The 797,779-nt window shown below is 64.1% G+C and carries 730 protein-coding genes, 5 tRNA genes, 9 pseudogenes and 2 riboswitches (1 of these 746 cut by a window edge); of the genes and pseudogenes, 369 read left to right on the top strand and 375 right to left on the bottom strand.

Annotation, left to right across the window (positions count from 1 at the left end):
- Positions 1 to 171: 171 nt before the first annotated feature.
- Positions 172 to 843, bottom strand: coding sequence for a response regulator (locus tag JQ591_RS08795; RefSeq protein ID WP_211395578.1), 672 nt, complete (start codon positions 841 to 843; stop codon positions 172 to 174).
- Positions 844 to 1,185: 342 nt separating this feature from the next.
- Between JQ591_RS08795 and JQ591_RS08790 the strand changes: the two genes are divergently transcribed.
- Complete coding sequence (locus JQ591_RS08790; protein ID WP_211395577.1) at positions 1,186 to 2,811, top strand: MFS transporter; 1,626 nt, start codon at positions 1,186 to 1,188, stop codon at positions 2,809 to 2,811.
- 61 nt (positions 2,812 to 2,872) lie between these two features.
- On the opposite strand, the gene JQ591_RS08785 is transcribed toward JQ591_RS08790, so the two are convergent.
- Entirely contained in the window at positions 2,873 to 3,352 is a 480-nt protein-coding gene (locus JQ591_RS08785; RefSeq protein WP_211395576.1) for a secondary thiamine-phosphate synthase enzyme YjbQ, read from the bottom strand.
- A gap of 169 nt (positions 3,353 to 3,521) precedes the next feature.
- A complete protein-coding gene (locus JQ591_RS08780; RefSeq protein WP_211395575.1) occupies positions 3,522 to 4,043 on the bottom strand; it encodes a hypothetical protein in 522 nt (173 codons plus the stop codon).
- A gap of 373 nt (positions 4,044 to 4,416) precedes the next feature.
- Between JQ591_RS08780 and JQ591_RS08775 the strand changes: the two genes are divergently transcribed.
- From JQ591_RS08775 to JQ591_RS08755, 5 genes are all read left to right on the top strand, one after another.
- Complete coding sequence (locus JQ591_RS08775; RefSeq protein WP_211395574.1) at positions 4,417 to 4,791, top strand: AtpZ/AtpI family protein; 375 nt, start codon at positions 4,417 to 4,419, stop codon at positions 4,789 to 4,791.
- Positions 4,792 to 4,903: 112 nt separating this feature from the next.
- Positions 4,904 to 5,653 carry a F0F1 ATP synthase subunit A gene (locus JQ591_RS08770; RefSeq protein ID WP_018459993.1) on the top strand — a complete coding sequence of 250 codons (750 nt, stop codon included), beginning with the start codon at positions 4,904 to 4,906 and terminating at the stop codon, positions 5,651 to 5,653.
- A gap of 53 nt (positions 5,654 to 5,706) precedes the next feature.
- A complete protein-coding gene (locus JQ591_RS08765; protein WP_007599451.1) occupies positions 5,707 to 5,937 on the top strand; it encodes a F0F1 ATP synthase subunit C in 231 nt (76 codons plus the stop codon).
- A gap of 60 nt (positions 5,938 to 5,997) precedes the next feature.
- Positions 5,998 to 6,564 carry a F0F1 ATP synthase subunit B' gene (locus JQ591_RS08760; RefSeq protein ID WP_211395573.1) on the top strand — a complete coding sequence of 189 codons (567 nt, stop codon included), beginning with the start codon at positions 5,998 to 6,000 and terminating at the stop codon, positions 6,562 to 6,564.
- Positions 6,565 to 6,569: 5 nt separating this feature from the next.
- Complete coding sequence (locus JQ591_RS08755) at positions 6,570 to 7,055, top strand: ATP F0F1 synthase subunit B (protein WP_211395572.1); 486 nt, start codon at positions 6,570 to 6,572, stop codon at positions 7,053 to 7,055.
- A gap of 215 nt (positions 7,056 to 7,270) precedes the next feature.
- Here JQ591_RS08755 and JQ591_RS08750 read toward each other — a convergent pair whose 3' ends face one another.
- The 5 genes from JQ591_RS08750 to JQ591_RS08730 all read right to left on the bottom strand — a co-directional run bounded on the left by JQ591_RS08750 (position 7,271) and on the right by JQ591_RS08730 (position 12,595).
- Positions 7,271 to 7,924 carry a hypothetical protein gene (locus JQ591_RS08750; protein ID WP_211395571.1) on the bottom strand — a complete coding sequence of 218 codons (654 nt, stop codon included), beginning with the start codon at positions 7,922 to 7,924 and terminating at the stop codon, positions 7,271 to 7,273.
- 136 nt (positions 7,925 to 8,060) lie between these two features.
- Positions 8,061 to 8,648 carry a GNAT family N-acetyltransferase gene (locus JQ591_RS08745; protein WP_211395570.1) on the bottom strand — a complete coding sequence of 196 codons (588 nt, stop codon included), beginning with the start codon at positions 8,646 to 8,648 and terminating at the stop codon, positions 8,061 to 8,063.
- Between the two features lie 39 nt (positions 8,649 to 8,687).
- Positions 8,688 to 9,977 (bottom strand): M16 family metallopeptidase, encoded by a 1,290-nt coding sequence (locus tag JQ591_RS08740; RefSeq protein ID WP_211395569.1) that lies wholly within the window; start codon positions 9,975 to 9,977, stop codon positions 8,688 to 8,690.
- Positions 9,974 to 11,392, bottom strand: a complete 1,419-nt coding sequence (thrC, locus tag JQ591_RS08735; protein ID WP_211395568.1) for a threonine synthase — start codon at positions 11,390 to 11,392, stop codon at positions 9,974 to 9,976. Before thrC ends, JQ591_RS08740 begins: the two co-directional genes overlap by 4 nt.
- Before the next feature lie 558 nt (positions 11,393 to 11,950).
- Positions 11,951 to 12,595: a response regulator transcription factor gene (locus JQ591_RS08730; RefSeq protein ID WP_008541266.1), complete on the bottom strand. Its 645-nt coding sequence runs from the start codon at positions 12,593 to 12,595 to the stop codon at positions 11,951 to 11,953.
- Positions 12,596 to 12,680: 85 nt separating this feature from the next.
- Here JQ591_RS08730 and JQ591_RS08725 point away from each other — a divergent pair, with 85 nt between their 5' ends.
- Entirely contained in the window at positions 12,681 to 14,021 is a 1,341-nt protein-coding gene (locus tag JQ591_RS08725) for a histidine kinase (RefSeq protein WP_211395567.1), read from the top strand.
- 90 nt (positions 14,022 to 14,111) lie between these two features.
- On the opposite strand, the gene JQ591_RS08720 is transcribed toward JQ591_RS08725, so the two are convergent.
- The 9 genes from JQ591_RS08720 to coxB all read right to left on the bottom strand — a co-directional run bounded on the left by JQ591_RS08720 (position 14,112) and on the right by coxB (position 21,203).
- Entirely contained in the window at positions 14,112 to 14,477 is a 366-nt protein-coding gene (locus tag JQ591_RS08720) for a nuclear transport factor 2 family protein (protein ID WP_211395566.1), read from the bottom strand.
- Positions 14,478 to 14,582: 105 nt separating this feature from the next.
- Complete coding sequence (locus JQ591_RS08715) at positions 14,583 to 15,344, bottom strand: SURF1 family protein (protein ID WP_211395565.1); 762 nt, start codon at positions 15,342 to 15,344, stop codon at positions 14,583 to 14,585.
- Positions 15,341 to 15,742 (bottom strand): DUF983 domain-containing protein, encoded by a 402-nt coding sequence (locus JQ591_RS08710; RefSeq protein ID WP_211395564.1) that lies wholly within the window; start codon positions 15,740 to 15,742, stop codon positions 15,341 to 15,343. The genes JQ591_RS08715 and JQ591_RS08710 overlap by 4 nt, the downstream gene beginning before the upstream one ends.
- A gap of 97 nt (positions 15,743 to 15,839) precedes the next feature.
- A complete protein-coding gene (locus JQ591_RS08705) occupies positions 15,840 to 16,736 on the bottom strand; it encodes a cytochrome c oxidase subunit 3 (protein WP_211395563.1) in 897 nt (298 codons plus the stop codon).
- Positions 16,737 to 16,815: 79 nt separating this feature from the next.
- The gene (locus JQ591_RS08700) at positions 16,816 to 17,466 is read right to left on the bottom strand and encodes a cytochrome c oxidase assembly protein (protein WP_211395562.1); all 651 of its coding nucleotides are present in this window, start codon (positions 17,464 to 17,466) and stop codon (positions 16,816 to 16,818) included.
- A 5-nt stretch (positions 17,467 to 17,471) separates the two neighbouring features.
- A complete protein-coding gene (locus JQ591_RS08695) occupies positions 17,472 to 17,648 on the bottom strand; it encodes a hypothetical protein (protein WP_007599435.1) in 177 nt (58 codons plus the stop codon).
- A complete protein-coding gene (locus JQ591_RS08690) occupies positions 17,645 to 18,589 on the bottom strand; it encodes a heme o synthase (RefSeq protein WP_211395561.1) in 945 nt (314 codons plus the stop codon). The genes JQ591_RS08695 and JQ591_RS08690 overlap by 4 nt, the downstream gene beginning before the upstream one ends.
- 60 nt (positions 18,590 to 18,649) lie before the next feature.
- On the bottom strand, positions 18,650 to 20,275 hold the full coding sequence (gene ctaD / locus JQ591_RS08685) for a cytochrome c oxidase subunit I (RefSeq protein ID WP_211395560.1): 1,626 nt from the start codon (positions 20,273 to 20,275) through the stop codon (positions 18,650 to 18,652).
- Between the two features lie 88 nt (positions 20,276 to 20,363).
- Positions 20,364 to 21,203 (bottom strand): cytochrome c oxidase subunit II, encoded by an 840-nt coding sequence (gene coxB, locus JQ591_RS08680; protein ID WP_211395559.1) that lies wholly within the window; start codon positions 21,201 to 21,203, stop codon positions 20,364 to 20,366.
- Between the two features lie 448 nt (positions 21,204 to 21,651).
- Here coxB and JQ591_RS08675 point away from each other — a divergent pair, with 448 nt between their 5' ends.
- A complete protein-coding gene (locus JQ591_RS08675; protein ID WP_211395558.1) occupies positions 21,652 to 22,188 on the top strand; it encodes an invasion associated locus B family protein in 537 nt (178 codons plus the stop codon).
- 11 nt (positions 22,189 to 22,199) lie between these two features.
- On the opposite strand, the gene JQ591_RS08670 is transcribed toward JQ591_RS08675, so the two are convergent.
- Positions 22,200 to 22,688 carry a GNAT family N-acetyltransferase gene (locus JQ591_RS08670; RefSeq protein ID WP_211395557.1) on the bottom strand — a complete coding sequence of 163 codons (489 nt, stop codon included), beginning with the start codon at positions 22,686 to 22,688 and terminating at the stop codon, positions 22,200 to 22,202.
- Between the two features lie 89 nt (positions 22,689 to 22,777).
- Between JQ591_RS08670 and tldD the strand changes: the two genes are divergently transcribed.
- The 3 genes from tldD to JQ591_RS08655 are packed head-to-tail and all read left to right on the top strand — an operon-like array spanning position 22,778 to position 25,599.
- Positions 22,778 to 24,205, top strand: a complete 1,428-nt coding sequence (gene tldD / locus JQ591_RS08665) for a metalloprotease TldD (protein WP_211395556.1) — start codon at positions 22,778 to 22,780, stop codon at positions 24,203 to 24,205.
- Positions 24,202 to 24,978, top strand: a complete 777-nt coding sequence (lepB, locus tag JQ591_RS08660) for a signal peptidase I (protein WP_211395555.1) — start codon at positions 24,202 to 24,204, stop codon at positions 24,976 to 24,978. Before tldD ends, lepB begins: the two co-directional genes overlap by 4 nt.
- Positions 24,979 to 25,032: 54 nt before the next feature.
- Positions 25,033 to 25,599 carry a nucleotidyltransferase family protein gene (locus tag JQ591_RS08655; RefSeq protein WP_211395554.1) on the top strand — a complete coding sequence of 189 codons (567 nt, stop codon included), beginning with the start codon at positions 25,033 to 25,035 and terminating at the stop codon, positions 25,597 to 25,599.
- A 55-nt stretch (positions 25,600 to 25,654) separates the two neighbouring features.
- On the opposite strand, the gene JQ591_RS08650 is transcribed toward JQ591_RS08655, so the two are convergent.
- From JQ591_RS08650 to JQ591_RS08640, 3 genes are all read right to left on the bottom strand, one after another.
- On the bottom strand, positions 25,655 to 26,227 hold the full coding sequence (locus tag JQ591_RS08650) for a PAN domain-containing protein (protein ID WP_211395553.1): 573 nt from the start codon (positions 26,225 to 26,227) through the stop codon (positions 25,655 to 25,657).
- A 124-nt stretch (positions 26,228 to 26,351) separates the two neighbouring features.
- Positions 26,352 to 27,722 carry a glutamate--cysteine ligase gene (locus JQ591_RS08645; RefSeq protein WP_211395552.1) on the bottom strand — a complete coding sequence of 457 codons (1,371 nt, stop codon included), beginning with the start codon at positions 27,720 to 27,722 and terminating at the stop codon, positions 26,352 to 26,354.
- 99 nt (positions 27,723 to 27,821) lie between these two features.
- Positions 27,822 to 28,316 carry a MarR family winged helix-turn-helix transcriptional regulator gene (locus tag JQ591_RS08640; protein ID WP_211395551.1) on the bottom strand — a complete coding sequence of 165 codons (495 nt, stop codon included), beginning with the start codon at positions 28,314 to 28,316 and terminating at the stop codon, positions 27,822 to 27,824.
- Positions 28,317 to 28,442: 126 nt separating this feature from the next.
- On the opposite strand from JQ591_RS08640, the gene gstA reads away from it, so the two are divergent.
- Both gstA and JQ591_RS08630 read left to right on the top strand, forming a co-directional pair.
- Positions 28,443 to 29,057, top strand: coding sequence for a glutathione transferase GstA (gene gstA, locus JQ591_RS08635; RefSeq protein ID WP_211395550.1), 615 nt, complete (start codon positions 28,443 to 28,445; stop codon positions 29,055 to 29,057).
- A gap of 226 nt (positions 29,058 to 29,283) precedes the next feature.
- Positions 29,284 to 29,592, top strand: coding sequence for a hypothetical protein (locus tag JQ591_RS08630; protein ID WP_211395549.1), 309 nt, complete (start codon positions 29,284 to 29,286; stop codon positions 29,590 to 29,592).
- Between the two features lie 493 nt (positions 29,593 to 30,085).
- On the opposite strand, the gene JQ591_RS08625 is transcribed toward JQ591_RS08630, so the two are convergent.
- From JQ591_RS08625 to JQ591_RS08610, 4 genes are read right to left on the bottom strand one after another with little or no spacing between them, the layout of a single operon-like run.
- Positions 30,086 to 32,299, bottom strand: a complete 2,214-nt coding sequence (locus JQ591_RS08625) for an FAD-dependent oxidoreductase (RefSeq protein ID WP_211395548.1) — start codon at positions 32,297 to 32,299, stop codon at positions 30,086 to 30,088.
- 18 nt (positions 32,300 to 32,317) lie between these two features.
- Positions 32,318 to 33,526, bottom strand: coding sequence for an acetyl-CoA C-acetyltransferase (locus JQ591_RS08620; protein ID WP_211395547.1), 1,209 nt, complete (start codon positions 33,524 to 33,526; stop codon positions 32,318 to 32,320).
- A 60-nt stretch (positions 33,527 to 33,586) separates the two neighbouring features.
- Positions 33,587 to 35,377 carry an acyl-CoA dehydrogenase C-terminal domain-containing protein gene (locus tag JQ591_RS08615; protein ID WP_211395546.1) on the bottom strand — a complete coding sequence of 597 codons (1,791 nt, stop codon included), beginning with the start codon at positions 35,375 to 35,377 and terminating at the stop codon, positions 33,587 to 33,589.
- 38 nt (positions 35,378 to 35,415) lie between these two features.
- Positions 35,416 to 35,799 carry a nuclear transport factor 2 family protein gene (locus JQ591_RS08610; RefSeq protein WP_211395545.1) on the bottom strand — a complete coding sequence of 128 codons (384 nt, stop codon included), beginning with the start codon at positions 35,797 to 35,799 and terminating at the stop codon, positions 35,416 to 35,418.
- 230 nt (positions 35,800 to 36,029) lie between these two features.
- On the opposite strand from JQ591_RS08610, the gene JQ591_RS08605 reads away from it, so the two are divergent.
- The 4 genes from JQ591_RS08605 (at position 36,030) to JQ591_RS08590 (ending at position 42,363) form a co-directional block, all read left to right on the top strand.
- Positions 36,030 to 36,620: a PadR family transcriptional regulator gene (locus tag JQ591_RS08605; RefSeq protein ID WP_211395544.1), complete on the top strand. Its 591-nt coding sequence runs from the start codon at positions 36,030 to 36,032 to the stop codon at positions 36,618 to 36,620.
- Positions 36,621 to 36,966: 346 nt separating this feature from the next.
- Positions 36,967 to 40,398: a tetratricopeptide repeat protein gene (locus tag JQ591_RS08600; protein ID WP_211395543.1), complete on the top strand. Its 3,432-nt coding sequence runs from the start codon at positions 36,967 to 36,969 to the stop codon at positions 40,396 to 40,398.
- A gap of 280 nt (positions 40,399 to 40,678) precedes the next feature.
- Positions 40,679 to 41,596, top strand: coding sequence for a sulfite exporter TauE/SafE family protein (locus JQ591_RS08595; protein ID WP_211395542.1), 918 nt, complete (start codon positions 40,679 to 40,681; stop codon positions 41,594 to 41,596).
- The gene (locus JQ591_RS08590; protein WP_211395541.1) at positions 41,593 to 42,363 is read left to right on the top strand and encodes a TIGR02186 family protein; all 771 of its coding nucleotides are present in this window, start codon (positions 41,593 to 41,595) and stop codon (positions 42,361 to 42,363) included. The genes JQ591_RS08595 and JQ591_RS08590 overlap by 4 nt, the downstream gene beginning before the upstream one ends.
- A gap of 211 nt (positions 42,364 to 42,574) precedes the next feature.
- Here JQ591_RS08590 and JQ591_RS08585 read toward each other — a convergent pair whose 3' ends face one another.
- Together JQ591_RS08585 and JQ591_RS08580 are read right to left on the bottom strand one after the other, a co-directional pair.
- On the bottom strand, positions 42,575 to 43,348 hold the full coding sequence (locus JQ591_RS08585) for an MBL fold metallo-hydrolase (protein ID WP_211395540.1): 774 nt from the start codon (positions 43,346 to 43,348) through the stop codon (positions 42,575 to 42,577).
- Between the two features lie 12 nt (positions 43,349 to 43,360).
- Positions 43,361 to 44,272: a DMT family transporter gene (locus JQ591_RS08580; RefSeq protein WP_211395539.1), complete on the bottom strand. Its 912-nt coding sequence runs from the start codon at positions 44,270 to 44,272 to the stop codon at positions 43,361 to 43,363.
- Positions 44,273 to 44,370: 98 nt separating this feature from the next.
- Here JQ591_RS08580 and JQ591_RS08575 point away from each other — a divergent pair, with 98 nt between their 5' ends.
- Entirely contained in the window at positions 44,371 to 45,234 is an 864-nt protein-coding gene (locus JQ591_RS08575; RefSeq protein WP_211395538.1) for a LysR family transcriptional regulator, read from the top strand.
- 75 nt (positions 45,235 to 45,309) lie between these two features.
- Here JQ591_RS08575 and pdeM read toward each other — a convergent pair whose 3' ends face one another.
- The 4 genes from pdeM to JQ591_RS08555 all read right to left on the bottom strand — a co-directional run bounded on the left by pdeM (position 45,310) and on the right by JQ591_RS08555 (position 51,123).
- Positions 45,310 to 45,981 carry a ligase-associated DNA damage response endonuclease PdeM gene (gene pdeM, locus JQ591_RS08570; protein WP_211395537.1) on the bottom strand — a complete coding sequence of 224 codons (672 nt, stop codon included), beginning with the start codon at positions 45,979 to 45,981 and terminating at the stop codon, positions 45,310 to 45,312.
- A gap of 51 nt (positions 45,982 to 46,032) precedes the next feature.
- Positions 46,033 to 48,609: a ligase-associated DNA damage response DEXH box helicase gene (locus JQ591_RS08565; RefSeq protein ID WP_211395536.1), complete on the bottom strand. Its 2,577-nt coding sequence runs from the start codon at positions 48,607 to 48,609 to the stop codon at positions 46,033 to 46,035.
- A 231-nt stretch (positions 48,610 to 48,840) separates the two neighbouring features.
- Complete coding sequence (locus JQ591_RS08560) at positions 48,841 to 50,070, bottom strand: ABC transporter substrate-binding protein (RefSeq protein ID WP_211395535.1); 1,230 nt, start codon at positions 50,068 to 50,070, stop codon at positions 48,841 to 48,843.
- A 114-nt stretch (positions 50,071 to 50,184) separates the two neighbouring features.
- A complete protein-coding gene (locus JQ591_RS08555) occupies positions 50,185 to 51,123 on the bottom strand; it encodes a methyltransferase domain-containing protein (RefSeq protein WP_211395534.1) in 939 nt (312 codons plus the stop codon).
- 67 nt (positions 51,124 to 51,190) lie between these two features.
- Between JQ591_RS08555 and JQ591_RS08550 the strand changes: the two genes are divergently transcribed.
- The 5 genes from JQ591_RS08550 to JQ591_RS08530 all read left to right on the top strand — a co-directional run bounded on the left by JQ591_RS08550 (position 51,191) and on the right by JQ591_RS08530 (position 56,625).
- Entirely contained in the window at positions 51,191 to 52,228 is a 1,038-nt protein-coding gene (locus JQ591_RS08550) for a ligase-associated DNA damage response exonuclease (protein WP_211395533.1), read from the top strand.
- Entirely contained in the window at positions 52,225 to 54,087 is a 1,863-nt protein-coding gene (locus JQ591_RS08545) for a cisplatin damage response ATP-dependent DNA ligase (protein ID WP_211395532.1), read from the top strand. Before JQ591_RS08550 ends, JQ591_RS08545 begins: the two co-directional genes overlap by 4 nt.
- 152 nt (positions 54,088 to 54,239) lie before the next feature.
- On the top strand, positions 54,240 to 54,542 hold the full coding sequence (locus JQ591_RS08540) for a DUF6460 domain-containing protein (protein WP_211395531.1): 303 nt from the start codon (positions 54,240 to 54,242) through the stop codon (positions 54,540 to 54,542).
- Positions 54,543 to 54,563: 21 nt separating this feature from the next.
- Positions 54,564 to 55,298: an MBL fold metallo-hydrolase gene (locus JQ591_RS08535; protein WP_211395530.1), complete on the top strand. Its 735-nt coding sequence runs from the start codon at positions 54,564 to 54,566 to the stop codon at positions 55,296 to 55,298.
- Position 55,299: 1 nt separating this feature from the next.
- Positions 55,300 to 56,625, top strand: coding sequence for an MATE family efflux transporter (locus JQ591_RS08530; protein WP_211395529.1), 1,326 nt, complete (start codon positions 55,300 to 55,302; stop codon positions 56,623 to 56,625).
- Between the two features lie 125 nt (positions 56,626 to 56,750).
- On the opposite strand, the gene JQ591_RS08525 is transcribed toward JQ591_RS08530, so the two are convergent.
- Both JQ591_RS08525 and JQ591_RS08520 read right to left on the bottom strand, forming a co-directional pair.
- Positions 56,751 to 57,848, bottom strand: coding sequence for a quinone-dependent dihydroorotate dehydrogenase (locus JQ591_RS08525; RefSeq protein ID WP_211395528.1), 1,098 nt, complete (start codon positions 57,846 to 57,848; stop codon positions 56,751 to 56,753).
- Entirely contained in the window at positions 57,845 to 58,189 is a 345-nt protein-coding gene (locus JQ591_RS08520; RefSeq protein WP_211395527.1) for a DUF952 domain-containing protein, read from the bottom strand. The genes JQ591_RS08525 and JQ591_RS08520 overlap by 4 nt, the downstream gene beginning before the upstream one ends.
- Before the next feature lie 290 nt (positions 58,190 to 58,479).
- On the opposite strand from JQ591_RS08520, the gene JQ591_RS08515 reads away from it, so the two are divergent.
- Together JQ591_RS08515 and JQ591_RS08510 are read left to right on the top strand one after the other, a co-directional pair.
- Positions 58,480 to 59,133, top strand: a complete 654-nt coding sequence (locus tag JQ591_RS08515) for a S24 family peptidase (protein ID WP_211395526.1) — start codon at positions 58,480 to 58,482, stop codon at positions 59,131 to 59,133.
- 138 nt (positions 59,134 to 59,271) lie between these two features.
- Positions 59,272 to 60,024, top strand: a complete 753-nt coding sequence (locus JQ591_RS08510; RefSeq protein WP_211395627.1) for a carbonic anhydrase — start codon at positions 59,272 to 59,274, stop codon at positions 60,022 to 60,024.
- A 197-nt stretch (positions 60,025 to 60,221) separates the two neighbouring features.
- Here the strand turns inward: JQ591_RS08510 and JQ591_RS08505 are convergent, their stop codons facing one another.
- From JQ591_RS08505 to JQ591_RS08485, 5 genes are all read right to left on the bottom strand, one after another.
- Positions 60,222 to 61,865: a lysine--tRNA ligase gene (locus JQ591_RS08505; protein ID WP_211395525.1), complete on the bottom strand. Its 1,644-nt coding sequence runs from the start codon at positions 61,863 to 61,865 to the stop codon at positions 60,222 to 60,224.
- A 179-nt stretch (positions 61,866 to 62,044) separates the two neighbouring features.
- Positions 62,045 to 62,980 (bottom strand): transporter substrate-binding domain-containing protein, encoded by a 936-nt coding sequence (locus JQ591_RS08500; protein WP_211395524.1) that lies wholly within the window; start codon positions 62,978 to 62,980, stop codon positions 62,045 to 62,047.
- Positions 62,981 to 63,071: 91 nt separating this feature from the next.
- Positions 63,072 to 63,662: an SCO family protein gene (locus JQ591_RS08495; protein ID WP_211395523.1), complete on the bottom strand. Its 591-nt coding sequence runs from the start codon at positions 63,660 to 63,662 to the stop codon at positions 63,072 to 63,074.
- Between the two features lie 24 nt (positions 63,663 to 63,686).
- On the bottom strand, positions 63,687 to 63,881 hold the full coding sequence (locus tag JQ591_RS08490; protein WP_211395522.1) for a hypothetical protein: 195 nt from the start codon (positions 63,879 to 63,881) through the stop codon (positions 63,687 to 63,689).
- A gap of 108 nt (positions 63,882 to 63,989) precedes the next feature.
- On the bottom strand, positions 63,990 to 64,511 hold the full coding sequence (locus JQ591_RS08485) for a hypothetical protein (protein WP_211395521.1): 522 nt from the start codon (positions 64,509 to 64,511) through the stop codon (positions 63,990 to 63,992).
- Between the two features lie 278 nt (positions 64,512 to 64,789).
- On the opposite strand from JQ591_RS08485, the gene JQ591_RS08480 reads away from it, so the two are divergent.
- The 4 genes from JQ591_RS08480 to JQ591_RS08465 all read left to right on the top strand — a co-directional run bounded on the left by JQ591_RS08480 (position 64,790) and on the right by JQ591_RS08465 (position 68,334).
- Entirely contained in the window at positions 64,790 to 66,448 is a 1,659-nt protein-coding gene (locus JQ591_RS08480; protein WP_211395626.1) for an FAD-binding dehydrogenase, read from the top strand.
- A 3-nt stretch (positions 66,449 to 66,451) separates the two neighbouring features.
- Complete coding sequence (locus JQ591_RS08475) at positions 66,452 to 67,369, top strand: alpha/beta hydrolase family esterase (RefSeq protein WP_211395520.1); 918 nt, start codon at positions 66,452 to 66,454, stop codon at positions 67,367 to 67,369.
- Between the two features lie 95 nt (positions 67,370 to 67,464).
- A complete protein-coding gene (locus JQ591_RS08470; RefSeq protein WP_007599359.1) occupies positions 67,465 to 67,815 on the top strand; it encodes a RidA family protein in 351 nt (116 codons plus the stop codon).
- A 153-nt stretch (positions 67,816 to 67,968) separates the two neighbouring features.
- Entirely contained in the window at positions 67,969 to 68,334 is a 366-nt protein-coding gene (locus JQ591_RS08465; protein ID WP_211395519.1) for a nuclear transport factor 2 family protein, read from the top strand.
- 137 nt (positions 68,335 to 68,471) lie between these two features.
- On the opposite strand, the gene JQ591_RS08460 is transcribed toward JQ591_RS08465, so the two are convergent.
- From JQ591_RS08460 to JQ591_RS08410, 11 genes are all read right to left on the bottom strand, one after another.
- Complete coding sequence (locus tag JQ591_RS08460) at positions 68,472 to 69,320, bottom strand: amidohydrolase family protein (protein ID WP_211395518.1); 849 nt, start codon at positions 69,318 to 69,320, stop codon at positions 68,472 to 68,474.
- A gap of 3 nt (positions 69,321 to 69,323) precedes the next feature.
- Positions 69,324 to 70,301: an aldo/keto reductase gene (locus tag JQ591_RS08455; RefSeq protein WP_211395517.1), complete on the bottom strand. Its 978-nt coding sequence runs from the start codon at positions 70,299 to 70,301 to the stop codon at positions 69,324 to 69,326.
- Positions 70,302 to 70,482: 181 nt separating this feature from the next.
- A complete protein-coding gene (locus JQ591_RS08450; RefSeq protein ID WP_211395516.1) occupies positions 70,483 to 71,415 on the bottom strand; it encodes a sugar-binding protein in 933 nt (310 codons plus the stop codon).
- 94 nt (positions 71,416 to 71,509) lie between these two features.
- Positions 71,510 to 72,592 (bottom strand): ABC transporter permease, encoded by a 1,083-nt coding sequence (locus JQ591_RS08445; protein ID WP_211395515.1) that lies wholly within the window; start codon positions 72,590 to 72,592, stop codon positions 71,510 to 71,512.
- On the bottom strand, positions 72,592 to 73,350 hold the full coding sequence (locus tag JQ591_RS08440; RefSeq protein ID WP_211395514.1) for an ATP-binding cassette domain-containing protein: 759 nt from the start codon (positions 73,348 to 73,350) through the stop codon (positions 72,592 to 72,594). Before JQ591_RS08440 ends, JQ591_RS08445 begins: the two co-directional genes overlap by 1 nt.
- A gap of 12 nt (positions 73,351 to 73,362) precedes the next feature.
- Positions 73,363 to 74,685, bottom strand: coding sequence for a xylose isomerase (gene xylA / locus JQ591_RS08435; protein ID WP_211395513.1), 1,323 nt, complete (start codon positions 74,683 to 74,685; stop codon positions 73,363 to 73,365).
- Complete coding sequence (gene xylB / locus JQ591_RS08430; protein WP_211395512.1) at positions 74,686 to 76,140, bottom strand: xylulokinase; 1,455 nt, start codon at positions 76,138 to 76,140, stop codon at positions 74,686 to 74,688.
- An 82-nt stretch (positions 76,141 to 76,222) separates the two neighbouring features.
- Positions 76,223 to 77,296 carry a LacI family DNA-binding transcriptional regulator gene (locus tag JQ591_RS08425; RefSeq protein ID WP_211395511.1) on the bottom strand — a complete coding sequence of 358 codons (1,074 nt, stop codon included), beginning with the start codon at positions 77,294 to 77,296 and terminating at the stop codon, positions 76,223 to 76,225.
- 89 nt (positions 77,297 to 77,385) lie between these two features.
- Positions 77,386 to 77,850 carry a GNAT family N-acetyltransferase gene (locus tag JQ591_RS08420; protein WP_211395625.1) on the bottom strand — a complete coding sequence of 155 codons (465 nt, stop codon included), beginning with the start codon at positions 77,848 to 77,850 and terminating at the stop codon, positions 77,386 to 77,388.
- 40 nt (positions 77,851 to 77,890) lie between these two features.
- Positions 77,891 to 78,472 carry a helix-turn-helix domain-containing protein gene (locus JQ591_RS08415; RefSeq protein ID WP_211395510.1) on the bottom strand — a complete coding sequence of 194 codons (582 nt, stop codon included), beginning with the start codon at positions 78,470 to 78,472 and terminating at the stop codon, positions 77,891 to 77,893.
- Between the two features lie 134 nt (positions 78,473 to 78,606).
- Entirely contained in the window at positions 78,607 to 78,948 is a 342-nt protein-coding gene (locus JQ591_RS08410; RefSeq protein WP_211395509.1) for a hypothetical protein, read from the bottom strand.
- Positions 78,949 to 79,256: 308 nt separating this feature from the next.
- Here JQ591_RS08410 and JQ591_RS08405 point away from each other — a divergent pair, with 308 nt between their 5' ends.
- Positions 79,257 to 80,804: a hypothetical protein gene (locus JQ591_RS08405; RefSeq protein ID WP_349630370.1), complete on the top strand. Its 1,548-nt coding sequence runs from the start codon at positions 79,257 to 79,259 to the stop codon at positions 80,802 to 80,804.
- A gap of 218 nt (positions 80,805 to 81,022) precedes the next feature.
- Here JQ591_RS08405 and JQ591_RS08400 read toward each other — a convergent pair whose 3' ends face one another.
- Positions 81,023 to 82,006 carry a VOC family protein gene (locus JQ591_RS08400; protein ID WP_211380970.1) on the bottom strand — a complete coding sequence of 328 codons (984 nt, stop codon included), beginning with the start codon at positions 82,004 to 82,006 and terminating at the stop codon, positions 81,023 to 81,025.
- A 158-nt stretch (positions 82,007 to 82,164) separates the two neighbouring features.
- Here JQ591_RS08400 and JQ591_RS08395 point away from each other — a divergent pair, with 158 nt between their 5' ends.
- Positions 82,165 to 82,956 (top strand): DNA-binding transcriptional regulator, encoded by a 792-nt coding sequence (locus tag JQ591_RS08395; RefSeq protein ID WP_211380969.1) that lies wholly within the window; start codon positions 82,165 to 82,167, stop codon positions 82,954 to 82,956.
- On the opposite strand, the gene JQ591_RS08390 is transcribed toward JQ591_RS08395, so the two are convergent.
- Together JQ591_RS08390 and JQ591_RS08385 are read right to left on the bottom strand one after the other, a co-directional pair.
- Positions 82,953 to 84,134 (bottom strand): cytochrome P450, encoded by a 1,182-nt coding sequence (locus JQ591_RS08390; RefSeq protein WP_211395508.1) that lies wholly within the window; start codon positions 84,132 to 84,134, stop codon positions 82,953 to 82,955. The two genes, JQ591_RS08395 and JQ591_RS08390, sit on opposite strands and share 4 nt — an antisense overlap.
- 27 nt (positions 84,135 to 84,161) lie before the next feature.
- Entirely contained in the window at positions 84,162 to 85,310 is a 1,149-nt protein-coding gene (locus JQ591_RS08385; protein ID WP_211380968.1) for an ABC transporter substrate-binding protein, read from the bottom strand.
- A 206-nt stretch (positions 85,311 to 85,516) separates the two neighbouring features.
- On the opposite strand from JQ591_RS08385, the gene JQ591_RS08380 reads away from it, so the two are divergent.
- Both JQ591_RS08380 and JQ591_RS08375 read left to right on the top strand, forming a co-directional pair.
- Positions 85,517 to 87,055 carry a bifunctional 3-(3-hydroxy-phenyl)propionate/3-hydroxycinnamic acid hydroxylase gene (locus JQ591_RS08380; protein ID WP_211395624.1) on the top strand — a complete coding sequence of 513 codons (1,539 nt, stop codon included), beginning with the start codon at positions 85,517 to 85,519 and terminating at the stop codon, positions 87,053 to 87,055.
- Positions 87,052 to 87,897, top strand: a complete 846-nt coding sequence (locus JQ591_RS08375; RefSeq protein WP_211380967.1) for a fumarylacetoacetate hydrolase family protein — start codon at positions 87,052 to 87,054, stop codon at positions 87,895 to 87,897. Before JQ591_RS08380 ends, JQ591_RS08375 begins: the two co-directional genes overlap by 4 nt.
- 125 nt (positions 87,898 to 88,022) lie before the next feature.
- Here JQ591_RS08375 and JQ591_RS08370 read toward each other — a convergent pair.
- Together JQ591_RS08370 and JQ591_RS08365 are read right to left on the bottom strand one after the other, a co-directional pair.
- Positions 88,023 to 88,744 (bottom strand): annotated as a pseudogene (locus JQ591_RS08370) (Ku protein); the annotation flags it as partial.
- Positions 88,745 to 89,170: 426 nt separating this feature from the next.
- Positions 89,171 to 90,112, bottom strand: a complete 942-nt coding sequence (locus JQ591_RS08365; RefSeq protein ID WP_211395507.1) for a LysR family transcriptional regulator — start codon at positions 90,110 to 90,112, stop codon at positions 89,171 to 89,173.
- 127 nt (positions 90,113 to 90,239) lie between these two features.
- Between JQ591_RS08365 and JQ591_RS08360 the strand changes: the two genes are divergently transcribed.
- From JQ591_RS08360 to JQ591_RS08340, 6 genes and pseudogenes are all read left to right on the top strand, one after another.
- Positions 90,240 to 91,220 carry a Bug family tripartite tricarboxylate transporter substrate binding protein gene (locus tag JQ591_RS08360; protein ID WP_211395506.1) on the top strand — a complete coding sequence of 327 codons (981 nt, stop codon included), beginning with the start codon at positions 90,240 to 90,242 and terminating at the stop codon, positions 91,218 to 91,220.
- 31 nt (positions 91,221 to 91,251) lie between these two features.
- Positions 91,252 to 91,584 (top strand): annotated as a pseudogene (locus tag JQ591_RS08355) (cupin domain-containing protein); the annotation flags it as partial.
- A 501-nt stretch (positions 91,585 to 92,085) separates the two neighbouring features.
- Complete coding sequence (locus JQ591_RS08350) at positions 92,086 to 92,451, top strand: MBL fold metallo-hydrolase (protein WP_211395505.1); 366 nt, start codon at positions 92,086 to 92,088, stop codon at positions 92,449 to 92,451.
- 913 nt (positions 92,452 to 93,364) lie between these two features.
- Positions 93,365 to 94,063: an outer membrane protein gene (locus JQ591_RS08345; protein WP_211395504.1), complete on the top strand. Its 699-nt coding sequence runs from the start codon at positions 93,365 to 93,367 to the stop codon at positions 94,061 to 94,063.
- Positions 94,064 to 94,903: 840 nt separating this feature from the next.
- Positions 94,904 to 95,140, top strand: a complete 237-nt coding sequence (locus JQ591_RS35260; RefSeq protein ID WP_247361381.1) for a PilZ domain-containing protein — start codon at positions 94,904 to 94,906, stop codon at positions 95,138 to 95,140.
- A gap of 144 nt (positions 95,141 to 95,284) precedes the next feature.
- Positions 95,285 to 95,560 carry a hypothetical protein gene (locus tag JQ591_RS08340; protein ID WP_211395503.1) on the top strand — a complete coding sequence of 92 codons (276 nt, stop codon included), beginning with the start codon at positions 95,285 to 95,287 and terminating at the stop codon, positions 95,558 to 95,560.
- Between the two features lie 394 nt (positions 95,561 to 95,954).
- On the opposite strand, the gene JQ591_RS08335 is transcribed toward JQ591_RS08340, so the two are convergent.
- A complete protein-coding gene (locus JQ591_RS08335) occupies positions 95,955 to 96,212 on the bottom strand; it encodes a hypothetical protein (protein ID WP_211395502.1) in 258 nt (85 codons plus the stop codon).
- Between the two features lie 72 nt (positions 96,213 to 96,284).
- Here JQ591_RS08335 and JQ591_RS08330 point away from each other — a divergent pair, with 72 nt between their 5' ends.
- Genes JQ591_RS08330 through JQ591_RS08320 form a run of 3 tightly spaced genes read left to right on the top strand, consistent with a single transcriptional unit; the run spans position 96,285 to position 98,761 of the window.
- Positions 96,285 to 96,704, top strand: a complete 420-nt coding sequence (locus JQ591_RS08330) for a MarR family winged helix-turn-helix transcriptional regulator (protein WP_211395501.1) — start codon at positions 96,285 to 96,287, stop codon at positions 96,702 to 96,704.
- Between the two features lie 22 nt (positions 96,705 to 96,726).
- The gene (locus JQ591_RS08325; RefSeq protein WP_211395500.1) at positions 96,727 to 97,701 is read left to right on the top strand and encodes a Bug family tripartite tricarboxylate transporter substrate binding protein; all 975 of its coding nucleotides are present in this window, start codon (positions 96,727 to 96,729) and stop codon (positions 97,699 to 97,701) included.
- Positions 97,702 to 97,756: 55 nt separating this feature from the next.
- Positions 97,757 to 98,761, top strand: coding sequence for a methyltransferase (locus tag JQ591_RS08320; RefSeq protein WP_211395499.1), 1,005 nt, complete (start codon positions 97,757 to 97,759; stop codon positions 98,759 to 98,761).
- A gap of 217 nt (positions 98,762 to 98,978) precedes the next feature.
- On the opposite strand, the gene JQ591_RS08315 is transcribed toward JQ591_RS08320, so the two are convergent.
- Positions 98,979 to 99,965 carry an ABC transporter substrate-binding protein gene (locus JQ591_RS08315; RefSeq protein ID WP_211395498.1) on the bottom strand — a complete coding sequence of 329 codons (987 nt, stop codon included), beginning with the start codon at positions 99,963 to 99,965 and terminating at the stop codon, positions 98,979 to 98,981.
- 318 nt (positions 99,966 to 100,283) lie between these two features.
- On the opposite strand from JQ591_RS08315, the gene JQ591_RS08310 reads away from it, so the two are divergent.
- Both JQ591_RS08310 and JQ591_RS08305 read left to right on the top strand, forming a co-directional pair.
- A complete protein-coding gene (locus JQ591_RS08310; protein ID WP_349630369.1) occupies positions 100,284 to 100,877 on the top strand; it encodes a YncE family protein in 594 nt (197 codons plus the stop codon).
- 24 nt (positions 100,878 to 100,901) lie between these two features.
- Positions 100,902 to 101,714, top strand: a complete 813-nt coding sequence (locus tag JQ591_RS08305; protein WP_249136586.1) for a hypothetical protein — start codon at positions 100,902 to 100,904, stop codon at positions 101,712 to 101,714.
- Here JQ591_RS08305 and JQ591_RS08300 read toward each other — a convergent pair whose 3' ends face one another.
- Both JQ591_RS08300 and JQ591_RS08295 read right to left on the bottom strand, forming a co-directional pair.
- Entirely contained in the window at positions 101,715 to 102,005 is a 291-nt protein-coding gene (locus JQ591_RS08300) for a hypothetical protein (RefSeq protein WP_211395497.1), read from the bottom strand.
- 45 nt (positions 102,006 to 102,050) lie between these two features.
- Positions 102,051 to 102,305 (bottom strand): hypothetical protein, encoded by a 255-nt coding sequence (locus JQ591_RS08295; protein ID WP_211395496.1) that lies wholly within the window; start codon positions 102,303 to 102,305, stop codon positions 102,051 to 102,053.
- Positions 102,306 to 102,550: 245 nt separating this feature from the next.
- Here JQ591_RS08295 and JQ591_RS08290 point away from each other — a divergent pair, with 245 nt between their 5' ends.
- On the top strand, positions 102,551 to 105,103 hold the full coding sequence (locus tag JQ591_RS08290; RefSeq protein WP_249136582.1) for a family 16 glycoside hydrolase: 2,553 nt from the start codon (positions 102,551 to 102,553) through the stop codon (positions 105,101 to 105,103).
- A gap of 101 nt (positions 105,104 to 105,204) precedes the next feature.
- Here JQ591_RS08290 and JQ591_RS08285 read toward each other — a convergent pair whose 3' ends face one another.
- Genes JQ591_RS08285 through JQ591_RS08270 form a run of 4 tightly spaced genes read right to left on the bottom strand, consistent with a single transcriptional unit; the run spans position 105,205 to position 111,234 of the window.
- Positions 105,205 to 106,524 (bottom strand): MFS transporter, encoded by a 1,320-nt coding sequence (locus JQ591_RS08285; RefSeq protein WP_211395494.1) that lies wholly within the window; start codon positions 106,522 to 106,524, stop codon positions 105,205 to 105,207.
- A gap of 6 nt (positions 106,525 to 106,530) precedes the next feature.
- Complete coding sequence (locus JQ591_RS08280; RefSeq protein WP_211395493.1) at positions 106,531 to 109,779, bottom strand: efflux RND transporter permease subunit; 3,249 nt, start codon at positions 109,777 to 109,779, stop codon at positions 106,531 to 106,533.
- 3 nt (positions 109,780 to 109,782) lie between these two features.
- Entirely contained in the window at positions 109,783 to 110,943 is a 1,161-nt protein-coding gene (locus tag JQ591_RS08275) for an efflux RND transporter periplasmic adaptor subunit (protein WP_211395492.1), read from the bottom strand.
- 9 nt (positions 110,944 to 110,952) lie between these two features.
- Positions 110,953 to 111,234: a metal-sensing transcriptional repressor gene (locus tag JQ591_RS08270; RefSeq protein WP_211395491.1), complete on the bottom strand. Its 282-nt coding sequence runs from the start codon at positions 111,232 to 111,234 to the stop codon at positions 110,953 to 110,955.
- Positions 111,235 to 112,169: 935 nt separating this feature from the next.
- On the opposite strand from JQ591_RS08270, the gene JQ591_RS08260 reads away from it, so the two are divergent.
- On the top strand, positions 112,170 to 112,379 hold the full coding sequence (locus JQ591_RS08260) for a DUF2188 domain-containing protein (RefSeq protein ID WP_211395490.1): 210 nt from the start codon (positions 112,170 to 112,172) through the stop codon (positions 112,377 to 112,379).
- A gap of 220 nt (positions 112,380 to 112,599) precedes the next feature.
- On the opposite strand, the gene JQ591_RS08255 is transcribed toward JQ591_RS08260, so the two are convergent.
- From JQ591_RS08255 to JQ591_RS08205, 11 genes are all read right to left on the bottom strand, one after another.
- Positions 112,600 to 113,028 carry a PaaI family thioesterase gene (locus JQ591_RS08255; protein WP_211395489.1) on the bottom strand — a complete coding sequence of 143 codons (429 nt, stop codon included), beginning with the start codon at positions 113,026 to 113,028 and terminating at the stop codon, positions 112,600 to 112,602.
- Between the two features lie 13 nt (positions 113,029 to 113,041).
- Positions 113,042 to 114,001: an ABC transporter substrate-binding protein gene (locus tag JQ591_RS08250; RefSeq protein WP_211395488.1), complete on the bottom strand. Its 960-nt coding sequence runs from the start codon at positions 113,999 to 114,001 to the stop codon at positions 113,042 to 113,044.
- Positions 114,002 to 114,018: 17 nt separating this feature from the next.
- The gene (locus JQ591_RS08245; RefSeq protein ID WP_211395487.1) at positions 114,019 to 114,558 is read right to left on the bottom strand and encodes a cupin domain-containing protein; all 540 of its coding nucleotides are present in this window, start codon (positions 114,556 to 114,558) and stop codon (positions 114,019 to 114,021) included.
- Between the two features lie 14 nt (positions 114,559 to 114,572).
- A complete protein-coding gene (locus tag JQ591_RS08240) occupies positions 114,573 to 115,826 on the bottom strand; it encodes an alcohol dehydrogenase catalytic domain-containing protein (protein ID WP_249136580.1) in 1,254 nt (417 codons plus the stop codon).
- 146 nt (positions 115,827 to 115,972) lie between these two features.
- Positions 115,973 to 116,725, bottom strand: coding sequence for an SDR family NAD(P)-dependent oxidoreductase (locus tag JQ591_RS08235; protein ID WP_211395486.1), 753 nt, complete (start codon positions 116,723 to 116,725; stop codon positions 115,973 to 115,975).
- Complete coding sequence (locus JQ591_RS08230) at positions 116,722 to 117,591, bottom strand: fumarylacetoacetate hydrolase family protein (protein WP_211395485.1); 870 nt, start codon at positions 117,589 to 117,591, stop codon at positions 116,722 to 116,724. Before JQ591_RS08230 ends, JQ591_RS08235 begins: the two co-directional genes overlap by 4 nt.
- Positions 117,592 to 117,615: 24 nt before the next feature.
- Positions 117,616 to 118,398 (bottom strand): 2-keto-4-pentenoate hydratase, encoded by a 783-nt coding sequence (mhpD, locus tag JQ591_RS08225; protein WP_211395484.1) that lies wholly within the window; start codon positions 118,396 to 118,398, stop codon positions 117,616 to 117,618.
- 11 nt (positions 118,399 to 118,409) lie between these two features.
- A complete protein-coding gene (locus JQ591_RS08220) occupies positions 118,410 to 119,291 on the bottom strand; it encodes an alpha/beta fold hydrolase (protein ID WP_211395483.1) in 882 nt (293 codons plus the stop codon).
- Positions 119,292 to 119,315: 24 nt separating this feature from the next.
- Positions 119,316 to 121,127 (bottom strand): FAD-dependent monooxygenase, encoded by a 1,812-nt coding sequence (locus tag JQ591_RS08215; RefSeq protein WP_211395482.1) that lies wholly within the window; start codon positions 121,125 to 121,127, stop codon positions 119,316 to 119,318.
- 44 nt (positions 121,128 to 121,171) lie between these two features.
- Entirely contained in the window at positions 121,172 to 122,122 is a 951-nt protein-coding gene (locus JQ591_RS08210) for a 3-carboxyethylcatechol 2,3-dioxygenase (RefSeq protein ID WP_211395481.1), read from the bottom strand.
- Between the two features lie 49 nt (positions 122,123 to 122,171).
- Positions 122,172 to 123,338: an ABC transporter substrate-binding protein gene (locus tag JQ591_RS08205; RefSeq protein ID WP_249136578.1), complete on the bottom strand. Its 1,167-nt coding sequence runs from the start codon at positions 123,336 to 123,338 to the stop codon at positions 122,172 to 122,174.
- 167 nt (positions 123,339 to 123,505) lie between these two features.
- Between JQ591_RS08205 and JQ591_RS08200 the strand changes: the two genes are divergently transcribed.
- The 4 genes from JQ591_RS08200 (at position 123,506) to JQ591_RS08185 (ending at position 127,382) form a co-directional block, all read left to right on the top strand.
- Positions 123,506 to 124,291 carry an IclR family transcriptional regulator domain-containing protein gene (locus JQ591_RS08200; RefSeq protein ID WP_211395479.1) on the top strand — a complete coding sequence of 262 codons (786 nt, stop codon included), beginning with the start codon at positions 123,506 to 123,508 and terminating at the stop codon, positions 124,289 to 124,291.
- 618 nt (positions 124,292 to 124,909) lie between these two features.
- Positions 124,910 to 125,197: a hypothetical protein gene (locus JQ591_RS08195; RefSeq protein WP_211395478.1), complete on the top strand. Its 288-nt coding sequence runs from the start codon at positions 124,910 to 124,912 to the stop codon at positions 125,195 to 125,197.
- Between the two features lie 37 nt (positions 125,198 to 125,234).
- A complete protein-coding gene (locus JQ591_RS08190) occupies positions 125,235 to 126,236 on the top strand; it encodes a glutathione S-transferase family protein (RefSeq protein ID WP_211395477.1) in 1,002 nt (333 codons plus the stop codon).
- Between the two features lie 189 nt (positions 126,237 to 126,425).
- Positions 126,426 to 127,382 (top strand): MBL fold metallo-hydrolase, encoded by a 957-nt coding sequence (locus tag JQ591_RS08185; RefSeq protein ID WP_211395476.1) that lies wholly within the window; start codon positions 126,426 to 126,428, stop codon positions 127,380 to 127,382.
- Positions 127,383 to 127,548: 166 nt separating this feature from the next.
- Here JQ591_RS08185 and JQ591_RS08180 read toward each other — a convergent pair whose 3' ends face one another.
- Positions 127,549 to 128,079, bottom strand: coding sequence for a DUF2380 domain-containing protein (locus tag JQ591_RS08180; protein ID WP_211395475.1), 531 nt, complete (start codon positions 128,077 to 128,079; stop codon positions 127,549 to 127,551).
- Positions 128,080 to 128,432: 353 nt separating this feature from the next.
- Between JQ591_RS08180 and JQ591_RS08175 the strand changes: the two genes are divergently transcribed.
- Entirely contained in the window at positions 128,433 to 128,918 is a 486-nt protein-coding gene (locus JQ591_RS08175; protein ID WP_211395474.1) for an MFS transporter, read from the top strand.
- A 153-nt stretch (positions 128,919 to 129,071) separates the two neighbouring features.
- Here JQ591_RS08175 and JQ591_RS35575 read toward each other — a convergent pair whose 3' ends face one another.
- From JQ591_RS35575 to JQ591_RS08165, 3 genes are all read right to left on the bottom strand, one after another.
- Positions 129,072 to 129,206 carry a hypothetical protein gene (locus JQ591_RS35575; protein WP_283817704.1) on the bottom strand — a complete coding sequence of 45 codons (135 nt, stop codon included), beginning with the start codon at positions 129,204 to 129,206 and terminating at the stop codon, positions 129,072 to 129,074.
- Positions 129,207 to 129,461: 255 nt separating this feature from the next.
- Positions 129,462 to 129,674, bottom strand: a complete 213-nt coding sequence (locus JQ591_RS35720) for a GcrA family cell cycle regulator (protein ID WP_211395473.1) — start codon at positions 129,672 to 129,674, stop codon at positions 129,462 to 129,464.
- A 75-nt stretch (positions 129,675 to 129,749) separates the two neighbouring features.
- Positions 129,750 to 129,992, bottom strand: coding sequence for a PilZ domain-containing protein (locus JQ591_RS08165; RefSeq protein WP_211395472.1), 243 nt, complete (start codon positions 129,990 to 129,992; stop codon positions 129,750 to 129,752).
- A 529-nt stretch (positions 129,993 to 130,521) separates the two neighbouring features.
- Here JQ591_RS08165 and JQ591_RS08160 point away from each other — a divergent pair.
- Both JQ591_RS08160 and JQ591_RS08155 read left to right on the top strand, forming a co-directional pair.
- Positions 130,522 to 130,689, top strand: a complete 168-nt coding sequence (locus JQ591_RS08160) for a hypothetical protein (protein ID WP_211395471.1) — start codon at positions 130,522 to 130,524, stop codon at positions 130,687 to 130,689.
- 337 nt (positions 130,690 to 131,026) lie between these two features.
- On the top strand, positions 131,027 to 131,308 hold the full coding sequence (locus tag JQ591_RS08155) for a hypothetical protein (protein ID WP_211395470.1): 282 nt from the start codon (positions 131,027 to 131,029) through the stop codon (positions 131,306 to 131,308).
- 37 nt (positions 131,309 to 131,345) lie between these two features.
- On the opposite strand, the gene JQ591_RS08150 is transcribed toward JQ591_RS08155, so the two are convergent.
- Positions 131,346 to 131,612: a hypothetical protein gene (locus JQ591_RS08150; protein ID WP_211395469.1), complete on the bottom strand. Its 267-nt coding sequence runs from the start codon at positions 131,610 to 131,612 to the stop codon at positions 131,346 to 131,348.
- Between the two features lie 360 nt (positions 131,613 to 131,972).
- Here JQ591_RS08150 and JQ591_RS08145 point away from each other — a divergent pair, with 360 nt between their 5' ends.
- The 3 genes from JQ591_RS08145 to JQ591_RS08135 all read left to right on the top strand — a co-directional run bounded on the left by JQ591_RS08145 (position 131,973) and on the right by JQ591_RS08135 (position 134,328).
- A complete protein-coding gene (locus JQ591_RS08145) occupies positions 131,973 to 132,179 on the top strand; it encodes a hypothetical protein (protein WP_211395468.1) in 207 nt (68 codons plus the stop codon).
- A 74-nt stretch (positions 132,180 to 132,253) separates the two neighbouring features.
- Entirely contained in the window at positions 132,254 to 132,841 is a 588-nt protein-coding gene (locus JQ591_RS08140) for an RNA ligase family protein (protein WP_211395467.1), read from the top strand.
- 404 nt (positions 132,842 to 133,245) lie between these two features.
- Positions 133,246 to 134,328, top strand: coding sequence for a hypothetical protein (locus tag JQ591_RS08135; protein WP_211395466.1), 1,083 nt, complete (start codon positions 133,246 to 133,248; stop codon positions 134,326 to 134,328).
- A 112-nt stretch (positions 134,329 to 134,440) separates the two neighbouring features.
- On the opposite strand, the gene JQ591_RS08130 is transcribed toward JQ591_RS08135, so the two are convergent.
- Complete coding sequence (locus tag JQ591_RS08130) at positions 134,441 to 136,000, bottom strand: winged helix-turn-helix domain-containing tetratricopeptide repeat protein (protein WP_211395465.1); 1,560 nt, start codon at positions 135,998 to 136,000, stop codon at positions 134,441 to 134,443.
- Positions 136,001 to 136,157: 157 nt separating this feature from the next.
- On the opposite strand from JQ591_RS08130, the gene JQ591_RS08125 reads away from it, so the two are divergent.
- Positions 136,158 to 136,880: a hypothetical protein gene (locus JQ591_RS08125; protein ID WP_249136576.1), complete on the top strand. Its 723-nt coding sequence runs from the start codon at positions 136,158 to 136,160 to the stop codon at positions 136,878 to 136,880.
- A gap of 103 nt (positions 136,881 to 136,983) precedes the next feature.
- Complete coding sequence (locus JQ591_RS08120; RefSeq protein WP_211395464.1) at positions 136,984 to 137,334, top strand: hypothetical protein; 351 nt, start codon at positions 136,984 to 136,986, stop codon at positions 137,332 to 137,334.
- Between the two features lie 136 nt (positions 137,335 to 137,470).
- On the opposite strand, the gene JQ591_RS08115 is transcribed toward JQ591_RS08120, so the two are convergent.
- Positions 137,471 to 139,045: a winged helix-turn-helix domain-containing tetratricopeptide repeat protein gene (locus tag JQ591_RS08115; RefSeq protein WP_211395463.1), complete on the bottom strand. Its 1,575-nt coding sequence runs from the start codon at positions 139,043 to 139,045 to the stop codon at positions 137,471 to 137,473.
- Positions 139,046 to 139,196: 151 nt separating this feature from the next.
- On the opposite strand from JQ591_RS08115, the gene JQ591_RS35650 reads away from it, so the two are divergent.
- Entirely contained in the window at positions 139,197 to 139,448 is a 252-nt protein-coding gene (locus JQ591_RS35650) for a DUF1127 domain-containing protein (RefSeq protein ID WP_349630368.1), read from the top strand.
- Positions 139,449 to 139,625: 177 nt separating this feature from the next.
- On the opposite strand, the gene ligD (JQ591_RS08105) is transcribed toward JQ591_RS35650, so the two are convergent.
- Positions 139,626 to 140,549 (bottom strand): non-homologous end-joining DNA ligase, encoded by a 924-nt coding sequence (gene ligD / locus JQ591_RS08105; RefSeq protein WP_211395461.1) that lies wholly within the window; start codon positions 140,547 to 140,549, stop codon positions 139,626 to 139,628.
- Positions 140,550 to 140,657: 108 nt separating this feature from the next.
- Here ligD (JQ591_RS08105) and JQ591_RS08100 point away from each other — a divergent pair, with 108 nt between their 5' ends.
- Complete coding sequence (locus JQ591_RS08100) at positions 140,658 to 140,852, top strand: DUF3606 domain-containing protein (RefSeq protein WP_211395460.1); 195 nt, start codon at positions 140,658 to 140,660, stop codon at positions 140,850 to 140,852.
- Positions 140,853 to 140,885: 33 nt separating this feature from the next.
- Here the strand turns inward: JQ591_RS08100 and JQ591_RS08095 are convergent, their stop codons facing one another.
- Complete coding sequence (locus JQ591_RS08095; protein WP_211395459.1) at positions 140,886 to 141,782, bottom strand: 3'-5' exonuclease; 897 nt, start codon at positions 141,780 to 141,782, stop codon at positions 140,886 to 140,888.
- A gap of 476 nt (positions 141,783 to 142,258) precedes the next feature.
- On the opposite strand from JQ591_RS08095, the gene JQ591_RS08090 reads away from it, so the two are divergent.
- The 7 genes and pseudogenes from JQ591_RS08090 (at position 142,259) to JQ591_RS08060 (ending at position 147,716) form a co-directional block, all read left to right on the top strand.
- On the top strand, positions 142,259 to 143,248 hold the full coding sequence (locus tag JQ591_RS08090) for an NADP-dependent oxidoreductase (protein ID WP_211395458.1): 990 nt from the start codon (positions 142,259 to 142,261) through the stop codon (positions 143,246 to 143,248).
- Between the two features lie 78 nt (positions 143,249 to 143,326).
- Positions 143,327 to 143,971, top strand: coding sequence for an HD domain-containing protein (locus tag JQ591_RS08085; protein WP_211395619.1), 645 nt, complete (start codon positions 143,327 to 143,329; stop codon positions 143,969 to 143,971).
- Between the two features lie 11 nt (positions 143,972 to 143,982).
- A pseudogene (locus tag JQ591_RS08080) lies at positions 143,983 to 144,485 on the top strand (cupin domain-containing protein).
- A 94-nt stretch (positions 144,486 to 144,579) separates the two neighbouring features.
- Positions 144,580 to 145,554, top strand: a complete 975-nt coding sequence (locus tag JQ591_RS08075; protein WP_129272857.1) for a GlxA family transcriptional regulator — start codon at positions 144,580 to 144,582, stop codon at positions 145,552 to 145,554.
- Positions 145,555 to 145,731: 177 nt separating this feature from the next.
- Complete coding sequence (locus JQ591_RS08070; RefSeq protein WP_211395457.1) at positions 145,732 to 146,373, top strand: HD domain-containing protein; 642 nt, start codon at positions 145,732 to 145,734, stop codon at positions 146,371 to 146,373.
- A 126-nt stretch (positions 146,374 to 146,499) separates the two neighbouring features.
- Positions 146,500 to 147,150 carry a nitroreductase gene (locus JQ591_RS08065; RefSeq protein WP_249136572.1) on the top strand — a complete coding sequence of 217 codons (651 nt, stop codon included), beginning with the start codon at positions 146,500 to 146,502 and terminating at the stop codon, positions 147,148 to 147,150.
- A 23-nt stretch (positions 147,151 to 147,173) separates the two neighbouring features.
- The gene (locus JQ591_RS08060; protein ID WP_211395456.1) at positions 147,174 to 147,716 is read left to right on the top strand and encodes a DUF4863 family protein; all 543 of its coding nucleotides are present in this window, start codon (positions 147,174 to 147,176) and stop codon (positions 147,714 to 147,716) included.
- 34 nt (positions 147,717 to 147,750) lie between these two features.
- Here JQ591_RS08060 and JQ591_RS35245 read toward each other — a convergent pair.
- Positions 147,751 to 147,956: pseudogene (locus tag JQ591_RS35245) on the bottom strand (hypothetical protein).
- A gap of 644 nt (positions 147,957 to 148,600) precedes the next feature.
- On the opposite strand from JQ591_RS35245, the gene JQ591_RS08055 reads away from it, so the two are divergent.
- Positions 148,601 to 148,822, top strand: coding sequence for a hypothetical protein (locus JQ591_RS08055; protein ID WP_211395629.1), 222 nt, complete (start codon positions 148,601 to 148,603; stop codon positions 148,820 to 148,822).
- An 11-nt stretch (positions 148,823 to 148,833) separates the two neighbouring features.
- On the opposite strand, the gene JQ591_RS08050 is transcribed toward JQ591_RS08055, so the two are convergent.
- Positions 148,834 to 148,971, bottom strand: coding sequence for a hypothetical protein (locus JQ591_RS08050; RefSeq protein WP_164988237.1), 138 nt, complete (start codon positions 148,969 to 148,971; stop codon positions 148,834 to 148,836).
- 278 nt (positions 148,972 to 149,249) lie between these two features.
- Between JQ591_RS08050 and JQ591_RS08045 the strand changes: the two genes are divergently transcribed.
- Positions 149,250 to 149,612 (top strand): PRC-barrel domain-containing protein, encoded by a 363-nt coding sequence (locus tag JQ591_RS08045; RefSeq protein WP_211395617.1) that lies wholly within the window; start codon positions 149,250 to 149,252, stop codon positions 149,610 to 149,612.
- 77 nt (positions 149,613 to 149,689) lie between these two features.
- Positions 149,690 to 150,067 carry a response regulator gene (locus tag JQ591_RS08040; protein ID WP_211395455.1) on the top strand — a complete coding sequence of 126 codons (378 nt, stop codon included), beginning with the start codon at positions 149,690 to 149,692 and terminating at the stop codon, positions 150,065 to 150,067.
- Positions 150,068 to 150,108: 41 nt separating this feature from the next.
- Here JQ591_RS08040 and JQ591_RS08035 read toward each other — a convergent pair whose 3' ends face one another.
- Positions 150,109 to 150,381 carry a hypothetical protein gene (locus JQ591_RS08035; RefSeq protein ID WP_249136571.1) on the bottom strand — a complete coding sequence of 91 codons (273 nt, stop codon included), beginning with the start codon at positions 150,379 to 150,381 and terminating at the stop codon, positions 150,109 to 150,111.
- Between the two features lie 1,205 nt (positions 150,382 to 151,586).
- Here JQ591_RS08035 and JQ591_RS08030 point away from each other — a divergent pair.
- The gene (locus JQ591_RS08030; protein ID WP_211395628.1) at positions 151,587 to 151,853 is read left to right on the top strand and encodes a hypothetical protein; all 267 of its coding nucleotides are present in this window, start codon (positions 151,587 to 151,589) and stop codon (positions 151,851 to 151,853) included.
- A gap of 36 nt (positions 151,854 to 151,889) precedes the next feature.
- On the opposite strand, the gene JQ591_RS08025 is transcribed toward JQ591_RS08030, so the two are convergent.
- Complete coding sequence (locus JQ591_RS08025; RefSeq protein WP_211384185.1) at positions 151,890 to 153,437, bottom strand: winged helix-turn-helix domain-containing protein; 1,548 nt, start codon at positions 153,435 to 153,437, stop codon at positions 151,890 to 151,892.
- 113 nt (positions 153,438 to 153,550) lie between these two features.
- On the opposite strand from JQ591_RS08025, the gene JQ591_RS08020 reads away from it, so the two are divergent.
- The 4 genes from JQ591_RS08020 to JQ591_RS35570 all read left to right on the top strand — a co-directional run bounded on the left by JQ591_RS08020 (position 153,551) and on the right by JQ591_RS35570 (position 156,761).
- The gene (locus JQ591_RS08020; RefSeq protein ID WP_211384184.1) at positions 153,551 to 154,510 is read left to right on the top strand and encodes a Bug family tripartite tricarboxylate transporter substrate binding protein; all 960 of its coding nucleotides are present in this window, start codon (positions 153,551 to 153,553) and stop codon (positions 154,508 to 154,510) included.
- Positions 154,511 to 154,545: 35 nt separating this feature from the next.
- The gene (locus JQ591_RS08015) at positions 154,546 to 155,559 is read left to right on the top strand and encodes a methyltransferase (protein ID WP_211395454.1); all 1,014 of its coding nucleotides are present in this window, start codon (positions 154,546 to 154,548) and stop codon (positions 155,557 to 155,559) included.
- Between the two features lie 164 nt (positions 155,560 to 155,723).
- The gene (locus JQ591_RS08010; protein ID WP_211395453.1) at positions 155,724 to 156,470 is read left to right on the top strand and encodes an IS5 family transposase; all 747 of its coding nucleotides are present in this window, start codon (positions 155,724 to 155,726) and stop codon (positions 156,468 to 156,470) included.
- 162 nt (positions 156,471 to 156,632) lie between these two features.
- The gene (locus tag JQ591_RS35570) at positions 156,633 to 156,761 is read left to right on the top strand and encodes a hypothetical protein (protein ID WP_283814081.1); all 129 of its coding nucleotides are present in this window, start codon (positions 156,633 to 156,635) and stop codon (positions 156,759 to 156,761) included.
- Between the two features lie 572 nt (positions 156,762 to 157,333).
- Here the strand turns inward: JQ591_RS35570 and JQ591_RS08005 are convergent.
- The gene (locus tag JQ591_RS08005) at positions 157,334 to 157,747 is read right to left on the bottom strand and encodes a hypothetical protein (RefSeq protein ID WP_249129085.1); all 414 of its coding nucleotides are present in this window, start codon (positions 157,745 to 157,747) and stop codon (positions 157,334 to 157,336) included.
- Between the two features lie 293 nt (positions 157,748 to 158,040).
- Between JQ591_RS08005 and JQ591_RS08000 the strand changes: the two genes are divergently transcribed.
- From JQ591_RS08000 to JQ591_RS07975, 6 genes and pseudogenes are all read left to right on the top strand, one after another.
- Positions 158,041 to 158,241 (top strand): hypothetical protein, encoded by a 201-nt coding sequence (locus JQ591_RS08000; protein ID WP_211384180.1) that lies wholly within the window; start codon positions 158,041 to 158,043, stop codon positions 158,239 to 158,241.
- 12 nt (positions 158,242 to 158,253) lie between these two features.
- A complete protein-coding gene (locus JQ591_RS07995; protein WP_211395452.1) occupies positions 158,254 to 158,658 on the top strand; it encodes a hypothetical protein in 405 nt (134 codons plus the stop codon).
- Positions 158,659 to 158,754: 96 nt separating this feature from the next.
- Positions 158,755 to 158,964 (top strand): hypothetical protein, encoded by a 210-nt coding sequence (locus tag JQ591_RS07990; RefSeq protein ID WP_211384178.1) that lies wholly within the window; start codon positions 158,755 to 158,757, stop codon positions 158,962 to 158,964.
- A 137-nt stretch (positions 158,965 to 159,101) separates the two neighbouring features.
- Positions 159,102 to 160,122 (top strand): annotated as a pseudogene (locus tag JQ591_RS07985) (glycosyltransferase family 4 protein).
- A gap of 259 nt (positions 160,123 to 160,381) precedes the next feature.
- The gene (locus JQ591_RS07980; RefSeq protein ID WP_211395451.1) at positions 160,382 to 160,825 is read left to right on the top strand and encodes a low affinity iron permease family protein; all 444 of its coding nucleotides are present in this window, start codon (positions 160,382 to 160,384) and stop codon (positions 160,823 to 160,825) included.
- Positions 160,826 to 160,827: 2 nt separating this feature from the next.
- Positions 160,828 to 161,343 carry a DUF1003 domain-containing protein gene (locus JQ591_RS07975; RefSeq protein WP_211395450.1) on the top strand — a complete coding sequence of 172 codons (516 nt, stop codon included), beginning with the start codon at positions 160,828 to 160,830 and terminating at the stop codon, positions 161,341 to 161,343.
- Between the two features lie 105 nt (positions 161,344 to 161,448).
- On the opposite strand, the gene JQ591_RS07970 is transcribed toward JQ591_RS07975, so the two are convergent.
- Complete coding sequence (locus tag JQ591_RS07970) at positions 161,449 to 162,801, bottom strand: carbohydrate porin (RefSeq protein ID WP_249136569.1); 1,353 nt, start codon at positions 162,799 to 162,801, stop codon at positions 161,449 to 161,451.
- 230 nt (positions 162,802 to 163,031) lie between these two features.
- Between JQ591_RS07970 and JQ591_RS35240 the strand changes: the two genes are divergently transcribed.
- Both JQ591_RS35240 and JQ591_RS07965 read left to right on the top strand, forming a co-directional pair.
- Complete coding sequence (locus JQ591_RS35240; RefSeq protein ID WP_106946862.1) at positions 163,032 to 163,232, top strand: hypothetical protein; 201 nt, start codon at positions 163,032 to 163,034, stop codon at positions 163,230 to 163,232.
- Positions 163,233 to 163,247: 15 nt separating this feature from the next.
- Entirely contained in the window at positions 163,248 to 163,670 is a 423-nt protein-coding gene (locus tag JQ591_RS07965) for a hypothetical protein (RefSeq protein ID WP_211395448.1), read from the top strand.
- Positions 163,671 to 164,041: 371 nt separating this feature from the next.
- On the opposite strand, the gene JQ591_RS07960 is transcribed toward JQ591_RS07965, so the two are convergent.
- On the bottom strand, positions 164,042 to 165,145 hold the full coding sequence (locus JQ591_RS07960) for a DNA topoisomerase IB (RefSeq protein ID WP_211395447.1): 1,104 nt from the start codon (positions 165,143 to 165,145) through the stop codon (positions 164,042 to 164,044).
- Positions 165,146 to 165,401: 256 nt separating this feature from the next.
- On the opposite strand from JQ591_RS07960, the gene JQ591_RS07955 reads away from it, so the two are divergent.
- Positions 165,402 to 166,226, top strand: coding sequence for a ribonuclease HII (locus JQ591_RS07955; RefSeq protein ID WP_211395446.1), 825 nt, complete (start codon positions 165,402 to 165,404; stop codon positions 166,224 to 166,226).
- A gap of 31 nt (positions 166,227 to 166,257) precedes the next feature.
- Here the strand turns inward: JQ591_RS07955 and ligD (JQ591_RS07950) are convergent, their stop codons facing one another.
- From ligD (JQ591_RS07950) to JQ591_RS07940, 3 genes are all read right to left on the bottom strand, one after another.
- Positions 166,258 to 167,205: a non-homologous end-joining DNA ligase gene (gene ligD, locus JQ591_RS07950; protein ID WP_211395445.1), complete on the bottom strand. Its 948-nt coding sequence runs from the start codon at positions 167,203 to 167,205 to the stop codon at positions 166,258 to 166,260.
- A 281-nt stretch (positions 167,206 to 167,486) separates the two neighbouring features.
- Entirely contained in the window at positions 167,487 to 168,050 is a 564-nt protein-coding gene (locus JQ591_RS07945) for an MOSC domain-containing protein (protein ID WP_211395444.1), read from the bottom strand.
- Positions 168,050 to 169,717, bottom strand: a complete 1,668-nt coding sequence (locus tag JQ591_RS07940) for a DNA polymerase/3'-5' exonuclease PolX (protein WP_211395443.1) — start codon at positions 169,715 to 169,717, stop codon at positions 168,050 to 168,052. Before JQ591_RS07940 ends, JQ591_RS07945 begins: the two co-directional genes overlap by 1 nt.
- A 463-nt stretch (positions 169,718 to 170,180) precedes the next feature.
- Here JQ591_RS07940 and JQ591_RS07935 point away from each other — a divergent pair, with 463 nt between their 5' ends.
- From JQ591_RS07935 to JQ591_RS07920, 4 genes are all read left to right on the top strand, one after another.
- Entirely contained in the window at positions 170,181 to 170,501 is a 321-nt protein-coding gene (locus JQ591_RS07935) for a hypothetical protein (RefSeq protein ID WP_211395442.1), read from the top strand.
- Between the two features lie 37 nt (positions 170,502 to 170,538).
- Entirely contained in the window at positions 170,539 to 171,159 is a 621-nt protein-coding gene (locus JQ591_RS07930; RefSeq protein ID WP_211395441.1) for a hypothetical protein, read from the top strand.
- A 67-nt stretch (positions 171,160 to 171,226) separates the two neighbouring features.
- Positions 171,227 to 171,688 carry a YidB family protein gene (locus tag JQ591_RS07925; protein ID WP_211395440.1) on the top strand — a complete coding sequence of 154 codons (462 nt, stop codon included), beginning with the start codon at positions 171,227 to 171,229 and terminating at the stop codon, positions 171,686 to 171,688.
- Between the two features lie 26 nt (positions 171,689 to 171,714).
- Entirely contained in the window at positions 171,715 to 171,978 is a 264-nt protein-coding gene (locus tag JQ591_RS07920; protein ID WP_211395439.1) for a GlsB/YeaQ/YmgE family stress response membrane protein, read from the top strand.
- A 375-nt stretch (positions 171,979 to 172,353) separates the two neighbouring features.
- Here JQ591_RS07920 and ligD (JQ591_RS07915) read toward each other — a convergent pair whose 3' ends face one another.
- Positions 172,354 to 173,274 (bottom strand): non-homologous end-joining DNA ligase, encoded by a 921-nt coding sequence (ligD, locus tag JQ591_RS07915; protein ID WP_211395616.1) that lies wholly within the window; start codon positions 173,272 to 173,274, stop codon positions 172,354 to 172,356.
- A gap of 110 nt (positions 173,275 to 173,384) precedes the next feature.
- On the opposite strand from ligD (JQ591_RS07915), the gene JQ591_RS35235 reads away from it, so the two are divergent.
- Positions 173,385 to 173,573 (top strand): DUF3606 domain-containing protein, encoded by a 189-nt coding sequence (locus tag JQ591_RS35235; RefSeq protein ID WP_249136567.1) that lies wholly within the window; start codon positions 173,385 to 173,387, stop codon positions 173,571 to 173,573.
- 101 nt (positions 173,574 to 173,674) lie between these two features.
- Here the strand turns inward: JQ591_RS35235 and JQ591_RS07910 are convergent.
- Positions 173,675 to 174,370, bottom strand: a pseudogene (locus JQ591_RS07910) (3'-5' exonuclease); the annotation flags it as partial.
- Positions 174,371 to 174,676: 306 nt separating this feature from the next.
- Between JQ591_RS07910 and JQ591_RS07905 the strand changes: the two are divergent.
- The 3 genes from JQ591_RS07905 to JQ591_RS07895 are packed head-to-tail and all read left to right on the top strand — an operon-like array spanning position 174,677 to position 176,603.
- Positions 174,677 to 175,606, top strand: a complete 930-nt coding sequence (locus JQ591_RS07905; RefSeq protein WP_211395438.1) for a Ku protein — start codon at positions 174,677 to 174,679, stop codon at positions 175,604 to 175,606.
- The gene (locus JQ591_RS07900) at positions 175,603 to 175,938 is read left to right on the top strand and encodes a hypothetical protein (protein ID WP_211395437.1); all 336 of its coding nucleotides are present in this window, start codon (positions 175,603 to 175,605) and stop codon (positions 175,936 to 175,938) included. The genes JQ591_RS07905 and JQ591_RS07900 overlap by 4 nt, the downstream gene beginning before the upstream one ends.
- Positions 175,938 to 176,603, top strand: a complete 666-nt coding sequence (locus tag JQ591_RS07895; protein ID WP_211395436.1) for an HAD family hydrolase — start codon at positions 175,938 to 175,940, stop codon at positions 176,601 to 176,603. Before JQ591_RS07900 ends, JQ591_RS07895 begins: the two co-directional genes overlap by 1 nt.
- Positions 176,604 to 176,701: 98 nt before the next feature.
- Here the strand turns inward: JQ591_RS07895 and JQ591_RS07890 are convergent, their stop codons facing one another.
- Entirely contained in the window at positions 176,702 to 177,070 is a 369-nt protein-coding gene (locus tag JQ591_RS07890) for a response regulator (protein WP_211395435.1), read from the bottom strand.
- A gap of 98 nt (positions 177,071 to 177,168) precedes the next feature.
- Positions 177,169 to 178,323 (bottom strand): sensor histidine kinase, encoded by a 1,155-nt coding sequence (locus JQ591_RS07885; protein ID WP_211395434.1) that lies wholly within the window; start codon positions 178,321 to 178,323, stop codon positions 177,169 to 177,171.
- A 177-nt stretch (positions 178,324 to 178,500) separates the two neighbouring features.
- Here JQ591_RS07885 and JQ591_RS07880 point away from each other — a divergent pair.
- The 3 genes and pseudogenes from JQ591_RS07880 to JQ591_RS07870 form a co-directional block, all read left to right on the top strand.
- Positions 178,501 to 178,941, top strand: a pseudogene (locus tag JQ591_RS07880) (HAD family hydrolase); the annotation flags it as partial.
- A gap of 156 nt (positions 178,942 to 179,097) precedes the next feature.
- Positions 179,098 to 179,517: a CopG family transcriptional regulator gene (locus tag JQ591_RS07875; protein ID WP_211395433.1), complete on the top strand. Its 420-nt coding sequence runs from the start codon at positions 179,098 to 179,100 to the stop codon at positions 179,515 to 179,517.
- A gap of 4 nt (positions 179,518 to 179,521) precedes the next feature.
- The gene (locus JQ591_RS07870) at positions 179,522 to 180,709 is read left to right on the top strand and encodes an extracellular catalytic domain type 1 short-chain-length polyhydroxyalkanoate depolymerase (protein ID WP_211395432.1); all 1,188 of its coding nucleotides are present in this window, start codon (positions 179,522 to 179,524) and stop codon (positions 180,707 to 180,709) included.
- Positions 180,710 to 180,949: 240 nt separating this feature from the next.
- On the opposite strand, the gene JQ591_RS07865 is transcribed toward JQ591_RS07870, so the two are convergent.
- Both JQ591_RS07865 and JQ591_RS07860 read right to left on the bottom strand, forming a co-directional pair.
- Complete coding sequence (locus JQ591_RS07865) at positions 180,950 to 182,125, bottom strand: zinc-dependent alcohol dehydrogenase (RefSeq protein ID WP_211395613.1); 1,176 nt, start codon at positions 182,123 to 182,125, stop codon at positions 180,950 to 180,952.
- 133 nt (positions 182,126 to 182,258) lie between these two features.
- Positions 182,259 to 183,302, bottom strand: coding sequence for a YihY/virulence factor BrkB family protein (locus JQ591_RS07860; protein WP_211395431.1), 1,044 nt, complete (start codon positions 183,300 to 183,302; stop codon positions 182,259 to 182,261).
- 217 nt (positions 183,303 to 183,519) lie between these two features.
- On the opposite strand from JQ591_RS07860, the gene JQ591_RS07855 reads away from it, so the two are divergent.
- The 3 genes from JQ591_RS07855 (at position 183,520) to JQ591_RS07845 (ending at position 186,333) form a co-directional block, all read left to right on the top strand.
- The gene (locus tag JQ591_RS07855) at positions 183,520 to 184,287 is read left to right on the top strand and encodes a histidine phosphatase family protein (RefSeq protein WP_249136565.1); all 768 of its coding nucleotides are present in this window, start codon (positions 183,520 to 183,522) and stop codon (positions 184,285 to 184,287) included.
- Positions 184,284 to 185,180, top strand: a complete 897-nt coding sequence (locus JQ591_RS07850; RefSeq protein WP_211395430.1) for an NAD(P)H-hydrate dehydratase — start codon at positions 184,284 to 184,286, stop codon at positions 185,178 to 185,180. The genes JQ591_RS07855 and JQ591_RS07850 overlap by 4 nt, the downstream gene beginning before the upstream one ends.
- Positions 185,181 to 185,547: 367 nt before the next feature.
- The gene (locus JQ591_RS07845; protein ID WP_211395611.1) at positions 185,548 to 186,333 is read left to right on the top strand and encodes a DUF72 domain-containing protein; all 786 of its coding nucleotides are present in this window, start codon (positions 185,548 to 185,550) and stop codon (positions 186,331 to 186,333) included.
- Positions 186,334 to 186,592: 259 nt separating this feature from the next.
- On the opposite strand, the gene JQ591_RS07840 is transcribed toward JQ591_RS07845, so the two are convergent.
- The gene (locus JQ591_RS07840) at positions 186,593 to 186,862 is read right to left on the bottom strand and encodes a hypothetical protein (RefSeq protein WP_211395429.1); all 270 of its coding nucleotides are present in this window, start codon (positions 186,860 to 186,862) and stop codon (positions 186,593 to 186,595) included.
- 241 nt (positions 186,863 to 187,103) lie between these two features.
- Here JQ591_RS07840 and JQ591_RS07835 point away from each other — a divergent pair, with 241 nt between their 5' ends.
- Positions 187,104 to 188,795, top strand: coding sequence for a recombinase family protein (locus tag JQ591_RS07835; RefSeq protein ID WP_283817701.1), 1,692 nt, complete (start codon positions 187,104 to 187,106; stop codon positions 188,793 to 188,795).
- 212 nt (positions 188,796 to 189,007) lie between these two features.
- On the opposite strand, the gene JQ591_RS07830 is transcribed toward JQ591_RS07835, so the two are convergent.
- The 11 genes and pseudogenes from JQ591_RS07830 to JQ591_RS07780 all read right to left on the bottom strand — a co-directional run bounded on the left by JQ591_RS07830 (position 189,008) and on the right by JQ591_RS07780 (position 201,296).
- Entirely contained in the window at positions 189,008 to 191,164 is a 2,157-nt protein-coding gene (locus tag JQ591_RS07830; RefSeq protein WP_211395427.1) for a 3'-5' exonuclease, read from the bottom strand.
- Positions 191,165 to 191,239: 75 nt separating this feature from the next.
- A pseudogene (locus JQ591_RS07825) lies at positions 191,240 to 191,407 on the bottom strand (SOS response-associated peptidase); the annotation flags it as partial.
- A 125-nt stretch (positions 191,408 to 191,532) separates the two neighbouring features.
- Positions 191,533 to 191,760, bottom strand: a complete 228-nt coding sequence (locus JQ591_RS07820; RefSeq protein ID WP_211395426.1) for a hypothetical protein — start codon at positions 191,758 to 191,760, stop codon at positions 191,533 to 191,535.
- A gap of 134 nt (positions 191,761 to 191,894) precedes the next feature.
- Positions 191,895 to 192,581, bottom strand: coding sequence for a hypothetical protein (locus tag JQ591_RS07815; protein ID WP_211395425.1), 687 nt, complete (start codon positions 192,579 to 192,581; stop codon positions 191,895 to 191,897).
- A gap of 1,458 nt (positions 192,582 to 194,039) precedes the next feature.
- On the bottom strand, positions 194,040 to 194,579 hold the full coding sequence (locus tag JQ591_RS07810; RefSeq protein WP_211395424.1) for a hypothetical protein: 540 nt from the start codon (positions 194,577 to 194,579) through the stop codon (positions 194,040 to 194,042).
- A complete protein-coding gene (locus JQ591_RS07805; RefSeq protein WP_211395423.1) occupies positions 194,576 to 196,831 on the bottom strand; it encodes a hypothetical protein in 2,256 nt (751 codons plus the stop codon). The genes JQ591_RS07810 and JQ591_RS07805 overlap by 4 nt, the downstream gene beginning before the upstream one ends.
- Positions 196,828 to 198,345, bottom strand: coding sequence for a hypothetical protein (locus JQ591_RS07800; RefSeq protein WP_211395422.1), 1,518 nt, complete (start codon positions 198,343 to 198,345; stop codon positions 196,828 to 196,830). The genes JQ591_RS07805 and JQ591_RS07800 overlap by 4 nt, the downstream gene beginning before the upstream one ends.
- On the bottom strand, positions 198,330 to 199,571 hold the full coding sequence (locus JQ591_RS07795) for a site-specific integrase (protein WP_211395421.1): 1,242 nt from the start codon (positions 199,569 to 199,571) through the stop codon (positions 198,330 to 198,332). Before JQ591_RS07795 ends, JQ591_RS07800 begins: the two co-directional genes overlap by 16 nt.
- Positions 199,572 to 199,819: 248 nt before the next feature.
- Positions 199,820 to 200,086: a hypothetical protein gene (locus JQ591_RS07790; protein WP_211395420.1), complete on the bottom strand. Its 267-nt coding sequence runs from the start codon at positions 200,084 to 200,086 to the stop codon at positions 199,820 to 199,822.
- A 155-nt stretch (positions 200,087 to 200,241) separates the two neighbouring features.
- Positions 200,242 to 200,832 carry a hypothetical protein gene (locus JQ591_RS07785; protein ID WP_211395419.1) on the bottom strand — a complete coding sequence of 197 codons (591 nt, stop codon included), beginning with the start codon at positions 200,830 to 200,832 and terminating at the stop codon, positions 200,242 to 200,244.
- A 203-nt stretch (positions 200,833 to 201,035) separates the two neighbouring features.
- Positions 201,036 to 201,296 (bottom strand): helix-turn-helix domain-containing protein, encoded by a 261-nt coding sequence (locus JQ591_RS07780; RefSeq protein ID WP_211395418.1) that lies wholly within the window; start codon positions 201,294 to 201,296, stop codon positions 201,036 to 201,038.
- A 323-nt stretch (positions 201,297 to 201,619) separates the two neighbouring features.
- Between JQ591_RS07780 and JQ591_RS07775 the strand changes: the two genes are divergently transcribed.
- Both JQ591_RS07775 and JQ591_RS07770 read left to right on the top strand, forming a co-directional pair.
- Positions 201,620 to 204,271: a PD-(D/E)XK nuclease family protein gene (locus JQ591_RS07775; protein WP_249136669.1), complete on the top strand. Its 2,652-nt coding sequence runs from the start codon at positions 201,620 to 201,622 to the stop codon at positions 204,269 to 204,271.
- Positions 204,268 to 207,567: a UvrD-helicase domain-containing protein gene (locus JQ591_RS07770; RefSeq protein WP_211395417.1), complete on the top strand. Its 3,300-nt coding sequence runs from the start codon at positions 204,268 to 204,270 to the stop codon at positions 207,565 to 207,567. The genes JQ591_RS07775 and JQ591_RS07770 overlap by 4 nt, the downstream gene beginning before the upstream one ends.
- A 350-nt stretch (positions 207,568 to 207,917) precedes the next feature.
- Here JQ591_RS07770 and JQ591_RS07765 read toward each other — a convergent pair whose 3' ends face one another.
- Positions 207,918 to 208,307, bottom strand: coding sequence for a hypothetical protein (locus tag JQ591_RS07765; RefSeq protein ID WP_211395416.1), 390 nt, complete (start codon positions 208,305 to 208,307; stop codon positions 207,918 to 207,920).
- A 621-nt stretch (positions 208,308 to 208,928) separates the two neighbouring features.
- Positions 208,929 to 209,002 (bottom strand) — tRNA-Gly (locus JQ591_RS07760).
- Positions 209,003 to 209,174: 172 nt separating this feature from the next.
- Here JQ591_RS07760 and JQ591_RS07755 point away from each other — a divergent pair.
- The 5 genes from JQ591_RS07755 (at position 209,175) to JQ591_RS07735 (ending at position 212,194) form a co-directional block, all read left to right on the top strand.
- Entirely contained in the window at positions 209,175 to 209,753 is a 579-nt protein-coding gene (locus tag JQ591_RS07755; RefSeq protein WP_211395415.1) for a methylated-DNA--[protein]-cysteine S-methyltransferase, read from the top strand.
- Positions 209,754 to 209,762: 9 nt separating this feature from the next.
- Positions 209,763 to 210,602 (top strand): helix-turn-helix transcriptional regulator, encoded by an 840-nt coding sequence (locus JQ591_RS07750; protein WP_211395414.1) that lies wholly within the window; start codon positions 209,763 to 209,765, stop codon positions 210,600 to 210,602.
- Positions 210,603 to 210,658: 56 nt separating this feature from the next.
- Entirely contained in the window at positions 210,659 to 211,018 is a 360-nt protein-coding gene (locus JQ591_RS07745; RefSeq protein ID WP_211395413.1) for a VOC family protein, read from the top strand.
- A gap of 191 nt (positions 211,019 to 211,209) precedes the next feature.
- Positions 211,210 to 211,611: an SRPBCC family protein gene (locus JQ591_RS07740; RefSeq protein ID WP_211395412.1), complete on the top strand. Its 402-nt coding sequence runs from the start codon at positions 211,210 to 211,212 to the stop codon at positions 211,609 to 211,611.
- A 100-nt stretch (positions 211,612 to 211,711) separates the two neighbouring features.
- Positions 211,712 to 212,194: a hypothetical protein gene (locus JQ591_RS07735; RefSeq protein WP_211395411.1), complete on the top strand. Its 483-nt coding sequence runs from the start codon at positions 211,712 to 211,714 to the stop codon at positions 212,192 to 212,194.
- Here JQ591_RS07735 and JQ591_RS07730 read toward each other — a convergent pair.
- The 4 genes from JQ591_RS07730 to JQ591_RS07715 form a co-directional block, all read right to left on the bottom strand.
- Complete coding sequence (locus JQ591_RS07730; protein ID WP_211395410.1) at positions 212,191 to 213,636, bottom strand: MATE family efflux transporter; 1,446 nt, start codon at positions 213,634 to 213,636, stop codon at positions 212,191 to 212,193. The genes JQ591_RS07735 and JQ591_RS07730 overlap by 4 nt on opposite strands.
- A gap of 164 nt (positions 213,637 to 213,800) precedes the next feature.
- Positions 213,801 to 214,853: a hypothetical protein gene (locus JQ591_RS07725; protein ID WP_211395409.1), complete on the bottom strand. Its 1,053-nt coding sequence runs from the start codon at positions 214,851 to 214,853 to the stop codon at positions 213,801 to 213,803.
- 123 nt (positions 214,854 to 214,976) lie between these two features.
- On the bottom strand, positions 214,977 to 215,387 hold the full coding sequence (locus JQ591_RS07720; protein WP_211395408.1) for a PAS domain S-box protein: 411 nt from the start codon (positions 215,385 to 215,387) through the stop codon (positions 214,977 to 214,979).
- Between the two features lie 175 nt (positions 215,388 to 215,562).
- Positions 215,563 to 216,699, bottom strand: a complete 1,137-nt coding sequence (locus JQ591_RS07715) for a 2'-deoxycytidine 5'-triphosphate deaminase (RefSeq protein WP_433995198.1) — start codon at positions 216,697 to 216,699, stop codon at positions 215,563 to 215,565.
- 80 nt (positions 216,700 to 216,779) lie between these two features.
- Positions 216,780 to 216,859: riboswitch (SAM riboswitch) on the top strand.
- 70 nt (positions 216,860 to 216,929) lie between these two features.
- Between JQ591_RS07715 and JQ591_RS07710 the strand changes: the two genes are divergently transcribed.
- Positions 216,930 to 218,126, top strand: coding sequence for an O-succinylhomoserine sulfhydrylase (locus JQ591_RS07710; RefSeq protein ID WP_211395406.1), 1,197 nt, complete (start codon positions 216,930 to 216,932; stop codon positions 218,124 to 218,126).
- Between the two features lie 164 nt (positions 218,127 to 218,290).
- Here the strand turns inward: JQ591_RS07710 and JQ591_RS07705 are convergent, their stop codons facing one another.
- The 3 genes from JQ591_RS07705 to JQ591_RS07695 are packed head-to-tail and all read right to left on the bottom strand — an operon-like array spanning position 218,291 to position 221,370.
- Entirely contained in the window at positions 218,291 to 219,283 is a 993-nt protein-coding gene (locus JQ591_RS07705; RefSeq protein ID WP_211395405.1) for an SGNH/GDSL hydrolase family protein, read from the bottom strand.
- Between the two features lie 12 nt (positions 219,284 to 219,295).
- Positions 219,296 to 220,075: an SGNH/GDSL hydrolase family protein gene (locus JQ591_RS07700; RefSeq protein WP_211395404.1), complete on the bottom strand. Its 780-nt coding sequence runs from the start codon at positions 220,073 to 220,075 to the stop codon at positions 219,296 to 219,298.
- On the bottom strand, positions 220,075 to 221,370 hold the full coding sequence (locus tag JQ591_RS07695; protein ID WP_211395403.1) for an OpgC domain-containing protein: 1,296 nt from the start codon (positions 221,368 to 221,370) through the stop codon (positions 220,075 to 220,077). Before JQ591_RS07695 ends, JQ591_RS07700 begins: the two co-directional genes overlap by 1 nt.
- Positions 221,371 to 221,539: 169 nt before the next feature.
- Here JQ591_RS07695 and apaG point away from each other — a divergent pair, with 169 nt between their 5' ends.
- Entirely contained in the window at positions 221,540 to 221,944 is a 405-nt protein-coding gene (gene apaG / locus JQ591_RS07690; RefSeq protein WP_211395402.1) for a Co2+/Mg2+ efflux protein ApaG, read from the top strand.
- Between the two features lie 216 nt (positions 221,945 to 222,160).
- Here apaG and JQ591_RS07685 read toward each other — a convergent pair whose 3' ends face one another.
- The 3 genes from JQ591_RS07685 to JQ591_RS07675 form a co-directional block, all read right to left on the bottom strand.
- Entirely contained in the window at positions 222,161 to 223,168 is a 1,008-nt protein-coding gene (locus JQ591_RS07685) for an Hsp33 family molecular chaperone (RefSeq protein WP_211395401.1), read from the bottom strand.
- 137 nt (positions 223,169 to 223,305) lie between these two features.
- Positions 223,306 to 224,241 carry an ornithine carbamoyltransferase gene (argF, locus tag JQ591_RS07680; RefSeq protein WP_211395400.1) on the bottom strand — a complete coding sequence of 312 codons (936 nt, stop codon included), beginning with the start codon at positions 224,239 to 224,241 and terminating at the stop codon, positions 223,306 to 223,308.
- On the bottom strand, positions 224,241 to 225,443 hold the full coding sequence (locus JQ591_RS07675; protein WP_211395399.1) for an aspartate aminotransferase family protein: 1,203 nt from the start codon (positions 225,441 to 225,443) through the stop codon (positions 224,241 to 224,243). The genes argF and JQ591_RS07675 overlap by 1 nt, the downstream gene beginning before the upstream one ends.
- 455 nt (positions 225,444 to 225,898) lie before the next feature.
- On the opposite strand from JQ591_RS07675, the gene JQ591_RS07670 reads away from it, so the two are divergent.
- Entirely contained in the window at positions 225,899 to 226,411 is a 513-nt protein-coding gene (locus JQ591_RS07670; protein WP_211395398.1) for a GcrA family cell cycle regulator, read from the top strand.
- A gap of 228 nt (positions 226,412 to 226,639) precedes the next feature.
- Here the strand turns inward: JQ591_RS07670 and phoB are convergent, their stop codons facing one another.
- From phoB to JQ591_RS07620, 10 genes are all read right to left on the bottom strand, one after another.
- Positions 226,640 to 227,347, bottom strand: coding sequence for a phosphate regulon transcriptional regulator PhoB (gene phoB / locus JQ591_RS07665; protein WP_007597871.1), 708 nt, complete (start codon positions 227,345 to 227,347; stop codon positions 226,640 to 226,642).
- 14 nt (positions 227,348 to 227,361) lie between these two features.
- Positions 227,362 to 228,078, bottom strand: a complete 717-nt coding sequence (gene phoU / locus JQ591_RS07660; RefSeq protein WP_211395397.1) for a phosphate signaling complex protein PhoU — start codon at positions 228,076 to 228,078, stop codon at positions 227,362 to 227,364.
- An 11-nt stretch (positions 228,079 to 228,089) separates the two neighbouring features.
- Positions 228,090 to 228,911, bottom strand: coding sequence for a phosphate ABC transporter ATP-binding protein PstB (gene pstB / locus JQ591_RS07655; RefSeq protein WP_211395396.1), 822 nt, complete (start codon positions 228,909 to 228,911; stop codon positions 228,090 to 228,092).
- Complete coding sequence (gene pstA, locus JQ591_RS07650; protein ID WP_211395395.1) at positions 228,908 to 229,753, bottom strand: phosphate ABC transporter permease PstA; 846 nt, start codon at positions 229,751 to 229,753, stop codon at positions 228,908 to 228,910. Before pstA ends, pstB begins: the two co-directional genes overlap by 4 nt.
- 4 nt (positions 229,754 to 229,757) lie before the next feature.
- Positions 229,758 to 230,747: a phosphate ABC transporter permease subunit PstC gene (gene pstC / locus JQ591_RS07645; protein ID WP_028148027.1), complete on the bottom strand. Its 990-nt coding sequence runs from the start codon at positions 230,745 to 230,747 to the stop codon at positions 229,758 to 229,760.
- Positions 230,748 to 230,846: 99 nt separating this feature from the next.
- Positions 230,847 to 231,860, bottom strand: a complete 1,014-nt coding sequence (pstS, locus tag JQ591_RS07640; protein ID WP_211395394.1) for a phosphate ABC transporter substrate-binding protein PstS — start codon at positions 231,858 to 231,860, stop codon at positions 230,847 to 230,849.
- 143 nt (positions 231,861 to 232,003) lie between these two features.
- A complete protein-coding gene (locus JQ591_RS07635; protein ID WP_211395393.1) occupies positions 232,004 to 233,302 on the bottom strand; it encodes an ATP-binding protein in 1,299 nt (432 codons plus the stop codon).
- Positions 233,303 to 233,375: 73 nt separating this feature from the next.
- Positions 233,376 to 234,431, bottom strand: a complete 1,056-nt coding sequence (locus tag JQ591_RS07630) for a lysylphosphatidylglycerol synthase domain-containing protein (protein WP_211395392.1) — start codon at positions 234,429 to 234,431, stop codon at positions 233,376 to 233,378.
- 450 nt (positions 234,432 to 234,881) lie between these two features.
- The gene (locus JQ591_RS07625; RefSeq protein ID WP_211395391.1) at positions 234,882 to 235,184 is read right to left on the bottom strand and encodes a hypothetical protein; all 303 of its coding nucleotides are present in this window, start codon (positions 235,182 to 235,184) and stop codon (positions 234,882 to 234,884) included.
- Between the two features lie 2 nt (positions 235,185 to 235,186).
- Positions 235,187 to 236,581 (bottom strand): OmpA family protein, encoded by a 1,395-nt coding sequence (locus JQ591_RS07620; protein WP_211395390.1) that lies wholly within the window; start codon positions 236,579 to 236,581, stop codon positions 235,187 to 235,189.
- A gap of 164 nt (positions 236,582 to 236,745) precedes the next feature.
- Between JQ591_RS07620 and JQ591_RS07615 the strand changes: the two genes are divergently transcribed.
- Positions 236,746 to 237,804, top strand: coding sequence for a polysaccharide deacetylase family protein (locus tag JQ591_RS07615; protein ID WP_211395389.1), 1,059 nt, complete (start codon positions 236,746 to 236,748; stop codon positions 237,802 to 237,804).
- A gap of 124 nt (positions 237,805 to 237,928) precedes the next feature.
- The gene (locus tag JQ591_RS07610) at positions 237,929 to 238,738 is read left to right on the top strand and encodes an SDR family oxidoreductase (RefSeq protein ID WP_211395388.1); all 810 of its coding nucleotides are present in this window, start codon (positions 237,929 to 237,931) and stop codon (positions 238,736 to 238,738) included.
- A gap of 185 nt (positions 238,739 to 238,923) precedes the next feature.
- Here the strand turns inward: JQ591_RS07610 and boxB are convergent, their stop codons facing one another.
- The 5 genes from boxB to JQ591_RS07585 all read right to left on the bottom strand — a co-directional run bounded on the left by boxB (position 238,924) and on the right by JQ591_RS07585 (position 245,371).
- Positions 238,924 to 240,375, bottom strand: coding sequence for a benzoyl-CoA 2,3-epoxidase subunit BoxB (gene boxB / locus JQ591_RS07605; protein WP_211395387.1), 1,452 nt, complete (start codon positions 240,373 to 240,375; stop codon positions 238,924 to 238,926).
- Positions 240,376 to 240,522: 147 nt separating this feature from the next.
- Positions 240,523 to 242,211 carry a 2,3-epoxybenzoyl-CoA dihydrolase gene (gene boxC / locus JQ591_RS07600; RefSeq protein WP_211395386.1) on the bottom strand — a complete coding sequence of 563 codons (1,689 nt, stop codon included), beginning with the start codon at positions 242,209 to 242,211 and terminating at the stop codon, positions 240,523 to 240,525.
- Between the two features lie 119 nt (positions 242,212 to 242,330).
- A complete protein-coding gene (locus JQ591_RS07595) occupies positions 242,331 to 242,855 on the bottom strand; it encodes a DUF309 domain-containing protein (protein ID WP_211395385.1) in 525 nt (174 codons plus the stop codon).
- 18 nt (positions 242,856 to 242,873) lie between these two features.
- Positions 242,874 to 243,692 carry an alpha/beta fold hydrolase gene (locus tag JQ591_RS07590; protein ID WP_211395384.1) on the bottom strand — a complete coding sequence of 273 codons (819 nt, stop codon included), beginning with the start codon at positions 243,690 to 243,692 and terminating at the stop codon, positions 242,874 to 242,876.
- Positions 243,693 to 243,829: 137 nt separating this feature from the next.
- Positions 243,830 to 245,371 carry a benzoate-CoA ligase family protein gene (locus JQ591_RS07585; protein ID WP_211395383.1) on the bottom strand — a complete coding sequence of 514 codons (1,542 nt, stop codon included), beginning with the start codon at positions 245,369 to 245,371 and terminating at the stop codon, positions 243,830 to 243,832.
- A 90-nt stretch (positions 245,372 to 245,461) separates the two neighbouring features.
- Here JQ591_RS07585 and JQ591_RS07580 point away from each other — a divergent pair, with 90 nt between their 5' ends.
- Together JQ591_RS07580 and JQ591_RS07575 are read left to right on the top strand one after the other, a co-directional pair.
- Entirely contained in the window at positions 245,462 to 246,403 is a 942-nt protein-coding gene (locus tag JQ591_RS07580) for a helix-turn-helix transcriptional regulator (RefSeq protein WP_211395382.1), read from the top strand.
- Positions 246,404 to 246,614: 211 nt separating this feature from the next.
- Entirely contained in the window at positions 246,615 to 247,010 is a 396-nt protein-coding gene (locus tag JQ591_RS07575) for a group II truncated hemoglobin (RefSeq protein ID WP_211395381.1), read from the top strand.
- Between the two features lie 40 nt (positions 247,011 to 247,050).
- On the opposite strand, the gene JQ591_RS07570 is transcribed toward JQ591_RS07575, so the two are convergent.
- On the bottom strand, positions 247,051 to 247,383 hold the full coding sequence (locus JQ591_RS07570) for a PRC-barrel domain-containing protein (RefSeq protein ID WP_211395380.1): 333 nt from the start codon (positions 247,381 to 247,383) through the stop codon (positions 247,051 to 247,053).
- A gap of 494 nt (positions 247,384 to 247,877) precedes the next feature.
- Positions 247,878 to 248,663, bottom strand: coding sequence for an IclR family transcriptional regulator domain-containing protein (locus JQ591_RS07565; RefSeq protein ID WP_211395379.1), 786 nt, complete (start codon positions 248,661 to 248,663; stop codon positions 247,878 to 247,880).
- Between the two features lie 112 nt (positions 248,664 to 248,775).
- On the opposite strand from JQ591_RS07565, the gene JQ591_RS07560 reads away from it, so the two are divergent.
- The 3 genes from JQ591_RS07560 to JQ591_RS07550 all read left to right on the top strand — a co-directional run bounded on the left by JQ591_RS07560 (position 248,776) and on the right by JQ591_RS07550 (position 252,378).
- Positions 248,776 to 250,134: an aromatic ring-hydroxylating dioxygenase subunit alpha gene (locus tag JQ591_RS07560; RefSeq protein WP_211395378.1), complete on the top strand. Its 1,359-nt coding sequence runs from the start codon at positions 248,776 to 248,778 to the stop codon at positions 250,132 to 250,134.
- Between the two features lie 91 nt (positions 250,135 to 250,225).
- Positions 250,226 to 251,686 carry a glutamine synthetase family protein gene (locus tag JQ591_RS07555; RefSeq protein WP_211395377.1) on the top strand — a complete coding sequence of 487 codons (1,461 nt, stop codon included), beginning with the start codon at positions 250,226 to 250,228 and terminating at the stop codon, positions 251,684 to 251,686.
- A gap of 293 nt (positions 251,687 to 251,979) precedes the next feature.
- Positions 251,980 to 252,378: a hypothetical protein gene (locus JQ591_RS07550; protein WP_211395376.1), complete on the top strand. Its 399-nt coding sequence runs from the start codon at positions 251,980 to 251,982 to the stop codon at positions 252,376 to 252,378.
- A 67-nt stretch (positions 252,379 to 252,445) separates the two neighbouring features.
- Here the strand turns inward: JQ591_RS07550 and JQ591_RS07545 are convergent, their stop codons facing one another.
- The 9 genes from JQ591_RS07545 to JQ591_RS07505 all read right to left on the bottom strand — a co-directional run bounded on the left by JQ591_RS07545 (position 252,446) and on the right by JQ591_RS07505 (position 261,306).
- Positions 252,446 to 254,677: a TonB-dependent siderophore receptor gene (locus JQ591_RS07545; RefSeq protein ID WP_349630372.1), complete on the bottom strand. Its 2,232-nt coding sequence runs from the start codon at positions 254,675 to 254,677 to the stop codon at positions 252,446 to 252,448.
- 207 nt (positions 254,678 to 254,884) lie between these two features.
- Positions 254,885 to 255,529 carry a helix-turn-helix transcriptional regulator gene (locus JQ591_RS07540; protein ID WP_249136554.1) on the bottom strand — a complete coding sequence of 215 codons (645 nt, stop codon included), beginning with the start codon at positions 255,527 to 255,529 and terminating at the stop codon, positions 254,885 to 254,887.
- A gap of 393 nt (positions 255,530 to 255,922) precedes the next feature.
- Positions 255,923 to 256,651 (bottom strand): ABC transporter ATP-binding protein, encoded by a 729-nt coding sequence (locus JQ591_RS07535; protein WP_249136553.1) that lies wholly within the window; start codon positions 256,649 to 256,651, stop codon positions 255,923 to 255,925.
- Positions 256,644 to 257,411: an ABC transporter ATP-binding protein gene (locus JQ591_RS07530; RefSeq protein ID WP_211395374.1), complete on the bottom strand. Its 768-nt coding sequence runs from the start codon at positions 257,409 to 257,411 to the stop codon at positions 256,644 to 256,646. Before JQ591_RS07530 ends, JQ591_RS07535 begins: the two co-directional genes overlap by 8 nt.
- Positions 257,404 to 258,348, bottom strand: a complete 945-nt coding sequence (locus tag JQ591_RS07525; protein WP_211395373.1) for a branched-chain amino acid ABC transporter permease — start codon at positions 258,346 to 258,348, stop codon at positions 257,404 to 257,406. Before JQ591_RS07525 ends, JQ591_RS07530 begins: the two co-directional genes overlap by 8 nt.
- The gene (locus JQ591_RS07520; protein WP_211395372.1) at positions 258,345 to 259,262 is read right to left on the bottom strand and encodes a branched-chain amino acid ABC transporter permease; all 918 of its coding nucleotides are present in this window, start codon (positions 259,260 to 259,262) and stop codon (positions 258,345 to 258,347) included. Before JQ591_RS07520 ends, JQ591_RS07525 begins: the two co-directional genes overlap by 4 nt.
- Positions 259,263 to 259,613: 351 nt before the next feature.
- Entirely contained in the window at positions 259,614 to 259,832 is a 219-nt protein-coding gene (locus tag JQ591_RS07515) for a hypothetical protein (protein WP_008540920.1), read from the bottom strand.
- 1 nt (position 259,833) lies between these two features.
- Positions 259,834 to 260,490: an acyl-homoserine-lactone synthase gene (locus JQ591_RS07510; protein WP_211395371.1), complete on the bottom strand. Its 657-nt coding sequence runs from the start codon at positions 260,488 to 260,490 to the stop codon at positions 259,834 to 259,836.
- A gap of 87 nt (positions 260,491 to 260,577) precedes the next feature.
- A complete protein-coding gene (locus JQ591_RS07505) occupies positions 260,578 to 261,306 on the bottom strand; it encodes a helix-turn-helix transcriptional regulator (protein WP_211395607.1) in 729 nt (242 codons plus the stop codon).
- A 167-nt stretch (positions 261,307 to 261,473) separates the two neighbouring features.
- Between JQ591_RS07505 and JQ591_RS07500 the strand changes: the two genes are divergently transcribed.
- The 10 genes from JQ591_RS07500 to JQ591_RS07455 all read left to right on the top strand — a co-directional run bounded on the left by JQ591_RS07500 (position 261,474) and on the right by JQ591_RS07455 (position 271,324).
- Complete coding sequence (locus JQ591_RS07500; protein WP_211395370.1) at positions 261,474 to 261,650, top strand: hypothetical protein; 177 nt, start codon at positions 261,474 to 261,476, stop codon at positions 261,648 to 261,650.
- 134 nt (positions 261,651 to 261,784) lie between these two features.
- Complete coding sequence (locus tag JQ591_RS07495) at positions 261,785 to 262,723, top strand: LysR family transcriptional regulator (RefSeq protein WP_211395369.1); 939 nt, start codon at positions 261,785 to 261,787, stop codon at positions 262,721 to 262,723.
- 144 nt (positions 262,724 to 262,867) lie between these two features.
- Positions 262,868 to 263,746, top strand: coding sequence for a shikimate dehydrogenase (locus JQ591_RS07490; RefSeq protein WP_211395368.1), 879 nt, complete (start codon positions 262,868 to 262,870; stop codon positions 263,744 to 263,746).
- A 58-nt stretch (positions 263,747 to 263,804) separates the two neighbouring features.
- Positions 263,805 to 264,935, top strand: a complete 1,131-nt coding sequence (locus JQ591_RS07485; protein ID WP_211395367.1) for an ABC transporter substrate-binding protein — start codon at positions 263,805 to 263,807, stop codon at positions 264,933 to 264,935.
- Between the two features lie 106 nt (positions 264,936 to 265,041).
- A complete protein-coding gene (locus JQ591_RS07480; protein WP_211395366.1) occupies positions 265,042 to 265,917 on the top strand; it encodes a branched-chain amino acid ABC transporter permease in 876 nt (291 codons plus the stop codon).
- A complete protein-coding gene (locus JQ591_RS07475) occupies positions 265,914 to 266,912 on the top strand; it encodes a branched-chain amino acid ABC transporter permease (protein ID WP_211395365.1) in 999 nt (332 codons plus the stop codon). Before JQ591_RS07480 ends, JQ591_RS07475 begins: the two co-directional genes overlap by 4 nt.
- Complete coding sequence (locus tag JQ591_RS07470) at positions 266,909 to 267,652, top strand: ABC transporter ATP-binding protein (protein ID WP_211395364.1); 744 nt, start codon at positions 266,909 to 266,911, stop codon at positions 267,650 to 267,652. The genes JQ591_RS07475 and JQ591_RS07470 overlap by 4 nt, the downstream gene beginning before the upstream one ends.
- A gap of 11 nt (positions 267,653 to 267,663) precedes the next feature.
- Positions 267,664 to 268,401 carry an ABC transporter ATP-binding protein gene (locus tag JQ591_RS07465; protein WP_211395363.1) on the top strand — a complete coding sequence of 246 codons (738 nt, stop codon included), beginning with the start codon at positions 267,664 to 267,666 and terminating at the stop codon, positions 268,399 to 268,401.
- Positions 268,398 to 269,456, top strand: coding sequence for a Gfo/Idh/MocA family protein (locus JQ591_RS07460; protein WP_211395362.1), 1,059 nt, complete (start codon positions 268,398 to 268,400; stop codon positions 269,454 to 269,456). The genes JQ591_RS07465 and JQ591_RS07460 overlap by 4 nt, the downstream gene beginning before the upstream one ends.
- Positions 269,453 to 271,324, top strand: a complete 1,872-nt coding sequence (locus JQ591_RS07455; RefSeq protein ID WP_211395361.1) for a bifunctional sugar phosphate isomerase/epimerase/4-hydroxyphenylpyruvate dioxygenase family protein — start codon at positions 269,453 to 269,455, stop codon at positions 271,322 to 271,324. Before JQ591_RS07460 ends, JQ591_RS07455 begins: the two co-directional genes overlap by 4 nt.
- A 176-nt stretch (positions 271,325 to 271,500) precedes the next feature.
- Here JQ591_RS07455 and JQ591_RS07450 read toward each other — a convergent pair whose 3' ends face one another.
- Positions 271,501 to 272,673 (bottom strand): ABC transporter substrate-binding protein, encoded by a 1,173-nt coding sequence (locus JQ591_RS07450; RefSeq protein WP_211395360.1) that lies wholly within the window; start codon positions 272,671 to 272,673, stop codon positions 271,501 to 271,503.
- A 300-nt stretch (positions 272,674 to 272,973) separates the two neighbouring features.
- Here JQ591_RS07450 and JQ591_RS07445 point away from each other — a divergent pair, with 300 nt between their 5' ends.
- The gene (locus tag JQ591_RS07445; RefSeq protein WP_211395359.1) at positions 272,974 to 274,236 is read left to right on the top strand and encodes an NAD(P)/FAD-dependent oxidoreductase; all 1,263 of its coding nucleotides are present in this window, start codon (positions 272,974 to 272,976) and stop codon (positions 274,234 to 274,236) included.
- Between the two features lie 159 nt (positions 274,237 to 274,395).
- On the opposite strand, the gene JQ591_RS07440 is transcribed toward JQ591_RS07445, so the two are convergent.
- From JQ591_RS07440 to JQ591_RS07430, 3 genes are all read right to left on the bottom strand, one after another.
- The gene (locus JQ591_RS07440) at positions 274,396 to 275,607 is read right to left on the bottom strand and encodes an ABC transporter substrate-binding protein (protein WP_211395358.1); all 1,212 of its coding nucleotides are present in this window, start codon (positions 275,605 to 275,607) and stop codon (positions 274,396 to 274,398) included.
- A 103-nt stretch (positions 275,608 to 275,710) separates the two neighbouring features.
- Positions 275,711 to 276,034, bottom strand: a complete 324-nt coding sequence (locus JQ591_RS07435) for a 2Fe-2S iron-sulfur cluster-binding protein (RefSeq protein ID WP_211395357.1) — start codon at positions 276,032 to 276,034, stop codon at positions 275,711 to 275,713.
- 12 nt (positions 276,035 to 276,046) lie between these two features.
- Entirely contained in the window at positions 276,047 to 277,267 is a 1,221-nt protein-coding gene (locus tag JQ591_RS07430) for a cytochrome P450 (RefSeq protein ID WP_211395356.1), read from the bottom strand.
- An 83-nt stretch (positions 277,268 to 277,350) separates the two neighbouring features.
- On the opposite strand from JQ591_RS07430, the gene JQ591_RS07425 reads away from it, so the two are divergent.
- Positions 277,351 to 277,854, top strand: a complete 504-nt coding sequence (locus JQ591_RS07425) for a MarR family winged helix-turn-helix transcriptional regulator (RefSeq protein WP_211395355.1) — start codon at positions 277,351 to 277,353, stop codon at positions 277,852 to 277,854.
- Positions 277,855 to 278,237: 383 nt separating this feature from the next.
- Here JQ591_RS07425 and JQ591_RS07420 read toward each other — a convergent pair whose 3' ends face one another.
- On the bottom strand, positions 278,238 to 280,094 hold the full coding sequence (locus JQ591_RS07420; RefSeq protein WP_211395354.1) for a feruloyl-CoA synthase: 1,857 nt from the start codon (positions 280,092 to 280,094) through the stop codon (positions 278,238 to 278,240).
- Positions 280,095 to 280,246: 152 nt separating this feature from the next.
- On the opposite strand from JQ591_RS07420, the gene JQ591_RS07415 reads away from it, so the two are divergent.
- Together JQ591_RS07415 and atzF are read left to right on the top strand one after the other, a co-directional pair.
- Positions 280,247 to 280,741 carry a MarR family winged helix-turn-helix transcriptional regulator gene (locus JQ591_RS07415; protein WP_211395353.1) on the top strand — a complete coding sequence of 165 codons (495 nt, stop codon included), beginning with the start codon at positions 280,247 to 280,249 and terminating at the stop codon, positions 280,739 to 280,741.
- 195 nt (positions 280,742 to 280,936) lie between these two features.
- A complete protein-coding gene (atzF, locus tag JQ591_RS07410) occupies positions 280,937 to 282,742 on the top strand; it encodes an allophanate hydrolase (protein ID WP_211395352.1) in 1,806 nt (601 codons plus the stop codon).
- 171 nt (positions 282,743 to 282,913) lie between these two features.
- Here atzF and JQ591_RS07405 read toward each other — a convergent pair whose 3' ends face one another.
- The 12 genes from JQ591_RS07405 to ugpB (JQ591_RS07350) form a co-directional block, all read right to left on the bottom strand.
- Positions 282,914 to 283,636, bottom strand: coding sequence for a GntR family transcriptional regulator (locus JQ591_RS07405; protein ID WP_211395351.1), 723 nt, complete (start codon positions 283,634 to 283,636; stop codon positions 282,914 to 282,916).
- 4 nt (positions 283,637 to 283,640) lie between these two features.
- A complete protein-coding gene (gene hpxZ / locus JQ591_RS07400) occupies positions 283,641 to 284,033 on the bottom strand; it encodes an oxalurate catabolism protein HpxZ (protein WP_211395350.1) in 393 nt (130 codons plus the stop codon).
- Position 284,034: 1 nt separating this feature from the next.
- On the bottom strand, positions 284,035 to 285,432 hold the full coding sequence (locus JQ591_RS07395) for an AtzE family amidohydrolase (protein ID WP_211395349.1): 1,398 nt from the start codon (positions 285,430 to 285,432) through the stop codon (positions 284,035 to 284,037).
- A gap of 7 nt (positions 285,433 to 285,439) precedes the next feature.
- A complete protein-coding gene (locus JQ591_RS07390; protein WP_007615797.1) occupies positions 285,440 to 285,619 on the bottom strand; it encodes a DUF4089 domain-containing protein in 180 nt (59 codons plus the stop codon).
- Positions 285,620 to 285,645: 26 nt separating this feature from the next.
- Positions 285,646 to 287,382, bottom strand: a complete 1,737-nt coding sequence (locus JQ591_RS07385) for a dipeptide ABC transporter ATP-binding protein (protein ID WP_211395348.1) — start codon at positions 287,380 to 287,382, stop codon at positions 285,646 to 285,648.
- 94 nt (positions 287,383 to 287,476) lie between these two features.
- A complete protein-coding gene (locus JQ591_RS07380) occupies positions 287,477 to 288,376 on the bottom strand; it encodes an ABC transporter permease (protein ID WP_211395347.1) in 900 nt (299 codons plus the stop codon).
- Positions 288,377 to 288,378: 2 nt separating this feature from the next.
- Positions 288,379 to 289,392 (bottom strand): ABC transporter permease, encoded by a 1,014-nt coding sequence (locus tag JQ591_RS07375; RefSeq protein ID WP_211395346.1) that lies wholly within the window; start codon positions 289,390 to 289,392, stop codon positions 288,379 to 288,381.
- A gap of 278 nt (positions 289,393 to 289,670) precedes the next feature.
- Positions 289,671 to 291,293: an ABC transporter substrate-binding protein gene (locus JQ591_RS07370; RefSeq protein WP_211395345.1), complete on the bottom strand. Its 1,623-nt coding sequence runs from the start codon at positions 291,291 to 291,293 to the stop codon at positions 289,671 to 289,673.
- Between the two features lie 396 nt (positions 291,294 to 291,689).
- Positions 291,690 to 292,667 (bottom strand): aminoglycoside phosphotransferase family protein, encoded by a 978-nt coding sequence (locus tag JQ591_RS07365; protein ID WP_211395344.1) that lies wholly within the window; start codon positions 292,665 to 292,667, stop codon positions 291,690 to 291,692.
- Positions 292,668 to 292,691: 24 nt separating this feature from the next.
- The gene (locus JQ591_RS07360) at positions 292,692 to 292,958 is read right to left on the bottom strand and encodes a protealysin inhibitor emfourin (RefSeq protein WP_211395343.1); all 267 of its coding nucleotides are present in this window, start codon (positions 292,956 to 292,958) and stop codon (positions 292,692 to 292,694) included.
- 56 nt (positions 292,959 to 293,014) lie between these two features.
- Positions 293,015 to 294,046, bottom strand: a complete 1,032-nt coding sequence (locus JQ591_RS07355; RefSeq protein WP_211395342.1) for a M4 family metallopeptidase — start codon at positions 294,044 to 294,046, stop codon at positions 293,015 to 293,017.
- A gap of 230 nt (positions 294,047 to 294,276) precedes the next feature.
- Positions 294,277 to 295,617, bottom strand: a complete 1,341-nt coding sequence (ugpB, locus tag JQ591_RS07350) for a sn-glycerol-3-phosphate ABC transporter substrate-binding protein UgpB (RefSeq protein ID WP_211395341.1) — start codon at positions 295,615 to 295,617, stop codon at positions 294,277 to 294,279.
- 198 nt (positions 295,618 to 295,815) lie between these two features.
- Between ugpB (JQ591_RS07350) and JQ591_RS07345 the strand changes: the two genes are divergently transcribed.
- The 10 genes from JQ591_RS07345 (at position 295,816) to JQ591_RS07300 (ending at position 307,458) form a co-directional block, all read left to right on the top strand.
- The gene (locus JQ591_RS07345) at positions 295,816 to 296,811 is read left to right on the top strand and encodes a TRAP transporter substrate-binding protein (protein WP_211395340.1); all 996 of its coding nucleotides are present in this window, start codon (positions 295,816 to 295,818) and stop codon (positions 296,809 to 296,811) included.
- 54 nt (positions 296,812 to 296,865) lie between these two features.
- On the top strand, positions 296,866 to 298,896 hold the full coding sequence (locus tag JQ591_RS07340) for a sensor histidine kinase (RefSeq protein WP_211395606.1): 2,031 nt from the start codon (positions 296,866 to 296,868) through the stop codon (positions 298,894 to 298,896).
- Positions 298,866 to 300,611, top strand: a complete 1,746-nt coding sequence (locus JQ591_RS07335; RefSeq protein WP_211395339.1) for an ATP-binding response regulator — start codon at positions 298,866 to 298,868, stop codon at positions 300,609 to 300,611. Before JQ591_RS07340 ends, JQ591_RS07335 begins: the two co-directional genes overlap by 31 nt.
- 10 nt (positions 300,612 to 300,621) lie before the next feature.
- Positions 300,622 to 301,359, top strand: coding sequence for a response regulator (locus JQ591_RS07330; RefSeq protein ID WP_211395338.1), 738 nt, complete (start codon positions 300,622 to 300,624; stop codon positions 301,357 to 301,359).
- Between the two features lie 431 nt (positions 301,360 to 301,790).
- Entirely contained in the window at positions 301,791 to 302,402 is a 612-nt protein-coding gene (locus JQ591_RS07325; protein ID WP_007615818.1) for a sigma-70 family RNA polymerase sigma factor, read from the top strand.
- 542 nt (positions 302,403 to 302,944) lie between these two features.
- Positions 302,945 to 303,643: a cytochrome c biogenesis CcdA family protein gene (locus JQ591_RS07320; RefSeq protein ID WP_211395337.1), complete on the top strand. Its 699-nt coding sequence runs from the start codon at positions 302,945 to 302,947 to the stop codon at positions 303,641 to 303,643.
- Positions 303,644 to 303,674: 31 nt separating this feature from the next.
- The gene (locus JQ591_RS07315) at positions 303,675 to 304,238 is read left to right on the top strand and encodes a thioredoxin family protein (RefSeq protein WP_211395336.1); all 564 of its coding nucleotides are present in this window, start codon (positions 303,675 to 303,677) and stop codon (positions 304,236 to 304,238) included.
- An 87-nt stretch (positions 304,239 to 304,325) separates the two neighbouring features.
- On the top strand, positions 304,326 to 305,300 hold the full coding sequence (locus JQ591_RS07310; RefSeq protein WP_211395335.1) for a hypothetical protein: 975 nt from the start codon (positions 304,326 to 304,328) through the stop codon (positions 305,298 to 305,300).
- A gap of 415 nt (positions 305,301 to 305,715) precedes the next feature.
- Positions 305,716 to 306,309 (top strand): L,D-transpeptidase, encoded by a 594-nt coding sequence (locus tag JQ591_RS07305; protein ID WP_211395334.1) that lies wholly within the window; start codon positions 305,716 to 305,718, stop codon positions 306,307 to 306,309.
- A 111-nt stretch (positions 306,310 to 306,420) separates the two neighbouring features.
- Positions 306,421 to 307,458, top strand: a complete 1,038-nt coding sequence (locus JQ591_RS07300) for an amino acid ABC transporter substrate-binding protein (RefSeq protein ID WP_211395605.1) — start codon at positions 306,421 to 306,423, stop codon at positions 307,456 to 307,458.
- Positions 307,459 to 307,661: 203 nt separating this feature from the next.
- On the opposite strand, the gene JQ591_RS07295 is transcribed toward JQ591_RS07300, so the two are convergent.
- Positions 307,662 to 308,801: an acyl-CoA dehydrogenase family protein gene (locus JQ591_RS07295; RefSeq protein ID WP_211395333.1), complete on the bottom strand. Its 1,140-nt coding sequence runs from the start codon at positions 308,799 to 308,801 to the stop codon at positions 307,662 to 307,664.
- 127 nt (positions 308,802 to 308,928) lie between these two features.
- Positions 308,929 to 310,140, bottom strand: a complete 1,212-nt coding sequence (locus JQ591_RS07290) for an acyl-CoA dehydrogenase family protein (protein WP_211395332.1) — start codon at positions 310,138 to 310,140, stop codon at positions 308,929 to 308,931.
- Between the two features lie 136 nt (positions 310,141 to 310,276).
- Here JQ591_RS07290 and JQ591_RS07285 point away from each other — a divergent pair, with 136 nt between their 5' ends.
- Positions 310,277 to 310,822, top strand: coding sequence for a carboxymuconolactone decarboxylase family protein (locus JQ591_RS07285; protein ID WP_211395331.1), 546 nt, complete (start codon positions 310,277 to 310,279; stop codon positions 310,820 to 310,822).
- A gap of 90 nt (positions 310,823 to 310,912) precedes the next feature.
- A complete protein-coding gene (locus JQ591_RS07280) occupies positions 310,913 to 311,407 on the top strand; it encodes a VOC family protein (protein WP_211395330.1) in 495 nt (164 codons plus the stop codon).
- A gap of 130 nt (positions 311,408 to 311,537) precedes the next feature.
- Here JQ591_RS07280 and JQ591_RS07275 read toward each other — a convergent pair whose 3' ends face one another.
- Together JQ591_RS07275 and JQ591_RS07270 are read right to left on the bottom strand one after the other, a co-directional pair.
- A complete protein-coding gene (locus tag JQ591_RS07275; RefSeq protein ID WP_211395329.1) occupies positions 311,538 to 312,776 on the bottom strand; it encodes an MFS transporter in 1,239 nt (412 codons plus the stop codon).
- A gap of 141 nt (positions 312,777 to 312,917) precedes the next feature.
- A complete protein-coding gene (locus JQ591_RS07270) occupies positions 312,918 to 314,165 on the bottom strand; it encodes an MFS transporter (protein WP_211395328.1) in 1,248 nt (415 codons plus the stop codon).
- 209 nt (positions 314,166 to 314,374) lie between these two features.
- On the opposite strand from JQ591_RS07270, the gene JQ591_RS07265 reads away from it, so the two are divergent.
- Positions 314,375 to 316,444 carry a prolyl oligopeptidase family serine peptidase gene (locus JQ591_RS07265; protein ID WP_211395327.1) on the top strand — a complete coding sequence of 690 codons (2,070 nt, stop codon included), beginning with the start codon at positions 314,375 to 314,377 and terminating at the stop codon, positions 316,442 to 316,444.
- Positions 316,445 to 316,576: 132 nt separating this feature from the next.
- On the opposite strand, the gene JQ591_RS07260 is transcribed toward JQ591_RS07265, so the two are convergent.
- Positions 316,577 to 317,248 (bottom strand): DUF938 domain-containing protein, encoded by a 672-nt coding sequence (locus tag JQ591_RS07260; protein ID WP_211395326.1) that lies wholly within the window; start codon positions 317,246 to 317,248, stop codon positions 316,577 to 316,579.
- 289 nt (positions 317,249 to 317,537) lie between these two features.
- Here JQ591_RS07260 and soxX point away from each other — a divergent pair, with 289 nt between their 5' ends.
- The 11 genes from soxX (at position 317,538) to JQ591_RS07205 (ending at position 327,082) form a co-directional block, all read left to right on the top strand.
- The gene (gene soxX, locus JQ591_RS07255) at positions 317,538 to 317,891 is read left to right on the top strand and encodes a sulfur oxidation c-type cytochrome SoxX (protein ID WP_211395325.1); all 354 of its coding nucleotides are present in this window, start codon (positions 317,538 to 317,540) and stop codon (positions 317,889 to 317,891) included.
- 37 nt (positions 317,892 to 317,928) lie between these two features.
- Positions 317,929 to 318,420: a thiosulfate oxidation carrier protein SoxY gene (gene soxY, locus JQ591_RS07250; protein ID WP_211395324.1), complete on the top strand. Its 492-nt coding sequence runs from the start codon at positions 317,929 to 317,931 to the stop codon at positions 318,418 to 318,420.
- 15 nt (positions 318,421 to 318,435) lie between these two features.
- Positions 318,436 to 318,747: a thiosulfate oxidation carrier complex protein SoxZ gene (gene soxZ, locus JQ591_RS07245; protein WP_211395323.1), complete on the top strand. Its 312-nt coding sequence runs from the start codon at positions 318,436 to 318,438 to the stop codon at positions 318,745 to 318,747.
- Positions 318,747 to 319,610 (top strand): sulfur oxidation c-type cytochrome SoxA, encoded by an 864-nt coding sequence (gene soxA, locus JQ591_RS07240; RefSeq protein ID WP_211395322.1) that lies wholly within the window; start codon positions 318,747 to 318,749, stop codon positions 319,608 to 319,610. Before soxZ ends, soxA begins: the two co-directional genes overlap by 1 nt.
- Positions 319,607 to 319,924: a hypothetical protein gene (locus tag JQ591_RS07235; RefSeq protein WP_211395321.1), complete on the top strand. Its 318-nt coding sequence runs from the start codon at positions 319,607 to 319,609 to the stop codon at positions 319,922 to 319,924. The genes soxA and JQ591_RS07235 overlap by 4 nt, the downstream gene beginning before the upstream one ends.
- 55 nt (positions 319,925 to 319,979) lie before the next feature.
- Positions 319,980 to 321,731 carry a thiosulfohydrolase SoxB gene (soxB, locus tag JQ591_RS07230; RefSeq protein WP_211395320.1) on the top strand — a complete coding sequence of 584 codons (1,752 nt, stop codon included), beginning with the start codon at positions 319,980 to 319,982 and terminating at the stop codon, positions 321,729 to 321,731.
- Positions 321,728 to 322,189 (top strand): hypothetical protein, encoded by a 462-nt coding sequence (locus JQ591_RS07225; RefSeq protein WP_211395319.1) that lies wholly within the window; start codon positions 321,728 to 321,730, stop codon positions 322,187 to 322,189. Before soxB ends, JQ591_RS07225 begins: the two co-directional genes overlap by 4 nt.
- Positions 322,190 to 322,490: 301 nt before the next feature.
- Positions 322,491 to 323,528: an MBL fold metallo-hydrolase gene (locus JQ591_RS07220; protein ID WP_211395318.1), complete on the top strand. Its 1,038-nt coding sequence runs from the start codon at positions 322,491 to 322,493 to the stop codon at positions 323,526 to 323,528.
- 87 nt (positions 323,529 to 323,615) lie between these two features.
- Complete coding sequence (locus JQ591_RS07215) at positions 323,616 to 323,789, top strand: hypothetical protein (RefSeq protein WP_211395317.1); 174 nt, start codon at positions 323,616 to 323,618, stop codon at positions 323,787 to 323,789.
- Between the two features lie 277 nt (positions 323,790 to 324,066).
- Positions 324,067 to 325,287, top strand: a complete 1,221-nt coding sequence (locus JQ591_RS07210; RefSeq protein WP_211395316.1) for an MFS transporter — start codon at positions 324,067 to 324,069, stop codon at positions 325,285 to 325,287.
- Positions 325,288 to 325,366: 79 nt separating this feature from the next.
- Positions 325,367 to 327,082, top strand: coding sequence for an N-acyl-D-amino-acid deacylase family protein (locus JQ591_RS07205; protein WP_211395315.1), 1,716 nt, complete (start codon positions 325,367 to 325,369; stop codon positions 327,080 to 327,082).
- Positions 327,083 to 327,299: 217 nt separating this feature from the next.
- On the opposite strand, the gene JQ591_RS07200 is transcribed toward JQ591_RS07205, so the two are convergent.
- The gene (locus JQ591_RS07200; protein ID WP_211395604.1) at positions 327,300 to 328,646 is read right to left on the bottom strand and encodes an MFS transporter; all 1,347 of its coding nucleotides are present in this window, start codon (positions 328,644 to 328,646) and stop codon (positions 327,300 to 327,302) included.
- Positions 328,647 to 328,791: 145 nt separating this feature from the next.
- Here JQ591_RS07200 and JQ591_RS07195 point away from each other — a divergent pair, with 145 nt between their 5' ends.
- The 4 genes from JQ591_RS07195 to JQ591_RS07180 are packed head-to-tail and all read left to right on the top strand — an operon-like array spanning position 328,792 to position 333,390.
- Complete coding sequence (locus JQ591_RS07195) at positions 328,792 to 329,445, top strand: ABC transporter ATP-binding protein (protein ID WP_211395314.1); 654 nt, start codon at positions 328,792 to 328,794, stop codon at positions 329,443 to 329,445.
- Positions 329,442 to 331,904, top strand: coding sequence for an ABC transporter permease (locus tag JQ591_RS07190; protein WP_211395313.1), 2,463 nt, complete (start codon positions 329,442 to 329,444; stop codon positions 331,902 to 331,904). The genes JQ591_RS07195 and JQ591_RS07190 overlap by 4 nt, the downstream gene beginning before the upstream one ends.
- Positions 331,894 to 332,976, top strand: coding sequence for a lipocalin-like domain-containing protein (locus JQ591_RS07185; RefSeq protein WP_211395312.1), 1,083 nt, complete (start codon positions 331,894 to 331,896; stop codon positions 332,974 to 332,976). Before JQ591_RS07190 ends, JQ591_RS07185 begins: the two co-directional genes overlap by 11 nt.
- A 27-nt stretch (positions 332,977 to 333,003) precedes the next feature.
- A complete protein-coding gene (locus tag JQ591_RS07180; RefSeq protein ID WP_211395311.1) occupies positions 333,004 to 333,390 on the top strand; it encodes an MAPEG family protein in 387 nt (128 codons plus the stop codon).
- A 175-nt stretch (positions 333,391 to 333,565) separates the two neighbouring features.
- On the opposite strand, the gene JQ591_RS07175 is transcribed toward JQ591_RS07180, so the two are convergent.
- The 3 genes from JQ591_RS07175 to JQ591_RS07165 all read right to left on the bottom strand — a co-directional run bounded on the left by JQ591_RS07175 (position 333,566) and on the right by JQ591_RS07165 (position 339,332).
- Positions 333,566 to 334,759 carry an ABC transporter substrate-binding protein gene (locus tag JQ591_RS07175; protein WP_211395310.1) on the bottom strand — a complete coding sequence of 398 codons (1,194 nt, stop codon included), beginning with the start codon at positions 334,757 to 334,759 and terminating at the stop codon, positions 333,566 to 333,568.
- A 194-nt stretch (positions 334,760 to 334,953) separates the two neighbouring features.
- Positions 334,954 to 338,118, bottom strand: coding sequence for an efflux RND transporter permease subunit (locus JQ591_RS07170; RefSeq protein ID WP_211395309.1), 3,165 nt, complete (start codon positions 338,116 to 338,118; stop codon positions 334,954 to 334,956).
- A complete protein-coding gene (locus JQ591_RS07165; RefSeq protein WP_211395308.1) occupies positions 338,115 to 339,332 on the bottom strand; it encodes an efflux RND transporter periplasmic adaptor subunit in 1,218 nt (405 codons plus the stop codon). The genes JQ591_RS07170 and JQ591_RS07165 overlap by 4 nt, the downstream gene beginning before the upstream one ends.
- Before the next feature lie 331 nt (positions 339,333 to 339,663).
- Here JQ591_RS07165 and JQ591_RS07160 point away from each other — a divergent pair, with 331 nt between their 5' ends.
- From JQ591_RS07160 to JQ591_RS07130, 7 genes are all read left to right on the top strand, one after another.
- The gene (locus JQ591_RS07160; RefSeq protein ID WP_211395307.1) at positions 339,664 to 340,818 is read left to right on the top strand and encodes an iron-containing alcohol dehydrogenase; all 1,155 of its coding nucleotides are present in this window, start codon (positions 339,664 to 339,666) and stop codon (positions 340,816 to 340,818) included.
- An 18-nt stretch (positions 340,819 to 340,836) separates the two neighbouring features.
- On the top strand, positions 340,837 to 342,387 hold the full coding sequence (locus tag JQ591_RS07155; protein WP_211395306.1) for an AMP-binding protein: 1,551 nt from the start codon (positions 340,837 to 340,839) through the stop codon (positions 342,385 to 342,387).
- 288 nt (positions 342,388 to 342,675) lie between these two features.
- Positions 342,676 to 344,274 carry an ABC transporter substrate-binding protein gene (locus tag JQ591_RS07150; RefSeq protein ID WP_211395305.1) on the top strand — a complete coding sequence of 533 codons (1,599 nt, stop codon included), beginning with the start codon at positions 342,676 to 342,678 and terminating at the stop codon, positions 344,272 to 344,274.
- 35 nt (positions 344,275 to 344,309) lie between these two features.
- Positions 344,310 to 345,257 carry an ABC transporter permease gene (locus JQ591_RS07145; protein ID WP_211395304.1) on the top strand — a complete coding sequence of 316 codons (948 nt, stop codon included), beginning with the start codon at positions 344,310 to 344,312 and terminating at the stop codon, positions 345,255 to 345,257.
- A 9-nt stretch (positions 345,258 to 345,266) separates the two neighbouring features.
- Positions 345,267 to 346,160, top strand: coding sequence for an ABC transporter permease (locus tag JQ591_RS07140; RefSeq protein ID WP_211395303.1), 894 nt, complete (start codon positions 345,267 to 345,269; stop codon positions 346,158 to 346,160).
- The gene (locus JQ591_RS07135; protein WP_211395302.1) at positions 346,160 to 347,170 is read left to right on the top strand and encodes an ABC transporter ATP-binding protein; all 1,011 of its coding nucleotides are present in this window, start codon (positions 346,160 to 346,162) and stop codon (positions 347,168 to 347,170) included. Before JQ591_RS07140 ends, JQ591_RS07135 begins: the two co-directional genes overlap by 1 nt.
- Positions 347,167 to 348,189, top strand: coding sequence for an ABC transporter ATP-binding protein (locus JQ591_RS07130; protein ID WP_211395301.1), 1,023 nt, complete (start codon positions 347,167 to 347,169; stop codon positions 348,187 to 348,189). The genes JQ591_RS07135 and JQ591_RS07130 overlap by 4 nt, the downstream gene beginning before the upstream one ends.
- 106 nt (positions 348,190 to 348,295) lie before the next feature.
- On the opposite strand, the gene JQ591_RS07125 is transcribed toward JQ591_RS07130, so the two are convergent.
- From JQ591_RS07125 to JQ591_RS07095, 7 genes are all read right to left on the bottom strand, one after another.
- Entirely contained in the window at positions 348,296 to 350,272 is a 1,977-nt protein-coding gene (locus tag JQ591_RS07125) for an acetyl-CoA carboxylase biotin carboxylase subunit (RefSeq protein WP_211395300.1), read from the bottom strand.
- On the bottom strand, positions 350,269 to 351,885 hold the full coding sequence (locus JQ591_RS07120) for an acyl-CoA carboxylase subunit beta (protein ID WP_211395299.1): 1,617 nt from the start codon (positions 351,883 to 351,885) through the stop codon (positions 350,269 to 350,271). The genes JQ591_RS07125 and JQ591_RS07120 overlap by 4 nt, the downstream gene beginning before the upstream one ends.
- A 113-nt stretch (positions 351,886 to 351,998) precedes the next feature.
- The gene (locus JQ591_RS07115) at positions 351,999 to 352,865 is read right to left on the bottom strand and encodes a 3-keto-5-aminohexanoate cleavage protein (protein WP_211395298.1); all 867 of its coding nucleotides are present in this window, start codon (positions 352,863 to 352,865) and stop codon (positions 351,999 to 352,001) included.
- A 228-nt stretch (positions 352,866 to 353,093) separates the two neighbouring features.
- Positions 353,094 to 353,894: a helix-turn-helix domain-containing protein gene (locus JQ591_RS07110; RefSeq protein ID WP_211395297.1), complete on the bottom strand. Its 801-nt coding sequence runs from the start codon at positions 353,892 to 353,894 to the stop codon at positions 353,094 to 353,096.
- A gap of 277 nt (positions 353,895 to 354,171) precedes the next feature.
- Entirely contained in the window at positions 354,172 to 354,828 is a 657-nt protein-coding gene (locus JQ591_RS07105) for a glutathione S-transferase family protein (RefSeq protein ID WP_211395296.1), read from the bottom strand.
- Between the two features lie 62 nt (positions 354,829 to 354,890).
- Positions 354,891 to 356,051 (bottom strand): acyl-CoA dehydrogenase family protein, encoded by a 1,161-nt coding sequence (locus JQ591_RS07100; protein ID WP_211395603.1) that lies wholly within the window; start codon positions 356,049 to 356,051, stop codon positions 354,891 to 354,893.
- Between the two features lie 132 nt (positions 356,052 to 356,183).
- Entirely contained in the window at positions 356,184 to 357,320 is a 1,137-nt protein-coding gene (locus JQ591_RS07095; RefSeq protein WP_211395295.1) for an acyl-CoA dehydrogenase family protein, read from the bottom strand.
- Between the two features lie 263 nt (positions 357,321 to 357,583).
- On the opposite strand from JQ591_RS07095, the gene JQ591_RS07090 reads away from it, so the two are divergent.
- Together JQ591_RS07090 and JQ591_RS07085 are read left to right on the top strand one after the other, a co-directional pair.
- Positions 357,584 to 359,134 (top strand): acyl-CoA synthetase, encoded by a 1,551-nt coding sequence (locus tag JQ591_RS07090; protein ID WP_211395294.1) that lies wholly within the window; start codon positions 357,584 to 357,586, stop codon positions 359,132 to 359,134.
- 103 nt (positions 359,135 to 359,237) lie between these two features.
- Entirely contained in the window at positions 359,238 to 360,458 is a 1,221-nt protein-coding gene (locus JQ591_RS07085; RefSeq protein WP_211395293.1) for an ABC transporter substrate-binding protein, read from the top strand.
- A 50-nt stretch (positions 360,459 to 360,508) separates the two neighbouring features.
- On the opposite strand, the gene JQ591_RS07080 is transcribed toward JQ591_RS07085, so the two are convergent.
- Positions 360,509 to 362,002 carry a glycosyltransferase family 2 protein gene (locus JQ591_RS07080; RefSeq protein ID WP_249136543.1) on the bottom strand — a complete coding sequence of 498 codons (1,494 nt, stop codon included), beginning with the start codon at positions 362,000 to 362,002 and terminating at the stop codon, positions 360,509 to 360,511.
- A 54-nt stretch (positions 362,003 to 362,056) separates the two neighbouring features.
- Positions 362,057 to 362,827, bottom strand: a complete 771-nt coding sequence (locus JQ591_RS07075; protein WP_211395292.1) for a helix-turn-helix transcriptional regulator — start codon at positions 362,825 to 362,827, stop codon at positions 362,057 to 362,059.
- A 184-nt stretch (positions 362,828 to 363,011) separates the two neighbouring features.
- Between JQ591_RS07075 and JQ591_RS07070 the strand changes: the two genes are divergently transcribed.
- The 5 genes from JQ591_RS07070 to JQ591_RS07050 all read left to right on the top strand — a co-directional run bounded on the left by JQ591_RS07070 (position 363,012) and on the right by JQ591_RS07050 (position 370,526).
- Positions 363,012 to 365,273, top strand: coding sequence for a marine proteobacterial sortase target protein (locus tag JQ591_RS07070; RefSeq protein WP_211395291.1), 2,262 nt, complete (start codon positions 363,012 to 363,014; stop codon positions 365,271 to 365,273).
- 169 nt (positions 365,274 to 365,442) lie between these two features.
- The gene (locus tag JQ591_RS07065) at positions 365,443 to 366,012 is read left to right on the top strand and encodes a class GN sortase (RefSeq protein WP_211395290.1); all 570 of its coding nucleotides are present in this window, start codon (positions 365,443 to 365,445) and stop codon (positions 366,010 to 366,012) included.
- Positions 366,013 to 366,177: 165 nt separating this feature from the next.
- Complete coding sequence (locus JQ591_RS07060) at positions 366,178 to 367,158, top strand: glycosyltransferase family 2 protein (protein WP_211395289.1); 981 nt, start codon at positions 366,178 to 366,180, stop codon at positions 367,156 to 367,158.
- A gap of 160 nt (positions 367,159 to 367,318) precedes the next feature.
- Complete coding sequence (locus JQ591_RS07055) at positions 367,319 to 369,538, top strand: acetate--CoA ligase family protein (RefSeq protein WP_211395288.1); 2,220 nt, start codon at positions 367,319 to 367,321, stop codon at positions 369,536 to 369,538.
- 157 nt (positions 369,539 to 369,695) lie between these two features.
- Positions 369,696 to 370,526: an MlaD family protein gene (locus JQ591_RS07050; RefSeq protein WP_211395287.1), complete on the top strand. Its 831-nt coding sequence runs from the start codon at positions 369,696 to 369,698 to the stop codon at positions 370,524 to 370,526.
- Between the two features lie 68 nt (positions 370,527 to 370,594).
- Here the strand turns inward: JQ591_RS07050 and JQ591_RS07045 are convergent, their stop codons facing one another.
- From JQ591_RS07045 to urtA, 8 genes are all read right to left on the bottom strand, one after another.
- Entirely contained in the window at positions 370,595 to 371,635 is a 1,041-nt protein-coding gene (locus JQ591_RS07045) for an aliphatic amidase (RefSeq protein WP_211395286.1), read from the bottom strand.
- A 40-nt stretch (positions 371,636 to 371,675) separates the two neighbouring features.
- Complete coding sequence (locus JQ591_RS07040) at positions 371,676 to 372,038, bottom strand: FmdB family zinc ribbon protein (protein ID WP_211395285.1); 363 nt, start codon at positions 372,036 to 372,038, stop codon at positions 371,676 to 371,678.
- 98 nt (positions 372,039 to 372,136) lie between these two features.
- Positions 372,137 to 373,366: a formamidase gene (gene fmdA / locus JQ591_RS07035; RefSeq protein ID WP_007615916.1), complete on the bottom strand. Its 1,230-nt coding sequence runs from the start codon at positions 373,364 to 373,366 to the stop codon at positions 372,137 to 372,139.
- Between the two features lie 27 nt (positions 373,367 to 373,393).
- Entirely contained in the window at positions 373,394 to 374,083 is a 690-nt protein-coding gene (gene urtE, locus JQ591_RS07030) for an urea ABC transporter ATP-binding subunit UrtE (protein WP_027514532.1), read from the bottom strand.
- Positions 374,084 to 374,094: 11 nt separating this feature from the next.
- The gene (gene urtD / locus JQ591_RS07025; protein WP_211395284.1) at positions 374,095 to 374,850 is read right to left on the bottom strand and encodes an urea ABC transporter ATP-binding protein UrtD; all 756 of its coding nucleotides are present in this window, start codon (positions 374,848 to 374,850) and stop codon (positions 374,095 to 374,097) included.
- A gap of 10 nt (positions 374,851 to 374,860) precedes the next feature.
- Positions 374,861 to 376,003, bottom strand: coding sequence for an urea ABC transporter permease subunit UrtC (gene urtC / locus JQ591_RS07020; RefSeq protein WP_211395283.1), 1,143 nt, complete (start codon positions 376,001 to 376,003; stop codon positions 374,861 to 374,863).
- 17 nt (positions 376,004 to 376,020) lie between these two features.
- Positions 376,021 to 376,947 carry an urea ABC transporter permease subunit UrtB gene (urtB, locus tag JQ591_RS07015; RefSeq protein ID WP_211395282.1) on the bottom strand — a complete coding sequence of 309 codons (927 nt, stop codon included), beginning with the start codon at positions 376,945 to 376,947 and terminating at the stop codon, positions 376,021 to 376,023.
- A 143-nt stretch (positions 376,948 to 377,090) separates the two neighbouring features.
- A complete protein-coding gene (gene urtA / locus JQ591_RS07010) occupies positions 377,091 to 378,350 on the bottom strand; it encodes an urea ABC transporter substrate-binding protein (protein WP_211395281.1) in 1,260 nt (419 codons plus the stop codon).
- A 173-nt stretch (positions 378,351 to 378,523) separates the two neighbouring features.
- Between urtA and JQ591_RS07005 the strand changes: the two genes are divergently transcribed.
- Both JQ591_RS07005 and JQ591_RS07000 read left to right on the top strand, forming a co-directional pair.
- Positions 378,524 to 381,895: a hybrid sensor histidine kinase/response regulator gene (locus tag JQ591_RS07005; protein ID WP_211395280.1), complete on the top strand. Its 3,372-nt coding sequence runs from the start codon at positions 378,524 to 378,526 to the stop codon at positions 381,893 to 381,895.
- Complete coding sequence (locus JQ591_RS07000; protein ID WP_211395279.1) at positions 381,879 to 382,808, top strand: response regulator; 930 nt, start codon at positions 381,879 to 381,881, stop codon at positions 382,806 to 382,808. The genes JQ591_RS07005 and JQ591_RS07000 overlap by 17 nt, the downstream gene beginning before the upstream one ends.
- A gap of 221 nt (positions 382,809 to 383,029) precedes the next feature.
- Here JQ591_RS07000 and JQ591_RS06995 read toward each other — a convergent pair whose 3' ends face one another.
- A complete protein-coding gene (locus JQ591_RS06995; RefSeq protein ID WP_211395278.1) occupies positions 383,030 to 384,532 on the bottom strand; it encodes a flavin-containing monooxygenase in 1,503 nt (500 codons plus the stop codon).
- 125 nt (positions 384,533 to 384,657) lie between these two features.
- Positions 384,658 to 385,416: a S1 family peptidase gene (locus tag JQ591_RS06990; RefSeq protein ID WP_211395277.1), complete on the bottom strand. Its 759-nt coding sequence runs from the start codon at positions 385,414 to 385,416 to the stop codon at positions 384,658 to 384,660.
- Between the two features lie 111 nt (positions 385,417 to 385,527).
- Between JQ591_RS06990 and JQ591_RS06985 the strand changes: the two genes are divergently transcribed.
- The gene (locus JQ591_RS06985; RefSeq protein WP_211395276.1) at positions 385,528 to 386,163 is read left to right on the top strand and encodes an HAD-IA family hydrolase; all 636 of its coding nucleotides are present in this window, start codon (positions 385,528 to 385,530) and stop codon (positions 386,161 to 386,163) included.
- 21 nt (positions 386,164 to 386,184) lie between these two features.
- Here the strand turns inward: JQ591_RS06985 and mtnA are convergent, their stop codons facing one another.
- From mtnA to JQ591_RS06970, 3 genes are all read right to left on the bottom strand, one after another.
- On the bottom strand, positions 386,185 to 387,294 hold the full coding sequence (gene mtnA / locus JQ591_RS06980) for an S-methyl-5-thioribose-1-phosphate isomerase (RefSeq protein WP_211395275.1): 1,110 nt from the start codon (positions 387,292 to 387,294) through the stop codon (positions 386,185 to 386,187).
- A gap of 18 nt (positions 387,295 to 387,312) precedes the next feature.
- Positions 387,313 to 388,188: an S-methyl-5'-thioadenosine phosphorylase gene (locus JQ591_RS06975; protein WP_211395274.1), complete on the bottom strand. Its 876-nt coding sequence runs from the start codon at positions 388,186 to 388,188 to the stop codon at positions 387,313 to 387,315.
- 152 nt (positions 388,189 to 388,340) lie between these two features.
- A complete protein-coding gene (locus tag JQ591_RS06970; RefSeq protein ID WP_211395273.1) occupies positions 388,341 to 388,613 on the bottom strand; it encodes a phosphopantetheine-binding protein in 273 nt (90 codons plus the stop codon).
- Positions 388,614 to 388,968: 355 nt separating this feature from the next.
- Here JQ591_RS06970 and JQ591_RS06965 point away from each other — a divergent pair, with 355 nt between their 5' ends.
- The 7 genes from JQ591_RS06965 to JQ591_RS06935 all read left to right on the top strand — a co-directional run bounded on the left by JQ591_RS06965 (position 388,969) and on the right by JQ591_RS06935 (position 398,694).
- Positions 388,969 to 390,186, top strand: coding sequence for an acyl-CoA dehydrogenase family protein (locus JQ591_RS06965; protein ID WP_211395272.1), 1,218 nt, complete (start codon positions 388,969 to 388,971; stop codon positions 390,184 to 390,186).
- A gap of 94 nt (positions 390,187 to 390,280) precedes the next feature.
- Positions 390,281 to 391,261, top strand: coding sequence for an amino acid--[acyl-carrier-protein] ligase (locus JQ591_RS06960; RefSeq protein ID WP_211395271.1), 981 nt, complete (start codon positions 390,281 to 390,283; stop codon positions 391,259 to 391,261).
- Between the two features lie 37 nt (positions 391,262 to 391,298).
- Positions 391,299 to 392,174, top strand: a complete 876-nt coding sequence (locus tag JQ591_RS06955) for an acyl-CoA acyltransferase (protein ID WP_211395270.1) — start codon at positions 391,299 to 391,301, stop codon at positions 392,172 to 392,174.
- Positions 392,175 to 392,500: 326 nt separating this feature from the next.
- Complete coding sequence (locus JQ591_RS06950; protein ID WP_211395269.1) at positions 392,501 to 395,368, top strand: PAS-domain containing protein; 2,868 nt, start codon at positions 392,501 to 392,503, stop codon at positions 395,366 to 395,368.
- A 204-nt stretch (positions 395,369 to 395,572) separates the two neighbouring features.
- Entirely contained in the window at positions 395,573 to 396,547 is a 975-nt protein-coding gene (locus JQ591_RS06945; protein WP_211395268.1) for a tripartite tricarboxylate transporter substrate binding protein, read from the top strand.
- Between the two features lie 148 nt (positions 396,548 to 396,695).
- On the top strand, positions 396,696 to 397,181 hold the full coding sequence (locus JQ591_RS06940; protein WP_211395267.1) for a tripartite tricarboxylate transporter TctB family protein: 486 nt from the start codon (positions 396,696 to 396,698) through the stop codon (positions 397,179 to 397,181).
- Positions 397,182 to 397,185: 4 nt separating this feature from the next.
- Positions 397,186 to 398,694: a tripartite tricarboxylate transporter permease gene (locus tag JQ591_RS06935; RefSeq protein ID WP_211395266.1), complete on the top strand. Its 1,509-nt coding sequence runs from the start codon at positions 397,186 to 397,188 to the stop codon at positions 398,692 to 398,694.
- Positions 398,695 to 398,711: 17 nt separating this feature from the next.
- On the opposite strand, the gene JQ591_RS06930 is transcribed toward JQ591_RS06935, so the two are convergent.
- On the bottom strand, positions 398,712 to 400,406 hold the full coding sequence (locus JQ591_RS06930) for a bifunctional diguanylate cyclase/phosphodiesterase (RefSeq protein WP_211395265.1): 1,695 nt from the start codon (positions 400,404 to 400,406) through the stop codon (positions 398,712 to 398,714).
- A 220-nt stretch (positions 400,407 to 400,626) separates the two neighbouring features.
- Here JQ591_RS06930 and JQ591_RS06925 point away from each other — a divergent pair, with 220 nt between their 5' ends.
- Positions 400,627 to 400,887, top strand: coding sequence for a hypothetical protein (locus tag JQ591_RS06925; protein ID WP_211395601.1), 261 nt, complete (start codon positions 400,627 to 400,629; stop codon positions 400,885 to 400,887).
- Positions 400,888 to 400,893: 6 nt separating this feature from the next.
- Here JQ591_RS06925 and JQ591_RS06920 read toward each other — a convergent pair whose 3' ends face one another.
- From JQ591_RS06920 to mtgA, 3 genes are all read right to left on the bottom strand, one after another.
- Complete coding sequence (locus JQ591_RS06920; protein ID WP_211395264.1) at positions 400,894 to 401,526, bottom strand: hypothetical protein; 633 nt, start codon at positions 401,524 to 401,526, stop codon at positions 400,894 to 400,896.
- A 143-nt stretch (positions 401,527 to 401,669) separates the two neighbouring features.
- A complete protein-coding gene (gene rpmF / locus JQ591_RS06915; protein WP_007598106.1) occupies positions 401,670 to 401,852 on the bottom strand; it encodes a 50S ribosomal protein L32 in 183 nt (60 codons plus the stop codon).
- Positions 401,853 to 402,021: 169 nt separating this feature from the next.
- Positions 402,022 to 402,696, bottom strand: coding sequence for a monofunctional biosynthetic peptidoglycan transglycosylase (gene mtgA / locus JQ591_RS06910; RefSeq protein ID WP_211395263.1), 675 nt, complete (start codon positions 402,694 to 402,696; stop codon positions 402,022 to 402,024).
- 160 nt (positions 402,697 to 402,856) lie between these two features.
- Between mtgA and JQ591_RS06905 the strand changes: the two genes are divergently transcribed.
- Both JQ591_RS06905 and JQ591_RS06900 read left to right on the top strand, forming a co-directional pair.
- Entirely contained in the window at positions 402,857 to 403,780 is a 924-nt protein-coding gene (locus JQ591_RS06905) for a polyprenyl synthetase family protein (protein ID WP_211395262.1), read from the top strand.
- 7 nt (positions 403,781 to 403,787) lie between these two features.
- Positions 403,788 to 404,480: a DUF1345 domain-containing protein gene (locus JQ591_RS06900; protein ID WP_211395261.1), complete on the top strand. Its 693-nt coding sequence runs from the start codon at positions 403,788 to 403,790 to the stop codon at positions 404,478 to 404,480.
- Between the two features lie 63 nt (positions 404,481 to 404,543).
- Here the strand turns inward: JQ591_RS06900 and JQ591_RS06895 are convergent, their stop codons facing one another.
- Together JQ591_RS06895 and JQ591_RS06890 are read right to left on the bottom strand one after the other, a co-directional pair.
- Positions 404,544 to 406,385, bottom strand: coding sequence for a caspase family protein (locus JQ591_RS06895; RefSeq protein WP_211395260.1), 1,842 nt, complete (start codon positions 406,383 to 406,385; stop codon positions 404,544 to 404,546).
- A gap of 181 nt (positions 406,386 to 406,566) precedes the next feature.
- Positions 406,567 to 406,995 (bottom strand): GFA family protein, encoded by a 429-nt coding sequence (locus tag JQ591_RS06890; protein WP_211395259.1) that lies wholly within the window; start codon positions 406,993 to 406,995, stop codon positions 406,567 to 406,569.
- A 94-nt stretch (positions 406,996 to 407,089) separates the two neighbouring features.
- Here JQ591_RS06890 and JQ591_RS06885 point away from each other — a divergent pair, with 94 nt between their 5' ends.
- The 3 genes from JQ591_RS06885 to JQ591_RS06875 are packed head-to-tail and all read left to right on the top strand — an operon-like array spanning position 407,090 to position 410,086.
- The gene (locus JQ591_RS06885; RefSeq protein WP_007598116.1) at positions 407,090 to 407,464 is read left to right on the top strand and encodes a nuclear transport factor 2 family protein; all 375 of its coding nucleotides are present in this window, start codon (positions 407,090 to 407,092) and stop codon (positions 407,462 to 407,464) included.
- Positions 407,465 to 407,524: 60 nt separating this feature from the next.
- Entirely contained in the window at positions 407,525 to 408,430 is a 906-nt protein-coding gene (gene bla / locus JQ591_RS06880) for a class A beta-lactamase (protein WP_211395258.1), read from the top strand.
- A 48-nt stretch (positions 408,431 to 408,478) separates the two neighbouring features.
- Entirely contained in the window at positions 408,479 to 410,086 is a 1,608-nt protein-coding gene (locus tag JQ591_RS06875) for a Na+/H+ antiporter (RefSeq protein WP_211395257.1), read from the top strand.
- A gap of 27 nt (positions 410,087 to 410,113) precedes the next feature.
- Here the strand turns inward: JQ591_RS06875 and JQ591_RS06870 are convergent.
- From JQ591_RS06870 to JQ591_RS06845, 6 genes and pseudogenes are all read right to left on the bottom strand, one after another.
- Positions 410,114 to 410,896: pseudogene (locus JQ591_RS06870) on the bottom strand (N-acetylmuramoyl-L-alanine amidase).
- 42 nt (positions 410,897 to 410,938) lie between these two features.
- Positions 410,939 to 412,276, bottom strand: a complete 1,338-nt coding sequence (locus tag JQ591_RS06865; protein ID WP_211395256.1) for a Rieske 2Fe-2S domain-containing protein — start codon at positions 412,274 to 412,276, stop codon at positions 410,939 to 410,941.
- Between the two features lie 87 nt (positions 412,277 to 412,363).
- Positions 412,364 to 413,260 carry a TauD/TfdA dioxygenase family protein gene (locus tag JQ591_RS06860; protein ID WP_211395255.1) on the bottom strand — a complete coding sequence of 299 codons (897 nt, stop codon included), beginning with the start codon at positions 413,258 to 413,260 and terminating at the stop codon, positions 412,364 to 412,366.
- Positions 413,261 to 413,522: 262 nt separating this feature from the next.
- Complete coding sequence (gene ispG / locus JQ591_RS06855) at positions 413,523 to 414,806, bottom strand: flavodoxin-dependent (E)-4-hydroxy-3-methylbut-2-enyl-diphosphate synthase (protein WP_211395254.1); 1,284 nt, start codon at positions 414,804 to 414,806, stop codon at positions 413,523 to 413,525.
- 12 nt (positions 414,807 to 414,818) lie between these two features.
- Positions 414,819 to 415,772, bottom strand: coding sequence for a DMT family transporter (locus JQ591_RS06850; RefSeq protein WP_211395600.1), 954 nt, complete (start codon positions 415,770 to 415,772; stop codon positions 414,819 to 414,821).
- A 35-nt stretch (positions 415,773 to 415,807) separates the two neighbouring features.
- Positions 415,808 to 416,302 carry a Fur family transcriptional regulator gene (locus JQ591_RS06845; protein WP_211395253.1) on the bottom strand — a complete coding sequence of 165 codons (495 nt, stop codon included), beginning with the start codon at positions 416,300 to 416,302 and terminating at the stop codon, positions 415,808 to 415,810.
- Between the two features lie 157 nt (positions 416,303 to 416,459).
- Between JQ591_RS06845 and JQ591_RS06840 the strand changes: the two genes are divergently transcribed.
- The 3 genes from JQ591_RS06840 to JQ591_RS06830 are packed head-to-tail and all read left to right on the top strand — an operon-like array spanning position 416,460 to position 419,671.
- Positions 416,460 to 416,942 (top strand): MarR family winged helix-turn-helix transcriptional regulator, encoded by a 483-nt coding sequence (locus tag JQ591_RS06840; RefSeq protein ID WP_211395252.1) that lies wholly within the window; start codon positions 416,460 to 416,462, stop codon positions 416,940 to 416,942.
- The gene (locus JQ591_RS06835) at positions 416,935 to 418,110 is read left to right on the top strand and encodes an HlyD family secretion protein (protein WP_211395251.1); all 1,176 of its coding nucleotides are present in this window, start codon (positions 416,935 to 416,937) and stop codon (positions 418,108 to 418,110) included. Before JQ591_RS06840 ends, JQ591_RS06835 begins: the two co-directional genes overlap by 8 nt.
- Positions 418,111 to 418,114: 4 nt before the next feature.
- Positions 418,115 to 419,671 carry an MDR family MFS transporter gene (locus JQ591_RS06830; protein WP_211395250.1) on the top strand — a complete coding sequence of 519 codons (1,557 nt, stop codon included), beginning with the start codon at positions 418,115 to 418,117 and terminating at the stop codon, positions 419,669 to 419,671.
- 131 nt (positions 419,672 to 419,802) lie between these two features.
- Here the strand turns inward: JQ591_RS06830 and JQ591_RS06825 are convergent, their stop codons facing one another.
- From JQ591_RS06825 to pcaF, 6 genes are all read right to left on the bottom strand, one after another.
- The gene (locus JQ591_RS06825; protein WP_211395249.1) at positions 419,803 to 420,864 is read right to left on the bottom strand and encodes a phosphotransferase; all 1,062 of its coding nucleotides are present in this window, start codon (positions 420,862 to 420,864) and stop codon (positions 419,803 to 419,805) included.
- A gap of 76 nt (positions 420,865 to 420,940) precedes the next feature.
- The gene (locus JQ591_RS06820; RefSeq protein ID WP_211395248.1) at positions 420,941 to 422,632 is read right to left on the bottom strand and encodes a methyl-accepting chemotaxis protein; all 1,692 of its coding nucleotides are present in this window, start codon (positions 422,630 to 422,632) and stop codon (positions 420,941 to 420,943) included.
- Positions 422,633 to 422,840: 208 nt separating this feature from the next.
- Positions 422,841 to 423,431, bottom strand: coding sequence for a protocatechuate 3,4-dioxygenase subunit alpha (gene pcaG, locus JQ591_RS06815; protein WP_211395247.1), 591 nt, complete (start codon positions 423,429 to 423,431; stop codon positions 422,841 to 422,843).
- Entirely contained in the window at positions 423,432 to 424,133 is a 702-nt protein-coding gene (gene pcaH / locus JQ591_RS06810; RefSeq protein ID WP_027514573.1) for a protocatechuate 3,4-dioxygenase subunit beta, read from the bottom strand. It abuts the gene before it with no gap.
- 96 nt (positions 424,134 to 424,229) lie between these two features.
- Entirely contained in the window at positions 424,230 to 425,123 is an 894-nt protein-coding gene (locus JQ591_RS06805; RefSeq protein ID WP_211395246.1) for a dioxygenase, read from the bottom strand.
- Between the two features lie 137 nt (positions 425,124 to 425,260).
- On the bottom strand, positions 425,261 to 426,469 hold the full coding sequence (gene pcaF / locus JQ591_RS06800) for a 3-oxoadipyl-CoA thiolase (RefSeq protein WP_211395245.1): 1,209 nt from the start codon (positions 426,467 to 426,469) through the stop codon (positions 425,261 to 425,263).
- A 216-nt stretch (positions 426,470 to 426,685) separates the two neighbouring features.
- On the opposite strand from pcaF, the gene mutS reads away from it, so the two are divergent.
- Positions 426,686 to 429,424 (top strand): DNA mismatch repair protein MutS, encoded by a 2,739-nt coding sequence (mutS, locus tag JQ591_RS06795; protein WP_211395244.1) that lies wholly within the window; start codon positions 426,686 to 426,688, stop codon positions 429,422 to 429,424.
- A gap of 111 nt (positions 429,425 to 429,535) precedes the next feature.
- On the opposite strand, the gene JQ591_RS06790 is transcribed toward mutS, so the two are convergent.
- The 6 genes from JQ591_RS06790 to JQ591_RS06765 all read right to left on the bottom strand — a co-directional run bounded on the left by JQ591_RS06790 (position 429,536) and on the right by JQ591_RS06765 (position 436,014).
- Positions 429,536 to 431,212 (bottom strand): methyl-accepting chemotaxis protein, encoded by a 1,677-nt coding sequence (locus JQ591_RS06790; RefSeq protein ID WP_211395243.1) that lies wholly within the window; start codon positions 431,210 to 431,212, stop codon positions 429,536 to 429,538.
- 391 nt (positions 431,213 to 431,603) lie between these two features.
- Positions 431,604 to 432,413, bottom strand: a complete 810-nt coding sequence (locus JQ591_RS06785; RefSeq protein WP_211395242.1) for a hypothetical protein — start codon at positions 432,411 to 432,413, stop codon at positions 431,604 to 431,606.
- A gap of 169 nt (positions 432,414 to 432,582) precedes the next feature.
- Positions 432,583 to 433,092 carry an OsmC family protein gene (locus JQ591_RS06780; RefSeq protein ID WP_211395241.1) on the bottom strand — a complete coding sequence of 170 codons (510 nt, stop codon included), beginning with the start codon at positions 433,090 to 433,092 and terminating at the stop codon, positions 432,583 to 432,585.
- Between the two features lie 69 nt (positions 433,093 to 433,161).
- Positions 433,162 to 433,947, bottom strand: a complete 786-nt coding sequence (locus JQ591_RS06775) for an ABC transporter ATP-binding protein (RefSeq protein WP_211395240.1) — start codon at positions 433,945 to 433,947, stop codon at positions 433,162 to 433,164.
- Between the two features lie 4 nt (positions 433,948 to 433,951).
- Positions 433,952 to 434,797 carry an ABC transporter permease gene (locus JQ591_RS06770; protein WP_211395239.1) on the bottom strand — a complete coding sequence of 282 codons (846 nt, stop codon included), beginning with the start codon at positions 434,795 to 434,797 and terminating at the stop codon, positions 433,952 to 433,954.
- Positions 434,798 to 435,042: 245 nt separating this feature from the next.
- A complete protein-coding gene (locus tag JQ591_RS06765) occupies positions 435,043 to 436,014 on the bottom strand; it encodes an aliphatic sulfonate ABC transporter substrate-binding protein (RefSeq protein WP_211395238.1) in 972 nt (323 codons plus the stop codon).
- A 188-nt stretch (positions 436,015 to 436,202) separates the two neighbouring features.
- Between JQ591_RS06765 and JQ591_RS06760 the strand changes: the two genes are divergently transcribed.
- Positions 436,203 to 438,992, top strand: coding sequence for a [protein-PII] uridylyltransferase (locus JQ591_RS06760; RefSeq protein ID WP_211395237.1), 2,790 nt, complete (start codon positions 436,203 to 436,205; stop codon positions 438,990 to 438,992).
- A gap of 25 nt (positions 438,993 to 439,017) precedes the next feature.
- Here JQ591_RS06760 and JQ591_RS06755 read toward each other — a convergent pair whose 3' ends face one another.
- Positions 439,018 to 439,905 carry a LysR substrate-binding domain-containing protein gene (locus tag JQ591_RS06755; RefSeq protein ID WP_349630371.1) on the bottom strand — a complete coding sequence of 296 codons (888 nt, stop codon included), beginning with the start codon at positions 439,903 to 439,905 and terminating at the stop codon, positions 439,018 to 439,020.
- Positions 439,906 to 440,101: 196 nt separating this feature from the next.
- On the opposite strand from JQ591_RS06755, the gene JQ591_RS06750 reads away from it, so the two are divergent.
- Positions 440,102 to 440,470 (top strand): nuclear transport factor 2 family protein, encoded by a 369-nt coding sequence (locus JQ591_RS06750; RefSeq protein WP_249136538.1) that lies wholly within the window; start codon positions 440,102 to 440,104, stop codon positions 440,468 to 440,470.
- A gap of 120 nt (positions 440,471 to 440,590) precedes the next feature.
- Here the strand turns inward: JQ591_RS06750 and JQ591_RS06745 are convergent, their stop codons facing one another.
- Entirely contained in the window at positions 440,591 to 441,121 is a 531-nt protein-coding gene (locus JQ591_RS06745; RefSeq protein ID WP_211395235.1) for a methylated-DNA--[protein]-cysteine S-methyltransferase, read from the bottom strand.
- Positions 441,122 to 441,216: 95 nt separating this feature from the next.
- Between JQ591_RS06745 and JQ591_RS06740 the strand changes: the two genes are divergently transcribed.
- Together JQ591_RS06740 and JQ591_RS06735 are read left to right on the top strand one after the other, a co-directional pair.
- Positions 441,217 to 441,573 (top strand): DUF1304 domain-containing protein, encoded by a 357-nt coding sequence (locus JQ591_RS06740; protein ID WP_211395598.1) that lies wholly within the window; start codon positions 441,217 to 441,219, stop codon positions 441,571 to 441,573.
- 146 nt (positions 441,574 to 441,719) lie between these two features.
- Entirely contained in the window at positions 441,720 to 442,961 is a 1,242-nt protein-coding gene (locus JQ591_RS06735; protein WP_211395234.1) for an ABC transporter substrate-binding protein, read from the top strand.
- Positions 442,962 to 443,180: 219 nt separating this feature from the next.
- Here the strand turns inward: JQ591_RS06735 and JQ591_RS06730 are convergent, their stop codons facing one another.
- Positions 443,181 to 443,606 carry a DUF1330 domain-containing protein gene (locus tag JQ591_RS06730; protein WP_211395233.1) on the bottom strand — a complete coding sequence of 142 codons (426 nt, stop codon included), beginning with the start codon at positions 443,604 to 443,606 and terminating at the stop codon, positions 443,181 to 443,183.
- A gap of 167 nt (positions 443,607 to 443,773) precedes the next feature.
- Here JQ591_RS06730 and JQ591_RS06725 point away from each other — a divergent pair, with 167 nt between their 5' ends.
- Positions 443,774 to 445,987 carry a transglycosylase domain-containing protein gene (locus JQ591_RS06725; protein ID WP_211395232.1) on the top strand — a complete coding sequence of 738 codons (2,214 nt, stop codon included), beginning with the start codon at positions 443,774 to 443,776 and terminating at the stop codon, positions 445,985 to 445,987.
- A 255-nt stretch (positions 445,988 to 446,242) separates the two neighbouring features.
- On the opposite strand, the gene JQ591_RS06720 is transcribed toward JQ591_RS06725, so the two are convergent.
- The 4 genes from JQ591_RS06720 to JQ591_RS06705 form a co-directional block, all read right to left on the bottom strand.
- Positions 446,243 to 447,082 carry a M48 family metallopeptidase gene (locus tag JQ591_RS06720; RefSeq protein WP_211395231.1) on the bottom strand — a complete coding sequence of 280 codons (840 nt, stop codon included), beginning with the start codon at positions 447,080 to 447,082 and terminating at the stop codon, positions 446,243 to 446,245.
- Between the two features lie 217 nt (positions 447,083 to 447,299).
- A complete protein-coding gene (locus JQ591_RS06715) occupies positions 447,300 to 448,628 on the bottom strand; it encodes a polyhydroxyalkanoate depolymerase (RefSeq protein WP_211395230.1) in 1,329 nt (442 codons plus the stop codon).
- 121 nt (positions 448,629 to 448,749) lie between these two features.
- Complete coding sequence (locus JQ591_RS06710) at positions 448,750 to 449,568, bottom strand: ABC transporter permease (RefSeq protein WP_211395229.1); 819 nt, start codon at positions 449,566 to 449,568, stop codon at positions 448,750 to 448,752.
- Entirely contained in the window at positions 449,565 to 450,368 is an 804-nt protein-coding gene (locus tag JQ591_RS06705; protein WP_211395228.1) for an ABC transporter ATP-binding protein, read from the bottom strand. Before JQ591_RS06705 ends, JQ591_RS06710 begins: the two co-directional genes overlap by 4 nt.
- 105 nt (positions 450,369 to 450,473) lie before the next feature.
- On the opposite strand from JQ591_RS06705, the gene JQ591_RS06700 reads away from it, so the two are divergent.
- Both JQ591_RS06700 and JQ591_RS06695 read left to right on the top strand, forming a co-directional pair.
- On the top strand, positions 450,474 to 451,784 hold the full coding sequence (locus JQ591_RS06700; protein WP_211395227.1) for an ActS/PrrB/RegB family redox-sensitive histidine kinase: 1,311 nt from the start codon (positions 450,474 to 450,476) through the stop codon (positions 451,782 to 451,784).
- A 103-nt stretch (positions 451,785 to 451,887) separates the two neighbouring features.
- Positions 451,888 to 452,442 carry an ActR/PrrA/RegA family redox response regulator transcription factor gene (locus JQ591_RS06695; RefSeq protein ID WP_211395226.1) on the top strand — a complete coding sequence of 185 codons (555 nt, stop codon included), beginning with the start codon at positions 451,888 to 451,890 and terminating at the stop codon, positions 452,440 to 452,442.
- A gap of 96 nt (positions 452,443 to 452,538) precedes the next feature.
- On the opposite strand, the gene JQ591_RS06690 is transcribed toward JQ591_RS06695, so the two are convergent.
- The gene (locus JQ591_RS06690; protein WP_211395225.1) at positions 452,539 to 452,718 is read right to left on the bottom strand and encodes a hypothetical protein; all 180 of its coding nucleotides are present in this window, start codon (positions 452,716 to 452,718) and stop codon (positions 452,539 to 452,541) included.
- A gap of 241 nt (positions 452,719 to 452,959) precedes the next feature.
- Complete coding sequence (locus tag JQ591_RS06685) at positions 452,960 to 453,451, bottom strand: MmcB family DNA repair protein (protein WP_211395224.1); 492 nt, start codon at positions 453,449 to 453,451, stop codon at positions 452,960 to 452,962.
- A gap of 241 nt (positions 453,452 to 453,692) precedes the next feature.
- Between JQ591_RS06685 and JQ591_RS06680 the strand changes: the two genes are divergently transcribed.
- Positions 453,693 to 455,390, top strand: a complete 1,698-nt coding sequence (locus tag JQ591_RS06680; protein WP_211395223.1) for an alpha-amylase family protein — start codon at positions 453,693 to 453,695, stop codon at positions 455,388 to 455,390.
- Positions 455,391 to 455,554: 164 nt separating this feature from the next.
- Here the strand turns inward: JQ591_RS06680 and JQ591_RS06675 are convergent, their stop codons facing one another.
- A complete protein-coding gene (locus JQ591_RS06675) occupies positions 455,555 to 457,153 on the bottom strand; it encodes an alpha-amylase family glycosyl hydrolase (protein WP_211395597.1) in 1,599 nt (532 codons plus the stop codon).
- Between the two features lie 175 nt (positions 457,154 to 457,328).
- On the opposite strand from JQ591_RS06675, the gene JQ591_RS06670 reads away from it, so the two are divergent.
- Entirely contained in the window at positions 457,329 to 458,009 is a 681-nt protein-coding gene (locus tag JQ591_RS06670; RefSeq protein ID WP_211395222.1) for an MBL fold metallo-hydrolase, read from the top strand.
- Between the two features lie 3 nt (positions 458,010 to 458,012).
- Here the strand turns inward: JQ591_RS06670 and JQ591_RS06665 are convergent, their stop codons facing one another.
- On the bottom strand, positions 458,013 to 458,393 hold the full coding sequence (locus JQ591_RS06665; protein ID WP_211395221.1) for a winged helix-turn-helix transcriptional regulator: 381 nt from the start codon (positions 458,391 to 458,393) through the stop codon (positions 458,013 to 458,015).
- Positions 458,394 to 458,591: 198 nt separating this feature from the next.
- Between JQ591_RS06665 and JQ591_RS06660 the strand changes: the two genes are divergently transcribed.
- Entirely contained in the window at positions 458,592 to 458,894 is a 303-nt protein-coding gene (locus JQ591_RS06660; protein WP_211395220.1) for a hypothetical protein, read from the top strand.
- Position 458,895: 1 nt separating this feature from the next.
- Here the strand turns inward: JQ591_RS06660 and JQ591_RS06655 are convergent, their stop codons facing one another.
- Entirely contained in the window at positions 458,896 to 460,062 is a 1,167-nt protein-coding gene (locus JQ591_RS06655) for an extracellular catalytic domain type 1 short-chain-length polyhydroxyalkanoate depolymerase (protein WP_211395219.1), read from the bottom strand.
- Between the two features lie 127 nt (positions 460,063 to 460,189).
- On the bottom strand, positions 460,190 to 461,617 hold the full coding sequence (locus tag JQ591_RS06650; RefSeq protein ID WP_211395218.1) for an MFS transporter: 1,428 nt from the start codon (positions 461,615 to 461,617) through the stop codon (positions 460,190 to 460,192).
- 148 nt (positions 461,618 to 461,765) lie between these two features.
- On the opposite strand from JQ591_RS06650, the gene sthA reads away from it, so the two are divergent.
- The 3 genes from sthA to JQ591_RS06635 all read left to right on the top strand — a co-directional run bounded on the left by sthA (position 461,766) and on the right by JQ591_RS06635 (position 466,267).
- Positions 461,766 to 463,157, top strand: coding sequence for a Si-specific NAD(P)(+) transhydrogenase (sthA, locus tag JQ591_RS06645; protein ID WP_211395596.1), 1,392 nt, complete (start codon positions 461,766 to 461,768; stop codon positions 463,155 to 463,157).
- A gap of 281 nt (positions 463,158 to 463,438) precedes the next feature.
- A complete protein-coding gene (locus JQ591_RS06640) occupies positions 463,439 to 464,674 on the top strand; it encodes an LLM class flavin-dependent oxidoreductase (RefSeq protein WP_211395217.1) in 1,236 nt (411 codons plus the stop codon).
- A gap of 216 nt (positions 464,675 to 464,890) precedes the next feature.
- Positions 464,891 to 466,267 carry a cytochrome P450 gene (locus tag JQ591_RS06635; RefSeq protein ID WP_211395216.1) on the top strand — a complete coding sequence of 459 codons (1,377 nt, stop codon included), beginning with the start codon at positions 464,891 to 464,893 and terminating at the stop codon, positions 466,265 to 466,267.
- Positions 466,268 to 466,501: 234 nt separating this feature from the next.
- On the opposite strand, the gene JQ591_RS06630 is transcribed toward JQ591_RS06635, so the two are convergent.
- Positions 466,502 to 467,341, bottom strand: coding sequence for an SDR family NAD(P)-dependent oxidoreductase (locus JQ591_RS06630; RefSeq protein WP_211395215.1), 840 nt, complete (start codon positions 467,339 to 467,341; stop codon positions 466,502 to 466,504).
- Between the two features lie 194 nt (positions 467,342 to 467,535).
- Here JQ591_RS06630 and JQ591_RS06625 point away from each other — a divergent pair, with 194 nt between their 5' ends.
- The 13 genes from JQ591_RS06625 to JQ591_RS06565 all read left to right on the top strand — a co-directional run bounded on the left by JQ591_RS06625 (position 467,536) and on the right by JQ591_RS06565 (position 485,231).
- Positions 467,536 to 468,501: a sensor histidine kinase gene (locus JQ591_RS06625; RefSeq protein WP_211395214.1), complete on the top strand. Its 966-nt coding sequence runs from the start codon at positions 467,536 to 467,538 to the stop codon at positions 468,499 to 468,501.
- 208 nt (positions 468,502 to 468,709) lie between these two features.
- Entirely contained in the window at positions 468,710 to 470,446 is a 1,737-nt protein-coding gene (locus JQ591_RS06620; protein WP_211395213.1) for a putative bifunctional diguanylate cyclase/phosphodiesterase, read from the top strand.
- A gap of 262 nt (positions 470,447 to 470,708) precedes the next feature.
- Positions 470,709 to 472,151: a sigma-54 interaction domain-containing protein gene (locus tag JQ591_RS06615; protein ID WP_211395212.1), complete on the top strand. Its 1,443-nt coding sequence runs from the start codon at positions 470,709 to 470,711 to the stop codon at positions 472,149 to 472,151.
- Between the two features lie 196 nt (positions 472,152 to 472,347).
- The gene (locus JQ591_RS06610) at positions 472,348 to 473,658 is read left to right on the top strand and encodes an MFS transporter (protein WP_249136536.1); all 1,311 of its coding nucleotides are present in this window, start codon (positions 472,348 to 472,350) and stop codon (positions 473,656 to 473,658) included.
- Between the two features lie 113 nt (positions 473,659 to 473,771).
- Positions 473,772 to 475,808 (top strand): acyl CoA:acetate/3-ketoacid CoA transferase, encoded by a 2,037-nt coding sequence (locus JQ591_RS06605; RefSeq protein ID WP_349630367.1) that lies wholly within the window; start codon positions 473,772 to 473,774, stop codon positions 475,806 to 475,808.
- A gap of 121 nt (positions 475,809 to 475,929) precedes the next feature.
- Positions 475,930 to 477,114 carry a substrate-binding domain-containing protein gene (locus tag JQ591_RS06600; RefSeq protein ID WP_211395209.1) on the top strand — a complete coding sequence of 395 codons (1,185 nt, stop codon included), beginning with the start codon at positions 475,930 to 475,932 and terminating at the stop codon, positions 477,112 to 477,114.
- Between the two features lie 92 nt (positions 477,115 to 477,206).
- Positions 477,207 to 477,983: an ABC transporter ATP-binding protein gene (locus JQ591_RS06595; protein ID WP_211395208.1), complete on the top strand. Its 777-nt coding sequence runs from the start codon at positions 477,207 to 477,209 to the stop codon at positions 477,981 to 477,983.
- Complete coding sequence (locus JQ591_RS06590) at positions 477,980 to 478,702, top strand: ABC transporter ATP-binding protein (RefSeq protein ID WP_211395207.1); 723 nt, start codon at positions 477,980 to 477,982, stop codon at positions 478,700 to 478,702. Before JQ591_RS06595 ends, JQ591_RS06590 begins: the two co-directional genes overlap by 4 nt.
- On the top strand, positions 478,699 to 479,709 hold the full coding sequence (locus JQ591_RS06585) for a branched-chain amino acid ABC transporter permease (protein ID WP_211395206.1): 1,011 nt from the start codon (positions 478,699 to 478,701) through the stop codon (positions 479,707 to 479,709). Before JQ591_RS06590 ends, JQ591_RS06585 begins: the two co-directional genes overlap by 4 nt.
- The gene (locus tag JQ591_RS06580; protein WP_211395205.1) at positions 479,706 to 480,791 is read left to right on the top strand and encodes a branched-chain amino acid ABC transporter permease; all 1,086 of its coding nucleotides are present in this window, start codon (positions 479,706 to 479,708) and stop codon (positions 480,789 to 480,791) included. Before JQ591_RS06585 ends, JQ591_RS06580 begins: the two co-directional genes overlap by 4 nt.
- A gap of 136 nt (positions 480,792 to 480,927) precedes the next feature.
- Entirely contained in the window at positions 480,928 to 484,038 is a 3,111-nt protein-coding gene (locus JQ591_RS06575) for a bifunctional diguanylate cyclase/phosphodiesterase (RefSeq protein ID WP_211395204.1), read from the top strand.
- A gap of 1 nt (position 484,039) precedes the next feature.
- Positions 484,040 to 485,095, top strand: a complete 1,056-nt coding sequence (locus tag JQ591_RS06570; protein WP_211395203.1) for a sensor domain-containing diguanylate cyclase — start codon at positions 484,040 to 484,042, stop codon at positions 485,093 to 485,095.
- 59 nt (positions 485,096 to 485,154) lie between these two features.
- A tRNA-Arg gene (locus tag JQ591_RS06565) sits at positions 485,155 to 485,231 on the top strand.
- A gap of 91 nt (positions 485,232 to 485,322) precedes the next feature.
- Here JQ591_RS06565 and JQ591_RS06560 read toward each other — a convergent pair.
- The gene (locus JQ591_RS06560; RefSeq protein WP_211395202.1) at positions 485,323 to 485,532 is read right to left on the bottom strand and encodes a hypothetical protein; all 210 of its coding nucleotides are present in this window, start codon (positions 485,530 to 485,532) and stop codon (positions 485,323 to 485,325) included.
- 94 nt (positions 485,533 to 485,626) lie between these two features.
- Positions 485,627 to 486,097: a TspO/MBR family protein gene (locus tag JQ591_RS06555; protein WP_211395201.1), complete on the bottom strand. Its 471-nt coding sequence runs from the start codon at positions 486,095 to 486,097 to the stop codon at positions 485,627 to 485,629.
- Positions 486,098 to 486,140: 43 nt separating this feature from the next.
- Here JQ591_RS06555 and dinB point away from each other — a divergent pair, with 43 nt between their 5' ends.
- Complete coding sequence (gene dinB, locus JQ591_RS06550; RefSeq protein WP_211395200.1) at positions 486,141 to 487,241, top strand: DNA polymerase IV; 1,101 nt, start codon at positions 486,141 to 486,143, stop codon at positions 487,239 to 487,241.
- Positions 487,242 to 487,383: 142 nt separating this feature from the next.
- Here dinB and JQ591_RS06545 read toward each other — a convergent pair whose 3' ends face one another.
- The 3 genes from JQ591_RS06545 to JQ591_RS06535 all read right to left on the bottom strand — a co-directional run bounded on the left by JQ591_RS06545 (position 487,384) and on the right by JQ591_RS06535 (position 488,888).
- Positions 487,384 to 487,677 (bottom strand): hypothetical protein, encoded by a 294-nt coding sequence (locus JQ591_RS06545; RefSeq protein ID WP_211395199.1) that lies wholly within the window; start codon positions 487,675 to 487,677, stop codon positions 487,384 to 487,386.
- A 202-nt stretch (positions 487,678 to 487,879) separates the two neighbouring features.
- Positions 487,880 to 488,173 (bottom strand): DUF1330 domain-containing protein, encoded by a 294-nt coding sequence (locus tag JQ591_RS06540; RefSeq protein ID WP_211395198.1) that lies wholly within the window; start codon positions 488,171 to 488,173, stop codon positions 487,880 to 487,882.
- A 25-nt stretch (positions 488,174 to 488,198) separates the two neighbouring features.
- On the bottom strand, positions 488,199 to 488,888 hold the full coding sequence (locus tag JQ591_RS06535; RefSeq protein WP_211395197.1) for a DNA-3-methyladenine glycosylase I: 690 nt from the start codon (positions 488,886 to 488,888) through the stop codon (positions 488,199 to 488,201).
- A 219-nt stretch (positions 488,889 to 489,107) separates the two neighbouring features.
- Between JQ591_RS06535 and JQ591_RS06530 the strand changes: the two genes are divergently transcribed.
- On the top strand, positions 489,108 to 489,935 hold the full coding sequence (locus tag JQ591_RS06530) for a metallophosphoesterase family protein (protein WP_211395196.1): 828 nt from the start codon (positions 489,108 to 489,110) through the stop codon (positions 489,933 to 489,935).
- Here JQ591_RS06530 and JQ591_RS06525 read toward each other — a convergent pair.
- The 5 genes from JQ591_RS06525 to JQ591_RS06505 all read right to left on the bottom strand — a co-directional run bounded on the left by JQ591_RS06525 (position 489,874) and on the right by JQ591_RS06505 (position 492,918).
- Positions 489,874 to 490,359: a Crp/Fnr family transcriptional regulator gene (locus JQ591_RS06525; RefSeq protein ID WP_211395195.1), complete on the bottom strand. Its 486-nt coding sequence runs from the start codon at positions 490,357 to 490,359 to the stop codon at positions 489,874 to 489,876. The genes JQ591_RS06530 and JQ591_RS06525 overlap by 62 nt on opposite strands.
- A 78-nt stretch (positions 490,360 to 490,437) precedes the next feature.
- A complete protein-coding gene (locus tag JQ591_RS06520; RefSeq protein ID WP_211395194.1) occupies positions 490,438 to 490,965 on the bottom strand; it encodes a GNAT family N-acetyltransferase in 528 nt (175 codons plus the stop codon).
- Positions 490,966 to 491,167: 202 nt separating this feature from the next.
- Positions 491,168 to 491,908 carry a di-trans,poly-cis-decaprenylcistransferase gene (locus JQ591_RS06515; RefSeq protein ID WP_211395193.1) on the bottom strand — a complete coding sequence of 247 codons (741 nt, stop codon included), beginning with the start codon at positions 491,906 to 491,908 and terminating at the stop codon, positions 491,168 to 491,170.
- Between the two features lie 31 nt (positions 491,909 to 491,939).
- Positions 491,940 to 492,314: a winged helix-turn-helix domain-containing protein gene (locus tag JQ591_RS06510; RefSeq protein ID WP_007598229.1), complete on the bottom strand. Its 375-nt coding sequence runs from the start codon at positions 492,312 to 492,314 to the stop codon at positions 491,940 to 491,942.
- Entirely contained in the window at positions 492,301 to 492,918 is a 618-nt protein-coding gene (locus JQ591_RS06505; protein ID WP_211395192.1) for a hypothetical protein, read from the bottom strand. Before JQ591_RS06505 ends, JQ591_RS06510 begins: the two co-directional genes overlap by 14 nt.
- 201 nt (positions 492,919 to 493,119) lie before the next feature.
- Between JQ591_RS06505 and JQ591_RS06500 the strand changes: the two genes are divergently transcribed.
- Positions 493,120 to 494,364 (top strand): S1C family serine protease, encoded by a 1,245-nt coding sequence (locus JQ591_RS06500; protein ID WP_211395595.1) that lies wholly within the window; start codon positions 493,120 to 493,122, stop codon positions 494,362 to 494,364.
- A 78-nt stretch (positions 494,365 to 494,442) separates the two neighbouring features.
- On the opposite strand, the gene JQ591_RS06495 is transcribed toward JQ591_RS06500, so the two are convergent.
- Positions 494,443 to 494,721, bottom strand: a complete 279-nt coding sequence (locus JQ591_RS06495; RefSeq protein ID WP_211395191.1) for a DUF3551 domain-containing protein — start codon at positions 494,719 to 494,721, stop codon at positions 494,443 to 494,445.
- A 200-nt stretch (positions 494,722 to 494,921) separates the two neighbouring features.
- Complete coding sequence (locus tag JQ591_RS06490; RefSeq protein WP_211395190.1) at positions 494,922 to 495,896, bottom strand: Bug family tripartite tricarboxylate transporter substrate binding protein; 975 nt, start codon at positions 495,894 to 495,896, stop codon at positions 494,922 to 494,924.
- Between the two features lie 125 nt (positions 495,897 to 496,021).
- On the opposite strand from JQ591_RS06490, the gene JQ591_RS06485 reads away from it, so the two are divergent.
- Both JQ591_RS06485 and JQ591_RS06480 read left to right on the top strand, forming a co-directional pair.
- Entirely contained in the window at positions 496,022 to 496,432 is a 411-nt protein-coding gene (locus JQ591_RS06485; RefSeq protein WP_211395189.1) for a VOC family protein, read from the top strand.
- A gap of 98 nt (positions 496,433 to 496,530) precedes the next feature.
- On the top strand, positions 496,531 to 498,108 hold the full coding sequence (locus JQ591_RS06480) for an ATP-dependent acyl-CoA ligase (protein WP_211395188.1): 1,578 nt from the start codon (positions 496,531 to 496,533) through the stop codon (positions 498,106 to 498,108).
- Between the two features lie 145 nt (positions 498,109 to 498,253).
- Here JQ591_RS06480 and JQ591_RS06475 read toward each other — a convergent pair whose 3' ends face one another.
- The 3 genes from JQ591_RS06475 to JQ591_RS06465 form a co-directional block, all read right to left on the bottom strand.
- Positions 498,254 to 499,348, bottom strand: a complete 1,095-nt coding sequence (locus tag JQ591_RS06475) for an HD-GYP domain-containing protein (protein WP_211395187.1) — start codon at positions 499,346 to 499,348, stop codon at positions 498,254 to 498,256.
- A 277-nt stretch (positions 499,349 to 499,625) separates the two neighbouring features.
- The gene (locus JQ591_RS06470) at positions 499,626 to 501,917 is read right to left on the bottom strand and encodes a xanthine dehydrogenase family protein molybdopterin-binding subunit (protein WP_211395186.1); all 2,292 of its coding nucleotides are present in this window, start codon (positions 501,915 to 501,917) and stop codon (positions 499,626 to 499,628) included.
- Positions 501,914 to 502,405: a (2Fe-2S)-binding protein gene (locus tag JQ591_RS06465; protein WP_211395185.1), complete on the bottom strand. Its 492-nt coding sequence runs from the start codon at positions 502,403 to 502,405 to the stop codon at positions 501,914 to 501,916. The genes JQ591_RS06470 and JQ591_RS06465 overlap by 4 nt, the downstream gene beginning before the upstream one ends.
- A 307-nt stretch (positions 502,406 to 502,712) precedes the next feature.
- On the opposite strand from JQ591_RS06465, the gene JQ591_RS06460 reads away from it, so the two are divergent.
- From JQ591_RS06460 to JQ591_RS06445, 4 genes are all read left to right on the top strand, one after another.
- Positions 502,713 to 503,477 (top strand): alpha/beta fold hydrolase, encoded by a 765-nt coding sequence (locus tag JQ591_RS06460; RefSeq protein ID WP_211395184.1) that lies wholly within the window; start codon positions 502,713 to 502,715, stop codon positions 503,475 to 503,477.
- A gap of 20 nt (positions 503,478 to 503,497) precedes the next feature.
- Complete coding sequence (locus JQ591_RS06455; protein ID WP_211395183.1) at positions 503,498 to 503,839, top strand: hypothetical protein; 342 nt, start codon at positions 503,498 to 503,500, stop codon at positions 503,837 to 503,839.
- 160 nt (positions 503,840 to 503,999) lie between these two features.
- The gene (locus JQ591_RS06450) at positions 504,000 to 504,671 is read left to right on the top strand and encodes a dienelactone hydrolase family protein (RefSeq protein ID WP_211395182.1); all 672 of its coding nucleotides are present in this window, start codon (positions 504,000 to 504,002) and stop codon (positions 504,669 to 504,671) included.
- Between the two features lie 140 nt (positions 504,672 to 504,811).
- Positions 504,812 to 505,294 carry a hypothetical protein gene (locus tag JQ591_RS06445; protein WP_211395181.1) on the top strand — a complete coding sequence of 161 codons (483 nt, stop codon included), beginning with the start codon at positions 504,812 to 504,814 and terminating at the stop codon, positions 505,292 to 505,294.
- 104 nt (positions 505,295 to 505,398) lie between these two features.
- Here JQ591_RS06445 and JQ591_RS06440 read toward each other — a convergent pair whose 3' ends face one another.
- The 3 genes from JQ591_RS06440 to JQ591_RS06430 form a co-directional block, all read right to left on the bottom strand.
- Complete coding sequence (locus tag JQ591_RS06440) at positions 505,399 to 506,139, bottom strand: polysaccharide biosynthesis/export family protein (RefSeq protein ID WP_211395180.1); 741 nt, start codon at positions 506,137 to 506,139, stop codon at positions 505,399 to 505,401.
- 377 nt (positions 506,140 to 506,516) lie between these two features.
- On the bottom strand, positions 506,517 to 507,173 hold the full coding sequence (msrA, locus tag JQ591_RS06435) for a peptide-methionine (S)-S-oxide reductase MsrA (protein WP_211395179.1): 657 nt from the start codon (positions 507,171 to 507,173) through the stop codon (positions 506,517 to 506,519).
- Between the two features lie 174 nt (positions 507,174 to 507,347).
- A complete protein-coding gene (locus JQ591_RS06430) occupies positions 507,348 to 507,665 on the bottom strand; it encodes a hypothetical protein (protein WP_007616084.1) in 318 nt (105 codons plus the stop codon).
- Between the two features lie 403 nt (positions 507,666 to 508,068).
- Here JQ591_RS06430 and rpsT point away from each other — a divergent pair, with 403 nt between their 5' ends.
- From rpsT to JQ591_RS06370, 12 genes are all read left to right on the top strand, one after another.
- Positions 508,069 to 508,335: a 30S ribosomal protein S20 gene (gene rpsT / locus JQ591_RS06425; RefSeq protein ID WP_007598259.1), complete on the top strand. Its 267-nt coding sequence runs from the start codon at positions 508,069 to 508,071 to the stop codon at positions 508,333 to 508,335.
- Between the two features lie 1,278 nt (positions 508,336 to 509,613).
- The gene (dnaA, locus tag JQ591_RS06420) at positions 509,614 to 511,026 is read left to right on the top strand and encodes a chromosomal replication initiator protein DnaA (RefSeq protein ID WP_211395178.1); all 1,413 of its coding nucleotides are present in this window, start codon (positions 509,614 to 509,616) and stop codon (positions 511,024 to 511,026) included.
- Between the two features lie 313 nt (positions 511,027 to 511,339).
- A complete protein-coding gene (gene dnaN, locus JQ591_RS06415) occupies positions 511,340 to 512,458 on the top strand; it encodes a DNA polymerase III subunit beta (RefSeq protein WP_211395177.1) in 1,119 nt (372 codons plus the stop codon).
- A gap of 111 nt (positions 512,459 to 512,569) precedes the next feature.
- A complete protein-coding gene (gene recF / locus JQ591_RS06410; protein WP_211395176.1) occupies positions 512,570 to 513,706 on the top strand; it encodes a DNA replication/repair protein RecF in 1,137 nt (378 codons plus the stop codon).
- Positions 513,707 to 513,826: 120 nt separating this feature from the next.
- Complete coding sequence (locus JQ591_RS06405; protein WP_211395175.1) at positions 513,827 to 514,570, top strand: hypothetical protein; 744 nt, start codon at positions 513,827 to 513,829, stop codon at positions 514,568 to 514,570.
- Positions 514,571 to 514,696: 126 nt separating this feature from the next.
- Entirely contained in the window at positions 514,697 to 516,865 is a 2,169-nt protein-coding gene (locus JQ591_RS06400; RefSeq protein ID WP_211395174.1) for a hypothetical protein, read from the top strand.
- Between the two features lie 281 nt (positions 516,866 to 517,146).
- Complete coding sequence (gene gyrB, locus JQ591_RS06395) at positions 517,147 to 519,582, top strand: DNA topoisomerase (ATP-hydrolyzing) subunit B (protein WP_211395173.1); 2,436 nt, start codon at positions 517,147 to 517,149, stop codon at positions 519,580 to 519,582.
- A gap of 189 nt (positions 519,583 to 519,771) precedes the next feature.
- Positions 519,772 to 520,239 carry a hypothetical protein gene (locus JQ591_RS06390; protein ID WP_211395172.1) on the top strand — a complete coding sequence of 156 codons (468 nt, stop codon included), beginning with the start codon at positions 519,772 to 519,774 and terminating at the stop codon, positions 520,237 to 520,239.
- A 114-nt stretch (positions 520,240 to 520,353) separates the two neighbouring features.
- Complete coding sequence (murA, locus tag JQ591_RS06385; protein WP_211395171.1) at positions 520,354 to 521,649, top strand: UDP-N-acetylglucosamine 1-carboxyvinyltransferase; 1,296 nt, start codon at positions 520,354 to 520,356, stop codon at positions 521,647 to 521,649.
- Between the two features lie 190 nt (positions 521,650 to 521,839).
- Complete coding sequence (locus JQ591_RS06380; RefSeq protein WP_211395170.1) at positions 521,840 to 523,234, top strand: MATE family efflux transporter; 1,395 nt, start codon at positions 521,840 to 521,842, stop codon at positions 523,232 to 523,234.
- Complete coding sequence (locus JQ591_RS06375; RefSeq protein WP_211395169.1) at positions 523,231 to 523,719, top strand: DUF2867 domain-containing protein; 489 nt, start codon at positions 523,231 to 523,233, stop codon at positions 523,717 to 523,719. The genes JQ591_RS06380 and JQ591_RS06375 overlap by 4 nt, the downstream gene beginning before the upstream one ends.
- Entirely contained in the window at positions 523,716 to 524,366 is a 651-nt protein-coding gene (locus JQ591_RS06370) for a 2-hydroxychromene-2-carboxylate isomerase (protein WP_211395168.1), read from the top strand. The genes JQ591_RS06375 and JQ591_RS06370 overlap by 4 nt, the downstream gene beginning before the upstream one ends.
- 1 nt (position 524,367) lies before the next feature.
- On the opposite strand, the gene JQ591_RS06365 is transcribed toward JQ591_RS06370, so the two are convergent.
- Positions 524,368 to 525,483, bottom strand: a complete 1,116-nt coding sequence (locus JQ591_RS06365) for an FUSC family protein (RefSeq protein WP_211395167.1) — start codon at positions 525,481 to 525,483, stop codon at positions 524,368 to 524,370.
- A 122-nt stretch (positions 525,484 to 525,605) separates the two neighbouring features.
- Between JQ591_RS06365 and JQ591_RS06360 the strand changes: the two genes are divergently transcribed.
- The gene (locus JQ591_RS06360) at positions 525,606 to 526,973 is read left to right on the top strand and encodes an MmgE/PrpD family protein (protein WP_211395166.1); all 1,368 of its coding nucleotides are present in this window, start codon (positions 525,606 to 525,608) and stop codon (positions 526,971 to 526,973) included.
- A 210-nt stretch (positions 526,974 to 527,183) separates the two neighbouring features.
- Here the strand turns inward: JQ591_RS06360 and JQ591_RS06355 are convergent, their stop codons facing one another.
- The gene (locus JQ591_RS06355; RefSeq protein ID WP_211395165.1) at positions 527,184 to 528,611 is read right to left on the bottom strand and encodes a serine hydrolase domain-containing protein; all 1,428 of its coding nucleotides are present in this window, start codon (positions 528,609 to 528,611) and stop codon (positions 527,184 to 527,186) included.
- 144 nt (positions 528,612 to 528,755) lie between these two features.
- Entirely contained in the window at positions 528,756 to 529,817 is a 1,062-nt protein-coding gene (locus JQ591_RS06350; RefSeq protein ID WP_211395164.1) for a helix-turn-helix domain-containing protein, read from the bottom strand.
- Between the two features lie 271 nt (positions 529,818 to 530,088).
- Here JQ591_RS06350 and JQ591_RS06345 point away from each other — a divergent pair, with 271 nt between their 5' ends.
- From JQ591_RS06345 to JQ591_RS06335, 3 genes are all read left to right on the top strand, one after another.
- Positions 530,089 to 531,006: a pirin family protein gene (locus JQ591_RS06345; protein WP_211395163.1), complete on the top strand. Its 918-nt coding sequence runs from the start codon at positions 530,089 to 530,091 to the stop codon at positions 531,004 to 531,006.
- 77 nt (positions 531,007 to 531,083) lie between these two features.
- Complete coding sequence (locus tag JQ591_RS06340) at positions 531,084 to 531,998, top strand: phosphoribosylaminoimidazolesuccinocarboxamide synthase (protein WP_211395162.1); 915 nt, start codon at positions 531,084 to 531,086, stop codon at positions 531,996 to 531,998.
- A 302-nt stretch (positions 531,999 to 532,300) separates the two neighbouring features.
- Positions 532,301 to 534,517 (top strand): SLC26A/SulP transporter family protein, encoded by a 2,217-nt coding sequence (locus JQ591_RS06335; protein ID WP_211395161.1) that lies wholly within the window; start codon positions 532,301 to 532,303, stop codon positions 534,515 to 534,517.
- A gap of 210 nt (positions 534,518 to 534,727) precedes the next feature.
- Here the strand turns inward: JQ591_RS06335 and JQ591_RS06330 are convergent, their stop codons facing one another.
- Both JQ591_RS06330 and JQ591_RS06325 read right to left on the bottom strand, forming a co-directional pair.
- Positions 534,728 to 536,221, bottom strand: coding sequence for an NAD-dependent succinate-semialdehyde dehydrogenase (locus tag JQ591_RS06330; RefSeq protein WP_211395160.1), 1,494 nt, complete (start codon positions 536,219 to 536,221; stop codon positions 534,728 to 534,730).
- A gap of 111 nt (positions 536,222 to 536,332) precedes the next feature.
- Complete coding sequence (locus JQ591_RS06325; protein ID WP_211395159.1) at positions 536,333 to 536,653, bottom strand: hypothetical protein; 321 nt, start codon at positions 536,651 to 536,653, stop codon at positions 536,333 to 536,335.
- 366 nt (positions 536,654 to 537,019) lie between these two features.
- On the opposite strand from JQ591_RS06325, the gene JQ591_RS06320 reads away from it, so the two are divergent.
- Both JQ591_RS06320 and JQ591_RS06315 read left to right on the top strand, forming a co-directional pair.
- Positions 537,020 to 538,213, top strand: coding sequence for a serine hydrolase domain-containing protein (locus JQ591_RS06320; RefSeq protein WP_211395158.1), 1,194 nt, complete (start codon positions 537,020 to 537,022; stop codon positions 538,211 to 538,213).
- 79 nt (positions 538,214 to 538,292) lie between these two features.
- Positions 538,293 to 539,987: an AMP-binding protein gene (locus tag JQ591_RS06315; protein ID WP_211395157.1), complete on the top strand. Its 1,695-nt coding sequence runs from the start codon at positions 538,293 to 538,295 to the stop codon at positions 539,985 to 539,987.
- A gap of 151 nt (positions 539,988 to 540,138) precedes the next feature.
- Here the strand turns inward: JQ591_RS06315 and JQ591_RS06310 are convergent, their stop codons facing one another.
- Positions 540,139 to 541,140 (bottom strand): adenosine kinase, encoded by a 1,002-nt coding sequence (locus tag JQ591_RS06310; RefSeq protein WP_211395156.1) that lies wholly within the window; start codon positions 541,138 to 541,140, stop codon positions 540,139 to 540,141.
- Between the two features lie 125 nt (positions 541,141 to 541,265).
- Between JQ591_RS06310 and murJ the strand changes: the two genes are divergently transcribed.
- From murJ to JQ591_RS06230, 16 genes are all read left to right on the top strand, one after another.
- The gene (gene murJ / locus JQ591_RS06305; RefSeq protein WP_211395155.1) at positions 541,266 to 542,852 is read left to right on the top strand and encodes a murein biosynthesis integral membrane protein MurJ; all 1,587 of its coding nucleotides are present in this window, start codon (positions 541,266 to 541,268) and stop codon (positions 542,850 to 542,852) included.
- A 122-nt stretch (positions 542,853 to 542,974) separates the two neighbouring features.
- Positions 542,975 to 544,027: a tryptophan--tRNA ligase gene (gene trpS, locus JQ591_RS06300; RefSeq protein WP_211395154.1), complete on the top strand. Its 1,053-nt coding sequence runs from the start codon at positions 542,975 to 542,977 to the stop codon at positions 544,025 to 544,027.
- Between the two features lie 107 nt (positions 544,028 to 544,134).
- Positions 544,135 to 544,629, top strand: a complete 495-nt coding sequence (locus JQ591_RS06295) for a universal stress protein (RefSeq protein WP_007598307.1) — start codon at positions 544,135 to 544,137, stop codon at positions 544,627 to 544,629.
- Between the two features lie 173 nt (positions 544,630 to 544,802).
- Entirely contained in the window at positions 544,803 to 545,372 is a 570-nt protein-coding gene (locus tag JQ591_RS06290; protein WP_211395153.1) for a NifU family protein, read from the top strand.
- Between the two features lie 85 nt (positions 545,373 to 545,457).
- Positions 545,458 to 546,153: a tRNA (adenosine(37)-N6)-threonylcarbamoyltransferase complex dimerization subunit type 1 TsaB gene (gene tsaB / locus JQ591_RS06285; RefSeq protein WP_211395152.1), complete on the top strand. Its 696-nt coding sequence runs from the start codon at positions 545,458 to 545,460 to the stop codon at positions 546,151 to 546,153.
- Complete coding sequence (gene rimI / locus JQ591_RS06280; RefSeq protein WP_211395151.1) at positions 546,150 to 546,635, top strand: ribosomal protein S18-alanine N-acetyltransferase; 486 nt, start codon at positions 546,150 to 546,152, stop codon at positions 546,633 to 546,635. The genes tsaB and rimI overlap by 4 nt, the downstream gene beginning before the upstream one ends.
- 38 nt (positions 546,636 to 546,673) lie before the next feature.
- Positions 546,674 to 547,129, top strand: coding sequence for a Fur family transcriptional regulator (locus tag JQ591_RS06275; protein ID WP_007598312.1), 456 nt, complete (start codon positions 546,674 to 546,676; stop codon positions 547,127 to 547,129).
- Positions 547,130 to 547,810 (top strand): HAD family hydrolase, encoded by a 681-nt coding sequence (locus tag JQ591_RS06270; RefSeq protein ID WP_211395150.1) that lies wholly within the window; start codon positions 547,130 to 547,132, stop codon positions 547,808 to 547,810.
- A gap of 191 nt (positions 547,811 to 548,001) precedes the next feature.
- Positions 548,002 to 549,390 carry a tRNA (N6-isopentenyl adenosine(37)-C2)-methylthiotransferase MiaB gene (miaB, locus tag JQ591_RS06265; protein ID WP_211395149.1) on the top strand — a complete coding sequence of 463 codons (1,389 nt, stop codon included), beginning with the start codon at positions 548,002 to 548,004 and terminating at the stop codon, positions 549,388 to 549,390.
- Positions 549,391 to 549,454: 64 nt separating this feature from the next.
- Positions 549,455 to 550,450: a PhoH family protein gene (locus JQ591_RS06260; protein ID WP_106943797.1), complete on the top strand. Its 996-nt coding sequence runs from the start codon at positions 549,455 to 549,457 to the stop codon at positions 550,448 to 550,450.
- Positions 550,451 to 550,511: 61 nt separating this feature from the next.
- The gene (gene ybeY / locus JQ591_RS06255) at positions 550,512 to 551,021 is read left to right on the top strand and encodes an rRNA maturation RNase YbeY (RefSeq protein WP_007603891.1); all 510 of its coding nucleotides are present in this window, start codon (positions 550,512 to 550,514) and stop codon (positions 551,019 to 551,021) included.
- 1 nt (position 551,022) lies between these two features.
- Complete coding sequence (locus JQ591_RS06250) at positions 551,023 to 552,141, top strand: hemolysin family protein (RefSeq protein WP_211395148.1); 1,119 nt, start codon at positions 551,023 to 551,025, stop codon at positions 552,139 to 552,141.
- Complete coding sequence (gene lnt / locus JQ591_RS06245; protein WP_211395147.1) at positions 552,138 to 553,751, top strand: apolipoprotein N-acyltransferase; 1,614 nt, start codon at positions 552,138 to 552,140, stop codon at positions 553,749 to 553,751. Before JQ591_RS06250 ends, lnt begins: the two co-directional genes overlap by 4 nt.
- 210 nt (positions 553,752 to 553,961) lie before the next feature.
- Positions 553,962 to 554,375, top strand: coding sequence for a helix-turn-helix domain-containing protein (locus JQ591_RS06240; protein ID WP_007603895.1), 414 nt, complete (start codon positions 553,962 to 553,964; stop codon positions 554,373 to 554,375).
- 85 nt (positions 554,376 to 554,460) lie between these two features.
- Positions 554,461 to 555,618, top strand: a complete 1,158-nt coding sequence (locus JQ591_RS06235) for a M20 family metallopeptidase (protein ID WP_211395146.1) — start codon at positions 554,461 to 554,463, stop codon at positions 555,616 to 555,618.
- Positions 555,615 to 556,325 (top strand): tRNA (guanine(46)-N(7))-methyltransferase TrmB, encoded by a 711-nt coding sequence (locus tag JQ591_RS06230; RefSeq protein WP_211395145.1) that lies wholly within the window; start codon positions 555,615 to 555,617, stop codon positions 556,323 to 556,325. The genes JQ591_RS06235 and JQ591_RS06230 overlap by 4 nt, the downstream gene beginning before the upstream one ends.
- On the opposite strand, the gene JQ591_RS06225 is transcribed toward JQ591_RS06230, so the two are convergent.
- Positions 556,322 to 557,404, bottom strand: a complete 1,083-nt coding sequence (locus tag JQ591_RS06225) for a DUF2336 domain-containing protein (protein ID WP_211395144.1) — start codon at positions 557,402 to 557,404, stop codon at positions 556,322 to 556,324. The two genes, JQ591_RS06230 and JQ591_RS06225, sit on opposite strands and share 4 nt — an antisense overlap.
- A gap of 365 nt (positions 557,405 to 557,769) precedes the next feature.
- Here JQ591_RS06225 and rimP point away from each other — a divergent pair, with 365 nt between their 5' ends.
- From rimP to pnp, 8 genes are all read left to right on the top strand, one after another.
- Entirely contained in the window at positions 557,770 to 558,549 is a 780-nt protein-coding gene (gene rimP / locus JQ591_RS06220) for a ribosome maturation factor RimP (RefSeq protein ID WP_211395143.1), read from the top strand.
- Between the two features lie 2 nt (positions 558,550 to 558,551).
- The gene (nusA, locus tag JQ591_RS06215) at positions 558,552 to 560,162 is read left to right on the top strand and encodes a transcription termination factor NusA (RefSeq protein ID WP_211395142.1); all 1,611 of its coding nucleotides are present in this window, start codon (positions 558,552 to 558,554) and stop codon (positions 560,160 to 560,162) included.
- A gap of 22 nt (positions 560,163 to 560,184) precedes the next feature.
- The gene (locus JQ591_RS06210) at positions 560,185 to 560,868 is read left to right on the top strand and encodes an RNA-binding protein (RefSeq protein WP_211395141.1); all 684 of its coding nucleotides are present in this window, start codon (positions 560,185 to 560,187) and stop codon (positions 560,866 to 560,868) included.
- A gap of 70 nt (positions 560,869 to 560,938) precedes the next feature.
- Entirely contained in the window at positions 560,939 to 563,641 is a 2,703-nt protein-coding gene (infB, locus tag JQ591_RS06205) for a translation initiation factor IF-2 (protein WP_211395140.1), read from the top strand.
- 156 nt (positions 563,642 to 563,797) lie between these two features.
- A complete protein-coding gene (gene rbfA / locus JQ591_RS06200; RefSeq protein WP_211395139.1) occupies positions 563,798 to 564,229 on the top strand; it encodes a 30S ribosome-binding factor RbfA in 432 nt (143 codons plus the stop codon).
- Entirely contained in the window at positions 564,226 to 565,344 is a 1,119-nt protein-coding gene (truB, locus tag JQ591_RS06195; RefSeq protein WP_211395138.1) for a tRNA pseudouridine(55) synthase TruB, read from the top strand. The genes rbfA and truB overlap by 4 nt, the downstream gene beginning before the upstream one ends.
- A gap of 2 nt (positions 565,345 to 565,346) precedes the next feature.
- A complete protein-coding gene (gene rpsO, locus JQ591_RS06190) occupies positions 565,347 to 565,616 on the top strand; it encodes a 30S ribosomal protein S15 (protein WP_211395137.1) in 270 nt (89 codons plus the stop codon).
- 377 nt (positions 565,617 to 565,993) lie between these two features.
- Complete coding sequence (gene pnp / locus JQ591_RS06185; RefSeq protein WP_211395136.1) at positions 565,994 to 568,147, top strand: polyribonucleotide nucleotidyltransferase; 2,154 nt, start codon at positions 565,994 to 565,996, stop codon at positions 568,145 to 568,147.
- 76 nt (positions 568,148 to 568,223) lie between these two features.
- On the opposite strand, the gene katG is transcribed toward pnp, so the two are convergent.
- Positions 568,224 to 570,392, bottom strand: a complete 2,169-nt coding sequence (gene katG, locus JQ591_RS06180) for a catalase/peroxidase HPI (protein ID WP_211395135.1) — start codon at positions 570,390 to 570,392, stop codon at positions 568,224 to 568,226.
- A 114-nt stretch (positions 570,393 to 570,506) separates the two neighbouring features.
- On the opposite strand from katG, the gene JQ591_RS06175 reads away from it, so the two are divergent.
- Genes JQ591_RS06175 through JQ591_RS06165 form a run of 3 tightly spaced genes read left to right on the top strand, consistent with a single transcriptional unit; the run spans position 570,507 to position 572,515 of the window.
- On the top strand, positions 570,507 to 571,433 hold the full coding sequence (locus JQ591_RS06175; protein WP_211395134.1) for a hydrogen peroxide-inducible genes activator: 927 nt from the start codon (positions 570,507 to 570,509) through the stop codon (positions 571,431 to 571,433).
- A 7-nt stretch (positions 571,434 to 571,440) separates the two neighbouring features.
- On the top strand, positions 571,441 to 571,905 hold the full coding sequence (locus JQ591_RS06170; protein ID WP_211395133.1) for a GNAT family N-acetyltransferase: 465 nt from the start codon (positions 571,441 to 571,443) through the stop codon (positions 571,903 to 571,905).
- Positions 571,906 to 571,918: 13 nt separating this feature from the next.
- Positions 571,919 to 572,515, top strand: coding sequence for a glutathione S-transferase family protein (locus JQ591_RS06165; RefSeq protein WP_211395132.1), 597 nt, complete (start codon positions 571,919 to 571,921; stop codon positions 572,513 to 572,515).
- Positions 572,516 to 572,519: 4 nt separating this feature from the next.
- Here the strand turns inward: JQ591_RS06165 and fabI are convergent, their stop codons facing one another.
- The 3 genes from fabI to fabA all read right to left on the bottom strand — a co-directional run bounded on the left by fabI (position 572,520) and on the right by fabA (position 575,241).
- Positions 572,520 to 573,320, bottom strand: coding sequence for an enoyl-ACP reductase FabI (gene fabI, locus JQ591_RS06160; protein WP_211395131.1), 801 nt, complete (start codon positions 573,318 to 573,320; stop codon positions 572,520 to 572,522).
- A gap of 136 nt (positions 573,321 to 573,456) precedes the next feature.
- Positions 573,457 to 574,680, bottom strand: coding sequence for a beta-ketoacyl-ACP synthase I (fabB, locus tag JQ591_RS06155; RefSeq protein ID WP_211395130.1), 1,224 nt, complete (start codon positions 574,678 to 574,680; stop codon positions 573,457 to 573,459).
- Between the two features lie 39 nt (positions 574,681 to 574,719).
- Positions 574,720 to 575,241, bottom strand: coding sequence for a bifunctional 3-hydroxydecanoyl-ACP dehydratase/trans-2-decenoyl-ACP isomerase (gene fabA, locus JQ591_RS06150; protein ID WP_007603915.1), 522 nt, complete (start codon positions 575,239 to 575,241; stop codon positions 574,720 to 574,722).
- A gap of 354 nt (positions 575,242 to 575,595) precedes the next feature.
- On the opposite strand from fabA, the gene irrA reads away from it, so the two are divergent.
- Positions 575,596 to 576,087 (top strand): iron response transcriptional regulator IrrA, encoded by a 492-nt coding sequence (gene irrA / locus JQ591_RS06145; protein WP_211395129.1) that lies wholly within the window; start codon positions 575,596 to 575,598, stop codon positions 576,085 to 576,087.
- A 137-nt stretch (positions 576,088 to 576,224) separates the two neighbouring features.
- On the opposite strand, the gene JQ591_RS06140 is transcribed toward irrA, so the two are convergent.
- Complete coding sequence (locus JQ591_RS06140) at positions 576,225 to 576,755, bottom strand: SH3 domain-containing protein (protein WP_211395128.1); 531 nt, start codon at positions 576,753 to 576,755, stop codon at positions 576,225 to 576,227.
- Positions 576,756 to 577,081: 326 nt separating this feature from the next.
- Here JQ591_RS06140 and JQ591_RS06135 point away from each other — a divergent pair, with 326 nt between their 5' ends.
- Positions 577,082 to 578,083, top strand: a complete 1,002-nt coding sequence (locus JQ591_RS06135; RefSeq protein WP_211395127.1) for a 2-hydroxyacid dehydrogenase — start codon at positions 577,082 to 577,084, stop codon at positions 578,081 to 578,083.
- Between the two features lie 137 nt (positions 578,084 to 578,220).
- Here JQ591_RS06135 and JQ591_RS06130 read toward each other — a convergent pair whose 3' ends face one another.
- Positions 578,221 to 579,132 carry a LysR family transcriptional regulator gene (locus tag JQ591_RS06130; protein WP_211395126.1) on the bottom strand — a complete coding sequence of 304 codons (912 nt, stop codon included), beginning with the start codon at positions 579,130 to 579,132 and terminating at the stop codon, positions 578,221 to 578,223.
- Positions 579,133 to 579,248: 116 nt separating this feature from the next.
- On the opposite strand from JQ591_RS06130, the gene JQ591_RS06125 reads away from it, so the two are divergent.
- Positions 579,249 to 580,256: an aldo/keto reductase gene (locus tag JQ591_RS06125; RefSeq protein WP_211395125.1), complete on the top strand. Its 1,008-nt coding sequence runs from the start codon at positions 579,249 to 579,251 to the stop codon at positions 580,254 to 580,256.
- 9 nt (positions 580,257 to 580,265) lie between these two features.
- On the opposite strand, the gene JQ591_RS06120 is transcribed toward JQ591_RS06125, so the two are convergent.
- A complete protein-coding gene (locus JQ591_RS06120; RefSeq protein ID WP_211395124.1) occupies positions 580,266 to 581,069 on the bottom strand; it encodes a HesA/MoeB/ThiF family protein in 804 nt (267 codons plus the stop codon).
- Between the two features lie 232 nt (positions 581,070 to 581,301).
- On the opposite strand from JQ591_RS06120, the gene JQ591_RS06115 reads away from it, so the two are divergent.
- The gene (locus JQ591_RS06115) at positions 581,302 to 582,660 is read left to right on the top strand and encodes a serine protease (protein WP_211395123.1); all 1,359 of its coding nucleotides are present in this window, start codon (positions 581,302 to 581,304) and stop codon (positions 582,658 to 582,660) included.
- Between the two features lie 159 nt (positions 582,661 to 582,819).
- On the opposite strand, the gene ggt (JQ591_RS06110) is transcribed toward JQ591_RS06115, so the two are convergent.
- A complete protein-coding gene (gene ggt, locus JQ591_RS06110) occupies positions 582,820 to 584,499 on the bottom strand; it encodes a gamma-glutamyltransferase (protein WP_211395122.1) in 1,680 nt (559 codons plus the stop codon).
- A 238-nt stretch (positions 584,500 to 584,737) separates the two neighbouring features.
- Here ggt (JQ591_RS06110) and JQ591_RS06105 point away from each other — a divergent pair, with 238 nt between their 5' ends.
- A complete protein-coding gene (locus JQ591_RS06105; RefSeq protein ID WP_211395121.1) occupies positions 584,738 to 585,481 on the top strand; it encodes a ParA family protein in 744 nt (247 codons plus the stop codon).
- A 262-nt stretch (positions 585,482 to 585,743) separates the two neighbouring features.
- Here the strand turns inward: JQ591_RS06105 and mutM are convergent, their stop codons facing one another.
- Positions 585,744 to 586,625: a bifunctional DNA-formamidopyrimidine glycosylase/DNA-(apurinic or apyrimidinic site) lyase gene (mutM, locus tag JQ591_RS06100; RefSeq protein WP_211395120.1), complete on the bottom strand. Its 882-nt coding sequence runs from the start codon at positions 586,623 to 586,625 to the stop codon at positions 585,744 to 585,746.
- A gap of 81 nt (positions 586,626 to 586,706) precedes the next feature.
- Here mutM and ubiE point away from each other — a divergent pair, with 81 nt between their 5' ends.
- The 12 genes from ubiE (at position 586,707) to JQ591_RS06040 (ending at position 604,927) form a co-directional block, all read left to right on the top strand.
- A complete protein-coding gene (gene ubiE, locus JQ591_RS06095; RefSeq protein WP_211395119.1) occupies positions 586,707 to 587,468 on the top strand; it encodes a bifunctional demethylmenaquinone methyltransferase/2-methoxy-6-polyprenyl-1,4-benzoquinol methylase UbiE in 762 nt (253 codons plus the stop codon).
- Positions 587,465 to 589,039, top strand: a complete 1,575-nt coding sequence (gene ubiB, locus JQ591_RS06090) for a 2-polyprenylphenol 6-hydroxylase (protein ID WP_211395118.1) — start codon at positions 587,465 to 587,467, stop codon at positions 589,037 to 589,039. The genes ubiE and ubiB overlap by 4 nt, the downstream gene beginning before the upstream one ends.
- Before the next feature lie 56 nt (positions 589,040 to 589,095).
- On the top strand, positions 589,096 to 590,538 hold the full coding sequence (coaBC, locus tag JQ591_RS06085; RefSeq protein ID WP_211395117.1) for a bifunctional phosphopantothenoylcysteine decarboxylase/phosphopantothenate--cysteine ligase CoaBC: 1,443 nt from the start codon (positions 589,096 to 589,098) through the stop codon (positions 590,536 to 590,538).
- Entirely contained in the window at positions 590,535 to 590,993 is a 459-nt protein-coding gene (dut, locus tag JQ591_RS06080) for a dUTP diphosphatase (protein WP_211395116.1), read from the top strand. Before coaBC ends, dut begins: the two co-directional genes overlap by 4 nt.
- A 191-nt stretch (positions 590,994 to 591,184) precedes the next feature.
- Complete coding sequence (locus JQ591_RS06075; RefSeq protein WP_211395115.1) at positions 591,185 to 593,689, top strand: sensor histidine kinase; 2,505 nt, start codon at positions 591,185 to 591,187, stop codon at positions 593,687 to 593,689.
- Entirely contained in the window at positions 593,686 to 595,212 is a 1,527-nt protein-coding gene (gene tsaE, locus JQ591_RS06070) for a tRNA (adenosine(37)-N6)-threonylcarbamoyltransferase complex ATPase subunit type 1 TsaE (protein ID WP_211395114.1), read from the top strand. Before JQ591_RS06075 ends, tsaE begins: the two co-directional genes overlap by 4 nt.
- Positions 595,213 to 595,324: 112 nt before the next feature.
- Positions 595,325 to 595,642 carry a PilZ domain-containing protein gene (locus JQ591_RS06065; RefSeq protein WP_211395113.1) on the top strand — a complete coding sequence of 106 codons (318 nt, stop codon included), beginning with the start codon at positions 595,325 to 595,327 and terminating at the stop codon, positions 595,640 to 595,642.
- Between the two features lie 124 nt (positions 595,643 to 595,766).
- Positions 595,767 to 596,489: a nucleotidyltransferase family protein gene (locus JQ591_RS06060; protein WP_211395112.1), complete on the top strand. Its 723-nt coding sequence runs from the start codon at positions 595,767 to 595,769 to the stop codon at positions 596,487 to 596,489.
- 249 nt (positions 596,490 to 596,738) lie between these two features.
- On the top strand, positions 596,739 to 599,885 hold the full coding sequence (gene addB / locus JQ591_RS06055; RefSeq protein WP_211395111.1) for a double-strand break repair protein AddB: 3,147 nt from the start codon (positions 596,739 to 596,741) through the stop codon (positions 599,883 to 599,885).
- Positions 599,879 to 603,388, top strand: coding sequence for a double-strand break repair helicase AddA (addA, locus tag JQ591_RS06050; protein ID WP_211395110.1), 3,510 nt, complete (start codon positions 599,879 to 599,881; stop codon positions 603,386 to 603,388). The genes addB and addA overlap by 7 nt, the downstream gene beginning before the upstream one ends.
- A 62-nt stretch (positions 603,389 to 603,450) precedes the next feature.
- Positions 603,451 to 603,771, top strand: a complete 321-nt coding sequence (gene trxA, locus JQ591_RS06045; protein WP_106944039.1) for a thioredoxin — start codon at positions 603,451 to 603,453, stop codon at positions 603,769 to 603,771.
- 142 nt (positions 603,772 to 603,913) lie between these two features.
- Positions 603,914 to 604,927 carry an ATP-dependent DNA ligase gene (locus tag JQ591_RS06040; protein WP_211395594.1) on the top strand — a complete coding sequence of 338 codons (1,014 nt, stop codon included), beginning with the start codon at positions 603,914 to 603,916 and terminating at the stop codon, positions 604,925 to 604,927.
- Between the two features lie 17 nt (positions 604,928 to 604,944).
- Here the strand turns inward: JQ591_RS06040 and JQ591_RS06035 are convergent, their stop codons facing one another.
- The 12 genes from JQ591_RS06035 to aroA all read right to left on the bottom strand — a co-directional run bounded on the left by JQ591_RS06035 (position 604,945) and on the right by aroA (position 617,114).
- A complete protein-coding gene (locus JQ591_RS06035) occupies positions 604,945 to 605,685 on the bottom strand; it encodes a metallophosphoesterase family protein (RefSeq protein WP_211395109.1) in 741 nt (246 codons plus the stop codon).
- Positions 605,686 to 605,827: 142 nt separating this feature from the next.
- Positions 605,828 to 607,171, bottom strand: coding sequence for a bifunctional folylpolyglutamate synthase/dihydrofolate synthase (locus JQ591_RS06030; RefSeq protein ID WP_211395108.1), 1,344 nt, complete (start codon positions 607,169 to 607,171; stop codon positions 605,828 to 605,830).
- Positions 607,168 to 608,109 carry an acetyl-CoA carboxylase, carboxyltransferase subunit beta gene (gene accD / locus JQ591_RS06025; RefSeq protein ID WP_211395107.1) on the bottom strand — a complete coding sequence of 314 codons (942 nt, stop codon included), beginning with the start codon at positions 608,107 to 608,109 and terminating at the stop codon, positions 607,168 to 607,170. The genes JQ591_RS06030 and accD overlap by 4 nt, the downstream gene beginning before the upstream one ends.
- 123 nt (positions 608,110 to 608,232) lie before the next feature.
- Positions 608,233 to 609,069, bottom strand: coding sequence for a tryptophan synthase subunit alpha (trpA, locus tag JQ591_RS06020; RefSeq protein ID WP_211395106.1), 837 nt, complete (start codon positions 609,067 to 609,069; stop codon positions 608,233 to 608,235).
- Entirely contained in the window at positions 609,066 to 610,283 is a 1,218-nt protein-coding gene (gene trpB / locus JQ591_RS06015; RefSeq protein WP_211395105.1) for a tryptophan synthase subunit beta, read from the bottom strand. The genes trpA and trpB overlap by 4 nt, the downstream gene beginning before the upstream one ends.
- On the bottom strand, positions 610,280 to 610,951 hold the full coding sequence (locus JQ591_RS06010; protein WP_211395104.1) for a phosphoribosylanthranilate isomerase: 672 nt from the start codon (positions 610,949 to 610,951) through the stop codon (positions 610,280 to 610,282). The genes trpB and JQ591_RS06010 overlap by 4 nt, the downstream gene beginning before the upstream one ends.
- A 96-nt stretch (positions 610,952 to 611,047) precedes the next feature.
- The gene (locus JQ591_RS06005) at positions 611,048 to 611,440 is read right to left on the bottom strand and encodes a lipopolysaccharide assembly protein LapA domain-containing protein (RefSeq protein WP_211395103.1); all 393 of its coding nucleotides are present in this window, start codon (positions 611,438 to 611,440) and stop codon (positions 611,048 to 611,050) included.
- 71 nt (positions 611,441 to 611,511) lie between these two features.
- Positions 611,512 to 611,817: an integration host factor subunit beta gene (locus JQ591_RS06000; protein WP_007598410.1), complete on the bottom strand. Its 306-nt coding sequence runs from the start codon at positions 611,815 to 611,817 to the stop codon at positions 611,512 to 611,514.
- Between the two features lie 172 nt (positions 611,818 to 611,989).
- The gene (gene sppA / locus JQ591_RS05995; protein ID WP_211395102.1) at positions 611,990 to 612,970 is read right to left on the bottom strand and encodes a signal peptide peptidase SppA; all 981 of its coding nucleotides are present in this window, start codon (positions 612,968 to 612,970) and stop codon (positions 611,990 to 611,992) included.
- 198 nt (positions 612,971 to 613,168) lie between these two features.
- Positions 613,169 to 614,875 (bottom strand): 30S ribosomal protein S1, encoded by a 1,707-nt coding sequence (gene rpsA / locus JQ591_RS05990; RefSeq protein ID WP_211395101.1) that lies wholly within the window; start codon positions 614,873 to 614,875, stop codon positions 613,169 to 613,171.
- A 266-nt stretch (positions 614,876 to 615,141) separates the two neighbouring features.
- Positions 615,142 to 615,780 (bottom strand): (d)CMP kinase, encoded by a 639-nt coding sequence (gene cmk, locus JQ591_RS05985; protein ID WP_211395100.1) that lies wholly within the window; start codon positions 615,778 to 615,780, stop codon positions 615,142 to 615,144.
- Entirely contained in the window at positions 615,777 to 617,114 is a 1,338-nt protein-coding gene (gene aroA, locus JQ591_RS05980; RefSeq protein ID WP_211395099.1) for a 3-phosphoshikimate 1-carboxyvinyltransferase, read from the bottom strand. The genes cmk and aroA overlap by 4 nt, the downstream gene beginning before the upstream one ends.
- 172 nt (positions 617,115 to 617,286) lie before the next feature.
- Between aroA and JQ591_RS05975 the strand changes: the two genes are divergently transcribed.
- Entirely contained in the window at positions 617,287 to 617,697 is a 411-nt protein-coding gene (locus JQ591_RS05975) for a TIGR02300 family protein (protein ID WP_106944029.1), read from the top strand.
- A 95-nt stretch (positions 617,698 to 617,792) separates the two neighbouring features.
- Positions 617,793 to 617,868 (top strand) — tRNA-Ala (locus tag JQ591_RS05970).
- Between the two features lie 118 nt (positions 617,869 to 617,986).
- On the opposite strand, the gene JQ591_RS05965 is transcribed toward JQ591_RS05970, so the two are convergent.
- Positions 617,987 to 618,448 (bottom strand): MarR family winged helix-turn-helix transcriptional regulator, encoded by a 462-nt coding sequence (locus JQ591_RS05965; protein ID WP_211395098.1) that lies wholly within the window; start codon positions 618,446 to 618,448, stop codon positions 617,987 to 617,989.
- A 152-nt stretch (positions 618,449 to 618,600) separates the two neighbouring features.
- On the opposite strand from JQ591_RS05965, the gene JQ591_RS05960 reads away from it, so the two are divergent.
- From JQ591_RS05960 to JQ591_RS05925, 8 genes are all read left to right on the top strand, one after another.
- A complete protein-coding gene (locus tag JQ591_RS05960; protein WP_211395097.1) occupies positions 618,601 to 619,026 on the top strand; it encodes an organic hydroperoxide resistance protein in 426 nt (141 codons plus the stop codon).
- A 176-nt stretch (positions 619,027 to 619,202) separates the two neighbouring features.
- The gene (locus tag JQ591_RS05955) at positions 619,203 to 620,420 is read left to right on the top strand and encodes a CaiB/BaiF CoA transferase family protein (protein ID WP_211395096.1); all 1,218 of its coding nucleotides are present in this window, start codon (positions 619,203 to 619,205) and stop codon (positions 620,418 to 620,420) included.
- Positions 620,421 to 620,640: 220 nt separating this feature from the next.
- Positions 620,641 to 621,957 carry a sn-glycerol-3-phosphate ABC transporter substrate-binding protein UgpB gene (ugpB, locus tag JQ591_RS05950; RefSeq protein ID WP_211395095.1) on the top strand — a complete coding sequence of 439 codons (1,317 nt, stop codon included), beginning with the start codon at positions 620,641 to 620,643 and terminating at the stop codon, positions 621,955 to 621,957.
- A 47-nt stretch (positions 621,958 to 622,004) separates the two neighbouring features.
- Complete coding sequence (gene ugpA, locus JQ591_RS05945) at positions 622,005 to 622,886, top strand: sn-glycerol-3-phosphate ABC transporter permease UgpA (RefSeq protein WP_211395094.1); 882 nt, start codon at positions 622,005 to 622,007, stop codon at positions 622,884 to 622,886.
- The gene (gene ugpE / locus JQ591_RS05940) at positions 622,886 to 623,734 is read left to right on the top strand and encodes a sn-glycerol-3-phosphate ABC transporter permease UgpE (protein ID WP_211395093.1); all 849 of its coding nucleotides are present in this window, start codon (positions 622,886 to 622,888) and stop codon (positions 623,732 to 623,734) included. Before ugpA ends, ugpE begins: the two co-directional genes overlap by 1 nt.
- 5 nt (positions 623,735 to 623,739) lie before the next feature.
- Entirely contained in the window at positions 623,740 to 624,828 is a 1,089-nt protein-coding gene (locus JQ591_RS05935; protein ID WP_211395092.1) for a sn-glycerol-3-phosphate import ATP-binding protein UgpC, read from the top strand.
- 292 nt (positions 624,829 to 625,120) lie between these two features.
- Positions 625,121 to 625,546, top strand: coding sequence for an Hsp20 family protein (locus JQ591_RS05930; protein WP_211395091.1), 426 nt, complete (start codon positions 625,121 to 625,123; stop codon positions 625,544 to 625,546).
- Between the two features lie 51 nt (positions 625,547 to 625,597).
- Positions 625,598 to 625,870 carry a DUF1150 family protein gene (locus tag JQ591_RS05925; protein ID WP_007598581.1) on the top strand — a complete coding sequence of 91 codons (273 nt, stop codon included), beginning with the start codon at positions 625,598 to 625,600 and terminating at the stop codon, positions 625,868 to 625,870.
- Between the two features lie 635 nt (positions 625,871 to 626,505).
- Here JQ591_RS05925 and JQ591_RS05920 read toward each other — a convergent pair.
- From JQ591_RS05920 to JQ591_RS05875, 10 genes are all read right to left on the bottom strand, one after another.
- On the bottom strand, positions 626,506 to 627,618 hold the full coding sequence (locus JQ591_RS05920) for a tetratricopeptide repeat protein (RefSeq protein WP_211395090.1): 1,113 nt from the start codon (positions 627,616 to 627,618) through the stop codon (positions 626,506 to 626,508).
- Between the two features lie 146 nt (positions 627,619 to 627,764).
- Positions 627,765 to 628,226 (bottom strand): PTS IIA-like nitrogen regulatory protein PtsN, encoded by a 462-nt coding sequence (gene ptsN / locus JQ591_RS05915; RefSeq protein WP_007598573.1) that lies wholly within the window; start codon positions 628,224 to 628,226, stop codon positions 627,765 to 627,767.
- A 238-nt stretch (positions 628,227 to 628,464) separates the two neighbouring features.
- Complete coding sequence (gene hpf, locus JQ591_RS05910; RefSeq protein WP_211395089.1) at positions 628,465 to 629,094, bottom strand: ribosome hibernation-promoting factor, HPF/YfiA family; 630 nt, start codon at positions 629,092 to 629,094, stop codon at positions 628,465 to 628,467.
- A gap of 80 nt (positions 629,095 to 629,174) precedes the next feature.
- Complete coding sequence (gene rpoN / locus JQ591_RS05905) at positions 629,175 to 630,788, bottom strand: RNA polymerase factor sigma-54 (RefSeq protein ID WP_211395088.1); 1,614 nt, start codon at positions 630,786 to 630,788, stop codon at positions 629,175 to 629,177.
- Positions 630,789 to 630,878: 90 nt separating this feature from the next.
- Positions 630,879 to 631,877, bottom strand: coding sequence for an LPS export ABC transporter ATP-binding protein (gene lptB / locus JQ591_RS05900; protein WP_211395087.1), 999 nt, complete (start codon positions 631,875 to 631,877; stop codon positions 630,879 to 630,881).
- Between the two features lie 256 nt (positions 631,878 to 632,133).
- Positions 632,134 to 632,844, bottom strand: coding sequence for an LptA/OstA family protein (locus JQ591_RS05895; RefSeq protein WP_211395086.1), 711 nt, complete (start codon positions 632,842 to 632,844; stop codon positions 632,134 to 632,136).
- Between the two features lie 5 nt (positions 632,845 to 632,849).
- Positions 632,850 to 633,578: an LPS export ABC transporter periplasmic protein LptC gene (lptC, locus tag JQ591_RS05890; protein ID WP_211395085.1), complete on the bottom strand. Its 729-nt coding sequence runs from the start codon at positions 633,576 to 633,578 to the stop codon at positions 632,850 to 632,852.
- Between the two features lie 144 nt (positions 633,579 to 633,722).
- Complete coding sequence (locus JQ591_RS05885) at positions 633,723 to 634,337, bottom strand: ribonuclease D (protein ID WP_211395084.1); 615 nt, start codon at positions 634,335 to 634,337, stop codon at positions 633,723 to 633,725.
- 119 nt (positions 634,338 to 634,456) lie between these two features.
- Positions 634,457 to 635,977: a 4-amino-4-deoxy-L-arabinose transferase gene (locus JQ591_RS05880; RefSeq protein WP_211395083.1), complete on the bottom strand. Its 1,521-nt coding sequence runs from the start codon at positions 635,975 to 635,977 to the stop codon at positions 634,457 to 634,459.
- Complete coding sequence (locus tag JQ591_RS05875; RefSeq protein ID WP_211395082.1) at positions 635,974 to 637,497, bottom strand: hypothetical protein; 1,524 nt, start codon at positions 637,495 to 637,497, stop codon at positions 635,974 to 635,976. The genes JQ591_RS05880 and JQ591_RS05875 overlap by 4 nt, the downstream gene beginning before the upstream one ends.
- A gap of 244 nt (positions 637,498 to 637,741) precedes the next feature.
- Between JQ591_RS05875 and JQ591_RS05870 the strand changes: the two genes are divergently transcribed.
- Positions 637,742 to 637,999 (top strand): type II toxin-antitoxin system ParD family antitoxin, encoded by a 258-nt coding sequence (locus JQ591_RS05870; protein WP_211395081.1) that lies wholly within the window; start codon positions 637,742 to 637,744, stop codon positions 637,997 to 637,999.
- Positions 638,000 to 638,353: 354 nt separating this feature from the next.
- Positions 638,354 to 638,839: a lysozyme inhibitor LprI family protein gene (locus JQ591_RS05865; protein WP_211395080.1), complete on the top strand. Its 486-nt coding sequence runs from the start codon at positions 638,354 to 638,356 to the stop codon at positions 638,837 to 638,839.
- A 506-nt stretch (positions 638,840 to 639,345) separates the two neighbouring features.
- On the opposite strand, the gene JQ591_RS05860 is transcribed toward JQ591_RS05865, so the two are convergent.
- Entirely contained in the window at positions 639,346 to 640,062 is a 717-nt protein-coding gene (locus JQ591_RS05860; protein WP_211395079.1) for an IS5 family transposase, read from the bottom strand.
- Positions 640,063 to 640,236: 174 nt separating this feature from the next.
- Entirely contained in the window at positions 640,237 to 641,067 is an 831-nt protein-coding gene (locus JQ591_RS05855) for an IclR family transcriptional regulator (protein ID WP_283817695.1), read from the bottom strand.
- A gap of 229 nt (positions 641,068 to 641,296) precedes the next feature.
- Between JQ591_RS05855 and JQ591_RS05850 the strand changes: the two genes are divergently transcribed.
- The gene (locus JQ591_RS05850; protein WP_211395077.1) at positions 641,297 to 642,073 is read left to right on the top strand and encodes a molybdate ABC transporter substrate-binding protein; all 777 of its coding nucleotides are present in this window, start codon (positions 641,297 to 641,299) and stop codon (positions 642,071 to 642,073) included.
- Between the two features lie 403 nt (positions 642,074 to 642,476).
- Here the strand turns inward: JQ591_RS05850 and JQ591_RS05845 are convergent.
- Positions 642,477 to 642,563, bottom strand: a tRNA-Leu gene (locus tag JQ591_RS05845).
- A gap of 162 nt (positions 642,564 to 642,725) precedes the next feature.
- Here JQ591_RS05845 and JQ591_RS05840 point away from each other — a divergent pair.
- Positions 642,726 to 643,691, top strand: coding sequence for a complex I NDUFA9 subunit family protein (locus JQ591_RS05840; protein ID WP_211395076.1), 966 nt, complete (start codon positions 642,726 to 642,728; stop codon positions 643,689 to 643,691).
- A gap of 120 nt (positions 643,692 to 643,811) precedes the next feature.
- Here JQ591_RS05840 and JQ591_RS05835 read toward each other — a convergent pair whose 3' ends face one another.
- Positions 643,812 to 644,618 carry an undecaprenyl-diphosphate phosphatase gene (locus JQ591_RS05835; RefSeq protein WP_211395075.1) on the bottom strand — a complete coding sequence of 269 codons (807 nt, stop codon included), beginning with the start codon at positions 644,616 to 644,618 and terminating at the stop codon, positions 643,812 to 643,814.
- Between the two features lie 169 nt (positions 644,619 to 644,787).
- On the opposite strand from JQ591_RS05835, the gene JQ591_RS05830 reads away from it, so the two are divergent.
- The 3 genes from JQ591_RS05830 to JQ591_RS05820 all read left to right on the top strand — a co-directional run bounded on the left by JQ591_RS05830 (position 644,788) and on the right by JQ591_RS05820 (position 647,575).
- On the top strand, positions 644,788 to 645,480 hold the full coding sequence (locus tag JQ591_RS05830) for a glutathione S-transferase family protein (RefSeq protein WP_211395074.1): 693 nt from the start codon (positions 644,788 to 644,790) through the stop codon (positions 645,478 to 645,480).
- On the top strand, positions 645,429 to 646,604 hold the full coding sequence (gene queG, locus JQ591_RS05825) for a tRNA epoxyqueuosine(34) reductase QueG (protein ID WP_211395073.1): 1,176 nt from the start codon (positions 645,429 to 645,431) through the stop codon (positions 646,602 to 646,604). The genes JQ591_RS05830 and queG overlap by 52 nt, the downstream gene beginning before the upstream one ends.
- 173 nt (positions 646,605 to 646,777) lie before the next feature.
- On the top strand, positions 646,778 to 647,575 hold the full coding sequence (locus JQ591_RS05820) for an acyl-CoA thioesterase domain-containing protein (protein ID WP_211395072.1): 798 nt from the start codon (positions 646,778 to 646,780) through the stop codon (positions 647,573 to 647,575).
- A gap of 173 nt (positions 647,576 to 647,748) precedes the next feature.
- Here JQ591_RS05820 and JQ591_RS05815 read toward each other — a convergent pair whose 3' ends face one another.
- Both JQ591_RS05815 and JQ591_RS05810 read right to left on the bottom strand, forming a co-directional pair.
- Positions 647,749 to 648,213: a nuclear transport factor 2 family protein gene (locus tag JQ591_RS05815; RefSeq protein ID WP_211395071.1), complete on the bottom strand. Its 465-nt coding sequence runs from the start codon at positions 648,211 to 648,213 to the stop codon at positions 647,749 to 647,751.
- A gap of 145 nt (positions 648,214 to 648,358) precedes the next feature.
- Complete coding sequence (locus tag JQ591_RS05810; RefSeq protein WP_211395070.1) at positions 648,359 to 649,195, bottom strand: alpha/beta hydrolase; 837 nt, start codon at positions 649,193 to 649,195, stop codon at positions 648,359 to 648,361.
- Positions 649,196 to 649,446: 251 nt separating this feature from the next.
- Here JQ591_RS05810 and infC point away from each other — a divergent pair, with 251 nt between their 5' ends.
- Complete coding sequence (gene infC, locus JQ591_RS05805; protein ID WP_085349942.1) at positions 649,447 to 649,986, top strand: translation initiation factor IF-3; 540 nt, start codon at positions 649,447 to 649,449, stop codon at positions 649,984 to 649,986.
- 114 nt (positions 649,987 to 650,100) lie between these two features.
- Here the strand turns inward: infC and JQ591_RS05800 are convergent, their stop codons facing one another.
- On the bottom strand, positions 650,101 to 650,505 hold the full coding sequence (locus tag JQ591_RS05800; RefSeq protein ID WP_211395069.1) for a hypothetical protein: 405 nt from the start codon (positions 650,503 to 650,505) through the stop codon (positions 650,101 to 650,103).
- Between the two features lie 271 nt (positions 650,506 to 650,776).
- Between JQ591_RS05800 and rpmI the strand changes: the two genes are divergently transcribed.
- Positions 650,777 to 650,977, top strand: a complete 201-nt coding sequence (gene rpmI, locus JQ591_RS05795; RefSeq protein WP_007598540.1) for a 50S ribosomal protein L35 — start codon at positions 650,777 to 650,779, stop codon at positions 650,975 to 650,977.
- A gap of 80 nt (positions 650,978 to 651,057) precedes the next feature.
- Complete coding sequence (rplT, locus tag JQ591_RS05790) at positions 651,058 to 651,417, top strand: 50S ribosomal protein L20 (RefSeq protein ID WP_007598538.1); 360 nt, start codon at positions 651,058 to 651,060, stop codon at positions 651,415 to 651,417.
- 11 nt (positions 651,418 to 651,428) lie between these two features.
- Here the strand turns inward: rplT and JQ591_RS05785 are convergent, their stop codons facing one another.
- A complete protein-coding gene (locus JQ591_RS05785; RefSeq protein ID WP_211395068.1) occupies positions 651,429 to 651,839 on the bottom strand; it encodes a hypothetical protein in 411 nt (136 codons plus the stop codon).
- Between the two features lie 151 nt (positions 651,840 to 651,990).
- Here JQ591_RS05785 and pheS point away from each other — a divergent pair, with 151 nt between their 5' ends.
- Genes pheS through JQ591_RS05770 form a run of 3 tightly spaced genes read left to right on the top strand, consistent with a single transcriptional unit; the run spans position 651,991 to position 656,305 of the window.
- Positions 651,991 to 653,073 carry a phenylalanine--tRNA ligase subunit alpha gene (gene pheS / locus JQ591_RS05780; RefSeq protein ID WP_211395067.1) on the top strand — a complete coding sequence of 361 codons (1,083 nt, stop codon included), beginning with the start codon at positions 651,991 to 651,993 and terminating at the stop codon, positions 653,071 to 653,073.
- The gene (gene pheT / locus JQ591_RS05775) at positions 653,070 to 655,478 is read left to right on the top strand and encodes a phenylalanine--tRNA ligase subunit beta (RefSeq protein ID WP_211395066.1); all 2,409 of its coding nucleotides are present in this window, start codon (positions 653,070 to 653,072) and stop codon (positions 655,476 to 655,478) included. The genes pheS and pheT overlap by 4 nt, the downstream gene beginning before the upstream one ends.
- Before the next feature lie 56 nt (positions 655,479 to 655,534).
- A complete protein-coding gene (locus tag JQ591_RS05770; RefSeq protein ID WP_211395065.1) occupies positions 655,535 to 656,305 on the top strand; it encodes a sulfite exporter TauE/SafE family protein in 771 nt (256 codons plus the stop codon).
- 139 nt (positions 656,306 to 656,444) lie between these two features.
- Here JQ591_RS05770 and JQ591_RS05765 read toward each other — a convergent pair whose 3' ends face one another.
- Positions 656,445 to 657,833, bottom strand: coding sequence for a flavin monoamine oxidase family protein (locus tag JQ591_RS05765; RefSeq protein WP_211395064.1), 1,389 nt, complete (start codon positions 657,831 to 657,833; stop codon positions 656,445 to 656,447).
- Positions 657,834 to 658,025: 192 nt separating this feature from the next.
- On the opposite strand from JQ591_RS05765, the gene JQ591_RS05760 reads away from it, so the two are divergent.
- A complete protein-coding gene (locus JQ591_RS05760; RefSeq protein WP_211395063.1) occupies positions 658,026 to 659,006 on the top strand; it encodes a YiiX/YebB-like N1pC/P60 family cysteine hydrolase in 981 nt (326 codons plus the stop codon).
- Positions 659,007 to 659,118: 112 nt separating this feature from the next.
- Here the strand turns inward: JQ591_RS05760 and JQ591_RS05755 are convergent, their stop codons facing one another.
- Positions 659,119 to 659,394 carry a metal-sensitive transcriptional regulator gene (locus JQ591_RS05755; RefSeq protein WP_007598521.1) on the bottom strand — a complete coding sequence of 92 codons (276 nt, stop codon included), beginning with the start codon at positions 659,392 to 659,394 and terminating at the stop codon, positions 659,119 to 659,121.
- Positions 659,395 to 659,445: 51 nt separating this feature from the next.
- On the opposite strand from JQ591_RS05755, the gene JQ591_RS05750 reads away from it, so the two are divergent.
- Both JQ591_RS05750 and nikR read left to right on the top strand, forming a co-directional pair.
- The gene (locus JQ591_RS05750) at positions 659,446 to 661,887 is read left to right on the top strand and encodes a heavy metal translocating P-type ATPase (protein ID WP_211395062.1); all 2,442 of its coding nucleotides are present in this window, start codon (positions 659,446 to 659,448) and stop codon (positions 661,885 to 661,887) included.
- A 51-nt stretch (positions 661,888 to 661,938) separates the two neighbouring features.
- Positions 661,939 to 662,385 (top strand): nickel-responsive transcriptional regulator NikR, encoded by a 447-nt coding sequence (gene nikR / locus JQ591_RS05745; protein ID WP_211395061.1) that lies wholly within the window; start codon positions 661,939 to 661,941, stop codon positions 662,383 to 662,385.
- Positions 662,386 to 662,537: 152 nt separating this feature from the next.
- On the opposite strand, the gene JQ591_RS05740 is transcribed toward nikR, so the two are convergent.
- Together JQ591_RS05740 and JQ591_RS05735 are read right to left on the bottom strand one after the other, a co-directional pair.
- A complete protein-coding gene (locus JQ591_RS05740) occupies positions 662,538 to 663,485 on the bottom strand; it encodes a hydroxymethylglutaryl-CoA lyase (RefSeq protein WP_211395060.1) in 948 nt (315 codons plus the stop codon).
- Positions 663,482 to 664,675 (bottom strand): CaiB/BaiF CoA transferase family protein, encoded by a 1,194-nt coding sequence (locus JQ591_RS05735; RefSeq protein WP_211395059.1) that lies wholly within the window; start codon positions 664,673 to 664,675, stop codon positions 663,482 to 663,484. Before JQ591_RS05735 ends, JQ591_RS05740 begins: the two co-directional genes overlap by 4 nt.
- A gap of 287 nt (positions 664,676 to 664,962) precedes the next feature.
- Here JQ591_RS05735 and JQ591_RS05730 point away from each other — a divergent pair, with 287 nt between their 5' ends.
- On the top strand, positions 664,963 to 665,703 hold the full coding sequence (locus JQ591_RS05730; RefSeq protein ID WP_211395058.1) for a sulfate transporter family protein: 741 nt from the start codon (positions 664,963 to 664,965) through the stop codon (positions 665,701 to 665,703).
- A gap of 6 nt (positions 665,704 to 665,709) precedes the next feature.
- Here the strand turns inward: JQ591_RS05730 and JQ591_RS05725 are convergent, their stop codons facing one another.
- From JQ591_RS05725 to nth, 3 genes are all read right to left on the bottom strand, one after another.
- A complete protein-coding gene (locus tag JQ591_RS05725; RefSeq protein WP_211395057.1) occupies positions 665,710 to 667,338 on the bottom strand; it encodes an MFS transporter in 1,629 nt (542 codons plus the stop codon).
- Positions 667,325 to 668,464: an HlyD family secretion protein gene (locus JQ591_RS05720; RefSeq protein ID WP_211395056.1), complete on the bottom strand. Its 1,140-nt coding sequence runs from the start codon at positions 668,462 to 668,464 to the stop codon at positions 667,325 to 667,327. The genes JQ591_RS05725 and JQ591_RS05720 overlap by 14 nt, the downstream gene beginning before the upstream one ends.
- An 84-nt stretch (positions 668,465 to 668,548) precedes the next feature.
- The gene (gene nth / locus JQ591_RS05715) at positions 668,549 to 669,316 is read right to left on the bottom strand and encodes an endonuclease III (protein WP_211395055.1); all 768 of its coding nucleotides are present in this window, start codon (positions 669,314 to 669,316) and stop codon (positions 668,549 to 668,551) included.
- Between the two features lie 22 nt (positions 669,317 to 669,338).
- On the opposite strand from nth, the gene JQ591_RS05710 reads away from it, so the two are divergent.
- Positions 669,339 to 669,872, top strand: coding sequence for a DUF2244 domain-containing protein (locus tag JQ591_RS05710; RefSeq protein WP_211395054.1), 534 nt, complete (start codon positions 669,339 to 669,341; stop codon positions 669,870 to 669,872).
- Between the two features lie 56 nt (positions 669,873 to 669,928).
- Positions 669,929 to 670,825: a methylated-DNA--[protein]-cysteine S-methyltransferase gene (locus JQ591_RS05705; RefSeq protein WP_211395053.1), complete on the top strand. Its 897-nt coding sequence runs from the start codon at positions 669,929 to 669,931 to the stop codon at positions 670,823 to 670,825.
- Positions 670,826 to 670,914: 89 nt separating this feature from the next.
- Here JQ591_RS05705 and JQ591_RS05700 read toward each other — a convergent pair whose 3' ends face one another.
- The 8 genes from JQ591_RS05700 to dnaK form a co-directional block, all read right to left on the bottom strand.
- Positions 670,915 to 671,538: a 2,3-bisphosphoglycerate-dependent phosphoglycerate mutase gene (locus JQ591_RS05700; RefSeq protein ID WP_211395052.1), complete on the bottom strand. Its 624-nt coding sequence runs from the start codon at positions 671,536 to 671,538 to the stop codon at positions 670,915 to 670,917.
- An 80-nt stretch (positions 671,539 to 671,618) separates the two neighbouring features.
- Positions 671,619 to 672,434, bottom strand: a complete 816-nt coding sequence (gene dapB, locus JQ591_RS05695; protein ID WP_211395051.1) for a 4-hydroxy-tetrahydrodipicolinate reductase — start codon at positions 672,432 to 672,434, stop codon at positions 671,619 to 671,621.
- A 232-nt stretch (positions 672,435 to 672,666) separates the two neighbouring features.
- The gene (locus JQ591_RS05690; protein WP_211395050.1) at positions 672,667 to 672,978 is read right to left on the bottom strand and encodes a DUF1330 domain-containing protein; all 312 of its coding nucleotides are present in this window, start codon (positions 672,976 to 672,978) and stop codon (positions 672,667 to 672,669) included.
- 22 nt (positions 672,979 to 673,000) lie between these two features.
- Complete coding sequence (gene pyrF / locus JQ591_RS05685) at positions 673,001 to 673,711, bottom strand: orotidine-5'-phosphate decarboxylase (protein WP_211395049.1); 711 nt, start codon at positions 673,709 to 673,711, stop codon at positions 673,001 to 673,003.
- A 6-nt stretch (positions 673,712 to 673,717) separates the two neighbouring features.
- Entirely contained in the window at positions 673,718 to 674,296 is a 579-nt protein-coding gene (locus JQ591_RS05680; RefSeq protein ID WP_211395048.1) for an NADPH-dependent FMN reductase, read from the bottom strand.
- A gap of 57 nt (positions 674,297 to 674,353) precedes the next feature.
- Positions 674,354 to 674,953, bottom strand: coding sequence for a class I SAM-dependent methyltransferase (locus JQ591_RS05675; RefSeq protein ID WP_211395047.1), 600 nt, complete (start codon positions 674,951 to 674,953; stop codon positions 674,354 to 674,356).
- 88 nt (positions 674,954 to 675,041) lie between these two features.
- Positions 675,042 to 676,172, bottom strand: a complete 1,131-nt coding sequence (gene dnaJ, locus JQ591_RS05670) for a molecular chaperone DnaJ (protein WP_211395046.1) — start codon at positions 676,170 to 676,172, stop codon at positions 675,042 to 675,044.
- A 272-nt stretch (positions 676,173 to 676,444) separates the two neighbouring features.
- Positions 676,445 to 678,346, bottom strand: coding sequence for a molecular chaperone DnaK (gene dnaK, locus JQ591_RS05665; RefSeq protein WP_106943974.1), 1,902 nt, complete (start codon positions 678,344 to 678,346; stop codon positions 676,445 to 676,447).
- Positions 678,347 to 678,742: 396 nt separating this feature from the next.
- Here dnaK and JQ591_RS05660 point away from each other — a divergent pair, with 396 nt between their 5' ends.
- Together JQ591_RS05660 and pncA are read left to right on the top strand one after the other, a co-directional pair.
- Positions 678,743 to 679,684, top strand: coding sequence for a hypothetical protein (locus JQ591_RS05660; protein WP_211395045.1), 942 nt, complete (start codon positions 678,743 to 678,745; stop codon positions 679,682 to 679,684).
- Between the two features lie 96 nt (positions 679,685 to 679,780).
- The gene (pncA, locus tag JQ591_RS05655) at positions 679,781 to 680,503 is read left to right on the top strand and encodes a bifunctional nicotinamidase/pyrazinamidase (protein WP_211395044.1); all 723 of its coding nucleotides are present in this window, start codon (positions 679,781 to 679,783) and stop codon (positions 680,501 to 680,503) included.
- A 140-nt stretch (positions 680,504 to 680,643) separates the two neighbouring features.
- On the opposite strand, the gene grpE is transcribed toward pncA, so the two are convergent.
- On the bottom strand, positions 680,644 to 681,261 hold the full coding sequence (grpE, locus tag JQ591_RS05650) for a nucleotide exchange factor GrpE (protein WP_211395043.1): 618 nt from the start codon (positions 681,259 to 681,261) through the stop codon (positions 680,644 to 680,646).
- A gap of 96 nt (positions 681,262 to 681,357) precedes the next feature.
- Positions 681,358 to 682,446: a heat-inducible transcriptional repressor HrcA gene (gene hrcA, locus JQ591_RS05645; RefSeq protein WP_211395042.1), complete on the bottom strand. Its 1,089-nt coding sequence runs from the start codon at positions 682,444 to 682,446 to the stop codon at positions 681,358 to 681,360.
- Between the two features lie 180 nt (positions 682,447 to 682,626).
- On the opposite strand from hrcA, the gene rph reads away from it, so the two are divergent.
- Genes rph through hemW form a run of 3 tightly spaced genes read left to right on the top strand, consistent with a single transcriptional unit; the run spans position 682,627 to position 685,127 of the window.
- Positions 682,627 to 683,340: a ribonuclease PH gene (rph, locus tag JQ591_RS05640; protein ID WP_211395041.1), complete on the top strand. Its 714-nt coding sequence runs from the start codon at positions 682,627 to 682,629 to the stop codon at positions 683,338 to 683,340.
- Between the two features lie 10 nt (positions 683,341 to 683,350).
- Positions 683,351 to 683,986, top strand: a complete 636-nt coding sequence (gene rdgB / locus JQ591_RS05635) for an RdgB/HAM1 family non-canonical purine NTP pyrophosphatase (protein WP_211395040.1) — start codon at positions 683,351 to 683,353, stop codon at positions 683,984 to 683,986.
- Positions 683,973 to 685,127 (top strand): radical SAM family heme chaperone HemW, encoded by a 1,155-nt coding sequence (gene hemW, locus JQ591_RS05630; RefSeq protein ID WP_211395039.1) that lies wholly within the window; start codon positions 683,973 to 683,975, stop codon positions 685,125 to 685,127. Before rdgB ends, hemW begins: the two co-directional genes overlap by 14 nt.
- Before the next feature lie 51 nt (positions 685,128 to 685,178).
- Here the strand turns inward: hemW and JQ591_RS05625 are convergent, their stop codons facing one another.
- The gene (locus JQ591_RS05625; RefSeq protein ID WP_211395038.1) at positions 685,179 to 686,414 is read right to left on the bottom strand and encodes a penicillin-binding protein activator; all 1,236 of its coding nucleotides are present in this window, start codon (positions 686,412 to 686,414) and stop codon (positions 685,179 to 685,181) included.
- A gap of 341 nt (positions 686,415 to 686,755) precedes the next feature.
- On the opposite strand from JQ591_RS05625, the gene rsmI reads away from it, so the two are divergent.
- From rsmI to JQ591_RS05590, 7 genes are all read left to right on the top strand, one after another.
- A complete protein-coding gene (rsmI, locus tag JQ591_RS05620; RefSeq protein ID WP_211395037.1) occupies positions 686,756 to 687,730 on the top strand; it encodes a 16S rRNA (cytidine(1402)-2'-O)-methyltransferase in 975 nt (324 codons plus the stop codon).
- The gene (locus JQ591_RS05615; protein ID WP_211395036.1) at positions 687,717 to 688,118 is read left to right on the top strand and encodes a YraN family protein; all 402 of its coding nucleotides are present in this window, start codon (positions 687,717 to 687,719) and stop codon (positions 688,116 to 688,118) included. Before rsmI ends, JQ591_RS05615 begins: the two co-directional genes overlap by 14 nt.
- 10 nt (positions 688,119 to 688,128) lie before the next feature.
- The gene (gene gshB, locus JQ591_RS05610; RefSeq protein WP_211395035.1) at positions 688,129 to 689,073 is read left to right on the top strand and encodes a glutathione synthase; all 945 of its coding nucleotides are present in this window, start codon (positions 688,129 to 688,131) and stop codon (positions 689,071 to 689,073) included.
- A 353-nt stretch (positions 689,074 to 689,426) separates the two neighbouring features.
- Positions 689,427 to 690,242 carry a Flp pilus assembly protein CpaB gene (cpaB, locus tag JQ591_RS05605; RefSeq protein WP_211395034.1) on the top strand — a complete coding sequence of 272 codons (816 nt, stop codon included), beginning with the start codon at positions 689,427 to 689,429 and terminating at the stop codon, positions 690,240 to 690,242.
- A gap of 10 nt (positions 690,243 to 690,252) precedes the next feature.
- On the top strand, positions 690,253 to 691,770 hold the full coding sequence (locus tag JQ591_RS05600; RefSeq protein WP_211395593.1) for a type II and III secretion system protein family protein: 1,518 nt from the start codon (positions 690,253 to 690,255) through the stop codon (positions 691,768 to 691,770).
- 67 nt (positions 691,771 to 691,837) lie between these two features.
- Positions 691,838 to 692,572 carry a CpaD family pilus assembly protein gene (locus JQ591_RS05595; protein WP_211395033.1) on the top strand — a complete coding sequence of 245 codons (735 nt, stop codon included), beginning with the start codon at positions 691,838 to 691,840 and terminating at the stop codon, positions 692,570 to 692,572.
- Positions 692,569 to 693,858 (top strand): AAA family ATPase, encoded by a 1,290-nt coding sequence (locus tag JQ591_RS05590; RefSeq protein ID WP_211395032.1) that lies wholly within the window; start codon positions 692,569 to 692,571, stop codon positions 693,856 to 693,858. Before JQ591_RS05595 ends, JQ591_RS05590 begins: the two co-directional genes overlap by 4 nt.
- 31 nt (positions 693,859 to 693,889) lie before the next feature.
- On the opposite strand, the gene JQ591_RS05585 is transcribed toward JQ591_RS05590, so the two are convergent.
- On the bottom strand, positions 693,890 to 694,675 hold the full coding sequence (locus JQ591_RS05585; RefSeq protein ID WP_211395031.1) for a tetratricopeptide repeat protein: 786 nt from the start codon (positions 694,673 to 694,675) through the stop codon (positions 693,890 to 693,892).
- Positions 694,676 to 694,754: 79 nt separating this feature from the next.
- Entirely contained in the window at positions 694,755 to 695,000 is a 246-nt protein-coding gene (locus JQ591_RS05580) for a PilZ domain-containing protein (protein ID WP_007598461.1), read from the bottom strand.
- 227 nt (positions 695,001 to 695,227) lie between these two features.
- Here JQ591_RS05580 and JQ591_RS05575 point away from each other — a divergent pair, with 227 nt between their 5' ends.
- The 5 genes from JQ591_RS05575 (at position 695,228) to JQ591_RS05555 (ending at position 701,790) form a co-directional block, all read left to right on the top strand.
- The gene (locus tag JQ591_RS05575) at positions 695,228 to 696,766 is read left to right on the top strand and encodes a YifB family Mg chelatase-like AAA ATPase (RefSeq protein WP_211395030.1); all 1,539 of its coding nucleotides are present in this window, start codon (positions 695,228 to 695,230) and stop codon (positions 696,764 to 696,766) included.
- 108 nt (positions 696,767 to 696,874) lie between these two features.
- Entirely contained in the window at positions 696,875 to 697,342 is a 468-nt protein-coding gene (locus JQ591_RS05570; RefSeq protein ID WP_211395029.1) for a hypothetical protein, read from the top strand.
- A gap of 140 nt (positions 697,343 to 697,482) precedes the next feature.
- Positions 697,483 to 699,708 (top strand): PAS domain-containing hybrid sensor histidine kinase/response regulator, encoded by a 2,226-nt coding sequence (locus JQ591_RS05565; protein WP_211395592.1) that lies wholly within the window; start codon positions 697,483 to 697,485, stop codon positions 699,706 to 699,708.
- A gap of 123 nt (positions 699,709 to 699,831) precedes the next feature.
- Positions 699,832 to 700,461: a histidine phosphatase family protein gene (locus tag JQ591_RS05560; protein WP_211395027.1), complete on the top strand. Its 630-nt coding sequence runs from the start codon at positions 699,832 to 699,834 to the stop codon at positions 700,459 to 700,461.
- A 270-nt stretch (positions 700,462 to 700,731) separates the two neighbouring features.
- Positions 700,732 to 701,790, top strand: coding sequence for an AI-2E family transporter (locus JQ591_RS05555; protein ID WP_211395026.1), 1,059 nt, complete (start codon positions 700,732 to 700,734; stop codon positions 701,788 to 701,790).
- Between the two features lie 133 nt (positions 701,791 to 701,923).
- Here JQ591_RS05555 and coaA read toward each other — a convergent pair whose 3' ends face one another.
- From coaA to hisB, 7 genes are all read right to left on the bottom strand, one after another.
- Positions 701,924 to 702,880, bottom strand: coding sequence for a type I pantothenate kinase (gene coaA / locus JQ591_RS05550; RefSeq protein ID WP_211395025.1), 957 nt, complete (start codon positions 702,878 to 702,880; stop codon positions 701,924 to 701,926).
- 21 nt (positions 702,881 to 702,901) lie between these two features.
- A complete protein-coding gene (locus JQ591_RS05545) occupies positions 702,902 to 703,228 on the bottom strand; it encodes a phosphoribosyl-ATP diphosphatase (protein WP_211395591.1) in 327 nt (108 codons plus the stop codon).
- A 103-nt stretch (positions 703,229 to 703,331) separates the two neighbouring features.
- Positions 703,332 to 704,108, bottom strand: coding sequence for an imidazole glycerol phosphate synthase subunit HisF (hisF, locus tag JQ591_RS05540; RefSeq protein ID WP_211395024.1), 777 nt, complete (start codon positions 704,106 to 704,108; stop codon positions 703,332 to 703,334).
- 10 nt (positions 704,109 to 704,118) lie between these two features.
- Positions 704,119 to 704,856, bottom strand: coding sequence for a 1-(5-phosphoribosyl)-5-[(5-phosphoribosylamino)methylideneamino]imidazole-4-carboxamide isomerase (hisA, locus tag JQ591_RS05535; protein ID WP_211395590.1), 738 nt, complete (start codon positions 704,854 to 704,856; stop codon positions 704,119 to 704,121).
- Positions 704,853 to 705,503: an imidazole glycerol phosphate synthase subunit HisH gene (gene hisH / locus JQ591_RS05530; RefSeq protein WP_211395023.1), complete on the bottom strand. Its 651-nt coding sequence runs from the start codon at positions 705,501 to 705,503 to the stop codon at positions 704,853 to 704,855. Before hisH ends, hisA begins: the two co-directional genes overlap by 4 nt.
- The gene (locus tag JQ591_RS05525) at positions 705,500 to 706,030 is read right to left on the bottom strand and encodes a DUF2628 domain-containing protein (protein ID WP_211395022.1); all 531 of its coding nucleotides are present in this window, start codon (positions 706,028 to 706,030) and stop codon (positions 705,500 to 705,502) included. Before JQ591_RS05525 ends, hisH begins: the two co-directional genes overlap by 4 nt.
- 64 nt (positions 706,031 to 706,094) lie before the next feature.
- Positions 706,095 to 706,688, bottom strand: a complete 594-nt coding sequence (gene hisB / locus JQ591_RS05520) for an imidazoleglycerol-phosphate dehydratase HisB (protein ID WP_007604059.1) — start codon at positions 706,686 to 706,688, stop codon at positions 706,095 to 706,097.
- A 191-nt stretch (positions 706,689 to 706,879) separates the two neighbouring features.
- Here hisB and hslV point away from each other — a divergent pair, with 191 nt between their 5' ends.
- From hslV to JQ591_RS05495, 5 genes are all read left to right on the top strand, one after another.
- Positions 706,880 to 707,440, top strand: a complete 561-nt coding sequence (gene hslV / locus JQ591_RS05515; RefSeq protein ID WP_211395021.1) for an ATP-dependent protease subunit HslV — start codon at positions 706,880 to 706,882, stop codon at positions 707,438 to 707,440.
- 3 nt (positions 707,441 to 707,443) lie between these two features.
- On the top strand, positions 707,444 to 707,929 hold the full coding sequence (locus JQ591_RS05510; RefSeq protein ID WP_211395020.1) for a GNAT family N-acetyltransferase: 486 nt from the start codon (positions 707,444 to 707,446) through the stop codon (positions 707,927 to 707,929).
- Positions 707,926 to 708,540, top strand: coding sequence for a DUF2585 domain-containing protein (locus JQ591_RS05505; protein ID WP_211395019.1), 615 nt, complete (start codon positions 707,926 to 707,928; stop codon positions 708,538 to 708,540). The genes JQ591_RS05510 and JQ591_RS05505 overlap by 4 nt, the downstream gene beginning before the upstream one ends.
- Positions 708,541 to 708,591: 51 nt before the next feature.
- Positions 708,592 to 709,896, top strand: coding sequence for an ATP-dependent protease ATPase subunit HslU (hslU, locus tag JQ591_RS05500; RefSeq protein ID WP_211395018.1), 1,305 nt, complete (start codon positions 708,592 to 708,594; stop codon positions 709,894 to 709,896).
- 201 nt (positions 709,897 to 710,097) lie between these two features.
- Entirely contained in the window at positions 710,098 to 711,222 is a 1,125-nt protein-coding gene (locus JQ591_RS05495) for a hypothetical protein (protein ID WP_211395017.1), read from the top strand.
- A gap of 52 nt (positions 711,223 to 711,274) precedes the next feature.
- On the opposite strand, the gene JQ591_RS05490 is transcribed toward JQ591_RS05495, so the two are convergent.
- The 3 genes from JQ591_RS05490 to JQ591_RS05480 are packed head-to-tail and all read right to left on the bottom strand — an operon-like array spanning position 711,275 to position 714,070.
- Complete coding sequence (locus JQ591_RS05490) at positions 711,275 to 711,865, bottom strand: Smr/MutS family protein (protein ID WP_211395016.1); 591 nt, start codon at positions 711,863 to 711,865, stop codon at positions 711,275 to 711,277.
- Entirely contained in the window at positions 711,862 to 713,397 is a 1,536-nt protein-coding gene (gene mltA / locus JQ591_RS05485; RefSeq protein WP_211395015.1) for a murein transglycosylase A, read from the bottom strand. Before mltA ends, JQ591_RS05490 begins: the two co-directional genes overlap by 4 nt.
- Positions 713,375 to 714,070 carry a Tim44/TimA family putative adaptor protein gene (locus tag JQ591_RS05480; protein ID WP_211395014.1) on the bottom strand — a complete coding sequence of 232 codons (696 nt, stop codon included), beginning with the start codon at positions 714,068 to 714,070 and terminating at the stop codon, positions 713,375 to 713,377. Before JQ591_RS05480 ends, mltA begins: the two co-directional genes overlap by 23 nt.
- Before the next feature lie 417 nt (positions 714,071 to 714,487).
- On the opposite strand from JQ591_RS05480, the gene secB reads away from it, so the two are divergent.
- Positions 714,488 to 714,970 (top strand): protein-export chaperone SecB, encoded by a 483-nt coding sequence (gene secB, locus JQ591_RS05475; RefSeq protein WP_007598595.1) that lies wholly within the window; start codon positions 714,488 to 714,490, stop codon positions 714,968 to 714,970.
- Here the strand turns inward: secB and dnaQ are convergent.
- The 4 genes from dnaQ to JQ591_RS05455 are packed head-to-tail and all read right to left on the bottom strand — an operon-like array spanning position 714,967 to position 717,814.
- On the bottom strand, positions 714,967 to 715,683 hold the full coding sequence (gene dnaQ, locus JQ591_RS05470; RefSeq protein ID WP_211395013.1) for a DNA polymerase III subunit epsilon: 717 nt from the start codon (positions 715,681 to 715,683) through the stop codon (positions 714,967 to 714,969). The two genes, secB and dnaQ, sit on opposite strands and share 4 nt — an antisense overlap.
- A 28-nt stretch (positions 715,684 to 715,711) precedes the next feature.
- A complete protein-coding gene (gene coaE, locus JQ591_RS05465; protein ID WP_211395012.1) occupies positions 715,712 to 716,311 on the bottom strand; it encodes a dephospho-CoA kinase in 600 nt (199 codons plus the stop codon).
- 23 nt (positions 716,312 to 716,334) lie between these two features.
- On the bottom strand, positions 716,335 to 716,943 hold the full coding sequence (locus JQ591_RS05460; protein ID WP_211395011.1) for a Maf family nucleotide pyrophosphatase: 609 nt from the start codon (positions 716,941 to 716,943) through the stop codon (positions 716,335 to 716,337).
- A 31-nt stretch (positions 716,944 to 716,974) separates the two neighbouring features.
- Positions 716,975 to 717,814, bottom strand: a complete 840-nt coding sequence (locus tag JQ591_RS05455; RefSeq protein WP_211395010.1) for a pyruvate, water dikinase regulatory protein — start codon at positions 717,812 to 717,814, stop codon at positions 716,975 to 716,977.
- 459 nt (positions 717,815 to 718,273) lie between these two features.
- Between JQ591_RS05455 and hemJ the strand changes: the two genes are divergently transcribed.
- The 7 genes from hemJ (at position 718,274) to JQ591_RS05420 (ending at position 726,910) form a co-directional block, all read left to right on the top strand.
- Positions 718,274 to 718,708, top strand: coding sequence for a protoporphyrinogen oxidase HemJ (gene hemJ / locus JQ591_RS05450; RefSeq protein ID WP_211395009.1), 435 nt, complete (start codon positions 718,274 to 718,276; stop codon positions 718,706 to 718,708).
- Between the two features lie 247 nt (positions 718,709 to 718,955).
- The gene (gene rho, locus JQ591_RS05445) at positions 718,956 to 720,221 is read left to right on the top strand and encodes a transcription termination factor Rho (RefSeq protein WP_007598612.1); all 1,266 of its coding nucleotides are present in this window, start codon (positions 718,956 to 718,958) and stop codon (positions 720,219 to 720,221) included.
- 312 nt (positions 720,222 to 720,533) lie between these two features.
- Positions 720,534 to 721,892: a tRNA uridine-5-carboxymethylaminomethyl(34) synthesis GTPase MnmE gene (gene mnmE, locus JQ591_RS05440; RefSeq protein ID WP_211395008.1), complete on the top strand. Its 1,359-nt coding sequence runs from the start codon at positions 720,534 to 720,536 to the stop codon at positions 721,890 to 721,892.
- 435 nt (positions 721,893 to 722,327) lie between these two features.
- Positions 722,328 to 724,208: a tRNA uridine-5-carboxymethylaminomethyl(34) synthesis enzyme MnmG gene (mnmG, locus tag JQ591_RS05435; RefSeq protein WP_211395007.1), complete on the top strand. Its 1,881-nt coding sequence runs from the start codon at positions 722,328 to 722,330 to the stop codon at positions 724,206 to 724,208.
- A 9-nt stretch (positions 724,209 to 724,217) separates the two neighbouring features.
- Positions 724,218 to 724,991, top strand: coding sequence for a 16S rRNA (guanine(527)-N(7))-methyltransferase RsmG (gene rsmG, locus JQ591_RS05430; protein ID WP_349630366.1), 774 nt, complete (start codon positions 724,218 to 724,220; stop codon positions 724,989 to 724,991).
- Positions 724,992 to 725,021: 30 nt separating this feature from the next.
- On the top strand, positions 725,022 to 725,876 hold the full coding sequence (locus JQ591_RS05425) for a ParA family protein (RefSeq protein WP_063992248.1): 855 nt from the start codon (positions 725,022 to 725,024) through the stop codon (positions 725,874 to 725,876).
- Positions 725,877 to 726,025: 149 nt separating this feature from the next.
- Positions 726,026 to 726,910 carry a ParB/RepB/Spo0J family partition protein gene (locus JQ591_RS05420; protein ID WP_211395006.1) on the top strand — a complete coding sequence of 295 codons (885 nt, stop codon included), beginning with the start codon at positions 726,026 to 726,028 and terminating at the stop codon, positions 726,908 to 726,910.
- A 151-nt stretch (positions 726,911 to 727,061) separates the two neighbouring features.
- Here JQ591_RS05420 and holA read toward each other — a convergent pair whose 3' ends face one another.
- The 3 genes from holA to leuS are packed head-to-tail and all read right to left on the bottom strand — an operon-like array spanning position 727,062 to position 731,300.
- Positions 727,062 to 728,090, bottom strand: a complete 1,029-nt coding sequence (gene holA, locus JQ591_RS05415) for a DNA polymerase III subunit delta (RefSeq protein ID WP_211395005.1) — start codon at positions 728,088 to 728,090, stop codon at positions 727,062 to 727,064.
- 47 nt (positions 728,091 to 728,137) lie between these two features.
- Positions 728,138 to 728,689: an LPS assembly lipoprotein LptE gene (gene lptE, locus JQ591_RS05410; protein WP_211395004.1), complete on the bottom strand. Its 552-nt coding sequence runs from the start codon at positions 728,687 to 728,689 to the stop codon at positions 728,138 to 728,140.
- Positions 728,676 to 731,300, bottom strand: a complete 2,625-nt coding sequence (gene leuS, locus JQ591_RS05405; protein ID WP_211395003.1) for a leucine--tRNA ligase — start codon at positions 731,298 to 731,300, stop codon at positions 728,676 to 728,678. The genes lptE and leuS overlap by 14 nt, the downstream gene beginning before the upstream one ends.
- A 288-nt stretch (positions 731,301 to 731,588) precedes the next feature.
- Between leuS and JQ591_RS05400 the strand changes: the two genes are divergently transcribed.
- Positions 731,589 to 732,959 (top strand): tetratricopeptide repeat protein, encoded by a 1,371-nt coding sequence (locus JQ591_RS05400; RefSeq protein ID WP_211395002.1) that lies wholly within the window; start codon positions 731,589 to 731,591, stop codon positions 732,957 to 732,959.
- 41 nt (positions 732,960 to 733,000) lie between these two features.
- Positions 733,001 to 733,657 (top strand): hypothetical protein, encoded by a 657-nt coding sequence (locus JQ591_RS05395; protein ID WP_211395001.1) that lies wholly within the window; start codon positions 733,001 to 733,003, stop codon positions 733,655 to 733,657.
- 17 nt (positions 733,658 to 733,674) lie between these two features.
- Here JQ591_RS05395 and JQ591_RS05390 read toward each other — a convergent pair whose 3' ends face one another.
- Positions 733,675 to 735,372 (bottom strand): diguanylate cyclase domain-containing protein, encoded by a 1,698-nt coding sequence (locus tag JQ591_RS05390; RefSeq protein WP_211395000.1) that lies wholly within the window; start codon positions 735,370 to 735,372, stop codon positions 733,675 to 733,677.
- Between the two features lie 108 nt (positions 735,373 to 735,480).
- On the opposite strand from JQ591_RS05390, the gene JQ591_RS05385 reads away from it, so the two are divergent.
- Positions 735,481 to 736,170 (top strand): YggS family pyridoxal phosphate-dependent enzyme, encoded by a 690-nt coding sequence (locus JQ591_RS05385; RefSeq protein ID WP_211394999.1) that lies wholly within the window; start codon positions 735,481 to 735,483, stop codon positions 736,168 to 736,170.
- Between the two features lie 180 nt (positions 736,171 to 736,350).
- On the opposite strand, the gene JQ591_RS05380 is transcribed toward JQ591_RS05385, so the two are convergent.
- Positions 736,351 to 737,124: a 2-keto-4-pentenoate hydratase gene (locus JQ591_RS05380; RefSeq protein ID WP_211394998.1), complete on the bottom strand. Its 774-nt coding sequence runs from the start codon at positions 737,122 to 737,124 to the stop codon at positions 736,351 to 736,353.
- Between the two features lie 6 nt (positions 737,125 to 737,130).
- Positions 737,131 to 737,700 carry a L,D-transpeptidase family protein gene (locus JQ591_RS05375; RefSeq protein ID WP_211394997.1) on the bottom strand — a complete coding sequence of 190 codons (570 nt, stop codon included), beginning with the start codon at positions 737,698 to 737,700 and terminating at the stop codon, positions 737,131 to 737,133.
- A gap of 202 nt (positions 737,701 to 737,902) precedes the next feature.
- On the opposite strand from JQ591_RS05375, the gene JQ591_RS05370 reads away from it, so the two are divergent.
- Positions 737,903 to 738,589 carry a response regulator transcription factor gene (locus tag JQ591_RS05370; RefSeq protein WP_007598630.1) on the top strand — a complete coding sequence of 229 codons (687 nt, stop codon included), beginning with the start codon at positions 737,903 to 737,905 and terminating at the stop codon, positions 738,587 to 738,589.
- Positions 738,590 to 738,647: 58 nt separating this feature from the next.
- Positions 738,648 to 739,091: a cyclic nucleotide-binding domain-containing protein gene (locus JQ591_RS05365; RefSeq protein WP_211394996.1), complete on the top strand. Its 444-nt coding sequence runs from the start codon at positions 738,648 to 738,650 to the stop codon at positions 739,089 to 739,091.
- A gap of 28 nt (positions 739,092 to 739,119) precedes the next feature.
- Here JQ591_RS05365 and xth read toward each other — a convergent pair whose 3' ends face one another.
- The 13 genes from xth to JQ591_RS05300 all read right to left on the bottom strand — a co-directional run bounded on the left by xth (position 739,120) and on the right by JQ591_RS05300 (position 752,862).
- Complete coding sequence (gene xth / locus JQ591_RS05360) at positions 739,120 to 739,935, bottom strand: exodeoxyribonuclease III (RefSeq protein WP_211394995.1); 816 nt, start codon at positions 739,933 to 739,935, stop codon at positions 739,120 to 739,122.
- A gap of 129 nt (positions 739,936 to 740,064) precedes the next feature.
- Complete coding sequence (locus JQ591_RS05355; protein ID WP_211394994.1) at positions 740,065 to 740,820, bottom strand: outer membrane lipoprotein carrier protein LolA; 756 nt, start codon at positions 740,818 to 740,820, stop codon at positions 740,065 to 740,067.
- Between the two features lie 152 nt (positions 740,821 to 740,972).
- Positions 740,973 to 743,444 (bottom strand): DNA translocase FtsK, encoded by a 2,472-nt coding sequence (locus tag JQ591_RS05350; protein ID WP_211394993.1) that lies wholly within the window; start codon positions 743,442 to 743,444, stop codon positions 740,973 to 740,975.
- Positions 743,445 to 743,453: 9 nt separating this feature from the next.
- Positions 743,454 to 744,668 carry an aminotransferase class I/II-fold pyridoxal phosphate-dependent enzyme gene (locus JQ591_RS05345; protein ID WP_211394992.1) on the bottom strand — a complete coding sequence of 405 codons (1,215 nt, stop codon included), beginning with the start codon at positions 744,666 to 744,668 and terminating at the stop codon, positions 743,454 to 743,456.
- 324 nt (positions 744,669 to 744,992) lie between these two features.
- Positions 744,993 to 745,397 (bottom strand): GFA family protein, encoded by a 405-nt coding sequence (locus JQ591_RS05340; protein ID WP_007604095.1) that lies wholly within the window; start codon positions 745,395 to 745,397, stop codon positions 744,993 to 744,995.
- A 118-nt stretch (positions 745,398 to 745,515) separates the two neighbouring features.
- On the bottom strand, positions 745,516 to 747,114 hold the full coding sequence (locus tag JQ591_RS05335; protein ID WP_211394991.1) for a caspase family protein: 1,599 nt from the start codon (positions 747,112 to 747,114) through the stop codon (positions 745,516 to 745,518).
- 207 nt (positions 747,115 to 747,321) lie between these two features.
- The gene (locus JQ591_RS05330) at positions 747,322 to 748,770 is read right to left on the bottom strand and encodes an ammonium transporter (protein WP_211394990.1); all 1,449 of its coding nucleotides are present in this window, start codon (positions 748,768 to 748,770) and stop codon (positions 747,322 to 747,324) included.
- A gap of 38 nt (positions 748,771 to 748,808) precedes the next feature.
- Entirely contained in the window at positions 748,809 to 749,147 is a 339-nt protein-coding gene (locus tag JQ591_RS05325) for a P-II family nitrogen regulator (RefSeq protein ID WP_008142813.1), read from the bottom strand.
- Positions 749,148 to 749,624: 477 nt separating this feature from the next.
- The gene (locus JQ591_RS05320; RefSeq protein WP_211394989.1) at positions 749,625 to 750,227 is read right to left on the bottom strand and encodes an ATP-dependent Clp protease proteolytic subunit; all 603 of its coding nucleotides are present in this window, start codon (positions 750,225 to 750,227) and stop codon (positions 749,625 to 749,627) included.
- Positions 750,228 to 750,268: 41 nt separating this feature from the next.
- Positions 750,269 to 750,661: an SRPBCC family protein gene (locus JQ591_RS05315; RefSeq protein ID WP_211394988.1), complete on the bottom strand. Its 393-nt coding sequence runs from the start codon at positions 750,659 to 750,661 to the stop codon at positions 750,269 to 750,271.
- Positions 750,658 to 750,972 carry an ArsR/SmtB family transcription factor gene (locus JQ591_RS05310; protein WP_211394987.1) on the bottom strand — a complete coding sequence of 105 codons (315 nt, stop codon included), beginning with the start codon at positions 750,970 to 750,972 and terminating at the stop codon, positions 750,658 to 750,660. Before JQ591_RS05310 ends, JQ591_RS05315 begins: the two co-directional genes overlap by 4 nt.
- 42 nt (positions 750,973 to 751,014) lie before the next feature.
- Positions 751,015 to 752,316, bottom strand: coding sequence for an ammonium transporter (locus tag JQ591_RS05305; protein WP_211394986.1), 1,302 nt, complete (start codon positions 752,314 to 752,316; stop codon positions 751,015 to 751,017).
- 207 nt (positions 752,317 to 752,523) lie between these two features.
- Positions 752,524 to 752,862: a P-II family nitrogen regulator gene (locus tag JQ591_RS05300; RefSeq protein ID WP_211394985.1), complete on the bottom strand. Its 339-nt coding sequence runs from the start codon at positions 752,860 to 752,862 to the stop codon at positions 752,524 to 752,526.
- 238 nt (positions 752,863 to 753,100) lie between these two features.
- Between JQ591_RS05300 and JQ591_RS05295 the strand changes: the two genes are divergently transcribed.
- Positions 753,101 to 753,991, top strand: a complete 891-nt coding sequence (locus JQ591_RS05295) for a DUF4339 domain-containing protein (protein WP_211394984.1) — start codon at positions 753,101 to 753,103, stop codon at positions 753,989 to 753,991.
- A 40-nt stretch (positions 753,992 to 754,031) separates the two neighbouring features.
- Here the strand turns inward: JQ591_RS05295 and tesB are convergent, their stop codons facing one another.
- The gene (gene tesB / locus JQ591_RS05290; protein ID WP_211394983.1) at positions 754,032 to 754,895 is read right to left on the bottom strand and encodes an acyl-CoA thioesterase II; all 864 of its coding nucleotides are present in this window, start codon (positions 754,893 to 754,895) and stop codon (positions 754,032 to 754,034) included.
- 138 nt (positions 754,896 to 755,033) lie between these two features.
- Here tesB and JQ591_RS05285 point away from each other — a divergent pair, with 138 nt between their 5' ends.
- Positions 755,034 to 756,254 carry a ubiquinone biosynthesis hydroxylase gene (locus JQ591_RS05285; RefSeq protein ID WP_211394982.1) on the top strand — a complete coding sequence of 407 codons (1,221 nt, stop codon included), beginning with the start codon at positions 755,034 to 755,036 and terminating at the stop codon, positions 756,252 to 756,254.
- Positions 756,255 to 756,452: 198 nt separating this feature from the next.
- Here JQ591_RS05285 and JQ591_RS05280 read toward each other — a convergent pair whose 3' ends face one another.
- Together JQ591_RS05280 and JQ591_RS05275 are read right to left on the bottom strand one after the other, a co-directional pair.
- Entirely contained in the window at positions 756,453 to 756,650 is a 198-nt protein-coding gene (locus tag JQ591_RS05280) for a Trm112 family protein (protein WP_007598651.1), read from the bottom strand.
- A 162-nt stretch (positions 756,651 to 756,812) separates the two neighbouring features.
- Positions 756,813 to 757,343: a TetR/AcrR family transcriptional regulator gene (locus JQ591_RS05275; protein WP_211394981.1), complete on the bottom strand. Its 531-nt coding sequence runs from the start codon at positions 757,341 to 757,343 to the stop codon at positions 756,813 to 756,815.
- Between the two features lie 106 nt (positions 757,344 to 757,449).
- On the opposite strand from JQ591_RS05275, the gene JQ591_RS05270 reads away from it, so the two are divergent.
- The 4 genes from JQ591_RS05270 (at position 757,450) to JQ591_RS05255 (ending at position 761,678) form a co-directional block, all read left to right on the top strand.
- The gene (locus tag JQ591_RS05270; RefSeq protein WP_211394980.1) at positions 757,450 to 757,800 is read left to right on the top strand and encodes a hypothetical protein; all 351 of its coding nucleotides are present in this window, start codon (positions 757,450 to 757,452) and stop codon (positions 757,798 to 757,800) included.
- Between the two features lie 219 nt (positions 757,801 to 758,019).
- A complete protein-coding gene (locus JQ591_RS05265; protein ID WP_211394979.1) occupies positions 758,020 to 758,298 on the top strand; it encodes a PepSY domain-containing protein in 279 nt (92 codons plus the stop codon).
- 64 nt (positions 758,299 to 758,362) lie between these two features.
- Entirely contained in the window at positions 758,363 to 758,956 is a 594-nt protein-coding gene (locus tag JQ591_RS05260; protein ID WP_211394978.1) for a cytochrome b/b6 domain-containing protein, read from the top strand.
- Between the two features lie 220 nt (positions 758,957 to 759,176).
- On the top strand, positions 759,177 to 761,678 hold the full coding sequence (locus tag JQ591_RS05255; protein ID WP_211394977.1) for an EAL domain-containing protein: 2,502 nt from the start codon (positions 759,177 to 759,179) through the stop codon (positions 761,676 to 761,678).
- 12 nt (positions 761,679 to 761,690) lie between these two features.
- Here JQ591_RS05255 and JQ591_RS05250 read toward each other — a convergent pair whose 3' ends face one another.
- Together JQ591_RS05250 and trxA (JQ591_RS05245) are read right to left on the bottom strand one after the other, a co-directional pair.
- On the bottom strand, positions 761,691 to 762,368 hold the full coding sequence (locus JQ591_RS05250) for an LON peptidase substrate-binding domain-containing protein (RefSeq protein WP_211394976.1): 678 nt from the start codon (positions 762,366 to 762,368) through the stop codon (positions 761,691 to 761,693).
- Positions 762,369 to 762,399: 31 nt separating this feature from the next.
- Entirely contained in the window at positions 762,400 to 763,323 is a 924-nt protein-coding gene (trxA, locus tag JQ591_RS05245) for a thioredoxin (RefSeq protein WP_211394975.1), read from the bottom strand.
- Between the two features lie 274 nt (positions 763,324 to 763,597).
- Here trxA (JQ591_RS05245) and JQ591_RS05240 point away from each other — a divergent pair.
- The 4 genes from JQ591_RS05240 to JQ591_RS05225 all read left to right on the top strand — a co-directional run bounded on the left by JQ591_RS05240 (position 763,598) and on the right by JQ591_RS05225 (position 767,181).
- A tRNA-Gly gene (locus JQ591_RS05240) sits at positions 763,598 to 763,672 on the top strand.
- A gap of 76 nt (positions 763,673 to 763,748) precedes the next feature.
- The gene (locus JQ591_RS05235; protein WP_211394974.1) at positions 763,749 to 764,735 is read left to right on the top strand and encodes an NAD-dependent epimerase/dehydratase family protein; all 987 of its coding nucleotides are present in this window, start codon (positions 763,749 to 763,751) and stop codon (positions 764,733 to 764,735) included.
- Between the two features lie 377 nt (positions 764,736 to 765,112).
- Positions 765,113 to 766,393: a PQQ-dependent sugar dehydrogenase gene (locus tag JQ591_RS05230; protein WP_211394973.1), complete on the top strand. Its 1,281-nt coding sequence runs from the start codon at positions 765,113 to 765,115 to the stop codon at positions 766,391 to 766,393.
- Between the two features lie 194 nt (positions 766,394 to 766,587).
- Positions 766,588 to 767,181 (top strand): c-type cytochrome, encoded by a 594-nt coding sequence (locus JQ591_RS05225; RefSeq protein WP_211394972.1) that lies wholly within the window; start codon positions 766,588 to 766,590, stop codon positions 767,179 to 767,181.
- A gap of 12 nt (positions 767,182 to 767,193) precedes the next feature.
- On the opposite strand, the gene panE is transcribed toward JQ591_RS05225, so the two are convergent.
- From panE to JQ591_RS05205, 4 genes are all read right to left on the bottom strand, one after another.
- Positions 767,194 to 768,117, bottom strand: coding sequence for a 2-dehydropantoate 2-reductase (gene panE, locus JQ591_RS05220; RefSeq protein WP_211394971.1), 924 nt, complete (start codon positions 768,115 to 768,117; stop codon positions 767,194 to 767,196).
- A 111-nt stretch (positions 768,118 to 768,228) separates the two neighbouring features.
- Positions 768,229 to 768,837, bottom strand: a complete 609-nt coding sequence (locus tag JQ591_RS05215) for a 2-hydroxychromene-2-carboxylate isomerase (protein ID WP_211394970.1) — start codon at positions 768,835 to 768,837, stop codon at positions 768,229 to 768,231.
- Between the two features lie 94 nt (positions 768,838 to 768,931).
- Positions 768,932 to 770,311, bottom strand: coding sequence for an MATE family efflux transporter (locus tag JQ591_RS05210; RefSeq protein WP_211394969.1), 1,380 nt, complete (start codon positions 770,309 to 770,311; stop codon positions 768,932 to 768,934).
- Positions 770,312 to 770,385: 74 nt separating this feature from the next.
- Positions 770,386 to 770,982 (bottom strand): DUF2239 family protein, encoded by a 597-nt coding sequence (locus tag JQ591_RS05205; RefSeq protein WP_211395588.1) that lies wholly within the window; start codon positions 770,980 to 770,982, stop codon positions 770,386 to 770,388.
- 150 nt (positions 770,983 to 771,132) lie between these two features.
- Between JQ591_RS05205 and JQ591_RS05200 the strand changes: the two genes are divergently transcribed.
- A complete protein-coding gene (locus JQ591_RS05200; protein ID WP_063992271.1) occupies positions 771,133 to 771,798 on the top strand; it encodes a glutathione S-transferase family protein in 666 nt (221 codons plus the stop codon).
- 10 nt (positions 771,799 to 771,808) lie between these two features.
- Here the strand turns inward: JQ591_RS05200 and JQ591_RS05195 are convergent, their stop codons facing one another.
- Both JQ591_RS05195 and ggt (JQ591_RS05190) read right to left on the bottom strand, forming a co-directional pair.
- Positions 771,809 to 773,104, bottom strand: coding sequence for an MFS transporter (locus JQ591_RS05195; RefSeq protein ID WP_211394968.1), 1,296 nt, complete (start codon positions 773,102 to 773,104; stop codon positions 771,809 to 771,811).
- Between the two features lie 96 nt (positions 773,105 to 773,200).
- Positions 773,201 to 774,952, bottom strand: a complete 1,752-nt coding sequence (ggt, locus tag JQ591_RS05190; protein WP_211394967.1) for a gamma-glutamyltransferase — start codon at positions 774,950 to 774,952, stop codon at positions 773,201 to 773,203.
- Positions 774,953 to 775,052: 100 nt separating this feature from the next.
- Here ggt (JQ591_RS05190) and JQ591_RS05185 point away from each other — a divergent pair, with 100 nt between their 5' ends.
- Positions 775,053 to 776,435, top strand: a complete 1,383-nt coding sequence (locus tag JQ591_RS05185) for an MFS transporter (protein WP_211394966.1) — start codon at positions 775,053 to 775,055, stop codon at positions 776,433 to 776,435.
- A 62-nt stretch (positions 776,436 to 776,497) separates the two neighbouring features.
- Here the strand turns inward: JQ591_RS05185 and purH are convergent, their stop codons facing one another.
- From purH to JQ591_RS05170, 3 genes are all read right to left on the bottom strand, one after another.
- Positions 776,498 to 778,090: a bifunctional phosphoribosylaminoimidazolecarboxamide formyltransferase/IMP cyclohydrolase gene (gene purH, locus JQ591_RS05180; RefSeq protein ID WP_211394965.1), complete on the bottom strand. Its 1,593-nt coding sequence runs from the start codon at positions 778,088 to 778,090 to the stop codon at positions 776,498 to 776,500.
- A 22-nt stretch (positions 778,091 to 778,112) separates the two neighbouring features.
- Positions 778,113 to 778,194, bottom strand: a riboswitch (ZMP/ZTP riboswitch).
- Between the two features lie 59 nt (positions 778,195 to 778,253).
- Positions 778,254 to 779,972 (bottom strand): heparinase II/III family protein, encoded by a 1,719-nt coding sequence (locus JQ591_RS05175; RefSeq protein ID WP_211395587.1) that lies wholly within the window; start codon positions 779,970 to 779,972, stop codon positions 778,254 to 778,256.
- 156 nt (positions 779,973 to 780,128) lie between these two features.
- The gene (locus JQ591_RS05170) at positions 780,129 to 781,475 is read right to left on the bottom strand and encodes an RsmB/NOP family class I SAM-dependent RNA methyltransferase (protein ID WP_211394964.1); all 1,347 of its coding nucleotides are present in this window, start codon (positions 781,473 to 781,475) and stop codon (positions 780,129 to 780,131) included.
- 188 nt (positions 781,476 to 781,663) lie between these two features.
- Here JQ591_RS05170 and JQ591_RS05165 point away from each other — a divergent pair, with 188 nt between their 5' ends.
- A complete protein-coding gene (locus JQ591_RS05165; protein WP_211394963.1) occupies positions 781,664 to 781,897 on the top strand; it encodes a DUF1674 domain-containing protein in 234 nt (77 codons plus the stop codon).
- A 49-nt stretch (positions 781,898 to 781,946) separates the two neighbouring features.
- On the opposite strand, the gene cysN is transcribed toward JQ591_RS05165, so the two are convergent.
- From cysN to JQ591_RS05145, 4 genes are all read right to left on the bottom strand, one after another.
- Complete coding sequence (cysN, locus tag JQ591_RS05160; RefSeq protein ID WP_211394962.1) at positions 781,947 to 783,842, bottom strand: sulfate adenylyltransferase subunit CysN; 1,896 nt, start codon at positions 783,840 to 783,842, stop codon at positions 781,947 to 781,949.
- A complete protein-coding gene (cysD, locus tag JQ591_RS05155) occupies positions 783,842 to 784,789 on the bottom strand; it encodes a sulfate adenylyltransferase subunit CysD (protein WP_211395586.1) in 948 nt (315 codons plus the stop codon). Before cysD ends, cysN begins: the two co-directional genes overlap by 1 nt.
- A 20-nt stretch (positions 784,790 to 784,809) precedes the next feature.
- The gene (locus JQ591_RS35645; protein ID WP_211394961.1) at positions 784,810 to 787,281 is read right to left on the bottom strand and encodes an FAD/NAD(P)-binding protein; all 2,472 of its coding nucleotides are present in this window, start codon (positions 787,279 to 787,281) and stop codon (positions 784,810 to 784,812) included.
- Positions 787,282 to 787,423: 142 nt separating this feature from the next.
- Positions 787,424 to 789,454: a methyl-accepting chemotaxis protein gene (locus JQ591_RS05145; RefSeq protein ID WP_211395585.1), complete on the bottom strand. Its 2,031-nt coding sequence runs from the start codon at positions 789,452 to 789,454 to the stop codon at positions 787,424 to 787,426.
- Between the two features lie 347 nt (positions 789,455 to 789,801).
- Here JQ591_RS05145 and JQ591_RS05140 point away from each other — a divergent pair, with 347 nt between their 5' ends.
- Positions 789,802 to 790,392, top strand: coding sequence for a thermonuclease family protein (locus JQ591_RS05140; protein WP_211394960.1), 591 nt, complete (start codon positions 789,802 to 789,804; stop codon positions 790,390 to 790,392).
- Between the two features lie 55 nt (positions 790,393 to 790,447).
- Here the strand turns inward: JQ591_RS05140 and JQ591_RS05135 are convergent, their stop codons facing one another.
- Positions 790,448 to 790,963, bottom strand: a complete 516-nt coding sequence (locus tag JQ591_RS05135) for a L,D-transpeptidase (protein WP_211394959.1) — start codon at positions 790,961 to 790,963, stop codon at positions 790,448 to 790,450.
- Positions 790,964 to 791,416: 453 nt separating this feature from the next.
- Positions 791,417 to 793,363 carry an acetate--CoA ligase gene (acs, locus tag JQ591_RS05130; RefSeq protein WP_211394958.1) on the bottom strand — a complete coding sequence of 649 codons (1,947 nt, stop codon included), beginning with the start codon at positions 793,361 to 793,363 and terminating at the stop codon, positions 791,417 to 791,419.
- Positions 793,364 to 793,773: 410 nt separating this feature from the next.
- Here acs and JQ591_RS05125 point away from each other — a divergent pair, with 410 nt between their 5' ends.
- A complete protein-coding gene (locus JQ591_RS05125; RefSeq protein WP_211394957.1) occupies positions 793,774 to 794,943 on the top strand; it encodes a DNA topoisomerase IB in 1,170 nt (389 codons plus the stop codon).
- A 13-nt stretch (positions 794,944 to 794,956) separates the two neighbouring features.
- On the opposite strand, the gene JQ591_RS05120 is transcribed toward JQ591_RS05125, so the two are convergent.
- Positions 794,957 to 795,412: an SRPBCC family protein gene (locus tag JQ591_RS05120; RefSeq protein WP_211394956.1), complete on the bottom strand. Its 456-nt coding sequence runs from the start codon at positions 795,410 to 795,412 to the stop codon at positions 794,957 to 794,959.
- A gap of 101 nt (positions 795,413 to 795,513) precedes the next feature.
- On the opposite strand from JQ591_RS05120, the gene JQ591_RS05115 reads away from it, so the two are divergent.
- Positions 795,514 to 796,608 (top strand): adenylate/guanylate cyclase domain-containing protein, encoded by a 1,095-nt coding sequence (locus tag JQ591_RS05115; RefSeq protein ID WP_211394955.1) that lies wholly within the window; start codon positions 795,514 to 795,516, stop codon positions 796,606 to 796,608.
- Between the two features lie 50 nt (positions 796,609 to 796,658).
- Here the strand turns inward: JQ591_RS05115 and JQ591_RS05110 are convergent, their stop codons facing one another.
- Both JQ591_RS05110 and JQ591_RS05105 read right to left on the bottom strand, forming a co-directional pair.
- On the bottom strand, positions 796,659 to 797,072 hold the full coding sequence (locus JQ591_RS05110; RefSeq protein ID WP_211395584.1) for an EVE domain-containing protein: 414 nt from the start codon (positions 797,070 to 797,072) through the stop codon (positions 796,659 to 796,661).
- Positions 797,073 to 797,176: 104 nt separating this feature from the next.
- A protein-coding gene (locus JQ591_RS05105) for an alpha/beta hydrolase (RefSeq protein WP_211394954.1) crosses the window boundary here: on the bottom strand, positions 797,177 to 797,779 show its 3' portion. Its footprint extends 510 nt past the window's final position; only the last 603 of its 1,113 coding nucleotides appear in the window; its start codon lies beyond the right edge, outside the window; the stop codon is at positions 797,177 to 797,179.

Raw genomic sequence — 797,779 nt, 5'->3', positions numbered from 1 at the left:
ACCGCAAGCCCGGCTCGCGAACATGACGACCACAAGATCGCCCCTCAAGGATGAGCCGGGATGGGCGACACATACGCCAATTCCGAATTTCGGTAAAGTGGAATATTTTTGCGAAGATGGGTTGACGGGGGAGCGACACAGCAAGAGTCCCGTAGCCCGCTCGCGACAGGCTCACCCCGTCGGGGTGCCCTGCCTCCACTGGCCGCCGGCGATCTTCGCGGCGGCGATCACGGCTTGCGTCCGGCTTTCGACGCCGAGCTTTTGCAGGATCGCCGAGACATGCGCCTTGATGGTGGCCTCGGAGACGCCGAGCTCATAGGCGATCTGCTTGTTGAGCAACCCCTCCGACAGCATCATCAGAACCCGGACCTGCTGCGGCGTCAGCGTCACCAGCCGGTCGCGCAGGCGCGTCATGTCCGGGTCGGCGGCCGCCGACAGATCGGTGTCGGCGGGAACCCAGACGTCGCCCTCCATCACCTTGAGGATGGCATCGCGCAGGGTCTCGACGCCGAAGCGCTTCGGAATGAAACCGGAAGCGCCGAAATCAAGCGAGCGGCGGATCGTGGCGCTGTCGTCGGAAGCGGAGACGATCACCACCGGGATCGCCGGATATTGTGCGCGCAGATAGATCAGGCCTGAAAAGCCGGAGATCCCGGGCATCGAGAGGTCAAGCAGGATCAGGTCGACGTCGGAGGTCTGTTCCAGAAGCTTGGTCAGATCCTCGAACGATCCGGCCTCGTCGATCCTGGCCGAGCTCAGGACGCCCGCCACCGCCTGCCGCAGCGCGTCGCGGAACAATGGATGGTCATCGGCAATGACGAGATGGGTCGAGGGAGCGTTCATCGTTCTCTTGCTGGCAATCGCACCGGGCCAGTAAGCCGGCGCGGGGCCCTGGTCAATTCTTTCCCGACCAGCCGTGGCATGCAAGTGGACATTATCCCTTTGCGGCAACGGGGTTAATCCACAGGCAGGCACTATGTTGCCGGATGGAAGCCCGCAGTGTCAGGTGAGCGTCAGTGCGAAAGGCCGAAAGTCGTATTGGGGCGGGTTTCACGCCAATGTTACCTTGGGGGCAAGGCCCCGGTTGATCCGGCATGACCGGACATCCAGGGCGCGAGGAAACGATTTTTCGGGGAGCGACTCAACATGTCGACAATGGCTGTGTCTCAAGCAGGCGCGGGAGGGATGACGAAGGACGAACGGTTCGTCATTCTCGCCTCCTCGCTCGGTACCGTCTTCGAGTGGTACGACTTCTATCTCTACGGTTCGCTGGCCGGCATCATCGGCGCGCAGTTCTTCTCGGCCTATCCCCCGGCAACCCGCGACATCTTCGCGCTGCTGGCCTTCGCGGCAGGCTTCCTGGTGCGCCCGTTCGGCGCGATTGTGTTCGGCCGTGTCGGCGACATCGTCGGCCGCAAATACACCTTCCTCGTCACCATCCTGATCATGGGTCTGTCGACCTTCATCGTCGGCCTGCTGCCCAATGCGGCGACCATCGGCATCGCGGCCCCGATCATCCTGATCGCGCTGCGTCTCGCCCAGGGCCTGGCGCTCGGCGGTGAATATGGCGGTGCGGCGACCTACGTGGCGGAGCATGCTCCGAATGGCAAGCGCGGCTACTACACCTCCTTCATCCAGACCACGGCGACGCTCGGCCTGTTCCTGTCGCTGCTGGTGATCCTGTTCACGCGCTCCGCGCTCGGCGAACCCGACTTCGCCGCCTGGGGCTGGCGCATTCCGTTCCTGGTCTCGGTGCTGCTGCTTGGCGTCTCGGTCTGGATCCGGCTTCGCCTCAACGAATCCCCGATCTTCCAGAAGATGAAGGACGAGGGGAAGAGCTCGAAGGCCCCGCTGACGGAAGCCTTCGGCAACTGGCAGAACGGCAAGCTCGTGCTGCTGGCGCTGCTTGGCGGCGTGATGGGCCAGGGCGTGGTCTGGTACACCGGCCAGTTCTACGCGCTGTTCTTCCTGCAATCGATCCTCAAGGTCGACGGCTACACCGCCAACCTGCTGATCGCCTGGTCGCTCCTGCTCGGCACCGGCTTCTTCATCGTGTTCGGCATGCTCTCCGACAGGATCGGCCGCAAGCCGATCATCCTCGGCGGCTGTCTGATCGCGGCGCTGACCTTCTTCCCGATCTTCAAGATGATCACCACCAACGCCAACCCGGCGCTGGAGAAGGCGATCGAGACGGTCAAGGTCGACGTGGTGGCGGATCCCGCGGGTTGCGGCGACCTGTTCAACCCGGTCGGCACCCGCGTCTTCACCTCGCCTTGCGACACCGCACGTGCCTACCTGGCGCAGTCGTCGGTCAAGTACTCGACCTCGCCAGGTGCGGCCGGCTCCGGCGTGAAGGTGATGGTCAACGGCAAGGAAGTTGCCTACGCCAATGCCAAGGACGGCAATCCTGCGGTCCTCGCCGCCGTGCAGGGAGCCGGGTATCCGAAGGCCGGCGACGCGAGCATCGTGAAGATGGCGCATCCGTTCGACATCTTCCGTCCGCAGGTAGCCGCGGTCGTCGGACTGCTGTTCGTCCTGGTGATCTTCGTCACCATGGTGTACGGCCCGATCGCCGCGATGCTGGTCGAACTGTTCCCGACCCGCATCCGCTACACCTCGATGTCGCTGCCCTACCACATCGGTAACGGCTGGTTCGGCGGCCTGCTGCCGGCGACCGCCTTCGCCATCGTGGCCTCGACCGGCGATATCTATGCGGGCCTCTGGTATCCGGTTATCTTCGCATCGATTACCGTCGTGATCGGCTTGTTCTTCCTGCCGGAGACCAAGGACGTCGATATCAAGGCGACCTGATCGGCACACCGATCGACAACACGAACCGGCCGCGGTCTCCGCGGCCGGTTTTGTTTTGGCCCTACTGATCGCAGCCGATGAATTGCAGCACGATTTCGCGCCTATGCGGGCGGGTGCGATGCTCGATCAGATAGATCGCCTGCCAGGCGCCCAGCGCAAGCGCGCCACCCAGGACCGGTACGTGCAACGAGGTCCCTGTCAGCATGGTTTTGATGTGCGCCGGCATATCGTCCGGCCCTTCGGTGTCGTGAGTCCAGCCTGCATCTTCATCGTCCGGCGCGAGCCGCGCCAGCACCGTCGTGAGATCGACGAGCACGGAAGGATCGGCATTCTCCTGGATGGTCAGCGACGCAGAGGTGTGGCGGATAAACAGCGTCAGCGCGCCGTCCCGCGCGTGAACGTCCTCGATGAACTTCGCGGCTTCGGTCGTGAGGTCGATGAAGCCGCAGCCCGGCGTCTGCACGGTGAGCAGCGACGATGCGACGGTGGTGGCCTGCACCGTCGATGGTGCTGAGCGGGTTACGGATTTGCCTAATGTCATGAGGACTCCCGTTACGTCGTCCTGGCCTAGTGCGCAATTGCGCACGGGAGCCAGGACCCATTACCCCAAATGCCCGTGATGGCGAGAAGTCGGCCACGCGCACTGGGAAAAACAGAGGGGCTGCGGCGTATGGGTCCTGGCTTCCGCCAGGACGACATCGAGGGGCTCGCTAAATCTTCCCCGACACGTCCTTCTGCACGCGGTTGGCCATGTCGATCAGCCGACGCCAGGCCTTTTCCAGGAACGACATCACGCGATCGACGTCCTGGTCGCTCGGCAGCGGGATCTCGATCCTGCGGTCACCCTCGGCGGCCTTCGGCTCCGCCTTCTTGAGCGGATCGGATTTCGGCAGCGCCTCGTCGATCTTGCCTGATACGGTCGGCCCCGCCGCGAGCCGTCCCTTCAGCGTCTCGACTTCGGCCTGGAGCCTGCCGATCTCGGCGTCGAGCGCGGTACGTTCATCGGGCACCGCGTAGCAGGCCCAGCCGACGCCGCTCCTGGTGCAGGTCGACACCGTGCCGGTGCGGGTGTCGAGCCGCAGCACGCCCTCGGGGATGGGGGTCATGCTGTAGCGGCCGTTTTCGCTGTCGGGCGCCGATTGCGCGGCCAGGAGGCCGCCGCTGATGGTCATCGCCGCGGCGATCGCCGCCGCCGCAAGCCATGATGCTGTGGATGAATTCGCTGGTCTCATCGCGCTCTCCGCCACGACGCGAGGTGGCGCTCTCATAGGTGGCCTCTCGCAAATTCTACACCCCGGCGAGGCGATCCGCCGCCCAAAACACGCCTCTGACATGAACGACTGCGGCGCCCCCTTTGATCCCGGCAGCTGGGCGAAATGGCGACTGCATCCGCCGATCAAGCGGAGAGCTGCTGCGGTGCGGCGTCACGCTGTGTGCAGCGCTGCCGCTCGCGCCAATATTGTCAAATAAATCAGATACATAATAGGAATGGACACAATCGTGACTTGGCTTGACTTGATTATGGGCCATCAGTATGGTCCGCGCGGCTTTTGAGGGTGGCGGGCGTAATTTCCATTCAGCCGCGGCGTTTCGGGTCTTCGTTGCATGACACAGGGCACGGGACACGGCGAGAATGGAGATCGCGATAGATCGCCCGAGGAAGCTGCGCTTTCCGAACGGCTCGGGAATCTTGATCAGCGGTTGTCCGAATTTCGCGGCCGCCACATCAAGACCGAGCAACCCGCAGGTGACGGTGAAGACAGAGCGGCCAGAGCCTCGGCGATGGCGCTTGGTTTCCGGTTATCCTCCGAGTTGGTCGCCGGGGTCGTTGTCGGAGCGGGGATTGGCTGGGGTTTCGACCGCTTGCTGTCGACGTCGCCTTTCGGATTTATCGTGTTCCTGCTGCTGGGCTTCGTAGCCGGCGTGGTGAATGTGGTGAGAACGGCAGGCGCGGGTCAAAACAGGCGCGGTGGTTCTTAAGCGATCCACACCAGGAGAGGAATGATCGTGCCGGCTTTGCCGGTACGGGCCGGCCCGACCGGCAGACCGAGACCCGCCGGTATCGCCCGGCAGACCAAGAGATGCCGCGCTGATGAAAATCGACCCGATCCACCAGTTCAACATCGAGCCTCTCTTCACCCTGGGCCATATCGGCAACCACACGATCGCCTTCACCAATTCGTCGCTCTACATGCTGGTGGCGGTCGCGATCATTTCGATCCTGATGCTCGCCAGCGGCACGCAGCTGGTTCCCGGGCGCCTCCAGTCGGTCGCCGAGATCTCCTACGAATTCGTGGCCTCGACCATCCGCTCGACGGCCGGCGCGGAAGGCATGAAGTTCTTCCCGCTGATCTTCTCGCTGTTCATGTTCATCTGCGTTTCGAACCTGGTCGGCATCATCCCCTACACCTTCACGATCTCGAGCCATCTGATCGTCACCGCGGCGCTCGCGCTGCTGGTCTTCTTCACCGTCCTGATCTACGGCATTGCCAAGAACGGCCTGAAATTCTTCTCGATCTTCGTGCCCCACGGCGTCCCCGGCTACATCCTGCCGCTGGTGATGTTCATCGAGATCCTGTCGTTCTTCCTGCGGCCGGTCTCCCACAGCGTCCGTCTGTTCGCCAACATGCTGGCCGGCCACATCGCGCTGAAGGTGTTCGCGGGCTTCGTCGCCATGCTCGGCTTCTCGCTCGGCGCCCTTGGCTGGGTCGGCGGCGTGCTGCCGCTGGCGCTCACGGTCGCGCTGTACGCTCTCGAGATTCTGGTCGCGTTCCTGCAAGCCTATGTGTTTGCGATCCTGACCTGCATCTACCTCAACGACGCCATTCATCCGGGACACTGAGCGGTCCGGGGAATTTCCACCCAAAACCCAATCTTTCTTCCAAGGAGTCTAAAATGGATCCGGCAGCAGCAAAACTTATCGGCGCGGGCATCGCATGCATCGGCATGGGCGGCGCGGGCGTCGGCGTCGGCGTGATCTTCGGCAACTACCTCGCCGCAGCCGTTCGCAACCCCTCGGCCGCTCAGGGCCAGTTCGGCAATCTGATCTTCGGCTTCGCCGTGACCGAAGCGCTCGGCATTTTCTCGCTGCTGATCGCGCTACTGCTGCTGTTCGTTCCGCTCTGAGGACGATTTTTCGCGCCGCTTCGACCGAAGCGGCGCGCATGACAGCAACAGGAGTACTCCATGGCTGAAAGTCATGGCGGCGCAAAAGGTCCGGCGGCGGGCGCTCACACCGAGGCTGACGGTGGTCACCACGGTGGCGGTTTTCCGCCGTTCGAGAGCGGTACCTATGCTTCACAGCTGGTGTCTCTCGCGATCTTCTTCGTCGCGCTTTACGTGATCGTGTCCAAGCTCGCTTTGCCGCGCGTCGGCGGGGCGATCGAGGCGCGTCAGAACAAGATCGAGGGCGACCTCGCCGAAGCGCAGAAGCTGAAGGACCAGTCCGAAGCGGCGCTGAAGGCCTATGAAAGCGAGCTTGCTTCGGCACGCTCGCGCGCGCAGGCCATCGGCAACGAATCCCGCGACAAGGCGAATGCGCAGGCGGACGCCGAGCGCAAGGCGCTGGAAGAACAGCTGGCGGCCAAGCTCGCCGAGGCGGAGAAGACCATCGCCTCGACCCGTGCGACCGCCATGAGCAACGTCCGCGGCATCGCGGCCGATGCGGCAGGCACCATCGTGCAGCAGCTCACCGGCGTGGTTCCGGACGCGGCGTTGGTCAATGCCGCCGTTGATGCGTCCTTGAAGGGTTAATCGATATGTTCTTCGATCCTGAAACCTGGGTCGCCATCGCCTTCGTGATCTTGATGGTCGTGTTCGGCTATCTCGGGGTCTTCAAGAAAGCAATGACTGCGCTCGACCATCGCGCCGATCGCATCAAGGCCGAACTCGACGACGCGACGCGCCTCAAGCAGGAAGCCGCCAAGGTGCTGGCCGACTACAAGGCGCGCACCGCCTCGGCCGAACGCGAGGCCGCCGACATCATCGCCAACGCGCGGAGCGAAGCCGAGCGCATCGCAATTGAGGCCAAGGCCAAGGTGGAAGATTTCGTCGCCCGCCGCACCAAGACCGCGGAGGGCAAGATCGCGCTCGCCGAGGCCCAAGCGGTGGCCGATGTTCGCGCCGCAGCCGCGGAAGCCGCCGTCCAGGCCGCCTCCACGATCCTGTCGCAGTCGGTCAAGGGCCAGGTCGCCGACGACCTTCTCGCCAAGGGCATCACCGAGGTTCGGCAGAAGCTGAACTGAGGGGTCTTGCCTTCACCAATCAAAAAGCCGGCGCGATGAGCGCCGGCTTTTTTGTTGGTATGGCTTTCTCTCGTGTCCCGGACGCGGCGCAGCGTGTAACGCTGCTCCGCAGAGCCGGGACCCATGCCTCACACGATAACGCTGATCGCAACATAGGCCCCGGCTCTGCGTCGCACCGCTGCGCGCTGCGCCGCGTCCGGGGCACGAGACCGACCCTACTTCTTCTTCGCCCGCGCCTTCGGCTCGGGCGAGAGCGCCTGCGGATCGAAGCCGACATAGAAAACGTAGGAATCGGCATCCTTGGCCGACGGCACCGGATAGCTCAGATCCTCGGCGACGAAGGTGAAGGGCACGCTGCCGCCCTCGGCCATCTCGACCGTGGTCCGGTAAGCTTTCGAGGCGATCACCTTCTCACCGACGCCGCCATGCACCACGGCGACGCGCAACGGCACCTCGACGGTCGCAGGCGCACCGGCGGGACCGGCGATGACGCGGCCCTGGATGCCGATCCGGGCCGTGATGCCAACGCTGCTGCGGGCACATTCACGCGCCATCTTGGTGATCGTCGCCTGGAAGCGGATCTCATTGCCGACGGCCGGCTTGCCGGTGGCGCCAACCGCGTAGGTCGACGCCCCCGCGCGCACCGTCACCTGCGGGCAATCGAGGTCGTCATCCGCCGGCTGGCCAGGCGCGGGTGCCGGCTTGGGCTGCGCCGGCTCGTCGGACTTGCCGCCGAACAGGCCCTTGAAGCGATCGGTCAGCGACTGCGCCGCAACCGGCGAGACGGAGACGAGCGCAACCGACAACGCCAGCGCGACCGCTGCCCCCCGTCGCAACGCATTCCGCGATGACCGAAGCTCCTGCACCATCAACGCCCATACTCCATGACAACATCCCGGCCGATCACCGGCCGGCTTGCGCCGTTATATCGTCAAAACCGGCGAACCCAAGGCAAGCACAACAAGGCGGCAAACAAGGAGACTTTGGCCACATGAATGAACGGGCTCAGCCGCGGAAATCCTCGTGCAGCAGGCCGAACAGCAAATGGTCCTGCCAGATCCCGTTGATGCAGAGATAGCGGCGCGCCAGCCCCTCGCGGGAGAAGCCGCACTTCTCCAGCACCCGGATCGACGGCGCATTGGTCGGGATGCAGGCGGCCTCGACCCGGTGCAGATTGAGCTCGCCGAACAGCGTCGGCAACAGCACCCGGAGCGCGGCCGTCATGTAGCCGCGCTGGGCGTTGGGCTTCCCGACCCAATAGCCGATGGTGCCGGCCTGGACGATGCCGCGCCGGACATTGGCGAGCGTGATGCCGCCGACCATGGCGCCGTCGAGTTCGCGGAAGATCAGAAACGGATAGGAACGGTCCGCGGCGATGTCCTCGGAATAGCGCCGCAGGCGACGGCGGAAGCCGGAGCGGGTGAGATCATCCGACGGCCAGATCGGCTCCCAGGGCGTCAGGTAGTCGCGGCTGGACTCGCGCAAATGTGCCCACTGCAGGAAGTCCGACATCTGCGGCGCGCGTAGCAACAGGCCGTTGCCGCGCGGCGCGAGAGCGGCGGGTCCACTGGATGGCAGGCGAAAGAGGGCCATGGTGATGCTTCCCGGGGCGGATCAACCCGTGCGCGGCTCCTAATGCAGCCGCGCCTTGGCGCGTGCCCGGGTCAATCCTTCCGCAAAAGACACCGCCGTGTCCAGACCCCTGCCACTGCCTAATGCGACAACCGCAGGGCGGCTGCGCGAAAGCAGCGCACGCGCCGCATCGCGGGTCGATTCGACGCTGACGGCGTCGATCCGGGCCACGAGCTCCTCGGCCGTCTGGGGCCGGCCATAGGCCAGCACATGCCGGGCGAGCTGCTCGGCGCGGGACGAGCAGCTCTCCAGCGCCATCAGCAGGCCCGCCTTCATCTGCGCCTTGGCCCGCGCGATCTCGACCTCGGTCAGGGTCTCGACCGAATCATTCATGATGTCGACCACGACCTCCATCATCTCGGGCGCATCGGCCGGATCGGTGCCGGTGTAGAGGCCGAAGAAGCCGGTGTCGGTATAGGGCGCGTGGAACGAGTAGATCGAGTAACAGAGGCCGCGCTTCTCGCGCACCTCCTGGAACAGCCGCGACGACATCCCGCCGCCGAGGATGTTGGTGAAGACCTGGAGCGAGAACAGCGACAAATCGTTCTGTGGCACGCCCTCCAGCGCCAGCGTCAGATGCGCCTGCTCGAGCTCGCGATGCACCACCTTGGTGCCGCCCTTGCCGAACTGTGCGGATTGCGGCTTGGGACCCGCCGTCCCCTCAAAACTGGCGAAGCGCTGCTCGACCTCGGCGACCACCTGCTTGTGATCGACCGCGCCAGCCGCCGCCACCACCATGTCGGGCCCGCGGTAATGCGTCGACAGATAGTCGCGCAGCGAGTCGCGGCTGAAGGCACGCAAGGTCTTCGCAGTGCCGAGCAGCGAACGGCCCATCGGCTGGTCGGGATAGCAGAGCTCGTTGAGATGCTCGAACACGACGTCGTCAGGCGTGTCCTGCGCCGCGCCGATCTCCTGCACGATGACGTTCTTCTCGCGCTCGAGCTCGTCGGGCTCGAAGGCGGGATTGGCCAGGATGTCGGCGAGCACGTCGAGCGCGAGCGGCACGTCGGCCTTCAGCACCCGCGCATAATAGGACGTGGTCTCGGTCGAGGTGCCGGCATTGAGGTCGCCGCCGACCGCCTCGATCTCCTCGACGATCTCGCGCGAGGTGCGCGTCGTCGTGCCCTTGAACGCCATATGTTCCAGGAGATGCGAGATGCCGTGCTCGTTGGGCTTCTCGTCGCGTCCGCCGACGCCGGCCCAGACGCCGAGCGCCGCGGTCTCGAGATGGGGCATCTTGTCGGTGACGACGGTCAGGCCGGACGCAAGCTTGGAAATCTCGACGCTCATCCGGCAACTCCCTGTTTCGCGGCGCGGCTGACCGACAGCACGAACCGCTCGACCTCGGCCTGGTCGTTCTTCATCACCTTCATGTGTTCGGATTTGGTCATCAGACCATCGAGCCAGGCCGGCAGTTGCGGCCGCTGGCCGCAGGCAGCTTCGACCGCATCGGGGAATTTGGCCGGATGGGCGGTGGACAGCACGATGCTGGGAACCGTCGTGTCGGTGGTGTCGCGGTCGGCGACCGCAAGCGCGACCGCGGTGTGGGGATCGACCAGTTCGCCCGCCTCGCGCCAGGCGGCGCGGATCGCGGCCGCGGTCTCGGTCTCGTCGGCCCGGCCCGCGTCGAATTCCTCGCGGATCGCGGCCAGCGTCGCATCGGGCAGCACGAAGCGCCCCGACTGCTTCAGCGAATCCATGAGACGGCGCACGCCGGCGGCATCGCGCCGGCCCGCCTCGAACAGCAGCCGCTCGAAATTCGAGGAGATCTGGATGTCCATCGACGGCGACGCCGTCGCGTGGACCTCGCGCACCTCGTAGATCCCGGTCTTCAGCGTGCGCGCCAGGATGTCGTTGACGTTGGCGGCGATGCCCAGGGTCCGCACCGGAAGACCCATGCGCTTGGCGACATAGCCGGCAAAGATGTCACCGAAATTGCCGGTCGGCACGACGAAGTCCACCGCGCGTGCCGGTGCGCCGACGGCAACGGCGGAGGTGAAATAATAGACCACCTGGGCGACGATGCGCGCCCAATTGATGGAATTGACGCCGGACAGCGAAGTCGCATCGCGGAAGCGATGGTTGTTGAACATCGCCTTCACGAGGGCCTGGCAATCGTCGAAATTGCCCTCGACGGCGAGTGCATGGACGTTGGCTGCGCCCGTCGTCGTCATCATCCGCCGCTGCACCTCGGAGATGCGGCCATGCGGGAACAGCACGATGAGATCGACATTCTCGAGCCCAGCGAACGCGTCAACCGCGGCACCGCCGGTGTCGCCTGAGGTCGCGACCACGATGGTGGTGCGCTGGCCGCGCTTGGCGAGCACGTGGTCCATCAGCCGCGAGATCAGCTGCATCGCCACGTCCTTGAAGGCGAGCGTCGGACCGTGGAACAGCTCCAGCACGAACTGGTGCGGCGCCATCTGGCGCAGCGGCACCACCGCCGGATGGCGGAAGGTGGCGTAGGCCTCGTTCGCCATGCGGCCGAGTTCGGCGTCGGAGATCTCGCCGCCGGCGAAGGGGCGGATCACCTCGACCGCGACCTCCCAATAGGGACGACCGAAGAAGCCGGCGATGGCGTCGGTCGAGAGTTGCGGCCAGGTGGCCGGCACATACAGGCCGCCGTCGCGGGCGAGCCCGGTCAGCATCACGTCGCAGAAGCCGAGTTCGGGGGCCTCGCCCCGGGTCGAGATATAACGAGTCAAACTGCCCTCCAAAGGCCGGCCGAGCCTGAGCTCGATCCGCAAGCCTTTGATTTTACGAAGTTACTTGTTAACAGCCAGAGGCTTTGGGCCACCATAAAGTGTTTTGCGGCATCGGGAAACCGCTTCGCGCCTGGGCCCATCCAACGAAAAAGGGCTGCCAACGAAAAGGGCTGCGGCAATGCCGCAGCCCTCTCTTGGAAGGTCTGTCGTTGTGTGCAGACCGGTTTTGCCTCTGGGGTCACCGACCCGCTAAAACTGTTCGCGCAAGCTTTCGTCGCCTGTCGCGAAATCGTCAAGGGTCAAAACGGTAGATGCGAGAAAATGTTCCTATTTTTCCCGACACGTTTCGGCTCTGGCAAGCGCTCGCGAGCAACCTCTCGTCACGCATTACCATTATTTCCCGAAGGACCGGACAGTCCAGGAACGAACGACGGCTCGGCCCATTGTGTCGGCGGAGGGTGTCGGCGCTATCCATGCATTGCCCGGCTCAGCGCCGAGACCGGTCCGCCCCGCCGAACCGGCAGCATCCTGGAGCAGCCGGTTCGGCGCCCGGGGGCGTCAGTTCATCCCGATTTCCACCGCGATCCGGATCAGGTCGGAATGGTTCTTGGCGCCGAGCTTCTGCTTGAGCAGGGACGTGGTGTTGGCGACGGTCTTGTAGGAGATACCGAGCGCCTCGGCGACCTCGACGATCTTGTCGCCTCGCCCCAGCAGGCGCAGAATCTCGAGCTCCCGCGGCGTCATCTGCGAGGCCGGATTGGCCTTGATCGCCGCGCCGGAAAACGTCACCGCTTCCGCGAGCTGCGGCGAGATGAAATTGTCGCCCGCAACCACCTTGCGCACCGCCTTGAGCAGGATCCGGGGATCGTCGCCCTTGGAGACGTAGCCCTGCGCCCCAAGCTCGACCGCCCGCACCACGAAGGCCGGATCGTCGTTCATGCTGAACATGATGATCTTGGCGTCGGGATCGTCCTTGCGAATGCGTCGCATCAGTTCGAAGCCGGAGACGTCGGGCAGGCTGATGTCGATCACAGTGACGTCGGGCCGCTTGCTGACATAGGCGCGATGCCCGGATTTGGCGTCGGTCGCCTCGTCGATCCGGATCGAATGGTCGGAGGCGAACAGGGTGCGGCAACCGGACAGCACCACGGGATGGTCGTCGACAATCAGAACCCTGGTTGCCGGCTTGGCAGTATCTTGCATCGCAGCTCTCTTGTTTTTTGACTCATAAACCGCCGGGAACAAATGGAAAGAGTAAATCCGACCGATGCGCGTTAGAATTGACCTAATGTGGCAACGTCTCTCGTTCAGGACCCAATTGTTTCTGCCGCTCGGCATGAGCTTCCTCGCCGCGCTGATCATGAGCGGCGTGCTGCTCCAAACCTTCGCGACCGACCAACTGGCGGACGAGAACGAGCCGGCGTGGCGTTCGATCCAGACGGTTGCCGCCGCGCTCAACAATACCCTGCGCACCTCGAACAATCCGCGGCAGACGCTCGACGCCTTTGTCCATTCTCTGGACACCTCCTCCGATATCCAGTTCCGTGCCGTGGAGACGGGTCCCGCATCCCCAGCGAGGGACGGCCTGCGCAAGCCGCATGGCGTACCGCAATGGTTTGTCGACCTGCTCACCATTCCGAGCATGGACGCGGCAGCTCCGGTGACGATCGACGGCCAGCGTGTCGGCGATCTCGTCTTCCTGCCGGACCTGTCCGCCGACCTGTTCGAGAAGTGGATCGGCTTTCTCGCGCTGACCAGCCTCGTTGTCGGGCTGATGGTGCTCACCGGCACCATTGCCTATGTTTTCGCGGGATCGGCCCTGCGTCCGCTGCAAGATCTCGGCGAAGGGCTCACGCGGATGCGGCGCGGCGACTACGCAACGCCGATCCCGGTCGGAGGACCGCCGGAAATCCGGCAAAGCTGCGCGGAGGCCAATGCGCTGGCCGAAACGCTGGCGCAATTGAGCCAGGACAATCGCGACCTGCTGCACCGCGTGGTGTCGCTCCAGGACGACGAGCGGCGCGATCTCGCGCGCGAACTGCACGACGAGCTCGGCCCGCTGCTGTTCAGCATCCGCGCCGGCACGATCGCATTGGTCGATGCATCGCCTCCGGCGGGAAATCTCAGCAGTTCGGCACAGGAGGTGTTGCAATCGGTCGAAGCGCTCCAGCAGAGCAACCGCCGCATCCTCGACCGGTTGCGACCGCTCTACATCGAGGAATTGGGTCTGGAGACCAGCGTGCAGACGCTGCTCCGGAACTTTCGCAAGCAGGCACCGTATATCTGCCTGACCGATACGATTGATCCGGATCTCAACGGGATCGACGGGCCGCTGGCTCAGACCGTCTATCGCGTGATCCAGGAGGCGCTGACCAACGTGCTGCGCCATGCCGGCGCCAGCAATGCCCATGTGCATGCAACCTTCGCCGGCGAGACGGTCGTCGTCGAGATTTCCGACGACGGCGGCGGCTTTCCCGAAGACAACATGTTCGGCCGTGGCCTGACCGGCATGCATGAGCGCGTGCGCGCGCTCAGCGGATCGCTGTCACTGCTGCGCGTGGACGACAGGACCTATGTGCGCTGCCGCCTTCCCGCCGAACCGGCACGCGAGGCGCCGGTGACCGGCTAGAGCGTTTTCGAGCGAAGTGGATACCGGTTCGCGTGAAGAAAACGCGTCAGGACGAGAATCTAGAGTTTCTGATCTAATCAGAACCGAACTCTAGCACGCACAGCCAACATGGGCGCTCTGTCGTGCCGGCTCGCACAGCGTGGTGCGGATCTTGCCGTCCGGGCTGAAGCAAAACGAGGCGCGGATGCGCAGCGCGCCGGCGACGGAATATTCGAGATCGACGCCATGGGGCGCAGGATGGATTTCCTCCAGCCCGAAACCTGCCGACGAGAAAGCGCTGAGCCGGGGCTGCCAATAGGCCTCGAGCTCGCTCCGGCCGCGATAGCGCTGCGTGCCGTTACACGAGCATTCGACCTGGGCGTCGTCCGCATAGAGGTCGAGTAGCGTCGCGAGGTCGCCCTTCCTGCAGGCATCCACCCAGTCGACGACAATTCCCATCTGGTCGAAATCGCTCACGCTGCAATCCTGTATGCCGCGGAAAATTACTGGCGGCTTAGGACCACACTCGTGAATGTGCGCTGAATGGTAAACCCCGGGCGATACCGGGTTCCCCTGCGGGATCTACGGAGTTGGGCCCTGCCGCCGCCCTCTTGCCCACACGGCGAAGGCGATGAGCACGGCGCCTGCAAGCGTGAACCAGGTGATGGCGTATTGCAGGTGATCGTCCTTGAGATGCACGTCGAGCGGCCCCGGCCGCGGAATGCCGTTCTCGGGCGCCGGCTGCTCGAGATCGACATAGAACGGCGCAACCGCGCCCCAGCCCAGCGCGCTCGCGATCGCCACATGATCGCGCACGAACCACAGCCGCTTGTCGCGGTTCTCCGCCGGGGTCAGCCAGCCAGGTGCCTCGGGAAAGCGCAGATAGCCGGTGAACGAGACCACCTGCCCCGTGACGAGCTTCTTGACCGCGCGATCCTCGACGCTGCGATCCTGCATGGTGTTTTCGACGAAGCCCGCATCGATCACCACCGTCTCGCCGCTCGGCAGCCGTGCCGGCAGGAACGCCCAGGTGCCGGGGCCTGAAGCGTCCTTGCGCACGGCGGACCCGGGGGAATAGACCATCGCATCGGGCAATTGCGCATAGGTCGCGGTAAAGCTGACACGGCGGAATTCATCGCGCGCGGGACTTAGCGCGGCCCATTGTGCCGGCGCCGGCAGAGCGACCGGCACCTCCGCAAGACGCTCGGTGAGGGCGGCGATCAGGTCGTGCTTGGCGAGACGGCGCTGCAATTGCCAGACACCGAGCACGACGCAGACCGCGGTCAGGAAAAGCGTGAACAGCGCGAAGCCGGCCACGCGGGGCTTACGCGCGGTCTCGTTCATTTCGTACGGTCGACCAGCCGGCCCGGCGCCGCCTTGTGGTGGAATTGCAGCGCGATCAGCAGCGACTTCATTGCGCGCAACGGCAGCAGGGTGGTCGCGAGGATCAGCGGCAGCCACAGCACCGCGTGCAGCCAGTACGGCGGCTGGTATTTGACCTCGACGACGAGCGCGCAGCCGACCACGATCGCGCCGGCCAGCATGATGATGAAGATCGCCGGACCGTCGCCCGAATCGATGAAGGCGTAGTCGAGGCCGCAACGGTCGCAGGAAGGCGCAAGCGTCAGGAAACCCGCATAGAGCTTGCCCTGGCCGCAGCGCGGGCATTTGCAGGCGAGCCCGCGCAGCGCACTTTGCAGGACGGTGGCTTTCGACTCGGACGTGTCGGGGGCTTCGTTCATGATGAACGGTCTATCACAGTTTCTGCCGAAACCCCTGCGCGCAGAAAGCAAAAGGGCGGCCCTGTGGCCGCCCTCTCTCGATCCGATGTCAGCCAGCTCAGTGCGCGCCGTGGGCCATGGTCTCGGCGCCGTGTCCCCACACGTAGATGCAGAGGAACAGGAACAGCCAGACCACGTCGACGAAGTGCCAGTACCAGGCGGCGAACTCGAAGCCGAGATGCTGGGTCGGCGTGAAGTGGCCGGCATAGGCGCGGAACAGGCACACGAGCAGGAAGATGGTGCCGACCAGCACATGGAAACCGTGGAAGCCGGTCGCCATGAAGAAGGTCGCGCCGTAGACGTTGCCGCCGAAGGAGAATGCCGCGTGGCTGTACTCATAGGCCTGCACGCAGGTGAAGAGCGCCCCGAGCACGACGGTGATGATCAGGCCATACTTCAGGCCCTGGCGATCGTTCTCGAGCAGCGCATGATGGGCCCAGGTCACCGTGGTGCCGGAGGTGAGCAGGATCAGCGTGTTCAGGAGCGGCAGATGCCAGGGATCGAAGGTCTCGATGCCGTGCGGCGGCCAGGTGCCCGGCACGGCGCAGGCGCCGGCCGCGGTACCGAGACCACAGCCGAACACCGCATCGCGGGTGGCGTGGACGGCGTCGGCCGGGAATAGCGCCGCGTTGAAATAGGCCCAGAACCAGGCGACGAAGAACATCACCTCCGAGGCGATGAACAGGATCATGCCGTAGCGGTGATGCAGCTGCACGACGCGGGTGTGGTCGCCCTTGTACTGGGCTTCCTTGATCACGTCGCCCCACCAGCTCGCCATGGTGTAGAGCACGCCGACGGTGCCGACACCGAAGATGATCGGCGCAGCCGAGAACATGTGGTGCATCCAGGTGATCGCGCCGACCGCCATGATGAAGGCCGAGATGGAGCCGACGACGGGCCATGGCGAGGGATCGACCAGGTGGTAGTCGTGATGCTTGGTGTGCGCCGTTGCCATTTGCGGTCTCGCTCCTCAATCCCGTGCCTGTCCGGCACTTATCCCCTTGTTTCCAACCCCCCGAGCGCGAGCCCGGCGATCAGAGATTTCCCTTGCGTTTGTCGTTCTCACCAGATGCGAGCGGCTTCACCACCGGATCGCGCACCGGATAGAAAGTATAGGACAGCGTGATGGTGTTCAGCCCGTCGTTCTCGTGGTCGTCGGCGATCGACGGATCGACGTAGAACACGACCGGCATCTCGCGCTTCTCGCCGGGCGCCATGGTCTGCTCGGTGAAGCAGAAGCAGTTGATCTTCTGGAAATAGGAACCGACCGTCAGCGGCGCGACATTGTAGGCGGCCTGGCCTGCGGTGGTCCGCGCGGCCTGGTTGGTCACCGTGTAAAAGACCGTCACGACCTGGCCGATATTGACCTCGATCTCGCTCTGCTCCGGCTCGAACTTCCAGGGCAGGCCGGGCGCGACGTTGGAATCGAAGCGCACCGCGATCTTCCGTGCGATCGGGCCGCTCGCCGGCGCCGAGGTCGCGACCTGGGTCGTGCCGTTGAAGCCGGTGGCGCGGCAGAACCAATTGTAGAACGGCACCGCCGCGTAGGACGCGCCGACCATCAGCGCGACCACGCCGCCGCAGATCGAGGCGACCACCACGTCGCGGCCAAGCCCCTTGGAAGGCCTGCGCCCCTTGGTGCTCGTCCGGCTCTGGTCCCGCGATATGGTCGGCTTCTGATCCATGTTTCCTACATCGGCCGGACGAGCACGGCCGGTCCCTTGACCATGGTCACGGCGAAGAACAGCACCACGAGCACGCCGAGCGCGAGCGCGATCGCGATCGAGCGCTGACGACGGCTCTTCTTCTGCGCCTCGGTGAGGACGATTCCGTCTATCTCGGGTTTGTCGGCCATTCCTGCGATCATGCGCCCCCTACCATCGGAGCAAGCGCCCGGAACACGACCTCGGCCAGCAAGGTCGCAAACAGCGCGAACAGATAAAGGATGGAGAACGCAAACAGCTTGCGGGTCGCCCGCAGCGACTGGCTGCGCTCGCGGCGGACATAGACGTTGATGGCGAACCCCAGCATGCCGGCGCCGAGGATCAGAGAAACGATGCCGTAGATGGCGTCGAAATAGCCGAGCGCCCAGGGCGCAGCCGCGACCGCGATCAGCACGATGGTGTAGAGCAGGATCTGAAGCCGCGTCGCGTCGGGGCCGGCGACGTTGGGCAGCATCGGAATGCCGGCGCGCGCGTAATCGTCGGAGCGGAACAGCGCCAGCGCCCAGAAGTGCGGCGGCGTCCAGAAGAAGATGATGGCGAACAGCAGCAGCGGCTCGACGTCGACCGTGCCCGTGACCGCGGCCCAGGCCACCACCGGCGGCAGCGCACCGGCGGCACCGCCGATCACGATGTTCTGCGCGGTCCAGCGCTTCAGGCCGATCGTGTAGATCACGACGTAGAAGAAGATGGTGAAGGCGAGCAGCGCGCCCGCGATCCAGTTGACCAGGATGCCGAGCGTCATCACCGAGAAGAAGGCGAGCGTCATGCCGAAGGTCATCGCCTCGGGGCGGGTGATGCGGCCGCGCGGAATCGGCCGGTTCGCCGTGCGCGACATCTTGGCGTCGATGTCGCCTTCGAGCGCCATGTTGAGCGCCCCGGAGGCGCCGGCACCGACGGCGATGCAGAGCAGCGAGGTGAAGGCCAGCACCGGGTGGAAATGCCCGGGCGCCATCGCCATTCCGACCAGCGCGGTGAAGATCACCAGCGACATCACCCGCGGCTTCAGGAGCGCGATGTAATCGCCAACCTCCGCTTCGGAGATGCGGGGATTGATGTCGATGGCGTTGTGGTCGAGGACGGACACTAGACTGACTCGCTTCGTTGTAGAGCCGCGGCGCCCGTCACGGGCGCCGCGAGCGTCGGCTTACTGCACGCGGGGCAGAACTTCGAACTGGTGGAAGGGCGGGGGCGAGGGCAGCGTCCACTCCAGCGTGGTCGCACCTGCACCCCACGGATTGTCGCCAGCCGGCACCTTTTTCGCGAAGGCGTCGATCACGCAGTAGAGGAAGATCAGCACGCCGAAGCCGGAGATGTAGGAGCCGACCGACGAGACCAGGTTCCAGCCCGCGAACGCGTCGGGATAGTCGACATAGCGGCGCGGCATGCCCGACAGGCCGAGGAAGTGCTGCGGGAAGAACACCAGGTTCACACCGATGAAGGTGACCCAGAAGTGCGCCTTCGCCAGCGTCTCATTGTACATGTAGCCCGACATCTTCGGGAACCAGTAGTACCAGCCGGCGAAGATCCCGAACACCGCGCCGAGCGACAGCACGTAGTGGAAGTGCGCGACGACGTAGTACGTCTCCTGGAGCACGCGGTCGACGCCGGCATTCGCCAGCACGACACCGGTGACGCCGCCGACGGTGAACAGGAAGATGAATCCCACCGCCCAGATCATCGGCGCGCGGAACTCGATCGAACCGCCCCACATCGTGGCGATCCACGAGAAGATCTTCACGCCGGTCGGGACCGCGATGACCATCGTGGCGGCGACGAAATAGGCCTGCGTCGCCGAGGACATGCCGACCGTGTACATATGGTGCGCCCACACCACGAAGCCGATGCCGCCGATCGCGACCATGGCGTAGGCCATGCCGAGATAGCCGAACACGGGCTTGCGCGAGAAGGTCGAGACGATCTGGCTGACCATGCCGAAGGCGGGCAGGATCAGGATGTACACTTCGGGGTGACCGAAGAACCAGAACAGATGCTGGAACAGCACGGGATCGCCGCCGCCTTCTGGGTTGAAGAACGTCGTGCCGAAATTGCGGTCGGTGAGCAGCATCGTGATCGCACCGGCGAGCACCGGCAGCGACAACAGCAGCAGGAACACCGTCACCAGGATCGACCACACGAACAGCGGCATCTTGTGCAGGGTCATGCCCGGCGCGCGCATGTTGAAGATGGTGGTGATGAAGTTGATGGCACCGAGGATCGACGAGGCGCCCGCCAGATGCAGCGACAGGATCGCGAAGTCGACGGCCGGGCCCGGATGGCCCGAGCTCGACAGCGGCGCGTACATGGTCCAGCCGGCGCCGACACCGTTGGCGCCCGGCTCGCCCTCGACGAAGGTCGACATCAGCAGCAGCGCAAAGGAGGCCGGCAGCAGCCAGAACGAGATGTTGTTCATGCGCGGGAACGCCATGTCGGGCGCGCCGATCATCAGCGGCACGAACCAGTTGCCGAAGCCGCCGATCATCGCGGGCATGACCATGAAGAAGATCATGATCAGGCCGTGGGAGGTCACGAACACATTGTAGGTGTGCGTCTCGTGGAAGATCTGCACGCCCGGATACATCAGCTCGGCACGGATCGCGATCGACATCGCGGCGCCGATGACGCCGGCAATGACCGCGAAGATCAGGTACATCGTGCCGATGTCCTTGTGGTTGGTCGAATAGACGTAGCGCCGCCATCCGGTCGGATGGGCGTGCTCGTCATGTCCGTGGTCTTGCGCGTGATCGCCGTGTGCCGCTGCGCTCGTTGCCATTTTCTAATCCTGCCTTGCGTCCCGATCGGACCTCTGGAGGTCCCGCCCTTATGTCGCTTTCAGTTCCCTCGACCCCGTCGCCCGGCGCTTACTGCGTCGAGCCGGCCGTGGAGGCGTAGGTGCTGGTGCCGCCGCTCGCATATTTCTTCTTCGCCGTCTCGACCCAGGAGGCGAACTCCTGGTCGCTCACCACGCGGATAGCGATCGGCATGAAGGCGTGGTCCTTGCCGCACAGCTCCGAGCACTGGCCGTAGAACATGCCGGTCTTGGTTGCCTTGAACCAGGTCTCGTTCAGCCGTCCCGGAATGGCGTCGATCTTGACGCCGAAAGCCGGCATCGCGAAGGCGTGGATGACGTCGGCCCCGGTCACCTGAACCCGGACCACCTTGTTGACGGGGACCACCATCTCGTTGTCGACGCCGAGCAGGCGGGGCTGCTTGTCCTGGGCCATCAGCGAGTCGAACTCGAACTTGCCGTTATCCGGATAGGCGTAGGACCAATACCACTGCTTGCCGGTCGCCTTGATGGTCAGGTCCGCCTTCGGCACGTCGAGCTCGAGGAACAGGAGGCGGAACGACGGCACCGAGATACCGACCAGAATCAGCACCGGAACGAGCGTCCACGCCACTTCGATCAGCGTGTTGTGCGTGGTCCGCGACGGCACCGGATTGGCCTTCGCGTTGAACTTGACGACCACGATCACGAGCAGCGCCAGAACGAACAGCGTGATCACAGTGATCAGCACGAACAGGAAATTGTGGAACCAGATGATATTGTCCATCACCGGGGAGCCAGACTGCTGAAGCGTCCACTCCCACGGCGCCGGTTGCCCGAGCTCGGCGAATGCCGCACCGCTCGTCGCCAGCGTCAGACCCGCCACGGCCAATCCCAGCAAGTGCCGGCCCACCGGGCCCATCGACATCTTCATGCCGTTCGCGCTCCCCTAACGAAATCACCCCAAGTGCATCCCCCTATTTTCGGGAAACGCTTTATTCGATCCGCCCCTCTGACAAACCGCCGCGCAAGAATACCTCTAAGAGGAATTGGGGCCAGATCGCTAGAACGCCGAAATCAAGCCTCTCAAACCATAATTCTTGATCTATCGCAATGCAGTCTTGAGCCTCGTCTGCCTGCCATCACCCGCAAGATATTTCCTAGTAACATCAGACAAAAATACCGTTTCCCGGGATGCTGCGGCTTGACAGCGGAATTGCCCGCGGTAGGCACTGGCAGACAGCCGCACAGGAACCTGATTCGTGCGGGCGATGGCGGCCGTGGCGGCGTGGAATTTGCTTGCGAATCGCCTTCAAGACGCCGTCATTCCCGTATCAGTCCGCCAGGTGCGAGCGACCCAGGCGAGCAGAGGGACCGACCCGATGGGGTTTTCGAGAGGCACGGCAAAGCGGGCTAAGAGGCAGGCTAGCGGCCTCACGATGCTGGCTGCCCTGCTGGCGGCGGTCGCGCTCCCGGGCCTCGCCCATGCGCAGGGCGCGGTGCGCTCCGTCCATGGCGACTGGCAGATCCGCTGCGACACCCCGCCGGGCGCCCAGTCCGAGCAATGCGCCCTGATCCAGAGCGTGGTCGCCGAAGACCGCTCCAATGCCGGCCTGACCGTGATCGTGCTCAAGACCGCCGACCAGAAGAGCCGCCTGATGCGGGTGGTCGCCCCCCTCGGCGTTCTCCTGCCGTCCGGCCTCGGCCTCAAGCTCGACAACCAGGACGTCGGCCGTGCCGGCTTCGTCCGCTGCCTGCCCAATGGCTGCGTCGCCGAGGTGGTCATGGACGACAAGCTGCTCGGCCAGCTCCGCACCGCCAAGACTGCGACCTTCATCATCTTCGAGACGCCGGAAGAAGGCATCGGCTTCCCGCTCAGCCTGAACGGGCTCGGCGAAGGCTATGACAAGCTGCCGTAGGGCGTAGCCCGTCAAAACAGCAGCGCCATCAGGGTCACATTCCCGTACACACCGTCGATCTTGTTGGCGTTGCGCTGCAAGCCCTCGATGACGAACCCGACCTTTTTGTAGAGCGCGATCGCATTCGCGTTGTTCTCGTGGACCGACAGCTCGACCCTCGACATGCCCGCGGCGCGCGCGGCGTCGAGGGTGTGCCGTATCAGCCGGGTCCCGAGACCCTGGCCTCGAAATGGCTGCAAAAGACCCATACCGAGGATGCCGCCATGGGCGTGAATCGGGCGCGACAGCCGCTGAACATCGCACCAGCCGACAACATCAGTGCCGGAAAGGGCGACGAATTGCGGATTCCGTTGCGCGATCATGTCGAGGACGAAGCTGCGCGTCGCCTCGAGCGGAGGCGCCTCCAGGAAAGCGAGATAGCGCCGCTCCCGCGCGACCGTATCCAGCGCCCGGTGGAAGCTTTCGACATGCGCTTCGGATATTGCAATGATTTCAATCATGTCGTTTCGGTAATGTGTCCGAACGGCCCCTCGCCGAACGCGCACGAAGCCATTATCTTGCCAGACATCTCTTCGACAATGGGTGATCGATGACCAACCCCGCCACAACCTCCCTGCTCGACCGCGCCAATCTCGACCGCGACCAGGTTCGCAGCGAGCTCGCGCGCGGGCTTGCCGGTGCCGACGACGGCGAATTGTTCCTGGAATACAGCCAGACCGAAGCGCTGATGTTCGACAATGGCCGGCTGAAGCAGGCGACCTACGACACCTCGCAGGGTTTTGGCCTGCGCGCCGTCAAGGACGACGCGGTCGGCTACGCGCATTCCTCCGACGTGTCGCTGCCGGCGCTGATTCGCGCCGCGGACGCGGTCGCGGCCGTGCGCGGCGGTTATTCCGGCAGCTTCGCTGCGCCTCCAGCGCATACCAACGTGCGGCTTTATAGCGACGACAATCCGCTCGATGCCCCCGGCTTCGAGACCAAGGTCAAACTGCTCGCCGAGATCGACGCCTATCTGCGCGACAAGGATCCGCGGGTGCGGCAGGTCAGCGTCAGCCTGGGCGCGACCTGGCAGGTGGTCGAGATCCTGCGGCCGGACGGCGAGAGCTATCGCGACATCCGCCCGCTGGTGCGCGTCAACGTCTCCGTCGTCGCCGGTCAGGGCGACCGCCAGGAGAGCGGCAGCAAGGGCTATGGCGGCCGCGCCGGCTACGCCGAATTCATCGAAAGCAAGAACTGGCGCGACGCCGCCGACGGCGCGTTGCGCGAGGCTCTGGTCAATCTGGAATCGATTCCCGCCCCCGCCGGCGAGATGGACGTCGTGCTTGGGGCCGGCTGGCCCGGCGTGATGCTGCATGAGGCGGTCGGCCATGGCCTCGAGGGCGACTTCAACCGCAAGAAGACGTCTGCGTTTGCCGGCCTGATGGGCCAGCAGGTCGCAGCCAAGGGCGTTACCGTGGTCGACGACGGCACCATTGCCTCGCGCCGCGGCTCGCTGTCGATCGACGACGAGGGCACGCCGACCAACCGCACCGTGCTGATCGAGGACGGCGTCCTGGTCGGTTATATGCAGGACCGCCAGAACGCGCGCCTGATGAACATGAAGCCGACCGGCAACGGCCGCCGCCAGGGCTATGCCCATGTGCCGATGCCGCGCATGACCAACACCTACATGCTCGCGGGCGATCGCGATCCGGCCGAGATCCTCGCCTCGGTGAAGAACGGCGTCTTCGCCGCGAATTTCGGCGGCGGTCAGGTCGACATCACCTCGGGCAAATACGTGTTTCAGTGCACCGAGGCCTACAAGATCGAGAACGGCAAGATCGGTGCGCCCTTGAAGGGCGCCATGCTGATCGGCAACGGACCGACCGACCTGCATCGCATCCGCATGGTCGGCAACGACCTCGCGCTCGATACCGGCATCGGCACCTGTGGCAAGAACGGCCAGGGCGTGCCGGTCGGCGTCGGCCAGCCGTCGCTACTGATGGAACGCATTACAGTGGGTGGAACGGGCGGATGAGCGTCGAGAAGATAACTGTCACCACCAAGCGGAAGAGCAGCGGCTGGGGCGGCCAGCTCGTGCAGCTCGCCGGCATCGTCGCAGCGGTGTTCATTGCCAAGGGTGCACTGGCCGAGCCGTTCTACGTGCCGTCGGGCTCGATGGAGCCGACGCTGTTGATCGGCGACGCATTGATCGCCTCGAAATTCCCCTACGGCTACGGCACCTCGTCGCTGCCGATCCAGATCAACCTGCCCGAGAGCGGCCGCGTCTTCGCGGAGACGCCGAAGCAGGGCGACGTCGTCGTCTTCCGCTGGCCCGGCGACCGCTCGCAGGCCTGGGTCAAGCGCGTCGTGGGTCTGCCCGGCGACCGCATCCAGCTGCGGCAGGGCCAGCTCTTCGTCAACGACCGCCCCGCCGAGCTGAAGCCGGACGGCGTTGGCGCCGCCGAGGACGACAATGGCGGCAGCGAACCCGCCTATCGCTATGTCGAGACTCTGCCGAACGGCGTCTCGCATCTGATCTTCAAGATGCGTGACAACGGTCCGCTCGACAACACGCAGGAAGTGACGGTGCCGGCGGGCCATCTCTTCGTGCTCGGCGACAACCGCGACAACTCCGCCGACAGCCGCGTGCCCTTGCGCTCCGGCGGCGTCGGCCTGTTGCCGATCGACAATCTGGTCGGCCGCGCGGATGCCGTGCTCGGGTCCTGGGATCTCGGCATCCGTGGCCAGCCGGTGTGGACCTGGCTGTCCGGATTTCGCATGGCGCGGTTTTTCACCGCCGTGCATTGAAGGCCGGAATGTCCTCACCTCTCTCCTGCACGCGGGAGAGGGAGCGCAACTGTGATGATCCGCGACGAATTTCTGACGCTCGCGCTGCTAAATCCGTTCAACGCAGCGATCCTCGATGAAATCCATCGCCTCGCGCTGCCGGATGCGTGGCTCGTCGCGGGCTGCCTGGTGCAGACGGTGTGGAACGTGCTCACGGGCCGCCCGATCGATCACGGCATAGCCGATTACGACGTGTTCTATTTCGATTCCGACACCTCATGGGAGGCGGAAGACGCGGTGATCCGCAAGCTGCACGCGCAGCTCGCGCATCTCGGCGCCAAGGTTGAAATCCGCAACCAGGCGCGCGTGCACCTTTGGTATCCCGGCAAGCACGGTCTGCCCTATCCACCGTTGATGCGCGCGACCGACGGTATCGACCGCTTCCTCACGGAGAATACGCAGGTGGGCATCCGCCCTGCCGGTGGGGATTTCGACGTCTACGCGCCGCACGGGTTCGACGACGTCGCGAAGCTCATCGTGCGACCTAATCGGGCGCCGAATTTTTCCGCCGCCAATTACGCGGCGAAGGCGGCACGCTGGAAGACGCTGTGGCCCGAGATCACGGTGATCGCGGTGCATTGAGGTGGGCCAGACAAGCATGCCCTCCCACCGCTGCCACCCCTCTGCGGAATCTCTTCTACCGCACCACGCCCGACGTAAACCCCGCTTTGCGGCGCGGCGGCTTGATTTCCTTTTTCAGGAAGCAGCGCGCTTCACGCCCGGTGTAGCCGGGGCGCGCATAGGTGAAGGCGCGGCATTTGTTGTCCCCGGTGCAGGCGGCCTTGCAGGCCTCTTCGCCTTCGCCGTCCTTCATCTCGAAATTGCGCAAATCGCCGCCGGGGCGGTCGATCGAGGTCTCGACGCCTTCGACACGCGGCTCGATCACGCCGGCGCCGCGCACACCGGAGATGCAGCAACTCCCCGGCACGCGCGCGGGCACCGTGTTCTTCAGCCAGCACACCGCCGAGCCGCCTTCGACGTCCGGATAGCTGAAGCTCCACGAGCGGCAACGGCGGTCGCGCTCGCACAGCAGCGCGCAATCCTCGGGATCGCCCGACGTGACCGGGGTGCTGAAATAGTCTCCGCCGGGCCGATCGAACGCCGTCTGGGCGCGCGCAGGCCAGCTCGCAAACACGAGCGAAAGCAGCGCGGCGCAGGCCACGACGCTTGCCATGACGCTTGCCATGACGGCCAGGCGGCCCTTGCCCATCGGAACAGCTTTCGAGTTATTGACGACGCTCAGGTTTTTCAGCCGGTCATTTGATCGCCGCAAACCTGTATGGGCGATGAACGGCTCGGGTCCCTGATCGTGGCCACCTGTTGGCCCTTTGGGTCTAGAACGCGTATTCCGCGTAGGCTGGTTCCACCGAGCCGTTCCAGGGACCGTTGAACTTGTCGAGCAACTCCTCAGCCGGCGTGCGGCCGGAATCGATGATCCGATCGAGCGGCTCCAGATGCCTGGTCTCGTCGCGGCCGAGCTGATCGATCCGGCCGCGCCGGCGCAAGCCGGCATGTGCCAGAACGAGGCACTCCTTGGCGATCTCGAACAGATAGCGGTCCTTGATCCGCGACTTGAAGCCGAAGCGCGGCACGTCATCGCGCAAGGCCTGACGCTCATGCGCAGACCAGTGCTTCACAAGGTCCCATGCGGCATCTAGCGACACATCGTCGTAGAGCAGCCCGGCCCAGAACGCAGATAGCGCCGGCAGACGGCCCCACGGCCCACCGTCGGAGCCGCGCATCTCGAGATAGCGCTTGAGCCGCACCTCCGGGAAGATCGTCGAAAGATGGTTGGCCCAGTCCGACAGCGTCGGACGTTCCCCGGGCAGATTGTTGTTGCGGCCATCGAAGAAGGCGCGGAACGAGGAGCCCGAGACGTCGATATAATCCTCGTCGCGCTTGACGAAATACATAGGCACGTCGAGCGCATAGTCGACATAGCGCTCGAAGCCCATGCCGTCCTCGAATGCCCACGGCATCATGCCGGCGCGCGCATTGTCGGTGTCGCGCCAGATCTCGGACCGGAAGGAGAGGAAGCCGTTCGGCTTGCCCTCGGTGAACGGCGAGTTGGCGAACAAGGCGGTTGCGACCGGCTGGAGCGCGAGCGAGACGCGCAGCTTCTTGACCATGTCGGCTTCGGAAGAGAAGTCGAGATTGGTCTGTACCGTGCAGGTCCGGTACATCATGTCGAGGCCGTACTGGCCGACCTTCGGCATGTAATTGGTCATGATCTTGTAGCGGCCCTTGGGCATCACCGGGATGTCGGCGCGCGACCAGGACGGCGTCATGCCGAGCCCGAGGAAGCCGATGCCGAGCGGCGTTGCGATCTCGCGCACCTGCGCCAGATGCGCCATCAGCTCACTCTGGGTCTGGTGCACGTTCTCGACGGGGGCGCCCGAGAGCTCGAACTGCCCGCCGGGCTCGAGCGAGATCGCGCCGCCGCCGGTGACGTCGTAGAGGCCGATGATGTTACCCTTCTCCATGATCGGCTCCCAGCCGAGCAGGAGTTTCATGCCTTCGAGCAGCGCGCCGATACCGCGCGCGCCGTCGTAGGGCACCGGACGGTGGCCTTCGAGCGTGAACGGTGTCTTCTCGTGCTCGGTGCCCATGCGGAATTCGGACGGGTCCTTGCAGCCAGCCTCGAACCAAGCGACGAGTTCGTCGCGCGATTGCAGCGGCGTCATATCGATCTGGTCTCGCGCCATATCAAACTCTAATCAAAAGCGCTTCGATCGAACGCGCGTGGGTGACAGGGATGGTCCGCGAACCCACCGGTTGCACGGACGAGCTGGTTTGCCGCGCGATCATCGCAACGGTGTGGTTTCGTTGACGTGGGCAGGCGGCAGTTTCATCTCGCCGCACGAGCAGCCCAGACGGTCGAGCAGACCGCTGAGCTTCACGGCATCCGCATCGGACAGCTTCGAACCGACATATTTCTCGATTGCGGCCGAATAGGCGCCCCACATCCGCTTCTGCAATTCGCGGCCGGCTTCCGTGATCTCCACGAACTGGCCGCGCTTGTCGATCTTGCATTCACGCCGCAAGGCGAGGCCTTCGTCGACCAGGCGGTCGATCAGCCGCGATGTCGAATATTGCGGGATCAGCATCTGCCGTTCGAGTTCGACCGGCCGGAGCTCGCCCGAGGGCGCCCGTGACAGTTCGAGCAGCGCGTCATACCATGCCAGCGGTGGGAAGCCGGCCTTCTTCAGGTCCTGCTCGACACAATCGAGCACGCGGCTCTGTACCCGCATCAAGCGGATCCAGGCGGAAGTCGCCTCGGTCGATGGTTTGCGTTTCATGGTCCCGCTCAAGCTCGTCGCCCGTCTCTTACCCTATTCGATGCACCTGCATCAATCTTGACTATTTCAAGCAGATGCATGTAGTCGGTCTTTCGCCTGAACCAAGCATCAAGAGGAGGAAATTCCATGAAACTGTACTATTCGCCCGGTGCCTGCTCGCTGTCCCCCCATATCGCGCTGCTGGAAGCCGGCCTGCCCTATGAACTGGTCAAGGTCGATATCCGGGCCAAGAAGCTCGAAAATGGTGAGGATTATCTGAAGCTGAACCCCAAGGGCCAGGTCCCTGCGCTGGGCCTCGATAGCGGAGAGATCGTGACCGAAGGTCCGGTGATTGTCCAGATGATCGCCGATCAGGCCTCAGCCAAGGCGCTGGCGCCGGCCCACGGCAGCGCCGAGCGCTACAAGCTCATGGAGTGGCTGAATTTTCTCACCTCGGAGGTGCACAAGAGCTTTGGCCCGCTGTTCGCGCCGGCCCTGAACGACGAGGCCAAGGCCTTCTTCAAGGACCGCGTCATGGGCAAGCTGAAATACATCGACAGCCAGCTCGCCGGCCGTGACTACCTCATGGGCAAGCAGTTCACGGTGGCTGACGGCTATCTCTTCACGATGCTGACCTGGGGCGACCGAATGAAGTTCGACCTCTCGGCGATGCCGAACCTTGCCGCGTACAAGACCCGCGTCGCGGCGCGGCCGCAGGTGCAGGAAGCGCTGAAGAAGGAAGGGCTGGTCCAGGCCGCCTGAGACGCGACGCCGATCAATCTCCCAGGGGCCGGGTCCACGATCCGGCCCTTTTTGCTGCCGCAGGACCGCGCCGCGCGAAACCACTCAGCCGGATCATCGTACCTCGCGTTAGACTTATGAACTACTGTTCGCCAAACGTAAGTAGTGCTGTCTTGTCACTACCCGCGAAGCGGGCGATTTTGACGGAATTGATTGAAGAATTATTGGACTCGCATCGGAGTTGAACTTGACGATCGCCCTCGTCCTGATCGTAGCAAGCGCGTTGGTGGGAATAGCGACAGGTTGCGTTTTCAGGGTCTGGGCGCTGGTCGTGATCTCGCCGTTGATCGCGATTTTCTCGGCGATAATTCTGCGCGCTTACGAATTCGGGATGATGGCGGGCGTGCTCGTCATTGCTGGTTGCCTCGCCGTCTGCCAGCTCGCTTATTTCGCGGCAGCCTATGTGCTGCACACGCGCCACGCCTCATCCCATGACGAAATCGACGGCGAGCCAGGCCAGGCAAGCAAGCAGAAAATCCGCAGCCAGCACAAGTAAAGCCGCAGCGGCCCAAAGCACCGGCCCCTTGCGGCGCAGGCGCGCCGGCTTCTGTTGGGGCAAGAGACGGCCAGTTGCGGACGCAACAGCATATTTCGCGGCGAGATCGCGACCAAGCGCGGTCTTCCGCAGCACCAGAGAGTTCATCAAGGACACTTTCTTATTTCGTCTTCAACTTGCCGATGGCTCGGCAAGTGTCCCAACCGGTTTCATGACCCTGACCCGGAGCAAGACTAGTGCCAGGGCCGAGCAAAAGAACGGCGCTGCTTTGACGCGCTTATGACAATTGCGCGACACCGCGGCAGCGGGGACTCTGGCACGGTTCCTACGCGAATTCTGTGACCGGTTCCACAAGCCGGGAACGATTTGACGCAACCGTGATGAGCGTGGCCTGAAACGAAAAGGCCGGATCGATGACCCGGCCTTTCGTATTCTTCGATCTCGAATGTGCAGCCCGAAGGCAGCGAAGCGCAAACCGGGCTACGCGTGCGGCTCAGGCCGCCGCCTTGTTCGGAGCGAAGCGGCCGTAGAAGGTTTCTCCCTTCGCGGCCATCTCCTCGAGGAGTTTCGGCGGGGTGAAGCGCGAGCCGTATTTCGCCTCCAGCTTGTGGCAAAGCTCGACGAACTTCTTCGGGCCCATGAAGTCGATGTAGGACAGCGTGCCACCGGTGAACGGCGCGAAGCCGAAGCCGAGGATCGAGCCGACATCCGCCTCGCGCGGATCGGTGATGACATGGTCCTCCACCGTGCGCGCGGCCTCCACCGCCTGCACCACCAGGAAGCGCTGCTTCAACTCCTCGATGTCGAGGGTATCGGGATCGAGCTGCTTGGGCTGCAGCGCGGACAAGCCCGGCCACAGGCTCTTCTGGCCCTTGCCCTTCTCGGGGTAATCGTAAAAGCCCTTGCTGTTCTTGCGGCCCAGACGGCCCTGCTTCTCGACCATCTCCACCATCAGCTTCTTCTGATCGGGATTGATGGCGTTGGGGCCGAGGTCGGCTTCCGTCGCCTTCATGATCTTGAGCCCGAGGTCGAGCGCGACCTCGTCCGACAGCGAGAGCGGGCCGACCGGCATGCCGGCCATCTTGGCGCAGTTCTCGATCATCGCGGGCGGCACGCCTTCGAGGAACATCTCGTTGCCTTCGGCGACGTAGCGGCCGACGCAGCGATTGGCGAAGAAGCCGCGGCTGTCGTTGACGACGATCGGCGTCTTACCGATCTGCCGGACGTAGTCGAGCGCGGTCGCGAGCGCGAGATCGCCGGTGTTCTTGCCCTTGATGATCTCGACCAGCATCATCTTCTCGACCGGCGAGAAGAAGTGGATGCCGACGAACCTGCCCTGGTCCTTGAAGGATTCGGCGAGCGAAGTGATCGGAAGCGTCGAGGTGTTGGACGCGAAGATCACGTCCGGCTTCATATGCTCCTGCGCCTTGGCAAAGGTATCAGCCTTGACCTTGCGGTCCTCGAACACGGCTTCGATGACGAGATCGACGTCCTTCAGTGCGGAATAGTCCGCGGTCGGCGTGATGCGCGCGAGCAGGGCTTCTGCGTCGCCGGGCTTGGCGCGGCCCTTCTTGATCTGCTCCTCGATCACCTTCTGCGCATGCGCCTTGCCCTTGTCGGCGCTCTCCTGGTCGCGATCGATCAGGACGACGTCGAGGCCGGCACGGGCCGAGACATAGCCGACGCTCGCGCCCATGAACCCGGCGCCGATCACGGCGATCTTCTTCACCTTGGTCGGCGGCACGTCCTTCGGACGGCGCGCACCCTTGTTCAATTCCTGCATCGACAGGAACAGGCTGCGGATCATCGCGGCCGCTTCCTTCGAGCGCAGGACCGAGGTGAAGTAGCGCGATTCCACGCGCAGCGCGGCGTCGATCGGCAACTGGAGGCCCTCGTAGACGCAGCTCATGATCGCGCGCGCGGCCGGATAATTGTCGTAGGTCTCGCGGCGATAGATCGCGTTGCCGGCCGGGAACATCATCATGCCGGCCTTGGAGAACACCGGGCCGCCCGGCAGCTTGAAGCCCTTCTCGTCCCAGGGCGCAACAGCCTTGCCGCCGCCCTTGATCCAGTCCTTTGCCGCCTTGACGAGATCGGCCGCGGGAACGATGGCGTGGATCAGATTTAGCGCCTTGGCCTTCTCGACGGTGACCGGATCGCCCTTGAGCAGGATCGTCATTGCGTCCTGCGGCGGCACCAGGCGCGGCACGCGCTGCGTGCCGCCGGCACCCGGGAACAGGCCGACCTTGACCTCGGGCAGCCCGAGGCGGGTCTTGGGATTCTCCGCCGCCACGCGATAGTGGCAGCACAGCGTGATCTCGAAACCGCCGCCGAGCGCGAGGCCGTTGATCGCCGCCGCCCACGGCTTGCCGGAGGTCTCGATGGAGCGCAGCACCAGCGAGAAACGCCGGCTCTGCTCGAACAGCATCTGGTTCGCGGCGGTCTCGCCCTGCTCCTTGAATACTTTTGCGTAGGCCTGGTTCATGCCCTCGAGCATGGACAGGTCCGCGCCGGCGCAGAACGCCTCCTTGGCAGAGGTGATGACGACGCCCTTCACCGCAGCGTCGGCCGTGGTCGCCTTGACGATCGCGTCGAGCTCGCTGGTCGAGGTCTCGTCGAGCACGTTCATCGAACGGCCCGGAATGTCCCAGGTCACGAGCGCGATGCCGTCGGAATCGGTCTCAACCTTGAAGTTCTTGTAAGCCATGCTGGTTGCTCCCTACCCTTAGACGCGTTCGATGATGGTCGCGGTGCCCATGCCGCCGCCGATGCACAGCGTCACCAGTGCGGTCGTCTTGTTGGTGCGCTCGAGCTCGTCGAGCACGGTACCGAGGATCATGGCACCGGTCGCGCCCAGCGGATGGCCGAGCGCGATCGCGCCGCCATTGACGTTGATCTTGGCGTTGTCGATGTCGAAGGCCTGGATGTAGCGCAGCACGACGGAGGCGAAGGCCTCGTTGAGCTCGAACAGGTCGATGTCCGACTTCTTCATGCCGGAGCGTGCAAACAGCTTTTCGGTGACGTCGACCGGGCCGGTCAGCATCATCGCGGGTTCGGAGCCGACATTGGCGAAGGCGCGGATTCTTGCACGCGGCTTCAGGCCGTACTTGCCGCCGGCTTCCTTGCTGCCGAGCAGAACCGCGCCGGCACCATCGACGATGCCCGACGAATTGCCGGCATGGTGCACGTAATTGACGCGCTCGATCTCCGGATGCGACTGCACCGCGACGCCGTCGAAGCCGCCCATCTGCGCCATCATCGTGAACGCCGGCTGCAGCTGCGCCAGCGACTGCATCGTCGTCGAAGGACGCATATGCTCGTCCTTGGCGAGGATGGTGAGGCCGTTGATGTCCTTCACCGGGACGATCGACTTGTCGAAGCGGCCTTCATCCCAGGACTTCGCCGCACGCTGCTGGCTCTGCACCGCATAGGCGTCGACGTCGTCGCGCGAGAAGCCGTATTTGGTCGCGATCAGATCGGCCGAGACGCCCTGCGGCATGAAATAGGCCGGCACCGCCATCGACGGGTCCATCGGCCAGGCGCCGCCGGAGGCGCCGATGCCGATGCGGCTCATCGATTCGGCGCCGCCGCCGATCACGAGCTCGTGCTGGCCGCTCATCACCTGGGCTGCGGCAAAATTCACGGCATCGAGGCCGGAGGCGCAGAAGCGGCTGATCTGCACGCCCGGCACGGCTTCGCCCAGACCCGCCTTCAGCGCGGCAAAGCGCGCGATGTCGGAGCCGGCTTCGCCGACGGGATCGACCACCCCGAGAATGACATCATCGACGGAATCTTCCGGGAGGTTATTGCGGTCCTTGAGCGCCTTGAGCGGCACGGTCGCGAGCGCGAGCGCGGTGACTTCGTGCAGCGCGCCGTCCGCCTTGCCGCGGCCGCGCGGGGTGCGGACGTGGTCGTAGATGAATGCCTCAGGCATGACGCCCTCCTGATGTGATGGTCGTGATCTGGTTTTGGACGGGTCGCAGCGAAAGCAGCTTCAGAATGCTTCCGCCGGCAGTTCCATGATGGTGGCGCAGCCGGACTGGATGCGCGCGAGATTGGCGGCGGTCTCCGGCAGCATCCGCTCCATGAAGAAGCGGCCGGTGACGAGCTTGGTCGAGAGATAGGGGGTCGTCCCGCTCTCGGCAATCTTGCCCTGCGTCACCTTCGCCATCTTCGCCCACATGTAGCCGAGCGCGACGAAGCCGAAGAGATTGAGGTAATCGGTCGCGGCGGCGCCGGCATTGTCGGGCTTGGCCATCGCGTTCTGCATCAGCCAGGTGGTGGCCTGCTGGAGATGGCCGAGCGAAGCCGAGAGCGGGGCGATGTAGGGCTTCATCGCCTCGTCGCCGCCGTTCTCCTTGGCGAAGGCCATGACCTCGCCGAAGAACGCCATGATGGCGCGGCCGCCGTCGCGCGGCAGCTTGCGGCCGACGAGGTCGAGCGCCTGGATGCCGTTGGCGCCTTCGTAGATCATGGCGATGCGGGCATCGCGCACGAACTGCTCCATGCCCTGCTCGGCGATGTAGCCGTGGCCGCCATACATCTGCTGCGCCTGCACCGCGTTGGCGAAGCCGTAATCGGTGAGAAAGCCTTTCAGCACCGGTGTCATCAGGCCCATGTGATCGTCGGCGGCCTGGCGGTCCTTGGGATCCTCGGAGCGATGGGCGACGTCGCTCTTCAGCGCGGTCCACATCACGAAGGCACGCGCGGCCTCGTTGAAGGCGCGGATCGACAGCAGCGTGCGACGCACGTCGGGATGGACGATGATCGGATCGGCCGGCTTGTCCGGCGCCTTGACGCCGGTGAGCGAACGGCCCTGGATGCGATCCCGCGCATAAGCGACGGCGTTCTGATAGGCGACCTCGGACTGCGCCAGACCCTGCACGGCGACGCCGAGGCGGGCCTCGTTCATCATCACGAACATGCCCTGCATGCCCTTGTTCTCTTCGCCGATCAGCCAGCCGACGGCGTTGTCGTAGTTCATCACGCAGGTGGAATTGCCGTGGATGCCCATCTTGTGCTCGATCGAGCCGCAGACCACGCCGTTGCGTGCGCCGACCGAACCGTCGGCGTTGACCATGAATTTCGGCACCACGAACAGCGACACGCCCTTGATGCCGGCGGGAGCGCCCTCGATGCGGGCAAGCACGAGGTGGATGATGTTGGGGGCGAGGTCATGCTCGCCGGCCGAGATGAAGATCTTGGTGCCCGTGATCTTGAAGCTGCCGTCGGCCTGCCGCACCGCCTTGGTGCGGAGCATGCCGAGGTCGGTGCCGCAATGCGGCTCGGTCAGGTTCATGGTGCCGGTCCACTCGCCCGCCACCATCTTCGGCACGTAGGTCTGCTTCTGCTCGGCAGTGCCGTGGACGATCAGCGCCGCGGTCGCGCCCATGGTGAGGCCGCCGTACATCGAGAACGCCATGTTGGCGGAGATCTGGAATTCGTTGACCGCCTGGCTCAGCGTCACCGGCAGACCCTGGCCGCCGAACTCGGTCGGCGCCGACAGGCCGAGCCAGCCGCCCTCGGCGACCTGCTTGAACGCGTCCTTGAAGCCCTTCGGCGTGGTGACGCTGCCGTCATCGGCGCGCTTGCAGCCCTCGATATCCCCGATGCGGTTGAGCGGCTGGAGCACCTCTTCGGCAAGCTTGGCAGCTTCGCCGAGAATGGCTTCACGCACGTCGCTCGACGCATCGGAGAAGCCGGCCAGATTGTCGTAGCGGTCGATCTGGAAGACGTCGTTGAGCAGGAAGTTCACGTCTTCGACGGGGGCTTTGTAGATCGGCATGGTGGTCTCCCGGCAGGCCTTGAAGTGGTGATGTTGGCTTATGACTGAGCGGCAAGCTGCTCCGCCATCAGGCGATGCAGCATGTTGATCGCCTTGAGCGGCCGCACCATCACCTTGAAATGCGTGATGCGTCCCTCGCCGTCGAAGGTGATGATGTCGACGCCGTTGATCTCGATGCCGTCGATCATGGTCTTGAATTCGAGCACGGCGCCGCTCTCACTCTTCCATTCGCCGACATAGGTGAAGCCGGCACCGCCGAGCACCTTCTCGGCGCTGGCGAGATATTTGAAGGTGATGTCGCGGCCGCGCTGCGGCGAGTGCACGACGGGGCTTTCGAAGACGGCGTCGGGATGGAGGAGGTCCCAGAGCGCTGCCCGGTCATGCGACTTCATGTAGCCGTACCAGGAATCGAGGCCGGTCATTCTCGGGTGCCTCCCTAAAGGCAAGCAACTAAAGGCCTGGGCAAAAAAACGCGAAAACAACCCCATGCACAGTAGCGCGAAGGTTGATTCCGCTGGGGTTTTTCGCGGGTGTTTGCCCTCGTTCTTGGGTCACCTTCTTGGATCACCTCATATGCACATTGACGCATATGCGCCGATGCGCATAAAGTCAAGCAGATTGGTTAAGGTCGAGAACAGCAGGAGGACCGGTCATGGCACTGGGCGACGCAATCCTCGCATGCCTGACGGAACGTCCGATGACGGGCTACGAGCTCGCCAAGACGTTCGACTCCTCGATCGGCTTTTTCTGGAAGGCCGACCACCAGCAAATCTACCGCGAACTCTCCAAGTTGCGCGACCGCGGCTACATCCAGGGCCGCGAGGTCGTGCAATCCGGCAAACCCAATAAACTGATCTATACGCTTACTCCGGAAGGCCGAACAGCGCTGCGGCACTGGGCCGCGCGGCCAAGCACGCCCCCCTCCATCAAGGACGACCTGCTGGTGCGATTGCATGCGCTCGACAGCATCGGAATCGAGCCCATGCGCACCGACCTGATGGCCCGGCTCGAGCACCACCGCGATCGCCACGAGAACTACGAGCGCATCCTGAAGAAGCGCTTTCCGGAAGGGACCGCGACCGGCGTGCTCGACCTCGGTAACCTCCTCCTGCTTCAGCTCGGCGCCCGGCATGAGCAGATGGTGGCCGATTTCTGCGAAGAGGCGCTCGAGGCGCTGTCGGCGATGAGTGCCAAGGGCACCGTGGTGCTGCTGGAAGATGGCAAGCGCGAGGGCAAGGGCTGAGGCCTTTAGAGCCGCGACGTTACGGCAAGCCGTTCCAGCATACTCTGCTGTCATCGCCCGCGCAGGCGGGCGATCCAGTATTCCAGAGGCGGCGCGGCTAGAACCGAGGAGCTACGGCGTACTGGATGCCCCGCCTTCGCGGAGCATGACACCGGTGCCCCCAAGTCCCCGCCGCCCAACTTTAAGACACCGTCAACGGGTTCCTTAACCCGTTATTTACCGTAACAGACAAAAGTCGGTTTTCGAGGCAGACGACCCGCGCCAAATTCGATTGTCTTTGCAACTGGCACGCGTGGGGAGGCTGGAGGCGCCGGGTGGGGCGCCGGAGTCGGAACCGGACAGAGTCATGAATTCGCGCGTATCGTGGAGTGTTGACGGCATCGATCCATCCGTCCGGGAGCGGGCCGAAGCTGCTGCGCGTCGCGCCGGCATGTCACTCAATGATTGGCTGAACTCCACGCTCGGCGAAACTGCCCCGCCAAACTTTCGCGGACTTTACGACCAGCGTCCGCAAGCCCCGAACGTTCCGAACCAGATACCGAGCCAGGAAAGCCGCGAAGTCGCCGACATCCACCAGCGGCTCGACGCCATCACCCAGCAGATCGAACGGATTTCGAAGCCCGCCCCGCGCCAGGACGCTTCGCGACAAGACCCTTCGCGACAGGATCCTTCGCGACAGGACGGCGTTGCGCGCCAGCTCAACGACGCGATCTCGCGCCTCGATGCGCGGCTGTCGCAAATCTCAAAGCCGCAGCAGGCTCCGGCACCGCGGCAGGCACCCGTTGAAACGCGCCAGCGCCAGGCCGATGCGGTCGAGCGCGCGGCAGCGCAGGTCTATCGCAACTCACCGCCCCTGAGCCCCGCTTCGTTCGACGTCGCGGTCGCCGAGATCACGGCGCGGCAGAGCGAGCTCGACGGCTTTACGCCCAGGCAGATGCCGCCGCGCGCCGCGCCGCCGATCGCGCCTGCGGCAGCTCATTTCGCGCCACCGATGGCGCCGCCCGCGCCTGCCTACGCTCCGCCGCCACCGCAGCCGGGGCCGGATTTCTCTGCGCTCGAGCGCCATCTGCTCAAGATCACGAGCCAGATCGAATCGCTCCAGCGCCCTGACAATACCGAGCAGGCGATCAACACCTTCCGCAGCGAGCTTGCGGAGATCCGCAACGCCATCACCGAGGCGATGCCGCGCCGCGCGATCGAATCGATCGAGAACGAGATCCGCTCGCTGCATCGGCGCATCGACGAGACCCGCTCCAACGGCACCGACGGTCAGGTCCTGGCCGGCATCGAGCACGCGCTGTCCGACATCAAGCAGGTGCTGCGGACGCTGACGCCGGCCGAGCAGCTCACCGGCTATGACGAGGCGATCCGCAATCTCGGCGCCAAGCTCGATCTGATCCTGCGCGCCAATGACGATCCCTCGACGGTCCGCCAGCTCGAAGGCGCGATCTCGGCGCTGCGCGGCATCGTCTCCAATGTCGCCTCCAACGAGGCGCTGGCACGGCTCTCGGACGACGTGCAGCTGCTGTCGTCGAAGGTCGACCAGGTCACCCGCCCGTCCGGCCAAGGCGACAGTTTTGCGGTGCTGGAGCAGCGCATCGCGGCGCTCACCGCCGCGCTGGAAACGCGCGAGCGGCCTCAGCCATCCGAGAGCAGCGAGCATCTCGAAAGCGCGATCCGCGCCCTGTCCGACCGTTTCGACCGCATGCAGGTCGGCAGCGACTCGGCTTCGACCTTTGCTCATCTTGAACAGCGGGTCTCGTATCTGCTGGAGCGGATCGAGGCCGCCTCCGATCCGCGCAACGGCAATTTCAGCCGCGTCGAGGACGGGCTGCACGACATCCTGCGCCACCTGGAGCGGCAGCAGGCGACCTATTCCGCGCTGGCCGAGAGCCGCAACTCCGCGCCGCCTGCCGATTCCGGAATGGTCGATCTCGTCAAGCGCGAACTCTCCGACATCCGCTTCAACCAGGCCGAGACCAACCGGAGCACCCAGGATTCGCTAGAGGCCGTCCACAACGCACTTGGCCACGTCGTCGATCGCCTCTCCATGATCGAGGGCGATCTTCGCAACGTGCGCACGGCGCCGCCCGCCCCTGCGCCGCAGCCGATGCCGATGCCGATGCCGATGGCCGCTCCCGTGGAGCCCGCGCCGATGGCGCGCGAGCCGCGGCAGCAAGCACAGCAGCACCCGAAATACGATCCGAAGCCCGAGCTGCCCAATCCGGCCGCTGCGCAAGCGGCGCAAGCCGCCTTCGCCGCCGCGCCGCGCGAATTCCATACCGCCGCGCCGGCAGCGCCGCTGCCGCCGACGATGCCGATGGCGCCCCCCGTTCCGCCGCGCGCGATCAGCGAAATCCTGGAGCCGCATACGGCGCCCACGCGCGCCGCGCTTGCGCCCGAACTGCCGCCTGATCATCCGCTCGAGCCGGGCACCCGGCCGGGTGCACGCGTCGCCACGCCGTCGGAGCGCATTGCTGCGTCCGAAAGCGCAATCAGCGAAATCCCGGCCGCGCCGAAGGAGCCGGTGTCGTCGTCGAGCTTCATCGCTGCCGCGCGCCGCGCTGCCCAGGCCGCCGCCGCACAGCCGGAAAAGCCGGCCCGCGGCGCCAAGGCAGGAGCCGATCGGTCCAAGGACAAGGGCAAGGACGGCGGTTCGACCATCACCTCGAAGATCCGCTCGCTGCTGGTCGGCGCGAGCGTGGTCGTGATCGTGCTCGGCACCTTCAAGATGGCGATGAACCTGCTCGATGGCGGCAGCCCGTCGCCGTCGCCGCAGGCGATGGAGAATTCGTCGCCCGCACCCGCGCCGCAGACCCCGCCGCCGGTCGAGAGCAAACCCGCGACGCCCGAGCAGGTCACGCCGTCGATGACCTCGCCGACCCCGATCGGGCGGCAATCCCAGAACAATGCCGCGCCGGCTCCCGCCAGTTCGGGCAACTCGGCCTCGGTTGAAATTCCGCCGTTGCCCGCCGCAGCCCCGCAGCCGGCCTCCAGCGACGTCACTGGCGCGCTGTCGGGCACGGGCCGCACGAAACTCGCGATGATCCAGGTGCCGCCGAGCGAAAAACTGCCTGACGGCATCGGTGGCCCCGGCTTGCGCGCCGCCGCGATGAAGGGCGATGCGACCGCGGCCTACGAGATCGGCGTGCGCTTTGCCGAGGGCAAGGGCGTGGCCGCGAATTACGACGAAGCCGCCAAATGGTACGACCGCGCGGCGCAGGCCGGCGTGGTGCCCGCGACCTTCCGCCTCGGCACCCTCTACGAAAAGGGTCTTGGCGTGAAGAAGGACGCCGACATCGCCCGCCGCTACTACACGCAGGCGGCCGAGCGCGGCAACGCCAAGGCGATGCACAATCTCGCCGTGCTCGACGCCGATGGCGGCGGACGCGGCGCCAACTACAAGAGCGCGGCACAATGGTTCCGGAAGGCCGCCGATCGCGGCGTCGCCGACAGCCAGTTCAACCTCGGCATCCTCTATGCCCGCGGCATCGGGGTGGAGCAGAACCTCGCCGAATCCTACAAATGGTTCACCCTCGCCGCCGCCCAGGGTGACGCCGATGCGGCCGGCAAGCGCGACGACGTCGCCAAGCGGCTCGACCCGCAATCGCTCGCCGCCGCCAAGCTCGCGATCCAGACGTTCAGCGCCGAGCCGCAGCCCGACGATGCGGTCAACGTTCCGGCCCCGAACGGCGGCTGGGACAGCGCGCCGCAAGCGAACGCAAAGCCCGCGCCGAAGGCGGTCGCGAGCAAGCGCTCGGCCTCGGCGGTGCACTGAGGCTCTCTCCCCTCATGGTGAGGAGCGCGCTCTTGCGTGCGTCTCGAACCATGCAGGCCCGCCTCTCCGATCCGGGCCTCGCCCTTCGAGACGCCTGCTGCGCAGGCTCCTCAGGGCGAGGAGCAAAAGCCTCGATCGCCCTCCTCACGCCCATTCACCACGCCCGAAATTCCTGGTCCCTCCCGGCGGCGAATTCGGCTATTGAGGGGCGCGGCAATCGTTCCGTCTTCCTGCGAGCATTCCGCGCAATCGATCCGTCTCGCCGGAGCGTGGTCCCTCGATGCAGCTCTACCTTCCGATCGCCGATCTTCCGGTCAACGTCTTCCTCGTGCTGGCGATGGGCGCGGCGGTCGGCTTCGTCTCCGGCATGTTCGGGATCGGCGGCGGCTTCCTGATGACGCCGCTGCTGATCTTCATCGGCATCACGCCGGCGGTCGCGGTCGCCTCCGTCGCGAGCCACATCGCAGCTTCCTCGTTTTCCGGCGCGCTCGCCTATTGGCGACGACGCGCGATCGATCCGGCGCTGGCGAGCGTGCTGCTCAGCGGCGGCGTGACCGGGACGGCGCTCGGCGTGTGGACCTTCACGCAGTTGCGCGCGCTCGGCCAGCTCGATCTGATGATCGCACTGTCCTACGTCGTGCTGCTCACCACCGTCGGCAGCCTGATGTTCTCCGAAGGCTTGCGCGCCCTGATGCGGACCCGGCGCGGCGCGGTGCCGCCACGACGCACGCACAACTGGATCCATGGCCTGCCGCTGAAGATGCGGTTCAAGCGCTCCAAGATCTACCTCTCGGTCATTCCGGTCGTGATCGTCGGCATCGTGATCGGCTTCATCGGCGCCATCATGGGCATCGGCGGCGGCTTCATCCTGGTGCCGATCATGATCTATGTGCTGCGGGTGCCGACCTCGACGGTGATCGGCACCTCGATGGTCCTGACGCTGGTCACGATGCTGTTTGCGACCTTGCTGCATGCGGTGACCAACCACCTGGTCGACGCCGTGCTGGCGCTGATCCTGATGGTCGGCGGCGTCACCGGCGCGCAATTCGGCGCACGCGCCGGCCAGAAGATCCGCGGCGAGCAGTTGCGGCTGCTGCTCGGCCTGCTGATCCTCTCGGTCGGCGTCCGCTTCGCGATCGAGCTGGTGATCGAACCTGCGGACCTCTTCACCATTCGCGAACTGGGGGTGAGCGGATGATGCGCGCAGCTCTCGCAGTCCTGCTCGTTCTGCTGCTCGGCTCCGTCGCACGCGCCGAGCGGCTGATCGTGTCGGTCTCCAACCATCGCGTCACGGTGACGCCGAACTATTCCGGCGAGGAGCTGGTGCTGTTCGGCTCGGTCGAGAAGGACGCCTCCACGCCCGTCGACCGCAGGACCTACGATCTCGTCGTCACGGTGATGGGCCCGCGCGCCGACATGGTGACGCGGCGCAAGGAGCGCACCTTCGGGATCTGGATCAATACCGACTACCGCCAGTTCTTGGAGGTGCCGAGCTATCTCGCGCTGTTCGCCAACCGCTCCTTCGAGGCGATCACCTCGCCCGAGATCGCGCGGCGCCAGCAGATCGGGCTCAACAACGTGCTGCTGACCCAACGCGTCAGCGGCGACTATGCCGACGTGGTGCCGAACGACGTGTTCCGCTCGGCCTTCATCCGCCTGCGCACCCAGCGCGGTCTCTATCGCGAGGATCCGAGCGCGGTGACGTTCCTGACACCGACGTTGTTCCGCACCGGCATTCCACTGCCGGCGGAGGTGCCGATCGGCACCTATGAGGTGGAGATCAAGCTGTTTGCCGACGGCGCGTTCATCGGCAAGACCGAGACCGCGTTCGAGATCGTCAAGGTCGGCTTCGAGCAGTTCGTCGCCACCACCGCGCGGCAGAACGGGCTGATCTACGGACTGGTCACGGCGGCGATGGCGCTGATGACCGGGTGGATGGCGTCGATCGTTTTCAGGAAGGATTGAGACGCCTAGCTGCACACGAAGGTGAACGAGGTATCTCCGAGTCGTCCTGACGAAAGCCAGGACCCATTACCACAAGCGATCGTTGGTATAGGACGCTCTGGCCACAGCTTGCCGCAACAACAACCAGTCGGGGTAATGGGTCCTGGCTTTCGCCAGGACGACGTTGGAGGAGCAGTTCGCGTTTACCGGTTCACAGCGACGACTGCGGCGATCACGGCGCCTGCACCACCGTCGGCACGCCCGGCTCCAGCAATCGCAACCGCGTCCCGAAGCCGAGCACGTCGAAGGTCTTGCGCAAATCCTCGCTGTTCTGGCGGAAATGTGCCCAACCCTCCGTATGAACAGGCACGATCATCGCGTCGGGGAAGGCGCGTGCGGTCTCGATGGTGTCGTTGGTGTCCATGGTGAGATGGAACGGCCCGCGCGTTTGCGCGGCGCCGGCGAAGGGCATCACCACGCCGCATTTGAAGCGGCGCGCGACCTCGGCGACGCCGTCGAACCAGGTGGTGTCGCCGCTGATATAGACCGAAGTTGTGTCGCTCCGGCTTGACGACACCACGAAGCCGATGACGTCACCTGACAGCGGCTCGATGCCGGCCGGGCCGTGACGCGCCGGGGTCGCGGTGATCGTCAGCGAATTGCCGTCGCGATCTTTCAGATGCGCCGTGCCCCAGGGCGCCAGGCCCTCAGCATGCCCGCCGAGGCGTTTTGCGCCGGCTTCTGTCGTCAGGACGCGCTTTGCGTGCTTGAGATACTCGCGGCCGGAGTTGTCGAGATTGTCCGAATGCTGGTCGTGGCTGAGCAGGACCGCATCGATCGGACCGACCGCGTCGGCCTTGAGCGCAGGGCCGATCGTCTTCTCCAGCTTGACATGCGGCAATTGGTAGGCACCGGGCGCATCGAAGGTGGGATCGGTGAGCAGGCGAAAGCCGTCGATCTCGATCAGCGCGGTGGGGCCGCCGATCAGGGTGATGGAGATGGGCATGATGAATCTTCCTTAGGATGCAGACTTGGCGGGCCGCGTCACCAGATAGATGCCGAGTGCGACCGGGATGATGCCGAGCAGATCGCGCGCCTCGACGTGCTCGCCAAGAACGATGAAGGCGAACAGCATGCCGAGCGGCGGCATCAGGAAATGATAGGCACTCGCAGCCGTTGCGCCACACACTTTCAGGAGATGAAACCAGAGCCAGTAGGCGAGGATCGAGCCGCCGAGCACCAGGAAGGCGAAGGCGCCGATCAGGCCCGGCGTGAAGTCGATGGCATGAACGTCGGCGAAGGTCAGCGCCACCGGCGTCAGCACGATGCCGGCGGCAAGATTCTGCACGCCATTGCCGATCCACAGGCTTCCCTTCGGCGCGAGCAGCTTGAACAGGATCGTGCCGGCGACGAGGGAGGCGAGCGAGGCCAGCATGAAGACGATGCCGTGCAGTGAGTCGGTGCCGACCGACAGCCGGTGCCAGACGATCGCCGTCACGCCGATGATGCCGAGCAGGAGGCCGCTCGCTTTGCGCCACGTCATGCCTTCGCCGAGCAGAAGCGCGGCAAGGCCCGCCGTGAACACCGGATTGGCCGACACGATCAGCCCGCCGAGGCCGGCGGAGACCGACTGCAGGCCGGTGTAGCCGAGCCCGAGATAGAGCGCGTTGTTGGCGATGCCGAGCACGGCGAAAATGGCGGCATCGCGCCAGGACAGCGACCAGCCGTCGCCGCGGATCAGCGTTGCGCCAAGGATCAAGATGCCGGCGAGCGAGAAGCGCGCGGCGAGCAGGATCAGCGGCGGGCAGTGGGTCACGCCGATCTTGCCGGCGACGAAGGCGTAGCTCCAGAGCAGGCAGAACAGGCCGATCGCGAGCGGCAGCGTGTTGAAGCGGCCGCGGGGAACGGCGATCGAGGGCGCGAGGGACATGTGGGCCTTCTCCTGAACCCTCGATCTAAGGACCCGGCTTGTCATTTGGAAATTAAATGATTAACTGCCCATCAGTGGATTTTTCAATGGAGGCGCCCATGCTCGATCTCGAGCTCCTGCGCAGCTTCGTGTCGGTGGTCGATGCTGGCGGCTTCACCCGGGCCGGCGAGCGCGTCCATCGCACGCAATCGACCGTCAGCCAGCAGATCAAGCGGCTGGAGGAGGACGTCGGCCAGGTCCTGCTGCATCGCGACGGCAAGGACGTGCGCCCGACCGAAGCCGGCGAGCGGCTGCTGTCCTATGCGCGGCGGCTCTTGTCGCTCGCCGAGGAGGCGCGCGACGTGCTGAGCCAGCCCGACGGCGAAGGCGCGATCCGGCTCGGCATCCCCGAGGATTTCGCGGCGTATCGGCTGGCGAAACTGCTCGGCGCATTCTCGCGCTCGCATCCGGGCCTGCGGCTCGATGTACGCGCCGACCAGAGCAAGAACCTGTCGCGCGACCTCGATCGCGGCGAACTGGACCTGGCGCTATTCAAGCGCGAGGCTGGCGAGAAGGGCGCGATTGCGGTGTGGCCGGAGCAGGTGCACTGGGTCACCAGCAAGAGCCATCCAATCCACGCCGATGTCGCTTCCGTGCCGCTGATCGGCTTTCCGCTCGGCTGCCTCTACCGCGCCGGCGCCATCCACGCGCTGGAAAGCGCGGGGCGCATTTGGCACATGTCCTACACCTCATCGAGCCTCGCCGGCATCCAGGCCGCGGTCGCGGCCGGCATGGGGTTGAGCATCCTGTCGGAGATGTCGATCCAGGCCGACCACCGCGTGCTGACCGCGACGGACGGCTTTGCGCCGATCAACCGGACCGAGGTGGCGCTGATGGCCGCGCCGGGCGCCAGCCCGGCGACGCTGCGGCTGGCGGATCGGCTGGCGGAGTTCTGCGACGACGTGCAGGCGAAGGCGGCGTAGTCACCACGAGGTCGGTCTGTTCCCTCCCCCCTTGCGGGGGAGGGAGCGCAGTGGTGCACGGCGAGAGTGTTCAGCTCAATAACACCGCGACGCAGCGATGGCATGGACGCGGCGGTCGCCGAGCAGATGCGCGACAAAGCCGTTCTTTGGAAAGATTTTTGCAAACGCCGCGTCACGGATGCTGAGGCCGCCGGCATAGGCGCCGAAGGCGGGCATCACGGCGCGCATCCCGTCGGACGCGAAGCAGCGGCGCTCCATCGAGCGGCCGCGCGCGGAGACGCGGGCCTTGGGATGCAGATGGCCGGCGATCTCGCCGTGCGCGCCGGTCGGCTCGTGGCGGAAGGTGATCGCGCCGATCGCGACTTCGTCGGCGACCGTGCCGCCGAGATCGCTCGGCAGCATCGGATCGTGATTGCCTGAAATCCAGATCCAGTCGCGCCCGATCCGGAGTGCGGCCATGGCGTCGCGGTCTTCCGCGGAAAGCCGCTCATGCGCGGTGCGGTCGTGAAAGCTGTCGCCGAGAGCAATGACGATTCGCGGATCATGGCGGGAGATGACAGCAGCGAGACGGCCGAGTGTTGCGAGCGTATCGTAAGGGGGCAGCAGCACGCCGCGCGCGGCGAAGCTGGAACCTTTTTCCAGGTGCAAATCGGAGACGACGAGCAGGCGCTGCTCTTCCCAGAACAGTGCGCCGGAGAGATCGGCCGCGAACGTCACGCCGCTGATGCTGACATTCGAAACGCGCATGTCCTCGATGTCTCCTGAAATCAGCGCGCCCGTCGTCACGTCAACCTGCTTTTATCCCATCGCCTCTTTGACCAGCTCGTCGGCGGCTTCCGCCAGCAGCTCGTCTCCCGCTTCGCCATAGACTGACTCGCGGCCGATTTCCAGCATCACGGGGACGGCGAGCGGCGAGACGCGGTCGAGTTCCCGGTGCGTGATACGGCCCTGGATGCGGGTGAGCATGTCGCTGAGGCGGCGCAGGTCGAGCAGGCCGGTGGCGGCATCGGCCCGCGCGGCGCGCAACAGCACGTGATCGGCCTGGTGCTTGCGCAGGACGTCATAGACGAGATCGGTCGAAAACAGCAGCTGGCGCCGGCTTTTCTCCTCGCCGGTGTGCCGGCGCGCGATCAGGCCGGAGATGATCGCACAATTGCGGAACGTGCGTTTCATCAGGGCGGATTCGGCGAGCCAGGCCTCGAGATCGTCGCCGAGCATGTCGGGATCGAACAGCGCGTCGAGGTCGATCCTGCCGTCCCGGATCATGAAGGACAGGTCGCCGAGCGCCCAGACAGCGATCGCATATTCGTTGGCGACGAAGCCGAGCGGCCGGGCGCGGGCGCGCTCCAGCCGGCGCGTCAAGAGCATGCCGAGCGTCTGGTGCGCGAGACGGCCTTCGAAGGGGTAGCAGACGATGTAATGCTTGTTGGCGCGGGGAAAGCTCTCGACCAACAACTCGCGCACCGCCGGCACGCGCGAGACGTCCTTTTGCAGCGACAGCCAGTCGCGCACCTGCTCCGGCAAGGCACCCCAGGCGCGCCCGTCATCGAGCAGGCGGCGGACGCGTTCGGCAAGATAGGTCGAGAGCGGAAACTTGCCGCCCATATAGGACGGCACTTTCGGATCCTTGTCGTTGGCACGCGAGACGTAGACCTGATCCTCGACAAGGGCTTCGTAGCGCACCACCTCGCCACTGAACACGAAGGTGTCGCCCGGGCTGAGGCCCTCGATGAAGGTTTCCTCGATCTCGCCGAGCAACCTGCCGCCGCGCGCGATCACGCCCGTTGACCCGCCTGCTTTTCCTTGACCGCCGCCGCGCGAGCGCACCAGCCGCACCTTCAGCATGTCGTCCTCGACGATGGTGCCGACATTCATCCGGTAGCTCTGCCGCACCTTCGGATTGGCGACGCGCCAGCGCCCCTCCTTGTCCTGCTTGATGCGGGCGAAGCGCTCATAGGTCTTCAGCGCGTAGCCGCCGGAGGCGACGAAATCGACGACGTCGTCGAAATCCGGCCGCGTGAGATCAGCGTAGGGCGCCGCGGTGCGCACTTCGTCGTAAAGTTCGTCGGAGAGAAACGGCTCGCCGCAGGCGCAGCCGAGCACGTGCTGGGCCAGCACGTCGAGTGCACCGATGCGCAGCGGCGGCGTGTCCTGCGCATTCTCCGCGATGGCGTCGATCGCGACGCGGCACTCCAGCACCTCGAAGCGGTTCGCGGGCACCAGCACGGCGCGCGAGGCTTCGTCGAGCCGGTGGTTGGCGCGGCCGATGCGCTGCATCAGGCGCGAGGCCCCCTTGGGCGCGCCGATATTGACGACGAGATCGACGTCGCCCCAGTCGACGCCGAGATCGAGCGAGGAGGTGCAGACCACGCCGCGCAAGCGTCCCGCCGACATGGCGTCCTCGACCTTGCGGCGCTGGGCGACATCGAGCGAGCCGTGATGCAGCGCGATGGCAAGGTTGTCGTCGTTCATGCTCCAAAGATTCTGAAACAGCATCTCGGCCTGGCTGCGGGTGTTGACGAAGACCAGCGTGGTCTTGTTCGCCTTGATCAGCTCGTAGATCTCGGGAAGCGCATGGCGGGCACTGTGGCCGGCCCAGGGCAGGCGCTCGCGCGTGTCCATCATTTCGACCAGCGGCGGCGCCGCGCCGCCGGCCATGACGATGTCGGCCGCGGCTTCCTTGCCGCCGGGCTGCGGCACCAGGAAGCGCGCCAGCGATTCAGGCTCGGCCACGGTCGCCGACAGGCCGATCGCCCGCATCTGCGGCGCGAGCCGCCACAGCCGCGCCAGGCCGAGCGACAGCAGATCGCCGCGCTTGGACGTCACCAGCGCATGCAGCTCGTCGAGCACGATGCGCTTCAAGGAGGAGAACAGGAACGGCGCGTCGTCGGAGGACAGCAGCAGCGCGAGCTGTTCGGGCGTCGTCAGCAGGATATCCGGCGGATAGCGCCGCTGCCGCTGCCGCCGCGACGTCGGCGTGTCGCCGGTGCGGGTCTCGATCTTGATCGGCAGCCCCATCTCGGCGACGGGACGCTCGAGGTTGCGCGCGATATCGACGGCGAGCGCCTTGAGCGGCGAGATGTAGAGGGTGTGAAGGCCGCCGGTGCGTTGCAGGGTGCGGCCGGTGGAGACCAGAGATTTTGTCGAGACTGCGGGCGCGGAGCTCAGCTCCACCAGCGTCGGCAAAAATCCCGCCAGCGTCTTGCCGGCGCCGGTGGGCGCGATCAGCAGTGCGGAACGGTCCTCGCGCGCTTTCTCCAGCAGCGCCAATTGATGCGCGCGCGGCGACCAGCCGCGGGCTGCGAACCACGCCTTGAAGCGGTCGGGCAGCAGCGCGGCAGGCTCGGCCGGAGATTTGAGGATACGGGGCGGCACGGCATCACAGGTAAGCCGTGGGGGTGGGTTCGTCGAGGGGGCGGCGCGACCGACGAGCGAGATACCGCCGTTCCCTCTCCCCTTGTGGGAGAGGGTGGATCGCCGCGAAGCGGCGAGACGGGTGAGGGGTATCTCTCCGCGAGAGAGCATCGTTCGAGTACGCGGAGAAACACCCCTCATCCGGCGCTTCGCGCCACCTTCTCCCACAAGGGGAGAAGGAAGAAAGCGCCCCTACTCCGACATCGGCTTGTCGGAGATGTCCCAGTCCTTGCCGGTGAAGGTGGAGATGAAGAGCGTCTTCATCGGCGTGTAGTCGTCGGGCGTGTAGCTGTAATTCACGCCGTCGAGGAAATAGGGCGAGTGGAAGCCGTTGAGATTCGAGGCCTGCTTCAGCACATTGGCGCGGGTGAGCTCGTCGCCGCAGCGGCGCAGGATCTCGCCCATGGTGACGGCCTGACCGTAGCCGGCGAATGCGATGGTGTTGTCCTGATCGATCGCCGGCGTGTACTTCTTGCGCAGCTCCTCGAACGCCATCACGTCGGGGTCCTTCTCCCATTTGGGCAGGCCGACTTCCTTGTTGTAGCGGATGGCGACGATGCCGGCGGCGTTCTCGAGGCCAGCCGCATTGAGGATCGAGCGGCCGGTCGAGCCGGCCGACAACAGCTGCAACGGCTTCCAGCCGAGCTCGGCGACCTTGCGGATCGACTGCGACGACGCCTTGCCGGTGGAGATGTTGTAGAAGACGTCCGCACCCGACTTCGAGAGGTTGATGAGCTGGGAATCGACGGTCGGATCGGTCAGATCATAGGTCTGCTCCATGATCACCTTGGCGGTGCCGCCGGCGTCTTCCAGAACCTTCTTGAAGGGACCGAGGAAGTCGCGGCCGAAATCGTCGTTCTGGTAGAGGATGCCGACCTTGGCGTTCGGCTTCACGCTGACGACATGCCGCGCCAGGATGCGCGCCTCGGTCGGATAGAGCGGCAGGCCCGCCATCGTCCATTTGAACTCTTTCGGGTTATTCCACTTCGACGCGCCGGTGTTGAGCAGAAGCTGCGGCACGCCCTTGGAGTTCAGGTATTTGTGCACGGAGGTCTGCGGCGCGGTGCCGAGCGAGCCGTAGAGCGCGAGCACTTCTTCCTGCTCGACCAGACGCCGCGTCGCCTCGACGCATTTCGGCGCGCTGTAGGCATCGTCCATGGTCAGGAATTTGACCTTGCGTCCGTTGATGCCGCCCTTCTCGTTCAGCATCTGGAAATAGGCTTCGCCGATGCGCCCGAGCACGCCGTAGAGCGAGCCGGGGCCGGAATGCGGCACGGTCTGCCCGATCTTGATCTCGGTATCGCTGGCGCCGGCATCGTATTTCTTTTCCGCGGCCCAGACGTAGGGCGCGGGCAAGGTGGATGCCGCGATGGTCGCGAGCGCGGCGGCGCTGAAATCGCGCCGCGATGGATTCCTGGTCATTATTTGTTTCTCCCTGACGAGGACATTGTGCTGGCATCGTGGCAGGTGTCGCAAGTGGGAAGTCGCCGCTTTGCGACGCAATGACGCTCAAGGCGTCGCGTATAGCGCCTAGACTCAAGTTTTCTCGGCGACCACGACGAGGCCGCGCACCGGCTCGTTGTTCTCGATGCGTGGCGAGGCCTGCTCCAATGTGAGGAGCTTCAGGCCGGCCTTCGCCATCGCATCGCGCACATATTCCGCCGAATGGGCATAGCGCAGGCCTTCGCCGAGAACGATGCCGCGGCCGCTGCCGCGGCCGTCATGGGTCTCCAGCGTGAACGCAAGCACGCCACCGGACGCAAGGACGCGCCTGGCTTCGCTGAGCACCGGCCCGAGATCGGAGAGATAGACGAACGCATCGGCAGCGACGACGAGGTTTGCACTCGCGTCACTCTTGGTGCGCAGGCCCTCGATCATGTCGGCGACTTCGAGCTCGGCATAGAGGGCGGTTGCTCGCGCCTCCTTGACCATGCCGGGCGACAGATCGATGCCGATGAAATGATCAACCTGTTTTGCGAAGGCGGCGGCCGCCAGCCCCGTACCGCATCCGAGATCGATGGCGCGCCTGAAGAGGGCGGGCTTCTTCGCGGCGACGCGGGCAGCCACCACCGCCTTGAAGATCAGCGACGGCGCGCGATAGCCGAGATCGTTGATCAGCACGTGCTCGAAGCGCGGCGCGTATTGATCGAACAAGGCCTGCACATAGGCCTTGGGCATCTCGGACAATTGCGCGTCGCCAAGGCGCATCAGATGCAAATGAGCGCCATGCTGGTCGCTGGCATCGGACTCGCGCGATTTTCGAAAGGCCGCAATCGCCTTGTCGCGCTCGCCGAGTTGCGCGCGGATTTCGCCGAGCGTGAACCAGGCCGAGGTGAAGTTCGGCGCAAGCTCGATCGTCTGCTCCAGCAGATCGGCGGCGGCCGCCAGATCGCCCTTGAGCTGGAGGTCGCGCGCGAACTCGAAGCGGCGGTCGGCCATGAGATCGCCGGAGGTCAGGAACAGGCGCAGGGGCATTGGGGGAACCAGAAAGCGAAGCGGGCGGGTGACTCGAACAGGCGGTGGCGCAACCTATATAACAGGCATGCGTCCGCAAGACATCCTGCTGCCCGTCGCGAGCGGTCTGTGCTGCAAGCCCGGCGGCTTCCATATCGACCCCGTCCGCCCGGTGGAGCGGGCCGTGATCACCCACGGCCATTCCGACCATGCCCGCGCCGGCCACGGCGCGGTGCTGGCGACGCAGGAAACGCTGGACATGATGCGGCTGCGCTACGGCGAGAATTTTGCCGGATCGACGCAAGCGATCCGCTATGGCGAGGAGATCCGACTCGGCGAGACCAGTGTGAAGTTTCATCCGGCCGGCCATGTGCTGGGTTCGGCGCAGGTCGCGGTCACCTGCAAGGACACCTGCATCGTCGCCTCCGGCGACTACAAGGATGCGCCCGACCCGACCTGCACGCCGTTCGAGCTCGTGCCCTGCGACGTCTTCATCACCGAGGCGACGTTCGGGCTGCCGGTGTTTCGCCATGGCGATGCCGCCGACGAGGTCAAGAAGCTGTTGGCGTCGGTGGCGCTGTTTCCGGAGCGCGCGCATCTCGTCGGCGCCTATTCGCTCGGCAAGGCGCAGCGCGTGATCGCGCTGCTGCGCCAAGCGGGTTACGACGCACCGATCTATCTGCATGGCGCGATGGAGAAGATCACGCATTACTACCAGAGCCGCGGCATCGCGCTCGGCGAGCTGCGGCCGGTGATGGGCGTGAAGAAGGCGGCGCTTGCCGGCACCATCACGCTGGCGCCGCCCTCGGCGACCTCGGATCTCTGGACGCGGCGGTTCCCCGATCCGGTCACGGCATTCGCCTCCGGCTGGATGCGCGTGCGCGCCCGCGCGCGGCAACGCGGCATCGAGCTGCCGCTGGTGATCTCGGATCACGCCGATTGGGACGGCCTCACCGCCACGATCGCCGCGACCGGCGCCGGCGAGATCTGGGTCACCCACGGCCAGGAAGACGCGCTGGTGCATTGGTGCCAAAGCAAGGGTCTGCGGGCACAGCCGCTCGATCTCGTCGGCTATGGCGACGAGGAGGAGACCGAGACGCCGCTCGCTGGCGAGGCCGACGCATGAACCGCTTCGCCGGACTTCTCGACCGCCTCGCCTACGAGCCCGGCCGCAACAACAAGCTGCGGCTGATCACCGGCTATTTTCGCGAGGTCGCCGATCCCGACCGCGGCTACGCGCTGGCCGCGCTGACCGGCGCACTGAGCTTCAAGCACGCCAAGCCCGCGCTGATCCGCGACCTGATCGCGTCGCGCACCGATCCGGTGCTGTTCGGGCTCTCCTATGACTATGTCGGCGACCTCTCGGAGACGGTGGCGCTGATGTGGCCGAAGGTGCATGGCAATGCGCAGTCTTTTCCGAGCCACCCCTCTCCCCCGCCCTCCCCCGCAAGGGGGGAGGGAGCGCAGCGGAGTGCGCGGCTGCCAGTGAGCACAACAAACGTTGGCGATTCTGAGAGTGATGGACGCACGCCTCTCACCGTTCCCTCCCCCCTTGCGGGGGAGGGTCAGGGAGAGGGGTACCGCGGGCGAGATGGCAATGAGTCCCTTCACCCCAGCAGCCACAACAACCCACCGCCGCCGACCCTGGCCGAAGTCGTCACCACGCTGCGCACGCTCGGCAAGACCGAGCTGCCAAGACAGCTCGAACGCTGGCTCGACGAGCTGGATGAGACCGGCCGCTGGGCGCTCTTGAAGCTCGTCACCGGCGCGTTGCGCATCGGCATCTCCGCGCGCCTCGCCAAGACCGCGGCCGCGGCACTCGGCGACAAGGACCCGCATGAGGTCGAGCTGATCTGGCCCGGCCTCGCGCCACCCTATCTCGACCTGTTCGCCTGGCTGGAAGGCCGCGGCGACAAGCCGGTCAATCGCGATCCCGCGCCGTTTCGCCCGGTGATGCTGGCGCATGCGATCGGGGAGACGGACTTCGCCGCGCTCGATCCCGCCGACTACATCGCCGAATGGAAATGGGACGGCATCCGCGTGCAGGCGGTGGCAGGCCGCGATGAGCACGGCCATATTACCGCGCGGCTCTATTCGCGCACCGGCGAGGACATCACGGGCAGCTTTCCGGACCTCGTGCCGTCGTTGCGGCTGGCAGGCGCAATCGACGGCGAGCTCCTGATCCTGCGCGAAGGGCGCGTGCAGAGTTTCAATGTTCTGCAACAGCGCCTCAACCGCAAGGTCGTGTCTGCGAAGCTGATCAAGGAGTTTCCGATTCATCTGCGCGCCTACGATCTGCTCGGCGACGACGAGAACGATCTGCGCGAGCTGCCTTTTGCGGAGCGGCGCGAACGGCTGGATACCTTCATCGGGAAGCTAGACGATCCCCGCATCGATCTCTCGCCCACCGTCCCCTTCGCAAGCTGGGAGGCGCTGACCGCCGCACGCGCCGATCCCGCCAGCGCTGGTGCGGGCGAAGACGCGGACGCCGTCGAAGGTGTGATGCTGAAGCGGCGCGATGCACCCTATCTGCCCGGACGGCCGAAGGGACAGTGGTGGAAGTGGAAGCGCGATCCGCACATCATCGACGCGGTGCTGATGTACGCGCAGCGCGGCCACGGCAAGCGCTCGTCGTTCTATTCCGACTACACCTTTGGCGTTTGGACCGGCGACGAGTTGGTGCCGGTCGGAAAAGCCTATTTCGGCTTCACTGACGAGGAGTTGCTCCAGATCGACCGCTTCGTGCGTCGCAATACCACCGAAAAGTTCGGTCCCGTCCGCCACGTCGTGCACGAGCCGGACAAGGGCTTGGTGCTGGAGGTCGCCTTCGAGGGGCTGCAGCGCTCGCCGCGGCACAAATCCGGCGTCGCGATGCGCTTTCCCCGCATCAGCCGCTTGCGCTGGGACAAGCCGCCGCGGGAGGCCGACCGGCTGGAAACGCTGGAAAAGATGCTGAAAGCGGAGGCGGCCGAGGTTGAAGCGTGAGGCCTACCCTGATGATGGCCCGCGCGCAGTCAGCCCGCGGCATGTGCTTGCGCGAATTAAAATCCCGTAAGCCGATTGACGCCCCGTTACGGGTTCCCCATGTCCCCCGCCGTGCCCTATGATAGGGTCGAATCCGCCCAAGGAGTTTCCAGATGGTCCAAGACGTCAGAGATTTGCCGGCCGGCCGCAGTGATGGCCTGAACCGCTTTCTCGGCGGCTCGCCGCTGGCGGTCGCGTTTCGCCTGGTCCTGCTCTCGATCCTCGTCGGCGTCGTGCTGGCGGCGATCGGCTTCGATCCCTGGAATATCATCAACAGCATTCGTCTCTTGTTCCAGCGGCTGTGGGATCTCGGCTTCGATACCGTGAACTGGCTGTGGCGCTACTTCCTGCTCGGCGCCGTCATCGTGATCCCGATCTGGCTGCTGATGCGCGTTTTCGGCGCGCCGCGCAGGTAAGGATTTGGGAGCCAGCGGCCGATGCAATTGCGCTTTGTCGGCTGCGGCGACGCCTTCGGATCCGGCGGCAGGCTCAACACCTGCTTCCACGTCTCGGGGCGCGAGGCCAACTTCCTGATCGATTGCGGCGCGTCGGCTCTGCCGGCGCTGAAGCGACTCGAGATCGACCGCAATGACATCGATCTCATCCTGATCACGCATTTCCACGGCGACCATTTTGCCGGGCTGCCGTTTGTCCTGCTCGACGCACAATTCTCGCGGCGGACGCGGCCGCTCACGATCGCCGGCCCCAAGGGCATCGAGACGCGGCTGCGTGAGGTGATGGAGGCTCTGTTCGAGCACTCCTCGAAGACGAAACAGCGCTTCGAGCTGTCCGTCGTCGAGCTCACGCCCGAGCAGAGCCAAAGCTTCGGCGCGCTGACTGTGACGCCCTACCCCGTCGTGCACGGCGAATCCGGCGGACCGTTCCTCGCCTATCGCGTAGAAGCCGAGGGCCGCACGCTGGCCTACAGCGCCGATACCGAATGGACGGAGACGCTCATTCCGCTGGCGCATGGCGCGGACCTTTTCATCGCCGAAGCCTATATGTACGAGAAGGTGGTCAAGAATCACCTCAGCCTGAAGACCTTGGAACAGCATCTTCCCGAAATCGGCGCAAAACGCCTCGTCCTCACCCATATGAGCGAAGACGTGCTGTCGCGCCTCGACGACATCGCGCATCTCGCCGCCGAAGACGGCATGGTGCTCGTGTTCTGACATGCACGCACCCGTTCACTTAAAGATCGGCTCCCGTCAGGTCTTCGCCATCGCAGGCCCCGCGATGGTCGCGAACCTCACCACGCCGCTGATCGGCGTGGTCTCGACCACCGCGATCGGACGGCTGGACGACGCCGCGCTGCTCGGCGGCGTCGCCATAGCGTCCGTCATCTTCGATTGCCTGTTCTGGCTGTTCGGCTTCCTGCGCATGAGCACGCTCGCCTTCACGGCGCAGGCGCTCGGCGCCGGCGAGACGCGCGAGCTGACCGCGATCCTGGTGCGCGGCTTCATCGTCGCCGGTCTGATCGGCATAGCGCTGATCGTGCTGCAACTGCCGCTGGCCGCCGTGCTGTTCGACCTGATGGGCGGCAGCGAAGGCGTCACGCGCGCGGCAAAAACCTACTTCGTGATCCGGATCTGGTCGGCGCCGCTGGCGCTCGCCAATTATGTCATCCTCGGCTGGCTGGTCGGCCAGGCCCGCGCCAATCCCGCGCTCGCGCTCCAGGTCGTCATCAATCTCGTCAACGCGGCGGCGACGATTTTGCTGGTGCTGGTCTACGATACCGGCATCGCGGGTGCTGCGATCGCAGCGGTGCTGTCTGAAGCGGCCGGGTTCGGACTCGGCGTGATCGTCTGCCGCCGCTATGCGGCCGGTGGGTTCGCGGTGCCATACGCAGCCCTGTTCGACCGGGCCAAGCTGATGCGGCTGCTGGCGGTGAATTCCGATATCCTGATCCGCACCGCGGCGCTGATCGCCGTGTTCCTGTTCTTCACCGCCAAGGGCGCGCGGTCCGGCGACGTCACGCTGGCCGCCAATTCGGTGCTCAACAACTTTCTGCTGGTCAGCGCCTTCTTCCTCGATGGTCTTGCGAACGCAGCCCAGCAGCTTTGCGGCCGCACGCTTGGCGCACGCGACGCCAAGGGATTTGCGGATTCGACCCGGCTGGTGCTGCTATGGGGGCTCGGCTTCGCGCTGGTCGTGTCCGCGTTGTTCGCCCTGTTTGGGCCGACCCTGATTGATTTCATGACGGCGAGCGAAGCCGTCCGTCGCGGCGCGCGGGAATTCCTGCCGTTCGTCGTGCTTGCGCCCATTCCGGGCGTGTTCGCCTTCGGCTTCGACGGCATCTATATCGGCGCGACCTGGGCGCGCGAGATGCGCAATCTGATGCTGGCCTCGCTCGCGATCTTCCTCGCCACATGGTGGGCGCTGCAATCGTTCGGCAATGCCGGACTGTGGAGCGCGCTGATTGCCTCCTACGTCTCGCGCGGCGGCCTGCAGGCCGCGCGCTATCCGGCGCAGTACAGGAAGACGTTTCCGAAATCGTAGCTCTCGTGTCCCGGACGCGCTGCAGCGTGAAACGCTGCTGCGCAGAGCCGGGACCCAGCAGGCATGGGCCCCGGATCAGCAGCGCACCGCTACGCGCTGCGCTGCATCCGGGGCACGAGACCGCCTCACATCCCCGGCCAGTCTTCCGCCGTCAGCGTGGCGGCGTCGGTGCCGACGATCTCGGAGAGAGAATCCCTCCCGGTGCGCAATAGCGTCGAGGCGAGGTCGCGCTTGATCTCGTCGACGAGGCCGAGGCCCTTGTAGACCAGCGAGGAATAGAGCTGGATCAGGCTCGCACCGGCGCGGATTTTCGTCAGCGCGGCGCCGCCCGAGTCCACGCCGCCGACGCCGATCAGGGGGAATGCGCCTTCGACGCGCACATAGGTCTCGGCGACCATCCGCGTCGACAGCCGGAACAGCGGCCGGCCGGACAGGCCGCCCTGCTCCTTCGCGCGCATCTCCTCGCGCAGCGTGCTCGGCCGCGCGATCGTGGTGTTCGACACGATCATGCCGTCAACCCGGCGCGAGCGCGCGACCTGCACGACGTCGTCGAGCTGGGCGAGGCTTAGATCCGGCGCGATCTTGAGCAGCACCGGCGTGTCGCCGGCCTTCTGGCGCACCCGCTCGCGCGCGTCGATCACCCTGGCGAGGAGATCGTCGAGCAGCGCGCCTTCCTGCAAATTGCGCAGGCCCGGCGTGTTCGGCGAGGAGACATTGACGGTGAAATAGCTCGCCACCGGCGCAAAGGTCTCGATCAGCCTGACGTAATCATTGACGCGATCAGGCGAATCCTTGTTGGCGCCGACATTGACGCCGACGATGCCGCCGTGCTGCGCGCGCGCCGCGAGCCGGCGCAACGCGATCTCCGCGCCGTCATTGTTGAAGCCCATGCGGTTGATCACGGCCTCGTCGCGCTCCAGACGAAACAGCCGCGGCCGCGGATTGCCGCTTTGCGGCTTCGGTGTCACCGAGCCGATCTCGACGAAGCCGAAGCCGAGCCGCAGCAGCGCATCCGGCACTTCGGCGCTCTTGTCGAAGCCCGCGGCCATGCCGATCGGATTGGGGAAGTTGAGCCCGAAGGCACGTACCGCGAGCTTGGGATCATCAGCATGCGGCTTGCCGGGCGGCAGAAAGCGCAGGCCCTGGATCGCGAGGCGATGCGCATCCTCCGGATCGAGCCAGCGCAACACCGGCAGCGAGAGAGCGTCGAAAGCGCGGATCACGGGGCAAGCTCCGGAACATCGTGGCCGCCGTCGGAGCGCGTGTTGAGGTTCATCACCGAGAGCACCGCACCGAGATCGAGCTCGCCATAGAGATGCGGAAACAGCTCCTCATTGCGCGAACGCTCCCAGCGCAATTCGCTGCCGAGCGCATTGTCGTCGACCTCGACCAGGAACAGCGCGCGCTGCCCGAAATAATGCTTGCGCAGGGTCTCGGGAACCTGGGCGGCGGTCGAGAAATGGATGAATCCGTCGCGCGAATCGTCCGCGCTGCCGCGGTAGACACCCTGCCGTTCCGCCTCGCGCCAGGCCGAGGCCGGACAGATTTTGTAGATCTTGACCACCGCTTGCGCAGCCCTGTTTGCTCGTTGAGTCTTTTGGGGTTTTCGTCTCGTGCGGGTCCCTGAAACCCGGGCGCGACCGTAATGGCCGCCCCCTCCGAACTCAAGGCTTAGAGCCATTTCCGCTCCGATGAAATCGGAACGGGCTCCAAATTCCTGTTTTGACGCGTTTTCCTGATGCGAACCGGTATCCACTACGCTTGAAAACGCGCCCGCCTCCCCCTTGCGCGAAAAATGGAAAACCGGTTGATTTGAGGATAGTTTTCCTGAGTTGCGACGGGCTGGACCTTCCCATGGTCAGGCAGGCCAAAGCGCAGAGGATGCTGACACACGACCAGATCTGGGTCGCACTGGATCGGCTGGCGGCGCGCGCCGGCTTGTCGCCGTCGGGCCTCGCCAAGCGCGCCGGGCTCGATCCCACCACCTTCAACAAGTCCAAGCGCGTCACCTCCGACGGCCGCGAGCGCTGGCCCTCGACCGAATCGATCGCGAAAGCGCTGGCGGCGGCAGATTCGTCGATCGATATCTTTGCCAGGCTGGTCGGCGACGAGGCAGGCGACGGCCGCTCGGTGCCGCTGCTCGGCTTCGCGCTGGCGGGCGTGAGCGGCGCCTTCGACGAGTCCGGCTTTCCCATCGGCAAGGGCTGGACCGAGTTTGCCCTTCCCGCCGCCGAGGGCAACCACAGCTTCGCGCTGCAGATTTCCGGCGACGCGCTTGCGCCCGCCTATCGCGACGGCGACATCATCCTGGTCTCGCCCGGCGCGCCGATCCGCAAAGGGGATCGCGTGGTGATGAAGACCAAGGCGGGCGCGGTGACGGTGGCGACGCTGAAGCGCCGCACGGCAAAGGCTCTCGCTTTGCAGCCGCTCGATGCCTCACAGGCCGAGCGCACGATGGCGGCGAGCGACGTCGGCTGGATCGCGCGGATCGTGTGGGCAAGCCAGTGATCGCGTCTCGCCTGGCGTCGTGACCGGGCGATGACGTCAGCCGCGCCGCATTCGCCGCGGGCAGCCTTGCGACTCAGCATCTCTCTCGCATAGGTTGCGGCCACCAATTGCCGATCAAATTCATCTTGAGGGAATATGATGAATCGACGTCACGCATTGAAGGCCCTGGCGGGTCTTGCGCTTTGTCCGCTCTGCAAGCCGGCCTACGCCGCCGAAGGTGCGCATTGGAGTTATGAGGGCATCGGCGCGCCGGCCAAATGGGGCGATCTCGACGCGGCCAACAAGGCCTGCGCGGTCGGCCTGCAACAATCGCCGATCGACATCGAGGCGACGGTCAAATCGCAATTGCCCGCGCTGAAGCTGAACTGGGGCAAGAGCGCCGACACCATCGTCAACAACGGGCACACGATCCAGCTCAACTTCACCGAGGGCAGCACGCTCACGCTCGGCGACGTCAAATACAAGCTGCTCCAGGTGCATTTCCACCGGCCGAGCGAGCACATGATCGGCGGCAAGAATTTTCCGATGGAGGCGCATTTCGTCCACCGCAACGATGCCGGCGGGCTCGCCGTGGTCGGCGTGCTGATGGCCGAGGGCAGGCCGAACCCGGCCTTCGGCAAGATCGTCAAGACCATGCCGGCCGCGGAAGGTCCCGCCGTGAAGGCGGATACGACCATCGATCCCCACGCCATGTTGCCCACGAGGCTCAGCTATTTCCGCTATCCCGGCTCGCTGACGACGCCGCCCTGTTCCGAGGTCGTCGAATGGCTGCTGCTGACCGACCCGATCCAGGTGTCGGCCACCGATGTTGCCGCCTTCGCAAAGCTCTATCCGATGAACGCGCGCCCGGTGCAGAAGGACAACCGGCGCTACGTGCTGCGGTCGATCTGAGCGGGGGCTGAAGGTCAGCACCCAACCAAAATTGTCGTCCCGGCGAAGGCCGGGACCCATAGCCACAGGGAGAAGTTGGGCGGAGGATCGAAATTGCGCTTCGGTACGACGACCGTCGCTACCCGATAGATCACGCGGTATGGGTCCCGGCCTTCGCCGGGACGACGTTGTAGAAACATCCCGTTCCTACAACACCGCTACGCACTCCGCGCCAGCGCGCCGTCGATCATGTTCACCGCGTTCTGCACGCCATACACCGCGACGAAGGAGCCGAAGCGCGGACCCTTTTCCTGGCCGAGCAGCACCTGGTAGAGCATGTTGAACCAGTCGAGTGTCACGCCGGGACGGCCGTCCTTGCCCTTCTTGACCTGGTCGAGGAACGGCTCGCGGCGGCCGATCTCGTAGACGACGTTCTGGATGTCCTCGGCCGATGCGTCCTGCGGAAGCTGCGATAGCGCGTCACGCAGATCCTGTAGCGCCGCGCGCTCGGTCTCGGTCGGTTCGCGGAACGTCTTCGTCGGCGCGACGAAGTCGCGGTAGTAGTTGATGGCATAGCCGACCATCGCATCGAGCTTGGGATGCGTCTGCGGGCTCACGCCGGGCCGATAGCGGCCGATGAAACCCCATAGCGTCTCGGCATTCTCCGCATTCGACGACGACACCAGCGTCAGCAAGAGCTGGAACGTGACGGGCATGTCGAACTTCGGCGGATGGCCGCTGTGGACATGCCAGACCGGATTGCCGAGCTGCTGCTTGGCGTCCTGCTTGGCAAAGCCGTCGATGAACTGCTGGTAGTCGTCGACGTTGCGCGGGATGACGTCGAAATACAGCCGCTTGGCCGCCTTCGGCTCGCGATACATGAACAGCGACAGCGATTCCGGCGAGGCATAGCGCAGCCATTCGTCGATGGTGAGGCCGTTGCCCTTCGACTTCGAGATCTTCTGGCCCTTGTCGTCGAGGAAGAGCTCGTAGTTGAAGCCTTCCGGCGGCGTGGCGCCGAGCGCCCTCGCGATCGCGCCGGAGAGTTTTACCGAATCGATCAGGTCCTTGCCGGCCATCTCGTAATCGACGCCGAGCGCGACCCAGCGCATCGCCCAGTCGGCCTTCCACTGGCATTTTACATTTCCGCCGGTGACGGGCGTCTCGACCTCCTGGTTCGTGTCCGGATCGACATAAGTCACCGTGCCCGCCGCGACATCGCGGCGGATCATCGGCACCTGCAGCACGACACCCGTCGTCTTGCTGATCGGGAGGAACGGCGAGTAGGTCGCGCGGCGGTCGGGTCCGAGCGTCGGCAGGATGATCGCCATCACCTTGTCGTAGGCCGCGAGCATCTTGAGCAGCGTCGCGTCGAAACGGCCCGACGTATAGTAGTCGGTCGAGCTCGCGAATTCGTAGTCGAAGCCGAAATGATCGAGGAAGGCGCGCAGCCGCGCATTGTTGTGGTGCCCGAACGACGGGTACTCGTTGGAGAACGGATCCGGCACCCGCGTCAGCGGCTTGCCGAGATGCGCGGCCAGCATCTCCTTGTTGGGGACGTTGTCGGGCACTTTCCGAAACCCGTCCATGTCGTCGGAGAACGCGAGCAGGCGCGTCCTGATCTTGTTTTCGGTCAGCACATGGAAGGCGTGCCGCACCATCGAAGTGCGCGCGACCTCGCCGAAGGTGCCAATATGCGGCAGGCCTGATGGCCCGTAGCCGGTCTCGAACAGCACCTCGTCCTTCGGGCTTTTCTTCAGCCGCGCGACAATGGCCTTCGCCTGCTCGAAAGGCCAGGCGTTGGATTGTTCGGCGAGCGCACGCAGATCGCTCGGGTTCGCGGCAAGATCGATAACGGACATTGAGGGGCCTCCGGGCCGCGGAAAATAGCGATTTCCAGGCAGAATGCAATTTTGCGGGGTGGGCAACCGCACCGACCGTCATTGCGAGCGAAGCGAAGCAATCCAGAATCTTTCCGCAGAAGCACTCTGGATTGCTTCGTCGCTACGCTCCTCGCAATGACGACGAGGAGGCAGCGAAGCTAAAACGGGCTCACCGAGAAATACCGCAGCCACAAATCCGTGTAGCGGCCCTTTTCCCAGACACGGAACATCGCCCAGTTCAGGGCCTGGCGCAGCACGTCGTTGCCCTTGCGCACGGCGATGCCGATGCCTTCGCCGAAGAAACGGCTCTCGACGAAGGGGCCGCCGGAGAAGGCGCAGCAATCGCCGGAATCGGTGCCGTTGATCCAGAACGCGAGCGCGATGGCGTCGCCGAAGATGAAGTCGACCTCGCCCTTGCGCAGGGCGCCGCGCATGGCATCGTCATTGGGATAGGGGTGCAGCTCGGCGTCGGTGAACATCGCCTTGAGATAGGCTTCATGCGCGGAGCCGGCGATGACGCCGACCTTCTTGCCCTCGAGATATTCGGGCCGGATCTCCGGCATCACCGCGTCCTTGCGCGAGGCGAAGCGCGCCGGCACGCGATAATAGGGGTCGGTGAAGTCGACGCGGGCGCGGAGCTGCGGGCTCACCGCCATCGAGGCAATGATGGCATCGCCCCGGTTGGAGGCGAGCGCATCGACCAGCGTCTCAAAGCGGCGCATCTGCACGGTGCAGGTGACCTTGATCTCCTCGCACAGCGCGCGGGCGAGGTCGACGTTGAAGCCGGCCGGATTGCCGTCGGCGCCGGTGTAGTTGAACGGTGGATAGTCAGTCTCGGTCAGGAAACGGATCACGGTCAGGCGCGACAGGTCCGGCCGTTCCGGCCGCCGCCGCGGGTCCCAGAAGCCGGGTACGGCCTGCGGGGCTGCCTGGGGCGCGACCTGCGGGGTGGCCTGGGGGGCCGCCGGAGGCTGCTTGGCCGGCACCTGTGCCTGCGCGCCGGGCAGGCCCGCGAGCAGGCAAACGCCAGCCGCCACGCCGAGCAGGACACGGCGCACGGTTTTGAACGATTTTGCCTGTCGCGACGGGGCCATCGGCGGGAAATGAACGAATTTCGTGGGATCGGAGGGCCTTATAGACCATCCGCCCGGGAACGCGAGGGCCGATTGCGGTTAATCGCGGAGCCTACAGATACCGCTTCAACTCCACCGCGGCCTCTTCCGGCGTGCGCTTCAGGTTGAACGGCGAGACGAAGCGGCCGTCGCGGTCCATCAGATAGATCAGCGCGGTGTGGTCCATGGTGTAGTCGCCGTCCTTGGTCGGGACCTTTTTGGCGTAGACCCGGTAGGAGGTGATCACCTTGGCGGTCTCGGCAGGATCGCCGCTGAGGCCTTCGAGGTGCGGGTCGAAGCTCGACAGATATTCCTTCATCGTCGCAGGTGTATCGCGCTCGGGATCGACCGAGATGAAGACGGCATTGACCTTGTCGGCGTCCTTGCCCATCGCGCGGAGCACTTCCGAGATCTCGAACAGCGAGGTCGGGCAGACATCGGGGCAATGGGTGTAGCCGAAGAAGATCAGGGTCGGCTTGCCCTTCAGGTTCTTGTCGGTGACGGCCTTGCCGTTCTGGTCGGTGAGCTGGAACGGGCCGCCGATCGCGGCCGGCTGCGCCACCTTGCTGACCCCGCCCATGGCCCAGAATACGATCAAGAGCCCAACGACGAGGCTTGCGGCGAAGGCGGTCGCGATCACCAGCGGACGGGCGGCGGAGCTCATGGGCGGAAAACTTCCTGTCGCGGGTCAGAAGCAGGCGGCAAAGCCGGTCCTGACCATTTCGAAGAACACCTGGCTGCCGTAGTGGAACCAGAGCACGAGCGCGCCGAGGACGACCAGGCCGCCGACGCCAGCAGCTGCCAACAGCAGCACGAACGGCGTCCGGCCAGCAGTGGGCGAATTGTCCGATACAGGATGGGCGGGGTGCAGTGGTTGAGCCATGACAACGATCGGGGTGAAGGCCGGAGTTCCCGAGCGTTCAGATAAGCTTTGCCCCGCCTGCGGGCAAGGCGCCGCTGGCTGGCAAACAATCCCGTCAGGCCGAGGATGTCAGTGCAGGAGCTGGCCCCGGGCGGATTCGAGCCGGTCCGCTTGCGGGAGTGGCCCGCGCGAGGGCTTGTTGGTCGAGGCCTGCGCGTCCAGGTAGCAGGGCTTGTACATGGCCTGGAGCTGCTTGCCCTTCAGGAAGAGCATGTGCGGGGTGAGGCCACCGCGCTGCATGATCCAGCGCTTCACCTGCGACGGATACATCGCATAGAGCATCTGGGTCGCTTCGGAATTGGTGACGGCGCGGCCGTTGGTGCCGAAATCCCAGGCGGCGTGGAAGCCGAGCGTCGCGTGCGAGGTCACACAGATCCGGTCGGACGGGATGGCGCCGAGGACGATGGTGCAGGCCGAGGCGCAAAGGCCATCGATGATGACGGTGTCACCGGACTGGCGCAGGTCCTGGTATTTGTCGACGTAGGTTCCGATCCGGCCGCCGCGATCATCCGCGATCCGAACCACTGCGTGAGAAGCCCCCACGCCCGCGATCAGGAGAACCGCCGCAAGCAACCCCGTCAGAAACTTCATTGGCCCCCGCCCCCAGTCAAATGCGAATCTGCGTGTCAGGTGGTGATGCCCTGCTAGGGTCTGTCGTAACCGCGGTTTTGTCTAGGCATGCCGGCTCGCTCAAAACAAATTCAAATCCAGTGTTGCGCCCACGCTGCACTCGGCCGGTCTTTATCCCGAAGTGGAACAAGTTAACGATGTCTTACGCGCCACACCCTTGATCTCAGTTGCAACCGCTGGCTTCAATCCGGGCAACTACAGGGGGGAACCGATGGAGGGGGAAACACATGGCCAACGACATGGCTGAAGAGACCGACGTCATCGTTGTCGGCGCAGGACTGTCGGGCCTCGTGGCCGCAACCGAGATCGCGGACGCCGGCAAGCGCGTGATCGTGGTCGACCAGGAGGGCGAGCAGTCGCTCGGCGGCCAGGCGTTCTGGTCGTTCGGCGGATTGTTCCTGGTCGATTCGCCGGAGCAGCGTCGGCTCGGCATCAAGGACTCCTTCGACCTTGCGATGCAGGACTGGCTTGGCACCGCCGGCTTCGACCGTGACGATGACTTCTGGCCGCGCCAATGGGCCGAGGCCTATGTGGCGTTCGCGGCCGGCGAGAAGCGTGCCTGGCTGCGCGCGATGGGCCACCGCATCTTCCCCGTGGTCGGATGGGCCGAGCGCGGCGGCTATGACGCGATGGGCCACGGCAATTCGGTGCCGCGCTTTCATGTCACCTGGGGCACGGGGCCCGGCATCGTCGAGCCGTTCGAGCGCCGCGCGCGCGAGGCCGTCGGAAGCGGCCGGCTGAGCTTCAGGTTCCGCCACCGCGTCGATGCGCTCTCGATCACCAACGGCACGGTGGATGGCGTCAGCGGCGCCATTCTCGCCCCCGACAATGTCGAGCGCGGCAAGAGCTCATCGCGCAACGTCGTCGGCGAGTTTGCGTTGAAGGCGCAAGCCGTGATCGTCGCCTCCGGCGGCATCGGCGGCAATCACGAGCTGGTGCGGCAGAACTGGCCGAAGCGGCTCGGCGCGCCGCCGAAATTCATGATCTCCGGCGTGCCCGAGCATGTCGACGGCCGCATGATCGGCATCACCGAGAAATCAGGCGCGCGGCTGATCAATCGCGACCGCATGTGGCACTATGTCGAAGGCATCCAGAACTGGAATCCGATCTGGCCGCGCCACGGCATCCGCATCCTGCCCGGCCCCTCCTCGATGTGGTTCGACGCCACTGGCGCGCGATTGCCGGCGCCGCTCTTCCCCGGCTCCGACACGCTCGGCCAGCTCCAATACATCATGTCCACCGGCTATGATTATTCCTGGTTCATCCTGACCCAAAGCATCATCAAGAAGGAGTTCGCGCTGTCGGGCTCGGAGCAGAACCCCGACCTCACGGGCAAGAGCTGGCGCATGACAATCAAGCGCGCCACCAACAAGGGCGCGCCGGCGCCGGTGGAAGCGTTCAAAAGCCATGGTGTCGACTTCATCGTGCGCGACAAGATCGAGGACCTCGTCGCGGCCATGAACAAGCTGGCCGGCAGCGACCTCCTCAAGCTCGAGCACATCAAGATGCAGATCGAGGCGCGCGACCGGGAGATCGCCAACCCTTATGTCAAGGACGCGCAGGTGATGAACATCCACAATGCGCGGCGCTACATCGGCGACAGACTGATCCGCACCGCCTCCCCGCACCGCATCCTCGATCCCGCGCAGGGGCCGCTGATCGCGGTCAAGCTCAACATCCTCACCCGCAAGACGCTGGGCGGCTTCGAGACCGACCTCTCTTCGCGCGTGTTCGGCGAGGAGGGCAGCGTCATCCCCGGCCTCTATGCGGCGGGCGAAGCCGCCGGCTTCGGCGGCGGCGGCGTGCACGGCTATCGCTCGCTGGAAGGCACGTTCCTCGGCGGCTGCCTGTTCTCGGGCCGCAATGCGGGCCGCGCCGCGGCGAAGGCGGTGGGCTAGATCATGCGGCGGCGGATGCGCATCGGGGCGTTTGTTGCGGCATTGGCTGCCGCCTCGGCTGCATCCGCCGACACGATCGACATCGACGGTGTGAAGCGGTCCTACACTGTGCAACTGCCGACGAAGCGGCTCGTGCCGCTCGTAGTCGTGCTGCACGGCAAGACCCAGCGCGGCGCCGACATGATGACGCGGACGGCGTGGCCGCAGGTCGCCAAGCGCGAAGGGTTTGCCGTGGTCTTTCCCGACGGGCTCAACAATGCCTGGGCCGATGCGAGGACGAAGGCAGGACCCGCGCTTCGTGGACCACCTCCGGGCACCGATGACATCGCGTTCATCGCAAAGCTCGTCGACAAGCTCGTGGCCGACGGCACCGCCGATGCGAAGCGCGTCTACGTCACCGGCGTTTCCAATGGCGGCGCCATGGCGATGACGCTCGTCTGCGCCCGCGCCGATCTGTTTGCGGCCGGCGCCAGCGTGATCATGAATCTCACCGAGGAAGCCGCGGTCACATGCCATCCGTCGCGGCCGCTGCCTATGCTGATCATCAACGGCACGGCCGACCCGCTGGTCCCCTACGAAGGCGGCCGCGGATCGAGCTATTTTGCCGCAGACGGGTTCTGGTCCACCGACGAGACGCTGGCGTTCTGGCGCAAGCTCAATGGCTGCGAGGCGGATGACGCTGGCGTGACAGACCTGCCCGACAAAAATCTCGCCGACCAGTCCACCGTCACACGGATCACCTCGCGCTGCCCGACGGGGCACGACGTCGTGCTCTATCGCGTCAACCATGGCGGCCACCGCATGCCCGGCTTCGCTCCGGATGCCCGCTTCCCGAAGATCGCGGCACGCCTGCTTGGGCCGCAGAACGCCGACATCGACGGCGCCGAGACGATCTGGACGTTCTTCAGCCGGTTTCCATAAAGCGATGCATGCATCCCCGGCGACGCATGCGCCGCTGGGGTGGCACGCAGCGGGCCGCTGCGCTAGACAGGGCCGCCATTCAAAGGAGTTCCCCAATGAGCATTCAGCGTCTTGAAACCGGCCCGCGCATGAGCCAGGTCGTCGTGCACGGCAACACCGTTTATCTTGCCGGTGTCGTCGCCAACAACGCCGCCGGCGAAAGCGTGACCAAGCAGACCCAGGACATCCTGGCGACCATCGACAGCCATCTCGCCAAGGCCGGCACCGACAAGTCGAAACTGCTCTCGGCCACGATCTACATCACCGACATGAAGACGTTTGGCGAGATGAACGCAGTGTGGGACGCCTGGGTCTCGCCCGGCAACACCCCGGCACGCGCCACCGTCGAAGCCAAGCTCGCCGCGGCGCAATACACCGTCGAGATCATGGTCACCGCGGCGAAGTAACTTCGCGACAACATTATTGGGAACGTCTGAAGCGCGATGAGAACATCATCGCGCTTCAGTTGTTTCTGGCGCATGACCTCCGAGGTAATCGATCAGCGCGCGCGAACCTTCGATAGTCAGGTCAGCCGAACGGCGCCATCGAAGGAGACGACAATGACCGACCCCATCACCATCGCCCGCCGCTACATCGATCTCTGGAACGAGCGCGCCACCAGCCGCCGTCGCGAACTGCTCAGCGAGAACTGGACGGCGGATGCGAGCTATGTCGATCCCCTGATGAAGGGCGACGGCCATGACGGCGTCGATGCGCTGATCGCAGGCGTGCAGCAGCGCTTCCCCGACTTCAAGTTCACGCTGATCGGCGAGCCCAACGGCTATGGCGACCACGTCCGCTTCAACTGGGGCCTCGGCCCCGACGGCGTCGACAGCCCGATCAAGGGGACGGACTTCGCCGTGCTGAAGGACGGCCGCATCAGGAGCATAACGGGATTTCTGGACCAGGTGCCCGCGGGCGCGTGAGCAGCGCCTGGAATTCCCAATCTCGTCATGCCCGGGCTTGTCCCGGGCATCCACGTTCTTCGTGCAGTTGGCGACCAAGTGCGTGGATGGCCGGGACAAGCCCGGCCATGACGATGCGGAAACGCCGGTGTGCCACCTCAATCAACCGCCAACCGATACGCAGCCTTCGCGTTCACACCAAACGCCTTCTCCCGCACCTGCGGCCCGAGCTTCATCAGGCATGCCTCCAGCGCCCCCTTGATCTCGCCGTAGCTTCCGGCAAGCAGGCACACCGGCCAGTCCGAGCCGAAGATCAGGCGATCCTCGCCAAAGCATTTCGCGGCGTGCGCGACGAACGGGAACAGCCGCTCCGCATCCCAATCGTTCCACACCGCTTCCGTCGCCAGCCCCGAGACCTTGCACCAGACATTGCCGCACGCCGCGAGTGCCGCGATGCGATCGGACCATTCGTTGCTTCCGCCGTCGGCGATCGGCGGCTTGGCCGCGTGGTCGAGCACGAAGCGCGCCTGCGGGAAGGCTTGTGCGGTTGCGATCGCGGCCGGCAGCTCGCGGGTGCGGACCAGGAAATCGTAGGCGAGATCGTGCGCAAACACGGCCGTGAGACCACGCTGGACGTCTTCGCGCAGCAGCCAGTCAGGATCGGCCTCGTCATGAACCTGGTGGCGGATACCGACCAGCTTGTCGCCGCCGGGCGACGCGCGCAGCCGGTCCAGCGTTTCGCCAAGTGCAGCGTCGGTCAGATCAGCCCAGCCGACGACGCCGATCACCGAGGGCGTCGCATGCGCGATCCGCAGGAATTCCTCGGTCTCCTCGAGCGCGGAGCGGCACTGCACCACGATGCTCGCGTCGATGCCGTTCGCGTTCAAGAGCGGTGCCAGATCAGCTGGGCCGAAGGCGCGCCGGATCGGCGTGAGCTCGGGCGCATCCATCCAGGGATAGTCGGCGCGCGCGGGATCCCAGAAATGCTGATGCCCGTCGACGATCATGACTTACGCTCCGCCCGGCAACGGCGCGCGGGCGTCGACGAGTTTTCGCCCACGCAGCTCCTGCCAGAACGCCGCCGGCACCGCCATCTCCGACATCGCGATGTTGTCGGCGACTTCCGCGGCGTTGCGCGCGCCCATCACGGCGACCGTGACGGCCGGATGGGCCATGCAGAACTGCAGCGCGGCGGCTTTCAGCTCGATGCCGTGCTTGCGGCAGAGCTCGTCGAGCGCGAGCGCACGGGCGATGAGTGCCGCATCGGCATCCTGATAGTCGAACTTCGCGCCCGCGTGCGGATTGGCCAAAATGCCGCTGTTGTAGATGCCGCCGAGCAGGATGCCGATGCGCTTCGCGGCGCAGATCGGGAACAGCGCATCCAGCGCGCCCTGGTCGAGCAGCGTGTAGCGGCCGGCCAGCAGGAAGCAGTCGACCGGAACGGCCTCCGCAAACCGAACCAGCATGTCCGACTGGTTCATGCCGGCACCGATCGCCTTGACGGTACCGTCGGCGCGCAGGCGCTGGAGCGCGCGGAAGGCGCCGGCCACGGCGTCATCGTAATGGTCGTCGGGGTCATGCACGAGCAGGACATCGACGCGGTCGAGCCCCAGGCGCGCCAGGCTTTCCTCCACCGATCGCATCACGCCGTCATAACTGAAATCGAATACCGGCCGTTCGCGCGACGTGCCCTTGTAATGCTCGTCCTCGGCGGCAGCGCCATCGGGCGCACGCAACAGGCGGCCGACCTTGGTCGAGATGGTGTAGGAGTCGCGGGGCTGTTGCCGCAGGAATGCGCCAAGCCGTCGCTCCGCGAGGCCAAAGCCGTAGAGCGGCGCGGTGTCGAAGAAGCGGATTCCGAGCGACCAGCCGCGGGCGATCGTCGCTTCGGCATCGGCATCGCTGACGGGGGTGAACAATCCGCCGAGCGGGGCGGAACCGAGGCCGAGTGAGGTGACGTCGAGAGAGCCGAGCCGCGACCTTTTCATTCCCATTGCCTTCCAACAGTCTTCTTTCCGCAAGTCTTTTTTCGAAACTCCTGCTTCCGCAAATCGTGCTTCCGCAAGTCTTGTGTCCGGAAGTCTCGCTTCCAACAGCCAAAATCATCTCTCCCGCTTGCGAAAACCGCAAGCGGGAGAGGCACGCAGGAGCGCGGGGCTGGCGGCGCTCCTACTTCAACATCTGCGCAACGTTGTCCTTGGTGACGAGATCGAGGCCGGTATAGACGATCTCCGGCACCTTCTCGCCCTTCTTGATGGCGAGCAGCGTGTCCATCGCCTTCTCGCCCATCTCGAACGGACGCTGGCCGACCAGCGCATTGGCATAGCCGTCACGCAGCAGCTCGAGCTGCATCTTGAGCGTGTCGGCGACGACCAGCGTGAACTTGCCGGAATCGATGTCCTTCTTGGACCTCGAAGCGAAGGCCTTGAAGCCCTCGGGGGCGAACATCGGCCAGCCGCCGATGGGAACGATCGCCGCAAGGTCAGGCGTCGAAGTCCGCACGTCGGTCATCTGCTGGACCGCCAGCGCGGGATCGTCGTTGCAGAACGTCGGAGAGCCCGCGACCTCGGTCCATTTCGAGCCCTTCAGCGCCTCGCGGACGCCGTCGACGCGCTCGGCGAGGTTCTTGGCGCCTGGACCACCCGAGACCATGGCGTATTTGCCGCCGTCGGGCCGCAACTTCACGAGCTGCTTGCCGAGTGCGACGCCGAACTCCTTGTTGTTGGTGCCGATATAGGCGATGCGCTTGGAGCCGGGTGCATCGGCATCGAAAGTGATGACGGGGATGCCGGCCGCTGTCGCCGCCTCGATCGACTTGGTCATGGCCGCGACGTCGGCGACCGAGATGGCGAGGCCGTCGACCTTCTGGGTGACGAAGTCCTGGATGATCTGGGCCTGCGTCGCCGGCTCATGCTCGACCGGCCCCTTGTAGATGCACTCGACATTGCCGAGCTCCTTGGCACGCTTCAGGCAACCGTCGCGCGCGAAGTCGAAGAACGGATTGTTCATCGCCTTGGGCACGATCACGAAACGGTAGTTCGCGGCAAACGCCGGCGTTGCCATCATCGCGACGGCGATGCCGGCAAAAAGAAGTTTCCTCATCGTCTCCTCCACCCTTCTTTGGCGCCCATCCTCTTAAGATCGTCCGGGAAGCGGACAGGCGACATTTTCGTTGCCCTCCCGGAACGACGTCATTTCAGATCATCCGCGAGCGGATGCGGTCGACCAGTACGGCCAGGATGATGATCACGCCCACCAGCGTCTGCTGCCAGTAGGAGCTGACCTGGGCGAGCACGAGGCCGTTGCGGATCACCTCGAGCAGCACGCAGCCGACGATGGCCCCTAACGGACCGCCGATGCCGCCGGCGAGATTGGCACCGCCGATGACGGCCGCAGCGATCACGTTGAGCTCGTAGGACGTCGCCATGTTGGCCGGCGCCGACCCAAGCCAGCCGGAGATGATGATGCCCTGGAGGCCCGCGGCGAGCGCGCAGGTCACATAGACCTCGATCTTCACCCGCACGACCGGGATGCCGGTGAGTTCGGCCGCCTTCTCGTTGCCGCCGAGCGCGAACACGTGACGGCCGAACGAGCTGTGGTGCAGCACCACGGCCATCGCCAGCGCGAGGACCACCAGATAGATGAAGGGCACCGGCACGCCGAGCACGTCGCCCGAGGTGAGCGCGTAGAAATAATCGGCATCCGGTCCGCCCGGGAAACTGCCGCGGCCGTTGGAGACGACATAGCCGAGCCCGCGCACGATCGAGAGCATGCCGAGCGTGGTGACGAAGGGCGACAGGCCGAGCACGGCGATACAGAAGCCGTTGACGAGGCCGGCGAGCAGCGCGACGCCGAGGCCCGCGAGGATCGAGACCAGCAGGATCAGGCCGGGGACATTGGCCAGCACGGTCTTGCCGTCGGCCGCCATGTGCACGAACAGGGAGCCCGCGGCCGAGCCGGGCGCCGACAGCTCGGTCATCACCATCGAGGTGATCATGGCGGAGAAGCACATCATCGAGCCGACCGACAGGTCGATGCCGCCGGTGATGATCACGAAGGTGACGCCGAGCGTGGCGATGGCGATGAAGGAGAAATTCTTCGCCACGTTCTGAATGTTGCCTTCGGTGAAGAAATACGGGCTGGCGAAATGCATGACCACCAGCAGCACCGCCAGCGCGAGCAGGACATAGCCGGTCTGTGACGCGAAGATGCCGCGCTGCCACCACCTGATCCGGCCGACATTGGTGAAGCTGATCGGAGATTCCATGGGCATGGCCATCACGCCGCCTCCTTAGCGCCGGTGATCAGGGCGGTGACTTCCTCGGGCGAGGTCTGGTGGATGGGCTTGTCGGCCCGCTTCTCGCCGCGGCGCATGACGATGACGCGGTCGCACACCGCGAACACATCGGGCATGCGGTGCGAGATCAGCATCACGGCAACGCCCTGCTCCTTCAGTCGGTGGATCAGGCCGAGCACCTGCTCGACCTGGCGCACCGAGATCGCGGCCGTCGGCTCGTCCATCATCACCAGCCTGGCATTGGAGAGCCGCGTCCGCGCGATCGCAACCGCCTGGCGCTGGCCGCCCGACATCTGCTTGACGAGATCGTCGGGGCGCGTTTCCGAGCGCAGCTCGCCGAACAGCTCCAGCGCACGCGCCGCCATCGCCTTGTGGTCGAGCAACGCGAACGGGCCGAACCTGCGCTTCAGCTCGCGGCCGAGGAAGACGTTGGCCGCTGCGGTGAGATTGTCGGCCAGTGCAAGGTCCTGGTAGACCACCTCGATGCCGACGCCGCGCGCATCGATGGGCCGGTTGAAATGAACCGCGCTGCCGGCGAAGCGGATTTCACCGTGGCTGGGGCGGAAATTGCCGGCGATGATCTTGACCAGCGTCGACTTGCCCGCGCCGTTGTCGCCCATCAGGCCGACGACCTCGCCGGGGAGGACCTGCAGGTCGACGCCGTGAAGCGCGCGGATCGCGCCGAACTCCTTGCCGATGCCGGTCAGCTCGAGAACCGGTGTCGCTTCAGTCGTTGTCATCGGCGGCTTTCCTCAGACGTAGCGGTTGACCAGGGATTCCAGATATTCCTGCCGGCCCGAGCGCGGCTGCGGGTCAAAGCCCGGGCCGAGCGCGCGGTCGGCAAGTTCGGCGAGCGAGCGCTGGCCGCCGAGAATGGCGCGGCCCTCGGGCCCGGCCCAGCCCTCGTAGCGCTTCGCGAGCGGCGCAGTGAGGACGCCGGCGTCGACCATGTCCGCGGCGGCGAGGAAGGCGCGCGCGCAGGCGTCCATCGAGCCGACATGGGCATGAATCAAATCGTCGGGGTCGATCGACTGGCGGCGGATCTTGGCGTCGAAATTCAGCCCGCCCGAGGTGAAGCCGCCACGGTTCAGGATCTCGTGGAACACCAGAGCGAGCTCCGGCACGTTCATCGCGAACTGGTCGGTGTCCCAGCCGAGCAGATCGTCGCCGCGGTTGATGTCGAGCGAGCCGAAGACACCCAGCGCCTCGGCGAGCGCGACCTCGTGATGGAAGGAGTGGCCGGCGAGGATGGCGTGGTTCTGCTCGATGTTGAGCTTGACGTCCTTCAGCAGGTCGTAGCGCGCGAGGAAGCCGTAGCAGGTGGCGACGTCGAAATCATATTGATGCTTGGTCGGCTCCTTCGGCTTCGGCTCGATCAGGATCGGCCCCTTGAAGCCGATCTTGTGCTTGTGCTCGACGACGAGCGAGACGAAGCGGCCGAGCTGGTCGAGCTCGCGCTTGAGATCGGTGTTGAGCAGCGTCTCGTAGCCCTCGCGGCCGCCCCACAGCACGTAGTTCTGGCCGCCGAGTCGGTGCGTCACCTCGAGCGCGGCGCGGACCTGGCCGGCGGCATAGCTGAAGATCTCCGGGTCTGGATTGGTCGCAGCGCCCGCCATGTAGCGGCGATGCGTGAACAAATTGGCGGTGCCCCAGAGCAGGCGCACTTTGCTTTGCGCCATCTTCGCTTCGAACAGATCGGCGATGGCGTTGAGGTTGGCGACGGATTCGCTGAGCGAGTTGCCTTCCGGCGCCGCATCGACGTCGTGGAAGGTGAAGAAGGGCACGTCGAGCAGGCGGAACAGCTCGAAGGCGACATCCGCCTTGGCGCGCGCCTGCGCCATCGCATCGGTGCCGTGGTGCCAGGGCCGCAGGAACGTCTCACCGCCAAACGGATCGCCGCCGGGCCAGCACAACGAATGCCAATAGCAGACCGCAAAGCGCAGATGGTCTTCCAGCCTGCGACCATGGACGAGGCGGTCCTTGTCGTACCAGCGGAAGGCGGGCGTGTTTCCCGCATCTCCGCCGGCGAAGGCGACAGGCGTGCTTGTATCGAAGAATTTCGCGGACGCGTTCACTCAGGCACACTCCTTCAACGCAGGATAAAGCTCGCGCCAGCGGCGATAGGCCTCGTCATAGGCCGCGCTGACCGATGCGCGCGGCGTAAAGCTCGCGAGCCGCCGCGGACGGGTGCACACCGCAGCCGCGTCTTCGCCGGTGGCGGCGAGCCGGCCGAGCCTGGCGGCGCCGAGCGCCGCCCCGACCTCGCCTTCCTCGACGCGGTGGACGGGAATGCCGAGCACATCGGCGCAGATCTGCGCCCACAGCGGCGAGCGCGAGCCGCCGCCGACAAGATCGACCTCGGCAAGCGGCCCGCCGGCCGCGCTCAGCGCCGCCAGATTGTCGCGCGCGGCGAAGGCGACGCCTTCGAGCACGGCCTGAACGATCTGCCCGCGCCCGGTCGCACCGCGCAGGCCGACCAGGGCGCCGCTGGCGGCGGCATCGTTGTGCGGCGTGCGCTCGCCGTCGAGATAAGGCAGGAATTTGACCGGGCTTGGTCCATCGACGCGCTCGCCGAGCGGCGCCAGCAGCGCAGGCGCGGGCATCTCCATCACGCCCGCGAGCCAGGCCAGCGACGCCGCAGCCGATAGCATCACGCCCATCTGATGCCAGCGGCCGGGCAGCGCGTGGCAGAACGCATGCACCGCCGAGGCCGGCGCCGGCGCGAACCGATCAGTGACGCGAAACACCACGCCTGAAGTTCCCAGAGACAGAAACGCATCCCCCGGCGCGATGGCGCCGAGCCCGATCGCGCTCGCGGCATTATCGCCAGCGCCGCCGGCGACCACGACATCCTTTGCCATGCCCCAGCGTTGCGCGTAGTCCGGCGCCAGCATCGCGCTGACCTCGCTGCCCTCGACGAGGCGCGGCATGTGGTGCAGATCGAGCCCGGTGGCATGCAGCAGCAGGGCTGACCAGCGGCGCAGACCGACATCGAGCCACAGCGTGCCGGCCGCGTCCGACATGTCCTCGATCATCTCGCCGGTCAGGCGATAACGCACATAGGCCTTCGGCAGCAGCACCTTTGCGATGCGCGCGAAGATTTTCGGCTCGTGCCTGGCGACCCAGAGCAGCTTTGGCGCGGTGAAGCCGGGCATTGCCAGATTGCCGGCGATCGTATGCAGCGATGGACAGCGCCGCTCCAGCGCGATGCATTCGGCATGCGAGCGGCCATCGTTCCAGAGGATCGCGGGGCGCAGCGGCCGTCCGTCCTCATCCAGCAGCGTCGCGCCATGCATCTGGCCGGACAGCCCGATGCCGCGCACTTGCGCGACCTCGCGCGGATGGCGGGCGGCAAGATCGTCGATCGCGCCGACCGCCGCATCGACCCAGGCATCGGGATCCTGCTCGGACCACAGCGGCGCGGGATGCGACAGCGCAAGCTCGCGCGCCGCCGTCGCGAGAACCGCGCCGGCTTCGCTCACGAGCACCGCTTTCACACCCGATGTGCCGATGTCGATTCCGAGATACACGCCATCCTCCCTTTCGCCAGTTGCGGTGCGCGAGCTCAACGTCGCCTTGCCCGCAACGGGTCGTTTTGAATTCCACCTGCCGCTAAGGCAGGTTGTCCCGCATCACGATGTCGATCCTGATCTTCTCCTGTTCGCGCAAGATCGGCTCGCCGCGGGCGAGCGCGAGCAGCACGCGCACGGCGGCGCGCGCTTCGTGTCCGGGGTTCTGCGAGATCGCGGCATCCATCACGCCCTGCAGCAGCAGCCGGCGCGTCAGCGCGGTGACGTCGTGTCCGACGAACACCACCTGCTTGTCGCGGCCGGCATCGCTCAACGCCTTCTCATTCAACGCCTTGTCACTCAACGCCTTGGCGACGCCTTGCGTGCCGGCGCCGACGTTATAAAGGCCGACAATGTCAGCATGCCTGCCCAGCAGCCGCGCCAACACCTGTTCGGAACGCCCATCCTCGTCGCGTCCTTCCAGCACCGGCAGCACGCTGAGGCCGGGGAATTCCGACGCCATCACCTGGTTGAAGCCAAAAATGCGCTCGGCGTGATCGCGCAGGCCCTGCGAGCCCGCGACGATCGCGACCTTGCCGGACCTTTGTCCGACCAGCCGCCCGACCAGCGCGCCGGCGGTGCGCCCCGCGGCAATGTTGTCGATACCGACATAATGATGCCGCCGCGACGACGGCACGTCCGAGACCAGCGTCACGACACTGGTGCCGGCATCGACGAGATCGTCGATGGCGGCGCGGACACCGGGATGGTCCAGCGCCACCACGGCGATGCCGTCGTAATCGTCAGAGAGCCCTTCCAGGGAAGCAGCGAGCACGGACGGATCGAACACGTCGGTTGCGACCGTCTCGACGCCGAGGCGGCGGGCCGACAGCCAGCCCGACATCTCGCCGAGATAGTCCTGGATCTGCTGCATGAACGGGTTCGGCCCCGATGGCATCACGAAGGCGAAACGGCGGGCGCGGCCGCGGGCGAGCTCGGCGGCGGCCACATGCGGCTGGAACGAATTGCGTTCAATCGCCTCCTTGACGCGCCGGACTGTATCCGGCCGCACGCCCGGACGATTGTGCAGGACGCGGTCAACCGTCGCGAGGCTGACGCCGGCCTGGCGGGCGATGTCCTTCAGCGTCAGCGCGGTCGTGGTGAGCGTCTCGGCCATGGCTGAAGGCTAGCAGAGGTGTTTTGAGGTGCGCAACTCATTTTGAGGGGTGCAGCGCTGTTTTCGAGCCAGGGTTGCGCTACGGCGCCTTAGCCGCCCGTCAGGTCGAGGGTCAGGAACAGGCTGTTGGAATCCTCGGCATAACCTTCGAACGGACCACAAAGGACAAAGCCATGCGCCCGGTAGAGCGCGTGCGCCGGCTTGAAATAGTCCCATGAGCCGGTTTCGAGGCTGAGCCGCCCCATGCCGCGCGCGCGGGCTTGCGTGATGATGTGGCGGAGCATCTCGCCGCCAAAGCCGCGCCGCCGCGTGGTCTGGAGCGTGTGCATCGACTTCACCTCGCCATGCGCAGCCGAAAGCGATTTCAGCGCGCCGACGGCGACCAGTACCTCGCCGTCCCAGCCGGTCCAGAACGCGACGTCGGGCGCGCGCAGCCCGGAGAGATCGAGCGCATGGGCGCTGCCCGGCGCGGTCTGCGCCCGTGCAGCCGTGACGTGATGATCGAGCAGCGCGATGACGCGCGGATCAAAGGTGTCGCCGGTGCGGATCTGCATCGTCTGTTTCACTCCAGGATTTCATAACGCATCAGCACCATCACATCTTCCCGTAGGAGGCACCCCGGCGCGTGATGATGACGTAGCGCGCGTCCTGTCTGGTCTCGTTCTCGAAGATCACCGCGCGCATCACGTCGAAATCGAGACAATCGCCATCACGCAGACGCACAGTCTTGGCGTCGATATGTACGCAAACCGCACCCTCCAGCATCAGCAGCTGCTGGGTGAAGGCGTTGCGGCCCCAGGGGCTGTAGGAGACGCGCGCGCCGGCCGGCAGGTCGACGACGATGATCTCGATACCGCTTGCCGCATCCGGCGGCGAGGCATGGCGCCGCCGGTAGCCGCTGTCGGGATCGCGCCAATGCGGCTGGTCGGCAAGCCGCACCAGCCGCTCCGGCGGCTTCTCCGCGAGGGCAACGACGTCGCTCAGCGTGACATCGAGCGCCGCGCAGAGCTTGTTGAGCAGCGCAGCCGTCGCACTGCTCTGCGCCCGCTCCACCCGCCCGATCATGGCCCGGCTGACGCCGGAGCGCGTTGCGAGTTCGTTCAACGTGATGCCCGCCTGCGTCCGCAGCGTCTTCAAGCGACGACCGATCGCGCGATCGAGTTTTTGCTGGTCCATGGCCCTTCATCCGAGCGTTGCCCGGCCAGAGACCGCACCCGCCAAAGCGTGAGGGAGCTTAAGCCAGCGAGCGGCCAATGCCGGGCGTCGGAGGCCAATATATTAGAATCTTGGTCCTGTTCGCGAGCGTGGCGTCATTCGCCCCTTGCTCGCCCCTGCGCATTTCGCGCGGAAGCATCGCCCACCAGCCGGTGATACTCGCGAATACAAAGATCGAGATCGGACCGGAGGCGATACGCGGCTTCTATGTCGAAGCTCATATAATTGGTCGGCTCCCCTTCCGGGCCTGCATAAGCGTCGGGGCGCATCCTGAGAGCAACGAAGTATTGGCCACCCTCCACGCTCTTCTTGACGCGCCATTGAAGGAAGGAGCGTGGATATCCGCCTTTGATTTCAGGTGTTTCAAACACGACGTCGCCCAGAGCCTGATTCAAGAGCTTGGATCTCGCCAGAATCTTTTTGACGGATGCCCACATGGACCAACACCTTGAGGCCAGTTGCAGTTCGCCCAAGTCTTCGAGCGCTGGATTGGGATACGGCCGACGCTGTCTCTTCAAGAGCTTGGAGCGGGCGAAGGGAATCGAACCCTCGTATGCAGCTTGGGAAGCGAAGAACGGAGAGTGAAAAGCTTTAACCAAGGCAAAGCTAAATCTTTGAAATGTAGTAATTTTTCGGTATTATGGCGATATTCCGAGCGTAGAACATTTCGGGTGTTTCGGAAGCTGCATTTGTACGATTGTTGTATGGGCGTGGGATGTCGAAAAGTCCGGTCTACGAGCGAGAAGTGAAGTCGTTGAACGAGAACGACGTCCAAAGCGCCATCTCCTACAGCGCGAGCGGCGCAATGGCCGGCAAGGTAGCCGAATGGCGCGATAAGAAAACGACGGGACTGACGTTGCGCATCACGCCGGGCAAGGTCGTCTGGTACGTGCGCCGTCGTGAAATAACTTTGAGGCTGGGCTCGGCTTCCGAAATCAATCTCGACCAGGCCCGGTATTTCGCCGGGCAGACGAACCTCGCCGCCAAGCGCAAGCGTGATCTGCGCGAATTCGTCGACCAGCTGGTGCGACTGACGCTCACCTCGAAATACAAGGATGAACTGGGACACCACGAAGCGGCGGATCAATTCGCCGACGAAACGTCGCTGCTCGCCTACCGGAAGCGAACCGGCGACACTGGCGTCACCTGGACTTGGAAGGCGCTGACCGCGAAGTTTCTCGAGTACAAGCTGCCGAAGCTGAAGGCCAGGTACCGCGAGAAGTACGCCCGCTTCCTGCAACTCGATGAATATGCGTCGGTCAACGAAAAGTTGGTTGGCGAGATCAAGCTGCGGGACCTCGAGCGTCTCCGAGACAATATTTTTTCCACTCATAAGAAGTCGACCGTCAACAGAGCCGTCACGCAATCGAAGAGCATGCTGACGTGGGCATGGAAATTCCACGCAACGGATTCCGGACTGGACGACGTCGAAGTGGGGTGCTGGCACCGGTGGTCGTTCGAATACGCCTCGGGCAAACGCACCCACGCTCCAACCATCGAGGAAATCGCGCGCACCCTGGTGATCGCCGAGAAGTTTCGGAAGCTTGCCGAGGGAGAACATGAGACCTATCCGGGTACGTTGGGCGCGCTGTGGGCGGTCGCTTTGACGGCGCAAAGAACCGGCGGCCTTCTGCAGTTGCGCGCCGACCGCCTCTTCGATCCCGACAGAAAGGACCGCAAGCTGCGAGGATGGAAAATCGCGAACTGGACCGAAGAGGAGATGAAAGGCGGACGCGACGGAGGGCGTCCCTTCTCGCTTCCTATCCCCCCGGAGGCATTGGGGATCCTAGCGGCCTATCACAAGGAATCGGGAGGCGAATCGGAATGGATGTTCAGCGGCCGCGATGCGGAGGCGCACATCAGCCAGTCCGCGCTGAACCTTCTGCTGCACCGACTTCAGGGACGCGTCTACGACCATACGGTGAAGCAGAAGCCCCAGCGCAATGGCAAGCCTGGTCCCAAACCGAAGCCCAAGAAGCTGCGGCCCAACCTGTTCGCGCTCTATGGCATAGAGCCTTGGACGCCGCACGAGTGCAGGACGACCATGACGACATTCCTCGACGACAGGCGCCTCGGTGGAGCGGCCACCGCGATACTCGGACACAAGATGGTCCACGACCGCGTCGATGAACGCGAAAGAATGGCGACCGTGACCGAGCAGCACTACAACCGCTCTCAAAGGATCGGGTTGAAGGCGGAAGGCATGACGCTCTGGGTAAAAGCGCTTCTCGCGGCGTATAAGAAGGAAAAGCAGAAGTTTCGCGACTTGCGACAAGCCAAGCTCGCAGCCTGATTCCAAACGGATCACGCGCAGCTGGCGTGGAGAGTGGGATTCTCTGCCTGGGTGTAAATCGGGGTAGGGGCCGACACCGATGGGCGAGCTAGAATATTGGTCCAGCAAGCGGCGATGGGGCAACCTTGGACGCCTCTTCACACTCGGACAACATGCGTAGCTTGGCACGCCGTCGTACTGGTCGCGGCGCGAACGATTGTAGCGATGCGGGGTGAGGCCTACTCCCTAGCGACCACGGCATCTAACCATGCGCAATTCAGGGGCGGCACGATCGGATCGGGCGCACGTACGCCGCGTGCCGCCGCGTCAATCCGCATGTCGCGTAGGCGCTTCCGCTGCTCATCGGGCATGTAGAGGCGCTCATGCCCCCAGAGCGACGGTCCATTGAACGTCTCGTGCGGTTGCCAGGTATCCGGATCGATGACGCGAGCGCCCCATCCGTACTCAACGAAGAAGCCAGACGGCGTGTTGACGTAGAACGAGGTCATATGGTCGTTGGTATGCCGCCCCAGGGTGTAGGCGACCCGCCCGTCATCCAGCTGCGCAAGATCATAGCCTTGCCCAACGTCGTCAAGGCTACCGAGCTCGACCATGAAGTGGTGCAGCGCCTTCCGGCCCGACCCTACCATTGCGAAGCTGTGGTGGCGGCCGTTGAGATGGAAGAAATATAGGCCGTAGGGCTTGAGCCCGAAATCGGAGACGTGGAAGCCGAGCACGTCGCGATAGAATGGCAGCAGCGGCTCGACGTCTTCGACGTTCAGAACCACGTGTCCCATCCCGAGGGCGCCGGTACGAAAGCCGGAGATCGGCCGCCCTGGCCGGAACGGCTCCGTCGCGAGCGCCGGCTGGCAGAACGCCTCAAGCCGGTTGCCCGCGGGATCCGCGAACTGGATCAACTCGCGCACATGGCGTTCATCGGCCAGCGCGCGCGATCCGCGCGTGACTTCGACGGCATGGCTTTCCAGCCTGGCGGCGAGACGATCGAGCTCCGCGGCTGTCGGAACTTCCCAGCCCATCACTGTGAGACCGGCGTCGTTGCCGGCGTCGACAATCAGACGCTGCTTTCGGTCATCCATCCGGAACGCTCGCGTCTTTCCGCCGCGATCGACCTGCTGCATGCCGAGCAACTTCGTCGCCATGTGACTCCACTGATCCAATTGCGACGAGCCGATGCTGATATAGCCGAGTGCGGAGATCTCCATCCAGGCTCCTCCATTGTGTTCATCGCGTCTGTTGGCCGCGCGGCGGCTTCGCCGGAGGTTGATGCCGACGCACCGCGATCGTACACTAAGTTTTGCGGACGCCTCGCGTTTGCAACACGTTAGGCTCCGTACCGTCCGGCACAAGGAAGGAAATTGAATTGTCCAAGGAGCGGACGCGCGACGAGCAACCGAAAGCCTCGGCGGGTGTACGCGCTTTCAAGCGCGGTCTCGACGTCCTCACCGAGGTAAATAGGTCCGGCGGCATGAGGGCTGCCGACGTGGCACGTGCACTTAGCCTCCCCCGGCCGACCGTCTACCGGCTGCTCGAGACCCTCGAAGAGCTCGGTTATGTGGCTCGCTCAGCGAGCGACGACCGCTTTCGCGTGACACGGCTGGCCTCCAGTCTTGGCGACGGTTACGATCCGAGCGTCGTGATCTGCCAGGCGGCGGCGCCTTATCTCGGCGAGTTGAGCAAGGCCCTGGTCTGGCCCGTCGACCTTTCCACCTACGAGAACGCCGCAATGGTGGTCCAGGAGACCACCCATTCCCGTAGCCCCATGTCGATCGACCGCGGCATGATTGGCAAACGCCTGCCCATCTTGCGGACATCGGCCGGTCGGGCGTACCTGGCAGCCTCAGCGGCGCGCGAGCGAGACTTGATCGTCAATCACTTGCGGCGGATCGACGAGGTGGAAGATCGCCCATTTCTTGGGGGGAACTGGCTCGAACGCATGATCGCCGAGACCCGTGAGCGTGGCTACGCAGTCCGCAATGAGGGCGAATACAACCCCAAGACCGCCTCGATCGCCGTGCCGATCGTTCGAGAGGAGGCTGTCTTCGGCTGTATTTCGATCATCTGGATCCGTTCCGCCCTGTCCTTGGAGGAGGCCGTTTCGCAGTTCTTGATTCCCATGCGCAAGGCGGCGGCCGAAATTCCGATCAACGGCTAGTTCACCCGTACGGGCAGAGAAGCCAGACCGCGTAGCACGTTGTTCAAGGCGAGCACCGGCTCGCCGATATCGAAGCTGCGCACCTTCTCGACCAGCACTTCCAAGAGAGCCGTCATTTCGAGACGAGCCAGATGCAGGCCGGCACACATGTGCGTCCCGTTTCCGAAACCGAGGTGGTCATTGGCGCGCCGGCGCACATCGAACCGCTCCGGATCTTGCCATTTCCGCTCGTCACGATTGGCCGACGCGTACAGCAGCAGCGCCCGGCTTCCGCCCGGAATGAGCACATCCGTGACGGTTGCGTTCGAGCTGACACAACGCGTGAAGCCGCGAATTGGAGACTCCAGGCGCAGCGCTTCGTTGATGGCGCTTGGGATCAGCTTCGGATCTTCACGGACCAGCTGCCATTGATCCGGATGTCTGCCGAACAGCAGGATCAGGTTAGCCGTCGCAAAGATCGTCGTGTCCAGGCTGGGGCCGAGATAATCCCGCATCAGGACAGGACAACGCTCCGGCTCGACTTCGCCACGATCGGCGGCCTCGAAGATCCGTCTGCCCCAGCTCCCAGGCCGCAATCGTTCGCGAATATCGGGGACGCCGAGGTAGGAGCGCATCTCATGTATATCCGCCATGGCGGCGCAGCCTCGCTCGTTCATCGTGCCGAGCACGTTGAACGTTGCCGACGCCCACCTGAGCATGCTGCCGCGCCCATAATCTTCGAGACCGACCAGCTTCGACACGATCGTAAGGGGCAAGTACTGCGCCAGATCTGTCACAGCATCGAATTGCTTCCGTTCCAGGAGGTCATCGACGAGCCGCCTTGCTTCTGCCCGGATCTGAGGACCGATCTCCTCGAGGGATCGCGGCGACAGGGGAGCGCCGATGATCGCCCGGAGCCGATCGTGCAAAGGCGCATCACTCGCGAGAGTCGTACCTCGCGACATTTCGTTGACATTGCCGTTGGCTGCGACGCCATCCGCTGACGAGAAGACGGTTGGGTTCCGCAAGGCCGCTCGGACCTCGTCGAAGCGGCCGATGGCGTAGAGATCGTGTCGCGGAAGCCAGACGGCGGCGCCGAGCTCCCTGAGCCTTCGGTAGTGAGGATAAGGATCACGAAGAACCTCGTCACTGTAGAGATCGACGTCGTAGGTAGGCACATCCAAATGGGCTATGTTCATGACCTTCTGTCCGCTTGCATGCGCGTATCAGCGGACCGCGGTCCACTCGCCCTTTTCGAGCTTGCCTAGAACCAGTGCGCTTTGATCCAGTCCGGTGTGATCATCGGGTCCGTAATTGTAGACACCCCGCGACCCCGCAACGCCGTTCAAGGATTCGATCGCGGATCTCAGAGCCTCTCTGAATTCCGGCGTGCCTGGCTCGGCGGTCTTCAGAGCCATGGGAGCGGCCTTCTCGAGCAGAAGCAAGGCGTCGTAGGACGACCCCGCGAAGATGTTCCGACTTCCCGCCCCGAACTTCGCCTCGTATTGCCGGATGAATTCCAGCGCGGACTTCTTCGCAGGATAGTCGTCGGGGAAGGACGCGGCCCCGACGGCGGGGCTCAGCGGGAAGAAGATCCCATCGCCCTGCGCACTGGTGAGCTTCCGGAAGTCGCCGAACGTCGCGCCTAGCGTGCCGTAGATCTGGCCCTCATATCCTTTCTCGCGCAATTGCAACAGCGGAAGGGCGGCTGGCGCGCCTGACGCCGCGATCAGTACTGCATCCGGACCGGCTGCTACGATTTTCAGCACCTGTCCCACAACCGTGGTGTCGGTCCGTGCATACTTCTCGTTGGCGACGAGCTCGATGTCGGCGGCCTTGGCCATTTTGGCGCTGACCTTGCTCCAGGCATCGCCGTAGGAATCGCCGAAACCGATCAGAGCCAGCTTCTTCACCCCGGACTTCTTCATGTTGGCGAACAATGGCGTCGCTTCATGATCGTCGTTGGTCGTGGTCTTGAACACCCAACGCCGCCTGGCGTCGACTGGCGCAACCAGCGCGTTGACGGGCGCCAGGGTGATCATGGGCAGCTTATACTCGACCGCTGGCTCGATCACCGCGAAGGAGGCGGGTGTCGTAGTCGGCCCGATCAGTAGGTCAATTTTGCTTTCCTCGTGCAGCTTGCGCAGCGCAGAAACGGCGGCCGTAGCATCCGAAGCCTCATCAAGGAACAAGTAATTGACTTTTTTCCCCCCGATTTCGGTGGGACCGAAGGCTGTTCCGTTGCGCTCGGCGTTGCCGATGGCTGCAGCGGGACCCGTCGCCGACAGAATGATTCCAACGTTGATGTCGGCGGCAAAGCTCGGCGCAGCGAACAATTGCATCACAAGGCATGCACGCAGCACGGATCGCAGCATCGTCGTTTCCTCCGCTTTGGACTGCCTCGGCAGATCAGCCTTATTGGCTTTGCTTTCTCCCTAGCGAAACCGGAATGCTTGCGCGTAGCATTATCGCCAACTTGTCCGGCTGGCGGACAAACGGCCGCTGGATGGGCTCGTCCGATGTGCGGACACTTGGCGACACGACCTTGAAGGTGGCGGACGGCTGGGAAACAGATGGAGTCATGCAGGATGGGTGTGCCTTCCAGAGCTATGATGTCGTGATCATCGGTCGTGGCCCCGTCGGGGCCACGCTCGCCAATCTGCTCGGCCTATGCGGAGTCAGGACGCTGGTGCTGGAGCGCGAGGCTCGTGCGTATCATCTTCCGCGCGCGGTGCACTTCGACGACGAATGCATGCGCGTGTTCCAAGCCATCGGCCTGGCTGAGGCGATCCTGCCCCACGTAATCGTCAGTCCTGGCATGCTCTTTCTCGACGCCGACGGCCGCATGCTGCTGGATTGGTCGCGGCCCCTGACACTAACTCCGCTGGGCTGGAACCTTAGCTACCGCTTTCACCAGCCGGATCTGGAGGAAGTGCTGATCGGCGGCCTGCAACGTTGGCCTCACGTGGCAACACGCAACCGTTGCGACGTGTTCGCGCTCGACCAGGATGAGACCGGCGTGCGGGTGCGCTACGAAGATCTCTCGAACGGGCAGCTCACCGAGGTCCGCGCCCGCTATGTGATCGGTTGTGACGGCGCCCGTTCGTTGGTGCGCCGCTTCATCGGATCCGGCATGGACGATCTCGGGTTTCACGAGCGATGGCTCGTGGTCGACGTGCTGCTCAAGCGAAACCGCGACGATCTCGGCGACTACAGCCTGCAGCATTGCGACCCCCGGCGGCCCGCCACCTATGTGCGCGGCACCGGCACGCGCCGCCGTTGGGAGATCACGGTTCTACCCGACGAGGATACGCAGGGCGTCACCCAGCCGACAAAGGTCTGGGAGCTGCTGTCGCGCTGGATCACGCCCGAGGACGCTGAGCTTGAGCGCGCCGCGGTCTACACTTTCCACTCCACCATCGCGCAGCAATGGCGCGACCGCCGCCTGATCCTCGCCGGCGATTCAGCCCACCAGACCCCGCCCTTCCTAGGGCAGGGCATGTGCGCCGGTATCCGCGATGCCGCAAACCTTGCCTGGAAGCTCAGCGCCATCCTAAGCGGCCATGCCGACGCGCGCCTGCTCGACACCTATCAGAGCGAGCGCCAGCCGCACGTCCGCGAGTTCGTCGAGCTGGCCATTCGGCTCGGCGGCTTGATCAACACCAAGGCGGTCGAAGCCGGCCTCGCCGCCGGCCAAGCACGCGAGAACGCGCCGGTCAAACTCGAGGTGAAGAAGCCCCTGCTCGGCCCCGGGCTTGCGCTGTCGGATCTACCAATGGCCGGACATCTCGCGCCACAATTCACGCTGCACGATGGCCGACGAAGCGACGACGCCATCGGTTACGCTTACGTCCTTCTCACCGAGTCCGCCGGCGCCATCCCCCGGCCGTTGCAACGCGCGTTCGGCGAGAACGGCGTGTCGATGCTCACCGGCGACGCAGCCGCCGGCGTCGGCACCTGGTTGCGCGACAACGGCCTCAGGTCCGCCCTCGTCCGACCCGACCGCTACGTGGTCGGCGCCGCCAGTAACGACGGGGAGCTCGACCGGCTCGCCGCCGCCGTCATCCTTCCAATCCACGTGCCTTCGCGGCCTGAACACATTCCCGAGGATATCCCATGAAGCTGCTTTCTTTCATCGCCGACGGCCGCGCCTCCTTTGGCGCCATCAAAGACAACGGCATCGTCGATCTTGCCACGCGCATGTCCGGTTGCACCTCGCTGCGGCAGTTGCTCGAAACCAACCGCGTCGCCGAGGCCGCTGAACTGATCGCAGCCAACGTCCCCGAGCATGCGGTCGACAAGATCGCCTTCGCACCGGTCATCCTGGACCCCGGCAAGATCATCTGCGTCGGTCTCAATTACCGGGACCACGTCGCCGAGACTGGGCGGACCGTCACCGAGAAGCCGGCGCTGTTCGCGCGCTTCGCCTGCAGTCAGGTCGGCCACATGCAGCCGATCGTTAGGCCGAAGGTCAGCGACAATTTCGACTACGAAGGCGAACTCGCGCTGGTCATCGGCAAGGAGGGCCGACATATCCCGGCAGACCGGGCGCTCGATCATGTCGCCGGTTATGCCTGCTACAACGAAGGAAGCATACGCGACTGGCAGCGTCACACCAGCCAGTTTCTGTCGGGTAAGACTTTTGCCAACAGCGGCAGTTTCGGCCCCTGGCTGGTGACAGCTGACGAAATCCCCGATCCATCGAAGCTCACGCTCCAGACCCGCCTCAACGGCACCGTGGTGCAGAACGCCACGACCGATCTGTTGATCACCGCGATCCCCGAGCTGATCGCCTACATCTCCGCCATCTGCCCCCTGGTCCCCGGCGACGTCATCGTGACGGGCACGCCGGGCGGCGTTGGTTTAAAACGCACGCCGCCGCTGTGGATGAAGCCCGGTGACACCGTCGAGGTCGAGATATCTGGGATTGGCGTCCTCCAGAATTCAGTGATAGCCGAGTAGGCATCCGCCGAGTTGAGGAAGCGAACGGCTGGCACCATCGCGGCGATCGGGTGGGAGCACGCTACTGAACCAAGCGGCCATACTTCATCCGATTTTCGCAAACGTGTCTCTAATGCTTCGAGGCGCCGCGGGCGCTCCTTCGGCGTAATCGGCTTGCCGGCCGGCTTTCGTTGATGAGATCGACCAGAGCGGTTTCGTACCGGTCTTCGAACTTGTCGGGTTCGAAGTTGCCGGCCTTCTGCTCGACGATATGCCGGGCGAGATCGAGCATGTCCTGGGTGACTTTGACGTCCTGGATCTCGTCGAATATTCGGCCGGATCGCGGACTTCGTACGGGTAGCGCAGTAGCGTCCCCATCAGGCCTTTGTCGAGTGGCTCCAGCGGGATGATGTGCTCGCGGTTGGTCAGCACCACGCGCCCGATCGCGACCTTGTCCATCTCGCGGATCGTTTCCCGGATTACCGCAAAGGCATCGTGACCGACCTTGCCGTCGGGCATGAGGTAGTAGGGGCGGATCAGGAAACGCGGGTCGATCTCGCTGCGGTCGACGAACTCGTCGATCTCGATCGTCCGAGTAGACCAGGGCGACGTTCTCGAGTTCCTCCTTGGTGACCTCAATGAACGTATCGGTGTCGACCTTGTAGCCCTTGACGATGTTCTCGTTGGGGGACCTCGTCGCCGGTGTCGGCATCGAGCTTCAGGTACTTGATGCGATGACCGGTCGCCCGGTTCAGCTGGTTGAAGAAGATCTTTCGCTCTCCCAGGTCGCCGGGTACAGCGCCACCGGGCAGGTGACGAGCGAGAGCCTCAGAAATCCTTTCAATGGCGGAGAGAGTGGGACTCCCATCCCCGATGCCGCGAATGCCCAGAAACCGCCGAAAAACAAGGATTCCTATAAAGCCCGGTCCAGTTTTGTGACCACCGCTGTGTACCACCGAGTCGCGCCGCTCGGACCGTCAATCTCGGCCGATTTCGAGGTGAATTGGGACAATGGATCTGCCTGTTCAACGTCGCCCCTCGACCAGGCAGGCGTCTAGTACCTGCACCATGCCGCCCCTTCTTCGCGTTCTTCGGTCTCGGCTTTTTGCTGTACTGTGTCCGTCAGATACCATGGCGGTTTTGGCCCCTGACCCGCCGGTCATCGCAGCTTCTGCGACATCACTTGGTTTGCGCCGGCGTGTGTTGCATCCCCATCCGTTAGCAGACGCTTGTCTGCTTCGGGTTCAAAAGCGGAAATATGGCCTCAAGTAGTCGCAAGCAGACGTACGATTTGTCACTTTCGTTTCGCTTTTGGCTTTGCGAGCTCACGGGCGCTGTCAATGACGAGCTGCAAGACCGGGCTGAGCGCACGATCCCTAACGGTGACCATCCCGTTTGGCCGACGTGCCGCCGGCAGTTCAACGGACAAGACTTTAAGTGCCGCCCCCCTGGTCAGAAATTTCAGTGCGGAAGCCGGGAACACCGTGATGAACCTCCCCGTCTCCAGCAGGCTGACCCGCATATGGGGGGAATCAGTGACCACCGTCGCGCGTGGATACTCAAATCCGCTGGCGCGAAAGGCTTGGGTGAGGATTGATCCGATCACGCTCTCCCGCGGTGGAAGTACCCAACGCTCCTCCGCCAGATCGGGGAGCTCGATGTTGCGCCGCCGAGCCCATGGATTTTTAGCACCCGCCGCAACGACATAGCGATCTTCAAAAAGAAACTCGAAACGCAGCCGCTCGTCAGCAATCGGGCCGCTGCTCCGCACGATCAACAGATCGACTTTGCGCTCGCTCAGGTCGCGGTGCAGTGTCTCCAGGTAGCCGGTCACGAGCTGAAATCTGATCCGCGGATGACGCCGGGAGAGCCGATCTATGAGAGCGCAAACAAAGCTCGCCGCCAGAAAAGCCGTGCTTCCAATCCGCACTTCTCCAGCGGTGGGGTCGGCCAGAAATTCGATGCTCTTCGCGCCCTGGCGCAGTTCGTCGAAAACCGCGGCGCCGCAATCGAGTAGGGCGCGGCCGCACTCGGTCGGCTCAATTCCGCGCCGGTGGCGATCCAACAGGCGGACGCCGAACGCGCGCTCAAGCTCCGCGATCGATCTCGAAATATTAGGCTGAGTGGTATTGAGCACGAGCGCCGCCTTGCCCATGCTGCCAGCCTGCACCACCGCCATCAGTACATGCAGGTCCTGCAGCTTCATTCGTTTTCCGATGCGATCGCTCATCTGCATGAGAGCACCCATTTCCATTTTGAGATGATCTCATCAGACAATAGCCTTATGCGCTTATGACAACATCAACTATCCTCAGCCCGTTGAAGAGAGCCGGCGCCAGTGCAGGTTCGACGGAGCAATGCCTATGACGCCCTCCCGACGTCAATTCCTGCACCTTGCGGTGGGCATGGCTGCGCCACCTCTGCTGTCGGGCTTGGCTCGGGCCGATACTTACCCGTCGCGACCGGTCCGCATCATGGTTGGCTTCGCCGCGGGCGGCCCAAATGACATCCTTGCGCGTCTGGTCGGGCAATGGTGTTCGGAGCGGCTCGGCCAGCAATTCGTCGTCGAGAACCGGCCCGGAGCGGGGAGCAATATCGCCACTGATGCGGTCGTGCGTGCGCCTCCGGACGGCTACACGCTGCTGCTGGTCGGTTCTCCCAACGCGATCAATGCGACGCTCTATGAAAATCTTGATTTCAATTTCCTGCGGGATATTGCGCCGGTCGCCAGTCTGACCCGTGGCGCCCTGGTGATGGTGATACACCCATCGGTTCCTGCCCATACAATTCCGGAGTTCATCGCCTATGCCAAGGCCAATCCCGGGAGACTCTCCTATGGTTCGGGCGGCGTGGGCGGGATCACCCATATCGCCGCGGAACTGTTCAAACAGGAAGCCGGCGGGCTCGATCTTCAGCATGTGCCCTATCGAGGTGTGGCGCCCGCGATCACGGATCTGCTCGGCGGGCAGGTACAGGTCGTCTTTGTGAACCTGGCGCCATCGATCGGGTACATCAGGAGCGGCAAGCTGCGCGCCCTCGGAATAACGACGGCAGCGCGATCCGAAGCGCTGCCGGATGTCCCGGCCATCGGTGAATTCGTGTCGGCTTATGAGGCGAGTTCGGTATTCGGCATCGGCGCGCCGAAAGACACGCCAGCCGCGATCATCGACAGGCTCAACAACGAGACCAACGCCGCTCTGGCCGATCCCGGTTTCAGGATGCGCCTTGGTAGTCTCGACGCCACAGCACTCGGCGGCTCGCCCGGTGATTTCGGCAAGCTAATGGCCGGTGAAACCGAGAAGTGGGCCAAAGTGATCAGCCTCGCGAAGATCCGACCGGAATAGCGCGGCGACCTCTTGGATAGCAGCAATCTCCGTGCATGTCCACCGCGTGCAGGAAGAGACGTTCTATGTACTGGAGGGCGAGTGCGACTGGCAGGTCGGCGACGAACGCGTACGCGCGACCCCCGGCACTTATCTCTTCTTGCCGCCGGGCGTGCCACACAACATCGCCAACGCGTCCGACACCATCGCCCGCGTGCTCATGACAGTGTCTCCGCCTGGTCACGAGCGCTATTTCGAGGAGCTCTCCGAGACGGTGGCACGAGGCGGTGCGGATCCAACGACAATTGCAGAGTTGCGGGCTCGCTATGACACGGAACAGCTATCGGCGCTCAGAAGCCAGGCGATTTCCACCCCAACGGCCTGAAAACGCAATTGCTGTCGGCTCCCAAAATGTCTCGTTTGGGTCAGAAGCGTCGGTCCGGCGACCGGCTGCGGACTTCCGGTTTGCCTTTATGAACCGACATGTAGATGCACCGCGTCAACGGAAGCGAAGGGCCAAGAGGAGATATGTCCCATCGAGTGTATCTTGGACACTCTTCCAATCACATATTGGCCTTCGCCACGTAGAGCCCGGCGACGCATTTGTACCGCTCGAATGCCAGTCATCAGACCGGTAGATCGCGTGAGCGGTGCAGCCGTGAGCTGAAGAAAGGCAAAGCACCCGCAACGACCGTGACGAACATATTACAAAAATCCGAATAAAACTCATGAAAAAGGTCAAAAGGCAACAAGACCGGGCAAGCAACAATCGTCCTCCCAGAACAAGGCTTCAGGGGACAATGGGCGCCAATCCTTTGCTCCGGATCGCGGGCGCAGCGGCCGGCGAGCGCAAGAATGTCGAATCGAATACAAAAATCGGGTCGCCGTGATCTCCGGTGACACCCGCTACAACGCCAATGTGCTGCGCTACGGCGCGGATGCTGACCTGCTGGTGCATGAGGTCGCCATGGCGCGGCCGGAACTTCTGAGCGAAGTTTACATCCGGCGCATCCTCAATCATCACACCTCGCCTCAGGAGGCTGGGCGAGTGTTTGCGCAGACCAAGCCGAAAATGGCCGCTTTTACCCATCTCGTGATGCTCGCGAGTAAAACGGTCGCGGCCCCTGCTATAGAGGATTTAGTGGCGGCGACCCGCGAGACCTATTCCGGGCCGCTTGTCGTCGGCGAAGATCTGTCTAGCTTCGAGATAGGCGAGACAATCACAGTCCGACGTTCAAAATCGGAGAGCTGAAAATGTCGGCTTCGGGTCATTCGGTTTCGTTGCCCGACCTTGGGCGACTTCCGGTCTACCCGAGTGAACGGACGTTCTCGGGTTAGCCGGGCATGTCTCAGAGGGGCCACGAGGGGAAGTTGCTTGCGGGGTCAAGAAAGAGGCCGCCCACTGAGGCGGCCTTACCTTTTCACGCGTCGCCGCTCTAAGGGCTAGGGCGACGATGGAGCCGACCATAACGCCTCCAATGGTCAACAGGATTAGGATGATTGCCAGCACAATCGGCTGTCACTGCCGTTGGATTTCGTCTGGACGCCTAGTCTCGCTGTGGGGCCTGCGTTCCGTCCGCGCGCACTCGGCTTTCTCGAAATACTTTAGGGCAGTACGTGGAGCGCTTCGGCTTTGACCGGGTCCGATTCAGCAAGTGCCATGCGGGCCGTAACCTCAGCTTGCCGCAAATAGTAATCCGCCGTTGGCACGCACGAACTCCCAGATCGACTGTCCAGAATGCACAGAGGGTTTTACTTCCGCCCTGTGGCACCCTCTAGAGATGCAACAGGCCGATACCCCGGCCTGCATGAGAAATCCGCCAACTCCAGAACTGATGGCGAAACGGGCTGAGCGGACGTCCACAAGCGGTCTTTCACCGGCTGCGCGCGGCAGGTCGGCTCTGGGCCAGGATGCGACATCCCGAGCAATAGCTTTCAGTATGAACGGCGCAAAGACCTCGGACCATGCCAGGGCCCTTCGCGATGACGGGGGACGCCGCCGAACTTACAGCTCCGACGCCCGGTTGCGGGTCTTCACGGTTCCTCAACTAACAAATGACCAGAGCATTCCTGATGCAGAGTGGCCACGTGTATCTGGCGCGCTACAGCAAATCCGGTGGATTAGGGTACCTTTCGGCACAGCTTTGAAACCTGAGAGAGTCGAAATGAAAAAGTTCCTTCTAGCTACCGTCGCTTTGGCCGCCCTAGCGGGTACGGCATCGGCAGCTGATATGGCCGCGCGTCCTTACACCAAAGCCCCACCGATGGAGGCCTCGCCGATTTACAACTGGACCGGCTTTTACATCGGCGGTCACGTCGGTGGCGCATTCGGTGGCAACAACAACATTCTGGCCCCCGGCTTCACCGGCACCAACAGCAACGATGGTGTGTTCATGGGCGGCGCCCAGGTCGGTTACGACCATCAGTTCTCACCGAGCTGGGTGCTGGGCATTGAGGCGAACTACAGCTTCCTCGACACCAATGACAATCCCTTCGTCAACCGTGGGCTCGGTTCGGTCACCGGTCGCCTCGGCTACACCTGGGGTCAGGCGATGGTGTACGTCAAAGGCGGTTATGCCTGGGCTGACTCCCGCCTTACGAATGGCTTCGGCGGCGGCACCTTCACCAACAACGGCGGTGGTCGCGACGGCTACACCGTAGGCGGTGGTCTCGAATACATGTTCGCCCAGAACTGGTCGGGCAAGGTCGAATACCAGTACTATGACTTCGGCACCCGGAACGCTCTCTTCACCAGCGCCGCTGGTGTTGTTACCGCCGTCGGCTTCCGCAATGACGAGCACACCGTCAAGGCCGGCCTGAACTATCGGTTCAATTGGGGCGCTGCCTCGGCTTCTCGTTACTGACGGCTTACACGACTACTGAAAGGGTCAGCCATGCGGGCTGGCCCTTTCTCATAAGCCGGAATGACTGGCGAGGATTACACGTTTATCGGACATCGAGGGGCGCTTCGTCTCCTCGCCCTGCGGCATGCGCAAGGCGGACATCCGGCCCGGCTGGAGCACCAAGGTCGTGCTCGTGCCATGGCGCTGGTTCAGCCGGCGCTTACCTATCGCCGAAAGGAATGCTCGATCTCGCGCAGCCTAGCCAGGGCGCGTTAGTATCCCTTGGATAGTTGTTGGTCCGCAAGCCCGCTCGCCACCAATACAAGGGCAGCTATGGCCACGCCCTTGATCATGGCCTCTTCCGCTTTTGCATCACGAATAGCGACGGGATGTTGTGGAGGTGCGCGCGGCCTCGCACGGTAGGCTCTGTACTGCCGAGCGCGCAGGCGATCTCATCTAGTCGGTGCCCAGCCGCCACCGCCAGCAGTTGTTGACGCTCCTGCGGCGTCCACCTTCGTACCGACAATAACCGTGACTGTGCCATCCCTCCGGCGTCCCAGCGTGCCAATCCTTTTTGCCCGCCTCCGCTTAGCCACCATTCGCTGAGTCGCCCCCTTAACAAATGAGTTCGAAGCGAGCGGACCTGGAAGGCGTCGCATTTCCGGAACACTGCAGGCGTAAGTTTTCTGCGCTCGCTCGCACAAATTCCGATTCCTGCGTGAGGATATCAGGTCCGCTGGAAGGAGACTCTCGCTGGACCAGCCCACAGTAAATGCTTTCTCTATTTGCCCGCAGAATGTGCTCCCGCCTTTCCACGACAGCTTTATCGATCTGTAAGAAAATCCGGCTTAATTTTGCTCCATGGAAAAGCGAACCGCACGCCGTCAACGTGTATTTAAATCGGCAATCATCGAGTTTCCCGGGGGCGCCTTCAGTTGCGTCGTCCGAAACTTCTCCGACCTAGGCGCTAATCTGGACGTGCCCAGCGCATCTGGCATTCCGCACGAGTTCACACTCGTCATTCCGAGTGCGCAGTCCCAGCTTTCCTGTCGAGCGGTGTGGCGCTCGGAGCGACGGATCGGGGTTGCGTTTTCCTGATCATCAGCCTGGTGCTGGCGGTTGGTTACGCAGGCTATAAAGGCTCAGGCGTCCAAGACGCTGGCCCATGATCCGGCAGCCGGTTGACTTATCGCAAGCTCTAAATCACGGTCGTGCTCGCCGGCACGAGGCAGGGGCTAAGTGATGAACGACCAGAAGAACTACAACGAGCGCTACTTGCTGCGCTTGCTCGAACATGGCCCGTTTGAGCGGCGGCCGCGCGGAGGCTGGCGTTTCGGTGTCAAGGTAATCAGCGACGCCATCGTCGAGCGGCTCCTCGCCAGTGGCCGCGCGGAGATTACCGGCTCGCAATTAAGACTGAAGCCGCTGGCAAGCTCACCTCTAATCCGCCGAGCAGATCGAGCTGAGGTACGACCTCGCCATGATAGTGCTGGCGGAGCACCTGACGCGCGCGCGTGACGCGGCCACCACCACGTCGGCTGGCTGATCCGCATTGTTCAGGATGACCGCCCGCGCGATGCTGTCGCCGAGGTCTTGGTCGACGCGGGTGCGATGCACTGCCGGAAGGCAAGTGGCCGGTCTGTGACTATGGTCACGCTAGGCGTCGGCTCAAAGGCGACCTTGGGCTCGGCGGCCGAAGGTCTGCAACGGGTGGTCAAAGGCGGCTCGCAACGCAAGTGCAGCTTGGCGTCCGGTTTAGCACCAACAGCGGACATTACGGCGCTCGAACCGCTCTTCGGCTTAGGGCCGATTCTGTTGAAAAAGTCCTCGTTGCCGTCGGGCTCCAATTTTTAAGAGCCGCTGGTGCGTTTTGTGCTGTCAGGCGCGGCGGACCACATCAACGTCATCAAAATCATTCAGCGAACTTCTTCTTCGCCTGAAGAATGTATTCTCGGAAGAAATCAGAAGGAGGCAAGCTTTTGCGAGATTTTCGCATCGGCGTTATTTTCGACTTTTTCAACAGAATCGGCCAGAAGCTGACTTCGTCGGCATTATCACTGCCACGGCTTGAAGGGCCGTCGCGGCTGGGGGCTTTATTCAAATGACTTGACGCGGAGCTATCGCTCTGATAATAATAATTATGATGGTTACAAAAGCTATTATATTGCATGGATCCTCGGAGGTCGACCCGGCGCCACAACCTTATCGCCTCGTTCCGGCGTATCTGATCCGGCGGCTGCACATGATCTCGACCGCTGTCATCGCCGAAGAATTTGAAGAGGAGGACATGAGCGTCCCGGAATGGGCGGTCCTAACGATCATTGAAAACCATCCGGAGATAGATCAGAGCCGCCTTGCCGAAGTGGTCGCCGTCGACAAGACAAACACTGGCCGACTGGTGGATCAGCTCGAGGCAAAGGGGCTGGTAGAACGGCGGCCTAATGATTCAGACCGGCGCGTCTGGATGCTCCGCTGCACCCCTCTCGGTCACAGGATCAGAAAGCGGCTGCGTCCACGAGCGCTCGCCACTCAAGAGAGGCTGCTATCCTGCCTCGAACCGGCGGACCGCGAGCTGTTCATCGAGTTAATGTCCAGAGTGGTCAGGGCCAACGAGAAATATGTCCGCCCTGGCGCCGGACGTCGAAAGCGGAAGTCGCGCTGAACGCAATTCGGAAGGAGTAGGCATGAGCATCTTCGTTCGCTTCTTCGCTGCCGTCGGTCTTCTCCTCGCCATCTCCTGCTGGAGTTCCAAGCTCGTGGCGGCCGACTGGCCTTACCGGACGGTCCGCTTGATTGCACCCGTGCCAGCAGGAAGTGGTTCTGACTTCAGCGCTCGACTGTTTGCCGAACGGCTTTCAGAACAGTGGGGACAGCCCGTCGTCGTGGAAAATCGGCCCGGCGCCGACGGAGTGATCGGGGTCTCTGCTTTTCTCAACACGGAGGATGATCACACCCTGCTTTATGCCATCTCCGCAGTATTTACCTTGCTTCCAATTACGCACGAGAAGTTACCCTATGATCCTGTGCGTGACTTGGTCCCGATTTGCCCCACGTCGGACGTTGTCTTAGCGATAGCGGTGACCGGAAAACGATCGATCCGTTCGCTCGATGATCTGGTTCAAACAGCTCGCGCCGAACCGGGCAAGCTGAACTGGTCTAGCTCGCCAGGCCTTCCGCCCTTTGTTGTCGGCGGATTCTTCAAGAATGCAAAACTGGAACTCGCCTTTGTGCCCTATAGGGACCTTGCTCCTGCACTACAGGACCTGGGTGAGGGCCGCATAGACGTCTTCGTTCATGCACTTAGCGTGACAATGTCGCAGGTGCAGTCAGGGAGAGCTCGGCTCCTGGCGGTAGCGAGCGACGCCCGCGCACCGCTTGTCCCTGATGTCCCCACGGTCGCGGAGGCCGGCTTCCCGGACCTTCGCATGGACGGTGTGGTTGGCTTATTCGGCAAGCGCGGAATTCCGCATACCTTGCGAGACCAGATTGCATCCGCCGTCAGCGCCGTCGCGAACGATCCTGGCATCAGGCAAAGGCTGGCTCACGTCGGACAGGCCGCTCATCCAGGGACGGCGGCCGAATTTGCAGCTTTGCTCGACGAACGGCGTCGCAGTCTTGCTGACCTCGCGAAAGCAATGGACTTCAAGCCGACCCAGTGATTTTCGCAGCATCCGGACCATGCCAAGCCAGAACCGTCACTCAAGGAGCGCATCCATGACAAGCGATCCTCGCCTCGACTTGCTGACTCTGATCAATGGCTTCCAGGTCACGAAGGCGATTAGTGTCGCAGCAAAGCTGCGAGTCGCCGACCATCTAAATGACGGCGCTCGATCGGTGGACGAGCTCGCGGTGCTGACGAAGAGCCATCCCGATTCGCTGTACCGGCTGTTGCGTGCGCTCGCCGCCGTCGGTGTGTTCCGGGAGGAAGAAGGCAGATATTTTGCGCTCACCCCGGTGGGTGATTGCTTGCGTGCCGACTCCGCGACACCGGTCGGAGCCTGGGCGGAAGTGGTCGGAAGCCCCTATTATTGGCAAGCGTGGGGGCATCTGCTGCACAGCGTGCAAACGGGCGAGAACGCATTTCAACACTTGCACGGCAAAAGTGTCTGGCAATTACGCGCAGAGTACCCCGAATACGGCGCGACCTTCGATCAGGCTATGGCGCAATTCTCACGGGACGGAGCCGACGCAGTGCTCCGCGGCTATGATTTCTCGCCGTTCAGTCACGTAGTCGACGTGGGTGGCGGGCGAGGCTCGATGTTGGCGGCCCTGCTATGCGCTCACCCTCACCTTGGCGGTACGCTGTTTGATCAACCCGACGTCGTCGCGGGAGCAAAAGCCGTTCTGGCAGAACGCGGCGTGCTCGACCGCTGCAAGATCGTGGGTGGAAGCTTCTTCGAATCGGTCCCTGAAGGCGGAGACGCCTATCTGATGCGGGTGGTCATTCACGATTGGGAAGACACGGAAGCTGCTGCTATCCTCACCGCTTGTCGGCGCGCGATGACCAAAGGCGCAAAGTTGCTTCTGATCGAACGGATTGTTGGGCCTCCGAACGAAATGCCGGCAACCAAGTTCAGTGATTTGAACATGCTGGTCTCCCCCGGCGGGCGAGAGCGAACCCTTGAGGAGTTCGCGGAGCTCCTTGCCAACTCGGCGTTCGAGTTGACGCGGGTGTTTCCGGCTGGCATCCAAAATGTGATCGAAGCACAACCATGGTAGGCCTCGCGGCTTATCATTCGAGCCCAAGGACTGCGAGCCGAACGTCTGCCTAAGGTCCAAACGTCCTCGGTCACGCTGAGATTGCTGCAAGGTCCGCAATGGGTCATGAGCGTCGATTCGCCCGCGTCTTCCCGATGTCCGGTCTGCCTTCCACTACCGACGTGCCGCACACGGTGGCGACCTTCGGCTACGGGCCAGTTCCGGACGCCTCCCGATTTCACTCAATCAGTTCGTCGGCCTCTATGAGAATGGATGGTGGTACTGTGAGGCTGAGTGCTTTCGCAGTTCGCATGTTGATGACTAGTTCGAACTTCGTCGGCCGCAGGACTGGAAGATCGACCGGTCTCGCTCCGCGGAGGATCTTGCCCGCATACACTCCGACCTGACGGTAAGCGTCGGCGAGGCTGGCACCATAACTCATTAGCCCGCCATCCGCCGGAAACTCCCGAATGTGGAAGATGCCGGGCAATTTGTGAGTAGACGACAGAGCAATGATCTTGCTCCGCCGAGAGTCGAAGAATGGATCGTTCTGCACCATCAGCGCCGAAACGCCAGCTTTAGTCAACGCGGCGAAACCAGCCTCGATCTCAATATCGGTTGTTGCGCTCTGCACGATTACCTCGCGGCCGAGCGACTGAGCTGCGCTGACTACTGACCGCCGGAACTCGTCGAACGCTTCCATTCCGAAGGCCGGGTTGAGCAAAAGCCCCACAACGCGAGCCGAGGGCACCAATGTGCAGAGAAGCTCCAGCCGTTTGGCGCCCAGATCGCCCGTGAAGAAGTTTACACCAGTGGCCGTGCCTGGCCGATTCATGCTTGCGACCAGACCGGCGCGCACTGGATCCTGCCCGACGACGAAGACAAGCGGCACGGCGATGGCCTCCGCCTTGGCTGCGAGTGCGGCCGGATCGCCGGTAGCAACAATGACCGAAAGCGGTCGGCTCCGCAGATCGGCGACAAGGGGCCCCAACTGACTGTAATCGCCCTTCGCCCAGCGATACTCGATGGCGACGTTTCGGCCTTCGACATAGGCCATTTCTTCGAGCCCGCGCCGGAAGGCATCCATGTGAATCGTAGCTTCTTCGGGCGAGCGCGTACTAAGGAAACCGATCAGCGGCCGCGCAGGTAGTTGCTGGGCGCTCGCAGCAACCGGCAACGTTGCCGAAACAGCCGTAATTCCTCTAATGAAATCTCGCCGCCGCATTTGTCGCTCCAAAATACGCCGCGATAGCAGCAGCGATGCACAATTGTCAGGACTCGCTTCAAAGGTGAATTTGCGCTGAAGTTCTCAGGCTGTCCATCTCGCGTCCCCGTAAATCGCATCGATCGACCCTGAGTTCGTGATTTCCGAGCTACCGCCGGGAGCGGACATGTGGCTGCACTGCCACAACTGACGCAACGGGCCAGTAGCCGACCTGTTTGAGTGTCGGCGGATCATTCTGGCAGTCCAGATGCGCGGAGAGCTTTGGCTAGTTTCGATGCCAATTCAGGCGCGCAATCCACGCCGGCGAATTGTCCGCTGATGCGAAAGCCAGGCTGCAATTCCAGCACGCAAGCTGCCGCGGCCTTCGCCTCTTCCATACGTCCGAGCGCGGCAAGCGACGCGGCGAGTTGCACCCAGGTGATGCTGTCGGAGAGCTTCCAGCTTGAGCCCGGCAGCGGGCGCATCTTTGTCAACCTGCCCGATGCGCGCGCGGTCGCGGTGGTGGACGGCGCATCCGCGAAGCAGATCGCCAACTGGCCGATGGACAAGGGCGGCAATTTCGCGATGACCATTGATCGTGACCGCAGCCGGGTGCTTCTGGCGTATCGCAGCCCCGCCGCACTTGTCGTATTCTCGACGGACGGCAAGCCGATCGCGATTGCGGACACCTGCGGCGACGTCGATGATCTCTTCGTCGATGCAAAACGTGAACGTGTCTACGTGAGTTGCGGCGCCGGCTACGTCGACGTCTTTGAAGTCGATGGATCGGTTTATCGACGCATCGCTCGCCCGCCGACGGCAACGGGCGCGCGAACGTCGCTCTTTGTGCCGGAGTTGGACCGCCTGTTCGTAGCGGTGCGTGCCGGCCCCGCCGGACCGGCAGCCATCTGGGTGTTCAAGCCAATGCCTTGAGATCGAGAATGCGGGAGGCCATGCATGCGCGTATGGAGCCGAGGCTTTCGCAGCTTTCCAAGACGGCTTGCGCCGAGCTTGATGGTCGCGCTGGGATTGGTGGCATGGTCTCCTCCAGCGTCGGCCTATCGGCCCTTCGACGGGACCGATGCGGCCGTCGCAAAGAAAGGGGAAATGGAAATCGAGTTACAACCGGCCGGGCGTCTGCGTGACGAGAGCGGAGCAAGCCTGATCGCGCCGGCTTGGGTCATAAACTACGGTTTGAGCGAAGACTGGGAAGCCGTCTTCGAGGGTCAGGGACAAACGCCGCCTTCTCCACCTGGACCGACCAGCCTGACCGCAGCCGGAGCGTTCCTCAAGCATGTGGTGGTGCCCGGGAGCTTGCAGGACAAGACCGGCCCAAGCATTGCGACTGAATTTGGCGTCCTGTTACCTGACAGCACTGGGGATTCCGGCGTCGGTCTAAGCCTGGCCGGGATCGTCTCGCAGCGATGGGATTGGGGGACCATCCATCTGAATGCCGAGACGGCCCTGACCCGCGACCATCACGGCGACCTCTTCCTCGGTGCCATCATCGAAGGACCGGCAACGTGGACACTGCGGCCCGTCGCAGAGATCTTCTATGAGCATGAATTCGGAAAGGAGGAGACTTTTTCCGGCTTGGTCGGATTGATTTACCGCGTCCGAGACGATCTGAGCTTCGACGTCGCGGTTCGTCATGCGCTCACCGGGAGGCAGCCGGTGAACGAGATTCGCGCGGGCCTGACCTTCGGCTTTCCGCTTTCCTTCTTCGAAGGTCACGCCGCGCGTCAGGCGTCGCCAGTTCCGCCTCGATAGCTACTTGCGGTCCTGGTCCTCGGGGTGTGCACGCCAATCGCGGCCGACGGTCTGATGGCTGTCGTCCGATGTTGCCTGGTTGGCATGGTCGCTCTCGCCGCCCTCGGCTTTCCAGTCGCGCCCGATCTTGACGTCCTCTGCGCGACTGCGATCCTGTTGACGGGACTGCTCGGACTGCTGCGGCGTCTGGGAAGGTTGTACCTGGGTGGACTGGGCTTGCGCACAGGTTCCGGCGAATGCGAGAGCTAGTGCGAGAGTGGACGAGAGTGCGAGCGATCTGGATTTGCTCATAGGTATCTCCCTTCGTCGTTAGATCAGTGCACCAACTCGCTGTCATCAGCATTGTTCGGAAATCAGCGCTGGTTTTGTCCCCGCAATGCCACAGCCGGAATGGTCAATATCGCTGCCGATGTGAAGCTTCTCGAACATGTTCGTACGTGTTGCACGGACGCGCGCACCATTTGCGTCGCCGGCAAATGTCCGTTCGTTGCCCGCCAGCGGTAGAATGCCGGGAAGACGGCCTACATCTCCGGTGCCCTCAGGCACTTCGCGGCCGAAACAACCTTTGATCATCCGTGTGAAGTAATTCACGTCAGGAACGTCGCTGCGGATCTATAAGCGGTAAGGGCTTCGGCGTCGGTCCGACGTGAGCGCGAAGCCCAGGATTGGAGTCCTCCATGAGTATCGGCTCGTCCTCGCAAACCACGGACTTCGCTCTCGACGTGCTGGGGCGGTACGTCTGCAACACGTTCGACGAAGCACTCGCCAATTCCGATCCGGCCTATCGCGCCAACGCCCGGGACATCAACGGTAATGCCTTGCCGGGCCGCGGTGACATGCGGCCGTTCGATTTCGTTGTGATCGGCGGAGGCACGTTCGGCTCTGCCGTCGCCGAGCATCTGTGGTTCCGGAGCACCGGTCGATCCGAACGCATCCTTGTCCTCGAAGCTGGACCGGTTCTGCTTGCCGAGCACATGCAGAACCTCCCGTCGATCAATCTCGGTCGGGAGGTTTGGGGACTGTCGTGGAACGCCGCTCCCGTGCTCGGCTATGCGGCGTCCGGACTGGCCTATTGCGTCGGCGGTCGCTCGATCTGGTGGGGCGGGTGGTCTCCGCGGCTGCTCGATACGGAGACCCGCACCGATTGGCCGCAGGCGGTGCTCGACGATCTCAACGCGAAAAAGCTGTCGAACGGCGACAACGGCTACTTCCGCCAATCCGGACAGCAGATCGGCGTCACGGCGACGAACGACTACATCTTCGGCGAGCTGCACCATGGGATGCGCGAGCAGCTCTACAGCGCGATCACCGCCAATCGGATTTCCGGCGCGGTCGACCTCGCCACTCTGCCGGAGGCCCCTCCGGTAGAAATCCTCGACGCGCCGACCACGGTCGATGATCTCGCCGGCCTTCTGGGACTGGCGCCCCCCAATCCGCCCCCCGATCCGGCCCAGAGCCAGCAACTCGAGGCCGAGATGCGCAACAAGCTCAAGCTCGAGGCGCCGCTCGCCGTCCAGGCCCGGCCCGAACACGCGGGCTTCTTTCCTCTGAACAAATTCAGTGCGGTGCCGCTGCTGATCAAGGCGGCGCGGGGCGCCTTCAGCGAAGCGCCCGGTGACGACGTGCGCAAGCGCTTGATGGTCGTGCCGCGTTGCCACGTGTCGCGACTGACACTCGCCAACGATCCGGATGGGACGCGCGTCGACGGCGTAGTCACCGAGCGCGGACGCATTCCGCTCTCGCCCGATGCGAAGGTGATCGTGGCCCTCGGCACCATCGAGAGCACGCGCCTTGCCCTCTCATCCTTCGGAGCCGACGGTCGGATCGGCACCAATCTCATGGCTCACTTACGATCCAACGTCACGTTGCGTGTGCCACGCGAGGCATTCAGTGCCATTTCCCCAAGCGTGAAAGCGCTGCAGACATCTGCGCTGCTGCTCAAGGGTCGGCATCCGTTCCTAGGAGCGGACAACAACCCAGACGGCACTTTCGGTCACTTCCATTTCCAGATCACCGCGTCGGGCCTTGGCAATGCGGGATCCAATTCGGAGGCGGAGCTGTTTCAGAAGGTCCCCGATATCGACACGGTCCAGCAGCACCTGAACGCCACCGATTCGCATGTCATCGTGACGATCCGAGGCATCGGCGAGATGCAGCCGAACAACTCCGCAAGCAACGTCACGCTCGATCTCGACCCCAGTCAGGTCGACTTCGGCGAGCGCAAGGCCTTCGTGAACCTGCAGCCGAACCCGAAGGACATGCAGCTCTGGGAGGCCATGGACAAGGCCTCCGACGAGCTCGCGGTTGTCTTTGCCAACGGCCACAAGATAGACTTCCTGCATCCCGTCACGGGTGCGGACGTGCAGCTCGGCGCGGATGCGACGAGCGTTGCGGCGGCCATTCCTCACGTTGGGCGCGATCAGCACCCGAACGGCCGGCGCGATCCGCTCGGCTCGACGCACCACGAAGCGGGCACGTTGCGCATGGGGGACGACCCGACCACCTCCGTGACCGACGCAAATTGCCGCTTCCACTCAATCAAGAACGCCTATGTGGTCGGCCCGGCGCTGTTTCCGACGATCGGTTCACCGAATCCGATGCTGACCGGCATCGCTCTCGCGCGACGCCTTGGCGATCACTTGCTGCCGCCGCCACCGGCCGCCGTCGCCGAAGCCGGTTTCCGTTATCTGTTCGACGGCTCGGAGAAGGCCGCTGATCTATTCGCCAAATGGAATCGGGTGGGAGGCGGCAACTTCGCCCTTGTCCGGCGCGCCCTGGTCGCACAGCCCGACTCGAACGGCATCGGGTTACTTTATTATGCGGCCGAGCAGTTCGACGATTTCACCCTGCGGCTGGACTTCTGCCTCCCGCACCCCCGGGGCAACAGCAACGACAATTCCGGGGTTTTCCTGCGCTTCCGCAATCCGAAATTGCCCGAGTTGCCGGGCACACCCGGGCCCGACGTACCCGGCAATCTCGCGACCGTGGCGGTCGACACGGGTTACGAGGTTCAGATTGACGAGGAAGCGCGGGGCGACACGCGGAAAGGCGAACTCGACGGCTTCCTCTTCAACCGCACGGGAGCGATTTACAAGGTCAAGACGATCGGCACCTCGCCAGGGCAGCAAAACTATATGAACGGGCAGAGGCTTGGGGCCGGTACCTGGCACAGCTTCGACATCACCGTGACCGGTCGCACGTATGAGGTGTTGCTCAACGGTCAGCCGTCGACGAAGTTCACGGCTGACCCTGCCGACCCCAACGAGCGCTTTCGCGGACGCATGAGGAGCGAGGATCCGGATTCGGGCTTCATCGGCCTGCAGGTACATACCGGCAGCGTAGCCTTCGCAAATGTCCGCATCCGTTCCAACGTTCCCCTCACGGTTTGAGCCACCATTCTGGCGCCTGGGGAGCAAGAAGGATGAACGAAGAGGTCCAGGCTTCCCGGTTGCTGCCAATGCTGATAGAGGCGGCTGCGCGGGTCCTAAGGCTACCGAGGATGCAGGTCGTCGAGCACATAAGCATGCGCGTGATCCGGTGACTGCCCGCGCAAATGCGGGTGATCGGGCGGTAGTTCGGGATGTTGGTGAGAGACTAGGTCTGCCTCGACGACCGGCCAAAAACAGAATGCCAGCACGACCCCGGTCAATGTCACGGCTGCGAGCACCAAAGCGGTCGGCGCGATTCCGGCGGACGAGCCAAGCCATCCAGCAAGGGGATAGGTCAGCAGCCAGCACAGGTGCGACAGCGCAAACTGAGCGGCGAACACGGCCGGCCGGTCCGCAGCGCCGGCCGACCGGCGCAGCAGGCGCCCGGACGGTGTCATGACGGCCGAGTATCCGATCCCCAATAGTGCCCACGTCGGCAGAAGCGCGTACCCGACGCCTCCGTTGCCTCCGGATATCGTGATGATCGATCCGAAGACGACCAGCACTGCAGCCAGCATTCCCGCCGACGAGAGCATGATCCTTCGGTCGGGTAGCCGATCGAGCAGGCGAGGCAGCAGCAGTGCTGCCGCCATCGAGCCGCCGCCGAAGCAGGCGAGTGCGACCGCGACGTCGCCGTCAGTTCCGCCCAGCGCGCCCTTCACCAGGACCACCGTATTGACGAACACCATCGATCCCGCTGCGGCCACGGTGAGGTTGAGCGCCAGTAAGCCACGCAAGCGGGGCGTCGCCAGATAGATGCGCAGGCCGCGGGTCGTGTCGTCGTAGAAGCCGCGATGCGGACGGGCCGCGGACGGCTGCGGAATCGTGACCGAGACCACCAGCGCCGCCGAGCTGAAGAAGCCTACTACGGTTCCGAAGAAGAGCCAGTTGAAGGTGACCAGGGTCAGCAACGCGGCAGCCAGCGTCGGGCTCAGAAGACTTTCCATGTCATAGGCCAGGCGGGACAGAGACAGCGCCCGCGTGTAGTCGCGCTCCTCCGGAAGCACGTCCGGGATGGTCGCCTGAAATGTCGGAGTGAAGGCGGCAGAGGCGGACTGCAGCAGGAAAATGAGGACGTAGACCTCCCAGACCTGGTCGATGAAGGGCAGCGCAATGGCAACCGCGGCACGGGTCAGGTCCATCGCCACCAGGAAAGTTCGCCGCGGCAAGCGGCCTGCGAGACCGCCTACGATCGGCGCGACGAGCACGTAGGCGACCATCTTGATGGCGAGTGCCGTCCCCAGCACCGCCCCCGCGTTCGCGCCGGCGATGCGGAACGCCAGCAATCCCAGTGCTACGGTCATCAGTCCCGTCCCGATCAACGCGATGACCTGAGCGGCGAACAGATGACGGTAGGTGCGGTTGGCAAGGACTGACAGCATGAGCCGCTACTCCGCCGCTCGATCGTGGACGAGGGGCGCGACCGAGCCGCTGCGCCTGTACGCCGCGGCGGGAACGGCGAAACGGGCGTACAAGGCGGGCAAAACGACAAGCGTGAGCAGGGTCGCGGTCAGGAGCCCGCCGATTACGACGGTCGCCAGCGGCTTCTGCACCTCGGCACCCGTGCCGGTCGCCAAGGCCATCGGCACGAATCCGAGCGAGGCGACGAGCGCGGTCATCGCGACGGGTCGAAAGCGGGTCAGCGCCCCCTCGCGGATCGCCGTTCTGGGATCTACCCCCTCGAGGATCAGCCGCCGGATCTGCGTCAGCATGACCAGGCCATTCAGCACGGCCACGCCGGACAGCGCGATGAAGCCGACGGCTGCCGAGATCGAGAAGGGCATACCGCGAAGCCATAGCGCAGCGATTCCGCCGGTCAGCGCGAGTGGAACCGCACTGAAGACGAGCGCCGCGTCCCGTGCCGAGCCCAGCGCCCCCAACAGCAGCATGAAGATCAGTGCGAATACGCCAGGCACGACGAAGACGAGCCGCTGGCGCGCGACCGCGAAGTTCTCGAACTGGCCGCCCCAGGCTAGATAGCTGCCCGGCGGCAGCTTCACCTGTTCGGCGACCTTCGCCTGCGCCTCCGTCACCAACGAGCCGATGTCCCGGCCCCGGATCTCGGCCGTCGCCACCACCCGGCGCTTGCCGTTCTCGCGACTGATCTGGTTGTAGCCGACGGTCTGCTCGAATGAGGCGATGTCCCGGAGCGGGATGGACGCCGCCGGCGCGTTCGCGTTCGCATGCGGGAGCGGGACCGGCAACTCCTCGAGCGCCGGGATGCTATCCCGCAGTTCGTCCGGGAGCCGCACCACGATCTTGAAGCGACGGTCGCCCTCGAAGACGAGGCCGGCGTCGGTGCCTCCGATGGCGGTGGCGATCAAGTCCTGCACCGCGGCCAGGCTCAGGCCCCGCCGCGCAATCTCCCCCTTGTCGATATTGATGTCGAGGAACGGGAGACCGGTCGTCTCCTCCGTCTTCACGCTCTCGGCGCCGTCGATCTTCCGGATGACGTCGGCAATCTGGTCGGCGGTCTTCTGCATCCGCTCGAAGTCGTCGCCGAAGACCTTGACGGCGAGATCCTCGCGCACGCCGGCGATCAGCTCGTTGAACCGCATCTCGATCGGCTGCGAGAAGCCGATCTTGTTGCCGGGAAGCTTTGCGGTCACCCCCTCGATCTTCTTGATCAGATCTTCCTTCGTCATCGCAGGATCGGGCCATTCGTCCTGCGGCTTGACGATGATGTAGGTGTCGGATGCCGACGGCGGCATCGGGTCGGCGGCGAGATCGGGCGTGCCGGTGCGCGAGAAGACGAACGAGACCTCGTCGAGCGTGCTGATCTGACGCTCGATGAGAAGCTGCATCTTCTGCGACTGCGCGAGCGCGGTCGACGGCACGCGCTTCACCTCCATGACGATGTTCTTCTCGTCGAGGGTCGGGGTGAATTCCTGGCCCAGACGCGTGAACAGGAGCGCTGCGCCGATGAAGAGAAGGCCGGCCGCGGTGACGACGGGAAGGGGTCTCGCGATCGAGCCCGCGAGGAGCGGGGCGTACCAGCGCTTCAGGGTCCTGACGATGACGTTCTCGCGCTCGCTGACGCGCCCGCGTATCGCGATGGCGATGGCCGCAGGGACGAACGTCAGGGACACTACGACGGCGACGGCAAGGGCGATCATCACGGTGAGCGCCATGGGTTCGAAAGTCTTGCCCTCGACGCCGGAGAAGGCCAGCAGGGGGGTGTAGACCAGAATGATGATGATCTGGCCGAATACGGAGGGGCGGATCATCTCGACGGTGGACGCCGTCACGGTGTCCAGACGCTCCTGCAGTGACAGGGGGCGACCGAACTCGCGCTGGCGTTCCGCCAAGTGCCGGAGACTGTTCTCCGCGATGATGACGGCGCCATCGACGATGAGGCCGAAGTCGAGCGCACCGAGGCTCATGAGGTTCGCGCTGATCCGCCCCTGTAGCATCCCGCTCGCCGTGACGAGCATCGTGACCGGGATGACGAGGGCGGTGACGAGGGCGGCGCGGAAGTTTCCGAGCAGGACGAAGAGCACGGCGACCACCAAAAGGGCGCCTTCGGCGAGATTCTTCGCGACCGTCTGTATGGTGGCGTCGACCAGTTGGGTACGGTTGAGGACCGTGTGGGCGTAGATTCCCGGCGGTAGCGTTCTGCCGATCTCCTTGATCTTGGTGTCCGCCGCGGCCGCTACCGTCCTGCTGTTGCCGCCGATCAGCATTAGCGCGGTTCCAAGCACGACCTCGCGTCCGTCGACGCTCGCACTTCCGGTCCGGAGTTCCTTCCCGATCGCTACTTCGGCCACGTCTCTGATGCGGACCGGCACGCCGCCACGCGTCGCGACGACGATGCTCTCGATGTCTCCGAGGTTCTCGACGCGACCGGCGGCGCGTACCACGTACCCTTCGCCGTTCTGCTCGATGTAGTTCGCGCCGCGGCTCGCATTGTTGGCCTCGATCGCCTCGACCACCTGTTTCAACGACAACCCGTAGCCGACGAGCTTCGCCGGATCGGGCTGCACCTGGTATTGCTTGACGAAGCCGCCGATGGCGTCCGCGCCGGCGACGCCGGGCACTGTCTTCATCTGCGGACGCACGATCCAGTCCTGCACCGTCCGGAGGTAGACGGTGCGCTGGAAGTCGTCGGTGAGCCCGTCGCCTTCCGGAGTGAGGTAGCTCCCGTCGGTCTGCCAGCCGGGCTTCCCGTCGCGGATCGGTGCGGAGGCGCCGGGTTTTTCGTATTCCACCGCCCACCAATAGATCTCGCCGAGGCCCGTCGAGACCGGTCCCATCCGGATGTCGACGCCGGGGGGCAAATTGGACTTGGCTTCGTTGAGACGCTCGGATACGAGCTGCCGCGCGAAGTAGATGTTGGTACGGTCGCCGAAGACCGCGGTGATCTGCGCGAAGCCGTTGCGCGAGAAGGAGCGCGTCGATTCCAGACCGGGTATGCCGGCGAGCGCCGTCTCCAGCGTGACGGTGACCTGTTTCTCGATCTCGACCGGCGTCATGGCCGGCGCAACGGCGTTGACCTGGACCTGTACGTTCGTGACGTCGGGCACGGCGTCGATGGGAAGCTTCGTCAGCGACCAGACGCCGGATGCAGCCGCGGCTAGGGCGATCAGCACGACGAGCCATCTTCGGCGGACTGAGAACTCTACGATGCGTTCGATCATCGATCAGTCCTCGTCGCCGGGCTTTGATACCTCGGCCTTGAGCGGGAACGTGTTCGAGGCGGCGACGGTCTCGCCGGCAGCGAGGCCGGAGACGATCTCGACGACCGGTCCGTCCCGTCCGCCCAGGACGACGTTGCGCGCTTCGAAACCATCCTTGGTCCGGACGAAGACGGCCTTGCGGCCATCGACGGTCTGGACTGCGGCGAAGGGGACCGCGACCGCCGCATCATGCCTTTCGACGGCAATGTTCGCCGTGACGAAGGAGCCCGGGCGCCATCGGCCGTCGGCGTTGTCGAGCGAGACCACGACGCGAGCCGTGCGCGTGTCCTTGTCGAGCAGGGGGCTGACGAAAATGATCTTGCCCGAACCGGTCTCGGCGATTCCACGGACGGCCAAGGCGGCATCTTGGCCCTCCCTGACCAGGGGCAGGTCGGTCGACGAGACCGCCAGTTCCACCCAGACGCGGCTGAGGTCGACGATGACGAAGAGCTCGGTCTCCAGGCTGTCCCTTCCGACCGCGGTGCCGAGCTCCACCTTTCGCTCTACGATACGGCCGGAGATGGGGGCGCGGACGTTCTGGCTGCGCAGCGTCCCGTCCGGAGCCTCCGGCAGTCCGGAGATCTCCGCCTCGCTGACGCCGAGCGCCATCAGCTTCTGGCGAGCGATGCCGAACCGCATTTCGGTCTGAGCCGCTGCGTTGCGGGACTTGATGTATTGCTGCTCGGGAACCGCGCGGCCTTCCCATAGCGACTTGTCGCGCGCGGTGAGGTCCTGCTGCAGTTCGTTCGAGAGTTTGGCGGAGAGGTACTCGCTCTTGGCGTCGGCGACCTCGCGGCTCTCCAGAACGCCCAGAATTTCGTCTTTCGCGACGTCGTCGCCTATGTTCTTCCGCAGATCTGCGACCGTTCCGGAAACCTTGATGGCGACGTGCGCGACCCGGCCTGCGTCGGGAACGATCGTGCACGGCACGGTCAGCCGCTTGGCGATCGGGGCAGGTCCCGCCCGGCGGAGTTCGATGCCTGCGAGATTGATGCGATCGTCGTCCATGACGACGGCCGCCGGCTTCGCGGACTTCGACTGCGCGGTTGCCGGCACGATGGTGCCCGCCATCGCCGCGAGCGTCGCGACGAGGATCATGGATGCCGTCCGCATACTCGGAACCATGTTTACTTCCTACAGATAGCGCGAGATCGCCTTGAATTCGGCGAGGACGCTCTTGGTTGACTTGCCCGACCCGCCGTTGGCGGCAGCGTCGAGGCAGTTGTCGACATGATCGTGGATCAGGGTCTTCTTCGCCTCGGAGATCGCCTTCTCGACGGCGTGCAGTTGCTGCGCCAGGTCGAGACAGGGTCGGCCTTCGGCGAGCATCGCGATGACCTTCTGGAGATGCCCGTCGGCCCGCTTCAGTCGCTTGACGATCTCCGGATGGCTTTCGTGGACGTGGTCCTTGCTCATGATTTCAATATCCTATCCTCTGGGAGGGGATATCCGAGGCCAAGCTTTCGGGCAACGGGCCCGTGGGGCCGCTCTGCACGGCAAATCGACGCGGCCGCCGTTCAGATCATCAATTCGTGCAGGCCCGACCAGCCCGTTTAGAGGCCAGCCAAGCCGATCCAACCGGCGGAAACATTGTATGCGCGATGCGCAAAGCGGCTGAAGCCGCTCAAGTAGCGTTCGACGTGCCTCACGGGGAGCGCACGTGACGGAAGTGCCTGCCAAGGCAACGCTATTCGCTCACGGCGACCGGCCCGCGGCGCTCGGAGAGAGTGGGACTCCCTTCCACAATGCCGCGAGGGCGCCAAAACCGCGGGAAAATAAGGATTCCTGAAAAGTCCGGTCGCGATTTGTGACCACCGCTGTGTACCACCGGATCGGCCGGTTCGACCGTAAACCTCATGCGCTTTCGTGGCAGTTGGCGCGTCGTCGAAGCAGCGTGCGCTCGACCGTGCCGGACGGCTAGGGTCTCGTCAGATATATCGGTCGCAGGGCACTGTCTTAGGGAGAACGGCGAGGTCCTCGGACGCGATGCTCAGGCCGGCGCCGCCCTCGAACAGATGCTCCATAAGCTGGCACATGAAGTCCGCGACCTTGCTGCTGCCTAGCGTTGCCTCGATCTTCGCGTGGAGACTTCGCCTCGCGGTATCAGCTTGCCCGTATAGGCCGCATAGCTCGTCCTCGCCGTCGACCCGTTGAGCAGGTGCGCGAGCACCTGAAATTCACGCGACTCGAATCTACACGCTCGATCCGCGTACCGGAAAACGCGCCGACATCGGCGTGGTCCGCCCCACGGGCCGGGCCGCCTACGTGCGGACCTACGCCGACGGCGTCTGGAACGACAAGCTTTTGGCGATGGATCAGTGCCCGATCTGAAATTCAACTGACGGAGATGGATGGTGTGCAAGAGTCAATTGTTCGTCGAACGTAGGCCGCAGGGCGACTACGCCGTGCGGCGCGGCAGCTCCGAAAGGGTCAGTGCGGTGTTGCCCACTCAGCAGCGGACAATCGAACGCGCGAGAGAGCTCAATCCCGGCCATGAACCGCTGGTCGAGAGGGTGCGCCACACGACCGTCGGCAATCCCGACAAGTGGCGCAAACCTTAACGCGAAAGTCGCCGCGTCACAGAGCACGAGCCTCGCGTCGGCAGAAACGGGCGCTCAGGCCGCAAGCGGCCTTGAGGCCGTCTCGAGACCATCCGCCGACAGGCACCGCCGGAAGACAGGCCTGCGCCGACGACAGCACGGACTGCCATCGTAGGATGGCAAGCAAACGGCGCACGACCCGCCGACCATCCGTCGTCGACCTCCCTAGCGCTGTTCGTTCTCAGCGCCCCCGTCCGATCTTCGAAGTCGCCGATCCGGTTGCCAGCAGAGTGCCGTGTTCATCGCGCAGCTGGCCCTCCATGAAGCAGATCGAGCGACCGCGGCTGACGATCCGACCGGTGCCGAGGACGCGGCCGACCTTAGCCGGCAAGACGAAATTGACCTTGATTTCGAGCGTCGGGGCGAACTCACCCGGGCCGAGGGTCGTGGCCAGTGCGGGTGACAGCGTCTCGTCCAGCATGGCCGCCAACATGCCGCCGTGAATGAGGCCCGCCGGATTGAGAAATTCCGGCCGAGCCTGCATTTCGACCTTGATCACTTGCTGTTCGGCGTCGAAGTCGAGAAACTTCCAGCCGAGAAGCTTCGTGATAGGTGCCTCGGGAAGCTCTCCCGTTACAATTTTGGCGAAGAATCCCTCGTTCTGTATCAAATTGCTCGGCTCTTCATTTTGTAGACCTCGAGAGGCCGAACTTCGCGATCATGTCGTCGTTCACTTTCATCACAGCCTCGCTCGGCCCGATCCATGCGAGCGCGGATGGTGGCGTTCCCTTGAGCATCGGAATCATCAATTCAATTGCTCCCCGCCGATACAGAGGGACGATGTCCACGCCGATCGTAGCAACACCGCCCATCTGATTAAAGCCGCCGGGCGTGTCCATCACGATAGGAAGGCCATGCGCGCTTGCCGCTTCCGCGATTTCCTTCCTCATCGCATACGTGTCGGCTCCGAGCAGACCGATGGCGATTTCCGCGTCGGCGGCCTCAGCGTTCAAAATAGTCTTTTCAAGATCGGCCGGCCCGACAGCCGGCATGGGTACGACCTCGATCTTCTGCGCGGCAGCGACATCCTGCCAATCAGTCAAAAGACGTTTGTGCGTGGCATTCGCGGGATTGAACAACACGCCGAGCTTCTTTAGGCTTGGTTTCAATTGCTGGAGCATCCGCAATTGCTGGGATATGCCGTCCGGTAAATAGCTATGCACCCCTATCAAATTTCCATTCCCGTGCTCGAGCGTTGTCGTCAGCCCCTCTTTGATGGGACTGTCCTGAACTGAGATGCACAGAACCGGCAACGTCGACGTCGCTTTCTGTGCCGCCGCACATCCAGGAGAGCTGGACACGACCAGGTAATCGATCTTCTCCGCCAAGACCTGCGCGATCAGTTCAGGCATAAGACTCATGTTGCCCTCGGCCGTCCGGAAGACGACAGTCAGCGTGCTACCGTCTTTGTAGCCCGCATCCGACAGGCCCTCGAAAAACGCTTGATTGGTCACCGCCATCTTCGGGTAGCCACCGGCACCGGCCACGAACCCGACGCGCGGCACGGTTTGCGTTTGGGCGAAGGCGCCCTGGAGCCAAAGAACGCCCGCGACGGTACCCACCACCGAGAAAAGTCTCATCATACGATTCATCCGATGAATTACTTGTCCGCGGAACGGTTCGCTCCGATCAGCACGAAGATCAGCGTGGCGGGCTTGGCTCCAGGATTGCGCCAGGCATGCCGAGTGCCGTTTTGAACGACGACGTCGCCCGGCTTGAGCGCGACCGTCTTCCCGTCGTCGAGTTCGAGAGAAATCTCCCCTTCGATCAGGATGCCATAGTCAACGCTGTCGGTCGTGTGCATCCCCGGGCTATCCGGCTCGAACCGCTGCGCAAGTCCCGGTATGCGTGACATGTATTCAGCACCGGCAGCCGCGGGATCGAAGTCTGCCGACATCATCACGGAATCAGGCGGAAAGGTCACCTTCATCAACCGCGTCTCTCCGGCATCGGGCAGGACGCTCTCGTGTCCATCCGCGGCGTTACGACCATCCCACGGAACGGATGGAGCGGCCGCAGTGCCCCACACCACCGCGGTGTCGAACCCCGGCACCGACTTGAACGGCATTACGGGGATGGACTGTTCCAATCCGACCGAGGATTTCCCATCTTTATGAGAAGTGACAATCAAGCGAGCCATCTGATCTCTCCTTCCTATTCGTGGACGATCACGACGTTGGTGAAGCCGCCGGTCCTGCGATCGACCGCCTCGAGCGCCTTGGAAATGTCCCGCAGCGGATACCGTTCATGTTCGAAGACCGAGAGATCCAGCGTCCCGGCCGCAGCCATCTCGACCATGTCCTGACCTTCGGCGACGTCGAACCAGAGCGAGCCGATGACGCTGATCTGGAAGCACATCAGTCTGAACATCTCCAACGGTAGTGGCTCGGCCATGCCGCCGATGTCCACCATCCGGCCGCCGCGTCTCAGCGCGTTGATGCCCGCCAGCGACGTTGAGCTCGGAGCGCCCGGCCCAACAGCATCGATGAAGATGTCTGCTCCCAGGCCGTCGGTGTGCTCGCGTACCCATTCGTCCACCTGCCGTTCGCCGGCCGACAGCACGTGAATCCGAGAGGGAGCGATCGTGCGCAAGCGTTCGAGCAGCTTCTTGTCCCGCGCGACGCCGAAGATCTTGGTGACGCCCATCCCCAACGCGAGGATGACCGCCCCCAGTCCGAGAGTACCGGTCGCGCCGCTGACGATGACGCTCGTTCCAGCGCGAGCGCCCGCTTTGCGCAGCGCGGAGTACGCCGTTCCCAAGTAGCCGAGGCGGGCCGCGGCCTCATATGACACCGACGAGGGAAGCTTCACCAGCGACGAGGCTGGCGCCGTCATGTACTCAGCGAAGCCGGCGTAAGGGTAGTCGACGAACACCTGGCTCGAGCGCGGACCGAAACCGAAATAGCCGAGGAACGTGTAGGCGTCGCAGTTGATGGGTTGACCGCAGCGGCAGGCGTGGCATGACCCGCAGGACGTGCCGGGATTCACGTAGACCCGGTCCCCGACCTTGATGGACTTGACCTGGCTGCCGACCTCGACGACCTCGCCGGAGGCATCCAGACCGTAGATCGCCGGCAACGGCGGAAGCGGAAGGAACGGAAACCATTCCGCGTAGTGCGCCATCACGTTCTTCATGTTCGGGATGATGCCGCACGCTTTTACCTTAACCAGAACGTCGTTGGGGCGCGGTTTGGGGACTGCGATTTCGTCGATCGAAAAAGTAGTGCCGACTTGGTGTAGCCGAGCCGCTTTCATTGTGGCCATGGAGTTCCCTTCCTTGATCGTGTGACGGTTGCTGGAACGCAATACGGCGCCGTGCTCCGACCGGAAGGGTCGTCGCTTGGGTCGTCGGTTCGTTTCGCGAAGCTCGGGCGTGCTGTCGGCCGTGCCGATAGCCGCGCTCGTCAACCAGTTTCAGTTCTGCTGAAGATCATCGTTTCCTCCATACGCTCTGTGGCGTCTTTTGTTGTTTCTCTAACTATCGAGCGACGTGGCCGAGGCCACAACGCATTCCCGCAAACTGTTCGCGCCGCGAACATACCGCGGAGCCTTGGCTAGTAGGTCGCCCGCCCGCCCGAGAGGTCGAATACGGCGCCGGTGCTGAACGAGCACTCGTCGCTGGCGAGCCAGCAGACGAGCGAGGTCGCCTCTTCGATCGTGCCGAATCTCCCGAGCGGAATTTTCGACAGCATGAAGTCGATGTGCTGCGCCGTCATTTGATCGAACAGAGGCGTCTTGATCGCCGCCGGCGTGATGCAGTTGACACGTATGCCCGTCGCCGCCGTTTCCTTGCCGAGCGATTTGGTCAGCGAGATCACGGCCGCCTTCGATGCGCTGTAAGCCGACGCATTCGGGTTGCCTTCCTTTCCCGCCACGGAGGCGACGTTGACGATGCGTCCGTAGCCACCCTCCTCCATCGCGCGGACCGCGGCGCGGTTGCAGTAGAAGGCACCGTTGACGTTGACGTCGAAGACCTTCCGCCAATCGCCGCCCAAATAATCCTTCACAGGTCCGTTCGGTCCGGTGATGCCGGCGCTTGCGACCAGAATGTCGAGCCGTCCGCCCAGCGCCTCGAGGCTCCGCCCCATGGCCGCCTCGACGGCGTCTTCTGCCGCGATGTCGACTGCCTGTGTATTCGCAGCCCCGGTCTCGCCCGCAGCGGTGGTGAGGGCGGAGGCGTTCAAGTCCCACATGGAGACGCGGGCACCTTCGGCCACCAGGCGACGGGCGACATCGCGGCCGATGCCGGAGGCCGCGCCGGTCACGACTGCCGTCCGTCCTTCGAACCTTCCGCTGTAGACGGTCATGTCCGCTGCCCTGCGGCAGGCGACCATTCGCGGGTTTGCTGGCGCTGCGTTCCGAGGCCCTCGATGCCGAGCGTCATGACGTCACCCGGTTTGAGGTAGATCGCGGCGGGCTTCTTGCCCATGCCGACGCCAGGCGGCGTCCCGGTTGCGATGATGTCGCCGGGCATCAGCGTCATGAAGCGGCTGACGTAGCTGACGATCTCCGCACAATCGAAGATCATCGTCCGCGTGTTGCCCTGCTGCATGCGCTGCCCGTTGACGTCGAGCCAGACGTCGAGCGCCTGCGGGTCGGGGACTTCGTCCGTCGTCACCAGCCACGGTCCGACCGGACCGAAGCTGTCGCAGCCCTTGCCCTTGTCCCACGTGCCGCCGCGTTCCATCTGGTACTCGCGCTCGCTGACGTCGTTCACGACGCAGTAACCGGCGACATGAGCGAGGGCTGCGGAGCGCTCCACGTAGGATACCCGCGTGCCGATCACGATCCCGAGCTCGACTTCCCAATCCGACTTCTTCGAGTCCTTCGGCAGGACGACGGCGTCGTTGGGCCCGGTGAGCGAAGTGATCGCCTTCATGAACACGATCGGCTCGGACGGCAGCGGAAGGTTAGCCTCCGCGGCATGATCGGCGTAATTGAGCCCGATCGCGATGAACTTACCGACACCGGTGACCGGGACGCCGAGCCGAGGCTCGCCCGTGACGAGCGGCAACTCCGATGGAGCGATGGCCGCGATCTTCTGCAGCGTCGAACGAGACAGGTTGGCGGGCGTGATGTCCGCGACGACATCCGACAGGTCGCGCAGCCTTCCCTGATCGTCGACGAGTCCCGGCTTTTCGGCGCCGGGATTGCCAAAGCGGACGAGCTTCATCTGGTGTTCCTTTGGTGTTTAGCGTCAGGCGAACCGCGCCGAAACGGTCCCGAGCCCGGCGATGTTGGCCTCGAACGCGTCGCCCGGGTTAACCGGCACCATCGGCCCCAGCGCTCCGGATAGAACGACATCGCCGGCGCGCAGCGGCCGCTTGCGGCGGGCGAGTTCGCCGGCGAGCCAGGCCATCGCGTTGAGCGGATTGCCGAGACAGGCCGCGCCGGTCCCCTTCGAGACGACTTCGTCTTTCCTCGTCATCTGCATCTGGAGGGCGCGGAGGTCCAAGCCATCCAGTCGTCGAACCGGCCCGCCCAGAACGAAGAGGCCGGACGAAGCGTTGTCGGCCACCGTATCGACGATACCGATGTCCCATTTGGTGATGCGGCTGCCGACGATCTCGAGCGCAGGCATCGCGTAGGCCACAGCCCGGAGCACGTCGGCCACGGTCGGCGTTTCGACCTCGACGTCGCGGTCGAGAAGGAAGGCTACTTCCGCCTCGATCTTCGGCTGCAAGACACGCTCCGCAGCGACAGGCTCGTCCTCGCCCACGATCATGTCGGCGAAAAGGACGCCGAAGTCCGGACGATCGACGCCGAGTTGCTTCTGGACCGCGCGCGAGGTCAGCCCGATCTTGCTTCCGACTACGCGCCGGCCTTCTTTCTCCCAGTGCGCGGTGTTCTCCCGCTGAATGGCGTAGGCCGCATCGACATCGAACTCAGCGAGTTGCGTCCGGATGGGCGCGATCGGGGTACCGGCGTAAGCTGCGCGGATCTGGGCGGCGAGCTCGCCGTGCTTGGTTTGCTGGTTCATCTGAACGATCCTTATTTGCCGGTCCGGAGGAATTCGATGTGGAGGCGGTTGAACTGCTCCGCGTCCTCGAACTGAGGCCAGTGGCCGCAGCGGTTCATGACGACGAACTTCGACCCCGGAATCATGTCCGCGATCTGCTTCCCTTCCTCGGGCGTGGCTGTCGGATCATGCGATGTCCACACGACCATGGTCGGCGCCTTGATCGACTGGTATTGGTCGGCGGTGATCATGTTGGGCCGACGGATCTCCATCTCTTGCAAGCACATGATCCGCTTCATCGTGTCGGCGAATCCCGGCTGCGCGTAGATCGCCCGGCGGGTCTCGATCAGGTCGTCGGAGACCATGCTCTTGTCGCACATCAGGAATTCGAGGCGCGTCTTGATCCGCTCCCATGAGGGATCGGAAGCGGCCTCGTTCGACAGCTTCTTCAGTCGTTCCATCACCTGCGGGTGCGCGGTCCAACCGCCGGCGGTGTTGAGGACCAGCTTCTCCACGACGGCGGGACGATGTACGGCGAGATAGGTCGCGACCCAGCCGCCCAGCGATTCCCCGCTGATCATCGCCTTGTCTCTGCCGAGCGTCTTCAGGACGGCGAGGACATGGTTTGCGTAGTCCTTGACCTGGTAGTCGATGGCCGGCTTGTCGGTCCATCCGTGGCCCAGCATGTCGATGGCCACGAACCAGAATTGATCGGCGTGCGGACCGAAGTTTCTAGAGTAAGCCTCGGCATGGCCGCCGACGCCGTGCAGCGCCAGGACGAGCGGCTTGGACGGGTCGCCCGACTCGATGCAGCGGGTCCGGATTCCGCCGGCGTCGATGTAGTGCTGCTTGAAGGAAACGCCCCGCAGGTCGGCCCAGACGCTGGAAAAGTTCTCGGGTCTTGTGTCGCTCATGATTCGATCTCGTTGGCTTGAGTGTCAGGCGAAGAGCGGCGCGCCGCTCGGCTTCGACGGTTGCTGTGGCTTCACGCGCGGTATCGCCGAGAGGTCAGGGAGATCGAGAACCGCACGTAGGGCTGCGCTCAGCCGGTCGAAGGCCTTGCCCACGTCCGAGGTCCCCTCCATGTCGCGCCAGGCGACCACACCATCGGGACGGACGAGAAGAACGCCGGCTTCCTCGATTTCGCGAATGCGCTGCCACTCGCAATAGAGGTCCTGCGCTTCGGGAGAACCCGTCACGACGACCTGGAGAAACGGCAGGTCGAGGCGCAGCGCCGCCTCCTTCCACGCCGCGCCGGCGAGGCCCGTCACGACCGTGAAGAGGCCCTTGCCTGTCACGTCGAGCGTCGACACCCGCATGCCGTCGCGATCGACGAGCCACGCGTGCGGGATCTTGGCACCCGGGCGCGACGTCGGCTGATTGTAGAGGCCGCGATCTCGCCGCCACTGCTCGTGCTCGCCACCGACGTCTGGAATCACGGCCGAGGATTCGTACCGCTGGTTCATCTCGGTACCCTGGGCATTGAATTCCGTCTGCTTGAGATCAAGCGCGGCCTGCGCCGCCTTCCGGGCCGCGACGCCATCCGGACCCGGATCGCGGAAACGTGCGATGCCGGCGGCGACCGGATTCTCGGCGCCCGGCACGCGGAAGCATGCGTTCAGCGGGGCATAGTCAAGCCGGGACTGGTTCGCGCGCAGCACGATCTGTTTTCCGACCGGCGCCCGTTCCTGCGAATAGCTTTCCAGAAGCTTTGGGCCGGCCCAACCCTTCACGGCGTAGGCAAGCTTCCAACCGAGGTTGTGACCGTCCTGCACGCAGGTGTTGTTGCCTAGCCCGCTCGACGGCGGATGCCGATGGACGGCGTCGCCGCCGCAGAGTACCCGGCCTTTCGAATACTGGGTCACGTAGGCCTGGTTCACGTACCAGATCGACGTGCGTACGATGTCGATGTCGACCGAAGGATCGCCGATCAATATCTTGATCTTCGGGATGATCGCTTCCGGCGACAGGTCGGGTTCGCCCTTGCTGATGTCGAAGCCCCAACCGGCGATCCACTGCGTCCATGGGTGCACGGCCCTCAACAGCCCCATGCCAATTTCCCCGAAGCTCGCGTCCGGCGTCACGATCCAGTTCAGGATGCTCGGCCTATGCTTGCTGTATTTGGTCAGGTCGCAGTTGAAGACGGTGTAGACGGTGCCTGCGCGCGCCATTTGGCCTTCGATTGGCAGGTCCAGATGGTCCACCACCATCGACCGCGCACCGTCGGCGCCGACCATGTACCGCGCACGGACGGTGAACTCTCGCCCGTCGAGCCGATCGCGCAGCGTGGCGGTCACGCCGTCGGCGTCCTGCTCATGACGGACGTACTCGGTATTGAACGCGAAGGTCGCGCCCTTCTCGGCCGCCTTCTGGAACAGAATGGGCTCGAGCAGCGGCTGGATGATGTCGACCATTCCGCAGGGGCTCGCACGCAGATAATCGCCGCGCCGATCGTCGCCGGTCCCCCACGTCCGCATCCGGATCAGCTCGGAGCCGGCCAGGCTGGTCGTGAAGGTCGTGTCGCCCATGAGCTCCCAAGGGCTCGCGTACCTGGCCACGTCGTCCGCGATCCCAAGATCGCGGAAGACCTCGTTGGCGCGCTGGTTCGTGATGTGGGCCCGCGGGCTGTCTGCCATCCAGTTGCCGCGCGACACGATGTGACTGCGAACGCCGCAATTGGCGAGCGCCAGAGCGGTCGTCGAGCCCGTTGGCCCGGCGCCGATGATGAGCACGTCTGTTTCGTATGCCATTTGCCTGCTCCGCGATGCTTCCGCATTCGCGCGGGATTTCGTGATTAGTGAGCGCCGTCGGCCTGTTTGGCCGCCATCATCGCCATGCCTGCGATCCAGCCCGGAATAGCTTCGTAGAATTCCTGCTCCATCTTGAAGTGGCCGCCGGTCGAAAATGCGCCGAAGGCAGCGACCCATGCGAGGACTTCGTTGGCACCGCGCCCTGCAACTTCGCGGACCTTGCCAGTGTCGAGCGCGTCTGCGCGCCAGATCTGACCGCTGCGCAGGATCTCCATGAACTCCGCGTCCCAATCCGGATTGAGCGGCTCGCACGGCCCCTTACCCGCTTCGGCGAGGACGCCCGCCTCGAGCACGCGCTTCTCGCGAGCTTCCTTGGCTTCCGCGCTCGGATTGCGCCCGTTGATCAGGCGCTCGCGGATCTCGGGCGGCGCGTCCTTGATCGACGGCAGCGGCGGATCGTGCGAGAGGCCGCCAGACGCGGCAAACAGCACCCGCTTGCCGGAACGCGCCGCGAACCGGCCTACCGATTCACCAAGTTGCCGAGCCCGGCGGTAGGTCGGAACAGGCGGCGCAGCGGCATTGACGAAGATCGGCAGGATCGGGATCGACTTGAAGTCCCCGAGCATTGCCTCCCACAACTGGACGAAGCCGTGATCGACCGGCATGCGATACGACACCGCCACGTCGAAGTCCTCGGCCCTCACGTGGTCGATGAGCTCGAGTGCCGTCTTTTCCGGAACATCCAGCGGCCCAGTCCCACCTCCCCAATCCCCTAAGGAGACGGCCCCCGCTCCGACGCAGAACGATGGCATCAGGTCGTAGAAGAAGCCGTTGAAATGATCGGGCGCGAACTGGATGATGTAGTCCGGCGCGAACTCTTTCACGAAGGTCCCGAGATGTCCGAACGCAGTTCGAACACGTTGCTCGGTCTCGTTGCTGGCGGGCCCCTTGTACATCAGGGGAGTATGGGAAGCGCAGACGATGGCCACTGACATGATCGGATTCCTTCGAACGCCGAGTTGAGTTTCGATCGATTACCGCCGGTTACTTCTTGACTAGGGGACACGGGCTCTCCGAAAGAGGCCGGTTCACGGACTCGCCGGGCAATGTCTGGATGACGTTGTAGAGATCCCAGGCACCCTTGTTCTCGCCGGGCTTCTTGACCTGGAGCAGGTACATGTCGTGGATCATCTTGCGATCGGCACGGATGTAGCCGTCAGCGGCGAAGAAGTCGTGCACCCGCTCCTTCTCCATTTGCTTCATCACGGTCGGAGCATCGTCGGTACCCGTCGCCTTCACCGCCTTCAGGTAGTGCGCGACCGAGGAGTAGACGCCCGCATGAAATCCGGTCGGCATGATCTTGGCCTTGGCGAAGAAGCGTTCGGCCCAAGCGCGCGTTTCGGGCGTCCGGTCCCAGTAGAACGGCGACACTTCGTAGGCGTCGTGCGCGATCTTTTGACCTACCGCGTAGACGTCCGTCAGCACGGACTGAAGCGGAACGATCTTGGCCGTTGAGCTCAGACCGAATTCGTCCGCCTGTTTCATCGCGGTGACCGTATCGCCGCTCGACGCCGCGATCGCGATCACGTTGGCGCCGGCATTAGACGCGGTGAGTAGGAACGACGCGAAGTCGGACGTGTTCGGCGGGAACACCGAGTTGCCGACCACCTGGCCGCGGTTTAGCTTGACTTGCTCAGACGTATCGCGCGTCAAGGCGTTGCCGTACGCCTGATCCACCGTGAGGAAGTACCACTTCGTTCCGCCGGCCTCGACCACGGACTTGGCGGCGCCTTTCGCGAGATTGTAGGTGTCGACCGTCCACTGGACCGTGAGCGGCGAGCAGGCCTTGCCGTTGAAGTCCGAGGAGGTCGAACCGGACAACAGCATGATTTTGCTCTTCTGCGCCGCCATGTTCTGCACGGCGAAGCCGATCGGGGATCCCTGCATGTCGGCGATCGCGTCCACGCCTTCGACGTCGAACCAGCGTGCGGCGATCTGCGATCCGACGTCGGGCTTGCCCTGATGGTCGGCCGAGATCACCTCGACGTTAAGGCCGGCGCCGAAGTCCTCGGCGGCCATTTCAGCGGCGATCACCGAGCCCTTGCCGTTCGCCATGGCCGTGGGGCCGGCGATGTCAGTCAGGACACCGACCTTGACCTTACCACCGCTCAGATTTGGGCTGCCGCCAGCGGTCTGCGCCGCAGCGGGCATTGCGAGGGCCAAACATACGGCCGCGGACAGATAAAACCTTGAATGAACCATCGTTTCCTCCCGCCACCGCCTGTCTCAGCGGGTTGGGCGATGGATTGCCGCCATTCGCACTATGATTCCATCAGACTCTGTGAAATGTTCGCACCGCGAACACGTCCGGAGGGACCATGCATCGCAACGTCAGGGCACTTTCGAGAGGTTTGGCTCTGATCAACGAGCTAAACGCAAGCGGGCCATCGAACGTCGTTCGGCTCGCGAAGAGGACCGGTCTCAACCGGACGACGTGCTATCGCCTGCTCGATACGCTGTGCGAAGACGGCTACGTGACCTTTGATGAAACGAACGCGATGTTCGGCCTGACGCCCCAGGTGCGCACCTTGAGCGAGGGCGTGTCTTCTCGCGACTTGTCGAGCCAGGCGGCCCTGCCCGCGATGTTCGGCCTCCTGGATAACGTCTCCTGGCCCAGCGACTTCGGTGTCTTCGAGCTCGGCTCGGTGCTTATCCGCGAGAGCACACATCCCTTCAGTCCTTTCTCCGTTCATCGCTCCATGGTCGGACGAAGAAGATCCTTGGTGCGCAGCGCGCTCGGGAAAGCCATCCTAGCCGCCTCCGCGCCGGCGCTGAGGCGTGAAATGCTGGACCTCACCGCATCGCTGGTCGAGGAAGACGCGGCGTTAGCGAAGGACCGCCACTTCATCGAAGATATTCTCTCTCAAACAAGGAAGGACGGTTACGCATCGTCAGTTGGTGGATCGGAGGCGGGCATTAGTGCAATCGCGCTGGCCATTCCGGGCGGGGGTCCCGTCCTCGGCAGTCTCAATCTGATATTCTTCTCGTCCTCGATGACCCCAGAGGCGGCAGCCAAAAAGTATCTCCCCAGCATGCGGGCGGCGGTCAAGGAAATCGAGCGGCGGTGGTCCGCGGCAAACAAGGCGCGAGGAAAAGTTGCCTGACCGACGGCGGTCGGCGGATTAACATGCGCAACCCGGGCTGGCGGCAGGTGTACCACTCGGCAATACTAGGGTGGTGAAAGCCACGGTTTCAGTGCAAGCGAGAGGACGGTTACGCTTGCGACGCCGAGAAGCCAGAGTGTCGCGAACCACAACAGACGGCGGATCTGGATCTAGTGGCTTCAATGATATCAATGGTGGAAGAAGAAGCGTATCGACCTGGCGCTTCTTCAGATAGCCGCCGCAGCGCCTCCATCCGGCCGCCCTTCCAGATAGCTGTACGTTAATGGTCAATTTTGGAAACAATAAGTTTCATTTGTTTCAATTTCGGCATCCAGGCGAACGCACTATGTGTGAGCCCTGAACTTCGGCGAAAGGAAAATGCTCATGCGAGGTCGACGAACGATAAAGCAAGATATGCCCTGGCTCGACCGTCTTCTTATGGTTCGGTGGATACGGAATCCAATCGCGAAATACGAACTACCTACTTCCCGTTGATTCAGCGGTCTCGTCCGAGCGCGATGTGCGAACCTATGGGCTCGACGTCGAAACCTTCCTTTCGGAGCTGCAACAACGTGGCTCCGCAGATCGCACTGATCGATGCATCACGCCGGAATCGGTTTGAGCGTCAGAAGCTATTCGCACGGACTCGCGGCGATACCGAGGAACTCCGATGAGGTGATCGGATTTGCGCTTCCGCCAAACGTCGTGGCTGACGACGCGCCAGTCACCCCCGGGTCGTTTGGAACTTCGCTGCGGGGCGCGCTTCATACCGCGTCGTCGCAGCGGGCGCTGGCCACCGACATTCCGGCGGTCGTCGCGGCGGAAATTGCTTCCGATCGCGTATTCTCGTCGACGACAACCTCCCGAAAAACGCCGAGCAACTCGGACAAGGATGCGTCGTCGTAAGCTCGGCTGCTCTCAAACGGCGGAAAGAGGATTCCCGATGGGATTGCTTGTTGAAGGTGAATGGCGCGATGCCTGGTACGACACGAAGCCTACCGGTGGCCGCTTCGTGCGCAAGGACGCATCCTTTCGCAACTGGATCACGTCCGACGGCAGCCCAGGCTCGAGCGGCACCGGTGGATTCAAGGCTGAAACGGGACGCTACCACCTCTATGTGAGCCTCGCCTGCCCCTGGGCGCACCGGACCCTCATAATGCGCGCACTCAAGAGGCTTGAAGACAAGATATCAGTTTCTGTGGTGCATTGGCTGATGGCCGAGAATGGCTGGACATTCGCGAACGGTGCCGGCGTCGTTCCCGATGACGTAAACCACGCGAAATTCCTATACGAAATCTATGCCAAGGCCGATGGTCAGTACACCGGCCGGGCGACCGTTCCGGTTCTCTGGGACAAGCATCGGCAAACGATCGTAAGCAACGAATCGTCGGAAATCATCCGCATGCTGAACTCCGCTTTCGACGATATCGGCGCAGCACAAGGCGACTACTATCCCAAGAAGTTGCGCGAGGAGATCGATGGCGTGAACGCGCGCGTCTACGACACTCTGAACAACGGCGTCTACGAGGCCGGCTTCGCCACCAATCAGGAGGCCTACGAAGAGGCGGTCGCCCCCCTCTTTGACACGTTGGACTGGCTGGATCTGCGCCTATCGGATAGGCGCTTTCTCTTGGGCGGTAGCCTTACGGAGGCGGACATCCGGCTGTTCACGACGCTCATCCGATTCGACGCGGTCTATTACGGCCACTTCAAGTGCAACATCAGGCGGATAACGGATTACCCAAATCTGTCGTCCTACACGCGCGACATCTTCCAGACACCAGGCGTGTCGCAGACGGTTGATTTCGACCACATCAAACGGCACTACTACGCGAGCCACCGCTCGATCAATCCAACGGGCATCGTCCCGGTCGGACCGGCGCTCGACTTCGACGCCCCACACGACAGCCAACGGCTTGGCGGCGGCACCGATCAGACCGCGTAGCCCGGCGCGTTTCCGGCAAGCCGCCGTGAAGTTCCAGCATTCGATGCCGCCAGCCAGCACCGGGAACGCCGCCTAGCCTTCGCAGTCGGGCCATAAGCGGCAGTCCCAAACAGGCTCAAACCGGAACAGCGAAGTAGACCGTCGTGCCATTCAGCAGTAGCATTCTGCCGCTTAGGTGGAGGGCGATCTGTGACGTTGAATAGACGAGAGACGCTAAAGATTTCCGCAACCGCGCTTCTCGTAGCGGCGCTGGCACCGAGCCTCGCCGCGGGACAATCTGCCCGCACGAAACTTGTGTTGTTGGGCACGACCGGCGGTCCGCCCTTGCAGGTTGGGCGAGCTGCACCTTCAAATGCCATTGTAGCCGGGGGGTCGCTTTATGTTATTGATTGTGGCAACGGCGTTGCCCGACAGATCGTGCAAGCTGGTCTTAGGCTTAACGCGTTAAAAAGCATTTTCATCACGCATCAGCATTCGGACCACAATTTAGACTACGGAAACCTGTTTTATTTTGCCTGGTATTTGAGCCTGCGGAAGCCAGTGGATTCTTATGGCCCGCCACCATTGGCGGAAATGACGAAGAAGTTCTTTGAGTTGAATGCTTTCGACATCGACATTCGAATTCGCGATGAAGGCAAGCCCGATCCTAGGGCAATGCTTATTCCGCATGAGATAGAGTTGGCCGGAATTGTGATGCAAGACGAGAATGTGAAGGTCAGTTGTGTCTTGGCTGACCATCCACCGCTGCCGGTGGCGCTATCGTATCGCTTTGACACTGCAGATCGCTCTATCGTTTTCTCTGGTGATACCCGAAAGACCGACGCTCTCATTAATCTTGCGAAAGGCGCGGACGTATTCGTGTGCGAGGCGCAATATCTTCCGGGAATGCGTCAGGTGCTCGATGGAGCCGTGAAAGTAGGCAGGTTCGATAAGGAGACCGCCGACAACCTCTTCAAAAGTGTTTCAGGCAATGCACTTACGGTCGAGCAGGCGGGCGAAGTGGCTCAAGCTGCAGGGGTCAAAACGCTAGTGTTAAGTCATTTCGTTCCAGGAAATGGCGCTGTTCCTGATCAGGTGTTTGTGGACGAAGCCCGCAAAGCTTTCTCCGGCGAAATCATAGCGGGCCGGGACTTACTCGAAATTTAGATTTAGCCCCAACGTTTGACAGTCATATCCGGTTTGGGCCAATGGTTGCCCTGGCGAGCTTGGAGGGCTGTTCGGGTCACCTTCAAGAAGCAGACCTTGCGGCGCATTGAACGAAGGTCGGCCACGGGCCAAAACCGGATTGCCATGCACATGCGTCGCGCGTAGTCTATTGCTGCGATCTGCTTTCAAGCAGCCGGTCGCGGACCTCCTCCGATACAAAGCGCTCCGCCCGCTGCCATGCCTCGTCGTTGTCGCCGCGGAACTGGAAGTATTTCCTAAACACGATGTGCTGGGATTTTGTATCGATAGCAACAGTCTGCGAAAACTGCACCAGCGTGCTCATCTTATGAAAGCCGCCGATGATCAGGATCTGCGCGCCGACCTGTGACGCCGCGCGCAGCCGATCGCGCAACGTCGGTCCATCGGTCGGACAATTTGAAGCGCAGGAAGACGGCACAAGCTCAAAACGGTGGTCCTCCGTGACATCGTCCCGCAGCGCGGTCATGAAGGCCCGCAATCGGTTTTCATGTACGGCCGTCTGATCGGTAGGCTCGTTCGACGTGTCTCTATATTTGAAATCGTCGACGGAGACAGCCAAGGCGTGGTCGGCGGTCTCGGCGGATGCATCTGAGATGAGGCTGGATCCCAGGAACAGACCGGCTGCGGTAACAGCGTGCAGGATTGAACTGTGGCGCATGGCGATGCCTCGATCTCCTCCGCTAAGTCCATCTTAGAAGATCGCTTCTTTCCGTCACCTGTCGAAGAAATTAATCCTTGGTAACGCTCCGCGGCCGCCGTGTCAGTGCAGCGCTAATGTCTGCATGCTCGGCTGCAAACTTCCGGTCTGCCCCTGTGAACCGACATGTAGCGGCACCGCGTCAACGGAAGCGATGGGCCATAGCAAGACCTTCGCACAGTTCTCCCGCAGTGCAGCAATATGACAGCCTTGGGTGAGATATCCTTTCGGTCGCCACGAGCTGATTGTAGTATTCCGCTAAATGAGAAGCCGGTTCCCACGGGCAAGGAAACAGCCAACAAGGGGAGCACTCAATGGCTATCGCAATCACGCATGGGACGTTGTCCGCAGCTGATCATAGTGCGCAGCTGCGCAAGGCGATTATCGCATCAACCATCGGCACCGCGATCGAGTGGTACGACTTTTTCCTTTATGGCACTGCTGCCGGGCTTATTTTTGGTAAACTCTACTTTCCCAATGAAGATGCGTTAACGGCGACGCTCGCGGCCTTTGGCACCTATTTCATCGGCTTCGTGGGGCGCCCGATCGGTGCCGCGATATTTGGTCACTACGGTGATCGCATCGGCCGCAAAGCGACACTCATCGCCACGCTTCTGTGTATGGGTATCGCGACCTTCCTCATCGCATTCGTGCCTACCTATGCGTCAATCGGCATCTGGGGCGCGGTCATCCTTACCGTGTTGCGGATGCTGCAGGGTACAGCGCTTACCCCGCCACACCCTTCAAAACGGCATCTCTTCGCAAATTGTGTCCGGCAGCCGTCAAATGGGCGCCTATGATCAGACCGAGCCGACCTAACGTCAGGAGAGCAAGGGGGCTGCATAGTTCGATGGAAAGACCGGCTCCCAATATCGCAATGGCGCGTTGTTCATCCCTGTTGAGATCAGCCCATGAGATGCCTTCCATCACGCGGCTCCGTCGCAAAGAACTATCTAAAATCCAAACGCGTGACCGATTTGCCGCAGCATAGCCATGGCCGCTTCGGTGTACCGACCGTGGGTTAGATATTGATCCACCTGCGCTGTACTGATCAGCGCCACAACTGCAACCATGAAGCCCTTAAACATTGCGCCTCTCCTCTTTGAGAGATCACCAACCCCGGCGTGCCCAGGTTCAAAACACTTCAGGAATTCCGGGCCGCAAATCGCGACTCATTATGCAATGGCAACATGGTGATGATGGCTGGTAACAAATTCCTTAACTGCGCGGCCTCAGGGGCCTCCATGGTCGCCGCGTCGGCTTGTCAGTCGAGCTTAAAAGCACGGACCAAATTCAGAACTGCTCTTGGCCGATCTCGCGATCCCTTCGCAGATCAGCTTAGACTAACCGGCCCGCTGCGCGAAGACACGTCCGCTAGTGCGGCTTACTCGACCTTGCTGCTTATGGAAGCGTTGCAATCGACCGTAGACTGCCAGGCGAGTGCGGCCCAGCCGCTGGCCGATCTCGCTCGCAGTCATGCCACTGTCGAATAGCTCGAGAAGTTGCGCTTCTTCCTCGGGGGACCACGAACGGATTTCCAGTCTATTGTTTGACATCGGCCATCCAAAGCCAGCGAAAGCACCGCGAAAATGACATTCTAGGGCAACAGGCATAAATGCCTCTTCTCCGCCTCAAAGATCCTCGAACGAGACTCCGATAAGATTTCCACTCGACCAGACTAGGTGGCAACTTCGGATGATGCGATCTTTCTCGAGCATTAGTTTGAATGTGGAGTCCACGTGCCGCTTCGACGGAAGCTCAACTGATGCCCCTTCTTCCGACATGTTGACGACGCGGCAGCGTAAGCTGGCGCCGTCGCCTGAAATGTAGGCCTCGTCCACATCGATGCGCTCCAGCTTTCGACGTTCTATCATTTAAATACAGCCGCAACGAGATTCTCGCCGGATGTGCACCTTGTCTCTAGCAGCTGAAATTGTCGCGCGATCTGTGTTGCTAGGTCTGATCGTTCCTTAGCGAGAGCCTTTCTTTGCTCAAGCATGTCGTGTCCGTCACGCTCGAGCACCTGGATCAAGATGGTTTGACTTTCAATATACAGATGCTTGGTTGCGATTGATCGAGCGATAGTTGCTAGTTCATCATTGCAATCCGAAGTCATTAGCAATCTCTTGGCTGGCCTGTCGGCGAGTAAAGCTTACATCCTACCTGGCCTTACCTGCGAAAACGTTACCTGATCCGGTGGAGTCCAGTAGCCCGGCGTCTCCTGCCAGCGGATTAGCTCGACGCACTAGAAGGCGCGCACGCCACACATCATCCCGTTTGTGCGGCGCGAAAGGATTTGTCGCCTCGCATTGCCCGTACTCTTACGGACATTGCGCGCCCGTCATCTTTAGCATCTACTTCAGATTGAATTTGATGACGATTTGATTTTCAGTCGAGGTCCCCATGAGCGTTAAAGCCATGATGGCGACGATCCTCCAAAACCAACTGACGCTGCGCGGCGTGCATTCACTGACGCCATCTGACTACCATGAGATTGTAGAACTGCTGATCGAGCAGCTGAGGGAGCTGAGCTTGGCTGTGCGAGAAATTACTGACAAGCGCCGGGAATAGCAGCAGCACCCGATTTTTTAGGACGAAGACGAACGCGGAGATTATTGTTCAGACAACCGGTGCCCAAAGCTGCAACCGCTACTGGCTGATCCGATAGAACAGTGGCGGATACCCGGCCAATCGGGTCCAGAGCCACTCATTGGTGTGGCCTTCAGTCAGACTTTATCCGTGCAGCAATCTCTTTGACCTTCGTCAACGTTCGTTCGAATTCGGATTTGAGATATTGCTCGTGCGCCCGGTCTGTTGGCTTCAGCAGAAATGCGACTTTCACAAAAAAGCGGTTCAACAGCGAAGTAATTAAAAGATTGTCCGAGTGTTTCGACCGGAGCGCCGTAAGTTGGCGACGCATCTCGATGAGATCAAGCGTTTCGTGGTCCGGCTGCTCTCTCAAATGAAGCTCGCGCGACTGTCCAGCGTCGAAGTCGCTGCACCGAATATAATGGTGCGGCGACTTCGCTGGGGTGGAGCGGACAAGGGCAATGTCCGTGTGCGCAAACCTAGTCCTCTAGCGCGCGGCCGCAATCACGGTCTGGAATTAAGCTTGATGCTCGTGTTGCAAGTTAATTCTGGAACTGTGGCTGAGGCGAAGGATAGAGCTACTGTTGAACTTCGCGATTGAGGAGATGAATTGGTGTGCGCTGCCCGGCGCTGCGCCTTCAATGTCGAGCGCAGAGCGGGCACTCCCCATCTGCTGCTTTGCTGATCTGCCGCGCGATTTCCTCCCTGAGGTCTTGCGTCTCCCAATTCGTGCCATCGCTCCTTACGATCCTCTTGGCGCGCTCGAAGGCGTGGCTTTCGGCTGCATCGTCGCCGACGCGGATGGTGACTTCAGAATGGAAGGGGCAGACGGCGACGGCACGGGTTGTCTCCAGCGCGTAGTGCACAGTTGCGCTGAGATCGTCGGCATAATCTTCAACGGACATGTCGGGCCTCCCTGTCCGCATCTTGGGCGTTGCGATTGAGGTAAGGCGAGGCCCGGTGTACCTAGGAGCCCAGGGCCCTCATAACCTCAGCAGCCTGACAAAAGGTTGTTCGGCTACGAGTCCAGTCTGTCCGACACGGCAGGATATCGCTTTGACGCTGCGCAAAGTCCCTCGGGCCAGCCCGGCCCCCTTGCGGCGGTACGGAGGGGACAGTTGCGGGGCCAGGCGGTCCGACGGGCTGGCGCCGTGAGGAGGCGCCATGCACGGAGAAGCTAGTCCCAGTCGGCAATATCGCTGTGCTCACTTGTGACCGCGAACAAGTATTTGTAATGTTCCTCGACTGGAACATTGAGGCCGCAGATGAAAGACATGCAGGCCCAGCTAGAAAAGCTACAGCGAGACTCCGCTGAGTGCGCCCTTATTCGCGACTTGGCGACTGATCCCAAGAAGCGTGAGTTGTTTGCCAGATTGGCCGATCACCTTGCTGTGCTCGCATCCGCAGTGGAGCAGGCTATCGGCGAGAGCGCGGGCGGCGAAATCTCTCCTGATCTGCCGCCGAGGCCGTAGCGCTGCCCCCGCTTTTGGATGGTACCCCCTGAGTTTCATCTCGCAAACAGGCCGCGAATGCCTATTTTTCCCGCATGCGTTCATTTGAGTTTTGTCTGCCGACCAAGGGCATCACTGTCCCGGACGGCCCCGATTGGCTTCACGAAGTAAAATATGACGGCTATCGCCTCCGATTGGAGCGCGACGGCGACCGCGTGCGCCTGATCACGCGTGGCGACTACAACTGGGCCAGCCGCTATCCCTGGATCGTCGAGGCCGCGCGCAAAGTCCGTCAGAAACAATTCGTGCTGGATGGCGAAGCGGTCGTCCTCGGCGTCGATGGCGTCTCAGATTTCAACGCGCTGCACTCGCGCAAGCACGATCACGAGGTGCAGTTCTGCGCCTTCGATATCCTCGCCGAAGGCGGTGACGATTTGCGCATGCTCCCGCTGTCGAAGCGCAAGACGAACTTGGAGCGCCTGCTGGCGCGGCGTCGTGAAGGCGTCTTCATTAATCCCTTTGAGCGCGGCGAGCTTGGGCCTGACCTGTTCCGAGCTACCTGCAACATGGGCCTTGAGGGACTGGTCTCAAAACGCCGCGACCGGCCCTATCAGCCCGGACGGAGCAAGTACTGGGTCAAAGTGAAGAACCGCAGTCACCCGGCGATGGAGCGCGAGCTGTGAGCAGAGCGGCGGGGCCGATCTGCAACTAACAGCGGACCTCAACGGCCGATTGGACCACTTCGCCTTGGGGTCAAAAGCAGCGGTAGACACGATGCTGGATTGCCGTCGGGTTTGCCTCTGAAAGCTGACGTGACATGGGTTCAGCCGGCCTTCGGCTAAGGGCCAGAAGCAGACCTTTGCCAGCAGTGGGCTTTCATTGTTTTTTAACCCAAACTGCGCTGTCGCCGGCCGTAAGAAGTTCTTCAACCTCTGCGTGAGATGGCATTTGATGCACCGGCCAAATGCTCGTCCCATCGGAACCTCATCGTTTGCGCAAGTTCGTAATAGTAGTTGTTGGTCTCCTGATATTCACCGTCGGGACGATTGTGGCGCTGCCTGAGGTGCTATCGGTCCTGCGAAAACCGATGTCGCAGACCTACATCGCAGACAACGGCTACTTCTACCGACTGAAGGCGACCTTCGAGGTAAAGGAAAGCGAAGAAGAGCTTTCTTTCGATTACATCGTCGCCTGCAATCTTAGGGTAACGCGGTGGCGATCTGGAGGATCGTCGGACGACTCAAGCATCAGCCCGAAGGCGATGGTTATCGCGACTCGCGACGGGCATGCCGTAATGATCCGGACCTTGCACCTTTGCAGCGGCCCAACCACCGAGAACGGAATGGTTCCACCAGATGTTCTGCCGCTGGCGGTCTGGTTCGATGACGTTGACGATTTATCTGCGGGTGTGGGCTATCTTTCGGAGGACGCATACGACAGTCCACTTAGCCGGCTCACATTTCACGGAGCGCGAATCGAAAGAGCGACGCGCGAGGATTGGGAGAGGTGGCGACAGTCGTCAGCGGCAGAGTACGTCCAGAAAGGAAAGCTGCCGGGCCCTTGGGGCTATAACTTCCCCAATCAAACTCCGCCTGAGCTCGGTCAGTATGTTTCCACCTGCGAGACCTATCGTCGTTTCAAGCTACCCGAGGAGTTGCGTGTCAAGCTCCGCGAGCTATGGCCACAAGACAAACCGCGATACTGGACTCTGCCGAAAGACATTGATTGGTCCCAGTTTAGCGGGATGTTTTGGCCACACATCAGCAAACGTATCTCAAGCGGCGATCTTCACAGTGGACAACCACTTCGCAGCGGACAAATCGTGCAGATTCCACCGCACGTTCCCAGCTCTTGGCCGCCTGAAATGTATCCTCTCTTGTGGCGGCGTCTCTCGTCAGCCTTTCCCATGCGGAAATCCGCTCTCGGGAACGACAGCGACTTTGTTCTCAATCTCGAATATCGGGAGGGAGCAACTAATGGCTTCGGTGCCTGCCAAGATGCCCGTGACGATTTGAGCTACCGGATTCCGGCATCGTCAGGGGCGCCCGTTTTTAAGGTTGATGGCATGGTCGTCAAGGAACTTGATCGAAAAATTCCAGTACTATCTCTGCCGCATTATTTTGCGGAGCGTGACGAAGCTGTGTTTCTCTGGAGTTACCAGAATTTCTGAGATCAAATTCGTCTGCTCCGAGTCAAAAGCGGACAGATCGGCGGAGGTCACGGTAGGTCCGCTAAGGGCCAGAAGCGGTCATCGATCACCCCGTCCGCACAGCGCAGGAAGGTTATTCGGGCAGCCCCGCTTTCCGAAGGCCCTCGATCAACAGCTTTGAGCTTTTGGGGGCCCGGGCGATATGCGCCGATATTGTAAAGGCGGGATCGATCTCAAGCACACGCGCCGCCGCGGCGTGCGCCTCAGCGTCGCGTCCGAGGTGGGCGAAGGCAGACGCCAGTCCACGGCAAGCTGGCACAAAGGAAGGATTCTGACGAAGGGCTTTCTTCAAGACAATGATCGCCTCGTCAAACCGGCCAAGGCCCATAAGAGCATTCCCAATGCCCAGAAACGTCATGTGTAGCAGCGGGTCTACCGGGCTCATGCGAATTGCACGTTCAAAGCTTTGGATGGCCTCTTCGGGCAGTCCCCCCATTGTATAGACCCAGCCTCTATTGTTCCAAGTGCGCCAGGAATTCGGGTTGAGCGCGACCGCCCGGTCAGCCATTTCGATTTCAGCTTCACTATCGCCGACCAGGCCTGCTGAGATTACGGCAACCCTTGACAACGTGTCGGGGTCATCATCATCGAGGCTCAACGCCAAACGTGCAAGCCGCATTGCTTCCTTGGCGTCGAACTCGGGATCGTTGGCATAGCCTAAAGCGAAGTTGCTCGCGTGACAGTCAGCTGCCAGAGCCGCTGCAGAGCTGAACCTCGGCTCTAGCTCCAAAGCCCGATGAGCCAACTTAATCGCCTGGGCCAAACTTTCGCGGGTCGTCAGGTAATACTGTTGCATGGATCGGAGAAAAAAATCATAGGCAGTGAGGTTCTCTGGTCGGCGCCGCGTAGCCGCTTCAATCTCTGCTTGAAGCATCTTTGGCTGAACAGCCGAGACAACGGCGAGTGCAACTTCGTCTTGGAGAGCGAAAATGTCCGTCAGATCACGCTCGAATCTGTCCGCCCATAGATGCGCGCATGTCACCGCATCAATCAATTGCCCTGTGATTCGAACCTTCCCCGATGCCTTGCGCACGGCCCCCTCAAGAACGTAGCGCACGCCGAGCCTGCGTCGGACCTGCTGGATATCGACAGCTTTGCCTTTGAAGGTGAAACTTGAGTGACGTGCGATAACGAACAGAGACTTAAAGCGCGACAGCGCGGTGATGATTTCTTCCACCATGCCGTCGGCGAAATATTCCTGCTCCGGATCGCCGCTCAGGTTCTCAAACGGCAGCACAGCGATAGACGGTTTGTCGGGGAGCGCAAGGTTGGCTTTCTGAAGTTCTAACTGATTATCGGCAACTGCTGCGCCTGCCGGTTCCTTCACTTCCCGGACTGCTCCGACGAAACGGAAGCCCTTGCGCGGTAGCGTTTTTATGAAGCGCTGTTCCTCGCCGGAATCGCCGATTGCAGTCCGGGCGGCATTCAGGCGGGTTGTCAGCGCCGCGTCGGATACGCTGCGCCCATTCCAAATGACTTTGATGATGTCGTCCTTGCTGACAACTCGCTCCCTGTTGCGGATCAGGTAATCAAGCAGATCGAACACCTGTGGTGCGACAGGGACGAGCTCCCCCTCGCGATGCAGCTCGCGCCGATCGGTGTGGAAGACGTACTCCTCAAACAGATAGCGCAACTTCCTTCCCCGTTGCCAGTCTCGGAGCGACGCTGCGCCCCTGCGCCAGTCGGAATGAAGAGAATAAGCCGCCGATAAGGAAAATGTAAGCCGCTCGTAAAGCCTACCGAACCGCGCTTTGGCAGTCTAGGCGGCGAGAAACGTAGCGGAGGCGACGATGAGTGCGACCTACGAGTCCAGGAGAATGCGACGGGCCGCTGCATTTGCACAACGGAATGCCACTCTACTTGTCTGCGGTGCGCTTGTCGTCGCCTGCGCCAACGCTGCTGAAGCCCAATGCTCTGCGCAGGATGTCCTGCGTAATCACTTGGCGCTCAAGGGGGCTCCGCCAGCCCGCGACACCCGGACGTCATTCAGCTCCGCCGCCGAGGTTCCTTTCTGGAAGAGGATTACTGTCGGGACCTTTAGGGATTTGGCCGCTCTTCGGGGCGCGATGAGTGCACTGGGCTGCGGTGTTGGGAGCTCGGCTGACGAGATTATCGGAAGACCGGCCTTTACCCTCAGCGGGAAGAAAGCCGAGGTCGAGCTTGTTGCCGTGTCGCCAGCCGAACTTGGCTTTGAGGGCAAAACGGCAGCGCTGCGGGACGTCTATGCGCGCGCGCAATTGCTGGGCCTTCTGCTTGCGCCCGCCGAAATCGCAGCGCAGCTAAGACTTCAGTATCTGGACCAGCCGATCGGCGAATTCCTTATCCTGGCGATGGAGCCGATCAGGACATGGGCTGGTGAACCGGTCATCCTAACAGTGGCGAATGGTGGAGCGGGCCTCATTCTGATCGGGCAGGACGGCCAAGACGGTTTGGACCTGCCGGTGAGGTCACATTTTGTATTCGTTCGCCCTGGTACACCCGGCCCTCCACAGGCAGCGGCATTTGCTCCATAGCCAGAGGTAAAACCGATTTTGTCGGGCTTCCATTTTCCGCATATCGCAGGGCGAGGAAGCAGATCGGCGCATAGTGCGCTTGCAGCCTCGTAGAGAGGAACGAATGTCCGCGAGAATACATGCGGCGCTGATGCTTGGCCTGATTGCGTTGGCGACACCGGTGCTCGCCCGTGATGACGGGCGCTACGCTAAGTCGCCGCTGAAGCCATGGTTCGAGAGCTTGCACAGCGAGTTTGGGCAGTGCTGTACGAATGCCGATGGATACATCGTCTTCGACGCCGATTGGGAATCCGACCGTGGCCATTACCGCGTCCGCATCGAAGGTGAGTGGGTCGTGGTTCCTGAGGGCGCCGTCCTAAAGCAGCCGAACCGCGCCGGTCCGACTATGGTATGGAAGCACTACATCGATGGCCATCCGCGCGTTCGCTGCTTTCTGCCCGGCAGCATGATCTGAGAACGTACGCCGGAATTCCATGCAGGGAGTCCGGGTCGCGGCGTTCTGAATGACCGTGCTTGAGCCAGTGAACTCGTGGCTTTGCAATTCAGAGGAATTGCAATGAGATCAGCACTTCCCGAACAGCCGCATGCAATTAGGGGGGGAGACCCATGATGCGGCAAGCTATCGTTATTTTTTCGAGAGGTTTCGGCTGGTAAAATCTAGCGAGCTTGGGAACGAGCGTAGAGAGGCGCAGAGCCGGCCTCGCTTCTATCAGGCGTGCACCGATCACTCGGGCTTCCTCGACCCTGCCAGACATTGCGTGGCAAGCCGCTAGAATAAACTGTGCGTTGAGATAGTTGGGCCGGTGCAGCACAGCCAACTTGGCCCATGATGAACCGTCTTCGTGTCGATCTGTCAAAAAATGAGCAAACGCTATTCCGGTCTGCATCAGAAAAAGAAACGGATCCATAGGGCTTAAACGCACGCCGGCATGGAACTGTTTGAGCCCCTCCTCAACATTGCCGCGCCGTATGTGTTCCCAGCCGATACTATATCGTGCAACAGCCAAATTTGAATTGAGCTCATGCGCCTGGAAAACAAGGGTCGTGCCCTCGTCGAGCTCATACAGTACGCCGGCAATAGCCTGCCCGACCCTCACAAGGACAGTTGGATCCTCCTTATCGAGCTCAATTGCGCGCCTCGCCAGCCGTCGGGTCTCATCGCGTTCCTGATCCGCATCGACCGTCCAGCCGAAGATCTTTCGTTGCAGGCAGCAATAAGCGCCCAGCGCGTATGCTGCGGCCAACCCGGGATCGATCTCGACGGCAAGCCGAGTCAGTCTGAGGGCTTCAATGTTTTGTTCGCGAGTGAATTGATAGAAGCTTGAGAGTGCACGAAGATAGTAATCGTAGGCCTGAAGATTTTCGGTTGGCTTGCGTTTTGCGCGCTCTATCTCGGCCCGCTCCAATTGAGGAACGAGTGCGCCAATCACGCTACCCGTCACTTGGTCCTGCAGATCGAAGATATCACTGAGTTGGCTGTCGAAGCGGTCCGCCCAGAGGTGGGCACCCGTCGTGGCCTCGATCAACTGTCCGGAAATGCGAACCCGGTCGCCGGATCTGCGCACGCTGCCTTCGAGCACGTACCGAACGCCTAGCTCGCGCCCGACCTGCCTAATGTCGATAGGCTTGCTCTTATAGCTAAAAGTAGATTGTCGCGCGATGACGAACAGCGATTTGGACCGTGAAAGGCCGGTGATGATGTCCTCGACCATGCCATCGGCGAAATACTCCTGCTCTGGATCCGAGCTCAGGTTGGTGAATGGGAGAACGGCGAGCGACGGCTTGTCGGGAAGTGTGAGGGCAGGTTTGGCGGTCTCCCTTTGGAATTCGTTTACTGCCACCGTGGGGGCTCTGTCGGCTTCCTGCACCGTACCGATAAAGCGATAGCCCTTCCTCGGCAGCGTCTTGATCAGACGCTGGCGCTCTCCGGAATCGCCAATCGCGGATCGAGCTGCATTTAGCCGGGTCGTCAGCGCGGCATCGGACACGAACCGTCCCTTCCAAATGGCGGTGATGAGCTCGTCCTTGCCAACTACGCGCTCGCGGTTGCGAATGAGATAGTCGAGCAGGTCAAAGGTCTGTGGCGCCAGGGCAACGACGTTTGTGTCGCGGTATAGCTCGCGGCGGCCGGAATCTAGTTCAAGATCTTCGAAGAGATAGCGCAAGATGCGAAATCCCTCTAGGCGGTCGCCGGTTAAAGGCGGCAACAATTCGGAGGTAAAGAATAAGCTGTCCATAAGGAAAATGTAAGCAGCACGTCAAGCGTGTTGGGCCAAATCTTGGCAGCTTATCTGGGTGGAAACAAGGCACCCGAGGATGCTGCAAATGAGCACGATTTACCAGACAACGGGCTTGGTCCAGACGACCGTAGCGCAGCGAGGCAACGTGGGTGCGTTCATGAATTGTTGGACCGCCTTTAAGGAATGGCGAAAATGGGAGCGGCTGCGGCGCGATCTTTGCAACCTGAGTGATCGGGAGCTGATGGATATGGGCATTACGTATTCCGAGATCGATTACGTGACCTCAAACCGAACTGCGAACCCGCGAGGTATACCATCGGCCGAATGATGTCGACCGACGGCAGCGATGGACAGTCCCTCGGAAACAGGCCGACGCGAGCCGCGTCGCGGCCCAGACACCGACTTCCGGTATGGGTCACTAGCGGTCTTCGACTGCAATCGGCGCGATGTCTGCGATTAGTGCAGAACCCGACGTGGTCACTCGACCTCAGCGTTATCCCGCTCCTTATATATCCTCGCGCAGACCCTTGAAGAACGGGTGCCGCACCTTCCCCTCGGCCGACTTCGCGCGGTACTCGATTTCGGCCAGCAGCTTCGGCTCGACCCAGACGCCCTTGTGCGCGATGCGCTTCGCGTAGGGCTGGGTTTTCCGGACGAGCGGTTCTAGCCTTCTTCGGAGCTCCGCGGTCGAGGTCTTGTCGAAGCCGTGATCGACCTTACCGGCGTAGACGAGATCGGCACCCTTTCGCCGGCCGACATAAAGGCCGTCCCACTTGGTGCCGTCCAGCGCGAAGCCGGCGATGGTCAGCGTCTCCCGCTGCGCGCAGGTCTTCTTCACCCAATTGTTGCCGCGGCCGCTCGCGTAGACGCTGTCGCGCACCTTCGAGACGACGCCTTCCAGCCCGATCTTGCAGGCGTGGGCGAACATCTCGCGGCCTTCGATCTCGAAGCTCTCGCTGAACTGGATCTCGGCGCCAGCGATGATCTTCTTGAGTTCGGCCTTGCGCTGGAGCAGGGGCAGCTTCCGCAGGTCGCGACCGTTCAGGTAAAGGAGATCGAAGGCGACCAAAACGATGCTGGTGGACTTGCCCTTGAGCTCGTTCTGAAGGACCGAGAAGTCGGCCGTGCCGTCGGCCGCCGGCACTACGATCTCGCCGTCGATGACTGCGGAGTTCGCCCTGATGTGCCAGGCGTCGTGCGCGACCTTCTTGAACCGGTGCGTCCAGTCGTGGCCGCGCCGGGTGAAGACCTTGACCGCCTCGTTGTGGAGATGGACCTGCACGCGGTAGCCGTCGAACTTGATTTCGTGAATCCATCGGGACCCGGATGGCACCTTCTCGATCGAGGATGCCAAGGCCGGTTCGACGAAATCCGGAAACGGTGCCTTATCGCCAGGGTCGGCGGCCGGCTTTTTACGCTGAAACGCCACGGACAACCTCCACGCAATGGTGATTCAAAGTGGCACAGACGGAATCGTTCCGGAACCGGCGAATCCTTCGCGACGTTGCACTGTCTCAAACACTTCGAGGAGAAAGCGATGGCTGCAGCGAAGAAGGTAACCAAGAAGACCGCGAGAGGACGCAAGCAGGAGCGGGCCCGCGTCGCCGGCGGTCAGAAGTACGAAGTCGGCTATGAGGCGAAGAAGACTGGCCGGTCCGCGTCCGCCGTCAAGAAAGCGGTCAAGAAAGTCGGCAATACTCGCAAGCGGGTCGAGAAGCGTCTCGGGCGCTGACGCCCGGGTGGCGGCTACTTCACGGTTGCCGCCTCAGATACGGCTGGAGAAGCGGGTGAAGGCGGTCAACGTCTGCAGACGCGGCTCGACGTCGGGCAGGTAGATCTCCGCCTTCAGGAATGCGAGTTCGTCGTCGACGGCGCATTCGCCGACGTCGACGTACCAGGACTTGGGGCGGCCCTCGGTGCCGTCACTCCAGCGGTAGCCACGGCGCTTTAGCGAATCCTTGAGTTCGAACGGCGACTGTTCGGCCCAGACGCGGACCGTCTTCTTTCGCGCCGTGTCGAGCAGGACGGCGAGCGCCGGCGCGCCGGTCGTCGGTAGGTCGAAGTCCAAGATCTCCAGCAGCGCGTTACAGTCGTCCACGGCCCTGTGTGCTTCGTGGAAGTAGCCGGCTCCGTTCAGAAGATAGCCGAGTTGCGAGCCCGCGAAGCCGTGTTTGCGCCAGTCGATCTCGCTCATGCTGCAACCCCAGGCCTTGTGCTCGAACACGGGCCAGTAGCGCTCGACGAACCTTCGGTCGAAAGCGCTGTTATGCGCGATCGTTATGACTGCGCTTTCGGCGAAGGAAGTGATGGCGGCATCGTCGAATCTGTGACCGGCAACCATTTCGTTGGTGATGCCAGTGAGTGCCGTCACTTCCGCGGAAATCGGTGCACTCGGCTCGTTGAAAGCGGAGAATGTGTCTCTGACGCCGACGATCCGCCCGTCCGGCGTGTAGTCGAATTTGACCATCCCGAGTTCGATGATCTCGTCCCTAGCGTGCTCGAGGCCGGTCGTCTCCGTGTCCAGCAGAACGCCGGTCCTGACGTCATGGCCCATGGCCGGTATGTACGTGGGACGCGGGGCCAGGCGCCGCAGCACCCGGTAGTCGGCCGACCGGCTCAAGGCCTCGGCCATCGCCGCCAGATCCGATGGGTTTTGAAACATCTCTTCTCGTGGTGTCCCTACCGATTGACCGGAAGCCCACGATACCGGGGGCGCCGGCCGGGAGGTATCCGAAAGACAGGCAATTCACGGCCTTTTCGGGAGTGTCGTGCAATTCCAAACTGTTGCGGGGTGAGTTCCTGGAGGCGCGGCGCTCCTGCGGAGGTCCGAGTTGTCTTGCCCCCGGTCTTGCTCGCCTGGCGTGCCCTGATCGGTCCTCCACATCGGGCCGCCTCTCCAGCGATCTCGGAGCCCAGCGTGTCTGAAAACCTCTTGCGGCGAACTCTCCAGCGGCCGTTTGTCAGAAAAGGACGTTCGGCTGTCCTGATCCGTAGGATCTTGTCCGTTGTCCAAAGCAGGGCTCCATGGCGACATACGGGCAATCCCGCCCGGGCCGAGGAGACGACCGGGAAAACCGCAGCAAGGCTCCCGAGAGTGGTCGGCGCTGCTCGCGACGAGCTGAGCGCAAGGAGAGTGAGATGGCCTCGAGCAGCATGGTTACTCAAGTTAGGGAAGCGCGAACTGAATCAACAATGATGGCGTGGCGCGTACATGAGTTTGGGCCGCCGCAGGTCATGCAGTTCGAGGCCCTCTCCCGTCCGGAGCCCGGGCCCGGCGAGGTCCTGGTCAAAGTTGCAGCTGCCGGAGTAGGCCCATGGGACGGCTGGATCAGAGCCGGAAAGAGCGCATTGCCGCAGCCGCTCCCGCTCACTCTGGGCTCGGACCTTTCAGGTGAAATCGTCGCCGTTGGGCTCGGAGTCTCGCAAGGACGTGCGGGAGAGCAGGTCTACGGTGTTACGAATCCGCGGTTCGTCGGGAGCTACGCCGAGTACGCGTTGGCTTCCGCGGAGATGGTCTCAGGCAAGCCGAACTCGCTAAGTCACGCCGAAGCCGCCTCCGTTCCCGTCATTGCCGTCACCGCATGGCAGGCGCTGTTCGAGCACGCGCAACTCAGAGCGGGCCAAACGGTGGTCATTCACGGGGCGGCTGGCAACGTGGGATCCTACGCGGTCCAATTGGCCCGTCATGCGGGTGTGCAGATCATCGCAACGGTATCGCCGCCCGATGCTTCCTTCGTGCGCAACCTTGGCGCCAACACGGTGATCGACTACCGGAGCCAGCGCTTTGAGAAGGAAGTGCGGGATGCCGACGCCGTCATCGATCTCGTCGGCGGCGAAACGCAAAGCCGCTCGTTCCAGGTCCTTCGTCGAGGCGGCAAGCTGATCTCGGCAGTGTCCCGCCCGGATCAGGATCTCGCAAAACACCACGGTGTGGAAGCCACCTTCTTTTTGGTCGACGTCACGAGCCGGTATCTGACGGAAATCGCTCGCCTTGTCGATGCTGGAGAACTGCGAACAAACGTCGGCGTGGTCTTGCCCCTCGCGGATGCGCGTGAGGCTCACTTGATGCTGGAGGGCGCGCGGCCCCGGCCAAAAGGAAAGATCGTGCTCGCGGTCGGAGCGGGCTGACCGATCTCGCGCCTCCTGTTGCGCTCACGCGTCCGGATGCGCCAGCCAAGCCCATCGATTTTTGTTGAAAGGATAAAAATGACACCCCGAACTCCCGCCCAGGCCCTCGTCATTCCCGATTCCTTGCTGGCGAAGGAGGCGACAGACGTACTGCGCGAGCATTCCACCGATCTGCTCTTCAATCACTCGATCCGGGTCTTCCTGTTTGCGGTGGAGCAGGGCCGTCAGAGGAAGCTGCGTTTTGACTCTGAACTTCTGTACGTGGCCGCCGCGTTCCACGATCTCGGTCTCGTCAAGAAGTTCTCCAGCCCGGACGAACGCTTCGAGGTCGATGGCGCGAACGCCGCCCGACAGTTTCTGAGCGCCCACAACATTGCCGAAGACCAGGTGCAGAGGGTCTGGGAGGCGATCGCGCTGCACACGACCCCCGGCATTCCGAAGTACATGGGTCCCGAGGTCGCGCTCCTCAATTCAGGTGTTCTGCTCGATGTCGTCGGGATAGGCTTCGACCAGTTTCCCGCGGAGCTTCGCGAGGAGATTGTCGCCAAATATCCCCGCACGAATTTCAAGGAAGGCTTCGTTCGGGAGTATTTCGCCGGCTTTGCGCACAAGCCGGCGACCACGTACGGCACCGTCAACGCCGCGGTCTGCGAACGCTTCATGCCGGGGTTCAAGAGCCCCAACGCCTGCGACTTGATCGCGGGTTCGCCTTGGTCTCACTAGAAGAGGAGGTCATGATGTCGATCAGTGCATTCCCCAATCGGATAGCTGCGCTGCTACGCCCTTCAGCAATCACGCCCAGACAGGGAATAGAACTGCTACGAACGACGTTCTCGGCGGTCGTAGCAGTAGCCATTGCGGGAGCTTCGCCCGCGATCGCTCAGGATCGGGAGCAAGTCAAGCTCGTCTTCGAGCACGCACTGCCCAACGTTGAAGGAAAGAGAATGCTGCTGTCCTGGTGAGTTATCCGCCCGGGAGCAAATCGCTGCCTCATCGCCACGCAGCGTCGGCCTTCATCTACGCCTATGTGCTGTCCGGGGCCATCCGCAGCCAGGTCGGCGATGACCCTGCGCAGGTCTTTCGCACAGGCGAGGGCTTTTACGAAACGCCAGGCTCGCATCATAGGGTGAGCGAGAACGCGAGTGACACGGAGCCCGCCAGCTTGCTCGCGGTCTTCGTGGTCGATTCCAAAGACGGGGCATTGACGATCCCCGACAAGGACGCAGCACCGAGATGATGGCGCGACAGGCTCGCCTGTCCATTCACCGCCCGGCCTTTGCACTGTGTGAACGACATGCATAATATGGCGCCTGACTGGAGAGGCAGCAAAGGTGCCGGTACAAGCTGTCGCGATCGTCGTCTACGAGGGGGTCCAGGCCTTGGACGTGGCCGGGCCGATGGACGTGTTCAGCGAGGCGAACACATTTCTCGACAGTGCCGACCGCTATGAACCCGTACTCGTTGCTGCTCACCACAATCCGCTGCGCGCCTCGAACGGCATACGGCTTATTGCCGATCTAACGCTTGAGGAGGCGACGGGTGGGTTCGACATTGTTCTGGTGGCCGGCACGCCCACCCCACCTGAAACGGAGCCCGACCCGCACTTGCTTCAGTGGGTCAAGGAGCTGCCGTGGCGGTCGAGCCTCTATGGATCGATCTGCACCGGGGCTTTTGTCCTTGGCTATGCCGGTCTGCTGGACGATCGGCGTGTCACGACCCACTGGCAGGATGCGCAGGCGCTGGCGGCCAGGTTCCCGAGAGCAAAAGTCGAACCGGATTTGATCTATGTCCGCGATGGGCGGCTGATCACCGCGGCGGGTGTGACTGCGGGAATAGATCTCGGTTTGGCCCTAGTCGGGCAGCGCCACGGCGCGGAAACGGCGCTCAAAGTGGCCAAGCGGCTGGTCGTAGTCGCCCAGCGCCAAGGCGGACAGTCTCAGTTCAGCCCCTATCTCACGGCGCCTGCCGATCCGGAATCGCCTATCGCCCGTATCCAGGACCATGTGATGGCGAACGTCGGGGATCGCCACTCGCTTGAGTCCCTTGCCGCTGTCGTCGGGATGAGCGCCCGAAATCTTGCCCGGCATTTTGTGCAGGCGACCGGGATCACGCCGCACGAATTCATCGAGCGCGCCCGCATCGATGCGGCGCGCATGATGCTGGAGGGAAGCGACCGGCCGCTGAAGGCGGTTGCATTCGACTGCGGCTTCGGCTCGGCGGATCGGATGAGGATCGTGTTCACCGCCCGTCTTGGCGTCAGCCCCATCCAATATCGCGCGAGCTTCCGGCGGGCGACACCGGAATAGACCGCGCGCTCCCCGCCAAGGCAACGCTCGCGATCCTGCTTTCCCTACAAAGCGTCATGTCAGGAAAAGACGTGCGGCTGTCCTGATCCGCGGGATGCCCTTCCTTGTGCGGAGCGGTGCCCGGTTGGCAAATAGGTACAAGCAACCAGCCCGCTACGCAAAAAAGGAGAGCGCTCCATGTCCGAGATCATCGCCGGCATCCGCCTGCCCGACAGTGCCATCGCCCGCGCCGCCACGCAGCTCGTGCGCGATACCGAAGACGACCTACTCTACAACCACAGTCGCCGCGTCTTTCTTTGGGGCGCGCTCACCGCCGAGCGCCACGGCCTGAAGTACGAACCGGAGCTGCTTTACCTCGGCGCCATGTTCCACGACATGGGCCTCACAGAGAAGTATTCCAGTCCCGACCTGCGCTTCGAGGTCGACGGTGCCAATGCCGCGCGTGATTTCATGAAAAGCTACGGCCTGCCGGAGCGTGAGATCGAGGACGTCTGGACCGCGATCGCGCTCCACACCACGCCAGGTATTCCCGAGCATATGCGACCCACCATCGCGCTGGTGACCGCGGGCGTCGAAATGGATGTGCTCGGGATCGCCTATCACGACTTCACGCATGAACAGCGTGACCATGTCTGCGTCCATCATCCGCGCGAAACGAACTTCAAGGAGAACATCATAGATCATTTCGCCAAAGGCATCGTCAAGAAGCCGTTGACCACGTTCGGGAACGTCAAGGCCGACGTCCTTGCGCTGAAGGACATGACCTATCTCCGCCAGAACTTCTGTTCGATCATCCTCGGTTCGGCCTGGCCGAACTGACCTTCGTTGCTTCGAGCGGAGCAAATCGAGATGAGCGCCAGTCGAGCCAGGATGTGCGGACCTGAAGAAGCCGTGATCGGACCGAGCGAGGAGTGCGTCGCTGCGCAGAGCCCGGTCGACGAGATCATGACCCGCCGGTTCGCGTGCCGTGACTTTTGCGATGCTCCGGTCCCGCGATGGACGATCGAGCAGATCCTCCACGTCGCGCGCTTCGCGCCAAGCGGTGCGAACATCCAGCCCTGGCATGTCTACGTGCTGGGTGGCGCCGCCAAGGCCCGCGTCTCGGCGGCGCTGCTGGACGCGCACGAAACGTGCCGCGACGAGCACGTCTCGGAATACAAATATTACGCCAGCGAGTTACCTAATCGGTACCTCAAGCGGCGGCAGGAGTTTGGGCGGCTGTTCTACGGGTCGCTCGGGATCCACCAGGCCGATGCCGAGGCAAGAAGCAGGCAGACCGCGAAGAATTACACGTTCTTCGGAGCGCCCGTGGGACTGATCGTCACGATCGATCGTCGGCTGGAAGCCGGAAGCTGGCTCGACCTTGGCATGTTCGTGCAGAACGTGATGCTGGCGGCAGCGGGGCGCGGACTTCAGTCGTGTCCGCAGGAGACGTTTTCGAAATATCACCGGATCTTGCGCCCCCTGCTCTCGATTCCGAAGGAGCAGATGGTGGTATGCGGCATCTCGGTCGGGAAGCCTGCAGGTGAGGCGCAGCGATTGATGCCCCGGGCGAATGTAGATGAGTTCGCGACGTTCTTGGGATTGGACGCGTAAGAGACATTCAGGAGTAGATCGCCATGACGAGTCGAGAAGAACTGATCCAGCGCAGCATTTCTTTTCTCCGCGAAGTGAAGGATATGACGCCCGGAGCCGATATGGAGCGTTGGCTCAACGAGACGTACGGCGAACGCAGCGCGCTCTATCAGGATCTGTGCCGCCTGATCAAGATCGGGGTCGAGGAGGGCTGGGCGGCGAACCAGGAGGTGGACGGCCCGAACTACCGGCGCAGCCGCATCCTCGAGCCGACTGCCGAAACGTTCCAGTTCAGCCTCACGGCGGTTTACATGAACAGCGCTGCTCCACGCCGGTTCAAGGACGAGGACGACCACGACGTGCTGCGCGGGCAGTATCACGGTCATCCCTATGGGGAGATCAACCTTGTGGTACCCTTGAACGCGGGCGCGGAGTTGAAGGGATTGCAGGGCTGGCAGGGTTCCGGCTGGACGGCGCCCGATCCGGGCAGCAGGCACTATCCGGAGGTCAGGGGCGGTGCGGTGATCGCGCTGTTCTATCTCCCGGCCGGACGCATCTCGTACGATTTCAAGGCTCCCGCCGGTTAGGTGCGAACATCGCGAACGAAGGCTGGTTGCGCCGTCAGGCCTCGCCAGGTCCGGAGAAGATCGAAGCCGGCGGCGTCGTGCGCGGCACCGGCAGCGGCCGCTCGGTCCCGATCGCGAGATGCCGCCCTTGGCGTCGTACCGCTTGGCGAGATCCAGCAGACGACGGCGGGTGAACGGATCGGCCTTCTCAGCTATGACCCGGACCCGCTGCGCGAGACCCAGGTAGAACTCCTGCTCCATGACGCACCCCCACAACATCACTGCCCAGAGTTGAGTAGCCCCGGCTATCGGAGTCAAGAAGCGCCAGGCACGCGCATGCATTTTTCCGGGTCGCTATTCCGATCGCGATGTCGGCGGACGTAGACTGGCCAGCGCAGGGGAAATTCGGATGGCAGTGTCCTATCCAGAAGGCGTGCCCGGCGTGCGGCAGGCCGATGAAGGCTTTTTCCGGCAAAATTCCGGAGGGGCTGCGGTGCACCAATTGCGACGACGACCCGCTACGCGACCCGATCGCCCGCAAGTAGGCCGACGGCCCGCTGCGGCCGCCAGAGCAGTAGGTTGCCGCTGGCGCGCCCGCGCCTTTCGGCGTAGTAGGAACACCGCGGCGCAGGCTGCTCACCGATTGGGTCACGCGCGCCTGACATCGTTCCGGCGTAGACTTGCTCAGCGGTCGAGGCAGCCCGACTGACCTGTTTTCAGTCGAAGGCGCCGAGCGAACGGAACGATAACGCGACGACATCTTTGACTCGTTGGACCATCGCCCGCCGTTTGAGTACGGCGCCTGTAGCGGATAGCCAAAGGCTCAAAGGCCCGCTGTTCAAAAACACGCGCTCGCGCGGATAGCCAAAGGCGGTGGTCCCGTTCCGAGCGGTGAAAGAATCAGCTTGAAGAAGCCGTCAAAAACGCGCGAAGAGCTCGAGGCCGCGATCAGGCTCGAGATGGAAGACATCAGTGAGTTGCCGACGGATTTAGCCATCTCGGTCATGCCCTGCGAGGACACCTGGAAGGTCGCGATCATAACGGACGGCCCACAAGACCCGGAGCGCTCCACGATGATCGAAGCGATCGCTGACAGGCTGCGTAGCCAGTTCGACTTGAAGAGCTGAACCCGACGGCTTCACAGCGCGCTCAGGTCGTCCGGCACCTCGCCGAATTTCCTGATCAGCGCGTGTTCGAAGTCGCCGGTGGCCCCGCTGCGGCTGAAGGCAAGCGCACCGACGTGCCCCGGCTTGCGCGAGAAGGCTTCAGCCTTCATCACGGCTGCGGCCGCGTTCGGGTGCGATGCCGTCGATCGTCATAAGGGACGAACAGCAAAGCGGACGTCGTCGGTCGAGCAGGACCCAGTCCCCGCCGCCATTTCGGTGTTCGCAGGAACCTTGGACCTGCCACCGCCCTACGGGGCAGCGCGGGCCGCGTCGTGCGGGGCGGCGCTCATCGATGACGATGGCGAGAAACAACGTCACCGAGGCGTCAGTCAGGAACGGAGCCATCGTCGTCCGGTTGTCTCCGGAAGACAACATCCGGGAGGTCAACATGGCCATGGAAGATCGCGAGACCTTCAGCCTTATCGGGAGCGACAAGGTCGAGGGCACGAACGTGTACGGGGCCGACGGAGAAAAGGTCGGCTACATCGAGCGCGTCATGATCGACAAGGTCGGCGGCAAGGTGTCGTACGCGGTGCTCAGCTTCGGCGGCCTGCTCGGCATCGGCGATGATCATTATCCGCTGCCCTGGCAGGCACTGAAATACGACACCAACCTCGGCGGTTATGTCACCGGCATCACCCAGGACCAGCTCCGCGGCGCTCCCAAATGCGCCGACGAGAGCAGTTGGAACTGGAGCGACCCGGCGACCACGCGCTCCGTGAACGCCTACTACGGTGTGCCGGTGGCTTGAGGCCGCACAGCACCCGCGGGCCGACGCGCCCGCCGCCACGCGAGACGACCGCATCGGTCGCCGAGGAGACTTGAAAAGTGAGTAATGCCGTTCGTGTTCTGGTCGTGGAGGATGAAGCGCTGATCTGCAACTTCGTCGAGGACGCCTTGTCCGGCGGCGGTTTCGAGGCCTGCTCGGTCCATACGGGAGAGGCGGCCCTGTCGACCTTTCGCGACGGCCGCGAAGGGTGTCGGGCGCTGCTGACTGACGTCAACCTGGGTGATGGCATCAGCGGATGGGAGCTGGCGCGGCAGATCAGGGAAATCACGCCTGGCTTTCCCGTGGTCTACATGACGAGCGCCAGCGCGCCAGACTGGAAATCGCAAGGCGTCGATGGCAGCCTCCTGATCGAGAAGCCCTTTGCGCCAGCGCAATTGGCTGCCGCTGTCTCGCAGCTACTGGATACCCGAGCCTAGCCGGGTCGAACCGGGATCGTTGTGAGACTCCGATCCTTCGATCAAGCCTGCAATGGTGGGCGGCGGATCAGCGGATCGTCGAGCGCGCCGGCGATGCCTTGGCCTTGCATGCGGCCGCAGCGCGAGCCCTCCGCTACCGCCATCCAGTCCCGCAGCAGGCCTTTGTCCTCCTTCGAAAAAGACGCGCGCCGCTTGAGATCCTCCAGCGTTTCGCCGGGATGGCATCGCTCGAAATCCTCGCGGATCAGGGACTCGAGGTAGGTCCGGACCCAGGCGCCGCCTGAATCGAGATGCTGGCGTGAATCGGTCCCCATGATTGTCTCTCGGCGCATGCAGTCGAAGGCGCCCGGATGCGGCACAACGGCAAGAGCGATTGCTTGGTTCACGAAGGGGGCTGCCCGTGTCGACGATGACGGACGGCGTCAAGGCCGCCGTCGGGCCAAGTGAGAGGCGCGCTCCAGCCGCCAAGGACGAGGAGGTCCCTCAGGCCTCGCCAGACACGGGTATGGCCGTGGTCGGCGGGACGATGCGCAGCGGCGGCAACGGACGCTCGGCGGACCGGGACAGCGGAGAAGGCTTGCCCCCTTCCAACGCTACCGACGGATGAAGTTGATGACATCGGCGGCGGCAGCGTCAAGCGGCATCGTTCGCTGCGGCGCGCTCTCCGATTTCCCTTGAGCGAGCGCTCGTTGCGGCACTAAGCTGGTCGGGCAGGGAAATCCAGATGTCCGAGCTGCACCTGATCCGGAAGCGGTGTCCGCACTGCGGGAGAGCAATGAAGCTTGTCTCCGAGTCGACGGGCCGGAGCCGCGAGCGATACGTCTGCCCCGCCTGCGAGGAGGATCCGTTGCACGACCCCGGCGCCCAAAAATGGGCTGACAGCCCGCTGCGCCCGCCGGCCAAGTAGCCTCCGAAGAATCCGGTCATGGCGCCGAGGCCGGTTGTCCATCCACCTTCCATTCAGGGTTTGTGGCGTAGGCTATCCGTTGCCGGTGACAGGACTGGCGGATCGTCGGCGGCGCACCAACTTCTTTGAAGGATGCCGCTGCAGAATACGGGGAGGGTGCGATGTCGACCGTCGCGAAGTTGCTTGCGGAAGGAACGGCTCCTGGCGCAACTGGAGAGCGATCCAGGGTCGAACGAGCGCGAGGAAATCGAAAGGCAGCTTGCGCAGATCGAGACCGCGCTGAGCTTGCTCGGACCAGGAGATGCCGCCGGTCGGAGTGACGAGTGAATCGAGTTTTGCCGTTGGTCAGAGTGCGCTGAGATCGTCCGGCACGTCGCCGAACTTCCGGATCAGCTTGGCGTCGCTGAAGTCCCCGCTGGATGGATCCCCGGTCCGCAAAGAGAACATGCGGCATACCGGCTGCGTCCGACACTGCTGCGCCCCTCGAGGGCGACCTCGATCTTGCCGCCGACCAGGCCATCGCGGCCTGCGGCGGAGACGCCCGGACGACGGTGTCGAGAGGCTACGCCCGGGGACGGCTCCCAGGGGCGCGCGAAAGCAAGGACGAGCCAGATGTCTGAAGTGACCTACTATGTCGCTCTGCCGTTCGTTTTCTCCGACGACGGCATGGCCGCCGGCGAGGCGGCGGAATGCCTGAGCGCCAACTCGCCGGTGCGTGGAGTTTATAGGACGCCGGCGCTAATGGATCAAAACGAGATACAGAAGAGCGGCCGCCAGCAGAACTCCGAAGACCATATTGGCGTTGAGGTGCACGTCCTAGGGCGCGTACTCATTAATTTCGACCTGTCTGCTTCGCTCCGAAAGCGGCCGAGATCATGAGGTGGCGCATTATGTCGCACTTGGCATGCGCAGACATTAACTGCAAGTAGCGAGCTCACTCCACGCCTGTGCCATTGGATCGAAAACGGCAGCGTTTTTCCGTACGGTGACTGACCATACTGGCATCGTGAACGTGGGGTCTAGGTTCAAGACACGTTCGGCGGCCGATCTCGCCTCTTCGATTCGACCGAGCCGGACCAGGGCGATCGTTTGAAGGACGTGCGGCACACTGAATGAAGGATTGGCTTCGACTGCGCGAGCCGCCGCCTTCAGAGCTTCATCAAACCGATTGACATAAAGCTCAGTCACCGCGATCGCCATATGAGCAATCAGTGTATCGAAAGGACTGACCTCCAGGGCGTGTTGCGCCAGTTCAAGCGCACTTTGGCGGTCGCCCATGAACGCATGCGCGAATGCACTGTTTCCCAAGGCAACGACATTTGAAGGACTGATCGACAGGGCCCGGCGAAACACCTCGAACGCGTCACTGAAGTCAGGGTCAGCGAACCAGATCACCAGACCGGCAGCACCGAGCGCGGTCGCGTCATCACTTCTCGTCGCAGCGCGAGCATAGCGGACGGCGGTGGCGCGATCGGCCTCGCTCAGTCCACCGCGGCTGAATCTGATCTGAAAACATCGCGCCAGCTGTGCCTGAGCAGCCGAATAATCGGGCTCCAGCTCCAATGCCTTCCGCAAAAGCGGAATGGCTTCCCCAGCGCCCGTCGGCATGGTCGTGCGCATCGATGAGATCGCCCGCAAGACAAGATCATAGGCATCGAGACTGTTGGGACGCTCTCGTCGGACGCGGCTGATTTCGACCTTGCGCAGATTCGGTTCGAGTGCCCCGATCAGGCTCATCGCAATGGCGTCCTGAACTTCGAAAATATCGTCAAACCGGCGATCGTACCGCTCGGCCCACAATGCAGCACCCGTGTCGGATTCAACCAGCCTCGCCGTGATCCTTATGCGATTGTCGGCCTTGCGCACGCTCCCCTGCACGAGATAGCGGCACCCCAGCTTCCGCCCGATACTTCCCAGGTCGCCGGTGCCGGCTTCGAACAGCAAACTCGACGTGCTGCCGACCACCGATAGACCGGTGATACGGGATAGTCCCGTGATGATGTCCTCTACGATACCATCGGCGAAGTAATCCTGGCTGGAATCCCCACTGAGATTGGCGAACCGCAGCACGGCGACCGTGGTCCCGCGCGCCGGGATGTCTCCAGAGCCCGAATACGCCTGCATGTCTGGACCATTCTTGACTCCCACGAGGCGATAGCCTCGTCCCGGAACGGTAACGACGTAGCTCTGACCGTCGCTTCCGAGTTCAAGTGCCTTGCGCAAGGCGGACACGTGCACCTGGATCGCGTTCTCCTCCACCACGCGGCCCGCCCAGATTTTCTCCATCAGGCGATCCTTGCTCACAACCTCGCCCTGGACCGAAGCCAATTCGTAGAGGATATCGAGTGCCCGGCTTGGGAGCTTGACGGGCTGTCCCGAAAAGGTCAGCCGCCGCTCGACAAGATCCAGCACAAACTTTCCAAATCGAACAGTCTCTCGATCCGGTTTCGGATTGACCGCCATGCCTGTTCAGAACTCTTCAGACGCTGAAACAAGGACCTTAAGGGTATCGCTCCGTAGTGTCCATCGAGCCCGACAAATCGCCGTGCCGGCGATCGGGACGAGGAGGTTCCGTCATGCGCACCACGCATTTGGCTTTGGGACTGCTGACAACGATCGCTCTGTCGTTTACCGCGCTTCCGGGCAACGCCCAGTCGTGGCCAACCCAAGTCGTGAAGATCATCACGCCATTTCCGCCTGGCAGCGGTGGCGACGTCACGGCGCGTCCGTTCGCCGAAAAGCTTGCGGAGCGGTGGGGGAAGCCCGTCATCGTCGAAAATCGTCCAGGCGCCGACGGCATCATCGCCGCGACCGCGGTGCTCAACTCGAACGATGGTCATACTCTCCTCTATACGAACGGGGGACCGCTCACGAGCAACCTGCTCGCGCACGCGGGCAGCCTTCCATACAATCCCGATGATCTGCTGCCGGTTGCGGCTGCCGCTGAAGTCTACGTAGCGATAGGGGTTCCTGCTTCCCTGGCGACAAGCTCGCTGTCCGAATTTGTGGCGCAGGCACGCCTCAAGCGGGGCCAGTTCAATTGGAGCGGAACTCCCGGCAGTCTGGACTATCTGGTGCCGGGGTTTTTGAAGCGCGCCGGCATCGATCTCCCGCGTGTCCCATACCGAGAGGTGAGCATGGCGATGCAGGACCTTTCGCAAGATCGACTCCAATTCTATGCTGCTGCCCTCGCGACCCAGTTGCCGATGGCGCAAACCGGCAAGATCAAGATTATCGCGATCACGAATAGTCAACGATCACCCTTCTTACCGGACGTCCCCACGGCGCGCGAGTCGGGTTTTCCGGAGCTTGAGTACGAAGCGTTCCTTGGCTTTTTCGCGCCCCGCGGGATGTCGGCGGAGCTGCGTGAACGCATCGGTGCCGACCTGCACGCGATCGGCGCCGGCGCGGACTTGGCGGGACGCTTCAATGCGATCGGCATGCGGGTACGAGTCACCTCTCCGGCAGAACTGCAAAAGATCGTCATGGACGAGCGCGCGGCGCTCGCCCGTTACACCCAGGCGCCGCCGCGATAGGGACGCGCAAAGCACCGAGACAGGAGGAATGTCCCATGACCCACGAACATCCGCGTACCGATCGGCTTTTCGAGATCGGCAGCGCCTATCGGCAGGCGAAAGTTCTATTGAGCGCGGTCGAACTCGGAGTGTTTTCCGAGCTCGCAGCCGGCCCGCTCGATGCGAGGGATCTCGCGAGCCGCATTCGGGTCCACGGTCGCTCAGCTCGCGACTTCTTCGATGCACTCGTCGCGACTGGTCTTCTGACGCGAGATGACGAAGGGCGATATCGAAACACCGAGGAGAGCGATTTTTATCTAGACCGAGCAAAGCCGACTTATCTCGGCGCCAGCTTCGATCAGTACAACCGCCGCGAATACGTCTTATGGGGGTCGCTGACGCAGTCGCTGCAGACCGGCAATCCGGCGGCCGAAACGCATGGCCAGGATCACTTCGGATCTTTGTACAACGACGCAGCGAGATTCCGAACCTTCGTCACCGCGATGACATCCGGCAGCTTGCTCGCCGCTCAAGGTATCGCTCACCAGTTCCCCTGGGAGAATTATCAGACACTTTGCGACGTAGGCACCGCTCAAGGTTGCCTACCGGTCCAGGTTGCTTTGGCACATCCTCACGTCCGCGCGATCGGATTCGATCTCCCGATGCTGTGCTCGGCATTTGAGGAGTACGCGGTCGAACGCAACGTCGCTGATAGGGTGAGTTTCGCGGGAGGCGATTTCTTCAAGGATCCGTTGCCTCAGGCCGATGTCATCGTCTTGGGTCGCGTCCTCCACAATTGGGACCTTGAAGCCAAGAAGATGTTGCTGGACGAGGCGTATCGATCGATCCCGACAGGTGGGGCTGTCATCGTCTATGATATGCTGATCGATGACGACCGGCGCACAAGCACAACTGGCTTGCTCTCCTCTCTCAACATGCTCCTTTGGACGGCGGGTGGGTTTGGATATACGGCAACGGATTGCACCGGTTGGATGCGGTCGGCCGGGTTCACAAAGACGACGGTTCGCCACCTTCCAGGTGGCAACTCCATGATCATCGGCGAAAAATAGACGGCGCCATATCTTCCGGTGCGGACTCAGGATCATTTTGACTGATCCAGCCGGATAGTCCCTTGGTTGATGTCCGCTCCGCTCAAAAAGCAGCAAGGCAAATTAGGCGCATTGTGTTTGGTCGGATGCCTGTGATTCAAGCTGTCAAAATGGAGCTTCGAATCATGCGCTACGAACTTGCCGATTTTGAATGGGCCGCCCTCAAGCCGATGTTGCCCAACAAGCCGCGTGGCGTTCCTCGGGTAAACGATCGTCGTGTCCTAAACGGCATCTTTTGGGTCTTGAGATCGGGAGCACCCTGGCGCGATCTGCCTGAGGCGTTCGGCCCGTACACCACTTGCTATAACCGCTTCGTTCGCTGGCGGAGGGCTGGGGTCTGGAGCCGCATCATAGACGCACTTGCCGCTGCTCATGATGCCGCTGTCCAAATGATCGACACCTCGATTGTCCGCGTGCATCAGCATGGAGCCTGCATCATGCGAAACCAGCGCCAATCGATGGGGCGGTCACGCGGCGGTTTGACGAGTAAAATTCATGCAGTGGTCGATAGCAATGGTCTGCCGGTACGGCTGGCGTTGAGTCCTGGCCAAGCCCACGACGTTCGACTTGCGGGAAAACTGCTGTCTCGTCTGAAGTCCGGGTCAATACTGCTTGCCGACCGTGGCTATGACGCCGACTGGATCAGAGCGCTTGCCATGAAGAAGGGGGCGTGGGCCAACATCCCGCCGAAAAGCAATCGCAGCGATCCTATCTGCTTCAGTCCCTACCTCTATCGGGCTCGTAACCGGGTCGAGCGGTTCTTCAACAGGATCAAACAATGTCGCCGGGTGGCGACGCGCTACGACAGGCTCGCCGCCAACTACCTTGCCTTCGTTCAACTCGCGTCAATCAGGCTATGGCTGCGCCTTTAATGAGTCCGCGTCCTAGTTCCTCGGCCCGTGGCGGCCCCAGCATCGGGCCGGGGGGCTTGATGATGCTGGGGCCTCCGGACAGGCTCTTGCCCTCTGAAGAGAGGCAGTCACCGCAGACACAAATCAATCACGGGCAGGGGGTTCCTAACTACAGAGAAGCACATGGCCAAGCGCGAGGAAGAGAGCGACGCGAAGGAAGCCAAGCCACCCGGACGGATGAAGCGCGGCGGCTCATCGAAGAGTACGTGGACGACCTACGCGAGTTTATCAAAACGCTGCGCGGCCGATTGAACTGAGGCAGCCTCACCGTAGCCTCCGCGGAATCTGCAAGTGGCCAATCTCGTCGGTCGGTGCCACGAAAAAAAGATCCGGCCGATTCACATTTGTGAAGGCAGGGATTTGTTAACCGGGAAATAATAGCATACCGGGCTGGCAGAGCCATTTCATTTCGGAATTATTTGAAACCCGGAAGCATGAGGGGGCGTTGTCTCAAAACAGCGGCCCCTTCTGCATTTTTAGCTTTAGCCAGCGCCACACGCGGAAGAGAAATCGCGACATTAAGCACCGCCATTCTCAAATCTCCTCCACCGTGCAGGCCGAGCAGATGCCCGACAAACCGCAGCAGCCGCTGCGGGAGGCAATGGCCGCCCTCCCTGCGGCGCCTCCTTCCGAGATCGAGAAATAAACGCAGACCCAGCATGTCAAGCGACTGACGAGGACGTCGAGAAGAACTCCCAAACGTCGGCTGGCCTTCGAACGGCACGTCCAGGTCTTCGGCGACTGGTGAGCGGAACGCCGGCCCCAATGAAAAGGCCGCGCCTTCGGGTGCGCGGCGTTGGTTGCGTTCGGATGGACTGATCTCATCAGTGGTGGTGGCGCCAGCGGTGCCGAACGACCGGGTAGGATCCGCGGTAATAGGCGTAGGCGGGGCGCACGACGCGGCGATAGCGATAGCCGTAGGATACGGGCGCCGTGTAGTAGGTCGTGGTGTAGCCGCCGCCCCAGCGATACGGCTCGTCGTAGCCGTAGGCGTAGGAGCCGCCGTAATAGCCGGCTCGATAGTAGCCAGGGCCGCCGTAGTAGCCATAGCCGGGGCCCCAGCCATACGCCGAGGAAGCAAGCCCGCCGATCACGGCGCCCGCGACCAAGCCGCCGGCGATGCCGGGTCCCCAACCGCCCCAACCTCCTCGCCAGTGGGCTTCGGCAGGAGAGGTCGTGGCCACCGAGGCCAGACCAAGGGCGCCGACCAGCAGCGCCGACATTGCAATCTTCTTCATCGGGAGTTCCTTTCACATTGCGCATGCCCTGCGGATAACGGGAAAAATAGGCAATGGTTGCTGCTGGCCCGGCGGCGAAGGGCAATGGAGCTCGGCGCCGGGGCAGCGTGATTCGACAGCTTCGAGTTCGGACCACAACACGCGAGGCCGCGCTGGGGTCGGCCCACGCTGCGGCGCAAAAGCTTTCAGGAGCGCACCCCGAACATCTGCCTGATCTCTGCGGGCATTAACAATGTTGTTCCACCGGAATACGTCTTTGCTGTAGGCTATCGCTTCTAGCGTTTTGGGTTCCCATGTTCGATCCGGCCACGACGGCGCTTTTGCGCGCCGTACTCGACGAGGTCTGTGAAGAGGTTTCGCGTTTCGAGACCGGTGCTCGGACCCATGTCGCTTCAAGAATTCTGGAAGCCGCAGCGACGGGCAACATCACGCCGGAGAGCCTGAAGCAGGTCAGTCGCGAGGCGCTCCATCAAGCCCCGAGCATGGGGCGATAGCGGAGCGTCGGGGTGAATTTCCAGGTCACAGTGCTCAAGATCCTGGTGAGTTATCCCGATGGATTCGCCGTCATGTCGGACCTCAAGCGCGACATGGCGATCCTGGCGACGAGCGGACGGGATTGGGCCGAGCGGACCATGCGCTTGGCCGCGCGCGTTCCGGATCTAGACATCTTCTCGCAAGCCTTGGTCGAACGCGTGAACGGCGGATGGCGGATTACGGAGAAGGGCAGGACGGTACTCGATTTCATGGAGGCCAGGTCTTCCGGGCCACAAACCGGACGGGATGGTCCGGTCGAGCAGCTGTCGTCCGAAGAGCGAGCGCCCAAACTTGTCGCCTTCACAAAGGTTGGCCGAAGCCAACGCCTGCAACGCCGCCGTGCGGCACGTGCGCGGGCGCGTGCCAAAGCATCCTGACTCTCCTCCCTTCGTCTACTCCCGGGAAAAACCGGAAACTTTCCAGAGTGCCTTGAGTTGGCAGCGACTGGGTCGGTCTCCAGAGAGAGAGTAAGTATGGTCGACGAAGTCGTCTTGAAGAACGCCACGGAGACCGCCTGGACGGTGTACCGGGCGCGGCACCCCGAGGTCGATGAGCACGACACCCGGCGCTGCCTGCTGGAGCGCCACCTCCGCAGGAGGTCGGAGGCGCGAGAGAGCGATACCGAAGAACCCGCTGGCTTCGGGATAGCCTATCTGCAGCGGCTTCCTCGAGACGAATGTTGACGGCCGTGAAGGCGCTCGCAGCGCGCGTGGCCCGGGGAAGCACGAGGCCAAATTGGACGCTGCTCGCGATTTCGGCTCTCATTTCCGCGACGGTCGTGGCTGTCCTGCGGTTCGTGTTCGGAGCCTAGCCGAGGCGGATTGCGCAGCTTGCTCCGTTGGCCGAGAGCGTACCTCCAAAGCTTTACGGCGGCACTGAGCGTGTGATCGCCTGGCTCGTGGACGAACTCGGACACGACGTCACCCTGTTCGCAAGCGGGGATTCCAAGACGAAGGGAAAGCTCCACGCCGTGTGGCCGCGCGCGCTGCGCCTAGGGCGGAAGGGTGCCGATCCGAACGCCGCCGGCGCGCTTCTGATCGAGGCCGTCGCCGAGCGCGCAGGCGACTTCGACGTGATCCACTCCCACATCGACTGGTTGCCCCTTCCGTTGTTGAGCCGAACCGGCGTGCCTTTCCTGACGACGATGCACGGCAGGCTAGACCTTCCTTGTCTGCGCGAGGTAATCGGCGTCTTTGCAGACGCTCCATTCGTCTCCATTTCCGCCGACCAGCGTCGGCCACTTCCGGAGGCGAACTGGATCGCGACGATCCAGCACGGACTGCCGAAGGATCTGTTTCGGCCGTCCTACGAACCAGTTCCTACCTGGCCTTTCTGGGAGGCTGACGGCTGACAAGGGACCGGAGGACGCCATACGCATCGCGCGCGCGGCGCGAATGCCGCTGCGAATTGCCGCCAAGATTCCTCGGTCGGGGACGGCCTACTTCAAGAACAAGCTCGAACCGAACATCGATGGCCAGGCGGTTCAACTCGTCGGAGAGGTCGACGACGCGAAGAAGCAGCCTTTCCTCGCAGACGCAGCGGGCCTGCTATTTCCGATCGATTGGCCCGAGCCGTTCGGTCTGGTGATGATCGAGGCGAGGCGTGGGACGCCCGTGATCGCTTATCGATCAGGGTCGGTGCCTGAAGTTGTGGAGGACGGCGTCACCGGCTTCATCGTCGACGGTCAGGAGCAGGCGATCAGGGCGGTGAAAGAACTGGGCCGACTGGACAGACGAGTGGTCCGCGCCCGGTTCGATGAGCGCTTCGCCGCAAGCCGGATGGCGAATGAATACGAGACCCGATATCGCAACCTGATCGCTCGTGGAGGACGCTGCGGGTGAGAGATCCGCGGATGGCTTGTGGCACTGGCGTGAATGGAATCCTTGGCCATGCCGTTTTCGAATCAGGAGCAAGTTGAATTCTAGAGTTGAGGTCGGCATCCGAACGGGCGTGGCTTGGACGTACTCTGCGATCGCTCTCAATACGTGCTCTCGGGAGCTCCAAGCAAAGCATGCTTCGGTTTGCTGCCAATGTATGTCGGTTCCTGACGCGGAACTTTCGCCCGGAAACGACATTGTGGTTGGTGGCAAAGGCTGAGACATGAAAAACGAACCATCCCGGATCTCAAAATTCTTCGGTGATTTGGCTAACAAGACCTCGCTTGCGGCTGGGCGCGCCTCGACCTTCCTGTTAGCTGCGGGTGTGGTGGTCGTGTGGGGCATAAGCGGCCCGCTCTTCCAGTTCTCGGACACTTGGCAGTTGGTCATTAATACTGGGACCACAATCGTAACTTTCCTTATGGTATTTCTGATTCAGAACTCCCAAAACCGTGACAGCGCGGCCATTCAGGTAAAGCTGGACGAACTCATTCGCGTGAGTGCGGCGCGCAATAGTCTCGTGGGAATTGAGCACCTCACAGACGATGAGATTGAGGAGCTTCGCTCAAAATGTGAAGCGCGTGCCAAGGCCGAAAAAGCCGGAGATGAGACACTCGACCGGACCCTACAGTCAGCGCGGCGAGCCGCCGAGCAGATCGCCAGCTGACGATGTCAACGCCGGCATCATCGAAAAGACCGGTAGAAAATATCGACGCCATCCTGCGGCTTGAAAAGCAGGATGAGGAAAAGATCGCTCTTCATCATCGTGTTTTTCACGCCATCGGATCGTTCGCGGGCACTCCGCAGTTCGTTGTGCTGCAGTGCGGGGCGGTGGTGTGTTGGATTGCCTTCGGCGGGGTATTCCCCGATCGCGCGCTTGATCCATTCCCGTTCCCGCTGCTCGGGACATTCCTCGCGCTGGAGGCGGTACTTCTCACCTCCTGTGTCCTCATTCGCCAAAATGCGACCGACCGCATTTTGGAAAAGCGAGATCGTCTAGAACTTCAGATTAATCTCCTCTCTGAACGGGAGGCGACGCGGTCTTTGAGAATATTGCAGAAGCTTGCCAGGCGGCTGAATGTCGATGACGAGGATTGCCAACAAGACGAATTGGCGCAGGAGACGTCTGTTGATCAACTTGCCCGAGGCTTGCGCGACCGCGAGCAGGCTGAAAAGGCTCAATGAGATGTCCGCCCGGAAGACGACATGGGGGGCGCTCTGATGCCACCTGCACCATCGTGTTCATCTGCACGAGGTCTCCCTGAGCAGATTCCGTGTGATGCGCACGGGCTAGAATTTGAGCATCGTCCTGAGGCCGAATACCGACGCATTTTTGAGGGCCTTGCCGGCGAATGGCGTCGCCTGCCCGGTGGCGCCGCCGCCCGGGTGGATGATGTATTGGAAGTTTGGCTGCAACGACCAGCCCTCCTTTATCTGGTATTGGTAGACCGTCGTCAGCAACCCCTCGAAGTTTCGCGAGGGCCAGTTGGGATTCACCAGCATGCGGTAGTCGGCGTCGAGCGCCTGCGCCCGTTTGGACACATGGGCATAGCCCGCGGCGATCCCGAACTTGTCATCGGGCCGGTCGTCACGAAGCCCAATGAACTCGACGCCGGCATCAGCGTAGAGATCGATCAGGTTGCGATCAGCGGGCGCGCCGGCGGCCCTTGCAAACACACCGATCCCGCGATCGTCGCTGTGAGGCACGCGGTAGATCTGTTGCTCGAAGACCGCCCAACCACCGATGTCTCCTGCGAGCAATAGCGGCTCGCCGCTGCTACCGGCAGCGGCGAGCGAGCTGCCGTTCGACGCGATCTGTTGATCCGCGAAAGAGCCAAAGTGCCGCCAGCCGCCGAACTTGATCTGGCCGGTCAGGTTGGGATCGCCCTTCTTGTTGTTCCAGGCGTACTGGATCTGCCCCAGTAACAACGGCGGATCGTTGACGCGGAAATTGACGCCGTAGCGATTGCGCTCCTGCGGGTCGCCCGGTCCGGGTCCTGCCTGGTCGCCGTCGAAGATCCCACCCAGAACGGAAAGCTGGTCGGTCACGTTGGCCAGTAGCCTTGCGCCCATGGCCGCCAAAGGTGGCGAAGGTCCGCCGCTGGGCAGATTGAGCGACGTGATCGCGGGCCAACCCATTGAGGCGTTCGTGAACACGTCTGTATATTTGGTGTTGAAGAATTCGCTGTCGGCAGCAAGCTGACCCACCTTCAGCGAGATCCTCTTCGCGCCCCACTGCTTCTCGAAATACGCTTCGTAGAGGCGCGTTGCGGGCAGAGCCTCGATTCCGCTGACGACGAAGAAGTTCTGAAGATTGCTCCGGGACAGGCCGTCGCCATGGATCTGGAACATGTTGGCGTGAAAAGTGAGCTTGTCGATGCCGACGAGCTTCTGCAGATCGACATCCACCGCGAGGTTGAGGCGGCCTTCGTAGATTGCGCCCTGTTTCAAGCCGCCGGAGGCATTACCAAACGCCTCGCCGATGTAAGTGGCCGCGAACTTCACGCCGTACTTCTGCAGCGGATTGGGAAGAAGGCCGAGCGTCTTTTCCTCCACGGTGCTCTCACCCGTGTCCGGATCGGCCGGCTTGTCGTCGTCGGTCTTCTTATCCTCTTGGGCCGCGGCGCCGGCTGCCAGGAGCATGACTACCGACATCGAAAGAACGACCTGCCTATAAGCTCGGTATCTCGACACGCGACTTCCTGATCTCGAAGATAGCCTTACGAATTGCCTGATCTTGCAAGGCAAGTCCACCGTGGAGGCAATTTCCAAAAGGTCGGTCAGACCAACTGGCCTATCGCAATCGTTAACATTTTTGAATCGCGGCACGCGAAGTGTTGGCTATGATAGGGTTTTCCCTTCTGCGGGCATTCATGTTCGATCCGTCAACTACTGCGCTATTGCGCGCGGTCTTAAACGAGGTTTGCGAGAGCGTTTCGCACCGCGAGATCGGAGCGCGTACCCATGTCGCCTCAAAGATACTGGAGGCTGCTACCAAAGGTGAGGTATCGCTAGACGAGCTCAGGCAGGTAGGCCGTGATGCCCTTTCGCGTGCACCCACGATGTGGCGCTGATCGGTCGAGGCGGGCGTGAATTTCCAAGTCACGGTGCTGAAGATCCTGGTGGGCTATCCGGACGGCTTCGCAGTCATGGAGGACCTCAAGCGCGACATGGCCATTCTGGCGACCAGCGGCCGCGATTGGGCGGACCGGACCAAGCGCCTCGCTGGGCAGGTCCCCGACCTCGACATCTTTTCTCAAGGCTTAGTCGAACGCATCAGCGGGGGCTGGAAGATCACGGCAAAAGGTCGAACAGTGCTTGAATTCATGGAAGCGCGCTCGGAGGCATCCGCGCCGGCCCAACAGGCCGCAGCCGATGAGGCTCCCAAACTGGTATCCGAGACAGCGACGGTTCCTCCGCTGCGGCAACCTGCCGACCGTGCCAAGCGGCGGCGCGAACGCCGCCAACGGCGTCGTGAGGCGCGCGAACGCGCGAGAGCGAACGCCTCTTGAGGTGGATCGAAGCCAAAGAAGAAGCCTCCGGCTGGGCGCGGCGGTCGAAATAGTCCCGGACTGTCGATTGCCTCCTACCCCCAAGCGTACCGCCGTTACGTTGTTTGCGGCCAGGCTATTCCGACCTAAGAACGGTATTGCTTCGGGTATCGGGACGGCGACTTGTGCACGAGTCCTTCTACCGAGCCGGCAGGCGCGAATGGCGAGGGCGGAAACCAAACCTGCGCGGTAAGCGACCGTCTCGCCGACCCGCACCACGCCCAGCACCCCGGTTTTGAATGGAAGGCCCCTTTTTGCCGACGAGAGCACCAGCCGAGGCGTGCCTAAAGCATCGAGGAGGACGCAGGCGTCCGGAGACCGGGTAGGCCCGGCTAGGCGGGCACCGTCAGAGAATCGAGACGTTTCCGGAGAAATGCCAGCACCACGATCTCGTCGGAAGTGAGCTTGGCGTACTGACGCTTGAACTTCTGCGCGATCTCGGCCTCAATCATCTTCGCGAGGTCACCTGACATGTAGGCGTTAAGGACTTCCGGGTGCACGTAGCACTTGCGGCAGATGGCCGGTGTGTTGCCGAGCTGCTTCGAGACGCTTTCGATCGCGGCGACGACGTTGCGCTTCGCCTCGGCCTGGCTGTCGTACTTCTTGAATTCGGCAAGCGCCAACGCCGCCAGAACGGTTCCCGCCCAAGTCCGAAAATCTTTGGCGCTGAAGTCCTCCCCCGTGATGTCCTTGATGTAGGCGTTGACGTCGCCGGAATCGACAGTGCGGGGCTGTCCGTCGTCGTCGAGGTACTTGAAGAGCTCATGTCCCGGGATCTCGGCGCAGCGCTTCACGATCGCGGCTATCCGCTTGTCCTCGACGCGAAGCTTCCATTGTTTGCCCGACTTGCCCGTGAAGTCGAAACGAAGGACGCCGCGCCCGACCGCGACGTGCTTGCGGCGCATGGTGGTGAGCCCGTAGGACTTGTTTTTCTCGGCATACTCGGCATTGCCGACCCGGATCAATGTCTTCTCCAGAAGACTGACGATCGTGGCCAGCACCTTCTCGCGGGGCAGTCCGTCTCGCTTCATGTCGGCGGCGACCCGCTCCCGCAACGCGGGCAGCGCGGCAGCGAACAGGATGATATGCTCATACTTGTTCTGGTCTCGGAGCTCGCGCCACTTCGGATGGTAGCGATACTGCTTGCGACCCCGCGCATCGAGCCCGGTTGCCTGGATGTGGCCGTTCGACGACGGGCAGATCCACACGGACTCGTAGGCCGGCGGGATGCCGATTGATTTGATGCGTCGGATGACGGCCGCATCGGTGATGCGCTTGCCGTCCTTGTCGTAGTAGCTGAAAGTGGTTCCAGTCCGCTTGCGGGTGTACCCAGGCGCGGAGTCGCTGACATAGCGGAGGCCTTCTTCCGCGATGGTGGCCGCGACGTAGGCGGTGCGGTCCAGAACCTCTTCTTCGTTGCTGGTTTGTCGGAGCATGGGCCGGTCCCCTCGGAAGCACCCTGGATCGAGGCTCCGCCCTTGCTAAAGGGAGGAAGACACCGGTTGGTTCCCCTCGGACGTTTGGTGGACGCGATGTGAAATTTGGAGGCCGCGCAGAAGACCTAAGATGGAGAGCCGGGCCGGTTCCTTTCGACAAGGCGCTGCGCCGTCGATGAGGGCGGGATGGTCTAACTTCAGACAATCGCCACAAATTTCACCGACACCTCCCCACAGTCACTTCACGATGGCCGCTATGTCCCAGTATTCACTAAACGTATTGCGTCAGCGCTATGTCGTCGAGAAAAGACCACTTGAGGCCAGCGTCGAGCAGATCTTGCGGGCCGACGCCCGCCCGGGAGCCCGTGCCATCCTTGCGTCAATCGATAAACGGCGCTCCGAGAATAGGTCCGAGGGGCAGCGCCTGCGAAAGATGCTTCGCTTCGAGAGCTCTCTCTGGGAAAGCGGCCATCATGCCGTCGCAGGCGTGGACGAGGCGGGAATGAGCCCTCTTGCCGGGCCAGTCTCTGCTGGCGCCGTTATACTGAAGCCCGGCACGAGGATAATCGGAATCGACGACTCGAAAAAACTCGACGCCGCCGCTCGCGAAGAACTCGCGAAGGAAATCAAGGAAAAGGCAGAGAGTTGGTGCGTGGCGTTCGTAGAGGTCGAGGAGATCGACACGATAAACATCTATTGGGCGGGCATCCAGGCCATGCAGCGCGCGGTCAGGGGGCTGGGATTGACGCCGCAGCACTTGCTGATCGATGCGAAGCGGTTGAAGGAAATCGACATCCCTCAGCAGTCCATCATTAAAGGTGACGCCAAGTCCGCCAGCATTGCGGCCGCCTCCATCCTCGCGAAAGTCGAGCGCGACACCCGAATGCGGACACTCGACGAGCGTCACCCCGGCTACGGATTCGCGGTTCACAAGGGCTATCCGGTGCCGGCTCATTATGAGGCGCTCGCCAGGCTTGGTGCATGCGCAGCTCACCGGAGGTCGTTCGGACCGGTACGCAAGGCGCTCGGCCTGCCGCCCCTACTGCCGTGGCCTTCGGCGTCCGAGCGCGCCGCCATCTGAACTCCAGATCGAACGTTTCGTCTCGGCGGCATTATTTTCGCGACCACTTCTTTTCGCGAACGACGTCCTTGGCATTTTTGTCGGACCTCAGGCCGAGATAGACCGGCTGGCGCAGCTCGCCCTTGCTGGTCCACTCCGCGAATTTCACTTCCGCGACCAACGAAGGACGCACCCAGGTCGTAACCCGTTCATCCTTCACCTTGCCAGGGAAGGGCGACTTGGCTGTCTTGAGCCTCACGAGCTTGCGGTGAAGCTCTTCGAGAACTTGGTGGCTGAAACCGGTGCCGACGTGGCCGATGTACCGCCATGCATCGTCGTCGCGTATCGCCAGCACGAGGGCGCCGAAGAATGGCCGGGTTCGCCTCGGCGCCGTGAAGCCGGCGATCACTACCTCCTGCCGCTGCGCGGTCTTCACCTTCAGCCAATCGGCGGTCCGGCGTCCGGACGCGTACGGGCTGTCGGCGCGCTTGGCCATGATACCTTCGAGATGTCTGAGCTCGGCTTCTGCAAAGAACTTTGTGCCGTTGCCCTTCCGGTGGTTGCTGAACGCGATCAGCTTATGGCGCGGCAGGAGGGCCTTGAGCCGCTTCTTGCGTTCGAGGAGCGGCAGCGCGCGCAGATCCTCGCCGTCTGCGAACATGAGGTCGAACGCGCAGTACAAAAGCTTAGCCTCGTGGCGCAGGGCGTTTTGAAGCAACTGGAAATGGGATACCCCGTCCTTCCCGATCGCGACGAGCTCGCCATCGATCACGGCGTCCGCCTTCACTCCCTCAAGCGCTTTCGCGACCTCGACATAGGAGTGGCTGATGATCTTCCCGTTGCGGCTGTAGAGCACCACGCGACCGCCTAGGATTTCCGAGACCATGCGGAAACCATCGAATTTGTCCTCGAAGACCCAATTGGGATCGTCGAATGGTGAATCGGTCAGCGTGGCCAGCATAGGCTGCAGGCGAGGAGCTAGGGTCGATTTTCGGGCCATGGCTGAACGAAGGGGTGACGGAGGGTAGGAACGAGGAGGATGCATCGTCAGTTCCGTCCGACAAATTGAATGAAGGCTTCGGGGGTCCCACGCTTGCCTCGACCTCCCTTCGAGTTGGGGCGATCGTTGCTGCTCGACGCCTACCACGATCATCACCGGCGGCTCAGCGGCCGCCAGCACCAGCTGAAGATGACGCGCGCGGATCAAGGAACACATCGATCTGCTGTTGAAGTTCTAGGCGGCGATCGGATATCGGGCCGCCGACTTGCGTACGGGTCTCCCTACAGAGCCGGCAAGGCACGAAATGAGGGGGACGGGAGCCGAACCCGCGCGGCATCGCCAGTCGCGACGGCTCCGGCGGCCCTGACCACGCCCAGCACCCCGCATTTGAATGGAGGGCCCGTTTCCGCCGACGACAGCACCTGCCGTTTCAAGCCGGCCTGGAAACGGTCGATGAGGACACAGGGCGTCCGGAGGCCGGTCAGTTCGATGATCGCCGTGGGTCCGAGCTCGATCAGAGTCCCGAGCGGCATCCGCTCGAGGTCGAGGCCAGTCGTGGTGATATTCTCGCCGAGGGCACCCGCTGCGACCTGGAAGCCGGCATCCGAGAGGGATGCAAAGAGCTCGGCCGGAATCAGGTGAACCTGCCGGAGATTGGGTAGGCGGGGCTGCCGGCGGGCGAGATAGCGGTGCCGAACGAACGCGCCGGCGTGGGCGTCGCCTTCGACCCCATGGCCCTCCACCAGCACGATCCGATCCTGCGGCGGCTTGCCGAAGTGGTGACCCCGATCGGCGGCGACCGCGACCACGGTGCCGTTCAGCCTGATCGCGTGCGCCTGCTGCATCAGGCGGCCCGGGCGACCGAGCGTCGCTTCTGGCGGAAGTAGCGCGTGATCTCCGGAAGAGCCATCGCGTTCAGGATCCGGTCGGCGGGAACACCGCCCTTCCGAGCCATCTCGACGCCCCAGTGCATGTGGTCGAGCTCGGTGATCGAGTGGGCATCCGGATTGATGCTCACCATGCAGCCGAAGTCGAGTGCGGCCTGGTGCCAGCGCCAATCCAGGTCGAGGCGCCACGGGTGGGCGTTGATCTCGACCACGACGTCATGCTTGGCGCATGCCCGAAGCACCTTCTCGATGTCGATTTCGTAGCCTGGCCGCCGCTGCAGCTGCCGCCCGGTCATGTGGCCGATGATGGTGGTGTGAGGATCGGAGATGGCCCGCAGCAGGCGCTGCGTCTGCGCCTCGAGTTTGAAGCGGCCGTGGATGCTGGCGACCACGAAGTCGAAGCGCTGCAGCACGTCCTCCGCATAGTCCAGCGAGCCGTCGGCCAGGATGTCGGACTCGATGCCTTTAAGGATCCGGAAATCCTTGCCGAAGCGCTTATTCAACCGGTCGGCGTCCCGGTGCTGCTGCGCGATCTCTTCCTCCGAGAGACCCCCCGCGTAGTGCGCGGACTTGGAGTGATCGGCGACGCCGAAATACTCGAAACCACGCTGGCGCGTGGCCTTGGCCAGGGTCTCGGTGCCGTCGGAGGCATCGGTGTGGCAGTGAAGAATACCGCGCAGATCCTCGTCGGTGACGAGCTTCGGCAGCTTGCCCTTCAGGGCCAGCTCGACCTCGCCGAGCCCCTCTCGCAGCTCTGGATCGATGAACGGCAGGCCGAGAGCGCGATAGATGGCAATCTCATCATTGGCGATCAGAGTGCGGCCCTTGTGCAACCCATCCATCTCCAACCGCATTCCTTTCTCGCCGGCAATCGCTTGAAGCTGCTCGATGTGAGCGGCGGAGCCAGTGGCGAAGAGAAGGGCTGCGCCGAAGTGTTTTCGGTCAGACAGGCGGATCTGCAGTCCGTCCGCCGCGGATGCCTTCGACGACTCGTCGGCCTTGGCAGTCTCCGCAACGATCGTGAGCTCGCCGACGAGTTCACAGCCGCGGCGGAAGTCGCCTGCGATGGTCACGCGCTTGAGCTCTGGGCGGGCCTTGCGAAGCGAATCCTTGGCGTGCGTGAGCATTACGGCAGCACGGTGCAGATGGAGGCGGCCTTCTCCGCTTTTCGCGATGGCCAGGTTCTGCAGGATCTTGGCTTGCAGCGCGGCGCCGAGACCTTTGGCCTTCTTGATACGGTCGTCCTTGGCGGCGGCCTCCAACTCGGCGAGGGAGGTGATACCGAGATCCTTGTAAAGCCGCAGCACCTTCTCGGGGCGGAGGCCGGGAACGGCGAGCATCTCGAGCACGCCCTCGGGTATCTCCTTCCGGAGCTTCTCAAGGCTCGGATGAGAGCCCGTCTTGTGAAGCTTGGTGATGATGTCGGCGATCGCCTCGCCGACGCCGGGGATCTCCTTGAGCCGATCTTCCGCGATCAGCACATGCAGAGGGACGGCAAGGGCCGCCAGGCTGTCGGCGGCCTTAGCGTAGGCTTTCGCCCGGTAGGGGTTGCCCCCTCGCAAGGCGGTGCGCTGCGCGTACTCTCGCAGGAGACTTGCCACACCACGCGCGTCGAGCGAAGGCATTCAGCCAGCCTCCCTATCCGAGCTTTGCGGCGCCGCCGGAGCAAGCCGACCGCCGGAGCGGTCACTTGGCCGGCGATGGAGAGAGGCCTCGAGCTTCTGGGCTGCGCGAAAGTCCTCAAGATGCTCGACATTGGGGCCGTAGGCAGCCTCCTTCTTGAGGAGATTGTAGATCCGGCCGGCCACCAGTTGCAGATGCTTCGTCTTGCCCCGCGGCATGGATCTGGCTTTGCAGAGAGCCCGGACGGCGTAGGCCCGAAAATAATCGAATGCGTCTGACATGATGTCAGTAAACGCCGGCTGCCCCTCACAGTTCAATCAGCAGCCATGGGTCTCAACCTCCGATGCCGGCGCGGCGGAGGCTTCGCGGCGCCGGCATCCCCGCCTGAGTGCGTCAGTCCGAACCGGGAAAACTTGGAACCTCTTGGCCCACCATATGTTGTGCCCGGCCATACTGGAGGAAGACATGAACAGGAAAATTCTTCTGCTGCTGACCGCTACTTCGCTTCTGGCAGGTCCGTCCTTTGCCCAGAACCCGCCGGCGACCGATCGACCGAACAACAACGCGGTCAACAGCTCGGGCCAAAACAATTCCAACAAGCCGGTTTCGGGTGCCAACAGCTTCACCGAGGGCCAGGCTAAATCGAAGATCGAGGAAGCCGGCTACACCAACGTCACCGCCTTGAAGAAGGATGGCAGCGGCGTGTGGCGCGGGAAGGCCAGCAAAGGCGGCGCTTCGACCAACGTCAGCCTGGACTTCCAGGGCAACGTCAACGCGGCCAAGTGACCGAGCGCGCAGCAGCGAACACAGAGAAGGATATGATATGACCGTCACGATTTCTCGCCTCTATGACAACTACTCCGACGCGCAGCGCGCGGTGACGAACCTGGAGGCGGCGGGCCTGCCGCATTCGAACTTGAGCATCGTCGCCAACAATTCCGACAACTGGTACAGCGCCGATAAGAAGGTCGATCGCGACCGCGATGGCGTCGACGATCGTGCCGAAGGTGCGGCTGCGGGCGCGGGCCTCGGCGCGGGCCTCGGGGGCGCAGCCGGCCTTCTCGCAGGACTCGGCCTTTTGGCAATCCCGGGCCTCGGTCCGGTCGTGGCGGCCGGCTGGCTCGCGTCCACCGCGCTGGGCGCGGTTGCTGGCGGCGCCACAGGCGGCGTGGTCGGTGCGTTGACCCAGGCCGGCGTGTCCGACGAGGAAGCACCTCTCTACGCGGAAGGCGTGCGGCGCGGCGGCACGCTGGTTTCGGCACGCGTTCCAGAGGCCGATCGTGCGCGGTACGAAGCCATCCTGAACCAATCGGCCGTCAATCTGCGCGACCGCAGCGCAGCCTGGCAGAAGGCAGGTTGGAAGACCTACGATCCGTCTGCCCAGCCCTACGGCGCGGACGAGGTGCGCAGGGAGCGACAACTCTACGGCACCGGCGTACGGTAAGTCAGTGGGCGGCCCGCCTTAGGCGGGTCGCCTTTTTATCGCGCGACAACGGATCCAGGAGCCAAACATGAGCCGCGGAATGCCATCGATGACCGCCCTTTTGGGCATGCTCGCCCTTGCCGGCTACCAAAATCGCGACAAGCTGGCGGACATGTTTCGCAACGCCACCTCCGGTCAGTCGGCGGGCGGCGCCAAGGACTCGCTGAGCGGGATGCTCGGCAATCTGGGCGGCCTCGTCGGCAGCGGCGGCGCCGGTTCGCTGCTGAACGGCGGAATCGGAGAGTTGCTCGAGCACTTCAAGCAGAACGGTCAGGGTGACGCCGCGCAGTCCTGGGTCGATCACGGGCCGAACCGGGAGGTTACGCCGCCCGAGCTTAAGCAGGCAATCGGTCCGGATGTCCTGCAGAAGCTGGAACAGCAGACCGGACTGTCGCAGCAGGAGATACTCGACCGCTTGTCCCGCGAGCTGCCGACGGCCGTGGACAAATACACGCCCGACGGACGCCTTCCTTCTCCGTCGGCTGGATAACGCAACGCGCACTTGGAGAGGAAAACATGGGCATCATATGGACGATCATCATCGGTTTCATCGCAGGGGTCATCGCGAAATTCATCATGCCCGGCGATAATGAGCCGACTGGTTTCATTTTGACCGCGATCCTCGGAATCGTAGGAGCGTTCGTCGCCACCTATCTCGGTCAGGCGCTCGGGTGGTATCGGCCTGGCGAAGGAGCGGGGCTTGTTGGCGCCGTCGTCGGTGCGATTATCGTACTGTTCGTTTACGGGCTTGTCGCAGGCAGAAGCCGTCGGGCTATCTAGTTCGGGGCATGTCGCCCGTGCGTCGAAAGCCCGTGAGCGCGTGGACCGTTTTGAAGCTGTATCCGTGAAGCGGGGCGCTATCGATAATATGATAGCGCGAGCACGTCTGCGGCCAGTACGATCGCTGGAATCGGGGCCGAGCCGATCGAAGGCCGCGCGTCCTCGTTGCAAGCGATCGGCGCACCGCGAAGGTCTCATCGCACATGCATCGTAACTTCGTTCGCGCTCCAGGAGGCATGATCATTCTCGCGATCCTGTCCGGAACGTCGGTACACGTTTGCCCGATAACGCCGTGGCTTGGCCGGTTCGGCGGATCTCCATTGGCACGGCGAAGAAGCTATCCATGAGGATTCGACGCAGCGAAAGCGAAGGATGCTAAGGCATGTCTTCCCGCAGTCCCTTGAAGAACGGGTGGCGAACCTTCCCCTCGGCCGACTTCGCGCGATACTCGACCTCGGCCTTCAGCTTGGGCTCGACCCAGATGCCTTTGTGCGCGACCCGCTTCGCGAATGCCTGCGTCTTCCGGACGAGCGGCTCCAGACGTCTCCGAAGCTCCGCGGTGGAGGCCTTGTCGAAACCGTGGTCGACCTTGCCCGCGTAGACGAGGTCGTCACCCTTGCGACGGCCGACGTAGAGGCCATCCCACTTGGAGCCATCTAAGGCGAAGCCCGCGATCGTCAGCGTTTCGTGCTGGGCGCAGGTCCTCTTCACCCAGTTGTTGCCGCGGCCGCTCACGTACACGCTGTCTCGGACCTTGGAGACCACGCCTTCCAGCCCTAGTTTGCACGCGTGCGCGAACATATTTTGGCCCTCGATCTCGAAACTTTCGCTGAACTGAACGTCGGTTCCGGCGATGATCTTCTTGAGCTCCGCCTTACGCTGGTGGAGCGGAAGCTTCCGCAGGTCGCGGCCGTTCAGGTAGAGCAGGTCGAAGGCGACCAGGACGATGCATTTCGAACTTCCCCTAAGCTCGTTCTGAAGCACGGAGAAGTCGGTGGTACCGTCCGCGGCCGGCACGACGATTTCGCCGTCGACGACCGCCGAGCTTGCCTTGATGCGCCAAGCGTCGTGAGCAACCTTCTTGAATCGGTTCGTCCAGTCGTGACCGCGTCGGGTGAAAACCCGGACCGCTTCGTTGTGGAGATGAACTTGCACCCGATAGCCGTCGAATTTGATTTCGTGAATCCACCGGGATCCGGCCGGCACCCTCTCGATCGACGATGCCAGGGCCGGCTCCACGAAATTTGGGAACGGCGCCTTGACGCCGATATCGGCAGGCTTCCTACGCAACGCCACGAACAAACTCCACGCGACCAAGGTGGTTCAAGGTGGCACGCGCGGAATCGTTCCGGAACCAGTGAATCCTTGTGACGTTGCTTCGGCATCGTTCAACGAAGGAGCCGACCATGGCAAAGGCAACGAAGAGGAAAACCACCCGAGGACGCAAGCAGGACCGGGCCCGCGTCGCCGGCGGGCAGAAGTACGAAGTAGGCTACGAAGCCAAGAAGACCGGCCGCTCGGCCTCCGCCGTCAAGAAGGCGGTCAAGAAGGTCGGCAATGGCCGCAAGAAGGTGGAGAAGCGCCTGGCTCGCTGACGTCTACTGAGCCGGCGTGCCGCTGCCTCGCGGTTCGCAATCCTGCAGGAGAAGCGGGTGAAGGCGGTAAGCGTCTGGAGGCGCGGCTCGAAATCGCGCAGGTAGATCTCCGCCTTGAGGAACGCGAGTTCGTCGGCGACGGCGGACTCGCAGACATCGACGTACCATGACTTTGGACGCCCATCCGCGCCGTCACTCCAGCGGTACCCGCGGCGTTTTGAGTCCTTCAACTCGAACGGCGATTGCTCCGCCCAGATCCGTACCGTCTTCCGGCGTGCCCTATCAAGCAGTAGGGCAAGCGACGGCGATCCGGTCGTTGGCAGGACGAAGTCCAGGATCTCGAGCAGCGCATGGCAGTCGTCGACGGCCCTGTGCGCCTGGTGGAATAGACCCGCCCCGTTGAGCAGGTATCCGAGCTGGCTACCCGCGAAACCGTGCGCTCGCCAATCGACCTCGGTCATGCTGCAGCCCCAGGCCATCCGCTCGAAGATCGGCCAGTATCTCTCGGCAAACTTCCTGTCGAAGCCGGCGTTGTGCGCGAACGCGATCACTGCGCCGTCGACGAAGGCCGCGACGGCGGCGTCTTCTAGCTTGTGGCCGGCTACCATTTCGTCGGTGATGCCCGTGATCGCGACTACTTCGGGCGGGATCGGACTCGAGGGCTCGTTGAATCCGGAGGAGACGTCGCGGACGCCGACGATGCGGCCGTGCTGCAGGTAGTCGAACTTGACCATGCCGAGCTCGATGATCTCGTCGCGGGCGTGGTCGAGGCCGGTCGTTTCCGTATCGAGGAGGATGGCCGTCCGGACCTCTTGCCCGACGGTCGCCGGGACCGCGCGAGCCCCTCGGCCATCGCGGCCAGGTCCGCGGGGTCCAGAAATTGCTCGTCTCTGAGGGGCTGGGTCAGCGCGTCCATGGGTTCACAATACCGGCCGAAACCTCCACGAGGTATCTGGAAAACAAGCGATTCACGACGTTTTCGGACGTACTCGGGCGCGCTGCGGGCGGCTGGCCGATTTTCCTGTTGACCCGCTCGGCGCATGTCGGAACCGCTAGGCCCCGTTCGTCTTGAGTCCGAGTACCCTACTTGGAGTTCCGCGTTCATGGCCCCCCGCGCCAACTGGAAAGGCTTCCTTCGCCTGTCGCTCGTCACCTGCCCGGTGGCGCTGTACCCGGCGACCTCGGAGAGCGAAAAGATCTCCTTCAACCAGCTGAACCGGGCGACCGGCCACCGCATCAAGTACCTGAAGGTCGACGCCGACACCGGCGACGAGGTCCCCAACGAGGACATCGTGAAGGGCTACAAGGTCGACACCGACACCTTCATCGAGGTCACTAAGGAAGAGCTAGAGAACGTCGCCCTGGAATCGACCCGGACCATCGAGATCGACGAGTTCGTCGACCGCAGCGAGATCGATCCGCGGTACCTGATCCGTCCCTACTACCTGCGTCCGGACGGCAAGGTCGGCCACGACGCCTTCGCGGTGATCCGTGAGACTATCCGCGAGATGGACAAGGTCGCGATCGGGCGGGTCGTGCTGACCAACCGCGAGCACATCATCGCGCTCGAGCCGCTGGACAAGGGCTTAATGGGGACGCTGCTGCGCTACCCCTACGAAGTGCGCGATCCGAAAGAGTATTTCGACGAGATCGACGACGTCAAAGTCACCAAAGACATGCTCGACCTGGCCCGACACATCGTGGAGCAGAAGGCCGGCAACTTCGAGCCCGACAAGTTCGAGGACCAGTACGAAACGGCGCTCGTTAATCTCATCAATCAGAAGCGCGCCGGCAAGCCGATCGTGCCGAAGGATCGGCCCAAGGGCGAGAACGTCGTCGATCTGATGGACGCCCTGCGCAAGAGCGTAGGCGGCGCCGCGGCCGAGACTAGGTCTCCGAAAAAGCCCGCCAAGAAAGCTAAGAAAACGGCCCACGGTCAGAAGGAGATGTTGATGCCGATCGCAGGCAAGAAGCCGGCCAAGGAGGCCGCTGCGAAAAAGCCGACCACGGGGGCGCGGCGGAGGTCAGCGTGAAGCATCCGGTCACGCCGGATGGACGGTACTTCGTTGTCCGCGGCCGGCTCTGGCGGATGGCCAATCCGGACCTGAACGGGGCCGAGAGATCGACGCTGACCAAGCGGCCGATGAGCGCCAGACGGGCGGTCCGCGATGCGAAGGCCGGCGGGGATCCGGATGCCGAAGCGGCGGCCCATCGCGCCGTGGACGAAGCCAAGAGAGCCCTCGGCGAACGCGGCCCCGTCTGGTGGACGGACGGCGCTCCGGATTTCAACAGGCACATGGCGAAGAACACGCCCTATGCCGACTGGTACTCGAAGATAAAGCAGGCGCGCCCCGGAGGTTCTTGATGCCAAAAGCAGCCATCTTCGACGTCGACGGGACCCTCATCGACTCGGTCGATCTGCACGCGCTTGCCTGGCACGAAGCGCTGGTGAAGTTCGGCCATGACGTCAGCTTCGAGCAGGCCCGCGGCCAGATCGGCAAGGGCGGCGACAAGCTGATCCCGCACTTCCTGACCGAGGACGCGCAGCGCCACCACGGCAAGGATCTCGAGGAATGGCGCGGCCGGCGCTTCAAAAGCGAATATCTGCCGCTGGTGCGGCCGTTCACCGCGGTCCCGGACCTCCTCAAACGCGTGCGCGACGCCGGCGTCCGGATTGCCGTCGGTTCGTCGGCCAAGAAGGACGAACTCGCCGAGTACCTCGACATCGCAGGCGTCGCCGATCTGGTCGAGATCACCGCTTCGTCGGAGGACGCCGAGGAATCAAAGCCGGCGCCGGACATCTTCGAGGTCGTGCTTCGGAAGCTGAAGCTCGAGGGTGCCGACGCCGTCGCCATCGGTGACACGCCCTACGACGCGGAGGCGGCCGGCAAGGCGAGGATCCGCACGATCGGTGTTCTCTGCGGCGGGTTCACGGAGCAGTCGCTGCGACAAGCCGGATGCGTTGAGGTCTATCCAGGCCCGGCATCGTTGTTCGCCTGCTTCGAGCACTCGTTGCTTGCTGCCATCTGACACTTCAGCAGACTTGGTTTCTGGTTCGAAGGCGGCGGTTGCGATCACAGATCGTCCCGAAGTCCTTTGAAGAACGGATGCCTGACCTTCTCGAGAGATCAGGAGATGCCGGTCATGTCACGCAGGGTCGCGATGAGCTCGGCTCCGAGATAAGGTTTCGGCAGGAACACGCTACCCGCCGGCAGTTCGTCGCTGACAGCCCGCACATGGCCCGATGTCGCGACTATCTTTATCGCCAGCGGTCGCGGACGAACCCGAGCGAGTTTTAACCCGTCCATCGAACCCGGCATCTGGATATCGGTGAAGACGAGGTGGATGTCCGACCGGGCTGACAGGATCACGATGGCTTCGTCGGCGTTCGCAGCCAGGACGACTTCGAATCCCCCGCCCTCCAAAGTCTCGGCGGAATCCATACGCAGCAAGTATTCGCCTTCGACGATCAGGATGACGGGCTTCGCCTTGGGCATTCCGGTACAAACCTCCGAAAAGGACCAAAGAGATACGGGACGGATTCGTTCCGAAAATACAAACCCGCAATCACGGGTTTCTGCCGGAGTTCGCGACCCTACTTGCGCGGCAGCCGAACCCTGAACGTCGTGCCGGTCGTTTCCTCGGAACTGACGGCGATCTCCCCGCCATGGGCCTTGACGATCAGCTTCGCGATGTAGAGCCCCAGGCCGAGATGGGGGTGCTCGCGGGCATCCTGGACTTGGCCACGCATCCACGATTGGAAGATGGCCTTCTGGGCTTCCGCGGGAATGGGCGGGCCGGGATTGTGCACGCTCACGCGGAGCGTCCCTGGGTCGGTCCCCGCTATCGCGACCGTGACGGGGCCCGACCCATCGCTGTATTGGATCGCGTTACCGATCAGATTCGACATCACCTGTCCCATCCTCGCGGCGTCCCAATTCCCGGTCGGATCCCCGTCCTGCGAAACGTCTATCGTCTGCCTTTGGTGAATGTTCCGCAGTTCGTCCGCTATCGACTGACACAGCGAATGCATGTCGGTTTGGGCTTTCTTGACCGGAATATCGGTTCCGAAAGACGCGCGGGTGAGATCGAACAAGTCGTCGAGGATCCGGGAGGCGCGATCCGTCGTACTGACGAGTTCGGACACCATCTTCGGATGCTTGGGATCGCTGGGACCTGCGCGCTGTATCCATCGCGCGGCCATCGATGCCGCGCCGATGGGATTCCGCAGGTCGTGCCCCAGGATGCCCAGGAACAGGTTGCGGGAATTGTCGATGGTTTTGGTGTAGTGGGCGACCGACTCCGCGACCGCCTGGTCGATCGCTTCGTTGAACCGGGTGAGGTCCTCGATGTCCGTTCCGGCGAGGCTCTGTTGACGGGCTGCCCATTGCTTAACGACGCTGGCCCGCAGCGCCCGATATTCCGAAACCATCTGGTCGATGTCGAAGCCGTCGGCGAGACGGAGCGCGGCGTGGATCTCGGCCGCACTCTGGCGGAATGGTCCCTCGCCGTCGGCCAGGCCCCGCGATTTGTCCATCTGTTCGGACGGGGTTTGGGCGGACTCTAGGTCGTTGGCCACGAACTTGAGGATGTCGACGATGTGATCCTGAAGCGCCAGCTTGGACATACCGTCGCTCGCCGGCGACCTCGTCCGGGCGAATTCGGTCCATTCGTTTATGATAGCGGGCTCGTTCTGCCGAATGAAATCAGCCAGCCTCAGGTGCGCGGTGGCTTGGTGTTCATCGCCCATGTAGCCCCAGGCTCCATTTCTTCAGAAAGGCTTGATCTCGCAGCCCTTCAGACTAGGCGCTTATTCAAGCAGATGCCAGTCAGCCGCCTGGGCTCTCTCCTACGCCGCGGCGGTCGTTGACTCGTTCGCGACTTCGCGGAGGGCCGACATGACTTCCTCCGTCGCCGTCGCGGCAACCGCTTCAAGGCTGCACATCTGCCGCTTGTCCGCCCGTTCTCGGCAGTGCCCGACCTGCTGCGACGGCTCCGCGCTGCCGGCGTCCACGTCGCCGTCGCTTCCTCGGCGAAGAAGGATGAACTAGCCAAGTACCTTGATATCGCAGGCATCACAGATTTGGTGGATGTGACTACCTCTTCCGACGACGTCGAGCAATCCAAACCCGCCCCCGATGTTTTCGAAACCGCGCTCAAGAAACTCGGCATAAAAGCCAGCGATGCCGTGGCAATCGGAGACACACCGTACGATGCTGTCGCGGCCGGAGAAGCCCGGATCGTCACCATCGGCGTTCTATGCGGCGGTTTCACTGAGGAGACGCTGAGTCAAAGCGGATCCGCCGAGATATATGCCGGCCCAGCCGGGCTGCTCGCCTGCTTTGAGAGTTCCTTGCTGGCTAAGTAGGCCATCCCTTTCAAGCGCTCGCCCTGAACAGTGAGCCCGTTTCACATGTTTCGATCGGCGTATTCGTCGGCTTGCTTTGCCACCGATCTCGTTCTTTCCCCTTGAAATCGGTGTTGAACTTTCCATCTGTATACCATCCAACAGGATGGTGATAGGATGGCGGTGGCTATGCACGAACTGAAGCCCAAGGTTCCCGACACCGAAAAGATCACGATCAACCTTGGATATGTCGACCTGGGGCACGTCGATCTGATGGTGCAGGAAGGCTTCTACTCGAACCGCAGCGACTTCATCCGGACAGCCATCCGGAACCAGCTCGAACGCCACGCGGACATTGTGAGGCAATCCACGGTCCGGAAGAGACTGGACCTTGGGCTGCGCAACTACACCCGGGAGGATCTCGAGGCGGCGGGGCGCGCGGGCGAGATGCTGCACATCAACGTATTGGGCCTCGCGACGATCGCCCATGACGTCAATCCCGAGTTGGCCCGCGCAACCATCGCTTCGATCACCGTGCTCGGAGCGCTCCATGCCACTCCGGCGGTCAAGGCCGCTCTCGCCGACAGAATGAGATGAAGCCATGTTGAATCAAGCCGCAGTTCGCGAAGCGACCCGCCTCACGCGTGCAGGGAGATTGGCCGAGGCCACTGCGCTGCTGCAGCGCATGCTCTATGGCGACAGCGCTCCAGGGCCGAAGGCCCGCGGCGCCGCCGACGGCCCGCTCTCGCAGCTGGATCCGCCGACCATCGACCTCACGGCCAACATTGTCGGAGAGAGGGTAAGCCCGCCGACTTCGCAGGCCGGCTCGGTTCAAAGAAGCAAACGCACCTCGTCGCCTAAGCCGGATTTTTCCGGGCTCGGCCTGCGCAGTCCGATCTCACGCTCTCCGCTGTTCACGGATATCGCGCCCGAGGGCACCGAGTTCATCGAGGGCACCTTCAGCAACGCAGCCGGAAGCCGAAGCTACAAGCTGTTCATCCCGAGCCGCTCACACGGCCAGCAGCTTCCTCTGATCGTCATGCTTCACGGCTGCACTCAGTCCCCGGATGATTTTGCCGCCGGCACGCGGATGAACTTCTTGGCGGAAGAGCAGAATTGTTTCGTTGCTTATCCCGACCAGCCGAGCGGAGCCAACCAGGCGAAGTGCTGGAACTGGTTTCGCACAGGCGATCAGCGGCGGGGAGCGGGCGAACCCTTGCTGATCGCAGGTCTTACGCGTCAGATCATGCGGGACTACGCCATCGATCCGAATCGCGTCTACGTTGCGGGCCTGTCGGCCGGCGGTGCCGCCGCCGCCGTCATGGGCGCAACGTATCCGGACCTGTACGCAGCGATCGGAATTCATTCGGGTCTCGCCTGTGGAGCCGCGAGCGATTTTCCCTCTGCGTTCGTCGCTATGCGGCAGGGCGGCAAATCAAAGCCAATCACTGCTGCCAAGCGTTTGCCGACCATCGTCTTTCACGGTGATCGTGACACCACGGTTCATCCAGACAACGGCGAGCGAATTGTGGAGCAGTTCGCTAAAGCAGGTCGGAATCCGAAGGTAATCCGTGGACAAGTGCCCAATGGGCACGCCTATACCCGCACGATCACAAATGGCGCGGACGGGCGTGCCATCTCCGAACACTGGAATATTCACGGTGCCGCCCACGCTTGGTCGGGCGGCAGTCCGGCCGGATCCTACACCAATCCGCGGGGGCCCGATGCGACGAGGGAAATGCTGCGTTTTTTCCTCGAGCACTCGCTGAACAGGTGTCCGCCTTCGTAGCGCGCGCTTAGATCGCGTCGAGTTATCATCCGCGTAGCGGCTGAACTCGACCGCACCGCCGGGACACACTGCAGGGGATCGATTACGTTTCCCTGTCGACAGTCAGAGCCCATCTGGTTCCTCAAAACCGCAGTATTCCGAAGACGAAAAGCAGCGCGAGCGTAATGGCCGCCGAAACCATGACTGACCCGAGGCACCCCAGCCGATTCGAGAAGAAGAAGAACACGGGCCGGCCTCGATTTATTGCCCCGGCCGCAGCACGACCTTGATGACACCGTCCTCCTTGTCGCGGAATTTCTTGTACATAGCAGGAGCATCTTCGAGGCTGGCCGGATGTGTAACGACGAAGCTCGGATCGATCTTGCCCTCTTCGATCAGCTTCAGGAGAGGCTTGGTGTAGGCCTGCACGTGCGTTTGGCCGGTCTTGATCGTCAGTCCTTTGTTCATGGCCGCGCCGAGCGGGACCTTGTCCCCCATACCGACGTATACGCCGGGGATCGATACGGTGCCGGCCTTACGGCAGCACATGATGGCCTGTCGCACCACGTGGACCCGGTCGGTAGCTAGAAACGCCGCCGCCTTGACCTTGTCGAGGACCGCGTCCGCAGCGCCATGGCCGGACGCCTCGCAACCGACCGCATCGATGCAGCTGTCCGGGCCTCGCTTGTCGGTGCGCTTCATCAACTCGTCGTAGACGTCCGTCTTGGAAAAATCGATGGTCTCCGCGCCGCCCGCTTCCGCCATTGCGAGCCGCTCCGGCACTTCGTCGATCGCGATCACGCGACCGGCACCGAGCAGGAGTGCGGAGCGGATCGCAAATTGACCGACGGGCCCGCAGCCCCAGATCGCCACAGTGTCGCCGGCCTCGATCTGAGCGTTGACGGCGGCCATATAGCCGGTCGGAAAGATGTCGGAGAGGAACAGCGCCTGCTCGTCGGTGATGTTATCCGGTATCTTGATCGGTCCGACGTCTGCCATCGGCACGCGTAGGTACTCTGCCTGACCGCCGGAATATCCGCCAAGCATGTGGCTGAAGCCGAAAAGGCCGGCAGGAGATTGCCCCATCGCTTTGGCCGCAATCTCGGCATTGGGGTTGGTGCGATCGCAGCACGAAAAAAGACCCTTTTGGCAAAACCAGCATTGGCCGCAGCTAATGGTGAATGGTACCACCACGCGGTCTCCGACCTTCAGATTGGTGACCTCGGAGCCAAGTTCGATGACTTCGCCCATGTTCTCATGGCCGAGAATATCGCCGCTCTCCATGGTTGGCTGGTAACCGTCCAGCAGATGCAGATCGGAGCCGCAGATCGCACATGCGGTGATCTTTATAACCGCGTCCCTTGGATGCTGAATCTTCGGATCCGTAACTGTATCGACCCTGACGTCGCCTTTACCGTGCCAGCATAGTGCGCGCATGATGGTTCCTTTCGAATGCTCGCGCGCCAACCTGCGAGATCGTGGACTGTTCCAAAAGCGTGACGAGATTGCCTCTAGCGCAGCAAGCCAACGTTGAAAGGGCGGTCTGACAAGTCGGCTTTCGGTCCTGGCGTTACCCTACCGTGTCCGCCATTTGGGCTCCCCTAGCCCCAAGCGGTTTCGGAGCACCTGTCGTGGTGTCCTGCTCCGTCTGGTGCTCCATTTCTGCGTTGAGCTCGGCCCCCAGCAGGATCGCGATTGCCGAGATCCAAAGCCATGTCATGAAGCCGATTATCGCGCCAAGAGAACCGTAGGTTTCGTTGAACGTCCCGAAGCTCGCGGCGTACCAGGAGAATAGTGCGGAGGCGCTCAGCCAGAGGATCGTGGCAGCCGCGCTTCCCCAAGTGATCCAGGACCAACGCGGCGCCTCGCGGCTCGGCCCGAAGCGATAGACGCAGGAGATCCCCAGAGCGACGGCAATGAACATGGCCGGCCAACGGGCGATCCGGAAGAGAAGATCGGCAAAGTTCGACAGATGGAGGTAGCCGAGCAGGACCGGCACGACGACGACCGCGGAGAGCGCCGAGATCACGAACACGATTGCGGCCACCGTGAAACCAAGCGATATGGCGTTTAACTTGCAAAAACCGCGTTTTTCGGGTTCGCCGTAGACAATGTTTAAGGTGTCGAATAGCGACTTCATCGCGGCGTTCGCGCTCCAGAGCGAAATGCCGAGACCGATTGCGAAGGTCAGGCCGAGCGACTGGGGGCCTTTCGACGTCACCCGTGTGAGTTGATCGCGCGCCACCTCGATCGCGCCGCCAGGTACGAATCCAGAAATCTGGTCTAGATGCTTCGCGATGCTGCCGGGGTCGGAGAACAGCCCGTAGATGGCGACGAGAGCCGCCATAGCCGGGAAGATTGCGAGGATGCTGTAGTAGGTCATGCCGGCGGCGAGCGCGAGGACGCGGTGCTGCCCTACGTTGCCATAGACCCGCAGCAGGATTTCCTTCCAACCCTTCGCGGGAATTTCGGCAGGCGAACTCGCGTGCCGCCCTCGGTCGGTGCCCTCATCGCCTACAGACGGGTCCCGCTGGCCATGTTCTTTGCGCGGGAAGGCTTCGTGGTGGGAATGCTCGGCCTCGTCTGGCGGGGCGACGCCGTTGCTAGACTCCATCGATTGCTATCGGTACCGGGCTTTGCGATCTGTGCCATCGAACTCCTCCGCGGCATTCCAATCGCACGGTGGAGATGGAGTTCCTGCGCAATTGACGGCCCAACTGCTTCACACGGAGAGATGCGGGCGCGCAGTCCCGCCAGAGGACACTCTGGCGAGCGGCGTCGAGTGGAACCGCGCATGTCGACGGGTCGTTGTTGCTTGGCAACAAGGAAACATGATGACTGACCACTGGCCGAGCAAACTTTGGATCGTCCGTCACGGAGAGAGCGCAGGCAACGTGGCGCGCGACGCTGCGCATGCTTCGGGTGCCGGGACTATCGATATTCAAGCCCGAGACGTAGATGTCCCACTCAGCAGCCTTGGGGAAAAGCAGGCAAGAGCGCTTGGTGCTTGGTTCGCTTCGTTGGCTCCAGCTCAGCGGCCGGATGTCGTTCTTTGCTCGCCTTACCTGCGCGCTCGCTCCACAGCGGACGCAGTTCGCGTCGAAGGCGGATTCGCGCAGGGGTTTACGGAAGTGGTCGTAGACGAGCGACTGCGAGAGAAGGAATTCGGCATTCTCGACCGGTTGACGCGGCTTGGTATCGAGCAGCGCCATCCGGAATTGGCAGCCACCCGGCAGTTGGTTGGAAAATTCTACTTCAGACCTCCAGCGGGTGAGAGTTGGTGCGACGTAATTCTCCGGTTGAGAAGTGTGCTCGATACGGTCAGCCTGCACTACCGCGGGAGGCGGGTCTTGATCGTGGCGCACCAGGTGATTGTTCTTTGTATGCGCTATCTGCTCGAGAATTTAGACGAGGCCCGGATACTCGCGATAGACGCCGAGGGGGACGTCGCGAATTGTGCGATTACGGAGTACGGTTTGGGCAAGCGTTCCAACGGCGCAGCAGCCTTGATGCTTGAAAGATACAACTTTGTTGCCCCGCTCGAAAAAGCTAGGACACCGGTCACGTCGGCTCCCGACGAGAACATGGCTGCAAGATGAACTGCCGACTTATTGACGCCAACTATCTTCGTTCAAATCGTCCGCCGACCCCGCAAGAGAGCGGCGATAAGCATTCTCGCGGTAGGGTCCTTGTCGTCGCTGGAAGCGTTCAGGTGCCGGGCGCGGCCCTGCTTGCGGGGCTTGGAGCGTTGCGGGCCGGCGCAGGCGTTCTTCAGATTGCGACCTGCAAGTCAAACGCGACACACCTCGGCATAGCCATGCCTGAAGCGATGGTCATAGGCTGCCGGGAAACGGCCGGCGGAGAAATAGATCCAGCGGGCGCCACGCGGTTGGTGGAGCTCTCCAATGATGCCGACTCCGTTGTGATAGGCCCCGGCTTGATGGACGAAACAGCGGTTGCTGAACTGCGCACCGCGCTCATGAGCCAGGTGGCTAAACCCGTGTATATTCTCGACGCTTCCGCCTTCACCTCTCTCAGGAAGGCTCAAGGGATCGCCCAGACGCACGGAAGGCACGTGATAGTGACCCCACATGCGGGCGAAATGGCGAAGTTTCTGCACGAGGATAAGGAAAAGGTTGAAGAGGATCCTTTTGCGGCGGCGCAAGCCTGCGCGAGCCAGATCGAGGCCGTGGTCGTGATGAAGGGCGGCCACACTCTTATCGTATCAGCAAGGGAAGAGGCGCTTTGCTTTGAGCATGGACCAGTCGCACTCGGAACGTCCGGCTCGGGAGATGTCCTGGCGGGCGTGATGGCTGGCATGGCGGCCCGCGGAACTAGCCTGATCGGAGCTGCCGCATGGGCGGTCTATCTACACGGCGAAGCCGGTCGCAAATGGGTGGAGCGGAACGGGCGTTTGGGACTTCTCGCGCGTGAGATTCCGGACGAGCTCCCTAGTTTGATGCGGGAGCTGGAGATGCCTCATCTCGGCTGAATACTCTCTCAGGCCGGTAACGCCCATGATGCCATCATTACTACAGGCGCAAGAGCGAGTACACGCTCCGGGACCACAGTAGAAGAAGTCCGCTCACAAGACACTTATCCAAGTCTTCACTGTTTGGTATGATAGCTTTGTCGGACGAAGCAGTGAAGGGCCTGCGGCGTCCTCCGGAAAATGAGTAGTCGCCAGCTATTCCAATGAGGGGCAGGAACTAGGCTGTTCGAGCTCGGTTGGCGCGGTGCGCATGTGCCCGGTCTGTGCCGCTCCGCCCGAGGTGCCCAAAGCCCCGTGCTTCAGGCGGATCATCTCCACAATTTGACAGGGGAAGAGCTTTACCTTTGGCATCACAGCTTTGAACAACATGACACTTACCGACACGAAGGTGGAGGCGCATTTCGGAGCTGTGCGGCTCGGCACGGCGGGATGGACCGTTCCTCAAAGCTGCAAGGAAAGGGTTGGCGGAGCAGGCAGTCACCTTGAGCGCTATGCGCGAGTATTGAACGCTACCGAGATCAATTCGTCATTTCATAGGCCACACCGCCGTTCGACTTACCAGAAGTGGGCGGACGCGACACCGGATGATTTCCGCTTTTCGGTGAAGGTGCCGAAGTCAGTCACTCATTCTCCACAACTTGTGCCGGCTGAACTCGACCGGTTCGTCGAGGAGAGCGCCGGACTTGGTACGAAGTTAGGGGTTTTGCTCGTTCAGTTCGCGCCGCGCAGAGTGTTCGTCGAGTCCGATGCTGAAGTGCTATTCAGCGCATTGCGGGATAGAAGCACAGCCGCTCTCGCTTGCGAGCCACGTCACGCAAGCTGGTTCACGTCCGAGGCGGCCGAGCCCTTGCCGACGTCGCCGAAGCCGGCGACCGAAGTCGGTGCTTGGCTCAACGCGCGTCGGATTTGCCGCGTCGCTGCGGATCCGGCGCGGGCGCTTGACGCAGACCTACCGGGCGGATGGCCGGGCCTGCGCTACTTCCGACTGCATGGAGCCCCGCGCATTTACTACTCCGCCTACGACGGGGCGTTTCTTCGAACGCTGAAGACGCGGCTGGATTTTGCGTCATCGTCGGGGGAGACCTGGTGCATCTTGGACAACACCGCCGCTGGAGCCGCACTCGAGAACGCACTCGACTTACTGCGGGCTTAGTCGGCTGATCTGGATAGACCGCTCGGCCGTCCCCCGGATTTGCACGGGGCCGAGCGCCACTCGCTGTTTACCTTTGTTAGGTTATGACGGTGCGTATCATGGATAGGGGCTTCGATCCCGAGCACCGCGCGGAAGAGGCGTTGAGGGAAGCCGTCCTAACGGATGGCTCCGAGCGGCAGCGCTGGCTGCAGCTCGCGCAGGCTTGGCTAGAACTTGCCCGAATGCGCTGCCACCGACACGGTGAGACAGCGCAGCCGAACTAATCGGAACTTGGGAGGCACTCTGGGCACGTATCGCCGATAGAGCGCAATACCTCGCGCACTTCCTCAATAGCTTGATCCGGAGACAACCCCTCGGGTGGCTCCTGCCTGGCGATATGCAAGGCGTGCTCGCGCGCATGAGGATCGGCCCGGTCCTTCGCCCATCCGTGCTCCTCGCATTCATGGATGGCGCCCGCCTCCTGCAGCACGTGGATTGCCCAGCCGCGCAGCGTCCGGATCGCCGGTCGTCGTTCCTTCGTCATCAGCATCGACATCGCTCCTGCCAGATGAATCCTGCCGCAGCCTGCCCGTTCCGGGCGGATAGCACGGGTCAGGGATTCGCAATCGGCAGAGCTGGGCATTGTCCCCGTGTTCCCGCGGCGCTGTGCACAACCGGGCGCAGCACCCGGCCCAGGTGGCCGGCTCTCCGCAGTCCGGATCGAGATTGCCACCCAGAACGCGGAGGGTGTATTGCTTGAAACGAGTACCTCTAAGTAGCGGGAGAGGTGCATGGGTAATTGGCTTATTGTCCCCAAAGGGACGAGCTTAGCGAGGCGGACCCGAACACGCCGAGCAGCGCAGTACGTCCGAATGTCGAGGGAGCTTCAGCGCTACTCGATCAAGAATCAGCTTGCAGCCATCGCCGCCTATGCCGAGGCGAACACTCTCACGATCGTGCGCACCTATGCCGACGAAGGCCGCAGCGGCCTCCGGATCAAGGGACGGCCCGGTCTCATCGAATTGATCGAGGACGTCCAGTCGGGGCAGGCCGACTTCGACCACATTCTTGTCTACGACGTCAGTCGCTGGGGCCGCTTCCAGGACGTCGACGAGAGCGCGTACTACGAATTCCTTTGCAAGCGGAGCGGCGTCCAGGTCGAATACTGCGCCGAACTCTTCAAGAACGACGGCACATTCGTCTCCGGAATCGCCAAGAGCCTAAAGCGCGGTATGGCCGCAGAGTGGAGCCGAGAACTTTCGGTCAAGGTGCACGCGGGGCACTGCCGCGTCGCGAGCCTTGGATACCGCGTCGGCGCTCCCGTGGGCTACGGCCTCCGGCGCTTGATGGTCGACGAGAGCGAGCATCCGAAGGGCTTCCTCGAAAAGGGCCAGTTCAAGGCTTTGCAATCGGACCGCGTTCGACTGCAGCCCGGCTCCGTCGAGGAGGCAGCCGTGGTCCGGATCATTTTTGACCAGTTCGTCAACGGCCGGAAATCCTACAGCGACATCCGGCGCCAACTGAACGATGCCGGCATCGCCAATCACAACGGTCGGCCGTGGACCGACGGCATGATCCCGACCATCCTCGCGAACGAGAACTACATCGGCAAGACCGTCTACAACCGTACCTCGCGACGCTTAGGGCAGAAGCTGGTCAAAAACCCGGATCACGCCTGGGTCCGGGGCGCTGCGGCGATCGAGCCTATCGTGGACCCGGGCATCTTCGCACGCGCACAGAAGCTGCTTGCCGAGCGCCGCGTGGAGGTTCCGGAAGACGAGATGTTGCTGCGCCTTCGCCTTGCGCTCCGTCGGCGCGGTAAGCTCAATTCCCGCATCATCAACGAAACCCTAGGACTCAATCACGTCTCCTCCTATGTGAAGCACTTCGGTTCACTGCGGAAGGCCTATGCGCTGATCGGCTACGTGTCGCCGCGCGACTGCGACTGGATCGACACCCGGGAGTTTTGGGCTGCCGAACAGGCGAGGCACGCAACCGAGCTCGCGGAGGTGTTGCGAAAGGACCTTGGTCTTCGGCCGGAGCTCGCTCAGGACGGGATCGGCGTCGATGTCGAAGGCAGGCGCGTAGTTTCGTTTCTCGTCGCGCGACGGCTGGCGCGACGGGGAGCGGATCACGCTGCGCAATGGAAGGCCTATGGAAGGCAGATCTCATCCGGCCTGCTTGCCGTGATGCGGTTGGATGCGGCAAATCGCGAGATCGAGGATTACGTTCTACTGCCTGCCTCGTTGAGGTCGGGACGCTACGTCTGGCTTGCATCAGGCTCCCTTCGCCGCCATCGCGGAGCGCTTTACCGGGAAAGGGGGACACTGTTCGCGGCGATCAAAGCAACGCTGGCAAAAACCACCCGTGCCGCCCCAACCAGCTCAGCACCGCCGAAAAAGCGATCGAGATCAGGCCAGCCCAAAGCCAAGGGCTTCGGCGGGCGGCGCTCACGGTGCGGAGGTACAAAATCGCACCGATGAGAGTGCCGTAATTCCTTCGGAAGTCACCGTTCAGTTTCGCGATCTTGGACAATTCCGAGGAGGTGTCCACGTCATTCGCCATCGGGCTGGCTCCTTCGTCTCGCTAGGACCAGCGCCTTATGAACCACTGTTTTGCCCGACGGAGCAAGACAAAATTTCGCCTTATCGGAATTTTCTGGGATCGTCTCCAAGTCGCCCCATTGCTCGAACCGCTAGGCGGCCTCGCCGATATATCTCTCCTCACTCCGCTTCTGGTTGATGAGATTCAACAACTGGGCGGAGGCCCGCGCGTCGCATAGGGCGCGGTGGTGATTGTCGAGTGATATGCCGTAGATCTCGCAGAGCTTCCCTAGTCCGTAGGACTTGTGTCCCGGATAGCGCCGCCGCATCCCGGCACATGTGCAGAGCTTCGGAAATCGGAAGCGACGCCCGATCCGCTCGAATTCGTAAGAGAGGAAACCGTAGTCGAAGCTGACGTTATGGGCGACGAAGATGCCGTCGGCCATGAACTGTATGAAGGAATCCGCGACTTCGGCGAACAAAGGCGCGTCGCGAACCATCTCGTTCGTGATGCCGGTCAGCTGGACGATCTTGGCTGGAATGGAACGCTGCGGGTTGAGGAGAGAGTGCCACTCGTCCACGACCTGGTGGTTGCGGACCTTCACCGCGCCGATCTCGGTGATGCGGTCCCCGTTCGACCATGAGCCGGTGGTCTCGATGTCGACCACCACGTAATCCTGCTCGGGGTCGAAGCGGTAGTCGACCCGACCGATCTCGGCCACAATGCCGGCGTCGCCGAGTTGGCGGAGGCGGGTCATCTGGTTGCGGCGGATCACGTCCCCTTCGGCCTTGACCTCCATGAAGGACGCCTTGCCGTCCTGGACCAACATGAGGTCGGGGAAGCCGTCGCGCATGCCGCGGAAGTCGTCGCACATGCTGCCGAGGATACTGGCCACGCCAGCCGGATCGGACCCTTCGAGCAGCGCGCGCAGCGCCTCCACTTGCACGTGATCCCAGCTGAAGATCCCGTTCGGGCGGCCCCATCTCGCTGCGACGGTGCGGAGGATCAACGGGAGGGCGGATCCAGACGCGATGGCTGCCAGCTTCTCGTCGATCGTCGCGGCGAAGAGCCGGCGGAAGCTGCGATCCTTCAGGCAGTGAGGTAGCCAATCGAACCCGCTGGGCATCCGGGTGCTCTCGAAGAGCTCGTCCCAGAAGAGCAGGCCGAACAGGGTGTGCCACAGCACATTCTCGGTGAAGTAGACCTTCGTGCCCTCGCGCCGCAGCACGCCGGCGACTCCCGCCTCGGGATTGCCGCGATGGGTGTCGTCGACGGTGATCGTGCGGCCGGACCGCAGAAGTTCGGTGTAGAGCCCTGTACGCCTGCCGCTAAACTTGCGGGCATAAAAGTCCGTGGCGAAGAGGTGTTCGCCATCGCTGGCGGGATCGTCGATCATCCGCTGCAGCAGTGCTTCGGCCTCTGTCTTCTCACCCGTGTTGTAGAGCAGTCGAACCAAGCGCTCGTTGCAGTCCGGCGACGGCCCGGCACGGTAGAGCTGCCGAGCGAGATCGCTCTCGCCCGCTTTCTCAAAGAAAAGCCCAGTTCGATGCGCGGCTCGGCTGCGGAGATCGGCGGCGAACTCGGTCGTGCAGGCGGGTCCGCCGAGCACGTCGACGGCCGCCCGTCTGTGGGCAGGCTCCGATCCGTCCTCCAGACTGTCCAGAACCTTGCTGTAATGGAACGAGGCGAGCGCCTCCTCGGCATCGGTGAAGCGCGCGCTGAACGAGGTCTCTTGGTTGGTGCGGAGGATTCCCAGGTCGCGCAGCGCGAAGTTCTTCAGATCCACCTCGGTCTTGCCGAAGTAGAGGTAGAGCAGAAACTCGATGGGACGCGTACCGTCGAGCGCGATGAAATTGCGCGCCCCACAGTGCTGCGCGGCGACCGAAAATGGTATTCTCTCAAGGTAGTAGTCGATGAACTTCGGCTTTGACCAGGACTTCCGGACGTCTCCACGCCCGGCCGCCTGTGCACCAGTCACAAGGACGTCCTTCGGCAGGCATGAAACGAAAACCGCATAGTCCTCCTCGCCGAGCTCGCGTGCCTGACCGGCCGCGGTCAGATCGGATGCCGCCCGCTCGACGTCATCGATCTCGGGGTAGCTGAACAGGGATCGGTTGAATATGGCACCGCGCCTGTTGATCATCCTGACCAGCAGACATCGCGCATCTCTTGTAAGGCCCTCGAACCGCGCTACGAACGCGTGATGCTCCGGACCAAGCACGGAGGCATACGTCCGCTGCACGAACCCCAGCATTTCGGCGAAGTGGTCGAGATAATAGTAGACCGGCAGTTGCGGCAGTTTGGCCAAGCGGACCTTCGCGGCAGGAATCGTTTGTTCTATTTTTGTTCGAGTACCGCCCCAAGAGTCAAGCGCTTCGACGGGCTACAGGTTACCAGAAGCGCGGACTTCGGCCGTCGCTGGCGCAGGGTCTTCCTTCACGCCACGGGCGACGATCCGGAGCGCCCCGTCCGGAAGCGGGCGCTGCAGCTTCAAGGCTTCCTTTACGGGCGCGGTCATCCAGATCTCGACTTCCTCAGGCATCGTCAGAATCGTGTCCACAATGCACGAGGTGTTGCGGGCATCATCGAGAACTTGCAGCTTTGCTGCCAGGACTTCGTTGCTCGGTCGTCAAACACTCGTTAGGTTCGCGACAACGGCAAGCTCCGATTCAGACGTCAGATCCGCTCGTTTAAGCGGCGATCAGCCTCGGCAATCGCTGCATCGACCTCTTTGATCAGGAACCGGATGCCCGGCGTCATATGTATCAATATCGCGTTGCCAGTGCGCTTGTAACCGCCCCCCGGGAAGACCTCGTAGGTGTTCCCGTAGACGCCTAGCCCGTGACCTGCGTCCTGGATCTTTACTGATGTGTCCCAGCACGAATACGTGCGCGGCTTACCCATCTATCACTCCTCTGAGCTCAACAAACATCTTGTCGCCACCTCACTCGCTTTGTCGGCCGCCTTGTGAAGCGGCGACCTCCGGCCATGTGCAAAAGGGCCCTAGCCCGCGAGTGCTTTGAGCCGGGCCGCGCGGCCTACGCTGCGGGCGGCAGATTGGCCTGGGCCTTCCGGTCGGCATAGCTCATCCAACAACTTTCGTTGGGCGCCCGGAATTCGACGCTGGTCCGCAGGTTCTCGACGGACGTCACGACGTCGGCAAAATAGCCGGTCTCTGAATCGTGACCGACTATCACGCTCCTGAAGCCGAAGGTCAGATCGTCCTTTCGCCAGCACCACGACGTTTCCGGGCCGGTCGCAGACGACAGAACATGGTCGTTCCCCGGAACGCGCACGTACGAGCCGATCTCGCCCCCTAACAGGCCCGCCAGCGCAAGCCTGTTCGCTACGATCATAACTTCCTCGATGAGACCCTGCTCCGGATCGACCACGATCGCTCGTACGGTGAGCGGCGGCTTGGGAGGCAGATCGACGGTCGTCCAACGGACCATCGTGACGACGTCGTCCAAGCGAACGAGTGCTGGACGCCGCTCCCCCGGTCCGATGCGGCGGCCCACGATCAAACCGGATCCAGCGATCGGCCGAGATCCTCCGATGATGAATGCCTCCGCACGTTCTTGGACTCCCGCGAACAAGTCGTCCCCGTTCGGAAACCTCATGGTCAGCCTCGGCTTCTCTCCGAAGTAGTCGCTCAGCCGCGCATCCTGGCTGATGTCGATTCTGGCGACCGACTTCTTACTGGGATCGATCAAGATCGCTTTCATGTTGTCGAACTCGTCGAGTGATCGTTCCCACACTCCAGGATCATGTACTTGCGGCCAATCTGCATGGCGTGGCTCCTTCGTTCGCGGAGCAGTCTGCCCGCGAGCACAATTGGTTTTCAGGACAGCCGGCTTCATCTGGTCGGCGGCCCCCATAGACCATGATGGCTGGATGAAAAACGGCGGGCAAACCGCAGTGGGAAGCTAAGCTCTCAAGATGCGCTTCTCGAGAGTTGTCCCCAGGGAAATTCCGGATGCTTCTCAAGGACGCGGCCTGCTTCCGTGCTCGCGTCCTTCATATGACTCGACGAGGTTGCCCGCCAGGGTCACAGGCCCGCGCTGAAAGGGGTGGGCACGGTAACTCGATCGCAGACTGTTCGAACGGGTGCGGACCCGGCGCGGCCGCGCGAGCAGGTTCCGTTCGTTGACCTCGGCAGGGCGCCGACGAATAGTCTGCATCGCGAACAGGCCGTCGATCGGACCTCGGGGGTGAACAGCTCTTGGCTTCGGGATACGGCCTTCGCGCAGCAGTCGGTCTTTTATGCCGCCGCGGTAATGATCGGCGAGCCATGATGCCGAGCACGTCGAGGATGGCCTGTGGTCGGGCTGTTACTCTCGGCACCGGCGCGCCTGCTCCGCCCTTGTCCGGATCCGGCTGCACGGCGGTTCGTGCGGCCGCATCCGCGTCGCCGGCCGGAGCGTCGCTCCCTATTCAAGTCTGGTCCCCATGATCGCCTCCTCGATCGAGTGACGAGAGTTCAAGGATTCGATTTCCGACGTGGCATCAGCCTTACGAGCCTGAGAGCTCCATTGGCGTCTCGCTCTGCTTGTCGGCGTAGGGGCTCCTCAAGATTGAGCCTGCGGCCTTGGCACGAGCGTAACGGGCTTACCCGATGCGACGAGCAACAGCTGTCCAGCTTGTAGCGTTGGCGGCGAGCGAGAGCCGAGCCTCTCGGGCCGACCTACCACCGCAGCACTCGCCTCGGCGAGGCCAATCGTGTGACGCCTTGGATCCCGTCTAAATTTCCTATCGGATCGACTTTCCTGTTGGTTGGCAGGGGAGTAGGCCGGCATCGCGGCGGCCGAGCGCAACGCTATGTGCAGAAGGTTGATGGTCAGTTCGCGACCAGTCGTGACCCTCTGCCTTGAAGCTCGGCGCTGGTCCGGAGTGGGCTACCGGCCCGAAAGGCGAGGATGGGGCACAGGCAATACTTCAGCCGAAAGCGCGAGATTCAAGACTCGCCGGAACCTGACAAAATGAAGGCTTACAGAATTCAGCGCGACAATTTAATAGCACCAGAAAATTCCTACTTTCGAGACATTCTTGACAGAACCGGTGAGCGCTAAAGATGTAGTGCTCCCCCGCGGTGCTTTGCGCGAAATTGTAAGGTACCGCGGGCCTCTTCGAAACGAAGAAAAGCCCCGGAGCCGGCCGGCTCCGGGGCTTTTCTTCGTTTGCGATCAGACCGCGAGGCGCCTGTCCGCCTTGCCCCCGATCAGCCGGTTCAGCTTCGCCAGCCCCTCCGCCTTCTCCGCCTCCTTGCGCGCCTCGTCGGCCTCCCGGTAGCTGCTGGACAGCCGTGCGGGGAGCAGCGGCGCCTCGAGCTCGTCGAGACCGACGCCCCTGTCCTTGGCGTTGAGCATCCAGGTCACGAAGGTCTCGAGCAGGGCGGCGTTCTCGGCGCGCAGCCTCAGGTTCTCCCCCTGCAGGGTCGCGATCCGGTCCGCCAGCGGTTTGCGCTTCTCCGGCGGGCGGCCTTCCCGGCACCGCTCTTTGGCCTCGCGGTAGGCGCGGTAGATGTCGGGGACGGCCTCCAAAGCCTGCCGGCTGAACCGTCGCGGTTTCAGCCAGTCCTGGGCGACCGCCACGACGACCGTCTTCCATGTGATCTTCGGCGCCGACCAGCGCTTCAGCTCCGCGACGATGCGGTCAACGCCTCCCTTCTTTAGACGGTCCCCCGTCAGGCGCCGGACGGGTTTGCTTCGGCTCGCCGAACTCATTCCTGAACCTCCCTCTCCGCTTCGGCCAGCACCGCCGCGACGTCGAGCTGATGCAAGGTCCCGTCCGCGATGGAGGGATCATCGTGCACCCTTAGCGTGGCCTCCAGCACCGCCACCTCCCGGTAGAGATGCCAGGCGTGCTTGTCGGCGCCGATCTGCCCTTCCTCCGTCTGAGCCATCGCGCGGTCCAGGAGCATCTGGTTCTCGCGCAAACTGCGGGCGATCTCCGCCCGATGGGCCGGCTGGCCCTTCTCGATGGCATGCTTGTCGCAGGCCACGCATGCGCCGTGTCGTTCACACGGACTGAAAGTCCAATCGCGCACGCACATGCCATACTGGGTGATGTGGACGGCCGCCACCACCGCCTCCAGGAAAGCGTCCCTATCCCTCGGCTCCTTGGCTGCCGCGATCTCGGCGACCGCGCCTTTCGCCATCCCCGATCGGATGGCCTGCCGAGCCTCCTCGGCCAGTTCGACCGGCGTCCGGCCATCGTACGGGCCCTGCCCCCGCACGCCCTCGTGACCCAGCCAGATTCGTACCTGCTCGGCGGACATCTCGCGCTGCAGCGCCAGCGTCGCCAGCCAGCGCCGGAACATATGACTCGTGATGTGGATGTCCTTGCCGTCGGGCTCGGTGAATCCCATCCGTTTGAAGATGCCGTATTTGCGTCGACCCTTTGCGTCGCCGTCCTTCTCGCCGGTCATGAAGAAGCGAAGCTGGTCGTTGTTCAGGAGCGCGACGGTGGACCGGAAGGGCCGCTCCCTCCAGAAGAACAGCTTTGGAAACAGGAACAGGGATTCAGAGAGCTTCCACTCGAAATCGGTAGTGAGGCAATTCATCTCCAGGATTCGCCCTTCGACGTCCTCGCGGGAAACGCTTTCCTCGTGCACCTCGACCCGCTTGTTCCTGAGCCAGCGATGGACGTCGCCGACGCGAACCGTGTCTTTCAAGCTGTCGACCTCGATCTCGTCCGGCGCATGCTTCGCCCGCAGCGTGAGGACGCGCTCGTTCAGATCTTTTTCGCTGGCCTTGAAGCTGTGCCTGTTCGACGACAAACTCCGTTTGAGTTCGCCGGTAATGACGTGCACCCGGCGGATCGGTATCCCGTTGGCGTGCAGCCAATCGTAGGCGGCGTTCCGCGATCTATCGAGAATGGCGGCGACGTCGTCGATCGACAGCCGCTCCTGTTCGCGGAAACGCTCCGGCAGCCAAGCTCGGCCGGGATTCTGTTCCATGTACGCCGCGATCTCGCGCGATCCGACCGAGTGCTTTCTGAGGTCCTCCAGCGCCCGACGTACCAGCGGGATGGCCGCGGTCGGAATCCATTTGGTGTCGGGCGTACCGTCCGGGCTCTTCTCGGGCTTGTAGCGCAGCCCGTAGCGCACGGGTTTGCCGCTGTCGAGATCCTCGAACGTGGCGGGCTGACCTTCCGGCGTGACCAGGACTTCGCAATCCGCGGGGACGGAGAGCAGCTCGCCGATCCGCCACGGTGCGCAGTGCAGCAGCGCGATGGTCCGCATCATGCAAACGTCGGAAGGGTCCTGCACCTCATTGGCGATCTTGGGCAGAGCGTCGAGTGCCGCCGGGCTCGGTAGCCGGTCCGCGTCGGGCGCCTGTTCGGTGCGCAGCTCCTCATAGTCCGGCGGTAATGTCCTCGGCGCGTAGTCGATCGATGCCGCGCTCAGACGCTGGTCTCGCACGACGGTGGCGAGCCTCAGGAGATTTTGGCCGACCAGGAACGGAGTCCATAGGGTCCTCCTGCGCCCCTTGCCGGCCTCTTCCGACTTGCGGGTCGCAGCCTCTTCCGCCTCCCGCACGGCGGCCATTTCGGCGCGCTGGAAGTCGACCGTATCGAGCCGCGCCGGGTCGTAATCGCGACGCTCGAGCTGGAGGTAGAGATAGCGCGCGGCATCGACCAGCGCGAGGTGGCGCTGCGCGCCGCCCGGTCGAACCGTCTCCCGGAGCCGGATGATGGACTTGAGGAACGTGGCGAACGGCTCCGCCATCCGATCGTGGCCGACCCGGCCCGAGATCTCTGCGCGGGCAGTAAACCAGAGCGTGGCAGCCCTGCTGTTCGCGGTCTCCTGCCGGATGGTCCAGCTCTCTGCCTCGAACGGCAGCTCGGCGCCGAAGCTGAGGCTGTCGCGCGCGGCTCGTGCGAGCCGCTCGAGGTTTTCGCGCGGATCGGCCGAGGCCGTTTTGCCGTCTAGGGCGATGACGAACTTGCCGTTCGTCCGCTTTTTCCGTGTCATGCCGCCGCCCCGTGTCGCGCGCGGATCTTCGCGATGAGGTCCTCCAGCGCCGCGATGGCGCGGTCTTGAATGGCGACGATGCGCGGATGCAGTCCGGACTTCTTCCTCTGGTCGCGCTCGCTCCTGAGCTGGATAAGAAGCTGTTCGTGCGGGGCGTCGATCCAGGGCTCGAACAGCTGGCAGGTGTAGCAGGCCACCGGCGCGGGCAGATCGCATTTGCAGCTGTTGCCGCAGTTTCCGAGGTCCGCGCCGCAACCTTGTTCCCGGTCGAAGAACGAGCGTCGGCTGGAAGTCTGCCGGTTGCGATCGGCCTCGCCCGATCTTTCCGTCAGAGTGCCGAGAAAGGCGCCGGCGATGCGCTTCATCTCCTCACCCAGGCGTTCGTCGAGGCTCGGTACCATTGCGTGATCCCCGAACTCGTAGTGCTTCAGCGGGTGGACTGAAGAATGGTCGAGCGCGTCCGCGACCTGCCGTGCGGAGCGCCCGTCCATGATGAGATTTGTGGCCAACGTGCTTCGAAACCGCCGTTGATTGATCTTCAGGGGCTGCCCGGATCGTGATTTGGCCTTCAACCGTCGGCAGGCGCTTTGCAGCAGGGCTGTGAATTCCGCTGGCGTCAGGTGCAATCCGTACTCGGCCATGGCGGGCGTCAGGTCGGTTCTCACCCAGTTCCGCATGAACACGGGCACGGCGACGTGGTCCGGCCTCTTTTTATCCGTGGAGCGCTCGTACACTTCGTCGGCGGTCGCGCGGTTGTCTTCGATCAGCCGGCTCAAAGGGCCGGCCAATTCGGGTTCGATCGTCCGCCGCCTGAAATCGAAGCGCTCCCGTACGAACCCCTTCTTCTGTCTCGGCACCATGAGAAAGTGATACGTCGTCGCGCCCGCGGATTCGGTGAAGTAGTCCTGAGCCCGCAGCAGCGCGTATTGCCCGGAGTTGGCGCCGAGACCCATGCCGAGCAGAAGCGCGACGCGTTCCGGAAGCGGCAGCTCCGTTTGTTCGTCGAGCGCCATGTTCAGCAGCGCCTGACGCTCGCCGTCCGTGAGCGGGCCGCGATCGGGATCCTTCTTGCGCGACGCACGTCCCTGAGGGTTCGCGCCGATCGTCACGGTCTCCAACTGCCGCCATACGGCCTTGTCGAAAGCAGGAAGCTCGAGAATTGCCGCCCATCGATACCACCTGCGGAATCGCGTCAATTCCGGGCTTCCTGCCCTTTTGTCGTCACGAAGTTCATCGAAAGCGCGAAACTCGACCGGGCCGGCGAAGTCCGTCGAGAAGAAGCGACAGCTCGCGAGCAACATATACATGTAGAAGGTCCCCTCGACGGTCTGAGGTGCCCAGTCCGCGATGCGCTCGCGCAGGTACAACCGCGCGGCGTCCTGGACGGATTCGGGAAGACCGGAAAGCCGGGTCCAATCCAGCGCGATCGAATGCCCGGCGTGATTGAGTCGCCAGACGTCGCCGGAGCAGTCCACGCGACGACCCGCCTTGTCGAAAATCACGTCCTCTGGCATTCCTTCGTCTCCTTCCAACGCGCCACCCAGTCGCGCTGCAACTGCTGGACCGCCTCGGCCGCCTGGCGCTGCGTGGTGCGCATTGCGTAGTGCGCCGATTGCCGGCTGCCTCGGACCCAGCCCATCAGATATTCCCGGATCTGCGTCTCGCGCGGCCCCAGGCGCTCGGCCGAGAGCTCCGTGAACAGGTCGTTCCAGGTCCGCCGAAGCGCGTGCGGCGAGAACTGGGCGGGCAACTCGGGAATGCGCATTCCCAACGTCGCGAAGATCTTCTGGAGGCCCGAACAGGACAGCGGAGCGCCTCGCGCACCGACGAAAATGAATGCGTGGGATTTGAACCGCTTCACTCCCGCCTTGTCCCCTTGATCCCGGAGCGCGAACTCGACCTTGCGACGGTGCTCATTGATGTAGTGCACTAGGCAGGCATGAAGAACCGGCGTGATTGGCACCGTGCGAGGCATCGTCTTCAGGGCCGCAGGCCGGGCCCGGGTATCCTTCTTGTAGTTCGGCCGACGCACCAGTTTCAGCGTAGGCGGCGACCCCGTCGGCGAGAGATCGCCGACTTCCAGACCCAGGATTTCGGACTTTCTCAGCCCGGTTTCCCAAAAGGCCAGGATGAGCACGAAGTTGCGAAACTGCTGGCTCGGAAATGGGTTCGCCGGCAAGTCGGGAAGGATCGCGTCCAACAGCGCGAAGCCCTGCTCCATTGAAAGAGCCGGGAGAACGGGCTGGGCCATCGACTTCGCCTGGTCTACGAGCAGCTCATTCAATTTCGCGAGCTCGGCCTTGACGCTCTCGCGCTCGGCGACCGGCAGCCGAAGCTCGTCGCAGATCCTTTCCGACAACCACTTCAAGTACTGCACGGTGCGCCGGCGGCGATGAGACCACTCGTGCCCGCCGACGATCGGGATCTTGGGAGTCGACCGCGTTTTTTGCTGCTGCCGCTCCCGAATTAGGTCGGTTCGAGGACCGATGCTCCGCAGACGCTTTCCCAGCGAGGTCGCCTCCAGCACCTGCAGCAGCAGGCCCTGCCGGACGCGGTCGCGAAGATCGATCCCACGCTCCTGCAGAAAATCGTGCACCATGGCGACGACGCGCGCCTTCGCGTCCAACGTGTTGAACGCGAAGTGCCTTTCCTTCTCGAAGAAGAATACCGGCTCGCGCAGCGGAACACCGCTGCGGTCCAGGATCGCCGGAAAGAGTTCGCCGCTTTCGAAGCGCACCATCTTGACGTGAAATTCAGAGGAAGCTGCGCACATGGTTGAGCTGGGATTAACAACAGCCTGTTTGCGCTCTTCAACTAGAGCGGGTGCAGAGGTTTTCGCACGATGGAGGTAAATGCCATATTGGCACCGGATGGAAGCGTACTCGAACGTCCCGGTATATGGTGGGCATGCCTAACAAACCGTCGCGTCGGGGGCGGCATGTGACGGTGCGCTCCCGCCTGGAGTGTGAGGATCGGTAGAGCCGGGCGTCAGGAATTTTCGAGGTCGGCTCGGACGATCTCGTCGCAAGCGCGCTTCAGCAGAGCCCAGACGCTTTGACGGCGGTTGTGGTCCCTCACCATGCATTCCGTCGTCCGAAGCGGCGTGCCTGCCAAGGCATTCGCGTTCTCCGTGGCTTCGACGTGATAATCCGAAATTTGATGAAGGTTCGACAGGTTTGAAATCCGGATCGATGCGATCTTCCGGCTCATAGGTTTGAAGCCCCCGGGTACCACTTCGATGGTCACCAAAAGCATGCGACAGCTCCTATTGCCCGAGTTGCCGATCCATGTCTCTTGCTACCGGACACATCGCTGCGCCTCGTGCCTCCATTGGACACTCTGGAATTGAGGGTGCCGCTATTCATGTCTCTCTCCAAGGCCGAGCGCTGCTTCTCGATTCCCTAAGCCCGCTACCGTGCAAATACGATCGTTCTCGGTCCCAGCGGATCGCGGCTGATGTTGATCCCGACCAGATCTTGGCACGCCAGGGCACAGACCGCCGCCAAAGTGTCGCACGTAGGGCGAGCGCGCTCTTCCAACTCGAGGACCGACTGAGGACCGCCGTCTTCCAAGGCGAGAGCTATTCTCAACCTGTCGGTGATCGGCACGTGATAGCGCGCGAACGACCATGCGAGGCGTGCGTTCGAGAACAACGGTTCCTGCCTGATGTCCGTGGCGTCACGTTCGAGCAGGCGAAGCCCGTGGCGCTTCAGAACGAAGTCGAGCCTGGCCGCCTCCTCGACGCTGCGCTCGGGTCGGAGCTCATGCACCCCAAGAAGGAAACTCCCGTCCACGCGGTCCAGCACCACACCGGCCAGCGAGACTTGTGGACAATCGATCTCGGGACCGGCTTGCTGATGGATCGCCCGCACGGATCGATCGAGTGCGGCCTGCTGCAAAGCATGGAGGAGAAGCGGATGATTCACGGCTATAGCCATGTCGCATTTGGGATTGATGAAGAACGTACGAGCGGCCTGGTGACGGAATCTGTGGGTGCGCATGCTCCCCTCCTGCTGATGGTTTGAAATGGGGCCTTTGGACCTTCGTTTCCTCTCGGGGGCCTCCCTTTTCTCGTGGCGCCGTGATCAAATTGGTGCCGCCCGCATCGGGATGTTATGTACGCTATAACGTACTAAACTCGAGTCAACGTCATCGGTAGGTATCTTTCGATGTACGTCTAGCGATCTCTAGCGGAAAGCCGGGTCTATTCGGCAAGCTTGACGTTCGGACGCTTCAGCAGCTCGTGGGTCTCGACCCGCAGCGCGAGGGCGATCCGCACGATCGTGTCGAGCGTCGCGTTCGTCTCGCCGCGCTCGATGTCGCTGATGAGCGCCCGACGGGTGCCGGCTCGCTCGGCGAGTTCGCCCTGGGACAGTCCTACAGCGAGCCTCAGCTCTCGGACGTTGCGGCCAAGCGTGGTCCTGACGCGCGCCTGTACTCTTTCAAAGGATTCGAATCTTGCCACGAGCCCCCCGCGAATCCCTCAAACCCCGAACGGCCGGGTGCCGGAAGGCCCGCGGTGGTCTATCTGCCACGTCTCGACGGTGCCGGCTACCGGGCGGTGTCGAAATCAAGGATTCGATTGGCCTCGACGAAAGGGATGAGCCCGGGATCGACGCGTGGCGGCGGCCCGGGCGCAAATCTGCTCCGGGTAGCGGCGGAGGAGTTCGACCCCTCGGGAGCGGTCTGGTCGCCCGGCGGATCCGCGCCTCTCAATGCCTCGAAAGCTTGCCTTTGGCCTCGAATCCTTGAATCTCGTTGCTGGTGGAGGATGGCGCCGTGACCGGAATGAGCGGAATCGAGTTGCGAACCGTCGTGGTGGAGGGCTCGATCGCGCCCCAGATGCGCCGCGCCGATGCCGCGCGCGCGAACGAATGCGGGCTCCAGATTCTGAGCCTGCCCCAGCTTGCGGCGAGACTCGCCGGCGGTTTCACCATGCCCGCGACGAAGGAGGTGTTGGACCCGGCCGTCCGGCACGCGCTCGACGAAGGCGGCTTCGTCGAACTCGAGCCCGTTCGGCGGCTCCCCGGAACGGCTAGGGCGGTCGCCCGCGCCTTACGCAAGCTCTGGGAAGCCGATCTCGACCTTCGTCGCAGAGCCGATAGTACCCGGCTCCGCGAACTGATACTGATCGAGGAACGGGTCAGACGGCTGATGCCGAACGCGGTGCTGACCACCCGCGACCTGCGCGACGCTGCGCTCCAAGGGGTCCAGTACGCGCCGAAGCTCGTCGGAGCCGTCCATCTGCAGGGGCTTTCCTTCGTTCAACCGCTCTGGCGCCCCCTGATCGAAGCCCTCGCGATGGTCGTCGAGATCGATTGGTTCGCTCCTCGTGATGCCGAAACCGACTGGTTTTCCGGAAACGTCATCCCCATCGCGGCGCCCACGCGCTCGGCGGAGCCGATCGTGGTCTCCTGCGCAGATCCTCGCCACGAGGTGGTCGAAAGCCTGCGCTGGGCACGGCGTCTGATCACATCGGGAGCCGCGAAACCCTCCGAAATCGCGATTGCGTCGACCAGTACCGCTCCTTGGGACGATCACTTCATTGCGCTGGCGGCCGAGGCGGGTCTGCGGGTGCACTTTGCGCACGGCGTTCCGGCGCTTGCCACCGCCGACGGCCAGCGCTGCGCCGCGCTCGCCGATCTGCTGATGCGCGGCTTGAGCCAGAAGCGCGTCCGTCGGCTCGTGTCGCTGACGCGAGGCCAAGGGCTAGGACTGGATCGACTGCCTGAGGGGTGGCTCGCGGCACTTCCGCGAGGCGCGGCCCTGTCCACCGTGCAGGATTGGCAGCGCGCAGTTGCCGACGCGATCCTAAAGGACAGTTCGCTCAATTCGGCACGAGAGGTCCTGCCCGTTCTCGAGACGCTGGCGGGAGGCCCGGCGGCTTCCGGCCCTGCGGCCGAGATGTTTCTGCGCGGGCGATCCCTTCAGATCTGGGAAGCTGCGACCCGCTCGGCGCCACCGGATGCGCTCGAACTTTCGCTTCGCAACATCCGGCTTACGTCGGACACCGATGCTGCCGATTCGATCGTCTGGTGTCCCGCGCGTGACCTGGCGGCGGCACCCAGAGCGCATGTACGGCTGTTAGGTCTCACCAACAGAAGCTGGCCGAGAAACACCGGCGAGGATCCGGTCCTGCCCGGACACGTTCTTCCGACGGACGAGTTCGATGCCGATCCCGTCGGTCGGGCGGACCGCAGGGCTTTCAATGTGATACTCCGAGCCGCGACGGGCAGCGCTGTATTGTCTCGCAGCCGTCGCAGCAGCCAAGGCAGCCGCGTGGGCCGCAGCCCACTTCTGCAAGGTCGGCCGGAGACCTCCCTGTCGCGCGCCCGCATCCCGGAACACGCGTTCAGCGAGGCGGACCGATTGATGGCGCGGCCAGCCGATGCGGCGGGGGTGGACAGGATCCGCGCAGCGGAGTCGTGCTGGCGCAACTGGCACGTCGAACCTCTGACACCCCACGACGGGCAATTCGGCACGGATCATCCTCTCGTCGTCGCGGCCATCGAACGCGTTCAATCGGCGACTTCGCTTCGCCGGCTGCTGCAGGACCCGTTGGGCTTTGTCTGGCGGTACGGACTAGGCTGGGATGCCCCCGAAGTTCGGGAGCAGCCGCTTTCGATCTCCGCCCTGGATTTTGGCAAGCTGGTTCACGAGCTGTTGCGGCGAGCCGTGGACACGCTTGAACCGGACCCGGGCTATGCGAAGGCATCCGAAGGCGAGACCGAAGAGGCGCTCGCGGCTGCCGTCCGGTTTGTCCGCGAGACCTGGCCACTCCAAAGGCCTGTCCCCCCAACAATGCTCTGGGCCAACACCGTCGATCTTGCCGCTTCCTTGGCGCTGGTAGCTCTGTTGCGCAAGGATATTAACGAAGCAGCGACGCGTAGCTGGACCGAGGTGCCGTTTGGACAGCCCGACGGATTCGTCGCAACGCGTCAATTGCCTTGGGATCCGACGAGATCCGTCATCGTCCCGAATACGTCCATAAAATTGCGGGGCACGATCGATCGCTTGGACCTGCGGCGCGATCTCGCCGCGGCACGGGTTACGGACTACAAGACTGGTTCGCCGCCCACGAACGCCGGGCGGATCGTCATCGGCGGAGGATCCGAATTGCAGCGAGCGCTCTACGGCCTCGCCTGCCGCCAATTGCTCGAAGGCGAACCGCAGATCGTCGCGCGGCTGCTCTACCTGGGGGGCGGACCGCTTGCCCTGAAGCTCCATGATCTCGACGGCGCGATCGATCTGATCGGGGCGTTCATCAACGAAGCTATTACCCTGCTCAGGCAAGGCACTGCCGTCCCCGGACGCCTCGCGTTCGATCGTTCGAACGACCTCCGCTTGGCGCTACCGGCCTCGCCCGGATACGAGCGACGCAAACGCATCGCTTTCGGCAAGGTCGGCGCCGGAATATCCCGGTTTTGGAGCGCGTCATGACGCAGATCGCCGACAGTCGCGAGCGATTCAGGGCGCTGACGGAGATCGATTCGACGCAGATCGTCGAGGCCGCCGCCGGTACGGGCAAGACGTCTCTGCTGGCAGGGCGCGTCGTCATGCTTCTGGCCTGCGGTGTCGAGCCGCGGTCGATCGCGGCGATCACGTTTACAGAGCTGGCAGCCGGAGAACTATGCCAGCGCATTACGCAATATCTGGAGTCCTTGATCGACGGGCGAGTCCCGGAGGAGCTTAGGGTTTGCCTGCCGAACGGACCAAGCGCGGAGCAAAGGACGGCTCTGCGCGTGGCGGCGGCAAAATTCGATGAGCTGGTTTGCTCGACCATCCACGGATTCTGTCACGACCTTCTGGCGACGTATTCGATCGAGGCAGGAATCGACCCGGGCGCGGAAATCCTTGATGGCGACCAGGCCGACTTCGCCTTTGACGCCATCTTCGATCAATGGTGGCGCAACCGGCTCGATGGGCCTTGCCAGAACGATGATCCGATCGCCTCCGTGGCGCGCAGGGATCCGAGGGGCGCCGAGGCGCTTCTGCGAAATTTCGCGAACTTCCGTAGACGCTATCGCGCGGCACGCCCCCTGCGGCCGGATCTCGACGGGAACGCCGACGTCGACTTCAGCGAGAGCGTTCGCGAGTTCAGGCGGTGGTGCGACCACATCGGCGCGCCCCGCGAGGCCGATCCGGAGGTCGCGGCGCTCGAGGCGCTGGCTTCGCACTTCGAGCGGCGCTTCGACCCGCTACCAGGCTTCGAGGAGCTGTGGGGCCTGGCCCACCCGGCTCCGCTGCCGATCATGCGCAAGGACTCGTTCGACCTGCGCGACTATCGGCGTCGCTCGATGTGGCGAAAAGCCATGGGCAGGGAGGCGGGCGATCGCCTCGCGGATCAGGCCGAAGAGCACTATGCCCGCTGTCGCGCTGCCTATGGCGCGTTGATGGGGCGGATTGCGACAGCCCTCATTTGCACCTTCTCGGCTGAACTGGACGGCGTCCTCGCGGACTATGAGGCGTTCAAGAAGCGGGCGGCCGTGCTCGATTTCGACGATCTTCTGTTTACTTGCCGCGACGTCCTTCGCGCCAACCCGCGGGTCCGCAAGGCCGCCGGTGAACAGTTTGCCCGCATACTGGTGGACGAATTTCAGGACACGGACCCGCTGCAAGCGGAGATCTTGTTTCTGCTATGTGGTTCCGGAGAGGGTACCGATCCTTGGTACACGCGGCGACTGAATCCGGGCCAGCTTTTCCTCGTCGGCGACCCCAAACAAGGCATATACCGTTTCCGGGGCGCCGATCTTGCGACCTATCTTACCGTTCGCCGGGCCATCGAGGAGCAATTTTCGGACAGCATATTGCAGGTCACATCGAACTTCCGGTCCCGCGGTCAGATCCTGCAGCACGTCAACCGCTGTTTCGAGGAGAGACTTTCCGCGCAGGAAGCAGGCTATGTGGCCCTGCGAAGCACGCGTGGCGAGGCCCAGCATGGTTTTCCGTGCGTTGCGAAGGTATCCATCCAGCTTCCGCCCGAGACGCGAGTCGACAGTTCGAGAGACGAAGAAGCCTCGGTTGTCGCCGATGTCTGCGCGCGTCTGATCGGGAATGTCGAGCTGAAGCTGAACAACGGGGAGAGCCGCAGGCTGGCGCCGGGGGACATAGCGCTGCTGGCGCCGGTTTCGACGGATCTGTGGCGCTACGAGAGGGCGCTCGAAGAAGCGGGCCTGCCGTTCGCGTCCCAAGCGGGCAAGAACCTGTTCAGAAGACAGGAAGCCCAGGATTTCGTCGCTCTGGTGCGCTCGTTGGCCGATCCGCGCGATACCTTGGCTCTGGGCGCACTGCTTCGTGGGCCTCTGGTCGGCCTCACGGAGCAGGAATTGTTGGATATCACGCACAGCTTGCCCTCGCCGGAGGGCGAGGAGCGAGCCGCCAGGCTCTCGCTACGAACCGACCCCGCTCTCGTAGAGAATGGGGTGGCACGCGAGGTGCTGACGATCTTGCAGGACCTGCGACGCCGCGTGCACAGGACGACCCCTGCGCTCCTTCTGACGGAAGCCATCGAGCGCCTTCGTGCGCGGGCGATCGTGACGGCACGCAGCGCCGATCAAGCGGTGCGCTCCCTTGCGAACATCGATGGGCTGATCGAGCGCGCTCGGAGCTATGGCGTGCGCGGCTTGGCGCAATACGCCGCGGACATCGATGACGAATGGTCCAATGGGTCGGGCCATCCGGAAGGCATGGTAGAGGCTGATGGCCACTCGATCGAAATCGTCACCGTGCATTCGTCGAAGGGTCTCGAATGGCCGGTCGTCATCCCGATCAACCGGGCTTCCATGCCGCGCCGCGCCGAAACCTTCGTCTATCGACGCAAGGACGAAAGTCTGCACTGGGCGCTCGGCCAAGTGGTCCCACCAACACTGGAAGACGCCCTCCGGGCCGAGAACGTCGAAAAGCAGAACGAGAACCTGCGGTTGCTGTACGTAGCCTGCACCCGCGCAATGGAGATGCTCATCGTTCCGGAGTTCAGTTGGAGCAATGATGCGTCCTGGGCCAAGCTGCTGGATCTGAAGCTGGGCGATGTACCCGAACTGAAACTCGGTCACCTACCGCGGGCGAAGGTTGTCCTCCCGAGTTCGACGGAAAACCAGCAGACAGCCGAGGTCTTTGCCGCCGAGCAATCGAGGCTGGAACAGGCTTCCACGACCATTCGATGGATTAGGCCGAGCGATGGCGATCCGGATGTAATCCCGATCCAGATATTGAACGCCTCCGTCGAAGACGAGCCGCTTCAACCTGCGACTTCGATCGAGGGAGGCCGGATGCGTGGCGTCCTGCTCCACAAGCTGATGGAAGAGCTTGTGACCGGCGAATTGGATGAAACGCGCGATGCGATCGCGTTAAGGGCCAGGAGTCTTGTAGAGCAGTTGGTCGCGCAAGCCTCTCTCGGCGTTCCACTGGATGCCGACGAACTCGCGGACACCGCCCTGCGGACGATCCAGCTTCCAGAAATCAAGCCGTTCCGGCAAACGCTCACCCCGGAAGTGCCCATTTTCGGATCGGCTCCCGCGAGCGCAGAGCGGTTGATCGGTGGGCGGGCCGACGCAGTTGCGCAAGCCGACGATGGCGGCCGTATCGTATTCGATTGGAAGAGCGACGTCGCGCCCAAGGACACCGATCGGACGGCGTATAGGAGGCAACTAGGTCAATACCTGCACGTGCTCGGGGCACAACGAGGTGCCATTGTCTACATGACCTTAGGTCGCGTCGATTGGATCTCGGCTCCTTGATGACGCACGGCTCGCGAACCGAAGGCGATGGTCAAATCCGGGCGCCGCAAATCCGGGCTCGATTGCGCTCCACGGAAGCACCGCCCGTCCGGTCAACAGCCGATCGAGGGTCGGAACGCCGACATTCTGATAAGTTCGTCGTCCACGCCTCACAAACCCACGGCAGTCATCCGACCGGGGCAGCGTACCAGGCCGGATGTCGCCTTCAAGGACCAGACAACCTATTAGTCGGCCGCGGCGCGCGGCAGGCATTCGACGGCATCGATCTGCATCGATCATAAAGGGCGAGGGACGCGCCGATGAAGATGTCGATCCACCATGGTCCAGCGCGGTTCCCTGATCCATGACGTTCAGTTCGCCCTGTTCGCCCTCTCTTCCCGCAGGTGTGGATTGTATAGTTCCGTATAACGCCGAAACAGTCTCACACCCAATGCCACCGATTCCTGTGATCGGAGCAGGAGGAGGGGCGCGATGCAAATGCTGACCCACAAGTGCTTTTGCGTATCGAAATGGATCGCGATCCACCAGTAGAGACCGACCGCGAAGGAGAGCTCTATGCAAGCGAGGAGAGAGGGCTTGAGGGAGCGCACGCTGCGGCGCGTCGAGTAGAGCGCGGCGCCGCGCTTGTCCAGCCAAGAGGTCGCCGAGGGGATAAATTGGGCGAGATGACTTGCCGCAGTTGGCCGCACGAACGTTCTCAACTTAAAACTTGAAAATATCTGATCGAGCGAAAACTGCATTTCGCAGTCAAATCGGACGATCGACTCGGTACTAGCTAATCAGCGATCGACAACATCCGTCAACGGTCACTCCGTTTTGCGAGCGTACCGAGGATGGCCTCCTGAGAGAGCTCCGTAGCCGCGTGAACCGCCGGTGGAAGCCCCTCGCACCCGGGGTCGTCGACCTCGCTGTACGAACCCGGGCCGGTCGCGCTTCAAGTAAGACGCCACTTCAAGTAAGACGCCACGGCTGCGAGAACGACGCGGATCCAAGGGTGGCACGATCGACATCCCGTATCTCGACCCGTACGGCTGGCCGGCAGAGGCATTGGTGCGACGACGAAGATTTAGGATCGCGCCATTGATGAAGCCTTGTGGCGGCGTGCCGTGCTTAGGAGCAAGCATGGAGCAACGAAATCTCGAATGCGCCCTTCCCAAAAGCGGGAGGAGCCGATGCGGCTTGAGACGCGTTCCTATCGACGAGACGCGAGGCTCGGGTAGCGGTCGAACAATCCGACCGGCGAGTGCCGCTCCAGTTCGGGACGTACAATTTGTACCGTCGTTGTATGGAATCTCGAGAAAAGACGAAAAAATCGCCGTCTAAAATGCCAGAAACCCTTCTCTCGCAAGGATAATTTGAATTGGAGCGGGCGAAGGGAATCGAACCCTCGTATGCAGCTTGGGAAGCTGCCGTTCTACCATTGAACTACGCCCGCGGATGCGCTGCCTGCGCGCTCCTGATTAGCCGAGACGGCGCATCTCGCCAAGCGCTTTGGCGCAGCCGGCCTGACGCTTGTTAACGTCTCGTCAAGATTCCAGGTGCGCCGGATTGTGGCGGTGTTATGGTCGCTGGTCTGGGGAAAGCGTACATTGCGTGGGGGCGTGTGTATGGTGGGGCGTGGCTACGCGATATTCGACACGACCATAGGCCGCTGCGGCATCATCTGGAGCAGCACCGGCGTGGTCGCCGTGCAATTGCCGGAGGCGCGGGAGATCGACACCCGCCGCCGGATTTTCCAGATCCATCCCGAGGCGCGCGAGCAACGGCCTTCAGCGAACGCCGAGCTCGCGATCGAGGGCATTGTGGGTTTGCTGCAGGGCAGCGATCCCGACTTCTTCGAGGTCAGCCTGGACGCGAGCGGGGTGCCCGGCTTCAACCGCCGGGTCTACGAGTACGCCTGCACCATCCCGCGCGGGGAGACCCGCACTTATCACGAGATTGCCAAGGCGCTGGGCGCCTCCGGCGCCGCGCATTCGGTGGCGCAGGCGATCTCCAAAAATCCCTACATGCTGATCGTGCCCTGCCACCGGGTGCTGGAGGCCGGCAATTACACCGACCGGCTCTCGCCCTATGGCGGGGTCATCTCCAAGCGGCGGCTGCTGTCGCTGGAGGGCGCCCATCCGGTCGCCAGCAAGACGCTGTTCGACGTGCTGCTGCCCGTTGCCCCGCCGAGGCCCTCCACCTAGATAGGTGGGATGGATGCAACGACGCTGCTGACGACCCCCTCGATGACCGTCTCCGAGTTTCGCTGCGACGCGGGACCGGGCGACAGCCCGTTTGCGGAGTGCCGCACCGGCCATTCCATTGCCTATGTCCGCGCGGGCAGCTTCGGCTGCCAATGCCGCGCCGGCTTCTTCGAGCTGGTGGCGGGCTCGATGCTGGTCGGCGCGCCAGGCGAGGAATACACCTGCACGCATGAGCATGTCTCTGGCGACGTCTGCCTGTCCTTTTTCCTCAGCGAGGACCTGGTCGACACCCTCGGCGGCCGGCGCGACACCTGGCAGGTCGGCGCGACGCCGCCGCTGCCCGAGCTGATGGTGCTGGGCGAGCTCGCCCAGACGGCGGCAGGTGGCAACAGCGACCTCGGTCTCGACGAGGTCGGCCAGATCCTCGCCGGCCGCTTCGTCGATGTCGTCTCGGGCAAGCCGCGCAAGCCGACCACGCCGTCCGCGCGCGACCGCCGCCGCGCCGTGGAGGCCGCCCTGTGGATCGACGCCAATTCGCATGCCGAGGTCGATCTCGAGCAGGCCGCGCGGCAGGCGGGCCTCAGCCCCTTCCATTTCCTGCGGCTGTTCTCCGCCGTGCTCGGCGTCACCCCGCATCAATATCTGGTGCGCTCGCGGCTGCGGCATGCGGCGCGGCTGCTCACCGACGACGATATCGCGGTCACCGACATCGCGTATGACGTCGGCTTCGGCGATCTCTCCAATTTCGTCCGCACCTTCCACCGTGCCGCCGGCGTCTCGCCGACCAAGTTCCGTCAGGCCTCGCGCGGCGAGCGCAAGATTCTCCAAGAGCAGCCAGCCCTCAACTGACTAGGTTCGTCTCCGGCGCGCGCCGATTGCGGCGCGCTTTGGAAATGGAGACGACCATGTACGACCATATCGGATTGCGCGTTGCCGACCTCGACGCCGCCACGCGCTTCTACACCGCGGTGCTGGCGCCGCTCGGTTATGTCCTGTGCTCGAGCGGCGACGGTTATGCCGGCTTCGGGCCGAAGGGCGAGCCGGCGCTGTGGCTGCACCTCAACAAGGGACGGAAGGCCGATGGCGCGCATATCGCGTTTCGCGCACGCGATCATGACGCGGTCAAGGCGTTCCACGGCGAGGGCCTGAAGAGCGGCGGCCGCGACAATGGCGGCGCCGGCCCGCGCAAGGATTACAGCCCGACTTACTACGCGGCGTTTTTGATCGATCCCGATGGCAACAATGTCGAGGCGGTTTGCACCTGAGTGCGGCAGGCCTCACCACACAAATTGTCATGCCCCGGCTTGACCGGGGCATCCAGTACGCCGCAGCTTCTCGATTCAATCACAGCGGCCTCTGGAATACTGGATCGCCCGATCAAGTCGGGCGATGACAGCTGAGATGACGGCGCTATCGCTCGCCTCTCTACATCAAATGACTCAACCAGGATTCAACCATGGCCTCCATCCACAACGACATTCCCCTCCCCTCCGCGGCGCACGACGTCTGGGACGCGGTGCGCGATTTCGGCGCGCTGCATCAGCGGCTGGCGCCGGGCTTCGTCACGGCATGTCAGCTCGACGGCGATGCGCGCATCGTCACCTTCGCCAATGGCTCCGTGGCGCGCGAGGTGCTGGTCGATTGCGACGATTCGCGGCAGCGGCTGGTCTACGCGATCAACAACGAGCGTCTGAAGCATTACAGCGCCTCGGTGCAGGTGATCGCGGAGGGCGAGGCGAAGTGTCGCCTCGTCTGGATCATCGACATGCTGCCGAATGAGCTCGCGCCCTATGTGCAGGGACAGACCAAGGACGCCGTCGCCGCCATACACCGAGCGTTCCCAGCCGCAGCTGCGTGATCTTTCTCACAGAGCCCAGCCCTCGTCCGCCGTAACCATGGCGGCGTGCGTCCGATTGGCTCCGCTCTCCCGGCGGCGCCACGCACGCGAGGAGCAGGCCATGAGAGGTGCGGACAAGGTGATCTGCCAGGCGGCCGCCGTGCTGCTGATGTTTTCGATTTCGAGCGCGCCGGCAAAGGCGCAGTTCCTCGGCGGCGGAGGTGCCGGCGGTGAGGACATGATGACCCAGATGGCTCCGATGCTGGAGATGATGAAGGCCAGGATGGGCAAGCGCCGCTTCGCCATGATGATGCAGACCATGGGCCCGATGATGAGCCGCATGATGGAGAATGGCGGCGGCGGAATTGGCGGCATGATGGGCGGCGGCAATCTCGGCGGCGGTTTCGGCGCGCCCAATTACGGCGGCTACGCGCCGATGGCCGGCGGCGGCTACATGCCGACCGGAATCGGCGGCATGGGCGGCGGCGATATCATGGGCATGCTCGGTGGCGCCGGCGGCGGCGACATGATGGCGATGATCCCGCAACTGATGCGGCTCGCCAATGTCGGCGGCGGTGGCCATCGTCGCCACAGACATCGCTAGTCCGCCGCGGTCGAGAGAGCCGGCCTGATCGCAGCCTTGCTCTCGCGCGGTCCCCAGCGTGTCAGCACCACGCTGGAACACGAGAGCAGGCCGAGCACGACCATCGAGCTCGCCGCCAGCCAGAAGAAGTTTTGCGCGGTGGCATCGTGCGTCGACAGCCACCAGCCGACCGCCGCGATGTAGATCAGCCGTGCGGTCTGCGCCAGCACCGGGCCGATCACCTTCGCAGCGCCCTGCGACGAGAAATACATCGTCGAGGCGAGGCCGATGAAGGCGTAGAACGGCGCCACCGTCGACAAATATTGATGGCTGGTGGCGCGCACGGTCGCACTGTCCGTGAAAATGTTGACCCAGAGGTCGGGGAAGGCCGCGACGAGGCACGCCGGTGCGCCGACGGCGACGAAGGCGCTCGCGCCTGCGATCCAGGCGATGCGCCGGGCGCGCGCAATGCGGCCGGCGCCGACCGCCATGCCGATCATCGGCACCGAGGCGATGCCGAACGAGAACGCGATCGAGGTGAGCAGGAATTCCAGCCGCGCACCGATGCCGTAGCCGGCCAGGATCGCGGTGCCGAATTTCGCAAGCATGTGGGTGAAGATCGAGATCGTCAGCACCGATTGCAGCGGCGAGAAGCAGGCGATGGCGCCCACCTTGAGGATGTCGAAAAACATCGCCCATTGGATGCGCAGGCCGCGCAGCTTCGGCGTAACGCGGGCGCGGCCGGAGAACAGGTACCAGCCCATGATGCAGATGTTCATGCAATAGGCGATCAGCGCGCCGGCGGCGACGCCGCGCATGCCGAACTGCGGCACCGGTCCGAGTCCGAGCCCCAGCGTGCCGCCGAGCACGATCTGCCAGGCGGCCGAATTGAGAATCAGGAACGACGGCAGCTTCATATTGCCGGTGCCGCGCAGGACGCCGGCCATGGTGTTGAGCAGCCAGGGCAGCACCGCACCGCCGAAAAACACCTGGGTGTAGGCGATCGCATGCGTCAGCACGTCGCCACGGCCGCCGAGCATTTCCAGAACGCGCGGCCCGAAGATCAGCATGCCCAGCATGAAGACGAGACCGAAGCTGATGCCGATCAGCAGCGCATGCGCGGCGAGCGTCCCGGCACGCTCGCGATCACCGGCGCCGAGCGCGCGTGCGATGGCGGAGGCCACCGCGCCGCCCATCGCACCGCCCGACATGGTCATGGTCAGGATCACTGTCGGAAACACCAGCGCCATCGCGGCCAGCGCCTCGACGCCGAGCCGGCCGATATAGGAGGTCTCCGCGATCACCGTGCAGGTGCCGGCCGACAGCGCGATCACGTTCGGCCAGGCCAGCCCGAGCAGCGTACGCAGGACCGGCCCGTCCATCAGCGCGCTCCTCACGGGGCGTGGAGGCGGCGGCAGCGGACGCTCTTGTTCATCGACCGGGATTTCGGCGATGTCTGACATGTCCTCTCCGGGCGAAAGCGCCATTTGCGGCGCAGCAATGCGTAGGTGTGCCAATGAATTGGTTCGCGCGCAGGGCGCAACGAGAGGATTGTTAGCACGACACGCAGCGATTCCTCCTGCGCCGGATGCAGGCGTGCCCTGCGGCAGCGCATTTCGTGGAGAAATTACCCGATGCGCCAGAGCAACGGCGAACGGCCGCCCGGTGTCGGGTACAGGTGCACGCCGATGTGCCGCCCGCATCCGGCCGCGAGCCCTTCGAACAGCCCCGCCAGCACCTTGGCGCAAGCGGGGTGGCAATCGGCGACGTCGTCCATCAGCTTCCAGCTCTGCTGACGGATTTCGAACGTGCCTTCGGATTGCGTCGTCTCAGCCGCATCGTCCTGCGCGACAAACAGCGCGTTGAGGAACGTCGCGAATTCGCTCGCACCGCCGCGGCCCATCGATAGCGCCGCAGCGACCTCATCGAAATATTGCATCCCGATCAGCTTGCCCGTGAGGTGCAGGAGATAGCCGGCATCCTCCGGACCGAACAGCTGCACCATCACGGGCGCGGCGGTGCGGACATATTCCATCGCGTAGTTGCGATAGGCTTTTTCCAGTCGCGGCTTTGGCCAGCTTGCGACCGGCAACGCCGGAGCCGCGGCTGCATCGAACAGCGGCGCTTCGAGATGCCGCGCGAACACCAGGCGCTGGTCGAGCTCGAGCGGTTGGTCATATTGGTGATAGTAGCCTTCGAGCCCGTCCTGGCCGTCGACGCTCTGCTTGGTGCAGACGAACCCTAATCTGGTATCGCCGAGCGCCACACCGTTGTTGGCGTGCCAGCCGCGCAGCATCGCGCGGGAGACCTCGCCGGGCACGCCGCAGATCGCAGTGCCCTTCCAGATCCAGCGCGGCGGCGGATAGCGGATCCAGGCTTTGCGGTCGCTCTCATGCATGTATTCGACGTGCACGCCGCCGATCCAGTTCGAGAGGTAGTGATATTGCGCGGCCGCCACGGCGGGCGGCAGATGGCTGAGCCCGAGCTTTTCCAGTCCCGGCAGGAAACGCTCCTGCTGCTGGCGACGGAACACGCGAAAGACGAACTCCGCAGCATCCGCCGTGCCGCGACGCGTGACCACGGTGAGGATCAGGCCGGTGAAGTAGGCGTGATAGAGATCGGCAACCGCGCGCCAGCGTTTCCATTGAGCTTCCTGTGCGGGGTCTGATGCGGCGGCCATATTCGCTCCCGATCGTTGTTTTGATCGAGTGTGTCACTGCACCCGGTGCCAGACAAGCTGAGCCGCACGCAGGGCGCCCTGCACGCCGGCTCGCCAATTCCGCATCACGAATTTTGCGCGGGCTTAATTTTGCGCGGGCTTGGCGGCGCGCTCGCGCTCGACGCGCTCGGTCACGTCGCGCGCCATGGCCACCGATCCCTGCACCGCGCCGCCGGCGTCCCGCACCAGCGCGAAGGTCATCTCGATGTAGAGCTTGCGTCCGCCCTTGTGCAGCGCGCGGGTCAGTGTCGGCTTGCCCGCAAGCTTCGTCGCGCCGCTGGCAAGCGCGGCCTCAAAACCCTTCCAGTGCGCGGCGCGCAGATGTTCGGGAATGATCAGGTCGAGATTCTGGCCCAGCGCTTCGTCCGCGGAGAAGCCGAACAGTGCGGACGATGCGCGATTCCAGCGCATGATCGTGCCGGAGCGATCCGAATAGATCAGCGCATCCGCGACGTCGTCGAGGATTTTTGCATCGAGCTCGGGTTGATCGGTCATCTCGGCACCTCGGAGTAGCCCGGATTTCACTTCTGATCCTGACAGATTCGGTGTCATCGCCCGACTTGATCGGGCGATCCAGTATTCCAGAGGCGGATGTTATCGAACTGATAGGCTGCGGCGTACTGGATGCCCCGGTCAAGCCGGGGCATGACAGCGGAGGGTGGGGCTATCGCTACACCCGAAAATGCTTCGACAGCTTCAGCCCCTGCGCCTGGTAGTTGGAGCCGATGCGCTGGCCGTACATGGCGTCGGGGCGGGCCAACATCTTCTCGTAGACGAGGCGGCCGACGATCTGGCCGTGCTCGAGGATGAAAGGCACTTCGCGCGAGCGCACTTCGAGCACGGCGCGCGACCCCAGCCCGCCGGCGCCGGCATAGCCGAAGCCGGGATCGAAGAATCCGGCATAATGCACGCGGAACTCGCCGACCAGCGGATCGAACGGCACCATCTCCGCGGCGTAGTCGGGCGGCACCTGCACCGCCTCTTTCGACGCCAGGATATAGAACTCGCCGGGATCGAGGATCAGGCTGCCATCGGGACGGGCCGAGATCGGCTCCCAGAAGTCCTCGACGGAATAGCCGGCGCGGCGATCGACGTCGATGACGCCGGTGTGGCGCTTGGCGCGGTAGCCGACGAAGCCGCCGCTCCTCTCGCCGGAGAGATCAACAGATACCGCGACGCCGCCGGTGAGATCGGCATCGTCGACGTCGACCAGACGCTCGGTCGCATGCAGCGCCTCGAGGTCGTCGATGTTGAGGATGGCATCGCCGGTGCGGAAGCGCACCTGGCTCAGGCGCGAGCCCTCACTGACCAGCACCGGGAACGTCTTCGGGCTGATCTCGGCATAGAGCGGACCGTGATAGCCGGCGCCGATCATGTCGAAGCGGCGGGTGCCGTCGGCGATCACGCGGGTGAAAACGTCGAGCCGGCCGGTCGAGCTTTTCGGGTTGGCGGCCGCGACGATCTCCGGCGGCAGCGCGAGGCTTTCGAGCAGCGGCACGATGTAGACGCAGTTGGTCTCCAGCACCGCGCCGTCGGCGAGGCTGAACTCGTGCAGCTTCAACTCGTCGATGCGCTCGGCGACTGTCGCGCCGGGACCGGGCAGGAAGCTGGCGCGGACGCGATAGGCGATGTCGCTGAGGCGCAAATCGAGGCTCGCCGGCTGGATCTGGCTCTCGACGAAGTCGTAAGCGGGCAGGATGAGACCGCCCTCCGCCATCGCCGCGATCATGCGGTCGGGCAGGATACCATTGGCGTCGGCGGCGACCGTGAACGTCAACCCGGGGTCCTCATCAGGGATCAAACACATCCCGACATGCGGGAAATATGAGCGTTTTACGGCTATCCGATGGACGTCTTGACGGAAAGGGCATTGCGGAATATGAGCATGACTTATCCCGTGGTGATTTGAGCCGGCCGGCTTGCAGCCACGTTAAATAAGTCGCTAAACAGGCCGGGGACCTCTGTGATCCCGGCCCGTGGAGATATTCCAGGCCGGTTTTTTTGTGACCATTTTCGATGGTCACTTCAGGAGGTCCTATGTCGAAGTCCCCGGCGCCCACCGCGCACTACCGTCCCGAAACCCGCATGGTCCATTCCGGCACGCTGCGCTCGCAATATGGCGAGACGTCGGAGGCGCTGTTCCTGACCCAGGGCTACGTCTACAACAGCGCCGAGGAGTGCGAGGCGCGGTTCAAGGGCGAGGACCCCGGCTTCATCTATTCGCGCTACTCCAACCCGACCATCCAGATGTTCGAGCGCCGCATGATCGAGCTCGAAGGCGCCGAAGCCGCCCGCTCGGCCGCGACCGGCATGGCCGCGGTGACGACCGCGATCCTGGCGCCGCTCAAGACCGGCGATCACGTCGTGTCCTCGCGCGCGCTGTTCGGCTCGTGCCTCTACGTCATCCAGGACCTGTTGCCGCGCTACGGCATCGAGACGACGCTGGTCGACGGCCTCGATCTCGACCAATGGCAACGCGCGCTGAAGCCGAACACCAAGACGTTCTTCCTGGAGAGCCCGACCAATCCGACGCTCGACGTGCTCGACATTCCCGGGATCGCCGAGATCGCGCACAAGGGCGGCGCGCGGCTGGTCGTCGACAACGTGTTCGCGACGCCGATCTGGCAGAGCCCGCTCGCGCTCGGCGCCGACGTCGTGGTCTATTCCGCGACCAAGCACATCGACGGCCAGGGCCGCTGTCTCGGCGGCATCATCCTGTCCTCGGAAGCGTTCATCGCCGAGCACATCCACAATTTCATGCGCCAGACCGGCCCGTCGATCTCGCCGTTCAACGCCTGGGTGCTGCTCAAGGGCCTGGAGACGCTGGGCGTGCGCGTGCGCGCGCAGACCGACACGGCGGCGCGCATCGCGGACGTGCTGGCGAGCCATCCGAAGATTTCGCGGCTGGTGTTTCCCGGCCGCGCCGACCATCCGCAGGCCGCGCTGGTGAAGAAGCAGATGCGCGGCGGCTCGACGCTGGTCGGCTTCGAGGTCAAGGGCGGCAAGCAGGGTGCGTTCCGCGTGCTCAACGAGCTCAAGCTGGCGAAGATCTCGAACAATCTCGGCGACGCCAAGAGCCTCGTCACGCATCCGGCCACGACGACGCATCAGCGCCTCAAGCCGGAGGACCGCGCCGCGCTCGGCATCAGCGAGGGCTTCATCCGCTTCTCGGCGGGGCTCGAGCATCCGGATGACCTGATCGAGGATCTGACCGCGGCGCTGGAGAAGGCGTGAGGTTATTGTCGTCCCGGCGAAGGCCGGGACCCATAACCACAGGCCGAAGTTTGGCGAAGGCTCGCAGTGGAGCGATCACGCCGCGGTACGAACACCGCCCAACATCGATAGATCACGCGGTATGGGTCGCGGCCTTCGCCGGGACGACGCCAGAAAAAGGTCACCTACATCGGCCGATACGCGCGTACATCTCCGGGCACGTTGACGCCGAGCTTGATCTGGCCGACGGAGCGGATGATGTCGTCGCCGAGGAGCTGGGCGAAGCAGGCATAGCCCCAATCGTTCATGTGCAGGCCGTCGGCGATGACAAAGCTCTCGACCGGAATCGATTGCTTCTCGTGCCAGTCGCGCATCACCTCGAAGCGCGGGAAGATGCCGACGTGACGGAGCTCGGCGACCTTGCCGAGCAGCTTCACCATCTTGCCGGCGCTATCCGCGCGCTGGTTGACGGCGGGCGAATATTGCGGATCGACCAGCACGACGTCGGCATCGCCGGCGGCCTGGATGCGGCTGATGCCCTCCTCGACCATCTTCGCGGTGTCGCCGGGATCGAGATTGCGCAGCACGGCATTGGTGCCGACCTGCCAGATCACCAGATCCGGATGCACGTCGATCACCTCTTTCTGGAGCCGCTTCATCATCTCGGGCGCATCCTCGCCGCCGACGCCGGCATTGACGACGGTGATGTCGGCGGTCGGATAGTGCCGGCGCAGCTGCGCGGCAAGGCGATTGGGATAGTTGAACTCCGGCGAGCTCGCGCCGAATCCCGCGGTCGACGACGAGCCGAACGCGACGATGACGACGGGCTGGCCGGCGGCGAGCTTGCCCGCGACATGCGGCAGCGAGCCCATCGTCTTCGAGCCGCCCTTCGGCGACAGGCAGGGGACACGGCTGAAGATGTCGCCGGCGGATTTCGCGACCTGCTTCACCTTGTCGATGGCGCGCGCCGTGATGCCGCGCTGGTCGGGGGACGTCGCGGCGACGGTGGTCTGGGACGGTGAAGCGGAAGCGGGATTAGCCGACTGCTGCGGGGCGGGCGTTGCCTGCGCGGCCTGCGCCTGCGCGCGCGACTGCGAGGCCGGCATCAGCAACAGCAGCACTGCTGCTGCGGGCACAGCCAGCCATGTCGTCAGGCAAAAAGGGCGGAAAGAACTCATTAACGCTAGACCTCAATTCTGCTGCTGGGCCGGCTCCAGATGGGCTGCGTCAATCACGAACTGTGCCAACGCCCGGCCAAGGCAATCATGGACCTGTTTCGCCAGCTCAGGCCCGCGCGACGGGCTGAACAGGTCGAACTGCCCCTGGTCATTCCACTGCCGCATGATCGCGAAACGATCGAACAGCGGAATATCGTGCTCCTGCGCCACCACTCTCATATTGTCGAGGTATGGCGGCACCGAGATCATGGTTTCGGTACGCGGGCTGTACTGCAAATTCATCAAGACGACGTCGGCCCCTGCCTTTTGCAACGCAACAACCCCTTCGGTCACCGCGCCGCGAAAATCGTCGGGATCGATGGCTCGGATAGCATCGACAGTCCCGGTCTGCCAGATGACCAAAGTAGGCGTTTTTGCTTCCATCAGCTTAACGAAGCTGGCCGCCGCTTCCTCCGCCGTCTTCTTGCTCTGTATTTCTACGGAGACGTGCACGGGCTCGGACGGCGGCAGCTTGTCCTTCAGAATGACCTGCATCCGCGCCGGATAAGAGGCGTCCTCGGAGGCTGGAATCGTGGTCGAACGGCTGCCGATGACGAGGATTTCGAGCGGCTTGCCGGCCTTGACGGCATCGGCGACCTTGGGAAGCTGGCTTTCGCTGGTGAGCAGATAGGACGGCAATTCGCAGGCTGCAGGCGCGGCCGAAGCAGCAGGCGCAGCATCGCCCGCGCGCGCCGGAGGCGCGGCGAGACCACCGCACAGCAGGATCAGGCTCAGGAAAACCTTCGCCTTCATCAGCCCCCTCCCGCCATATCGGCGCTGCCGACGGCGCTTTTGGTTTTCGAACCGCTCTTGTCAGCCACCCGCTTGTACCACGAAATCACCCAGGCCATGGCCCACATGATCAGGATTCCGGAGAGACTAATTAGCGCATGCATGACCGGGCCGCCCGAGACTTCGGCCAGGATGAAATGGCCGGCGAAGGCGAGGAAGACGCCGAGGCAGAATATCTCCAGGGAATGCGAGCCGCACAGGATCAGCGGCCGCAGCCAGGGCGATTTCAGGCCCGGCCAGTCCCGCGGCAGGACGCGCACGGTGAGCGCGGCCAGCGCCAGGAAATGCGTGAAGCGCAGCACGTCGAGGTCGGCCTTGTCGATCGGATACATCCACTGCTCTAGCCGCTTCGGCATGAAGTGGGAGAGCTGCGGCACATACCAGGTCAGCGTCACGTAGAATGCCGCGACCAGATAGGCGATCGCGATCCACATCGTCACCCGCGAAGCCAGAATGTGCGACATGCGTCGCGCACCCCCGAGCGCACACCATGCACCGAACACGAACAGCAATTGCCAGGCGAAGGGATTGAACGCCCAGAAGCCGTTCGGATAGGCCGACAGATAGAGGTCGTATTCCCAGGTCACCGCGTAGAGCGCGACCGAGAGGCCGAGCGTCACGTCGGGGCGCCATTTCATCAGCCACAAGATCAGGGGCAGCGCCAGCATCAGCACGATATAGAGCGGCAGCACGTCCATGTTGACGGGACGGAAGCGCAGCAGCAGCGCCTGCACGATCGTGACGTCGGGCTGCTTGAGGAAATCCATGATGCCCATCTCTTCGGTGTAGAGCGGGTTCTCGAACCTGGTCGCGACGTAGGAGATTTCGGCAAGGAAGATCGTGAACAGGAAGACGTGGGCGACATAGATCTGCCAGACGCGCCGCAGGATGCGCGCGGTGGCGACGACGACGCCGGACTCCAGCATCGCCCGACCGTAGACGAAGGCGGCGGTATAGCCGGAGATGAAGATGAAGATCTCGGTGGCGTCGCTGAAGCCGTAATTGCGGATCGTGAACCAGGTCAGAAGGCTCGGCGGCAGGTGGTCGATGAAGATCAGCCACAGCGCGAGGCCGCGGAACAGGTCGAGCCTGAGCTCGCGCTCGCCAATGGCGGGCAGCGAAATGGCCGGCGCGGCCACGCGCCGCTTTGCCTTCGCAGGCTTCGCCTCCAAGGGCTTGCTCTCCAAAGGGTTGGCCTGCACAGGCTTGGCGGTTCCCGCGATCGTCGATCCCGTCACTTGGTCGGCAATGGTCATCGGGGGCCTAAAAACCCTTCCGCAAATCGCGACGTGGCAAGGAGTGTACCGGTCCGGCCGTCATCCCGCAAAGCGACCGGATCACATGCGGGTGTACTTCCCTGCGAATTCTGGCGGGACGATGTCGCCAGAACCGCCTCCGGCGTTTGGTTCCCGAGCGGATTTCGGTATGATGGCAATCATGTACCGCGCCGTGACCCGCCAGATCGAAGTGACCGTCGAGCCGAACTTTGTTCCGGAGCAGTCGTCGGCCGACCGCTCCCGCTATTTCTGGTCCTACACCATCGTCATCACCAATTCCGGCGACGAGACCGTGCAGCTCAAGACGCGGCACTGGATCATCACCGACGCCACCGGCCGACAGCAGGAGGTGAAGGGCGAGGGCGTCGTCGGCGAGCAGCCGACGCTCGCCCCCGGCGAACGCTTCGAATACACCTCCGGCGTGCCGCTCACGACCGCCTCCGGCTTCATGACCGGCCGCTACCAGATGGTCAGCGCCAGCGGCGAGCGCTTCGAGATCGACGTGCCGACGTTCTCGCTGGACAGCCCTGATAACAAGCGGGTGTTGAACTGAGACGGATGGCGCCTCCGACGGCGTCACTCACTCTCGTGTCCCGGACGCGCTGCAACGCTTTTTAGCGTCGCGGCGCAGGGCCGGGACCCAGAAGGCGACACGGCGTAATGCGGCGACATGGGCCCCGGCTCTGCAGCGCACCGTCGAAGGGACGCTGCGCTGCGTCCGGGGCACGAGAGCGGAGTGTGGCGCACAACTCTCCACCTCGTCATTGCCTCAAGCGTCTTCCACGCCCGCTTCATCCGGCGTGAAATCGTACACCGAGCTACAGAACTCGCAGGTCACCACGACCTTGTCGTCCTTGACCATCGCGGCACGGTCGTCGGGCGAAAAACTCTTCAGCATCGATGCGACCGCATCGCGCGAGCAGGAGCACTGCGCCTTCAAGGACAGTGGATTGAACACGCGCACGCCGCGCTCGTGGAAGAGACGGTAGAGCAGCCGCTCGCCGGAGAGCTCGGGATCGATCAGCTCGACGTCTTCGACGGTTTCGATCAGCGAGCGCGCCTCGACCCAAGCGTCGTCTTCGGCGACGGCATGCACTTCGACGCCTTCGGGCGCATCGCCGGGATGCAGATCGGCCTGCCGCGCGCGCTCAGGCGCCTTCGGCAGGAACTGCATCAGCATGCCGCCGGCGCGCCAGCGATGCTTGCCGCCGTCGTTCGAACGCCACTCCTCGCCGACGGCGAGACGCACGCGCGTCGGGATCTGCTCGGAGCGCAGGAAATATTCGTGAGCGGCGTCTTCCAAGCTGCCGCCGTCGAGCGCGACCAGGCCCTGGTAGCGGCTCATGTCGGGGCCCTGGTCGATGGTCATGGCGAGATGACCGTGGCCCAGCAGCGCGCCGGAATCTTTTGCCTCGCCGAGGCGCGCGGCGTCGTAGCGCGCATAGGCGCGCAGGCGATCCGGTGCCTGGTAGTCCACGACCAGGAACGACACCGGACCGTCGGTCTGGGCCTGGAGGATGAAGCGGCCTTCGAACTTCAGCGCCGAGCCGAGCAGCGTGGTGAGCACGATGGCTTCGCCGAGCAGCTTGCCGACCGGCGCCGGATAATCGTGCTTGGTCAGGATCTCGTCGAGCGCCGGACCAAGCCGCACCAGGCGACCGCGCACATCGAGCGCGTCGACCTCGTAGGGCAGCACGGCGTCATCGACGGGAACCGCGGATGGCGCGCGAACCGGGCCTTCGGGCCCGGTTTTCATGTCAGGGGATTGGGAAACCATGGCGCATTATCTGGGGTCGGAAGGCGGAAATGGAAGGGGTTCGGAGCAGCCCATCTGGACACTGGTTTGATCACGATACAGCAAATTCAGTGTCGTCCCGGCGAAAGCCAGGACGACGATCGAAACCGCGGCCCGCGTTACTTCACCGCGTCGAAACACCAGGCCAGAATGCCCTTCTGCGCGTGCAGGCGGTTTTCGGCCTCGTCGAACACGACGGATTGCGGACCGTCGATCACCTCGTCGGTGACCTCCTCGCCGCGATGGGCCGGCAGGCAGTGCATGAACAGCGCATCGGGCTTGGCCAGCGACATCAGCTGGGCATTGACCTGATAGGGCTTGAGCACGTTATGGCGGTGCTCGCCTTCCTTGTCGCCCATCGACACCCAGGTGTCGGTGACGACGCAGTCGGCGCCGTGCACGGCGGCCTCGGGATCGGTGCCGAGCATGATCGACGCGCCGGTCGCCTTGATGAAGTCGCGCATCGCCTTCTTCGGCGCGAGTTCGGGCGGGGTTGCGACATTGAGCTGGAACTTGAAGCGCTCGGCCGCATGGGCCCAGGACGCCAGCACGTTGTTGTCGTCGCCGGTCCAGGCCACCGTCTTGCCTTCGATCGGGCCGCGATGTTCCTCGTAGGTCATGAGGTCGGCCATCACCTGGCAGGGATGCGAGCGCCGCGTCAGCCCGTTGATGACGGGCACCGTTGCATATTCCGCAAGCTCCAGCAGCGCATCGTGATTGAGGATGCGGATCATGATGGCGTCGACATAGCGCGACAGCACGCGCGCGGTGTCGGCGATGGTCTCGCCGCGGCCGAGCTGCATCTCGGCGCCGGTGAGCATGATCGGCTCGCCGCCGAGCTGGCGCATGGCGACATCGAACGACACCCGCGTCCGCGTCGACGGACGCTCGAAGATCATCGCCAGCGTCTTGCCTTCGAGCGGCCTGACCGGCTGATGCGCCTTCTGCTTCGCCTTCATCGCGGAGGACGCGGCGAGCATGCTCTTGAGCTCCGACAGCGGCAGCTCGTTGATATCGAGGAAGTGCTTCGGTGTCTTGTCGGGCGACTTGCTCATCAGCTTGCCGCCCGCTTGTTGCCGGACAACGCCGTGCAAGCGCGCTCGAGCCGCCCGACGCTGTCCTCGATCTCGGCTTCGGTGACGATCAGGGGCGGCAGGAAGCGCACGACATTGTCGCCGGCGCCGACCGTGAGCAGTTTTTCGTTGCGCAAGGCCGCGACCAGATCGCCGGAAGGCACCACGGCCTTGATGCCGATCAGGAGGCCCTCGCCGCGCACTTCGCTGACGACATCAGAGTGGCGGTCGATCACGGAGGCGAGCTTCTGCTTCAAGAGCAGCGACATCCTCTGCACGTGGTCGAAGAAGCCGGGCTTGAGCATGACGTCGAGCACGGCGTTCGCCGCCGCGATCGCCAGCGGATTGCCGCCGAAGGTCGAGCCGTGCGAGCCGGGCCCCATGCCGGACGCCGCATCCGCGGTCGCCAGTATCGCGCCGATCGGGAAGCCGCCGCCGAGTGCCTTGGCCAGCGACATCACGTCGGGTGTGACGCCGGTGCGGCGATGCGCGAACAGATCGCCGGTGCGGCCCATGCCGGTCTGCACCTCGTCGAACGCGAGCAGCAGGCCCTTCTCGTCACAGAGCTGGCGCAACGCCCTCAGGAACGCGGGCGTCGCCGAGCGCACGCCGCCCTCGCCCTGGATCGGCTCGATCAGGATGCCGGCGGTCTGCGGACCGATCGCCTTCTTGACGGCGTCGAGATCACCATGCGGGACCTGGTCGAAACCGTCCATCGGCGGGCCGAACCCTTCGAGATATTTTGCAGATCCCGTCGCGGCCAGCGTCGCCAGCGTGCGGCCATGGAACGCGCCTTCGAAGGTGATGATGCGGTAGCGTTCCGGATGCCCCTTGGAGAAGTGATGATGGCGGACCAGCTTGATCACACCTTCCAGGGCTTCGGCGCCGGAATTGCAGAAGAACACGAAGTCCGCAAAACTCTCGTTGCAGAGGCGGGCCGCGAGACGCTCACCGTCCGGGCTCTGGAACAGGTTCGACATGTGCCAGAGCTTCGTGGCCTGTTCCTGCAACGCCGTGACCAGCGCCGGATGGGCATGGCCGAGCGCATTCACCGCCACTCCGGAGGTGAAATCGAGATAGCGCTCGCCATTGGTCGCGATCAGCCAGCAGCCTTCGCCACGCTCGAAACCGAGGTCGGACCTGGCGAAAACGGGGAGCAAATGCGGCGCTGCGCGGTTAGTCATGACGGTCACTTGAATGTTGCGGACGGTATGAGCGTGCATTGCGCAACGCACCATCGACCGGCCCGGAAAACGAAACGTGCCGCCTCTTGAGGGCGGCACGCACGACTATCTTAGGCCTGGTGAAACGGGTGTCAATGCCGCCCGGAAAGCCTCGCGAAACGCTGAATCCGTAGTCTTGCGGTGCCGATTTTGCGGGATTTAGCCACGGAACATGTGGAAGCGAGTCGGGGGACTCTTGCGCGGGAGTCACGCCATATTGTAGCGTTTGGATTGTCAGATACGACATCTCGTGCAGTGGTTCTGATCTCTAAGTCCTTATGTACCGGCGTAAACGTTCGGGCGTTCTAGTCGCGCCCGGCGAGCCTTAAGGGATTCTGGCGGCACGGGTTTTTGAAGGCTTAGGCATTCGCTGCGAGGCGCCAGAATGGCAGGCCGGCAGCGAGGGAAAGGGTGCAATGACGGTTTTGACCTGGTCCGATGATCGCGTCGAGCAGCTGAAAAAGCTCTGGGAGGCCGGACTTTCGGCCAGCCAGATCGCGGCGGAGCTCGGCAATGTGACCCGCAATGCCGTGATCGGCAAGGTGCACAGGCTCGGCCTCTCGGGCCGCGCCAAGAGCCCATCATCGGCAGCGCCCCGGCCGCGCAAGGCGCGTCCCGCGCAGCACATGATGCGCGTGACCCGCCCGATCTCGCGCGGCAACACCGCGCTGGCGCAGGCGTTCGAGGTCGAGGCTGAGCCGGATCCGGTCACCTACGACAACGTGGTGCCGATGAGCCAGCGGCTGTCGCTGCTGGAATTGAACGAGGCGACCTGCCACTGGCCGGTCGGCGATCCCTCGAGCCCGGACTTCTTCTTCTGCGGTGGCAGGGCGCTGTCCGGCCTGCCCTATTGCGCCCAGCACTCGCGTGTCGCGTACCAGCCGGCGTCGGATCGGCGGCGCGCCCCCGTGAAGCCGGGTCCGCGTTAATCACGGCAAGTCGTCGCGCGAAGACGATTCAACAATTTCAGTGTCGTCCTGGCGAAAGCCAGGACCCATACTCCGAGCACGCAGTTGTTGCGCGAAAGGGGTCACTCCGAGTCTTCGCCAAACCACTCCCTGTGGTTATGGATCCCGGATCAACGTTCGCTTCGCTCGCTTGTCCGGGACGACATCGGAGAATGCAGGGACAGCTCGCCAACAAACAAGCCTGCAACCCTACACCTGCTCCGCCTTCGCGAAGCGATCATCCAGCGCGTAGCCGGCGCCGCGGACGGTGCGGATCGGATCCTGCTCGCGGCCGAGATTGAGCAGCTTGCGCAGGCGGCCGATATGCACGTCGACGGTACGCTCGTCGATATAGATGTCGCGGCCCCAGACGCTGTCGAGCAGTTGCTCGCGCGAGAACACCCGTCCCGGATGCTCCAGGAAGAACTCCAGCAGGCGATATTCGGTCGGACCGAGATCGATCGGCCGGCCCGAGCGCGCCACGCGGCGCTTGTCGCGGTCGAGCTCGATGTCGCCAAAGGCGAGCACGGTGGCGAGCCGCTCGGGGCTTGCGCGCCGCAGCAGGCCCTTCACGCGCGCCAGCAGCTCCGGCACCGAGAACGGCTTGACGATGTAATCGTCGGCGCCGGTCGCAAGACCCCGCACCCGCTCGCTCTCCTCGCCACGCGCGGTGAGCATGATGATCGGGAGCTGCTTGGTCTCGGGACGGGTGCGAAGCCGCCGGCACAATTCGATGCCTGACAGGCCCGGCAGCATCCAGTCGAGCACGATCAAATCGGGGATGTGCTCCTTGAGGCGGGTGTCGGCGTCGTCGCCGCGCATCACCGTCTCGACGTCATAGCCGTCGCCTTCGAGGTTGTAGCGGAGAAGCTCGGTCAGGGCTTCCTCGTCCTCAACCACCATAATGCGTGCGCCCATCGGGTCGTCGCTCCTTAAGTGTTCGGTAGCGTGTTGGCGAAGGTCGTCATGTCGCCCTTCGGCCGCTTGTCGGTGATCGCCTGGCCCTCGATCATGTAGAACACGGTCTCGGCGATGTTGGTGGCGTGGTCGCCGATCCGCTCGATGTTCTTGGCGCAGAACATCAAGTGGATGCAGAACGAGATGTTGCGCGGATCCTCCATCATGTAGGTGAGGAGCTCGCGGAACAACGAGGTGCAGATGGCGTCGACTTCCTCGTCGCCCTTCCACACCGCCATCGCCGCCGGCAAATCATGCGCGGCATAGGCGTCCAGCACCGACTTGACCTGCTGCTGCACGAGGTCGGTCATGTGCTCGAGGCCGCGGAACAGCTTGAGCGGATGGAAGTCCGTCTCCAGCGCCGCGACGCGCTTGCCCATGTTCTTGGCGAGGTCGCCGATGCGCTCGAGATCGGTTGCGACGCGCATGGCGCCGACGATCTCGCGCAGATCGACCGCCATCGGCTGGCGCCGGGCGATGGTGAGCACGGCGCGCTCCTCGATGCGCTTCTGCAGCGCGTCGAGCTCGATGTCGATGGTGACGACGCGCTGGCCGAGCGGGACGTCGCGGCGGATCAGCGCGTCGACGGAATCGACGATCATGCGCTCGGCGATGCCACCCATCTCGGCGACCAGGCGGGTGAGTTCCTGGAGGTCGGTGTCGAAGGCCTTTGCGGTATGTTCAGAACCCATGTCGCGTCTCCTCAGCCGAACCGGCCGGTGATGTAATCCTGCGTGCGCCGGTCGGTCGGCGACGTGAAGATCTTGCTGGTGTCGTCGAACTCGATCAGCTCGCCGAGATACATGAAGGCGGTCTTGTCGGAGACCCGCGCCGCCTGCTGCATGTTGTGGGTGACGATCGCGATCGTGTAGTCCTCGGACAGCTCCTGGATCAGCTCCTCGACCTTGGCGGTCGAGATCGGGTCGAGCGCCGAGCACGGCTCGTCGAACAGGATCACCTCGGGCCGCACCGCGACGGTGCGGGCGATGCAGAGGCGCTGTTGCTGGCCGCCGGAGAGCGACAGGCCGGAGGCGTTGAGCTTGTCCTTGACCTCGTTCCACAGCGCGCCGCCGCGCAGCGCCTTCTCGACGCGGCCGTCCATCTCGGACTTCGAGATCTTCTCATAGAGACGGATGCCGAACGCGATGTTCTCGTAGATCGTCATCGGGAACGGCGTCGGCTTCTGGAACACCATGCCGACGCGGGCGCGCAGCAGGTTGAGGTCCAGCCTGGGGTCGAGGATGTTGGTCTGGTCGAGCATGAGCTGACCGGTGGCGCGCTGGCCGGGATAGAGGTCGTACATCCGGTTGAAGATGCGCAGCAGGGTCGACTTGCCGCAGCCCGACGGACCGATGAACGCCGTGACGCGGTTGGCGCCGAGCGTCAGGTTGATGTTCTTCAGCGCGTGGTGCTCGCCGTAATAGAAATTCAGGTTGCGCACGGTCACCTTGGGGGGCGCCTCCGGCAGCACCGCCGCGTGGGGCAGGCCACCGGCCGCGCTCATCGATACGGAAAGATCACTCATTTTGCGGTCCTCTCGGCGCCAAGGATGCGCGCGCCAATATTAAGAGCAAGAACGGTCAGGGTGATGAGCAGCGCCCCGCTCCAGGCCAACTGCTTCCAGTAGGCGTAGGGGCTCTGCACGAAGTTGTTGATGGTGACCGGCAGGTTCGCCATCGTCTTGTTGAGGCTGAGGCTGAAGAACTGGTTCGACAGCGCGGTGAACAGCAGCGGCGCGGTCTCACCGGCAACGCGGGCGGTGGCGAGCAGCACGCCGGTGATGAGGCCGGAGCGCGCGGCGCGGTAAGCGATCCGCTTGATCACCAGCGAACGCGGCAGGCCGAGCGCCGAGGCCGCCTCGCGCAACGCGTTCGGCACCAGCAGCAGCATGTCCTCGGTCGTGCGCAGCACCACCGGGATGACGATGACCGCGAGCGCGAGCGAGCCTGCGATCGCCGAGAAGCCGCGCATCGGCACCACCACCGCGCCGTAGATGAACAGGCCGATGATAATCGAGGGCGCCGAGAGCAGGATGTCGTTGATGAAGCGGATCACCGAGGTCAGCCGGTCATTGCGGCCGTATTCGGCGAGATAGGTGCCGGCGAACATGCCGAGCGGCGCGCCGATGCCGACGCCGATCACGGTCATGATCAGCGAGCCGACGATGGCGTTGAGCAGACCGCCCTCGTTCGATCCGGGTGGCGGCGTGTTCTCGGTGAACAGCTGGACATTGAGGCCCGCCAGGCCGTTGTAGAGCAGCGTGATCAGGATCAGCGCGAGCCAGGTGACGCCGAAGGCGGTTGCGGCGATGCAGAGCCCGCGGACGACGATGTCCTTGCGGCGGCGGCGTGAATAGATCGGATTCATGGCGTCAATTCCCCGCCTTCTTTTCCAGCCGCATTAGCATCAGCCGCGCCGCTGCGAGCACGAAGAACGTCAGCACGAACAGCAGGAGGCCGAGCAGGATCAGGCCGGACTGGTGCAGGCCGTCGCTCTCGGCGAACTCGGATGCGATCGCCGCCGAGATCGTGGTGCCCGGGGCGAAGATCGACGACGAGATCCGGAACGAGTTGCCGATGATGAAGGTCACCGCCATGGTCTCGCCGAGCGCGCGGCCCAGCGCCAGCATGACGCCGCCGATGACGCCGACGCGGGTGTAGGGGATCACCACGCTGCGGACGACTTCCCAGGTGGTGCACCCGACGCCGTAGGCGGCTTCCTTCAGGACCGGAGGCACCGTCTTGAACACGTCGACCGAGATCGAGGTGATGAAGGGCAGCACCATGATGGCGAGGATCAGCGCGGCATTGAACAGGCTGAGATAGGACGGGGGACCTGCGAAGATCGCGCCCAGTACGGGAACGCCGTCGAAGATCTTGATCATGAAGGGCTGGAACGTGTTGGCCAGGAACGGGCCGAGCACGAAGAAGCCCCACATGCCGTAGATGATCGAGGGGATGCCGGCGAGCAGCTCGATCGCCATGCCGATCGGGCGGCGCAGCCATTGCGGGCAGAGCTCGGTGAGGAAGATCGCAATGCCGAGACCCACGGGAATGGCGATCAGCATCGCGATGAAGGAGGTGACGAGCGTGCCGTACATCGGCCCGAGCGCGCCGAGCACCGGCGGATCGGCGGACGGCGCCCAGCGCTGCGTCCACAGGAAGGAGAGGCCGTATTCCTTCATCGCCGGAAAGGCGCCGACGATCAGCGAAATGATGATGCCGCCGAGGATCAGAAGCACCGAGATCGCGGAGAGCCGCGTGATCCAGTAGAAGGTGACGTCGCCGAGCTTGAACGCGCTCAAGGCCTTGGCGCGATCATACGGTCCGGCGTCGTCGATTACATCGCTCTGAACGGCCATCTCTGCCACGCCGATCCCCTGTACTAAAATAGTATACGTTTTTTGTTGGTCCGTGCCCCGGATGCGGCGCAGCGCATCCGGGGCACGAGCGTCGCGAGCCTAGCTCTTGATCTCGGCAGCCCAGGTCTTCTCGATCAGCTGAACGACCGGGTCCGGCATCGGGATGTAGTCGAGCTCTTCAGCCGCCTTGCCGCCGCTCTTGAAGGCCCAGCGGAAGAACTTGATGGCTTCCTGCGAGGCCGCCTTGTCGGTGGCGTCCTTGTGCATGAGGATGAAGGTCGCCGCCGTGATCGGCCAGGACTTCTCGCCGGGCTGGTCGGTCAGGATGACGTAGTAGCCGGGAGCCTTGGCCCAGTCGGCGTTGGAGGCGGCCGCCTGGAAGGCTTCGACGGTGGGCTGCACCGCCTTGCCGGCCTTGTTGACGAGACCGGTGTAGGTCAGCTTGTTCTGCTTGGCATAGGCGTACTCGACGTAGCCGATCGAGTTCTTGGTCTGGCTGATGTTGCCCGACACGCCTTCGTTGCCCTTGGCGCCGACGCCGACCGGCCACTCGACGGCGGTACCTTCACCGACCTTGCTCTTCCAGTCCGCGCTGGCCTTGGCGAGGTAGTTGGTGAAGTTGAACGTGGTGCCCGAACCGTCCGAACGGCGGACCACGGTGATCGCTTCCGAGGGCAGCTTCAGGTTCGGGTTGAGCTTCTTGATCGCGGCGTCGTCCCATTTGGTGATCTTGCCGAGATAGATGCTGGCCAGCGTCTCGCCGTCGAACACCATCTCACCGGGCTTCACGCCCTCGATGTTGACGACGGGAACGATGGCGCCCATCACCATCGGCCACTGGACGAGGCCGTCCTTCTCGAGCTGCTCGGCCTTGAGCGGCGCGTCGCTGGCGCCGAAGGTCACGGTCTTGGCCTGGATCTGCTTGATGCCGCCGCCGGAGCCGATCGACTGGTAGTTCAGACCGTTGCCGGTCTCCTTCTTGTAGGCGTCAGCCCATTTGGAATAGATCGGGAACGGGAACGTCGCACCGGCACCGGTGATGTCGGCAGCAAAGGCCGTCGTCGTCGCTGCGGCGACCAAGCCAGCAGCAACGAGTGTTTTGAGGAAATTCATGGTGGTCTCCATACAGGGGAGCGAAGCGCCATCCGCGCCCGATCGCGCTCCCCGTGCCGCCCCTTTAGGAGCGGACAGCTGAGCTTTTACGAAGGTTTCGTGACAGTCGGATGACAGGATTAAGCAATTGAAATTGCTGGACTTTAACTCAGAGCCGCAGGCTTGCTCTGGGGGAAGCAGGCGGTGAAAGTGGCGCCCTGCCGGGGCACGCTTTCGATCAAAAGCCGGCCGCGATGGCGGTTAAGGATATGTTTCACCAGCGATAATCCGAGGCCGGTGCCGCCCTGCGAGCGGCTGTCGCCGACATCGACCCGGTAGAAGCGCTCGGTCAGCCGCGGCAAATGTTCCGGCGCGATGCCGGGGCCGAAATCCCGGACCAGGACCCGGATTTCCGGAGTTCCATCAGGGGCGGGACCGGACGTCAGCGACACGATGACGCGTCCGCCCGAGGCGCCGTATTTGAGCGCGTTCTCGATCAAATTCTCGAACAGGCGGAGCAGCTCCTCGCGGTCGCCCGCGATCATCACCGGGGTCTCGGGCAGATGGGTCTCGACCTCGACCTGGCGTTCCCGCGCCAGCGGCTCGAGCCCGTCGGCGACCTGGAAGATGATCGGCAGCAGGTCGACTAGGGTGTCGGGCCGCACATGGGCCGACAGTTCCACCCGCGACAGCGACAAGAGATCGTCGATCAGGCGTGCCATCCGGGTGGCCTGGTTGTGCATGATGCCGAGGAAGCGCTCGCGCGCCTTGGGATCGTCCTTGGCCTGGCCCTGGAGCGTGTCGATGAAGCCGGACAGCGCGGCCAGCGGCGTGCGCAGCTCGTGGCTGGCATTGGCGACGAAATCGGCCCGCATCTCCTCGACCCGGCGCAGCGGCGTCTGATCGTGGAAGGTCATCAGCATGCATTTGTCGGCGCCGCCAAAGGTGGTCGGCACCGGCACCGGCGTGATGGTCAGCTCCATCCAGCGATCGACCGGGACATGGTCGAGATAGGTCGCGCGCCGCGGCTCGGTGGTCGCGATCGACTCGCGCAGCGCCGTGATGATCTCGGGCGAGCGCAGCGCGAACTGGGCGAGCTCGTTCCGGCGCAGCGCCGGCGCGAGCTGGGCGGCCGCAGCGTTGAGATGGATGACGCGGCCGGCGCGGTCGAGCAGCACCGCCGGATCGGGCATGCCGGCGACGACCGCGGCCACCGCCGCGCTCTCGACCGGGTTGACGCGGCGGGTGTCCTCGCGCGAGGCGGCGGTATCATGCAGGCGCCACGGGATCAGCGCCGCAGCGGCGATGCAGAGGAACACCACAACAGCATGCAGCGCCGACAATTCACCAAGCGAAACCACCACCGACAGCGCGAGCGCCGCGGCGATCAGGATGATGGTCGAGTGCCGCAGCCGGTCGGACCAGGGCTGGGCCGTGGGAGACGATGGGGCGTCGATCGCCATCGGGGCGGGCTTCTCCTGCGGACTCTTGGACTCTAGGCTTGGGTTCAAGGCCTGGACTCAAGGCTTGCGCCGGTCAGGCGCCGCTGTCGCTGCGCTCTCTCACATAGGCGGCTTCACGCGCCGGGCCGGGGTCGAGCTTGAGCGCGGCCTGCTGCAAGCGCTTCGATCGTGCGCCGATGATAACTTCGCGAAACGTCAGCAAGATTACAGATATGACGAAAGGGGACAAATAATAGAGGACGCGGAACAGCAGCATCCCGCCCAGCAGCTCCTCCCGGTCCATCTGCCAGAGGCCGACCAGCATGGCGGCGTCGAACACGCCAAGGCCCCCGGGCGAATGGCTGGCAAAGCCGAGCAGCGTGGCCGAGACGAAGATCACCGCGACCACCACGAAGCCGAGATTGGGCTCGTCCGGAACCAGCACGTACATCGCGAGCGCGCAGAAGCCGAGATCGATGATGCCGATCGCGATCTGGAGCAGCGTCAGCGGGCCGCCCGGCAGCATCACGGTCCATGGCCCGCGGCCGACCATCCGCGGCTGGGTCCAGACCCAGACCACGTAGGCGACCAGCCCGACGATGATCATCATCGCCAGCGTCCGGTTCAGCCAGGGCGGAAGCATGTCGATCGAGGCCGCGGCCTCCGGATGATAGGAGATGCCGAGGCCCAGCACCGCAGCATTGCCGAGCCAGAAGGTCAGGCCGGCGAGGAAACAGATTTTTGCGACGTCGATCGCGTTCAGGCCGTAGGCCGAATAGATACGGTAGCGCACCGCGCCGCCGGTGAAGACGCTGGCGCCGACATTATGGCCGATCGAATAGCTGGTGAAGGCGGCGAGCGCGTTGATGCGATAGGGCACGTGGGCGTGGCCGATCGCGCGCACGGCGAACAGGTCGTAGAAGGTCAGCGTGAAATAGCCCGCGGCGACGAACAGCGCCGCCATCGCAATCTGGCTCGGCTCGGTGCTCTTGATCGCTTCGACGACCTCGTTGACATCGATACCGCGCAGCATGTGGTAGAGCACATAGCAAGCGATGCCGATGACCGCGACGCTGATCACAACTCCAAGCTTATGCAGGATTTGCTTCTGGCGCAGAAACGACATCGCCCTGCGTATGGCTTCCAGCATCTAAACCTCGAACAACGCTTCAGCGGCCAGGGTGGCCGACGAACAGGCGGACGACACGCAAACACCCGACGAACCCTCGCTGCCGGTCCCGGCATCGCGCATACCCGCTCTCCCTCCACTAGCGCGTTTCCGGGCGGAGTGGAATTCGGCAATTCGAACAAAAACTCGTGCCTTCAATATTTTAGGCAGGGTTGCGGGCTCCTGATGCACGGTTTGGCGCTTTCGGCGGCAAGACTGACGCGAATCTCCATGGCAATCCTGCGCAGTGGCCATGAAGTTTTGATGATTTCGACCGTACAATGTTCCGTCACGGCTTAAGCCGACGTCAATCTATGGGCCGCCCCCGCCTGTTGAAAGAGGGGTGACCGGAGCGATTGTTCACGGTTTTCGATGTGCCGAAAGGCCGCGCGGCCACGCCCCTGACTTCCGCAGTCAGGGTGCACGGCAACATCACAGAGCGGCAGGCGGCGCGGTGCGCGAGACCACCCGGTCGCGCAGCCAGGCGCCGATGGTGGCGCCGACGAGATAGCAGGCGAACATGATCAGGGCGAGGTCGAGCCAATAGCCGAAGCGGCCGGGGACCACATGCGCGAACGAGGCCGCGACCAGGCCGGCAGCAAGCACGGCGAGCCAGCGCGCGGTCACTTTCGAGGTGCCATTGCCGCGTTGGACCACCGAGATCCAGCCCATGCAAAAGCCGAGCAGCAGCGAGCCTATCAGCCAGCCCAGATGGAACGAGACGAGATAGGGCATCGTCACCTCACCAGAAATTCGATGCGGCGATTCTGCGCCTTGGCGTCTTCGCTGTCATTGCCGGCGACGGGCTGCGTGCTGCCGTAGCCGACCGCGGTGAAGCGGCTGGCAGGCAGGCCGGCCTTGACCAGATAGTCGATCACCGCCTGCGCGCGCTTCTCCGAGAGCGCCTGGTTGAAGGAATCTTCGCCGTCGGCATCGGTATGTCCGGCGACCTCGATATTGGTGGTGGGGCATCGCAGCGCCGTCTCGATCAGATGATCGAGAATACCGGCGGAATCCGGATCGATGTCGGCGCGCTTCGTCCCGAAGCGGATCTTGGCCTTGGCCAGCAGCTCCGAGAACAATTGCTGGCACACGGTACCGTCGACCGGCCCGGCCGCGGGTTTCACCGTGATTTCCGGCTTGTACTGCCAGTTTTTCGGGAAGTCCTTGCCGAGGCCTGAGCGGATGTCGTTGGCGGCACCTTCATAGAGCGCATCGCCCGACAGCTTGACCTCGCGGTCGGACACGACGAGCGTGCCGGTCGACAGTCGCGACAGCGCGCCGAGCGCTGCGACCACGGCGGGGTTGAAGGAGCCGGGCGCGCCGACGCTGGCCTTGAGATTGTCGACGACCTTTTCGTTGAAGAATTTCCGCGACGCGCTGGTGGCGATGGCCGCGTGGACATTGTTGTCGGGAACATAGCCGGTCAGCGTCACCGTCGCGGCGACCGGATCCTTGTAGGCCTGGAAGACGTAGGGCGGCGCCTTGACCTCGTTGGCGGCGATCGAAAAGCCCTCGGGCAGGTTTTTCAGCGCCGCTGCGACCGCTTCGCGGCCGCCGAGCTCGCGCGCCATGCCCGATAGATTGACCTTGGTGTCCGTTATCGTGATCTTGCCGTCCTTGAGCTTGCCGATCTGGTCGAGCAGCAGCATCGCAGCCGCCTCGAACCGCGGCGGTGCGCCGCGCGCCAAACCCATCTGATCGGCCACCTCGGTACCGCCGATCTCCTTGCGGGCCGCCTCGGCCAGGCGGCCCTTCATCGCCGGCAGGGGCGCGGAGCCTGACAGCGTCACCCGCACCACGTCGCGTTCGGCGTTCCAGACGAAGGGCTTTGCCTCGGGAACGAGGCGGGTCCGGTCGTCGACCAGGCGCACGCCGGGAACGGTCTCGACCGCCACAACAGCGTCGCGGCGCCCCTCCTCGGAAAACGCGTCCGCAGCCAGGCTGACGTCGCGGCCGTCAACCGCGATCCGGGTCTTGTCCAGAACGGTATCCTTTAGCGCCGCCGAGCTGCGGGCGGAAAGGTCCGCCTCGACCGGCAAAGTGTTATTCCAGGCCGCAAATCCCCACATGACGGCCAGGGGGATCAGCCCTGGCCACCATTTGCTGGCCCACCTGAAAAGCTTCTGCATTCGACGACCCGAACTCTGGAACCGGAGACAAAACAAACCCTTGGCGGGCTGTCAAACCGGAAATGACGCCCTTCCGAAGGCCATGCGTGGACAATTGGAATAACTTTTTCTTCAAGGGTTCTTCCGTAAGTTGAAGGTGGAATGCCAAAGTCCGCCAGCGGGTCATGAAACAACTTCGTAACAACGTCATCCGCGCCGGGCTGGAAGCACTCTATTTCAGCGGGGCGCACCATCTGTTGCGCCCGCTTTTGTCGGGCGTCGGCGCCATTTTCATGCTGCACCACGTGCGGCCGGCCCGCGACGCGGCGTTCCAGCCCAACAGGCATCTCGAAGTCACCCCCGAATTCCTGCGCGCGACGCTGTGCCATCTGCGCTCGCGCGAGATCGACATCGTCAGCATGGACGAGCTGCATGAGCGGCTGGTACAGCGCCGGTTCGACCGTCGCTTCGCCGCCTTCACGCTCGACGACGGCTATCGCGACAATCTCGATTTCGCGCTGCCGGTTCTGCGCGAATTTGACGCGCCTCTGGCGGTCTACGTCGCCAGCGATTTCGCCGAGGGCACGGGTCGGCTGTGGTGGGAGGCGCTGGAGGCGGTGATCGCCAAGGCCGAGCAGATCGAGATAACAATCGGCAATGCCGCGCTGCAGCTCGATGCGACGACGCCAGCCGCCAAGCAGGCGGCCTTCGACCGCCTGCACGACTGGTTGCGCGCATTGCCCGGCGAGCACGATCTCAAGCGCGAGATTGAGGCGCTCTGCGCGAAGTACGGCGTCGACATGGCCGCGCTGTGCCGCAGCCTCTGCCTGTCCTGGGACGAGGTGAAGACATTTGCCGCCGACCCCCTGGTCACGATCGGTGCGCATTCCGTCAGTCATTGCAATCTCGCCAAGCAAAGCGAAGAGATCGCCACGCAGGAGATGGCTGTGAGCCGCGCGCGGATCGAGCAGGCGCTCGGCCGCAACGTTCAACATCTTGCCTATCCCTATGGCGATCGCGAGGCGGCGGGCGAGCGTGAATTCGCTCTCGCTGCGACCGCTGGCTTCAAGACCGCGGTAACGACGCGGCCCGGGATGCTGTTCGCCGAAAACGCCGGCCACATGACCGCGCTGCCACGCGTCTCGCTCAACGGCAATTACCAGGACACGCGGATTTTGCCGGTGCTGACCTCGGGCGCCGCGACCGCGATGTGGAATGGCTTCCGCAGGATCGCGGCGGCTTAAATCTCTCCGTCTTCGCTGCCCGAACTCAGACGTCGTCCTGGCGAAAGCCAGGACGACGATGCGGCGCCTTCCTTGACTCCCCTCCCCTCCCCGCTCACAACCAGAGCAAACCAAGGGAGGCACCATGTTCAACGATCTGTTTTCGCTCAAAGGCCGCGTCGCGCTGGTGACCGGCGGTTCGCGCGGCATCGGCAAGATGATCGCGGCGGGATTTCTCAGCGCGGGTGCTGCGAAGGTCTACATCACCGCACGCAAGGCCGGGCCTTGCGAGGCGACCGCGAAGGAGCTCTCCGCACAATATGGCGGCGAATGCATCGCGCTGCCGATCGACATCTCGACGCTGGCCGGCGCCGAGCTGCTCGCGAGCGAATTCGGGAAGCGCGAGCAAAAACTCGACATCCTCGTCAACAATGCGGGAGCGGCCTGGGGCGCGGAGTTCGACGAGTTTCCTGAGAGCGGCTGGGACAAGGTGATGAACCTCAACGTCAAGGCGCCGTTCTTCCTGACCAAGGCGCTGGCGCCCACGCTGCGCGCGGCGGCATCGGCAGAGCGGCCGGCGAAAGTGATCAACATCGCCTCGATCGACGGCATCTTCGTCAATCCGAGCGAGACCTATTCCTACGCGGCGAGCAAGGCGGGGCTGATTCATTTGACGCGGCGCATGGCCGTGAAGCTGATCGGCGACCACGTCGTGGTCACCGCGATCGCGCCGGGTCCGTTCAAATCCGACATGAACCGCGCCGCGCGCGATCATGCCGACGAGGTCTCGACGCGCGTGCCCGCGGGCCGCATCGGCACCGACGAGGACATGGCGGGCGCCGCGATCTATCTCGCCTCGCGCGCGGGGGACTATGTGGTGGGCGCGACCATCGCGGTGGACGGCGGCATTGTCTATGCGAACCCGGGGATCAAGGGGAGCGGGTGGGATAGTTGAGGAACTGTGAGGGGGGGGCGACGACGTCACCTCACTCTCGCTGTCATGCCCCGGCTTGACCGGAGCATCCAGTACGCAGCGGCTTCTCGTTTATCTCTAACGCCTCTGCAATACTGGATCACCGGCTTTCGCGGGTGATGACAGTCTTCGATACGGCAACAGCCGACCCGCGTCAGGGGGTAGCCCTACGACTCGATCCTCACATACTCGAAATCGCCGGGCTTGTTGTCGATGCCGACTTTCGGCGGCGAGATCCAGGAGGCGAACTGGCCGGTCTCGGTGACCGGCTGCATCAGCGAGGTGATGAAGTCGCCGTCGGCGGTCGAGGGCAGCCATTCGTCCTTGCGCCTGGCCCAATTGGCGTCGTCGATCAACAGACCATCCGGCGTCGCGTGGATGCCCTTGAACTCGCCGATGTGGCGGTGGAAGGCGACGTTGGGCAGCTTGAGCTGAAACTGGTAGCCCGCGGTCGAGATCACCTTGTTCCAGCGCAGCATGCCCTTGACGCAATCCTGGCTGTAATCGTCGCGCAGGCGCATGTTGAGCGCGGTCAGCGCCGGCTCGTCGACCAGCTTGATCTCGCCGTCGATGAACTTCAGCACCGGATAGGTCGCGTTCTTGAGCTGATGATCGTCGTCGATCTGGGTCTCGTGATAGCGGCCCTTGATGCCGGTGTTGAAGGCGTTCGCCGCGTTGGTCGAGACTTCCGAGCCAAACAGATCGAGCGACAGCGTATAGTGCAGGTTCAGCTTCTTCTGGATGGTCGGCAGGTCGATCACACCGAGCGCGCGGACCTTCGCGATGTCGGTCGGATCGGTGATGCCGGCTTCGCGCATCGCATCGCAGGTGCGCTGCACGACGCGAGTGATGCCGGTCTCGCCGACGAACATGTGGTGCGCTTCCTCGGTCAACATGAAGCGGCAGGTGCGCGACAAGGGATCGAAGCCGGACTGCGCCAGCGAGTGCAGCTGCATCTTGCCGTCGCGGTCGGTGAAGTAGGTGAACATGAAGAAGGACAGCCAGTCCGGCGTCGCCTCGTTGAAGGCACCCAGCATGCGCGGCGAATCCGCGTCGCCCGAGCGGCGGCGCAACAAATCGTCAGCCTCTTCACGTCCGTCGCGACCAAAGTACTTTTGCAGCAGGTACACCATCGCCCAGAGGTGACGGCCTTCCTCGACATTGACCTGGAACAGATTGCGCATGTCGTACAGCGAGGGCGCGGTCTTACCGAGGTGGCGCTGCTGCTCGACCGAGGCAGGCTCGGTGTCGCCCTGGATCACGATCAGGCGGCGCAGCATGGCGCGATATTCGCCCGGGACTTCCTGCCAGGCCGGCTCGCCGAAATGCTCGCCGAACGGCACGACGCGATTCTCCTCCTGCGGCGCCAGGAGGATGCCCCAGCGATAGTCGGGCATGCGCACGTAGTCGAACTTGGCCCAGCCGCGCGGATCGACCGAATAGGCGGTGCGCAAGTACACCAGCGATTCCTGGAAGCCTTCCGGCCCCATGTCTTTCCACCAGTCCATGTAGCCGGGATGCCAGCCTTCCAGCGCCTTCAGCACCTGGCGGTCTTCGGCGAGATTGACGTTGTTCGGAATCTTGGTCGAGTAGTCGACGTTCATGATGTTCATGCTCATGGCCGTGCTCCTTGTTCGGTCTCGTGTCCCGGACGCAGTACGGCGCGAAGTGCTGCACTGCTGAGCCGGGACCTATTGCTTGGTCTGTATGGGTCCCGGTTCTGCGTCGCACCGCTTCGCGCTGCGCCGCGCCCGGGACACGAAAAACTACACCCGCGTCATATCGAATTTCGGCTTCTGGCCGCTGCCGTAGCGGCGCAGCGCGCCTTCCTCGCCGACAGCGTTCGGGCGCTGGAAGATCCAGTTCTGCCACGCGGTGAGGCGCGAGAAGATTTTTGATTCCATCGTCTCGGGCCCGACGAAGCGCAGGCTCGCTTCCATGCCGGTGAGACTGTCCGGCGAGAAGCTGGCGCGTTCCTCCAGGAACACGCGGACCTCGTCGTCCCAGTCGATGTCGTCGAGCGCGAAGGTGACGAGACCGAGCTCTTCCGCCTGCTCGGCGTCCAGCGCTGTGCCCATCGTGGCTTCCGCGCGTTCCACATCAGACGGATCGGCCTGGAAGCGCGACTGCAGTCGCGTCAGGCCATGGCTCATCGGATAGGGACCGAAGTTCATGGCCGAAAGCTCAATCGACGGCGGTGGGCGGTTGTCACCCTGGCGCGTGCCGATCAGCATGTAGGAGCGGTCGGCGGCGAAGACGAGCTCGGCGAGCGTGCCGGCGAAGCAGGAGCCGGGCTCGACCAGCGTCACCAGCGTGCGCGAGGTGACGTCGATGCGCTTCAGGACGCGCTTCCAGTAATGCCGGATTTCGTTGACCAGCCAGTGCGCCTTGTTGGCTTCGAGGAAGGCGTCGCAGGCGAGCACATGGGCGCGGTCGCCATGACTCTTGAACACCAGCATGGCGGTCTCGAGCTCGTTGATGCGCAGATGTAGGATCGCGTCGTCGAGTTCGCGCGCGACCTGGAGCGGCCAGAACGCGACACCCTGCGCCATCATGCCGTCGATGTCGGCAGGCGGCGCGGCTTCAGGCGCCTTGATCGAGATCGTGGCGGTGCGCGCAGCGCGGTCGATGTCGACGGTGACAAAGCCATAGCGCAGGCTGGTCTCGTCGATCACGCGCTTGAGCGGCGTCAGCGCGATGCCCTTGCCGCTGCCCTTGCGCTTCGAGTTGTCGGCGAATTCCCTGGCACGCTCGGCAACCTTGCCTTCAAGCTTGCTGTTCGGCGCGATCTCGTCGACCAGGCGCCATTGCACGGCGCGCTTGCCCTTCACGCCTTCTTCGATGGTGCAGAAGAAGTCGGCATGGTCGCGGCGCACCTTGCGCTTGTCGACCACACGCGTGAGGCCGCCGGTGCCCGGCAGCACCGCGAGCAGCGGCACTTCCGGCAGGGCAACGGCAGACGCGCCATCATCGGCGAGCATGATGTAGTCGGTGGCGAGCGCGAGCTCATAGCCGCCGCCGGCGGCCGAGCCGTTCACGACGGTGATGAAGCGCTGGCCGGAATTTTCCGACGAGTCTTCCATGCCGTTGCGGGTCTCGTTGGTGAACTTGCAGAAATTGACCTTGTGGGCGTGGGTGGAGCCGGCGAGCATGCGGATGTTGGCGCCGGCGCAGAACACGCGGTTCTTGGCCGAGCGCATCACCACGACCTTCACCTCGGGATGCTCGAAGCGCAGGCGCTGGACCACGTCGGCAAGCTCGATGTCGACGCCGAGATCGTAGGAATTGAGCTTGAGCAGATAGCCCTCGAACAGGCCGCCATTCTCGTCGACGTCCATGGTCAGGGTGGCGACGTCACCGTCGACCGCGAGCTTCCAGTGCCGGTAGCGGGACGGTTCGGTCTGGAAATCGATGAATGTCGCGCCGCCTGCGAGGCGCCGATCTTCCCCGGCCATGGGCCACCCTTAAGCTTGATTGTGCGTTTTGGCTGTCGCCTTAGATGCACAATAGTGCACATTTTCGAGCGCGTCCACCCCTTAAACGAGCGGACATGCATTTTGTTTCATACACGGAGTCAGGAGCGCACGATAGCGCCGAGTGCGATCCAGTCGGCCTTGGTGAGCTGGGCCCTGCCGAGCTTGGCCTGGAGCAGAGCCGTCAGCGCCGGAATCGGAAAGCTCTCGACAAAGCCGTCGCCAACCGGCGCCGCCTTGCGGGAGCTCAGCGAGCGCAACTCCCCAAGCGCGTCCCCGAACAGGCGCGCGGCCGAATGCGCCTTCTGCACGCGCAGCCGCAAATTGGCATTGGCGATGAGGATGCAGGCGCGCAGCAGAATGCGCTCGCGACCGTTCTGCGGCGCCGCGGCCCACACGGCTTCCAGCACCTCCCGCGATTCCCAGAAATAGCCGCGGTCGTTGAGCGCGAGCCCGTAGCGCAGCGCCGGATGGCGCGCCGGCACGTAACCGCGAAAGGCGGACGGCACCAGCGCCGTGGCAAGAGCGAGCGTCTCGTAATCGGCATCCAGCCCGGCGGCTTCGCCCGGCACATAGGCCCATTGCGGCCACGGCAGCGGGCCGCTCGCGTTCGAAGGCACATTCATAGATGTGCCTCCGCAGGATCATGCGGCGCGTCCCTGAAGTCCCTGATCGTCGCGCAGGGCCGCTTTTGCAAATTGCTCAATAGCGTCAAGCGTCGCCCCCGGCGCTTCACGATGCGGGGAATGTCCCGCGCCTGAAATGACTTTCAAATCTACCGGACAGTAACACTCTTCCTGGGCAATTTCGACCTGACGCAATGTCCCATATTGATCGTCCACGCCTTGCAGGACCATGACAGGGACACGGATATAGGCGAGAGACTCGGAAATATCCCAATCGCGGAACTTTGGGTCGAGCCAGGCGCCGTTCCAGCCCTGGAAGGCGTTGTCGACGTCGCTGTGCCAGCGCGCGAGCTTTGCCTTCAGGTCGGTGGTCTCGAAGGTGGTCTTGATCGCGGCGATGGATTTCAACGAGATGTCCTCGACGACGAAATGCGGAGCGATCAGCACGAGGCCGCTCAGGCGATGGTCCTGATGCGCGCCGGCATAGATCGTCGCGATCGAGGCGCCGTCGGAATGGCCGAGCAGCAGGCCACGCTTGAAGCCGATCGCATCGAGGATCTTCGGCAGCACGTCCAGCGCCTCGCGCTGCATGTAGTCGAGCGGCCGCGGCAACGCGACCTTGCTCGACTGGCCGTAGCCCGCGCGCGAATAGACGAAGATGCCGGCGGAGGTTGCCTGCTGGAGCTTCTCCGGGAAGTCGCCCCAGAGCCCGACCGAGCCGAGGCCTTCATGCAGCATGACGATGGTCGGCGCGTCCGCGGTTTGCGGCGCCAGCCATTTGTATTCGAGGCTGGCGTTGCCGATGCTGAGGAAGCCGGTGGGGGTGAGATTGGTCATGATGTCGTTCCATTCATTCCGTCATTCCGGACAACTCGCGAAGCGAGTTGATCCGGAATCTCGACATTGCAGTCCTTGCAGTCCATGGCTTGAGATTCCGGGTTCGCGCTTTGCGCGTCCCGGAATGACGGAGCCGCTCAATTCGCCCCGTCCCGCAGCTTGAACCGCTGGATCTTGCCCGTCGCCGTCTTCGGCAAGGAATCCACCACGTCGATCCAGCGCGGATATTTCCACGGGCCAATCTTCTGCTTGACGTGGTCCTTGAGTATCTCCTGCAAGTCCGTCGTGGTCGCACCGGGACGCAGCACGACAAAGGCCTTCGGCTTCAGCAGACCTTCCGGATCGGCTTCGGGCACGACGGCGGCCTCCAGCACGGCGGGATGCGTGATCAGCGCGCTCTCGACCTCGAAAGGCGAGACCCAGATGCCGGAGACCTTGAACATGTCGTCGGCGCGGCCGCAGAAGGTGTAGCGGCCCTCGGCATCCCTGACATATTTGTCGCCGGTGCGGGTCCACGGTCCCTCGAAGGTGCGGCGGCTCTTGTGGCGCTGGTTCCAGTAGCCCTCGCCGGCGGAAGGCGCATCGACCAGCAGCTCGCCGACCTCGCCGTCGGCGACGTCCTGTCCGGCCTCGTTGACAAGCCGCACCGCATAGCCCGGCACTGGCTTGCCGGAGGAGCCGTATTTGATGTCGCCGGGCGCGTTCGACAGGAAGATGTGCAACAGCTCGGTCGAGCCGACGCCGTCGAGGATGTCGACGCCAAAGCGCGCCTTCCAGCTGTTGCCGACGGATTCCGGCAGCGCCTCGCCGGCCGAGGTGCAGATGCGCAAGGCGCCGCCGCCGCGCTCGCCCTTCATCGCCTCGTCGTTGAGCATCGCCGCGAACAATGTCGGCACGCCGTAGAAGATCGACGGCTTGTAGCGGTTCATCAGGTCAAACATCCGCGCAGGCGTCGGGCGCTCGCTGTTCAGGATCGTGGTGGCGCCGACCGACATCGGGAAGGTCAGCGCATTGCCCAGGCCATAGGCGAAGAACAGCTTTGCGGCGGAGAGGCCGACATCGTTCTCGCGAATGCCGAGCACCTGGCTGGCATAGGTGTCGGCGGTCGCCTGCAAGTTCGAATGGATGTGGCGCACGCCCTTGGGCATGCCGGTCGAACCTGAGGAATACAGCCAGAACGCCGGCTCGTCGGGATGCGTCGCGGCGGTCGTGAACCGGTCGCTCTCGCCCGCGAGCTCTTCAGCCAGCTGCTTGTGGCCGTTCATCTTGGCGCCGGCCACGACGACATGCTCGAGATCCGGCATGCGGCCGACGACGTCCTTGATGACGGGATAGAGCGCTTCCGAGACGAACAGCACGCGGGCGCGGCAGTCCGCGAGGATGTAGGCGTATTGATCTGATGTCAGCAGCGTGTTGAGCGGCACCGGCACGATGCCGGCCCGGATCGCGCCGAGGAACACGACCGGAAAATCGACCGTATCCAGCATGATCATGGCCACGCGCTCTTCGCGGCGGACGCCGAGCCGGCGCAGCATGTTGGCGGCGCGCCGGGTCTCGCGCTGAAGCTCGCCATAGGTGAGACGGGAGACGGTGTCGTCGAACGCCAGCTTGTCGCCGCGTCCCTCCTCGACGTTCCGGTCGAGCAGCCAGGTCACCGCGTTATAGGATCCCTCGCTCACGGACTTCTCCCCTGAATTTAGAATTATAATTCATAGAAAGACACCGCATTGGCTTGCTGTCAATGCTATCAGGCATTATGTTTCATTTAAATGCGCCGCAGGACATCCGCTAAAGAAAAGTCCATGACCGACAGTCCCGACGCCGAATCCCGATTTCTCGAACAGCTCGGCCAGCGCGTGCGCACCATGCGCGCGCTACGCGGCATGTCGCGCAAAGTGCTCGCCAAGGTATCAGGAATTTCGGAACGCTACATCGCGCAGCTCGAAAGCGGCAAGGGCAACGTCTCGATCGTGCTGCTCCGCCGCGTCTCGGACGCGATGGGCGCGCATCTGGAGGACCTGCTTCCCTCAGCCGATCCGACCCCGGACTGGCAGATGTTTCGCGATCTCTTGCGCAAGGCGACGCCGGCGCAGATCGCGCAAGCCAAGGACCTGCTCACGGGCGGCAGCGCCTCCGCGCCGCGGCGCGCGCCGTTCTGCGGCATCGCGCTGATCGGCCTGCGCGGCGCCGGCAAATCGACGCTTGGGCGGATGCTGGCGAAGAAGGTCGGCTGGAGTTTTGTCGAGCTCAACAAGGAGGTCGAGCAGCAGAACGGCCTCTCGGTCGCCGAGATCATCGCGCTCTACGGCCAGGAAGGTTTTCGCCGCATGGAGCAGGCGGCGCTGCAACAGCTGCTCGCGCGCAACGAGCTGATGGTGCTGGCGACCGGCGGCGGCATCGTCTCGGAGCCTTTGACCTTCGACCAGATCCTGTCGTCGTTCTACACGATCTGGCTGAAGGCCGAGCCCGAGGAGCACATGGCCCGTGTCCGCCGCCAGGGCGATTTGCGCCCGATGGCCGACGACCGCTCCGCCATGGCGGAGCTGCGCAACATCCTGTTGAGCCGCGAGCCGCTGTATGCGCGCGCGACGGCGGTGGTGGACACGGCGGGACTTTCCGTCGATGCCGCTGCGGCGCGCCTGATCGACGCGGTACGGCCGGTGCTGCAAAACGAAGCGCGCAGCTTTGGTCTGCGCAGCGTGGCGCTGTAAGCGCGCCGAATCCTCCCTCTGCTGTCGTCCCGGCGAAGGCCGGGACCCATACCCCCAGGGAGCCGTCGTGGCGCGAGCTGGCAACCACGAGTCCTCGTCAAACTACCGCCTGTGGTTATGGGTCCCGGCCTTCGCCGGGACGACAGCGGGATTTGTGCGCGAGCTCCTAGGACAATATATCCGAGTCCAACAGCAGGCTTCAGGATGAACCATGACCGATAGCGATGTCGCAATCTCCATGTTCGAGCGTATCGGCGGCAGCGCCACGATCGATCGGCTGGTCGATCGTTTCTACGAGCGGATGGACACGCTGCCGGAGGCCCAAATGATCCGCGCGATGCACGCCGCCGATCTCGGCCTGATCAGGGACGTGCTGAAGCGCTATCTCGCCGAATGGACCGGCGGCCCGAAACTCTACTCGGTCGAGAAGGGCCATCCACGGCTGCGCCAGCGCCACCTCGGCTTTGCCATCGGCGATGCCGAGCGCGACGCGTGGATGCTCTGCATGCGCGGCGCGCTGGAGGAAACGGTTGTGGATGCTGCCGCGCGGCAGGACCTCGACAAGGCGTTGTCCGGTCTCGCCGACTGGATGCGCAATCGGACGTGACGCTGCTCACCGGGGGCGTAACCGCGTACTTCTGACGCGGCTAGACCGACCAGTAATTCGGGTGCTGGTAGGGTCGCGAGCGGTCGCCCCAGTCGAACTCGTCGCCGTCGAACTCGCAGGGGCCGCTGCCCAATTGCGCCGGCGTCAGCTCGACCTGGAAGGCCTGACGACCCGGATCATATTTCAGCGCGCTCCACTGCACCGGATAATGGTGATGAGTACCGAGCAGCCCGCCGGTCTTGATCACGGCGTAGGCGACCGTTCCGCTCACCTTGTCGAGCATCAACCGCTCGATCGTGCCGAGCTTCGTGCCGTCACAACCATAGACGACGACGTGCTGCACACGATCACTGGGAACCATGGTGTGTTGCATGGCGTGCTCCCTAGTCTTGTGTGGAGCGCATTATAGCACAGACGGCGGAATGTAGGGTGGGTTAGCGTCAGCGTAACCCACCTCTTTGGGTCCCGCGGTGCGAAAAGTGGTGGGTTACGCCGAGCGACTACGCTTCGCGCAGCCGCATGGCTAACCCACCCTACGCTTACTGCCGCGCGGATGGCTTTCCAAACACGGCGCGGTACCAGTATTTCCGTGGATCGCGGAACCAGACACGATTTTTGGCCGTCTCGAATTTTGCCAATTGCTTCATGTCGACGCCATAGCGATGGCAGAGTGCGAGAAGCTGCCAGAGATCGTCCTTTCCTGGCCGCCGTTTCAATCGAACAACCAGACCCGGTTGCCATCACCCTCGCAACTCTGCACGCAGGGGATTCGCGTCAACCATTCAAAGAACGCTCTCTCATCGCTCAGATGATAGAACTCCACACCCGTATCCACAGCGTCAGAAGCGGTGTGCCTGCCGCCATTCGTCACAGCAGCCTGTCCTTCACATTCGCCGCACCGTCACGCAGCAGCAGCAAAAATCGCTCGATCAGCTCCTGCGCCGGCACCCGGTCGACATGGGCGCCCATGTTGATGGCGGCGACGATCACGCCGTCGTAGCGGCGGACGGGGACCGAGATCGAGCGGAAATGCGGCTCGGCCTCGCGGTCGACCAGCGAATAGCCCTGCGCGCGGTCGGCGACGATGCGCGCGAGCAATGCCTTGGGATCGGTCTCCGTCTGCGGCGTCAGCGCCTCGCGCTTCATCGCTTTCAGACGCGCAGCAAGCTCGGCATCGTTGAGTTGGCCGAGCATGGCGCGGCCGACCGAGGTGCAGAAGGCCGGCAGGCGGTAGCCGATTTCCAGCCCACCTGAAAACATCCGCGCCGGACTGCTACGCGCGATGAACACGACCTCATCGCCGTCGAGCACCGCGAGCGAGGAGATTTCGTTAGCCGCTGTCGCGACGCGGTCGAGCACCGGTTGCAGGACCGTGACGAGTTGGCTGGACCGCAGATACGACGCGGCCAGCGTCAGCACATGTGGCGTCAGCGAGAACAGCTTGCCGTCACCACTGACGAAGCCGCCGCGCTGGAGCGTGAACAGCATGCGCCGCGCGGTGGCACGCGGAAGATCGGCGGCACGGGCGAGATCGCTGAGCGTCATCGGGCCGGGCGTGGTGCCGAAACATTGCAGCAGCCGCAGCCCGCGATCGAGGCTCTCGACGAAATCCGTCGCGCGTTCGTCGCTCTCGCTTCGCTTCAGCTTGGGCATGGGCTCGGGACATTCCTGCAAAATAGTGCTTGCTGCCGGATCAAGGCATGTCATAATTCGCCCATTCGTTCAATAGGCGAACAAACGCCACTCCACAAAGGATGCACTCGCCATGATGAGCCAGGAGCAGAACGACCTGATCACCCGCACCGGTCCGAAGGACCCCTGCGGGAAGCTGATGCGGAGCTACTGGCAGCCGGCGGCGCTGGTGGACGAGCTCGACGGCGATCGCCCGATCCGCCCGGTCAAACTGCTCGGTGAAAACCTGGTGCTGTTCCGCGACGAGACCGGACGCTACGGCCTGATCGACCGTCACTGCGCCCATCGCGGCGCCGATCTCGCTTTCGGTCGGCTCGAGCATGGCGGCCTGCGCTGCGCCTTCCATGGCTGGCTGTTCGACGCCACCGGGCAATGCATCGAGACCCCGGCCGAGCCGAAGGATTCGAAGCTGTGCCAGAACGTTCGGCAGCGCTCCTATCCCGTGGTGGAGAAGAGCGGCATCCTCTGGGCTTATCTCGGCGAGGGCGAACCGCCGGCGTTCCCGGAGTTCGACTGCTTCGTCGCGCCTGATACCCATACTTTTGCGTTCAAGGGGCACATGGCCTGCAACTGGCTCCAGGCGCTCGAAGTCGGCATCGATCCCGCGCACGCCTCCTATCTGCATCGCTTCTTCGAGGACGAGGACACGTCGACGGCTTACGGCAAGCAGTTCCGCGGCGCGTCGGCCGGCTCCGACCTGCCGATGACGAAGATCCTGCGCGAGTACGACCGCCCGATCATCAATGTCGAGCACACCGAATACGGCCTGCGGCTGATCGCGCTGCGCGAGATCGACGAGGAGCGCACCCATGTGCGCGTCACCAACCAGGTCTTCCCGCACGGCTTCGTCATCCCCATGAGCACGGAGATGACGATCACGCAGTGGCACGTGCCGGTCGACGACGAGAACTGCTACTGGTACGCGATCTTCACCAGCTATTCGAACCCCGTGGACAAGAAGAAGATGCGCGACCAGCGGCTCGAGCTCTATGAGCTGCCGGACTACAAATCGCGCAAGAACAGGACCAACGACTACGGCTTCGACCCGCACGAGCAGCAGACGGCGACCTATACCGGCATGGGCACCGACATCAACGTCCACGACCAGTGGGCGGTGGAATCGATGGGCGCGATCCAGGATCGCACCAGGGAGCACCTCGGCACGAGCGACAAGGCGATCGTGCAATACCGCCGCCTGCTGCGGCAGGAGATCGAGAAGGTCGCAGGCGGCGAGAAGCCGATGCTGCATCTTGACGAGAGCACGGCGCGTTCGATCCAGGGCCCGGCGACCATGGACGGCATCGGGCCGACGCGGGGCTGGGAGACCTACTGGATGGAAGTCGACGTCAAGCGCCGCCGCGGCGCGCCGTGGACGGTGCCGGTGCCGAAGGAGATCGCGGATAACGTGCACCGGCTGACGGCGGCGGAGTGAGGGTGACGGCCCATCCTCGTCATTGCGCTGCGCTCGCAATGACGGAGAATGTGGCGCATGCTTCGTGTCTCACGGCTGGAGGAGTAGCAAAGTGACTTTCGTCGCGCGTCATGCGCTGTGGTCGGATGAGCAGAAGGACGCGGCGACGCGGATGCGCCGCATCGTCGAGGAAAGGAACCTCGAGGTCATCCGCCTCGCCTTCCCGGACCAGCACGGTATTTTGCGCGGCAAGACCATCGTCGCCGCCGAGGCGATCGCCTCGCTGGAGAGCGGCTGCTCCATCACCACCACCATGCTCGCCAAGGACACCTCGCACCGCACGGTGTTTCCGGTGTTCACGTCAGGCGGCGGCTTCGGCATGAAGGAGATGGAGGGCGCCGCCGACGCGCTGATGGTCGCCGATCCCACCACGTTTCGCGTTTTGCCGTGGGCACCGACCACCGGCTGGGTTCTCTGCGACCTCTATTTCAACGACGGCCGCCCGGTGCCGTTCGCGACGCGCGGGCTCTATCGCAAGGCGCTCGATGAGCTCGGACGCCGCGGCCACGATTTCATCGCGGGGCTCGAGGTCGAATTCCACATCTTCAAGCTCGACGATCCGCATATGCGCCCGGAGGATGCCGGCCAGCCCGGCACGCCGCCTTCGGTGAGCCTGCTCAGCCACGGTTATCAATACCTCACCGAGCAGCGCTTCGACCAGATGGAGCCGGTGCTGGAGATCCTGCGCCGTGACGTCGTCGCGCTCGGGTTGCCCTTGCGCTCGATCGAGGTCGAGTTCGGGCCGAGCCAGTGCGAATTCACCTTCGCCCCGAAGAAGGGGCTGGAGCCCGCCGACAACATGGTGCTGTTCCGCTCTGCCGTGAAGCAGATCGCGCACCGCCACGGCTATCACGCCACCTTCATGTGCCGGCCGAAGCTGCCGAACCTGTTCGCGAGCGGCTGGCATCTCCACCAATCGGTCGTCTCACGCACCAGCGGCGACAACCAGTTCATGGCCAAGGAAATGGCCAAGGAAACGACAAAGGAGGGCGGCGAGCCGCTCAGCGCGTTCGGCCGCGCCTGGCTTGCCGGCCTGCTCGACCACGCCCGCGCGTCGACCGTGTTCACCACCCCGACCATCAATGGCTACAAGCGCTACCGCTCCTATTCGCTGGCGCCGGACCGCGCGATCTGGGGCCGCGACAATCGCGGCGTGATGATCCGCGTGCTCGGCGCTGCCGGCGACGCCGCCACGCGCCTGGAGAACCGCATCGGCGAGCCCGCCGCCAACCCCTATCTCTACATGGCCTCGCAGATTCTCTCGGGCCTCGACGGCGTCGACCGCAAGCTCGATCCCGGCCCGTCGGCCGACACGCCCTACGAAACCAAGGCGCCGCTCTTGCCGAAGTCGCTGCGCGATGCGGTCAGCGCGCTGAAGGACGATCCGTTCTTCCGCGAAAAGCTCGGTGCCGAGTTCGTCGACTATTACACCCACATCAAGAATGCCGAGATCGACCGCTTCCTGTCCGAGGTGACCGACTGGGAGCATCGCGAATATTTCGAGGTGTTTTGACCGAGATGCGCCTCACCTCCCCGTGAGGCGACTTCGTCGGCTCTGTTCCGACGACATTTCACCGCTCCCGACGAAGCCATTTTCCCCGGCCGACGAAAACCGCCGGAAAGACGGTGGAGGTATCTTGTCCGCGGTGATCAACAATGGAGTTCGGTCATGTGGGGTCAATTGTTCAACTTGATCTATCGCCTGTCCTGCCGTGCCAGCTTGATCGAAATCGGAATGGGCCGCTCGCCACGCTAGAGGGCCGGCGAATTTAGGTAAGACGGATTGACCGGATAAAGGAGGCTTCGATGCGCAGGCTGGTCCTGACCGCAGTGATGTCGCTGCTCGCAACACAGGCCCATGCCGGCGGCCCGCGGAGCCTGAGCCTTGCGGCGACCAATGCAAGCCAGCAGGCGGCCGAGCAACCGGCCTCGCCGACAGCGGTCGCGCCCGAGGCAACACAGCCGCCGGCAACAACGCCAGCGGCAAATGTCCAAACGGCGACCACTTCACCGACCCCGACCCAACCGACGACCACGGTTGCGACCCCGCCGGCCGTCGCGACTGCGCCAGCTGCCGCAGCACCTGCTCAGTCCACCGCCGCGCCGGTGGCAGGCGCGACCGAGACGGCCAAGCCGAGACACCGCCAGCCGTCCACCGAAGCCCGCGTGATCCGCGAACTGCATCGCCACGGGATCTATTGGTGATTGGCGAGCGACGCTCCCCAGCCTCGCCAGGACGACACTGAATGCCTGGCCGTCCTCGAGATTCCATTCACCAGCGATAGCCGAGCGTTGCGATGACGGTCAGCGGCGCGCCGCGGTAGCAATATCCGACCTGGCACGTGGTGTAGTGAAGATTGAACAGGTTCTTGGCGTTGACCTGGAACTGAAGGCCCTTCAGCTCCTTTGCCGCCTGCCCGAAATCATATTTCAGCGCCGCGTCGATCAGGGTCACCGAGCTGTTCTTGAACGTGTTCGCATCGTCACCATAGCTCCAGGACATGTAGCGCGCGCCGGCGCCGACGCTCAGTCCCGCGAACGGGCCGGCCAGCGGCAGGGCATAGTTGCCCCACAGCGTCACGGTATGCGGAGGATTGCCCGACGGAAACTTGCCGATCTGCGAGCTGTCCCCGGCCTGCTTGGTGACCATGTCGAGATAGGTGTACGACGAGGTGATGTCGAACCCGCCGCCGAGGCTCGCGAGCCCCTGCAATTCGAAGCCGCGGCTTTGGATCTCGCCGCGCTGGACCGTCACGCCGGTCCCCGTCGTTACCAGTCCGCCATCCTGGGTCAGGTCGAACACTGCCGCGGTGATGGAGCTTCTCGTCCCCTGCGGCTGGTACTTGATGCCGACTTCAGTCTGCTTGCCGGTGGTCGGCTTGAAGAAGGCGCCCGAAGGGTCGACGCCGAGATTGGGAAAGAACGACGTCGAATAGGAGACATAGGGCGCCACGCCCGAATCGAACACATAGGTCAGGCCGGCCCGCCCGCTATAGGCCTGATCGGACTGCTGCTGACGGGTCAGCGCGAACAGATCCTCACCCGTGGTACGAACCCAGTCGCTGCGGCCGCTCAGCGTCAGGATCCAATGATCGAGCCTGGCCTGATCCTGAACATAGACGCCGGACTGGGTTTGCCGCTGCTCCGTCGAGGACGAAATCGCGGGATCGGGAATGGATTCCGGTGCGTAGACCGGCGCGGCCAGATTGAGAGAGGAGACGCCGAAGCCGAATCCCTGCTTGTCGTTGAACTTCGACGACGTGTAGTCGGTGCCGATCAGGAGCGTGTGCTGCACTGGCCCGGTCGAGAGCCTGGCCTCGACCTGGTTGTCCATGATGGCCGATTGCAGCGTGTCGTGGACGTAGCCGGTATAGCGCGAGACGACATCGCCCACGGGAGCGCCGAGAAAGCCGACATAGCGGGTGACCGCATCGACATCGACATAGCGGAATTTCTGGCGAACGGTCACGGCGTTGTTGAACGCATGCTCGAACATGTAGCCGACGCGTCCCTGCTCCTGGTCGAGCGAATTGTAGGACGGACTGCCCGTGAAGATGTCCGTCGCGGTCCCTGTCCCCGAGGAGTAGGTGAACATCGATCCCGGCGTCTTCGATTTCTGGTAGGCACCGAGGACCGTGAAGGTCGTCGACTGATCCGGCTTCCAGGTGACGGCGGGAGCGACGTAGACACGATTGTCCTTGCCGCCCGGCACGAACACGTCGGCGTCGCGCACCGCGCCGGTCAGCCGGTAGGAAAATTGACCGTTGGCATCAACCGGGCCCGACAGATCGAAATTGCCCTGAACGCGGTCGCGGTCGCCGATCAGCGTCTGCACCTCGTGGAACGGCTGGCTGGTCGGCAGCTTGCTCTGCAGATCGATCAGGCCTCCGGGGGAGCCGAGGCCGTAGAGCGCCGAACTCGGCCCGCGGACCACGGTGATGCTGTCGACGCCATAGGGCTCGGTCTTGAACACGCTGAGACCGGCTCCGACGAGGCGCAAGCCGTCGAGATAGACGCCGTTGTAGGTGACGTCGAAGCCGCGGATCGCGATGGCGTCGAAGCGCGGATCGTAGCCGGAGGCATCGATGCGGACGCCCGGTTGATAGCCGACCGCCTCGGTCAGCGTCTGCACGGCGCGATCGTTGAGCTCCTTGCGCGTCACGACCGAAATCGACTGCGGCGTCTCGAGCAATGGCGTGTTGGTCTTTGTGCCCGCCGAGCTGCTGCCTGCAACATAGCTGCGCTCGCTCGGCGCGTTGCCGCGGCTGTCACCAGCCTCGCGCGCGTCCGGATTTCTGGCTTGCGCGCCCTCGGAATTGCGCCGCGCCGTGACGCGGCCGCGCTGCGATTGTGATGCGCGCTGGGCGGACTGGGCACGCGGACGCGCCTGGCTCGGTGCCTCCACGGTGACCGGAGGCAATGTCCCCGCCGTCGACGTCGCGTTGGTTCCGGAGGTCTGTGCGGCCGATGGCGTCGCGTGCAGCACCACGCCCAAGCCAGCCACTCCCAAGCCGGCTACTCCCAGGCCAGCCCGCATGATCCGTTCCCAGCCAGGCGTCCGCCCGTCGTTGCACTTCATCGTCTTCCCCGAGTTCCGTCTTCAAGCAACCCGGGAGTAACCAGATCGAGGCGCGCACCGCCTTTGCGCGCGCGCAAATCACCTTTGATCGCGCGTGGAGCCTTTCGAGTTCACTGCAAGTCCACTACAAGTTCACTGCAAGCGGCTCGGCGAATGGCCGAAGCGCCTGCGGAAGGCCGTTGCGAAATTTGCCGGATGGGCGTAGCCGACCCGATAGGCCGCCTCGGTGACCGACAAGCGCCGATGAATCAGAAGCGCACGTGCGGCATCGAGTCGCTGGCCCCTCAGATAGTCGATAGCACTCTCGCCATACGCCATCTGGAATTTCTGGTTGAAGGACCGGCGGCTCAGCCCCGCGTTCCGAGCCAGTTCGTCGATGCTCCAGGGATAGGCGAGATCGGCGTCCATTTGCTCCTTGACCGATTGCAAGCGGATCCGCTGGAGGTCGGCTGCGGGATCGAACGCGATCCGGCCGCGCTCGCTGAACAAAGCGTGGACCACGATCTCGGCGGCATGCGCCGACAGCAACAATTGCGCGGCGTTTCCGGCGATTGGCGGTGAGAACATTTCTGCAGCGACGGCCTGCACACGCGGAGACGCCGTCAGGGAGACGATGGCCGCGTCCAACGCGTCGGTCTTGAACAACGCCCGAAACGCGTCGCCGAGTCCAAGTCCGTCGATGGAGGCTCGGGGCAGCGCCAAGCCGATCGCAGGACGCACGCCAGGGCAAATCGAGCGTTTCACAGCGAGGGATTCGCGCACGGCAATTGCCGTCATCTGCCTTTCACAGCTTGCGCGCGTCGGAATGCCGCGGCCTGCGGCCTCGTTCAAGGCTACGGAGATGAACAAGCCCGGCGCGACAATCGCGGGACCGTCGGCGTCGGCTCGAAACTCACCTCTGACGAATACGCAGCCCGGAAAATCCAGCCATTGAGCGGCCGTTGAAGCGTGGGGCTGCGCGGAACCGATGCTGTCGTCCCCAAGCCGTCCGACAATTTGATCGTAAAAGTCCCGCATTGAATCCGCTTACGCCGGCGACTTTGGCCGCTGGCGACGGCGCGCTCAAGAGCTCTGCGCGCAGTTTGGAGGATTTCGAAACTGGATTTGCTCGAAGCGGTTTTGCGCGGGGCGACTTGCGCGGACGATGCCGCCGCCGGAGCGGCGAACGCCTCAGATCCCCAGATATTTGTGCTGCAGATCCGGCTCGGCCAACAATTCATCCGACGTGCCGCTCCACACCGTCTTGCCGCGCTCGATGATGAAGTGGCGGTCGCAGATGCGGGCAAGGTGGTCGACGTTCTTGTCGACGACGAGGATCGACTGTCCCCGGCTCTTGAGCAGCGACAGGCAGTTCCAGATCTCTTCGCGGATCAGGGGCGCCAGGCCTTCGGTCGCTTCATCCAGGATGAGGAGCTTCGGGTTGGTCATCAGCGCGCGGCCGATCGCGAGCATCTGCTGCTCGCCGCCGGAGAGCTGGTTGCCCATGTTGGAGGCCCGCTCGGCGAGGCGCGGAAACATCACGTAGATCGCCGCCAGCGTCCAGGGATTGCTGCTGCCGAAACGATCGGCGGCGGCCGCGACCAGGTTTTCGCGCACGGTGAGGTTCGGGAAGATCTGCCGCCCCTCGGGGACGAGGCCGACACCGAGCTTTGCGATTCGGTAGGACGGCTGCGTCCGTACTTCCGAGCCCGCAAAGCGGATGCTGCCTGCGCGCGCCGGCGTCAGGCCCATGATGGAGCGGATGGTCGTGGTCTTGCCCATGCCGTTGCGACCCATCAGCGAGACCATCTCGCCTGATTTGATCGACAGCGACAGGCCGAACAGCACCTGGGACAGGCCGTAGCAGGTCTCGATGCCGTCGACGTCGAGCAGCGTGTCAGCCATCACTTTTTCAGCCATGGTGCGTCACCACATGCTGGTCGCCGAGATAGGCGCGCTTGACGTCCTCGTTCGCCCGGATCGCGGCCGGATCGCCGGAGGCGATGACGCGGCCATAGACCAGCACCGAGATGCGGTCGGCGAGCGCAAACACCGCCGGCATGTCGTGCTCGACCAGCACGATCGAGACCTCTTTGCGCAGCTCCTGGAGCAGCTGCACCATGCGCTGGGACTCAGTGACGCCGAGGCCCGCCATCGGCTCGTCCAGCAGCAGCAATTTCGGCTTGCTTGCCAGCGCGACCGCCAGCTCGATCTGGCGCCGCTCGCCATGGCTGAGCCTGGACACCAGGACATCAGCACGATGGGCGAGACCGACGCGGTCGAGCGCGGCATGCGCGGCATCGCGCAGGCCCTTTTCCTTGCGTGCATTGGCAAAGAAGCGGAACGAGGTGCCGGCATGCGCTTGCGCCGCGAGCGCGACATTGTCGGCGGCGGTGAAATCGAGCAGCAGCGAGGTGATCTGGAACGAACGTGCCAGGCCCAGCGCGCAGCGGCGATAGGCCGGCAGATAGGTGATGTCGCGCCCCGCCAGCGAGACGCTGCCGGAATGCGGCTCCAGATGCCCGGTGAGCTGGCTGATCAGCGTGGTCTTGCCGGCGCCGTTCGGACCGATGATGGCATGCAGCTCACCTGCCGCGACGTCGAGCGAGACGTTGTCCGTCGCAACGATGCCGCCGAAGCGGCGCACCAGTCTGTCGACGCGGAGCAGCGGTTCAGCCACGATTGAGCCTCCCGAGCAGGCCCATGATGCCGCCGCGGCCGAACAGCACGATCAGCAGCAGCAACGGCCCCATGATCAGCGCCCAGTATTCGGTGAGCTGCGACAAGAACTCTTCCAGCAGCAAATACACCACCGCGCCGATGACCGGACCGAACAACGTGCCCATGCCCCCGAGGATCACCATCACCATGAGGTCGCCGGATCGCGTCCAGTACATCACGGCCGGGCTGACGAAATCGGTGTTGTTGGCGAGCAGCGCGCCGGCGAGCCCGCACATCATGCCCGAGATGACGAAGCAGACCAGTTGGTAGCGCTTGGAGGGAAAGCCGATCGCCTGCATGCGCTGCTCGTTGGAACGCAGGCCCTGCAAGACGAGGCCGAAGCGCGAATTGGCGATGCGCCAGATCAGGAACACCACGCCGAACAGGCAGGCGAGGCAGAGATAATAGAACTGCGTGCGGTTCGACAGATTGATCAGCCCGGAGAAGTCGCTGCGCTTGTAGACGGTGAGGCCGTCATCACCGCCATAACGCGCCAGCCCCGAGGCGACGTAATAGGCCATCTGCGCGAAGGCGAGCGTGATCATGATGAAGTAAACGCCACGCGTGCGAAGCGAGAGCGCGCCGATCACGAGCGCGTAAGTAGCGGAGGCCGCGAGCGCGACCGGAAACTGGATGAAGCCGCTTCCGACACCTTCCTGCGCCAGCATGCCGACCGCGTAGCCGCCGATGCCGAGATAGGCGGCGTGGCCAAAACTCATCATGCCGCCAAAACCCATGATGAGGTTGAGGCTCGCGGCCGCCAGCGCCAGGATGACGATGCGGGTGAACAGCGTCAGGATGAAGATGTTGCCGGATGCTTGCGAATAGAGCGGAAGCAGCACGAGGCCCGCCAGCATCAGGGCCGTGACGGCCTTGCTCACAGTGAAAGCCTTCATCGACGGTTGGCCGGAAACAGCCCCTCCGGCCGCACCACCAGCACGATCGCCATCAGCAGATAGATCAGCATGGACGACAGCGCGGGCGCGGCGGTGGAGGCAGCGGCGCCGCTCAGCACCTGCCGCAACAAATTGGGCAGGAAGGCGCGGCCGAGCGTGTCGATCATGCCGACCAGGATCGCGGCCAGGAACGCGCCGCGGATCGAGCCGATACCTCCGATCACGATGATGACGAAGGCGAGGATCAGGATGTTCTCGCCCATGCCGATCTGCACGGTGAGGATCGGCGCCTGCATCAACCCGGCAAGGCCGGCGAGCGCGGCACCGAGGCCGAACACCAAGGTGTAGAGCAGCTTGATGTTGATGCCGAGCGCGCCGATCATCTCGCGATTGGAGGCGCCGGCGCGGATCAGCATACCGATGCGGGTGCGCATCACGCCGAGATAGAGCAGCAGTGCGACCAGCAGCGCCACCGCGATGATGGCGAGGCGATAAGCGGGGTAGTGAATGCCCGGCAGGATCGGCACCGGCACCGTGAGCCAGACCGGCAGCGGCAGCGCAAGCCCGGCCGGTCCCCAGATCAGCCGCACGGCTTCGTTGAAGAACAGGATCAGGCCGAAGGTCGCAAGCACGTGGTCGAGATGGTCGCGTCCGTAGAGATGCCGCAGCGCGCTCATCTCGAGCACGATGCCGAGCACGAGCGTCGCGCCGAGCGCCAGCAGCGCTCCGAGCAGGAAGCTGCCGGTCCAGGCTGCGAAGGTCGCGGCGAAATAGGCGCCCATCATGTAGAGCGAGCCGTGCGCGAGGTTGACGAGATCCATGATCCCGAACACCAGCGTCAGGCCGGCGGCGAGCAGGAACAGCAGCAGGCCGAACTGCAATCCATTCAAGAACTGTTCGACGACCAGCAGCATCAAAACTCTTTCAGGCGCACGCAGGTTCGCCCCGATGTTCGAACACGGTCGCCATCAGTGAAAGAGCTCCCCCTGCCTCTACAAGGCGGAAAAATGGGTAATGGCAGTATCGTTCCGAGGCAAGAGCGATTCGACACCAAACATGCACTTTGTTGCATGCCGATGCATGCGATCGAGCGCCTCTCGGCAAGAAGGCTACCATCAAGAAGGCTACCACTCTGCAAGAACGCTGCCGCTCGGCAAGAACGCTGCCGTGCAGGCTGGGTCAACCTGACGCACCCAAAACGATCACCCTCCCCCCGTTGCCGGGGGGAGGGTGTGAAATTCGTCGCAACGTTGGGAAGGATACGCCTAGTGCGACGTCATCTGCCGGGGAAGGTCATCCGGTTCGGCGAGCACGCTGTTGGCTGTCGAGGCCTCCAGCGCCGCCATCCGGAACAGATAGGCGAGCGTCGCCAATCCGGTGTCTTCCGCCATCTGCGCCAGTTCGAGCGCCATGTCGGACATGTAGCCGAGATTCTCGTCCTTGGTCTGCGCCATGATCTGGCTGTCCCGCATCATGTTCGACATCTCAGGCGCTCTTTCGTTGTGCGGCGAGGCCGCAGAGGTTGGCACGGGCGACGCAATCGATACGCGGACCGTCCTGTTGCACGACGTTTGTCATCCCGAGACGGTCACACACGACGTCGAGCGACTCCTGACGGACCTCGATCGTGGCCGCCATCGTCCAGGAATTCTCGATCAGCGCCGGCAATCCCAGCGGCGTGACGACGAATCCGATCTCGTGGAAGCGCGGCAGCCACCAGGTCTCCATGACAAGACAGAGACGCTCGATGCCCTGATCGAGACAGAACTCCTGCGCCGCCGCCATCAATTGCCAATTGAACGCGCCGTCGCGGCGCTCGCGCGAAACGAAGAAGCGTGACCACTCCCATACCAGCGGGTTCGAGGGGCAACCGCGCACCGCGGCGAGATGCGGGAAAACCTCGCTCATCATCGTCGGCTTGGTGGTGGGATACAGACGGGAGCCGCCGAGCACCCGGCGATTTTCGAGAGCCAGCAGGTAGACCGCGTCCTCGTTGTCGTAGGCGTCGACCTCACGGCCATCGGGCTTGCGCAGCGCCTCCCATTTCCGCTCCTCGACAAAAATCTCGTGACGCACCCTGAAATGTTGCTCGAGAACGTCCTCGTAGAGGTGCCGGTTGACGGCAGAAATCACATGAATCATTTATTCCCCCATTGTTCGAAATAATGGGGAACCCTCACGGAAAACGGCCACACCGACTATTGGGAAATTTCCCAGTAGGCGCGGATTTCAGGGGGTGATGATTCTGTGGCGGATTGCGATCGCGACCGCATGCGTCCGGTTGACGGCACCAAGTTTGCGCGCGGCAGTTGCAAGATGCTCTTCGGCGGTGCGCTGCGTAATGTGCAGGATCTCGCCGATTTCCCAGGCCGACTTGCCCTGCGAGGCCCAGGCCAGCACCTCCCGTTCGCGCGGGGTAAGACGCATCGATCGATGCGGCGCCGGATCGAGCAGGCGGCGAATGTGATCGAAGCCGTACATCCCGATCAGGTGCAGCGCCGGCTTGCTGCGCGCATTGAGATCGAGGTGAACGCCACCGAGCGAGACGCCGGCCTCGTAACCGGTCAATCCATGGATCGGCACGACGAAGCCGCGCGACATGCGGAAATCGGCAGCGCGCCGCATCACCTCCACCGCGCCCGGCTCCAGTTCCGGATCGTACGGCGCTTCAGACCACTCGAAAGGATTCACCGTCTGCCGGCATTTGCGGATCACGGGATCGACGCGGTCGTAGCCTTTTTGGGTATAGAGGTTGAACCACTCCGCCGGCCACTTCTTGGCGAGCACCATCTGGGAAAAGCGCTGATCGGGATTCGGCAAGCCGGTGACAATGATGTGCTCGAAGCCGTACCGGCCGAACGCGGTCGCAAGCGCATCCATGGCGTCCGGAACCTTGGTATAGGCTCCAAGCCCCTCAATGAAGTCGAGCGCTTCCCGGCCATAATCCACGGCGGACATCGGTGCGTTTCCTGACCCTCGCTGTCCAGTATAGCACGTCTTTGGACACTGCCTCAATTCACCGTTTCCGTAGTTTCCCGGTACCCCATTTACCCCGAACATTTAATCTACTTGTGGAAGAAGGAACGTCAAGATACACCTATGACGTCTGAAGCGGGAAAACCACGATGGAAGACGAGGACATCGCCCTCAACAGCGTGCTCGGCCTGGAACTCAACCGCGTGTTTTTCGCCGTCCGCGAAACGGCAAACAAGCAGAAGATCATCGAGTTCGCGCGCGGCGTGCTGCAAAGCGAGCGCGCCAAGCCGGTAGAGAGCGCCTCGCCGGAAGGACCGGCGAGCTAGGACGCTGCTGCAGCAACCGACGCCGCTACAACAGATCGCGCGCCTCCCTTATCGCTGGCCGCCCTTACCCCTGGCTGACATCATGGCTCTCATGAGATAATCGTCGCCACGATTATCTCTCGGATGCCCAGGACATGATGACGCTGCGCCAGGTTGAAGTGATCCGTGCCGTGATGGTGACGGGCACTATCGGCGGCGCGGCCAAGCTGCTCAACGTATCGGCGCCGGGCATCAGCCGCCTCGTCAAATACACCGAGCGCTCGCTCGGCATCCGCTTCTTCCAGCGCCAGAACGGCCGCTATTTCCCGACGCCGGAAGCCGAGAACATCTTCGAGCAGATCAACGGCGTCTACAAGAAGGTCGACGACCTCTCCGAGCTCATCTCCAAGATCGGCCGCGGTGGATTGTCGGAGCTGCGGATCGGCTCGGTGCCGAGCATCTCGCAGGTGATGGTGCCGCGCGCGATCGAGCGCGTCCGCCGCCGCTATCCCGACCTCGGCATCGACATCAACATCCTCAAGCTCGAGGAAGCGATCGACTATCTCCTGCTCGGCCGTGGCGAGTGCGTCGCGATGAGCTACCGGCTCGAACATTCCGGCCTCGACTTCATGCCGCTCGCCTCCGGCGAGCTCTATTGCATCGTGCCATCAGGCCACGAACTCGCCGGCCGCAAGCAGGTCTCCGCGGCCGAGATCACCCGCTATCCGCTGATCGGCATCGATCCCAACGACCCCTACGGCCGGATCATGGCCGAGATCTTCGCGCGCAACCGGCTCGACTACAACATCACCATCCGCGCGCGCTTCGGCACCACGGTCTGTGCGCTGGTGAAGGCGAGGCTCGGCATCGCCATCATCGACCAGTTCACCGTCGCCCATGGTGGCTATCCCGGCATCGAGCTCTTGAAGATCACCGAGCCGACGCGGTTCGACACCTACATCGCGGTGAAGCGCGGCGCGCCGTTGTCGCTTCACGTCGAGTATTTCATCGATGCCCTGCGCGCCGAGATGCGCGCGGTGGAGCCGTCCCGCATCGCCGGCAAGGCCGTCGCGGCGCGTGGGCGAAAAAAATAACATTATGTTAGGTTTGCCCGATAAATGGGTAATTGTGTTAGGCGGAGGAAAGGCTATCGTCGCACTCGGAAGCCCCCTTGGAATTGCGCGGATTTCTCCGCTAATGGCTGGGACCGAACGCTCCCAACGAGACGATAGCGAACCATGTCCAAGCGCGGATACGCCGCCAGCAAAAAGCTCCTCACCGGCCTGATCGGCGCGCCGATCGCGCATTCCGCATCCCCTGCCATGCACGAGCGCGCCGCCGAGGCGCTCGGGCTGCGCGGCCATTACCAGCTCATCGAGGTCGCCGGCGCCGATGCGGACAGGCTCCGCATGATGCTCGAGGGCGTGCGGCGGCTCGGCTTTGCCGGCGTCAACGTCACCTACCCCTACAAGGAAGCGGTGGTCCCGCTGCTCGACGAGCTGGCGCCGGGCGCCGCCGCGATGGGCGCGGTCAACACCGTCGTCGTCAGGGACGGACGGCTGACCGGCCACAACACCGACACCACCGGCTTCGCGCGCGCGGTGGCGCCGCTGCTGGCGCCGTCCGGCAACGCCGTCGCCGTGATCGGCGCCGGCGGCGTCGGCAAGGCGATCGCGTTCGCCCTGGCGAGCCTGGACGTGACCGACCTCCGCATCTTCGACAGCGAGCCGGCGCGCGCCGAGACGCTCGTCTCCATGCTGGCCGCACAGGGCGTCGCAAGGCTGGCGTCGAGCATCGAGGACGCGCTGCAAGGCGCGACCGGCCTCGTCAACGGCACGCCGGTCGGGATGCTGCCGAACCGCGGCATGCCTGTCCCGGCCACGCTGCTGCATGAAAAATTGTGGGTTGCGGATGCCGTCTACTCACCGCTGATCACGCCGCTGCTGGCGGCCGCCCAAGCCAAGGGCGCGCGGATCATGACCGGACGGGAGCTTGCGATCTACCAGGCCGCCGACGCCTTCGAACTGTTCACGGGCCTTGCCGCATCGACCGAGGTCATGGGCGAGGCATTTGACGAGGTGATGGCGGCGCGAAGCTCGGCCTATCACGCAGCGTAACCGAAGCGGCCGGACACAAGGCCGCGCACGACATCAACGAAAAACGGGAGGAGAGACCATGAAATCGACCATTCTGGCAGGCGCCCTGCTTGCCTTCGCGACTGCAACCAGTGTCCACGCCCAGGCGATCAAGCTCGCCGACGTCGCCGAGCTTTCCGGCGGCGGCGCCACCGTCGGCACCAACTGGAAGAACGGCATCGACCTCGCGATCGAGGAGATCAACGCCAAGGGCGGCGTGCTCGGCCGCAAGCTCGAAGTCACTCATGCGGACTCGCAATCCAACCCGGGCGTCGCGCGCGCGCAGGTGCAAAAGGCGCTCGACGCCGAGCCCTATGTGCTGCTCGGACCCGGCTATTCCGGCTCCGTGAAGGTGACCGCGCCGCTGGCGGCCGAAGCCGGCATCGCGCAGATCATGGGCGGCGAAGCCGCCGAGCTGACGCAGGCCGGAAACAAATTCCTGTTCCGCACCTCGTTCGGCCAGCAATCGTCGATGCCGAAGGTCGCCAAATACATTCACGACGACATGAAGGCGAAGTCGGTCGCTGTGGTCTGGGTCAACAATGATTTCGGCCGCGGCGGTCGCGATGTCGTCGTCAAGGAGCTCGACCGTCTCGGCTCCAAGGTCGTCGCCGATCTCTCTACCGAAGCCGGCCAGGCCGATTTCGCCGCCGACGTCGGCAAGATCAAGGCCGCCAATCCCGACGCCGTGTTCGTCTACCTGAACGAGGAAGAGAGCGCGCGCATCCTGAAGGAGCTGAAGCGCCAGGGCGTCACCGCGCCGCTGATGGGCGAGACCACGCTGATCGGCCAGAAGGTGATCGAACTCGCGGGCGACGCCGCCAACGGCGCGCGCGGCCATGTCGGTCTCACCACCGATGCGCCGGTCGACCTGATCAAGGCGTTTCGCGACAAGTTCTCGAAGAAGTATAATTACGTGCCCGACCATAACGGCCTCAAGGGCTATCTCGCGGTCTACATGGTGAAGGCCACGACCGACAAGATGGGCAAGGTCGACTCCAAAGCGTTCGCCGACACCCTGCATGGCCTGACCGTCAAGGCCGCGGACGAGCCGGGCATCTTGATGGACGTCACCTTCAGCGACACCGGCGACATCGACCGCCAGAGCTTTCTGGTCGAAGTGGTCGAAGGCAAGCAGGTGGTGAAGCAGGTGCTGCCGAAGGTGAAGTGAGGGCTTCTTTCTTCTCCCTCGCCCCGCTCTTCGCGGGGAGAGGGAGTGACAGACCTGAACTTGCGTCGATCCAGTTCACTCGGGCTCTAACGATCAAAGAGAACCCATGTCCAATCTGTTCGATCTTCTGGTCGCGGGACTTGCCACCGGCGCGATCTATGCGCTGGTCGCGGTCGGCTTCACGCTGCTGTGGCAGACCTCGCAGACCATCAATTTCGCGCAAGGCGAGTTCGTGATGCTGCCGGCGTTCCTGATGCTGGCGGCGATGCATGCCGGCGCGCCGTTCTGGCTCGCGATCATCCTCGGCATCCTGCTCTCGATGCTCCTGCTCGGCCTCGCCTTCAAGATGCTGCTGGTCGATCCGATGATGCGCCATGGCGTGCTGCCGCTCGCGATCGCGACCATGGCGCTCGCGATCGGCATCAAGGAGGCCGTAAAACAGTTCTTCAGCGCCGAAGCCTCGCCCTTCCCCTCGATCGTGCCGACCGGCGACGTCTCCATCCTCGGCCATGCCGTCTCGCTGCAAAGCATCGGCGTCCTCGTCCTCGCCATCCTTGCCGTCTTCGGCCTGACGGCGCTTCTCAACCGCACCTCGCTCGGCCACCAGATGCAGGCGGCGGCGCAGAACCCGACGGTGGCGCGCATCATCGGCGTCCCTGTCGAACGCATGATTCTCCTGACCTTCCTGATCAACGCGTTCCTGGTCGCTCTCGCCTCGCTGCTGATCACGCCGATCTACCTCGCGAAATTCACGTCCGGCGAAGTGCTGGGCCAGGCCGCCTTCATCGCCGCGATCGTCGGCGGGTTCAACCAGGTGCGTGGCGCGATCGCAGGCGGGCTCCTGATCGGCGTGCTCGACAATCTCGCGGCCGCCTATGTCTCGACGCAGTATCGCGCCGCCGTGCCGATGCTCTTCCTGATCGCCGTCATCCTGTTCCGGCCGCAGGGCTTGCTCGGCCGCGCCGAGGAGCGCACCGTATGAGCGGCTTCGCCAAACCTCTGAAGATCGCGCTCGGCGTCGTCGTCATCGCTGGGCTGATCGTTGTCCCCATGAACTTCAACCGCTATGGCCTGTTCATCCTGAGCCAGTGGGCGGTGATGGCCATCGCCGCAATGGGCCTCAACCTCACGCTCGGCTATGCCGGCCAGGTCTCGCTGGCGCAGGGCGCCTTCGTCGGCATTGGCGCTTACGCCGCGGCGATCATGACCACCCATGGTTGGCCGCTGCCGGCGGCGATCGTCGTCGCGATTGGCTTGAGCTTCGCGGTCGGCTGGGTGCTCGGCTATCCCGCGCTGCGGGTGCAGCACCACTACCTCGCCTTCGTCACGCTCGCCTTCTCCACGCTGGCCTTCCTGGTGTTTCGCAACGAGAGCTGGCTCACCGGCGGCATCTACGGCATCTCCAACATTCCGCGCCCGCACATCTTCGGCATCGCGACCAACAAGCCGCTGCCGTTCTACTATGTCTGCCTCGGCTCGCTCGCGATCGTGTCGCTCGCGGTGTGGTGGCTGATCCGTTCGCCCTGGGGCCGCGCCTTCATGGCGCTGCGCGAAAATCCGCTGCGGGCGCAGTCGCTGGGCGTCGACACGCGACGCTACACGCTGATGGCGTTCGCGATCGGCTCGGCGCTCGGCGGCGTCGCCGGCGCGCTCTATGCGCCGCTGACGCAATATATCGATCCCGTGCCGTTCAACCTGTCGCTCTCGCTCGACCTCCTGATGATGGTGATCGTCGGCGGCGCCGGCTTCTTCCTTGGTCCGTTCCTCGGCGCGATGATCGCCGTGCTGCTGCCAGAATGGCTGCGCTTCACCGAGGGCTATTATCTGATGCTCTACGCGATCGCGGTGATGGGGCTGCTGATCTGGTCGCCGACCGGCATTTTGGGAATCCTCGACCGCTATCTCGCCGAGCGGCGAACCAAGGCGGCCTCCGCCCTGCGCGCCGTCGCAAAATCCCGGCTGGAGACGGTGCAATGAGCGCGGTCCTCGAGGTCACCGACATCAAGAAGAATTTTGGCGGGATCAGCGCCGTCGGCGGCGTCTCTTTCGACGTCCGCGAGGGCGAGATCCTCGGCCTGATCGGCCCGAACGGCTGCGGCAAGTCGACCCTGTTCAACTGCATCCTCGGCCAGCTCACGCCGAGCGGCGGCGAGGTCAAGCTCGACGGCAAGGTCGTCACGGGCTTGCGACCCGCCGAGCTCAACAAGCTCGGGGTCAGCCGCACGTTTCAGCTCCTGCAGGTGTTTCCAAAACTCTCGGTGCGCGAGAACCTGATCCTCGCGGGACAGGAGCACCAGGGCAGCATGGCCTCGCGCCTGGTCGGCCGCTCCGATGCCGGACTGACGGAGGCCGCCAACCAGATGATCGGCTTTTTCAAGCTCGATCATCTCGCCGACGAGCCGGCCGGCGGACTTTCCTACGGCCAGCAAAAACTGCTCGATGCCGCCATGGCCTTCATGGGCGGACCGCGGCTGGTGCTGCTCGACGAGCCCGCCGGCGGCGTCAATCCGTCGATGCTGGCGGACCTGAAGGATCGCCTGGTCGCGATCAACCGCGAGAAGAATGCCACCTTCGTCGTGATCGAGCACAACATGGAATTCGTGATGTCGCTGTGCTCGCGCGTGATGGTGATGGCGGAAGGCAAGGTGCTGGCGATGGGACGGCCCGACGAGGTCCGCAAGGACCCTGCCGTGATCGAAGCCTATCTCGGACACTAGGGAGAGCCATCATGAGCGATCCGATCCTCTCGGTTCACAATCTCGTCGGCGGCTACGGCAAGATGACGATCCTGAACGGCACCACCTTCGCCGTGCCGCAGGCCACCATCACCACCATCATCGGCCCGAACGGCGCCGGCAAGTCCACCGTGTTCAAGGCGATCTTCGGCCTGCTCAAGCTGCGCGAGGGCAAGATCAGCTTCGCGGGCCGCGACGTCACCAATTTGAGCCAGCGCGCGCTGCTCAATGCCGGCATCTGCTACGTGCCGCAGGGCCGCAACATCTTTCCCGAACTGTCGGTACGCCACAATGTCGAGCTTGGCGGCGTCTCCGCCGGCAAGGGCATCGACCTGCAGAGCCGGATCGAGGCCGCGCTCGACCTGTTCCCGGCGCTGCGGCGGAAATCGACGCAGCAGGCCTCCACGCTGTCCGGCGGCGAGCAGAAACAGCTCGAAATCGCGCGCTCGCTGCTGCTCGAACCAAAGCTCGTGCTGATCGACGAGCCCTCGATCGGCCTGTCGCCGCTGATGGTGCAGCAGACTTTCGACATCCTGAAATCCCTGCGCGACCGTGGCGTCACCATTCTGATGATCGAGCAGAACGCACGCTCGGCGCTGGAGATTTCCGACATCGGCATCGTGCTCGAGCTCGGCCAGACCCGCATGGTCGACAAGGCGGAGCGCATCCTGAACGACCCGCGGATCGGCCAGCTCTTCCTCGGCGGCGCCATGGAGGAGAGCGCGGCATGAGCGCGCCAAGGCGCATCGCCGTTGCCGGCGCCGGCCTGATCGGTCGCCGCCATATCGAATTGATCGACGCTTCGCCGGAATGCGTGCTGGCGGGCATCGCTGACCCCTCGCCTGCCGCAAAAGAGTTCGCGCAGACGCGCACCACACCCTGGCATTCGGATCACCGCACGCTGCTGGCGCAAGAAAAGCCTGATGGCCTGATCATCGCCTCACCGAACGCGCTGCACTTCCAGATGGCGGTCGACTGCGCCCAAGCCGGCGTGCCCGCGCTGATCGAGAAGCCGGTGACCGATACGGTCGCGGCCGCGCAGCGCCTGTGCGCGGCGATCAGGCGGACCGGCGTACCGATGCTGGTCGGCCATCACCGCCGGCACAATCCGATCATCAAGGCCGCACGCGAGACGCTGGCGACCGGCAAGCTCGGCCAACTCACGGCTGTGGTCGGACTGTGGCTCCTGAAGAAGCCCGACGATTACTTCGATGTGGCGTGGCGGCGCGAGCATGGCGGCGGCCCGCTGCTCATCAACCTGATCCACGACATCGACAATCTCCGATTCATCTGCGGCGAGATCATCGAGGTGCAGGCGTTGACGTCGAACAAGGTTCGCGGTTTCGCTGTCGAGGACACCGCCGCGTTGCTGCTGCGCTTCGCCAACGGCGCACTGGGAACGGCGACCGTGTCGGACGCAACGCCGGCGCCATGGAGCTGGGAGCTGACCTCGGGCGAGAACGCTGCGTACCCGAAGCGGGATCAGCCCTGTTACATCCTCTCCGGCACCGCGGGCTCGCTGTCCGTGCCGAATATGGAGCTTTGGTCCTACGCGCGAGAGCCCGGCTGGCATGCACCGCTGTCGCGCGAGACCATCACGCCGCCGGCATTCGATCCGTTGGCCGAACAGCTCCGGCATTTCCTGGCCGTGATCGCGGGCCATGAACAGCCACTGATCGCGGTCGAAGACGCAATGGGCACACTTGCGGTCGTCGAAGCTGTCAGCGAAGCGGCACGCACGGGCCAAAAGATATCGCCGGGCCAAATCATGGAGCAGGCAGCATGAACAAGCGCTCGATCGCAACCGTTTCCCTCTCCGGCGCGCTGGACGAAAAACTTCGCGCCATCGCAGCCGCCGGCTTCGAGGCGGTCGAGATCTTCGAGAACGACCTGCTATCGTTCGGTTCCGGCCCGCGCGACATCGCAAATCTCTGCAAGGACCTCAATCTCGAGATCTGCGCGTTTCAGCCGTTCCGCGATTTCGAGGGCATGCCGGAGCCGCAGCGCGCACGCAATTTTGCCCGCGCCGAACGCAAGTTCGACCTGATGCAGGAGCTCGGCACCGATCTGCTGCTGATCTGCTCCAACGTGTCCCCCAGCTCGCTCGGCGGCATCGACCGCGCCGCGGATGATTTTCGCGAGCTTGGCGAGCGCGCGGCCAAACGGTCTTTGCGCGTTGGCTACGAGGCATTGGCCTGGGGACGCCACGTCAACGACTACCGCGACGCCTGGGAGATCGTGCGGCGCGCCGATCACCCCGCGATCGGCGTCATTCTCGACAGCTTTCACGCACTCGCCCCCGGCTTTCCGGTCCGCGCGATGGCCTCGATCCCCGGCGACAAGATCTTTCTGGTCCAGCTTGCGGACGCGCCGAAGCTCGAGCTCGACATCTTGTCGTGGAGCCGGCACTTCCGCTCCTTCCCCGGCCAGGGCGATCTGCCGGTCGGTGAGTTCATGGCGGCGATCGCGGCAACCGGCTATGCCGGGCCGCTGTCGCTGGAGATCTTCAACGACCAATTCCGCGCCGGCTCGGCCGTGCAGACCGCGGTCGACGGCCTGCGTTCGCTGATCCTGCTGGAGGACCAGCTTGCGCCGGATTGGCCAAAGCTCATCCGCGAGCCCCTGGCGCCGAAGGCCAAAAGTCGCGGCACGGGATTCATCGAGTTTGCCGTCAACGAGACCAAGGCCGGCGAGCTCGCCCGCCTGCTCGCACAGCTCGGTTTCCGCAAGACCGGCAGGCATCGCAGCAAGGCGGTGGAGCGCTGGTCGCAAGGCAAGGTCGAGCTCGTCGTCAATTCCGAGACCGACGGCTTCGCGCACTCGCACTACGTGACCCATGGCCCCGGCGTCTGCGCCATCGCGCTCGATGTCGACAATGCCGGCCTCGCCATGCAGCGCGCCGAGACACTGAAGACGCGCACCTTCTACCAGCCGGTCGGGCCGGGCGAACTCGAGATTCCCGCGATTCACGGCGTCGGCGGCAGCCTGCTGTATTTTCTCGACCAAGCCGGCAAGAACTGGGACACGGATTTCGAACAGGTCCCGAGCGACGCCGGAGCAGACGCCCTGCTGGCCGTTGATCACATCGCGCAGTCGATGCCGTATGACGAGATGCTGTCCTGGCTGCTGTTCTACACCGGCATCCTCGACCTCAAGCGGCTGCCGCAGATGGAGATCGCCGATCCCAGAGGCCTCGTGCAAAGCCAGGCCGTCATCAACGGCGACCAGAGCCTACGCTTCGTGCTCAACGGCTCATCCGCCAACCGCACGCTGCCGGCCCGTTTCATCTCGGAGTTTTTCGGCTCGGGCGTGCAGCACGTCGCGTTCTCCTGCCGGGACATTTTTGCGACGGTCGCGGAGATGCGCAAGCGCGGCGCGGACTTCCTGGATATCCCGGATAATTACTACGACGACATCGAAGCCAAATACGACCTCGCACCCGAGCTGATGGCGCAGCTGCGCGCCAACCATATTCTCTACGATCGCGAAGGCGACGGCGAGTTCTTCCAGGTCTACACCCACATCTTCGACGAGCGCTTCTTCTTCGAGATCGTCGAGCGAAGGGATTATCAGGGCTTTGGCGCGGCCAATGCCGGCATCAGGCTTGCGGCGCAGTCACGCGAAGTGCGGCCAACGAGCATGCCGCGGGTGTAGGTGCCTCTTCTTCCCTCTCCCCTTGTGGGAGAGGGTGGCTCGCCGCAAGGCGGCGAGACGGGTGAGGGGCGCGAACTCGATAGACTTCGCTTTGCGGAAACAACCCCTCATCCGGCGCTTCGCGCCACCTTCTCCCACAAGGGGAGAAGGGGCATCTTGCTTGTGGCTAGCTCAACTCACTTCATCTGGCACTTGTCGTGGAAGCGATCCTGGTCGTTCTCGACGATTGTCGCGACCGTCTTCAGCGAGAGCTGGCCTTCGCCATCCTTGACCACGTCCTGGAGGTAGAAGCTCTGCACCGGGATGTGGTTCTTGCCGTACTTGAAGGGACCGCGCAGCGACTTGAAGTTGGCCTTCTCCATCTCGGCCTTCATCGCGTCCTTCTTGCTGGTGTCGCCCTTCACCGCGACCACCGCGCTGTTGATGAGCTGGGCCGCGTCGTAGGCTTGCGCGCCGTAATAGGTCGGGCGCAGGCCAGTGTACTTCTTGCGGTAGTCGGCGACGAAGCGCTTGTTCTGCTCGTTGGGCAGATCATTCACCCACTCCTGCGCGCCGGGAACCCCGAGCGCGTTCTCCTTCTGGAGCGGCAGCGACAGCTCGTCGACGGTGAAAGCCGTGTAGAGCGGCATCGTGCCCTTCAGCCCGGCCTGGGCATATTGGTTGAGGAACTGCACGCCGGCCGCACCGGGATAGAACACGAAGATCGACTCGGCACCCGAGGCGCGCGCCTTGGAAAGCTCGGCGGAGAAGTCGAGCTGGCTCGGCCAGACCGTGTATTCCTCGCCCTTGACCTCGCCCTTGAACGTGCTCTTCACGCCCGCGAGCATGTCTTTGCCAGCGGCGTAGTTCGGGCCGATCAGGAACACGCTCTTGACGCCCTTCTGGTTCATGTAGAGACCCATCGCGGCCGGCGTCTGGTCGTTCTGCCAGGAGGTCGAGAACACGTAGGGCGAGCAGAGATCGCCCGCGAGCTGCGACGGACCGGCATTGGCCGAGATCAGGAACGTCTGGGAATCCACCGCGGTCTTGAGCGAGGCCAGCAGCACGTTCGACCAGATGTAGCCGACGATGAAATCGACCTTGTCGGACTGCACCAGCTTCTCGGTCTTCTGCTTGCCGACGTCGGGCTTCTGCCCGTCATCCTCGTAGATCACCTCGACCGGCTTGCCGTCCATCTTGCGGCCGATGTGGTCCAGCGCGAGCTCGAACGAGTTGCGCATGTCGTTGCCGATCACGGCGGTCGGGCCGCTGAAGGTCGAAACGAAGCCGATCTTGATGGTGTCGCCGGCGGATGCCGGGCTTGCCAGCACAAGCGCGGCCGCGCCCGCCAGCCAGAATGCTGTCCTCATAACCACTCCCCTCCTCAATTCTCTTTGTCCCGGAAACGGGGTGATCGCCGCCCAGGGTCTTCTCTTTAGAGCGCAAAATCCGTCGAGCCGCCAATGGCCTCGGCGCCTGCCCTGCACCATAATTCGCCCTAAGCGTTAATGGCAAGAAATATAGTTCTACTCACTTCGACGAGGGCTGCGGCGCTTTTTCGCGGACCTCGATACGCGCCGCCTATTCCCCAATTGATGATGGCTATTGGACCGCAGGTCACTTTCCGCACTTAATGAGGGAGAGAAGCAGCGAGATTCGAGGGCCGCATCATGACCACGACACCGCATCGCGTCGTCATCGTCGGAGCCGGCTTCGGCGGGCTGGAGACGACCTACCGGCTCGCCGGCAGCCCGGTCGAGATCACGCTGATCGACCGCCGCAACCATCATCTGTTCCAGCCGCTGCTCTACCAGGTCGCGACCGCCTCGCTCGCCACCAGCGAGATCGCCTGGCCGATCCGGCACCTGATGCGCGACCGGCGCGATGTGACGACGCTGTTTGCGACCGTCAGCGGCGTCGATGCCGACAGGCGCAGCGTGCTGATCGACGACGGCAGCGAGGTGCCTTACGACACGCTGGTGCTCGCCACCGGCGCACGGCATGCCTATTTCGGCCACGACGAATGGGAGCAGTTCGCGCCAGGCCTGAAGACGCTGGAGGACGGGACCACGCTGCGCCGTCACATCCTGGTGGCGTTCGAACGCGCCGAGCGCGAGACCGATCCGGCCAAGCGCGCGGCGCGGCTGACCTTCGTCATCGTCGGCGCGGGTCCGACCGGCGTCGAGCTCGCCGGCACCATCGCCGAGATGGCGCACCACACCTTGCCTGGCGACTTCCGCAACATCGACACGACCAAGGCGCGCGTGGTGCTGATCGAGGCGGGGCCGCGCGTGCTCGCAGGGTTTGCCGACGACCTCTCGGCTTACGCGCAGGCCTCGCTGGAAAAGATCGGCGTCGAGGTCGTGCTGGGACAGCCCGTCACCGAGATCAATCGCGAGGGCGTGGTATTCGGCGGCAAGCTGCTCGAGGCAAAGACCCGGATCTGGGCCGCCGGCGTGCGTGCCTCGCCCGCGGCCGAATGGCTGGGCGCGCCGGCCGATCGCGCCGGGCGCGTGCAGGTCGAAGACGACCTCACGGTATCAGGTCATCCCGAGATCTTTGCGATCGGCGACACCGTTTTGATCAACGCCTGGGATGGCAAGCCTGTGCCAGGGATCGCGCCGGCCGCCAAGCAGCAGGGCCGTCACGTGGCCGAGACCATCAAGGCGCGGCTGCGCCAGGAGCCGACCGGCCCGTTCCGCTACAAGCACTCCGGCAGCCTCGCCCAGATCGGCAAGCGACTCGCGGTGATCGACTTCGGCCGCATCAAGCTGCGCGGCACCATCGCGTGGTGGATCTGGGGTATCGCCCACATCTACTTCCTGATCGGCTTGCGCCACCGCCTCAGCGTCGCGCTGAGCTGGCTCTGGATCTACGCCCGCGACCAGCGCGCAGCGCGGCTGATCACGCAGGGAAGCAGCAAGGTGGTGTAGGGGCGCTCCTCTCTTGTCCCGGACGCGGCGCGGCATGAAATGACGCGACGCAGAGCCGGGACCCAGGAGTCATGGGACTCAGCAGTCATGGGACTCAGCAGTCATGGGCCCCGGCTCTGCAGCGCAGCGCTAAGCGCTGCACTGCGTCCGGGGCACGAACTACTTCACCAACTCGCACCCACCCTCCGACAGCGGTCGAAACGCCTGCTCCGCCGAAATGGTCGAAACCAGCTTGTAATAGTCGTACGGATATTTCGACTCCTCCGGCTTCTTCACCTCGAACAGATACATCGGATGCACGACGCGGCCGTCCTGGCGGATCGTGGTGTCGCCGAACAGTTTGTCCTTGCCCCTGAACTTCTTCATCTCGGGCACGGCGTCCTTGGCATTGTCGCTGCCGGTCGCGGCGACCGCGTTGAGATAAGCGAGCGTGGACGCATAGACCCCGGCCTGGTTGCCGCTCGGCATCTTGCCGTTCATGCCGGGCCGCGCGGCGAACCGCTTGGCGAAGGCGCGGGTGTCGTCGTTCATGTCCCAGTAGAAGGCTTCCATGAGCTGGAGGCCCTGGGCGACCTTGATGCCCATGCCGTGGACGTCGTTGATGAAGAGCAGGAAGGCGACGAGCTTTTGTCCGCCCTGCTGGATGCCGAACTCGGCGGCCTGCTTCACCGCGTTGATGGTGTCGCCACCGGCATTGGCGAGCCCGATCACCTGCGCCTTCGAGCTCTGCGCCTGCAACAGGAAGGAGGCGAAGTCGGACGTGCCGAGCGGATGCTTGCTGGATCCGATCACCTTGCCGCCATGGGCCTCGATGTATTTCTGCGCTTCCGCCTCGATGCCCTTGCCGAGCGCGAAATCGACCGTGAGGAAATACCACTCCTTGCCGCCGCGCGACACCATCGCTGCAGCCGTGGTGTTGCCGGTCGCCCAGGTGTCGTTGACCCATTGGATGGTGTTGGGCGAGCAGGCCTTGCCGGTGAGATCGGAGCTTGCGGTGGACGATGCCAGGAACGTCATGCGGCTGTCGCGCAGCAGCGTGTTGATGGAGAGGCCAACGGCCGAGTTCGGCACGTCGACGATGGCGTCGACGCCCTCGACATCGAGCCATTTGCGCGCGATGGCATTGCCGACGTCGGCCTTGTTCTGGTGATCGGCATAGACGATCTCGACCTTGATGCCTTTGCCGCCGCCGTTGAAATCCTCAGCGGCCATGCGCGCGGCCTCGACCGAGCCCATGCCGTTGGTGTCCTGGAAGATGCCGGAGATATCGTTGAGCACGCCGACGCGCACGACATTATCCGAGATCTCGGCATTTGCCGCGCCGCCAATCAGGCTCGCGGCCAGCGCAAGCGTCCACTTCAGATATTTCATGATTCCCTCCCCTGTTTGATGTGATGCCGCGCCGGTCATTGCCGGTGCGTCTGAAAATCAGACTTCTTGAAATCAGACTTTCTTGAAATTAGGCTTCTTGAAATCAAACTTGCCGCTCCGGCAATCTCAGCACGAGCCCGTCGAGCGCGGGCGTGAGCTGGATCTGGCAGGACAGCCGGCTGTTCGGCAGCCGCTCGGTCGCGGTGCCGTCGAGCAGCGCGTCCTCGTCATCGGCCACCGCCGGCAGGCGCGCGAGCCAGGCTTCGTCGACATAGACGTGGCAGGTCGCGCACATGGCGTTGCCGCCGCATTCGGCCAGAATGCCGTCGATGCCATGACGGGTCGCGGCCTGCATGGCACTCTCGCCGTCGCTGGTTTCGATATGGTCGGACCTGCCGTCGGGATGGATGAAGGTGATGGCGGACATAAAAACTCCTCGTCAGGCCGGAGTGATGGTCACAGGCAGGCTGTCGAGCCCGCGCAGCGTGTTGTTGAAGCGGCGTTTCGGCTCGCCCGTGATCTCGATCCCGGCGATGCGCTTCGCCAGTGCGGTCAGCATCACCTCGCCCTCGAGGCGTGCGACGAGCTGGCCGACGCACATGTGGATGCCGGAGCCGAAGCCGACATGGCCGGAGCTGCGACGCGTGATGTCGTAGCTGTCGGGCTTGTCCCAGCGCCGCGGGTCGCGATTGGCGGCGGCGAGGAACATCAGCACCTTCTCGCCCTCGCCGATCCTCGCACCTGACAGTTCGACCTCGCGCGTCGTGGTGCGGAAGAACGTCTGCACCGGGCTCTCGAAGCGCACCGCCTCCTCGAAGGCGTTGCGCGCGAGCGTGAGATCATCGCGCAGCCGCTGCCACTGGTCGGGAAAGCGCGCGAGGCAATAGACGGCAGCACCAATGCCGTTGACGGTGGTGTCGAGGCCGGCGGACAGCAGCGAGCGCACCAGCAGCGGCGCCTCGGCCGCGGTGATCTCGCCGTCGTCGACACGGGCGTGAATGCAGGCGCCGAAGCCGCCGGGCGCGAGATTGTCCCGCTGGCACTGCTCGGTGACATAGGCCTGATGCGGCGCCGAGCGCGCGATCGCGTCCTGCCGCAGCTGGTTGGGCGGACCGAAGGCGTTGAAGACGAGGCTCGCATAGGGGATCAGGTGCTCGCGGCCTTCGGGCTTCAAGCCCAGCGCATCCGGGAAGATCGAGAGCGGGTAGGCCTCGGCGAGATCGGTGATCGCGTCGAAGCTGCGCTTCTCCAGCAGCGCATCAACCCGCTCCTCCGCAGCCGCGGCAAAGCGGTCGCGCACCTGCTTCATCACGGTCGGCGACAGCACTTTTGACAGCACCGACCGGGTGCGGGTGTGCGCGGGCGGATCGGCTTCGAGGATCAGGCTCGGCGGCCGCCACGGCGTCTCCTTCTTGAAGTCGGAGAGGCCGACGCCGCGGCTGGAGCAGAACGTCGCGGGGTCGTTCAGCACGGCATGAACCTCGGCATAGCGCGCGACGCCATAGACGTTCCACTTGTCGAGATAGACGACAGGTCCCGCCTCCCGCAGCAGCTCATGCGTGGGATAGGGATCGGCAAAGAAATTCATCGCGAAGGGATCGACGTCGAGACGCGGGACAGCCGACGAACCGTTGATTTCCGGGGAGCTGGAAGCGCTCATTGAAGTCCTCCCTCATTTTGAACTTGTGCAAGGGCGGCGCATGCCCTTAGGTCTTCCGGCACGCCGCGAGCCAGAAGCCCGATATGCCGCCTTCGACAAGATCCCGACAGAAGCCTGCGCCCGCTGAGACGGGACCGACGCTCGATCTCGACCGCTACGTCCCCGCGTTCGTCACCTTCATCGCCAACAAGCTCTCGAACAGCGCCACCGCGTTCTATCAGCGGCAGTTCGGCGTCAACGTCACGGAATGGCGGATCATGTCGCTGCTGGCGATCGAGCCCGGCATTCCCGCCTCGCGCATCTGCCACGTCATTGGTTTCGACAAGGGCCCGGTGAGCCGGACGCTCGCCGGCCTGGAAAAGCGGGGGCTGATCTCGATCCGCACCGACCCCAACGACGGGCGCACCCATTCGATCTCGCTGACGACGAAGGGCCGCGCCATCCATGACAAGGTGATCGTCGCGGCATTCGAGCGCGAACGGCGCCTGTTGTCCTGCCTCAACAAGGACGAGCGCGAGGTGCTGATCGACCTGTTGCGCCGCCTGCACGAGAATCTCGGCGCGGTGACCGGCGGCACCGAGACCTGACGGGCCACGCACCGGGCGCCGACCCCTGTCATTTCCAGGCATGCGCCGGCGTTCGCCCGCGGCACCCTCTCTGCCGAGCATTGCTTCCTCCGAGATCCGACGCGGCGGTTCCTCCCGCCGTCATCCTTGTCCGGAACGGTTCGCACAAATTAGTTGCTTAGGCAACAAAAGAATCGTGCAGGATAATGCGGCAGGTTGGCTGGCGTATTTGGGCTTGGCCAACTCTCGTGTCCCGGACGCGCTGCAGCGTGAAACGCTGCTGCGCAGAGCCGGGATCCATGCGACGGCGCGCACTAAGCGAGATAGGCCCCGGCTCAGCAGCGCATCACTGCGTGCTGCGCTGCGTCCGGGGCACGACGACAGCTAGCGCGGGCGTGGACGGGCTATCTGACGCAGCCGATCCACTCGCCTGCCGCATCGTCATCCAACCGCGCCAGCGCATCGGCGCGCCGCGTCAGCACGGCGCGCTGGTTGATGTAGCCCTTGTCGGTGATCTCGCCGCCGTCCACTGACGACGGTTCGGCGAGCAGCAGGGCGCGCGTCGCGTGGCCGGACGAGTTGGCGCTGTGCTGCTTCAGTTTCGCGAGACCCTGCGCGATCGCGACTCTGACCTTGTCATGCGCAAGCACGTCGTTCACGCCCGCGGTCTCGGGCAGGCCGGCATGCGCGCGGCAGGCAGCGATGTTCGGAAACACCAGGAAACGCACCTCGTCGCCGCCATGGCCGGTGACGACGATGTCCTGCGCAAGCGGCGCCAACGCGGCGATGCCGGCGACGCGCAGCGTGCCGACACTGACCCAGGTGCCGGAATTGAGCTTGAAGTCCTCCGCGACGCGGCCGTCGAAGAACAGGCCGCGCTCGGGCCGCTTCGCATCGGCGAACGTCACGGCGTCACCGATGAGATAAAAGCCCTCGTCGTCAAAAGCCTGCCTGGTCAGTTCCGGCGCCTTCCAGTAGCCCGGCGTGACGTTGGGGCCGCGCACGCGCACCTCCAGCTTGTCGCCGGTGGTGACGAGCTTCAATTCGGTGCCGGGTATGGGCACGCCGATATTGCCCGAGCGTTCCGCGAGGAAATGACAATCGGTGGCCAGCGGCGACGTCTCGGTCGAACCCCACGCCGAGACCATCGGCAGCGCGCGGCCAACGGTCTTGACGGAGAGCTCTTCGAGAGCGTCCCAGAGATTCTGCGGCAGCGCGGCACCGGCGTAGAACGCGAATTTCACCTCGCTGAAGAAGCGGCGACATAGCTCCTCGTCGCCGCGCAGCGCTGCGATCAGCATGTCGAAGCCACGCGGCACGTTGAAATAGACCGTCGGCATCACGCTCTTCAAATTGGCGAGTGACGTCGCAAAGAGACCGGGCGCTGGTTTGCCGCCGTCGATATAGAGCGAGCCGCCATTGCGCAGCACGAGATTGAAATTGTGGTTGGCGCCGAACGTGTGGCTCCAAGGCAGCCAGTCGAGAATGACGAGATCGTCGTTCCCCTGTTCGAGAAAAGTCCAGGTCTGCGCCTTGGCCTGCTGGCTGGACGTCAGCATGCGCTGGGTGTTGATGACTGCCTTCGGCGCGCCGGTCGAGCCCGAAGTGAACAGGAGTTTTGCGATCGTGGCGGGCGTCACCGCGGCAAAGGCCTTTGCGACGTCGGGGCTCTCGGGCGTTGCCGCGATGCTGCGGAAGGCGAGCGCATCGGTATCGTCTGCATTGCCGCTGATGATCTGCGCGCCATGCAGGGGTTTGATCGCGGCCAGCGCCGCCGCAAACGGCCTCGTCGCGGAAACATAGATCGCGGCGGGCTCAAGCAGCGTGATCATGCTCTTGAGCTTGTCAAAATCCTTTGACATCAGCGAATAGGCCGGCGAGATCGCCGCCGAGGGCACGCCGACATGCTGGGCCGCAAGTGCCAGCAGCGCATGATCGATGCTGTTGTCGGAGAGGATCGCGAGCGGGTGGTCTGCGCTGAGCCCCCGCGCCAAAATCCAGGACGCCGCCGCGCGGACCTGGCGCAGCGCCTGCGCATAGGTGACGGTGGTCCACGGCGATTCGGCACTGCCGCGCTCTGCGAGGAAAATCGCATCGGGCTTCTGCCGTGCCCATTGCTCCAGCCAGTCGCCGATGCAGCGCGCGCCATCGCGCAGGGACTCGGGCGAGCGCAGCACGATGCTGCCGTCGGCGCGATGCTCGGCAACGGTTCTGGGTGTCGCGAACAGGCTCGAAGCATCACCGCGAGGGGCGGCGGTCATGGTTTCCTCCTCGCCCGGAAGCCGGGATCGGCCGCGGCCTCGTCGCGGACCACGTTGGCCATAATGTTGGGCATGACAATTGTTGTCGTCAACAACAATCTTTTGCCCGCGCGGCGTAGTCGCTACAAGCATGGTCCCGCAGGAGACGCGACGTGACAGCCACTGCAGCCCGGACTTCCCCACGCAAACGCCCCGGCAACGGCGCCGCGCGGCCGGTCGACGCGGACGAGATCGGCCTCGACGCCCTGGTCGGGCACGCCGGCTATGCGGTACGGCGCTTCCAGATCTGGATCTTCCAGGACTTCATCAGGACGCTCGGCGATGTCGACATCCGGCCGACGCAATATTCGGTGCTGACGGTGATCGGCGCCAATCCCGGCCTGTCGCAGATGGCGGTGGCCAAGCGCCTCGGCATCGAGCGCGCGCGGCTGGTGCATCTGCTCGACAGCCTCGAACAGCGCAAGCTGGTCAAGCGCGTCAAGTCGAAGGTGGACCGGCGCTCTCACGCCCTGCACCTCACACCGCAGGGCGAGACGGCGCTGGCAAAATTCAAACGCCTCGCCGCGGAGCACGAGCGGCATGTCGAGGAGAAGATCGGCAAGGAGAACCGGGAGCGGCTGCTGCGAATCCTCGCCGACTTCACCTGATCCAGACTGCCTAATATTTACGCAATTGCCCCCGACAGGGCGATGGCATGGCGGCCCGACCGATCCTCAAAATATCCCACAACCCACTGATCTCTCGATAACATCCGGATGCACTCGTCCTGCCCGGATTCTGTACACAATGGCACATCGCTTGCTTCGATCCGGGTGAAGAGACGTAGCCGGAGTTTTGTCACCATGGGGGCTGAGCAGCCTGAAACGATCGCCGCGATTGTGGCCGCGCATCGCGCGGGCACGCTCACGCCGGCGCAGACGGTCGCGCGCAGCTATCAGCGCATCCGCGACCACAACGATCCCGCCGTCTTCATCAGCTTGCGCGACGAAAAGGACGCGATCACGGAGGCCGAGACGCTCGCCACGAAGGGGGCCGCCAGCCTGCCGCTCTATGGCGTGCCGGTCGTGGTGAAGGACAATATCGACGCGCTGGGATTTCCGACCACCGCGGCGTGCCCGGCCTTCTCGTACACCCCGACACATGACTCGACCGCGGTTCAGCGGCTGCGCGCCGCCGGCGCCATCATCATCGGCAAGACCAATCTCGACCAGTTCGCGACCGGCCTTGTCGGCGTGCGCTCGCCCTACGGCATCCCCAGAAACTCGATCCGTGAGGACCTCATTCCCGGCGGATCGAGCTCGGGATCGGCCACCGCCGTCGGCGCCGGGCTCGTCCCGCTGTCATTGGGCACCGACACCGCCGGCAGTGGCCGCGTGCCCGCAATGCTCAACAACATCGTCGGGCTGAAGCCGAGCCTCGGCATGATCTCGACCGCTGGCCTGGTGCCCGCCTGCCGGACGCTCGACTGTATCTCGGTGTTCGCGCTGACCGTGGACGACGCTGCGCTGGCGCTCTCCGTGATGGCAGGTTCCGATCAGGCCGATCCGTTCTCGCGCGACCGGCCGCTTGGCGCGATCACCCCGCTCCCGGCCAACCTGCGCCTCGGCGTGCCGCGCGGCGGACAGCTGATCTTCTTCGGCGACAAGAAGGCGGAAGCGGCTTACGCCGATGCGTTGAAGCGCTGGACCGCGCTTGGCGCAACGCTGGTCGAGTTCGACCTCGAGCCGTTCTACGAGACGGCGCGGCTGCTCTACGAGGGACCGTGGGTCGCAGAGCGCTATCTTGTGATCAAAAACCTGCTCGCGTCTGCGCCTGATTCAATTCATCCGGTGACGCGCGAGATCACCGCGGCGGGCGCGCGGCTGACTGCTGCAGACACCTTCTCCGCGCTCTACCGCTTGCAGGGCCTGCGCAAGATCGCCGAACGTACCTTCACCAATATCGACGCAGTGGTGCTGCCGACGGCGCCGACGGCCTACACGACCGCGCAGGTGCTGGCCAATCCGGTCGAGCTCAACAGCCGGCTCGGCACCTACACCAATTTTGTGAATCTGCTCGACCTCTGTGGTCTCGCGGTCCCCGCATCGATGCGCACGGACGGCATTCCGTTCGGCATCACGCTGCTTGCGCCCGCCGGCCACGACGCGCTGCTCGCGAGCATCGGTCGCGTGTTCCATGCGGATACCAAATTGACGCTTGGCGCGAAGGGCGTGCCGCAAGCACCGCTCGCGCCGCTTGCCGCAAGCGGCATCGACGAGATTCCAATCGCAGTCGTCGGCGCGCATCTCTCCGGCATGGCGTTGAACGGCGAGTTGAAAGCGCTGAACGGGCACCTGATCGAGGCGACCAGGACCGCGCCCGACTACACGCTCTACGCATTGAAGACCACGCCGCCGAAGCCGGGCATGCTGCGCGTCGAAGCCGGCAAGGGCGCGTCGATCGAGCTGGAGATCTGGTCGCTGTCGTCGTCCGCCTTCGGCAAGTTCGTCAACGCGATTCCCGCGCCGATGGCGATCGGCACGATCCGACTGGCCGACGGCCGCAGCGTGAAGGGATTCCTCGTCGAGCCCGAAGTGCTGGGCGAGGCGCGCGACATCACGAGCTATGGCGGCTGGCGGAAGTTCATGGCGGAAGCGGCGACGGCCTGAGCTCATTACCACGGTCGTCCCGGACAAGCGAAGCGCAGATCCGGGACCCATAATCACAGGACGAAGTTTGGCGAAGACTCGGAGTTACCAGCTCGCACCACAACCACTCCCTGGGGTTATGAGTCCCGGCCTTCGCCGGGACGACAGCGAGTAAATTGACCCGCCGTTGCCCTACACCGACACCGCGTAGATCTCGTACTCCCCGCGCACCAGCTCGATATGCGCGCGCATCGCGGCGGCTGCGCCCTGCTTGTCGCCGCGCATGATGGCGACCACGACGCGGTCGTGTTCCGCTTGCGATTTGGCGAGACGTCCGAGATTGCGGAACTGGGCGCGGCGGAACGGCTGCACGCGCACGCGCGTCGCCAGCGTGATCTCGGCGATGTAGCCGTTCTGCGAGCCGGCATAGATCGCGTTGTGGAAGCGCTCGTTGACCTCGTGGAAGCGATCGGGATTGCCGGTGTAGCTGAGAACCCGCAGCTCTTCGTGGATGGCCTCAAGACCGTGGCGCTCGGCGGCGGACATGCGCTCGGCCGCGAGACCTGCACAGAGCGCCTCGAGCTCCGCCATGGCCTCGAACATGCTCGTTAGCCGCTCGATCGAGGGCTGTGCCACCACCGCGCCGCGATGGGCGCGCGCTTCGACGAGGCCGCTCGCCACGAGCTGGCGCAGTGCTTCCCGCACCGGCGTGCGGGAGACGCTGAAGCGGCGCGCGATATCGGTCTCGTCAAGCGGCGAGCCGGGTGCCAGAGCTCCGCGCACGATCTCGTCGGCGAGCTGCAGGCGCAGCTCCTCGGCGCGTGTGACCTTGTGCACGCTGGGTTGCGCCCGGTCGACGCGCGGCACCACCGGCTCGGCCGGCAATATTCCGGGCGGAAAGTCTTCAAGCGTCATACGATCAGGTTTCTTTCGACTCGTCGATGATGCTGACATGGGCGGCGACGACGCGCCAGCCCTCCGGGAAGCGAATCCAGGTCTGCATCTGCCGGCCGACCTTGCCGGGCGCGGTGTCGCGATAGAACAAGGTGGAGGCGACGGCCGTGTCGCGGCCATAGCTCGATATGACGGTCTTTGCGGTGCGGCGAACGAGGCCGACCGGCGAGCGGCCGGCGCGAAAGCCGGAGATCGCCTCATAGCCGTAGAGGTTCTCACCGATGCCATAGCGCAGCGTACGGGGATCGTTGCGGAAGAGCTCGCCGAGCACTGCGACGTCGTTGGTGATCAGCGCCTGCTCATAGCGCTCGAACGCGGCTTTGACTTCCGCGATCACGTCGGGGAGATCGATCTCCATCTCAAAATCCTCTTGGGCTGGGCGCGGCGGCGACGCCCATCTTCTCCAACGCGTACGCGACGCGCAACGCGATGTCCTCGCGCCATGGCGCGGCGATGATCTGCACGCCGATCGGCAGCGGCTCGAGCGGCACCGGCACGGCGACCACCGGCAGGCCGATGAACGAGATCGGCTGGGTGTGGATGCCGATATTGGCGCGCACCGGCAGCTCGACGCCGCCAAGGTTGAAATTGACCTGGCCGAGCTTTGGCGCAACGCAGGGCGTGGCCGGCGCGATCAGCACGTCGACGGATTTGAATATCTCGCCAAGTTGCGCGCGATACCAGCGGCGGAATTTTTGCGCGCGGTCGACCAGCGGCGCGGGCACCATGGCGCCCGCGATCAGCCGGTCGCGCACCGCGGGATCGAAATCGTTCGGCCGCTTGCGCAACCGATCGAGATGCAGCGAGGCGCCTTCGGTGGTCGTGATGACATAGGCCGCCGCGCGGGCGCGCGCGGCTTCGGGCACGTCCACCACTCGCGTTGCGCCCAGCGCCTTGGCGACGCGGCTGACGGCTTCGACGGCTTCCGGAAACAAATTGGTCTGGAAGTACCCGCCGGCGACCGCGATGCGCAGGTCCGAAACCGGATTGGCAAGCAGCGGCGTCGTCGGCTCCAGACCACGTGTGGTGGTGCAGGCGGCATCGTCCGCATCCGGTCCCTGCATCGCGTCATAGGCCAGCGCGAGATCGGTGACGGAGCGCGCAAACGGGCCGAGATGATCGAGGCTCGCGACGAACGGGAAGGAGCGCGCACGCGAGAGCCGGCCATAGGTCGGCTTCAGGCCGAAGATGCCGCAGAACGAGGACGGCACGCGGATCGAACCATTGGTGTCGGAGCCGAGCGCGATCGGCACCAGCGCGCCGCCGACGGCACTGCCCGAACCGCCGGAGGAGCCGCCGCTCATCCGCGTCGTGTCGTGCGGATTGCGCGAGGGACCGTCATGGACGTTCTCGCCGGTGAAATCATAGGCGTATTCGCCCATGTTGAGCGCGCCGACGAGGACGGCGCCGGCAGCTTCCATCCGCTCGATCAGCGTGGCGTCGCGGCTGGCGGGCGCGCGGTCGCGGTTGATCTTCGAGCCGGCGCGCGTCGAGAGCCCGGCGACGTCGAACAGATTCTTCGCCGCGAAGGGCACGCCAGCCAGCGGGCCGACGGTCTTGCCGGCGGCGATATCGGCATCGATCGCGCGCGCTTTGGCGCGGGCGCGATCGGCGGTGACGTCGGTGAAGGAGTTGAGGATGGTGTCGTGCTGCGTGATACGCGCAAGCGCTGCTTCGGTCGCATCGAGCGCGGACAATTGGCCGCCGGCCACCGCCTTGGCGATGTCAGCAGCCGTCATCTCTGGCTTGGTCGTCATGGCGGCGTCAGACGGTGAACACGGGCGCCGGCTCGGTCTCGTCCGGCAGCGCGAATTCGTCGACGAGGCGGCCGAGCCGCAGCGAGACCTCGAGATTGGCGCGAATGGACGACCTCCATGCTTCCTCGACGGGCAACGCCAACGCTTTCGTGACAGCGTCGATATAATCGTCCAGCGGTTCGGCCATCACGCTCCCAAACAATCAGTGTAATCTCAGTGTACTTGCAACGGCGGATGCGGGATCGCCGTCAGAAGCTCCTTGGTGTAGTCGTCTTGCGGATCGCTCAAAACCCTCTCGGAAGACCCTTCTTCGACGATTCGACCCGACCGCATGACAATGACACGATCGCACAACAAGCGCACTACGTTCAAATCATGCGAGACGAACAGATAACTCATACCTAGCCGCGCCTTGAGGTCCTGGAGCAGATTGAGGACCACGGCCTGGACCGAGACATCGAGCGCCGCGGTCGGCTCGTCCAGGATGACGAGTTTTGGGTGCAGGGCGATGGCGCGGGCGATGCCGACGCGGGCCTTCTGGCCGCCCGACAATTGGTGCGGGAAGCGATCCAGCAGATTGTGCGGCAGGCCCACCATGGTGGCGAGTTCCTCACATCGGGCGCGGAGCGCGTCGCGCCCCCTGATGTCGCCGAGTTGCATGATGGGATCGGCGATGGCGCGCGCGGCGGTGAAGCGCGGGTTGAGGCTGTCGGTCGGATCCTGGAACACCATCTGGATGCGGCTGCGCTGTGGTAGCCGGGCAAAAGAAGCAGGCGCGGTGGCGCCGATGTCCTCGCCGTCGAACTGGATCAGGCCCGAGGTCTGGTCCAGGAGCCGCATCACCATCATCGACGTGGTCGATTTGCCGCAGCCGGACTCGCCGACCAGGCCAACGCTCTCGCCGTGACCGACCGAGAAGCTGATACCGTCGACCGCGCGGAACACGTCCGGCTCGACCGGCGGCTTGCGGCCGAACAATTTGCCGAGCGTGGCCGTGGCGCCCTGACGGGGATATTCCTTGACCAGCTTGTCGATGAGGAGAAGGGGCTGCGCGCTCTTCCCGGCCTCGTCCTGCGAAGCCTGATGGATGGCCGGGTCAGGCCCGGCCACGACGGCTGAGCCCTCCTCCTCCGGCAATAGATCCCGCAACGACACACCGAGCCGCGGCGTCGCGCGCATCAGCTTCTTCGTGTAGGGGTGCTGCGGGTTGGCGAAGATGTCGGCGGCCTTTGCGGTCTCGACCACCCGGCCCTTCTCCATCACCACGACGCGGTCGCAATAGGCTGCCGCGAGGCCGAGGTCGTGCGTGATCAGGATGGTGGACATCGCCTTGCGCTTGGTCAGCTCGACGATCAGATCCATTACCGCCTTCTGCGTGGTGACGTCCAATCCAGTCGTCGGCTCGTCCGCGATCAGCAGCTGCGGATTGCAGGCGAGCGCGAGCGCGATGACGACGCGCTGGCACATGCCGCCGGACAATTCGAACGGATAGGCGTGATAGCGCTCGCGCGGGCGGGCGATCTTGACCTGCTCCAGCGCCTCGATCGCCTTTTCGCCGCGGTCCGAGACCATGGCCTGCTGCACATGGGTGCGCAGCACGTCCTCGATCTGGTCGCCGACCTTGCGGATCGGGTTGAGCGCGGCACGCGGGTTCTGGAAGATCATCGAGACTTCGCGGCCGCGCAGATCGCGCATCTGGTCTTCGGTCGCGGCCTTGACGTCGATGCCCGAGAACATCACCGAGCCCTCGGCGATCTTGCCGGCACGGTCGAGGATACGCATCACCGCATAGGAGGTCACCGACTTGCCGGAGCCGGACTCGCCGACGATCGCCAGCGTCTCGCCCTTGGCGACGGAGATGTTGACGTGCTGCACCGCCTTGACGATGCCGCGGCGGGTGGTGAATTCGACGGTGAGGTCCTGGACGTCGAGCAGGGGCTGGGCGGTCATGCGTGCCTCCCGTCACTCAAAAACTCGAAAACAACCCCATGCACAGTAGAGATGGCATTGGAATCGTTGGAGAATTTTAGCGGGAAATTTGCCATCACGTCCTCCGCTGCGGGTCGACGATGTCGCGCAAACCGTCGCCGAGGAGGTTGAAGCAGAACACGGCGATCATCAAAGCGAGGCCCGGGAACAGCGCGATCCACCATTCGCCGGAGACCATGAAGCCGGCGCCTTCGGCGACCATGATGCCCCATTCTGCCGTCGGCGGACGGACGCCGAGGCCGATGAAGGACAGGCCTGCGGCATTGAGGATGGCGTAGCCCATGGTCAGCGACATCTGCACGATCATGATCGGCATGATGTTCGGCAGGATATGCACGAGGAGAATGCGGAATTCGCCGTTGCCGGACAGACGCGCGGCCTGCACGAAGCCGGCATTGCGGCGCACGTTGGCTTCGGCGCGCGCGACGCGGGCATAGAGCGGGAAATTCACGATGGCTGTCGCCAGGATGATGTTCTGCACGGTGTTGCCGAGGGCTGCGACGATGCCCATCGCCAGCACGAACAGCGGGAACGCCATGATGGTATCGGCGATGCGGCCGACGATGCGATCGGTCCAGCCGCCGAAATAGCCGGCCGCGATGCCGGCGAGCCCGCCCATCAGGAACACCAGCACGACGGAGGCGACCGCGATGAACGTATCGAGCCGCGTCGCCACCACGACCCGGCTGAAGATGTCGCGGCCCAATTGGTCGGTGCCGAACCAGTGCGCGGCCGATGGCGGCTTCAGCGACGCCGCGGTGTCGGACGCCAGCGGGTCATACGGCACCACATAGGGGCCGAAGATCGCGGCAAGGAGGATCACGACCAGCAGCGCGAAAGCAAAACCCGTGACCTTGTTCTCGCCGAGCACGTAGCGGGTCTGGTCGAGGATTGCGGCGAGTCCCGACGTGCGCGCGGGACCGACGGGTTCAACAGCAGGCGCAACGGTGCTCATGATTAGCCCTCCAGCCGCACGCGCGGATCGATCACGCCGTACAAAATGTCGATCACGAGATTGAGCAGTACGTACATGACCGCCATGGTCAGCACGAAACCCTGCACCGGCGCGAAGTCCGACGAGATCAGCGCTTCCACCGCATAGGAGCCGATGCCGGGCCAGGCGAACACTTTCTCCACCAGCACGTTGGCCCCGAGCAGGAACGAGAACACCATGCTCAGCGTGGTGATGACGGGAAGCATCGCGTTGCGGAACGCGTAGGTGACGATGACGGTCGCGGGCGACAGGCCGCTGGCGCGCGCGGTGCGAACGAACTCCGACGACAGCACCGCCAGCATCGAGGCGCGCGTCATGCGCGCGATCGGCGCCAGCGAGAAGATCGCAAGCGTCGTCGCCGGCAGGATGAGCTGGCTGCATGCCGAACGGAACGCCTCGAAGTCGCGCGCGATCAGGGTGTCGATCAGATAGAAGCCGGTCACCGTCGGCGGCGCGCTGTAGAACACGTCGAGCCGGCCGAGCGGCGCGGGCGACCAGCCGAGCCAGAAATAGAAGACATAGACCAGCACGAGGCCGGTGAAGAACACCGGCAACGATACGCCGGCCGTCGTCGTCACCCGGCAGAGATGATCGACCCACGATCCCGGCCGCGTCGCCGCCAGCACACCGAGCGGAATCGCAATCACGATCGAGACGATCAGGCCGAGCAGCGTCAGCTCGGCGGAGGCCGGCAGGCGGTTGCGGATCTCGGCCGCGACCGGCTGGCCCGTCGTGAGCGAGTTGCCGAAATCGCCATGGGCGAGATCGTTGGTGTACCGGAAGAACTGCTCGATCAACGGCTTGTCGAGGCCGAGCTTCTTGCGTATCTGCTCGACCGCTTCCTTCGTCGCGGCGGGGCCGGCGAAATACGCGGCGGGATCACCCGGCAGCGCGCGGGTCAGCAGGAAGGTGACGATGACGACCCCGATCAGCGAGGGAATCGCGAACATCAGGCGCTTGCCGATCATGGTCAGCATGGCGTGGCACTCCTGCGTGTGTTGCGCACACTGCTAGCCGCGTACTCCGCTGCGTTCCCTCCCCCCTTGCGGGGGAGGGAGAGGGGTGACCCCAGGAGAGGTCGGTGTTCGTGGCTACCCCTCTCCCCGCCCTCGAGAGCGAGCTTCGCTCGCCTCGGACCCCGCAAGGGGGGAGGGAATGAGAGAGCGGTGGCCGCCTCACGGAATGAAGAACCTGCACCGCAAGGATTCCAGAGACCAACACATGCCGATGCGTCGTCGACCATCAGCATGCCCCCTCACCCCTTCGCCATCGCGCGATAATCCAGGCGGCGGTGGAACCAGTATTGGTAGCCGCTGATGTTCTTCTGCATCGCGACGTTGACGAAGGGCTGGTACAGCGGGATGCGCGGGATATCGCTGTAGGCGAGGTCGACAAACCCCTTCACGTCGGCGTCGTAGGTCGCGGTGTCACCGGTGGCGGCAGCAACACGCGCGCCGTCGATCAGCTTGTCCATCTCCCCCGACTTGTAGCTCATGGTGTTGAAGACGGAATTATTGCCGTGATAGCACCAGTAGAAGAAGTATTCGGGGTAATCGAGCCAGCCCGAGAACACGTTGGTGAAGAGCGGCATCTCCTTCTTGTTCAATTCGGTGCGCCAGTTGGCGCCGGGCACCTTGTTGATGGTGGTCTTGATGCCGATCTGGGCCAGGCTCTCCTGCACCAGCACGCAGAGCGGCTCGTTGACGCCGGCGAAGTTGAGATCGAACGAGATCGTGGTCTCGAAGCCGTTGGCGTAGCCGGCTTCCGCCATCAGCGCCTTCGCCTTCTCCATGTCGGTGTTGTATTTGTGCGGCTGCGGCCAGGCGACTTCGGTCGGTTTGTCCTTGGCCGCGCCGAACATCGGATTCGCGAGGCCAAACATCACCGCGTCCATGATCTTCTGATAGGGAATCGCGTAGGCGACCGCCTGACGCACCTTGGGATTGTCGAACGGCGGCTTGGTCACGTTCATGCCGATGTACTGGATGCCGTTGGAGAACGGCAGCGACACCACGTTGAGCTTGCCGCTCGCCTTCATCTCCTGGAAGTCCTTGAACGGCAGCTCGTAGGAGATGTCGGCGTCGCCGCGCTCCAGCAGCGCGCGGCGGTTGCCGGCCTGCGGCACCATGCGCCAGATCACGCGCTTGATCTTCGGCAGGGGACCGCCGACCCAATCCTCGTTGCGCTCCATCACCACTTCGGTGCCGGCGGTCCACTTCGTCACCTTGTAGGCGCCGGAGCCCGCGGTCTGCTGTTTCGTGAATTCGAGACCCCAGGGATCCTTCTCGCTGGCGTTCTTCTTCACCAGTTCGGAATTGATGATGCAGGGCACGATCACCGCGAGATCGGGGATCGTCAGCTTGTCCTTCTTCAGGAAGTCGACACGCACCGTGTAGTCGTCGATCACGACGAACTGCTCGGGCTTCGTAAGCGAGCCCGCGCTCATCTGGAAGGTGGGGAAGCCGCCGACGCTGACGGCGCGGTCGAGCGACCACTTCACGTCCTTGGCGGTCACAGGCGCGCCGTCGTGGAATTTGGCGTTCTTCTTCAGCTTGAAGGTGACCGACATGTCGTCGATCTTGAAGTCCTCGGCGAGCTCGCCCTTGAACTTGTCGCGGTCGTAATAGGGCACGCCGCCGGGGCCGCTCTTCATCTCGTGGCTGATCAGGCGGTCGTAGCAATTCCAGGACACCTCATACCCGGGCACGTTGGTGCCGACGCCGTGGATGTCGAGATTGTTGGGGCCGCCTTCCGAGACGATCAGCAGGGTCTCCGAGCGCGCATCGGCATAAGCGGACGAGACCACGGACGGCATGGCCGGAAGTGCCGCGCCTGCGGCCAATCCGGAAACGGACTTGAGGAAATCGCGGCGCTTCATGAAATGGCTCCAACACAAAAGTTTCTGGTTGGAACTGGATTCGCAAGGTTCGTGCCAAGGCTTAATGGGAGCTTATCCTGCTCCTAATGCATTGATATCATGATGGAATAGAACCCGAAGACGGTGTGGCTTTGCCGTCCAGGCCTTGGGCATTGCATACAAAGATACGCATTTGCTCATGAATTAAGCTGAATGAAGCCTCGGCTCATTTGGTAGGCGGCCTATTGGACCACCGTCGTCCTGGCGAAAGCCAGGACCCATTACCCCAGGGAGAAGTTGCGGCGCGAAGCTGGCAACCACGAATCTTCGCAAAACCCCTCCCTGGGGTAATGGGTCCTGGATAAGCGCTTCGCTATGCTTGTCCAGGACGACAGTGGTGATTGGTTCACCCAGGGATCACCCCGGCCAGATCAGCTCCTGCAGCTCGACAAGATCATCCGCCTGCTCCTGCCAGCCCTCGATGCAGATGTGGCTGTTGAGGTCGCTGGCGCGGTGCAGCAGCATCAGGGCCATCAGGCGCCGCTTGAGCGTGAAATCGAGCTGCGCATAGCCAAAACCTTCGAGCAGGTTGCGCACCCGCCCCGGCCGGCCCGCGGCCATGAAGGCGCTGGGGCCGAGCAGATCGTAGTCGCGCCACCCCGCCAGCACGTCGCCGAAGTCGAACAGGCCGGCGAGCGACCATTCGTCGTTGGTGCAGGCGAGCAGAAAATTCTCAGGAATGTATTCGCCGATCAGGAGCACCGGCGGCGCGTCCATCGGAATGAGTTTCGCCGCATCGCGCAGGAGATCGTCGAGGCCCGCGAGGAATTTTGGGGCAAGGCCGAGACGCGTGTGCCGCGCCTTGCAGCCCTGCATCTGGGCGCGCATGAAGTCGTCCCAACGCGGCTGGATCTGCGCGAGCGGGCCGAGCGGAGCGCGCTGCACGGACGCGATGGTCTCGCCGATCTGGCGCAGCACGCGCTCCTTCTGCGCTTCCGCCAATTGCGGCCAGACCTCCGAGCCGAGCGTGCCGGCAAGGCGCGAGATGATCAGATAAGGCCAGCCGTCGCGCATCCCTTCCGCGACGATCCCGGGGATCGGCAGCGAGAGGCGGCCCGCAAGCTGCGTCAGCGAGCCGCGCTCGGAGACGAATTGCGCGCGCAATAGCGGCGGGAAGATCTTCAGGATCAGCTTCTCGCCGAGCCCGACCACGAGATTGGTGCCGGTCGAAAACACATGCGGCGAGCTGGTATCGAGACCACGGCCGCGCGCGATGTCGAGCGCGATTGGCAGCCATCGCGACCGGTCGGCGCGCAAGGCGCGGTAGGCCTCGAGGCTCGTCGACGCGGACACGCCCCAAGCGCCCGCGGAATCCGGCGGCAGCGTCTCCTCCATCACAGCGCCAATCCGGCCCTATTGCTACTCCAGGACATCCTTGACGCTGCTCTTGATGGTCGAGGGGACCGCATGCTCGGGGACTTCGATCGTCTGCGCACCGCGCGTGATCCGGTAACTGAACGCGTCGGCCTGGCCCGGATGCGCGGGCGCGACTTTCTTCGGATCGGCAAACAGCTGCTCCACCGTCTTCTGATCAGCGGACGACAGATCCGACAACGCCACTTCACCGCGACTCTTGAGGTGAGGGCCGCCGAAGCCGGCGACCCCTCCGACGCGCTCGATCTTCAAGCGATCCACGCCTTCTTCCTTTCGTAACGCGCTTTTCGTGACGCGCCGTACCCGGCCTATAGCCCGACCTTCTTCCATCCCGCATCGACCGCGGCGGAGACTGCGGCATCGCCAGGATACAACGTGTGGGCACCCTGCCGGGTCCGGGCCGCGAATGCCTTCATCGTCATGTTCGGCATCGGTCCGAAACCGGTCAGCGAATGGTACCACACCTGCCCGATCTTGGCCCAACTGTATCCGCCAAGCGTCGTGCAGGCCGTGTAGAAGGCGAGGTTCGGCGGCCCGCTCGCGTAATGCGGATCCATGCCGGGCGTGACTTGCGAATATTTGGTCGGTTGTGGCGCCAGACAGTGCTTGGCGGCGGGATCGGCCATGTCGCGCAGGCAGGTGAACCCCTTCTTCTTGGCCGCCGGCCCCATGATGTCGCGCCCGATCAGCCAGTCGGCCTTCTTGACATCCTGCTTGGCCTCCCACTGTCGGAACATCGAGCCGAAACAGTCGGAGACGCTCTCGTTCAGGCCGCCGGCATCGCCGCTATAGACGAGCTGGAGGCTGTGCTGGGTCACGCCATGGGTCAATTCATGGCCGATGACGTCATTGCCCCTGGTGAAGTCGACGAAGATGCTGCCGTCGCCGTCGCCATAGATCATCTGCGACCCGTTCCACATCGCGTTGTTGTACTTCTCGCCGAAATGAACCGACGACATCATGGTCATGCCGTGATCGTCGATCGAATTGCGGTTGAAGACCTGCTGGTAGAACTTGGCCACTTTGGCGGTCTGGTTGAAGGTGCGCTTGACGGAGCCGTCCGAGGACGTCTTCGGCTTCGGTATCGGCGTCCCCGGCAGCGTCTGCGTGTGCTTGCAGTCGTAGACCGTGACCGACGGCGCCGCGGCCAGCGTGACGAGTCCGGCGGCGCGCGCCGCCACGACGTTGGTCAATTTCGCCGTCTGTGTCCGCAATTCGCGCAGTTCATGACTGACCTGGACGGTGTCGGCCAGCTGCTTGCGAACCACAGCGGACAGCTTCTTGTCCTGTGAAAGCCTGGTCAGAACGTCGTTCGGGATGATGCAACATGTGCAAGGCATAGGTGATCTCCATTACAACTTTTCCGAAAAAATGACATCAGAAACAACCTCAAGATTATATCCGCCGGCGTACAGCCACAAGTGAAGTGGCTCACACGGGCGTCACGGATTCGAGAGCATGGACCTGCGGCCCGTCGCGCCGCAGGCTCGCACACTCCGTCAGATGGCGAGATGTCCGATGGTGTTCGCCGGTGCAGCGAACGTCGCGCGTGTCGCGGAAGCGGCGGCGCCTATCGCTCCGGGCTGGCGCGCTCGAACTGGCGCAGCAGCTTGTTGCCGCGTTCGACCGCGGAATCGAGCGCTGCTTGCGCGCTCTTGCGGCCGGCAAAGGCCTGCTCCAGCTCGTCCTCGATCGCGCCGCGGATCAGCACGAAGGAGCCGAGCCGGATGCCCTTCGAATTCTCCGTCGGCGGATGCAGCGTGATCTCCTCGAACGAGATCGCCGAGCCCGGGGTACGCTCGTAAAAACCTTGCGCGCGGGTCAGCTCGAAGGCGGCACGGGTAACAGGCAGATAGCCGGTGTTCTGATGCCATGCGGCCTGCACGCCGGGCTGCGACAGGTAGGCGAAGAATCGCGCCACGCCCTTGTATTCCTCGCGCGGCCGGTCGCGCAGCACCCACAGCGTGGCGCCGCCGATGATCGAATTCTGCGGCGCGCCCTTCACATCGGGCCAATACGGCATCATGCCGTAGCCGATCTCGAATTTCGAATTTGCCTTGATGTCGGCCCGCGTCGCCGAGGAGCCGATGAAGATGCCGCATTCACCGTTCTGGAAGCGCGGCTCGGCCGACTGGCCGCGGCCGCTATAGTCGAACACCTTGGTCTTCTGCCACTCGCTGAGCTCGGAGACGTGACGCACGAGAGACGGATTGTTGATGGTCAGCTCGGCATCGAGCGCGGCAAAGCCGTTCGCCCGCGTTGCCAGCGGCAGATTGTGGAAGGCTGAAAAATTCTCGACATGGATCCAGGACGGCCAGGACGTGGTGAAGCCGCACGCCGCGCCACGATCGCGCAGGCGTTTTGCAGCAGCGCCAAGCTCCGGCCAGGTCTTCGGCGGCGCCTCAGGATCGAGGCCCGCGTCGCGGAACATGGTCTTGTTGTAATACAGGATCGGCGTCGACGAATTGAACGGGAAGGACAAGAGATTGCCGGCCGCATCGGTGTAGTAGCCGGAGACAGCGGGAAGGTAGTCATTGAGCGAGAACGGCTCGTTCATGTCCCGCATCAGGCTGAACACGGGATAGATCGCGCCCTTGGCCGCGGTCATGGTGGCGGTGGCGACCTCGTTGACCTGGACGATCGCAGGCTGGCTGCGCGAGCGGAAGGCGAAGATCGCGGCCGTCACCGTCTCGGTGTAATTGCCCTTGTAAGCAGGCACGATCCGGTAATCGGATTGCGAGGCGTTGAAGTCGGATGCGAGCTTCTCGAGCTGCCGGCCGAGCTCGCCGGACATCGCGTGCCACCACGCGATGTCGGTGGCGGCCCGCGCCGGCGCGGCCAATGAGAGAGCCGCAAAGGCGGCGACGACCTGCAAAAGGCGCGATGCTGAAGTCACGATGGCTCTTCCCATATCGCATCCCATGTCGCACGACGAACGGCGGCTGTCCCTGCTTAAGGCGCGGCATTTGCGGTTTCAACCGGGAATAAGCGCCGGCCGCGCCGCACAATCACGCAGGAGTGCCGGGCGGGATGGCCTTCCCTCGACCATCTGCTAGATTGCATTGAACCTTTTACTCCCGCCATAGACTCCACCACTGAGGGGTTGAGTGTGCCAGTGTTGAACCGTGCCGAACGCTCGCGGACCGGGGTGGTTTTTGTCGCGCTTCTGATCGCCATCTGCGCGACGAGCGCCGCTGCGCGCGAATTCCGCGCCGCCGACACCCAGACCGAGGATTATCCGACCGTGCAGGCGCTGCGCTACATGGGCGCCCTGATCGCCGAGCGCAGCGGCGGTCGGCATGAGGTCAAGGTGTTCCACTCCCGCCAGCTCGGCGAGGAGAAGGAGACCATCGAGCAGACCCGGGCCGGCGCGATCGATCTCAACCGGACCAATGTGGCGCTGATCGGCAACTTCGTTCCGGCGATGAACGTGCTTGCGATGCCGTTCCTGTTTCGGTCCATCGAGCACATGCAGAAGGTGCTGGACGGGCCGATCGGCAGCGAGATTCTCGGCAGCTTCGAACCCTACGGCTTTGTCGGGCTGGCCTTCTACGATTCCGGCGCTCGGTCGATCTACAACGGCGCCCGCCCGGTCAGAAACGTCGCGGACCTCAAGGGATTGCGGATCCGGGTGCAGCAGTCGGAGTTGATGAGCCAGATGATCCGCTCGCTCGGCGCGGAGCCGGTCGAGATGCCCTATGGGCAGGTGCTTGCCGGGCTTGCCAACCATCTGATCGACGGCGCCGAGAACAACTGGCCATCCTTCGTGACGACGGACCATTACAAGCATGCCGGCTACCTCGCGCTCACTGAGCACACGATGAGCCCCGAAGTCCTGGTGATCTCGCTGAAGGCCTGGAAAAGCCTGTCGGCCGACGACCAGACCATCTTCAGGGAAGCCGCGATACGTTCCAGTCGCTTCATGCGCGAGAAATGGCGCGACCTCGAGGAGCAGTCGCAACGCAAGGCGGAAGCAGCGGGCGTCACCATCGTCAGGGATATCGACCGCAAGCCGTTCGAGGATGCGATGGTCGCGATCTACGCCAAGGCCGGGCAAGATCCGGCCGCGGCCGCGCTGATTGAACGCATTCGCAAGGTGGAGTGAGGCCTCTTGCCCGGGCTTGGACACAGCGAGCATGCAGACAGGTCGCCCGGCCCGATCGGGCGGCTGCGCGCGCGGCTCGTCGGCGTGCTCCGGGCGGTGCCGATCCGCTGGCGCATCCTGTCGATCGCGGCGCTGAACTCAGCCGTCGTGGTGGTGCTGGTCGCGCTGATCTGGAACGGCTCGCAGGTGCTCGGCTCGGCCTGGGACGACGTGCGCCAGGTGCGCGAGTCCGACCGGATTCTGGCGCTGCTCGAAAGCGAGACCGGGCGGCTGCACAATCTGATCCACCGCTACATCAACCAGCCGAGCCCCGACCTGTTCGCCGAGATCCTGCTGCTGCGCGAGGCGGTGCTGGGCACGCTGACCAACCGCGCCGCCAAGGACCCGATGCTGTCGGGCTCGGTCGAGGAGCTGGAGCGCACCACCGACCGCTTCCTCAACGGCTTTGGCGAGCTGCGCGGCGTCCAGGCCACCATCGCCAGGACTTATGAGGATCAGGTGCAGGGACCGGCCAGGGACATGGCCGGCCTTTACTCCATCATCGAAGGCGCCACCGGCCATCGCGACGCGCTGATCTGGCCTTCGCTGGGCAAGTCGCGCGAGGCCTTCACCGCGATGCTGGTCGCGGCCAATTCCTACTATCTGTCGCTGTCGTCGGGTGCGGCCGACGACGCCCGCCGCAACACCGAGACGATCGAGAAGACCATCCCCGTGATGATCGATCTCGCCGACAACGACCTCCAGCGCATGGCGCTGCAACGGCTCGGGGTCCGCACCGCCGCGTTGCGCGAGGGCTTTGCAAAGCTCTCCGAGCAGCTCACGAACCGTACCGAGCTGCTGCGCAATACGATCGACGCCAACCAGGCCGAGGCGATCGGCGCCATCGACGACCTCTCCACCAAGATGCGCCAGCGCGAGCAGAAGGCGCAGGAGACGTTCGACCGCACGCTGGCGGACATTTCCCGTCGCGTTCTGTCCATCGCCGTGATCTTCCTCGGCATCATCCTCACCGCCGGCGTGCTGATCGCGCTGTCGATCCGGCTGCCGCTGCAGCAGATCATGGCGGCGATGCGCGCGATCACGCTCGGCGACCTCGACCGCGAGGTGCAGGGCACGCGCGCGCGCGACGAAGTCGGCGCCATGGCGCGCGCGGTGGAAGTGTTCCGCGAAAACGCGATCGCGAAGCGCGAGACCGAGGACGAGCTGCGCGCGTCCAAGGAGAAGGCCGAAAGTGCGCTGCTCGAGCTCAACGCCGCACAGCAGAATCTGATCGATGCCGAAAGGCTCGCAGCCCTCGGCGGCCTCGTCGCCGGCGTCGCTCACGAGGTCAACAACCCGATCGGCATCAGCCTCACCGTCGCCTCCAGCTTTGCCCGGCGCACCGAGATCTTCGAGGCCCAGCTCAAGGGCGAAGGCGGCCTGCGCCGCTCGCAGCTGGAAGAATTCGTGCAGTCCTCGCGCGATGCCTCGCAGCAGCTCGTCGGCAACCTGCAGCGCGCCGGCGAGCTGATCCAGTCGTTCAAGCAGGTCGCGGTCGACCGCTCCCATGCCGAGCGGCGGCAATTCTCCCTGAGCGAAGCCACCGAGCAGATCATCGCGAGCCTGCGGCCGGTGCTGAAGCGGTCGCCGATCACGCTCCATGTCGACATGCCCGAGGGGCTGCTGCTCGACGGCTATCCCGGCTCCTACGGCCAGATCCTGACCAACCTGTTCCTCAACGCCGCCAACCACGCCTTTGCCGACGGTCGCACCGGCACGATCACGATCTCGGCGCGGCCCCGCGGGACCGACGACGTCGAGATCATCTTCACCGATGACGGGGCCGGCATGACCCCCGACGTGCAGCGCCAGGCCTTTGACCCATTCTTTACCACCAGGCGTAATGAAGGTGGCACGGGACTCGGCCTCCATATCGTCTATAACCTCGTCACCCAGCAGCTCGGCGGTCGCATGATGCTGGAATCCAAGCTGGGACAAGGCACCACTTTTCGCATTATCATGCCCCGGGTCGCCAAGGGCGGCGGGCAAAGCACAGAGACTGACGGGACTTCTCAATGGCCGAACAGGACGATGTCCTCCACCTGATCGACGATACCGGTACCGCATCGGAGGATGTTGACGCCCGGAAATGGAAGATCGCCGTCATCGACGACGATCCGGCCGTGCATGACGGCACGCGCTTCGCGCTGTCCGACTACAACCTCAACGGCCAGGGTCTGGAGATCCTCTCCGCCCATTCCGCGGCCGAAGGTCGCAAGCTGATGGCCGCGCACAGCGACATCGCCGCCGTGCTGCTCGACGTCATCATGGAAACGGACGTCGCCGGCCTCGAGCTGGTCGAGTACATCCGCAACGAGCTCAAGAACGAGACCGTGCGCATCATCCTGCGCACCGGACAGCCCGGCCAGGCGCCCGAGCGGCGCGTGATCGTGCAGTACGATATCAACGACTACAAGGCCAAGACCGAGCTCACCGCCGACAAGCTGTTCACCTCGCTGACCGCGGCGCTGCGCTCCTACCAGCAGCTCGAGCGTATGCTGCAGACAAGACGCGGGCTCGAGATCATCATCGACGCCGCCTCGACGCTGTACGACTTCAAGTCGATGCAGCGGCTCGCCGAGGGCGTGCTGACCCAGCTCGCCTCGCTGCTCAACGTCGATTGCGCCGGTATACTGGTTTTGCGCGACAATGGCGGCATCGACCCCGAGCTCTCGGTGCTCGCCGGCAGCGGCTGCTACAGCCGCTTCATCGGCACGACCTCGTCGAAGGCGCTCGACCCCGATCTGCGCGCGATGGTGGAGGCCGCGTTCCAGGGCCGCAAGAACGAATTCGCCGACCACCGCAGCGTGATCTATTTGCGCACCGGAAGCGGCCGCGAGGTCGTGGTGCTGCTCCAGGCCGAGCGCGAGCTGTCCGAGACCGACCGCTCGCTGGTCGAGATATTCTCCAGCCGGCTCTCGATCGCCTTCGACAACGTCATCCTCTACCAGCAGCTCCAGGCCGCCAACACCCAGCTGGAAGACCGCGTCGCCCAGCGCACCCGCGCGCTGATGCAGGCCAACCGCCGCCTCTCGGCGCAATGGCTGCGGCTGCAACGCGCCAACGGCTTCAAGAACGAGATCCTTGGCACCGTTGCCCACGATCTGAAGAATCCGCTCGGCGTCATCCTCGGCCGCACCGAGATGCTGAAGGAGCTGATCTCGACCGGCGCGTCGTCAAGCGGCGTGGTCGCCCAGGTCGATCACATCCGCGATGCGACCAAGCGCCTGACCACGATGGTCGATCATCTGATCTCGGACGCGATGGCCGATGCCTTCGACATCACCATCCGCCGCGAGCCCGTCGACGTCGCGGCCCTGGTCAAGGAGGTCGCCGAGGCCAACCAGCCGCTCGCCGTCAACAAGCAGCAGGCGATCAGCGTCACCGCGCCCGTCAACGTCGTCACCATGTGCGACACCGACCGCATTCGCGAGGCGATCGACAACCTCATCAGCAACGCCATCAAATACAGCCCCATCGGCGGCAAGATCGGGGTCGTCGTCAGCCATGAGGGCGGCGACACCATCGTCCGCGTCAGCGACGAGGGCGCCGGCCTGTCGCCGGAGGATCTCGGCCGCCTGTTCGGTCGATTCCAGCGGCTATCCGCCAAACCGACCGCCGGCGAGAGCTCGACCGGGCTTGGGTTGTCCATCGTCAAGCGTATTATCGACATGCACGGCGGCGAGGTGACCGCCGACAGCGAGGGCCCCGGCAAGGGCTCGACCTTCACCATCACCCTCCCCGCGACCGAAATCCCGTGATCTCAAGACCATGACCCAAAGCCAGCACATCATGATCGTCGACGACGAGGCCCCGGCCCGGGAGATGGTCGGTGATTACCTCAAGATGCACGGCTTCACCGTGACGCTGTGCGACGGCGGCAAGTCGTTGCGCACAGCGATCGACGGCAGCATGCCCGACCTCGTCGTGCTCGACCTCAACATGCCCGAGGAAGACGGGCTCTCGATCATCCGCGACCTCAAGAGCCGCATCAACGTGCCGGTGATCATGCTTACGGCGACGGCGAGCCCGATCGACCGCGTCGTCGGCCTCGAGCTCGGCGCCGACGATTACGTGGCAAAGCCGTGCGAGCTGCGTGAGCTGATGGCGCGGATCCGCTCGGTGCTGCGCCGGAGCACGCCGGCGAAAGCCGTGGCGGCGGAGGCGGCGGCTGCGAAATCGGACAAGGACCAACTGGTGCGGTTCGGGACGAAGTGGCTCGATCTCGAAGCGCAGGCCTTGCGCGACGACGAGGGCAACGAGCACCCGCTGACCGCATCCGAGTTCGGGCTCCTGAAGGTGTTCGCGGCCAATCCGAAGCGCGTGCTGTCGCGCGAGCGCCTGCTGGAATTGGCCAACGCGCGCGACGCCGAAGCCTTCGACCGCGCGGTCGATCTGCGCATCATGCGCATCCGCCGCAAGATCGAGCCCGATCCCACGAAACCCGCCGTGATCCGCACCATCCGCGGCGGCGGCTATTTGTTCTCGCCGGCGGGCGAGAAGGCGTAGGGGGGCGCCACACTCTCCTGTGTCGTCCCGGCGAAGGCCGGGACCCATACCGCGTGATCTATCGGCGAGTGCGGTGCTCGTACCGCCCCAAAGCCTCTTCACTGCCTGTCTTCGCCAAACCACGGCCTGTGGTTATGGATCCCGGCCTTCGCCGGGACGACATCGAGATTGCGGAAGCGACGAACGCAAGGGCCCGAAATTCGTTCCCGACTGCTCAGCACGGCCACGGAGCCCCACCCCCGTATTTTCCGTACATTGAAATTCCACGCTTTTTTACCCCGAATGTTTCGTCGGGCCCTGTCCGACGAAACAATTTGGCCGCGCACGAAACCATTTTCCCCTTTTCGTGCAGACGTCCCGAAACGTTGGCTCATTAACACTTTGGTCCAAGGAAACGCCGCTCGGTTGCGGCGCTACGGGGAGCCAAGTCAATGCCGAACGTCATCGCCATCAACGCCCAAGCCAGCCAGAGCATCATTGCCGCTCAGGCGACCTCGGACGACATGCTTCTCGAAAGCATTGCCGACGGCAACCGGACGTCCATGCACATCCTTTATTGCCGTCACAACGTGCGCGTCTACCGCTTCATCCTGCGGATCGTGCGCGACGCCACCACGGCGGAAGATCTCGTCAGCCAGGTGTTTCTGGACGTGTGGCGGACCGCCGGCCAATTCCAGGGCCGCTCGCAGGTTTCGACCTGGCTGCTCTCGATCGCCCGCTTCAAGGCGCTGACCGCGATGCGCCAGCGTCGCTTCGAGGACATCGACCAGGAAGACGTGCGCCAGATCGCCGACGGTTGCGACACGCCGGAGACCTCGCTCGACCGCAGCGACACCAGCGCCATCCTCCGCGCCTGCGTTCAGAAGCTGTCACCCGCGCATCGCGAAATCATCACCCTCGTCTACTACCATGAGAAGTCGGTGGAGGAGGTCGGACAGATCATCGGCATCCCGCAGAGCACGGTGAAGACCCGGATGTTCTACGCCCGCAAGCAACTGGCCGAATTGCTTAAGGGCGCCGGCGTCGAGCGCTTTGCTGCCTAAACCTAGGTAATATCAAGGAGATAGGACGCCCATGGGGCCCTATCTCCGGACACGGAAGTTACCGCCGACGAAACAATTGAAACAAAGCACAACATCAGGCTGAAAAACTTCCCTCCTATAAAGCTCACATACGATTTCGTTAAACCTCCCAAGACCTCCAGCGACCCGGACGGGATGCCCCCCTCCGGGTCGTTTTGTGTCTGGGGATGGGCGAGACCACGGCTCCGCTGTTTAGCGGCGGTTTGAGTGAGGCGGGCATCGCTCTCTCATTCCCTCCCCCTTGCGGGGGAGGGAATGGGAGGGGGGTAGCCACACGGGGACTCCATCGATTTGTTCGTGCGGCGCGGTCGAAGATGGTTCGACCATTTCCCGGGCTACCCCTCTCCCCCGCCCTCCCCCGCAAGGGGGGAGGGAGCGCACCGTCACCGCAGCCGGCAGAGTGGCCGCGCGAAACAGGGGCTCCGTCACGATCGTGTGACGGCGCGTAACGTCCGACACAGCCATCCCGAACAGCCCTCGTGACCTCCTTCACGAGTGCCCCGATGCTCGAACTTCTCTTCGCCATCCTCGCCGGAATCCTCACCATCGCCGCGCCCTGCACGCTGCCGATGCTGCCGATCCTGCTCGGCGCATCGATCGGCCGCAGCTCGCATCTGCGCCCCGCGATGATCGCGCTCGGCTTCGTCGTCTCGTTCTCCGCGACCGCGCTGTTGCTCGGCGCCATCACGCGGCTGTTCGATTTCGATCCGAACATGCTGCGCGAGGCGGCATCGATCCTGCTGCTCGGCTTCGGCCTGTTGATGCTGTGGCCGGCGCCGTTCGAATGGCTGTCGATCCGGCTCAACGGCTGGCTCGATCTCGGCAACTCCAGCGCCACGCAGCGCGAGGGCGCGCTCGGCGGGCTCGTGCTCGGCACCACGCTTGGCCTGGTCTGGACGCCCTGCGCCGGCCCGGTGCTCGGCTCGATCCTGACGCTGGTCGCGACCACTGAGAACGCGACCTGGGCCGGCACGCTGCTGGTCGCCTACGCGATCGGCGCGGCGATTCCGATGCTGGCGATCGCCTATGGCGGGCAAGCCGCGACCACGCGTGTGCGCAGTCTCGCGCGCATTTCGCCGCGGCTGCAGCAGGGCTTTGGCGTCGTCGTGATCGGTTTCGCCGTCGCCGCCTATTTCCAATACGACACGCTGATCGTGGCGTGGCTTACCGGCTTCTATCCCACCGGCCAGATCGGCCTGTGATCATCCCGCATCTTCACCGGAGGATCTTTCCATGACTTTCAAACTGCTTGCCGTCTCCGCCGCACTGATCGGCATCGCCGTGACCGGCGCCGTCATCCCCGGCATCTGCGACGAGGCCGCACGCGCTGTCCCTGTCGTCACCGCTGCCGCCAGCCAGGACACCGCGCCCGACTTCGCCGGCATCAACAATTGGTTCAACTCGAAGCCGCTCAACATCGCCGATCTCCGCGGCAAGGTCGTGCTGGTCGACTTCTGGACCTATGGCTGCGTCAACTGCGTCAACACGCTGCCGCACGTCACCGACCTCTATGCCAAGTACAAGGACAAGGGCCTCGTCGTGGTCGGCGTGCACACGCCGGAATTCCCGTTCGAGCGCTCGGCATCCAATGTGCAGGCGGCGCTGAAGCGCCACGGCATCACCTATCCGGTGGCACAGGACAATGATTCCAAGACCTGGAACGCCTACCGCAACCGGTATTGGCCGGCGCAATACATCATCGACCAGAACGGCAAGATCGTGTTCCAGCACGAGGGCGAAGGCCGCTACGACGAGATCGACCGCACCGTCGGCCGGTTGCTGAACGCCAATAGCTGATTCCGGGTTGCGGCGGTCTCGCCCTTGTTGCTTGACTCCACGGACCCGTCCGTGGAGTTTCGCGAGCCTCGGAATCAGCCGCCCGCGATGGACGACGCCACCACCAGCACCGACATTCGCCTTCGTGAAGGCGCCTCGATCGCGCAGCGGCTGGTCATGTCCGGCTTTGCGGCCGCCGTCGCGCTGTGCTTCACGCCAGGCCTGTTCACCCACGACACAATGGAAGTGATCATCTCCGTGGTCGCGCTGCTCGTGGGAGCAGCGTTCGTCGGCGCCATCATGCTGGCGCCGGCGGTGGTGTGGATCATCACGCCGACCGAGATTTTGATCGGGCAACAGCGCCCGTTCGGAAAACTCCGGACGCGGGTCATTGCCAAAGACGACATCAGCGGACTGCAGGTTCCCGGCAGCAAGAGGGCAAAAGCCCGCTTCCAGCTGGCCTTCACGCTGGCCTCCGGAGAACGCCTGACCTCGCCGCCGATCTCCGATGTCACGCATGTGCGCGACACGGTGGCGCGGATCGCCGCGCAATTCGACGTTCCCGACGTCGAGGCTCCGGTCAATCCGCTGGATGCCAGCAATCCCGAGATGCGTCTCGGCGACCCCCTCGAGCCGTTTTCCGCAAGGGACATCAGGATCGTCGCACTGATCGTCGTCGCATTGTGCGCCGTTCCCTACGCCTACAGGCTCTGGCGCGGCCTGTCGCCCGGGCCGGTCGACATCGGGCTGCTGCCGGTCGGCGCGCTCGCCGCTTTCGGCGTTTACCGATATGCCAACCTTGTGACCGGCGCTTTCTGGATCATCCGCCAAGGCGATATCCGCGTCGAACGCCTGTGGGGCGACGGCACGTTGCGCGCCGACCATGTCGCGGGGCGCGACGTGAAGGCGATCACGGTCGAGCGCCGCGGCCGCTCGGAGGACGAGCACTGCATCGTCGTGATCCGATTGCAGTCCGGACAACGGTTTCGCAGCCCCCGCATCGGTTCGAGGCCCGAGGCGCGCGCGGTGGGGGCCGAAATCGTCCGGCGGCTCGGGATCGCGCCGGAGAGCAATAAGATTTAGCTCTCCCCGCTTGAAGGAAAGCTGCCAAAGTCGCCTGCGGCCATCCTTCGAGACGCCCGCCGGCGGCGGGCCCTCAGGATGAGGACGGAGTCCGCGGCGGCAATTTCGACCAGCTCCGATGAATCTTAGCCTCATCCTGAGGAGACCGCGGAGCGGTCGTCTCGAAGGACGAGGCGCGAGCTCAGGCCGACGCCAGGTCGACCCTCCCGCAAGCGGGGAGGGAGCGCACCACCGCTGCGGCAGCAATCCAGGCTTTTCGCGCCATCCCCTGTTTGTGGCATTGCTAAGGGTCCGTCAAAAAACCAAAGCATTCTCGTGACATACCAGCCGGGCGCGCCATCAACTTGCCATGAAGCTGCCCCTGGGTTCAGATGGTTTCTGATGATTTGCGCTGTGGCAGCGGGGAGAGCTTGAAATGACGGATATTCGTCGCCTGACCGGGATATTTGTGGCTGCGATCGGCCTGATCATGTCCGCGCCCCACGCCTACGCCCAGCAGCCCGACCGCGGCGATGAGCCGGGCCTGGTCGCCGACGACGCCTACGAGCTCGATCCGGAATGGCAGAAGCAGGTGGTCTACTTCCGCACCACCGAAGCGCCCGGCACCCTCATCATCTCGACCGCCGAACGGCATCTCTATCTGGTGCAGCCCGGCGGCCGCGCGATCCGCTACGGCATCGGCGTCGGCCGCGATGGTTTCCAGTGGCAGGGGCTGGTGAACATCACCAACAAGAAGGAGTGGCCGGACTGGACGCCGCCGCCGGAGATGATCCAGCGCCAGCCCTATCTGCCGCGCTTCATGGCCGGCGGCCCCGGCAACCCGCTCGGCGCGCGCGCCATGTATCTCGGCACCACGGTCTACCGCATCCACGGCACCAACCGGCCCGACACGATCGGCACCAAGGTCTCCTCGGGCTGCTTCCGGCTGGTCAACCGCGACGTCGCCGATCTCTACGATCGCGTCCCGGTCGGCACCAAGGTGGTCATCCGGCAGAAGCCGGAACTCTGAAGCTTATCGTTTGAGCATGATCTTTCGGAAAACCGCTTCCCACTTTTCCGGATCATGCTCCCCGCCCTCGTCCAGAATTCCTTTTCCCGATTATTTCGAGAGAGCAACATGATGCGCACTTTTCGAGGCGGCCTGCTGATCGGGCTCGCGGTTGCCGTGCTGGTCGGCGTCCTGGCGGTGATCTACGAGTTTTACGACACCCGCACGCTGAAGCGCACCGTACGCCGCGGCGAAGTGCTGTGCGGCGTCAACAAGGGCCTGCCGGGCTTCTCGATCCCCGACGACAAGGGCAACTGGACCGGCTTCGACGTCGATTTCTGCCGCGCGGTGGCCTCCGCGATCTTCAACGACCCGAGCAAGGCGAAATTCGTCGCGCTCGATGCCAGCGAGCGCTTCAAGGAATTGCAGAGCCGGAAGGTGGACATCCTCTCGCGCAACTCGACCTGGAGCATGGCGCGCGAGCTCGACTACGACCTCTATTTCCCCGCGGTCGCCTATTACGACGGCGCAGGCTTCATGCTGCCGCGCGCGCGCAACAAGGAGACCGCGCTGGATCTGACCGGCAGCAAGGTCTGTGTCCAGACCGGGACCACCACGGCGCTCAACGTCGCGGATTACTTCCGTGCCAACAACATGAAGTATGAAGAGGTGAAGTTCGACAAGCTGGACGACGTCGTGAAGGCCTACGATACCGGCAAATGCGACACGCTCAGCGCCGACGTCTCCCAGCTCTACGCGCTGCGGATCAACCTGTCGAAGCCCGGCGACCACATGATCCTGCCGGACATGATCTCCAAGGAGCCGCTCGCGCCCGTCGTGCGCCAGCGCGACGACGACTGGATGATGATCGTGAAGTGGACGCTCTACGCGATGATCAACGCCGAAGAGCTCGGCGTATCCTCGGAAAACATCGACGAGGCCTTGAAGTCGAAGAAGCCGGAAGTGATGCGGCTGGTCGGCACCGAGGGCAATTACGGCGAGCAGCTCGGCCTCACCAAGGATTGGGTCGTCCGCATCATCCGCAACGTCGGCAATTACGGCGAGATGTATGAGCGGAACATCGGCGAGAAGTCGAAGTTGAAGATCCCGCGCGGAATGAACCAGCTGTGGAATGCGGGCGGCGTGCAGTACGCACCGCCGGTAAGATAAGGAGCGGCGGCCTGTCTCTTCTGGGTCGTCCCGGCGAAGGCCGGGACCCATAACCCCAGGGGGCAGTTTGACGAAGACACGTCGTTAAAGAGTCTTCTCGCGGTACAGTCACCTGCTCTTATCGATAGATCACGCGGTATGGGTCCCGGCCTTCGCCGGGACGACACCGAGGGTGAGGCGCGTCCTCGCGTCCTTACGTCGCCTCAATACCCCCGCGCCCGTGCCAGCTGCTCGGTGTGGTAATTGGCGTCCCCGAACAATTCCTCGCACACGCGCGCGCGCTTCATGAAGAAGCCGATGTCGAACTGGTCGGTCATGCCCATGCCGCCATGCATCTGCACGCCTTCCTGCACTGCGCGCGTGGCGGTGGTGCCGGCGCGGGCTTTGGCCACTGCGACGCTTGATGCGGCCTTGGCGACGTCCGTGTCGAGCGCTTGCAGCGCCTTCATCACGGCGGCGCGGGTGATCTCGATGTCGACATAAAGTTCGGCGGCGCGGTGCTGCAGCGCCTGGAATTCGCCGATCAGCTTGCCGAACTGCTTGCGGCTCTTCAGGTACTCGACGGTGCGGTTGAACACCTCTTCGCTCAAGCCCACCATTTCGGAGGCGACCGCGCCGCGCCCGATATCGAGCACGCCGTCAAGCAGCGTGGCACCCTGGTCGACTTCGCCGAGCACGCTGTCGGCATTGACCTCGACATTGGCAAGATCGATCCGCGCCGCATTGTGCGCGTCGACCATGATGGTGCGCTCGATCGCAACGCCCTTGGCCTTGGGGTTGACCAGGAACAGCGTCAGCCCCTCGCGCTCGCCGGCCGAACCCGCAGTGCGGGCAGCGACGATGAGGAGGTCGGCGACGTGACCGTCGACCACCAGCGCCTTGGCGCCGGAGAGCCTAAATCCGTTGCCGGCGCGTACGGCCTGGAGGCTGGTCTGAAGCGGGCGATGCTTTGCGCCTTCGTCGATCGCGAGCGTCGCGAGCAGGGAGCCGTTGGAAATCTTCGGCAGATACTCCGACTTCTGCGCGGCATTGCCGCCACGGTTCAGTGCCGAAGCCGCGACCACGCTGGTGGCAAGGAACGGCGACGGCATCAGCGTGCGGCCGATCTCCTCCATCACCACGCCGGCCTCGACATAGCCGAGGCCGCTGCCGCCGAACTCTTCCGGCACCAGCAAGCCGGCAAAACCCATCTCGGCGAAGGAATGCCAAAACTCCTTGGAGAAGCCGGTGGGGTCTTTGCTATCGCGCAAGCTGCGCAAATGCGACACCGGCGCCTTGTCGCTGATCAGCCCGCGCGCGCTGTCGCGGAGCATCGATTGTTCTTCGGTGAGGACGAGGGCCATGTGCAATGTCTCTAACGTCTGGCGGAATGTACGTCTGTTGTTGTCATTCCGGGGCACGCGAAGCGTGAACCCGGAATCTCGAGGTTCCGGGTTCGGTCCTGCGGACCGCCCCGGAACGACGGTGGAGTTACGCCCCCGGCAAATCGAGGATGCGCTTGGCGACGATGCCGAGCATCACCTCCGTCGTGCCGCCCTCGATCGAATTTGCCTTGGTACGCAGCCAGGCGCGCGGACGGGCGCCCTGCTTCGAACGCTCGCTCTCCCATTCCAGCGCATCGACGCCGCCGGCCGACATCAGGATCTCGTAACGGCGCTTGTTGAGCTCGGTGCCGTAATATTTCATCGCCGACGAGAACGCCGGATGCGCCTGCCCCGCCTTGGCGAGATCGACCGCGCGCTCGGCGCAAGCTGCAAGTGCGGCTTCGTCGACGTCGAAGCTGGCGATCCGGCCGCGCAGCATCGCATCGTCGAGCCGCCCCAGCGCATCGGTGCCGACGGAATCGGCCGCGATCTGGCCCAGCGGACGGCCGACGCCGCGCTCGCCCATGCCGGATATCATCGCGCGCTCATGCTGAAGCAGATATTTTGCGACGTCCCAGCCGCGGTTGACGGTGCCGACCACATGCGATTTCGGCACGCGGACATTGTCGAAGAAGGTCTCGCAGAACGGCGAATAGCCGGAGATCAGCAGGATCGGCTTGGTCGTGACGCCCTTCGAGGTCATGTCGAACAGGATGAAGCTGATGCCGTCGTGCTTCTTCGCCGTAGAATCGGTGCGGACGAGGCAGAAAATCCAGTCGGCGTAATTGGCGTAGGACGTCCAGATCTTCGACCCAGTGATGACGAAATCGTCGCCGTCGCTCTCGGCGCGGGTCTGGAGCGAGGCGAGATCGGAGCCGGCGTTCGGCTCGGAATAGCCCTGGCACCAGCGGATCAGGCCCGCCGCGATCTTCGGCAGGTGCTCCTGCTTCTGCGCCTCGTTGCCGTATTTCAGCAGCGCCGGCCCGAGCATCCAGATGCCAAAACTCGACAGCGGCGGCCGCGCACCCATCTTCGCCATCTCCGCGCGCAGCACCTTGTGCTCGGCCGGGCTCAAGCCGCCACCGCCATACTCCTTCGGCCAGTCCGGCACGGTCCAGCCCTTGTCGCGCATGCGCTCGAACCAGATGCGCTGCGGCTCGGACGAGAATTTTGCGTTACGTCCGCCCCAGAAAACGTCGGCATCGGAGGTCGCGGGCTTGCGCATCTCCGGCGGGCAGTTCGCCTCGAGCCAGACGCGTGTTTCGCCGCGGAATGTTTCGAGATCGGCCGTCTCGGCATCGCTGGTTTTGTCGCTCATGGTCGTTTCCATCAATCAAAATCGGCTTGTTGAGCGCGACTCTGGGCCATCGCCTCGTGGAATTCAACCACTTCCGTGGCAGGCATCGGCTATAGTCGCGGCCACGGCGAGGCTTGAAAACAAAGAGGAAACGACAATGCGCCTGAAGCTTCTTTCGCCTGGCGAAATGAACGAGAGCCAGCGGCAGACCTATGACGAGTCGATTGCCGGCAAGCGCGGCAAGCCGCCCGCGCCGATGATGGCCTGGCTGAACAGCCCCGAGATGGCGCGACATGCCACGCGGCTCGGCGAGGTCCTGCGCTTCGACACGACCTTCCCCGCAAAGCTCTCGGAGATCGCGATCCTGGTGACGGCGCGGCACTGGACCGCGCATTACGAATGGTACGCCCACAAGCGCCTTGCGCTTGCCGGCGGCATGGACCCTGACATCATCGACGCGATCCGCGATCGCCGCACGCCGGAATTCGACGATCCTGTGGCCAAAATGATCTACGACGTCGCGAAGTCGCTGCATGAGGGCCATGGCGTCGAGAAGGGCCTCTATGATGAGGCGGTGAAGCTGCTCGGCGAGCGCGGCGTCGTCGAGGTGATCGGGCTGTGCGGTTACTACACGCTGGTGTCGATGACGCTGAACACCTTCGAGTTCGGCCTGCCCGAGGGCGAGGTGCCGGAGCTCTCATAGTTTCCCGAATGGAAACGATGGGTTTCGGGATAGGCCAGTAGCACTGTTCCGAGGCTCGCCTTATGTGGGGGTTGTCAACGGAGCAGCCACATGTCGCAGAACCAAGCCGTCGCCGCCGGCACCAGGATCGGCCACGTCCACCTCAAGGTCGCCGATCTCGATCGCGCGCTCGGCTTCTATTGCGGCGTGCTGGGCTTCGAACTGATGCAGCGCATGGGCTCCGGCGCGGCCTTCATCTCGGCCGGCGGCTATCATCACCACATCGGGCTCAACACCTGGGAGAGCAAGGGCGGCTCGCCGCCGCCCCCAGGCACGACCGGGCTGTATCACACCGCGATCCTCTATCCGACGCGGCCCGCGCTGGCGGATGCGCTGCACCGCGTGCTCTCGGCCGGCATTGCGCTGGATGGGGCGAGCGACCACGGCGTCAGCGAGGCGCTGTATCTGCGCGATCCCGACCAGAATGGCGTCGAGCTGTATCGGGACCGACCGAGAGAGCAATGGCCGTTCGGGCCGGATGGGAAGCTGGCGATGGTCACGAAGCGGCTGGATCTGGAGGAACTGCTGAAGCAGCGGGAAGCGTAGGCACTGCTACCTCCGTTCGTCATTGCGAGCGAAGCGAAGCAATCCAGACTGTCTCCGCGGAGGCAGCCTGGATTGCTTCGTCGCAAGGGCTCCTCGCAATGACGGAGTTTGTTGAGGCGCCGTTGCGCCTCTATGCCGTCCTCGCTCGCGGCCTCCCCCGCACCATGATCAGCGCCGCCGCCACCACCTCCAGCGCGATGCAGAGATAGAACGGCAGCGAATAGCCGCCGGAGAAGTCGCGGAGGAAACCGACCACGCCGGGGCCGAACGCATAGGTCACCTGGTTGATCGCAGTGTTGAGGCTGATCAGCACGCCGAACGAGGCGGAATCGAATTCCTGCTGCACGATCAGCGACGGCAGCGTGATGAGGTTGCCGACCGAGAAGCCGAACAATGCGCAGGCCGCGATCAGCACGTAATCATTGTGCAAATTGATGACGACACACAGCGCCACGGCCTGGCTCAGGAACGACAGCGCCGAGGCGAGCCGCTGGTTGAGGCGGTCGATCACCAGCGAGAACAGCACCCGGCCGATCACCGCCATCGCGGTCAGCACCGCAACCGCGACGGCCGCGCGCTCGCGCCCGATCACGGGATCGAGGAACGAGATCAGGTGGACGATGAAGCCGACCTGCGCGAACAGCACCAAAGCAAAGGCAATGGTCACGGTGAGGAAGCCGAGATCACGCAATGCCTGGCTGCGGATCTGCGCCGACGATTGCGGCTTCGTTTTCGTCGCTGCGCGCCGGCCATGGAGATCGGGCGGGCGGCCGACGACAATCAGGATCACCGGCACGAGCAGCGCCAGCATGGCGCCCGCGACGATAAACATGGCGCTGGCGAAGCCGACATGACCGATCAAGGTCACCAGCAGCGGCACGCCGACGATGCCGCCGAAGCTTGCGCCGTTCAGCGCGAGGCTGATCGCCATGCCGCGCTTGTGGTCGAACCACAGGCTGATGGTGTTGGTGATCATCGCAAGGCTGGTGCCGGCCCAGCCGAAGGCGAGCACGGCGTTCGCGAGATAAAGCTGCCAGGGCTCGCGCACCGCGCCGATCGCGACCGCTGCAGCCGACATCGCCAGCGTGCCCGCGATCAGGCCGAGGCGCGGGCCGTACTTGTTGACGGCCTCGCCGACGAAGACGACGAGCAGCGCGCCGAACAGATAGAAGAACGTCGTGCCGGATGAGATCAGCGAGGCCGACCAGCCGTGCGCACGCTGGAGCTCTGCGACGTAGACGCTCTGGCCGTAGAAGCCGAGCCCCCAGCCGAAGGTCGCGAGCAGGAAGCAGACCGCGACAATGCGCCAGCCTTCGTAGCGGAGAGAGGATTCGTCGATGGATGCGTCGTGCCGGGGATTGTCGAGCATTTGCGCTTGTCCTTCGTTTCCCCCGCGAGCGCCTTGCTTCACGCTCGTCTGTCCATGACGAGCATCATGTAACAACCCGGGCCCCGAAAATCACTTCGACCGGGATCGAAGTGTCAACGCTGCTGACAGCCTCCCGCCAACTCAGATCGCGTCCGGGAACTCACCCATCGCCGCGTCCAGCCGCGCCTTGCGGCGGCGGGCAAAGGAGGCCAGCGACAGCACCGCGAGGCCGAGCACCACCGGCGGGAACACCACCATGTTCACCGCGGACCAGCCGTAACTGGCGAGCAATTGGCCGGATGAGAACGAGCCGATCGCCATCATGCCGAACACCAGGAAATCGTTGAAGGCCTGCACCTTGTTGCGCTCCTGCGGCCGGTGCGTCTCCAGCACCAGCGCAGAGGCGCCGATGAAGGAGAAATTCCAGCCGATGCCGAGCACGATCAGCGTGGCCCAGAAATGCATCGCAGTGATGCCGGACAGGCCGATGCCGGCCGCGCCGGCCTCCAGCAGCAGGCCGGCGGCAACGACCTTCGGCGCGCCGAAGCGGGCGATCAGCGCGCCCGTGAAGAAGCTCGGCCCGTACATGGCGACGATGTGCCATTGAATGCCGAAATTGGAATCGGAAACGCTCAAGCCGCACAGCTTCATGGCGAGCGGAGCCGAGGTCATCACCAGATTCATCATGGGGTAGGAGATGACGCCGCACAGCGCCGCCGCGATGAAGCGCGGCTGGGTCACGATCTCGAGCAGCGGCCGCCCGCCGTGAAGATCGGCCGGCGCCGGCTTCGGCATGTCGACCCCGGCGACGATGCCCATCGCGACCAGCGCGACGGCAGCCTGAACCAGGAAGCTGAAGGCGAACAGATAAGGCTGCCAGACATCCATGGTCCATTGCACGAGCTGCGGACCGAGCACGCCGGCGAACACGCCGCCCGCCATCACCCAGGACACCGCCTTGGGCCGATAGGCAGCACTGGCGCCGTCGGCGGCAGCGAAGCGATAGGACTGCGCCACCGCGCCGTAGAGGCCGCCGAGAAAGGTCGCCAGACAGAACAACGGAAACGAAGCGTGCAGGATTGCGAAGCAGCCGAGCAGACCGGTCAGCGTGCCCACACCGGTGCCGATGACGAAAGCCACGCGGCGGCCGAAGCGGCGCGAGATCGCGCCGGTCGGCAGTGTGCCGGCGGCAAGGCCGAGCACATACATCGAGATCGGCACGGTCGCGAACGAGACGTCGGGCGCCAGCGTCGCGCCGACGATCGCGCCGGTGGCGAAGATCACCGCCGAGTTGGCGCCGGTCAGCGCCTGCGCGGCGGCAAGGCGCACCACATTGGCGCGCACGCGGGCGTCGGCGGCGATCTCATTGGCTGCAGTCACATCTAACATCGGCATTTCCGCCCCAACGGGCTTTCGAGGGGCATTCAAGGGGCTCCCTTGATTCCCGGCACTATGGCGGGGCGCGGGAGGGCGAGCAACCGGCGCAAACGGGCGCAGGCCATGCCTCTGACGCAATCGGGCGGATGATAATGGGCCGCGCACTTGACGGCTTGCGCTCGATCAAATCCTATCCGCCGCGACCTTCCGGAGTTTCGTTCATGTCCGTCGACGACAGGCCTACGCTCAGCGCTCCCGACGACGATCCCTGGCTCTGGCTGGAGGAGATCGAGGGCAAGCCAGCGCTCGATTTCGTCGCGCGGCAGAACAGCCTGACGCTCCATGCGTTTGGTGGAAAGGCCTTCGCGCGCGATCGCGACATCCTCGCGGCGATCTACGATCGTCCCGACAACATCCCCTATGTCAGCCGGCGTGGCGACGACCTGCACAATCTCTGGAAGGACGCGACGAACCCGCGTGGCCTGTGGCGGAAGACCTCGCTCGCGGAGTTTCGCAAATCGCATCCGGCGTGGGAGATCATGCTGGATGTCGACCAGCTCGCCGCGCGCGAAGGCGAGGACTGGCTGCTGAGCGGCATCACCACGCAGCGGGGAAGCTCGCGGGCGATTTTGAGCCTGTCGCGCGGTGGCAGCGACGCCGTCACCTTGCGGGAATTCGACCTCGACACGAAGAGTTTCGTTGCGGACGGTTTTGCGCTGTCGGAAGCCAAGGGCGGCGCCGATTGGCTCGATGCCGACACGTTGCTGCTGTCGAGCGCCCATGGCGAAGGCATGGCGACGAGTTCGGGATATTCGCGGACGGTTCGCCTATGGCGGCGCGGCCAGCCTGTCGATCAGGCGCGGATGATCATCGAGACCACGGCCGATCATATGGCAATCTCCGGGATGGTCGACGACACCGCTGCGGCCCCGCGCAGCTGGATCGTCGACCAGATCGACTTTTTCAATCATGCGCTCTGGCTGCGCGACGCAGACGGCACGACGACGAAGCTCGATCTGCCGACCGGCATCTGGATGCAGGCACATGGCGACTGGTTCGCGATGAAGCTGCGCGAAGCCTGGTCGATCGAGGGAAAAACCTATGCCGCCGACACCGTGCTCGGCATGCCGCTCTCGGCGTTTCTCGCCGGCAGCCGCGATTTTGCTATCCTGTTCGAGCCTGAACCTCGGCGCGCCCTGCAAGGCCTGTTCTGGGCCGGGGGCAAGCTGGTGCTGTCGATCCTCGACGAGCTCCAGCCGCAATTCGAGATATGCACGCCGTCCGCCACGAGCTGGAGCCGCGAGACACTCGGCGGCTTGCCGCAGATCGGCGTCGTCGACATCTGGCCGCTGGACCGCCATCCCTCCGAGAGCAACGGCGACCTGCTTGCCAATGTGCAGGATCCGCTGACGCCGCCGTCGCTGCTGCTGATCGAGCGCGGCGTCGCGAGCCCGACCGTGTTGAAACAGGCGCCGAAGATTTTCACTGCCGACGGCCTCGTGGTGACCCAGCACGAGGCGATCTCGATCGACGGCGAGCGCATTCCTTATGTGCAGACGGGCCCCACTGGCGAGACCGGCGATGCACCGGTCTATATGAGCGCCTATGGCGGCTTCGCCCATTCAGTGAAGCCTTATTACAACCCGTCGCTCGGCAAGCTGTGGCTGGAGCGCGGCGGCACGACGGTGCAGGCGAATTTGCGCGGCGGCGGCGAATTCGGCACGCGCTGGCACGATGCCGGCCGGCTCGGCGGCAAGAAACTGTCGCACGACGATTTCGCCGCGGTCGCCGCCGATCTCGTCCGCCGCGGCGTGACGACAGCAAAGCGCATCGCCGCGCAGGGTGGATCGAACGGCGGCATCCTCATCACCAACATGCTGGTGCGATACCCCGAACGCTTCGGCGCCCTGTTCTGCACCATCCCGCTGATCGACATGCGTCGCTACACAAAGCTGCTCGCCGGCGCGAGCTGGATCGCGGAATATGGCGATCCCGACAAGCCTGAGGAGTGGGACTGGCTGAAGACCTACTCCGCCTATCACAACGTCAAGGCCGGCCAGCCCTATCCGCCGATCCTGATCGCCACCACGCGGCGCGACGACCGTGTCCATCCCGGGCATGCGCGCAAGATGGCCGCAAAGCTCCAGGCCATGGGCTACGAGGCCTGGTTCTACGAGCCTGAAGCGGGCGGCCACGGCTACGGCAAGGACAACAAGGAGCGCGCCGGCTTCGAGGTGATCGGCTTCCGGTTCTTGAAGGACAAAATCGGCTGGCGGGATGGCGAAGCCTAGTCGCGTCACTGAGTCAGGCGAACACCGCTATGTCATTCCCTCCCCCCTTGCGGGGGAGGGGAAGGGAGAGGGGTAGCCGCGAACTCAGATCTCGCTTGGGGCTACCCCTCTCCCCCGCCCTCCCTTCGTGGCTTATCGCGCGAACACCAGCGTGAGATTGTTCGCCGGCATGTCGATGGTATCGACGAGGCGAAGACCTGCGCTGCGCGCGAGCGTCTCGACATCGCTGATGTCGCGCACGCCCCAATCGGGATTGCCTTCACGCAGGGACGTGTCGAACACGGCGTTGCTGAGCGCAATGTGCTTGCCGCCGCGCTTGAACGGGCCGTAGAGGAACAGCTTGCCGTCGGCCCGCAAATAGCGGCCGGCGCCGGCGAACAGGCCCTCGGCGACGCTCCATGGCGCGATGTGGATGACATTGGCGCAGAACACGGCGGCAAGACTTGACGGCGCCTGTCCGCTGTTCATCTCCGGGCACCAGTCGGGATCGGTGAGATCGATCCGCAGGGGCGAGCGGATGTTTTGCAGGCCGGCATGAACGCGCCAGGCCTCGATGCTCTTGAGGTGGCGCTGGTTGAGATCACTGGGCCACCAGATCAGGCCGGGCGTTTGACGGGCGAAGTGGACCACGTGCTGGCCGGTTCCGCTGCCGAGCTCGACCACGTTGCCGGTGCAGCCAGCGAGATACTTTTCCAGTGCCGCCCAGAGCGGCTCGTGATTGCGATGAAATGCCGGCGCATCGAGCCGCCCATCGGACTCGACCCGACCGCCATCCCTGCCGAATTCGACGACATATTCAGCCAAGTGAGGTCCCCTTGAAAAAAACGAGAACGCGATGAAAACAGGATGAGCGCCCAAACGCCCTGGAAACAGCCGGCCCACGCCACGGCCCTTAACTCTTGGTCCAAACTACTCTTGGGCCAAACTCTTGGTCCAAATCGACTGAACAAATAATCTCTTTAGTTGCAATGCGGAAGATATTAACTCCATTTTGTCGCGTGCATAGTCTTGATTGTCAGGCGGTGCCCTTTGTGCTTTGGAACGCTTCTATTTCGCGATCGAGATCATCGACATAACGCCTCGGAATGACGCCTTGACCGCCTTTTCCCGGACGCCCGTCCTGTTCATCCTGCTGGCCATTGCCGCCGGCCTCGCCAGCCCGGCGTGGGCGCAGTCCGCTGTGGCCGACGGCCAGAAACTCGCCTTCGACCGCGGCAAGGGCAATTGCCTGACCTGCCACGTCATTCGGGGCGGCGACCTGCCGGGAACGATCGGGCCGGAACTGAGGGACCTCAAGGCCAAGTACCCCGATCGCAACGAGCTGGCCGCGATCATCTTCGACGAGACCAAGCGCAATCCGCAGACCATGATGCCACCGTTCGGCCGGAACCGGATTTTGACCGAACAGGAGATCAGCGCGATCGTTGATTTCCTGCAGACCCTGTGACCGCCGGCACGCCAAGAGATTGGTTAGGAGACCTGAGATGACCTCACTCACCGGCCCAAGCGCGACGCGGCGCCTGATCCTTCAGGGCGCAGCCTCGGTCGCGCTGCTCGGCCTCGGCAATCTGCCGTTCGGCGCCGCTCCCGCGCGCGCCGCGGCCAACGACAAATATCCGGAAGAGGCCTTCAAGCAGAAGAGCGAGGCGGACGCCATCAAGGCGCTCTACGGCAAAACCGCCGAGCCGTCCGACAAGGTCAAGCTGGACGCCCCCGAGATCGCCGAGAACGGCGGCGTCGTGCCGATCTCGGTGACGACGACGCTCGACAAGGTCACCTCGATCTCGTTCTTCGTGGCCGAGAATCCCAACGCGCTGGCCGCGTCCTACAGGATTCCCGACGGCACGATCCCTGGTGTCGCCAACCGGCTGAAGATGGCCAAGACCACCAACGTGGTCGCGATCGTGGAGGCCGACGGCAAGCTCTACAGCGCGACCAAAGAGGTCAAGGTCACCGTCGGCGGCTGCGGCGGTTAAGCGAGGAAGATCGAGATGGCATCCAGCATTCGCGTCCGCGCCACCGCCAACGGCGACATCACCGAGGTGCAGGCGCTGATCCAGCACCCCATGGATACCGGCTTCGTCAAGGACGCCAAAGGCGAGCTGATCCCCGCGCATTTCATCCAGCAGCTGAAATTCGAATGTAACGGCAAGGACGTCTTCGTTGCCGATTGGGGCACCGCGGTCTCCAAGGACCCCTACGTCAAGTTCAGCTTCAAGGGGGCCAAGAAGGGCGACGACCTCAAGGTCTCCTGGACCGATAACAAGGGTGGGTCGGACACGACCACCGCGAAGATCTCGTGATGAAGGCCCGCGCCTCCATCCTGCTTGGTTCGTTGAGCGCCGCGCTCGTCGCGTTCGCCCTCACCTCTCCGCGCGTGGTCGCGGCCGACAAGGTCGATCCAGTTGCCGATGCGAGAGCGTTCCAGAACTTCTTCTTCCAGAAATTCCCGACCGTGAAGCACGAGGATTTCGTCAACGGCCCTTATTCCATGAACGAGGACATGAAGCGGCAGTGGCAGGAGAAGGAGGAATTCCCGCCCTACGAGTTCGCGCTCGACGCCGGCAAGGAGATGTTCGCGACTCCGTTCAAGAACGGCAAGACCTATGCCGACTGCTTCCCGAACGGCGGCATCGGCATCCGCCAGAACTATCCTTATTTCGACGATAAGGAAGGCAAGGTCGTCACGCTGGAGCTGGCGCTCAACCGCTGCCGCGAGGCCAATGGCGAGGCGCCTTATTCCTACGTCAAGGACGAGATGGCCTCGCTCACGGCCTACATGGCCTTCACCTCGCGCGGCAAGCCGATGGACATCAAGATCCCCGACGATCCTCGCGCGCTCGCGGCATTCGAGAACGGCAAGCGCTATTTCTACACGCGCCGCGGCCAGATGAATTTCTCCTGCGCGAGCTGCCATGTGCAGAGCCCGGGCGAGCGCATCCGCGCCGAGATCCTGGCGCCGGCGCTCGGCATTTTGAACGCGATGCCGATCTACCGCTCCGAATGGAGCGGCATGGGCACGACCAGCCGCCGCTTCGTCACCTGCAACAGCCAGACCCGCGCGGTTCCGCTGGAGCCGCAGGCGGATGAATATCGCGACGTCGAATATTTCCTGTCCTACGTCGCCAACGGCCTGCCGATATCGGGACCGGGAGCGCGGCCATGAAGCCGTCACTTCCTCTCGCCATGGTGCTCGCCTTTCTGCTCGCCTTGGGCCTCGCGCCGGCGGCGCGCGCGGCAAATGAGGCGGATTACAAGACGGCCTATTCCGCCGCCGAAGCCGCCTCGAAGGAGGCTGCCAGCTTGCGCCACCAATGGACCGTGACCGTCTCGGCGCTGGCCGCAGCGAAGAAGGCGGCCGATGGCGGCGATTTCGACCGCGCCGTGGCCGCAGCCAAGGAGGCCGAGGCACTGGCGAAGGCGTCGATCTTCCAGGCCACGACCGAAAAAGAAGCCTGGAAGGCGATGGAAATCCGCTAGACTGTTCGCTAGTGCAACAGCCTTGCGACCATGAGAGGGCGCGGAGAATTTCTGGATGGCGATCCGCCGCCGCGATTTCCTGAAGAGTGCAGGCCTTGCCGCCGCATCGCTCAGTCTGCCGCGGCTTGCGCGCGGCACTGAGGCCGCGAGCTTTTACGACCTCGAACGGTTCGGCAATGCGCGCATCCTTCACCTCACCGACACGCATGCGCAACTCAATCCGGTCTATTTTCGCGAGCCCAGCGTCAATATCGGGATCGGCGAGATGGCAGGACGGCCGCCGCATCTGGTCGGCCGCGCCTTCCTCGACCATTTCGGCATCAGGCCCGACAGCGCGGATGCCTATGCCTTCAGCTGCCTCGAGTTCGAGAAGTCCGCAGGCCGCTTCGGCAAGCTCGGCGGCTTCGCCCATCTGAAGACGCTGATCGACCGCTTGCGCGGCGATGCCGGCGAAAAACACTCCGTGCTCGTTGACGGCGGCGATCTCTGGCAGGGCACGGGACTCGCCAACATGATGCAGGGCCGCGACATGGTGGAGGCCGCAAACCTGCTCGGTGTCGAGGCGATGACCGGGCATTGGGAATTCACCTATGGCGAGCAGGCGCTGCGCGACAATCTCCGGCGCTTCAGGGGCGAGTTCCTGGCGCAGAACGTTTTTCTCACCGAGGAAGCCGCATTCAACGACGCCGCCGCCTTCGACAAGGCGACGGGGCGCGTGTTCAAGCCCTCCGTGATCAAGGAGCTCGGCGGCCATCGCGTCGCCATCGTCGGCCAGGCCTTCCCCTACGTGCCGATCGCGCACCCCAAACGGTTCACGCCGGACTGGACCTTCGGCATCCGCGAGGAAGAGCTCCAGAGGCATGTCGATGGCTTGCGCGGCACCGACAAGGTCGATGCGGTCATCCTGCTGTCGCACAACGGCATGGACGTCGATCTCAAGCTCGCAAGCCGCGTCACCGGCATCGACGTCATCCTCGGCGGCCATACCCATGATGCGATCCCGCAGCCAATCGCAGTGAAGAATGCGAGCGGCACGACGCTCGTCACCAATGCCGGCTCCAACGGAAAATTTCTGGCCGTGCTCGATCTCGCGCTCGACAAGGGCAAGGTCAGCGACGTCAGGTATCATCTGCTGCCGGTCTATTCCGAGCTGTTGAAACCCGATCCCGCGATGGCCGAACTGATCGGCCGGTTGCGGGCGCCCTTCGTCACCGACTGGTCGGAGAAGATCGCGACGCCCGATCGCCTGCTGTATCGCCGCGACAATTTCGCCGGCCCGGTCGACGAACTGATCTGCACCGCGTTGCGCACCGAGCTTGACGCCGAGATCGCGCTGTCGCCGGGCTTCCGCTGGGGCGTCACCGCGCTGTCCGGCCAGGCGCTGACGATGGAAGATCTGCTCGCGGAGACCGCGATCAGCTATCCCGAGACCTATGTGCAGGAGATGACCGGCGCGCAGATCAAGGACGTGCTGGAAGACGTCTGCGACAATCTCTTCAACGCCGATCCCTATTACCAACAGGGCGGCGACATGGTGCGCGCCGGCGGGCTCAGCTACACCTGCATGCCGACGGCGGCGATCGGCAGCCGCATCTCCGAGCTGAAGGTCAATGGCAGCAAGGCGCTCAACGCCAACCACCGCTACAAGGTCGCGGGCTGGGCCTCGGTCAACGGCCAGCACGGCGCGCCGGTGTGGGATGTGGTGGCAAAATATCTGCGCTCGGGCCGGATGATGCAGGAGCGGCTCGGCTCCGGCATCACGCTGAAAGGCGTCGAGGGCAATCCGGGCATTGCAGGACAGGGATGATGCGGTCGCAAATCCTATCCGCGATGCTGCTGGCGCTGCTCGCCTCGGCGGCGGCGATGCCGCCGGCTCTTGCGCAGCAGGTGCCGCTCCAGGACAAGCCGTTCGCCGAGCACAAGGTCGTGCTGCAGCTCTCCGATGGCGATGCGAAGAAGCAAGCTCTGGTGCTCAGCGTCGCCAACAATTTGCTGAAGGCCTACGACCCCGACAAGGTCGCGATCGAGGTGGTGGCGTTCGGTCCCGGCATCGATCTCCTGTTCACCGGCAGCGAGCGCCGCAAGCAGGTCGAGAGCCTGATCGCGCAAGGCGTACGCTTCGACATCTGCCTCAACACCGTCGACACGATCGAGCGGGAGACGGGCAAGCGGCCGGAGTTCATCCCCGCGGCCACGCCGGTGCAGGTCGGGGTCGGGCAGATCCTGTTTCTCAGCGAGAACGGGTACACGGTGGTGCGGCCGTAATCCCCAAGCCGTGGCACTGCGCCCCTTCCTCCCTCGGTGTCATTCACCGCGAAGGCGGGGAATCCAGTACGCCGCGGCTTCTCCGTATCCCCTCGCCGTCTCTGGAATACTGGATCGCCCGCTTTCGCGGGCGATGACAGCGGTGGGCGGGCGACGCCGCGATTTGCCACCCCAACGCTGCCACCCCGGCGCGATCCCCGCGCTACAAATCTTCTAAATTTTCTTGTCTACACAGTAGATTGCTTCTCTTTTTGACCCGAAACATAGTAGAATTTGAAATCACTCCACGCCGGGTCTTGCCATGATTTTCCGCCAGCTCTTCGACAGTGTTTCGGGTACCTACAGCTATCTCCTGGCCAGCCGCCCCGGCGGCGAGGCGCTGATCCTCGATCCCGTGCTGGAGAAGGTCGATCGCTACTGCCAGCTGCTGCGCGAGCTCGATCTCAAGCTGGTCAAGGCCGTGGACACCCATCTGCACGCCGACCACGTCACCGGCCTTGGCGAGCTGCGCGACCGCACCCATTGCATGACCGTGATGGGCGACCAGACCAAGGCGGACGTGGTGGCGATGCGGGTTGCCGACGGCGACAAGGTGACGATTGAGGGCCTGGCGCTCGACGTGATGTACACGCCCGGCCACACTGACGATTCCTATTCCTATTTGATGGGCGACCGCGTCTTCACCGGCGACACGCTGCTGATCCGCGGCACCGGCCGCACCGATTTCCAGAACGGCTCGTCGCGCGCGCAATATGATTCGATCTTCAACCGCCTGCTCAAGCTGCCGGACGAGACGATGGTGTTTCCGGCGCATGACTACAAGGGCGACACCGTCTCCACCATCGGCGAAGAGAAGCGCTACAATCCGCGGCTCCAGGTGCGCTCGGTCGACGACTATATCGAGCTGATGGCCAATCTGAAGCTGCCCAATCCGAAGATGATGGACGTCGCGGTGCCCGCCAACATGCATGTCGGCCTGCACCAGGAGGAGCTGGAGAAAGAGGGCCGCGCGCTCCACGCCGTCGAGGCGATCCGCAGCCTCGGCCGTCCCGATATCCTGCTGGTCGATCTCCGCGAGACCAATGAGCGGATGAAGCACGGCATGCTCGAAGGCGCGCTGCATACGCCCTATCCGTCCGTCGAGGACAGCCTCAAGCCCGGTGGCATGCTGCGCGAGGTCGCGGCCGCCACCGGCCGCCGCGTCGTGTTCTTCTGCGCCTTCGGCGAACGCTCGGCGATGGCTGTAGCCGCCGCCAAGGAAGCCGGCCTCACCAACACCGCGCATATCGCCGGCGGCATCGATGCCTGGAAGAAGGCCGGCGGGCCGGTGGTGCACTGACCGCCTCGCCGACGGCTTGAGATAAGTCAGGTACCGCACATATCTTCCGGATAGAATCGGGTGCAGCATCACCATCCGGGACCAGCCATGGCCAAGATCGGCAAGCCGAGCGAGCCGCCCAAAATTGCGGACAACAAGCCAGCGGAAGACAAGGCGAAGAAGCCCCCGCCTCCGCGCGACACCGACGACGATGATTCCGAAGACGGCGACATCGCAACGCCGAAGCGCGACCGCTACGGGGCGGACGACGAGCCGTTGTGAGACTGCCTGTGTTTTGGCGACTCGCGCCTCCTCTCCGCCGTCGTCCTGGCGAAAGCCAGGACCCATACCGCGTGATCCCTCGATTGTGACAGGTCGCAATACCAAACGACGAGTCTTCGCCAAACTACTCCCTGTGGGAATGGGTCCTGGCTTTCGCCAGGACGACGAGCGGGGAATCGCCCCCGCCCGCGCTACTGCCATGCGCCTGCGTTCATGGACAAATAACCGCTCTGCCCGATAGTTTGCGCGTCTCCAAAGGACGTGAAACGGAACTGCAATGGTCGACGTTCTCGCCGCACCGCAGCAAGGCAAGGCGGACAGCGCGCTGCGCACGCTGACGGGAATTTCGATCGCGCATTGGGTCAGCCATTTCCATCTGCTGGTCCTGCCGATGCTGTTCCCGTTCCTGAAGAGCCAGCTCGGCGTCGGCTATATCGAGCTCGGCTTCGCGCTGACCGTGTCCGCCGTGGTCTCGGGGCTGACGCAGGCGCCGACCGGCTATCTCGTCGACCATTTTGGCGCGCGAAGGATCCTGCTGGGCGGCCTCACCCTCGGCGGCTTCGCGCTGATCCTGCTCGGCCTGCATCTGAGCTACACCTCGCTGATCGCCTGCGCCGTGCTGCTCGGGCTCGCCAACAGCGTCTACCATCCCGCCGATTACGCCATCCTCGCCGAGCACATGGACGAAGCGCGGATGGGCCGCGCCTTCTCGATCCATACCTTTGCCGGCTATTTCGGCGGCGCGGTGGCGCCGGCGATCGTCGCCGCACTGGTCACCGTGTCCGGCGGTGCCGGCGCGCTGATCGCATCGGGCGCGATCGGCGTTCTGGTCGCGGTGTTGCTGGTGACCATGAACATTCCCGATGCCGGCGCGCACAAGACGAAGCCCGGCACCGAGAACGCACCAAAGCAGGCCGTGATCACGCCGGCGCTGATCACGCTGACGGCGCTGTTCATGCTGCTCAGCCTGTCCGTCGCCGGCATCAACAATTTCGGCGTGGTGGCGCTGATGAGTGGCTATGGCGCGACCTATTCCGCGGCCAATGTCGCGCTCACCGCCTTCCTCGGTGCAAGCGCCGCCGGCGTGCTCGCGGGCGGCTTCCTTGCCGACCACACCGAGCGCCACGGCTATGTCGCCGCCGCTTGCTTCGCCGCGAACGCGGCGATCGTGCTGCTGATCGCGCTGGTCACGCTGCCGGGCTGGGCGCTGACCGCCACGATGGCGACCGCGGGATTCCTTTCCGGCGTGATCGCGCCCTCGCGCGACATGCTGGTGCGCAATGCAGCCCCTCCCGGCGCGGCCGGCCGCGCCTTCGGTATCGTCTCCACCGGCTTCAATCTCGGCGGCATCGTCAGCCCGCTGCTGTTCGGCTGGATCATGGACCAGAGCGCGCCGCATTGGGTGTTCGGCGCCTCCGTGATCTTCATGGCCGCGACGGTGGTGCTGTCGCCGTTCACGGAGCGGAAGGCGAAAGCCACGGTCGCGACGCAACCCTGAACGCACTTCCCCGCGGTTGACACCACGCCTGCGCGCCCGAAAATGCGCCCAAGCAAAACAACCATCGGGAAGAAACACCATGAGCATCCCTGATCTCGTGATCCGCGGCGGCACCGTCGCGGATGGACGTGGCGGCGAGCTGTTTGAGGCTGACGTCGCCATCACCGGCGGCAGGATCAGCGACGTTGGAAAGATTGCATCAACAGGACGGGAAGAGATCGACGCGCGCGGAAGGCTGGTGACGCCGGGCTTCGTCGACGTGCACACGCATTACGACGGCCAGGTCACCTGGAGCCAGGACATCACGCCGTCGTCGCAGAACGGCGTCACCACCGCGATCATGGGCAATTGCGGCGTCGGCTTTGCGCCGTGCAAGCCTGTCGATCACACCCGCCTGATCCAGCTCATGGAAGGCGTCGAGGACATTCCCGAGCCGGTGCTCAGCGCCGGCATTCCCTGGGCCTGGGAAAGCTTTCCGGACTACATGGACTGGCTCTCCAGGCGCGATTTCGACATCGATGTCGGCGCACAGCTGCCGCACGCCGCGCTGCGCGTCTATGTCATGGGCGAGCGCGGCGCGCGCCGCGATCCCTCGACCGCCGAGGACAACGCGGCAATGGCAAAGCTCGCGGGCGAAGCGGTGCGCTCGGGCGCGTTGGGCTTCTCGACCTCGCGCACGCTCAACCATCGCACCTCGACCGGCGATTTCACCCCGACGCTGAAGGCCGGCGAGGACGAGCTCACCGCGATTGCGGGCGCGATGCATCGCGAGGGCCGCAGCGTGCTGCAATTCGTGCTCGACCTCTCCACCATCGACGAAGACCTGCCGATGATGCTGCGGGTGGCTGATGCCACGAAGTGCCCGATCTCGTTCTCGATCACGCAGAACGACAAGTCGCCGCAGCGCTGGCGCCAGACGCTGGACGAGATCAACGCGGCAGCGAAGCGCGGTCTCTCGATCACGGCGCAGATCGCCGCCCGCCCGGTCGGCCTCTTGCTCGGATTGGAGCTGTCGCGAAACCCGTTCCAGACCCATCCGAGCTACAAGGCGATCGCGCATCTGCCGTTGAAGGAGCGGCTGGCGCGGCTGCACCAGAGCGAAGTGCGCAAGGCGATCCTGAGCGAAACCGCGACCGCGACCGACGATCCGCTGTTCTTCCGTCCCAACTACGACAAGATGTTCTTGCTCGGCGATCCCCCCGATTACGAGCAGCCGCCGGCGAACGCGCTGGGCCCGCAGGCGCGCAAGCAGGGCCGGCAGCCGGAGGAGCTCGCCTATGAGGCGATGCTGTCGGACGGGGGCCGCGGCATGCTCTATGTGCCGTTCCTCAACTATGCCGACGGCAATCTGGATGCGACGCGCGAGATGCTGATCGATCCGCAATCCGTGCCCGGCCTCTCGGACGGCGGCGCGCATTGCGGCATCATCTGCGATGCGAGCTTTCCGACCTATCTGCTGACGCACTGGACGCGGGACCGCAAGCGCGGCGAGAAGCTGACGATCCCGTTCGTGGTCGCCGCGCAATCGCGCAAGACCGCGCTCTCGGTCGGCCTCACCGATCGCGGGCTGATCGCGCCCGGCTACAAGGCCGATCTCAACGTGATCGATTACGACCGGCTGCACCTGCATCCGCCGAAGGTGCATTACGATCTGCCGGTGGGCGGACGGCGGCTGTTGCAGGATGTCGACGGGTACGAGGCGACGATCGTGTCGGGCGTCGTGACGCGACGGCACGGCGAGGCAACGCGAAGCCGGCCGGGGAAGTTGATCCGGGGTGCTCAGGGAGTGAATTAGCGAAGACTGCGTCTGAGGCGCGAAAGCCGCACCTCACTCTCGCTGTCGTCCGGCGAAAGCCGGGACCCATACGCCGCAGCAATCGTTTTGCGAAGACTCGAAGTTACCAGAGACTCGGAGTTACCAGCTTCGCCCCAAACCGCGTCCTGTGTTTATGGGTCCCGGCCTTCGCCGGGACGACAGTTGTGGTTGGGGCGGGCAACGCGCGCGGCCAACCTTACGTCGGCGACACCGCGCTCTTCAGCGGCGCGGCCTGCGGGACAGCTCCACCGGTCAGCCTGGCCTTTTCCGTGTTGGGCCAGAGCAGGAGCAGCCCGAGCACACCGGAGCCGACCATGATCGCGGCGTTGATGGTGAAGCCGGTCATGTAGCCGTCGAGCATGCTGCCGGCGCGCTGGATCACGCTGCCCATCACGAGCGGCGCGATGATGCCCGAAAGCGTATAGAGCGCACCGTAGATCGCGAGAACCGCGCCGCGCTGCGACGTCGGCGTGAACTCGCCGAGCATGGGCGGGCAGACCACGTAGATCGCGCCGCACAGGCCGGAGCCGACCACGAGCAGGGCGATCTGGAGGCCCGCGCCTTGGACTTGCGGCATCATCGCGAGGATCAGGCCGCCGACGATCAGCGGCACCGAGCCGAGCACGCCGCGGGAGATCCGCGTCGTGTAGCCGCGTGCCAACATCACCTGCGAGATCCAGCCCGTGAGAATGACGATGGTCGCTCCGAACACCCAGGGAAGGATCGAGACGAAGCCCGCCTGAGACTGCGAGAAGCCGAGGCCCTTGACGATGAAGGGCGTGAACCAGGTGAGCCCGAGCGACAGCGCCCAATAGGCGCCGAAGGTCGCGGTCACACAGCCGATGAAGGTGCGCGATGTCAGGAGCTGGAGATAGGGTATTTTAGGCTCGATCACGGCCGATGCGTGGGTGTCCAGCGGGCCTTCCTTGCCGAGTGTGAGCCAGGCGGCGACCCAGACCAGGCCGACGATTCCGAGCGCACCGAACGCATAGTGCCAGGAATGATTGACGATGATCCAGTTCAGCGCCGGGACCGCCAGGATCACACCAAAGGCCGAACCCTGCGACAGGATTGCGGTCGGCATCGTGCGCTTCTCGTCGGGGAACCATTTGTAGATCGCGTGCATCGCCACCGAGGCCGCCGGGCCCTCGCCGGCGCCGAGCACGATGCGGCAGATCAGGAGTGTGGTGAAAGAGACGGTGCCGACCATCGGAAACTGCGTCAGCGCCCAGATCACCGCGAGCGTCAACAGCACCCAGCGGGTCGGTACCTTGTTGACGATGAAGCCGACCACGATGGCCGAGATCGAGAACAGGAAGAAGAACGACGAGCCGAGCAGGCCGAACTGCTCGGGCTCGAGCTTCAGCTCGGTCATGATCGGAACGCCCGCGAGACCGACGACGATCTTGTCGGCGAAGTTCACCAGCATGAAAAGAAACAGAAGAAATGTGACGGTCCAGGCACCCTTTGGCGTTTCCTTGGGCGCTTCCTTGGACGTCCCTGTCATCTTGCCCGCCGCGGGCCGCGTTCCCTGAGCGCTCATCATTCTCCCCGTCGTCCCTTTTTGGCACTTTTTTGATTTGGTCCTCTTAGGAGCTAACAACGGCTTCAAAACCAACGCAACCCGGCATTTCCGCAGCAAGTGTGCTACGCAGCAATTCCGCTAATTCCGTCCGGCGCCATTCATCGTGCTGAGCATCCGAAACCTCTCCAAGACGTTCTCTTCGGCCGGCGAGCCGGTCCATGTCCTGCGCGGCGTCGATCTCGACCTCAAGGCCGGCGAACGCGTCGCACTGACCGGCGAGTCCGGCAGCGGCAAGAGCACGCTGCTGCACCTGATCGCAGGGCTCGATGCCGCCGATGGCGGCACGATCCGGCTGGAAGGCACCGAGGTCACCAAATTGTCCGATGCGGGACGCGCGGGCCTGCGGCGCGACCGGATCGGCCTGGTGTTTCAGCAGTACAACCTGATCCCGAGTTTGTCGGTCGGGGATAATCTGGTGTTTCAGGCGCGGATCGCCGGCCGGTACGACGCAGCTTGGTACAAAGAGCTGATCGAGCGTCTCGGACTTGGCGGCCTGCTCAAGCGTTATCCAGAACAATTATCAGGCGGACAGCAGCAACGGGTCGCGATCGGCCGGGCGCTGGCGACAAAGCCGTCGTTGCTGCTGGCGGACGAGCCGACCGGCAATCTCGACGAGGCCACCGCCGAGGACGTGCTGGCCCTGACGCGCGACCTCGTCACGCGCACCGGCTGTGGCTTCCTGATGGTGACGCACAGCCTGCATCTGGCCGCGACACTCGATCGCCACGTCAACTTGCATGCAGGGCGGATCGCATGAGGCGCGCGCTGTGGGTCCTCGCCGTGCTGCTCAGCCATTGGCGGCGCCACAAGATGCAGTTCGCGACGCTCCTGATCGGGCTGATCGCGGCGACCGCGCTGTGGAGCGGCGTGCAGGCGATCAACCAGCAGGCCCGCAACGCCTATGACCGCGCCGCGGCAACCTTCGGCGGTGCGCGCACGCCGATGCTGGTCGCGCCTGATACCGCGACCTTTCCGCAGGAACTGTTCGTCAAGCTCCGCCGCGCCGGCTGGCCGGTGTCGCCGGTGCTGGAGGGACGGGTCCAGGTCAACGGGCGCTCGGTCCGGCTGCTCGGCATCGAGCCCGTGACGCTGCCGGTCGATGTCGGCAACGCACCTCGCCTCGGCGCCGCCGATTTGAGCAGCTTCGTCGCGCCGCCGGGCCAGACGCTGGTGGCACGGGAGACGCTGACCGATCTGCAGGAGCAGGAGGGCGCGGCGCCACCGATCAGCAGCGGCGTAAAACTGCCGCCGCTGCGCGTGCTGCCGCAGCTCGTGCCCGACGTGCTCGTCGTCGACATCGGCGTGGCGCAGCGGCTCCTCAACAAGCCGGACCAGATCTCGCGACTTCTGGTCGGCAAGCCGAACGGCAAGCTCGCGCCATTGGCGCGCGTCGTCGGCGACCAGTTGCAGCGGGTCGAACCCAATGCGGAGACCGAGCTGGAGCGCCTCACCGACAGCTTTCATCTCAACCTCACCGCCTTCGGCCTGCTGTCGTTCTTCGTCGGTCTCTTCATCGTCAATTCAGCCGTCGGCCTCGCCTTCGAGCAGCGGCTGCCGATGCTGCGCACGCTGCGGGCCTGCGGTGCCTCGGCACGACTGGTCAACACGGTGCTGGTGGTCGAGCTGGTGGCACTGGCGCTGGTCGCAGGCCTGATCGGGCTTGCCTGCGGCTATTTCATTGCGGCCGCGCTCCTGCCCGACGTCGCGGCGTCGCTGCGCGGGCTCTATGGCGCGCAGATCCCGGGGCAGCTCACGCTCCAGCCTGAATGGTGGCTCGCCGGAATCGGCATCAGCATTGCCGGCGCGCTGGTGGCCGCGGCGACCAGCCTGATCAAGGCTGTCAGGATGCCGGTGCTGGCGACCGCGCAGCCGCGCGCCTGGCAACAGAGGCAGCGCCGTTGGCTGATCCTGCAAAGCCTGGCTGCCTGCGCCGTGTTCGCGGTCGCGCTGTTGCTGCTCCAGTACGGGCAATCGCTGATCGCGGGCTTTGGCGTGCTGGCAGCGCTGATGCTCGGCGCCGCGTTGATCCTGCCGGCCTTCCTCGAACTCATCCTGCTGGTCGGGCAGCGTTTCGCGCGAAGGCCGCTCGCGCTGTGGTTCTGGGCCGACAGCCGGCAGCAGCTCTCGGGTTTGTCGCTGGCGCTGATGGCGCTGCTGCTCGCGCTCGCCGTCAATGTCGGCGTCTCCACCATGGTGGAAACATTCAGCCGCACCTTCATCGGCTGGCTCAACGGGCGGCTCGCCGCCGACGTCTACATCAGCGCCTCCGACAATGCGAAAGGCGTCGCGATCCGCAACTGGCTGAAGGAGCGCGGCGATGTCCAGGCGATCCTGTCGGGCGGACGTGCCGAGGCGCAGGTACGGGGCCAGCCGGTGGAATTGCTCGGCCTGCCCGATCACGCGCTCTATCGCGAGCGCTGGCCGCTGCTGGAAGCCGCGCCCCGTGCCTGGACCCAGCTCGTACCCGGCAATGCCGCCTTCATCAGCGAGCAGCTGAGCCGTCGCCTCAACGTCCGCGTCGGCGATGTCGTGGAAGTCCCGGCGCCGGGTGGCACCTGGGAGCTCGACATCGTCGGCATCTATGCCGATTACGGCAACCCCAAGGGCCAACTCGCCGTGAACGTCGCCGCGCTGATCCGGCAATTTCCGCAGACGCCGCAGACACGCATCGGCCTGATCGTCGCCAAGGAGAATATCCCCGGCCTGATCGCGGCGCTGCAGAAGCAGTTTGCGCTCGACGACCGCAGCGTCGCCGACCAGGCGACGGTGAAGGCGGAGTCGATCCGGATCTTCAACCGCACCTTTGCGGTGACGTCGGCGCTGAACGCGTTCACGCTCGGCGTCGCCGGGATCGCGCTTCTGACCAGCTTGCTGACATTGGCGAACTCGCGCCTGCCGCAGCTGGCGCCGCTCTGGGCGATCGGCATCACGCGGCCGCGGCTTGCCGCGATCGAATTGACCAAGACGCTGTCGGTCGCGCTGTTCACGTCGCTCCTGGCCGTGCCGCTCGGGCTGCTGGTGGCGTGGTGCCTGATCGCGATCGTCAACGTAAAGGCGTTCGGCTGGCGGTTGCCGTTCCACGTGTTTCCGCTGCAACTGGTCGAGCTGGTCGCAGTCGCGCTGTTCGCCTCGTTGCTTGCCGCCCTGCTGCCGATGATCCGACTGGCCCGGATGCAGCCGGCGAGCCTCGTCAAGGTGTTTGCCAATGAGCGCTGACAGGATCTCTCGGCGCGGCTTCGCCGGCGGCATCGCCGCGCTCGTGGCTGGCCGCCGCGCGGGCGCGCAAGGCTATGCCGGGCTCGGCGAGACGGCCGATGGCTTTGCGAAGGTAACGCCCGGCAAGACGTTCGCCTTTCCGGGCGATCACGGGCCGCATCCGGAGTTTCGTATCGAATGGTGGTATCTCACGGCGAATCTCGTCGATGCCAGCGGCGCCGCTTGCGGCCTGCAATGGACGCTGTTTCGCCAGGCGACGCAGCCGGGACCGCAAGGCGAGGGCTGGGCCAATCAACAGGTGTGGATGGCCCACGCCGCGGTGACGCGCGCCGACACCCATCGTTTCAGCGAGCTGTTTTCCCGCGGCGGTGTGGGGCAGGCCGGCGTCACGGCGAAACCGTTCGCAGCCTGGATCGACGATTGGGAGATGAACGGTTCCGAGCGCACCGGCGATCGAACCCTGGCGCCGCTGACGCTGAAGGGCTCGGGCACCGACTTCAGTTACGCGCTGACGTTGGAGGCCGATCGTCCAGTGGTGTTGCAGGGCGACGGCGGCTACAGCCGCAAGTCGGAGCGCGGACAGGCCTCCTACTATTACAGCCAACCGTTCTATCGCGCCCGCGGCACGCTCACCATCGACGACAGGATGGTCGATGTTTCCGGCCAGGCCTGGATGGACCGCGAATGGAGCAGCCAGCCGCTCGACGCCGACCAGACCGGCTGGGACTGGCTATCGCTGCATCTCGCGTCCGGCGACAAGCTGATGCTGTACCGGCTGCGCCAAAAAGACGACCAAAATCATCCGTTCGGAAACTGGATCTCCGCCGCCGGCGACACGCAAATGATTACGGGCGGCGACATCCAGATGAGTCCGAAGGCGACCGCCGAGGTCGGGGGACACAAGCTGCCGGTGGAATGGCAGATCGCGATTCCCTCGCGGTCGTTCTCGATCCTGTGCAAGCCGCTCAATCCAAAGGCCTGGATGGGGACCGGCTTCTCCTATTGGGAAGGGCCGATCAGCTTTGCCGGCACGCATGACGGCGTTGGCTATCTCGAGCTGACCGGGTATTGAACCGGGACCTCGTCGAAGGGACTTGCGATGTATCACCTCACCGCCCTCGTCACGCTGCTGGCGATCCTGTTCTACTTTTTTACCACCATCAACGTGTCACGCTCGCGCACCAAAACCGGCGTCAAGGTGCCGGCGATGACCGGCCATCCGGATTTCGAGCGCGCCTTCCGGATCCAGATGAACACGCTGGAATGGATGCCGATCTTCCTGCCGTCGCTCTGGCTGTTCGCGATTTACATCGGCGACACCGGCGCAGCGCCGATCGGCGCGGTCTGGATCGTCGGCCGCATCGTCTACTTCATCGGCTATTCGAAGGCCGCCGCAAAACGCGGCCCGGGCTTCATGATCCAAGGCGTCGCGGCGATTGCGCTGTGGGCGGGGGCCCTGGGAGCGTTGGTGCTGCGGCTGGTGTGAGGCCGAACTGCGACGACCCGCTCAGTGTCGTCCCGGCGAAGGCCGGGACCCATAACCACAGGATGTGGTTTGACGAAGACTCGGAGTTACCAGTTCGCGCCCACAACTCCTCCCTGGGGTTATGGGTCCCGGCCTTCGCCGGGACGACATGGGAGTTATTGGCGCGGTCCTGCCCTCACTTCGTCAGCGGGCAGCCGCTGTCCTTGGCGGTGAAGAACGCCTTCTCGCCGGGAACGACCGCGAGCTGCTTGTAATAGTCCCAGGGCTTCTTCGATTCCGAGGGCTTCTTGACCTCGAACAGATACATGTCGTGGACCATGCGGCCGTTCTCGAGCACCTTGCCGCCTTGCGCGAAGTCGTCGTCAACCGGCAGCTCCTTCAGCTTCTTGGCGACCGCATCCGGATCCTTGGTGCCGGCGGCCTTGACCGCCTTGAGATAGCTCAGCGTCGCCGAATAGGTGCCGGCCTGGATCATGTTCGGCATCCGGCCGGTGCGCTTGAGGAAGCGTTCGCCGAGATTGCGGGTGCGGTCGTTGATATCCCAGTAATACCCCTCGGTCAGCACCAGGCCTTGCGCGGCCTGGAGTCCGAGGCCGTTCACTTCGGCGAGCGTCATCAAGAGGCCCGCAAGCTTCTGGCCTCCGGAAACGATGCCGAACTCGGACGCCTGCTTGATCGAGTTGGTGGTGTCGAGACCGGCATTGGCGAGGCCGACGATCTTCGCCTTCGAACTCTGCGCCTGGAGCAGGAAGGAGGAGAAGTCCGAGGAGTTGAGCGGCACGCGCACCGAACCGAGCACCTTGCCGCCATTGGCGGCGACGATCTCGCTGGTGTCCTTCTCCAGCGCGTAGCCGAAGGCGTAGTCCGCGGTGAGGAAGAACCAGGTGTCGCCGCCGGCCTTGGTCAGCGAGCCGCCGGTGCCGACACCGAGCGCGCGGGTGTCATAGGCCCAGTGGAAACCGTAGGGCTGGCACGCATCGCCGGTGAGGCGCGAGGTCGCGGCGCCGACGACGATGTCGATCTTCTTCTTTTCCTTGGAGAGCTCGTGGATCGCGAGCGCGACCGACGAGGTCGTCAGCTCCGTGATCATGTCGACGTTCTCGACGTCGTACCAGCGGCGCGCGATCGAGGTCGCAAGATCCGGCTTGTTCTGGTGGTCGGCGGTGACGAGCTCGATCTTCTGGCCGAGCGCCTCGCCGCCAAAATCCTCGATCGCCATCCTGGCGGCCTCGACCGACCATTTGCCGCCGTAATCGGCGTAGACGCCGGACTGGTCGTTGAGAATGCCGATCTTGACGCCTTGCGCAGAGGCCGGCGCGGCCAGCAGCAAAGCCGACATTGCGACAGCGGCCAAAAGTGCTGATTTCATAGGTTAGCTCCCAGCAGTTTTCTGTTTTGAAATCGCGCGGATACTAGTGAAAAACCCCGCGCCTGCCCATCCATTGCGTGTTGGTCGTTAGTATGAAGGGCGGCCCTACATCGTCGTCCCGGCCTAGTGCGCAATTGCGCACTGGGCCGGGACGACACTGTGATTGTTCTGGCAGCGCGGGCACCAAGAACCAATCAGCCCACCGTTTTCGGCTTCCCGTCGTTCTTCCCCTCCGCCAGATTCCTCACCACCACGTAGAAGATCGGCGTGAACAACAGCCCGAACAGGGTGACGCCGATCATGCCGAAGAACACGGCGACGCCGACAGCCTGCCGCATCTCCGAGCCCGAGCCGGACGATATCACCAGCGGCAGCACGCCGAGGATGAAGGCGAAGGACGTCATCAGGATCGGCCGCAGGCGCAAGCGGCAAGCGTCGATCACGGCCTCAAGCCGCGGCTTGCCTTCGTTCTCGATGTCGCGGGCGAACTCGACGATCAGGATCGCGTTCTTCGCCGCCAATCCCACCAGCACGACAAAGCCGATCTGGGTGAGGATGTTGACGTCCTGCCCCATGATGCGCACGCCGATGGTGGCGGCGAGCAGGCACATTGGCACGATCAGGATCACCGCGAACGGCAGGGTCCAGCTGCCATATTGCGCGGCGAGCACGAGATAGACGAACAGCACGCAGATCGGGAACACGTAGAGACCCGCATTGCCGCCAGTGATCTGCTGGTAGGACAGGTCCGTCCATTCGAAGGTAAAGCCGCTCGGCAGGGTGTCGTCCGCGAGTTTCTTGATGGTGTTGAGCGCGGTGGTCGAGCTGGTGCCCGGCGCCGGCTCGCCCTGCAACTCGGACGCCGCATAGAGATTGTAGCGCGCGACCCGGTCGGGGCCCGAGACGTCCTTGAACTCGACCACGCTGCCGAGCATCACCATGTCGCCGGAAGCGTTGCGCGTGCGCAGACGCGACAGATCGGTCGGCTCCTTTCGGAACGGGAAGTCTGCCTGTGCGGTGACGTGATAGGTACGGCCGAACAGGTTGAAGTCGTTGACATAGGTCGATCCGAAATAGGTCTGGATCGTGTCGTTGATGTTGGCGATGGGAACGCCGAGCTTCTGCGCCTTGGTGCGGTCGATGTCGACGAAGAGCTGCGGCGTATTGGCCGAGAACGGCGAGAACACCGTGGGAGCGAGCAACGAGGGCGATTTGCGCGCCGCGGCGACAAGCTCGTCGGTAGCCGCGGCGAGCAGCTCCGGCCCGCGGCCCTGGCGGTCCTGGATGCGGATGGTGAAGCCGCCGCCGGTGCCGATGCCGGGCACGGCCGGCGGCGGAATGACGATGATGAACGCGCCCTGGATCGCGGCCAGGCGCTTGCGCAGCTCGACCGTGATGGCGTTCGCAGACAGCCCCTTCTTGATCCGCGCCTCAGGCTCGTCGAACACCGGGAACAGCGCCGCAGCATTGCCCGCTTGCGTACGGGTCGCGCCGGAGAAGCCGGCGAAGGCGGCGACGCGGATGATGCCCGGCGTATCCAGCGAAATCCGCTCGATCTCGCGCACGACCTCGGTGGTGCGCGCCAGCGAAGCCGCGCCCGGCAATTGCACGGAGATGATGACGTAGCCGCGGTCCTGCGCCGGAATGAAGCCCTGCGGCGTGGTCGCGATCAGCCAGCCGGCGCTGCCGATCAGCACGACATAGATCAGGATCATCACCACCGAGTGCCGGATCACGAAATTGGCGAGGCCGGCATAGCCGTGCGCCAGCCGATCGAACACGCGATTGAACACGCCGGTGAAGGCGTTCCAGCCGCGTGCAATCACGTTCCAGCTTGCCGGCGGCCGCTTTTCCTCATGCGGCGTGAGGATCTGCGAAGCCAGCGCCGGCGACAGCGTCAGCGAGCAGAAGCAGGAGATTGCGGTCGCGACCGCAATGGTGACGGCAAATTGCTGGAAAAACTGCCCAGAAATGCCACCGATGAATGCAGTCGGAACGAACACCGCGCACAGCACCAGCGCGATCGAGACCAGCGCGCCGCCGACCTCTTCCATGGTCTTGAGCGCAGCATCGCGCCGGCTCAGGCCGTGCTCGAGATGGCGCTCAACGTTCTCCACCACCACGATGGCGTCGTCGACCACGATGCCGACGGCGAGCACGAGACCGAACAGCGTGAGATTGTTGATGGAGAAGCCGAGCGCCGCCATCACCGCAAACGTGCCGACCAGCGAGACCGGGATCGCGATGATCGGAATGATCGCGGGTCGCCATCCCTGCAAAAACACCAGCACCACGATGACCACGAGCAGCATGGCCTCGTAGATGGTCTTGATCAGCTCGTGGACGGACTGCGCGATGAACTCGGTCGGGTTGTAACCGATATTGTAGTCGAGGCCTTTCGGAAAGCTCTCCTTGAGCTTCGTCATCGTGTCGGAGATGCTTTTTGCCGTCGCGAGCGCGTTCGATCCCGGCCGCTGCGTCACCAGCATCGCGACCGCCGATTTGCGCAGCAGGAAGCTGTTGGTGGAGTACGCCAGCGCACCGAGCTCGATACGGGCGACGTCGCGCAGGCGCACCGTGCGGCCGTCGGAGCCGGCCTTGATCAGGATGTCCTCGAACTGCTTCTGGTCTTTCAAACGCCCGGTGAAGGTGAGGTTCGGCTGGAAGGCGCGGTCGGCGATCGGCGGTTCGGCGATCTGGCCACCCGCGATCTGCACGTTCTGCGCACGGATCGCGGCGAGCACTTCGGCCGAAGTCAGGCCGAGATTGGCGATCCGGTCGGGATCGAGCCACAGCCGCATCGAATAATCGCGTGCGCCAAAGATCTGGATGTCGCCGACGCCGTCGATGCGCAGCAGCTGGTCGCGGACCTGGAGCAGCGCGTAGTTGGAAATGTAGAGCTGGTCGAAGGTGTCGTCGGGCGACAGCATGAACACGACCATCAGGATGTCGGGCGAGTTCTTGCGGGTGACGACGCCGTTGCGCTGGACTTCGTCCGGCAATTGCGGCTGCGCGATCGCGACGCGGTTCTGCACCAGCACCTGGGCCTTGTCGAGGTCGGTGCCGAGCTTGAAGGTCACGGTGATGGTGAGCTGGCCGTTCGAGGTCGCCTGGCTGTAGAGATACAGCATGTCCTCGACGCCGTTGATCTGCTGCTCGATGGGAGCTGCAACCGTGTCGGATACGGTCTGCGCGGAGGCGCCGGGATATTGCGTGGTGACGACGACGGTCGGCGGCACCACTTGCGGATATTCGGAGACAGGCAGCGTGGTATAGGCGAGCGCGCCGACGATCAGCAGCACGATCGACAGCACCATGGCCAGGATGGGCTGGTTGATGGAGAGACGGCCGAGATTCATGACTTGTCACCCGGCTTGCCACCGGCCGGGGCTGGCGCAGTCTGCGGGGCGACCTTGGCACCGACACGGGCGCGCTGGATGCCGTTGACGATAACGCGGTCCTCCGCCTTCAGCCCCTCGCGGATCACGCGCAGGCCGTCATCGAGCGGCCCCAGCGTCACCGGACGCGCCTCGACAGTATCGTCCGGCTTCACCACGAACACGATCTTGCGCGACTGGTCGGTCGCGACCGCGACGTCCGGAATCAGGAGCGCCTCATAGGGCGCGCTGCCGATCAGCCGAACGCGGCCGAACTGACCAGGCAGGATCGAGAGATCCGTGTTCTTGACCACGGCGCGGCTGCGCAGCGTGCCGGTCGAGACGTCGAGGCGGTTGTCGAGGAAATTGATGGTACCCTCGTGCGACGCCTTCGTCTCACCCGCCAGCGTGACCTGTACCGGGTTCGCCGTATCGCGCGAGCTCGGGCGGCGACCTTCGAACCACAGCTTGCTGTATTTGATGAAGGTCGCCTCATCCATGTCGAAATAGACGTAGATCGGATCGAGCGTCACGATCGAGGTCAGCAGCGTCGACGAGCCGTTGTCGCTGCCCTGCACCAGATTGCCGGGGCTGACGAGATGCCGGCTGACCCGGCCGGTGATCGGCGCGGTCACATGCGTGAATTCGATATTGAGCCGGGCGGCCTTCAGAGCGCCTGCGGCCTGCGTCTCCGCGGCGTGCGCGGCCTGCAAGGCCTGCCGGCGCTGGTCGACGGCCTGCTCGGAGACCGCGCTGGTCTGGACCAGGCTCAGGCCGCGGTCGAGCTCGCGCTTGGCAAGCTCCACCTTGGCACGCGCGTCGGACAATTGGCCGTCCGCCTGCTCGGCCACCGCCTCGAACGGACGCGGGTCGATGACGTAAAGCAGGTCGCCCTGATGCACGATCGCGCCATCCTGGAACTCGACGGAGTTGACGAAGCCGCCAACGCGGGGGCGCACCTGCACCTCCTCGACCGCCTCGAAGCGGCCGGTGAACTCGTCCCAATCGGTGACGGTGCGCTTGACCGGCTGGGCGACGGTTACCGGCGCGGGCGGCGGAGCGCCCGCTTGCGAGGTCGGCTGGCCGCAGCCTGCGAGAGCGAATGCCGCGACGAGAAGCCCGGCGATCGCGCGAGGTCGAGGCGAAACGAAATCGTGCTTTTTAACAAATTGCTCGCTTCCGTCCGGTCCACTCATCCCAGGTCCTCGCATCAAAACGGCGGAAATAGCAGGGTACGCGCCTACCCGCGGGCGACACAAGATGGGTCGCAATGATGAACTCTTCAAGACCAAAGCGCGGGTAATGCTCGGCGAGATACCCTAGCCGGATGATGGGTTGACAGGTCCTTCTTCGGCCGGGCTTGTCCCGGCCATCCACGCTTTGCCCCGTGGCGCAAAGAACGTGGATGCCCGGGACAAGCCCGGGCATGACGACCTCTCGGCCAGCGTCTTCGCGCATGACGAATGCCGCCAGCGCGGTTAGACTACCCCCAACAAAAACAAGACGAATTGTCCGGGGAGAACAGGCGTGCACCAGGGACGTGTCGTTTACGGCGCGATCGAGGAAGTCGTGTTCGGTCACCCCGCGGCCGAGGCCGTGGTCGCGCAGATGGACCGGCTGGGGACGCGCCGCGCCTTCCTGATGGTCTCGGGCACACTCAACCGGCAGACCGACGAAATCGCGAAGATCAAACAGGCACTCGGCACGCGTTGCGCCGGCCTGTTCGACGCCATGCCGGCGCACTCACCCCGCGAGGCGGTGATCGCCGCCACCAATGCTGCACGTGAAGCGGGCGCCGACCTGATCGTCACCGTGGGCGGCGGCTCGATCACCGACGGCGCCAAGGCGGTGCAGCTCTGCCTTGCTAACGGCATCGACGACGTCGACGGCATCGAGCGTATCCGCGTGCACAAGGGCGTCGCGCCCGAGATGACGGCGCCGACCGTGCGTCAGATCAGCGTCCCGACCACGATCGCCGGCGGTGAGTTCAGCTCGATCGCGGGCGTCACCGACCGCACCACCCATGTGAAACAGATGCTACGGCATCCGCTCACGGTGCCGCGCGCGACCATCCTCGATCCCGCCATCACCGTGCACACGCCGGAATGGCTGTTCCTCTCGACCGGCATCCGCGCCATCGATCATTGCGTCGAGGCGATCTGCTCGCGCGAGACGCACCCCTATGCCGACGCACAGTCGGTGAAGGGCCTCGCGATGCTCGCTGACGCGCTGCCGCGGGTGAAGGCAGACCCGTCCGACCTCGACGCGCGAATGGATGCGCAGATCGGCACCTGGCTGTCGATGGGCGCGCTCGCCGCCGGCGTGCCGATGGGGGCGAGCCACGGCATCGGTTACGTGCTGGGCGCAGCCTTCGACGTACCGCATGGCTACACCTCCTGCATCATGCTGCCGGCCGTGATGCGCTGGAATGCGCGCGACAATGCCGAGCGCCAGATGACCGTCGCGGCCGCGATGGGCTTTCCCGGCCTCATGGCGGCCGATGTGCTGGATGCCTTCATCCGCTCGCTCGGCATGCCGCGCAGCCTCGCTGATGTCCGCGTCTCGCCGGAGCATTTCGACGCCATCGCGGAAGCTGCGATGCGCACGAACTGGATCCCGCGCAACCCGCGCAAGATCGACGGCCCCGCGCAGTTGCGCGAAATCCTGCTTCTTGCCGCATGATCTAAAGCCGGAGGACCGATGTACCCAGGTCAGCATGCCCGCCTGCGCCCGCTCCAGCCCGCCTTCATCATGGCAGCGACCGGCGAGGCCGTCACCTATCGCGAGCTCGATGCGCGCAGCAACCGGCTGGCGCACCTGTTCCGCAAGCACGGATTGAAGCGGCTCGACCACTACTCGATCTTCATGGAGAACAATTCGCGCTACCTCGAAGCCTGTGGCGCGGGCGAGCGCTCCGGGCTGTACTACACCTGCATCAACTCGTTCCTGACGCCGGGCGAGCTCGCTTATCTCCTGGTCAACAGCCAGTCGAAAATCCTGATCACGTCGGTTGCGAAGCTCAATATCGCCCGCGAGGCAATCCAGGCCTGCCGCGATATCAAGCTGTGCATCGTCGCCGACGGTCCCGGCGAGAGCGAGCGCATTGTCGGCCTCACTGAGGTGACCGCCGATCTTCCGAAGACACCAATCCCGGATGAATGGCTCGGCACCGCCATGCTGTATTCATCGGGCACGACGGGACGGCCGAAGGGCATTATCCGGCCGCTGCCGGAGGAGCCGCCGAAGCACAATCTGCCGCTTTTCGACTTCCTGACAAAGCTCTGGCACTACCGCGAGGGCATGATCTATCTGTCGCCCGCGCCGCTCTATCACTCCGCGCCGCAGGCCGCGGTCAACCTGACGATCCGGATGGGCGGCACCGCGATCATCATGGAGACGTTTGATCCCGAACGTTACCTCCAGCTCGTCGAGCGGTGGGGCGTCACCCACACCCAGCTTGTGCCGACGATGTTCTCACGCATGCTCAAGCTGCCGGAGGAGGTGCGAAAGCACTACGACCTCTCCTCGATCGAGATCGCGATCCATGCCGCCGCGCCCTGCCCGGCCCTGGTGAAGGACGACATCATCAAATGGTGGGGACCGATCATCCACGAATATTACGGCGCAACCGAAGGCCTTGGCTTCACCGCCTGCGACAGCGCGGAATGGCTGGCCCATCGTGGCACCGTCGGCAAGGTGCTGCTCGGCGACCTTCATATTCTCGACGAGAATATGAAGCCATGCCCCGCCGGCACGCCGGGACAGGTCTGGTTCAAGACGGCCTCGCCGTTCGAATATTTCAACGACCCGGAGAAGACCAAGGAAGCGCGATCGGCCGACGGCAGCATGAGCACGGTCGGCGACGTCGGCTATGTCGACGAGGATCGCTTCCTCTATTTAACGGACCGCGCGACCTTCATGATCATCTCCGGCGGCGTGAACATCTATCCGCAGGAGTGCGAGAATTTGTTGATCACCCATCCGAAGGTCGCGGACGCCGCGGTGTTCGGCGTGCCTAATCCCGACCTCGGTGAAGAGGTGAAGGCGGTGGTGCAGCCGATGCCCGGCATCGTGCCGGGCGAGGCGCTCGCCGAAGAGCTGATCGCCTTCTGCGGGGCGTCGCTGTCGCGGCAAAAGGTGCCGCGCTCGGTCGATTTCGAGAAGGAGTTGCCGCGGCTGCCGACGGGGAAGCTGTACAAGCGACTGTTAAGGGACCGCTATTGGGGGAACAAGGCGTCCAGGATTGTGTGAGGGGTAGCCACAAACTCGGTGTCGTCCCGGCGAAGGCCGGGACCCATAACCCCAGGGAGTAGTTTGGCGAAGACCAGACGTTCGGTACTCCAACCTACCAAAATCGATAAATCACGCGGTAGGGGTCCCGGCCTTCGCCGGGACGACACTGGAGACTGTGTCCTTCCGTCATCCGAATTGTCGAGAGCATCACTGCCCTTGCCGGTTGCCTCGCCGCGCACGCGTCGCTATCGTCCCCTCAAACAGGCCGCAAAAGGCCCAAAAGACTAATGTCCAGGGAGGACGAGGATGCGGAGCGTACGGGCGCTCGCCGCGACGGCGGCGCTATCTTTGCTTGCGTTTTCGACCATTGCACTTGCCGGCGAGCCCAAGCAGGGCGGCATTTTGCGGATGTATCACCGCGACAGTCCCGGCAATGCCTCGATCCACGAAGGAGCGACCTACTCGCTCAATGTTCCCTTCATGCCGGTGTTCAACAACCTCGTCATCTACAAGCAGGACGTGGCGCAGAACAGCATGGACACGATCGTGCCCGAGCTCGCCGAGAGCTGGGCCTGGGTCAACGACAACAAGACACTGACCTTCAAGCTGCGCGCGGGCGTGAAGTGGCACGACGGCAAGCCGTTCACCTCGGCGGACGTCAAATGCACCTTCGACATGCTGATGGGCAAGTCGCAGCAGAAGTTCCGGCAGAACCCGCGCAAGACCTGGTACGAACAGGTCAACGACGTCTCCACCAACGGCGATCTCGAGGTCTCCTTCAACTTGAAGCGGCCGCAGCCTTCGCTGCTGGCGCTGCTCGCCTCGGGCTACACACCGGTCTATCCCTGTCACGTCTCGCCCGGCGACATGCGCACGCACCCGATCGGCACAGGCCCGTTCAAGTTCGTCGAGTTCAAGGCCAATGAATCGATCAAGCTGACCCGCAATCCCGACTATTGGCGCAAGGGCCGGCCCTATCTCGACGGCATCGAGTTCACCATCATCCCGAACCGCTCGACCGCCATCCTCGCCTTCGTCGCCGGCAAGTTCGACATGGCCTTCCCGACCGAGGTGAGCATCCCGCTCCTGAAGGACGTCAAATCGCAGGCGCCGAACGCGGTTTGCGTGGTCGAACCCAACAATGTCGCCACCAACATCATCGTCAATTCGTCCGCGCCGCCGTTCGACAATATCGATATCCGCCGCGCCATGGCGCTGTCGCTGGACCGCAAGGCCTTCATCTCGATCATGTTCGAGGGTCAGGGCGACGTCGGCGGCACCCTGCTGCCGCCGCCGAACGGGCTGTGGGGCATGCCGAAGGAGATGCTCGAGAGCATTCCGGGCTACGGCCCCGACATCAACGCCAACCGCGAGGAAGCCAAGAAGCTGATGCAAAAGGCCGGCTACGGACCGGATAAGCATCTCGCCGTCAAGGTCTCGACCCGCAACATCCCGGTCTATCGCGATCCCGCCGTGATCCTGATCGACCAGCTCAAGAGCATCTATATCGACGGCGAGCTCGACGTGGTCGAGACCGCGAACTGGTTCCCGAAGATCGCGCGCAAGGACTACATGCTCGGGCTCAATTTGACCGGCAACGCCGTCGACGATCCCGACCAATCCTTCTACGAGAACTATTCCTGCGGCTCCGAGCGCAACTACACCAATTACTGCAACAAGGAGATCGAAAAGCTGTTCGACGTGCAGTCCCAGGAGACCGACCTCAACAAGCGCAAGAAGCTGGTGTGGGACATCGACAAGAAGTTGCAGGAAGATGTCGCCCGCCCGATCATTTTCCACGCACGCACCGGCAGCTGCTGGCAACCTTACGTCAAGGGCGTGACGGTGATGTCCAACAGTTCCTATAACGGATACCGGTACGAGGATGTCTGGATGGACAAGTAGCGCAGGCGGCTGACGGGTTCGACGGGAGGCGATGCATGTTTGCCTATCTAGTGCGGCGCCTGTTGCTGATGCTCGTGACCCTGTTCGGGATCTCGATCGTCATCTTCTTCCTGCTGCGCATCGTCCCCGGCAACATCGTCGATATCCTGTTTGCCGCCGCCGGCTATGTCGACCCCGCCGACAAGGCCAGTCTGGAAAAAGAGCTCGGCATCGACCAGCCGCTGGTGGTGCAATATTGGCACTGGATCAGCGGTTTTCTACGCGGCGACTTTGGTTACTCCTATGTCTCGGAGAAGCCTGCACTTCAGGAGATCCTCCCGCGAATCCCGATCACGGCGCGGCTCGCCGGCCTGGCGCTGTTGTTCTCGGCGTCGATCGGCATTCCCTTGGGCGTCATCAGCGCGGTGAAGCAGGGCACGCGGCTCGACTACGCGCTGCGCATCGTCAGCCTGAGCGGATTGTCGCTGCCCTCGTTCTGGCTCGGTCTGCTCATCCTCACCGCCTCGGTGGCGATGTTCAACCAGATGCCGATCTTCAATCCCAATCCACAGACCTGGCTGGAAGCGTTTGCGACCTACGCCGTGCCCGCCGCCGCCGTCGGCTTCCGCAGCGCCGCGCTGACCATGCGCATCACCCGCTCCTCGATGCTGGAGGTGCTGCGGCAGGACTATATCCGCACCGCGCGTGCCAAGGGCGCGTCGGACGCCGCCGTGAACTATCAGCATGCGCTGAAGAACGCGATTTTGCCCGTCATCACCGTGATCGGCATCGAGGCAGCGTTCCTGATCGGCGGCCTCATTGTCACCGAGACCGTGTTCAACATCCCCGGCGTCGCGCGCTTCCTGGTCGAGGCGATTCGCTGGCGCGACTATCCGATCGTGCAGAACCTGGTGATGCTGATTGCCATCGTCGTGGTGAGCGCGAATTTCATCGTCGACATGCTGTACGCCGTGTTCGACCCGCGTATCCGGTACACGGATTAGGAGAGCTTGTTGGCTGCGATCGACTATGACGTTGAACTGAGGCGCGCCGGGGCGCACGCGACCGGCGGCTGGCGACGCGTGCTGTTTATGGCGCAGCGGCATGTGCTGGGTGCGGCCGGGCTCGTCATCATGACCCTGTTCGTGTTCACCGCGATCTTCGCCGACTTCATCGCGCGTTACGATCCGCTGACGATTGACGCCACCCGGGCGCTGGCGCGCCCAAGCCTGACACACTGGATGGGCACGGATTCCTTCGGCCGCGATGTCTTCAGCCGCATCATCCACGGCGCGCGGATCTCGCTGGCGGTCGGGATCGGCTCCACGGCGCTCGGCGGCAGCATCGGCGTGATCGTCGGATTGACCTCGGGCTATCTCTCCGGCTGGGTCGATCTCGTATTCCAGCGCGTCTCCGACGTCCTCCAGGCGCTGCCACTGCTGGTGCTGGCCTTGATCATGACCGCAGCGCTTGGGCCGTCCTTGCCGAACGTCATCATTGCGATCGCCATTCCGCTGATCCCGACTGTGTCGCGCGTGATCCGCGCCAACACGCTGGCGCTGCGCGAACTGCCATTCATCGAGGCCGCCAAGTCGATCGGCATGAGCGAGGTGCGTATCGCGCTGCGTCACGTGCTGCCGAACACGCTGGCGCCGCTGATCGTGCTTGCGACCGCGCAGCTCGGCTCGACCATCCTGACCGAAGCCTCGCTGTCTTTCCTCGGCCTCGGCATTCCCGAGCCTTATCCGTCCTGGGGCCGCATGCTCTCGGAATCCGCCGCCGAATATGTCCGCACGGCGCCATGGCTGGTGATCTTCCCGGGCATCGCCATCAGCCTCGCGGTGTTCGGCGCCAATCTGTTCGGTGACGCCCTGCGCGACATCCTCGATCCCCGGCAGCGCGGCTGATGGCTGATAAATCCGATCTCGTGCTCGATGTGAAGAACCTGAAGACGGTGTTCTTCACCAACTCCGGTCTCTTCAAGGCCGTTGACGATTTGTCCTTCAGCGTCCACCGCGGCGAGACGCTGGCGATCGTCGGCGAATCCGGCTGCGGCAAGAGCGTGACCGCGCTGTCGCTGATGCGGCTCGTGCCGGATCCGCCCGGCCGGATCGTGGGCGGGACAGTCTGCCTCGAAGGCACCGACCTTCTGTCGCTCGATGAAGCGCAGATGCGTGCGATCCGGGGGGATCGCATCTCCATGATCTTCCAGGAGCCGATGACCTCGCTCAATCCGGTGATGCGGATCGGCGCTCAGATCAGCGAGGCCGTGCGGCTGCACCGGACCGTGTCGACCAGGGAGGCACAGGACATCGCGGTCGAGATGCTGCGGCTGGTACGCATTCCCGAGCCTGCGCGGCGCGCCCGGGAATATCCGCACCAATTGTCCGGCGGCATGCGCCAGCGCGCCATGATCGCGATGGCCCTGGCCTGCCGGCCGGCGCTCCTGATCGCCGACGAGCCGACCACCGCGCTGGATGTCACCATCCAGGCGCAGATTCTGGCCTTGATCCTCGACCTGCAAAAGGAGCTCGGCACCGGGCTCGTTCTGATCACCCATGATCTCGGCGTCGTCGCCCAGACTGCCCAACGCGTGATCGTGATGTATGCGGGGAAAAAGGTCGAGGAGGCGACCGTGGAGGCGCTGTTCGCTGCTCCAAAGCACCCCTATACGCGCGGGCTGATGGCCTCGATCCCGGCGGTGCCGGCGTCCGGTCTCGCCGCGCAGGCGCGGCTGAACGAGATTCCCGGCACAGTGCCGTCGCTGGTGCGGCTGCCGAAGGGCTGCGCCTTCGCGCCGCGCTGCAAGCTCGCGATCAAGCGCTGCTTGGACGACTACCCGCCATTGCAGGACTGGGGTGGCGGCCACCTCGCCGCGTGCTGGCGGGCGGCGGACGTGGTGGAGGAAGTGGCATGACCGGGGCGCTGCTCGAGGTCACCGACCTCATCAAGCATTATCCGGTGCGCGCTGGCGTATTGCGCCGCCAGGTCGGCACCGTGCATGCGGTCGACGGCGTCTCATTTTCGGTTGGGGTCGGCGAGACGCTGGGCCTCGTCGGCGAATCCGGCTGCGGCAAGTCGACTGTGGCGCGCAGCGTGCTGCGGTTGGTCGAGCCGACCTCGGGCCAGATCCGCCTCGAAGGCGAAGACATCACGCATCTCTCCAAGTCCGCGCTGCGTCCGCATCGCCGCTCGATGCAGATCGTGTTCCAGGATCCGTTCGCCTCGCTCAATCCGCGGATGACAGCGGGCGACATCGTCGGCGAGCCGCTGGCAGTCCATGGGCTCGCGACCGGCAAGGCGCTGGAAGCGCGCACAGCAAAACTGTTCGAGCAGGTGGGCCTGCGACCCGACCAGATGCGCAACTTCCCGCACCAATTCTCCGGCGGCCAGCGTCAGCGCATCTGCATCGCCCGCGCGCTGGCGCTCGGGCCCCGCCTGATCGTCTGCGACGAGCCGGTCTCCGCGCTCGACGTCTCGATCCAGGCGCAGGTGATCAACCTCCTGATCGACCTGCAACGCGAGCACGGCTTCTCCTATCTCTTCATCGCGCATGACCTCGCGGTGGTCGCCCATATCAGTCACCGCGTCGCCGTGATGTATCTCGGCCGCATCGTCGAGATCGCCGACAAGGACGAGCTGTTCCGCAATCCACGCCATCCCTATACGCAAGCCCTGCTCGCCTCGGTGCCGGTTGCGAACCCGCTTGCGAAGAAGCTCGCGCCGCTGGTTGACGGCGACGTGCCGAGCCCGGTCAATCCGCCGCCGGGCTGTGCGTTTCACACGCGATGCCGGTTTGCGATGGAGCGATGCAGGACAGAGCGGCCGGCGTTGATGGAGGCGGGCGACGGGCACCAGGTGGCGTGTTTGCTGAACGAGGGGACGGGGCGAGGCCAGTCGCTCTCATGTCGTCCCGGCGAAGGCCGGGACCCATAACCACAGGATCGAGTTTGGCGACGACTCGGAGTTACCTGCTCGGCTCCGCTGCCTGGGAGTATGGGTCCCGGCCTTCGCCGGGACGACGAGTTGAGTTCGGGGTGCGCTAATCCGCCCCGATCTCGGCCACGACCCTGCCCGTCGTCACCTGCTCGCCCTCGGCAACGTCGATCGCGGCGACGACGCCGTCGATGCCGGCCTTATGGACGTGCTCCATCTTCATCGCTTCCAGCGTCAGCACCGGCTGGCCGGCGGTGACGTGGTCGCCTGGCTTGACCAGGACGGCAACGACGCGGCCGTTCATGGCGGCGCGAACCTTGCCGTCGCCACCATTGCTCGCAGCCGCCTTCGGCGCCGCCAGCGTGAGATCAGTGACAGCGAGTGGGATGCCGCGGTGCTGGAGGTAGAGCCGGTCGTCGTCGCGCAGGAATTTGGCGCCGTCCATCACATCGTCGTGGCGGAAGCGGATCGCGTCGAAATCGAGCTGGTCGATCTCGAACTTGTCCTCCCGGCCGTCGATGGCAACGGTGTAGCTGCCATCGCGTTCGCGCCAGACTTCGGGCTCATACCCGTGGCCCGCGATCTCGATCTTCGCCGGCAGCGGGAACGTTGCCGCGAGGCTCCGTCCACGACGCCACGACGGTGCCTGCGGGTTCGTGACGTAGAGCAGCAGGCCGGCCAAAGCCATATTGGATGCGGCGTCCGCGCGCGGCGCCAGCAACTCGTCGCGATGCGCGCCAATGAACGCCGTGGTCGCCTCGCCTTTGGCGAAGCCGGAATGACGCAGGCACGCCATCAGGAACGCCTGGTTGGTGGTGACGCCGAAAGCGGTGAGCTGCTCCAGGCCGACGATCAGCCGCGCCCTCGCCTCCTCGCGTGTCGCGCCATGGCTGATCACTTTGGCGATCATGGAATCGTAGAACGGCGGAATCTCCGAGCCCGATTGCAGCGCATGCTCGACGCGGATGCCATCCGGCACCTGCCAGCGCGCCATGCGCCCGGACTGCGGCATGAAATCATGCGCAGCATCCTCGGAGCACAGTCGCACCTCGATGGCGTGGCCTGTGAAGCGGATGTCCTGCTGTTTCACCGGCAATGGCTCGCCGCGCGCGACGCGCAGCTGCAGTTCGACGAGATCAAGCCCGGTGATCGCCTCGGTCACGGGATGCTCGACCTGGAGCCGCGTGTTCATTTCCATGAAGTAGAACTCGCCGCTCGAATCGAGCAGGAATTCCAGCGTGCCGGCGCCCTCGTAACGCAGCGCCTTCACGGCGGCGACCGCGACCTCGCCCATTTTCGCGCGCAGTTCCGGCGTCACCGCGGGCGACGGCGCCTCCTCGATCAGCTTCTGGTGCCGTCGCTGCACCGAGCAATCGCGCTCGCCGAGATGGATGGCGTTGCCATGGCTGTCGCCGAACACCTGAATCTCGATGTGACGGGGATTCTGGATGGCGCGTTCGAGGATCACCGTCGGATCGCCAAAGGCCGCCTTCGCCTCGGACCGCGCGCTACGCAGTGCGTCGGGGAACGAATTGGCATCCGACACGAGCCGCATGCCGCGTCCACCGCCGCCGGCGACCGCCTTGATCATCACGGGGAAGCCGATCTTTCTGGCCTCCGCGAGCATGACCTCATCACCCTGATCGGCCCCCTGATAGCCGGGCACGACGGGCACGCCGGCCTTTTTCATGATCTCCTTGGCACCGGCCTTGTGGCCCATTGTCTCGATCGCCTGCGGCGACGGGCCAATGAAAACGAGGCCGGCATCCTTGCAGGCTTGCGCAAACTCCTCGTTTTCGGCGAGGAAGCCATAGCCGGGATGCACGGCATCCGCGCCGCTGGCCTTTGCGGCCGCAATGATCGCGGCGATGTTGAGGTAGGATTGCGCCGGCAGCGCTTCGCCGATGCGCACGGCCTGGTCGGCCTGTTGCACATGAAGCGCGTCGCGATCCGCATCCGAATAGACCGCGATGACACCGAGGCCGAGCTCCCGCGCACTGCGCATCACGCGTAGCGCGATCTCGCCGCGATTGGCGATCAAGACCTTGAAGAACGGCCGGTGCTGCACTGATCCGTTCCTCATGGGCGAGCCACTGAAAACTGCATGCGCTGGGGCGTGCGCGCATCGCCCTCACGGCAGACCGCGAGCACTTCCGACAGCACCGCGCGGGTGTCGCGCGGATCGATCACGCCATCATCGAGCACGCGCGCGCTGGTCGAGAACACGTCCATCTGGCCGTCGAACACGCCGACGATCTGCGCCTTCATGGCGTCCAGCTTGTCCTTTTCGACCGGTTTGCCGCGACGCGCGGCAGCGGCCTCGGTCACGATCGCCATGGTCTCGGCGGCCTGCTCGCCGCCCATCACGGCAGTCTTGGCGTTGGGCCAGGAGAAGCAGAAGCGCGGATGGAAGCCGCGCCCGCACATGCCGTAGTTGCCGGCGCCGAACGAGGCACCGCAATAGATGGTGATCTGCGGCACCGTCGCAGACGTCACCGCCTGGATCATCTTGGAGCCGTGCTTGATCATGCCGGCCTCCTCATAGGCCTTGCCGACCATGTAGCCGGTGGTGTTGTTCAGATAGAGGATCGGCGTGCGGGTCTGGCAGCAAGCCTGGATGAAATGCGTCGCCTTGTTGGCACCGGCAGGATCGAGTGGGCCGTTGTTGGTGATGATGCCGATGGCCTGACTCTCGATGCGGGCATGGCCGCAGACGGTGGCGGGGCCGTAGTTCGGCGCCATCTCGGTGAAATCGGAATCGTCGACGATGCGCGCGATCACCTGCTTCATGTCCACGGAGCGCTTGTGGTCCATCGGCATGATGCCGAGCAGCTCATCCTGGTCGTAGCGCGGCGGCTTGAATTCCGACGCCGCCCTGACCGGCCGCTGCCATTCCAGCGCCGCCATGATCTCGCGCGCGATGCGCAGGGCGTCGCGGTCATCCTCGGCGAGATAGTCGCCGAGGCCGGAAACCTGCGTGTGCATCTCGGCGCCGCCAAGCTCCTCCTCGGTCGCGATCTCGCCGGTCGCGGCCTTCAGCAGCGGCGGCCCGGCGAGGAAGGCGCGGGTGCGGCCACGGACCATGACGATGTAGTCGGACAGACCGGTCTGATAGGCGCCGCCGGCGGTCGACGAGCCATGCGTCACGGTGACGACGGGCAGCCCTGCGGCCGAGAGCCGCGCGAGATTGCGAAAGATGTTGCCGCCACGGACGAAGTCTTCGACGCGGTAACGCAGGAGATTGGCGCCGGCGCTTTCGACGAGCTGGACGTAAGGCAGCTTGTTCTCCAGCGCGAGCTCCTGCACCCGCAGTGTCTTGTCGAGACCGTAGGGCTGAAGCGCGCCGGCATCGATGCCGGAATCGTTGGCGCTGATCATGCAGCGGATGCCCGAGACGAAGCCGATGCCGGCGATGACGCCGCCGCCGGGCACGCTCTTGTTCGCGTCCGGCACGTCGAACATGTAGCCGGCGAGCGTCGACAGCTCGATGAAGGGCGCGCCGGGATCAAGCACCAGCGCAACGCGCTCGCGCGGCAGCAACTGGCCGCGCTTGTGGAAGCGGTCTTTCGCAGCCGCCGAAGCCGCGCGCGTGCGCTCTTCCAGCGCGCGCATGCGGTCGATCAGGCCAAGCATGCCGTCGCGATTGGCGTGATAGGCGGCACTGCCGGGGGAAATGGTGTTTTCGAGAATGGACATAATTTGATCCTGTTCGTCATTGCGAGGAGCAAAGCGACGAAGCAATCCAGTCTGCATCCGCGGAGAGATTCTGGATTGCTTCGCTTCGCTCGCAATGACGGCTGGGGCAGTACCTACCTGTTCGTCCCAAAAATCTTGCGCGCTTCCGCCGGGCTCGCGATCTCGCGGCCGGCACGGCGGGCACAGGCGGCGATGGCCTCGATCAGCTGGCCGTTCGACGTCACCTTCTTGCCGTCGGCGAGATAGAAGGCATCTTCGAGACCGGTGCGCAGGTGACCGCCGAGCTCGGCGCAACGCTGATGCAGCGGCCAGATCTCTTCGCGGCCGATCGCGGTGACCTGAAAATGCGCTTCGGGGCGTTTCAGCTTGATCAGGATCGGCAGCAGGTCGGGATCGGACGGCATGCCGGAGGCGACGCCCATCACGAAGTTATATTCGAGCGGGCCCTTGTACATGCCGACCTGGCGGTACATGCCGACGCAGCGGACGATGCCGACGTCAAAACATTCGAATTCGGGGATGGTGCCGACCGCGTTCATGACGTCGAGATAGTCCTTCACCTTCTCGACCGCATTGTCGAACATCATCGGCGGCCAGGCCCAGCTGTTGTCGGCCTTCACCTTCAAATAGTTCAGCGAGCCGGCATTGCAGGCGGCGATCTCAGGCCTGGTCTCGCGGATGCAATCCAGCGCACCGCTGTAGTTCGGCCCGGAGACGCCGGAGGTGTGGTTGATGATCACGCCGGGGCAGGCTTCGCGGATCGCCTGCTGGATTTCCTTGCTGACGCTGACCTCCCAGGACGGCAGATGCCCCTTGTCCGGCGCCTGCTGGCGCAGATGGATGTGCATGATGGACGCGCCGGCATCGAACGCAGCCTTGGCCTCGCGCGCCATCTGCTCGGGCGTCACAGGCACGTTGTGCTGCTTCGGGTCGGTGAGCACGCCGTTCAGCGCGCAGGTGATGACGGCCTTGTCGCTCATGCCTTGAATGTCTCGCACGTTGATAATTCAACGTTTGCGATCATGTGATGGGCGGCATGCGGCTTCTTGCGCGGAGAAGCTGGAAAACGAGATGCCGTAGGGTGGGTTAGCCCTACGGCTGCGCGAAGCGCAGTCCGCTGGCGTAACCCTCCTCTTTAGCTTCCGCGGAGGCAGACGTGGTGGGTTACGCTTCGCTAACCCACCCTACGAAAGACGACGAGAGCGATCCTAGCCCGCCTCCGCAAGCCTGACCGTCTCGCTGCTGCGATAAATCGCAAGATCCCGCGAGCCGACGAAGATCGCGCGCGGCTTCAAGCCGTAGAAGCGGCGGATCGAGTGGCTGAAATGGGTGGAATCGGGATAGCCGATGTCCTGCGCAAGATGGGCGAGGTTGAGGTCCTGGTTGGCGAAGTGCAGCAAGTGACGCGCGCGCTTCCAGGCGCGGAAGGAGCGGAACGAGATGCCGGTCTCTTCCTTGAACAGATGCAGGAAACGCGAAGCGGAAAGTCCGGCGTCCGCAGCACATGTGTCCGCTGTCACGGGCTCACCCGTGAAGCGGCCGATCCGGGCGACCGCACGGGTCACGCGGGGGTCGAGCACGCGGCGCGGCAGCGCCTCGCCAAAACACATCTCGTCGAATTCGGCGGTGGTGATGTCGCCGTAGCGGCGCTCGCGCAACAGCGTGTAGGCGGCGAGGATCTTGCGGGCATAGACGGCACTGTCGGGCCCGGTGAGCCGCTCGGCCAGGACCTCGATCACGCCATCAGGCATGCTCTCCGGCTCCAGCGTCACGCTGATTGCAGTGCGGTAGTCGCTGGCAATGGAATGCCGCTGATTCGGCAGGGTGACGAACAGCTCGCCGGTGGCGAGGGCGTCATCGATCGTCAGATGCAGGCTGCCCTTCACCGCGACATAGACATGGCAGCAGCCGGGCGTCCGCTTGCGGGGGCGGCCGAGCAGGCCGGCATAGAATACCCGCTCCGGCGTGATCAGCATCAAATGGTCGGATTCGCGACCGTTATCTTCCATTGGGATCCTCCTCGCGCGGCTCTTTGGCCGCTGCGGACGGAGGTCACCTTAGCGGAAATCTGGGCGCTGTCACGGCGGGATAGCGCTGTCATGGAGCGCAAAGAAGTGTCATTCCGGGATGGCGATCAGCCGTGTCCGGAACTCTTCTGGTCGTCCCGGCGAAGGCCGGGACCCATACCGCGAGGTCTATCGATGTGGGTGGCGCTAATCCCGAACGACCAATCCTCGCAAAATATCTCCCTGGGGGTATGGGTCCCGGCCTTCGCCGGGACGACCACTAAGCCCTCACCCTTGGCGCCACGTTCTGCTCGACGCCGGCCTGTTGCTCCGCAGCAACCGCGCGCTTGAAACCATCCCGCTGCTGCAAGCGCGCCCAATAGGCCGCGACATTTGGCCCAAAATCCTTGGCCAGCCCGATATTATCGGCGAGGCGGAGCGCGTAGCCGATCACGATGTCGGCGGCAGTGAAGCGGCCGGCGCACAAGGCCTCGGTATTTGCGGTGGCTGCCTCGACGGCGCGCAGCCTCCCTAAGAACCATTTGGCATAGTCGCCGGCGACCTGCGGATTGCGGCGCTCTTCCGGCTCGAGCTGGGTGTATCGGAGCACCAGCGTCTGCGGGAAGGTTAACGTGGCGTCGCTGAAATACATCCAGTTCAGGAACGCGCCATAGGCGGGATCTTCCGGCCCAACCATCAGTGGCGTCGGTCCATGCTTGACGCCGAGATAGTGGCAGATGCCAGACGATTCCGTCATCTTGGTCTCGCCATCAACCATGAAGGGAATCGTGCCGAGCGGATTGATGCCGAGATATTCCTTGGCGAAGACCCGCGGCGGGAACGGCAGCATCTTGAGCTCGTAGGGCAACCCCATTTCCTCCAGCATCCAGAGCGGACGAAAGGAGCGCGCGGCGTCGCAGTGATAGAGCGTGATCATCAGGCATTTCCCCTAGAGCATGATCCGAAAAAGTGTGCAGCGGTTTTCCGAAAAGATCATGCTCAAACTTTAGTGCTGCCGGGCAGCGTGCCCATCATCTTGCACAGGACCATCAGCATGACCTCGTCGGCGCCGCCGCCAATTGATGTCAGGCGGCTGTCGCGATAGGCACGGCTGACCGGCGTCTCGTTGGTAAAGCCCATTCCGCCCCAATATTGCAAGCAGGCGTCGGTAAGTTCGCGGCCGAGTCGCCCGGCCTTCAGCTTGGCCATGGTCGCAAGCTTTGTGACATCCTCGCCCGCCACCAGCGCCTCGCCGGCGCGGTAGATCAGCGCGCGCAACAGCTCGACCTCGGTCTGCATCTCGGCCAGCTTGAAGTGAACGACCTGGTTGTCGAGGATCGCCTTCCCGAAGGCTTTTCGGTTGCGGGTGTATTCGACGGTCTCGTTGATGATGTATTCATGCGCCTTCAGGCAGGCCGCCGCGCCCCAGAGGCGCTCCTCCTGGAACTGGACCATCTGGTAGGTAAAGCCCTTGCCCTCCACGCCGATCCGGTTGCGCTTGGGCACGCGGACATTGTCAAAGAAGATTTGCGCGGTATCCGACGAGCGCATGCCCATCTTGTCGAGCTTTCGCGCGACAGTGACGCCCTTGGTCTTCATGGGAACGCAGATCAGCGACTTGTTGCGGTGAACGGGTCCGTCGCCGGTATTGGCGAGCAGGCAGATCCAGTCGGCCTGAGTGCCGTTGGTAATCCACATCTTGCCGCCATCGATGACGTAATCGTCGCCGTCCGAGCGCGCATTGGTCTTGATCGAGGCCACGTCCGAGCCGGCGCCCGGCTCGGAGACGCCGATGCAGGCCACATAGTCGCCGGAGATCGAGGGCGCCAGAAATTCGCGCCGTACCTCGTCCGAGCCGAACCGTGCCAGCGCGGGCGTCGCCATGTCGGTCTGCACCCCGATCGCCATCGGCACTCCGCCGCAGGTGATGGCGCCGAGCTCCTCCGCCATCATCAGCGCGTAGGAATAGTCGAGGCCGGAGCCGCCGAATTCGACCGGCTTGTTCAGCCCGAGAAAGCCGAGGCTGCCCATCTTCCCGAACAGCTCGTGCGCCGGAAAGATGTCGGCCTTCTCCCATTCATCGACATGAGGATTGATCTCGTTGGCAATGAATTTTTGTAAGGAACGGCGGATCTCGTCGTGGTCGGCGGTAAACAGCATCTTGTTAGCCCAGTTCTTGGTATCTCTGATGTGCTCGTCATGGCCGGGCTTGTCCCGGCCATCCACGCCTTCGTCACTCGCTGGCAAGAACGTGGATGCCCGGGACAAGCCCGGGCATGACGGAGAAAGCGGTCACAACCCCATCTGCCGCGACGCCAGATCCTTCATGATCTCCTCGGTGCCGCCGCCGATGGCGTTGACCTTGACCTCGCGGTAGATGCGCTCGGCCTTGATGCCGCGCATGAAGCCTGCGCCGCCAAAAATCTGCACGGCTTCAGAGGCGCAAAATGCCATGGTCTGGGTCGCCTGGTTCTTCATCATGCAGATTTCGGCGACCGGGCTTTCGCCCTGCTCCAGCCGCCAGGCCAGCATCTCCAGCATCGCTTGCGATGCGGCGACCTTCTGCGCCATGTCGACGATCTTGTGGCGGATCACCTGGTGCTGCGCCAGCGGCTTGCCAAAGGTCTTGCGCTCCTTGGCGTAGGCAATCGCTTCGTCGAGGCAGACGCGCGCGAACGCGGTGCAGCCCGCGGCCATGCCCATGCGCTCGCTGTTGAAATTCCGCATGATGATCTTGAAGCCCTGGCCTTCCTCGCCGATCAGGTTTTCGGCTGGTACGCGGCACTCGTCGAAATGCAGGGTCGCGGTGTCAGAGGCCCACCAACCCATCTTCTTCAGCTTGGTCCGCGACAGGCCGGGCGTATCCCCCTCGATCAGGAGCAGGCTGACGCCGCCAGCGCCCTCGCCGCCGGTCCGCACCGCAACGGTCAGATAGTCGGCGCGCATACCCGAGGTGATGAAGGTCTTCTCGCCACTCACGACGTAGTGGTCGCCGTCGCGCCGCGCCTTGGTCCGGAGGCCCGCGACGTCAGAGCCACCGCCTGGCTCGGTGATCGCGAGCGCGGAGATCTTCTCGCCCGCGAGCACCTGAGGCAGCACGCGCGCCTTGACCTCGGGGCGCGCAGCCCGCGCGACCGGCGGCGAACCGATCGTATGGCTCATCAGGCTGGCGCTGATGCCGCCGGCGCCCGCCCGCGCCAGCTCCTGGCTCGCCACGATCTTCATGAACTGGTCGGCGGCGATCCCGCCATATTCCTCGGGGAATCCAAGCCCCAGGAGCCCGATCTCGGCCGCCTTGCGATAGAGCGTGCGGGGAAATTCGCCGGCCTCGTCCCACTCGTGGGCGAAGGGCGCAATCTCCTTGTCGACGAAGCGGCGCATCACCTCGCGAAAGGCGTCATGCTCGGCGGTATAGAACGGGCTCATCATTGCACTCTCGCCTTGCTGGCGGATTCGTCTTGTCCACCATGGCCGGAACCCTGGCGGCTCACTTGCGCGGAGTGGCTGGCCGGGGCCCCGCTACGAGCAGGCCCACTCTAGCAACTCAACGCAAGACGATTTTCACCGCTCGCGCGCCAACTCCGGATCAAAAAAGACGTGGTGCACAAACTCCGGCTGGCCCCAGGGCCATGCCGGGCATGGTGCATGGCAATAGGGACGCGGTCGGCACAAGACCGCCGAGGGAGGAATTTTTGGCCGTTCGTTACTATGACTGGATTGCCCACCATGGCCGCCGCACACCTGGAAAGATTGCGGTGGTCGATCTCGCGAGCAAGCGCCGCTTCACCTATGCGCAGCTCGATGCGCGTATCTCTCGTCTCGCTTCATTTCTGCGTCACACGCTGAAAGTCTCGCGCGGCGAGCGCGTCGCGGTGCTAGCGCTGAACACGACCGATACGCTGGAGGTGCAGTTTGCCTGCGGCCGGTTAGGTGCGATCTTCGTGCCGCTGAACACCCGGCTCACCGTTCCCGAGCTCCAGTTCATCACCGGCGATTGCGCCCCGAAGGTGATGATCCACGATACCGATCTCGCCGAAACCGCGCTAGCCGTGGCGAAGCTCTGTGGGATTGAGACAAGCCTGCTGCTTGGCCCCGGCGGGACTTATGAGGCCGGCATCACCGCTGCAAAGCCACTCGAGAAAATCGAGGAGGTCACCCTCGATGACGTCTCGACCATCATGTACACCTCCGGCACGACGGGTCATCCCAAGGGTGCGACCATCACCCATGGCATGACCTTCTGGAACTGCGTCAATCTCGGCGGCCCTGCCTGCATCGGGCCGTCCTCGGTGCTACTCACCGTGCTGCCGCTGTTCCACACCGGCGGTCTGAATTGCTACACCAATCCGGTGCTGCATGCCGGCGGTGCCGTGATGATCATGCGCGCCTTCGATCCCGGCACGGCGCTCGGCCTGATCAACGATCCCGCACAGGGCATCAACGTGTTCTTCGGCGTGCCCGCGATCTACCAGTTCATGGTCCAGCATCCGGCCTTCGCGACCACCGACCTCGGCCGGCTGATCGTCGGCGGTGTCGGCGGCGCACCAATGCCGGTGCCGCTGCTCAAGGTGTGGGAGGCGCGTGGCGTCGCGCTCCAGCAGGGCTACGGCATGACCGAGACCTCGCCGGCCGTGCTGGTGCTCGACCGCGAGGATGCTGCGCGGAAAGCCGGCTCCGCCGGCAAACCGGTGCTGCACACGGAAGTGCGCATCGTGCGTCCTGATGGCAGCGACGCCGATGTCGGCGAGCTCGGCGAGCTCTGGGTCAAGGGACCGAACATCACGCCCGGCTACTGGAACAGGCCGGCGGCGAACAAGACGTCGTTCACCGACGGCTGGCTGCACACGGGCGACGCGACACGCGTCGATGAGGAAGGCTTTTACTACATCGTCGACCGCTGGAAGGACATGTACATCTCCGGAGGCGAGAACGTCTATCCGGCCGAAGTCGAGAACGTCCTGCACCAACTCGACGCCATCGCGGAAGCCGCCGTGATCGGCATTCCCGATCCGCAGTGGGGCGAGGTTGGTCTCGCCATCGTCGCGGCCAAGCCCGGCCAGCGGCTGACCGAAGCCGATGTCTTCACGCACTGCGCGGCCAATCTCGCGCGTTTCAAATGTCCGCGCCAAGTTCGCTTTGTCGAAGCGCTACCGCGCAACGCCACCGGCAAGATCCACAAGCCGACCTTACGCAAGGAATTTTCTGTGACCTCGGAAGTCGACAAAAAAATCGCCAACGCCTGATCAAAGCGCCCCTCTCGCGGGCGCTTTTCTTTTTTCGACGTGCCTGCTCCAAACCAGAAGAAACCCCAAAGAACACCCCAAGAAAAAACCTCAAGGAATTTTCATGAACAAGAAACTCAGCCTGCTTGCCGCAGCAACGGCGTTGGCGCTGCTCACAACCCAAACCGCCTATGCGCAAAAAGCGTACGACACCGGCGTCACCGACACCGAGATCAAGATCGGCAATGTCGAGGCCTATTCCGGCCCGGCATCCGCCTACGGCGTCATCGGCAAGACCGAGGAAGCCTATTTCAAGATGATCAACGACCAGGGTGGCATCAATGGCCGCAAGATCACCTGGATCTCCTATGATGACGGCTACTCGCCGCCGAAGACCGTCGAGCAGATCCGCAAGCTGATCGAGAGCGACGAGGTCTTCCTGGTGTTCAACGCGCTGGGCACGCCAACCCAGACCGCCGTGCAGAAATATCAAAACGCCAAGAAGGTGCCGCAGCTGTTCCTCGCCACGGGCGCCAGCAAGTGGAACGACCCGAAGAACTTTCCCTGGACCATGGGCTTCCAGCCCAGCTACCGCGTCGAGGCACAGATCTTCGCCAAATACATTCTGAAGGAGAAGCCGGATGCGAAGGTCGCGATCTTCTATGCCAACGACGATTTCGGCAAGGACTACCTTGCCGGCATCAAGGACGTGTTCGGTGACAAGGCATCGAAACTGATCGTGGCCGAAGAGAGCTACGAGACATCGGAACCCTCGATCGACGCCCATATCGTCAAGCTCAAGGGCACCGGCGCCGATGTCTTCGTCAACATCGCGACCCCGAAATTCGCGGCGCAGGCGATCAAGAAGATCGCGGAGCTGGAATGGAAGCCGATGCATCTCATGACTGATGTCTCGGTGTCCATCGGTGCGGTGATGAAGCCGGCCGGCCTCGAAGCATCCGAAGGCGTGCTGTCGGCCGGTTATCTGAAGGATGCGTCCGATCCGCAGTGGAAGGACGATGAGGGCATGAAAAAATTCATGGTCTTCATCGACAAGTACATGCCCGGCGCGAATATCTCGGACGCCAATCTGGTTTACGCCTATGCCGCAGCCCAGACCATGGTGCAGGTGCTGAAGCAGTCGGGTGACAATCTGACCCGTGAGAACGTGATGAAGCAGGCAGCGAGCCTCAAGGACTTCGTCCCCGACACCCTGATCCCGGGGATCAAGATCAACACCTCGCCCACCGACTTCGCGCCGATCGAGCAGCTCAAGATGTGGCGTTTCAAGAAAGGCCAGTGGGAGCTGTTCGGCGATATCATCAGCGCCGAAACGGGCGGCTAGTTCGACTGAAAGCAACAGCCTGGAACTACCGAATAGCGGCCGAAGGGCCGCTATTCCTTTTCGGCGAGCGCGGAGGGCGTTCCCGCGCTTTCGATCGCGAGCGTATCCTGCCCGACGTCTATCGCCACGATCGACAGGCCGAGACGACGCGGATCGCCGACGCCCCTGAACACGGGGCATGACCACGCGAGGGTGGCGATCCCAGTTGGCGGCAGATCGAGACTCAGCGCGTAGCTGTCACAACCGGTCACGATCGTTTCGGGGGCGACAGGCGTGCCGTCGAAATAGAAACGCGTGCCGATCCTGTCCAGCGGCGCGTGAAATGCGGGGCTTCGAATACGAACAACGTTGCGGCCCGGCGTCCCCTTGATCCGCACGGCAGCCTGCGGCTCGCTCCAGCGGAATGTGTGACCGGCGGAGGATTCCACGTCGTGGAACCCGGCCTGCGCAAGCACATTGGCGCCCAGACGTTGCAGGACGCCGCCTCCCTGCCGGCGAACACGAGTGATGCAGTCGAGCCTCTGCAGGTGGATGAGCGAGGCAATATACCGCGTCATCCATCGTGCATTGGTTCGGACCGATCCGACCGAAGTCAGGGCTGTCAACACCACGCGCGCATATGATGCCGCCGCGCGCGCCCGAGCGCGCGCGAGGTGGTCGCCAAGAAGGGCCGGCTCGACCCAGCGCCAGAATGAACGGAGCTTCTCGTCGGGCCGCCACCAGCCGCGGCCTGTGAGGCTGTATCGCACAAGCGCGACGAGCGCGTTGCGTGCCAACGCGGTATCGAAATTGTCCTGACAGCTCCATTCGCGCGGAATTTCGAGCAGCTCGCTGCCGGGATCGCGGCGCGCCTCGCTTAGATAGCGGATCTCGCCCTGGACAAAATCGAGCGTGAACGTCTCGAGCTCATCGAGCCGGCCGACGTAGAAGTGATGGACGCGGGCCTCATCGAGATAGCCGATGACGTGACCGCGCGCGTAATAGGTGGCGGCCAGCACCCATTCGGCGAAATGGCCCAGATCCGTGCGCAGGCCGCCACACTCCTCATAGGCGTCACGTCGTGTCACGAAGCATTGGTCGAGCACCTTGAGCCAGGGATGCTGGGTCATGCCGAATTCGATGTCGGATTGATACATTGCGGCTTCTGCCACCGACAGGGCGTTGTGGCAGATCGGGATCGAACGGCAGGAGAAGCCCGACCAATCGGGATGATCCGTGATGGCGCGCATGCAGAGTTCGAGCACATCCGGCTCGGGGCGGCAGTGCGATTCCGTGAAGAACAGGTAGCTGCCTCGGGCTTTCGCCGCGCCGAGGGCACTTAACTCAATATCGTGTTCGGACTCGCTGCATTCGAGATGCGCCTCGTCGCCGACGAGGGCCTCGATGTGGGCGCGGAGCACGGAATCAGGCGGTACAACGAGGATAATTTCGTACAAGGACTTGTCTACGGTCTGCGATCTCCAGCCGAACCAGGATTGCCGCCACTGCCCGCGGTGATCGTCGAGCGGAATGATGACGGAGAACATGGGTTGGTCGGAGCTCATGCCCGATCTCTCTCCTCAACATGATCGCGCGGGTCACCGACACAGGCGCAAGGTCTAGGCGGGTAAAAACAACGCAAACGATTCGTCGACAGTGCGGCGCAGATGATTCCGATACAGCTCGTAGTTTGCCTGCTCGGATGCGATCCGGCCCACCGCCGGATCGATAATATTCCGTGCCGGCACATAGGCGATCGGCGCTGCGATCGGCGTCAGCTGCGAGCCGGGGCCGGCGCGGAGGGTCGAGATGATCCCGTACATCTCGCCGGCGACCGTCGGCCGCGACACCGTGATCACGCGATGCTGGCCGTGCTTGATGATGACGAGATAGATGAAACCGGACTGATGCGGCACCGCAACCTCGCCGGTGTGCTCGTAGGCGGCATCGGTCCGCTCACCCTCGCGGAACACCAGTGAAGAGACCTTCGGCTCCCAGACGATCTCGGTGCGGTAGGCGAAGATCGCGTCCTTGTCGCCGAACGACGGTCGCAGCGTGATGTAGACGTCCTCGAGCCAGGTCACCGCGCGATGTGCATAGGAGCCGAGGCTGTCGGGCGCGACATCGCTTGCGGCCGGAGGCGTCACCACGACGGCGCTTCTGCGCAGGGAGACGCCCAGCGCCTGCTCCAGCCGCACCGTGGTCGCCAGCGTGAACGGCCGTCGGCCGCCGAGCACCTTCTCCAGCGTCGACAGGCTGAGCTTGGCCTGCTCGGCCAGCGCCTGCCGAGAGATCCGGCGCCTGGCGAGCTCCTCGCGGATGGTCTCCGCGATCTCGCGGCTCTGCTCGTCCGAAAGCTGCTTGTCGGTGAATTTGTCCTGCGTCTGCATCGTGGCCCTGCTCCAGGACGACATCCTAGCAGGGCGGACAAACCAGCACAAAACCGCACTTGGCCACCCGGCGGCGGCCACGCGCGGGCCGGCCGCGGCGGATCATTGCCGATCATTCTGCTCGCGAAATCGGGCTGTCCCGGCGGATGCTCAGGGCCAGCGAACATCCTCGGGAGCAGTCGAAATGGATACCTACGACACGACGGACAGCGACCAACACCCCATGCTGGGGCGGCTGATCAAGCTCGGATTGTTTCTCCTGGTGCAGGGCATCGCGGTGATGCTGGTCGCCTTCGTGGCTCTGCTGGTGAGCTTCGAGCCGGGCTGGTCGGCGACGACGGAGCAGGCCAGCCTGCTCCAGCCCGGCGATGCCAAATCCGGGTCCCTCCTCCTCAAGGAGGATGGCGCCTACACGGAAGCAATCCGCCTCGGCATCGACGTGGACATCACGGTATCAGGCCCGACGCTGCGCGCTCGCGTAACCCAGGTCTTCCGCAATCCGACCAAGGACTGGGTCGAGGCGACCTATGTCTATCCGCTCCCCGCCGGCGGTGCCGTCGATACGCTGAAGATGGTGGTCGGCGACCGCGTCATCGTCGGCGACATCAAGGAGCGGCAGCAGGCGCGCGTGATCTACGAAGAGGCTCGCCGGGCCGGGCAGAAAGCCGCGCTCACCGAACAGGAGCGGCCGAACATCTTCACCAACTCTGTCGCCAATATCGGTCCCGGCGAAACCGTGCTGGTGCAGATCGAATATCAGGAGCCGGTGCATCAATCCGGCAACGAATATTCGCTGCGGCTGCCGCTGGTGGTCGGGCCGCGCTACAATCCGGCGCCGATCGTCCAGGGCGTCGACTTCCGCAACGATGGTTCCGGCTGGGGCGCGACGAATTCGGACCCGGTGCCGGACCGCGACCGCATCTCGCCGCCCGTGCTGGATCCCGCCCGGAATGCGCCGGTCAATCCGACCAGCATCACGGTACGCCTGAACGCCGGCTTTGCGCTCGGCGAGGTCAAGAGCCCCCACCATAACGTCAAGGTCGAGAGCCCGGACAACACGACGCGAATCGTCACGCTTGCCGACGGTGCCGTGCCTGCCGACCGCGATTTCGAACTGACCTGGAAGCCGGCCGCTGTGAAGGCGCCGTCGGTCGGTTTGTTCCGCGAGCGCGTCGGCGACGCCGATTACTTGCTCGCCTTCGTCACCCCGCCTGCCGCCGAGCAGGCGACGCAGAAGCCACGGCCGCGCGAAGTGGTGTTCGTGATCGACAATTCCGGCTCGATGGGCGGCACGTCGATCGTTCAGGCCAAGGCGAGCCTCACTTACGCGCTCTCCCGTCTCCAGCCGACCGACCGTTTCAACGTCATCCGCTTCGACGACACCATGGACGTGCTGTTTCCGGCCTCCGTGACGGCGGATGCCGCGCGTGTCGGTGAAGCCACCTCGTTCGTCAGCGCGCTGCAGGCGCGTGGCGGCACCGAGATGGTGCCGGCGATGCGGGCCGCGCTGACCGACAAGCTCGGCGACACCAGCATGGTTCGCCAGGTCGTATTCCTGACCGATGGTGCGATCGGAAACGAGCAGCAATTGTTCGAAACGATCACGGCGATGCGCGGCCGCTCGCGCGTGTTCATGGTCGGCATCGGGTCGGCCCCCAACACCTATCTGATGACGCGCGCGGCCGAGCTCGGCCGCGGTGCCTTCACCCATATCGGCTCCGTCGAGCAGGTCGAGGAGCGCATGCGCGGCCTGTTTGCCAAGCTCGAGAACCCGGCCGTGACCGGCCTGAGCGCAAAGTTCTCCGAGGCCAAGGCGGACGTCACACCGACGATCATTCCCGACGTCTATCGCGACGAGCCGCTGGTGCTGGCGGCAAAGCTCGACACGCTCGCGGGCTCGGTCGAGATCAAGGGCCGCGTCGGCGACCGCCCATGGTCGGTGACGCTGCCGCTGCAAAATGCGGCCGAAGGCAAGGGCCTGTCGAAGCTTTGGGCCAAGCGCAAGATCGACGATGCCGAAGTGGCGCGCACCCTGCGCGAGATGACGCTAGAGGACTCCGACAAGGCGATCCTGGCACTGGCGCTCGACCATCAGATCGTCACGCGGCTCACCAGCCTCGTCGCGGTCGACAAGACGCCGAGCCGTCCCGAAGGCGAGCCGCTCAAGCTCAGCGAATTGCCGATCAACCTGCCGGCCGGTTGGGATTTCGCGAAGGTCTTTGGTGAACGACAGCAGGTCCCGGCGCAGCTCCGCGAGCGTCACGCCGATGCCCGCAACCAGCCGGCCACGAGGCGGCCGACGCCCGCCGCACCGGATGCGATCCGCCTGCCCAAGACCGCGACCTCGGCCGAGCTGAAGATGACCGCGGGCCTGATCCTGGTCGTGCTCGCCCTGATCCTTTTCGTGTTCAACCGGCGTCAGTCCTTGCTCACTGACGCCGCTTGAGAGAGGAGCCCCCCGAACTCCTCTGTTAGCGCGCGCGGCTGCCCGTCCCACACCAACGGCCGCGCGCGCCTTTTTGTTGTCATTGCGAGCGCAGCGAAGCAATCCAGGCTGCCTCCGCGGAAAGATTCTGGATTGCTTCGCTTCGCTCGCAATGACGAGTGTGGAAACAATGCCCCGCTTCATCTCTCCCCTGGCTCTCGCCCTGATCGGCATCATCCTGTTCGGCGACGGCGCCTACATCCATGCCAAAGCGTGGCTCGCGCAGGTGCTGCTGGAGCGCGCGTTCGACCGGAGCGTTGCGATCGGCGAGGTAGTCCGGCCATGGTCATGGGCCGATACCTGGCCGGTCGCGCGGATCGAGGTGAGGCGGATCGGCGCCAGCGCGATCGTGCTGGAAGGCACGAGCGGCCAGGCGCTCGCTTTTGGACCCGGCCATATCCACCAAACGGCTGATGCGGGCGAGCGCGGGGTTGCCGTATATGCAGCGCATCGCGACACACACTTCCGTTTCCTGCGGAATGTTGCCATTGGTGACCTGATCGATGTCACACGCAGTGACGGTAAACACTTCCGCTATCGCGCGGATTCCTCCGCTGTGGTTCGTTTCGATGCATCGGGTATCGGACCCGCAACGCAGGGCTTTGAGCTCGTGCTCGCAACCTGCTGGCCGTTCGACGCCGTCTCGTCCGGCCCCGAGCGCTACATCCTGCATGCCACCCTGATCAGAGCCGATGAATAGCGGTTCGCAGTCGGTTCCGTCCGGGAGCAACCGACCCCTTTGAAGCTGCGCCTGACTCTTGGGCAATCACGCTTGATGGAACCGCTGAACTGGCGCCGTCGGCCGGAGACCTATTAAGATTGGCCCATTGAGTATTTTGCGCTGCAATTTGCGAGAAGAACGGTGATGGACGAGGAGTTCAGGCAGCGTCTCGAACAGCTCGAAAACCGCGTCGCACTCCTGGAGAGGAACCAGGATCGTATTGCCGCCGGGCAAAGACGCTCCTCGCTTCGGAGCCTCTGGCGCCGCCCGCCGATGTGGACCTTCGAGCAATATCCGCCGCGCCTGCTCAACCTGACGGCTTTCCCGCCGGCGCCTGCGATCCATTCGAGTGCGCCCCGAATCGCGATGGTCACGCCGAGCTACAACCATGCGCAGTATCTCGGCGCCACGATCGACAGCATCGTCAGCCAGAACTATCCGAACCTGTATTACCACGTGCAGGACGGCGCCTCGATCGACGGCACGCTCGATCTCCTGAAGAGCCGCGGCGAAAGCCTGAGCTGGAAGAGCGAACCGGACAAGGGACAGTCCAGCGCCATCAATCTCGGCTTCGCCGGCATCGAGAGCGAGATCATGGCCTATCTCAACAGCGACGACATGCTGCTGCCCGGGACACTTGCCTATGTCGCAAATTACTTCATCGCACATCCGCATGTCGACGTCGTCTACGGCCACCGCGTCTTCGTCGATCGCGAGGGACTCGAGGTCGGCCGCGCCGTGCTGCCGCCTCATGACGGCAAGGCGTTGCGATACGCCGACTACATTCCGCAAGAGACGATGTTCTGGCGCAAGCGCGTGTGGGACAGGATCGGGCCGATCGACGAGAGCTTCCACTACGCGCTGGACTGGGACTTCATCCTGCGGGCGCAAGCCGCGGGATTCAAATTCGCACGCTTGCCGCGATTTCTCGCCTGTTTCCGAATCCATGACGCACAAAAGACGGCATCTACCTATGCGGTCGGCGTCAGGGAGATGGGCACCCTGCGGCGCCGCATTCTCGGCTACGATCCGACACAGATGCAGATCCGGCGCGCCATCGCTCCCTATCTCGCGAAGCAGATGGCCTATCACTACGCCTACAAGCTCAGCCTGCTGCGGTACTGAACGATAGCGCGAACCGTGATCCGAACATGTCGATCACCATTGGCTCGATGCGCGCTCATTCCACCGCACGGCATACCCGCCCACGTGGTTGCCAGTCCGCAGAACTCGCCATAGAACAGAGTGACGCACCGCCAACAAGAACAACAGGTGAGGTCACGCCATGGAAGCTCGCGTATCTGCTGCGTCCGGTTCATCGCACCCATGGTCCCCAACGCCCGATGCGAGCGACATCGTCAAGGGCATCCACGCCATGCTGCATCCGCGCAACATCGTGCTGGTGGGCGCGACCGACAAGCCCGGCAACTATGCCGAGCGCATCTGGAACAACCTGGTCAAATACGGCTACGAGGGCGGGCTCTATCCGGTCAATGCCAAACGCGACGCCATCTGGGGCGTCCCCTGCTACAAGGACTTTGCAAGCCTTCCGGAGAAGCCCGACCACGTGCTGGTGCTGGTGCCGGCGCGCTTTGCCGTGCAGGTGATCCGCGATGCCGCCGCGGCCGGCGCGCGCTCGGCCACCATCGTCACCTCGGGCTTCAGCGAGCTGCAGGACGAGGAGAGTCAGAAGCTCGCCGCCGAACTGCAAGCGGCCGTGCGCGAGACGGGATTGGCGGTCACCGGCCCGAACTGCCTCGGCAATTTGAGCGCCGGCGAAAAGCTCTTCACCAATATCGACGACCGTATCGTCACCATGGAACAGGGCGCGGTGGCGATTGCCGGACAATCCGGCGCCATCGTCATGGCGATCCGCCAGGCACTGGAAGATCGCGGCGTCGGGGTCGGCTACATGGTGACGACCGGCAACGAGGCCGGGCTCGAGACGCCGGACCTGATGCGCTATTTCGCCGAGGATCCGAGCATCAAGGTGATCGTGGTCTACCTCGAAGGCGTGCGCAACACCAAGGCATTCCGGGACGCCTGCAAGGCGGCGCGCGCCGCGAGCAAGCCGGTGATCGCGCTCAAGCTCGGGGCGTCCGAGGGTGGCCGCGCGGCGGCGATGGCACACACCGGCGCGCTCGCGGGCTCGATCGAGACATTCGACGCCATTGCAACGCGCGAAGGGGTCATCAGGGTCGGCGGGCTCGACGAGCTGATCGAGACCACCGAATGCTTCGTCCACGCCGCTATGCCCAGGGGCGACCGGCTCGCCGCAGTGACGCTGTCCGGCGGCAAGCGCGGCATGCTGATCGATGCCTTCGATGCAGAAGGCCTGAATTTTGCGCCACTCAGCTCGCATGTCGGCTCTGAGCTGGCAAAAATGCTCGGGCCGGGCTCGATCGTCGGCAACCCCCTCGACGCTGGCTTTGCCGCGGTGGTCGATCCCTCCGTCTACATGAAATCGATCGGACTGATGATCGACGACCCCGATATCGACATCGTCATCATCGATGCCGAGCTGCCGAAAGCGCCGCACGAGCTGCGCGAACGCAATCTGCGTATCGTCGACGAGATGGCGAGCCGGGCCTCGAAGCCGGTGATCTATATCAGCGCGATGTCGATCGGCTTCACCGAGTTCACCAAGACCTTGCGCAAGTCGCTGCCGCATCTTGCGGTCATGCAGGGCATGGATCGCGCGGTGACTGCGATCAAGTCGCTGCTCGACTACGCCAAGCTGCACAAGGAAGTGCCCGATATCGTCTCGAGCTCGAAGCCTGCCGCCCGTGCGGTGCTGGAGAAGGCGCTGAAATCGGCAACCGGCGCCGCGCTCGACGAAGTCGCATCGAAGAAGCTCCTGAAGGCCTATGGCATCCCGATCTCGAAGGAGGCAATCGTACAGACGGCAGCCGAGGCCGTGAAGATCGCGAAGCAGATCGGTTTCCCGGTCGTGGCGAAAGTCGTCAGCGCCGAGATCCTGCACAAATCCGACATCGGCGGCGTGGTGCTGAATCTTAGCAGCGCGGCCGAGGTGAAGAAAGCGTTCGCCGACATCACCGCGCGGGTGAACAGGCTGAAGGGCAAGCCGAAGCTCGACGGCATCCTGATCGCGCAACAGGTCAAGGCCGATCTCGAGCTCGTGGTCGGCGCCTCCCTCGATGCCGAGATGGGTCCGGTCGTGCTGTTCGGCACCGGCGGCATCGACATCGAGCTGATGAAGGACGTCGCGCTCGCCGGCGCGCCGCTGGACGAGACTGAGGCGAGGCATCTGATCGGCCGTACCAAGGCCGGCATCAAGATGCGCGGCTATCGTGGCAAGCCGGCCTTGCACGAGGCTTCCGCCGTGAAGGCGCTGGTCGGTCTGTCCAACCTGATCGCGGATGCCGGCGACCGGATCGCCTCGATCGACGTCAATCCGTTCCTGATCAATGCCAGGACCGGCGTCGCCGTCGATGCCCTCATCGTGCTGAACAATGCTGCAGCAAAACGCGCCGCCGGGCATTGACGTCGCGTAGGGCGGATTAGCGCAGCGTGGTCCGCCGATCCTCACGGCAGACGCGAGAGGCAGTGGCGGGTTACGCTTCGCTAACCGGCCCTACGTAACATGACGGCCGCAGCATCATCCTTCCAACTTCCCCGTTTTGACCGTAAAATCACCCTGCATGGCACGCGCGAGCAATCTGGTGATCGGAACGGCGACGCTGGTGGCGATCGCCGTGGCATTCGGCGGCCTGCTCGGCGTGCAGAAATGGCGCACCATCCAGAGCCGCAGCCAGCTGCGCGTGGTATTCGAGGGCGGCTCGGCCAGCGGGCTTCGCCGCGGCGGGCCGGTCAATTTCGACGGTGTTCCCGCGGGCCAGATCCTGTCGATCAAGCTGGACAATCCGCGCAAGGTCGTGGCGCTGGTCATGCTCGACAACACCGCGCCGATCCGCAAGGACACCGTCGCGGGCATCGAGTTCCAGGGTCTCACCGGCGTCGCCGCGATCTCGCTGATCGGGGGCGCTCCCTCCGCGCCGCCGGTGCCGCTCGACTCGGACGGCGTCCCCGTGCTGACCGCCGATCTCAGCGACGCCGAATCCATCGTCGACACCCTGCATAGTGTCGACCGTACGATCGTCAGCAACGCCCCGGCAATCAAGGAGGGCCTGCGCACGTTCGAGAACTACACCGCCGATCTCCGGAGCAAGGGCGGCGAAATCGATTCCGTCATGGCCAAGGTCGACAGCGCCTTCGCGGGCTTCGACAAGGCGGTCACGAAGATCGAGGGCGTGGTGCCCGGCTTTGCCGACGGCAAGGCGGATGAGCTGTTCGAAAAGATACAGGGATTGCACGAGCTCGCCGACACCATGAGGAAGAAATCGGCGAACTTCCTCGATGACATCCGTCGCTCGCTGCTCGACGTCAGCGAGGCCGCCAACAAGATGAGCGGGACGTCCACCCCGGCCGCCGCCCCGCGCCCGCCGCGCAAACCCGCGCAGCAGAAGCGGTAGATCCTTGCCAAGCGTAGCGGACGACGCCCTTGCCGGCGTAGGAGCGGGTGGTTGATGCCCGCCATGGCTCAGTAGTTGCTCGGAGCCGCTTCGTTCGGGATGCCGTCGATCGGGCATTCGTCGGTGCCCGGCGTCGAGCGGGTCATCGCCTCGACCATGTCCCGCGTGCCTTCGGGGTCGGCGATCCAGTTCTTGTAGAAATCATAGGGGCAGGCCGCGACGCCGCGCGGGCTCTCGCCGGAATTGATCATGCCGGTGTAGCCGCGATGGACCAGCTTGTAGAGATGGTTCTGCGACTGGCCGTTGCGGCGCGCATCGCGGATCAAATGTTTCGACAGCTGGGCGTACTGGATGCCGTAGTCCTCCTCGCCGCACTCGCCGAGGGTGCGGCCGTCGAAGCCGATGATCGCGGAGTGACCGAAATAGGAATAGACGCCGTCGAAGCCGGCAGCGTTGGCCACCGCGACATAGACGTTGTTGGCCCAAGCCATCGCCTTGGAAATCAGGATCTGCTGCTCCTTGGCCGGATACATGTAGCCCTGGCAGCGTACGATCAGCTCGGCCCCCTTCATGGCGCAGTCGCGCCAGATCTCCGGGAAGTTGCCGTCGTCGCAGATGATCAGGCTGACCTTCATTCCTTTCGGGCCGTCGGAGACATAGGTGCAATTGCCGGGATACCAGCCCTCGATCGGCACCCACGGCATGATCTTGCGGTACTTCTGCACGATCTCACCCTTGTCGTTCATCAGGATCAGGGTGTTGTAGGGCGCCTTGTGCGGATGCTCCTCGTGGCGCTCGCCGGTCAGCGAGAACACGCCCCACACCTTGGCCTTGCGGCAGGCCTCGGCAAAAATCGCGGTCTCTTCCCCGGGGACCGCACAAGCAGTCTCATACATTTCCTTGGAGTCGTACATGATGCCCTGGGTGGAGTATTCCGGGAAAATCACCAGATCCATGCCGGGCAGACCGGTCTTCATGCCCACCACCATGTCGGCGATCTTGCGGGCGTTGTCGAGCACCTCCGCCTTGGTGTGCAGACGGGGCATCTTGTAGTTGACCACCGCGACGCCGACGGTGTCGTTGCTGCTGGAGATGTCACCGTGAAGCATTTGAATTGCTCCTCTACTCTGTTTGAGATTTCCGCTTGAATCAGTGACTGATCATCCAGGGCCGCGCGGTCGGAAAACCCTTCGCGCCGCTCCTGGACTTGGTCACCAGCCGCGCCGGCTTTTTCTTGTCCGACGAGTTTTTTCCCGTTGAACAGCAGCCGCAGCCGGGGCCATGCGAGGCCTTGTATTGCGCAAGCGTCTGCGGCGCGTGCGAGCTGCGCTCGTTGACGGCGTGAGCTTTTCGTTTCTCCGAGGGCATGCAGAAGAAATTCGGCGCGGTCAGGATCACCCGCGGCGCCATGGTCTCGCAACTTGGACAGGCCTGCGGATCGTCGTATTCGGCCATCGGGCGCAGATCCTTGAACGGACCGCAATCGTCACAGAGATATTCATAGACCGGCATCGCATCATCCCTACGCTGTTGCCTGAAAGAGAAGCCATTCCGCGGCGGATGCGGGGCGGCAAATAGCCTGCCGTCCCGCATCCCGTCGCGCAGGGAGACTATTTGTCCGGCGAGATCGGCATCTGGATGTCGCCCTTGATGTGCTTGATCGGTCCGGCCGACGACGGCATCACGTCGAAATCGAAAATCTCCGTCGGGAGCCATAGCGTGGCGCAGGCGTTCGGCACGTCGACCACGCCGGAGATGTGACCTTGGACCGGCGCGGTGCCAAGGATCGAATAGGCCTGGGCGCCGGAGTAGCCGAACTTCTTCAGGTATTCGATCGCATTCAGGCAGGCCTGGCGATAGGCGATGGTAACGTCGAGATAGTGCTGCTTGCCGGCCTCGTCGACCGAGATGCCTTCGAAGATCAGATAGTCCTTGTAGTTCGGCGTAATCGGCGACGGCTTGAAGATCGGATTCTTGACACCGTACTTCGCCATGCCGTCCTTGATCACCTCGACCTTCAGATGCAGCCAGCCGGCCATCTCGATCGCACCGCAGAAAGTGATCTCACCGTCGCCCTGGCTGAAGTGCAGATCGCCCATCGAGAGACCGGCACCCGGGACGTAGACCGGGAAGTAGATCTTCGAGCCGCGCGAGAGGTCCTTGATGTCGCAATTGCCGCCGTGCTCGCGCGGCGGCACCGTGCGCGCGCCTTCGGCACCGATCTTGTCCTTGACGTCGCCCTTGGCGCGGCCTCCATGAGCGGTCGGCGCGAACGGCGGATTGGCAAGGCCGGGCACACGGGTCGGGTTGGTCGCGATCAGCTCGGCCTCGCGCTTGTTCCAGGTGTCCAGCATCTTCGGATCGGGCAGACAGCCGATCAGGCCGGGATGGATCAGGCCGGCGAAGTTGACGCCCGGAATATGCCGCGACGAGGTGTAGAGGCCCTTGATGTCCCAGATCGACTTCTGCGCCAGCGGAAAATGATCCGTGAGGAAGCCGCCGCCGTTCTGCTTGGAGAAGAAGCCGTTGAAACCCCACATGCTCTCCTTCATCGGACCGACGTCGAGCAGGTCGACGACGAGGAGGTCGCCGGGCTCGGCGCCCTTGACGCCGATCGGGCCGGAGAGGAAGTGCACGATCGACAGATCGATGTCGCGCACGTCGTCGGCAGAATCGTTGTTCTTGATGAAACCGCCGGTCCAGTCATAAGTCTCGATGATGAAATCGTCGCCGGGATTGACCCAGGCTACGATCGGAATGTCGGGGTGCCAGCGGTTGTGCACCATGTCATTTTCATAGGCCGACTTGGTGAGATCGACCTTGATCAGTGTCTCTGGCATCGAGATGCTCCCCTTTTACACGGTTGGTTAGACGGACAGATATTTCGAAACCTGCGCGGCATCGACGGCGTCGCGCGGATCGTCGCGGACGATTTCGCCGTTCTCGATCACCAGTACACGGTCGGCGATATCGAGAGCGAAGCTCAGGACCTGCTCGGACACGACGATCGAAAGCCCCTTCTCGTCGCGGATGCGCTTGAGCGTACGCGCCATTTCCTTGATGATCGACGGCTGGATGCCTTCGGTCGGCTCGTCCAGCAGCAGCACTTTTGGCTTGGTCGCCAGCGCGCGAGCGATCGCGAGTTGTTGCTGCTGGCCGCCGGAGAGATTGCCGCCACGGCGGTCCTTCATCTCCAGCAGCACCGGAAACAGTTCGTAGATGTCGCCGGGCACCTCGGTTCCGCCGGAGACCACGAGGCCGGTCTCGATGTTCTCCTTCACCGTCATGGTCGAGAAGATCATGCGGCCCTGCGGCACATAGGCGAGGCCCTTGGCCACCCGCTCGTAGCTCGGTAGGCTGCCGAGCTCGGCGCCGTCCATGGTCACCGAGCCGCTCTTCGCCGGCAGGATGCCCATCAGCGATTTCATCAGCGTGGTCTTGCCCATGCCGTTGCGGCCCATGATCGCCACGATCTCGTTGGGCGCGACCTTGACGTTGAGCCCGTGCAGCACCTCGCTCTGGCCGTAGGCGACGTGAAGATCAGAAATAGCCAGCATCGTCGCGCTCCTTAGTGACCCAGATAGACTTCGACGACCTTGGGGTCGTTCTTCACCTTCTCCATGGTTCCTTCCGAGAGGATCTGGCCCTGGTGAAGCACGGTGACCTTGTGCGCGATGTCCTCGACGAACTTCATGTCGTGCTCGATGACGAGCACCGAGCGGTTCTTGATGATGCGGTTGAGCAGCTCGGCGGTCTTGGCGCGCTCGGACACGCTCATGCCGGCGACGGGCTCGTCGAGCATCAGCAGGTCGGGGTCCTGGATCAGCAGCATGCCGATCTCGAGCCATTGCTTCTGGCCATGACTGAGCTCGGATGCATAGGTGTTGAGCTTGTCCTTGAGGAAGATCATCTCGGCGACTTCCTCGACCCGGTCCTTGACCTGCTGGTCGCGCTGGAAGGTCAGCGAGCCGAACACGGTGCGACCGCGCGGAAAGGAGATCTCGAGATTCTCGAACACGGTGAGATCCTCGAACACCGACGGCGTCTGGAACTTGCGTCCCACCCCGGCCTTGACGATCTCGTTCTCCTTCAGCTTCGTCAGCTCCGTGCCGCGAAACTGGATCGAGCCCTCGGTCGCTTTGGTCTTGCCGCAGATCAGGTCGAGCACGGTCGTCTTGCCAGCGCCGTTCGGCCCGATGATGACGCGGATTTCGTTCTCCTCGATGTAGAAGGAAAGGTCATTGACGGCTTTGAACCCGTCGAACGAGACGGTTAATCCGGAGACCGCGAGCAGGAATTCCTTGGGCTGATGTCCGACGAGCATTATCGTCTCCTCACTCTGCGGGCGCGCCGTCGGCGACCGAATTGTCTTTCCAGGCCGACTTCGACTTGCGCGAGGTGAACAAGCGGTCGATCCGCGGCTGCACGTAGTCGGCCCAGAGCCCGGACAGACCGTTCGGGAAGGCGAGCACGACCGCGATGAACAGTGCGCCGAGGCCGAACAGCCAGAGTTGCGGGAAGGACTCCGACAGGCTGGTCTTGGCGAAGTTCACCAGAATTGCCCCCCAGATCGCGCCGAAGATCGACATCCGTCCGCCGACTGCGGTGTAGATCACCATCTCGATCGACGGCACGATGCCGACAAAGGATGGCGACATGAAACCGACATTGAGCGCGAACATCGCCCCGCCGATCGCGGCGAAGACCGCGGCCATGCAGAACGCAAAGATCTTGAAGTTGGCGACGCTGTAACCGGAGAAGCGGACGCGATCCTCCTGTTCGCGCATCGCCACCAGGATGCGGCCGAGCTTGGTCAGGCGAATGAACTGCGCGATGCCGATGCAGGCGAACAGCAGCACCACTTCGACGAAGTACAGGATGACCTTGGCGTGGTCGGGCCGGATGTCCCAACCCTTGAGAGTGCGTAGGTCGGTCATGCCGTTGATGCCACCGGTGTAGCCCTGCTGACCGACGATCAGGATGGTCAGGATGGCCGCGACGGCCTGGGTGATGATCGCGAAATAGGTGCCGCCGACGCGGCGCTTGAACATCGCGGTGCCGATGATCAGCGCGAAGATGCCGGGAACCAGGATGATGGCGAGGATGGTGAAGGTGAGACTGTGAAACGGCTGCCAGAACAGCGGCAGTGACGTGATCTGATTCCAGTCCATGAAATCCGGGATGCCCGGCGTCGACTGGATTTTCGTGTTCTCGACGCTGGAGGCTTCCAGCTTGAGGAACATCGCCATGCAATAGCCGCCGAGTCCGAAGAACACGCCCTGCCCGAGACTCAGAATGCCGCCATAACCCCAGCACAGCACGAGGCCGAGTGCGACAAAGGCGTAGGTCAGATATTTCGCGACCAGATTGAGACGGAATACATCGAGCGACAGCGGCAGGATCACGAACAGCACGGCGGCCAGAACAATGAAGCCCATGAGCTCGGATCGATTGAAGAAGCGTAAGTTGATGACCATGACTTGTCTGCTTCTTGTTATTTGCGGACTTTGAGGGCGAAGAGACCCTGCGGCCGCAGCATCAGGATGCCGACGACGGCAAGCAGCGTGAGCACCTTGGCCATCGAGCCCGACAAGAAGAATTCGAGCGTCGATTGCGTCTGCGAGATCGAGAAGGCGGATGCGATGGTGCCGAGCAGGCTTGCCGCGCCGCCGAACACGACCACCAGGAACGTATCGACGATGTAGAGCTGTCCGGAGGTCGGCCCGGTCGAGCCGATCATGGTGAAGGCGCTCCCCGCCACACCGGCAATGCCGCAGCCGAGGCCGAAGGTGTAGCGATCCACCTTTTCGGTGTTGATGCCGACGGCGCCGGCCATGATGCGGTTCTGCACGACGGCGCGCACCTGCCGGCCCCAGCGCGATTTGTACATCACGTAGGCAACCCCGACGGTGATCAGGACGGTGAGGCACATCACGAAAACGCCGTTGATCGGCACTTCGATACTGTCGGTCACGTGCAGCGAGCCAAGCATCCATTGCGGCAGCTCGACGCCGACCTCGCGCGCGCCGAACACGGAGCGATAGGCCTGTTGCAGCATCAGGCTGAGGCCCCAGGTCGCAAGCAGCGTGTCGAGCGGGCGCTTGTAGAGATGCCGTATCAACACCCATTCCACCAGCATCCCCAGCGCACCGGACGCGACAAAGGCCAGGATCATCGCGAGGAAGAAGTAGCCGCTGAACAGGCTCGGCAAATAGGACTGGAAGAAATTCGAGGTCATCCAGGTGACGTAGGCCCCGAGGATCATGAACTCGCCATGGGCCATGTTGATGACGCCCATCTGGCCGAAGATGATCGCAAGACCCAGCGCCATCAGGACGTAGACGGAGAACAGGATCAGTCCTGCAAAGCCCTGCATGACGAAGATGGAGCCAAGGTCACCAAGCGAGTAGTCGCCGAACATCGATGTCCTCCGTCGGGGAAAGGGTCCCGCGTCGCGAGCAGGTTCGCGACGCGGGGGTCTTGGGCGCGGACTTGCGATCCACGCCAGGGAGAGGCTTGATCTCGAGAGAAGCCTTGGCAGGCGCCGCGTCTTGCTGGTGACCCTTACTGGTAGCCCTTGGGGAACGGATCCGGCTCGACCAGATCGGCGGTCTCGTAGATCAGTTCGAACTGGCCATCGAGCTTGGCGCGTCCCACCCGGGTCTTCGACCAGAGGTGATGATTTTCGTGGATGCGCACATAGCCTTCCGGAGCGCCCTTGAACTCGATGCCCGGCGAAGCCGCCGCGATCTTGTCGATGTCGAAGGAGCCGGCCTTCTCGACCGTCAACTTCCACAGCCACGGGCCGAGATAGGCAGCCTGGGTGACGTCTCCGATCACCGTCTTCTCGCCCCACATCTTCTTGAACGCGGGCACGAAGGCCTTGTTGTTCGGATTGTCGAGCGACTGAAAGTACTTCATGCAGGCATAGGCGCCCGCGATGTTCTCACCGCCAATACCGTCGATCTCGTCTTCGGTCACCGAGATCGTCAGCAGCGCCTGCTTGGAGAGGTCGATGCCGGCGGCCTTGAGCTGCTTGTAGAACGCGACGTTCGAGCCGCCGACGACGTCGGTGAAGATCACGTCGGGCTTGGTCAGCTTGATCTTGTTGATGACCGAGTTGAACTGGGTGTTGCCGAGCGGATAGTACTCCTCGCCGACGACCTTGCCCTTCAGCACGTTCTCGACATGCTTGCGCGCGATCTTGTTCGAGGTGCGCGGCCAGATGTAGTCGGAGCCGATGAAGAAGAACGACTTCGCGCCCTTCTCCTTGGCGATCCAGTTCAGGCCGGCGAGGATCTGCTGAGTGGCTTCCTGGCCGGTGTAGATCACGTTCTTGGACTGCTCGAGACCTTCGTAGAAGGTCGGGTAATAGAGCATGCCGTTGTACTGCTCCATGACCGGCAGCACGGCCTTGCGGGATGCCGAGGTCCAGCAGCCCATGATCGCCGCGACCTTGTCATTGACGAGCAACTTCTTGGCCTTTTCGGCAAAGGTCGGCCAGTCGCTGGCGCCGTCTTCCTGGATGAACTTGATCTTGCGCCCGAGCACGCCGCCCATAGCGTTAATCTGCTCGATGGCGAGCTTTTCGGCTTCGATCGAGCCGGTCTCGGAGATGGCCATGGTGCCGGTCGCCGAATGCAGGATGCCGACCGTCACCTCGGTGTCAGTGACCGCGAGGCCCGTGGTATTGACCGCCGAGGTCGCCGGGGCCTGCGCAAAAGATGCTCGCGGCAGCATCGTGATGGCCGGCACGGCGGCCATTCCCATCAATAATTTGCGCCGGAGCGGCGACAACAGGCCCTTGTTTGCTTCGTCTGACATGAGCACCCCACTTTTGTTCGAGGACACGCGATTGGTGCCGTGAGGATGGCTCGAATTTGTGCAGCGCAAGCATACGCAAGATCGCGTATACTGCACCGCAAAATACCGACGTAGGCTTTTGGTACGGAATTTGCGAGGGGTCCGGCGAGTTCGGGAGTGGGAGTGGGGCTGAAGTGGCAGGGCGGCAGCGAATAGACCGCGTCAGGCGCCAGTACAACCAATGGGTTGCCAACCAGACGCTGGAAGACTACGCGCTGCGCTTCACCGCCAAGAGTGCGCGCCGTTGGTCCGCCGCCCGCGTCGCCAATACAGCACTCGGCGCCATCTCCTTTCTGGCGCTGGAGGCGATCGGCGGCACCATCACGCTGAACTATGGCGTCACCAACGCCAGCGCCGCGATCCTCGTCGTCTCCACCATCATCTTCTGCTGCGGCGTGCCGATCGCCTATTACGCAGCCAAATGTGGCATCGACATTGATCTGCTCACCCGCGGCGCCGGCTTCGGCTATATCGGTTCGACCGTCACCTCGCTCATCTACGCCTCCTTCACGTTCATCTTCTTCGCCATCGAGGCGGTGATCCTGGCGACGGCGCTCGAGATGTGCTTCGGCATTCCGCGCCCGATCGGCTACCTCATCAGCGCCGTCGCGATCATCCCGCTTGTCACCTACGGCATCACGCTGATCAGCCGCTTCCAGCTCTGGACGCAGCCGATCTGGATCATCCTGCACATCCTGCCCTTCGCCGCGATCGCCTGGGCCAACCCCTATTCGTTCACGGAGTGGCGCAAATTCGCCGGCGAGCACGGCGACCCCAGCGGGCATTTCGATCTGTTGCTGTTCGGTGTCGCATCCTCAGTGGTGTTTTCGCTGGTGGCCCAGATCGGCGAGCAGGTCGACTTCCTCAGGTTCCTGCCGCGCGACCGCCGCACGTCGCGAACGTCGTGGTGGGCCGCCCTGCTGATCGCGGGCCCCGGCTGGATCATCTTCGGCGCGCTGAAACTGCTGCTGGGCTCGTTTCTCGCTTTCTTCGCGCTGAGCCACGGTCTCTCCAGCGAGCTGGCGGCCGAGCCCGCGCACATGTATCTCGAAGCGTTTCGCTACGTGCTGTCGCAGCCGGACATGGCCTTGGCACTCACCGGCGCGTTCGTGATCCTGTCGCAGCTCAAGATCAACGTCACCAATGCCTATGCCGGCTCGATCGCCTGGTCGAACTTCTTCTCGCGTCTGACGCATAGCCATCCCGGCCGGGTTGTCTGGCTGGTGTTCAACGTGATGGTGGCGCTGCTGTTGATGGAGATCGGCGTCTACAAGGCGCTGGAGCAGACGCTCGCGCTCTATTCCAATGTCGCGATCGCCTGGGTCGGCGCGCTGGTGTCCGATCTCGTGGTCAACAAGCCGCTCGGCCTGCGCCCGCCGCAGATGGAGTTCAAGCGCGCCCACCTCTACGACATCAACCCGGTCGGCGTCGGCGCGATGACGATCGCGACCATCGTCTCGATCGCGGCGTTCTACGGCCTGTTCGGCTCGACCATGAAAGCGCTCGCGGCCTTTGTCGCCCTGACGGTCGCCTTCGTCGCCGCGCCTGTCATCGCCTGGCTCACCGACGGAAAATACTACATCGCGCGCAAGCCGAAGAGGAGCTGGGCCAATATCGAATCGATCCAGTGCTGCATCTGCGAGCACCATTTCGAGCCGGAGGACATGACCTCCTGTCCCGCCTATGCCGGCCCGATCTGCTCGCTATGCTGCTCGCTCGATGCGCGCTGCCACGACCTGTGCAAACCGCATGCGCGCGCGCAGGTACAGTTCGCCGACGCGCTCGCCAGGATCCTGCCGCAGTCGATCTATCAGCGGATCAACTCGCAGTTCGGCCACTACATTGGTGTGTTCGTGGTCTCCGCGGGCCTCGTCGCGCTGGTGCTGGGGCTGATCTATCTCCAGACCTCGGTCAGCGTGCCTGGCGAGAACATGCTCGTCTCCAACGTGCTCTGGAAAGTGTTCTTCTCGCTCAGCATCATCATCGGCGTCGTGGCCTGGCTGTTCGTGCTGGCGCAGCAGAGCCGACGGGCCGCCGAGGCCGAGACCCGGCGCCAGACCACGCTGCTGATCCAGGAGATCGACGCGCACAAGCGCACCGACGCCGAGCTCCAGCGCGCCAAGGAAATCGCCGAATCCGCCAACCTCGCGAAGAGCCGCTATGTGGTGGGCCTGAGCCACGAGCTGCGCTCGCCGCTGAATGCGATCAGCGGCTATGCCCAACTCCTGGAGCAGGACGCGACGCTCAACACCAAGCCGCGCGACCAGGTGCGCGTCGTCCGCCGCAGCGCCGATCACCTCTCCGGCCTGATCGACGGCATTCTGGACATCTCCAAGATCGAGGCGGGGAGGCTGTACCTGTCGCGCGACGAGGTGCGCTTGACCGAATTCCTCGACCAGCTCGTCGGCATGTTCCGCCTCCAGGCCGCTGCCAAGGGTATCGACTTCGTGTTCAGGCGGCCGGCGCATTTGCCGGTCGTGGTCTATGCCGACGAAAAGCGGCTGCGCCAAGTGCTGATCAATCTGCTGTCCAACGCGATCAAATTCACTCAGACCGGCAGCGTGCAGTTCGTGGTGCATTATCGCAGCCCGGTCGCGGAGTTCGAGGTCATCGACACCGGCCCCGGCATCCAGGGCGACGATCTCGAACGCATCTTCGCCCCCTTCGAACGCGGCGCGCTCGGTGTCTCGCAGCCGCAGACCGGCACTGGGCTCGGCCTGACCATCAGCCGGCTGCTCGCCGGCGTCATGGGCGGCGACATCAAGGTCTTGAGCACGGTCGGCAGCGGCAGCACGTTCAAGGTCAAGATGCTGCTATCGGAAGTCACCAATCCGCAGCGCATTGCGCCGGTGGAGGCCCCGATCTCCGGCTATCACGGCGCGCGCAAGACCATCCTCATCACCGACGACGATCCCGTGCATCGCGACCTCCTGCGCGAGGTGCTGACACCACTCGGTTTCATCCTGCTGAGCGCCCCCGACGGACCTGGCTGCCTGGCGCTGGCCCAGCACTGCCGGCCCGATCTGTTCCTGCTCGACATCTCCATGCCGGGCATGGACGGCTGGACGGTCGCGGAGACGCTGCGTGCGAATGGCCACCACCAGGCGCGCATCCTGATGGTGTCGGCCAGCGCGCTCGAGGCCCACGGCACACCGCTGGCGCAACCCTTTCACGACGGCTATCTGATGAAGCCGATCGACATTCCCAGGCTTTTGGAAAGCATCCGCCAGCTTCTCAAGATCGAATGGCAATACGGCTCGGACGAGATCGCCGTGCCGCTATGGCGGCCGGAGAGCGGCTCGCGGCCGCCTGTACGGCACATCGAGGCGCTGATCGGGCTCGGTCAGATCGGCTACGTCAAGGCTATCCAGTTGAAGCTGGACGAGATCGGCAGTGAGCACCCTGAACATGCCGACTTCGTCGCGGAAATGCGGTCGCTGATCGATCGCTTCGATCTCGACCAGTACATGGCCACATTGAAGACGTTGCATGCGTATGAGCACTGAGTCGAAAAAGCGCGACGTCGCGCTCGTCGTCGACGACTCCCCGGAGACGCTACGGCTGCTCACCGACGCGCTCGACAGCGCCGGGATGACGGTGATGGTGGCGCTCGACGGCGCGGCCGCGATGCGCATCGTCGACCAGATCACGCCTGACATCGTGCTGCTCGACGCGGTCATGCCAGGCATGGACGGGTTCGAGACCTGCCGCCGCCTCAAGCGCGACGCGGGCCTCGCCAATGTCCCGGTGATATTCATGACGGGGCTCGCCGAGACCGAGCACATCGTGCGCGGGCTGGAGGCCGGCGGCGTCGACTACGTGACGAAGCCGATCGTGATCGAGGAGATGCTGGCGCGCATCCGCGTTCATCTCGGCAATGCGCGGCTGACGCAAAGCGCACGCGCCGCGCTCGACGTCTCCGGTCGATTCCTGTTCGCCGTCAATCGCCAGGGCAACGTGCTGTGGGCGACCCCGCAGGCGCAGAAGCTGCTGGCGGACCACCACGGCGCACAGGCCGACGACGACTTCGTCCTGCCGGTATCATTGCTGCAATGGCTGGAGCAGGCGAAGGGCAAGGGCAGCTCGAAGTCTCAGGCGGCTTCCTTGCCCGACAATCCTCAACTCCGGTTGTACTACATGGGCGAGACCGCGCCGAACGAGTTCCTGCTGCGACTCTCCAAGGAGTCCGGCACGGCGCCGCCGCCCGAATTCACCAGCGAGCTTGGCCTCACCACCCGCGAAGGCGAGGTGCTGGCCTGGCTCAGCAAGGGCAAGACCAACCGCGACATCGCGCAGATTCTGGGCTTGAGCCCGCGCACGGTCGACAAGCACCTCGAGCAGATCTACGCCAAGCTCGGCGTGGAGAACCGGACGGCTGCGGCGGCGATTGCGACGAATGCGACGAGAAGGAATTCGTAGCGGTGCTGCAGGTGAGTTGAGACCTGCCCACCCAATAACCAGTGTCGTCCCGGCGCAGGCCGGGACCCATAGCCACAAGACGGAGTTTGGCGATGACTCGTTATCGTGGGACTACCACCAACCGCAGTCGATAGATCACGCGGTATGGGTCCCGGCCCCCGTGCGCAATTGCGCACTAGGCCGGGACGACATTGCAATGCGTGGTTAGCGCCTACCCCACCTCACTCATACACAAACTCCCCGCCATCCAGATCGGTCTTCGGGATCTCGTCCTTTTCGGTCCAATAGTCCTGGCTGTGCTGCCATTCCGGCTTGTCGCCACGCTTGGGCAGCAAGTCCATGTTGCGCATCATGTAGCCGGGGTTGAAGTTTTCCGGATCGATCCAGGGCAGGATCGGCATGTTGTGGTCTTCGGCGCGCAAGCTCACCTCGACTTTCTTCGCGCCCTTGGTCTTCATATGGCCGAGTAGCCGACAGACGAAGTCGGCGACGAGGTCGACGCGCAGCGTCCAGCTGGCGCGGAAATAGCCGAACACCCAGGCCATGTTCGGCACGCCCGTGAACATCATGCCGCGATAGGTGACGGTGTCGCCGAAGGCGAGCGGCTTGCCGTCGACCTCAAAGGCGATGTCGCCGAGCGCCGCGAGATTGAAGCCGGTTGCGGTGACGATGATGTCGGCTTCGAGCAGCTTGCCGGATTTGAGCTGGATCCCGTTCTCGACGAAACATTCGATCTCGTCGGTAACCACGGACGCCTTGCCGCTGGCGATTCCCTTGAACAGATCGGCATCGGGCACGAAGGCGATGCGCTGCCGCCACGGCCGGTAGCTCGGCGTGAAATGTGTGTCGACATCGTAGTCCGGACCGAGCACCGCACTGATCTGGCCGATCAACTCTTTCTTCACCTGCTCGGGCTTGGAAATGCAAAGCTTCGTAAAAGCGTCCTGTTCGAACAGGATCTTTCGCCGGACAATCTCGTGGATCCATTCCTCGTCGACCTGCAGCCTGCGTAGTTCCTCCGCAATCTCGATGGCGTTGCGGCCGAGGCGGAAATAGGTTGGCGAGCGCTGAAGCATCGTGACATGCGCGCATTTGTCGGCGATGTTCGGCACCAGCGTCGCCGCCGTCGCGCCGGAGCCGATCACGACGACTTTCTTGTTCGCGAGGTCGATATCATCGGGCCAGGTCTGCGGATGAACGATGCGGCCCTTGAAGCGATCCGTGCCCTTCCATTCCGGCGTATAGCCTTCCGAATGGCGGTAATAACCCTGGCACATCCAGAGAAAATTCGCAGTGAAGGTTTTCGCTTCGCCGGTGTCGGTCGTCACCGCCTCGATGGTCCAGAGGTTTTGCTCGCTCGACCAGCTCGCCGAATTGATCTTGTGCTTGTAGCGGATATGCCGCGCGATATCGTTTTCGTCGATCACCTCGTTCATGTAGGCGAGGATTTCCTCGGCGGTTGCGATCGGCGGCCCGACCCACGGCTTGAAGCTATAACCGAAGGTGTGGAGATCGCTGTCGGAGCGGATGCCGGGATAGCGATGCGTGGTCCACGTGCCGCCGAACGTCGCCTGCGTTTCCAGGATGACGAAGCTCGCACCCGGTAGCTGCTTGGTCATGTGATAGGCGCTGCCGACGCCCGAGATGCCGGCGCCGACGATCAGCACGTCGAAATGTTCAGAAGCCTGTTTGGCCGTGGCGTGACTGCGAACAGCGACATTCATTGTTGCTTCTATGCCTTGCTTGTTTTTGTGGCCGCCCTTGATTGGGCGACGCGTTTCCTCCGCGACGGACGTGGTCGCCCATCGCGCTTCCGCTTCAAGATGACATAGATCAGGTCGCGGTCAAATCACAGCGCCGCACCCCAGCTCCGCGCGGTCTGCAAGATCCAGTCGCGATAGAGCGTGAGCGGCGTGACGCCGGTCAGCCCGCCACAGCCGGCCGCCCCGTTCGCCCCCGTGGACCAACTGATGACGCCGACGAGCACGGCTCCGTTCGGCTTGTCCTCGAACACGGGACCGCCGGAATCACCGGTGCAGGCGCCAATTCCGTCGCGAACACCGTTGGTTACGGGATCGACCAGCCGTATCTGGAGCGTGCCGGGCTGACCCGTCGCAACGAGTCCGGCAACGCGGGTCGCGCCGCCACTCTTGCCGTCGCCACGCACGGTTACGCCGATACCGGCGATGACGAAGCGGCTGCCGACCTGGATTGGAATATTCGGCGCGCCGACCGGCACCGTCGATTTTCCCTTGAGTGGAATTTCCAATTGCAGCAGCGCCACGTCGGCGGTAGCGCGATGCGCCTGCATCGCCTGCATGTTGAAATTCGGATGGATCGCGACGGTGCGGACATTCAGCAGTTGCGGCTGACCGTCGGTGCCGCGATCGACGATCTTGTAGTCCGCGCCGGGCTGCACGCAGTGGGCAACGGTGAGCACCAGCTTTGGCGCAACCAGGGTGCCGGTACAGAAATTGCCGCGCGAGCCGACGATCGTGACGACGGCGCGCGCGACGCCATCGGCCTGCGGCGCGCCGCCACCAACGATGGCATAAGCGGGCGTGGCGAGCAGCAGCGCGGTTGTAATCAGCGTTACAAGCTTTTTCATGGGAACACGCTTTGGTGTCGGCATCGTTGACGGCGGTGGGGTTGCTTCGGACTGGCTCTTGCCGATAGCGCATGCTAGCGCTCTTGGAAAGGAATTGACGAGGGCGGGATCTTGACGATCGAGGCTGTGATCTTTGATTTTGGCGGCGTGCTGACGAGTTCGCCGTTCGAGGCGTTCACGCGGTTCGAGACAGAGCGTGGCCTGCCCGTCGACATCATCCGGCGCACCAATGCCGCCAATCATCTGGAAAATGCCTGGGCGAAGTTCGAGCGCGCCGAGGTCGATATCGATGCCTTCGATCAGCTTTTTGCCGCTGAGTCGCTCGCCCTCGGCGCAGAGGTGCGCGGCCGCGACGTGCTGCCGCTGCTTCAGGGCGACCTGCGCCCCGAGATGGTCGAAGCGCTGAAGCGCATCAAGGCGCAATTCAAGACCGGCTGCATCACCAACAATCTGCCGGCCAATGCGATCGGCAGCATGACCGGGCGCTCACTCTATGTCGCCGAGGTGATGGTTCTGTTCGACCATGTCATCGAGTCCGCCAAGATCGGCCTGCGCAAGCCCGATCCGCGCATCTACAAGATGATGGTCGAGACGCTGAACATCGACCCGAAGAATTGCGTCTATCTCGACGATCTCGGCGTCAATCTGAAGCCGGCACGCGAGATGGGTATGACGACGATCAAGGTCACCAGCGGCGCACAGGCGATCGCCGAGCTCGAGGCCGCGACGGGGTTGAAGCTGAGCTAGCGACGCTTACGACCCCTCATCCTACCCCGCGGCTGCTGCGATCCGCTCCGGAAACGCCGCGGCGAGCGAGGCGCGATCGGGTTTCAGCACGCCGCGCTCGGTGATGAGGCCGGTGACGAGCCTCGCCGGGGTGACGTCGAAGGCATAATTCGCGACCGGCGAGCCCTCTGGCACGATACGCACCGTCTCGAGCCTTCCGTCTGCGGTGCGGCCGGTCATGTCGGTGACCTCCGTGCCGCTGCGCTGCTCGATCGGGATGTCGCGGATGCCGTCATCGACGGCGAAATCGATCGTCGGCGACGGCAGCGCGACGTAGAACGGCACGTTATTGTCGTGAGCGGCGAGCGCCTTCAAATATGTGCCGATCTTGTTGCAGACGTCGCCATTGGCGGCAACGCGATCGGTGCCGACGATGGCGAGATCGACCATGCCGTGCTGCATCAGATGCCCACCAGTATTGTCGGGAATCACCGTATGCGCCACGCCGTGATGGCCGAGCTCCCAGGCCGTGAGCGAGGCGCCCTGGTTGCGCGGACGCGTCTCGTCGACCCAGACATGGATCTTGATGCCGCGCTCATGCGCGAGATAGATCGGCGCTGTTGCCGTGCCCCAGTCGACGGTCGCAAGCCAGCCGGCATTGCAATGGGTCAGCACGTTGACCGTCTCGCCCGGCTTCTTCCTTGCGACGATCGCCTCGATGAGTTTCAGGCCATTGCCGGCGATGCCACGGTTGATCTCGACATCCTGTTCGACGATCTCGTCGGCGCGCGCGTATGCCGCTTCCGCCCGCTCCACCGGATCGATCGGCGCGAGGCTCGCGCGCATCTCGTCCAGGGCCCATTTCAGATTGATCGCGGTCGGTCGCGCCACCACGAGCGTGTCGTAGGCGCGCTTCAGGCCGGCGTCGGAGGCATCCTCGCGCATTGCCAGCGCCATGCCGTAGGCTGCGGTCGCGCCGATCAGCGGCGCGCCGCGCACCAGCATGTCGCGGATGGCGAGCGCCGCGTCCTCGCATGAAGTCAGATTTGCAACGATGAATTCATGCGGCAGCCGGCGCTGGTCGATCGCTCCGACCGACCAGCCGTCGCGCTCACGCCAGATACTGCGGAAATGCTTGCCGTCGACCTTCATGGCATTCTGCCTTTCGTATCACGCCCGCAGGATGCGCCCGGCCACCGCATCGAGCTTCTTCAAGAGCTCGGGATCGCGCGCCTCGGGCGCGGTGATCAGCGCGGTGTCGAGCGCGCGGTCCGAGCCGATCGGGCACGGCTCATGCTCGCGCGGGAAGTCTTTCGCCAGCCGTGCCACCAGCGCCTTTGCCTTGTCGGCGTTGGAGCTCAGGACGCGGATGATGTCCTGCACCGTGACGGCGTCGTGATCGGGATGCCAGCAATCGAAATCCGTCACCATCGCGACGGTGGCGTAGCAAAGCTCGGCTTCACGCGCGAGCTTCGCTTCAGGCATGTTGGTCATGCCGATCACGGAATAGCCCAGCGTCTTGTAGGTCATGCTTTCCGCATAGGTGGAGAATTGCGGTCCCTCCATGCAGACATAGGTGCCGCCGCGCGCAACCGCGATGCCCTCGGCTTCGGCCGCCGTGGCAAGATGGATACGCAGCCGCGGCGAGACCGGGTGCGCCATCGACACATGCGCGACGCATCCCCTGCCGAAGAACGAGCTCTCGCGCTTGTGGGTGCGGTCGACGAACTGGTCGACGAGAACGAAGGTGCCCGGCGGCAACTCCTCCCTGAACGAGCCGCAGGCCGACAGCGAGATCAGGTCGGTGACGCCGGCGCGCTTCAGGACGTCGATATTGGCGCGGTAGTTGATGTCGGAGGGCGACAGCCGGTGGCCCTTGTCGTGGCGCGGCAGGAACACGATCGGCAGGCCGGCAATGGAGCCGCGCCGCAGCGGCGCCGACGGCTCACCCCAGGGGCTCTTGATCACCTCTTCGCGAGCGTCCTCCAGTCCCGGCAGATCGTAAATGCCGGAGCCGCCGATGATGCCCAATACCGCCTGCGTCATGCCTGCTCCACCCCGTTCGCCACGTGCGACATGGTTAAGCTATGCCAGTTTTGCGGTCATTTTGAAACGGGGTGTTGGGTATCGATGCCGAGACGAGCGAAAAGCGCTCGCCACACATTCGGTGTCGTCCCGGCGAAGGCCGGAAATCTCGATTAAGCCGCGGCCGCCGACTGCAGCTGGGTCGCGACCATGCGCTCCAGCGTCTCGACGGACTGGAAGTTCTCCGGTGTGATCTCGGACTGGGGAATCGTGAAGTCGAACTCGGCTTCGACGCCGAGCATCAGGTTCACCATGTCCATCGAGGTCAGGCCGGCATCGACGAGCTTGGCCTGCGGCGTGATGTCAGCGGTGAGCGAGTTCTGTGCAAGAATGCCCTTCACCAGCTTGATGATGCGATTGCGCAATTCGGTATCGAAGGCCTGCATCGGTAAATTCCCATCTGTCGACAAAGGTCGGACCGGTTGCCGGCTACGATGGGCACGGCGGGTCGATCCCGCAATGGGCGCCACCATTACTTCGCGTTTCTTAGTAAACGATGACTCAGATTGTCTGGAATTCTGGCTTCTTACAGATCCCTAACGCGACCGCGGAGATTCGGGCGATGCAAACAACCGGACCTTAACTGTTTGTTCGGAATTGGGCTTTGTTTACCCTCTATTTCATCGACGAATTTGAATTAAATCCGTAGCCTCGTCTCATAAGCAAAGATGGTCGGAGGATCGCTTGCGGCATCGCGAATGATGCCGGCGATCTCGAACGGCAAACCGGAGGCGGACGAGTATGAACGTGCGTGAAGCAGTCCTCACTGTCGACGAGACGCAGACGAGCTTTCTCGAGCAGGGTCCCTCTCTGATCGAACGCGCCGCCCGAACCGCTGCCACGGCGGCTGCCGACGCAGACGGGGTCGATCGCGACGCCCGCTTCCCCCACAAGGCTTTCGAGGTCGCGCGTGAGCAGAGGCTGCTCGGCGTCATGATCCCGGTCGAGTTCGGCGGCTTCGGTGCCTCGATCCACGACGTCACCGACGTCTGCTACACGCTCGGACGCGCCTGCGCCTCCACGGCGATGATCTACGCGATGCACACGACAAAGGTCGCCTGCGTCGTCAGGCATGGCCACGGCGTTCCCTGGATGGAAACCATGATGCGCCGGGTCGCGCGCGACCAGTGGCTGCTCGCCTCCTCCACCACCGAAGGCCAGAATGGCGGCAACATCCGCGCCAGCGCAGCCGCCGTCGACGTCGCCGGCGACACCGTCTCGCTCCTGCGCGACGCCACCGTGATCTCCTACGGCGCCGAGGCTGACGGCCTCGTCACCATCGCCCGCCGCGCCACCGATGCTTCTGCGTCCGACCAGGTGCTGCTGGCGCTCGCCAGGGATGATTATTCGCTGAAGCGGACGCTGGGCTGGGAAACGCTCGGCATGCGCGGCACCTGCTCGACCGGTTTCGAGCTGAAGGTCGACTGCCCCGCCGACCGCGTCTTCCCGGAATCCTACGACAGGATCCACGCCCAGACCATGACGCCATTCGCACATCTGTGCTGGTCGTCGGCCTGGGCTGGTATCGCTGCGGCCGCCGTCACTCGTGCGCAGGCCTTCGTTCGCAAGGCGGCCCGCACCTCAGGCGGCCAGATGCCACCGGCGGCCGCGCATTTCACCGCCGCCAAGATGTCGCTGGCCAAGCTGCGGGCGCTGATATCGGCCAATATCGACGCCTTTGCCCGTGCCGAGCACGACGAACGCGCGCTCGGCTCGCTCGACTTCCAGTCTTCGATCACGCTCCTGAAGGTACAGGCCTCGGAGCTCGCGGTCGAGACCGTGATGCATGCGATGCGCACCGCAGGCCTTTCCGGTTACCGCAACGACGGCGAGTTCACCATGGGTCGCCATCTGCGCGACGTGCTGTCGTCGCCGATCATGATCAACAACGACCGTATTCTGGCCAATGCCGCGACGTCGACCCTGATGAGCGGCGTGCCATTGAGCCTTCATGACTGACGTGCCTTTTCGTAACTGACGTGCCTTGGCGTGACTGACGTACCTTGGCGACCAAACCAACAAGAACAATTTTGAGATAGCAGGACATCGAACCATGAACATTGCCGTCCTCCCCAATTCGCCCGAGACCGCCCCGCAAATCGCGGATCCGCTCGATCATCTCGCCAGCAAGCTGTTCCACCCCATGGGCTCGGACGGCGTCTACGCCCGCACCGCGCTTTATGAGGGCATCGTCGAGCGGCTCGCCGCACTGATCACGAGCCATCGTGAAACCGGCACCGAAGTGATGCGCTTCCCGCCGGTGATGAGCCGCGCCCAGCTCGAGAAGTCCGGCTACCTCAAGAGCTTTCCGAACCTGCTCGGCTGCGTCTGCGGTCTGCACGGCACCGAACGCGAGATCAACGCCGCGGTAAGCCGCTTCGATGCCGGCGGCGACTGGACCACCTCGCTCTCGCCGGCAGACCTCGTGCTGTCGCCGGCGGCCTGCTATCCCGTCTATCCGATCGCGGCGAGCCGCGGCCAGTTGCCGAAGGGTGGCCTGCGCTTCGACGTCGCCGCCGACTGCTTCCGCCGCGAGCCGTCAAAACATCTCGACCGGCTGCAATCGTTCCGGATGCGGGAATATGTCTGCATCGGCAGCCCCGACGACGTCGCCGATTTCCGCGAGCGCTGGATGGTGCGCGCGCAGGCGATTGCGGCCGATCTCGGTCTCACCTTCCGCGTCGACTATGCCAGCGACCCGTTCTTCGGTCGCGTCGGTCAGATGAAGGCGGTGAGCCAGAAGCAGCAGCAGCTCAAGTTCGAACTGCTGATCCCGCTGCGCTCGGAAGAGCAGCCGACCGCCTGCATGAGCTTCAACTATCACCGCGAGCATTTCGGCACGACCTGGAACATCCAGGACGCCAATGGCGAGCCGGCCCATACCGGCTGCGTCGCCTTCGGCATGGACCGCCTGGCCGTCGCCATGTTCCACACCCACGGCACCGACCTTTCCGCCTGGCCCGCCAAGGTGCGGGAGATCATGGGCATGCAGCCGCAGATCGCGGCCGATGCCCACGGCGAAGGCTGGCGCTAACGGAACGAGGCCGGTCATTTCCACGGGAAGGACGAGCGTGATCCATACCAAGGTCAGATGCCGCGAGATCACCGAGTCCGACGTCGATGCGGTCGCGGACTTGCTGACGCGCGGCTTCGTCGGCCGCTCGCGCAACTACTGGATCCAGGGCCTGCGCCGGCAGGCCTTCCGGCCCGTACCGGAAGGCTACCCGCGCTTCGGCTATATGCTCGACAATGACGGCACGCCGGTCGGCGTGCTGCTGCTGATCTACACGGCGCGGAAGGATGGCGATGAGACCGCCATCCAGTGCAATCTGTCGAGCTGGTACGTCGATCCGGCCTACCGCAACTACGCCCCACTGCTCACCAAGATCGCGCAGCGGCACAAGGACGTCACCTATCTCAACATCAGCCCGGCGCCGTGGACCTGGCCGATCATCGAGACACAGGGCTTTCGCGCCTATTGCCGCGGCATATTCTTCTCGGTGCCTGCGTTGGCGCGCGTCCCACGCTGGAGCAAGATCGAGGTCATCTCGCAGCACGCCAAGACGATCGACGGGCTTTCCGACGCCGAGACCGAGCTCTTGACGCGGCATGCGCGCTACAATTGCCTCAGCCTCGTCTGCCGCACGCCGAAGGGAACGTTCCCCTTCATCCTGCAGCCGGTACGCATCCGCCGCGGCTTCATTGCGCCGCCCGCGATGAAGCTGATCTACTGCCGCAACGCGGCCGAATACACCGAATGCGCAGGCCGCATCGGCCGGCTGCTGCTGCGGCTCGGCAAAATCTCGGTCGCCGTCGATTCCAATGGCCCGGTTCCCGGCCTCGTCGGCATCTACACCGAGCGGCGCGGCCGCAAATATTTCAAGGGTCCGCACCGGCCGCAGCTCGCCGACCTCACGGATACGGAACTCGTGCTGTATGGGCCGTAGGTCGCCCGGGCCGAACATTCACTGTCGTCCCGGCGAACGCCGGACCCATACCGCGTGATCCGTCGGCAAGCGCAGGGTGCGTGTACCGCGCGAAGACCTTTTCACGACCAGCCTCCGCCAAACCTCTCCCTGTGGTTATGGATTCCGTCGCTCGCCGGGACGACGGAGAATTATTGGGCCTTCCCGCATCCGAGGCACACGACTTTGCATCGCCGGTCACCCTCCGTAAACTACGGCGCTTAAGGGAATTTTCCCGCCTCTTCGCTACCCTCGGCGCCTGAATTACCTTGCGTTAAGTCTATTGCCCGCCGAGACCCCGCCGCTCCATGACGTCGATCCGCGACAACGAGCTTGATGCACGCCGCGAGCAGGGCCCGAAGGCCCTGGTGGGGCTGAGCCAGCTTGCGCTCGACCACATGGAGCAAGGCATGTGCGTCTACGACGCCGCCAACCGGATCGTGCTGGTCAATCAGCGCTACCTCGCGCTGTTCAACATGTCGGCCGAGATCGTGCGGGTCGGCACGAGCTATCGCGACGTGCTCGCGCATAGCGTGGCTCTCGGCAACATCCCCGCGGGGGAAGTCGACGCACTCTATGCCGCGCGCATGGCGCGGATCGCAGCCGGCCAGCCGTTCCGGACTCAACAGACGCTCGCGAGCGGCCTCGTCATGGCGCTCGAGCTGAAGCCGCTCCCCGGCGGCGGCTGGATGACGATCTGCGACGACGTCAGCCGCCTCGCCCGGCTCGAGGCGGAGCTGCGCGTGCAGACCGAGCGTAGCCAGCACGCGCTCGCGAACATGTCGCACGGGCTGATCATGTACGATGCCGACAGCCGCGTCGTCGTCTGCAACGAACGTTTCCTGAACCTCTACAACCTCGACCCGGAAATCGTGAAGCCGGGCGTCACGCACGGCACGACCCTCGATCATTGGCTTTCGCGCGGCAACCTGCCAGGGATGTCGGCCGACGAATTCCACGACACCAGGCTGGAGGACGTGCGCACCAGGAAGACGAAAACCCTGCTGGTGATGCGCTATGACGGACGGATGGTGCAGGCGGTCTCCCGTTTTCTGCCCGACGGCGGCTGGGTGACGGTGCACGAAGACGTCACCGAGCGGCTGCAATACGAGGAGATGCTGAGACGGCAGAACTTCATGCTCGATGCCGCGCTGGAGAACATGGCGCACGGGCTCGCCTTCTACGACAGCGACATGCGCCTGCGCGTCTGCAACACCACCTACCGGAAGATCTATCGGCTGTCGCCGGAGGAGACCAAACCCGGCACGCATCTCGCCGAGCTGATCGAACGCTCGATGGCAAACGGCGCGTTCTCTTCCGAGTATAGTCCGCAACAGCTCCTGGAAGCCGCCAGCGCAAGGATCGCCGACCGCGACTCCTCGCCGATGCGCCGGCGCATGTCGGACGACACGATGATCTCGGTGCGCTACTGCGCGTTGGCCGAGGGCGGTTTCGTCGCCACCTATGAGGACATCACCGAGCGCGAGCACGCAGTCGAGGAGCTGAGCGAGCAGTATCGGCGCTTCGACGCGGCCCTGAACAACATGAGCCAGGGCCTGTGCATGCTCGATTCGAGCCTGCACGTGATCGTCTGCAACCGCCGCTATATCGAGATGTACGGACTGTCGGCCGAATTGGTGAAGCCGGGCGTGTCGATGCGCGAGATCATGGAGCACAGCTGTGAACTCGGCATCCATCCAAACACCACCGCCGCGCGGCTCTATGCCGACTATGTCGAGAGGCTGCGCGAGGGCGAGCACACGCTGCACCGCCATTTGAGCGACGGCCGCATCATCAAGCTCAATCACAAGCGAATGGAGCATGGCGGCTGGGTCGTCACCTATGAGGACGTCACCGAGCGCCACAAGGCCCAGGCCCGCGTGGCTCACATGGCGCGGCACGATTCGCTCACCGACCTGCCCAATCGCACGCTGTTCCGCGAGAAGATGGGCGAGGGGTTGAACCAGGTCGCGATCGCCGGCGGCGCGATGGCCGTGCTGTGCTTCGACCTCGACAATTTCAAGACCGTCAACGACCGCCTCGGCCACGCCGCCGGCGACCGGCTGTTGCGCTGGGTCGCGGCGCGGCTGAAGGAGAACGTCGGCGAGCACGACACCGTCGCGCGGCTCGGCGGCGACGAGTTCGCGGTTCTCCAGCGCGGACCGCAGCCGCAATCGGCGGAAAAGCTCGCACGCCGCCTGGTCGAGATCATCGGTCATCCGCCGCCGCTGGAGAACCAGTCGATCCATGTCGGCGTCTCAGTCGGCATCGCAATCGCGCCCGATCACGGGCTCGACGCCGACGAGCTGATGAAATGCGCCGACCTCGCGCTTTACCAGGCCAAGGCCAAGGGGCGTGGCGCCTATCAACTGTTCGAGCCCGAAATGGAGGAAGAGGCTCGCAGCCGGCACGCGCTCGAGCACGATCTGCGCGGCGCGCTGGAAGCCCGTGAATTCCACCTGGCATTCCAGCCGCAGGTTCGGCTCGACACCACCGAACTTACCGGCTTCGAGGCGCTGCTGCGCTGGAAACATCCCTCGCGCGGCCTCGTCTCGCCGGCCGCATTCATTCCGATCGCGGAAGAGAACGGGCTGATCGTTCCGATCGGCGAATGGGTGCTGCGCACGGCCTGCGCGACCGCCGCGACCTGGCCCGATCTCACCATCGCGGTGAACCTGTCGCCGGTGCAGTTCCGCGCGCGCGGGCTGGTGACGATGGTCACGAGTGCGCTTGCGGAGGCCGGCCTGCCGCCGCATCGGCTCGAGCTCGAGGTCACCGAGACGGCGCTGCTCGACGACAGCGAGGCGACGATCGAGATCCTCCACCAGCTGCGCGCGTTAGGAGTGCGCGTCAGCCTCGACGATTTCGGCGTCGGCTATTCCTCGCTGAGCTATTTGCGCAAATTTCCGTTCGACCGCATCAAGATCGACCGCTCCTTTGTCGGCACGCTCGGCGAAAGCCCGGAGAGCGTGGCGATCGTCCGCACCATCGCCAGCCTCGGGTCGGTGCTCGGCGTCGAGACCACGGCAGAAGGCGTGGAGACGATTGAACAACTCGACTTCGTCCGCGAATGCGGCTGCACCGCCGTGCAGGGATATTATTTCGGCAAGCCCTGCCCGGCCGCGGAGGTCGGACGCACCATCGAGCGACTGAGCGCAGTCCGCCGCGTGGCGTAAGGGCTCCGCCAAAGTCAAATTCCGTATCTCGGCACGTCTCCAAATGACCAATTGTCGCACGTGTCGTTTCCGGCCGGATCGCCGTCCCGTCCCCGGCGGGCGTTCCGCGCATTACGCTTTTCTTCTCCCGTGATTTCGGGGACAATCCCGTCATAACAATGAGAAATGCCGGTCGAACAAGGCCGCCGCGCGGGAGGAGTTTCGATGTCGCGATACGGGCTGAAGACATTCGCCGTTGCCGCCATGCATGTTGCGGGCGCGTTGCTCTCGACCGCCGCCGGTGCGCAGGACTATCCCACCAAACCGGTCACGCTGATCGTGCCATGGCCCGCCGGCGGATCGACCGACATCTCGATGCGCGCGATCGCCGATAGCGCCTCGAAAGTTCTGGGGCAGCCGATCGTGATCGACAACAAGGCCGGCGGCGGCGGCACGGTCGGACCTGCGACCATGGCCGCGGCCGCGAAGCCGGATGGCTACACCATCTCACAGATTCCGATCACCGTCTTCCGCCTGCCCCTGATGCAGGAGGTGTCGTGGGATCCGGCGAAGGACTTCACCTATATCGTTCACCTCACCGGCTATACGTTCGGCGTAACCACGAGCGCGGAGTCGCCGTTCAAGTCCTGGAAGGACGTGGTCGAGTTCGCCAAGGCAAATCCGGGCAAGGTGACCTACGCGACGCCGGGCACCGGGACCTCGCTTCATATCGGCATGGAGCAGATCGCCGCGATGTCCGGCATCAAGCTCACGCAGGTGCCGTTCAAGGGTGGGGCGGAGACCAACGCCGCGGTACTCGGCCAGCACACCATGCTGCAGGCCGACTCCACCGGTTGGCGGCCCTTGGTCGACGCCGGCAAGCTGAAGCTTCTCATGGTGTGGACCGGCGCGCGATCACCGAACTATCCTGACGTGCCGACGCTGAAGGAGCTCGGCTACCCCATGGTCTATGATTCCCCGTTCGGCATCGCAGGCCCCAAGGGCATGGATCCCAAGATCGTCGCCAAGCTGCACGACGCCTTCAAGAAGGCGGTCGAGGATCCCGCGGTGATCGCCACGCTCGCCAAATACGACATGGTGCCGAGTTACAAGAATACCGAGGACTACAAGAAATTCGTCGTCGAAGTCACGGAGTCCGAGCGCAAGGTGATCGACACGCTGGGACTTGCGAAGAAGTAGAGTTCTGCTGCCACACATGCAGGCGTCATCCTGGGGTACGAGCCGCGTTTGCGGCTCGCCTCGAAGGATGGATCGGGGCACCGCCGCCCTTCGGGGGCCGCTGAAGAAGCGGCCACCTCAGGGTGACGGTGGTTGAGAGGTGCTTCACATGAACGACCAAACCAACGTCAAGCTCCGCCTCAACAACTCCGAACTCTGGGGCGGATTGATCGGGCTCGCGCTCGGCGGCTTCGTGATCTGGCAGGGCGTGAAGCTCAAGCTCGGCACCATCAACGACCCCGGCTCCGGCTACGTGCTGTTCTACACGGGCATCCTGATGTGCGTGTTCGCGGCCAGCATTGTCATCTCGGCCATCACCGAAGGCGGGCCGACGCTGGCCTCGCGCTGGGAGAATGTGAGCTGGAGCAAGCCGCTTCTCGTCATCGTCTGCCTCACCGCGTTCTCCTTTGCCCTCGAGCCGCTGGGATTCCTGCTGTCGTCGATCCCGCTGATGCTGCTTCTGTTGCGCCTGATCGATCCCGTGCGCTGGACGCTGGCGATCCCGATCGCCGCGCTGGTGCCGCTCGGCATGTGGTGGGTGCTCAAGCGGCTGCTGCTGATCCAGTTGCCCTCCGGCCTGTTCGGGATCGGTTGACCGCATGGATACGCTTGTCAACGTCGCGCATGGGTTTGGCGTCGCGCTGCTGCCGATCAACCTGCTCTACTGCTTCATCGGCGTCTTCATCGGTACGCTGGTCGGCGTGCTGCCAGGCATCGGGCCGATCTCGGCGATGTCTCTGTTGCTTCCGGTGACACTGTCGGGAACGCCGGAATCCGGCATCATCATGATGGCGGGGATCTATTACGGCTCGATGTATGGCGGCTCGACCACCTCGATCCTGGTCAACATCCCTGGCGAGGCGGCTTCCGTCGTGACCTGTATCGACGGCCATCAGATGGCGAAGCAGGGCCGTGCCGGCCCCGCGCTGGGCATCTCCGCCTTCGGCTCCTTCATCGCCGGCACATTTTCGCTCGTTGCGTTGATGCTGGTGGCGCCTCGGCTCGCCAACATCGCCATCGCGTTCGGCCCTGCCGAATATTTCAGCCTGATGGTGCTCGGCCTCGTCGTGCTCACCTTCCTCACCCAGGGATCGATGCCGAAGGCGCTTCTAATGGCATGTATCGGCGTCGTGCTCGGACTGATCGGGCTCGACAGCATCACGGCGCAGCCGCGGCTGACGTTCGGCCGCATGGAGCTGATCGACGGCATCGGACTCGTGCCCGTCGTGATGGGCCTGTTCGGCGTCGCCGAGGTGCTGCTCAATACCGAGCAGGCGATCAAGCGCGATATCATCAACGCCAAGATCACGCAGCTGTTGCCCAACAAGGCCGATTGGCAAGCGAGCGCCGGCCCGGTGGCGCGCGGCACGTTGCTCGGCTTCCTGCTCGGCATTCTGCCGGGCGGCGGCGCGGTGGTGGCCTCGTTCGCGTCCTATGCGCTGGAGAAGCGGCTGTCGAAAACGCCGGAGCGCTTCGGCCATGGCGCAATCGAGGGCGTAGCGGGTCCCGAATCCGCCAACAACGCGGCGGCCGGCGGCGCGTTCATTCCGCTGATGACCTTGGGCATCCCCCCGAACGTGGTGATGGCGCTGCTGCTCGGCGCCTTCGTCATCCACGGCCTGCAACCGGGACCGCTGCTGATCACGCAAAATCCCGGCCTGTTCTGGGGCATCGTCGCCAGCATGTATATCGGCAACGTCATGCTGCTGATCCTCAATTTGCCGCTGATCGGCATGTGGGTGCAGCTCTTGAAGCTGCCCTACAACATCCTGTTTCCGCTGATCATCCTGTTCACGATCCTGGGCGTCTACTGCTCGAGCAACAACGTGTTCGACGTCTATGTGATGATCGCGTTCGGGATCATCGGCTATTTCATGCGCAAGCTCGGCTTCGAGCCCGCGCCGCTGGTGCTGGCGTTCGTGCTGGGACCGATGATGGAGAACAATCTGCGCAAGTCGCTGATCCTGTCGCAGGGCGACCTCTGGACCTTTGTGCAGCGGCCGATCTCGGCGGCGTGTCTTGCGCTCGCGCTGGGGCTGCTGTTGGCGCCGCTATTGCCCGCATTGCGCAAGAAGCGCGAGCTCGTGGCGCTCGATGAGGGCGCGTGAGGGTTTCGTAGGGTATCTCAGCTTGCCGCAGGCAGGACGCTATCCGGCCGCGCGCCCCATGGGCGGTCGGCCGAGGCGAGCCCGATCAGGCGGCCCTGGATGTAGTCGCAGCCCCAGTCGCGCAGCATGTCCGCAGCTTCTTCGTCCTGCACCCATTCGGCCACCGTCTTGATGTCGAGGCGGCGGGCGAGGTCGATCAGGGTCTGCACAAAGGCGCGGTCGTCGGCAGAACGAGTGATGTTCTGGACGAAGGCGCCGTCGATCTTGACGATGTCGACGCCGAGCTTGCGCAGATTGCGGAACGAGGTGTAGCCGGCGCCGAAATCGTCGATGGCGATGCGACTGCCGAAGTTCTTCAGCCGGGTGACGAAGCCGCGCACGTCGTCGATGTCCTGGATCGCGACCGTTTCGGTGATCTCGACGATCAGCCGCTCGGCGACGCCGGAATGGGCACGCATGAGCGATTCGATTCCCGCCCACCAGTCCGGGTCCATGGTGGTGTCCGGCGAAATGTTGAGGCTGAGGCAAATGTCGGGCGCGGCGGCGAGCTCGGCGACCACGAGCTCGAGCACGCGGTGATCGACCAGGCGGATGAGGCCGAGCCGTTCCGCGACCGGCACGATGTCGGGCGCGAGCAGCACCTGGCCGTCGCCCTGGTCCATCCGCACCAGGCATTCGTGAAAGGCGCACTCGCGCGAGAGGGCGGCAACCACCGGCTCATAGGCGAGCTTGATGCGGCGCTCATTCAGCGCGGTGACGATCTCGTCGGTGACGCGGATGTTGACGCGGCGCTGGGCGTCGCGCGCGGCATCCGGGCGCCAGGCTGCGAACGAGCCGACGCGGCGTTGTTTCGCCGCGTCGAGGGTCTCATGGGCGCGATTGACAGCTTCATCGGTGTTGCGGGCATAGCGCGGCACGCTGACCGCGCCGATCGAGGCGGTGACCGACACCGGGCCGGATTTGGTCGGCACCACCTCGTCGCGGATGCCGGCGAGGAAGCGCTCGGCGGCGACGTTCATGTCGTCGACGGTGCAGTTCTTCAGGATCAGGCCGAACTTGTTGCCGGAGAAGCGGCCGAGCACGTCGCCGCCGCGCAAGCGCGCGCGAATGCGCGTGGCGACGTCGAGGATCACGGCGTCGGCAACGTCGAAGCCGAAGGCGTCGTTGACGCGCGCGAGATGATCGATGCCGACCAGCATGAAGGCCGCGGTCGAGCGGAAACGGGTCGTCTCCTCGATCGCCTCGGCCAGCGCGGCGATCAGATGCGAGCGATTGAGCTCGCCGGTCAGCGGATCGAGCCGGGCCAGCTTCGTCAGTTCCTCGTCGCGGGCGTGGCGTTCATTGTTGATGCGGACGGAGCCGATCGCACGCACCGGGCGACCGTCGGGGCCGGCGAACCAGCGCCCGGTCTCCTCGATCCAGACCACGGGATCGGCGGCGCTCATGCGCACGCCGTATTCGACCCGGTAGGGCGTGCCGTCGGCGCCATGCACGGCTGATGTCTGTGCCAGCGCGGCGGTCCGCAACGATTGCGCGGGCTCGATCAGCTTGGCGAATTCGGCGCCGGTGGCCAGCCGCTCGGCGGGAATCCCGGGGAAGATGGCGCTGACCTGCTCACCCCAGACGATGGCATCGTTGGCGATGTCCCAGGCGAACACGGCCTGGCCGAGGGCGGCCAGGATGTCGGAGGCTTGCGGTAATGCGGGGGTCAAAATCGCCTCGTTTCGGGACAGCGGAGAGTCCTGGGTCGGTACAGGATAGAGCCAAATTCGCCCCCGACCCTAGGCAAAGTTGATAAACAATTTGGAAACCACGTTTCCTCACGCGCAGGAACCAAGCCGACCCGCCCGGCATAGGCCTTGCGAGTACATGACTCGCACCGGCACCAGCGTCTCGAAACGCGACAATCTTCGCCGGATCAACGGTGATGCGATGTTGAGTACTGATCGATCGGACCACGTAGCGGACGGCACAGGCTCGGCTCTGGTGCCGCTGATGCCGATTTTGCAGTGGGTCCACAAGGCACCGCTGCCGCGCCCCGATCCCAGCTTCGTCACCCAGCTCATCGCCAATGCCGAGCACCTGCCCCAGACGAGCCGGCTCCGCCGCGCGTCTTCCGAGGATGCGCAGGTAGCCTATGGCAGCAAGCGCCCGCTTCCGAGCGTCACCGCACGCACGCGGCAGGTGGCTTGAAGTAGATCAGCGCGGCGCGTCAGGGGACGGCTGCGTGCCGTTACCCGGCTGCAAATGCGGCGAGGGGATTTCCGGCGAGGGCGAGCTCTGAACCGGCTTCGGCGCGGGATGATCCATCAGTACGGATTCGGCGACCGACTGCGCGGAAGGTGCGGATGCGGGCGGCGCAACGACCGGCTCGAACTTGGGCTCGACCACCGCTTCATCGACTGCCTCTTCAGCCTGCCGCCTGGCCTTGCGCGGCGCAGGTGCCGTTTCGGCGGCATAAGCGACGCGGCGGCGCGTGCGCTGGGCGATGCCGCCGAGGAAATCGGCCATCGCCAGCAGCACCAGAAGGAAATAGGTGGAGTTGCCGAATTTCGGCCACATCACGAATTCGGCCGCGGCCGCGCCGAACACGATCAGCGACAGCAAATGATCCATCAGGAATTTCGAGCCGGGCCGCGCGCCCTTGACCACTTCGAGCAGCAACAGCACGACGCCGAGCGCGAGCATCACGTCGGCGAGCGTGACCGGCCAGGTCTCGCCCGTGATCATCGGCACCTTGAACAGCACGTCCGTAAAGGACACGCTCGGCATCAGGAAGGCGATGATGTTGTAGACCGCAAGCGGGATCAGGAGCAGCGGGAAACCGACCATCGGCGGAATGCCTTCTCGATCAATATATCCAGACAGGACAATGCGGCGGCGAAGCATTCGCTCCGCCGCCGTCACTGTCATATCTCATGGGTTGGCCGAAATCAGGCAGGCCCGATGGTCCTGCCTCAAGAAAGGTCCCTAACTCAGGACTCTTTCTTCTTCAGGACCTGACGGCCCTTGTACATGCCGGTCTTGAGGTCGAGATGGTGCGGACGACGGAGTTCGCCGGAATCCTTGTCTTCCACATAGGTCGGCTTCTTGATGGCGTCAGCCGAGCGGCGCATGCCACGGCGCGACGGCGAGGTTTTTCTTCTCGGAACGGCCATTTCAGTATCCTCTAGGGATTGGTGTCATCAGGGCATCGTCCGCGAGGGGACGGCTCAGCACCCGCAAACCGAGGCGAGCTGAATGCCAGTCAAGGCCGGGCTTATAGATGAAGGCCAGCCTTAAATCTAGGGCTCTGGGCCGGAAAAAGCGCCCGAAAAGGACCCGAAATCAGCGGTTATCCCGCCAGCAGGTCGAAAGCGAGCTGGCCTGCGCCCTCGCCACATAGGTCCCGGCCAGCCGCCGGACGCCCGGCCCCGGCGTCCTGGCGCTGCGTTTGACCGGATTCGGCAGGATCGAGGCCAGAAGCGCCGCCTCCCGGGGGGAGAGGTTCGCCGCCGACTTGCCGAAAGCATACGCACTGGCCGCCTCGGCCCCAAACTGGCCCTGCGGGCCGAGCTCGGCGATGTTGAGGTAAATCTCCAGGATCCGCGCCTTGGGCAGGACGAGATCGACCCACAGCGCCAACGGGAATTCCAGCGCCTTGCGGACGAAGTCCCGCCCCTGCCAGAGGAACAGGTTTTTCGCCACCTGCTGGGTGATGGTGGAAGCGCCCCGGAACGGGGTGCCGTCCTCCTGGGCATCGTCGATCGCCTCACGCAGCGCACCCCAGTCGATGCCGTGATGCTTGCAGAAATGGGCGTCCTCCGCCGCCACCACCGAGCGTGGCAGCGAGGACGACATCGCCGCCAGATCGATCCATTCCCGCTGCATCGGCGCCCCCCGAAGCGAGCGCCAGACCATCAGCGTCGAAACGGGATGGCCGGCGCGGTAGAACGGCGCGATGACATAGGGCGCGAGAGCCGCGACCGCGAGCACCAAGAGAAGGATTTTGACGACGCGCAAATCAACCTTTCCGGCGCAGAACGAAACGCGGCCACGGGCCCGGCATTAAGTCTGTGATAATTCGGGCCTTTTCCAGCACTTTTTAGGCCTTCCAAACGATTGACTGAGGCGGGCGCATAAAGGATTGTCCCGCCGAATTTTAGTTCTGGAGCCCTTCTTGATGACCAGCACGTCCCCGTCCGATTTCGCCAAACGTCTGGACAAGACCGCTGATGACACCGAGGCCCTGCTCGGGCGCCTGCTGTCGGACGACATCCTGCCCGATGAGATCGCCCGGCCCAAGCGACTGATGGACGCAATGCGCTATTCGAGCCTCAACGGCGGCAAGCGCCTGCGGCCCTTCCTGGTGGTCGAGAGCGCGGCCGTGTTCGGCGTGCCGCGCGAGGCCGCGCTGCTCGCCGGTGCGGCGCTCGAATGCATCCACTGCTATTCGCTGATCCACGACGATCTGCCGGCGATGGACAATTCGGACCTGCGCCGCGGCCGCCCAACCCTGCACAAGAAGACCGACGACGCGACCGCGATCCTCGCCGGCGACGGCCTCTTGACGCTCGCCTTCGACATCATCACCCGCGACGAGATCCATCGCGACGCCAATGTGAGGCTCTTGCTGACCCGTGCACTGGCGCGCTGCGCCGGCATCGGCGGCATGGTCGGCGGTCAGATCCTCGATCTCGCCGGCGAAGGTCGCTTTGGCGACCGCGAGCCGGTCGACGTCGCACGTCTTCAGCAGATGAAGACCGGTGCTCTGCTGCGCTACGGCTGCATCGCCGGCGCGATCCTCGGCCAGGCCTCGCAAAAGGAATATCAGGCGCTCGACGATTACGGCCGCGCGCTCGGCGAAGCCTTCCAGATCGCCGACGACCTGCTCGACGTCGAGGGCGACGCGGCTGCGCTCGGCAAGCCCTCGGGCCAGGACGCAGCGATGGGCAAGACCACCTTCGTCACGCAGCTCGGCCTCGAAGGCGCCAAGCAGCGCGTCCGCGACCTGCTCGCGCGGGCTGACAGCGCCGTGTCGATCTTCGGCGATCGGGCCGCCGTGCTGCAAGCGGCTGCGCGCTTCGTCGCCGAACGGAAGAGCTAGTCGCGCGATGGCGAGCGGCAGCAAGGAAGATCCTGTCCTCGCTCGCTTCCGCAAGATGTCGAAGCCGGTGCGCCTGGTGTATGCGCGGCCGCGGACGTTCATATCGCTGGCCGTCGGTATCCTCGTCTGCCTGCTCATACCGGGTTCGCACCGGCTGGTGACGCGGCTTCTGTTCGGCTGGGATGCGCTGATCGCGGTTTATCTGGTGCTGGTCTACGCGATGATGCTGTGCAACGACCACGAGCACATCCGCCGCAGCGCCGCGATGCAGGACGACGGTCGCTTCATGATCCTGCTGGTGACGGCGATCGGCGCCTTCGCCAGCATCGCTGCGATCATCTCCGAGCTGGGAACGCCGCATCGCGGCGGCCTGGAGCTGACCATCGCAATCAGCACCATTGCGCTGTCATGGGCCGCCGTGCACACGACCTTCGCGCTGCATTACGCTCATGACTATTACCGGCACGCCACGCCAGGCGGCCTTCAGTTTCCGAGCGGCGACAAGGAAGACCACGCCGATTATTGGGACTTCGTCTATTTCTCGTTCGTGATCGGCATGACCGCGCAGGTCTCCGACGTCGGTATCACCGACAAGACCATCCGCCGCACCGCCACCGCGCACGGCATCGTGTCATTCATCTACAACACGGCCTTGCTGGCGCTGACGGTCAACATCGCGGCGAGCGCGATCTCGACCTGAACTCACTCCCCCGTGAGTCGTCCTGGCGAAAGCCAGGACAACCATATGGCGACACCGCAACCCTTAGTTACATACCTCGGCATTGGCATCGTTGCCGGGGCCGCCCCCGCCGCGATATTCGAGATGGCAACTACGGTTGACCGGACGGCAGCCGCCGCTATTGCAGAATAGCTGCCCGCCACTCGAGCGGCGGCTGGCGCCAGCGGCAGCCGCAATGCCGGCGGCGCCGCCAAAGCCGCCCGCCGCTTCGGCAGCCGCACCGCCGGCTTGACGACGCTGCCGTGCGGGACGCTCGTCACCGTCGTCACGCTTTGCAATCGCAGGCTTGGCGGTCGCAGGCTTGGCGGGCTTGGCGGCACGCTGCTTCTCGCACTCGTTGTCGTCGTTGAGCGCATAGCCGTCACGGCAGACGATCTTGGTGCACTTGTCGCCGTCGGCCTTGAAGCCGTGCTCGCAAACCAGCGGACAGACGCGCGACTGCTTTGACTTGACCGTGTCGAGTGCATCGGTGCTCGCCACCTTCACGTCGAGCTTGGTGCCGGCATAACGGTTGAACTGCGACAACGACCGCTGCGCGGACGTGGTCCAGTTGCCGTCGGCGGCGCCGGAGAAGCAGCCGACGCGGCCGAGTTCGGTCTGCACCGAGCGGCTGAGATCGGCCGGCGCGGTGGCCGGCGTCAGCGACGCGACGTTGGTGCCGGCGGGGCTCGCCGTGCTGGCGGGTGCTGCACTCGGCGCCGCGGCGGCGAGATTGACGCGCTGCTGCTCGGCGGCGGCCGCCTGCTGCTGCGCCTGCTCCTTGGCCTTTTGCGCGGCAAGCTGTACCTGCTCTGCGGCCTTCGCATCGGCGGCTGCCTTGGCCTGCGTATCCTTTTGCGCGCCAACTGCGGCAAGACGATCGCGCTCGGCCTCGGCCTGTTTCGCCTTCTCGGTGGCCGCCGCATGAGCTTGCTCAGCGCCGATTTTTTCGAGCTGAAGCTTGGCAAGGCTCGCATAGAAGCCGTCGGAATGCTGGGCGAGGAACGCCTCCCATGCCGGCCTGTTGCCGACCTGGAGCGCGAGCTCGTAATCACGGCGGATGTCGGCTTGGGGGTTCGGCGCGGGCGCAGCGGCAGCCGCAGCGGTCACCTTGACCGGCACCAGCGGCACGTCCTCGCCGCCGAGCGAACCATAGACGAACGGCTCCTGCTTGTTACCGGTCGACTTGAGCACCTCGTCACGCACGAAGCCGAAGGCGCGGCGGACGTCGAGGCCGGGCGTCGTCAGATGCTTCGACAGCGCCACGGTAAAGGGGCTGTTCGCGCCGTCGCCATCCTGCGCCGTGAAGCCGGCCTTGGCCGAATAGGCGATCAGCGTGTTGGGGCTGGTCGGCTCAACCTGGGCGAGGCCGCGGCCGAGGCCGCGCGAGGCGACCGTGCGCTTCATGGTCTTGCCGAACGGATTGTCACGGCAGGCATCCAGGATCACCAGGCGAAGCTGCTTGGCCGGTTCGACCGCGACCAGGACGCGGTCGAGGGAGAGCGCCTCGTCAAAGACGTCGGTGTCACGCTCCAGCTTGGCGTCGACAGGGATCAGATAGTTCGAGCCTTCCACCTCGATGCCGTGGCCGGCATAGTAGACCACGGCGATATCGGCATCGCGGGTCCCGTCGGCGAATTCGCGCAGCACACGCCGGGTTTCCTGCGCCGTCAGGTCGTGCCGGGAATCGACGATGTCGAACCCGGCCTCCTTCAGCGTCCTGGCCATCACCGAACCGTCGTTGACGGGGTTCGTAAGCGACGGCGCATGCTGATAGGCGGAGTTGGCGATCACCAGCGCGACGCGCTTCCCGGCGAAAGCGGGCCCGGCACCGAATAGCAGCGCGACAGCGAGGAGAAGCGGACAAAGTCTGAGCAAATTGCGCATGACACGACTTCCGATGGTTCAGGGCCGTTCGAGCCCCTTTGGGATGGCTTTAACGGGGTCCGCCGCGGGCGCTTGTGATGGAGTCACGAAGGTGGCGCCGGCGGCAGGCCGAAAGACCCCTTTTGTTTGTCGCGCCAGTCCGATCGCGGTTCGCCGAGGAATAGGTGTGCAGCAGGTTACCTCAGGCATCCCCGACGTGGCCCCGATATTGAGGCAGATTGTCCGTAATCTCGTGCCAGGGCGCCTTCGAACCCACGAAAATGTGGACGCTCGGTCGGATCGAGGGGGCATCGACCAGGGTTCCCATGGCGACATGGACCCATTTTCCGTCGCGCACCCGGGAGTAAAGCAACGAGCCGCAGCGGGCGCAGTGGGCGTCATGGGTGGCGTCGTCGCCGTAGATGACGCGCTGGTCTTCACCATGGGCAATGCGCAGCTTGTCCTGGGTTATTCCGGCGAACGGCTTGAAGGCGGCGCCGGTGGTACGGCGGCAATTCGAGCAGTGGCAGTTCATCGCATACGAGAACGCGTCCACCACCTCGTAGCGCACGGCGCGGCAGTAGCATTCGCCGATCAGGATACGAGCGTTCGAATTCTCTGATCCGGTCATCACAGTGTCCTCGCGCAAATGGTACGCACTCCCATAGCGCATTTTGATGTGTAGGACTAAGTTCGCCGCGAGCCATCATTCAAAGGGATGACCCATGAGCCAGAACCGTTCGAGCGTCGAAGCCGTCGTGCAATCCTATTTCGACGGACTTTACGAGGGCGATGCCGAAAAACTCGGTGCCATCTTCCATCCCTCCGCCGATTTGCGCTGGGTCGAGAAGGGCGAGCTGCAGGTGCTGACCGTGCCGGACTGGCTCGACCGCGTGCGCAAGCGCCCCTCCGGCAAGGCCGAAGGCAAGCCGCGCGAGGATTTCATCGTCACCATCGACCGTTCGGACGACAAGACCGCCTTCATCAAGGTCCGGTGCCAGCTGCCGCCGCGTTTTTTCACCGACTATCTGGTGGCGATGAAGCTCGCCGACGGCTGGCAGATCGTGTCGAAGTCTTATCGGTATGACCTGCGGGAGTGAGGGGGCTTCCCTCCCGCTCGCCGCTGCGTTCCCTCCCTCGTCTCCGCCCAACAGGTCCCCATGCTTCTCGACCGCCGTTCGCTGCTCGCCTCGCTGTGCTGGATTGCCGCCTCCCCCGCGCTCGCCGCGGACGCGCAGCCTGAGCTCGAAACCTATGAGCGCGAGAGTGGCGGCCGGATCGGGGTCTATGCCGAGAACCTCGCGACCGGCGCCAAGCTCGCCTGGCGCGCCGACGAACGGTTCGTCATGTGCTCGACATTCAAGGCGTCGCTCGCGGCTTGCGTACTGGCGCGGGTCGATCGTGGCGAGGATCAGCTCGCGGCCATGATCCCGTACGGCAAGGCCGACCTGCTGGAGTACGCACCGGTCGCCAAGCAAAACATTGCCGCCGGCGCAATGTCGGTCACCGAGATGTGCAAGGCGATCGTCGAGCTCAGCGACAACACCTGCGCCAATTTGCTGTTGGCGCGGATCGGCGGCCCCGCCGCGCTCACGGCATTCTGGCGCTCACTCGGCGACACCACCTCGCGGCTCGACCACAACGAGCCCGAGCTCAACCGCTCACCGCCCGGCGATCCCCGAGACACCACGACGCCGGCGGCGATGGCAGGCAATCTGCGCCGGCTGGTGACGGGCGATGGGCTGTCGCCGGCCTCGCGTGCTCAACTCACGGAATGGATGGTGGGTTGCAAGACCGGCGCGAACCGGCTGCGTGGCGGGCTCCCCGCAAGCTGGAAGATCGGCGACAAGACCGGCAACAACGGCAAGGACGCCTCCGGCGATATCGCGGTGGCCTGGCCCAAGACCGATGCCAAGACAAACGCCAAATCCAACGCCAAGACCGACAGCAAGCCGGATGCACCGATCCTGATCGCGGCCTATACCCAGGGCGGCACGCCGAGTGCGGCACAGTTCGAAGCCGTGTTCGCACGCATCGGCCGCATGGTGGCCGAGCGGCTGGCGTGAGCCGCATGCATTGACCTTGCGGTCGCTTCCGGGTGAAGACAGATCATCATGGAAGCGAAATTTCAGACCTTTCTCATCCTGCTCGCCGTGCTGGCGGGCACCGCGCTTGTCGCACGCCGCTTCAACATCGCGCCTGCCATTCTGCTGATGCTCTCCGGTGTCGGCCTCGCCTTCGTGCCGGGCATGCCGCCGGTCGAACTGCCGCCGGAACTGGTGCTGCTGATGGTGCTGCCGCCGCTGATCTACTCGGCGAGCGTCGCGATGAGCTGGCGCGAGTTCAAAAAGAATCTTCGCCCGATCGTGCTGCTCGCCGTGGGCGCGGTGATCTTCACTGCGGCGCTGGTCGCAACCGCCACCCACTATTTGATCGGCCTGCCCTGGACGATCGGCTTCCTGCTCGGCGCCATCGTCGCGCCGCCCGATGTGGTGGCGCCGCTCGCGATCGCGCGCCGGCTGCACCTGCCGCGCAGGCTCATGGTCATCCTCGAAGGCGAAGGGCTCGCGAATGATGCCACCGCGCTGATCCTCTACCGCTTCGCGCTCGCCGCGATCATGGTCGGCCATTTCTCGCTGCCTCTGGCAGGCGGCGAGTTCTTGCTCATCGTCGCCGGCGAGATCGCCTTCGGCATCGGTGTCGGCTGGCTCTCCTTGCGGTTCCGCAAATGGTCGGGGGATCCGCAGGTCGAGCTGACACTGTCGCTGATCACGCCCTACGTGTCCTACTGGCTGCCCGAGCATCTCGGCGGCTCCGGTGTGATCGCCACCGTCGCCTGCGGCCTCTATGTGAGCTGGAACGGCCCGCTGCTGATCTCGGCCTCGACGCGCCTGCAAGGAATCTTCTTCTGGGACCTCGTGATCTATCTGATCGAGGGCTTGCTGTTCCTGCTCACCGGATTCCAGCTGCGCGCGCTCTACGAGAAGTCGAAGGCGTTTCCGCTCGACGACATCATGATCGCGACCGCCGTGGTGCTGGCGGTCGTCGTAATCGCGCGCTTCGCCTGGCTCTATCCCGCGACCTATCTGCCACGGATGCTCAGCAAGTCGCTGCGCGTGCGCGACCCGTCCCCACCATGGCAATGGCCGTTCGTGCTTGCGTTCACCGGCGTGCGCGGTGCGGTGTCGCTGGCGGCAGCGCTGGCGCTACCGTTCACGCTGCCGGGCGGCGAGGCCTTTCCGTTTCGCGACCTGATCCTGTTCGTCGCCTTCGGTGTCATCTTCATCACCTTGATCGGTGTCGGCCTGACGCTGCCGCCGGTGGTGCGCTGGCTCGGCGTCGCGGAAGCCGGTCGCAACGAGCATGTCGCCGAGCACGAGGCCGAGATCGCGGCTCGGCGCCAGGCCCTCGATGCCGCCCTGAAGTCGCTCGACGTGCTGACGGAGGAGAAGGACGTGTCGGACGAGGTGATGCGGCTCCTGCGCGCACGCCACGAGATCCGGGTCAACCAGCTACCGGACTCGCTCGACCCCACCCACCACGACGTCTCCGCCGCCGGCACCGCCCTGACCCGGGACCTGATCGCCGCCGAGCGCAAATTCATCCACGACCTGCTGCGTGACGGCCAGATCACCGACGAGACGCGCCGGAGGATCGAGCGGGATCTGGATCTGGAAGAGGCAAGCTTGGCGAACCGGGAGTATCGGAGAGGGCCGCTATAGATTCTCGTCATTGCGACGCGTAGCGAACTACCGCCTCTCGCAAAACTCCCTCATCGCCACCGCCACGGCGCCCGCAATGATCTCCTGCCGCTCCGGCGAGTTCATCGTCATCTCCTCGTCGCGGTTGATGATCGAGCCGGCTTCGAGCAGCACTGCGGCGCTGCGGGTTTGCGAGAGCACGACGAGCCCGTCATAGCGGTAGACGCCGACATCCTTGTCGAGCAATTGGCGCCGGTAGCGGCCCATCACCGGCAGGGTGTATTGGCTGGCATAGTGCAGGTCCTGCTCTTTCAGCTGCCTGCCGATCATCCGGGCCAGCATCAGGCTGGCGGCGAAGTGCGGATTCCGCTGCGACACGAACAGAGAGTGGCCCGAAAAGCGGTCGCTGAACTAGCTGTTTGCGCCGTCGAACTCCCAGGTCCCGAGCAGCTTGTCCGGCACCGAATCGTGATGGATCGAAAGGAAGAGATCGGCCCGGGCGTCGTTCGCGGTGCTGACGCGTTTGAGCAGGCTCGGCCGCGCCTTGCCGTCCGTGACGAGCAGGCGGGCCGCGGCAAAGCCTTCGGCCTTGAGCTTCGCCGTGATCCCCTTTGCAAGCCGGAGATTGAAGCCGAACTCGGGATCGTTGCGTGCGCTCAACGCGCCGTAGGAGTCCGGGGTGTGCCCGACATCGACAACGATACGGAATTTCGACATCTCACATTTGACCGGCGACTGCGGCGGCTTGGGTTTCGCGATTTTCCGCGCGAGAGCGGCTTCGCCGCCGGCAACAGCTGCAAGCAACGATAGCAGGCTCGACGCGACCAGCATCAAGACGAGATTTGAGATGATGCCCCGTAATTGCCCCAAGCCCTACTCCGCTGCCGCAATCCGCGGTCGGCCGACGAATCCCGCGACGTCACCAAAGCGTTCCAGCATCACCGCGGGCAAGTCCTTGGCCTTGCTGGTGACGCAGGCGCCCGAGCGCACGGCGTAGCGATCCTGGTGCGCGGCCTGCGGCGGCGGCTCGCCCTGCTGAAGTGCCCGCGCCAGCTCCATCACGACCTTCCGAAAATGCATGATACCGAGATCGGTCGGACCGAGATGCTCGCGGGTGCGGTCGGCGATCGGGCCCTGGCTGTCCTGCACGGCCGCGTCCTGTTCGGAGACGCCCTTGATGCCGGTGTAGCTCCTGGTCTTCTGCAGCTTGCGGTCGATCAGATAGTCGTTGCCCTTGTGGCGCAGCGGCACGTAATTGTCGCCGACCTCCGCGATCACGCCATTGCCTCTGTCAAAGGCGTCACGCTCGACTTGCGTCAGCGGCCGCTCCGGATTCCAGGCATAGGTGTAGATCCAGCAATTGGTGTCGGTGACGGGCACGAAGGTCTGGCCAAAGATGTTCTCGCCCGGCATCGCGCTCGGCGCATAGGCGTGGAACGGCATCAGGAACTGCGCGATGCGCCAGTAGATGTCATCGCGGCCGGTGAGCCGCCCACCTGCGATGGTGAGGCCCGCCTCGTGCGGGGCGATCTTGATCACAGGGCGCGGATCCTCCGCGATCCAGCGCATGTGATCACTCGACATCCGCGCGATCGGATTCACGAAATGCCTCTTGATGTCCAGAATCTCGTTCTCCTCCTTATCGAAGGAGAGGTGCGCGAAGGTGAAATGCGCGGTGTCGATCGAACCTTCCAGCGCCTGCACCCAGTTGCAGTCCTGCCATTTCTTGCTGACATAGCGGTGCGAGGCCGGCAGCAACGCCATTTCGAGATCTGGCAACTCGGGCATCGCATCCGCCGGGCCCATATAGGCCCAGATCATCTCGCCCCATTCGCGCACCGGATAGGATTTGACGCGGATCAGGTCTTTGGCGTTGAGGTCGGGATAGGAGGTCGGCATGTCGACGCACCGGCCGTCGGTGTCGAACTTCCAGCCATGATAGACGCAGCGGATGCCGCATTCCTCATTGCGCCCAAGCCAGAGATTGGCGCCGCGATGCGGGCAGTACTGGTCGATTAATCCGACAACGCCGCGCGAGTCGCGGAAGGCGAGCAGCTCCTCGCCGAGAACGATGATCTTCTTCGGCTCGCCGTCGGGCTCGGGAAGTTCTTCCGACAAAAGCACCGGGATCCAGAACCGGCGCAACAATTCGCCCATGCCCGTTCCGGGGCCCGACTCGGTCAGGAATTTGTTGTCCTCGGCGCGGAGCATGGAAAATCCTCCCGACGGTCTTTGTTTTCGGCAAGATTGGCGCGGACGCGGGAAGACGTCAACGCAGAACGCGGTGCGTAGGGCGGGTCATACCGGCCGCTCCCCCTTCACCGTCACGCGTGTGCCGGAGCGCGTGTGCGGCCAGTAGTCCCACATCGCGCGGTGCTGGGTGCAGCGGTTGTCCCAGAACGCGATGGCGTTCGCGGTCCAGCGGAAGCGGCACTGGAACAGCGGGTTCTCGGCGTGCTGGTAGAGGTAGGCGAGCATCGCGTCGCTCTCGTCGCGCGGGATGCCGTTGATGTGGCGGGTGAAGCCGCGGTTGACGTAGAGCGCCTTCCTGCCCGTGACCGGATGCGTCCGCACCACGGGATGCTCCGCATTCGGATAAGAGGGACGATCCGCGACGCCGTAATTGGCATAGAGCCCGCGATAGATTGGCTCGCCGTCGTGCAGCGCGGTCAACCCGTCGAGATAGGCCTTCATGCGATCCGACAGCGCCTCGTAGGCCGCATACATGTTGGCGAACAGCGTGTCACCGCCGCGCGGCGGGCACTGCTTGATGTAGAGGATCGACCCCATCGGCGGCTCGAGATCGCAGGACACGTCGGAATGCCAGCCCTCGCCGTTGGCGCGCGGCGAGTTCGCATCCGCATAGATCTTCATCAGCGCCGGGTCTTCATCCTCGTGCGGCGCGGCAGGATGGAAATGCAGATCGCCGAACTTGCGGCCGAAGGCGAGATGCTGTTGCGGCGTGATATTTTGGTCGCGGAAGAAGATGACGAGATTTTCGGCGAGCGCGCGGTGGACCTCGTCCATCTGGCGGTTGGATCGGGCATCGTCGGAAACGAGCTTGCCGATGTCGACGCCGGAGATTTCCGCACCGATGATGGGAGTGAGCTTTTCGACCGCGATGGTCTCGTAAGCCGCGCCGTCTTCGGCCGTGTGGCGGTAGCGCGGACCTTGCTTGCCGGCGAGTGAGCTCATGGCGTGTCTCCCGATCGTTTTGATTGGGAGTATGGTAGCTCTTGGCAACAGAAGCGCAATCTGCGCTGCAAACTCACCTCGTCGTCCCGGACAAGCGTAAGCGCAGATCCGGGACCCATAACCACAGGATTGAATTTGACGAAGATTCGGAACCACTATCTCGCGCCATAACCACCGCCCGTGGTTATGGTCCCGGCCCCCCGTGCGCAATTGCGCACTAGGCCGGGACGACAGCTCGGTACGAGGCGCGAGCGGAGTAAAACTACTCCGCCGCGGTCACCGGCACCTTGGCGCCCTGGCCGTAGCGCTGCTCGATGTAGTCGATCACGAGCGCCTTGAAGTCGGCGGAGATGGTCGGGCCGCGCAGGGTGCGGAACTTCTTGCCGTCGACGAACACCGGGGCAGCCGGCGCTTCGCCCGTGCCCGGCAGCGAGATGCCGATATTGGCGTGCTTGGATTCGCCGGGGCCGTTGACGATGCAGCCCATCACCGCGACGTTGAGCTCTTCCACGCCGGGATATTTCGTCTTCCAGGTCGGCATCTCGTCGCGGATGAAACCCTGGATCGAGCTGGCCAGTTCCTGGAACGTGGTCGAGGTGGTGCGGCCGCAGCCGGGGCACGCCGCAACCAGCGGCACGAATGTGCGGAAGCCCATGGTCTGCAGGAGCTCCTGGCCGACCTGCACCTCACGGGTGCGGTCGCCGCCGGGCTCCGGCGTCAGCGAGATGCGGATGGTGTCGCCGATGCCCTGCTGCAACAGGATGCCGAGCGCCGCTGATGACGCCACGATGCCCTTGGTGCCCATGCCGGCCTCGGTCAGGCCGAGATGGATCGCGTAATCGGAACGGCTGGCGAGAACCTCGTAGACCGCGATCAGATCCTGCACCGCCGAGACCTTGGCCGACAGGATGATGCGGTTCTTGGGCATGCCGAGTTCTTCGGCGCGCGCCGCCGAGAGCAGCGCCGACTGCACCATGGCTTCGCGCATCACCGCGCGCGCATCGCGCGGATTGGCCGAGGCGGTGTTCTCATCCATCAGCCTGGTCAGCAGTTCCTGATCGAGCGAACCCCAATTGGCGCCGATGCGCACCGGCTTGTTGTTCTTGTTGGCGATCTCGATGATGTCGGCGAACTGGGTGTCGCGCTTGTCCTTGAAGCCGACATTGCCGGGATTGATGCGATATTTGGCGAGCGCCTCGGCGCAGGCCGGATAGGCCGCGAGCAGCTTGTGGCCGATATAGTGAAAGTCGCCGATCAGCGGCGTGGTGATGCCGCGCTTGGCGAGGCCGTCGCGGATGTGCGGGACGGCGGCGGCCGCTTCCTCCCGGTCCACTGTGATACGGACCATTTCGGAGCCGGCGCGCGCGAGCGCTGCGACCTGGGCAATGGTGCCGTCGATATCGGCTGTGTCGGTGTTGGTCATCGACTGCACGACAATCGGCGCACCGCCGCCGACGGCAACGTCGCCGACCTTGACCTGGGTCGTGTGATGACGCGGGGCAGGCCCCGCGATGTCGGAATCGATGGTGTTTTCGAGCTTGTTCATGGCGTCCAAATATCAGGTTTTGGTGACGTTCAGCAATGCATCGCGAGGCGCCGCAGCGGATTGGCTGGGACGGTTAACTAGAAAAAGCCCAGCAATTACAAGGACCGCGGCGGCCGCGAATGTCAGATTCAGCGTGTCGTGCATGATGAAATAGCTACCCACCACGCCAAACAAAGGGGTGATGAAGGTAAAAGCCGACAATTTGCTGGCCGAATAGGTCTTCACCAGCGCGAACCAAAGCGTGAACGTGGTTCCCACAACCCAGATCGCCTGGAAGGCCATCAGGCCCAGCGACAGCGGCGACGGGGTGTGGGGGATGGTCTCCCCGAACAGCCAGGCGGCCGCGCCGAGGATCGGGACCGAGGTCGCAACCTGGTAGCCCAGCGCCTTCTCCGGCGCCGCGAAGCGCAGCCGGGTGCCCTTGGCAACCAGCGTGGTCGCCGCCCACAGCGCGGCGCCGCCGACGATCATGAGGTCGCCGAGCAGAACATGCGAATCGACGTTGGGCTGCGGCACGCCAATCGCGAGTGCGACACCGGCAAAGCTTATGGCGAGCCCCAGCCATTGCGTCCCGCCAAGTCGCTCGCCGAGCACCTGGTAGGAGCCGAGCGCGACGAAGAACGGCGCGGTGTAGAGGAACACGACCGCCCGCGACGCCGGTGTGAAGCGCAGGCCCTGGAAGATCAGCACGAACTCGATTCCGAACATCAGTCCGGCGATGACGCCAGGCTTCCAGGTGCCGTCGCGTTCGAAGAATTTAACGCCGCGCAAGCTGCCGATGATGAAGAGCACCGGCAGCGCGCCCATCGAGCGGAACGTGGCCTGAAGCATCGGCGGAATGTCCGGCAGCACCAGCTTCACCGCGATCTGGTTGAACCCCCAGGTCAGGCACAGCATGAGCATCAGGGCGATGGCGCCGGCGCTGAGGGGACGACCGGCGGACGGTATGGCTTGAGGTGAGGACATTTCTTCCTGAAAACCGGCTTTGCGCCGTTGTTGCTCTATGCAGCTTGCTGACAATGCGCGCAGACGCCCGTGATTTCCACCACGGACAATTTGGGAGCGAAGCCTGAGCTGCGCGCGGCGGCGTTGAGGTCCCTGGCGAAGGCTGCCGACGGAATCTCACCGACCAGGCCACAGCGCTCGCAGATCAGGAACGTCACCGCCGAGGTCGCGTCGTGGTCGTGAGCGGCGCAGGCGAGATAGGCGTTGCGGCTTTCGATTCGGTGCACGAGGCCGTTGGCCATCAAGAAATCGAGAGCACGATAGACCGTGATCGGCGCCGGCCGCGGCATCGATTTCGCCAGCTCGTCGATCACCTCATAGGCGCCGAGCGGCCGATGACTCGAGAGCAGCGCCCCCAGCACATGCCGGCGTATGGGCGTGAATTTCTGCGCGCGCTGCTCGCATACAGCCTCGGCATGCGCCAGCGCATCCGCGGTGCAGCGGCCGTGATCGTGGTCGGGCGCGGGAAATGCCGGTTTTGCGAGGGTCATGCGACGGACGTTCTAGCATTTCAAAAGGGGAACCCAAAGCAGGACCGGCGATGCGGCGATCAGCCATGCTCGTCCTGCGGGACAGCGTCCCGCAAACCCGCCATGAAATAATCATAAGCTTGCTTATTATATCCCAAGCTTATTGGAGACCAAGCTCATGAGCCGAGGGCCCGTGGACCAGAATTTCCTGTTTACGCTCGCCGAGCTCTATCGCCTGCTCCGGGTTTATGCCGACAAGGAAGCCTCGCGCTTCGGCATCACCCGCGCGCAATGGGCGGTGCTGGCCAAGGTCGAGCGCAGCGAAGGCATGAAGCAGTCCGAACTCGCCGAGCTTCTCGAGGTGCAGCCGATCACGCTGACGCGCCTGATCGACAAACTCTGTGACAGTGACTGGATCGAACGACGCAACGATCCTTCGGATCGCCGCGTCAAGCGGCTGTACCTGAAGAAGGCCGGGCGGCAGTTGCTCGGACGGATGAGCGGGCTGAAGTCCGAGCTCACGGCCAACGCACTCGACGGCATCACTCCGGCGGACGCCCATCGCCTCCTCACCCAGCTCGAAACAATCAAGGAAAACGTGCGTACCGCGATCCAGGCCAGTGGAGCGGAGCAAGCGCGTAAGGAGCAGCGCTATGGCTGATCAAGTTCTCAAGTTCCAGCCCGAGCAGAAAATCGACAGCGGCAAGCCCACCAAGAAAGCCGGCACCAATCCGCGCCGCCGCCTGATGGCGGGCTTGCGCCGTTATCGCCGCGTCCTGCTCCTGGTCGTGCTGCCGGTCGTCGTCGCGGTCGCCGGCTTCACCTTCTATCTCAATGGCGGCCGCTATATCGGCACCGACGATGCCTATGTCGGCGCGCAGAAAGTGCTGGTGACGCCTGATATCTCCGGCAAAATCCAGAAGGTCGTCGTGAAGGAGGGCCAGATCGTCAAGCACGGCGACGAGCTGTTCGAGATCGACCCCGCTCCGTTCCGTCACGCGTTGGAAGAAGCCAAAGCGCAACTCGCCCAAGCGCGCACGACCTATGACAATCTCGTTGCCAACATCAATATCTACGGCGACATGCTCAATCTCGCCCAGCAGGGCGTCGACCTGAAGCAGCGTGACGTCGAGCGCAAGCAGGCGCTGGTGAAGAACAACTACGGCTCGCAGCTCGATCTCGACAACGCGTCGAATGCACTGGTGACGGCCGGCGCGCAGGCGCAATATATCAAGCAGCAACTCTCCAATGCCAGGACGCAATTGCTGGGCAATCCCGAGTTGCCGCTGGAGCAATTCCCGTCCTACGCGCAGGCGAAAGCCAAGCTGGACGATGCCCAGCGCAACCTCGACCACACCGTGCTGCGCGCGCCGATGGATGGCGTGGCAACACAGGTCGAGCAGATCCAGCTCGGCCGCTACGTCGCCGCCGGCACGCCGGTGTTCTCCATCATCGACGTCGCCCACCCCTGGGTCGACGCCAATCCGAAGGAGAGCGACCTCACCTACGTCACCGAAGGACAGCCGGTCACGCTCGAGGTCGACGCGTTCCCGAACCATATCTTCAAGGGCAAGATCGGCTCGCTTTCGCCCGGCACCGGCGCGCAATTCGCGATCCTGCCGCCGCAGAACGCCAGCGGCAATTTCGTCAAGGTGGTGCAGCGCGTACCGATCCGGATCTATTTCGACGAGACCGACAAATACGTGCGCAAGCTGAAGGCCGGCATGAGCGTCTACGCCACCATCGACACCGGCCATCAGCGCTCGCTCGCCGGCCTGCTCGGCCTGTCGGCGACCGCGAGCCAGGACAAAGATCAGGACAAGGACTAATCCAATGGCGGAGTCCAATCCCGCCCTTATGGTCCCCGGCCTGCGCCGGAACATGGTGACGATCTGTGCCATGACGGCAACCATCATGCAGGCGCTGGACACCACCATCGCCAACGTCGCCCTGCCCTACATGCAGGGCACGCTGTCGGCCTCGCAGGACCAGATCAACTGGGTGCTGACCTCCTACATCGTCGCCGCCGCGATCATGACGGCACCGGTGGGCTGGATCGCCAACCGCTTCGGCCGCAAGCGCATCTTCATCATCTGCTCGGCCGGCTTCACCTTCGCCTCGGTGCTGTGCGGACTTGCGCAGGACATCAACCAGATGGTCCTGTTCCGCCTGCTGCAAGGCGTGTTCGGCGCGGCCCTGGTGCCGTTGTCGCAGTCGGTCATGCTCGACTATTACACGCTCCAGGAACGCGCCAAGGCGATGTCGATCTGGGGCATGGGCGTGATGATGGGGCCGATCATGGGTCCATCGCTCGGCGCCTGGCTGACCGAGACTTATTCCTGGCACTGGGTGTTCTTCGTCAATTTGCCGTTCGGCGCCATCACCGTGATCGGGCTGATCATCTTCATGGACGAGACCCGAAAGGATCTCAGCCTCAAGTTCGACTGGTTCGGCTTCGCGGCGCTGGCGGTCGCGATCGGCTCGCTTCAGCTCGCGCTCGACCGCGGCGAGCAATTGGGCTGGCTCGAATCGGGCGAGATCATTGCGGAGTTCATCGTCTCGGCCGTCGCCTTCTACTTCTTCATCGCGCACTCCTTCACGACCTCGACGCCGTTCATCCGCTTCGCGCTGTTCAAGGATCGCAATTTCGTCACCGGCTGCATGTTCATGGTCGTGATGGGCCTCGTGCTGTTCTCGACCATGGCGCTGGCCTCGCCCTACATGCAGAACGTGATCGGCTATCCCATCATCACCGCGGGCCTGCTGCTGGCGAGCCGCGGCTTCGGCACCTTCTTCGCCATGATGCTGGTCGGCCGCATGATGCGCTATTTCGAGGCCCGCACGCTGATCATCACGGGCCTGACGCTGACCGCGGGCTCGCTGTTTCAGATGACCGGCTGGACCGATTTGACCCAGGTGCCGGAGATCGTGACCGTCAGCGTCATCCAGGGCTTCGGCTTCGGCCTCGTGTTCGTGCCGCTATCGACCGTGGCGTTCCTGACCTTGTCGAATGAGCTGCGCACCGACGGAACCGCGATGCTGACCCTGATGCGCAACGTCGCGAGCTCGGTGGGCATTTCCGTCGTCATCGCCCAGCTGACGCAGGGCACGCGGCGGACCTACGCGATCCTGTCCGAACACATCAACCCGTTCAACCATGCGCTCCAGATGCCCAGCGTCAGCGGCATGATCAATCTCTCCACCGACGCCGGCCGCGCCATGGCCGATCGCATGGTCAGCGTGCAGGCGCAGATCATCGCCTTCGCGCACGACTACGAACTGGTGATGTTCTTCATTCTCTGCACCATCCCGCTCGCCTTGCTGATCGGCTCGACCAAGGCCACCCTGCGCAAGCAGGCGGCCGGGCCGGAACATGCGGTGATGGAGTAGCCACGGCTGTCATGGCCCGGCTTGACCGGGGCATCCAGTACGCCGAGGCTTCTACGCATCCACGAACGTCTCTGGAATACTGGGTCGCCCGGCCGAGCCGGGCGACGACAGCGAAGGTGTAGCACGAGCTGCTACAACAACTCCTCGCAACCCAGATCCTCGACCGCCATCATCACCCGTTCCAGATTATTCCACCAGATCACTGGCGGGATGTTGATGCTCCATTGCCAGACCGGCTTGGTGATGTGCCAGAGCACTGACCAGCGGTAGTCGCGATCCAGCGCGCCACGCGTGTAGCCCGTGACGCCGCTTTCGATCAGCGTATCGTGGTAGAGATTGAGCAGCAGCCGTTCGCGCCCCTGGCGTCGTTCCGGATACCAATGCATCGCCATCATGTAGGCGAGATCGTTGGTCGGCACGTCGATACCCCACAGGTCGAAATCGAAGACGCGCACGGTATCGGCGACACCGGCGCGCGGCAGCAGGAAGTTCCAGGTATGGGCATCGCCATGGGTGATGCTGAGGTGACGCCGCGAATTATAGCGGTCGGACAGTCGAGCCGATTGATCGATGAAGCGGCGATAGAGAATGCGCCGCTCCTCGCTGAGGCGGTCACCGAGCAGATCGGCAAAACGGTCGTAATGACCCGCAAACGTCTCCATATGTTGCGTGCTGTCTTCGGTGCTCGCCCAGCTGCCGACGGTTTCGCCGAGATCGGGATGGTCCCACCAGGCCGCGTGCCAGCGCGCGAGCGTCGTGACGATCGCGACCGTATGCTCGCGCGACGGCGGCAGCGGCCATTGCGTTGCGATCTCGTGGCTGTCGGTGAGATCCTCGAGCAACAGGTGCCAGACCAGGCTCTCCTCGTCGAAATGCGCGTCGAAGCAGCGCGGCACGAGTCCCGGCGGCATCTTCGGCGCAGGCTGCGTGTAATAGGCCACCTCGTGCCGGCCGGCATTCGCGAGCGTCCGCGCGAACGCGGAATTCGCGGTCTTCAGGATCAGCGATTGCGGCGAGCCGGCAGATTCCCCGACATAGCGCAGCCCGAGCCTGGTGATGTGCGACACCACCGTGTCACGCTCATGCAGCACCTTCACCTCGCGCACGGCGCCGGCGTCCAGTGCGCCGGCCTTGCGCAACGCCGTCGTGAGACGTGCCGCGTCCGCCATCTCCGGCAATCGTGAATCTGTCATGAGAGCCCGACTCCCGTCGCGTTGCTGCATTCTGCACAACCGCGCTGCCGGGCGCCAGCGGCCTTGGCGCCCGACTTCAAGCCGCGGCGGTCGAGTCGCGCACGGTCCGCACCACAACCGACCGGAGCTGTTCGAGATTGGCGGCCATGCCGGCGATCGCCTGCCTGACCTCCGCGGCGCGCTCGTTCACGGAGGCGGCGTCGCGGCTGACATCACCGATCTTGGCCGAGACCTCCCTCGCCGCGGAAGCCGATTCGGAGATCGAGCGCGTGATCTCGCGTGTCGCGGCATCCTGCTCTTCCATCGCGGCGGCAACCGAGGTGGCAACGCCGTCGATCTCGACGATGTGCCCTCCCATGGTTTCGACGGCGTCGACCGCGGCCTGCGTCGAGGCCTGGATCTCGGCAATCAGCCGCCCGATCTCCTCGGTGGATTTGGCGGTCTGGTCGGACAGGGATTTCACTTCGGCGGCGACCACCGCGAAGCCGCGGCCGGCCTCACCGGCGCGCGCCGCCTCGATCGTGGCGTTGAGTGCCAGCAGGTTGGTCTGGCCGGCGATGCCGCCGATGAGGTCGGAGACCTCGGCGATCTTCTTCACCGATCCGGCCAGCGCCTGGATGGTCGAGCGTGCCTCTTCACGACCGGCGACCGCCGATTTTGTAACTGTGCTGGTCCGCGCGACCTGGGTTGCGATCTCGCGGATCGAAGCACTGAGTTCTTCCGCTGCGGCCGAGACGGTCTGCGAGCTGCCGAGGGCCTGGGTGGAGGCGGCCGCGACCGCCTGCGACTGTGCCGAGAGCGACCTTGCGATCTCGGACAGACTGGAGGCGGCACGCTCCACGCCTTGCGTCGCCGCGCTCGCGGTGTCGACCGAGCGGCCGGTCTCGCGCTCGACGGTTTCGGCCATCTGCTGCAGGGCCCCGCGCTTGGCGAGCGCCGCCTCCTGCTCCTTCTGCAACTGCTCCTCGCGCAGGCGGGAATTCTCGAGCGCCGACTGCTTGAACACCAGGAGCGCGCCCGCCATCGAGCCGACCTCGTCCTGTCGGTGCGCGAAAGGAATGTCGGCGGCGAGATCGCCGGTCGCGAGCTTTTGCATCGTGCTGGTCATGCGCACGATCGGGCGCACCACGCCGAGGGCGACACCGAGCAGGCCCGCCGCAATGAAGGCGAGGACGGCGGCGGAGACGCCGAGGAGAATATAAAGCATGGAGCTGTCGCGGTCCGCGGCCAGCTTCTCCATGTCGGAATTCTGCTTGTTGGCGCTCTCGACGATGCTGTCGATGACGGCGCGATGCGCGGTGTAGGCATCCTTGAGCTGCGCGTAGGCGCGCTCGGAGGCGGCCGTGTCCTTGGCCTTGAGGGCGGGAAGAAGCTGGTCGGACAACAGCTTCCAGAACTTCTGCACCTCGGCGTCGGATTTCGACACCAGGGCCGTCTTCAGGTCAGCCGAGAGGCTGGATGTGACCCAGAATGCCTTGCGCTCGTCGTAATCCTTGCGGAGCTGGACCAGGCGTTCGCCATGGGCCGCCAACTGGTCCGGCTCGCGCATGGCGAGAGTGGCCTCGAGATAAGCCTCGATCACATATTCCGGCGGCGGCAGGATGTCCGCGATGAGGTCGTTGCCGAGCTTGATGTCGGAATACAGCGGACCGCCGACCTTGAGCTCTTTCAAGGCGTAAAGGCTGGTGGAGACCACGGCGGTGAAACCGATGGCGAGAGCGATGCCGAAAGCAATGATTGCGGAAGAAAGCGAAAGGCGAATTTTCATGGAACAATCCGATGGGCCGCGCCGAATCCAACGGACCCTAAAGGATTACGGTAAACACGGGATTGCATCGCGCGGAAATTGCATCGCGCGAACTCCGGAAAACTACGGGAAACGGCGTCAGGTGAGCGGTTTCGGGCAGCGAAGGTTGGGCTCTGTCCGCCGCTGTCGTCCCGGATCAGCGCTCCGCTTGTCCGGGACGACGCTGGAGTCACACGTCGAAAAACACCGTTTCGTTGTCGCCCTGAAGCCGCAGGTCGAGCCGGTAAACCGGCTTGCCGGCCTCGCGCTCGGCGGTCAGCGTGGCGCGGCGATCGGCGGGCACCACCGCCAATACGGGATCGGTGGCATTGCCGGCCTCGTCGCCGAAATAGATGCGGGTATAGAGATGTCGCAGCATGCCGCGCGCGAACACCGCCAGAACGATGTGCGGCGCCTGCGGCTTGCCGTCGGGATCGGGCACCGCGCCCGGCTTGATGGTTTCAAAGGAATAATTGCCGTCCTTGTCGGTGCCGCAGCGGGCAAAGCCGCGGAAGCTCGCATTCGGCAGCGCGCGCTTGTCCTGCGGATCGGCAAAGCGTCCCTGCGCGTCAGCCTGCCAGATCTCCAGCATGGCATCGGGCACAGCGACGCCATCGCCGTCGAACACGCGGCCCTCGATACGGACGCGATCGCCGGTGACGTCGGGCGTCAGGGTCGAGTTGGTGAACGCATCGTTCCAGGCATACTCGCCGGTCGGCGTCAGGCCGTATTTGAAGAACGGGCCGACGGTCTGCGATGGCGTGATCCCATAGTCCTGCACTTAATGGTTCTCCATAGGCGTGGCGTTCTTGCCGCGCAGCACGATGTCAAAGCGGTAGCACAGCGCCCATTCGGGCTGGGTGTTCTCGAGATCGAACGACGACACCATCCGCGCCCGCGCCTTCTCGTCCGGCACCGAATTGAAGATCGGATCGAACGGGAATAGCGGATCGGCCGGGAAGTACATCTGCGTCACGAGACGCGTGACGAAGGAATGGCCGAACACCGAGAGATGGATGTGTGCGGGACGCCAGGCGTTGTGATGGTTGCCCCAGGGATACGCGCCAGGCTTGATCGTGACAAAACGGTAGTACCCGGAGGCGTCGCTCACGGTGCGGCCGGCGCCCGTAAAATTCGGATCGAGCGGGGCCGGATGCTGGTCGCGGACGTGAACGTAGCGGCCGCAGGAATTGGCCTGCCAGATCTCGACCAGCGAGTTCGGCACGCCGCGGCCGTCCTCGTCGCGCACATGGCCGTGCACAATGATGCGTTCGCCGAGCGGCTCGCCGGTGTGCTGAGTGGTGAGGTCGTTGTCGCCCTCGCGCACGGTCTCGTGGCCGTAGACCGGGCCGGTCAGCTCCGACAGCGTATGGCGCATCGGGATCAAGGGCTTGTTCGGCGCGCGCTTGATCGAGCTCTTGTACTCGGGCGACAGCGGCAGCGGATGCGCCGTGTTGCTGTCAACGGGATAGATGAATGTCATTGGCGAACTCCTCCCCCGGTCATCGTCGGTCCGACCGGTCAACGCTTCCGCCAATCATTATAGGACATAACTAATTTGGGGAAGCGGCTTTGAGCCCTATTTGATCGGCGGACGCGGCAGGACGGCCTCGCCGGCTTCGAGCCGGTAGACATGGTCGAGCGAATACCAGGGCGTCGCGACTTCGCGCGCGGTCGGATGAGGCGTGTCATGGCGCAGGAACTTGCCGATCAGCGCCTTCGTCACGCCGAACTGCACGTCGCTATCGATATGCGGATCGGCGGGGTCGTAGACTTGCGAGATCAGCACCTTGAATCCGGGCTTGAAGACCAAGGCGTGGAGATGCGCGGGACGATAGGGGTGACGGCTCTGCGCCTCCAGGAGGCGGCCGACCACGCCGTCGGTCGGAATGGGATAGCCGACCATCATCACGGAGCGGAAAGAGAAGCCTCCGTCCTGGTCGGTCGTAAACTTGCCGCGCAGGTTCATGTCGGCCTGCTCGGGGTCCTGGTTTTCATAAAGACCAACGGGCGAGGCGTGCCAGACATCGACCTCGGCGCCGGCGACGGGACGACCGTCCTTGTCCACGACGCGGCCGTTGACGAACAGCGGCGCGCCCGGCGTCTCTGAGCGGACGATCGATCCGCCGTTCTCCACGCGCGGTGAGTTCAACCGCCAGAACGGTCCGAGCAGCGACTGGTCGGTTTCCGTGTTGCCCTGATCGCCATTGTTCAGCAGGCACACCAGCGGCGAGACGCCGAGCGAGCCTGCCATCAGCACGACCTCGTTATGCGTGTCGGTCGAGAGCTTGCCGAGCTCGGCGATAACAGCCGTGGCGTCGCGGAATTCCTTCTCGGTCAGGCGAACGTCGCGAACAAAACCATGCAGATGCTTGACCAGGGAGACCATGATCTGGCGCAGCCGGGGATCGGACGTCCGCTCCATCACTGCCAATGCCGCGGCCGTGACGTCCTGCTCGCGCGCGATGATCATGGGCTACTTTCTCCCTGTCATTCAGGAATGGTCCGGAGGACCAGACCTGAGGTGCGCAATTGCGCACCGGGGAATCTCGAGATCCCGGGTTCGGTGCAAATGCACCGCCCCGGGATGCCCGAACGCTGCGCGTCCGGTCAGTTCAGCTTCTCGATCGCGACAGCCACGCCCTGGCCGACGCCGACGCACATGGTGGCGAGCGCGAGCTTGCCGCCGCGCTTTTCCATGCCGTGCACGGCGGTGAGCGCAAGGCGCGCGCCGCTCATGCCGAGGGGATGACCGAGCGCGATCGCGCCGCCATGCGGATTGACGAAATCGGCATCGTCGGCAACGCCGAGCTGGCGCATGCAGGCGATACCCTGCGAGGCGAAGGCTTCGTTGAGCTCGATCAGGTCGAAATCGCTGATCTTCTTGCCGAGACGCTCCATCAGCTTGCGGGTGGCCGGCACCGGGCCGATGCCCATGATGCGCGGCGGTACGCCGGCCGAGGCGAGGCCGAGGATGCGGGCGCGCGGCGTCAGGCCGTGCTTCTTCACGGCAGCCTCTGACGCCAGGATCATCGCGGCGGCGCCGTCATTGACGCCGGAGGCGTTGCCGGCGGTCACCGTGCCGGGATTACGCACGATCGGCCTGAGCTTCGTCAGAGCTTCGAGCGTGGTCTCGGGGCGCGGATGCTCGTCCTTGTCGACGGTAACAGGGCCGGCCTTGCCGCCGGGAATGGTGATCGGCGTGATCTCCTCGGCGAAGTAGCCGGCCGCGATCGCGGCACCGGCACGCTGCTGCGAGCGGATCGCGAAGGCGTCCTGGTCGGCGCGCGAGACCTGGAATTCCTCGGCGACGTTCTCGCCAGTCTCCGGCATCGCATCGACGCCATACTGCGCCTTCAGCAGCGGATTGATGAAGCGCCAGCCGATCGTGGTGTCGAAGATGTCGGCGGAGCGCGAGAACGCTTCCTGCGCCTTGCCCATCACGAAGGGCGCGCGGGTCATGGACTCGACGCCGCCGGCAATCGCGAGCTCGATCTCGCCGGAACGGATGGCGCGGCCGGCGGCGCCGACCGCATCGAGGCCGGAGGCACAGAGCCTGTTCAGGGTCTGGCCGGGAACCGAATCCGGCAGGCCCGCCAGCAGGAGCGCCATGCGTGCGACGTTGCGGTTGTCCTCGCCGGCCTGGTTGGCGCAGCCGAAGAAGACCTCGTCGACCTGCGCCCAGTCGAGATTGGGGTGCTTGGCCATCAGCGCCTTGATCGGGGCCGCCGCAAGGTCGTCGGCACGCACCTTGGCGAGGGAGCCGCCGAAACGGCCGATCGGGGTCCGCACGGCATCGCAGATAAAGACGTCACGCATCGTTGTTCTCCCTGAATGCCGCGATCCGGCCTAAATTCTTCAATGTCGACGGAGTTTTAGGAGGGCGCCCGCGGCAGGTCAATTGACCGATACGCGCGTGTTCCGTGGGGTGCGCACGCGGGTTGCGCATGCCGCGGTGCGGACAACGTGGAAAACCTCCCCTCCCCGGCCAAAGCGATAGGAGCGCGGGACGAAATTTTGTAGGTTGCGCCGCCCATGACAATGCAACAACCGATCCCTGTACCGCCCCCCGACGATACGCCCGCGCCACAGGCGGAAGCTGCCGCGCGCGTCACGCCGATGATGGAACAGTACCTTGAAATCAAGGCGGCGCATCAGGGCCTCCTGCTGTTCTACCGGATGGGCGACTTTTACGAGCTGTTCTTCGAGGACGCCGAGATCGCCTCCAGGACACTCGGCATCGTACTGACCAAGCGCGGCAAGCATCAAGGCGCCGATATCCCGATGTGCGGCGTGCCGGTCGAGCGCTCCGAGGATTATTTGCACCGGCTGATCATCGCCGGGCACCGGGTCGCGGTGTGCGAGCAGACCGAGGATCCCGCCGCCGCCAAGGCGCGCGGCAACAAGAGCGTCGTGCGCCGCGGCGTGGTGCGGCTGGTCACGCCGGGCACACTGACCGAGGACACGCTGCTCGACGCGCGCGCCAACAACTATCTGCTGGCGATCGCGCGCGCACGCTCGTCGGCCGGTGGCGATCGCTTTGGCCTCGCCTGGATCGACATCTCGACCGCCGAATTCATGGTGCTGGAATGCAGCGGTGGCGAATTGGCCGCCACGCTGGCGCGCATCAACCCGAACGAGGCGATCGTCGCCGACGCGCTCTACAACGACAGCGAGCTCGGACAGACCCTGCGCGAGCTGCCGGCGGTGACGCCGCTGACCCGCGACGTCTTCGACGGCGCCACCGCCGAGAAGCGGCTGTGCGACTATTTTGCCGTCGCGACCATGGACGGACTGTCGCAGCTCACGCGGCTGGAAGCCACTGCTGCTGCCGCCGCCGTCACCTATGTTGACCGCACCCAGGTCGGCAAACATCCGCCGCTATCGCCGCCCGCGCGCGAGGCTTCGGGGGCGACCATGGCGATCGATCCCGCCACCCGCACCAATCTCGAACTGACCAGGACACTGGCGGGCGAACGCCGCGGCTCGCTGCTCGATGCGATCGACTGCACGGTGACCTCGGCCGGATCGCGTCTGCTCGCGCAACGGCTCGCCGCGCCGCTGACCGATGCGGCGGCGATCGCGCGGCGGCTCGATGCCGTCAGCGCCTTCGTTGCCGACTCGGCCGCGCGCGAGGACATCCGCAGCATTTTGCGCGGTGCGCCCGACATGTCGCGGGCTTTGGCGCGGCTCTCGGTCGGCCGCGGCGGGCCGCGCGACCTCGCTGGCCTGCGCGACGGCGTCATCGCCGCCGACCAGGTGCTGGCGCGGCTCGGCGAGCTCGACCAGCCGCCGCAGGAGATCGCCGCGGTGATGGCGGCGCTGCAAAGGCCATCGCGCGAGCTCGCGGCGGAATTCGCCAGGGCGCTCGACGATCAACTGCCGCTGATCAAGCGCGACGGCGGCTTCGTTCGCCAGGGCTACGAGCCTGCGCTCGACGAAACGCGAAACCTGCGCGACGCCTCGCGCCTGGTGGTGGCCTCGATGCAGGCGCGCTACGCCGACAACACGGGCGTGAAGGGTCTCAAGATCCGGCACAACAACGTGCTCGGCTATTTCGTCGAGGTCACCGCGCAGCACGGCGACAAGCTGATGTCGGCGCCGCTGAACGCGACCTTCATCCACCGTCAGACGCTGGCCGGCCAGGTCCGCTTCACCACCTCCGAGTTGGGGGAGATCGAGGCGAAGATCGCCAATGCCGGCGACCGCGCGCTCGGGCTCGAGCTCGAGATTTTCGAGCGGCTCTGCGCCAAGGCGTTGGCAGTCAGCGAGGATCTGCGCGCCGCTGCCCATGCCTTTGCGCTGCTCGACGTCGCGACGTCGCTGGCAAAGCTGGCGATCGACGAGAACTATGTGCGGCCCGAGGTGGACTCGTCTCTCGGCTTCGCGATCGAGGCCGGCCGCCATCCCGTGGTTGAGCAGGTCTTGAAGCGCAATGGCGAGCCGTTCATTGCCAATGCCTGCGATCTCTCGCCAAGCCCTGCCCAAAAATCCGGCCAGCTCTGGCTGCTCACCGGTCCGAACATGGCCGGCAAATCGACCTTCCTGCGCCAGAACGCGCTGATTGCGCTGCTTGCGCAGATCGGCAGCTTCGTGCCGGCCTCGCGCGCGCGGATCGGCATCATCGACCGCCTGTTCTCGCGCGTCGGCGCCGCCGACGATCTCGCCCGCGGCCGTTCGACCTTCATGGTGGAGATGGTCGAGACGGCTGCCATCCTCAACCAGGCCGGCGAACGCGCGCTCGTCATCCTCGACGAGATCGGCCGCGGCACCGCGACCTTCGACGGCCTGTCGATCGCCTGGGCCGCGATCGAGCACCTGCACGAGAGCAACCGCTGCCGTACGCTGTTCGCGACGCATTATCATGAGCTGACCGCGCTCTCCGCGAAACTGCCGCGGATGTTCAACGCCACTGTGCGCGTGAAGGAGTGGCAGGGCAATGTCGTGTTCCTGCACGAGGTGCTGCCGGGCTCGGCCGACCGCTCCTACGGCATCCAGGTCGCGAAGCTCGCCGGCCTGCCGCCGACCGTGATCACGCGCGCGAAATCCGTGCTGGCAAAGCTGGAAGCCCAGGACCGCGGCCAGACCGCACGCGCGCTCGCCGACGATCTGCCGCTGTTCGCAGTGCCCTCTCGCGCGGCAGCGGAGGCCGCGCCGCCGAGCGAGGCCGAACTGCTGATGGACGCGGTCAAGGGACTGCACCCCGACGAGATGTCGCCGCGCGAGGCGCTCGATGCGCTGTATGCGTTGAAGGCCAAGCTGCCGAAGCAGTGACGGTCTGTAGGGTGGGTTAGCCGAAGGCGTAACCCACCGCTTCTGTCACGGCAGAAACAAAAGTGGTGGGTTACGCTACGCTAACCCACTCTACGCTTCCGAGTGCTCTCACTACGCCCTCGCGGCGATCGCCGCAGCTTCGGCCGCCGCGCGCTGCATGCTGGTCGACATCTCGCTCGTGACCGTGCTCTGCTCCTCGACGGCGGCGGCGGTCGAGGTGACGTATTCGCTGACGTTGTTGATCGCCTGCTTGATCGAGCCGAGCGCGCTGACGACGTCGCCGGAGATGCTGTTGAGGCTACCGATCTCCTGGCCGATCTTGTCGGTCGCCTGCTTGGCCTGGTTGGCGAGGCTCTTCACCTCGGAGGCGACCACGGCAAAGCCGCGCCCGGCTTCGCCGGCACGAGCGGATTCGATCGTGGCGTTCAGCGCCAGCAGGTTGATCTGGCCGGTGATACTATTGATCATCTCGACGATGCCGCTCATCGACTGCGCGGCTTCGGTGAGGCGCTGGGCCTGGGCATCGGCGGAGGCGACCTGATCCACCGCGCTCATCGCGGTCTCGCGCGATTTGGTCATGGCCTCGGAAATCTCCCGCACCGAGGCGTTAAGTTCCTCCGAGCCTGCAGCAACGGATTCCATCATGCCGCGAACCCGCTCGTTGCCCATGCGGACCAGCACCTGCTTGGTGACGTCCGTGGCGTATTTCACGACCTTGTACGGCTTGCCATTGAGATCCATGATCGGGTTGTAGGAGGCCTGGATGTAGACCTCCTTGCCGCCCTTGCCGATGCGCTTGTATTCCGCCGCCTGGTACTGACCGCGGTTGAGCGCGGCCCAGAACTCGCGATAGCCGTTGCCATCGCGCTCCGAGGGCTCGACGAACATGCTGTGATGCTTGCCCTTGATCTCAGCCAGCGCATAACCGAGCGCACTGAGGAAGTTGGCGTTCGCAGTAATGATCGTGCCGTCCATGTTGAACTCGATCACCGCCTGCGCCTTGTCGATCGCCGCTATCTGGCCGGCGAGATCGGCATTCTTCAGCTTCTCCGCCGTGACGTCGGTCGCGAATTTGGCGACGCCGAACGGCTTGCCGTTCTCGTCCAGCAGGGGATTGTAGGAGGCGAGAATCCAGACCTCGCGGCCGCCCTTGCCGATGCGCTTGAATTCGCCGGCCTGGTATTCGCCCCGGTTGAGCTTGGCCCAGAACTCGCGATAGGGCGCGCCGTCGCGCTCGGACTGAGCCACGAACAGGCTGTGATGCTTGCCCTGGATCTCGGCCAGCGAATAGCCGAGCGCGTTGCAGAAATTCTCGTTGGCGGTGACGATGGTGCCGTCGAGCTTGAACTCGATGACGGCCTGGGCGCGGCTGATGGCGGCGATCTTCGAAGCGTCCGTCATGCTCCGGATTTTCTTCTCGGTGATGTCGGTCGCGATCTTGGCGACCATCACCGTCTTGCCGTTGCCGTCGAGCACCGGATTATAGGATGCTTCGATCCAGACCTCACGGCCGCCCTTCGCGATCCGCTTGAACTCACGCGCCTGATACTCGCCACGGTTCAATGCAGCCCAGAACGCCTTGTACTCGGCGCCGTCGCGCTGTTCGGCCGACACGAACATGGAATGATGCTTGCCCTGGATTTCGTCGAGCCGATAACCGAGGGCGTCGAGAAAATTCTTGTTTGCGGTGATGATCGTCCCATCAAGGTTGAATTCGATCATGGCCTGCGAACGGCCGATGGCGTCTAGCCGAGACTGTGCATCACCGCGGGACTTGCGACCAAACATCAAGGAAGCTCCATTTCGAAACAACGCCAAGGGGGCCACACCCTTCGGGACCAATGGGACGTGACCGTGCGGCAACGCTGCCGTATTCCAATCGACAATTCCCCGGTCCGAGCGATCGAATGCTGATCCGACAAAATTCGCGCGGACGGTATCGGACGCGGGTACGCAATATGATTCCGTACAGGAAAAGCTCGAACAAAGTTCTAATTGAAGTGTCGGAAATCAGCGGCTGCGGGCCGTCACCGGTGCACACGGCGCTCGGCGGCGGTCACGGCACGATTTGAAATGACATTGGTCATTCAACAGCTTGAGCAGGACGCCACGCTGATTGTTCGAATGAATTTACCCCGGATACGTCTTTCGCGACGCCTTGTCGCGCCTATCCGTAGAGTTACGGCGCCTGCCGCGCCCTCTGCATCGCCCGCCGGCCGGACCACCACAGCGTCAGGTTCCAGACCACGCAGGTGCCGAGCGCGAGACACAAACCGACGGCGGAGCCGAACTGCACGACCGCAACGTGCAGCACTGCGATCGCCGTGCCAAATCCGAGCAGACCCCAGGCGGAATTGGCGAGCACCGCGGCGGTCGGCGGACCGCCGATGCGCGGATGCAGGATCACCATGATGCTGGTGAAGACGACCGGATACAGCGCGATGATGCCGCTGATTCGGGGACCGACCCAGCCCGATGTCGAGACGACGATGGCGACGAGGGTCGCGACCAGCGAAGCCCGCATCGGCACGTCGTACCAGCGGCGCGTCACCAGCGGCATCTTCACGTGACGATAGCCTGCCAGGAGCGGGATGCAGATGCCGAATGCGATCAGATTGGCGGCAAGACCGGCGATGAGCGTCCAGTCGAACTGGCGGATGATCGAGGCGAGCATGATCCAGGCCGCGACCGCGCTTCCGCAACTTACCAGGAGGCCGTGCCGCTGCGACAGCACCACATAGGTGAGGCACATGAAGATCGTCGCCGCATTGATCGGAAGGCTCGACAGCGCGCCTTGGGCGATGAAGGCGGCATCGTGGTCGAGCGCGAGGAAGACATAGGACGGCCCCGCCGAGACCGGCAGGGTCGCGATCAGCGCGCCGATCACCGGGCCCGAGCGCTCGGTGATGATCGACGCCGACACGACGAACGCCGCCGCGATCGCCATGCGCAGGAGGAGGAAGAGAATGAAGTGGAGGTCGAGGGACATTTTTTCTTTGTCGTCCCGGACAAGCGAAGCGCAGATCCGGGACCCATAACCACAGGCTTCGCTGTGTTGGACGGTGGTGGTTGTCAGGGACGCAAGACAATCGACATTTGGGGTAATGGGTCCCGGCCTCCGCCGGGACGACATCGATTGTTGGGCTGCGGCCTTCGCCTCACATCCGCTGCATCGACACCGAGACCTTCGGGCCGTTCTTGATGGTCTGATAAACCACGCAATAACGTTCGGTGAGCTTGAGCAGAAGATCCAGCTTGTCTTGCGGTGCCTCGGTGTCGACCTCGAAGCGCAGGCGGATCTCGGCGAAGCCTACCGGGGTCTCCTTGTCGACGCCGAGCGTGCCGCGGAAATCAAGATCGCCCTCGGCATAGACATTGCCGGTCTTCAAGGGCACCTCGATCGCGGTCGCGACCGACTTCAGCGTGACGCCGGCGCAGGCGACCAGCGCCTCGAGCAGCATGTCGCCGGAGCAGAGCTCGAGGCCGGAGCCGCCGGTCGCGGGATGAAGGCCGGCCATTGCGATGGCGCGGCCGGTCTCGACCTTGCAGGCGATGCCTTCGCTGTCGGTCGAGCCCTTGGCCTTCAACGTGATCATCGCGGTCTTGGGATCGGTCTTGTAGCGCTCCTTGATCGGGGCCTGCATCTGGCGCAGTGCTGCGGCGTCCATTTTGTCTCTCCCGGGAAAATCGTCTCTACGAAGTACCGGCTTGCGATGTACCGGCTCAGAGAGAAATTGTCACCACCACATGGCCTGACCGGGACCCTGGGTTGCGTCACGGTCGGGCACGCTGCGGTCGAGCGAACGGTCGAGTGACGTCAGCACACTTCGCTTGAAATTCTCGAACAGCGGCGAATTGCGGTCGCGCGGTCGGCCGAGATTGATCTCGATCTGGTCGAACAGCCGGCCCGGCCGCGGCCGCATCACCAGCACGCGGTCAGCCAGCACCACGGCCTCGTCGACGTCATGCGTGACGAGGATCAGCGTCGGCCTCGTGTCGGCCCAGAGGTCGAGCAGATGATCCTGGAGGTCCCGGCGGGTGAAGGCGTCGAGCGCCGAGAACGGCTCGTCGAGCAAGAGCACCTCGGGCTGCGGCACCAGCGCGCGTGCGATCGCGACGCGCTGTGCCTGGCCGCCCGAGAGCTCGCGCGGCCAGGCCTGCGCCTTCTCGGCGAGCCCGACGCGCTCGAGCGCACGCGCCACCTTTTCACGCCGCTCGGTCGCGGGCGCATCGGCAAGACCAAAGCCGATATTGTCGGCGACGCTGAGCCAGGGCAGCAGCCGCGGCTCCTGGAAGATGATGCCGATCTTGGCATGCGGCGAGGCGATCGCCTCGTTGTCGAGCGTCACCGTGCCCGAGCTTGCGCGGTCGAGGCCCGCGATGGCGCGCAGCAGCGTGGACTTGCCGCAGCCCGAACCGCCGATGATGGCGACGATCTCGCCTTGCCTGATCTCGGCGGAAAAGCGCGCCAGCGCCTGCACGCCGTTGGGATAGGTCTTGCTGACCCGGTCGAGCGCCAGCATCGCCTTACGCTCCCTTCGTACGCCCGAAGGCGTCCTGCCAGCGCAGGAAGGGCGCTGCCGCGATCTCGATCAGCCAATCCGTGAGCTTGCCGAGGATCGCGAAGATCACGATGGCGGCGAGGATCTGCGCGGGCTTGCCGAGCTGCTGGCCGTCGAGCAGGAGATAGCCGAGGCCTTCGGACGCGCCGATCAGCTCGGCTGCCACCACGAACATCCAGCCCAGCCCAAGACCGACGCGCAAGGACACGACATAGGCCGGCAGCACCGCGGGCAGCAGGATACGGCGAATCATGGCAGGTCCGGAGAGACGGAAGGTGCGACCGACCTCGACGATCTTGCGATCGACGATGAGGATCGCGCCCATTACGCCGAGATAGACGGGGAAGAACACGCCGACCGCGATCAGCACGATCTTGGAGGTCTCGAAAATGCCGAGCCAGAGGATGAACAGCGGCACCCAGGCCAGCGATGGGATCGCGCGCAGCGCCTGCACGGTCGGATCGAGCAGCCGCCGCGCCAGCGACCAATAGCCGGAGATGGCGCCGAGCAAGGTGCCCGCGACCACGCCGAACGCAAAGCCGAGACCGACGCGCCACAGTGTCGCGGCGATGTGACGGACCAACTCGCCGGAACGGGCAAGATCAGTGATGGTGGCGAACACGCGCGAGGGCGGCGGCACCAGCCGGCCATTGGACCAGCCGAGCCAGACCAGGAACTCCCAACCGAGCGCGACGGTGAGCGGCAGCAACACACCCAGCATCGGCCGGGCATAGCGGGCGAGCCGAGACGGCGCCGCGGCGCCCTCGGCCGGTTCCGAGCTTTGTTGCAGGACTGGCGCGTCGGAGATCATGGCCGGTAGGAAGCGCGTCTTCTGCGAGATTGCAACACTGCTCTTGCCAAGCCCTCAGCCCGTCGTCCCGGACAAGCGAGCGAAGCGAGCGCAGATCCGGGACCCATAACCACAGGGAGAAGTGGCTACGGGGACTCGGAGTGACCGTTTTTGCGCCAAACCGCTCCCTGTGGTTATGGGTCCCGGGCTCGCTGCGCGCCCCGGGACGACAGCGGAGTTTGCTGCGCGCGCCTCTTCCCCGCCGATCAATTCGTCGGCAGCGGGACCTGGTCGTCGATCAGAGCGTCGAGCGTCGCCTTCACATCGACCTTGGCGTCTACGACACCGGCCTGTTGCAGGGCGAGGCCCGCAGCGAGGATCGACTCGCGCTGGGGCGCGCCGATGCGACTGTGGGTAAGCTCGGTGCGCTCCTTGAGCTGCTTGTCGACGACAGGCTCCGGCAGCTTGGTCACGGCCATGAAGGTCTTCTTCAGCTCGTCATAATTCGCCAGCGAATATTTGCGCGCCTCTTCGTACACCGCGAGCACGCGGCGGGCGGCATCCGGATAGTCTTTCAAAAACTGCTCGCGCACATTGAGGATGCCCCAAGTGTTGGCGTCGGCCTTGCGGTAGAACAGTTTTGCGCCGTCCTCGACCTCGGCCTGCGCCATCATCGGATCGAGCCCGGCCCACGCATCGACGTCGCCGCGGATCAGCGCGGTCTTGCCGTCGGCGTGCTGGAGCAGCACCGGCGTGATGTCCTTTTCGGTGAGACCTGCGCCAAGCAGCGCGCGCACCAGGAAGATGTGCGGATCGGTGCCGCGCGTCACCGCGACGCGCTTGCCCTTGAGGCCGGCCACATCAGCGATCCTGGAATCCTTGGCCGTCACCAACGCCGTCCATTCGGGACGCGAATAGACGTAGATCGACTTGATCGGGTTACCGTTGATACGTGCGACCAGCGCCGCCGAGCCCGCGGTCGAGCCGAAATCGATCGAGCCCGCATTGAGGAATTCGAGCGCCTTGTTGGAGCCGGCCGACTGCACCCAGGTGACGGTGATGCCGTCCTTGGCGAACTCCTTTTCCAGGAGCCCCTTCTGCTTCAGGACCATCGACACCGGATTATAGGTCGCCCAGTCGATACGGATTTCCTTGAGCGGATCCGCCGCCCGCGCCGCGGGGGACACGGCAAGAGCGACCGCTCCCGCCAGCAGTATGCGTCGTGTAATCCTGATCATGCCCGGCCTCCTCCAAAATTTCATTGTTTTTCAATGAGTTATATCTAGAGGTCAACGAGAAAATCCGCCCCTCGAAAGCGCGCCGGCTGAGAACAGCTTTGCCCAAAGCCGCACCTTTCCAGCATGGAACGACTATTGGAGGAGAATGGCGGGTGACAGCGCCTGCCGCCTCTTATATCCGGTGAGACATGGACAGCGTCGCGACTGAGCACAAGGCCGAGGTGGACGATCGCTTCGACACCGCGCGGATCACCGCCGCGGTCGATGCGCTTGCCGAGAAGCACCAGGGACGCGAGGACGCGTTCCGTACGGCCATGGCGCAACTGCTCAAGGCCGAGCTGATTGCGTCGCGCGCCGCGGCACAGACGATCCTGCTGAAGGACCGTCACGGCCGGCGCTGCGCCGAGCGGCTATGCCACGTGCAGGACGAGATCATCCGCATCCTGTATTCGGCGGCAACGCGTCATCTCTACCGCTCGCCGATCCCGAGCGGCGCCGAGCGCATGGCAGTGGTGGCGACCGGCGGCTATGGCCGCGGCCTGATGGCTCCCGAGTCCGACATCGATCTGCTCTTCATCCTGCCCTACAAGCAGACCGCCTGGGGCGAGCAGGTCGCCGAGGCCATCCTCTACTGCCTGTGGGACATGGGGCTGAAGGTCGGTCACGCCACGCGCTCGGTCGATGAATCGATCCGCCAGGCCCGCGGCGACATGACCATCCGCACCGCGATCCTGGAGACGCGCTTCCTCACCGGCGACCGGCCGCTCTATGACGAGTTGGTCGCCCGCTTCGACAAGGAGGTGGTGCAAGGCACTGCGTCCGAGTTCGTCACCGCGAAACTCGCCGAGCGTGAGGAGCGGCATCGCCGCGGCGGCCAATCGCGTTATCTGGTCGAACCCAACGTCAAGGACGGCAAGGGTGCCCTGCGCGACCTGCACACGCTGTTCTGGATCGCGAAGTACGTCTACCGCGTGAGTGACACCGACGAGCTGGTCGAGCGCGGCGTATTCGACGCGCAGGAATACCGCAGCTTCCGCCGCTGCGCCGACTTCCTCTGGTCGGTGCGCTGCAATCTGCACTTCTACTCTGGCCGCGCTGAAGAGCGCCTCTCCTTCGACCTTCAGCGCGAGATCGCGGTCCGACTCGGCTACACCTCGCATCCCGGCATGCAGGACGTCGAGCGCTTCATGAAGCACTACTTCCTGGTCGCCAAGGAAGTCGGCAACCTCACCGCCATCCTCTGCGCCAAGCTCGAGGACCAGCAGGCCAAGCCCGCGCCGGTGCTGAGCCGGATGATGGCGCGGCTGCGCCCCACCGCGGTGAAGCGGCGGGTGCCCGACAGCGACGACTTCATCGTCGACAACAACCGCATCAACGTCGCCGCGCCCGACGTGTTCAAGCACGATCCGGTCAATTTGATCCGCATCTTCCGCCTGGCGCAGAAGAACAATCTCGCCTTCCACCCGGACGCGATGCGCGACGTGACGCGCTCGCTCGGCCTGATCAACGCGCAGATGCGCGAGAATCCCGAGGCCAACCGGCTGTTCATGGAGATCCTGACGTCCGACAACGCGGAAATCGTGCTGCGGCGGATGAACGAGACCGGCGTGCTCGGCCATTTCATCCGCGCCTTCGGCAAGATCGTCTCGATGATGCAGTTCAACATGTATCATCACTACACGGTCGACGAGCATCTGATCCGTTGCGTCGGCTTCCTGCAGGACATCGAGCGCGGCGGCCTCGACGAGTTCGCAGTGGCCAGCGACCTCATGCGCAAGATCCGGCCCGAGCATCGCTCCGTCATTTACATCGCCACGCTGCTGCACGACGTCGCCAAGGGCCGGCCCGAGGATCACTCGATCGCGGGCGCCAAGGTGGCACGGCGGCTGTGCCCGCGGCTCGGCTTCAGTCCGGCCGACACCGAGCTCGTGGCCTGGCTGATCGAGGAGCATCTGACGATGTCCACGGTCGCGCAGTCGCGCGACCTGTCCGACCGCAAGACCATCGAGAATTTCGCCGCCGTGGTGCAGTCGGTCGAGCAGATGAAGCTGCTCACGATCCTGACCACCGCCGACATCCGCGGCGTCGGCCCCGGCGTGTGGAACGGCTGGAAGGCGCAGCTCCTGCGCTCGCTGTACTACGAGACCGAGCCGGTGCTGACCGGCGGCTTCTCGGAAGTCGACCGCGGCAAGCGCCTCACGGCCGCCTACGGCGAATTCCGCAACGCCTTCGCCGAATGGCCAGCGGACGAACTAGATGCCTATATCGGCCGGCATTATCCGGCCTATTGGCTCAAGGTCGAGCTGCCGCGAAAAATCCGCCACGCCCGCTTCGTCCGCTCCAGCGAGCAGGCCGGCCACAAGCTTGCGATCAATGTCGGCTTCGACGAGGTGCGTGGCGTCACCGAGCTGACGATCTTCGCCGCCGACCACCCCTGGCTGCTGTCGATCATCGCGGGCGCCTGTGCCTCGGCCGGCGCCAACATCGTCGACGCCCAGATCTACACCACGACCGACGGCCGCGCGCTCGACACGATCTCGATCTCCAGGGAATACGACCGCGACGAGGACGAGGGACGGCGCGCCACGCGCATCGGCGAGATGATCGAGGACGTGCTGGAAGGCAAGCTGCGTCTGCCCGAAGTGGTGGCGCGGCGCACCGTGCGCAGCAAGGCGCGGCCGTTCGTGATCGAGCCGGAAGTGACCATCAACAACCAATGGTCCGACCGCTACACCGTGATCGAGGTCTCCGGCCTCGACCGGCCCGGCCTGCTCTACGAACTGACCACCGCGATCTCGAAGCTCAACCTCAACATCGCCTCGGCCCATGTCGCGACCTTCGGCGAGCGCGCCCGCGACGTGTTCTATGTCACCGACCTCCTGGGCGCGCAGATCAGCGCGCCGACACGCCAGGCCGCGATCAAGAGCGCGCTGACCCACGTGATGGCCGGCGACAAGGCGGTTCAGCCGGCGGCGTGACTTCCTCTCGTCATTCCGGACTGAATCACCGCGCCGACTTTTGTTCAGAGAATCGTAGCGCGTTCACCAGTGCAGCTAGCGCGGCTGGTTGATGCTGACGACTGGGATAATACATGAAGAAGCCGGGAATTGGCGGAGTCCAATCCTCCAGCACCCGAACAAGGCGGCGCTTCGCAATATGTTCGGCGACCTGCTCTTCATAGGCGAGTCCGATACCAACTCCAGCGAGCGCCGCCTGAATCACCAGGTGAGTATCGTCAATGATGAGCGGGCCGTTCACGTTGATCGTGACCGACTTTCGTCCCTGCTCAAACTCCCACCGATATGGACCACCCGCAAGACGCAGCGTAATGCACCGATGATCGTTGAGGTCTTGTGGCTTTTCGGGGATGCTTCGTGAAGCGAAATAGCGCGGCGACCCCACTACCGCCAATCGCAGTTCGGGCGTGACACGAACCGCGATCATGTCCTTTTGAATGTACTCGCCAAGCTGAATACCGGCATCGAACTCGCCTGCAACGAGGTCCACGGGCCCAGTGACGGTGACGACGTCCAGAACGATGTCCGGGTAGGCTTCGGCGAAAGCCCTCAACCGCGGCAACAACACCATCACGGCAGCTGATCGTGACATTACAATTCGAAGGCGACCTTCGGGTCGGCGCCGAACGCTTCGGGCCCTGTCGAGGGCATGACGAATTTGCTCAAGCGCCGGAGACAAGTCTGCCAAAAGAGCTGCCCCCGCAGCGGTTGGCGCAACGCTCTTGGTTGTTCGAGCGAGCAGCTGCAGCTCAAGCCGTTGCTCAAGCCTCCGGATTGTGTGGCTCAAGGCAGACTGAGACACACCTAGCTTTATCGCAGCGCGTGTAAAGCTTCGTTCACTGGCCACGATTGCAAACGTAGCGAGCTCGTTCATTTCGTTGGTCATCATTTATGAGTATCAGTCATAAGACCGTGCCATGCAAGATGCCTAGTCTCATAAGCCACTTTACCCTAGGTTTGCGAGCAAGGAGACGCCGTGCGGTATTTTTCTGCGCGTGGCGCAGGTTGACGCTCGGCACAGCGGGCCGAGCCGCATGAATGAGTTCGGTGCAACAGCTTTGAGGATGACAATGGATACGGACACTCCCGCCTTGCGCTCCCTTGCGCAGACCTATTTCGATGCGGCCTATGAAATGGATGCCGAGAAATTTGCATCCATATTTCACCCCTTGAGTTCCGTGACGAAGGTCGCCGAGGACGGCAACGTGGGCGTGACGCCGATTGCGGCCTGGCTGGCAGCGGTCCGCGACATGAAAGCTCCGAAGCAACAGGGCTTCGAGCGAGATGATCAGATCCTGTCAATGGATGTTGACAGAGAGCTGGCGCTTTTGAAGGTGAAGTTGCGGATTCCGCCGCGTTCCTTCACGGACCTGTTGTCGTGCTTGAAGGTGAACGGGACCTGGAAGATCGTGCAGAAAGTGATGACGTCGAAAGTCTGACGGATTCGGTTACAGCAGGAAGAGCAGCCGAAGGTTCGCTCGACGACCGATCGCCGGGGCAAGACCTTGATCGCTTCTCAAATACAGCCACTCGGCCAGGGCTCGTTCTCAAACGGGCCCTCAGACCGCCACCCCTTCATGCCGCAGCAGCCAGCGCTTGCGCGCGAGGCCGCCGCCATACTTCACAAGAGAGCCATCGGCGCCGATCAGGCGGTGGCACGGCAACACCACGCTGATCGGGTTGGAGCCGTTGGCATGGCCGACGGCGCGAATGGCCTTGGGCGCGTCGATCCTGGCGGCGAGCGCGCCATAGCTGAGCGTGGTGCCGGCAGGGATTTGCGCTAACGCGTTCCAGACCTTCTGCTGGAACGGCGTGCCGGCGATGCGCCATGCGATGCCTGAGAGCTGGCCGAAATCGCCGTCGAAATAGCCCGACAGCGCAGTCCGCATGGCTGCGGGCGCGGACTGGTCACTCAGCTCCACTGCACCGTAATGCAGACGCAAGAGCTCGCGCATGCGGTGCTCGTAATCCTCCCAGTCGAGCGCGCGCAAGGCGCCCGCGGCGTCGGTGACCAGCAGCGCGATCCCGATCGGCGTCGCCAGGCGATCGAGGCCGAAGCTTACAGGTGGTCTGGTCGGTCGCGCGGGCATTGCGGCACCATTGCATCGAAACACGCCATCGCACTTGCCACGCCTGCCGTGCTAACGTCCACCCGAAAGCTGACGCTGGGGAGCTCAACTTGATCCTGATCGCGAATATCCTGGTGGCGCTGGTCGCCGCACTGCACGCTTACTTCCTGATCCTGGAGATGTTTCTCTGGGACAAGCCGCAGGGTTTGAAGGTTTTCCGCAACACGCCGGAGAAGGCAGCGATCACGAAGGTGCTGGCCGCCAACCAGGGGCTCTATAACGGCTTCCTGGCCGCCGGCCTGGTCTGGGGGCTGGTGCACGGCAATCCGGCCTTCGCGACCCAGATCAAGGCGTTCTTCCTGCTCTGCGTGATCGTGGCCGGCGCTTATGGCGCGGCGACCGTCAGCACGCGCATCCTGATGGTGCAGGCGCTGCCGGCGGCGATCGCGCTGGTGGCGCTGTTCCTCGCCTAGAACTCCGGCCTGAGACGCTACGGCGCAGCGCCGCGATCCTTGCGCGGTGGCGAACGTTCCTCCACAATCTTCGGCAGCGATGGCGACCGTTGCAATCAACGGAAAAGACCATCGGCCGAAAATTCCGTCAGGAGGAACGACCCGATATGACCAATCGCAGAGTCTTCATAACCGCCACGGCAGCGCTCGCCTTCGCGTTCTCCGCCGGCCAGGCCCTCGTAAGTGAAGCCCTCGCCCAGAAGAAATACGACACCGGCGCGAGCGACACCGAGATCAAGATCGGCCAGACCGTGCCGTTCTCCGGAGCCTATTCCGTCTACGCCAATATCGGCAAGACCCAGGCCGCCTACTTCAAGATGATCAACGATCAGGGCGGCATCAACGGCCGCAAGATCAATCTGATCCAGTATGACGACGCCTATTCGCCGCCGAAGACGGTCGAGCAGGTGCGCAAGCTCGTCGAAGGCGACGAGGTCCTCTTCACCTTCCAGATCATCGGCACCGCCGCGAACGCCGCCGTGCAAAAATATCTCAACGGCAAGAAGATCCCGCAGCTCCTGGCCTCGACCGGCGCTGCGCGCTTCAACGATCCGCAGAACTATCCCTGGACCATCGCTTACAATCCCAACTACGTGTCCGAGGGACGCATCTACGCAAAGTACATTCTCAAGGAGCATCCGAACGCCAAGATCGGCGTGCTCTACCAGAACGACGACATGGGCCGCGACTATCTCGCGGGCCTCAAGAGCGGGCTCGGCGACAAGGCCGCCGGCATGATCGTCGGCGAGCTGTCCTACGAGGTCACGGATCCGACCGTCGACTCGCAGGTCGTCAAGCTGAAGTCGATGGGCGTCGACGTGTTCTTTGACGCCTCGACGCCGAAATTCGCGGCGCAGGCGATCAAGAAGCTCGCCGACCTCGGCTGGTCGCCGGTGCACATCCTCGACATCAATGCGAGCCCGATCTCGGCGACGCTGAAGCCGGCCGGCCTCGACATCTCTAAGGGCATCATCTCGACCCAATACGGCAAGGAGCCCGGTGATCCGCAGTGGAAGGACGATCCGGGTGTGAAAGCGTTCTTCGCCTTCATGGACAAGTATTTCCCCGAAGGCGACAAGCTCAACACCGTCAACACCTATGCTTATTCAGTCGCCGAATTGCTGACGCAAGTGCTGAAACAGTGCGGCGACGACCTGTCGCGTGAGAACGTCATGAAGCAGGTCGCCAGCATCAAGGACTTCACCCCGAGCTTCGCGCTGCCCGGCATCAAGATCAACACCGGGCCGAACGACTACCGCGTCAACAAGCAGATGCAGATGATGAAGTTCAACGGCGAACGCTGGGAGCTGTTCGGCCCGATCATGGAGGATGCGGGTCCGGCGGGTTAGTGATTGTTCGAATTCTGAAATGCGATCGGCGGCCCTCCGGCCGCCGTTTTTTTTGGGCTTCGCCCAATCCATCACCGTCACCCTGAGGTGGCCGCCTCTTCGGCGGCCCTCGAAGGGCGACGGCCCGGCTATGACCGCGCGGAAGCAGCAGGGCCGTTCATCCTTCGAGGCTCGCAAGGGCTCGCGCCTCAGGATGACGGGGAGAGACCATTTGTTGGCCTACTCCGGTATCTCGCCAAAGTTCTTCCCGACCGGCAGCACGGCGTGCCGAACGAGCCGTGAATCCTCCACCGCGGCCTGCCTGTGCTTGACCGCTTCGCGATAGACGGGATCGCGGATCATCTCGACGAAGGCGGCGACGCTTGGGTATTCGGCGATGAAGCAATGGTCCCAGCGCTCGGCCTCGGGGCCGATCAGCATCAGCTCGAATTTGCCCTGCCAGACGATGCGGCCGCCGAGGCGTTCGAACACCGGGCCGCTCTCGCGGCCATAGGCCGCATAGGCTTCCGCGCCGCTCGCCTTGCGGCCATCCGGATAGGCCGCCGCTTTGCGCAAGCGCACCAGGTTGAGCATATGGATCGGGCCGGGGCGGTCGTTGTCCCGGAACTGCGCGAAAACCTCCTTGGTCGGATCGATGTGGCCCATCTGAGTTCCCTCTTGTTTTATGCCGGCGATCCTAGCTCCGCCGTCCACCCAGCGGAACTGCGGCCAGCGAATGCCGCACCTCCTAATCGCGCGTTAAGCTCTGGGTAACCGGGCCTTAAACAGCGACCGCTAGCGTGCGGCGGGGCGGGCTGACCGGGCGTTTGCGTATGGGGTTGGGAAAGAAAAAGGGTGGGCGGAAGGAGCCGTTGTTCGGCTTGCCTGCAGCACTCGCCGATCTGCGCCTGACCGCGGCCGACCGTATCCCCGGCGGCGATGACAAGCCGAAGAAATCAACGAAATCATCCGCCAAGCGCAAGAGCGAGGACGCCGGCGGCGAGGCGCCGCGCGAGCGGAAGGCGCCGGCCGGCCGCGGCAGTGCCAAGCGGCGATCCAAGTCGCGCCTCGGCGCCGGTCTCGGCCGCCTGGTCTATTGGGGCGCGGTGCTGGGCCTGTGGGGCGCGATTGCCGTGATCGGCGTCGTGATCTATGTCGGCGCCCATCTGCCGCCGATCCAGTCGCTGGAAATCCCCAAGCGGCCGCCGACGATCCAGATCGTCGGCATCGACGGCAGCATGCTGGCGCAGCGCGGCGAGATGGCCGGCGCCAACGTGTCGCTGAAAGATCTGCCGCAATATCTGCCCACGGCATTCATCGCCATCGAGGACCGTCGCTTCTATTCACATTTCGGCATTGACCCGATCGGCATCCTGCGCGCGCTCGTCACCAACGTGCTCCATCGCGGCGTGTCGCAGGGCGGCTCGACGCTGACGCAGCAGCTGGCGAAAAACCTGTTCCTGACCCAGGAGCGCACCATGCAGCGCAAGCTGCAGGAAGCGGAGCTCGCGATCTGGCTGGAGCGCAAGCATTCCAAGAACGAGATCTTGGAGCTCTATCTCAACCGCGTCTATTTCGGCTCCGGCGCCTACGGCGTCGAAGCGGCCGCGCAGAAGTATTTCGGCAAGCCGGCGAAGAACGTCACCGTCGCCGAGGCCGCGATGCTGGCCGGGCTCGTCAAATCGCCGTCGCGCCTTGCGCCGAACCGCAACCCTGAGGGTGCGGAAGCGCGCGCGAAAATCGTGCTCGCGGCGATGGCGGATGCAAAATTCATCACCGACGCGCAAGCGCAGGCTTCGATCGGCCACCCCTCCTACAATGTGAAGCCGGTCGGCGCCGGCACGGTCAATTACGTCGCCGACTGGATCGGCGAGGTGCTGGACGATCTGGTCGGCCAGATCGACGAGAGCATCAAGGTCGAGACCACGATCGACCCGAAGCTGCAGAGCGTGGCGGAGGCCGCCATCATCGACGAGCTCGCGGCCAAGAGCGTGAAGTTCAATGTCAGCCAGGGCGCGCTGGTGGCGATGACGCCTGACGGCGCCGTGCGCGCCATGGTCGGCGGCCGGAACTATTCCGACAGCCAATACAACCGCGCGGTGACTGCAAAACGCCAGCCGGGCTCCTCGTTCAAGCCGTTCGTGTACCTGACCGCGCTCGAGCAGGGGCTGACACCGGACACCGTCCGTCAGGACGCACCGATCGAGGTCAAGGGCTGGAAGCCTGAGAACTACACGCATGAATATTTCGGCGCGGTGACGCTGACCCAGGCACTCGCGATGTCGCTCAACACGGTCGCCATCCGCCTCGGCCTCGAGGTCGGACCGAAGAACGTGGTGCGCACCGCGCACCGGCTCGGCATCTCCTCGAAGCTCGAGCCCAACGCCTCGATTGCGCTCGGCACCTCCGAAGTCTCGATGGTCGAGCTGGTCGGCGCCTATGCACCCTTCGCCAATGGCGGCTTCACGGCGACGCCGCATGTCGTCACGCGGATCAGGACGCTCGGTGGCAAGCTGCTCTACATGCGCCAGGCGGACGAGCACAATCAGGTGGTCGACCCGCGCTATGTCGGCATGATGAACACGATGATGCGGGAAACGCTGATCAGCGGCACCGCCAAGAAGGCAGAGATCCCGGGCTGGCCGGCGGCCGGCAAGACCGGCACCAGCCAGGACTACCGCGACGCCTGGTTCATCGGCTACACCGCCAACCTCGTCACCGGCGTGTGGCTCGGCAATGACGACAACTCGCCGACCAAGAAGGCAACCGGCGGCGGCCTGCCGGTCGAAGTCTGGTCCCGCTTCATGAAGACGGCACACGAGGGCGTGCCGGTGGCAGCCTTGCCGAGCTCGCCGGGTGGCTGGGGCCTGTCGAACCTCGCGCAGGCGGCGTCGCAGGTATCGCCGCCAACAGCGGCAGCGCCCGCGCCGGCAGCGGCCAGCAACAGCGGCTATCGCCCGCCCCCCACGCGCGCCAATGCACGACCGGAAGCCGCGGCGGGGCTCGATGGCTGGCTGATGGACCGGCTGTTCGGCGGAAATCGCTAGCGCCGGCCTGAGGTCCTGGTGACCTCAAAACAAAAAACGCGAAAACAACCCCATGCACAGTAGCCGAGGATAACGAAATCAACGGCTTGCGCGGGCTGCTCAGACGCTTGAAGCGCGCGCTGGCTGTCATTCCCCGCGAGGGCGGGGAATCCAGTACGCCGCGGCCTCTCGGTTCAACAACAACCGCCTCGGAATACTGGATCGCCCGGTCGAACCGGGCGATGACAGCATCAGATGGAGGCTGACAGCGAAGCCCTAATCCTCGACCCCGTAGCGATGCAGGTCGTTGCCGTATGTATCGAGCCACTTCTTGGCACGCTCCATCGACGGGCAGACCTTGCCGCAGACGCGCCAGAATCGCGCCGAGTGGTTCATCTCGACGAGATGGGCGACCTCGTGGGCGGCGAGATAGTCGAGCACGTAGGGCGGCGCGAGGATCAGGCGCCAGGAGAACGACAGCGAGCCGGCCGAAGTGCAGGAGCCCCAGCGACTGGATTGATCGCGGATCGAGAGCCGCTTCACCTTGACGCCGAGCTCGACGGCATAGGCTTCCGCCGCGCGCTGAAGATCGCGGCGCGCCTCGCGCTTGAGGAAGTCGCTGACGCGACGGTCGGCATGCTCCGCGCCGCCGGCAACGCAGAGAATGCGTTCACCGCTATCGCGCACTTCCGTCCACACCGTACCGCGCGTGCCGGCACGATGAACGATGCGATGGGAAACGCCGCGAAGCGGTATCACTGTGCCAGGCTGGAACGGCGCAGCCTTCGGCAAACGGCCGAGACGTGCTGCGATCCACGCGCCGTGGCGCTGCGCGAAGTCTTTTGCTTCGGCGAGCGTGCCGCGCGGCGGCATGGTGAGGATGGCCTCGCGATCGCTCGGATGAATTCTGAGCGTGTAACGACGCGCGCGGCGATGCCGGCGCAGTCGAATCGCAAAATATTGCGATCCGTGGGTGATCAGGAGGGTCTTCGGTTCGTGGGGCCGCCTATAGAGGAGTGCGCGAGTGGCCATGTCTGTCAGTCCGGGGGGCAGGAGGGCGCCCGGATTCTGCCATAACCGCCGCCAGGGAAAGCGCTCGGCGCAAAAACAAATCATTTGCCCAATATACAGGGGTCTGGCGTCCGGGAGACCCTACAGACTGGGGTTGGAACCAGGTTTTTTCGCCCCCGTCGGACGCATGCGGCACCCCCAAAGGGTGAGGTAAGACTCACTCCTACAAAGCTACCTGAATACCGCGAATCTGGAGGGAACTTACCCCCGTCGGAACCGCCGACGGGGCGTCGATTTGCAGCGGGAAAGCCGAAAAACGCGATTATTCGGCCGCAAGAGCCTGCAACGAGCTCGGATTCGCCGCCGAGACCATGAAGTCATGGATGCGCGGCACGATTTCCGACTTGAAGCGCGAGCCGTTGAACACGCCGTAATGTCCGACGCCCTTCTGGACGTAATGAACGCGGCGATGATCGGGGATCGAGCTGCACAATGTGTGCGTCGCTTCGGTCTGACCGAGACCCGAGATGTCGTCGTTCTCGCCTTCGACCGTCATCAACGCGACGCGCGTGACCTTGGAGGGATCGACGCGTGTTCCACGATGGGTCATCTCGCCCTTCGGCAGCGAGTGTTTCACGAACACGGTGTCCACGGTCTGCAGATAATACTCGGCGGAGAGATCCATGACCGCGAGATATTCGTCGTAGAAGTCGCGATGCTTGTCGACGAGGTCGCCGTCGCCCTTCACCAGATTTGCGAAGAGCTGCTTGTGGGCATCCATATGCCGGTCGAGATTCATGCTGATGAAGCCGTTGAGCTGCAGGAATCCCGGATAGACGTCGCGCATCATGCCCGGATGCGGGAACGGCACCTTGGTGATGACGTGGTTGCGGAACCAGTCGATGCCGCGCTCCTGGGCGAGGTCGTTCACCCCGGTCGGGTTGCGACGGGTGTCGATCGGGCCGCCCATCAGCGTCATCGAGGTCGGCACGAAGGGATCGCGCCGCGCTTCCATGATCGAGACGGCGGCGACGACGGGAACGGAAGGCTGGCACACCGCCAGCACATGCGTGTTGCCGCCGAGGACGTGCAGCATTTCGATGACATAATCGATGTAGTCGTCGAGATCGAAGCGGCCCTCGCTGAGCGGCACCATGCGGGCATCGGCCCAATCGGTGATGTAAACCTCATGCGCCGGCAGAAAAGCCTCGACCGTACCGCGGAGCAGCGTCGCGTAATGGCCGGACATCGGCGCTACGATCAGCACGCGCGGCTGCGGGCTGCGCAGCGGACGGGTGAACTTGCGATCGAAGTACAGCAGGCGGCAGAACGGCTTTTCCCAGACCGAGCGAACCTCGACGGGGACGCGGATGCCGTTGACCTCGGTGTCGTTGAGACCCCATTCCGGCTTGCCGTAGCGGCGCGTGGTGCGCTCGAACAATTCGCAAGCCGCGGCAACCGACTTGCCGACTTCGGTGCGCGCCCATGGATTGAGGGGATTTTGAAACAGCAGCTTGGTTGCGTCTGTGATCGCACGCGCCGGATTCAGAGAGGCTTGCCCCATCTCGTACATCCAGTACATCGGCGTCGTCAGGACCGGACTGCCTTCGGCCACCAGGGGCGGCGCGCCGCCAAACTCACCAATCGGCATCGCTATATTCCTCTTCGCATCGCAGCATACTGCCGAATGCGTAATATTGCGTCAATGGATGGTTCCGTACATCTACGTGTCCGAGGCGCCCAAACCGGGCTGAATCCACGAGAAAGTGACGTTATTCGCCGCCTGACAGCAGCGAACCCTGTTTCCTGGCGCTGCGTAAAAGGGCAAGGAATGCCCCAAAAGATGCAACCAACAGCACCACGTTGATGGCCAACGCACTCAACATCAGATCGGTCCTGAAGGTGTTCTCGATCAGCAGCGCGCGCATTCCTTCGAACACGTAGGTCGGCGGCAGCACCCAGGCGATATATTGCAGCCAGACCGGCAGCACGCTGACGGGATAGTAGACGCAAGCGAGCGGCATGATTGCAAACATCAAGGTCCAGACGATGCTCTCGGCGCCAAGGCCGTTTCGCAGCACCAGGCCTGAGACGAAGATGCCGACCGACCAGCTCGTGAAGATCAGGTTGCAGAAGAACGCGATCAGCGGCACGCCGAGCGCATAAACGTTGAAGTGAAACAGGAACAGCGCGAGCAGCGTCATCGGGATGACGCCGATCGCGAGCCTGATCAGGCTCATGATCATCAGCGACAGCAGAAATTCGATCGGCTTCAACGGGCTCATCATGAGATTGCCCAGGTTGCGCGCCCACATCTCTTCCAGGAACGAGATCGAAAAGCCGAGCTGCCCGCGAAACAGGATGTCCCAGAGGATGACGGCGCCGATCAGCGTGCCGCCGGCACGCGCGAAGAAGTTTGCATTCTGCGCGATATAAAGCTGAAGAAAGCCCCAGGTGATGACTTGCAGCGCGGGCCAGTACAGCAGCTCGAGCAGGCGCGGCCAGGACGACATCAGCAAATACCAATAGCGCAGGATCATCGCGCCGATGCGATGGACGGAAATGCCGCGGTGGAGGGAAAGCTCGGTCATCGCGCCGCCTCCTTCGCGCCGTTCACCCGGCCGCGCGCGACGTCCAGAAACACCTCTTCCAGCGTGGTGCGGTTGTAGCGGGCCATGATGGCTTCGGGCGTATCGTCGTCCTCGATACGGCCGCGCTTCATGATGATGACGCGGTCGCAGAGCCGCTCGACCTCGAGCATGTTGTGCGAGGCCAGGAGGATGGTGGCGTTGTTCGCCCTGCGATAGCGCTCCAGATGACCCCGGACCCAGTCGGCGGTGTCAGGGTCGAGCGAGGCGGTCGGCTCGTCCAGCAACAGCAGCTCGGGCTGGTTGATCAGCGCCTTGGCAAGCGCGACGCGCGTCTTCTGGCCGGCGGAGAGCTTGCCGTTGGCACGGTCGATGAACTCGGTGAGGTCGAGATCGTCGGCGAGCTTCGCGATGCGGTCGGAGAGGTTCTTCACCGCATAGAGCATCCCGAACACGGTGAGGTTCTGACGCACCGTGAGCCGCATCGGCATGTCGACATAGGGACTCTCGAAATTCATCCGCCCCAGCACGGCAGCGCTCTCCTCCGGCATTCGATGCCCGAGCACCTGCACGCGGCCGGAGGTCGGCAGCACGAGGCCCATGATCGTCGCGATGGTCGTGGTCTTGCCGGCACCGTTGCCGCCCAGCAGCCCGGTGATGCTGCCTCGCGGAAGCGAAAAGGAGATGTCGTCGACGGCACGGGTCTGCTTGTAGACTTTGACGAGATGATCGACCGCGATTGCCGCGGACAGGCTGCGATCCGCGACAGTCGGCCGACTTGAAGCCTTGTCATTCTCGGTCATGCTGGGCGTTCTTCTGCTATTGCAGCGGAGAGCGCAAGGCTTGTAATCCGGTGGTTCCGTGAGCCGCGCGCTTGTGATCGAGAAGGCACCGCCCCATTGGCCGAAATGACCGAACTTGCCGCTTCCGACTTTCGCCCCGCGCAGCGCCATATCCGCCTGGATACGATCCTGCGGCTGCGCTGGCTCGCGGTGCTGGGCCAGCTCGCCGCGATCTTCATCGTGGCGCAGGGGCTGGAATTCAACGTCGAGATCGTCCCCTGCGTCAGCATCATCGCCCTGTCGGCGGCGCTCAATCTGGCGCTCCAGACCGTGTCCAATCCGCTGCAGCGGCTGGAGCCGATGCAGGCGGCCGGACTGCTCGCGCTCAACATCGTGGAGCTGGCGGGTCTCTTGTTCTTCACCGGCGGACTCCAGAACCCGTTCTCGTTCCTGTTCCTCGCGCCCGTGCTGATCTCGGCAACCGCGCTGCCGGCCCGCTTCACCTTCGGCCTCGGCGTGCTGGCTGTCGCCTGCGCCTCGGTCCTGTTCTTCTTCCATACGCCGCTGCCCTGGGATTCCGACGATCCGCTGGTGCTGCCGCCGATCTATCTCGTCGGCGTCTGGCTCTCGATCGCGCTCGCGATCGGCGTCACCAGCCTCTACTCGTTCCAGGTCACCGAGGAGGCGCGCAAGCTCGCCGACGCGCTGGCGGCGACCGAGCTGGTGTTGACGCGCGAGCAGCATCTGACCCAGCTCGACGGCTTGGCTGCGGCCGCAGCGCACGAGCTCGGCACACCGCTCGCGACGATCTTCCTGATCTCGCGCGAACTGGAGAAGACGGTGAAGGAGCCGGTCTTTGCCGCCGACCTGAAGACCCTGCGCGAGCAGACGCAGCGTTGCCGCGACATCCTGAGCAAGATCACCCAGCTCTCCTCCACCGGAGCGCCGTTCGACCGCATGAAGCTGTCGGAGCTGATCGAGGAGGTGGTGGCGCCGCACCGCGATTTCGGCGTCGATATCAAGGTGCGCATCGCCGTCGCCATCGTGGCCGAGCCGGTCGGCTCGCGCAATCCGGCGATCCTCTACGGTGTCGGCAACATCGTCGAGAACGCGGTCGATTTCGCCCGCACCACGGTCGAGGTGAATGCGTGGTGGAACAAGGACACGATCGAGCTCGTGATCTCCGACGACGGTCCCGGCATTCCGCCTGACATCCTTAACCGGATCGGCGAGCCCTATTTGTCGCGGCGGCGCAGCCAGGACGAAGGCGGCGGCCTCGGGCTCGGCGTATTCATCGCGCGCACCTTGCTCGAACGCACCGGTGCCAAGGTCTCGTTTACCAACCGGACCTTTCCGGAACACGGCGCGGTGGTCCAGATCACGTGGCTGAGAGAGCGTTTTGAGGCTATCGAGACCTTCGAAGAAACAATAGGATAGGCCGCGACCTTGCGTCGCACAACGGGACCGATCGACTATTGGCGGCCTTGGCACCGCCCGATTGCGACGCCATATGTAGACGCGCTGGAGAGAGGACAAAACCTTGAACGCCATCGCCGAATTGAACGAACAGACCGACCGCTCGCTGCTGATCGTGGAGGACGACAAGCCGTTTCTGGAGCGGCTCTCGCGCGCCATGGAAACGCGCGGCTTTGCGGTGACGTCATGTGACACCGTCTCGGACGGTCTGGCGCAGATCGGCAAGGCGGCGCCGGCATTCGCCGTGGTCGATCTGCGGCTCGGTGATGGCAACGGTCTCGACGTGGTCTCGGCGCTGAAGAAGAAGCGCCCCGACGCCCGCGCAATCGTGCTGACCGGTTATGGCAACATCGCCACGGCCGTCACCGCGGTGAAGATGGGCGCCATCGATTATCTCTCAAAGCCCGCGGACGCCGACGACGTCGTCGCGGCGCTGCTGTCGACCGGCTCGGACAAATCCGAGTTGCCGGCGAACCCGATGTCGGCCGACCGTGTGCGCTGGGAACACATCCAGCGCATCTACGAGATGTGCAACCGCAACGTCTCGGAGACGGCGCGGCGCCTCAACATGCACCGGCGGACGTTGCAGCGGATTCTGGCGAAGCGCGCGCCACGGTAATCCGGGTCGTTACTCGTTAACGTCGTTACTCGCTAACACACGGATGTCCGGCCTCGCCGACAGGTATTCGGCGGCAGCGAGACTCGCGCTAGCCGTTCAGGCAGATTTGCTGCCAAACTTCGCAACTCTACGGGCGTGCTCCCATAGCTCGACATGACTAAAGTCGGTCAGCTGCTCAGCGCGCTTCTTTGCCGCGTCGTCGTCGACGCACTCGAGGTTGACAGCTTTGATGTGATGGCCGTCTTGGGAGATGAGATAGGCTTTGTAGTGTGACATGGCCGACGCTCCTTGATGAGGCGGGAGCATGCAGCACTCTCTGTCACCGATAACAGCCAACAACGGGCGGCGATGGCGACAGTGTGCTCCGGCTTTATGTTCAGAACGCGACCCCATACTCACTTACCAGAACAATCCCGCAACGTCGCTTATGGCACTCGGCGAGTGGAACCGGCACCGGGCACGGCCGCTGATCGGAGTAGCCCGGACGTGCACGGCCGCCGGTAAGAGGCACGCGAACCTACTCCCAGAACTCCGCGTGTCCCTGCGGATCGACCAGCCGGTTGATCCGCAAGCCCGCCGCCATCGCGAATCGCACCGTCATCTGCTTGCGCGTGGCCGCAGCGAGCTTGTGCTCGGGCGCCTCGCACTGCAGGTGCGCGCCATAGGCATCCGCGATGATCAGGCCGGTGTCTTGCGGAAAGATCTCGCAAGGCAGGTCCTGCGTGAAGGCGAAGAACAGCCGGTCGCAATGGGCGCGATACTCCTGCCACTTCTGGTCGGCGCGCAGATCCTCCACCGACGACTTGATCTCGACGATCCAGATCTCGCCGCGCTCGTTCAGCGCCACGAGATCTGCACGCCGGCCCGACGGTAGCGGCAATTCGCTGATGCAGGTGAAGCCGAGCGACCGCAGCAGCCGCGCCGTGCCGCGCGCGATCGCCAGCGCCGTCTCGGACTGACGGCGGTCCGGCGGCGGCACGAGGGCGATGTTGCGGGCGGCGTTGTCCATGGGGAAGAGTTTAGCCGATTCCTCCGTCGTCGTCCTGGCGAAAGCCAGGACCCATTACCCCAAGAGGTTGTTGTCGCGCGAGCTGCTCGCCACCCGTCTTCGCCAAACTTCTCCCTGGGGTAATGGGTCCTGGATCAGCGCTTCGCTTGTCCAGGACGACGGCGGGGTACGGAACCTCCCCTCCGCCAAGCACTTATCACGCAGCCGCCGCACCTCGGCGGACCATCGAGGCGGCTCGCGCATGATCGACGATCTCTGGTACAAGAACGGCGTGATCTACTGCCTGTCCGTCGGCACCTATATGGACGCCAACGGCGACGGCATCGGCGACTTCAAGGGCTTGCTGCGCCGGCTGGACTATCTGCACGGGCTCGGCATCACCACGATCTGGCTGATGCCGTTCCAGAATTCGCCGGGGCGCGACGACGGCTACGACATCGCCGACTATTACAGCGTCGATCCCCGCTACGGCACGCTGGGCGATTTCGTCGAGTTCACCCATGGCTGCAAGCAGCGCGGCATCCGCGTCATCATTGATCTCGTGGTCAACCACACGTCGGATCAGCATCACTGGTTCAAGGAGGCGCGGCGCGACAAGAATTCGCCTTATCGCGACTGGTATGTGTGGTCCGACAAGAAGCCGGCCGGCGCCAACAAGGGCATGGTGTTTCCCGGCGTGCAGAAGTCGACCTGGACGCGCGACAAGGAGGCCGGCGCCTGGTTCTTCCACCGCTTCTATGATTTCCAGCCCGATCTCAACACCTCGAACCCGCACGTCCAGGCCGAGATCCTCAAGATCATGGGCTTCTGGATCCAGCTCGGCGTCTCCGGCTTCCGCATGGATGCCGTGCCATTCGTGATCTCGACCAAGGGCGCGAAGGTCAGGAAACCGGTCGAGCAATACGACATGCTGCGCGCGTTTCGCGAATTCCTGCAATGGCGGCAGGGCGACGCGATCATTCTCGCCGAGGCCAATGTGCTGCCGGAAACCGACATGGAATATTTCGGCAGCGATGGCGACCGCATGCACATGATGTTCAACTTCCATGTCAACCAGAACCTGTTCTATGCGCTGGCCTCCGGCGACGCGCGTCCGCTGGCGAAGGCGCTGAAGGCGACCAAGCCGCGGCCGGCCGCGGCGCAATGGGGCCTGTTCCTGCGTAATCACGACGAGCTCGATCTCGGCCGGTTGACCAAGGCGCAGCGCGACGTCGTGTTCAAGCGCTTCGGCCCGGACAAGGACATGCAGCTCTACGACCGCGGCATACGCCGCCGCCTCGCACCGATGCTGGGCGGCGACCGCAGGCGGCTCGAGCTGGCCTACAGCCTGATGTGCACGCTGCCGGGAACGCCTGTCATTCGCTACGGTGACGAGATCGCGATGGGCGACGACCTTTCGCTGCCCGAACGCAATTGCGCGCGCACGCCGATGCAATGGTCGACCGAGCCGCAGGGCGGCTTCACCAAGAGCGACAAGCCGGCGTGCCCGGTCATCGACAAGGGCCCTTACGGTTACGAGCATCTCAACGTCGCAAAGCAGCGGCGCGATTCAAACTCGATGCTGAACTGGACCGAGCGCATCGTCCGCATGCGCAAGGAGGTGCCCGAGATCGGCTGGGGCGATTTCGCGATCATCCCGACGCGGGATCCCGCCGTGTTCATCATGCGCTACGACTGGCGCAACAATTCCGTGCTGTTCGTGCACAATCTCGACGAAAAGCCGCGCGAGACCGCGTTCTCGGTGCAACTGCCTGGCGACGCCGGCGAGCACCTGATCAACCTGCTCGCGGAAGACCACAGCCACGCCGACAAGCGCGGCCAACACCGTATCGTGCTGGAGCCCTACGGCTATCGCTGGTACCGCGTCGGCGGCTTGGACTATCTGCTGAAGCGGAGTGATATCGACGAGACGGTGCGGGGTAACAAGCATCCGGGATAGCGTCGCCACAATTCCAGTGTCGTCCCGGCGAAGGCCGGGACCCATAATCACAGGAAATGGTTTGACGAAGATTCGTCGTTCGGTACTCCTCCCGACCGCGATCGGTAGATCACGCGGTATGGGTCCCGGCCCCCCGTGCGCAATGGCGCACTAGGCCGGGACGACTACGATGGCGGCATCACCACCACGCCTTCATTGCCGCGTAGATCCAGTACGCCTTCGAGCCGCTCCCCCTCGCGATCCAAAAACGTCGACAGCAGAATCTCGCTCCCGAAGCGGATGGAGCTGGTGGTGACCGCGATCGGTTCAGGGCCGAGATTGAGCACAACGATCACCGCCCTGCCCTCGGCCTCGCGGCGATAGATCAGCAGATCGCCTTGCGCCGCGATCGGATGATAGTCGCCCGAGATCAGCGGCAGGCACGCCTTCCGCAACGCGATCAGGCGCTTGTAGAGGCTGAGGATCGAGCGTGAATCGACTTCGAGATTGACGACGTTCTCGTGGATGTGATCCTCCGGCAGCGGCAGCCACGGCCTGACGTCCGAGAAGCCGCCGAAGTTGGAGGAATCCCACTGCATCGGCGTGCGGCAGCCGTCGCGGCCGACACCGATGCCGGGCACGTTCTTCTCGAAGGGGTCGCGCACGTCTTCGGGCGCAATGGCGAGCTGATGCATGCCGATCTCGTCGCCGTAATAGAGCGTCGGCGTGCCGCGCAGCGTCAGCAGCAGCATCGCGGCGACGCGGGCCTGCTCCGGTCCGACGCGGCTCGCGACCCGCGGACGATCGTGATTGCCGAGCACCCAGTTCGGCCAGGCGCCTTTGGGCAGCGCCTTCTCGTAATCCTCGATGATGTTCTCGATCGAACGCGCGCTCCAGAAGGTCGAGAGCAGCGCGAAATTGAACGGCATCTGCGCGCCGGTGAGATCGTTGCCGTAATAGGCCATGAGACGATGCAGCGGCAGATAGATCTCGCCGATCAGCACGCGCGCGTCATACGCATCCGTGACGCGCCGCATCTCGGCGATGACGTCGTGCACCTCCGGCTGGTCGGTGGAATATTGCGTGAGAATCCTTTCGTTCGGCGGCCGGCCCTCGACATAATGCGGGTTCTGCGGATTGTCGCGGAAGTCGGCGTCCTTGATCAGGTGCCAGATCACGTCGACGCGAAAGCCGTCGACGCCTCGCTCCAGCCAGAACCGCATCACGTCGTAGATCGCCGCGCGGACATCGGGGTTGCGCCAGTTGAGGTCCGGCTGCTGGGCGAGGAAGGCATGGTAGTAGTATTGCCCCGTGGTCTCGTCGAACTGCCACGCGCTGCCGCCGAACTCGGACAGCCAATTGTTCGGCACGCCGCCACCCTCGCCCGGGTCGCGCCAGATGTACCAGTCGCGTTTGGGATTGTCGCGCGAGGAGCGGCTCTCGACAAACCAGGGATGCTGGTCCGAGGTGTGGTTGGGCACGAGGTCGAGGATCAGCTTGAGGCCGTTGTCGTGCGCGGCCGCAAGCAGCGCATCGAAATCCTCCATCGTGCCGAACAGCGGCTCGATGCCGGTATAGTCGGAGATGTCGTAGCCGAAATCGGCCATCGGCGAGGGGAAGATCGGCGACAGCCAGATCGCGTCGACGCCGAGCGATTTCACATAAGGTAGCCGCTGCAAAATGCCGGCGAGATCGCCGACCCCGTCCCCGTTCGAATCCTGAAAGGAGCGCGGATAGACCTGATAGAAAATGCCGTCGCGCCACCAATTGCCGCCCTGAGCCATGCTGGAAAACCCATCCAAAAATCTGCATCCCGCGCGAGAGAACGCGGAAGCAACGTCCCGGGTTCAAACCAGCAGGCGAATTGGGACGGCCGTGTGACGGCCCGTGCGGCTGTTCCGGGCCCGAGGGGCAAATCTTTTGCTTGGCGACATGGCAAAAATCGGCATTGTGAGCCCCATGACCGAGCAAAACGATAGCCAAGAGGCTCAACAAGCCAAGGCGGGCGCGATCATCGTCCCCGTGACGCTGTTCGAGCAGAACTGCACCATCATCTGGGACGAGCCCGGCAAAAAGGCCGTGGTGATCGATCCCGGCGGGGACGTGCCGAAAATTCTGGAGGCGATCAAGCAGACCGGCGTCACCGTGGAGAAGATCTGGCTGACTCACGGCCATATCGACCATGTCGGCGGCGCGGCTGAACTCCGCGAGGCGCTGAAGGTGCCGATCGAAGGCCCGCACGCCGCGGACAAATTCCTGCTCGACAACGTGGTCGAAAGCGGCGCGCGCTTCGGCATGACCGGCGTGCGCAATTTTGCGCCCGATCGCTGGCTCGACGAGGGCGATACCGTGGCGATCGGCGGCCTGCAGTTCGACATCTATCATTGCCCCGGCCACTCGCCCGGCAGCGTGGTGTTCTTCAACAAGGAGCTGCGCTTCGCCCATGTCGGCGACGTCCTGTTCGCCGGCTCGGTCGGACGCACCGACCTGCCCGGCGGCAGTCATGCGACCCTGATCGACTCGATCAAGACAAAGCTGCTGCCGCTCGGCGACGATGTCGGCTTCATCTGCGGCCACGGCGCCGGCTCGACCATCGGCCAGGAGCGGATGACCAATCCGTTCATCACCGGCGAGATGTAAGCGTTACTCGGCAGCGTCCGCCAGAGCCGCGGGCTGGCTCAGGTTGCGGTCGCCCCAGTCACGGATCGCGGCGACGACCGGCACAAAGCTCTTGCCCTTGCGGGTGAGGCGATACTCGACCTTCGGCGGCACCTCGCCAAAATCCTTGCGATCGATCCGGCCGCTCTCTGTCAGCGCCTTCAATTCGCGGCTCAGCACGCGCGGTGTGATCTCGGCGCTGCCTTCCGTGCCGCGCAGCAGGCCACTCCTGATCTCGCCGTAGCGGCGCGGGCCGTCCTTGAGGTCCCAGACGATGCGCAGCTTGTACTTGCCGCTGATCATCTTCTGAAAGGCCGCGACGGGACAGCTGCGCACCGGAATCGCCTTTGTCCTTTCCTTGGCCATGTCGTCTCCTCCATGCGCAAGCATTTTTGTTTTGACGCGTTTTCTTCACGCGAACCGGCATCCACTTCGCTCGAAAAAACGCTTTGGGGGAGAATAGGAGCGACGCCGAAAAAGTCCATACTATCAATTTTGTCCATACTTGCAGGATCGCATCCAGCACGCAGATGATGACGCACAACGCGAACAGGGAGCGTCACCATGAAGCACTTCATGATCCGGTACGAATTCAAGAACGGCACGACGGAGGCCTGGCACCAGGAGGTCGGCCGCTTCATCAAGGCAATCGACGGCGATCCGGAGCTGAAAGGACGGATCGGCTATCGTGTCCTGAAGAACCGCGACGACGGCAACTATTTTCATCTCGCCAGCGTCAGCGACGATGCCGCGCAAAAAGCGCTGCAATCGCGGGAGTTCTTCAAGGCCTATCAGGAGATGACGCGCAAGGTCGCCGGGGGCGAGGTGACGGCGACGCCGATCGAATGGATCGGCGCGACGGCCTGAGTTATTTCATCAATCCCGCAGCCGTGAGCGCGCGCGTGATGATCTGGCCGAGATCGAAGCCGCCGGCCTCCTCGCGCTTCGGCTCGGCCGGCTCTTCGGCGATCGCGGCGCGGATCGAGCGTGCCAGATGCGGCGCGGGCGAGCGGGCGGGCGTCGGCTTTGCCTCGGCCTTCTTCGCCGCGTCGGGAATCCAGCCGGTGAGGCCGAAGAATTTCGCGATGTGATAGGACGAGGAGATGCCGGCCTCGATCAGGAACGCGCCTTCCACGCCATAGCGCTGGTCGTTGTCGGCAAGGCCGAGCGGCGTGCCGTGTGCCATGTCGGTGATGGCGTAGGACTCGACGAGAGTCTCGCCGTCCTTGTTCCACCAGGCCTGGCGCGGATAACCGTCGATATTGGTTTCCGCCATCGGCACGTCGGGCAGGTCGTGCAGATCGAGCCACTGCTTGACGATCTCGTTGGCGTTGCCGGGATTGACGGTGCGATCGGCGCTGCCGTGCCATACCGACATCTTCGGCCAGGGCCCGCGATGATTCGAGGCCCGCCGCACCAGATCGCCAAGTTCGCGCGCTGGCCGCGCCGGGGAATGAAACATGCCGTCGAGCGCCTCGCGCAGATTCGTCGCGATGCCGTAGGGAAGTCCCGCGATGACCGCACCGGCCGCGAAGACTTCAGGGTAGGTCGCGAGCATCACCGACGTCATGCCGCCACCGGCCGACAGTCCCGTGATGAAGATGCGCCGGGGATCGACGCGGTGCGTTTCGATCATGTGCGCGATCATCTCGCGAATCGAACGCGCCTCGCCGCTGTCCCGTGCCGTGTCTTCCGGATTGAACCAGTTGAAGCAGGTGTTGCCGTTGTTGATGCGCTGCTGCTCGGGCATCAACAGCGCAAAGCCGTAGTGCTCGGCGAGCGTCGACCATCCGGCACCGAGGTCGTAGCTTGCTGCGGTCTGACCGCAGCCGTGCAGCACGACGACGAGCGCGCGCGGCTTCTGCAATTGCGGCGGCACGAACGCCAACAGGCGCAGATTGCCGGGATTGTCACCGAAGCCCGTAACCTCTTCCAACGGACTGGACGCATCGGCGCTCCGGCCAAACTCGGCGAAGCGCAATCCGTCCAGCTTGGGCAGACGTCTCAAGAGATCGACATTTCTGGTTAACGACACGGCAACTCCTGGCAGGCGACGTTCAACGTCCACCCAAACCAAATAGTTGCTGCAGTGCAAAATAAAAAGACCGTGTGCGGTCGATGAGGTGCTAAATCGCAGGAGAACCTGCAGAAATCCGCACGTATTAACCGCAATGCCTCAACTTCGTGCAGAAGCGCGGGCGCATCCACGCCAGGAATGCGGCGCAGATCATGATTAATGTCACAAACAGCGCGAGCGAGACGAGAAATCCTGCGCGCGATGATTGCACGGCTTCGACGGCGAAGAACACCGCGCCGATTGCGGCCACTCCGGCCGCATTACCGATCTGCGCCGTGGTGCCGTACATGCCGGAGGCAGAACCTGCGGCCGCCGGCCTTACCGTCGAGAGCACCGCGCCGGAGAGCGGCGCCATCACCAGGCCCTGACCGTAGCCGAAGACGATCATGGTGAGCGCGAGCAGGAGCGCAGACGGCGCGTCGACAGAGAACGCGACAAACGCAAGCGCCGCGAGGCCCGCGATCTGAAGCGCGCAGCCTTCGATCAAGACCCTGGTGCCGCGATGGCGCGCCCGTGCGCCGCTATGGCGCGAGGCCACGACGAAAGCGAGCGCGAGCGGAATAAAGGCCATGCCGGCCGCGAGCGGCGGGATTTTCAGCGCACGCTGCATGAAGAGCGTCATGACCAGATAGAAGGAGAGATTGGCAGCGAAGAAAAAGAACGCCGCGCCAAGGCCGCGCAGAAAAGCGGCGTCCGTCAGCAGCGAGAGATCAATCAGCGGCATGCCGCCGGCGCGTGCCACCGCATGCTCCAGTTTTGGGAATGCCAGGAGGATCGCAGCGCCGATCGCCATCACCACCCACAGCCACGGTGCCCAGCCGACATCGTGACCGAACAGCAGCGGACCGATCATGCACAGCAATCCGGCGAACAGGACGATGCTGCCCGTGATATCGAGCCGCGTGCCGGCGCGCTGCGGCGCCGAGGGCATGATGCGCCAGGCCACGGCCGCGATGACGAGACCGCACGGCACATTGACGAAGAACACCGAGCGCCAGCCGGTGCCGGCGAGATCGATCGTGACCAGGAGACCGCCGAGCAGGAAGCCCGCGGCACCCGCGAGCCCCAGCACGATGCCGTAGATGGCGAAGGCACGGTTGCGCGATTCATCGGTAAACAGGAGATGCAGCGTCGCCAGCACCTGCGGCACCATCAGCGCGGCGGAGGCCCCCTGCGTCAACCGCGCGATGATCAACTCTGCGCCGGATTGCGCCAGTCCGCACCACAGCGACGTCAGGGTGAAGCCGAGCAGGCCAGCCAGGAACACGTTCCTGGTGCCGTGAATGTCGCCGAGCCGGCCGCCGGTGACGACCAGCGTGGCATAGGCGATCAGGTAGATCGCGATGACGGATTCGATCTGCGCCGGCGTCGCATGCAGGTCGACCGCGATGGTGGGAATGGCGACGTTCACGATGAAGGCGTCGACGCCAAACATGAATTGAGCAGCGACGACGATCGCCAGCACTCCCCAGCGGCGCGACGAATCGACTTGTTTTGTGACGGTTTGATGCATCGGCGCGCGAACCTTCAGGCATTTATTTGCGCGCATAACTCGCAGATCGGCGTCATCCGCGCGATTACCTCCGAGGTAGGACTTGTCGCTTTGGCCCGATTGCTGCATGGCAATTCCTGCTGGTTTTGCGGGCTCGGAAGTCTTCCGGATGTACGACTACGACATGGTGGTGATCGGTTCGGGCCCATCGGGGCGCCGGGCCGCGGTGCAATGTGCCAAGCTCGGCAAGGCCGTGCTGGTGGTGGAGAAGGGCCGGCGGGTCGGCGGCGTCTCCGTTCATACTGGTACCATTCCCTCGAAGACCCTGCGCGAAACGGTGCTGAACCTCTCCGGCTGGCGCGAGCGCGGCTTTTACGGCCGCTCCTACCGCGTGAAGCAGGACATCGCGGCGAGCGATCTGATGACCCGCCTGCAGAAGACGCTCGACCACGAGGTCGAGGTGCTCGAGCATCAGTTCAGCCGCAATCTGGTGCGCACCGCCAATGGCGAGGCACGCCTTGTGTCGCCGCACGAGGTCGAGATCACCAGCCCGATCGGTGAGATCAAGGTGGTGTCCGCCGCCTTCATCCTGATCGCCTGCGGCACGCGTCCGTTCCGTCCCGACTATGTGCCGTTCGACGGCGCCACCGTGCTCGACAGCGACGAGATCATCGAGCTGCCGAAGCTGCCGCGCAGCCTCGCCGTGATCGGCGCCGGCGTGATCGGCGTCGAATACGCCACCATCTTCAGCGCGCTCGACGTGCCCGTCACCCTGATCGAGCCGCGGCCGACCTTCCTCGATTTCATCGACAAGGAATTGATCGACGAATTCATGCACGAGCTCCGTGACCGGAACGTCGCGCTACGGCTAGGGGCCAAGGTCAACTCGATCGAGAGGACGGCGCAGGGCAGCATCGTCACGCATCTGTCGGACGGACGCCATGTCACCACGGAAATGCTGCTGTTCGCGGCCGGGCGCGTCGGCGCCACCGACCGGCTCAACCTCGAAGCGGCCGGCATCGTCGTCGACCATCGCGGCCGCATCTCGGTCGACCCCGTGACCTTGCAGACCAGCGTGCCGCACATCTACGCCGCCGGTGACGTGATCGGCTTTCCGAGCCTTGCCTCAACCTCGATGGAGCAGGGACGCGTCGCTGCATGCCATGCGCTCGGCATGGAACCGATGGCGCCGCCGGAGTTCTTTCCCTACGGCATTTATTCAGTGCCGGAGATCTCGACCGCAGGCCTCACGGAAGAAGAGGTGCGGACCCGCGGCATCCCCTACGAGGTCGGCATCGCGCGCTTCCGCGAAACCTCGCGTGGCCACATCATGGGGCTGAACAGCGGCATGATGAAGATGATCTTCTCGACCAAGACGCGCCGCCTGCTCGGCGTGCACATCCTGGGCGAAGGCGCCACCGAGCTGATCCATATCGGCCAGGCCGTACTCAATCTCAAAGGCACGATCGACTATTTCATCCAGAACACGTTCAACTATCCGACGCTGGCCGAGGCGTACAAGATCGCCGGCCTGGATGCGTGGAACAGGATGACGCGGTGATTTTCCTTCACCTCGCTCCGCTTGCGGGGAGAGGTCGGAATTCAAACGCAGTTTGAATTCCGGGTGAGGGGGTACAGGTCTCACGGCGATCTCATCTGCGGAGAGAGCCCCTCACCCCAACCCTCTCCCCGTAAGAACGGGGAGAGGGAGTCGAAGCACTTCGCCTCACTTCATCGCATGCCTGCATTCCGCGGCGCGGGACACCGCGCGATTGCGTTAGCGCTTTCCAGCACGTAGCTTTCCGCACCTAACAAACAAAAAATCCAGCCGGAGAGAACGCCATGGCGCGCCTGAAGTTCGGAGCCTTCCTTGCCCCGCATCATCCGATCGGGGAGCATCCGATGCTCCAGTTCCGGCGCGATCTCGACCTGGTCGAGCAGCTCGATGCGCTCGGCTATGACGAGTTCTGGTGCGGCGAGCATCATTCCTCCGGCTGGGAGATGATCGCCTCCCCCGAGATGTTCCTGGCTGCGGCCGGCGAGCGCACCAAGCGGATCAAGCTCGGCACCGGCGTGGTGTCGCTGCCCTATCACCATCCCTACAACGTCGCGCAGCGCATGGTGCAGCTCGACCACATGACCGGCGGCCGCGCCATCTTCGGCTCCGGTCCCGGCGCGCTCGCCTCCGACGCGCATACGCTCGGCATCGATCCGATGACGCAGCGCGACCGCCAGGACGAGGCGATCGGCGTGATCCGCCGCCTCTTCAGCGGCGAGCGCGTCACCGCGAAGAGCGACTGGTTCACCATGAACGACGCCGCGCTGCAGATCCTGCCGCTGCAGGAGGAGATGCCGTTCGTCGTGGCCTCGCAGATCTCGCCCTCCGGCATGACGCTCGCCGGCAAATACGGCATCGGCATCATCTCGCTGGGTTCGATGACGACGCAGGGCCTGATGTCGCTGCAGCAGCAATGGCAGTTCGCCGAGGACGCAGCAAAGAAGCACGGCACCAAAGTCGATCGCGCGAACTGGCGCGTGCTGCTAACCTGGCACCTCGCCGAAACCCGCGAGCAGGCCCGCCGCGAGGCCGGTGCCGGTCTCATGCGCTGGCACAATGAATATAATGTCGGCACCCTGCAACGGCCCGGACTCACCGCGTTCGCCTCGCCGGACGAGGCCGTGGACAAGACCGCTTTCGTCGACGGAGCGGCCTCCGTCATCGGCACGCCCGACGATCTCGTCAAGATGATCAAGAACGTGATGCAGGTCTCCGGCGGCGTCGGCGCCGTCATCGGCTTCGTGCACGACTGGGCCAATCCCGAGAACACCCGCCGGAGCTGGGACATGGTCGCGCGCTATGTCGTGCCGGAGATCAACGGCTACATCGATAGCTTGCGCAGGTCGCAAAAATTCGTGATCGAGAACCGCGCGATCTTCGAACGCGCGGGCCAAGCCGTGATGGCCAAGATCATGGAGAACGAGAAGGCTGCCGAGGCATTGAAGGTGACCGGCGCCGGCCGCGTTGCGATTCCGGCCGTCAATGCACCGGATTTGCAGAAGGAAGCGGCGAAGCGGTGAGCCGCAAAACTATCTCCACAGGTCGTCCCGGCGAAAGCCGGGACCTATAACCACCGAAATGTGTTTGGCGAAGACACGCAATTACCAGCTCGTGACAAATTGCTCCCTGGGGTTATGGGTCCCGGCCTTCGCCGGGACGACGATGGTGCATGCTTAGGCGCAAGACGACCCGGATTGTGCTATGTTGGCCGGGTCTAGCCAACTGGAGCAGTCGTCATGTCGATGCAGAATGTGGCCGCCTCTGCGCCGGGCTTCACCGCACCCAAGCGCAACGAGCTGACACACATCCCCGGCGACGAAGGCTGGCCGATCATCGGCAAGACCTTTCAGGTGCTCGCCGACCCGAAGGGGCATATCGAGGCCAACGGCGCCAAATACGGCACGGTCTATCGCACGCATTTCTTCGGCGAGACCAATGTCGTGCTGCTCGGCCCCGAGGCCAACGAGCTCGTGCTGTTCGACCAGCAAAAGCTGTTCTCCTCCACCCATGGCTGGAACAAGGTGCTCGGCCTGTTGTTTCCGCGCGGATTGATGCTGCTGGATTTTGATGAGCACCGGCTACACCGCAAGGCGCTGTCGGTCGCGTTCAAGTCCGGACCGATGAAGTCCTATCTGAGCGATCTCGACCGCGGCATCGCCGCCCGCGTCGCGCAGTGGAAGGCAAAGCCCGGCGAGATGCAGCTTTATCCGGCGATGAAGCAGCTCACGCTCGATCTCGCCGCGGCGTCCTTTCTCGGCGCCGATATCGGGCCGGAGGTCAACGAGATCAACCGCGCCTTCGTCGACATGGTCGCCGCCGCCGTCGCCCCGATCCGCCGCCCCCTCCCCGGCACGCAGATGGCGGCCGGCGTCAGGGGGCGCAAGCGCATCGTCGCCTATTTCCGCGAGCAGATTCCGCTGCGACGCGGCAATCACGGCGGCGATGATCTGTTCTCGCAGCTCTGCCGCGCAACCCACGAGGACGGCGCGCTGCTCTCGGAACAGGACATCATCGACCACATGAGCTTTCTGATGATGGCGGCGCACGACACGCTGACCTCGTCGCTGACGTCGTTCATCGGCGAGCTCGCGGCAAATCCCGACTGGCAGGACAAGCTTCGCGCGGAAGTTATGGCGCTGGGGCTCGCCCCTGATGCGCCAAGCAGCTTCGACGATCTCGAAAAGATGCCGCTGTCGGAGATGGCGTTCAAGGAAGCACTGCGGATCAAGCCGCCGGTGCCATCGATGCCGCGCCGCGCCATGCGCGATTTCACCTTCAAGGGTTTTACGATTCCGGCCGGCACCGCGGTCGGCGTCAATCCGCTCTACACGCACCACATGAAGGACATCTGGCCGGAGCCGGATCGCTTCGATCCCTCTCGCTTCACCGAAGAGGCCCAGCGCAACCGCCACCGCTTCGCCTGGGTGCCGTTCGGCGGCGGCGCGCATATGTGCCTCGGCCTGCATTTCGCCTACATGCAGGCGAAATGCTTCGCGCGGCACTTCTTGCAGAACATCGAGGTGTCGCTAGAGCCCGGCTACAAGGCCGACTGGCAAATGTGGCCGATCCCGAAGCCACGCGACGGACTGCGGGTGCGGGTGAAGGCGGTGTGAGCCACAGCCGTCATTGCGAGCGAAGCGAAGCAATCCAGATCTTTCCGCCGAGGGATTCTGGATTGCTTCGTCGCTTCGCTCCTCGCAATGACGAAAACTAGCGAGATTTCGTAGGTTTCGTAGGGTGGGCAACGCGAAGCGTGCCCACCACGTCTCTCCGGGCTCGACCACCAATGGTGGGCACGGCGCGCGAAAAACGCGCCTTTGCCCACCCTACGGCATTTCTCCTTGCCGCTACGCCCCCTGATCGAACGCCTTGCGCAGGGCCACGTAGCCCTGCTGCTGCTGGCTCCAGTTGCGGCCGCCGGTCATCGCGCCGTCGATGACGAGGTCATGGCCGTTGATGAAGCTGGATTCGTCGCTGGCCAGGAACACCGCTGCATGGGCGATGTCGTCAGGAAGGCCGGCGCGCGGGATCGGCTGCGCGGTCTTGTAGACCTCGCGCATCACCGCCGGTGTCTTCTCCGCCGCATCGGTCGAAAGCCCGAGCGCCTTGCCGAAAATGCCGGTCGCGATGGCGCCGGGCGAGATCGAGTTGACGCGGACGTTGGACTCGCCGAGCTCCATCGCCACGCATTTGGTGAGGTGGATCACCGCCGCCTTGGCCGCACCATAGACCATCGAGGACGAGAAGCCGGCGAGACGACCGGCGATGCTGCCATTGTTGATGATGCTGCCAAAACCCTGCTTCTTCATGTGGGGCGCGGCGTGCTTCATGCCGAGCATGACACTGCGCACCAGGGTCGCCATCGCCGCGTCGAAGCGCTCGACCTCGAGGCCTTCGATGCCGCCGGTCTGCGCCGGGCCGCCGGCATTGTTGAACAGGCAGTCGATGCGGCCGAATTTTTCCACAGCGAGCGCGATCAGCGCCTGCATCTGGGCTTCGACCGTCACATCCGTCTGGCGGAAGACGCAAGTCGCCCCGAGCTGCTTCGCCAGCGCCTCGCCTTCCGGTATACGCCGGCCCGCGATCACAATTTTGGCACCTTCGGCAACGAAGACTTCCGCAGTCCGCAACCCGATCCCGCTCGTCGCGCCCGTGATCACCGCGACCTTGCCATCCAGCCTGCCCATGGAATGTCCCTGTTTTCGAACCCTTTGAAGCCAAATGGCGGACACCGATCGACGACGGCGCCGCGACACCCGGCGCCGCAGCAGGCACTATTCCTGCCTGCTTTCGACAAGGCAAGCTTTGCTTGCGCCGACGACATGCGTAACATTCCTGGCGATCGCTCGATTGTCGAACGCATATCGCGACCGGACTGCGCATGGGGAAGCTGATCGACGAATTCCGCAAGGGCTGGCAGGGCGTGGCACCGCCATCGCTCGGCCTGAGCCTTGCGTTTGCGGTCGCCTGCCTGCTGGTTGCGACGCTGGCACGCTGGGCTCTCGCCCATATGCGGCCCGACGTCTATTTCACGCCGTATTTCCCGGCCGTGTTCTTTGCGGCCGCGTTCGGCGGCTTCCGCATCGGCATCATCACGGCGCTGGTTGGCGGCGTGCTCGGCGTCGTCGTGAATTTCGGCGATGCCTTTGCCGATCACGCGCGATTCGCCCTGCTGGCGCTCTATTGGGCGGTCTGCGCGCTCACCGTCTGGGGCGTCGAGCACTATCGCTCGCTCCTTGTCGAGCAGCGCCGCATTTCCAGACGCCTGATCGAGGAAGAAGACTACCGCAAGCTGCTGGTCGACGAGCTCCAGCACCGGCTGAAGAACAAGCTATCGACGGTGCATGCCGTGCTGCATCAGGTGCTGCACGATCAGCCGCAAATCTGGGCCCGGATCGATCCGCGGCTGCGGTCGCTTGCCGCGACCGACGATTTGATCTCGCGGATCGACAAGGCCGGCTGCGACATTCGCGACCTCCTGATCTCGGAGCTCGGCCCTTACGGCCATGTCCGCTTCACGCTCAACGGCGACCGGCTGTTCCTGCCGCCGAAGCTTGCGGTCACGCTGTCCCTGATGTTTCACGAACTCGCCACCAACGCGGGCAAATATGGCGCGTTCTCCGCGCCGCGCGGATTGTTGCAGGTGTCATGGACCGTCAGCGACGACCGTCTGACCGTTATCTGGGATGAAACCGAGGGCCCGAGCGTCGACAAGGTCTCCGAGCCGGGTTTCGGCACCAAGCTGTTGAAGTCGGCGCTGTCAGCCTTCGACGGCAAGTCGGAGGTCTCCTATCTCAGGACCGGACTTCATTGCACCATGCAATGCCGTATCCCCAAAGGCGGCTAGACACAGCGCAAGCGAAACTCGATCGCGCGCCTCGTTCGCGGTTTCGCTGCGCGCGTTGACGCTCTGTTAATGACGATGGGCTGGGCGCGTCGCATCGCCGCAAAACACCACCGTATTTCTCCGGACCCCTTAACCAAACTTAAGAGGGAACCGCGCAAGATCGCGGCCATTGCAAAGGCGCGCTGAAACAACAAGATTCATGACTTCTATGAACGACAACAAATATTCCGGCGCGAGTGAAGCCGAACTCGGATTCCTCAAGGAAATCGTTAGAATGCTGCCTGCCGGGTTGACCGTGCAGGACGCCCAAGGCGAACTTCTCCTGGTCAACGATGTCGCGGCCGCCCAACTCGGCATGGACGGCAGCCGTCCCTCGCGCGATCTCGCACCGCGCCGGGAAGCCTGCCGGCAGGCCCTGAGCTCCGGTCAAGCGGTCGTCGCCGAGGAAGCGCTCCACGACGGAGCCGCACGCCAGGTGCTGCTGACCACCCATCGTCCGATCCGCGTCGACGGACGCGAGCTGCTGATCTCGGCTTCCTCCGACATCACCGAGCAGAAGAATTTCGAGGACCAGCTATTCCGCTCGGCCTATTTCGACGAGCTGACCAGCCTGCCATCGCGGCGCGTGATCGAACATCGCGCCACCAGCCTGCTCGCGCAGGGTCGCGCCGGCGAGCGCTTTGCGCTCGCCTTTCTCGACGTCGACAATTTCAAGCACATCAACGACTATTACGGCCACGCCGTGGGCGATGCCCTGCTGGTCGAGCTGTCGAAGCGGCTTGGACGCGATCTGCGCGATTCGGACATGCTGTCGCGCATCTCCGGCGACGAATTCCTGCTGCTGCTGTCGCCGATCCAGAGCCAGGAGGAAGTCGCCGAATTCATGCAATCGACGCTGGAGCGGCTGACGGCGCCGTTCTTCATCGACAATTCGGAAGTCTTCGCCTCCACCTCCGTCGGCATCAGCCTCTATCCCGATCACGGAAGCAGCTTCGAGACACTGCGTCAGAACGCCGACATCGCGATGTACCGCATCAAGAATGACGGCAAGGGATCGGCGGCCTTCTTCGACTCCGGCATGGAGCGCGAGGCGCTGGCGCGGACGAAGATCGAGCAGTCGCTGCGGCTCGCGATCCTCGAGAAACGCTTCTGCTGCGCCTTCCAGTCCAAGGTCGACATACGCACCCAGGACGTGAAGGGCATCGAGGCCCTGGTGCGGCTGCGCGACGACGAGGGCGTGATCCAGGCGCCGGGCTCGTTCATCAATCTTGCCGGCGAACTCGGGCTGATCGACGAGCTGACCCATCTCGTGCTCGCCGAGATCGTCAAATCGATCGACCTGATCAACGAGACGTTCGGCGCGGAAGCGACCATCAGCATCAACGTCGCGGCCAAGCAGGCCGGGAACCCCGAATTCATGCGCAGCTTTGCGCAGGCGCTCGACGACACCGGTTTTCCGCAGCGCTTCATGATCGAGGTGACGGAAGACGCCTTCGTCGCCAAGAATCATTTCCAGGCCGAGATCCTGCCGATGTTCCGCAAGCTCGGCGTCGGCATCTCGATCGACGATTTCGGCACCGGCTATTCCTCGCTCTCGGCGCTGGCCGACATCACCGCGGACGAGATCAAGATCGACCGCTCCTTCATCACCGACATCCATAAGCGCCCGCGCAACCAGGGAATCTTGCGCGCGATCGAATCCCTGAGCGAAGCGCTCGGCATGACCGTGATTGCCGAAGGCATCGAATCCTACGAGGAGCTCGCCTATCTCCAGGCCGCGACCAAGATCCGTTACGCGCAGGGCTATTATTTCTCCCGACCGATCTTCCTGGAGGAGCTGAAGCTCGCAACGCCCGCCTCCAGCGAGGCACGCGCCAGCGTCACAAGCCGCTCGACGCAACAGAACCGGCAGGGCTATTCGCGCGCGAACGGGTATCGGCGGTAGAGGGCGCTGCTCGATGATGCGGCGGGCGCTAGCAGTCTCCCGTCATCCTGAGGTGCGAGGCCCGCGATGCGTATGCACCGTGGGTCGAGCCTCGAAGGATGAACGGCCGAGACGCAGCCGGGCCGTCGCCCTTCGAGGGCCGCTGAAGAAGCGGCCACCTCAGGGTGACGGGGACGGGTCGCGAGTGGATCAGCCTTCAATTCCCCCTTTGAAATTACGACCCTTTTGGTAGTAAGCAGGCAGACTTGCCCCGAGGTATGTCATGTCTGCCTCTTCCTCCTCCATCAGCGACCCCGCCTATCTCCGTGCGCGCGCGATGGAGACGCTGTTCGAGCGGCTGGAAAATCTCTGCGAGGGCGCGATCGCGATCGATCGCGACGGGCGGGTCGTCTACGTCAACGAAAAATATCTCGCCTCCCTCGGCCTCAAGCGCATCAGTGAAGCGATCGGCCGGCCGATCGAGGAGGTCATTCCGAACAGCCTGATGCGGAAGGTGGCCGAGACCGGCGAGCCGATCCTGCTCGACATCATGGAGCTCGGCGGCGAGCAGCTCGTCGTCACCCGCATGCCGATCGAGGACGAGAACGGGAAGGTGATCGGCGCGATCGGCTTCGTGCTCTACGACCACCTCGAAAGCCTCAAGCCGTTGCTCGCGCGCGTGGCCCAGCTCGAGAGCGATCTGCGGCTGGCGCGGCGGCAATTGTCCAACCCCCGCGCGGCGCGCTTCACCTTCGCCGACTTCGTCGGCACGACGCCGGGAATCGCGCAGGCCAAGGAGCTTGCAGGCCGCGCCGCGCGGCAGAGCGTCACGGTGCTCCTCACCGGCGAGACCGGAACCGGCAAGGAGATGCTGGCCCAGGCAATTCACAACGCCTCGTCCCGCGCCGAAAAGCCGTTCGTCAGCGTCAATGTCGCCGCGGTCCCCGACACGCTGATCGAATCGGAATTCTTCGGCACCGCGCCGGGCGCCTATACCGGGGCCGACCGCAGGGGGCGCGAGGGCAAGTTCCGCATCGCCGACGGCGGCACGCTGTTCCTCGACGAGATCGGCGAGATGCCGCTGCAATTGCAGGCCAAGCTGCTGCGTGTGCTCCAGGAGCGCGAGATCGAGCCGCTCGGCTCGGACAAGATCTCCAAGGTCGACCTGCGCGTGGTCGCCGCCACCAATGTGGATTTGCGCAAGCGCGTCAGCGACGGCGCGTTCCGGCCCGACCTCTATTATCGCCTCAACGTGCTCTCGATCGACCTGCCGCCGCTGCGCCACTGCCTCGATGATCTCCCCGACATCTGCGCCCGCCTGCTCGAGGACATCAGCGCATCCGGGGACTACGTCAACGCCAGGATCACGCCGAGCGCACTCGCCGCGCTCGCGCGCTACGACTGGCCGGGCAACGTCCGCGAGCTCCGCAACATCCTGGAGCGCGCACTGATCCTCAGCGATTCCGGACGGCTGACCGGCGACGATTTCGCCCGCATCCTCCCCGTCGGCACCGAGGTCAGGGCCGCTGCGCCCGCACGCCCGGGCGGACCCGTCGTGCCCTATGCCGAAGCCGAGGCCGAGTTCGAGAAGCACATGCTCGAGCAGGCGCTCGCCGCCAGCAACGGCCAGATCTCCGAGGCCGCGCGGATGCTGCGGATCTCGCGTGCGACCTTCTACAAGAAGCTCGCCAAGTTCGGCCTGGCCGCGGGACCCGCCTCCGTCTGAGTTTCGAGACACGGAACTGTCCGGAGTCTCGGATTCCTGACACGGCGCATCGCGACTCTTCCCGGGCGCGAATGCGGGAATTGCCGTCTTTTCAGCCATTTTGCGCAGACCGACCGCATCTGGCGCGGACCTTGCTCTTCGCTCTGCACAATGACGCGTGCTGCACATGCGCATTCGCAACCAGGGAGGATGCAAGATGAGTGAAGCGATCACGGTCCATCAGCTTCAGGCAAAACAGCCCTCGCACGTCACGGTCGCCACCGCGAGCCTGATCGGCACGGCCATCGAGTGGTATGATTTCTTCCTCTACGGCACGGCCGCGGCACTGATCTTCAACAAGCTGTTCTTTCCGAACTTCGACCCCATGATGGGAACGCTGCTGGCGTTCGCCACCTACGCGCTCGGCTTCATCGCGCGCCCGCTCGGCGGCGTCGTGTTCGGCCATTACGGCGACAAGATCGGCCGCAAGACCATGCTCTATCTGACGCTGCTGATCATGGGCGCGGCGACCGCGGCGATCGGATTCCTGCCGACCTACGAGACCGCCGGCATCTGGGCCGCGATCCTGCTCGTCACCTGCCGACTGGTCCAGGGCTTTGGCCTTGGCGGCGAATGGGGCGGCGCGGTGCTGATGGCGGTCGAGCATGCGCCCGCGGACAAGAAAGGCTTTTACGGCAGCTGGCCGCAGCTCGGCGCGCCGCTCGGCCTCGTGCTCGGCACGCTGGTGTTCTCGGTGGTGTCCTCGATGCTGACCGACGCGCAGCTCCTGGCCTGGGGCTGGCGCATCCCGTTCCTGTTCTCGATCGCGCTGGTGCTCGTCGGCCTGTGGATTCGCTTCACCATCGCGGAATCGCCGGAGTTCCAGAAGGTCAAGGACAGCAAGCAGGACGTCAAGATGCCGATCCTCGAGGCGATCCGGATGTACCCCAAGAACATCCTGCTGGCGATGGGCGCGCGCTTTGCCGAAAACGGCTTCTTCTACATCTACGCCACCTTCGTGCTCGCTTATGCGACGCAATCGCTCGGCATGAACAAGCAGGACATGCTCAACGGCGTGCTGATCGGCGCGGCGATCGAGACCTTCACCATTCCGGCCTTCGGTGCGCTCTCCGACCGCGTCGGGCGGCGGCCGGTCTATATTTTTGGCGCGGTGTTCTCGGCACTGATGTCGTTCCCGCTGTTCATGCTGCTGGCGACCAGGAATCCGCAATATGCCTGGATCGCGATCGTGCTGGGTCTCGCCATCGGTCATGCCGCGATGTACGGCCCGCAGGCGAGCTTCCTGTCGGAGCTGTTCGGCACCAAGGTGCGCTACAGCGGCGTCTCGCTCGGCTACAACCTCGCCTCGATCTTCGCCGGCGCGCTGTCACCACTGATCGCTACGGGCCTGATGACGGCCTACGCGCCGGCAACCTGGCCGATCTCGCTCTACATGATCGCCCTGGCGATCATCACCATCGTGTCGGTCTACTTCGCCACCGAAACACGCAAGATAATTCAGGACTGAACGTCTCGAGGATACCTACTGTCGCGAGGAGCAGCTGTTCCAGGGACGCTCCTCGCGATAGGATCAACGCACAGCAACAACGGCATGCGGTCGAAATGATCGGGAGGAACGCCGTGAGTCATCACCCCGCGCTGCCTTACCTGCGCAATTCGGAGAAAGGCAAGGTCGTCACGGCCGCCGAAGCGGTCATGCTGATCCGCGACGGCGACACGGTGGCGACCGGCGGCTTTGTCGGCATCGGTTTTGCCGAGGAGATCGCGATCGCGCTGGAGGAGCTCTATCTCGCCAACGAGGGCGATGCGCCCTACACGCAGGGCAAGCCGCGCAATCTGACGCTGGTCTACGCGGCGGGCCAGGGCGACGGCAAGCATAAGGGCCTCAATCATCTCGCCCATGAGGGCCTGGTCCGCAGGGTGATCGGCGGGCATTGGGGCCTTGCGCCGAAGCTTCAACAGCTTGCGATTGCCAACCAGATCGAAGCCTATAATCTGCCGCAGGGCGTCATCACGCATCTGTTCCGCGACATCGCCGCGCATCGTCCGGCACATATCACCCGCGTCGGCATCGGCACCTTCGTCGATCCCAGGCAAGGCGGCGGCAAGCTGAACGCGCGCACCACCGAAGAGCTGGTGGAGCTGATCACGCTTCGAGGCGAGGAGTGCCTGCTCTACAAGACGTTTCCGATCGATGTCGGGATCATCCGCGCCAGCACCGGCGATCCCGACGGCAATCTCACCATGGAGAAGGAGGCACTGACGCTGGAGGCGCTCGCCATCGCCATGGCCGCGCATAATTCCGGCGGCATCGTCATCGCCCAGGTCGAACGCGTCGCCGAGGGCGGCAGCCTCAATCCGCGCCAGGTCAAGATTCCCGGCATTCTCGTCGACTGCGTCGTCGTGGCGAAGCCGGAGAACCATTGGCAGACCTTTGGCACGCAGTACAATCCTGCCTTCTCGAGCGAGATCCGCGTCCGCGCCGCCTCACTGCCGGTGATGCCGGTCAGCGAGCGCAAGATCATCGCCCGGCGCGCCGCCCTCGAGCTCAAGGCCAACAGCGTCGTCAATCTCGGCATCGGCATGCCCGAGGGCATCGCCTCGGTCGCCAACGAGGAGCGGATCATCGACCTCATCACGCTGACGGCGGAGCCGGGCGTGATCGGCGGCATCCCCGCGAGCGGCATCGATTTCGGCGCGGCGATCAATACGCAGGCGGTGATCGACCAGCCGTACCAGTTCGACTTCTACGACGGTGGCGGTCTCGACGCCGCCTTCCTCGGTCTCGCCCAGGTCGACCGTGCCGGCAACCTCAATGTCAGCAAGTTCGGACCGAAGCTCGCCGGTGCCGGCGGCTTCATCAACATCAGCCAGAACGCCAAGGAGGTCGTGTTCGTCGGCACGTTCGGCGCGGGCAAGCAGCGCATTGCGGTGAACGACGGGAAACTCGTCATCCTCGACGAGGCGACATCACGCAAATTCGTCGACAAGGTCGAGCACGTCACCTTCAGCGGCTCGTTTGCCGCCGCGCGGCGGCAACGCACGCTGTATGTCACCGAGCGCTGCGTGTTCGAGCTGCGGCCAGACGGACTCGAGCTCACGGAAGTCGCGCCCGGCATCGACATCGAGCGCGATATCCTGCGCCTGATGGATTTCAAGCCGATGATCCCGCGCGATCCCGCAGCGATGGACGCCCGCATCTTCCGCGACGGCCTCATGGACCTGCGCGAGCGCCTGCTCACCATTCCGCTCGACCAGCGTTTCACGCTGGACGAGCAGCAGAACCTGTTCTTCGTCAATCTGGAACGCTACCCGCTGCGCAGCAAGGCCGAGATCGACACGATCGCGGCCATTGTCGAAGCCAGGCTCGCTCCGCTCGGCCGCCGGGTCTACGCCATCGTCAATTATGACAATTTTTCCATCGTGCCGGAACTGATGGACGAATATTCCGCCATGGTCCGCGATCTCGTCGACCGCTTCTATTCAGGCGTGTCGCGCTACACCACGTCGGGCTTCCTGCGCATCAAGCTTGGCCAGGCCCTGGAGAAGCGCGGCGTTGCGCCGCATATCTTCGAGAGCGCGGACGAGGCCCAGGCGGACCGGCGTCAGGTCGAGGGAGCCGGCGCGGCGCGCGCCACGCGGCGGGCCCAAAAATGATGCATGCTCGAAAGCGGACACGCTCCGCCGGAAGGTTCAATTGCAATGTTCGCAAGCTTGTGCAAATCGCTGTTACCAAGAGTCGCTGTTGCCAAGAGAAGTTAAATCAGGAGGGACCATCGTGCGTCGATCACTCATCATAACAACAACCATCCTCGCCCTCGCCGCGGGCACCTCCGCACAGGCCGACGATCTCAAGGTCGCGCTGATCTACGGCAAGACCGGCCCGCTCGAGGCCTACGCCAAGCAGACCGAGACCGGCCTGCAAATGGGTTTTGAATACGCCACCAAGGGCACCATGACGCTCGACGGGCGCAAGATCGTCGTCATCACCAAGGACGACCAGGGCAAGCCGGATCTCTCCAAGGCCGCGCTCGCGGAAGCCTATCAGGACGACAAGGCCGACATCGCGATCGGCACGACCTCGTCGGCCGCGGCACTCGCGATCCTGCCCGTCGCCGAGGAGAACAAGAAAATCCTGATCGTCGAACCCGCGGTCGCGGATCAGATTACCGGCGAGAAGTGGAATCGCTACATCTTCCGCACCGCGCGCAACTCGTCGCAGGACGCGATCTCGAACGCGGTCGCGATCGGCAAGCAGGGCGTCACCGTCGCGACGCTGGCGCAGGACTACGCCTTCGGCCGCGACGGCGTCGCCGCCTTCAAGGAGGCGCTCGCCAAGACCGGCGCGACGCTCGCCGCCGAAGAATATGCCCCGACCTCCACCACCGACTTCACCGCGGTCGGCCAGCGCCTGTTCGACGCACTGAAGGACAAGCCGGGCCGCAAGGTGATCTGGGTGATCTGGGCCGGCGCCGGCAATCCGCTGGCAAAGCTCCAGGACATGGATCCCAAGCGCTACGGCATCGAACTGTCCACCGGCGGCAACATCCTGCCGGCGCTGGCGGCCTACAAGGGCCTGCCCGGCATGGAAGGCGCGACCTATTATTTCTACGAGATCCCGAAGAACCCGGTGAATGACTGGTTCGTCGCCGAGCACCAGAAGCGCTTCAACGCGCCGCCGGACTTCTTCACCGCGGGCGGCTTTGCGGCCGCGATGTCCGTCGTCGCCGCCGTCACCAAGGCGAAGTCGACTGACACCGAGAAGCTGATCACTGCCATGGAAGGCCTGGAGTTCGACACGCCGAAGGGCAAGATGATGTTCCGCAAGGAAGACCATCAGGCGCTCCAGAGCATGTATCACTTCAAGGTCAAGGTCGATCCGAATGTCGCCTGGGCCGTGCTCGAGCCGGTGCGCGAGCTGAAGATCGAGGACATGGACGTTCCCGTCCGCAACAAGCGCTGAGTTGTCTCGTCTCACCTCCCCCGCAAACGGGGGAGGTGAGACGTAGCGCGACTGCGGATTTTTTCCTCATTTCATCATTTGCCAGACTCCGAATGACGCTGACCCTCGAGACCCGTGACCTCACCATCCGCTTCGGCGGCCATGTCGCGGTCAACAACGTCACCTGCAGCTTCCGCCCCGGCGAGCTCACCGCGATCGTCGGCCCGAACGGCGCCGGCAAGACCACTTATTTCAACCTGATCTCCGGCCAGCTCCGCGCATCGAGCGGCAGCATCCTGTTCGACGGCACCGACATCACCCAGCACTCGGCGCCGATGCGGACGCGCGCAGGCCTGGGGCGCGCCTTCCAGCTCACCAATCTCTTTCCGAACCTCTCGGTGGAAGAAAACGTCCGCCTCGCCGTGCAGGCCGCCGACGGCACCCATTACGACATGCTGCGGCCCTGGATGATCCGCCGTGACCTGATCGCCCGCGCCGATGCGATTCTGGATCAGGTCGCGCTCGGCGGCCGCCGCGGCGTGGCCGCGACCGCACTGTCGCATGGCGACCAGCGCAAGCTCGAGGTCGCGCTGATGATCGCGCTCGAGCCGAAGGTCTTCATGTTCGACGAGCCGACCGCAGGCATGAGCATCGACGAGGTGCCGGTCGTGCTGAACCTGATCGCGCAGCTCAAGCAGGACAAGAGCAAGATCATTCTCCTCGTCGAGCACAAGATGGACGTCGTCCGCTCGCTCGCCGACCGCATCATCGTGCTGCATAACGGGCAGCTTGTTGCGGACGGTCCGCCGGCCGAGGTGATTGCGTCACCGATCGTGCAGGAAGCCTATCTCGGCGTCGCGCCCAAGAAAGTTGCAGGGAGCGCAGCATGACCGATCTGCTAAAGCTCTCCGGTGTCCACACCCATATCGGCCGCTATCACATCCTCCAGGGCATCGATCTCGCTGTCGCGCAGGGGCAGACCACCATGCTGCTCGGCCGCAACGGCGCCGGCAAGACCACGACATTGCGCACCATCATGGGCCTCTGGCAGGCCTCCTCCGGCGAGATCAGCCTCGCCGGCGAGCGCATCGAGAGTCGTGCGACGCCTGACATCGCGCGGCTCGGCGTCGGCTACGTGCCGGAGAGCATGGCGGTGTTCTCCGACCTCACGGTGAAGGAGAATCTGGTGCTGGCGGCGCGCGACGGACCGCTCGACGACGCCCAGCTCGACTGGATCTTTGGCTTCTTCCCCGCGCTGCGCCGGTTCTGGCTGTCGCGCGCGGGAAGTCTCTCGGGCGGGCAGAAGCAGATGTTGTCGATTGCCCGCGCCATCATCGAACCGCGCAAGCTCTTGCTGATCGACGAACCGACCAAGGGGCTGGCGCCGGCGATCGTGATGGCGCTGATCGAGTGCCTGAAGGAGATCAAGCGCAAGGGCGCCACCATCCTTCTCGTCGAGCAGAATTTCTTCGCCGCCCGCGAGCTCGGCGACAACGTGCTCGTGATGGACAACGGCACCATCGTGCATCGCGGCGAGATGGCGGCGCTCGCCGCCGACGTGCCGCTGCAGGAGCGGCTGCTCGGCCTGAGCCTGGAGGCGCATCAGTGACTGAACTCGCCGCAGCCGATCCGCTGCCGAAGCCGAAGCGTGACATCGCGCCGATCCTGCTGCCGATCGCGGTCGCCCTCGTGATGATCCCGCTGATCGGCTCCCCCAGCACCTGGCTGACGCTGACGGCCGCGAGCCTCGCGATGGGCATGATGATCTTCATCATGGCCTCCGGACTCACACTCGTGTTCGGCCTGATGGACGTGCTCAATTTCGGCCATGGCGCCTTCATCGCGGTCGGGGCCTATGTCGCGACCCTGGTGCTGGCGCCGTTCGCGGCCTCCCTTCAGGCGGATTCGCTGTGGACGAACCTCGCGGTGCTGGCGCCGGCGGCATTGCTGTCGATGGCGGTCTCCGGCGCGCTCGGCCTGATCGTCGAGCGGGTGCTGATCCTGCCCGTCTACGGCCAGCATCTGAAGCAGATCCTGATGACAACGGGCGGCCTGATCGTCGCCGAGCAGACGCTCTACGCGGTGTGGGGGCCACAGATCATCCCGACGCCGCTGCCGACGTCGCTGCGCGGCTCCTTCATCCTCGGCGACGTCGCGATCGCGAAATATCGCGTGCTGGCGACGCTGATCGGCCTCGCCGTCTTCATTGCGATCCAGCTCGTGCTCAACCGAACCAAGCTCGGGCTTCTGATCCGCGCCGGCGTCGAGAACCGCGAGATGGTCGAGGCGCTCGGCTATCGCATCCGCCGTCTGTTCCTCGGTGTGTTCATGACGGGATCGGCGCTGGCCGGGCTCGGCGGCGTGATGTGGGCGCTGTATCGCGAGCAGGTCCACGCCTCCATGAGCGACGACCTCACCGTCCTGATCTTCATCGTCGTCATCATCGGCGGCCTCGGCTCGATCGGCGGTTGCTTCATCGGCGCGATCCTGGTGGCGATGATTGCCAATTATGGCGGCTTCCTGGTGCCGAAGCTCGCCCTCGTCTCCAACATCCTGCTGATGGTCGCCATTCTGATGTGGCGGCCGCGCGGCCTCTATGCGGTGACCAGCCGATGATGATCCTGTCAGGCGATCCGCCGCGCAGCCGCGTGCTCACGCTCGTTCTCGTCCTCGTCATCCTGGCGCTGGTGGCGACGCCGTTCCTGTTCCCCGGGGCGAAGGCGCTGAACGTCGCGGCCAAGATCTGCGTCTTCGCCGCGCTGGTCGCCTCCTACGACCTGCTGCTCGGCTATACCGGTTCGGTGTCGTTCGCACACACCATGTTCTACGGGATCGGCAGCTACGCGATCGCGATCGCGCTGTACGGGATGGGCCCGAATTGGGGCGCGGTTGCAACCGGCATCGTGGTCGGCCTGCCGCTTGCCGCGCTGCTTGCGCTTGCGATCGGACTGTTCTCGCTGCGGGTCGCCGCGATCTTCTTTGCCATGATCACGCTCGCGGTCGCATCCGCCTTCCAGGTGCTGGCCTCGCAGCTGTCCTGGCTGACCGGCGGCGAGGACGGCCGCAGCTTTCAGCTGCCCGAGTTGCTCAGGCCCGGCACGGTGCTGATCTCCAAGAACCTCATGGGATTCGAGGTCAACGGCCGCATCCTGACCTACTATCTTGTGTTCGCCGTCTCGGCCCTGATGATCCTCGCCTTGCTGCGGGTGGTGAACTCGCCGTTCGGACGCGTGCTACAGGCCATCCGCGAAAACCGCTTCCGCGCCGAGGCGCTCGGCTTCCGCACCGTCTTCCACCTGACCTACGCCAACTGCATCGCCGCACTGGTGGCCGCCGGTGCCGGCATTCTCAATGCGCTGTGGCTGCGCTATGCCGGTCCCGATACCTCGCTCAGCTTCTCGATCATGCTGGACATTCTCCTGATGGTCGTGATCGGCGGCATGGGCACGATCTACGGCGCGATCATCGGCGCCACCATCTTCATCCTCGCCCAGAACTATCTGCAGTCGCTGATGGGCGTCGCCTCCAAGGCGGCGTCGGAAGCCGGTCTACCGCTGCTGCCGGGGCTGTTGCATCCCGACCGCTGGCTGCTGTGGCTCGGGCTGCTCTTCATCGCCAGCGTCTACTTTTTTCCGACCGGCGTGGTCGGACGGCTGCGCAATGCCGGCGGCGACAAGAGCACGGGCAACTCGCATTAACGCGCGATTCATGATGCAGCGCAGCGGCTCGCTGGACACGACTGTGATCGCGCAACGAGATTAATGCTTAGGTAACTGGCTTTGCTAAGGTTTGCGCCATTTGTGCGGTGTATTCCTGTCTCTTCAGGGAGGGGGAATGCGCCAGGTCTTTGCAGGCATTGCAGCCGGAATGTTCCTAGCCGCGAAGCACGGCTGGGAGCGAGCCATTCGGCGTGGACCGGTGCTGTGGCTGACCCTGTGCGGCGTGCTGCTGGTCGCGGGGATCTTCGCCGTGACCGCCATGGCCATTGGCGAATTTCGCGAACGTACCCTGGGCAACCGCGAGCGCGAGCTGGAAAACACGGTGCAGCTGATCGCGCGGCACTTCGATCAGCAATTTGAGGATTCCGACGTCGTCGCCGCCGACGTGATCGGGCAGATGAACCTGCCGGAGATCAGTTCGGCCGCGACGTTCCGCGAGCGCATGTCCGGACCTGCGACAAACGAGATGCTGCGCAGCAAGATCAGCTCCGTGTCTTACCTCGGCGACATCGCGATCTACGATGCCGACGGCGACCTGATCAACTGGTCGCGGGCCCAGCCGCTGCCCAAGATCAACGTCTCGTCGCGCGCCTACTTTCAGACGTTCAAATCGAATCCGATGGCCGAACCGGTGGTGCTGGAGTCAGTCCGCAGCTTCATCATCGGGAAATGGACCACGATTGTCGCGCGTCGGCTGAACGGCACGGACGGCAGCTTCTTCGGCGCGATGGTCCGCCGGATCGATCCCGACAGCTACCAGAACTATTTCGCATCCGTTGCGCTTGCGGAGGGCACGGCGATCTCGCTGTTCGACCGCGAAGGCAAGATGCTGGCGCGCTACCCGCATGTCGAAGAGCTGATCGGCAAGAGCTTCAAGGACGCGCCGCTGATGCGCAAGATGCTGGCCGAAGGTGGCCGGCACACCCTGCGCGTCAAGGGTCCGATCGACGGCGAGGACCGCCTCGGCTCCGCGGCCTCGCTTTCGCATTTCCCGCTGGTCATCGTCGCGACCAGCACCACGAGCGCCGCGCTGGCCGACTGGCGGCAGCAGACCGGTTTCATGGTCACCACCGCCGCGCTTTCGGCCAGCGTGATTGCGCTGATCCTGTTCCTGATCGTTCGCCAGATCAACCGGCAGAATCGCGAGGCGCAGCAACGGCTGGAAGCTGAGCGGGGACGGCTCGACACTGCCCTGAACAACATGTCGCAGGGGCTGATCCTGTACGACGCCGCCGGCTGCATCGTCACCTGCAACCGCCGCTACGCTGACATGTTCGACCTCTCGCACGACGTCATCAAGCCCGGCTGCCACATCAGTGAGGCGATGCACCACCGCAAGGAGCGTGGCGCATTCGGTGGCGACGTCGATGCGTTTTGCGCCGACGTCATGAAGGTCGTCGCTGAAGGCACCGTCTCCACCAGGGTCCACGAGCTGCCTAACGGCCGCGCCTTCCAGGTCATCAACACTCCTCTCGCGCAGGGCGGATGGGTCGCCACGATCGAGGAGATCACCGAACGCCGCAATCTGGAGCAGGAACGCGACCGCAACTACATGTTCCTGCGCGAGATCATCGATCACATCCCGTCGCAGATCACGGTGAAGGATGCTCAAACGCGGCAATACCTGTTGGTGAACCGGACCGCCGAGGAGCAATTCGGCCAATCGAGTGAAGTCATCGTTGGGAAGACTCCCTTCGACATGTACCCGGATGCCTCCGCCAGGGTCGTTACCGACGACGACAGCAAGGCGCTGCTTGCGACCAACGGATTGTTCAAGGACGAACATCCCTGGCAGAGCCAGGCCAAGGGGCTGCGCTACATCACCTCGACGCGAATCGGAATCCGCGACAAATCCGGCGAGCCGCGCTACCTCATCAATGTCGTCGAGGATGTCACCGAACGACGGCGCGCCGACGAGAAGATCGCGCATATGGCGCATTACGATGCGCTCACCGACCTGCCGAACCGGGCATTGTTCCGCGAGCAGATCGAGCGTGAACTCGAGAAGGTCGGCGGCGGCAGTCAGTTCGCGCTGCTCTATATCGACGTCGACGAGTTCAAAGGCATCAACGATTCGCTCGGTCATCACGTCGGCGACGAGCTGTTGAAGGCGATCGCGACCCGCATCCGCGGCTGCCTCGGACAGGGCGACCTGATTGCGCGGCTCGGCGGCGACGAATTCGCGGTGATCCAGACCGGAATCAATTCGTCTGCCGACGTGGTGTCATTCGTGACACGGATCTTCGAGGCGATCCGCCGGCCCTATCACTGCTTCGGTCATCAGCTCTCCACCGATGCCAGCATCGGCATCGCGCTGGCGCCGCAGGACGGCACCGACCTCGACCAGCTCATCAAGAATGCCGACCTCGCGATGTACGGCGCCAAGGCCGAAGGACGCCGCACCCACCGCTTCTTCGAGCCGGAGATGGATGCGAGCGCCAAGGCGCGCCTCACCCTGGAGCAGGATCTGCGCCAGGCGCTGGTGAACGGCGGTTTCGAGATTCACTATCAACCGCTGGTCGACCTGCGCAGCAACGAAGTCTCGGGCTGCGAGGCGCTGCTGCGCTGGCGGCATCCCGAGCGCGGCATGGTGTCGCCAGCGGAGTTCATTCCGATTGCCGAGGACACCGGCCTGATCAACGAGCTCGGCGACTGGGTGCTGCGCATGGCCTGCAACGAGGCCGCGACCTGGCCGGCACATGTGCGTGTCGCCGTCAACGTCTCGCCGGTGCAGCTCAAATGCGACACGCTGGCGCTGCGGATCGCCGGCGCGCTTGCCGCTTCCGGACTTGCCCCGTCCCGGCTCGAGCTCGAGATCACCGAGGCCGTGCTGATCCGCGACGACGAGGCGGCGCTCTCGATCCTGCACCAGCTCCGCGCGATCGGCGTGCGCATCGCGCTCGATGATTTCGGCACCGGCTACTCCTCGCTCAGCTATCTGAAGCGCTTCCCGTTCGACAAGATCAAGATCGACCGCTGCTTCGTCGCCGATATCGCGGAGACGAGCGGCGCGCCCGTGATCGTGCAGGCGGTGGTGAACATCGCCGCCGCCAGCAACATGACCACGGTCGCGGAGGGCGTCGAGACCGAGGCGCAGCGCGAGATGCTGCGCGCGCTCGGCTGCACGGAGATGCAGGGTTATCTTTTCAGCAAACCGAAGCCGGCCTGCGAAGTGCGAAAGCTGTTCGGTCCGAGCCATGCCTTGCCGGTGGCGGCGGTGGCCTGAGATGGCGAAGCCGAGGAAAATTGCAGCGAAGACGGTCGACGTAGCGGATTCCTACGCCGTGCGGCTGATGCAGCATCTGGTGGTGCCGACCTTCGTGATCGACCCGAAGCGCCGTGTCGTGATCTGGAACAGGGCCTGCGAGCGACTGACCGGCGTTGCCGCCTCCGACGTGATCGGCACCAATAAGCACTGGCAGGCCTTCTACGAGACCAAGCGCCCTTGTCTCGCCGACCTCGTCGCGCTCGACCGCCCGGAGCAGCTGCCGGAGTTCTATTCGGAATATGCCGCGCGCGGCCATAACGGACTCGGTTTCAGCGCCGAGAACTGGTGCGTGATGCCGAAGCTCGGCAGCCAGCTCTATCTCGCCATCGACGCCGGCCCCATTCACGACGAGGCCGGCCATCTGATCGCGGTGGTGGAGACGCTGCGCGACCTCACCGACCAGAAGCGCGCCGAGATGGCACTGAAGGAGCTCGCCACCAAGGACGGGCTGACCGGTCTGTCGAACCGCCGCTCGTTCGACCAGATGCTGATGAGCGAATGGGCCCGCGCCCAGCGGACGCAGAAGCCGATGGCGCTGCTGTTCGGCGACGTCGATCATTTCAAGCTGTTCAACGACCGCCACGGCCACCAGAGCGGCGACGAATGCCTGCGCGCGGTCGCTTCCGTCGTCAGCAGGCATGCCGTGCGCCCGCTCGATCTCGCCAGCCGCTACGGTGGCGAGGAATTCGCGCTGATCCTGCCGGACATGGGTTGCGATACTGCCTGCGCCATCGCCGACGAGATCCGCCGCGCGGTGATGGCCTTGCGGATCGCCCATGGCGCCATCGGGGCCGGTGACCACGTCACCCTGAGTGTCGGTGTCGCCAGCCACATTCCGGGCGAAACCGACGGCAGCCCCGCCCGGCTGCTCGGTGCGGCCGACGAGGCGCTCTATGCGGCCAAACGGCTCGGTCGCAACCGCGTCATCTGCGCCGAACGGCTGCTCGCCGAGTTCGCCAGCCTCGGCCGGGACAGCCTGCCGGTTCCTGGCCGTATGGCCCGCAAATCAGCCTGACCTGAGACGGCGGAAGCGGTTGCCCGCCCCCCGCCAATCGGCTAAATGAACCTCGACTAGCACCCGTAGCTCAGCTGGATAGAGCGTTGCCCTCCGAAGGCAAAGGTCACACGTTCGAATCGTGTCGGGTGCGCCAGTCTCTTCCAGTGCACGCTGGAGGTACCCTCGCCCGAGCTGCCTTGTTACCGCCCGCGCCGGAGTCATCGCCTGCTCAGCCAAGCACCCGCTCAGGTCAGCATCGAGATGATCGCCTGGATCTGGTCGGAAGCCGACGTCACCAGTCCGTCGTATGACGTCTGGCCGTGTGCGGCAGCCTTCAAAATGCATTCGGCTACGGCGGCTTTCAGGCCGAACACCGACTGATGGGCCGGGACGTTTGCCATCACGGTCTCAAGTGCCTGACGCATCGTGTGAACGAGCTCGGAGCTGTATTGCATGTGCTGTCCTCCGCCGGCTCATATTAGGTCGCCTGCCCATGCTTGCCACTCACAAGCCTGAGATTGTTCTTTGATGAACTCGGGACTGAACGTCTCAATTCAAACGCCAGATGGCCGCATTGAGCACGCCGGCAAACGCGACCCAGGCTGCGTAGGGCACGAACAATGCGGCGGCCAGCCTGTCTCGTGATGCCTCGAGACGGATGTAGGTCACGATCGCGACGAACAGGCCAATGAGGATGACGAGCGCCGCTCCGATCTGATGCATCGTGAACATGACCGGAGACCAGGCGAAATTGAGGATCAGTTGCGCGGCCCAGGCCTGCGTCGCTTTGCCCATCATCGTTTTGCCCATGGGTTCACGGCTGGGTTCACGGCGGAAGGTTCGCCAGCCCGCGACCGCGATCATGATGTAGAGGATGGTCCACGCCACCGGAAACGCCCAGTTCGGCGGCACGAAACTCGGCTTGGCGAGGGCCGCATACCAGTCTCCGGGGAGATTGGTCGCGCCGATCAGCCAGCCGATGCCGACCACGGCGACGACGAAGAACGACAATCGAAGCATCCATCACCTCGCGCTTCACCTCGCGCAATTGTATCATCTTTCCATGAGCGAATCCGACACGGTGACCGGCGAAGCCTCGCCCGTCCGCAAGATCATCCATATCGACATGGATGCCTTCTATGCGTCCGTGGAACAACGCGATAATCCGGAGCTGCGCGGAAAACCGGTCGCGGTCGGAGGCTCCGCGGAACGTGGCGTCGTCGCGGCCGCCAGCTATGAGGCCCGCAAGTTCGGCGTTCGCTCTGCCATGCCATCCGTGACTGCGAAGCGACAATGTCCCGACCTGATCTTCGTCAAACCGCGCTTCGAGGCCTACAAGGCGATCAGCAGGCAGATCCGCGACATCTTCGCCGAGCACACCCCCATCATCGAGCCGTTGTCGCTTGACGAGGCCTATCTCGACGTGACGGAAAATCTGCAAGGCATCCCGCTGGGGCGGGACGTCGCGCTACGGATTCGCGAGACAATCAAGGCCGAGACAGGCCTCAACGCTTCCGCCGGCATCTCGTACAACAAGTTTCTGGCAAAACTCGCCTCCGATCATCGCAAGCCCAACGGGCAGTTCGTGATCTCGCCGGAGATGGGCCCCGCCTTTGTCGAGACGCTGCCCGTCGGCAAATTCCATGGGATAGGCCCGGCGACAGCCGCGAAGATGAACGCGCTCGGCATGTTCACCGGCCTCGATATTCGTCATCAGACGCTGGAGTTCATGAATGCGAATTTCGGCAAGTCGGGCGCCTATTACTACTGGATATCGCGCGGTGTCGACGAACGGCCGGTCCGGGCCGACCGGGTCCGCAAATCCATCGGCGCGGAGACCACGTTCTCAAGCGATCTCACCGAATTCGACGCACTGGTCGCCGAGCTCAAGCCGCTCGTCGACAAGGTGTGGCGCCATTGCGAGGCGACCGGCAACCGTGGCCGCACCGTTACCTTGAAGATCAAATTTGCCGACTTCGAGATCATCACGCGCAGCAGGTCCGCCCCTTCGCCAGTTGCAGGCCGGGACGATCTGGAGCGGCTGGCTTGCGGCCTGCTCGAAGTCGAGATGCCGCTGCCCAAGCGCGTCAGGCTGCTGGGGGTATCGCTGTCTTCCCTCCAGGCCGGGGACGAGGCGGAGCCGCAGCTGACTTTTGGCATCTGAACCAAACTGACGGGGCTCCCGGCGAACACGGACAGCCGCACAGAGCGCGCTCGCCGTGCGGAGGACGGTGGCAAGCTTTTCAGACTTGATTTTCAGACCTGATTTTCTGACTTGCCACCGAAAGTCGATCCGCTGGGGCCGATCAATGCCTCACGTGCTCGAACACCACGATCACGCCCGTCGGCTCGGGCTCGTGCGCCATCAGGCGTGTCAGCTCGGAATCGCCCCAATCGGCGAGGCTGACGACTTCGCCGCTCTGCCGCTCCATGCCGGGCGGCGCCGTGGGCTCGACGACCTTCAGCCCCATCTCATCGACGAAGAAAGTGTGCTCGCCGAACATGCTGTTGAGCTGCGGCATGGCGGGATGCTCGTCGGGCAGCACCTGAGCGCCGAGCTGGTTGATGGTCTGCTTCACCTGTTCGGATGTGAGCTTCATGAGCTGCTCCGTTCTGTTGCCGGTTTCATTGAACCGGGCGATATGCGGGCGTTCCCTGCGCCGCTATTCGCCTGGCTCAACCTCCGAACGGGTGCTGCGCACAAACGTTCCCGAAAAATGTATTTCGTGATCGCGCGTTTCACCCGCCGCGCTGATGGCACGGGATCGCCACACGATGTCCACGATCCAGCCGCCGACGGCGCTAATCGGCGGCTTCGACGATCCGAATGTCGCGGTCCGCGCCGTCGCCGAGCAGATCGTGAGCGGCCTTGTAGGCGGGGCTTTCATATGCCGCCTTGGCGCTCGCGACGCTGTCGAACTCGATGAGGACGACCCGTTCCATCTGGCCGTGCTCGAACGCCGCAGCCGGCATCCCGCGCGCGAGCACGCGGCCGCCGGCGGCCTCGATCGCCGGCCGCGACAGTTTGGCGTAGGCCGCCATGGCGTCGGGATTCTTGATCGCGCGATAGGTGGCAACCCAATAGGCTTTGGCCATTTCGTTTCTCCTGATTTCAAGTGACCTAATGTTCGCTGCGGTTCTCGCCGACCGAGAGCGCGCAGATGCGTGAGATATATGTGTAGGGCAGACCGGTTTCCTCGGCCCAGACGTTGAACTGCGCCTGCACTTTTGCGAGATCGCCCTTGGACTTCACCTCTTCGGCGATGTCGAGGCCGGCATCGCGCAGGCAGGCCACGACGTCCTTGGACGTGACAAAACCGTCCCAGCCGATGAACCGCAGCAGCATCTGGCCGGTGTTCCCACCTAACCGACTGCCACGCTTGCTCAGGAGATCGAGCAGGCCGACCTCGTCGGACGGCGGCCACTTCGCCAGAAACCTGCCGAAGCTGCCATGCTCTTTCGCGATCTCCTGGACGAAGGCGGCGTTGTCGCGCACTGACATGATCTTGGCACCGTTGCGCACGATGCGCGCGTCACGCAGCAGGCCCTCCCAATAGTCCTCAGGCTGGAAGGTGAGCTTGGCCGGCTGGAAACGCAGGAAGGCGTCTTCAAACCCGTCCCATTTCGTCTCGATCACGCCCCAGGCAAAGCCCGCGCAAAACACACGCTTCGTCATCTCTGCGAGGATGCGGTCGTCGCCGCGTTTTGCGAGGCCCTTCAGGTCGGGCTTTTCGGGCATCAGCTTTTCGAGCGCCTTGGGCCCGCCCTTGCGTTTTTCGGCGCGAGCACGAATGGTCTTGAAGGAGGTCATGCGGACACGAGCGGTTGAGGGTGCCCAAGGACACCAGAATTCGATGACCCGGTCCAGCCCCGCGACGCTTCGATGCTTGCACCCGCGGATACGCCGCAGCATACTGCCCGTGTTGAATTGGCGAGAGATGCGGCCGGTCTGCCTCTTGCGTTCAGATATTTTGTAATTCCCGAACCTTTTTGACGTCGCACCCTTTGACGTCGCACTCGTGGATTTCCAATGCGCTGCCTGGTCGTGGCCGACCTGCACTATTCGCTGCCCCAGCTCGACTGGCTCGTCAGCGCGGCTCCGCAATTCGACGTCGTGATCTTCGCCGGCGATGCACTCGACATCGGCTCGATGGTGGATTTTCGCGCGCAGATCGTGGTGGTGAAGAAGTACCTTGCGCTGGTCGCCGCGAAGACCCGCGTGATCCTCTGCTCCGGCAATCACGACCTCGACGAGCGCAATGCGGAAGGCGAAAAGATCTCGCGCTGGATCTCGGAGGTGCGCGAGTTGGGCGTTGCCTGCGACGGTGACAGCCTCACCATCGGCGACACGCTGTTCACGGTGTGCCCATGGTGGGATGGGCCGCTGGTCCAGCAACGCCTCGTCGCGCAGCTCGGCGCCGCCGCGGCTAACCGGCCGCAGCGCTGGATCTGGGCCCATCATGCGCCGCCTGCGGATTCACCGACGAGCTGGGGCGGGAAGCGCTTCTTCGGCGACGTCGAGCTGGTGCAATGGATCATGCAGTACCAGCCCTCGATGGTGATCTCGGGCCATGTGCATCAGTCGCCGTTCATCACGGACGGCTCGTGGTTCGACCGGCTGGGGCAGACCTGGGTGTTCAATACCGGCCTGCAACCCGGCCATCCCCCGACCTTCATCGTGCTCGACCTCGATGCGGACAAGGCGTTCTGGCTTGCTGCCGGCGAAGCGCAATGGATCGATCTTGGCGCGCCGCTGAAGCGGCCCGCCGCTCCGATCGAGGCGCCGCCCGACTGGCTCACATTCTTGGATCGGATTGCCGATCCGAGCCTGGCGAGACCTCGAGCGGCGGCAGGTTGATCATGCTCTGGAGCACCTCGCCGACCATGGCCAGATGCGTGCCGTGGCCGGCATATTGCCGCTTGAGATCGGCGAGATAGGTGTTGGCGACGTTGAGCCGCTGCGCAAGCATCTTTGCGATCAAAAGCGCCGCGCCCGCCTCCTGCTTGAGGAACGAGGCCGCATCCTCGAATTCGTAGATGACTGCGTCGGAGCAGGCCCGCACGGTTGCAGTATGCGGCTGCCCCAGCAGCACCGACATTTCGCCCAGCACCGCGCCGGGCTCGGCCACGGTGGCGACCACCATCTCGCCCTTGAGCACTTCGAGCTTGCCCTGCATCAGCACATAGAGATGGCCGGTGGTGCCGCCCTCGGCGATGATAAGCGTGCCGGCCGCAACCTGCCGCTCCGTCCCACCGGTGCAATAAACCAGAACTGCGCGCATCCGACCAAAACTCCCGTCGCAGGGAGACACTAGAGCACGACCGGCGGCGCGCGCTTGCCCAAATTTGTGGCAAGCCCGCTATCGCGACAGGCGCTTCGCGAGGTGGATCGATTGCCAGTCGCCGAGGCCGGTGTCCTCGTATCCTGCCTTCTTGGCAAGGCCGCGCATCTCGGCGTTCACGCGCGCGGTCTCTGCTGCAATCATCTCGTGACCGAGATCGCTGGCGTGCCTCTCCATTGCTGTCATCATCTGGAGGCCGACACCCTTGCGCTGAAAGACATCGGCGACGGAGATGGCGAAATCACCATGCCGTGCGGCCGCATCGTAGGCGTATCTGGTTTCGCCGATGATCGTGCCTTGCCCTTCCTGCCTGATCTCGGCGAGCAGGGTGAAATGATCGGGATGGCCGGTCTTGGCGACGCATTCGGCCGCGACCACGGCAAAGTCCGCTCGCGCGCCCATGAAGCGCTTGTTGCGCGATGTCGTGGAAAGGCTCGTGAAATAGATCGAGAGGCTCTCGACATCGGACGAGCTGGCGGGCCTGATATGGACCGCGCCCTTTGCTTCGGCTGACCCGACAACGGCATCCAGCAATAACTGTGACATGCGCGAGGCTTTCGGCAGGTTGCGTGGATTGCACCCTTAGCCGAAGCGGCGCACGGGCCGCTTGGACATTGCCGCCAATCTTGCAGCCGTAAACGAACAGCTCGTTGCCCTGTGCCGTGCGTCACACACGAGGGTTGAGACGTGATCGTGCTTACGTCGCTTCATGCGGCCGCGCGCGCGGACACGCCGCCCGCCTTCTGCGTCACACGCGGGAGAGTGAAGGCACCTCCTCCGGCACGATCGCCTGGAGGCCGCCGAAGCGACGCTCGCGGCCATGGAAGGAGGCCAGGGCAGTGGCGAGATCGCCCGCGTCGAATTCGGGCCACATCCGCTCGGTGAAGTGCAGCTCGGCATAGGCGCCTTCCCAGAGCAGGAAGTCCGACAGCCGTTTCTCACCCGAGGTGCGGATGATGAGATCGACGTCGCGCAAACCGGCCTCGCCGGTGACGAGCTGCGAGAACGCCTCGCGGGTGAGGCTAGTCAGTGCCGCCGCCTTCGCCGCCGCGTTGAGGATGGCGTCGCGGGCGGAATAGTCGACGGCGATGCGCAGATGAAGCGTGCTGCCGTGCGCGGTGGCGCCTTCCGCACGCGCGATCGCATTGGCGATGCCGTCGGGCAGGCGGTCGCGGCGGCCGATCACGGTGAGACGCACGCCGTTCTTGACCAGGCTCTGCACCTCGTTGGCGAGGTAGAATCGCAGAAGCGTCATCAGCGCGGCCACCTCGGCCTTCGGCCGGCGCCAATTGTCGGTGGAGAAGGCGTAGAGCGTCAGCGTGCCGATGCCCTGCTTGGGCGCGGCTTCGACGATGCGGCGGATCGCCTCGACGCCGGCCTCGTGGCCGCGCACGCGCGACAGGCCGCGCCGCGTTGCCCATCTGCCGTTGCCGTCCATGATGATGCCGACGTGAAGCTTCTCGTTGCGGGACATAGGGTCACTTTGCATTGCAAAGTCTCCGGTCAAAAAAGGGGAAGGATCAGGTCGAGACGATGCCGAGACGGCCGAGCGGCGCCGCCTCGCGGCCGGCGGCCTTGGCTGCGTCGCGCACCAGGCGTTCGAGCACGGCGAGATAGTCGAGGAAGCGGCGGCGGCCGGCCTTGGTCAGACGGCAGGTCGTGTGCGGGCGATTGCCCTCATAGCCCTTGGTCACCTCGACGAGGCCGGCTTCCTGGAGCACGGCGAGATGCCGGCTGAGATTGCCGTCGGTGAGGCCGCAGAGCTGCTTGAGATCGGCGAACGCCAGACCCTTCGGATGCGCCATCAGCGAGGTCAGAAGTCCGAGCCTCGCCTTCTCGTGAATCACGCGGTCCAGTCCTTCATAAGAGAAGGGCGCGCTGTCAGTCTTCGACATCATGGTCTCCGGATGCGAAATACAGAATGCCCGCCATCACCGACTGCCCGATCACGAAGGGCAGGCCCATGGTCCATGGCGACAGCGTATGGGTTTGGCTCGCGAGCACCACCACCGCAAAGCCGGACATGAAATACCAGGCTCCGGCGAGCGCCACGGTGCGCGGCAGCGAGCGGACGGAGGCGAAAATCCCGAGCGACACCAGGATCTGCCACAGGCCTGGCAGCAGCCACAGCGTTTCGCCTGCGAACTTCCACATCACCACCGCAAGCAGCACACCGGCAACACCTGCGGGCAGGAACTGCTCGACTGCCTGGTGGATCATGGCATCGGCGAGGCCCGAATGATGGCGGCGCGAACGTGCGCGCATCTCGATGCCGATCATCAGGCCTGAGAGCACGGCGGCAATGAACCAGCCGAAGAAGAAACCGAGCGGCTCGCCGGTGGGATCACCGAGCAGCCAGAATTGCAGGATTGCGGTGAGAAGCGCGACCGCACCGGTCGCGGCCATCGTCGCCGGGCCGTAGCCACGGAACGCCGTGCCGGCCGCAATCTGGCTGCGGATCGCCACGATGTCGGCCAGTGCCTTGTCGAGATCGCGCATTGGCAACGCCAAAACCTCGCTCCGCCCATGCTTGCCGGGAATATCGGTCCCGTTACTTTGTATTGCAAAGTATATCGGATTGCAAAGCAAGGGCAAGCCCGAAGGTCGCATCGACCACACCGGCCTCGTCAGACAACTGCCGGTTGCACAGCACCTCCTCTCGCAGATAAGATGCGCATAGGAGCGTTCCGGGGGGAAGGTATGTGGCTTAAGTCATTAATCATTGCGTTCTTAGTGCAGGTGAGCATCGGCAGCGTCGCGCATGCGGCGGGACCGTTCGGCTCCGTCAATGTCGGCAACTGGGTCGGCGGTGCGTTCAGCAATGATGAAACGGGAGCCTTCTCGCATTGTGCCGCGACGGCGCCTTATGCCAACGGCGTCATTCTCGTCGTCGGCCAGAATTCCGCAGGCTCATGGATATTGAGCTTTGCGAGTCCCAGCTACCGCTTCAAACAGGGAGAGAACGCCGCGATCGACGTCATCTTTGACGGACAGGAGCAGGCCAGATTGTTCGCCACGGCCAACCAGACGAACATGCTCAGCTCCGTCATGCCTGCCAACGTCGTGCGAACGTTTCAGAAGGCAAGCCTGATGGTTGCGACGAGCGGCCGCACCGTCCTGAATTTCGACCTGACCTCGGCCGGGCCCGTGATCGCGGCACTGGCCAATTGCGTCACCAAGGTGAAAGCCGATGGGCTCAGCAAAGCCGGCGATTTCACAAAGGTTGCCGCCAAGCCGCAAGCCGCGCCCGACAAGCAGGCATCGCCCCCCGCCAGCAAGCCCGCCAGAGCCAAGAGCGGCACCGGATTCGTGGTGAGCGCCAGCGGACACATCGTCACCAACAACCATGTCATCGATGGCTGCGTCGGCGACATCAAGGGCAACCTCACGGGCGAAGCCGGGATGGTTTTGCGCGTGGTGTCGAGCGACGCCAACAACGATCTCGCGTTGCTGCAGGCGCCGTCGACAACGACATTCAAGGACTATGCGCGGATTCGCGACCGCTCAATCCGGTCCGGCGATTCCGTCGTCGTGATCGGCTTTCCTTTTCATGGATTGCTGACCTCGGACTTCACCGTGACGACCGGGATCGTAAGTTCGCTCAGCGGCTTGCGCAACGACACGCGTTTCCTGCAAATCAGCGCGCCGGTGCAGCCCGGCAATAGCGGCGGCCCGCTGTTCGACACCACCGGGCAGATCGTGGGCGTGGTCACCGCAAAGATCCCCGCACTGCGCATCGCCGCTGCGACCGGCAATATTCCCGAGAACATCAACTTCGCCATCAAGACCGGCGCGCTGCGCGACTTCCTCGACAATTCGGTGGTGCCCTACCAGACCGCCGAGTCCAAGGGCGAGCTCAAGACCACCGACATCGCCGGCAATGCGCGGCCCTATACGTTGCTGATCTCGTGCAACGCGACCGAGCAGGCCGACGCGAAGCGGTAGCGGCAACGCAGGCCGCGTCTGCGCGGCCCCCGGACGGCGCGAAACGCAATCCGGGCTACCGGTCAAACCGCGAGTTTCTTAATACGGCGCGACGGGCCGCGTGCGCCGCGGCGGCCGCGGTTGCGGCAGGGACGATTGACCGTAGGCGACGAGCGGGTTGGATCCGCAGGCCATGAGCCGGCCCGACACACTGGCCTGACATTGTCCATAGGTGCTGTAGGTGCAATCGCCGGGATAATCGTACCCGCCACCCTGGGCGCACCAGGGATAGTCGCGCGCCGCTGCGGGCGTGACGGCGGCGAAGCCGGCAAGGACTGTCGCGCCGAGGCCCAGCAGTGCCAATTGCGTCTTGCGCATGATCCCGACTCCTATCCTCACAGCGCGAGATACGCGCCATATAACATCAGGTTTCGCCACGCCGTTTTATTCCAGATCGACGGGCGCTGACACGCAAGAAACCTTGACAAGAAACCTTGACAAGAAACCTTGGGAACCTTGCCACGCAAGAAAAAAGCCCTGCCGAACGGCAGGGCTCCAATCACGGACATCACAAATCGCTACTCGACCTTCAGGCCGGCGAACTCGACGACCTTCTTCCATTTCTCGGTCTCGGCCTTGATCTCCTCGCCGAACGCCTCGGGCGTCTGCACCCGCGGCTCGCCGCCGAGCTCGACCAGGCGCTTGGTCATGTCGGGCTCCTTCATCAGCGTGTTGATCTCGCTGTTGAGCTTGGCGATGATCTCCTTGGGCGTGTTCTTCGGCGCCCCCATGCCGAACAGCGCGCTCGCCTCGTAGCCCTTCACGGTCTCGCCGATCGCCGGCACGTCGGGCAGCTGCGGCGAGCGCTCCGCCGTGGTGACGCCGATGGCGCGGAGCGACCCGGAACGGATGTGCTGGATGATCGAGGGCATGTTGTCGAAGATCACCTGCACCTGGCCGCCGAGCATGTCGGTGATCGCGGGCGCGGCGCCGCGATAGGGCACGTGCTGCATCTTGCAGCCCGTCAGCGCCATGAACATCTCGCCGGACAGATGCACCGAGGTGCCGTTGCCCGAGGAGGCCATGTTGACCTTGCCGGGATTGGCCTTCACGTATTCGATGAATTCGGCGACCGTCTTGGCCGGCACGTCCTTGTTGACGGTCATCACGTTCGGCACGCGCTGGAACGAGGCGACCGGCGCGATGTCGCGCACGAAGTTGAACTTCAGATTGGTGTAGAGCGAGGCGTTGATGTAGTTGGCCGGATTGACCAGCTGCAGCGTGTAGCCGTCGGGCTCGGCGTTGATGACCGATTCGGTGCCGATATTGTTGCCGGCACCCGGCTTGTTCTCGATCACGAATTGCTGGCCGAACTTCTCCGACAGCCGCTGGCCGATCAGCCGCGCCAGGATGTCGGTGGCCCCGCCCGGCGGATAGCCGACCACCCATTTCACCGGGTGGGTCGGATAGTCGGCGGCAAGCGCCTTCGACAGCGGGCTGGCTGCAAGTGGACTGGCGGCGAGCAGGCTCAGCGCGGTACGGCGAGTGATCATCTCAAGGGTTCTCCCAACGTGTTGTTCTTGAAGCCAGATAGCTTGAAAGTGGCGTCGATGCGGTTGTAACAAAGCTTGCCGCAGGCGGAAAGTGCACGGCGCGCATCACGACGAAAGGATAAGGCATGGCGGTCAAGGTCGAAGCCCTCGATCATCTCGTGATCAACGTCGCGGACGTCGCAGTGACCGCCGGGTGGTACGGCAAGATTCTCGGCATGGAAGTCAAGGTGTTCGACCCCGGCGGCGGCAAAGCGCCGCGGACTTCGCTACAATTCGGTAACCAGAAGATCAACGTCCGGCCGCGCGATGCCGACAAGGTGGAGTGGTTCACCGCGGACCACCAGACCGCCGGCAGCGAGGATCTGTGCTTCCTCACCTCCGCCACCCCCGACGAGGTAGTGGCGCATTTGAAGGCACATGGCGTCGCGATCGAAGAAGGCCCGGTTCCCAAGCAGGGCGCCCGCGGCACCCTGCGCTCGGTCTATTGCAGGGATCCGGATGGCAGCCTGATCGAGATTTCGTCGTACGAGGACTGACCGGCGCATTTGCTCCCCGCGCCATCCGATGGCAAAAGAGCTCCCGACAATAATCTGAAGACAGCCGCCGACCAGAAGCAGGCTGCACGGGAGCAAACATGCCGAACGACACGGCTGCCGGAATCGTGGGCGCCTTCGACGGGCTCGACGTGCCCTGGCTGCTGAAGATGCGCGCTGAAATGCGCAGCTCACATCCTTTCCTGATCTGGGCGCCGTTCGACGCGCCCGCGCGGCGCTGGAGCTATGGCGAGTTTCACGAGCGGGTCGGCGCGCTCGCGGCGGGACTGGCGAAGCGCGGCGTGAAGCCGGGCGAGTATGTACTCATTCACCTCGACAATTGCATCGAGATGCTGCTCGCCTGGTTTGCCTGTGTCGAGTGTGGGGCCATCGCGGTGACCACCAACACGCGCTCGGCACCGGCCGAGCTCGACTATTTTGCCGATCATTGCGGCGCGGTCGCCGCGATCACGCAGCCGGCCTATGCCGAGATCGTCGCGCAGAACTGCCGCAACATCCGCTGGATGGCGGTGACCTCGCATGATTCGGGCGCGGCGCCTGCAAAACCGGTCTCACGCGGCGACAGTTTTGAGGAGCTGTTCGCCGACAGCGCCGACCGTCCCAGGCGCGCGATCGATCCGCTCGCGCCGTGCAGCGTGCAATATACCTCGGGCACGACATCGCGCCCCAAGGCGGTGCTGTGGACCCACGCCAACGCGCTGTGGGGCGCCAAGGTCAACGCCGCGCACGAGGACCTGCACGCAGCCGACGTGCATCAGGCCTATCTGCCGCTGTTCCACACCAACGCGCTGGCCTATTCGATGCTGGCGACGCTATGGGTCGGTGCCACTTGCGTGATCCAGCCGCGCTTTTCGGCCAGCCGGTTCTGGCGCGCCGCGCGCGAGCACGGCTCGACCTGGACCTCGACGATACCGTTCTGCATGAAGGCGCTACTCGAGCAGGACATCCCGCGCGATCACAAATTCCGTCTGTGGGGCACCGCGATCAACGAGCCGCCGGCCTTCGCCGCCTTCGGCGTCAAGATCATCGGCTGGTGGGGCATGACCGAGACCATCACCCACGGCATCGTCGGCGAGATCGATCAGCCCAACATCCCGATGTCGATCGGCCGCGCCGCGAGCGAATACCAGATCCGCATCACCGACGACGACGGCCGGCCGACCGAGGTCGGCGACACCGGCAATCTTTCGATCAAGGGCATTGTCGGCCTGTCGCTGTTCGCCGAATATCTGCACAACGAGAAGGCCACACGCGAAAGCTTCGACGAGCACGGCTTCTTTCTCACCGGTGACCGCGTGGTGCGACTGGAGAACGGCTACATCCGCTTCGGGGACCGCAGCAAGGACATGCTCAAGGTCGGCGGCGAGAACGTCGCCGCGTCCGAGATCGAGCAGGTGGTCGCACTCGTCCCCGGCGTGCGCGAGGCCGCCGTGGTGGCGAAGACGCATCCAATGCTGGACGAGGTACCGGTCGTCTTCATCATCCCGCAGGGTGGCGTCGCCGGTGCGCGGCCCGATCTGCACGACAGCGTGATGGCCGCCTGCCGCGCCGGCCTCGCCGACTTCAAGGTGCCGCGCGAGATCCGTTTCGTCGACGACATGCCGCGCTCGACGCTGGAGAAGGTGGCGAAGGCGGAGCTGAGGAAGATGGTGGGGTAGCACGAGCGATTACCACAACGTCGTCCTGGCGAAAGGACCCATACCGCGTGATTTATGCAATGGGCTGGATGGTCGTTGCTACAGTCTTCGCCAAACGAGCGCTCGGGGTAATGGGTCCTGGGGCTTCGCCAGGACGACGCCGAGATCAGAACGAACCCAGCGCCACCGGGCGGAACGCCTGCAACAGCTGCTGGTCCAGCTTGCCGCCCATGCCTTCCATCATCGCAAACGCTCGCGAGTGGGTGAAGGGCATGCGGTAGGCGCGCTTCTCCACGAGTGCCGCGTAGATGTCGACGATCGTCGTGACCCGCACGATATCGCTGATCTGGTTCGACGACAGGCCGTTGGGATAGCCGCTGCCGTCGAGGAATTCGTGGTGATGCAGCACGACGTCCAGCATCTCCGGCGGGAAGCCGCCCTGCGCTGCGAGCGCGTCATAGCCGCGGCGCGGATGCTGGCGGACCTCGGCCATCTCCTCGTCGGTGAGCTTGCCGGGCTTGTCGAGCAGCACGGAGGGAACGAAGGCCTTGCCGACGTCGTGCAGCAGCGCGGCACGGGTCAGCCGGCGCTGGTCGTCCTCGCGCATGCCGAGATGCTGGGCGAAGGAGACCGCAAATCCGGTCACGAACAGGCAATGCCGATAGCTGCCGACATGGTGGCAGCCCACCGTGGTGAGCCACTCGCGCAGCGAGGAGTGCTTGATCGCCTTCAGGATCTTGCTCTCGGCGGCGATGACGTCGTCGAAGGTCAGGGGCACGCCGAGCGGCAGCTTCTCGAACATCTTCTTCAGCACCGCGTGCGCGGCCTCGACGCCGCGGTTGAGCGTCTTGCCGCGATCGGTCGCGTCATAGACGGCGGTGTCGGGGAAGGCTGCACGGATGCGCTGCAGGATCGCGTCGGGCTGAAGCGGCCGCGAGATGGTGTCGGTGGCGCCCAGCGCCCAGGCCTGCATGGTGCCATGATGCAGAGCATCGGCAAGGACGAACAGTCGCGGCATCGCACGATAGGCATCGCCGCGCAGCTTGTTGCGAACCCGCTGCACGCTCTCGGGCGAGCGCAAATTGATGTCGACCACGAGGCCGGAGAGATCGCGCGAGGGCTGCTCGGGGATCTCCCGGGTCGTCACCGTCGCGACGTCGCCGACCGCCTTGAGGATGCTGGCGAGCTCGGTGCTCTCGTCGCTCCGGTCGGAGGCGAGCAGAAGCCGGCGTTTGGCGGCGGGTTTGGCTGAGGCGTTCATGGCTTCCCCAAAAGCACTTGATGAGCACACGGGACTGGATTTGGCGTCAGCCTAAGCCGGATCAGGTTCTCCGGCCCTTAAGAGGCATGCTCAATGGAGCCCTGCGGAATTGGGGACAATTTTACGGAGTTCGTCTCCGCAGCGGTTCCAATCAAAAAAACGGAAAAACAACCCCATGCACAGTAGCGATGTGCTTGCAAATACAGGGCTTTTTTATCGACAAATCCGCCGGGGGCTGCCCCCGGCGGATCATGTCAAATCGCAATCGCGACCAGCCTTACGCCTTCATCGCGCCCTTCACGGCTTCGGCCGTGATCGGCAGGGCCCGGACGCGGGCGCCGGAGGCGTTGAAGATGGCGTTGCCGATCGCGGGTGCAATGACTGTCACCGCGGGTTCGCCAACGCCGGTGGCCTTCTCGCCATTGGCGATCACGGCGATCGCGACCTCGGGCATCTGGCTCATGCGCAAGGGCGTGTAGCTGTCGAAGTTGGTCTGCTCGATGCCACCGTCCTTCAGCGTCGCCTTCTCGTACATCGCCAGCGACAGGCCCCACAGCGCCGCACCCTCGACCTGGGCGCGGATGTTGTCGGGATGCACCTGCGTGCCGACGTCGGTGGCGACCGTGAGCTTCTTCACGGTCACGTTGCCCGACGGCGCGACAGCGACGTGGGCGACGCAGGCCGTCCAGCTTGCGGTCGCGCGTTCCTGCGACGAGACGCAGGCCACGCCCATGCCCTCACCCTTCGGCAGCTGCCTGGTGCCGTAGCCGGCAAGGCCCATCGCGGCGAGCAGCGTATTGCGCAGCCGCTGCGCGCCACCGTCGTTCTTGCCGGCGCCGTCGAGCAGCGAGATGCGGAACTGCGCGGGGTCCTTGCCCGCCGCAGCCGCGATCTCGTCGATCATGCTTTCGACCGCCCAGAAGGTCCAGCCCGGCGCCACCGAGCGGAGCTGGCCGGACGGCGTGGCGTTGTGCGCCATCTCGTTCTTGATCGCGCGCACATAATGGTTGGGCACGGTGTAGAAGAAGTCGGCCCCGTTCACCGTGAAGGAGTCGAGCGGACCCTTCTTGTCGACCGAGGGCGTCAGGAAATCGGGGATCCCCCAGCGCGCGGTCGGCCAGGCCGAAACCACGTCGTGGCTGAGCGCGACGAGCTTGCCGTCGCCGTCCACGCCCGCCTTCACTTTCTGGTAGGTGAGCGGACGCGAGAAATCCATCGTCATGTCGTTCTCGCGCGTGTAGATCACCTTCACCGGCTTGCCGATGGCCTTCGCCGCCTGCACCGCCGGAATCATCATGTCGGCATCGAGCCTGCGGCCAAAGCCGCCGCCGAGCCACATCTGGTGCATCACGACGAATTTTGGATCGATCCCGGCCGCACCCGCCGCGATCGCGCCGGAGCGCGTTGCGAACTGGTTGCCGGAATAGATGTGCAGGATGTCGCCCCTGAACTCCGCAGTGGCGTTCATCGGCTCCATCGGCGCGTGGATATTGATGCTGGTGGTGTACTCCGCCTCCAGCACCTTGGCCGCCGTGCCGAACGCCGCCGCGGGATCGCCGTCCTTGACAAAGAATTGCCCGGAATCCTCCAGCTTCTGAAGCCGCTTGGCTTCATCGAGCAACGACTGGCTCGACACCTTGGCGTTCGGACCGCCGTCATAGTCGATCTTCAGTGCCTGCGCCGCCTTCTTGGCGTTGGCATAGGTGCCGGCCACCGCGACGACCCAGCCGGACGTCGTTCCGGTCTTGTCGTCGAGGGTGACGGCCTTGATGAAGCCCGGCACCTTCCTGGCGGCGCTGTCGTCGACCGATTTCACCGTGGCGCCGAAGCGCACCGGCGGCGTCACCACCGCGCCATAGGCCATGCCCGGCAGCATCACGTCGATGCCGTATTTGGCCGTGCCGTTGGTCTTGGAGGGGATGTCGAGCTGCGGCACCGACACGCCGATCATGGTGTATTGATCCGGCGTCTTCAGCTTGATCGCCTTCAGCTCGTCCGGCGTGAAGGTTTTTGTCGCCTTGCCGCTCTTGACGATGTCGGCGAACGACATCTGCTTCTTCGACTTCGGATGCGAGACCATGGAGTCGCGCACGACCAGCTCGTCCTTGAAGTAAGGCGGCAGGCCCATGGCGGCCGCGGCCGCTTCGGTCAGTGCGATGCGGCCCGCGGCGCCCGCGCGGCTCATGGCGTCGAAGTTCATCATGGTCGACCAGCTGCCGCCGGTGATCTGCGCGCCGAGCACGGGATCGTTGAACTTCGGATCGTTGGAGGCGAGTGCGACGCGCATGTCGCTCCATTTGGCCCCTAACTCTTCGGCCACGATCTGCGCCATGGTGGAGGCGATGTGCTGGCCCATGTCGGCCTTGCCGCAGGTCACGGTGACGAGACCATCGGGTGCGATCGCGTACCAGACGCTGGGCTCGAAGTTCGAGGGCGCCGCAAGCGCCTCACCGATGCCGGGCACGCCGGCATAACCGAGCACGAGGCCGGCTGCTGCGGTGCCGACGAGGAAGGAGCGGCGGCTGAGATCGGTGGTCTCGGGTGTGACGCTCTCGATGTGCTTATTCATGTGGGCCTCCGCTCGTTGCCGGTGGCGGACGCGGTGCGCATCTCGGTTGCGGCGCGCATGATCGCCTTCTGGATCCGCGAATAGGTCATGCAACGGCAGAGATTGCCGTCCATATGCGCCACGACCTCTTCCTTGGTCGGGTTGGGATTCTTCGCCAGCAGCGAGGCCGCCTGCATGATCTGCCCGGACTGGCAGTAGCCGCATTGCGGCACCTGCTCGGCGATCCACGCCTTCTGCAAGGGATGGTCGCCCTTGGCGGCGAGGCCTTCGATGGTGGTGATCTTCTTGCCGGCGACATCGCCGACCATGGTCTGGCACGAGCGCACGGCTTCGCCGTTGACGTGCACGGTGCAGGCCCCGCACAGGCCGGCGCCGCAGCCGAACTTGGTGCCGGTCATCTGCAATTGCTCGCGGATCGCCCAGAGGAGCGGCGTGTCGTTCGCCGCATCCACGGACAGACTCCGCCCGTTGATGGTGAGAGTTGGCATAGGCGTCTTCCCCTGCCGGTGCATGAAGCCGCTTACGGCGGCAACTTGTATTGGCGGACGCCCACCGGGCCGGCGCCAGCCTTGATCGCAAGAATGATCGCGTTCAGGCGCGGAGGCAAATGCAATTTGGAATCGATCGAAACAATCGCGGCGCCCGCTCGTTGTGCATCGCGACAAGGCACTGTTGCAGCGACTGAACGCAACAGAGTGCGGCGGCCAGCATGCAGGCCATCGCGATCGGGCGGTTTCCTCCGAGTAACCCGACGCGTTAGGATGAGCGAAGAAACAAGATAATAAGGTGCTTGCAATGCCAAGGATCGATCGGGACGGCGTCGAAATCTACTACGAGATTCATGGCGAAGGTCCGCCGCTGCTGCTCACCCATGGCTATTCATCGACCTCGGCGATGTGGCACGGGCAGGTCGATGCACTCGCGAAGAACCACAAGCTGATCTTGTGGGACATGCGCGGTCACGGCCAGTCTGACTATCCCGACGATCCCGCGGCCTACAGCGAAGCGCTCACGGTTGGCGACATGGCGGCGATCCTCGATGCGGTCGGCACCGAGCGCGCCATCATCGGCGGGCTGTCGCTCGGGGGCTACATGTCGATCGCCTTCGCTCGCGCGCATTCCGAGCGCACTCGCGCGCTGCTGATCATCGACACCGGCCCGGGCTTCAAGAAGGACGATGCCCGCGAGGCCTGGAATGCGCGGGCGCTCGCCACTGCCGACAGGCTCGACCGCGAAGGCCTCGACATGCTGAAGGGGGCGACGCGCGAGCGCGCCACCGCGAGCCATCGCAATGCCAAGGGATTGGCGCTCGCCGCACGCGGCATGCTGACCCAGCGCAATGCGCGCGTGATCGAGCTGCTGCCGGAGATCAAGGTGCCGTCGCTGATCGTGGTCGGCGCCGACGACACGCCGTTCCTGGCGGCGTCCGATTACATGGCGGCAAAAATCCCCGGCGCGCAAAAAATCGTGATCCCCGCCGCCGGACACGCCGTCAACATCGATCAGCCGCAGGCTTTTGTTGACGCGGTGCTGCCTTTCCTGAAGAACTTGCCGGAATAGGTCGGACAGGAACACTGGCAATGAAGCGAGCGATGTTGGCTGCGGGCGCGGTGTTGCTGTCGATGTCGGTGGCTGCGCGGGCCGAGCCGTTTGGCACCACGCCGCCGCGGTTACCTTTTGTTGCGACCTTGTCGAACAACACGCCGCTCGCCTTCGGCATGGACGCCGAGCAAACCGCGCGTGCCCTGGGGCAGCCCCTGCAATATGTGCGCGGGCGCCCCGGCAACGAGATCTATCTCGCCCTTCGCAACATCGGCGGCAGCGGACTGATCCCCTACCGTCATCGCCTGTTCCTGCAATTCCGTCACGGACGGTTGGCAGGATGGAAGGAAGACTACGGCGAGAACTGGATGTGGGAGTGAGGTGTTGCTCCTCATGGTGAGGAGCGCCGCAGGCGCGTCTCGAACCATGAAGGCCACGCTGCTGCATCTCGGCCTCTATCCTTCGAGACGCGCGCCAAGGGCGCGCTCCTCAGGATGAGGAGAAAGAGTGAATTCGTGACAGCCAAGAAGGACAACCCGCGTGGGACAAGACATCAAGCTGACGGCCTCCGACAATTTCCAGCTCAGCGCCTATCGCGCCGACCCCTCGGGCACGACGAAGGGCGCGGTGGTGGTGATCCAGGAGATCTTCGGGGTCAACCATCACATCCGCGCGGTCTGCGATCGCCTCGCCGGGGAAGGCTATGTCGCGATCGCGCCGTCGATCTTCGACCGCACGTCGCCGGGCTTCCAGTCGGGCTACTCGCCTGATGAGATCGCGGAAGCGCGCAAGTTCGTCGCCAGTCCGGATTGGGACGCGATGCTGCGCGACACGCAGGCGGCGATCGATGCGGTGAAGAGCGTGGGCCCGGTCGGCATCATCGGCTTTTGCCTGGGCGGCAGCATCGCCTTCGTCGCGGCGACGCGGCTGTCGGGCCTGAAGGCCGCGATCGGCTATTACGGCGGCGCGGTCGTGCGCTTTGCCGACGAGACACCCAAAGTGCCGACGCAATTGCATTTTGGCGAGAAGGATGCCGGCATTTCCCTGACCGACGTCGAGACCATCAAGACGAAGCGGCCGGACGTGGAAATCTTCGTCTATCCGGGCGCCCAGCACGGCTTCCATTGCGACGAGCGGGCGAGCTACGACAAGGCCAGCGCCGACATCGCCTGGCCGCGCAGCATGGAATTTTTCGCCAGGCATTTGAAATAATAGCGCGCGCGGCTCTCTTCGCTGTCATTCCGGGCTCGCGCTTCGCGCGCCCCGGAATGACGAGCAGGAATCGGGTGGCTGCATCCCGGCGCGCGGCGATAGAGCTGGCTGATCAAGCCAACTCACGCCGGGAGATCGTCATGCAGCAGGCCAACACGAACATCGTCATCCGCAATCCGTTCGGCACCATGGACGTGCCCGCGCCGGACGATCGCGAAGTCATGGACTATGCCGCAACCGCCACGCTTGCCGGCGATGCGGCCGACGTCAACGCGGCGGCATGGGCAACCATTGCGGCACAGTCAGATCCGCTCGACGGCATCTGGGCCAGCCGCTGGAATGGCGGCGCAGATCCGACCATTGCCGGCGATACGCCGGAGGCATGGAAAGAGGGACGCGCGGAAGTGCGGGTGACAGGCGAGCGCATCTTTTTGCGCTTCGACTGGGACCATGGCCGCCGGCACGGGCTGATCGATGCCGCGCGCGACGGCGCGGCTCGCTTCGTCGGGAAATACATCAACCTGACCAACCCGGCGATCACAAGGCCATGGGTTGGGCTGGTGGTCGATGCCACCAGGATCGACGGATGTTTTCCGAACGGGCGGCTCGATTTCAGGCGGTGAGCTAGAGCTTTTTCGGTTCTGATTGCATCAGAACCGAAGCTCGAGATTCTTTTTTTGACGCGTTTTCTTCACGCGAACCGGTATCCACTTCGCTCGAAAACGCTCTAGAACCAACGCTCGCCGACGAACACGGTGTCGCCGGGGCTCAAGGGCGTGCCGAGCGGCACGACGGCGCGCATGGCGCCGCCGGCTTCGGTGTGCGTGACAGTGACCACGTCGCGCTTGGCGCGGGGCGAGAAGCCGCCGGCGATCGCGACGGCGCTTTCGACCGTCATGTTCGGCACGTAAGGATACTGGCCGGGCGCGGAGACTTCGCCGAGAATGAAGAACGGGCGATAGGCCTCGATCTCGACGGCGACCGAAGGCTCACGGATGTAGCCGTTGCGCAGCCGCGCGGCGATCTCGCCGGCAAGACCCGCCGGGGTGCGGCCGCGTGCCGGCACGCCGCCGATCAGCGGCATGGTGATGGAGCCGCCGGCGTCGATCGCGTAGCTGTTGGTGAGACCCTCCTGGCCGTAGACCACCACGCGCAGCTTGTCGCCCGCGTCGAGATGGTAGGAGGCGTCGTAGCGGACCGGCGCCGCCATCGGTGCGGCATAACCGACCGGCATGGGCGCAGGCGAAGCGACGAAGGAATTGCGCAGCGCCCCGATGGCGCCGCCACCGTCGGCGACCGGCTGTGGAGCGTAGTAGGGCTGGCCATAGGCCATGGAGTCGAGATCGGCGCGCGGCTGCATCACCGCGACGGGGCCGGCGGTCTGCATGCAGCCGCCAAGGGCAAGCGCGGCGGACGCTGCCAAGGACGCTGCCAAGTTCGACCATCGAAACGCGCGTGCAACCGGCACCGGACCTATCCCTCGAAACGAGACAAATCCAGTGATGCACCGGTTATGGTTAATAAAGCGTTGAGGGGCGGGATGAGGGACGGCGTGCCCCGCTGCGAGCGCAATGCCCCCTCTCCCGCTTGCGGGCGCCGCTATCGCATAGGGCCTTTTGGGCCAGCCTGAACGCGCGCCTCGTCCTTCGAGACGACCGCTCTGCGGTCTCCTCAGGGTGAGGCTAATCGGCATCGGTGCTTGTTGGAACTGTTGCCGCACGCGTCACCCTCATCCTGAGGAGCCCGCGTAAAGCGGGCGTCTCGAAGGATGGGCCGCAGGAGATTGCTCTCAAATGCGCCGACCTCTCCCGCAAGCGGGAGAAGTGCAGCGAGCTCGTGGCCGGCTTACGCGCTCACACCGACGCCGATCGGGCAGGACACGCCGGTGCCGCCCAGGCCGCAATAGCCGGCGGGATTCTTGGCCAGATATTGCTGATGATAATCCTCGGCAAAGTAGAATTCGCCAGCGGGTGCGATCTCGGTGGTGATGGCGCCGAGACCTTTTGCAGCAAGCGCCTTCTGATAGAGCGCCTTCGACTGGTCGGCCGCTTTCTTCTGCGCGTCTGAATAAGTGTAGATCGCGCTTCGGTACTGCGTGCCGACGTCGTTGCCTTGACGCATCCCCTGTGTCGGGTTGTGGCTCTCCCAGAACATCTTCAACAGCTTCTCGTAGGACACCTTGTTCGGATCGAACACGACCAGCACCACTTCGGTGTGACCGGTGCGGCCCGAGCAGGTCTCTTCATAGGTCGGATTCGGCGTGTGGCCGCCGGCATAGCCGACAGCGGTGGCGTAAACGCCATCGCCGAGCTCCCAGAACTTGCGCTCGGCGCCCCAGAAGCAGCCGAGCCCGAACACCGCCTGCTCGAGACCAGCGGGATACGGCGGCTGCAACTTCGCACCGTTGACGAAATGGGTGGTCGCGGTCGGAATGGCTTGCGCACGGCCCGGCAGCGCTTCCGTGGCGCTCGGCAATGCGGTGGTCTTGCGCATGAACAGCATGGATGGATCTCCGGAAACGAGCTGTCCGTCGCCTGGGGCAAGGCGAAGGGCAAGGCGATGAGCAAAGCGCTCAGGCGGTGTGCTCGCGATCAATTGGGAATATAGGTCTTTACGCGCAAAGGGGCAGCCCTGTTACGCCGCCCGCGCGCCGGCTCAGTCACGGGATTTGAAAGCTCAGTCCCGGGAATAGCCGATCAGCGGCTTGCGCGGGCGGAACAGGATCATCAGGAGGATGCCGAGAATGCCGAGGACGGCGAAAACCGGCTGATCCAGCACCAGGCGGATCACCGAGGTCCAGAGCCAGGGCGCCTTGGCCTCGACCCAGGTCCGGAATGCCGTCTGGCTGGCTTGATTGATGTCGTTCCAGAACTGGCCGAAGCGGGTGAACCGCAGGGTCTGGTCGGCCACCCAGCGGGCGCCGTCATAGACCATGAAGATGAACCCGCCGGCGAGCAGCAACAGCCCAATCAGTCGGAAAAAGCCGCGGATCATGCCTCACCCTATATGGTCGTCCGATCGGACGACCCTCGGAACGCCGCCAGCCAATACAAGGGAGACGGCAGAAATTCAACCTCTTCAGGGCGTTACGGCACTCATCCAGGCCCCAAGGGGCTGCTTTTCCAGCCCGGGAAAGCGTTGACGGTGCCAAAGACCCTCTCTATAAGGGCGCCAACTGGCGGCGGGCGCAATCCTGCCGCCGCTGTTCTTTGAGCAGTTGCAGGCTCCTTGCGCTGGGAGGCTTCTTGGGCCTCAGAGACAACCGCAAGGCCGTCGCTCATGTTCCGGGAACAGCCTAGCAACCGAACACCCTGAATCCGAGCGTCGATTACGCGGTCAAGCAAGCCGGCGCTACCCGACCAAGACGCGACCGGTACCCGCAAAGGACATTGAGACCATGGCCAACACCACTTCCGCCAAGAAGGCGACGCGCAAGATCGCCCGCCGCACCGCCGTCAACAAGTCGCGCCGCACCCAGATGCGCGGTGCCGTGCGTAACGTCGAAGAAGCCATCAAGACCGGCGACCGCGCCGCCGCGGTGACGGCGCTGGCGAATGCCGAGCCCGCCTTGATGCGCGCCGCCCAGCGCAACATCATTCACAAGAACAATGCCAGCCGCAAAGTCTCGCGGCTCACCGCGCAGATCGCCAAGCTCGCCAAGTAACTAAGCTCGCCAAGTAATCAGGCGAGTGATCTAGCGAGCATTCGTTCGATCGGACGATCCGGTCGCACATCGCACGTGTCAAACAGCCCGGCATCGCGCCGGGCTTTTTTGTTGCCTGTCATATTCACGCGAGCGGCCACATGGCGACCGATCCTCGATTGGAGGATTGCGGCGTCCGCACCATGATGCGCTCCCGTAGTTTTACCTGCGAGTGATTTTGCAACAGAGGAAACCTCCACCGCGGTGCAAAAAACCCTTGCGAGGCGGGCTCAAGTTGAACTCGTGTGTCTGCAAGTTCTGCACACCGTAGTTTCACCGGATCGCGTCGCGCGATGGAGTTACCCTGTCAAACGAGACTCAAAAAACGGTGTCTCGCTAATCACTTATCGACATAGTGACGCCAAGCGTTTGGAAAATTCGCCCACGCGTCGCGCGCGTGACGCTTTTGTAAAAAATTTTTGGCAGTGGCGGAGAATTGTCACATGAGGCGCGGCATCTTCGATTCTGTGCACGAATCCAAAAACTTGCTCTGAAGCCTGTGCACAAGTCGCGCGCGGCGTTAACGCAGATCAAGTTTTTTGATGCCTCAAGTGTGAATCAATTTCATTGCGAGTCTTTCCGCATAGTGTATTCCTTAAGGCGTCAGCGGCGCCCACGATCTTGAGACCAGCGCGGTATCGGAAACGGGGCGAGCGTGCAAATCGGCGGCGGTGTGCACGTAGGCGACGCTTAACTCAGCGATTGTCGGTTCAAAAACCCATAGCAATATGGGAATGGTAGCTCTTTGTCTGAATGTCTCCAAGCGGGATCTTCCCGCTCGCGCCCAGCGCATACGAGAGACACCTGAGGCTACTCCGACACGCAGGATGGCGAAGCCGAGCGGACGACTAGTACAGACGGGCAGGCATCCGCGACTGGAGCAATTCAGATGCGGTTGTTTTTCACGCAGGACCTTGCCGTGAGCGATCACGGCAGGACGGGGAGGTATCATGTCCTACGGATTCAACGCGGTGTTGACACAGATTCCATCGTTCGACGATGCCGTTTCCGATCCGTCCTGGGCCCAGCCTCCCTCGTGTGAGGGCGCGCCGAGTACGCGCTGACCTCGCGAACTCTCCATCTCCGACATCGCTGATCTGACCTCGCGGCGTTCGCGCCGAACGGTCGAGCTATGCCCGACGATGGAATCGCTTGAGGTCACGCCATTTCAGGGATCCTGGCGGGAACCCTGCATGGCGTTCACAACGCAACCTTATCTCTCAAGAGAAGTTTTTAACGATGAACACATCGGAACAGGATCGCTGGTCACGCGTGAAGAGTCGGCTGCGCTCGAACGTAGGCGAAGACGTCTATACGAGCTGGTTCGCTCGCATGGATCTGGAAGGCGTGCAGGAGGAGAGCGTGCGTCTCTCGGTTCCCACGCGCTTCCTGAAGAGCTGGATTCAGGCGCATTACGCCGAGCGCGTGCTGTCGTGCTGGCAGGCCGAGATGCCCGAAGTGCATCGCATCGATCTCACCGTTCGCACGGCCGTGCGTCCGGTCGTTCAGCAGAAGGAAGCGCCAGCACCGGTCGAAGCACGCCGCTCGCCTGCGCCGGAGCTGCGCTCGACCGCGACCGCGCCGGTCTCGGCCAATCATGATGCGCTCGGCGGCTCACCGCTCGATCCGCGCCTGACCTTCGCAAGCTTCGTCGTCGGCCGCTCCAACACGCTGGCGCATGCCGCTGCGCGTCAGGTCGCCGAGGGTCGTCGCGGCGACCCCGTGATGTTCAACCCGCTCTACATCCATGCCGGCGTCGGCCTCGGCAAGACGCATCTGCTGCAGGCGGTGACCTGGGCCGGCAATTCCGGCAACGAGCGCAAGGTGCTTTATCTCACCGCTGAGAAATTCATGTACGGTTTCGTCGCCGCGCTGAAGACGCAGACGGCGCTCGCCTTCAAGGAAGCGCTGCGCGGCATCGACGTGCTCGTGATCGACGATCTCCAGTTCCTGCAGGGCAAGTCGACCCAGGCCGAGTTCTGCCACACGCTGAACGCGCTGATCGATGCCGGCCGCCAGGTCGTGATCGCCGCCGACCGTCCGCCGTCCGATCTCGAAAGCCTCGACGATCGCGTGCGCTCGCGGCTGGCCGGCGGCCTCGTGGTCGAGATGGGCTCGCTCGGCGAGGAGCTGCGGCACGGTATTCTCAAGTCGCGCGTCGCCGCGGCCCGCGCCCATCATGCGACCTTCGAGGTGCCGGAGGAGGTGCTGACCTATCTCGCCCGTGCCATCACCCATAACGGCAGGGATCTCGAAGGCGCGATCAACCGCCTGCTCGCGCACTCGAAACTCAACAGCCGGCCGGTGACGCTGGAAATGGCGGAGCACGAGGTGCGCGACCTGATCCGGCCGCAGGAACCGAAGCGGATCAAGATCGAGGACATCCAGCGCGTGGTGGCGCGGCAGTATAATGTCAGCCGCTCCGACCTGCTGTCTTCGCGCCGGACCGCCAACGTGGTCCGTCCGCGCCAGGTGGCGATGTATCTCGCCAAGACGCTGACCCTGCGATCGCTGCCGGAAATCGGCCGCCGCTTCGGCGGGCGCGACCACACCACGGTGCTGCACGCCGTTCGCAAGATCGAGGCCCTGGTTTCCAAGGACACGGCGCTGTCGGACGAGGTCGAATCGCTCAAGCGCCAGCTTCAGGAATAAACGCCTAGGTCTTTCCCCTTCCCTCCCGCCGCCCGGCCATGCCTGGGCGGCGGTCTTGGTCGCCCAGGGCGGCGGCCCTCGCCTGCCTGGGCGGCAGCCTTCGTTTTTGCCTGTAAATCGTGGGGAACCATCCCGCAATCCCTTGAAACGGATGACTTTACGCGCCACCTTGCGCGACCCTGACGGCTTTGGTCATATCGGCTGGATGATCCGGCTTTCCGGGGTCTTCGGTGCCATGGCGCGCGTCCCGCCGCCCGGCTTTTCGAACGTTGTGTTTACACTGGGTTTCCTTGGGGATCGGGCGAGTGGTGCAATGAAAGTTACGGTCGAACGCGCGCAACTCCTGAAGTCGCTGGGCCACGTCCACCGCGTGGTCGAGCGCCGCAACACGATTCCGATCCTCGGCAACGTGCTGGTCCGGGCCGAAAACGCGAAATTGTCGCTGAAGGCGACCGACCTCGACCTCGAGGTGACGGAAACGCTCGCGGCGGAAACCGCGACCGCGGGCTCCACCACCGTGCCGGCGCACATGTTCTACGACATCGTGCGCAAGCTGCCGGATGGTTCGCAGATCGTGCTCGAAGCCGACGGCGACCGCGCCGTGCTGGCGATCCGCGCCGGCCGCTCCCGCTTCACGCTGCAGACCCTGCCGGAGAATGATTTTCCGGATCTCGCCGCCGGCGAGATGTCGCATTCGTTCAACCTCGCCGCCAAGGACGTCAAGCGGCTGATCGACCGCACCCAGTTCGCGATCTCCACGGAGGAGACCCGATACTATCTCAACGGCATCTATCTGCATGCCGCGGGCACGGCCAAAGCCGCCACCTTGCGCGGCGTCGCAACCGACGGCCACCGCCTCGCCCAGCTCGACCTGGTCCAGCCCAAGGGCGCCGACGGCATGCCCGGCGTGATCGTGCCGCGCAAGACGGTCGGCGAGGTGCAGCGCCTGATCGAGGACAACGAGGCCGAGGTCACGATCGAGCTGTCGCAGGCCAAGATCCGCTTCACCATCGGCAATGTGGTTCTGACCTCGAAGCTGATCGACGGCACCTTCCCCGATTATGGCCGCGTGATCCCGCAGGGCAACGACAAGGAACTCGTCGTCGACAAGAAGGATTTTGAGAACGCGGTCGACCGCGTCTCGACGATTTCCAGCGAGCGCGGGCGAGCCGTGAAACTCTCGCTGTCGCCGGGCAAGCTGGTGCTGTCGGTGACCAATCCGGATTCCGGCAGCGCGACCGAAGAGCTCGAAGTCGAATACGCTTCCGATGCCCTCGATATCGGCTTCAACTCCCGCTATCTGCTCGACATCGCCGCCCAGATCGAAGGCGACGTCGCAACGCTCCGGCTCGCCGACCCCGGCTCGCCGACCCTGGTGCAAGACCGCGACGACAAGAGCGCGCTCTACGTGCTGATGCCGATGCGGGTGTGAGGGCTACCGGCGCCCCGTCGCATCGACTACATCCGTCATGGCCGGGCTTGTCCCGGCCATCCACGTCTTTGGAGGACCAAAACGTGGATGCCCGGCAATGACAAAGACAACATGACCCCCTCCCGCATTCATCGCCTGACGCTGACGCATTTTCGCAATTACCGGGCGGCGGGGCTCGAGGCGACGGCTGACATGGTGGCGCTGGTCGGGCCGAACGGAGCGGGCAAGACCAATTGCATCGAGGCGATCTCGTTCCTGTCACCGGGACGCGGCTTGCGGCGCGCGACGCTGGACGACGTCGCCGACAACCAGGGCGACGGCTCCTGGGCGGTGTCGGCACAGGTCGAGGGCGCGCTGGGCCTTGCCACGCTCGGCACCGGCATCGATCCGCCGCGCGCCGATAGCCCGGTCAGCCGTCGCTGCCGCATCGACCGCGAACCGGTCAATTCGGCGGCGTCGTTCGGCGACCACATCCGCATGGTGTGGCTGACGCCTGCGATGGACGGGCTGTTCATGGGAGCGGGCTCCGAACGCCGGCGCTTCTTCGACCGCCTGGTGCTTGCCATCGACAGCGACCATTCCAGCCGCATCTCCGCGCTCGAGCGTTCCCTGCGCTCGCGCAACCGCCTGCTCGAGACGCGCAATTACGACGACCATTGGTGTGACGCGATCGAGCGCGAGACCGCGGAGCTTGCGGTCGCGGTCGCCGCAACCCGCGGCCAGACCGCGGCGCGGCTGACCGGCATGTTGAATGCACGCGCGCAGGCCTCCGCCTTTCCATCGGCGCAGATCGCGCTCGACGGCTGGATGGAGAACGCGCTCCTCAACGAGACCGCGACGTCGGTCGAGGACCGCTACCGCCAGATCCTGCGCGACAACCGTCCGCGTGACGCCATCGCCGGCCGCACCACGGATGGTCCGCATCTCACCGATCTCCAGGTGATCTACGCGCCGAAAAGCATGCCGGCGCGCGATGCCTCGACCGGCGAGCAGAAGGCGTTGCTGATCGGGCTGGTGCTGGCGCATGCGAGCCTGGTCGCCGAGATGACCGGCATCGTGCCGCTGCTGCTGCTCGACGAGGTCGTAGCCCATCTCGATCCTAGCAGGCGCGCGGCGCTGTTCGACGAGCTGCGCAAGCTCGGCGCGCAGGTGTGGCTGACCGGCGCAGACCCCGCCGCCTTCGCCGAGATCGGCACCGGGGGCGAAATCTTTGACGTCGAAAGCGGACAGGTATCGGCCCGGCGGTAGTCGCCGCCGTTGAACCAGCCCCGTTCCCGCCGCGACTAGTTGCCGGAGGCCGCGCCGACGGCGTCGCAGCCGTTTTGCCATCGCGCAATGACACCACGCGCGATACCCCTGGAGAGTGAGATGACGACGGCAAGGTCCGGGGCGGAAGCCCCGGCACGATGGCGGGCGTTTGCGTGCGGCCTCGTCCTGCTCGCGATCTGCATGCTCGCGGCAAGCGCCGGCGCCTGGGTGCCGCATCTGTCGTCGCTGTTTTCGGCCGACCTCACCCCGGATCCCGATGCCAGGCTGCCCGCACCGACCCGCTACAGCTTTAGAGGAATCCACACCACCCTGATGCGGGGCGTTGAAGCGCCGCTCCGCGTCAAGCTCGAAGCCACCGTGCCCGCCGAGCTCGGCGACGTTCTCGCCTTCTACCGCACGGAGCTCGGAAAGCTCGGCTGGCAGGAGCAGCACGATGGCGCCGTCGTCTCCGCCGATCACGTCCAGCTTGCGTTCGCCTCCCCGCTCGGGCCGGCCACGCTGGAGCTCGGCCGCAACGACAGCAGCACCTCGGTCCATCTCGTGCAGAAGAACGCGGATACAGCAACCAGGGCGAACGTCATGCCCGAACCGGGCCAGGCGAAGCTGGTGTTCAGCAACATCGGCGAGACGGAAGCCGTGCTCGGGATCGACGCGCGGATCATCAAGCGCCCCGCCGGCGCCAACGCCGTATCGCTGGATCTGGCGCCCGGCAAATATTCCTACGAACTGGGCGTGCCCGGCCGGCCGGCTCATACGAACATCCTCACCGTTGCGGCCGGCGACGCCTGGGAGCTCACCGTCGGGCGCGACGGCGAGGCATGGTCGCCGCTCCAGCTGTATTGAGTCGTCCGGGATCTTTGAACCTGCCCGGTTCCTGCCGCGACTTCTCGTCTGAGACCACGCCGACGGTGTCGCAGCCGTTGCAATCGCGCGCGCCAAAGCGCCGCGCGGCATCCTGGAGAAGTAACGATGGCGATGATCCCGCGCGGGACGCAAGTCCCGGCACGATGGCGGCTGCTTGCATGCGGTCTCTTCCTGATGGCGAGCTGCTCGATCGCGGCTGGCGCCGACGAGGGCATCGTCGACGTCCACGCCCTGCCGCAGCTCGAAGGTGCGGTGGAAGACACCTCGCGACCCGATCCCTACCGCGTCGAATATCGCATGCCGACGCCGCAGGCCGTGACACTGCCCGCGGTCCGAAAGCTCCTGAGCGCTGACGGCTGGGTCGCCTATGTGATGCCGCTCGAGGAGAAAAGCACCCTGCTGAAGTTTAGGAAGGGACGACAGGGCCTTTCCGTTCATTTCACGCAGGCGCCCGGTCGGCCCGACCAGTCCGTGGTTTACTACACGACCGACCGGATCTACGGGAACGTGCCGTTTCCGGAAGGCGCAAGCGACATCGTGTTTGACGGGACCCGGCCCTATCTCGGCTGCGTCGCGCCGACGCCGCTCGATGCAACGTCGGATTTCTATGCCAGCCAGATGGCTGCGATCGGCTGGCAGAAGCTCACGCCGGAAACCGCCGCGCGCTGGACCACCAGCCTGGATGAGACCGCTCCCAACGGCCTGCGCGCGTTCTACGCGCATGCCGATAGCAAGGAGACCGGCTTCTATCAGCAGAAGCCCGTGATGCTGACGCTGACACGCCGCGACGACGGCCGCACCAATGTCGATATCCGGGTCGCGCCCTTCGCGCTGCCCAGCGAGCTCAAGGCCGATAGCGATATGGCCGGCCTGCCGCGGCCGAGCCCGACCAAGACGGCCAGGGGCCTCGGCGGCGCGAGCGACAACAAGCGCGAGATGTCAGCCGCCGCGATGGCCGAGCTGCCCGTCGTGCTCGCCTTCTATCATCGCGAGCTCGCCGCGCGCGGCTGGCAGGAGGACGGCGGCGCGCCGCTCGCACCCGGCGACGAGGTCGCGATCAAGATCTCTTCGGCGGAGGAAACCGGCTTGCTGCGGCTTGGCCGCAAATACGATTTCACCATGGTCAGCCTGACCGCGCAGGTGAAGGAATCCGCACTTGCCGCCCGTGCCAAGGCGAAGAAGGAAGCCGACGAGAAGTTCCTTGGAGATGCGTTAGGTGCGGCCAAGCAGCTCATCACCGCCGACGAGGCCAGACGCAAGGTGCAGGCGGCCGCGCTGTCAGATGCGCCGCTGAATGCGCTGGCCGACAGCAAGACGCCGGTGCCGCTGCCCGAAAACGCCGAAGGCGTGAAGTTCGAAGGCGGCGACGGCAGGCTCGAATTCTCTTCCGCCTCAAGCGTCAGGGCGCTCGGCACCTTCTACCGCGCATCGCTGAAGAACGCTGGCTGGAAAGAGCAGCCCTCCGTCATCAACCAGCCCAACATGGCGGTGATGGAATTCTCCAAGGCCGGCAAGTCGATCTCGATGACCGTGATGCAGATGGGCCCGAAGGTGAATGTCAGCGCCAACGGCACCGGCCTGATCGTGGCTGCGGCGAAGCCGGTTGAGGCCAAATCGGCAGACGCAAAGCCGATCCCGGCCAACTCGACCGAGCCGCTCAAGCCCGATCCCGATTCCGCCCTGCCGGTGCCGACGCAGCACAGCTCGACCGGAATCAGCTCCACGAAATTCCCGGGCAGCGACCAGTCGTTCCGGACCGAGCTGGAAGCCAGCATCCCCGCCCCGCTCGGCGATGTCCTCGCGTTCTATCGCACGGAGCTGACCAAGCGGGGCTGGCAGGAGAAGGCCGACGGCGCGACAGTGACGGCCGAGCGGGCGGAGCTCGCGTTCACCTCGCCGGAGGGACCGGCCGTGCTGAAGCTCGGCCGCGCCAGGGACGAGACAATTGTCAACCTGATGCAGCGGAATCCGCAGGCCGCGGCCAAGGCCGACATCATGCCGAAGGCCGGACAGGCGAGGCTGATGCTCGGCAATATGGGGCCGAAGGAAGCATCGCTGACGATCAACAATCAAACCGTGAAGATCGCAGCCGGCGCGGGCGGTCCGCAATCGCCGAAAGGCCCGATGCTCGATCTACCGCCCGGCAAGTACCAGTACGCGCTGCGTCTGCCGGGCCGCCCTGCTCGCAGCGAGACCCTCACCGTAGCCGCCGGCGATGCCTGGGGCCTCCTGGTGGGACCAAACGGAGACGTGCTGCCGCTTCAAATGTATTGAGCTGCAAAGGCCGTTCCGGGGCGTTCCAGGCGCCTCGGAACGCCCCTCGTCCCCGCAAAATCCACGCCTTCCGAGGCCCGGAACGGCCGCTCGAATCGCGCTTTTTTCAAGCCACCGAATCGGCCGTCGAAAGCCTTGAAAACCTGCTAAAAAATTCTATCTAATCAAAGACTTGCCGGGAGATACTTTGCGCTAGGCGCAATCCGTCTTTCATGGCACAAATAGCCTGCATATCAGCGCCTTTTGCGCCGCTGATTCGGGCGACATCTCGAAGGCCTCTCATGACAGAACCTGCTCGGCAGACGCCTGCCGAAAACGAGCCCTCAAATCCGAGCGATTACGGGGCGGAATCGATCCGCGTGCTCAAGGGTCTCGATGCCGTCCGCAAGCGTCCGGGCATGTATATCGGCGATACCGATGACGGCTCGGGCCTGCATCACATGGTGTACGAGGTCGTCGACAACGCGATCGACGAAGCGCTCGCGGGCCATGCTACGCGCGTGGACGTCGTGCTCAATGCCGACAATTCCGTCACCGTGCGCGACGACGGCCGCGGCATTCCCGTCGACATCCACAAGGGCGAAGGCATCTCGGCGGCCGAGGTCATCATGACCCAGCTCCATGCCGGCGGTAAGTTCGACCAGAATTCCTACAAGGTTTCCGGCGGCCTGCACGGCGTCGGCGTCTCCGTCGTCAACGCGCTGTCGAGCAAGCTCGGCTTGCGCATCTGGCGCGACAACAAGGAACACTACATCGAATTTGCCCATGGCGATGCCGTCGCACCGTTGGTGGTCGTTGGCGATGCGCCCGGCAGGCGCGGCACCGAGGTGACGTTCCAGGCCTCGACGGAAACCTTCAAGAACATCGAGTATGACTTCGCCACGCTGGAGCACCGGCTGCGCGAGCTCGCCTTCCTCAACTCCGGCGTCAACATCGCCCTCTCCGACATGCGTCACGCGGTCGAGAAGCGCGAGGAGATGCACTATTCCGGTGGCGTCGAGGAATTCGTCAAATATCTCGACCGCAACAAGAAGGCGATCGTGCCGGCGCCGATCATGGTGCGCGCGGAATCCAACGGCATCGGCGTCGAGGCCGCGTTGTGGTGGAACGACAGCTACCACGAGAACGTGCTGTGCTTCACCAACAACATCCCGCAGCGCGACGGCGGCACTCATCTGGCCGGCTTCCGCGGCGCGCTGACGCGCCAGGTCAACGGCTATGCCGAGGCCAACGCGAAAAAGGAAAAGATCGCGCTCACCGGCGACGACTGCCGCGAAGGCCTCACCGCCGTGCTGTCGGTGAAGGTGCCGGACCCAAAATTCTCGTCGCAGACCAAGGACAAGCTGGTGTCCTCGGAAGTGCGCCCCGTGGTCGAGAACGTGCTCAACGAGGCGCTCCAGGCCTGGTTCGAGGAGCACCCCTCCGAAGCCAAGATGATCGTCGGCAAGGTGATCCAGGCGGCAGCTGCCCGCGAAGCCGCGCGAAAGGCGCGCGAGCTGACGCGCAAGAGCCCGCTCTCGGTCTCTTCGCTGCCCGGCAAGCTCGCCGACTGCCAGGAGAAGGACCCGGCCAAGTCCGAGCTCTTCATCGTCGAGGGTGACTCGGCAGGCGGCAGCGCCAAGCAGGGCCGCAACCGCGAATTCCAGGCGGTGCTGCCGCTGCGCGGCAAGATCCTCAATGTCGAACGCGTGCGTCCCGACAAGATGCTGCACAGCGAGCAGATCGGCACGCTGATCACCGCGCTCGGCACCGGCATCAGCGACGAGTTCTCGATCGAGAAGCTGCGCTATCACAAGATCATCGTGATGACGGACGCCGACGTCGACGGCGCCCACATCCGCACACTGCTGCTCACTTTCTTCTACCGGCAGATGCGCGAGATCATCGACGGCGGTTATCTCTATATCGCCCAGCCGCCGCTCTATAAGGTCAACCGCGGCAAGTCCGAGCAATATTTGAAGGACGAGCGGGCACTGGAAGATTATCTGATCGATACCGGGCTCGACGATTGCGTCTATATTTCCGGCACCGGCGGCGATCGCAGCGGCCGCGACCTGCGCTCGCTGGTCGACGACGCCCGCGCCGTCCGCGGCGTCCTGCGCAGCCTGCACACCCGCTACAATCGCAAGGTGATCGAGCAGGCCGCCATCACCGGCGTGCTCAACAAGGCGATCTACGGCGATCCGGAGAAAGCCGCCGCGGCCGCGCAATACATCGCCGCCCGTCTCGACACGCTCGCCGACGAGGTCGAGCGCGGCTGGATCGGCCAATACGTGGAAGGCCAGGGTTTCCAGTTCGAGCGCACGGTGCGCGGCGTCAAGGAAGCCGCCGTCATCGACGACGCTTTCCTGGGATCAGTCGAAGCCCGCAAGCTCGACGAGTACACGGCGAAGCTCCAGGACGATTATGCCCGTCCCGGCAAGCTGCGGCGCAAGGACGTCGAGCACATGGTCTACGGCCCGGTCGATCTGTTCGAAGCCGTCACCGACGCCGGCCGCAAGGGCGTCACGCTGCAGCGCTACAAAGGTCTCGGCGAGATGAACCCGGAGCAGCTCTGGGAGACGACGCTCAACGTCGACGCTCGCTCGCTGCTCCAGGTGAAGGTCAAGGAGGTCGACGAGGCCGACGACATCTTCACCAAGCTGATGGGCGACGTCGTCGAGCCGCGCCGCGACTTCATCCAGGAACATTCGCTGAGCGCGACGATCGATATCTGAGGTCGTTTGTCTTTGGACGGTCGTCATGCCGGGCTTGTCCCGCCTGCGCGGCCGAAGCCGCTTCGGCGAGGCGAAGGCGGGACAGGCCCGGCCATGACGTTGTGGAAACACATGCGCTGAACCTCGTCAGCCGCCATCGCGACGAAGTGGCATGAACGCAGGCCTGTTCCGGCCGGGAAGCGCCACGCCATGACCAGCTCGATAGCAACCAGTTCCGCCGTACCATCCCGCCGTCTCGGCATCATCGGCAGCATTGTCGGCGTGCTGGCGCTGATGGCGGCGGTGTTGCCGCATTGGATCGTGCCGATCGTGTTTCCGCCGCCACCGGCAGACCAGGTCATCGTCGACACCGGACACCGCATCAAGGACCGCGTGATCGCGCGGGTGAAGGGCGTGGAGTATCAGGCTCCCAGGATCGAAAAATCGGCCGGAAGGAGCTGGAGCGAAGCGGCATCCGCCACCGCGATCTCGCTCGGTCTGCTTGCGATCCTGCTCTCGGTGCTTTCGCTGATCTTCCGGGAGGAGCGGCTTCTGGCCGGCGTGGCCGCCATCCTCGGCACCGGCGCCATTGCCGTCGAAATCTCCTTCGTCATGATCGGTGCGCTGATCCTGATCGCGATCCTCTATGTGGTGGGGAATATCATCGGCCTGTTTTGAGTATGGGTTATCGGGCAGGCACGACTGCAGGAAGAATTGATACTTCTCTCATTTCTTTGTATTTTCCGGTACAAGGCAGACCCGCCCAACCGAATCCAAAGAAGCGAGAACCCCGTGGCGCCCATCCAGTACATCGTCGAGGGCGGTCACCGGCTCTCGGGCTCGATCGAGCCGTCCGGCAACAAGAATTCGGCGCTGCCGATCATCGCCGCCGCCCTGCTCACCGAGCATCCGGTGACGCTGGAAAACGTGCCGCGGATCCGCGACACCGAGACGCTGGTTGAACTGATCCGCTCGGTCGGCGCGGCGGCGGAATGGACCGGGCGCAATACGCTTCACATCCACGCCAAGAGCATCCGCGCCGCCGATCTCGCCCCTGAGCTATGCGTGCGCATCCGCGCCTCGATCCTGCTCGCCGGCCCCCTGCTCGCCCGCTGCGGCGAGGTGATGCTGCCGCCGCCGGGCGGCGACGTCATCGGCCGCCGAAGGCTCGATACGCATGTGCTCGCGCTCGAGCAGTTGGGAGCCAAGGTCACCGCGACCGACCGGCTCGAATTCCGGGCTTCGAAACTGACCGGCGCCGACGTGTTCCTGGACGAGCCCAGCGTGACCGCGACCGAGAACGCGCTGGTCGCAGCCGTGGCCGCCGAAGGCACCACGTTCCTGCGTAACGCGGCGTCCGAGCCGCATGTGCAGGACCTCGCCAATTTCCTGGTCGCGCTCGGCGCCAGGATCGAGGGTATCGGCACCAACACCATGATCGTGCACGGTCCGGCGACGCTGGGCGGCGCGACCTACCGGATCCAGCCCGACCATATCGAAGTCGGCTCGCTGATCGGGCTTGCGGCCGTGACGCGCTCACCGCTTCGCATCGTGCGCGCCGGCGTCGAGCATCTGCGCTCGATCCGCATGGGCTTCGAGCGGCTCGGCATCGTCTGCCGCATCGAGGGCGACGATCTCATCGTGCCCTCGAACCAGACGATGAAGATCCAGGATGATTTTGGCGGCCACGTGCCGAAGCTGGAAGACCAGCCCTGGCCCGCCTTCCCGGCCGATCTGATGTCGATCGCGATCGTCACCGCCACGCAATGCGAGGGCGTGATCCTGATGTTCGAAAAAATGTTCGAATCGCGGATGTTCTTCGTCGACAAGCTGATCGCGATGGGCGCGCGCATCGTGCTGTGCGACCCGCATCGCGCCATCATCGCAGGGCCCAGCCGGCTGCACGGCGCGACGATGACCTCACCCGACATCCGCGCCGGAATGGCCATGCTGCTCGCGGCCGTCTGCGCCGAGGGCACCTCCACGATCAACAACGCCGACCAGATCGAACGCGGCTACGAGCGCATCGACGAACGGCTGAACGCACTCGGTGCGAAGATCAGGCGCTTGCCCGAACGGAAGGGCTGAGGCGCTTCGCCTTCCAATCCGAAAATGGTCTCGTGCCCCGGACGCAGCGCAGCACGTCAGTGATGCGCTGCTGAGCCGGGGCCCATGCGGCCGGGAGCCGTGCCCGCAACTTCTGGGTCCCGGCTCGCGCTTCGCGCGTCCGGGACACGAGGGCCATGTTTTCGTCGCTCGGCGATGCTATTGAGTAGCCATGCTCGACACCGTTCAGCCTCGTTCGCAGCCGCGCGCCGGCGTGCCGCCAAATGCTCTCGCCGACGAGTTCGTCGAGACGCTGCGGCTGGCCGTGCCGATGATGCTGACGCAGCTCGGGCAGATCGCGATGATCACGACCGATCTCGCGCTGATCGGGCGGCTCGGCGAGAGCGCGGTCGCCGCGGCGGCACTGGCGCATACGGTCTATTTCGTCAGCTTCACTTTCGGGCTCGGATTGATGGCGGCGGTGTCGCCCCTGGTCGCGCAGGCGTTCGGCGCCGGCGACGTCAGGCGCATCCGCCGTTCCTTGCGCGTCGGCCTGTGGGTTGCGTTGCTGATCTCGCTGCCGATGATGGCCTCGCCGCTCTATGGCGAGCACATCCTGATCGCTCTCGGTCAGGCGCCGCACTCGGCGGCGCTCGCCCAGCGCTATCTGAACGGGCTGGCCTGGGGCATCGCGCCGGCGCTCGGCTTCGTCGCGCTGCGCAGCATGATGAGTGCGGTGAACCGGCCGCAGGCCCCGCTGTGGATCACGCTCGCGGCGATCCCGGTCAATGCCGCGCTGGTCTACGTCCTGATCCACGGCCTGTTCGGCCTGCCGGAGCTCGGCCTGTTCGGCGCGGGGCTTGCGACCACGCTGGTCAATCTCGGCACTTTCGTCGCTACGCTCGCGATCGCGGGGCTGCGCAAGCCGTTCGCGGACTATCGTCCGCTCGCTCATCTCTGGCGGATCGACTGGCCCCTGATGCGCGAGCTCATCGCGATCGGCGCCCCGATCTCGTTCTCGCTGCTGCTGGAATATGGCCTGTTCTCTTCGGCGGCGCTGCTGATGGGGTTGATCTCGACCACGGCGCTCGCGGCGCATCAGATCGCGCTCCAGGTCACCGCCGTGCTGTTCATGGTCCCGCTCGGCATCGGCATGGCGGCCACCGTGCGAGTCGGTCACGCCTTCGGCCGCGGCGAGCCGCTTGCGGTGAAGCGCGCAGGTCTCGTCGCCGCGGTGATCGGAATCGCGTTCGTCTCGGCCCTGACCGTCGCGATCATCCTCGGCCGCTATGAGCTGGGACGGCTGTTCCTCGGTAGCGGCGAGGCGAGCATGGCGACCGTCGAGCTGACCGCAACGCTGCTGCTGGTCGGTGCAACCTTCTTCATCGCCGATGCGATCCAGACCATCATGGGCGGCGCGCTGCGCGGCATCAATGACACCCGGATGACGCTGGCATTCGCCGCGATCGGCTATTGGTGCGTGGGCTTTCCCATCGCCTGGTGGCTTGCCTTCCACGCCGATTTCGGTGCCGTCGGTGTCTGGATTGGACTGTCGATCGGATCGTTCGTCTATGCCGGACTTCTGATCTTGCGCTTCCGGATGTTGGCGCGCAGATTGGCGGAATGATCGGGACCGTCCGCGAAGTCACCCCTGAGGTCGACGCCGATGCCGTGCTGGCAGGTGCGCAATTCATCGACGCGTTTCGCGTCGAGATCGGCGCAACGACCGTGAATGCCCGCGAAGCCTGCACCCGTATGGTGCTGCACGGGCCGCGCTGGATCGATGCGCTGACACGTCTGCGCAACATCCTGGTGTCGCCGTTCGGGCTCAAGACATCGGGCGAAGGCGCGCCGGCGCCGCACGGTCTGATCGGCCTGTTTCCCGTGATCAGCGAGACCCCCGAGCAGCTGGTCGCCGGCTTCAATGATAGTCATCTCGACTTCCGCATCGTGGTCGATGTGGCCGGGGACGCACCGAGCCGTCGGGTCACCTCGACCACGCTGGTGCGGACGCATAATCTGCTGGGGCGGACCTACCTCGCCCTCATCATGCCCTTCCACAAGCTCGTGGTCCGCAGCATGATGGGATGCATCGCGGAGCCGACGCGATGACGCTCTCCGTCGATCTCTTCTTCTCGTTCCGTAGCCCCTATAGCTATCTGGCGCTGCCGAAGACGCTCAAGCTCGTCGAAGAGTACGATCTCGCGGTGAACCTGCGGCCGGTCTACCCGATCGCGGTCCGCGTGCCCGGCTTCTTCAAGAAGGCCAGCCCGCAATTCGCACGCTACATCGTGCTGGATAGCCGCCGCGTCGCCGAACACGAGGGCATTCCGTTCCGCTTCCCACGGCCTGATCCGATCGTGCAGGACATGGCGACGCTCGAGGTCGCGGCCGAGCAGCCCTACATCCATCGCCTGACCCGGCTTGGTGCCATGGCGCAACTCGAGGGACGCTCGCTCGCATTCACCGACGCGATCGCGCGCGTGTTGTGGGACGGCTCGGTCGCGGGCTGGAACGAAGGCGATCACCTCGCGCGTGCCGCCGAGAAAGCGGGCTTCGATCTCGCGGCGATGGATGCGGAGATCACCGCTGACGCCGATCGCTACGAGAAGGTGATCACGGAGAACGAGAAGGACCATGCGGCGTCAGGCCATTGGGGCGTGCCGACCTTCGTGTTCGAGAACGAGCCGTTCTTCGGCCAGGACCGTATCGACCTGCTGGTCTGGCGCATGCAGGGCAAGGGCCTGGCGCGGCGCTAGCTCACTCCGCCACGCGCGCGGACTTGTCGGCCGCCGCCTCGGACCATTCGCCAACGACGCGATCGAGATCGCAGAGGTTCTGGTGCATCTGCTCCAGCGAGAAGCCGATGGCGAAGAAGCGCTCAGCGGTGTCGCCGGAATGACCGCGGATCAGGCTGTCCTGGCGAACGGCGGCAACCGCTTCGGCGTAATGCTGGAGCGCGACGTGCACGGGATGGATCGGCGGCGCGCCGGCACCAGCCCGCAACGCTTCGGCCGCCGACCGCAGGAAGCGCACGATCGCCGCACTGACCTCCGCCAGCGGCGCGGCGAGCCGCATCTGCACCTCGACCGGCAACGGGACGACGGTGGCGCGGCCGATCATCACGACGTCGTGGCGCAGCCGCAGGATCGTTCGCAGCAAGGGACCGGTGTCGGGCCCGCTCGACAGGCGCGCGGCCCGCTCGCGCTCGGCTTCGGCGCCGATCGCATTCATGCCCACCATCGCGGTGCCGATGCCGTCCTGGATCCGGTGCAGTGCGTCGTTGTCGCGGCCGCGGGTCAGGCCTGCCAGCAGTTCGGTGAAGGCGTCCGCGATCAGCTCGAGCAGCTTTGCCGCGCTGGCGCGAATTTGCCGTACCGCGCGCGAGGGCAGCACCAGGAAGGAGACCAGCAATCCCGTGATCGCCCCGACCCCGACCTCGCTGACGCGGTCGATCGCCGAGGTCATGGGATCGGAGTGATGCATAGTCGGAACCAGCAGTACGATCACCGCCGTGACCGTGGCGGCGCTGAGGCTCGGATTGATCGCGGCGATGAAGGCGAGCGGGGCGACCGACAGAACCAACAGGCCGAGGAGACCCACCTCGCTGGAGTACGGGATCAGGATCGCGATGGCGCCGCCATAAATGGCGCCGCCGATGGTGCCGAGCATGTAGTCGCGCGTCGCTTTCAGCGAGCGCCCGACGCTCATTTGGGTCACGATCAGCGAGGTCAGGACCGCCCAGAGCGGCAAGAGCAGATGCAGCGCGGTGGCGATCGCATAGGCCGCGGTCGCGGCCACCGTGACCCGGATCGCCAGGCCCAGTTGCGTCCGCCGCGACCGGATCCGGTCGAACAGCTCTTTTGCGAGTGCCATCGTTGGAAGTCCCGGTCCGATCCGCTTGTGCAAGCCAAAGCATAGCTGATGCCCGCGGCCCCGAGGCCGCTTGAAAGGCCAAATCAGCCCGCTTACCTTGCGCGCCAAAACGAGGAAACACGATGGCCCACGAAACCGCAACGCTCGCCGCCTATGTCTTCAATCTGAAATACGGGGATATTCCGGCGGAGGTGCTGGATCGCGCAAAGGTGCTGACGCTGGACTTCCTCGGCAGCGCGATCCGGGCCCGCAGCGAAGCGGAATCGACCCCCTCGATCCTGAAGATGCTGGAGGCGCTCGCGCTCGACACCAGGGGCGAATCCACCGTGTTCGGCGACAGCAAGACCTGGACGCCGGCGGTCGCGGCGCTGCTCAACGGTGCACTCGGCCATTCCCTCGACTTCGACGACACGCATGCGGACTCCTCGCTGCACCCGAGCGCGCCGGTGGTTCCGGCCGCCTTCGCCATCGGCGAGATGGTCGGCGCCTCCGGGCGCGACGTGCTGACCGCGATCGTTGCGGGCTATGAGGTCTGCTGCCGGCTCGGCAACGCGCTCGACCCGACCTCGCATTATGCGCGCGGCTTTCATCCGACCGCCACCGCCGGCACCTATGGCGCAGCGGCGGCCGCCGGCAAACTGTTCGGCCTCTCCGAGCAGCAGCTCATCGCCGCGTTCGGCGTCGCCGGCAGCCAGGCTGCGGGCTCGCTGCAATTTCTGGTCAACGGCGCCTGGAACAAGCGCTACCAGGTCGGCGCCGCCGCGATGAATGGCGTGATCGCCGCGACGCTGGCGCGCAACGATTTCGTCGGCGCGACGGAATCGGTTGAGGGCAAGCACGGCCTGCTCGCCGGCTACACCGACGATGCCCATCCGGACAAGGCGGTCGCCGAACTCGGCAAGACCTACGAGACCATGAAGATCGGTGTGAAGCCTTATCCGAGCTGCCGCTATACCCACGCCGCGATCGACGCGCTGATCGCGATGCGGCGCGAGCACAATCTGACGCCCGATCAGGTCAAGCGCGTCGAGATCGGCCTGCATCGCAACGGCATCACCTTGACCGGCGACGCCGCAACCAAGCGGCACCCGACCTCGATCGTCGGCGGCCAGTTCTCGATGTTCTTCACCGGCGCGCTCGCGCTCGACCAGGGCTCGTTCGGCTGGGACGACTACAACCGTCTTGGCGACGCCGCCATCGACGCGCTCGCCGACAAGTTCGACGTGGTGCAGGACGACCGGTTGGAAGTCGGCCGCACCCACCCCTTTGGCGCGCGCGTGAGTATCACGACGGACGACGGCGTGCACGAGCGGCTCTATGCCGATCCCTCCGGCGAGCCGACCTCCTTCCCCGACGCGCAGGCGATGCAGCAGAAGTTTTTAACGCTGGCACGCCCGGTGCTGAATGCGCGCGCAGAGAAATTCGCGGACGCGATCATGACGCTGGAGCGGTTCGACCGCGTGGCGAAGGCGACGGAGCTCGGGAGGTAGTAGGTTCGAGTTCGCGCGACGCAGGCGGTGCACCCTCGCCCCTTGTGGGAGAGGGTGGCTCGCCGCGTAGCGGCGAGACGGGTGAGGGGTTCTCTCCGCGAGCACGCCTCTCACAATTGCATTCGCGGAGACATACCCCTCATCCGGCGCTTCGCGCCACCTTCTCCCACAAGGGGAGAAGGGAAGAAAGCGGCGCTCCTCACGATCTCCTCAATTGCCCCGCGCCACCTTCCCCTTGTCGCGCGTTGCCGCAACCACATCTCGCACCAGATCGAACACGCCATCCGCTTCCGGCGGCCAGTTCGGCGAGCGGCCCATCCGCACGATGACCAAGCGCTCCGACGGAATCACGATGGTGTATTGCCCGATCGTGCCCTTGGCGAAGAACGCATCGCGCGGCCAGCCGTGATCGACGCGGAAGGTCGCACCAAAACTGTCGCCCTGGTTGGTCCAGAAGCCGGCGCCGATACCGACCCAGGCATTGGGCGTCGCCGACGCCGAGTAATTCACCCAGCCCTCGGGCAGGATGCGCTTGCCGCCGGCGACGCCGTCGTTGAGATAGAGCTGACCGAAGCGCGCCCAGTCGCGTGCGGATGCGAGCATCTCGCTCGAACCTTTGATCGTGCCGGCGCCGTCGAGCTGGAGCGTGACATGTCGCATGCCGAGCGGCGCGAACAATTCGCGGCGCACGAAGGCAAGCGCATCCGCAGGGTTGCCGCCGGCAGCGTTGCGGATCAGATGCGCGAGCATGATGGTGTTGCCATCGTGATAATTCCACACGGTGCCCGGCGCGGTCGCAAGCGGCGTGCTCGCGGCATAGGCGGCCATGTCGTCTTCGATGAATTTCATGCGATTGACCGGCTCGAAGGCGGAGCCGAGCGAGGCCTGAAGCGAGCTGCCGAGCGCCAGGCCCGCGGTGTGGCGCAGCAGTTGATCGACAGTGATGGCGTGACGCGGATCGTCCGGATTCTTCCAGGCGGCGACCGGCGCGGGCCCGTCGAGCTTCAGTCTGCCCTGGCGTACGAGGACTCCAGTGAGAGCCGAGATCACGGACTTTGTCATGGAGAAGCCGAGCAGCGGCGTCTCCGGTCCGATGCCGTCGGCGTAGCGCTCGGCGACGATGCGGCCCGCCTTCATGACGACGATTGCGCGGGTGCGGCGGTAAGGCGGCTGCGCAGGCTCGGTGAAGGCATGATCGAGCGCGGCTGACAGCTCCGGGCTCTGTGGCGGCACGACCGCGGGGCCAGCGATCTCCGGCAGCAGCGCAGGCTGCCTGTCATCCGGAGGCAACGCGACGTCGGCGATATCGGTGCCATGCTCGAGCGTGCAGCCCAGCCCTTCGCGATAGACGGCATGGCTGCGGCTGATTCCGAACAGCGTCACCGTGACGTCCTTGCGGACGCGGTCGACCTGATAGTCCATCGCCCAGGTCAGCAGACCGACGCCCGGCATCGCATCCGTGGTCTCGACGAGGTTGCGCCGGGGGGCGAGGTTTGAGACGAAGGTCTCCGAGCAGAGCACGTCGGCGATGAAGCCGGTCGCGACCTTGGGCACGTCGCGGGCCCGCGCGGCGCCGAGGGCGAGGCCGACACAGGCGATGGTGGTGGTGAGGAGGATGATCTTGCGGCGGCGGGTCACAGGCTTTCTCCGGCTTGGGGCGTGTGCCGGGAAGGAAGCGGGATGTGCGGATGATCTGCTCGCCGGATTTGGAAAACGGCCTAGCTGAAACCGCAAGAAGCTCGCCGATTCTGAAATAACCCTGATATTTCAGTGCACTAAAGCTTAGGCAGCATTCACCTTCAGCCGCCGATATTCCGTCGGCGTCACACCGGTCACGGCCTTGAAGGCGCGGTTGAAGGGACCGAGCGACTGGAAGCCGGAATCCATCGCGATGGTGATGACGGGGACCTCGGCCTGGGCGGGATCGGCGAGCGCGGCCTTGGCCTCCTCGATCCGGTGGTTGTTCAGGAACACATTGAAGTTGCGGTAGCCGAGCCCCTGGTTGATCAGCCGGCGCAGCCGGTATTCGGGAATTTTCAGCCGGCCCGCCAGCACGCCGATGCTGATGTTCTCCTGGCGATAGATCCGCTCGTCCGCCATCAGCCGCATCAGGGCGTCGATGAGCTTTTGATCGGCGGCGTCATCGGCCGCGGGCTGACTGAAAACAATCGGCGGTGCGGGCTCCGCCGCGGCCGGAAACAGATCTGCCCCGTCAACGCGCAACATGGCATAGACGATCGCCGCGACGGTGCAGGCGAGCACGCCGGCATTGATGGTTTCGGCGACATCGCCGACGTGGCGCCCGGCGACGGCGATCTGGAGCACCGCGTTCAGCCCGCCATAGAGCGCGGTTGCGCAGACGATGAAGACGCGAGCGCTGCGTCGGCGCTCGACCAGGTCGGCCGGCCAGGAGGCGATCATCTGCCCGACCGCAAGCGCGATGAAACCGAGCACGATCAGATTGACCACCGTCACCGAGAACCGCACATGGCCGCTGGGTGCAATCCAGACGCAGCCTGCGAAGCTGAAGGCCATCACCAGCGCCCAGACCGATCCGTGCCACCAGCGGAGGTGAAACTCGTCGTCGAACAGGGAGCGCGTGAACAGCCAGAACGCCACGATGCTGCCAGTCGACAAGGCGATCAGCGGCGCATGCCAGAGCGGGATCCGCGACGTGACATCCAACGAATAGCTCGCAGCATGCGCGGCCGAGCCCAGCGCGAAGGCTGCGCCGAGCCGGGCCGCCAGTACATTGCGGAAATCGGCGAGCAATGACGCCGCCAGCACCAGCAGCAGCGCGACGCTGGCGGCGCGGAAGGCAAGCTCTGTTGCGGCAAGGGTCATCGAGTGAAGCGATCGGTCGCGGTTGACATCAGCCGAACATCGTTCGTTGCGCCTGTTTTTTCAAGGACCATCCATACCCCAACTGTCATCGCCCGGCTTGACCGGGCGATCCAGTACGCCGAGACAGCCGTTGTTTGAATCGATAGGCTGCGGCGTACTGGATGCCCCGCTTCCGCGTGGCAGGACAGCGGAATATGTGATCCGGCTTCGTGGCGACGCCAATGGGAAATTCTGCTACGATCGCGTTCAAGAAAGTCAAAAGGAGTCCACCATGAGCTGGCAACCCTCGAACGATCCCGTGCTCGGCGATCCCATGTCCTGCGATGCGCTCGATCTCGTCATCGTGCCGCGCACGCGCGATCTCGGCGACGGATTTCAAGTGCGGCGGGCGCTGCCGCACGGCAAGCGGCAGATGGTCGGGCCCTTCATCTTCTTCGACCATTTCGGGCCGGTGCAATTCGTCTCCGGCAAGGGCATGGACGTGCGGCCGCACCCGCATATCGGGCTCGCCACCGTCACCTATCTGTTCGACGGCTCGATCATGCATCGCGACAGCGAGGGCAACGTCTGCGAGATCCAGCCCGGCGCGATGAATTTGATGACGGCCGGTCGCGGCATCGCGCATTCGGAACGTACGCCGGATGCGCAGCGCGCCTCGGGCCAGCAAATGCTGGGCCTGCAAAGCTGGATCGCGCTGCCGGCCGGTTCGGAAGAGATCGCCCCGTCGTTCCAGCATTACGGCGCCGGCGACCTGCCGATGATCTCCGAGCGCGATTTCACCGCGCGGGTGATAGCAGGCTCGTCGTTCGGCATCGCCTCGCCGGTGAAAATGGTGTCGCCCTGGTTCTACACCGAGGTGACGGCCGTCGCCGGCGCAAGCGTGCCGCTCGATCCTGACCATGAGGAGCGCGCGATCTACATCGTCGACGGCGAGGTCGAGATCGCGAACGAGCGCTACGAGGCGCCGCGACTGCTGATCTTCCGTCCCGGCGACCGCATCACCGTGAAGGCATTGAAAGCCACGCGGATGATGTTTCTCGGCGGCGATGCGCTGGAGGGCCCGCGCCACGTCTGGTGGAATTTCGTCTCCTCCAGCAAGGAGCGGATCGAGCAGGCCAAGCAGGACTGGAAAACCGGCCGCTTCGCCGCTGTTCCGCAGGAACATGAGTTCATTCCGCTGCCGGAATAGGCTAATCCGGTTTCCGGTCGCGCGATCAGGTGCGGCCGGATTTCCCGTCGCAAGGCCTTGCTCCGAAAGTTCTGCCGATGACCACCATGCTCTCCAGCGACCTGCCCCTGTCCAAGATCGGCCGCGGCAAGGTGCGCGATATCTACGCCGTCGACGACGACCGCCTGCTGCTCGTCACCACCGACCGCATCAGCGCCTTCGACGTCGTGATGGGCGAGACCATCCCGATGAAGGGCGCGGTGCTGACGCAAATCAGCGCGTTCTGGTTCAACGAGCTCGAAGGCGTGGTGCCGCATCACATGATCAGCGCCGACACCGACGAGATCATCGCGGCCGTGCCGGCCTTGAAGCCGCACCGTGCCGAGATCCTCGGCCGCGCCATGCTGTGCCGCCGCACCACGGTGTTTCCGATCGAATGCGTGATCCGCGGCTATCTCTCGGGATCGGCCTGGAAGGAGTATGCAGCAAGCGGCACGCTGGCCGGCGAGAAGCTGAAAGCAGGTCTCGTCGAGAGCGAGAAGCTGGAGCCTTCGATCTTCAGCCCGGCGACCAAGGCCGAGACCGGCCACGACGAGAACATCACGATCGCGAAGATGCGCGAGGTCGTCGGTGACGAGACGGCCTACACGCTCGAGAGCATGACGCGCGCGATCTACACGCTCGGCGAGGAGCTCGCCCGCGAGCAGGGCATCATCATCGCCGACACCAAGTTCGAATTCGGCCGCGACAAGGACGGCCGCATCATCCTGATCGACGAAGTCATGACGCCGGACTCCTCGCGCTTCTGGGCCGTCGATGCCTACAAGCCCGGCCAGCCCCAGGCGAGTTTTGATAAGCAGCCGCTGCGCGACTATCTCGACGTCGAGCGCCGCGCCGGCCGCTGGAACGGCGACGCCCCGCCACCGCCTTTGCCCGCAAGCGTGGTGGACGCGACCAGCAAGCGGTATCTGGAAGCGTATCGCCGGGTGACGGGGAGCGAACTCAAGATCTAGCCCCGCTGTTTATTGTCGTCCTGGCGAAAGCCAGGACCCATACCGCGAGGTCTTTCGATCGCGGCGGTGCCAATCCCGAACGACCAATCCTCGTCAAACTGCTCCTGGGGTAATGGGTCCTGGCTTTCGCCAGGACGGCATGCGGGAGAGCATCTCGGCTTTTCTCTCAACCGTATGGTTGAGCGTTCACACGCCAACCGCTGCGGAACTGTCCGATATTTCATAGTTTCAAGAATCCTGTTGCGCTAAGCCTGTAGTCGGCTACGTCTCGGACAGCGATTTTCAGGAGCGAGCGCAATGGCGTGACCGATCCAGCAATTACTTTCAGTCCGGCTCCCCGCTTCAATCCGGCCCTCAAGCGTGCGCTGAATGATATATTGGGGGGGAGCGCCGCCAGCGTCCTGACCGTCACTTTCGGACTGTCCTACTCGCTGCTGATCTTCGCCGGACCGCTCTCGCCCTATCTGTCCTACGGAATCACGGCAACTTTCGTCAGCTCCGCGGTGCTTGCGGTCGTCATCGGGCTTGGCAGCTCCCTGCCCTTCGCGATTGCAGCCCCCGACAGCTCGACCGCCGCGGTGACGGGAATCCTGGCGGCCTCAGTGGTCGAACGCATCGAGGCGGCGAACCTGTCGACGCCGTTGCTGTCACCGATCCTGATCACGCTCGGCCTGTCGACGATGCTGACAGGATTGGTGCTGTGTGGACTGGGCCTGACGCGGCTTGGCCGCGCCATCCGCTACGTACCTTATCCGGTGGTCGGCGGCTTCCTCGGCGCAACCGGCCTTCTCATCGCCATGGGTGCGGTCCGGGTGATCACCAACCAGCCGCTGCAATTCGCGACACTGTCGCGCTTCACCAACGGCACCACGCTGCTGGAGCTCGGGGCCGCCTGCGCGATGGCGCTGGTGCTGTATTTGACCTGGCACCGCTCGCGCAGCCCGTTCGGACTGCCGATCATCCTGGTCGGCGGCGTATTCACGGCGCATCTTGCGTTCTGGATCTCCGGCGTTTCGCTCGACGACGCACGCATCATGGGCTGGACCTTTCAGCCTCCGCCGCAAGCGGACTTCATGCTGCCCTGGCATGCCGCCGATCTCGCCAGCTATCCCTGGTTTGCCATACCGGACCTGCTTGGCAATGTCGTCGCCGTCATCTTCGTCACGGCCTCCAGTACGCTGTTCAACACCACCGGCATCGAGGTTGCCACGCATCGCGAAGCCAATCTGGAGTGTGAGTTGAACGTCACCGGCGCCGCCAACATCCTGACCGGCATGCTGGGCGGCTACCCCGGCTGCAGCTCGACCAGCCGCTCGATGCTCAATTTCAGCAGCGGCGGCCGCGGGCGCCTGTCAGGCCTCACCGTCGCGGCGCTCTCGCTGCTGATGCTCGCCGTCGCGCCCGAGCTGCTCGGCTTCATTCCCAAATTCGTGCTCGGCGGCCTGCTGCTCTATCTCGGTGTCGACCAGCTGCACAAATGGATCATCGAGTCGCGCAAGCGGCTGTCGAAGCTGGAATATCTCTCGCTGATCGCCATCATCGCGATCATCGTCGCCTGGGGTTTCGTGCCGGGCATCCTGATCGGCGTGATCATCGGCTGCGCGACGTTTGCGTTCAGCGCGGCGCGGGTGGAGTCGATCAAGTACAGTTTCGACGGCTCGGAATACCGCTCCTCGCTCGACCGCTCGCGCGACGACCAGAATGTGCTGCTGGCCCATGGCGGCAAGATCCGGGGCCTCAATCTCCAGAGCTATCTGTTCTTCGGCTCCGCCAACCGGCTCTACCAGCACGTCAAGCGGCTGCTCCAGGAGCGCCCCGAATGCCGCTATCTGCTGTTTGACTTCAAGCTCGTCACCGGCGTCGATTCGTCAGCCGCCTATAGCTTTGCCCAGATCAAGCGCAGCGCTGGCGATCTCGGCGTCGAGCTGATCCTGGTGCATCTGTCGGCCGCGGCCGAGAAGGTGCTCCGCTCCAGCGACTTCGTCGGCGAGGGCGTCACCATCATCCCCGAGCTCGATCGCGCGCTGGAATGGTGCGAGAACGAGCTCATCTCGCAGCATCAGGAACTGGCGCAGGAAGAAGCCAGCCTGCGCGACTGGTTCACAACGATTCTCGACAGCGAAGACGATGCCGATAGGCTGATCCACCGCTGCCAGCGCCTCGAGGTTGAGGCCGGCGAAATCATCGTTCAGGCCGGCGACCCCGCCGATTCCATGCATTTCATCCTCGAAGGCCGCGTCGGCATCATGATCCCCGCCGAGGACGACCGCACCACGCGCGTGCGCAGCCTCGGTCGCTACACCACGATCGGCGAGATGGGCCTGGTGTCGAACACGCCGCGCAGCGCGACGATCCAGGCCGAGGTCGACAGCGTGCTCTACGTGCTCAACACGCACCAGTTCGATGCGATCAAGGACGAGGACCCCGCGCTCAGCCACAAGCTGCTGACGTACGTTGTGTCGGTCATGGCCGAGCGGCTGACGTTTGCGAATCGGACGATCGCGGTGTTGAGGCGATAGCGAACGCCGTAGAGCAACTAGCGCACCACACATTGGATGTCGTCCTGGCGAAAGCCAGGACCCATACCGCGGAATCTATCTATCGCAGGCGGGGGAAGTACCGGACTGCCAATCCTCGCCAAACGACTCCCTGGGGTAATGGGTCCTGGCTTTCGCCAGGACGACCCCGGAGGGGCATTGCCTTCATCACATCCGCGAAGACGGCGGCGCCTAAACCCCCGCCATCATCACGTATTTGATCTCGACATATTCTTCCATGCCGTGATGCGAGCCTTCGCGGCCGAGGCCGCTTTCCTTGACGCCGCCGAAAGGCGCGACTTCGGTGGTGATCAGGCCGGTGTTGACGCCGACCATGCCGGATTCCAGCGCCTCGGCGACACGCCAGACGCGGCCGAGATCGCGGGAGTAGAAGTAGGAGGCGAGACCGAACGGCGAGGCGTTGCACATCGCGATGACATCGGCCTCGTCCTTGAAGCGGATCACCGGTGCGAGCGGGCCGAAGGTTTCCTCCTGCGCCACCAGCGAGTCCGGCTTGACGTCGGCAAGGACGGTCGGCTCGAAGAACGAGCGCCCGAGCTCGCTGCGCTTGCCGCCGGTGACGATCCTGGCGCCGCGCTTGACGGCATCGGCGATGTGGCGCTCGACCTTGTCGACCGCTTTCAAATTGATCAGCGGGCCCTGCGTGACGCCGGTTTCCGTGCCGTCGCCGATCTTCATCGCCGCGACCTTCTTCGACAGCTTCTGCACGAACTCGTCGTAGATCTTGTCCTGGGCGTAGAGGCGGTTGGCGCAGACGCAGGTCTGGCCCATGTTGCGGTATTTCGAGACGATCGCGCCTTCGACCGCGGCATCGATATCGGCGTCGTCGAACACCACGAACGGCGCGTTGCCGCCGAGCTCGAGGCCGAGCCGCTTCACGCCGACGGAGGCCTGCCGGTAGAGAATCTTGCCGACCGCGGTCGAGCCGGTGAAGCCGACGAAACGCACGGCCGGATGCTCGCACAGCACCTTGCCGATCGGCGCGGCATCGCCGGTGACGATGTTGAACACACCCTTGGGCACGCCGGCTTTCTCCGCGAGCGCGGCCAGCGCCAGCGCCGACAGCGGCGTTTCATTGGCGGGCTTCAGCACCACGGTGCAGCCGGCCGCAAGCGCCGGCGAAACCTTTCGGGTGATCATCGAGTTCGGGAAATTCCACGGCGTGATCGCGCCGCACACGCCGATCGGCTGCTTGATCGCGAGCAGGCGCGCATCCGGCCGCTGCGTCGGAATGGTCTCGCCATAGACGCGGCGGGCCTCCTCGGCGAAAAATTCGACATAGGCGCCGCCGATGTCGACCTCGCCGAGGGCTTCACTGAGCGGCTTGCCCTGCTCGGAGGTGAGGATCAGCGCGAGGTCCTCGCGATTGGCGATGATCAGCTCGAACCATTTGCGCAAGATATTGGAGCGCTGCTTGGCGGTATGCTTGGCCCAGGCCGGAAAGGCGCGCTCGGCGGCCTCGACCGCCTTGGTGGCGTCATCGGCCGAAAGCTGCGGAACCTTTGCAAGCTCGACGCCGGTCGCAGGATTGTTGACGGCGAAGACCGGCGATCCGACCCAGGCGCCGTCGATGTAGCAGGCCTCCTTCAGAAGCGACTGGTCCTTCAACCGGTCGCGCAGATTGGACGTGGCGTGCTGAGCACGTGCGGCGGCGGTCGGGGTCATGGCGTTACTCCTGCGGGCTTTTCAGGTTCGCGGGGAATATAGGGACAAGCGGCGCGCAATGCACCGTCCCGCAACGCACATCTGCTGGGAGCCAGGCTCGGATCGGCGGACTTACGCCGCGCCGCTCATATAGGTCTCGCGCCGCCCGATCATGCGCTCGGCGGCGGCCTTGGCGTCGGCCTTCGAGGAGGTCGCGCAGGTCCGGTACTCGAGATCTGGGACGTCGGATGCGTTGCGGCGGCCGAACCAGGATTTCGAGCCGACCGGCAGCAGCGCCAGCGCCTGCGCCAGATTGTCGACCGCGCCGAACGAATAGAGCGCGCCGGTGCCGGCGATGCGGACCTCGTAGATGCCGGGCGAGATCGGCGCTTCGAGATTTTCGCCCCGTCCGGGACGGGGATAGCGCTTCCATTCGCTCCAGGTCGAAATCATCTGAGGTCCCCCACGCGGCCGGTGGGCGGCCGCCAAATTTGCATCAAGTCTTAACGTTGGCCGTCGATCGGCCGAGAGCTGAACGCCGCAGCTCACAAAATGTTTCAAGTGCTTCAAACAGTCGAAACATATCGCCAGCGCCCATCCACGGTCACGGCTGGTTGCGGCCATCCACCGCAGATTGTGACGGAGTGTTGCAGTTCAGCCGCCTTGTCGTCCTGCGCGCCTCTTGTCCTCCTGCGCGGGGCGTGGACCGTCAAGTCACGACATCGCGACCGCGGCAGGTACGTGGATATACTTGCCGCGCGGAGCACGCGGGAGGAGAATTGATCACTTCCAACAATAATCAAACCGGAGGAAACGCGTATGCAAGGCAAAGCCCAGATCGACGAGATTCTGCGCCAGAAGAGCGAGGCCAGGGAGATTCCTGGCGTCGTCGCCATCGCCGCCAGCGGTACCGACGTGCTGTATCAGGGCGCGTTCGGCAAACGCGACCTGTCCAAGCCGGATGCGATGACCGCCGACAGCGTGTTCTGGATCGCATCGATGACGAAGGCGGTGACATCAGCGGGCGCGATGCAGCTCGTCGAGCAAGGCAAGCTGTCGCTGGATGCGCCGATCGGCGAGGTGTTGCCCGATCTCGCCAAGCCGCAGGTGCTCGAAGGTTTCGACGCCAAGGGCGAGGCCAAGCTGCGTCCGGCCAAGGGGCCGATCACGCTGCGCCAGCTCATGACCCACACGGCAGGCTTCTGCTACAATATGTGGAACGGCGATCTCGCGGTCTATCTGGACAAGAACGGCATCCCCGCCATCACCACCTGCCAGAACGCGGCGTTGAAGACGCCGATCATGACCGACCCCGGCACGCGCTGGGAATACGGCACCAATATCGATTTCGTCGGCAAGGCGGTGGAAGCCGTCAGCGGCAAGCGCCTCGATGCCTATCTGCGCGACAATCTATTCGCACCGCTCGGCATGAGCGATACCGCTTTCAAGATCACCGACGACATGCGCAAGCGCCTGGTTGGCATGCATGCGCGCGGCGAGGACGGCCAGCTCGCCGCGATCCCGTTCGAGCTCGAGCAGGAGCCGGAATTCCACATGGGTGGCGGCGGCCTTTATTCGACCGCGGCCGACTACATCAGGTTTACCCAGATGATTTTGAACAAGGGCCGCGGCAACGGCAATCAGGTGCTGAAGGCCGAGACCATCGCGACGATGGGGCAGAACCACATCGGCGACCTCGCCATGGGCAAGCTGACCACGGCGGCGCCGATGTATACCAACGACGTCGATCTCTATCCGGAGCAGGTGAAGAAGTGGGGCCTCAGCTTCATGATCAACACCGCCAAGACCGCCGAGGGGCGCAGCGCGGGCAGCCTCGCCTGGGCGGGCCTCGCCAACACCTATTACTGGATCGATCCGGCACGCGACGTCACCGGCGTGATCCTGATGCAGCTGCTGCCATTCGCCGACGCAAAGTGTCTCGAGGCTTTTGCCGGCTTCGAGCGCGGCGTCTATGCCGGGCTCGATGCCGGCAGTGGGCAGAAGGCGGCGTGAGGCGCGCCTAACTCTCACGACGCATCATGGCCGGGCTTGTTGTCCCGGCCATCCACGCACCTGGCTGGAGGACACGATCTTGGCAGACAAAGCCGATAGTTACGTTTGCGGCACCTCCGACACGCCGCTGCTTGGCGACACGATCGGGCGCAGCCTCGATCAGGCCGCGCGACGCTGGAGCGATCGTGAGGCGCTGGTCTCGCCCAGCCACGGCGTGAGATGGACGTGGAAGGAGCTTGCCGAGCGGGTCGACGCGCTCGCCGCCAGCTTTGTCGCGCTCGGCCTCGAACGCGGCGCACGAATCGGTATCTGGTCGCTGAACCGGCCGGAATGGACGCTGACCCAGTTCGCCGCCGCCAAGGCTGGTCTCATCCTGGTGACGATCAATCCGGCCTACCGGCTGAGCGAGCTGGAATTCGCGCTTCACAAGGTCGGATGTAGCGCCATCGTCACCGCGACGGCGTTCAAGACCAGCAACTACATGGACATGCTCAACACGCTGTTGCCAGAGCTTGCGAGCGCCAAGCCCGGGCAATTGCGCGCCGCGCGGCTACCGGCCTTGCGCATCGTGATCCAGATCGGCGGCCCCGCCTGCCCGGGCACGATCCCGTTCGACGAGGTCGCCGGCATGGGCGGAACTCAGTATCGCGAGCAGCTCGCCGCGCTCGGTGCCTCCCTGCAATTCGACGATGCCGTCAACATCCAGTTCACCAGCGGAACGACGGGATCTCCCAAGGGCGTGACGCTGACCCATCACAACATTCTCAACAACGGCTATTTCGTCGGCCGCGCCATGCGCCTGACCGAACAGGACCGCATCTGCATTCCGGTGCCGCTCTATCATTGCTTCGGCATGGTGATGGGTAACCTCGCCTCCGTCACGCTCGGCGCAACGATGGTCTATCCCGGCGAGGGGTTTGATCCGCTCGCGACGCTGCGGACGATCGAGCAGGAAAAATGCACCGCGCTGTACGGTGTGCCGACGATGTTCATCGCCGAACTCGACCACGGCGAATTCTCAAACTTCAATCTGAAGTCGCTGCGCACCGGCATCATGGCCGGTGCACCCTGCCCGATCGAGGTGATGAAGCGCGTCAATAGCGAGATGAACATGGGCGAGGTCACGATCGCCTATGGCATGACCGAGACGAGCCCGGTCAGCTTCCAGAGCGCCGTCGACGATCCGCTCGACCGCCGCGTCTCGACGGTCGGGCGAATCCATCCGCATGTCGAGGTCAAGGTCGTCGATCTCGATGGCAAGATCGTCAAGCGCGGCCAACGGGGCGAGCTCTGCACCCGCGGCTACAGCGTGATGCTGGGCTACTGGGAGGAGACGGAGAAGACCGCGGACGTGCTCGACGCCAACGGCTGGATGCATACCGGCGACATCGCCATCATCGACGACCAAGGTTACTGCAACATCGTCGGCCGCATCAAGGACATGGTGATCCGCGGCGGCGAGAACCTCTATCCACGCGAGATCGAGGAATTTCTCTACCGCCACCCCAAGATTCAGGACGTGCAGATCTTTGGCGTCGCGGATACCCGCTACGGCGAGGAGCTCTGCGCCTGGATCCGCGTCAGGTCCGGCGAGAAGCTGACGATGGAAGAGGTGCGCAGCTTCTGCGACGGTCAGATCGCCCACAACAAGATCCCGCGTTACGTGGAATTCGTCGACGAGTTTCCGATGACCGTGACCGGAAAGATCCAGAAATTCCTGATGCGCGACGACGTGGAAAAGCGGCTTGGACTGAAAGCCGCGAAGACTGCGTGAGTCGCATCTGTCGTTCCCCGCGAAGGCGGGGAATCCGGTACGCCGCGGCTTCTCCGTACCCCACTAACGACTCTGGAATACTGGGTCACCCGGCCAAGCCGGGTGACGACAGCGGAGAGTGCCGCGCGCAATGACGGGGAGAGCGTCCGCGTTACACTGTCAGGCCGCGCTGCCCGGCGAGCTCCTTCAGCGACACCTGCGGACGCGCGCCGATGTGCTGGATCACTTCGGCGGCGGCGAGCGCGCCGAGCTCGCCACACTGCTTGTAGGGCAGGTTGCGCGCCAGACCATACAGGAAGCCGGCCGCGAAGAGGTCGCCGGCGCCGGTGGTGTCGACCAGCTGGGCAATGGGGAATGCAGGCGCGGCGACGGCGTCTTCCGGCGAGACCACCATGCAGCCCTTTTCGCTGCGGGTGACCACGCCGAGATTGACGTCGTTGCGCAGCTGCTTGAGTGCGGTGTCGAAATCCGAGGTCATGTAGAGCGAATGCAGCTCGGACTCGTTGGCGAACACGATATCGACGGTGCCGTTGCGCATCAGCCCCAGGAACTCGTCGCGATAACGATCGACGCAGAAGGAATCCGACAGCGTCAGCGCCACCTTGCGCTTGGCATCATGGGCGATCTTGGCCGCCTTGACGAAGGCGTCCTTGGCGTTCTTGGGGTCCCAGAGATAGCCCTCGAGGTAGACGATGCCGGCCGCGGCGATCTCCGCCGGGTCGATGTCCGCGGGCGACAGGTCCTGCGCGGCGCCGAGATAGGTGTTCATGGTGCGCTCGCCGTCACCCGTCACCAGGATGTAGGAGCAGCCGGTCGCAGGGCCGTCCTTCGCCGCGGGCGTGTTGAAGGCGACGCCGGCAGCGCGGATGTCGTGGACGTAGAGCTTCCCGATCTGGTCGTCCTTGACCTTGCCCACATAGGCGGCGCGCGCCCCAAGGCTGCCGATGCCGACGATGGTATTGGCCGCCGAACCGCCGGAAACTTCCGTCGCCGGGCCCATGTCCTTGTAGATGGCGGCGGCCCGCGCCTCGTCGATCAGGGACATGCTGCCCTTGGTCATGCCGTGCTTGCCCAAAAAGGCTTCATCGGTCTTGACCAGCACGTCGAACAGCGCGTTGCCGATGCCGAGAACGTCATATTTCACGTCAGCCATTCACCTTGATCCTGTTTGGCGGATTGCGATACCTGCGGAAATCCGCTTCCTGTCGGTCTGAAATCTGGCTCGCGGCCTATCACGACCGGCCCTTCGCGGGCAAGCAACGGTATTATGTCGGCGCAATGATCCGCTCCTTCCTGACAGTCTCGACGGGAACATTGGCCTCGCGCCTGCTCGGTTTTGCGCGCGATTCGATGATTGCCGCACTGTTGGGCACGGGCGCGGTGGCGGACGCGTTTCTGGCGGCATTCCAGCTCGTCAATGTGGTGCGGCGCCTGCTCAGCGAGGGGGCCCTGAATGCGGCACTGATCCCGGCCTGGCTGCGCGTTCGTGACCGCGATGGCGAGGCGGCTGCGGCGGCGTTCGCGGGACGCGTGCTGGGTACGGTCAGCGCGAGCCTGATCGCGATCTCGATCGTCATTGCGCTGTCGATGCCGCTGATCATCATGATCATCGCGCCGGGCTTCGTCGGCAGCGCATCGCTTGATCTCGCCGTCCAGAATGCGCGGCTGATGCTGCCTTATCTCGCCTTCGCGGGACCCGTCACGGTGTTGATGGGTCTGCTCAATGCGCAGGGGCGCTTTGCACTCACCGCGTTCTCACCGCTGTTGCTCAACATCGCCCTGATCGCCGCGATCGCAGCACTTCTGCTGTGGCACGCCGATGCAACCTTCGCCGCGTGGATGCTGGCGGCCACCGTCGGCATCGCCGGCCTGCTGCAACTCCTGATGCTGCTGTCGCAGCGAAGTGCGCGTCTGGCGACACCGCTGCGTGTGAGCTTCGACAAGGAAATGCGCGGCTTCTTCGCCAAGGCGATCCCGGGCATGATCGCGAGCTCCGGCCCGCAATGGCTGATGGTAGCCGGCGCGATCATCGCCTCCGCCACGCCCGCCGCGGTCTCCTGGCTCTATTTCGCCAACCGCCTGATCGAGCTGCCGCTTGGCATTGTCGGCGTCGCCATGGGTACGGTGCTGGTGCCGGAGCTGACGCGCGCGGTGAGTAGCGGCGATCGTGATGCAGTTGCGCATGCGGAATCGCGCGCGCTGGAACTCGCCACCGGGCTGGCGCTGCCGGCGACGTTCGGCCTGATCGTGCTGGCCGAGCCGATCGTGCGGCTGCTGTTCGAACATGGCGCCTTTGGCGCGGAGGACAGCGCGGCCACGGCGCGCGCACTGATGTGGCTGGCGCTGGGCCTGCCGGCTCATGTGCTGATCAAGGCGCTGTCCCCGGCCTATTTTGCCCGCAACGACACGATGACGCCGCTGCTGGCGACGGCCAAAGGGTTCGTGGTCGCGGTCGCGCTCGCGGTCCTGCTCGGTCACTTCTTCGGCGCGAGCGGGATCGCCGCCAGCATTGCCGCCGGCGCCTGGAGCAGTGCGATTTCGCTGCTCCGGAAAGGCACGCGTGAATTCGGCTTCTCGGTCGACGCTGCGGCCCGCAACCGGCTGCCGCGGATCGTGCTCGCCGCAACCGCCATGGGCGCCCTGCTCTGGCTGACGACGAGCCTTTTGTCTGCCGAGGCCCGTTGGTCTGCCCATGACCTGATCCGCTTCATGGCGCTGGGCCTGCAGATCGCGGCGGGGATCACCGTCTATGGCCTGCTCCTGCAAGTCCTCGGCGTCGCGTCCTGGCGTGAGGCGGTCAACGCCCTGAGGAAGCCTGCCCCCGAGACTCCTGCCCCCAAGGCCCCTGACGCGCAAGGCTCCTGACGCGCAGGCTCCTGACGCGCAGGCTCCTGGCGCGTAGCTCGCGAATTGCACTTGACGACGCTCCGCCGCTGTTGGAAACGACGGCCAATTACCTCCATGAAAGCTGGCCAGGAAGGCTAACCATGCCATTCGTTGAACGGGTCTTTTCGGGCGTCCAGCCGACGGGCAATCTGCATCTCGGCAATTACCTCGGCGCGATCGTCAACTTCGTGAAGATGCAGGAAACCCACAACTGCATCTATTGCGTCGTCGACATGCACGCGATTACGCAGGGCGTGGACGTCTGGGGTGGACCGGTCGAGCTCGCGCGCAACACCCGCGAGGTGACCGCGGCGTTCATCGCCAGCGGCATCGATCCGAACAAGCACATCGTGTTCAACCAGAGCCAGGTCTCGGGCCACGCCGAGCTCGCCTGGATATTCAACTGCGTCGCGCGCATGGGCTGGCTGGGCCGCATGACCCAGTTCAAGGAGAAGGCCGGCAAGGACCGCGAGAATGCGTCCGTCGGGCTGTTCGACTATCCCGTGCTGATGGCGGCCGACATTCTGCTCTACCGCGCCACCCACGTGCCGGTCGGCGAGGACCAGAAACAGCATCTCGAGCTCTCGCGCGATATCGCGCAGAAGTTCAACAACGACTTCGCCGACTCGATCCGCAGCCAGGGCGCCAATGACGGCCTGTTCTTCCCGTTGCCGGAACCCTTGATCACGGGCCCGGCGACGCGCGTGATGAGCTTGCGCGACGGCACCAAGAAGATGTCGAAGTCGGACGCGTCCGACAATTCGCGCATCAATCTGACCGACGACGCCGACACCATCGCGCAGAAGGTGCGCAAGGCGAAGACCGATCCGGAGCCGCTGCCGACCGAGGAGAAGGGTCTGGAGGCGCGCCCCGAGGCCGACAATCTCGTCGGCATCTTCGCCGCGCTCTCCGGCCGCTCCAAGGCCGACGTGCTCAGGGATTTCGGCGGCGGCCAGTTCTCCAGCTTCAAGAACGCGCTGGTGGACCTCTGCGTCACCAAACTCGCGCCGATCGCCGGCGAGATGAAGCGCCTCGTCGCCGACCCCGGCCATATCGACGCGATCCTGAACGACGGCGCCGACCGGGCGCGCGCGATCGCCGACGAGACCATGAAGCTCTCGAAGGACATCGTCGGCTTCATCCGCCGGCGCTGACAATAAGTTCGCGGAACGCGGCCGACGCCACTGCGCCGGCCGCTTCTCCTCTCCCCAAGCGGGACGGAGTGTGGCAGCATGTCAGCCGTGCACATTCCGGGACATGCATGACCAGCAAGCGACTTTGCTTCGAGCCGGGTCACAAGCCCAAATGCCTCGTCATCGTCGACGACACCGCCGAATGGGATCGCGCGGTCTATTACGCCAGCCGCTGGGCGATCCGTGCCGGCGGCGGCGTGGTGATGCTCCGCATCATCGAGCCCGAACAGCAGAGCCAGGAATGGCTGGGCGTCGCCGACATCATGCGCGCCGAAGCGCAGGAGGCGGCAGAGGCCGCGCTCGACCGCGCCGCCGGCCGCGCCAACGGCATCGCCGCGATCACGCCGGAACGGGTGATCCGCGAGGGCGCTGCAATGGAACAGCTGCTGGCGGTGATCGACGAGGACCCCGACATCGCCATGCTGGTGCTCGCCGCGAACCCGGGCGCGGAGGGACCGGGGCCATTGGTCTCGCTGCTCGCGCACGCGCTGGGCACGTTCCCGGTGCCGGTGACGGTCATTTCCGGCGCGCTGAGCGACCAAAGCGTGGATTCGCTGTCATAGGCTGCTGCCCTGTACCTCGCCCCGTTGGCCGGGGGGAGGGAGAAGCGGGCACCCTAACCCGCTGATATAACAGGTGAACGGCCAGCTCACCTCTTGACCGTGCGTTCGCCGTCGCCATCTGCTAGTGGATAGCGCACGCGCCGGCCTTGAACCGGCGACGTCTGGAGAAAACCATGTTCATTCAAACCGAAGCCACCCCCAATCCCGCCACGCTGAAGTTCATTCCCGGCCGCGTCGTGGTCGACGGCGGTCCGATGGAATTTGTGAACCGCGAATCGGCCGCTCGCTCACCGCTCGCCGAAAAGCTGTTCGAGGTGCCCGGCGTCACCGGCGTGTTCTACGGATCGGATTTCATCACCGTGACCAAGGCGGACGGTGAATGGCAACAGCTCAAGCCCGCGATCCTCGGCGCCATCATGGAGCACTACATGTCCGGCGCGCCGCTGCTCGCCGACGGTGCGGCCGCGAGCGATGTCGATCTCGACGACGAGGACGAATTCTTCGACGAGGCCGATGCCGAGACGGTCGACATGATCAAGGATCTGATCGAGACCCGCGTGCGGCCCGCGGTCGCCAATGACGGCGGCGACATCACTTTCCGCGGCTTCAAGGACGGTATCGTCTATCTCAACATGAAGGGCTCCTGTGCCGGCTGCCCGTCATCGACCGCGACGCTCCAGCACGGCATCCAGAACCTGCTCAAGCACTTCGTGCCGGACGTGGTCGAAGTCCGGCCGATGTAGGCTGGGGCCGCAAAGGCGTGGATGGCCGGGACAAGCCCGGCCATGATGGCGAGCATTCCATGACGGATGGTGCTACGATCGTTCCATGCTGATCCTTGCCATCGATACCGCGCTGGAAGCGTGCGCGGTCGCCGTGCTCGACACCGACGCCGGCCAGCTCCTCGCGCAGGAGCAGCTTCTGATGAAGCGCGGCCACGCCGAAGCGCTGATGCCGATGATCGCGCGCGTGATGCTATCAGCCAATCTCGCCTTCACCTCGCTCGATCGCATCGCGGTCACCATGGGCCCCGGAAGTTTCACCGGCCTGCGCGTCGGCATTTCGGCGGCCCGCGGCCTTGCGCTTGCCGCGAAGCGCCCCGCCGTCGGCCTGACCACCTTGTCGGCCTATGCCGCCACCGTCGTTGGCCAGAGCGGTGCGGCCCCGGTGATCTCGGCCATCGATGCGCGGCACGATCACGTCTACTTCCAGATCGTGGCCGGCGACGGCAGCCAGCTGGTACGGCCGGGTGTCGCTTCCGTCGACGAGGTGATCGCGGCCTCGCAATTCGGCGCGCCGCATCTGGTCGGCAATGCCGCGAAGATCCTCGCCGAGCGCTGGCCGAAAGATATGCCGCAGCCGGTCGCGGTCGACGCGCAGCCCGCGCCCGACATCGGCTGGGTCGCATGGCTTGGCGCCGCCGCCGATCCCGCGACAAATCCGGCGCGGCCGTTCTATCTAAAGGCGCCCGACGCCAAGCCGGCCGCACAACTGCCGCTTGCAGCGCAAGCCGCAAGCTCATGATGAGATGGTTGTCGGAATGGTGGCGCGGCGGTACGGCCGTCGTCGAGCCGGCCGTCGCGCGCGACGTCGCACGGCTCGCGCAGCTTCACGGCGCCTCCTTCGCGCGCGGCTGGGGCGAAGGCGAGTTCGAGAGCATGCTCAGTGAGCGCAACACGCTGGTGCACCGGTTGCGCCTCGGCCGCAAGACCGTCGGCTTCGCGGTGTCGCGGATCGGCGCGGACGAAGCGGAGATCCTCTCGATCGCGGTCGACCAGGCCCATCGCGGCCGCGGCCTCTCTCGCACGCTGCTGATGACCCATCTCGGCCACCTGGCAGGACGCGGCGTGCGCACAATATTTCTCGAGGTCGAGGAAAATAACCAGCCGGCGCGGCGACTCTACGACCGAACCGGATTCATGGTGGTCGGACGCCGCGAACGCTACTATAAACAGCCGAACGGGGAACAATTGAACGCACTTCTGATGCGACGTGACTTGTCGTAACATTGATGGCAGAAAGCGCCCCCTCAGGCAGACATCACATGACTGGACTTAAACCTTCCCCCGCATCCAAGGCGTCCGGCATCGAGGCGCGCTGTGCCGCCACCGGCATGCGCATGACCGAGCAGCGCCGTGTCATCGCCCGCGTGCTCGCGGAGGCCGTCGATCATCCCGATGTCGAGGAACTATACCGCCGCTGTGTCGCCGTCGACGACAAGATCTCGATCTCGACCGTGTATCGTACCGTCAAACTGTTCGAGGATGCCGGCATCATCGAGCGCCATGATTTCCGAGAGGGCCGCGCGCGCTACGAGCAGATGCGCGACAGCCATCACGACCACCTCATCAACCTGCGCGACGGCAAGGTGATCGAGTTCACCTCCGAGGAGATCGAGAAGCTCCAGGCGGAGATCGCCCGCAAGCTCGGTTACAAGCTGGTCGATCATCGGCTCGAACTCTATTGCGTCCCGCTCGACGACGACAAACCCACAAGCTAAGTGCCCATCGATCTCATCATCTTCGATTGCGACGGCGTGCTCGTGGACAGCGAGGTGATCTCCTGTCGCGCGCATGCGGACGTGCTGTCCAGGCACGGCTATCCGATCACATCGGAGCAGGTGCTGGTCCGCTTCCTCGGCGTATCCGAGAAAGACGCGCGGCGAATGGTCGAACAGGAGATCGGCCGCAGTCTTCCCGACGATCTTGAGAGCCAAGTGAATGCGGCGACGCTGCAATTTTATGCCAGCGATTTGCAGCCGATCACCCATGTGGCCGCAGCGATTGGCGCAATCGATTTGCCCAAATGCGTTGCCTCGAGCGGCACGCCGGAGAAGATCCATCATGGCCTGACGTGTGCTGGTCTCTACGACCTGCTCGCTCCGAACATCTTTTCCGCGAGCCAGGTCGCACGCGGCAAGCCCGCGCCCGATCTTTTTCTGTTCGCCGCCGCACAGATGAAAGTCGCGCCGGAGCGGTGCCTCGTGATCGAGGACAGCGTCCCCGGGGTGACCGGCGCGCATGCCGCCGGCATGACCGTGCTGGGCTTTCACGGTGGCAGCCATTGCCCACCAGGCCACGCTGAAAGACTGCGGGCCGCCGGGGCCGGATTGACGTTCGACGATATGCGGCAATTGTCGGAACTGGTCCGGCAGGTCGCGGCGGACGGCCTGGCGGGCTGATTCCCGCCCCTCGGCGTCATTCCGGGGCGATGCGCCAGCATCGAACCCTGAATCTCGTGCCAAAACCTCTGGATTCCGGGTTCGCGACTGCGTCGCGCCCCGGAATGACGACCGAAAAGACCCCCAATCGCTGGATTTCCGCCTCCCCAGCCTATATCTGAGGGCGGTCCTCCACCTCAATTCCGGGTTCCATGACGCCGCCGCGCAAGCTGCACATCAAATCATATGGCTGCCAGATGAACGTCTACGATGCCCAGCGCATGGTGGACACGCTGGCCCCGGAAGGATTCGTGGAGACGGCCAGCGCTGATGACGCCGACCTCGTCATCCTCAATACCTGCCATATCCGCGAGAAGGCCTCGGAAAAGGTCTATTCGGAGCTCGGCCGCCTGCGCCTCGCCAAGGACGCAGCCGCGCGCGACGGGCGCATCATGCAGATCGCGGTCGCGGGCTGCGTGGCACAGGCCGAGGGCGAGGAGATCGTGCGCCGTGCACCCGCGGTCGATGTCGTGGTCGGCCCGCAGAGCTATCATCATTTGCCGCAGCTGTTGAAGCGCGCGGGCAATGAAGGCCGCGCCATCGAGACCGAATTTCCTGCTCAGGACAAGTTCGGCTTCCTGGCCCAGCCCAAGCCCGGCGCAATCCGCGCCCGCGGCATTTCCGCTTTCGTCACGGTGCAGGAAGGCTGCGACAAGTTCTGCACCTTCTGCGTCGTGCCTTACACGCGTGGTTCGGAAGTCTCGCGGCCGGTGGCAAGGATCGTCGACGATGTGAAGCGGCTCACTGAGAACGGTGTGCGCGAGCTCACGCTGATCGGACAGAACGTCAACGCCTATCACGGCGAGGGGCCGGACGGAAAAAGCTGGCCGCTCGGCAGACTGCTGGAGCACCTCGCGGCGCTCCCGGGCATCGCGCGGCTGCGCTATTCGACCAGCCATCCCCGCGATGTCGATGACAGTTTGATTGCAGCCCACCGCGATCTCGGCGAGCTGATGCCGTTCGTGCACCTGCCGGTGCAGTCGGGCTCGGACCGGATTCTGGCCGCCATGAACCGGAAACATACCGCCGATGATTATCGGCGTGTCGTCGACCGTTTCCGGTCCGCACGCCAAGACATTGCTTTTTCATCAGATTTTATCGTCGGCTTCCCCGGCGAGAGCGAGCAAGATTTTCTCGCCACCCTCGCGCTTGTCACGCAAATCGGCTACGCTGCGGCGTATTCGTTCAAATACTCCGCCCGGCCGGGAACGCCGGCCGCGGACATGCAGGAGACGGTGTCCCCCGTCGAGATGGACCAGCGATTGGAGCGGCTCCAGGAATTGATCGACAGCCAGCAATCGGCCTTCAACAAGGCTGCGATTGGCTCAACGGTCGATGTGCTGTTCGAGCGTCCTGCCCGCAAGGACGGCCAGATCGTCGGCCGCACCGCATTCCTCCAGCCCGCGCATGTGATGGCCTCGCCCGACATCATCGGACAAATCCTGCCGGTCCGGATCGACAGTCTCGAACGCTACAGTTTCCTCGGTGAGCTCGCCATGGCGCACGAGCCCGCTTTATCGTCCATCGCCAGTGGAGCCTGAACCCTTGCCCAAAAGCGCATCGGATTCTTCTTCTATCGCTCCCAGCCGCAAATTTGACCGCGAGATGCAGGTTCCGCCCGAGACCCAGGTCGTCATCGACTTCGACGACAACCGCGCCGCGTCCGCGCTGGTTGGCCCTTACGGCCAGCATCTGGCGCAGATCGAACGGCGGCTCGGCGTCGTCGTCGATTCCAAGGGCAACCACATCACGATCGGCGGCTCGCGCGACGGCTGCGATGCCGCGCGCCGCGTGCTGGAGACGCTCTACGCACAGGCCGTGAAGGGACAGGATCTCGACCAGGGCGAGGTCGAGGGCGCGATCCGTGCCGTGATCGCGCAGGGCTCGCTGTTCGAGTTCGACGCCAAATCGGCCAAATCCACCTTCGACAGCATCAATTTGCGCAAGCGCCCGGTGCGCGCGCGCACGGCGGCGCAGGATTCCTACATCCGCGCGCTGAAGCGCCACGAGCTGGTGTTCGGCATCGGCCCCGCCGGCACCGGCAAGACCTGGCTCGCGGTCGCGCATGCCGCGCAACTGTTCGAGCGCAAGGAAGTCGACAAGATCATCCTGTCCCGCCCGGCGGTGGAAGCCGGCGAGCGGCTCGGCTTTTTGCCCGGCGATCTCCGCGAGAAGGTCGATCCTTACCTTCGCCCGATCTACGACGCGCTCTATGACCTCATGGACGCCCGCATCGTCGAGCGCGCGCTGCAGACCGGTGAGATCGAGATCGCGCCGCTCGCCTTCATGCGCGGTCGCACGCTGACCAACGCGGCCATCATCCTGGACGAGGCGCAGAACACTACGTCGATGCAGATGAAGATGTTTTTGACCCGCCTCGGCGAGAACAGCCGCATGATCGTAACCGGCGATCCCTCGCAGATCGACTTGCCAAACGGCCAGACCTCGGGCCTCGCCGAGGCGACGCGGCTGCTGAGCGGCGTCGAAGGCATTGCGCAAGTTCATTTCAAGGCCGAAGACGTGATCCGCCACGAGCTCGTGGCGCGGATCGTCTCCGCCTACGAAGGCGCGCCGCAGCGGCCGGCCGCCGGTAAATCCTGACGAGACAGCAACCGGACCATATGGGCGCGGACACGGCGCCCCTTCGTTCCGAACAAGGACAATGTCACACCCCAACCTTCCCATCACCGAGGTCCTCGTCGTCGCCGATTGCTGGCAGCGGGAGCCCGATTCCGAGACCGTGATCCAGCGCGCCGTGGCGGCCGCCGCCGAGAATGTCGACGAAGACGTTGCGGAGGCGGAAGTGGCGGTGATGCTGACCGATGATGCCGGCATCCGCACGCTGAACAGCAACTGGCGCGGCATCGACAAGCCGACCAACGTGCTGTCGTTTCCCGCGCTCCAGCCGGAAGGCGACTGGAAGCCAGGCGATGCGCCGCGCATGCTCGGTGACATCGCGATCGCTTACGAGACCATGCGGCGCGAGGCGGACGAGGAACAGAAACCGTTCGATCATCATTTGAGCCATCTCGCCGTGCACGGTTTCCTGCATCTGGTCGGCTACGACCACGAAAACGAAGACGACGCGGAAGAAATGGAAGCGCTCGAACGAGAGATCCTGGCTCATCTCGGCATTCCCGACCCCTACGCAGACCGCCCGGGGACGCACTGAGATGCCGGATTCCGAGCCGATTCACGACAATCCGCGCAACACGGCCAATTTGCCGGCCGTGGTGACATCAGGCGAGGTGCTGCGTCCGACCGCCGACGGCTGGCTGCTGCGCGCCATCCGGACGTTGTTCGGCTGGAAGGCGGGTTCGGTGCGCGACGACCTCCAGGTCGTGCTCGACGCCACGACGCCCGACGACACCGGCTTCTCGACGGTCGAGCGCACCATGCTGCGCAACATCCTCGGCCTGCACGAGCGTCGTATCGCCGACGTCATGGTGCATCGCGCCGACATCATCGCGGTGAAGCGCGACATCCCGCTCGGCGAGTTGATGGACCGCTTCGAGAGCGCCGGCCATTCGCGCCTCGTGGTCTACAACGAGACGCTCGACGATCCCGTCGGCATCGTCCACATCCGCGATTTGCTCGCCTTCATGACCGCGCGTGCCCGCGTGTCGGGGGTCACGAAAACCAAGCGCAAGAAACCGCTGCCGGCCGGGCTCGATCTGCGTACGGTCGATCTCGCGCTGCCGCTCGACGAAGCGCGCATCATCCGCAAGCTGCTCTACGTGCCGCCGTCGATGCGGGCGATCGACCTGCTCGCGCAGATGCAGGCCACCCGCATCCATCTGGCGCTGGTGGTCGACGAATATGGCGGCAGCGACGGGCTGGTCTCGCTCGAGGACATAGTCGAGCAGATCGTCGGCGAGATCGACGACGAGCATGACAGCGACGAACCGCCCTCGATCGTACGGCTGCCCGACAACGCCTTCATCGCCGACGCCCGCGCCAGCCTGGACGACGTCCGCACCGTGATCGGCGAGGATTTCGTCACCGGCGAGGCCGGCGAGGAAGTGGAGACGCTGGGCGGCTATCTCGTCAGCTTCGTCGGGCGCCTGCCGGTGCGCGGCGAGGTGATCTCGGGCCCCGGCCATTACGAGATCGAGGTGCTCGATGCCGATCCGCGCCGGGTCAAGCGGCTGCGGATCTCGACGCGGAAGGAGCGTCCCGCGCCGCGCACCCAGCGCGAGAGCCGGCGCCGCGAGGCTGCGCCGGATGGCAGCCAGCCGGCGGCCAGCGACACGCCCACCCCGCCGCCAAGCGACGGGACCGGTCCGCAGTGAGCCCGTTCCAGCGATTTCGCCAGATCGCGCTTGCCATCATCCTGACCTGGGGATGGAAGCGCGCACTCGTCGCGATGTCTGCCGGTGCGGTCTCGGTGCTGGCGCTGGCGCCGTTCAACGCCTTCCCGGTGCTGTTCATCACTTTTCCGGTGCTGGTCTGGCTGATCGACGGCGCCGGCGCCGGACGATACGGCGGCGTCCCCGCCGCGGCGCTGACCGGCTACTGGTTCGGGCTCGGCTATTTCGTCCCCGGCCTCTATTGGATCGGCTACGCCTTCTTCGTCGACGCCGATGTCTTCGCCTGGCTGACGCCGTTCGCCGTGCTGGGCTTGCCGGCCTATCTTTCCCTCTTCACGGCGATGGGCTTTGCGCTCGCCCGCCTGCTCTGGACCAAGAACGCCACGCGAGTGCTTGCGCTCGCGGCAAGCCTCACCATCACCGAATGGCTGCGCGGCCATGCGCTGACCGGCTTTCCTTGGAACGCGTTCGGTTATGCGCTGTCCGAGCCGCTGCCGCTGGCACAAACGGCGTCGCTGATCGGCCTGTGGGGCATGACGTTCCTGACGGTTGCGATCTTCGCGAGCCCCGCGGCGCTGATCGACCGCACGCCCGATCGCCGCCCGGCGTGGCGCGCGCCGGCCGCGGCCGTGGCGCTCCTGCTTGTCATGAGCATCTTCGGCGCAATCCGCCTGTCGCTGCATCCGACCACGATGGTCGCGGGCACCAGGTTGCGCCTGATGCAGCCGGACCTGCAGCAAGACGCGAAATTCAACTACGCCGCCAAGGCGGAGGTGATGAAGAAATATCTGGCCTTGTCGGACCGCGCCTCCGGACCGCAATCGACCGGCGTGCGCGATGCCACCATCCTGATCTGGCCGGAATCCGCCTTTCCGTTCTTCCTGACTCGCGAAGCCGATGCGATGGCGCAAATCGCGGAGCTTCTGCCCAAGGGCACGGTGCTGATCACGGGCTCGGTCCGCGCGCCCGACCTGCCGCGGGGCACGCCGATCACCCGCGCCTATAATTCGATCTACGTGATCGACCACGACGCCAGCGTGCTCGCAGTCTACGACAAGCTGCATTTGGTGCCGTTCGGCGAATTTCTTCCCTATCAGGGCCTGATGGAAAAGCTCGGTTTCGAGCAACTCACGCGTGTGCGCGGCGGCTTCATTCCCGGCACCGTGCGGCATGCGCTGCCGGTCCCCGGCGCGCCGTCCGCGCTGCCCCTGATCTGCTACGAAGCAATCTTTCCCGGCGAGGTGGCTGGACGCAACGAACGTCCGGGCTGGATCGTGAATCTCACCAATGACGGCTGGTTCGGAATCTCGACCGGCCCCTATCAACACCTGGAACAGGCACGGATGCGCGCGATCGAACTCGGATTGCCGCTGGTCCGCTCCGCCAATACCGGCATCTCAGCAGTGATCGATCCGGTGGGACGCACCGTCGCCAGTCTCGGTCTCGGGATCGAAGGCATTTTGGATGCAAACCTGCCCGCCGCGATCCCGCCGACCATCTATGCGCGGGTGGGCGATGCACCCGCGGCCATGCTCGTCGCGCTCGCCGTGTTTCTGGCGGTCCGCCGACGTGTTGCCAAACGGCACCCCTGATCACGCAGCCGCGGCCGATAACTTTTGACAACCGTAGTCCCACGGTTGACAGACTGCACGCGGCCTCCTCATTCTGCACCGGCTGCAAAAGACAGTGGGCATTGCTAAATTTCTCCGCAATGTTTTCCAATAACAGGGTCTGATTTTGACGTTGCTTACACCTGAGGCATTCCTGATTGCGCCGAAGGTGATGTTTGGAGGGCTGAGGAAATGTCGAAAGCGCCCAACCCTGTTGACAAATATGTCGGCAGTCGCGTGCGGATGCGCCGCATCATGTTGGGCATGAGCCAGGAAAAGCTCGGTGAAGCTTTGGGCCTGACTTTCCAGCAAGTTCAGAAATACGAGAAGGGCACCAACCGGGTCGGCGCGAGCCGCATCCAGCAAATTGCCGAAATTCTCCAGGTGCCGGTGTCGTTCCTGTTCGAGGGCGGTCCGAGTGGCGTGCCGGGTCCGGATGGCTTCAGCGAAGGCGCATCGCCGTCTTACGTCTCGGACTTCCTCGCGACCTCCGAAGGACTCGCTTTGACCAAGGCGTTCACCCGAATCACCGATTCGAAGATGCGCCGCTCGATCGTCGATCTCGTCGAGCAGATCGCGGCCCGCGAAGGCCCCGACAAGCGCTGACGCACCATCTCAATCCGATTTGAGACTGCGTCAAATCTGGCCTATGTCGTCATTTGCGGCCGCGCCTTGATGCGCGTCCTCCCCGATGATGCGATTCAAAGGCACAGATGCGCCCATGGCCGGCTCCACTTGGTTCGATTCCCAAACTATTCTCGATGGCATCCGCCGCTGGGTGGAGGTCGAGACGCCAACGGACGCACCTGAACAGGTCAACAAGCTGGTCTCCATGGTAGCGGAGCAATACCGCAATCTCCCTGTCGCGCTCGAGCGCATCGCCGGCGTCGATGGCTGCGGCGATCATCTCGTGGCGCGCTCGAACTGGGGCCAGGACCGGCCGGGCATCCTGGTGCTGAGCCACCTCGATACCGTTCATCCCATGGGATTCATCGAGCGCCTGCCGTTCAAGGTCGAAGGCGACAGCGCGTTCGGTCCCGGCATCTACGACATGAAGGGCGGCGCCTACATCGCCCATCACGCCTTTCGCGCGCTTTGCGCCACGGCCGATCGCTCGCCGCTCGGCATCACCCACCTGTTCACCTCCGACGAGGAGATCGGCAGCCCCACCTCTCGCGCACTCATCGAGACGGAAGGGCGCAAGGCCAAATACGTGCTGGTGACGGAGCCGGCGCGCGACGGCGGCAAGATCGTCACCGGCCGCAAGGGCGTCGGGCGATTCGAAGTGTTCATCAAGGGCGTGCCCGCGCATGCCGGCACGCGGCCCCAGGATGGCCGCAGCGCGATCCGCGAGCTCGCCAACGTCATCCTGGCGCTGGAAGCGATGAACGATCTGGCGCGCGGCGTCACCGTCAACGTCGGCGTGGTGCGCGGCGGCACGCGGCCCAACGTGACGCCGGAAGAAGCCCATGCCGAAATCGATCTGCGCGTGCTGAGCCTCAAGGACGCGGATGAATTCGTCGGCAAGATCCTCGCCCTGACATCGAAGACGGATGGCGTCACCGTCAAGGTCACGGGCGGGCTCAATCGTCCGCCTTACGAGAAGAGCAATGCCGGCGCCTCGCTGTACGAACATGCGAAGACGGTTGCCACGGAGATCGGCTTCGAGCTCGTCGACGTTCACACCGGCGGCGGCTCGGACGGTAATTTCACCGCCGCCCACACCGCGACGCTCGACGGGCTCGGCGTCGACGGCAAGGGCGCGCACACCCATTATGAGCAGCTCTATGTCTCGTCGCTCGAACCGCGCGCGCGGCTGCTCCATCGCCTGTACCAGACGCTACGATGAGTGAGCGCAAATCAGATCCCGATCGCGAGGACAGCGAGCGCGCCTTCTTCGGACGCCGCAAGGGCCACAAGCTCAGGCAGCACCAGGCCGAGCTGATCGATCATTTGCTGCCGCGTCTTGCGCTCGCCATCGACAGCGAAGCACCGGCGGATGCCCGCGAGATCTTCGCCCCCGCCGCCGACGACGTGCGGCTCGAGATCGGCTTCGGCGGCGGCGAGCATCTTGCGGCGGAAGCGCAAAACTTCGCCACAACCGGCTTCATCGGCTGCGAGCCCTATGTCAACGGCATGGCGAAGATCCTCGCGCAGATCGAAGCCGCCAGCATCGGCAACATCCGTCTGTTCGCAGGCGATGCCGCCGAGCTCTTGGCCTGGCTGCCGAAGGCTTCGCTGTCGCGGATCGACCTAATCCATCCCGATCCCTGGCCGAAGCGGCGGCACTGGAAGCGGCGTTTCGTCCAGGACCGGACCATCGCCGCGATGGCGCGCGTGCTGAAAGCCGGCGGCGAATTCCGTTTCGTCTGCGACATCGACGATTACTGCGCCTGGACGCTGTCGCATCTGGCGCGCTCGCAGGACTTTGTCTGGCTCGCGGATCGCGCCGATGACTTTCGCTTGCCATGGGACGGCTACACCATGACGCGCTACGGCCGGAAGGCCACGCGCGAGGGCCGCAAGGCGGCGTATCTGCGATTCAGGCGGGTTTAGATCGTCTGCCGGTTGCGCCAGAAATTCACGACGCGCTCGGCTGTCGTCGGCATCAAGCGCGTGAAATTCGCGCGCGCCTGCTCAAGATCGGCATCGGCTGGCGTGCGATTCGGGCCGTACCACATCAGGATCAGTGCGCGCACCGTGGGCCAGCCGAGATTCAGCACGCGCCCCAGAACCAGGATTGGATCGTAGCGGTCACCCGTGATCAGGCGGTCGAGGATCGAGAGGCGAACGCCGGACATTGCCGAGAGCGAAGCGATCGCCTCCTCGTATTTGTGAGCCTTGGCGAAGCCAAGCAGCGCGCTCTCGCCAAGATGGCCCTCACGATGCAAGGCCAGCACGGTGCGCTGGGCCCCCGAGAAATCGCGACGCGGGCCCGGCGGCAGCGTGGCTTCCTCGATGGCCGCCATGGCGCGCTTGATTTCGACCTGACGTACGGGATTGACCACGCTCGAGAGGCGACGGCGGATGACGTCGAGCGTGCCGTCGAGAAGCTGTTTCAGGTTCTCGCCTGAGAGATCGTTGCGCTGGCCGATCTTGAGCGTCAGCACGCCGTCCTGCGCGGCACGCTTGATCAGCTCGGAATAGCTGCCAGGCGAGAACACCGCGCCGGCGTTGCCCGCGGCGCGACGCACCACGTCGCGATCGCCGCGCTCGACCAGCACGTCGGTGATGACAGCCGACAGCGTCGGGCGCTCGGTCATCGCCAGCAGATGGCCCTGGCCCTTCAGTCGCGCGATCTCGACGAGAGCGGCGTCGTCGAGCACGGGGGAATGGCGCAGCACGGGGCCCGCCACACTGATTTCGTTTTCGCGCGCGAGCTGGCTCACCAGATGCCGCGGCGCGTTGTTCAGGCGCGAGAAGCGTTCGGCGAGATCGACGCGCGAGGCGAGCTCGGCATGCGGGACGAGATCGATCAGCAGGTTGTCGAAGAGATCGACGAGATCGGGGCGGAGCTTCTCGGCGTCCTGGAAGAACAATTGGGAGATGGCGCGCGCAATCTCGCCGCGACGCCGCGGGTCGCCGCGTTTGACGATATCGTCCAGTCCGGGAATGAGCGACGTGGCAACGGTCATGAAAACGCAAACTCGTACGGGGCACGCCGCGGGTGCGCCCTGGTCCAAGCCGCCCCACAATCAGGGAATTTAGGCCTCGGAGGTGAAGGAAGCGTTGCGCGGGGGGGCCGCACGGCGGGCGCAAAAAGCCTCGCGCGCCCTGCAATGGGCCTTGTCCGAGAGGGCGGAAAGGGCTATATCACCGCCAATTCATCTTCTCATACGATCCGCGTAGTGAGAGTGGGCCCGAAAGGACCCGCTCTTTTTTATTACCTGAACGCGGCTTGATGGAAGATTAGCGGCCCGGCGATCTGTCGGGAGAGTTCCGAAGCGGGCTTTGAAATCGTAACCAAGCCTTAACCATATCGAGCGCCTTGACCCCTGAGATGACCGAACCGAACCCTGGTTCCACGGATGCCGAATTGCTGGCCGAGCCGAGGCTCGTGGTCGAGCCGGGCGTGGCGGCACGGGTGTCCGCGGTCGCAGGGCCGGTGCTCGAAGGCATGGGCTACCGCCTGGTGCGGATCCGCATTTCCGGGGAATCTGGCTGCACCGTGCAGGTCATGGCGGAGCGGCCGGACGGCTCGATGCAGATCGAGGATTGCGAGGCAATCTCGCGGGCGCTGTCGCCCGTGCTCGACGTCGCCGACCCCGTCGATCGCGCCTATCGGCTGGAAATCTCCTCGCCGGGAATCGACCGTCCGCTGGTGCGCCGCTCCGATTTCGAACGTTATGCCGGGCATCTGGTGAAGGTCGAGATGGCGGTCGCCCATGAGGGGCGGAAGCGGTTCCGCGGCACGATCGGTCCCGTCGAAGGCGACCGCGTGCATCTGCATCGCGACGACATCAAGGCGGGCGAGGCTGCCGACGTTCTCCTGACGATGGAGGATATCGGCGAGGCGCGGCTGGTGCTGACCGACGAGCTGATCGCGGAATCCATGCGCCGCGGCAAGGCCGCGGCACGCGAGATGCGCCGCAATCTCGGCCTGGAGCCGCCAGCGGCACCGCACGCCGGCATCAGCGAAAAAACGACCAAGAACACGAAGCCGACAAAGAAGCCGGTGCCGACCACTACAAAGAAGCCGGCCCCGACCAATACCAAGAAACATCGCCTCGCCGCCGACCGCGCGCGACGGGGCGAGATCGATCCTGACGAAGGAGACTAGCCATGGCAGTCAGCGCCAATCGACTTGAATTGCTTCAGATCGCCGACGCCGTTGCGCGCGAGAAATCGATCGACCGCGGTATCGTCATCGCAGCGATGGAGGATGCCATCGCCAAGGCGGCGCGGGCACGTTACGGCAGCGAGACTGACGTCCACGCCGAGATCGACCCCAAGAAGGGCGAACTTCGGTTGTCGCGCCACATGCTGGTGGTCGAGACGGTCGAAAATCATTCCAACCAGATCTCGCTGGTGGATGCGCAGCGCGCCAATCCCGGTGCCCAGGTCGGCGACACCATCGCCGACACCCTGCCGCCGCTGGAATATGGCCGCATCGCCGCGCAGTCGGCCAAGCAGGTGATCGTGCAGAAGGTGCGCGAAGCCGAGCGCGACCGGCAATATATGGAATTCAAGGACCGCATCGGCGACATCGTCAACGGCGTCGTCAAGCGCGTCGAATACGGCAGCGTGATCGTCGATCTCGGCCGCGGCGAGGCCATCATCCGCCGCGACGAGATGCTGCCGCGCGAAGTGTTCCGCAACGGCGACCGCGTCCGCGCCTACATCTTCGACGTCCGCCGCGAGACCCGCGGCCCGCAGATCTTCCTCTCCCGCACCCATCCGCAGTTCATGGCAAAACTGTTCGCGCAGGAAGTGCCCGAGATCTATGACGGCATCGTCGAGATCAAGGCGGTTGCCCGCGATCCCGGCTCGCGCGCGAAAATCGGCGTGATTTCCCGCGATTCCTCAGTTGATCCGGTCGGCGCCTGCGTCGGTATGCGCGGTTCGCGCGTGCAGGCAGTGGTGAACGAATTGCAGGGCGAGAAGATCGACATCATCCCCTGGTCGCCCGACATCGCGACCTTCGTGGTCAACGCGCTGGCGCCGGCCGAGGTCTCCAAGGTCGTCATCGACGAAGACCGCGAGCGCATCGAGGTCGTCGTGCCCGACACCAACAACCAGCTCTCGCTGGCGATCGGCCGCCGCGGCCAAAATGTGCGTCTGGCCTCGCAGCTCACCGGCTGGGACATCGACATCCTGACCGAGCAGGAGGAATCGGAGCGCCGCCAGGCCGACTTCGAGAACTCCACCCGCGTCTTCATGGAATCGCTCAATGTCGACGAAGTGGTCGGCCAATTGCTGGCGTCCGAAGGCTTCACCTCGGTCGAGGAACTCGCGATGGTGGACCTCAAGGAACTCGCCGGCATCGAGGGTTTCGACGAGGAGACCGCGCAGGAACTCCAGAACCGCGCTCGTGAATATCTCGAACAGCTGGAAGCCGAGATCGAGGCCAGGCGCAAGGAGCTCGGCGTCGAGGACGCCGTCAAGGACGTGCCCGGCGTCACCTCGAAGATGCTGGTGAAGTTCGGCGAGAACGACATCAAGACGGTCGACGACCTCGCCGGCTGCGCCACCGACGATCTGGTCGGCTGGACCGAGCGCAAGGAAGGCGGCGAGCAGACCAAATATCCGGGCGCGCTCGATGGCCTCGATATCTCCCGTGACGATGCTGAAGCGATGATCATGCAGGCCCGCGTCAAGGCCGGCTGGATCACCGAGGCCGATCTCGCCAAGCCCGCTGAAGAGGCCGAGGCGACCGAAGATCAGCCGGCTTAGGGCGAAGGAGGATGTCACCCGGATGCTCGCCGATACTGACCCCGAACTCGACCATGGACCGCGGACCGAAAGGTCCGCGACCATGCGGATGTGTGCGGTCAGCCGCGAGGTCCGGCCGATCGACGAGCTGATCCGCTTCGTCGTCTCGCCGCAAGGGCACATAGTTCCCGATCTCAAGCGCAAGCTGCCCGGACGTGGCATGTGGATCACCGCCTCGCGCGAGGTGGTTGCGGAAGCCGTGCGGCGTCACCATTTTACGAAAGCCTTCAAGCGCGAACTCCGCATCCCTCAGACGCTTCCCGCCGACCTCGAGGCGCTCCTGGTCCGGAGCGTGACCGAAGCCCTTGGGATTGCCGCCAAGGCGGGCCAGATCGTGGCTGGCTTCGGCAAGGTCGAAAGCGCGCTTCGGGAAGGTACGGTCGAGGTCCTGATCCATGCCAGCGACGGGGCCGCGGACGGAATCCGCAAATTGGACATGCTGGCGCGTCAAAATGAGGGGAATCGCGGCGCCAAGCCGCAGATTCCCGTCGTCACCGCACTGAAATCAATAGAATTGGATTTGGCACTTACCCGGTCAAATGTGATACATGCTGCCCTGCTCGCGGGCCCGGCGAGCAGGTCATTCCTGTCACGTAGCCAGATGCTGGTCCGATACCGGATGGCGGACGCTGACAAGACTGCCGAAAAGCCCGGCCAGGATTTCTGAGAGACAACGACGACCCAATAGGACGGTGCGGCAACGCACAATACTAACAGATCAGGATTAGGACTGCTGAATGGTTGATACCAAGACCCCTGGCGACAAGAAGCTGAGCGTTCCGAGCAAGACGCTATCGCTCAAGCCGCGCGTCGAAACGGGCACCGTGCGCCAAAGCTTCAGCCATGGCCGTAGCAAGCAGGTCGTGGTCGAGAAGCGGGGCAAGCGCCGCGTCGACGGCAGCCCCGAGCCACAGGTGGCCGAGGTGGCGAAACCCGCGCCGGCCGCCGCGCCCAAGCCTGCTCCGGCACGCCCCGCGCCGCCGCGCAACGCCGGCTCCGGCGTGGTGCTGCGCACGCTGACCGAGGACGAACGTTCCGCCCGCGCCAGCGCGCTGGCCGATGCCAAGGTGCGCGAAGTCGAAGAGCGCCGCCATGCCGAGGAAGAGGCCCAGCGCCGCGCTGTCCGCGAAACCGCCGAGCGCGCTGATCGCGAGGCCGCCGAAGCCCGTCGCAAGGCCGAGGACGAGCGTCACCGCCACGAAGAGGAAGCCAAGCGGAAGGCCGAAACCGAGGCCAAGAAGCGTTTTGGCGAGGGTGAGCAGCCGCAATCTGCGGCGCGCCCTGCACCGGCGACCTCGGCCGCTCCTGCACCGCGGCCCGGTGCGCCCACGGCGCGACCCGGGACAACCACCACGGCACGCCCGGGAACAACGACCGCGCGGCCCGGAACGACCACGCAACGGCCGGGAGGCCCGGTGGGTCGTGCACCCGCTGTCGCGGCCGGACCGGACGAGGACGAGGGTCCGCGCCAGATCCGTCGCGGCCCCGGCGGCGCTGCGCGGCCTGTGGTAGCCCCCAAGCCCACCCACAAGCCCGGCCCGCAGAAGGAGCGCGGCCGCCTGACGGTCGTCACCGCCTTCAATGCCGACGACGTCCGCGAGCGTTCGATCGCCTCGTTCCGCCGCCGCACCCAGCGCCTGAAGGGCCATGCCGCGAACGAGCCGAAGGAAAAGCTCATCCGCGAGGTGATCATTCCGGAAGCGATCACGATCCAGGAACTCGCCAATCGCATGGCCGAGCGCGCGGTCGACGTCATCCGCATGCTGATGAAGCAGGGCGCGATGCACAAGATCACCGACGTGATCGACTCCGACACCGCGCAGCTGATCGCCGAAGAACTGGGTCACACCGTCAAGCGCGTTGCCGCGTCCGACGTTGAAGAAGGCCTGTTCGACGCCACCGACGATTCCACCGACACCGAGCCGCGTTCGCCTGTGGTGACAGTGATGGGTCACGTCGACCACGGCAAGACCTCGCTGCTCGACGCGCTCCGTCACGCCAACGTCGTCTCCGGCGAAGCCGGCGGCATCACCCAGCATATCGGCGCCTATCAGGTGCTGTCGCCCGAAAGCGGCAAGAAGATCACCTTCATCGACACGCCCGGCCACGCCGCGTTCACCGCGATGCGCGCCCGCGGCGCCAAGGTGACCGACATCGTCGTGCTGGTGGTTGCGGCCGACGACGGCGTGATGCCGCAGACGATCGAAGCCATCAACCACGCCAAGGCGGCGCGGGTGCCGATCATCGTTGCCATCAACAAGATCGACAAGCCCGACGCGAAGCCCGAGCGCGTGCGCACCGAGCTGCTCCAGCACGAGGTGCAGGTGGAATCCTTCGGCGGCGAAGTCGTCGACGTCGAAGTGTCGGCGAAGAACAAGACCAATCTCGACAAGCTGCTCGAGATGATCGCGCTCCAGGCCGACATTCTCGACCTCAAGACCAATTCGGATCGCCCGGCCGAAGGCACCGTGATCGAGGCCAAGCTCGATCGCGGCCGTGGTCCGGTCGCGACCGTGCTGGTCCAGCGTGGCACGCTCCGTGTCGGTGACATCATCGTCGCCGGCGCCGAGATGGGCCGCGTCCGCGCGCTGATTTCGGATCAGGGCGAGACGGTGCAGGAGGCAGGTCCTTCGGTGCCGGTCGAGGTGCTCGGCTTCAACGGTCCGCCGGAAGCCGGCGATCGTCTCGCCGTGGTCGAGAACGAAGCCCGCGCCCGCCAGGTCACCAGCTACCGCGCGCACCAGAAGCGCGAGAACGCGGCTGCCTCGATCTCCGGCATGCGCGGCTCGCTCGAGCAGATGATGTCGCAGTTGAAGACGGCAGGCCGCAAGGAATTCCCGCTGATCATCAAGGCCGACGTGCAGGGTTCGCTGGAAGCGATCCTCGGCTCGCTGGAGAAGCTCGGCACCGACGAAGTCGCCGCGCGTATCCTGCATGCCGGTGTCGGCGGCATCTCGGAATCGGACGTGACGCTCGCGGAAGGCTTCAACGCCGCGATCATCGGCTTCTCGGTTCGTGCGAACAAGGAGGCCGCTGCGGCCGCCAAGCGCAACGGCATCGAGATCCGCTACTACAACATCATCTACGACCTCGTGGACGACGTGAAGAAGGCCATGAGCGGCCTGCTCGCGCCGACCTTGCGCGAAACCATGCTCGGCAATGCCGCGATCCTGGAGATCTTCAACATCTCCAAGGTCGGCAAGGTCGCCGGCTGCCGCGTCACCGACGGCACCGTGGAACGCGGCGCCAACGTGCGCCTGATCCGCGACAACGTCGTCGTGCACGAAGGCAAGCTGTCGACGCTGAAGCGCTTCAAGGACGAAGTGAAGGAAGTCCAGTCCGGTCAGGAATGCGGCATGGCCTTCGAGAACTATCACGACATGCGCGCCGGTGACGTGATCGAGTGTTACCGCGTGGAAACGATCCAGCGCTCCCTGTAAGTCCAAATCTTACCGAAGCGTCCGGATCTTTTTTGAACTGAATTGCGGGAGTGCGATGGCCGGATTTTTTCCGGCCATCCACCCCTCTTCGTTTCAACAGGACAAATGACAATGCCCGTGCCCCAAACACGGGCATGACGAGGTGATTTCCAGACCATGCCCCGCCATCATCAGAAGAAGAGTTCCGCGCCCGGCGGCTCGCAACGTCAGTTGCGCGTCGCCGAGCAGGTTCGCCATGCGATAGCCGAGATTTTGGCACAAAGCAGCGTGCATGATGCTGACCTCGAAGGCCACATCATCACCGTGCCGGAGGTACGGATGTCGCCCGACCTGAAGCTCGCAACAGTCTATGTGATGCCGCTCGGTGGCCGCGACACCGAGATCGTCATCGCTGCGCTCGAGCGCAACAAGAAATTCCTGCGCGGCGACGTCGCGCGGCGCGTTAACCTGAAATTTGCACCTGACCTTCGCTTCCGCGTCGACGAACGATTCGACGAAGCGGAACGGATCGAGAAGCTTTTGCGAACACCCGCGGTGCAGAAGGACCTGGAACAGGATCCGGATTCGGATCGGGAAGAAGAACAATGACGATGGACCCGGCTCACGGCACGATCGGCGGCGAAGAGGCCGATCAGCGCGACGTGCAGAAAAATAATTTTGCGGACATGAGCGGCAATTCCCAGCCGCATCAGGAGCCGCGCCGCGTCAACAACGATCCGCGCGCCAACAAGCAGAAGGGCAACCAGCCGCGCCGCGACCGCCGCGACGTCCACGGCTGGGTCGTGCTCGACAAGCCGATCGGCATGACCTCGACGCAGGCCGTTGCCGTGCTCAAGCGCCTGTTCAACGCCAAGCGCGCCGGTCATGCCGGCACGCTCGATCCGCTCGCCTCCGGCGGCCTGCCGATCGCGCTCGGCGAGGCCACCAAGACCGTCCCCTTCGTCATGGACGGCCGCAAGCGCTACCAGTTCACGGTGTGCTGGGGCGAGGAGCGCGACACCGACGATATCGAGGGCCGGGCGACCGCGACCTCGGACCAGCGCCCGACCCGGGAGGCCATCGAGGCCCTTCTGCCCCGTTTCACCGGGGTGATCGAGCAGGTCCCGCCGCGCTATTCCGCGATCAAGGTCCAGGGCGAGCGCGCCTACGACCTCGCCCGCGACGGCGAGGTCGTGGAATTGGCCCCCCGTCCGGTCGAAATTCACCGTTTAAGCCTTGTAGATCAACCAGATAGAGACCATTCCGTGTTCGAGGCCGAGTGCGGCAAGGGCACCTATGTCCGCGCGCTGGCCCGCGATATGGGCCGGATTCTCGGCACTTACGGCCATATCTGCGCGCTGCGACGGACCCTGGTCGGCCCATTTGGCGAGAACGACATGATTCCGCTGGATCAGTTGGAGGCTTTGTGCGATAGAGCCGCGTCCGGCGAGGGTAGCCTCGCCGACGCGCTTATGCCCGTTGAGACCGCGCTGGACGACATCCCGGCACTGGCCGTCACTCGGGCTGATGCGGCAAGGCTCCATCGGGGCCAAGCCGTTTTGTTGCGCGGACGGGATGCGCCCACTTGTAGCGGCACAGTCTATGTCACGGTGGCAGGCCGGCTTCTCGCGCTTGCCGAAGTCGGCAATGGCGAAATCATCCCCAAGCGTGTGTTCAACCTGACCGGCCTGACTGCCAGCACCGGTCGCAACGAGAGAAATTGACGATGTCGATTGCCGCAGAACGCAAAGCGGAAGTCATCAAGACGAATGCCAACAAGGCCGGCGATACCGGCTCGCCGGAGGTTCAGGTCGCGATCCTGTCGGAACGCATCGCCAACCTCACCAACCATTTCAAGACCCACGTGAAGGACAACCATTCGCGTCGCGGTCTCTTGAAGCTGGTCTCGACCCGCCGCTCGCTCCTCGACTATGTGAAGAAGAGGGACGAGGCGCGCTACAAGGCGCTGCTCGAGAAGCACAACATTCGTCGTTAAGAGTTCTTGCGCGCGCCAAACGGCGCGCGTTTTCGCACGTGATTTCGAACGAAAGCGTTTGTTCAAAGGTTTTTGTCGAGGCTACGTGCACGTCGGATGCGGGCCGTTGAACGGCGAGCATCCGGGGCATGATGGGCGAGCACCGCGCTTCGGTGTTCGCGTTCGTGCCGACTGACAGTCCAGCAGCAATCCGGCGGCTGGGCACAACGGGCAAGGCGCCCGTATGACCCGAAGGGATGGACGCCATCCGAAATCCAAAAACCATGGCAGGATCGCAGGACGCTGATCGCCCGCTTCGATCAACGTCCCGCAATCTTGCGCATGGTTTTTGTTTTTCGAGCCGTCCTTCTTTCGAGAACCCATGAAAGAAGACCTCTATGTTCAATAAGCATTCAGTCGAGATCGACTGGGGTGGACGCCCTCTCAAGCTCGAAACCGGCAAGATCGCCCGCCAGGCCGACGGCGCCGTCGTCGCGACCTACGGCGAGACCGTGGTGCTCGCCACCGTCGTTGCCGCGAAGTCGCCGCGCGAAGGCGTCGACTTCCTGCCGCTGACCGTCGACTACCAGGAGAAGACCTACGCAGCCGGCCGCATTCCCGGCGGCTATTTCAAGCGCGAGGGTCGTCCGACCGAGAAGGAGACGCTGGTCTCCCGCCTGATCGACCGTCCGATCCGTCCGCTGTTCGTCGACGGCTGGCGCAACGAGACCCAGGTGATCGTCACCGTGCTCTCGCACGACATGGAGAACGATCCCGATATCGTCGCGCTGGTGGCCTCATCGGCTGCGCTGACCCTGTCGGGCGCTCCCTTCAAGGGCCCGATCGGCGCCGCGCGCGTCGGCTTCGCCAATGACGAGTTCATCCTCAACCCGACGCTCGACGAGATGGTCGACACCCAGCTCGACCTCGTCGTCGCCGGCACGGCCGACGCCGTGCTGATGGTGGAATCGGAAGCCAAGGAGCTGAACGAAGAGATCATGCTCGGCGCCGTGATGTTCGGTCACCGCCACTTCCAGCCGGTGATCAACGCGATCATCGAGCTGGCCGAGAAGGCCGCGAAGGAGCCGCGCGAAGTCACCACGATCGACAATTCGGCGCTCGAAAAGGAAATGCTCGGCATGGTCGAGCAGGAACTGCGCGCCGCCTACGCCATTCCGGTCAAGCAGGATCGCTACGCCGCGGTCGGCAAGGTCAAGGAAAAGGTGATCGCCCACTACTTCCCGGAAGGCCAGGATCCGAAATACGACAAGCTGCGCATCGGCGGCGTGTTCAAGGAGCTCGAAGCCAAGATCGTTCGCTGGAACATTCTCGACACCGGCAAGCGCATCGACGGCCGTGATTCCAAGACCGTGCGCAACATCATCGCCGAAGTCGGCGTGCTGCCCCGCGCCCACGGCTCGGCGCTGTTCACCCGCGGCGAGACCCAGGCGCTGGTCGTGACCACGCTCGGCACGGGCGAGGACGAGCAGTACATCGACGCGCTGTCGGGAACGTACAAAGAGACGTTCCTGCTGCACTACAACTTCCCTCCCTACTCGGTCGGTGAGACCGGCCGCCTCGGCGGCACCAAGCGCCGCGAGATCGGCCACGGCAAGCTCGCCTGGCGCGCGATCCACCCGGTGCTGCCGCCGCACCACGAATTCCCCTACACCACGCGCGTGGTGTCGGAGATCACCGAATCCAACGGCTCCTCGTCGATGGCATCGGTCTGCGGCGCCTCGCTCGCGCTGATGGACGCCGGCGTGCCGTTGAAGCGGCCGACCGCGGGCATCGCGATGGGCCTGATCCTCGAAGACAAGCGCTTCGCGGTTCTCTCGGACATCCTCGGTGACGAGGACCATCTCGGCGACATGGACTTCAAGGTCGCCGGCACCGAGCAGGGCATCACCTCGCTCCAGATGGACATCAAGATCGAAGGCATCACCGAGGAGATCATGAAGGTCGCACTCGGCCAGGCCAAGGATGGGCGTATCCACATCCTCGGCGAGATGGCCAAGGCGCTCACCAACGCCCGTGCCGAGCTCGGCGAATACGCGCCGCGCATCGAGACCTTCAAGATCGCCACCGACAAGATCCGCGAAGTGATCGGCACCGGCGGCAAGGTGATCCGTGAGATCGTCGAGAAGACCGGCGCCAAGGTCAACATCGAGGACGACGGCACCGTGAAGGTCGCCTCCAACGACGGCGAGGCGATGAAGGCCGCGATCAAGTGGATCAAGTCGATCGCCTCCGATCCGGAAGTCGGCCAGATCTATGACGGCACCGTCGTCAAGGTGATGGAGTTCGGCGCTTTCGTGAACTTCTTCGGCTCCAAGGACGGCCTCGTCCACATCAGCCAGCTCGCCTCGGCGCGCGTGCAGAAGACCTCCGACGTCGTCAAGGAAGGCGACAAGGTCAAGGTCAAGTTGCTCGGCTTCGACGACCGCGGCAAGACCCGCCTGTCGATGAAGGTCGTCGACCAGGAGACTGGCGAAGACCTCGAAGGCAAGGGCGAGGGCGAGAAGGCTCCGCGCGAAGCGGCCGGCGAGTAAATTTCGCTACCTGCCAGAAACACGAAGGGCGGCCGAAAGGCCGCCCTTTTTGTTTGACGCTTGCTGAGCTTTGGGATCAGGCCGCGAGGTCGAACCGGTCGAGGTTCATCACCTTGGTCCAGGCCTTGGCGAAGTCCTTGACGAACTGCTCCTTGGAATCCGACGTGGCATAGACTTCGGCGTAGGCGCGAAGCTGCGAATGCGCGCCGAAGATCAGGTCGACGCGCGTGCCGGTCCACTTCACCGCATTGGTCTTGCGATCGCGGGCCTCATAGCTGCCGTCAGTGCCGGCCGGCGTCCACTGCGTGCTCATGTCGAGCAGGTTGACGAAGAAGTCGTTGCTCAGCGTGCCCACCTTCGAGGTGAGGACGCCGTTCTTCGAACCGTTCGCATTGGCACCGAGCACGCGCAGACCGCCGACGAGCACGGTCAGTTCGGGACCGGAGAGCTTCAACAGCTGCGCGCGATCGACGAGCGCTTCCTCGGGCATCATGAACTGATGCCGCTTGCCGGTGTAGTTGCGGAAGCCGTCGGCCCGCGGCTCCAGCGGAGCGAAGGAGGCAGCGTCGGTCTGCTCCTGTGAGGCATCCATCCGGCCCGGCGTGAACGCGACCTTGACGTCGACGCCGGCATCCTTCGCGGCCTTCTCGACCGCGGCGGTGCCGCCGAGCACGATGAGGTCCGCCAGCGAGACCTTCTTCGCGCCTGATGACGCGTTGAAGTCCTTCTGGATCGCTTCGAGCTTGCCCAAAACCTTGGAGAGCTGAGCCGGCTCGTTTACTTCCCAGTCCTTTTGCGGGGCGAGGCGGATGCGCGCGCCGTTGGCGCCGCCGCGCTTGTCCGAGCGGCGGAACGTCGAGGCCGACGCCCAGGCGGTCGAGACCAGCTCCGACACCGACAGACCCGAGGCCAGGATCTTGGTCTTCAGCGAGGCGATATCCTGCTCGCTGGCCAGCTCGTGATTCACGGCCGGGATCGGATCCTGCCAGATCAGCGTCTCCTTCGGCACCAGCGGGCCGAGATAGCGCACGACCGGACCCATGTCGCGATGGGTGAGCTTGAACCAGGCGCGGGCGAAGGCGTCAGCGAACTGATCGGGATTCTCCAGGAAGCGCCGCGAGATCTTCTCATAGGCCGGATCGAGACGCAGCGAGAGATCGGTGGTCAGCATGGTCGGCCGATGCTTCTTGGACTTGTCGAAAGCGTCCGGAATGATCGCCTCGGCGCCCTTGGCCGTCCACTGCTGCGCACCCCCCGGGCTCTTCGTCAGCTCCCATTCGTACTTGAACAGGTTCTCGAAGAAGTTGTTGCTCCACTTCGTCGGCGTCGTCGTCCATGTCACCTCGAGACCGCTGGTGATGGAATCGGCTCCCAGGCCCGAAGCGTGCTTGCTCTTCCAGCCGAGACCCTGATCCTCGAGCGCGCCCGCTTCCGGCTCCGGTCCGACCAGCGACGGATCGCCCGCACCATGGGTCTTGCCGAAAGTATGACCGCCGGCGATCAGCGCGACGGTCTCTTCGTCGTTCATCGCCATGCGGGCGAACGTCTCGCGAATGTCCTTGGCCGCGGCAACCGGATCCGGCTTGCCGTTCGGGCCTTCCGGATTGACGTAGATCAGGCCCATCTGCACCGCGCCGAGCGGCTCGGCGAGCTCGCGTTCGCCGCTGTAGCGCTCATCGCCCAGCCAGGTGCCTTCGGGACCCCAATAGAGCTCTTCCGGCTCCCACACGTCGGCGCGGCCACCGGCGAAACCGAAGGTCTTGAAGCCCATCGATTCCAGCGCGACGTTGCCGGCGAGCACCATCAAATCGGCCCAGGAAAGCTTGCGGCCGTATTTCTGCTTGATCGGCCAGAGCAGACGGCGCGCCTTGTCGAGGTTGGCGTTGTCGGGCCAGCTGTTGAGCGGCGCGAAACGCTGCTGACCGGCGCCGGCGCCACCGCGGCCGTCGGTGGTGCGGTAGGTGCCCGCGCTGTGCCAGGCCATGCGGATCATGAGGCCGCCATAATGACCGAAGTCGGCGGGCCACCATTCCTGCGATTCCGTCATCAAGGCGGTCAGATCCTTGATGACTGCGTTCAGGTCGAGCGTCTTGAATTCCTTGGCGTAGTCGAATTCCTTGCCCATCGGATCGGACAGGCCGGAATTCTTGTGCAGCATCTCGATGCTGAGCTGAGTTGGCCACCAATCGCGGTTCGCCGGCACGCGTTTTCCACCCGAAAACGGGCACTTCGAAGTGTCGTCCATGAATACCTCCTCTGGTGGCGTCGAACTCGCGCCTTTGACCAGGTAGAAGCACTCTAAGCTTCGCGTTCGATCAGGGGAAGTTGACTTTAATGATCGTAGCGATAAGATTTTCTGATGATAAACCTCACGCTGCGCCAGCTCCGGTATTTCGACGCCTTGGCTCGTCACAGTCACTTCGGCCGCGCGGCCGAGTCATGTTCGATCTCCCAGCCGGCCCTGTCGATGCAGATCAAGGAGCTGGAGGAGGCGCTCGGCGGCCTGCTGCTGGAGCGCAGCGCCCGGCAGGTGGCGCTGACCCGGTTTGGCGAGGAGCTCGCGCAGCGCGTCCGCGACATCTTGCGCTCGGTCGACGAGCTCGGCGATTTCGCCCGCGCCTCGCAGGACCGGTTCTCCGGGCGGCTGCGCATCGGCATGATTCCGACGATCGCGCCCTATCTGCTGCCGACGATCACCAAGAATCTGACGCGCATGCATCCGGAGCTCGACATCCGCGTGCGCGAGACGATGACGCCGCGGCTGATCCAGGAACTTGTGGAGGGCCGGCTCGATACCGCCATCGTTGCGTTGCCGGTGTCCGAGCCCTCGCTCACCGAGGTCGCCCTGTTCGAGGAAAAATTCCTGCTGGTGCGCCCGAGCGCGGATGAGGGAACGCCGGCACCATCGCGGGAGATGATGCGCGAGATGCGGCTGCTGTTGCTCGAAGAGGGGCACTGCTTCCGCGATCAGGCACTGTCATTCTGCAACATGCAATCGGCGCCGCCGCGCGAGATGCTGGATGCCAACTCGCTGTCGACGCTGGTCCAGATGGTCAGCGCCGGCATCGGCGTCACCTTGATCCCGGAGATGGCCGTGCAGGTGGAGACGCGATCGGCCTCGGTCTCGCTCGCGCGCTTCCGCGACCCGCAGCCGTCGCGCACCATCGGCATGGTCTGGCGCAAGACCAGCCCGCTGGCGCGGCAACTCCTGCAAATCTCCGAGGTGGTGTGCCTGTCGGCGGGCAAGGTGCGCGCACGGCCATCCGTGCGCAGCAAGCCGACCTGAGGCCTCGATGTCCCATCCCATCATCCGCCCGGCCCACGCGGACGAATACGACGAGATCGGCCGCGTCTGGATGGAGAGCTGGGTCTCGACCGGGCTCGGCGAGGCGAGCGACTTCCTGCTGGCAAACCTGCGTGCGCGCATCCGGCGCGAGATCGAGGACGGCTGGAGCCTGTTCGTCTCCGACGACAACGGCACGATCGCCGCGATGCTGGCGCTGCATTTGCCAAAACTCTATCTCGACATGCTGTTCGTCGCGCCCGCCTATCAGAGCCAATCGCTCGGCCGCCAATTGCTCGCCTTCACGCGCACGCAAATGCCGGACGAGATGTATCTGCGCTGCGTCCGCGAGAACGAAAAAGCCTGGCGCTGGTATGAGCGCGAAGGCTTTGTTTTCGAGAAGGAAGAGATCGAGCCGTCGAACGGCTTCGTCATGAAGTATTATCGGTGGACGAAAAAAGGAAACGCGCCATAAAAGGAAACGCGCCATGATCAAGCTCTACTGGTCGCCCCGCTCGCGCTCGTTCACGACGCTCTGGCTGATGGAAGAAAGCGGTCTGCCCTATGAGCGCGTGCTGACCGACATCTCGACCGGCGCGCAGAAGGCGCCGGACTATCTGAAGGTCAATCCGATGGGCAAGGTGCCGGCGCTGACCGACGGCGATGCCGCGCTCGGCGAAGCCGCCGCCATCTGCGCCTACATTGCCGATCGCTATCCCGAGACCAGGCTGGCGCCAGCCGTGACCGATTCGCGCCGCGCGCGCTATCTGCAATGGCTGTTCTTCTCGCCGGGCTGCATCGAGCCCGCCATCATCCAGATCTTCACCAAGATCGAGATCCCGACCTCGACCGCGGCCTGGGGCAGCGCGACGCAGGTCTTCGACGTGCTGGAGGCCGCACTCGCGAAGGGACCGTGGATTCTCGGCGAGGAATTTTCAGCCGCCGACATCACGATCGGCTCCGGCCTGAACTTCGCGGTGCGCCTGTTCAAGATGGTGCCGTCGCGCCCGGCCTTCGATGCCTACCTCGCGCGCTGCATGGCAAGGCCGGCGTTCCAGCGCGCGGAGAAGATCGCGGCGGGCTAGCACTTCAGTCTTCCGTCTTCAAATCGTCAGGCTTCGGCATCAGGACGATGTTGTAGCCGGAATCGACATAGTGGATCTCGCCGGTCACGCCGCCGGAGAGATCCGACAACAGATACAGCGCCGAGCCACCGAGCTCGTCGAGCGTGACGCCGCGGCGGAGCGGCGAATGCTTCTGCATGAAGGCGAACATCGCGCGCGCCTCGCCGATGCCCGAGCCGGCGAGCGTGCGGATGGGGCCTGCGGAAATCGCGTTGACGCGGATGCCGCGCGGTCCGAAGTCCGAGGCGAGATAGCGCACCGAGGCTTCCAGCGCCGCCTTGGCCACGCCCATCACGTTGTAGTTCGGCATCGCGCGCATCGAGGCGCCGAAGGTCAGCGTGATCATGCTGCCACCCTCCGTCATCAGCTCTGCGGCGCGTTTTGCCACTTCCGTGAAGGAGAAGCAGGAGATCACCATGGTGCGCGAAAAATTCTCGCGGCTGGTGTCGGCGTAGCGGCCCTTGAGCTCGTTCTTGTCGGCGAAGCCGATCGCGTGGATCACGAAATCCAGCCGGCCCCACTTTTCGCGCAAGGCCGTGAATGTAGCGTCGACGCTGGCGATGTCCTCGACGTCGCAGGGCAGCACGGTGTCGACGCCAAGCTGCTCCGCCAGCGGCTTGACGCGCTTGCCCAGGGCCTCGCCCTGAAACGTGAAGGCAAGCTCGGCGCCGTGGGCATGCAGCGTCTTCGCCATGCCCCAGGCGATCGAATGATCATTGGCGATGCCCATGATCAGACCGCGCTTGCCTTTCATCAAACCTTCCATCGGCTCGTAGCTCCACTATTCCAAGGTCATCGCCCGCGCATGCGGGCGATCCAGTAATCCGGGACAGTTGTTGTAAGTCGAGAAGCCGCGGCGTACTGGATGCCCCGCATTCGCGGGCCATGACAGCGTGCCAAAATTACGCATCCAGCCGGCTGAACACCAGCGTGGCGTTGGTGCCGCCGAAGCCGAAGGAGTTCGACAGAACGGTGCCGATTTTGACATTGTCGATGCGCTTGCGCACGATCGGCATGTCGGCGAACGCGGGGTCGAGTTCCTGGATGTGTGCGCTCTCGCAGATGAAACCGTTGTTCATCATCAGCAGCGAATAGATCGCTTCCTGCACGCCGGTTGCGCCCAGGGAGTGACCGGTCAGCGCCTTGGTCGCCGAGATCGGCGGGCACTTCTCGCCACTTCCGAACACCCTGCGGAGCGCGTCGATCTCCGGCGGATCACCTGCCGGCGTCGATGTCGCGTGCGGATTGATGTAGTCGACCTTGGTCTTCACGGTCGACATCGCCATGCGCATGCAGCGCTCGGCGCCCTCGCCTGATGGTGCGACCATGTCGTAGCCGTCGGACGTCGCGCCGTAGCCGACGATCTCGCCGTAGATGCGCGCGCCGCGCGCCTTGGCATGCTCGAGCTCTTCCAGCACCAGCACGCCGGCGCCGCCGGCAATCACGAAGCCGTCGCGGTTGACGTCGTAGGGACGCGAGGCCGTGGCGGGTGTGTCGTTGTACTTCGAGGACATCGCGCCCATGGCGTCGAACAGCACCGACAGCGACCAGTCCAGCTCCTCGCAGCCGCCGGCGAAGATGACGTCCTGCTTGCCGATCTGGATCGTCTCATAGGCGTTGCCGACGCAATGGTTCGACGTGGCGCAGGCCGAAGAGATCGAATAGTTCACACCCTTGATCTTGAACCAGGTCGCAAGCGTCGCGGAGGCCGTGGAGGACATCGCCTTCGGCACTGCAAACGGCCCGACGCGCTTCGGTCCCTTGGTGCGGGTGATGTCGGCGGCCTCGACGATGGTGCGCGCGGACGGGCCGCCGGAGCCCATGATGATGCCGGTGCGAATGTTGGAGATGTCGTCGGGCGACAGACCGGAATCCTGGATCGCCTGTTCCATCGCGACGTGATTCCACGCCGCGCCCTGGCCGAGGAAACGCATTGCGCGGCGGTCGACCACCGTCGAAGGATCGAGCGTCGGCGCACCCTGCACCTGCGAGCGGAAGCCGAGCTCGGCATATTTCTCAGCCCGCGAAATGCCCGACTTCGCCTCGTGAAGGCTCGCAAGCACTTCCTGGGTGTTGTTTCCGATGGAGGAGACAATGCCCATCCCGGTGACCACAACCCGCCTCATGACAGCCTCGCCTCAATCGTTGTCTTCGTGGTGATGCGCTCAGCCCAGGCTCGTGCCCTGCTTGAACAGGCCGACCTTCAGATCCTTCGCGCGATAGATAATCTGGTCATCGACCGAAAGCCATCCGTCGGCGATACCGAGCACCAGCTTTGAACGCATCACGCGCTTGATATCGATGTTGTACACAACCTTGCGGGCTTCGGGCAGCACCTGGCCGCTGAACTTCAGCTCGTTCAGGCCAAGCGCGCGACCGCGACCTTCACCGCCGCTCCAGCCCAGATAAAAGCCGACCATTTGCCACAGCGCATCGAGCCCGAGGCAGCCAGGCATCACCGGATCGTTCTTGAAGTGGCAGCCGAAGAACCAGAGGTCGGGCTTCACGTCGAGTTCGGCCCGCACCACCCCCTTGCCGAATTCGCCACCGGTCTCGCTGATGTCCGTAATGCGGTCGAACATGAGCATCGGCGGCAGCGGCAGTTGCGCATTGCCAGGGCCGAACATCTCGCCGCGGGCACATGCCAGCAGATCTTCATATTCGTAACCGTTGCGCCTGTTCAGCATGCGGAAGCCTTTGTGTTCTAACCCCGATTGAGCGGCGTTTCCGGCAAAAATGGGCCCCATCCTGTTCGAAAAGCAACATCTGTTGCCATTCTCAGACGAGAATACCGAAGGACCCCGGATGGATAGCGAGCGGCCTTCAATGCCGGGTCGCGCCAAAATCGGTTAAGCGGAACCGCGGGCTCTCTAACACAGGCCATTTCGGGTAGCAAAGCGCTCTCATGAAGGTAAAATGACGGGGCGCCGGCCCGGTTCCCTCGCTAATTAGAACCACTCTAGTTGCGAGAAACTTGCATCTGCATCTACCTCTCCATATATTGCAGAGAGATAGCGTCCACGCGTGCCCGAATTTTGGAAATGACTGAAAACAGCGCCACCCGCCATGACGACGACGTCCATTCTGCGGCCCTTCTGTCGGGCCGCCAGCCGGCTTTGACCGGTTGCCCGTGGCACGACGTCAACGAAATGCTCCAGTCCGCAGGGCTTCGCCCGACGCGCCAGCGAATGGCGCTGGGCTGGCTCCTGTTCGGCAAGGGTGCACGTCACCTCACGGCTGAAATGCTCTACGAAGAAGCGACCCTGGCCAAGGTGCCGGTCTCGCTGGCGACCGTCTACAACACGCTGAACCAGCTCACCGATGCCGGTCTGCTCCGTCAGGTCAGCGTCGACGGCACCAAGACCTATTTCGACACCAACGTCACGACCCACCATCACTACTACCTCGAGAACAGCCATGAGCTGGTCGATATCGAGGATCCGCATCTGGCGCTGTCCAAGATGCCGGAGGTGCCCGCGGGTTACGAGATCGCCCGCATCGACATGGTCGTGCGGCTGCGCAAGAAGCGCTGAGATCTATCCCAAACTGCTGATTTGACCGTCATGGCCGGGCTTGTCCCGGCCATCCGCGTTTTTGGGCCAGGTACAAAGTCCATGGACGCCCGGGACAGGCCCGGCATGACGACGAGGCGCGGGATTGCCCCTGAGCGTCAGTTCACCTGCTCGTCCGAGTAGACGCCCCAGAGGCGCTCCTGCTGGATCCAGCCGTCAAAGCCGTTGCCGAGGACGTGGCACCAGTTTGCAGTGCACTTCTTCACCTGTGTGACGACGCCGGCCTGGAGCCTGGCCGCAACGGCGCTGTCGGGATCGGCGCGATCGTAGATCGGCGCAAGGTCGTCCTTGTGCTTCATGGTGACGACAGCGGTACGGCGGCCCGACAGCAGCGAGTGATAGACCCAGCCCTCGGCGCCCTCGGAATCGCGCACCCGGCGCCAGTTCTCGAACTCAGCGGTGATTTCGACCGGCAGGCCGGAGCGGGTGTAGACCCAGGCAACGTCATTGTCCTTGGTCGGGCCGGCGCGGACGTTGACGTGATCCGATTTGAGGCTGACGTAGCGCGGCACCGGGAGGCCCGAGGCGGTCTGGGGCGTGCTGTCCTTTGCCGAATGCCCGGGGCTGACCGAAGCACTCAACCAGGTGCAAACGAGCGCCATCACTGAACAAAAACGCCCCAACGCCATCAACCCGTCTCCTGTCGAAGGTCCGGCCGAGCCGGGCCCTCACCCCAAAATTCCAAAACCACGCCGCCGTCGCCCCTGACCCGCCCCACGCGGGTGTTCCCGAGCCCTTTGCCCGTGGTTCTTGTCTTGGCCCGGCCTTCTGCTAGAGAGGACGGACATCTGAACAACCGGTTTGCCCCGATTTTCCAGCCGGAAATGTCGGGAGAGCTTGAAGGAAACGCCGGGGACGACACGGCAGTTGCAGTGTCGAACAACCGGGTTAATGAGGCCTCAACGGCCGGCCTTTGGCGACAGAGGCGGCCTGCAACGCCTCATGAGGGCAGGACATGTCGGTGAAGAAAAAGCCCCTCGTCGTGGTGACGCGCAAGCTTCCGGACTCGATCGAGACCCGGATGCGCGAACTGTTCGACGCGCGGATCAATCTCGACGACACGCCGATGTCGGCCGAGCAGATCGCGGAAGCCGCGCGCACCGCCGACGTGCTGGTTCCGACCGTGACCGATCACATCTCCGCCGATATCGTCAACCAGCCCGACTGCAAGCTCCGCCTGATCGCCAATTTCGGCAACGGCGTCGACAACATCGATGTCGAGGCCGCGCATGCCCGCGGCATCACCGTCACCAACACGCCGAAAGTTCTGACCGAAGACACCGCCGACATGACCATGGCACTGATCCTCGCCGTGCCGCGGCGGATGATCGAAGGCGCCTCGATCCTGACGGAAGGAAAACCCTGGCCCGGCTGGTCGCCGACCTGGATGCTCGGTCATCGCATCGGGGGAAAGCGCCTCGGCATCATCGGCATGGGCCGCATCGGCCAGGCGGTCGCACGCCGCGCCCGCGCCTTCGGCTTGCAGATCCACTATCACAACCGCCGGCCCGTGGCGCCGAAGATCGCGGAAGAGCTGGGCGCGACCTATTGGGAAAGCCTCGACCAGATGCTGGCGCGGATGGACATCATCTCGGTGAACTGTCCGCACACGCCGGCGACCTATCATCTGCTGTCAGCGCGCCGGCTGAAGCTGATCCGCAAGGACGCCTACATCGTCAACACCGCGCGCGGCGGGGTCACCGACGAGGACACGCTGATCAAGCTGATCGAAGGCGGCGAGATCGGCGGCGCCGGCCTCGACGTCTACGAGCACGAGCCCGCGGTGAACCCGAAGCTGGTGCGGCTCGCCAAGGCCGGCAAGGTGACGCTGCTGCCGCATATGGGCTCGGCCACGATCGAGGGCCGCGTCGAGATGGGCGAGAAGGTGATCATCAACATCCGCACCTTCCTCGACGCGCACAAGCCGCCGGATCGCGTGCTGCCGAGCATGCTCTGAATTTCCAATCGGCTGCGTGACAAGCTCTCCTGCCTCATCCTGAGGAGCGCGGAACGCGCGTCTCGAAGGATGGTCGCGGACGAAGGGCGGGCCTGCATGGTTCGAGACGGCGCTTCGCGCCTCCTCACCATGAGGGTTTAGGATCGCGACGTTTCGCGCTTGCGCCAGTCGGCGACGAAATCGATGAAAGCGCGCAGCGCCGGCGGCGTCTGGCGCCGGCTCGGATAGTACAGGAACGGTCCGGGAAACGGCTCGCACCAATCCTCGATCAAGCTCACCAGCGCGCCGGACTTCACGGCGTCATGGACATAGCCACCGATGGTCGCCCAGATGCCGACGCCGTCGAGCGCAGCGCGCATCGCAAGGCCCATGTTTGTCGAGATCAGTTTTGCGGGCGGATCGACTTTCATGATCTGGCCGGACTTCTCGAATTCCCAATCATGCATGACACCGCTCGAGTAGCGGGCGCGGATGCAATCATGGTCGAGCAGATCCTTCGGATGCTTCGGCCTGCCGCGGCGCGCAACGTAAGCAGGTGAAGCGACCACGACATAGCTCTGCGGTCCGCTCAGCGGGATCGCCACCATGTCCTGCGCGAGATGTTCGCCATAGCGCACGCCGGCATCGAAGCCCGCGCTGACAATGTCGACGAACCCGCTTTCAGACACGATGTCGAAGTCGACTTGGGGATGCGCCTGAAGGAACGGCCCGATCATCGGCGCCAGCACGAGATCGACGGCGGGCGGCGGCGCGTTGATGCGCAGGCGCCCCGAAGCCACATCGCGCAGGCCCCGGACCTGGTCGAGAGCATCGCCGACCTCGCGCAGCGCCGGAGCGACGCGCGACAGCAGCAGCTCGCCCGCCTCGGTCAACGCGACGCTGCGGGTGGTCCGGTTCATCAGGCGAACGCCGAGGCGCTCCTCCAGGTCCCGCAATCGCTGGCTAAGGCTCGACACCGACACGCGAATTTCCAGCGCTGCGCGCCGGAAATTTCGGGTCCGGGCGATCGCCACGAAGGCGTCGAGATCGCGCAAATCGGGATCGGCCATTGTCCGATATGATGAACAACCTATTCTGGATTGTCCAGCTTATCGGCCTAATCGATCCGGCGCATATCTGCCCTCGTCACGCGGCGCAGTCAGTCGCCTTTTCGAGGAAAGCCATCATGGAACAGCGCAAACTCGGTTCAACCGGCCCCACCGTCTCAAGCCTCGGCCTCGGCTGCATGGCCATGTCGGATGCCTATGGTCCTTCCGATCGCGGCGAGAGCATCGCCACGATCCACGCCGCGCTCGATGCAGGAATCACGCTGCTCGACACCGGCGATTTCTACTCCATGGGCCACAATGAAATGCTGGTGCGCGAAGCGCTGAAGGACGTCGCGCGCGACAAGGTGCAGATCAGCGTGAAGTTCGGCGCGCTGCGCGGTCCTGCCGGCGAATTCACCGGCATGGACTGCCGTCCGGCCGCAGTGAAGAATTTCCTCGCCTATTCGCTGCAACGGCTCGGCACCGATTACATCGACATCTACCGCCCGGCGCGTCTTGATCCCAACGTCCCGGTCGAGGAGACGGTGGGCGGCCTCGCCGAGATGGTGAAGGCCGGCTACATCAGGCATATCGGCCTGTCCGAGGTCGGCTCCGACACCATCCGCCGCGCGCACGCCGTGCATCCGATCGTCGATCTCCAGATCGAATATTCGCTGATCGAACGTGGCATCGAACGCGATATCCTGAAGACCTGCCGCGAGCTCGGCATCGGCATCACGGCTTACGGCGTGCTGGCGCGCGGCCTGATCAGCGGCCATTGGTCGAAGGACAGCGGCAAAACCGGCAAGGACTACCGGCTGATGACGCCGCGCTTCCAGGGCGCGAATCTCGACGCCAATCTCGCACTGGTGGAGCAGCTGCGCGCGATCGCCAGCGAGATCGGTGCAGCGCCGGCGGAGGTCGCAATCGCCTGGGTGGCGGCACAAGGCGAGCAGATCGTGCCGCTGGTCGGCGCCCGATCCCGCAATCGTCTCACCGAAGCGCTCGGCGCGGCCAAGGTCACGCTGACGCCCGCTCATCTTGCGGTGTTGGCAAAGGCGTTCCCGCCTGATGTCGCTTCCGGCACGCGCTATGCGGCCGAGCAGATGGCGCATCTCGACAGCGAGAAGCCGGCCACAGCATAACATCTGCGATCAGGTGCGATGGGCGCTCAAATCGGTCACGACCGGCCCATCGCCGTTGAGCGGATTGGCCGGATCGCGCGCGTAACGCAGCGTCTCGAAGCGCATCGCGCGCGCATCGATCATCAGGAGGCGGCCAACCAGGCCGTCACCAAAGCCGACGATCTCGCGGATCGCCTCCAGCGCCATCATCGAGCCCATCACGCCCGCGAGCGCGCCCATGACACCGGCTTCCGCGCACGCCGGCACGGTCCCGGGCGGCGGCGCCTCCGGGAACAGGCAGCGATAGGTTGGATTGAATTCGCCCTGCTCGTTCTTCTCATGCGCGCGGATGGTGGTCAGCGAGCCATCGAAGGTGCCGAGCGCCGCCGTGATCAGCGGCCTCTTGGCGAAGAAGCAGGCGTCCGAGGCCAGATAGCGGGTCGAGAAATTGTCGGAGCCGTCGAGCACGAGGTCATAGTCGCCGATCAGCGACAGCGCATTGTCGGCGTTGAGCCAGGTGGCGTGGCCGACGAAGCGGACATGCGGATTGAGCGCCGAGATCCGTTCGGCCGCGCTCTCGACCTTGTGCCGGCCGATATCGGGCGTGGTGTGAATGACCTGGCGCTGGAGGTTCGACAGCGCCACCACATCGTCATCGACCACGCCGAGCGTACCGATGCCGGCGGCCGCCAGATACATCAAAGCGGGCGCGCCGAGCCCGCCGGCGCCGATCACCAGCACGGAGGCCCGCTTCAGCGCAGCCTGGCCGGGACCACCGACATCGCGCAGCACGATATGGCGGGCATAACGTTCGAGTTCATCCGGGCTCAGCATCGTTATCCTTCCAGGTCCCCCCTCGTGGTGAGGAGGCGCGAAGCGCCGTCTCGCACCATGAAGGCAGCGATATCGCTCGACGCCATCCTTCGAGACGCGGCCTTAAGGCCGCTCCTCAGGATGAGGGCCTTCGTCCGTGGCCGCTATTGGCTCCTGAACCACCCCGAGATTGTTCGCGACCAACGAGATGTGCTTCAATGGCATTGCGTTCAATGGGCTGGCTGGATTTGTCATGAGATCGATGCTTGCGGCAACACTGATGTTGACGGCTGCCACAGCCGCAAACGCCCAGATGACGACACCGCAGATCCCCGGCACCAAGCCGAAGCCGGTCCAGACCGTTCCAATCAAGCCGCCCGCCCTGCAGACGCCGTCGGAAACGGCGGACGGCATGGCGCAGGCGGAGCGGCTGTCGCTGCAGTCCGACCTCGCCTGGGTCGGCCAGTACAACGGCGCCATCACCGGCGACGTCAGCGCGCGCATGGTCGATGCCATCAAGGAATACCAGAAGCTCAAGGGCGGCAAGCCGACCGGCGTGCTCAATCCGCAGGAACGCGCTGCGCTCGCCGAGACCGCTCGGCGGAAGCAGGACAGCGTCGGCTGGAAAATTGTAACGGAGATGACCAGCGGCGCGCGGCTCGGCATTCCCTCGAAACTGGTGCCGCAGCAGGCGACCGACGCCAATGGCTCGAAATGGACCTCGCCGACCGGAACTGTGCAGGTGCTGCTCAGCCGCCGCAAGGAGGCGAACCCGACCACCGCAAAGCTCGCTGAAGCGGAGAAGAAAGAGCCCGCTCGCAAGGTCGACTACACCGTGGTGAAGCCCGACTTCTTCGTGCTGTCGGGATTGCAGGGGCTGAAGAAGTTTTACGTCCGCGGCTCCTTCAAGGGCGACGAGGTCCGCATCATGACGATCCTCTACGACCAGGCGACCGAGAACACGGTCGAGCCGGTCGTGATCGCGATGTCGAGCGCGTTCAATGCGTTTCCATCGGGACCACAGGCCGGGCCGCCGCCGCGCAAGACCGTCGAATATGGCACCGGCCTCGTCGTCAGCGACGATGGCGCGATCGTCACCGACCGCCTCGTCACCGATTCTTGTCTCGCAATCACGATCGCCGGCTATGGCAGCGCCGACCGTCTCGCCGAGGACAAGGAGCACGATCTCGCGCTGCTGCATATCTACGGCGCTCGCAGCCTGAAGGCGTTCAGCCTCGCCGCCGGCGCGGCGAAGACGAGTATCGATGTCATCGGTATCGCAGATCCGCAGAGCCAGGGCGGCGCGGCCGGTGTGTCGAGCCTCAAGGCTGCGCTGGCATCCGTCGGTGGCGGCGATTCCGCGCTGTCACCGCCGCCGGCGGTCGGATTTTCCGGCAGCGCCGCCATCGACGGCGACGGCAAGTTCGCCGGCATCGCGCTGTTGAAGCCGGCGATGGTTGCGGGCCCCGCGACGTCGGTGCCGGCGTCGCAGGCGGTGATGGTCTCCGCGGAGACGGTGCGCGATTTCCTGAAGGCGAACGCCGTCACCGCGAACGGCACGTCGACGGACGCCAAGACGGCTGTCGTGCGCGTGATCTGCGTGCGGAAGTAGGCGAGCGACAATTACAACTCTCGTGTCCCGGACGCGGTGCGGCATGAAATGCCGCACCGCTGAGCCGGGACCCATCCATCCGAGAGCCGAGCAAGCGGTTTTCTAGGCCCCGGCTCAGCAGCGCATCACTGCGTGCTGCGCTGCGTCCGGGGCACGAGACTAAGCGAGCCTGAATCTAATCCCTGCCTTTGCAAGCCCGCCCGAAATCCCCACCGGCGTCCCATCCGCGCGCCAGCAGGCGGCGCCGGTCATGTTTCCGTCGTCATGAAAGGCGATGCCATTCATGCCGCCGGCGACCGTCGCAACGGGCTGCACCTTGTGGCCGAGGCCCTCAAGCTTCGCGCGCACACTCTCCGGCACCTTCTGCTCGACCTCGAGCGCGTTGCCTTCGGTCCACACGCGCGGCGCCTCGACGGCTTCCTGCAGGCTCATGCCGTGGTCGATCAGATTGACCAGCGCCTGCATCGCGCTCGGGAAGATGCGTTTTCCGCCGGGCAGCCCGAGCGCATAGCCCAGCTTGCCGCCATTGAGCGCCATCATCGGCGACATCGAGGTGGTGACGCGCTTTCCAGGCGCAAGCGACAGCGCGTGGCCGGGACGCGGATCGAACAGGTTCATGTAGTTGTTGGCGATGGTGCCCAAGCCCGGGATCATGATCTTCGCGCCGAACAGATTGTTGATGGTCTGCGTGGTTGCGACCACATTTCCAAAAGAATCTGCCGCCGTCATGTGCGTGGTGTGCGCGCCTTCGAGCTGCGAGACGCCTGCGCCCCAGGCCTGCGCGCGCGCCGGATCAATTGCGCGGCGGCGCTCCTCGGCATAGGCTTTCGACGTCAGCTTCTCCACGGGCACGCCGACATAGTCGGGATCACCGCTGGCCGCGGCGCGATCGGCGAAGGCGATCTTCAGGACTTCGGCGAGATAGTGGATGGTCTCTGATGTGCCGAAGCCGAGGCCGCCGATGTCGTAGCCCTCCAGGATGTTCAGCATCTGCGCGATATGCACGCCCGAAGCCGCGGGCGGCGGCGGACCAAAGATGGTCCAGCCGCGATAGTCGGCGCGGATCGGCTGGCGCTCGACCGTCTTGTAACTGACGAGATCGTTGCGGCGGATGAAGCCGCCGGCCTTCTCCATGTAGTCGACGAGGATGTCGCCGAGGGGGCCCTCATAGAGCGCGGTCTCGCCGTGGTCCGCGATATACCGGAGCGTCTCGGCATATTCGGCCTGCACGACGCGCTCGCCGACCTTCAGCGGCTCGCCGTTCGGCAAATAGATTGCCGCTATCGGCTTGTCCTTGCGCATCTCCGCGGCGCTCTCGCCGATGCATTCATGCAGATACGGCGTCACCGTATAGCCGCGCGCGGCGTGCTTGATCGCGGGCTGCATGACGTCGGCGAGGCTCATGGTGCCGAACCGGTGCAGCGTCTCGCACCAGGCCTTCAGCGAGCCCGGTGTGGCGACCGCCTTCGGGCCGTTGAGGTTCTCGTTGCCGACGGTGTCGAACACGTCATGCGCCGAACCCGGCATCGAGGTGTAGCTGGTGTCGCGCACCGCCGCAGGCACCGTGCTCTGGCCGTCGATGAAGCGGTGGCTGCCGTCGGCAAGCCTTATGTGTGCCATCCCGCCGCCGATGATTCCGACCATCATCGGCTCGACCACGGTCAGCGCGAACAGGGTCGCGATCGCGGCATCGACGGCGTTGCCGCCGGCCGCCAGCATCTCGGCGCCCGCGCTGGAGGCCAGCGGATGGTTGCTCACCACCATGCCGCGGCTCGATACCGCAGGCATCTTCTGGCACTCGAAATTCGTCGTCGTCCGATCGCGCCAGCTTCCGCCCATGCCGCTTGTCCTTTTTATTCACGGCGGCAAGCACAGCACACGTACGAGTACGGGTCCAGTAATGGTACGGATTCGCTGGCATTCGCGATTCCGCCACCATTGTTACTGTTGATTCGGACCTCCGCGATCCCCTTTGGATCGGGCCGGCACGTCCTGAGCGAGAAGAGCTCGGCATCGAGATCGATGCACGTTCGCGTGGCGTTTCCCTGCCCCAAGCACTCCATAGGATTGATCTTCAATGCACACGATCGTACTGGCCACCCAAAAGGGTGGCAGCGGCAAGAGCACGCTCGCCATCGGCCTCGCGCTGGCAGCCAAGCAGGCCGGTTTCACCGTCCGCCTGATCGAAACCGACCCGCAGGGCACGCTGTCCAACTGGCAGCGCCGCCGTAGCACCGATGATCTCGTCGTCGAGCCGATCTATCACGCCGCCGACATCGAGCCGCGCCTGAAGATGCTGGCCGACAGCGGCCTCCAGCTCGCGATCGTCGATACCGCCGCTGGCCTCAGCGCCGCGACCACCGCCGCGATCCGCCATTCCGACCTCTGCCTGATCCCGGCCCGCCCGAGCGTCGCCGACATCGAGGCGACCGCTTCGACGCTGAGCGTCGCGCGTGCCTGGAAGCGGCCTTACAGCTTCGTCCTGAACCAGACGCCGATACGCGGCCAGCGCATCGACAACGCAGCCAACACGCTCGCCGAGGAAGCAGCCCTCGATCTCGCCGAGGTGCTCGCGCGTCCCCTGATCGTGATGCGCAACGACCACCAGGACTCGCTCGCCAGCGGCCTCGCGGTGAGCGAATTCGCGCCGAACGGCAAGTCGACCGAGGAGATCCGCGGCCTCTGGCATTGGATCGAGACCCGGCTCGAGCTCGCCGCCACGACCAATGTCCTGATCGACCAAGTCATCTCGGCCGCGGGCGGCGTGCTGCACGTCGCCGCCGAGCTTGCGGCCGACGAGACCACGACACTGGCGTCCTGAGCGGGGCGATCGCTCAGACGCCAGCCGGCCCTTTCACCATCCGGAAGGGCCCCAGCGACGAAGCAATCCGGCCACCAGCCCGGCCGGATTGCTTCGCTTCGCGTTTTTGACGGGACTCTATCTCCGCCGTCATTGCGAGCGCAGCGAAGCAATCCAGAGTCTTTCCGCGGAGGGATTCTGGATTGCTTCGCTGCGCTCGCAATGACGGCGTGGTGGAATCGCCGTCTTAAAGGGACTCACGGCCTTCCGGCTGCGATCCCTCTCATTTCTGACATTTCGGGCACCAGAAGGTCGATCGCCCGTTCTGCGTAAAACGCTTCACGGTGCCGCCGCAGCGGGGCGTCGTACATTTCTCGTCTTCGCGATCGTAGACCTTGAACGAGTGCTGGAAATAGCCGAGCTCGCCGGAGGTCTGGCGATGGTCACGCAGTGACGATCCGCCGGCCTTGATGGCGTCGTTCAGCACGGTGTGGATCGCGCCGACCAGTCTCTTCGCATGGTCGGTCGTCTCGCCCTTCTTGGTCGAGAGTGTCGCGGCGATCCGGCGCGGCGACAGATGCGAGCGATGCAGGGCTTCGCAGACATAGATATTGCCGAGCCCGGCGACTACGCGCTGATCGAGCAGCGCGGCTTTCAGGCTCGTGGTCTTGCCTGCGCAGGACCGCGCCAGCATCGCGGCGTCAAATTCGTTGCCGAGCGGCTCGGGGCCGAGCCCGCGCAGCAGCGGCTCCTCGTCGAGGGCACTGCGCGCGATCACTTTCATGTAACCGAAGCGGCGCGGATCGTTGAAGACGATGTCGGCGCCGGAGGACATCCGAAACAGCACGTGATCGTGCGTGGAGTCCTTGGCCTTCGGATAGTGAAACTCGCCAGGCTGAGCCTCGTTGTCCGGCTTGATGACGCGAAACGAGCCCGACATGCCCAGATGCATCAGCAGCACGTCGCCCGAGGCGAGATCGGCCATGAGATATTTTGCACGGCGCCCGAGCCCCGTGACGACCTGCCCCTGGAGCCGGGCCACGAAATCCGGCTGAAACGGAAAGCGCAGATCCGGCCGGCGGGCCTCCGCGACGAGGATTTTCGCACCCTCCATGACCGGCTGAAGGCCGCGGCGGACGGTCTCGACTTCGGGCAATTCGGGCATGGTCAGGCATTCACCTTATGAGGGCGGTGTGATAGCGCCATTGCGGCGGGCGCGCTATGGTCCGCCTCGTGGAGCAGAGTAATGGATCGGCCGGGCGAAACCACGCATTTTGGCTTCAGGGACGTTCCCCTGGGGGACAAACAGACGCTGGTGAACGATGTGTTTCACAGCGTGGCGTCGCGCTATGATTTGATGAACGATTTGATGTCCGGGGGCCTGCACCGGGTCTGGAAGGACATCATGATCAACGCGCTCAACCCGCCCAGGGGCGACCGGCCGTTCGCGCTGCTCGACGTTGCCGGCGGCACCGGCGACATCTCGTTCCGCGCCGCCAAGGCGGCAGGCGCGGGCTTCCATGCCACCGTCTGCGACATCAACACCGAGATGCTGGCGGTGGGCCGCGAGCGTGCCGCAAAGCGGCATCTCGAGACCCAGGTCGATTTCGTCGAGGGCAATGCCGAAGCGCTCGCCTTCGCCGACCGCAGCTTCGACGCATATACGATCGCTTTCGGCATTCGCAACGTGCCGCGGATCGATCTCGCGCTGGCCGAGGCCTATCGCGTGCTCAAGCCAGGCAGCCGCTTCCTCTGTCTGGAATTCTCCACCGTCGAGATGCCCGGGCTCGATCGCCTTTATGACCTGTTCTCGTTCAAGGTGATCCCGCCGCTCGGCCGCATGATCACGGGTGACGCCGAGTCCTACCAGTATCTGGTCGAGTCGATCCGCAAGTTCCCAAGACCCAACGCCTTCGCCGACATGATCCGCGACGCCGGCTTCGCCCGCGTGAACTGGCAGACATTGTCCGGCGGCATCGTCGCACTGCATTCGGGCTGGCGTTTGTGATCTCTGCCATAACCCATAGTGCGCGCCTGATGCGCGCCGCGTTCGTATTCGCGCGCGAGGGCGTGTTCGGCGCCGTCGATCCGAGCCTCGTCCCGCCGCATGGACAGCTCGCGCTGAAGCTTGCGCGCCTGATCGAGCGGCGCGGTCCCAAGCACGGCCCGCGACTGTCACGCGCGCTGACCCGGATGGGCCCGGCCTATCTCAAGCTCGGACAATTTCTGGCGACCCGTCCCGACGTCGTCGGCGTCATCATGGCGCGCGACCTCGAAAGCCTCCAGGACCGCCTGCCGCCGTTCTCGCAAGCCGAAGCGGAAGCTGCGATCGCGACCTCGCTGGAACGGCCGCTGACCGATGTGTTCGCAAGCCTCAGTCCGCCGGTCGCAGCCGCCTCGATCGCACAGGTGCATCGCGGCGAAGTCTTGCGCGACGGCATCCGCAAGGCGGTCGCAGTGAAGGTGCTGCGACCCAACGTGGCCGCACGCTTCCGCCGCGACCTCTCCGACTTCTTCTTCGTCGCACACAAGGCCGAAGCCTATTCGTCCGAGGCGCGGCGCCTGCGCCTCATCGAGGTCATCAACACCATGTCGCGCTCGGTCTCGATGGAGATGGACCTGCGGCTCGAGGCCGCGGCGCTGTCGGAGATGGCGGAGAACACGCGCGACGATCCTGATTTCTGCGTACCGACCGTCGACTGGGACCGCACCACGCACAACGTGCTGACGATGGAGTGGATCGACGGCATCGCGCTGAACGATCACAAGCGCCTGGCAGAGTCGCAGGTCGACCTGCCCGATCTCGGCCGCAAGGTGATTCAGAGCTTCCTGCGCCACGCGCTGCGTGACGGCTTCTTCCACGCCGACATGCATCCAGGCAATCTGTTCCTGGATGACGCGGGCCGGCTCGTCGCGGTTGATTTCGGCATCATGGGCCGGCTCGGAATGAAGGAGCGGCGCTTCCTCGCCGAAATCCTGCTCGGCTTCATCACCCGCGACTATCGTCGTGTCGCGGAGGTGCATTTCGAGGCAGGCTATGTGCCCGCGCATCACTCGGTCGAGAACTTCGCGCAGGCGATCCGCGCCATCGGCGAGCCCATCCACAACCGCACGGCGGAAGAGATCTCGATGGCGCGGCTGCTGACGCTGCTGCTCGAGGTCACCGGCCTTTTCGACATGACCACGCGGCCCGAGCTGATCCTGCTCCAGAAGACCATGGTGGTGGTCGAGGGCGTGGCACGCGGCTTCGATCCCAAGCTCGACATCTGGAAGGTCGCCGACCCCGTGGTGCGGGAATGGATCGAGCGCAATCTCGGTCCGCTGGGCCGGATCCAGGGCGCGGTCTCCGGCAGCGGCGATCTCGCGCGCATCCTGATGCGTCTGCCTGACATCGCCGCGCGCTCGGTTGCGGTGCTCGAACAGCTGGAGACCATGACCCGGGAGGGCATCCGGCTGTCGCCGGAGAGCATCGCGGCTATGGGCCGCAGCGAGGGCCGCAAGAACCGCTGGCGCACCGTGGCGCTCTGGATCATCGCCGCGACCTTCATCGGCATCCTGATCGCCGTCCGGAATCTCTGATTGCAGTGCAATCACACGAATGATAGCATCGCTATCATTCGTGCTGGAGGGGCGTCATGGCGAGCCTGACCATTCGCAAGCTCGACGAAGGCATCAAAACCTACCTCAGGCTGCGCTCGGCCAGGAACCGCAGGTCGGTCGAGGAAGAGGTCCGGGTCATCCTCGGAGAGCTGATCGAAGGCCGTGAGGAGCCCTTGACGCCGTTCGCGGCGCCGCCTGCGGCCTCCTCCTCCACCCCCATGCCCCAGCGCAGCGGCGCCCTCCCCGAGGCCAGCGTCACCCTGATCATCGGCGGCGGCATCGCGGCCTACAAATCGCTCGACCTGATCCGAAGGCTCAAGGAGCGGCGGATCGAGGTGCGCTGCGTGCTGACCAAGGCGGCGCAGCAATTCGTCACGCCGCTGGCCGTGAGCGCGCTCTCGCATGAGCGCGTCTACACCGATCTGTTCGATCCCCAGAGCGAGTTCGACGCCGGCCATATCCGCCTTGCGCGCGAGTGCGACCTGATCGTGGTGGCGCCTGCGACCGCCGATTTGATGGCCAAGATGGCCAATGGCCATGCCGACGATCTCGCCAGCGCCATCCTGCTCGCGACCAACCGCAAGGTCCTGCTCGCGCCGGCGATGAATCCGCTGATGTGGAACAACGCGGCGACGCGGCGCAATGTCGCGCAGCTTCAGCGCGACGGCGTGATGCTGATCGGGCCGAATTCCGGCGAGATGGCCGAAGCGGGTGAAGCCGGCATCGGCCGCATGTCCGAGGCGATCGAAATTGCGGCCGCCGCCGAGCGCCTGCTGCGGCCGCCGGTGCCGCGCCCGCTGGCCGGCAAGCGCGTGCTGATCACCGCAGGTCCGACCCACGAGCCGATCGATCCGGTGCGCTACATCGCCAACCGATCCTCCGGCAAGCAGGGCTTTGCGATCGCTGCCGCCGCACAGGCCGCGGGCGCCGAGGTGATCCTGGTCAGCGGCCCGGTCGATCTTGGCGATCCCCACGGCGTGACGGTCAAGCATGTGGAATCGGCACGGCAGATGCTGGAGCAAGTGCAGGCCGTGCTGCCCGCCGACATCGCGATCTTCGCCGCCGCCGTCGCCGACTGGCGGGTCGCCAATGAAGGCGAGCAGAAGCTGAAGAAGACCTCGGCCGGCATGCCGCCGCTCCAGCTGGTCGAGAACCCCGACATCCTCGCGACGATCGCCAAGCTGACCGACAAGCGTCCGCCACTGGTGATCGGCTTTGCCGCCGAGACCGAACACCTCATCGACAACGCCAAGTCGAAGCTTGCCCGCAAGGGCTGCGACTGGATCGTCGCCAACGACGTCTCCCCCGCAACCGGAGTGATGGGCGGGGACCGCAATACGGTGCATCTGATAAGCCGCAAGGACGGCGAGATTGCAGTTGATTCCTGGCCGGTGATGACCAAGGAACAGGTCGCCATCGAACTGGTCGCGCACATCGCAAAGAGCGTGACCGACAAATCCCTGGAGCCGGCATCTTGAGCACGACAATCACGGTCGAACTGCAGCAACTCGCTCACGCCGAGGGTCTGCCGCTACCGGCCTATCAGACCACGGAAGCCGCCGGCCTCGATTTGATGGCCGCGGTTCCCGACAGCGAGCCGATGACGCTTGCGCCAGGCCAATATGCGCTGGTGCCGACGGGACTTGCGATCGCATTGCCGCCCGGGCACGAGGCGCAGGTGCGGCCGCGTTCGGGCCTTGCCGCCAAGCACGGCGTCACCGTGCTGAACTCGCCCGGAACCATCGACGCGGACTACCGCGGCGAGATCAAGGTGATCCTGATCAACCACGGCGCGGCCCCCTTCGTGATCAAGCGCGGCGAGCGCATCGCGCAGATCGTCATCGCGCCCATGGTGCAGGCCGCGCTGGTTCCCGTGGCGACATTGTCCGCGACCGATCGCGGCACCGGCGGCTTCGGCTCGACCGGCCGCTAACGCACGGCAATTCCAGCCGAATCACCCGAAGAACTACGTGAGCCTGGAACACCTCACTCCGCATTTTTTTGGGACCGCCTTTGCGTTCACGATCTGGACTCTTACCGGTGGAGTCACGGTGAGGGTATTGTCTCTTGATTCGCGCGCGACGGGGGTCGCCGCGCGCAAATCCGTGCGATCTTGGGGCAACTATGTCAGGCGTGATCGTGTCGATGCGTCGGACGCTGCTGTCGTGCACATCCCTCGTGCGCAACGGCTTGCTGGGAAGCGCTCTCGCAGCGCTGCTGCCGGCTGCGCCGGCTGAGGCCGCCGACCTCGTCGACACACTCTCAACATTGCTGGATTTCAACCGGCAGGAGCTCGCGGTGCTGGCCACCGCGCTGGCCTTGCTCGGCTTCTCGGTGGTCGCCGCGATCCTCTTGATGCGCACGCGCGTGCGCACGGCGAAGAACGAGGCGCGGCTACGCGCCCGGGTCGGCGAACTCCAGCTCCAGGCCGACCGCTTCGGCGCACTGCTCTTCGCCGAGCCGCAGATCCTGATCTCCTGGCCGGCCGGCGACAATCGCGCGCAGATCTCCGGCGACATCTCCATGGTGCTGCCGCGCGACTCCTCTCCACAGCGCGTGCTCGCGTTTGGAACCTGGCTGCCGCCGGAACCGGCGCTCCAGATGGATCACGCCGTCGACGCGCTGCGCGACCGCGGCGACGGGTTCCAGCTGACGCTCACCACCGCACATGGCCACACGCTGGAAGCCATCGGGCGCGCCATCGGTGGCCAGGCCATCGTCAGGATTCGCGAACTCTCAGGGCTCCGCCGCGATCTGGCTGAGACCAACCTGCGTTACAAGGCACTCTCCGACGAGACCGAGATGCTGCGCGGCTTCGCCGCCGCCGCACCCTGGCCGATCTGGGCCAAGGGCGAGAACGGCGCGCTGACTTACGCCAACCCCGCCTATGTCCGTGCGACCGAGGCGGCCAGCATCACAGACGCCCAGGAGCGCAAGCTCGAGCTGCTCGACAGCGCCGACCGGACCGCGATGGAGCGAGGGCTGAAGGAAGCGGCCAATTTCACCTCGCGGCTGCCGATCGTGATCGGCGGCGAGCGGCGCATCTATGACGTCCGCGCCGTCAATGTCGGCGGCGGCAATGTCGGCGTTGCCATCGATGCCAGCGAGGCGGATGCCTTGAGCTCGGCACTGGTGCGGATGGCGGAGGCGCATCGCCGCACGCTCGACCAGCTCTCCTCCGGCGTTGCCGTGTTCGACGGCCAGCGCCGGCTTGCCTTCTACAATGATTCCTACCGCCAGCTGTGGGACCTCGACCGCACCTTTCTCGACGCCAACCCTGATGATTCCAGCGTGCTCGACAAGCTCCGCGCCTCGCGCAAATTGCCGGAACAGCCGGACTTCCGCGCCTGGAAGGCCAAGCTGCACGAGGCCTATCGCGCGGTCGAGACCGCCAAGGACACCTGGTACCTGCCCGACGGCCGTGCGCTCTCCGTCGTCACCACGCCGAACCCCGAAGGCGGCGTCACTTATCTGTTCGACGACGTCACCGAGAGCCTCGAGCTCGCCCGCCGCTTCGACGGCATGATCCGCGTCCAGCGCGAGACGCTGGACAGCCTCGCCGAGGGCGTCGCGGTGTTCGGCAGCAACGGCAAGGCGCAGCTGTTCAACCCCGCCTTCGTCCGAATGTGGAAGCTGTCGAGCGACGCCATGCGCGACGAGCCGCACATCCAGACGGTCGAGGGCTGGTGCCATCAGCTGTTCGACGACGCGATCGTCTGGCGGCAGATCCGCGAGGCCGTCACCTCGATCGAGAGCCGCGCCGACATTCCGCTGAAGCTGGAGCGCAAGGACGGCAGCGTGCTCGACGGCATGATTCGGCCCCTGCACGACGGCGCGACGATGCTGACGTTCCAGGACATCACCGACACCGAGAACGTCGAGCGCGCGCTGCGCGAACGCAACGAGGCGCTGGAGGCCGCCGACCAGATGAAGGTGGATTTCGTCCACCACGTCTCCTACGAGCTGCGCTCGCCGCTCACCACCATCATCGGCTTCGCGCATTTCCTCAGCGATCCCTCGACCGGGCCGCTGACGCCGAAACAGGCCGAGTATCTCGACTACGTCACCAAATCGACCAATGCGCTGCTGGCGCTGACCAACAACATCCTGGATCTCGCCACCATCGACGCCGGCGCCATGAAGCTGGAACTCGGCCCGGTCGACGTCAGCAAGACCATCGAGCTCGCCGCCGAGGGTCTCCAGGACCGGCTCGCCACCGACCGCATCCGCCTCAAGGTCGAGATCGCGCCCGATGTCGGCAGCTTCACCGGCGACGAGAAGCGCGTGGTGCAGGTGCTCTATAACCTCCTCGCCAATGCCGTCGGGTTTTCTCCACAGGATTCCACCGTCGGCATCAGCGCCCGCCGCACCGAACGCAGTGTGGTCTTCACTGTGACAGATTCCGGGCCTGGAATACCTGCCGACATGAAAGACAAGGTGTTCAACTGGTTCGAGAGCCGCTCGCAGGGCTCGCGTCACCGCGGCGCCGGGCTCGGCCTGTCGCTGGTTCGCTCCTTCGTCGAACTGCATGGCGGCAATATCCGGGTCGATTCGATCGTGGGCAGGGGCACGGTCGTGATCTGTGACTTTCCGACCGACCAGGCGGCGCATCGCGACGCCGCCGAATGACTGCGCCAACCACATTCTCGGTCGCGCTCCACAACGAGACGGCCACTGCGCAACTGATGGCCGACCTCGCGCTGCTGGTCGGCACCGGCGATGTCATCACGCTCACCGGCGATCTCGGAGCCGGCAAGACCGCGGCGGCGCGGGCCATGATCCGCTACCTCGCCGGCGATGATGCACTGGAAGTGCCGAGCCCGACCTTCACGCTGGTGCAGGGCTACGAGCTGCCGCCATTCCCGGTGATGCATGCCGACCTCTACCGCGTCGAGGACGAGAGCGAGCTCGAAGAGATCGGGCTGTCGCCGCTGCCGGAAGCAACCCTCGTCCTGATCGAATGGCCGGAGCGCGCGCCGTCGGCGATGCCTCAAGACCGCATCGACATCGCGCTGACGCACCGGCCGGCACTGGGCTCGAATGCACGCGCCGCCGACATCACTGGCCATGGCAAGGCTGCCGCCACCGTCGCGCGGCTGAAGGCACTGCGCGAATTCCTCGATGCATCCGGCTACATGGATGCAACGCGCAAACGCATGGCGGGCGACGCCTCGACCCGCTCCTATGCGCGGTTGCTGCGCGACGACGAGATCGTCATCCTCATGAATTCTCCGCAGCGCCCGGATGGCGCCGCGATGTACAACGGAAAATCCTACAGCGCCGCGGTGCATCTCGCCGAAAACATCAAACCCTTCGTCGCCATCGACGAAGGCCTGCGCGCGCAAGGAATCTCCGCGCCCGCGATCCATCATTCCGACCTCGACCACGGATTCCTGATCAGCGAAGATTTCGGCAGCGAGGGCGTGATCGAGGGCGATCCGCCGCGGCCGATCGCCGAGCGCTACGAAGCCGCGGCCGACGTGCTGGCTCTGCTGCACGGCAAGACGCTGCCGGAGACGCTGCCGCTCGGGGGCCAGACCTACGCCATTCCCGTCTTCGATACCGAGGCGCTGCTGATTGAAATCGGGTTGATGCCGGAATGGTACCTGCCCGATCGCAACGCGCCGCTGGACGACGCGAAGCGCGCCGAATTTTTCGCGATGTGGCGCGAGCTGCTGAAGAAGCCGCAGGCCTCGCCGAAGACGTGGATCATCCGCGACTATCACTCGCCGAACCTGATCTGGCTCGGGAATCGCACCGGCATCGAACGCGTCGGCGTGATCGACTTCCAGGACACCGTGCTGGGGCCGCAATCCTACGACGTTGTGTCGCTGCTCCAGGACGCCCGCATCGACGTGCCCGAGGCGATCGAGCTGACGTTGCTGTCGCGCTACATCAAGGCGCGCCGCGCCAGCGACGCGAGCTTCGACGCGGCCGGCTTCGCCGAGCTCTACGCCATCATGTCGGCGCAGCGGAACACGCGTCTGCTCGGCACCTTCGCCCGCCTCAACCGCCGCGACGGCAAGCCGCATTATCTGCGTCACCAGCCGCGGATCTGGACCTATCTCCAGCGCTCCCTGGCGCATCCCGCGCTAGCCCATCTGCGCGACTGGTATCTCGCCAACGTCCCACCGCCCCAAAGGCCGGCTTAGGGCCGATAAGGCTGAAAAGGCTGATTCGGGGCCCGATTTACCGGCTGTTAGCCAAGACACCGGTAATCTGGCGGCGAGGCAGCCGGATAATTACGGGGCTGGAGCAGGGCAGATGGCGGTGAAGACGGACCAGCGCGGCAACAGCCGGGTTGTTTTCGAGCGCGGGATCGCGGCCCAGATGATGGGTATCGACGGCACATGGCGGCGCGACTGCACCATGGAGGACGTCTCCGAGAGCGGCGCCAAGCTGACCATCGACGGCTCGATGGAAGGCCTGCATCTGAAGGAGTTTTTTCTGCTGCTGTCGTCCACTGGACTTGCGTACCGGCGCTGCGAGCTCGCCTGGGTCAATGGCGACCAGATCGGCGTCAACTTTCTCAAGCTCGGCGACAAGAAGAAAAAGGCGCGTTCCACAGCCATCCGGGCGTAACGGCAACACCCGTCGTACAAGCGTCACGGCAGGTGGTTAAGGCGGTTAAGACGCGGTGCGGCCAGTCGAACCTCGTGTTAGGATTGCTGCGAACGCGAAATCAGTAGGTCTGAGAAAGCGAAGGATGTCCGTCAAACCGACCAAAGCCATGGTGCTCGCCGCAGGGTTCGGCCTGCGCATGCGTCCGTTGACGGACAAGATGCCGAAACCGATGGTTCCGGTGGCCGGCCAGCCGCTGCTCGACCACGTGCTCGACAAGCTCGGCCAGGCCGGCGTGAGCGAGGCGGTGGTCAACGTGCATTATCTGCCGGACCAGATCATCGATCACACCGCATCCCGCCAGCATCCGCGCGTGACCATCTCGGACGAGCGCGATCAGGTGCTCGGCACCGGCGGCGGCGTGGTCAAGGCACTGCCGCTGCTCGGGGACGCACCGTTCTTTCACGTCAATTCCGACACGCTGTGGATCGACGGCGTGCGCTCGAACCTGACGCGGCTCGCCGAAAACTTCGATCCCGCGCGGATGGACATTTTGCTGCTGATGGCGCCGACGGCGACCAGCATCGGTTATAGCGGCCGCGGCGATTACGGCATGTTGGCCGACGGCGCCCTGCGCAAGCGCAAGGAAAAAGAGGTCGTCCCGTTCGTCTATGCCGGCGCTGCGATCCTGTCGCCCGCGATCTTCGCCGATGCGCCGCAGGGCGAGTTCTCGCTGACAAAAATGTTCGACCGCGCCAACGAGCAGGAGCGGCTGTTCGGCCTCCGCCTCGACGGCGTCTGGATGCATGTCGGCACGCCTGATGCCGTGCACGCGGCGGAAGAGGCGTTTCTGGAGAGCGTGGCTTAGGGCAGCGCTGTTCGTGTCCCGGACGCTGCGCAGCGCGCAGCGGTGCGCTGCAGAGCCGGGACCCACACGTCCACAGCCGTGATGACGCGGCATGGGCCCCGGCTCAGCAACGCGTCATTTCATGCCGCGTTGCGTCCGGGGCACGAGACCCGCGAGTCCGGCGAACAGCGGGGACTATTCCCCCTCGCCCCGTATCCATTTGAGTCCGCCTCCCTATATTGGCGCCTGATCCTTCGAATCAGGCAGCTCATGCGCGTTTTCAGCGTTCCAGTCTCAGTTCCGTTCCTGCGCACCGTCGTCTCAAGCCTGCTCGACGGCCGGCTGGTCGACGGTTTTGAGGCGCGCAAGGAGCCGGCACGGCTGGCGGATGTCACGCTGTACCTGCCGACACGGCGCGCCATGCGCGTCGTCCGCGAGATCTTCCTCGACGAGATGAAGGCGGATGCTGTCGTGCTGCCGCGCATTGTCGCGCTCGGCGACATCGACGAGGATGAGCTCGCTTTCGCCGATGAAGGCGAGCAATTTTCGAGCGCAACGCCGCTCGACATTCCGCCGAGGCTCGGCGAGCTCGAACGGCGGCTGACACTGGCGCAGCTCGTCGCGGCCTGGGCCAAGGGCCCGGTGCTGTCTCCGCTGGTCGTCGGCGGCCCCGCCTCGACGCTGGCGCTGGCTTCCGATCTCGCGCGCCTGATCGACGACATGGTCACGCGCGGCGTCGACTGGAGCGCGCTCGATGGCCTCGTGCCTGATATGCTCGACCGGTACTGGCAGCATTCGCTCGAATTCCTGCGCATCGCGCGCATCGCCTGGCCCGGCCATCTCGCCGAAATCAAACGCATCGAGCCAGCTGCCCGCCGCGACCTCCTGATCGACGCCGAAGCCAAGCGGCTGACCGCGCATCGCCATGGCCCCGTGATCGCGGCCGGTTCGACCGGCTCGATGCCGGCCACGGCAAGATTTCTCCACGCGGTCGCCTCGCTGCCGCATGGCGCCGTGGTGCTGCCCGGCCTCGACACAGATCTCGACGACGATGCCTGGCGCAGCATCGGCGGCGTACGCGACTCGCTCGGCAAGTTCGCGGAGCATCCGGTCTCGAACCATCCGCAATATGCCATGCACGCGCTGCTGGATCGTTTTGGTATCAAGCGCAGCGACGTCGACATTCTCCAGCCCCCGGCGGAAGGCGGTCGCGATCTCCTGGCGTCGGAATCGATGCGGCCGTCGGCCAAGACCGAGATCTGGCACGACCGGCTGAAGCAGCCGGATGTGGCCGCGAAGATCACGGGCGGCATGAAGAACCTCGCGGTGGTCGAAGCTCCCAATCCCGAGATGGAAGCGCTCGCGATCGCGATCGCGATGCGCGAGGCGCGACATCTCGACAAATCCGCGGCGCTTGTCACGCCCGACCGCGCCCTGGCGCGGCGGGTGATGGCCGCGCTGACCCGGTGGGATCTCGCATTCGACGATTCCGGCGGCGACGTCTTGATGGAAACGTCCGCCGGCGTCTTTGCGCGACTGACAGCGGAGGCTGCGACCAGAGGATTGGAGCCGCCGACACTGCTGGCGATGCTGAAGCATCCGCTGTGCCGGCTCGGGCGGGTGCCTAGCGCGTGGAAGGCGGCGATCGAAGGCCTGGAGCTCGCCCTGTTGCGCGGCACGCGCCCGCCCGCGGGCACCGCCGGCCTGCTGCGCGAATTCAATCGCTTTCGCGAGGAACTGGCAAAGCTGTGGCGCAGCGAGGTCTCCGCGCTGCATAAGGCCGAGCCGCGCGCACGTCTCAAAGCGGAAGACCTCGATCGCATTCAGGCGCTGATCGATGGCTTACGACAAGCCTTGGCGCCGATCGAGAGTCTTGCGTCATCAAAACCGTATGACTTCGCCGAACTCGCGCATCGGCATCGCGAGATCATGATCGAGCTGTCGCGCGACGAGCATGGCGTCCCGCTGGCGTTCGAGGAGCGCGAAGGCCTCGCGCTCGCGAGCGCCTTCGACGATCTCCTGCGCGGCGGCACGACCAGCGGACTGATGGTAACGCTGCCCGACTACGCAGACGTCTTCCAGACCGCGTTCAGCGATCGTGCGGTGCGGCGGCGGGACAGGCCGGGCGCGCGGCTCCAGATCTACGGCCCGCTGGAATCGCGCCTGATGCAGGCCGACCGCATCATCGTCGGCGGGCTAATCGAGGGGGTCTGGCCACCGGCACCGCGCATCGATCCGTGGCTGAGCCGGCCGATGCGGCACGAGCTCGGCCTCGATCTGCCGGAACGCCGTATCGGCCTCTCCGCGCATGATTTTGCGCAACTGCTCGGTGGCGACGAGGTCATCCTCACCCACTCCGCCAAGGCTGGCGGCGCGCCGGCGGTAGCCTCGCGCTTCCTGCACCGGTTAGAGGCGGTCGCTGGCGATGCGCACTGGAAGGCCGCCATTCGCGCGGGCGAGAAATACGTGCAGTTCGCAGCCGCGCTGGACCAGCCCGACCAGGTCAGACCGATCAAGCAGCCCGAGCCGCGCCCGCCACGCGCGACCCGGCCGCTCAGGATGTCTGTGACCGCGATCGAGGACTGGCTGCGCGATCCCTATACGATCTATGCAAAACACATTTTGCGGCTCGACGCGCTCGATCCCGTCGACATGCCGCTCTCGGCCGCCGACCGTGGCTCGGCGATCCACGATGCGCTCGGCGAATTCACCGAACGCTACGCAACGCGTCTGCCTGACGATCCCGCCCGCGTGCTGCGTGCGATCGGCGAAAAGTATTTTGAGCCGCTGATGGAGCGGCCCGAGGCGCGCGCGCTGTGGTGGCCGCGCTTCCAGCGCATCGCGCGCTGGTTTGGCGAATGGGAGACGGCGCGGCGCGGCGTGATCGAGGCGATCACCGCGGAAACCCGCGGCGAGATCTCGATCCCGCTCGACCATGGGCGCAGCTTCCGTCTCTCCGCTCGCGCCGACCGCATCGAACGGCGGCAGGGCGGCGGCTACGCCATCCTCGACTACAAGACCGGCCAGCCGCCGACCGGCAAGCAGGTCCGCATGGGCCTGTCGCCGCAGCTCACGCTGGAAGCCGCGATCCTGCGCGAGGGCGGTTTTCCCGACATCGACGCCGGCGCGTCCGTGAGCCAGCTCGTCTATGTTCGCCTGAGCGGCAACAATCCGCCGGGCGAAGAACGCATCCTCGAACTCAAGTTCAAGCAAGGCGACGAGCCGCAGCCGCCTGACACTGCCGCCGCAGAGGCAAGAGCCAAGCTCGAGGCGCTGATTCGCGCCTTCGATGACGAGAACCAGCCCTATACCTCCTTGAACCTGCCGATGTGGACGAACCGCTACGGCACTTATGACGATCTGGCCCGGATCAAGGAATGGTCCGCGGCCGGCGGGCTGGGGATCGAAGAATGGTGAAAGCGCTACGCCCCATCCCGGATGCCGTGCGCGACACACAGAGGCGCGCGTCGGACCCGACTGCGTCAGCCTTCGTGTCGGCCAACGCCGGCTCGGGCAAGACGCACGTGCTGGTGCAGCGCGTGATCCGCCTGCTGCTCGCGGGCGTGCCGCCCGAAAAGATCCTCTGCATCACCTTCACCAAGGCAGCCGCCGCCAACATGGCCGAGCGTGTATTCACCACGCTCGGGCATTGGGTGACGCTGGACGACACCGCACTTGATGCAGCGATCCGCGACGTCGGCATTCCCCATCCGGACCGAAAACTGCGGCGCGAAGCGCGAAAGCTGTTCGCCTGCGCGCTGGAGACGCCGGGCGGGCTGAAGGTGCAGACCATCCACGCGCTGTGCACCCGCCTGCTCCAGCAGTTTCCGTTCGAGGCCAACGTGCCGGCGCGCTTCGCCGTCATCGACGAGCGCGACCAGACCGACATGATGGAACGCGCCAATCTGAAGGTGCTGCTGGAGGCCGCGCGCGACCCTGACAGCGTGACCGGCCGCGCGCTGCTGACCGCGATGGCGAGCGCCGCCGATGTCACCTTCAAGGAAGTGGTGCGCGAGGCTTGTCTGAGCCGCGATCATTTCATGGCCTGGACCGATGAAGCCGGCAGCGCGGAGCTGGCTGCCGCGCAGATGGCAGCCGCGCTAGGCGTGGACGCGAGCGATCGTATCGAGGACGTCGAGACGGAGATTGTCGACGGTCCGTTCCTGCCGCGATCGCGCTGGGATGACATCGCCTTTGCGCTGGAGGACGGCAGCAAGTCCGACAACGACCAGGCCAGCCGGTTTCGCGAGGCAAAGGTCTTTTCCGGCAGCGCGCAGGTCGATGCCTATCTCAGCGTCTTCCTCACCGACGAAAAGCTGCCGCGGAAGACGGTGCTGACCAAGAAATTTTGCGATCACAACCCGTCCGTCGCCCGCCTGTTCGAGAACGAGGCCCAGCGCGTCGGCGGATTGGTCGAGGCACGCCGTGCGGTGACCATGCGCGACCGCACCGCGGCCCTGCTGCATATCGCGACCGCGGCTGCCGCAAACTACCGTCGCGAGAAGCAGGAGCGCGGGCTGCTCGACTATGACGACCTCATCGACAAGACGCTGGCGATGCTGGACCGCGTTTCCTCGGGCTGGGTGCATTACAAGCTCGACCGCGGCGTCGATCACGTGCTGATCGACGAAGCCCAGGACACCAGTCCGCGGCAATGGGACATCGTCGCGCATATCATCTCGGAGTTCACCGCCGGCGCAGGCGCGCGCGAGGGCCTGAACCGCACCGTCTTCGCTGTCGGCGACGAGAAGCAATCGATTTTCTCCTTTCAGGGTGCTCAGCCCCGCGAATTCGACGCACGCCGGCGCGAACTGCACCGCAAGTTCACGGCGGCCGGGCTGAAATTCGATCCGGTCGCCTTCACCTATTCGTTCCGCTCCGGCGCCGCGATCCTGCATTCGGTCGACCACGTCTTCCGCGAGCCCGCGATCTACAAGAGCATCCATTCGGTCGAGACCGGTCATCCCCTGCACAATGCACTCGGCGATGCAGGCCCCAGCGTCATCGAGCTGTGGGACCTTGCGGAAGCCGACGACAGGCAGGAGATCGAGGGCTGGCGCGCGCCGTTCGACGGCGTCGCCGCCACCAGCCCCGAGGTCAAGCTCGCGCGCCGGATCCAGACCGAGATCAAGCGGCTGGTCGAGAGCGGCACGCTGACGGGGCACGAGGGCGAGCGGCGTCCCCTGCGCTATGGCGACATGCTGATCCTGGTGCGCCGGCGCGGCAACGCGTTCGACGCCGTGATCCAGGCGCTGAAGCACGCCAACGTTCCGGTCGCCGGCGCCGACCGGCTGAAGCTCACCGAGCACATCGGAATCATCGACCTGATGAACCTCGCCGATGCGCTGCTGCTGCCGCAGGACGATCTCGCACTCGCGGTGGCGCTGAAGAGCCCTCTGTTCGGGTTCGACGATGACGATCTGTTCCAGCTTGCCTGGGATCGCAAGGGATCGCTGCGCCGCGCGCTTGGCGAGCATGCCCCGACAAGCGAGAAATTTACTGCGGCGTTGCGACGCCTCGAAGCCTGCGAAACACGAGCCCGCGAGGAAACGCCGTTCGCCTTTTACGCCTGGCTGCTCGGGGGCGACGGCGGACGCGCGCGCATGCTGCGCCGGCTCGGTCATGAGGCCAATGACGCGCTCGATGAGTTCCTGGAGCTGGCGCTGAATTACGAGCGCAAGGCGCCGGCCTCGCTGCAGGGTTTCATGGCCTGGCTGCGCTCGGCCGATACCGAGGTGAAGCGCGACATGGAGATCTCGCGCGACGAGGTGCGGGTGATGACCGTGCACGGCGCCAAGGGCCTGGAGGCCTCGGTCGTGTTCATGGTCGACACCACATCGTCGCCTGCGGACTCGCAGCGGCTGCGGCTGATCCACGTCCCGCGCGGCAATGGCGGCGAGGTGGTGGTCTGGGCCGGGCGCAAGGCGGATGATCCCAAACCCGTCGTCGAGGCGCGCAAGGCGATGCTCGAGGAGACCGAGGACGAATATCGCCGCCTGCTCTACGTCGCGATGACGCGCGCCGCCGATCGGCTCATCGTCGGCGGCTGCATGCCCGGCAACATGAAGACGGTCCGCAAGCTGAGCTGGTACGATCTGGTCGACACCGGGCTCGCCGGCTCGAGCCTGGCGAAAGAGACAATCGAGACGCCGCTGGGAAAGGTGACGCGCTTCTCCCGACCGGAGGATGTCGTGGCGCTAGGCTCGCCCGCGCCCTCGTTGGATCAGGCGACCGCGCTTCCGGACTGGCTGCGGACGCCGGCACCGCGCGAGACCATCGACGACGATCCGGTGCGTCCCTCCGGCCAGTCGTCCGACGAAGGCCGCTCGGTGCTGTCGGGCGAATCAGTGCAGTCCCGCGCGCTCGCGCTGCAACGCGGCACGCTGGTGCACCGGCTGCTGCAATCGCTCCCCGACATCGCCACTGAGCGCCGGCGCGAGGCCGCGCTCGGCTTCATGGCGCGCAACGCCGCGGACTGGGCGGAGGCCGACCGTGTTGCGCTGGCCGACAAGGCGCTCGCCTTGATCGCCGAGCCACGGTTTGCGCCGGTCTTCGCCGCCGGCAGCCGGGCGGAGGTCGCGATCGTCGGCAGGCTGGAGCGGCCGGGCCGCACCCCGGCGCTGGTATCCGGCCAGATCGACCGGCTGGTCGTTCGCCCGGATGAGGTCCTGATCGTCGATTTCAAGACCAATCAGGCCGCTCCCAAAAGCGCCACCGCGGCGCCCGTCGCTTATGTCCGGCAGCTTGCGCTGTACCGGGCGGTGCTATCGAGGCTTTATCCCCAACGGCCGGTCCGCGCCGTCCTGCTCTGGACCGAGGCCCTTGAATATATGGAGATTTCGGCTCCCGCGCTGGACGCGGCGCTGGCATCCCTTCATGTCGGCGTGAGCGTCCTTGACCCGGCAAGGAGCCATTCATAGGTTGACGCCATGATCTTGGCGCGATTCCCGTCGCGCCCTTCTCTCAGGTACGAGGTACTCCCATGGCCGTTGGTAAGGTTTCTGACACCGATTTCGAAGCCGAAGTGCTCAAGGCAACCGGCCCTGTGGTCGTTGATTTCTGGGCCGAATGGTGCGGCCCCTGCCGCATGATCGCACCCGCGCTCGACGAGATCGCCGGCGCGATGGGCGACAAGGTCAAGATCGTGAAGCTCAACGTCGACGAGAGCCCGAAGACTGCGTCCAAGTACGGCGTGATGTCGATCCCGACCCTGATGATCTTCAAGGGCGGCGAGATGGCCTCCCGTCAGGTCGGCGCGGCGCCGAAGGCGAAGCTGCAGCAGTGGATCACGTCCGCGGTCTGATCCCGGCTCGCACAAGATTATTTTTGAAACGGCCGGCGAAAGCCGGCCGTTTTGCGTTGACGGGACATGTCCAGCGTAAGACGAGTCCCCGCCCATGCCTCCCCCTGCAAGACGCGCGCGAAAATCGACATCTCTCGTGGCCATGGAGGCGCGCTCGGTCGACACGATCCCGCGCGGCAAGGAGTGGCAGTACGAGCCGAAATGGGACGGCTTCCGCTGCCTGCTGTCGCGCAAAGGCGGCAGCGTCGATCTGCGCTCGAAATCCGGCGAGGGCCTCGCGCGTTATTTCCCTGAGATCGTCGCCGCGGCGCTGAAGCTGAAGGCGGATCGCTTCACGCTCGACGGCGAGATCGTCGTGCCGCACGGCAAAGGCTTTTCTTTCGACGCGCTCCTGCAACGCATTCACCCCGCTTCGAGCCGCGTCAACAAGCTCTCTCAGGAAACGCCGGCGCTCTACCTCGCCTTCGATCTGCTTGCGACTGCCCGGGAGAAGCAGCTTGCAAAGGAGCCGCTCGGCAAGCGGCGGCCAGCACTGCAAGCGTTTGCCAAAGCCAATCTGAAAGGCGGCATCTTCCGCCTCTCACCGGCGACGCCGAGCTATGCCGTCGCGAAAAAATGGCTGGCGCAATCCGGCGGCGGCTCGGACGGCGTCATCGCCAAGCGCACCGACCTGCCCTACCAGGCGGGAAATCGCGACGGCATGCAGAAGATCAAGAAATTCCGCAGCGCCGATTGCGTGGTTGGCGGCTTCCGCTATGCCACCAACAGGCTCTCCGGCCGGAGCGTGGTTGGCTCGCTGCTGCTCGGGCTCTACGATGACGAAGGTCTGCTGCACCATGTCGGCTTCACCTCGGCGATCAAGGCGACGGAAAAGCCTGATCTGACCGATCGGCTGGAGGCGCTGGTCGCGAAACCCGGGTTCACCGGCAACGCGCCGGGCGGGCCGAGCCGCTGGTCCACCGCGCGCTCGGCCAAGTGGTGCCCGCTCAGGCCGAAGCTCGTGATCGAGGTCTGCTATGACCATTTCAGCGGCGAGCGCTTTCGCCACGGCACCTCGATCCTGCGCTGGCGCCCCGACAAGGCACCGCGGCAATGCAGCTTCGAGCAGCTGAAGCAGAAGGCGGTGGATCCGATGAAGCTGCTAAAACAGCTGTAGCCGGTAGCCCGCGACAACTATCCAATCCATCCCGTCGCCAGCGCGTTCGCCAGCTCCGGCTGGCCATTACGGCGAGCGAGCGCGGCCATCGCCTCATGATCGTAGGCGACGTGGCGGAACGTGACCTGCCAGACACCATCGGCTAGCTCGAGGATCGCGTAGCGCGCGTGCGGCGTGCCGGCCTCGACGACATGCGGGAACGGATGCTTGTCACGATAGCCGGGGCTGCCGACGCTGCCGGGATTGACGATCAGCCTTCCGTCGCGAAGTCGCACGGCACGGGCGAGATGGGTGTGGGCGCACAGGATCAGCGATTGCGTGATGCCCTGCGCAAATTGTTCGATGCGATCGAGGGGCGACAGCGCCACCGCGCCGTCGGGATGCACGGTATCGAGCCAATAGACTTCGTCGTTGTCGGGCGTCGCGTGGCAGAGGAACACCTGATCGCGAAACACGCGCGTCGTCGGTTGCGCGCGCAGCCAGTCGAGTTGCGCAGCATTGAGTTGCGCATGGGCGGGGCGATCCCACGAGCCCATCTTCTCCGGCGGACGGTCGAGCAGATAGCGGTCGTGATTGCCGAGCACGTGCACGGCATCGAGCTTCATCAGGATTTCGATGGTGCGGCGCGCATCGAGCGGGCCGCTCAGCATGTCGCCGAGATTGACGATGTCAGAGATGCCTTGCGCGCGGATGTCGGCGAGCACAGCTTCCAGCGCGAGATAGTTTCCGTGAACGTCGGCGATCGCGGCAAAACGCATTGGCAGTTCTCACTCTGTCGTGCCCCGGACGCAGCGCAGCGTGAAACGGTGCGCTGCTGAGCCGGGGCCCATGTTGCGGCATTCTGGGTCCCGGCTCTGCGGAGCAGCGTTGCACGCTGCACCGCGTCCGGGACAAGAGAAATCATGCAGGAGGCGTGCCGTTGAGCCCCAGCACATGGCCGGCAAGATAGAGCGAGCCGGTGATCAGGACGCGCGGCGGCACTTCGTAGGCGAGCTTCGCCAAGGCGCGCAGTGCGGCCTCGATGCCGGGCGCGGGCTCGACGCGCATGCCGAGGCTGCGGGCGGCATCCGTGAGGCGGTCGACCGGCATCGCGTTGTCGGTGTCGGGAATCGGCACCGCGATGATGTGACGGGTCAAACCGGCGAAATTGGCGAGAAAACCTTGCGCGTCCTTGTTGGCCATCATGCCCGCGATCACGACCAGCGGTCGCGACACCCGCTCTTCGAGATCGCCGAGCGCGGCCGCCGCGACGCGGCCACCTTCCGCATTATGGCCGCCGTCGAGCCAGATCTCCGATCCCCGCGGGCCCCAGGAGAGCAGCTCTCCAGACGTGATGCGCTGCATCCGTGCCGGCCATTCCGCACCGACGATCCCGGCCTCGAACGCCGCCTGGTTGATCTTGAAGGCGTTGGTGGCCCGCAGCGTCGCGATCGCGAGGCCGGCATTGTCGAACTGGTGGCGGCCGAACAGGCGCGGCGCGGTGAGATCCATCAAGCCGCGCTCATCGGAATAGACCAACCGCCCGTGCTCGACATTGACATGCCAACTCTCGCCCGCGGCAAACAACGGCGCGCGCATGCGCTTGGCCTGCGCCTCGATCACGGCCATCGCCTCGCCCGACTGCTCGGCGCAAACCACGGGCACGCCACGCTTGATGATCGCGGCCTTTTCGCCCGCGATCGACGTCAAGGTGTCGCCCAGGAAATCCATGTGGTCCATGCTAACAGGCGTGATCACGCAGGCTGCCGGCGCGTCGACGACGTTGGTCGAATCAAGCCGGCCGCCGAGGCCGACCTCGAGCAGAACGACATCGGCGGGATTCTGCGCGAACAGGTGAAACGCCGCCGCGGTCTTGAGCTCGAACACGGTGGCCGGCTCGCCGGCATTGACACGCTCGACCTCTTCCAGCGCCGCGCGCAACTCGTCGTCACCGACCAGCACGCCGCCACCGGCGCGGCCGAGCCGGAAACATTCGTTGATGCGAACGAGATAGGGCGATGTGTAAGCGTGGACGCGCAGGTTAGCTGCCTCCAGCGTCGCGCGCAGATAAGCGAGCGTCGAGCCCTTGCCGTTGGTGCCGGCGATGTGGATCACCGGCGGCAGCTTGCGCTCGGGATGACCGAGCCGCTCGAGCAGGCGGTGCATCCGCTCCAGCCCGAGATCGATGCGCTTCTGATGCAGGGCCGACAGCCGTCCGATCAATTCGTCGAGCGACGGCTTTGCACTGTCAGAGGAAGCGTTCACGCGTGCGGCGCGGCCGGCGCCGTCTCGGGAGCCGATACGATCTGCGCCGGGCTCACGACCGGCTGCACCGGTTTCGAGGCGGTCTCGAGCGTCGGCGCCCTGGTCAAGAGGCGGCAGAGCCGCGCCAGGGTCGGGCGCAATTCGTGGCGATGCACGACCATGTCGATCATGCCGTGCTCCTTGAGGTATTCGGCGCGCTGAAACCCCTCGGGAAGTTTTTCGCGAATGGTCTGCTCGATCACGCGCGCGCCGGCAAAACCGATCAGCGCACCGGGCTCGGCGATCTGCACGTCGCCGAGCATCGCATAGGACGCGGTGACGCCGCCGGTGGTCGGGTTGGTCAGCACGACGATGTAGGGCTGTTTTGCTTCACGCAGCATCTGCACCGCGACCGTGGTGCGCGGCATCTGCATCAGCGACAAGATGCCTTCCTGCATGCGCGCGCCGCCTGAGGCGGCGAACACGATGAAGGGTGACTTCTTCTCGACCGCAAGCTCGAGCCCGCGCACGATGGCTTCGCCCGCGGCCATGCCGAGCGAGCCGCCCATGAAGTCGAAATCCTGCACGGCGACGACGACGGCGGCACCTTCGAGCTTGCCGTAGCCGACCTTGATCGCGTCGTTCAGATTGGTCCGCGCGCGGGCATCCTTGATGCGATCGACGTACTTCTTCTCGTCGCGGAACTTGAGCGGATCGGGCGTGACGTCGGGCAGCGCGACGTCGTACCAGGTCTCGTTGTCGAAAATCGACTTCAGGCGCGCCACCGCGTTCATGCGCATGTGGTAGTTCGAGCCGGGGATGACGAACTGGTTGGCCTCGACGTCCTTGTAGAACACGAGCTGTCCGGAATCCGGGCACTTGATCCAAAGATTCTCCGGCGTCTCCCGCCGCAGCATGTTGCGGATCTTCGGCCGGACCACGTTGGTAAGCCAGTTCATGGTTTGCTCCGATGTGCGATCCCGCCCGGGGACCACCTGAAGGGATATATGGCGGCCGGGACCCGGCCCGGCAAGCCGCCGTGTCGTCCGCCTTGCTCGTCGGACTTGGCAGCGGAATTAAGGCTATTCCGCCGCCTGTTGCGCGCCTTTGACGCCCTGGGCCAGTGCCGCCGTCAGCTCAGCGACGGCGTTGACGGTTTTGCCGGTGGCGCGCCCGTCCGCATCGAGGCTGTTCTTGAGGGCATCGACCAGCGCGGTGCCGACCACGGCGCCATTGGCATGGGAGGCAATCGCGCGGGCGTTCTCCGGCGTGCGGATGCCGAAGCCGACGCAGACCGGCAGCTTGGTGTGCCGCTTGATGCGGGTAACCGCCTCGCTCACTGAAGAGGCGTCTGCCGCCGCCGCGCCGGTGATGCCGGTGATGGCGACGTAGTAGACAAAGCCCGAGGTGTTGGCGAGCACGGCCGGCAGTCGCTTGTCGTCGGTGGTCGGCGTCGCCAGACGGATGAAGTTGAGGCCGGCCTTCATCGCGGGCAGGCAGAGCTCGTCGTCCTCTTCCGGCGGCAGGTCGACGATGATGAGGCCGTCGATGCCGGCACTCTTCGCATCCACCAGGAACTTGTCGACGCCATAGATGTAGATCGGATTGTAGTAGCCCATCAGCACGATCGGCGTGGCGTTGTCGTCCTTGCGGAAGCCGCGCACGAGATCGAGCGTCTTCTTCAGCGTCATGCCGGCCTTGAGCGCGCGCAGGCCTGCCGCCTGGATCGACGGACCGTCGGCCATCGGATCGGTGAAAGGCATGCCGATCTCGATCACGTCGGCGCCAGATTTCGGCAGCGCCTTGATGATCTCGAGCGAGGTCGCCGGATCGGGATCGCCGGCCATCAGGAAGGTGACGAAGGCCGAGCGGCCGGCTTTCTTCAGCTCGGCGAAACGAGTGTCGATACGCGTGGTCACTTGCTCTTGCCCCTCAGGATGTCGCCGACCTGCGGGACGTCCTTGTCGCCGCGGCCGGAGAGGTTGACGACCATCAGGTGATCTTTTGTCCGCTTCGGCGCCAGCTCCATCACCTTGGCGATGGCATGTGCCGGCTCGAGCGCGGGGATGATGCCTTCCAGCTTTGACAGCAACTGGAACGCTGCGAGCGCCTCGTCGTCGGTCGCGGAGAGATAGTTCACGCGGCCGATCTCGTGCAGCCAGGAGTGCTCGGGGCCGATGCCGGGATAGTCGAGGCCGGCGGAAATCGAATGCGCGTCCTGGATCTGGCCGTCGGCGTCCATCAGGAGATAGGTGCGATTGCCGTGCAGCACGCCGGGACGGCCGCCCGCGATCGATGCCGCATGCAATTGCGTCAGCCCGTGGCCCGCAGCTTCGACACCGAAGATTTCGACGGTGGAATCGTCGAGGAACGGATGAAACAGGCCCATCGCGTTGGAGCCGCCGCCGATGCAGGCGACGAGCGAATCCGGCAGGCGGCCTTCGATCTCCTGCATCTGCACCTTGGTCTCGTTGCCGATGATCGACTGGAAGTCGCGCACCAGCATCGGATAGGGATGCGGACCCGCGACCGTGCCGATGCAGTAGAAGGTGTTGTGCACGTTGGTGACCCAGTCGCGCAGCGCCTCGTTCATGGCGTCCTTCAGCGTGCGCGTACCCGACTGCACCGGGACCACCTTTGCGCCCAGCATTTCCATGCGGATGACGTTGGGCTGCTGCCGCTCGACGTCGACGGCGCCCATATAGACGACGCAGTCGAGACCGAAGCGCGCGCACAGCGTCGCGGTGGCGACACCGTGCTGGCCGGCGCCGGTCTCGGCGATGATGCGCTTCTTGCCCATGCGCCGCGCCAGCATGATCTGGCCGAGCACGTTGTTCACCTTGTGCGAGCCGGTGTGGTTGAGCTCTTCACGCTTGAGATAGATTTTTGCGCCGCCGAGATGCTCGGTCAGACGCTCGGCGAAATAGAGCGGCGAGGGCCGGCCGACATAATTCTTGAGATAGCCGTTCATCTCGACCTGGAAGGTCGGATCGGCCTTGGCCTCGGTGTAGGCTTTCTCCAGATCGAGGATCAGCGGCATCAGGGTTTCGGCAACGAAGCGTCCGCCGAAAATGCCGAAATGGCCGCGCTCGTCGGGGCCGCTGCGATAGGAATTGGGCTTGGCGGTGGTCATCGAACACTCAACTCTTGGCTGGACTCTTGGCTGGCGCGCGCGGCGCGAATGAAGGCCTTGATCATCTCGGGGTCCTTCACGCCCGGGGCGTTCTCGACACCGGAGGAGACGTCGACACCACCGGCGCGGGTCACGCGAACGGCTTCGGCGACGTTCCCTGCATGCAGCCCGCCCGAAACCATATACGGCAGCGCGAGCTCAAGGTTTTCGAGCAGGTGCCAATCGAACGGTGCACCCAAGCCGCCGGGCCGGGTCGCGTCTTTCGGCGCGCGTGCGTCGAACAGGATGCGATCGGCGACAGCGGCGTAACCGGCCAGCACGGCGAGATCGGCCGACGTTGCGACCGGCACGACCTTCATCACCGGGCGACCGAACCGCTGCTTGATGTCGCGCAGCCGCGCCACGCTCTCCTTGCCATGAAGCTGGAAAATGTCCGGCGACAGCGCGTCCATGATGTTGTCGAGCGTGGCATCGTCGGCATCGACGGTGAGCGCGACCTTGAGCGCGCGCCGCTTCACCTGCCGGCCGAGCTCCCGGCCGGCTTCCAGCGACAAATGCCGCGGCGACGGCGGGAAGAACACGAACCCCACCATGTCGGCACCCGCGTCGAGCGCCGTTTCGAGCGTCTCGGGCGTGGACAGGCCGCAGATTTTGACGAGCAGGGACATGTTCTCCAAGGACATGGGTTCAAAGCATATGGGTTCAAAGCAAATCGAGGCCGCGGGTCCGCGGCCGGAAAACAGGGCCTTTGGTTGCGGCCGCTTCTACAACGTCGCGCGCTGCTTGTCTCGCCCGACGGGCCCGTAAAGGCCTACCCCGGAGGGAACGGGAAGGCGCCGGGACTCGGGCTTTGCTGCGACCATTTGGGCCCGCAGATCGGCCAGTTCGCCTCGCGCGGCCCGGGCATCCGCGTCATGCCGGCGCGCCGCACGCCGCCAGTGGCGCTGGCCGAACCAGACGGCACAACCGCCCGCGAGGACCCCAAGCGCAGCCACCACGATCAGGAGCAGGAACAGCGGCAGCGTGACCGAGAAGGACGGGTCGTTGGAAACGAAGGGATCGAACGAGACCGTGACGAAATGCCGGTTGGCGACGGCAAAGACCATCAGGATCAGGCCCAGCGGAATCACGATCAGCGCGGTCAGGAATTTTCGCATCTCGGCTCGCTCGCCTTGAATCAAGCTTGCGGCCGCATCTCTCGCGACCGCGGGAAACCCTGAGGTCGGCCTCAGTCCGGCGCGCCTGGATCCGGGTGGTCGCGATTCAGCCGTTCGCGCATTTCCTTGCCGGTCTTGAAGAACGGAACGCTCTTCTGGTCGACGGGCACATGAGCGCCGGTGCGCGGATTGCGCCCTGCACGCGCAGGGCGATGCTTGACCGAGAAGGCACCGAAGCCGCGCAACTCGACGCGATCACCGCGCGCGAGAGCCGCTACGATCTCTTCGAGAATCGCATTCACAATGTTCTCGACATCCCGCTGGTACAGATGCGGGTTGTGCTCGGCGATACGCTGAACAAGTTCGGATTTGATCATCGAGAGATAGGACCCGGGAGCGTGCGGATGACCATTTCCGTGAAAATACCGTGATCTGTCAAGACGCTAAATGAAGGTTGAGCGTCGTGAAAATGCGTGACAAATGCCGAAAAAGCGGGCTGGCCCGGCACGCGTCGAACGGGAAAAACCTCAACGGCTCGCCCGGCCCCGGTCAGTTCGACGCCGCCGGCTGCCACAAGGCCAACATTCCATCCATTCCGAGCCGATCGACCGCCTGTACGACGCCGGTTTGCCCGATTTGATGCGCAATCGCGCCCAAACCCAGCGCTTCCAGCGTTACTGCGGCCGCTGTCTTGAGAAACGGCAGATCACTAAAGCGCGGCTGCAGCTTGTAATCGCGCACGGAGAGGCCCTTCTTGACGCCCTTCTGCTCGACCAGCCAGGTCACGGCGGTCTTCTCGTCGCCGATCTGGTCGATCAGCTTGAGATCGATCGCCTGGCGTCCGGTGAAGACACGGCCATCGACCACTTTCTCGAGCTGCGTGTCATCCATGCCACGCCGTTCCTTCACCAATCCCTTGAACCAGGCGTAGGAATCCTTCACCAGCGCATCGAGCGCGGCCCGCGCCTCGGGGCTGGTCGGCTCAAAACCGTTGGGCGCGGCCTTCAGCGGCGTGGACTTCACCTCTTCGACCTTGACGCCGACGGTCTTCAACAGCTCCGAGACGTTCGGAAACTGGAACAGCACGCCGATCGAGCCGACCAGCGAGCTCTGCTGGGCGATGATGTGATCGCTGGCGATCGCGGTGATGTAGCCGCCGGAGGCGGCGAGGCCTTCGACGACGACGACGAGCGGCTTCTTGGCTTTGAGCCGTACAAGCGAATCATAGAGTTGCTCGGAGCCGGCGGTGGTGCCGCCCGGCGAGTTGATGTGGACGATGACGGCGGCAGCCTGCGAATTCTCCAGCCGCTCCAGCGCCTGCGTGCGATCGGAATCGCTGCGGATCAGGCCCTCGATCTGGACCCGCGCGATCGAGCCGGCGGACGCGAACGTGCCGCGCGCACCCGGTGTCGCGATCAGCGCGAAGCCTGCGATTGCCGCGATCGCGATCAGCGCGGCCACCACGCGCCAGAACGTCAGCTTGCGGCGGATCCTGCGGCGATCGACGATGATGTCCGAATCGAGCGACATCGGGATATCTCCAAATGAAAGGCCAAGCGGGTTGTGCCGTCACAGCGTGACCATCAGCTTATCTGGATACATCAATTGCGGGGCAATTTGAAGAAAACAAGGCCTGGCCCGACGAAGACCGCGTAGCCCGGGCTACAGGCACAACAAAAAAGCCCCGGCTCGCGCCGGGGCTTTGATGCAGCGAAACCTGCGTTTCGCTTACTTGCTGTCGCGGTTCTTGAGCGCGGTGCCGAGGATGTCGCCGAGCGTCGCACCGGAATCGGAGGAGCCGTACTGCGCGATGGCTTCCTTCTCTTCGGCGACTTCGAGCGCCTTGATCGACACCTGGACCTTGCGGGCCTTCTTGTCGAACTGGATCACGCGGGCATCGACCTTCTCGCCGACGGCGAAGCGTTCGGCGCGCTGATCGTTGCGGTCACGGGCGAGCTCCGAGCGCTTCACGAAAGTGGTGAAGTCGGTACCGGTGATCTTCACCTCGATGCCGCTCTCCTTCACTTCGATCACTTCGCAGGTCACGACCGCGCCCTTCTTGACATCGCCCGGCTCGGCGAAGGGGTCGCCTTCGAGCTGCTTGATGCCGAGCGAGATGCGCTCCTTCTCGACGTCCACATCGAGCACCACGGCCTTCACCATGTCGCCCTTCTTGTAGTTGTCGATCACCTGCTCGCCCGGCTGCTTCCAGTCGAGGTCGGAGAGATGGACCATGCCGTCGACGTCGCCCTCGAGGCCCAGGAACAGACCGAACTCGGTCTTGTTCTTGACCTCGCCCTCGACCGTCGAACCGGTCGGGTGACCTTCGACGAAGACCTCCCACGGGTTGCGCATGGTCTGCTTGAGGCCGAGCGAGATGCGGCGCTTGACGGAATCGACTTCCAGCACCTGCACTTCGACTTCCTGCGAGGTCGAAACGATCTTGCCGGGGTGCATGTTCTTTTTGGTCCACGACATCTCGGAAACGTGGATCAGGCCTTCGATGCCCGGCTCGAGCTCGACGAACGCGCCGTAGTCGGTGATGTTGGTGACGCGGCCGGTGAAGCGGGCACCCAGCGGGTACTTGGCTTCGATGCCCTGCCACGGATCGTCCAACAGCTGCTTCATGCCCAGCGAGATGCGGTGCGTCTCGTGGTTGATCTTGATGATCTTGACCTTCACGGTCTGGCCGATCGAGAGCACCTCGGTCGGATGGTTGACGCGGCGCCACGCGATATCGGTGACGTGCAGCAGACCGTCGATGCCGCCGAGATCAACGAACGCACCGTAATCGGTGATGTTCTTGACCACGCCGTCGATGACCTGACCCTCTTCGAGGTTCTGCACCAGTTCCTGACGCTGCTCGGCGCGGGTCTCTTCGAGAACCGTGCGGCGGGAGACGACGATGTTGCCGCGGCGGCGGTCCATCTTGAGGATCTGGAACGGCTGCGAGTTGTTCATCAGCGGCGCAACGTCGCGGATCGGACGGATATCGACCTGCGAACGCGGCAGGAAGGCCACGGCACCGTCGAGGTCGACGGTGAAGCCGCCCTTGACCTGGTTGAAGATGACGCCGTTGACCTTCTCGTTGTTCTGGAAAGCCTTCTCGAGCTTGCCCCAGCTCTCTTCGCGGCGCGCCTTGTCGCGCGACAGCACGGCTTCGCCGAGAGCGTTCTCGATCCGATCGAGGAACACTTCCACCTCGTCGCCGACCTTGAGCTCGCTGTCACGGCCGGGGCCGGAAAATTCGCGCAGGGCAACGCGGCCCTCAGTCTTCAGGCCGACGTCGATGACGGCCATGTCCTTTTCGATTGCAACAACCTTGCCCTTGATGACTGAGCTTTCCTGCAGGTTGCCACCTGCGAAGGACTCGTCGAGCATCGCGGCGAAATCGTCGCGCGACGGGCTATAGGTATCAGCAGAAGTCGAAGCCATTTGTTCTCCAGTTGCGGATGTCGTGCCGGCCGTTGGGTTCATGGGCGCATCGCACGCGCAGTGTCGGGAGGTCCGCAGAACCTTCGAGCGACCGCTCGCTGGTCCGACCTGGAGGCGGAACAGCGGAAGCGGGCCGGCTGAGGCCCGCGCATTCGATACGTGGAAATCTTTTGTCCGGAGCCTGGATCGCGTCGGCCCCGAACAGGGACCGAGAGCATCGACCTCAAAGAGCGGGAGCGGGCGCTTCCTCCAATGACGGCTGCGGCTTAACCCCGCGACCGGCCCGCTCGGACGGCCTCGATAATGTCGATGGCGGCCCGGACGCCGCCTTCTATATCCAGTTGGGAGTTATCTAGCAAGTAAGCATCCGCGGCCGGTTTCAGGGGCGCGATCGCCCGGTTTTTGTCCCGTTCGTCGCGCTCGATGATGTCGGCGAGCACGGCCGCCTCGTCGGCCTCCTCGCCCCGCGCCTTGGCCTCCATGGTTCGGCGGCGGGCACGGACCTTGGGGTCGGCAACGACGAAGATCTTCACGTCAGCGTGGGGGCAGATCACGGTTCCAATATCCCGCCCATCGAGCACGGCGCCGGGCGGATCGGCGGCGAACTGCCGCTGAAAATTGACCAGGGCCTCGCGGACTTTGGGGATCGCCGAGACGATGGAGGCGCCCTCGCCGGCCTTCTGGGTCTTCAGGGCGGGATTGCCGAACTTTTCGGGATCGAGTTCCAGCGCCGCAGCGACCGCCGCCGCCTCGTCCCGGAGATCATGACCGGACTGCATCAGGGAATAGGCCACCGCGCGATAGATCACGCCGGTATCAAGGTGACGGTAGCCGTAATGGTGGGCAAGACGCTTGCCGAGCGTCCCCTTGCCCGAGGCCGCAGGCCCGTCGATGGCGATGATCATGAAAAGTCGGCCCCAAGCGAACGCATCATCGGAATGAAATCCGGGAAACTGGTGGCGATGAAGGCGGTGTCGTCGACGGTCACGGGCTGGTCGGAGGCGCAGCCCATCACCAGCGCGGACATCGCGATACGATGGTCCATGTGGGTGGCGACGAGGCCGCCGCCGGGAACGTGACCGCGGCCTTCGACGATCAAATCGTCGCCGGAGACCTCGACCTTGACGCCGTTGACGCGCAGCATGGCGGCGGTGGCCTCCAAGCGGTCGGATTCCTTGACGCGCAGCTCCTGGAGGCCGCGCATGATGGTCGTGCCCTCGGCGAAGGCGGCCGCCACCGCCAGCACCAGATATTCGTCGATCATCGACGGTGCGCGCTCCGGCGGCACCTCGACACCGCGCAGTTTCGAGGCGCGCACGCGCAGCTTCGCCATCGGCTCGCCAGCGTCGCCGCGAACTTCGCTTTCCTCGATCGAGGCACCCATTTCGCGCAGCGTGGTGAAAAGACCGGTCCGCAGCGGATTGGTCATGACGTCGGACAGGACGACGTCGGAGCCTTCGACGATCAGCGCAGCAACGATGGGGAATGCCGCCGACGAGGGATCGGCGGGCACGACGACATTGGCGCCATGCAGCTCAGGCTGCCCCACGAGCGTGATACGGCGGCCGTGCTGACCTTCCTGCGTCGAGGTGATCTCGGCGCCGAAATGCTTGAGCATCAGCTCGGTGTGGTCGCGACTGGCTTCGGTCTCGATGACGGTGGTGGTGCCCGGCGCGGCCAGGCCCGCTAGCAGCACGGCGGATTTGATCTGGGCCGAGGCGACCGGGGTCTTGTAGGTGATCGGCAACGGGTCGCGCGCACCCTGGACGGTCAGCGGCAGACGGCCGCCCTCGCCACCGGAGAGGACCTTCGCACCCATTTTTTCCAGAGGATCCAGAATCCGGCGCATGGGCCGGCTGCGCAACGAGGCATCGCCGTCGAAAATCGCTGAGATCGGGCAGCCGGCGACGGCGCCCATGACGAGCCGGCAGCCGGTGCCGGAGTTGCCGAAATCCAGCGGCCCTTTGGGTGGGGCGAACCCCGCGACACCCACGCCGTTCACCTTCCAGGCGAAATCTCCGGTGCGCTCGACCCTGGCGCCGAGCGCCTGCATGGATTTGGCGGTGTTAAGGACGTCCTCGCCCTCCAGGAGGCCCGAAATCCGCGTCTCTCCGACCGCGAGCGCGCCGAGGATCAGGGCGCGGTGGGAGATCGACTTGTCCCCGGGCACCCGTACTTTCCCGGTCAGGGAACCGCTGGCGCGCGACTGGAGCGGCGTCGGCTTGTCGGAATGGCTCAAGTTTATGTCCTTGGATAGGCCCGAAACGTCCCTGCGGGACTCGCGGGGCAGGTACCACATGGTCTCCCCGCCGTCACGGGCATGTCGTTCTCCCGTAATGCGCTATTGACAGCGGGCCGCCAACTAGCCAAGTGAAGCACCGCTTTTCAGACATTCCCAGGATTCCTCTGCCGTGGCCAAGTCCGAACTCGGAACCAAACGTATTTGCCCGACGACGGGCAAGAAGTTCTATGATCTCAACAAGAATCCGGTGATCTCGCCCTATACCGGTGAAGTCGTGCCGATCGCGCCCATCGCGCCGGCTCGTGCACCGCGCGGCGCCGAAGCCCGCCACGCAGCAGCAGCCGCCGACACCACGCCAGAGCCGGCGGAGGTCGAGGAGGTCTCGCTCGAGGAGGCCGATGCCGAGGAGAACACCGGTAAGGTCAAGGCCGTCGTGCCCGAATCCGAGGACGACATCGAAGTCGATGAGACCATCGAAGACGATGACGATGATGATTCGACCTTTATCGCCGACGACGAAGAGGGCGATGAGGACGTGACCGACATCATTGGTGATGTCGGCGGTGACGAAGAGACTTGAGATCAGCCCTGATCTGTGAAAAAGGGTGCACCGCGCGAGTCACCAGGCTCGCCGGTCAGGAGTGATCCACCAGGATTATTCCGTTTGAGAACTACGGGGCCATAGCTCAGCTGGGAGAGCGCTTGCATGGCATGCAAGAGGTCGGCGGTTCGATCCCGCCTGGCTCCACCAGTCTTCGCAGGCTGCGCCTGCTTCGGCTCGGCAAGCCCGGAAGTTGCTCGTAGCGAAGTGAGGGAAGGCTGCCGCGGCGAAGCCCGCAGGGCGTAGCCGGGCGAGGTCAGGAACTCCCCTACTCCCCGATCACCGCATTCAGCCTATCGCGCAGGGCGACGATCTCGTCTTTCATCGCGACCAGTTCCGAGACCGAGCAGTCCGACGCCGCCAGGATCGATTGCGGCACGGCGCGCGCCTTGTCCTTCAAGGCGTGGCCCTGCGGGGTCAACGCGATCAGCACCTGACGCTCGTCCTCGCTCGAGCGCGTGCGCTTGACGAGGTGGGCCGCCTCGAGCCGCTTGAGCAGCGGCGTCAACGTGCCCGAATCCAGGAACAGCTTTTCGCCGATGGTCTTGACCGGCACGTCGTCGCGCTCCCACAGCACCAGCATCACCAGATATTGCGGATAGGTCAGGCCGAGCCGGTCCAGCAGCGGCTTGTAGACGCGGTTGAAGGCATGCGCGGCCGAATAGACCGCGAAGCAGATCTGGTTGTCGAGGCGAAGCGGCGCGTCCGCTGCCGATTGTTTCCGGGGCATCGAGAATCTCACAGGACTTGCTCCATTCTGGGGCCGGCCGGCGGCACATTCAATTGCGAACAATTAAATGTGAGACGCCATAATTTCAATTGCGCACAATCTAATTGTTTGCGATAAAGATCGCACCCCACCGAAAACACAGGGAGACGAAAATGTCCGTGAACGTCCTCTACAAGACCAGCGCGAAAGCCACCGGCGGCCGCGACGGCCATGCTGCGACCCTCGACGGCGCGCTCGACGTCAAGCTCACCACGCCGAAGGAGCTCGGCGGCGGAGGCGGCGCCGGCAACAATCCCGAGCAGCTGTTTGCGGCGGGCTATGCCGCCTGCTTCATCGGCGCGATGAAGTTCGTATCCTCGCAGGGCGGACCGAAGGTTCCGGCTGACGCCTCCGTGACCTCGACCGTCGGCATCGGGCCGCGCGCGGCCGGCGGCTTCGGTCTCGACATCGACCTTGCCGTCTCGCTGCCGGGCCTCGCCCGTGCGGACGCCGAGGCGCTGGTCGAGAAGGCGCACCAGGTGTGCCCCTATTCCAACGCGACGCGCGGCAACGTCGACGTCCGCCTGACGGTCGTCTGATCGTATGGTGGATTGGCCGGCTCGGGATCCCCCTCGGGCTGGCCGCTTCCGCTTGATTTGCCATCCCGCGGGATTGCGGCAACCGGCCTGCATGACGCCCTACGCGGGAAGCCATTGCTGGCTCAGGCGAACCTCGTTAGGCCTGTGATCAATCTCAACACAGGGGAAGCGAAGGCATGACTGAAGCCGCCAGTTCTGGAGCTGCCACGGGCGCAATGAGCGGCCTGCGCGTCATCGATCTCACGCGCGTGCTCGGCGGTCCCTATTGCACCCAGATCCTCGCCGACCATGGCGCCGACGTGATCAAGGTCGAGCCGCCCGCAGGCGACGAGGTGCGCGACTGGGGCCCTCCCTTCCACGAGGAGGACGCGGCCTATTTCATCGGCATCAACCGCAACAAGCGCTCGATCGGCCTCGACCTCGCCTCCGAGGGCGGCCGGACCGTGCTGCTCAAGATGCTGGAGAGCGCCGACGTCCTGATCGAGAACTTCAAGCCGGGCACGCTGGAGAAATGGGGCATCGGCAACGAGGTCCTGCGCGAAAAATTTCCGCGCCTCGTGCATTGCCGGATCTGCGGCTTTGGCGCCGACGGACCGCGCGGCGGCAATCCAGGCTATGACGCCATCATCCAGGCCATGACCGGCATGATCGCGGCGACCGGCTCGCCGGAGAGCGGACCGATGCGGATCGGCGTGCCGCTGGTCGACATCGGCACCGGCCTCTATGCGGCGATCGGCATCCTGATGGCGCTGTCGGAGCGGCAGCGCTCGGGCCAGGGCCAATTCCTGGAGACGACGCTGTACGAGACCGGTCTTGCCATCATGCATCCGCACACCGCGAATTATTTCATGCATGGCAAGCCGCCATCGCTCACCGGCAACGAGCATCCCAATCTCGTGCCCTATGCGATCTTCCCGACCAAGACCGACAACATCTTCATCGGCGTCGGCAACGACGGCACCTTCCGCAAGCTCGCCAAGGAGATCGGCAAGCCCGAGCTCGGCACCGATCCGCGCTTTGCCCGCAACAAGGACCGCATCGCCAATCGCGAGGCACTGCGGGCAGAGCTCGCCGCCGTGTTCAGCCAGCACGAGGCCGAGCCGCTGTGCAATCGCCTCCTCGCCGCGGGCCTGCCCGCAGGCCCCGTGCAGAAGATCGACCAGGCGTTGACCAACCCGCACACGATCGCCCGCGGCGATGTTATCGAGAAGGACTGGTACAAGGGCGTGGCGTCCCCGATCCGGCTCGATCGCAGCAAGCCGAGCCTGCGTCGCCTGCCGCCGAAGTTCAGCCAGCACGCGGCCGAGGTGCTGGGCGAATTCGGCTACTCCAAGTCCGAGATCGACGCGATGGTCGAACAGGGCACGGTCTGCGGACCCGAGCGCAAGCGCTAGGGCCCTCGCCTTCCACATCCGACGGCAATGCCGCACTGCGGCGCGGGCGCTCGGTGCACCGCGAACGGAGGACGCTGCGCGCGCGGCATTCGCCTATTTGACAGCTTCCCTTTTCCAGCGCTTGCCGCTTTCGTTTCGGCCGCTTACACAGTCATGTGAACGTCATATGGCGCTGCTAGCGCAAGCGATCATTTTTGACGGCCCAAGGGAGGTTTACTTGATGGCTCTTCGACATTTTGGAGCGGCTGCCGCTGTTGCACTCACGGTTGGACTATCGGCCTCGCCGGCCTTGGCCGTGACCGAAATCCAGTGGTGGCACGCGATGACCGGCGCCAACAACGACGTCATCGTCAAGCTCGCCACCGATTTCAACGCAGCGCAGAGCGACTACAAGGTGATCCCGACCTACAAGGGCAACTATCCCGATACGATGAACGCCGGCATCGCGGCGTTCCGCGCCGGCAACGCGCCGCACATCATGCAGGTGTTCGAAGTCGGCACCGCGACCATGATGGCCGCGACCGGCGCCGTGAAGCCCGTCTACAAGCTGATGGCCGACGCCGGCGAAAAGTTCGATCCCAAGATCTACCTGCCCGCGATCACCGGCTACTATTCGACGTCGAAGGGCGAGATGCTCTCATTCCCCTTCAACTCGTCCTCGACAGTGATGTGGGTCAACCTCGACGAGCTGAAGAAGGCGAACGTGGAGATTCCGAAGACCTGGCCCGAAACGTTCGAGGCCGCCAAGAAGCTGAAGGCTGCCGGTCATGACACCTGCGGCTTCTCCGGCTCCTGGGTCACCTGGGTCAATCTCGAGCAGCTCTCCGCCTGGCACAACGTGCCGCTCGCCAGCAAGGCCAACGGCCTCGACGGCTTCGACACCGTGCTCGAGTTCAACGGACCGCTTCAGGTCAAGCATCTCGAAACCCTGGTCGAGCTGCAGAAGACCAAGACGTATGACTACGCCGGCCGCACCAACACCGGCGAAGGCCGCTTCACGTCGGGCGAATGCCCGATCTACCTGACCTCGTCGGCCTTCTTCGGCAACGTCAAGGCACAGGCCAAGTTCAACTTCACCGCGGTGCCGATGCCGTATTACCCGGACGCGAAGGGCGCACCGCAGAACTCGATCATCGGCGGCGCTTCGCTGTGGGTCATGGGCGGCAAGTCGGCCGAGGAGTACAAGGGCGTCGCAAAGTTCCTGACCTTCCTCTCGGACACCGATCGCCAAGTCTATATCCACAAGGCCTCCGGCTATCTGCCGATCACCAAGGCGGCTTACGCCAAGGCGAAGGAAGAGGGATTCTACAAGGATCAGCCCTATCTCGAGACCCCGCTGCTCGAGCTGACCAACAAGGAGCCGACCGAGAACTCGCGCGGTCTGCGCCTCGGCAACATGGTTCAGCTGCGTGACGTCTGGTCGGAAGAGATCGAGCAGGCACTGGCCGGCAAGAAGACCGCCAAGCAGGCGCTCGATGCCGCCGTCGAGCGCGGCAACACGATGCTGCGGCAGTTCGAAAAGACCGCCGTCAAGTGAGGCAATGAGCGGCAGGCCGCGACCCGGCCTGCCGCTCGGCTGACATCATGCAAAAGCAAGCCATTTTCCAAGCAAAGCTATTGCCCTACGCGCTGGTTGCGCCGCAGCTCGCGATCGTCCTGATTTTCTTTTATTGGCCGGCCTTCCAGGCGGTGGTCCAGTCCTTCCTGCTCCAGGACGCCTTCGGTCTGTCGACCACTTTTGTCTGGTTCGAAAATTACATCGAGCTGTTCAAGGACGCGGCCTATTTCGAGGCGATCGTCCGGACCTTCTTGTTCTCGTTCGCCATCGCGGTCTCGTCGCTGTCGTTCGCGCTGCTGCTCGCCGTGATGGCGGACAAGCCGCTGCGTGGCTCGATGCTCTACCGCACGCTGCTGATCTGGCCCTATGCGGTGGCGCCGCCGGTCGTCGGCGTGCTCTGGATTTTCATGCTGCATCCCTCGCTCGGCGTGCTCTCGCGCTATCTGCGCGGAATGGGTGTCGACTGGAATCCGCTGCTCGACGGCGACCAGGCCGCCGCGCTCATCATCCTCGCCGCCGCGTGGAAGCAGATCTCCTATAATTTCCTGTTCTTCCTCGCCGGCCTGCAAGCGATCCCGAAGAGCGTGTTCGAGGCCGCCGCGATCGACGGCGCCCGTCCGATGCGGCGGTTCTGGACCGTGACCTTCCCGCTGCTGTCGCCGACCATCTTCTTCCTGCTGGTCGTCAACATCGTCTACGCCTTCTTCGACACCTTCGGCATCATCGACACGATGACCCGCGGCGGTCCCGGGACATCGACGGTCACGCTGGTCTACAAGGTCTATTCCGACGGCCTGCTCGGCGGCAATCTCGGCAGCTCGGCGGCGCAGTCGGTCATCCTGATGGTCATGGTCATCGTGCTGACGGGAATCCAGTTCCGCTTCGTCGAACGCAAGGTGACCTACTGATGGTCGAGGAAGAGGGCTTCCGGCGCTACGTCGCCCACATCATCCTCTGGATCGGGATCGCCATCGTCGCCTTCCCCGTCTACATCGCGTTCGTCGCCTCGACGCAGGACAACGCGCTGATCGCCAACGGGCAGATGTCGCTGCTGCCGGGCGGTCATTTCTTCGAGGTCTACTACCAGACCATTTTCGTCGGCACGAGCGGCTCGACCCGCGAGCCCGTCGGCAACATGATGCTGAACTCGCTGGTGATGGCGCTGCTGATCGCGGTCGGCAAGATCGCGATCTCGATCATCTCGGCCTATGCGATCGTGTATTTCCGCTTTCCGTTCCGGATGCCTATCTTCTGGATCATCTTCATCACCCTGATGCTGCCGGTCGAGGTGCGCATCTATCCGACCTACAAGATCGTCGCCGACCTCCACATGCTCGACAGCTATGCGGGCCTGTCGCTGCCGCTGATCGCCTCGGCCACCGCGACGCTGCTGTTCCGCCAGTTCTTCATGACCGTGCCGGACGAGCTGCTGGAGGCCTCGCGCATCGACGGCGCCGGTCCGCTGCGCTTCTTCTGGGATACGCTGCTGCCGCTGTCGCGCACCAACATGGCGGCGCTGTTCGTGATCCTCTTCATCCTCGGCTGGAATCAATATCTCTGGCCGCTGCTGATCACCACCCGCGACGACATGCAGACCATCCAGGTCGGCATCCGCAAGATGATCACCACCACCGACGCGCTGACCGAATGGCCGATCGTGATGGCCACGGCCGTGCTTGCGATGTTGCCGCCGGTGTTTGTCGTCGTCGTGATGCAGAAACTGTTCGTGCGCGGACTCGTGGAGACGGAAAAGTAGATCCCATGGCTAACGTCACCCTGCGCAACGTCCGCAAGACCTATCCCGGCGGCTTCGAGGCCATCAAGGGCGTCAACGTCGATGTCGGCGACGGCCAATTCTGCGTGCTGGTCGGCCCCTCCGGCTGCGGCAAGTCGACACTGCTCCGCATGGTCGCAGGCCTCGAGACCGTCACCGGCGGCGAGATCGACATCGGCGGCCGCATCGTCAACCAGATCGAGCCCGCCGACCGCGACATCGCGATGGTGTTTCAGAACTACGCGCTCTATCCGCATATGAGCGTCTTCAACAACATGGCCTACGGCCTGCGCAACCGCGGCATGAAGGAGGCAGAGGTCAAGACGCGCGTCGACGAAGCCGCACGCGTGCTCGAGCTCACGTCGATGCTGGAGCGCAAGCCGCGCCAGCTCTCAGGCGGCCAGCGCCAGCGTGTCGCCATGGGCCGCGCCATCGTGCGCCAGCCGAAAGTGTTTTTGTTCGACGAGCCGCTGTCCAACCTCGACGCCAAGCTCCGCATCGCGATGCGGGTCGAGATCCGCAAACTGCAGCGCCGGCTCAACACCACGTCAATCTACGTCACCCACGACCAGCTGGAGGCGATGACGCTAGCCGACGTTCTCGTGGTGATGAATGGCGGCCAGGTCGAGCAAATCGGCAATCCCCTGGCGATCTACGAGAAGCCAGCGACGACCTTCGTCGCCTCCTTCATCGGCGCGCCGCCGATGAATCTGATGTCGACGCGGCCCGAGGAGATCCGGTCGCAGCTCGCCGGCAGCGGCGCGGCTGACGCCGGAATCCTCGGCATCCGCCCGGAGGATTTCGTCATCACCGACCAGACGCCCGCCGACGGCGTCGTATTGCCGCTCACCGTGGAAGCGATCGAGCGCGTCGGTGCCGAAACCTTCGTCTACGGCACGCGGGCTCAGGAAGAGCAGCGCATCGCCGCCAATCCCGGCGAGCTGCCGCCCGGTGAGGTCATCGTCCGCATCCCTGGTTCCGAGGCGCCGCCGATCGGCCAGCAAATCCGGGTCGCAGCGATGCGCCAAAAGCTGCATCTGTTCAGCGGCGACGGGCGGGCACGAATCGAGGCCTGACCGGTTCCGCAGGTCCGTCGATTAAAAACGCGAAAACAACCCCATGCACAGTAGAAGGGGGTCTGTTTTCGTTGGGATAAATCGCCCCGCAAATTCGTCGTCCGGGCTTGCCGTCGTCGCAGAAGCTTCGTCGGCCCAACATCGAATGCCCGGCGAAGCCTTGGCGGCGCCGGGTCGCGGGCATCCCTGCTACCTGCTTGAACCCACACGGGGATATGCCCATATTGCTGATCAAGGGGTGCCTTGACGGGCCCTGATGCACCAAAGTCGCTTCGAGAGGACTTTGTAAACTATGTCTCGTGTTCCCACGCTTTCCAGTCCGTTCCTTCTGGGCTTCGACGAGATCGAGCGCGTGCTCGATCGCGTCGTCAAAGGCGCCGACGGTTATCCTCCCTACAATATCGAGAGGTGCGACCGATCGGAGGGCCAGCCCGAGCGGTTGCGAATCACGCTGGCGGTCGCCGGGTTCACGCGCGACCAACTCGATGTAACTATTGAGGAAAACCAGCTCGTCATTCGCGGACGGCAGCAGGACGACAAGACCCGGCAATACATCCATCGCGGCATCGCCGCGCGCCACTTCCAGCGCACCTTCGTGCTGGCGGAGGGGATGCTGGTGCTGGGTGCGGATCTGAAGAACGGGCTGTTGTCGGTCGATCTTGCCCGGCCTGAACCGGAGAGGATCGTTAAGACAATCGCTATCAATGAGCACGAATAATGGAACGAGTAGCGGACTCGACCGCTTAGTTTCGAGACAGGAGTCGAGACCATGAGTGAAGGTCACGTTGCGTTCGAATACGAAGCCAAGAACGTCTCTCCGGAGACGCTGGCAACCCTCGGCGAAGGCCATATCGCCTATGTGAAGCAGATCCGATCCGAGGACGTTCCGGGCCTGTTTCCCGAAGCGCCGAAGATCGCGCCGGGCCTCAAGCTCTTCGCGCTCCACGCCGCCGACGGCACGCCGATCATGCTGACCGACAGCCGCGAAGCCGCGATCGCCAACGCCTGGAGCAACGAGCTGCAAGCGGTGAGCGTGCACTGAGCACGCGCACGTCGCACGAATAGGGTTTCAAGCGGGCATGCCTTCGAAGGAAGGCGTGCCCGTTTTGCTTCTTTCCGCATACTGCGGGCTATCTCAGCCGGAAGACGATGAAGGGAAGCTCAAATCTGGGTCGTGCTCAGTTTTAGATTTGCCTGATAATCGATATCACCATGCAAAATAGCATCACTGCTCCCCACCCAAGCGCGACCCAGTAGAAACACACGCAGGCGCCGAAAACTGTCTCGTTGCTTGTACGGGTTACATAGCCGTTGCGGCTCCAAACTTTTCCCTTGGTACTCGCAAGCCGCAATTGCCAAACCACGCTGGCCAACCATCCCAACATGCCGGCGAGTACGAGGAATGTAATCAAGGGAAGATCCTATTGCGAAGCGTACCGCCTAGTCGTGGAAGCAGGGACTTCCGATTGGATCGACGCTTGCGAGAGAAGGCGTGCCCGATTTCATTTTGAGATGAAGGCCCCGCGTCGTCATTGCGAGCGCAGCGAAGCAATCCAGAATCTTTCCGCGGAGGCAGCCTGGATTGCTTCATCGCAAGGGCTCCTCGCAATGACGGTGTCGAGAGACCCGCGCTCGCAATGACGGAGAGTAAGGTTGCAGCACAGCCCTACACTCGCATCATTTCAGAAAGCCAAGCCCTTCGCGCGCGGTATCGTAGGCCCATTTGTCGTTCGGCGGCAGCGCGAGCACGCTGTTGAAATCCGCGCGCGCATGTTTGGCGTCGGACAGCATCATGTAGAGGAGGCCACGATTGACCAGGGCGATCCGGTTCGTGGGATCCAGCCGTATCGCCTCGGCATAGTCGGCGAGCGCGCGGGTGTGCTCTCCGAGGTCGCGCAGCGTGCTGGCACGATTGCTGTAGGCCATCGAATTTCCCGGCTGCAGCCGAATCTCTTCCTCGTAATCGGCCACGGCGCGTCTGTCATCGCCCTTCTTGCGCCAGGCGGCGGCGCGGACGTGGTATGCCTTCACGTAAGCTGAATTAATCCGGGTGACTTCGTCGAGCTCCCTTATTCCACTGTCGGTGTCGTCCTTTCTCAGGAGAGCGATGGCCCGACAATAGTGGCCGCCGGCGCTCCCGGGCTCGAGACGGACCGCGCTGTTGCAATCGTCCAGTGCCTCGTCGGTTTTGTCCTGGTCGAGGCGGACGAGTCCACGCAGCTCATAGGGCCATGCGGCGGCTGGATTGCGCCGCATCGCCTCGCTGTAATCGGCGGCGGCGTGGTCGTAGTCGTCCTTTGCCGCATACGCCTGTCCCCTGATGACAAGAGCAAAGTAGGTTTGCGCGGGATTGCGTTCGATGGCCTCGGTGAATGCAGTGATGGCGAGATCGAAGTCGCGCTTGTTGAAATACTCCAGGGCACGGGAGGTGTAAGACGGTCCGTAGCCCGGATCGAGGCGAATGGCCTCGTTGAAGTCAGCCAGGGCGCGATCGCGGTCGCCGCGTGCGGCATAGGCGCGCCCCCGGCACTCATGGGCTCGCACGAAATTCGGATCGATCCGTAACGCAGCGCTGCAATCCGCAAGGGCTCGGTCCCAGTCCCGCTTTTTGAAATAGGTTTCTCCACGCTGCTCGTAAGCCATCGCATTTCCCGGATCGGCAGCAATGATCTCGGTCTTTTCCGCGACGATGCGGTCGTTTGACGCCTCGTCAGCATGGGCAACAGCCGTGGCGGCGATGGTGACAGTGCAAAGCAGACCGAAGACCCGGCCTATCGAACCGCAAATCATGTCTCAAAATTCCTGCGCCGAATCCCTGCCGGTCGCGGAATGCACAACCGATCCGGGCGCGCGTGGAATCCGGTGGTGAAATATCGCAGCGCCCGCCTGTGACATAAGTCGCAAACGGCTGGGCTCGGGTTCGAAGAACGAGAGTGTTACGCCGCAGTCGCGGGCGGCAGTGCCAGCACCGAATAGATCGCCTGCGCGTCGCGCGAGGCGCGGAGCTTCTTGGCGATGTCCTGGTCGCGCAGCAGGCGGGCGATGCGGGCGAGTGCCTTGAGGTGATCGGCGCCGGCGCCTTCCGGGGCGAGCAGCAGGAAGACGAGGTCCACCGGCTGGCCGTCCATCGATTCGAAATCGATCGGACGATCGAGACGGGCGAACAGGCCGAAGATCTTTTCCAGCTTGGGCAGCTTGCCGTGGGGAATGGCGACGCCGTAGCCGACCGCGGTGGTGCCGAGCTTCTCGCGTTGCAGGAGCACCTCGAACACGGAACGTTCGTTCTGCCCGGTCAGCTCGGCGGCCCTGGCCGCGAGTTCCTGAAGCGCCTGCTTCTTGCTGTTGACCTTCAATGCCGGGAGAATCGCCTCGGGCGCGACCAGATCGGTAATCGGCATGGAAGTCTTCCGAGGTGAATGAAAACGTCAGGTTCCGAATTGGCCAGCCTGGACAAAGAACCTGGGCGGGCCGACGTCGAGAAGTTGAAGCAGGAAGCGGACTTAGCTCGCCCCTGATGTGGGGGGCTTCTACTCCAACGCAATCCCGGTGCCAACTCCCGCGTGCAGCTTTGCCCCGGTCATTGTTAAGGCGAAAAGGGGCACCCGGCGCGGGTTCCCAAGGGGTCGCCCAATGGCCTCAGGCGTTGCCATCCACCCTGCCGTCCGCCTTGACCTCGGCCTTGGCCCCCGGGGGGTCGATCCAGCCGACATTGCCGTCGGCCCGGCGGTAAATGATGTTCACCCGGCCCGAGGAGCCGTGCTGAAAGACCAGGCAGGGCGCCCCGCTGAGGTCGAGTTCCATGACCGCTTCGCTGACGGACAGCGGCTTCAGCGAGGTGGTGGCCTCGGCGATGATGACGGGGCTGTAGCCGGTGACCTCGTCCTCGTCCTCACCCTCGCCCGGTGCCTCCAGCACGTAGCTGGTGGCATCCATGGCGGCCAGCGCCGCGGAGGCGACATGGGCCTTGCGGGCGGAGCGGTCCTTGAGCCGGCTCTTGTAGCGCTTGAGCCGCTTCTCGATCATCACCAGCGCCTGGTCGGCACTGGCATAGGCGTCCGGTGCGTTCGAATCGGCCTCGAGCGTGATTCCCGAATCAAGATGCAGCGCACAGTCGGTGCGGAAGCCGAAGCCGTCCTTGCTCAGCGTGATGTGGCCGGAGTAATTGCCGTCGAAATATTTGCGCAGGACCTCTTCAGTCCGATCGGCAACGCGGCCGCGCAGGGCCTCGCCGACGTTGACGCTCTTTCCCGAGATGCGGAGAGTCATGTGAACCTCGCTTGGTTCGTGCCTGGCCTGGATCGGACCCGATAGCAGATCGACAGTAGCGCGATTTGGCGCGGGCGCAATCAGGCCGGTTCGGGATTGCGGGAGCGATCGGCCATGGCGGTGGAGAGGACGTTACCAAGAGCGCTCTGCTTGTCGCGGCGGCGTTGCACCGAGGAAGGAATGCGCATGGCTTCGCGGTACTTCGCGACCGTGCGGCGGGCAATATCAATGCCCGAGCCGCGCAAGCGTTCCACGATAGTGTCGTCGGACAGGATCGCGGACGGCGCCTCCGCATCGATCAGCTGCTTGATGTGGTGACGCACGGCTTCGGCCGAATGCGCCTCGCCGCCATCGGCCGATGCGATCGAGGCCGTGAAGAAATATTTCAACTCGAACGTGCCGCGATTGGTCGCCATGTATTTATTGGCGGTGACGCGCGACACCGTGGATTCATGCATCTGGATGGCGTCGGCGACGGCCTTCAGATTCAGCGGTCGCAGGTGCGCTACGCCATGGGTGAAGAAGCCGTCCTGCTGGCGCACGATCTCGGTTGCGACTTTCAGGATGGTGCGGGCGCGCTGGTCGAGCGCGCGCACCAGCCAGGTCGCGTTCTGAAGCGCGTCGGTGAAATACGATTTGTCGCCGTCCTTGCCGATCTTCTTCGACAGCTGCGAATAGTAGGTCTGGTTGACCAGCACGCGCGGCAAGGTGTCGCTGTTGAGCTCGACATGCCAGCCGCCATCGGGACCCGGACGGACGTAGACATCAGGCACCATGGTCTGGAGCCGGGCCGAGCCGAACTTCATGCCGGGCTTGGGATTGAGCCGGCGGATCTCGCCGATCATGTCGGCGATGTCCTCGTCGTCGACGCCGCAGAGCTTGCGCAAGGCTCCGATGTCGCGCTTGGCGAGGAGGTCGAGATGCTCGACCAGGGCCTGCATCGCGGGATCGTAGCGGTCGAGCTCGCGGAGCTGGATCGCCAGGCATTCGCTCAAATTGCGCGCGCAGACGCCGGGCGGATCGAATTTCTGCAGCACGGCAAGAACGTTCTCGACGTCCTGTTGCGATGCGCCCAGCCGTTCGGCGGCCTGGCCGAGATCCGGCGGCAGATAGCCGGCCTCGTCGACGAGGTCGATCAGGTATTGGCCGATCATGCGCTGCGCGGCCCCGGTGAAGGCAACCGAGAGCTGCTCGGCGAGATGGTCGCCGAGCGTGGTCTCCGCGGCGACGAAGGCTTCGAGATTGTAGTCCTCGTCACCGGAGGCGCCCCCGCCCCACTCGGTATAGGTGGTCGGCGCCGCATCCTGGGCGTTGCGCGCAGCCGCCTCGGCCGGTTCCTCGGAGAAGACGTTGTCCAGCCCGGTGTCCATGGTCTGCTCGATCTCGGCGCGGGTGCCGAGATCCTTGCTCATCCACTCTTCCTGGCCGGGCTCGAAGGCCTCGCCCGGACCGCCGCCCGGCTCGTCATTGTGGCCGCCGTCGCTGTCGTTGAACTGGCCGGTCTCGGCCGGGCCCTCGCCCGCGGGCGGCTCGTCATTGGCCCGTTCCAGCAGGGGGTTACGCTCGAGCTCCTCTTCCACGAAGGTCGTGAGATCGAGATTGGACAATTGCAGCAGCTTGATCGCCTGCATCAACTGCGGCGTCATGACCAGCGACTGCGATTGCCGGAACTCTAATCTCTGCGAAAGCGCCATGAAGCAAGAACCGATCCCAAAAGTTGGTCCGATTTTTGCTTATCCTAGTCCGAGCCCGATGTACACGTCTTGACGAATTGGAAAAACGGGCTAGAGGCGGAATTCCTCACCAAGGTAAAGGCGGCGCACGTCCGGATCGGCGACGATCTCATCCGGGCTGCCCTCGGTCAGGATTTCACCAGCATAGACGATGTAGGCGCGATCGGTGAGGCCGAGCGTCTCGCGCACATTGTGGTCGGTGATCAGCACCCCGATGCCGCGGTTGGTGAGATGGCGGACGAGGTCCTGGATGTCGCCGACCGCGATCGGATCAATGCCGGCAAAGGGCTCGTCGAGCAGCATGTAGTTCGGACGCGTCGCCAGCGCGCGCGCGATCTCGACGCGGCGCCGCTCACCGCCGGACAGCGCGATCGACGGCGATTTCCTCAAGCGCGTGATGTTGAATTCGTCGAGCAGCGAGTCGAGCTGCTGCTCGCGCTTCTTGCGCGAGGGCTCGACCACTTCGAGCACGGCGCGGATGTTCTGCTCGACGGTGAGGCCGCGGAAGATCGAGGCTTCCTGCGGCAGATAGCCGATGCCGAGCCGCGCGCGCTGATACATCGGCAGCTTGGTGACGTCGTGGCCGTCGAGCTCGATCGCGCCGCGATCGGCCTTGATCAGGCCGGTGATCATGTAGAAGACGGTGGTCTTGCCGGCGCCGTTCGGGCCGAGCAGGCCGACCGCTTCGCCGCGTCGCACATAGATGCTGACGCCGCGCACGACCTGGCGGCTGCCAAAACTCTTTTCCACGCTATGCACAGCCAGGAAGCCCGGCCGCTTCAAGAGCTGAGGCCCACCGGCACCGTTAGGCCTGCTGGCAGCCCTCACGGGGTGAACCGCCTGGGCCCGAGGCTGCTCGGCTTGATAGTCGCCCTGGAACTGATCGGGTGCATGCATCGGCTGGTTACGGGCGATCGGCGGCGCGTCCCGGACCGGGCTGGCCACCAGACCGCCGACGCTGTCACCGAGCGCGGTGATGTCCTGACGCGCAAATCCTGGCCGGCCGCGTTTGGCAGGGCGCCGACGGAACATGCTGAAGAGATCGACCATCCCCGCCTTCTAGCCTTTCGCGACGATCCTGCGCGGAACCCGCGCGATCTGCCGAGCCGGCCTCACGATTCGCCGACACAACATGAGTGACGGAATGTCTCATGCCCAGTGAAACACGCCCGAAAAGCGGCGGACGCCGCTTCGAAAGCCCTTCGCGCTAGATACAGTCTCGGCGGGCAAGCTTCAACCTCGGATGGGGGGCAATCAGCCCAAGCAATTGAAATCATTCTTTAAATTTACTTTGACTGACTTGGGCTTACTTGGGCTTACTTGCGCCAGGCAATTGCAAGGGCCCCGCACCGGGCTTGCCCGCGCCTCCGGATCCGCAATCATTGCCGCCGCCCTGCGGCAGCAGCGCCTGCACCCGGCCGCTGTCGGATTCCACACGCGACACGCCCGTGGTCATATCGACCGCCAGCCGGTCGCCGCGCAGCACGTTCTTGCACTGCGTCAAGACGACGCCGCCCAGCATGGTGATGAGGTTGGTCCTGGTGTCGAACACGGCGGTCTCGCCTGTCACCACCTGGTCCTTCTGGGTGACGACGACATTGCCGCGCGCCTCCAGCCGCTTGATCGAGGAGCTGCCACCCGGCCCCGGCGTCGCCGACTGTATCGGCGCGCCCTTTGTCGCCTTCGCCGCAGGCTGCGGCGCGGCCGGCTTGTCGCCGCCCGAATCGTAAAACACCACCAGCGTCTTCGAGGTCATGGTGGTGTCGCCCTGCACGACCTTCACATTGCCGGAGAAGGTTGCTTCCTTCTTCTTGTCGCGCATCTCGAGCGAGGCGGCTTCGATCTGGATCGGCTGATCGCGGTTCTGCGAGAAGCCCTGCATCGCGTTGGGCACGCCTTGCATCGTGCTCTGCGCGATTGCCGCACCCGTTGCGATCAACGCGATGCCGACGGCGAGCGCGGCCGCACCAGGGATAACGCGCCGCTTGTCTTCGTTGCGCGGGAAAAACCTGATCATGAAAATCACTTTGAATTGGCAGACTTGTTCTGGGGCGTACGTGTCTTCGCCGCCGGCGCGGGCTCGGCCGGCGCAGCCGGGCTGGCGGCGGGATCGTCCAGCTTGTCGAGATGCATCACCACATTGCCTTCGAAGCGGATGACGTCGCCGCCTTCCGTGATCCGCAGCCGATCGGCGGTCAGCGTGCCGTTGGTCAGCTTGACGTCAACATGCTCATCCGAGGTGACCGTGCCCTTGCCCATGTCGACGAAGGCCGAGTTCAACCGTGCCTCGTAGCCGGTCGAGGTGCGCAGGAAGATGTCCTTGTGCAGGTCGAGCTGCTGTTGCTTGTTGTCGAACCTTCCGGTGCGGGCATCGAGGAACAGCGTCGATTGGTCTTCCATCAGCACTTTCGCGCGCAGATCATGGAGATCGACATGATCGGGATCGGTAATGTCCTGTGTCGCGGTCTTGGCCCAGAGCTCATAGGGCCGCTGGTCCGGGGTGAAGCCGGACATATGCGGCGATTCCATCGTGATCTTGGTGCCTGTCACCACGAGATTTCCGGAGTCGAGCTTCACGGGAATCTGGAAGGGGTTGAAAATGGTCGATATGAGGACGAGCAGACCCATTGCCGCAGCGACTGTCGCCGGCACCGCGATGCGCAGAATCCGCACCATGCGGCTGTGGCGCGCCGCGCTGGCGAACTTCGCCGCAAGCGCGGCGTCATAGGTGACATTACGGGCCGAATTCACCTGGGCTCCTGAGGTGTCGCTCGCCTTGTCCGGTTGACGCGCACCCCCATTGTAGCCGGCAACGCCAGAATATGCAGCCAGCGACAGGCCGTTACGAAAGTGTCTGAAACGGGGCGACCGCCAGCCTGGACGCCACGCGAAACCTTAGGAATGGGCGAAAATGTCCTCTTCGGCCCAGCCCTGGAGATCGAGCAGGGCGCGGGTCGGCAGGAAGTCGAAGCAGGCCTTGGCCAGCGCTGTGCGGCCTTCCCGCACCAGCATGGCATCGAGGCGCTCGCGCAAGCCGTGCAGATGCAGCACGTCGGAGGCGGCGTAGGCGAGCTGCGGCTCGGTCAGGCTGTCGGAACCCCAATCGCTCGATTGCTGCTGCTTGGAGAGGTCGACATTGAGCACCTCGCGCACGAGGTCCTTGAGGCCGTGGCGGTCGGTGTAGGTGCGGATCAGGCGGGAGGCGATCTTGGTGCAGTAGATCGGTCCGGTCATGACGCCAAACGTCTGGTACAGCACCGCGACGTCGAACCGCGCAAAGTGGAAGATTTTCGTGATCGCGGGATTGGCCAGCAGGGCCTTCAGGTTCGGCGCGTCGGTATGACCCTTCGGGATCTGTACCACGTCCGCGCTGCCGTCGCCGGGCGAGAGCTGCACCACGCAGAGCCGGTCGCGATGCGGGTTCAGGCCCATGGTCTCGGTGTCGATCGCCACCGCTCCGGTGTAGCGGGACAGATCGGGCAGGTCGCCGCGGTGCAGGCGTACGGTCATGGCGTTTCAAACCTCAATCGAATCGGTGCGCCTTCGCAGGCTAATACCCGGGACAGACGCTGGCGAGGGCCGGCCGCGATGTATCCGTTGGCAGCCGCCGGCGCAAGCATCGGGCACGGCTAGTAGTTCAGGCGCACGAGCACGTCGTTGACGCCGAAGGGGCTGGCGGGCGCATCGCAAGCGCCGCGCCGCGCGAAGACGCAGGCCGGCTTCTCGTCGCTCGTCATTGCGCAACTTCGTCGCGAGAAATCCGCCGGCAATTCGCTGGCCAGGTTCGCCGGGCCGATGATGCGGTTGAACCCGGCCTGGTGCGTCTGCACCAGAGCCGGAAGTCCTCCCTTGGCCAGGGGGTCGTCCCGATAAAAGGAATAGACCGGCCGGTGGGCCGCGAGCTGCCCGCGTCCGGGCACAAAGGGATAGCTGATAGCGTACAGGGCCAGACCGCAGAACTCAGGATCGGCTTCGAGCTCAGCCACCAATTGGGCCACGCCGATGCCGCGCATCCAGTTGTCGCGCATGATGGGCGTTGCACCCGACAGACCGAGCGAGAGCAGCAGCCAGCCGCCGCACACGACGGCAAATGCCCGGGAGCGCCACGCGCTGTGCCGGCGCATCATCTCGACCCAATCGGCGGAGCCAAGTGCCGCAGCGATGATCAGCAGGGCGATCGACAGGAAAATGAAACGGTATTCCTTGTGCACGATCATGCTGTGAAACGCGACGTTCACGACGGCCGCGACGATCAGCAGGGGGGCATGTCGCCAGCCGCGCCAGAGCGCCAGCAGCATCAGCAACATCGCGCCCGACCACAGAATTGAAGCCTGGAGAATGTAAGCGGCCGCCGGCGCGACACCGAATTCCGATGCGCGGTCATGCAGGAGGTTTTGCTGAATATTCTGGACGAGCCACGCAAACGGCGCTGAGCCGTGGACCACGTCGACGGCGCCGGACAGCACCAGGACGACGCATCCGCCCGCGACCAGGGCAATCGCGCTTCGCGGATCGCGCCAGCACGCCGCCAACGCAAACACCGCGCAAGCCGGCACATATTGAAAGCGCCAGACACAGCCAAGAGCAAGCAATGCGCCTGCGGCGAAGAGCCGGTTTCGCGCGAGTTCGCCCGTCAGCAGATAAGCCGCCGGCAGGATCACGGCCGTCGCCAGCGGTTCGCTCAGCGTGTGGGGCGCGTAGTAGACCAGCTCGAACCAGACCGCGGCGGCAAACGCCGCAACGACGGCATGCGACCTGGAGATGCGTTCGCCGAAATGCCAGGCCGTCGCGACGATCGACAGCGAGGCAAGCCCAACCACCAGGCGAGGCGCGACGAAGGCGCCCCAGCCGCCCGGCGCAAGCCAGTCTCCCAGAGCGACCGGCCCTGCGAACAAGGTCGGCAGAAACCAGCTCCGAATGCCGTCGCGCCATTCCCAGGTGACGACCGCCTGGTGGCCAAGCAGGCGCCAGGCCGGCTCCAGATATTGATACAGCTCGTCGACGTGAACGATGTTCGGCCAGAAGGCGAGCGGCAGCCGGACCGCCGCAGCCAGCAGCAGCAATGCGCAGAAGACGCCGTACCGCGTCGCGAAGCTTTCGGCTTTGACGGCGGGTGCGACGGCGGGCAGAGCTGCGGCGCTGGTCGTCATTGTCTTTTGGCTTCGCCGGCAAAACCGGATTGGGGCTTGACGTAAACGGTCTCGTAGGCGCCGGTGTATTGCTCACGCCAGCCTCGCCGCTCCACGAGAAACCGCCGCAGCTGTTCGTGCGCCTTGACCCACAGCACGGCGTCGATCCGGTATTTATCGAGCACCATGTCCCACGCCGCCTCGTCGACCTCCCAGCTCACCAGCTTGAAATAGTCGCGCAGCAAATCGTCCGGATAGGCGGTGGCGGCGCGGCCATCGACGAACGGGCGAATGGTGCCGTGCGTCGCGAAGATCAGGTAGCCGCCGACGTTCCAATGGTTCAGGATCCGCGCACCGGCGAGATGCTTTTGCAGATAGCCGGCATCTTCGGTCGACAGCATCGGCGGCAGTGCGAGCGCCGGCGCAACGCGCAAATAGGCCATCGGCAGGGTGCACAGACCGACGATGCCGGCGGCGAGCAACGGTCCACGCACGTCGAGACCGGTGAGACGCCGAGGCAGCAAGCGGCTGAGGTGAAGCGCCATCGGCGCGGTCGAGAAAATGAAGAAGAAGGCGACGTACCTGAACTGATACAGTCCCAGAATCAGGAACAGCCAGGACATCAGCCTCGGTTCAAGTGGCACCGGCCTGGAGTTTCTGTAGCGAAGCTCGAGCGCGACGAAGGCCAGCATGTACAGGATGCCGGGAATGCTGCCTGGCATTTCCATGTTGTCATAGTAGGGCAGCCATTCGGTAATATTGCCCTGGACGAAGTGCCCCATCGTCGCGGCGGCACCGGCATAGATATTCCAGCCGAGCGGATTGACGAGTGTCGCAGCAAGGCACCCGATCCCCGCGAGAGCAAGGATCCTGAGGTCGGCCCAGGCCCCTCTGAGCAAGGCGGCGCCGAAGAAGACGCCAATCACGAAAAAGCCGAGCAGAAAACCGCCGTGCAGATTGGCCCAGAGCGCCATCAACACGGGAAGCACGAACCATCGCGTTCGTCTCAGGCATTCGCGATAGAAGACGGCGCAGAACAACATCGTGCATGTATTCGGCGAGACCGCGAGATACATGTTCGGCGCAGCTTCGTAAGCGGGATAGAGCAGGCAGGCAAAGAACACCGAAACGCAAACCGCGACCGGCGACGCACCGTAACCAAGAGAGATCGCAGTCAGGATGCCGACGATCGCTGCGCCACAGGCCACCGTCGACAGGACGAGGCCGCCAAAGCCGGCGTACTGAAACGTCGCACTGGCAAGCGCGTCCCAGAGCCAGGACAGATTGAACCATGGCTTGTCGCCGTGGGTGAACGACCAGGGGTCCTGGAGCGGGATCGCGTTGCGTTCCCGGATGAGATCTCCGGCCGCCAGATGCCAGCCCAGATCGTAGTGACCGAGCAGAAACGGCGCGTTCAAGACGTAGAACAGGCAAATGAACGAGATCAGGAACAGATAGATTCCCGATCTCAGAAAAATCGGGCTGATCGCGTTCGCAACCTTGTCGAATGCCGGCTCGTGCCAGACCTGGTGCTGATCCACCGCTTCCCTCACGACAAAGCGAGCCCGATGGCTCTGCCGGCTCGCCGATCGCCGGATGCGAGCCTGGCCGCTGACTTAGGGCCAAGTTGTCTAAAGTGGAGTAAATTCGGATGCTGCAATCGATGGGGTTTGGCGAACGAAATTCGGTGCGACAGCGGGCTTCTGAGACCTCCAAGCAACTGTTTCTGCTTAAAAATCCTCTTATCCAATAATAGTTATTGGTGGCGAAACGGAGAGATGTGGCATGGCTGTCAGTGCTGATTTGGGAGAGACGCTCGAGAGCGTGGTGAACGAACTCGTGGCGTCCGGCAGGTACCATTCCAAGAGCGAAGTGCTGCGCGAGGGCGAACGCCTCGTGCAGGAAAGAGAGGCGAGGCTGGCCGCCCTGGACGCTTCGATTGCACGCGGACTCGCCGATGCCGATGCCGGCCGGACCAAGCCGGGTTCTGACGTGTTCGATCGGCTCGAAGCCAGATTGGCGGGCCAGACGGACGGCAAGTGATCCCCTCACCGTCACCGCTGAGCAGAGGCCGTGCGTGCCTTAACCGGGCCCGCCGTCATTATTCGTATTCGTCAGCGTAGCTCCTGTTCCACATTCAGGTGAACCAACGCTGGGCCTTCGATGACCAAAGTTGCATGTATCACCTATTGGTCGAAAATCTCGTAAGTCAGGTCAAGGCGCATTCAAAGGCATTGATTGGAGAGGGCGTAGCCGAAGCCGCATAACCCCTCGTTTCCCTTCGCACTCGCCGTCCGGCCCTTCCGCCACACCCGCCGGTCTACTGTCTCGCTGAGCTTCATGCGCTCGCAGTGGTATTGTGTCCCATATTTTCGATGCGGCGAACGGAGACCTCCAATGAAGCTCAAACTTGCCGCCGCGATGCTCGCCGCAAGCCTCCCGCTCGCATCGATGGCTTTCGCCCAAGGCACCGCGCCAGCCGACCTTGCCGTGATCGATGCCTGCCTGAAGACCGCGGAGAAAACCGGCGGTTTCGGCGGCGCGTGCGTCGGGCTCGTCGCCGACCCCTGCATCAAAGCGGCAAAGGGCGCGAATGACGACGTCGCCAAATGGAAAGCCTGCGCGGCGCGCGAACTCGCCATTTGGACGCAGAAAACCAGTGAGGCGCTAAAGAAGGTTCAGGCCGGCGGGTTCGCTGACGTGATCCAGGCGGTCAATGACTCGCAGAAAACTTTCGCCGCGTCGCGTGATCGCTTCTGCGCGGTCTTCGACAAAGTCGAGCCCGGCATGTACCCGGGCGACGCGAGCTACTGCCGCCTGCGCGAGACCGCGAACCGCTCGCTGAGCCTGATCAAGCTCGGCGCTGCAGTCAACGAGCACTGAGACCTCTTAGGCGCTTGGGGTCATCAGCTTTGCCGACGTTTTCCCACATAGCGACGACGGCTTCGGCCGCGAGCGCGGTGGACGTCGTTCATAGCTCACCTAGCATCCGGGCAACGGCTGTCGGCGCGTAGCGCTTGCCTGAGCGACTGACGAAGCTAGCCCCCCATGAACTCCGGAATCTGGATCAAGACGCGCCGGTTCATTCCGCAGCGAGACAGGACATCGGCGGGCGTTCGGAGCCGAAAAATGTGGCGAGAGGAGTCGACCCGAAGAGCGATGTAGGCCATTCGGTACGCCGTGAGCGCCGTGCCTCGGTTTTGTGTACCGGTCAGCAGCTCAAATTCCCTGCAAAAGCGATTTCAATCGCTTGAGTAGGAGGTGGTGCCCAGGAAAGGAATGTCGTCGCGCCCTCGAATGCCATTGATATTACACGATTTTTTTAGATCGCGCCATTCGATTGTTACACTGGGTTGTGCCCCGACAAACTTGGTCCGAGCCCTGCGAGCCTAGGGCGCGGACTCATAACGCGCGGCCAGCCATAGGCGGATAGATGCGAGTTGGACGAAGGCAAGGTAGTTTTCTGCAAGCCTGTCGTAGCGCGTCGCCACCCGACGGCACTGCTTGATTTTGTTGAAGAACCGTTCGACGAGGTTGCGAGCGCGATAGAGGTACGGGCTAAAGCAGATCGGATCGCTGCGATTGCTTTTCGGCGGAATGTTGGCCCGCGCGCCCTTCTTCATAGCAAGCTCCCTGATCCAGTCGGCGTCATAGCCACGGTCGGCAAGCAGCATTGATCCGGATTTGAGACGAGACAGCAGTTTTCCGGCAAGTCGAACGTCGTGCGCCTCGCCGGCGCTCAACTCGTCGGTCCGCCGCGTGACCTTCTGATCGATTGGCGCTGGTTCCTTCTGATACAGGCTCCATGTTTGATGCACGCGAACGATAGACGTGTCGATCATGTGCACGGCCGCATCATGGGCACCGGCCAGTGCGCTCATGATCTTGGCCCACACGCCCGCCCGTCGCCAGCGAACGAACCGATTGTAACAAGTCGTGTACGGACCGAAGTTTTCCGGCAGGTCGCGCCACGGTGCCCCGGATCGCAAGATCCAGAAGATGCCATTGAGGACACGACGGTCATTCACTCGTGGCACGCCGCGCGACTTGTTCGGCAGCATCGGCTTAATGGCAAACCACTCATGGTTCGTGAGTTCGTAGCGCATGATTCGGCCCCTTCCGTTGGGTGGCTTGAATCATGGCTCGGCTGTCAGGCTCAACTGGTCGCGATCCATCCGAAAGCGGACCTATTCTCACCTTGATTGTTGTCGTTCATGACCCTTTCGGACCTGCCTCTCTTAACTCCAGGCATTCGCATCGGCGAACCCGCCTCGCAATTCTTAACCGCGCGCCGGCCGCGGGGTGACCGCATTGCTGAGTTCAAATTCAGCCGCCGTGGCGTGCCGGCGCAGGCAAGCTGCGATCTCCGCGGTGCGTTCGGGCGAGCGGCGTCGCGCTGTTGGCGTTATCGTAAGTGCGCCACGAACTACGCCACCAGGAGACCGGATGGTCACGGAGACGGGGCTTGCGCCAGGAATGAGGGACAGCGCGCGACTTGCAAAGCCTTTCGATCGCGCCATTGCGACCTCCTGTAAGATCCTTTCCGTCGAGAAACCGTAGCGAGAGAAACGCGATCGATTTTTGGCGAGCACTTCGCGTGCCGCTCCGGCGGGCATGCTGGATAGGATCGCAATTCCGGCGTTGGAAACGCCAAGGGGGCGGCGTTCGCCTACATCCCAAGATAGCGCCTGGATAGGGGCGGTTCCCAGCTGCCTTGCGACGCAGACCGTTTCAAGTCCGACACAGCGCGTGAAAAAGCCGGTGTCACCGAGTTCACTGACCGCAGTCCGCAGATGAGGACTAACGATATCGAGGAGGGGATCGCGTGTTCGCCGCGACAGGGCCAGCAATGGTATCTGTTCGCCGATCAGGTATCGCTGAGAGCCCTTTCGCCTCTCAACGGTGTCTTCCGCAATCAAGACGCTCAGGATCCGATGTGTCGTGGGCCGAGTGAGCTCCGCCTGCTTGGAAATTTCGCTGAGTCTCAGGCCTGCCTCGCGGGCCGTGGCCAGGATCCGCAACACAGCCAATGCTCTTTGAATACTTTGCGTTCCGCCGGGCCTATCGACCAGTGGGGCGCCGGTGGGATCGCGACTGCCACGGGATTTCATGAGATGCCTAACGATATCGCTCCGCCCTCAGGGGCAGACGTTATCGTGGCACAGCTGCTCGGCAGTGTCCACGATGTGGAACTAGTCTGCGCTTTTCGATTGCGTCGCGGCGGGTTGCGCTAGACTCTCCGCGAAAAACTCGGCTTCGGGTGCATAGACTGACGCCCTGATCTTTTGAAGAGTTGAGTATCTCGCCGAAACCGAAACAAAGCGTACAAGGGGAAAAGCCATGAACCGGCACAACCTACTAAGTACATTTGCGGGAGTTGCGATTGGGCTTGTATCGCTCGGCGTTACAGTGGGAGCTGCCGCCAAAGACGCTGAAGTTAGGCTCCTATCCGCCTCTGCCTTGCATCCCGCAATTGAAGCTCTAGTACCGGATTTTGAAAAATCCTCAGGGTACAAGGTAACGGTCGACTACGGGACCGCAGGTGCTGTGGCGGAGCGTGTTCTAAAGGGTGAGGCTGCCGACGTAATCTTGAGTTCAGTTCAAGCAATTGACCGGCTTGAGATGCAGGGCAAAGTCGTGGCGGGGAACCGCGTCGTTGTCGCAAAGGTCGGTGTTGGCGCGTTTGTGCGCAAGGGTGCCGCGAAGCCCGATATAAGTTCGGCCGACGCTTTTAAACGCGCCATGCTGGCAGCAAGATCGATCGCTTATCCCGATCCATCAGGCGGAGGTGCCAGTGGCATCTACGTGGCAAACTTACTTGAACGAATGGGGATCGCTGGGGAGATGAAATCCAAAACAAGGCTGTCAACGCTTGGAACACTTTATTCCAGCGTGGCCAGCGGCGAGGTCGAGATAGGCTTCAATCAAGTCAGCGAAATTCTCGCACAGCCCACTATCGAACTCATTGCCCCGTTGCCGTCAGATATACAGAATTACACCCAGTTCGCTCCGGGGATCATTATCGGTAGCAATCAGGCCGATGCTGCAAAAGCGCTGGTCGCGTTCCTATCCTCGCCTGGCAGCCGGACCGTTCTGAAGGCCAAGGGTTTCGAATAGTGTCGTGAAGTTAGAAAGATGCACTTCTGTCGTGATTATTTGCAGCCCGAACCAGTCCAAGGCGGGGGCTCGTCTCGATTGACGATAAGGTCTACCGAGCCGCACCCTTGAGGATGGCCATCAGATGCCTCCTATCGAGGCTGCTCAGCATGAACAGTAGCGATGCCAGGAGCCGTAGACATCTTTCCAATCCCCGCTCGCCGCGAATAAAGACGTGCATCCCCTTAGAATTTAGTGCGCGGCTAGTTTCGCGCAGCTTCACTTCGCGCCCTTGCAGCGAGTTAACGTCTTCGGCCGAACAACCCTGAACAGCAATGTTACACCCCATTGTTACACAGTCGGGGCCAACGCAACTCTCTGATTGGGCTTATCTATCTGGATTTGTTTGATATCCAGAATTGTATGGTGCCCAGGAAAGGACTCGAACCTTCACGGCCGTTAAGCCACTGGCACCTGAAGCCAGCGCGTCTACCAATTCCACCACCTGGGCATGCCGGTTAGGCACGGAGGCGGTTACTACGGTTCGGTGACGCGGTTGTCAATTCATGCTTGAACCCTGCTTCGGGATGCGGATTGCGCATCGCAAACCGGCTCGGTACAAGCCTGACGAGACGCACTCTTCCCGCAGGAATGGATCCCAGGAATGGCCCCCATGGCATCGAATCTGGAAACTCTCGTCACGGTTTTCGGCGGATCGGGGTTTTTGGGCCGAAATGTCGTCCGCGCGTTGTGCCGGCGCGACTACCGGGTCCGGGTCGCGGTGCGACGGCCGGAGCTGGCCGGGTACCTCCAGCCGTCCGGCAAGGTCGGGCAGGTCCACACCATTCAGGCGAACTTGCGCTATCCGGCCTCGGTCGAGGCGGCGCTGCGTGATTCGCAGGTCGTGATCAATCTGGTCGGCATCCTCGCCGAGGGTGGCGCGCAGAGTTTTGACGCTGTCCAGGCCAAGGGCGCCGAAACGGTCGCCAAGGCGGCGGCCGCGGCCGGCGCGCGCCTGATCCATGTCTCCGCGATCGGCGCCGACGCGGAATCGCCCTCGCGCTATGCCCAGGCCAAGGCGGCCGGCGAAGCCGCGGTCCTGGCCGCGGTGCCGTCGGCGACGATCTTCCGCCCCTCCGTGATGTTCGGCCCCGAGGACCAGTTCACCAACCGCTTCGCGGCGCTGGCGCGGATGTCGCCGGTGCTGCCGCTGATCGGCGAGAGTACCCGGATGCAGCCGGTCTATGTCGGCGACGTCGCCACCGCGATCGCGGATGCCGTCGACGGCAAGGCCAAGGCGGGCGCCACCTACGAGCTCGGCGGGCCGGAAGTGCTGACCATGCGCGAGATCATCGAGGCCATCCTCGAGATCGCCGATCGCAAGCCGATGCTGGTGCCGCTGCCGTTCGGACTGGCCCGCTTCAAGGCCAACTTCCTGCAATTCGCGCCGGGCGCGCTCAAGCTGACGCCGGACCAGGTCACGCTGCTCGCGCGCGACAATGTCGTGTCGGATGCGGCGAAGGCCGCCGGCCTGACACTGGAAGGCCTCGGCATCGCCGCCGACTCGCTTGAAGCGATCGCCCCGCAATATCTCTGGCGTTTCCGCGCCGCCGGGCAGTTCCAGCGCAAGAGCGCGTAGGGTCTTTTCTCACCTCTCCCCGTAAGAACGGGACGAGGGAGTGCACCGCGGCCGCGGCCGCAGTGCGCATCCCACAATCGCCAGAATTTCCGCTTCCTGGCGCGTCGACGTCTTCGGGAGTTACCGCCCCAGCGCCAGCGCGATCAGGCCGAGCGTGCCGACGATCACGCGCCACCAGGCGAACACCACGAAGCCGTGACGGGTGACGTATCCGAGGAACGCCTTCACCACGATGATCGCGGTGATGAACGACACGACGAAGCCGATCGCGACGATGCCCATGTGGTCCATCGTCATCTCGGAGCGGTTCTTGTAGAAATCGTAGGCGAACGCGCCGATCATGGTGGGGATGGCGAGGAAGAACGAGAACTCCGCCGCCGCGCGCTTGTCGGCCCCCAGGAACATCGCCGCGACGATGCTGGCACCGGAGCGCGACACGCCCGGGATCATCGCGATACACTGCGCGATGCCGATATAGAGATACATCAGCAGCGGAAACCGGGTGGCGTCATGCTCGCGCGCCTTGAGATCGAGCTTGTCGACCCAGAGCAGGATGGCGCCGCCGACGATCAGCGAGAAGCACACCACCCACGGATTGAACAGCATGCTCTTGATGTACTTGCCGGCGACGAGACCTACGATGACAGCGGGCAGGAACGCCACCAGCACGCCGATCACGAAGCGGCGTGCATAGGCGTCGCCCGTGAACATGCCGATCGCGACATCCCACAATTTCTTGAAGTACAACACGACGATCGCGAGGATGGCGCCGAGCTGGATCAGGACCGTAAACGAATCCCAGAACGCGCCCTCGCCGAGATGGAAGAAGCGCTCCGCAAGCAGCAAATGGCCGGTCGAGGAAACGGGAAGGAACTCGGTCACACCCTCGATGATGCCGAGGATCACTGCCCGTATTGCATCTGACATATTTACGGTCCATTTGCGCTGGAAAAGCGGGGCTCTTCTCGCCCATCCGCTCCCGTGCTGCAATCGCAAAATGCGGCGTCGCGCCCTTGCTTCGCGGTTTTGAAAGACTAGTGTGGCGCCGCACAAACATTGATGGATTCTTAAGCACCATCAAATAGTCAAAGGCTTCATGTTTACGCTGTTTCATCATCCGTTCTGTCCGCAGTCGCGGTTCATCCGCCTGATCGCGGGGGAATACGGGCTTGAGCTGAAGCTGGTCGAAGAGCGCAGCTGGGAGCGGCGCGAAGCATTTCTGCTGCTCAACGCGGCGGGCACGACGCCCGTCCTGGTGGACGACGAGCAGCCGCCGATACCGGGCGCGGCGATCATCGCCGAATATCTCGACGAGTCCTACGGGCACGACATGGGACCCAAGCGCCTGATGCCGGAGACGATCGGCGAGCGCGTCGAGGTGCGCCGGCTGATGGCCTGGTTCAACGAAAAGTTCTTCGAGGAAGTCTCCCACCCGCTCGTCACCGAGCGCATCTACAAGCGCTTCATGAGCGAGGACAACGGCGGCGGCCCGCCCTCGGCCGACGTGATGCGAGCCGCCAAGGCAAACGTGCGCTATCATCTGGCCTATATCGGCTGGCTGGCGCAGACACGTAATTTCCTCGCCGGCGACCGGCTCACCTACGCGGATCTCGCCGCCGCGGCGCACCTCTCGGCGATCGACTATCTGGGCGACGTGCCATGGAGCGAGGACGACGCGGCAAAGGCGTGGTACGCGCGGGTGAAATCCCGCCCGTCGTTCCGTCCGCTGCTGAGCGAATGGCTGGCGGGCGTGCCGGCGTCGCGGACCTACGTGGACCTCGACTTCTGAACTCCGATCCGACCGAACTGAAGACGGCGCTTGCAAGCGAGGCACGCGCGCTCGGCTTCGACTGCATCGGTATCACCCAGCCCGGCATGATCGAAAATGCCGGAAAACACTTTCTCGAATTCATCGCATCCGGCGGCCATGGCGACATGGACTGGCTCGCCGCGCAGCCGGAGCGGCGGGTCGATCCGCGCGGGCTGTGGCAGGACGTGCGCAGCGTCATCATGCTCGGCGTCAATTACGGCCCCGACCAGGATCCGCTCGCGATCCTCCAACAGCGCACGCGCGCGGCGATCTCGGTCTATGCGCAGGGCGACGACTATCACGACCTCATCAAGAAGCGCCTGAAGGCGCTGGCGCGATGGCTGGTCGCGACCGTGCCGTCCGAAGTGAAAGTGTTCGTCGACACCGCGGCCGTGATGGAGAAGCCTTTGGCGCAAGCGGCGCATCTGGGCTGGCAGGGCAAGCACACCAATCTGGTCTCGCGCGAATTCGGCTCATGGCTGTTTCTCGGCGCGATCTACACCACGCTCGAGCTGCCGCGCGACGACGCCGAGATCGATCATTGCGGCTCGTGCCGGGCGTGTCTCGACATCTGCCCGACCGCGGCCTTCCCCGCGCCCTACAAGCTCGATGCGCGGCGCTGCATCTCGTACCTCACCATCGAGAACAAGGGACCGATCCCGCGCGAATTTCGTAAAGGCATCGGCAACCGCATCTATGGCTGCGACGATTGCCTCGCCGCCTGTCCCTGGAACAAGTTCGCGCAGGAGGGCCGTGAGGCCAAGCTCGCCGCACGTGACGCTTTGCGAGCGCCGGGTCTTGGCGAGCTCGCACGGCTCGACGACGCTTCGTTTCGCGCGCTGTTCACGAAATCGCCGGTGAAGCGCATCGGTCGCGATCGCTTCTTGCGCAACGTGCTGATCGCGATCGGCAACTCCGGCGACGCGGCGTTAGCGGACGAGGCGCGGCGATTGCTGGAGGATGCGAGCCCGCTGGTGCGTGGCGCTGCGGTGTGGGCGCTGGGGCAGCTGGTGTCGCGGGAGGAGTTCGACGCAATGAGAGCAACTGCCATCGCGCGCGAGCGTGATGATGGCGTGTGTGAGGAGTGGCTGGCCGCCTCCTAACACTCCGCTCCTTCCCTTCATCCTGAGGAGCGCGCTTCTTCGCGCGCGTCTCGAAGGATGCAGGCCGAGCTGCTGCCGAGGGGCCTGCATGGTTCGAGACGGCGCTTCGCGCCTCCTCACCATGTGGATTGGGGACCTTGATTTCCCCACACGTTCCTTCAAGCTCGCGCGTCATGACAAACATGCCTTTCTTCACCCGCGACGGCGACACATTCCATCCGACGGAAGTCGCCAACGGTCCGTGGGATCCGAAATCGCTGCACGGACGCGTCATCATCGGCCTGCTCGGCTTCGCCATCGAGGAGCGGCATTCCGGCCCTGGATTCGTGCCGGCGCGGCTGACCGTCGATATGTTTCGGCTGCCGACCATCGACAAGCCGATCGAGGTGACGACACGGCTGGTGCGCGACGGGATGCGCATCCGCGTCGTGGAAGCGGAGTTCTTCTCCGGCGGCGTCGGCATGGCGCGCGCCTCGTGCCAGCTGTTGCGTCGGACACAGAATCCGGGCGGCAATGTCTGGTCGCCGCCGAACTGGGACGTGCCGAAGCCGGCCGACATTCCCAAGCCGACCGATCCGCGGCTCGGCATGAACGGCAAATGGACCACGCGACCGATCGTCGGCCATATGGGCTCGCTCGGGCCACGAAAACTCTGGATGAGCGAGGTGCGCGAGCTGGTCGCGGGCGTGCCGATGACGCCGTTCGTCCATGTCGCCACCGGCGCGGACTTCGCCAGCCCGTTCGCGAACGCCGGCGACAAGGGACTCGGCTACATCAACAGCGACGTCACGATCTATCTGCACCGCCTGCCGGTGACGAACTGGATCGGCTTCGACGTGGTGAACCACCAGGCCACCGACGGTGTGGCGATCGGCGAATGCTGGCTCTACGATGAAGCGGGCCCGATCGGCACCGCCACGGTCGCGGCGCTGGCGCAGCGCAAGCCGATGGCGAAGCCGGCGCCGCCGTAGTGTTGTTCGTCATTCCGAAGAAGCCGAGACGTTAGCCCCGCGCACAGTGCGCTCCCTCCCCCCTTGCGGGGGAGGGCTGGGAAGAGGGGTGGCCACAAGCACCGCTCTCGCCCGTGGCTACCCCCCTCCCTGCCCTCCCCCGCAAGGGGGAAGGGAACGGAGAGAGTGGTGCATCACGCCAAATGCCGCTTCATCTCGGCCCGCGCTTTCAGCTCCGCGCCCTGCTTGGCGACGATCTTCGCGATCCTGTCAGGCGCAAACTTCAGATCGACAAACGCCGGCGCGGTGTTCGCGACCTCGTGATAGCTGACGATCTTGCCGTCGCGAAGTGTCATGATCGCCACGCCCTCGAACATCGCCCGCGCGCCATTCGCCTCCGGCAAGGTCGAACGGTAGCTGAACGTGTAGCGCGCATAGAGCGTGATGCCGTTCGACACCGGGTCGTGCATGTCCCAGCGAAAATCGGTCGCCGTGCGATAGAACCAGTCGTCGATCATCGCGGCGATCTTCTCGCGGCCGGCGAAGGCGCCGTAGAACACGTCGTGATAGACGCCGTCCTCGGTGAACAGGTCGGCAAAGGCTCGGCCGTTGCGTTGTTCGACGGCGTCGCAGAAGGCGCGCAGCATGGCGGTGGTCATTGGCGTTTCTCCCACTCTCTTCGTCATGCCCCGCGAAGGCGGGGCATCCAGTACGCCGCAGCTTCTCGGTTCAATCACTGCAGTCGCTGGAATACTGGATCGCCCGATCAAGTCGGGCGATGACACCGAGTGCTGGGCGGCGATTTCACCCGATCTCGGCCACCGCGGCAAGAATGCGGGCGATGTCCTGCGGCCGCGAGAGGCGGTGATCGCCGTCCTGGATCAGGGTCAGCACGACGTCGTCGGCCGGCAGGCGATGGGTTAGCGCGAACGCGTGCTGCCAGGGCACGTCAGGATCCTGCGCGCCTTGCAGGATGCGGACGGGACAGCCGAGATCGATGGCGCCGCCGAGCACGAGGTGGTTGCGCCCCTCCTCGATCAGATTCCGCGTGATCGGATAGGGCGAGCCGTCGCCATAGTCCGACGGTCTCAGCCACAGGCCATTGGTCTCGATCTCTTTCTTCACCGCAGCCGGGAAATTCTTCCACATCAGCTCCTCGGTGAAGTCGGGCGCCGGCGCGATCAGCACCAGGCCCGCCAGCGATGCTTTGCCAGAACGCTTTTTGATCTCGCGCGCGAGCAGGAGCGCCATCCAGCCGCCCATCGACGAGCCGATCAGGACTTGCGGGCCGGCGCAGAACCGCTCGAACACCGCGACGCTTTCCTCGAGCCAGCGCCCGATGGTTCCGTCGGCGAAATCGCCGCCGGATTCGCCGTGGCCGGAATAATCGAACCGCACCACGGCGCGGCCATGATCCCGGGCCCAGTCGTCCAGCGCCACGGCCTTGCTGCCCCGCATGTCCGATTTGAACCCGCCGAGCCAGACCAGCCCGGGTCCTTGACCAGATTCTTGACCAGATTCTTGACCAGATTCCTGGCCAGATTCTTGGCTGGCGCGGCGGCGCACCGCGATCCGGCGTGCGGACGGGCCCTCGCCCACATCGATGAAGTCGAGCACGGCATCGGGAATTGCAGGGGTCATGGAACGTTTACTCTGGCTGTGCGGTTTGAAAGCTGTCCGGCCGTGCTCCGCAGCGCAGCCGGACGTCGGCATTGGCCCTTTGGGACGCTTGCGGAACAGAAGCAAGGTGTCTATGTCGGTCTGCGTGCCCCGCCGTGGCCAAAATGCCTCGCATTTGAGGCTTTTTCGACCGCCGCACGAGCGATTGCTTGCCGGCAACCGTATCTTCCTGCAAAATAGCCGCCTCTTTTCATAACTTTGGAGAACCACCCATTCGCCGTCCCAATAAAGCCCCGCCCACTGCCGCCAAAGACGGGCCGCGCATCAATGACGATATTCGCAATGCGCAGATCCAGCTGATCGATCAGACCGGTGACAACAAGGGCACGATCGAGACCGTCGCAGCTATCCGCCTGGCCCAAGAGGCCGGCATGGATCTGGTCGAGATCTCGCCGAACGTCAGCCCTCCCGTCTGCAAGATCATGGACTACGGGAAGTATAAGTATTCCGCGCAGAAAAAAGCCGCCGAAGCCCGCAAGCGGCAGAAGATCGTCGAGATCAAGGAGATCAAGCTCCGCCCGATGATCGACGACCACGATTACGAAGTGAAGATGCGCGCAATGCAGCGGTTCTTCGAGGAGGGCGACAAGGTCAAGATCACCTTGCGCTATCGCGGCCGCGAAATGGCGCATCAGGAGATCGGCACCAAGCTGCTCGACAAGATCAAGACCGACGTCGCCGAGCTCGCCAAGGTGGAGCAGGACGCACGGTTCGAGGGCCGTCAGGTCGTCATGGTACTGGCGCCGCGCTGACTCCGGTTCTTTAGGCTGAGGAATTCAACGGCCCGTCCGGATCTCCGGCGGGCCGTTTTGTTTTCTTGCCTCTCCCGCTTGCGGGAGAGGAGCGCACCGTTCTCTTGGCGACCGTTACGTCCTTGTCGCCTGCCAGATGCCGCTGCAGCTGTCGCCGGAGATGATGCCGTGCCAGGAGCCGGTCCCGGCCCCGCCGGCGAGCCGGCCGCCGCCGCTGGCATGGGACGCCCCGACCGAAACCTGGACCGCGACGGCACCGCTGGGATTGACCTTGCCGGAGACCCGGCCACCGCCGGCGGACGACACCCGACTGCCGGCGACGGTGAAGGGAACGCTGTAGCCGGAGCTGCAATTGCCGCGGGTGGTGGCGAAGGTGACGTTCCAGACGCCGTCATAGCCGCGGATGCGAGCGTCGGCAGTCGACGGAAACGCAGCAATGGCGAGCACGGCCAACAGCGCCAGGCGGCGCGGACGAGCGAAATCAGTCAAGGACGGAAGCGATTGGGAAAAATGGGGCATTTTGGTCCTGCTCTGGGCGACACGGCTCGGACATGAGGTTTAGCAATTCCGGATAGTCGCCGGCTAGGTTCCACCGGTTCATCGTTGCCAATTCGCCCGTCCTCTGTCATAAGCCCAGCCTTCATTGCCCGGCTGATTAAGGGCTGCCGTGGCGGTGTCCGTGCGGGTTTCGCGCTAGTTCGTAAAACCTGAGCACAATCAACGCTCTAACGAGCATTTTGACGGCCAGCCGCCTTCGCGGGCGGATTTTTATGGCCATTAGGAGAGCCAAATGCCCAAGCTGAAGACCAAATCGGGCGCTAAAAAGCGCTTCAAGGTGACTGCCACCGGCAAAGTGATGTTCGCTCATCGCAGCAAGCGTCACGGCATGATCAAGCGGACGAAGAAGCAGATCCGTCAGCTGCGCGGCACCGCCGTGCTGTTCAAGACCGACGGCGACAACGTCAAGAAGTACTTCTTGCCGAACGCCTGATCGCGTCCACGATCATTGCCACCAGCGCCGCAGCTTTCGCGGCGATCCGAACATCAAGTCATCTCTGAAGGAAATTTGTCATGGCTCGCGTCAAACGCGGTGTGACCGCCCACGCCAAGCACAAGAAAGTCTACAAGGCCGCCAAGGGTTTCCGCGGCCGCCGCAAGAACACGATCCGTACCGCCAAGCCGGCGGTCGAGAAGGCTCTGGTGTATGCCTTCCGTGATCGCAAGCGCAAGAAGCGGACGTTCCGCGCACTCTGGATCCAGCGCATCAACGCGGCTGTGCGTCCGTTCGGCCTGACCTACAGCCGCTTTATCGATGGCATGGCCAAGTCCGGGATCACCGTGGACCGCAAGGTGCTGTCGGATCTCGCGATCAACGAGCCCGCGTCGTTCCAGGCGATCGCCGAGAAGGCCAAGGCCGCTCTGGCGGCCTGAGCACGCCAGCGCTAACGGCCGGCTCCGCCGGCCTTCAGCGTGCGTTGCGAGTGGCGCTGGGCGACCTCCGCCCGGCAGAATGCCGTAAACGACAGATACATGGTGCCGGATTTATTCCGGTACTTTTGGTCGCAGACGCGCATCTCGCGTTGGTAAGCGCGTTTCCGTGCGGTGTTGAGGCCGGCCATGAAGTCCGCCTCGCATTTCTTCTCGACGGCGGCGCCGAGCTGGACATCGCCGCTCGCGGTCAATTGGCACTCCTGAAACACCTTCATCGCGCTTTCGCAGCCCTTCTGGGCACCGATGGTGTCGACGACCTCGTCCAGCGTCATGGACTTCTCCATGCAGACCATGGCGCGCGCCGGGGTGCTCGCGACAGAGAGAACGACGGCGAGAGCAGCCAGACAGGATCTTGAGAGCATCGCGAACGCCTCCTCGTACCCCCCTTGGTGCCAGGCCCCCGCGCGAGGTTCAACCCAGCCGTTCCCAAGCCCGAAATGACCGGCTTTTCGCTTGACGTTACGGCCTTCGGGCGGCGACAACCCAGCCGAATTTGGCAGCAGGAATTTGACCGTGTCCGACCTCGCAACGCTCGAAACATCCATCCTCGACCAGATCGCCGCCGCCGGCGATGAGGCCGCCCTCGAAGCGGTGCGCGTCGCAGCCCTCGGCAAGAAGGGTTCGATCTCGGCGCTTCTTGCCACGCTCGGAAAAATGTCGCCGGACGAGCGCAAGACCCAAGGCGCTGCGATCAACCAGGCCAAGGACAAGGTCACCGCGGCACTCGCCGCGCGGCGCGACGTTTTGAAATCGGCGGCGCTCGACGCACGGCTTGCGTCGGAAACCATCGACGTCACCCTGCCGCTGCGCGATGCGCCGACTGAAGCCGGCCGCATCCATCCGCTGAGCCAGGTCTGGGACGAGCTGACCACGATCTTCGCCGACATGGGATTCTCGGTCGCCGAAGGCCCGGATATCGAGACCGACGACTACAACTTCACCAAGCTGAATTTTCCGGAAGGCCATCCCGCGCGCGAGATGCACGACACCTTCTTCTTCCACCCGAAGGAGGACGGCTCGCGCATGCTGTTGCGCACCCACACCTCGCCGGTGCAGGTGCGCACCATGCTCAGCCAGAAGCCGCCGATCCGCGTGATCTGCCCGGGCCGCACTTATCGCATCGATTCGGATGCGACCCACACGCCGCAATTCCACCAGGTCGAAGGCCTCGTCATCGACAAGCACTCGCATCTCGGCCACCTCAAATGGATCCTGCACGAGTTCTGCAAGGCGTTCTTCGAGGTCGACCACATCAACATGCGCTTCCGGCCCTCGTTCTTCCCCTTCACCGAACCGTCGCTGGAAGTCGACATCCAGTGCCGCCGCGACAAGGGCGAGATCCGCTTCGGCGAGGGCGAGGACTGGCTCGAGATTCTCGGCTGCGGCATGGTGCATCCGAACGTGCTGCGCGCCTGCGGCATCGATCCCGACGAGTACCAGGGCTTTGCCTGGGGCATGGGCATCGACCGCATCGCCATGCTGAAATACGGCATCGCCGATCTGCGCCAGCTGTTCGACAGCGACGTCCGCTGGCTGTCCCATTACGGCTTCAAGCCGCTGGAAGTGCCGACCCTCGCGGGAGGGCTGAGCTCGTGAAATTCACCCTCTCCTGGCTGAAGGAACATCTCGACACCGACGAGCCGCTGGAAAAGCTCGTCGAGAAGCTCACCATGATCGGGCTCGAGGTCGAGAACATCGAGGACAAGGCGAAGGCGCTGAAGCCGTTCACCATCGCCAAGGTGATCTCCGCCGAGCAGCATCCGAATGCGGATCGCCTGCGCGTCTGCATGGTCGACACCGGTGACGGTGGTGCGCCCGTGCAGGTGGTGTGCGGCGCGCCGAATGCGCGAACGGGTCTCGTCAGCGTGTTCTCACCGCCCGGCACCTACATTCCCGGCAAGGACATCACGCTCGGTGTCGGCACCATCCGCGGTGTCGAGAGCCGCGGCATGCTGTGCTCGGCGGCTGAATTGCAGATTTCCAACGACCATGACGGCATCATGGAATTGCCCGCGGATGCGCCGATCGGCGCTGCTTACGCTGCATGGGCCGGCCTCGGCGATCCCGTGGTCGAGATCAATCTGACGCCGAACCGGCAGGACTGCACCGGCGTCCACGGCATCGCGCGCGATCTTGCCGCCGCCGACATGGGCAAGTTCAAAGACCCGACCATCAAGCCGATCAAGGGCGAATTCCCGTGCCCGGTGAATGTCACGGTCGAGGACGCGGCGTTCTGCCCGGGCTTCGCGCTGCGCCTCGTGCGCGGCGTGACGAACGGCCCGTCGCCGGAATGGCTGCAGAAGCGGCTGACCGCGATCGGGCTGCGCCCGATCAACGCGCTGGTCGACATCACCAACTTCATGACTTACGACCGCGCACGGCCGCTGCACGTGTTCGACGCCAAGAAGGTGAAGGGCAATCTCGTGGTGCGCCGCGCCCGTGACGGCGAGACGCTGCTCGCGCTCGACGGCCGCAGCTACAATCTCGATCCCGCGATTTGCGTGATCGCGGACGAGCACGGCGTCGAATCGCTCGCCGGCATCATGGGCGGCGAGGCCTCGGGCTGCGACGAAGGCACCACGGACGTGCTGATCGAATCGGCGCTGTGGAACGAGATCAACATCGCCCAGACCGGCCGCAAGCTCGGCATCAATTCGGATGCGCGCTATCGCTTCGAGCGCGGTGTCGATCCGGCCTTCATGGTGCCCGGGCTGGAGTTCGCGACCAAGCTGGTGATGGAGATGTGCGGCGGCACGCCGTCCGAGAACGTCGTGGTCGGCAAGACCTTCGGCGACGACCGCGTGATCGATTTTCCGGTCACCGAGGTCAAGCGGCTCTCGGGCATCGAGGTGCCGATGCCGGAGGTGAAGCGCATCCTGACCCATCTCGGCTTCATGATGGCAGGCCCGGGACCAGTCGTGAAGGTCGCGGTGCCGTCGTGGCGTACCGACGTGCACGGCAAGGCCGACATCGTCGAGGAAGTCGTCCGCATCTACGGCGTCGACAAGGTGCCGATGACGCCGTTCGAGCGCGGCGAGGACGCACGCAAATCCGTGCTGACCCCGCTTCAGCTCCGCACCCGCCGCGCCAGGCGCGCGCTGGCGGCCCGCGGCATCATCGAAGCGGTGACATGGTCCTTCATCACCAAGTCTGCCGCAAAGCTGTTCGGCGGCGGCCAGCGCGAACTCGAAGTCGCCAACCCGATCGCGTCGGATTTGTCCGATATGCGCCCGACCCTGTTGGCCGGCCTGATCGCGGCGGCGCAGGCAAATGCCGATCGCGGCTTTGGCGATGTCGCGCTGTTCGAGGTCGGGCAGGTGTTCAAAGGCGATCGCCCAGAGGATCAGTTCACGGCCGCAAGCGGCGTCCGCCGCGGCTTTGCGTCGTCGCAAGGTCTCGGCCGGCACTGGTCGGGTTCGGCACAGGCTGAATTGTTCGACGCCAAGGCCGATGCGCTCGCAGTGCTCGCCGCTGCCGGCGCGCCGATGCAGGCACTTCAGATCGTCGCGGGCGGCCCGTCCTGGCTGCATCCCGGGCGCTCCGGCACGATCCAGATCGGGCCGCAGAACGTGCTCGGCTACTTCGGCGAGATGCATCCGCGCGCGCTCGAGGCGCTCGGCGCCGGCGGCCCGCTGATGGTGTTCGAGGTGATCCTCGACCGCATCCCCGAGGCGAAGAAGAAGCCGACCCGTGCCAAGCCCGTGATCGAGCTGTCGGCACTCCAGCCGGTCTCGCGCGATTTCGCCTTCATCGTCGACCGCACCGTGAAGGGCGGCGACATCGTGCGCGCGGCTCAGAGCGTCGACAAGAAGCTGATCACGGCCGTGAACGTGTTCGACGTCTACGAAGGCAAGGGCATCGACGACGGCAAGAAGTCGATCGCAATCGCGGTGACGATCCAGCCGCGCGAAAAGACCCTGACCGACCAGGAGATCGAGGCCGTCGCCGCGCAAATCGTGGCGGAGGTGACGAAGAAGACCGGCGGCACATTGAGGGCATGATGCCGAAAAGTGTGAAGCGGTTTTCGGACATCATCATGCTCGAGAAATAATAGAGCATGAGTCTCACTGACTTTCTTCCGAAGGACGTCAGCCTCACTATTGCGATGGCGCTCTGCGCCGTCGCTTTCGTTTCGGGCACGGCGCGCGGCTTCTCCGGCTTCGGCTCGGCGCTGATCTTCATGCCGCTGGCGAGCAGCATCGCGGCGCCGCGTCTCGTTGCCGCGCTGCTCCTCGTGATCGATTTCGTCGCGGCCGCGCCGCTGCTGCCCGACGCCTGGCGCAAGGCCGACCGCAAGGCCACCGCCGTGATCGTGCTGGGCGCGCTGGTCGGCGTACCCGTCGGCACCTATTTCCTCAGCGTGCTCGAACCCGTCACGACGCGGTGGATCATCTCCTGCTTCGTCGCCGCGCTGTTGCTTCTGCTGCTGTCGGGCTGGCGCTATCGCGGCAAGGACCACGCCTGGCTCTCGGTCGGCATCGGCAGCCTCTCCGGCTTCTGCAGCGGCCTCGCACAGACCGGCGGCCCGCCGATCGTCGGCTACTGGCTCGGCCGCCCGATCGCCCCGATCGTGGCCCGCGCCAACATCCTGCTGTTCTTCGGCGCGTCGGATTTCTTCTCGATGGTCAGCTACGCGACCACCGGCCTGATCTCACGCGAATCGCTGGTGCTCTCGCTCATCGTCGGACCGGTCTATGCAATCGGCGTCGCCTTCGGCGCGTCGCTGTTCGGCCGTGCCAGCGAGACGGTGTTTCGCGGCATCTGCTACGCGCTGATCGCAATGGCGGTTGTCTTTGGACTACCGGCGCTGGATGGGATTTTGCGCTGAATCATCCACGTCGTCCCGGCGAAGGCCGGGACCCATAGTCCCGATCGGCTTTTGTTACGCGAACTGGTCACTCCGGGTCCTCGCCAAACCACTTCCTGTGGTTATGGGTCCCGGCCTTCGCCGGGACGACGAGTTAAGCTTATTGCGGCCTTGTCCGCCTCCGCTTCGTCGACTGCGTCGGCACGTCGGCCGGCTCGTCCTTCAGCGCACCGATCTTGCGTAGCGCCGCGTCCGCGGCGCGCTCGCCGCTTTCCCAGGCGCCGTCGACGGTGCCCCAGAGCGTCTCGTGCGTGGCTTCGCCGGCGAGGAACATGTTGCCAATCGGCTCGGTCAGGATTTTTCGCGAGAGCTGACCGCCCGGAGAGGCCGCCGACATCGCCCCCATCACGAAGGGCGAGGCGTTCCAGCGCGTCGCGCTGGCTTTCTGCACTACGGCGGCGACTTCGCTGCCGAACAGCTTTGTGATCCATTCCCGTGCGAAGGCCGTCATCGCCTTCTCGCCCTGCTCGGACAGATCGCGGCCGAACGAGCCGCCGACATCGATCGAGCACAGCGAGGAGCCGCCGATATTGGCGAACATCAGCGCCGTGCGCGTCGAGTTGCTCTGCTCGATCAGGATGTCGTCGCGCGACAGGCCGAGCGGATTGCCCGGCAGTTGCAGCACGATGTGATCGTAGCTTCCGAGCGTGAGCTTCGAGGCGGCATCGAGCGTGCGCTTCGGAATGTCAGGCCCAAACTTGATCGCGCCCGAGGTCAGCACATTGGTCGAGACCGTGATGATGACGGCGCGTGCGGCGATCCTGCCGGCCTGTGTCTCCACGCTGACGTCGCGATTGCTCCAGACGATCCGGCTCGCCGGCGTCGATAGTGCGACCGGCGCCTGCTCACCGAGTTTGGTGATCAGGGTCCCCAGGCCCTGGCGGCAGCCGATCGCGGCGTTGCGATCCTGTGCGCGCCCCTTGTCGATCGCAGACAACTCCTTCAGGTCCTTGCCGGCGAAGCTCGCCCCCAGCATGAACTCGGTCGCGCCGGCCCAGTCGCCGAGATCCTTCGGCACCACCGAGGCGCAGGCGGTATCGAGCTTGCCGCGCGCGGCCTCGTCGATGGCGCGGTTGGCGCGCACCAGCGCTGCCAGGAATTCCTCGGTCTCGCCGGCCCGCGCGTTGCGGCGGCCGATGCGCATCTTCTGGCCTGACGGCGCCGGCAGAACGTCGAGCCCGGCGCTGCGCGCCAGCCGGATCATCGGATTGGTGTCGGGATTGTGCATCCAGCGCGCGCCGCGATCGAACGGCGTGTCGAAGGTCGTCGTATCCGTGATGCAGCGCCCGCCGATCTGCGACGCAGCTTCCACCACCACGACCTTGCGATTGGCAGCCATGATGCGCCGCGCCGCGGCAATTCCGGCCGCGCCCGCGCCGATCACGACGATGTCAGCCTCGCGCGGCAGGGGCGCGGCGGTTGCGCGCAGGACCGGCATCGCGGCAAGGCCCGCCGACGCCGATAGGAAGCTGCGGCGCGTGATTGTCATGTCATGGTTTCCGGAGACTTGCGGCAAACGGGAACAGCTAGCGAACCTTGCCGTATCTGATGTTGCGCGGCAACCATCATGGTGAATCAATCGTGCTTGATGTCACAGAGTGATGAACCGAATTGCAACACGTTCCGACCATGATAGAGAAGAGAAAAAGACGGCCGGAAAAGGCCGTGGGGGAGTTTTGAAATGGGGACGGTCCTGGATTCAGTCGGCAAGCTGATTGCCGCGTACCTCTCGAAGGAGGTGCCGGGCTATGAGCCGTTCACGCCGAGCGACCCGGAGCATCTGCGCGGCGTCATAGAGCCCGGCGACGTGCTGCTGGTCGAGGGCAACAACCGCATCTCGGGCATCATCAAATATCTGACGCAGTCGACCTGGTCGCATGCGGCGCTCTATGTCGGCCCGATCGAGGGCGCCGAGGAGCCCGACGGCGAGCCCCACGTGCTGATCGAGGCCAATATCGGCGAGGGCGTCACCTCCGCGCCGCTGTCGAAATATTTCCCCTATCATACCCGGGTCTGCCGTCCGGTCGGGCTGTCCTACGAGGACCGCACCACGGTCTGCCGCTATGCGATCAACCGCATCGGCTTCGGCTACGACACCAAGAACATCGTCGACCTGATGCGCTTTCTGTTTCCGCTGCCGATCCCGCAGCGCTGGCGCCGCCGCATGATCTCGATCGGCTCCGGCGATCCCACCAAAATCATCTGCTCGGCGCTGATCGCGCAGGCCTTCGACGCCGTGCGTTACCCGATCCTGCCGAAGATCACCAAGGCCGGCAGCCGCGCCGCCCGCCGCGAGATCCTGCATATCCGCGATTCCTCGCTCTACATGCCCCGCGACTTCGACATCTCGCCCTATTTCGAAGTCGTCAAACCCACCATCGTGCACGGCTTCGACTACACCGCCTTGCACTGGGCCGACAAGCAGAAGCCGCTCGAGGAGGTAGCCGGCACCTTCAGTGTCTTTCCAGAAACGTTCAGTGCGCCGCCGCTCGTTCCTGAAGCGATTGACGAAGAGGCGGCGGGTGAAATTCCGGCTGAGGAAGTGATGCGTGAGGCGGCTGCGGAGATGAGCGTCGCCTTCTCCGAGCATTTTGTGCTGCTGAACGAGCTCGCAAAGTACCGCGCACGGGAATACCAACCCGCGAGCGAGATCGCAGCGTAGGCTATCGCGCTTGCCGTCATTGCGGGGAGCGTAGCGACGAAGCAATCCAGACTGCCGCCGCAGAAACAGCCTGGATTGCTTCGCTACGCTCGCAATGACGGAAAAAACCGAGCTACCGCTCCGCCCGCCCAATCACCGCCATCAGCTCCGCGATCTTCTCGCGCTGGTCGGCCTTGTCGCCGCTCGCGATCGCATGTTCGACGCAATGGGCGACGTGATCCTTCAAAACCTCTTCCTCGACCCGGCGCAAAGCGGCGCGGACCGCCGAGATCTGCGTGACGATGTCGATGCAATAGCGGTCTTCCTCTACCATTTTCGAGAGGCCGCGAACCTGACCCTCGATCCGGCCGAGACGTTTTCCGACGGATGCCTTGATGTCCTTGCGCATGCCGGCTATATACCCCCCTAGGGTATAAGTTGCAAGGGCCGGAGCATCGCAATGAACGACGCCGAACACGGACACCATCACAAGTCGGAACCGCATTCCGGATGCGGCTGTGCCAGCAAAGCTGCGCCGGTCGCCAAGCCCGCGGCCTCCTCCTGCTGCGGCGATCACGCCCATGACGGCGATCATGACCATGGCGCCGCCGCGACAAAGGTCCGCGATCCCGTCTGCGGCATGACGGTCGATCCCGCGACTTCAAAACACCGCTTCGACCATGACGGCGAGACCTTCCATTTCTGCTCGGCCGGCTGCCGGGCCAAATTCGCCGCCGACCCCGCAAAATATCTCGCCAAGCAAGGCACGCCCGAGCCCGAGATGCCCGCGGGCACGATCTACACCTGCCCGATGCATCCGCAGATCCGCCAGGTCGGGCCCGGAAGCTGCCCGATCTGCGGCATGGCGCTGGAGCCAGAAGTGGCGAGCCTGGAGACCGGCCCCAATCCCGAGCTCGCCGACATGACGCGGCGGTTCTGGATCGGCGGCGCGCTGGCGCTGCCGGCCGTGGTGCTGGAGATGGGTGGCCATCTCGCGGGCCCGCACAACTGGATCGATGCGACGCTGTCGAACTGGATCCAGCTCGTCTTCGCAACGCCCGTGGTGCTGTGGGCCGGCTGGCCGTTCTTCGTCCGCGGCTGGCAGTCGCTGCTGACGCGCAACCTCAACATGTTCACGCTGATCGCGATGGGCACAGGCGTCGCCTACGTCTACAGCATCATCGGCACCGTCGCGCCGCAGATTTTTCCTGGCACGTTCCGCGGCCATGAAGGTGCGGTCGCGGTCTATTTCGAGGCGGCGGCCGTCATCACCGTGCTGGTGCTGCTCGGTCAGGTCCTGGAGCTGCGCGCGCGCGATGCGACGTCGGGTGCGATCAAGGCACTTTTGCAGCTCGCGCCGAAGACCGCGCGCCGCGTCGGGCCTGATGGCAGCGAGCACGAGGTCGAGATCGACGCACTTCATGCCGGTGACCGCTTGCGCGTGCGTCCGGGCGAAAAAGTGCCGGTCGACGGCATTATCCTCGAGGGCCGCTCGTCGCTCGACGAATCCCTCGTGACGGGCGAATCCATGCCGGTCACCAAGGAGACGGGCGCGAAGGTGATCGCGGGCACGCTCAACCAATCCGGCAGCTTCATCATGCGCGCCGACAAGGTCGGGCGTGAGACGCTGCTGTCGCAGATCGTGCAGATGGTCGCGGACGCGCAGCGCTCGCGTGCGCCGATCCAGCGCCTCGCCGACCAGGTCGCGGGCTGGTTCGTGCCGACCGTGATCGCCATTGCCGTCATCGCGTTCGCAGCCTGGGCCTGGTTCGGGCCGGAGCCGCGGCTGGCCTTCGGGCTCGTCGCCGCCGTCAGCGTGCTGATCATCGCCTGCCCCTGTGCGCTCGGACTCGCGACCCCGATGTCGATCATGGTCGGCGTCGGCCGCGGCGCGCAAGCGGGCGTCCTGATCAAGAACGCCGAGGCGCTGGAGCGGATGGAGAAGATCGACACGCTGGTGGTCGACAAGACCGGCACGCTGACCGAGGGCAAGCCCAAGCTGGTCGCGATCGTGCCGGCGGCCGGTTTTGCGGAAGATGACATCCTCCGCATGGCCGCCAGCGTCGAGCGCGCCAGCGAGCATCCCCTCGCCGATGCGATCATGCGCGCGGCGAAGGAGAAGCAGCTTGCGCTGGGCCAGGTCGAGCAATTCGATTCGCCGACGGGCAAGGGCGCCACCGGCACGGTCGACGGCAAGACCATCGTGCTCGGCAATGCCAAATATCTGACGTCGATCGGCATCGACACCAAAGCGCTCGATACAGAGGCCGAACGGCTGCGCGGGGATGGCGCGACTGTGATCAACATGGCCGTCGACGGCCGGCTTGCCGGCCTGTTCGCGATCGCCGATCCGGTCAAGGCCTCGACCCCGGAGGCGCTGAAGGCACTCGCGGCCGAAGGCATCAAGGTCATCATGCTGACCGGTGACAACCGCACCACGGCGGAGGCAGTGGCGCGCAGGCTCGGCATCGCCGAGGTCGAGGCCGAGGTGCTGCCGGATCAGAAGAGCGCGGTGGTGACAAAGCTGCAGAAGGCCGGCCGCAGCGTCGCGATGGCCGGTGACGGCGTCAACGACGCGCCGGCGCTGGCAGCTGCCGAAGTCGGCATCGCCATGGGCACCGGCACGGACGTGGCGATGGAGAGCGCCGGCGTCACGCTGCTCAAGGGCGACCTCACCGGCATCGTCCGTGCGCGAAAACTGTCGCAGGCGACCATGAGCAACATCCGACAAAACCTGTTCTTCGCCTTCATCTACAACGCCGCGGGCATTCCGATCGCGGCCGGCATTCTCTATCCGACTTTCGGCGTGCTGCTCTCGCCGATCATCGCGGCCGCCGCGATGGCGCTGTCCTCGGTGAGCGTCGTTGGAAATGCTCTGCGGCTGCGGGCGACGCGGCTGTGAGCACCGCGGAATCCGTGTAAAACGGCATCGAGCGCGCGAGGGAGCATTCTGATGCAGCGGATTACGATCACGATCGAGGACGATTTTCTGGCGGAGATCGACGCTGCGGCGGAAGCCCGCGGCTACCAGAATCGGTCCGAGATCATTCGCGACCTCGCGCGTGCCGGCTTGCAGCAGAGCAGCGAGGACACCGCACAGACCGGGCCCTGCGTCGCCGGCCTCGTCTATGTCTACGACCACGCCGCGCGCGATCTCTCAAAACGCCTGGTGCAGGAATTCCACGGCCACCACGACCTCGCGCTGGCAACCCTGCATGTCCATCTCGACGACAACAATTGCATGGAGATGACGGCGCTGCGCGGTGATGCCGCCGAGGTCAGGCATTTCGCCGACCACATCATCGCCGAACGCGGCGTCCGCTACGGCCGCGTGGTGATGATCCCGACGGGTGAAGCGAAGCCGGCGAAGGTGCGGAAGCACGGGCACCGGCATGAGTGACTCTTCTCCCTCTCCCCGCTTGCGGGGAGAGGGTTGGGGTGAGGGGGACTCTCCGCGGGGGCGGTAGCAGTTGGACTCGTGGAGAGTCCCCCTCACCCGCCGCGCGTTCCGCGCGTCGGCCTCTCCCCGCAAGCGGGGAGAGGCGAAGGAAGTCACGCCGCCTTCGCCGCACTCCCACACGGCAGGCCTGCCCGCGCCACCCCGCCATACAGCGTTTCGTTCGGCATTTCCTCCCGCAAGATCCTGCGCACCGAAATCAGCTTATCCAAATCGATCCCCGTCGCAAAACCCTTGCTCTCGCACAGGAACACGAGATCCTCGAACACGACGTTGCCGGTCGCGCCGGGAGCGAAGGGGCAGCCACCGAGGCCGCCGAGCGAGCCGTCGAGGATGCGCGCGCCTTCGTCGAGCGCCGCGGCCGCGTTCGCGATGCCCATGCCGCGGGTGTCGTGCAGATGGATGCAGATCGGCTTTGACCCTGCGAGCTTCACCGCGGCGCGCGTCAGCTCCGCCACCTGCTTCGGCCCGGCATAACCGACGGTGTCGGCGATGCCGACGAAATCGACACCAGCCTCCAGGCATTTGTCGACCAGCCGCAGCACTTCTGCAGGGTCAACCGCCCCGGTGATCGAGCAGCCCAGCGCCATCGAGATCGCCGCGTTCACGAGCGGCTTGTGGCTGGTGGCATCACGCATTTCGCACAGGCGTTTCAGATTGGCGATCGCGGACTCGCGCGAACGGTGCGCATTGGCCTGGCTGTGCTCTTCCGTTGCCGAGACCACCGAGGCGATCTCGCCGACGCCGGATTCCAGCGCCTCGTTCACGCCGCGCTCGTTGAGCGCAAGCGCGATGCCATGCGCGCCGGGCAATGAAGCGACGGTCGCGACGACGTCACGAACATCGACGAATTGCGGAAAAGTCTTTGCCGGCAGGAACGAGCCGACCTCGAAATGCCGCACGCCGGCGGCATATTCCTCGCGCACCCAGCGCTGCTTGGCGTCGGTTGACGGAATTTTCTTCACGAGCTGGAGCCCGTCGCGCAGGCCGACTTCGCGCAGGCTGACGCGTTCTGCGGGGTAAATCTCCTGAATCCGGCTCATGCGCGCCTCCCTGTTGTTTTTGACGTGACGTCTTCATTTTCATTGTCGATCTCGGCGCGAACGGCCGCAGTGTCGGCGCCGAGCAGCGCGACCTTCAGGCCTTCGCCGATATTGCTGCCGTTCCACTCGATCGGCAGCGCCGGCACCCGGAACGGCTTGCCGTCGGCAGTGATGTTGTTGACGAGCCCGCCCGGCCGCAGCACATGCGGATCGGCGAAGAGATCCTCGGGCCGGTTGATCGGCGAGAAGCAGATGTTGAGCGCATCGAGCCTCTGCGACAGTTTTGCCGCGTCCCACTGCCTGATGATCCCGGCGGCGCGCGGAATGATCCGCCCGCGCGCCAGGATGCGATCGGTCGTGGTGCGCAAGGCGGGATCATCGAGGAATTCAGTCAGGCCGAACTCGCGGCAGAAGCTCTGCCAATGGCCTTCGGTGACGACGCCGATGAAGATGCGCTCGCCGCCGGCGGTCTCGAAGATGTCGTAGATCGGCCAGGCATGCTCGCGCTCCGGCATCGAGCGCGGCTTGTTGCCGGTCATCTCGTATTCGACCATGTGCTGGGCGACCAGGAACAGGCAGTTCTCGAACAGGCCGATGCGGATGTCGGCGCCGTCGCGTTTTCCCCCGCGCTTCTGATAGAGCGCCGCGAGGATCGCGATCACGCCGAACATACCGCCCATGATGTCGTTGGCAGACGAGCCGACGCGCTGGGGCTTTTCGCTGGTGCCGGTCATGGCGGCAAGGCCCGCCATCATCTGCACGACCTCGTCGAGCGCGGGGCGGTGCTCGTAGGGACCGGAGAGAAAACCCTTGTGGCCGGCGATGATCAGATCCCGATGCCGGCGGCGCAATTCGTCCGCGCCAAGCCCCTGCTTCTCGAGCTGGCCGTCGCGAAAATTCTCCAGGAACACGTCGGCCGTCGCCAGCAGCCGGTGCATGGTGTCGCGATCCTCAGGCTTCTCGAAATCCAGCACCACACTGCGCTTGCCGCGGTTGAACAACGGGAAGAAGGCGGTGCCCATGCCCCCCAGGCTGCGGGTCTTGTCGCCCGCCGGCGGCTCGACCTTGATCACGTCGGCTCCGAGCTGCGCCAGGATCATGCCGCAGGTCGGACCCATGACCATGTGGGTCATCTCGACGACCCGCACGCCCGCAAGCGGCAATCCGGCCACCGATTCTTCCATCGCCATATGCGCCTGTTCCTTTGCCCGGCTGGTTCCGCTTGCCACGAGCCTAAGCCTTCACAGGCCTTCTGAAAATATATCTCACCGAACGTGATGTGGCCCTCCCCGTCGGAACGGGAAGAGGGGGAGCGCCGCCCGCATCACGCCGCCATCAAATTCTGCAACGCCGCACCATGGGGACGCCGAGTCAATCCGACCATCAGCGGGGCCGCCGCGCTGGTGCCGCCGATCTCCCTTGCCGAAGCGGCCCGGGGTGTCTACCTCTCGCGGGTGATTTCGTGAGAGGAACTCCCATGCTTGATGCCGCCGTAAAGGCGCTGTCGCAAATGATCTCGCCGCCGATGCGCTCGATCCTGTGGCGGTCGATCGGCGTCGCACTGGTGCTGATCATCGTGCTGGCGATCGGCTTGCAGCGGCTCCTGAGCTGGTTTGCGACCTATGGTGAGGCCTGGCTGGAGGGCCTGCTCGGTCCGGGCTGGCACTCATCGCTCGAGGTGTTGTCCTGGATCATTTCGATCGCCGCGGGCCTCGGCGTCGTGTTCGGGGCTGTGTTCCTGATGCCCGCGATCACCTCGCTGGTGGCGAGCCTGTTCGTCGACGACGTCGCCGACATCGTCGAGCGCGAGCACTATCCGGCGGAGCGGCCGGGCGTCGCGCTGCCGTTCAGCCAGGCGATCTACGAGGGCGTCAAGACCGCGCTGCTGACGATCCTGGTCTATCTGGTCGCGTTGCCGCTGGTACTTTTCGCCGGCGCCGGTTTCCTGGTCTTCTTCCTCGCCACGGCCTGGCTGCTCGGCCGCGAATATTTCGAGCTCGCCGCGATGCGCTTCCGTTCGCCGGAAGAAGCCAAGGCGATGCGGCGCGACAATGCGGCGACCATCTTCACCGCGGGCCTGTTCATCGCAGCCTTCGTCTCGATCCCGATCGTCAATCTGGCGACGCCGATCTTCGCCATGGCCTTCATGGTCCACATGCACAAGCGGCTCTCAGGCCCGCGGCCCGAATTGATCGAGCCGGCGCGGCAGATGCGGTGACGGCGTCTACGTCAGCGACACCCCGCATTTGCGCAACAGCGTCCTGGCGAAGCCGAACGGCGCCGGCGTGAACGGGCCGGGCGGCGCCCGGGTGACCAGCGCGACGACGCCGAGCGCGGCCATCGCGACCCAGAAGCACAGCCAGAAGCCGTCGATATAGGCGAGCACATTGGCCTCGCGCTGGACGAAGCCTGCGAGCGTACCGACCGCGCGCGCCTGTGCCGAGCCCGCACCATGGGCCGCGAAATGGTCGGCGAGCTGCTTCAGCATGCGGACCACATCGACATCACCGACGCCGAGATTCTGGCCGAGATAGAAGGAATGGACCTGCTCGCGGACGCGCAGCCACGTCCCCATCAACGCCACGCCGATCTCGGCGCCGCCGAGCCGCATGATCTGGATATAGGCGGCAAACGAGGTGGCGCGGCTCGGATCGGAGTTGGACAACAGCGTGATGATCAGCGGCAGCAAGGTCAGCGACTGCCCGATCGCCTGGAGCAGCACGATGCCGGTGAAATCCTCGCGCGCCCAATCATGGCTGAGCTGCGTGCCCCAGAGGTTGGCGGCGGCGAAGCAGGCAAATCCCACGACCACGACCGTCCGCGTATCGAAATGCCGCAGCAGCCAGATCGAGAACGGCACCAGCACGAACATCGGCAACGCACCATAGGTGAGCAGCAGGAGGCCACTCTGCTCCGGCCTGAGCAAGGCGATGGCGGCGAGGAAATTCGGCACCAGCGAGGCGTTGGACAGGCTGGTCAGCGTGTAGAGCAGGATCAAGACCAGCCCCAGACCGATATTGCGCGAGAACAGCACGTTGATATGCGCCCATGGCTGTCGCACCAGGGCCTCGTTGACGAGGAAGCCCGCGCACAGCACCGCGCCGGCAGTGATCAACGCCATCACCGTCCCCGACCCCAGCCAGTCCAGCCGATTGCCCTGGTCGAGCCCGGCATAGATCATCGAGACGCCGGCGCCGAGCAGCAGCATGCCGCCCCAATCGGCCTCGCGCAGCAAGGCGCGATTCACCGGTTCGTTCGGCGTGCCGAGATAAACCATCAGGCCCATCAGGGGCGCGATCACGACGCTCTGCCAGTACAGCCATTGCCAGCCGAGATGGTCGACATAGAAGCCGACCAGCGAGCTCGACGTGTCCAGAGCGAAGCCAACCCGGATTGAATAGATCGAGATCGCCGGGAGCCACCAGCGGATCGGCAGATTGCGGAACACGATCATCAGCGTCGCCGGCACGAAGGTACCGAGCAACTGGCCATGCACGACGCTGAGCGCGAGCAATGTCGGATAGTCGTGCACGAACGGGATGATCAGCGATATCGCGGCATAGACGAGGCTGGGGATGCCGAGCACGCGGCGCAGGCCGAACACGGTGGCAAGCCAGGCCACCGCGGGCGCGATGAAGATCTGCGAGCCGATGCCTGCGGTGGAGAGCCAGGCGCCCTCGTCGAACGAGAGCGAGAACGCGCCGCGCAAATCGGGCAGGCCAACCGTGGTCAGGCGGCTGTCGAAATTGGCGAGGAACGAGCCGAGCAGCACCGCCGCCACCGCGAACAAGGGCTGTGACGCGACGCCGCCGCGCGAAACCGGTCCGCGACTGGAATCGTCACTTTCCGTCATTCGCGGCCTTCGTGCCGATGCTGGTGACGACCGACATGCCCGGCACCAGCCGCGCCAGCAGTGGCTGGTTGTCGTCGAACTGGATGCGCACGGGAATGCGCTGCACGACTTTGGTGAAGTTGCCGGTTGCGTTGTCCGGCGGCAGCAGCGCGACCTGCGCGCCGGTCGCGGGCGCAATGCGCTCGACCCGGCCGCGCAGCTTCTCGCGCGGGAAACTGTCGACGGTGATCTCGACCGGCTGGCCCGGTGCGACGTGAGTGAGCTGGGTCTCCTTGTAATTCGCGATCACATAGACCTTCGGCAACGGCACGACGTTGATGAGGTTGGTGCCGATGTTGACGTAGTCGCCGGGCTGGACCTGCCGCTCGCCGACGACGCCGTCGAACGGCGCCGATACTTTGGTGTAGCCGAGCTTGAGCTTCGCACTCGCCAGCGTCGCCTTGGTCGCGTCGAGATCGGCGGCGCGCTGCTTCTTGGTGCCTTGCAGGACTTCGAGCTGGTGCTGCTGGGCCGCGATCGCGGCGAGGCTCGCGCGCACGTCGGCCTGCGCCTTGGCGTAGCCTGCGACCGCCTGCTCGAACCGTTGCCGCGTGCCGGATTCGGTCTGCGACAGGGACTGCTGACGCTCCTGCTCCTGCCGCGCCTCGACCTCCACGGCTTCGGCCGAGAGCCGCGCAGCCTGCGCCTGCGCGATCGTCGCATATTGCAGCTCGATCTGATTGGCCAGATTGTCGAGCACGGCTTGCGCGGCGGCGACCGACGCTTCGGACTGCGCGACTTGCGCCTCATAGTCGGCAGGATCGATCTGGATCAGGAGATCGCCGGCCTTGACGCGCTGGAAGTCGGTGACCCCTACGGTCAGCACTTCGCCGGAGACGCGACTGGCAAGCCGCGTCAGCTCGGCGCGCACATAGGCGTCATTGGTGGTCTGGACCACTGCGTTGCCGACCCATTCGTCGAAGCGCTGCGTTGCCAGCGCCACGAAGCCGAGCGCGACGATCACCGCGAACAGCGGGATCGCGAGCCGGCTCCAAAGCGAGCTCGCCGGTGGCTGTGAGGGCTTGGGCGGAGGGGCCGGTGCCGCGGCTGCCGGCGATGACGGTACAATCTGTTCCTGTTGACTCACGACATCACCCAACCTGCTTCGTTCTCACCGCCGTCTTTCCGGAACGGTCCGAACGAACCGAATCTGGAAAGACGTGGCCGTTGCTCAGACCGTCTTCTCCGGCCACCGGCAGAGATCGTTGATCAGGCATACCTCGCAACGCGGCTTGCGCGCGAGGCAAGTATAGCGGCCATGCAGGATCAGCCAATGATGGGCATGCAGCATGAACTCGGCGGGGATCACCTTTTCGAGACCAAGCTCCACCTCCAGCGGCGTCTTGCCGGGCGCAAGTCCGGTCCGGTTGCCGACGCGGAAGACATGCGTGTCGACGGCCATGGTGTGCTCGCCGAAGGCCATGTTGAGCACGACGTTGGCGGTCTTGCGCCCGGCGCCGGGCAGCGACTCGATCCCGGCGCGCGTGCGCGGCACCTCGCCGCCGAACTCGCTGAGCACCTTCGCGGACAACGCAATGACGTTCTTGGCCTTGGTGCGGTAGAGGCCGATGGTCTTGATGTACTCGCGCAGGCGTTCTTCGCCGAGATCGAGCATCTTCTGCGGCGTGTCGGCGATCGCAAACAAGGCGCGCGTCGCCTTGTTGACCCCGGCATCGGTCGCCTGCGCCGACAGCACCACGGCGACCAGCAGCGTGAACGGATTGACGTGCTCGAGCTCGCCTTTCGGCTCCGGGTTGGCCTTGCGGAAACGACTGAAGGCCTCGTGAACCTCGGGCGGCGTCCAGGGTTTCATGGCCTTAAGTGATTTGGCCTTAAGTGATTTCTTGGCGGGGGCCTTCGGCTTCGCGACGGCCGCTTTCGCCTGTTTCTTCGGCACGGGCGCTTTGCGCGGGGCCGGCTTGCGGGTGATTTTCGCCATGATCGGGATATACTGAGGGACGATGAGCACAGGCAACGAAATTGAGCGCGAACGATCTGGAAGCGAGGCCGAGCCTCAGATCTTTTCCGCGCGGCTGACGCCGCACCGCTCGCTGAACCGCACCGGCTTCCTCGCGGTGATGCTGTTCCTGAGCGCCGTCAGCTTCGTCACCGGCCTCGTCTTCCTGATGATGGGCGCGTGGCCGGTGTTCGGCTTCTTCGGCCTCGATGTGCTGGTGATCTGGTGGGCCTTCAAGGCCAATTTCCGCGCGGCGCGGGCCAGCGAGGAGATCGTCGTCACGCCATCTGAATTGCGCGTGCGGCGCGTCAGCCAACACGGCCAAATCGTCGAGTGGACCTTCAATCCGCTCTGGGTCCGGCTCGACACGGAAATCGACGAGGATTTTGGCATCGAGCATCTCTATCTGATCTCGCGAGGTCACCAGATCCAGATCGCCCGCTTTCTGGGGCCGGACGAAAAGGCAAGTTTTTACAAAGGCTTGGTTGAGGCATTAAATGCCGCCAAGCGCGGTCCGACCTACAATCCGGTCACCTGATTTGCAGATCGGAAATCGGGTGGTTTCAAAGCCTCCCCTCTCCTACATTTCCAGTCATGATGACACTCGCGATACATGACCAGCGCCTGGCCGGGCCGGGCTCCCAGAACGCCGCGTTGCGCGACTATGATTCCGTGCGCCGGGCGATCGCCTTCATTTCCGAAAAGTGGCGCGCCCAGCCGACCATCGAGGCGATGGCGGATGCCGCCGGCGTCACGCCGGACGAGTTGCACCATTTGTTCCGCCGCTGGGCCTCGATCACGCCGAAGGCCTTTATGCAGGCGCTCACGCTCGATCACGCCAAGGGCTTGCTCAGGGACTCCGCAAGCATCCTCGATGCGGCGCTCGACTCCGGCCTTTCGGGTCCGGGCCGGCTGCACGATCTCTTCGTCACGCACGAAGCGATGTCGCCGGGCGAATGGAAGAACGGCGGCGCGGGTCTCATCTTGCGCTATGGCTTCCATTCCTCGCCGTTCGGCACGGCGATCGTGATCGCAACCGACCGCGGCCTCTCCGGTCTCGCCTTCGCCGATCCCGGCGAAGAGAAGGTCGCGCTCGCCGACATGACGCGGCGTTGGCGGAACGCGACTTACGTCGAGGATCACGAAGGCACCGCACCGCTGGCGCAGCGCATCTTCGATACAAAACTGTGGCGGCCGGATCAGCCGTTGCGCGTGGTGATGATCGGCACCGATTTTGAGGTGCGGGTGTGGGAGACGCTGCTGAAGATCCCGATGGGCCGCGCGGTGTCCTATTCCGACATCGCCTGCAACATTGACAGCCCGAGGGCTTCACGCGCCGTCGGCGCTGCCGTCGGCAAGAACCCGGTCTCGTTCGTCGTGCCCTGCCACCGCGCGCTCGGCAAGAGCGGCACGCTCACGGGCTATCACTGGGGCATCACCCGCAAGCAGGCGATGCTGGGCTGGGAGGCCGGGCAGCTGGGGGTGCAGTAGGTCGTTCGCAAACTGCCTCCAAATGGTCGTCCTGGCGAAAGCCAGGACGACGCCGAGTGTTTGGCGGGCTCCGTCGCGCGCGAACGTCTTTACCCCGCCAGATCCAGCTTCGATGCCACCGTCGAATCCGCATTGAGGCGGTAGATGATCGGCACACCCGTCGCGAGCTCGCGCTTCAGAATGCCTTCGGGCGAGAGCTTTTCCAGCACCATGATCAATGCACGAAGCGAGTTGCCGTGGGCGGCCACGAGCGTGCGCTTGCCGTTGAGCACGCCCGGCAAAATCTCCTGCACGTAATACGGCAGTGCTCGCGCGAGGGTGTCCTTCAGGCTTTCGCCACCGGGCGGCGGCACGTCGTAGGAGCGGCGCCAGATCAGTACCTGGTCCTCGCCCCATTTCTTGCGGGCGTCGTCCTTGTTGAGGCCGGAGAGATCGCCATAGTCGCGCTCGTTCAGCGCGAGGTTCTTCATCGTCGGCAGGCCCTTCTGGTCGAGCTCGCCGAGAATGAGATCGAGCGTGTGCTGTGCGCGCGTCAACACCGAGGTGTAGGCGACGTCGAACACGAGGCCCTGCGCCTTCAGCTTGCGGCCGGCTTCGGTTGCCTCCTTCACACCAAGCTCGGTGAGGTCAGGATCCTTCCAGCCCGTGAACAGGTTCTTCAGATTCCATTCGCTCTGGCCGTGCCGCACCAGCACGAGAAGACGTTCGCTCATTGACTGCTTTCCGTTTTGTTCGTTGCTTAAGCATGATCTTGTCGGAAAACCGCTTCACACTTTTCCGGATCATGCTTCGTTCAGATGTCAGACAGGCCGAGCACGTCGGCCATGGAGTAGTGCCCCGGCTTCTTGCCATGCGCCCAGAGCGCCGCCTTCAGCGCGCCGTGGGCGAACAGCATGCGATCCTCCGCGTGATGCGACAGCGTCATACGCTCGAACGGGCCGAGAAAGATCACGCTGTGATCGCCGGCCGCGGTGCCGCCGCGCAAAGACGCAAAGCCGATATCGCCGGGCTTGCGCGCGCCGGTGATGCCGTCACGGCCGCGATCTGCATGCTCGTCGAGCGCGATGCCGCGGCCGCTAGCAGCCGCCTGGCCCAGCATCAGCGCCGTGCCCGAGGGCGCGTCGACCTTCATGCGATGATGGGTCTCGACGATCTCGATGTCGAAGCTCGCATCGAGCGCCTTGGCGACACGGTTGACCACGGCGGCGAGCAGATTGACACCCAGGCTCATATTGCCGGACTGCACCACCACCGCGCGGTTGGTGACGCTCTTGATCACGGCGTTGTCGGAGCCCGACAGCCCGGTCGTTCCGATGACGTGCACGAGGCCGCGCTCGGCGGCAATCGCGACATTGGCGAGGGTCGCCGCGGGCACGGTGAAATCCAGAATGCCGTCGGCGTCCTTCGACAACGCCCAGAGATCGCCGGAGAGTTTTATGCCGTTGGCCGGCAGGCCTGCGAGCACGCCGGCATCCTTGCCGAGCAGCTCCGAGCCCGGCGCCTCCAGCGCGCCCGCCAGCACCGCGCCTTTGGTCTCGGCAATCGCCCGCGTCAGCGCCCGGCCCATCCGGCCGCCGGCTCCAGCAACAATCAAGCGCATGTCGGACATGGTGTGATCCTCTCACGGCCGTTGTAGCGGGGGGACGCAGTTCCGGCAACCGAGGGGGATTAGAAGCAGGTCGCCTGCGGCCATCCTTCGAGACGCCCACCTGCGGCGGGCCCTCAGGATGAGGTCGCGTCTTGCGGCAAGATATCAGACCCTCATGGTGAGGAGCCCGCCAAAGCGGGCGTCTCGAACCATGCGGCCCCAGTCCGTTTGGGGAGGGTCAGAAAAGATCGCTTCAACCGTCTGACGGCTGCGGGCCGTCATAGCCCTCGATGATGATGAGGTCGGCGATGGAGTGCGGCTGGCGCACCTTGATGTTGGCCTGGTATTCCGGCGAATTGTAGCAGGCGATCGCGGTCTCGTAGTCCGGGAATTCGATCACGACGTTGCGGGTGCGGCTGGCGCCTTCGACGGTGGTGAACCTGCCGGCGCGGACGACGAAGCGGCCACCCCATTTCTTGAAGATCGGACCATTGGCGACAGCGTAGGGCTTGTAGCCCTCGTCACTGCTCACGTCGACACGCCCGATCCAGTAGCCCTTTGCCATTGTTCTTCTCCCTTGTTGTTGGTCAGCCAAGTGCCTGCGCGACCTCGGCCTGGATGGCTTCCGCGATCGCCTTGGGGTCCGTGGCTTCCACCACCGGCCGCCCGACGACGAGATAGTCCGCGCCGGCCGCAATCGCGCGGCCCGGCGTCATGATGCGTTTCTGGTCGCCGCTCGCCGCGCCGGCCGGCCGGATGCCGGGGGTGACGAGGCTCATCTGGTGGCCGACGATCTTGCGCAAGGCTCCGACTTCCTCGGGCGACGAGACCAGCCCGTCGATGCCGAGCACCTGCGCCTGCTGCGCGCGCGCTTCGACGAGCTCGGAGACACCGAGCCGGAAGCCTGCCGCGTGCAGATCGTCCTCGTTGTAGGAGGTCAGAACAGTGACGGCGAGGATCTTCAGGTTCGAACTGCCGCGACCTTCGACGGCACCCTTCATGGTCTGCGGATAAGCGTGCACGGTGAGGAAGGTCGCGCCGAGCCTGGTGATGCTCTCGACGCCCTGCGCCACGGTGTTGCCGATGTCGTGCAGCTTGAGATCGAGAAAGACCTTCTTGCCCTTGTCAGCGAGCTTGCCGACCAGCGGCAAGCCGCCCGCATAAGCGAGCCGGTAGCCGATCTTGTAGAAGGTGACGCTGTCGCCGAGCCGGTTGACCATCGCTTCGGCGGCATCAACGCTGGGCAGATCGAGCGCGACGATCAGGCGGTCTTTCGGGGCAATCTCGGCTGGCGTCATGTCACCTCACATCATGCGTTGGGAAACGTCGATCAATTGCCGCACCAGTTCCTTCAACGCGGCGATATCGCCCTCGTGCTTCAGCCTGTCCATATCGTCATAAGCCTGGTCGGCAAAGGCGAGCGTCAGCTGGCTGGCAATCACATTGGCGTGGCAGGAGGTCAGGATCAGCCGCAACGCCTGCAGCGCGCGAGCCGCGCCGAGCCGGCTCTGCGAGGCGCCGGCGAGCGCGAAGACGCGGTTGCGGAACACCTCGCCGCGCGGCTCGTGCAGCTCATGCACGCGGCTGACCCAGTCGATCGCATTCTTCAGCAGCGGCGGCACCGAGGCATTGTATTCGGGCGAGACGATCAGCACGCCATGATGCGCGCCGATCATGCGCTTGAGATTGATCGCGTGCTTGGGCACACCGGACTTGGCCTGCAGGTCGCCGTCATAGATCGGCAGCGGAAAATCGGCGAGCGAGATGCGGGTGACGTCGACACCGGCCTGGTCGAATTCATAGGCGGCGACCGCTGCCAGCTTCGCATTGTGCGAGCCGGTGCGCAGCGAGCCGGGAATGATCAGGATTCTGGGTGCGGACATCCGATCCAATGCGTTCGGCGAAACGAGCCCGCCACGCAAGGAAGAATGCCGGCGGAATTAGTGCTTGCGATACACCCAGACGCGGGCCGGCGGAAGGTTCATCCAGATCCGTTCCGAGGCCTCTGTGGACACGCCGGGCAGCGATTTAGGAATCGGCGGCACCACCGCGTACGTGAACTGGACGAAGGGCGCGCCGGGCGCGAGCGCCGTAAAGGCGTCGCGGATGAGCCGCAGCCGCGTCAGCATCGGTTTGGTGACCAGCGGCAGGCCCGAGACGACCGCTGATGCCGGCGCGCTCAAGACGTTCCAGAGCGTGTCACGCAGGCGATAGGCATCGCCCTGCACCACCTTGGCCTGCGGATAGCGGTCGCGCAGCAGGGCGCAGAAGCCCGGATTGTATTCAACGAGGACAAGGCGCTTCTGGTCGACGCCACGCTCGACCAGGGCCGAGGTGATGGCGCCGGTGCCGGGCCCGAGCTCGACCACCGGTGCGTCCGAATTGACGTCGACGTAATGGGCCATGGTCCGGGCCAGCAGCTTGCCCGACGGCATCACCGCGCCCATGTGGAGGGGCTTTTCGATCCATGACCGGAGAAAACGCACCTCGTCGTCGAGACGGGGCTTCTTCAACGCACGCGCGGACGATGGCAATGGCATGTCGGGACCGGCCGGGACCGCGTGACCGCGGCGTGTCAGAAAATGGTCATAAAGACGTATAGGCCGAAGGCGGCACGGTCAAGACGCGTCAACTCGCCCGATTACCGAAGAAATCCTTGACCTTGGTGAAGAAACCCTCGGATTCCGGCTGGGTGTTGCCGGAGGAGAGCTTTTCGAACTCGGCCAGCAATTCCTGCTGCTTCTTGGTGAGATTTTGCGGGGTCTCGACCACGACCTGAACGTACATGTCGCCCATCTGGCGCGAGCGCAGCACCGGCATGCCTTTTGATGCAATGCGGAATCGGCGGCTGGACTGGGTCCCGGCGGGGACCTTCACCTTGGTCTTGCCCTTCTCGATGGTCGGCACCTCGAATTCGCCGCCAAGCGCCGCCGTCACCATCGAGATCGGCACACGACAATGCAGATCGGCGCCGTCGCGCTGGAAGAACTGGTGCTGAGCCAGCGACAGGAAGATGTAGAGGTCGCCGGGCGGGCCGCCGCGGACCCCGGCCTCGCCCTCGCCGGCGAGCCTGATCCTGGTGCCGTCCTCGACGCCCGGGGGAATGTTGACCGACAGATTCCGCTCGCGGGTGACACGCCCCTGACCCGAGCAGGACGGGCAGGCGTCCTCGATCATCTGGCCGCGGCCCTGGCAGCCCGGACAGGTCCGCTCCAGCGTGAAGAAGCCCTGCGACTGCCGTACGCGTCCGGCGCCGCCGCAGGTCGAGCAGGTCTTCGGCTTGGTGCCGGCCTTGGCCCCGATGCCCGAACAGGCCTCGCAGGTGACCGAGACCGGAATCTCGATCTGCGCGGTCTTGCCGCCAAAAGCTTCCTCGAGCGTGATTTCCATGTTGTAGCGCAGGTCGGCGCCGCGCTCGCGGCCGCCGCGGCCGCCGCGCTGTCCGGCCATGCCGAACAAATCTTCGAAAATGTCGGAAAAAGAGGAGGCGAAGCCCGCGCCGAAACCGGCACCGCCGCCGCCCTGCTCGAAGGCGGCATGGCCGTAACGGTCATAGGCGGCGCGCTTGTCCTTGTCTTTCAGGACCTCGTAGGCCTCGTTGATTTCCTTGAACTTGACTTCGCTGGTGTCGTCCCCGGGATTGCGGTCGGGGTGAAACTTCATCGCCAGCTTGCGGAACGACGATTTCAGGACGGAATCGTCGGCATCGCGTTCGACTTCGAGGGTTTCGTAATAACAGCGCTTGGTGGACGTGGACATGATGAGCTCGGTCTATCCGATCGCGATTCAAGTCGGAGCGAAGCAACGTCGCCATGCGACGATATAAGCAGCCCTCCGCCTCGCGGCAGAGGATTGCACGGCAGCGTTCAGAATAACGGATGGGAATTGATCGATCGTAACGGGGCCGATTTCAACAGAGCCTTCTTGAGAGTCCTGGCCCGTCGAGCCCGACACGATGGCCTCCCCCGCGAGGGAGGAGGCCGTTGGCGCGTGTGGGGTCCAAGCCGTCCGCATCATCACCCTCGCGGGGTTCAGGCGGACTTCTTGTTGTTCTTGTCGTCGTCGACTTCGGTGAATTCCGCATCGACGACGTCGTCCTTGGCCGCGTCCTTCTTGGCGTCGGCCTCGGCCTGCTGCTTGTACATGGCCTCGCCGAGCTTCATCGAAGCCTGGGCCAGCGTTTGGGTCTTGGCCTTGATCGCTTCGGCATCGTCGCCCTTCAGCGCTTCCTTGAGGTCGCTGACGGCATCCTCGATGGCGCGGCGCTCGGTCTCGGCGACCTTCGAACCGTGCTCGGCCAGTGCCTTCTCGGTCGAATGCACCAGTCCGTCCGCGTCGTTCTTGGCCGTCACGGCCTCGCGGCGCTTCTTGTCCGCCTCGGCATTGGCCTCGGCGTCCTTGACCATCTTCTCGATGTCGGCTTCCGACAGACCGCCGGAGGCCTGGATGCGGATCTGCTGCTCCTTGGCCGTGGCCTTGTCCTTGGCCGAGACGTTGACGATGCCGTTGGCGTCGATGTCGAAGGTCACCTCGATCTGCGGCATGCCGCGCGGGGCCGGCGGGATGCCCATCAGGTCGAACTGGCCGAGCATCTTGTTGTCGGCCGCCATTTCACGCTCGCCCTGGAAGACGCGGATGGTGACCGCGTTCTGGCTGTCCTCGGCGGTCGAGAACACCTGGCTCTTCTTGGTCGGGATCGTGGTGTTGCGGTCGATGATGCGGGTGAACACGCCGCCCAGCGTCTCGATGCCCAGCGACAGCGGGGTCACGTCGAGCAGCAGCACGTCCTTGACGTCGCCCTGAAGCACGCCGGCCTGGATCGCGGCGCCGATCGCCACGACTTCGTCCGGGTTGACGCCCTTGTGCGGCTCCTTGCCGAACAGCTGCTTCACGACTTCCTGGACCTTCGGCATGCGCGACATGCCGCCGACCAGCACCACTTCGCCGATCTCGGCGGCGGTGAGGCCGGCATCCTTCAGCGCCTTGCGGCAGGGCTCGACGGTCTTCTGGACGAGGTCATCGACCAGCGCCTCGAACTTGGCGCGGGTGAGCTTCATCGTCAGATGCTTCGGGCCGGTCTGGTCCGCGGTGATGAAGGGCAGGTTGATCTCGGTCTGCGTCGTCGACGACAGCTCGATCTTGGCCTTTTCAGCGGCTTCCTTCAGGCGCTGCAACGCGAGCTTGTCGTTGCGCAGGTTGATGCCCTGCTCCTTCTGGAATTCGTCGGCCAGATAGCCAACCAGGCGCATGTCGAAGTCTTCGCCGCCGAGGAAGGTGTCGCCGTTGGTCGACTTCACCTCGAACACGCCGTCGCCGATTTCGAGAATCGAGATATCGAACGTGCCGCCGCCGAGATCGTACACGGCGATCGTGCCGGTCTTGGTCTTGTCGAGGCCGTAAGCGAGCGCGGCCGCGGTCGGCTCGTTGATGATGCGCAGCACTTCAAGGCCCGCGATCTTGCCGGCGTCCTTGGTCGCCTGGCGCTGGGCGTCGTTGAAGTAGGCGGGCACGGTGATGACGGCCTGGTCGACCTTCTGGCCCAGATGGGCTTCCGCGGTCTCCTTCATCTTCTGCAAGATGAACGCCGAGACCTGCGAGGGCGAGTAGGTCTGGCCGTCGGCCTCGACCCAGGCGTCGCCGTTGGAAGCCTTCACGATCTTGTACGGAACGAGCTTCTTGTCCTTCTCGACCATCGGGTCGTCGTAGCGGCGGCCGATCAGGCGCTTCACTGCGAAGAACGTACGCTCTGGATTGGTGACGGCCTGGCGCTTGGCAGGCTGGCCGACGAGGCGCTCACCGTCGTCCGTTACGGCGACGATCGAAGGCGTCGTGCGCATGCCTTCGGAATTCTCGATGACTTTGGCGTTCTTGCCATCCATTACGGCGACGCACGAATTCGTGGTGCCGAGGTCGATCCCGATGACCTTTCCCATGGTCCTGTATCCTTGTTTTTGCGGCAGGTTGGCTGGGCCCAGAAGGCACCCGAACCGAAACCCCCTAAGATCAAACATTCGCGATATTGCGATGGTTGACGCTCATATAGGAGGGGGGGAGGGGCCCGCAAGGACCGAACGCAAGTTTCGGCCATGAAAACATTGGGTTTTGGAAGATCATATCCGGGCTGAACCGCCCTTGCGGGTGAGGAATTATTAACAGGTCCGACGGTCGGCCGACATCCGCTACCGCGCTCCGCCCCGCCCTGTTGCGGCAAGACCAAACCCGCTAAAAGGCGGGCGGCCGACCGGGCTCGTCATCGGGCTGCGTCGCGCGACAAAGCGGCCCGGTGGCCGACCATCGAACGGCCTCAATGTGAACCAATCAGAGTGCCCATGAAGCTGATCCGCCCCCTCGCTGCGCTCGCCCTCCTCGTCGCCTCCGCGCTTCCGGCTCTGGCTGCCGACGTCGTTTTCCCACCGGGCTTGCGCCTCGGCATGGTGCCATTGGTCGGCCTCAGCACGGCCAAGACCTTTCCCGGCTTCGAGAGCGAGGACGGCAACGTCAAGGTGCTGATCACCGAGCTGCCGCCGGCGGCCTATGGCGAGGTCGTGAGCGCCTTCAACTCCAATCCGGCCGGAACCAACGGCGTCAAGCAGGATAAGGTCGAGACGCCCGCGGGCCTTGCCTATTTCACCACCGAGAGCGGCAAGGCCGGAGAGACACCGGTGAGGCGCTATTCGATGATCGTGCCGGGCGCCGGCTTCTCCGGCTATGTCGCCGTGCAGATTCCGGAGAATGCGATCAAGATCTACACCGACGAGGCGGTGCGGCAGATGTTTGCGAGCGTCATCACCCGCAAGCAGGTCTCGGCTGAAGAGCAGATCGCGCTGATGCCGTTCAAGATCACCGATCTCGCCGACTTCAAGGACGTCCGCACGCTGGCGCCGGGCTCGAGCATCATCCTGGCCGACGGCGACGAGAGCACCGGCTATGAGTCGAAGCCGTTCATGATCCTCGGCGTGATTGGCGCCACCCCGCAAGCCGCCGACGACCGCGCCCGCTTCGCCCAGGAGGCGGCGCTCCAGATTCCCGGCGTGCGCGAGTCGCGCGTCACCATGTCCGAGCCGATCCGCATCAGCGGCCAGCAGGGTTTCGAGACCCGGATCGACGGCGTCAGCGGCAAGGACAAGACGCCGGTGACCGTGGTGCAGTGGATCCGCTTCAGCAGCGGCGGCGCCTCGCTGCGCATCATCGCCAGCGCCCCGCGCGAGCAGTGGTCGACCGCCTTCACCCGCTTCCGAGCGGTCCGCGACGGCATCCAGCCGAAGGGCTAGCTTCTCGCCAGAACCGGCTGCATTTTCGGGCTTCTGTTCGTACACGAGCGGAACTAGGCTTGACCTCCGTTGGATCATCCTGAGGGGAGGCGAACGATGCTGGATCGGCGACACATCTTGGCGGCGCTTGGGACGACGGCACTCGCGGCCCTCACGCCGACCGCGCTCTTTGCAGCGGCATCGATCAAGCCGGACGATGCGTCCGCGCTGCTCGTGATCGACGTGCAGAACTGCTTCCTGCCCGGCGGCAGCCTTGCCGTGAAGGAAGGCGAGCAGGTGGTGCCCGTCATCAACAAGATCTCGAAGGCGTTTTCGAACGTGGTGATGACGCAGGACTGGCACACGCAAGGCCATGTTTCCTTTGCGTCGGTACACGCCGGCAAGAAGCCGTTCGAGACCGTCGATCTTCCCTACGGCAAGCAGGTGCTGTGGCCCGACCATTGCGTGCAGGGCACCGACGGCGCCGCGCTGTCGAAAGACCTTGCGATCCCGCACGCCGAGCTCATCATCCGCAAGGGTTTTCACAAGGACGTCGACAGCTATTCGGCCTTCCTCGAAGCCGACGGCAAGACCTCGACCGGCCTTGCCGGTTATCTGAAGGCGCGCAAGATCAAGCGCGTCTTCGTCGCGGGGCTGGCAACAGATTTTTGCGTTGCCTGGACCGCGCTCGACGCACGCAAGGCGGGCTTCGAGGTCTATGTGGTGGAAGACGCCTGCCGCGGCATCGACAATCAGGGTTCGCTCGCAAAAGCCTGGGCCGATATGGCTAAGGCCGGCGTGAAGCGGATTCAGTCCGCGGATATCGCAGCGAGCGCGTAAACAACGCCAAGAGCTGCCAATCCCTCATCCTGAGGAGCGCGCTTCTTCGCGCGCGTCTCGAAGGATGCAGGCCCCGCTGCAGCAGCTCGGCCTGCATGGTTCGAGACGGCGCAGACGCGCCTCCTCACCATGAGGATCAATTAGTTGGCAGCGCTGTTCGGCTCGTTCGTATTCGCCGCCGGCGATGCCTTGGCGCCGCCCTTGGCGATACCGACCAAGGCGGGACGCAGCACACGATCGCCGATGGTGTAGCCAGCCTGCATGACCTGCACGACGGTGCCCGCGGGGACCGACGCATCAGGCACTTCAAACATCGCCTGCTGGAAGTTCGGGTCGAACTTCTGGCCCGAGGGGTCGAACTTCTTCACGCCGTGTTTTTCCAGCGCGTTGAGCAGCGAGCGCTCGGTCAGCTCGACGCCCTCGATCAGCGAGGCCAGGCCTGCATCGGCCGCCGCGCGGGCTTCGGCCGGAACGGCATCGAGCGCGCGCTGGAGGTTGTCGGCGATGTCGAGCACGTCGCGGGCAAAGCCGGTGATGCCGTAGAGACGGGCATCCGCGACCTCCTTGGTGGTCCGCTTGCGCAGGTTCTCCATCTCGGCCAGCGTCCGCAGCATGCGGTCGCGCGCCTCGGCGACTTCCTTCTGCAGAACCTCGACCGAGCCGGGCTCGGGATCGTCGGGCATGATGTAGGGTTTTGACACCACGGGCTCACCGGCCGCAGCAGTCGTGTCTTCGGGTTGCCGGTCTCGATCGGTCATCGGCTCTCTTTTCGCATTCGTCTCAGGGAGTTTCTGGCCCGCATATCGTGCTTCGGGCGCCGAAAATCAAGCGCCCGTGATCGGCCCAGACGCCGGTCAGCCCCCCAGGAGCCGGCTGACGATGCGAGCGGCGTAGTCCACAGTCGGGATCACGCGGGCATAATTCAGCCGCGTCGGCCCGATCACGCCCAAAACGCCGACGATATGGCCGGCGGCATCCCGGTAGGGCGAGATGATGGTGGACGAGCCCGACAGCGAGAACAGCTTGTTCTCACTGCCGATGAAGATCCGCACGCCTTCCGCAGTCTCGGCCCGGCCGAGCAGGTCAATCACGCCGCGCTTGGTCTCGAGATCGTCGAACAACAGGCGAACGCGCTCGAGATCCTCCAGCGCATGCAAATCTTCGAGCAGATTGGCGTGGCCGCGGACGATGAGCTGGCGGTCCTCGTTCTCGCCGCCGGACCAGCTGGCGATCCCGGCCGAGATCACCTTGTGCGTCAGCTGATCGAGCTCGGTGCGCGCCTCGCCGAGCGCGGTCTCGAGCTCCAGCCGCGCCTCGGCCAGGGTCCGGCCCCGGATACGTGCATTGAGGAAGTTGCCGGCTTCGGTCAACGCCGAGGATGGAATCCCCGGCGGCAGCGTCAACACGCGGTTTTCGACCTGGCCGTCCTCGCCGACCAGGATCACCAATGCCTTTTCCGGTTCCAACCGGACGAATTCGATGTGTTTCAGCCGCGCATTGGATTTCGGCGTCAGCACGACGGCGGCCGCGCGGGTCAGGCCGGAGAGCCGCGTCAACGCCTCCTCGAGCGCAGCCTCGACCGATTGCGCGTGGCCCACGGAGGTCAACTGGCTCTGGATCGCCTGCCGTTCACTGTCATTGAGGTCGCCGACCTGCATCAGGGCATCGACGAAGAAGCGCAGGCCGAGTTCCGTCGGCAGCCGGCCGGCGGAGGTGTGCGGGGCGTAGATCAGGCCGAGCTGTTCCAGGTCGGCCATGACGTTGCGGACCGATGCGGGCGACAGCGGCATGGCGATCAGGCGCGAAATATTGCGCGAGCCCACCGGCTCCCCCGTCGCGAGATAGCTTTCGACAATTTGACGAAAGATGTCGCGGGAACGCTCGTTGAGCTGGGCGAGGCCCGCGCGCGGCGCGATCAGATGGATCGGATCGTGATGGGCCACAGACGGTAACTCCTCTCGGATGCACGTAATTTGGCTATCCCGAGCGGTTCTGACAAGCGTGGCGTTCGCGGATCGAAAATCGGAGGGGAATACGGCCTTGATCTTCCCCCTTGCCGCCCACCCTCACCCCACCTACAAGCACCGCCAACAGCCCTTTTCCGAGAGTTTTGGAGGATTCCCATGCGGCCAAGCCGCCGTGCGCCCGACGAATTGCGCCCCGTGACACTGGAGCGCGGCGTGGTCAAATATGCGGAAGGCTCGTGCCTGGTGAAATTCGGCGACACCCATGTGCTGGTCACTGCCACGTTGGAAGACCGCCTGCCGCCGTGGCTGAAGGGCCAGGGCCGCGGCTGGGTCACCGCCGAATACGGCATGCTGCCGCGCGCGACCTCGGAACGCACCCGCCGCGAGGCCTCCGCTGGAAAGCAGAGCGGCCGCACCGTCGAAATTCAGCGCCTGATCGGCCGCTCGCTTCGTACCATCATCAATCTCGAGGCGCTCGGTGAGCGCCAGATCACGGTCGATTGCGACGTGCTCCAGGCCGACGGCGGCACCCGCACGGCCTCGATCACCGGTGCCTGGGTGGCGCTCGCCGATTGCGTCAACTGGATGAAGGCGCGCAACATGGTCAAGGCCAACGTGTTGCGCGACAACGTCGCCGCGATCTCCTGCGGCATCTACAACGGCACGCCCGTGCTCGACCTGGACTATGCCGAGGACTCCGAAGCCGACACCGACGCCAATTTCGTCATGACGGGCGATGGCCGCATCATCGAAGTCCAGGGCACCGCGGAGCGCGAGCCGTTCACGGAAGCCGAGTTCCTGGCGCTGATGGCGCTGGCGCGCAAGGGCGTCGCGCGTCTCGTGGACTTGCAGAAACTGGCGGTAGCGTAGTCAATAGCCCATGCATCGCCGAATCACCGGAAAGCTCGTCATCGCGACCCATAATCCCGGCAAGCTCGCCGAGATGAAGGAGCTGCTCGCGCCTTACGGCATCGAGGCGGTGTCGGCCGGCGAATTGGGCCTGCCCGAGCCGGAAGAAACCGGAAACGATTTCCGCAGCAATGCTGCGATCAAGGCGATCGCGGCAGCGCAGGCGACGAAGCTTCCGTCCTTCGCCGATGATTCCGGCATCGTGGTCGACGCGCTCGATGGCGCGCCCGGCATCTACTCGGCGCGCTGGGCCGGCCCGAACAAGGATTTTGCCGCGGCGATGGCGCAGATCGAACGGCTGTTGCAGGAGCGTGGCGCAACCACGCCCGCCAAGCGCAAGGCGCACTTCGTGTCCGCGCTCTGCGTTGCATGGCCCGACGATCATCTCGAAGAGGTCGAGGCGCGCGTCGACGGCACGCTGGTGTGGCCGCCGCGCGGCACCGCCGGCTTCGGCTACGATCCTATGTTCTTGCCCGACGGCCACAACCGTACCTTCGGCGAGATGGAAAGCATCGAAAAGCACGGCCTGCCGCCGCTCGGTCTTGGCCTGTCGCACCGTGCCCGCGCCTTCGTGAAACTGGCGGAGATCTGCCTTGAGCCGCGCTAAGGAAGCCTTCGGCGTCTACGTGCACTGGCCGTTCTGCCTGTCGAAGTGCCCCTATTGCGACTTCAACAGCCATGTCCGCCATGTCGCGATCGACGAGGCGCGTTTTGCGTCGGCTTTCGCGCGCGAAATCGAAACGACTGCGCAGCGCGTGCCCGGCCGCGAAGTGACCTCGATCTTCCTCGGCGGCGGCACGCCGTCCTTGATGCAGCCCGCCACCGTCGGCGCGGTGCTCGATGCGATCGGCAAGCACTGGAAGGTCGCGGGCGATGTCGAAGTGACGCTGGAGGCGAACCCGACCAGCGTCGAAGCGACGCGCTTCGCCGGCTATCGTGCCGCCGGCGTCAACCGCGTCTCGCTCGGCGTGCAGGCGCTCGACGACGCCTCGCTGAAAGCGCTGGGCCGCATGCACAGCGCACGCGAGGCGCTCGACGCGGTCGCCATCGCGCGCCGCTCGTTCGACCGCTACTCCTTCGATCTGATCTACGCCCGTCCCGACCAGACGCCGGCGATGTGGGCCGATGAATTGCGTCTCGCGATCGATGAGGCGGCCGAGCATCTGTCGCTCTATCAATTGACGATCGAAGAAGGCACGCCGTTCTTCGGCCTGTATCAGGCCGGCAAGCTGAAGACGCCGGATGAAGCGGTCGCACGTGCGCTCTACGACGTCACGCAGGAGACTTGCGACAAGCTCGGCCTGCCCGCCTACGAGATTTCAAATCACGCGCGGCGCGGTGCCGAGTGTCGGCACAATCTGGTCTACTGGCGCGGCGAGGAATATGCCGGCATCGGTCCCGGCGCTCATGGCCGGCTCGACATCGACGGTATCAGGCACGCGACCGCCACCGAGAAGCGTCCCGAAGCCTGGGTGATGCGGGTCGAGACCAACGGCCACGGCATCGTCACCGACGATCTCCTCAACAGCGAGGAGCGCGCCGACGAGTTCCTGCTGATGGGACTCCGCCTCACCGAGGGGATCGACCCCGAGCGCTACCGCGCGCTGTCAGGCCGCTCGCTCGATCCCAAGCGCATCACGCTGCTGCGCGAAGAAGGCGCGATCACGGTGGATACAACGGGACGGCTGCGCGTGACGAGCAGCGGTTTTCCGGTGCTGGACGCGGTGGTTGCGGATCTGGCTGCGTAAGCTCTCTCCATCGTCACCCTGGCGAAAGCCAGGACGACGTCGAGGAAACAGCTACGCCCCAAAACTCTTCGGCGAGCCCGCCACGGCCACGCCGCCACCGGTCGTGACCTTCATCACCGCCAAGCCCCGCTCGTTGGTCCCGTCGGCGCGGAAGCGGAACAGGCCGTCGATGCCGGCAAAGCCGGAGGGATTGGTGAGCACGTCCGGCGAGAAGCGCGTCGTGCCCTGCGTGCGCGCCAGCGCGGCGACCAGGGCGACCGCGTCATAAGCGAGCGTCGCGGTGCGCACCGGCTCGGCACCGTATTTGGTGCGATAGCGGCCGGAGAAGGCGCGGAAGCCGGCCGGGTCCGGTGCGGCGTAGAGGCCGCCTTGCAAGCCTGAGCTGGCATAGACGCGAGGACTGTCCCACAGGCCGGTGCCGAGCAGCTGGATATTGCGCAGATTCGCACCCGCCGCGCTCAACGCGTCGGCGACCGCGACGACGGCGTCGCCGTCATCGGCGATGAACAGCGCATCGGCGCTGCCGAGCTGCTGCGCCACGGTCCGCGCCGGCGCGGCGCGATCGGCGCCGTATTTCTCGAACGCGACGATGCGCCCGCCGCGGCGCGGCACCGCCGCCTTCACCGCGGCCTCGACCACATTGCCATAGGCATTGTCGGGCACGAGCACGGCGACGGAGCGCTTTCCGATGCTGGCGGAATATTCGACGATGCGGTTGACGTCGGACTCCGGCAGGAAGCTCAGCAGATAGACACCGCGCCCGGCGATGCTGGAGTCGGTCGAGAACGCCATCACCGAGATGCCGCGCGTGCGCGCGATCTGCGCCACCGCAGGCACCGACTGCGCGAACAGCGGCCCCAGGATGATCTCGGCGCCCTCGTCGACCGCCTGCTGCGCACTCGCCTGCGCGCCCTGCGGGCTGCCATTGTCGTCCTTGATCAGGAGCTGGATGTTGGGGTTCTGGAACTCGGCCAGCGCCATCTCGGCGGCGTTGCGCATCGACTGCGCGGCGAGGCCCGCATTGCCGGATGCCGAGAGCGGCAGGATCACGGCAACCTTCACCCCGCCGGTGCCGGCGGTCGTCGCCTGTTGCGGCGGGCCGGCCGGCTGGGCCGGAGTCGGGGAGGAACTGCTGAACGGATTGGAGAACTGGCTCAGGCTCTGCTGCACGCCGGCGCAGGCCGACAGCAGCGGGGTGCCGAGCAACAGGCCGAGCGCGCTTCGCCGGGTCGCCCCTGATAATCGGGGCCCCTGCACGGGAGACTTTGGATCACGCGGGCCCAGCATGGCAGTTTCTCTTCTGACCGACCATCGCCAGCCGGTCACGACATTCTTTCCACGACACCAGCCGTGGATTCAGGCATATTGTCGGCAAATAGTTAACTCAAACAAAAGGATAATGCCCGCTTAACGCGGCTTCATCTCAAGTCTTGGCTAGCTGTCCGCCGTCCGTCACCCAGCATCAAGGCGGCGTTTCCGTCGCGAATATGGCGCTGACGCTTCATTCCCTCGGGAATGTGATGCCGAATGGATCACATTCCAGTCCTTCCTCGTCCCCTTACCCAGGCCCGATCTTTTTCCGAGGACCGGTTCCCAGCCCCGGGGATCATGCCTAAGTTCGTTTCATTATGCGCGCAAAGCCGTCCACGATAAATACACCTGAGACGACGGATCCCGCCTCGCGCGGTTTCTCCATCGACGCCCATCGGCTTGCGGCGCCGAAGGCCGCGCCGGGCCTGCACCTGGTCGCGACCCCCATCGGCAATCTCGGTGACATTACGCTGCGGGCGCTGCAGACCCTCGCCGGGGTCGATGTCATCGCCTGCGAGGACACCCGCATCACGCGGCGTCTGACCGAGCGCTACGCCATCGCGGCGCAGCTCAAGCAATATCACGAGCACAACGCGGAAGCGGCCCGTCCAAAGATCCTGGAGCGGCTTTCGCAGGGCGGCTCGATCGCGCTGGTGTCGGATGCCGGCACGCCGCTGATCTCGGACCCCGGCTACAAGCTGGTGCGCGAGGTCTGCGCCGCCGGCCACGCGGTCTACGCGCTGCCCGGCCCGTCCTCGGTGCTGGCGGCGCTGTCGGTCGCCGCGCTGCCGACCGACCGCTTCTTCTTCGAGGGCTTTCTGCCGGCGAAATCGGCCGCGCGGCGGTCGCGCCTGGCCGAGCTCGCGCGCATCGATGCGACGCTGGTGATGTTCGACTCCGGCAACCGCGTGCAGGACACGCTCGCCGAGCTCGCCGAGATCATGGGGACCCGCGAAGCCGCGATCTGCCGCGAGCTGACGAAACTGCACGAGGAGATTTCGCGCGCGACGCTGCGTGAGCTGGCGCGCGATGCCGACACGCTAGAGACGCGCGGCGAATTCGTGCTGGTGATCGCTCCGCCTGCGGCGGATGCCGAGATGCTGACATCGGACGCGCTCGACGACGTCCTGCGCAAGCAGCTCGCCGCCAACAGCGTCAAGGACGCGGTGGCGCATGCGGTCGCGCTCTCGGGCCGGCCGCGCCGCGAGGTCTATGCCCGCGCGCTCGAGCTTGCCAAGGACCTGCACAAGGATCTGCACAAGAATCTGCGGGGCGGCGATGGCGAAGAATGAGGCCCCGACGGAACCGAAGGTCGCCTCGCCCGAGCGCGTCGCCGCGTTCCGCACCGGCATCTCCGCGGAAAGCCGCGCCGCAGCCTATCTCATGGCCAAGGGCTATCGCATCCTCGCCAAACGCTACCGCACGCCGCATGGCGAGATCGACATCGTGGCGCGCCGCCGCAATCTGATCGCCTTCGTCGAGGTCAAGGCGCGCGCGACGCTGGACGACGCCGCCTTCGCCGTGACGCCGCGCCAGCAGCAGCGCATCATCGACGCCGCGCAAGGCTGGCTCGTAACGCATCCCGAGCATGCCGAATTCGAATTGCGATTCGACGCCATGCTGATTGCGCCGAAACGACTTCCACGCCATGTGTTGGCGGCATTCGACGCCTCGACCTGAAAGGCAGACCATGAAACTGAACGTCGCCGTCCAGATGGACCCCATCGCCCGCATCAACATCAAGGGCGATTCCACCTTTGCGCTGCTCCTGGAGGCGCAGAAGCGCGGCCACGGCCTGTCCTATTACACGCCCGACAAGCTCTCGATGGTCGGCGAGGAGATCGTCGCTCCTGTTCAGCTGCTCACCGTGCGCGACGAGCCCGGCAATCATTTCACCCTGGGCGAGCCCAGGCGCGAGGCGCTCAACGGCTTCGACGTGGTGCTGCTCCGCCAGGACCCGCCGTTCGACCTCGCCTACATCACTTCGACGCACCTTCTCGAGCGCATCCATCCGAAGACACTGGTCGTCAACGATCCCGCCTCCGTGCGCAATGCGCCGGAAAAACTGTTCGTGATGAATTTTCCGCAGCTGATGCCGCCGACGCTGATCTCGCGCGACCTCGACGAGATCAACGCTTTTCGCGACAAACATGGCGCCGTCGTCATGAAGCCGCTGCACGGCCATGGCGGCGCGGCGGTATTCCGGGTGATGCCGCAGGACATGAATTTCGGCTCGCTGTTCGACATGTTCTCGGTCACCTTCAAGGAAGCCTGGGTGATCCAGCAGTTCATCCCCGAGGTAAAGCACGGCGACAAGCGCATCATCCTGATCAACGGCGAGTTCGCCGGCGCGGTGAATCGCGTGCCGGCCGCCGACGACCTCCGCTCCAACATGGTGCGCGGCGGTGCAGCGCAGGAGACCGAGCTCACGCCGCGCGAGCGCGAGATCTGCGCCACCGTCGGCCCGGCGCTGCGCGAGCGCGGGCTGTTGTTCGTCGGCATCGACGTCATCAACGGCAACCTCACCGAGATCAACGTGACTTCGCCGACCGGCATCCGTGCCATCGCGAGGCTCGGCGGACCGGACGTTGCCGCAAAGCTCTGGGACGTGATCGAGCAGAAGCGGGCGAAGTAGGCATCGGCTTGTAACCTTCTCAATGTCGTCCTGGCGAAAGCCGGGACGACATTGGTGATGTGGCGCGTTGCTTCCATCTCACTGCATGCCGGCACCAAGCCGCACCCACGCATCACTAACCACCCATTCACCATGACGCGGCGCGCATCATTCGAACGCAGGGGCCGCGCTGCGTGAAACTACGGGGCCAGTGGCCGACCGGCTAACGCGACGTTCACCATCTGCGGAAAGACCGCAGCGCGGCCGGCCATCACGTTCGGCCTCGCAACACCCCTTATACTTTTACTGCCTACTCATCGACACGGGGAACCCGCCAGGTGCGGTTCGAGTGCCCCGCGTAAGAGTAGAAGCGTATGAACACCGCACGCATTGTCGTTCTCGTCATCGCACTGGGCGCCGGCGGCGTCGCTGCGTATCTGGCGAGCGGCTATGACAACAAGCCCGCGCCCGTTCTCCCCGTCGCCGAAAAGCTGCCGACGGTCGAGGTCCTGGTCGCCAAGAACGACATCCAGCTCGGCCAGGCCGTGAAGCCCGAGGACCTGCAATGGCAGGTCTGGCCGGCGGCGACCGCGAGCAGCGCCTTCATCCGCCGCGACAACAGGCCCGAGGCGCAGACCCAGATCGCAGGCTCGATCGCACGCGTGCCGTTGATGCAGGGCGAGCCGATCCGCGAGCAGAAGCTGGTCAGGGCCGAAGGCTCCGGCTTCATGGCCGCGATCCTGCCGTCGGGCATGCGCGCCGTCTCCACCGAGATTTCAGCAGAGACCGCCGCCGGCGGCTTCATCCTGCCGAATGACCGCGTCGACATCGTGCTGACCCGCCGCCTGAAGAATCCTGACGGAGCCAACGGCCCGACCGGCGGTAACGACCTCATCCTGTCCGAGGCGATCCTGACCAATATCCGCGTGCTCGCGATCGACCAGGCGCCGAAGGAAAAGGACGGCCAGAACGCCGTCGTCGGCAGGACCGTCACGCTCGAGCTCAAGCCCGATCAGGTCGCCACGCTATCGGCAGCGCGCCAGGGCGGAACGCTGACACTCGCGTTGCGCAGCATCGTCGATGCCAACGCGGTCGACGGCACGCCCGAGGACCAGGCGATCAAGCGTCCCGGCGGGGTCAACGTGATTCGCTACGGCGTACAGGCGCGGCAACTGACGTCACAGAAGTGATGGGGACATGATGAACTACGGGGATGATCGGACGGGCATGCGCATTCGGGGGAATCGCGCGCGCTCGTTCTGGACGGGGACGATGCTGATACTTGGGCTCCTCGCAGCCCCCGATGTCGTCAGCGCCGCGGATACGCCGGTCGGCGACCAGGCGCCGATGCAGGCAGCGGATCTCGATGTGTCGCCGGTCGGGACCATCGTGCCGGCGAAGACGCGCTTCCTGTCGCTCGGCGTCGGCAAGTCCGCCGTCATCGACCTGCCGCGCGAGGTCAAGGACGTGCTGGTCGCCGATCCCAAGATCGCCAATGCGGTGATCCGCTCGGCCCAACGCGCCTATATCATCGGCGGACAGGTCGGCCAGACCAACGTCGTGTTCTTCGCCGCCGACGGCCAGCAGGTGGCCGCCTACGACATCGCCGTGAAGCGTGATCTCAACGGCATGCGCACGGCGCTGCGTCAGTCGCTGCCGGGCGTGCAGATCGAAGGCGTCGGCGACAGCGTGATGCTGACCGGCTCGGTGTCGAGCCCGGTCGAGGCCCAGCAGGCCGGCGACGTCGCCGCGAAACTGGTCGGCGGCTCCGAGAAGGTCGTCAACAACATCGTCGTGCGCGGCCGCGACCAGGTGATGCTCAAGGTCGTCGTCGGCGAAGTGCGCCGCGATATCGTCAAGCAGTTGGGCGTCGATCTCAGTGCCAGCCTGAACGCCGGCACCGCGGTGGTGAACTTCAACAATTCCAACCCGTTCTCGGTCAGCGGCGGACCGATCGTCAGCAACAACGGATTGGGTATGGCCGGCCTCACCAAGGGCGTCGCCACCGTCAGCGCCACGATGCGCGCGATGGAAAGTGCCGGTGTCATGCGCACGCTCGCCGAGCCGAGCCTGACCGCGATCTCCGGCGAATCCGCCACCTTCATCGCCGGCGGCGAATTCCCGATTCCGTCGGGCTATGCCTGCGATCCGGTCACCCACGTTTGTACCACCCAGATCACCTACAAGAAGTTCGGCATCTCCCTGAACTTTACCCCGGTCGTACTGAGCGAGGGCCGGATCAGCCTGCGCGTGATGACCGAGGTGTCCGAGCTGTCGAACCAGAGCGCCATCACGGTCACCCAGGCGCTGTCCTCGACCTCGACCAACTCGATCACCATCCCCTCGATCCAGACCCGCCGCGCCGAAACGACGCTGGAAATTCCCTCGGGCGGCTCGATGGCGATGGCCGGCCTGATCCAGCAGCAGACCAAACAGGCGATCAACGGCCTGCCCGGCGTCGACCAGGTGCCGATCATCGGCGCGCTGTTCCGCAGCCAGGACTTCGTCAACAACGAGACCGAGCTGATGGTGATCGTGACGCCCTATGTGGTCCGCGCGGTGGCTCAGAAGGAACTGTCCCGGCCCGACGACGGCTTCGCGCCGGCGTCCGACGCCCAGACGGCGCTGCTCGGCCGCATGAACCGCCTCTATGGCATCGCGCGCCGCGTCGATCCGATCGCGGGCGCGCCCGGCGATTTCGGCTTCATCATCGACTGATGACGAACGGACGGCTTGGGGAACGGGCAAGAGACCGGCGAGAGACGGGGCAAGAGGGGATGAAGCGATGACGAAGACCATGGCCGATCGACGTCGCAAGTTGAGCGCCGCGCTGGCACTGACGGGGCTCTCCGTCATGCTGGGCGCCTGCAACACCACCGGCGAGATCGTCACCCAGACGGTGCCGACCGACTATCGCCAGCGTCACCCGATCGCGGTGCAGGAAGCCAAGAAGTCGATCGTGATCTTCGTCGGCAAGGCCCGCGGCGGCCTCTCGGCCGCACAGCACTCGGACGTCGCCGGCATTGCCCGGGACTGGGTGCGCGAAGGCACCGGCTCGGTCGTCGTCGACGTCCCCGTCAACGCCGCGAATTCGCGCGCGGCGGCAGCGACCTATCACGAAATCCGTTCCGTGCTCGCATCCGGCGGCGTCCCCTCGCGTGCCATCGTCCAGCATCCCTATCGGCCCGAAGATCCCGGACTGCTGCCCACCATCCGCCTGAGCTATTCCCGGATCGCCGCAGTCGCCGGCCCCTGCGGGCTGTGGCCGGAAGATATCGGCCCCTCCATCCTCGACCCCGGCTACAACGAGAACCAGCCCTATTTCAATCTGGGCTGCGCCAACCAGCGCAACCTCGCGGCAATGATCGACAATCCGGCCGACCTCGAGCAGCCGCGGTCCGAGACGCCGGCCTACAACGCACGGCGTGACATGGCCTTCGAGCGCTATCGCAAGGGCACGCCGATCGCGACCACCAATCCAGAGGCCGACAAGGCCAAACTCAGCGACACAGGCAGATGACACGCGTCCACGACGAAGAAGCGGACGATCCGCAGCACCCCGAGGAACACATTGCGCCGGTTCCTCGCATCTCCGTGCAGGCCTTTTGCGAGACCGAGCAGACGCTCGCCGCGGTGACCGCGGCCGGGCAGGATCGCCGTCTCGCCAAGGCGCATCTCACCGCCAAGGACGGTGGCCTCGCGGCGGCAATCGAAGTCTATGAAACGATGCCGACGCCGAACGTCATCGTGATCGAATCCGACGGCACGCGCGACATCCTCGAGGGCCTCGACGACCTCGCCGGCGTCTGCGATCCCGGCACCCGTGTGGTCGTGATCGGCAATCCCAACGACACCGCGCCCTATCGCGAGCTGGTCCGCCGCGGCGTCAACGACTATGTGGTGGGACCGGTCGAGACGCTCGACGTCGTTCGCTCGATCTGCAGCCTGTTCTCGGCGTCCGAAACCATCATCACCGGCCGCGTCATCGCGGTGGTCGGCGCCAAGGGCGGTGTCGGCGCCTCCACCGTCGCGCACAACGTGGCCTGGACCATCGCCCGTGACCTCGCGCTCGACTCCGTCGTGATCGATCTCGACCTCGCCTTCGGCACCGCGGGTCTCGATTACAACCAGGACCCGGTGCAGGGCATCGCCAATGCGGTGCTGTCGCAGGATCGGCCGGACACGGCCCTGATGGAGCGTCTGCTCTCCAAATGCACCGAGCGGCTCAGCCTGCTCGCCGCGCCCGCGACGCTCGACCGCGTCTACGATTTCGGCGCGGAGGCCTTCGACGCGGTGTTCGACACGCTGCGCATGACCACGCCCTGCATCGTGCTCGACGTTCCCCACCAATGGTCGGGCTGGACGCGGCGCGCGCTGGTCAACGCGGACGACATCGTGATCGTGGCCGAGCCCGATCTTGCGAACCTGCGCAACACCAAGAACATGCTGAGCGTGTTGAAGGCGGCGCGGCCGAACGACCGGCCGCCGCTCTACTGCATCAACCAGGTCGGCATGCCCAAGCGGGCGGAGATCGAGGTCAAGGCATTCGCCAAGACCATGGAGAGCCAGCCGATCGCGGTGATCCCGTTCGATTCGAAGCTGTTCTCGACCGCGGCCAACAACGGCCAGATGATCGCGGAGGTCTCCAAGAGCCACCGCACCACCGAGCTGTTCCAGAACATGGCGAACCGCCTCGCCGGGCGCGGCGAGGTGAAGAAGCCGAAGCGCTCGCTGTTCGGGCCGCTCCTGAAGAAGCTGAAGGGCAGGTCGGGGCGCGGGTCAGCCCCGCATCGCAAGGCATCCTGATCAAGGCATCCTGACACGCGCGGGCGGCGGGTTACTTGTCCGCCCGCTGCTGCTTCTTCACCAGCAACTGCCGCAGCGCCGTGACCTTTGCCGCCGCCTGATCCGGCGGCAGGTCGGCCTTCACGATGGTTTCGGCCTCGGCCTGCTTTCCTTCCAGTCCCAGCACGAGCGCGAGATTGGCGCGCACGCGGAAATCGGCGGGATTGCGCTCGTGCGCCCGGCGCATCGTTTCCTCTGCCCGCGGCAGATTGTTCTGGAGCATGTAGGACAGTCCGAGATTGGACAGCACCGACGGCTCGTCCGGCACGATCTTCAGCGCGGCGGAGTAGTATTGCTGCGCCTCCTCGTTGCGGCCGAGCTGATCGAGCGCGGCGCCCTGCGCCGACAGGATATGCCAGTCGGGATCCTCGGGCGAATGCGCGCGGCCGAGGACGTCGAACGCCTGCTGGAAACTGCCGCTGTCGGCGAGCGCGCGGCCATAGCCGGCGAGCAGCGCCTTGTTGTTGGAATGGGCGAGCACCGCCTGCTCCAGCACCGCCAGCGCCTGCGCACGCTGCCCGGTCTGGCGCAACGCCTTGCCGTATTCGAGCGCGATGTTGGGATCGCCAGGCTTGGCGCGATAGCGCTCGCGTAGCGCGTCCATGTCAGGCTTCACGTCCGCCTTGGCGTCGGCCTTGCCAGCCGTTTCCGACTTTCCGCCGAGCGCGCCGGTGATGTCTTCGATGCCAGTGGTCTGACAGCCGCCGAGGGCCAGGATCAGAAGTGCGGAAAACAGATATCTCGCCGGAGGAGAGGCGACGGACAAACGCTTGGACATACTCTGATCACTCGGCGACTGATCAGAGATGCTTACCGATTAACGCTAAAGTCCCGTTAAGGCGGGGCGCTTCCGTAGCTCAGTCGGTGAATTCAGCGCCGAACTCGCAGCCGATGCGCCAGCGCAGGCGGCACTGGCGGGAATAGTCGGGCGCGAAGATGATGGTGAATTGCGGCGGCACTTCCAGAAATTCCGCCACCACTTTCACACCGCCATCCGAAATATCCGTGATCGTGCAGTCCCGCGGCAGCGAACCCGCGCCAAAATGAATCTTGGCGAGCCGCGTGCACATCCGTCGTTCGCTTCTCCGGCGATTTGCAAGCATTTGAATTCTTCACCCGTTAGACCACGGCCCATCCCGCAGCCCTAGGAGTAGCGGACATTCGTTGGAATGTGCTGAGGAGAGCCGCGCGCATTCGAGGCGTAGTGTCTTCATCGTGTTTACGGTCGGTTAGGGCTTGCAGGCCCCCTCACCACGTTCCCGTATTGTTCTTGCAAGAACCGGCCCGCTCTGCTACCCCTAATTGTGCAAGAGAGCAGGCTGGTTCGGGCATGGTTCAGCGGGTTTCCACCGTCGCCTTTGAGGGGATCGAGGCCCGCGCGGTCGACGTGCAGGTGCAGGTCGCGCCGGGTCTGCCGGCCTTCGCGATCGTAGGTCTCCCGGACAAGGCGGTGTCGGAGGCGCGCGAGCGGGTCCGCTCGGCGCTGATCGCCTCGGGGCTGGCGCTTCCGGCGCGGCGGATCACCGTCAATCTCGCGCCCGCCGATCTGCCCAAGGAGGGCAGCCATTATGACCTGCCGATCGCGCTCGGGCTGATGGGGGCGATCGGCGCGATCCCCCCGGATGCGCTGACCGGCTTCACCGTTCTGGGCGAGCTTGGCCTCGACGGATCGATCGCGCCGGTGGCCGGTGTTCTTCCCGCCGCGATCGGCGCCAATGTGCGCGAGGAGGGACTGATCTGTCCGGCGGCTTGCGGCTCGGAAGCGGCGTGGGCGAGCCCGGACATCCAGATCATTGCCGCAAGTTCACTCATCCAGATCGCCAACCACTTCAAGGGGACGCAGGTGCTGTCGCGGCCTGTGCCGAAGGTGCATGAAGCCGCTGCATCGCCGCTCGACCTGCGCGACATCAAGGGACAGGAGAGTGCCAAGCGGGCGCTCGAGATCGCGGCCGCCGGCGGACATCACCTGCTCATGATCGGCGCGCCCGGCGCCGGCAAATCGATGCTGGCGGCACGCCTGCCCTCGATCCTGCCACCGCTGTCGCCGGGCGAGTTGCTCGAAGTGTCGATGATCGCTTCTGTTGCAGGCGAGATCGAGGGCGGCGCGCTGACGGCGCGGCGGCCGTTCCGCTCGCCGCATCATTCCGCCAGCATGGCCGCGCTCACCGGCGGCGGCATCCGCGCAAGGCCCGGCGAAATCTCGCTCGCGCATCAGGGCGTGCTGTTCCTCGACGAGCTCCCCGAATTCGATCCGCGCGTGCTGGATTCGCTGCGCCAGCCGCTGGAGAACGGCGAGGTCTCGGTGTCCCGCGCCAATCACCGCGTCACTTATCCCGCCCGCTTCATGCTGGTCGCGGCGATGAATCCCTGCCGCTGCGGCAATGCGTTCGAGCCCGGCTATGCCTGCAAGCGCGGCCGCATCGATCGCTGCACGGGCGACTACCAGGCCCGCATCTCGGGGCCATTGATGGACCGCATCGACCTGCGCATAGAGGTTCCCGCAGTGACCGCGGCCGACCTGATCCTGCCGCCGCCAGCAGGGGGCTCGGCCGAGGTTGCAGCGCGCGTCGCGGCGGCACGCGACATCCAGCTCGCGCGTTACGCGGATATCGGCTTGCCGCAGGTCCGTACCAATGCCGAAGCGCCGGCCTCGGTGCTGGAGGAGATCGCCAAGCCGGATGCGCAAGGCCAGAAGCTGCTGCGCGACGCCGCCGAGACCATGCGGCTGTCGGCGCGCGGCTATCACCGCGTGCTGCGGGTGGCGCGCACGCTCGCCGATCTCGACGGCGCCGACAAGATCGGCCGGCTGCATCTCGCCGAGGCGCTGTCCTACCGCGCGCTCGCAGAGGATGTGCGCCAGATCGCGTGAGCGTCACGCGCATCAACCCGGCGGTAACGAGTTTCCTTTACGCTCTGCAAACCATAAGGCCCACAAGTTTCCGCCACGAGTTCCCCGGGGGCCGGCGAGTAGCGTGTCATGTTGCGTTTCAAGATCCTGGCCTCGGTTATTCCCCTGCTCGCGGCTGCGGTGTTTGCCCGCAGCGAGATCGGATCGGTCTCACATCCCTGCATCGCCCTGGGCGACACCTCGGTCGAGCTGACGTCGCTGTTCTGGACCGCCGGCGTGCATGTCGCCTTCACCGATGATCCCGCCCGCGCCACGGTGCGGGTTCAGATCACCGAGGATGCGGACGCTGCGGACTTCGCCGTCGTCGACGACGGCCTCGGTTCGGAATTGGAGTCCTGCCAGGCCAACCCTTCGACTCGCCTGATCTCGATTGCCGCACAGCCCGTCGACGGCGGTCAGGTGATCTATCTCTCCACTGAGGGGCCGGCGGATTACCGCGTCTATGTGCGCTCGAAAACCTTCTCGCAGCGCGAGGCGGCGGCGCTGATCGTCGGCGCTCGCGGCGGCCACCACCATCTCCAGTCCGCCTCGCTTTGAGCCGCCTCGCTCTGAACCGTTAACGCCTCGTCAACCCTGTTTGGAAGCGGTCGCAATACCTCAAACTGTTCGCAAGGTCGGCGGCACATCGTCGTTTACAGCGAGCACAGGGTTTTAAGAAAAGAGTCGGGTCGGTGGCGATGGGTCGGACGTTCCGGATCAAGGTGCGCATGCGCCGCTTCAGGCGACAGTACCCCAAAATCGCCTTCGCGATCCGCTCCATCATGATCTTCTCGGCGACCTTCGGCGGCGCCTATGGTTTCGTCTCCGGCAGCCGGTCCGAGACTTCCGGCTACGATCCCAATGCGTTTGCGATCGGCGCCAGCTTCCTGTTCGCGCTCGCCTGCCTCGGCCTCGCCACGCTCAGCATGCGCCTGCGCTTCGTCAACAAGCGGATGCGCGCGCTGGCCGCCCACAACGAAGCGCTGATCGACCGCAATTGGGAGCTGAAGGAAGCGGAAGAACGCGCCCGCAGCCTGTTCGAACAGCAGGGCGACTTGATCGTGCTGCGCGACACGAGCGGCCGCGTCACCTTTGCCAACGAGGCCTATTGCGCGCTCGCAGCGCAGGCGCGCGGCGCACTGGTCGGCACGCGCTTTGATTTCGACGTGCTGGAGCAGGGCGACAGCGCCCGCGAGAGCAACGGCACGCGCATTCACGACCAGAAGATCGCAACCCCGCTCGGCGCGCGCTGGATCGCCTGGCGCGAGGGCTATGTCCGCCTCGACGCCGGCCAGCCCGCCGAATTGCAGAGCGTCGGACGCGATGTCACCGACCGCACCGAGACCGAGCGTGCGCTGTCCGACGCCCGCGACCAGGCCGACGCCGCCAACCGCGCCAAATCGCGCTTCCTGGCCATGGCGTCGCACGAGATCCGCACGCCGCTCAACGGCATCATCGGCATGGGCGGGCTGCTGCTCGACACCACGCTGACGCCGGAGCAGTCGACCTACGCCAAGGCCGTGAAGACCTCCGGCGAAGCGCTGATGGCGCTGATCGAGGAGCTGCTCGACTATTCCAAGATCGAAGCCGGCAAGCTCGATCTCGAGCAGCGTCCCTTCGCGCTCTCGGCCCTGATCGAGGAGATCACCGAGTTGCTCGCGCCCCGCGCGCAGGCAAAGAAGCTCGAGATCGCCGCCTATGTCGACGAGCGCCTGCCGCTCGAAGTGGTCGGCGACGCCGCGCGGCTGCGCCAGGTGCTGCTCAACCTCGCCGGCAATGCCATCAAGTTCACTGCGAGTGGCGGCGTTGCGCTGATCGTCGAGCCCGGCATCTGGCCGAACGAGATCAGCTTTCTGGTGCGCGACACCGGCGTCGGCATCGCGCCGGAAGCGCAACAGCGCATCTTCCGCGAATTCGAGCAGGCCGACGAACGCGTCGCGCGCACCTATGGCGGCACCGGCCTGGGTCTTGCCATCAGCGAGCGCATCGTCAAGCGCATGGGCGGCCGCATCACGCTCACGAGCGAGCCGGGCAAGGGTTCGACCTTCGAGGTCGCGATTCCACTCGCGTCAAAGCACGTCGATGCGGAACAGACGACGTTCCCGAGTCCTGATCTCGCGGGCAAGTCGATCCTGCTGATCGCCGACGGTATCGAGGCCTCCCTGATCGCGCGGCGGCTGGAGCGCTGGGGTGGCCAGACCTGCATGGTAACGGACGCGGCGGTGGCGGAAGCGCTGCTGCCGGAACGCTCATGGCATTCGGTGCTGATTGATCGTGCACTTGGCGCCGCCGTCGCCGACCGCCTCGGCGAAACCGCACGCAGGCACGCGCTGCAACGCCTCGTGCTGCTGACGTCGGGCTCGCGCCACGAGAAAGTCTCGCCGGCTTTCACCGGCTTTCTGGTGAAGCCGCTACGCGCGGCCTCACTCGCCGCACGCCTCGCGCTGACCCCGGAGGTCCCCTCGCCCGATCTCGCGCCGGAGCCATCGGCCCAATCCACCGGCGCGGTACCGGCGAAAGGCCTGTCAATTCTCGTCGCCGAAGACAACGAGATCAACGCGCTGCTGATGCGCTCGCTGCTGACGAAGCTCGGCCACCGCGTCGTCATCGCCGTGCATGGCGAGGCCGCGCTGGAATCCTGGCTCGGCGCGTCATCGGCCGGAACGCCCTATGATCTCGTGCTGATGGACATCCAGATGCCGCAGCTCGACGGCATCGAAGCGACAAAACGTATCCGCGCGCATGAGGCAGCCAAAGGCGGCCACCACACGCCGATCCTCGCGCTCACCGCCAATACGCTGGTGGAAGATCGCTACGCCTGCTTTGAAGCAGGCATGAACGGGTTTCTGATCAAGCCGCTCGATCGCGAGAAGCTGGAAGAGGCGCTGGCCGGACTGGCGGCGTCGCGGCACCTGGCCGTTTGATCCAGGGCAGCTCGACGTTTCCGCGAACGGAAACTTCATATCCGTCGATATTCGATAATTGAAATCGACCCCGCTGCACGTCACCATCCTCGGGGGGTCGTTTTCAAGAAGAGGATGTCGGACATGAACTTGTTTTACCGCCTCGCTGCCATTGTCCTTCTTTCTGGATCCACCCCGGCCGCCGCGGCCGATAGCTCGGACCTGGTCGCCTCGCTCAAGCAAGGCGGCTACGTGCTGGTGTTTCGGCACACCGCCACCGACGACAGCCAAAAGGATGTCTACCCTTTCAGATTCGACGACATGAGTGCCCAGCGTCAGCTCAGTGAAAAGGGCCGGGACATGGCGCGCCAGATCGGGACGGCCATCAAGGAACTCGCGATCCCGATCGGCGACGTCTACACCAGCCGGCTGAACCGCGCGGTCGAGGCGGGAAAACTGATCTCCGGCCGCGAGGTCAGGCCGGTCGATGCGTTGACGGACAGCAGCAACGCCAGCGCATCGGGAATGGCGAACCCGACCGGTGCAAATGCAAAAGCCGGACAGGCCGTGCGTCAGCTCGTCGATGCGGTTCCGAAGCCTGGCACCAACACGTTCCTCGTTACGCACAAGACCAACATCGCCGATGCCTTCGGCAAGGACGCCGGGGACGTGCAGGAAGGCGAAGCTTTCGTCTACAAGGCCGGCAGCTCGGGTCCCGCAACCTTTGCAGGACGCATCAAGCTCGCCGACTGGAACGCGAAAGCAGACAAGTGACGGCCCGGACATCCGGCCCGGACTGCCGGGCGAGCGGCGATGGGTCCGGGATGACTTGCCGCTCCGCCTCGATCCTGTGATACCGAGGTCTTATGACCAAAGCGCCATGAGATCAGGGAAACGTCATCGCGCTTTTGGGTTATTGTTCGAGCACGGTCTCCGCGCGGACGCGTTCCGCGTTGGTCGCGCGGGACACCCGCTTAGCACTTTGCGCTGGCGCGGTCCTTCGGGTCCGGATCATGCTCTGGCAACAGAAGGGCTGGCGAACACGTGAGAACATCGGAAGACCGCTCATTCCTCATCTTGCTTGCCGCGATCTCCCTTGCGTTCGGGTGGGTGCTTTGGCCGTTCTCCGGCGCGTTGTTGTGGGCCACGCTTCTGGCGATCATCTTCGCGCCACTCTATCGACGCGCCCTGGAAAGCCTTCCGGGAAGGCGCAACCTTGCCGCATCGTTCACTGTGGTCGTCGTGATCGTCATGGTCCTCATCCCCGTGGCGGTCGTCATCGCCTCGCTCATCGACCAGGGTGGGGAGCTATATCAGCGCGCTCAGAGCGGGGAGATCAGTTTCGCTCATCCCCTGCAGCAGCTGAAATCCGCGCTGCCCGATTGGGCCGCTTCCCTGTCGGATCGCTTGGCCGGCATCGATTTTTCGGCCCTGAAGGAACGTCTGTCGAGTCTGGTCGTCCCTGCCGGCCAACAGCTGGCGGGGCACGCCATCAATATCGGTCAGTTGACGCTGGAGTTCGTCGCAAGCTTGCTCGTGATGTTGTACCTGCTGTTCTTCCTGCTCCGCGATGGTGACGAGCTCAACGCACGGATCCGCGACGCGCTCCCGCTGCGGCCGAGCCACACCACCGAGATTCTGAATGCGTTCACCCTCGCGGTTCGCGGGACGATCAAAGGGATCGTTCTCGTTGCCCTGATTCAGGGGGCGCTTGGCGGGCTGATTTTCTGGCTGCTCGGCTTGACTGCGCCGCTGCTCGCGGGCGCCCTCATGGCGCTGCTCTCGCTCCTGCCCGTGCTCGGCTCCGCCCTGGTTTGGGTTCCGGTCGCACTCTACTTGCTCGTGGCAGGCTCAGTCACGAAAGGGATCATCCTGCTCGCTTTCGGGACCTTCGTGATCGGTCTTGCGGACAATTTTCTCCGCCCGATCCTGGTCGGCCAGTCGATCCAAATGCCGAGCTATGTCGTGCTGCTCGCCACCTTGGGCGGCCTTGCGGCTTTCGGAGCGAACGGGTTCGTCATCGGCCCACTCGTCGCCGCAATGTTTCTCACGGCGTGGCACATCTTCATCAGCTCGAAAGCGCAACAGGAGGTCCGGAAATGACGGTCATGTCGGGTCACGGCCCGGCAGTCAGCCGAGCGCCGAATCCGGCCGACCCGAACGGTATGCGGCATAAGCCATAAACCGCGGCGCGGAGACACTCTGCGCGGGCGCGCTAGACCCGTGATCGCCGCGATTACAGCCGCCTGAGCGCCACGCTCGCCACCGTGTGATCGGCGCCCTTTTTCAGGATCAGCGTCGCGCGGGGGCGGGTCGGCAGGATATTGTCCTCGAGATTGGCGAGGTTGGTGCGTTCCCAGATCGCGATCGCGGTAGCGGTGGCTTCCTCGTCCGACAGCAACGCGTAGCGGTTGAAGTAGGATTTTGGATTGGTGAACGCGGTGTCGCGCAGCGACAGGAACCGCCGGATGTACCATTGTCGCAGCGCGGCTTCGTCGGCGTCGATATAGACCGAGAAATCGAAGAAGTCGGAGACCACAGGCACGGCCTTGCCGTCGCGCGGCAGCTTGCCGGTTTGCAGCACGTTGACGCCCTCGACGATCAGGATGTCGGGCTGGTCGATCTCGGCCCACTGGTTCGGCACGATGTCGTAAGTCAAATGCGAATAGACCGGCGCGCGCACATGGCGGCGGCCGGCCTTGATGTCGGAGAGAAAGCTGAGCAGCAGCGGCAGGTCGTAGCTCTCCGGAAAACCCTTCTTCTGCATGATGCCCTGCCGCTCCAGCACGGCGTTGGGATACAGAAATCCGTCGGTGGTGATCAGCTCGACCTTGGGGCGCGGCGACCAGCGCGCCAGCAGCGCCTGAAGCACGCGGGCCGTGGTGGATTTTCCGACCGCGACCGAGCCGGCGACCCCGATGACATAGGGCATCTTGCGGTCGCGGATGTTGAGGAACTGGCGCTCCGCGTAATAAAGCCGCTGCATCGCATCGACATAGATCGACAGCAGGCGCGACAGCGGCAGGTAGATGTCCTCGACTTCCTGGAAATCGAGCCGGTCATGCAGCGAGCGCAGGCGATCGAACTCGCCCGGCTCCAGGGTCATCGGCGTGTCGTCGCGCAGCCGCGCCCATTGCTCGCGCGTATAGACGCGGTACGGATTATACTGCTGCTCGGGTGCGCGAATATCCATGACGCGATCTTTCCACCTCGGCTAGGTGCCGCTTTTGCGCGACGCCTTCTCTTCCAACCCTGACATATTCGTCCGCTTGTCCAGCGCGGCTTCGACCTCTTCCAGCTTTACGCCGCGGACCTTGAGCAGCACAAGAAAATGATAGAGCAGATCGGCGCCTTCAGCGATCAGATGCGCGCGATCGTTTTCGACTGCTGCGATTACTGTTTCGACTGCTTCCTCACCGAACTTCTTGGCGCAATGTTCGGCGCCCTTGTCGAGGAGCTTGCGGGTATAGGACACCTCGCCATCCGCTGCCGCGCGGGCGTCGATGGTCTCGGCCAGATCGTGGATCGTGAAACGCGGCATACAAAATACTCGGAAAACGCGCCTTGGCCAGATTATTGGCCGGTTATCTGGCGGGATAAGCCGGTCCCCGCCGATCATGTAGCATTTTTATGGACGGGAGTCGTCAGGCATCGAGGCGCATCGCCAGCCCGCGCCGGGCCATGTGCTCCTTGGCTTCGCGGATGGTGAATTCCCCGAAGTGGAAGATCGAGGCGGCCAGCACGGCGGTGGCGTGGCCGTCGCGAATACCGTCGACGAGGTGGTCGAGATTGCCGACGCCGCCCGAAGCGATCACGGGAACGGGAATGCTGTCGGCGACCGCCCGGGTCAACGGGATGTCAAAACCCTGCCTCGTGCCGTCGCGATCCATCGAGGTGAGCAGGATTTCACCGGCGCCGAGCGAGACCACTTCCTGGGCATATTCGATGGCGTCGATGCCGGTCGAGTTGCGCCCGCCATGGGTGAAGATCTCCCAGCGCTCTCCGCCACCGGCGCGCTTGACCCGCTTGGCGTCGATCGCGACCACCACGCATTGCCCGCCGAATTTCTCGGCAGCTTCCTTGACGAACTCGCGCCGCGACACCGCGGCGCTGTTGATCGAGACCTTGTCGGCGCCCGCGCGTAACAGCGTCTTGATGTCGTTGACCTCACGCACGCCGCCGCCGACGGTGAGGGGCATGAAGCAGGCCTCCGCGGTGCGCCGGACCACGTCCAGCATGATGCCGCGGTTCTCATGGGTCGCGGTGATGTCGAGAAACGTAAGCTCGTCGGCGCCGGCGGCGTCATAGGCGATCGCCGCTTCGACGGGATCGCCGGCATCGCGCAGGTCAACGAAGTTGACGCCCTTGACGACCCTTCCGTCCTTGACGTCGAGGCAGGGGATCACGCGCACCTTGAACATGTGTCAGCTCCTAGGCGGCGCGCGCGTTGCGGATCAAAGTGAGGGCGGCTGCGGGTTCGAGGCGGCCATCGTAAAGCGCGCGACCGGCGATCGCACCAGCAAGCTTCCCGGCGCGCGGCGTCAGCATCGCCTTGACGTCCTCGATCGAGGCGAGGCCGCCGGAGGCGATCACGGGAATCGAGATGGCGTCGGCCAGCGCGATGGTCGCATCGAGATTCAAGCCCTTGAGCAGGCCGTCGCGCGCGATGTCGGTGAAGATGATGGCGGCAACGCCGGCATCCTCGAATCGCTGAGCGATCTCCAGCACCGTCACCTGCGAGGTCTCGGCCCAGCCTTCGACCGCGACCTTGCCGTCACGTGCATCGAGCCCGACTGCGACGCGGCCGGGGAATTTCCTTGCGGCAGCCTTCACCAATTCGGGGTCGCGCACCGCGGCGGTGCCGATGATGACACGGGTGATGCCCTTGTCGAGCCAGGCTTCGACAGTCGCGAGATCGCGAATGCCGCCACCGAGCTGCACAGGGATCTTGATCGTCTTCAGCATCGCCTCGACGGCCTGCGCATTGACCGGCTTGCCGGCAAACGCGCCGTCGAGATCGACGACGTGGAGATACTCAAAGCCCTGCTCGACAAAGCTCTCGGCCTGCGCGGCGGGATTGAGGTTGAACACGGTCGCGCGCGCCATGTCGCCCTGTTCGAGGCGCACGCATTGGCCGTTCTTGAGGTCGATCGCGGGAAAGAGAATCACGGTTTCCATCGCAAAAAGTTCGAGATCAGGGCCAAACCGAAGCGCTGGCTCTTCTCGGGGTGAAACTGCGTACCGATTGCGGTGTCCTTGCCGACGATCGCGGTGACAGGCCCGCCGTAGTCGGCGCGCGCGAGCACGTCCGCCTCGTTGGCGGCATTGAGGTGATAGGAGTGCACGAAATAGGCGTGCTGGCCCTTGGGGCCGAGCGGCAGCTTGTTCAGCACCGGATGCTCGCGCAGCACATCGAGCGTATTCCAGCCCATGTGCGGGATCTTCAGATTCTCGTCGCGCGGCGTGATCTTCTCGACGTCGCCGGCGATCCAGTTCAGGCCTTGCGTGATGACATGCTCCTTGCCGCGGGTGGCGAACAGCTGCATGCCGACGCAGATGCCGAACATCGGCCGCGCCTTGACCCGCACGGCCTCGGTGATCGCCTCGACCATGCCGTTGACGGCATCGAGCCCACGCCGGCAATCGGCGAAGGCGCCGACGCCCGGCAGCACCAGGCGGTCGGCGCTGTAGGCCTGGTCCGGATCGCTGGTGACGAAGACCTTTTGCGGGTTCTCCATGCTGCGCGCGGCGCGCTCGAACGCCTTGGCGGCCGAATGCAGATTGCCGGAACCGTAATCGATGATGGCGACGCTCATCTTGACCCTCCCGGTTCTGGAAACAAACCAATGATGCCACCCGCCGGCATCGGCGGCGGGTTGGAGAATTGCTGACCCGGCACGTTGCGGGTCGGCGGCGGGCCGCCGCGATCGACGGCCCATTGATCGTTGACGATGCCGCGCTGCTTTTGGCTCCAGCGCTCGAAGAAGCGGCGCTCGGCGGTGTCTTCGTCGTCGGAAATCACCACGTCGAGCTGCCGCCATTTACCGCGCGACAGCGTCCAGCGGCGCAGGCTAGAGGCCTCGAAACCCATCAGCAGCGCGACGATGATGTCGGCAAAGAAGATCGAGCTGCGTCCGACGCCGAGGCTGGACAGCCCGGCGTTGAATGCGGCAACGAAGATCACCCAGCCGATCAGCGCCAGCCACAGCCGATTCCACAGCAGCCAGAACGGGCCTAAGATCATCGCCCAGAAATGGAAGCCGTCGCGCACGAAGACGAACTTGTCGGTCGCGCGCAGATCGGCTCCGGCAGGGGAAGGAGCATGAACTGTGTAGACAGGCATGGTGATGCCCCGTTCTCAAGAATTCAGTGATACCGCAAGCGGCGCGTGCCGCCGGCCCGAGATGTCAGCCGCCGAGCGAGCCCTTGGTGGACGGGATTTCGCCCACCGCCTTCGGATCGATCGCAACGGCCGTCCGCAGCGCCCGCGCCAGACCCTTGAAGCAGGACTCGGCGATATGGTGGCTGTTATCGCCATATAGGGTCTCGACGTGGAGAGTCACGCCGGCGTTCATGGCAAAGGCCTGGAACCACTCGCGCACCAGCTCGGTATCGAACTCGCCGATCTTGTCGCGGGGGAAGTCGACCTTGAACACCAGCACCGGGCGGCCCGAAATGTCGATGACCACGCGCGACAGCGTCTCGTCCATGGGCATGTGCACGCCGGCATAGCGGGTGATGCCCGCCATGTTGCCGAGCGCCTGCTTGACCGCCTGGCCGAGCGCGATGCCGGTGTCTTCGGTGGTATGGTGATGATCAATGTGCAAATCGCCCACCGCCTTGACCGTGAGGTCGATGCGGGAATGGCGGGCGAGGAGATCGAGCATATGGTCGAAAAAGCCGATGCCGGTCGCGATATTGGACACGCCGGAGCCATCGAGGTTCACAGTGACCTCGATGTCGGTTTCCTTGGTCTTGCGCTTGATCGTCGCGGTGCGCATCAAAACTAGCTTTCATCCACGTTCGGGGCCGAAAACGCCGGTCTTTTAACAGCCAAATGACGCCTTCGCTACTGCGGGAACGGCTGCCCGGGCCTCTACTTCTGCCTATGGTGAGCGAAATTGGGCCCGGAGCGGCCCGTTGTGCCTCCGCTCCCGACCGCCTAAATCAGCCCGGACAACGAGGATCATTCATGCAGGACTCCCCAAACAGCTCGCCGGTCTGGCACGGCACCACGATTTTGACGGTCCGCAAGGGCGGCACGGTGGTGGTCGGCGGCGACGGCCAGGTCTCGATCGGCCAGACCGTGATCAAGTCCAATGCCAAAAAGGTCCGGAAACTCGGCAAGGGCGACGTCATCGGCGGCTTTGCCGGCGCCACGGCCGACGCCTTCACGCTGTTTGAGCGTCTGGAAGCCAAACTCGAGCAATATCCGGGGCAATTGACCCGGGCCGCGGTCGAGCTCGCCAAGGACTGGCGCACCGACCGCTATCTGCGGCGGCTGGAGGCCATGATGATCGTGGCCGACAAGGACGTCTCCCTGGTGCTGACAGGCACCGGCGACGTGCTGGAGCCCGAGGCCGGCGTCATGGCGATCGGCTCGGGCGGTAATTACGCGCTGTCGGCCGCCCGCGCCCTGCTCGACACCGACAAGGATGCCGAAGCCATCGTCCGCCGCTCGCTCGACATCGCCGCCGACATCTGCGTCTACACCAACCGCAATGTAACCATCGAAGCGCTGTCGGCCGGCTAGGCCATGGCCCCCGCCTATACCTTCCGCCCGATGACCGTGACCGACCTGCCGCTGATCCGGCGATGGCTCGGCGCGGCGCATGTGCGGGAATGGTGGGGCGACCCGGACGAGCAGTTCGCGCTCGTCAGCGGCGACCTCGATGAGCCGGACATGGACCAGTTCATCGTGTTGGCCGGCGGCAAGCCGTTCGGCTATCTTCAATGCTACCGCCTGACAGCCTGGAATACGGGTCTTGGGCCGCAACCGGAGGGCACCCGTGGCACCGATCAATTCATCGGCGAAAGCGACATGATCGCGCGCGGCCACGGTTCGGCATTCATCCGCCAATTCGCCAACGAGCAGTTGCGGCAAGGCCTGCCGCGCATCGTCACCGATCCCGACCCGCGCAACCTGCGCGCCGTGCGCGCCTATGAGAAGGCCGGCTTTGTCCGCGATCGCATGGTCGAGACGCCCGACGGGCCGGCACTCCTGATGGTGCGCGAGCCATGACGCTGACAACCGTGCACGGGAGCAAGGCTGCGTTTCCACCGCTCGCCTGGGTCGGCATCGCGCTGCTGCTGGCGCTGCAGGCTTCGATCCTGTTTGCGATGGGGCGGGTGCCGATCTGCACCTGCGGCTATGTCAAGCTGTGGCATGGCGTGGTGAACAGCTCGGAGAACTCGCAGCACATCGCCGACTGGTACACCTTCTCGCACATCCTGCACGGCTTCCTGTTCTACGGCTTGACCTGGCTGCTGTTCGCGCGGCTGCCGTTGCTGCGTCTTTCCTGGCCGGCACGGCTGATCATCGCGATGCTGATCGAAGGCGCCTGGGAGATCGTCGAGAACTCGCCTTTCATCATCGAACGCTATCGCGCCGGCACGATCTCGCTGGATTATTTCGGCGACAGTATCGTCAATTCGGTCTCGGACAATCTGTCCATGATGCTGGGCTTCCTCGCCGCGCGCCTGCTACCCGTATCAGTGACCGTCCTGCTCGGGCTCGCCTTCGAAATCATGCTGGCGCTCCATATTCGCGACAATCTGACGCTCAATATCCTGATGCTGATCCATCCGATCGAGGCGGTGAAACAATGGCAATCGGGTCCGCCGATCATCTGACGGCAAAAAAGCGGCTTGTCCCGCCCCGCATCTGATCCTAGCTAAGGTCCCATGACAGACTTCTCCCCCCGCGAAATCGTTTCCGAACTCGACCGTTTCATCGTCGGCCAGGCCGATGCCAAGCGCGCGGTCTCGATCGCGCTGCGCAACCGCTGGCGACGGCAACAGCTCTCCGGCTCCTTGCGCGAAGAGGTGCTGCCGAAGAACATCCTGATGATCGGCCCCACCGGCGTCGGCAAGACCGAGATCGCCCGGCGGCTCGCAAAGCTGGCCAACGCGCCGTTCCTGAAGGTGGAGGCGACGAAATTCACCGAGGTCGGCTATGTCGGCCGCGACGTCGAGCAGATCGTGCGCGATCTCGTCGAGGTCGCGATCGCCCAGGTCCGCGAACGCAAGCGGAAAGACGTGCAGGCACGCGCGCAGCTTGCCGCCGAGGAGCGCGTGCTCGACGCCCTGGTCGGTGCCAATGCCAGCGCCGCAACGCGGGACTCCTTCCGCAAGAAGCTGCGCGCCGGCGAGCTCAACGACAAGGAAATCGAGGTCGAGACGCAAGGCGGCGGCAGCGGCTTTCCGATGTTCGAGATCCCGGGCATGCCCGGCGCGCAGATGGGCGCGGTTTCGATCGGCGACATCTTCGGCAAGCTGGGCGGACGCAGCAAGACGCGGCGGCTGACGGTGGAGAGCTCGCACGAGATCCTCGTCAACGAGGAATCCGACAAGCTGCTCGACAGCGATCAGCTGACGCAGGAGGCGATCAGCGCGGTCGAGAACAACGGCATCGTGTTCCTGGACGAGATCGACAAGATCTGCGCCCGCGAAGGCCGCGCCGGCGGCGACGTCTCGCGCGAGGGCGTGCAGCGCGACCTGCTGCCCCTGATCGAGGGCACCACGGTCTCGACCAAGCACGGCGCGGTGAAGACCGACCACATCCTGTTCATTGCCTCAGGCGCCTTCCACGTCGCAAAGCCGTCCGACCTGTTGCCGGAACTGCAGGGCCGCCTGCCGATCCGCGTCGAGCTGCAGGCGCTGACCCGCGACGACATGCGCCGCATCCTGACCGAGCCCGAGGCCTCGCTGATCAAGCAATATGTCGCGCTGATGCAGACCGAGGGCGTCACGCTCGACATCACCGACAACGCCATCGACGCGCTGGCGGACGTCGCGGTGGCCGTGAATTCCACCGTCGAGAACATCGGCGCGCGGCGGCTGCAGACCGTGATGGAGCGGGTGCTGGACGAGATCTCCTTCACCGCCCCCGACCGCAGCGGCGAGACCATCAGGGTCGACGCCGATTTCGTGCAGAAGCACGTCGGCGACCTCGCCAAGAACGCGGATCTGAGCCGGTTCATTTTGTAATTCCGGGCGGCCGCGCTATCAACTGGCTGTCGTCCCGGCGAAAGCCGGGACCCATAACCACCAATGATTATTGTTGGATAAAGATAGCGGCTCCAGCCTTGGCTCAAAGCAAACAGTCGTGGGTATGGGTCCCGGCCCCCCGTGCGCAATTGCGCACCAGGCCGGGGACGACAGCGGAGGTTTGTGCGGGCAGGGTGCCACATGCACGCTAACTTCCTGCAAAACCCCTGGCGTCTCCTGTTCGCGATCAACGCGGCAGTCATCGTCGGCGTCTTCGTTCACAAGATCCAGCTGCCGCCTTACGTCCCCTACATCCACCTCCTCGTCGACTACCATTTCGGCTTCATCAAGCGCGCGCTGATCGGGGCGATCGTCGCGCTGTTCACCGACAAGGTTCCGGTGTGGCTGGTGTTCGCGCTCGGCGGCGCGACATGGCTGGTGACGCTGGGACTGTACGCAAGACTATTCCAGAAGACGTTCGGCTTCACCGCGAAGACATTGCCGACGTTCGTCTTCATCGCGGGCTCGCCGTTCTTCCTCAAGAACTTCATGCACACGCTCGGCCATTTCGACATCTATGGCTGCGCGCTGGCGATCATCCTCCTGCTGGCGCCGGCCGGCTCGCTGCTGTTCGTGGCGCTAGCTGCGCTGTTCTCGATCGTTCTCGTCCTGATCCACCACATCCATCTCCTGATGTATGTGCCGACCATCATCACCATCGTCGTGATCAGGCACTATCTGACCTACGGCTGCGATCGCACCAATGTCGCGTTCGGCATCATTGCCCTGCTTGCCGTCTCCGCGCTGTTCTTCGCCGCGCAGTTTCTGGGAACGATGCCGATCCCGGAGGCGGATTTCGTGGCGTATCTGAAAACCCGGATGGCCGATCCGTCGCGGACCGACCTGCTGCAATTCGCATACATCTGGTACCAGCCGCTGGCGCAGGAGGTTTCCGACACTTGGGGCCGCCTGCCGCACAACATCTTCGGCGTGCCCGTGTTCGCGCTGCTGATCTGGCTGCACACACCGCTGTGGCGCTATTTTGCGAACCTGATCGCCGCGCTCGCAAGCGACACGCACCGCCGGCTCGTGATCGCGGCGCTCGCCGGCGTCAGCCTCGCCTGTCTCGTGATGTTCGCGATGGTGTTCGACTATTCGCGCTGGATCTCGAACTGGGCAGTCTGCATGTTCCTGATCCTGCACGCGGTGAAGATGCTGCCCGCCGCACGCGAGACGCCGCTGATTCCGGCGGAAGATCAGAAGACAAATATCTTCGGCCTGGTCCTCACGCTGGTCCCACGCGTCGGAATCGTGCGGCCGTTTTAGCCAAGCATGATCTGGTCGGAAAACCGGTGCCCACTTTTCCGGATCATGCTCTCTAAAATCTCGCCCGGCGAACCCGCACGTAAAGCGCGCCCTCGCCGCCATGGCCGATACCGGCCTCTTCAAACCCCACGACGACGGCGCGGAATTCCGGCAGGCTCAGCCATTCCGGCACCAGGCGGCGGAGCACGCCGCTTTCGCCGCCGCTGCGGCCCTTGCCGGTGATGACGAGCACGAAGGTCAGGCCGTCATGGTGAGCGCGGTGCAGGAATCCGGTCAGCGCGCGATGGGCGCGCATCTGGGTCATGCCATGCAGATCGAGCCGTGCCTCGATCTCGCTTCGCCCGCGCGACAGTTTTGTGCGCTCACGCTTCCCAAGCGGCGCCAGCGGTGGAATGGCCGGTTTTGCGATGCGCGGCGCCGGGACGGCAGCGATCGGACGCGGCGATGGCGCGGGCCGCGCGGCAGGCGCGGCGGGTGAAGGCTCCGTGCGTGACGCAGCTTGCGATTTCGCCGCGCGATACTTCCTCAGCGGCTTGACCTGTTTTGCGACCGTGTCCCACAGCGCGCGTTCTTCCTCGCTCAGCGCGCGACGGCGCGGCGAGGGACGAGGCTCCAGCACGGGCGGACGGGACGATCGCTTCATTGCTGCCGATGGGGACGATTTTTCACCGGCCGCCGCGGCTCGCGAACGGGCTCTATCACGGGACGCGGCGCCGGCAGCGGGACCGGGTTGGCAACGGCGACCGTCTCACCTTTGCCTTGTGTCGCGGCTGCGGCCGGAGCCGCCGGTTTGTCCTTCGCAGGCTCCGTTTGCGGAAACAGCTTTGCGATCTTCTCCGAGGGCCGCGGATCCGGCACCGGGAGCCGCGAGCCGCGCGCCGTGGGATCGAGGTCCTTCGGCACCAGCATCACGAAATGCATGGCATGGCGCAGCCGCCCGGAGACCCGGCCGGCCTCCTGGCCCGCGCCGAAATAGAGATCGGCCCGCGCAGGACCGATGATGGCCGAGCCTGTGTCCTGCGCGATCATCAACCGATGGAACGGCGTCTTCGCGCGTTCGGAATCGATCGGCAGTTCGCCCTCGATGAAGAACGGGGTGCCGTAGACGTGAAGCGATTTGTCGACCGCGATCGAGCGGCCGGCCGTCAGCGGAATACCTTGCGCGCCGACCGCCTCGTCCTTGTCGGACAGATTGACCTCGCGGAAAAAGATGTAGGAGCGGTTCTGGCGCCGCAGCTCCCTGGCGCCATCCGGGGTCTGCGCCATCCACTCCCTGATCTTCTGCATCGACATCTCTTCCTTCGGAATGATGCCGCGCTCGATCAGGATGCGACCGACCGCCGTATAGGGATAGCCGTTATAGGCGTCGTAATTGAGCCGAACCGTGCCGCCGTCGTCGAACTTGATCCGCGCCGAGCCCTGAATCTGGGCGAACAGCAGATCGGTTGGGTCCTTCAACCAGGCAATCTCGAGTCCGCGGCCGGCGATCTTGCCGTCCTCGATCTCGCCGCGGTCGTAATAGGGCACGAGCTTGCGGCGGCCGATCTTGCGATAGACCGGGCCCTTGTTGGGCAGGCTGACCGAATCCTGCTTGTAGCCGCGCACGAACAAGTTCGAGGGACGGCGATAGACCGGGACGTTGTAGACGTCGGTCTGCGTGCGCGATCCCTCCAGCACCGGCTCGTAATAGCCGGTGACGAAACCGTCGGGCTCGCCGAGGCGCGAGATTCGCAGCGGCGCAAAATTCTCCTCGAAGTAGGTTTTGGCCCTGGCGTCGTCGGTAAGCTCGAGCGATTTGGCGACCCGGCAGGGTTCGCCCAGCGAGGCGCCCAAAGCCTTCGGTTCGGCAGCGCCGGTCTGCGCGCTGATCGGACGGCAGCTCGCGCGAAACGTCTTGTAGGCGGCGAGATGATCGTCGTCGCTCCAGCCCTTTACATCGGCCCAGGCCAGCGGCAGATATTGCGCGCCGGGAATTTCGAACGGCAGGGGAAGCTGCGGATACGGCAAGGCGCGCGGCGGCGCGGCAGGCAATTCCGGGAGATGACGGTGATGGCTGCGATAGTGGCGCCGCGCCGCCTCGGCTCCGAGTGAAAACGACGAAAGCACGACGACACCGGCGCAAAGCGCCGTCGCGCTGGCCTTCAGGAAAGCCTTAATTCGCGCTTCCGGTGCCAACCAGCTTCCAGTTCGGATCGCGAGAGGTGATGTCGCGGGCGAAAGTCCAGATGTCGGTGATGTCGGCGACCGTATCGGCGCTGCCGTCGACGATGTTGCCGGCCTTGTCTCGGGTCGCCGAGATCATCTGCGAGACGAAGCGGATCGTGAGCTGGGCGGTACGGTCGCGCAGCTCGGCGCCGACGAGCTCGGCCTTGTCGATCGAGACAAAGCGCGTCTCGGTCTTCTGCTCGTTCTTCTCGCGCTCCTTGATTGCGGCATCGAAGCTTTCATAGACCTCCGACGACAACAGGTCTTTCAGCGAACGGCGGTCGCCATTGGCAAAGGCCAGCACGATCATCTCATAGGCGCCGCGGGCGCCGGAGATGAAATGGCGCGGATCGAAGGCGGAATCCTTCTCGACGATGGCGTCGAGACCCTGGGCGAGCACGGTGCCCGGCTCGGTCAGGCCCTTCCAGCGGTCGGAGGGCGGGGTCGGCTCGGCCGTCGGCGCCAAGGGGGCCTGGTCGATGACCTTGCCTGGCATGGTGACGACGTTCTTGTCCTGGGCACCCTGGAGCGCGTTGCGGTCGAACGGCGGCCGCTCGTTACCCGTGCGCTGCCCCAGCACGCTGCGCAGCCTCAGAAAGATGAAGACCGCCAGCGCCAGGAAGATGATGGTGTAGATGTCCACGTCGTATTCGCTTTCTGGTCTTCTGTAGAAAGAGGCCGTCTCGAAGGGGTCATGCCGGGAAAATCGATCCGGCCAGTAGACCGTTCCATACGGGAACGGCAAGTCTACATCACCATTTTGGGTCCGCGCGTCAGGTCCGTGGGATGTAGGCACGAAATCTTGCCGGGCCAATGGCGCCTTTTGGCACAGCATCGACTGTAGCGCGTTTTATGCTTAAGGGGAAACCCGATCCTGCCCGGAAATCGCGCATCTTCAATCGTTTAAGGCGCAGTTTCGCTGGATCGGCGGGGTCAACGTCACAGTTGTGGGCGTGGCCTGAATTCCCCATCCGGGACCGTTCGTCCTTGTGGAACGAGGCGGCCCTATGTTAGCCAACCGCCGCGAAATTCAGCCCCAATCGGGTAAGGAGACATTCTTATGACCAACGGTAACGGCACCCCTCCCGAGGCGGCCCAGGCTCCCCAGCTCAACGTCCTGGCGCAATATACCAAGGACCTCTCGTTCGAAAATCCGAATGCGCCCAGCTCGCTCCAGCAGCAGAGCCAGCCGCCCCAGATCAACATCCAGATCAATGTCAGCGCCAACAACCTGAGTGAACAGGAGTTCGAGGTAACGCTGTCGGTCGAGGGCAAGGCCGAGACCGCCGGCAAGATCATGTTCTCGTTCGAGCTCGCTTATGCCGGCGTGTTCCGTATCTCCAACGTGCCGAAGGACAATTTGCATCCGCTGGTCATGATCGAATGCCCGCGCCTGCTGTTCCCGTTCGCCCGTGAGATCATCGCGACTGCCGTGCGCGACGGCGGGTTCCCGCCCCTGATGCTGGATCCGGTCGACTTCGTCGGTCTCTATCGTCAGAACATGGAGCGGCAAATGGCCGCTCAGCCGAGCGGCCAGGCCTAACCAGCCGAAGGGGCAGCTGGAGCGGGCAGGAACTCGTTCCAGATCGCCTTGTCGCCGAGCGTTGCGATGAAGGTCCGGTGGGCCTCGCGCTCGGCGCCTGAAATCCGCGGCGCGAGTGGCACTGGCCGCTGCCGCCGCGGCGCATCGGAAGCCCCATTGGCGCGAGTCTCCTCGGTTTCCGAAGCCAGCAGCAGTTGCGATTGCCGCGCCCCGACCAGATCCACATAGACTTCCGCAAGCAACTCGGCGTCGAGCAACGCGCCGTGCTTGGTGCGGCGTGAATTGTCGATCGCATAGCGCGAGCAGAGATCATCGAGCCGGTTCGACACGCCGGGATGCTTGCGCCGTGCCAGCAGCAGCGTATCGACCAGCCGCTCACGCGGGATCGCCGTGCGCTTGATCCGGTCGAGCTCGGCATTGATGAAGCTGATGTCGAACGAGGCGTTGTGGATCACCAGCGGAGCGTCGCCGATGAATTCCAGAAACTCGTCGACGACCTCGTGAAACAGCTGCTTCGTCGCCAGAAACTCAGCCGACAGCCCGTGCACCGCAAAGGCTTCCGCCGGCATGTCCCTTTCGGGATTGATGTAGACGTGGAAACTCTGCCCCGTCGGCATGCGATTGAGCATCTCGACGCAGCCGATTTCGACCAGGCGGTCTCCCCGCAGCGGGTCGAGGCCGGTGGTTTCCGTGTCGAGAACGATTTCGCGCATGATCTAGCAAGCCGTGTAAGGCGGCGAATCAGGCTCGCCGCTGCGGCATCTTAACGACCTCGGCGAGGATGTGCGCGATTTGGGCGCGCACCGGATCGAGCCCGTGTGACGTATCCACCACGAAATCGGCGCGCTTGCGCTTTTCCGCGTCGGGTGTCTGCTTGGCGATGATGGCGTCGAGCTTGGCCTCGTCCATCGTACCGCGCGCCAGCACCCGCTCGCGCTGCAGTTCCGGAGACGTCGTCACCACGACCACGGCATCGACCCGCGTCTCGCCACCCGTCTCGAACAGCAGCGGAATGTCCAGCACCACGACCGGCGCGTTGGCCGCTTCGGCGTCGGCGAAGAATTTTTTCCGGGAAACGCCGAGCATCGGGTGGACGATCTGCTCGAGCTGCTTGATGGCGGCAGCATCGTGCACCACACGCGCCGACAGCTTTGGCCGATCGACCTTGCCGTTCGCGGTGGTGCCGGGGAAGGCGGCCTCGATTGCGGGCGCAGCCTCGCCCTCATAGAGCTGATGGACGGCCGCATCGGCATCGTAGACGGGCACGCCGGCCTCCGCGAATAATTTCGCGGTGGTGGATTTGCCCATCCCGATCGAGCCGGTCAGTCCCAGGATCCGCATCAGCGCCCAGCCATATCTGCCATTCACACCGCAATTAGCTGTTCGCGCCGCAGGAATGCAAGCAGCGGCAGCAACGGCAGGCCGAGAATGGTGAAGTGGTCGCCCTCGATACGCTCGAACAAGTGGATACCCAGGCTTTCGAGCTGATAGCCACCGACGCTGGTGGTGACGGCATCGCCGGCGGTGTCGAGATAGGCCGAAAGCTCGGCGTCGGTCATCTGCCGCATGGAGAGGCGGGCGACCGAAACGTCCTCGAAGATGATCTCACCATCGCGTGCTATCGTCACGGCGGAATTCAGCTCATGGCTATGGCCGGAGAGATCGCGCAGCTGTGCCAACGCCTGGAGGCGCCCCGCAGGCTTGTTGAAGAGGCGATCGCCAAGCGCCAGCGTTTGATCCGCACCGATGACGTAGCTTCCGGCGTAATGGGCCGAGACTGCCTTGGCCTTTTCGCGCGCCAGCAGCAGGGCGATCTCGCGCGGACTCGAAAGGCCGGAGGCGGCTTGGATACCGCGCTCGTCGATATCAGCCGTGATCGCCTTGAACTCGAGCCCGGCATTGGCCAACAGCATCTTTCGCGCACTGCTCTGCGAGGCCAGGATCAACGAAGATTTTCCGAGCCACAGACCCATCGCAAAATTATTCCTAAAACTATTCCCGAGACTATTCAGAAGGCCGGTTACGCTGGCGATCGCTGTAGAGTTTCATGATCGCCGCGGCGGTTTCCTCGATCGAGCGCCGCGTGACGTCGAGCAGCGGCCAATCGTGCTTGGCGCTGAGCTTGCGGGCAAATGCGACCTCCTCGGCGACTGACTGCCTGTCGATATAGGTGTCGCTGCCGGAATCGGCGCCCATGGAGAGCAGGCGGTTCTGGCGCACCTGGATCAAGCGTTCCGGCGTCGCATGCAAGCTCACCACCAGCGGTCGCGTCAACGTCTCCAACTGCGAGGGAACCGGAATGCCCGGAACCAGCGGCACGTTGGCGGTGCGGATGCCGCGATTGGCGAGATAAATCGACGTCGGTGTCTTGGAGGTGCGGGAGACACCGACGAGCACAACGTCCGCGTCGTTGAGCCCCTCGACATGCTGGCCGTCATCATGAATCATCGTGTAGTTCAACGCGTCGATGCGCTTGAAGTATTCGGCATTGAGCACGTGCTGGGCGCCGACTCGGCCGGTCGTGGCAGCTCCGAGATACGCCTCGAACAATTGCATCACCGGGCCGATGATCGACAGGCTGGGAACATTGATCCCTTTGCACTTGTCCTCGAGCCTGGAGACCAGGTCCTTTTCGAGCAGCGTGAACAGCACGATTCCCGGCGCTTCCTCGATCTCGTCGAGCACGCGATCGAGCTGCTTCTGGCTGCGCACCAGCGGGTAGACGTGCTCGACCGGGGTGACGTTGGCGTACTGGGCGGCAACGGCACGCGCGACCGTGATCAGCGTCTCGCCGGTGGAGTCGGAGACGAGGTGCAGATGGAAATAATTGTTCGAGGTCGGCACAAAAGCCCTTTGTATGAAGGCGGTGTGGTTTGTGGATTACTGTGAAGCTTAACCCCTCGGAAAGGGATGTGCGACACCGGGGGCGGGACAACTGCCAATTTTCTTCACACCACTGCGCGTGAGAACAAGTTCGATGCCCTGTCGAAAGGGAAGCGGGATTGTGTCGATAACCCTCTTGATAAGCTGCCGACAGAAACGCGCAAGCCTTTGAAGCTGGCCGACTTATCGAAAGCGGCCAGTGCGATCAGGTATATGTTGATGGATGTGAACAAGCGCGTGGGAACGGGCGGACAGAATTGTGTGAGTCCAATTCACCGTCACATAGACTCAAACCTTAAGAATCTAAGATTCTTATTTGAGAAGGGCGCTACGGACGGATATGTGTGCAGGTAAGACCTTAACGAGTTCTTACTATCCCCAGCATTCCCCCTCGGCTGGGCAGCAATCCGGACGCAGGACATGTTCGAAGACGTCTATCTCTGGATCAAGGCGCTGCATGTGATCGCCGTCATCTCCTGGATGGCGGGCATGCTCTACCTGCCACGGCTGTTCGTTTATCACTGCGAGGCCGAGATCGGCTCGAAGCAGTCGGAAACGTTCAAGATCATGGAACGGCGCCTGCTCAAGGCGATCATCAACCCCGCCATGATCGTCACCTGGCTCGCCGGGCTCTATCTCGCCTGGGCCGGCCATTGGTTCACCTTCGGCTGGTTGCACGTAAAATTGGCACTGGTCCTGGCGATGTCAGCGGTCCACGGCTTTTTTTCGCGCTGGTTGAAGGATTTCGCCGCGGACCGGCGCCCCCGGAGCCAGAAATTCTATCGGATTATCAATGAGGTACCGACTGCCTTGATGATCTTGATCGTCATCATGGTGATCGTGAAGCCGTTCTAGGCAAGGATCGCGAATGATCGCTCAGCGCTTCTGCTTGCGGAGTGTGAGGCGATTTTCTATATTGGTGACATCCCACCCAACGCAGGCGGATGTGGTTGTGTCTGAGCTTTCCAGAGGCCGGACACCCCATCAGGTTTGAAGCCTCACCGGCGCTCTCCTTGCCAGACCTGCGGACCTTGCCTTCTCGCGTCCGCATTTCAGAGCCTCCTCGCACCCCCTCCCCAGGTTACCCCACAGGACCACCCCAATGCGGGAAATCAAACTCCAGGACCTCAAGTCGAAGACGCCGGCCGAGCTCGTCTCGTTCGCGGAAGAGAACGGGGTCGAGAATGCCAGCACCATGCGCAAGCAGGAGCTGCTGTTCGCCATCCTCAAGCAGCTTGCGCTCGCCGAGACCGACATCGTCGGCGAGGGCGTCGTCGAGGTGCTCTCCGACGGCTTCGGCTTTCTCCGCTCACCCGATGCGAATTATCTGCCGGGCCCGGACGACATTTACGTTTCGCCCTCGCAGATCCGGCGTTTTGGCCTGCGCACCGGCGACACCATCGAAGGCCACATCCGCAGCCCGAAAGAGGGCGAGCGTTACTTTGCGCTGCTGAAGGTCAACACGCTCAATTTCGAGGATCCGGAAAAGGCCAAGCACAAGGTCAATTTCGACAACCTCACGCCGCTGTTTCCGAATCAGCGCTTCCGCATGGAAATCGACGACCCGACGCGGAAAGACCTGTCTGCAAGGGTGATCGACATCGTCGCGCCGATCGGTAAGGGCCAGCGCGCGCTGATCGTCGCGCCGCCGCGCACGGGTAAAACCGTGCTGATGCAGAATATCGCGCACTCGATCGCGCATAATCATCCCGAGTGCTATCTGATCGTGCTCTTGATCGACGAACGTCCGGAAGAAGTCACGGACATGCAGCGCTCGGTGAAGGGCGAGGTGGTCTCCTCGACCTTCGACGAGCCGGCGGTGCGCCACGTTCAGGTCGCCGAGATGGTGATCGAGAAGGCCAAGCGTCTGGTCGAGCATGGCCGCGACGTCGTGATCCTGCTGGACTCCATCACCCGCCTCGGCCGCGCCTACAACACCGTGGTGCCGTCATCGGGCAAGGTGCTGACCGGCGGTGTCGACGCCAACGCGCTGCAGCGGCCGAAGCGCTTCTTCGGCGCTGCCCGCAACATCGAAGAGGGCGGCTCGCTGACGATCATCGCGACCGCGCTGGTTGATACCGGCAGCCGCATGGACGAAGTCATCTTCGAAGAGTTCAAGGGCACCGGTAACTCCGAACTGATCCTCGACCGCAAGGTTTCGGACAAGCGGACCTTCCCGGCGATCGACATTTCGCGTTCCGGCACGCGCAAGGAGGAGCTGATCACGGATCCGGTGGTCCTGAAGAAGATGTACGTGCTTCGCCGCATCCTGAACCCGATGGGTACGATGGACGGAATCGACTTCCTGCTCGACAAGCTGCGCTCGACCAAGAGCAATTCCGAGTTCTTCGACTCGATGAACACCTGATCCAGGGTGCAGCATGGGATGAGAGGGGCGCCTTCGGGCGCCCTTTTTTGTGCGGCCTTGTTGCAGCATAGCTGCAGCATGGTGAGGCGTTTGTCGATTGGACCGGATTTTTCGTAAGCTATTGATATAACTAAGAAATATATTGACGTTGGAGTATTTCACAATCGGTGGCGAGTAATTTTCGCAGCAAGCGGCTGCGGATATACTGCGTTGCAATATGGATTTTGCTGCGGGAATTGGTGCAGCAAAATCACGCGATCCGTCAGCTGAAACGGACGTTTGCCTTTTTCCCTTCAGCCGGACAAATAGGCCATGCATCCGCGAGACCACACCATCTTTGCGCTGTCGTCCGGCCGTCCGCCGAGCGCGCTCGCGGTGGTGCGCGTCTCCGGGCCATGTGCCAGCCTGGTGCTGACGACGCTGGCGGGCAAGCTGCCGGCGCCGAGGCAGGCCAGTCGTCGGCTGGTTCAGGACGGCGTGGGCCAGCCCATCGACGACGCGGTGGTGCTGTGGTTTCCGGGGCCGGCCAGCGCGACCGGCGAGGACGTCGCCGAATTTCACGTCCATGGCGGCCGCGCGGTGCTGGCCGCACTCTTCTCCGCTATTTCCGTAATTCCGAATATGCGGGCCGCCGAGCCCGGCGAGTTCACACGGCGTGCTTTCGAGAACGGCAAGCTCGATCTGACCGAGGCGGAGGGCCTCGACGATCTCATTCATGCCGATACCGACCGCCAGCGCCGCCAGGCGCTACGGCAGTTGCAGGGCCTCCTGGGCAATCGCGCGCGCGACTGGCGCGACCGCATCATCGAGGCCTCGGCCTTGATCGAGGCCGGCATCGATTTCTCCGACGAGGGCGATGTGCCGGCCGAGTTGATGGCGCCTGCGATCAAGGCGATCAGTGCGCTGCACGACGAAATCGCAGAAGTCCTTGCGGCACAAGGACAAGCTGAACGTTTGCGCGACGGCCTGGTGGTTGCGATCGCGGGCGAGCCGAATGTCGGCAAGTCGACGCTGATCAACCAGCTCGCGCGCCGCGACGTCGCGATCGTCTCGCCGCATGCCGGCACGACGCGCGATGTGATCGAGGTGCAGCTCGATCTCGATGGCTATCCCGTCACGGTGATCGATACCGCTGGCATTCGCGAGACCGATGATCCGGTTGAGCAGGAGGGTGTACGCCGGGCGCGAGCGCGAGCCGAGGACGCCGACCTCGTGTTATGGCTGGTGGAGGGTGGGCGCGCTGTCGATCCGGAGGCGCTGCCGTTGCTGGGGAAGTCCGGCAACGGAAGCAGTCCCGCCGGCGGCTCGGTCTGGATCGTGCGCAACAAGATCGATCTCAGCGGGGTCGAGGACGTCGGGCGGCGCGCTGAGTTCGGAATCGCGGCGAGCCGGGGGGACGGCATTCCCGAGTTGGTCGATGCCCTGGTGAAATTCGCCGCCGACTTCTTCGGAACGACCGAGGGCGCATTGGTGACCCGGGCCCGCCAGCGGGATCTGCTACGGCAAGCATCGGACAGCTTGCGCCGGAGTCTGGAGCTAGTAGAAGAGGGCGAGGAGCTTGCCGCCGAGGAGCTGCGTGCTGCCGCCTATGCTTTGGGTCGGCTGTTGGGTCGGGTGGATGTCGAGGACGTCCTGGGGGCCATTTTCCAGAAATTCTGTATCGGAAAGTAGCGCTAGTTCTTCATTGTAGAATTAGCCTTTGTTCCACTTCTTGTCGTTTCACGTGAAACACGCGCGGTTCCCGGGTGTTTCACGTGAAACACTGGTCTCGATCAGCCGGAGGTTCGCCGGGACGCGCGGGGATCTGAACTCGCTGCACGACCGGCAGCGGCTTAAGGAGCGGGTGCGGACGATCTCATCGCGTTTCCGATCAGCGGACCGTGTCCAAGCGCTGAACGCCCCGGTCCACGCCTTTTCCCTTCGCGAACCCCGTTTTGTCGCACTAAAAAATGCTAGTCATTCCAAGGACCATTCTACTGTGCATGGGGTTGTTTTCGCGAAAAACATTTTGGCCCCCTTGTCCTCCCTTGCCCCGTTTCACGTGAAACAACCGCCTCGCCCAGTTTCTACTTCCGGCTTCCCGGCCTCTGAGTTAGAAGTCCGCCCATGCGAACAGAGCGAGAGAGCTTCGACGTCATCGTGATTGGCGGCGGCCACGCCGGCTGTGAGGCCGCGGCGGCCTCTGCCCGGATGGGTGCGGCGACCGCTCTGGTGACGCACCGTTTCTCGACCGTCGGCGCGATGTCCTGCAATCCTGCCATTGGTGGTCTCGGCAAGGGACATCTGGTTCGCGAGGTCGACGCGCTCGATGGTCTGATGGGCCGGGTCGGCGATGCCGGCGGTATCCAATTTCGCGTCCTCAATCGCCGTAAGGGCCCGGCAGTCCGTGGTCCGCGCGCTCAGGCTGACCGGAAGCTCTATGCCGCCGCGATGCAGGCCGCGATCCGGGAGACCGAAGGTCTTTCCGTCGTCGAAGGCGAGGCTGACGAGCTGATCGTGGTCGAGGGACGGGTGGTCGGCCTGCGCCTGGCAGATGGCCGCGAACTTCGGGCAGGGGCTGTCGTCGTCACCACCGGCACCTTCCTCCGCGGTCTGATCCATCTTGGAGAGAAGAACTGGCCGGCCGGCCGGGTTGGAGAGGCGCCTGCGATGGGCCTTTCGACCTCCTTCGAGCGCGCCGGGTTCACCCTTGGACGGCTCAAGACGGGGACTCCGCCGCGTCTGGACGGGGCTACGATCGACTGGTCGGCGGTCGAAATGCAGCCGGGGGACGAGCCTCCGGAGCCATTTTCGGTGATGACCAAGCGGATCACGACGCCGCAGATCCAGTGCGGGATCACCCGGACCACGCCCGCGACCCACGAGGTGATCCGAGCCAATGTCCATCGCTCCCCGATGTACTCCGGCCAGATCAAGAGCTCCGGACCGCGCTATTGCCCCTCGATCGAGGACAAGATCGTTCGCTTCGGCGATCGCGACGGTCACCAGATCTTCCTGGAGCCGGAAGGGCTCGACGACAGCACCGTCTATCCCAACGGTATCTCGACTTCGCTGCCGGAGGAGGTTCAGCTCGCCATCCTCGCAACCATTCCCGGCCTCGAGCAGGTGAAGATGGTTCGGCCGGGCTATGCCATCGAATACGACCACATCGATCCCCGGGAGCTCGATCCGACCCTCCAGACCAAGCGTTTGCGCGGCCTGTTCCTGGCCGGGCAGATCAACGGCACCACCGGGTACGAGGAAGCTGCGGGCCAGGGCATCGTGGCCGGGCTGAACGCCGCGCTCGCTGCGAGCGGCGCCGCGCTCACCGTATTCGACCGGGCGGATGGCTATCTCGGGGTGATGATCGACGACCTCGTCACCCGCGGGATCAGCGAACCCTATCGGATGTTCACGTCGCGGGCCGAGTACCGATTGACGCTACGGGCTGACAACGCAGATCAGCGCCTCACCGAGAAGGGGATTGCGCTCGGATGCGTTGGGAGCGCCCGGACCGTGCATCATCGAGCCAAGATGGACTCCCTCAATGCGGCTCGAGCGCTGTCGAAGTCGCTGACAATCACCCCGAACGAGGCCGGCAAGCATGGTCTGTCCCTGAACCGGGACGGCCAGCGACGGTCGGCCTTCGAGCTGATGGCATATCCGGACATCGGCTGGAGCCAGGTCCGTGCGATCTGGCCGGAACTCTCGGCCATTGATTCCGTCATTGCCACCCATCTCGAGATCGACGCGAAATACGACGTCTATCTGGAGCGCCAGAGCGCCGATGTGGAGGCCTTCAGGCGGGACGAGGGGATGGTACTGTCGGAAGTCGATTACCAGCAGGTCCCCGGTCTCTCCAATGAGGTGAGGGCCAAGTTGGAGAAGGCGCGGCCGTTCACCGTTGGCCAGGCCGGCCGGATCGACGGCATGACGCCGGCGGCGCTCGGCATCCTCGCGGCCTATCTCCGCCGCGAAGCGCGGAAGACTTCCAAAGCAATCGCATAGGCGTTTCACGTGAAACAGCGCGGGCCGGGCGGCGGCAGATCGTCATCAGGAAAACCCTCGGCGGGTGAGGGCGTCGGTCGTCGCCCCGAACCGGCGCCGACCAGACCGAAGATCGACAAGGCCAGCGCCAACGATCGATCTTTGGACTCGGTCATCGCCGCCGACAAGATTGCGGCGCTCAAGCTCACGTCCGTTTCACATGAAACCGAAGCCCGGCTCGATCGCTACATCGCACTGCTCCGGGAGTGGCAGGCCAAGACCAACCTCGTCGCGCCCTCGACGTTGCCGCATCTCTGGACCCGGCACATCGCCGACTCGCTTCAGCTCGTCGCTCTCGCCCCGTCGGCCAAACGCTGGGCCGACCTCGGCAGCGGCGGCGGCTTTCCCGGCGTCGTCCTGGCCTGCGCCATGGCGGGGACGGTTGGGGCCAGCGTCCATCTGGTCGAGCGAATCGCCAAGAAGGCGGCCTTCCTGCGCGAAGCCATCCGAGTAACTACATCTCCGGGAGTCGTACATCTCGCTGAGATCGGGGATAATGTGGATAGAATCACCGGCCCGGTCGATTGCGTCACCGCGCGTGCGCTGGCTCCGCTACATCAACTCATCGGCTTTGCGGAGCCGCTGATGCGGCAGGGCGCAAAGGCGTTGTTTCTCAAAGGTCAAGATGTAGAGTCTGAATTGACCGAAGCCACTAAATATTGGAATATTCAGCCGCAGCTCCACCAAAGCCGGACAGGCGACGGTTGGATCGTCGAGCTGGCTTCCGTCGAACGGCGCGGGTGAGGCGTTCAGGGGTCAAGTGGGGAATTTGCGATGAGCGTGATTGACGAACCGCAACAAGAACAGACCACTGCCGTCCCGCAGGGCCATCCACGCATTCTGGCGCTGGCGAATCAGAAAGGCGGCGTGGGAAAAACAACCACGGCGATCAATCTCGGCACGGCGCTCGCGGCGATCGGCGAGCGTGTCCTGATCGTCGATCTCGATCCGCAGGGCAACGCCTCGACCGGCCTCGGCATCGATCGCCGCAACCGCTCCTGCTCGACCTATGACGTTCTGGTGGGCGAGGCGAGCCTGCGAGAAGCGGTGGTGTCGACGGCAGTGCCGCGGCTGCATATCGCGCCCTCGACCATGGATCTCTCCGGCCTCGAGCTCGAGCTCGGCACCACGCCCGGTCGTGCGTACAAGCTGCGTGACGCGATCAGCGCGCTCAACAACAACGTCTCGCCCGACGCCGATTACACCTACGTGCTGATCGACTGTCCACCCTCGCTCAACTTGATCACTGTGAACGCGATGGCGGCTTCGGACGCGATCCTGGTGCCGCTCCAGTGCGAGTTCTTCGCGCTCGAAGGTCTATCGCAATTGCTCCAGACGGTGGAGCAGGTGCGCTCGACGCTCAATCCGAACCTGTCGATCCACGGCATCGTGCTGACCATGTTCGATTCGCGCAACAATCTCTCGAACCAGGTCGTTGCCGACGTCCGACAGTTCATGGGCGAGAAGGTCTACAAGACCATGATCCCGCGCAACGTGCGCATCTCGGAGGCGCCGTCCTACGGCAAGCCGGTGCTGGTCTACGATCTCAAATGCGTCGGCAGCGAAGCTTACTTGCGGCTCGCCACCGAAGTGATCCAGCGCGAGCGCGAGCTGCGGACGACGCATTGAAGCTGCGTTGATTCGTAGGATGGGCAGAGCGCAGCGAAGCCCATCATCGTACGCGCCGACAGCGATGGGTTTCGCTTCGCTTGACCCATCCTACAAGTTTCGAGAATTCAGTTCTGGAGTGCTGCACCGTGAATCCAAGGGAGCTGGCGATGGCCGATGAAGCGCGTTCGCGACTGGGCCGGGGTCTTGCGAGTCTGATCGGTGACGTCGGCGGCGAGGCTCAGCATGTCGATCGCCCGCGCGCGCAACGCAAGGTGCCGATCGAGTTCATCAAGCCCAATCCGCGCAACCCGCGCCGCAGCTTTTCGGAAAGCGAGCTCAGGGAGCTCAGCGATTCGATCAGGCAGCACGGCGTGATCCAGCCGATCGTGGTGCGCCCGGTGAAGGGTGCGCAGGACCGCTTCGAGATCATCGCCGGCGAGCGGCGCTGGCGCGCCTCGCAAATGGCCGGCCTGCACGAAGTGCCGATCGTACCCGTCGACATCAGCGACAGCGATGCGCTGGAGTTCGCGATCGTCGAGAACGTGCAGCGCGAAGATCTCAATCCGATGGAAGAGGCGCTTGGGTATCACGCGCTCGCCAACGAGTTCAAACGCAGCCAGGACGACATCGCCAAAGTCGTCGGCAAGAGCCGCAGCCACATCGCCAACATGATGCGGCTGACGAAGCTTCCCGCCGAGGTGCAAAGCTTGATCACGAGCGGCGAGCTGACCGCAGGTCATGCCCGCGCGCTGATCGGCGTGCCTGATCCGCTCGCGGCCGCCAAGCGCATCGTCGAAGAAGGCCTCAACGTCCGCCAGACCGAGGCGCTGGCGCATGAAGAGGGCGTGCCGGAGCGCAAGCCGCAGAAGGCGCGCACGGGGGCGAAGGAAAAGGACCCTGACACGGTCGACCTGGAGAAGCGCGTCAGCGACGCGCTCGGGCTCAAGGTCACGGTGAGCCACCGCGACCCCGGCGGTTCGGTCCAGATCAACTACCGCAACCTCGATCAGCTCGACGAGGTGATGCGGCGGCTGGCGAAGGGTGGGATTTAGCTTCTACCCTCGGTGTCGTCCTGGCGAAGGCCAGGACCCATACCGCGTGATGTCCCGATTGGAGCTGGTCGCAATACCGGACTACGAATCTTCCCCAAACCTCTCCCTGGGGTAATGGGTCCTGGCTTTCGCCAGGACGACATTGGGAAGCTCAGCCCCGCCGCTTCGCGTTCGCCGCGATCGCCATCAGCGTGCGCTGGGCGATGGCGGCGGCGAGCGTCGATTGCTTGCGGGTGTCGAGCGCGGCGGTCGCGAGCTGCTCGATGATCGCGGCGAGCCGCGCCACGCTGAAATTGCGTAGCGCGGTTTCGACCGCGGGCTTTCGCGAAAAATGCAGGCGCGGATAACCGCTGTCGAGCACCGCGGAAGCGGGTGTGCCGTCGGCGATTGCGAGCGCCGATTTATGCAGCCACGCCGCCTGACGCTGTGCCGCAGAGATGATCACGCCGGGGTAGGTGCCGGCGATCATGGCTTTGGCAAACTCGTTCTCGACGATCTCGGGCCGGCCGGCGAAGGCGCCATCGACGATCGGATCGAGTTTTAGCTCCGACGCATCGGCGACGACAGCCATCACGTCATCCAGCGTGATCTCGCCCTTGCCATGGGCATAGAGTGTGAGCTTGCGCAGCTCGTTGCGGGAGGCCTGACGGTCGCCGCCGAGGAACGACATCAGCGCCGCGCGGGCATCCTGCGTGATGCGCAAATTGGCGATGCGGAGCTCGTCTTCCATCAGCTTGGCCAGGTCGCGCTCGGTATCGGGATAGCAAGCGATCGCGACGGCCGTCTTGGCGCGTTCGCAGGCCTTGCGCAGTGGCGATTCCGGGCGCAGCTCGCCGGCCTCGATCACGATGCGGCAATCCCTGACGCCCATCTCCGCCAGCGTGTCGATAGCGCTGGCAAAGCTGCGGGAGCCGGCGCGCACGCGGATGGCGCGGCGGCCGCCGAACAGCGGCACCGTCATGGCCTCGTCGACAAGGCGCGACGGCTCGGCGGAGAGCTCGTCGCCATCGACCTTGACCAGCGAGAAGGGATCGTTGGGATCGTCGACAGCCGAGGCGATCAGCGCATCCGCGCGTTCGCGGACCAGGCCGGCGTCAGGACCATAGAGCAGGATGATCGGACGGCCCGCATCGGGGCGGGCGAGAAAGGCGTCGATCTCTTTTCCGCGCAGCGCGACCATGTTGCCTGGGGTTCGTCATTCCGGGCGAACCGGGATGACGGGATGAATTAGGTGCCCGCGGTGAAGAACGAGGCGAGGCGAGTCGTGATGTTCTCGGCGATCTCGTTGGCGGCACGATCCTCGGCATCACGTACCGCGCGGTTGCGGCTGAAGCGCTGATAGGAGCCGGGCATATCGTAGGACACGCGGGAGAACGTCGTGCCGGTCATCACCGACTTGCCGCTGACGACCTCGATCAAATTGTACTGGGCGTCGAGGCCGTAGTTTTCGCTGCTCGGCAGGCCGGTATTGGGATCGACGATCAGGGACGTCTTGCTGCTCGAGAAGCGGATCTCCAGGCGGTGGGTCGGCGGCATGCCGGTGGCGGTGCCATAGAGCTTGAAGGCCAGCGCGTTGCGGACCTCGACGCCGACGCGGGCCTCGCGCGAGGCATTGGCCTTGGCGATCGGGGGCAGATCGACCCCCATCAGCTTCTCGCGCAGCCCGGGGGTGCCGTCGGTGTGCTCGGCATACATCGGGTGGAAGCAGCCGGCCGTCAGCGCCGCCAGTGCGGCGACCGCCAGTAAGCGGGCTGCGATGCGGATCCTAGCCGACAACATTCACGATCCTCTTGGGGACGATAATCACCTTGCGGACGGGCTTGCCGTCCAGGGCCAGTTTTACCGCATCGAGGGCCAAAACGGCAGCCTCGATTTCCGGATTCTCGGCCGCTGTTGCAACTGTGACCTCGCCCCGCTTCTTGCCGTTGACCTGAACCACGAGGGTCACACTGTCTTCAACCAGCAAATCGCGTTCGATTTGGGGCCAATTGGCCTCGGAAACCAGCCCGCTGTGGCCCAGAACCTGCCAGCACTCCTCGGCCAGGTGCGGCATCATCGGGGAGAACAGCTGGACCAGGATCTGGCTGGCCTCCCGGATTGCCCAGGCGAGATCCGGGGCCGGCTGGCCGGGACGCTGCAAGATCTCCGCAAACGCATTGGTGAATTCGCGGATATGGGCGAGGCAGACGTTGAAGTGCAGCCGCTCGATTCCGGTGGTGACCTTGTCCAGCGCGCCATGGGCGGCCTTGCGCAAGGCGGTGGCGTCCGGACCGAAGCTGGCCGGCCGGGCTGCCGGCGCGGCCTTGCCGGGTTCCACGGAATCGTTCACCAGCCGCCACAACCGCTGCACGAAGCGCGAGGCGCCCTGGACGCGCTCGTCGCTCCAGATCACGTCGCGTTCGGGCGGGGAATCCGACAGCATGAACCAGCGCGCGACGTCGGCGCCGTAGGTCTCGATGATGTCGTCGGGGTCGACCGTGTTCTTCTTCGACTTCGACATCTTCTCGATCGGGCCGATCTGGATGTCTTCGCCTGACGTCAGCAGCGTCGCGCGGCGGCCGTTGGCGCCGGTCTCGACCTTCACCTCGACCGGCTGGACGTAGGTGCCGTCGGCCTTCTGGTAGGTCTCGTGCACCACCATGCCCTGCGTGAACATGCCGGCGAACGGCTCGTCCAGCGCGATGTGCCCGGTCGCCTTCATCGCACGCGTGAAGAAGCGGCTGTAGAGCAGATGCAGGATCGCGTGCTCGACGCCGCCGATATACTGGTCGACCGGCAGCATCCGGTTGGCGACCGCAGGCGTCGTCGGCGCGTTCTCGTTCCAGGGATCGGTGAAGCGCGCAAAATACCAGGACGAATCCACGAAGGTGTCCATGGTATCGGTTTCGCGCTGAGCCTTGCCGCCGCATTGCGGACAGGTCACGTGCTTCCAGGTAGGGTGATGATCGAGCGCGTTGCCCGGCTTGTCGAAGGTCGCATCGTCCGGCAGCGTCACCGGCAGGTCGGCATCAGGCACCGGCACCACATCGCATTTGGCGCAATGGATGACGGGGATCGGGCAGCCCCAATAGCGCTGGCGCGAAATGCCCCAGTCGCGCAGGCGGAAATTGACCTGGCGCTCGCCGACCGGCGCGTTGCCGCGCAGCTCGGTCTCGAGACGCTTCGCCACGTCGTCCTTGGCCTGATCGATGGTCATGCCGTCGAGGAAGCGCGAATTGATCATGCGGCCGTCACCGTCATAGGCGGTATCGGTGATGACAAAGGTCTTCGGATCCTGGCCCTCGGGGCACACCACCGGCGTGTTGCCGAGATTGTACTTGTTGACGAAGTCGAGGTCGCGCTGGTCGTGTGCGGGACAGCCAAAGATGGCGCCGGTGCCGTATTCCATCAGCACGAAGTTGGCGACATAGACCGGCAGCTTCCAGCTCGGATCGAACGGATGGACCGCGCGGATGCCGGTGTCAAAGCCCTGCTTCTCGGCGGTGTCGATGATCTCCTGCGCGGTGCCCATCCGCTTGATCTCGCCGATGAACGCGGCGAGCTTGGGATTTTTCGCGGCGGCCGCCTGCGCCAGCGGATGATCGGCCGAGATCGCCATGAACTTCGCGCCGAACAACGTGTCGGGACGCGTCGTAAAAATCTTCAGCTCGCTCTCGCCGGCCGGCGTCGTCGCCGCATCGAGCGCGAAGCGGATCAACAGGCCCTCGGACCGGCCGATCCAGTTGCGCTGCATCAGCCGCACCTTGTCGGGCCAGCGATCCAGCGTATCCAGCGCGGACAAAAGCTCCTGCGAGTACTTCGTGATCTTGAAGACCCACTGGTTCATTTCCCGTTGTTCGACAAGGGCGCCCGAACGCCAGCCTTTCCCGTCGATCACCTGCTCGTTGGCGAGCACGGTCATGTCGACGGGGTCCCAGTTCACCTTGCGCTTCTCGCGCTCGGCGAGGCCTTCGCGCAGGAAGTCCAGAAACATCTTCTGCTGGTGCTTGTAATAGGAGGGATCGCAGGTCGCGATCTCGCGGCTCCAGTCCAGCGACAGCCCGATCGAACGGAGCTGCTTCTTCATCGCGGCGATGTTGTCGTAGGTCCAGGCCTTCGGCGCCACCTTGCGCTCGATCGCGGCGTTCTCGGCCGGCAGGCCGAAAGCGTCCCAGCCCATCGGGTGCAGCACGTTGAAGCCCTTGGCGCGCATGAAGCGGGCCAGCACGTCGCCAAGCGTGTAATTGCGGACATGGCCGATATGGATGCGCCCCGACGGGTAGGGGAACATCTCCAGCACATAGTATTTCGGCCGCGAATCGTCGTTCTTGGAGACGAAGATCGCCTGTTGGTCCCAGGCGGCTTGCCAGCGCGGTTCGGCGTCGCGGGCGTTATAGCGTTCGGAGGTCATGGAATCGTTGGGTTTTCGTGGATACGGCCGTCTAAAGACGGCGGACTAGGCCATAAAAGCGACCGCTGGGTCAACGGATGAGTATTGACAACCAGCGGCGCCAGGAACACAATCTTCAGTGGTATTTCACTTGTGTGTACGTCATGAAGCGATTTTTGAGAGTGTTACTGGTTTTCGCCTCGGCAGCGACGACGATAGCTGGAGCGGCCACAATAATTTGCGTGACCGCGACAGTTTCCGCAGAGGCTCGCCCGGGCGATCCCTAGCCGCAGTCCTGCCGGAGTATTCGTGTGGAACGGGCATCGACAAGGGAGCCCGGAAGTGCCGATTTGCGCGGTGCGTCAAAATCTCAGGCGATGGGCGTGGCTAGCCGCTCTGCTGGCGAGTCGAGTCTGCGCGGCCGCCGCCGACGACGTCGAGACCTGCAAAAAGATCGACCCGCTCGCCTCGCCCGATGCGTGCACTGCCGCGATCAAGTCGGGGAGCATTCAGGGCCACGATCTGGCTGTCCTTTACCTGAACCGTGGCTTTCTCGCCAGCCGAGCAAATGATTTCGACAAGGCAATCAAGGACTACGGCGAGGCAATCAAGGTTGACCCGCAATATGTGAATGCTTTCAGCAATCGGTGTGCCGTCTACGTCAGAAAGCGCGAATTCAATCGCGCGATTGAAGATTGCGACAACGCCATCAACCTGAACGCAAACTACACAAGTGCTTACGTGAGCAGGGGCAACGCCTACCGCCTGAAAAATCTGCATAGTCAAGCAATCATAGACTACGAGCGCGCCATCGCGCTCGACAAGAATTCAGTAGCTGCGCTCTTCGGTGTCGCTCTTTCTTATTCGTCCATAGAAGACTACGGGCATGCAATTGAAGCCTATGGGCAAGTCCTCAAACTCGACAGTAAGAGCGCTCAGGCGCTTAACAATCGGGGCTTGATCTACCTGAGAATGCATGACCTAGATCGTGGGATCCAGGACTTCAGCGCGGCGATCGACCTCGATCCGACGTTCGTCTATGCCCTGAATAATCGGTGTTCGGCCTACAACAGCTTGAAAGACGCGGACAATGCCCTGAGGGATTGCGACCGTGCGATCGAGCTCGTTCCAACCTATGTAAATCCCTACATTGGACGGGGTCGGGCCCATCGTTTGAAGAATCAAACCGACTTGGCGCTCAATGATTATAATCAGGCGATCGCGCTCGACCCGAAATCCGCGGGCGCATTTTTCGGGCGCGCGTACGTTCGCGACCAGAGAGAGGAATATAAGCAAGCTGCGGACGACTACACCATAGCCTCACAATTGAACCCGAACGATCCCGAGACATGGAATAATCTGTGCTGGGCTCTTGGCGTCATAGATCAGCTGAAATCGGCACTCTATGCCTGCGACCGGTCGCTTTCGTTGCGGCCGAACAGCGCCGTCACGTCGAATAGCCGCGGGCTTGTAAACCTCAAGTCGGGAAATCTGGCCCAGGCCATAGAGGACTACGACCGGGCGCTCAATATGAGCCCGAAGGATGAGAACTCCCTCTATGGCCGGGGTATCAGCAAGCTGAAGCTTGGCGATCGTGCTGGCGGCCATGAAGATATTGATGCCGCCAAGGCGATCAGCAGCACCGTGGCCGACGAGTTCAAGAAACTGGGTATTCAGTAAGATTGCGAAACAAGTCGCTCCATATACTGGAGGATTGGCGAATGAACGAATTGCTCAGCCGGGACGTCGTCCTGCTCTTCGCATTGTGCGTCACCTACATCTTCTGGGCGGTCGTACCGCTGCTTCCAGCGGTCATGATTTACCGGCTGTTTCCCAACTCGCCGGTTGATACGCAATGGAGGATACTGGGAGTCGCAGTAAAAGCGGGCGGAGCGGCCGGCTTCTACTTCGCCATTCTGGCGCTCGGCTTCTTCAAGTTTCTCGAGCCGACGATTGAGTATGTACGAGGTCTTCAGCGTCCTTATTGGACGGTCGAAGCCTTGGTTCAATTCGTTGAATCGGATGACAGCGTAAGCAGACCTTACACCACCAACTCTGCCGAGCAGATCCGAATTCAACCTTATGCATATGACTTCAAGCAAACGGACGAGCAGACTTATCTGATTACGATGAGGTTCTCCGAGCTTAACAGCGACACCGACTCGATCAGGCTCATTTTTCCCGAAGGAATCGGCTTTATCCCTCTCAAGCAGATGATGAGCAGCGACAATACGAACAATTTCCTCAAGCGTGTCAGCCTGACGAAGGGTCCTCCAACGAAGATTCATCCACCGGTCAAGGGCGGACAAAATGCGCCGTCAATCTCCGACCTCTCGCAAAAGCTGGAGCGCAGTCTCGAAACGATATCTTCGCGGTAGCCTTGCGATCGTGCCGTTCAACCCGCCATCATCATTTCCGCCGCGCCGTTGTCGATCACCGTGATGCCGTGCTCGACGACCGTGTTGCGACCGCGGTGCTTGGCGGCGTAGAGCGCGGCGTCGGCGGCTTCGATCAAATCGCCCGGACGCAAGCTCTCGTTGGGCCTTGTCGCGGCAACACCGATCGAGACGGTGACGATCATGTGGTCGGAGGTGATGTGCGGCAGGCACAGCTTCAGCACGGCCGCGCGCGCCAGCTCGCCGATTTCGACGGCGCGCGCCACGTCGGTGTTCGGCAGCAACAGGCAGAATTCCTCGCCGCCATAGCGGGCCGCAAAACCCATCGTGTCGGCGGCGATGCCGGACAAGGACTCGCCGAGCCTGGTCAGACAGGAATCGCCTTCGAGATGGCCATAGGTGTCGTTGAACAACTTGAAATGGTCGACGTCGATCATCAAGAGCGCGAGGTCGCTGCCATATTGCTGCGCGCGCATCCATTCGAAGTCGAGGCGGCTCTGGAAGCCGCGGCGGTTGGCGAGCCCCGACAACATGTCGATCGAGGCCATCACGGTGAGCCGGTCATTGCTCGCCATCAGCTCGCGTTCGCGCTGGCTGAGCTGCGCGGCCATCGCGTTGAACGCGCGGGCCAGCGGCACGAACTCGGCCGGCAGGCGATTGCGCGCGGCGCGCGCCGACAGGTCGCCCTCGCCCAGACGCTTGGCCATGTCGGCGAGCATCTTGATCGGCTTGATCACCAGTTTCTCGGCTGCGATCAGCGCGCCGAGCAGCACGAATACCACGACGAAAGCGAGCTGGAGATAGGCGGTGCGGATGTCGCGGCTCACGGCCGCCGACACCTTGTCCTCGTCGATGCTTGCGATCAGGCGGGCGTTGGTCCCGGCGATGCGGATATAGCTGACCGCGCGGCGGGAGCCGTCGGCAGCGAGGAAGGAGAGTGCGCCTTCGTCCTGGTCAGACCTCAGCGCCTTGTCGGCGATCGCGGACATCAGCGGCATGTTGTCGAGCGGACGGCCGATCGCGCTATGCTGGTCGGCCGGTGCCGCCAGCACGGTGCCGGCGCTGTCGACCAGCACGGCCGTGATGCCGGCGCGGCCACCCAGATTGTTCATGACCTTCGACATCCAGTCGAGGTTGACGGTGGCGAGCACGACGGCATCCGCTACGCCGCTGAAGGCGGATACCGGGTAGACCGCCATGACGGTCGGTGACGGCACCGGGCGCGACAGGATGAAGTCGCTCAGCACGAAGCGGCCGGTTTCCTGCGCCTGCTGGAAGTAAGGCCGGTCACTGAGGTCGAGGCCGACATACATGTTGTTGGTGGCGCACTGGATGCGTCCGTCCTGGCCGGCGATCAGAAGCGTGCGGATCCAGGGGAGATTCGACGGCAGGCTCGCGCGCAGCACGTCACAGCTCTTGCTGATGCCGCCGGCGGAGGCGCGGATGAAAGCTTCCGATTTCAGGATGGTCTCGACCGACGAGATCACTTCGCGCTGCGCATCGGCGCTGTGTCTTGCAACGGTGGTGAATTCGGCCGTGGCTTGCGCGATCTGCCGCGCGCGCGTGTCTTCCAGCGAACGGGTGCGCTCGAACATCAAAGGCGTCACCAGAATCACCGCGAGCAACGCAAGCCGCGCCCGGATTCCGAGAACCTGCTTGAGTTTCGCTCGTTTGCGGTTGAAACTGACGCTTGTCATCTTCGCTGCCCACCCCGCGGCCAAGGTAAAGCGAAGGGTTCAAAAACTCTTTCTTGAACTCGGTAAAATTAGAACTAGCTCCGCAACAACCAGCTCCGATGCGACATCATGACTGAAGCCAACGCCGCGCCGCTAACCGGCCATTCACCAAACGCGCTCGCCGCGGTCGAAGCCGAAATCGCGCGCGCCTGCAAGGATGCGCGGCGCGAACGTGCCTCCGTGACGCTGATTGCGGTGTCGAAAACTTTCGCCGCGGATGCGATTATCCCGGTCATCGACGCCGGACAGCGCGTATTCGGCGAGAATCGCGTGCAGGAGGCCAAAGGCAAGTGGCCTGCGTTAACTTCTGTTTACTCCGATATCGCGCTGCATCTGATCGGGCCGCTGCAATCCAACAAGGCGAAAGAGGCGGTCGCGCTGTTCGATGCCATCCATTCCGTCGACCGCCCGAGCATTTGCCAAGCGTTAGCCAAGGAAATCGAATCCCAGAACAAGCACCCGGAATTGTTCGTCCAGATCAATATCGGTGAGGAGCCGCAGAAGGCCGGCATCGCCCCCGGCGAGGCCGATGCCTTCATCGCCAGCTGCCGCGACACCTACGGGCTGACGATCTCGGGGTTGATGTGCATCCCGCCGGTGGATGAGCCGTCGGCAGCGCATTTCGCGCTGACCGCCAAAATCGCCGCGCGCAATGGATTGAAGAAGCTCTCGATGGGCATGAGCGCGGATTATGCGACCGCGATCATGCTCGGCGCCACCCATGTGCGCGTGGGAAGTGCGATCTTCGGGCACCGGTAGTCATCGGCGAGTTTGTTTTGGTCGTCCTGGCCTGGTGCGCAATTGCGCACGGGAGCCAGGACCCACTACCCCGACCGCCAGTTTTTGCGAAGGCTCCGGCAACAACCATGCTGCCCCTTGCGGAGATCACGCGGTATGGGTCCTGGCTTTCGCCAGGACGACAGCGAGGGTGTGGCGCGGTTAGTCGAACCTCACCGACACCGTCCCCAGCACGCCGAAATCCGCCGCGAAATGATCGCCGGCCTGGATCGGCAGCGGCGGATGGCACGTGCCCGTGGTCACCACCTCCCCTGCCCGCAAGGTGATGCCGAGGCCACGCAGCTCGTTGGCCAGCCAGACCAGGGCAATTCGGGGATCGCCGAGCACGTTCTTGCCGTGGCCGAGATAGCGCTGGCCGCGCAGCATGATCTGCGGCCGCTCCTCGACGAGATCCATCGCGCGCCAGTTCGCACTCGTCGCTGTGCCCAGCACGAACAGATGCGCACAGGCATTGTCGGCGATCAGCTGCGCCTCGCCGGCGCTGGCGAAATCGGCAAAGCGCGAATCGGGAATCTCGATCGCTGGATGGAAGGTGTCGACGGCGGCGAGGACCTCGTCCGCGCTGTAAGGCGCGGACCGGGGCGGCAGATCGCGCCCCATGCGGAAAGCAAACTCGGGTTCGCCGACGCGCATCGCGTTGCCCTTCATCGAGGCGGTGCCGCCATCGGCGATCACGGTGTCGCTCATGATCCGACCGGCCAGCGGTCCCGCGACATTGATGTGCTTCTGTCCGGACTCGCTCGTCGCCGCGATCTTCCAGCCGAACAATTCCCCGCTGAGCGCACCCTGCACGGCGTAACCGTCGGTGCGGTTCTGAGGCCGCAACCCCGCCTCCAGCGCGTCAAGCTTGGTGCCGTCGCGCCAATGTCGCATGAGGACGCGCGATGCGGCGGCGATCTGATCCCTGTCGAGCATGTATCCTCACCCGATGATGATTTTTGTTTTTGGTCCCAGCCGCCGCAGCAACTGTCGCATCGCCGCTTTGGTCATCGAGACGCAGCCTGCGGTCGGGCCGAAATTGTCGCGGGCCAGGTGCAAGAACACCGCGCTGCCCCGGCCGGCGATGCGCGGCCTCGTATTGTGGTCGATTTCGATGATGAAGTCATAGAGTTGGTCGGCCCGCTTGAGCCGGTCGCCGGCCTGCCCCTCGCCGAGCCGGATTCCCTGATTGTAATGACGGTCTCTGGGATCCTCGCACCAGGCGTCCTCGCCGGTGATGATCCGGGCCGGCAAGAAGGTCTGCGGGCGGCTGTGCCGGTCGCCCCGCCACCACAATCGCTTGGGACGGAAGCTGCCCCTCGGGGTGCCGCCATCGCCCTCGCGCTTGTTCGCCAGAATGCCACCGCGTCCGAGCGCCACCGGAATCGTCAGCGCTCCGGCGGTCAGCCAGCCTCGGCGCGGATTCCCGGCAGCAGGCTTAATGCGGATCGCCGACAGCGGCCTGGCGCTTCGGTTCATGGTGTAACTAGCTGAAGCAGCTTTCTTTTTCATATGAACGTGCGATGTCGAATTCATTACAGGACATTCATCAAAACGGCCTGCTATTCTGGGTTAGAGTGGTTCTGGCTTGTGAATCGGTAACAGCCCACTACTTCAACACGAACAACAATAATAACGGCGACCCCTAAACTTCCCTCTCGGCTGGGTGCAGCATGGATGCGCGCCGCGCCGGACCCCAAAAGGATGACCCCCTATGGCCAATGCCCGCAAGATCCTGATCGTGGATGACGATACCGATCTGCGCGATACGTTGGTGGAGCAATTGTCGCTGCACGAAGAATTTGAAGCCTCTGCCGTCGATACCGGCGCCAAGGGCGCGAGCGCCGCGAAGGCCAATGCCCCCGATCTCGTCCTGATGGATGTTGGCCTGCCCGACACGGATGGCCGCGAAGTGGTCCGTTCCTTACGCAAGGGCGGGTTCAAGGCTCCGATCATCATGCTCACCGGGCATGACACCGATTCCGACACGATTTTGGGGCTGGAATCCGGCGCCAACGACTATGTCGCAAAACCCTTCCGCTTCGCCGTGCTGCTGGCGCGCATCCGCGCCCAGCTCCGGCAGCACGAAGCCAGCGAGGACGCGGTGTTCTCGGTCGGCCCCTACTCTTTCCGGCCCGGCTCCAAGATGCTGACCGCCGCCAATGCGCGCAAGGTCCGGCTGACGGAGAAGGAAACCGCCATCCTCCGCTTCCTCTACCGGGCCGGCCAGATGCCGGTCTCGCGCGAGACCCTGCTCCAGGAGGTCTGGGGCTACAATTCCGGCGTCACCACCCACACGCTGGAAACCCACATCTACCGGCTTCGCCAGAAGATCGAGAAGGACGCCGCCAACCCGGAGATCCTGGTCACGGAAGCCGGTGGCTACAAGCTGGTGCCGTGATACGCTTCTGGGGCGTGCGAATCGTTTTAGATTGCGTGCCCTTGAGCCCCGGACCTGAATGTCAATCGACGACGATGTAGCGCTTCTCGAGCGTGTCCCGACACTGCGCCTGTTGGGAGAGGCCTCGTTGCGCATGCTGGCGATCGGCTCCGAGCAGCGTGACTTCGTGCGCGGCGACATTTTGTTCAATCTCGGTGACGATGCCGATGCCGGCTTCGTGGTCCAGCGCGGCGCCTTCCGGGTCGATGACGGCGCCGGCGCGGAGATGATCGCGGGTCCCGGTGCGCTGATCGGCGAGCTCGCGCTTGTGGTGCCGATGAAGCGGCCGTCGAGCGCGGTCGCGATCGAGCACGCCTCCGTCATTCGCGTCGCGCGCAGCCTGTTTCAGCGCGTGCTCGAAAGCGACCCCGCCGCCGCCGTGCGCCTTCGCGACGAATTCGCGGTTCGCTCCAGCCAGATCGCCAGCGATATCCTGATGGCCGGTGCGAAGTTGACGACCTGATGTCGTCCTGGCCTTCGCCAGGGCGACATTAAACCTCGAGCGTCACCGTCACCGGCACATGGTCCGACGGACGCTCCCAGCTCCGCGCGTCGCGCAAAATCCTGAAATCGCTGACCGCGTCTTTCAGCGCGCGCGAGACCCAGATGTGGTCGAGCCTGCGGCCGCGGTCGCCGACGGTCCAGTCGGCGGAGCGGTAGCTCCACCACGTGTAGACCTTTTCCGACATCGGGATGCGCTCGCGCGCGACGTCGACCCACTCGCCGGCGGCGAGTGCGGCTTGCAGCTTCTCGGTTTCGATCGGTGTGTGCGACACCACTTTCAGAAGCTGCTTGTGCGACCAGACGTCGTTCTCATGCGGGGCGACGTTGAGATCGCCGACCAGGATGTGGCGATCCTCGCCGCGCGGATGCAACGGCTCGCACGCCTTCATCTCGTCGAGGAAGCGGAGCTTGTGATCGAATTTCTCGTTCAGCGCGGGGTCGGGAATGTCGCCGCCGGCCGGCACGTAGAAATTATGCAGCACCAGCGGCTTTGCGATGCCGGCCTGCGTCCCGAAGGACACGGAAATGTGGCGTGAATCCACCTTGTCGCAGAAGGTGCGGATGTCCTTGGACTCGAACGGAATCTTGGAGACGATGGCGACGCCGTGATAACCCTTCTGCCCGTTCAACGCGACATGCTCGTAGCCGAGCCGTTTGAAGCGCTTCAGTGGGAAGGCGTCGTCGATGCACTTGGTCTCCTGGAGACACAGCACGTCGGGCCGCGCGCTCTTGAGAAACTTCGCGACCAGATCGATGCGCAGCCGCACCGAGTTGATGTTCCAGGTTGTCAGGGAAAAACGCATGAGAGATGCGTCTTAGCAAGCTCTCGCAGGGTGGGCAAAGGCGCAAAGCGCCGTGCCCACCGTCTTTTCGAGCTTGGGATGCGAATGGTGGGCACGCTTCGCTTTGCCCACCCTACGGCAGCAGATCGTTCAGCCCGGCGACGGGCCGTAATTCGTGAAGTCGATCTTGAACATGCCGGGATCGAGCTTCTTGCTCGTGTCCAGATTATAGACCGCGATCGTGGTGTCGTAGCCCTGCGGGTCGGTGACGGTCCACTGCTTCAACTGGCCGTCCTTGGCACCGAACATCAGCATCAGGCGGCTGGTGCCGACCAGCGCCTGCTTCTCCTCGATGGTGACGCTGACGAAGACGTCGTCGGCCGAGACGCTGACGACGTTGGTGTCCTTCATCAGGTCGATGCGGTCGGACAGCAGGAAGCGCAGCGGTGTCTGCGACAGCGGATAGACGTCCTGCGTCGCGAGCTTGCGGTCGCGCACCACCAGCGACGATCCGTCGGCGACGATGTCGATCGGGCTCGGCGCGTCATATTCGAAGCGCACCTTGCCCGGCTTCTGGATGTAGAAGTCGCCTTGCGTCTTGCTGCCGTCGGGGCCGACCTGGACGAAATTCCCGACCAGCGTCGACAACGACGACAGGTAGGCGCTGACCTTGGCGGCTTGGGCCTTCTGGTTGGCATCGAAGGTCTGGAAGATGCTGCTCGGCACGTTGCGGCGCGGATCCGGAATCACCGGATTCGGCGGCGCCTGGGTCGCGCCTGTGATCGACGGTCCTCCCGAGGGCGGAGCACCGTCGCGGCCCTTCGGCGCGGGCTTCGGCACGGGAACGGTCTGCGCGAACGACGCCGCACTCACCATCGCGGCGGTGACGAGAATTACGCCGGCCATGCGCGCGCTTCGCGCAGCGATGATGGCAGCGAATCGAATGTCCGGATGTCTGATCAACGCGTCGTCCTGTGTGGCTGAGCGCCCTTTTAGCGTGATTTCGGCCAAAAGCAGATAACGTTTTTGCGTGAAATGATGGTTTGAGGCGACGCGCCTCACATATGGCTGTCTTCTTCCTCGACCAGAATCTCGCGCTTGCCGGCGTGGTTGGCGGGTCCGACGATGCCCTCCAGTTCCATGCGCTCCATCAGCGATGCGGCGCGGTTATAGCCGATCTGCAGGCGGCGCTGGATGTAGCTGGTCGAGGCCTTGCGGTCTCGTTTGACGATCGCAACAGCCTGCGAGAACAAATCGCCGCCGCCATCCGCGCCCATGGCGGAAGCGTCGAACACCGCGCCGTCCTCGTCCTCGCTGGGTTCTTCGGCCGTGACGGCCTCGAGATATTCCGGCTGTCCCTGCGTCTTGAGGTGGCGCACCACCTTCTCGACTTCCTCGTCCGACGCGAAAGGTCCGTGCACGCGGCTGATGCGACCGCCGCCGGCCATGTAGAGCATGTCGCCCTGGCCGAGCAACTGCTCGGCGCCCATCTCGCCGAGAATCGTGCGGCTGTCGATCTTGGACGTCACCTGGAAGGCGATGCGGGTCGGGAAGTTCGCCTTGATGGTGCCGGTGATGACGTCGACCGACGGACGCTGCGTCGCGAGGATCACGTGCAGGCCGGCGGCGCGCGCCATCTGCGCGAGGCGCTGCACCGCGCCTTCGATGTCCTTGCCGGCAACCATCATCAGGTCGGCCATTTCGTCGACGATGATGACGATGTAGGGCAGCGGGTCGAGTGAGAGCTTCTCTTCCTCGTAGATTGCCTTGCCGGTCTCCTTGTCGAAGCCGGTGTGCACCGTGCGCGTCGGCTCTTCGCCCTTGGCCTTCAATTCGAGCAGGCGCGTGTTGTAACCGTCGATGTTGCGCACACCGAGCTTGGCCATGTTCTTGTAGCGCTCTTCCATCTCGCGCACGGCCCATTTCAGCGCGACCACTGCCTTCTTCGGGTCGGTCACGACGGGTGTGAGCAGATGGGGAATGCCGTCATAGACGGAGAGTTCGAGCATCTTCGGATCGACCATGATCAGGCGGCACTGGTCCGGGCGCAGCCGGTAGACCAGGCTGAGAATCATGGTGTTGATGGCGACCGACTTGCCGGAGCCGGTGGTGCCGGCGATCAGCATGTGCGGCGTGCGTGCGAGGTCGATGATGACGGGGTCACCGCCGATGGTCTTGCCGAGGCAGAGCGGCAGCTTCGCAACCGAATCGACAGTCTCCTTGGCGACCAGCAGCTCGCGCAGATAAACCTTCTCACGATGCGCGTTCGGCAGCTCGATGCCGATGGCGTTGCGGCCGGGTACGACGGCGACGCGCGCCGACAGCGCGCTCATCGAACGCGCGATGTCGTCGGACAATCCGATCACGCGCGACGACTTGATACCCGGCGCCGGCTCCAGCTCGTACAGCGTGACGACGGGACCCGGATGCGCCTTCACGATCTCGCCGCGCACGCCGAAATCCTGCAACACGCCTTCGAGCGCGCGCGAATTGGTTTCCAGCTCGGCCTTGCTGAGCGGCTGGCGATCGCCGGCCTTGGGCGCGGCCAGCACCGACACGGACGGAAGCTCGAACTTGTCGGAGGATTTTTTGGAAGCGGGCTTGGGCGCAGCCTTCTTGCGCGGCGCGCGCGCGGCGGGCTCCTCCTCTTCCTCCTCCTCGTCTTCTTCGTGATCGTCCTCGTCGTGCTCGTCTTCGGACTGCGGCGAGATCGGCGGCGCAGCGCGGCCGCCGCCGAGATTCGGCTCATGGCGGCTGAACGCAACCGCCTTGGTCTTCGGTCCGCTCGAGACCAGCGAGCGGTAAGCGGCGCCGAACAGCCAGATCAGCCGTGCCTTCGTGCTCATCAAAGCGTGGAACAGCCAGCCCAGCGACACCGAACCGCGATCGCTGTCCTCGCCTTCATCGAGCGGCTTGTCGTCATCCTCGATGTCCGCGAGTTCGTCGTCATGCTCACGCGCGCCGAGGCCGCAGGCGATCAGGAAGGTCGCCGCCATCGCGGCGAACAGGATCGTGCCGAGCACCATGCGATAGATCGTGCCCGGCGGTCCGAAAATCACAGCGGGCGCGCGGACCAGCGCATCGCCGACCACGCCGCCGAGCCCGGTCGGTAGCGGCCACGCGCCGCCATGCGGCCAGCAGCTGACGAAGCCCGCCGCGATCACCGTGCAGAGAATCCAGGAGCCGAGCCGCAGCGCCTCGCGGTCGAACGGGCGATGGGTCACCATGCGCCAGCCCCAGACCGCGATCGTCAGGACCAGCATGATCGCGCCGAGCCCGAGGATCTGCATCGCAAGGTCGGCGCCGATCGCGCCGGCATAGCCGAGAATGTTGCGGATCGGCCGCGACGTTGCGTGGCTAAGGCTGGGATCCTGCACCGACCAGGTCATCAGCGCCGCCGAGGCGACGCCCGACAATGCGATCAGGCCGAGACCGCTGAGCTCGCGCACGCGCCGCGCCAGCCCCTCGCGGATCGAGGGCGGCAGATGGCTGACCAGGGGAATGACACGTTCGATTGTCGACATGCTCATGGGCCCCGCCTAACCCAGAGTCTCGACCAGGCGGTGCAGCGCCTGCGCCGTGGTCTCGCCATCCTGCACCAGCGCAAGGCGAATGTAGCCTGCGCCGGGATTGAAACCGTCGGGCTGGAGCCGCGCCAGGTAGCTGCCGGGCACCACGCGCACGCCTGCTTCCTTGAAGAGTTTTAGGCACACAGACACGTCGTCGCCGATTGCGGACGTGTTAAGCCAGACGCAGAAGCCGGCGTCGGGCCGGCGATAGCCGTATCGATCGCCGATGATCTGGTCGGCGAGATCGAACTTGATCCGGTAAAGCCTGCGGTTCTCCTCGACATGCGCCTCGTCGCCGTAAGCAACGGTCGCGACATGCTGGAGCGGGACCGGCACCTGCGGCGCCGCGATGTTGCGCAGCTCGAGGAACATGCCGATGAATGTCTTGTCGCCGGCGGCGAAGCCGACGCGCATGCCCGGCAGGTTCGAGCGCTTCGACAGCGACTGGAACGCAACCACGCGGGTGAAATCAGGGCCCGCGCATTCGAGCGCGCTGCCGGGCGCTTCGCGGGTGTAGATCTCCGAATAGCACTCGTCGCTGAGGATCACGAAGCCGTAGCGGTCGGCGAGCTGCTTCAGGCGAGTGAAATAATCGCGCGAGGCGACCGAGCCCTGCGGGTTGGCGGGCGAAGCCAGATAGAACGCCACCGTGCGCGCCAGCGTCGTTTCGTCGATGGCGTCGAGATCGGGCAGGAAACCGTTTTCGGCGGTGGTCGGCAGGTAGACCGGCTCGCAGGCGGCGGCGCGGGCGCCGGCGCCATAGACCGGATAGAACGGGTTCGGCATCAGGATGGCCGGCTTGCCGGGACGCGGGCCGACATAGCGCGCGGCCGCGATCGCGGCGAGGAACAGCCCTTCGCGGCTGCCATTGAGGACGAGAATCTCGCTCTTGGGGTCGAGCGGCCGTGGCAGCCTGAAGCGCGATGACAGCCAGGCGCCCGCGGCTTGGCGGAACGGGTCGGTGCCCTGGTTCGCGGGGTAACGGCCGAAATCGGCGATGTGCTTGGCCAGGACCGGGCCGACGAAGTCAGGCACGGGATGCTGGGGTTCACCGACGGCAAGCGAAATCAAAGGCTTGCCGGGCTGATACGGCGCCAGCAGCTCGTTCAGCCGGACGAAGGGTGAGCGTTCGCTATCGGAGCTTCCACCTTCCAGCGGCGCACGGGATGAAGCGGTCATAGCCATTCTGGACGCCAGCACTCTTGGAACAGCCGGTCGCACCAAGGCGCCGGCGGGAAGCGGTTCAGTTCACCATAGATAGGGCGAGGTTAAGACGCGATTAACCATCGGTCGGCGGGCCCGTCCAGAGCAGGAATAATGAGGCCGGATAACAACGGGATGCATGGCGCACCCGAGGCTCGTCATGGCCGGGCTTGTCCCGCCTGCGCGGGCCGAAGCCGCTTCGGCGAGGCGAAGGCCCGGCCATCTACTACGGCCTTTCCTGCTGTGCCCAGGAACGGGGATGCCCGGGACAAGCCCGGGCATGACGGGCTCCGTGACCGGGCGCGCCTAGTGCGCCGGCAGCTTCTCGAATGTCGCCATGCCCGCGGGGATCGCGTGGAAGTCCTGCTTGTCGCAGGTGTAGATCGCCATCTGCGGATGGAACTGCGCAGGCTCGTCCAGCGTGCCGACCTTCAGGATCGCGGCCGGCAGTCCGGGAACCTTGGTGACCAGATGGGTGCCGCATTCGCCGCAGAATTCGCGCGTGACGGCGCGTTCGAGGTCCTTGCGCGTGAACTGCTTGGGCTGCCCGGTGATGTAACTGAAGCCGGCCGCCGGCATCGCGATGAAGGTGTTGGGCGCGCCGCCCGAGATGTATTGGCACTCGCGGCAATGACATTGCGCCTGCATCATCGGGTCGCCCTCGGCAACATAGCGCACTTCGCCGCAATAGCATCCGCCTTCCAAACGCATGACGACCTCCCGGTTGTTGTTTCTTGTGGTCGATATTTCTGCGCCAGCGCTGCGGAATGGCAATCTTTTTCTTTTGCGAGCGGACAAGGCGGATCATCCGCAGCCGGTTCGGCGGCATCTATCTCTTTGCAAGTCCGCAACCGTTGAATCCCCGGCCGTGCCAGCAGCCAGTGCTCATGCACTCGGCTTGCAGCCGTGGGCATGCGGTCGAAGCGCAATTTGCGGGGCCGCCCATACTCACGCAGGCCGCGGCGCACCTGTCTCGCATGAACGAGCAATTCATTCCGCTGCCGCTCTGCCGCGGTTGCCCTGCTCCGGCCTGATCTGGTGGCAGCACGGCCCTCTTGTCGTCGCGCTTGGTCGCCCGCTTCGAATCAGGTTGGCTCGGGCTTGCAGCGGGGCTCTGTGTCGTCAGCTTGGATAGCTCCATCCGACACGGTCGGCTGGTCTCGGTGCGGACGCCGGCGCCGGTGGTTTCTTTCAGCTCGAGTGCGAGCTTGTACTGATAGGGCGCGCCGGCGGTGCGCCGCAGCGGATCATTCTCGCCAGTCAGCCCGTTGACGGTGACAGTCGCGCTGCCATCCGCTTCAATCTTCCCGTCATAGATTGTCGCACCGGGCTTGCCCTCTTCCCCGGAGAGAGTGTGCAGCACGCCATCTTTGACGCGCAGGGCATACTGGAAATAGGCCTCGGAAAATGGTGGCTTGTTCTCGCAAGTCTCCTTCGCGATCCAGGTTCCATCGAACGCGGTTACGCGCTTGGCGGCGTCCGCTGGTTTCGCCAAGGTCTCGATGCGTGATTTCGCCAGATCTGCGAACGCGCAGGCCGGGAAGCGTACGAGGTGATCCTTGAAGGCCGCGAGCGTTCCCAGCGCTTCCGCGCTGCGCCAATGGTCTCCGGCCTCCGCGCAGGGATCGACCTGGGGCGTCGCAGGCGACAACGCCGCCGTCTCGGGCTTGCCGTTCAGGTAGAACTCGCCGAAGAACGACAGCGACAGCTCCGGCACTTGCGAGCCTTTGGAGCGCTGGTAGACGCCGGCGCTGATCGTCTGAAATACCGTGTTGACGTTGCCCTTGTCGCCGATGTGCTCCAGGAATGCGCTGGTATAGGGGCTGTTGCGGCCGCTGCCGTCGTCGGCGGTCCGGCCGGCCTGTGTCGCATAGGAAATGATGGTGCCCTCGGGACTTTCCATCTTGGCGAGGCCGCGTGAGACGGTGACGCCGCGGCCCTGTCCGACGTTTCGCCGCAACTCGTCGGCAAATGGATTGTCGCGGCAGGCGTCGAGCACGAGGATGCGCAGGTTCTTGGCCTGCTGCAGATCCGCCAGGATCTCGTCGGCACGTACCAGGCGGCGCAGATCGACCTCGTCACGAACGACGGCATCGACAGGCACCAGATAGTTGACGCCGGCGAACTGGAGCGCGTGTCCGCTGTAGTAGAACAGGGCAACATCGGCGCCGCGGGCCTCACGCGCGAAGCGAAGAATGGTGTCTTGCATGGCGGACTGGTCGAGGTCGGTGGCGACCAGAGGATCGAACCCCGATCGCTTGAGGGCCGCGCCGACATCGGCCGCATCATTGGTCGGATTGGCGAGCGTGGGAACGTTTCGGTAGGCGCCGTTGCCAATCACCAGCGCGACGCGCTTGTCCGCGCGGGCATCGAGGCTCGACAAAGCGAGCGACAGGAAGCACCAGACCAGGCAATACGGCAGACGCATGAAATCCTGCTCCAAACGGGGAGCATGATATTCAGCAAGCTCGCAGCAATGCAATTTAACTTGTGACGGCCCGGCGGTGCTCGGGTCCAAAAAGAAAGGGGCTCCAACTTGCGCTGGAGCCCCTCAACGGTCGGGACATTGCCGGGTATGTGCCCCAAACCGTAGTTGTGGGCGCGACCTCCGAGGAAGCCGCGCCCGGGAGGAGACTTACATGTTGTAGGCGCGCTCGGTGTGCTCGGTGATGTCGAGGCCTTCACGCTCGGTCTCGACATTGGCACGGAGGCCAACGATCACATCGACGACCTTGTAGAGGATCGCCGAACCGATGCCCGACCACACCAGCGTGGTGCCGACGCCCCAGATCTGGGAGAGCATCTGCGCCGCGAAGTCGTAATCGGCGACCTTCGGCGGGATCGCGGTGTAGTCGATGATGCCAGCGCCGCCGAGGGCCGGGTTGACGAGGATGCCGGTGCCGAGGGCACCGATGATGCCGCCGACGCAGTGCACGCCGAACACATCGAGGCTGTCATCGTAGCCGAGCGCGTTCTTCACGACGGTGCAGAAGAACAGGCAGACCACGCCGACCACCAGGCCGAGGACGATCGCACCCATCACGCCGGCGAAGCCGGCGGCAGGCGTGACGGCCACGAGGCCCGCAACAGCGCCGGAGATGACGCCGAGCACCGACGGGTGACCCTTGATGATCCACTCCGCGAACATCCACGACAGCGCGGCGGCTGCGGTGGCGACGAAGGAGTTGGTCATGGCGAGGGCTGCGCCGCCGTTGGCTTCGAGGTTGGAGCCGGCGTTGAAGCCGAACCAGCCGACCCAGAGCAGCGAGGCGCCGATCATCGACATGGTCAGCGAGTGCGGAGCCATCAGCTCCTTGCCGTAGCCGACGCGCTTGCCGATCAGCAGGGCGCCGACGAGGCCTGCGATGCCGGCGTTGATGTGCACCACGGTGCCGCCTGCAAAGTCGATCGCGCCCTTCTTGAAGATCCAGCCTGCGTCGGCGTTGATCTCGTCGAGCTTGGCCTGCGCCGCGGTCTTCGCCGCCGCGTCAGTCGCAGCAGCCAGAGCCTTGGCAGCGTCCTGGATCATGTCCGGGCCGGGCCAGTACCAGACCATGTGCGCGATCGGGAAGTAGATCAGCGTCACCCAGAGCGGGATGAAGAGCGCGATGGCCGCGAACTTCATGCGCTCGGCGAAGGCGCCGACGATGAGGGCGGGCGTGATCGCCGCGAAGGTCATCTGGAAGCACATATAGATGAGCTCCGAGATGTTGGCGTCGACCGAGAAGGTCGCTGCCTTCGAGTCGGTGGTGACGCCCATCATGAAGGCCTTGGAGAAGCCGCCGATGAAGTCCGAGCCGCCGGTGAAGGTGAGGCTGTAGCCGTACACGGCCCAGATCACGGTGACGACGCAGACGGTGTAGAACACCTGCATCAGGACCGAGAGCATGTTCTTGGAGCGGACGAGGCCGCCGTAGAACAGCGCAAGACCCGGGATCGTCATCAACAGCACGAGCACTGTCGATGTCAGCATCCAGGCGTTGTCTCCCTTGTTGACCGTTGGCTCGGCATAGGCTGCGGTCGCAGCGAACAGGCCGACTGCGAGAGCCGCCAATCCCGCGCCATAGGGACGCTTAAACGTCATTTTATTTACTCCTGATTGAATTTTGATTGAGCGCGAAATCAGAGGGCCGCAGCATCGGCCTCGCCGGTGCGGATGCGAACCGCATGGTCGAGGTTGATGACGAAGATCTTGCCGTCGCCGATCTGCCCGGTTTTCGCGGCGGACGTGATGGCGTCGATGGTCTTGTCGACCTGGTCGGAGGCGACAGCGACCTCGATCTTGATCTTGGGCAGGAAGCTCACGGCATATTCGGCGCCGCGATAGATTTCCGTATGGCCCTTCTGACGGCCATATCCCTTGACTTCCGTCACCGTGAGACCGTGAACGCCGATGGCGGTCAGGGCGTCACGGACTTCTTCCAGCTTGAATGGCTTGATAATCGCCATAACAATTTTCATGGGTCCTATCCCCGCTTGGGCCCGGTCCGGACGTGGCCGGGCGTTTCTCGACTGGTTCGCCACGAGGGAGAAAGTTCACTACGCGGGCACAGCCACGACCCCTAGAATCAAATGCCGTGCCAGATCGGGCGTGTTGCCTAACGGACTATGAAAACGGGTGTTTTCGCGTTTGACGCGTATTGCGGTGCGGTGCGCTATTACGCCGCGCTCAAAACGTGGTCATGGCTGCTCAAAACAGAGGCACGACAGGCTGCCGACATAATGTTGCTCATCGGCCGGGCAGGCGGAAGGTATCTAATTAAAGGTGGCTGCCTCGTTGGCGCGCTTCGCCGTGCCGGCGATGTCCAGGCCTTCCAATTCATGCTCACGCGAGACGCGCAAAGACACGAGCAGCCCGAACCTCTTTGAACAAGACGACGCTCGGCCTGCCGGCCAGCCAAAGGGGACGGCGGCCTCAATTGAGGCCTGCGAGCGGTGTCAGGCGGCGCTGCGTTCCGCGAACACCCGGTCGATCAGCCCCCAGTCGACCGCCTGCTGCGCGGTCATGAAGTGGTCGCGGTCCAGGGTCCGTTCCACGTCCTGCTCGGGGCGCCCGCAATGGTGCGCATAGAGCCGGATGATGCGCCGCTTGGTTTCCTGCATTTCGGTGGCATGGATCAGGATGTCGGACGCCTGGCCCTGAAAGCCGCCGAGCGGCTGATGCACGTGAAGGCTCGCATTGGGCAGGGCAGCGCGGTGACCGGGCTCACCGGCCATCAGCAGGAACGAGCCCATGGAGCGCGCGGTGCCCATGCACAGCGTATGCACCGGCGCCTTGATGAATTGCATGGTGTCGTACATCGCGAGGCCACTGGTGACCACGCCGCCATAGGAGTTGATGTAGAGATTGATTGGCTTGTTCGGATTCTCCGCCTCCAGGAACAAGAGCTGCGCGCAGACCAGTCCGGACATCGCATCATTGACCTCGCCGTTGAGGAAGATGATGCGCTCGCGCAAGAGCCGCGAATAGATGTCGAAGGATCGCTCGCCGCGGGTGGACTGTTCGACGACCATGGGGACGAGCTGAAGCATGTCGCGCATCGGCGACCTCCATTTCTGCAGGTGATGAAGTGGTGTTGGTGTTAGGCGGCCGCGCGCATCAGGCAGCCATTGCTGTTGGCCGGCTGCGGCAGCTTCATGCCGATATCGCAGGCGTGCTGGATGATGCGGAAGCGGGTGCCGCCGTCCCCGTTCGGTTCGATCCGGAAGATGACATGGCTTTCGCGAAACGGCGGTTCGGAATCGCGAAGCCGGTAGCGCACCTCTTGGCCTGGGATCGATGATTCCGGCTCGGCGCCCGCAAGATCGCAATCCGGCAGCCAGCGCTCGCGCAAAGCCGGAATGGTCACCGCGCGCCAGACCTTGGCCGGCGGCGCATCGAATTCGTATTCGAGCACCAAGTCTGTTTCGGGCGCCAAGTCTGTTTCGAGCACCCAGTCTGCGTCGGAGGGATCAGGCTTCACGGCGTCGCTCATTGATCCATATCCTTCAAGAGATCGGCGAGGGCATCCATGCGTTTCGGCCAATAGGCGCGGTAGCGCGCAAGCCAGGCCCCGATGGCGACGATTCCTTCGGGATCGACTTCGTAGTTCACAAAGCGGCCCTGCCGCTGTTCGCGCACCAGGCCTGCCCCGCGCAGCACCGCAAGATGCTGCGACATCGCCGGTTGGCTGATCTCCAATCCGTCGCGCAAAGCGCTCGCATTTAGGCTGCCGCCGGCAAGCTTCTCAAAGACCTTGCGGCGGGTCGGGTCGGCCAGCGCCTTGAAGATGTCGGCTTCGATCATGGCAACACATAAGCATACGCTTATGTGTTGCGCAAGCCCCGCTTACTGCAGCGCCTCGCCGTGCTGCGAAATATCCAGTCCTTCGAGCTCGTGCTCGCGGGAGACGCGCAAGGGCACGAACAGGCCGACCAGCTTGAGCAGGACGAAGCTCACGCCCGCCGACCAAACAAAGGTGACGGCGACCCCATAGAGCTGGATCAGAAGCTGCTGCGGATGGCCTTCGAGCAGGCCGGCGGTGCCGCCGATCGCGCTGGTTGCGAACACGCCGGCCAGCAGGGTGCCGGTCAGCCCGCCGATGCCGTGGACGCCGAACACGTCGAGCGAATCGTCATAGTCGAAGCGGTGCTTCAGCCAGGTGCAGGCCCAGTAGCAGACGAGGCCCGCGATCACGCCGATGACGATACCGTGCCAGGGCGCCACGAATCCCGACGCCGGCGTGATGGTGCCGAGGCCGGCCACGGCGCCGGAGATCATGCCGAGCACGGAAGGCTTGCGCCGCGTCGACCATTCGATAGCGGCCCAGGTCAGCGCGCCGGAGCAGGCTGCGAGATGGGTCGCGATGATCGCCAGCACCGCGCGCGAATTGGCTGCGCCCGCCGAGCCGCCGTTGAAGCCGAACCAGCCGACCCACAACAGGCCGGTGCCCATCACCGCGAGCGACAGATCGAACGGCGAAAGATTTTCGGTGCCGTAGCCATGACGGCGTCCCATCACCTTCGCAGCGACGAGGCCAGCGGTGCCGGCGGACAGATGCACCACGAGGCCGCCGGCGAAATCCAGCACGCCCATGCCGGCGAGGAAGCCGCCGCCCCACACCCAATGCGCCAGCGGAATGTAGACGAAGATGAACCATGCCACTGAGAACAGCAGATAGGCGGAGAAACGCATCCGGTCGGCGACCGCGCCCGCGACCAGCGCTACCGTGATGATCGCAAACGTCATCTGGTACAGCATGAACAGCGCTTCCGGGATCGTCTTCGCCGCCGGGTTGACGCTGTCCATGGTCATGCCGACGAGGAACCAGCGGTCGAGCGTGCCGATCCACGGGCCGTCGCCGACGAAGCACAGCGAATAGCCGAACGCGACCCAGAGAATGGAGATGATCGTCACCGCGGCGAGGCTCTGCGCCATGGTGGCGAGCACGTTCTTCTTGCGCACCATGCCGGAATAGAACAGCGCGAGCCCCGGGATCGTCATCATCAGCACCAGCGCGGTGGCGACGATCATCCAGGCGGTGTCGGCGGAGTTGATCTCGGAGCCCGCGGCGCGCGCCGGCGAAGCCATGATCGAGACGCACCCGATCGGCGCGGCGATAGCAGCCGCGCGGCGCAACAATCCCGCCATGTCGTTTCCCCCAGCCTATTGATTGCGTCGCACGCTGTGGCGCCGTTGCCCGGTGCGATCTAGATAAGAGTTAGTCCTTGCCTCACCGCACTCCACCCTCATCCTGAGGAGCCCGCGACAAGCGGGCGTCTCGAAGGATGGCCGCGGGCGAGAGCCGGGCCTCCATGGTTCGAGACGCGCGTTCCGCGCTCCTTACCATGGGGGTCTTCAGAGCGCGTCGCTGTCGGTTTCGCCGGTGCGAATGCGGATCGCATGATCGATCGGCGTGACGAAGATCTTGCCGTCACCGATCTGGCCGGTGCGCGCGGTTGCGGTGATGACGGCGACGGCCTTCTCGGCGATATCGGAGGCAACCGCGATCTCGATCCGCAGCTTCGGCAGGAAGTTCACGACATATTCGGCACCGCGATAGATCTCGGTATGGCCCTTCTGGCGGCCATAGCCCTTCACTTCGGTCACGGTCATGCCGTGGACGCCGATCCCCGTCAGCGCTTGGCGGACTTCATCGAGCTTGAAGGGTTTGATGATCGCGACGACGAGTTTCATGGTCAGGCCTATTCCCCGGGATGCGTCGCGCCGTATGTCCCCGGCGCAGCGTCAATCTGGCATCTTTCCGGGCAAATGGCATAAAAATGTTGCAGATTGAAGCGGAAAATCGTTGGGCCATGTGAACGGCCGCCTCTGTACAGGGCAGCCGTTCATCCTCCACAATGCGTTTTTGGCATGGATGCGGTGAACCCAAGCGTCCCGGCCGGTACAAAACTATGTTTGAGGGGGACGCTTCATGGCGAGTTGGTTCTACGCATCCGAGGGCAAGCAGCAGGGGCCTTATCCGGAAGGGCAATTCCGCGACCTCGTCGCCCAGGGAATCGTGCGACCGGATACGCTGGTGTGGTCGGAGGGCATGGCCGGCTGGCAGAAGGCAGCCGAAATCCCCGGCCTGATCGGCGGCGGCGGTGCGCCCCCGATGATGCCGGCTGGCGGCCCCCCGATGATGGGCTCCGGAGGTTACGGCGGCGGTGGCGGCGGAGGATCGCTGGCGGTCGATTTCGGCATCCTCGAGTTCACGTGGCGCACGCTCGTGCTGGCAATCGGCTCGTGCTTCGTCATTCCGGTGCCGTGGCTGTTCGTCTGGTACACGAAATGGATCGTGTCCTGCGTGAAGGTCCCCGGACGGCCCAATCTGAGCTTCACCGGCAATGCGATGGCGCTGGTGCCCTGGTTTTTCGGCTTCATCGTTCTGGCGATCGTGATCGGCTACATCGGCGTCCCGTTGCTGAGCAATTTGCTGTTCATCGCCCAGATCGTTCTCTACTGGCTCCTGATCAAATGGATGGTCGCGAACCTCGCCTCCAACGGGCAGCCGCTCGGCCTGAGCTTTACCGGCTCGGTCTGGGCCTATGTCGGCTGGAGCCTGCTGTTTGCGATCTCCATCATCACCATCATCGGCTGGGCCTGGGTCGCCGCAGCTCAGATGCGCTGGTTCTGCCGCAGCATCGAAGGCACGCGGCGCGAGATCGTCTTCAACGGCAGCGGTCTCGGGATTCTCTGGCGGGGCATCGTGGCCGCATTCCTTTGCGGCTTCATTATCCCGATCCCGTGGGTGTATCGCTGGATCATGAACTGGTTCGCGTCAGAGACTGTCCTGGCTCCGCGAGGATCGCTCCGAGCATGACCTTAAGAGGCATAAGCGCGATCGATCGGGCTTATGCCTCTTAGGCCTTCCGTTCGCGCACCGAGCCTTCCTGCGCGACGGAAGCCACCAGCGTGCCGTCGGGCTTGAAGATTGAACCGCGGGTCAAGCCACGACCGCTTCGGGCGCTTGGCGAATCCTGTGCGTAGAGCAGCCATTCGTCGGCGCGGAACGGGCGATGAAACCACATCGCGTGGTCGAGGCTCGCCGGCATCATGCGCTTGTCGAACAGCGTGCGGCCATAGCGCGCCATGATCGCATCGAGCAGTGAGAAGTCGGACGCGTAGGCCAGCGCGCACATGTGCAGCGCCGGATCATCCGGCAGCGTCGCCGCGGTCTTGATCCACACATGGATGCGGCCGTCCTCGATCTTCTGGCCGAAATAACGGCCGAGCTCGACCGGGCGCAGCTCGATCGGACGGTCGGACTCATAGTAGCGACGGATGAACTCCGGCATCTCCTTGAACATTGGCTGCTTCGCCACTTCCTCCGCCGTCAGCTTTTCCGGCGGCGGCACGTCGGGCATCTTGTCCTGATGGTCGAACGCGCTCTCCTCCTCGGCGTGGAACGAGACCATGATCGAGAAGATCGCGTTGCCGTGCTGGATCGCGGTGACGCGGCGGGTGGAGTAGCTCTTGCCGTCGCGCAGGCGCTCGACCTGGTAGATGATCGGGATCTGCGGATCGCCCGGCAGGATGAAATAGCAATGCAGCGAATGCGGCAGCCGGCCCTCCACGGTGCGGCACGCTGCAACCATCGCCTGCCCGATCACCTGGCCGCCGAACACCCGTTGCCAGCTGGTCTTCGGGCTGTTGCCGCGGAACAGATTCACCTCGAGCTGTTCGAGGTCGAGGATCGAGATGAGGTCGATCAGGCTCTTGGACATGGAATTCAGCTTTCGCCTCGCCGTCCCGGGCTCGCTGCTCCGGAATGACACAATGGGGGCTTTCCGCCCTTGTTTCACCGCACTGTTTCGCCCACCTCAAGTCTGCTAGCAAGACCAGGATTTAGCCGGGAATTGGGTATGTCAGTACAGGGTAGCATTGTCATTGGTGGCGGCGCGTTTGCAGGCCTGGCGCTGGCCCTGGCGCTCCGCCAAGGGCTCGGCCCCGAGATCCCCGTCATCGTCGCCGACCCCGCGCTCTCCACACGTCCGAGCCGGGACCCGCGCGCGACCGCCATCGTGGCTGCCTGCCGGCGCCTGTTCGAAGCGATCGGCGCCTGGGATGACGTCAGGGGAGAGGCGCAGCCGATCCTCGACATGGTTGTCACCGATTCAAAGCTGGAAGACGCCACCCGTCCGGTGTTCCTCAATTTTGCCGGCGACGTCGCGCCGGGCGAGCCCTTCGCGCATATGGTCGAGAACCGCCGCCTGATCGATGCGCTGGTGGTGCGCGCCGAGGCCGAGGGCATCGATCTCCGCGCGACCACAGTGTCGTCTTACGACGCGCGGCCCGAAGGCATCGACGTGACGCTCGGTGACGGCAGTGTCATTGCGGCGAGCCTCCTGGTCGCGGCCGACGGTGCGAAGTCGAAACTGCGCGAGCGCGCCGGTATCGCCACCCACGGCTGGGAATATGACCAGTCCGGCATCGTCGTTACCGTCGGGCATGAGCGCGATCACGAAGGCCGTGCCGAAGAGCATTTTCTGCCGGCGGGCCCGTTCGCGATCCTGCCGCTTTCAGGCAAGCGCTCCTCGCTGGTATGGACCGAGCGCCGCAGCGAAGCCGCGCGCATCATCGCATTGAGCGATGAGGAATTTCACGGCGAGCTCGAGCAACGCTTCGGCCTGCATCTCGGCGAGGTGAAGGCGCTCGACAAGCCGCGCGCGTTTCCGCTGTCCTATTTCGTCGCGCGCTCCTTCATCGCCGAGCGTCTCGCGCTGGTCGGCGATTCCGCCCACGTCATCCACCCGATCGCGGGCCAGGGTCTCAACATGGGTCTGAAGGATGTCGCAGCATTGGCCGAGGTCGTGGTCGACGCGGCGCGGCTCGGCATGGATCTCGGCGGCGCCGACGTGCTCGAGCGCTACCAGCGCTGGCGCCGCTTCGACACGATGGCGATGGGCGTTGCCACCAACTCGCTGAACTTCCTGTTCTCCAACCAGTCGACGCTGCTGCGCACCGTCCGCGACATCGGCCTCGGCCTCGTCGACCGCGCTCCGCCGCTGAAGAACCTGTTCATCCGCCAGGCCGCGGGTTTGACCGGCGAGATACCGCGATTGTTGAAGGGCGAGGCGTTGTAGTTCTCGCAGCCGCCTAGCTCTCCGCGGTCGTCCCGGCGAAGGCCGGGACCCATACGCCGCAGCAATAGTTTTGCGAAGACTCGGAGTTACCAGCTCGCGCCGCAACTTCTCTCTGTGGTTATGGATCCCGGCTTTCGCCGGGATGACAGTGAGTGTGTGGAGCGGTCATCGCGCCATTCTGCGCGCGCAACCTCAACCTCAATCGATCTTGCGCGCCTCTTCCGGCAGCATGATCGGGATGCCGTCGCGGATCGGATAGGCGAGCTTGGCGCTGCGCGAGATCAGCTCCTGCTTTGCAGAATCGAACTCCAGCGGGCCCTTGGTCAGCGGGCAGACCAGAATCTCCAGCAATTTGGGATCGACGCTGGCTTCGGGGCGTTCGGTGGGGGCGTTCATTGGGGTCTCCGGCGGTCGGTTGCCTCTAGCACAGAAAATCGCGGCCGCCCATCGCGGTCCACTAAAGCGCGATGAGATGAGGATGAATCATCATCGCGCTTTAGGTTGTTGTTTGGGCATGATCTTTTCGGAAGACCGCTTCGCACTTTTCCGGATCATGCTTTAGACCGACACCATCCGCAGGATCTCGTCGAGCAGGCCCTGGAGCCGCGCGGCCGGCCATTGCGGGCCCGACAGGGCGAAGCCGAGAAACGTCCAGTACAGGATTTGCGCGCGGGCTCGTGCCGTCGCCGCCTCGAACCCGCGCTTCCTGAGCAGCTCTTCGATATAGTCGAGCCTGCGCCGGTCGATTGCCCGCACCGCCGCTTGTGCCGCCGCATCGAAGGCCGCCCAGTTCCGCACCGCGCGCTCGAGGTCGAGCCGCGCGCCAAAAGTCCTGCGCAGCAGCGCTTTCAGCGGCTCGTCGCTGGCGGCTTCGACATCGGCGATGATCTGCTCGGCCGCGATCTCGCGCCAGCGCTTCAAGAGGGCGGCGTGGAACGCGCCGAGATCGGCGAAATGCCAATAGAAGCTGCCGCGCGAGACCCCCATGGCTTTCGCCAGCGGATCGGCCTTCAGCGCGGTGAAGCCGTCTCTCGCGAGCGCCTTCAGGCCCTCTTTGATCCAGTCGTCGGAGGTCAGCTGTTCGGCCATGTCGGTTCCGGATGCAAACCATACACTAGTGTATTGACAGCCGGCAGGCCAGCGCCTATCTCACCATACACAACTGTATGGACGAGGTTTTCGGGGAGCTTTGACGATGCGTGATCTCCTGCTCCAGTGTGCCGGCGTCGTGACCATTGCCGTGGCCCTCATCCATGGCATTCTCGGCGAGACCAAGGTCTTTGCCCGCGCTCGCATCGAGCCGGAACGGCTCCGCACCCTGATCCGCCTGGTCTGGCAGGCCTCGACCGTCGCCTGGATCGGCGGTGGTGTGCTCCTGATCGCGGCGCCCTGGATGGGATCGGAGCCGGCGCGCCACTGGATCGTCGCCACCATGGCCGGTGTGTTCGGCTTCTCTGCTTTCGCCAACGCATGGGCCACGCGCGGCCGGCATTTCGGATGGATGGCGCTCAGCGCCGTCGTCGTCATGGCGGTCGCCGGCTACTGACCGGCACCTCGGATCAGCCGGTCGTCAAACCGTGAGACGTAAGGCCGCAGCGTCGCCTCAAATGCGCGCTGCACACGGAGAGCGCTGATCTTTTTCGGATCGTTAGAATAACTCTAAAGCCAACCGGCCTCGAACCGGATTGACTTCATCATGTGCTTTGTTTCCTTCGGTCCCGCTTCGCCCTAGGGCGTAGCGCCCACGACAGAAGAGGAGACGTTCGTGAAGGTCATACGTGTTGTTGCCATTGCATTGACGATCGGGATTGGCGCGGGATCGACGGCCATGGCTGACGGATTCAAGGACTGCACCAAGCTCGACAAGGCGTCGTGGAAGCCGGCGAGCGAAGCCGAAGCCAAGGCCAAGGCGCTCGGCTACGAGGTGCGGCGCTCCAAGATCGAAGGCTCGTGCTACGAGGTTTACGGCGTCAAGGAAGGCAAGCTTTACGAGCTGTTCTACAGCCCCGAAGATCTCAGCCTGAAAAAGACGATTGCGAAGTAGACCGTCGCGAGATGGTCTGCGCGCAAATGGTCTGCGCAAAGTTACGCCTGAGGGTGGTCCTCGCTTGATCGAAGAATCTGCACCGGAAGCGCGCGGGGTGTCCAGCCGGACCCCCGCGGATCGAACCGCTTCGCGGACGGTCGCGGTCTGGGACCTCCCGCTGCGCCTCTGGCACTGGGCGCTCGCGGCCTGTGTTCTGGCCGCCTGGTTCACGCCTACCGTCTATGACGGACTTCACCGCATCGTCGGTTATACGGTGCTCGGGCTTCTTGCCTTCCGTCTGGCCTGGGGTGTTTGGGGAAGCCGCTATTCGCGCTTCCGCATGGTCGGCGTCAGGCTTCGGGCCGCGCCACGCTATCTCTGGAATCTGCGCCGCGGCATGACCGGCCGCTATATCGGGCTCAATCCCGCCGGCACGTTGATGCTGGTGGCGCTGCTGGCCTCGCTCGCGGTCTCGACGATATCAGGCGCGATGTCGGTGACCGTGACCTTCTTCGGCGTGTGGTGGGTCGAGGACACCCACCACTATTCTTCGGACGCCGTCATCGTCCTGGTCGTGCTGCACGTCTTGGGCGTGCTGCTGATGGGGCTTCTCCAGCGCGAGAACCTGATCCGCGCGATGATCACCGGACGCAAGCGCATCCGTGGTCATTCATGAGCAGAGCTGGTTTGGTTCCGACCGGGAGTCGCCGGCTCGCTTAACCGCGTAGTTTCACGGGGAATTGTCCTCTCCTCGTACAAGCTGTCGCCAAAGGGGCATAATGGCTGACGTAACATTTACTTTCCGATAGGCATGCAACCGGGAATTGCGAAAAATTAACGCCGAGAAAGCCTGATCGGACCGATGCTCGAGAGCATTGACGAGGGAGGCGATTTCGATGTTCCGCGTTTTTACCTGCCTCACGGCAGAGCATGATTGGCGGCTTGTTGTGCTCGCTGGTCTGGTGTGCTTCGCCGCAAGTATTGTCGCCGTCAGCATCTTTCATCGCGCGATCGCGTCGCGAGCTTGGACGCGGCTGATCTGGATTGCGATCGCCGGCGCTGCCATCGGCTATGGAATTTGGGCAACGCATTTTGTCGCAATGCTTGCCTACGAGCCCGGCGTCTCAACTGGTTACGGCATCGTTCTGACAGTTCTGTCGCTCGCCGCGGCGATGATCCTGACGTCAGGCGGTTTCGGCGTTGCCGTCAGCAACGTCGGCCGGTGGCGCGCGGCTGCCGGCGGCGGCATCATCGGCGCCGGTATTGCGAGCATGCACTATCTCGGCATGTGGGCCCTCGATGTGCCTGGTCGCGTGACCTGGTCGCCGGGGCTCGTGTTCGTCTCGATCACCCTCGGCATGGTCCTGGGCTACGCTGCGCTCGCGGTCGCCCTGGGCCGCAAGGACAAATGGGGGACCTTCGTCGCGGCGCTGCTGCTGACGCTCGCAATCGTGTCGCATCATTTCACGGCCATGGGGGCCGTGCAGATCGTTCCAGACCCGACGCTGAACAGCAATACCTTGTCGCTTTCCCCGGCCTTCCTCGCCGTGGCAATTGCGGGTGTGGCTCTGTCGGTGCTCGGGATGAGCTTTGTCGGCGTGCTGGCGGATCGCCGACTTGCGACCAGAACCAGCAGATTCGAGGAAATCATCAGTGAGCTTTCGCTCGCCAGGCAACAGGTGGAAGATTCGCAAAAGGAAATCAACGACCAGAAGATCAGGCTGGACACGGCCATCAACAACATGGTCGAGGCTCTGTGCATGTTCGATGCGGAGAAGCGATTTGTCGTCTGCAACGAGCGTTATGCCGAACTCTATCGGCTACCGCCGGAGCTGCTGAGAACGGGAACACCGCATACCGACATCATCAGGCATCGTATTGTGAACGGCATCCTCAAGGGCGACCCCAGCGAGGGTGCTGCCGAGCAATTCATCTCGAAATTGGCCACGTTGCCGTTCGATGCGGTCTCGAGCAGGATCGACGAGTTTGCGGATGGTCGTTTGATCTGCGTGACGCGACAGCCAATGGCCGGCGGCGGCTGGGTGGCCACGCATCTCGATGTCACCGAGCAACGCCGGTCCGAGGCCAAGATCACTCACATGGCGCAACATGATGCGCTGACCGATCTGCCAAATCGCGTGCTGCTCCGGGAGCGGATGGAGCACGCCATTGCAGTATCGCGCAATGGCGGCCTTGATCTGGCCGTGCTCATGCTGGACCTCGATCGCTTCAAGGAAGTCAACGACACGCTTGGACATCCGACGGGAGACTCCCTGCTGCGCGCCGTCGCGGCGCGTTTGCGCGAATGCACCTCGGAAACCGCGTTGATCGCTCGACTGGGCGGCGACGAGTTCGCGGTGATCGACTACGTGACCAACCCAGCCGTGGAGGCCGCGACCCTTGCGGAGAGAATCAGAAAGGCGCTTTGCGAACCCTTCGATCTCGGCGATCACCAGGTCACGGTGGGCACCAGCATCGGCATTGCCATCGCGCCGCGCGATGGCAACGATTCCGACGTGATCATGAAGAGTGCGGATCTCGCCCTCTACTCGGCCAAGAGTGGCGGACGTGGTGCATTCCGTTTCTTCGAGCCGGAACTCGACCAGCTCATGCATGCGCGACGCAACCTGGAGCGCGACATGCGGGACGCGCTTGCTGGCCGTCAATTCGAACTCCACTACCAGCCATTCGTCAATGCCGCGACCGGCAAGACCAGTGGCTTCGAGGCCTTGCTACGCTGGCATCACCCGCAGCGAGGTCTGGTCATGCCCGGCGAGTTCATTCCGCTCGCGGAGGAGACCGGCTTGATCGTGCCGCTGGGAGAATGGGTCTTGCGGACCGCCTGTGCGGAAGCCGCCAAATGGCCCGCCCATCTCATGATCGCGATCAACCTGTCTCCCGCTCAGTTCAGGAGCAAGGATCTTGTCCTGGTCATTATCAGCGCGCTGGCGAGCTCGGGAGTTGCGCCGCACAGGCTCGAGCTCGAGGTTACCGAGACGGTGATCATGCATGACAGCGAAGCGGTGTTCGCCGTACTCGGCCAACTGCGCGAACTCGGTGTGCGAATCGCCCTGGACGATTTCGGAACCGGCTATTCATCGCTGAGCTTTCTGCAAAGGTTCCCATTCGACAAGATCAAGATCGACCGCAGTTTCGTTAACGAACTGTCCAGTGCGAGCGCAGAGGCGCACCATCTCGCGCGAGCAGTGGTTCGTTTCGCAGTCAGCCTCGGCAAGACGACGACCGCCGAAGGCGTCGAAACGAAGGCGCAGCTGGACATCCTCCGTGAAGAGGGGTGCGTCGAAACGCAAGGCTACTATTTCAGCCGGCCGATGCCTGCATCCAGCGTCGCCAAGATGTTGCGGCGAGGTGCAGGAAGAGCCGTCCGCGCTGCGTGAGCATTCAGGCCGCTACTGCAACGGCGGATCGCCGCTGGTGCGTTTCTTGGCGAGGTCCATCTCGGTGACGGCGATCAGGATTTCGGCGCGGATCTTCAGGTCGGGCGCTTCCAGCATCGCCTGCTTCTCGGCCACGCCATAGGGCGACATCATCGCCAGCGCGTTGACGAGCGCTTCGTTGGGGGCGGTCTCGACGCCCTCCCAATCGACCTTGAGGTTGTTGGCCTTCAAAAAGTCCGCCAGCACGGCCAGCAGCGCTTCGCGATCGACCTCGTCCTCGCCCATGCGCGGCGTGAAGTCGTCGACGAAGGCGAAGAAATCCACCTTGCACTGCCGGTAGGCGGTGAGCACTTCGAGCTCCTCGAGCACCTTGAAGCGCGAGACGCCGGTGAGCTCGAGGATGTAGCGGCCGTCGCCGGATTCGGCGAGCTGGGTGATGCGGCCGACACAGCCGACGCTGAACAGCGCCGGCTTGTCGGAATTCTTGGGCGAGTGCGCGATGTCGGGCTGGATCATGCCGATCAGGCGATGGCCGTCGCGGAAGGCATCGTCGATCATCGCGAGGTAGCGCGGCTCGAAGATGTTGAGTGGCATCTGTCCGCGCGGCAGCAGCAGCGCGCCCGGCAGCGGAAACACCGGAAGGATCTCCGGAAGGTCGGCGGGCCCGCGATATTCGATGTTGATCGGCATCTGTCGGGTCCCCTGGCCTTGCCAGCTCGCTTTAGGAAAACAGGATGATCGACAAGCGCTTGCGTCCCTCGACGGTTGCATCATCCGTGCCGCCCCACGCCTCGAAGAACTGCACCAGCTGCTTGCGGGCGCCGTCGTCGTTCCATTTGCGGTCGCGCTTGATGATCGCGAGCAGCTGCTCGGTGGCCGCTGCCCGGTTGCCTTGCGCATTCAGCGCCGTCGCCAGGTCGAATCGGGCCTGATGATCGAGCGGGTTTGCGGCGACTTTCTGTTCCAGCTCGGCGACGGGCCCGAGCTGCTCCGCCTGCTCGGCGAGATCGATCGCGGTCTGCACGGCTTTCACGGCGGGGTCGTTCCGCTTGGATTCCGGCACCATGGCGAGCGTCTGCTTGGCCTGCTCCATCGCACCGGAGACGGCGTAGCATTTCGCGAGACCGGCAAGGGCGGCGATGTTGGTCGATTCATGCTGCAGCACTTCGGCGTAGATCTGGGCGGCCGCGGCGGCATCGCCCTCGGCGAGCACGGCCTCGGCCTCCTGGAGGATTTCCGCGACATTCGGTTCGCCCGGCGCGGTCACGCCCTTGGTCAGCTTTTCGATGAAGGCGTTGAGCTGGCTCTCCGGCACCGCGCCCATGAAACCGTCGGCCGGCTGGCCGTTGACGAAGGCGATTACCGCCGGAATCGACTGGATGCCCATCTGGCCCGGGATCGCCGGGTGCTGGTCGATGTTCATCTTGACCAGCTTGACCTTGCCCTTGGCGGCCTTGACCGCCTTTTCCAGCACGGGCGTGAGCTGCTTGCAGGGACCGCACCACTCCGCCCAGAAGTCGATCAGCACCGGCTGGCGCTTCGATTCCTCGATGACGTCCTTCACGAAGGTCTGGGTGGTCGTGTCCTTGATCAGATCGGTCGCAGCCGGGCCCGCCGCTCCGTTACCCTGGTCGATGATCGTCACGGGATCCCCTCGTCTGATGTCTGGAATTGGCGGTCTTTAGCACGTCGCCAATTCATATGCTTCGCTGTTGGCCCTAAATTGGGCCGGGACGGCCGAATTTCAATCCGTGCGTGCCGATTCGGCGGTTCCGGGGCATTTTTGGGTCATTTGGCCGCGTTCGGGTCCATATCGGGCCTCCGATTGCGAATCTATGCCGCCGGTAGCTGTTGCATTCCCCTCCCGCTTTTGGCATACGACAGCCGTTGCCGGGCGCGTCACGCGGCCGACACAGGATGCGGGTGTAGCTCAGTGGTAGAGCACGACCTTGCCAAGGTCGGGGTCGAGGGTTCGAGCCCCTTCGCCCGCTCCAATTTTCTCCCAAGCATCCAGCCTATCCGGACGGAATCGTGGTTTTCCACGCTGCTGGCGGCTGTATTGGGTCTCGAATGACAATTCTGGTCACCGGCAGCGCGGGCCATCTCGGGGAGGCCCTTCTCCGTACGCTCCGCGGGCGCGGTTCATCTGCGCGGGGGATCGATCTGAAGGCATCGCCCTGGACCGATGCCGCAGGCTCGATCGTCGATCCCGATTTCGTGCGGGGCCAGATGGCCGGCGTTACCGCGGTGATCCACACCGCGACGCTGCACAAGCCGCATGTGGCGACCCACTCCAAGCAAGATTTCATCGATACCAACGTCAGCGGTACGCTCAATCTGCTCGAGGCGGCCACGGCCGCCGGCGTGAAGAGCTTCGTCTTCACCAGCACAACCAGTGCATTTGGTTCGCAGCTTCGGCCGGAAGCGGGACAGGCCGCGGTGTGGGTCACCGAGGATTTGCCGCCGGTGCCGAAGAACATCTACGGCACGACCAAGCTGATGGCTGAGACTCTCTGCGAGCTGTTCTGTCGCGAGCGCGGCCTGCCTGTCGTGGCCTTGAGGACCTCGCGCTTCTTCCCGGAAGACGATGACGATCCGGTGATGCGGTCGGCTTACGCGCCGGAGAACGCGCAGGCCAACGAGCTGCTCTATCGTCGGCTGGATATCGCGGACGCGGTGAGCGCCCATCTGCTCGCCGCCGAACGCGCGCCGAAGATCGGTTTTGCCCGCTACATCGTGTCGGCCACGAGCCCGTTCGAGCAGCGCCATCTCGCGGAGCTGGCACGTGACGCCGCCGGTGTGGTGTGCGAGCTCTATCCGGATTGTGCGGCGCTCTTTGCGGCGCGCGGCTGGCAACTGTTCCCCGAGATCGACCGTGTCTATGTCAATGAGCGCGCGCGGCGCGAGCTGGGTTGGCGACCCGAATTCGACTTCGCGCACGTCCTGAAGTGTCTTCGCGATGGCCGCGATTTTCGCAGCACGCTGGTCCGCGATGTCGGGTCGAAAGGCTATCATGACGCGGTTTTTGGCGACGGTCCCTACCCCGTCGCCCCGTAGTCGCCACCTTTGCTAATTTGCTCGATGCGTCAAATGTCTGCCCGGAGTCACCGGGAGCAACATGGCCTGGGCGCTTCTACTGTGCATGGGGTTGTTTTCGCGTTTTTTGTTCCCGACCTCCTGCTGCCTGCAAATTAGCCGCGCGTCTTCTTGATTCCGCGCTGCAGCGAGCGTTGTCGTCGCGGCGTTCGTCCTCGTTGACATTCCGTCTCAATTTTTATTGAGCGCAACTGCAGCGCACGCGGCGCGCTTCTCACCGCTCGCAGATGTGCTAACCTTTTCGCGCCTGTCCTCTCGACAGACTCCGAACTTCGCCTCTCGACTAGCAAAACAAAATAAACGTGCAGCCCTGATGGCTGCCTTAGGGGAGTGACGCGATGAAATTCCATCGATCCGTCTTTCAATCCGTCCTGGCGCTTGCAGCGGTTGCCCTTCTCGCGGGGACAAGCGTCGGTCACGCGCAACAACAGGACAAGAACAAGCCGCTGAAGAAGTACGAATCCGGCACCAAGGAGTTCTGGACCCATCCGCCGGACGACTGGTTCCTCGGCGACGAGACCGAGGCACAGAAGGGCCTGGCACCGCCGTCGGGTCCGCCGACCGGTGCGTCGGAGGCCGAGCTCGCCAACATCGTCAAGAAGGTCAAGCTGCCGCCTGGCTTCAAGATGGAAGTCTACGCCTCCGGTGTGCTGGCCGCGCGGCAGATGGCCTGGGGTGACAAGGGCACGCTGTTCGTCGGCTCGTTCGGCCTCGGCAACGTCTACGCCATCAAGGACAACAACGGCAAGAAAGAGGTCAAGACCATCCTGAAGGGCCTGAACATGCCCACGGGTCTGGCCGTCAAGGACGGTGCGCTCTACGTCATCGCGGTCGACAAGCTGATCCGCTACGACGATGTCGAAAACAAGCTCGACAATCTCGGCGAGGGCAAGGTCGTCTATGACGACATGCCGTCCTATGCCGCGCATGGCTGGAAATACATCGCGGTCGACAAGGAAGGCTGGTTCTACATTCCGTTCGGACCGCCCTTCAACATCGGCGTTCCCCCGACCAGCGTCTCGCAGATCCGCCGCGTCGATCCCAAGACCGGCAATGCGGAAATCTACGCGCTCGGCGTTCGCAACTCGGTCGGCGGCGACGTCGATCCGCGTACCGGCAAGTTCTGGTTCACCGAGAACGCCCGCGACTGGATCAGCGACGATCTGCCCTCAGACAAGCTGAACATGATCAGCAAGATCGGCGAGCACTTCGGCTATCCCTACTGCCACCAGGGTGACCTGCCGGATACCAAGTTCGCGATGGGCCACAAATGCTCCGAGTTCACGCCGCCAGTGCTGAACCTCGGCGCGCACGTCGCTCCGCTCGGCATGAAGTTCTATACCGGCGACCAATTCCCGGCCGAGTACAAGAACAACATCCTGATCGCCGAGCACGGCTCCTGGAATCGTCACAAGTACCAGGGCGGCCGCATCATGCGCGTGATCGTCGGGCCCGACGGCAAGAACGCCAAGCAGGAGGTGTTCGCCTCCGGCTGGATCGAGGGCGACCAAGGCTATCTCGGCCGTCCCGACGACATCATCCTCGCCAAGGATGGCTCGATCCTCGTCGCCGACGACTGGGCCGGCGCGATCTACCGCATCAGCTACAGCAAGAAGTAGCGGACGACGACACCAGGCTGCGGTGCCGAGAGGCACCGCAGCCTTTCTCATTTCAATTTCGCACGCTGTCGTTCCGGATTGCGCGCCGCTTGCGCGCAAGTCCGGAACCCATGACCATGAACGGGGGTTATGGATTCCGGGCTCGCGCTTCGCACGCCCCGGAATGACGCGTTCGATAGATCGGAATTCCAATCATGCGCCGGCAGTTTATCTCGCACGCAATCAGCGCGGTTGCGCTCCTCGCGCTCGGTTCGCTCCCCACTAGCGCTGCCGACAATGCCGCGATCAAGGAGAAGGCCGCCGTCTGCGCCGGCTGTCACGGCGAGAACGGCATCTCGCAGACCGAGAACATTCCTTCGCTCGCCGGCCAGCCCGATCAATTCCTGCAATGGCAGCTCGTATTCTTCCGCGCCGGCTCGCGCAAGAACGACCAGATGCAGCCCATCGCCGAGGAAATCACCAACGAGGACGTCCGCAATCTCGGCGCCTATTTCGCCGCGCTGACGCCGCCGACAGCGGCGGAGGACAAGGATCCAGACCTGTCGAAAAAGGGCGCCCAAGTTGCCGTCGGCCGCCGCTGCGCCTCATGTCATACGGATAGCTTTGCCGGCACCAAGGCCGTCGCGCGGCTCGCAGGCCAGCGCGAGGAATACCTGGTCAAGGCGCTGCACGACTACAAGAGCAGCCAGCGCGTCGGCGGCGGTGGCGCTGCGATGGCCGATGTCGCCTATCACATGAGTGATGAGGAAATCACCGCCGTCTCGCACTATCTCGCGTATTTCAAATAGCGGAAGGTGCGGCTACCCCGCCCGCTGCTTCTCATACGCCTTCAAATGCGTGTACGCGATGCGCAGCTTCGGCACCGGCACCTTGGCGGCATCGGCGCGCGCGATGAGGTCGCCGATGACGTGATCGGCCTCGACCGGCAGGCCCGCCTTGACGTCGCGGAACATCGAGGCCGTCATCGGCGAGCCCTCGGTGGTGAGGTTGCCCTTCACGCGCTCGAAGAACGGCCCGCCCGGCGTGTAGCCCGACGCAGTGGCGATCGCGCTGGTCTCGTCGAGCATGCCGAGCAGGAAATCCCGGCCGCCGGGTGCGGAGAGAATGTTGCCGACAGAGGTGCGCATCAGGCTGGTGGACGCCGCCAGCGACGAGAGGAACACCCACTTCTCCCACATGTCCTGCATGATGTTCTGGCTGGCGGTGGCCCCAACGATGCCGCTCTTGAAAGCCACGTCGATTGCCTTGACGCGATCCGACAGCTTGCCGTCGCGCTCGCCGTAATTCAGCGACTGCATCGGCTGGAGCTGCACCACCTCGCGCTTCTCGTTGAGCGTCGCGGCGATGGCGCAGAGGCCGCCGAGCACGCGCTCCTTGCCGAATTTCTCGTCGAGCGTATCGAGGTGCTTCATGCCGTTGAGCATGGGAATGATTGCCGTATTCGGCCCGACCGCCGGCGCAAACGACTTGATGGCGTCGTCGAGGTCGAACGCCTTGCAGCTGAGCAGCACGACGTCGAAATTGTCCTTGAGCGCGTCGGCCTGAACCGTCGGCGGATTTTTCAGCGTCACATCGCCATTCGGGCTTTTGATGACGAGACCGGCGCTGGCGAGCTCGCTGGCGCGGCGCGGCCGGACCAGGAAGGTGACGTCGCGGCCGGCCTGCAATAGCCTGCCACCAAAATAGCCGCCGATGGCGCCGGCGCCGACCACGAGAATACGCATGGGATTGTCCTTGTTGTTGCTATTGGCCGCCTATCTATAAACGTCCTCGCGAACGAAACGAAGCAACCCGGAATGCCACCGCGATCACATTCTGTCGTCGGAAAATGGGGGCTATGCGCCCAGCACCATCTCCTCGACCTCGCGCAGCTGCTCCTTGCCAAAAAACATCTCGTTGCCGACGAAGAAGGTGGGCGAGCCGAACGCGCCGCGCGCCACAGCCTCCTCGGTGTTCTTGATCAGCTTGCCCTTCACCTCAGGTTCCCCGGCGCGGGTGAACAGTTTTTGCGCGTCGAGGCCGGAGGACGCCAGCGCCTTCGCCGCGATTTCCGGATCGTCCATCTTCTTCGGCTCGCGCCACATGTGGTGGAAGGCGGCCTCGACATATTTCTCGAACACGCCCTCGGCCTGCGCCGCGATCGCGGTACGCATCAGGTTCAGTGTATTGACCGGAAAGAAGGGATTCATGACGTAAGGCGGCACCTTGTAGCGCTTGACGAAGCGCTCGGTCTCGACCGCCTGGAATTCACGCTTGTTCTTGATGCCGGCGAGCGTCTCGGCCGGCGACTTGTTGTTGGTCGACTTGAAGATACCGCCGAGCAGGATCGGCACGTATTCGAATTTGACGCCGATGCGCTGCTCGATCGCCGGAATCGCGAGGTGGCTGAGATAGGCGTTCGGGCTGCCGAAATCGAACAGGAATTGCGGGGCTGTGCGGGTCAAAATCGTTCTCCCTGACATCGCTTTTTCGCATTGTGGCGCAGCGCGCGCCGCGGGTCCACCGTTTAATGATGGTCATAATCTCTTGACGATTTCGTCAGATCAGGCGCCTGATCGTCCGCTTGCGCCACACCAGAAGGTAATAGCCCATCTGCAAAAGGAACATGGCGCAGAACACGATCGGATAGGCGGCCCACACACCCTGAAGGCCAATCGTGCGGCTCAGGATCACCGCGGACGGCAGCTCGATTGCGACAATGGCGATGATAGCGAGCAGCATTGGCGTCAGCGCCACGCCGGCAGCGCGCATTGCGCCGGAAAATACCGTCGCCAGGCCGAACGGCACCGAGCTCCACAGGGCGATGTTGAGCAAGCCCTTCGCCAGATCGAGCACGGTGTCATCAGTGATGAAGATACCGAGCACGGCGCGCGGCGCGAGATAGATCATCGCCACCAGCCCGCCCGTCAGGACGATGTTGAACGCAAGACCGGTGCGCACGATGCCGTCGAGCCCCGTCCTGTCGCCGCGACCGACCGCCTGCGCGCCGAGGATCGAGACCGCGATTGAAATCGACATCGCCGTGAACTGCGTGTAGCCCATCACTTGGTTGACCGCGCCATAGGCTGCGGTTGCGTTCGAGCCGAAGCCGTTGACGAGGCCGAGCAGCGCCAGCTCGGCGATCGCCATCACCATCATGCCGATCGCGCTCGGCAGTCCAATGCCGAGGATTTGTCCCAGCACCGCACGATTGAACCGCAGATGACGCAGCAGTGCAGCGTCCGGTGCCAACGCATGTTTCCTCCGCAGCAGATAGGCGGCCAGCGCGATCAGCGTCAGCGCGTTGGCGATCGCCGCCGCCCAGGCCGGGCTGGTGATGCCCGCCGCCGGCAATCCGAACGGCCCGCGGATCAGCATCGGCGTGATGATCAACCCGATCGCAGTCGACAAAGCCAGCGCAAGCAGCGGCGTCGGCGCGTCGCCGACGCCGCGGATCATCGCCGTCATCAGCAGGAAGACGAAGCCGAGCGGCATGGTGAGCAGCATGATGCGGGCATAGGCGCTGGCCTGGTCGAGAATGTCGGCGGGTGTCTCGAGCATCATCATCAATTGCCGGCTGAAGATGCCGCCGATCAGTGCAATCGAAATCGAGAGCAGCAGGCCGATCGCGAGCGTCGTGCCCACGATGAGCTTGATCCGGTCCTGCTCGCCCGCACCATAGGCCTGGCCGATCAGCACCGTGGCGCCGGTGCTCAGCCCCATGACGAAGGCGAACAGGAAGAACATCACCGGAAAGAACACCGAGACCGACGCGAGCGCGTCGACTCCGACCATCTGGCCGAGAAAGACGTTGCTGACGGTGCCGAACAGCGATTGCAGAGCGTTGCTCAGCATCAACGGCGCGAGGAAGCGGAGGAACGTTGTCCAGAGCGGCTTGGTCCAGAGCGGCTTGGCGGCAGACATGGATTGGCCTTTCATCAGGGCGAGCGAAACCGTCGCCACGCGAAGCGCGCGTGGCCCGGCCGTCGATGGGGTTGTGAGAAGACGCGCGCCTAGGCGCGGTCGCTGTAGGCGAGCTTGACGATGTGGTCGCGGATGTCGGCGGGCCAATCTGCGATCAGTCCGGTGAAACGCCGCCGGTCATCCGCAAACAACGCGCGCGATGCTTCCTCGAACTGCGGCAGATTGCCGGCCATGGTCGACATGAAGTGATAGGCCGCATCGCGCGCCTGCCGCTCGCGGTCCTTGTCGCCGCTCGCACGCCGCGCTTCGTCCACGAGTTTCCGCAGCGCGACCGAAGCGCCGCCTGCCTGCGCGCTGAGCCACTCCCAGTGCCGCGGCAGCAGCGTCACCTCGCGCGCGACCACGCCGAGCTTCGGCCGGCCGCGGCCGCGCGGTTCGCTCGGCGGTGCGATCTCTTCAACCTGGGGCGGGACAAGCTTCGCCAACCGCGCCAGCACCTCGCGATCCCCCCCGCGTAGATCGAAGTCGATCGATCGGCCGGTGGCGTCCTCGAAGATGATGATGGGCTCGTCCGGGCGCTCCGCCATCCGCTTGACGACAAGCGCGACCTCTCCTGCCGGCCCGGACACCAGACGGCGCTGACCCTGGAAGGCGGTGAAAATCTTTTGCATTGGAATCATTGCCATATTGGTCATGTTGGCGGCTTTAATACCCGGGTAAATTGGCAGCGTCAATATACCCGGGTTAAAATATTCGACCGGATGGCTCGACATTGCGTTCCCGGGCTGGCACGAACGCGCGGCTGATCGACCATGCCTAGCCCCGGGGACCACGCGATGCTGACCGTTCATCACCTCAACAATTCCCGTTCGCAGCGCGTGCTGTGGCTGCTCGAGGAGTTGGGCGTGCCCTACGAGATCGTGCGCTATCAGCGCCAGCCCGACATGCGCGCGCCGAAGGAGCTCCGTGCCATCCATCCGCTCGGCAAGTCGCCCGTCATCACCGACAACGGCAACACCATCGCCGAATCAGGCGCGATCATCGAATATCTCATCGCCACCTACGGCAACGGCCGGCTGGTCCCGCCGCCGAACACGCCGGAGCGGCTGCGCTTCACCTATTGGCTGCACTATGCGGAAGGCTCGGCGATGCAGCCGTTGCTGCTCAAGCTGCTGTTCACGCTGATGCCGAAGCGCGCGCCGGCGTTGCTGCGCCCCCTGGTGCGCAAGGTCTCGAACCAGGCGCTTACTGCGCTGGTCAATCCGCAGCTGAAGCAGCACATGGACTACTGGGAAGGGGAGCTCGGCAAGAGCGAGTGGTTCGCCGGCAACGAGTTCACCGCCGCCGACATCCAGATGAGCTTTCCGCTCGAAGCAGCCCAGGCGCGCGGCGGGCTCGAGCTCGGCCACCCCAAGGCGATGGCGTTCCTGGAGCGCATTCATGCGCGGCCGGCGTACAGCCGCGCCCTCGAAAAGGGCGGGCCGTATCAGGTCGGACGATAGTTAGGCTTCATTAGTCCGGGTGCAGCACGCGCCCGCGCGTCTCCGGCAGCGCGAAGGCGGCGATGAAGAACAGCGCGTAAGCCACCACCGCGAACATCGCGATCGCATTCGCAAGCGACGTCGTCGCCGACAGCGCTCCGACGAGGAACGGAAACAGCGCGCCGATGCCGCGGCCGAAATTGTAGCAAAAGCCCTGACCGGAGCCGCGCAGTCGCGTTGGATAAAGCTCGGTCAGGAAGGCGCCGACCCCGGAGAAATAGCCCGAGGCGAAAAAGCCGAGCGGGAAGCCGAGCACCCACAGGATTTCGTTGGTCAGCGGCAGCTGCGTGTAAAGCAGCACAACCGCCATCGCGCCGATCGAGAAGATCAGGAACAGATTGCGCCGTCCGATCCGGTCGGCGAGCCACGCGCCGGTGAGATAGCCGATGAAAGAGCCGATGATCAGGGTCGAGAGATAGCCGGTCGAGCCGACGATCGACAGATGCCGCTCCTTGGTCAAAAATTGCGGCACCCAGAAGGTGACGGCGTAATAGCCGCCCTGGCAGCCCGTCGCCATCAGCGATGCCAGGATCGTGGTCTTCAGGATCGGGCCGGAGAAGATTTCCCAGAGCGCCGGACGATTGCCGCTCGCGGCATGCTTGGCGCGAGCCTCAGCCGCGATCTCCGGCTCGGTCACGGAGCGGCGGATGTAGAACACCAGCAGTGCGGGCAGCGCGCCGATCACGAACATCCAGCGCCATGCTGTCTCCGCCGGCAAAGCCGAGAACAGGATCGCCTGCGACAGCACCGCGAGGCCCCAGCCGACCGCCCAGCCCGATTGTACCGAGCCGACCGCACGCCCGCGATATTGCGGCCGGATCGCCTCGCCCATCAGAACCGCGCCCGCAGCCCATTCGCCGCCGAAGCCGAGGCCCAGCACCGCGCGTGCGATCAGGAGCTGTTCGAAATTCTGCACGACCGCGCAGACCAGCGAGAAGAACGAGAACCAGATGATGGTGATCTGGAGCGTCTTGACCCGGCCGATATGGTCGGAGAGATAGCCGCCGAGCCAGCCGCCGATCGCGGAGGCCAGCAGCGTCACGGTGCCGGCGAGGCCGGCCGATCCCGCATCGACCTTCCACAACGCGATGATGGTGCCGATCACCAGCGGATAGATCATGAAGTCCATGCCGTCGAGCGCCCAGCCTGCGGCGCACGCCCAGAATGTCCGCCGCTCCGGCGCGTTCATGTCGCGATAGAAGGCGAGAAGGCTGGTGTCTTCGATCTCGGCGCGTTCGATGCGCTGGTTCGGATCAGTCATGGTCATGTGCGTTTCCCCGGCATTTTCTTGGCCGGGGCGTGGTAGCACGGGCGGCGGCCCGCGCAAGCCGGCCGAGGGCTTTCGCGCCATGCAGCGGCCGAGTTACTGTCCTGCGGCTTCCGCGCCCCGGGTACGCGGATCAGGCGCGCCGAGCGGACCGTTGGCGGTCACCGCGATCGAATTGGCGGAGGTCTGTCCCATCGGCGTGACGATGAGATGATCCATTGCCTTCAGCTCGAACAGGACATTGTCGGGAAAGCCGCTCTCGATCCGGACCTCGTCGGGCAGCCACTGGTGATGCAGCCGCGGTGCGGCCACGGCGGCCGCAACGTCCATCTTGTAATCGAGGACGTTGACGATCACCTGGAGCACGGTCGAGATGATGCGGCTGCCGCCGGGCGAGCCCGTCACCAGAACCGGCTTGCCGTCCTTCAGGACGATGGTCGGCGACATCGAGGACAGCGGCCGCTTGCCGGGCCCGGGCAGGTTGGGCTCGAAGCCGACGAGGCCGTAGGCATTGGAAGCGCCGACCGCTGCGGTGAAATCGTCGAGCTCGTTGTTGAGCAGCACGCCGGTGCCGTCGGCGACGAGGCCGAGGCCGTAGCTGAAGTTCAGCGTATAGGTGTTGCTGACGGCGTTGCCGTTACCGTCGACGACGGAAAAATGCGTGGTGTTGCTGCCCTCGCGCGGCGAGGTGGCGGTGGAAACGAGCTGCTTCGACGGCGTGGCGCGATCGGCGGAGATGGTTGCCCGCAGCTTGGCGGCGTAGTCCTTGGCTGTGAGCGTCCCGACCGGCGCGTTGACGAAGGCGGGATCGCCGAGATAGCGCGCGCGGTCCGCATAGGCGCGCTTCATGGCCTCGATCAGCAGATGCAGCGAGGCCGGCGATCCCTGCTTCAGATCGGCGAGCTGAAAACCTTCGAGGATATTGAGCGTCTCCACCAGCACCACGCCGCCCGACGACGGCAGCGGCATCGACACGATGTCGTAGCCGCGATAATTGCCGCGCACCGGCGCACGGGTCACCGCCTGATAGGCTTTCAAATCGGCCGGCGTCATGATGCCGCCCGCGTCAGTCACGGCCTTGGCGAGTTTTTCCGCGACCGGCCCCTCATAGAAACCGCGCGGGCCCTGTGCGGCGACAGCCGACAGCGTTTCGGCGAGATCGCTCTGCACCAGCCTGTCGCCTTCGCCGAGTGGCGTGCCATCAGGCCGCGAGAAGATCCTGGCCGAGGAGGGCCAGCGCGCCAGCCGTCGGTGCCAGCCCGGCAGCGTGTCGGCAATGTCGTCGCCGACGAGGAAGCCGTCGCGGGCGAGCGCGATCGCGGGCTCGAGCAGTTGCGCCAGCGTGAACCGGCCCGAGCCATATTTTTCCAGGGCCAGCGCAAGACCCGCGACGGTGCCGGGCACGCCGACGCCGAGTGCGGAATCCCGCGACTTCGCCGCATCGGGCTTGCCGTCGGCGCCGAGGAAGATCTGCGGCGTGGTCGCAGCCGGCGCGGTCTCGCGATAGTCGATCGTGATGTCTTCGTTGCGCTCGGTGGAATGAATCACCATGAAGCCGCCGCCGCCGATATTGCCGGCGCGCGGATAGGTCACCGCCATGGCGAATCCGGTGGCGACGGCGGCATCGACCGCATTGCCGCCGCGCCGCAGGATGTCGGCGCCGACCTGCGCCGAGATTTTCTCCTGCGCCACCACCATGCCGTGCTCGGCAGGAACGGCGTGCACGGTGTCGAGCACGGGCGGGACATAGGCCCGCCGCGCATCCTGCGCGGTCGCGGTCGGAAGTCCGAACGCCAGAGTGGCAATGAGGGCGAAAAATGTCCGCCGTGTCGAAAAAGACGACATCATCAAACTTCCGCCGTGGCCTCCAGCCGGTTCACACGCCTCACGGTAATGCTATACGGTTTGCGCCAAGAGAGGCAAAACTGTTCGTGATGGGGTCTGGACGATGACGACGATTGCCTCGGATGCGCGCGTAGAGGCGCAGCGGACCTATCCGCCGCGCGGCGCCGTCGTCAGCTGGATCTTTTTCGACTGGGCCGCGCAGCCTTATTTCACGCTGATCACGACCTTCGTGTTCGCGCCCTATTTCGCCACCAGCATTGCGCCGAATCCCGCCACCGGCCAATCGCTGTGGGGCTTTGCGATGGCTGCCGCGGGCCTCGCGATCGCGCTGATGTCGCCGGTGCTCGGCGCCATTGCCGATGCTTCGGGCCGCAGGAAACCGTGGATCGCGGGATTCGGCGCAGTGCTGGTGCTGGCATCCTGCACGCTGTGGATCGGCAAGCCCGGCGATCCCTCGATCATTCCGCCGCTGCTCACCGCGGTCGCGCTCGCCAGCGTCGGCGCGGAATTCGCCACCCTGTTCAACAATGCGATGATGCCGACCCTGGTGCCGCCGGAGCGGATCGGCCGGCTCTCCGGCACCGGCTGGGCGACGGGGTATGTCGGCGGTATCGTCAGCCTGATCATCGTGCTCGGCCTGCTCGCCGCGAATCCCGAGACCGGCCGCACGCTGCTCGGTCTTACGCCCCTGTTCGGGCTCGATCCCGTCAGCCATCAGGGCGACCGCGCCGCCGGACCGTTGACCGGGCTTTGGTTCATCATTTTCGTGACGCCGATGTTCCTGTTCACGCCGGACTATCCGGCGAAGCGTCCGGTGCGCGAGGCGCTGCACCAAGGTCTGTCGGAGCTGAAGCAATCGATCAAGGGTCTGCCGCAGCAGAAATCGCTTGCGGCGTTTCTGCTCGCCAACATGATCTACACCGACGGTCTGGTGTCGCTGTTTGCCTTCGGCGGCATCTATGCCGCGGGCACGTTCGGCTGGCACACGATCCAGATCGGCACGTTTGGCATCATGCTCGCGATCGCCGGCGCGTTTGGCGCATGGCTTGGCGGCAAGCTGGACGATCGTCTCGGGCCGAAGCGCGTGATCGCCGGCAGCATGCTGGTCCTGCTGCTGGCGGTGGCGGCGATCCTGCTGGTCGACAAGGATTCGATCCTCTTCGTCAAGGTCGCGCCGCCCGCGCCCGGCGGCGGATTGTTCGCCGCTGCGGCCGAACGCGCTTATCTGGTGCTGGGCTGCCTGATCGGTGCAGCCGGTGGTCCGCTGCAAGCCGCCTCCCGTACGCTCCTGATCCGTCTCGCACCGAAGGACCGCATCGCGCAGTATTTCGGTCTGTTCGCACTGACGGGGAAAGTGACGTCCTTCATCGGCCCGCTCCTGATCGGCGTGATCACCGCGGTGACGGCGAGCCAGAAGGCCGGCATGGCCGTGCTGGTGGTGTTCTTCGTCGCGGGGCTGGCGCTGTTGATGCGGGTGCGGGAGTAGGTCGCAGTCGTGTAGCCCGGATTTCGCTGCGCTCCGTCCGGGCTACGCGTTCTCGTCGAGAGTTAGTGCCTGAAGTGCCGCGTGCCCGTGAACACCATGGCGATGCCGTGCTCGTCGGCGGCCTTGATCACCTCGTCGTCGCGCATGGAGCCGCCGGGCTGCACCACGGCGGTGGCGCCGGCCTCGATGCAGGCGAGCATGCCGTCGGCGAACGGGAAGAACGCATCCGACGCCACCACTGAGCCCTTGGTGAGCGGTTCGGCGAGCTTCAGCTCGCCCGCCGCATCCTGGGCCTTGCGCGCCGCGATCCGTGCTGAATCCACGCGGCTCATCTGGCCGGCACCGATGCCGACGGTGGCGAGATCCTTGGCGTAAATGATGGTGTTGGACTTGACGTGCTTCGCCACCCGGAAGGCGAATTTGAGGTCGCGCATCTCGGCGTCCGATGGCGCACGCTTGGTCACGACCTTGAAGGTCATGTCGTCGACCACGGCGTTGTCGCGGCTCTGCACGAGGAGACCGCCTGCCACCGTCTTGGCGGTGAGACCGGGCGCGCGCGGATCGGGCAGGCTGCCGGCGAGCAGAAGTCGAAGGTTCTTGCGCGCGCCGATGATGGCGATCGCTTCCTCGCTTGCGTCGGGCGCGATGATCACCTCGGTGAAGATTTTCGTGATCTCGCGCGCGGTGTCGGCATCGAGTGCGCGGTTCATCGCGATGATGCCGCCGAAGGCCGAGGTCGAATCGCAGGCCAGCGCCTTGCGGTAGGCGCTGACGAGGTCGGAGCCCTCCGCGACGCCGCAGGGATTGGCATGCTTGACGATGACGCAGGCCGCGGTGCGCTTGGCGTCGAATTCGCCGATGCATTCATAGGCCGCGTCGGTGTCGTTGATGTTGTTGTAGGAGAGCTCCTTGCCCTGGAGCTGCCGCGCGGTCGAGACGCCGGGCCGCTTGTCGGGCGTCGCATAGAACGCCGCGGTCTGGTGCGGATTCTCGCCATAGCGCAGCGACTGGATCAGCCGGCCGCCGAAGGCGCGGAAATCGGGCGCGTCGATCTCGAGCTGGCGGTTGAACCAGTTCGAGATCGCGGCGTCATAGGCGGCAGTGCGCGCGTAAGCCTTGGCGGCAAGGCGCCGGCGTAACTTCAGCGTGGTTGCACCGCTGTTGGCGGCGAGCTCGTCGAGCACGGCCTTGTAGTCCTCAGCTTCGACGACGACGGCGACGTCGTCATGGTTCTTCGCGGCGGCGCGGATCATCGCGGGGCCGCCGATGTCGATGTTCTCGATGCAATCCTCGAAGCCCGCGCCTTTGTCGACGGTCGCCTCGAACGGATAGAGATTGACGACGAGGAGATCGATCGGCGCGATGCCGTGCGCCTTCATCGCTGCCGCATGGTCCTTGTTGTCGCGGATCGCGAGCAGGCCGCCATGCACCTTCGGATGCAGCGTCTTGACGCGGCCATCCATCATTTCGGGGAAGCCGGTCAGCTCGGAGACGTCCTTCACCTTGAGGCCGGCCGCGGCGATCGCCTTTGCGGTGCCGCCGGTCGAGACCAGCTCGACGTCGTGCGCGGCAAGCGCCTTTGCGAAGTCGATCAGGCCGGTCTTGTCGGAAACGGAGAGAAGCGCGCGGGTGACGCGGCGGGGATGGTCAGTCATGAGCAAGATCCTCTGTCTGAAGGAGTAATGCCCAGGCGCGCGGCAGCTATGTCCCGCGCTTCCCGATGGTGCTCCATCCAAGGTCGCCAGTCGCGCGAGCGAGGGCTCGATAGCAGCTTTCGGTCGCTTTCACAACGACCAGATGGCGCTGAATCGCGCGTGTTTACAGCGGAAGTTCCGGCTCCCGCCGGGCATTTCTGCGGGCGTTCGTGACTGCCGGCGAGGCGGTGGAGCGGACAAAACTCCAGCGGATCGAGGGCGCCTGCCGCGCATCCTGGCGGATCACGATCTGCGCCGTGCGGCGCGGGCCGTCATTGCCGGCCAGGAACACGCTGTCCTCGAGCTCCACCTTGTCGTCGAGCGCCTCAAAGGTCCAGACGTCGCGGTTCGGCAGCACCAGCATGACGCCGCGGGCATCGGACAGCCGGCTCGCCTTCACCGCCGGGTGCAGATGGAATCGCAGCGCGAAATCGGCATCCGCGCCCTTGAAGCGTCCGCCTTGCGGCGGCGACAGCGTGTCCTCGCCGTCGATGCGCGCGCCGTCATTGGCGATCATCAGCACGCGGCGGTGGATCGCGCCGAATTTTGTCAGGTAACCGTCATGCGACGTCGTGAGCAGCGTGCCGTTCTGCACGATTTCGCGATAGCTCTCGACCTCGACGGGGCCGCTGGTGACCGGAGCGCCGTGCAAGAGCCGCTTCATCGCCGACATCTCCACGAACTGGCATGACGAGGTGTCGTGATAGGTCAGCGTCGAATGCGCCGCCGTGCCGCGTGCGAACGGCCGCCAATTGTCGCGGCCCGTGGTCGGCATGCCGCAATTGGTGACGATGCGGCTGATGCCGGAGGACAGTTCGAACGACAGGCAGCCGGCATGGGCGTCGTGGCTGACGCCGGCCGCCGGCGGCGGGCCGGTGTCGATGATCACAGTGGTTTGGCCGGCATCGAGGCGCTGGAAACCGGTATGCGGCATGTTCGCCATCGGCGCGCCGTGAGTGTCGTCATAGGCAAGCAGCGTCGCGAGCAGGTCCGAGGGCGTCGCGCTCATGCCGTTGAACAGCGCGAAATTGCCGTCGCCGTGGCGGAAGAAGCGCAGCATCGGCATCATGCGGTCGATCGCGTTGAGCAGCGCGGGCGGCGGCGCGATGTTGCGCGCGGCAAAGGTCTGCCGCAGCGGCAACAGGTCGATCAAGAGCTCGATCAGCGCGCCCGGGTTGCGCGAGACATGCCCGCCGTCGGGCAGGATCTGTCGCTGCAATTCATCCGAGAGCTTCTTCGTGGTGCTGCGGATGTGACTTGCCTGGTTGGCGAGGCACAGCGCCGCATAGCATAGCGCGATCAGCACCTGGAGCTTCGGCACTCCGTCGGGAATGTTGACCATGGTGTAGCGCAGCAAGCGGATTTCGCGCGCCAGCGCCCGCAGATAGCGACGGTAGAATTTGTTGTCGGTGTCGTTGAGCACCAGCGGCGCCTGCGACAGCAGGGAGATCACGCGTCGCGCCAGCACGTCGGCGCGTCGCGCTACGGGACGGCGCTTGCTGGCAGGGTTGGCGATCCAATCCTCGATCAGCGAGCGCGCATTCGCGCGCGTCAGCGCGGTGTCGGCGGCGCGCAAATGGCGCAGCCACCCGAAGCCGAGCAGCGCAACCTCCCAATCCTCCGACGGCGGCTCGAGATCGAAGATCGAGCGGCCGTGGCAATTGACGATCTTGCCGGCGAAGACGAAGCGGCCGGCATAGATCTCGGCGGCGCGGGTCGCATCCGCGGTGCGCAGATCATGCGGCGCGATGATCAGCCGGTCGGCGCGGCCGGGCCAGACCCGCGACAGGGCGACGGAACCGCCGCTCGCGCGCGCGAGCATGTTCCGCGCGAAGCGGTTCATCACCAGCGTCGAGATACGTCTGCGTTGAGCGACCGACACGCCTTGCCTTGATGGGGGAGAAGATTCCGACGAATCCTTATTAATCCCAAAATCGGACGGCCGACACCACCTTGAACGGTGCGAATCAGTGCCGTGGTCGCAAAATCCAGTGCAAAATCAGGATTTAACGAGCCGGGCCGCGAAAAATCCGTCGAGCCCGCCGAGCTTGGGATCGGCATTCGGCAGATGGCTGGGCAGGGTACGCAAATCGCCCTCGGGGGTGACGATCTCGCTGAGTCCCGACACCTCGGACGCATCGATCGGAACCCGGCGAAGCCCGGGCTCTGCGGCCAACAGTGCGGCTACCGCATGCTCGCCCTCTTCGGGTTCCAGCGAGCAGGTACAGTAGACCAGCGTCCCGCCGGGCTTGAGCAGCGAGACTGATTTTTGCAGCAGCCGCCGCTGGAGCACGGTCATTGCCGCAATGTCGGATTCCTGCCGGAGCCAGGATACATCGGGGTGGCGGCGGATCGTCCCGGTCGAGGTGCAGGGCGCATCGATCAGGATGCCGTCGAAGCCATCGGCCGGACCCGCCCATTCCACGGCATCGGCGACGATGGTCTCGGCCTGGAGCGACAACCGCGTCAGATTCTCGCGCAGGCGCGCCACCCGGGCGGGCGAGCGGTCGATGGCCGTGACATGCGCGCCGGCCAGCGCCAGTTGCGCGGTCTTGCCGCCGGGAGCGGCGCAGAGATCGGCGATGGATTTGCCCTCGATGTCGCCGAACAGCCGGGCCGGCAGCGCGGCGGCGGCGTCCTGCACCCACCATTGTCCTTCGGCGAAGCCGGGAAGCGTGGTCACCGCGCCGTGCAGCACCGTACGCACCGATCCGGTCGGCAGCACCTCGCCGTGTAGCCGGCTCGCCCATTGCGCGGCGTCCGACTTCACGGTCAGATCCAGCGAGGGGTCGTGGCTGAGTGCGAGCGCCATGTCCCTTGCGACTGTCTCGCCGTAATGCGCGCTCCAGCGCGCGAGCATCCAAGGCGGCAGGTCCAGCGACTGCGCGGCAACCTCTTCCACCAGCGCCTTGCCCTCGCGGGCGCAGCGGCGCAGCACGGCGTTGACGAGGCCGGCATAGCGCGCGGCGCGCCGGTCGGATTGCACGAGGCGAACGGAGAGATCGACGGCCGCGTGATCGGGCACGTCCATCCAGAGGATCTGGGCGGCGCCGATCAACAGCGCGCTCTGCGCGCGCGGCGCATCGGAGGGAATGCCCTTGTCGAGCAGGCGGGACAGCACATGGCCGAGCGTGCCGAGCCGGCGCAGCACGGTGGCGACCAGGCGCCGCATCAGCGCGCGGTCGCGATCGGGGAGCGTCTTCAGTCCGGGATGGGCGCCGCTGCCGTCGAGTTGCTCGTCCAGCGTGCGGTGCTTTTGCAGCACGCCGTCGACGATGTCGGCGGCAATCCGCCGCGCCGCAAGACCGGGCACTTCGGATGGAGGAGCGAAACGTTGAGATGGCATGCGGAAATTAAGGTTCTGAGCGAGCGGCAGTTCGCCGCAATGGGCGCATGCCTTGAGAAGGCGATCTCTGGCACGCGAATATGCCAAATGTAAGAATCGCTTCCGGGTTTTTCAGCCCTTTTGGAGCAATTTCAGGAATGCGTTATTGGGCGTCGCGCCGCCGGCTGTCCTGCGCTAGAAAGCCGACGATGAGTGACCAGCCTCCCGTTCCCGACCGCAAGCAGCTCACGCCGGCCGCCCAGCGCGCGCTGGCCGAAGCCGAAGCGCGCCGGCAGGCTGCGGCGGTCCAGGCCAGGGACGATGCCAAGGGCGATGCCGGGAACGGCGGCCAGGCGGCGCCAAAGGAGTTGCAGGGGCCCAAGGGACCCGAGCCGACCCGCTATGGCGATTGGGAACGCAAGGGCATCGCTTCCGACTTCTGAGCTCTGTGCCGGATCGGCCGGATGATGCCGGGCAGACCGGTCTCGGCCGCTACAGATAATCATGCTCCCGGAGATAGCGGATGATGCGCTCGCAGGCTGCCTCGGTCGAAAGTTCCGACGTGTCGACGGTGATCTCCGGCGCCTGCGGTGCCTCGTAGGGATCATCGATGCCGGTGAAACCCTTCAGCTCCCCTGCCCGTGCCTTGCGATAGAGCCCCTTCGGATCGCGGCGCTCGCATTCGGCGAGCGGGGTCGCGACATGGATCTCGATGAACTCGCCCGCCTCGACCCGTTGGCGCGCCAGCTCGCGCTCGCTGCGGAAGGGTGAGATCAGCGCGACCAGCGCGATCATGCCGGCATCGACGAACAGCGCTGCGATCTCCGCGACGCGCCGGACGTTCTCCATCCTCTCCACGTTGGAAAAGCCGAGGTCGCGGTTGATGCCGTGGCGGAGATTGTCGCCGTCGAGCAGCGCGGCGTGGCGTCCGAGTTCGGCAAGCCTGCGGTCGACGAGATCGGCGATCGTCGATTTGCCGGAACCGCTCAGGCCGGTGAACCAGAGCACGCAGGGTCGTTGCTGCTTGAGCCGCGCCCGCACGGATTTGTCGACCGTCAGGCGTTGCCAGTGAATGTTGGTCGCGCTTCGCAGCGAGAGGTCGATCATTCCCGCTGCGGCCGTGCGATGGCTGATCGGATCGATGAGAATGAAGCTGCCCATGTCGCGGTTGTCGCGATAGGCCTCGAACACCAGCGGGCGGTCGAGATTGAGATGGACGTAGCCGATCTGGTTGACGTCGAGCGTGGTGGCGCTTTCCTGCGCCATGGTGTCGATGGCGATGCGGTGCTTGAGTGTCGTGATCACCGCGCCGGTCGAGGCCGTACCGCATTTGAGCAAATAGCGCCGGCCCGCGACCATAGCCTCGTCGTCGAACCAGACGAGATGGGCCGCCAGCCGATCCGAGACGAGCGGTTCGGGTCCGGCCGTCAGCACGTCGCCACGGCTGATGTCGATCTCGTCGATGAGCGTCAGCGTCAGCGATTCGCCCGCCGTAACCCGATCGCGCTCGCCGCCGGGGGTGAGAATGCGCGCCACGCGGGTGCGAAGGCCCGACGGCTGCACGGTGAGGGTCTCTCCGGTCGCGATCGTTCCACTCGCGATCCGTCCGCAGAAGCCGCGAAAATCCGCATGCGGCCGGTTGACCCATTGCACGGGCAGCCGGAACGGCCGCTGCGAGACATCGCCGGCCACGTCCACGGATTCCAGGTAGGCCGTCACGGTCGGCCCCGTGTACCAGGGCATCCGCGTGCTCGCAGCGACGATATTGTCGCCGTCAGGAGCCACGACCGGAATGCACTGCACCTGTGAGATCCCGAGCTGGCCGGCCATGGTCAGATATTCGGCTGTGATCGCCGCGAAGCGGTCGCCGTCGAATCCAATCAGATCCATCTTGTTCACGGCGAGCACGACGTGGCGGATGCCGAGCAGCGACAGGATGTGGCTGTGGCGCCGGGTCTGCGTGATCACGCCCTTGCGGGCATCGACCAGCACCACGGCGAGATCGGCGTTGGAGGCGCCGGTCGCCATGTTGCGCGTATACTGCGCATGCCCGGGCGTGTCGGCGACGATGAAGCGGCGCAGCTTTGTGGCGAAGAACCGGTAGGCGACGTCGATCGTGATGCCCTGCTCACGCTCGGCCTGCAAGCCGTCGACGAGAAGCGCGAAATCGAGATCGCCGCCGGTGGTGCCGGCCGTTTTGCTTTCCGAGGCGAGCGCGTCGAGCTGGTCGTCGAGCAGAGTCTTCGAATCGTAGAGCAGGCGGCCGACCAGCGTGCTCTTGCCGTCGTCGACGCTGCCGCAGGTGACGAAGCGCAGCGTCGGCCGATCGTCCTGGTCGAGCCGCGGCGCATCGGCAGCGGCGATCGTGGGGGCCTCGTGATAGGACATCAGAAGTAGCCTTCCGCTTTCTTGCGCTCCATCGATGCGGGACTGTCCCGGTCGATCATGCGTCCCTGCCGTTCGGAGGTGCGTGACGCCATCATCTCCCGCACGATCTCGGGTAGAGTTGCCGCCGTCGAGATCGTCGCGCCGCTGAGGGGATAGCAGCCCAGAGTACGAAACCTGACGGAGCGCAGGTGCGGCTCTTCACCTGCAAGCAGCGGCATCCGTTGATCGTCCACCATGATCAGCGCGCCGTCGCGCTCGACCACCGGGCGCGGAGCTGCCAGATAGAGCGGAACGATCGGGATGTCCTCGAGCAGGATGTAGTCCCAGACGTCGAGCTCGGTCCAGTTCGACAGCGGAAACACCCGCATGCTCTCGCCGGGCGCGAGCATCGTGTTGTACAGGCTCCACAGCTCCGGCCGCTGATTCTTCGGATCCCAGCGATGCGCCGCGCTCCGGTGCGAGAACACGCGCTCCTTGGCACGCGACTTCTCCTCGTCGCGCCGTGCGCCTCCGATCGCGGCGTCGAAGCCGTGGAGGTCGAGCGCCTGCCGCAAGGCCTGCGTCTTCATGACGTCGGTGTAACGGGCCGAGCCGTGGGTGAAGGGATCGATGCCCTGGCTCAATCCGTCATTGTTGGTATGGACGATCAGATCGAGGCCGAGCTCGCGTGCACGGCGGTCGCGAAATTCGATCATCTCGCGGAACTTCCAGGTCGTATCGACGTGCAGCAGCGGAAACGGTGGCTTGCCGGGATGAAATGCCTTCATCGCCAGATGCAGCAGCACGGAGGAGTCCTTGCCGATGGAATACAGCATCACAGGCTTGCGGAACTCGGCCACCGTCTCCCGCAGGATATGGATGCTCTCCGCTTCCAGCCGCTGAAGGTGGCTGGTGGCAGTGTGGCGCGCAGCCGCTTCATCGGAGGCGCCGCGCACCGGCGCCTCCATGGCAAGATCGAGCTGGCCGGTCATGCGGCTGTGCCCAGGCGATCGCCGAACAGGCGCGTGGCGGTGTCGGTGTCCAGCGAGAGGTCGCGGATGCAGGCCGCGATCGAATCGCCGTACAGGTCATGGATACGATAGCGTTCCAGCAACTCGCGCTGGGCATCCGTCAGCGACGCCGTCTTGCGGCTGCGGTAACGATAGGCGGTGTCCGACCCGTGAAGGCCGACCACGGTATAGACCTTGGGCTCGCTGAGGAAGGTGACGCCCGAGCCTTTGGATTCGATCTGTCCGCGCTCCTTCCAGTCGGTGACGGCGCCTTCGGTGAAGCGTCCGCCAAGGCCAAGCCGGTCGAACAACTTCCGGACCGATCCGGTCGCGTCCTTGCTGGCTTCATAGACGTAGTGCGTCACCGGGACGCCGTGCCGCCGCGCATAGCTCTCAACGCGAAGCGCGTTCAGCGAGGAGATGACGTAGTTCTGGATCAGCCGATCCTCGGGAACGCGGTCCGACCATTTCTCGAGCCAGGATGCGAGTGAGCTCGCGGGATCGCGGTCGAGCATGATCATGTGGAGCTTCTCGGCCGGCCAGCCGGCCTCGATCAGCGGCTGGAGCGGCAGGAACAGGCTCTCGGCCAGCACATAGGGCCCCGCCATCTCCTTGCTGAAGACATGCGGCTGCTCCGCCGCCATCGGCACGGCCCAGGGCTCGCCCGCATTGCCAAGGAGCCGATGGCGCAGCACGACTTTCACCGGCTGGAAGTAGGACGGCATTCCGGTGACGCCGAACAGATTGGTGAGCGCGGTCGAGCCCACACGGCAGCGCCCCCACGCACAGTAGAGCGTCGGGAAGTCCGCAGGGCTCCAGTGCCGGAATGCTTCGCCGAGGCAATCCCTCACCTCCCACATCAGTTCGTCAAGCGCGGCCGGCCTGTTCTGGTACTTGCCGTCCGGCGCAAGGACCATCGTGTCGAGCGAGGCATGGTCGCGGCGCACGAGATCGGCCAGGCGGTCGGTTTCTTCGACTGACGTCGTGATGGTGCTCATCTGCGAACCTTTCGGGTTGAGGATCGAATCGACCACGGTCTGTGCGCGGCGCAAGTTGATGTCGACGGCGGCGGCGTAGAAATGCGCACCCTTGGTGGGACCGCCGACCGCGTAGACGTTCGGATAGGGATTGCCGTGACGGTCGTGGACACGGCTGTCATGGTAGCCGCAGCGAATCCCGCCGACCGCGTCGAACGCGATGAGCCCCTGTCGCTGCATGTCCTGATAGAGCGGGCTGGTGTCCAGCCGGTAGGACGGCCCTGTCGCGTCGATCACGTAGTCGACGTCGCGATGATCGCCTCCGCCCAGGATGGCGCGAAGCCGGCCGCCGAGGCCGGTCACGTTGCGCAGCCGGGCGCGGGCCGAGAGCCTGCCCGACCGCATCAGGTCGCGAATACGGACTGCGTTCTCCAGCGGCATTGCCGAGCGGTTACGAAGCCAGCCGGAATTGTAGACTTCCATGAAGCGCATCTTCTCGGCATCGTTCATCCGGCTCCAGGCGTCGCACATCACGTCGATGACGCTGACGAGGTAGGAGTAGACATTGGGCTCGCCGGTCTCGGCTCGCTCGATGTTGTGCTCGAGATCGGCCAGCGCATCGCTATCGATGTTCCGGCAAGACAGATCGCAGCGAATCCCGGTGGTCTCCAGCAACAGTTCGGAAAGGCGGGCGGCAAAGGCGTCCGCTTCGATTCGCTCACGGCCGGTCACATAGCGGTGCAGGGCGTCGCGGAAGTCGTTCGCGATTGCGGGAATCGTTATCGGCTGCACTGTGGGAAACAGGCCGCTTCTGGAGAAGCAGGTCATCCTGACAGCGTGGTGGGTCTTGGCCAACGTCGCCGCGGTGTCGACCGCGCTGAGTCCGCTTCCGAGGATGCCGACCTCGACGGCGTCGCGATCCGCGAAGGCGAAGTGAGCATAGGGATCGCGAATGTAGTTCGGGTTTGCGGCCAGACCGTAGTGATCGTCGGGTGCGTTGTGACCGGTGCAGAGGATCAGCGCGGACGAGATATGCGTGATGTTGCGGTCGGTCGTCAGCAGGATATCGCGATCCGGCGAGAACCGCACGCGGACGACCTCGGCATGTTCGACATGAACAGGCACGCCGGCGCTGCGGCATTGTGCGATCGCGGCCAGCCGCACGGAATCGAGATAGTCCCGATAGACCATCCGGGGCAGATGCTTGTCGCCGTGGCAGGAGAGGCCGCGGGCCCGAAGCCAGCGTATGAATTCATCCGCGTCGCCCGGACGGATCGACATCGTCGAGGCTTTCATGTTGAGCAGATGGCGGTCGCTCTGCGTGCGATAGGCCATTCCGCCATCGAAGCCGGACTTGTCGAAGATCTGAATTCCGCTGATCGCGCCGTTGTCCCGCCCTGATGCGGCGAGTTCCGCCAGATGACGCAAGATCGTGACGCCGGTTGCGCCGCCGCCGACAATGCTGATGATCATCGCTCAACTCCCCTGCCTATCGTGTTTGACCCAGGCGCGAGCGGGGGCTCGGCGTGGGGGCCTCCCAGAGCCGTTCGTTATGCGAAGCGTCAGAACGTTGGTTTGCGGCCGGCCCCCGGTCGGCCGCAGGACGGGTGGGCCGTCAGGCGGCCCGCACCGTGTCGAGGAATTTTGCGACCTCGTTCTTGAGGCGGCCACTCTCGGTCGAGAGTGAGCGCGCGGATGCCAGGACCTGCGTCGACGCCGAGCCGGTGGCGCTGGCGCCATGACTGACCTGAGCGATCTTGTCAGCGACCTCGACCGTTCCCTTGGCCGCTTCGCTGACGTTGCGTGCAATCTCGGCCGTCGCGGCGCCCTGTTCCTCGATGGTTGCCGCGATGGTCGTCGAGATGTCCGAAATCCGGGAGATGGTCGTGCCGATCTCCTTGATGGCGCCGACGGAGTCTTCCGTCGCCGTCTGCATGCCGGCAATCTGTGTGCTGATCTCGTCGGTTGCCCGCGCGGTCTGCGCCGCGAGCGCCTTGACCTCGCTCGCCACGACGGCAAACCCGCGCCCGGATTCGCCGGCGCGCGCCGCTTCAATGGTGGCGTTCAGCGCCAGCAGATTGGTCTGCTCCGCGATGGCCGTGATCAGCTTGACGACGTCGCCGATCCGGCCCGCCGCCTTGAGCAATTCGTTGATCCGGACGTCGGTGCGCTCGGCCTGCTGCACCGCCTCGCCGGCGATGCGGCTGGAGTCGTGAACCTGGCGGCCGATCTCGACCACCGATGCGCTCATCTCCTCGGCGGCGGATGCCACGGCTCCGACATTGGCAGACGCTTCCTCGGACGCCGCGGCCACCATTCCGGAGAGCTGTTCGGTCTCTTCCGCGGTACCCGTCAGCGTGCCTGCGGCGGATTCGAGTTGTTGCGAGGCGGCTGAAACCGAGTTCACGATGCCGCCGACCGCGGCTTCGAATGCGTCGGCGAGCTTGATCATTTCGTTCTTGCGCCGGGCGGCCGCCGCGGTCTCCTGATCCTTCTGCTCGGCCTCCATCTGCTCGATACGGATCAGATTGTCTTTGAACGTCCGGGCCGCGCGAGCGTTGTCACCGACCTCGTCCCCGCGGCCGGTGTAGGGAATCTCGACGGCCTTGTTGCCGCCGGCGAGTTGCAGCAGCACGTCGCCGATGCGACGGATCGGCCGGGCAATGCTCAGCACCGAAAACAGCGCCGAGCCGGCCAGGACCAGGATTACGAGGACACCGACGGCCAGGCTGACTTGGGTCGCCTGCTCCAGCGCGGCCATGAGCTGGCTCTGCCGCAGAGCGCTGTATTCGTTGTTGGCCGCGACCAGCTTGTCGACGCGCACGCTAATTTCCTTGGCGGCCGGAATCACTCGCTCGACGAGAATGCGCGTCTTGGTTTCCTCCGCCTTCACGGCGGCAGCGGTTGCCGCCTTGTAGCGTCCGGCGAACGCGGCGAGCGCATCGATCCCGTCTGCGATATCCTTGTCGCCGGCCGACTGGTGCACCCGTTTGAGCACGGCGATCATGGCGTCGGCGCGTCCGGCGATACGGTCCTTCTGCTCGACCTCGCCGGTTGCCGTGAAATGCCAATCCGCGGCGCTGACCGCCTTGAATGACGCGTCGGCTTCGCGCAACCCGACTTCGATGTTGAGCCGGTTCTGCGATGCCGCGAGGGCGGGCGAAGCCAGCAGCTTTTCGAGGGCCTTGCTCCAGGAGTCCTCGATCTGGTTGGCCGCGGCAAATCCGGCGATGGCGGTGCCGCGCACCTCGCTGAGATCATTGCCCGCCTTCAGCGAGGCCGCGAGCTGGATCTTCACCTCGCGGCAAAGCTCTTTGGCTTCGGCGCGCTTGGACCGCTCCAGGGCGGCGTCTATTTCGGTCGTGGCGTTCGCGATGGAGCCGCGCAGCACGTCGAGATGTCTGGCGAGGCTGTCGGCAGAGGACGCAGATCCGATTTCCGACATGGCGAGGCGTGCGCGGGTCACCGCGAGCTCGGCACCCTGGGCATTGGCCTTGTTGGCGGTGTTGATCACGACCAGTCGACTGAGATCCGCCATCTGCTCGTTGCGAACGAGCTGGTTGGCGAGCATGCCACCGACGAGAAGGACTCCCGCGCTCGCGGTCAATCCGAGCTTTGTACCGATGCGAAACTTGAACGATGCCATGCTTACCGCTCCCCCACACGCATACCGAGTACTCGGCCTTAATACTAAACAGGAGCTGAAGATCAAGCCCCGTACAACTACAGGGAGTATCGAATGGAAAGCACTTGGAACAGCGTGGCGCGCATAGGTGCGATTATACGGAGCCAACGACCCGGGCCTCCGTCACCGCGATCACGCAATGGATCATTAGGCCGCGCATCCGATCGTGCCTTGCCGGTTTCCCCGACTCAGTCCTAAAGAATCATCTGTTTTGATTCGATCAGGCCCGAAGCTCTAGATTCTTGTCTTGGCGCGTTTCTTCACGCGACCGGTATCCGCTTCGCTCGAAAAGGCTCCAGTGTGAGTTGATGGGTTTGCAGGATCGCCCCAATGCCTATCGGCCGCGGTTCGGCGGCTCGCCGTTCGGCCGTCGCTTCTCCGGATTATTGCCGTGGATGTTCGTGGTCGGTGTCGTCGCGGCGATCGTGCTCACCTTCCGCCACGGAATGAACTGGCTTGTTCCGCACGTAGACGACGGTCGCACCGGGGATGCCGAGATCGTGCTCCGGCAGGCCGGCCATCCCGATCGTCGCGAGCCGGTCGACGTCGTCCGCACCATTGACGGCGACACCTTTCTCGCACGCGTTCGTCAGCGCGACGGCCGCGATCTCGTCGTGCGCGTTCGCCTGCGCGGCATCGACGCACCCGAGATGAAAGCATCCTGCCAGGAGGAACTGGACAAGGCCGAAGCCGCGGCCCGCGCATTGCGCGATCTGCTCGGCCAGGGTGGCGTGACGATCACCAATCTCGGCTCCGACAAATATGGTCGCGTTCTCGCCGACGTCGCGACCAGACTAACCGGCAACGTTTCGGCGGCGTTGCTCGCCGGCGGTTACGCGCGGAGCTACAATGGCGGCCATCGCGACGGCTGGTGCGCGCGCGGCTGGCGCTTCTGGTAACAAAAAAGCCGCGTCGAAAGACGCGGCTCCTGCCGTCTCGCCCTGATGCCGGCGATCAGCGCGTCACGACCACTGTCGTGCCGACCGAGACGCGGCTGTAGAGATCGGTGATGTCGTCGTTGAGCATGCGGATGCAGCCATAGGAGACGAAGCCGCCGATCGAGCCCGGCACGTTGGTACCGTGGATGGCGTATTCACCGCCCGACAGCGTCATCGCCGCGACGCCCATCGGATTGCGCGGCGAGCCGCCCGGGATGACGTCCGGGATGCTCGGCTTGTCGCGCTTCACCTCGGCAGGCGGCGACCAGGCCGGATTGCGGTACTTGCCGTCGATGCGGGTTGTGCCGGCCCATTGCTTGCCGGACTTGCCGACGCCGACCGGGTAGCGCACGGCGTGGCCGTTATCGAGGACGAGATAGAGCCGACGCTCGTTGGTTTTGACCACGATGGTGCCCGGCGAATAGTCGGCCAGATGCGTCCCCACCATTTCCGGCCGCGCCTGCGCCGCCGTCGACATCATCACCCCCGCCCCGATGGTGACGGCCAGCGCCACTGCAATCCTCATCGACATCGATTTTCCCCTTGCCCCGAACCAATTCGTCCAAATTGACGCAAAACCGGCAATCGTCGGCCGCCAAGTCCTTGTTACAAGTCCTTGTTAGGGGACATTCTTAACCGCGCCCGTTAACCGGATGGTTTCCACGCACGGCCGCCAAGGGCCAATCAGCAGGGGGAACAAAGGAAATGTTCGAAACAAAGTAAATGACCTGAAAACAACACTCAGCGGGAAAGATGCGCAGGCGCCGGGGCGTGGCCTGACGAGTGCGTGAGGATGTGAACGGCCGTTATTTTGGGGGAGCGCTAACGCGGGGACGGGTCTCGTGTCCCGGACGCGGCGCAACGCGAAGCGGTGCGACGCAGAGCCGGGTACCCAGAAAGCCACAGAGTCTGCTGTTGCATGGGCCCCGGCTCAGCAGCGCACCGCTAAAGAGCGTTGCGCTGCGTCCGGGGCACGAGACTGCCCTTACGCCGACTTCTTGTTCTGCCGGTTCTTGACGAGGTCGTCGACCACGCCGGGATCGGCCAGGGTCGAGGTGTCGCCCAGGCTGCCCGGCTCGTCCTCGGCAATCTTGCGCAGGATGCGGCGCATGATCTTGCCGGAGCGGGTCTTTGGCAGACCCGGTGCGAACTGGATCTGGTCGGGCGAAGCGATCGGGCCGATCTCCTTGCGCACCCAGGTGACGAGCTCCTTGCGCAGATCCTCGGTTGGCTCGATGCCGGCCATCAGGGTCACATAGGCGTAGATGCCTTGGCCCTTGATGTCGTGCGGGAAGCCGACAACGGCGGCCTCCGACACTTTCTCATGCGCCACCAGCGCGCTTTCGACTTCGGCGGTACCCATGCGATGGCCGGAGACGTTGATGACGTCGTCGACGCGGCCGGTGATCCAGTAGTAACCGTCGGCATCGCGTCGGCAGCCGTCGCCCGTGAAATACTTGCCCTTGTAGGTCGAGAAATAGGTCTGCTCGAAGCGTGCGTGGTCGCCATAGACCGTGCGCATCTGGCCCGGCCATGACCGCGTCAGGCACAGATTGCCTGATGTCTCGCCGTCCAGCACCTTGCCGTCGGCGTCGACGATCTCGGGCGCCACGCCGAAGAACGGCTGCGTCGCCGAGCCCGGCTTGAGCTTCGTGGCGCCCGGCAGCGGCGTGATCAAAATGCCGCCGGTCTCGGTCTGCCACCAGGTGTCGACGATCGGGCAGCGGTCGTCGCCGACGACGCGGTGATACCACTCCCAGGCTTCCGGATTGATCGGCTCGCCGACCGAGCCGAGCAGGCGCAGGCTGGCGCGCGAGGTCTTCTTCACGGGCTCGTCGCCGCTCTGCATCAGCGCGCGGATCGCGGTCGGCGCGGTGTAGAAGATATTGACCTTGTGCTTGTCGATGACGTTCCAGAATCGCGAATTATCCGGGTAATTCGGCACGCCTTCGAACATCAGCGTGGTCGCGCCGTTGGCGAGCGGTCCGTAGAGAATGTAGCTGTGGCCGGTGACCCAGCCGACGTCGGCGGTGCACCAGTAGATGTCGCCGTCGTGATAGTCGAAGACGTATTGATGCGTCATCGCGGCGAACACGAGATAGCCGGCGGAGGTGTGCAGCACGCCCTTGGGCTGGCCGGTCGAACCTGAGGTGTAGAGGATGAACAGCGGGTCCTCGGCGTGCATGTGCTCGACCGGGCATTCCGTCGTCACCATCGCGGCCGCCTCGTGATACCAGAGGTCGCGCGTCGGGTTCATGTCGATCTTGCCGCCGGTGCGCTTGACCACGACGACCCAGTCGACGCCGTCCGCCTTGGCGACCGCCGCGTCGACATTGGCCTTCAGCGGCACCTTCTTGCCGCCGCGCAGGCCTTCATCCGCGGTGATGATCACCTTGGACTGGCAGTCGTTGATGCGCTGGGCAAGTGAGTCCGGCGAGAAGCCCGCGAACACCACGGAGTGGATGGCGCCGATCCGCGCGCAGGCCAGCATCGCGTAGGCCGCTTCCGGAATCATCGGCAGGTAGATGGTGACGCGGTCGCCCTTCTTGACGTTGCGGGTGCGCAGGATGTTGGCCATCCGGCAGACCTCGTCGTGCAGCTCCTTGTAGGTGATGTGCCGGGATTGTGAGGGATCGTCGCCTTCCCAGATGATCGCGGTCTGGTTGGCTCGCTTGTGCAGGTGACGGTCGATGCAGTTATGCGCGACGTTGAGGACGCCGTCCTCGAACCATTTGATCGAGATGTTGCCGGGGGCGAAGGAGACGTTCTCGATTTTCGTCGGCGCGTGCATCCAGTCGATGCGCTTGGCCTGTTCGGCCCAGAAACCGTTCGGGTCCGAGATCGAGCGCGCGTACATGTCCTTGTACTTGGCCTGGTCGACCCAGGCGCGCTTCGCCCACTCCGCGGGGACGTCGTAGATCTTCTCGGACATGTTTCCCTCCACATACGCAAGCCGAGTACAGGCCACTGGCGAGCCGACTTGATCGTTGAACCGATTATGCGTCGGGCTAACCGGACCCGACAAGGTGCACAAGCTGGACCTTCGGCGAGCAGCCGGCCATGCGGAGGATCAAGCCGCTTCGTGCGACTGTCGCAATTCTGAAACAGGGCGACGGGGGCTTTCGAGGCTTCACCCAGATCCTCGGAACGGGCCCGCGCAGGGCCCCATGCACCCGGCGGAGGTATTTAGGAACCGTGCCTCACTGATTCGGGACTCGCAATACGGTTCGGAACACCCTAAATGGCCAACCCGGGTCCCAAGAGACCGTCCAAGAGTCTCCTTGGAACAAAAATCAGAACAGCGGCATTGACCGATAACAGACAGGGCTAAGGCTTAAGACTATGATGGATCAGCAGAATCTCGGGACGATACGGCCCGCTTCAGCCGATCCTGCAGCCATTGCGCTGGCCAAAGCCCTCGGACAATGGCCGAAACCGGCAGGTTCCAGCCGTCTCAGCCCGAAAAAAGCGTTCGACACGGCGCCTGCGGCCACGGTTGAGGCCTTGGCCAAGGAGTTGGGCCTGCGGCTCGGCGACCAGAACGAGCTGACCATCCGCCGCATCCGGCGCGGCAAGGGCTACTCCTTCGTCCGACCAAACGGCGCTCATATCCGTGACGCCCGCACCATCCGTCGGCTGCATTCGATGGCGGTGCCGCCGGCCTATCGCGAGGTGCGCTACTCGGCCGATCCGAGCACGCATCTTCAGGCGGTGGGACGCGATGCCGCGGGCCGGCTGCAATATCGCTATCACGCCGATTGGGAGAAGGTCCGCGAGCACCGCAAGGCGCATCGGCTGGAGAAGCTCGTCGGTGCGCTGCCCAAGATCCGGCGCAAGGTCTCGGCGTTCCTGTCGGGCGACGAGCCGACCCGCGAGTTCGCACTCTCGGCCGTGATCGAATTGATTGCGCGCACCGCGATCCGCCCCGGCAATGAATCCTATGCCCGTCTCAACGGCACCCGCGGGGCCACCACGCTGCTGAAGTCCAACGTCTCGCTCGAAGACGACAGCTTTGTGTTGACCTTCAAGGCGAAGGGCGGCAAGGCGGTACGCAAAGAGTGCGACGCGGCCAAGCTCGTGCGTGCCATCGGCATTTTGCAGGGCGTTCCCGGCAAGCGCATGTTCCAGTATCGCGATGCCTACGGCACCGTGCGTGCGGTGAGCACCACGCAGGTGAACGCGTTTCTGCGCGAGATCGCCGGCATCAAGATCTCGCTGAAGGATTTCCGCACGCTGATGGCCTCTGCCGTCGTCGTGGAATCGCTGTCGCGGATCACGCCGGCGATCAGCCAGCGCGGTCGCAAGAAGCAGGTGCTGGAGGCGATCCGCGGCGCCGCCGATAAGCTCTCCAACACGCCGGCGATCTGTCGCAAGAGCTATGTCCACGACACCATCGTCACCGCGTTCGAGGACGGCATCCTCGAACGCTTCGCCGCGACCATGAAGGGCCAGCGCTCGCAGGCCAGGCGCGAGCAACTTTTGCAGCAGGTGGTGGCGACCGCGGCGGTCTGACCTTCTTCCGTCGCTACGCCTTGTTGGAAACGCCCCTGTCGGGACCGGGATCGCTGCCTGCGGCTGCGGTCGTGAGCCGTCCCAGATAATGCGCCCATCCCGTCGCGTGTGCGGCCGCCTGTTCCTCGGTCGGCAGCCCGCTATGGGTCATGCGCAGCAATGTGCCGCCGTCGCGTTCGATCAGGTCGATCTCGATCAGGCTCGAGCCGGGCGGCACTTCCTGGCCGCCCTCCCATCCAAACGTGTAGGCGAGCCGATGCACCGGCACGACTTCGCGGAACGCGCCGCGGGCGACGCCGCCGCGGGGACCGATGCCTTTGAGCAGATACAGCCCGCCGGGATGCGGCTCCGTGGTCGCGTCGGAACCCATCCAGCTCAAGATCTTCTCGGGGTCGGTCAGGTAAGCGAAAACGGTGGCGCGTGGGGCTGCGATCTGGGTCTCGCGTCGCACTATGAACGGTTCGGTCATCGGCGATCATCCCTGGGCTGATTGTGGGACATGGCGGCGCTCGAGCGGCCCGTCAAGGATTGCCCGTGACAAAGACGGCCTCCCTTCGTCATGATCGGGCCATGCACCTCTCGCCGACGCTCGCCTGGCTTGTCGATGCCGCCGCCGATAGCGCCGGGGCCGACCGCCTGCTTGCGGAACTCGGCGCGCATCTGGTCGCTGACGGCGTGCCGCTTGCGGCAGGCAGCCTGACGCTGGAGGTGCCACATCCGCTGATCGCGAAGCGGACCTGGTTGTGGCGCGCGGAGAACGGCCGGGTGATCGAAGCGCTCGGCTTCGCACCAGGCGGCCTCGCGCCCGACCCGCCCAACGATGCCGGCCGGCGCTGGCTGCGCGACGTCGCGGACGGTGAGGTGCACGAAGACGCGGTCGGACGGCCCGATGGGCCGTTGCTCGGCTGGATCGGGCCGCGTCCGTTCACCGCAGACGAGATCGAGCAATTGCGCCAGGCCGCGCGCTTTGCCGCGACACCCCTTGCGGTGCTTGCCGCGCGTGCAACGTTGCGCGCGACGTTGGATGCTTATCTCGGCAAGCGCAGCGCGGAGCGGGTACTGGCGGCACCGCTGCGGCGCGATCTCGGCGAGACCATACAGGCCGCGCTGCTCTATGCCGATCTGCGCAACTTCACGCTCCTGTCGGAAACCACGGCGCCTGCCGACGTCATCGCGGCGCTCGATGCCTGGTTCGATCGCATCGCCGGCGCGGTTCACGCATTCGGCGGCGAGGTGCTGAAATTCATCGGCGACGGCGTGCTCGCGATCTTTCCGGTGGTCGAGGCGTCACCGCGTCACGCGTGCGATGCGGCTCTGCGTGCCGCGAGCGCAGCCGAAGCCGGGATGGCCTATCTCAACGCGGAGCGCGGTGCCCAAGGTCTGCCGCCGCTCGCGTTCGGCGCGGCGCTGCATCTCGGCGGGATGCTGTGGGGCAATATCGGCGCCGCCAACCGGCTCGATTTCACGGCGATCGGTCCCGCGGTCAATCTCGCCAGCCGGCTCGAAGGATTGTGCAAGCCGCTCGGCAGAGCCGTGCTGGTGTCGGGCGCGCTCGCCGCCGAGACGGACATGCCTCTAATCGCGCTCGGATCGCATTCGCTACGCGGGATTGCTGCGCCTTGCGAGGTCTTTGCGCTGCCGGAGACGCAAGCTCGGACATCGTAGCCTGGATGGAGCGAAGCGTAATCCGGGCTACGCATCTACAATTGCAGCAACTACATCCCACCCATCTTGCAGACGAGCTTCCATTCTTCGGCCGTCACCGGTTGCACCGACAGGCGCGAATATTTCACCAGCGCCATGTCGGCGAGTTTCTTCTCGGCCTTGATCGCGGCCATCGTCACCGGGGTCTTCAGCGGCTTGTCGGCCTTGATGTCGACGCAGACGAATTTTTCGGTCTTGTCGGTCGGGTCGGGATAGGCTTCCTTGATGATCTCCGCGATGCCGACGATCTCCTTACCCTCGTTGGAATGATAGAAGAACGCCTTGTCGCCCCTCTTCATGGCGACGAGATTCTGGCGCGCTGTGTAGTTGCGCACGCCGGTCCAGGCTTCGCCCTTGGCGCCCTTCGCCACCTGCTGGTCCCAGGACCACACCGACGGTTCGGATTTCACCAGCCAGTAGTTCATCGCAACTTGCCCCATTCACGGATACGCCACTTACGTGTCGCGATATCTAGGGCACGCGGATGCCCGCGACAAGCGCGGGCATCCGATATCAAACGCAACGCCCACTACTTCAGATGTCGATCGAAGAATTTTGCGATGTCGGTGAAGGCTTCCCTGGTCTCCGGCGCATTGATGTTGAACTGGTACTGCGCGTGGGACTGCCCCTCATAGACGTTGAGATCGGCAATCACGCCGGCGCGACGCAATTTGCGATGCGTGCGAACCGTGTTGCTGAGGAACAGATCGCGCGTGCCCGATGTCAGGATGGTCGGCGGAAAACCTTTGAAGTCGCCGTAGATCGGCGAGATGTAGGGGTTCTTCAGGTCAGTCCCGTTGGCGTAGAGCTTTGCGGCGCGGCCGAGCCAGCCGTCCCAGGTCACGAGCACGTTGTCGACCCACTCATTGCTAGCGTAGGTGTCGCCGACCTTGTCGATGTCGGACCACGGCGTGCCCGGTGCGATCGCCGCCGGCTTCGGTAGCTTGTCGTCCCTGGCCCGCAGCACCATCGCAAGGGTCATCGCACCGCCCGTCGAGGTCCCGAAGATCGCCATCCGGCGGGCGTCGTGCGTCTTGGTGATCTCCTTCCAGACCGCCATCGCATCGTCCATCGCGGCAGGATAGGGGAAGTCGGGCGGCATGCGGTAGTCGACCGAGATCACCTTGAAGCC

Origin of the sequence: Bradyrhizobium canariense, assembly GCF_018130465.1 — a bacterium.
In the GTDB taxonomy this organism is placed as follows: domain Bacteria; phylum Pseudomonadota; class Alphaproteobacteria; order Rhizobiales; family Xanthobacteraceae; genus Bradyrhizobium; species Bradyrhizobium canariense_C.
The sequence above is the reverse complement of the archived record's forward strand: the minus strand, read 5'-3'. Positions and strand labels throughout refer to the sequence as shown.

Excerpts from the sequence above, each read along its gene's own strand:
- JQ591_RS08795 (WP_211395578.1), bottom strand. The coding sequence starts at position 843 with ATGAACGCTCCCTCGACCCATCTCGTCATTGCCGATGACCATCCATTG.
- JQ591_RS08790 (WP_211395577.1), top strand. The coding sequence starts at position 1,186 with ATGACGAAGGACGAACGGTTCGTCATTCTCGCCTCCTCGCTCGGTACC.
- JQ591_RS08785 (WP_211395576.1), bottom strand. The coding sequence starts at position 3,352 with ATGACATTAGGCAAATCCGTAACCCGCTCAGCACCATCGACGGTGCAG.
- JQ591_RS08780 (WP_211395575.1), bottom strand. The coding sequence starts at position 4,043 with ATGAGACCAGCGAATTCATCCACAGCATCATGGCTTGCGGCGGCGGCG.
- JQ591_RS08775 (WP_211395574.1), top strand. The coding sequence starts at position 4,417 with ATGACACAGGGCACGGGACACGGCGAGAATGGAGATCGCGATAGATCG.
- JQ591_RS08770 (WP_018459993.1), top strand. The coding sequence starts at position 4,904 with ATGAAAATCGACCCGATCCACCAGTTCAACATCGAGCCTCTCTTCACC.
- JQ591_RS08765 (WP_007599451.1), top strand. The coding sequence starts at position 5,707 with ATGGATCCGGCAGCAGCAAAACTTATCGGCGCGGGCATCGCATGCATC.
- JQ591_RS08760 (WP_211395573.1), top strand. The coding sequence starts at position 5,998 with ATGGCTGAAAGTCATGGCGGCGCAAAAGGTCCGGCGGCGGGCGCTCAC.
- JQ591_RS08755 (WP_211395572.1), top strand. The coding sequence starts at position 6,570 with ATGTTCTTCGATCCTGAAACCTGGGTCGCCATCGCCTTCGTGATCTTG.
- JQ591_RS08750 (WP_211395571.1), bottom strand. The coding sequence starts at position 7,924 with ATGGTGCAGGAGCTTCGGTCATCGCGGAATGCGTTGCGACGGGGGGCA.
- JQ591_RS08745 (WP_211395570.1), bottom strand. The coding sequence starts at position 8,648 with ATGGCCCTCTTTCGCCTGCCATCCAGTGGACCCGCCGCTCTCGCGCCG.
- JQ591_RS08740 (WP_211395569.1), bottom strand. The coding sequence starts at position 9,977 with ATGAGCGTCGAGATTTCCAAGCTTGCGTCCGGCCTGACCGTCGTCACC.
- JQ591_RS08730 (WP_008541266.1), bottom strand. The coding sequence starts at position 12,595 with ATGCAAGATACTGCCAAGCCGGCAACCAGGGTTCTGATTGTCGACGAC.
- JQ591_RS08725 (WP_211395567.1), top strand. The coding sequence starts at position 12,681 with ATGTGGCAACGTCTCTCGTTCAGGACCCAATTGTTTCTGCCGCTCGGC.
- JQ591_RS08715 (WP_211395565.1), bottom strand. The coding sequence starts at position 15,344 with ATGAACGAGACCGCGCGTAAGCCCCGCGTGGCCGGCTTCGCGCTGTTC.
- JQ591_RS08710 (WP_211395564.1), bottom strand. The coding sequence starts at position 15,742 with ATGAACGAAGCCCCCGACACGTCCGAGTCGAAAGCCACCGTCCTGCAA.
- JQ591_RS08705 (WP_211395563.1), bottom strand. The coding sequence starts at position 16,736 with ATGGCAACGGCGCACACCAAGCATCACGACTACCACCTGGTCGATCCC.
- JQ591_RS08700 (WP_211395562.1), bottom strand. The coding sequence starts at position 17,466 with ATGGATCAGAAGCCGACCATATCGCGGGACCAGAGCCGGACGAGCACC.
- JQ591_RS08695 (WP_007599435.1), bottom strand. The coding sequence starts at position 17,648 with ATGATCGCAGGAATGGCCGACAAACCCGAGATAGACGGAATCGTCCTC.
- ctaD (WP_211395560.1), bottom strand. The coding sequence starts at position 20,275 with ATGGCAACGAGCGCAGCGGCACACGGCGATCACGCGCAAGACCACGGA.
- coxB (WP_211395559.1), bottom strand. The coding sequence starts at position 21,203 with ATGAAGATGTCGATGGGCCCGGTGGGCCGGCACTTGCTGGGATTGGCC.
- JQ591_RS08675 (WP_211395558.1), top strand. The coding sequence starts at position 21,652 with ATGGGGTTTTCGAGAGGCACGGCAAAGCGGGCTAAGAGGCAGGCTAGC.
- JQ591_RS08670 (WP_211395557.1), bottom strand. The coding sequence starts at position 22,688 with ATGATTGAAATCATTGCAATATCCGAAGCGCATGTCGAAAGCTTCCAC.
- tldD (WP_211395556.1), top strand. The coding sequence starts at position 22,778 with ATGACCAACCCCGCCACAACCTCCCTGCTCGACCGCGCCAATCTCGAC.
- lepB (WP_211395555.1), top strand. The coding sequence starts at position 24,202 with ATGAGCGTCGAGAAGATAACTGTCACCACCAAGCGGAAGAGCAGCGGC.
- JQ591_RS08655 (WP_211395554.1), top strand. The coding sequence starts at position 25,033 with ATGATCCGCGACGAATTTCTGACGCTCGCGCTGCTAAATCCGTTCAAC.
- JQ591_RS08650 (WP_211395553.1), bottom strand. The coding sequence starts at position 26,227 with ATGGGCAAGGGCCGCCTGGCCGTCATGGCAAGCGTCATGGCAAGCGTC.
- JQ591_RS08645 (WP_211395552.1), bottom strand. The coding sequence starts at position 27,722 with ATGGCGCGAGACCAGATCGATATGACGCCGCTGCAATCGCGCGACGAA.
- JQ591_RS08640 (WP_211395551.1), bottom strand. The coding sequence starts at position 28,316 with ATGAAACGCAAACCATCGACCGAGGCGACTTCCGCCTGGATCCGCTTG.
- gstA (WP_211395550.1), top strand. The coding sequence starts at position 28,443 with ATGAAACTGTACTATTCGCCCGGTGCCTGCTCGCTGTCCCCCCATATC.
- JQ591_RS08625 (WP_211395548.1), bottom strand. The coding sequence starts at position 32,299 with ATGGCTTACAAGAACTTCAAGGTTGAGACCGATTCCGACGGCATCGCG.
- JQ591_RS08620 (WP_211395547.1), bottom strand. The coding sequence starts at position 33,526 with ATGCCTGAGGCATTCATCTACGACCACGTCCGCACCCCGCGCGGCCGC.
- JQ591_RS08615 (WP_211395546.1), bottom strand. The coding sequence starts at position 35,377 with ATGCCGATCTACAAAGCCCCCGTCGAAGACGTGAACTTCCTGCTCAAC.
- JQ591_RS08610 (WP_211395545.1), bottom strand. The coding sequence starts at position 35,799 with ATGACCGGCCTCGATTCCTGGTACGGCTACATGAAGTCGCATGACCGG.
- JQ591_RS08605 (WP_211395544.1), top strand. The coding sequence starts at position 36,030 with ATGGCACTGGGCGACGCAATCCTCGCATGCCTGACGGAACGTCCGATG.
- JQ591_RS08600 (WP_211395543.1), top strand. The coding sequence starts at position 36,967 with ATGAATTCGCGCGTATCGTGGAGTGTTGACGGCATCGATCCATCCGTC.
- JQ591_RS08595 (WP_211395542.1), top strand. The coding sequence starts at position 40,679 with ATGCAGCTCTACCTTCCGATCGCCGATCTTCCGGTCAACGTCTTCCTC.
- JQ591_RS08590 (WP_211395541.1), top strand. The coding sequence starts at position 41,593 with ATGATGCGCGCAGCTCTCGCAGTCCTGCTCGTTCTGCTGCTCGGCTCC.
- JQ591_RS08585 (WP_211395540.1), bottom strand. The coding sequence starts at position 43,348 with ATGCCCATCTCCATCACCCTGATCGGCGGCCCCACCGCGCTGATCGAG.
- JQ591_RS08580 (WP_211395539.1), bottom strand. The coding sequence starts at position 44,272 with ATGTCCCTCGCGCCCTCGATCGCCGTTCCCCGCGGCCGCTTCAACACG.
- JQ591_RS08575 (WP_211395538.1), top strand. The coding sequence starts at position 44,371 with ATGCTCGATCTCGAGCTCCTGCGCAGCTTCGTGTCGGTGGTCGATGCT.
- pdeM (WP_211395537.1), bottom strand. The coding sequence starts at position 45,981 with ATGCGCGTTTCGAATGTCAGCATCAGCGGCGTGACGTTCGCGGCCGAT.
- JQ591_RS08560 (WP_211395535.1), bottom strand. The coding sequence starts at position 50,070 with ATGACCAGGAATCCATCGCGGCGCGATTTCAGCGCCGCCGCGCTCGCG.
- JQ591_RS08555 (WP_211395534.1), bottom strand. The coding sequence starts at position 51,123 with ATGCCCCTGCGCCTGTTCCTGACCTCCGGCGATCTCATGGCCGACCGC.
- JQ591_RS08550 (WP_211395533.1), top strand. The coding sequence starts at position 51,191 with ATGCGTCCGCAAGACATCCTGCTGCCCGTCGCGAGCGGTCTGTGCTGC.
- JQ591_RS08545 (WP_211395532.1), top strand. The coding sequence starts at position 52,225 with ATGAACCGCTTCGCCGGACTTCTCGACCGCCTCGCCTACGAGCCCGGC.
- JQ591_RS08540 (WP_211395531.1), top strand. The coding sequence starts at position 54,240 with ATGGTCCAAGACGTCAGAGATTTGCCGGCCGGCCGCAGTGATGGCCTG.
- JQ591_RS08535 (WP_211395530.1), top strand. The coding sequence starts at position 54,564 with ATGCAATTGCGCTTTGTCGGCTGCGGCGACGCCTTCGGATCCGGCGGC.
- JQ591_RS08530 (WP_211395529.1), top strand. The coding sequence starts at position 55,300 with ATGCACGCACCCGTTCACTTAAAGATCGGCTCCCGTCAGGTCTTCGCC.
- JQ591_RS08515 (WP_211395526.1), top strand. The coding sequence starts at position 58,480 with ATGGTCAGGCAGGCCAAAGCGCAGAGGATGCTGACACACGACCAGATC.
- JQ591_RS08510 (WP_211395627.1), top strand. The coding sequence starts at position 59,272 with ATGAATCGACGTCACGCATTGAAGGCCCTGGCGGGTCTTGCGCTTTGT.
- JQ591_RS08505 (WP_211395525.1), bottom strand. The coding sequence starts at position 61,865 with ATGTCCGTTATCGATCTTGCCGCGAACCCGAGCGATCTGCGTGCGCTC.
- JQ591_RS08500 (WP_211395524.1), bottom strand. The coding sequence starts at position 62,980 with ATGGCCCCGTCGCGACAGGCAAAATCGTTCAAAACCGTGCGCCGTGTC.
- JQ591_RS08495 (WP_211395523.1), bottom strand. The coding sequence starts at position 63,662 with ATGAGCTCCGCCGCCCGTCCGCTGGTGATCGCGACCGCCTTCGCCGCA.
- JQ591_RS08490 (WP_211395522.1), bottom strand. The coding sequence starts at position 63,881 with ATGGCTCAACCACTGCACCCCGCCCATCCTGTATCGGACAATTCGCCC.
- JQ591_RS08485 (WP_211395521.1), bottom strand. The coding sequence starts at position 64,511 with ATGAAGTTTCTGACGGGGTTGCTTGCGGCGGTTCTCCTGATCGCGGGC.
- JQ591_RS08480 (WP_211395626.1), top strand. The coding sequence starts at position 64,790 with ATGGCTGAAGAGACCGACGTCATCGTTGTCGGCGCAGGACTGTCGGGC.
- JQ591_RS08475 (WP_211395520.1), top strand. The coding sequence starts at position 66,452 with ATGCGGCGGCGGATGCGCATCGGGGCGTTTGTTGCGGCATTGGCTGCC.
- JQ591_RS08470 (WP_007599359.1), top strand. The coding sequence starts at position 67,465 with ATGAGCATTCAGCGTCTTGAAACCGGCCCGCGCATGAGCCAGGTCGTC.
- JQ591_RS08465 (WP_211395519.1), top strand. The coding sequence starts at position 67,969 with ATGACCGACCCCATCACCATCGCCCGCCGCTACATCGATCTCTGGAAC.
- JQ591_RS08460 (WP_211395518.1), bottom strand. The coding sequence starts at position 69,320 with ATGATCGTCGACGGGCATCAGCATTTCTGGGATCCCGCGCGCGCCGAC.
- JQ591_RS08455 (WP_211395517.1), bottom strand. The coding sequence starts at position 70,301 with ATGAAAAGGTCGCGGCTCGGCTCTCTCGACGTCACCTCACTCGGCCTC.
- JQ591_RS08450 (WP_211395516.1), bottom strand. The coding sequence starts at position 71,415 with ATGAGGAAACTTCTTTTTGCCGGCATCGCCGTCGCGATGATGGCAACG.
- JQ591_RS08445 (WP_211395515.1), bottom strand. The coding sequence starts at position 72,592 with ATGGCCATGCCCATGGAATCTCCGATCAGCTTCACCAATGTCGGCCGG.
- JQ591_RS08440 (WP_211395514.1), bottom strand. The coding sequence starts at position 73,350 with ATGACAACGACTGAAGCGACACCGGTTCTCGAGCTGACCGGCATCGGC.
- JQ591_RS08425 (WP_211395511.1), bottom strand. The coding sequence starts at position 77,296 with ATGGCCGAGACGCTCACCACGACCGCGCTGACGCTGAAGGACATCGCC.
- JQ591_RS08420 (WP_211395625.1), bottom strand. The coding sequence starts at position 77,850 with ATGCAGATCCGCACCGGCGACACCTTTGATCCGCGCGTCATCGCGCTG.
- JQ591_RS08415 (WP_211395510.1), bottom strand. The coding sequence starts at position 78,472 with ATGGACCAGCAAAAACTCGATCGCGCGATCGGTCGTCGCTTGAAGACG.
- JQ591_RS08410 (WP_211395509.1), bottom strand. The coding sequence starts at position 78,948 with ATGTGGGCATCCGTCAAAAAGATTCTGGCGAGATCCAAGCTCTTGAAT.
- JQ591_RS08400 (WP_211380970.1), bottom strand. The coding sequence starts at position 82,006 with ATGGAGATCTCCGCACTCGGCTATATCAGCATCGGCTCGTCGCAATTG.
- JQ591_RS08390 (WP_211395508.1), bottom strand. The coding sequence starts at position 84,134 with ATGAACATAGCCCATTTGGATGTGCCTACCTACGACGTCGATCTCTAC.
- JQ591_RS08385 (WP_211380968.1), bottom strand. The coding sequence starts at position 85,310 with ATGCTGCGATCCGTGCTGCGTGCATGCCTTGTGATGCAATTGTTCGCT.
- JQ591_RS08380 (WP_211395624.1), top strand. The coding sequence starts at position 85,517 with ATGCAGGATGGGTGTGCCTTCCAGAGCTATGATGTCGTGATCATCGGT.
- JQ591_RS08375 (WP_211380967.1), top strand. The coding sequence starts at position 87,052 with ATGAAGCTGCTTTCTTTCATCGCCGACGGCCGCGCCTCCTTTGGCGCC.
- JQ591_RS08365 (WP_211395507.1), bottom strand. The coding sequence starts at position 90,112 with ATGCAGATGAGCGATCGCATCGGAAAACGAATGAAGCTGCAGGACCTG.
- JQ591_RS08360 (WP_211395506.1), top strand. The coding sequence starts at position 90,240 with ATGACGCCCTCCCGACGTCAATTCCTGCACCTTGCGGTGGGCATGGCT.
- JQ591_RS08345 (WP_211395504.1), top strand. The coding sequence starts at position 93,365 with ATGAAAAAGTTCCTTCTAGCTACCGTCGCTTTGGCCGCCCTAGCGGGT.
- JQ591_RS35260 (WP_247361381.1), top strand. The coding sequence starts at position 94,904 with ATGGAAAAGCGAACCGCACGCCGTCAACGTGTATTTAAATCGGCAATC.
- JQ591_RS08340 (WP_211395503.1), top strand. The coding sequence starts at position 95,285 with ATGAACGACCAGAAGAACTACAACGAGCGCTACTTGCTGCGCTTGCTC.
- JQ591_RS08335 (WP_211395502.1), bottom strand. The coding sequence starts at position 96,212 with ATGCAATATAATAGCTTTTGTAACCATCATAATTATTATTATCAGAGC.
- JQ591_RS08330 (WP_211395501.1), top strand. The coding sequence starts at position 96,285 with ATGATCTCGACCGCTGTCATCGCCGAAGAATTTGAAGAGGAGGACATG.
- JQ591_RS08325 (WP_211395500.1), top strand. The coding sequence starts at position 96,727 with ATGAGCATCTTCGTTCGCTTCTTCGCTGCCGTCGGTCTTCTCCTCGCC.
- JQ591_RS08320 (WP_211395499.1), top strand. The coding sequence starts at position 97,757 with ATGACAAGCGATCCTCGCCTCGACTTGCTGACTCTGATCAATGGCTTC.
- JQ591_RS08315 (WP_211395498.1), bottom strand. The coding sequence starts at position 99,965 with ATGCGGCGGCGAGATTTCATTAGAGGAATTACGGCTGTTTCGGCAACG.
- JQ591_RS08310 (WP_349630369.1), top strand. The coding sequence starts at position 100,284 with ATGCGAAAGCCAGGCTGCAATTCCAGCACGCAAGCTGCCGCGGCCTTC.
- JQ591_RS08305 (WP_249136586.1), top strand. The coding sequence starts at position 100,902 with ATGCGCGTATGGAGCCGAGGCTTTCGCAGCTTTCCAAGACGGCTTGCG.
- JQ591_RS08300 (WP_211395497.1), bottom strand. The coding sequence starts at position 102,005 with ATGAGCAAATCCAGATCGCTCGCACTCTCGTCCACTCTCGCACTAGCT.
- JQ591_RS08290 (WP_249136582.1), top strand. The coding sequence starts at position 102,551 with ATGCGGCCGTTCGATTTCGTTGTGATCGGCGGAGGCACGTTCGGCTCT.
- JQ591_RS08285 (WP_211395494.1), bottom strand. The coding sequence starts at position 106,524 with ATGCTGTCAGTCCTTGCCAACCGCACCTACCGTCATCTGTTCGCCGCT.
- JQ591_RS08280 (WP_211395493.1), bottom strand. The coding sequence starts at position 109,779 with ATGATCGAACGCATCGTAGAGTTCTCAGTCCGCCGAAGATGGCTCGTC.
- JQ591_RS08275 (WP_211395492.1), bottom strand. The coding sequence starts at position 110,943 with ATGGTTCCGAGTATGCGGACGGCATCCATGATCCTCGTCGCGACGCTC.
- JQ591_RS08270 (WP_211395491.1), bottom strand. The coding sequence starts at position 111,234 with ATGAGCAAGGACCACGTCCACGAAAGCCATCCGGAGATCGTCAAGCGA.
- JQ591_RS08260 (WP_211395490.1), top strand. The coding sequence starts at position 112,170 with ATGGTGTGCAAGAGTCAATTGTTCGTCGAACGTAGGCCGCAGGGCGAC.
- JQ591_RS08250 (WP_211395488.1), bottom strand. The coding sequence starts at position 114,001 with ATGATGAGACTTTTCTCGGTGGTGGGTACCGTCGCGGGCGTTCTTTGG.
- JQ591_RS08245 (WP_211395487.1), bottom strand. The coding sequence starts at position 114,558 with ATGGCTCGCTTGATTGTCACTTCTCATAAAGATGGGAAATCCTCGGTC.
- JQ591_RS08235 (WP_211395486.1), bottom strand. The coding sequence starts at position 116,725 with ATGACCGTCTACAGCGGAAGGTTCGAAGGACGGACGGCAGTCGTGACC.
- JQ591_RS08230 (WP_211395485.1), bottom strand. The coding sequence starts at position 117,591 with ATGAAGCTCGTCCGCTTTGGCAATCCCGGCGCCGAAAAGCCGGGACTC.
- mhpD (WP_211395484.1), bottom strand. The coding sequence starts at position 118,398 with ATGAACCAGCAAACCAAGCACGGCGAGCTCGCCGCCCAGATCCGCGCA.
- JQ591_RS08220 (WP_211395483.1), bottom strand. The coding sequence starts at position 119,291 with ATGAGCGACACAAGACCCGAGAACTTTTCCAGCGTCTGGGCCGACCTG.
- JQ591_RS08215 (WP_211395482.1), bottom strand. The coding sequence starts at position 121,127 with ATGGCATACGAAACAGACGTGCTCATCATCGGCGCCGGGCCAACGGGC.
- JQ591_RS08210 (WP_211395481.1), bottom strand. The coding sequence starts at position 122,122 with ATGTCAGTGGCCATCGTCTGCGCTTCCCATACTCCCCTGATGTACAAG.
- JQ591_RS08205 (WP_249136578.1), bottom strand. The coding sequence starts at position 123,338 with ATGCCCGCTGCGGCGCAGACCGCTGGCGGCAGCCCAAATCTGAGCGGT.
- JQ591_RS08200 (WP_211395479.1), top strand. The coding sequence starts at position 123,506 with ATGCATCGCAACGTCAGGGCACTTTCGAGAGGTTTGGCTCTGATCAAC.
- JQ591_RS08190 (WP_211395477.1), top strand. The coding sequence starts at position 125,235 with ATGGGATTGCTTGTTGAAGGTGAATGGCGCGATGCCTGGTACGACACG.
- JQ591_RS08180 (WP_211395475.1), bottom strand. The coding sequence starts at position 128,079 with ATGCGCCACAGTTCAATCCTGCACGCTGTTACCGCAGCCGGTCTGTTC.
- JQ591_RS08175 (WP_211395474.1), top strand. The coding sequence starts at position 128,433 with ATGGCTATCGCAATCACGCATGGGACGTTGTCCGCAGCTGATCATAGT.
- JQ591_RS35575 (WP_283817704.1), bottom strand. The coding sequence starts at position 129,206 with ATGTTTAAGGGCTTCATGGTTGCAGTTGTGGCGCTGATCAGTACAGCG.
- JQ591_RS35720 (WP_211395473.1), bottom strand. The coding sequence starts at position 129,674 with ATGTCAAACAATAGACTGGAAATCCGTTCGTGGTCCCCCGAGGAAGAA.
- JQ591_RS08165 (WP_211395472.1), bottom strand. The coding sequence starts at position 129,992 with ATGATAGAACGTCGAAAGCTGGAGCGCATCGATGTGGACGAGGCCTAC.
- JQ591_RS08160 (WP_211395471.1), top strand. The coding sequence starts at position 130,522 with ATGAGCGTTAAAGCCATGATGGCGACGATCCTCCAAAACCAACTGACG.
- JQ591_RS08150 (WP_211395469.1), bottom strand. The coding sequence starts at position 131,612 with ATGTCCGTTGAAGATTATGCCGACGATCTCAGCGCAACTGTGCACTAC.
- JQ591_RS08145 (WP_211395468.1), top strand. The coding sequence starts at position 131,973 with ATGAAAGACATGCAGGCCCAGCTAGAAAAGCTACAGCGAGACTCCGCT.
- JQ591_RS08140 (WP_211395467.1), top strand. The coding sequence starts at position 132,254 with ATGCGTTCATTTGAGTTTTGTCTGCCGACCAAGGGCATCACTGTCCCG.
- JQ591_RS08135 (WP_211395466.1), top strand. The coding sequence starts at position 133,246 with ATGTCGCAGACCTACATCGCAGACAACGGCTACTTCTACCGACTGAAG.
- JQ591_RS08125 (WP_249136576.1), top strand. The coding sequence starts at position 136,158 with ATGAGTGCGACCTACGAGTCCAGGAGAATGCGACGGGCCGCTGCATTT.
- JQ591_RS08120 (WP_211395464.1), top strand. The coding sequence starts at position 136,984 with ATGTCCGCGAGAATACATGCGGCGCTGATGCTTGGCCTGATTGCGTTG.
- JQ591_RS35650 (WP_349630368.1), top strand. The coding sequence starts at position 139,197 with ATGCTGCAAATGAGCACGATTTACCAGACAACGGGCTTGGTCCAGACG.
- JQ591_RS08100 (WP_211395460.1), top strand. The coding sequence starts at position 140,658 with ATGGCTGCAGCGAAGAAGGTAACCAAGAAGACCGCGAGAGGACGCAAG.
- JQ591_RS08095 (WP_211395459.1), bottom strand. The coding sequence starts at position 141,782 with ATGTTTCAAAACCCATCGGATCTGGCGGCGATGGCCGAGGCCTTGAGC.
- JQ591_RS08090 (WP_211395458.1), top strand. The coding sequence starts at position 142,259 with ATGGCCTCGAGCAGCATGGTTACTCAAGTTAGGGAAGCGCGAACTGAA.
- JQ591_RS08085 (WP_211395619.1), top strand. The coding sequence starts at position 143,327 with ATGACACCCCGAACTCCCGCCCAGGCCCTCGTCATTCCCGATTCCTTG.
- JQ591_RS08070 (WP_211395457.1), top strand. The coding sequence starts at position 145,732 with ATGTCCGAGATCATCGCCGGCATCCGCCTGCCCGACAGTGCCATCGCC.
- JQ591_RS08065 (WP_249136572.1), top strand. The coding sequence starts at position 146,500 with ATGACCCGCCGGTTCGCGTGCCGTGACTTTTGCGATGCTCCGGTCCCG.
- JQ591_RS08060 (WP_211395456.1), top strand. The coding sequence starts at position 147,174 with ATGACGAGTCGAGAAGAACTGATCCAGCGCAGCATTTCTTTTCTCCGC.
- JQ591_RS08050 (WP_164988237.1), bottom strand. The coding sequence starts at position 148,971 with ATGAAGGCTGAAGCCTTCTCGCGCAAGCCGGGGCACGTCGGTGCGCTT.
- JQ591_RS08045 (WP_211395617.1), top strand. The coding sequence starts at position 149,250 with ATGGCCATGGAAGATCGCGAGACCTTCAGCCTTATCGGGAGCGACAAG.
- JQ591_RS08035 (WP_249136571.1), bottom strand. The coding sequence starts at position 150,381 with ATGGGGACCGATTCACGCCAGCATCTCGATTCAGGCGGCGCCTGGGTC.
- JQ591_RS08030 (WP_211395628.1), top strand. The coding sequence starts at position 151,587 with ATGTCTGAAGTGACCTACTATGTCGCTCTGCCGTTCGTTTTCTCCGAC.
- JQ591_RS08025 (WP_211384185.1), bottom strand. The coding sequence starts at position 153,437 with ATGGCGGTCAATCCGAAACCGGATCGAGAGACTGTTCGATTTGGAAAG.
- JQ591_RS08020 (WP_211384184.1), top strand. The coding sequence starts at position 153,551 with ATGCGCACCACGCATTTGGCTTTGGGACTGCTGACAACGATCGCTCTG.
- JQ591_RS08015 (WP_211395454.1), top strand. The coding sequence starts at position 154,546 with ATGACCCACGAACATCCGCGTACCGATCGGCTTTTCGAGATCGGCAGC.
- JQ591_RS08010 (WP_211395453.1), top strand. The coding sequence starts at position 155,724 with ATGCGCTACGAACTTGCCGATTTTGAATGGGCCGCCCTCAAGCCGATG.
- JQ591_RS35570 (WP_283814081.1), top strand. The coding sequence starts at position 156,633 with ATGGCCAAGCGCGAGGAAGAGAGCGACGCGAAGGAAGCCAAGCCACCC.
- JQ591_RS08005 (WP_249129085.1), bottom strand. The coding sequence starts at position 157,747 with ATGAAGAAGATTGCAATGTCGGCGCTGCTGGTCGGCGCCCTTGGTCTG.
- JQ591_RS08000 (WP_211384180.1), top strand. The coding sequence starts at position 158,041 with ATGTTCGATCCGGCCACGACGGCGCTTTTGCGCGCCGTACTCGACGAG.
- JQ591_RS07990 (WP_211384178.1), top strand. The coding sequence starts at position 158,755 with ATGGTCGACGAAGTCGTCTTGAAGAACGCCACGGAGACCGCCTGGACG.
- JQ591_RS07980 (WP_211395451.1), top strand. The coding sequence starts at position 160,382 with ATGAAAAACGAACCATCCCGGATCTCAAAATTCTTCGGTGATTTGGCT.
- JQ591_RS07975 (WP_211395450.1), top strand. The coding sequence starts at position 160,828 with ATGTCAACGCCGGCATCATCGAAAAGACCGGTAGAAAATATCGACGCC.
- JQ591_RS07970 (WP_249136569.1), bottom strand. The coding sequence starts at position 162,801 with ATGCTCCTGGCAGCCGGCGCCGCGGCCCAAGAGGATAAGAAGACCGAC.
- JQ591_RS35240 (WP_106946862.1), top strand. The coding sequence starts at position 163,032 with ATGTTCGATCCGTCAACTACTGCGCTATTGCGCGCGGTCTTAAACGAG.
- JQ591_RS07960 (WP_211395447.1), bottom strand. The coding sequence starts at position 165,145 with ATGCTCCGACAAACCAGCAACGAAGAAGAGGTTCTGGACCGCACCGCC.
- JQ591_RS07955 (WP_211395446.1), top strand. The coding sequence starts at position 165,402 with ATGTCCCAGTATTCACTAAACGTATTGCGTCAGCGCTATGTCGTCGAG.
- ligD (WP_211395445.1), bottom strand. The coding sequence starts at position 167,205 with ATGGCCCGAAAATCGACCCTAGCTCCTCGCCTGCAGCCTATGCTGGCC.
- JQ591_RS07945 (WP_211395444.1), bottom strand. The coding sequence starts at position 168,050 with ATGCAGCAGGCGCACGCGATCAGGCTGAACGGCACCGTGGTCGCGGTC.
- JQ591_RS07940 (WP_211395443.1), bottom strand. The coding sequence starts at position 169,717 with ATGCCTTCGCTCGACGCGCGTGGTGTGGCAAGTCTCCTGCGAGAGTAC.
- JQ591_RS07935 (WP_211395442.1), top strand. The coding sequence starts at position 170,181 with ATGAACAGGAAAATTCTTCTGCTGCTGACCGCTACTTCGCTTCTGGCA.
- JQ591_RS07930 (WP_211395441.1), top strand. The coding sequence starts at position 170,539 with ATGACCGTCACGATTTCTCGCCTCTATGACAACTACTCCGACGCGCAG.
- JQ591_RS07925 (WP_211395440.1), top strand. The coding sequence starts at position 171,227 with ATGAGCCGCGGAATGCCATCGATGACCGCCCTTTTGGGCATGCTCGCC.
- JQ591_RS07920 (WP_211395439.1), top strand. The coding sequence starts at position 171,715 with ATGGGCATCATATGGACGATCATCATCGGTTTCATCGCAGGGGTCATC.
- JQ591_RS35235 (WP_249136567.1), top strand. The coding sequence starts at position 173,385 with ATGGCAAAGGCAACGAAGAGGAAAACCACCCGAGGACGCAAGCAGGAC.
- JQ591_RS07905 (WP_211395438.1), top strand. The coding sequence starts at position 174,677 with ATGGCCCCCCGCGCCAACTGGAAAGGCTTCCTTCGCCTGTCGCTCGTC.
- JQ591_RS07895 (WP_211395436.1), top strand. The coding sequence starts at position 175,938 with ATGCCAAAAGCAGCCATCTTCGACGTCGACGGGACCCTCATCGACTCG.
- JQ591_RS07890 (WP_211395435.1), bottom strand. The coding sequence starts at position 177,070 with ATGCCCAAGGCGAAGCCCGTCATCCTGATCGTCGAAGGCGAATACTTG.
- JQ591_RS07885 (WP_211395434.1), bottom strand. The coding sequence starts at position 178,323 with ATGGGCGATGAACACCAAGCCACCGCGCACCTGAGGCTGGCTGATTTC.
- JQ591_RS07875 (WP_211395433.1), top strand. The coding sequence starts at position 179,098 with ATGGCGGTGGCTATGCACGAACTGAAGCCCAAGGTTCCCGACACCGAA.
- JQ591_RS07870 (WP_211395432.1), top strand. The coding sequence starts at position 179,522 with ATGTTGAATCAAGCCGCAGTTCGCGAAGCGACCCGCCTCACGCGTGCA.
- JQ591_RS07865 (WP_211395613.1), bottom strand. The coding sequence starts at position 182,125 with ATGCGCGCACTATGCTGGCACGGTAAAGGCGACGTCAGGGTCGATACA.
- JQ591_RS07860 (WP_211395431.1), bottom strand. The coding sequence starts at position 183,302 with ATGGAGTCTAGCAACGGCGTCGCCCCGCCAGACGAGGCCGAGCATTCC.
- JQ591_RS07855 (WP_249136565.1), top strand. The coding sequence starts at position 183,520 with ATGATGACTGACCACTGGCCGAGCAAACTTTGGATCGTCCGTCACGGA.
- JQ591_RS07850 (WP_211395430.1), top strand. The coding sequence starts at position 184,284 with ATGAACTGCCGACTTATTGACGCCAACTATCTTCGTTCAAATCGTCCG.
- JQ591_RS07845 (WP_211395611.1), top strand. The coding sequence starts at position 185,548 with ATGACACTTACCGACACGAAGGTGGAGGCGCATTTCGGAGCTGTGCGG.
- JQ591_RS07840 (WP_211395429.1), bottom strand. The coding sequence starts at position 186,862 with ATGCTGATGACGAAGGAACGACGACCGGCGATCCGGACGCTGCGCGGC.
- JQ591_RS07835 (WP_283817701.1), top strand. The coding sequence starts at position 187,104 with ATGGGTAATTGGCTTATTGTCCCCAAAGGGACGAGCTTAGCGAGGCGG.
- JQ591_RS07820 (WP_211395426.1), bottom strand. The coding sequence starts at position 191,760 with ATGGGTAAGCCGCGCACGTATTCGTGCTGGGACACATCAGTAAAGATC.
- JQ591_RS07815 (WP_211395425.1), bottom strand. The coding sequence starts at position 192,581 with ATGAAAGCGATCTTGATCGATCCCAGTAAGAAGTCGGTCGCCAGAATC.
- JQ591_RS07810 (WP_211395424.1), bottom strand. The coding sequence starts at position 194,579 with ATGAGTTCGGCGAGCCGAAGCAAACCCGTCCGGCGCCTGACGGGGGAC.
- JQ591_RS07805 (WP_211395423.1), bottom strand. The coding sequence starts at position 196,831 with ATGACACGGAAAAAGCGGACGAACGGCAAGTTCGTCATCGCCCTAGAC.
- JQ591_RS07800 (WP_211395422.1), bottom strand. The coding sequence starts at position 198,345 with ATGCCAGAGGACGTGATTTTCGACAAGGCGGGTCGTCGCGTGGACTGC.
- JQ591_RS07795 (WP_211395421.1), bottom strand. The coding sequence starts at position 199,571 with ATGGTGCGCTTCGAAAGCGGCGAACTCTTTCCGGCGATCCTGGACCGC.
- JQ591_RS07790 (WP_211395420.1), bottom strand. The coding sequence starts at position 200,086 with ATGCTTTTGGTGACCATCGAAGTGGTACCCGGGGGCTTCAAACCTATG.
- JQ591_RS07785 (WP_211395419.1), bottom strand. The coding sequence starts at position 200,832 with ATGCGCACCCACAGATTCCGTCACCAGGCCGCTCGTACGTTCTTCATC.
- JQ591_RS07775 (WP_249136669.1), top strand. The coding sequence starts at position 201,620 with ATGAGCGGAATCGAGTTGCGAACCGTCGTGGTGGAGGGCTCGATCGCG.
- JQ591_RS07770 (WP_211395417.1), top strand. The coding sequence starts at position 204,268 with ATGACGCAGATCGCCGACAGTCGCGAGCGATTCAGGGCGCTGACGGAG.
- JQ591_RS07765 (WP_211395416.1), bottom strand. The coding sequence starts at position 208,307 with ATGCAGTTTTCGCTCGATCAGATATTTTCAAGTTTTAAGTTGAGAACG.
- JQ591_RS07755 (WP_211395415.1), top strand. The coding sequence starts at position 209,175 with ATGGTGGGGCGTGGCTACGCGATATTCGACACGACCATAGGCCGCTGC.
- JQ591_RS07750 (WP_211395414.1), top strand. The coding sequence starts at position 209,763 with ATGGATGCAACGACGCTGCTGACGACCCCCTCGATGACCGTCTCCGAG.
- JQ591_RS07745 (WP_211395413.1), top strand. The coding sequence starts at position 210,659 with ATGTACGACCATATCGGATTGCGCGTTGCCGACCTCGACGCCGCCACG.
- JQ591_RS07740 (WP_211395412.1), top strand. The coding sequence starts at position 211,210 with ATGGCCTCCATCCACAACGACATTCCCCTCCCCTCCGCGGCGCACGAC.
- JQ591_RS07735 (WP_211395411.1), top strand. The coding sequence starts at position 211,712 with ATGAGAGGTGCGGACAAGGTGATCTGCCAGGCGGCCGCCGTGCTGCTG.
- JQ591_RS07730 (WP_211395410.1), bottom strand. The coding sequence starts at position 213,636 with ATGTCAGACATCGCCGAAATCCCGGTCGATGAACAAGAGCGTCCGCTG.
- JQ591_RS07725 (WP_211395409.1), bottom strand. The coding sequence starts at position 214,853 with ATGGCCGCCGCATCAGACCCCGCACAGGAAGCTCAATGGAAACGCTGG.
- JQ591_RS07720 (WP_211395408.1), bottom strand. The coding sequence starts at position 215,387 with ATGACCGATCAACCCGAGCTCGATGCAAAAATCCTCGACGACGTCGCG.
- JQ591_RS07715 (WP_433995198.1), bottom strand. The coding sequence starts at position 216,699 with ATGTGTTTGATCCCTGATGAGGACCCCGGGTTGACGTTCACGGTCGCC.
- JQ591_RS07710 (WP_211395406.1), top strand. The coding sequence starts at position 216,930 with ATGTCGAAGTCCCCGGCGCCCACCGCGCACTACCGTCCCGAAACCCGC.
- JQ591_RS07705 (WP_211395405.1), bottom strand. The coding sequence starts at position 219,283 with ATGAGTTCTTTCCGCCCTTTTTGCCTGACGACATGGCTGGCTGTGCCC.
- JQ591_RS07700 (WP_211395404.1), bottom strand. The coding sequence starts at position 220,075 with ATGAAGGCGAAGGTTTTCCTGAGCCTGATCCTGCTGTGCGGTGGTCTC.
- JQ591_RS07695 (WP_211395403.1), bottom strand. The coding sequence starts at position 221,370 with ATGACCATTGCCGACCAAGTGACGGGATCGACGATCGCGGGAACCGCC.
- apaG (WP_211395402.1), top strand. The coding sequence starts at position 221,540 with ATGATGGCAATCATGTACCGCGCCGTGACCCGCCAGATCGAAGTGACC.
- JQ591_RS07685 (WP_211395401.1), bottom strand. The coding sequence starts at position 223,168 with ATGGTTTCCCAATCCCCTGACATGAAAACCGGGCCCGAAGGCCCGGTT.
- argF (WP_211395400.1), bottom strand. The coding sequence starts at position 224,241 with ATGAGCAAGTCGCCCGACAAGACACCGAAGCACTTCCTCGATATCAAC.
- JQ591_RS07675 (WP_211395399.1), bottom strand. The coding sequence starts at position 225,443 with ATGACTAACCGCGCAGCGCCGCATTTGCTCCCCGTTTTCGCCAGGTCC.
- JQ591_RS07670 (WP_211395398.1), top strand. The coding sequence starts at position 225,899 with ATGACGGTTTTGACCTGGTCCGATGATCGCGTCGAGCAGCTGAAAAAG.
- phoB (WP_007597871.1), bottom strand. The coding sequence starts at position 227,347 with ATGGGCGCACGCATTATGGTGGTTGAGGACGAGGAAGCCCTGACCGAG.
- phoU (WP_211395397.1), bottom strand. The coding sequence starts at position 228,078 with ATGGGTTCTGAACATACCGCAAAGGCCTTCGACACCGACCTCCAGGAA.
- pstB (WP_211395396.1), bottom strand. The coding sequence starts at position 228,911 with ATGAGTGATCTTTCCGTATCGATGAGCGCGGCCGGTGGCCTGCCCCAC.
- pstA (WP_211395395.1), bottom strand. The coding sequence starts at position 229,753 with ATGAATCCGATCTATTCACGCCGCCGCCGCAAGGACATCGTCGTCCGC.
- pstC (WP_028148027.1), bottom strand. The coding sequence starts at position 230,747 with ATGGCCGTTCAGAGCGATGTAATCGACGACGCCGGACCGTATGATCGC.
- pstS (WP_211395394.1), bottom strand. The coding sequence starts at position 231,860 with ATGAATTTCCTCAAAACACTCGTTGCTGCTGGCTTGGTCGCCGCAGCG.
- JQ591_RS07635 (WP_211395393.1), bottom strand. The coding sequence starts at position 233,302 with ATGGCGATCGACGCCCCATCGTCTCCCACGGCCCAGCCCTGGTCCGAC.
- JQ591_RS07630 (WP_211395392.1), bottom strand. The coding sequence starts at position 234,431 with ATGCTGGAAGCCATACGCAGGGCGATGTCGTTTCTGCGCCAGAAGCAA.
- JQ591_RS07625 (WP_211395391.1), bottom strand. The coding sequence starts at position 235,184 with ATGCCCTATCTCGTCTCGTTCCATCTGGGCTGGCTGATAGGCTCGCTG.
- JQ591_RS07620 (WP_211395390.1), bottom strand. The coding sequence starts at position 236,581 with ATGCAGAAGCTTTTCAGGTGGGCCAGCAAATGGTGGCCAGGGCTGATC.
- JQ591_RS07615 (WP_211395389.1), top strand. The coding sequence starts at position 236,746 with ATGAAACAACTTCGTAACAACGTCATCCGCGCCGGGCTGGAAGCACTC.
- JQ591_RS07610 (WP_211395388.1), top strand. The coding sequence starts at position 237,929 with ATGTTCAACGATCTGTTTTCGCTCAAAGGCCGCGTCGCGCTGGTGACC.
- boxB (WP_211395387.1), bottom strand. The coding sequence starts at position 240,375 with ATGAGCATGAACATCATGAACGTCGACTACTCGACCAAGATTCCGAAC.
- boxC (WP_211395386.1), bottom strand. The coding sequence starts at position 242,211 with ATGGCCGGGGAAGATCGGCGCCTCGCAGGCGGCGCGACATTCATCGAT.
- JQ591_RS07595 (WP_211395385.1), bottom strand. The coding sequence starts at position 242,855 with ATGAATGTGCCTTCGAACGCGAGCGGCCCGCTGCCGTGGCCGCAATGG.
- JQ591_RS07590 (WP_211395384.1), bottom strand. The coding sequence starts at position 243,692 with ATGACCAATCTCACCCCCACCGGCTTCCTCAGCATCGGCAACGCCAGC.
- JQ591_RS07580 (WP_211395382.1), top strand. The coding sequence starts at position 245,462 with ATGCGCCGCAGGACATCCGCTAAAGAAAAGTCCATGACCGACAGTCCC.
- JQ591_RS07575 (WP_211395381.1), top strand. The coding sequence starts at position 246,615 with ATGACCGATAGCGATGTCGCAATCTCCATGTTCGAGCGTATCGGCGGC.
- JQ591_RS07570 (WP_211395380.1), bottom strand. The coding sequence starts at position 247,383 with ATGCAACACACCATGGTTCCCAGTGATCGTGTGCAGCACGTCGTCGTC.
- JQ591_RS07565 (WP_211395379.1), bottom strand. The coding sequence starts at position 248,663 with ATGCCCAAGCTGAAGCGAAGCGAGAGCGACGAACGCGCGACGGATTTC.
- JQ591_RS07560 (WP_211395378.1), top strand. The coding sequence starts at position 248,776 with ATGATGAGCCAGGAGCAGAACGACCTGATCACCCGCACCGGTCCGAAG.
- JQ591_RS07550 (WP_211395376.1), top strand. The coding sequence starts at position 251,980 with ATGCGCAGGCTGGTCCTGACCGCAGTGATGTCGCTGCTCGCAACACAG.
- JQ591_RS07540 (WP_249136554.1), bottom strand. The coding sequence starts at position 255,529 with ATGACGGCAATTGCCGTGCGCGAATCCCTCGCTGTGAAACGCTCGATT.
- JQ591_RS07535 (WP_249136553.1), bottom strand. The coding sequence starts at position 256,651 with ATGGCTGAAAAAGTGATGGCTGACACGCTGCTCGACGTCGACGGCATC.
- JQ591_RS07525 (WP_211395373.1), bottom strand. The coding sequence starts at position 258,348 with ATGAAGGCTTTCACTGTGAGCAAGGCCGTCACGGCCCTGATGCTGGCG.
- JQ591_RS07520 (WP_211395372.1), bottom strand. The coding sequence starts at position 259,262 with ATGCTGCTGGTCGTCGAACAGTTCTTGAATGGATTGCAGTTCGGCCTG.
- JQ591_RS07515 (WP_008540920.1), bottom strand. The coding sequence starts at position 259,832 with ATGTCGAACATGATGCGGGACAGCCAGATCATGGCGCAGACCAAGGAC.
- JQ591_RS07510 (WP_211395371.1), bottom strand. The coding sequence starts at position 260,490 with ATGATTCATGTGATTTCTGCCGTCAACCGGCACCTCTACGAGGACGTT.
- JQ591_RS07505 (WP_211395607.1), bottom strand. The coding sequence starts at position 261,306 with ATGTCCGCCGTGGATTATGGCCGGGAAGCGCTCGACTTCATTGAGGGG.
- JQ591_RS07500 (WP_211395370.1), top strand. The coding sequence starts at position 261,474 with ATGGAAGACGAGGACATCGCCCTCAACAGCGTGCTCGGCCTGGAACTC.
- JQ591_RS07495 (WP_211395369.1), top strand. The coding sequence starts at position 261,785 with ATGATGACGCTGCGCCAGGTTGAAGTGATCCGTGCCGTGATGGTGACG.
- JQ591_RS07490 (WP_211395368.1), top strand. The coding sequence starts at position 262,868 with ATGTCCAAGCGCGGATACGCCGCCAGCAAAAAGCTCCTCACCGGCCTG.
- JQ591_RS07485 (WP_211395367.1), top strand. The coding sequence starts at position 263,805 with ATGAAATCGACCATTCTGGCAGGCGCCCTGCTTGCCTTCGCGACTGCA.
- JQ591_RS07480 (WP_211395366.1), top strand. The coding sequence starts at position 265,042 with ATGTCCAATCTGTTCGATCTTCTGGTCGCGGGACTTGCCACCGGCGCG.
- JQ591_RS07475 (WP_211395365.1), top strand. The coding sequence starts at position 265,914 with ATGAGCGGCTTCGCCAAACCTCTGAAGATCGCGCTCGGCGTCGTCGTC.
- JQ591_RS07470 (WP_211395364.1), top strand. The coding sequence starts at position 266,909 with ATGAGCGCGGTCCTCGAGGTCACCGACATCAAGAAGAATTTTGGCGGG.
- JQ591_RS07465 (WP_211395363.1), top strand. The coding sequence starts at position 267,664 with ATGAGCGATCCGATCCTCTCGGTTCACAATCTCGTCGGCGGCTACGGC.
- JQ591_RS07460 (WP_211395362.1), top strand. The coding sequence starts at position 268,398 with ATGAGCGCGCCAAGGCGCATCGCCGTTGCCGGCGCCGGCCTGATCGGT.
- JQ591_RS07455 (WP_211395361.1), top strand. The coding sequence starts at position 269,453 with ATGAACAAGCGCTCGATCGCAACCGTTTCCCTCTCCGGCGCGCTGGAC.
- JQ591_RS07450 (WP_211395360.1), bottom strand. The coding sequence starts at position 272,673 with ATGAGGACAGCATTCTGGCTGGCGGGCGCGGCCGCGCTTGTGCTGGCA.
- JQ591_RS07445 (WP_211395359.1), top strand. The coding sequence starts at position 272,974 with ATGACCACGACACCGCATCGCGTCGTCATCGTCGGAGCCGGCTTCGGC.
- JQ591_RS07440 (WP_211395358.1), bottom strand. The coding sequence starts at position 275,607 with ATGAAATATCTGAAGTGGACGCTTGCGCTGGCCGCGAGCCTGATTGGC.
- JQ591_RS07435 (WP_211395357.1), bottom strand. The coding sequence starts at position 276,034 with ATGTCCGCCATCACCTTCATCCATCCCGACGGCAGGTCCGACCATATC.
- JQ591_RS07430 (WP_211395356.1), bottom strand. The coding sequence starts at position 277,267 with ATGAGCGCTTCCAGCTCCCCGGAAATCAACGGTTCGTCGGCTGTCCCG.
- JQ591_RS07425 (WP_211395355.1), top strand. The coding sequence starts at position 277,351 with ATGCCGCCTTCGACAAGATCCCGACAGAAGCCTGCGCCCGCTGAGACG.
- JQ591_RS07420 (WP_211395354.1), bottom strand. The coding sequence starts at position 280,094 with ATGACCGCCGCCCCTCGCGGTGATGCTTCGAGCCTGTTCGCGACACCC.
- atzF (WP_211395352.1), top strand. The coding sequence starts at position 280,937 with ATGGGGGCTGAGCAGCCTGAAACGATCGCCGCGATTGTGGCCGCGCAT.
- JQ591_RS07405 (WP_211395351.1), bottom strand. The coding sequence starts at position 283,636 with ATGACGCTTGAAGACTTTCCGCCCGGAATATTGCCGGCCGAGCCGGTG.
- hpxZ (WP_211395350.1), bottom strand. The coding sequence starts at position 284,033 with ATGGAGATCGATCTCCCCGACGTGATCGCGGAAGTCAAAGCCGCGTTC.
- JQ591_RS07395 (WP_211395349.1), bottom strand. The coding sequence starts at position 285,432 with ATGACGACCAAGCCAGAGATGACGGCTGCTGACATCGCCAAGGCGGTG.
- JQ591_RS07390 (WP_007615797.1), bottom strand. The coding sequence starts at position 285,619 with ATGGCCGAACCGCTGGACGATTATATCGACGCTGTCACGAAAGCGTTG.
- JQ591_RS07385 (WP_211395348.1), bottom strand. The coding sequence starts at position 287,382 with ATGACCGCCCAGCCCCTGCTCGACGTCCAGGACCTCACCGTCGAATTC.
- JQ591_RS07380 (WP_211395347.1), bottom strand. The coding sequence starts at position 288,376 with ATGAGCACCGTTGCGCCTGCTGTTGAACCCGTCGGTCCCGCGCGCACG.
- JQ591_RS07375 (WP_211395346.1), bottom strand. The coding sequence starts at position 289,392 with ATGCTGACCATGATCGGCAAGCGCCTGATGTTCGCGATTCCCTCGCTG.
- JQ591_RS07370 (WP_211395345.1), bottom strand. The coding sequence starts at position 291,293 with ATGAAGCGCCGCGATTTCCTCAAGTCCGTTTCCGGATTGGCCGCAGGC.
- JQ591_RS07365 (WP_211395344.1), bottom strand. The coding sequence starts at position 292,667 with ATGGAGGAGACGCTGCCGCCGGATTCCGCGGGCGCTTGGGGCGTGTCC.
- JQ591_RS07355 (WP_211395342.1), bottom strand. The coding sequence starts at position 294,046 with ATGCCTTGCACATGTTGCATCATCCCGAACGACGTTCTGACCAGGCTT.
- ugpB (WP_211395341.1), bottom strand. The coding sequence starts at position 295,617 with ATGGGAAGAGCCATCGTGACTTCAGCATCGCGCCTTTTGCAGGTCGTC.
- JQ591_RS07335 (WP_211395339.1), top strand. The coding sequence starts at position 298,866 with ATGGCCGAACAGGACGATGTCCTCCACCTGATCGACGATACCGGTACC.
- JQ591_RS07330 (WP_211395338.1), top strand. The coding sequence starts at position 300,622 with ATGACCCAAAGCCAGCACATCATGATCGTCGACGACGAGGCCCCGGCC.
- JQ591_RS07325 (WP_007615818.1), top strand. The coding sequence starts at position 301,791 with ATGCCGAACGTCATCGCCATCAACGCCCAAGCCAGCCAGAGCATCATT.
- JQ591_RS07320 (WP_211395337.1), top strand. The coding sequence starts at position 302,945 with ATGCTCGAACTTCTCTTCGCCATCCTCGCCGGAATCCTCACCATCGCC.
- JQ591_RS07315 (WP_211395336.1), top strand. The coding sequence starts at position 303,675 with ATGACTTTCAAACTGCTTGCCGTCTCCGCCGCACTGATCGGCATCGCC.
- JQ591_RS07310 (WP_211395335.1), top strand. The coding sequence starts at position 304,326 with ATGGACGACGCCACCACCAGCACCGACATTCGCCTTCGTGAAGGCGCC.
- JQ591_RS07305 (WP_211395334.1), top strand. The coding sequence starts at position 305,716 with ATGACGGATATTCGTCGCCTGACCGGGATATTTGTGGCTGCGATCGGC.
- JQ591_RS07300 (WP_211395605.1), top strand. The coding sequence starts at position 306,421 with ATGCGCACTTTTCGAGGCGGCCTGCTGATCGGGCTCGCGGTTGCCGTG.
- JQ591_RS07295 (WP_211395333.1), bottom strand. The coding sequence starts at position 308,801 with ATGGCCCTCGTCCTCACCGAAGAACAATCGATGCTCCGCGACAGCGCG.
- JQ591_RS07290 (WP_211395332.1), bottom strand. The coding sequence starts at position 310,140 with ATGAGCGACAAAACCAGCGATGCCGAGACGGCCGATCTCGAAACATTC.
- JQ591_RS07285 (WP_211395331.1), top strand. The coding sequence starts at position 310,277 with ATGCGCCTGAAGCTTCTTTCGCCTGGCGAAATGAACGAGAGCCAGCGG.
- JQ591_RS07280 (WP_211395330.1), top strand. The coding sequence starts at position 310,913 with ATGTCGCAGAACCAAGCCGTCGCCGCCGGCACCAGGATCGGCCACGTC.
- JQ591_RS07275 (WP_211395329.1), bottom strand. The coding sequence starts at position 312,776 with ATGCTCGACAATCCCCGGCACGACGCATCCATCGACGAATCCTCTCTC.
- JQ591_RS07270 (WP_211395328.1), bottom strand. The coding sequence starts at position 314,165 with ATGTTAGATGTGACTGCAGCCAATGAGATCGCCGCCGACGCCCGCGTG.
- JQ591_RS07265 (WP_211395327.1), top strand. The coding sequence starts at position 314,375 with ATGTCCGTCGACGACAGGCCTACGCTCAGCGCTCCCGACGACGATCCC.
- soxY (WP_211395324.1), top strand. The coding sequence starts at position 317,929 with ATGACCTCACTCACCGGCCCAAGCGCGACGCGGCGCCTGATCCTTCAG.
- soxZ (WP_211395323.1), top strand. The coding sequence starts at position 318,436 with ATGGCATCCAGCATTCGCGTCCGCGCCACCGCCAACGGCGACATCACC.
- soxA (WP_211395322.1), top strand. The coding sequence starts at position 318,747 with ATGAAGGCCCGCGCCTCCATCCTGCTTGGTTCGTTGAGCGCCGCGCTC.
- JQ591_RS07235 (WP_211395321.1), top strand. The coding sequence starts at position 319,607 with ATGAAGCCGTCACTTCCTCTCGCCATGGTGCTCGCCTTTCTGCTCGCC.
- soxB (WP_211395320.1), top strand. The coding sequence starts at position 319,980 with ATGGCGATCCGCCGCCGCGATTTCCTGAAGAGTGCAGGCCTTGCCGCC.
- JQ591_RS07225 (WP_211395319.1), top strand. The coding sequence starts at position 321,728 with ATGATGCGGTCGCAAATCCTATCCGCGATGCTGCTGGCGCTGCTCGCC.
- JQ591_RS07220 (WP_211395318.1), top strand. The coding sequence starts at position 322,491 with ATGATTTTCCGCCAGCTCTTCGACAGTGTTTCGGGTACCTACAGCTAT.
- JQ591_RS07215 (WP_211395317.1), top strand. The coding sequence starts at position 323,616 with ATGGCCAAGATCGGCAAGCCGAGCGAGCCGCCCAAAATTGCGGACAAC.
- JQ591_RS07210 (WP_211395316.1), top strand. The coding sequence starts at position 324,067 with ATGGTCGACGTTCTCGCCGCACCGCAGCAAGGCAAGGCGGACAGCGCG.
- JQ591_RS07205 (WP_211395315.1), top strand. The coding sequence starts at position 325,367 with ATGAGCATCCCTGATCTCGTGATCCGCGGCGGCACCGTCGCGGATGGA.
- JQ591_RS07200 (WP_211395604.1), bottom strand. The coding sequence starts at position 328,646 with ATGAGCGCTCAGGGAACGCGGCCCGCGGCGGGCAAGATGACAGGGACG.
- JQ591_RS07190 (WP_211395313.1), top strand. The coding sequence starts at position 329,442 with ATGAGGCGCGCGCTGTGGGTCCTCGCCGTGCTGCTCAGCCATTGGCGG.
- JQ591_RS07185 (WP_211395312.1), top strand. The coding sequence starts at position 331,894 with ATGAGCGCTGACAGGATCTCTCGGCGCGGCTTCGCCGGCGGCATCGCC.
- JQ591_RS07180 (WP_211395311.1), top strand. The coding sequence starts at position 333,004 with ATGTATCACCTCACCGCCCTCGTCACGCTGCTGGCGATCCTGTTCTAC.
- JQ591_RS07175 (WP_211395310.1), bottom strand. The coding sequence starts at position 334,759 with ATGAAATCAGCACTTTTGGCCGCTGTCGCAATGTCGGCTTTGCTGCTG.
- JQ591_RS07170 (WP_211395309.1), bottom strand. The coding sequence starts at position 338,118 with ATGAATCTCGGCCGTCTCTCCATCAACCAGCCCATCCTGGCCATGGTG.
- JQ591_RS07165 (WP_211395308.1), bottom strand. The coding sequence starts at position 339,332 with ATGAGTGGACCGGACGGAAGCGAGCAATTTGTTAAAAAGCACGATTTC.
- JQ591_RS07155 (WP_211395306.1), top strand. The coding sequence starts at position 340,837 with ATGTACCCAGGTCAGCATGCCCGCCTGCGCCCGCTCCAGCCCGCCTTC.
- JQ591_RS07150 (WP_211395305.1), top strand. The coding sequence starts at position 342,676 with ATGCGGAGCGTACGGGCGCTCGCCGCGACGGCGGCGCTATCTTTGCTT.
- JQ591_RS07145 (WP_211395304.1), top strand. The coding sequence starts at position 344,310 with ATGTTTGCCTATCTAGTGCGGCGCCTGTTGCTGATGCTCGTGACCCTG.
- JQ591_RS07135 (WP_211395302.1), top strand. The coding sequence starts at position 346,160 with ATGGCTGATAAATCCGATCTCGTGCTCGATGTGAAGAACCTGAAGACG.
- JQ591_RS07130 (WP_211395301.1), top strand. The coding sequence starts at position 347,167 with ATGACCGGGGCGCTGCTCGAGGTCACCGACCTCATCAAGCATTATCCG.
- JQ591_RS07125 (WP_211395300.1), bottom strand. The coding sequence starts at position 350,272 with ATGAGGAACGGATCAGTGCAGCACCGGCCGTTCTTCAAGGTCTTGATC.
- JQ591_RS07120 (WP_211395299.1), bottom strand. The coding sequence starts at position 351,885 with ATGTCCATTCTCGAAAACACCATTTCCCCCGGCAGTGCCGCCTATCAC.
- JQ591_RS07115 (WP_211395298.1), bottom strand. The coding sequence starts at position 352,865 with ATGAGCGACAAGGCCGTCATCACCTGCGCGCTGAACGGCGTGCTCACC.
- JQ591_RS07110 (WP_211395297.1), bottom strand. The coding sequence starts at position 353,894 with ATGGAAGATAACGGTCGCGAATCCGACCATTTGATGCTGATCACGCCG.
- JQ591_RS07105 (WP_211395296.1), bottom strand. The coding sequence starts at position 354,828 with ATGATCACGCTCTATCACTGCGACGCCGCGCGCTCCTTTCGTCCGCTC.
- JQ591_RS07100 (WP_211395603.1), bottom strand. The coding sequence starts at position 356,051 with ATGCTGTTTACCGCCGACCACGACGAGATCCGCCGTTCCTTACAAAAA.
- JQ591_RS07095 (WP_211395295.1), bottom strand. The coding sequence starts at position 357,320 with ATGATGAGCCCGTTCTATACCGCCGAGCATGACGCCTTTCGCGAGGTG.
- JQ591_RS07085 (WP_211395293.1), top strand. The coding sequence starts at position 359,238 with ATGAACAAGAAACTCAGCCTGCTTGCCGCAGCAACGGCGTTGGCGCTG.
- JQ591_RS07080 (WP_249136543.1), bottom strand. The coding sequence starts at position 362,002 with ATGAGCTCCGACCAACCCATGTTCTCCGTCATCATTCCGCTCGACGAT.
- JQ591_RS07075 (WP_211395292.1), bottom strand. The coding sequence starts at position 362,827 with ATGCAGACGCAGGACAAATTCACCGACAAGCAGCTTTCGGACGAGCAG.
- JQ591_RS07070 (WP_211395291.1), top strand. The coding sequence starts at position 363,012 with ATGGATACCTACGACACGACGGACAGCGACCAACACCCCATGCTGGGG.
- JQ591_RS07065 (WP_211395290.1), top strand. The coding sequence starts at position 365,443 with ATGCCCCGCTTCATCTCTCCCCTGGCTCTCGCCCTGATCGGCATCATC.
- JQ591_RS07060 (WP_211395289.1), top strand. The coding sequence starts at position 366,178 with ATGGACGAGGAGTTCAGGCAGCGTCTCGAACAGCTCGAAAACCGCGTC.
- JQ591_RS07055 (WP_211395288.1), top strand. The coding sequence starts at position 367,319 with ATGGAAGCTCGCGTATCTGCTGCGTCCGGTTCATCGCACCCATGGTCC.
- JQ591_RS07050 (WP_211395287.1), top strand. The coding sequence starts at position 369,696 with ATGGCACGCGCGAGCAATCTGGTGATCGGAACGGCGACGCTGGTGGCG.
- JQ591_RS07045 (WP_211395286.1), bottom strand. The coding sequence starts at position 371,635 with ATGCTTCACGGTGACATCTCCAGCAGCAACGACACCGTCGGCGTCGCG.
- JQ591_RS07040 (WP_211395285.1), bottom strand. The coding sequence starts at position 372,038 with ATGCCGGTCTATGAATATCTCTGTGACGATTGCGGTCCGTTCAAGGAT.
- fmdA (WP_007615916.1), bottom strand. The coding sequence starts at position 373,366 with ATGCCAGAGACACTGATCAAGGTCGATCTCACCAAGTCGGCCTATGAA.
- urtE (WP_027514532.1), bottom strand. The coding sequence starts at position 374,083 with ATGCTGGCTATTTCTGATCTTCACGTCGCCTACGGCCAGAGCGAGGTG.
- urtD (WP_211395284.1), bottom strand. The coding sequence starts at position 374,850 with ATGCTCGTCGGACATCAGCCCAAGGAATTCCTGCTCGCGGTCTCCGGA.
- urtC (WP_211395283.1), bottom strand. The coding sequence starts at position 376,003 with ATGGTCATCAACTTACGCTTCTTCAATCGATCCGAGCTCATGGGCTTC.
- urtB (WP_211395282.1), bottom strand. The coding sequence starts at position 376,947 with ATGTTCGGCGACTACTCGCTTGGTGACCTTGGCTCCATCTTCGTCATG.
- urtA (WP_211395281.1), bottom strand. The coding sequence starts at position 378,350 with ATGTCAGACGAAGCAAACAAGGGCCTGTTGTCGCCGCTCCGGCGCAAA.
- JQ591_RS07000 (WP_211395279.1), top strand. The coding sequence starts at position 381,879 with ATGCGTATGAGCACTGAGTCGAAAAAGCGCGACGTCGCGCTCGTCGTC.
- JQ591_RS06995 (WP_211395278.1), bottom strand. The coding sequence starts at position 384,532 with ATGAATGTCGCTGTTCGCAGTCACGCCACGGCCAAACAGGCTTCTGAA.
- JQ591_RS06990 (WP_211395277.1), bottom strand. The coding sequence starts at position 385,416 with ATGAAAAAGCTTGTAACGCTGATTACAACCGCGCTGCTGCTCGCCACG.
- mtnA (WP_211395275.1), bottom strand. The coding sequence starts at position 387,294 with ATGAAGGTCGACGGCAAGCATTTCCGCAGTATCTGGCGTGAGCGCGAC.
- JQ591_RS06975 (WP_211395274.1), bottom strand. The coding sequence starts at position 388,188 with ATGACGCAGGCGGTATTGGGCATCATCGGCGGCTCCGGCATTTACGAT.
- JQ591_RS06970 (WP_211395273.1), bottom strand. The coding sequence starts at position 388,613 with ATGCAGGCCTTCGATACCGAATTGCGCAATCGCATCATCAAGCTGGTG.
- JQ591_RS06965 (WP_211395272.1), top strand. The coding sequence starts at position 388,969 with ATGAACGTGCGTGAAGCAGTCCTCACTGTCGACGAGACGCAGACGAGC.
- JQ591_RS06960 (WP_211395271.1), top strand. The coding sequence starts at position 390,281 with ATGAACATTGCCGTCCTCCCCAATTCGCCCGAGACCGCCCCGCAAATC.
- JQ591_RS06950 (WP_211395269.1), top strand. The coding sequence starts at position 392,501 with ATGACGTCGATCCGCGACAACGAGCTTGATGCACGCCGCGAGCAGGGC.
- JQ591_RS06945 (WP_211395268.1), top strand. The coding sequence starts at position 395,573 with ATGTCGCGATACGGGCTGAAGACATTCGCCGTTGCCGCCATGCATGTT.
- JQ591_RS06940 (WP_211395267.1), top strand. The coding sequence starts at position 396,696 with ATGAACGACCAAACCAACGTCAAGCTCCGCCTCAACAACTCCGAACTC.
- JQ591_RS06935 (WP_211395266.1), top strand. The coding sequence starts at position 397,186 with ATGGATACGCTTGTCAACGTCGCGCATGGGTTTGGCGTCGCGCTGCTG.
- JQ591_RS06925 (WP_211395601.1), top strand. The coding sequence starts at position 400,627 with ATGTTGAGTACTGATCGATCGGACCACGTAGCGGACGGCACAGGCTCG.
- JQ591_RS06920 (WP_211395264.1), bottom strand. The coding sequence starts at position 401,526 with ATGGTCGGTTTCCCGCTGCTCCTGATCCCGCTTGCGGTCTACAACATC.
- rpmF (WP_007598106.1), bottom strand. The coding sequence starts at position 401,852 with ATGGCCGTTCCGAGAAGAAAAACCTCGCCGTCGCGCCGTGGCATGCGC.
- JQ591_RS06905 (WP_211395262.1), top strand. The coding sequence starts at position 402,857 with ATGACCAGCACGTCCCCGTCCGATTTCGCCAAACGTCTGGACAAGACC.
- JQ591_RS06900 (WP_211395261.1), top strand. The coding sequence starts at position 403,788 with ATGGCGAGCGGCAGCAAGGAAGATCCTGTCCTCGCTCGCTTCCGCAAG.
- JQ591_RS06895 (WP_211395260.1), bottom strand. The coding sequence starts at position 406,385 with ATGCGCAATTTGCTCAGACTTTGTCCGCTTCTCCTCGCTGTCGCGCTG.
- JQ591_RS06890 (WP_211395259.1), bottom strand. The coding sequence starts at position 406,995 with ATGACCGGATCAGAGAATTCGAACGCTCGTATCCTGATCGGCGAATGC.
- JQ591_RS06885 (WP_007598116.1), top strand. The coding sequence starts at position 407,090 with ATGAGCCAGAACCGTTCGAGCGTCGAAGCCGTCGTGCAATCCTATTTC.
- bla (WP_211395258.1), top strand. The coding sequence starts at position 407,525 with ATGCTTCTCGACCGCCGTTCGCTGCTCGCCTCGCTGTGCTGGATTGCC.
- JQ591_RS06875 (WP_211395257.1), top strand. The coding sequence starts at position 408,479 with ATGGAAGCGAAATTTCAGACCTTTCTCATCCTGCTCGCCGTGCTGGCG.
- JQ591_RS06865 (WP_211395256.1), bottom strand. The coding sequence starts at position 412,276 with ATGCTCCGCGCCGAGGACAACAAATTCCTGACCGAGTCGGGCCCCGGA.
- JQ591_RS06860 (WP_211395255.1), bottom strand. The coding sequence starts at position 413,260 with ATGAGCTCACTCGCCGGCAAGCAAGGTCCGCGCTACCGCCACACGGCC.
- ispG (WP_211395254.1), bottom strand. The coding sequence starts at position 414,806 with ATGAACAAGCTCGAAAACACCATCGATTCCGACATCGCGGGGCCTGCC.
- JQ591_RS06850 (WP_211395600.1), bottom strand. The coding sequence starts at position 415,772 with ATGTCCTCACCTCAAGCCATACCGTCCGCCGGTCGTCCCCTCAGCGCC.
- JQ591_RS06845 (WP_211395253.1), bottom strand. The coding sequence starts at position 416,302 with ATGACCCTCGCAAAACCGGCATTTCCCGCGCCCGACCACGATCACGGC.
- JQ591_RS06840 (WP_211395252.1), top strand. The coding sequence starts at position 416,460 with ATGAGCCGAGGGCCCGTGGACCAGAATTTCCTGTTTACGCTCGCCGAG.
- JQ591_RS06835 (WP_211395251.1), top strand. The coding sequence starts at position 416,935 with ATGGCTGATCAAGTTCTCAAGTTCCAGCCCGAGCAGAAAATCGACAGC.
- JQ591_RS06830 (WP_211395250.1), top strand. The coding sequence starts at position 418,115 with ATGGCGGAGTCCAATCCCGCCCTTATGGTCCCCGGCCTGCGCCGGAAC.
- JQ591_RS06825 (WP_211395249.1), bottom strand. The coding sequence starts at position 420,864 with ATGACAGATTCACGATTGCCGGAGATGGCGGACGCGGCACGTCTCACG.
- JQ591_RS06820 (WP_211395248.1), bottom strand. The coding sequence starts at position 422,632 with ATGAAAATTCGCCTTTCGCTTTCTTCCGCAATCATTGCTTTCGGCATC.
- pcaH (WP_027514573.1), bottom strand. The coding sequence starts at position 424,133 with ATGACATTCATCTATCCCGTTGACAGCAACACGGCGCATCCGCTGCCG.
- JQ591_RS06805 (WP_211395246.1), bottom strand. The coding sequence starts at position 425,123 with ATGATCATCGCGCGCGAGCAGGACGTCACGGCCGCGGCATTGGCAGTG.
- pcaF (WP_211395245.1), bottom strand. The coding sequence starts at position 426,469 with ATGCGTGACGTCTTTATCTGCGATGCCGTGCGGACCCCGATCGGCCGT.
- mutS (WP_211395244.1), top strand. The coding sequence starts at position 426,686 with ATGACAATGCAACAACCGATCCCTGTACCGCCCCCCGACGATACGCCC.
- JQ591_RS06790 (WP_211395243.1), bottom strand. The coding sequence starts at position 431,212 with ATGTTTGGTCGCAAGTCCCGCGGTGATGCACAGTCTCGGCTAGACGCC.
- JQ591_RS06785 (WP_211395242.1), bottom strand. The coding sequence starts at position 432,413 with ATGTCCCTCGACCTCCACTTCATTCTCTTCCTCCTCCTGCGCATGGCG.
- JQ591_RS06780 (WP_211395241.1), bottom strand. The coding sequence starts at position 433,092 with ATGGACGCCGCAGCACTGCGCCAGATGCAGGCCCCGATCAAGGAGCGC.
- JQ591_RS06775 (WP_211395240.1), bottom strand. The coding sequence starts at position 433,947 with ATGCTGGCGCTCGACCGGGTCAGCAAGACCTATCCCAACGGCGTGCAG.
- JQ591_RS06770 (WP_211395239.1), bottom strand. The coding sequence starts at position 434,797 with ATGATCTCCGACGCGCCAGTCCTGCAACAAAGCTCGGAACCGGCCGAG.
- JQ591_RS06765 (WP_211395238.1), bottom strand. The coding sequence starts at position 436,014 with ATGATCAGGATTACACGACGCATACTGCTGGCGGGAGCGGTCGCTCTT.
- JQ591_RS06760 (WP_211395237.1), top strand. The coding sequence starts at position 436,203 with ATGGACAGCGTCGCGACTGAGCACAAGGCCGAGGTGGACGATCGCTTC.
- JQ591_RS06755 (WP_349630371.1), bottom strand. The coding sequence starts at position 439,905 with ATGAACGAGCTCGCTACGTTTGCAATCGTGGCCAGTGAACGAAGCTTT.
- JQ591_RS06750 (WP_249136538.1), top strand. The coding sequence starts at position 440,102 with ATGGATACGGACACTCCCGCCTTGCGCTCCCTTGCGCAGACCTATTTC.
- JQ591_RS06745 (WP_211395235.1), bottom strand. The coding sequence starts at position 441,121 with ATGCCCGCGCGACCGACCAGACCACCTGTAAGCTTCGGCCTCGATCGC.
- JQ591_RS06735 (WP_211395234.1), top strand. The coding sequence starts at position 441,720 with ATGACCAATCGCAGAGTCTTCATAACCGCCACGGCAGCGCTCGCCTTC.
- JQ591_RS06730 (WP_211395233.1), bottom strand. The coding sequence starts at position 443,606 with ATGGGCCACATCGATCCGACCAAGGAGGTTTTCGCGCAGTTCCGGGAC.
- JQ591_RS06725 (WP_211395232.1), top strand. The coding sequence starts at position 443,774 with ATGGGGTTGGGAAAGAAAAAGGGTGGGCGGAAGGAGCCGTTGTTCGGC.
- JQ591_RS06720 (WP_211395231.1), bottom strand. The coding sequence starts at position 447,082 with ATGATTTGTTTTTGCGCCGAGCGCTTTCCCTGGCGGCGGTTATGGCAG.
- JQ591_RS06715 (WP_211395230.1), bottom strand. The coding sequence starts at position 448,628 with ATGCCGATTGGTGAGTTTGGCGGCGCGCCGCCCCTGGTGGCCGAAGGC.
- JQ591_RS06710 (WP_211395229.1), bottom strand. The coding sequence starts at position 449,568 with ATGACCGAGCTTTCCCTCCACCGCGGCATTTCCGTCCATCGCATCGGC.
- JQ591_RS06705 (WP_211395228.1), bottom strand. The coding sequence starts at position 450,368 with ATGACCGAGAATGACAAGGCTTCAAGTCGGCCGACTGTCGCGGATCGC.
- JQ591_RS06700 (WP_211395227.1), top strand. The coding sequence starts at position 450,474 with ATGACCGAACTTGCCGCTTCCGACTTTCGCCCCGCGCAGCGCCATATC.
- JQ591_RS06690 (WP_211395225.1), bottom strand. The coding sequence starts at position 452,718 with ATGTCACACTACAAAGCCTATCTCATCTCCCAAGACGGCCATCACATC.
- JQ591_RS06685 (WP_211395224.1), bottom strand. The coding sequence starts at position 453,451 with ATGGACAACGCCGCCCGCAACATCGCCCTCGTGCCGCCGCCGGACCGC.
- JQ591_RS06680 (WP_211395223.1), top strand. The coding sequence starts at position 453,693 with ATGATCGACGATCTCTGGTACAAGAACGGCGTGATCTACTGCCTGTCC.
- JQ591_RS06675 (WP_211395597.1), bottom strand. The coding sequence starts at position 457,153 with ATGGCTCAGGGCGGCAATTGGTGGCGCGACGGCATTTTCTATCAGGTC.
- JQ591_RS06670 (WP_211395222.1), top strand. The coding sequence starts at position 457,329 with ATGACCGAGCAAAACGATAGCCAAGAGGCTCAACAAGCCAAGGCGGGC.
- JQ591_RS06665 (WP_211395221.1), bottom strand. The coding sequence starts at position 458,393 with ATGGCCAAGGAAAGGACAAAGGCGATTCCGGTGCGCAGCTGTCCCGTC.
- JQ591_RS06660 (WP_211395220.1), top strand. The coding sequence starts at position 458,592 with ATGAAGCACTTCATGATCCGGTACGAATTCAAGAACGGCACGACGGAG.
- JQ591_RS06650 (WP_211395218.1), bottom strand. The coding sequence starts at position 461,617 with ATGCATCAAACCGTCACAAAACAAGTCGATTCGTCGCGCCGCTGGGGA.
- sthA (WP_211395596.1), top strand. The coding sequence starts at position 461,766 with ATGTACGACTACGACATGGTGGTGATCGGTTCGGGCCCATCGGGGCGC.
- JQ591_RS06640 (WP_211395217.1), top strand. The coding sequence starts at position 463,439 with ATGGCGCGCCTGAAGTTCGGAGCCTTCCTTGCCCCGCATCATCCGATC.
- JQ591_RS06635 (WP_211395216.1), top strand. The coding sequence starts at position 464,891 with ATGTCGATGCAGAATGTGGCCGCCTCTGCGCCGGGCTTCACCGCACCC.
- JQ591_RS06630 (WP_211395215.1), bottom strand. The coding sequence starts at position 467,341 with ATGGGCAGGCTGGATGGCAAGGTCGCGGTGATCACGGGCGCGACGAGC.
- JQ591_RS06625 (WP_211395214.1), top strand. The coding sequence starts at position 467,536 with ATGGGGAAGCTGATCGACGAATTCCGCAAGGGCTGGCAGGGCGTGGCA.
- JQ591_RS06620 (WP_211395213.1), top strand. The coding sequence starts at position 468,710 with ATGAACGACAACAAATATTCCGGCGCGAGTGAAGCCGAACTCGGATTC.
- JQ591_RS06615 (WP_211395212.1), top strand. The coding sequence starts at position 470,709 with ATGTCTGCCTCTTCCTCCTCCATCAGCGACCCCGCCTATCTCCGTGCG.
- JQ591_RS06610 (WP_249136536.1), top strand. The coding sequence starts at position 472,348 with ATGAGTGAAGCGATCACGGTCCATCAGCTTCAGGCAAAACAGCCCTCG.
- JQ591_RS06595 (WP_211395208.1), top strand. The coding sequence starts at position 477,207 with ATGACGCTGACCCTCGAGACCCGTGACCTCACCATCCGCTTCGGCGGC.
- JQ591_RS06590 (WP_211395207.1), top strand. The coding sequence starts at position 477,980 with ATGACCGATCTGCTAAAGCTCTCCGGTGTCCACACCCATATCGGCCGC.
- JQ591_RS06580 (WP_211395205.1), top strand. The coding sequence starts at position 479,706 with ATGATGATCCTGTCAGGCGATCCGCCGCGCAGCCGCGTGCTCACGCTC.
- JQ591_RS06575 (WP_211395204.1), top strand. The coding sequence starts at position 480,928 with ATGCGCCAGGTCTTTGCAGGCATTGCAGCCGGAATGTTCCTAGCCGCG.
- JQ591_RS06570 (WP_211395203.1), top strand. The coding sequence starts at position 484,040 with ATGGCGAAGCCGAGGAAAATTGCAGCGAAGACGGTCGACGTAGCGGAT.
- JQ591_RS06560 (WP_211395202.1), bottom strand. The coding sequence starts at position 485,532 with ATGCAATACAGCTCCGAGCTCGTTCACACGATGCGTCAGGCACTTGAG.
- JQ591_RS06555 (WP_211395201.1), bottom strand. The coding sequence starts at position 486,097 with ATGCTTCGATTGTCGTTCTTCGTCGTCGCCGTGGTCGGCATCGGCTGG.
- dinB (WP_211395200.1), top strand. The coding sequence starts at position 486,141 with ATGAGCGAATCCGACACGGTGACCGGCGAAGCCTCGCCCGTCCGCAAG.
- JQ591_RS06545 (WP_211395199.1), bottom strand. The coding sequence starts at position 487,677 with ATGAAGCTCACATCCGAACAGGTGAAGCAGACCATCAACCAGCTCGGC.
- JQ591_RS06540 (WP_211395198.1), bottom strand. The coding sequence starts at position 488,173 with ATGGCCAAAGCCTATTGGGTTGCCACCTATCGCGCGATCAAGAATCCC.
- JQ591_RS06535 (WP_211395197.1), bottom strand. The coding sequence starts at position 488,888 with ATGACCTCCTTCAAGACCATTCGTGCTCGCGCCGAAAAACGCAAGGGC.
- JQ591_RS06530 (WP_211395196.1), top strand. The coding sequence starts at position 489,108 with ATGCGCTGCCTGGTCGTGGCCGACCTGCACTATTCGCTGCCCCAGCTC.
- JQ591_RS06525 (WP_211395195.1), bottom strand. The coding sequence starts at position 490,359 with ATGCGCGCAGTTCTGGTTTATTGCACCGGTGGGACGGAGCGGCAGGTT.
- JQ591_RS06520 (WP_211395194.1), bottom strand. The coding sequence starts at position 490,965 with ATGTCACAGTTATTGCTGGATGCCGTTGTCGGGTCAGCCGAAGCAAAG.
- JQ591_RS06515 (WP_211395193.1), bottom strand. The coding sequence starts at position 491,908 with ATGCAAAGTGACCCTATGTCCCGCAACGAGAAGCTTCACGTCGGCATC.
- JQ591_RS06510 (WP_007598229.1), bottom strand. The coding sequence starts at position 492,314 with ATGTCGAAGACTGACAGCGCGCCCTTCTCTTATGAAGGACTGGACCGC.
- JQ591_RS06505 (WP_211395192.1), bottom strand. The coding sequence starts at position 492,918 with ATGCGCGATCTCGACAAGGCACTGGCCGACATCGTGGCGATCCGCAGC.
- JQ591_RS06500 (WP_211395595.1), top strand. The coding sequence starts at position 493,120 with ATGTGGCTTAAGTCATTAATCATTGCGTTCTTAGTGCAGGTGAGCATC.
- JQ591_RS06495 (WP_211395191.1), bottom strand. The coding sequence starts at position 494,721 with ATGCGCAAGACGCAATTGGCACTGCTGGGCCTCGGCGCGACAGTCCTT.
- JQ591_RS06490 (WP_211395190.1), bottom strand. The coding sequence starts at position 495,896 with ATGATCACTCGCCGTACCGCGCTGAGCCTGCTCGCCGCCAGTCCACTT.
- JQ591_RS06485 (WP_211395189.1), top strand. The coding sequence starts at position 496,022 with ATGGCGGTCAAGGTCGAAGCCCTCGATCATCTCGTGATCAACGTCGCG.
- JQ591_RS06480 (WP_211395188.1), top strand. The coding sequence starts at position 496,531 with ATGCCGAACGACACGGCTGCCGGAATCGTGGGCGCCTTCGACGGGCTC.
- JQ591_RS06475 (WP_211395187.1), bottom strand. The coding sequence starts at position 499,348 with ATGAACGCCTCAGCCAAACCCGCCGCCAAACGCCGGCTTCTGCTCGCC.
- JQ591_RS06470 (WP_211395186.1), bottom strand. The coding sequence starts at position 501,917 with ATGAATAAGCACATCGAGAGCGTCACACCCGAGACCACCGATCTCAGC.
- JQ591_RS06465 (WP_211395185.1), bottom strand. The coding sequence starts at position 502,405 with ATGCCAACTCTCACCATCAACGGGCGGAGTCTGTCCGTGGATGCGGCG.
- JQ591_RS06460 (WP_211395184.1), top strand. The coding sequence starts at position 502,713 with ATGCCAAGGATCGATCGGGACGGCGTCGAAATCTACTACGAGATTCAT.
- JQ591_RS06455 (WP_211395183.1), top strand. The coding sequence starts at position 503,498 with ATGAAGCGAGCGATGTTGGCTGCGGGCGCGGTGTTGCTGTCGATGTCG.
- JQ591_RS06445 (WP_211395181.1), top strand. The coding sequence starts at position 504,812 with ATGCAGCAGGCCAACACGAACATCGTCATCCGCAATCCGTTCGGCACC.
- msrA (WP_211395179.1), bottom strand. The coding sequence starts at position 507,173 with ATGCTGTTCATGCGCAAGACCACCGCATTGCCGAGCGCCACGGAAGCG.
- JQ591_RS06430 (WP_007616084.1), bottom strand. The coding sequence starts at position 507,665 with ATGATCCGCGGCTTTTTCCGACTGATTGGGCTGTTGCTGCTCGCCGGC.
- rpsT (WP_007598259.1), top strand. The coding sequence starts at position 508,069 with ATGGCCAACACCACTTCCGCCAAGAAGGCGACGCGCAAGATCGCCCGC.
- dnaA (WP_211395178.1), top strand. The coding sequence starts at position 509,614 with ATGAACACATCGGAACAGGATCGCTGGTCACGCGTGAAGAGTCGGCTG.
- dnaN (WP_211395177.1), top strand. The coding sequence starts at position 511,340 with ATGAAAGTTACGGTCGAACGCGCGCAACTCCTGAAGTCGCTGGGCCAC.
- recF (WP_211395176.1), top strand. The coding sequence starts at position 512,570 with ATGACCCCCTCCCGCATTCATCGCCTGACGCTGACGCATTTTCGCAAT.
- JQ591_RS06405 (WP_211395175.1), top strand. The coding sequence starts at position 513,827 with ATGACGACGGCAAGGTCCGGGGCGGAAGCCCCGGCACGATGGCGGGCG.
- JQ591_RS06400 (WP_211395174.1), top strand. The coding sequence starts at position 514,697 with ATGGCGATGATCCCGCGCGGGACGCAAGTCCCGGCACGATGGCGGCTG.
- gyrB (WP_211395173.1), top strand. The coding sequence starts at position 517,147 with ATGACAGAACCTGCTCGGCAGACGCCTGCCGAAAACGAGCCCTCAAAT.
- JQ591_RS06390 (WP_211395172.1), top strand. The coding sequence starts at position 519,772 with ATGACCAGCTCGATAGCAACCAGTTCCGCCGTACCATCCCGCCGTCTC.
- JQ591_RS06380 (WP_211395170.1), top strand. The coding sequence starts at position 521,840 with ATGCTCGACACCGTTCAGCCTCGTTCGCAGCCGCGCGCCGGCGTGCCG.
- JQ591_RS06375 (WP_211395169.1), top strand. The coding sequence starts at position 523,231 with ATGATCGGGACCGTCCGCGAAGTCACCCCTGAGGTCGACGCCGATGCC.
- JQ591_RS06370 (WP_211395168.1), top strand. The coding sequence starts at position 523,716 with ATGACGCTCTCCGTCGATCTCTTCTTCTCGTTCCGTAGCCCCTATAGC.
- JQ591_RS06365 (WP_211395167.1), bottom strand. The coding sequence starts at position 525,483 with ATGGCACTCGCAAAAGAGCTGTTCGACCGGATCCGGTCGCGGCGGACG.
- JQ591_RS06360 (WP_211395166.1), top strand. The coding sequence starts at position 525,606 with ATGGCCCACGAAACCGCAACGCTCGCCGCCTATGTCTTCAATCTGAAA.
- JQ591_RS06350 (WP_211395164.1), bottom strand. The coding sequence starts at position 529,817 with ATGACCCTTGCCGCAACAGAGCTTGCCTTCCGCGCCGCCAGCGTCGCG.
- JQ591_RS06345 (WP_211395163.1), top strand. The coding sequence starts at position 530,089 with ATGAGCTGGCAACCCTCGAACGATCCCGTGCTCGGCGATCCCATGTCC.
- JQ591_RS06340 (WP_211395162.1), top strand. The coding sequence starts at position 531,084 with ATGACCACCATGCTCTCCAGCGACCTGCCCCTGTCCAAGATCGGCCGC.
- JQ591_RS06330 (WP_211395160.1), bottom strand. The coding sequence starts at position 536,221 with ATGACCCCGACCGCCGCCGCACGTGCTCAGCACGCCACGTCCAATCTG.
- JQ591_RS06325 (WP_211395159.1), bottom strand. The coding sequence starts at position 536,653 with ATGATTTCGACCTGGAGCGAATGGAAGCGCTATCCCCGTCCCGGACGG.
- JQ591_RS06320 (WP_211395158.1), top strand. The coding sequence starts at position 537,020 with ATGCAAGGCAAAGCCCAGATCGACGAGATTCTGCGCCAGAAGAGCGAG.
- JQ591_RS06310 (WP_211395156.1), bottom strand. The coding sequence starts at position 541,140 with ATGGCTGACGTGAAATATGACGTTCTCGGCATCGGCAACGCGCTGTTC.
- murJ (WP_211395155.1), top strand. The coding sequence starts at position 541,266 with ATGATCCGCTCCTTCCTGACAGTCTCGACGGGAACATTGGCCTCGCGC.
- trpS (WP_211395154.1), top strand. The coding sequence starts at position 542,975 with ATGCCATTCGTTGAACGGGTCTTTTCGGGCGTCCAGCCGACGGGCAAT.
- JQ591_RS06295 (WP_007598307.1), top strand. The coding sequence starts at position 544,135 with ATGACCAGCAAGCGACTTTGCTTCGAGCCGGGTCACAAGCCCAAATGC.
- JQ591_RS06290 (WP_211395153.1), top strand. The coding sequence starts at position 544,803 with ATGTTCATTCAAACCGAAGCCACCCCCAATCCCGCCACGCTGAAGTTC.
- tsaB (WP_211395152.1), top strand. The coding sequence starts at position 545,458 with ATGCTGATCCTTGCCATCGATACCGCGCTGGAAGCGTGCGCGGTCGCC.
- rimI (WP_211395151.1), top strand. The coding sequence starts at position 546,150 with ATGATGAGATGGTTGTCGGAATGGTGGCGCGGCGGTACGGCCGTCGTC.
- JQ591_RS06275 (WP_007598312.1), top strand. The coding sequence starts at position 546,674 with ATGACTGGACTTAAACCTTCCCCCGCATCCAAGGCGTCCGGCATCGAG.
- miaB (WP_211395149.1), top strand. The coding sequence starts at position 548,002 with ATGACGCCGCCGCGCAAGCTGCACATCAAATCATATGGCTGCCAGATG.
- JQ591_RS06260 (WP_106943797.1), top strand. The coding sequence starts at position 549,455 with ATGCAGGTTCCGCCCGAGACCCAGGTCGTCATCGACTTCGACGACAAC.
- ybeY (WP_007603891.1), top strand. The coding sequence starts at position 550,512 with ATGTCACACCCCAACCTTCCCATCACCGAGGTCCTCGTCGTCGCCGAT.
- JQ591_RS06250 (WP_211395148.1), top strand. The coding sequence starts at position 551,023 with ATGCCGGATTCCGAGCCGATTCACGACAATCCGCGCAACACGGCCAAT.
- JQ591_RS06240 (WP_007603895.1), top strand. The coding sequence starts at position 553,962 with ATGTCGAAAGCGCCCAACCCTGTTGACAAATATGTCGGCAGTCGCGTG.
- JQ591_RS06235 (WP_211395146.1), top strand. The coding sequence starts at position 554,461 with ATGATGCGATTCAAAGGCACAGATGCGCCCATGGCCGGCTCCACTTGG.
- JQ591_RS06230 (WP_211395145.1), top strand. The coding sequence starts at position 555,615 with ATGAGTGAGCGCAAATCAGATCCCGATCGCGAGGACAGCGAGCGCGCC.
- JQ591_RS06225 (WP_211395144.1), bottom strand. The coding sequence starts at position 557,404 with ATGACCGTTGCCACGTCGCTCATTCCCGGACTGGACGATATCGTCAAA.
- rimP (WP_211395143.1), top strand. The coding sequence starts at position 557,770 with ATGACCGAACCGAACCCTGGTTCCACGGATGCCGAATTGCTGGCCGAG.
- nusA (WP_211395142.1), top strand. The coding sequence starts at position 558,552 with ATGGCAGTCAGCGCCAATCGACTTGAATTGCTTCAGATCGCCGACGCC.
- JQ591_RS06210 (WP_211395141.1), top strand. The coding sequence starts at position 560,185 with ATGCTCGCCGATACTGACCCCGAACTCGACCATGGACCGCGGACCGAA.
- infB (WP_211395140.1), top strand. The coding sequence starts at position 560,939 with ATGGTTGATACCAAGACCCCTGGCGACAAGAAGCTGAGCGTTCCGAGC.
- rbfA (WP_211395139.1), top strand. The coding sequence starts at position 563,798 with ATGCCCCGCCATCATCAGAAGAAGAGTTCCGCGCCCGGCGGCTCGCAA.
- truB (WP_211395138.1), top strand. The coding sequence starts at position 564,226 with ATGACGATGGACCCGGCTCACGGCACGATCGGCGGCGAAGAGGCCGAT.
- rpsO (WP_211395137.1), top strand. The coding sequence starts at position 565,347 with ATGTCGATTGCCGCAGAACGCAAAGCGGAAGTCATCAAGACGAATGCC.
- pnp (WP_211395136.1), top strand. The coding sequence starts at position 565,994 with ATGTTCAATAAGCATTCAGTCGAGATCGACTGGGGTGGACGCCCTCTC.
- katG (WP_211395135.1), bottom strand. The coding sequence starts at position 570,392 with ATGGACGACACTTCGAAGTGCCCGTTTTCGGGTGGAAAACGCGTGCCG.
- JQ591_RS06175 (WP_211395134.1), top strand. The coding sequence starts at position 570,507 with ATGATAAACCTCACGCTGCGCCAGCTCCGGTATTTCGACGCCTTGGCT.
- JQ591_RS06170 (WP_211395133.1), top strand. The coding sequence starts at position 571,441 with ATGTCCCATCCCATCATCCGCCCGGCCCACGCGGACGAATACGACGAG.
- JQ591_RS06165 (WP_211395132.1), top strand. The coding sequence starts at position 571,919 with ATGATCAAGCTCTACTGGTCGCCCCGCTCGCGCTCGTTCACGACGCTC.
- fabI (WP_211395131.1), bottom strand. The coding sequence starts at position 573,320 with ATGGAAGGTTTGATGAAAGGCAAGCGCGGTCTGATCATGGGCATCGCC.
- fabB (WP_211395130.1), bottom strand. The coding sequence starts at position 574,680 with ATGAGGCGGGTTGTGGTCACCGGGATGGGCATTGTCTCCTCCATCGGA.
- fabA (WP_007603915.1), bottom strand. The coding sequence starts at position 575,241 with ATGCTGAACAGGCGCAACGGTTACGAATATGAAGATCTGCTGGCATGT.
- irrA (WP_211395129.1), top strand. The coding sequence starts at position 575,596 with ATGACTGAAAACAGCGCCACCCGCCATGACGACGACGTCCATTCTGCG.
- JQ591_RS06140 (WP_211395128.1), bottom strand. The coding sequence starts at position 576,755 with ATGGCGTTGGGGCGTTTTTGTTCAGTGATGGCGCTCGTTTGCACCTGG.
- JQ591_RS06135 (WP_211395127.1), top strand. The coding sequence starts at position 577,082 with ATGTCGGTGAAGAAAAAGCCCCTCGTCGTGGTGACGCGCAAGCTTCCG.
- JQ591_RS06130 (WP_211395126.1), bottom strand. The coding sequence starts at position 579,132 with ATGGCCGATCCCGATTTGCGCGATCTCGACGCCTTCGTGGCGATCGCC.
- JQ591_RS06125 (WP_211395125.1), top strand. The coding sequence starts at position 579,249 with ATGGAACAGCGCAAACTCGGTTCAACCGGCCCCACCGTCTCAAGCCTC.
- JQ591_RS06120 (WP_211395124.1), bottom strand. The coding sequence starts at position 581,069 with ATGCTGAGCCCGGATGAACTCGAACGTTATGCCCGCCATATCGTGCTG.
- JQ591_RS06115 (WP_211395123.1), top strand. The coding sequence starts at position 581,302 with ATGAGATCGATGCTTGCGGCAACACTGATGTTGACGGCTGCCACAGCC.
- ggt (WP_211395122.1), bottom strand. The coding sequence starts at position 584,499 with ATGGGCGGAAGCTGGCGCGATCGGACGACGACGAATTTCGAGTGCCAG.
- JQ591_RS06105 (WP_211395121.1), top strand. The coding sequence starts at position 584,738 with ATGCACACGATCGTACTGGCCACCCAAAAGGGTGGCAGCGGCAAGAGC.
- mutM (WP_211395120.1), bottom strand. The coding sequence starts at position 586,625 with ATGCCCGAATTGCCCGAAGTCGAGACCGTCCGCCGCGGCCTTCAGCCG.
- ubiE (WP_211395119.1), top strand. The coding sequence starts at position 586,707 with ATGGATCGGCCGGGCGAAACCACGCATTTTGGCTTCAGGGACGTTCCC.
- coaBC (WP_211395117.1), top strand. The coding sequence starts at position 589,096 with ATGGCGAGCCTGACCATTCGCAAGCTCGACGAAGGCATCAAAACCTAC.
- JQ591_RS06075 (WP_211395115.1), top strand. The coding sequence starts at position 591,185 with ATGTCAGGCGTGATCGTGTCGATGCGTCGGACGCTGCTGTCGTGCACA.
- tsaE (WP_211395114.1), top strand. The coding sequence starts at position 593,686 with ATGACTGCGCCAACCACATTCTCGGTCGCGCTCCACAACGAGACGGCC.
- JQ591_RS06065 (WP_211395113.1), top strand. The coding sequence starts at position 595,325 with ATGGCGGTGAAGACGGACCAGCGCGGCAACAGCCGGGTTGTTTTCGAG.
- JQ591_RS06060 (WP_211395112.1), top strand. The coding sequence starts at position 595,767 with ATGTCCGTCAAACCGACCAAAGCCATGGTGCTCGCCGCAGGGTTCGGC.
- addB (WP_211395111.1), top strand. The coding sequence starts at position 596,739 with ATGCGCGTTTTCAGCGTTCCAGTCTCAGTTCCGTTCCTGCGCACCGTC.
- addA (WP_211395110.1), top strand. The coding sequence starts at position 599,879 with ATGGTGAAAGCGCTACGCCCCATCCCGGATGCCGTGCGCGACACACAG.
- trxA (WP_106944039.1), top strand. The coding sequence starts at position 603,451 with ATGGCCGTTGGTAAGGTTTCTGACACCGATTTCGAAGCCGAAGTGCTC.
- JQ591_RS06040 (WP_211395594.1), top strand. The coding sequence starts at position 603,914 with ATGGAGGCGCGCTCGGTCGACACGATCCCGCGCGGCAAGGAGTGGCAG.
- JQ591_RS06035 (WP_211395109.1), bottom strand. The coding sequence starts at position 605,685 with ATGCGTTTTGCCGCGATCGCCGACGTTCACGGAAACTATCTCGCGCTG.
- accD (WP_211395107.1), bottom strand. The coding sequence starts at position 608,109 with ATGAACTGGCTTACCAACGTGGTCCGGCCGAAGATCCGCAACATGCTG.
- trpB (WP_211395105.1), bottom strand. The coding sequence starts at position 610,283 with ATGACCACCGCCAAGCCCAATTCCTATCGCAGCGGCCCCGACGAGCGC.
- JQ591_RS06010 (WP_211395104.1), bottom strand. The coding sequence starts at position 610,951 with ATGTCCCTGCTCGTCAAAATCTGCGGCCTGTCCACGCCCGAGACGCTC.
- JQ591_RS06005 (WP_211395103.1), bottom strand. The coding sequence starts at position 611,440 with ATGCGAAAATTCCTGACCGCGCTGATCGTGATTCCGCTGGGCCTGATC.
- JQ591_RS06000 (WP_007598410.1), bottom strand. The coding sequence starts at position 611,817 with ATGATCAAATCCGAACTTGTTCAGCGTATCGCCGAGCACAACCCGCAT.
- sppA (WP_211395102.1), bottom strand. The coding sequence starts at position 612,970 with ATGTCGCTCGATTCGGACATCATCGTCGATCGCCGCAGGATCCGCCGC.
- rpsA (WP_211395101.1), bottom strand. The coding sequence starts at position 614,875 with ATGGCTTCGACTTCTGCTGATACCTATAGCCCGTCGCGCGACGATTTC.
- cmk (WP_211395100.1), bottom strand. The coding sequence starts at position 615,780 with ATGATCATCGCCATCGACGGGCCTGCGGCCTCGGGCAAGGGGACGCTC.
- JQ591_RS05965 (WP_211395098.1), bottom strand. The coding sequence starts at position 618,448 with ATGCCCCGGAAACAATCGGCAGCGGACGCGCCGCTTCGCCTCGACAAC.
- JQ591_RS05960 (WP_211395097.1), top strand. The coding sequence starts at position 618,601 with ATGTCCGTGAACGTCCTCTACAAGACCAGCGCGAAAGCCACCGGCGGC.
- JQ591_RS05955 (WP_211395096.1), top strand. The coding sequence starts at position 619,203 with ATGACTGAAGCCGCCAGTTCTGGAGCTGCCACGGGCGCAATGAGCGGC.
- ugpB (WP_211395095.1), top strand. The coding sequence starts at position 620,641 with ATGGCTCTTCGACATTTTGGAGCGGCTGCCGCTGTTGCACTCACGGTT.
- ugpA (WP_211395094.1), top strand. The coding sequence starts at position 622,005 with ATGCAAAAGCAAGCCATTTTCCAAGCAAAGCTATTGCCCTACGCGCTG.
- ugpE (WP_211395093.1), top strand. The coding sequence starts at position 622,886 with ATGGTCGAGGAAGAGGGCTTCCGGCGCTACGTCGCCCACATCATCCTC.
- JQ591_RS05935 (WP_211395092.1), top strand. The coding sequence starts at position 623,740 with ATGGCTAACGTCACCCTGCGCAACGTCCGCAAGACCTATCCCGGCGGC.
- JQ591_RS05930 (WP_211395091.1), top strand. The coding sequence starts at position 625,121 with ATGTCTCGTGTTCCCACGCTTTCCAGTCCGTTCCTTCTGGGCTTCGAC.
- JQ591_RS05925 (WP_007598581.1), top strand. The coding sequence starts at position 625,598 with ATGAGTGAAGGTCACGTTGCGTTCGAATACGAAGCCAAGAACGTCTCT.
- JQ591_RS05920 (WP_211395090.1), bottom strand. The coding sequence starts at position 627,618 with ATGATTTGCGGTTCGATAGGCCGGGTCTTCGGTCTGCTTTGCACTGTC.
- ptsN (WP_007598573.1), bottom strand. The coding sequence starts at position 628,226 with ATGCCGATTACCGATCTGGTCGCGCCCGAGGCGATTCTCCCGGCATTG.
- hpf (WP_211395089.1), bottom strand. The coding sequence starts at position 629,094 with ATGACTCTCCGCATCTCGGGAAAGAGCGTCAACGTCGGCGAGGCCCTG.
- rpoN (WP_211395088.1), bottom strand. The coding sequence starts at position 630,788 with ATGGCGCTTTCGCAGAGATTAGAGTTCCGGCAATCGCAGTCGCTGGTC.
- lptB (WP_211395087.1), bottom strand. The coding sequence starts at position 631,877 with ATGGTCGATCTCTTCAGCATGTTCCGTCGGCGCCCTGCCAAACGCGGC.
- JQ591_RS05895 (WP_211395086.1), bottom strand. The coding sequence starts at position 632,844 with ATGATCAGGTTTTTCCCGCGCAACGAAGACAAGCGGCGCGTTATCCCT.
- JQ591_RS05885 (WP_211395084.1), bottom strand. The coding sequence starts at position 634,337 with ATGACCGTACGCCTGCACCGCGGCGACCTGCCCGATCTGTCCCGCTAC.
- JQ591_RS05880 (WP_211395083.1), bottom strand. The coding sequence starts at position 635,977 with ATGACGACCAGCGCCGCAGCTCTGCCCGCCGTCGCACCCGCCGTCAAA.
- JQ591_RS05870 (WP_211395081.1), top strand. The coding sequence starts at position 637,742 with ATGGCTGTCAGTGCTGATTTGGGAGAGACGCTCGAGAGCGTGGTGAAC.
- JQ591_RS05865 (WP_211395080.1), top strand. The coding sequence starts at position 638,354 with ATGAAGCTCAAACTTGCCGCCGCGATGCTCGCCGCAAGCCTCCCGCTC.
- JQ591_RS05860 (WP_211395079.1), bottom strand. The coding sequence starts at position 640,062 with ATGCGCTACGAACTCACGAACCATGAGTGGTTTGCCATTAAGCCGATG.
- JQ591_RS05855 (WP_283817695.1), bottom strand. The coding sequence starts at position 641,067 with ATGAAATCCCGTGGCAGTCGCGATCCCACCGGCGCCCCACTGGTCGAT.
- JQ591_RS05850 (WP_211395077.1), top strand. The coding sequence starts at position 641,297 with ATGAACCGGCACAACCTACTAAGTACATTTGCGGGAGTTGCGATTGGG.
- JQ591_RS05840 (WP_211395076.1), top strand. The coding sequence starts at position 642,726 with ATGGCATCGAATCTGGAAACTCTCGTCACGGTTTTCGGCGGATCGGGG.
- JQ591_RS05835 (WP_211395075.1), bottom strand. The coding sequence starts at position 644,618 with ATGTCAGATGCAATACGGGCAGTGATCCTCGGCATCATCGAGGGTGTG.
- JQ591_RS05830 (WP_211395074.1), top strand. The coding sequence starts at position 644,788 with ATGTTTACGCTGTTTCATCATCCGTTCTGTCCGCAGTCGCGGTTCATC.
- queG (WP_211395073.1), top strand. The coding sequence starts at position 645,429 with ATGGCTGGCGGGCGTGCCGGCGTCGCGGACCTACGTGGACCTCGACTT.
- JQ591_RS05820 (WP_211395072.1), top strand. The coding sequence starts at position 646,778 with ATGACAAACATGCCTTTCTTCACCCGCGACGGCGACACATTCCATCCG.
- JQ591_RS05815 (WP_211395071.1), bottom strand. The coding sequence starts at position 648,213 with ATGACCACCGCCATGCTGCGCGCCTTCTGCGACGCCGTCGAACAACGC.
- JQ591_RS05810 (WP_211395070.1), bottom strand. The coding sequence starts at position 649,195 with ATGACCCCTGCAATTCCCGATGCCGTGCTCGACTTCATCGATGTGGGC.
- JQ591_RS05800 (WP_211395069.1), bottom strand. The coding sequence starts at position 650,505 with ATGCCCCATTTTTCCCAATCGCTTCCGTCCTTGACTGATTTCGCTCGT.
- rpmI (WP_007598540.1), top strand. The coding sequence starts at position 650,777 with ATGCCCAAGCTGAAGACCAAATCGGGCGCTAAAAAGCGCTTCAAGGTG.
- rplT (WP_007598538.1), top strand. The coding sequence starts at position 651,058 with ATGGCTCGCGTCAAACGCGGTGTGACCGCCCACGCCAAGCACAAGAAA.
- JQ591_RS05785 (WP_211395068.1), bottom strand. The coding sequence starts at position 651,839 with ATGCTCTCAAGATCCTGTCTGGCTGCTCTCGCCGTCGTTCTCTCTGTC.
- JQ591_RS05770 (WP_211395065.1), top strand. The coding sequence starts at position 655,535 with ATGAGTCTCACTGACTTTCTTCCGAAGGACGTCAGCCTCACTATTGCG.
- JQ591_RS05765 (WP_211395064.1), bottom strand. The coding sequence starts at position 657,833 with ATGACAATCACGCGCCGCAGCTTCCTATCGGCGTCGGCGGGCCTTGCC.
- JQ591_RS05760 (WP_211395063.1), top strand. The coding sequence starts at position 658,026 with ATGGGGACGGTCCTGGATTCAGTCGGCAAGCTGATTGCCGCGTACCTC.
- JQ591_RS05755 (WP_007598521.1), bottom strand. The coding sequence starts at position 659,394 with ATGCGCAAGGACATCAAGGCATCCGTCGGAAAACGTCTCGGCCGGATC.
- JQ591_RS05750 (WP_211395062.1), top strand. The coding sequence starts at position 659,446 with ATGAACGACGCCGAACACGGACACCATCACAAGTCGGAACCGCATTCC.
- nikR (WP_211395061.1), top strand. The coding sequence starts at position 661,939 with ATGCAGCGGATTACGATCACGATCGAGGACGATTTTCTGGCGGAGATC.
- JQ591_RS05740 (WP_211395060.1), bottom strand. The coding sequence starts at position 663,485 with ATGAGCCGGATTCAGGAGATTTACCCCGCAGAACGCGTCAGCCTGCGC.
- JQ591_RS05735 (WP_211395059.1), bottom strand. The coding sequence starts at position 664,675 with ATGGCGATGGAAGAATCGGTGGCCGGATTGCCGCTTGCGGGCGTGCGG.
- JQ591_RS05730 (WP_211395058.1), top strand. The coding sequence starts at position 664,963 with ATGCTTGATGCCGCCGTAAAGGCGCTGTCGCAAATGATCTCGCCGCCG.
- JQ591_RS05725 (WP_211395057.1), bottom strand. The coding sequence starts at position 667,338 with ATGACGGAAAGTGACGATTCCAGTCGCGGACCGGTTTCGCGCGGCGGC.
- nth (WP_211395055.1), bottom strand. The coding sequence starts at position 669,316 with ATGGCGAAAATCACCCGCAAGCCGGCCCCGCGCAAAGCGCCCGTGCCG.
- JQ591_RS05710 (WP_211395054.1), top strand. The coding sequence starts at position 669,339 with ATGAGCACAGGCAACGAAATTGAGCGCGAACGATCTGGAAGCGAGGCC.
- JQ591_RS05705 (WP_211395053.1), top strand. The coding sequence starts at position 669,929 with ATGATGACACTCGCGATACATGACCAGCGCCTGGCCGGGCCGGGCTCC.
- JQ591_RS05700 (WP_211395052.1), bottom strand. The coding sequence starts at position 671,538 with ATGAGCGAACGTCTTCTCGTGCTGGTGCGGCACGGCCAGAGCGAATGG.
- dapB (WP_211395051.1), bottom strand. The coding sequence starts at position 672,434 with ATGTCCGACATGCGCTTGATTGTTGCTGGAGCCGGCGGCCGGATGGGC.
- JQ591_RS05690 (WP_211395050.1), bottom strand. The coding sequence starts at position 672,978 with ATGGCAAAGGGCTACTGGATCGGGCGTGTCGACGTGAGCAGTGACGAG.
- pyrF (WP_211395049.1), bottom strand. The coding sequence starts at position 673,711 with ATGACGCCAGCCGAGATTGCCCCGAAAGACCGCCTGATCGTCGCGCTC.
- JQ591_RS05680 (WP_211395048.1), bottom strand. The coding sequence starts at position 674,296 with ATGTCCGCACCCAGAATCCTGATCATTCCCGGCTCGCTGCGCACCGGC.
- JQ591_RS05675 (WP_211395047.1), bottom strand. The coding sequence starts at position 674,953 with ATGCCATTGCCATCGTCCGCGCGTGCGTTGAAGAAGCCCCGTCTCGAC.
- dnaJ (WP_211395046.1), bottom strand. The coding sequence starts at position 676,172 with ATGTCCACGTCCACCAAGCGCTGTTATTACGAAACCCTCGAAGTCGAA.
- dnaK (WP_106943974.1), bottom strand. The coding sequence starts at position 678,346 with ATGGGAAAGGTCATCGGGATCGACCTCGGCACCACGAATTCGTGCGTC.
- JQ591_RS05660 (WP_211395045.1), top strand. The coding sequence starts at position 678,743 with ATGAAGCTGATCCGCCCCCTCGCTGCGCTCGCCCTCCTCGTCGCCTCC.
- pncA (WP_211395044.1), top strand. The coding sequence starts at position 679,781 with ATGCTGGATCGGCGACACATCTTGGCGGCGCTTGGGACGACGGCACTC.
- grpE (WP_211395043.1), bottom strand. The coding sequence starts at position 681,261 with ATGACCGATCGAGACCGGCAACCCGAAGACACGACTGCTGCGGCCGGT.
- rph (WP_211395041.1), top strand. The coding sequence starts at position 682,627 with ATGCGGCCAAGCCGCCGTGCGCCCGACGAATTGCGCCCCGTGACACTG.
- rdgB (WP_211395040.1), top strand. The coding sequence starts at position 683,351 with ATGCATCGCCGAATCACCGGAAAGCTCGTCATCGCGACCCATAATCCC.
- JQ591_RS05625 (WP_211395038.1), bottom strand. The coding sequence starts at position 686,414 with ATGCTGGGCCCGCGTGATCCAAAGTCTCCCGTGCAGGGGCCCCGATTA.
- rsmI (WP_211395037.1), top strand. The coding sequence starts at position 686,756 with ATGCGCGCAAAGCCGTCCACGATAAATACACCTGAGACGACGGATCCC.
- JQ591_RS05615 (WP_211395036.1), top strand. The coding sequence starts at position 687,717 with ATGGCGAAGAATGAGGCCCCGACGGAACCGAAGGTCGCCTCGCCCGAG.
- gshB (WP_211395035.1), top strand. The coding sequence starts at position 688,129 with ATGAAACTGAACGTCGCCGTCCAGATGGACCCCATCGCCCGCATCAAC.
- cpaB (WP_211395034.1), top strand. The coding sequence starts at position 689,427 with ATGAACACCGCACGCATTGTCGTTCTCGTCATCGCACTGGGCGCCGGC.
- JQ591_RS05600 (WP_211395593.1), top strand. The coding sequence starts at position 690,253 with ATGAACTACGGGGATGATCGGACGGGCATGCGCATTCGGGGGAATCGC.
- JQ591_RS05595 (WP_211395033.1), top strand. The coding sequence starts at position 691,838 with ATGACGAAGACCATGGCCGATCGACGTCGCAAGTTGAGCGCCGCGCTG.
- JQ591_RS05590 (WP_211395032.1), top strand. The coding sequence starts at position 692,569 with ATGACACGCGTCCACGACGAAGAAGCGGACGATCCGCAGCACCCCGAG.
- JQ591_RS05585 (WP_211395031.1), bottom strand. The coding sequence starts at position 694,675 with ATGTCCAAGCGTTTGTCCGTCGCCTCTCCTCCGGCGAGATATCTGTTT.
- JQ591_RS05580 (WP_007598461.1), bottom strand. The coding sequence starts at position 695,000 with ATGCTTGCAAATCGCCGGAGAAGCGAACGACGGATGTGCACGCGGCTC.
- JQ591_RS05575 (WP_211395030.1), top strand. The coding sequence starts at position 695,228 with ATGGTTCAGCGGGTTTCCACCGTCGCCTTTGAGGGGATCGAGGCCCGC.
- JQ591_RS05570 (WP_211395029.1), top strand. The coding sequence starts at position 696,875 with ATGTTGCGTTTCAAGATCCTGGCCTCGGTTATTCCCCTGCTCGCGGCT.
- JQ591_RS05565 (WP_211395592.1), top strand. The coding sequence starts at position 697,483 with ATGGGTCGGACGTTCCGGATCAAGGTGCGCATGCGCCGCTTCAGGCGA.
- JQ591_RS05560 (WP_211395027.1), top strand. The coding sequence starts at position 699,832 with ATGAACTTGTTTTACCGCCTCGCTGCCATTGTCCTTCTTTCTGGATCC.
- coaA (WP_211395025.1), bottom strand. The coding sequence starts at position 702,880 with ATGGATATTCGCGCACCCGAGCAGCAGTATAATCCGTACCGCGTCTAT.
- JQ591_RS05545 (WP_211395591.1), bottom strand. The coding sequence starts at position 703,228 with ATGCCGCGTTTCACGATCCACGATCTGGCCGAGACCATCGACGCCCGC.
- hisF (WP_211395024.1), bottom strand. The coding sequence starts at position 704,108 with ATGTTCAAGGTGCGCGTGATCCCCTGCCTCGACGTCAAGGACGGAAGG.
- hisH (WP_211395023.1), bottom strand. The coding sequence starts at position 705,503 with ATGAGCGTCGCCATCATCGATTACGGTTCCGGCAATCTGCATTCGGCC.
- JQ591_RS05525 (WP_211395022.1), bottom strand. The coding sequence starts at position 706,030 with ATGCCTGTCTACACAGTTCATGCTCCTTCCCCTGCCGGAGCCGATCTG.
- hisB (WP_007604059.1), bottom strand. The coding sequence starts at position 706,688 with ATGCGCACCGCGACGATCAAGCGCAAGACCAAGGAAACCGACATCGAG.
- hslV (WP_211395021.1), top strand. The coding sequence starts at position 706,880 with ATGCAGGACTCCCCAAACAGCTCGCCGGTCTGGCACGGCACCACGATT.
- JQ591_RS05510 (WP_211395020.1), top strand. The coding sequence starts at position 707,444 with ATGGCCCCCGCCTATACCTTCCGCCCGATGACCGTGACCGACCTGCCG.
- JQ591_RS05505 (WP_211395019.1), top strand. The coding sequence starts at position 707,926 with ATGACGCTGACAACCGTGCACGGGAGCAAGGCTGCGTTTCCACCGCTC.
- hslU (WP_211395018.1), top strand. The coding sequence starts at position 708,592 with ATGACAGACTTCTCCCCCCGCGAAATCGTTTCCGAACTCGACCGTTTC.
- JQ591_RS05495 (WP_211395017.1), top strand. The coding sequence starts at position 710,098 with ATGCACGCTAACTTCCTGCAAAACCCCTGGCGTCTCCTGTTCGCGATC.
- JQ591_RS05490 (WP_211395016.1), bottom strand. The coding sequence starts at position 711,865 with ATGAAGCGATCGTCCCGTCCGCCCGTGCTGGAGCCTCGTCCCTCGCCG.
- secB (WP_007598595.1), top strand. The coding sequence starts at position 714,488 with ATGACCAACGGTAACGGCACCCCTCCCGAGGCGGCCCAGGCTCCCCAG.
- dnaQ (WP_211395013.1), bottom strand. The coding sequence starts at position 715,683 with ATGCGCGAAATCGTTCTCGACACGGAAACCACCGGCCTCGACCCGCTG.
- coaE (WP_211395012.1), bottom strand. The coding sequence starts at position 716,311 with ATGCGGATCCTGGGACTGACCGGCTCGATCGGGATGGGCAAATCCACC.
- JQ591_RS05460 (WP_211395011.1), bottom strand. The coding sequence starts at position 716,943 with ATGGGTCTGTGGCTCGGAAAATCTTCGTTGATCCTGGCCTCGCAGAGC.
- hemJ (WP_211395009.1), top strand. The coding sequence starts at position 718,274 with ATGTTCGAAGACGTCTATCTCTGGATCAAGGCGCTGCATGTGATCGCC.
- rho (WP_007598612.1), top strand. The coding sequence starts at position 718,956 with ATGCGGGAAATCAAACTCCAGGACCTCAAGTCGAAGACGCCGGCCGAG.
- mnmE (WP_211395008.1), top strand. The coding sequence starts at position 720,534 with ATGCATCCGCGAGACCACACCATCTTTGCGCTGTCGTCCGGCCGTCCG.
- mnmG (WP_211395007.1), top strand. The coding sequence starts at position 722,328 with ATGCGAACAGAGCGAGAGAGCTTCGACGTCATCGTGATTGGCGGCGGC.
- JQ591_RS05425 (WP_063992248.1), top strand. The coding sequence starts at position 725,022 with ATGAGCGTGATTGACGAACCGCAACAAGAACAGACCACTGCCGTCCCG.
- JQ591_RS05420 (WP_211395006.1), top strand. The coding sequence starts at position 726,026 with ATGGCCGATGAAGCGCGTTCGCGACTGGGCCGGGGTCTTGCGAGTCTG.
- holA (WP_211395005.1), bottom strand. The coding sequence starts at position 728,090 with ATGGTCGCGCTGCGCGGAAAAGAGATCGACGCCTTTCTCGCCCGCCCC.
- lptE (WP_211395004.1), bottom strand. The coding sequence starts at position 728,689 with ATGTTGTCGGCTAGGATCCGCATCGCAGCCCGCTTACTGGCGGTCGCC.
- leuS (WP_211395003.1), bottom strand. The coding sequence starts at position 731,300 with ATGACCTCCGAACGCTATAACGCCCGCGACGCCGAACCGCGCTGGCAA.
- JQ591_RS05395 (WP_211395001.1), top strand. The coding sequence starts at position 733,001 with ATGAACGAATTGCTCAGCCGGGACGTCGTCCTGCTCTTCGCATTGTGC.
- JQ591_RS05390 (WP_211395000.1), bottom strand. The coding sequence starts at position 735,372 with ATGACAAGCGTCAGTTTCAACCGCAAACGAGCGAAACTCAAGCAGGTT.
- JQ591_RS05385 (WP_211394999.1), top strand. The coding sequence starts at position 735,481 with ATGACTGAAGCCAACGCCGCGCCGCTAACCGGCCATTCACCAAACGCG.
- JQ591_RS05380 (WP_211394998.1), bottom strand. The coding sequence starts at position 737,124 with ATGCTCGACAGGGATCAGATCGCCGCCGCATCGCGCGTCCTCATGCGA.
- JQ591_RS05375 (WP_211394997.1), bottom strand. The coding sequence starts at position 737,700 with ATGAAAAAGAAAGCTGCTTCAGCTAGTTACACCATGAACCGAAGCGCC.
- JQ591_RS05370 (WP_007598630.1), top strand. The coding sequence starts at position 737,903 with ATGGCCAATGCCCGCAAGATCCTGATCGTGGATGACGATACCGATCTG.
- JQ591_RS05365 (WP_211394996.1), top strand. The coding sequence starts at position 738,648 with ATGTCAATCGACGACGATGTAGCGCTTCTCGAGCGTGTCCCGACACTG.
- xth (WP_211394995.1), bottom strand. The coding sequence starts at position 739,935 with ATGCGTTTTTCCCTGACAACCTGGAACATCAACTCGGTGCGGCTGCGC.
- JQ591_RS05355 (WP_211394994.1), bottom strand. The coding sequence starts at position 740,820 with ATGGCCGGCGTAATTCTCGTCACCGCCGCGATGGTGAGTGCGGCGTCG.
- JQ591_RS05350 (WP_211394993.1), bottom strand. The coding sequence starts at position 743,444 with ATGAGCATGTCGACAATCGAACGTGTCATTCCCCTGGTCAGCCATCTG.
- JQ591_RS05345 (WP_211394992.1), bottom strand. The coding sequence starts at position 744,668 with ATGGCTATGACCGCTTCATCCCGTGCGCCGCTGGAAGGTGGAAGCTCC.
- JQ591_RS05340 (WP_007604095.1), bottom strand. The coding sequence starts at position 745,397 with ATGCGTTTGGAAGGCGGATGCTATTGCGGCGAAGTGCGCTATGTTGCC.
- JQ591_RS05335 (WP_211394991.1), bottom strand. The coding sequence starts at position 747,114 with ATGCGTCTGCCGTATTGCCTGGTCTGGTGCTTCCTGTCGCTCGCTTTG.
- JQ591_RS05330 (WP_211394990.1), bottom strand. The coding sequence starts at position 748,770 with ATGACGTTTAAGCGTCCCTATGGCGCGGGATTGGCGGCTCTCGCAGTC.
- JQ591_RS05325 (WP_008142813.1), bottom strand. The coding sequence starts at position 749,147 with ATGAAAATTGTTATGGCGATTATCAAGCCATTCAAGCTGGAAGAAGTC.
- JQ591_RS05320 (WP_211394989.1), bottom strand. The coding sequence starts at position 750,227 with ATGCGCGACATGCTTCAGCTCGTCCCCATGGTCGTCGAACAGTCCACC.
- JQ591_RS05315 (WP_211394988.1), bottom strand. The coding sequence starts at position 750,661 with ATGAGCGACGCCGTGAAGCCTGATCCCTCCGACGCAGACTGGGTGCTC.
- JQ591_RS05310 (WP_211394987.1), bottom strand. The coding sequence starts at position 750,972 with ATGATCGAAGCCGACATCTTCAAGGCGCTGGCCGACCCGACCCGCCGC.
- JQ591_RS05305 (WP_211394986.1), bottom strand. The coding sequence starts at position 752,316 with ATGGCGGGATTGTTGCGCCGCGCGGCTGCTATCGCCGCGCCGATCGGG.
- JQ591_RS05300 (WP_211394985.1), bottom strand. The coding sequence starts at position 752,862 with ATGAAACTCGTCGTCGCGATCATCAAACCCTTCAAGCTCGATGAAGTC.
- JQ591_RS05295 (WP_211394984.1), top strand. The coding sequence starts at position 753,101 with ATGGCGAGTTGGTTCTACGCATCCGAGGGCAAGCAGCAGGGGCCTTAT.
- tesB (WP_211394983.1), bottom strand. The coding sequence starts at position 754,895 with ATGTCCAAGAGCCTGATCGACCTCATCTCGATCCTCGACCTCGAACAG.
- JQ591_RS05285 (WP_211394982.1), top strand. The coding sequence starts at position 755,034 with ATGTCAGTACAGGGTAGCATTGTCATTGGTGGCGGCGCGTTTGCAGGC.
- JQ591_RS05280 (WP_007598651.1), bottom strand. The coding sequence starts at position 756,650 with ATGAACGCCCCCACCGAACGCCCCGAAGCCAGCGTCGATCCCAAATTG.
- JQ591_RS05275 (WP_211394981.1), bottom strand. The coding sequence starts at position 757,343 with ATGGCCGAACAGCTGACCTCCGACGACTGGATCAAAGAGGGCCTGAAG.
- JQ591_RS05270 (WP_211394980.1), top strand. The coding sequence starts at position 757,450 with ATGCGTGATCTCCTGCTCCAGTGTGCCGGCGTCGTGACCATTGCCGTG.
- JQ591_RS05255 (WP_211394977.1), top strand. The coding sequence starts at position 759,177 with ATGTTCCGCGTTTTTACCTGCCTCACGGCAGAGCATGATTGGCGGCTT.
- JQ591_RS05250 (WP_211394976.1), bottom strand. The coding sequence starts at position 762,368 with ATGCCGATCAACATCGAATATCGCGGGCCCGCCGACCTTCCGGAGATC.
- JQ591_RS05235 (WP_211394974.1), top strand. The coding sequence starts at position 763,749 with ATGACAATTCTGGTCACCGGCAGCGCGGGCCATCTCGGGGAGGCCCTT.
- JQ591_RS05230 (WP_211394973.1), top strand. The coding sequence starts at position 765,113 with ATGAAATTCCATCGATCCGTCTTTCAATCCGTCCTGGCGCTTGCAGCG.
- JQ591_RS05225 (WP_211394972.1), top strand. The coding sequence starts at position 766,588 with ATGCGCCGGCAGTTTATCTCGCACGCAATCAGCGCGGTTGCGCTCCTC.
- panE (WP_211394971.1), bottom strand. The coding sequence starts at position 768,117 with ATGCGTATTCTCGTGGTCGGCGCCGGCGCCATCGGCGGCTATTTTGGT.
- JQ591_RS05210 (WP_211394969.1), bottom strand. The coding sequence starts at position 770,311 with ATGAAAGGCCAATCCATGTCTGCCGCCAAGCCGCTCTGGACCAAGCCG.
- JQ591_RS05205 (WP_211395588.1), bottom strand. The coding sequence starts at position 770,982 with ATGGCAATGATTCCAATGCAAAAGATTTTCACCGCCTTCCAGGGTCAG.
- JQ591_RS05200 (WP_063992271.1), top strand. The coding sequence starts at position 771,133 with ATGCTGACCGTTCATCACCTCAACAATTCCCGTTCGCAGCGCGTGCTG.
- JQ591_RS05195 (WP_211394968.1), bottom strand. The coding sequence starts at position 773,104 with ATGACCATGACTGATCCGAACCAGCGCATCGAACGCGCCGAGATCGAA.
- ggt (WP_211394967.1), bottom strand. The coding sequence starts at position 774,952 with ATGATGTCGTCTTTTTCGACACGGCGGACATTTTTCGCCCTCATTGCC.
- JQ591_RS05185 (WP_211394966.1), top strand. The coding sequence starts at position 775,053 with ATGACGACGATTGCCTCGGATGCGCGCGTAGAGGCGCAGCGGACCTAT.
- purH (WP_211394965.1), bottom strand. The coding sequence starts at position 778,090 with ATGACTGACCATCCCCGCCGCGTCACCCGCGCGCTTCTCTCCGTTTCC.
- JQ591_RS05175 (WP_211395587.1), bottom strand. The coding sequence starts at position 779,972 with ATGAACCGCTTCGCGCGGAACATGCTCGCGCGCGCGAGCGGCGGTTCC.
- JQ591_RS05170 (WP_211394964.1), bottom strand. The coding sequence starts at position 781,475 with ATGCCATCTCAACGTTTCGCTCCTCCATCCGAAGTGCCCGGTCTTGCG.
- JQ591_RS05165 (WP_211394963.1), top strand. The coding sequence starts at position 781,664 with ATGAGTGACCAGCCTCCCGTTCCCGACCGCAAGCAGCTCACGCCGGCC.
- cysN (WP_211394962.1), bottom strand. The coding sequence starts at position 783,842 with ATGTCCTATCACGAGGCCCCCACGATCGCCGCTGCCGATGCGCCGCGG.
- cysD (WP_211395586.1), bottom strand. The coding sequence starts at position 784,789 with ATGGAGGCGCCGGTGCGCGGCGCCTCCGATGAAGCGGCTGCGCGCCAC.
- JQ591_RS35645 (WP_211394961.1), bottom strand. The coding sequence starts at position 787,281 with ATGATCATCAGCATTGTCGGCGGCGGCGCAACCGGCGTCACGATCTTG.
- JQ591_RS05145 (WP_211395585.1), bottom strand. The coding sequence starts at position 789,454 with ATGGCATCGTTCAAGTTTCGCATCGGTACAAAGCTCGGATTGACCGCG.
- JQ591_RS05140 (WP_211394960.1), top strand. The coding sequence starts at position 789,802 with ATGGGTTTGCAGGATCGCCCCAATGCCTATCGGCCGCGGTTCGGCGGC.
- JQ591_RS05135 (WP_211394959.1), bottom strand. The coding sequence starts at position 790,963 with ATGTCGATGAGGATTGCAGTGGCGCTGGCCGTCACCATCGGGGCGGGG.
- acs (WP_211394958.1), bottom strand. The coding sequence starts at position 793,363 with ATGTCCGAGAAGATCTACGACGTCCCCGCGGAGTGGGCGAAGCGCGCC.
- JQ591_RS05125 (WP_211394957.1), top strand. The coding sequence starts at position 793,774 with ATGATGGATCAGCAGAATCTCGGGACGATACGGCCCGCTTCAGCCGAT.
- JQ591_RS05120 (WP_211394956.1), bottom strand. The coding sequence starts at position 795,412 with ATGACCGAACCGTTCATAGTGCGACGCGAGACCCAGATCGCAGCCCCA.
- JQ591_RS05115 (WP_211394955.1), top strand. The coding sequence starts at position 795,514 with ATGCACCTCTCGCCGACGCTCGCCTGGCTTGTCGATGCCGCCGCCGAT.
- JQ591_RS05110 (WP_211395584.1), bottom strand. The coding sequence starts at position 797,072 with ATGAACTACTGGCTGGTGAAATCCGAACCGTCGGTGTGGTCCTGGGAC.